The 694444-nt window shown below is 62.1% G+C and carries 577 protein-coding genes, 4 tRNA genes, 1 other RNA gene, 2 pseudogenes and 2 riboswitches (1 of these 586 running past the window's edge); of the genes and pseudogenes, 273 read left to right on the top strand and 311 right to left on the bottom strand.

Features of this window, described 5'->3' with window-relative positions; genetic code table 11:
- Positions 1-220: 220 nt before the first annotated feature.
- Positions 221-1627: an aspartate ammonia-lyase gene (gene aspA / locus MON38_RS09805; RefSeq protein ID WP_241935976.1), complete on the bottom strand. Its 1407-nt coding sequence runs from the start codon at positions 1625-1627 to the stop codon at positions 221-223.
- Between the two features lie 247 nt (positions 1628-1874).
- Here aspA and MON38_RS09800 point away from each other — a divergent pair, with 247 nt between their 5' ends.
- The 3 genes from MON38_RS09800 to MON38_RS09790 all read left to right on the top strand — a co-directional run bounded on the left by MON38_RS09800 (position 1875) and on the right by MON38_RS09790 (position 4940).
- Entirely contained in the window at positions 1875-3626 is a 1752-nt protein-coding gene (locus MON38_RS09800; protein ID WP_241935975.1) for a DUF885 domain-containing protein, read from the top strand.
- A 163-nt stretch (positions 3627-3789) separates the two neighbouring features.
- A complete protein-coding gene (locus tag MON38_RS09795) occupies positions 3790-4146 on the top strand; it encodes a thioredoxin family protein (RefSeq protein ID WP_241935974.1) in 357 nt (118 codons plus the stop codon).
- Positions 4147-4187: 41 nt separating this feature from the next.
- Positions 4188-4940 carry a YdcF family protein gene (locus tag MON38_RS09790; RefSeq protein WP_241935973.1) on the top strand — a complete coding sequence of 251 codons (753 nt, stop codon included), beginning with the start codon at positions 4188-4190 and terminating at the stop codon, positions 4938-4940.
- Between the two features lie 138 nt (positions 4941-5078).
- Here MON38_RS09790 and MON38_RS09785 read toward each other — a convergent pair whose 3' ends face one another.
- The gene (locus MON38_RS09785; RefSeq protein ID WP_241935972.1) at positions 5079-6473 is read right to left on the bottom strand and encodes an NAD-dependent succinate-semialdehyde dehydrogenase; all 1395 of its coding nucleotides are present in this window, start codon (positions 6471-6473) and stop codon (positions 5079-5081) included.
- Positions 6474-6730: 257 nt separating this feature from the next.
- On the opposite strand from MON38_RS09785, the gene MON38_RS09780 reads away from it, so the two are divergent.
- The 8 genes from MON38_RS09780 to MON38_RS09745 all read left to right on the top strand — a co-directional run bounded on the left by MON38_RS09780 (position 6731) and on the right by MON38_RS09745 (position 12572).
- Positions 6731-7291 carry an RNA polymerase sigma factor gene (locus MON38_RS09780; protein ID WP_241935971.1) on the top strand — a complete coding sequence of 187 codons (561 nt, stop codon included), beginning with the start codon at positions 6731-6733 and terminating at the stop codon, positions 7289-7291.
- A gap of 8 nt (positions 7292-7299) precedes the next feature.
- On the top strand, positions 7300-8211 hold the full coding sequence (locus tag MON38_RS09775; protein WP_241935970.1) for an anti-sigma factor domain-containing protein: 912 nt from the start codon (positions 7300-7302) through the stop codon (positions 8209-8211).
- Positions 8212-8337: 126 nt separating this feature from the next.
- Positions 8338-8877: a heme NO-binding domain-containing protein gene (locus tag MON38_RS09770; RefSeq protein ID WP_241935969.1), complete on the top strand. Its 540-nt coding sequence runs from the start codon at positions 8338-8340 to the stop codon at positions 8875-8877.
- A gap of 46 nt (positions 8878-8923) precedes the next feature.
- Positions 8924-9262 carry an arsenosugar biosynthesis-associated peroxidase-like protein gene (locus MON38_RS09765; RefSeq protein WP_241935968.1) on the top strand — a complete coding sequence of 113 codons (339 nt, stop codon included), beginning with the start codon at positions 8924-8926 and terminating at the stop codon, positions 9260-9262.
- An 81-nt stretch (positions 9263-9343) separates the two neighbouring features.
- Positions 9344-10402, top strand: a complete 1059-nt coding sequence (gene arsS / locus MON38_RS09760) for an arsenosugar biosynthesis radical SAM (seleno)protein ArsS (RefSeq protein WP_241935994.1) — start codon at positions 9344-9346, stop codon at positions 10400-10402.
- A 25-nt stretch (positions 10403-10427) separates the two neighbouring features.
- The gene (locus MON38_RS09755) at positions 10428-10964 is read left to right on the top strand and encodes a rhodanese-like domain-containing protein (protein ID WP_241935967.1); all 537 of its coding nucleotides are present in this window, start codon (positions 10428-10430) and stop codon (positions 10962-10964) included.
- Complete coding sequence (locus tag MON38_RS09750) at positions 10957-11637, top strand: TIGR04282 family arsenosugar biosynthesis glycosyltransferase (protein ID WP_241935966.1); 681 nt, start codon at positions 10957-10959, stop codon at positions 11635-11637. Before MON38_RS09755 ends, MON38_RS09750 begins: the two co-directional genes overlap by 8 nt.
- Positions 11638-11678: 41 nt before the next feature.
- Positions 11679-12572 (top strand): hypothetical protein, encoded by an 894-nt coding sequence (locus MON38_RS09745; RefSeq protein ID WP_241935965.1) that lies wholly within the window; start codon positions 11679-11681, stop codon positions 12570-12572.
- Between the two features lie 41 nt (positions 12573-12613).
- Here the strand turns inward: MON38_RS09745 and MON38_RS09740 are convergent, their stop codons facing one another.
- The 3 genes from MON38_RS09740 to MON38_RS09730 all read right to left on the bottom strand — a co-directional run bounded on the left by MON38_RS09740 (position 12614) and on the right by MON38_RS09730 (position 16328).
- Entirely contained in the window at positions 12614-13969 is a 1356-nt protein-coding gene (locus tag MON38_RS09740) for an MptA/MptB family glycosyltransferase (RefSeq protein WP_241935964.1), read from the bottom strand.
- A gap of 112 nt (positions 13970-14081) precedes the next feature.
- Positions 14082-15539, bottom strand: a complete 1458-nt coding sequence (locus MON38_RS09735; protein ID WP_241935963.1) for a glycosyltransferase — start codon at positions 15537-15539, stop codon at positions 14082-14084.
- A gap of 90 nt (positions 15540-15629) precedes the next feature.
- Positions 15630-16328: a glycosyltransferase family 2 protein gene (locus MON38_RS09730; RefSeq protein ID WP_241935962.1), complete on the bottom strand. Its 699-nt coding sequence runs from the start codon at positions 16326-16328 to the stop codon at positions 15630-15632.
- Between the two features lie 95 nt (positions 16329-16423).
- Here MON38_RS09730 and MON38_RS09725 point away from each other — a divergent pair, with 95 nt between their 5' ends.
- Entirely contained in the window at positions 16424-16876 is a 453-nt protein-coding gene (locus MON38_RS09725; RefSeq protein WP_241935961.1) for a peroxiredoxin, read from the top strand.
- 11 nt (positions 16877-16887) lie between these two features.
- A complete protein-coding gene (locus MON38_RS09720) occupies positions 16888-17226 on the top strand; it encodes a hypothetical protein (protein WP_241935960.1) in 339 nt (112 codons plus the stop codon).
- A gap of 36 nt (positions 17227-17262) precedes the next feature.
- Here the strand turns inward: MON38_RS09720 and MON38_RS09715 are convergent, their stop codons facing one another.
- Positions 17263-18195, bottom strand: a complete 933-nt coding sequence (locus MON38_RS09715) for a polysaccharide deacetylase family protein (RefSeq protein WP_241935959.1) — start codon at positions 18193-18195, stop codon at positions 17263-17265.
- 259 nt (positions 18196-18454) lie between these two features.
- On the opposite strand from MON38_RS09715, the gene dapA reads away from it, so the two are divergent.
- The gene (gene dapA / locus MON38_RS09710) at positions 18455-19339 is read left to right on the top strand and encodes a 4-hydroxy-tetrahydrodipicolinate synthase (protein ID WP_241935958.1); all 885 of its coding nucleotides are present in this window, start codon (positions 18455-18457) and stop codon (positions 19337-19339) included.
- Positions 19340-19441: 102 nt separating this feature from the next.
- Here dapA and MON38_RS09705 read toward each other — a convergent pair whose 3' ends face one another.
- Both MON38_RS09705 and MON38_RS09700 read right to left on the bottom strand, forming a co-directional pair.
- Entirely contained in the window at positions 19442-20191 is a 750-nt protein-coding gene (locus MON38_RS09705) for a (Fe-S)-binding protein (protein WP_241935957.1), read from the bottom strand.
- A 12-nt stretch (positions 20192-20203) separates the two neighbouring features.
- A complete protein-coding gene (locus MON38_RS09700; RefSeq protein WP_241935956.1) occupies positions 20204-21055 on the bottom strand; it encodes a hydroxymethylglutaryl-CoA lyase in 852 nt (283 codons plus the stop codon).
- A gap of 136 nt (positions 21056-21191) precedes the next feature.
- On the opposite strand from MON38_RS09700, the gene MON38_RS09695 reads away from it, so the two are divergent.
- From MON38_RS09695 to MON38_RS09680, 4 genes are all read left to right on the top strand, one after another.
- The gene (locus MON38_RS09695) at positions 21192-22556 is read left to right on the top strand and encodes a M23 family metallopeptidase (protein WP_241935955.1); all 1365 of its coding nucleotides are present in this window, start codon (positions 21192-21194) and stop codon (positions 22554-22556) included.
- 183 nt (positions 22557-22739) lie between these two features.
- Positions 22740-22997: a hypothetical protein gene (locus MON38_RS09690; protein WP_241935954.1), complete on the top strand. Its 258-nt coding sequence runs from the start codon at positions 22740-22742 to the stop codon at positions 22995-22997.
- Entirely contained in the window at positions 22990-23328 is a 339-nt protein-coding gene (locus tag MON38_RS09685) for a hypothetical protein (protein WP_241935953.1), read from the top strand. Before MON38_RS09690 ends, MON38_RS09685 begins: the two co-directional genes overlap by 8 nt.
- Before the next feature lie 108 nt (positions 23329-23436).
- The gene (locus tag MON38_RS09680) at positions 23437-24090 is read left to right on the top strand and encodes a cytochrome c oxidase subunit 3 (protein WP_241935952.1); all 654 of its coding nucleotides are present in this window, start codon (positions 23437-23439) and stop codon (positions 24088-24090) included.
- Positions 24091-24231: 141 nt separating this feature from the next.
- Here the strand turns inward: MON38_RS09680 and MON38_RS09675 are convergent, their stop codons facing one another.
- Positions 24232-26505, bottom strand: coding sequence for a T9SS type B sorting domain-containing protein (locus MON38_RS09675; protein WP_241935951.1), 2274 nt, complete (start codon positions 26503-26505; stop codon positions 24232-24234).
- A 165-nt stretch (positions 26506-26670) separates the two neighbouring features.
- Between MON38_RS09675 and MON38_RS09670 the strand changes: the two genes are divergently transcribed.
- Positions 26671-28716: a M1 family aminopeptidase gene (locus tag MON38_RS09670; RefSeq protein WP_241935950.1), complete on the top strand. Its 2046-nt coding sequence runs from the start codon at positions 26671-26673 to the stop codon at positions 28714-28716.
- Between the two features lie 155 nt (positions 28717-28871).
- Here the strand turns inward: MON38_RS09670 and MON38_RS09665 are convergent, their stop codons facing one another.
- The 3 genes from MON38_RS09665 to MON38_RS09655 form a co-directional block, all read right to left on the bottom strand.
- Positions 28872-29507 (bottom strand): hypothetical protein, encoded by a 636-nt coding sequence (locus MON38_RS09665; RefSeq protein ID WP_241935949.1) that lies wholly within the window; start codon positions 29505-29507, stop codon positions 28872-28874.
- Between the two features lie 178 nt (positions 29508-29685).
- Positions 29686-30126 carry a DUF2147 domain-containing protein gene (locus tag MON38_RS09660; protein WP_241935948.1) on the bottom strand — a complete coding sequence of 147 codons (441 nt, stop codon included), beginning with the start codon at positions 30124-30126 and terminating at the stop codon, positions 29686-29688.
- Positions 30127-30730: 604 nt separating this feature from the next.
- On the bottom strand, positions 30731-31690 hold the full coding sequence (locus tag MON38_RS09655; RefSeq protein ID WP_241935947.1) for a C40 family peptidase: 960 nt from the start codon (positions 31688-31690) through the stop codon (positions 30731-30733).
- A 131-nt stretch (positions 31691-31821) separates the two neighbouring features.
- Here MON38_RS09655 and MON38_RS09650 point away from each other — a divergent pair, with 131 nt between their 5' ends.
- Complete coding sequence (locus MON38_RS09650; protein ID WP_241935946.1) at positions 31822-33642, top strand: M61 family metallopeptidase; 1821 nt, start codon at positions 31822-31824, stop codon at positions 33640-33642.
- A gap of 136 nt (positions 33643-33778) precedes the next feature.
- Here the strand turns inward: MON38_RS09650 and MON38_RS09645 are convergent, their stop codons facing one another.
- From MON38_RS09645 to MON38_RS09630, 5 genes are all read right to left on the bottom strand, one after another.
- Entirely contained in the window at positions 33779-35743 is a 1965-nt protein-coding gene (locus tag MON38_RS09645) for a KUP/HAK/KT family potassium transporter (RefSeq protein ID WP_241935945.1), read from the bottom strand.
- Positions 35744-35968: 225 nt separating this feature from the next.
- Positions 35969-36643, bottom strand: a complete 675-nt coding sequence (locus tag MON38_RS09640) for a hypothetical protein (protein WP_241935944.1) — start codon at positions 36641-36643, stop codon at positions 35969-35971.
- 111 nt (positions 36644-36754) lie between these two features.
- Positions 36755-37384 carry a BamJ family beta-barrel-assembly machinery protein gene (locus tag MON38_RS09635; RefSeq protein WP_241935943.1) on the bottom strand — a complete coding sequence of 210 codons (630 nt, stop codon included), beginning with the start codon at positions 37382-37384 and terminating at the stop codon, positions 36755-36757.
- A 230-nt stretch (positions 37385-37614) separates the two neighbouring features.
- Positions 37615-37749, bottom strand: a complete 135-nt coding sequence (locus tag MON38_RS22675; protein WP_277881413.1) for a hypothetical protein — start codon at positions 37747-37749, stop codon at positions 37615-37617.
- 155 nt (positions 37750-37904) lie between these two features.
- Positions 37905-38468: a pseudouridine synthase gene (locus MON38_RS09630; RefSeq protein WP_241935942.1), complete on the bottom strand. Its 564-nt coding sequence runs from the start codon at positions 38466-38468 to the stop codon at positions 37905-37907.
- Positions 38469-38645: 177 nt separating this feature from the next.
- Here MON38_RS09630 and MON38_RS09625 point away from each other — a divergent pair, with 177 nt between their 5' ends.
- Positions 38646-39752, top strand: coding sequence for a catalase family protein (locus MON38_RS09625; RefSeq protein WP_241935941.1), 1107 nt, complete (start codon positions 38646-38648; stop codon positions 39750-39752).
- 139 nt (positions 39753-39891) lie between these two features.
- Here the strand turns inward: MON38_RS09625 and MON38_RS09620 are convergent, their stop codons facing one another.
- The 4 genes from MON38_RS09620 to MON38_RS09605 all read right to left on the bottom strand — a co-directional run bounded on the left by MON38_RS09620 (position 39892) and on the right by MON38_RS09605 (position 43480).
- Positions 39892-40701: a polysaccharide deacetylase family protein gene (locus MON38_RS09620; protein WP_241935940.1), complete on the bottom strand. Its 810-nt coding sequence runs from the start codon at positions 40699-40701 to the stop codon at positions 39892-39894.
- Between the two features lie 62 nt (positions 40702-40763).
- Complete coding sequence (locus tag MON38_RS09615; RefSeq protein WP_277881412.1) at positions 40764-41876, bottom strand: OmpA family protein; 1113 nt, start codon at positions 41874-41876, stop codon at positions 40764-40766.
- Positions 41877-41977: 101 nt separating this feature from the next.
- Positions 41978-42436, bottom strand: coding sequence for a DinB family protein (locus MON38_RS09610; RefSeq protein WP_241935939.1), 459 nt, complete (start codon positions 42434-42436; stop codon positions 41978-41980).
- Positions 42437-42607: 171 nt separating this feature from the next.
- Positions 42608-43480 carry an aldo/keto reductase gene (locus MON38_RS09605; RefSeq protein ID WP_241935938.1) on the bottom strand — a complete coding sequence of 291 codons (873 nt, stop codon included), beginning with the start codon at positions 43478-43480 and terminating at the stop codon, positions 42608-42610.
- Between the two features lie 215 nt (positions 43481-43695).
- Between MON38_RS09605 and MON38_RS09600 the strand changes: the two genes are divergently transcribed.
- A complete protein-coding gene (locus MON38_RS09600; RefSeq protein ID WP_241935937.1) occupies positions 43696-44784 on the top strand; it encodes an adenylate/guanylate cyclase domain-containing protein in 1089 nt (362 codons plus the stop codon).
- Between the two features lie 66 nt (positions 44785-44850).
- Positions 44851-45315, top strand: a complete 465-nt coding sequence (locus tag MON38_RS09595; protein ID WP_241935936.1) for a hypothetical protein — start codon at positions 44851-44853, stop codon at positions 45313-45315.
- A gap of 25 nt (positions 45316-45340) precedes the next feature.
- Here the strand turns inward: MON38_RS09595 and MON38_RS09590 are convergent, their stop codons facing one another.
- Both MON38_RS09590 and MON38_RS09585 read right to left on the bottom strand, forming a co-directional pair.
- Entirely contained in the window at positions 45341-47815 is a 2475-nt protein-coding gene (locus MON38_RS09590) for an RCC1 domain-containing protein (RefSeq protein ID WP_241935935.1), read from the bottom strand.
- A 238-nt stretch (positions 47816-48053) separates the two neighbouring features.
- A complete protein-coding gene (locus MON38_RS09585; RefSeq protein ID WP_241935934.1) occupies positions 48054-49988 on the bottom strand; it encodes an acyl-CoA synthetase in 1935 nt (644 codons plus the stop codon).
- A gap of 209 nt (positions 49989-50197) precedes the next feature.
- On the opposite strand from MON38_RS09585, the gene MON38_RS09580 reads away from it, so the two are divergent.
- Positions 50198-51721, top strand: a complete 1524-nt coding sequence (locus tag MON38_RS09580; protein ID WP_338423760.1) for a carboxylesterase/lipase family protein — start codon at positions 50198-50200, stop codon at positions 51719-51721.
- A gap of 33 nt (positions 51722-51754) precedes the next feature.
- On the opposite strand, the gene MON38_RS09575 is transcribed toward MON38_RS09580, so the two are convergent.
- The 9 genes from MON38_RS09575 to MON38_RS09535 all read right to left on the bottom strand — a co-directional run bounded on the left by MON38_RS09575 (position 51755) and on the right by MON38_RS09535 (position 63126).
- Positions 51755-52492, bottom strand: a complete 738-nt coding sequence (locus MON38_RS09575) for a phosphodiester glycosidase family protein (protein ID WP_241935932.1) — start codon at positions 52490-52492, stop codon at positions 51755-51757.
- Between the two features lie 38 nt (positions 52493-52530).
- Positions 52531-52944, bottom strand: a complete 414-nt coding sequence (locus MON38_RS09570; protein WP_241935931.1) for a nuclear transport factor 2 family protein — start codon at positions 52942-52944, stop codon at positions 52531-52533.
- Between the two features lie 164 nt (positions 52945-53108).
- Positions 53109-54272: a hypothetical protein gene (locus MON38_RS09565; protein WP_241935930.1), complete on the bottom strand. Its 1164-nt coding sequence runs from the start codon at positions 54270-54272 to the stop codon at positions 53109-53111.
- A gap of 217 nt (positions 54273-54489) precedes the next feature.
- Positions 54490-55530, bottom strand: a complete 1041-nt coding sequence (locus tag MON38_RS09560) for a Fic family protein (protein WP_241935929.1) — start codon at positions 55528-55530, stop codon at positions 54490-54492.
- 320 nt (positions 55531-55850) lie between these two features.
- A complete protein-coding gene (locus tag MON38_RS09555) occupies positions 55851-56747 on the bottom strand; it encodes a hypothetical protein (RefSeq protein WP_241935928.1) in 897 nt (298 codons plus the stop codon).
- 9 nt (positions 56748-56756) lie between these two features.
- A complete protein-coding gene (locus MON38_RS09550; RefSeq protein ID WP_241935927.1) occupies positions 56757-60176 on the bottom strand; it encodes a methylmalonyl-CoA mutase family protein in 3420 nt (1139 codons plus the stop codon).
- A 179-nt stretch (positions 60177-60355) separates the two neighbouring features.
- On the bottom strand, positions 60356-61588 hold the full coding sequence (gene fdhA, locus MON38_RS09545) for a formaldehyde dehydrogenase, glutathione-independent (RefSeq protein WP_241935926.1): 1233 nt from the start codon (positions 61586-61588) through the stop codon (positions 60356-60358).
- A gap of 52 nt (positions 61589-61640) precedes the next feature.
- Positions 61641-62048: a GlcG/HbpS family heme-binding protein gene (locus MON38_RS09540; protein ID WP_241935925.1), complete on the bottom strand. Its 408-nt coding sequence runs from the start codon at positions 62046-62048 to the stop codon at positions 61641-61643.
- Positions 62049-62271: 223 nt separating this feature from the next.
- The gene (locus tag MON38_RS09535) at positions 62272-63126 is read right to left on the bottom strand and encodes a hypothetical protein (RefSeq protein ID WP_241935924.1); all 855 of its coding nucleotides are present in this window, start codon (positions 63124-63126) and stop codon (positions 62272-62274) included.
- Positions 63127-63277: 151 nt separating this feature from the next.
- Here MON38_RS09535 and lepA point away from each other — a divergent pair, with 151 nt between their 5' ends.
- The 5 genes from lepA to MON38_RS09510 all read left to right on the top strand — a co-directional run bounded on the left by lepA (position 63278) and on the right by MON38_RS09510 (position 69748).
- Complete coding sequence (gene lepA, locus MON38_RS09530; RefSeq protein ID WP_241935923.1) at positions 63278-65065, top strand: translation elongation factor 4; 1788 nt, start codon at positions 63278-63280, stop codon at positions 65063-65065.
- Positions 65066-65194: 129 nt separating this feature from the next.
- Positions 65195-66106 (top strand): bifunctional methylenetetrahydrofolate dehydrogenase/methenyltetrahydrofolate cyclohydrolase FolD, encoded by a 912-nt coding sequence (gene folD / locus MON38_RS09525; protein WP_241935922.1) that lies wholly within the window; start codon positions 65195-65197, stop codon positions 66104-66106.
- A gap of 202 nt (positions 66107-66308) precedes the next feature.
- Entirely contained in the window at positions 66309-66890 is a 582-nt protein-coding gene (locus MON38_RS09520) for a 7-carboxy-7-deazaguanine synthase QueE (protein ID WP_241935992.1), read from the top strand.
- Between the two features lie 8 nt (positions 66891-66898).
- Complete coding sequence (locus MON38_RS09515) at positions 66899-68875, top strand: OmpA family protein (protein ID WP_241935921.1); 1977 nt, start codon at positions 66899-66901, stop codon at positions 68873-68875.
- Between the two features lie 498 nt (positions 68876-69373).
- A complete protein-coding gene (locus MON38_RS09510) occupies positions 69374-69748 on the top strand; it encodes a hypothetical protein (protein ID WP_241935920.1) in 375 nt (124 codons plus the stop codon).
- A gap of 98 nt (positions 69749-69846) precedes the next feature.
- Here MON38_RS09510 and MON38_RS09505 read toward each other — a convergent pair whose 3' ends face one another.
- The 5 genes from MON38_RS09505 to MON38_RS09485 all read right to left on the bottom strand — a co-directional run bounded on the left by MON38_RS09505 (position 69847) and on the right by MON38_RS09485 (position 75880).
- Positions 69847-71136 carry a citrate synthase gene (locus MON38_RS09505; protein WP_241935919.1) on the bottom strand — a complete coding sequence of 430 codons (1290 nt, stop codon included), beginning with the start codon at positions 71134-71136 and terminating at the stop codon, positions 69847-69849.
- Between the two features lie 205 nt (positions 71137-71341).
- The gene (mnmE, locus tag MON38_RS09500; protein ID WP_241935918.1) at positions 71342-72766 is read right to left on the bottom strand and encodes a tRNA uridine-5-carboxymethylaminomethyl(34) synthesis GTPase MnmE; all 1425 of its coding nucleotides are present in this window, start codon (positions 72764-72766) and stop codon (positions 71342-71344) included.
- A gap of 79 nt (positions 72767-72845) precedes the next feature.
- On the bottom strand, positions 72846-73508 hold the full coding sequence (locus tag MON38_RS09495; protein WP_241935991.1) for a metal-dependent transcriptional regulator: 663 nt from the start codon (positions 73506-73508) through the stop codon (positions 72846-72848).
- Between the two features lie 131 nt (positions 73509-73639).
- Entirely contained in the window at positions 73640-74650 is a 1011-nt protein-coding gene (locus tag MON38_RS09490; protein WP_241935917.1) for a 3-oxoacyl-ACP synthase III family protein, read from the bottom strand.
- A 114-nt stretch (positions 74651-74764) separates the two neighbouring features.
- Positions 74765-75880 carry a glycosyltransferase gene (locus MON38_RS09485; RefSeq protein WP_241935916.1) on the bottom strand — a complete coding sequence of 372 codons (1116 nt, stop codon included), beginning with the start codon at positions 75878-75880 and terminating at the stop codon, positions 74765-74767.
- A gap of 141 nt (positions 75881-76021) precedes the next feature.
- Here MON38_RS09485 and MON38_RS09480 point away from each other — a divergent pair, with 141 nt between their 5' ends.
- The gene (locus MON38_RS09480; protein ID WP_241935915.1) at positions 76022-76846 is read left to right on the top strand and encodes a 2,3,4,5-tetrahydropyridine-2,6-dicarboxylate N-succinyltransferase; all 825 of its coding nucleotides are present in this window, start codon (positions 76022-76024) and stop codon (positions 76844-76846) included.
- Between the two features lie 158 nt (positions 76847-77004).
- On the opposite strand, the gene msrA is transcribed toward MON38_RS09480, so the two are convergent.
- Together msrA and MON38_RS09470 are read right to left on the bottom strand one after the other, a co-directional pair.
- Entirely contained in the window at positions 77005-77541 is a 537-nt protein-coding gene (gene msrA, locus MON38_RS09475; RefSeq protein ID WP_241935914.1) for a peptide-methionine (S)-S-oxide reductase MsrA, read from the bottom strand.
- Positions 77542-77827: 286 nt separating this feature from the next.
- Positions 77828-78715, bottom strand: a complete 888-nt coding sequence (locus MON38_RS09470) for a 3-hydroxybutyryl-CoA dehydrogenase (RefSeq protein ID WP_241935913.1) — start codon at positions 78713-78715, stop codon at positions 77828-77830.
- 217 nt (positions 78716-78932) lie between these two features.
- Between MON38_RS09470 and MON38_RS09465 the strand changes: the two genes are divergently transcribed.
- Positions 78933-79091, top strand: coding sequence for a lmo0937 family membrane protein (locus MON38_RS09465; RefSeq protein ID WP_168672812.1), 159 nt, complete (start codon positions 78933-78935; stop codon positions 79089-79091).
- Positions 79092-79180: 89 nt separating this feature from the next.
- On the opposite strand, the gene MON38_RS09460 is transcribed toward MON38_RS09465, so the two are convergent.
- Together MON38_RS09460 and MON38_RS09455 are read right to left on the bottom strand one after the other, a co-directional pair.
- Positions 79181-80023, bottom strand: a complete 843-nt coding sequence (locus MON38_RS09460; protein WP_241935912.1) for a hypothetical protein — start codon at positions 80021-80023, stop codon at positions 79181-79183.
- A gap of 96 nt (positions 80024-80119) precedes the next feature.
- The gene (locus MON38_RS09455) at positions 80120-81742 is read right to left on the bottom strand and encodes an ABC-F family ATP-binding cassette domain-containing protein (RefSeq protein WP_241935911.1); all 1623 of its coding nucleotides are present in this window, start codon (positions 81740-81742) and stop codon (positions 80120-80122) included.
- Positions 81743-82018: 276 nt separating this feature from the next.
- Here MON38_RS09455 and MON38_RS09450 point away from each other — a divergent pair, with 276 nt between their 5' ends.
- Entirely contained in the window at positions 82019-82495 is a 477-nt protein-coding gene (locus tag MON38_RS09450) for a DUF4199 domain-containing protein (protein WP_241935910.1), read from the top strand.
- 184 nt (positions 82496-82679) lie between these two features.
- Positions 82680-83081, top strand: a complete 402-nt coding sequence (locus tag MON38_RS09445) for a hypothetical protein (RefSeq protein WP_241935909.1) — start codon at positions 82680-82682, stop codon at positions 83079-83081.
- Between the two features lie 189 nt (positions 83082-83270).
- Here MON38_RS09445 and MON38_RS09440 read toward each other — a convergent pair whose 3' ends face one another.
- Complete coding sequence (locus MON38_RS09440) at positions 83271-83693, bottom strand: hypothetical protein (protein ID WP_241935908.1); 423 nt, start codon at positions 83691-83693, stop codon at positions 83271-83273.
- Between the two features lie 118 nt (positions 83694-83811).
- On the opposite strand from MON38_RS09440, the gene MON38_RS09435 reads away from it, so the two are divergent.
- Positions 83812-84597 (top strand): murein L,D-transpeptidase catalytic domain family protein, encoded by a 786-nt coding sequence (locus tag MON38_RS09435; protein ID WP_241935907.1) that lies wholly within the window; start codon positions 83812-83814, stop codon positions 84595-84597.
- A 93-nt stretch (positions 84598-84690) separates the two neighbouring features.
- On the top strand, positions 84691-85503 hold the full coding sequence (locus tag MON38_RS09430) for a M48 family metalloprotease (protein WP_241935906.1): 813 nt from the start codon (positions 84691-84693) through the stop codon (positions 85501-85503).
- 223 nt (positions 85504-85726) lie between these two features.
- Here the strand turns inward: MON38_RS09430 and MON38_RS09425 are convergent, their stop codons facing one another.
- Positions 85727-86362 (bottom strand): LON peptidase substrate-binding domain-containing protein, encoded by a 636-nt coding sequence (locus tag MON38_RS09425; protein ID WP_241935905.1) that lies wholly within the window; start codon positions 86360-86362, stop codon positions 85727-85729.
- A gap of 156 nt (positions 86363-86518) precedes the next feature.
- Here MON38_RS09425 and mtgA point away from each other — a divergent pair, with 156 nt between their 5' ends.
- Both mtgA and MON38_RS09415 read left to right on the top strand, forming a co-directional pair.
- Complete coding sequence (gene mtgA, locus MON38_RS09420) at positions 86519-87283, top strand: monofunctional biosynthetic peptidoglycan transglycosylase (protein ID WP_241935904.1); 765 nt, start codon at positions 86519-86521, stop codon at positions 87281-87283.
- A 127-nt stretch (positions 87284-87410) separates the two neighbouring features.
- A complete protein-coding gene (locus MON38_RS09415; RefSeq protein WP_241935903.1) occupies positions 87411-87854 on the top strand; it encodes a YybH family protein in 444 nt (147 codons plus the stop codon).
- Positions 87855-87894: 40 nt separating this feature from the next.
- Here the strand turns inward: MON38_RS09415 and MON38_RS09410 are convergent, their stop codons facing one another.
- Positions 87895-89001, bottom strand: coding sequence for an App1 family protein (locus tag MON38_RS09410; RefSeq protein WP_241935902.1), 1107 nt, complete (start codon positions 88999-89001; stop codon positions 87895-87897).
- A gap of 207 nt (positions 89002-89208) precedes the next feature.
- Here MON38_RS09410 and MON38_RS09405 point away from each other — a divergent pair, with 207 nt between their 5' ends.
- Positions 89209-90333, top strand: a complete 1125-nt coding sequence (locus MON38_RS09405) for a DNA topoisomerase IB (protein ID WP_241935901.1) — start codon at positions 89209-89211, stop codon at positions 90331-90333.
- A 139-nt stretch (positions 90334-90472) separates the two neighbouring features.
- Here the strand turns inward: MON38_RS09405 and MON38_RS09400 are convergent, their stop codons facing one another.
- Both MON38_RS09400 and MON38_RS09395 read right to left on the bottom strand, forming a co-directional pair.
- A complete protein-coding gene (locus MON38_RS09400; protein ID WP_241935900.1) occupies positions 90473-92005 on the bottom strand; it encodes a hypothetical protein in 1533 nt (510 codons plus the stop codon).
- 171 nt (positions 92006-92176) lie between these two features.
- Positions 92177-93793, bottom strand: a complete 1617-nt coding sequence (locus tag MON38_RS09395; RefSeq protein ID WP_241935899.1) for a hypothetical protein — start codon at positions 93791-93793, stop codon at positions 92177-92179.
- A gap of 111 nt (positions 93794-93904) precedes the next feature.
- Here MON38_RS09395 and MON38_RS09390 point away from each other — a divergent pair, with 111 nt between their 5' ends.
- Positions 93905-95506 carry a hypothetical protein gene (locus MON38_RS09390; protein ID WP_241935898.1) on the top strand — a complete coding sequence of 534 codons (1602 nt, stop codon included), beginning with the start codon at positions 93905-93907 and terminating at the stop codon, positions 95504-95506.
- A gap of 152 nt (positions 95507-95658) precedes the next feature.
- Here the strand turns inward: MON38_RS09390 and MON38_RS09385 are convergent, their stop codons facing one another.
- Positions 95659-96390, bottom strand: coding sequence for a spheroidene monooxygenase (locus MON38_RS09385; RefSeq protein ID WP_241935897.1), 732 nt, complete (start codon positions 96388-96390; stop codon positions 95659-95661).
- Positions 96391-96489: 99 nt separating this feature from the next.
- Positions 96490-97002 carry a pyridoxamine 5'-phosphate oxidase family protein gene (locus MON38_RS09380; protein WP_241935896.1) on the bottom strand — a complete coding sequence of 171 codons (513 nt, stop codon included), beginning with the start codon at positions 97000-97002 and terminating at the stop codon, positions 96490-96492.
- Between the two features lie 240 nt (positions 97003-97242).
- Here MON38_RS09380 and MON38_RS09375 point away from each other — a divergent pair, with 240 nt between their 5' ends.
- Positions 97243-97848, top strand: a complete 606-nt coding sequence (locus tag MON38_RS09375; protein WP_241935895.1) for an acyl carrier protein phosphodiesterase — start codon at positions 97243-97245, stop codon at positions 97846-97848.
- Between the two features lie 107 nt (positions 97849-97955).
- On the opposite strand, the gene MON38_RS09370 is transcribed toward MON38_RS09375, so the two are convergent.
- From MON38_RS09370 to MON38_RS09355, 4 genes are all read right to left on the bottom strand, one after another.
- Positions 97956-98246 carry a SemiSWEET family sugar transporter gene (locus tag MON38_RS09370; protein WP_241935894.1) on the bottom strand — a complete coding sequence of 97 codons (291 nt, stop codon included), beginning with the start codon at positions 98244-98246 and terminating at the stop codon, positions 97956-97958.
- A gap of 132 nt (positions 98247-98378) precedes the next feature.
- Positions 98379-98648 (bottom strand): SemiSWEET family sugar transporter, encoded by a 270-nt coding sequence (locus MON38_RS09365; RefSeq protein WP_241935893.1) that lies wholly within the window; start codon positions 98646-98648, stop codon positions 98379-98381.
- A gap of 117 nt (positions 98649-98765) precedes the next feature.
- Complete coding sequence (locus tag MON38_RS09360; RefSeq protein WP_241935892.1) at positions 98766-99281, bottom strand: FKBP-type peptidyl-prolyl cis-trans isomerase; 516 nt, start codon at positions 99279-99281, stop codon at positions 98766-98768.
- Between the two features lie 242 nt (positions 99282-99523).
- Positions 99524-101713, bottom strand: a complete 2190-nt coding sequence (locus tag MON38_RS09355) for a catalase (RefSeq protein ID WP_241935891.1) — start codon at positions 101711-101713, stop codon at positions 99524-99526.
- Positions 101714-102041: 328 nt separating this feature from the next.
- Here MON38_RS09355 and MON38_RS09350 point away from each other — a divergent pair, with 328 nt between their 5' ends.
- A complete protein-coding gene (locus MON38_RS09350) occupies positions 102042-103202 on the top strand; it encodes an SMP-30/gluconolactonase/LRE family protein (RefSeq protein ID WP_241935890.1) in 1161 nt (386 codons plus the stop codon).
- A 123-nt stretch (positions 103203-103325) separates the two neighbouring features.
- Positions 103326-105491 carry a S9 family peptidase gene (locus MON38_RS09345; RefSeq protein WP_241935889.1) on the top strand — a complete coding sequence of 722 codons (2166 nt, stop codon included), beginning with the start codon at positions 103326-103328 and terminating at the stop codon, positions 105489-105491.
- 103 nt (positions 105492-105594) lie between these two features.
- Here the strand turns inward: MON38_RS09345 and MON38_RS09340 are convergent, their stop codons facing one another.
- Positions 105595-107586 carry an AAA domain-containing protein gene (locus MON38_RS09340; protein ID WP_241935888.1) on the bottom strand — a complete coding sequence of 664 codons (1992 nt, stop codon included), beginning with the start codon at positions 107584-107586 and terminating at the stop codon, positions 105595-105597.
- 67 nt (positions 107587-107653) lie between these two features.
- Positions 107654-108028 carry a hypothetical protein gene (locus MON38_RS09335; RefSeq protein ID WP_241935887.1) on the bottom strand — a complete coding sequence of 125 codons (375 nt, stop codon included), beginning with the start codon at positions 108026-108028 and terminating at the stop codon, positions 107654-107656.
- A 219-nt stretch (positions 108029-108247) separates the two neighbouring features.
- On the opposite strand from MON38_RS09335, the gene MON38_RS09330 reads away from it, so the two are divergent.
- Positions 108248-109810: an FAD-dependent oxidoreductase gene (locus tag MON38_RS09330; protein ID WP_241935886.1), complete on the top strand. Its 1563-nt coding sequence runs from the start codon at positions 108248-108250 to the stop codon at positions 109808-109810.
- Positions 109811-109888: 78 nt separating this feature from the next.
- On the top strand, positions 109889-111034 hold the full coding sequence (locus MON38_RS09325) for a major royal jelly family protein (RefSeq protein ID WP_241935885.1): 1146 nt from the start codon (positions 109889-109891) through the stop codon (positions 111032-111034).
- A gap of 132 nt (positions 111035-111166) precedes the next feature.
- On the opposite strand, the gene MON38_RS09320 is transcribed toward MON38_RS09325, so the two are convergent.
- From MON38_RS09320 to MON38_RS09280, 9 genes are all read right to left on the bottom strand, one after another.
- A complete protein-coding gene (locus MON38_RS09320; RefSeq protein WP_241935884.1) occupies positions 111167-112285 on the bottom strand; it encodes a VWA domain-containing protein in 1119 nt (372 codons plus the stop codon).
- Positions 112286-112323: 38 nt separating this feature from the next.
- On the bottom strand, positions 112324-112866 hold the full coding sequence (locus tag MON38_RS09315; RefSeq protein ID WP_241935883.1) for a CbrC family protein: 543 nt from the start codon (positions 112864-112866) through the stop codon (positions 112324-112326).
- Between the two features lie 22 nt (positions 112867-112888).
- Positions 112889-115216 carry a DUF5682 family protein gene (locus MON38_RS09310; protein ID WP_241935882.1) on the bottom strand — a complete coding sequence of 776 codons (2328 nt, stop codon included), beginning with the start codon at positions 115214-115216 and terminating at the stop codon, positions 112889-112891.
- 60 nt (positions 115217-115276) lie between these two features.
- Entirely contained in the window at positions 115277-116182 is a 906-nt protein-coding gene (locus MON38_RS09305; RefSeq protein ID WP_241935881.1) for an NAD(P)/FAD-dependent oxidoreductase, read from the bottom strand.
- 289 nt (positions 116183-116471) lie between these two features.
- Positions 116472-117848 carry a YopA family protein gene (locus MON38_RS09300; protein WP_241935880.1) on the bottom strand — a complete coding sequence of 459 codons (1377 nt, stop codon included), beginning with the start codon at positions 117846-117848 and terminating at the stop codon, positions 116472-116474.
- Positions 117849-117882: 34 nt separating this feature from the next.
- On the bottom strand, positions 117883-118971 hold the full coding sequence (locus tag MON38_RS09295; RefSeq protein ID WP_241935879.1) for an ATP-binding protein: 1089 nt from the start codon (positions 118969-118971) through the stop codon (positions 117883-117885).
- A gap of 146 nt (positions 118972-119117) precedes the next feature.
- The gene (locus MON38_RS09290; RefSeq protein WP_241935878.1) at positions 119118-122267 is read right to left on the bottom strand and encodes a DUF5691 domain-containing protein; all 3150 of its coding nucleotides are present in this window, start codon (positions 122265-122267) and stop codon (positions 119118-119120) included.
- A gap of 175 nt (positions 122268-122442) precedes the next feature.
- A complete protein-coding gene (locus tag MON38_RS09285) occupies positions 122443-122802 on the bottom strand; it encodes an Imm51 family immunity protein (RefSeq protein ID WP_241935877.1) in 360 nt (119 codons plus the stop codon).
- 15 nt (positions 122803-122817) lie between these two features.
- Entirely contained in the window at positions 122818-123363 is a 546-nt protein-coding gene (locus tag MON38_RS09280) for a hypothetical protein (protein WP_241935876.1), read from the bottom strand.
- A 91-nt stretch (positions 123364-123454) separates the two neighbouring features.
- Between MON38_RS09280 and MON38_RS09275 the strand changes: the two genes are divergently transcribed.
- The 3 genes from MON38_RS09275 to MON38_RS09265 all read left to right on the top strand — a co-directional run bounded on the left by MON38_RS09275 (position 123455) and on the right by MON38_RS09265 (position 128420).
- The gene (locus tag MON38_RS09275; RefSeq protein WP_241935875.1) at positions 123455-123901 is read left to right on the top strand and encodes a hypothetical protein; all 447 of its coding nucleotides are present in this window, start codon (positions 123455-123457) and stop codon (positions 123899-123901) included.
- A gap of 77 nt (positions 123902-123978) precedes the next feature.
- Positions 123979-124563, top strand: coding sequence for a hypothetical protein (locus MON38_RS09270; protein WP_241935874.1), 585 nt, complete (start codon positions 123979-123981; stop codon positions 124561-124563).
- 125 nt (positions 124564-124688) lie between these two features.
- Positions 124689-128420, top strand: coding sequence for a DEAD/DEAH box helicase (locus MON38_RS09265; RefSeq protein ID WP_241935873.1), 3732 nt, complete (start codon positions 124689-124691; stop codon positions 128418-128420).
- Positions 128421-128500: 80 nt separating this feature from the next.
- Here the strand turns inward: MON38_RS09265 and MON38_RS09260 are convergent, their stop codons facing one another.
- The 4 genes from MON38_RS09260 to MON38_RS09245 form a co-directional block, all read right to left on the bottom strand.
- Positions 128501-129358: an FKBP-type peptidyl-prolyl cis-trans isomerase gene (locus MON38_RS09260; protein ID WP_241935872.1), complete on the bottom strand. Its 858-nt coding sequence runs from the start codon at positions 129356-129358 to the stop codon at positions 128501-128503.
- Positions 129359-129659: 301 nt separating this feature from the next.
- Positions 129660-130046: a ribosomal maturation YjgA family protein gene (locus MON38_RS09255; RefSeq protein WP_241935871.1), complete on the bottom strand. Its 387-nt coding sequence runs from the start codon at positions 130044-130046 to the stop codon at positions 129660-129662.
- Between the two features lie 10 nt (positions 130047-130056).
- A complete protein-coding gene (locus MON38_RS09250; RefSeq protein WP_241935870.1) occupies positions 130057-130893 on the bottom strand; it encodes an oxygenase MpaB family protein in 837 nt (278 codons plus the stop codon).
- A 45-nt stretch (positions 130894-130938) separates the two neighbouring features.
- Complete coding sequence (locus tag MON38_RS09245; protein WP_241935869.1) at positions 130939-133242, bottom strand: efflux RND transporter permease subunit; 2304 nt, start codon at positions 133240-133242, stop codon at positions 130939-130941.
- A 295-nt stretch (positions 133243-133537) separates the two neighbouring features.
- Here MON38_RS09245 and MON38_RS09240 point away from each other — a divergent pair, with 295 nt between their 5' ends.
- From MON38_RS09240 to MON38_RS09225, 4 genes are all read left to right on the top strand, one after another.
- Positions 133538-133996 carry an ankyrin repeat domain-containing protein gene (locus MON38_RS09240; RefSeq protein ID WP_241935868.1) on the top strand — a complete coding sequence of 153 codons (459 nt, stop codon included), beginning with the start codon at positions 133538-133540 and terminating at the stop codon, positions 133994-133996.
- A 101-nt stretch (positions 133997-134097) separates the two neighbouring features.
- Entirely contained in the window at positions 134098-134292 is a 195-nt protein-coding gene (locus MON38_RS09235; protein ID WP_241935867.1) for a hypothetical protein, read from the top strand.
- Between the two features lie 119 nt (positions 134293-134411).
- Complete coding sequence (locus tag MON38_RS09230; RefSeq protein WP_241935866.1) at positions 134412-135515, top strand: type I restriction endonuclease; 1104 nt, start codon at positions 134412-134414, stop codon at positions 135513-135515.
- Positions 135516-135604: 89 nt separating this feature from the next.
- Positions 135605-136399 carry a thymidylate synthase gene (locus MON38_RS09225; protein ID WP_241935865.1) on the top strand — a complete coding sequence of 265 codons (795 nt, stop codon included), beginning with the start codon at positions 135605-135607 and terminating at the stop codon, positions 136397-136399.
- 82 nt (positions 136400-136481) lie between these two features.
- Here MON38_RS09225 and MON38_RS09220 read toward each other — a convergent pair whose 3' ends face one another.
- The 4 genes from MON38_RS09220 to MON38_RS09205 all read right to left on the bottom strand — a co-directional run bounded on the left by MON38_RS09220 (position 136482) and on the right by MON38_RS09205 (position 141705).
- A complete protein-coding gene (locus MON38_RS09220; RefSeq protein WP_241935864.1) occupies positions 136482-137288 on the bottom strand; it encodes an aminotransferase class IV in 807 nt (268 codons plus the stop codon).
- A gap of 93 nt (positions 137289-137381) precedes the next feature.
- Complete coding sequence (locus MON38_RS09215; protein ID WP_241935863.1) at positions 137382-139868, bottom strand: T9SS type A sorting domain-containing protein; 2487 nt, start codon at positions 139866-139868, stop codon at positions 137382-137384.
- 319 nt (positions 139869-140187) lie between these two features.
- The gene (gene dprA, locus MON38_RS09210) at positions 140188-141327 is read right to left on the bottom strand and encodes a DNA-processing protein DprA (RefSeq protein ID WP_241935862.1); all 1140 of its coding nucleotides are present in this window, start codon (positions 141325-141327) and stop codon (positions 140188-140190) included.
- Positions 141328-141333: 6 nt separating this feature from the next.
- On the bottom strand, positions 141334-141705 hold the full coding sequence (locus tag MON38_RS09205) for a MerR family transcriptional regulator (protein WP_241935861.1): 372 nt from the start codon (positions 141703-141705) through the stop codon (positions 141334-141336).
- Between the two features lie 126 nt (positions 141706-141831).
- Between MON38_RS09205 and alaS the strand changes: the two genes are divergently transcribed.
- The 9 genes from alaS to MON38_RS09160 all read left to right on the top strand — a co-directional run bounded on the left by alaS (position 141832) and on the right by MON38_RS09160 (position 152882).
- Complete coding sequence (alaS, locus tag MON38_RS09200; RefSeq protein WP_241935860.1) at positions 141832-144513, top strand: alanine--tRNA ligase; 2682 nt, start codon at positions 141832-141834, stop codon at positions 144511-144513.
- 4 nt (positions 144514-144517) lie between these two features.
- Complete coding sequence (locus tag MON38_RS09195; protein ID WP_241935859.1) at positions 144518-145207, top strand: energy transducer TonB; 690 nt, start codon at positions 144518-144520, stop codon at positions 145205-145207.
- Positions 145208-145349: 142 nt separating this feature from the next.
- Positions 145350-146174 (top strand): energy transducer TonB, encoded by an 825-nt coding sequence (locus MON38_RS09190; RefSeq protein WP_241935858.1) that lies wholly within the window; start codon positions 145350-145352, stop codon positions 146172-146174.
- A 144-nt stretch (positions 146175-146318) separates the two neighbouring features.
- Complete coding sequence (locus MON38_RS09185) at positions 146319-147086, top strand: energy transducer TonB (RefSeq protein ID WP_241935857.1); 768 nt, start codon at positions 146319-146321, stop codon at positions 147084-147086.
- A gap of 39 nt (positions 147087-147125) precedes the next feature.
- The gene (locus tag MON38_RS09180; protein ID WP_241935856.1) at positions 147126-148097 is read left to right on the top strand and encodes an LIC11966 family surface protein; all 972 of its coding nucleotides are present in this window, start codon (positions 147126-147128) and stop codon (positions 148095-148097) included.
- 130 nt (positions 148098-148227) lie between these two features.
- Positions 148228-149154 (top strand): SPFH domain-containing protein, encoded by a 927-nt coding sequence (locus tag MON38_RS09175; protein WP_241935855.1) that lies wholly within the window; start codon positions 148228-148230, stop codon positions 149152-149154.
- A gap of 80 nt (positions 149155-149234) precedes the next feature.
- Positions 149235-150116 carry an energy transducer TonB gene (locus MON38_RS09170; protein WP_241935854.1) on the top strand — a complete coding sequence of 294 codons (882 nt, stop codon included), beginning with the start codon at positions 149235-149237 and terminating at the stop codon, positions 150114-150116.
- A gap of 106 nt (positions 150117-150222) precedes the next feature.
- A complete protein-coding gene (gene gatB / locus MON38_RS09165) occupies positions 150223-151677 on the top strand; it encodes an Asp-tRNA(Asn)/Glu-tRNA(Gln) amidotransferase subunit GatB (protein WP_241935853.1) in 1455 nt (484 codons plus the stop codon).
- Positions 151678-151769: 92 nt separating this feature from the next.
- Positions 151770-152882: a TlpA disulfide reductase family protein gene (locus tag MON38_RS09160; protein WP_241935852.1), complete on the top strand. Its 1113-nt coding sequence runs from the start codon at positions 151770-151772 to the stop codon at positions 152880-152882.
- Positions 152883-153011: 129 nt separating this feature from the next.
- Here the strand turns inward: MON38_RS09160 and MON38_RS09155 are convergent, their stop codons facing one another.
- From MON38_RS09155 to MON38_RS09140, 4 genes are all read right to left on the bottom strand, one after another.
- Entirely contained in the window at positions 153012-153770 is a 759-nt protein-coding gene (locus MON38_RS09155; protein WP_241935851.1) for a hypothetical protein, read from the bottom strand.
- Between the two features lie 59 nt (positions 153771-153829).
- Positions 153830-154345, bottom strand: coding sequence for an acyl-CoA thioesterase (locus MON38_RS09150; RefSeq protein WP_241935850.1), 516 nt, complete (start codon positions 154343-154345; stop codon positions 153830-153832).
- A 128-nt stretch (positions 154346-154473) separates the two neighbouring features.
- The gene (locus tag MON38_RS09145; protein ID WP_241935849.1) at positions 154474-156642 is read right to left on the bottom strand and encodes a M43 family zinc metalloprotease; all 2169 of its coding nucleotides are present in this window, start codon (positions 156640-156642) and stop codon (positions 154474-154476) included.
- Between the two features lie 212 nt (positions 156643-156854).
- Positions 156855-157529: a protein-L-isoaspartate(D-aspartate) O-methyltransferase gene (locus tag MON38_RS09140; RefSeq protein ID WP_241935848.1), complete on the bottom strand. Its 675-nt coding sequence runs from the start codon at positions 157527-157529 to the stop codon at positions 156855-156857.
- A gap of 140 nt (positions 157530-157669) precedes the next feature.
- Between MON38_RS09140 and MON38_RS09135 the strand changes: the two genes are divergently transcribed.
- The 7 genes from MON38_RS09135 to MON38_RS09105 all read left to right on the top strand — a co-directional run bounded on the left by MON38_RS09135 (position 157670) and on the right by MON38_RS09105 (position 165928).
- Entirely contained in the window at positions 157670-159091 is a 1422-nt protein-coding gene (locus MON38_RS09135; protein ID WP_241935847.1) for a sugar transferase, read from the top strand.
- A 160-nt stretch (positions 159092-159251) separates the two neighbouring features.
- Entirely contained in the window at positions 159252-160895 is a 1644-nt protein-coding gene (locus MON38_RS09130; RefSeq protein ID WP_241935846.1) for a S8 family serine peptidase, read from the top strand.
- A 110-nt stretch (positions 160896-161005) separates the two neighbouring features.
- On the top strand, positions 161006-162166 hold the full coding sequence (gene mnmA / locus MON38_RS09125) for a tRNA 2-thiouridine(34) synthase MnmA (protein ID WP_241935845.1): 1161 nt from the start codon (positions 161006-161008) through the stop codon (positions 162164-162166).
- 34 nt (positions 162167-162200) lie between these two features.
- Positions 162201-163016, top strand: a complete 816-nt coding sequence (locus tag MON38_RS09120) for a hypothetical protein (RefSeq protein ID WP_241935844.1) — start codon at positions 162201-162203, stop codon at positions 163014-163016.
- A 50-nt stretch (positions 163017-163066) separates the two neighbouring features.
- Positions 163067-164740: a S8 family serine peptidase gene (locus MON38_RS09115; protein WP_241935843.1), complete on the top strand. Its 1674-nt coding sequence runs from the start codon at positions 163067-163069 to the stop codon at positions 164738-164740.
- Positions 164741-164877: 137 nt separating this feature from the next.
- On the top strand, positions 164878-165210 hold the full coding sequence (locus tag MON38_RS09110; RefSeq protein WP_241935842.1) for a hypothetical protein: 333 nt from the start codon (positions 164878-164880) through the stop codon (positions 165208-165210).
- 115 nt (positions 165211-165325) lie between these two features.
- Positions 165326-165928: a riboflavin synthase gene (locus MON38_RS09105; RefSeq protein ID WP_241935841.1), complete on the top strand. Its 603-nt coding sequence runs from the start codon at positions 165326-165328 to the stop codon at positions 165926-165928.
- A gap of 68 nt (positions 165929-165996) precedes the next feature.
- On the opposite strand, the gene MON38_RS09100 is transcribed toward MON38_RS09105, so the two are convergent.
- Genes MON38_RS09100 through hemF form a run of 3 tightly spaced genes read right to left on the bottom strand, consistent with a single transcriptional unit; the run spans position 165997 to position 168121 of the window.
- On the bottom strand, positions 165997-166584 hold the full coding sequence (locus tag MON38_RS09100) for a flavodoxin family protein (RefSeq protein ID WP_241935840.1): 588 nt from the start codon (positions 166582-166584) through the stop codon (positions 165997-165999).
- Between the two features lie 24 nt (positions 166585-166608).
- Positions 166609-167187 (bottom strand): phosphatase PAP2 family protein, encoded by a 579-nt coding sequence (locus MON38_RS09095; RefSeq protein WP_241935839.1) that lies wholly within the window; start codon positions 167185-167187, stop codon positions 166609-166611.
- Positions 167180-168121 carry an oxygen-dependent coproporphyrinogen oxidase gene (gene hemF / locus MON38_RS09090; protein ID WP_241935838.1) on the bottom strand — a complete coding sequence of 314 codons (942 nt, stop codon included), beginning with the start codon at positions 168119-168121 and terminating at the stop codon, positions 167180-167182. The genes MON38_RS09095 and hemF overlap by 8 nt, the downstream gene beginning before the upstream one ends.
- 139 nt (positions 168122-168260) lie before the next feature.
- Between hemF and MON38_RS09085 the strand changes: the two genes are divergently transcribed.
- Positions 168261-170474, top strand: a complete 2214-nt coding sequence (locus tag MON38_RS09085; protein ID WP_241935837.1) for an alpha-ketoacid dehydrogenase subunit alpha/beta — start codon at positions 168261-168263, stop codon at positions 170472-170474.
- An 80-nt stretch (positions 170475-170554) separates the two neighbouring features.
- On the opposite strand, the gene tamL is transcribed toward MON38_RS09085, so the two are convergent.
- The gene (gene tamL / locus MON38_RS09080; protein WP_241935836.1) at positions 170555-173239 is read right to left on the bottom strand and encodes a translocation and assembly module lipoprotein TamL; all 2685 of its coding nucleotides are present in this window, start codon (positions 173237-173239) and stop codon (positions 170555-170557) included.
- Here tamL and MON38_RS09075 point away from each other — a divergent pair.
- On the top strand, positions 173230-173988 hold the full coding sequence (locus tag MON38_RS09075) for an RNA methyltransferase (RefSeq protein ID WP_241935835.1): 759 nt from the start codon (positions 173230-173232) through the stop codon (positions 173986-173988). The genes tamL and MON38_RS09075 overlap by 10 nt on opposite strands.
- Before the next feature lie 153 nt (positions 173989-174141).
- On the opposite strand, the gene MON38_RS09070 is transcribed toward MON38_RS09075, so the two are convergent.
- Genes MON38_RS09070 through MON38_RS09060 form a run of 3 tightly spaced genes read right to left on the bottom strand, consistent with a single transcriptional unit; the run spans position 174142 to position 177019 of the window.
- Positions 174142-175290 carry an outer membrane beta-barrel protein gene (locus MON38_RS09070; protein WP_241935834.1) on the bottom strand — a complete coding sequence of 383 codons (1149 nt, stop codon included), beginning with the start codon at positions 175288-175290 and terminating at the stop codon, positions 174142-174144.
- 21 nt (positions 175291-175311) lie between these two features.
- Positions 175312-176457, bottom strand: a complete 1146-nt coding sequence (locus MON38_RS09065; protein WP_241935833.1) for a hypothetical protein — start codon at positions 176455-176457, stop codon at positions 175312-175314.
- Positions 176458-176461: 4 nt separating this feature from the next.
- The gene (locus MON38_RS09060; protein ID WP_241935832.1) at positions 176462-177019 is read right to left on the bottom strand and encodes an RNA polymerase sigma factor; all 558 of its coding nucleotides are present in this window, start codon (positions 177017-177019) and stop codon (positions 176462-176464) included.
- 131 nt (positions 177020-177150) lie between these two features.
- Between MON38_RS09060 and MON38_RS09055 the strand changes: the two genes are divergently transcribed.
- Positions 177151-177690 (top strand): hypothetical protein, encoded by a 540-nt coding sequence (locus tag MON38_RS09055; protein WP_241935831.1) that lies wholly within the window; start codon positions 177151-177153, stop codon positions 177688-177690.
- Positions 177691-177696: 6 nt separating this feature from the next.
- Here MON38_RS09055 and MON38_RS09050 read toward each other — a convergent pair whose 3' ends face one another.
- The 4 genes from MON38_RS09050 to MON38_RS09035 all read right to left on the bottom strand — a co-directional run bounded on the left by MON38_RS09050 (position 177697) and on the right by MON38_RS09035 (position 183713).
- Complete coding sequence (locus MON38_RS09050) at positions 177697-178980, bottom strand: chloride channel protein (RefSeq protein ID WP_241935830.1); 1284 nt, start codon at positions 178978-178980, stop codon at positions 177697-177699.
- Positions 178981-179028: 48 nt separating this feature from the next.
- A riboswitch (Fluoride riboswitch) is annotated at positions 179029-179102 on the bottom strand.
- 105 nt (positions 179103-179207) lie between these two features.
- Positions 179208-180953 carry a hypothetical protein gene (locus MON38_RS09045; protein ID WP_241935829.1) on the bottom strand — a complete coding sequence of 582 codons (1746 nt, stop codon included), beginning with the start codon at positions 180951-180953 and terminating at the stop codon, positions 179208-179210.
- Positions 180954-180989: 36 nt separating this feature from the next.
- Entirely contained in the window at positions 180990-181367 is a 378-nt protein-coding gene (locus MON38_RS09040; protein WP_241935828.1) for a cupredoxin domain-containing protein, read from the bottom strand.
- Between the two features lie 78 nt (positions 181368-181445).
- Complete coding sequence (locus tag MON38_RS09035) at positions 181446-183713, bottom strand: heavy metal translocating P-type ATPase (RefSeq protein ID WP_241935827.1); 2268 nt, start codon at positions 183711-183713, stop codon at positions 181446-181448.
- Positions 183714-183920: 207 nt separating this feature from the next.
- Between MON38_RS09035 and MON38_RS09030 the strand changes: the two genes are divergently transcribed.
- Positions 183921-185318, top strand: a complete 1398-nt coding sequence (locus tag MON38_RS09030; protein WP_241935826.1) for a hypothetical protein — start codon at positions 183921-183923, stop codon at positions 185316-185318.
- A gap of 176 nt (positions 185319-185494) precedes the next feature.
- Here the strand turns inward: MON38_RS09030 and MON38_RS09025 are convergent, their stop codons facing one another.
- Both MON38_RS09025 and MON38_RS09020 read right to left on the bottom strand, forming a co-directional pair.
- Positions 185495-185854, bottom strand: coding sequence for a CoA-binding protein (locus tag MON38_RS09025; protein ID WP_241935825.1), 360 nt, complete (start codon positions 185852-185854; stop codon positions 185495-185497).
- Positions 185855-185944: 90 nt separating this feature from the next.
- Positions 185945-187516, bottom strand: coding sequence for an NAD(P)/FAD-dependent oxidoreductase (locus tag MON38_RS09020; protein ID WP_241935824.1), 1572 nt, complete (start codon positions 187514-187516; stop codon positions 185945-185947).
- Positions 187517-187668: 152 nt separating this feature from the next.
- On the opposite strand from MON38_RS09020, the gene MON38_RS09015 reads away from it, so the two are divergent.
- On the top strand, positions 187669-188994 hold the full coding sequence (locus tag MON38_RS09015) for an MFS transporter (RefSeq protein ID WP_241935823.1): 1326 nt from the start codon (positions 187669-187671) through the stop codon (positions 188992-188994).
- On the opposite strand, the gene MON38_RS09010 is transcribed toward MON38_RS09015, so the two are convergent.
- Both MON38_RS09010 and MON38_RS09005 read right to left on the bottom strand, forming a co-directional pair.
- Complete coding sequence (locus MON38_RS09010) at positions 188991-189719, bottom strand: DUF2071 domain-containing protein (protein WP_241935822.1); 729 nt, start codon at positions 189717-189719, stop codon at positions 188991-188993. The two genes, MON38_RS09015 and MON38_RS09010, sit on opposite strands and share 4 nt — an antisense overlap.
- Positions 189720-189799: 80 nt before the next feature.
- Complete coding sequence (locus MON38_RS09005) at positions 189800-190798, bottom strand: tryptophan 2,3-dioxygenase family protein (RefSeq protein ID WP_241935821.1); 999 nt, start codon at positions 190796-190798, stop codon at positions 189800-189802.
- 210 nt (positions 190799-191008) lie between these two features.
- Between MON38_RS09005 and sdaAB the strand changes: the two genes are divergently transcribed.
- The 7 genes from sdaAB to MON38_RS08970 all read left to right on the top strand — a co-directional run bounded on the left by sdaAB (position 191009) and on the right by MON38_RS08970 (position 197764).
- Positions 191009-191689: an L-serine ammonia-lyase, iron-sulfur-dependent subunit beta gene (sdaAB, locus tag MON38_RS09000; RefSeq protein ID WP_241935820.1), complete on the top strand. Its 681-nt coding sequence runs from the start codon at positions 191009-191011 to the stop codon at positions 191687-191689.
- 83 nt (positions 191690-191772) lie between these two features.
- Positions 191773-193329: a TolC family protein gene (locus MON38_RS08995; protein WP_241935819.1), complete on the top strand. Its 1557-nt coding sequence runs from the start codon at positions 191773-191775 to the stop codon at positions 193327-193329.
- Positions 193330-193459: 130 nt separating this feature from the next.
- Entirely contained in the window at positions 193460-194860 is a 1401-nt protein-coding gene (locus tag MON38_RS08990; RefSeq protein WP_241935818.1) for an efflux RND transporter periplasmic adaptor subunit, read from the top strand.
- An 84-nt stretch (positions 194861-194944) separates the two neighbouring features.
- Positions 194945-195934 carry an NAD(P)H-dependent glycerol-3-phosphate dehydrogenase gene (locus MON38_RS08985; RefSeq protein ID WP_241935817.1) on the top strand — a complete coding sequence of 330 codons (990 nt, stop codon included), beginning with the start codon at positions 194945-194947 and terminating at the stop codon, positions 195932-195934.
- A 79-nt stretch (positions 195935-196013) separates the two neighbouring features.
- Positions 196014-196322 carry a GIY-YIG nuclease family protein gene (locus MON38_RS08980; RefSeq protein WP_338423759.1) on the top strand — a complete coding sequence of 103 codons (309 nt, stop codon included), beginning with the start codon at positions 196014-196016 and terminating at the stop codon, positions 196320-196322.
- A 43-nt stretch (positions 196323-196365) separates the two neighbouring features.
- A complete protein-coding gene (locus tag MON38_RS08975) occupies positions 196366-197238 on the top strand; it encodes a glycosyltransferase family 2 protein (RefSeq protein ID WP_241935989.1) in 873 nt (290 codons plus the stop codon).
- A gap of 94 nt (positions 197239-197332) precedes the next feature.
- Positions 197333-197764, top strand: coding sequence for an EamA family transporter (locus tag MON38_RS08970; protein ID WP_241935816.1), 432 nt, complete (start codon positions 197333-197335; stop codon positions 197762-197764).
- 13 nt (positions 197765-197777) lie between these two features.
- On the opposite strand, the gene MON38_RS08965 is transcribed toward MON38_RS08970, so the two are convergent.
- From MON38_RS08965 to pdxH, 5 genes are all read right to left on the bottom strand, one after another.
- Positions 197778-199613, bottom strand: a complete 1836-nt coding sequence (locus tag MON38_RS08965; protein WP_241935815.1) for a hypothetical protein — start codon at positions 199611-199613, stop codon at positions 197778-197780.
- Positions 199600-201348, bottom strand: a complete 1749-nt coding sequence (locus tag MON38_RS08960) for a hypothetical protein (RefSeq protein WP_241935814.1) — start codon at positions 201346-201348, stop codon at positions 199600-199602. The genes MON38_RS08965 and MON38_RS08960 overlap by 14 nt, the downstream gene beginning before the upstream one ends.
- Positions 201341-201928 carry a Maf family protein gene (locus MON38_RS08955; RefSeq protein WP_241935813.1) on the bottom strand — a complete coding sequence of 196 codons (588 nt, stop codon included), beginning with the start codon at positions 201926-201928 and terminating at the stop codon, positions 201341-201343. The genes MON38_RS08960 and MON38_RS08955 overlap by 8 nt, the downstream gene beginning before the upstream one ends.
- Positions 201925-203256, bottom strand: a complete 1332-nt coding sequence (locus tag MON38_RS08950; protein ID WP_241935812.1) for a DUF1015 domain-containing protein — start codon at positions 203254-203256, stop codon at positions 201925-201927. The genes MON38_RS08955 and MON38_RS08950 overlap by 4 nt, the downstream gene beginning before the upstream one ends.
- A 107-nt stretch (positions 203257-203363) precedes the next feature.
- Positions 203364-204014 carry a pyridoxamine 5'-phosphate oxidase gene (gene pdxH / locus MON38_RS08945; RefSeq protein ID WP_241935811.1) on the bottom strand — a complete coding sequence of 217 codons (651 nt, stop codon included), beginning with the start codon at positions 204012-204014 and terminating at the stop codon, positions 203364-203366.
- 224 nt (positions 204015-204238) lie between these two features.
- On the opposite strand from pdxH, the gene MON38_RS08940 reads away from it, so the two are divergent.
- From MON38_RS08940 to MON38_RS08930, 3 genes are all read left to right on the top strand, one after another.
- On the top strand, positions 204239-204793 hold the full coding sequence (locus tag MON38_RS08940) for a YqgE/AlgH family protein (RefSeq protein WP_241935810.1): 555 nt from the start codon (positions 204239-204241) through the stop codon (positions 204791-204793).
- A gap of 88 nt (positions 204794-204881) precedes the next feature.
- Positions 204882-207320, top strand: a complete 2439-nt coding sequence (locus MON38_RS08935; protein ID WP_241935809.1) for a DUF349 domain-containing protein — start codon at positions 204882-204884, stop codon at positions 207318-207320.
- A gap of 119 nt (positions 207321-207439) precedes the next feature.
- Positions 207440-207515: transfer RNA gene (locus MON38_RS08930), tRNA-Thr, on the top strand.
- Between the two features lie 66 nt (positions 207516-207581).
- Here the strand turns inward: MON38_RS08930 and MON38_RS08925 are convergent.
- The gene (locus MON38_RS08925; protein ID WP_241935808.1) at positions 207582-207806 is read right to left on the bottom strand and encodes a hypothetical protein; all 225 of its coding nucleotides are present in this window, start codon (positions 207804-207806) and stop codon (positions 207582-207584) included.
- Positions 207807-207900: 94 nt separating this feature from the next.
- Positions 207901-208701: a phosphatase PAP2 family protein gene (locus MON38_RS08920; RefSeq protein WP_241935807.1), complete on the bottom strand. Its 801-nt coding sequence runs from the start codon at positions 208699-208701 to the stop codon at positions 207901-207903.
- A gap of 142 nt (positions 208702-208843) precedes the next feature.
- Here MON38_RS08920 and MON38_RS08915 point away from each other — a divergent pair, with 142 nt between their 5' ends.
- The 6 genes from MON38_RS08915 (at position 208844) to MON38_RS08890 (ending at position 216757) form a co-directional block, all read left to right on the top strand.
- Entirely contained in the window at positions 208844-209647 is an 804-nt protein-coding gene (locus MON38_RS08915) for a DUF547 domain-containing protein (protein WP_241935806.1), read from the top strand.
- A 103-nt stretch (positions 209648-209750) separates the two neighbouring features.
- The gene (locus tag MON38_RS08910) at positions 209751-210404 is read left to right on the top strand and encodes an HD domain-containing protein (RefSeq protein ID WP_241935805.1); all 654 of its coding nucleotides are present in this window, start codon (positions 209751-209753) and stop codon (positions 210402-210404) included.
- 45 nt (positions 210405-210449) lie between these two features.
- On the top strand, positions 210450-210677 hold the full coding sequence (locus MON38_RS08905; RefSeq protein WP_241935804.1) for a hypothetical protein: 228 nt from the start codon (positions 210450-210452) through the stop codon (positions 210675-210677).
- A 236-nt stretch (positions 210678-210913) separates the two neighbouring features.
- A complete protein-coding gene (gene gyrA, locus MON38_RS08900) occupies positions 210914-213562 on the top strand; it encodes a DNA gyrase subunit A (RefSeq protein WP_241935803.1) in 2649 nt (882 codons plus the stop codon).
- A gap of 196 nt (positions 213563-213758) precedes the next feature.
- A complete protein-coding gene (locus MON38_RS08895) occupies positions 213759-214919 on the top strand; it encodes a tetratricopeptide repeat protein (RefSeq protein ID WP_241935802.1) in 1161 nt (386 codons plus the stop codon).
- A 776-nt stretch (positions 214920-215695) separates the two neighbouring features.
- Positions 215696-216757 (top strand): hypothetical protein, encoded by a 1062-nt coding sequence (locus MON38_RS08890; RefSeq protein WP_241935801.1) that lies wholly within the window; start codon positions 215696-215698, stop codon positions 216755-216757.
- A gap of 79 nt (positions 216758-216836) precedes the next feature.
- Here MON38_RS08890 and hisIE read toward each other — a convergent pair whose 3' ends face one another.
- The 9 genes from hisIE to rpe all read right to left on the bottom strand — a co-directional run bounded on the left by hisIE (position 216837) and on the right by rpe (position 227958).
- A complete protein-coding gene (gene hisIE / locus MON38_RS08885) occupies positions 216837-217502 on the bottom strand; it encodes a bifunctional phosphoribosyl-AMP cyclohydrolase/phosphoribosyl-ATP diphosphatase HisIE (RefSeq protein ID WP_241935800.1) in 666 nt (221 codons plus the stop codon).
- Positions 217503-217540: 38 nt separating this feature from the next.
- Positions 217541-218296 carry an imidazole glycerol phosphate synthase subunit HisF gene (gene hisF, locus MON38_RS08880; RefSeq protein WP_241935799.1) on the bottom strand — a complete coding sequence of 252 codons (756 nt, stop codon included), beginning with the start codon at positions 218294-218296 and terminating at the stop codon, positions 217541-217543.
- Positions 218297-218339: 43 nt separating this feature from the next.
- Complete coding sequence (gene hisA, locus MON38_RS08875; protein WP_241935798.1) at positions 218340-219056, bottom strand: 1-(5-phosphoribosyl)-5-[(5-phosphoribosylamino)methylideneamino]imidazole-4-carboxamide isomerase; 717 nt, start codon at positions 219054-219056, stop codon at positions 218340-218342.
- 21 nt (positions 219057-219077) lie between these two features.
- Complete coding sequence (gene hisH / locus MON38_RS08870; protein ID WP_241935797.1) at positions 219078-219665, bottom strand: imidazole glycerol phosphate synthase subunit HisH; 588 nt, start codon at positions 219663-219665, stop codon at positions 219078-219080.
- A 66-nt stretch (positions 219666-219731) separates the two neighbouring features.
- Positions 219732-220838: a bifunctional histidinol-phosphatase/imidazoleglycerol-phosphate dehydratase HisB gene (gene hisB / locus MON38_RS08865; RefSeq protein ID WP_241935796.1), complete on the bottom strand. Its 1107-nt coding sequence runs from the start codon at positions 220836-220838 to the stop codon at positions 219732-219734.
- 50 nt (positions 220839-220888) lie between these two features.
- On the bottom strand, positions 220889-223300 hold the full coding sequence (gene hisD, locus MON38_RS22855) for a histidinol dehydrogenase (RefSeq protein WP_338423757.1): 2412 nt from the start codon (positions 223298-223300) through the stop codon (positions 220889-220891).
- 10 nt (positions 223301-223310) lie between these two features.
- Positions 223311-224162, bottom strand: coding sequence for an ATP phosphoribosyltransferase (hisG, locus tag MON38_RS08850; protein WP_241935795.1), 852 nt, complete (start codon positions 224160-224162; stop codon positions 223311-223313).
- Positions 224163-224613: 451 nt separating this feature from the next.
- Entirely contained in the window at positions 224614-227217 is a 2604-nt protein-coding gene (locus MON38_RS08845; protein ID WP_241935794.1) for a TonB-dependent receptor, read from the bottom strand.
- Between the two features lie 27 nt (positions 227218-227244).
- Positions 227245-227958 (bottom strand): ribulose-phosphate 3-epimerase, encoded by a 714-nt coding sequence (gene rpe, locus MON38_RS08840; protein WP_241935793.1) that lies wholly within the window; start codon positions 227956-227958, stop codon positions 227245-227247.
- 144 nt (positions 227959-228102) lie between these two features.
- Here rpe and MON38_RS08835 point away from each other — a divergent pair, with 144 nt between their 5' ends.
- Entirely contained in the window at positions 228103-228702 is a 600-nt protein-coding gene (locus tag MON38_RS08835) for a beta/alpha barrel domain-containing protein (RefSeq protein WP_241935792.1), read from the top strand.
- A gap of 145 nt (positions 228703-228847) precedes the next feature.
- On the opposite strand, the gene trmB is transcribed toward MON38_RS08835, so the two are convergent.
- From trmB to MON38_RS08795, 8 genes are all read right to left on the bottom strand, one after another.
- On the bottom strand, positions 228848-229513 hold the full coding sequence (trmB, locus tag MON38_RS08830; protein ID WP_241935791.1) for a tRNA (guanosine(46)-N7)-methyltransferase TrmB: 666 nt from the start codon (positions 229511-229513) through the stop codon (positions 228848-228850).
- A 94-nt stretch (positions 229514-229607) separates the two neighbouring features.
- Complete coding sequence (locus MON38_RS08825) at positions 229608-230921, bottom strand: bifunctional folylpolyglutamate synthase/dihydrofolate synthase (protein WP_241935790.1); 1314 nt, start codon at positions 230919-230921, stop codon at positions 229608-229610.
- Between the two features lie 118 nt (positions 230922-231039).
- Positions 231040-231921 carry a hypothetical protein gene (locus MON38_RS08820; RefSeq protein WP_241935789.1) on the bottom strand — a complete coding sequence of 294 codons (882 nt, stop codon included), beginning with the start codon at positions 231919-231921 and terminating at the stop codon, positions 231040-231042.
- An 82-nt stretch (positions 231922-232003) separates the two neighbouring features.
- A complete protein-coding gene (locus MON38_RS08815; protein ID WP_241935788.1) occupies positions 232004-232426 on the bottom strand; it encodes an ExbD/TolR family protein in 423 nt (140 codons plus the stop codon).
- Positions 232427-232532: 106 nt separating this feature from the next.
- Positions 232533-233228, bottom strand: coding sequence for a MotA/TolQ/ExbB proton channel family protein (locus MON38_RS08810; protein WP_241935787.1), 696 nt, complete (start codon positions 233226-233228; stop codon positions 232533-232535).
- Between the two features lie 8 nt (positions 233229-233236).
- Entirely contained in the window at positions 233237-234430 is a 1194-nt protein-coding gene (locus MON38_RS08805) for an HU domain-containing protein (RefSeq protein WP_241935786.1), read from the bottom strand.
- Positions 234431-234530: 100 nt separating this feature from the next.
- Positions 234531-236357 (bottom strand): TonB-dependent receptor, encoded by a 1827-nt coding sequence (locus tag MON38_RS08800; protein ID WP_241935785.1) that lies wholly within the window; start codon positions 236355-236357, stop codon positions 234531-234533.
- Positions 236358-236362: 5 nt separating this feature from the next.
- Positions 236363-239617, bottom strand: a complete 3255-nt coding sequence (locus MON38_RS08795) for a tetratricopeptide repeat protein (RefSeq protein ID WP_241935784.1) — start codon at positions 239615-239617, stop codon at positions 236363-236365.
- Between the two features lie 303 nt (positions 239618-239920).
- On the opposite strand from MON38_RS08795, the gene MON38_RS08790 reads away from it, so the two are divergent.
- Entirely contained in the window at positions 239921-240460 is a 540-nt protein-coding gene (locus tag MON38_RS08790) for a DUF4136 domain-containing protein (RefSeq protein WP_241935783.1), read from the top strand.
- A 129-nt stretch (positions 240461-240589) separates the two neighbouring features.
- Here the strand turns inward: MON38_RS08790 and MON38_RS08785 are convergent, their stop codons facing one another.
- Together MON38_RS08785 and holA are read right to left on the bottom strand one after the other, a co-directional pair.
- A complete protein-coding gene (locus MON38_RS08785) occupies positions 240590-240793 on the bottom strand; it encodes a hypothetical protein (protein WP_241935782.1) in 204 nt (67 codons plus the stop codon).
- Between the two features lie 57 nt (positions 240794-240850).
- Positions 240851-241912, bottom strand: coding sequence for a DNA polymerase III subunit delta (holA, locus tag MON38_RS08780; RefSeq protein WP_241935781.1), 1062 nt, complete (start codon positions 241910-241912; stop codon positions 240851-240853).
- A 175-nt stretch (positions 241913-242087) separates the two neighbouring features.
- On the opposite strand from holA, the gene tyrS reads away from it, so the two are divergent.
- A complete protein-coding gene (gene tyrS / locus MON38_RS08775) occupies positions 242088-243398 on the top strand; it encodes a tyrosine--tRNA ligase (RefSeq protein ID WP_241935780.1) in 1311 nt (436 codons plus the stop codon).
- A 283-nt stretch (positions 243399-243681) separates the two neighbouring features.
- Here the strand turns inward: tyrS and MON38_RS22850 are convergent.
- A pseudogene (locus tag MON38_RS22850) lies at positions 243682-243852 on the bottom strand (histone H1); the annotation flags it as partial.
- 255 nt (positions 243853-244107) lie between these two features.
- Complete coding sequence (locus MON38_RS08765) at positions 244108-245355, bottom strand: aminotransferase class I/II-fold pyridoxal phosphate-dependent enzyme (protein ID WP_241935778.1); 1248 nt, start codon at positions 245353-245355, stop codon at positions 244108-244110.
- A 362-nt stretch (positions 245356-245717) separates the two neighbouring features.
- On the opposite strand from MON38_RS08765, the gene accC reads away from it, so the two are divergent.
- The gene (gene accC, locus MON38_RS08760) at positions 245718-247232 is read left to right on the top strand and encodes an acetyl-CoA carboxylase biotin carboxylase subunit (protein WP_241935777.1); all 1515 of its coding nucleotides are present in this window, start codon (positions 245718-245720) and stop codon (positions 247230-247232) included.
- A 126-nt stretch (positions 247233-247358) separates the two neighbouring features.
- On the opposite strand, the gene MON38_RS08755 is transcribed toward accC, so the two are convergent.
- A complete protein-coding gene (locus MON38_RS08755; RefSeq protein ID WP_241935776.1) occupies positions 247359-247817 on the bottom strand; it encodes an RES family NAD+ phosphorylase in 459 nt (152 codons plus the stop codon).
- A 105-nt stretch (positions 247818-247922) separates the two neighbouring features.
- Complete coding sequence (gene parS, locus MON38_RS08750) at positions 247923-248366, bottom strand: type II RES/Xre toxin-antitoxin system antitoxin (RefSeq protein WP_241935775.1); 444 nt, start codon at positions 248364-248366, stop codon at positions 247923-247925.
- Between the two features lie 245 nt (positions 248367-248611).
- On the opposite strand from parS, the gene MON38_RS08745 reads away from it, so the two are divergent.
- The 4 genes from MON38_RS08745 to MON38_RS08730 all read left to right on the top strand — a co-directional run bounded on the left by MON38_RS08745 (position 248612) and on the right by MON38_RS08730 (position 250559).
- On the top strand, positions 248612-249031 hold the full coding sequence (locus MON38_RS08745) for a secondary thiamine-phosphate synthase enzyme YjbQ (protein ID WP_241935774.1): 420 nt from the start codon (positions 248612-248614) through the stop codon (positions 249029-249031).
- Positions 249032-249094: 63 nt separating this feature from the next.
- The gene (locus MON38_RS08740) at positions 249095-249256 is read left to right on the top strand and encodes a hypothetical protein (protein WP_241935773.1); all 162 of its coding nucleotides are present in this window, start codon (positions 249095-249097) and stop codon (positions 249254-249256) included.
- Between the two features lie 202 nt (positions 249257-249458).
- The gene (locus MON38_RS08735; RefSeq protein ID WP_241935772.1) at positions 249459-250055 is read left to right on the top strand and encodes a Crp/Fnr family transcriptional regulator; all 597 of its coding nucleotides are present in this window, start codon (positions 249459-249461) and stop codon (positions 250053-250055) included.
- Positions 250056-250205: 150 nt separating this feature from the next.
- A complete protein-coding gene (locus tag MON38_RS08730) occupies positions 250206-250559 on the top strand; it encodes a DUF4260 domain-containing protein (protein WP_241935771.1) in 354 nt (117 codons plus the stop codon).
- Positions 250560-250626: 67 nt separating this feature from the next.
- On the opposite strand, the gene MON38_RS08725 is transcribed toward MON38_RS08730, so the two are convergent.
- From MON38_RS08725 to MON38_RS08685, 9 genes are all read right to left on the bottom strand, one after another.
- Entirely contained in the window at positions 250627-250770 is a 144-nt protein-coding gene (locus MON38_RS08725) for a hypothetical protein (RefSeq protein ID WP_241935770.1), read from the bottom strand.
- Between the two features lie 13 nt (positions 250771-250783).
- Positions 250784-251503, bottom strand: coding sequence for a bacillithiol biosynthesis deacetylase BshB1 (gene bshB1, locus MON38_RS08720; RefSeq protein WP_241935769.1), 720 nt, complete (start codon positions 251501-251503; stop codon positions 250784-250786).
- 89 nt (positions 251504-251592) lie between these two features.
- Positions 251593-252684, bottom strand: coding sequence for a M23 family metallopeptidase (locus MON38_RS22670; RefSeq protein WP_277881406.1), 1092 nt, complete (start codon positions 252682-252684; stop codon positions 251593-251595).
- A gap of 184 nt (positions 252685-252868) precedes the next feature.
- A complete protein-coding gene (trxB, locus tag MON38_RS08710; RefSeq protein WP_241935768.1) occupies positions 252869-253804 on the bottom strand; it encodes a thioredoxin-disulfide reductase in 936 nt (311 codons plus the stop codon).
- A gap of 148 nt (positions 253805-253952) precedes the next feature.
- On the bottom strand, positions 253953-254816 hold the full coding sequence (locus MON38_RS08705) for a sigma-70 family RNA polymerase sigma factor (protein WP_035566352.1): 864 nt from the start codon (positions 254814-254816) through the stop codon (positions 253953-253955).
- A gap of 125 nt (positions 254817-254941) precedes the next feature.
- A complete protein-coding gene (pnp, locus tag MON38_RS08700; protein WP_241935767.1) occupies positions 254942-257113 on the bottom strand; it encodes a polyribonucleotide nucleotidyltransferase in 2172 nt (723 codons plus the stop codon).
- Positions 257114-257313: 200 nt separating this feature from the next.
- On the bottom strand, positions 257314-257589 hold the full coding sequence (gene rpsO, locus MON38_RS08695) for a 30S ribosomal protein S15 (protein WP_208172960.1): 276 nt from the start codon (positions 257587-257589) through the stop codon (positions 257314-257316).
- A 124-nt stretch (positions 257590-257713) separates the two neighbouring features.
- Positions 257714-259168, bottom strand: a complete 1455-nt coding sequence (locus MON38_RS08690) for an LptF/LptG family permease (protein ID WP_241935766.1) — start codon at positions 259166-259168, stop codon at positions 257714-257716.
- 112 nt (positions 259169-259280) lie between these two features.
- The gene (locus MON38_RS08685) at positions 259281-259694 is read right to left on the bottom strand and encodes an START-like domain-containing protein (RefSeq protein WP_241935765.1); all 414 of its coding nucleotides are present in this window, start codon (positions 259692-259694) and stop codon (positions 259281-259283) included.
- A 131-nt stretch (positions 259695-259825) separates the two neighbouring features.
- Here MON38_RS08685 and MON38_RS08680 point away from each other — a divergent pair.
- Positions 259826-259899: transfer RNA gene (locus MON38_RS08680), tRNA-Met, on the top strand.
- A 177-nt stretch (positions 259900-260076) separates the two neighbouring features.
- Here MON38_RS08680 and rplT read toward each other — a convergent pair.
- The 5 genes and pseudogenes from rplT to MON38_RS08655 all read right to left on the bottom strand — a co-directional run bounded on the left by rplT (position 260077) and on the right by MON38_RS08655 (position 264936).
- A complete protein-coding gene (gene rplT / locus MON38_RS08675) occupies positions 260077-260421 on the bottom strand; it encodes a 50S ribosomal protein L20 (protein ID WP_168672944.1) in 345 nt (114 codons plus the stop codon).
- 79 nt (positions 260422-260500) lie between these two features.
- Positions 260501-260695 (bottom strand): 50S ribosomal protein L35, encoded by a 195-nt coding sequence (gene rpmI / locus MON38_RS08670; RefSeq protein WP_046242504.1) that lies wholly within the window; start codon positions 260693-260695, stop codon positions 260501-260503.
- 225 nt (positions 260696-260920) lie between these two features.
- Positions 260921-261478, bottom strand: a pseudogene (infC, locus tag MON38_RS08665) (translation initiation factor IF-3); the annotation flags it as partial.
- Positions 261479-261782: 304 nt separating this feature from the next.
- The gene (gene thrS, locus MON38_RS08660; protein WP_241935764.1) at positions 261783-263717 is read right to left on the bottom strand and encodes a threonine--tRNA ligase; all 1935 of its coding nucleotides are present in this window, start codon (positions 263715-263717) and stop codon (positions 261783-261785) included.
- 118 nt (positions 263718-263835) lie between these two features.
- Positions 263836-264936 (bottom strand): tetratricopeptide repeat protein, encoded by a 1101-nt coding sequence (locus tag MON38_RS08655; protein ID WP_241935763.1) that lies wholly within the window; start codon positions 264934-264936, stop codon positions 263836-263838.
- 294 nt (positions 264937-265230) lie between these two features.
- On the opposite strand from MON38_RS08655, the gene MON38_RS08650 reads away from it, so the two are divergent.
- Complete coding sequence (locus tag MON38_RS08650; RefSeq protein WP_241935762.1) at positions 265231-267960, top strand: T9SS type A sorting domain-containing protein; 2730 nt, start codon at positions 265231-265233, stop codon at positions 267958-267960.
- Positions 267961-268019: 59 nt separating this feature from the next.
- On the opposite strand, the gene MON38_RS08645 is transcribed toward MON38_RS08650, so the two are convergent.
- The 3 genes from MON38_RS08645 to MON38_RS08635 form a co-directional block, all read right to left on the bottom strand.
- Positions 268020-269051 carry a tetratricopeptide repeat protein gene (locus MON38_RS08645; RefSeq protein WP_241935761.1) on the bottom strand — a complete coding sequence of 344 codons (1032 nt, stop codon included), beginning with the start codon at positions 269049-269051 and terminating at the stop codon, positions 268020-268022.
- 108 nt (positions 269052-269159) lie between these two features.
- A complete protein-coding gene (locus MON38_RS08640) occupies positions 269160-271871 on the bottom strand; it encodes a DNA gyrase/topoisomerase IV subunit A (RefSeq protein ID WP_277881443.1) in 2712 nt (903 codons plus the stop codon).
- A gap of 731 nt (positions 271872-272602) precedes the next feature.
- On the bottom strand, positions 272603-274546 hold the full coding sequence (locus tag MON38_RS08635; RefSeq protein WP_241935760.1) for a DNA topoisomerase IV subunit B: 1944 nt from the start codon (positions 274544-274546) through the stop codon (positions 272603-272605).
- A gap of 201 nt (positions 274547-274747) precedes the next feature.
- On the opposite strand from MON38_RS08635, the gene MON38_RS08630 reads away from it, so the two are divergent.
- Positions 274748-275941, top strand: a complete 1194-nt coding sequence (locus MON38_RS08630; protein WP_241935759.1) for an AI-2E family transporter — start codon at positions 274748-274750, stop codon at positions 275939-275941.
- A gap of 165 nt (positions 275942-276106) precedes the next feature.
- The gene (locus MON38_RS08625; protein ID WP_241935758.1) at positions 276107-277591 is read left to right on the top strand and encodes an exonuclease domain-containing protein; all 1485 of its coding nucleotides are present in this window, start codon (positions 276107-276109) and stop codon (positions 277589-277591) included.
- A 107-nt stretch (positions 277592-277698) separates the two neighbouring features.
- On the opposite strand, the gene acs is transcribed toward MON38_RS08625, so the two are convergent.
- The 9 genes from acs to MON38_RS08580 form a co-directional block, all read right to left on the bottom strand.
- Complete coding sequence (acs, locus tag MON38_RS08620) at positions 277699-279609, bottom strand: acetate--CoA ligase (RefSeq protein ID WP_241935757.1); 1911 nt, start codon at positions 279607-279609, stop codon at positions 277699-277701.
- Positions 279610-279660: 51 nt separating this feature from the next.
- Positions 279661-280044: a response regulator transcription factor gene (locus tag MON38_RS08615; protein ID WP_241935756.1), complete on the bottom strand. Its 384-nt coding sequence runs from the start codon at positions 280042-280044 to the stop codon at positions 279661-279663.
- Positions 280045-280141: 97 nt separating this feature from the next.
- Positions 280142-282973 (bottom strand): sensor histidine kinase, encoded by a 2832-nt coding sequence (locus MON38_RS08610; RefSeq protein WP_241935755.1) that lies wholly within the window; start codon positions 282971-282973, stop codon positions 280142-280144.
- A gap of 134 nt (positions 282974-283107) precedes the next feature.
- Positions 283108-283356: a hypothetical protein gene (locus tag MON38_RS08605; protein WP_241935754.1), complete on the bottom strand. Its 249-nt coding sequence runs from the start codon at positions 283354-283356 to the stop codon at positions 283108-283110.
- A 96-nt stretch (positions 283357-283452) separates the two neighbouring features.
- Entirely contained in the window at positions 283453-284940 is a 1488-nt protein-coding gene (locus MON38_RS08600; protein WP_241935753.1) for an MFS transporter, read from the bottom strand.
- A gap of 54 nt (positions 284941-284994) precedes the next feature.
- Positions 284995-286500 (bottom strand): hypothetical protein, encoded by a 1506-nt coding sequence (locus MON38_RS08595; protein ID WP_241935752.1) that lies wholly within the window; start codon positions 286498-286500, stop codon positions 284995-284997.
- 182 nt (positions 286501-286682) lie between these two features.
- Positions 286683-287105, bottom strand: a complete 423-nt coding sequence (locus MON38_RS08590) for an IS1/IS1595 family N-terminal zinc-binding domain-containing protein (RefSeq protein WP_241935751.1) — start codon at positions 287103-287105, stop codon at positions 286683-286685.
- A gap of 86 nt (positions 287106-287191) precedes the next feature.
- The gene (locus MON38_RS08585; RefSeq protein WP_241935750.1) at positions 287192-288127 is read right to left on the bottom strand and encodes a M28 family peptidase; all 936 of its coding nucleotides are present in this window, start codon (positions 288125-288127) and stop codon (positions 287192-287194) included.
- A 150-nt stretch (positions 288128-288277) separates the two neighbouring features.
- Positions 288278-289543, bottom strand: a complete 1266-nt coding sequence (locus tag MON38_RS08580) for an MFS transporter (RefSeq protein ID WP_241935749.1) — start codon at positions 289541-289543, stop codon at positions 288278-288280.
- A 204-nt stretch (positions 289544-289747) separates the two neighbouring features.
- Here MON38_RS08580 and MON38_RS08575 point away from each other — a divergent pair, with 204 nt between their 5' ends.
- Positions 289748-290659, top strand: a complete 912-nt coding sequence (locus MON38_RS08575) for a flavin reductase family protein (protein WP_241935748.1) — start codon at positions 289748-289750, stop codon at positions 290657-290659.
- A gap of 65 nt (positions 290660-290724) precedes the next feature.
- Positions 290725-291411 carry a RibD family protein gene (locus MON38_RS08570; protein WP_241935747.1) on the top strand — a complete coding sequence of 229 codons (687 nt, stop codon included), beginning with the start codon at positions 290725-290727 and terminating at the stop codon, positions 291409-291411.
- Positions 291412-291492: 81 nt separating this feature from the next.
- Here the strand turns inward: MON38_RS08570 and MON38_RS08565 are convergent, their stop codons facing one another.
- The gene (locus MON38_RS08565; RefSeq protein ID WP_241935746.1) at positions 291493-292719 is read right to left on the bottom strand and encodes an alanine dehydrogenase; all 1227 of its coding nucleotides are present in this window, start codon (positions 292717-292719) and stop codon (positions 291493-291495) included.
- Between the two features lie 91 nt (positions 292720-292810).
- Positions 292811-293248 (bottom strand): tRNA (adenosine(37)-N6)-threonylcarbamoyltransferase complex ATPase subunit type 1 TsaE, encoded by a 438-nt coding sequence (gene tsaE, locus MON38_RS08560; protein WP_241935745.1) that lies wholly within the window; start codon positions 293246-293248, stop codon positions 292811-292813.
- 221 nt (positions 293249-293469) lie between these two features.
- Between tsaE and MON38_RS08555 the strand changes: the two genes are divergently transcribed.
- The 3 genes from MON38_RS08555 (at position 293470) to MON38_RS08545 (ending at position 297811) form a co-directional block, all read left to right on the top strand.
- Positions 293470-295947: an outer membrane beta-barrel family protein gene (locus MON38_RS08555; RefSeq protein WP_241935744.1), complete on the top strand. Its 2478-nt coding sequence runs from the start codon at positions 293470-293472 to the stop codon at positions 295945-295947.
- A gap of 145 nt (positions 295948-296092) precedes the next feature.
- Complete coding sequence (locus tag MON38_RS08550) at positions 296093-297349, top strand: pyridoxal phosphate-dependent aminotransferase (protein WP_241935743.1); 1257 nt, start codon at positions 296093-296095, stop codon at positions 297347-297349.
- 42 nt (positions 297350-297391) lie between these two features.
- On the top strand, positions 297392-297811 hold the full coding sequence (locus MON38_RS08545) for a hypothetical protein (protein WP_241935742.1): 420 nt from the start codon (positions 297392-297394) through the stop codon (positions 297809-297811).
- Positions 297812-297859: 48 nt separating this feature from the next.
- Here MON38_RS08545 and porX read toward each other — a convergent pair whose 3' ends face one another.
- Entirely contained in the window at positions 297860-299428 is a 1569-nt protein-coding gene (gene porX, locus MON38_RS08540; protein WP_241935741.1) for a T9SS response regulator signal transducer PorX, read from the bottom strand.
- 270 nt (positions 299429-299698) lie between these two features.
- Here porX and MON38_RS08535 point away from each other — a divergent pair, with 270 nt between their 5' ends.
- The 6 genes from MON38_RS08535 (at position 299699) to MON38_RS08510 (ending at position 305756) form a co-directional block, all read left to right on the top strand.
- Positions 299699-300928, top strand: a complete 1230-nt coding sequence (locus MON38_RS08535; RefSeq protein WP_241935740.1) for an HD domain-containing protein — start codon at positions 299699-299701, stop codon at positions 300926-300928.
- A gap of 110 nt (positions 300929-301038) precedes the next feature.
- On the top strand, positions 301039-302079 hold the full coding sequence (gene lpxD, locus MON38_RS08530) for a UDP-3-O-(3-hydroxymyristoyl)glucosamine N-acyltransferase (RefSeq protein WP_241935739.1): 1041 nt from the start codon (positions 301039-301041) through the stop codon (positions 302077-302079).
- Positions 302080-302178: 99 nt separating this feature from the next.
- Positions 302179-303573 (top strand): bifunctional UDP-3-O-[3-hydroxymyristoyl] N-acetylglucosamine deacetylase/3-hydroxyacyl-ACP dehydratase, encoded by a 1395-nt coding sequence (locus tag MON38_RS08525; protein ID WP_241935738.1) that lies wholly within the window; start codon positions 302179-302181, stop codon positions 303571-303573.
- A 97-nt stretch (positions 303574-303670) separates the two neighbouring features.
- Entirely contained in the window at positions 303671-304477 is an 807-nt protein-coding gene (gene lpxA / locus MON38_RS08520) for an acyl-ACP--UDP-N-acetylglucosamine O-acyltransferase (RefSeq protein WP_241935737.1), read from the top strand.
- Positions 304478-304598: 121 nt separating this feature from the next.
- Positions 304599-305231: an ABC transporter ATP-binding protein gene (locus tag MON38_RS08515; RefSeq protein WP_241935736.1), complete on the top strand. Its 633-nt coding sequence runs from the start codon at positions 304599-304601 to the stop codon at positions 305229-305231.
- Positions 305232-305393: 162 nt separating this feature from the next.
- Positions 305394-305756 carry a hypothetical protein gene (locus MON38_RS08510; protein WP_241935735.1) on the top strand — a complete coding sequence of 121 codons (363 nt, stop codon included), beginning with the start codon at positions 305394-305396 and terminating at the stop codon, positions 305754-305756.
- A 149-nt stretch (positions 305757-305905) separates the two neighbouring features.
- Here the strand turns inward: MON38_RS08510 and MON38_RS08505 are convergent, their stop codons facing one another.
- Positions 305906-306763: a DUF4197 domain-containing protein gene (locus tag MON38_RS08505; protein WP_241935734.1), complete on the bottom strand. Its 858-nt coding sequence runs from the start codon at positions 306761-306763 to the stop codon at positions 305906-305908.
- 111 nt (positions 306764-306874) lie between these two features.
- On the opposite strand from MON38_RS08505, the gene MON38_RS08500 reads away from it, so the two are divergent.
- Positions 306875-308200 (top strand): competence/damage-inducible protein A, encoded by a 1326-nt coding sequence (locus MON38_RS08500; protein ID WP_241935733.1) that lies wholly within the window; start codon positions 306875-306877, stop codon positions 308198-308200.
- 27 nt (positions 308201-308227) lie between these two features.
- On the opposite strand, the gene MON38_RS22960 is transcribed toward MON38_RS08500, so the two are convergent.
- The 8 genes from MON38_RS22960 to dnaG all read right to left on the bottom strand — a co-directional run bounded on the left by MON38_RS22960 (position 308228) and on the right by dnaG (position 317300).
- Positions 308228-308695: a carboxypeptidase-like regulatory domain-containing protein gene (locus MON38_RS22960; protein WP_422388737.1), complete on the bottom strand. Its 468-nt coding sequence runs from the start codon at positions 308693-308695 to the stop codon at positions 308228-308230.
- A 110-nt stretch (positions 308696-308805) separates the two neighbouring features.
- The gene (locus MON38_RS08495; protein WP_241935732.1) at positions 308806-309084 is read right to left on the bottom strand and encodes a hypothetical protein; all 279 of its coding nucleotides are present in this window, start codon (positions 309082-309084) and stop codon (positions 308806-308808) included.
- Positions 309085-309207: 123 nt separating this feature from the next.
- Positions 309208-309951 carry a hypothetical protein gene (locus MON38_RS08490; RefSeq protein WP_241935731.1) on the bottom strand — a complete coding sequence of 248 codons (744 nt, stop codon included), beginning with the start codon at positions 309949-309951 and terminating at the stop codon, positions 309208-309210.
- 158 nt (positions 309952-310109) lie between these two features.
- Positions 310110-311336: a bifunctional 3,4-dihydroxy-2-butanone-4-phosphate synthase/GTP cyclohydrolase II gene (locus MON38_RS08485; RefSeq protein WP_241935730.1), complete on the bottom strand. Its 1227-nt coding sequence runs from the start codon at positions 311334-311336 to the stop codon at positions 310110-310112.
- Between the two features lie 129 nt (positions 311337-311465).
- A complete protein-coding gene (locus MON38_RS08480; RefSeq protein WP_241935729.1) occupies positions 311466-312662 on the bottom strand; it encodes a glycosyltransferase in 1197 nt (398 codons plus the stop codon).
- Positions 312662-313888, bottom strand: coding sequence for a glycosyltransferase family 4 protein (locus MON38_RS08475; RefSeq protein WP_241935728.1), 1227 nt, complete (start codon positions 313886-313888; stop codon positions 312662-312664). The genes MON38_RS08480 and MON38_RS08475 overlap by 1 nt, the downstream gene beginning before the upstream one ends.
- A gap of 97 nt (positions 313889-313985) precedes the next feature.
- A complete protein-coding gene (locus tag MON38_RS08470; RefSeq protein WP_241935727.1) occupies positions 313986-315041 on the bottom strand; it encodes a potassium channel family protein in 1056 nt (351 codons plus the stop codon).
- A gap of 159 nt (positions 315042-315200) precedes the next feature.
- Positions 315201-317300, bottom strand: a complete 2100-nt coding sequence (gene dnaG, locus MON38_RS08465; RefSeq protein ID WP_241935726.1) for a DNA primase — start codon at positions 317298-317300, stop codon at positions 315201-315203.
- Between the two features lie 231 nt (positions 317301-317531).
- Here dnaG and MON38_RS08460 point away from each other — a divergent pair, with 231 nt between their 5' ends.
- Both MON38_RS08460 and MON38_RS08455 read left to right on the top strand, forming a co-directional pair.
- Positions 317532-320501: a leucine--tRNA ligase gene (locus tag MON38_RS08460; protein ID WP_241935725.1), complete on the top strand. Its 2970-nt coding sequence runs from the start codon at positions 317532-317534 to the stop codon at positions 320499-320501.
- Positions 320502-320787: 286 nt separating this feature from the next.
- Positions 320788-323334 carry a M14 family metallopeptidase gene (locus MON38_RS08455; protein ID WP_241935724.1) on the top strand — a complete coding sequence of 849 codons (2547 nt, stop codon included), beginning with the start codon at positions 320788-320790 and terminating at the stop codon, positions 323332-323334.
- Between the two features lie 149 nt (positions 323335-323483).
- On the opposite strand, the gene MON38_RS08450 is transcribed toward MON38_RS08455, so the two are convergent.
- The 3 genes from MON38_RS08450 to MON38_RS08440 form a co-directional block, all read right to left on the bottom strand.
- On the bottom strand, positions 323484-323834 hold the full coding sequence (locus MON38_RS08450; RefSeq protein ID WP_241935723.1) for an MmcQ/YjbR family DNA-binding protein: 351 nt from the start codon (positions 323832-323834) through the stop codon (positions 323484-323486).
- Positions 323834-324022: a DUF6728 family protein gene (locus tag MON38_RS08445; protein ID WP_241935722.1), complete on the bottom strand. Its 189-nt coding sequence runs from the start codon at positions 324020-324022 to the stop codon at positions 323834-323836. The genes MON38_RS08450 and MON38_RS08445 overlap by 1 nt, the downstream gene beginning before the upstream one ends.
- Positions 324023-324169: 147 nt before the next feature.
- On the bottom strand, positions 324170-324898 hold the full coding sequence (locus MON38_RS08440; RefSeq protein ID WP_241935721.1) for a phytanoyl-CoA dioxygenase family protein: 729 nt from the start codon (positions 324896-324898) through the stop codon (positions 324170-324172).
- A gap of 87 nt (positions 324899-324985) precedes the next feature.
- Here MON38_RS08440 and MON38_RS08435 point away from each other — a divergent pair, with 87 nt between their 5' ends.
- Positions 324986-325459, top strand: a complete 474-nt coding sequence (locus MON38_RS08435; RefSeq protein ID WP_241935720.1) for a nuclear transport factor 2 family protein — start codon at positions 324986-324988, stop codon at positions 325457-325459.
- A gap of 17 nt (positions 325460-325476) precedes the next feature.
- Here MON38_RS08435 and MON38_RS08430 read toward each other — a convergent pair whose 3' ends face one another.
- Together MON38_RS08430 and ispG are read right to left on the bottom strand one after the other, a co-directional pair.
- The gene (locus MON38_RS08430; protein WP_241935719.1) at positions 325477-325755 is read right to left on the bottom strand and encodes a hypothetical protein; all 279 of its coding nucleotides are present in this window, start codon (positions 325753-325755) and stop codon (positions 325477-325479) included.
- Between the two features lie 20 nt (positions 325756-325775).
- The gene (ispG, locus tag MON38_RS08425; RefSeq protein WP_241935718.1) at positions 325776-327770 is read right to left on the bottom strand and encodes a (E)-4-hydroxy-3-methylbut-2-enyl-diphosphate synthase; all 1995 of its coding nucleotides are present in this window, start codon (positions 327768-327770) and stop codon (positions 325776-325778) included.
- A 312-nt stretch (positions 327771-328082) separates the two neighbouring features.
- Between ispG and MON38_RS08420 the strand changes: the two genes are divergently transcribed.
- The 3 genes from MON38_RS08420 to MON38_RS08410 all read left to right on the top strand — a co-directional run bounded on the left by MON38_RS08420 (position 328083) and on the right by MON38_RS08410 (position 330331).
- Positions 328083-329090 (top strand): SDR family oxidoreductase, encoded by a 1008-nt coding sequence (locus tag MON38_RS08420; RefSeq protein WP_277881404.1) that lies wholly within the window; start codon positions 328083-328085, stop codon positions 329088-329090.
- Positions 329091-329200: 110 nt separating this feature from the next.
- Positions 329201-329686, top strand: a complete 486-nt coding sequence (locus tag MON38_RS08415; protein WP_241935717.1) for a TlpA disulfide reductase family protein — start codon at positions 329201-329203, stop codon at positions 329684-329686.
- A 39-nt stretch (positions 329687-329725) separates the two neighbouring features.
- Entirely contained in the window at positions 329726-330331 is a 606-nt protein-coding gene (locus MON38_RS08410; protein ID WP_241935716.1) for a thioredoxin family protein, read from the top strand.
- A gap of 125 nt (positions 330332-330456) precedes the next feature.
- On the opposite strand, the gene MON38_RS08405 is transcribed toward MON38_RS08410, so the two are convergent.
- From MON38_RS08405 to MON38_RS08395, 3 genes are all read right to left on the bottom strand, one after another.
- Positions 330457-331431 carry an NAD(P)H-quinone oxidoreductase gene (locus tag MON38_RS08405; RefSeq protein ID WP_241935715.1) on the bottom strand — a complete coding sequence of 325 codons (975 nt, stop codon included), beginning with the start codon at positions 331429-331431 and terminating at the stop codon, positions 330457-330459.
- Positions 331432-331539: 108 nt separating this feature from the next.
- A complete protein-coding gene (locus tag MON38_RS08400; protein ID WP_241935714.1) occupies positions 331540-332082 on the bottom strand; it encodes a PAS domain-containing protein in 543 nt (180 codons plus the stop codon).
- 27 nt (positions 332083-332109) lie between these two features.
- Positions 332110-332478, bottom strand: a complete 369-nt coding sequence (locus tag MON38_RS08395; protein ID WP_241935713.1) for a hypothetical protein — start codon at positions 332476-332478, stop codon at positions 332110-332112.
- Positions 332479-332665: 187 nt separating this feature from the next.
- Here MON38_RS08395 and MON38_RS08390 point away from each other — a divergent pair, with 187 nt between their 5' ends.
- Positions 332666-333232, top strand: coding sequence for a hypothetical protein (locus MON38_RS08390; protein ID WP_241935712.1), 567 nt, complete (start codon positions 332666-332668; stop codon positions 333230-333232).
- Between the two features lie 152 nt (positions 333233-333384).
- Here MON38_RS08390 and MON38_RS08385 read toward each other — a convergent pair whose 3' ends face one another.
- Entirely contained in the window at positions 333385-335571 is a 2187-nt protein-coding gene (locus MON38_RS08385; protein WP_241935711.1) for a glutamine synthetase III family protein, read from the bottom strand.
- Between the two features lie 237 nt (positions 335572-335808).
- On the opposite strand from MON38_RS08385, the gene MON38_RS22845 reads away from it, so the two are divergent.
- Together MON38_RS22845 and mtaB are read left to right on the top strand one after the other, a co-directional pair.
- Positions 335809-337671 carry an LTA synthase family protein gene (locus tag MON38_RS22845; RefSeq protein WP_241935710.1) on the top strand — a complete coding sequence of 621 codons (1863 nt, stop codon included), beginning with the start codon at positions 335809-335811 and terminating at the stop codon, positions 337669-337671.
- A 54-nt stretch (positions 337672-337725) separates the two neighbouring features.
- The gene (gene mtaB / locus MON38_RS08375; RefSeq protein WP_241935709.1) at positions 337726-339060 is read left to right on the top strand and encodes a tRNA (N(6)-L-threonylcarbamoyladenosine(37)-C(2))-methylthiotransferase MtaB; all 1335 of its coding nucleotides are present in this window, start codon (positions 337726-337728) and stop codon (positions 339058-339060) included.
- A gap of 98 nt (positions 339061-339158) precedes the next feature.
- On the opposite strand, the gene MON38_RS08370 is transcribed toward mtaB, so the two are convergent.
- The 3 genes from MON38_RS08370 to MON38_RS08360 all read right to left on the bottom strand — a co-directional run bounded on the left by MON38_RS08370 (position 339159) and on the right by MON38_RS08360 (position 342273).
- On the bottom strand, positions 339159-340085 hold the full coding sequence (locus MON38_RS08370) for a helix-turn-helix domain-containing protein (protein WP_241935708.1): 927 nt from the start codon (positions 340083-340085) through the stop codon (positions 339159-339161).
- A 58-nt stretch (positions 340086-340143) separates the two neighbouring features.
- The gene (locus tag MON38_RS08365) at positions 340144-340959 is read right to left on the bottom strand and encodes a hypothetical protein (protein ID WP_241935707.1); all 816 of its coding nucleotides are present in this window, start codon (positions 340957-340959) and stop codon (positions 340144-340146) included.
- A 75-nt stretch (positions 340960-341034) separates the two neighbouring features.
- Positions 341035-342273, bottom strand: a complete 1239-nt coding sequence (locus MON38_RS08360) for an ABC transporter permease (protein WP_241935706.1) — start codon at positions 342271-342273, stop codon at positions 341035-341037.
- Between the two features lie 242 nt (positions 342274-342515).
- On the opposite strand from MON38_RS08360, the gene MON38_RS08355 reads away from it, so the two are divergent.
- From MON38_RS08355 to MON38_RS08340, 4 genes are all read left to right on the top strand, one after another.
- On the top strand, positions 342516-343793 hold the full coding sequence (locus MON38_RS08355) for an asparagine synthetase B (protein ID WP_241935705.1): 1278 nt from the start codon (positions 342516-342518) through the stop codon (positions 343791-343793).
- 109 nt (positions 343794-343902) lie between these two features.
- Positions 343903-344718 carry a peptidase associated/transthyretin-like domain-containing protein gene (locus MON38_RS08350; RefSeq protein ID WP_241935704.1) on the top strand — a complete coding sequence of 272 codons (816 nt, stop codon included), beginning with the start codon at positions 343903-343905 and terminating at the stop codon, positions 344716-344718.
- A gap of 165 nt (positions 344719-344883) precedes the next feature.
- Positions 344884-345663, top strand: coding sequence for a phosphatase PAP2 family protein (locus tag MON38_RS08345; protein ID WP_241935703.1), 780 nt, complete (start codon positions 344884-344886; stop codon positions 345661-345663).
- Between the two features lie 190 nt (positions 345664-345853).
- Positions 345854-346558: a hypothetical protein gene (locus MON38_RS08340; protein ID WP_241935702.1), complete on the top strand. Its 705-nt coding sequence runs from the start codon at positions 345854-345856 to the stop codon at positions 346556-346558.
- Between the two features lie 169 nt (positions 346559-346727).
- Here MON38_RS08340 and MON38_RS08335 read toward each other — a convergent pair whose 3' ends face one another.
- Positions 346728-347021, bottom strand: a complete 294-nt coding sequence (locus tag MON38_RS08335; protein ID WP_241935701.1) for a hypothetical protein — start codon at positions 347019-347021, stop codon at positions 346728-346730.
- A 184-nt stretch (positions 347022-347205) separates the two neighbouring features.
- Here MON38_RS08335 and MON38_RS08330 point away from each other — a divergent pair, with 184 nt between their 5' ends.
- The 3 genes from MON38_RS08330 (at position 347206) to fahA (ending at position 350056) form a co-directional block, all read left to right on the top strand.
- Positions 347206-348309 (top strand): Mrp/NBP35 family ATP-binding protein, encoded by a 1104-nt coding sequence (locus MON38_RS08330; protein ID WP_241935700.1) that lies wholly within the window; start codon positions 347206-347208, stop codon positions 348307-348309.
- 49 nt (positions 348310-348358) lie between these two features.
- Positions 348359-348574, top strand: coding sequence for a NifU family protein (locus tag MON38_RS08325; protein WP_241935984.1), 216 nt, complete (start codon positions 348359-348361; stop codon positions 348572-348574).
- 195 nt (positions 348575-348769) lie between these two features.
- On the top strand, positions 348770-350056 hold the full coding sequence (gene fahA / locus MON38_RS08320) for a fumarylacetoacetase (protein ID WP_241935699.1): 1287 nt from the start codon (positions 348770-348772) through the stop codon (positions 350054-350056).
- A gap of 115 nt (positions 350057-350171) precedes the next feature.
- Here fahA and MON38_RS08315 read toward each other — a convergent pair whose 3' ends face one another.
- The 6 genes from MON38_RS08315 to MON38_RS08290 form a co-directional block, all read right to left on the bottom strand.
- Complete coding sequence (locus MON38_RS08315) at positions 350172-350696, bottom strand: hypothetical protein (protein WP_241935698.1); 525 nt, start codon at positions 350694-350696, stop codon at positions 350172-350174.
- Between the two features lie 238 nt (positions 350697-350934).
- A complete protein-coding gene (ligA, locus tag MON38_RS08310; protein WP_241935697.1) occupies positions 350935-353052 on the bottom strand; it encodes an NAD-dependent DNA ligase LigA in 2118 nt (705 codons plus the stop codon).
- A 144-nt stretch (positions 353053-353196) separates the two neighbouring features.
- Entirely contained in the window at positions 353197-353811 is a 615-nt protein-coding gene (locus MON38_RS08305) for a DUF4920 domain-containing protein (protein ID WP_241935696.1), read from the bottom strand.
- 59 nt (positions 353812-353870) lie between these two features.
- Positions 353871-354485 carry a hypothetical protein gene (locus tag MON38_RS08300; protein WP_241935695.1) on the bottom strand — a complete coding sequence of 205 codons (615 nt, stop codon included), beginning with the start codon at positions 354483-354485 and terminating at the stop codon, positions 353871-353873.
- Positions 354486-354698: 213 nt separating this feature from the next.
- The gene (locus MON38_RS08295; protein ID WP_241935694.1) at positions 354699-355448 is read right to left on the bottom strand and encodes a hypothetical protein; all 750 of its coding nucleotides are present in this window, start codon (positions 355446-355448) and stop codon (positions 354699-354701) included.
- Positions 355445-357211 (bottom strand): S8 family serine peptidase, encoded by a 1767-nt coding sequence (locus MON38_RS08290; protein WP_241935693.1) that lies wholly within the window; start codon positions 357209-357211, stop codon positions 355445-355447. Before MON38_RS08290 ends, MON38_RS08295 begins: the two co-directional genes overlap by 4 nt.
- A 266-nt stretch (positions 357212-357477) precedes the next feature.
- Here MON38_RS08290 and MON38_RS08285 point away from each other — a divergent pair, with 266 nt between their 5' ends.
- Complete coding sequence (locus MON38_RS08285) at positions 357478-358320, top strand: OmpA family protein (RefSeq protein ID WP_241935692.1); 843 nt, start codon at positions 357478-357480, stop codon at positions 358318-358320.
- Positions 358321-358492: 172 nt separating this feature from the next.
- On the opposite strand, the gene MON38_RS08280 is transcribed toward MON38_RS08285, so the two are convergent.
- Both MON38_RS08280 and MON38_RS08275 read right to left on the bottom strand, forming a co-directional pair.
- Complete coding sequence (locus MON38_RS08280) at positions 358493-359947, bottom strand: M20/M25/M40 family metallo-hydrolase (protein WP_241935691.1); 1455 nt, start codon at positions 359945-359947, stop codon at positions 358493-358495.
- Between the two features lie 140 nt (positions 359948-360087).
- Entirely contained in the window at positions 360088-360744 is a 657-nt protein-coding gene (locus MON38_RS08275; protein ID WP_241935690.1) for a phosphoglycerate mutase family protein, read from the bottom strand.
- 222 nt (positions 360745-360966) lie between these two features.
- Here MON38_RS08275 and MON38_RS08270 point away from each other — a divergent pair, with 222 nt between their 5' ends.
- From MON38_RS08270 to MON38_RS08260, 3 genes are all read left to right on the top strand, one after another.
- On the top strand, positions 360967-361647 hold the full coding sequence (locus MON38_RS08270) for a response regulator transcription factor (RefSeq protein WP_241935689.1): 681 nt from the start codon (positions 360967-360969) through the stop codon (positions 361645-361647).
- Positions 361648-361807: 160 nt separating this feature from the next.
- Positions 361808-363196, top strand: a complete 1389-nt coding sequence (locus tag MON38_RS08265) for a sensor histidine kinase (RefSeq protein WP_241935688.1) — start codon at positions 361808-361810, stop codon at positions 363194-363196.
- A 21-nt stretch (positions 363197-363217) separates the two neighbouring features.
- Positions 363218-363427: a hypothetical protein gene (locus tag MON38_RS08260; RefSeq protein WP_241935687.1), complete on the top strand. Its 210-nt coding sequence runs from the start codon at positions 363218-363220 to the stop codon at positions 363425-363427.
- Positions 363428-363561: 134 nt separating this feature from the next.
- On the opposite strand, the gene surE is transcribed toward MON38_RS08260, so the two are convergent.
- Positions 363562-364416 carry a 5'/3'-nucleotidase SurE gene (surE, locus tag MON38_RS08255; RefSeq protein ID WP_241935686.1) on the bottom strand — a complete coding sequence of 285 codons (855 nt, stop codon included), beginning with the start codon at positions 364414-364416 and terminating at the stop codon, positions 363562-363564.
- Positions 364417-364571: 155 nt separating this feature from the next.
- Here surE and MON38_RS08250 point away from each other — a divergent pair, with 155 nt between their 5' ends.
- Together MON38_RS08250 and MON38_RS08245 are read left to right on the top strand one after the other, a co-directional pair.
- Entirely contained in the window at positions 364572-366338 is a 1767-nt protein-coding gene (locus tag MON38_RS08250) for a M14 family metallopeptidase (RefSeq protein ID WP_241935685.1), read from the top strand.
- Positions 366339-366714: 376 nt separating this feature from the next.
- Positions 366715-368532, top strand: a complete 1818-nt coding sequence (locus MON38_RS08245; RefSeq protein WP_241935684.1) for an alpha-amylase — start codon at positions 366715-366717, stop codon at positions 368530-368532.
- Between the two features lie 112 nt (positions 368533-368644).
- Here MON38_RS08245 and MON38_RS08240 read toward each other — a convergent pair whose 3' ends face one another.
- Positions 368645-369238 (bottom strand): fasciclin domain-containing protein, encoded by a 594-nt coding sequence (locus MON38_RS08240; protein ID WP_241935683.1) that lies wholly within the window; start codon positions 369236-369238, stop codon positions 368645-368647.
- 124 nt (positions 369239-369362) lie between these two features.
- Between MON38_RS08240 and MON38_RS08235 the strand changes: the two genes are divergently transcribed.
- Entirely contained in the window at positions 369363-371621 is a 2259-nt protein-coding gene (locus MON38_RS08235) for a DNA methyltransferase (protein ID WP_241935682.1), read from the top strand.
- A 121-nt stretch (positions 371622-371742) separates the two neighbouring features.
- On the opposite strand, the gene MON38_RS08230 is transcribed toward MON38_RS08235, so the two are convergent.
- Complete coding sequence (locus MON38_RS08230) at positions 371743-373266, bottom strand: sigma 54-interacting transcriptional regulator (RefSeq protein WP_241935681.1); 1524 nt, start codon at positions 373264-373266, stop codon at positions 371743-371745.
- A 250-nt stretch (positions 373267-373516) separates the two neighbouring features.
- Here MON38_RS08230 and MON38_RS08225 point away from each other — a divergent pair, with 250 nt between their 5' ends.
- The gene (locus tag MON38_RS08225) at positions 373517-374482 is read left to right on the top strand and encodes a c-type cytochrome (RefSeq protein WP_241935680.1); all 966 of its coding nucleotides are present in this window, start codon (positions 373517-373519) and stop codon (positions 374480-374482) included.
- 155 nt (positions 374483-374637) lie between these two features.
- A complete protein-coding gene (locus tag MON38_RS08220) occupies positions 374638-375468 on the top strand; it encodes a rhomboid family intramembrane serine protease (RefSeq protein ID WP_241935679.1) in 831 nt (276 codons plus the stop codon).
- Between the two features lie 132 nt (positions 375469-375600).
- Here MON38_RS08220 and MON38_RS08215 read toward each other — a convergent pair whose 3' ends face one another.
- On the bottom strand, positions 375601-376707 hold the full coding sequence (locus MON38_RS08215; RefSeq protein WP_241935678.1) for a vWA domain-containing protein: 1107 nt from the start codon (positions 376705-376707) through the stop codon (positions 375601-375603).
- A gap of 165 nt (positions 376708-376872) precedes the next feature.
- On the opposite strand from MON38_RS08215, the gene MON38_RS08210 reads away from it, so the two are divergent.
- A complete protein-coding gene (locus tag MON38_RS08210) occupies positions 376873-377154 on the top strand; it encodes a DUF427 domain-containing protein (protein WP_241935677.1) in 282 nt (93 codons plus the stop codon).
- A 6-nt stretch (positions 377155-377160) separates the two neighbouring features.
- On the opposite strand, the gene MON38_RS08205 is transcribed toward MON38_RS08210, so the two are convergent.
- On the bottom strand, positions 377161-378927 hold the full coding sequence (locus MON38_RS08205) for an FG-GAP-like repeat-containing protein (protein WP_241935676.1): 1767 nt from the start codon (positions 378925-378927) through the stop codon (positions 377161-377163).
- Positions 378928-379100: 173 nt separating this feature from the next.
- Here MON38_RS08205 and MON38_RS08200 point away from each other — a divergent pair, with 173 nt between their 5' ends.
- Together MON38_RS08200 and MON38_RS08195 are read left to right on the top strand one after the other, a co-directional pair.
- A complete protein-coding gene (locus MON38_RS08200) occupies positions 379101-379943 on the top strand; it encodes a methylated-DNA--[protein]-cysteine S-methyltransferase (RefSeq protein WP_241935675.1) in 843 nt (280 codons plus the stop codon).
- Between the two features lie 72 nt (positions 379944-380015).
- Positions 380016-380699 carry a flavin reductase family protein gene (locus MON38_RS08195; RefSeq protein WP_241935674.1) on the top strand — a complete coding sequence of 228 codons (684 nt, stop codon included), beginning with the start codon at positions 380016-380018 and terminating at the stop codon, positions 380697-380699.
- Positions 380700-380813: 114 nt separating this feature from the next.
- Here the strand turns inward: MON38_RS08195 and MON38_RS08190 are convergent, their stop codons facing one another.
- From MON38_RS08190 to MON38_RS08170, 5 genes are all read right to left on the bottom strand, one after another.
- A complete protein-coding gene (locus MON38_RS08190) occupies positions 380814-381794 on the bottom strand; it encodes an acyl-ACP desaturase (protein ID WP_241935673.1) in 981 nt (326 codons plus the stop codon).
- 170 nt (positions 381795-381964) lie between these two features.
- Positions 381965-383761, bottom strand: a complete 1797-nt coding sequence (locus MON38_RS08185) for a hypothetical protein (RefSeq protein ID WP_241935672.1) — start codon at positions 383759-383761, stop codon at positions 381965-381967.
- Between the two features lie 128 nt (positions 383762-383889).
- Entirely contained in the window at positions 383890-384846 is a 957-nt protein-coding gene (locus MON38_RS08180) for a glycosyltransferase family 2 protein (RefSeq protein ID WP_241935671.1), read from the bottom strand.
- A 54-nt stretch (positions 384847-384900) separates the two neighbouring features.
- Complete coding sequence (locus MON38_RS08175) at positions 384901-386169, bottom strand: MATE family efflux transporter (protein WP_241935670.1); 1269 nt, start codon at positions 386167-386169, stop codon at positions 384901-384903.
- Positions 386170-386231: 62 nt separating this feature from the next.
- Positions 386232-387224: a GNAT family N-acetyltransferase gene (locus MON38_RS08170; RefSeq protein ID WP_241935669.1), complete on the bottom strand. Its 993-nt coding sequence runs from the start codon at positions 387222-387224 to the stop codon at positions 386232-386234.
- A gap of 149 nt (positions 387225-387373) precedes the next feature.
- On the opposite strand from MON38_RS08170, the gene corA reads away from it, so the two are divergent.
- Together corA and MON38_RS08160 are read left to right on the top strand one after the other, a co-directional pair.
- Entirely contained in the window at positions 387374-388579 is a 1206-nt protein-coding gene (gene corA, locus MON38_RS08165) for a magnesium/cobalt transporter CorA (protein ID WP_241935668.1), read from the top strand.
- 206 nt (positions 388580-388785) lie between these two features.
- On the top strand, positions 388786-389454 hold the full coding sequence (locus MON38_RS08160) for a helix-turn-helix transcriptional regulator (protein ID WP_241935667.1): 669 nt from the start codon (positions 388786-388788) through the stop codon (positions 389452-389454).
- On the opposite strand, the gene MON38_RS08155 is transcribed toward MON38_RS08160, so the two are convergent.
- The gene (locus MON38_RS08155) at positions 389447-390487 is read right to left on the bottom strand and encodes an AAA family ATPase (RefSeq protein WP_241935666.1); all 1041 of its coding nucleotides are present in this window, start codon (positions 390485-390487) and stop codon (positions 389447-389449) included. The genes MON38_RS08160 and MON38_RS08155 overlap by 8 nt on opposite strands.
- Before the next feature lie 158 nt (positions 390488-390645).
- Complete coding sequence (locus tag MON38_RS08150; RefSeq protein WP_241935665.1) at positions 390646-393405, bottom strand: hypothetical protein; 2760 nt, start codon at positions 393403-393405, stop codon at positions 390646-390648.
- A gap of 90 nt (positions 393406-393495) precedes the next feature.
- Between MON38_RS08150 and MON38_RS08145 the strand changes: the two genes are divergently transcribed.
- The 3 genes from MON38_RS08145 to MON38_RS08135 all read left to right on the top strand — a co-directional run bounded on the left by MON38_RS08145 (position 393496) and on the right by MON38_RS08135 (position 396340).
- Positions 393496-394068: a hypothetical protein gene (locus MON38_RS08145; RefSeq protein WP_241935664.1), complete on the top strand. Its 573-nt coding sequence runs from the start codon at positions 393496-393498 to the stop codon at positions 394066-394068.
- A gap of 202 nt (positions 394069-394270) precedes the next feature.
- Complete coding sequence (locus tag MON38_RS08140) at positions 394271-394777, top strand: hypothetical protein (RefSeq protein WP_241935663.1); 507 nt, start codon at positions 394271-394273, stop codon at positions 394775-394777.
- An 81-nt stretch (positions 394778-394858) separates the two neighbouring features.
- On the top strand, positions 394859-396340 hold the full coding sequence (locus MON38_RS08135; RefSeq protein WP_241935662.1) for an APC family permease: 1482 nt from the start codon (positions 394859-394861) through the stop codon (positions 396338-396340).
- 118 nt (positions 396341-396458) lie between these two features.
- Here the strand turns inward: MON38_RS08135 and MON38_RS08130 are convergent, their stop codons facing one another.
- The 4 genes from MON38_RS08130 to MON38_RS08115 all read right to left on the bottom strand — a co-directional run bounded on the left by MON38_RS08130 (position 396459) and on the right by MON38_RS08115 (position 399747).
- Positions 396459-397169, bottom strand: coding sequence for a carboxypeptidase-like regulatory domain-containing protein (locus tag MON38_RS08130; RefSeq protein WP_241935661.1), 711 nt, complete (start codon positions 397167-397169; stop codon positions 396459-396461).
- 359 nt (positions 397170-397528) lie between these two features.
- Complete coding sequence (locus MON38_RS08125) at positions 397529-397909, bottom strand: hypothetical protein (protein ID WP_241935660.1); 381 nt, start codon at positions 397907-397909, stop codon at positions 397529-397531.
- Between the two features lie 62 nt (positions 397910-397971).
- Complete coding sequence (locus MON38_RS08120) at positions 397972-398748, bottom strand: DUF547 domain-containing protein (RefSeq protein ID WP_241935659.1); 777 nt, start codon at positions 398746-398748, stop codon at positions 397972-397974.
- Positions 398749-398979: 231 nt separating this feature from the next.
- Positions 398980-399747 (bottom strand): DUF547 domain-containing protein, encoded by a 768-nt coding sequence (locus MON38_RS08115; RefSeq protein ID WP_241935658.1) that lies wholly within the window; start codon positions 399745-399747, stop codon positions 398980-398982.
- 162 nt (positions 399748-399909) lie between these two features.
- On the opposite strand from MON38_RS08115, the gene MON38_RS08110 reads away from it, so the two are divergent.
- The 3 genes from MON38_RS08110 (at position 399910) to MON38_RS08100 (ending at position 403041) form a co-directional block, all read left to right on the top strand.
- Entirely contained in the window at positions 399910-401241 is a 1332-nt protein-coding gene (locus MON38_RS08110; protein ID WP_241935657.1) for an NAD(P)/FAD-dependent oxidoreductase, read from the top strand.
- Between the two features lie 25 nt (positions 401242-401266).
- Entirely contained in the window at positions 401267-401497 is a 231-nt protein-coding gene (locus MON38_RS08105) for a hypothetical protein (RefSeq protein WP_241935656.1), read from the top strand.
- Positions 401498-401676: 179 nt separating this feature from the next.
- Positions 401677-403041 (top strand): 4Fe-4S binding protein, encoded by a 1365-nt coding sequence (locus MON38_RS08100; RefSeq protein ID WP_241935655.1) that lies wholly within the window; start codon positions 401677-401679, stop codon positions 403039-403041.
- Between the two features lie 9 nt (positions 403042-403050).
- Here the strand turns inward: MON38_RS08100 and MON38_RS08095 are convergent, their stop codons facing one another.
- From MON38_RS08095 to lpxK, 5 genes are all read right to left on the bottom strand, one after another.
- Positions 403051-403617: a hypothetical protein gene (locus MON38_RS08095; RefSeq protein WP_241935654.1), complete on the bottom strand. Its 567-nt coding sequence runs from the start codon at positions 403615-403617 to the stop codon at positions 403051-403053.
- A gap of 111 nt (positions 403618-403728) precedes the next feature.
- Positions 403729-404724 carry an alpha/beta fold hydrolase gene (locus MON38_RS08090; protein ID WP_241935653.1) on the bottom strand — a complete coding sequence of 332 codons (996 nt, stop codon included), beginning with the start codon at positions 404722-404724 and terminating at the stop codon, positions 403729-403731.
- Between the two features lie 141 nt (positions 404725-404865).
- Complete coding sequence (locus MON38_RS08085) at positions 404866-405462, bottom strand: MiaE family protein (RefSeq protein ID WP_241935652.1); 597 nt, start codon at positions 405460-405462, stop codon at positions 404866-404868.
- A gap of 108 nt (positions 405463-405570) precedes the next feature.
- A complete protein-coding gene (locus MON38_RS08080; protein ID WP_241935651.1) occupies positions 405571-407613 on the bottom strand; it encodes a putative porin in 2043 nt (680 codons plus the stop codon).
- A 57-nt stretch (positions 407614-407670) separates the two neighbouring features.
- Complete coding sequence (gene lpxK, locus MON38_RS08075) at positions 407671-408750, bottom strand: tetraacyldisaccharide 4'-kinase (RefSeq protein ID WP_241935650.1); 1080 nt, start codon at positions 408748-408750, stop codon at positions 407671-407673.
- Positions 408751-408839: 89 nt separating this feature from the next.
- On the opposite strand from lpxK, the gene MON38_RS08070 reads away from it, so the two are divergent.
- The 13 genes from MON38_RS08070 (at position 408840) to groL (ending at position 423114) form a co-directional block, all read left to right on the top strand.
- Positions 408840-409493: a uracil-DNA glycosylase family protein gene (locus MON38_RS08070; RefSeq protein ID WP_241935649.1), complete on the top strand. Its 654-nt coding sequence runs from the start codon at positions 408840-408842 to the stop codon at positions 409491-409493.
- Positions 409494-409538: 45 nt separating this feature from the next.
- Positions 409539-410660 (top strand): Nif3-like dinuclear metal center hexameric protein, encoded by a 1122-nt coding sequence (locus MON38_RS08065; RefSeq protein WP_241935648.1) that lies wholly within the window; start codon positions 409539-409541, stop codon positions 410658-410660.
- The gene (locus MON38_RS08060) at positions 410650-411411 is read left to right on the top strand and encodes a zinc ribbon domain-containing protein (protein ID WP_241935647.1); all 762 of its coding nucleotides are present in this window, start codon (positions 410650-410652) and stop codon (positions 411409-411411) included. The genes MON38_RS08065 and MON38_RS08060 overlap by 11 nt, the downstream gene beginning before the upstream one ends.
- A 130-nt stretch (positions 411412-411541) precedes the next feature.
- Positions 411542-413068, top strand: a complete 1527-nt coding sequence (locus MON38_RS08055) for a DUF3808 domain-containing protein (RefSeq protein ID WP_241935646.1) — start codon at positions 411542-411544, stop codon at positions 413066-413068.
- A gap of 94 nt (positions 413069-413162) precedes the next feature.
- Entirely contained in the window at positions 413163-414470 is a 1308-nt protein-coding gene (locus MON38_RS08050; protein WP_241935645.1) for an anthranilate synthase component I family protein, read from the top strand.
- Positions 414471-414607: 137 nt separating this feature from the next.
- Positions 414608-416044 (top strand): tRNA (N6-isopentenyl adenosine(37)-C2)-methylthiotransferase MiaB, encoded by a 1437-nt coding sequence (miaB, locus tag MON38_RS08045; RefSeq protein ID WP_241935644.1) that lies wholly within the window; start codon positions 414608-414610, stop codon positions 416042-416044.
- Positions 416045-416112: 68 nt separating this feature from the next.
- A complete protein-coding gene (locus MON38_RS08040) occupies positions 416113-416493 on the top strand; it encodes a four helix bundle protein (RefSeq protein WP_241935643.1) in 381 nt (126 codons plus the stop codon).
- A gap of 52 nt (positions 416494-416545) precedes the next feature.
- The gene (locus MON38_RS08035; RefSeq protein WP_241935642.1) at positions 416546-417844 is read left to right on the top strand and encodes a sigma-54 interaction domain-containing protein; all 1299 of its coding nucleotides are present in this window, start codon (positions 416546-416548) and stop codon (positions 417842-417844) included.
- A 103-nt stretch (positions 417845-417947) separates the two neighbouring features.
- Entirely contained in the window at positions 417948-418421 is a 474-nt protein-coding gene (locus MON38_RS08030; protein WP_241935641.1) for an LptE family protein, read from the top strand.
- 203 nt (positions 418422-418624) lie between these two features.
- A complete protein-coding gene (locus MON38_RS08025; protein ID WP_241935640.1) occupies positions 418625-420406 on the top strand; it encodes a hypothetical protein in 1782 nt (593 codons plus the stop codon).
- A 26-nt stretch (positions 420407-420432) separates the two neighbouring features.
- Positions 420433-420831: a preprotein translocase subunit SecG gene (gene secG / locus MON38_RS08020; protein WP_241935639.1), complete on the top strand. Its 399-nt coding sequence runs from the start codon at positions 420433-420435 to the stop codon at positions 420829-420831.
- Between the two features lie 282 nt (positions 420832-421113).
- Positions 421114-421404 (top strand): co-chaperone GroES, encoded by a 291-nt coding sequence (gene groES, locus MON38_RS08015; protein ID WP_241935638.1) that lies wholly within the window; start codon positions 421114-421116, stop codon positions 421402-421404.
- A gap of 63 nt (positions 421405-421467) precedes the next feature.
- Positions 421468-423114 carry a chaperonin GroEL gene (gene groL, locus MON38_RS08010; protein WP_241935637.1) on the top strand — a complete coding sequence of 549 codons (1647 nt, stop codon included), beginning with the start codon at positions 421468-421470 and terminating at the stop codon, positions 423112-423114.
- A gap of 321 nt (positions 423115-423435) precedes the next feature.
- Here groL and MON38_RS08005 read toward each other — a convergent pair whose 3' ends face one another.
- The 3 genes from MON38_RS08005 to MON38_RS07995 form a co-directional block, all read right to left on the bottom strand.
- Positions 423436-423675, bottom strand: a complete 240-nt coding sequence (locus MON38_RS08005; RefSeq protein ID WP_241935636.1) for a hypothetical protein — start codon at positions 423673-423675, stop codon at positions 423436-423438.
- A gap of 89 nt (positions 423676-423764) precedes the next feature.
- Positions 423765-425336 (bottom strand): peptide MFS transporter, encoded by a 1572-nt coding sequence (locus tag MON38_RS08000; RefSeq protein WP_241935635.1) that lies wholly within the window; start codon positions 425334-425336, stop codon positions 423765-423767.
- Positions 425337-425568: 232 nt separating this feature from the next.
- Positions 425569-426492, bottom strand: a complete 924-nt coding sequence (locus MON38_RS07995; protein WP_241935634.1) for an AraC family transcriptional regulator — start codon at positions 426490-426492, stop codon at positions 425569-425571.
- Between the two features lie 239 nt (positions 426493-426731).
- On the opposite strand from MON38_RS07995, the gene pckA reads away from it, so the two are divergent.
- Entirely contained in the window at positions 426732-428357 is a 1626-nt protein-coding gene (pckA, locus tag MON38_RS07990) for a phosphoenolpyruvate carboxykinase (ATP) (protein ID WP_241935633.1), read from the top strand.
- Between the two features lie 117 nt (positions 428358-428474).
- On the opposite strand, the gene MON38_RS07985 is transcribed toward pckA, so the two are convergent.
- The 4 genes from MON38_RS07985 to MON38_RS07970 form a co-directional block, all read right to left on the bottom strand.
- Positions 428475-429098, bottom strand: coding sequence for a hypothetical protein (locus tag MON38_RS07985; protein WP_241935632.1), 624 nt, complete (start codon positions 429096-429098; stop codon positions 428475-428477).
- 15 nt (positions 429099-429113) lie between these two features.
- Positions 429114-429875 carry a plasmid pRiA4b ORF-3 family protein gene (locus MON38_RS07980; RefSeq protein WP_241935631.1) on the bottom strand — a complete coding sequence of 254 codons (762 nt, stop codon included), beginning with the start codon at positions 429873-429875 and terminating at the stop codon, positions 429114-429116.
- A gap of 143 nt (positions 429876-430018) precedes the next feature.
- Positions 430019-431068, bottom strand: coding sequence for an SDR family oxidoreductase (locus MON38_RS07975; protein ID WP_241935630.1), 1050 nt, complete (start codon positions 431066-431068; stop codon positions 430019-430021).
- 35 nt (positions 431069-431103) lie between these two features.
- Entirely contained in the window at positions 431104-432246 is a 1143-nt protein-coding gene (locus MON38_RS07970; RefSeq protein ID WP_241935629.1) for an alpha/beta hydrolase, read from the bottom strand.
- A gap of 225 nt (positions 432247-432471) precedes the next feature.
- Here MON38_RS07970 and MON38_RS07965 point away from each other — a divergent pair, with 225 nt between their 5' ends.
- Positions 432472-433170, top strand: a complete 699-nt coding sequence (locus tag MON38_RS07965; RefSeq protein WP_241935628.1) for a 16S rRNA (uracil(1498)-N(3))-methyltransferase — start codon at positions 432472-432474, stop codon at positions 433168-433170.
- 14 nt (positions 433171-433184) lie between these two features.
- On the opposite strand, the gene MON38_RS07960 is transcribed toward MON38_RS07965, so the two are convergent.
- The 4 genes from MON38_RS07960 to MON38_RS07945 form a co-directional block, all read right to left on the bottom strand.
- Positions 433185-433901, bottom strand: a complete 717-nt coding sequence (locus MON38_RS07960) for a hypothetical protein (protein WP_241935627.1) — start codon at positions 433899-433901, stop codon at positions 433185-433187.
- A 52-nt stretch (positions 433902-433953) separates the two neighbouring features.
- A complete protein-coding gene (locus tag MON38_RS07955; protein ID WP_241935626.1) occupies positions 433954-434847 on the bottom strand; it encodes a cation diffusion facilitator family transporter in 894 nt (297 codons plus the stop codon).
- A gap of 64 nt (positions 434848-434911) precedes the next feature.
- The gene (locus MON38_RS07950) at positions 434912-435625 is read right to left on the bottom strand and encodes a hypothetical protein (RefSeq protein WP_241935625.1); all 714 of its coding nucleotides are present in this window, start codon (positions 435623-435625) and stop codon (positions 434912-434914) included.
- 93 nt (positions 435626-435718) lie between these two features.
- The gene (locus MON38_RS07945) at positions 435719-436300 is read right to left on the bottom strand and encodes a Crp/Fnr family transcriptional regulator (protein WP_241935624.1); all 582 of its coding nucleotides are present in this window, start codon (positions 436298-436300) and stop codon (positions 435719-435721) included.
- Between the two features lie 163 nt (positions 436301-436463).
- Between MON38_RS07945 and MON38_RS07940 the strand changes: the two genes are divergently transcribed.
- Genes MON38_RS07940 through MON38_RS07920 form a run of 5 tightly spaced genes read left to right on the top strand, consistent with a single transcriptional unit; the run spans position 436464 to position 441843 of the window.
- Positions 436464-437126, top strand: coding sequence for a DUF4159 domain-containing protein (locus MON38_RS07940; protein ID WP_241935623.1), 663 nt, complete (start codon positions 436464-436466; stop codon positions 437124-437126).
- A 42-nt stretch (positions 437127-437168) separates the two neighbouring features.
- Positions 437169-437768, top strand: coding sequence for a biliverdin-producing heme oxygenase (locus MON38_RS07935; protein ID WP_241935622.1), 600 nt, complete (start codon positions 437169-437171; stop codon positions 437766-437768).
- Positions 437750-440068 carry an ATP-binding protein gene (locus tag MON38_RS07930; protein ID WP_241935621.1) on the top strand — a complete coding sequence of 773 codons (2319 nt, stop codon included), beginning with the start codon at positions 437750-437752 and terminating at the stop codon, positions 440066-440068. Before MON38_RS07935 ends, MON38_RS07930 begins: the two co-directional genes overlap by 19 nt.
- Entirely contained in the window at positions 440069-440512 is a 444-nt protein-coding gene (locus MON38_RS07925; protein ID WP_241935620.1) for a response regulator, read from the top strand.
- 35 nt (positions 440513-440547) lie between these two features.
- Entirely contained in the window at positions 440548-441843 is a 1296-nt protein-coding gene (locus MON38_RS07920) for a sensor histidine kinase (RefSeq protein WP_241935619.1), read from the top strand.
- A gap of 101 nt (positions 441844-441944) precedes the next feature.
- On the opposite strand, the gene MON38_RS07915 is transcribed toward MON38_RS07920, so the two are convergent.
- From MON38_RS07915 to MON38_RS07900, 4 genes are all read right to left on the bottom strand, one after another.
- Complete coding sequence (locus tag MON38_RS07915; protein ID WP_241935618.1) at positions 441945-442481, bottom strand: 1-acyl-sn-glycerol-3-phosphate acyltransferase; 537 nt, start codon at positions 442479-442481, stop codon at positions 441945-441947.
- Between the two features lie 153 nt (positions 442482-442634).
- The gene (locus MON38_RS07910; RefSeq protein ID WP_241935617.1) at positions 442635-443447 is read right to left on the bottom strand and encodes a patatin-like phospholipase family protein; all 813 of its coding nucleotides are present in this window, start codon (positions 443445-443447) and stop codon (positions 442635-442637) included.
- A gap of 54 nt (positions 443448-443501) precedes the next feature.
- A complete protein-coding gene (locus tag MON38_RS07905) occupies positions 443502-444350 on the bottom strand; it encodes an MBL fold metallo-hydrolase (protein ID WP_241935616.1) in 849 nt (282 codons plus the stop codon).
- 119 nt (positions 444351-444469) lie between these two features.
- On the bottom strand, positions 444470-445417 hold the full coding sequence (locus MON38_RS07900; protein WP_241935615.1) for an acetyl-CoA carboxylase carboxyltransferase subunit alpha: 948 nt from the start codon (positions 445415-445417) through the stop codon (positions 444470-444472).
- Positions 445418-445718: 301 nt separating this feature from the next.
- Between MON38_RS07900 and MON38_RS07895 the strand changes: the two genes are divergently transcribed.
- Together MON38_RS07895 and MON38_RS07890 are read left to right on the top strand one after the other, a co-directional pair.
- Positions 445719-445792: transfer RNA gene (locus tag MON38_RS07895), tRNA-Asp, on the top strand.
- Between the two features lie 173 nt (positions 445793-445965).
- Positions 445966-446039 (top strand) — tRNA-Asp (locus MON38_RS07890).
- 93 nt (positions 446040-446132) lie between these two features.
- On the opposite strand, the gene MON38_RS07885 is transcribed toward MON38_RS07890, so the two are convergent.
- Positions 446133-446651 carry a DUF4112 domain-containing protein gene (locus tag MON38_RS07885; RefSeq protein ID WP_241935614.1) on the bottom strand — a complete coding sequence of 173 codons (519 nt, stop codon included), beginning with the start codon at positions 446649-446651 and terminating at the stop codon, positions 446133-446135.
- Positions 446652-446772: 121 nt separating this feature from the next.
- Here MON38_RS07885 and MON38_RS07880 point away from each other — a divergent pair, with 121 nt between their 5' ends.
- Together MON38_RS07880 and MON38_RS07875 are read left to right on the top strand one after the other, a co-directional pair.
- Positions 446773-447258 (top strand): hypothetical protein, encoded by a 486-nt coding sequence (locus MON38_RS07880; RefSeq protein WP_241935613.1) that lies wholly within the window; start codon positions 446773-446775, stop codon positions 447256-447258.
- Positions 447259-447344: 86 nt separating this feature from the next.
- Complete coding sequence (locus MON38_RS07875) at positions 447345-447839, top strand: hypothetical protein (RefSeq protein ID WP_241935612.1); 495 nt, start codon at positions 447345-447347, stop codon at positions 447837-447839.
- Between the two features lie 96 nt (positions 447840-447935).
- Here the strand turns inward: MON38_RS07875 and MON38_RS07870 are convergent, their stop codons facing one another.
- From MON38_RS07870 to MON38_RS07830, 9 genes are all read right to left on the bottom strand, one after another.
- Positions 447936-448496 (bottom strand): protein-tyrosine phosphatase family protein, encoded by a 561-nt coding sequence (locus tag MON38_RS07870; RefSeq protein WP_241935611.1) that lies wholly within the window; start codon positions 448494-448496, stop codon positions 447936-447938.
- 30 nt (positions 448497-448526) lie between these two features.
- Positions 448527-449504 (bottom strand): ADP-ribosylglycohydrolase family protein, encoded by a 978-nt coding sequence (locus MON38_RS07865; RefSeq protein ID WP_241935610.1) that lies wholly within the window; start codon positions 449502-449504, stop codon positions 448527-448529.
- Between the two features lie 33 nt (positions 449505-449537).
- A complete protein-coding gene (locus MON38_RS07860) occupies positions 449538-450311 on the bottom strand; it encodes a class I SAM-dependent methyltransferase (protein WP_277881400.1) in 774 nt (257 codons plus the stop codon).
- 1 nt (position 450312) lies between these two features.
- Positions 450313-451455: an SRPBCC family protein gene (locus MON38_RS07855; RefSeq protein WP_241935608.1), complete on the bottom strand. Its 1143-nt coding sequence runs from the start codon at positions 451453-451455 to the stop codon at positions 450313-450315.
- A 64-nt stretch (positions 451456-451519) separates the two neighbouring features.
- A complete protein-coding gene (locus MON38_RS07850) occupies positions 451520-452062 on the bottom strand; it encodes a GbsR/MarR family transcriptional regulator (RefSeq protein ID WP_241935607.1) in 543 nt (180 codons plus the stop codon).
- Positions 452063-452292: 230 nt separating this feature from the next.
- A complete protein-coding gene (locus tag MON38_RS22660; protein ID WP_338423754.1) occupies positions 452293-452415 on the bottom strand; it encodes a DUF1731 domain-containing protein in 123 nt (40 codons plus the stop codon).
- A 21-nt stretch (positions 452416-452436) separates the two neighbouring features.
- Positions 452437-453204, bottom strand: coding sequence for a TIGR01777 family oxidoreductase (locus MON38_RS07840; RefSeq protein WP_241935606.1), 768 nt, complete (start codon positions 453202-453204; stop codon positions 452437-452439).
- A gap of 138 nt (positions 453205-453342) precedes the next feature.
- A complete protein-coding gene (locus MON38_RS07835; RefSeq protein WP_241935605.1) occupies positions 453343-454416 on the bottom strand; it encodes a DNA polymerase beta superfamily protein in 1074 nt (357 codons plus the stop codon).
- Between the two features lie 111 nt (positions 454417-454527).
- A complete protein-coding gene (locus MON38_RS07830; RefSeq protein WP_241935604.1) occupies positions 454528-455298 on the bottom strand; it encodes a nucleotidyltransferase domain-containing protein in 771 nt (256 codons plus the stop codon).
- Positions 455299-455495: 197 nt separating this feature from the next.
- Between MON38_RS07830 and MON38_RS07825 the strand changes: the two genes are divergently transcribed.
- Positions 455496-456080, top strand: coding sequence for a TMEM175 family protein (locus tag MON38_RS07825; RefSeq protein ID WP_241935603.1), 585 nt, complete (start codon positions 455496-455498; stop codon positions 456078-456080).
- Between the two features lie 100 nt (positions 456081-456180).
- Here MON38_RS07825 and MON38_RS07820 read toward each other — a convergent pair whose 3' ends face one another.
- Together MON38_RS07820 and MON38_RS07815 are read right to left on the bottom strand one after the other, a co-directional pair.
- Positions 456181-456762: a transposase gene (locus MON38_RS07820; RefSeq protein WP_241935602.1), complete on the bottom strand. Its 582-nt coding sequence runs from the start codon at positions 456760-456762 to the stop codon at positions 456181-456183.
- 124 nt (positions 456763-456886) lie between these two features.
- Positions 456887-459649 (bottom strand): polynucleotide kinase-phosphatase, encoded by a 2763-nt coding sequence (locus MON38_RS07815; RefSeq protein ID WP_241935601.1) that lies wholly within the window; start codon positions 459647-459649, stop codon positions 456887-456889.
- Between the two features lie 69 nt (positions 459650-459718).
- On the opposite strand from MON38_RS07815, the gene MON38_RS07810 reads away from it, so the two are divergent.
- Positions 459719-460279 carry a hypothetical protein gene (locus MON38_RS07810; RefSeq protein ID WP_241935600.1) on the top strand — a complete coding sequence of 187 codons (561 nt, stop codon included), beginning with the start codon at positions 459719-459721 and terminating at the stop codon, positions 460277-460279.
- Between the two features lie 46 nt (positions 460280-460325).
- Entirely contained in the window at positions 460326-460943 is a 618-nt protein-coding gene (locus MON38_RS07805) for a hypothetical protein (protein WP_241935599.1), read from the top strand.
- 13 nt (positions 460944-460956) lie between these two features.
- Here the strand turns inward: MON38_RS07805 and MON38_RS07800 are convergent, their stop codons facing one another.
- Positions 460957-462471, bottom strand: coding sequence for a 3' terminal RNA ribose 2'-O-methyltransferase Hen1 (locus tag MON38_RS07800; RefSeq protein ID WP_241935598.1), 1515 nt, complete (start codon positions 462469-462471; stop codon positions 460957-460959).
- Between the two features lie 214 nt (positions 462472-462685).
- Here MON38_RS07800 and MON38_RS07795 point away from each other — a divergent pair, with 214 nt between their 5' ends.
- Together MON38_RS07795 and MON38_RS07790 are read left to right on the top strand one after the other, a co-directional pair.
- Entirely contained in the window at positions 462686-463330 is a 645-nt protein-coding gene (locus MON38_RS07795; RefSeq protein WP_241935597.1) for a hypothetical protein, read from the top strand.
- An 81-nt stretch (positions 463331-463411) separates the two neighbouring features.
- Positions 463412-464044 (top strand): hypothetical protein, encoded by a 633-nt coding sequence (locus tag MON38_RS07790; RefSeq protein ID WP_241935596.1) that lies wholly within the window; start codon positions 463412-463414, stop codon positions 464042-464044.
- Positions 464045-464109: 65 nt separating this feature from the next.
- Here MON38_RS07790 and MON38_RS07785 read toward each other — a convergent pair whose 3' ends face one another.
- The 4 genes from MON38_RS07785 to MON38_RS07770 all read right to left on the bottom strand — a co-directional run bounded on the left by MON38_RS07785 (position 464110) and on the right by MON38_RS07770 (position 468119).
- Positions 464110-465570, bottom strand: coding sequence for a GH1 family beta-glucosidase (locus MON38_RS07785; RefSeq protein ID WP_241935595.1), 1461 nt, complete (start codon positions 465568-465570; stop codon positions 464110-464112).
- Between the two features lie 152 nt (positions 465571-465722).
- Positions 465723-466781: a glycosyltransferase family protein gene (locus MON38_RS07780; protein WP_241935594.1), complete on the bottom strand. Its 1059-nt coding sequence runs from the start codon at positions 466779-466781 to the stop codon at positions 465723-465725.
- A gap of 172 nt (positions 466782-466953) precedes the next feature.
- Positions 466954-467889 carry a UDP-2,3-diacylglucosamine diphosphatase gene (locus MON38_RS07775; protein WP_241935593.1) on the bottom strand — a complete coding sequence of 312 codons (936 nt, stop codon included), beginning with the start codon at positions 467887-467889 and terminating at the stop codon, positions 466954-466956.
- A complete protein-coding gene (locus tag MON38_RS07770) occupies positions 467886-468119 on the bottom strand; it encodes a hypothetical protein (RefSeq protein ID WP_241935592.1) in 234 nt (77 codons plus the stop codon). Before MON38_RS07770 ends, MON38_RS07775 begins: the two co-directional genes overlap by 4 nt.
- Before the next feature lie 229 nt (positions 468120-468348).
- Between MON38_RS07770 and MON38_RS07765 the strand changes: the two genes are divergently transcribed.
- Complete coding sequence (locus tag MON38_RS07765) at positions 468349-468939, top strand: hypothetical protein (RefSeq protein WP_241935591.1); 591 nt, start codon at positions 468349-468351, stop codon at positions 468937-468939.
- A 94-nt stretch (positions 468940-469033) separates the two neighbouring features.
- Positions 469034-470158: a hypothetical protein gene (locus tag MON38_RS07760; protein ID WP_241935590.1), complete on the top strand. Its 1125-nt coding sequence runs from the start codon at positions 469034-469036 to the stop codon at positions 470156-470158.
- A 19-nt stretch (positions 470159-470177) separates the two neighbouring features.
- On the opposite strand, the gene MON38_RS07755 is transcribed toward MON38_RS07760, so the two are convergent.
- A complete protein-coding gene (locus tag MON38_RS07755; protein ID WP_241935589.1) occupies positions 470178-470690 on the bottom strand; it encodes an NUDIX domain-containing protein in 513 nt (170 codons plus the stop codon).
- A 320-nt stretch (positions 470691-471010) separates the two neighbouring features.
- Here MON38_RS07755 and MON38_RS07750 point away from each other — a divergent pair, with 320 nt between their 5' ends.
- Both MON38_RS07750 and MON38_RS07745 read left to right on the top strand, forming a co-directional pair.
- Positions 471011-472531, top strand: coding sequence for a DEAD/DEAH box helicase (locus MON38_RS07750; RefSeq protein ID WP_241935588.1), 1521 nt, complete (start codon positions 471011-471013; stop codon positions 472529-472531).
- Positions 472532-472814: 283 nt separating this feature from the next.
- Positions 472815-473297, top strand: coding sequence for a hypothetical protein (locus MON38_RS07745; protein ID WP_241935587.1), 483 nt, complete (start codon positions 472815-472817; stop codon positions 473295-473297).
- A 114-nt stretch (positions 473298-473411) separates the two neighbouring features.
- Here MON38_RS07745 and MON38_RS07740 read toward each other — a convergent pair whose 3' ends face one another.
- The 3 genes from MON38_RS07740 to MON38_RS07730 form a co-directional block, all read right to left on the bottom strand.
- Entirely contained in the window at positions 473412-473597 is a 186-nt protein-coding gene (locus MON38_RS07740; protein WP_198068736.1) for a hypothetical protein, read from the bottom strand.
- A 1010-nt stretch (positions 473598-474607) separates the two neighbouring features.
- Entirely contained in the window at positions 474608-475441 is an 834-nt protein-coding gene (locus MON38_RS07735; protein WP_241935586.1) for a helix-turn-helix domain-containing protein, read from the bottom strand.
- 411 nt (positions 475442-475852) lie between these two features.
- Positions 475853-477595, bottom strand: coding sequence for a L,D-transpeptidase family protein (locus MON38_RS07730; protein ID WP_241935585.1), 1743 nt, complete (start codon positions 477593-477595; stop codon positions 475853-475855).
- A 361-nt stretch (positions 477596-477956) separates the two neighbouring features.
- Between MON38_RS07730 and MON38_RS07725 the strand changes: the two genes are divergently transcribed.
- The 3 genes from MON38_RS07725 to MON38_RS07715 all read left to right on the top strand — a co-directional run bounded on the left by MON38_RS07725 (position 477957) and on the right by MON38_RS07715 (position 481965).
- Positions 477957-479786, top strand: a complete 1830-nt coding sequence (locus MON38_RS07725) for a M1 family metallopeptidase (RefSeq protein WP_241935584.1) — start codon at positions 477957-477959, stop codon at positions 479784-479786.
- Positions 479787-479896: 110 nt separating this feature from the next.
- Positions 479897-480817, top strand: coding sequence for a cyanophycinase (locus MON38_RS07720; RefSeq protein ID WP_241935583.1), 921 nt, complete (start codon positions 479897-479899; stop codon positions 480815-480817).
- A 161-nt stretch (positions 480818-480978) separates the two neighbouring features.
- Entirely contained in the window at positions 480979-481965 is a 987-nt protein-coding gene (locus MON38_RS07715; RefSeq protein WP_241935582.1) for an aldo/keto reductase, read from the top strand.
- Positions 481966-482121: 156 nt separating this feature from the next.
- On the opposite strand, the gene MON38_RS07710 is transcribed toward MON38_RS07715, so the two are convergent.
- Entirely contained in the window at positions 482122-483045 is a 924-nt protein-coding gene (locus tag MON38_RS07710; RefSeq protein WP_241935581.1) for an isoaspartyl peptidase/L-asparaginase family protein, read from the bottom strand.
- Positions 483046-483177: 132 nt separating this feature from the next.
- On the opposite strand from MON38_RS07710, the gene MON38_RS07705 reads away from it, so the two are divergent.
- Both MON38_RS07705 and MON38_RS07700 read left to right on the top strand, forming a co-directional pair.
- Positions 483178-483594, top strand: a complete 417-nt coding sequence (locus MON38_RS07705) for a DUF3127 domain-containing protein (protein ID WP_241935580.1) — start codon at positions 483178-483180, stop codon at positions 483592-483594.
- Positions 483595-483734: 140 nt separating this feature from the next.
- Complete coding sequence (locus MON38_RS07700; RefSeq protein ID WP_241935579.1) at positions 483735-484367, top strand: AlbA family DNA-binding domain-containing protein; 633 nt, start codon at positions 483735-483737, stop codon at positions 484365-484367.
- Positions 484368-484742: 375 nt separating this feature from the next.
- Here the strand turns inward: MON38_RS07700 and MON38_RS07695 are convergent, their stop codons facing one another.
- The gene (locus MON38_RS07695) at positions 484743-486296 is read right to left on the bottom strand and encodes an alpha/beta hydrolase-fold protein (RefSeq protein ID WP_241935578.1); all 1554 of its coding nucleotides are present in this window, start codon (positions 486294-486296) and stop codon (positions 484743-484745) included.
- Positions 486297-486437: 141 nt separating this feature from the next.
- Between MON38_RS07695 and MON38_RS07690 the strand changes: the two genes are divergently transcribed.
- The 8 genes from MON38_RS07690 to MON38_RS07655 all read left to right on the top strand — a co-directional run bounded on the left by MON38_RS07690 (position 486438) and on the right by MON38_RS07655 (position 493836).
- Positions 486438-487142: an alpha/beta fold hydrolase gene (locus MON38_RS07690; RefSeq protein ID WP_241935577.1), complete on the top strand. Its 705-nt coding sequence runs from the start codon at positions 486438-486440 to the stop codon at positions 487140-487142.
- 95 nt (positions 487143-487237) lie between these two features.
- On the top strand, positions 487238-488431 hold the full coding sequence (locus MON38_RS07685; protein ID WP_241935576.1) for an ATP-grasp domain-containing protein: 1194 nt from the start codon (positions 487238-487240) through the stop codon (positions 488429-488431).
- A gap of 89 nt (positions 488432-488520) precedes the next feature.
- On the top strand, positions 488521-489624 hold the full coding sequence (locus MON38_RS07680; protein ID WP_241935575.1) for a carboxylate-amine ligase: 1104 nt from the start codon (positions 488521-488523) through the stop codon (positions 489622-489624).
- A gap of 114 nt (positions 489625-489738) precedes the next feature.
- Positions 489739-490569, top strand: coding sequence for a type 1 glutamine amidotransferase (locus MON38_RS07675; RefSeq protein ID WP_241935574.1), 831 nt, complete (start codon positions 489739-489741; stop codon positions 490567-490569).
- A 91-nt stretch (positions 490570-490660) separates the two neighbouring features.
- Entirely contained in the window at positions 490661-491854 is a 1194-nt protein-coding gene (locus tag MON38_RS07670; RefSeq protein ID WP_241935573.1) for a hypothetical protein, read from the top strand.
- 73 nt (positions 491855-491927) lie between these two features.
- Positions 491928-492446, top strand: coding sequence for a YkvA family protein (locus MON38_RS07665; protein ID WP_241935572.1), 519 nt, complete (start codon positions 491928-491930; stop codon positions 492444-492446).
- Between the two features lie 158 nt (positions 492447-492604).
- The gene (locus MON38_RS07660; RefSeq protein ID WP_241935571.1) at positions 492605-492904 is read left to right on the top strand and encodes a hypothetical protein; all 300 of its coding nucleotides are present in this window, start codon (positions 492605-492607) and stop codon (positions 492902-492904) included.
- 62 nt (positions 492905-492966) lie between these two features.
- The gene (locus tag MON38_RS07655) at positions 492967-493836 is read left to right on the top strand and encodes a DUF1571 domain-containing protein (RefSeq protein WP_241935570.1); all 870 of its coding nucleotides are present in this window, start codon (positions 492967-492969) and stop codon (positions 493834-493836) included.
- A 103-nt stretch (positions 493837-493939) separates the two neighbouring features.
- On the opposite strand, the gene MON38_RS07650 is transcribed toward MON38_RS07655, so the two are convergent.
- The gene (locus MON38_RS07650) at positions 493940-494812 is read right to left on the bottom strand and encodes an SDR family oxidoreductase (protein WP_211531989.1); all 873 of its coding nucleotides are present in this window, start codon (positions 494810-494812) and stop codon (positions 493940-493942) included.
- Positions 494813-494991: 179 nt separating this feature from the next.
- Here MON38_RS07650 and MON38_RS07645 point away from each other — a divergent pair, with 179 nt between their 5' ends.
- From MON38_RS07645 to MON38_RS07635, 3 genes are all read left to right on the top strand, one after another.
- Positions 494992-495876 (top strand): SDR family oxidoreductase, encoded by an 885-nt coding sequence (locus MON38_RS07645; RefSeq protein WP_241935569.1) that lies wholly within the window; start codon positions 494992-494994, stop codon positions 495874-495876.
- An 80-nt stretch (positions 495877-495956) separates the two neighbouring features.
- Positions 495957-497231, top strand: coding sequence for a BaiN/RdsA family NAD(P)/FAD-dependent oxidoreductase (locus MON38_RS07640; RefSeq protein ID WP_241935568.1), 1275 nt, complete (start codon positions 495957-495959; stop codon positions 497229-497231).
- A 62-nt stretch (positions 497232-497293) separates the two neighbouring features.
- A complete protein-coding gene (locus tag MON38_RS07635) occupies positions 497294-497755 on the top strand; it encodes a PA2169 family four-helix-bundle protein (RefSeq protein ID WP_241935567.1) in 462 nt (153 codons plus the stop codon).
- 136 nt (positions 497756-497891) lie between these two features.
- Here MON38_RS07635 and MON38_RS07630 read toward each other — a convergent pair whose 3' ends face one another.
- On the bottom strand, positions 497892-499913 hold the full coding sequence (locus MON38_RS07630) for a DEAD/DEAH box helicase (protein WP_241935566.1): 2022 nt from the start codon (positions 499911-499913) through the stop codon (positions 497892-497894).
- Between the two features lie 442 nt (positions 499914-500355).
- Positions 500356-500550, bottom strand: a complete 195-nt coding sequence (locus MON38_RS07625) for a cold-shock protein (protein ID WP_068239330.1) — start codon at positions 500548-500550, stop codon at positions 500356-500358.
- 156 nt (positions 500551-500706) lie between these two features.
- Here MON38_RS07625 and MON38_RS07620 point away from each other — a divergent pair, with 156 nt between their 5' ends.
- The gene (locus MON38_RS07620) at positions 500707-501117 is read left to right on the top strand and encodes an acyl-CoA thioesterase (protein WP_241935565.1); all 411 of its coding nucleotides are present in this window, start codon (positions 500707-500709) and stop codon (positions 501115-501117) included.
- Positions 501118-501124: 7 nt separating this feature from the next.
- Here MON38_RS07620 and MON38_RS07615 read toward each other — a convergent pair whose 3' ends face one another.
- Positions 501125-501442 (bottom strand): hypothetical protein, encoded by a 318-nt coding sequence (locus MON38_RS07615; RefSeq protein WP_241935564.1) that lies wholly within the window; start codon positions 501440-501442, stop codon positions 501125-501127.
- Here MON38_RS07615 and MON38_RS07610 point away from each other — a divergent pair.
- From MON38_RS07610 to MON38_RS07600, 4 genes are all read left to right on the top strand, one after another.
- Positions 501441-504839 (top strand): UvrD-helicase domain-containing protein, encoded by a 3399-nt coding sequence (locus tag MON38_RS07610; protein WP_241935563.1) that lies wholly within the window; start codon positions 501441-501443, stop codon positions 504837-504839. The genes MON38_RS07615 and MON38_RS07610 overlap by 2 nt on opposite strands.
- 59 nt (positions 504840-504898) lie before the next feature.
- The gene (locus MON38_RS07605) at positions 504899-505645 is read left to right on the top strand and encodes a hypothetical protein (RefSeq protein ID WP_241935562.1); all 747 of its coding nucleotides are present in this window, start codon (positions 504899-504901) and stop codon (positions 505643-505645) included.
- A gap of 191 nt (positions 505646-505836) precedes the next feature.
- Complete coding sequence (locus tag MON38_RS22655) at positions 505837-505971, top strand: hypothetical protein (RefSeq protein ID WP_277881397.1); 135 nt, start codon at positions 505837-505839, stop codon at positions 505969-505971.
- A gap of 173 nt (positions 505972-506144) precedes the next feature.
- The gene (locus tag MON38_RS07600) at positions 506145-507461 is read left to right on the top strand and encodes a leucine-rich repeat-containing protein kinase family protein (protein ID WP_241935561.1); all 1317 of its coding nucleotides are present in this window, start codon (positions 506145-506147) and stop codon (positions 507459-507461) included.
- A gap of 114 nt (positions 507462-507575) precedes the next feature.
- Here the strand turns inward: MON38_RS07600 and MON38_RS07595 are convergent, their stop codons facing one another.
- Together MON38_RS07595 and MON38_RS07590 are read right to left on the bottom strand one after the other, a co-directional pair.
- Positions 507576-508790, bottom strand: a complete 1215-nt coding sequence (locus MON38_RS07595) for a hypothetical protein (protein ID WP_241935560.1) — start codon at positions 508788-508790, stop codon at positions 507576-507578.
- Entirely contained in the window at positions 508791-509720 is a 930-nt protein-coding gene (locus tag MON38_RS07590) for an alpha/beta hydrolase (protein WP_241935559.1), read from the bottom strand.
- Between the two features lie 152 nt (positions 509721-509872).
- On the opposite strand from MON38_RS07590, the gene MON38_RS07585 reads away from it, so the two are divergent.
- Both MON38_RS07585 and MON38_RS07580 read left to right on the top strand, forming a co-directional pair.
- The gene (locus MON38_RS07585) at positions 509873-510694 is read left to right on the top strand and encodes a transporter (RefSeq protein ID WP_241935558.1); all 822 of its coding nucleotides are present in this window, start codon (positions 509873-509875) and stop codon (positions 510692-510694) included.
- A gap of 94 nt (positions 510695-510788) precedes the next feature.
- Positions 510789-511241 carry an META domain-containing protein gene (locus MON38_RS07580; protein WP_241935557.1) on the top strand — a complete coding sequence of 151 codons (453 nt, stop codon included), beginning with the start codon at positions 510789-510791 and terminating at the stop codon, positions 511239-511241.
- A gap of 65 nt (positions 511242-511306) precedes the next feature.
- Here the strand turns inward: MON38_RS07580 and MON38_RS07575 are convergent, their stop codons facing one another.
- The 3 genes from MON38_RS07575 to MON38_RS07565 all read right to left on the bottom strand — a co-directional run bounded on the left by MON38_RS07575 (position 511307) and on the right by MON38_RS07565 (position 517098).
- Positions 511307-512101, bottom strand: coding sequence for a hypothetical protein (locus tag MON38_RS07575; protein ID WP_241935556.1), 795 nt, complete (start codon positions 512099-512101; stop codon positions 511307-511309).
- Positions 512102-512185: 84 nt separating this feature from the next.
- Positions 512186-513526 carry a M20/M25/M40 family metallo-hydrolase gene (locus MON38_RS07570; protein ID WP_241935555.1) on the bottom strand — a complete coding sequence of 447 codons (1341 nt, stop codon included), beginning with the start codon at positions 513524-513526 and terminating at the stop codon, positions 512186-512188.
- Positions 513527-513657: 131 nt separating this feature from the next.
- Positions 513658-517098, bottom strand: a complete 3441-nt coding sequence (locus tag MON38_RS07565; protein WP_241935554.1) for a pyruvate carboxylase — start codon at positions 517096-517098, stop codon at positions 513658-513660.
- Between the two features lie 218 nt (positions 517099-517316).
- Here MON38_RS07565 and MON38_RS07560 point away from each other — a divergent pair, with 218 nt between their 5' ends.
- From MON38_RS07560 to MON38_RS07520, 9 genes are all read left to right on the top strand, one after another.
- Positions 517317-517922 (top strand): hypothetical protein, encoded by a 606-nt coding sequence (locus MON38_RS07560; protein WP_241935553.1) that lies wholly within the window; start codon positions 517317-517319, stop codon positions 517920-517922.
- A gap of 19 nt (positions 517923-517941) precedes the next feature.
- Complete coding sequence (locus MON38_RS07555) at positions 517942-518520, top strand: hypothetical protein (RefSeq protein ID WP_241935552.1); 579 nt, start codon at positions 517942-517944, stop codon at positions 518518-518520.
- Positions 518521-518590: 70 nt separating this feature from the next.
- Positions 518591-519307 (top strand): SDR family NAD(P)-dependent oxidoreductase, encoded by a 717-nt coding sequence (locus tag MON38_RS07550; protein WP_241935551.1) that lies wholly within the window; start codon positions 518591-518593, stop codon positions 519305-519307.
- Positions 519308-519399: 92 nt separating this feature from the next.
- The gene (locus MON38_RS07545) at positions 519400-520725 is read left to right on the top strand and encodes a cryptochrome/photolyase family protein (RefSeq protein ID WP_241935550.1); all 1326 of its coding nucleotides are present in this window, start codon (positions 519400-519402) and stop codon (positions 520723-520725) included.
- A gap of 106 nt (positions 520726-520831) precedes the next feature.
- Positions 520832-521461 (top strand): TetR/AcrR family transcriptional regulator, encoded by a 630-nt coding sequence (locus MON38_RS07540; protein ID WP_241935549.1) that lies wholly within the window; start codon positions 520832-520834, stop codon positions 521459-521461.
- Positions 521462-521563: 102 nt separating this feature from the next.
- Positions 521564-522874, top strand: a complete 1311-nt coding sequence (locus tag MON38_RS07535) for an ABC1 kinase family protein (RefSeq protein WP_241935548.1) — start codon at positions 521564-521566, stop codon at positions 522872-522874.
- 99 nt (positions 522875-522973) lie between these two features.
- Complete coding sequence (locus MON38_RS07530) at positions 522974-523519, top strand: hypothetical protein (protein ID WP_241935547.1); 546 nt, start codon at positions 522974-522976, stop codon at positions 523517-523519.
- A gap of 40 nt (positions 523520-523559) precedes the next feature.
- Positions 523560-524438, top strand: coding sequence for a dienelactone hydrolase family protein (locus MON38_RS07525; RefSeq protein ID WP_241935546.1), 879 nt, complete (start codon positions 523560-523562; stop codon positions 524436-524438).
- Between the two features lie 167 nt (positions 524439-524605).
- A complete protein-coding gene (locus tag MON38_RS07520) occupies positions 524606-525076 on the top strand; it encodes an Mpo1 family 2-hydroxy fatty acid dioxygenase (protein WP_241935545.1) in 471 nt (156 codons plus the stop codon).
- A 131-nt stretch (positions 525077-525207) separates the two neighbouring features.
- Here MON38_RS07520 and MON38_RS07515 read toward each other — a convergent pair whose 3' ends face one another.
- The 11 genes from MON38_RS07515 to MON38_RS07465 all read right to left on the bottom strand — a co-directional run bounded on the left by MON38_RS07515 (position 525208) and on the right by MON38_RS07465 (position 536462).
- Positions 525208-525924, bottom strand: coding sequence for a phenylalanine-4-hydroxylase (locus MON38_RS07515; RefSeq protein ID WP_241935544.1), 717 nt, complete (start codon positions 525922-525924; stop codon positions 525208-525210).
- Between the two features lie 261 nt (positions 525925-526185).
- The gene (gene aroF / locus MON38_RS07510) at positions 526186-527190 is read right to left on the bottom strand and encodes a 3-deoxy-7-phosphoheptulonate synthase (RefSeq protein ID WP_241935543.1); all 1005 of its coding nucleotides are present in this window, start codon (positions 527188-527190) and stop codon (positions 526186-526188) included.
- Positions 527191-527328: 138 nt separating this feature from the next.
- Positions 527329-528108 (bottom strand): tryptophan synthase subunit alpha, encoded by a 780-nt coding sequence (gene trpA / locus MON38_RS07505; RefSeq protein ID WP_241935542.1) that lies wholly within the window; start codon positions 528106-528108, stop codon positions 527329-527331.
- A gap of 27 nt (positions 528109-528135) precedes the next feature.
- Positions 528136-529338, bottom strand: coding sequence for a tryptophan synthase subunit beta (trpB, locus tag MON38_RS07500; RefSeq protein ID WP_241935541.1), 1203 nt, complete (start codon positions 529336-529338; stop codon positions 528136-528138).
- The gene (locus MON38_RS07495) at positions 529335-530069 is read right to left on the bottom strand and encodes a phosphoribosylanthranilate isomerase (protein ID WP_241935540.1); all 735 of its coding nucleotides are present in this window, start codon (positions 530067-530069) and stop codon (positions 529335-529337) included. Before MON38_RS07495 ends, trpB begins: the two co-directional genes overlap by 4 nt.
- A gap of 9 nt (positions 530070-530078) precedes the next feature.
- Positions 530079-530900, bottom strand: coding sequence for an indole-3-glycerol phosphate synthase TrpC (gene trpC, locus MON38_RS07490; RefSeq protein WP_241935539.1), 822 nt, complete (start codon positions 530898-530900; stop codon positions 530079-530081).
- 90 nt (positions 530901-530990) lie between these two features.
- On the bottom strand, positions 530991-531986 hold the full coding sequence (trpD, locus tag MON38_RS07485) for an anthranilate phosphoribosyltransferase (protein ID WP_241935538.1): 996 nt from the start codon (positions 531984-531986) through the stop codon (positions 530991-530993).
- Between the two features lie 101 nt (positions 531987-532087).
- Positions 532088-532657, bottom strand: coding sequence for an anthranilate synthase component II (locus MON38_RS07480; protein ID WP_241935537.1), 570 nt, complete (start codon positions 532655-532657; stop codon positions 532088-532090).
- A 137-nt stretch (positions 532658-532794) separates the two neighbouring features.
- Positions 532795-534222 (bottom strand): anthranilate synthase component I family protein, encoded by a 1428-nt coding sequence (locus MON38_RS07475; RefSeq protein WP_241935536.1) that lies wholly within the window; start codon positions 534220-534222, stop codon positions 532795-532797.
- A 328-nt stretch (positions 534223-534550) separates the two neighbouring features.
- Positions 534551-535750: an alpha/beta hydrolase gene (locus MON38_RS07470; protein ID WP_241935535.1), complete on the bottom strand. Its 1200-nt coding sequence runs from the start codon at positions 535748-535750 to the stop codon at positions 534551-534553.
- Positions 535751-535772: 22 nt separating this feature from the next.
- Positions 535773-536462: a hypothetical protein gene (locus MON38_RS07465; RefSeq protein ID WP_241935534.1), complete on the bottom strand. Its 690-nt coding sequence runs from the start codon at positions 536460-536462 to the stop codon at positions 535773-535775.
- A 553-nt stretch (positions 536463-537015) separates the two neighbouring features.
- Here MON38_RS07465 and MON38_RS07460 point away from each other — a divergent pair.
- The 4 genes from MON38_RS07460 (at position 537016) to MON38_RS07445 (ending at position 543679) form a co-directional block, all read left to right on the top strand.
- Entirely contained in the window at positions 537016-540027 is a 3012-nt protein-coding gene (locus tag MON38_RS07460) for a SusC/RagA family TonB-linked outer membrane protein (protein WP_241935533.1), read from the top strand.
- 15 nt (positions 540028-540042) lie between these two features.
- On the top strand, positions 540043-541698 hold the full coding sequence (locus tag MON38_RS07455; RefSeq protein WP_241935532.1) for a RagB/SusD family nutrient uptake outer membrane protein: 1656 nt from the start codon (positions 540043-540045) through the stop codon (positions 541696-541698).
- A 72-nt stretch (positions 541699-541770) separates the two neighbouring features.
- On the top strand, positions 541771-542541 hold the full coding sequence (locus tag MON38_RS07450) for a SusE domain-containing protein (RefSeq protein WP_241935531.1): 771 nt from the start codon (positions 541771-541773) through the stop codon (positions 542539-542541).
- A gap of 289 nt (positions 542542-542830) precedes the next feature.
- On the top strand, positions 542831-543679 hold the full coding sequence (locus MON38_RS07445; protein ID WP_241935530.1) for an N-acetylglucosamine kinase: 849 nt from the start codon (positions 542831-542833) through the stop codon (positions 543677-543679).
- Between the two features lie 271 nt (positions 543680-543950).
- Here MON38_RS07445 and MON38_RS07440 read toward each other — a convergent pair whose 3' ends face one another.
- Positions 543951-546785, bottom strand: coding sequence for a DUF4961 domain-containing protein (locus MON38_RS07440; protein WP_241935529.1), 2835 nt, complete (start codon positions 546783-546785; stop codon positions 543951-543953).
- A gap of 199 nt (positions 546786-546984) precedes the next feature.
- Here MON38_RS07440 and MON38_RS07435 point away from each other — a divergent pair, with 199 nt between their 5' ends.
- The 18 genes from MON38_RS07435 (at position 546985) to rnpB (ending at position 577814) form a co-directional block, all read left to right on the top strand.
- Entirely contained in the window at positions 546985-547977 is a 993-nt protein-coding gene (locus MON38_RS07435) for a DUF2279 domain-containing protein (RefSeq protein ID WP_241935528.1), read from the top strand.
- Positions 547978-548112: 135 nt separating this feature from the next.
- Complete coding sequence (locus MON38_RS07430; RefSeq protein WP_241935527.1) at positions 548113-549360, top strand: Smr/MutS family protein; 1248 nt, start codon at positions 548113-548115, stop codon at positions 549358-549360.
- 162 nt (positions 549361-549522) lie between these two features.
- The gene (locus tag MON38_RS07425) at positions 549523-551025 is read left to right on the top strand and encodes a T9SS type A sorting domain-containing protein (protein ID WP_241935526.1); all 1503 of its coding nucleotides are present in this window, start codon (positions 549523-549525) and stop codon (positions 551023-551025) included.
- 42 nt (positions 551026-551067) lie between these two features.
- Positions 551068-552357 carry a hypothetical protein gene (locus MON38_RS07420; RefSeq protein ID WP_241935525.1) on the top strand — a complete coding sequence of 430 codons (1290 nt, stop codon included), beginning with the start codon at positions 551068-551070 and terminating at the stop codon, positions 552355-552357.
- 117 nt (positions 552358-552474) lie between these two features.
- Positions 552475-552675, top strand: coding sequence for a hypothetical protein (locus MON38_RS07415; protein WP_241935524.1), 201 nt, complete (start codon positions 552475-552477; stop codon positions 552673-552675).
- A gap of 117 nt (positions 552676-552792) precedes the next feature.
- Positions 552793-554256, top strand: a complete 1464-nt coding sequence (locus tag MON38_RS07410) for a tail fiber domain-containing protein (protein WP_241935523.1) — start codon at positions 552793-552795, stop codon at positions 554254-554256.
- A 465-nt stretch (positions 554257-554721) separates the two neighbouring features.
- A complete protein-coding gene (locus MON38_RS07405; protein ID WP_241935522.1) occupies positions 554722-556464 on the top strand; it encodes an FG-GAP-like repeat-containing protein in 1743 nt (580 codons plus the stop codon).
- An 813-nt stretch (positions 556465-557277) separates the two neighbouring features.
- Positions 557278-557898: a hypothetical protein gene (locus MON38_RS07400; RefSeq protein ID WP_241935521.1), complete on the top strand. Its 621-nt coding sequence runs from the start codon at positions 557278-557280 to the stop codon at positions 557896-557898.
- Between the two features lie 396 nt (positions 557899-558294).
- Positions 558295-561375 (top strand): proprotein convertase P-domain-containing protein, encoded by a 3081-nt coding sequence (locus MON38_RS22650; RefSeq protein ID WP_277881394.1) that lies wholly within the window; start codon positions 558295-558297, stop codon positions 561373-561375.
- A gap of 15 nt (positions 561376-561390) precedes the next feature.
- Positions 561391-564315: a beta strand repeat-containing protein gene (locus tag MON38_RS07390; RefSeq protein WP_241935520.1), complete on the top strand. Its 2925-nt coding sequence runs from the start codon at positions 561391-561393 to the stop codon at positions 564313-564315.
- A 126-nt stretch (positions 564316-564441) separates the two neighbouring features.
- Positions 564442-565116: a response regulator transcription factor gene (locus MON38_RS07385; protein WP_241935519.1), complete on the top strand. Its 675-nt coding sequence runs from the start codon at positions 564442-564444 to the stop codon at positions 565114-565116.
- Positions 565117-565284: 168 nt separating this feature from the next.
- Positions 565285-569328 (top strand): beta strand repeat-containing protein, encoded by a 4044-nt coding sequence (locus tag MON38_RS07380; RefSeq protein ID WP_241935518.1) that lies wholly within the window; start codon positions 565285-565287, stop codon positions 569326-569328.
- A 57-nt stretch (positions 569329-569385) separates the two neighbouring features.
- On the top strand, positions 569386-570996 hold the full coding sequence (locus MON38_RS07375) for a tail fiber domain-containing protein (RefSeq protein WP_241935517.1): 1611 nt from the start codon (positions 569386-569388) through the stop codon (positions 570994-570996).
- Positions 570997-571221: 225 nt separating this feature from the next.
- Complete coding sequence (locus MON38_RS07370; protein WP_241935516.1) at positions 571222-571467, top strand: hypothetical protein; 246 nt, start codon at positions 571222-571224, stop codon at positions 571465-571467.
- A gap of 300 nt (positions 571468-571767) precedes the next feature.
- Positions 571768-573735 carry a histidine kinase gene (locus tag MON38_RS07365; protein ID WP_241935515.1) on the top strand — a complete coding sequence of 656 codons (1968 nt, stop codon included), beginning with the start codon at positions 571768-571770 and terminating at the stop codon, positions 573733-573735.
- A 178-nt stretch (positions 573736-573913) separates the two neighbouring features.
- Positions 573914-574849, top strand: coding sequence for a metallophosphoesterase (locus tag MON38_RS07360; RefSeq protein WP_241935514.1), 936 nt, complete (start codon positions 573914-573916; stop codon positions 574847-574849).
- 180 nt (positions 574850-575029) lie between these two features.
- Entirely contained in the window at positions 575030-576892 is a 1863-nt protein-coding gene (locus tag MON38_RS07355) for a M1 family metallopeptidase (RefSeq protein WP_241935513.1), read from the top strand.
- Between the two features lie 456 nt (positions 576893-577348).
- An RNA gene (gene rnpB, locus MON38_RS07350) (RNase P RNA component class A) lies at positions 577349-577814 on the top strand.
- Between the two features lie 181 nt (positions 577815-577995).
- Here the strand turns inward: rnpB and MON38_RS07345 are convergent.
- Both MON38_RS07345 and MON38_RS07340 read right to left on the bottom strand, forming a co-directional pair.
- A complete protein-coding gene (locus MON38_RS07345) occupies positions 577996-578439 on the bottom strand; it encodes a c-type cytochrome (RefSeq protein WP_241935512.1) in 444 nt (147 codons plus the stop codon).
- A 9-nt stretch (positions 578440-578448) separates the two neighbouring features.
- Complete coding sequence (locus MON38_RS07340) at positions 578449-579732, bottom strand: PQQ-dependent sugar dehydrogenase (protein WP_241935511.1); 1284 nt, start codon at positions 579730-579732, stop codon at positions 578449-578451.
- Between the two features lie 262 nt (positions 579733-579994).
- Between MON38_RS07340 and MON38_RS07335 the strand changes: the two genes are divergently transcribed.
- Entirely contained in the window at positions 579995-581158 is a 1164-nt protein-coding gene (locus tag MON38_RS07335; RefSeq protein ID WP_241935510.1) for a sigma-54-dependent transcriptional regulator, read from the top strand.
- Between the two features lie 92 nt (positions 581159-581250).
- Here MON38_RS07335 and MON38_RS07330 read toward each other — a convergent pair whose 3' ends face one another.
- Together MON38_RS07330 and MON38_RS07325 are read right to left on the bottom strand one after the other, a co-directional pair.
- Entirely contained in the window at positions 581251-581781 is a 531-nt protein-coding gene (locus MON38_RS07330; protein WP_241935509.1) for a hypothetical protein, read from the bottom strand.
- A 125-nt stretch (positions 581782-581906) separates the two neighbouring features.
- Positions 581907-582908, bottom strand: a complete 1002-nt coding sequence (locus MON38_RS07325) for an acyl-CoA synthetase family protein (protein ID WP_241935508.1) — start codon at positions 582906-582908, stop codon at positions 581907-581909.
- Positions 582909-583024: 116 nt separating this feature from the next.
- Here MON38_RS07325 and MON38_RS07320 point away from each other — a divergent pair, with 116 nt between their 5' ends.
- Complete coding sequence (locus tag MON38_RS07320; RefSeq protein ID WP_241935507.1) at positions 583025-583606, top strand: hypothetical protein; 582 nt, start codon at positions 583025-583027, stop codon at positions 583604-583606.
- Positions 583607-583627: 21 nt separating this feature from the next.
- Here MON38_RS07320 and MON38_RS07315 read toward each other — a convergent pair whose 3' ends face one another.
- Positions 583628-586048, bottom strand: a complete 2421-nt coding sequence (locus MON38_RS07315) for an alpha-ketoacid dehydrogenase subunit alpha/beta (protein WP_241935506.1) — start codon at positions 586046-586048, stop codon at positions 583628-583630.
- 259 nt (positions 586049-586307) lie between these two features.
- Here MON38_RS07315 and MON38_RS07310 point away from each other — a divergent pair, with 259 nt between their 5' ends.
- The 5 genes from MON38_RS07310 to MON38_RS07290 all read left to right on the top strand — a co-directional run bounded on the left by MON38_RS07310 (position 586308) and on the right by MON38_RS07290 (position 591478).
- On the top strand, positions 586308-587078 hold the full coding sequence (locus tag MON38_RS07310) for a DUF1573 domain-containing protein (protein ID WP_241935505.1): 771 nt from the start codon (positions 586308-586310) through the stop codon (positions 587076-587078).
- Between the two features lie 154 nt (positions 587079-587232).
- Complete coding sequence (locus tag MON38_RS07305; protein WP_241935504.1) at positions 587233-587754, top strand: VOC family protein; 522 nt, start codon at positions 587233-587235, stop codon at positions 587752-587754.
- A 142-nt stretch (positions 587755-587896) separates the two neighbouring features.
- Entirely contained in the window at positions 587897-589024 is a 1128-nt protein-coding gene (ald, locus tag MON38_RS07300) for an alanine dehydrogenase (protein ID WP_241935503.1), read from the top strand.
- Between the two features lie 121 nt (positions 589025-589145).
- The gene (locus MON38_RS07295) at positions 589146-591053 is read left to right on the top strand and encodes an LTA synthase family protein (RefSeq protein ID WP_241935502.1); all 1908 of its coding nucleotides are present in this window, start codon (positions 589146-589148) and stop codon (positions 591051-591053) included.
- Between the two features lie 119 nt (positions 591054-591172).
- Positions 591173-591478, top strand: coding sequence for a hypothetical protein (locus MON38_RS07290; RefSeq protein ID WP_241935501.1), 306 nt, complete (start codon positions 591173-591175; stop codon positions 591476-591478).
- Between the two features lie 88 nt (positions 591479-591566).
- On the opposite strand, the gene MON38_RS07285 is transcribed toward MON38_RS07290, so the two are convergent.
- Positions 591567-592034, bottom strand: coding sequence for a type I restriction enzyme HsdR N-terminal domain-containing protein (locus MON38_RS07285; RefSeq protein ID WP_241935982.1), 468 nt, complete (start codon positions 592032-592034; stop codon positions 591567-591569).
- 120 nt (positions 592035-592154) lie between these two features.
- On the opposite strand from MON38_RS07285, the gene MON38_RS07280 reads away from it, so the two are divergent.
- The gene (locus MON38_RS07280; RefSeq protein ID WP_241935500.1) at positions 592155-592925 is read left to right on the top strand and encodes an AMP nucleosidase; all 771 of its coding nucleotides are present in this window, start codon (positions 592155-592157) and stop codon (positions 592923-592925) included.
- A 165-nt stretch (positions 592926-593090) separates the two neighbouring features.
- Positions 593091-594758: an amidohydrolase gene (locus MON38_RS07275; protein ID WP_241935499.1), complete on the top strand. Its 1668-nt coding sequence runs from the start codon at positions 593091-593093 to the stop codon at positions 594756-594758.
- A gap of 137 nt (positions 594759-594895) precedes the next feature.
- On the opposite strand, the gene MON38_RS07270 is transcribed toward MON38_RS07275, so the two are convergent.
- The gene (locus tag MON38_RS07270; RefSeq protein WP_241935498.1) at positions 594896-595405 is read right to left on the bottom strand and encodes a DinB family protein; all 510 of its coding nucleotides are present in this window, start codon (positions 595403-595405) and stop codon (positions 594896-594898) included.
- Positions 595406-595494: 89 nt separating this feature from the next.
- Positions 595495-596925, bottom strand: a complete 1431-nt coding sequence (locus MON38_RS07265; RefSeq protein ID WP_241935497.1) for an MFS transporter — start codon at positions 596923-596925, stop codon at positions 595495-595497.
- A gap of 294 nt (positions 596926-597219) precedes the next feature.
- On the opposite strand from MON38_RS07265, the gene MON38_RS07260 reads away from it, so the two are divergent.
- Positions 597220-597966: a DUF5602 domain-containing protein gene (locus MON38_RS07260; RefSeq protein WP_241935496.1), complete on the top strand. Its 747-nt coding sequence runs from the start codon at positions 597220-597222 to the stop codon at positions 597964-597966.
- A 187-nt stretch (positions 597967-598153) separates the two neighbouring features.
- Here MON38_RS07260 and MON38_RS07255 read toward each other — a convergent pair whose 3' ends face one another.
- A complete protein-coding gene (locus MON38_RS07255) occupies positions 598154-599146 on the bottom strand; it encodes an aldo/keto reductase (protein ID WP_241935495.1) in 993 nt (330 codons plus the stop codon).
- A 417-nt stretch (positions 599147-599563) separates the two neighbouring features.
- Here MON38_RS07255 and MON38_RS07250 point away from each other — a divergent pair, with 417 nt between their 5' ends.
- The 8 genes from MON38_RS07250 to MON38_RS07220 all read left to right on the top strand — a co-directional run bounded on the left by MON38_RS07250 (position 599564) and on the right by MON38_RS07220 (position 606182).
- Entirely contained in the window at positions 599564-600016 is a 453-nt protein-coding gene (locus MON38_RS07250) for a hypothetical protein (RefSeq protein WP_241935494.1), read from the top strand.
- Between the two features lie 10 nt (positions 600017-600026).
- The gene (locus MON38_RS07245) at positions 600027-600707 is read left to right on the top strand and encodes an SCO family protein (RefSeq protein ID WP_241935493.1); all 681 of its coding nucleotides are present in this window, start codon (positions 600027-600029) and stop codon (positions 600705-600707) included.
- A gap of 145 nt (positions 600708-600852) precedes the next feature.
- Positions 600853-601248, top strand: a complete 396-nt coding sequence (locus tag MON38_RS07240) for a c-type cytochrome (protein WP_241935492.1) — start codon at positions 600853-600855, stop codon at positions 601246-601248.
- Between the two features lie 193 nt (positions 601249-601441).
- Positions 601442-602380, top strand: a complete 939-nt coding sequence (locus tag MON38_RS07235; RefSeq protein ID WP_241935491.1) for an enhanced serine sensitivity protein SseB C-terminal domain-containing protein — start codon at positions 601442-601444, stop codon at positions 602378-602380.
- 201 nt (positions 602381-602581) lie between these two features.
- A complete protein-coding gene (locus tag MON38_RS07230; protein WP_241935490.1) occupies positions 602582-603940 on the top strand; it encodes a M28 family peptidase in 1359 nt (452 codons plus the stop codon).
- 77 nt (positions 603941-604017) lie between these two features.
- Positions 604018-604362, top strand: a complete 345-nt coding sequence (locus tag MON38_RS22955) for an SMI1/KNR4 family protein (RefSeq protein ID WP_422388675.1) — start codon at positions 604018-604020, stop codon at positions 604360-604362.
- A 184-nt stretch (positions 604363-604546) separates the two neighbouring features.
- Positions 604547-604756, top strand: a complete 210-nt coding sequence (locus tag MON38_RS07225) for an SPFH domain-containing protein (protein ID WP_241935489.1) — start codon at positions 604547-604549, stop codon at positions 604754-604756.
- 82 nt (positions 604757-604838) lie between these two features.
- Positions 604839-606182, top strand: coding sequence for a T9SS type A sorting domain-containing protein (locus tag MON38_RS07220; RefSeq protein WP_241935488.1), 1344 nt, complete (start codon positions 604839-604841; stop codon positions 606180-606182).
- 79 nt (positions 606183-606261) lie between these two features.
- Here MON38_RS07220 and MON38_RS07215 read toward each other — a convergent pair whose 3' ends face one another.
- Positions 606262-607122, bottom strand: coding sequence for a DUF2911 domain-containing protein (locus MON38_RS07215; RefSeq protein WP_241935487.1), 861 nt, complete (start codon positions 607120-607122; stop codon positions 606262-606264).
- Positions 607123-607356: 234 nt separating this feature from the next.
- Here MON38_RS07215 and MON38_RS07210 point away from each other — a divergent pair, with 234 nt between their 5' ends.
- On the top strand, positions 607357-608268 hold the full coding sequence (locus MON38_RS07210) for a hypothetical protein (RefSeq protein WP_241935486.1): 912 nt from the start codon (positions 607357-607359) through the stop codon (positions 608266-608268).
- 235 nt (positions 608269-608503) lie between these two features.
- Positions 608504-609976, top strand: a complete 1473-nt coding sequence (locus tag MON38_RS07205; protein WP_241935485.1) for an SDR family oxidoreductase — start codon at positions 608504-608506, stop codon at positions 609974-609976.
- A gap of 132 nt (positions 609977-610108) precedes the next feature.
- Here the strand turns inward: MON38_RS07205 and MON38_RS07200 are convergent, their stop codons facing one another.
- From MON38_RS07200 to MON38_RS07175, 6 genes are all read right to left on the bottom strand, one after another.
- Positions 610109-612694 carry a type IA DNA topoisomerase gene (locus MON38_RS07200; protein WP_241935484.1) on the bottom strand — a complete coding sequence of 862 codons (2586 nt, stop codon included), beginning with the start codon at positions 612692-612694 and terminating at the stop codon, positions 610109-610111.
- Between the two features lie 90 nt (positions 612695-612784).
- The gene (locus tag MON38_RS07195; RefSeq protein ID WP_241935483.1) at positions 612785-613126 is read right to left on the bottom strand and encodes a DUF5615 family PIN-like protein; all 342 of its coding nucleotides are present in this window, start codon (positions 613124-613126) and stop codon (positions 612785-612787) included.
- 5 nt (positions 613127-613131) lie between these two features.
- A complete protein-coding gene (locus MON38_RS07190; RefSeq protein WP_241935482.1) occupies positions 613132-613365 on the bottom strand; it encodes a DUF433 domain-containing protein in 234 nt (77 codons plus the stop codon).
- Between the two features lie 82 nt (positions 613366-613447).
- Positions 613448-614167 (bottom strand): GAF domain-containing protein, encoded by a 720-nt coding sequence (locus tag MON38_RS07185; RefSeq protein WP_241935481.1) that lies wholly within the window; start codon positions 614165-614167, stop codon positions 613448-613450.
- A 102-nt stretch (positions 614168-614269) separates the two neighbouring features.
- Positions 614270-615274, bottom strand: a complete 1005-nt coding sequence (locus MON38_RS07180; protein WP_241935480.1) for an SUMF1/EgtB/PvdO family nonheme iron enzyme — start codon at positions 615272-615274, stop codon at positions 614270-614272.
- A 266-nt stretch (positions 615275-615540) separates the two neighbouring features.
- Positions 615541-616248 (bottom strand): hypothetical protein, encoded by a 708-nt coding sequence (locus MON38_RS07175; protein ID WP_241935479.1) that lies wholly within the window; start codon positions 616246-616248, stop codon positions 615541-615543.
- 270 nt (positions 616249-616518) lie between these two features.
- On the opposite strand from MON38_RS07175, the gene MON38_RS07170 reads away from it, so the two are divergent.
- On the top strand, positions 616519-616986 hold the full coding sequence (locus MON38_RS07170; RefSeq protein ID WP_241935478.1) for a hypothetical protein: 468 nt from the start codon (positions 616519-616521) through the stop codon (positions 616984-616986).
- 159 nt (positions 616987-617145) lie between these two features.
- On the opposite strand, the gene MON38_RS07165 is transcribed toward MON38_RS07170, so the two are convergent.
- A complete protein-coding gene (locus tag MON38_RS07165) occupies positions 617146-618606 on the bottom strand; it encodes an amino acid permease (protein WP_241935477.1) in 1461 nt (486 codons plus the stop codon).
- 232 nt (positions 618607-618838) lie between these two features.
- A riboswitch (SAM riboswitch) is annotated at positions 618839-618930 on the bottom strand.
- A 167-nt stretch (positions 618931-619097) separates the two neighbouring features.
- On the opposite strand from MON38_RS07165, the gene MON38_RS07160 reads away from it, so the two are divergent.
- Positions 619098-619526, top strand: a complete 429-nt coding sequence (locus MON38_RS07160) for a hypothetical protein (RefSeq protein WP_241935476.1) — start codon at positions 619098-619100, stop codon at positions 619524-619526.
- Between the two features lie 147 nt (positions 619527-619673).
- Here the strand turns inward: MON38_RS07160 and MON38_RS07155 are convergent, their stop codons facing one another.
- Positions 619674-621653 carry a TonB-dependent receptor plug domain-containing protein gene (locus tag MON38_RS07155; RefSeq protein ID WP_241935475.1) on the bottom strand — a complete coding sequence of 660 codons (1980 nt, stop codon included), beginning with the start codon at positions 621651-621653 and terminating at the stop codon, positions 619674-619676.
- A 234-nt stretch (positions 621654-621887) separates the two neighbouring features.
- On the opposite strand from MON38_RS07155, the gene MON38_RS07150 reads away from it, so the two are divergent.
- On the top strand, positions 621888-624371 hold the full coding sequence (locus tag MON38_RS07150; RefSeq protein ID WP_241935474.1) for a M1 family aminopeptidase: 2484 nt from the start codon (positions 621888-621890) through the stop codon (positions 624369-624371).
- Between the two features lie 196 nt (positions 624372-624567).
- On the opposite strand, the gene MON38_RS07145 is transcribed toward MON38_RS07150, so the two are convergent.
- The 5 genes from MON38_RS07145 to MON38_RS07125 all read right to left on the bottom strand — a co-directional run bounded on the left by MON38_RS07145 (position 624568) and on the right by MON38_RS07125 (position 629753).
- Complete coding sequence (locus MON38_RS07145) at positions 624568-625311, bottom strand: carbonic anhydrase (RefSeq protein WP_241935473.1); 744 nt, start codon at positions 625309-625311, stop codon at positions 624568-624570.
- 176 nt (positions 625312-625487) lie between these two features.
- Positions 625488-625679, bottom strand: a complete 192-nt coding sequence (locus MON38_RS07140; RefSeq protein ID WP_241935472.1) for a hypothetical protein — start codon at positions 625677-625679, stop codon at positions 625488-625490.
- 28 nt (positions 625680-625707) lie between these two features.
- Positions 625708-627351, bottom strand: a complete 1644-nt coding sequence (locus MON38_RS07135; protein WP_241935471.1) for a SulP family inorganic anion transporter — start codon at positions 627349-627351, stop codon at positions 625708-625710.
- Between the two features lie 179 nt (positions 627352-627530).
- Entirely contained in the window at positions 627531-628928 is a 1398-nt protein-coding gene (locus tag MON38_RS07130) for a sensor histidine kinase (RefSeq protein WP_241935470.1), read from the bottom strand.
- A gap of 144 nt (positions 628929-629072) precedes the next feature.
- A complete protein-coding gene (locus tag MON38_RS07125) occupies positions 629073-629753 on the bottom strand; it encodes a response regulator transcription factor (protein WP_241935469.1) in 681 nt (226 codons plus the stop codon).
- A 343-nt stretch (positions 629754-630096) separates the two neighbouring features.
- On the opposite strand from MON38_RS07125, the gene MON38_RS07120 reads away from it, so the two are divergent.
- Genes MON38_RS07120 through MON38_RS07110 form a run of 3 tightly spaced genes read left to right on the top strand, consistent with a single transcriptional unit; the run spans position 630097 to position 633977 of the window.
- Positions 630097-630690 carry a (2Fe-2S)-binding protein gene (locus tag MON38_RS07120; protein ID WP_241935468.1) on the top strand — a complete coding sequence of 198 codons (594 nt, stop codon included), beginning with the start codon at positions 630097-630099 and terminating at the stop codon, positions 630688-630690.
- A 24-nt stretch (positions 630691-630714) separates the two neighbouring features.
- Complete coding sequence (locus MON38_RS07115; protein ID WP_241935467.1) at positions 630715-631740, top strand: FAD binding domain-containing protein; 1026 nt, start codon at positions 630715-630717, stop codon at positions 631738-631740.
- Positions 631737-633977 carry a xanthine dehydrogenase family protein molybdopterin-binding subunit gene (locus tag MON38_RS07110; RefSeq protein WP_241935466.1) on the top strand — a complete coding sequence of 747 codons (2241 nt, stop codon included), beginning with the start codon at positions 631737-631739 and terminating at the stop codon, positions 633975-633977. The genes MON38_RS07115 and MON38_RS07110 overlap by 4 nt, the downstream gene beginning before the upstream one ends.
- Positions 633978-634162: 185 nt before the next feature.
- Here MON38_RS07110 and MON38_RS07105 read toward each other — a convergent pair whose 3' ends face one another.
- Entirely contained in the window at positions 634163-635116 is a 954-nt protein-coding gene (locus tag MON38_RS07105; protein ID WP_241935465.1) for a two-component regulator propeller domain-containing protein, read from the bottom strand.
- A 297-nt stretch (positions 635117-635413) separates the two neighbouring features.
- A complete protein-coding gene (locus MON38_RS07100; protein WP_241935464.1) occupies positions 635414-636340 on the bottom strand; it encodes a hydrogen peroxide-inducible genes activator in 927 nt (308 codons plus the stop codon).
- Between the two features lie 209 nt (positions 636341-636549).
- Here MON38_RS07100 and katG point away from each other — a divergent pair, with 209 nt between their 5' ends.
- Positions 636550-638808, top strand: a complete 2259-nt coding sequence (katG, locus tag MON38_RS07095; protein ID WP_241935463.1) for a catalase/peroxidase HPI — start codon at positions 636550-636552, stop codon at positions 638806-638808.
- Between the two features lie 97 nt (positions 638809-638905).
- On the opposite strand, the gene MON38_RS07090 is transcribed toward katG, so the two are convergent.
- Genes MON38_RS07090 through MON38_RS07080 form a run of 3 tightly spaced genes read right to left on the bottom strand, consistent with a single transcriptional unit; the run spans position 638906 to position 640531 of the window.
- Positions 638906-639862 carry a hypothetical protein gene (locus MON38_RS07090; protein ID WP_241935462.1) on the bottom strand — a complete coding sequence of 319 codons (957 nt, stop codon included), beginning with the start codon at positions 639860-639862 and terminating at the stop codon, positions 638906-638908.
- Between the two features lie 29 nt (positions 639863-639891).
- Positions 639892-640194, bottom strand: a complete 303-nt coding sequence (locus tag MON38_RS07085; protein ID WP_241935461.1) for a helix-turn-helix domain-containing protein — start codon at positions 640192-640194, stop codon at positions 639892-639894.
- Positions 640175-640531: a type II toxin-antitoxin system RelE/ParE family toxin gene (locus MON38_RS07080; RefSeq protein WP_241935460.1), complete on the bottom strand. Its 357-nt coding sequence runs from the start codon at positions 640529-640531 to the stop codon at positions 640175-640177. Before MON38_RS07080 ends, MON38_RS07085 begins: the two co-directional genes overlap by 20 nt.
- 498 nt (positions 640532-641029) lie before the next feature.
- Here MON38_RS07080 and MON38_RS07075 point away from each other — a divergent pair, with 498 nt between their 5' ends.
- The 3 genes from MON38_RS07075 (at position 641030) to MON38_RS07065 (ending at position 647066) form a co-directional block, all read left to right on the top strand.
- The gene (locus MON38_RS07075; RefSeq protein ID WP_241935459.1) at positions 641030-642115 is read left to right on the top strand and encodes an efflux RND transporter periplasmic adaptor subunit; all 1086 of its coding nucleotides are present in this window, start codon (positions 641030-641032) and stop codon (positions 642113-642115) included.
- Between the two features lie 130 nt (positions 642116-642245).
- Positions 642246-645437, top strand: coding sequence for an efflux RND transporter permease subunit (locus MON38_RS07070; RefSeq protein WP_241935458.1), 3192 nt, complete (start codon positions 642246-642248; stop codon positions 645435-645437).
- A gap of 180 nt (positions 645438-645617) precedes the next feature.
- The gene (locus tag MON38_RS07065; RefSeq protein WP_241935457.1) at positions 645618-647066 is read left to right on the top strand and encodes a TolC family protein; all 1449 of its coding nucleotides are present in this window, start codon (positions 645618-645620) and stop codon (positions 647064-647066) included.
- 88 nt (positions 647067-647154) lie between these two features.
- Here MON38_RS07065 and MON38_RS07060 read toward each other — a convergent pair whose 3' ends face one another.
- The 5 genes from MON38_RS07060 to MON38_RS07040 form a co-directional block, all read right to left on the bottom strand.
- The gene (locus MON38_RS07060; protein WP_241935456.1) at positions 647155-647607 is read right to left on the bottom strand and encodes a DUF4262 domain-containing protein; all 453 of its coding nucleotides are present in this window, start codon (positions 647605-647607) and stop codon (positions 647155-647157) included.
- Between the two features lie 59 nt (positions 647608-647666).
- A complete protein-coding gene (locus tag MON38_RS07055; RefSeq protein ID WP_241935455.1) occupies positions 647667-648149 on the bottom strand; it encodes a GNAT family N-acetyltransferase in 483 nt (160 codons plus the stop codon).
- 85 nt (positions 648150-648234) lie between these two features.
- Entirely contained in the window at positions 648235-649098 is an 864-nt protein-coding gene (locus tag MON38_RS07050) for an alpha/beta fold hydrolase (RefSeq protein WP_241935454.1), read from the bottom strand.
- A 166-nt stretch (positions 649099-649264) separates the two neighbouring features.
- A complete protein-coding gene (locus MON38_RS07045) occupies positions 649265-650146 on the bottom strand; it encodes an NAD(P)H-binding protein (protein ID WP_241935453.1) in 882 nt (293 codons plus the stop codon).
- Between the two features lie 98 nt (positions 650147-650244).
- A complete protein-coding gene (locus MON38_RS07040) occupies positions 650245-651114 on the bottom strand; it encodes an AraC family transcriptional regulator (RefSeq protein ID WP_241935452.1) in 870 nt (289 codons plus the stop codon).
- A 124-nt stretch (positions 651115-651238) separates the two neighbouring features.
- Between MON38_RS07040 and MON38_RS07035 the strand changes: the two genes are divergently transcribed.
- Positions 651239-652372 carry an XdhC family protein gene (locus MON38_RS07035; RefSeq protein WP_241935451.1) on the top strand — a complete coding sequence of 378 codons (1134 nt, stop codon included), beginning with the start codon at positions 651239-651241 and terminating at the stop codon, positions 652370-652372.
- Positions 652373-652525: 153 nt separating this feature from the next.
- On the opposite strand, the gene MON38_RS07030 is transcribed toward MON38_RS07035, so the two are convergent.
- The 19 genes from MON38_RS07030 to MON38_RS06940 form a co-directional block, all read right to left on the bottom strand.
- Entirely contained in the window at positions 652526-655321 is a 2796-nt protein-coding gene (locus MON38_RS07030) for a TonB-dependent receptor (RefSeq protein WP_241935450.1), read from the bottom strand.
- A 392-nt stretch (positions 655322-655713) separates the two neighbouring features.
- Entirely contained in the window at positions 655714-656643 is a 930-nt protein-coding gene (locus MON38_RS07025) for a DUF6268 family outer membrane beta-barrel protein (protein ID WP_241935449.1), read from the bottom strand.
- Between the two features lie 180 nt (positions 656644-656823).
- Positions 656824-657102, bottom strand: coding sequence for a hypothetical protein (locus tag MON38_RS07020; RefSeq protein ID WP_241935448.1), 279 nt, complete (start codon positions 657100-657102; stop codon positions 656824-656826).
- A gap of 194 nt (positions 657103-657296) precedes the next feature.
- On the bottom strand, positions 657297-658685 hold the full coding sequence (gene preA, locus MON38_RS07015) for an NAD-dependent dihydropyrimidine dehydrogenase subunit PreA (protein ID WP_241935447.1): 1389 nt from the start codon (positions 658683-658685) through the stop codon (positions 657297-657299).
- 92 nt (positions 658686-658777) lie between these two features.
- Positions 658778-660103: an FAD-dependent oxidoreductase gene (locus MON38_RS07010; protein WP_241935446.1), complete on the bottom strand. Its 1326-nt coding sequence runs from the start codon at positions 660101-660103 to the stop codon at positions 658778-658780.
- A 120-nt stretch (positions 660104-660223) separates the two neighbouring features.
- Positions 660224-661090: a nitrilase-related carbon-nitrogen hydrolase gene (locus MON38_RS07005; protein WP_241935445.1), complete on the bottom strand. Its 867-nt coding sequence runs from the start codon at positions 661088-661090 to the stop codon at positions 660224-660226.
- A 169-nt stretch (positions 661091-661259) separates the two neighbouring features.
- The gene (gene hydA, locus MON38_RS07000; protein ID WP_241935444.1) at positions 661260-662633 is read right to left on the bottom strand and encodes a dihydropyrimidinase; all 1374 of its coding nucleotides are present in this window, start codon (positions 662631-662633) and stop codon (positions 661260-661262) included.
- 45 nt (positions 662634-662678) lie between these two features.
- Entirely contained in the window at positions 662679-662963 is a 285-nt protein-coding gene (locus MON38_RS06995; RefSeq protein ID WP_241935443.1) for a hypothetical protein, read from the bottom strand.
- 73 nt (positions 662964-663036) lie between these two features.
- A complete protein-coding gene (locus MON38_RS06990) occupies positions 663037-664389 on the bottom strand; it encodes an aminotransferase class III-fold pyridoxal phosphate-dependent enzyme (protein ID WP_241935442.1) in 1353 nt (450 codons plus the stop codon).
- Between the two features lie 106 nt (positions 664390-664495).
- On the bottom strand, positions 664496-665968 hold the full coding sequence (locus MON38_RS06985; RefSeq protein ID WP_241935441.1) for a CoA-acylating methylmalonate-semialdehyde dehydrogenase: 1473 nt from the start codon (positions 665966-665968) through the stop codon (positions 664496-664498).
- Positions 665969-666278: 310 nt separating this feature from the next.
- A complete protein-coding gene (locus MON38_RS06980; protein ID WP_241935440.1) occupies positions 666279-671225 on the bottom strand; it encodes a carbohydrate-binding protein in 4947 nt (1648 codons plus the stop codon).
- Positions 671226-671675: 450 nt separating this feature from the next.
- Positions 671676-672302: a cyclase family protein gene (locus MON38_RS06975; RefSeq protein ID WP_241935439.1), complete on the bottom strand. Its 627-nt coding sequence runs from the start codon at positions 672300-672302 to the stop codon at positions 671676-671678.
- A 108-nt stretch (positions 672303-672410) separates the two neighbouring features.
- Positions 672411-675062 carry an MGH1-like glycoside hydrolase domain-containing protein gene (locus MON38_RS06970; protein ID WP_241935438.1) on the bottom strand — a complete coding sequence of 884 codons (2652 nt, stop codon included), beginning with the start codon at positions 675060-675062 and terminating at the stop codon, positions 672411-672413.
- A gap of 98 nt (positions 675063-675160) precedes the next feature.
- The gene (locus MON38_RS06965; protein WP_241935437.1) at positions 675161-675976 is read right to left on the bottom strand and encodes an SDR family oxidoreductase; all 816 of its coding nucleotides are present in this window, start codon (positions 675974-675976) and stop codon (positions 675161-675163) included.
- 160 nt (positions 675977-676136) lie between these two features.
- A complete protein-coding gene (locus MON38_RS06960) occupies positions 676137-678440 on the bottom strand; it encodes a WG repeat-containing protein (RefSeq protein WP_241935436.1) in 2304 nt (767 codons plus the stop codon).
- Between the two features lie 42 nt (positions 678441-678482).
- Positions 678483-678956: a DUF6799 domain-containing protein gene (locus tag MON38_RS06955; RefSeq protein WP_241935435.1), complete on the bottom strand. Its 474-nt coding sequence runs from the start codon at positions 678954-678956 to the stop codon at positions 678483-678485.
- Between the two features lie 111 nt (positions 678957-679067).
- Positions 679068-679505, bottom strand: coding sequence for a PepSY-like domain-containing protein (locus MON38_RS06950; RefSeq protein WP_241935434.1), 438 nt, complete (start codon positions 679503-679505; stop codon positions 679068-679070).
- 78 nt (positions 679506-679583) lie between these two features.
- Positions 679584-680891 (bottom strand): sensor histidine kinase, encoded by a 1308-nt coding sequence (locus MON38_RS06945; RefSeq protein WP_241935433.1) that lies wholly within the window; start codon positions 680889-680891, stop codon positions 679584-679586.
- Positions 680892-680969: 78 nt separating this feature from the next.
- Positions 680970-681647, bottom strand: a complete 678-nt coding sequence (locus tag MON38_RS06940; protein ID WP_241935432.1) for a response regulator transcription factor — start codon at positions 681645-681647, stop codon at positions 680970-680972.
- A gap of 174 nt (positions 681648-681821) precedes the next feature.
- Here MON38_RS06940 and MON38_RS06935 point away from each other — a divergent pair, with 174 nt between their 5' ends.
- The 7 genes from MON38_RS06935 to MON38_RS06905 form a co-directional block, all read left to right on the top strand.
- Positions 681822-683168 carry a TolC family protein gene (locus tag MON38_RS06935; protein WP_241935431.1) on the top strand — a complete coding sequence of 449 codons (1347 nt, stop codon included), beginning with the start codon at positions 681822-681824 and terminating at the stop codon, positions 683166-683168.
- A gap of 151 nt (positions 683169-683319) precedes the next feature.
- A complete protein-coding gene (locus tag MON38_RS06930; RefSeq protein ID WP_241935430.1) occupies positions 683320-684294 on the top strand; it encodes an efflux RND transporter periplasmic adaptor subunit in 975 nt (324 codons plus the stop codon).
- A 151-nt stretch (positions 684295-684445) separates the two neighbouring features.
- The gene (locus MON38_RS06925) at positions 684446-687610 is read left to right on the top strand and encodes an efflux RND transporter permease subunit (protein ID WP_241935429.1); all 3165 of its coding nucleotides are present in this window, start codon (positions 684446-684448) and stop codon (positions 687608-687610) included.
- Between the two features lie 182 nt (positions 687611-687792).
- The gene (locus MON38_RS06920; RefSeq protein ID WP_241935428.1) at positions 687793-691125 is read left to right on the top strand and encodes an efflux RND transporter permease subunit; all 3333 of its coding nucleotides are present in this window, start codon (positions 687793-687795) and stop codon (positions 691123-691125) included.
- Positions 691126-691250: 125 nt separating this feature from the next.
- Positions 691251-692435 carry an efflux RND transporter periplasmic adaptor subunit gene (locus MON38_RS06915; protein ID WP_241935427.1) on the top strand — a complete coding sequence of 395 codons (1185 nt, stop codon included), beginning with the start codon at positions 691251-691253 and terminating at the stop codon, positions 692433-692435.
- Between the two features lie 152 nt (positions 692436-692587).
- A complete protein-coding gene (locus tag MON38_RS06910) occupies positions 692588-694039 on the top strand; it encodes an efflux transporter outer membrane subunit (RefSeq protein WP_241935426.1) in 1452 nt (483 codons plus the stop codon).
- Positions 694040-694221: 182 nt separating this feature from the next.
- Positions 694222-694444: the start of a phosphatase PAP2 family protein gene (locus MON38_RS06905; protein WP_241935425.1), read on the top strand. The gene runs 584 nt beyond the window's last position; 223 of the gene's 807 nt are visible here — the first part of the coding sequence; the start codon lies at positions 694222-694224; its stop codon lies beyond the right edge, outside the window.

Raw genomic sequence — 694444 nt, 5'->3', positions numbered from 1 at the left:
TCGCGCCCGCGGCCCCCGCTCGTACCTTCCCGGCCCGGCAACAGCGGCGCCAAGCGCGCCCATTGTGCGTCGGTGAGCATTGTTTCCATTACCCAAGCTAACAATCACTGTTAACACTTCCTAATTACTCTCGCGGTAGAGATGCTTCGGCTGCGCTCAGCATGACGTTCTGGTTTTTGACAGGCGTGAACGTTCAACGACGAGACGCAAGTATGCGTCGCTACTTCATGAACACCGGCCGAATCAGGTTCTCGAACGTGAAAATCTCGTCCCACTTTTCCTGCGTCAGCAAGCCGCGCTCGGTCACGGCAATATCGTGGACGGATTTGCCGGTTTTCAGGGCTTCCTTGGCAATTTCGGCCGAGGCTTCGTAGCCGATAACCGGGTTGAGCTGCGTGACGATGCCGATGCTGTTGCGCACGAGGCTTTCGGCGTGCTCCTTGTTGGCGGTGATGCCCACCACGCACTTCTCGCGCAGGGTGCGGCAGGCGTTGGTCATGTAGGAAATCGAGGTGAACAGCGCGAAGCTGATAACCGGCTCCATCACGTTGAGCTGCAGCTGGCCGGCTTCGGCGGCCATGGTTACCGTGAGGTCGGCTCCGATGACATAGAACGCGGTTTGGTTCACTACTTCGGGCACCACTGGGTTCACCTTGCCGGGCATGATGCTGGAGCCGGGCTGCAAGGGCGGCAGGTTGATTTCGTTGATGCCCGTGCGCGGACCGGAGGAGAGCAGGCGCAAGTCGTTACAGATTTTGGAGAGCTTCACCGCCGTGCGCTTCAGTACGCCGGAGAGCTGCACGTAGGCGCCCGTGTCGTAGGTGGCTTCGAACAGGTCGCCGGCCAGGCTTAGGTTCAGGCCGGTGATGGTGCGCAGGTGCTCGGTCACGAGCTCGGGGTAGCCGGTGGGGGCGTTGATGCGCGAGCCGATGGCCGTAGCGCCCATGTTGATTTCGTCAATCAGCCGGCGCGAGTCGTCGATGCGGAGCAGCTCTTCGCGCAGGTTGGTGGCGAAGGCCTTGAACTCGTCGCCCATGCTCATCGGCACGGCATCCTGGAGCTGGGTGCGGCCCATTTTCAGAATATCGCGGAATTCCTCGCCTTTTTGCGCGAAGGCCTCGGCCAGCTCGTTCAGGGTTTCGCGGTAGCCCACCAGCTTGTTGTTAAGTGCGATGCGGAAGGCGGTGGGGTAGGCGTCGTTGGTGCTTTGCGAGCAGTTGACGTGGTTGTTGGGGTGGCAGTACTGGTACTCGCCCTTTGCGTGGCCCATGATTTCGAGGGCTACGTTGGCGATGACTTCGTTGGCGTTCATGTTCACCGAGGTGCCCGCGCCGCCCTGAATCATGTCGGTGAGGAACTGGTTGTCGAACTCGCCGGCGGCTACCCGGTCGCAGGCGGCGGCAATGGCGTCGGCGATGTTGGCGGGCAGCACGCCGAGCTCCTTGTTGGCCAGGGCCGCGCCTTTTTTCACGTAGGCCAGCGCCTGCACAAACAGCGGCTCGTTGCGGATGGGAATGCCGGTGATGGCGAAGTTTTCGAGGGCGCGCAGCGTCTGGATGCCGTAGTAGGCAGTGTCGGGCAGGGTGCGTTCGCCGAGGAAATCGTGTTCGATGCGGGAGGTGCTCATGCGGGAATTTTGGGTGGACTGTGCGGCTTATACGGAATGGCCGAAAGCCGGGGCAAACCTACGGCGGCGCATTGCAACGTGGCCGGGTTTGGGGTGGGACGTGGTCGGTTCAGGAACGGTCATGCAGAGCGCAGCGAAGCATCTTTACTGCGCAATGCAATCAAATCAATTGGTTTACTATTGCGGTAAAGATGCTTCGCTGCGCTCTGCATGACGTTCTTTATTTTACCCGCCACAATCCCACCCAATGAAGTTCCGCTACCTGCCCCTGCTGGCCCTGGCCCTCGCCGGCTGCTCCCAGGCCGATAAAACTGCTGTCGCCACCGGACCCGATGCCCGCTTCGATGCCTTCAAAAGCCAGTTCATCGAAGCCCTGTGGAAGCAAAACCCCGACTATGCCTCCGGCATGGGCTACCACAAATACGACTCGCTGCTGCTGATTCCCAACGCCGCCCAGCGCCAGGCCGACGATGCTTTCGCCCAGCAAAACCTGACTGCGCTGGGCAAATTCACCCTCGACAGCCTCTCGCCCAACAACCAGATTGACCTGCGCCTGCTCCGCAACGAGTTGCGCGCCGAGCGCTGGTACGCCGACACCCTCAAAACCTGGCAGTGGAACCCGGCCAGCTACAACCTCGGGGCTGCGGTGGGTGAGCTGCTCAACGGCCGCCACTTCCGCCTCGACCGCCGCCTGCGCAACATCTCCGACAAAATCAGCCACGCGGCCGAGTTCTACGCCGCCGCCCGGGCCAACATCAGCAACCCGACGAAGGAGCACACCGAACTGGCTATCAAACAAAATGCTGGTGGCCTGGAAGTTTTTGGCTCCGCGCTGGCCGATTCGGTGCGGAAATCGGGCCTGACGGAAGCGGAGAAAAAGACGTTGACTGCCCGCGTGGCTGCCGCCCGCACGGCCGTGCAGGGCTATATGGATTTCCTTAAAAAGGACGTGCTGACCAAAGGCTGGTTCCGCCCGTTCCGCATCGGCAAAGCGCTGTTTGAGCAGAAGTTTGCCTACGATATTCAGTCGCGCTTCACGGCAGCCGAAATCTACCAGCAGGCGCTAAACCACAAGGCCGAGCTGCTACACGACATGGGCCACCGCGCCGCCCGGCTCTATCCCAAGTATTTCCCCGGCCAGAAAGCCCCGGCCGATACGCTGGCCCTCATCACCGCCGTTATTAACCAGCTTACCCTGAAGCACGCCCCGCGCGACGGTTTTGTGGACGCTGTGAAGCGCCAGATTCCCACGCTGGTGGCTTTTGTGAACGAGCATAAGCTCCTGACCCAGGACCCCAGCAAGCCGCTGGTGGTGCGCGAAACGCCGCTCTACATGCGCGGCAGCGGCGCGGGCGCCAGCGTTTCGGCCCCCGGCCCTTACGACAAGGGCGCCAACACTTACTACAATGTGGAGCCGCTGCCCGCTGACTGGACGCCCGCCCAGGCCGAAAGCTACCTGCGCGAATACAACGACTACACCCTCCAGATTCTCAACATTCACGAGGCCATTCCGGGCCACTACACGCAGCTCGTGTATGCCAACCGTTCGCCTTCGCTGGTGAAAAGCATTTTTGGCAACGGCGCGATGGTAGAGGGCTGGGCCGTGTATGCCGAGCGCATGATGCTGGAAAGCGGCTACGGCAACAATTCCGACGAAATGTGGCTGATGTGGGACAAATGGAACATGCGCTCGACCCTGAATGCGGTTATCGACCACGCCATTCAGGTAGATAACCTGAGCGAGGCCGACGTGGTGAAGATGCTGCGCCGCGAGGGCTTTCAGGAAGAAGCCGAGGCGCGGGGCAAGTGGTTGCGGGCCACCCTCAGCCAGGTGCAGCTCAGCAGCTATTTCACGGGCTACTCCGAGATTTACGCCCTGCGTCAGGAGCTGAAGCAGCCGCAAGGCAAAGCCTTCGACCTGAAAGTATTCAACGAGAATTTCCTCAGCTACGGCAGCGCCCCGGTGAAGTACATCCGCGAGTTAATGTTGCGCAAGTAAGCCGAACCCTAAAGTCTACTTTGCGGTTTAACGGCCTGAAATTGTCATTCCGGCGCAGGAGGAATCTGATACAATTGTGGAACGACTTTACTCAAGATTTCTCCTGCGCCGGCATGCTAAGCGTTTCTAAACCAACCCCGAACCGCCATTCCAGCCCGCTTTTATGACTGAAGAAGAACGCAAACACGTGGTCGATACCGACGATGAGCACCTGCGCCGCCTCACGCACGAGCACATGAAGGTGTTTGCCAAATTCACCTCCGCCGACTGCGCCATTTGCCAGGCATTGGCCCCGCCCTTTGCTAAATTCGTCGACGACCCCGGCAACGAATCCATCCTGTTCGTGCGCCTCGACTCCGACGAAAACCCTGTGGCGAAGAAACTGATGCAGGAAAAAGTAGCGCCCTTTTTCGTGAGCTACTGCCAGGGCCGCATTCTGGAGTGCGACAACCTGACCACCGAAGAAGAAGTGGTGGCCCAGCTGCACCGCCTGCGCGCCTTCGTGCCCGACCACGTGTAGCCCGCGCCAGCTGCCTGCCGACCGGGCCGCTACCTTTGGGCATGTTTTTTCTGTTCTCCAAGGTTCTCGATTTCGTGCTGGTGCCCACCGTGTGGCTGCTGGCCCTGCTGGTGCTGGCGCTGCTGGCCCGGCAGCCCCGCCGCTGGCTGGTGGCCGCGCTGGTGGTGTTCCTCATTACCACCAACCCCCTGCTGGTGAACGAGCTGCTGCTGGCCTGGGAGCGCCCGCCGGTGCCGCTGGCCGCCCTGCCGCGCCACGCCGATGCCGCCGTGCTGCTCACCGGCATCACGCAGGTAGGGAAGTCGCCGCACGACCGGGTGTACCTCGGGGCCGGGGCCGACCGCTTCACCAGCGCCCTGTGGCTGTACCGGGCTGGGCGGGTGCGCCGCATCATCGTGTCGGGTGGCTCGGGCGCGGTGCAGACCGTGGCCCACACCGAGGCCGACGACCTCACCACGCTGCTGCGCTTGGCGGGCGTGCCCCACTCGGCCATCATCCGCGAAGAGAAAAGCCGCAACACCCGCGAAAATGCGCTTTTCACCAAAAAGCTGCTCACGCCCGAGCAGGACACGCTCATCCTCGTCACGTCGGCCTTCCACCAGCGGCGGGCCATGGGCTGCTTCGAGAAGGTAGGCCTGCATCCCATTGGTTTCCCTGCCGGCTACCGCAGCACCGACCGCAGCATCACGCCCGATGCCTGGCTGGTGCCCAGCCCCGAAGCCATGGCCAACTTCAGCCTGCTGACGCACGAAGTAGTTGGCTGGCTGATTTACAAGGCGCTGGGGTACGCATAGGAGGGGAAGGAAAGAGATAAAAAAGGCCGTCATGCTGAGCGCAGTCGAAGCATCTCTACTGCGAAGAGTAAATAATTACTTCCACGGTAGAGATGCTTCGACTGCGCTCAGCATGACGGCCATTCGTTAAACCTGGCGCTACTCTGTTTTCGCTACCGGCGCGACCTCCTTGCCCACCCAAATCGACTTCTGGTTCACAAACTCGCGAATGCCCAGATACGACAGCTCGCGGCCGTAGCCCGACTTCTTCACCCCGCCAAACGGCAGCTCGGGCATCGATTTTACGAGGCCGTTGACGAACACGGCCCCGCTTTCAATCTGGCGGGCCATGGCTTCGCCCTTTTTCGGGTCCGAAGTCCACACGGCCGCGCCCAGACCGAAGCGCGAGTCGTTGGCGAGGCGCAGGGCATCGTCGGCGTTTTTAGCTTCGAGCACCAGCGCCACCGGGCCGAACAATTCCTCCGAATAAGCCCGCTGGCCGGCCCGCACATTCGACAGTATCATGGGGCGGAAGAGGGCGGTGCCGGGCTTGGCCTGGCCGCCGTGCAGCTCGATTTTCGCGCCTTTTTTCACCGAGTCTTCCACCTGCTGGGTGAGCTCGTCGGCCAGGTCGGGGCGGGCGAGGGGGCCGTATTGGGTGGCCTCGTCGAGCGGGTCGCCGGGGCGCAGGGCCAGCAGGTGTGTTTTGAGCTGGTTGATGAACTCGCGGCACACCGGCTTTTCTACAATGAAGCGCTTGGCGGCGATGCAGCTCTGGCCGCTGTTTATCATGCGGCTTTGCGCGGCAGTTTTGGCGGCGAGGGCTAAGTCGGCGTCAGCCAGTACGATAAATGGGTCGGACCCGCCCAGTTCCAGCACCGCTTTTTTGATGTGCTGCCCGGCTACGGCCGCCACGGCCATGCCCGCGCCCTCGCTGCCCGTGAGCGTCACGGCGCGCACCCGGTCGTCGGCCAGCAGCTGCTCCACCTGCTCCGAGCCCACCAGCAGCGTGCGGAAACAGGCCGGCGGCAGGCCCGCGTCGTGAAAGATTTTTTCCAGCGCCAGCGCGCACTGCGGCACGTTGGAGGCGTGCTTGAGCAGGCCCACATTGCCAGCCATCAGGGCCGGGGCGGCAAAGCGCACCACCTGCCAGAACGGGAAATTCCAGGGCATTACGGCCAGCACCACACCCAGCGGCTGGTAGCTGATGAAGCTGCGGCCGGCATCGGTTTTGATGAGCTCATCGGCCAGAAAAGCCTCGGCGTGCTCGGCGTAGTAGTCGCAGCAGGTGGCGCATTTCAGGGCCTCGGCGCGGCCGTCGGTGATGGGCTTGCCCATTTCCAGGGCCATGAGGCGGGCCAGCGCATCCTGGCGCTCGCGCAGCAGGGCGGCGGCACGGCGCAGCACGCCGGCGCGGTGGGCAAAGGTGGTGGCGGCCCAGGCCGGGGCCGCGCGGTGCGCCTGGCCCAGCAAGCGTTGGGTTTTGGCCCAGGCAAAAGGGGTGAAGCGCCGCAGCACCCGCCCCGTGTGCGGGTTGAAAGATTCGATGGACATAGCTCAGATTAGAAAGAACAGAAGGAAGCCGAAAGGTACAAGCCAGCGACAAGCCGCGCCGGCAGTCGCGCAATTATCCACTCAGTTTAGGTGTCGCCTGAACATTACCGGTCCCGGCGGGTACTGCTTGCGGCCCACCGCTGTTCGGTTGCGGGCCGCCAAACGCCGTATGCTGGCAATTAGCCGGCACCGCGTATTTTCGTGCGCTTACCAACGGGCTTTCCTACCGCTCCATTTCTCCACTTTTAGTCACTCCTGTGTCCGATAATCCCCTTATTTCCCTGCCGCCTGCCGCCGAGGAGGACTTAGTCCGGCGCCTGCAGGCCCGCGACGAATCGGCCATGACGCTGTTCTACGACCGGTATTCGGCCGCGCTCTACGGCGTCATCTACCGCATTGTGAAAGCCGAAGACGAGGCTGAGGACGTGCTGCAGGAAGCGCTGGTCAAAATCTGGAACGCCTTCGCCAGCTACGACCCCACCAAGGGCCGGCTGTTCACCTGGGTGCTCAACATTTGCCGCAATTTAAGCATCGATAAAATCCGCTCGCGGCAGCACCGCGTAGGTAGCAAAACAACGGGAATCGACGACAGCCTCACGGCCCAGCGGCAAGCAGCTCCCACTGCTTTCCGGCCGGAACATATTGGCCTGCAGGAAATTACCCAGAAACTGATTCCTGAGCAACGCCAGATTATCGACATGCTTTATTTCGAGGGCTTCACCCAGAGTGAGGTGGCCGAGGAATTGAATATTCCGCTCGGCACGGTGAAAACCCGTGCCCGCACCGCCATCAAAGTCCTAAGCAAACTTATTCGCTGAACCTAACCGTGGAAAATATCCAAGACTATATCGAATCGGGCATCCTGGAGCAGTACGCTCTCGGCGAGCTCTCGGCGGCCGAGCAGGCGGCCGTAGAGGCCCAGGCCGCCAGCCATCCCGAGGTTCGGGCCGAGCTGGCGCAGGTACAGGCGGCGCTCGGGTTCTACGCCGAAGCCCACGCCATCACGCCCCCGGCCGCCATGCGCGAGCGGGTGCTCGCCAACGTAATGGCCCAGATTGCTGCCCCCGCCGCCCGCCCCGGCACCACGCTGCGGGCTGATGTTGACGCCCTGACTTCGGCTCCTGTGGCCGCCGCTGCCCCTGCCGCGTCCCGCGCTGCTGCTGAGGCCGTTATTCGCCCCATGGCTTCCGCGCCAGTCGCTACACCGTCGGGCCGCTCCAACTGGGCCGTAGCTGCTTCGGTTGCCTTGCTGCTGAGCCTCGGGGCCAACCTGCTGTTGTACTCCAACTGGAAAAACGCCAATGCCCAGGTGGTGGCTTTGCAGAACGACCAGGCCCGCTTCGCCCAAACCTCGCAGGTAGTGGAGCGCAAGCTCGGCGACCTGCGCCAAGAAAACGAGGTGCTCCGCAACGATGAGTTCCGCGCCGTGGCGCTGGCCGGCACCAAAACGGCCCCCACGGCTAAAGCCCGCGTATTCTTCAATGTGGCTACGCACAAGGTGTATGTCGATGTGCGCAGTCTGCCGGCATTGCCCGCCGGCAAGCAGTACCAGCTTTGGGCCCTCGACAAAGGCAAGCCGATTGATGCCGGCGTGCTGACGGCCGCGACCGCCACCGGCGAGGGCCTGCAGCACATGAAGGACATTGCCAGCGCCCAGACCTTTGCCATGACGGTGGAGCCCACCGGCGGCAGCGTCGGCCCCACGCTGAGCACGATGACGGTGGTAGGCAACATTTAGCCAAGCCCAAGTGAACCGGCGCGATGGCCATGCCGCTGCCCGGACCGAAGTAAACAATGCCGCCTGTTAGCCGTTTGGGCTGGCAGGCGGCCCTGTTTATCACGTTAGCTTACAACTTTTGCGCTTATGCACGGAACCATCCTCACGCTGCTAAAACGTTATGTGCAAACCCAGTACGACCATAGTACCTGGGTGAAATTAATGGAGCTTTCCGGCCTCGACCAGGTGGAGTTCGACCACAAAACCGTGTACCCCGACGAGCACATTTATGCCTTGGTGGGCCACGCGGCTGAGATGACCGGCTTGTCGGCCGGCGAGCTGCACGAAAAATTCGGCGAGTACCTCGTGCCCGACCTGATGTACATGTACCAGAAGCTGTTGCACCCCGAATGGAAAACCCTCGACATGCTCGAACACACCGAGCTGACCATGCACAAGCAGGTGCGACAAGAACACGCTGAGAACTCGCCGCCCGTGCTCGAAGTCAGCCGCCTGGGCCTCAACGAGTTGATGATTGACTACGTGTCGCCGCGCCGCATGGGCGGGCTGGCCGTGGGCATTGTGCGCGGAGTGGCCGCGTACTACGACGAGGCCGACCGCATCGACGTGATGCCCACCACCAGCGAAGACGGTGAGCGGGTTCGCATCCACGTGCGCCGCCGCTGAACTATTGATTACCCTTCATCCTTCATTTCAAAACGCCGCCTTTATCATGAACGACTCGACCTACTACAACCCCGCCGACCTGGCCAAATTTGGTAAAATCTCGGAATGGCAGCCCGAAATGGGCCGCAAGTTCTTCGATTACTATGGCGAGGTTTTCAAGGAAGGTGCCCTGAGCGAGCGCGAAAAAGCGCTGATTGCCCTGGCCGTGGCGCACGTGGTGCAGTGTCCGTACTGCATCGACGCCTACACTTCCGACTCGCTCCAGAAGGGCGCCGACGAAGCCCAGATGATGGAAGCCGTGCACGTAGGAGCCGCCATTAAGGGCGGAGCTACGCTGGTGCACGCCACGATGATGATGAATAAAGCGAAAGAACTATCGATGTAAGCCGGCAGGAGCGGGGCATTGCTGTGCAGTGCCCGCTTCTTGTTTCTGATTCAGTTTTCCTCTATCCCGCTCCCCGTGTCCTTGTCCCCCACGAAATCGCTCCACGCCCAGCACCACGCACTGGCCGATTCCTCCTACCAGCTCGACGTGCTGAACCCGGCCCAGACGGCGGGCGCAGCCTTTCCGGCTTTTGCCGCCAAGCTGCGCGAAACCGGCTTGCTGCCCCTGCGCCCCACCGAAATGACGGTGCTGCAGGTGAACGTGGGCAAGATGTGCAACCAGGTGTGCAAGCATTGCCACGTGGATGCCGGCCCCGACCGCACCGAAATCATGACCCGCGAAACCATGCAGCAGTGCCTGGACGCGCTGGCCAAAACCAACATCGAAGTGGTGGACCTGACCGGCGGCGCGCCCGAGATGAACCCCGATTTCCGGTGGTTTGTGGAAGGCATTTCGGCGCTGGGCCGCACCACCATCGTGCGCTGCAACCTCACCATCATCGTAGCCAATAAGAAGTACCACGACCTGCCCGAGTTCTTTGCCAAGCACAAGGTGCGGGTGGTGTCGTCGCTGCCGCACTTTGCCGCCGCCCGCACCGATGCGCAGCGCGGCGAGGGCGTGTTTGCCAAGTCGATGCGTGCCCTGCACATGCTGAACGCCGTGGGCTACGGCGTGGAAGGCTCGGGCTTGACGCTGGATTTGGTATACAATCCATCCGGTGCATTCCTGCCTGGCAATCAGCTGAGTCTGGAGCGTGAGTTTAAGCAGCGCCTGAGCCGCGAGCACGGCGTGACGTTCAACAATCTGCTGGCCATTACCAACCTGCCGGTGAGCCGCTTCCTCGACTATTTGGTGGAAAGCGGCAACTACGAAGGCTACATGGACAAGCTGGTGCAGGCCTATAATCCCACCGCCGCGGCCAATGTGATGTGCCGCAGCACCATCTCGGTGGGCTGGGACGGCCTGCTCTACGACTGCGATTTCAACCAGATGCTTGAGCTGCCGGTGGCCCGCACCGCCTCGCAGCACATCCGCGACTTCGACCTGGAGTCGCTGCAGGCCCGTGCCATCGTGGTGAACCAGCACTGCTACGGCTGCACGGCCGGCGCGGGCTCGAGCTGCGGCGGCGCTACGGCGTAGGCCCGGGCGCTTTATCGTTCTGCTTATGCTTCCGCTCCGCATCCTCCGCTTCGGCTGCTGCCTCGGCCTGCTGGCCCTGGCGGGGTGCGGACCAGATGCGGAGAATGTCCCAACCCGCTCGAGCGTGCTATACCAACAGCTCCTACGCACCATTTACCGCCACACCGTGCCCACGGTGCCCGCCGTTGAGCTGGCCCGCGAGCTACAGCAGCCCGCGCCGCCGCTGCTGCTCGATGCGCGCACGCCGGCCGAATTGCGGGTGAGCCACCTGGCCGGGGCGCAGTTCGTCGATTTCGACTCGGTGCCCACGGCGCAGTTTGCCGACTTGGACCGCGCGCGGCCCGTGGTGGTGTACTGCTCGGTGGGCCTGCGCAGCGAGCGGCTGGGCGAGCGCCTGCACGCGTTGGGCTTCCGGCAGGTGCGCAACCTCTACGGCGGCCTGTTTGAGTGGGTGAACGAAGGGCACCCGGTAGTAAACGAGGGCGGAGTTACCGACGCCGTGCATCCTTATTCCACGTTCTGGGGCAGCTGGCTCCGGCGTGGCCGCAAAGTATATGAGTAACTTTACTGCTGCCAAACAGGCGCTGAAACCTGCTGATTGCCACCTGCTGGTGTTTGCCCGCGTGCCCGCCCTGGGCCGCGTGAAAAGCCGGCTGGCGGCCGGTGTGGGCCAGCCCGCCGCACTAGCTGTGTACCGCGAGCTGCTGGCCATCACCAACACTTCCATTGTAGAGGCCGGCGTGCCGGCCACCGTGTGGCTGGCCGATACCGCCGCCGCCGAGCCCACCGCCGCCGAAGCCCGCGAGTGGGCCGCGCACGCCGCCTGCTGCCAGCCCGAAGGCGACCTGGGCGAGCGCATGACGGCCGCGTTTGCGGCGGCGTTTGCGGCCGGAGCCGGGCGCGTGGCCATCATCGGCACCGATTGCCCGGGCCTGCGCGCCAGCCATTTAACGGAAGCATTTGCCGCTCTGGAGACTGCCGATGTGGTACTCGGCCCGGCCACCGACGGCGGCTATTACCTGCTGGGCCTGCGGGAGCCACGGCCCGAGCTCTTCCAGAATAAAACCTGGAGTACCGACTCGGTGCTGGCCGATACGCTGGCCGATGCCCAACGCCTGGGCTTGCGTGCGGCCCTGCTGCCCGAACTGCGCGACGTGGATACTGCCCAGGACCTGGCTGCCTGGAATGCTACGCACCCCGCCCTGGCCGGCAGTTTGGCTGCCGATAACTTGTAGGTGGCCGCGAACCACGGCGGACTCCGTGCGTATTTCTACTTATGTATCGACAACCATTTTTACTGGGCCTGGGCGCGCTTTTAATCGGCGCGGGCCTGCCTGCCTGCACTCCGGACGCGGAGCACGCGGATAAGCCAAAAGCCCGCGCCTCGGTGCAGGCCCTGCAGGGCATTATGCCGCACTTCGACGAGCAGTGGGCCATGAACAAACTCTGGGAAGATGGCCTGGCCGAAGTGGCGACCTACGATGCCGAGCGTACCGTGTACAAGAAAAAGCGGCAGTTCGAGTACACGCTCATCACGGTGAAGGAGGAATTCAACCAGCAGTTCAACGTGAAAACCGACGACTATAAGCGCGACGACTTGTTCCCGGTGATGAAGGTGAACGAGTTCTGCCAGATTCCGGCCGACCAGTACCCGTACCACTACCTCACGTCGTTGTTCTTCCGGCGCGACCAGCCCGTGGCGTTGTACAAGATGACCTCCTCGTCGCAGGAATGGTGCGGCAACACCTTCAAGGCCATCGTCGATGACGGCGTAAACTTCAAGGAAAGCTACAACTCGTATTGGGACCTGCAGGGTGTGGGCAGCCGCGACCTGCGGCGCGATGTGTTGCTGGAGGACGCGCTGCCGTACACGTTGCGCACCCTGCGCTTCGCCCAGCAGTCCGCCTTCGACCTAGTGGTGATGGACCTGCAGCAAACCAGCAAAGCCGGCCCGCCAGCATACTACAACGCGCACCTCAGCACGACCGAAGCACCGGCTGCCGAAGCACCCGCGCCGGCCTGGCGGGTAGCCGTGCAGCTGGCGCCCGACAAGCAGAACGTGTATTGGTTTGCCAAAGCCTACCCCAATATGCTGCTGCGCCAAACCACTTGGGACGGCCGCACGCTGCGTTTGAAAAGCCAGCGGCGCTACGCGTATTGGCCGAAGTAGTGTGCTGCGCTTAATGAAGAATTGAAGTCCGGAGATGGGTTTCAAAATTCCTCATTCCTCAATGAGCGCCGCGTCAGTTCCCAGACCAGCACGGCCCCCACAACGGTGTATTCCAGCCCGACCAGCCACAGGTTTTCGGTATAAGCCGTGGTGCGGTAGGCCGCGTACGACAGCACGGCTGCCCCGCCCCACACCAGCGGGTACCGGAACCGCGTGAGCGGGGCCAGCGCAATAAGCGGCGTGATATACCACGGGTGCACAGTAGTGGCCAGCGCGTAGTAGCCTGTGAGTAGCAAAAGCAGCGCCACTGGCAGCGTGGCCAGGGTCGGCCGCCGCTCGCGCCAGGCCAGTCCCAGCCCAAACAATGCCGACGTCAGCGCCAGGGCCGGGCCGATACGGGCAATTTCGTTGTACGTGGTGAGTCGGTAGCCAATGGCCCGCAACACGTAATAAATACTGGCATTGAACTCGAAGCTGCGGAAATACAGGTTGAGGCTGCGGCTGATATTGATGACCAACGCTACCGAAATAAACGGCGCGAACAGCACCAGCAGCACACCCGCCACGACAGCCGCGTAAGCCACAAACCGCCGCCAGCCCAGCCGCCGCACCAGCAACGGCAGCGCCAGCAGCGGCAGCAGCTTGGCCGCCACCGCCAGCCCCAGCGCCCCGGCCGAGCGCGCCCACTGTTGCCGGTGCAGCAGCCACATGGCCAGCAGCACGAAACAAATGGCCAGCGCTTCGAAATGCAGGTTGCCCGTAAGCTCGACGATGACCAGCGGGTGGAGCAGGTAGCGCAACGCCCGCGCCGCCGGCCAGCCCAGCGCCGGCAGCAGCGCCAGCAGCAGCCAGGTCGTACCGGCTTCGGCCAGCAGCACTGCCGCCCGCAGGCTCATCACAAAACCCTGCTCGGAAGTAGGGAACAGGCGGGCGGCCGCGCCAAAAACCGCCTGGCACACTGGTGGATACACCGAATAGTAGTGCGGCGAATTGAGCTGGCGGTAGAGCTGTTGTAACTCGGGCAGCACCTGGGCGCGGGTAGTGGCGTCGGAAAAAGCAGTGCGGGCCCCGTCGGCAATCAGCTCATCGGGCCGAAACTGGAAAGGGTTGACGCCGTGCGCTACCAGCAGGCCATCCCAGCGGAAGCGGTACACATCATCGGACAGCGCGGGCTGGGCGGGCACCCACAGCAAGCGGAATACCAGCGCCGCGCCCAGGCCCCAGCGCAGCGGCAGCCGCGTGCGTAGCAGCCAGGCATAAGCCGCCAGCGCCACGGCCATTAGCGCCAGCAGCTGCCCAAACTCCGCCCGCGGCGTGGCGTAGGCCAGGCCCGCGTAGGCAGCGGCCGAGAGCAGCAACGCCAGCAACTGAGAAGCGGAAGGGAACTTAAGCGGCAACGATGGTTAAGGAAGGAGTGGAGGATGTAGAGACGCATATTTGCGTCTCTACGTTTGAAGGGTGACTGGTAAACAATTGACCGGTGGCGCGACTAAACGCAGGTAAGTGGCGCTACTTATCGTCGCGCACCGAGTAGTAGCAGATGGCCGCGAAGCCAATGGTCAGCAGCGTGTGAAACGGGAGCAGGCCGAAGTCATCGAAATAAATACCCGCCGCCAACCCAAAAGCAAAGTAGAGCGCCAGCAGCCCTTCCAGCACCACCAGCTCGCCCACACCGCCGGTGCGGTAGCGGCGGCGCTTGGCCGGCCCGCCCGTGCCGGCCTTGGGTGTGCGCACAAACGGCGTGCGCTGCCCCAGCCAGCCCAGTATCACAGCGCGGGCGTTGTGCAGCGCCAGGCCCATCGAAACCGACAAAAACAGCAGAAAAAAGCCCGGATAGCGCCACAGCGGCTTGCCGGGATGCGCCAGCCGCCAGGCGGTATAGTAGTAATAAATCAGCGGCGCGAACCCCAGCAGAAATACCGAAGCTAGTTGGAATACCGCTTTAAACTCGTGGTACTGGGCGCGCACAAAAACCAGCGGCACGCTCAGCAAGGCCATGAGCATGATGACGATATACACCGAGCTATTGAGCAGGTGGAAAGTAGCCTGCAGCTTCACCGGCAGCGGCTGCGCCGAGCGCCACATCTGGCCCAGGTGCTTGCGGGCGGTTTCGGCCGCGCCCTTGGTCCAGCGGAACTGCTGCGACTTGAGGGCGTCCATCACGGCGGGCAACTCGGCGGGGGCCACGATGTCGGGCCGGTACAGGAAGCGCCAGCCGCGCAGCTGGGCGCGGTAGCTCAGGTCGAGGTCTTCGGTGAGGGTGTCGGTGTGCCAGCCGCCGGCATCGTCGATGCACGCGCGCCGCCACACGCCGCCCGTGCCGTTGAAGTTGATGAAGAAGCCCGCGAACGTGCGCCCTACCTGCTCGATGAGAAAGTGCGCGTTCAGCCCGAACGCCTGCAGGCGCGTTAGCAAATCCTCGTTCTCGTTCAAATGGCCCCAGCGCGTCTGGACCACGCCGATTTTGGCATCGGGCAGAAAATAGGGGATAACACGCTTCAGAAAGTCGGCTTCGGGCACGAAGTCGGCATCGAAAATGGCCACGTACTCATCCGTGTTGCCTTCAAGCCCGTAGCGCAGCGCCCCGGCTTTAAAGCCCTGGCGGTCGGACCGTCGCACGTGGCTGATGCGCAGGCCGCGAGCGACGTGGTGCGCCACGCGGGCGGCTGCCAGCGCCACAGTGGCATCGTTCGAGTCGTCGAGCACCTGGATGTGCAGGCGGTCGGTGGGGTAATTGAGGGCGGCGCAGGCGTCGATGACGCGCTCCACCACGTTCTGCTCATTATAGAGCGGCAGCTGCACCAGCACCGTCGGCCAGGCGGCCGGCGCGGGCGGCGCAGGCGGCAGGCCTTGTTTATAGGCCCGCAGCGCCAGCCGCGTGAGCTGCCACTGGCCCGCGCTGAACCCCAGAATGAACAGCAGGCACAGCCCGTAGAGCACCACCAGCAAAATCGGCAGTACCGCCATCAGAAACAGGAAACGTAAGCGTGTATCAAAGCAAAAACAACGAAACCCGGCTGGCGCGGCGCCGGCCGCAACCCTGGCCAGCGGCCCGGATTACCAGTATTTGAAAATCGTCCAGAGAATTTTGTAGCCGGCCCCGATGGTGCCCTTCACCGTGCCCGACACCTTGCTCGTGCCGATGCGCTTGCGGTAGCGCACGGGTACTTCCACGGTGCGCAGGCCCAGGCGGGCGGCTTTCACCTGCATTTCCACCGTCCAGCCGTAGGTTTTGTCTTCCATGCCGATGGCCTGCAGGGCCGGGGTCGTAACGGCCCGAAACGGCCCCAAATCGGTGACTTTACCACCGTAACGCAGGTTCAGCAGGCGAGCGGCCAGCCAATTGCCGAAGCGCTGCTGGGGCAGCAGCGAGCCTTTCTCGCGCTCGCCCAGCGCCCGCGAACCGATGACGAGGTCGGCCTCCCCGCGCAGGAGCGGGGCCAGTAGTTCGGGCATTTGTTCGGGAAAATCGGAATGGTCGCCGTCGAGAAATACGACGAGGTCGGGCCATTCGGATTTATCGCGCCCGAAGGCGTGAGCCATGCCGGCCAGGCAGGCGTAGCCGTAGCCGGGGCGGGGCTCGCGCAGCACGGTAGCCCCATTGGCGCGGGCAATAGCGCCGGTGTCGTCGCTCGAATTATTGTCGACTACAATCACCTCATGCACGAGGCCCTGCGGGATTTCGGCCAGCACCAAGGCAATGGCCCCGGCCTCATTGTGGGCCGGTATGATAACGCTGATGCGGGGCTGCGACATGAAAGCAAGTGAACGAACGGGCTGCAAAGATGACGCCTTTGCCCGCAAAGCCTTACGTCGGCCGTACTTTGCGGCCTCAATTCATCGTTTTTATTATGCTCCAGGTAGGCCAGCCCGCGCCCGATTTCACCCTCACCACCACTTCCGGCCAGTCGTTTCGGCTGGCCGACCAGCGCGGCCGCCACGTCGTCCTCTACTTCTACCCCAAGGATGACACGCCCGGCTGCACGGCCGAAGCCTGCTCGTTCCGCGACCAGTACGAGGATTTCAAGGACCTCGGGGCCGAAGTAGTGGGCGTCAGTTCCGACAGCGAAGCCTCGCACCAGAAATTTACCCAGAAGCACCGCCTGCCCTTCGAACTGCTGGCCGACACCGACGGCAAAGTGCGCAAGCTCTACGAAGTGCCCCGCGCCCTGCTGGGCCTGCTGCCCGGCCGCGTCACGTTTGTGATTGACAAAGAAGGGGTTATTCAGTACATCTTCAACTCCCTGAGCGGGGCTACCGACCACGTGAGCAACGCTGCGAAGGTGCTGCGGGGGCTGAAATAACGACTGTGTAGATGGCGCGCATCGAACTGGAAATGCAGTTTTACGCTGGTAAATGGGAAGGCAATAAGTGGCCAAGCATTGACATTGAGCCGGTTGCCAGCGAAGTGTTTTTGCCGTTGTTGCTATTTATTTCCGGCGCGTATGGTTTCACACCGCCACCAGTAACAGATATCGTGGAGGGCTACACGGCGGAGTTTGTCATTCGCGAAAAGAGAGTGGTGATGTTGCTGGATAACTGGACGTTTTCCATTGCGTCAGAGAGCGAAGCACTACGCAATGACCTCCTGAATCGGCTGTTGACCTTGCCGCCTACTTTCTTCGACAGCAAAAAAGCAAAAGGCCCGGAATAATCCCCCGGGCCTTTTGCTTTTTTGCTGGGCTAGACGCTAGAACGACTGCACAATGTTGTTGCGCAGCGTTTTGGGGCTCCAGTAGCCGCTGGCGATGATGCGGCGGATGGTGAAGAGCGGGTCCTGCTGGTCGCGCTTTTCGGCCAGCGAGAAGGCGGCCACGAAGCCGCGCTTCTTCAGCTCGGGGAAGGCCTGGGTGTTCCAGAGGCCGAAGGGGTAGGCGAAGTAGTTGATTTTCTTGCCGGTAATTTCCTCCAGCGTTTTGGTGGGCTTGTCGATTTGGGTTTCCCAGTCCTTGCCCTGGTACTTCTTCACGTTGTGGTGGTCCCAGGTGTGCGAGCCGATGACGTTGCCCTCGTCGGACAACTGCTTCACCATGGCTTTGGTCATGTAGTGGGGGCGGCCCAGGCTCACGGTCATCACGAAGTACATGGCCTTGTAGCCGTACTGCTCCAGCGTGGGCCGGGCAATGGTGAACTGGTCGAGGTCGGTATCATCAAACGTGAGCATGATGGGCTTGCTCGGCAGCTTGGCCCCGGTGGTCATGTAGGCGTAGAGCTGGTCGGGCGAGATGGTGTGGTAGCCGCTGTCGGCCAGCATTTTAATCTGGGCCTTGAAGGCGGCAATGGGCACGATGTAGTCCTTGGCACCCTTCGAGTCGCGGGCCGTCCAGTCCCGAATCTGGTGGTAGCAGAGGATGGGCACCTGCGGCCGGGCCAGAATGCCGGCTGCGTCGCCGGCCTTGCCGGCCGGGATGGTGGTGGGGTCGGGGGCGGGCGTGGCGTTGGCCTCGTCGGTGGCGGTGGCCTGGGTGCCCGAGGTTTTGGCCGCGGCCGGGTCGGTGGTCAGCGAGTCGGCCGCGCCTACGGTGGCTTTGCTGGTGGCGCTTTCGCCGGTGGTGGCGGTTTTCGAGTCGCAGGCAGCCAGGGTCAGGGCGGCCAGCAGGAGGGAAGCAATAGAAACTTTCATTGAAACGCGCGAAGCCGGGCTTCGCAACCGGGGAGTGAAATGGGGAATTTAATCGAAGCTAATGCTGATAAAAGATGCCCCGTCATGCAGAGCGCAGCGAAGCATCTTTACCGCGCAACCCAATTCAATTGAAAGGATTAGTGGCGGCGGGCAAGATGCTTCGCTGCGCTCTGCATGACGACCTGCGCGGGGAAGCCGCCGAATAGCGAGCCGACCTGCTACTTTTGCAGCCCACAAAACTAACGCCCAAACTCCCGGCATGCACACAACTGGCACTCGTCTCCCCGCATTTCACGGCACTGGCGTGGCCCTGGTCACGCCCTTCACCCCGAATTTGGCGGTGGACTACGCCGGCTGGCGGCACCTGCTCGATTTCTGCATCGAAGGCGGCGTCGAATACCTCGTGGTGAATGGCACCACCGGCGAGTCGCCCACTACCACGGCCGCTGAGAAAGCTGAGCTGCTGCGCGTTGCCGTGGAGCACGTGGCCGGCCGCGTGCCGCTGGTGTACGGCATCGGCGGCAACGATACGGCGGCCGCCGAGGAGCTTTTCCGCAGCACCGACCTTACCGGCGTGGCCGCCATTCTTTCGGCCAGCCCCGCCTACAACAAGCCCAGCCAGGCTGGCCTCATCGCGCACTACACTCGCCTGGCCGACGCCAGCCCGTTACCCATCATCCTCTACAACGTGCCCGGCCGCACGGCCTCCAACATCGCGGCCGAAACCACGCTGCGCCTGGCCCGCCACGCCAACATCATCGGCATCAAAGAAGCCAGCGGCAACATGGAGCAGTGCCTGGCCATTGCCGCCGGCAAACCCAAGGATTTCCTGCTGCTTTCGGGCGACGACATGCTCACGCCTGCCCTCATCGCCTGCGGGGCGGAAGGCATCATCTCGGTGCTGGCCAACGCCTTCCCCAAGCGTTTTGCCGAGCTTACCCGCGCCGCTCTGGCCGGCGACTTTGCGGCCGCCCGCGCCGGCCTGTTCAGCCTGCTGCCCCTCAACCCGCTGATGTATGAGGAAAGCAACCCCGTGGGCGTGAAAGCGGCCCTCGAAGGCCTGGGCGTGTGCGGCGCCGCCGTGCGCCTGCCGCTGCTCGAAGCCACGGAGGGGTTGAAAGACCGGATTCGGCGGGCGCTGTAAAGGGGTTAAAAGTTGAGAGTTAAAAGTTAAAACCCGCTCAGACATTGCCTTTCGGGCTATCTGAGCGGGTTTTAACTTTTAACTCTCAACTTTTAACTGAACTCACCAGCCGCTGGCCAGCACGTCGGCCACATGCAGGCACTTCAGCGGCAGCTTTTCCTTCTTGATGTAGGAGTCGAGGTGCATCAGGCAGCTCACGTCGGTGCTCACGAGGTAGTCGGCCCCGGTTTCGAGGGCGTGCTCCACTTTTTGCTGGGCCATGGCCACCGAAATCGCCTCAAACTTCACGGCAAACGTGCCGCCGAAGCCGCAGCAGGTGCTGGTTTCGGCCATTTCGATGCGTTCCAGGCCGGCCACGCCATCGAGCAGCTGGCGCGGGGCCGGGCCGATGCCGCACTCGCGCAGGGCCGAGCAGGAGTCGTGGTAGGTGTAGCGGCCGGCCAGCCGCGCGCCCGGCACCGCCGTAGTGCCCAGTACGCCCACCAGAAATTCCGTCAGCTCGTACACGCGGGTCTGCACCCCGCGGCAGGCGCTTTGCTGGGCGGGTGCTTCGGCGGCAAATAGCTCGGTGTAGCTGTTGCGCACCATGCCCACGCACGAGGCCGACGGGCTCACAATGTAGCGCCCGGCATCGGCGGCCGGCGCGGCAAAATCGTCGAGCATCTTTTCGGCCACGGCCCGCGCCGCCGGGTGGTGGCCGGCGTTGTAGGCCGGCTGCCCGCAGCACGTCTGGTTGGGGTTATAGTTGACGTGCACGCCCAGACGCTCCAGCACCTTCACCATGTTCAGGGCTGTGGTCGGGTAGAGCTGGTCGACGAAGCAGGGAATGAATATGTCGACGGTAATGGGCATGATAATGAAGAATTAATGGCTGGGAAAAACGGCGGCCGCCATTGCCTGCGCCCGGCCAAACGCGGCCATATCCAGCCCGGTTTCCACGCCCTGTTCGGCCAGATAAGCCAATAGATTTTCGGTGGCCATGTTGCCGGTCAGCTCGTCAGCCGCCATGGGGCAGCCGCCGATGCCGCCGATGGCGCCGTCGAAACGGCGGCAGCCGGCCTCATAGGCGGCATTCACTTTTTCGCGCCAGGTAGTGGGCGTGGTGTGCAGGTGCGCGCCGAACTCGATGGCCGGAAACGCCGGAATCAAAGCCGAGAAAAGCGGGCTGATGGTGGCCGCCGTGCTCGCCCCAATGGTATCGGACAAGGCCACGATGCGTACGCCCAGCCGGGCCAGCTGGTCGGTGAAATCGGTGACGATGGCCGGGCTCCAGGCGTCGCCATAAGGGTTTCCGAAACCCATCGAGAGGTAAGCGACCAGCGTTTTGCCGCTGGCTTCGCACAGCTCGTGCATGGCGGCCACGTCGGCCAGGGCCTCGGCGGTGCTTTGGTTGGTGTTGCGCCGCTGAAAGGTTTCGGACACTGAGAGCGGGAAGCCCAGGTAGCTGATTTCGGGATGCTGCACCGCCGATTCGGCCCCGCGCCGGTTGGCCACGATGGCCAGCAGCTTGGTGCGCGTCTGGCTCAAATCAAGGCCCGCCAGCACTTCGGCCGTGTCGCGCAGCTGCGGAATAGCTTTGGGCGACACGAACGAGCCAAAGTCCAGCGTATCAAAGCCCACCGCCAGCAGCGCGTTGAGGTAGGCCGTTTTGGTGGCCGTGGGAATGAATTCGGTGAGGCCCTGCATGGCGTCGCGCGGGCATTCGATGAGCTTCATAATGGGAGCGGGTAAGGGGCGGGAATGGGCTGCAAAGGTAGCAGCCTGCTCCGCGCAGGCGGCCGGTGCGCAACCAGGGCGCATTCCGGGCGAACCAGCGGGCGGCGGGCGGTGTTTGGGAATCATGCAAATTCAGATGGATTCTACCACTACCCGGCCGGTTCCCCGGCCGCTTCGGGGCTGGCTGTGGGCGGTGCTGGCGGGCGCGGCGCTTGCGCTCGGCAGCTGCAGCAAGCAGCAAACGCTCCAGGCCATTTTTCAGAAGTCTACTCCGCATCAGGCGTATGCCCACCAGCTTGCCCAAGCCGGCCTCGACCGTCGCCCCGCCGGCCGCGCCTGGCTCGCGGCGGCCGCTCAGGCTCTGCGCGACTCGCTGATAGTACCGATGCCCTTCGCCGAAACCGGCTATTTCCGGCCCGAAGTGCCGGCCGCGGCCAGCTACCGCTATGCCGTGCGCGCCGGCGAGCAGGTTCACGTCAGCCTCACGCTGGCTCCCGGGGCAAATGCCCGCGTGTTCCTCGATGCGTTTGAGGTGAACACTGCGCAAACGCCAACCCCGCTGGCCAGCGCCGATACCGTGGTGCTCGACTTCCGCTACCGAGTCGAAACCGACGGCCAACACTTGCTGCGCGTGCAGCCCGAGCTGCTGGCCGCCGGCCGCTACACCCTGCGCGTGGCCCGCGAGCCCAGCCTGAGCACGTTTCCGGTGCGGGGCCGCACCGATGCCGCCGCCGCCAGCTTCTGGGGGGCCGACCGCGACGGCGGGGCGCGCCGCCACGAGGGCATCGACATTTTCGCCCCGCGCGGCACGCCCGCCATCGCGGCCACCGATGGCTTCATTACCCGCACCGGCGAAACGCCGCTGGGCGGCCGCGTGGTGTGGCTGGCCGATGCCGCCCACGGCGAACACCTCTACTACGCTCACCTCGATAAACAATTGGTGAGCCCCGGCCAGCACGTGCGGGCCGGCGACACGCTGGGCCTGGTGGGCAACACCGGCAACGCCCGCACCACGGCCCCGCACCTGCACTTTGGCATCTACCGCAGCGGCCGGGGCGCGGTCGACCCGTTTCCGTTCGTGCAGCGCGCCGCCACGCCCCCCGCGCCCCAGGCCGGCCCCGACCGCCGGGGCGAATTTGTGCGGCTGCGAGCGGCTACGGCGCTTCGGCCTGCGCCGGCCGCTACTGCTGGCCGCCAATCGGTTAGGGTGTCAAAACAATTGCCCTTGCTGGTGCTCGGCCAGCAGGGCGCGGTGCTGCGTGTGCAAACGCCCGCGGGGCAAGTTGGCTACGTAGCGAGGCAGGAGGTGGTAGCGGCGGGGAGCACGCCATTGCGCCGATTGATGCTACCGGCTGCCCTGGAGCTGCGTAGCCAGCCGGTGGCTGTCGCGCCGGCCCGGGCGGCGCTGGCGGCCCGCATGGCCGTGGCCGTGCTGGGCGAGGCCAACGGGTTCAGCCTACTACGCGGCCCGCAGGGCCAGGTAGGCTGGGCTCTCATCTAGCTGGAGGCGGTACCAACGGCAAACAGTTCGGCGCAAGTGATATACCCGCCCGCCCCCGGCCGAACATTGGAATGGGACCGCAGGAGCAACCCCGGCCGTGGGCTTGCGTTAGCTGGCCCAGAGCTGTACTTTGCGGCCGTTGTCGCCGTACGGTGGCTGTTTTCACTCCTAAACCCGTAAATCATGCCTGAATCTACATCCCCCAACTGGGCCGACATGGCCGCCTCGCTGCTCGGCAAGCTTTCGGGCGGGGTTGAGCTTAGCTGCGCCTTCGACCAGATGGAGCTGCAGGTGCCCAACCCCCAGAACCCCAGCGCCCCCGCCGCCACCTGGAAGCTGAACGGCTCGCTCCGCATCCGCACCCGCGGCGAGCAGCCGGCCGCTGCTCCGGCCGCCCTGCAGCCCCAGCTCGCCGCCAGCCGCCCCGAGCCCGGTGCCTAGCGCGCTCGAAATCGAGGCCCAACTGGTCATCAACTGGAACGGGCACCCACTGCAATTGGCGGCGGCCGGCACCTACCTCATCCTCAACATTCCGAGCCAGGACGTGCTCGACCAGCTCACGGCCGGCCCGCCCAAGGCCCCCGGTGCCCCCAAAGCGCCCAAGCCCCCTGGGCCCGACCCGCTGCAGCAAATCAACGACCTGATGCGCCGCCTCGGTTGGGTGCTCGACCTGCGCGTGGGCGGCAAAACCTACGTCACGTTCGGGGTGCAGCGCACGCCCAAAATCACGCTCAACGCCGTGCTGGGTAAGATTGGCTCTTTTTTCAAATAAGCAATTCCGCGCCCGGATTCCGGCGCAGAAGATTTGGGCAAATGCCGGCCGGAATGCAACTAATTCCGGCCGGTGTAGTTTCGTAGCTACATTCCTGGCGCTACCCCAATGAACCCTGATTCTGACCGCGATAACCAGATTGGTGCCCGTCGGCGGGCCTCGTCGTTTGGGCGCATCGAGCGCCTGCCGCCGCTGCTGCTGGCGGGCTACCTGGGCATGCTGGCCATTGCCATCATGTTCGCGATTCTGATTGCGGCTTACGTGCAGGCGCGCATCAACAGCGGCGTGCCTACCGGGCTCTACGCGCTGCCGCGCTACTTCTCGCTCAGCACCATTGTGCTGCTCATTAGCAGCTACACCATGGGCCAGGCCCCGCGCCTCTATGCCCAGGATGACCTTGCCGGTTTGGCGCGCTGCCTGGTGGCCACGCTGCTGCTGGGCTGCGTGTTTGCCGGGCTGCAAGTGCTTGGCTGGCGCGAATTGCTGCAGCACGGCGTCGCCTTCCGGGGCGAGGGCAGCCACAGCAGCGGGCAGTTTCTCTACCTGATTTCGGCCCTGCACGTGGCGCACCTGCTGGGCGGCATGCTGCTGCTGCTGGCCATTATCCTGCGGGTAGCCCATGCCGAGCGCGATGCCGTGCGCACGCTCGTTTTCATTCGCAACCCCTACCACCGCCGGCACCTGCGCCTGCTGGGCACCTATTGGCACTTCATCGATGTGCTGTGGGTGGTGCTGTTCGCGGTGTTTCTGTTTATGTATTGAGGACCCGGCTGTTAATTGGAGTTTGCGAAGGACGTCAGCCCGCCAAGGTGGTTTGTAGTCAATTGATACTTGCTACGAATCCTTGCGCCCTGATAAGGCCTTTTGCAAGCTCAGGTGACAGAGTAAACGAATCCGAAACAATTACGGCTTCACTTCCAGCCAGCCTTTGAAGTGGCGGCCATCAGTGTAAGTGGCTAAATAATAATACGTTCCGGCCTGGCCTCCGCCAGCCCATCGAAAATCCCGGTCCGACGATTCGAACACCGGCTGGCCCCAGCGCGAAAACACCTGAATGCGGGCGAAGCGGTTGTCGCAAAAATCGACCGGCAGCTCGGGCAGGCGGAACTCATCGTTCTGTTGGTCGCCGTTGGGCGTGATGATGTTGTAGAGCTTGAGGGCGGGCGAAGCGGGCGTTTCGACCTCAAAGCGTATGGTTTGGCGCTGGGGCAGGGGGCGGCAGGTGCCATCCAGCAGCTGGAAGGTGACATCGAGCGGGCGGTGCAGGTTCACGGCTCCGCAGCTCACATCCCACACAAAAGTGCCGGTGGCGCTGCCCGCGCCGTTGCGGGCCGTGAAGCGCATGCCGGCCTCGGCCAGTGTAAAATTTTCGCTGCCGGCCGTTAGCGACAGGTTGTCGCCGTTGACATCGGTACCAATGAAATCGAGGGAATAGGTGGCCCCCAGCGGCAGGCGCACCAGCGGGGGCTCGCCCGGGGCCGGGGGCGGCGGCAGTGGTGCTGCTGGGCGCAACACCGGGGCCGTATTGGCATAGCGCACCACCACGGCCACGTTCACCGTGGCCGTTTGGCGCACTCCGCACGGAGCCGTGACGGCCGTTAGCTGGAACACCCGTACCGAGTCGCCGGCCAGCACGCGGCAGTCTACGGGCCAGCGAAACCGGGCCTGCAGCGGGTTGCCCGGGCTGGCAGGCGTAAGCGTGGCCCCCAGGTCGGCCGGCGCAAAGCCCTGGCCGGTGAGCTCCAGCTGCACGCTCTGGTTGAAGGGCGCGGTGGCCTGCACGTCGAAGCTCACCACGTCGCCCACGCGCACCACCAGCGGCCGGCCCACGGGCGCAGTAGTTGCCACAGTAGGCGGCCCGCTGGGCGCGGGCACCGAAATAAACGCCACCCGCACGGTGTCGCGCTTGGGCAGGCTGCAGCCGTCGTCGGCCACCATCACATCGAGCAAAAAGACCTTGCCTTTGGTGTCGGCGCACTCCGGGAAGCACAGGGTGCTGCTGAGGGTGTCGGGCTGGCCGACGGCGTGCACGGTGCCCGCACTGGCCGTGGCGAAGGTGGGCAGCGGCCCGGTAAAATTCACCGCCCGCACAGACAGCGTCAGGCGCGAATTTAAGTCGGGGTCGCTGAAACGCACCCGCACGCAGCGGTTGCCGCCCGGCCCCAGGCGCAGGGTGTCGCGGCCGGGTTGGTAGCGCACCGGCCCGGTGGTGCCAGGCAGCACGGCCACGGCCGGACGGGCATTGGGGGGGCAGGCCAGCACCATCAGCTGGAAGTCGCGGCGGGTTTCGCCAATCTTCTCGCCCCGGCGGAATTGCGAGCAGCGCACCCCAAACACGAAAAGCCCCAGGCTGGTGGGCCGGGCGCTCAGCCGGCCCGTGCGCCGCTCAATGCGCAGAGTAGGCGTGCCCGGCAGCGGGTTGGTGGCCCCCAGCCCGGCGTTCCAGCTGATGGGCGCATAGGGCGCGGGCGAAGCCGTGGGCCGGGGCGAGTTGATGCTGGCGTGGCCGTTGAGGGGCGTCACCAGGTCGTATGCCAGCGAGTCGCCGTCGGCATCGGCCCCGCCGAAATCGAAGTAGAAGGGCTCGTTGAGGCAGGAATATTCCGACAGCGCGGGAAATAGCCGTGGGGTGGAGTCGAAAAACGGCTGCCCGTTGCGCGTGACGGCCGGAAATTCGAGGTAAAAGGCTTCGGCCGCGTTGGCGGGGTTCACGATGTTGGCAATCGAGGCATTGCGGCAGCACTGCTCCACGGCGACGTAGTAGCCCTGCGGGCCATCGTAGGTTGCGGTGGGCAAGGTTATTTCCTTGCTATACACTAGCTTGCGGGTGCTCAGCGAAGGGCGGGCGCAGAGGGGGTTGGTGTAGCTCACCAGCGCGTTGCTGGTGATGGGCAGGGCTACGTCCTGCATCCGGTTATTGCTGGCCTTATCAAAAATACTGGCCGTGACGGTGCCCATAATCAAATCGGGCGTGCCGGCCACCGCATCGAAATAGAGGTTCAGCGTGAGGGTATACGATGTGCCGGTGGTGTGCGTTAGCTCCAGCTCGCCGCCCACAATGTGCGAGGCCCGGACCTGGCCGGCCAGCAGCAGCAGCAGGCCGCCAAGCAGCAGCCAGGCAGCGCAGCTTGGGCCCGGTAGGAGGCGCGGCGACCAGAAATAACGGAAAAAGCGCATTCAATCTGTATTATGCCGAAATATACACCGGCCTGCGGCTTTGCCGGCTTGGCTGCGGGCAGGGCCGGCTCCGTACAAGGGCCGGGCGGCGGTGCGGCCCGTTATTTTTGCCCGGGCTGGCTGATTTCCTGCCTTTTTTTCGCTGTGCATTTGCCTTTGTTTTCCATGAAAATACGTTCCTGCGCGTTGCTACTGGTTTTGCTGCTGCTTGCCGGCCCGGGCCGCCTGGCTGCCCAATCCGGCATCCCCACGCTCAAGCCCGCAGACCTTGCGGGGGGCCAAACCTGCGCCGCGGCCCGCATGAGCACTCCGCAGCGGGTGGCCACGGCTTCGGTGGCGCACCGCGCCAAAATGGAGCGCTACGATGTGAAGTACTACAAGCTCGACCTAGCCCTGGAAAATACCTCGCTCAACATTGCCGGCTCGGTGTGGATGCGCGTGCGGGTGGGGACGCTGGCGCTCGACTCGCTGGCGTTTGAGCTGTATCAGGGTGCCTCGGGGGCGGCCACGCTACTCATCGACTCGGTGGTGGTGAACGGGCGACGCTCGCCGGGCATTCGGCGCGTGGGCAACGATGCTACGGCGGCGCTGGCCCAGCCTGCCGCCGCCGGCTCGCTCGCCGATGCCCGCATCTACTACCACGGCTCGGCCCCGGCAGCCGGTACGGCAGCCATCGGCAACGGCTTCAACAACCGCAGCAAAGTGCGGGTGAACGGGGCCGACAAGCCCTATAACGTTACCTGGAGCCTGTCGGAGCCGTTTGCGGCCCACGAGTGGTTCCCGTGCAAGCAAGTGCTCACCGACAAAGCCGATTCCAGTGACGTGTGGGTGACGACCACGCTGCCCAACAAGGTGGGCTCGAACGGGGTGTTGGTGCGCACTGTGGCGCTGCCCGCCAATAAGGTGCGCTACGAGTGGAAATCGCGGCACCCGATTGATTACTACCTGATTTCGGTGGCCGTGGCCCCGTATCTCGAAACCGTGAGTTACGCCCACCCGGTGGGCGGACCCGTGGTGCCCATCGTCGATTACGTGTACGACCAGAGTACGCTTAGCTTCTACCAAAGCGAAATTAACCGCACCGCCGGCTTCATCGAAAACTACTCCAATCTGGTGGGCCTCTACCCGTTTGCCGATGAGAAGTATGGCCACAGCATGGCCCCGCTCGGCGGCGGCATGGAGCACCAGACCATGACCACGCAGGACGGCTTCACGTTCACGCTCACGGCCCACGAGCTGTTCCATCAGTGGTTTGGCGACAACGTGACCTGCGCCAGCTGGGAAGACATCTGGCTGAACGAAGGCTTTGCCTCATACGGCGAGTACCTGTCGCTGCAGGCCTTCGCGCCCGCCGATGCCCGCGGCTGGATGGATAATGCCCACGAATATGCCCAGCGAAATGATGGCACCATTTACGTGCCCGATACCACCAATGTCGGGCGCATTTTCGACTACTACCTCACCTACAAAAAAGGCGCGGCCGTGGTGCACATGCTGCGCTACCTGCTGAACGACGATACCAAATTCTTCCGCGCCCTGCGCACCTACCAGAGCCAGTACCGTGGCCGCACCGCCCGCACCGCCGACCTGCAGCGCGTGTTCGAAGCCGAAGCCGGCCGGCCGCTGGGCTACTTTTTCCAGCAGTGGTTTCGGGGGCAGGGCTACCCCACTTTTAATGGCCGCTGGAACCAAGTGGGCAGCACCGTGGTGCTGCGCGTTACGGAAACGGCCTCGGTGCCCAGCGCTACTCCGTTTTTCGATACTGACGTGGATTACCGCCTCACCTTCAGCAACGGCACCACCCAAACCGTGCGCCTGCACCAGGGCCAGCCGGTGCAAACCTTCCAGTTTGCCGCTACCGGCACCGTGGCCAGCATTGCCGTCGACCCCGACCAGTGGGTGCTCGACCTGCCTGCGCCCGCGCCGGTGCGCGACAATTCCCTGGCGCTGGCCACGCACACCGCCGGCAACCTGGCGCCGCTGTCCCTGTTTCCCATTCCGTGCCACGACGTGTTGAACCTCGCCGCTCTGCCCGCGCCCACCGTGCGCGGCGAAGTAGTGGATGCCACTGGCCGCGTGGTGCTAAAACAGGAGTTGCGCGCTTCCCAACCCCAGCTTGACACGCGCGCCCTGGCCCCGGGCCTGTACTACCTGCGCCTGCTCGGACCAACCGGCGAAATGTTGGGCCGCGGTCAGTTTGTTCGGGAGTGACGTTTTAGAGAAAATGGGCTTACCTAAACTAAACAGCTGTCATCCTGAGCGCAGCGAAGGACCTTATCAAAGCAGAACAAGTTGTTCGCTCGTGATAAGGTCCTTCGCTGCGCTCAGGATGACAGCTTTATTGGTTACAGCTGCCGATTCAGTCTTTAAAACCGCTGATAATATTCCGGAATCAGCGCCGCAGTTTCCGGCGTGGGCGGCGGGGCGGCCAGCAAATCGCGCAGCAGCTCCTCAAACGAGGCCGCGGGCGTGAAGCCCGGCTGGCGCACCGCGTTGCTGGCCACGCGAATAAACAACGGCTCCCCGTTCACGGCCACCAGGTCGATGGTGACCAGGCCGAAGCGCTGGTTGCAGTCGCCGGTATCGGGGCAGTCGGTGGGGTTGGGCTTGAATAGCTGCTTGAGCGTGGTTTCGGCCAGGTGGTCTTTGCGCTGGGTGCATTGGTCGGCACAGGCGCGGTGGTAGCCCAGGCCCACCAGCCGCTCGCCCAGGTGCTCGTAGAAATGCCGGAAATTGCCGGGCCCGATGCTGGCATCGTAAAACAACAGCACGCCCTCGCGGCCGTTTTCGCGAAGGGGCTGCACCTGAAAGCCGCGCCGGCCGCCCGCCCCGCCTTTGTGCAGGTGGTAGGCCTTGAAGTAGGGCTCCAGCCAGTTCAGAAACACGTGCTGCCCAACCCAGCGGGCGTGGCGGCGGGCCTGTGCCGGCGTGAGCGTCACGGCGTGCCAGGCCGCCGGGACGGCCGCTTTCGATTGGAATAATTTCTGGATGAAATGGAACAAGGCTGCAAATCGTAGTGGTGTCGAAACACCGGCCCGGGCAAATAGTTTACGCGGCCGGGCGGCCAAAGGGCCCGCCAAACCGCTACCAAAGCGGGCAGAAAGCTGAAATCGAGCCACAAAAAAAGCCGGCTCCCGCAGTGGGGAGCCGGCTTGGCTTGTAACGGTTGCGGCGCGGGGCTTATTTCACCCGCGTCCAGGTCTGCGACTTGCCGATGAGCGAGAAGCCGATGTAGCCTTTCACTTCCATCGTGTTCTGGCTTTCCATCTTCATGTAGCAGGAGTAGGTTTTGCCGCTTTCCGGGTCGTAGATTTTGCCATCGTCCCACTTGTTATCGCTGTCGTACTTGAAGCCCTGCATGAACACCAGGCCCAGGCGGGGGCGGCTGCGCAGCTTGGGGTCGGGGTTTTCCGAATCGGTTTTAGGCTTGCCGGTTTTGGGGTCGTTGGGCACGGTCAGGCTCACGATTTTACCGCACAGCTTGTCGCCGCACTTGTAGATTTCAAACGTTGCCTTCTTCTCCGCATTGGTCCACACACCCAGTGGCGACATGGATTGAGCGGAGGCCATGCGGGCGGCACCCAACACAAGGAGAACAAGGAGGAGCAGGGTTTTTTTCATTTCGAGATGAAGGTTGAGTGGGTTGGTGAGGAAAAGGTAAGGGAAAATTCCCGACAGCCGCCGGTGCGTGGCTAGTGCAGGGTTTGCAAGTTTACGGCCAGTTTTGGGCCAGGCCTATTTTTAACCTGGATTTAACCTCCGGGCGAAAAAAAATCAACCTGATAATCAACTGTAAAAGGCCATTGGCAGCCCAATCGACCAAAAAAACGCTTGGAAACTTTGAACCTTAGCCCCCGCTATTAACTTTACCGCTCAGTAGTGAGTGCTACGGCCTTGCTCAAGCAGTCCTAAGGTGCTGGGCCGCGCGAGCAAGTGTTATGTCGAACGTAAAGAAAGGAGGTACAAAATGTCTAGTAGTCCCAACCAAATCCTGCCAAGCCTGTCGAATGTCGTACGCTTCACCGCAGTACGCGCCTAACAACAGCTTCGTGGGGTAGCTCCTAAGGCTGCCCACATTCGGCCAGGTCTTATCTGAAAGACGCCGGAACTGTACCCCAGTTTCGCCGCTTGGTAAGATTTGAAGGATTAGATGCCCGGTTTGCCCAGCCGCCCTTTAGTGGGACGGCAAAGGCAGGCCGGGCATCGCTGCGTTCGGGCGTTTCGGCTAACGGGAGGTAGCGGGCTTTTTCTTCTTAGTAGCCGTTTTCGCCGGAGTCGATTTCGCTTGTGTCGAAACCTTGGCAGTTGGCCGTGCAGTAGCTTTCCGCGTCTTAGCTGCTTTTGCACCGGTTTTTGCCACTGTCTTTGCTTTCGCAACGGGCTTGGTGGAGGCTTTGCGCGTTGTAGCAGTTTTTGCTGCCGGCTTGCGAGCAGCAACGCGGCGGCTCACCGGGAGCTTCGGCAGCACCTTGGGCAGCGCCGTGACTGGCGCAGCTGTTTCTTCCACAGCCACTGTGCGCGCCGGCATCGCCGGCACGGGCGAGGCAACTCGTGCGGCAGCGGTAACTGTAGCGACAGTTGGCGCTTTCGCCCTGGCCGTGGCCACTACGCCAGTGCCCGGCCCCAGCACGCGCCGCACCTGCATGAAGCGGCGTTCGTAGTCAGAATCTTCCACCTGGCTCACTTTCACGAAAGGCTCGCGGCGCGACGAGGAGGCGTGCACGAAGCGCAGGGGCAACTCGCCCCGGCGCGAGATGACAATGCCGGCGTGGCCCGGGGTGGTACTGGTTTGGGCGGTGCCGGTGAACACGACGATGTCGCCGGGCTGGGCTTCGGCGCGGGCCACGGGTCGGCCCACGTCGACGAGCAGAGCCGTGGAATGCGGAATGGGCACCCCGAAATGCGCGAACGTGTACATGATGAACCCCGAGCAGTCGAAGCCCGTGAGCGGCGAGGTGCCGGCCCACACGTAGGGCGTGCCGCGCTGGGCCAGCCCGAAGGCCACGATGCTGTCGGCCCGGGCCAGGTTGGCGGGGGCCGAAGGAGCAAGGGCGGCGGGGGAGTACGCCACTTGCTGAACGGGGGCTTTTTCGGGCATCGGGCCGGGCTTGCGGTTGCCCAGACGCGGCAACATGGCCAGCATCGCCACGAGCAGGACGCCAAAAATCATCCAGATATACCGCATGCTGCTGAAAAAAAACGTAGAAGTGGCCGGGTAAGCGCCACGCTAGGCCCTAACGGAGCCGGGCGCTGCTAGGTTGGAGGCAACCCGGCGGCCTTACTTTGCGCCCTTGCTAGTCCCTCAACTAATTCCGAATGCCTAGAAATTCCACTGCCGCGCTCCGCGCTTTCGCCCTGGCCGGGCTGCTGACTTGTCAATTGGGTACGGCCACGGCCGCCCCGGGCCCTGCGGCCGCCGTACCCTCGCTGCGCTACACGCTGAGCATGCCGCTGCCGCAATCGCACTACTTTGAAGTTCAACTGGAGTTGGGCGGCTTCGGGGCCGACTACACCGACCTGAAAATGCCGGTGTGGGCCCCGGGCTCGTACCTGGTGCGCGAGTTCTCTAAAAACGTGGAGGGCTTTGAGGCCCGCACCGCTGCCGGCCAGCCGCTGGAGGTGGAGAAAATCAACAAGAACACCTGGCGCGTGAAGCACCCCAAGCAGGGCAGCTTCCGGGTGAGCTACCGCGTGTATGCGTTTGAGTTGAGCGTGCGTACCTCGTTTATCGACGCCGACCACGGCTACCTCAACGGCAGTAGCGTGTTCATGTACCCCGCTGATAACAAGATGCTGCCCAGCACTGTGGTGGTGCAGCCCGCCGCCGGCTGGAGCCAAGTGAGCACGGCCCTGCGCCCGGGCACCGGCAAGTTCACCTACAAAGCCGCGAGCTACGACGAACTGGCCGACTCGCCGATGGAAATCGGCAACCAAAAAGTGCTGGAATTCACGGCCAACGGCACGCCGCACCAGGTGGCCATGTACGGCCAGTACACCGCCGACGATGCCAAAATTGTGGCCGACATGAAGCGCGTAGTGGAAGAAGCGCACCGCGTGGTGGGCCAGAACCCACTCGACCATTACGTATTCATCGTGCACAATCTGGAGCGCGGCGGCGGCGGCCTCGAGCACCTGTATTCGACCACGCTGGAGGTGGGCCGCACCGCTTACAGCACCGATGCGGGCATGAAATCCTTCCTCGGGCTGGTGGCGCACGAGTACTTCCACCTCTGGAACGTGAAGCGCATCCGGCCGGTGGCGCTGGGGCCGTTCAACTACGACCAGGAGAACTACACGCACATGCTGTGGGTGAGCGAGGGCATGACCGAATACTACTCGAAGCAGATTCTGGCGCGGGCCGGCGTGCTCACGCAGGCCGAGTACCTGGGCCGTCTCGGCAACGCCATCACGGAGGTGGAGAACACGCCCGGCAACCGTATCCAATCGGCTGCCGAGTCGAGCTTCGACGCCTGGATTAAGTATTACCGACCCAACGAAAACGCCAACAACACCCAAATCAGCTACTACTCGAAGGGCGACCTCATCGGAACCTGGCTCGATTTAAACATTGCCCAGGCTACCCAGGGCAAGAAGCACCTCGACGACGTGATGCGCCTGCTCTACGACACGTATTACCTGAAAGCCAAGCGTGGCTTTACCGATAAGGAGTACCAGGATGCCGTGGCCACCGTGGCCGGCCGCCGCTTCGACAGCTTCTTCCAGAACAGCGTGTACGGCACCCAGCCCATCGATTTTGCTACGGCGCTGGGCTACGCCGGCCTCACGATTACGAGTGTGCCCGCCACGCAGGGCACACTGGGCGCCTCGTTCTCGAACCGCACCGGCAAGCTGCTGGTAACCGCCGTGAAACGCGACGGCGCCGCCTGGACCACCGGCCTCAGCGCCACTGACGAAGTGGTGCTCATCAACGGCGCCGCGCCCAGCGAGGAAACCGTAAAGGCCCTGGCCGGCGGCCCCGTGGGCAGCGAAGTAACCCTGCAGGTGCGCCGCGACGGCCTCCTGCGCGACGTGAAGCTGAAGATGCTGGCCGATACGGACCGTAAATTCACCGTTCAGCCGGTAGCCAGCCCCACGCCCGCCCAGCAGGCCGTGCTGGCCAAGTGGCTGGGCAAGTAGGGCGGAGCCTTTGCGCCGCGAACCGTGGGATTATTCTTGCAACAAAAAAGCCCGTGCAGCTTGCACGGGCTTTTTTGTTGTATCAACGGCCACCGTAATCTGCGGAATCCGTCAAATTCGTTAGAATCTGCGGTCCTTACTTAATCCGCTTCAGCGCCACTTCGCGCACGGGCGCAATCACCAGCGGCACTTTCTCTACTTTCACGGAGGAAGTATCGAGGCCGAAGTACTGGTCTTCGGAGGCGATAAACTGGCGGATGTAGAAGTAGGCCTGCATCACGAGCTTCTCCTGGGTCGGGAAGTCGTTCTCGACGGAGAGGAATTTCTCCAGCACCACAAAGCGGAAATCGCCGGTGACGTGCTGCTTGTTCAGCGACTCGTAGCGCGAGGTGATGTCCACTTCCTTGTTGCGCACGAGGTCCTCAATCACCTTGCGGAAGTAGAGGTTGATGCGCTGCTGCACCCGGAAACCGAGGCGGAAATTGATGCGGAACACATCGTCCTTGGCCACTTCGCTCACCTTATACTCCATCGTATACGGCTCGTCGGTGGTATCGACGTGGATGAACCAGTAGATATCGGCCCGCTTGGGGCGCTTCTGGAAGATGGAGTAGATGATTTTCTGCTCAATCTCGGAGCTGCGCTCGGCCGAAGTGAGGAACACCAGGTGGGTCGAGTATTTCGGGATGGTATCGTCGTCGCTCAGCTGTTTGAGGGCGTCGACGTAGGGCTCCAGCTTCACGAATTCCGTGAGGCGGCGCTTGATGTAGTAGGCCTTCAGCCACACGTACATCACGCCCATGAGCGTGCCGCCGATGGCCAGCGACACCCAGCCGCCGTGCGGAAACTTAATCATGTTGGCAATCAGGAACGAGCCCTCGATAATGCCATACACAACCGCGAACAGGATGATGAGCGGCAGCGCCACCTTCTTGGCCTTCAGCCAGACGGTGAGCAAAATGGTGGTCATCAGCATGGTAAGCGTGATGGCCAGGCCGTAGGCCGCTTCCATGTTGGTCGACTCGCGGAAGTAGAGCACCACCCCGATGCAGCCCAGCAGCAGCAGCCGGTTCATGCTCGGCACGAAGAGCTGGCCCTTCACGTCGGTAGGGTAGTTGAGTTTTACTTTCGGCCACATATTCAGGCGAATAGCCTCGGCTACCAGCGTGAACGAACCTGTGATGAGGGCCTGCGAAGCAATGATGGCCGCGATGGTGGCAATGCTGATGCCGATAAGCAGAAACCACTGCGGCATGAGGGCATAGAACGGGTTTTTGCCGTTCAGCATCTGGCCTTGGTGGGCCAGCAGCCAGGCGCCCTGGCCCAGGTAGTTGAGCAGCAGCGTGGTTTTCACGAAAGTCCAGCTGATGCGGATGTTGCCCTTGCCGCAGTGGCCCAGGTCGGAGTACAATGCCTCGGCCCCGGTGGTGCAGAGGAACACCGAGCCCAATAGCCAGAAGCCGCCGGGGTAGTGCACCAGTAAATCGTAGGCGTAGTAGGGGTTGATGGCCTTCAGAATGACCGGGTTCTGGATAATCCAGCTCGTGCCCAGCACGCCAAGCATCGTGAACCACAGAAACATAATCGGCCCGAAAGCCTTGCCTACAATCTGAGTCCCAAAGCTTTGGAGCAGGAAAAGCCCCGCGATGATGCCAATGACGATGTAAACGACAATATCCTGCGTGAGCGTCGGAAACACGTTCTTGAGCCCTTCGACCGCTGATGATACCGAGATGGGCGGCGTAATCACGCCATCGGCCAGCAGAGCCGAGCCGCCGATGATGGCCACGGCCGAGAGCCAGGCCCCGCGCCGCCGCACCAGGGCGTAGAGCGAGAAAATGCCGCCTTCGCCGTTGTTGTCCGCGTTCAGCGTGAGCAGCACATACTTCACGGTGGTTTGCAGCGTCAGCGTCCAGATAACGCAGGAGATGCCGCCCAGTACCAGATGCGCGTCAATCAAATCGGGCACGGTGCCGCTTTTGAGGATGGACGACATCACGTAGAGCGGCGAGGTGCCGATGTCGCCGTAGATAATGCCCAGGGCAATCAGCAGCCCCGCCCCGGATATGGCGGTGTGCGAGTGTTTCGTATCGGAACTCATAGGAAGGTAAAGGTCAGGTATCGGGAGAGGCGAGGGCTATAATTGGTTTACGGGGCGCGAAGGTAGCAGATGCGGCCCGGCCCGCAGCCTTACGGAGGCGGCTGGGTATTGGACACAATTGATGAAAACGTTTGTCATCCTGAGCGCAGCGAAGGACCTTATCACGTTCGGACGAAGTGTTCTGGCGTGATAAGGTCCCTCGCTGCGCTCAGGATGACAAACGAATTATTCACGACCCTCAAACACTGCCGGGCCAGTGAAGCCGGATGAATCACCAGCGGCGGCCGCTTCGGCAGCTTGCTGAGCGGCCAAGCGCATGGCCTCATCAGCGGCGGCCAGCTCGGCGGCGGCTTGCCGGGCAGCGTGGTCGTGCACCCGGAAAATGCGGCGGTTCAGCTCGGCAGTGAGGCGCTGCCAGGGCGGCGTTTCGCCGGGCAGGGCGAAGTTGACCACCTCGCGGCCCAGCCGGTGTAGGCGCAGGCGGTTGGTGCCGCGGTGCCCGTAGGCTAGCAGCAGGCCGGTAAGAGCCATACCCAGCATGGCCGGGCCGGTGCGCAGCCCGTTCTGCAAGTACACAATCATCACAAAAGCCAGCCCCAGGCCACCCAGCAAAAACCACAGTATCCAGCGCACGTGGGCCACGTCGGCCCGCTCCAGCTCGCGCAGCAGAAACTCGCGGCCCTGCACCGTCACGCTGGTATCGGTAATGAGCACGCGGCCGTCGTCGGATTTCACCTCGGGCAGCGGCGGCAGCTCGGGCACCAGCTCGGTGGCTGGCGCATACGTAGGACCGGTGGCCGGGGGCGATTCGGGGGGCGCAGGCAGCAAAGAGGCCCCGGAAAGTTGTTCCGGGGCCACGTTGGGCTGGTCAGCAGTGGGCTGGGCTTCGAAGGGATTCATGGTCTTGGAAACAGCCGGAATGGTGCTGGTGGGGCGGCTCCAGGTAGGGGCCGCCGTGCGGGTAGCGGCGGGAGAGTGTCCCTGCCGGGCACGGCCCGCCGCTACGCTCGCTCAGTTGTTTACTTTCAGCAGCTCCACGTCGAAAATCAACGCGGTATCGCCGGGAATGTCGCGGCCCGCGCCCCGCTTGCCGTAGGCCAAGTCGGAGGGAATGTAGAGGCGGTATTTCGAGCCTTCGGGCATGAGCTGCAGGGCCTCAGTCCAGCCGGCAATCACGCCGTTCACGGGGAAGGTGGCGGGCTGGCCGCGCTGGTAGCTGCTGTCGAACACGGTGCCGTTAATCAGGGTGCCGTGGTAGTGCGTGGTTACCGACGAGCGCAGCGTGGGCTTGGGGCCGGTGCCTTGGGTGATAACCTCGTACTGCAGGCCGCTGGGCAGGGTGGTGACGCCGGCCTTTTTGGCGTTTTCGGCGAGGAAGGCTTCGCCTTCGGCTTTGTTGTTTTTCATGGTTTCGGGGTCTTGGGTGTCGTCTTCATCGGCGCCGCCCATCTGCTCCTGCAGTTGTTGCATGGCGGCCTGCATCTGCTCCTGGGTGAGGCGGCTGGGGAGGCCCTGGAGGCCTTCCTTCAGCGCGCCGGCCAGGGTGTCCACATCGAGGTCGAGGCCCTGCTGGGCGAAGTTGCGGGCCAGGTCGCGGCCGATGATGTAGCTCACCTGAGCCTGGTGGGAATCGAGGTTCATAAAACCGGGAAGGGGGATTGGTGAAGCGGCGGGGCGGCAGCGGGCCGCCGCTCGCCGCGGTGAAAAAGGGTTGCCACGGGTTACGCCGTTGCGGGGGCAAGGTTCCAAAAGCCGCGCCGAACCGGCCGGCTCCGCCGCATTGGCCGACGCTTCAACAAAAAAGCCCGGCTAATGGGCCGGGCTTTTTTACTAAATAATGCGAATAGAGCAAACTAACGATAGAATAGCGGTTAGCAGTAGTGGTGGTGGTCGTCGTCGCCATGGAAGAAGAACGTCAGGTCGAGGTCGGCCAGTTTGGCAGCCAGGTAGGCTACGCCGCCAGCCAGCAGCAGCGAGGAAAACGAGAAAGCGGTGGCCTTTTTCATATCAAATGGAGAAATAGTCGGTGTTAAATCTGGTGCAAATATACGACATAAAGCGGGTAATGTTATGCATGCAGCATAAATAATGCTTTGATAACAATGCCTGATGAGTTGATAGCCAGAAGTGTGCAAACGCGTGCGCGAGCTAAAAGCCCACACTACAGCCCAAAATCGGCTACCTCGCGCACGCCGCCCACGGGCAGGTCGCCCAGCCAGATGCCGGCCACCCGCACGCGCACCAGTCGCAGGGTGGGGAAGCCCACGGCGGCCCTCATCTTGCGCACCTGGCGGTACTTGCCTTCGGTGAGGGTGATGCTGACCCAGGAGGTAGGGCCGTGGCGGTCGTCGCGGATTTTGCGGCTGCGCGGGGCGAACGGTGGGGCGGGGTCGAGGCGGGCGGCGGTGCAGGGGCTGGTGCGGTAGCGCACATCGTGAATGCCAATTTCGACGCCGGTTTGTAATTGCGCGATGGCGTCGTCGGTTATCAGGCCGTCGACCTGGGCGTAGTATTCCTTCTCCACTTTTTTGCTGCGCACCAGCTCGCTCGTGCGGCCATCGGTAGTAAGCAGGAGCAAGCCTTCGCTGTCCTCGTCGAGCCGGCCGATGGCCATAATGCCTTCGGGAAAGTCGTGGAACTCGCCCAGCTTTTTCTTTTTGGCCTCGCCCACAAACTGGCTGAGGTAGCCATAGGGCTTGTGAATGAGAAAGTGGCGGTGGTCCATAAAATTCCAACAAAAATTACCTCGACGCTAAAGGCGCTAAAGTGGCTGTTTTTCTAGCAAAAAAACCAGCTGTAGCCGCCCCGCAATACGGCAAAAGTAGGCGGAGCTGCGTTTGCGCGGCGAATCCTTGCTACCTACCCGGCGCGTAAGGAGCATACACGCAAACTCCTCTTTCAAATGCCAAACCCTACAAATTCCTACGTGCGCTACGCCGATGGCGTGGAACAAATCCAGCCCAACGAAGACCAGTTGGGCGATGAAACGGTGGCCTCGATGGCGCGCGTGAACCGCTTCATGTTCGAGAAGAACCGCCACGCCATCCGCGACGCCCACGCCAAAAGCCACGGCATACTGCGCGGCGAGCTGCACATTCCGGCCGACTTGCCCGCCCACCTGGCCCAGGGCATGTTTGTGCCGGGCAAAACGTACGGCGTGATTATCCGGCTGTCGTCGGCCCCGGGCGCTATCGACCCCGATACCCAGGCGGCGGTGAAGGGCTGCGCGGTGAAAATCATTGGCGTCGAAGGCCGGAAGTTTCTGGCCGACCAGGCCGACGAGCTGACCCAGGATTTTCTGATGGTGAACGATACCATCATCCCGACCGGCGACGTGAAAAGCTACCACGATTTGCAACTGCGCCAGGAGAAGGTGATTCTGCACGGCCCGCAAATCGCGCAGGCCATCATCACCGAAGCCGGCACGCTCATCAACCAGGCGCTCGATGCCGTGGGCATTAAAAAGGAGTTGCCGCTGGTAGCCCCGGTGCACCCCAACAACAACATTCTGGGCGAAACCTACACCACGCTCGGTTCCATTCGCTTCGGCGACTACGTGGCCAAAGTGGGCTTGGCACCGCTCTCGGCCAACGTGCAGGCGCTGGCCGGGCAAAAAGTCGACATCACCGAGCCGGGCGGGTGGCGCGACCTGGTGGTTGACTTCTTCAAGAACCAGGGCGCCGAGTACGAGCTACGCGCCCAGCTCTGCACCGACCTGAACACCATGCCCGTCGAGGATGCGTCCATCGACTGGCCGCAGGACCAGAGCCCCTACCAGGCGCTGGGCCGCATCGTTATTCCGGCGCAGGACGCCTACAGCCCGGCCCGCCGCGTGTTTGCCGACGATGTGCTGTCGTTCAATCCCTTCCACTGCCTGCCCGAGCACCGGCCGCTGGGCTCCATCAACCGCGTGCGCATCAAGGCCTACGAGTCGTCGACGGCCTACCGGCACCACATGAATGCCCAGCCCCGCCGCGAGCCGCGCGACATCAGCGAACTGCCGGACTGAGGCGGCCTGAGGTTTAGTAGAATAACTTGAAAAACGCCATGCTGAGCGTAGTCGAAGCAACTCTGCCGATGCAGTAATTGATGTACTGCTGCACGCGAGCTGTTGCGGCTGCGCTGAGCATGGCGTTCTGGTTTAACGCCTACTTGCCAACTGCTCCGCGCTGTTGTGCCGCTCGGATTTTTTCGGCCACTTCCACCATCGGGGCTACCCAGATTTCCTTTTCGTGGGCATTGAGGTAGCGCAGCAGCTGGCGGTGCGCGGGCAGGGCCACGTTCAGGCCGTGCCCGCCGCCCACGCCGTGAAACAGAAACACCAGCAGCGTGTGCGAGGCTTGCGCTTTTTTAACTAAGTCAATCAGGTATTGGCCCGATTCGCCGTTTATCATGTAGCTGTCGATGTTGGCTAGGTCGACCTGGACGGCCGTTTGCAGGCCGGGCGACACGCCCCGGGCGGCCACAAAATCGGTTTTCAATTGGTCGTAAAATTTCACGCCGCCAATTTGCAGGTCGCCGCAGGGGTAGGCGAAGGTGCGGGCGGTTTTGCCGTCGATGGCCGCAAGCAAGGTGTTGTTGGCGCGGATTTCATCCACGGCCCGGCCTACGGTGTAGGTGTGCAGGTCGTGGTCGGGCTGCACGAAGCTGCGGCCGGGCAGGCTGCCATCGCAGGGGTGAAACAGGGCGTGGTTGCCCAGCTCGTGCCCGCGCCGGGCGGCGGCGCGCCATTCGGTCAGCCGCTTCGTTACCACCGGCGACGAGCCGATGAGATAGAAGGTACCGCGAAACTTCGCTGAATCCAGGGCGGGCACCACGTTGTCGAGGTCTACGTCGATGGCATCGTCGTAGGTCAGCACCACCGCGCACTGCTTGTTATTCCAGCTGATAGTTTGCGCAATTGTCGGGCTGTTTCCGGCGAGCAACGCCAGCAGCGTAAGTTTCGGGAGTAGTTGCATGAATGACGGGAGAAGGCCGGGCCGCAAAGATGCCGCTGCCCGCGCTGAACTCGTGCAAGCCGCTATTTTAGCTCCTCTACTTCCACGCGGCGGTTGCGCACGTCGGGTGAGGGGTAGCGCGGGCGCGTGTCGCCGTAGCCGACGGTGTTCAACCGCTCGGCGGCCACCCCGGCTTTCACCAGAAAATCTTTCACGGCCCCGGCCCGCTGCTCCGAAAGTGCCTGGTTTTTGTCGGGCTCACCGATTTTGTCGGCGTGGCCGGCAATGCGCAGCCGCAGCTCCGGGCGCGCTTTAAGCTCGGCCGCCAGCTGGTTGAGGACCGGGCTGGAACTGGGCAGCAGTTCGGGCTTGCCCACCTTGAATAGCACCGTGGGCAGTACCACCGGGGCCGGCGTGGCGGGCAGAATGGGTGCGGGAGCCGGAACCGCTGCCGCAACTGTATCGGCGGGCGCTGGTGCGGGCTCGACTGGCGGTGTAGGCGCGACTGGCGGCTTAGGTGCGGGTTTGGGTAGCCGGGCTTTGGGCGGCGTGCCCGTTACCTGAATGGTGATGGGCACCACCGGGCTTTCTTTGGTGGGGTAATAGCTCTGCTGCAGGTAGAAGGTAGTGGTTTTGCTCAGCTTGGCGCGGTATAGGTTGCCGGCGGCCAGCGGCTGCTTCAGCTCGGCATCGGCAAACCAGAGCACGTTGCGGCCCGACACCCGCAGCGCGCTTTCGACTCCGGCCGGCACCGTGGCGGCCGATTTCAGCTTGATGCGGTAGAGCGTGATGGTGCCCACCGTGCAGTCGCCCTGCGGCCGGTAAGTGGCGTGGCCAGTAAGCTTTTCCAGGGCCGGGTCGTAGGTGAAGGTGATGGAGCCGTCGCACCAGTAGTTGCCGGGCGTCCAGCCGGTTTCGTTCAGCTTCTCGCCGTGCTCGAGGCGCAGGCCGGCGGCGGTGCGGGTACCCTGCATCTGGAAAGTGACGGTGATACCGGGGTTGGTGCCCACTTCTTCGTAAAGAATGCCGAAAACGCTGGTGCCCTTGCTTTTCTGCAGGCGAAGCACCGTGGGCCAGTAGGCGCCCGGCTGGCCGGTGTCGTTCTCAACACCCTGCCAGATGCCCGCCAGGGATTGGGCGGAGGCCGGGGCCGCGAGTAGCAGGGCCCCGATGCCACACCAGAAACTGCGTTTCATGCTGCAATCAATAAGCTCAGTTGGTGGATTTGCTGGGCCAATAGACGTGCCCCGATACCCAAGAGTTGCCCGGATTTTGTCCGGGCCTCATACCCCAGCCGTTAGGCTGCGCCCGGCCCGTCGAGTAAGCGGCGGTGGTAGTTGATTTGGCCCAGGTGGTACGCCAGGTGCGTGGCCAGATGCACCAGAAAATACTCCGTTGAGGTTTTGCGGTCGAATACCAGCAGGGGGTATTCGGCCGCCAAGTCGTCGGCTGGAAGCCTGCTTAGGGCCTGCTCCACCTGTTCGCGGGTGGTTTCGATTTGCCGAATCAGTTCGGCCCGGGGTACGCCTTTCAACGAAAATTCCCCGTCCCGGTCCCGCGTATACGCCACCCCGCCCAGCGTCGAGCTGATGTAGGTAGTCAAGTTGCCGACCAGGTGCAGGCAGAGGTTGCCGGCCGAATTGGCAATTTCTTTATCAATGTGCCAGATTTGGGTCTCGTCGTGGTAAGCCTCGATTTCCTGATGTAATCGGCTTAAATCGCGGGCAAAAAGCTGGCGCAGGGTATCGAGTAGCATGGGTTGAGAAGTAAGGAAAATGAAAAAATCGGAATGCTGCATAAAACCGTCATGCTGAGCTCGTCGAAGCATCTCAACCGCAATAGTAAACCCAATCGAATGGATTACTTGCGGCGGTCGAGATGCTTCGACAAGCTCAGCATGACGGTTTTATACAGCCAAAAACAGCTGCTACCCCAGGTATGCCATGTCCTCCGCGCTCAGCTTGATATCGGCCGCCTTGAGGTTTTCTTCCAGGTGGGCCAGCGACGACGTGCCGGGAATGGGCAGAATCCACGGCGACTTGTGCAGCAGCCAGGCAATGTTGAGCTGGGCCTCGGTGGCGTGGTGCTTGCGGGCAATTTCGGCCAGCTTGTTGCCGGCGTTGGGCAGGCCGTGCACCAGCGAGAAGAAGGGGATGAGCGGAATGCCGTGCTGCTCGCACAGCGGCAGCACCTCTTCGCCGCCCCGGGTTTCGCCGTAGGGCGCGCTCAGCGAGGTGCGCTGGGCGTAGCCGTACATGTTTTCGACGGTAGCAATTTCGCCCAGCTTCAGGCCGGCTTCCAACTCGGCGCGGTTCACGTTGCTCAGGCCCACGTGCAGGATTTTACCTTCCCGCTGCAGCTCGAACATGGCCCCGAGCTGCTCCTCCAGCGGCACCGCGCCGTGGCCCATCAGCCGCAGGTGCACCAGCTGTATCTGCTCGCGCTTCAGGGTACGCAGGTTGTTGTCGATGCTGGTGCGCAGGTTTTCGGGGGGGTTGAAGGATACCCAGCTTTTGTCGGGCCGGCGGGTGGCGCCCACTTTGGTGCAGATGACGAGGTCGGCCGGGTAGGGGTGCAGGGCTTCGGCGATGAGGCGGTTGGTCACGTCCTCGCCGTAGTAGTCGGCCGTGTCCAGGAAATTTACGCCGGACTCCACGGCTTTTTTCAGGATGGCCAGCGCCTGGGGCCGGTCGGCGGGCTCGCCCCAGATTTCGGGGCCGGTGAGGCGCATGGTGCCGTAGCCGAGGCGGTTGACGGTGAGGGGATGGGCGGAGTGTTGGGCGATGGTGATGGTGGACATGAGCAAGAATATGGGGTTAGATAATGAGAAGACGCCTGGAAGGCCGGGATGTTTGAACTTTGGAAATGCCTGTCATGCTGAGCTTGTCGAAGCATCTCTACTGCAGTAGTAATCCTACTCATCAGGAATAGTATCGTAGTAAAGATGCTTCGACAAGCTCAGCATGACGTTCTTTTATGCGCGGCCTTGCGCCCTGCGTGCGTAATTCGCGCTCTATGCATTCCAATTCCTCGCCCTGGCGGCGGCCTCTGCAACGGTTCTACTGGCATTCGGTATTGGCGCTCACGCTGTTTTTTATGCTGGGCACGCTGCTGCTGGTGCTGCTGGTGCGGGGCACCCTCTCGGGGCTCGATGCGCGGCTGGCGCTGGAAGTGGGCGGGCCGGTGGGCCTGCTGGTGGCCGCGCTCGAAGTGTACGTGTACCCGCAGCTGTTTGCGCGGGTGCGGCTGCTGGCGCGCCTGGGGCTGGGCATGCTGTTCTACCTGGCCGGTTTCTGGCTGCTGCTCTTTCTCATCCGCCGCATCTTCGGCAATGCCGCCGACAATAACCTGCTGGCCGCGCTCGATGCCGAAGGATTCCGGAGCTGGCGCGCCCTGGCAGTGCGGCCCGAGGGCAGGGCCTTTGTGCGCCTGCTCACTGGCTACGGCATTCTGAGCTTGTTCACCTCGCTGCTCTATCAGCTTAGCAACAAAATCGGCCGGCCCGCGCTGCTGCGGCTGTTTCTGGGCCGCTACCACCACCCGGTGGCCGAGCAGCGCATCTTCCTGTTTGTCGATGTGAAAGGCTCCACCGCGCTGGCCGAGACCTTGGGCAATGAGCAATACAGCCACCTCATCCGCGACTTTTTCTTCGACATGGGCGCGCCCATCGTGGCCCACCGGGGCGAGATTTACCAGTACGTGGGCGATGAAGTGGTGGTGACCTGGGAGTGGAAACCGGGCATTGCGCAGGCCCGCTGCGTGCGCTGCTTCTTCGCCATGCAGCAGGCCATCAATCGCCGCCGCGCCTATTACCTGCGCACCTACGGGGCCGTGCCCGCCTTCAAAGCCGGCCTGCACGGCGGCCCGGTGATGGCCACCCAGGTGGGCGCCATCAAAACCGAGCTGGTCTTCCACGGCGACGTGCTGAACACCACCGCCCGCATCGAGGCCCAGTGCAACGCCCTGCACAGCCGCCTGCTGCTTTCGGCGGCGCTCTACGAGGCCCTGCCGCACCCGCCCGAATTCCGCTTTGAGGCCCTGGGCGAATTTCCGCTGCGCGGCAAGGCCGGCACGGTGGCGTTGTATTCGGCCGAAATCAACTAGCTCGTCCAGGTTCTGGCGCGGTCATTTATTTTTGCTAAAATCCCCGCATCCGCTAACCTGCCCCTCATGCATTCCGCCCCCGCGTATTTCGATGACTTTGCCGATGCAGAAGCACCGCGCGGCCCGATAGGGGAGCCGGTCGTAATTCCTGGCGGCCCGGCTGCTTCGGGCAAGCGAATGCGTCGCCCCAGCCTCACCGGTGCGGTGGCCACCACGGCCACGAAGCTGCTGCCGCTGGTGGCGTTGCTCGATTCCATCCAGCCCTCGGTGAGCAAAGAGTCGGTTTTTCGCATCCGGCGCAAGAAAATCAAGCAGCACTTCACCGAAATTTATACCGAGCTGCACGCCGAGCGGCCCCGCCACGAAGCCCTGGTGCACGCCTTTCAGGCCCTGGCCGAGCTGGTGCAGGAGGAAACCCGCGACATCAGCAAAGACGAGCTGAAGCAGGCCGCCAAAGAAGTGGTGCTGGCCACGCTGCAGAACGCGCCGGCGCTGCTCAACATCGCGCACCAGGCCCGGTTGCTGGCGTAATACAGGCCACAGGCCACGCTAGGTTTTAGCGCAGCATCAGGCGCTGGCTTACCGCGCCCGACGGCCGCAACAGCTGTACCAGATAAAGCCCCCGGGGCAGCCCGGCGGTACTAAGCCCGAGCTCCTGGCTGCCGCCGGGCACCGTTTGTGAGCGCAATACCTGGCCCAGGGGCGTAAGCAGGCGCACTTCAGCCGCTTCGCCAGCCGTAAAACGAAGTTGCACCGCCTCGGTAGCCGGGTTGGGCCAGAGCACCAGTGCAGTTGTGGCCGCAACGGCCGGCCGGGTGGGCGTGGGGGTGAGCGCCCCGGGCAGAATGAGCAGCGGGTTGGCCGTTTCGATTGGGCGGTTTGTCGCGTACCCGATTTGGTAGCTGGTGTTGCTGCCCCAGGCCCAGAGGGTGCCGTCCTGCTGCAGCGCCAGGGTGTGGTCGGTGGCCGTTTGCACGGTTTGCCAGCCCGTGCCCGTGCCGGCGCGCGTGGGCACGGGGCAGAGGACGGTAGTGCCCACGCCCAACTGGCCCAGGTCGTTTTTGCCCCAGGCCCAGAGCGAGCCATCCTGCTGAATGGCCACCGCATACACGTTGGTGTAGCTGGATGAGTAATAGTGGAGGCCCGTATTCTCGACACTGACACTGGCCCAATTCGAAGCCGAGCCGATGCGCGTAGGAACCAGGCGGGCCGTGGTGGTGCCGTCGCCGAGCTGGCCGTCGGCGTTGCTGCCCCAGGCCCAGAGTGTGCCGTCCTGCTGCACGGCCATCGTGACGCCGGCCCCGGCGCAGGCGCTGCGCCACTTCGCCGTGCCAATCTGGAAGGGCTGGAACCGGTCAGAATAGTTGCCATCGCCGAGCTGGCCGACCACGTTGTTGCCCCAGGCCCAGAGCGTGCCGTCCTGCCGCAAGGCCACCGTGTGGTCGTGGCCCACGCTCACGGTTTGCCAGTTGGCGGCCCGGCCCACCCGCACGGGCTCGATGCGGGTGTTCCGGCTGCTGTCGCCCAACTGGCCCTCGTCGTTGTAGCCCCAGGCCCAGAGGGTACCGTCCTGCCGCACGCCGGCCGCGTGGTTGGGGCCCTGGCTTATGCTTTGCCAGTTGGTGGCAGTGCCCAGGCGGGTAGGCACTTGCCGGGTGGCGATGCTCCCGTAGGTATTGAAGTATTCGACGCCCCAGGCCCACAGGGTACCGTCCTGCCGCAGGCCAATGGTGCGGTTGTCGCTGCTGCTCACGCTTTGCCAGTTGGCCCCGGAGCCGATGCGGGTGAGGGCGGGGCGGGTGGTGGTGGTGCCGTCGCCCAGCTGGTAGTAGCGGTTTTCGCCCCAGCCCCACAGGGTGCCATCGGCCCGCACGCCCACCGAGTGCCATTGGCTGCCGCTCACGCTGCGCCAGGTGGCGGGCGGCACCACGGCCTGCGGGGTGCTGCGGTAGCGGGTGCGCAGCGTGGGGCTGCCCACGGGCCCGTGCTCGTTGCTGCCCCAGGCCCACACGGCCCCATCCGGGCGAACCGCCACGGCGTGGTAGCCCCCGGCAACCGCCCGCTGCCAGCCGGTATCGGTTCCAATACGCGTGGGGGTGGCAGAGCCGTGGAAGTAGCCGTTGCCCGTTTCGCCGTGGTAGCCGCTGCCCCAGCTCCAGAGCGAGCCGTCTTGCTGCAAAGCCACCGTGAACCCGTAGCTGGTGCTGGCCTGCCGCCAGTTGGTGCCGGTGCCAATGCGCGTGGGCACCCGCAGGTTGGTCACCGAGCCGTTGCCGAGCTGGCCCCAGGAGTTCGAGCCCCAGGCCCAGAGCGAGCCATCCTGCCGGATGGCCATGTTAAAAATGGAAGCGCTGACGCTTTGCCAATTGGCATCGGTCCCGACGCGGGCGGGCGCTAAGCGCGGGGTCAGGGTGCCATCGCCCAGCACGTAGTTGCTGTTTGAGCCCCAGGCCCAGAGCGTGCCGTCCGTTTTCACGGCCACCGTGTAGCGGCTGCCGGCGCAGGCGCTCTGCCAGTTCGTATCGGTTCCGATGCGGGTGGGCACCAGCCGCGCGGTGGTGGTGCCGTCGCCGAGCTGGCCGTCGTCGTTGAGGCCCCAGGCCCAGAGCGAACCATCGGTGCGCACCCCCACGGTATGGCTTTCGTAGGTGCTGATGCTTTGCCAGTTGCTGGCGGTGCCAATGCGGGTGGGCACCAGCCGGGCGGTGGTGGTACCATCGCCGAGCTGGCCGTCGGCATTGGCACCCCAGGCCCAGAGCGAGCCATCGGTGCGCACCGCCAGGGTGTGCCGCCAGCCCGGGCTCACGCTTTGCCAGTTGGTGGCGGTGCCCAGGCGCAGCGGCTCGGCCCGGGTGGTGCTGGTGCCATCGCCCAGCTGCCCCTGCTCGTTTTGGCCCCACATCCAGAGCGAGCCATCGGCCCGCACCACCGCCGAGTGGTTGGCCCCCGACGGCTCCAGCTGGCCCAGTGCCAGCAAGGGCATCAATAAAAACAACAGCGCGAAACGAAAAGCGGGTAGGAGTGAAGCCATGCGGAAAGGGAGGTGAAAAGGAAAAAGCCCGGCAAACTTACCACCGCCGTCACTACGAATAGCGTGTAGGCAACTGGTTGAATACGTGCAGCAGTAGCCTTGTTAAATTTTGACGAGTCATGCAGAGCGTAGCGAAGCATCTTTACCGCCCAACGCAATCAAAAGGATTACTTGAGGTAAAGATGCTTCGCCGCGCTCTGCATGACTGTTCTTGTTCCTGGTGCTGCGCCCCTGGCCGCTACGCCCGCCGCACGTCGTACGGCACGGCCATGCCCAGCAGGGCTTGCGCAATGGCCTCGTCCGAAGCCGCGCCGCTCACCAGTATTTCGGCCACCAGCCCGCGCTGCTTGTCGTCGCGCACCTCAATGGAATCCACCGTCAGCTCCGGCACCACGGCCAGCTGGCGGTGGTACACCCGGCTGATTTCCTGCTTCGCCAGCGCCGGCTTGAAGATTTTGCCGATGGCCGTGAGCGGCAGCTCGGCCGCCGTGTACACTTGCTTGGGCCAGGCGGCGCGCTCCGGAATGTTGGTTTCGGCGAAGCTGCGCAGCTCGCCTTCGGTGGCCTGCTGGCCGGGGTGCAGCGTCACGTAGGCCACGGGCAGCTCTCCGGCGTGGGCGTCGGGGCTGCCGATGGCCGCCGCCAGCGCCACGGCCGGGTGGGCCATCAGGGCATCTTCGATGACTTTGGGGTCGATGTTGTGGCCGCCCCGGATGATGAGCTCCTTCTTGCGGCCCGTGATGTAAAAGCCGCCCTGCGCGTCCTGCCGGCCCAGGTCGCCGGTGTTGTAGTAGGGGCCCTGGCCGTCGCCGGTATCCACCCAGATTCCTTTGTTGTGCTCGGGCTGCAGGTAGCCGTGGAAAATATTGCTGCCCCGCACCACGATTACGCCGCTTTCCTCGGCTTCGGCAAAGCGCTGGAAATCGCCGGTTTGCTCGTCCAGCACCACAGTGCGCACGTCCTGATACGGCACGCGCAGGCCGATGCTGCCCGGCATGGGCGCGCCCGCCAGCGGCCCCACCACGCTGATGCAGCTGCCTTCGGTGAAGCCGTAGCCCTCTACCAGCCGCAGCTTGGTGCGCTGCTCGAAGGCCCGCAGCAGCTCCACCGGCAGCGGCGCGGCCCCGCAGATGGCGTAGCGCAGCGAGCTCAAATCGTGCCCCTCGACCGGCAGCGTGAGCAGGCGGCTGAAAATAGTGGGCACGCCGCTGAACAGCGAAATGCGGTAGTGCGCCACCAACTGCCAGAAATTATCGAGAATGCCCGGCCCGCGGTAGCCCGCCGGGCTGCCCAGCACCACCGTGTGGCCCAGCAGCCACGGCACGCTGCCCGTCACCACCACGCCATTCACATGAAACAGCGGCAGCCCGCAAAAGAACACCAGCCGCTCGGGCGCGGCCTCACCGCCCAGCAATTGCGAAGACGCAAACGTGGTGCTCGTAATATTATAGTGCGTGAGCGGCGCGATTTTGGGCGTGCCCGTGGTGCCGCCGGTGTGGAAGTAGCAGGCCACGTCGGTAGGCAAAATCTGCCGGCCCGACACCAGCCGGTTGCCGCGCTGGCGGCGGCTGGCCTGCGCGAAATCCACCACCTGCACGCCCGGCAGGCTGGGCTTGGGCTGCACCAGTCGCATGGCGCTAACCAACAGCCGTTGCGTCGTGGGCAGGTAATCGAGCAAGTCCACCGTCACCACCGTGCGCAGCGTGGGCACCAGCGGGGCCACGGCCGCAACCTTCTGCCAGATGTCGGTTTTGGGGAAAGCGCGCAGCGTGACCAGCACCTTGGTGCCGGCCGCGTTCAGGATTTCGGCAATCTGGGCCGGCTCCAGCAGTGGGTTCAGCGGGTTCACGATGCCGGCGGCCTGCCCGCCCCAGAGCGTGAAGTGCGTTTCGGGCAGGTTGGGCAGCAGGTACGACACCACGTCGGTAGGGCCCACGCCCAGCTCGTGCAGCATATTGGCCGTCTGGTAGCAGCGCTGCACCAGCTGCGTGTAGGTGAAATCGACCGACTCGGTGGGCCGCTCGCCGCTGAACACGAAGCGCAGGGCCAGCGCCGCCGGGTTGCGGTCGCGGCCGCGCTCCAGCAGGGCCAGGGTGTGGGCGGGCACCGGCTGGGCGGCCAGCGGCGTTTGCTCAATGGTCAGAATGTCGTCGAGGTTGCGGTAGCCCGGCATAGCAGCGAGTGAAGGAGGACCCGGCGGTGGCCGGACAAAATGGATTTTTCTTCAAAAGTAGACCCGGGACTGCGGGGGCTGCGCAACATTTCACGGCTTCCGGCCCGGAGTTCTACAATCTGGACCAATAATCCTTACTTCGTGGCCCGTTGATATTCCTCCATCCGCTCTCCATGCTGTCCTTACAAAGGCTACGACTCTGCTTCGGCTTGCTCCTGGTTTTAAGTGCCATTGGCCTCGTTGCCGCGCCCCGGCCGGCCGGCCTCGGCATTGTGGCTACCCGCAGCGGCCGGGTAGCCGGGGGCCGAAGCAAGGATGGCAAGGTCAATTTCTACAAGGGCATTCCCTTTGCCGCGCCCCCCGTGGGCCGCCTGCGCTGGCAGCCCCCGCAGCCAGTGAAGCCCTGGCGCGGCGTGCGAACCTGCGTGCAGCATGCGCCCAGCCCCATGCAGGGGGCGCCGGCCCCGTTCAGCATGTGGACCACGGAATTCCTGATTCCGAAAGCCCCCATCAGCGAAGATTGCCTGTACCTGAACGTGTGGAGCGCCGCCAACACCGCCGCCGAGCGCCGCCCGGTGCTGGTCTGGATTTACGGCGGGGGCTTCATGAGCGGCGGCAGCGCCGTGCCCATTTACGATGGCGAAGCCCTGGCCCGCGCCGGTATCGTGGTGGTCAGTGTTAATTATCGGGTGGGACCGTTTGGCTTTTTCGCGCACCCCGAGCTCACCAAAGAATCCGGCCACCAAGCCTCTGGCAACTACGGCCTGCTGGACCAGATTGCCGCCCTGCACTGGGTGCGCGCCAACATCGCCGCTTTCGGGGGCGACCCCGCTCGGGTGACCATTGCGGGCCAGTCGGCCGGCGCCCAGAGCGTGAGCTGCCTGGTGGCATCGCCGCTGGCCACCGGCCTTTTTCACCAAGCCATTGCCGAAAGTGGTGCCGGCTTTGCGCGGCCCTATCCCACGTTGGCAGCGGCCGAGCAGGAGGGACTGCACTACGCCCAAACGCTCAAAGCGCCCACCCTCGCGAAGCTGCGCCAGCTGCCGGCCGCCGCGCTGGTGCAGCAAGCCCCCAATCTGCACGGTCCCATCACCGATGGCTACGTGCTGCCAAGTGCCCTGCCCGAGCTGTTCGCCACGGGCCGCTCCAACCCGGTGGCCCTGCTCACGGGTTGGAATGAGGACGACGGCCTGCTGTTCGCGCCGCCACAGTCGGCCGCCGATTTCCGGCAGCAGGCCGAAAAGCGCTACGGCACGCAAGCCGCCGAATTCTTGCGTTACTACCCGGCCCGCGACGAGGTTGAAGCTGCCGCCTCGCAGTGGAAGCTGTCGCGCGACCAGCTGTTTGGCGTGCCCAATTCCACCTGGGCCAGCGTGCAGACGCAGCAGTTGCACCGCCCGGCCTACGTGTACCGCTTTGCCCGCAAGGTGCCTGCCACCGGCGAGTATGTGAAATACGGCGCCTTCCACACCGGCGAAGTGCCCTACGTTTTCGATAACCTCCGCCTCGTGGCCCGCCCCTGGGAGCCCGCCGACCAGCAGCTGGCGCGCACCATGGCGGCCTATTGGGTCAACTTCGTTCGCACCGGCAACCCCAACGGCGCGGGCCTGCCCACGTGGCCCGCCTACCAGCCCACCAGTAAGCAAACGATGATATTTGACCTGCACCCCGCTGCCAAAACCCTGCCCGACCAGGCCGCGCTGGATTTCCTGCGCGGGCAAGGCAGCCGGTAGGCGCGCTCTGGCGCAACGCGCTGCGCTACCGCCTTACTCGTTACCGGCTCGCCGCGCAAATACCAGCCAGTTCGACTGCCGGGCCGTGTCCGTGCGGCGGTTGCCCAGTTTCACCACCTGGCCGCCCGCCCGGTACCAGCCTTCGTCCCAGCCGCCCGTGTCCAGGTTCAGGGCCTGCTGCGCGCCCAGCTCCACTAGGTCGGCCGCGAACTGCTGCATGGTGATGTCCGCTTGGCTTTCTACCACCGCCCATTGGTGGCCGGCCAGTTCCACCAGCGCCCGCCGCTGGAAAAAGCTGCCGCCCGGCCCCCGCACGCTGCGGCCCCGATACACCAGCAGCTCCTGCAGCAGCAGCGTGCCGCGCTGCCGCTGCACCCGCGCCACTTCCGCGCCGGGCGGCGACTGGCCTTTGGGGATTTGGCTAATCGTGAGCGAATCGCCGATAATCGTCAGTACCCCATCCAGAAACCCCACTTTGGCCGTCGGCTGCAGCACCTGGCCGTTGGCAACCAGCAGGTCCAGCGGCTGGTCGGTATCCAAATCGGTGTAAGCCCCGGCCACACTAAGCTGCACGCGCCGGTCGGCCACGTCGGGCCGGCTGGTCGTTACCTGAATGGCCAGCCCCTGCGGATGAAACACTGAATACTGCTGGCCACTGGCCGTGGTTTTGCCTTCCAGCCGTACTTCCGGCGCGTTGCCGGCACAAGCCGAAAGGCCGGCCAGCAGCCATGCCAAGAGGGAAATTCGCCGCATATTTAGCCAGACTTTCATCAGACAGGAAGTTGGTGGAAGAACCAGTTTCGCCGGAATTAATCGAGCACGAAGCGCACGCTCACAATCTTGCCTTGCTCAACGCGGTAGATGACCAGCGACTGCGAATCGGGCCGGTTGGCCAGGCCGGTTATTTTCTCGTGGAGGATGACGGTGTTTTTCAGCACCATCTTATTTGCTACCTCGCAATGCAGCCGGGGATTGGCTTTGAACAACGACGCATAATAGGCCTGCAGGTCGTCGTGGGTTTTGAAGCGCTTCAGGACCTGGTTGGGATAGATGTACAGCGCCGTGGTGTCGGCGTAGGGCGCGGCAAAGGCAGCCGCATCGTGCGCGTTCCAACCGTCGACCTGCTGTTGCACCAGCTGCTCGGGCGTCGGGTTCTGGGCCCGGGCAGGGCGCGCCAGCAGGCTCAGCAGTGTTGTAGTAGCGACGAGTAATAGCAGTTTCATGGTTTCAGAAAGGAGTGAGCCGCTAAGTTAATTGCCACGCTGTAGGAATGCTGACGGGCCTCTAGCACCCCCCAAGCCACTGCCGAAGCGGGCCGCGTCGCGCCTTCGCGCCCCATCCCAAGCGCCCCCGCTGCCTCTTGAACTGGCAAAAGAGGCGGGAGAAGCTATTTGTGAAACGACAAAACCGCTTGCTTCTTTTGCGGCAATAGACTTCTCTCCCTCAACACCGGAGCCAACGGTCCAGTTAGGTTAATTATTGGCAACAGCGCTTCGTAGGGAATCTCGATGTCGATTGTTCGGTCCGCATGATAAGGGCCCGGGTAGGCCAGGCTGTCATCGTCCCGGTCATCGTAGGAAAAATTCAGCCCGGTGCCCGTCACCACAAATCCGCCGGTTGGGAGCTTACCGCTGCTGCCAACGTCCCCATAATTAGGATTTGATTGCCAGAGCAGACGCAAATGCTGCAGCAAGAGCTGGCGCAGCTTGGCTTGGTAGCCGGCCACCAGCAAGTCAGCCAAGCCCAGTCGCTTTCCGGTCCGCATATCGAAGGTGTAGCTCTGCGCCCATTCGTGGTAGTCCGCCACGCCGAAGCGCTCAAACTGCACCACCGAGAACAGGTAATTGCTGTTATACACCACGTATTTATCCCCGATGAAGCTGTAGTCCGGCTGCTCGCGTTGCCGGTTTCGCAGCAGCGTGTCGAGGTAGAAAGCCATCTGCGGCGGGGCAGTCGGCGGGGCCAGCATCCGTTCTATCCGGCGCGCGGCGGCCGGGTTTTGCGGGAAGGTGATGCGCAAATAACTGCCTTGGAACATGGCCGAATCACCCGCCACACCGTTCGCCGAATCGGGTGCCACGAAGCGCGTCAGGTTCCAGTGCTCTGCTTGGTACCGGACGCCATCGGCATAGTTCTCGCGCAGCAGCACGGGCAAGTTGCGGCGGCCATCGGCACTGCGCCAGGTGCCCGCCAGCGCCGGACTGATGGTTGGTCCCAGCAAGAAGTTGGCGCTGCGCTGGTATGCCGCATCCCGCTCGCCCAGCGTCAGCCCAGGCGGTGCTTTTGCCTGCTCCGTGCTCAGGGTAATGTCCAGGCCCCGGCGGTCGTAGTAGTACTTGCCCCGGTATTCTCCCCGCCACAACGAATCAAGAAAGACGGTGACGGGGTGCTGGCCCACGCGCCCCCGCCAGCGCCGGGTAGGGGCGTCGAGGTAGTGTTCAAGCCGGTTGGGAGGCAGTACCGTGTCGGCCGGCGTCGGGCCTGGGGGCGCTGCGTGAGGCAGCACCAGTAGCCAATACAGCCCGAGCGCAGGGAAAAACAAGGTCGTCATGGGATGCTAAGGAAGCGAAAGTACGAGGCCCCGCTTATCCCTGCCGCATAACCCAGACTAGCAGGCTCAAGCTTGACGTGCCTCTCAAAACCGCGCCCGAATGTTCCAAGCGCCCGCCCCAGTGCCCTTGGCGCCTCTCCAAGCCGCTGAGGAAGCTGGGAGTGTCTGGGAAGCGGTACGTGTGGAACTGCCAATGCATCCGTAGCAGCCGAACTACTCAACTCACATAGTATATGGTAGCCGGCCCTTTGCCTTCCTTCGTTATGCGCTGCTGCACCAGTAAATCGGCTAGAATTCGTTTCACCGTGGGCGATGGAATGGCCAGCTTCTCGGCAATCTGGCCCGATTTGCAGCCGGGGTAATTGCCAATAAAGGCCAGCACCGCCTTCTCCCGCGGCGACGACTGCGTTTCCGTTTCGCGCACCGTCAGTTTCTGCAGCAACTGCTGTTGCACTTTCAGCAGCGCGTCAAAAAAGAAAGTCAGCCATGATGAAATGTTTTCGCCCGGCCGCTGCGACTGGCATTTCTGCAGTTCGCGATAATACTCTGTTTTGCGACTCTCAATTTCGTGTTCCAGGCTCACGTACTGAATCCAGACGTAGCCGTTCTGGAGCAGGAGCAGGGTAGCCAGCAGGCGGCTCAGGCGCCCGTTGCCATCCTGAAACGGGTGGATGCTCACAAAATCGTAGCAGAACAGGGCGCACTTCACCAGCGGGTGGGTGGCCGTATCGGCGTGGTACCAGGCCACCAGTTCGCGCATGGCGTCCTCGGTGGCAAAGCCCGGCGCGGTGGTCTGAAATATTAGCTGCTTGGTGCCATCCGGCAGCGTGGCTTCCACGGCGTTGCTATGCTGCTTGTAGTTACCCCGGTGCCATTCGTCCTTGCGGCTGAAACGGAGCAGCTGGTTGTGCAGCCCCTTGATGCTGTTCTCCGAAATGTCAATGTCGGCGTAGGACTCCGCAATCAAGTCCAGCACCTGAAAATAGCCCACCACCTCCTGCGAATCCCGGTCTTCCAGCTTGGTGATATCCGTATTGCGCAGCAGTACCTCCACCTCCGCGTCGCTCATGCGCGAGCCCTCGATGCGGGTCGAAGCGCCCACGCTGCGCACCGTGGCAATGGCTTTCAGCTGCTTCAGCGTCTGCCCCTCGCGACGCTCAATGGCCGACCAACTGGCATCAAATCGGTCGAGCTTGCTCACCGCCGCCAGCAAGGCCCAATCCAGCGTCACTTCCACCGTATGCACGCGCTCTATCATGCCGCGAAGATAAGCGCCCCGCCCACCCCGTGATACGATTTGATACGATTCGAGACGATGCTGATACGATAAGTGTACGCGCCCCCCAGCCGCCGCCGAAGCTTGGCGTTTCTCAGTGCCGCGCCCGGCGGGCCCCTGCGCCCGTCCCAGTGCCCCTGGCGCCTCTCAATGCCGCTGAAGAAGCTTAATGTGTCTTAGAGTTGCGCTCCTTTACGCACAACAACCTGCCCTCCCGAGGTGGGGAAGGCAGGTTGTTTGTGACTGGTTGCGAATTAAGTGGCACCTATTTACGCCACCCTGTCGATTTTAATAAACAGGAATTAATCTGAAAAGACCCATTCATCGGGATTTCCTCCAATCGTGATGCAAGATTTGTCTTTGCTGAAAAGGTGGATACCATTGTCATTAACAATTAGTGTAAATGGCGTAGGGTATAGTTTAATTATAGTGGGTATGTCGTTGACCATGCGAATTCCGGTGCTAGGGCTATTGACCTGTAAAACAACTTTGTTATAAAATACTTCTATCACCGCAGTAACTTGAAGCGTTGTGCTCATGTCTGATATCCTGATGTCTGGTTGCTTATTAAGCCATAACTCTTCTAATATTTGAGTTGGAAACTCTGAAAAAATATCCCAATGAAACATCTCGCCTAGTTCAAGGCTTCCACTGACTTCAAATGGTTTTGTAAATGATTTACTTACTATACCCGTTTCGAGTGAAAAATAATTTAACTGCTTAATGTTCGATATCTTGCTGTGCTTCATAAACTTTTCTGCGACAGTAAGACGGTTTTTAAAAGGTACTGTGTCTTCTTCAAAAGCGCATAAAGCTTTTACAATTGTGTTGAAAGACATTGATGAATTCCATACTTGCTTGAATACTGCTGAATCGTAATTCTTCTTGTCTTTATAATTCCTTGCATAAGCTGCACGAATATATTTTAATGCAAGAGCATTCTGCTCATCATCTGTTAATTGGTGAAACCCTTTTTCTTCCTGAATGTATTCAGTTTGCAATATTTTCTCGATATAATGACTAGGTCTTTTTATCCAGTCGTAACCCAGAACATTGCCTGATTTATATTCGATAACAATGTCAAAGCCACCAGGCTGATGTGAGAGTTCGTTAATCCTGTAATTGCGTTCTACCCAGAGCACCTCTTTTACAAGGTGCTCTGGTAGTCCGGTATAGATTCGTTTGATTGTAGTTCCCATAATTGGACCCTACATATTCCGCCGGTACTGGCCGCCGACCTCAAACAGCGCGTTCGTAATCTGGCCGAGCGAGCAGTATTTCACCGTTTCCATCAGCTCGGCGAAGAGGTTGCCGTTGGCCACGGCCACTTGCTGAAGCTGCTTGAGGCGCGCCGGGGCCTGGTCGGCGTTGCGCTGGTGCAGCAGCTGGAGCATGTCGATTTGGTATTGCTTTTCCTCCTCCGTGGCCCGGATGACTTCGGCCGGCACCACCGTGGGCGAGCCCTTCGACGAGAGGAAGGTATTCACCCCGATGATGGGGTACTCGCCCGTGTGCTTCAGCATCTCGTAGTGCATGCTTTCCTCCTGGATTTTGCCGCGCTGGTACATGGTTTCCATGGCCCCGAGCACGCCGCCGCGCTCCGTGATGCGGTCGAATTCGAGCAGCACCGCCTCTTCCACCAGGTCGGTCAGCTCCTCGATGATGAAAGAGCCTTGCAGCGGGTTTTCGTTTTTGGCCAGGCCCAGCTCCCGGTTGATGATGAGCTGAATGGCCATGGCCCGGCGCACCGACTCCTCGGTGGGCGTGGTGATGGCCTCGTCGTAGGCATTCGTGTGCAGCGAGTTGCAGTTGTCGTAGATGGCGTACAGGGCCTGCAGCGTGGTGCGGATGTCATTGAAGTCGATTTCCTGGGCGTGCAGGCTGCGGCCCGAGGTCTGGATGTGGTACTTCAGCATCTGGCTGCGGGCGTCGGCGCCGTACTTCAGCTTCATGGCCTTGGCCCAGATGCGGCGCGCCACCCGCCCAATCACGGCGTACTCCGGGTCGATGCCGTTGGAGAAGAAGAAGCTCAGGTTGGGCGCGAAGTCGTTCACGCTCATGCCCCGGCTCACGTAGTATTCCACGAACGTGAAGCCGTTGCTCAGCGTGAGGGCCAGCTGCGTAATCGGGTTGGCCCCGGCCTCGGCAATGTGGTAGCCGGAGATGGACACGGAGTAGAAATTCCGCACCTTCTCGGTGATGAAATACTCCTGCACGTCGCCCATCAGGCGCAGCGCAAACTCGGTGCTGAAAATGCAGGTGTTCTGAGCCTGGTCTTCCTTCAGAATATCGGCCTGCACGGTGCCGCGCACCTGCGTCAGCGTCTTGGCCTTGATGGCGGCGTACACGTCGGCGGGCAGCACGTCCTCGCCAGTCACGCCGAGCAGCAGCAGGCCCAGGCCGTCGTTGCCGGCCGGCAGCTCGCCCTGGTAGCGGGGGCGAGGCTGGCCCTTGGCCGCAAACAGCGCGTCGATTTTGGCATCGACTTCGGCCGTCAGCTCGTGCTCCTTAATGTAGAGCTCGCACTGCTGGTCGATGGCCGCGTTCATGAAAAACGCCGCCAGCGTGGCCGCCGGGCCGTTGATGGTCATCGAAACCGAGGTGCTGGGGTTGGCCAGGTTGAACCCCGAATACAGCTTCTTGGCATCATCCAGGCAGGCAATGCTCACGCCCGCGTTGCCGATTTTGCCGTAGATGTCGGGCCGCAAATCCGGGTCCTCGCCATACAGCGTCACCGAGTCGAAGGCCGTGCTCAGGCGCTTGGCGGGCAGGCCCATGCTCACGTAGTGGAAGCGGCGGTTGGTGCGCTCCGGCCCGCCCTCGCCGGCAAACATGCGGGTTGGGTCTTCACCCTCGCGCTTGAAGGGGAACACACCGGCCGTGTAAGGGAATTCGCCGGGGAAGTTCTCCTGCATGGCCCAGCGCAGCCGGTCGCCCCAGCCCGTGTAGCGCGGCACCGACACCTTCGGAATCATATTGCCCGAAAGCGACTTGGTGTGCGTCTGCACCCGGATTTCCTTGCCCCGCACCGAGTACACGTACTCCGGGTTGCGGTAGTTCTGCAGCGTGTTTTCCCAGTTTTCCAGAATGGCCTGGCTGTCGGCATCGAGACGGCGCAGCTGGGTTTGTTTGTTCTTCTCGAACTCGCCCACCATGCTCTCGCTGCTCTTTTTCTCGTCGCGGTAGTGCTGCTCCAGTTTGGCGAACGCGCCGGCTACTTCCGCAATGTTGGCCTGCTCGCGCACGCGCTGGTCGTAGGCGCGGTTGGTTTCGGCAATCTCGGAGAGGTAGCGGGTGCGGTGCGGCGGGATGATGTAAATCTTCTCCGAATCCTCGGCGCTGGTTTCCAGGTGCGAGGCGAAGGTGGCGCCGGTTTTGGTTTCCAGCATCTTCAGCACCGCCCGGTACAGCCGGTTCATGCCGGGGTCGTTGAATTGCGAGGCAATGGTACCGAACACCGGCATTTGGTCCGTGGGCGTGTCCCAGAGGCCGTGGTTGCGCTGGTACTGCTTGCGTACGTCGCGCAGCGCATCCAGTGCCCCGCGCTTGTCGAACTTGTTTAGCGCAATCACATCAGCAAAATCGAGCATGTCGATTTTTTCCAACTGCGTGGCCGCGCCGTACTCCGGCGTCATCACGTAGAGACTGGCGTCGGAGTGCTCGATGATTTCGGTGTCGGACTGCCCGATGCCCGAAGTCTCCAGAATAATGAGGTCGTAGTTGGCGGCGCGCACCACGTCCACGGCGTCCTGCACGTAGCGGCTCAGCGCGAGGTTGCTCTGGCGCGTGGCCAGGCTGCGCATGTACACCCGCGGCGAGTTGATGGCATTCATCCGAATCCGGTCGCCCAGCAGCGCCCCGCCCGTTTTGCGCTTGCTGGGGTCCACGGAAATAATAGCAATGGTCTTGTCCGGGAAATCCATCAAGAAGCGCCGCACCAGCTCATCCACCAAGCTGGATTTGCCCGCGCCGCCCGTGCCCGTAATGCCGAGAATAGGAGCGGAGTGGCCGGATTTCAGGGATTGGTTCTGGCTGTTCTCGCTGAGTTGAAACTCCGAAACTAGCTGGCCTTTCACCCGCTCAAACTCCTCCGGGAAGTTCTCCGCCGCCGAAATCAAGCGGCCGATGCTGCGGGCGTCTTTCTCCTTGACGTGGCCGGCCTCGCCATTCAGGTTCTCACCCGTCGGGAAGTCCGCACTCTCCAGCAAGTCATTAATCATGCCCTGCAAGCCCATTGCGCGGCCATCATCCGGCGAGTAGATGCGGGTGATGCCATAGCCCATCAGCTCTGCAATTTCGGTGGGCAGAATCACGCCGCCGCCGCCACCGAAGATTTTGATATGGCCCGCACCGCGTTCCTTCAGCAGGTCGTGCATGTACTTGAAGTACTCGTTGTGCCCGCCCTGGTAGCTGGTAATGGCAATGGCCTGGGCATCTTCCTGAATGGCGCAATCCACGATTTCCTGCACCGAGCGGTTGTGCCCGAGGTGAATGACCTCCGCGCCGCTGCTCTGAATGATGCGGCGCATGATGTTGATGGCCGCGTCGTGCCCGTCGAACAAAGCGGCGGCGGTAACGATGCGAACGTGGTTCTTCGGTTTGTAGGGCGCGGTGGGAGCAGGGTGCATATTTTAGGGAGTAGCGCAGACTTTGGAGGCCGCGACCATAAGGGTGGAAAACGTGTGCGAAGGTACGGATAACGCTCCGGTAGGGCAGTTGTGTGAAGACTTGAGTAATGGCTCAATAACGCAAACAGCCGGCCTGCCTCCCTGGCAGCCCGGCTGTTGCTTCAGATTCCACCCGATGCTCAAGCGTCGGCCTTTGCCTTCTTTTTAGCTTTCGGCTTCACGTCCGGAATCAGGTTGTGCGGGTTGATGACGAATTTCCGGGCCACGCCCTTATCAAACTCGGCGTAGCCTTTCGGTGCGTCGTCCAAGCTGATGATTTCCACATTCACAGCTTTCGCAATCTGTACTTTGTCGTATAGAATGGCCTGCATGAGCTGGCGGTTGTAGCTCATCACGGGCGTTTGGCCGGTGTGGAAGGAATGGCTCTTGGCCCAACCCAGCCCAAAGCGGATGGACAGATTGCCAGTTTTGGCGGCCGCTTCTTTTGCGCCGGGGTCGTCGGTGACGTACAGGCCGGGAATGCCGATGGAGCCGCCCGCCCGGGTGATTTCCATCAACGAGTTGAGCACCGCGGCGGGCACTTCGGTTTTGGCCTGGGCGCCGTGGCCGCTGGCCTCAAAGCCCACGCAGTCGATGGCGCAATCAATCTCGGGCACGCCCAGGATGTTGGCAATCTGGTCGGCCAGGTTGGCGTCCTCGTTCAAGTCCACCGTTTCGCAGCCGAAGGAGCGGGCGTGCGCCAGGCGCGCCTTGTTCATGTCGCCCACTATCACCACGGCCGCGCCCAGCAGGTGCGCCGAAGCCGCTGCTGCCAAACCCACCGGGCCCGCGCCGGCCACATACACCGTGGTGCCCGGCCCCACACCGGCCTTCACTGCCCCGTGGAAGCCGGTCGGGAAAATGTCGCTCAGCATGGTCAGGTCCCGGATTTTCTCCATCGCCTGGTCCTTGTTCGGAAATTTCAACAGGTTGAAATCGGCATACGGCACCATCACATATTCGGCCTGGCCGCCGACCCAGCCGCCCATGTCCACGTAGCCGTAAGCCCCGCCTGCGCGGCCCTCATTCACGGTCAGGCAGATGCCGGTTTTCATTTCCTTGCAGGTGCGGCAGCGGCCGCAGGCCACGTTGAATGGCACCGAAACGAGGTCGCCCTTTTTCAGGAATTCCACGTCGGTCCCGGCTTCAATCACCTCGCCCGTGATTTCGTGGCCCAGCACCAAGCCAGCAGGGGCCGTGGTCCGGCCGCGCACCATGTGCTGGTCTGAGCCGCAGATGTTGGTCGAAACTACTTTCAGAATCACCCCGTGAGTAATTTTCTTGCCCTTGGGGTTTTTTAGCTCAGGAAAATCAATGCTTTGGACCTCGACTTTGCCGGGACCCAGATACACTACGCCTCTGTTGCTGGCCATAGAATTCGGGGATTAAGGATGAAAATGACGTGACGCGCTGAACGACAACTGCTTACTGGTTCTCAATCGCCTTCATCCCGGCCTCAGCCACGGCGTGGTCATCTTCCACGGTGCTGCCCGATACGCCGATGGCGCCAATAACGTGGCCGTCGGCATCTTTAATGGGCAGGCCGCCGGGGAAGGTGATGAGGCCGCCATTGGAGTGCTCGATGTTATAGAGCGAGCCGCCGGGTTGCGAGGCTTTGCCAAGGTCGCCGGTGGGCATATCGAAGAAACGGGCCGTTTTCGCCTTTTTAATCGAGATGTCGAGCGAGCCCAGCCAGGCGCCGTCCATGCGAACGAAAGCCGTGAGGTTGGCCCCGGCGTCGACCACGGCAATATTCATCTTAACGCCCATTTCAAGGGCTTTCTGGTGAGCGGCCTGAATGGCGGCCTGGGCCTGTTGCAGGGTAATTCCCATAAAACGGTGGTGGATGTGAGGTGAAAGATTATTTGAGGACAAGCCTCTCGTATACCTTACTATCTTTCACTGCCTAGAGTTGGCCCCGGTCCCGCAGTGATGCCGTAGCAAGTGTAGCTAACGCCGTTATTTCCAATCTTAGCAAGAGTTTTTGGCGCATCCGGCGTGCGGTTAGTCACAAAAAAGCCCCGGCTGGCCGGGGCTTTTTTTTAGTAATCACGGCCTAGCCGAATACCACGGGCGGACTCAGTGCCAGCCGCCAGGCCACGGCAATCGCTACGGCCAGGGCCAGCAGCCCCCAGGCGATGCGCGTTGCCTGCGGCCGCTTCACGGTATCGGAAAAAACTTCGTTCAGGCAGCCGAGTGCCATGGGGGTAATCAGTAGCCCCATCATGGCCAGGTGCAGGATTTCCTGAATCGTCAGGTAGGGCTGTTTCAGCAGCATAATAAACAGGCTGCCCACCACCCACGGCACCACCAGGGTGCTTACCACCATTTTCTGGCGGTTGGTGTAGCGCATCACCGTTCTGGAGTCGTGCGCCTGCAGAAAGGCAATGGCCCCAAAGTAGCCCAGCCCCAACTGGACCAGCCCGGCCAGCAGGGCCAGCACCACGTTCACCACGTTGCCGAGGCGAAACAGCCAGTCGAATACGTACCACGAGCCCGATTGCGTGAATGTGTCGGCCAGCAGCGCGCCAAACACGGCATTGCACGCCTGAAACGCTACCCATAGCAGCAACAGCTTGCGTTGCCCCCGCCGGGCCCGTTCGCTGCGCCAGTACCAGCGAAATGCAATGAGCCCCACCAGCAGGCACACCAGCGGCCCCATGCTGTACACCGTCACCACGGCGGTGCGCCACCATTCGTTGTCGCCCAGCGTGTACACCACCCGGCTGGGCGTCCAGAGGCCGCGCAAATGAAAAAAGTGCGAAGCCTGCACTTTCACCGCATTGTATACCCCCCACACGAGGTAGTAGGCCAGCACGTAAAGCCCCGTGCCGTTGACGGCCGAGATGATGAACTTATTTTTTTCGGCGTCGGTCGTCCGGGCTGATAACGTAGAAGTTTCCGGTTGCATAGGCGCAGCTTAGGGAGCAAGTAAAGGCTAATTGGCAAAACTAAGCACTTGTGCGCAGATGCCAACCGGTGCGGTTGCAGCCGGTGGCCGCCCCCGGGCTGGCTTTTGCGGCCCTTGGTTCGTACCTTCGCCCTCTGAAAAACCGCCCTCTGTGAAGAATATCCGCAACTTTTGCATCATTGCCCACATCGACCACGGCAAAAGCACCCTGGCCGACCGCCTGTTGGAGTTTACCAGCACCGTGGCCAAGCGCGACATGCAGGCCCAGCTGCTCGACAACATGGACCTGGAGCGTGAGCGCGGCATCACCATCAAGAGCCACGCCATTCAGATGCAGTACCCCTACAAAGGGGAAATCTACACGCTGAACCTGATTGACACGCCCGGCCACGTCGACTTCAGCTATGAGGTAAGCCGCAGCATCGCCGCCTGCGAAGGCGCCCTCCTGATTGTGGACGCCTCGCAGGGCATCGAAGCCCAGACGATTTCCAACCTCTACCTCGCCATCGGGGCCGACTTGGAAATCATCCCCGTGCTCAACAAAATCGACCTCCCGCACGCCATGCCGGAGGAAGTGACCGACGAAATCGTGGACCTTATTGGCTGTAAACCAGAAGACATCATCCACGCCTCGGGCAAGGCCGGCATCGGCATCGAAGCCATCCTGAACGCCATCTGCGAGCGGGTGCCCGCGCCCTCTGGCGACCCCGAAGCGCCCTTGCAGGCTCTGATTTTCGACTCCGTATTCAATTCCTACCGCGGCATCGAAGTCCTGTTCCGCATCAAGAACGGGGTGATGAAGAAGGGCGACAAGCTCCGCTTCATGGCCACCGGCAAGGAATACGGCGCCGACGAAATCGGCATCCTGGGCCTGAACCAGGAGCCGCGTCAGATTATGGAAGCCGGCAACGTAGGCTACCTCATCTCAGGCATCAAGGAAGCCCGCGAAGTGAAAGTAGGCGACACCATCACGCACGTCAACCGCCCCACGCCGGAAGCCATCCAGGGCTTCGCCGACGTGAAGCCAATGGTATTCGCCGGCATTTACCCGGTTGATACTACCGAATACGAAGAGTTGCGCTCCAGCATGGAGAAGCTGCAACTCAACGACGCCTCGCTGGTGTGGGAGCCCGAAACATCGGTGGCCCTGGGCTTCGGCTTCCGTTGCGGCTTTTTGGGCATGCTGCACATGGAAATTGTGCAGGAGCGTCTGGAGCGCGAGTTCAACATGACGGTCATCACCACCGTGCCAAGCGTGCAGTTCCACGCCACTGGCACCAAAGACCAGCTCCTGACTATCAACGCGCCGAGCGAAATGCCCGAGCCGAACCTGATTAAATACATCGAGGAGCCCTACATCAAAGCCCAGATTATTACGGCTTCGGAGTACGTGGGCGCCATCATCACGCTGTGCATGGACAAGCGCGGCATCATCAAAGGCCAGTCCTACCTGACCTCGGAGCGGGTAGAAATGAGCTTCGAGTTGCCGCTGTCCGAAATCGTATTCGACTTCTTCGACAAGCTCAAGTCCATCAGCCGTGGCTACGCCTCGCTTGATTACGAGCTGATTGGTTTCCGCGAGTCCGATATGGTGAAGCTGGATGTAATGCTGAACGGTGAGAAAGTCGACGCCCTCTCGGCCATCGTGCACCGCTCCAAGAGCTACGAGTGGGGCAAGCGCCTCTGCGAGAAGCTGCGCGAGCTGCTGCCCCGCCAGATGTTCGACATCGCCATCCAGGCCTCCATCGGCCAGAAAATCATCGCCCGCGAAACCGTGAAGGCCCTGCGCAAAAACGTAATTGCCAAGTGCTACGGCGGCGACATCAGCCGGAAGCGCAAGCTGCTCGAAAAGCAGAAAGAAGGTAAGAAACGGATGCGCTCCGTGGGCTCCGTCGAAATTCCCCAAGAGGCATTTCTGGCGGTGCTTAAAATTGACTAGTTTGAAAAAGGCGGCTTTCGGGCCGCCTTTTTTATTGTCATTCCGAACGCAGTGAGGAATCTGAGTTCTTCATTCGGGATTGACTGGTCAGATTCCTCACTGCGTTCGGAACGACACCTAACCGCCCCTATGAACCCAACCACCACCTCCAACCTCATCGACGGCAAGCAAACGGCCGAAGACATCAAAGTCGAAATTGCCGCTGAAGTGGCCAGTCTGAAAGCCGCTGGCCAGAAAGTGCCCCACTTGGCGGCCATCCTCGTCGGCCACGACGGTGGCTCCGAAACCTACGTGCGCAACAAAGTGCTGGCCTGTGAGCGGGTCGGCTTTGGCTCAACACTGCTGCGGTTCGAGGACACCATCACCGAAGCTGAGCTGCTGGCCCAGGTCGACGACCTGAACCACGACCCGGAAATCGACGGCTTTATTGTGCAGCTGCCCTTGCCCAAGCACATCGACCCTGAAAAGGTCATCGAGGCCATCCGACCCGAGAAAGATGTCGACGGCTTCCACCCCATGAACATTGGACGCATGGTAGCCGGCTTGCCCGCTTTGCTCCCTGCTACGCCCTCGGGTATTGTGGAATTGCTGAGCCGCCAGGGCATCAAAACCAGCGGTAAGCACGCAGTGGTAATTGGTCGTTCCAACATTGTAGGCACGCCAGTTAGCATCTTGCTGGCCAAGAACCTGGATACGGCCAACTGCACGGTTACTTTATGCCATTCGCGCACCGAAAACCTGGCCGAAATATGCCGCACGGCCGATATCGTAGTGGCCGCCATTGGCCGCCCCGAATTCGTGACGGCCGATATGGTGCGGCCCGGTGCGGTGGTAATTGATGTGGGCACGACCCGCGTGCCCGATGCCTCGAAGAAGAGCGGCTACACGCTGAAGGGAGATGTGAATTTTGCCGAAGTAGCGCCGCTGGCTTCCGCCATTACGCCGGTGCCCGGCGGCGTGGGGCCGATGACCATTGCCATGCTTCTGCTCAATACGCTGCGCGCGGCTACGGGCAAAATCTATCCCCGGGCGGTGAACTGATTTTTTGGAATATTTGGTTAGACTGTCCCAGTGCTGTACTTTTAAGTCCGGCACTGGGAACAGCTTGCCCTGTTGCCGGCGTTATGGATGCTTCGCTTCCTGACGCCTTTTTTTATAAATACCTGTGACGTTACATTCTTCCGAAATTATTGCACCTTTTGGTGAAGCAGCCGTGCCGGTATTGGGCACGACCCTGCCCGTTATGGAGCAGTTTTACACCATTCAGGGTGAGGGCTATAACACCGGCCGGGCGGCTTACTTTATCCGGCTGGGCGGCTGCGACGTAGGCTGCGTGTGGTGCGACGTGAAAGAGTCGTGGGATGCCGACGCGCACCCTCGCCAAACGGTGGACCAACTGGTGGCGGCTGTGTTGCAATACCCCGGCCGCGACGTGGTGATTACCGGCGGCGAGCCGCTCATGCACCAATTGGGGCCGCTTACGGCGGCGCTGCAAGCCGCCGGCTGCCGCACCTGGCTCGAAACCTCGGGGGCACACCCACTTTCGGGCACCTGGGACTGGATTTGCCTGTCGCCCAAGAAATTCAAAGCCCCGTTGCCCGATGTACTGGCCGCCGCCCACGAGTTGAAAGTGGTGGTGTATAACCGGCACGATTTTGCCTGGGCCGAAGAGCACGCGGCGCTGGTGCCCGCCACCACCCGCCTGTACCTGCAGCCCGAATGGAGCCGTGCTGCCCGCATGACGCCCGAATTGGTGGAGTATGTGAAGGCTAACCCGCGCTGGCAGGTTTCGTTGCAGACTCACAAATACTTAGACATTCCGTAGTTTACCCTATGCGTCGCTTTTCAGTGTTGGGGGCCTTGCGCCTCGGAATGATGTGTGTGCTGAGTATGGCCACGGCCGAAACGGCCTGGGGCCAACTCCCGCCCAAAGTGCCCATTCCGACCAACACCAAAGCCCGCGGCCTGCTGGAAAAAGCCCAGCAGCATGTGAAGGAGCGCGACTTCGTGAAGGCCGTGGAGGTGCTCACGCAGCTTAATCAGAAGTTTCCGTCGTTTGGCGATGCTTTCCTGCTGAAGGGCTCGCTGCTGAAAGCCATGGGCGACAATCGGGGTTCGCTGGCGGCCTACCGCGACGGCCTGGCCAAAGTACCGCTTGATGGCACGCATGCCTCCGAATACCAGCTGGTTGGTGACCTGGCGCTGAGCTACGGCGACTACCAAACGGCCCTCGATGCCTACCGGCAGCTGATGAAGGTGGCCCCGAAAACGCAGAAAAACCTAGCCAAGTCGCAACGCCAGTTGCTTACCTGCGAATTCGCGCTCGAAGCGCTGAAGCACCCGGTGGGGGAAGCGCCGGTGCGCTTGCCCGCGCCGCTCAACACCTTTAAGTTTCAATACTTTCCCGACCTCACGGCCGATAACCGCTTCCTGTTGTTTACGGGCCGGCCCGCGGCCAGCAGCGGCGAAGACCTGTACGTGAGCCGCCAGAACAAGGACGGCAGCATGGGCGAGCCCCAACCCATTTCGCCGGCCATCAACTCCAGCTACAACGAAGGCGCGGGCTCGATTTCGGGCGACGGCAAAACTCTCGTTTTCGCTTCCTGCGACCGGCCCAAGGCCATTGGCAACTGCGACCTGTACATCTCGCGCCGCACCGGCAACAACTGGAGCGCCCCCCAGAACCTCGGCTTGAACGTGAACTCGACGGAGTGGGACTCACAGCCCTCGCTCTCGGCCGACGGCCGCACGCTCTATTTTACCTCGACGCGCCGTGGCGGCCAAGGGCAGGAAGACATCTACATGACGACCCTGCAGCCCGATGGTAACTGGAGCCCCGCCCAAAACGTGGGCACGCCCGTGAACACGCCGGGCAAGGACATGGCCCCCTTCATCCACGCCAGCGGCACCACGCTTTATTACGTCACCGATGGCCTCATCGGCATGGGCGGCCTTGACGTGTTTCGCTGCGAGAAAACGGCGGCTGGCACCTGGACGCCGCCAACTAATTTGGGCTACCCGCTCAATACATTTGAGAATGAGGCTTCGCTCTTCATCACGTCGGATAACCAGAAGGGCTTTTGCTCGCGCAGCCGGGCCAGCGAGGAACCGGCCGGGGGCTACCGCCTGGCCCGCGAGCGGCCGGTGGAGCTGTTCGGCTTTGCCGTGCCGCCGCCCGTGAAGGCCCGCGAAACCAGTACCTACACGCAGGGTCGGGTGTTCGATGCCAATACCAAAAAGCCCCTCAAGGCCGAGGTGAAACTTTACGACCTGGACACCGACGTGCTGACGCAATTTGTGACTTCCGACCCCGAGTATGGCGACTATACCGTGGTGCTGAACGAAGGCCACCACTACGCCATGTACGCGGCGGCCGATAAATACCTGCTCAAAAGCCTCAGTTTCGACTACTCCAGCCAACGTTCGTTCAGCCCCACGGCCCTGGATATTTACCTGGAGCCCGTACGCTCGGGCCGCAGCGTGGTGCTGAATAACCTGTTTTTCGACACCAACAAGTACGAGCTCAAGCCCCAGTCGCGCACCGAACTGAACCGGCTGATTGAGTTCATGCGCCAGTACCGCGACGTTCAGATTGAGGTGTCGGGCTATACGGATAACGTGGGCTCGCCCGAGTCGAACCAGCAGCTGTCGCAGCGCCGGGCGCAGTCGGTGGTTGAATACCTGTCGGGCCACGGTATTTCGGCCAATCGTCTGCGCTCGCGCGGCTACGGCGAAACCCACGCGCTGGCTGCTAACGACACCGAAGCGCACCGTCAAATGAACCGGCGCATCGAGCTGCACATTCTGTAGCATGAAGATGCCCTGGCGGCATCAGCCCCGCCAGACATCAAGTCCGCTCCGGCGGCTGGACCCGGTACTTGCCGGCTTCAGCCGCCGGTTTTGCTTTTGCAGGTGGTCAATGACCGAACACTTTACATTGATTCTGGCCCGATTTCAACCATTTTAGAGAGTTAAAGTAATTCTCAAGCTTATCTGGCGAAAGCAGCTTAAACGGGTATTTTACTTAAAGTAAGGCTTTAGGTAAGTGAAAATATAATTGGATTCAGCCGGCAAAAATATATGGCTCGCCCGTTGGCGGGCTTTTTTTTTGTTTAACCGGCTTCTTTTTTTGGCAAAGCTAAATAAACGAAAATGAGATGTTTATGCCAGCTGACAGTAATTGCGTGGTGAAAAAAGTGACAAAAAAAATATTTTTCGTTCAAATGAATTTTTTGCCTACGTTTGGATTGGTCAAACACACCAGCCTTGGCCACTCAACGCATCTTTTCACCTTCACCCCTCAAATCCATGAAAAATCTGTTTCTGGCAACTTGCATCGCCGCGGGTGTTACCGTAACCCCGGCCGCCGTGGCTGGCCCCGGCGAAGGCGCCTACTCATCGGCTATGATGAGCCGCGCCACCACGCTCACCCGGGCCCTGGCCCAGCACATTCCCTTCAACGAAGCCCAGTACCTGGCCGTGAAACAGCTGCACCTGCAGATGCTGACCGAGCGCCGCGACCTGGAAATCATCCTCAACGGCGCCAGCGCCGAGGAGCGCGACAACCAGCTCGCCATCGCCCAGCAGCGCTACGAGACCGAACTGAGCCAGCTGCTCCAGCCCCAGCAACTGGTAGCCTACCAGAACCTACGCACCAGCTTCACCGCGCACCGCCTGAAATAGGGGAGGAGCCCGACCTCACCACGCACGAAAAAGCCCGCTTTGCAGAGCGGGCTTTTTGTTTGCCTTGATTTTGGTAGTCAGTTGCTGACAACTAAAGCCTAGCGCGCTTCGATGCCCTGATAGTCGCGCTCCAGTTCGCCGGTGTAAATCTGACGGGGGCGGCCGATGGGCTCTTTGTTCTCACGCATCTCTTTCCACTGGGCAATCCAGCCGGGGAGGCGGCCCAGGGCGAACATTACCGTGAACATCTCGGTGGGGATGCCCAGGGCTTTGTAGATGATGCCCGAGTAGAAGTCCACGTTCGGGTACAGCTTGCGCTCGATGAAGTACTGGTCGGTCAGGGCGGCTTGCTCCAACTCCTGCGCAATTTTCAGCAGCGGGCTGTCCTGCATGCCGAGGGCTTGCAACACCTCGTCGGCGGCTACTTTAATGATTTTGGCGCGCGGGTCGAAGTTCTTGTACACGCGGTGGCCGAAGCCCATGAGGCGGAACGGGTCGTTCTTGTCCTTGGCCTTGTTGATGAACTTGCTGGTATCGCCGCCGTCGGCCTCAATGGCTTCCAGCATTTCGATAACTTCCTGGTTGGCACCGCCGTGCAGAGGGCCCCACAGGGCGTTGATACCCGCCGAAACCGAGCCGTAGAGGCTGGCGTTGGCCGAGCCCACGAGGCGCACGGTGCTGGTCGAGCAGTTCTGCTCGTGGTCGGCGTGCAGGATGAGGAGCTTGTTAAGGGCGCTAACCACTACCGGGTTGATTTCATACTTCTCGGTGGGGAAGCTGAACATCATGTAGAGGAAGTTGGCGCAATAGTCCATGTCGTTGCGCGGGTAGTTCAACGGATGGCCCATGTTGTTCTTATATGTCCAGGCCGCGATGGTCGGCATCTTCGCCAGCAGGCGAATGATGTTGAGCTCCATCTCCTCGGGGCTGAGGTCGGGCGACACGCTCTGCGGATAGAAGCCGGTGAGCGCGCAGATGAGCGACGACAGGATGGCCATGGGGTGCGTAGCCGACGGGAAACCGTCGAAAATCTTGCGCATGTCCTCGTGTACCAGCGTGTGCTTGGTAATCTGGCCGCTGAAGTGGTCGAGCTCGGCCTGGGTGGGCAACGCGCCGTAAATCAGCAAATAAGCTACTTCCAGGAAGCTCGACTTTTCAGCCAGCTGCTCGATGGGATAGCCGCGATAGCGCAGAATGCCCTCTTCGCCGTCGAGGAAGGTGATGGCGCTTTTGGTGGCACCGGTGTTCTTGTAGCCCGAATCGAGGGTGACGTAGCCGGTCTGGTCGCGCAGCTTGCCGATGTCGAATGCTTTTTCGTGTTCGGTACCTTCGATGACGGGCAAGGTGATGGACTTGCCGTCGAGGATGAGTTCAGCAGTTTCTGCCATGGACGGGAGGGGTGAGGGGGAAATAGAGTGCGAAACTACGCCACAGGTCGTAAGCCGGGAAATTTTTTCGGCCCTAGTGGCTGCAGGCACTACACGCAAAGCGGGCCTGAGGTTTCCAAAAACCGCCTAAAAGCCCGTTTGTTTCTTGTTGATAACGATTGCGAAGATTTTGAAACAGTGGTGCGCGAGGGCTTCACACAGCGTTCTATTTGCCGATACAGAACTGGGTGAAAATGCTGGTGAGCAAATCTTCGGAGGAGATTTCGCCGGTGATTTCGCCAAGCGCCGCAAGGGCATGGCGCAGGTCGGCGGCCAGCAGCTCGGTGCCGAAACCGGTATCGAGGCCGGTTTGCACGGCAGCGAGGTGAGCGGCGGCGGTTTCGAGCGCGCGGGCGTGGCGCACGTTGGTGACGATGGTGGCCGAGGCGTTGTTTTCGAGCGCCGAGCCGCGCACCTGCTTTACCAGTGCGGTTTGCAGGGCTTCGAGGCCCTGGTTCTGGCCGGCGGCCAGTAAGACTAGCGGAATTGCCGTTGTGCTACCCCCGCGACTGTCCCGAAACTCAGTTTCAAAAGCGGCGAGAGCTTCGGCAGAAGCCAGGTCGGTTTTGTTGCCTACGGCTAACACGGGCAGACTCAGGCCACTGGTTAGCGCCGCAATTTCAGTACAGACTTCTGTGGGCGTCAATTCTGCTAAATCGAAAAGATAGAGCAGCAGCGACGCTTTGCGCACGCGCTCCCGAGTGCGGGCTATGCCAATGGCTTCCACTTCGTCGGCCGTGTCGTCACGTAGGCCGGCCGTGTCCACGAAGCGGAAGCGCAGGCCGTCGATGCTCACTTCGTCCTCGATAAAGTCGCGGGTGGTGCCGGGAATGGCCGAGACGATGGCGCGCTCCTCGCGCAGCAAGGCGTTGAGCAGCGTGGACTTGCCAGCGTTGGGCCGCCCGGCTATGACGGTGGTGATGCCATTTTTGATGACGTTGCCCAGCTCGAAGGAACGCAGCAGGCCTAGCACCACGCCGCGCACCTCGGCCAGCAGCGCGGCCAGGCCGGTGCGGTCGGCAAATTCCACGTCTTCCTCGCCGAAATCGAGCTCCAATTCCAGCAGCGCGGCAAATTTGATGAGGCGGGCCCGTAGTTCGCGCAGCTCCTGTGAGAAGCCGCCGCGCAGCTGATTCAGCGCCACGCGGTGGCTGAGTGCGGAGTCGGCAGCGATGAGGTCGGCCACGGCTTCGGCTTGGGCCAGGTCCATGGCGCCGCTCAGGAAAGCGCGCTTGGTGAACTCGCCGGCTTCGGCCAGGCGCGCGCCGTGGCGCAGGAACAGGGCCAGTACTTGCCGCACCACGTAGTCGGAGCCGTGGCAGCTGATTTCCACCACGTCTTCGCGGGTGAACGACCTGGGGGCGCGGAATAGGCCGATTACTACCTCATCGAGGATTTCGCCGCCGTTGGGGTCGCGCAGGGTACCATAATGCAGCGTGTTGCCGGGCGCTTCGGCAAAGCTTTTTTTGGAGAAGACAGCGGCGGTGATGGGCACGGCGGCCGGGCCGGACAGCCGGATAACGGCCAGCGCGCCCGCGCCCGGGGGCGTCGACAATGCGACGATGGTATCGGAGAAAATTGTTTGAACCACGGATTTTTTCGGATTAATCGGATTGCCCGGATTTTAGCTTCGCTGACCTACGGTTCATTACGGTCGCTCCAATACTGGCTTACTCGGTTACAAACAAGTTGCGGCTTACTTCGGCCGAAATAAGAGCGGTGCGCTCACGGTTTATTCTGAGCTCAAAGGAATTATCAAACGCCACCTTATCCAGTACTTCAATTACTGCCCCGAGTTGCAGACCCACTTTGTCGAGGTACTGCAGGAAAGGAGCGGAAGTGTTTTTTACGGCTGCCAGGGTGCCATTCTCACCTGCGCAGAGGTCGGCCAGCAGGCGGTGGGCGGGGCGCCGGATGGCCCCGTCCTCGGCCGGAATGGGGTCGCCGTGCGGGTCGAGGGCGGGGTGGCCCAGGAAGGCATCGAGCCGGCGCATGAGCAGCGGCGACTGCACGTGCTCCAATTCCTCGGCCACTTCGTGCACCTCATCCCAGTTGAAGCCAAGCTGCTGCACCAGAAAAACCTCCCACAGCCGGTGCTTGCGGATGGTGAGCAGCGCCAGCCGCTGGCCTTCGGCGGTGAGCTGCACGCCGCGGTATTTCTCGTAGTTCAGCAGGCCCTTTTCGGCTAGGCGGCGCAGCATATCCGTCACGGAAGCGGCGCGGGTGTCCAGCGCGGCCGCGATGCGGTTGGTGCTCACGCCGGCGGTGTCGGGCTCGGCCTCAGCCAGCTTGAAAATGGCCTTGAGGTAGTTTTCCTCGGTGTGGCTGGGCAGTTTGGCGGATGGTAGGTTGGGCGTGATTTCGCTCATGCTGACAGGGCCGGAACATAAGGGCCGGTGCAAAGCTGCATGTAAAAATGCGCGCTTCACACCGGCCCAAACTGCTTAACCTAAAAATTAGCTACTTAGAATTTCAACAGCGCCGAGGCCCAGGTGAAACCTGAGCCGAAAGCGGCCAGGCAGACGAGGTCGCCGCGCTTGATTTTACCTTCCTGCACGGCTTCGCTAAAGGCCAGCGGCACCGAAGCAGCAGTGGTGTTGCCGTAGCGCTGGATATTGCTGAACACCTTGTCATCGCCGAGGCCCATTTTCTGCTGCACGTACTGCGTGATGCGCAGGTTGGCCTGGTGCGGGATGAGCATGTCGATGTCGGAAGCCTGCAGGCCGTTCTGGTCGAGCGCCTCCTTGATGACTTGCGGGAAGCGCACCACGGCGTGCTTGAACACGTTCTGGCCGTTCATGTAGGGGTAGAGCTCGGCTTTGTTGTTCAGGATGTATTCCACACGGTTATCGCGGTTCGAGCTGGGCTCCTTCACGATGAGCTCCTCGGCGTGCTCGCCCTGGGCGTGCAGGTGGGTGCTGAGGATGGCCTGGTTGTCGGAGGTGCTGGGGCGCAGCACCATGGCGCCCGCGCCATCGCCGAAAATCACGGAAACGCCGCGGCCTTCGGGCGACTTGTCGAGGCCGGAGGAATGGATTTCGGAGCCCACCACCAGCACCGTGTCGTACATGCCGGTGCGCACGAACTGGTCGGCCACTGAGAGAGCGTAGATGAAGCCCGAGCACTGGTTGCGCACGTCGAGGGCGGGGCAGTTGTTGGTCATGCCCAACTCGCGCTGCATGAGCACGCCGGAACCGGGGAAAAAGTAGTCGGGCGAGAGCGTGGCGAAGACAATCAGCTGCACGTCGTTGGCTTCCACGCCGGCCATTTCGAGGGCCTTGCGGGCGGCGTTGGCGCCCATGTTGGCGGTGGTGTCGGTGCCTTCCTCGAACCAACGGCGCTCCTGAATGCCCGTGCGCTCCTGAATCCAGGCATCGGAGGTGTTCATCATGGGCTCCAGCTCGGCATTTTTAACCACGCGGCTCGGCACGTAGTGGCCGACCCCGGCGATGAATGAGTGACGTAAAGTTGCCATGGCTGGTGGGAGGAAAAAAATTGGGCTAGGGGAGAAAGAACCGCTTTACGGGCGGCAATAAATTCGGTGAAGTAACTACGTGCTTTGGGCAAATTGGGGCGCAAAGGTGGCAGGTTAAATCACAGTATCCAGCAAATGCCACAATTTTTTGCCTTCCGAAGCCCAGAGCACGTCTTCAGGAATGCCGTTGGGATAGAAGCGGCATCTCTCCAGCCCCTGGCGCAGGTGGGCTGCTGCGGCATCGGCGGGAGTCAGCTCAAGCATTAGTCCGCCACCGTGGCGACTCATGGTTTTTGCCCACAGCCAATTCCGGGGAATGAGAATGGGCAGCCCCAGCGCGAGGTACTCAAATAGCTTGGTGGGCCGGCAGCGGGCCGTGCTGGGGTGGGGCCGGTAGGGCAGCAGGCCCAGGTGGCTGCGTCCAATTGCGGCCACGATGGCCGCGTGCGGCACCGGTACCGCGCCCCCAATGAGCGTGAACAGGCCGGGTTGCCGGGCCACGGTTTCTGCCAGTTGCCGAAGCAGCTCCGGCTGCTGGCAGAACCCGATGATGGTGCAGTGCGCGCCGCCCGGCCAGGTGGTGGCCAGGGCTTGCGTGAGCGCCACCGCCTCCCAAATGCCATTGAGCTCCGAGATAGTGCCGGAATAAAGCAGCCGCAGCGGCTCATGCAACATCGGATGCGGCCGTGGCTGGTTGGGCTGCATCTCGCCAGGAGCGGGCTGGTATTTGTTTTCCAGCACTACGACCCGGTCGGGGGGAAGCTTCTCCAGGAAAGGCAACTCTTCCGCGTAGCTGGCTTCGGCCAGCATGACTCCGGCCGCCTGATGGGCCGCCCGGCCTTCGACCCAGCGCAGCCCGGCCGCCAGCCAACGCCGCGTGAGGCCTTGGTAAACATGCTGGGTGCTTACGTTCAGCGCATAGTTCTCGCGGATGTCATATAGGAATTTTCGGCCCCGGCCCAGTGCCTGCCACAGCAGTGTGAGCGGCAACAGCTCCGGCGCGTGTACGATGGCCAAGTCGGGCTTTAGTCGTTGCAGTAGCCGCCAGTAGCGCCATTGCGCGGCCAGCCGGCCCAGGCTCAGGCGGCGGCCGTTGAAGATGGGATGGAGGGCAATGTTCGCCTGCCCATTGCCTGTTCCTGACGACTGCCGCCCGGCTACGTGCACTCGTGTACCGGCCCGGCCCGCCAGGGTTTCGGCAAACTTGCCCCGCATACGGGTATCGTCCACGGGCTTTAGCACCGAGGCCAGCAAAACCACAAATTGAGAAGAACCGGAGCCAAGCACGCCTCAAAGATGGTAGTTTTGCAGCTTCTAAGCCGCTTCCGCCAGTGCAGGCGGCTTTCCTGTTCATTCCCTTCGCCTCGTCCGATGTCCGACCTGCAAACCCAAATTGAAGCCGCCTGGGCCGACCGCGCCCTGCTCCAGACCCCCGAAACCAAAGCCGCCATCGAGCACGTCATCGAAGAACTCGACAAAGGCCGCCTGCGGGTGGCCACCCCGCCCGCCGAAGACGGCGGCGAGTGGACCATCAACGAATGGGTGAAGAAGGCCGTGATTCTCTACTTCCCCATCCGCCAGATGAACACCCAGGAAGTGGGGCCCTTTGAGTACCACGACAAAATGCTGCTCAAAACCGACTACGCCGGCCAGCAGGTGCGCGTGGTGCCGCCCGCCGTGGCCCGCTACGGCGCGTTTCTGGCCCCCGGCGTCATCCTCATGCCCAGCTACACCAACATCGGCGCCTACGTGGGCGAGGGCACGATGGTGGACACCTGGGCCACCGTGGGCAGCTGCGCCCAGGTGGGCAAAGGCGTGCACCTGAGCGGCGGCGTGGGCCTCGGCGGCGTGCTCGAGCCCGTGCAGGCGGCCCCCGTCATCATCGAAGACGGCGCCTTCATCGGCTCGCGCAGCATCCTCGTCGAAGGCTGCCGCATCGGCAAAGAAGCCGTGATTGGCGCGGGCGTCACCATCACCGGCAGCACCAAAATCATCGACGTTACCGGTCCCGAGCCCAAGGAGTACCGCGGCTACGTGCCGCCGCGCTCGGTGGTCATTCCCGGCTCGATTGCCAAGCAGTTCCCGGCCGGCGAATACCAGGTGCCCTGCGCGCTCATCATCGGCCAGCGCAAGCCCAGCACGGACTTGAAAACATCGCTGAACGACGCTTTGCGGGACTTTGGGGTGAGTGTATAACGTAGGGGCGGGGCTTGCCCCCGCCCGGACGCTTGCACCGCCTGACCGATTCCGTTCAACGGCGGGCGGGGGCAAGCCCCGCCCCTACAAAAAAGGCCGCTTCCTACGAAGCGGCCTTTTATATTTCTCAGATTCCTCGCTGCGCTTCGGAATGACAATTACACGCCCGCTTTCAGCTTCTCGCCGAACAGCGCCTTCACCTTGTCCACCTTGGGGCGGGCCACAAACTGGCAGTAGGGCTCGTGGCCGTGCAGGTTGAAGTAGTTCTGGTGGTAGTCCTCGGCGGGGTAGAAGGTGGGCGCGGCCACAATCTCCGTCACCACCGGGTTGGGGAAGGCGTGGTTGTCGTTAAGCTTCTTTTTATACTCCTCGGCGAGCTGCTTCTGTTCGTCGTTGTGGTAGTAGATGCCCGAGCGGTACTGCGTACCCACGTCGTTGCCCTGGCGGTTGAGGGTGGTGGGGTCGTGGGTTTTCCAGAAAATTTCGAGCAACTCCTTATAGCTGATAACGGCCGGGTCGAAAGTGATGTCGATAACCTCGTTGTGGCCGGTGAGGCCGCTGCACACTTCCTTATAGGTCGGGTTGGCGATGCGACCGCCGGCGTAGCCGGAAACCACTTTCTCCACGCCCTTCAGGTTTTGAAATACGGCCTCGACGCACCAGAAGCAGCCGGCGCCAAATGTTGCATGTTGCATGGGTAGGAAATTGATTCGTTGTTGGGTTGATAACAACGCGGTAGACGTGGCGCAGGTTTATTCCTTACAAGCGGTGCCGTTTGTCATTGCGAGTGGAGCGCAGCGGAACGCGGCAATCCGTCCTAATTCTAAGCGACCAGCACCAAGAAGTGATAAATCCTTAAAATGTGACAAGCCCCGGCACTGTGCAGTACCGGGGCTTGTCACTAAAGAAAGTGTCTGGTTCTGACAGGACGGATTGCTTCGGCTGCGCCTCGCAATGACAGAGGGGACAGACGGCGCCAGCTTACTTGCGGAACCGCGCCGCCACCACCAGCTCTTTCAAGCCTGCCGTGTATTGGTAGAAGCCCTCGCCCGACTTCACGCCCAGGCGGCCGGCCATCACCATGTTCACCAGCAGCGGGCAGGGAGCGTATTTGGGGTTGCCCAGGCCCTCGTGCAGCACCCGCAGGATGGCCAGGCACACGTCCAGGCCAATAAAATCGGCCAGCTGCAGCGGGCCCATCGGGTGGGCCATGCCCAGCTTCATCACTGTGTCAATCTCCTCCACGCCCGCCACGCCTTCAAACAGCGTGATGATGGCCTCGTTTATCATCGGCATCAGAATGCGGTTGGCCACGAAGCCGGGGTAGTCGTTCACCTCGGTGGGCGTTTTGCCCAACTGGCGCGACAGGTCCATCACGCGCGCCGTTACCTCGTCGGAGGTCGCGTAGCCGCGAATCACCTCTACCAGCTTCATCACCGGCACGGGGTTCATAAAGTGCATGCCGATTACCTGCTGGGGCCGCTTGGTCACGGCGGCGATTTTGGTGATGGAAATCGACGAGGTATTCGACGCCAGAATGGCATCGGCGGGCGCGTACTGGTCCAGGTCGCGGAAGATTTGCAGCTTCAGGTCCACGTTTTCGGTGGCGGCTTCCACCACTAGGCCCACGCCGGCTACACCGTCGGCAATCGAGGTAAAGGTCTTCAATCGGCCCAGGGTAGCGGCTTTGTCGTCCTCGCTCAGGGTGGCTTTGGCTACCTGGCGGTCAAGGTTTTTGGTGATGGTGCCCAGGGCGCGGTCCAGCGCCGGCTGGTTGATGTCGATGAGCGAAACGGAAAAACCGTGCTGGGCAAATACGTGGGCAATGCCATTGCCCATGGTGCCGGAGCCAATTACGGCGACGTTCATAAAGTGCGGGAAAAGAGAGGGTGGGATGGGAAAAGCCGGCCAGTGGGCCAGCGGCTGCAAAGCTACAGCCCATTGCCGAACTGCCATTTTGTTTGGCTCCATCGAAAATATTTCGAAAAAATTATATCCTTTTGAATTACCCCCCCGTACAAGCCCCCAGAGACACTTCTCGCATACTTTTTCACCTCCCCTTCACACTCTTTCTCTCTTTTCAGCCATGGGCAACCTCCTCTATATCATCGCCGTCATTCTCGTCATCATTTGGGCTGTTAGCTTCTTCGGTGGCTTCTTCACCGGCGGTATCATCCACGTGCTGCTGGTTATTGCCATCATCGCCATTCTGCTACGCGTTATCAGCGGCCGAAGCGCCGTCTAATGCCGCCCGCAAGGGTTAACTTAAAAACACAAAAAGCCCCGCTGGAATCTCCAGCGGGGCTTTTTGTTGGTGGGCGGCCCGGTTGCTAATTATTTGCCAATGTTGTAAAGCAGGCAAAACCGCAGGTTCAGGCCCGGATAAAGCGAGAATACTGAGCTGTTGAAGTTGTAGAGGCCCAGAATATCCAGCGCGGCTTTGTCGCCCAAGGTGGAACGGTACCCAATCCCGGCCAGGGAAGAATTTACGGTGCGGCTAATCTTGGCCAGGTAATACTGGTTGTCGTAGCCCGCGAGCTGGGCGTTGGTCACCTCGTATTCGCCGTGCAAAAAGAACTCCTTGTAAACGATGTATTGGGCGAACACCTTAAAGCCCAGGCTGCTGCTCGAAAGGCTATTGGAGCCATTCGCGGTCAGGGTACCATTCGGCGTAGGGTATTGAACGCCGTAGGTACGATAAAAATTGTCGGGCGACAATGAGTAATTGTTGTAGGCGTACGATATGCCCGGGCCGATGGCAAGCTTGTTCGTAATCCGATAGCCAAGGGCAGGGGCCAGGCTGAAATTAAAGTTGCTGATGCCATCGACCGAGTTGTAACCGAGGCCCAGGTTAGAATAGATAAATTTTTTGCTGGGCGGCACATCCTCCGCGCCACCCGCTTTGGTGGCTTTGCGGTTCGGAAAATCCAACCCCGACGGGGCCGAGGGCGATGGCTGCACCGCCGGCGTGCTGGGGTCGTAGATAGGCGCCGGAGCAGCTGGCGTTGCCGGGTCGGTAGCGGGCACCGGGGCTGGCGTTGCAGGGCGCGTGGGGGCGGGGGGCGGGCCGGGAGGAGCCGTGTTCAGCACCGGCTTATTATCCTGGGCCTGCGCCTGCAAGGTGGGCAGCCCGGCGGCCGCTGCCAGCAGCAGCAGCGGAAGCAAATGACGTTTCATGCAAAAAGCGAAAAAGGAAGTGGGGCGCACGCGCGCAGACTGGTAACGAAAACGGCCGGAAAATTATTCATTTTCCGGCCGCCATTCATCGATTACTTACGCCATTTGGTACATCTTCTGGCGCTGGGCCTTCAGGTTCTCATCGGCCAGGTATTCTTCGTAGTTCATGCGGCGGTCGATGATGCCGTCGGGCGTGAGCTCGATGATGCGCGTGGCCACCGTGTCGATGAACTGCAAGTCGTGCGAAGCGAAAAGCATCGCGCCGGGGTAGTCCTTCAGGCCGTTGTTCAGGGCCTGGATGGATTCGAGGTCCAAGTGGTTCGTCGGGTCGTCGAGCACGAGTACGTTGCCGCTTTCCAGCATCATCTTGCTGAGCATGCAGCGCACTTTCTCGCCGCCGCTCAGCACGTTCGATTTTTTCTGCGACTCTTCGCCCGAAAACAGCATGCGGCCCAGCCAGCCGCGCACAAAGCTCTCGTCCTTATCTACCGAGTACTGGCGCAGCCAGTCCACCAGGTTCAGCTCGCCCGACTGGAAGTACTGGTTGTTCTCCTTGGGGAAGTAGCTCGGCGTGATGGTGGTGCCCCACTTGAACTCGCCGGTAGCCGCCGTGGCCTCGCCAAACAGGATATCGAACAGGAGTGAAGCGGCGCGGTCGTCGCGGCCCACAATGGCTACTTTATCCCCTTTGTCGAGCGAGAAGGTCACGTTTTTGAACACGTGCTTGCCATCAACTTTGGCGCTGAGGTTTTCAACAGTCAGCAGCTGGTTGCCGGGCTCGCGCTCGGGTTTGAAGGCGATGTAGGGGTAGCGGCGCGACGAGGGCTTGATTTCCTCCAGCGTGAGCTTTTGCAGCAGCTTCTGGCGGCTGGTGGCCTGCTTCGATTTTGAGGCGTTGGCCGAGAAGCGGCGCACAAACTCTTCGAGCTCCTTGCGCTTGTCCTCGGTTTTCTTGTTCACGTCCTGGCGCTGGCGCAGGGCCAGCTGGCTGCTCTCGTACCAGAACGAGTAGTTGCCGGGGTACATCGTGATTTTCGAGAAGTCCAGGTCGGCCATGTAGTTGCACACGGCGTCGAGGAAGTGGCGGTCGTGGCTCACCACAATCACCGTGTTCTGGAAGTTGTCGAGGAAGTTCTCCAGCCAGAGCACGCTCTCGGCGTCGAGGTTGTTGGTCGGTTCGTCGAGCAGCAGCACGTCGGGGTTGCCAAACAGGGCCTGGGCCAGCAGCACGCGTACTTTTTCGCTGGCGCCGAGGTCCGACATCAGCGAGTAGTGCTTGTCTTCGGTAATGCCGAGACCGGAAAGCAATTCGGCCGCTTCGTAGTCAGCATTCCAGCCTTCGAGGTCGGCAAACTCGCCTTCCAGAATGGCGGCGCGCTCGCCGTCGGCGTCCGAAAAATCGGCTTTGGCATACAGCGCGTCCTTCTCGCTCATCACCGCCCACAGGCGCTGGTGGCCCTGAATGACGGTTTGCAGCACCTGCTGGTCGTCGTAGGCAAACTGATTCTGCTTCAGCACGGCCAGGCGCTGGCCGGCGGGCATCTCCACCGAGCCGGTGTTGGGCTCGAGCTCGCCCGAGAGGATTTTGAGGAAGGTGGACTTGCCCGCGCCGTTGGCGCCGATGAGGCCGTAGCAGTTGCCAGGCAGGAATTTAACGGTGACGTCTTCGAAGAGAATGCGCTTGCCGTAGCGCAGGCTAACGTTGGAGGTGGAAATCATTCAAGCAATAAATAAAGGCGCGGGCACCCCGCATCCGAGCAGGGCTAGCCGCAAAATTACACGATAGGAGCCGGGTGCGAATCCGGCCGGAGAAAACGAGTTGCGTATTCTGCCGAAAATAACTAACTAGTAGGAAGATTAGTGCCCGCCGCCGTTCGGCCCGCCAACCGCCGGCCGGCGCCCCGCGTACAACTTCTGCGCCCCGCGGCGTGTTGCCTTTCTGAGGTTTCTCAAACCGGCCAAGCCGGTCATCTTTCACCTGTTACGTTTTTAGGTATGACTGACCAGCATTTAACATCCGAAAAAAACGGTCTGCGCATGGGCTTGCTGACGGCGCTGATTTTAATTGCCTACACCGGCGTAGCCGCCCTGGCCGGTTTTCTGGGCAAAATCGAAGCCGGCGCGCTTGATATTGTGCTGCTGGCCGGTGGCGTCGTTCTGGCCATCCGGCGGCTGAAACACGCCTGCGGCGACCGCATGACCTACTTTGGCGGTTTCAGTACGGGCATCATCACGGCGCTGGTGGCCTCAATTCTGTTGGGCGCATTCTTCTGGCTGCTGGGCGGCATCAGCCAGGCGGCGGTGCGCCAGATTCAGGCCCGCGACCTGTTCGGCTCTGACCTAGGCGTGCTCATCAGTGGCTTGGGCATCATCCTGCTCGGCACCATGACGGGCGTTATCACCTCGCTTATCGCCATGCAGTACTTTAAGAGTGCTGAACACCAAGGGATTCCGGAAGTGGAAGTCGTTTAATCGCGGCATCCGGATAATTGACAGTCGCTTGAAAAGCAGCCTCGCAAGGGGCTGCTTTTTTTATGCGTTCGAATATAGGAGAGGTTAGCTATTGTGAAAAAAAGTAGAACGAATTGAAACTTCGCGTTGCTATGTTGGCGTTAGGTGCTTAAATTTGTTTTAGCCGAAGAAAAAATATTGATTTATGCGTTACTCCCCTGCCTTTTTAACCGCGCTGTGCCTGTCGTTGGCCACGCTGTCGGCCAAGGCACAAATGGCTGACCGAATTACCGAGCAACCCACGCCCCGCGAAGCTTCCCGCCAGGAAGTTGTAGCCCAAACCCGCGAGATGGCCAACCGCCTCCACCTCAACGAAGGCCAGTACCTGCAACTGCTCCCCCTGAATCGCACTCGTCTGAGCACGCTCAGTGGCATCAACCGTGAATACCGCAACGACGCGGCCACCCGGGCCGCCAAGTCGGCTGAGCTGGAAGCTCAGTTCGAGCAGGAATGCAGCCGCATTCTTACGCCCTCGCAGCTAAGCCAGCTGCAGCGCGACGCTCAACCGGCCACCACGCCAGCCGGCGCCGGCAACGGCCTGGGGTAATTTCTACCCCGCTTCTCCCCAACCACCCAATAGCAACGGCCCGCCAGATGATGGCGGGCCGTTGGCGTTTTAGGGTTTAATAGCAAATCGGTTGTCATGCTAAGCGGAGCGAAGGACCTTATCACATTCGGACGAAGTGTTCTGGCGTGATAAGGTCCTTCGCTGCGCTCAGAATGACAGGCGCGACACTTACCGCGTCGGCGTCAGCGGGTCACTCAACACCTCTGTGACGGTGCCGAGGGGGCCGAAGCGCAGGCTGATGCGCGGGGCCGCCGAGCGGACGTGGCCGGCGTTGCACTGCGTGCCGGGCTCGAGGTAGTAGTAGTACACTTTTTCGGTGTTGGCGCGCAGCTCTTCCTCATCGGGCGGGCCCAGCAGGGCGTTCACGTCGTCGGCCCGGGCTTCGTAAAGCTGCTCCCGGAAACGCAGCAGGGCCGGTACGGCAGCCCGGCGCTGGTTGTGGCAGGCGTAAGGGTCGGCGCGCCACGAAGGGGCGTCGAAACCGGGGATATTGGGCAGGGCGTGGCCGCAACCGGCCAGGACGCTACTGCCCGCCAGTATGAAAAAAGAAAGGTGCCGGCGCACGTTCAAACTGCCTGAGAATTGCGCCATGACCAACAAGAACAACGGGAAACAAGAATTTTGACGAAATTAAGCACTATTTTTGGGCTGCTGCTGTCTGAGCCCTACGCTGATTAAAATACGGAATTATATAATTTATATTATTGTAATGTTCAAAAGGATTTTAGTTGCGGCTGCAGTGATGGGCCTGGGCCTGCTGGGCAATGCAGCCACTGCGCAGAACATCCCGGCCGCTGCCCTGGCAAAGCTGCCGGAAAGTGCCCGTCGGGCGTTCAACCAATCCGTATTCGACCAGAGGGCGGCAGCGCTGTTTGCGCGGTTGGGCGCGGACGACCTGCCCTTTAGTCTGTTGCGCGAAGGACTGGTGGGCTTTTACAACGTGCGGGCGGCGGGGCGTGCAGCCGGCCGGCCGGTGCTCACGCTGGTCGATTTCAGCCGCTCCAGCCAGCACAAGCGCTTGTGGGTGATTGACGTAGCGGCCGGGCGCGTGCTGTTTCATACGCTGGTGGCGCACGGCAAAGCCAGCGGCGGCGATTTGCCGGTGGCGTTCTCGAACCAGGAGGGCTCGGAGATGAGCAGCCTGGGGTTCTACCGCACGGCCCCGGCCACCTACGTGGGCAAGCACGGCCTGTCGCTGAAGCTACACGGGCTCGACCCCGGCTTCAACACCAACGCTGAGAGCCGGGCGGTGGTGGTGCACGGGGCCGACTACGTGTGCGAAGAATTTGTGCGGGCCCACGGGCGGCTGGGACGCAGCCAGGGCTGCCCGGCCTTGCCGGCGGGGCAGGCGGCAGCTATTGTGCAGGCCATCAAGGGCGGGAGCGTGCTGTACTTGCACGGGCCGGCGCAGGCGGGCTACCACTCGCGCTGGCTCGATGTGGACGGGGCGGTGGCCTCGCTGGCAACCCCGGGCGGGGGCAGCGCGGGCAACTAGCATAACCAGAACGGCAGGGGTGCGTTAAAAGCGAATTGCGCCGGGCTTCGGGCCCGGCGTTTTTCTTTCTCACCCTTTTTCGATTCTTTTCCCATGCGTTTAAATCTGCGCTTCATCATCGGGCTCATTGTGGCGGCGGTGTCGCTGTTCGGCTACTTTTTTCATACTTCCAAGAATGAAGTAACCGGCGAAACCCAACACGTAAACATGAGCACCGACCAGGAAATAGCCCTGGGCTTACAGGCCGCACCCCAAATGGCGGCCGAATACGGCGGCGAAAGCCCCGATGCCCGCGCCACCGCCGCCGTGCAGGCCGTGGGCCAGAAAATCATTGCCAGCACCAAAGCCGGCCAGACGCCTTACCGCTTTCAGTTCCATTTGTTGGCCGACGACCAAACGATTAACGCCTTCGCGCTGCCCGGTGGCCAGGTGTTCATCACGAAGGGTATTCTGGACAAGCTGACTTCGGAAGGCCAACTGGCCGGCGTGCTGGCCCACGAAATCGGCCACGTAGTGGGCCGTCACTCGGCCGAGCAGGTGGCCAAGTCGAACCTCACGCAGGGCCTGGCCGGCGCGGCCACCATCGCCTCGTACGACCCCAACAATCCCGGCAGCTCCATTGCCAAAGGGGCCATTGCGGCGGCCATTGCCAAGGTGGTGAACCTGCGCTTCGGCCGCGAAGACGAGCTGGAAGCCGACCGCTTGGCGGTCGATTTTACGCCCAAAGCCGGCTACGACCCCCGCGCCATGATTCAGGTGATGCAGATGCTCCAGCAGCAGGGCGGCCGCAGCAGCACGCCCGAATTTATGAGCACCCACCCCGACCCGGGCAACCGCATCGCGGTGCTGCAGAAGGAAATCGCTGAGCAGTACCCGCAGGGCGTGCCGGCCGGTTTGAAACCATAACCGCAGACTTCCGCGGATTTAACAGCTAAGAACAGATTCGGACGGGCGAATCAGGCAGACATTCGCTCACAGGTCTTTTTATCTGTTTTAGTCATTCAACGCAACGGCCGCAGCTGATAAGCTGCGGCCGTTGCGTTTACACAAGGCTCAGGGCCGAGAATACTCTTGGGTTATAGGAGTAGCTGAATCCGTTCTTATCCGTTAAATCCGCGAAAATCTGCGGTCAGAAGTTCGGCGGCGTGAGGTTCTTGAAGTGGCCGTTGAGGCGAACGCGCTCCTTGAGTCGCTCGGTTTCGAGCACGACGGGCAGGATGGTGTCGAGGTGGTCGCGCACGATTTCCTGGCGTTCGAGCTCGCTGGTGGTGGCCAGCAGCTGGTATTCCTGCTCGGTACTGAAGCCGATGTGGTGGGCCACGTCGAAGATGCAGTAGTCGGAGGCCAGCTCCAGCAGCAGTTTGCGCAGGCCGAGCGCCTCGTAGAGCTGGCGCACCTGTTTGGTGATGACGGTGCGCAGCACGGGGTCGGCTTCGTCGTCCTGCACCACGTTTTCGACCAAGCCGCCGGCGTAGAGCTTGCCGGGGGCCTGGCGGTAGAACTTGTTGATGCGAAACACGCCCACGGCCTTGGTGCGGATGTCGAGCTCGCCGCTGGAATAGGTTTGCTCGACGCTGAGCAGGCGCATTTCGGTGCCCAGCTCGCTGAGGCTGTCGTTGAGAAAGGGCGGGATGCCGAAAGTGGTATTTTGCTCGATGCACTCGCGCACGAGCTGGCGGTAGCGGGGCTCGAAGATGTGCAGGTTGAGCTTTTCGCCCGGGAAGACCACCAGGTTGAGCGGAAACAGCGGAAGCAGGCGGGCCATGGGCTAATAGGGACTGAAACGGAACGTAACTACGGGCGCAACAAGCGGCCCCCGGCGTTGGGTTTTGGCCCGCCGGGCCCAGGGGCCGGCGGCGGAGACAGTGGCAAGGTAGGCGGGAATGCCGAAACGCCGCCCGGGGCGCTACTTTTGTGCCCCATGCCCACTTCCACCAGCTTAATTCCCGACGTTCGCACGCTGCTAAAAAAAGCCGGACGACTGCTACTGCAAATCCTGGCCGCGCTGTTTCTGACCTCGGTGGCGTGGGTGCTGCTCTACCGTTGGGTGGCCCCGCCGGCCACCTGGCTGATGCTGGACCGCCGGGCCCACGCGCCCATCGGGCTGGGCTACTACGGCATTCAGCCCGAGCCGCGCCATATTCGCTACGACTTCCGGACGCTGGACGAGGTGGCGCCTACGGTGCCCCTGGCCCTGGTGGCGGCCGAAGACCAGCGCTTCCTGCTGCACCACGGCTTCGACCTGGACGCGCTGACGAAAGCCGCCAAGCGCAACTGGAACGGCGACGGCAAGCACATTGTGGGCGGCAGCACCATTTCGCAGCAGGTGGCCAAAAACGTGTTTCTGTGGCAGGGCCGCAGCTACGTGCGCAAGGTGGCCGAGGCCTATTTCACGGTGCTGATTGAAACGTTGTGGAGCAAGCGCCGCATCATGGAAATGTATTTGAGCGTGGCCGAGATGGGCGACTGCACCTTCGGGGTGGAGGCGGCCAGCCGGCGCTATTTCGGCAAGCCCGCCAGCGAGGTGAGCGCGGCCGAGGCGGCGCTACTGGCGGGCGTGCTGCCCAACCCGCTGCGCTTCCGGGCCAGCAACCCCGGGCCGGTGGCGCGGGCCAAGCAGCTGCGGGTGCTGCGCAACATGCGCCGGCTGGGCGGCACCAGCTTCGTAGCGAAGATATTGAAGTAGGGGGTTGGGTAATCAGTATTCGATAGTCAATAATCAGAACGTCATGCAGAGCGCAGCGAAGCATCTTACCCGCACGAGTAAATCAATGATGTGGACGAAGCGGGCAAGATGCTTCGCTGCGCTCTGCATGACCGCCGGGGCGACCTTTGCCGGCTGTACTACGGCCCGCCCAACGGCCTCCACGGCCGAATCGGCCGCCGCGCGCCGCGCCATCGTGCAGGTGCTCACCACCCAAACGGCGGCCTGGAACCGGGGCGACATTCCGGGCTTCATGGCGGGCTACTGGAAGTCGGATTCGCTGGTGTTCATCGGGCGGAAGGGGCCGACATATGGCTGGCAGCCCACGCTGGCCAATTACCAGAAAAGCTACCCCGACGCGGCGGCCATGGGCCAGCTCGATTTTTCGGGGCTGCGGGTAACGCTGGTGGCCCCCACGGCGGCGCAGGTGGTGGGGCGCTGGCACCTGGCGCGGCCGGCGGCGTTGGGCGACTTGCAGGGGTACTTCCTGCTGGTGCTGCGGCAGGTGGATGGCAAATGGGTGGTGGTGGCCGACCATACGAACAGCCAGTGAGTAGGAATTAATCAAAGAGCGGATGCAAAATACCGCGTCGCTACTTCACCAGCCCCAGCCCCGCCGCGTGCGCGGCGGCCGAGGCATAGTCTTTCACCAGCAGCATGGGCACCTGCTCGGCGCTGAGTTCGGCGATGATGGGCGTGACCAGCAGGGCGCGCTCGGGCACCTGCACATCGCGGATGTAGATGGCGCGGATGCGGCCGGGGTGACGGCGCACTACCTCGCGGTAGATGCGGGCGTCTTCCTGGCCACTGTCGCCGAGCAGCACGAAGGGTAGCGTGGGGTAGGTGGTGAGCAGGTCGTCGATTTCGTGGAGCTTGTGGGCGAAGTGAATGGCGGCCGAGCCCGTGACGCCGGGCGGGGGCGTGGTTTTGGGCGTGGCGATGGTGAAATCGCGCAGCAGCAGCGGGCCGGGCGGCAGTTCGTGCAGACCCATGAACTCGTCGAGCATGTCGTAGAGGTTCCAGGGGCTGCTGCTGACGTAGAAGAAGGGGTTGTCGGGCCGACCAGTGCGGCCGCGCTGCAGCTGGCGGTAGAAGGCGGCCACGCCCTCGAAGGGCTGGCGCGAGTGGGCGTTGCTGAGGAGGGTGCGGGCCAGCATCTTGAGAATGTTGGTGGCCCGGGTTTCGAACACCGTGTCGTCGAGGTCGGAGATGACGCCGAACTCGGCCCCGGGCGGGGGCACCAGCACGCTGGCCGTGGCCTGCACGGCGTTGGTGGGCTCGGCGGCGAAAGGGGCGGGCAGCCGGGCCACGCGCACCGGAATGGGGTACCAGAGGTAGGAAGTGGGCGCGGGCAGGGCGTGGGGCTCCAGAATAAGCGTGAAATAGCCTTCGTCGTCGGTGCTCACCAGGTGCTGGCTGCCGTCGGGCAGCTCGGCCACGAGGTCGGCCCCGGCGATTTCGCGGCTGTTGAAGCGGCGCACCATGCTGCGGAAGTTGCGCCAGCGCGAGTCGGTGGCGGCCTGGGGCTGCAGGCCGCGGTCGCCGAGCAGGCGGCCTTTGATGTAGAACCTGGTGGCCGTGCCGTAGCTGCGGTAGGCGTCGAGCTGCAGGCGCTGGAGGCGGCCCTTGCGGGCGAGGTAGCGGGTGAGGAAGTGGTCGGTCCACTCATTGAAGGCGGACACGGGGTTAAGCAGATTCATGGGGCAAACCTACGGCGGAAGGGCTGCTGCGGCTGAAGTAGCGCTGATTTTGTAGCGTGGTCGTACCCGGAGGGACTCTGCGAGTCCGCGCCCAAGCGTACATTCTCACCGGCGCGGACTCGTAGAGTCCGCGCTACGGCGCAGCCGCCCCGGGACTTTTTCCGTAAACCCCCGACGCTCGAATTCCCGGCGTCTACACTGCCATCCATGCCCACCGCCACCACCACCGCCCACCCCAAAACCCGCAAAAAGGCGCTGCTCCCGCAGGACGAAGCGCACATCGTGTACAAAGACCCCGCCCGGCAGGCCCAGATGGCCGGCCTGCGCTACGCCACCGACCAGGGCCCCGGCCTCACGCGCAAAGCCACGCGGGCCGGCAAATTCGCCTACTACGACGCGAAGGGCCAGAAAATCAGCGACGAGAAGACGCTCGACCGCATCAGCAGCTTCGTGATTCCGCCGGCCTGGACGGACGTGTGGATTTCACCCTCGGCCACCACCCATTTGCAGGTAACGGGCCACGACGCCTTGGGCCGCAAGCAGTACCGCTACCACCCGGCCTGGGACGAAATGCGCAGCCTCACCAAGTTTTCGCGCCTGCGCACCTTCGGCGAGAAGCTGGAGCCGCTGCGGCAGCAGCTGAAGAAGGACCTGGCCCGCCCGGCCCTCGACCACGACAAAGTGGTGGCCCTGGTGATTACACTGATGGACCAGTCGTTTATCCGCGTCGGCAACAAGGAATACGCCAAGAATAAGGGTGATAAAAAGGCCAGCTACGGCCTCACCACGCTGAAAGACGGCCACGTGGACGTGCACGGGGCCGACGTGAATTTTTCTTTTGTAGGCAAGAAGGGCGTGCCGCACGACGTGACGGTGCACGATGCCCGCCTGGCCCGGCTGGTGCGCAAGTGCAAGGAAATCCCGGGCCAGCACCTGTTTCAGTATTACGCAAAAGACGGCCAGCGCCGGGCGCTGGAATCGGGCGACGTGAACGAGTACCTGCACCGCCACACCGGGCTGGCGCTGTCGGCCAAGGACTTCCGCACCTGGGGCGGCACCGTGAAGATGGCTGAATGCCTCGAAACGGTACTGAAGGAAGAGCCGGATTTAGCCCCCGAAAAAGTCATCAAAAAAGCCGTGAAGGAAGTGGCCGGGAATCTGGGCAACACGCCCACGGTGTGCTCGAAATACTACATTCATCCGCAGGTGGTGGAGCTGTTCAAATCGGGCCAGCTGGTGGAATTCCTGCGCAAGCACGATGCCGAAGCGAAGTCCGGCGACCTGCTCTCGCCCGTGGAGCGGCTGGTGCTGAAGATGCTGAAGCAGGCGTAGGGGCGGGGCCTGCCCCCGCCCGCCGTTGAACGGAACCGTTGCAACGGGGCGAACGGGGGCGGGGACTGCCCGGCGTTGAACGGAACCGTGGCAACGGTGCGAACGGGCGGGCGGGGGCAGGTCCCGCCCCTACAATTCACTATTCCTCCGGCAGCTTATCGAATGCCTTGCCGGCCGGCACGCTGTCCTGTTCGAAGCGAACACCGCTGCCCGGCTGGCGCAGTTCATCGGTGCCCAAGCCGCCATAGATGCGGATGGCGGGCGAGCAGCGAGCCACCGGACCGTGATTTTCAATCACAAAAACATCATCGCCGCCTAAGCCTTCCAGTTGAATGCGTTTGGTTTCGGTGGGCACAAAGGCGCGGCGATAGAACGTGGCCGTGCCCTTGGCCGGAAACACGGCCACCACAGTAGAATCGGCGTAGCGGTGGATTTCGAACCGCTCGGCCTCGTTGGTGCCGGCGATGCGCGGCTGTCGGGCCAGCTCACGGTAGAAGGTTTCGGCCAGGGCCGGCAGGTGGTCGCGACGGGCCTGAAAGGCGGCCAGGGTGCGCGGGCCTTCGAGGGCGTACACTGCGGGCGGCAGGCGGCGCATGGCGCGCTCGATAACCGAATCGGGCAGGCGGCGCTGCAAATCGCGGGCAGCGGCCTGAAACTGGGCGCGGGTGAGCTGGTTGAGGGCGCGGCGGTCGAGGTATTCGCCGTTGGAGAGCTGGGCCACCGGGGCCTTGTAGCGCGGCCCGAACGTGACCCAGTGCCGGATAATTACGTGGCCAATCAGCCAGCCCAGCACGCCGTCGTCGAGGCGGTAAATGACCATGTCGCGGTCCTTGGGCAGGGGGCGGATGGGGGCGAAGCCGCCCGGCGCGGGCGCATCCACAGCCCAGCTCCATTGACCGGCGTGGCGGTCCCAGTCGCCGAGCCAGGCATCAAGCAGGCGGGCGCGTAGCAGCGCGGGCTGGTCGAACCGGCGGGCCGGGCTGGCGAACAAGCTGCCGAAAGCTTTCACGCTATTTACAACGGCGGCGGGGGCGGGCCGCTCGGGGGCCAGCGCGGCTTTCTCTTCGAGGTAAGCCAGTTGCCCGCGAAAATGCACGAGCGAATCGGTTTGAAACGCCGGGTCGTCGGGCCGCACGTAGAACAGTTGGGGCGAGGAGCGGGGCACGCCCGCCGCCCGGGCCAGCGGCGGCACCAGCAGCGCCGCATAGGGATTGGTCGACGACACGTTGTCGCGCAGCACGTTCACCAGAAACGTGCCCCGCACTGCCATCGGCGTGGCTCGGATGGGGTCTTTGTCGACGGTGCGAATGACGTAGGCGCGGCCGTCGGGCGCGGTCAGGTTCAGGCTGGTGCTGTTGAAGCCTCCGCCAACTTTGCCGGGCCGCAGGCCGCCGGGCCGGGCCGTGCGCATGTTGAATACCGGCGCCGCCACCGGCGCGGCCCAGCTGGGGCGGTGGTGGCGGCCCACCAGCGCGTTGTAGAGGCCGCCGTGGCGGGCGTAGTGCCGGCCAGCCGTCACGTTGCGCACGCTGTCGGCCGCGGCGGGCAGGGCCGCGGTGGCATCGAGCCGGGCATCGGGCTGAAAAAACTGCTTCCGGACGCAGCCGGTGGCCAGTAGCCCGGCCAGTGCGCCTCCCATCAATGTATAAAAGCGCAAGCGGAGCAGTATCAAGAGTAAGCTGAGGAATTAGAGTCGGGCTTTGAACGGCAGCGGGCCGAAAAAGGCTGGCAGTCGCTGGTAGAGACGCAATATTTTGCGTCTCGTCGTTGCTCTCCGTTGAACGAGGCGACGAGGTGCAATCCGAGTCGTTCAACGACGAGACGCAAAATATTGCGTCTCTACTCAATCATCATTCAGCCGGTCGTAGGGCCGGTGCCTTTTGTGAGGCCGATGAGTAGGAGGCGTGCCGACGGCCGTCAGGTCCGAGGCGTCATCGTAGCGTTTCAGCTGCCGGCCGCTGCCGCTGAGGCGCAACTGGTCGTGGCCTTCGCCGCCGTAGAGCAGCAGGCGCATGGGGCGCGCTCCCGTGGTCGTTGTTATCTCAAACACGTCGTCGCCGCCCAGGCCATCCAGGCTGATGGCGCGGGTTTCCTGGCGAAAGTACGTGCGTCTGAAACGCAGCGAATCACCGGCCGGCCGGGTTTGTTTCGCAACCATAAAAATCTGCACGGTCGTCGAGTCGGCGAAGCGGTGCACCACGAACCGCTCGGCCTGGGCCGTGCCGCCCAGCTCGGGCTGGCGGGCCAGCGTACGATAAAAGGCCTCGGCGGCCCGGGGCAGGGTTGCGCGGCGGGCTTTGAGGGCCTCGCCCAGCCGGCGGCCTTCCAGCGCGTACACCGTGGGCGGCAGGCGGCGCAGGGCGCGCTCGATAACCGAATCGGGCAGGCGGCGCTGCAAATCCTGGGCGGTGCGGGCGAAGTCGGACCGCGTCATTAGTGAGAGGCCGCGCTGGTCGATAAACCGGGCCTGTTTCACCAGCCCGGCAATGCTGTTGTACTCGTTGCGAAAGGTCTGGAACTGGGGCGCGATGAAGCGCCGGGCCGCCAGCCACGGAATCACACCGTCATCAAACCGAAAATACACTTGGTCGCGGTCTTTAGGAATGCCAACGTAGCGCACCCGGCCGCCGGGCTCGCGGAACTCGGCCCAGCTCCACTGGCCCTCGTGCCGGTCCCAGTCGCCGAGCCACACGTCGAGCAGGCGGGCGCGCAGGAAAGCGGGCTGGTCGATGTAGTGCGCCGGGTGGCGGTACACCTGTTTCAGCATGGTTTCGCCGCCGTCGAAATCGGCCGCTCCGGCCAGGTCGGGCGTGCGCGAGGCGATGGCATCGTACTTCTCTTCGAGCAACGCCAGCTTGCCCTGAAACCGTGCCGACGACTCGCCCAGGCCGGTTTCATCGGCCCGCACGTACACGATGCGCGGGCGGGTGTGGGGCACGCCCGCCGCCCGGGCCAGCGGCGGCACCGTGAGCGCGCCGTAGGGAATGGCCGCCGAAGTGGCATCGCGCACCACGTTCAGCACGAAGGTGGGCCGAATGACTTTCGGCAGCGTTTTGCTGGGCTCTTTGTCGAGGGCGCGCAGGGCGTATTCGCGGCCTTGCCGCCCTTCCAGCGTCATGCTGATGCTTTGGTAGCCGCCGCCGGCTTTGCCCGGGCGCAGGCCGCCGGGCGCGGCAGTGGCCAGGTCGAGCACCGGCACCGTGACCGGAGCGGCCCACACGCGGCGGTAGTGCCGGCCCAGGAAAAAGCGGTAGAACTTGGAATGGCGGTTGTAGTGGCGGCCGGCCGTGGCCAGCACTGAGTCGGCAGTGGTGGGCAGGGGCTGGGCGCTGCCGGCTCCCACGCGGGCATCGGGCTGGAAGTAGTGGCGGCGGGCGCAGCTGCTGCCCGCCAGGCTCAGGCCCAGCGCGGCGAGTAAGTGCCACCGGCATCGGGCTTGAAAAAGATGGAAAAGAGGCATCCGAAGAAAAAACGCGGCGGCGGGAATGAGCCTTTAACGCAGCTTCGCCGTAAAGGTGGGCCGGACGGAGGCGCGGCCCGCGTTTTCGAGCCCTTGCCAAACAGGCCACTCATGCCGGAACTACTACGTGAACATTGCGGGGCACTGGCCGGACTGGGCCTGCTAAGCGCGCTGGCGCTGGGCGGCTGCACCGGCCCGGCCGCCGGCCCGCCCGCCGCCATCTGGGCCGCCGACTCGGCCTCGGTGCGCGTGGCCCCCGGTCCGCAATATGCCCGGGGCGCGGTGTGGCGGGCGTTTTTCGGCCAGCACTACCGCACCCTCTGGAACACGCCCGTGACGGTGCCGGTGCTGCGGCTGGCCACGGCCGTGCCCGGCGGGCTGGTGCCGCTGCAGGCCGGCGGCAGCTACCAGAGCCACACCCTGCGCCTACGCGCGCCCGATGGCCGCGACTACGTGCTGCGCTCGGTGGACAAGGACATGAGCGCAGCGCTACAACCCGGCTGGAAGAAAAACCTGCTGCGTGGCCTGCTCAAGGACCAGACCAGCGCCACTCAGCCCTACGGCGCCTACCCGGCCGCCTACCTGGCCGAAGCCGCCGGTATGCTGCACGCCAACCCGCGCCTGGTGTACGTGGGCGCCGACCCCGGCCTGGGGAAGTTCCGGGCGGCCTACGGCAACGCGCTGTACCTGCTGGAGGAGCGGCCCGATGGCAACCAGTGCGGGGTCGTCAGCTTCGGCCACTCGCCCAACGTGGTGAACTCGGCCCACATGCTGGCGGCGCTGAGCCGCCACCCCGGTGCCCACGTGCCCGCCCGCGCCTACTTGCGCGCCCGCCTGCTCGACCTGCTGGTGGGCGACTGGAGCCGCCGCGAAGACCAGTGGCGCTGGGCCAGCTTCCCGCAGCCCGGCCGCATGGCCTACCGCCCCGTGCCGCGCGACCGTGACCAGGCTTTTTTTCTGTTCGATGACGGTATTGTAACGCGGCTGGTATCGTGGTTTGCGCCCAAGTACCAGACGTTTCGCGGCCCCATCCGGCTCGAAAACGTGGACGGCCTCACCACCACCGCCCGCGCCCTCGACCGCACCTTGCTCACCAGCCTCAGCGCCGACGATTTCCGGCAGGTGGCCGACTCGGTGCGGGCCGCCCTAAGTGATGTCGTGCTGAACCAGGCCTTCGCCCAGGGGCCGCCCGAACTGCGGGCCGCTATTGCTGCGCGCTTCGTGCCCCTGCTGCGCGCCCGCCGCGAGCAGCTGCCGGCCGTAGCCCGCCAATATTTTGAGCTGCTGAACAAAGAAGCCTGGCTGATTGGCACCGACCAGGCCGAGCGGTTTGTGCTGAGCGGAACCGACAGCGGCCTGCTGCGCGTGCAAATGTTGGCCCGCCGCGCCGGCCGCCCCGATAGCCTGCTGCTGGACCGCACGTTCGTGCCCCAGACGACGACCAGCATTGACGTGTACGGACTGGCCGGCAACGACGTATTTGAGCTGCGGGGGGCGCTTCCGGAAGGCATTGCCGTGCAGGTGTACGAAGGAACCGGCCATAACCAGGTAATTACCTCGCCCGGCGCAACACCCGGCGACGTGACGTGGTTTGTAATCCCTACCGACCAGCCGGCCAGCCCACCCGCCGGCGTGCAGGTCGAAACTGACCCGCACCCGGAGCTCACAGCTAATGCGCGGGCCTGGCTGCGGCGGTACAATTTGCGCGATTGATTTAGGGTTGAATCAATCGTGTTGCAAGTTGATTCCGTTGCGACGCTGTCATCCTGAGCGCAGCGAAGGACCTTGTCACGTCAGAACAAATCGTTCGAACGTGACAAGGTCCTTCGCTGCGCTCAAGATGACAGACGCATAAATCGTGTTTGTTACACCAGGCCCGCCAGCGGGTCGCGGCCATCGAGCGTGCCGGTGCTGCCCAGCACCCGAAAGCGGGCAAACAGTTCCTCGCCGTACCAGTTTTCGCGGCGCGTGAGTTGGATGACTTCGCGGTGGCGGGCATCCTTGTAGGCGTAATCCTGCATGGCCCGGGCCGATTCCCAGACGCTGAACGTGGCCTGCCGCACCAGCGGCAGCTCACCCAGGCCAATGGCCGCCCGCACGCCGGACACCTGCGCCAGGGCCGCGCTCGTGGGCTCGACGAACTGCCAGAAGCGCGACGCTTTGCGCCAGCGAATACTGGCCCGCGTGAGCACGGCCACCGGTGGTTCCGGAGCTGCTGCTGAAGAAGCGGTTGTTGTATAAGGTGCCGTGGCCAGTTGCTCAGCGAACGGATTCAGCCCATCCCACAGGCCCTGGGCTTTGATGGGGGCGAGGGCCACCGTCCACTGCTCGGCGCTGCGCTGGCGATAACCGGCCCACAGCGGGTGGCACTCGAAAAAGGCTTCGGCAGCGGCGACATCCTCCCACACGGCCATCAGGCCGTAGCGGTCGAGGTTGGGCCAGAAGCCGAAGCCGTTGGCCGCGCCGCTGCCCATCAGCTTGAAAAACCGCAGGCCCGGCACTTTTTTGAGCGGGCCGGGCGAGGTGCCCATCTGGGCGAGGCCCCAGCGGCGGTGGCCGGGCCGGAGGGTGAAAACGGTGAGCGTGGTATGCGACATGCGGAATGGAAGGCGCGGCAGAAATCGGGCGGCGGGGTTTCAGGCAACAAAAAAAGGCCGGAATTGCTTCCGGCCTTTCGCAAATGCTGGGGCAGCACCTTACTTGGGCTGCACCTGGGCGTGCTGGTTCACGTCGTCGTCCTTGCTGCGCTCGCCGGTTACCACGGCGCGCACGTAGGCGTAGGCCTGCACCAGCAGGCTGCTGGGCGAATCCCAGTATTCGGCCTTTTCGATGTTCACTTTCAGGATGGTGATGTGCGGGTCGTCCTTGCCTTTGGGAAACCAGCCGCGCATGGGCTCGCTCCAAAGCTCGGCAATTTTGGCTTCGTCGCGGTAGGCGTTGGCCTTGCCCGATACCGAGGCGTATACGTTGCTGCTCGGGTCGGAATAGCTCAGGTTTACCTGGCTGTCTTTTTTGATTTCGTAGACTTTGGCCGATTCCGAATCGGTCAGGAAATACAGGGCCTGGTCTTCGCCGGGCTTGATGGTGGCCATGGGGCGGCTGTGCAGGCTGCCGTGCTCGTCGGTGGTGGTGAGCATGGCCATGCGCACTTCCTTGATTTTTTCGAACAGTTGAGTCAGGTCGTGGGTTACGGGCGACTTTTCGGACATGGGAGGGAGAGTTGGGGAGGTGAAAGAACCGGCCGTCGGTTTTGGTTGGCGGCCTGATGGGCTTACGGCAGCCAGCCGGCCGGGGTTGAATAAACTCTGTCGGGAAGGGGGGCTAGGGGCACGTCATGCAGCGCGCAGCGAAGCATCTTTACCGTAGAAGTAACCCAATCGATATTGTTTACTGTTGCGGTAAAGATGCTTCGCTGCGCGCTGCATGACGGACATTACCCTCTCCTTCAAATGAACTTCCTGGCCCATCTTTTCCTCTCCGGCGCGCCCGGCACGGCCCGCTACGCCGACGTGCTCCTGGGTAACTTCATTGCCGACTCGGTGCCCGGCCGCCAGCTCGAAAACTACGCGCCCGGCGTGCAGGCCGGCATCCGCCTGCACCGGGCCATCGATACCTTCACCGACCAGCACCCCGTGGTGCGCCGCAGCACCCAGCGCCTGCGCGAAGCCGGCTACGGCAAGTACGCCGGCGTGATTTCGGACATGTTCCTCGACCATTTCCTGGCCCGCAACTTCCCTGAATTCAGCGCCGAACCGTTGTCCGATTTTGCCCGCCGCGTCTACGCCCTGCTCCAGACGCGCGAAGCCGAAATGCCGCCCCGCGTGCCGCAGATGCTGTTTTACATGGCCCAGCACAACTGGCTGCTGGGCTACGCCGAACCGGCCGGCATCGCCCGCGCCCTGAGTGGCCTGAGCCGCCGCGCCTCGGCCGGCTCGGGCATGGAAACGGCGGCTACGGAGCTGGTGGCCAATTATGCCGCCTACGAGGCCGATTTCCGGGAATTCTTCCCCCAACTTCAAAAGCACGTCGCGGCCCTGCTGGCAGAGGTCGCGTAGCCAGGCCCGGCTCGGGCTGGCGCACTTGTTCGGGCGCGGCATAAGCCTTATCGCGGTGCGAGATAAGCCTTGTCGTGGTGCGAGATAAGGCTTATCGCAGTGCGGCACTACGGCCGTTGCGCCACGGCTTCGGCATCGGTGCCGGGCTTCTCAATCAGCTTCAGATACAGGATAACGCTGCCCAGCAGGCCACAAACCAGGTTGGTGAAGATGATGGACCAGTCGCCGAGCATGATGCCATACGCCAGCCACAGGCAGGTGCCCAGAAAAAGCATGATGTAGGTGGGCAGCGACAAACTGGCCGTCGAACGCGTTTTGATGGTTTTGTAGGCCTGGGGCACGTAGGCCACCGTGGTGAGCAGGGCGGCCACGCCCCCAATCACGGAAACAGTATTCATAAGCGGAAAGGAAGGCGAAACGGAAGAAATGGCGGCGCAACCCGAGCAGGATTGAGCGTTGGCCCGTCCCCAAAAAAACGGGAGCGGCCTGCCGCATGGCAAACCGCTCCCGGAAGGTAAGGGCCCGCGCCGCTATTCCTCGGTTTCCGGCTTGGCCGTGAGCTTCAGCACCAGAATAATGCCCGCCAGCGCAGCCGTCACCAGGTTGGCCGCCAGCACCGGAATATCCTCGATGTAGATGCCGTACACGGCCCACAGGCAGGTGCCCATAAACAGCATCACGTAAGTCGGCAGCGAAAGGCTGGCCGTGGAGCGCGTTTTGATGGTTTTGTAGGCCTGGGGCACGTAGGCGGCGGTGGTGAGGAAGGCCGCGAGGCTGCCAATCAAGGAAATCAACGTCATAAGCAACGGAATTAAGGCCCGGAAACCGGGCCGGCGGATAATGCAAGCGGGAGCGGCCTGCCCCGTGGCAAACCGCTCCCGCGCTGTTCAAAACGGCTTTTGCGGCCGTAAGGTTGCCTAGTGCTGGTGGCCGCCTTCGCCGTGCACGTGGCCGTGGGCCAACTCCTCGGCGGTGGCTTCGCGCACATCTTCTACCTTGCCGGTGAAGTGCATCACCATGCCGGCCAGCGGGTGGTTGAAGTCCATTTTCACGACGGAATCGCCAATGCTCACCACTTTGGCCTGCATGTGGTTGCCCTCGTTGTCGGCCATGGGCAGGAAGTTGCCGGGCTGCAGCATTTCGTCATCCAGCTTGCCGTCGATGAGGAAAACTTCCTTCGGGATTTCGACCAGCGCCTGCTCGTCGTACTCGCCGTAGGCCTGCTCGGGGGTGAGGCTGAACTCGAACGAGTCGCCGGCGTTTTTGCCGTCGAGCTGGGCTTCAAACTCTTCGGGCAGGCCGCTGTGGCCGAACAGGAAGACCATGGGCGCGTCGGCTTCGGCCGATTCGACCAATACTTTTTCCTGGTTTTCGTCGGTGACGCTGAGGTCGTAGGTAATGGTGACGACTTTTTTATCGCTGATTGCAGCCATGAGAATAGAGTGGGGATTTGGGGGAGGGGATAGGGCCAGCCCGGGCGGCTGAGGCACAAAGAAAGGAAGTTCTGCCGGGAACGGCAGGCGTATCAGGAAAAAAGCAGAACGTCATGCTCAGCGCATTCGAAGCATCTCTCCCGCAATACTAAAATGAATTAGTTGCGTGGAAGAGATGCTTCGGCTACGCTCAGCATGACGTTTTTTTATTACCCATTATTAGGGTCAGGCCAAATTAAAACCTACGCTGGCATGGCCTTCAGCTCGCGGCTCCAGAAGCGGTGCTTCTTGATGGCGGCGATGAACTGCGGGGCCAGCCCGCTCACCTGGGCTTCGGAGCTGACAACCACGCCATCGGCGCTCAGAATATCCTCGGCGCCGGGGTATGCGGCGGCTTTCAGCAGCTCCACGCCTGCGCCCGATGCAGCCAGCGGCTTGCAGTGGCGGAAAGCCTCGTTCACGAAGCGCACGGCGTCGGCGTTCTGCTTCAGCGCCGCCACGCTTTTCTCGCCGCCAGCTACGTATACGGCATCAAACAGCACCGAGGCGGTGGAGTGGAACGTGCCGTTTACCAGCAGCTCCTCGCCGCCCACGCCGTTGATGGTGCCCAGGTGGGTGGCGATAATGGCGCTTTGGGCGCCTTCGTCCATCAGGGCCTTCATCAGGCTGCCGATGGCGGCCACATCGGCCCCGTCGGTGGCCAGAATGGCGATGTGACGGGTTTTGATGCTGGCTTTACCGGTGTTGATGGGGCTGTCGGGCGCGATGCTGAGCGTGGGCGAGCTGGCGCTGCCGTCTTTCACCGGGGCCGACTGGTAGTGGGCCACGTCGCCATCGGCGGGCACGGCCAGGTTCAATTGCACGCCGTCGGCGGAGGGCACGGCGGCGCCCAGGCCTTCGGCCACGCGGCGGGCCAGCTCGGCGTCGACCTGCGCGAGCTGCAGGAGGGTGCGGGTGCGCACAAACTCCTTCTGCACGTGGCTGAGTTCGAAGCGCAGGGCTTTCACGATGTGCATCTTCTCGGCGTCCGTCTGGCTGTTCCAGAACAGCTTGGCCTGGCTGTAGTGGTCAACAAAGCTCTTGCTGCGGAGGCGGATTTTGTGGCCTTCCACGCGCTCGTGCACCGTGTTGAAGCCGCCTTCGCTGCGCTTAGCCTGCTGCGGGTAGCCGTCGTTCAGCTGATTGACGCCATAGGCCACCTGGCCTTTGTTTATGGTCTGGCGCATGTGGCCGTCGCGCTGGTTGTTGTGAATGGGCGCGATGGAGCGGTTAATCGGAATCTCGTGGAAGTTGGGGCCGCCGAGGCGCTTAAGCTGGGTGTCGAGGTAGGAAAACAGGCGGCCCTGCAGCAACGGGTCGTTCGAAAAGTCGATGCCCGGCACGATGTGGCTCAGGCAGAACGCCACCTGCTCGGTTTCGGCGAAGTAGTTGTCGACGTTGCGGTTGAGCACCATTTTGCCGATTTTCGTCACCGGCACCAGCTCCTCCGGAATCAGCTTGGTCGAGTCCAGGATGTCGAAATCGAACTTGCGCTCGTCCTCTTCCTGAATTACTTGCACGCCCAACTCCCACTCGGGGTAGGCGCCCATTTCGATGCAGTTCCAGAGGTCGCGGCGGTGAAAGTCGGGGTCTTTGCCCGAAATCTGCTGCGCTTCTTCCCAGGCAATGGCGTGCGTGCCGAGCAGCGGCTTCCAGTGAAATTTCACGAAAACTGACTTGCCCTCGGCGTTCACCATCCGGAAGGTGTGTACGCCGAAGCCTTCCATCATGCGCAGGCTGCGCGGCAGGCCCCGGTCGCTCATGGCCCACAGCAGCATGTGCGTGCTTTCGGGGTTGGCCGAAATGAAGTCGTAGAACGTGTCGTGGGCCGAGGCGGCCTGCGGAATCTCGTTGTGCGGCTCCGGTTTCACGGCGTGAATCAGGTCGGGGAACTTGATGGCGTCCTGGATGAAGAACACCGGGATGTTGTTGCCCACCAGGTCGTACACGCCTTCTTCGGTGTAGAATTTTACGGCGAAGCCGCGCACGTCGCGGGCCATGTCGGAGGAGCCGCGCGAGCCGGCCACCGTGGAGAAGCGCGTGAATACCGGCGTCACGGCGCCGGGCTGCAGGAAGGCGGCGCGGCTCAGCTCGCTGGCGTTGCCGTAGGCTTCAAAGTAGCCGTGGGCGGCCACGCCACGGGCGTGTACCACGCGCTCGGGAATGCGCTCGTGGTCGAAATGGGTGATTTTTTCGCGCAGCAAAAAGTCTTCGAGCAGCGAAGGGCCGCGCTCGCCGGCTTTGAGCGAATTCTGGTCGTCGTTGACGCGCAGGCCCTGGTTCGAGGTCAGGAACTGGCCGTAGCCATCGTCGGTATTTTTGGCGAGGTCGTTGGTTTTAGCCGTGCTGACGGCGTCTTCGTGCGTTTTCTTAGCGAGTGGTTTCTTGCTCATGAAGTGGGGCAAATGGTTCGTTAGCTTTCGCTAACGGCTGATTTTGTACGCGGGTTGAGCTGTTTTTTGCATAAGATTCGGGCTCTTTCTTGCTCAGACTGGGCTAGCTGCTGAGGTTCAGTTGCTGCGCTACGCGTAGTGTGGAGGCTTGGCTGCAGGTTTTGAACAGATATTAAGGCGCCCGGCCGGGGAGGACGGCTTTTCACCTCAGAAACGGACCGGTTAACTAGGGGTAAAGCGGCAACCCAAATAACCCGGACTTGACAGAGCGCGTAACCCGAACGCATTCTTTCTGCCTCAAAAACCACTTCTTTCAACCTGTTTATCAATGCGTACTCCCTCTTTTAACGCTCTGGCGGCCTCGGTGCTAAGCAGTGCCTTGTTGGCCGCTTGCCAATCGAACCCGCCCACCACGCAAGACGAGGCCGTGAAGAAGGAAGCCGTGGTAAAAACCGATTCGTCGGCCACTACTGCTGCTAAAGGCGCCTCAGTGCCGACCGTTGGCAACCCGCAATTGCTCTTTACCCTCGACGACGCCCACAACACCCCCGACGGCCTGGCGCTGGCGCCTAATGGCCACCTCATCCTGTCAGTGCCCAACCTGGCCGATAACTCCCAGCCGGCCTCGCTGATGGAGATTGACGGGAGCACCATCAAGCCCTTTGCTACTAACCTGCCCGTGGAGCCTACCACGAAAAAGGCCGCGCCGATGGACCTGGCTTTCGGCCCTGATGGCAACCTGTACTACGCCGAAAACCAGTACGAAAACAGCAAGGATTTCAAATCGCGCCTGATGCGTGTGACGATGAAAAACGGCAAGCCCGGCGCGATTACCACGGTGGTCGACAACTTTGCGCTGGCCAACGCGGTGGTCTGGAAAGGCAACACGATTTACGTGACCGACAGCCAGTGGGACCTGCCCGATAATGACAAGGGCAGCGCCATTATGAAATTTTCGCTGGCCGAACTGAACAAAGACACCGTCCACCTCAAGCCCAAAACCAAGGACCCGCATATGCTGGCCATGTTCACGACGACGATGAACGAAACCGGCGTCGACAACGGGGCCGACGGCCTCGATTACGACAGCAAAGGCAACTTCTACACCGGCAGCTTTGGCGACGGCAAGCTCTACAAAGTATCGCTGAAGCCGGACGGCACGCTGGCCGGGCAGGAAATCCTCACCGTCATTGGCAAAACTATTCCCTGCGTCGACGGCCTGATTATCGACCGCGCCACAGATAAAATGTACCTCTGCAACTCGCGCGAAAACGCCATTGAAGTGGTGGACCTGCGCAATGGCAACACCGTGACCACGCTGGCCCAGAACCCCGACACGGATGGTGCCGGCGGCAAGCTCGACCAGCCGGCCGAAGTGCTGCTGAAAGGGAAGCGCCTGTACATCTCGGATTTTGATAAACCGGAAAAGCACTTCGTGAACGCGAAGTCGGACGCGCCGCACACAATGTCGGTGATTGACTTGCCGTGAGCTTAATACACCCTGTCGGCTAAACTAAAAATCCCCGTCAGCATCTGCTGGCGGGGATTTTTAGTTGGAAAAACCGGGTAGCTTTGGCGTTCCGAATTCGAGTTTCCATTTCTTCTCTCTCCGATGACTTATTTTCCTGCCCGGCGGGCTGCTCTGACCGCAACCTTTTCGCTGCTCACGGCCGCTGCCTGGGCCCAAAATGCCGGCACCCAATGGACCAAAGACGGCTACGGCTACCTGGAGGTGCGCCGCGATTCGGTTGTTCAATTGGACATTCGCCAGCCCGGCCAGACGCGCACCCTGCTCAGCAAGCGCCAGCTCATGCCTGCCGGCCAGACGACCCCGCTGGGCGTGCGCCGGGTGGCGCTGTCCGATGACGGCCGGCTTATTTTGCTGAACACCAACACGAAAAAGGTGTGGCGCTACGACACGCGCGGTGACTACTGGGTGTACGATACCGGCAGCAAGCAGCTCACGCAGCTGGGCAAGGGCCGGCCCGAGTCGTCGCTGATGTTCGCCAAGTTCTCGCCCGATGGGAGTAAGGTAGCCTACGTGAGCGGCCACAACCTGTACGTGGAAAACCTGGCCGACCACGCCATCACCCAGCTCACTGCCGACGGCACCGACAAGCTCATCAACGGCACCTTCGATTGGGTGTACGAGGAGGAGCTGGACTGCCGCGACGGCTTCCGCTGGAGCCCCGACGGACAGCGCATTGCCTACTGGCAGCTCGATGCCAACAAGACGCGCAACTACCTGATGCTGAACACCACGGATGCACTGTATCCATTCACGGTGCCCGTGGAGTACCCGGTGGTGGGTGAAGACCCCAGCCGCTGCCGCGTGGGTGTGGTGGCCGTGAGCGGCGGCGCTACCAAGTGGATGGACGTGCCCGGCGACGCCGTGCAGCACTACATTCCGCGCATGGAGTGGGCCGGGGCCAACGAGCTGATTATTCAGCAGCTGAACCGGCGCCAGAACGAGAGCAAGCTCATGCTTTGCACGGCTGCCACGGGCGCGGTGAAGCCCATTTACACCGAAACCGACAAGGCCTGGGTGAACGCCAAGGACGAGCCCGTGGGCTGGGACTGGCTGCAGGGCGGCAAAAGCTTCGTGTGGGCCAGCGAGAAAGACGGCTGGCGCCACCTCTACCAGATTGACCGCAGCGGCAAAGAGAAGCTGCTGACGCCCGGCAACTACGACGTGGTCAGCGTCGAGCGCATTGATGAGGCCGGCAATACCATCTACTTCCTGGCTTCGCCCACCAACGCCACCCAGCGCTACCTCTACAAAGTGCCGCTGAAAGGGGGCAAGGCCGAGCGCGTGACGCCCGCCGCCCTCAGCGGCACCAACAGCTACGAGGTGTCGCCCAACGGCAAGGTGGCGCTGCACCGCTACGCCAGCGCCAGCAGCTACCCGGTGTCGGACGTGGTGGCTCTGCCCGCCCACCAACGCCTGAGCGGCGGCGACATGCCGGCGCAGGCAAAAGCGCTGAAGCTGCCCAAAACCGAATTTTTCCAGGTGAAAACCGCCGACGGCGTGACGCTCGACGGCTGGATGGTGAAGCCCACCAACTTCGACCCCGCCAAGAAATACCCCATCGTGTTCATGGTGTACGGCGAGCCGGCCAGCCAGACGGTGACCGACAACTTCGGCACGGGCTTTAACCGCCTTTACCAGGGCAGCATGGCCGACGATGGCTACATCTACGCCTCCATCGAGAACCGCGGCGCCCCGGCCCCGCGCGGCCGCGAGTTTCGCAAGGCCATCTACCACAACATCGGCGCGCTCAACATCCGTGACCAGGCGATGGGGGCTACCGAAGTGCTGAAAAACAACTGGGTCGACACCAGCCGGGTGGCGGTGTGGGGCTGGAGCGGCGGTGGCTCCTCCACGCTCAGCCTAATGTTCCAGTACCCGAAAATTTACAAAACCGGCATTTCCATCGCCGCCGTTGATAACCAGCTCAACTACGACAACATTTACCAGGAGCGCTACATGGGCCTGTTGCCGGAAGACAAGCACTACTTCGTGGACAACTCGCCCCTGGCCCACGCCAAAAACCTCCGCGGCAACCTGCTGCTCATCCACGGCACCGGCGATGATAACGTGCACTACAACAACGCCGAGCAGATGATAAGCGAGCTGGTGAAAAACGGCAAAACCTTCCAAATGATGGCATACCCCAACCGCACCCACAGCATCTCGGAAGGAGAGGGCACCAGCAAACATTTGGCGGCTACTTATACCAAGTTTCTGAAGGAGAACTGCCCGCCCGGCGGCCGGTAGCCGATAAAAGCCCGTCATGCTTCGCTGCGCTCTGCATGACGGGCTAACTAAAAAAGGCTTTCAGCAATTGCTGAAAGCCTTTTTTATGTGCGTGCCTGAGTGCTTAATCCTGCAACTCCCACGCGGTGCGGTAGCCGCCAATCTGCTCCACATACTCAATCAGCGCCTTGAAAAACGGGTGGGCGCTGAGCGTCGAAGAATCGCCAACGAGCAGCAGTTTCTTGCGGGCGCGCGTCATGCCCACGTTCATGCGGCGGATGTCCGAAAGGAAGCCGATTTCGCCGTGGTTGTTGCTGCGGGTGAGGGTGATGGCGATAATGTCGCGCTCCTGGCCTTGGAACGAGTCTACCGTGCCGACGCTGAGCTGGCGGTGCAGCATGAAGCCGCTGAGCTCGTCGTTTTCCTCGATGGCGTCCTTCAAATAGTTGATTTGGGCGCGGTAGGGGGCAATTACGCCGATGCTGAGCGGGTCTTCCTCGTGGTCGGCGGGGTCATAGGGCTCCAGCAGCTGGGCGAGGCGCTTGAGCAACAAGTCCGCTTCTTCGGGGTTGGCGGTGGAGCGGCTTTCGGGGATGGTGATTTCCTGGAAGCCGAAGCCGGCCGTGTCGAGGAATTCCACGGGCAGGTCGGGGGCGAAGCGCAGGTCGTAGGCATCGAGGCCGGCGTGGGCCACGGTTTCATAGGCTACTAGCTTGCCGTCGTAGAACTGGTCGGAGCTGAACTGCATGATTTGCTCGTGCATACGGTACTGCACCGTGAGCATCCGGGCCGTGCCGGGCTGGCGCTTGATGGCTTTCTCGAACAGCGTTTCGCGCAGCGCGCCGGCCTTGTCGCTCTTCACCGTGGGCGGCAGTTGGTGGTGGTCGCCGGCCAGAATCACGCGCTGGCCCTTGGCAATCGGAATCCAGCAGCCGGGTTCCAGGGCCTGGGCGGCTTCATCAATAAAGACCGTTTCGTAGGTGAGGTGGCGGATATTGCGGTTGCTGGCGCCCACCAGCGTGCACGTTATCACCTGCACCGATTCGAGCAAATCCTCGGTGATGTAACGTTCCAAATCGTCGGCCTGCTGGAACAGCATGCGCGCTTCTTCCTTCAGCATTCGGCGCTGCTGCTGCTCTTCGTAGCCGAAGTTGCGGACGTGCTTGCTGGCGGTTTCGCGGTACTGGTCGGCCGTCTGGCGCATCGAGCGCATCTCGTTGTAGCTCTTGTGGTTCATCACCTGGGCATCCAAGGTGTGCTCCAACAGCAGGTCCGAAACCCGCGACGGGTTGCCCATGCGAATGACGTTCACGCCGCGCTCAGCCAGCTTTTCGGTGAGCAAATCGACGGCCGTGTTGCTGGGCGCGCACACCAGCACGCGCCGCTCGCGCCGGATGGTTTCCAGGATGGCCTGCACCAGCGTGGTGGTTTTGCCGGTGCCGGGCGGACCGTGGATGATGGCCACATCCTTGGCCGCCAGCACGTGGCGCACGGCAGCCAGCTGCGAATCGTTGAGCGGGCTGGGGTAGAAGAGGTCGGTGGCTTTCTCCTCGCGGAAACGGGCTTCCTTCGCGCCCAGCAGGATGTCGCGCAGCTCGGCCAGGCGGTCGCCGTAGGCGCCCATCACCTTGCCCAAGGCGTAGTCCATCTCGCGGTAGCTCACCTCATCAAACGTGAGGTCGATGCCCATTTTGTGGCCTTCGGTCACCCAGTCGGGCAGGTCTTCCTTGGTGGTGGCGAGCAGCAGCTTGTTGCGCCGCACGCTGGTGATAACGCCGTTGAGGGTGGGCCGGTCGGTGGCGGCGCGGCCGGGCACGTTGCCAAACAGGGCGGCGTTCTTGCCCACTTGAAACAGGTGCAGGCCCTGCTGCCCGGCGGGCCGCTCCAGCTCCAGCACCACCTTGCCGCCGAAGCCAATGTCTTCCTGCGTGATGGTGACGGGGTACCAGGTGAGGCCGCGCTGCTGGCGCTCCTGAATGCTGGCCTTGGCGTTTTTGAGCTTGAATTGCACCAGGTCTTCCTGCTGCTCCAGCTTCATGAGCGCCTGCACCTGGCGGAGCTCTTTTTCGATGGCGTAGGGGTCGACGGGGGCGAAAGTGGGGGTGGTGTCGGACAAAAGGGAGGGGAGTTGATTCGTGTATTGAGTACGAACAACCAATAACAAGTGACAATTTATTTAATTCCTAACGCCAGTGCGGTAATATCCGACAGAGCGTCTCAGCAAATTCTTGCGTCAGTTCAGCAGTTGGAGGACTGGCTTGGTGCTCTTTAATCAAGCGAATAGCCGCAAGACTAATGCACTGTTTTACGCGAAAGTTTTCGATGTATTTCGCCTTTATAATAGCCTTTATGGGCCGGTTTGATTTACGATGATGCCCAATCACGACCACAGATTCGCACATGCCTCCAAAATAATCGATAATGTACACCTTAGCTCCTGGCCGGAAATGCTTGGTGCCCGTGCGTATTTCTTCGCCGCCGGGACCGTATGGTCGCTCAGTAACAATATTGCCGACAGCAGTGCAGTAAGATTCTTGAGGAGTTGCGGGTTCCGTCATTGCCTACAGGTTCTTAAGCCGCCGCTAGCAGCATTTCAGGCGCAATAGTTTGCGTGCTAACCTAACGATTGCCGGGCAAAGGTCGGGCGCGGGGCATAAACTCTGGAGTTAATTCTGCCTTGAGAAGCCGCTGGCCCACCAAGCCCGGCAGCAGCACCAAAAAGCTCTGCGGGCCGTATGAGAAGCACTTCTTCACCGGCTCATACCTCCCGAAACCTCATGGCTGCTCCCGCCACCCCGCCCCTCACCGGCCCCGATTTTGTGACCGACGGTTTCGCCCTCAGCGACATGGCCGATGGCGCGATGACCACCGGCCACGCTCACGGCGAGCCCGTGCTGCTGGTCCGGCGCGGCGACGAAATCTTCGCCATCACGGCCAAATGCAGCCATTTGGGCGCGCCGCTGGGGCAGGGCCTGCTCGTGGGCGATACCGTGCGCTGCCCCTGGCACCACGCCTGTTTCAGCCTGCGCACCGGTGAAGCCCTGCGTGCCCCAGCCCTCGACCCGCTGCCCTGCTGGCCGGTGGAGCAGCGCGACGGTCGGATTTACGTGGGCGCGAAGCAGGCCCGCGACCCGCTGGCGCCCGTGGCAACAGCGGAAACCCCGGCGCACCCGGCCGCCGTGGTCATCATCGGAGCGGGCGCGGCGGGCAGCGCGGCGGCCGAAATGCTGCGCCGCGAAGGCTACGAGGGGCGCATTGTGCTGCTCGACGGCGAATCGGAAGCGCCCTACGACCGCACCATGCTCTCGAAAAGCTTCCCGGCCGATGAGAAGAAGCCGGTGGCCCTGCGGCCGGCGGGCTTCTATGCCGAACATAAAATTGAGGTAGTGAAGGGCGAAGTAGCATCCATCGACGTGCCCAACCGGCGCGTGCTGCTGGCCGACGGCACGGCCCACGCCTACGATGCGCTGCTGCTGGCCACCGGCGCGGAGCCGATACCGCTCGACATTCCGGGGCACGACCTGCCGCACGTGCACAAGCTCCGCTCGCTGGCCGACCACCGCGCCATTGTGGCCGGGGCCAAAGGCGCAAAGCGGGCCGTGGTTATCGGGGCAAGCTTTATCGGGCTCGAAGTGGCAGCCGCCCTGCGCGGGCTGAACATAGAAGTGCACGTAGTGGCGCCCGATAAACTGCCCCTGGCCAAAGTGCTGGGGCCGGAACTGGGCGAAATCGTGCGGAAGCTGCACGAGGACAAGGGCGTGGTTTTTCATCTGGGGCAAAAAGCGGAGCGCATCGAAGAAGGCGTGGTGGTGCTGGAAAACGGCGAACGCCTGCCCGCCGATTTGGTGGTGGCCGGCATCGGCGTACGGCCCCGGCTGGCGCTGGCCGAGGCTGCCGGCCTGGCAATTGATAAGGGTGTAACGGTTAACGAATACCTCGAAACCAGCGCGCCCGGCATCTTCGCGGCGGGCGACATTGCCCGCTGGCCCGACCCGCACTCCGGCCAGCATATTCGCGTCGAGCACTGGGTGGTGGCCCAGCGCCAGGGCCAGACGGCCGCCCGCAACATGCTGGGCCAGCGCGAGAAGTTCGACGCCGTACCCTTCTTCTGGAGCAAGCACTACGACTTCTCGATTCGCTATGTGGGCCACGCCGAGAAGTGGGACGAGGCCGTGGTGAGCTGGGATTTAGCCAAGAAGGAATTTTCGATTGCTTACCAGTCCGGCGGCAAAACCCTGGCCGTGGCCAGCGTGAAGCGCGACCTCGAAAATCTGCAAGCCGAAGTAGCGCTGGAAGCGGATGACGAAAAGGCGCTGGGCCGCCTGCTGGCCGGCCGCTAAACCCCAAAAAACAGGCCCCACCGGCAACCTGCGGCCAATGCCGCTGCGTAAAGCCCGCAGACCTCAATCCCGACATCTATGCTTTCTTTTCGTTCGTTGCGCTTATTTCCCGCCGGCCTGCTGCTGGCCGCCTGTTCGGGTGGCTCGGGCACCGAAAAAGCCGTGGGGGTGGCCCTGCCGCCTAAAGTGCCTACCTCCGCTTCGGCCACCCAGCTCACGCTCGTGGCCACCTCTGACACCATCTGGAACGGAGTGGCCGTGGCCGACGATGGCCGCACTTTCGTGCTTTTTCCGCACAACGAAGGCGACCCCGGCACCCGCATCGGCGAGCTGAAAGATGGCAAAGTGACGCCCTGGCCCAACCGCACCTGGAATAATTGGAAAAAGCCCGGCGACCCCGCCAAACTGGCTTTCGTGCGGGCCAATTCCCTGCGTTTCGGCCCCGATGGCTACCTCTGGATAGTAGACACCGGCACGCCCAAAAGCGACGCTCCGCCCGTGAAGGACGGCCCGAAGCTGCTGGCCTTCGACATCAGCACAAGCCAGCTCGTGAAGTCCATCGACCTCTACAAATTCACCAAGCGCAAGAGCTTCGTGGATGACCTGCGCTTCCACGGCGACCAGATTTATGTGACCGATGCCGGCGAGCCCGGCCTCATCGTGCTCAGCCAGAAAACCGGCCAGGGCCGCCGCCTGCTCGACGACGACAGCACCACCACCGCCCGCCGCCCCATGCTGGGCGAAAGAAAAATCATGCTCAAGCCCAACGGCGACAAAGTAGCCCTGCACGCCGACCAGATGGAGGTATCGCCCGACGGCAAGTTATACTACTTCCAGACCGCCGCCGGCCCCATGTACCGCGTCGAAACCCGCTACCTCGACGACCCCAACATCAGCTCCGCCGACCTTGGCAAGAAAGTCACATATTTCTTCAACTCGCCCACCTGCGGCGGCACCGCCATCGACGCCGACGGCAACCTCTACGTGTGCGACGCTAACGAGAAGCGCATCCTGAAGGTGACGCCCGCCGGCCAAAGCAGCGTACTGGTGCAGGACCCGCGCCTCATTTGGGCCGATGCCCTGTGGATTGACCACGCCGGGGCCCTCTGGATTCCGGTGCCCCAGATGAACCGCACCGCCGGCTTCCAGCGCGGCCTGGAAACGGTGAAATTCCCGGTCGAGCTGCTGAAAATGGAGCTGGGCCTGAAGCCTTTGCGGGATTGATTAAGAGAAATATGACCGTCATGCAGAGCGCAGCGAAGCATCTTGCCCGCCACCAGTAATCAATTTGATTGCGTTGAGCGGTAAAGATGCTTCGCTGCGCTCTGCATGACGGTCTTTTCGTTTCCCGATTGATTACAGCACCTCCAGCTTCTGCCCCTGAATGGCCCGGGCCATCAGTTCCGGAAACTTCGCCGGCGTGCAGGCGAAGCTGGGAATCTCCAGCGCCGCCAGCTGCTCGGCCACGCGCCGGTCGAAGCTAGGGGCGCCGTCGTCGCTCAGGGCCAGCAGCACCACGAGGTTCACGCCGGCGGCTTTGAGGGCGGCGGCGCGCTTTATCATTTCCTTCTCATTGCCGCCTTCGTACAGGTCGGTGATGAGGACGAGGATGGTATCGGTGGGGCGCGTGATGAGCTGTTGGCAGTAGCTCAGGGCCAGATTGATATCAGTGCCGCCGCCCAGCTGCACGCCGAAAAGCAAATCCACCGGGTCGTGCAGGTTCTCGCTCAGGTTCACCACGGCGGTGTCGAACACCACCATGTGGGTTTTCACCGCTTTCAGCGACGCCAGCACCGCTCCGAATACGCCCGCATACACCACCGACGAGGCCATTGAGCCGCTCTGGTCTACGCAGAGCACGATTTCCTTCAGTGCCTGCCCGCGCCGCCCGAAACCCACCAGCCGCTCGGGAATAATGGTTTTGTGCGCGGCCTGGTAGTGTTTGAGGTTGGCCTTGATGGTGGCGCCCCAGTCGATTTCGTGGTAGCGCGGGCGCGGGTTGCGCACGGCCCGGCTCAGGGCGCCCTGCACGGCCTGGCGCAGCGGGTTGCTGAGCTTCTTCTCCAGCTCGCGCACCACTTTGGTGATGACCTCGCGGGCGGTGGCTTTGGCCTTCTGCGGCATCACCCGGCTTAAGGACATAAGTGTGCCCACCAAATGCACGTCGGCCTGCACTGTGCGCAGGATTTCGGGCTCCAGCAGCAGCTGGTTGAGGCCCAGGCGCGTCATGGCGTCCTGCTGCATGATGGCCACCACTTCGGTCGGGAAATACTCCCGAATGTCGCCCAGCCAGCGGCTCACGCGGGGCGCCGAGCCGCCCAGGCCGGCCTTGCGCTCGGCCTTGTCGCCGTCGTAAAGGGCCGTGAGCACGTCGTCCATGCGGCCGTAGTCGGGCGGCATCGGGACCGAATTGGCGGCATCGGCGGCACTGCCGAGCACGAGTTTCCAGCGGGTGGTGGTGGTAGGAGTGGGCATAGATTAATGTTATCCAGCAGGCAGCGGCGAATCGAAAATTAATTGGCATCAACGTGCAGGCGGTGCTGGCCGCAGTGCTGGCACCGGAATAAATACCCCGTCATGTCGCCGTCCTTGTGCATGTAGTCCCGTATGTTCTCCTTGCCCCAGCCGCTGGCCACCGCGTCGGCCTCCACTTCTGCCCAGATAGTAGCCAATTCCGCGCCTCCGGCATAGCCCAGGAATATGCAGGCCTCGCCGCAATGCCCCAGCCAGACGTCGCCTTGCCAGGAGGCGTAGCCCGGGGTTCGGCTGCTCACCTGTTCCATCGATGCCGGCGACATTGCCAAGCCAGTTTCAGCCGCTGGGTCAGGGTTTAGCCCTTCAAAATCCGATACAAACGAGCCTCCGTATTTATCGGCCGCGCTGCCATCGGCAATGCACCAGGGGCACAGCTGCTTCACCGTGGCCGCCGTGTAGAGGTTACCCGTGTAGCGAAACGCCCGCGCCTTTCCGCAACATTGGCAGGTGATGGCTTCTTGCGCGATGATGCCCAGGGCGTAGGCATTGGGACTATAGAAAAAGGTGGGTGGCGTTTCCATTCAGTATATATTCTAGGTTTCATTACACCCCCAGCAACTCGCGCAGACCCGGCAACACCCGCGCCCCGCGCTCCCAGTCAAAATCCTCCGTTTCTGGTGCCACGGCCGCGCCCGCATCCGTACTCGCGATTTCCAGAATCTGCCGCCGCTCGGGAAGCGAAAAATCGGTGAAGGCGCGGCGTAACAGGGGCACGATTTCGCGAAAGGTTTCTTCGTTCAGGTCGCTCAGCCAGTGGTCGAGCAGGTCGAATAGTTCGCGGTGGTGAATGAGCAGCAGGCCGCTGCCGCGCAGGAAGCCCTCAATCCAGGCTGTGGCGTAGTCGGTGGGCTGGGCGGGGGCCAGGGCCAGGCCGAGGGCCGTGGCGGTGGCGTCCGGGCCGGCTTGCTGGGCGTCGAAGAGCAAGCGGGTGGCCGTGCCGGCCAGTAGGCCGTTGGTGGCTGCGTTGCGCTGCACGGCGGCCAGGGCGGCGTACCAGTCGGCTTCGTGCGCGTCGTTTTGCAGCAGGCGAATGGCCTGGTGGGTGGCTTCGATGCGCTCCAGCAGGGCCTTGGCGGCGTCGTAATCCAGCCCCGCGCAGGCGGCGGGCAGGCCGATGCACAGGCGCGGCACCAGCTGCTGCACCACCTGGGCCACTTGGGCGGTGTCGGTGCGGCGCACGTTGCCGTAGCGCAGTACCTGGGCCAGCGGAGGCAGGGCGGCCAGCAGGTGGGTCACGTCGCGCGTGTCGGCCCCGATGGTTTCGAGCCGGGCTACCAGCGCCGGAATGGCCGGGCCCAGGTCGGCGCGCAGGGCCTCTTCCAGCAGCGTGCTCACGGCTTCGAGGGTGCTGGCTTCGGCGGCGCGGGCGGTGGCGCGGGCGGCGGCGGCAGTAAGGACGGTGTTGCCCCAGCGGCCGGCTTCAATTACGGCCAGGGCCATTTCGGGTTCCCATTCCAGCGTCCAGAGTTCGTGGAAGGTGCCGCTTTTGCCCGATACTTCCTCCGGCTCGCCCCAGTTAATATCGAGCAGGCGCAGGCGGTGCAGCAGGTGGCTACGCTCCAGCTGGGCGGGCTGGCGCAGGTCGAGGTCGAGCGGTTTCGAAATTGCTTCGGGCTTGAGGCGGAGGGTTTTTTGCTGCTGGGCCAGGTCCTGCTGCAAGGGCGTGGCAGGCAGGCCGGCGGGCACCTCGCCCAGCTTCACGCCAATCACCAGCTCCTTGTGCACCAGCGCCAGCGGCTCGGCGTAGCCCCCGCCCAGAATGGCCACGGCGGCTTCCTGCAGCTCATCGATGCCCGGCAGGGCCAGGCTGCGCACGCTGGCCAAGGTGGCGGCCAGCCGCACGCCCTCAATGGCGTGGGCCGAGGAGGCGTCCACGTCCTGCCCGCGCAGCAGGCGGGTGGCGCGCACCATCCAGTGCGTCAGCACTTCGGCCCGCGGCTGGGCAAACAGCAACTCGTACCAGGCCGGCGAGAGCACGCCCGCCCCATAGCCGGAGCTGAACGACAGCCGCTCGTAAGTCCACGGAATCCAGGTGGTTTCGGTGGCGACTTTTTTCAGGCCTTTCAGCCGGGCTTTGTCCTCTTTTTTGAATAGGTCGGGCTGCAAAACCGGCGCGTGCCAGGCCCCGCACACCACCGCCACGCGCGGGTAGCCCTGGGCCAGGGTGGCGCGCAGGGCTTCGCGCATGAAAGCTTCCCGCAACAGGGTTTCCTCGGTTTCGGGGCGGCGCAGCTCCTCGCGCAGGGCCGTCATCAAATCCAGCACCACGGCGAAGGTGTCGGCGTTGCCGGGCGCGTGTTCGAGGTGGGTTTCCCACCACTGCTCGGAATCGGTGTAGCCGGCCAGCCGGGCGATGTAGGCGACGGGGTCGACCTCCGCGTCAACCTCACCCCCCCGGCCCCCCTCTCCGGCGGAGAGGGGGGAGCCTGACGATTCCTTAATAAGTATTTCTTCTGAACTCGCGTCTGACTCCCCCTCTCCACGGGAGAGGGGGCCGGGGGGTGAGGTTGACGCGGAGGGCGTCAGCTCCGCCACCGCATCCCGCATCCCAAACCGCAACGACATCGGCAAATCCATGCATCGCACATGCGCTCCATTCCGGGCGCACCACTGCACCGCCTGCCACTCGGGCGAAAACTCCGCAAATGGCAGAAATGAAGCCTGCCCTTGCTGCTTCGGGTTGTAAACGAGCAGGGCCACGGGCGGCACCAGCTCCGGATTGGTGGCCGTGGCCAGGGCCGCTTCGGCATCGGCGGGGCACTCCAGCAGCACAATGTCGGGCCGGAAGGCTTCGAGGGCGGCCACGAGGCTGGCGGCGCTGCCGGGGCCGTGGTGGCGGATGCCGAACAGGCGGAGGTCAGGGGTGGGCATGGGGAAAGGGTTGGGCAGGGCCTGCAAATGAACAACACCCCGCCCAACCCGCGCCGCGCCTTACTCGAAATTCTCTTCGATTAGCTCCATATTGATTAGGGCGCCCGCCTTGCCACCAGCGGCCACAGCCGCCGAAACGGCCCGGAAGGGTGTGGTGGCATCGCCGGCCGCGAACACGCCCGCCACGCTCGTGCGCTGGAAATCATCGACCTGCACGTGGCCCATGTCGGTGAGCGCGCAGCCCAGCTGCCGGGCCAGGGTGCCGGCCTGCTCAAAGGGCACGCGGGCAAACACCGCGTCGAGCGGGCGGGCGGTGCCATCGGCTAGCTGCACGGCCTGTAGCTGGCCCTGGACGTGAGCAATACCGGCCAGCGGCGTTTCCTCAATGGCGACGCCGTGGCGGGCCAGCGTCTGCTGCTGGTCGGCCGTGAGGGTGGAAGGGCCGTCGGTGAACAGGGTGAGCTGCCGCGACCAGTTATGGATGAGGCGGGCGAAAGCGAAGCCCATGTCGCCGTTGCCGATGACGCCCAAGCGCTGGTCGGCCACCTCGTAGCCGTGGCAGTAGGGGCAGTGCAGCACCGAAATGCCCCAGCACTCGGCAAAGCCGGGCAGAGCGGGCAGCAGGTCAACCACGCCCGTGGCGAGCAGCAGCTTTTGGGCCGTGAGGCTGGACCCGGCGGCGGTATCGACGCGGAACCCGCCGCCGGGGAGGGCGGTGGCGGTCAGGGCCTCATCGGCCCGCAGCTCGATGGTGGGGTAGTGCTGCACCTCGGCCTGGGCCTGGGCGCGCAGGGCGGCCGGTGTGGCCCCGTCCTGGGTGAGGAAGTTGTGGGAGTGGGGCGTCTGGCGGTTGCAGGGCCGGCCGGTATCGAGGAGGAGCACGCGGCGGCGGGAGCGGCCCAGGGCCATTGCGGCGGAGAGGCCGGCGTAGCTGCCGCCGATGATAATGGCGTCGAATTTTTGCATGAAAAGGGAGGGGGAAAGCAGCCGCGCCACCGGCGGGCCATCGGGGCGGACGCGGGTGGCCGGCTTCCCTTACCAGATTCTTGGGCCGCTAGCGCCGACACAGTACTGCCTCCGGCAGATATTCTACTGGCGCTAAAAGTATCCTACTAGCGGCCGAAGATATCCTGCTTCCTATAAAAGATATCCTACTGGCACCCGCCGATATGCTGCTGGACCTGGAATATATCCTGCTGACGCTTGAAGATATCCTAGTGGCGGGGGTGGAATCGGGGCGGGCGGTTGCTCAGCATTACAGTGAGTATTCATTGAACACCATCCAAGGAACCATTTCTTCACCTTCTCCTAGCCACTCAGCTCCTGAGCATCTGTTATAGTAGTTGCCTTTGAAGTTTAGTATGTAAAGCATGCTAAGTTCGATATACCAGAGGCTCAATTGAAGGGCCTCATACTGTGCTTTGGAGGATATTTGAGCTAATTTATCTCTCTTGCTTTTCTGCGAGTGAACAATAGCATTTCTTATTTGAACAAAGGCTTCTGGTGCATCATTCACCTCTTTATTAGATTCTACAAATCCTTGGAGATGTTTAAAAGACAATGGGACTTCATGGTTTGTATGTAGTTGAGATATAAGCAGACGTATTTTGTTCGAGGCTGATATTGTTTCCGCATCTTTGCCTGCCAAAATCGCTTTCTTTTCAATAATTAGCCAGTTGTAAATTAGCTCAAGTGCTGTTTGAGCAAGAATTATAGAGCCTTCAACGTGTGCAGAGAGGCTGTTTGCTTCTACATACCAATGTATTACAAGCTTAAGAAATTTTCGGTCACTTTCTGACTTCCATATTTTGTAAAAATTTTGTAAAGATGAGTTTAAATGGTCTGTAGATATTTGAACTGGCCAACTTGTTACACGTTTATAGCTATCTACATTGTAATTAGTAAAATCACTCCATATAACTTGGTTTTCATAAATGCCGTGTTTAAATATTGCAGAACATCTTCTGCCGTTAATTAATGATAGAAAGTTCGAAAAGCAATGGAATAAATCTGATGCTTCATTAAATGTTATGCCATTTTTCTTGGGAATTAAGCTGCCATTGTAAAGAATTGCATAGCCTCCTTTTGACTGTAATAGTTTAAGGATTGTGTCATGATTAAAAGATTTGTCAAGTAAAATCGTAAAATCAGGTGTGTCAAATTCAATTCGACCAAAAGAAACAGTATGCTCACCAGTGTCTGTTCCTTTAATTGGTGACCCATGAAAGTCCCTCATGTTAGCCACAGAGAATAAAACCTCATTGACAATGATGCTACGGTCGCCTCGAACTGAAATTGATTCGGAAATGCCCTCTAAAACAGTTTGGGAGCCAATACTGATAGACGTAAACCTGCATTGGCTGAATAATAAATTATCAATCATTAAATTAAATTTAATGCCTTTCTGAAAAAGCTTCAGTTTAATGACTTCTTCATTTCTATCATTGTTCTCAAATGAGGCAATGCCCGAAAAGCGTGCATTTGCGATAGGAAACCAATTGTAATTGATTTCTCCATTCATCACAATTTGGTCATCACCGTAGACTAGAATGAACTCACCCTTATGTATCAATAATGATTGGTTCGGTTCAGACATTAAGGAGAGAGACTTAACTCTATCTGGAATATTCATGATTTGGATGAGCTAGAGAATATTACGGCAACAACTACTCCACCACCTCCCGGCACGCCCGGTACAAATCCTTCCAGCCCTCGCGCTCCTTCACCACCGTTTCTAAATACTCCAGCCAGACCACGCGGTCGGGGGCGGGGTCTTTGATGACGGCGCCGGTGAGGCCGGCGGCCAGGTCGTGGGCGCGCAGGGTGCCGTCGCCGAAGTAGGCGGCCAGGGCCAGGCCGGAGTTCATCACGGATATGGCCTCGCCGGTGCTTAGGGTGCCGCTGGGCGACTTGAGCTTGGTTTTGCCGTTGTCGGTCACGCCCTGGCGCAGCTCGCGGAAGATGGTGACGAGGCGGCTGATTTGCTCCAACGCGGGGGCCTCCACGGGCAGCTGCAGGGCCTGGCCCTGCTTGGCCACGCGGGTTTGGACGATGTGGACTTCCTCGGTCAGGGTGGCGGGCAGGGGCAGCACCACGGCGTTGAAGCGGCGGCGCAGGGCGCTGCTCAGCTCGTTCACGCCCCGGTCCCGGTCGTTGGCCGTGGCGATGACGTTGAAGCCCTGCCGGGCCTGGATTTCGGTGCTCAGCTCGGGGATGGGCAGCACCTTTTCGGAGAGCATGGTGAGCAGGGTGTCCTGCACATCGGAGGGGATGCGGGTGAGCTCTTCGATGCGGACGAGCTGGCCGGTTTCCATGCCTTTGTAGAGCGGGCTGGGCACGAGGGCGGCCAGCGAAGGGCCTTCGGCGAGCAGGCGGGCGTAGTTCCAGGAGTAGCGCAGGCTGTCTTCGGCGGTGCCGGCGGTGCCCTGCACCAGCAGGTTGGTGTGCCCGCTGATGGCGGCCGTGAGGTGCTCGCTCACCCAGCTTTTGGCCGTGCCGGGCACGCCGAGCAGCAGCAGGGCGCGGTCGGTGGCGAGGGTAGCCACGGCAATTTCCATCAGCCGCCGCTGGCCGATGTACTTGGGCTCGATGTCGAAGCCGTTATCGAGCTTGCCACCCAGCAGGTACGTCACCACCGCCCACGGCGAAAGGTGCCAGCCGGGTGGCTTGGGGCGGGCCTGGTCGGTGGCTTTGAGAGCGGCGAGTTCTTCGGCGTACAGGTCTTCGGCGTGGGGGCGGAGCAGGGTGGGCGTCATGGGGACAGTGGAGGTGTGGAGAGGATTCAAAAGAACGTCATGCAGAGCGCTGCGAAGCATCTCGCGGGCTTTAGCTAATTCTGCCGATTGGTTTACTATAGCCCGCGAGATGCTGCGCTCTGCATGACGGTCTTTTATCTTGACTGCTATTCGTTCAGCGACGATTCCAAACCGGCCTGGAAGCGCAGGGTATCGACAAACGTATGGAGCTGGGGCTGAAAAACCGAGTGGGCCTGCTCGATGGCCTCGACCTGCTGAATGGCCCAGGCCGCATCAGCCGGCGCGAGGCTGGGGGCCACGGTTTGGGGCAGCAGCCAAGCCAGCTGGCGCAGGTTGTAGGGCGGCGCGTTGACTTCATAGAGTACGGCGGTTTTGGTGAGCTGGCGGGCAATGGTTTCGAGCACGGCGGCGCTGAGGGTGCGGGGCCAGGGCGCGGGCACGAAATCCAGGCCCAGGGTCCAGTCGTCCTGCTGGCGGCGCACCCGCTCGATGGTGGGTGCGAGCAGGAGGGCGCGCTGGTCGGCCGCGGGCAGCAGGGCGGCCAGCTGGCCCCAGGCGATGCCGCGGGCGCAATTGGCCTTGTCGAGGGCCGGCAGCTCCTCCTGCCACAGCTTCAGAAAGGCACTGGCGAAGGCGGCGTCGCGGTGCAGCAGGGTGCTGTGGGCCCAACCGGGCAGCAGCGGCAACGCCCATTCGGAGGCCAGCGCGGCAGCGAGCAGCTCGCCAGGCGTGAGGCCCAGGTGGTGAGTCCAGCGTCCGGGTGGCAGCAGCCCCACCAGGTTGCCGAGGCGGCCGGCGGCCGGGCCCTGTGTGGTTTGCAGGCCCACGGTGGTGCTGATGCGGTACTCGAAACGTCCGGTTATTTCTTCAATGCCATCGAGCAGCCAGGATTTATCCCAGGAGGTGGGCAGGGTGATATCGAGCGCGGGCTTGCCCAGGCCCAGCAGCTTGCGCTTGCTTGCGATGAGCGGCGCGGCCCGCGCCCACAGCCGCTCGGTAAGGGCCGCGCCGGGAATTTGCACCAGCAGCTCGGCCGCCCGCCGGCGCACGTCCTGGCCGCGCGCTCTGAGCAGGGCTTCGAGCGTGGGCTCGGCATCGGGGTGCAGGTGACGGGCGAGGATGTCGAGCAGGGATTCCTGCATTTTGGCCGGCTCGGTGGGCAACGCGGCTAGGAGCAGGGCGCGGGCCGCGTCAGGGGTCTGGGAAAAATGCTGCCTGAGCCAAGCCAGCCGCTGGGGCATCGTGCCGGTTTCCCAGGTGCCCGCGTCGGTTTCAGGTTGGCCAGTGGCTGCCATTTTATCAGCCAGATTTTTCCATTCGGGGTTAAGCTTCGCCAGCCAATGGCCCCGGCTGCCCAGCACCGGCCCCAGCGCTGCCCGCGTTTCGGCGGAGCGGGTGGCGTGGTGCAGGAGCGGCACCAGCAGAGCCGGCGGCACGCGCAGGTCGCGGCCAGCGAGGCGGGTGAGGTAGTCGGGCAGTAGCTCCAGGTGCAGGGAGTTGACGAGCATCTGGTGCAGGTGGCTGGTGCCCCTGGGGCCTACGACGGGCAGCAGTTCGGGCGGTGCAGGGGCGAGTTGCGGTACCGGCGAGGCGGCCGGTAAGTAACCGGCTTTCTGCATCAGGGCCAGTGTGCCGGCCGCTTGCAGAAGCCGTTGCTCCGGCGAATCGGGAGTGGGCAGGGAACTTGGGCCGGGTGGAGTTTCGCCACTTTGGCGGGTGCCGAGCAGGGCTACGCGCAGGAGCTGCGGCCCCGAAAACGCACCGGGCACCGCCGGGGCCGCCCCCTCCGCCTTAGCCGCAAACTCCGTCGGAGCAGCTGTGCCTGCCGGCGTATCCCGGCCGGCCGACTCACTTCTTGATGACAGAGCCGAAGAAGCAGTTGGTTCGGCTGCTGCCCAGTTGCCCAGCGGGCGAAAAGCCTGCCCGTCCCACTCGCCAAAGAGCGTGAGGGGCTGGCCTCCGCTTTCGGCCAGCAGCTGCCAGGGCATGTTTTCATCCACGAAGCGCAGCGGCAGCGTGTCGTTGTTCGTGGCATCTTGCAACAGCCAGCGACCATCCGGCAAGGGCGTGGGCTGCACCGGGGCGAGGGTAGCGGGCCACTCGCGTAGCCAGGGCTGGCGGGCCAGGGCGTTGGCATAATCATCCAGCAGTTGGCCGATGGACTGGCCCGTCGGCACGGCGCTGGCGGGCACCGTACCGTCAAATTTGACCTGAACCGGAGCCGCCCGCAGCGGCAGCAGACCGGGATAAAATGCCAGTTCGCCCTGGTAGGCGCCGTGCGGAATAAACGGCGTGCTGAACGGCTGTCCGCCGAAGGAAAATTCCAGCACCAGCGCCGTATAGCCACTTTCGCGGCCCAGCAGCCAGGTGCGGCGGGCCGTCAGGCGGTCCTCTTCCCAGCGGAACTGGCCCAGCACGCGCCAGGCATCGGCTACGGGCGCGGCGGTGGCGAGCAGGTCCTCTTTTTTCAGGTTGACGCCGACTTGCTGAAGAACCTCGGCGCGGGCATCGGGGCCGAGCGCAGGACGGTTGAGGAAAGCCCGGGTCAGCAAAAACAGCTCGCCCAAGCGGCCCAGCAGGCGCGGGGGCCAATCGGCGTGGGCGTGGCGCAGGGTGGCCAGCTCGCGCACGGTGGCGGCCAGGCCGGGCAGCTGGTTGTCGACCAGCCGGGCGGCCTGGCTTTCCCAGAAGTTCGCCGGCTGCTTGTCGAGTGTGGCCAAACCGGCGCGCATCAAATCTTCGAGCCAGGCTACCAGGTCTTCGGCTCCGGCGGTCATGCGGGCCAGGCGCTTGGGGTCAACGGCGGGCGTGGGCTGTGTGTGCAGCGCCGTTTCGGGGGTTTCGTCTGCAGTCGTTGCTTGCCCGACTAGCGCACCGCCAGGGCCTGGCTCATCGGCCTGCAACTCAACTGCGGCGGCAGCTTTAGCAGCTTTCGGAGCCGGTTTTTCGGCCTTTTTTTCCTGGGTCTGCTGGCGCTTTTCCAGCCATTCAGTCAGCCAGGCCGGGGGCGTAGTTCCAGCCAATAATTCCGGCTGGCGGGCCATGAGCAGCAGCAGGCCCGCGCCGTGCTTGCACGGAAACACGCGGCTGGGACAGCTGCACTTAAAGGCCGGTTCGGTCAGGTCGATGCCGGTGAGGTAGGGCTTGGAGCCGCTGCCAGCGCACTCGCCCCAAGCGGAGGTATCGGTGCGGCCCAGGTTGGCCCATTTGGCGGGTTTCAGCAGCTCCTGGCCCCGCTTGAGGGTGCCGGGGTCGGTGATGAGGGCGAGGGCCTGCGCTTCGGAATAAGAAATCATGCGGGGCGGGGTAGGCTCCAAATGTAGCAGGGAATCGGCTGGCTTAGACACCCCGAATACAGCTGTCATCCTGAGCCTGCGAAGGACCTTATCACGCTTGAGTCAGTTAATTAATCGCACTCGTTCTTGCTTGGTAAGTTCCTTCGCTGCGCTCAGGATGACAGACGGAGGCACCTCACGCAAAAAAGTCGCCCGGGTCGGCCTGCCCCAGGTACTTGCGCAACTGTTCCAACGAGCCAAAATACGGCCGCACGCAGGCCAGAAACCGCTCCGCAATGGCCGGGCTGGCAGCGTAGGCCACGAAGGCGCCGCTGCTTTCCGTAAATTCCAGCTCATCGAGCAGAGCAGGGCAATGCTCTTCCACAATGGTTTCGAGATGCTCGACCCAAGAGGCCGCCGTGCCGCCGAAGCCAAAGTGCTGAAACAGACGGTAGTAATCCTCCAGCCCGGCCACATCGGCAAAAACCAGCACCTCGTACTCGGGCGAAATGGGCGGCGGGGCGGGGGCGAGCTGAAACGGGAAGGTGTCTGACATCGCCCGAAAGTACGGCTAACGGCGTCGGCGCAGCGCCACCACCAGCCCCACGCACAGCACCGCCAGCCCGGCAATCAGCGCGTCGCGCACGAAATGGCCCTGCTTGGCTTCGGCCACTTCGGCTTCCAGGTCGCGCTGCTTGGCAATGTTCTGTTTTTCGCGTTGGCGCAGGTTTTCGGTTTCGTTGCTGAGTTCCGAGAGGCGCTGGGCGGTGAGGTTGCGGTCGTCGCGCGAGCTGGTTTCGAGGTGGGTGGTGGTGGCGGCCAGGCGGGCCGAGGTGGTGGTGGCCGCCTGGGCCGTTTGGTTGAGCACGTCCACAATCTGCTGGTCCTTGTCAACAATGCCCTGCAGGGCATCCACCACTTCCTGCAGGTCTTTCTTGGAGGGCTTGTTGCCGAACAGGCTGTGGCGCTGGGCGCTGGCGTCGCGGTAGCGGTCGGTGAGGGCTTTGCGCTCGGCCAGCAGGCCGGGCAGGCGCGAGTCGGGCCCCACGGCGGGCGCCTGGCCGCTGGCGGCTAAACTCAACAAAAGCCCGCCGCCAAGGTTTAGGGTCCAAAGCATTAAGCGACGCTGAACTTTGGGACGGCCAGCCGGCCCGGAAAAAATCGAAGTACGCATGAAGAAAATTCAGTTTATAAAAACAAGCGGTTTAGTGCTGCTCGGGTTACTGGCGTTGGGCAGCTGCGAAAGCGTGCGCCCCAAAACGCCGCTCACCTACGGCGGAGCCGAATCGGAAGGCCTGCACGAAAAAGGGGGCAGCACCGTGCTGCCGTTCCTCATCACCGCCACCAGCCAGGACGAAACCTACGGCTTTACGGCAACCAACCCGGTACGGGTGGGGGGCGGGCGCGAGGCCGGCGTGCGCAACCAGCAGCGCTACCTCAATGCCCTGCTCGGGCCCCGGGGCCAATCCCTTAGCTACGAGCACGAAGGCAACTGCTGCGCGTTTAAAATTGCCGAGGCCGGAATCGACAACGAAGGGCAGCTCGACGTGTATGCCATCACCTGGAAAGGCCGCAAGGAGCCCCTGAGGCTGTACCTGAACATGTACGAAGAAGGGCCGCTGGCCGCGCCTGTGGGGCTGCGCGCCGCCCGCTAGGCCAACCCCACCCCCCGCCGGCTGCGTATGCAAAGCTGGGCCGGCAGAAGCAACAAACCCCTGGCCTGCCACTAGGTATGAAAAAGCTACTGTCGTTGCTCTCGCTGCTGACGGCCGGCTGCGGCCCTTGCGAGCAGGTCAGCCTCACGCCCGACGAGCGGGCCTGGTTTCCGGCGCACCCGGCGGGCAAGCAGATTTTCTTCCGCAGCAACCGCGGCAACGCGAACACGATGACGCTGATTGAGCAGCGCGAGTGGCACACCAATACCAACTGCAACAAGCTGGAGGAAGGGGCCTACCAGCCCATTCACGTGCAGTTTGGGTTGAATTCGGCCACGCAGTACGACCCGAAGCGGCCCTATTTCAGCATCACCGCCGACAAAACCCGGCCCGACCGCCCGGCCCGCCTCCAGCTCAGCATGGCGGGGCTGGACTATCCGCTGCCGTCGGGCCAGAAAATCGGGCCCACCGATGTGCTGGTGCAGGAACCCTGCACCCTGCGCAGCGGCAAAGCCTACCTGGCTGCCTACGTTTTCCGCGACGGCCAGAATGCCAAAAACTACGGCACCGGCCGCCTGCGGGCTTTTTATTGGGACAAGCAGGATGGCCTGATTCGTTACGACCTGGCCGACGGTGAAGTATTTGAGCGGGTAGCAAATTAGCTGCTGGCGAAGCGTGTAAGCCTGGCTGCATCAATCCAGCGCTGCCGCGGCAGGAATTCCATGACGGGGGGCGGCAGCGCAAAATCGCGCCAGCAGCGGTACTTTTAACCTGACTGCCGCTACCTATGTCCTCTCCCTACTACCTCCGCCTGGCTGCCTTGGCCGCCGATGCTGCCGCCGCGCCTGCCGACCAGCTGCCCAAGCTGCGCAAGCTGCTCGAAACCGTGCTGCGCGACGACTGCAAGGCCCGCGAAGCCCCGTTTATCGACCTCAACCAGGCCATCGGCCAGGCCGCCTACGTCCACGAGTTGCCCGCCGCCCTGCGCCAGCAGCTGCAGGCGCTGCGCCTGGCGGCCAACCTGGTGGTGCACGAAAGCTACGCCGGCACCCGCGCCGAGGCTGCGCAGGGTTTCTCGGCGGTGGCGGCGCTGGTACTGCACCTCACGGGCGCGGCCTATGCCGGCCCCGCGCTGCCCCAGCCAGCTGCTGAAGCTGCCGCCGCGCCCACCGAAACGGCGGCAATTGTCGCTGCTACCGCTGCCCACATTCCCGAAGCCACCGCCCGCACCACCTGGCGCGTGCGGGTGCTGCACGCCGACCTGGCCAGCGGCGCACTCACCGTCGAAATGACCACGCCCGCCGATGGGCGCCCCGCTGGCCCCTTCGGCCTGGTGCTGCCGGCGGCCTATGAAAACGTGCTGCCGCTGGCCGTTTCGCTGCACCCCACGCTGCACCTCATTGGCCCGGTGCGGCTGGCCGATGGCAGCGTGCGCGCTCGCCGCGTAGTGCTGGAGCCCGACTACCTCATCAGCGTCACCACCATTGCCGAGTGCGCGCAGCGCGACGGCACCATTCCGGAATGGGCGCTGCTGAATGCTTTTTTGCCCGATGATATTTCGCGCCCGTTGGTGCTCGGAAACCTGGTGAACCTGCTGCTGGACGAGGAAGTGAGCCACGCCGGCCGGCAGGAAGAATTGAAAACGAAGCGGGAAGCTGCCGCGAAAAAGCAGCAGCTGGAGCGGTTGGCGAAGCTGGCCGGCCACGCCGTGGCAACCGTTGAGTCGGAAGGCGATGCTACAGAAACTGCCGGTTCAGAAGCCGCCGCTGCTACCTCTTTCGAGCTAACAGCCGACAACGAGCAGCCTGCCGCCAAAGAATTTGACCTGGAAACCTTCTTCCGGGGCCGGCTTTTCCGCTCGGCGCCGCTCGCGCTCAGCACCCTGCCCGAGTTCCAGACGCGCACCGGCGTGCCCGAGCTGCTGAACGACCTGCGCCGCCACCACCGCACCCTGCGCGAAACCCGCGCCCTGGGCTTCGTGGCTGCCAGCCGCACCGGCTACCAGCAGGAGCCCCTGCGCCTGGCCGACTGCTTCCTGGAGCCCACCTTTCTGTCGGCCACCTACGGCTTGCAGGGCCGCCTCGATTTGCTGCACGAAAGCAGCACCGGCTACGACCTCATCGAGCTCAAAAGCTCCACCAAAGTGCCCCACGCCGAGCCCTGGACCAACCATGCCGCCCAGGCCCAGCTCTACCGCTTGCTGCTGGAATCGGTGTTCGGGGCCGATGGCGAAACCGCCGGCCGCGGCCGCACCAGCATTCTGTACTCCAACGCGGCCAGCGGCCAGCCCGCCGTGCGCCGCGTCGACCAGGACCAGGACCTGATTGACCGGCTGCTCTCGGCCCGCAACCAGCTCGTGGGCATCGAGTTACAGCTGGCCCGCGCCACCGGCCCCCGTCAGACGGCCCACCTGCTGGCCCCCGTGCTGCACCCCAACCTAATGGCCCTGCCTCCCTTCGGCAAAGCCAAAGCCGAAAAAGTAGCCAACGCCTGGGCCGCCGCCGACCCCGTGGAGCGCGCCTACTGCCTGGAGCTGGCCCGCTTCGCGGCCCGCGAAATGCGCCTCACCCTGCTCGGCGACGAGGCCCGCCCCGGCGATGCCGGCGGCCAGGCCGGCCTCTGGCTGCTGCCCCAGGCCCGCAAGTATCAAAATTTTAGCCTGCTCGATGATTTGGAGCTCGTCGAAGACCACAGCGGCGCGCCCGATGATGCCCGCGACGGCCTCGGCCCGCACCTCGTTTTCCAGCGCCAACCCGGCGGCCGCGAAGTCAATTTCCGGGCCGGCGACACGCTGATTCTGTATCCGCGGAGGAAAGTAGGGGCGGGGCTTGCCCCCGCCCGGGGAGGAGAACAAGTTAATGAGTTGGGTTTGGGTGATATTGCCACTGCTATCCAGTCAAACCCAGCAACGACGGGCGGGGGCGAGCCCCGCCCCTACGATGTTCCGGCTCTCTCTGTCCTCGATGCGCAGGTGGTGAAAGTGGTGCTGGCCGAAGACCTCGGGGCCGACGGCCGCGTGGTGCTCAGCGTGCGCAACCGCCGCATGGCCCCGCGCTACCTGCACGGCCACTCGCACTGGGCCCTGGAGCCCGATACCTACGACACCTTCCGGCGCGAATGGGCCGGCCTCTCGTCCTTCCTTGGCCTGAGCCCCGAGCGCCGCAAGCGCCTGCTGGCCCGCACCGGCCCCCACGAACCCGAGGGCTGGAGCCCCGCTGCCGCACCCGCCACCACAGCCCCCGAAGTGGTGGCCCGCGCCCTGGCCGCACCCGACTGGTTCGTGCTATGCGGCCCGCCCGGCACCGGCAAAACCCGCAGCGTGCTGCGCGAGCTGGCCGAAAAACTCTACAAAGAAGATAAGCAGGTGCTGCTGGCCGCCTACACCAACCGCGCCGTGGACGAAATCTGCGAGCAATTGGTAGAAGCCAAACTGCCCTTTATTCGGGTAGGCTCGCGGTTGGGCACGTCGCCGCAGTACCGGCCGTACCTGCTCGATGCCATGATTGCCGACTGCGGCAGCCGCCAGACGGTGCGCGCCCGCCTTACCGGCACGCCGTTTTACGTAGGCACCGTGGCCAGCCTGCTGGGCAAGCCCGAATTGTTCATGCTCAAGCAGTTCGATGTGGCCGTGGTGGACGAGGCCAGCCAAGTGCTGGAATCGCCGATGCTGGCGCTGCTGGCCAAGGTGAAGAAGTTTATCCTCATCGGCGACCACCGCCAGCTGCCTGCCGTGGTGGCCCAGGAGCCCGAAACCAGCGCCGTGGCCCCCGAAGTGGCCGATTTACTGCGCGAAAACCTCGGCCTCACCAACCTGCGCAACTCCTACTTTGAGCGCCTCTTCCGCCGCGCCGAGGCCCACTGGCCCCACGCCCACGGCACCCTCGCCGACCAATACCGCATGCACCAGGAGTTGGCTGTACTCGTGAACCAGGATTTCTACGAAGGCCAGCTGCGCTGCCCGCTGCCCTGGCAGGCCGCCCCGATGGACCGCGCCGCCTGGCCCGCTGCCGCCGATGATTTCACAGCCGCGCTGCGCCGCCAGCGGGTGGTTTTTGTGCCCACCCAGCGCCAGCCCGAGGATTTGTCCATGAAGGAATCGTCGCAGGAAGCCGAGCTGGCGGCCCGCGCCGCCGCCTACGTGGCCCAGGGCTTCGGCCCCGCTTTCAACCCCGAAACCACGCTCGGCATCATTGCCAGCTACCGCAACCAGGCAGCCCGCATTCGTGCCCGGCTGGCCCAGCTGGCCCGCGAGCTGGAGTTGCCCGCCCTGGCCCAGGTCAGCGTCGACACCGTGGAGCGCTACCAGGGCAGCCAGCGCGAGGTCATCATCGTGAGCTTCTGCTGCCACCACGAGCACCAGCTGGAGCTCATGGTATCGCCCGACGAAACCGGGCAGGTCGACCGCAAGCTCAACGTAGCCCTCACCCGGGCCCGCCAGCAGCTCGTGCTGCTCGGCAACGCGGAAATGCTGGCCCGCGCCCCCCACCACGCGGCGCTGCTGGCCCGGGTATTGGGATAGGCACCAAAAAAAAACGGCAAGCGCTGAGCTTGCCGTTTTTTTTGGTGGGTTGCGAAAACGTGGCAGTGCGAAAATTGGGCTTATTGCACGTCCACCAGCTCTACTTCGAAGCGCAGCACCGCATGGGCGGGAACGGTTGGCGGAATCGACCGCTCTGCGTAGGCCTGGGTCGAGGGGATGATGATTTCCGCTTTGTCGCCTTTGTGCATCAGTGCCACGCCGGCTTCGAAACCGGGAATGACCTGCTTGTTGCCCAGCACAAACTTCAGCGGCGTGTTGCCGTGCTGCGAAGAAGCGTCGAACACCGTGCCCGTTGCGTCGAGCAGGTGGCCGGTGTAGAGCACCGAAACGGTGGCGCCCGCCGTGGCCCGTACCCCGGCGGCGTTGGTCGTTACCGGCAGGAAATACACCCCCGTCGCTAGTTTCTGAGCGGTGGTGATGCTTTTGTCGGTGAGGTATTTTTGAATCAGCCCTTCATCGATGGCATTAAAATCAAGTACTTCAACTTCGAACCGAACCACGGAATTGGGCGCAACGGCCCCGTTGCGCGAGCCCGTCGCACCATAGGCCAGCTGCGACGGAATCAGCAGCTCGGCTTTATCGCCCACGTGCATCAACGACACTCCTTCCTCAAAACCCGGAATGACTTGTCGCGCTCCCACCACGAAGTCAACCGGCAAATTGCTGTGCTGCGAGGAGGCATCGAACACCGTGCCCGCGGCATCGAGCAGGTGCCCGGTGAAAAGCACGGCTACGCTGCTGCCAACCGCTACTTTCGGCGCATTGGCATTGGTGCGCACGGGCAGAAAATACAAGCCGGAAGCCTGCTTCTGCGCGGTGGTTATGTTGTTGGCCGACAAATACTTCGTGATGATGTCATCGTCGATGGTGGTGTAGTCTTTCATCTCTTCTTCCTTCTTGCAGGCAGTGGTGAACAAGGTCGCCGCGGCAAACAAAGTCAGAAAGAGAAAACGTGGGAATCCGGCAATAAATGAAAAGTTCATACAGTGGTTTTTGTGGTAAAAATAGGGCCTGGCAGCTCCCCGAAGGCTGCCGCTGAAAGCCTAAGGTTCGGCAGCTGCTCCGTGTTGTCTCACCCAACAATTTTATTTGGCCAAACAATTCGCGTGGCCCGCAGGAAATAACGCTCAGTGCTCAGCTAAAATCAGGTGGCAATTACGCTGCGGCGGAAGGCGGCCCTTCAATTCCCAATTGCCCCGCCTCCCTTGGCGGCCAACGCTAGGCTACTGGTGGCCGGAGGCGCCGGTGTAGTGCCGCCACTGCCAGCAAAAACACGGCCCCGAGGCTATACGCCAGCATATCGCCCCAGGCAAAGCGGCTGCCGAGCACGAGGCGCGCCAGGCGCGAATGCTCCAGCCCCAGAAGCGCCAGCAAGTGCACATATTGCAAACCCTCGAGCAGGTAGGCAATGCCCAGCACGGCAAGCAGCACCCGCCGGGGCGGGGCCGTGAGGAAACTGCTGGCGAAACAGAATAGAAAAATGACTGCCAGCAAATCGCCCGCATACGGCCGGATAATGGCATCGTGCACTGCCCCGGCAATGTATATTTCCAGCAGCAGGAGCAGGGTGGCAGCCAGCAGATAGGTTTTGTGAAGCCGAAACATAGCAGGCCGGTTACGCTTGGGCAGGCACCCGATGGAAAGGACAGCTGCGCGGAGGACGCCCCGCAACGCCGGGCGTTGCGGAGGCCGTCGGCGTCAAATCCAGGGCCTGAATCCTATCCCGGTATTCGCGTGGCAGCATGGCGCTTTTGGCCCACTGGCTTAGGGCCAGGTGCCGGGTGGCGCGGTACGCCACCACGGCCGGGCGCACGGCCGCCCCGCCCGGCAGGCCCAATTGGGCGCGCACCGGCGCGGGCACCACCAGCCCCTGCACTGCCCGCAGCAGCTGGTAGCGGGGCCCGCCCAGGTGCTTGCGGTATTGCCGGTACAGGTCGGCGGTGAGGGCGCTGGCGGCCGTGTTGGCGGCCAGGTGCTGCGCCCGCGCCACCTGCCAGGCCGCGTACGAATCGGGCAAATCGGGGATGCCCATGCGCCGGCCCACCTGGCAAAATACGTCCGTAATTTCCTCGCATTCGGCTTCCGTCAGCGGCCGCTCCAGCACCTCAAACGCCCGAATGGAATAGCCGATGAGCATGAACAGCACGTCGCGGTAGGCCCAGGCCGGAATGGAGCGGCCGCGCTTGGCCTCGACCGCGGCATGGATGGCGGCAATGCTATCAATGGCCTTTTCGGCCCCGGCGCGGTCGGCAAACAGGATGCGGCGGGCGTAGTCCACCGTCGAAAACAGGCGGCCCAGCGGGTCGGCGGGCAAGCGGCCGGTGAAGTAGAGCCAGTCCACAGCCTTGTTGAGGGCAAACTCGGCGGCCGCCCCGGCGAAGATGAACAGCACGGTATCGGAAGTGCCCCAGATGCGCCGCACGATGGAGTTGGGTTCAACGAAATAGCTCATGTCGAAAAAGAACTTTGAAATACAAAGTTAACATGAATTTTCGTTTTACTCCTGCGGCACGGCCAGTTCCTGCGCCACCACGGCCTTCGGCTTGTGCTTATAGAAAAATAAAATCAGCAGCGGCAGCAGCGTTAGTTCGGCCACCACGCCGAACAGCAACGTGAGGCCAATGAGCAGGCCCACGTAGAACGTGCCATCGAACGACGAGAACAGCAGCGTGGAGAAGCCGCCCACCAGAATCAGCGAGGTTACAATCACGGCTTTGCCGGCCAGCAGGTAAGTATGCTTTACGGCCTTAAACAGGTTGGGCTCGTGGCCGAGCGTGAGCCGCAGCTTGCTGATGAAGTGAATGGTATCATCAACCGCGATGCCGAAAGCAATGGTGAAGATGATGCTGGTGCTCACCTTCATGCTCACGCCGGCCAGGCCCATCACGCCGGCCACGATGAGGATGGGCACGAGGTTGGGAATGAGCACCACCACCGTCATGCGCAGCGACCGGAACAGCGCCAGCACAATGAGCGTGACCATCACAATGTCGATGCTCATGCCAGTTATCATGTTCAGCGTGAGGTTTTCGTTGTTTTTATCGATGAGGTTGCTGGAGCCGGTGAGGCGGGTGCGCAGCACGGTGGTGTCGGTGCTGGTGCGCAGGTAGCGGCGCAGGCCCTCGTTCAGCGCGTCGGCCCGGATGCTGCCCACGTCGGCCATGCGGCCGGTGAGGCGGCCGGCGCTGCCATCGGGCAAAGCCAGGGCGCGGAATTCGGGCTTTTTGCGGAAGAGCTTGAGCTTGGAGCGCAGCCGGGCTAGCTCGGTCGGGTCGGCGGGCAGGCGGTACTCGGTCAGGCCGCCGCCGTTCAGGGCTTTGCGCACCGATTTCACCAGCGTGACGGGCGAGGCGGCGAAGCGCAGGCCGTAGGTGTCGCGCAGGTAGGTTTCGATTTTCTCGGTTTGGCGCAGCACCTGCAGGTCGTAAATGTCGCGTCCGCCGCCGGGTTTCAGCTCCAGCTCGAAGGGGCGCACGCCGGCAAACTGCCGCTCGAAAAACGCAAAATCGAGCCGCACAGGGTCGTTTTTTGATAGGTCGTCGAGCATGGCCGAATTGATGCGCACCCGCGTGGCCAGCCCGATGGAGGCCGCCAGCACCAGCCCGCTCACAACGAAAATCAGCCGCCGCCGCACCAGCACAGTCCGAAACAGGCGGCCCAGCACGCCGTCCCAGCTGTGGCCCTGCTGGCGCGGCACCCGCAGCTGGGGCTTTTTGAGCAGCAGCAGCAGCGCCGGTAGCAGCGTGAAGCTGAGCACGAAGGCCAGCAGCACGGCAATGCCCGTGAACAGCCCAAAGTTGTAAATCGGCCGGATGGTGCTGGTCATCAGCGTGAAAAAGCCCAGGCTGGTGGTAAGCGCCGACAGCCCCGAGCCGAAGCCCGACTCCTTGAGGGTGACGCGCAGCGCGTCCTTTTTGCTGGCGCCGTAGCCCAGCTCGCTCACGTAGCGCGTGATGATGTGCACGGTATCGGAAGTGCCCACCACGAACATCATCACCGGCAGCAGGGCCGTCATCAAATCGATGCTGATGCCGCTGGCGCCCATCACGCCCAGGCCCCACAAAATGGCCCCCAGCACCACCACCAGCGGCAGCACCACCCCCCACCACGTCCGGAACGTGAACCAGAGCAAGCCCGTGACGAGCAGCACCGACAAACTCATAAACACGGCCAGCTCCCATTGCAGCCGGTCCACAAACACCGACTGCGCCACCGCCCGCCCGGCAAAATGGTAATCCTTCGCCGGAACATTCAGCCGTTCCAAACCGCCGCGCAGCGTGGCCAGCAGCGAGTCGCCGGGCGGTTTTTTTAGGTCGGGCGTGGTTTGAATGACCAGCGTGACGGCCCGCGCATCGGGGCTGAACACGTTGCCCACGAGGCCGGGCGTGCGGTAAATCAGGGTCGAATCCTGCGCCCGCCGGGCGGGCTCGGCGGGGTGCAGGTAGGGCAGGTTGAAAAATCCCAGCCCCTCCACCACGGGGTTGCTGATGGTGGTAGGGGAGGTGACGGCCACCACGTGTGGCGCGCGCCGGGCCAGCCGCGTCAGCGAGTCGACGCGGGCTAGGAAATCGGGCGCGAAAACCGTCTGGCCGGCGGGCGCTTCCACGCCGAGCAGCAGGTAGTCGTTGTCGTTGCCGAAGCGGCGGGTGTAGCCTTGGTAGTAGTCCAAGTCGGGGTCGCCGGCGGGGTAGAAATCGTTGAAATTGTAATTGAACCGCAGCTGCGCCACGTAGTATGCGCTGAGGGCGGAAAGCAGGCCCAGCACCAGCAGGGCCAGGTGGGCAGAACGACGAAGGGACATTAGGGAATTGGAAGCAGATTAACGACTGTCATCCTGAGCTTGCGAAGGACCTTATTACGGCTGCACTGTTCGCATTGGCACAAACGTGATAAGGTCCTTCGCAAGCTCAGGATGACAGCTACCAATCCCTAACAACCCACCGCCCACAACGTTCGGGCCCTGCTGCTCACCAGTATTACTTTTCGGACAAAGGCTTATAATTATTGTAGCAGCGGCCTTTTTTGCACGATTTGCGCCTTTGGCGGACGCATCTTTGTGGAATTATTTCCCTTGAAAAGATTTGCTGCATTAGGATATGAAGAGCGCATTATTGCTGGTTGCTACGCTGTTTTGTTTTGCTACCACGGCCCCGGCCCAAACGCCCACGCCCGCCCAAAGCCTGAAGAAAGCGGTGCTGAAAAGCGACCTGCCCGCGGCCGAAGCCCTGCTTAAAGCCGGAACTGACCCCAACGCGCCCATCGAAATCGTGCCCGGTTCGGCCACGACTTACCTCATCACGGCCGCCACCACCAACAGCCTCGATTTGGTGAAGCTGCTGTTGCAGGCCAAAGCCCAGGTCAACCAGGTCGATGCCTTCAAAACCACGGCCCTGATGACCGCCGCCAGCAAAGGCAACGTGGCCATGGTGACGCTGCTACTGGCCAGCGGCGCCGATGCCCGCGCCAAAGACGATGACGGCAAAGATGCCCTGGCCCTGGCCAAAGAGAGCGGCAACGCCGCCGTGGTGGCCCTGCTCGAAGCCAAGCTGAAATAAGGCGGGCCACCGCGGTGCGGAACTTTGGTTGCGGCGTGTATCTTAGGGCTGCGAATGCCGCTGGCAGTTCGTTTTTCCCTTCACCCCAACCTCTTTGCCTCATGAAAAAGACCCTGCTTGCCCTCGCCCTGTTTGCCTTCGCCGGCAGCACTGCTTTCGCCCACGAAGGCCACGACAAACCCGGCCAGAAAGGCAAGAAAGAAACCTGCACCAAAGGCATGGCCGGCGGTGGCTCGTGCTGCATGAAAGGCGGCAAAACCGCCGCCGTGAAACCGGCCGTTGCCACAGTGAAATAATGCGTTCGGGCAGCGGCCTTCGCTGCTAGAAAACAAAAAGCCGCTTCGGAAACGAGGCGGCTTTTTTTACGTCAATTAATTCTTAAGTTTACCCAATCGTCTACCCATAAAATTCTCTCATGGAGCTTATTGACCAGCTTACAAACCTTGCTTCGCGTGCTCAGAAGCAATTGTCGCACATTCAAACGGAAGAAGCAACTAAAACAGCATTGGTAATGCCCTTCATCAATGCGTTGGGTTACAATGTTTTCGACCCAACCGAAGTGGTGCCGGAATTTATTTGTGATATTGGCACGAAGAAGGGAGAAAAGATTGACTATGCCATTATGCGTGATGGTAAGCCAATTATTCTGATAGAATGCAAACACGTTGGTAGCGACCTCAATATCAACCACGCCAGCCAGTTGTTTCGGTACTTCCACGTAACCGAGGCACGAATTGCAGTTCTGACCAATGGTCTTGTCTACCGGCTATTCACTGATTTGGAACAGGCCAATAAGATGGATGAGCGGCCTTTTCTGGAGTTCGACCTTGCCAGCTTCAACGAAAACGACGTTGCTGAAATCAAAAAACTCAGCAAAGCCAGCTTCAACATTGAGGACATGCTTTTTGCCGCATATAACCTCAAATACATGCGGACTTTCAAAAAATACTTCGATGAGCAATTCACCCAGCCATCGGCCGATTTTATAAATTTTGTGTCGAAGCAGGTGTATGAGGGAGTACTAACGCCAAAACTGAAAGAGCAATTCAGCATCCTGGTGCACCGTTCGTTTCATCAGTTTCTGAATGATAAAATAGCTGCGCGTTTGCGGTCAGCAATGATTGATACCAGCGGACAGAGCTTGTTAGTGAATGACGTGCCAGCCGCACCAGTACCCGATTTGATAAGTGGCAGTGATGCTGACGGCAAGGAAAAAGATATTGAAACAACCGTTGAAGAAACGGAGGGCTTCATGATTGTACGGGCCATCCTGCGCAAAACTGTTCCGGTGAATCGGGTTGTAATGCGGGATGTGCAGTCGTATTGTGGCATTTTATTGGACGACAATAATCGCAAGCCCATTTGCCGGCTTCATTTCAACAGCAGCAAAAAGTATGTGACGCTGTTTGATGTTGAAGGAGGTGAGCGAGTAGATATTACCTCGCTAGACGACTTATATGGTATGGCTTCTCGGATTCGGGCCGCCGTGCAGAAACATGAAACGAAAGTGTCTGTTTAGTTGATTATTACCTTTTTCAAAACTAAAGAAGGCTGCCCGCTAAGGCAGCCTTCTTTAGTTTTGCGGGCACCGCTTTCGTCCCCATTCCCATGCGCCAATACCAAGCCCTGCTCCGCCAAATCCTCGACACCGGCACCGTGAAAACCGACCGCACCGGCACGGGCACCGTGTCCATCTTCGGCCCGCAGATGCGGTTCGACCTGGCCGAGGGCTTCCCGCTGGTGACGACCAAAAAGGTGCACTTGAAGAGCATCATCCACGAGCTGCTGTGGTTTCTTAAGGGCGACACCAACATTGCCTATCTCAAGGAGCACGGCGTGAAAATATGGGACGAGTGGGCCGATGCCAACGGCGACCTCGGCCCCGTGTACGGCCACCAGTGGCGCTCCTGGCCCGACGGCCACGGCGGCCACATCGACCAGATTGCGCAAATTATTCAGCAGCTCAAAACCCAGCCCGACTCGCGCCGCATCCTCGTGTCGGCCTGGAACGTGGCCGAGCTGCCCGACATGAAACTGCAGCCCTGCCACGCCCTGTTCCAGTTCTACGTGGCCGATGGCAAGCTTTCGTGCCAGCTCTACCAGCGCTCAGCCGACGTGTTTCTGGGCGTGCCCTTCAACATTGCCAGCTACGCCCTGCTCACCCTCATGGTGGCCCAGGTGACGGGCCTGCAGCCCGGCGAATTCATCTGGACCGGCGGCGACACTCACCTCTACAGCAACCACCTCGAGCAGGCCCGTCTGCAGCTGGAGCGCGAGCCAAAAGCGCTACCGCAGATGCGCATCAACCCGACCGTGACGGATATTTTCGATTTTAAGTACGAAGATTTCGAGTTGGTGAATTACGAACCGTGGCCCGCAATAAAAGCGCCGGTGGCGGTGTAGTAAAAGGCTTTCGCGCAAGGTTTCACAAGGTGAAAAGAGGTTTCGCAAAGGTGATAAAACGTCAACCTCGCGAAACCTCTTTTCACCTTGCGAAACTTCGCGCAAGGATGACGGCTGGATTATCGGGCGGGAAAATGGCGTCGCCAATCCGCTGAATGATGCGCACCGCCGCCACATTGGCGGTGAAAGCGGCGTCGGCCGCCAGCAACTCCTCCCGTCCAAAAAGTCCCTCCCGGCACGGCACGCCTGCCGCGTGCGCCGACCGCAGCACTTGTGCCCGGCGCACACCGGCCACGCAGCCAGTTTCGAGCGCGGGGGTGAACAGCACCTCATTCTTCACCCAGAAAATGGCGGCTGCGCCGGCTTCGGCCACATGCCCGGCGGCATCGCAAAGGATGATTTCGTCGAGCCCGCGCTGCTGCCGCTCGTGGGCCGCCCGTACGTAGAGCCAGGCCTGCGGCCCCTTGCAAAAGCTGAGCGGCGAGGGCAGGGAATGGGTTTCCAGTGCAAAACCGGCGAGGGCAACAGGCGCGTCATCGGGCACAAAGGCTTCGGCGGTGGCCAGCCATTCGGCGGTGTCGGTGGTAGGCGTATAGCGGCCGCCGCCGGCGCGCCACAGTTGCAGGCGCAGGCGGGCGGCGGGCAGGTGGTTGGCCCGCGCGAGGCCGGCCAGGGTGGTTTCCAGCTCTTCGGGGGTGGCCAGCGGCTCGGGCAGGCTGAGGTAGAGGGCGGCGGCGGCCCGGCGCATGCGGGCGTGGTGGTCGGGCGCGTGGCGCAGGCGGCCGGCCTGGTAAACCAGGGTTTCAAAAAAGCCGTCGCCGAAAGCCAGGCCACGATTGGGCAGGGGCAGGGCGGCAACGGGCAGCAGAGCGTTATTCAGCAGGAGCATGGCCCAAAGTACGACCGGAAAGTAAGCGGCATCCACAAAAAAAGGACGAACCCCGCGGGCCCGTCCGTTTTTGGTTGAAGTTGTCGCGCTGGATTATTGCACTTGCACGCGGCGGGTCACCACGCCTTCGGCATAGGTCACGCGCAGCAGGTAAGTGCCTACCGGTAGGTTTTCAAGCGCCAACTGGGCCGGAGCCGCAGTGCTGAATTCCTGGTGCCGCACCAGGCGGCCGAGCCCGTCGATTAGGTCCAGGGCCTGGGGGTGGGCACTGGCGTCGGGGGCCACGGTGAGGGTGGTGTGGGCAGGCACAGGCCAGGCCTCGGTGCGAGCGGCCACGGCAGTCGAAGCCAGCGCGGCCAGCACGTTGGGCACGATAATGCGCGCTAAGCCACCCGCCGGCTGACCGTTCACGGTGATGAAGTTGCCCCCGGCCACGATGGACCCATCGGGCTGCACCAACAGGGCCCGCACGGTGCTACTAGGCACGGCGGTGGCAGCAAAGCTGGCATCGGCCGCGCCGGTAGCCAACAGCCGGGCCAGGTTGGCGGGCAGCGAAACCGAGGTGAAAAGGCCGCCCAGCAGAATGCGGCCGTTGGGCTGAATCAGCACTTTCGACACCGAGCCGCTGGCAAAAGAGGGGCCCGCAAACGTGGCATCCAGGGTGCCGGTGGTCGTGAGGCGGGCCACGTTGGCCCCAACGTTGGAAAACTGCCCGCCCACCACGGCCTTGCCATCGGCTTGCAGCGCAATGCTATTGACAGTGCCCGCCGCGATACCCGACAGGATGGTGGTGCTGCTATAAGTGGCATCAAAAGCTCCGCCAGCGTCCAGTCGCCGAACTACGCTGCTGCTTGTGCCCGTGGCCGGGACAAACGTGCCGGCTACCACAATGCGGCCATCGGCCTGCAAAGCAAGCGTCCTGATGACGGACATGCGGTCTACTCCACTGCCAAAGGCCGGGCTGAAGGACCCGTCCTGGCTACCATCAGCCAGCAGGCGCACAATGGCCGGGTAGCTGGAGTTCAGCGGCTGGCCCGCTACCAGAATGCGTCCGTCGGGCTGCACCAGAAGCCGGTCTGCGGTAGCGCTGCTAAAGTTTAGCGAATTGCCCGCGAACGAATTGTCGGCGGCACCGCTCACCAGGAGGCGCTGCACGCTGTTGGAGTACAGCACGAGCAGGCGGCCATCGGCTTGCAGGGCCAAATCCTGCGGCATGCTCAGCAGCGTGGCCCCCCCGATGTAGGTAGCATCCAGCGTGCCATCGGGGTTGAAGCGAGCCAGCAAATTCACCGGCTGCCCACTCACCTCACTGAAATTGCCGCTGACAATCAGCTTGCCGTCGGCTTGGCGCACCACATTGCCAATCACCCCAACCGACTGGAACGAGGGCAGAAAAGACGGGTCCAAGGTGCCGTCGGTGTTCAGTTGGAGCAGCCCATTGTTGGGCCGGCTGCCAAACTGGCTGCCGCGGCCGGCGGCCAGTACCTTGCCATTTGCCAGCAGCGTCATCGAATACAGATTGAAACTGCTAATGGCCGGGGCAAACGAAGCATCGGGGGTGCCGTTGCTGTTGAGGCGCGCAATGGGCAGGTTGGCGGTGCCGTCGTGCTTGGCAGTCAGAATTTTACCATCTGGCTGAATTTCGATGCCGTGGCCGTAATACGAATACACCGCACTCCCCGGAGTTGCGCTGGAATTGAACGTATTGTCGAGGCTGCCATCGGCATTCAGCCGCAGCAAGCCGTTCGTGACGGTGGCATAGGGAAAGTAGCCGGCCACCACAATCCGGCCATCGGGCTGCACGGCGAAGTTGTCAACCGACGACCCCGTCGGCAGGGCCGATGCAAACGTGCGGTCGGGGCTGCCATCCGCGTTCAGGCGTGCTACGGCCGGGTTGGTCACGCCATTATAAGAGGAGAAATAGCCCGCAATCAGGTACTTGCCGCTCGGCAGCAGGGCCGAGGTGCCGATGTAGTCGTCGGGACCGGTGCCGGGGTTGAAGGTGGCGTCGATGCTGCCCGTCGCATTCAGCCGCACGATGTTGTTAGCGGGCGTGCCATTGAAGCTGTTGAAGCCACCCGTGGCCAGCACCTGCCCGTTGGGAAGCGGCAGGCTGAAGTCGACCGATGAGCCCGAGGAGGCCGTGTTGGTGCCGGCCCCGGCGTCGAAGGTGGCATCGCCCGTGCCGTCGGCGTTCAGGCGCAGTATGGTGTTGCGCGAGATGCCCCCCGCCATCAGCGTCGCGGTGGTGGTGAAGGAGGTCAGTAAAAGCTGGCCGTTGCTCTGCCGGTCAACACGGTAGACGTTGCTGGTGGCACCCAGGTTCTGCTGAAACGCGGCATCGATGGTGCCATCGGCATTGAGCCGCACGACCGACGACGTAGCGGTGCCGCTAACGCGCGCGAATGAGCCCGTGAGTACTTTTCTGCCATCGGGCTGCTCCAGGGCCGAGTAAACGAAGCCGGGCGAATACAGCGTGGGGCGGGCGAAGCCGGGGTCAAGGGTTTGGGCCTGCGCCAACTGTGCCAAACTGGTGAGGCCAAGCCAGCCAGCCAGAAAAAGGAGTTGAGGTTTTTTCATGAATTAAAAAAGGTAATTGAGATTAGAAGTTGCAATGAATAAGAAAACGAACCGCTACGCCGCGATTAAATAATTAAGGTGATTATAATCATTTAATAAATATTTTTCTTGGCTGGCATGCTGGTGGGCAGTTAACTATTTTTTATCATAAAATACTTCATATCAGAGCATGGATTAATTGAGTGCAGGGCTTTTCTGCCGCTGCTAGGTTAGCCAGCCGAGCTACACGCTAGCCGGGGTATCTGGCTCAAATCATCATCTGGCTATTTGGCTAATTCAATTGCGCAGGAACGGGGGTCTTTATTTGGCAGCCCGCCTGCTACATCAGCGCAAACTTTTTGCCCGGCAGCGCCCGCACCACGCCCCTAAATTCCAGCCCCAGCAACAGCGACGCCACGGTGTGAATGGGCAACTGGGCCTGCCAGGCTAGGTCGTCCATCTGGCTTTCGCGGCCGGGCGCGGCGGCCAGCACGGTGATGAGGCCAAACTCGTCGGCCGTGAAATCGGCGGCCGAATAGGAGGGAACCGGCTTGTACTTGCCCGATTGGTGCAGGGCCGCGTCCCAGTTCAGGAGCTGCTCCAGGTCGCGGGGCTCCGCATACAGGGCCGCTTTGTTGTCGCGAATCAGCGCATTGCAGCCTTCGGAGGCGGCCGAGCCCAGGTTGCCGGGCACGGCCAGTACGTCGCGGTCGTAGCTCAGGGCCAGCTCGGCCGTGATGAGCGCGCCGCCTTTAATGGCCGCCTCCACCACCACCGTGCCATCGGCCAAGCCGGCGATGATGCGATTGCGGGCCGGGAAATTGTAGCGGTCGGGCGGCGTCCCGAACGGGAATTCGGTGAGCAGGCCGCCCTGCTCGCGCATTTTCTCGGCCGTTTTCTGGTGCGTGTGCGGGTAGATTCTATCCAAGCCCGTGGCCATTACGCCCACGGTTTCGAGGCCTTCCTGCAGGGCGGCGCGGTGCGCGATAATGTCGATGCCGTAAGCCAAACCGCTCACCACCAGCGGCCGGTGCGGCACCAGCCCCGCAATGATGCGCTCGGTTTGCTCGCGGCCGTAGTCGGTATTTTTGCGCGTGCCCACCAGGGCCACGGTTTTGGGCGCGTTCAAGTCGGCCGTGCCCTGGTAATAGAGAATGGCGGGCGCGTCCGGAATCAGCTTGAGACGGCTGGGGAAGCGCTTGCTGGTGTAGAAAATGATTTCCACGCCGTCCTTTTCGGCCTTTTTCAAGTCGGCTTCGGCCTTGCGAAACGCGGCTTCGCGCTCCTTGCCGGTGAGAATTTTCACGGTCGCGTCGCCCACGCCGGGAATGCGCCGGAGCTTGCCGGGCGGCATCATCAGCACGTTTTTGGCCGCGCCGCCGTAGCTCATCAGTTGCCGCGTGAGCTGCGGGCCGATGCCGGGCAGCAGCGTGAGGGCGAGCTCGTGGAAAAGGGTGTCGGAAGTGGTAGACGCCGGCATAAAAGGTTACTCAGCAGCGTCCGGCTCTGCCTTGCCGGCCGCTTCCACTTCCTTCTTCAGGCTCAGCAGAAACGCCCGTACTTTCTCCAGGCTCTGCACCACGTCAATCTTCTCCTTCAGCTGCGGGCCCTTTTGCTTGAGCATGTCGCGCGCGCCGGGAATGGTGTAGCCGCGCTCCTTCACCAGGTGGTAGATGGTGCGGAACACCTCAATGTCCTGCGGCGTGTAGAGGCGGTTGCCCTTCTTGCTGCGGCGGGGGCGCAGCTCGTCAAATTCGGTTTCCCAGAAGCGCACCAGCGACTCGGCCACCTTGAACTGAGCGGCTACTTCGCCAATGGTGAAGTACTGTTTCTCAATGTTGCGCTCTTTATAGGGCATAGGACTACCTTTGCAAATACTCCGAAAAGTAGCCTAAAATTCGCAGCTATGCGTTGCTGCCGGCTTATTTGGCGGAGATAATCCAACGGTTTCTCCTCATTCGTCAACTTCGGGTTGGCGCTGCTTATGTCACTTCCCACCGCTTCCGCTGTTCGCCAGCAGTTCCTCGATTTCTTCGCCAGCAAAGGCCACCACATCGTGCCCTCAGCCCCGATTGTGGTGAAGGACGACCCCACGCTGCTGTTCATCAACAGCGGCATGGCCCCGTTCAAGGACTATTTCCTGGGCAACAAGCCCGCGCCCTATAAGCGCATCGCCGACACCCAGAAGTGCCTGCGCGTGAGCGGCAAGCACAACGACCTGGAGGAAGTAGGCTACGACACCTACCACCACACCATGTTCGAGATGCTGGGCAACTGGAGCTTTGGCGACTACTTCAAGAAGGACGCCATTGCTTGGGCCTGGGAGCTGCTGACGGAAGTGTACAAGCTGGAAAAGGACCGGCTCTACGTCACCTATTTCGAGGGCGACCAGAAGGACGGCACCGCCGCCGACACCGAAACCCAGAACCTGTGGCGCACCTACACCACCGATGACCGGATTTTGCCCGGCAACAAGAAGGACAACTTCTGGGAGATGGGCGACACTGGCCCCTGCGGCCCGTGCACCGAAATCCACATCGACCTGCGCTCCGCCGAGGAGCGCGCCGCTACCCCCGGCCGCGAGCTCGTGAATGCTGACCATCCGCAGGTGGTGGAAATCTGGAACAACGTGTTCATGGAATTCCAGCGCCTGGCCGACAAGTCCCTCATCAAGCTGCCCGAGCAGAGCGTAGACACCGGCATGGGCTTCGAGCGCCTGATGATGGCCGTGTCGGGAGTGAAGTCGAACTACGACACCGACGTTTTCCAGCCGCTCATCCAGTTCATTGCCAAAGAAGTAGGCGTGGAGTACCACGGCACCGCGCCCGCCAAGGTGACGGACCAACCTACCACCGAAAACGAGAAAACGGACATCGCCATCCGCGTCATCGCCGACCACATCCGCACCATCGCCTTCACCATCGCCGACGGCCAGCTGCCGAGCAACGTGAAGGCCGGCTACGTCATCCGTCGCATTCTGCGCCGGGCCGTGCGCTACGCTTTCTCGTCGCTCAATCAGAAGCAGCCTTTCCTCTACAAGCTGGTGCCCGTGCTGGCCGACCAGATGGCCGGCATTTTCCCCGAGCTGAAAGCCCAGACGGCTTTCGTGCAGCGCGTGATTGAGGAGGAGGAAATTGCCTTCCTGAAAACGCTGGAAACCGGCCTGCGCCGCCTCGATGCGCTGGAAGAAAGCACCCGCGCCAACGGCGGCGTGATTGACGGTAAAACCGCTTTCGAGCTCTCCGATACCTTCGGCTTCCCGCTCGACCTCACGGCCCTCATCGCCCGCGAAAAGGGGCTGACGGTGGACGAGGAAGGCTTCAAAAAGGCGCTGGAGCAGCAGAAAAGCCGCAGCCGCAACGCCCAGGAAACCGAGCAGAGCGACTGGGTGACCGTGACCGAAACCGACGCCCCGAACGTGTTTGTGGGCTACGACCAGGACGAGGCCACGGCCCGCCTGCTGCGCTACCGCAAAATCGACAAAAAGGGCAAAACCGAATACCAGCTGGTGTTCGACCAAACCCCCTTCTACGCCGAAAGCGGCGGCCAGATTGGCGATACCGGCTACCTGGAATCGCCCCTGAGCAAGGTGCGCGTGATTGACACCAAAAAGGAAAACGACCTCATCATCCACACCACGCTGGAGCTGCCGCAGGAACTGACCGAGGAATTCCTGGCCCGGCCCGACGCCGCCCGCCGCGCGCTCATCAAGAACAACCACACCGCCACGCACCTGCTGCAGGCTGCCCTGCGCGAAATCCTGGGCAGCCACGTGCAGCAGAAAGGCTCGCTCGTGAATGAGAAGCTGCTGCGCTTCGACTTCTCGCACTTCACCAAAGTTTCGGACGAGCAGCTGCGCGAGATTGAGCAGCTGGTAAACGAGCGCATCCGCCAGCAAATCCCGCTCGACGAGCGCCGCAACGTGCCCATTGCCGAGGCCAAAAACCTGGGCGCCATGGCCCTGTTCGGCGAGAAGTACGGCGACTTCGTGCGCGTCATCACCTTCGACCGCAACTACTCGGTGGAGCTGTGCGGCGGTCTGCATGTGCAGAACACCGGCAGCATCGGCTACTTCAAAATTACGACCGAAAGCGCGGTGGGCGCGGGCGTGCGCCGTATCGAGGCCGTGACGGCCGGCGCGGCCGAAGCCTACGTGGACGCGCAGCTCGACCTGCTGGCTCAGGTGCGCGAAACGCTTGGCAACCCTCAGCACCTGCTCACCAGCCTGGAAAAGCAGGGCGAGGAGATTGCCGGCCTGCGCAAGCAAATCGAGCAATTCGCCCAGCAAAGCATCAACCAGCAGAAAGACCAGCTCGTGGGCCAGGTGAAGGGGCTGAACGGCGTGAATTTCCTGGCCGCCCAGGTGCAGGCCGGCAGCGCCGACGCGCTAAAAACCCTGGCCTTCAACCTGCGCCAGGCCGTGCCCAATCTCGTGCTGGTGCTCGGGGCCGAAGTGGATGGCAAGCCGCAGCTGGCTGTAATGCTGGCCGACGAAATTGCCCAGGCCGGCAAGCTCAACGCCACCACGCTGGTGCGCGAGCTGGCCAAGGAAATCCAGGGTGGCGGCGGCGGGCAGCCCTTCTTCGCCACGGCCGGTGGCAAGAACGTGGCCGGGCTGGGCGCGGCCATTGCCAAAGCCGAAGCCGCAGTAGCGGCGGCGCTGTAAGGACATGCTGGCCTGGCTGAAAAAACTCGTGGGCGGCGCGGAAAACCCGCCGCCCACCCCGCCGGCCGCCGGGCCGGTTGAGCCCTACCGAACCGAAGAAACCAGTGATGGGGGCCTCGTCGTTCGTCGCACATTCAATTGCCATACCGGCCCCGAGTGGTTGGCCGAACAGCTGGAAACCGGCCTCGACGAAGCGGGCCAGCCCTGGCAGCGCCGCACTTGGTATTTCCCTTGGGGCCCGGTGCGCCGGCAGCGCACCCACCGCGGCAACGAGCTATTGCTGCTCTGCTACTTCCCCAATGAAGAGTTGCGCCTGCGCCGGCAAACAACCGACGGCCACCTCACCGATTATTATTGCTGCGAGCCACTGGCCTCCGGAACCTACACCGAACAGATGCCCCGGTACCCGGGCGGCGACACGGCGCGCGTGGTGCAGGATATTCAGCGGGCGTTTAAGTACCCCGCCGTGGCGCTGCGCAACCAGGAGGAAGGCCGGGTGAAAGTAGGCTTTGTGGTGTCGCCGGCCGGCTTGGTGACTGACATTCACATCATCGACAGCGTGTCGCCGAGTATCGACGATGCTGCCCAGGCGGCCGTGATGGTGGTGGGGCAGCGGCGCTGGAAGCCGGGCCTGCAAAACCGGCGGGCCGTGGCTGTTTCGTTTACAATCCCCATCACCTGCCGCATTGCCTGAACGGACGGTTGCCGAAGGGCTGCCGGCTGGCAGAAAAGCGTTGGACAACTCCCCAAAATGTAGCATCTTTGAAGCGGTGTATCCAACCGTTGCCGTTTTTATTGCGGCCCGGCCTTCCACGCACCCGTTCAGCTTTTACCCGATGAACAAGTTTTGGGGCGTCCTGCGGGCGCTGCCCGGATTATTGCTTGCGGCCGCCCCGGCCGTGGCGCAAACCGAGCCGGAAACGGCCAGCGCGCCCGTACCAAAAACCGTCGAATACTACAGTGCCGCGCACCGCCGGCTGCCCTCGGCCGAAGGCGCCAGCTACCGGCTCGAAACCACGCGCCGCGACAGCCTCGTGGGCACCGTGCGCAAGTACGACGCGGCAGGCAAGCTGCAGTCGATAACCGCCTACGGCCACCTGCGCCTGAAAATCCGCCACGGCGCCAGCACTACCTGGTACCCCAGCGGGCAGCTGCACACCAAGGAAGACTACCTGGCGGGCCAGCGCCACGGCGAGCTGCTGGTGTACTACCCCGATGCCACCCTGCGCCGCCGCGACCGGTACGTGCGTGCCACGCGCACGGCGGGCGAGTGTTTCGGGCCCGATGGCCAGCCGGTGCCGTACTTCGACTACCTGCAGCCGCCGGTGTATTCCGAAGGTGCCGGCGACATGCAGGCCGTGGCGCACGCGGCCGTGCACAAGGGCGTGTTTCCCGAAGTAGTGGCCCAGATGGGCATGGATGCCCGTATTCTCGTGCGGTTCACGGTGAACGAGCAGGGGCGGGTCGAGCAGGTGCACGCCATGCCCTGGAAACCCCAGCACACCTATCCGCGGCACGTTCTCGACGGTTTTCAGCGCCTGCAGCAGGAGGCCGAATGGAATGTGGCCCACCTCAAAGCCTTCCGGCCAGCCCTGCTCGATGGGGAGCCCGTGGCCTACGAGCTGACGGTGCCCATCAATTTTCGGGTTTGGGATAATTGACCGGGCGTAAGCGCCTGTTGGCCAGTTGGTCGTTGAAGGTAAGCTACAGAAATTATAGTTCAACTTTTCATCTGGCGAGTGGTACGGCCAGCTCCGCCGAGGTAAATTCGGACGGGCTGGCTACCGACCCGTATTGGGTTTGTTATGAAGAAACTTTCGGCCTCCATCTGGGCGCTGTGCGGGCTGTGGGCCGGCGCGGCAGGGGCACAGGCGCTGCCCACCGCCGTGCCGGCCAGCCAGGCCAGCTACTACAATGCCCAGGGCCGGCTCGTGGCCCACGCCGACAGCGCCGACCACCGCGAGGAAATGGTTTTCCAGAGCCCGGCCGGCGGGCAGCTGCGCATTTACTACCCGTCGGGCCGGCTGCGGCGCGAAGTGGCCTACCTCGATTTCACCCAGCGCATCAAGCAAGGCCCCGAAACCAGCTACTACGAAACCGGGGAAGTGAAAAGCCGCTGCCGCTACCAGAACGATGTGCCGGTAGAGCCCTACGTGCAATACTACCGCTCGGGCAGCGTGCGCTGCCGCACGAACCTGAAAAGCGGCTTTTTCGGCAACTCCGGCGTCGCTTTCACGCCCGAGGGCAAACCGCTGAAATACGACCGGCAAACCCAGGTGAAACCCACCCTGAACGGTGGGGGCGACCAAGTCATCGTTGCCGCGGTGGCCAGCCGCGTGAGCTACCCACCCGACGCCCTGCTGCAGCAGAAATCCGGCCGGGTGTTCGCCACTTTCCTGGTCGACGACGCGGGCTTTGTGCGCAACGTGCGCATTCTGAAATCGCCCTCGCCGCTGTTCAATGCCACCGTGCTCGATGCCGTGAGGGCCCTGGGCCGTTTCGAGCCCGGCAAAATGCTGGGCGAGCCGGTTGATATTTTCTTCACCATTCCGGTCAGCTTCAAGCTGCAATAATTCAGTTTTTTACCTCCAATTTTCTTTCCTCTTTTGCTTATGCGTCTTTTTACCCAAGTTGCCAGCGTGTACCTGCTCGCTGCCATTGCCCGGCCTGCCGCGGCACAAGCACCTGCCCAGGACCCGGGCGCCTACAACAACGCCATTGTGGCCGAGCAGGTCGACCTGCTCAAGAAAAACCTGCGCTACATCAGCAAAGCGGCGCACAGCGAAAACGACCGCAAGATTGAAAACCGCCGCCTCGAAGTAGTGGAGCAGAACAAACTGGCCCTCAGCCGCCTGCAGCACCTGGCCGCTTTCAAAGGCAACGATGAGTTTCGGCTGGCGGCCATCCGGGCCTTCAAGACCACCCTGGACGTGTATTCGGCTGATTTTAAGCAGGTGAATACCCTGGCCAGCACCCGCAGCGACAGCTACGAAGCCATGCAGCGCTTTTTTGATGCCCAGGAAGCTGCCAACAAAAAACTGGCCGTGGTGAGCGACAGCGTGGATGCCGCTCAGCAGCGCTTTGCCAAAGCCCAGGGCTTCTCGCTGAGTACCAGCCGCGAGTCGGCCAAGCTCTCGGCCTATGCTAAGGCCGTGGACGAGGTGAACCACTACCAGCACGAGGTGTTCCTGCCGTATTTCCGCCTGCAAAAGTTCACCGCCCGCCTCTCCGACGCGCTTAATGCCCAGGATGCCGCCGCCTTCGAAGCCGCCCGGGTGGCCGTCGGCGCCGAAGCCGACAAAACGGCCGCCGAGCTGGCGGCTTTGCCCGGGTTTCGGGGCAAGGACATGGCTTACCGCAACGCGGCCCGCGACTACGCCAACATGTACGTGGTGCTGTGCGCCAACCAGTTTGTGCAGATGGCCGAGCTGATGAAAAACAAGGACCACCTCACCAAAGCCGACGTGCAGACCATCAACGGCCACATTGCCACCTTCAACCAGCAGCGCCAGAAGTACAACGACGCTTACAACCGCACCGCCTCGGCCTTTATGGACACCTACGTGCCGGTGATGAACGACTAATTTGCGGCCTAAGGTGTAATACCGGCTGCGGGCCTGCGATACATGGCCCAAAGCCGCCCCTTGCTTGCGCATTGCGGAGCTTTTTTAACCGACATTTCGGCTCTCATTCATCTTTTTCCTGCTTTCACTCATGCCCACCTTCTTTCTGATAGCGCTGATGCTGCTGGCGCTGGCCCTGTTTCTGTGCTTCGTGATTGTGCCGCAGGGCACGGTGGCCGTCGTCACGGCTTTCGGCAAGTACCGCCGCATTCTGCTGCCGGGGCTCAATTTCAAGCTGCCGTTCATCGAAACGATTTACAAGCGGATTTCCATTCAGAACCGCTCGCTGGAGCTTAATTTCCAGGCTATTACCATCGACCAGGCCAACGTCAACTTCAAGGCCATGCTGGTGTACGCCGCCTTCGACCAGAGCGAAGAAGCCATCAAGAACGTGGCCTTCAAGTTCGTGAACGAGGCTAGCCTGATGCAGGCACTGGTGCGCACCGTGGAAGGCAGCATCCGGGCTTTCGTGGCTACCCAGCGCCAGGCGGCGGTGCTGAGTTTGCGCGGCGAAATCGTGCTGCACGTGAAGGACCAGCTCGATGCCACGCTCGAAAGCTGGGGCTACCACCTCATTGATTTGCAGCTCAACGACATTGCCTTCGACGAGGAAATCATGCGCTCGATGGCTAAAGTAGTAGCCTCGAATAACCTGAAAGCGGCCGCCGAAAACGAAGGCCAGGCCCTGCTCATCACCAAAACCAAGGCCGCCGAGGCCGAGGGCAACGCCATTAAAATTGCGGCCGAAGCCGAAAAAATCGCGGCCCAGCTCCGCGGCCAGGGCGTGGCGCTGTTCCGCGAGGAAGTAACCAAGGGCCTGGCCCTGGCCGTGCAGCAGGTGACGGACAACCACCTCGACCCATCGCTGGTGTACTTCTCGATGTGGACCGAGGCCATCAAGCACTTTGCCGAGCAGGGGCAGGGCAACGTCATCTTCCTCGACGGCTCGAACGAAGGCATGAGCAAAAACCTGGAGCAGATGATGGCCATGCAGCAGCTGCACAAGCCGCTGAAGTAAGGCCGCAACCAGTCCCGACTAGTTCGTAATTTTAGGGGAAGCACCGAAGCAATTCAGTGTTTCCCTTTTTTTTGCCCTCCGTGAAAACGTTGCTCCTCTACGCCGGACTTTGGCTGATGCTGCCCGCGGCCGGACTGGCCCAGGTGCTCCGGCCGGGCGTGCCACCTCCGGCAACTACTTACCTGTCGCCTGATTTTCAGCCCGTCGCGGTTCCGGATTCGACTAGTTTCCGCGTCGTAACATCGTACCGCGACAGCCTGGGGAGCGCAGTGGTGCGGGTGTATTACCCCTCGGGCAAGTTGAAGCAATACATCCCGTACGCCAACCTGGCCCGGGGCTTGCGTTACGGCTCCCTCACCACCTGGTACGAAGATGGGCGCATGTGCAGCAAGGAAGATTTTGTGAACGGCGTGCGCCACGGCGATTTGCTCACCTACTACCCCAGCGGCGTGCTGAAACGGCGCGAGCGGTACGTGAACGGCCATGGCGGCATGGGCACGTGCTACAGCCCCGAGGGCTTGCCGTTGCCCTTTTTTGCCTACGAGCAACTCCCGCTTTACCCGGGCGGTGGCCAGGAGCTGATAAAGGAGTTGCGGCGCGCCGTGCGCCTGAATCCTCAGGAAACCAGGGCCATGCGCCGCGAAAGTGTCCGCCTCACGCTTGGCATGCCGACGCTGAACCAGCAAGGGCAGCCCCAGGGCTGGAAGCGGGTGGTGGAAGTGGAGCTGCTGGTGGCCGAGAGCGGCAACGTAACCGGCGCCCGCGTGGTGGCCTCGGCCACGCCTTTCCTGAACAATGCCGCACTGCGGGCCGCCGGCAAGCTGAAACGGACGTTTGTGCCTGCCCGCCGCGACGGGGAAGTGGTGAAGAGCCGCCTCATTGTGCCAGTCTACTACACCCTGGAATCGCCGCCGCAGCGGCCGGGCCGGTACGTGGCCAGCCCAAACCCGCTGAATTGGTAGGCAAGCGCGGCGGTGGGCATCAGTTCGAGCCCTGAAATAGGCGCAGCTTCGCCGTACCCGTTACCTTTAGGGGCAGAAAGCCCCAGTACCCCGCTTTTACACGAAAATGGACGAAGCCACCCTTGCCAAATACCAGCCCGTTATCGGCCTGGAAGTTCACGCCCAGTTGCTCACGCACAGCAAAATGTACTCGGCCGACGAGAACGAGTACGGCGTGGCCCCCAATACCAACCTGTCGGTCATCACCCTCGGCCACCCCGGTACCCTGCCCAAAGTGAACCGCACGGCCGTGGAGTTTGCCATGAAAATGGGCCTGGCCACCAACTGCCAGATTCGGCGCGACAACCTGTTTGCCCGCAAAAACTACTTCTACCCCGACCTGCCCAAGGGCTACCAGATTACCCAGGACAAAACCCCGATTTGCTACGACGGCCACCTCGACGTGCGCGTGGGCGATGCCACCAAGCGCGTGGGCATCACCCGCATTCACATGGAGGAAGATGCGGGCAAGAGCATGCACTTGGCCGGCGAAACCGAAACCCTCGTGGACCTGAACCGCGCCGGGGTGCCGCTCATCGAAATTGTGAGCGAGCCCGACATTCGGACCGGCGACGAGGCTTACGCGTACCTGGCCGAAATCAAGAAGCTGGTGGAATATCTCGGCATCTGCGACGGCAACATGGAGGAAGGTTCGCTGCGCTGCGACGCCAACATCTCGGTAATGCTGAAGGACGCCAAGCAGTTCGGCATGAAGGTGGAAGTGAAGAACATGAACTCCTTCCGCAACGTGCAGCGCGCCATTGCCTACGAAGTGGAGCGCCAGATTAACATTTTGGAGGCCGGCGGCGAAGTGGACAGCGAAACCCGCGGCTTCGACGCCGCCAGCGGCACCACCAACGGCCAGCGCAGCAAGGAAACCCTCAACGACTACCGATACTTCCCCGAGCCCGACCTGCCGCCGCTGGTGATTTCGGACGAATGGCTGCACCGCGTGGCGGCCGAGCTGCCGGCGTTGCCGCAGCAGCTCTACGCCCGCTTCGTGGGCGAGCTGGGCCTCAACGACTACGACGCCTCGGTGCTGATTGACCAGAAGGAAGTGGCGCTGTTTTTCGACGACCTGGCCCGCCTCACGCCCAACGCCAAAGCTGCCGCCAACTGGGTGATGGGCCCTGTGAAGTCGTACCTGAACGAGCGCGCCCTCACCATGAGCGACTTCCCGCTCGACGCCGCTCAGCTGGCGGGCATCATCGAGCTGATTGACGCCGGCAAACTGAACTACTCGGTGGCCAGCAAGCAGCTGTTCCCGCATTTGCTGGAGCACCCCACCGCCAACGCTACCGGCGCGGCCGAAAGCCTGGGCCTGCTCACGCAAGCCGACAACGGCGAGCTGGCCGGCCTGGTGCAGCAGGTGCTCGACGCCAACCCAGCCAAAGTAGCCGAGTACCGCGCCGGCAAAAAGTCGCTCACGGGCATGTTCATGGGCGAGCTCATGAAGCTGACCGGCGGCAAGGCCGACCCCAAGCTGGCCAACCAGCTGCTGCGCGCCGGCCTCGACGGATAGAGGCCGGCCTTGCGGGCAAACTTTTCAGCCGCCATTCGGCGTTCTTCGCATCCGGCCGCCAGGCCGCCCATTTTTCTCCCATGAACCACCCCATGAAATTGACCCTTGTGGCTGCCGCCGTGCTCGGCCTCGCCGGAGCCTGCCAGAACGCCGCCGCCGCCGATGGCTACGAAGTGGCCGGCCAACTGAAAAACGCCCCCGCCGGCACCGTGCTGCACCTGGGCGAGCTCACCGGCAACCAGTTCGTCGAGAAAACCCAGACCAAAACCGATGCCAGCGGCAAGTTCACGTTGAAAGGCACCGCCCTGGCCCCCGGCATCTACCAGCTGAAGGTGGACGAGGGCAACCAGGTGCTGTTATTCCTCGACAACAAAACCCACGTGCAGGTAACCGGCGACGCCAAAAGCCTGCCCGCCACTTACGCCGTGAAGGGCAGCAAGGATGCCGAAGTGCTGCGCCAGCTCACGCAGGTGATGGACGGCAGCAAAACCCAGCTCGAAGACCTCGGCAAGCGCTACAACGCCGCCGGCCAGGCTGGTAAAACCGACGAGATGAAGGCCATTGAGAAGGAATACTTCGCCATTCAGGGCCGCAACAATGCCCGGCTAAAGGGTCTGATTCGCAAAAACGCCACGTCGGTGGTCAGCGGCTTCGCCGTGGGCGCGTTCCTGAACCCCGACGACGAGTTTCAGTTTGCCGACTCGGTGGCCGCCGTGCAGCGCAAGGCCAACCCCGAGTCGCCCTTCACCAAGGAGCTCACCGCCCGCCTCGAACCCATGCGCGTGACGGCGCAGGGCGCAATGGCCCCGGAAATTAACCTGCCCACGCCCGAAGGCAAAACCCTGGCGCTAAGCAGCCTGCGCGGCAAGTACGTGCTGCTCGATTTCTGGGCCAGCTGGTGCGGCCCCTGCCGCCAGGAAAACCCCAACGTGGTGCGGGCCTACAACAAGTTCAAGGACAAGGGCTTCACCATCTATTCGGTGTCGCTCGACCAGGACAAGGGCAAATGGGTGAAAGCCATTGAGTCGGACGGCCTCACCTGGAACCACGTGTCGGACCTGGCCAGCTGGAACAGCGTAGCCGGGGCGGCCTACGGCATCAAAGCCATTCCGCAGTCGTTTCTGATTGACCCGCAGGGCCGCATCATTGCCAAAAACCTGCGCGGCGAGGCGTTGGCCGCCAAGCTGGCCGAGGTGCTGAAGTAAGCGGCCCGATTGTTAAAAAAAGCTGTCATCCTGAGCAAAGCGAAGGACCTTATCACGTCAGGAATCTCCAACATGAAAAGGTCCTTCACTTCGCTCAGGATGACAGCTTTTTAAATGGCGTCAACTGAATTACTGTCGATTCAGGAACATGGCCTGCAGGCCCGGCCAGAGGCGCTTTTTCAGGCTCACGTCGTATTCTACCAGCTCGATGGTGGCCGAGGCCAGATAGGAGAGGTTGAGGCTGGGGAAGAGCACCGGCTCGTAAATCTGGGTGTTGCGAATGGTGACGTCGAGCAGGTTTTTGCCGAAGGCGATGATGTGCGTGGCATCGAGCTGCTGGCGCAGGCTGGCCAGCGCCACGGGCAACTCGCTTTCCACGTTCACCAGCAGCACGTCTTCCATCACCAGGCCCAGGGCCTGCAGCATTTTGTTCAGGAACACGTTGCGGTGCAGCTTCACAAATTGCTCGCGCGGCAGCCGGCACAGCAGCAGCACGCCCGCCGCGTTGCTGCCCAGCGTGGCAAACGGCGTGAGCGTCGCCGGGGGCACGCCCGGCGTAGCGGCCGGTGGCGCGGGCGCGGGAGAAGCCGCTGGCACCGGGGCCGCAACCGGCGGCGACAGGATGCTGCTGGTAAGTCGCTCCAGCCCCGCCGAGGGCTTGCTGAAGCCAGTGCTGGGCATGCTGCTCACCCGCGGCTCGGGAGCAGGGGCGGGCGGAGGAGTAGGCTTGGCCGCAGCCACGGGCGCGTCAGGCGCGGTCACAGCGGGCGCAACAGCCGGAGCGTCGGCAGCTGCCGGCCCAGGCGCGGGCGTCCCTGCCTCGGCAGGCACGTAGAGCGTGACGTCGGTATAGAAATTTTGCAGGAACGCCAGCTTTTCGGTCGACATGGCCAGAGCAAAAATCGGTGAGTAATAAATAGAATGCCGTTCCGTGCGGCCCCTTTAACTTAAATCGCAAACAGCGCTTTCAGCTCCTGGGCTTCGTCGGGCTGCATGCGGCCGGCCAGCACCAAGCGCAGCTGGCGGCGGCGCAATGCCCCATCGTAAAGCGCAATTTCGACCTGGCTTTCGGGCACCGCTTCGGGCACATCGATGGGCCGGCCCGACTGGTCGACGGCCACGAAAGTGAAAAAGGCCTCGTTGGTTTTCATCTTGGTGCCGCTCGGAATATCCTCGGCCCACACGTCGATGTGCACTTCCATGCTCGAGCTGAAGGCCCGCGTAACCTGCGCCTGCAGCGTGACCACGTTGCCGAGCTTGATGCTGTCGCGGAACGACACGTTATCGACCGAGGCCGTGACCACAATGCGGTTGGAGTGTTTCTGAGCCGAAATGGCGGCGGCGATGTCCATCAGGTGCATCATGCGGCCGCCCATCAGGTTATTCAGGGTATTGGTGTCGTTGGGGAGCACCAGCTCGGTCATGATGACGAACGAGTCGGAAACGGGTTTTTGCTTGCGCATGAGAGGTGAGCTAAGGGAAGGCCGGCCTGGCCGGCCAGCCGCGCAAAGGTACGCCACGCCAGCAGCGCCGGAAAAAGAAAGCCCCGTTCCGGAGCGGAACGGGGCTTGCATCGGGCAGCCACTCGCGCTTATTCCACGCTGAGCTTGCTGCTGAACGTTTCGCCGTTGAGCGTGATGCGCACCACGTACACCCCGGCGCGCAGGGCGTGGGCGGCAGGCTGGAGCGAAAGCGTTTGCTGGCCGGCCGCAAAGGTTTTGGCCGGCAGGCGCAGCACCTCGCGGCCCACCACATCGGTCAGGCGCACCTGCACTTCGGCAGGAGCCGCCAAGTTCAGGTGCAGGGCGGTTTCGTTGGTGAGCGGGTTCGGAAACAGGCTGATGCCGCGGCTGGCCAGGGCTTCGGCCTTGGTGGGCAGCCCGATGGACACGCGCAGGTTATCGAAGTAAAAGTTGTTGCCGGGCTGGGTGCCGTTCACCATCTGGAAACGGATTTTGAAAGTGCCGCTGCCCTGGAAGGTTGCCGGAATGGCCACGCTCAAATCCTGCCAGTCGGCGGCAGCTGTCGGCGAGAATGCATCAATCGGAGTCGCGCCCTTCGTGCTCAGGGCCAGCGCATCGAACAGGGCGGGCGACGACCAGGTCTGGCCGCAATCGGTGCTGAACGAAACGCGCAGTTGGTCGGTGGAAGTGGTGTAGCGCAGCGCGTAGGAGCGGGCAAAGCGCACCACCGCCGTGCTGGGCTGGCCCGAAAGGCTGATGTTGGGCGTAATGAGCGTGGTAATCAGGCTGGCCGGATACGAGCGGTTGCCCACCACGAGGAAAGCCATGCCATCGGCGGCCACGGTAGGGGCGCTGGCCGTCTGGCGCGTCCAGGCGTAGGCGTTCGAAACCGTGCCGGCGCTGGTGGTGCCAAACGTTTGGTAGTTGCGCAGCGTCGGCGCTGGGTAGAGGTTCGGGAAAGCGGCGTTTTCGAACGACTGGACCAGCGGGGCCGTTTCGCCGCCGCCCGGGCCTTCCACCTGAATGTAGTTGGTCTGCGTCACCGAATTGCTGCCGGCGCTGTTGCTCACCGTTTCCGTTACGGTGTAGAACCCGGCCGCCGGGTAGGTCACCGTCACCGATGCGCCGGTTGCCGACGACGGGTTGCCGCCGGGCATCGACCACGTGTAGGTGAGCGGCCCGCCGCCCGCCGAGTAGTTGTAGGAATAGTCGCGCAGCGTCACGGTCGAATTCACGCACACGTTGGTGCTGGTGCCGGGGGCCACGGCAAAGCGGGCAATGGGCGCACAGTCGGGGGCCTGGTAGCTGTCGTCGGTACCGGTCGAAACCAGGTTGGCGGCCGTCGTCAGGTTGGCGCGATACAGCGACAGAATGCTGCGCATGCGCGTTTTCTGGCCGTTGGTAAACATCGTCGGGCAAGCCGCGTAGTCCATGAAGTTCTGCACGTTGGCCAGCACGCCGCACGGCGCGTAGGCCAGGTCGCAGTTAAAAGTGCCATCCGTGGTGGGCGTATCGGCCACGTTATCGGTGCCCGTGCACACGCCACTGCCGGGGCTGTTAGTAGAGCCCCACGGATGCAACAGCCCGAAGTAGTGGCCTATTTCGTGCGTGGCCGTGCGGGTCAGGGCCCGGTTGGGGCTGCTGGTGCCCTGGTTGCCAAAGTAGTCGTTGCGCACCACAAAGCCGTCGCGGCCCGAAGGCGCGTTGGGCGGCAGATACGAATAGCCCAGCACAATGCCGCCGCCCACGGGCACCCCAATGCTGCCCACCACCCAGATGTTCAGGTAACGGGCCGGGTCCCAAACCGAAACGGCTTGCACGGCACCGGTCTGGTTGTCGTTCACGAGGGAGGGCGCAAAATGCCGGGTAATGCCCGTGGTGCAGTCGCCGTTCGGGTCTTTTTTAGCCAGCTTGAAGCGGAAGCCCAGGTAGGCCGCAATGGGCTGAAACGCCGGCAGCGTGTTGATGGTGTCACCGTTCATCTTTTGATAATCGGTGTTCAGTTGGTCGATGGCGCTGTTAATCTGGCGGTCGCTGATATTATCAGTTCCGCCCGAATGAATCACGTGCACCACCACCGGAATGGTGATGTCGGGCGTGCGCGCCGCGTTGCCGCCGGTGCGGGCCTGGGCCTGTTCCAGCACCTCCAGGCGTTCAAACAGCGCTTTTTGGGCCTCGCGGGCCCCGGGGTGCTGGGCAAAATACGCGTCCTGGGCGGCCGTCGTGCCACACCAGTCGCCGGTGCGTTGCGCTGGCGCAGTCTGGGCGCCTGCCGCTACCGAAAACAGGGCAAGCACCGCCGTTAGTATGTTGGGTAAAAAACCTTTTAACATAGATTTTAAGAAGGGGAAATAGGTGATGAATCAAGAAGCAGGAGAAACCGGCTGATAACCGCACAGTGGGTTGTCAAATTTATTGATATTTAACCAGATTAACCGCAGGTAGTGGCCGCTGTTGCCAGCCCTGGCCAGCGCCTCCGGCACCAGTTGCCTCCCCCGCAGCCTGCGTCCTAGCCGCGCCAGCCGCTGGCCCCGAGCAGCGGCACAAACCGGAACGTCTCGAACTCTTCGCGCACGAAGCTTTCAGGCCCTTCGCGCGTCACGCGCACCATGCGCTGCGACTGCGCGTCGCCCACCGGAATCACCAGCCGGCCGCCCACGCGCAGCTGGCGCAACAGGGCCGGCGGCAGCCCCGGCGCCCCGGCCGTGACGAGAATGCCGTCGAACGGCGCGCGGGCGGGCAGGCCCACCGAGCCGTCGCCGCAGTGCAGCGCGGCCCCGCCCGCGCCCAGGGCTGTCAGCCGTTGCCGCGTGCGGGCAAACAGCACTTCGTTGTATTCGATGCTGTCGACGTGGGCGGTGAGGCGCAGCAGCACGGCGCACTGGTAGCCCGAGCCGGTGCCCACTTCCAGCACCCGGTGGTGCGGCTGCACGCCCAGCAGCTGGGTTTGGTAGGCCACGGTATAAGGCTGCGATATCGTCTGGCCCTCGCCAATGGGAAAGGCCTTGTCCTGGTAAGCATGGGCCTCAAAAGCCGGCTCGAAGAACAGGTGGCGCGGCACGGCGGCCAGCGCGGCCAGCACGCGCTCGTCCACAATGCCGCGCTGGCGCAGCTCGCGAGCCAGGGCGCGCCGCTGGCCCTGGTGGCGGTAAGTATCCGAAAGCGGTTGGGAAGAACCAGTCATGCAAAAGAAGGAGCGGGGCGGCCGCGGGGCTGAAACTGGCTTTGCCCGGGCCAAAGCAGCCAACAACTGCGCGTTGCCCCTACCTTTGCCCGCCGCCGTGGGCCGCCACTGCCCGCGAAATTACTACCCAAACCGCCGCTTTGCAGCTTCTCCGTCGTTTTCAGTACATCAAGCTCGTGGCCGCCGACTTCGGGGCGGCCCTGGTGGCCTGGATGTGTTTTTACCTGCTCCGCAAGTACCTGCTCAACGAAATGACGGGCTACCACTTCACCGAAGGGGCCCTGTTCGACCTCACCGGCTCGGCCGTGGTCATCGCCGTGTTCTGGACCGTGCTCTACACGCTGGTGGGCGAGTACCGCGACGTGTTTCGCAAGTCGCGCCTGGCCGAGATTATCCGGCTGGCGCGGGTGTCGCTGCTCGGGGCCGTGGTCATTTTCTTCACCCTGCTGCTCGACGACCAGGGCGTGGCCAACTACCGCGCCTACTACAAAACCTTCACGGCCTACCTGCTGCTGCACTTCGTGATTTCGGCCTTTCTGCGCACGCTGGCCGTGAGCAGCGTGCAGGGCCAGGTCCGCAAGGGGCGCATTTCCTTTCCAACTTTGTTGGTGGGGTCCAACGCATTGGCCATGAATACATTTCATGAGCTGAACCGAACCAGCCGGCACCTGGGCCTGCGCATGGTAGGCTTCACGCCGGTGGGCGACAGCGTGGACCCCGAGTTGGCCGCTGCCCTGCCCCGGCAGGCCAGCTACCAGCGCCTGCCCGCCCTGGTGCGGGCCTTGCACATCGAGCAGGTGGTCATTGCTATCGAGCCCAGCGAGCACCGCCTCATTCAGGATATTCTTACCTTGCTCGAAGGCTCAACGGCCCGCATCAGCATCCTGCCCGACCTCTACCAGATGATGCTGGGCTCGGTGAAGGTGAACCACTTGTTCGGCACCCCGCTCATCGAAATCAAGCAGGATTTACTGCCCGTGTGGCAGGTCGTGCTTAAGCGGGTGCTCGACGTGGTGGGCTCGGCGCTGTTTCTGGTGCTGGCCTGCTGGGTGTATGCCTTCACGGCCATTATGGTGAAGCTGTCCTCGCCCGGGCCGGTGTTCTACCGGCAGGAGCGCATTGGCAAAAACGGCCAGCCGTTCGGCATCATCAAGTTCCGTTCGATGTACGTCGACGCCGAGAAAATGGGCCCAGCCCTGAGTTCCGACCACGACCCGCGCATCACCAACTGGGGCCGTTTCATGCGCAAGGTGCGCCTCGACGAGCTGCCCCAGTTCTGGAACGTGCTGAAGGGCGACATGAGCATCGTGGGCCCGCGCCCCGAGCGCCAGTTTTTCATCGACCAGATTGTGAAAATCGCGCCCCACTACCGCCACCTGCACCGCGTGCGCCCCGGCCTCACCTCGCTGGGCCAGGTGAAGTACGGCTACGCCGAAACCGTGGCCCAGATGGTGGAGCGGCTCAAATTCGATATTCTCTACATCGAAAACATGAGCCTGGCGATGGACTTTCGGGTGCTGCTCTATACGCTCAAGATTATTGTGGAAGGGCGGGGGAAATAAGGTGGGACAGGCCCGCTGGGGCCCCGCCGGCTGCCAGCTAAAGGGGTTTATTCTTTGGTTCTTACGCGCCAGCAACCTGCAACCCGTGGCGAAACGCGCACGCAATTCTACCTTCCGGCTGAAATTCTACCGCGCATCCGCGCTCAACCTCACCCGGTTTATGAAAAAGTTGTCACGCGTCCTTCCTTTCCTGTTGGGCATTGTGGCGGGCAGTGCTCAAGCCCAACTGCCAGCGCCGACCCGCCTCATCGTCCGGCTGCACGACGACCAGCCCCCAATGCCGGTCGGCGACAGCCCAGGCAACGTGCCCCCGTCGGCGGCCGACCGGTTGGCCCAAATCAACCGCCAATACCACGCCGGCGAAATGCAGCGCCTCAACCCCGGCCGCCGTGCCGCTGCGGCCCCGGCCATGTACCTGATTACGCTGCCCGCCGGCACCGATGCCCAGCGGGCCGTGCAGGCATACCAGCAAACCGGCCTTTTTCGTTACGTGGAGCTTGATGCCCAGGGCCAGGGCGGGGGCGTGCAAAGCGTGGTGCCCAACGACCCTTTCTATGGCCGGCAATGGTATTTGAACAATAATGGCACCTTTGCGCTGGCACCCGCCCAGGCCGGGGCCGATATTCGGATGGAGGATGCGTGGGCGGTTACCCACGGCGACTCAACCATTACGGTAGCCCTCATCGACAGCGGCTGCAAGCTCGACCACCCGGAATTTGCCGGCCGCATCTGGCGCAACCGGCTGGAAATTCCCAATAATCGAATCGACGACGACCACAACGGCTTCGTGGACGACGTGAAAGGGTGGAACTTCGTGTCGAACAACAACAACCCGACCGACGACTACGGCCACGGCACCAACGTGGCCGGCATTGTTGGGGCCACCGGCAATAACGGCCTGGGCTACGCCGGGCTAAACTGGGGCTGCAAGCTCATGATTTGCAAGGGCCTGAATGCCCAGAACATGGGCTCATACTCGTGGTGGACCAGTGCCATTTACTACGCCGTCGATAACGGAGCCCGGGTTATTAACATGTCGCTGGGCGGCAGCTCCCCGTCCCTATCTATGCAGGATGCCGTGGCTTACGCCACGCAGCACGGGGTGGTCGTGGCGGCCTGCATGATGAACGATAACAGCAGCGTGGTGAACTATCCCGCCGGCCTGGCGGGGGTTATTGCCGTGGGGGCCACCAACCCCGACGACAGCCGCGCCAGTCCATTTTTCTGGTCGGCTGCCAGCGGCAGCAACTACGGCGCGCATCTTTCGGTGGTGGCCCCTGGCAACTACATTTTCGGGCCCGATTATCAGTCCAATACCAATTATTACGTGTATTGGGGCGGTACTTCGCAAGCCACGCCGCAGGTGGCGGGGCTGGCTTCGCTGCTGCTTACGCTCCGGCCCCAGCTCACGCCGGCGCAGGTAAAAGCCATCATTGAGCGCACGGCCGACGACCGGGTGGGGCCGGCCAGCGAAGATGCCGCGGGCTGGGACCTGTATTTTGGCTATGGGCGCATCAATGCGGGGCGGGCGCTTGCCAACGTGCTGACCGCCACCCAGGCCAACCAAGACGTAGCGGCCGGATTTCGGCTCTTCCCCAATCCGGCGCGGGGCGCAGTCACGCTTCAGCTCGGCGAGGCCCGCCTGCTGCAACGCCAAGTGCAGGTATACAACGCCCTGGGGCAACTGCTGAGCCAGCAGCCGCTAACCGGCCTTAGCCAGCAATTGCTCGTGCCTACGGCCGCGGGCACCTATTGGGTAGCCATTGCGGGCATGGCCGGAGGGCAGCGCCTGGTAGTGGAATAGGCCGGAGAACACCCCGTCGAAAGGGCAGGAGGTGGCCGGGCTTGCGCGCTGCCGTACCTTTGCCGTTGCCGGCCGGAACCTTTCAAGCTCCGGGTGAATTGCAAACCACCATGAATACCGAAACCAAAGGAAGAGTACTCGTCGCGATGAGCGGCGGCATTGACAGCAGCGTGGCCGCCGTGCTGCTGCACGAGCAAGGCTACGAAGTGGTCGGAATGACCATGAAAACCTGGGACTACGCCAGCGCCGGCGGCTCGAAAAAGGAAACCGGCTGCTGCTCCCTCGACAGCATCAACGACGCCCGCGACATTGCCGTCACGCTCGGCTTCCCGCACTACATCATCGACATTCGCGACGAATTTGGTGATTTCGTGATTGATAACTTCACCGACGAGTACCTGGCCGGCCGCACGCCCAACCCCTGCGTGCTCTGCAACACCCACATCAAGTGGGATGCCCTGCTACGCCGCGCCGACCAGCTGGGCTGCCAGTTTATCGCGACGGGCCACTACGCCAACATCCGCAAAGAGGCCGAAACCGGTCGCTTCGTGGTGAGCAAGGGCCTCGACGAAAACAAAGACCAAAGCTATGCCCTGTGGGGCGTGAGCCAGGAGAGCCTAAGCCGCACGCTGTTTCCGCTGGGCGGCATGCGCAAAACCGAGATTTACGACGAGGCCCGCCGGCGCGGCTTCACCGAGCTGGTGAACAAGCCCGAGAGCTACGAAATCTGTTTTATTCCTGACAATGACTACCGCGGCTTCCTGCGCCGCCGCGTGCCGGGCCTGGAGGCGCGCGTGGCCGGCGGCAACTTCGTGACCAAAAACGGCCGCGTGATTGGCAAGCACGAAGGCTACCCGTTCTACACCATCGGGCAGCGCAAGGGGCTGGGTGTGGCCCTGGGCTACCCGGCGTTCGTGCTCGAAATCCGGCCCGATACCAACGAAGTGGTACTGGGCAACTACGACGAGCTGGCCAGCACGGCCACCGTGGTGGGCAAGCTAAACATGGGCAAGGAAGCCAGCCTGGCCGGGCGCGGCCTGGTGCCGGCCGTGGTGAAAGTGCGTTATAACCACGACGGTTCGCCCGCGTTTCTGGAAGAAGTGGACGGCAAAATCCGTGTGTATTTCGAGGAGCCCGTGCACGCCATCACGCCCGGGCAGGCCGCCGTGTTCTACGACGGGCAGGACGTGCTGGGCGGTGGCTGGATTGAGCGCCACGTCATCGGCGAATTCCCCGTACCTTTTGCCGCCGCCAGCGTTGCCGGCGTATAATTGCCAATCCCCCCGGTTCTAACCGCCGTCCTGCATGCGTAAAGCTTTTTCTGCCTTCAAAACAGTGGTAACGCGCCTGCGGGCCGCGCTGGCCATTGGTACCCTACTAGCGGCTACTGCGTTGGGGGGCTGTAAAAACACCACCGAAGCCTTGCCCGACCCGGGGCGCGGCTACTACCCACTGGCCGTGGGCAATACCTGGACCTACGCCGTGCGCGACTCGGTATGGAGCGCGGCTAACCAGACTACGCCCACCAGTACGCCCACGGCCACCACGTTCCAATTTCGCGAAACCATTACCGAGATGTTCACCGATGCCGCCGGGCAGCCAGCCTACCGGCTGGTGCGGGCCCGGCGTGCCACGGCCACCGATAACTGGGTTGATGACAGCGTCTTCACCATCAGCTCGCCGGGCAGCGCACTCGTCCTGAACCGGGGCAATACCCGCACCGTGGAGCTGATTTTTCCGCCCCGCGCGGGCCGTTCCTGGAATCTGAACGCCTTCAACAACAACTACAACGACACCATTACGGCCGAAACCCGGCAGTATAGTGCCGTGGGCCAACCGTTTACCACGGGGGGCGGCAATACGGGGCTGCCGGCAGTGGCCTATTCTAACACCATCACCACCGCCAACACCGGTATGGCTACCGAAAGCAGCCTGCTGCGCCACGTGAACTACCAGCAGGTGTATGCCCAGGGCGTGGGGCCGGTGTATCGGCGGCGCGACAACAAAGCCAGCTTCACCTATACCAGCTCGTTGCCGCCCTACAACCAGATTTTCCCGCCGGGTGCGTACACCAGCGCGTTTACCCGCCGCGAAACACTGATTGACTACAAAGTGAAATAGGCCTCGCCGCGCCTAGCCCGCTGCTTTATTCTATTGACTGACTGTTGCATATGACGCCACGTTTTCTGACCGGGTTTTTGGTGCTGGCCCTGGGGGCTTCGGCCACTTCGGCTGCGGCCCAGGGCACGGTACGGCGCCACCTGGTGTATTTCCGCGACAAGGCGGGTACGCCCTTTTCAGTAACGCAGCCGCAGGCGTTTTTGTCGGCGCGCGCCATAGCCCGGCGCACCCGCCAAGGCATTGCCGTGCTCCCGCGCGACCTGCCCGTGACGCCGGCTTACGTGGCCCAGATTCGGGCCCTTGCCGGTGGGCCGAAAGTGCTGTACACCTCGCGGTGGTTCAACGCCGCCTTGGTGAGCTGCGACTCGACCACCCTGGCCCGCGTAGCGGCCCTGCCCAGCGTGCGCAGTGCCACCACCCTCAACCGCACGGCCCGCGCTGCCCAGCCCGATGCGCCGGTGAAGGCCCCGGCGGCACCCGCGGCCCGCACGCTGGCCAGCCGCGCCTATTACGGCTCGGCCTACGCCCAAAACCAGCAAATTGGCGTGCCGCTGATGCACGATGCCGGCTACCGGGGCGAGGGCATGCAGATTGCGGTGTTCGATACTGGCTTCCCTGGAGTGAATCGAATCAGCGCCTTGCAGCCGCTGTTTCTGGAGCAGCGCCTGGCCAGCACCCGCAATTTTGTGGACGGCGGCACCAGCGTGTACCAGCGCGGCAACCACGGCACCAATTGCTTGTCGACGATGGCGGCCAACGAGCCGGGCTTCTTTGTGGGCAGCGCGCCCAAGGCCACGTACCACCTGTGCATTACGGAGGACGATTTTTCGGAACACCCGGTGGAAGAGGCCAACTGGCTGGCTGCCGCCGAGTATGCCGACTCGACCGGCGTGGATGTTATCAGCTCTTCGCTGGGCTACACCGATTTTGACGCGCCCTCGCCCTCGTATACCTACGCCGATATGAACGGCCGCACGGCCATCAGCTCGCGGGCGGCTACCATGGCGGCCCGCGTGGGCATGCTGGTAGTGAACGCCGCCGGCAACGAAGGCAACCGGACCTGGCACTACATTTCGGCCCCGGCCGATGCCGACTCTATTCTCACGGTGGGCGCGGTGGATTCGCTCGGCAACCACGCGGCATTCAGTTCCTATGGGCCTACGGCCGATGGCCGCATCAAGCCCACGCTGTCGGCCATGGGGCAAGCCGCTGCGGTGCTCGACCCCAGCGGCGTGGCTTTTCGCGGCAATGGTACTTCGTTTGCCTGCCCCGTGCTGGCGGGCATGGCGGCGGCTTTCTGGCAGGCCAACCCCACGCTCACGGCCCAGCAGGTGATTGCCGTGCTGCGTGGCACGGCCAGCCAGGCCGCCATTCCCGACAATACGCTGGGCTACGGCCTGCCCAACTTCGGACGGGCCTACAACAGCCTGCACCCCAATAACCCCCTGGATACCACGGCCGCCAACCCGGCCGAAAGCCTGACGCTGTATCCCAATCCGCGCGGCACCGGTGCCCTGATACTGGTGCTGCCCCCGGCCCTGCGCGGCACGGCGCTGGCCGTGCGGGTGCTCGACATGCGCGGGGCCGTGGTGGCCCGTCAGCAATTGCCCGCCACCCAGGCGGCCGAGGTGGCACTCAAGCTCGGGCCGCTGGCCAAGGGGCAATACCTGTGCGAAGTAAGTGCCGGTGCAACCCGCCAGGCGGTGCGATTTCAGCAGCAATAGGCAGGGTATCAGGCTGCAAAAAAAGGACATCGCGTGATGTCCTTTTTTTATGAGTTTTAGCTGCGATATCAGCTTGTTTTTGAGGTGAATATTTTGTAATTTTAAAGCATTAATTCACCCATTTTTCTATCCGCAGAATGTTGCAGATGATGACGACCAAGCGCATTGGGCGCCGCCAGTTTCACTTCACCGTGCAGGGCAATAATTTCCACGAAACCGTAGCCGAATACGAGCGCCTGAGCTTTGCCGACGTGGCGGCCTGCGGCATCTGCGGCTCCGACAACCTGGACCTGACCAGCCGCGTGGCACAGGGCAAGTTCAAGTACACCTCGGTGCGCTGCCTGGAGTGCCGGGCCGACGTAACCTTCGGCAAGCGCGAAGATGACGACCAGACGGTATTCCTGCGCAAGAAGACCGGTGGCCTGCCCGGCGAGCTCGACTGGCGCCCCTTCGAGAAAAACGATAAATAATCATTTCGCCGGCCCGCCGGTTGTTCTGCCTCCGAACGGCACTCCGGCAGCGGGGTGCCGTTCTTTGCATCGGGCCGGGCGCGGGCCGGCTTTTCACCTAGCTATTTTTGACACTGTGTTTACCGGAATTATTGAGGCCGTCGGCACCGTGGTGGCCGTGGCCGACCAGGGCAGCAACCGCCATTTCACCATCGCCTCGCCCTTTGCGGCCGAATTGAAAATTGACCAGAGCGTGGCCCACGACGGCGTGTGCCTGACGGTGGTGGCCGTGGATGCGGCGGCCGGCACGCACGTCGTCACGGCCATCGACGAAACGCTGCGCGTGACCAACCTGACCCAGTGGCAGCCCGGCCGCCTGCTGAACCTGGAGCGCTGCCTGGCCGCCACCGGCCGCTTCGACGGCCACATCGTGCAGGGCCACGTGGATGCCACGGCCGTGTGCGCCAGCGTGCAAGACCAGAACGGCTCGTGGCTATTCCGCTTCGAGCACGGCGTGGCCCCCGGCCGCCTTACCGTGGAGAAAGGGTCCATCTGCGTGAATGGCACCAGCCTGACCTGCTTCGAGAGCACCGATGAAGGCTTTACGGTGGCCATTATCCCGTACACCTACGAGCACACCAGCTTCCAGCAACTGCGGGCCGGCGATACGGTGAACCTGGAATTCGACATCGTAGGCAAGTACGTGGCGAAGCTGCTAGGGCAGCGGGCCACGGCGTAACCTGCGCGCTGAAAGTAGGATAGCCACCGAAAAGCCCCGCTGAAGCACCAGTGGGCCTTTTCTTTGAACTAAGCGGAAGTTTCAGCAGCTACAAGCGGTGCTTCCGCAGCGGAGAAGAAGTATTTGGCCCGGTTCAGGGCCTGGGCATCGCCCTGAATGTCGTTGGGGCGCGAACCGGTGCCGTACAGCAGGCCGCCCCAGTGCATTTGCAGGTGCTGCGCCGTGAGTTTCAGCATGTCTTCCAATGGTTGGGCTTCGGGGCGCGCACCGCTGCTTACGGTGATTGACCACAGGGTTTTGCCCTGCATGCGCGGGCGAAAATTCAGGTCGGGCGTGCGTAGCCAGGCGCTCCAGTGGTCGAGGTAGAGCTTGGCGGGGGCGGGCAGGCTGTACCAATACAGCGGGGCTACTAACACAAGGTCGGTAGCTTGCAGCGTGGCTTCCAGCAGCAGTTGGGCATTGCCGATGGGAGCATGGTAGGGGCCATTGTGCCGCAGGTCGGCGAAATCAGGAAGCGGAAAATCGAGCAGGTGCATCCATTTCTGCGCCGTGCCAGGCGGCAGCGGATGCGCGGCGCAATAGGCCAGCTGTTCGCTGTTGCCCAGCCGCCGCGGGCTGGAAAGCAGGAACAGAAACCGGCGCTCGAAGGGACTCATCGGGTAGAAAGCTGCAGGTGAAAACTACGGCTGCGCGGGCCACCACCGCAGGGCCAGGTGCTGATAGGCCACAGCGGCCAACCACCCCATCAGTGCTCCCACGGCAGCCCCGCCCACCACATCGGTGGGGTAATGCGCACCAAGGTACATACGGCTGTAGGATAACAACATGGCCCAGGTAAAAGCCATGATTTTGAGTGCGCGAAAGCGCCCAGCCGGCAGCACAATGGCCAGGAAAACCGCCAGCGCCACAGAATTGGCGGCGTGCGACGACAGGAAGCCGAACATCCCGCCGCAGCCATCGGGCAGGTGCAGCAGGCCCACCAGTCGGCCATCGTGGCAGGGGCGGGGCCGCCCGAAAAAGGGCTTAAACAGCCGGCTGGTGATGCTGTCGGCCAGCCCCACCGCGGTCACCACCAGCGGCAGCAGCAGCAGCGCCCGCCGCCGGAAGTGAAATATCAGCCAGCCAATGAGCACGGCGTAGACCGGAAACCACACCAGGCGGTTTGAGGCAAAAACCATCAGCGCATCCAGGGTCGGGGTATGCGCGTGGTTGATGGCCAGCAGTAAGTGCCGGTCCAGTGCTTTAATGGCTTCAAGCATCGGCCAGCCAGTCAACGCCTTTACGGAGCCAGTGCAGGGTGGTGGCCTCGGGGGTGCCGGGGGCGGGCGGGGCGGGGTTGTAGGCCCAGCCGGTGCGCGGGGGCAGGCTCATGAGGATGGATTCGGTGCGGCCGCCGGTTTCGAGGCCGAAGCGGGTGCCGCGGTCGAAGGCCAGGTTGAATTCGGCGTAGCGGGCGCGGCGCTGACTTTGCCAGGCTTCTTCGCGCTCGGCGTACGGCAGGGCATGGTTGGCGGCCATCAGGCCGGTGTAGAATGGGCCGAACAGCTCGGCCACGTCGCGCATGAAGGCGAACAGCTCTTCGGCGGTGCCGTCCTGGCCCACGGTCAGGCGGTCGTAGAAAATGCCGCCCACGCCGCGGGTTTCCTGGCGGTGGGGCAGGTAGAAGTAGTCGTCGGCCCAGCGCGTGAATTTGGGATAGTAAGCCGGATTGTGACGGTCGCATACGGCTTTGAGCTGGGCGTGGAAGGCGCGGGCCTGCGCCTCGTCCACGTAAATCGGGGTCAGGTCGATGCCACCGCCAAACCACGCTTCGCCGTTGCCGGCCTCGAAATACCGCACGTTCATGTGGATGATGGGCACGCGCGGGCTGCGCGGGTGCAGCACCACGCTCACGCCGGTGGCGTAAAAGTGCGGGTCGGGCATGTGCAGCTGCCGGGCGGCGGCCTCGCTCATCGCGCCCCACACGGCCGAAAAGCCCACGCCGCCTTTTTCTAGTATTTGGCCGTTTTCCAGCACTTTCGAGCGGCCGCCGCCGCCGCCTTCGCGCTGCCAGGTATCGGTGAGGAAGGTGGATGGGCCGCCGTCGGCAGCTTCGAGCTGCTGGCAGAGGCGAAGCTGAAAATCAGCCAGCCAGGCTTCAATTTTGGGGCGAATGGTGGGGGAAGTGGAAGCAGTCACGGAGGGCGTAGGCACGCGGGAGGGAGGATGGAATGGGCCGCCAGCAGCAGGAGCAGGGCGCAGGAAACCGGGCAAAATCCGGGCATTGCGGCGGCGGCAAAGATACGGGGGCGAGGCCGGGTGTACTTTTGCAGTCTCACCCGTCCCGCCCCCGATGACTGAATTTGCTGCTTCCGCCGCTGCCGAAACTGCTCCCGATACTGCCGACTTTGCTTCTACCCGCGTGGCTTCGGCCGCGGCCGCGGCCGCCGCGGCTTTTACTGCGCCCGCGCCGGCGGCCGCTGCTGCGGTCGATACGGAATTGTTGAAGCGCGCCTACAGCCTGATGCACACCGCTGCCGAAATGGCCGCGCTCTACGAAGAAGAAAAAGCCGTGGCTGCGCGCTACGTGCACGCCACCGCCCGCGGCCACGAGGCCGTGCAGCTGGCCGCCGCCTTCCTGCTGAAGGAAACCGACTATGCCGCGCCCTACTACCGCGACGACGCGATGCTGCTGGGCCTGGGCCTGCGCCCCTACGAGCTGATGCTCCAGCTGCTGGCCAAAGCCGACGACCCGTTCAGCGGCGGGCGCACCTACTACTCGCACCCTTCGCTGCGCCGGGCAGGCGTGCCGATGATTCCGCACCAGAGCTCGGCTACGGGCATGCAGGCCATCCCGGCTACCGGGGCGGCGCACGCGCTGGCGTATTTCGAGAGCCAGGCGTTGGTTGTTCCGCGCACTGCGGAGCTGGAAGGCGAGAAAGCGGCCGCAGTGAAGCCACTGGTGCTTTGCTCGATTGGCGACGGGGCCATGACCGAAGGCGAAGTGGCTGAGGCACTGCAAATGGCCATTCTGCACCAGCTGCCTATCATCTACCTGGTGCAGGACAACGACTGGGGCATTTCGGCCACCGGCCGCGAAATGCGCGCCATGAGCGCCTACGAGTTTGCGGCCGGCTTTCCCGGCCTGCGCCGCCTGCAGGTAGACGGGGCCGATTTTGGCTCATCCTACGCCGGGCTGAGCGAGGCCTTTGCCCACGTGCGCGGCCGGCGCGGGCCGGTGCTGGTGCACGCCAAATGCCCGCTGCTGGGCCACCACACCAGCGGCGTGCGCCGCGAATGGTACCGCCCCGACCTGGCGGCCCATCAGGAGCAGGACCCGCTGCCGCGCCTGCACCAGCAGCTGCTGGCCGCTGGCGTAGCGGCCGATGCGCTGGAAGCTGCTCAAAAACAGGCCCGTGCTACCGTGCGTGCCGACTGGGCCGAAGCCCTGGCCGCGCCCAACCCCGACCCGGCCACCTTCGCCGACCACGAGTTTGCCCCGCCCGCCGTGACGGCCGAAGCCGGCGAGCGCAGCCCCGCGGGTGCCGACAAAGCCCTGATGGTGGATGCCGCCCTGCACGCCGTGGACGACATTCTGCGCGAATTTCCGGAGGCGCTGTTCTACGGGCAGGACGTGGGCGGCGAACTGGGCGGCGTGTTCCGCGAGGCGGCGCTGCTGGCCAAGAAGTACGGCGACCGCCGGGTGTTCAACACGCCCATTCAGGAAGCCTACATTGTGGGCAGCACGGCGGGCATGGCGGCCGTGGGCGCGCGCCCCATCGTCGAAATTCAGTTTGCCGACTACATCTGGCCGGCGCTGAACCAGCTCGTGGAGGAGCTGTCGAAATCGTGTTACCTCACCATGGGCAAGTTTCCGATTCCGGCCCTCATTCGGGTGCCGATTGGGGCCTACGGCGGGGGCGGCCCGTACCATTCGGGCTCCATCGAAAGCACGCTGCTCACCATTCGCGGCATCAAGGTGGTGTACCCCAGCAACGCGGCCGACATGAAAGGCCTGATGCGGGCGGCCTTCCTCGACCCCAACCCGGTCATCATGCTCGAACACAAAGGGTTGTACTGGAGCAAGGTGCCCGGTACCGAGGATGCCAAAACCGTGGAGCCAGCCGCCGGCTACGTCATCCCGCTGGGCCAGGCGGCCATCGCGCAGGAAGCTGATGCCGAGCAGCTGCGGCGCGGCAACACGGCGCTGGTGGTCACCTACGGCATGGGCGTGCACTGGGCCAAAGCCGCCAGCCGCGACTTCCCCGGCCAAATCGAAATTCTCGACCTGCGCACCCTCAATCCTCTTGACTTCGAGGCCGTCACGGCTGCCACCCGCCGCCATGGCAAGGTGCTCGTCCTCACCGAAGAGCCGCTCCTGAACAGCTTCGCCGAAAGCCTGGCCGGCCGTATTCAGCGGCACTGCTTCACGGCGCTCGATGCGCCGGTATTCACGCTGGGGGCCGCCAACCTGCCCGCCATTGCCCTGAACGTGGAGCTGGAAAAGCAGATGCTGCCCAGCGCCGCCAAAGTAGCTGCGGCGCTGGCTGAACTGCTGGAATACTAGCTGGGAACTACTCAAAAGCAAAACCGTCGGGCTGCACGCAGCCCGACGGTTTTGCTTTTTCCTTTTGCGCTCTGCCAACTCTAGAAAGGGTACCCGATGCCCAGATTGAAAGAAATGGGGTTGGCGCTGCTGTCGAAGTTGCGCAGGGCCCATTTATCGGCCGCGGTAAGCGCGGTGGGGTCGTAAATTTTGGTGGCGATGTCGAGGCGCAGAATCAGGAAGGTGAAGTCGAACCGCACGCCGAAGCCCGAGCCCACGGCAATTTGCCGGTAGAACTGGTTGAACTGGAATTGCGCACCCGGCCGCCGGTAATTGCCGAAATTAGGCGAACCCGGGTCGGTTTCCCTGCGCTCCTGCAGGCCCCACACGTTGCCAAAATCGGTGAATAAAGCGCCTTTGAAGAAGCCGGAAATGGGGAACCGATACTCCACGCTGCCTTCGAGTAGCAGTTCGCCCGGCTGCTCGGTGAGGTAATCGCGCGAGCCATCGGAGCGGGTGGGCGAGAAGCCGCCGGGGCCCAGCCGGCGGGGCTGCCAGGCCCGCAGGCTGGTAGAGCCGCCGGCAAAAAACGACTTATCGTAGGGCACGATGTAGGAATTGGTTCTGGTTTCCGCGTCGTAGGTCCGGCTCAGGGCGTGCACGATGCCGCCGTTCAGCCGCCATACGAAATAGGTTTGGGGCGTGAGGTGGTGGTAGCGGCGGTAGTCGGCGCTGAAGCGGGCGAAGTCATACACGTTCAGGCCGGTGCCGCGCTTGAGCGCATCCTGGTAGAGGCCGCGGGTGAGGCCGCCAAACTCGGCAAACAGGCGCAGGTAGTGCGCGTCGCGGGTCTGGTTGAAGTCGTTGGAATTGTAGAGCGAGGTGAAGCTAAAGCTCGGCTCAATCTGCTTGCTGAAGGCGCGGAACAAGGACGAGCCATCACGCTCTTTCAGCAAATTCAACTGCGTTTGGAAGTCATCGGAAACAAAGGAATTTACCAGCGTGATGACGACCGGCGAAAACACGTACTGGTGAAACGTGGATTTCTGCCAGATGTAATCGAACGAAAATTCGAAGTTGGAACGGGCGTATTCGGGCCGGTTGACGTAGGTTTCAGAAAGCAGAAACCGGGTTTTCGGGTTGTAGCGCGTTAGGAAATGGTTGGTGCGGAAGGGCACCAGAAACTGGGGCAGCACCAGCGAAGCCGTCGCCCCGAGCTGCGTAGTATACACTGCTTTGGGCGCATCGGTCGGGGCCACATCAATGCGGGTGAGCTGGCCTTCGTAGCCGGCGCGCAGGCCCACTTCGAGCACCTCGGCCCCGCCAAAAGGGTTGCGGGTTTTCAGGCGCAGGTTCAGGAACGGGCCGGGCTGGTAGGCCACGTAGGTGCCGCCTACTTCGCTGGTTTGCGAGTATTTCGGGGCGGGCGAGGCGTTGATAATTCCCACCAGCTCGCCGGTGCTGGGGTGCAGGCTGGTGCTGTCGGTGGCGGGCGGGTCGGGCACCTTGCGGTAGTTCATGGTCGCAAACCGGAACATGTCGAGGTCGGCGAGCAGGCGCTGCGTCTGCACGGTGTTGGCCAGGCTGTAGTGCTGGCCGGGGCGCACCAGCACTTTGCGGGCCAGCAGGTTGGTGCTGTACTGCTGATTGTAGGCGGCGAAGCGGATGGAGTCCGTCACGGTGGTGTCGGTGCGCAGGCCCAGGCTGGGGCGGGCGCGCAGGGCAGCGGCCGTGCCGGCGCGGCGCAGGGTGTCGCCGGTGGCGCTGCGCAGGGTACGGCCCACGCCAGCATCGGTGATGAAGCGCACCTGCCGGATGGTGTAGACGCGGTGGCCCTGGCCCGGGGCCGGGTTGGCAATGAGCATGCGCAGGCGCACGGTGCCCTTGTCGTAGCTGGTGTCGGCTTCGTAGCTGATGTACTGCTGCCGGAAATCGAAGTAGCCCGCGTTGCGGATGGCGGTTTCGAGCCGGGTGCGCTCCAGGCCCACGGTGTCTTCGTTGTAGCGGCCGTTTTCGTGCAGCAGCGTGGCCGGCTGCGCCTGGCGCACCACGGCGGCCACGCCCGAGTCGGCAATAACGGGCGGCTGCAGCCGGTAGCGGAACAGCAGGTTTTCGTCGACGCGGTACGTTACCGTGACGCGACGGTAAGCCTTGGCGCGGTCGAGCGAGTCGGGCTTGCTGGGTAGCACCCGGCCGGGGGCCGTGACGATGCGAAACAGCAGGCTGCGCCGGAAGCGGGCCGTGTCGGTGGCCGTGACCTGGCCCCGGAAAAAGCCGTGCGTGTGCAGGTAGGTGGTCATCTGCTGCACGGTGCGCTTGGTGAGGGCCGTGTCGTAGATGGCCGGCGGCTCGCCCAGGCGCATGATGGCGTTGCCCTTGTCGAGGGCCAGCTGCTTGCGCTTGGTTTTGCGCTCGCGCTGCGAAATGAGCTTGCCCAGCTTGGCCGAGTCGGTGCCGGCGGCCTGCATCTTGGCTGCGTAGGTGGTCTGAATGTCGCGCAGCTTCGAGCGCAGCTTCACCGAATCGTAGAACTTCACCCCGAGTTGGTAGATGGCCAGCTTGGGCAGCGGCAGCTGGGTATTGGGCTGCTGCTGCACTAGGGTTTCGAGGGCATCTTTGTCGGCCTGCTTCTTCACGCCCGTGATTTCGACGCGGCTGAGCAGGCGCTGGTTGGGCTTGAGCAGCTTGAACGGCGAGCAGGCCGCCACCGCCGCCAGGGCCACTAGCGGGCCCAGCCGGCCGCCGCGCCGTAGGTTTGCAAAACAGGAGGTCAACAATGGTTTCAAAAGCACTGGGCAAATACGTGCAGTCACTGCACCAAAAGAAGTACCGGCACCGCCACGGCGCGTTTCTGGTGGAGGGCGGCAAAAGCGTGTTGGAGCTGCTAAGTTCCGGCCTGGAAACCGAACACGTGCTGGCCACGCCCGAATTTGCCGACCAATACCGTGCCCAACTGCCCGCCCGCCTGCCGCTCAGCCTGGCTACCGAGCACGAGCTCACCCAGTTGGGTACGCTGGCCACCAATACCACGACCCTGGCCATTGCCCGCCAGCCCGCCGCCCCGCCGCTGCCCCTAACGCTGCCCGAAACCGGTTTGTTGCTGGCCCTCGACGAAGTGCGCGACCCCGGCAACCTCGGCACCCTGCTGCGCCTGGCCGACTGGTACAACCTGCCCGGCGTGGTGCTCAGCCCCGGCTGCGCCGATGCCTACGCCCCCAAAACCGTGGCCGCCAGCATGGGGGCTTTTGCCCGCGTGCGCGTCTGGGAGCGCGATTTGGCCGAGTGGCTGCCCACGCTGCCGCCCGCCGTGGGCATCTACGGGGCCGATTTGGAGGGCGACAACGTGCACCGCCTCACCCTGCAACCGGCCGGCGTGTTGGTGATGGGTTCCGAGTCGCACGGCCTCACGCCGGGCGTGGCAACGGCCCTCACGCGCAAGCTGCACATTCCGCGCGGGGCCGGCGGCCAGGCCGAAAGCCTGAACGTGGCCATTTCGGCGGCCATTCTGCTGGATAATTTTTTCCGGGGGCAGTAAGAGTTGATTCAAATAAGGAAGCGGTTGGGAAAGGCTGATTTTGGTAGGTGCGCTTGTCATCCTGAGCAAAGCGAAGGACCTTATCACGGCTGGTTGAGGAATACTCAGCCGTGATAAGGTCCTTCGCTTTGCTCAGGATGACAAATGGTTCGCTTAGTTCACCCCAATTAGCCGCAGGCCGAAGCTGAGCACCTGCGTATCGGGGCCGGCGCCGGTTTTGAACAGGGGGTTCATGTTGTACTTGGCGAAAAACTCCAGGTCGCCGTAGCCGATGGTGCCCTGCAGGCCATAGAGGAAGTTTTCCATGTTGTAGCTGCCGTCCTCCTTGTCCTTGTAGGTGGTGCCTTCGCTGGTGTACTTCAGCTTGGTCCAGGACTTGATGCGGTAGCCGGCAAAGCCCCCGGCGCTGAGCAGGAACGTGGGGCGGTAGTGCGAGTCGCGCAGCTGCAGGCGCAGCATCAGGGGCAGGTTGATGCTGGAGGTAGCGAGTTTGGTTTTCTGGTACTGGCGGCCGTTGGTTTCGTGCACCACGGCGGTGCGGCCGTTCACGTTCACCCACTTGTTGTTGCCGCTCAGCATGTAGTTGTTGAAGGCAAACTCGGGGCCCACGGTCAGGCTCACGGGGCTGTGCTTGCCGCCGAGGCGGGGGTCCCAGTTCAGGCCGATGTTGACGTAGCGCGAGCCCTCAGTGCGCAGGTCGACGGTTTCGGGCTGGCCATTGAGGCCGAGGTAGGTTTTCTGGTTCACCAGCGCGTTAAGGCCCAGGTCGAAAATCAGGTGCGATTTGCTGTGGTGGTTTTCGAAGTTTTTCTGGCGCACCGAGTCGCGGTTGATGGCGCGGGTGCGGCGCTCTTCCTCGGTTTTGCCGCCAATCTTGAAGCTCACGCCGGTATTTTTCGAGGCCTTGTCCATCATCACGTCCACCTTGTTGTTGGAGGCCGCGCCGGCCGCCGTTTTGTGGGTGGTGATGCGGATTTGCTCGGGCATGTTTTTGCCGGGCTGGTCCTTGTCGGGGTAAAACTCCATCGTTACCTGGTTGGTGCTGGCCGTTTTGGCGGCCGCCTCGGCCTGGGTGATGTAGGTAGCCAGGCGCGAGGTGAGCGAGTCGAGCTGGTATTTTTTGAGCTGGCGCAGCTGGGCGGCATCGCGCACCATCAGCGTAATCACGGCTTTGTTGGGCAGGCGCACCACAATGGTGTCCTTCACGGTAACAGGGCGGGCCAGGGCGGTGGCTTGGGCATTCGACGAAACCCCAAGCACCAGAGCCAGCAGCAGAGAAAAGGGAAGAAAAGCGCGTTGCATGATTTCTAAGGAAAAAGAGCGTTAGAGTTGAATGGACTTGCTGACGTGGCGGCCGATAATGTTGGCTTCCAGGGTCAGGTTTTCGGGCAGGCCGGTTACTTCCGACAGGCTGATGCGCTCGCCCCGCACCGCGTGGCCCACCTGCCGCAGCAGGCGGCCACCGAGGCCGCGGCGCTCGTCGGTGGCGGCGGCGGCGGCCGTGGCCACGGCGGTTGCCAGCGAGGGGCGGCGGGCCGCGCCGTTGCGCACATCCACCGTAATGAGGGTGGCCGCGGCGAGGGAGGAAGCGGTAGCGGCGGGGACGTTTTCCCCGGCCGGAGTAGGAGCAGGTAAGGTGGTAGTGGCCACTTGGGCCGGCTCGTCAGCCGGGCGGGTTCGGGTTGGGATGGTGGGCTGGGGCGTCGTGCGGGCCACCAGCGGGGAAGTATTGGCGGCCACCGCGTCCGGCTGCCGGGAAGCTCCCTGCGGGCGGCGGGGCGACTGCTGAGCCATCATCCCGACCTTCGAAGCGCTAGATGCGGGGCCGGCGGGGCGGGTTGCCCGGGCCGGCAGGTTTTTTTGATTCAGGCCGGAAATCGTGGTTTGCGAAGTCCGGGCGATGTTCTGGCCGGCGGTGGCATTGGTGGCAGCCGCGGCTTCGGTTGCGCTGGTAGCAGTGTTGGCGGCCAGGCCGGTTTGCGCCGTGCCCGGCTTATCAAGCCGGCGGTCGTTGTTGGTTGGTAGTGCGGCCGATTTATCAGCAGCAGTCGGTTGGTGCGAGTCCGACAGGCGGCTGCCGTTTCCCGGCTGCGACGCTACCGTGCCCGCCGAACCCCGGCCGCCCCCGTCCCAACCCAGCCACAGGCCCGCACCGCCCGCCAGCAGCAGCAGGGCCACCGCCGCAGCCATGGCCATCGGCCACCAGGCGGCGGGCCGGCGCTTGCGGGGGCGCAGGTGCTCGTCTTCCAGCCGCTCCCATACTTTGCGGGAGGGCAGCGTGACGTGCGTCTTCAGCCGCTCTTTATACAGCTCGTCCACGCGCTCGGGGGTGGCATTGGCGGCGGGCTCCGGGGCTGGGGCGGCCGCGCCGGGGCCGGCCTGCAGGCGGGCCCACAGGTCGTCGCCGGGCGGGGTGGCGTGGCCATCGAGCTGGCGGCGGAATAAGTCGTCGATATTGTCAGTAGACATCGGTCTAGTTGGTGCTAATGTTGGAAAACTGGATGCGCCGCTGCAGCATGGCGCGGGCCTTGCTCAGTTGCGACTTGCTGGTGCCTTCGCTGATGCCCAGCAGCTCGGCAATTTCCTGGTGGCCGTAGCCTTCCAAGGCGTAGAGGTTGAACACGGTGCGATAACCGGCGGGCAGGGTGGCCAGCAGGCCCATCAGGTCTTCGGCCTGCAGCTGCGTATCGGCGGTGGCGGCTGTCACGGCCAGGTTTTCGGGCTGCACGAAATCTTCGAACGAGACGGTCATCAGTTCGCGCTGGCGCAGCTGCATCAGGGCTTCGTTCACCATGATGCGGCGCACCCAGCCCTCGAAGCTGCCTTCGAAACGGTAGGTGGGCAAGGCCCGAAACATCTTGGCAAAGCCCAGCAGCAGGGCTTCTTCGGCGTCTTCGCGGCGCTTGAGGTAGCGGCGGCACACGGTGAGCATGAGCCCGGCCAGCTGGTCGTAGAGCTGGCGCTGGGCCCGGTGCTCGCCGCGCACGCAGGCAGCGATGAGGTCGGCTTCGGATAAAGTAAGCGTAGGCAAAGCGCAGAAAGGATGGTGAGTTGGAGCGGCAGATGCGGAAAGGTCGGCGATGGTTGCCTGGAAAATATTTTTTTGCCGTACAGCTGGCCGTGATGGCGGCGGTAGATTCGCAGGCGCTAATCAATTCCGCTATGCAAAAACTACTACCATTTCTGCTGTTCCTGCTGGCTGGCTTACAAGCGGCGGCGCAGGAAATGTCTGCCAAGCCGGTTGCTTATCGAGAATATAAGGCTGCCCTGGGACTTTTGGGCAATCCCAAAGTGCTGGGCGTGCAGGCCGAAGGGCGTTTCGGGCAGCGTTTTGGCGGGCGGCTGGTAGCCACGCAGGTGTTCGATTCGCACCGGCAGAACGAATTCAGCGCTGGCGGCATTGGCCTGCTCACCTATTACATTCCGCTCAAAAACCCGCGCCTGGAACCGGTGGTTGGCATCGGCGGGGTCTATTCGCTCTACCACTGGGACCTGGGCCCGAATGCGAACAAGGGCACCCTAACGGACTTCAACGTGGGCGGCGGCGCGGGCCTGAACCTGCGCTTCAGCAACGATTTCCGGGCCGGCATCAATGTATTGGTGGCCAATGGATTTGTGGCCGATTACCAGGACGGCGACATGCGCGTCGCGCGCCGGAAGCTGCTCGTGATGCCCGCCCTCACGTTCGATATTCTGCTGTAGGCCCGGCTAGGGCAGCTCACCCAGCCGCTGGCCTTGCTGCCGCCCCAGCCGCAGGTGCTTGGCCTGGCCCACCACCTGCGCGCCATAAATGCCGTGGTGGCCCGAAAACAAGTACGCCACCACGCAGGCCAGCGCCAGGTACACGCCGGCATTGGTGCCGAACAGTTCCAGACCCATCAGCAGGCAGGCCAGCGGCGTGTTGGCCGCGCCCGCAAATACCCCCACAAAGCCCATAGCGGCGAGCAGGGCTACCGGCAGCGGCAGTACCACGGCCAGCGTACTGCCCAGCGCCGCCCCGATGAAAAACAGCGGCGTGACCTCGCCGCCCTTGAAGCCGCAGCCCAGCGTGAGGGCCGTGAGGGCCAGCTTCCAGGCCCAGTCGGTGGCGGCCAGCGGGTGTTGGAATGCTTCAACAATAACCGGCACGCCCAGCCCACCAAAACGCCCCGGCCCGGCCAGCCACAGCAGCCCCGCCACCAGCACGCCGCCCAGCACCGGCCGCAGGGGCGGGTAGCTGATGCAGCCGAAAACCTTGCTGATGCCGTGCGTGAGCGTGGCAAAGGCCCGGGCCGCGAGCCCAAACAGCGCGCCCGCCAGCAGCGTGCTGCCCAGTAGCAGCGGGGTGAGCGGCAGCGCGCCCAGCGTGGGGTAGGGCGTGTGGCCCACGCCCCAGGCCCGCGTCACGAAATCAGCCATGATGGCGGCCAGGAAGCTGGGCAGCACGGCCTCGTAGCGAATGGAGCCCAATAGAAAAACTTCGAGCCCGAACACGGCCCCGGCCAGCGGGGTGCCGAAGACGGAGGCAAACCCCGCGCTCATGCTCGCGATGAGCAGCAGGCGGCGGTCGCGCGGGCGCAGGCGCAGCCAGCGCGGGAGCTGGTCGGCCAGGGCCGCACCCATTTGCACGGCCGTGCCCTCGCGGCCCGCCGAGCCGCCCACCAGGTGCGTGAGCAGCGTGCCGCCCAGCACCAGCGGCACCAGGCGCAGCGGCAGCCGCTGCGTGGGGCGGTGGATTTCGTCGAGAATCAGGTTGTTGCCGCGTACGGCCCGGTCGCCGAAATAATGGTAGGCCAGGCCGATGAGCAGGCCCGCCGCCGGCAGCAGCGCCAGCGCCCAGGGGTGGGCTTCGCGCCAGCGCGTTACCCAATCGAGCGCGACCAGAAAACCGGCGGATGCCGTGCCGGCCAATGCGCCAACGAGGCCACAAATGAGCAGCCAGCGCAGCAGAAACAGCAGCGCCGCGGTGGCGTGCAAAGCCCGAAAGCGGGCGAAGAAAAAGGGTGCAAACATGGGCGCGAACGGCAGGATGAGCTAGGCGGCGCGGCATTGGGGCGGCGCCGTTTGGTAGGAATCATCAGCGCGGAGCACGGGGCTCCGGCGGTTCGCGGTGGAAATCCATCACCGTATTCAGCCAGCAAATATAAAAGCAGTTCGCGGGTGTTGGCTTTCGGACGGGGTGTCAAAAAAAAGCAGCGCCCGGTCGGGGCGCTGCTTCTGAGGGTTGGGGCAGACGCAGGCTACATCTTCATGCCCTTCATCCCCCCGTGCTTCATGCCGCCGTGGCCCATGTGCATGCTCATGCGCGGCGCAATGAAGCGCAGGTACACTTCGAAGGAGAGCGGGTTGCGGCCGTAGGCGGCGAGCAGGGTGGTGTTATCGGTATTATAGGTATTGAGGGTGCCGGTGAGGCCCAGGTCGAGCCAGCCGGCGTTGGTTTTGGCGAGGTATTTCGACGCGCCGAGCGTGAAGGCCGAAACCTGGCGGTTGGCGTGCGCGTCGTGGTCGGTGGCGGCGGGCAGCAGCAGCTCGTCGTAGTTCAGCTGCAGGGTTTCGAGGCGGGTGAACAAGTTGAACGACCGGGCCTGCAGGTTGCTTTCGAGCAAAAAAGAATTGGAATACGTCGTTTCCTCGCCGAGGCCGCTGTGCCGGTTCATGCCCCACACGGCGGTTGTCGACAGGATGCTTTCCCGGCCCACGTTGGCATTGTGCAGCACCGAGGCGCTGGTCCGGTCCACGTTGTCGTTGGGCTCCAGCTCCTCGGGGCTTTTGAGGTGGGCGGCCGAAACCTGCAGCGCCAGATTGTCCGACGGGTTCACCGAGAGGCGGGCGCTGTAGGAATCGAAGCGCGGCCGGTCGAAGCTGTAGCGGTTTTCGTTGGGCTCGCGGCCGGTGAAGAGCGAGCCTTCGAGCTTGGCGTTGCGGTAGCGCACGCCCAGCGTGGCCACGCCGAACTGAATGTGCGTGGCATCCTGCCAGTGGTGGCCCAGCGGGGCCGAGGGCAGGTTGGCCGCCGAGGGCCGGTGCATGAACACGGGCGGCCCGATGGCCGGCTCGCCGGGGTAGCCGAGGTAGGCGGTCAGGTCCACGTTGTCGCTGGCGGCGTGGGTGTAGGCCACGGCCAGCGCGCTCAGCAGGTCGTGCGGGTGCTGGTGGTCGTGCAGCTTTTCGCCTTTCCAGGATTCGCCGGTCTGGAACAGCAGCGGGTAGCCGGCGCCCCCGACGGTCAGCGGGTCGGCCGTCACCATCGCCTGGATGCTGAACAGCCCGCGCTGGCCCACCAGGTGGTTGGCCATGCCCATTACGTAGCTATTGGCGCGGAAATTGGCATCGCCGCGCAGGTTGTCGTGGTTGAAATTCTGGCGGGTGTAGCGCAGAAACACGGAATACATCAGCATCACGTCCCAGCCGTTGGTCTGGTACATCTGCATGTACATGGGCGAGGAATCGGGGTGCCAGCTGGTGCCCGAGCCTTGGCGCGCCATGGGCAGGCTTTTGGAAAACGAGTTGCGCAGGTGCGTCATCATCATGCCGCTGCTGTCGGCGGGGGCCATGCCGGGCATGGCAGTGCCGGCGTTGGTGCCCATGTTCATGCCGGGCATGTCGTGGCCGGGCATGTTGTGGTCCGGCATGGCCGGAGTTGGTTGGGCTGGCGGTGCGGGCGCAGCAGTTGGGGCGGGCCTGTTCATGCCAGGCATATCCATCCCCGGCATGGCAGGAGCGGGGGCGGTACGGGTAGTATCGGCAATAGCGGCGGCCGGTTTCGGGCGCGGCGCTGGTGTTGGCCGGGCCGCGTTGGGCCGGATGGCCGGTGCAACAGGCTTGGGTTTGGGCTTTGGCCTCGGCGCAGGGGCGGCCGGTTTGGGTTTGGCGGGGGCGGGCTTAGCAGGAGGCATCGACATGTCCATGCCCGGCATGTGGGTGTGCTGGGCGAAAGCCGAAGTGCCGAGCAACAGGCCCAGAGAAGTCAGAAGTAGCGGTTTCATAAAGTAGCGGGTGGTAGCGTTGTTCAGGTTAAGCAGTTATTTCACCAGGAGGCTGCCGCGCAGCATGCCCATGCCGCAGGTGAACTCGAAGCGGCCCGGCTGCTGGGGCAGCAGGTCGATGCCGGTGGTTTTGAAAGCGGGCAGCCCGCGCCGGATGTTGAAATCGGGCATGAGCAATTCTTCCGAGCAGCTATTTTCTTCGTCGCGGTAAAAATTCAGCCGCACCGGTTTGCCGCGCTCCACCTCAATCACATCGGGCGAGTAGCCGCCTTTTACGGTAATATCGACTTCCTGCACGCCGCCCGAAGACGACATCGCGCTGGCCACCGGCCGCGAGGAGAAAAAGAAATACCAGACGACGAAGCCGGCCAGGGCCAAGCCGAATAAGGTGACGGTGATGGCGGAAGCATCCATAGAGATGAGGGAAAAAGGCGTTAGCCGGTCCGTCATGTTGAGCGTAGTTGAAGCATGACGGCCTTGTGCGATTACTAGTTAGTGGGCCCGAAAGCCCCGCAGCCGCAGCGAGTTCGTCAGCACCGACACCGAGCTTAGCGCCATAGCGCCGGCCGCCAGCATGGGCGACAGCAGGATGCCAAATACCGGGTAGAGTGCCCCCGCCGCAATGGGAATGCCCAGCGTATTATACACGAACGCGAAAAACAGGTTCTGGCGAATGGTGCGGATGGTCTGGCGGCTCAGCTCGATGGCCGTGACGACGCCCTGCAAATCGGCGCGCATCAGGGTGATGCCGGCGGTTTCCATCGCCACGTCGGTGCCGCCGCCCATGGCCAGGCCCACATCGGCCCGGGCCAGCGCGGGCGCATCGTTGATGCCGTCGCCCACCATCGCCACCACGCGGCCTTCGGCTTGCAGGGCCTGCACGTGGGCCGCTTTGTCGGCGGGCAGCACCTCGGCGAAGTAGCGCGTGATGCCAACCTGCGCGGCCACCTGGGCGGCGGTTTCGGGGTTGTCGCCGGTCATCATCACCACTTCGAGCCCCATGTTTTGCAGGCGCTGAATGGCAGCCCGGGAGGTTTCGCGCACCGTGTCGGCCACGCTGATGAGGCCGGCTGCCTGGCCCGCTACGGCCACGTAGAGCACGGTTTTGGCCTGGGCCAGCAGCCGGGCGGCTTCTGCTTCGAGGCTTTCCGGCAGGCTGATGTGCGCGGCGGCCAGCAAGCCGGCATTGCCAATGAGCACGGCCTGGCCCGCCACGGTGGCCGTTGCGCCCCGGCCTTCCACGGCCTTGAAATCGACGGCCGGCTGCGAAGGCGCGTGTTGCGCTTCGGCGTAGCGCACCACCGCGGCGGCCAGCGGGTGCTCACTCTGCCGCTCTACGGCGGCCGCCAGCGCCAGCAGCGTCTCCGGGCGCTGGCCGGGCGCGGCCCAGAAATCGGTCACGGCCGGCTCGCCCAGGGTGATGGTGCCGGTTTTGTCGAGCAGTACGGTGTTCACCTGGTAGGCTTTTTCGAGGGCCTCGGCGTTGCGGATGAGCACGCCGTGCTCGGCGCCCTTGCCGGTGCTCACCATGATGGCCGTGGGCGTGGCCAGGCCCAGCGCGCAAGGGCAGGCAATGATGAGCACGGCCACGAAATTGACCAGCGCCAGTGGCAGGCGCGTGCCCGCCGGGGCCAAATCGAACCACAGCACAAACGTGAGAATGGCGATAACCACCACCGTGGGCACAAACACGGCACTCACCTTGTCGGCCAGCCGCTGAATGGGCGCACGGCTGCCCTGGGCATCTTCTACCAGCCGCACAATCTGGGCCAGCAAGGTGTCGGCCCCCACTTTGGTGACGCGAAAGCGGAACGACCCGGTTTTGTTGAGCGTGGCCCCGAACACGGCATCGCCGGCTTGCTTTTCCACCGGCAGGCTTTCGCCGGTGAGCATGGCTTCGTCGAGGGCCGAGCGGCCTTCGGTGATGAGGCCGTCGGTGGCGATTTTTTCGCCGGGGCGCACCAGCACGATGTCGCCCAGCCGCACTTGATTGATGTCGACGTCCACTTCCTGGCCGTCGGGGCGCACCACGCGGGCCGTTTTGGCCTGCAGGCCGATGAGGCTGCGCATGGCGGCCGAGGTTTGGGTTTTGGCGCGCAGTTCCAGCACCTTGCCCAGCAAAATCAGGGCAATGATGGTGGCCGTGGTGTCGTAGTACACTTCGGGCCGCAGCCCCCGGCTCAGGAAAAACCCGGGCGCGACGGTGGCGGCCAGGCTATAAATAAAGGCCGCGCCCGTGCCCACGGCTATCAGCGTGTCCATGTTGGCTGCCCGGTGAAGGAAGCCATTCCAGGCCGACACGTAAAACTCGCGCCCGCTGAACAGCAGCACCGGCAGCGTGAGCAGTAGCAGCACCCAATTCAATGCCGACATATTGATTCGCATCATGGCGGCGGGCCACAGCATGAGCATGCTCAGCACCATCACCACCGCGGCCAGCCCGGCCGCCACGCCGAAGCGGCGCTTCAGCTGGCGGTAAGCGGCGGCCTTCTGGGCATCGATTTCGGCCTGGCGGTCGGCCGCGCTGGTGTCGGGGGCGCGTTCCACCACGCCGTAGCCGGCATTTTCCACGGCGGCTTTCAGGGCGGCGGGGGTGGCCTGGTCGGGCCGGTACTGCACGGTGGCTTTTTCGGTGGCGAAGTTGACGAGGGCGCTTTCGACCCCGGGCGTGCGGGCCAGCGACTTCTCCACCGCCGAGGCGCATGCCGCGCAGCTCATGCCTTCAATGTCAAGGGTAGTGGTTTCGGGCGAAGGTGACATATAGTAGGAGCACGGTTTGAAGAGTGCTAAGGGATGGTGCAAAATTCGGGCATTGCCTCCCGGGGCATGGTACGGAATCAGGCCAAAAACATGCAGAATTCGACCCTCATTAAGTCCCGCTAACAGAGTTGCGTCCGTAGTCCGGTGCGGTTGTTCGACCTTTGCCCGGGCTGCCCGACGCGGCGGCCATTTTTTTTGACTGCTCTCATGCCCGCTGCTTCCGTTCCTGTAGTTTCTCGTTCAGTTTCATCGTGGCGGCACGAGGCCGGGCTGGCCGTGGGCATTGCGCTGGCTTACGCGCTGTACCTGTTTTCGACCGAGTACCACAACCTGTATTACGATGCCGAAGAATATTGGCAGCTGGGCCACCGCTTCGTGCAGCACGGCCGTTTCGGGCTGCTGAACTACGACGACGCCATGCGCGGCTACGCCTACCCGCTGGTGAATTTCATCTGCCTGGCCGTGCGCAAGGCCCTGAACTGGCCGGCCGTGACGGTGGTAAAGCTGCTGAATTCGGTGCTGGCCGGCCTGCTGTTCGGAGTAGTGGGCCCGCGCCTGTGGCAGGCCAGCACCGGGGCGTTGCAGCTCCCGGGCCTGCGGCGCCGGCTGGCCTGGGCCGCGCTGGGGTTTATTTTCTGGCGCGACTACTTCAACTTCTCGCTGTCCGATTTTCCGGCCGTGCTGGCCCTGGGTGTGGGCTTGTGGCTGGTGCAGCGGCCGCGCTTCGGCGCGGCGCTGCTGGCGGGTGCGGCCTTAGCGCTGGCCGTCAACATCCGGCCCATTTATCTGGCTTCGGTGCTGCCGGTGCTGGGCCTGCTGTGGGTGGGCCGGCCCCAGCTGCGCCCGACCGGCGCGGCGCGGCTGGGTGCCCTGCTGTTGGGAGCCGCGCTCGTGCTGGCCCCGCAGTTTCTTATCAACCGCCAGCATTTCGGCGCCAGCACCCCGCTGGTACTGTCGCAATCGAAAACGCTGGGCATCCACAACCTCTACCTGCAAAAGCTGAAGTGGGGCCTGCTGCACGAGAAATACGAGTCGTCGGTGGGGCGCGAGCTGCCTACCGGCCAGCTGCTTTTTCTTGATGCCGAAGGGGCTGCCATGCTTCGGGCGGAAGGGATTTCTGAAATTGACTCGCCCGGCCAGTACCTCGGGCTGGCAGTACGGCATCCGCTCACGGTGGCTGCCAGCTACGCCCGGCACCTGTTCGCCGGCCTCGACATCAGCCATCCCACCCTCTACTTGAAACGCTGGGCTCCGTCGCGCGCCCTGCAGCTGCTCAACTACACCACCTGGTTCTGGGCCGTGCTGGTGGCGCTGCGCCGGAAACCCACGGTCCGCGAGTCGCTGGTGCTGGCGGCCCTGCTGCTGCCGTGCCTGGCCGTTATCCCGATGAGCATGGAAGCGCGCTTCCTGCTGCCGCTGCATCTGCTGCTGCTGGCGCTGGTGGCGTTTGGGCAGGGGCCTAATTGGGCCTGGCCCGGTCGCCGGAAGCTGCTGGTGCTGGCGGTTTTCGGGCTGTATCTGGGAGGCTGCATCTGGCTCTCCAACCGCATTAAACAAGATGTTGAGCCCCGGTTTCGGCCATATTTGCTGGCGGGCAAGCAGTAATTTCGGCTTTGTCCGCAGCGATTTGGCGCAAAGAAAACCGCCCGCCGCTTGCGGTATCGCAGGCTTCGGGCGGCTTCTGTTTGGGCGAGCTGTAGTGCGAGCTTTCAGTTCGCGTCCCGCATCAACAACCTGGTGGCAGAGAAATGGCGCAAACTACAAGTGCGGGCTGCGGTCCATTAATACTGCCCAATCGACAGCAGGACCAATGTGCAGGCCTCCTCGGTCTGGATGCCGCGCTGCTGGGCCAGGCGTTCCAGCTCGGGGTTTTCGGTGCCGGGGTTGAAGAGAATGCGCTTGGGCTTGAGGTCGAGGATATAGTCGTACCACTCGGGCTGGTTTTGCGGCCCTACATATAAGGTTACCGTGTCCACGTCGGTGGCCTGAGGCCGGTCGGTACGAATGGCCATGCCGGCCACCTCGCCCTTGCGGATGCCCACCGGGACTACCTCGTGGCCGTGATTTTTGAGCATGTGCGCCGCCCGAAACGAGTAGCGGGCCGGGTTATCAGAAGCGCCGAGAACGAGCGTCTTTTTCATGAGTTCAATAGCTGAGTGAGAAAACTTTTCCGGATGTGTTCGTGATTCGACGGCGGCAGGTTGTGCCAGTGGCTCAAAATCTGGCCGCTGCTACCGGCGCACCAGCGCCGCCACCGCTTCCGCGCAACGCTCTCCATCCATGGCCGCCGACACGATGCCGCCCGCGTAGCCCGCGCCCTCGCCGCACGGAAACAGCCCCGCCACCACCGGATGCTGCAACGTGTCCTTATCGCGCGGAATGCGGATGGGCGCCGAGGTGCGGCTTTCCACGCCCACAATCTGGGCCGCATTGGTCGCGTACCCCGGAATCTTCCGGCCAAAATCGCGGAAGCCCTGGCGCAGCCGCTCGGCCAGCACGGGCCCGAGCACCTCGTCCATCCGCACCGAAACCAGGCCGGGCTGATAGGAAGTTTCGAGGAGCTCGGTGGAGCGTTTGTTCTTCAGAAAATCGCCGAGTAGTTGGGCCGGGGCGCGTTGCGTGCCGCCCGCTGCCTGGCAGGCCAGCTGCTCAATCTGCTGCTGAAAGTGCAGGCCAGCCAGCGGCCCGTATTGCTTCACGTCCATGTCGGCCAGCTCCACGGCCGCCACAATGCCGGAGTTGGCAAAGCGCGAGTCGCGGCGGCTGGGGCTCATCCCGTTCACCACCACCTCGCCCGGGGCCGTGGCCGCCGGCACAATGAAGCCGCCCGGGCACATGCAAAACGAAAACACGCCGCGCTGCTCGCCGCGCACTTCCGTTTGGTGCACCAGCGAGTAGGAGGCCGCCGGCAGCAGCCCACGCTCGGCGCGCCGGTACTGGGCCTGGTCGATGAGGGCCTGTGGATGCTCGACGCGCACGCCCAGCGCAAAGGGCTTGGCTTCGATGAGCACGCCACGCCGATGCAGCAGCTCATAAATATCGCGGGCCGAATGGCCGGTGGCCAGAATAGTCGCGTCGGCCTCGATGGTTTCGCCAGCCGCCGTAAGCACGCCGCGCAGCTGGTTGCCCTCGAGGAGCAAGTCACTCACGCGGGTTTCAAACCGGACCTCACCACCGGCATCGGTGATGGCTTCGCGCAAGGCCTGCACCACGGCCGGCAATTTGTTGGTGCCGATGTGGGGGTGGGCATCCACCAGAATATCGGGCGTAGCGCCGTGCTGCACCAGCCGCCGCAATACGCGGCCCACGTCGCCGCGCTTGGTGGCGCGGGTATAAAGCTTGCCGTCGGAGTAAGTGCCCGCGCCGCCTTCGCCGAAGCAGTAGTTGGAATCAGTATCGACGTGCTGCTCTTTGTTGATGGCCGCGAGGTCGCGGCGACGGGCGCGCACATCGCGGCCGCGCTCCAGCACAATGGGTTTCAGCCCCAGCTCCAGGCAGCGAAGGGCCGCAAACAAGCCCGCTGGACCTGCCCCGACGATGACAACACGAGGGGAATTGGTTTTAACATTTGGATAAATAAACCACGGTCCGAACAGGTCGGCCGGTGGGCTGCTTTGGTAGATATCGGCGCGCAGGCGAACCAGCGGCTGCCGGCCGCGCGCATCGATAGAGCGGCGCCGCAAATGCACAAAGTCAGCTTCGCCGGGGTTTAGGTGGGCTTCTTTTAGTATCGCTTCGTAGCGAGCCAGCTCATCGAAAGCAACTTCCGGGGCGAGGAGTATTTCCAATTCTTGTTTTAACATTTGTGTAATAGAAAGGTGGCTATCCTTCAACGCTTAAGCCGGAGCCTGAGCAGGCACAAAGGTAGTCTGTGGCGGGATGAGCATTTCCGTTACACCGCAGGCGTTACCCGAATTTGCAGCAGCCACCGACAAAACCGTGCTTAGTTTGGGGCATGAATTCACCTGCTTCTCCGCCCATCATTTCCCGGCTGCGCTCCATCGTCAGCGGGTCCATCGGCAACCTCGTCGAATGGTATGACTGGTATGCCTACTCCGCTTTCGCGCTCTATTTCGCTCCGGTGTTCTTCCCCAAGGGCAGCCCGACGGCGCAACTGCTAAACACGGCCGCCATTTTCGCCGTGGGCTTTCTGATGCGACCACTCGGGGCCTGGCTGCTCGGCGCTTATGCCGACCGCCACGGCCGCCGGGCGGCCCTGCTGCTGTCGGTGCAGCTCATGGCCGGCGGCTCGTTGCTGATTGCCGCCGCGCCCGGCTACGCCACCATTGGCGTGATGGCCCCGGCGCTGCTGCTGCTGGCCCGGCTGGTGCAGGGCATCAGCGTGGGCGGCGAGTACGGCACTTCGGCTACTTACCTCAGCGAGATGGCCGGGGCCAGGCACCGGGGTTTCTGGTCGAGCTTTCAGTACCTGACGTTGATGGGCGGGCAGCTGCTGGCGTTGCTGGTGCAGCTGGGGCTGCAGCAAGTCCTCACGGCCGGGCAACTGGCCGACTGGGGCTGGCGCGTGCCCTTCGTGATTGGGGCGCTGGCCGCCATGGGCGCGCTCTACCTGCGCACCCACATGGGCGAAACTGCTGCCTTCGAGCAGAAGCAGCAGGCTGTTACACTGGGTGAGGCGGAAGGCGAAGGCCACGCACCTACGCCCGGCCAGTTGCGGCAGTTATTAAAGCATCCGCGGGCGGTGCTCACGGTGGTGGGCCTCACGCTGGGCGGCACGCTGGCCTTCTACACCTTCACTACCTACGCCCAGAAATTCCTGGTGAACACGGCCGGGTTCAGCAAGGAATCGGCCACGCTTATTTCGTTTGGCGTGATGGCCGTTGCGCTGCTATTTCAGCCGTTGCTGGGCGTGATTTCCGATAAAGTGGGCCGCCGGCCGGTGCTGCTCATGTTCGGCATTGGAGCTACGCTGGGCACGGTGCCGCTGCTGCGCCTGCTGGCCCAGACGCACGATGCCTGGACCGCCGCCGGCTTGCTGATTGCCGCGCTGTTCGTGGTGAGCGGTTACACGTCCATCAGCGCGGTGGTGAAGGCGGAGCTGTTCCCGACGGAAATCAGGGCGCTGGGCGTGGGGCTGCCGTTTGCCCTCACGGTGGCCATTTTCGGCGGCACGGCCGAGTACGTGGCGCTCTTCGCTAAAGACCACGGGGTGGAGGAGTGGTTTTACTGGTACGTCACGGGCTGCGCGTTTTTGTCGCTGCTGGTGTACTGGCGCATGGGAGAAACCCGCGGCGAGCACGGCCGCATGGCGGAAGACTAAGCGCCCGCTTTGCCGATGATGGTAGGCAGCCGCTGCCAACTGTGCGCTACGTTGCGCATGAGCAGCGCATTATCGAACAGTACAGAGCCGGCCGGAAATAGCCGCTCATTAGAGAAATAGCTCGAGGAAACCTGCGTTACTGCCAGCGGCGACACTTGCCACTGCGGTGTTGTGAGCTGCACGCCGTTGTAGCCCTGGCCTGCTGCTTGTGGGGAATAGCCGACGGCGCCCTGGCGGAAAAACGCGGAAGCCTGCTCCACGTTGGCAAATACACTTGTGACCGGCCAATCGGCTGTTTCGCGTGCCGCCACGGTCAAATTGGTGCCGTCCGGACTGTGCAGGGTAATGGCGTAGCTGCCATCCGTTTCGTTTGTCTGAAAGTGACTGTGGTGGTGTATGCCCAGATACAGGTTGCCCACCAGCTGATTGATTCTGGATGACGTGTCCCGGCGAGGAATGAATACCCCACTTTGCGGTTGGCCGGCCACGTCCCATTCCACGGCGAAACGGTGCGCTCCGTTTTCAGACGTCAGGCCCAGAAAAGCCGGCAAACCATTTAGCCGCTCGTTTCGGAGCCGAATCAGGCAAATGCCGACCATGGCATAGCCTTGCACCAGCTGCGGCCGAAACGGCGCAGGCAGCAGCCGCGCCACGACTGCTGGGTCGGCGCGAAAATTCAGCAAAATGCGGCGGTCAATCAAGCCGGTTAACGGAAGGGTTTGCATGGCAGTAAATCGAAGGGGCTGGTGAAGTAATCAGACGCCTGAGACGTTTGATTACTTCACCAGCCCCTTCGATTTACTGCTTACGCCGGTACGCCTTCGCTTTCGCCCAGCACGCTTTCTACCCAGCCCTTGCCCCAGTCTTCGAGCTCCTGCGCGCTCCAGAGCTGCGGGTAGAAGATGCGGCGCTGAAACTTGGGCGGCAGGTAGCTGCGCCAGTTGGTGCCGCCGGTAGCGGCCACGTCGGTGGGGTTGCGCTGCAGGTAGCGCACCGCCGATTTGAAGTGCATCAGCGGCCAGTTCACGTTCACGCTCACGTCGAGCTGGCGCAGGGCGCGCAGCAGGCGCGGGTGCTGCTGCTCGTCGGGCGAGAGGCGCTGCACCACGGCCCACACGTTGCGGTGCTGGAAGGCGGCGGCGTGGCGCACGAGGTCGGCGGTGTACTTGCGCTCGAATTCAATCAGGGTAAGGGCTTTGGCCCCGCTCGCTTCGATGGTGGCGCCGGCTTTCCAGTAGATGCAGCCCAGCAGTTCGTCGTAGTCGTGGGCCGAGGCCTCGCCCAGGGCCTGACGCTTGGCCTTGTCGGTAAGGTTTTCGAGGGCCGTGCTGGCAATTTCAATCATGCGGTACTGCACGCTCTGGAAGCCCGAGGCGGGCATCAGGGCCATGCGGAAATCGAGGAACTGCTCCTTATCCATGCCGTCGACCATCACGTCGAACGAGTCAATCAGGTTCTCGAAATAGCGGTTGATGCGGCCCAAGCGCAACACCACTTCGCCCAGCGAGGGCTCCAGCAGGTCGCCTATCTGCTCGTACTCGCAGAGGCAGAGCTTGAAATACAGCTCTGAAATCTGGTGATACATAATGAAAATGCGCTCGTCGGGAATGTTGGTGAGCGGGCGCTGAATGGACAGCAGCGTATCGAGCTCGATGTAGTCCCAATAGTTGATGTATTTGGCGTGGTAGAGGCCTTCGAGGTAGGCGGCCAGGTCCTGGCCATCGGGGGCGTAGCGGGCCTGCAGGCGGCGCAGCTGTTCGTAAACGGCCGGCGAAAATTCGTCCGGGGTGGGAGCGGAGGACATGTGATAGGTGAAGAGGGAGTGGTGGGAATGCCGGGTGGAGCAGCGGCAAATATCGTGAAATTGCGTTACCGCATGGGGCAACCTTCCGGTGGCAGGCTGCATCCTTGGGCCAGTAGCCTAAAAAAACGGGTTGCCGCACCCCGGTTCCGGCGGCGGGGCGCGTGGCAAGCCCTACTTTTAGGCCCGCAAAGTCTTTCCCCGCGCCCACATATGGCCGAAAAATCCAGTATTTTTGATATGATTGGTCCCGTGATGATTGGGCCCAGCTCGTCGCACACGGCGGGCGTGGTGCGCATTGCGCGCGCCGCCATCCGTATTCTGGGGGCCCTGCCCACCGAGGCCGTCATTACGTTCTACAACTCGTTTGCCCGTACCTACGAGGGCCACGGCTCCGACCGCGCCATCGTGGCCGGGCTGCTGGGCTACGCGCCCGACGACACCCGCATCCGCACCGCCTTCGAGCACGCCGAGGCCGCCGGGCTGCACTACACGTTCCAGAGCGTGGGCAACGCCTCGACCATGCACCCGAACACCATCAAGCTGAACCTGCTGGATGGGGCCACCGGCCGGCGGGTGGAGGTGATTGGCCAGAGCCGGGGCGGCGGGGTGATTCGCATTGTGGAAGTAGACGGGTTTCCGGCCGACTTTTCGGGCAGCCTGCACACGCTCATCATCGATGCCGACGACGTGCCGGGCTCCATCGCCTTTATTGCGTCCGTCATCGCCCACGACCAGTGCAACATCGCCACCATGTTTGTGAGTCGCAAGGGCCGCAACGATGCCGCCCGGCAGTTTATCGAGATGGACAGCCCCATCAAGGAAATCACGCTGGCCTACCTACGGCAGCTGAGCTGGGTGCACCACATCACCAACATTGCCACGCTCGACTAAGCCCGTGTAATAAACCGGCCGCCGGAAACGATAGATAGTCGGCGCCCTGTTCAGGCGCCCCGGTGGGCCCACCTTTTTTCTGTATGAAAGCAACGATTCCCCTGTTTTTACCGCGCCGCCTACGGGCCGTGGCCGGTGGCCTGGCCCTGAGCGGGCTGGCGGCCGGCCCCGCCGCCGCCCAAACCCCGGCCGCCGCGCCGGCCCCCACGGTGCTGGGCACGCCCGCCGCGGCGGCCCCCACCGGCCCCTGGACGCTGCAGGCGGCCGTGGACTACGCCCTGGCCCATAACCTGACCGTGCGCGCCAGCGACCTCAACGCCCAGCAGCAGCTGGCCAGCGTGCGCCTCAACCGCGCCGCGCTGCTGCCCAGCCTGGGCTTCAACGGCACGCAGGGCTTCAACTTTGGCACCAACCGCGACCCGTTCACCAACCAGTTCCAGCAGCTGAACGTGCGCACCAACAACTTTACGTTGTCTGGCCAGGCCACTATTTTTTCGGGTTTCCAGCTGCGCAACACCATCAAGCAGGGCGTGCTGGAGGCCGAGGCAACCCGGTTCGACGTGGAGAAGGCCCGCAACGACTTATCGTTGAACGTGGCCTCGTCGTTTCTGCAGCTGCTGCTGGCGCAGGAGCTTATCCGCGCCTCTGAAGCGCGCCTGAGCACCACGCAGGCCCAGGTGTCGCGCAGCGAAAAGCTGCTGAAAGCCGGGGCCGTGGCCGAGGGCAACGTGCTCGACAGCCGCGCCCAGCTGGCCGGCGAGGAGCGCACCCTGGTAACGGCCCAGAACCAGCTTTCGCTGGCCCAGCTTTCGCTGGTGCAGCTGCTGAACCTGGACCCCGCCACGGCCAGCCGCTTCACGGTGGTGGCGCCCACGCTGCCCGACCCTTCGACGCTGGCGCCGGCCTCGGATGCACTCGACCCCAACGCGACCTTCGAAATTGCCCGCCAGCGCCAGCCCGAAATCAAGGCGGCCGACCTGCGCGTGGCCAGCGCCCAACGCGGCCTCGACATTGCGCGCGGCGGCTACTACCCGCGCCTGACGGTAGCCGGCGGCGTACAGACCGGCTTTTCGTCGGTGCGCACCCAGGCGGTGCGGACGGTGGGCGACCCCATTGCCGTGCCCGTGCTGCAGGTGAACCCGGCCGTGCCGGGCGGCTACTCGGCCTCGCCCTACGTGCTTTTGTCGCCCCAAGCCAACGTCACGACGCTGCCCTACAATTTCTTCGACCAGCTGGCCGACAACCGCGGTGAGTTCGTGCAGTTCAGCCTGAACGTGCCCATCCTAAATGGCCTGCAAACGCGGGTGGGCGTGCAGCGCGCGCAAATCAGCGTGCAGCAGGCGGCATTGCGTTCCGAGCAGGTGCAACTGCAGCTGCGCCAGACTATTCAGCAGAGCTACGCCGATGCCCTGGCCGCCCAGCGCCGCTACGCCGCCAGCTCTCGCCAGGTCGAGGCCCTCTCGCTGGCTTTCCGCAACGCCGAAATCCGCTTCAACAACGGGCTGCTGAACGGCACCGATTTCAACATTGCCCGCAACAACCTCACGGCCGCCGAGTCGGACATGATTCAGGCCAAGTACGAGTTTTTCTTCCGCTACAAGGTGCTCGACTTTTACCAGGGCAAGCCGCTGGCGCTGTAAGCTGCTAGCCGCAAGCTACAGGCTGCAAGCTCTTTTGTGGCTTGCTGCCAGCGGTTTACAACTTGTCGCTTTTTTCAATCAATACTTGCAGCTTGTGGCTTGAAGCTTACGGCTTGCAGCTCTTTCACTTATGAAAAACAACCGTTTACTGTTCATTCTGATTGGCCTGGTGCTGGTGCTGATAATTGGCTACACCGTGGCCAAAAAACAGGGCTGGGTGGGCAAGCCCACCGGCGTGGAAGTGCTGGTTTCGAAATCGGGCCCGACCACCATTGTGGAGAAAGTGAGTGCCTCGGGCAAGGTGCAGCCCGAAACCGAAGTGAAAATATCGCCTGATGTGTCGGGCGAAATCATCGAATTGTACGTGCAGGAAGGCGATTCCGTGCGCAAAGGCCAGCTGCTGCTGCGCATCCGGCCCGACAACTACCAGGCTCTCGTGAACGTGCAGAGCGCCCAGGTGGGCACCCAGCGCGCCAACGTAGGCCAGGCCCAGGCCCGCCTGCAGCAGCTCATCGCCTCAGCCAAGCAAACTGAACTGACCTACCGCCGCAATGCCTCGCTGTATAAGCAGAAGGTGATTTCGCAGGCCGATTACGAAGCCAGCCAGGCCGCCTACAATGCCTCGCAGGAGGAAATCAACAGCGCCCGCCAGCAGATTCGCGCTTCGCAAAGCACTGTGAGCGCCGCCTCGGCCTCGCTGGAAGAAGCCCGCAAAAACCTCAACAAAACCACGATTTACGCGCCCGTGAGCGGCACCGTGAGCAAGCTGAACGTGAAAAAAGGCGAGCGCGTGGTGGGCACCACGCAGATGGCCGGCACCGAAATCATGCGCATTGCCAACCTCAACAACATGGAGGTGCGCGTGAACGTGAACGAAAACGACGTGAACAACGTGAGCCTCGGCGACTCGGTGGAAGTGGAGGTAGATGCCTACACCAGCCGCAACGAGAAGTTCAAGGGCCTCGTGACGAACATTGCCAACACGGCCAAGGATGCCCTGACGGCCGAAGCCGTGACGGAATTCGAGGTGCGCATCCGCCTGCTGCCCGAGAGCTACCAGCACCTGCTGCGCAATGTGCGTGGCAAAACGGTGGTGCCTTTCCGCCCGGGCATGACGGCTTCGGTCGACATCATCACCGAGCGCAAGCCCGGCGTGCTGAGCGTGCCGCTGGCCGCCGTAACCACGCGTTCGGACTCGGCCGCCGCGAAGACTGAAAACGGCCCCAACGGCCCCGAGCGCCAGCGCGGCGCGGCCGTGGACGTGAACGCCGAAAAAGCGCAGAAAATCGAAATTCAGGAAGTGGTGTTCGTGGTGAAAGATGGCAAAGCGGTGATGACGCCGGTGAAAACCGGCATCAGTGACTTCCAGAACATTGAGATTGTGAGCGGCGTGCCGGCCGGGGCCACCGTGGTGAGCGGCCCGTTCCGGGCCGTGTCCAAGACCCTGAAGGATGGCTCGCTGGTGGAAATTAAGGACCTGAAAACGCTGAATAAGGAAGCGTTGAAAGACGACCCAACGGCGGCGAAATAACCCGCCTCGCAAACTCCCCGCCGGCCTCCGACGGGGAGTTTGTCGTTATTTGCAGTCCTGCTTCCCATCCCAACTCTCTTCCACTTGGAAAAAATTGCCATGCTCGGCGGCGGCTCCTGGGCCACTGCTCTCGTTAAAATATTGAGCGAAAACGGCGCGCGCGTCGATTGGTGGCTGCGCTCGAAAGACGACGTGCAGCACCTGCTGCGCACCCGTCACAACCCGCGCTACCTTTCGGCCGTGCAGTTCGACCTGAACCGCGTGCACCCCACCACCGACCTCGACGATGCCGTGGAGGAAGCCGACTGGCTGGTGCTGGCCGTGCCCGCCGCCTTCGTGCAGCCCGTGCTCGACAAGCTCGACCGCGACGCCCTCAAACACAAGCGCATTGTGTCGGCCATCAAGGGCATGATTCCGGGCAAAAACCAGCTTGTGACCGACTACGTGGCCGAGCGGTTCCGGCTGCCGCACACCCGCCTGGGCGTGATTGCCGGCCCCTGCCACGCCGAGGAAGTGGCCCTCGAAAAGCAGAGCTACCTCACCATCGGCTCGCCCGACGCGGCCCTGGCCGAAGACTTTTCGGAGCTGTTGCGCAACCGCTACGTGCGCGCCCACGCCGCCCAGGACCTCGACGGCATCGAATACTGCGCCGTGATGAAGAACATCATTGCCCTCACCGGCGGCATAGCCCACGGCGTGGGCTATGGCGACAACTTCCTGGCCGTGCTGGTGAGCAATGCGGTGCAGGAAATCCGCCGGTTTTTGCAGGCCATCAACCCGCAGCCGCGCGACCTGTCGGCCTCGGCCTACCTCGGCGACTTGCTGGTGACGGCCTACTCGCAGTTCTCGCGCAACCGCACGTTTGGCAGTATGGTGGGGCGCGGCTATTCGGTGAAATCGGCCCAGCTGGAAATGAACATGGTGGCCGAGGGCTATTATGCCGTGAAGTCCATCCACGAGCTGAATAAGAAGCTTAAGGTGAACATGCCGATTACCGAGGCGGCGTATAATATCCTGTACGAGCGGATTTCGCCGGCCGTGGAAATGGAGCTGCTGAAGGAGAAACTGCGGTGAGACGCTGTCATTCCGAACGCAGTGAGGAATCTGAGTCTAATTTGAAATCAATTCACTCAGATTCTTCACTGCGTTCGGAATGAAAATGAATACCTATTACGTCTATCTCCTCACTAATCCAAAACGCACCGTACTCTACACTGGTGTTACCAATGATTTAGCCCGCCGGCTGGAAGAGCACATCGAGCATGAAAATGGCCGCCGCACCTTCGCTGGCCGCTACTTTTGCAACCTGCTCGTGCATTGGGAAGAGTTTCATGATATCAACCAAGCCATTGCCCGGGAAAAGGAAATAAAGGGCTGGCGGCGTGAGAAGAAGGATGCGTTAGTTGCCATTAATAATCCCGAATGGAAAGAGTTGAATGGTTTGATTTTCGGGGATATCTAATATTAAACCCAGATTCCTCACTGCGTTCGGAATGACAAACACAATGAAAGTCGTTGGCTTCACCTTCGTTCGCAACGCCATCAAATACGATTACCCCGTACTTGAAAGCATCAACTCGCTGCTGCCGCTGTGCGATGAAGTCGTCGTCGCCGTTGGTAACTCAGATGACGGTACGCTGGCACTGATTCAAGGTATCGGGTCGCCCAAAATCCGCATCATCGAAACCGTGTGGGATGATACCCTGCGCGAGGGCGGCCGGGTGCTGGCCGTGGAAACCGACAAGGCCCTGGCCGCCGTGCCCGCCGATGCCGACTGGGCCATTTACCTGCAGGCCGACGAGGTGCTGCACGAGGCTGATTACCCCGCCATCCGGGCCGGGATGGAGCGGTGGAAGGACGACAAAGCCGTGGAGGGACTGCTACTGAATTACCGCCATTTCTACGGCTCCTACGACTACGTGGGCGACTCTTACCGCTGGTATCGACGCGAAATCCGCATTGTGCGGCCCGGCATCGGGGTGCAGTCGTACCGCGACGCGCAGGGCTTCCGGCGGGCCGACAACCGCAAGCTGCGCGTGAAGCTGCTCGATGCTACCGTGCACCACTACGGCTGGGTGAAGCCGCCCGCCGCCATGCAGCGCAAGCAGGAAACATTCAACAAGCTCTGGCATTCGGACGAGTGGGTAGCCCAGCACGTGGCCCCGGCCGAGGAGTTTGACTACAGTCAGGTCGACTCGTTGCAGCGCTTCACGGGCACGCACCCGGCCACGATGCAGCCCCGCATTGATGCCCAGAACTGGCGTTTCGACCACGACATGAGCCGCAACCGCTACCGCTTCAAGGACCGGTTCAAGCAGACGCTGGAGCGGCTGACGGGCTACCGCCTGGGCGAGTATAAAAATTACGAACTGCTTTGAGGAGAGCGCGGGAACGAGATGCGTGAACTGAGCAGCTAATCGTACTTTCCGCTTTGCGATTCTTCCTTACCGCTTCTCATTTCCCGATACCAATATGGCTTCCTGGCTTCCGCTGGCGCTGCTCACGGCCCTGTGCCTGGCGCTCTACAATTTCTTTATCAAGCTGGCTTCGGGGCACCTCGCGCCGGCGGTGGGAGCAGTGGTACTGCAGCTGGTGGCCGCTGCCCTGGGGGGCATCTGGCTGCTGAAACTGAAGCTGCAAGGGCAGCCAGTGGCGCTGAACGGCCCCGGGCTGGGCCTGGCGGTGCTGGCCGGCCTGGGCGTTGGGCTGGCGGAAATCCTCACGTTCGTGGTGTTTCAGCGAGGCGTGCCGTCGTCGGTAGGCACGCCCATTATTGTGGGCGGTTCGGTGCTGCTCACGGCAGTGCTGGGGCTGGTGGTGCTGCGCGAAAGCCTGAGCCTGGCGCAGGCCGGTGGGCTGCTGTGCATTGTGGTCGGCATTGCGCTGCTGGCGCGCGGGCATTAAATCGGCACAGTTGTCAATGCAGCCAGGCAGCGCTCTGGAAAGTATAGCCGGCCGGTACTGCATAGATGTCGACCGACGAATTGTGGTAGGCTGGCGGAAACGGAAATTCGGGCTGGAAGTAGCCGCGCCGGTTGGGGAAAGCCACCACGTAACGGTAGGCGCGGCCGGGCTGCTGTGCGTAGTCGAGCTGCCAGGGGTGCTGGCGCGCCTGCGTGTGGGCATAGAAGCGGAAGAACAGGTTCTGGGTGGGTTCGGGCAGCAGCACCGGGCCGGGCGCCTGCGCGGCGAGCCAGTGCAGCCCGTCGTGATAAGCGGCGTTGGTGCCGCGCGCCGCCGGGTTCACGCGCACCACGGCATAGGTGCCGTAGGCCGTGAATAGCGCTACACCCGCCCCAAGCAGCAGTTGGCGCACCCGAAGCTGGCGGGGGCCTGGCGACTGCTGCAACAGCCAGTCGAGGCCCAAAGCCAGCAGCACGAAAAAGAACTGCGCTTTGTAGAGCATCACCCGTTCGGGCGGGTACACGCGCTGCACCACCACCACGGCGTAGGGAAACAGCATAAACCACAGCGCCGGGTAACCCAACGTCCGTAGCGCTGTGGCCACGGCAGCCGGTAGCCGCCCGGCCTGGTTCAGCCAGAACAGCCGCCCGGCCAGCAGCAGCCCGGCCAGGGTGATGCCTGCGCCCAAGGTGCGCTGCCCGGCCAAAAAGCCTTCGGTGTGCCAGATATAGCCGGGCAGCCCGTGCCAGAACTCGCCAACGGGCAGCGTGGCCACGTAGCCGTTACCCGTTAGCGCGGCCCAGCCCGACACGAGCAGCAAAGGCGTGTAGAGCAGGCCCGCACCCGCCAGCGTGGCCAGCCCAAAGGCCAGCAGCGCCCCCATCCGGGGCCATTGCCGCTGGCGCAAGGCCTGCAAACCCAGCCACGAATAGGCCGAAGCCAGCACGTACACAAAGGGCGGCACGGTGTAGCAGCCCAGCACGCCGGCCACCAGCAACCCGGCCCACGCCGCCAACTGGCGTCCATCGGGTCGGCGCAGCTCCAGCGTGCTGAAAAAAACGATGCCCGCCAGCCCAATTAGCAGCCAGTAGCCCCGGCCCACGCCGGCGTGGTACAGGCTCAGTTGCAGCACACTGAACAGCCCCACCGCCAGCAGCGCCACCCGGAAGCCGGCCCGGCGCAACAGCCCGGCAAACCAGCCGACCGAGGCCCCGGTGCTAATCAGCAGCACCGGCAGGCGCATGCTCCACCAAAAGCCAGGGTGCAGCTGGTAGAACAACAGGCTGATGGTATTCGAAAAAACGTGGTTGTTCGGAATGGGGTAGAACGCGCTGGTGGCCAGTAGCCCCTTGCTCACAAATACCTCGTATGACACGGCATCGTCGTATTCGGGGTTGGCGAGGCTGAAGTACAGCCGCAGCGCCGTGAGGCTGGCCAATACCGCCAGTGCCAGCCCCCGCTGCGGCCGGCTAAGTGCCCGCAGCCCGGCCGCCATACCTGCCAGCGCGTGGCTTATTTCGCGGGCTCCGGTGGCCACTGCAGCGCGGCACCTGGCCGCCCACAAGAGCGGGGCAAACCCCACGCCCGCCAAAGCCGCTGCACAGGTAGCTAACCCCAGGCAGGCTGCGTGGTAATCGGTGGCTGAATAGGGCCGCGTCCGCCAGGCGTAAAATGGGAAAATGGTGTCCAGCTGGCGGGCTTCCTCCCACGGCGTGCTGGCGAGCACCACGGCCGCCCAGCCGGCGCAGGCAGCCAGCACGCCACTAATCAGCAAGCTGCCCAGGTAAATGGGCAGTCGGCGGGCTGCACCAGCGAAGGAAAGTGCATCAGGATAATCAACGGTGGGCATAGATTGAAATCAGCTCGTCGTGGTAGGCCAGGCGGTAGCCGGCTCGCTGGTCGGCAGCTGGGGCCGGAAAACGGTTGCCGAGCACGATGAAGTCGTAGGCTTGGCCGGGCCAGGAGTTGCGGGCCGCCGTCAGGTGCGGGTGCGGGCCGTTGGTGGTTTGGTTGTAATGGGCAAAGAACAGCGCTTGCAGCGGCGCGCGCAGCCACACCCGGGCCGGCCTGGGCGTCGGCTGCTGTCGCAGCCATTGATAGGCCTGCGTCAGGAGCTGCGTTTCGTGCCGGGAATACCGGAGCTGCGGCAGATTTCGGTAGAGCCGTAACCCACCCGTGCCAAGTACGACGGCAACGATGAGGGGCCACCGAAACAAGCCAAAGGGCCGCGTCGCGCGCCGTGCGGCCCGCGTTGCCAGCAGCGCCAGCAGCAGGTAGCCAGCAAACGTGAGGTAGAGCAACGCCCGGGTGGGCATGTACACGCGCTGCCCGGCCATCAGCAGCAGGGGAGTGGCCAGCAGTACCCAGGCCAGCATGGCTGTTTGCCGCCGCGGCCCGGCGGGCAGCAGCCAGCGCGCCGCCCAGCCGCCCAGCAACGCCGCCCCTAGCCAGGCCGGCCCGCTCAGGCGCAAGGAAGGCCCGAACAGTTCAGCCCCCATCTCGTAGAGCACGGCCCGGAAGGCCGGCCAGAACTGTGCCGCACTGCGCGTCGCCACGTAGCGGTTGCCCAGCAGGCGGTCCCAGCCCGAAACGGCCCCCACCGGCGCGTACAGCAGCAGGCTGACCGTGCCGATGATGAGACTGGCCCACACCAGTTCAATAAGCCGCCGTTGCCGCGTCAGCTGAATGGCCAGCACCAAACCCAAACCCACCAGGGGGTAGGCATAAGTCGGAATCGTGTACAGGCCCAGAATGCTGCTGGCCACAAACGCTGCCCAGGCCAGCTCGCGGTAGCGCGTAGCGGGCCGCAGCAGTTCCAGCGCGGCAAAGAAACCAAGCTGCAATAGCCCAAACTGGATAAAATAGCCGCGTCCGACTGCGCCGAAATACACCCACAGCGGCCCCAGCCCCACCAGCCCGGTAACCAGCGTGGCCAACCTTAGCCTCACTACCCGGGCCAGCAGCAGGTAGCCCGCCACCGTGCCAGCCGTGCCCAGCAGCAGCGTGGGCAGGCGCATCACCCACCGCGGCGGCAGCCCCAGCGCAAACCCCGGCCAGACCAGCAGATTATACAAAATGTGGTTGTTCGGAATGGGGTAGTAGCTGCTGATGGCCAGGGGCCCGTGCGCCACAAAAAAGTCGTAAGAGCCTACCTCATCGGTGCTGAGGGGATACTGAAGTACATACCAAAGCCGGGCGGCCAGCAGCAGCAGCACCAGTCCGGTCGCGATGCCGGCCGCTGGCCGCGGCCAGCGCCGAATGCGGTTCACTGCCCGGCGGCCGGCGGCCCGCAGCTCCGGGAGTAAATTGGTTTGGCGGCTGCCGGCCAGCAAAGCCGCCCCCAGCAGCGTAGCGCCAAGCAGCAGCCCGCGCAAGGCCCACCAACGACCCGGGGTAAGAGCCAGATTCAGCCGGTAATACCCATAATCATTGTACACAATTTTGCCCAATGCCTGTGCCCGGGCATTAGGCCACAAGCCCACGGTCAGCCACAGCGAGCCGGTAGCCAGCAGCAGTAGTGTACCTCCCAGGCTTCGGAAAAACCCGGCTGAAACTTCCTTCTTCGGGCTTGGTTGGCTACGCATTGCGCCCGGCCGGCAGCGCGCCCAGCTGGGCCAGCTCGGTCCACACGCGGTGGGTGGGTAAGCCCATTACATTGAAGTAGGAGCCTTCAAGCCGGTCGATGGCGGCCAGGCCCAGCCAATCCTGCGCGCCGTAGGAGCCGGCCTTGTCATAGGGCTGGCAGGTGTCGATGTAATGGTCGATTTCGGCCGGCGTGAGCGGCCGGAAATGCACCGTCGTCTGGTCAGAGAAGATGACTTCCCGGCCGTTGCTGGTGCGCAGGCACACGCCCGTAAATACGTCGTGCGCGCGGCCCTGCAGGCGGCCCAGCATGGCCTGGGCCTCGGCGCGGTCGGCGGGCTTGTTCAGTACATCGTCGCCCAGACACACGATGGTATCGGCGGTGAGCAGCACTTCGTCGGCGGCCAGGTCGTCCGCGTAGGCCGCGGCTTTGCGAGCCGCCAGAAACTCGGCGACTTCGGCCCGGTGCAGGTGCGGCGGGAATTCCTCGTCCACTTCTCGCAGGCGGATTTCATACGTCAAACCCAGCTCCGTCAGCAGCTGCCGGCGGCGGGGCGAATTAGAGGCCAGAACAAGTTTCACGCGGGAGTCGAAGACTGAAAATAATCAAGAAAAACGTTGCCGCCTTCCTCATCGGCGATGCTGCTGAACAGGAACCCGCCAATGGTTTTGGGGTAGAAGAAGGTCGACTTGGGCGGCATCACCGCGCCCGAATGGCACACGGCTTCCACCTCGGCCATGCTCACCTCGTTCACGATAAAGGCGGCGCGGGCCTCGCCCCGGTCCACGCGCTGCAGGCATTCGGCAAAGTTGCGTACGTAGGCCACGCCCGGCCAGGCGCGCTGCGCATCGGGCCCGATAATGCCGAGGCATTTTTCCAGCACGAAGTAGTGGAGTACGGTCAAATCCAGGTTCTTCACTGCTTCGGTGGTGTCCCAATCGAGTTGGGCGTGCACCTCGGGCCGCAGCCGGATTTTGTAGGCCTGCCCGCTCAGGTACAGCCCAAAGGCCCAGGGCTTGCCGGCGATGATTTCGGTGAGGTCGTTGGCATCGTCCAGCGGCCGCAAGGTGAAATAGGGCTCCAGCCGGGCCAGTAGCTCATCGTCGCTCAGGTGGCCGGGCAGCTCCAGCAGCAGGCGGTGCGTGGGCAGAATGCGCAGGTCGTCGGCCGCCGCGTTGGTCAGGTACATCAGGTGGTAGTTCCAGGGCTCGTGGCCGGTGGCTAGGCCGTCGGCAGCCAGTTCGCGGGCCTGGCGGTAGGCCAGCGAGCCTTCGTAGCGGTGGTGGCCGTCGGCCAGAATCACCTGCCGCGCCGCCAGCACCTGCTGAAACCGACGGATAATCGCCGCGTCCTGAATCACGGCCAGCACGTCGCGCGCACCCTGGTAGTCTTCCTCGGTTTCCACCAGCGGCGTGCGCATGGCCTCGTCGAGGTAGGTTTCCAGCTCGAAATCCTCGTCGCGATACAGCCCGTGGGTGGCGCTGCTTTGCAGCTGGGTACGGGCCAGCAGTTCGGCCCGGTCGTTCACCGATGCGGGCAGCGTGTTCTCGTGGCGCAGCACCACGTCCTCGTCCCAGTCGTAGGCCCGAATGTGGCACATGAAGCCTTTGCGGCAGTATTCGCGCGGGCTGCCCGGCAGTCGGAAGTACTGGTAGTAGGCGTAAATGCCCGGCAACTCGTCCTGCCGCAATACGCCACTGGCCTGCCACTCGCGCAATCGCGCCAGCGCCGCCGCCGCCGGGTCGTCGCCGCGCGGCACCGAGAGATGAATGGAATTGAGCGGGTTGCGGTACAGCGCTTCGCGCTGCTTCGCCGATACCACGTCGAATAGCGGCGATACGTACGCGTCGATGTCGGTGCTCAGCGTCGGGTTGTAGCGCCAGCCGCGCAGGGGTTGAATTTCAGCCATTAATTCAATTAAAAATTATAAGTTAAAAAGTAAAAATGACAGCTAAAGACCGGTTCTAAGCCTATGAGCCACACTTTTAACTTTTGATTTTTAACTTTTAATTTCAATTATGGCGCCAGCCGGCTGCGTTTCCAGGTGCCACCTTCCAGCTCGTACACGATGCGGTCGTGCAGGCGGCTGGGCCGGCCCTGCCAGAACTCGACCAGCGTGGGCCGCAGGATGTAGCCGCCCCAGTGCGCCGGCCGGGGCAGCGGGTCCTGGTCGGCAAACTGGTTTTCAACTTCTTTTTCGCGGGCTTCGAGTTCCTCGCGGCTGCCGATAACCTGGCTCTGGGGCGAGGCCCAGGCCCCGAGCTGGCTGCCGCGTGGCCGGCTCTGGAAGTATTCGGTCGACATTTCGGCCGGCGCTTTTTCCACGCGGCCTTCCACGCGCACCTGCCGCTCCAGCCCCGGCCAGAAGAAATTGAGCGCCGCCAGCGGCTGCCCGGCCAGCTCCTGGCCCTTGCGCGAGTCGTAATTGGTATAGAAAAGAAAGCCCGCATCGTCGGGCAGGCCTTTCAGCAGCACCACGCGCGAGGAGGGCTGGCCCAGGGCCGATACGGTGCTTAGCGTCAGGGCCGTGGGTTCGTCTACTTTCGCCGCAATGGCTTCATCGAGCCAGGCGCGAAACTGACGCACGGCATCGGGCAGCACGTCGGCTTCGGAAAGGGAGCGCTGCGCGTAGGTTTTGCGCAGGTCGGCCAGTTGGGAATCATTCATGGGGAGCAGGAGGGAAGCAGGAGCAAAGGCCAGCGCCGGAACAAATTTCCGCAAGCCTCAGTCTTTATAACAACCGCCGGGCCGCATTGGGCCGGTTTTGAGGCTGCAAGGTACTACCGTCGTTAAACCTGCCGGCTGTTCTGGCAGCCCGTTGTGGCGCCCGTGGGTGCCGGCCGTTCATCATCCGGCCTTTTTTTATCTTTCTGCGTCCATCTGCTTTTGCTATGCGTCCCGGCACTCTGCTTATCTCCAAACCCTTTCTCGGCGACCCCAACTTTGAGCGCAGCGTAATCCTGCTGTGCCGCGACGAAGCCGCCGACGGCTCGTTCGGCTTGGTCCTCAACCGCCTCACCAACCTTACGCTGGGCGACGTGCTCGATTTGCCCGCGCCCGAACACGCCGCGGCCACCGTGCCGCTGTACCTCGGCGGCCCGGTCGAGCAGGACACGCTGCACTTCTTGCACCAGCGCGCCGACCTGCCCGGGGCGCAGGAGCTGGGCCAGGACGTATACTGGGGCGGTGATTTCGAAATGTTGCTGGGCCTGCTCGGCAGCGGGGCGGTGCTGGCCGACGATGTGCGCTTGTTTGTGGGCTATTCGGGCTGGTCGGCGGGCCAGCTGGCGGCCGAAATGCAGGGCCAGAGTTGGATACGGCAGCCCGCAAGCGCCGGGAAAGTGTTTACTTTGGCATCTGATGCTTTCTGGCGGGACATTCTGCGGGAGAAAGGCGGGCGCTACAAGGTGCTGGCCAATTATCCGGTCGACCCCAGCTTGAATTAAGGCGGCCTTCGGGCCGGGTTGTTTGTTGTTTTACATTTTTTTGCGCGCTCCTCTGGCCCCGAAGTGGGCCGGCTAATACGAAGTAATTATGGCTGCTGAAGAAACCCCTACCACGCCGCAAGCCGGCGGTCCCGACTCGTCCGCTGAAGACCGGATGACCATTTTGCAACGCCGTCTGGCCGAAATTCAGGGCCGCTCGGCCGATGCACCCTCGGCCACGCCCGCGCCCAACGCCGCCGGCGAAACGCAGGTAGAGCTGCCCGCCCAGGGCACGCCCGACCTGGCTGCCGGCCAGCCCGAAGGGGCCGGTACCGCCGAAGCCACCGGCGCATCGGTAATTGCCACCGACCTGGGCCCCACGGCCCCGGATGCCGGTACGCCCGAGGCCGCCGCCGCCGCCACCACCGCTCAAAACGTGCCTGATTCGGTAACTGTGGACGGTAGCGACATCTCGGCCCCGCAGGCCCGCGCCCTGGCCCACTACGGTGCGCCCGAGGCCGAAACTGCCGCCGTGCCCACGCCTAACCCCGAAGCCTTGCCCGCCGACGAGCACATCGCCAGCGCCAACCCGGCCCCCATTGCCGACCCCGAAACCCTGAGTGCCCCCGCAACCGAAACCGTAGAGGACCAGGCCCCCGAGTTGCCCGTCGTCGACCTGCACAACGCTGCCGAGCTCGAAGCCGCCACGGAGACCGTAGCCGCCCTGCCCACGTCGTCGGAAACGCCGCTGCCTACGGAAGCGGGCGAAGGCACTGCCGAAACTGCTGCTCCGCAAGCCGCTACCGAAACGACGGCTCCCGACTTCACCGGCCTCGACCTGCCAGCCCAGGCTTCTTACCTGGTGGAGCTGCTGCGCCGGCCCGATGCTCGCAACAACCGCAAGCAGATTCAGGACCTCACGCGTCAGTACGAGGCCAACGTGGGCCAGGCCCGCACCGCCGCCCGCGAGAAATTCGCCGCCGGCGGCGAGGGTGCCGAAGCCTTTGCCTTTCAGCAGCCCGAAGGCCAGCAGGAGCTTAATAAGGCCCTGCAGGAATTCCGCGAAAACCGCGTGAAGGACGCCAAAGCCGAAGACGCCAGCCGTGGCGACAACCTCATCAAGAAAAAAGCCCTGCTCGACCAGCTCCGCACGCTGGTGGAGGGTGCCGAAACCAAGGACAGCTCGGCTAAGCTGAAAGCGCTGCAGTCGGAGTGGAAAGCCACCGGCGCGGTGCCGCAAACCGACAGCCAGTCGATTTGGGACACGTACCACGGCCTGCTTGACATCTACTACAGCAAGCAGGGCCAGTTTCTGCAAATGAAGGACCTCGACCGTCGCCGCAACCTGGAGGCCAAAGAGGCCCTCATCAAGCGCGCTGAGGCGCTGGGCTCGGCTCCCGGCATTAACAAGGCGCTCGATGAGCTCACCAAGCTGCACGAGGACTGGAAGAACATTGGCCCCGTGCCCAACGACCAGCGCGAGCCGCTGTGGCAGCGTTTCATCGCTGCTTCGGACGTGCTGCACCAGCGCCGCAAGGAGTTCGCCGACCAGCGCTCGGTGGTGGAAAAAGCCAACCTTGTGGTGAAGCAGGCCCTGCTGGAGCGCGTGCTGCCCTTTGCCACGTTCGAAACCGACCGTGTGAACCTGTGGCGCTCGAAGACCGACGAGCTGCAGGAAATTAAAACCGAGTGGGAAGCCGCCGGCCTCGTGCCCCGCGCCCAGGCCGATGCGCTGAACAAGCAGTACTGGGCCGCCTACAAGGCTTTCTTCAACCGCAAAAACGACTTCTTTAAATCGCTCGACAACGAGAAGTCGGCTAACGTGAAGGCCAAGCAGGCCCTCATCGACCAGGCCGAGGAGGCCCAGAACAACCCCGACCAGGATGCCGCCCGCCAGACCATTATTCGGGTGCAGAAGGAGTGGAAGGACGTGGGCCGCGTGCCCGACAAACTGGCCGACAAGCTCTGGCACCGCTTCCGCGCCGCCTGCGATGCCGTGTTCGAGCGTCCCAAGCAGGAATTCCGCCAGCGCGAAGAGAAGGTGCAGCAGGCTTCGGCCGAGCAAACCGCGCACCTCGAAAAGGTAGCTGAGCAGGTAGAAGGTCTTTCGGCCGACAACCCTGGCTCGCTCGAAGGGTTCCGTGCCATCCTTGCCGATTGGTCGACTGCTTTTGACGCCAACGACGAGCAGCCCAACCGCGGCACCGGCGACGCCAGCGAAGACCAGCTTCTGAAGCTGCTCGGCAAGTACCTCGACCAGGTGCCCGGCCTGGCCTACGCCGACCGCGCCGACCTGTTGTTCCAGACCGAAGTGGCCCGCCTCAAAGCCCGTCCGCACGCGCAGCAGCAGCTCACCCGCAAGGAAATGGCGCTGCGCAAGGAAATCAACGAGCTCGAAAACGACGCCGCTACCCTGCAAACCAACCTCGACTTCTTCGCCCGCTCGAAGAATGCTTCGCAGCTGCGCGAGGAGTACCAGGGCCGCATCGCCGAAGGCCAGAAGCGCATCGACGCGCTGAAAAAACAGTTGAAAATGGTGCGCAGCTAAGCTGCTTACCTTCAAGTAGAAAAAGGCCCTGTACATCCGCGCAGGGCCTTTTTTTATGAATTTGCCGCGTTTCAGGCTGCAAAACCGGCGCGGGCTGTTTACTTTTGCCCTACCAACCCGCCGCCTTAGCTCAGTTGGTAGAGCTTCTGACTTGTAATCAGAGGGTCGTTGGTTCGAGTCCGACAGGCGGCTCCAGTTTGTGAAAAAGCCCCGTTGCAGCAATGCAACGGGGCTTTTTGTTGGCCGTGTGGTAGCGGCAGCTTATGCCAGTACGAGGTGATAAACGGGCAGAATCACGAATTCCCGGCACTTAATCATGATTTCCGGGTTTTCGTGCACCCATTCCAGCGCTTCTTTCTCGCTGTCGAACTCGTGGTTTTCTTCGCCCTGGATGTGCTTGTAGGTCCACATCGAGCCGTGGTCGTGGACATTGGATTCGAAGACGAGCTTAAAAATGCGAAACTTGGTGAGGAGTTTGGTTTCCATGAAGGCGTACAGTTGCAAAAGGTAAGAAACGAGGGGAAGTTGGGTAATACGGGAATTGGGAGGCGTCGTTGAGCGTGGTGGCTGTTTCCGGCCATTATTTCGGTTGCCAGCGGAAGCCCAGGCCCGCGCCGCCGGCTGGGGTCCACATCGGCACAAAACTGGTGCCGCCAATGCCGCGGCCCGTGGGCTTGCGGCCCCAGCGGTTGCGGTGCGAGAGGTAGGCCAGGTGGGCCGAGAGGATGCCAAAGCCCGCGCCGGCAATCACGTCCGATTGCCAGTGCTTGTCGTTTATCATCCGGAAGGCAGCCACGCTCGTGGCCAGCGTGTAGGCCCCGATGCCGTACCACTGGCTCTTATCGCGAAACTCGGTGTGCACGATGCTGGCCGCCAGAAAGGCCTGCGCCGTGTGCCCCGACGGGAAGGAGAGGTTATCCGACCCGTCGGGCCGCTGCACGTGGGTGAGCGTTTTTACGATGTAAACTGAACCCAGCATAATGGCCTCGCTTTTCAGCAGCACCAGCCCCAGGTTCACCCGGTCGTTTTTCGATTCGACGCCGGCCAGGAGCACAGCCGGGATTTCGAGGTAGGGGGCCCACTGCAAGAAGTCGTCGATGTGGTTGCGGTAGCCGCCAAACACGTGCCGAACATCGTTGTGCACATTGTAGGAGCTGTACAGGCCGTTGCCGTTGATGGTTGTCGCGCCGTAGCCGATAAGCAAGGCCGGCACGATGGTGGCCCGAAACCCTTTGCTTTTGAAAAACGGTTTTTTAGTGGCCGCTGAAACTCCCGTTGGGTTCTGGTATTTGTGCGTCGTGTCGGCCGGAGTGGGCGTAGTCTGGGCGGCTACTGATAACGGCAGGAGCAGGGCCACCAGGGCAGAATAGCGAGTGGGCATATCGGGAGTAAATAGTGGCGAGAGTGCGAAGAAACGGCGCACCACATGAAAATCTGGTTTAGAAGGATGCCGTGCTTACCAAATTCGCGTGGGCTACGTACTTACCCCACCGCGTAGCGGAGCCTCATTTCATTTCCCCTCTATGTTGCGTTCTTCCCGTTTGTTTACCTTGCTGGCCCTGCTGCTGCTGGGCGGCAGCAGTTTCTCCGGTTGCGGCTACATCCGCTACCTCATTCCGCTTAATCCGATGGCGAAGTCGGCAACTACGCCGCCCACGCACGCCGGCTGGAACACCATCGTGAAGCAGTATGTGAACGAGCGCGGCCTCGTCAACTACCGCGGCCTGCGCGCCGACAGCCTCGCCCTGAATGCTTACCTGCAGGACCTGGCTGCCCACATGCCCAGCAAAGGGTGGACCGACAACGACCGGCTGGCTTATTGGATTAACGCCTATAACGCTTTCACCGTGCAACTCATCATCCGCAACTACCCGGTGAAGAGTATCAAAGACCTGGGCGGCGATAAAATCTTCGTGAACACGCCCTGGGACAAACATTTCATTCATCTCGGCGAGGAGGCGTATTCGCTCAACGATATCGAGCACCGCATCATCCGCAAGCAGTTCAAGGACAACCGCATTCACCTGGCGCTGGTGTGCGCGGCCATGTCGTGTCCGCGCCTGCGCAACGAGGCTTACACCGGCCCCAACCTCAATGCCCAACTCGACGACCAGGGCCGTGATTTCCTGAACAACCCCACCAAAAACAAGCTCACGCCGCCCGATAAACCCCAGGTGTCGTCCATCTTCAATTTCTATCCCAAGGACTTTACCAAAAACGGCAGCAAGTCGGTGCAGGAATTCATCAACCGCTACGCCGAAACCAAAATCAAGCCCGACGCCACGCTTTCGTACCTGACCTATAACTGGGCTTTGAACGAGCAATAGTGCGTATTTCCGGTTAGTTTTGCCCCTCTCGCAGGCGGCCGCTGCTTCGGTAGCGGCCGCTTTTTCTTTGCCTTTAACCGAGCCGTCCTGCGGCTTTACCCTGATGACCAACGACCTGATTGCGGCCACCGCCGCCCACATGGAGCACCTGTTTGCCGGCGAGGGCAGCGGCCACGACTGGGCCCACATTCGCCGCGTGTGGCTGATGGCCCGCCGCCTGGCCATTGCCGAGCCTGGGGCCGACCCGCTCGTCACCGAGCTGGCCGCCCTGCTGCACGACATTGCCGACTGGAAATTCCACGACGGCGACTACGAGGCCGGTCCCCGCGCCGCCCGCGCCTGGCTGGCGAGCCAGGGTGCCAGCGAAGACCTCATTCAGCGCGTCGAAACTGTTATTCGGGAGGTTTCCTTCAAAGGGCTGGGCGTGGCCACGCCGGTGTCTTCGCTCGAAGCGGCGCTGGTGCAGGATGCCGACCGGCTCGACGCCATCGGGGCTATTGGCATTGCCCGGGCTTTCGCCTACGGGGGGCACAAGGGCCGCGCGCTGCACGACCCCGCCGTGCCGCCCGTCACGCACGACTCCTTCGCCAGCTACCAGAAAAATACGGCGCCCACCATCAATCATTTCTACGAGAAGCTACTGCATCTGAAGGACCGGCTCAATACCGATTCGGCGCGCGCCGTAGCTGCCGAGCGGCACGCATTTATGGAAACCTACGTGGCGCGGTTTTTGGCCGAATGGGATGGCGTTGATTAGGGCTATTCCGGTCAGCCGATTCCACAAGCCCTTACTTTTGCTCCCATGAAGTCGATACTGCGTTTTCTCCCGTTGTTGCTGCTGGTGCTCGTTAGCTGCCGCACGTGTCCCATCGAGACCTGCCACGTGCGCAAGCAGCATTTCCACAACGGCATCAAGTACCGTGGGCAGCCACTTTGGAAAAAGCAGAACCCCGCCATTGGCGAGAAAATCAAAACCCACAAGGACAAAAGCTACAAGCCGAATAACGACCGCAGCAAAACGCTGAAATAGCTCGTTTGTTGGTCCACGTTTAACTCGTTGGGCCTACGGTTGAAATTGTCTGTTTGCGGGTTTGGCCCTTGCTGAAATATTCTGACCGTCGCATCATTCAAATGCCCTAAAAAAGGCCGCTGCGCTTGCCGTTGCGGCCTTTTTGTTGTATCTTCGCACGCATATAAAGAACCATTCACCGTGCGGCTCTGAAGCCCCTTCATTGGGATTTTATTAGCCGCCTAGCAACCCCCTCAATGGCGGAAGGCGAAAAAATCATTCCGATAAACATCGAAGACGAGATGCGCGGGGCGTACATCGACTACTCGATGTCGGTTATCATCTCCCGGGCCCTGCCCGACGTGCGCGACGGCCTGAAACCCGTGCACCGCCGCGTGCTCTACGGCATGAGCGAGCTGGGCGTGGGCTACAACAAATCCTACAAAAAATCGGCCCGTATCGTGGGCGAAGTGTTGGGTAAGTACCACCCACACGGCGACAGCTCGGTGTACGACACCATGGTGCGCATGGCCCAGGACTGGAGCCTGCGCTACCCGCTCGTGGACGGCCAGGGCAACTTTGGCTCGGTCGACGGTGACTCGCCGGCCGCTATGCGCTACACCGAAGCCCGCCTCAAGCGCCTTTCGGATGAAATGCTGAGCGACCTCGACAAAGACACGGTCGACTTCCAGCCCAACTTCGATGACTCGCTGGAAGAGCCCAGTGTGATGCCCGCCAAGTTCCCCAACCTGCTGGTGAACGGCACGTCGGGCATTGCCGTGGGCATGGCCACCAACATGGCCCCGCACAATATGACGGAAGTCGTGAACGGCATCATCGCCTACCTCGACAACCCCGACATCACGGTGGACGAGCTGATGGAGCACGTCACGGCGCCCGACTTTCCCACCGGCGGCATCATCTACGGCTACGAGGGGGTAAAGCAAGCCTTCCATACCGGCCGCGGCCGCATTGTGATGCGCGCCAAAGCCACCTTCGAAACCACGAAAACCGGCAAGGAGCAAATCGTCGTTACCGAAATTCCCTACATGGTGAACAAGGCGTCGATGATTGAAAAGACTGCCGCGCTCATCAACGACAAGAAGATTGAGGGTATTTCGGACATGCGCGACGAGTCGGACCGCGACGGCATGCGCATCGTGTACGACCTCAAGCGCGACGCCATGCCCAGCGTGGTGCTCAACAACCTCTACAAGTACACGCAGCTGCAAAGCTCGTTCGGCGTGAACAACGTGTGCCTTGTAAAAGGCCGCCCGATGACGCTGAACCTGCAGCAGCTCATCCACTACTTCGTCGAGCACCGCGCCGAAATCATCATCCGCCGTACGAAGTACGAGCTGGCCGAAGCTCAAAAGCGCGCCCACATTCTCGAAGGCCTGCTTATCGCGCTCGACCACCTCGACGAGGTAATCGCCCTTATTCGCAGCTCACGCGACCCCGAGGTGGCCCGTGGCCAGCTCATCGAGCGTTTCGCCCTGAGCGAAGTACAAGCCCGCGCCATTCTGGATATGCGTCTGCAGCGCCTTACCGGCCTGGAGCGCGACAAGATTGTGGCCGAATACAACGAGCTGATGAAGCTCATCGACTACCTGAAATCGGTGCTCGAATCGGATGTGCTGCAGCGCGGCATCATCAAAACCGAGTTGGAAGACATCCGGGAGCGTTACGGCGATGCCCGTCGCACTGAAATCAACTACCAGGGCGGCGACTTCTCGACCGAAGACATGATTGCCGACGAGGCGATGGTTATCACCATCAGCCGTGAAGGCTACATCAAGCGCACCAACCTCGACGAGTACCGGGCCCAGGGCCGCGGTGGCGCGGGTTCGCGCGGGGCCATCTCGAAGAAGGACGACTTTACCGAGCACCTGTTCGTGGCCACTACGCACGAATACCTGCTGTTCTTCACGGAGTTGGGTCGGGTATTCTGGCTTAAAGTGTACGAAGTTCCGGAAGGAGGGAAGGCCACCAAAGGCCTGCCCATTCAGAACCTCATTGAGATTCCGCGCGAAGACAAAGTGCGCTCCGTGGTGAACGTGCGTGGCCTGAAAGACCCGGACTACCTCGAAAATACCTACCTTATGTTCTGCACCGAGCAGGGCACGGTGAAGAAAACCCCGCTCGAAGCGTATTCGCGCCCTCGTACGGCCGGCATCAACGCCATCACCATCAACGAAGGCGACCGGATTCTCGACGTGCAGCTGCTGGCCCCGAATGCTGAGGTTATCCTGGCTTCGCGCACCGGCCGCGCCGTGCGATTCAACGAAAGCGAAGCCCGTTCGATGGGCCGGGCTGCCGCTGGCGTGCGAGGTATCCGTCTTGAAGACGTGCCTGGCAACCGCGTGGTAGGCATGGTTTGCGTGTCGGACCCGACGCAGGAGTTGCTGGTGGTAAGCGAGAACGGTTTCGGCAAGCGCAGCCAGCTCGATGAGTACCGCATCACCAAGCGCGGTGGCAAGGGCGTGCGCGCCATGAAGATTACCGAGAAAACCGGGAATCTGGTAGCCATCAAGGACGTGAACGATACCGACGACCTGATGATTATCAACAAGTCCGGCATCACCATCCGCCTGCGTATCGGTGACCTGCGTACCATTGGCCGCGCTACTCAGGGCGTGCGACTGATTAAAATCAGCGCCAATGACGAAATTTCCTCAGTTGCCAAAGTGGAGGCTGAAGAGAAAGAGGAAGATGCCGAAACCACCGCCGTATTGGTGGGTGAAGCAGGGGAGGCCATCGCCGAAAATGGTTCGGTGGTAACAACTGCCGCGCTGGCTGATGAAGTCGACGATGACGACGAAAATGACGATGATTCGGATGACGAAGATGACCTCGATGAAGAGGACGACGAGGCCGAATCGGACGACGATACCGATTTGGCATAGTTGCTGAAGTAGGAGCGGGGCGGTCCATTTGGGCCGCCCCGTTTATTTTTGGCGAACCCAAGGCCCCGCTTCGGCGTTTCTGGCCCGGAATCAAGATACTGCTTACTCTTACCTTTTTGTTCTTAACGCAGTTACCGCGTTGGCCGTCAACCAGATTTCGTTTTCGGCCACGTTGACTCTGCACATTCCCAACCTCATGAAGAAGACTTTTTTGACGCTCGCTGCCGCTGCCACTTTGGCCACTGGGGCGCCTTTGATGGTTTCGGCCCAAACGTCGGCCGTCACGAATGCCATCCTGAATCAGCGCACCGGCTTGCTTGATAAAGCTCGTGTTGACATCGACAAAGCCATTGTGAACGAGAAAACCAGTGGCAAAGCCAAAACGTGGTTTACGCGTGGCCAGATTTATGAAGGGATGCTCGAAAGCCCCATTTATGGCAAGCAGCTGCAGCCCGGCGAAGGGGTGCAAAAGGCATATGAATCTTACAGCAAAACCATCGAGCTGGATACTAAAGATGGGGAATTCGGTAAGCAGGCCGTGCCTCGCCTCGATGGCCTGTATGGTCGGGCTTTCAACGATGCCGTGAATAGCTATAATGCCAAGGACTACGATAAAGCTATTGGCAGCTACAAACTGGCTTCTCAGATTAAACCTCAGGACACAACGGCTGTGCTTTATTCGGCATATGCCTACGAAGCCAAGCAGGATTTTGCCGGTGCCAAGGCCAACTACAACCAGCTGTTGGGCATGAACTACAAATCGGCTGCTGTATATAACCGCTTGCTCCAAATTGCTCGTCAGCAAAACGATAATGCAGAGGCATCCAAAGTATTGCAGCAAGCACTGGCTGCTTACCCGAATAACAAAAACTTCATGCTCGAGGATTTGAATGCCTCGTTGGCCGGTGGCAAGGGTGAGGATGCTATTGCTAAAATCAACAAGACCATCGCCGCCGACCCCACGAATTCAAACCTCTATGCTGTGCGAGGTTCGCTTTACGACACGCAAAAGAAAACGGACCTTGCAGTCGCCGACTACCGCAAAGCAGTTGAGCTTGACCCAAAGAATTTTGACGCTCAGTTTAACCTCGGTGTTTACAACTACAACAAGGCGGCTGATGCTTACACTAAAGCCAGCAAGATGGACCTGAAAACGTATCAGGTTTCGGGCCGTAAGCTTGAAGCAGAGGGTAAGAAGTATTTTGAAGCGGCAATCCCGTATTTTGAGCGCGCCCTGGAATTACAGCCGAACGACCGGAACACTCTTACTTCATTGAAGAAGATTTATTTCCGCTTAGGGCGTACTGCTGACTCAGAGCGTTTGCAAGCTCGTATGGATGCGCTGGATAAAAAATAGCTGCTATCTTTTCGGCAGTCAGGAGAGGGCCCATCCATCTAGGATGGGCCTTTTTCGTGTAATCAAATTAATAATTTAACATAATATAAATTATAAGACAATTGTCAATTAACCTTTAAGATGTGATGAGTGAATGAATTGTAGCTTGAAAGCTTTTTCCAAAGCTTTCTTTTTGTCTCTGAATCATTGTGGTATCTCGCAATGGCTGACATGTCAGTCGTGCATGCCTTTATATGTTCTGCTTGCATCATGAAAAGATATCAAGTTCTGGAGTTTTGTTGCGAATTGAATTGCTTCCGGAACCCGTCGTGCACAGTAATGCTGTGTTACGGTTTGATATTCCCCTGCTACGTTTGCCTCGCATATTTTTGGTTCGGAATACAATCTCTCATTGTAACATGGGTTGCTTTTTGCAGTTGTAAGTCTTTCGTTAGCTATGTAAATGGTGCAGTCTGTGGTGTGGGCATCTTCTTGAAAATAAGTAAAAAAAAGTTCAAAAATTGCTAATGTTTTATACTTTTTAATGCTACACGCAAGTTATACTGTATGATATTTAACTGTTTGACTTCACAAAGCATATTTATAGACATAAGTCTAATACTAATGAATACTTAAGACTCTTAAGACGCATAAGAAGCAAAAAGACTTGGAATATTTTTTAGAACAGTCCCAAGCAACATTAATCAAGTATAATAAAGTACAAAAATTGATATAAAATAAAACTTTTTTATACCTTTAAAGTATACGTCATTAAAACATCCTAACTGCCTAGCACTATGCCCAAGCTTATAGACTACCCTCGCACCAGCTACACCGGAGCATGGGAACTCGCCGAAATCGTAGATGATACCGGCGGCAAATGCGCCATCGATACAGCAGCACGAAAACTTAACCGGAAAGTGAGCGGCTCATTTAAAGCCATTATTGGCTCAGCAGTCAAGTTTGGCTTGATGACAAGCAAAAGAGAGTTGCTAAGCACAACGACCCTATTCCGACGCATAAAGCACGCCTACGACAAGGCAGAGGAACTACAGTTTCACCGCGAAGCTTTTCTAACACCTCCCCTTTTCACCCAGCTATGCCGCAAGTTCCGCAATCGCGAACTACCCGTACAAATGCTCGATGTGATGCTAATTCGGGAATTTGGAGTGGAGGAAATCAATGCCCAAAACGTCGCCAAAGCCTTTGTCGATGGATGCCGAATGTGCGGACTAATGGACGAACGCAACATCGTAGCAGATATTGATGCCTTCAGCGCTGCACGTGTACCACGCCGCGAATTAGCATCATCCCCACCCACAATTCAAGCATTTAATCTTAATACGCCCGGCGCTGGTATTCTTACTGACACTGAGCCAGCAGCTAAGGAAGCAACTGACAGCACCGAGTATAAGCCCAACGATTCACCAATCGGCTTGTTTGCCAAGCCCAGCAGTTCATTCGTGCAAGCAGGACAACCGGCAGAAGGACAATTGAGGCGTGCCGACGCAATTGCCAACCTGTTTGGATTAAATGAAGCAACCAATGCCCACGAAACTGTTCAACAGGAACCAACAGCACAAACTCAGCAACCGGCTTTCGTTGAATCACAAACCAGAAGCATCCCTACGCCTGAACCGGTGCCTACCAGCTCAGGCCCACACACCAACACTCAACCTACTGCCTCGCCAATACCAACCATTTCAGGCATTGCAGCAGTACCCCCAAGCGGTTACCAGATGCAGATGAGCGGCCCGGGAGTGAACACCGTTCTTGACATCTCAGACGAAGATGACCTAGCAATTGCAATTGCCATGCTGGAAAAAATTCGTCGGCAATTACGGGCCAATACCCAATAATTATCCAAGTATCCAAAAAGCAAACCCATGCTCATCAAAAACATGGGTTTGCTTTTTGGACACAATTGAAATGCAGTGTCTATTCCGTTAAGTGACGGGTACTTGGCATGCGATGCCGTTCCTGTAGTACTTCAATGACCTCTGCCAGTGAAACACCGGAACCAACCAGCAATACCACAAGATGGTAAAGTAAATCGGCTACTTCGCCAGGAAGGGTTTCGCGATGGCCTGCGACCGCATCAATAACGGTTTCTACTGCTTCCTCGCCAACCTTTTGGGCTATTTTAGGAATGCCTTTTTTAAAAAGCGATACAGTATAGGAAGTTGGCGCACGTTCCGGAAACTGCTGCCGCTCTATAATCAATCGTTCAAGCTGCGCAATGAACCCAATGGCAGCAGCAGGTATTGCTGACTGGTCGGCCTGTTCAAAGCAGCTCACAGTGCCGCGGTGGCACGTCGGCCCGACGGGCGTTGCGCGAATTAATACCGTGTCTGCGTCGCAATCGACATGCAGGCTATCTACTTGGAGGAAATTGCCGCTTTCCTCGCCTTTGGTCCATAAACGTTGCCGGGAACGCGAATAAAAGGTGACACGCCCCTCCTGCCGGGTTTTCGCCCACGATTCCGCATTCAGGTAGCCCAACATAAGAACCTGACCGGTAGCCGCATCCTGCACGATAGCAGGCGCCAACCCGGTGGTGGGGTCGAAACAAAGAGTATCGAGAGAAGCGGGTTGGGGAATCATTACGAATTGAAGAAACTGAGAAGTAAGAAAAATTACGATTAGAGCCGCACGGCAACACCTGCAGTGTGCAGGTACGTTTTTAAAGCCGGCAGCGCAGTTTCGTTGAAATGAAAAATGCTGGCGGCTAAGGCTGCATCGGCCCCACCGGCTTCGAACACAGCGGTGAAATCGGCAGGCTGGCCGGCCCCACCCGACGCAATCACTGGAATGGAAACAGCATCGGCTACCGCACGGGTTAGCTCAAGGGCGAACCCGGATTTGGTGCCGTCGTGGCTCATCGAGGTGAGCAGGAGTTCACCCGCACCGCGCTCAGCCGCCTCGCGGCACCAGGCCACGGCCTGCCGGCCGGTGGGCGTGGTACCGGCGCGTGTCATAACCTGCCATTCAGTCCCGACCAACCGGACATCAACGGCCACCACCACACACTGCGAACCGAAGCGGCGCGCCAGCTCATTGATGAAATCCGGCCGGGCAAGCGCGGCGGAGTTGATGGACACTTTATCGGCCCCGCTCAGCAGCAAAGCCTCCACATCGGCCACGGTATTGATGCCCCCACCAACGGTGAAGGGAATGTCGAGGACGCGGGCCACATTGCGCACCAATTCGGTGAGGGGCTGCCGCCGCTGATTGGTGGCCGTGATGTCGAGAAATACCAACTCGTCGGCCCCTTCGCGTGCGTAACGCTCGGCCAAGGCCACTGGGTCACCGGCATCGCGCAGCCCTTCAAACTGAATGCCTTTTACAGTGCGCCCATCCCGGACATCGAGGCAGGGAATTAAACGTTTTTTGACCACGGGATAAGTAAGATTAAGCAAACGGCAATTTTGAATATCCGGCTTAGATGAATTGCCGCAAATCAGGCAACGCAATGGTGCCTTCGTACAAAGCTTTGCCGATAATAGCCCCGTGCATACCGATTTCGGCCAGGGCTTCGAGGTCGGCAATGGTGGTAACCCCCCCACTGGCCACGAAGCGAGCCTTGGGAAACTGCTGCACGAGCTGCTGGTACGTGCGCTGAGCCGGGCCTTGTAGCAAGCCGTCTTTGCTCACATCGGTACAGATGAACGTGGTAGCGCCCAGCAACAGGTATTGCTCAATGAAGCCGGCCAAGGTCAGCGTGCTCTGCTCGGCCCAGGCGTTGATGAGGATGTGTGCGCCCTTGAAATCAGCGCCAAGAAAAACAGCCTCGGCACCGTGGGTGGCCAGCCAACGTTGAACGGTAGCCGGCTCGCGCACCGCCAAACTACCCGCCGTAACGTGCCGGGCGCCGGCATTGAAAACCTGCGCCAGGGCTTCGTCGGTTTGAATGCCGCCGCCGGCGTCAATGTCGAGGCTGGTGTGCCGGGCAATGGCTTCCAGCACCGCCAAATTGACCGGCTTGTGCGCGCGGGCTCCGTCGAGGTCCACAAGATGCAGGCGCTTCAGGCCTGCATCGGCGAAGCGTTGGGCCACGGCAACGGGGTCGGCATCGTAGGTGGTCTGGCGGGCAAAGTCGCCGGCGCTGAGCCGGACACATTGGCCGTTGATGATGTCGATGGCAGGGATGATTTCCACGGAGGCAGAGGAGATTAAAGATTAGAGCGCCAGAAAATTGGCCAGAATGCGGGTGCCGACAGCCCCACTCTTTTCGGTATGGAACTGCACACCATGGAAATTGCGGTGCTGCACTGCCGCACTGAAGGGTGCCGGATGCGACGACTGGGCCGTGGTGTAGTCGCCCACTGGTGCATAGTAGCTGTGCACAAAGTACACGTGGTCGGCTTCGGTGAGGCCCTCAAATAGCGGCCCGCGCAGGGCTTGCAGGTTATTCCAGCCCATGTGGGGTACTTTGTGGTCGGCATCGGGCACAAAGCGACGCACTTGGTAAGGCAACAGACCAAGCATTGGAGTGTCATTTTCGTCGCTGTGCTGCCCCAGCAGCTGCATGCCCAGGCAGATTCCCAGAAATGGCTGCGTCAGCGTGGGAAGCACCTGGTCGAGGCCAGCTTCGCGCAGGGCTTGCATAGCCGAGGCCGCTTCGCCTTCGCCGGGGAACAATACTTTATCAGCCCGACGTAACACTTCGGGGTCGGCAGTAAGGGTGGGCCGCGCGCCAAGGCGCTCAAGAGCGAACAGCACGGACTGCACGTTGCCTCCTTTATAGTCTACTACTGCAATTTCCATAGCATGTGAATTTATCATCCAAATGAGCAATACACCTATTACCCATTTGGGTAAACGTGAATGCTTCTACAAAATCCCCTTCGTGCTGGGAATCACACCCGACTCATCGCGCTGTAATGCCATTTTAATGGCTTTGGCTACCGCTTTGAAAATGGCTTCTATCTTATGGTGTTCGTTATCGCCGCGGCACGAGATGTTCAGAGTTGCCCGCGAATTATCGGTGAACGATTTGAAAAAGTGAAAGAACAGCTCCGTGGGCAAGTCCCCTACCCGTTCGCGCTTGAACTCGGCGTCCCACACCAACCAGGGACGTCCCGAGAAATCAATGGCGGCTTGCGCCAGTGCTTCATCCATGGGAAGGAGAAAGCCGTAGCGGGCCAGGCCACGCTTATCGCCCAATGCCTGTGCAAAGGCGGTACCCAGTGCCAAAGCTGTATCCTCAACGGTGTGGTGCTCATCAATATGCAAATCACCTTTTACACTTATGTGTAAATCCACGCCGCTATGCCGGCCCAACTGTTCCAGCATGTGGTCGAAAAACCCGAGTCCGGTATGGATGTCGCACTGTCCCGAGCCATCGAGGTTGAGGCGAATGGCAATCTGGGTTTCGTTGGTGTTACGCTCGATGACGGCTACACGAGCCGGGTAGCGCAGAAAATGGTAGACGGCGTCCCAGCTGGTGGTGGTGAGCGCGGCACGGGGGTCGGGCTCCTCTCCTATCAGAATGGCCTGACTACCCAGGTTTTCGGCCAGTTGCACGTCGGTGAGGCGGTCGCCGATGACGAAGGAACTGGCCAAGTCGTAGGCATTGGCCGGGTCGAGGTACTGGCCAAGCAAAGCAGTGCCGGGCTTGCGGGTGGGCAGGTTTTCGTGCGGAAAGCTGCGGTCGACGTGCTCGGCGGCAAAATGCACGCCTTCAGTAGCCAGGATGTCGCGCATCAGCTGGTGCGCGGGCCAGAACGTGTCTTCCGGAAAGCTGGCGGTGCCCAGGCCGTCTTGGTTGGTGACGAGTACCAACTCGTATTCGGGCAGCTCGCGGGCAATGCGGGCCAGGTTGCTAATAGCGCCGGGCAGGAACTGAAATTTATCGGGCGTGAGGCCGTCGATTTGCTGGCTGGGCTGGGGCTCCACCAGGATGGTGCCGTCGCGGTCGATGAACAGAGCCTTTTTCAAATCAAGTATCAATGAGCAGTGAGTAATAAATAATGAGCACTCGGCCGCCGCTAGGCCACGGGGTTCTGCGAGCCTATTTCGGCCAGGGCCTGCACCAATTGAACATTTTCGGCAGCCGTGCCCACGGTGAGGCGCAGGCAGCCGGCGCAGCCGGGCTGGCTGGTGCGGTTGCGCACCACAATGCCTCGGCTGCTCAGCGCATCGTAGGTAGCGGTGGCATCCACACGGAAACGCACGAGCAGGAAGTTGGCGTCAGAGGGGAAAATGTGCTCCACGATGGGTAGCTGCGTGAGCTGCGCGCCGAGCCACTCGCGGCCTTGCAGCAGTTCGGCACGCATTTCGGGCAGCTGCGGGGCATTGGCCAGGGCGGCCAGCGCATGCTGCTGGGTGGCGGCCGAGATATTGTAGGGCGGCTTGATTTTGTTGAGGTAGCCGATGAGCGCAGGCGAGGCGTAGGCTACACCGAGCCGCAGGCCGGCCAAGCCCCAGGCCTTCGAGAACGTCTGCATCACCACCAAGCGGGGAAATTCGGCGAGGCGCGTAATCCAGCTGGGGGCGTCGGCAAAGTCGGCGTAGGCTTCATCAACGATAACCAGACCGCGGAAATTGGCCAGAATGGTTTCGATGGCTTCCTGCGCCAGCAAGTTGCCGGTCGGGTTGTTGGGCGAGCATAGGAACACCAGCTTGGCCTGCGAGGCAGCGAGAATGGCGGGCGCGTTGGCTGGCAACTGGAAGTCGGGCGTGAGCGGCAGGCGCTCAATACGCACGTCGTTCAGATTGGCCGCCACCTCATACATGCCGTAGGTGGGCGGGCAGATGGCGATGCTGTCCTGGCCTGGCGTGCAGGTGAGGCGCACGAGCAGGTCGATGGCTTCATCGGAGCCGTTGCCAAGAAAAATCTGGTCAGGCGATACGCCCTTCAGCGTCGCCAAATCGGCCTTGATAGCCCGCTGGTGCGGGTCAGGATAACGGCTGAAGTTATCGGGGCCCACCGAGCCGAGGCTATTTTCATTGGCATCGAGCATCACCGGGGCCATGCCCTCAAACTCATCGCGGGCCGAAGAGTACGCCTGCATCCGCTCCACGCTGGGCCGGATGAGGCCGGCATACCGGTTCGCACCTAATTGAATAGAGTTGGCAGCTTCATCAGATGCAGCAACCGAAGCATCAGCACTTGCCAGCGCGGCCAGCCGCACAGATACGGCGCGGGCGTGGGCGGCGAGGCCTTCGGCTTCGGCCATGGTTTCTACCACCGGGCCAATGGCCTGCAAACCCGTCGGCGACAGGCGCTGGAAGGTGATTTTCTTCACGAACGAATCGAGCGAGACACCGCTGTACTGGCGGGCGTAGCCGCTGGTGGGCAGCGTGTGGTTGGTACCGGAAGCGTAGTCGCCCACCGCCTCGGGCGTGAGGTGGCCCAGGAAGACCGAGCCCGCATTAGTCACTTGCGCGACCAGTTCTTCGGCGTTGTCGGTAGCCAGAATAAGGTGTTCGGGCGCGTACTGATTAGAAAAAGCCAGCATAGCGGCCGCATCGGGCAGCAGAATGGCGCGGCTGTCTTCCAGCGCCTGGGCGGCCACGTCGCGGCGCGGCAGCGTGGCAAGCTGGCTGATTACTTCGGCCTGCACCTTTTCCAGTACGTCCTGCGAGTCGCTGAGCACAACTACCTGCGAATCGGGCCCGTGCTCGGCCTGTGAGAGCAGGTCGGCGGCCACGAAAGCCGGGTTGGCGCTGGCATCGGCAATGATGAGAACTTCCGACGGGCCGGCGGGCATGTCGATGGCCACGCCGAATTCGGCGGCGGCCAGCTGCTTGGCGGCGGTGACGTAGCGGTTGCCGGGACCGAAGATTTTGTCCACGGCCGGCACGGTGGCCGTGCCCAGCGCCAGCGCGGCCACGGCCTGCGCCCCACCAGCTTTCACTACCTTATCGATGCCCAGTAGCTGCGCCACGAACAGGATAACCGGGCTGATGGAGCCATCAGTCTGCGGCGGTGTGCAAACCACTACCTCGGGGCAACCAGCCAGCCGCGCCGGCACGCCCAGCATCAGCAGCGTGCTGAACAGCGGCGCGGTGCCGCCGGGCACGTACAAACCCACGCGCTGCACCGGCACCGAGCGGCGCGAGCAGACCACCCCGGGCATGGTTTCGAGACGGATTTCGGGCTCCCGCTGGGCGGTGTGGAAGGTTTCGATATTGGCTTTAGCCTGGCGAATGGCGGCCTGGAGCCCAGCCGGCACCTGCTCAGTCGCGCTGGCAAACTCAGCTTTCGAAACGAGTAAGTTGGTTAGCTGGGCTTTGTCGAGCTCGGCAGCGAGCTGGCGCAACGCGGCATCGCCACCGGCGCGCACCTGCTCGAATATGGCCCGGACGCGGGCGGCAACCTGGGGCGCTTCGGCTGCGGCGGGACGCTGCTGGAGCGCGGGCCAGGCTTCGGGAGTAGGATTGAGGATGAATTGCATGGCAAAACGACTAGGCAATCATCTTTTCAATAGGCAACACCAGAATGCCTTCGGCCCCCACGGCCTTGAGCTGGCTGGTGATGTGCCAGAAGTCGTCTTCCTGCACCACCGACTGCACCGACACCCAGCCGGCCTCGGCCAGCGGCGTCACGGTGGGCGACTTGATGCCTGGCAGCAGCCGGCGCACCTCATCGAGCGCCGCAATCGGCGCGTTCAGCAGAATGTACTTGCTGCGCTTGGCCCGGCGCACGGCCTGCATGCGGAACTGCAATTGTGCGAGCAAATCGGCCTGCTCGGCGCTCAGGTTGGGCTGGGCAATGAGCACGGCCTCGGAACGAAACACGGTTTCGACTTCGCGCAGGCCGTTGCCGAGCAAGGTCGACCCGCTGCTCACGATGTCGCAAATAGCTTCGGCCAGGCCGATGCTGGGGGCAATTTCGACCGAGCCGCTGATGGTGTGCAGGTTGGCCTGCACGCCGTTCTCGGCCAGGTAACGGCCCAGGATATTGGGATAGGAAGTGGCGATGTTTTTGCCCTGCAACGTCTCAATCGAAGAATACGCTTCGGCGCGGGGCACGGCCAGGCTCAGGCGGCACTTGCTGAAGCCGAGGGTCTCGACTTCTAGGTTGGGGTAGCCGGCTTCTACCAGCACGTTCTGGCCCACGATGCCGAGGTCGGCCACGCCGTCCTGCACGTAGCCGGGAATGTCATCGTCGCGCAGAAACAGGATTTCGAGCGGGAAATTGGTGGCTTCGGTCTTGAGCTTATAAGAGCTGCTGATGAAATTGATGCCGCATTCGCGGATGAGGGCGAGCGAGTCCTCGCTGAGGCGACCGGACTTCTGAATGGCTAAACGGAGCATGAAACGGGTAAGTGGCCGGGATTCGCGGCGCGCAAGTCACGCGGCTGGATAAGCAGGCAAAGGCCGCCTGTTGTTTGAATTCCCGGAAATAAAGAGGTGGGGCCGGAGGCTGGCAAGCCCCCAAACGCGACGGCGGTGGAGACTCGGGCGGCCGGTGCTAAACTAGCACCCGGCGCACAGCCCGGCCTCCCACAGATGGTGGTGATGATGCACGCCCGCAACGGCCCGGCCGCTCACCAACGGAGCAGCTGCAATGGCACAAAAAACAGCGGGGGTTGAGGTCATCGGGCGCAAAGGTAGTACGAACAGGCCTGCCACAATGCAGCAGGACGCAATTTTATTGCTGCAGGTAGTACTGCGGAGCCGGGTGAAAGGTTGGGAACTGATTAAAATTTGTCATCCTGAGCATTCTGCGGTTAAAGCAGAATGCTCAGGATGACAGAAGGTTCTCCTAGAACCTCGCAATCAGCCGCAGGTTGATGAGGCGCTGCGAGAGGTAGCTCGGCACTGAGTACGTCACCCCGTTCACATCCTGCAAATAGCTGTAGCCACCCACGTTGTTGGCGCCCAGTACGTTCAGAATTTCCAGACCCAGCCAGAGGTTGTCGAAACTGTAGAAATGAGCTTTGGGCGCGCCGGTGTTTTTCAGGCCGATGACTTTGGAGAACCCCAGGTCGACGCGCTTGTAACTGCGCACTAAGGCATCGGTGCCGCGCAAATCGGGCTGGTTGGGCGGGCTGAACGGCAGGCCCGAGCCGAACACCAGGTTGACGTAGCCGCGCACCGAGGGATTGTTGGGCAGGTGGTCCTGGAAAAACACGCCCACGTTCAGGCGCTGGTCCTGCGGCCGGCGGATAAAGCCCTTGGCTTCGCGGCCAATGACTTTGCCAGCATCGTTCACCACGTTCATCGAGTCGCCGGCCACGTTTTCCTGGGTGGTGAGAATGCCCAAGCTGAACCACGACTCCGCCCCTTTCACAAACTCGCCGCTGAGCCGGGCATCGAAGCCGGCGGCGTAGGCGCGGGCGTTGTTTTTGCCGAAGTAGCGTAGCCGCACGTTGTCGACGTCGTACGGCACCACATCGGTAAGGTACTTGTAATAAACCTCGCTGGTGAACTTGAAAGGCCGCCCGAAGCCCTGGAACGTGACATCCTTGCCCAGAATAAAGTGGTAGGATTTCTGGGCACGCAGCTCCACATTTAGCTGGCCGGTTTGCACCAGCGGCTGGTTGGGGCTGGTGCGCTCGCCGGCCTGGGTGCGCAGCTCGCGGTAGAACGGCGGCTGGTAGTACATGCCCACGGCCGCTTTCATGGAGCGGTTGGGGTGGCGGCGGCTGATTTGCGAATATTGCACCCGCGGGCTGATGACGAGTTGGCCGTTGGTCGTCCAGTAGTGCGCGCGAGCCCCGTAGGTGAGCGTGCACAGCGAATCGAGGTTCCAGGTATCTTGCACAAAGCCCTGGCTACGCGTGCTGAGCAGGCTCAAATCGGAAAGCAGCCGGGTGCGGCGGGCATCGGGCACGAAGTCGGCCGAGTCGGCGTAGCTGTACTCATCGAGCCGGTCGGCGATTTTCTCGCGGCCGATTTTCGCGCCCCAGCGCACGGTATGGTTGGCAGCAGGGGCCCAGCGGCCCCGGGTTTCGGCGGTGAAGATGCGCGCTGTGAGGTTGTTGCGCGAGTGTTTGAACTCGGAGCCCAGGTTACGCTCGCGCACGGTCTGGTTGTAGTCAGGCGAACTTGGGTCGCGGTTAATTTCGGCAAACCGGTACGCGGCTTCCACGTCGCGGTACTCGAACTCACGCGAAATCAGGGCCGAGCCCAGCAATTCCATCTGCAGGCGGGAAGAGAAGTCGTGCTTCAGATTCAGCCCACCCTGGTAAGTATCAAACTGCATGCGCTCGCGCCCGCCGTAGCCAATGAACACGCGCGTGAGCTGGTTCACGCCGGTCGAGAACGTGGATTCGCCGGTCTCGGGCGAGAAGCGGTAGTCGTTGTGCGCCACCACGCCCATCAGGCCCAGCGTGGTGCGCTGCATGTCCTCTTTTTTTCCCAGCCCGAAATTCACGAATGCCTGCGCGTCGTAGAATGTCGGGTTGTAGCCGCCCTGCGCCTGTTTCAGTGAGCTAAGCACATACTGCGCATTCTTGTAGCGCACGCCGGCCAAGTAGCTCACGCGGCCATTGGCCGAGCGGGCTTCGGCGTGGGCCGCGCCGCCCACCAGGCTGGCCGTGAGCGAGGCCGCGAATTTCTCCGGCGTTTTGTAATCCACGCTCAGCACCGAGGCCAGCTTGTCGCCGTACTTCGGCTGCCAGCCGCCGCTGCTGAATTCCACCTGCTTCACCAAATCAGCATTGATGAAGCTCAGGCCCTCCTGCTGCGCCGAGGTAACGAGAAACGGCCGGTAAATCTCGAAGCCGTTTACGTATACGAGGTTCTCGTCGTAGTTGCCGCCGCGCACGTTGTAGGTGCTGCTCAGCTCGTTATTCGACATCACGCCCGGTAGCGTCTTCAGAATGGCGTTGAAATCGCCAAACGGCGACGGGATTTCCTTGGCCTGGCGCGGGTCGATGCGTGTGAGGCTGACTTCTTCCCGGGTATCGCCCTGGTTGCCGCGGGCCGTTACGTTCACTGCGCCCAGGGCTTTGGTGTCGAGGCGCATGGTCAGGCGCAGAGTACGGCTGGCATCGGCCGGCAGGCGCAAGGGTTGCCGAATGGGCAGGTAGCCCAGCCGGCGCACCACCAGCACCAACGGCTGGCCGGCCGGCGGAGCCGCCGCTCGCAGGCGGAAGCTGCCATCGGCGGCGGTGTTGGTGCCCGTCGTCTGGCCTTCGATGCCCACGGCGGCCAGTTCCAGCGGCTGCCCGTTGGTGTCGCGCAGCGTACCGGTGAGAGTGTATTCGCGCGGGTTGGCCACGGAATTTTCAGACTGCGCGTGTACCGCACCCGGTAATAGCAGCGGGCCCAGCACGACCGTGCCCGCCAGCAGCCAGCGGCCAGGTAAAGCAAAAAACGAAAGCGGCAGAGCGGACCGGAGCGGCGTAGCAGGTTGTTTCACGAAGCAGAGAACGAAAAGCCCGCGCACCTATTGCCGCCGGCCCGCGGCCTCGGCACCCATTTCCACTCCGGCCAGGTGTTCGCGCAGCCGGGCCAGCGTGGCCACCGGCCCCTCGGGCGCGCTGAACACGAAGTTGCCGGCCACCAGCACGTCGGCCCCGGCTTCCACCAGCGGGCCGGCGTTGTCCATGTTCACGCCGCCGTCCACTTCAATCAGCGCTTCGGAGCCAGTATCGAGCAGCAGCTCTTTCAGCATGGCCACCTTTTTCAGCGTATTCGGAATAAAGGCCTGGCCGCCGAAACCGGGGTTGACCGACATGACGAGCACCACGTCGAGGTCGGCCGCGATGTCTTCGAGCAGCGCCACGGGCGTGTGCGGGTTCAGGGCCACCCCGGCCCGGCAGCCCAACTGCTTGATTTGCTGCACCACGCGGTGCAGGTGCGGGCAGGCCTCGTAGTGCACGGTGATGCCGCTGGCCCCGGCCTCGCGAAACTGGGCCAGATAATTCTGCGGCTCCTCAATCATCAGGTGCACGTCGATGGGCTGCCGGGCGTAGCGGGCCACGGCCTGCAGCACGGGCAGGCCAAACGAGATATTGGGCACGAAGCGGCCATCCATCACATCGAAGTGCAGCCAGTCGGCGGCGCTGTTCGCTAAAAGCTCGGTTTCGGCTTGCAGGTTGGCCAGGTCGGCGGCCAGAAACGACGGGGCCAGCAACGGGGCGCGACGAGTTGTATTCATGGGCACGAAGATACAGCCGCCCGCCGCACTGCCCGAATGCGGCCCGCCCGCGCCCGAAGCTCTACTTTTGTGCCCGCCCGCCACCGCCGATTTTCATGCCCGGCGCCTGGTCATTGCTCATCACTACTTGCTCCTTACCCTCCCGTGCCTCACCTCGTTCCCCTACTCATTCGCGGCATCAACAACCTTTCCGACGCCCGCTATTGCGCTGGCATGGGTGCCGATAAGCTAACCTTTATCCTCGACCCCGCCTTGCCCGGCTACCTCGATGCCAAAGCCATGAAAGAGCTGGCCGGCTGGATTGCGGGAGTTGAACTGATAGGTGAATTCGACCAGCTCAGCGCCCCGGAAATAAACGCTTTAGCCGCTGATTGCGCCCTCGATGCGGTACTACTCCGCTCCCACCGCACCCCAGACGAGCTAGCCGAAATAGCCCCGCCGGTGTACCTGGAAATACCCGCCGCCGAACTCGCTGACGCGCCCGGCTCACTACCCGCCGGGCCGGTTGGTTTTGTGGTTGAGCTGTCCTCCGGCCCGACGGCCGATACTTCCGCATCATTAGCCGCTTTGGCGGCGCGAGTTCCCTTGTGGCTGGGCCCCGGCCTGCACCCCGAGCAGGCGCATGCGCTGGCTACCGGGCTGCCATTAGCGGGATTGTCGTTCCCTTCGGGCGATGAAGTGAAGCCCGGCCTGCGCGATTTCGACCAGCTCGAAGCCGTATTTGAGGCACTGGAAGTGGAGTAGCGCCGAGCGAACGGTGACAAAAAAAATTTAATGGATGTAGGGGCGGGGCTTGCCCCCGCCCGCACGTTTGAACCGATGCAACGGCACCATTGGACGGTGCGACCGGGCGGGGGCAAGCCCCGCCCCTACACCTACCGGATGCGCATTAGCTCAGCCGAAACTGCACGTACTTAATGGGCACGCCAATAGCGCGGTACTTTCCCTCGAAGTTGGTTTGAATAGCCTGCGCCTCGCCAAATTCTGCGTCCGTTTCCGCATACAAATCGCGCGTAAACCGCTCTACCACCGTGCCGGGCCGGGCGGCCAGCACTTCGAGCGTGTACTCGAAAAGTCCCTCATTATCCGTCTTCAAGTGCAGCAGGCCGCCGGGAGTTAACAATTGTTGATACAGCTCCAGAAAGCGTGGCGACGTGAGGCGGCGCTTGATGTCGCGGTCGCGCGGCCGGGGGTCGGGAAAGGTAATCCAGATTTCGGCCAGTTCGCCCGCGCCGAACTGTGCGGCCAGTGCCTCGGCTCGCATCCGCACGAAGCCCACGTTGGTGAGCCCCATTTCGGCGGCGCGGCTGCTGCCCCGCCAGATGCGTTCACCCTTGATGTCGAGCCCCAGGAAGTTACGGTCCGGATGCCGCTGGGCCAGGCCCACGGTGTATTCGCCCTTGCCGCAGCCCACTTCCAGCGTTAGCGGGTGCGGCGCGCGAAAGAAATCGGTGCGCCAGCGGCCGCCGAGCTGCTCGTATTCGGGCTTGCCGGGTTCAATGATGTCGGGACGGGTGGCGTTGTCGTGGAAACGCTGGAGCTTAACGCGGGCCAAAAGCGGAGATAATTAAGGAGTTGGTAAAAGCCCACCGCCGCCTTCCGGAAAAGACGACCAGCCAGGCCAGCCCCAAAATTACGCCACCCGACGCTTAAGCCTCGGCATACAGCGCATCCACCTCGGCCACCACAAACGTGCTGCCGCCAATAAACACCGCGTCAGCGGGCCCGGCGGCCGCCTGCGCCGCCGCCACGGCCGCCGCAACCGACTCATAGGCTTCGCCTTGCAACCCGGCCTGCCGGCCCATTTCGGCCAGCTCATCGGCCGGCAGTGCCCGCGGAATACGGGCCGCACAAAAGTAAAAGATGCCCTCAGCGGGCAGCAGGGCCAGCATGGCGGGCACGTCCTTGTCGTTCACGGTGCCGATGACCAGATGCAACCGCTCGTGCGGCACGCGCTGCAGCTGGCTCATCACCATTTTTAGCCCCGCCGCGTTGTGGCCCGTATCGCACACCACAAACGGGCGACGCCCCAGCACGCTCCAGCGCCCGCGCAGGCCGGTGAGCTGCGTTACTTGGCGCAGGCCGGCGCGCACGGCCGCTTCGGTGATGCGGAAACCCTGGGCCCGCAGCTCGTCCAGCGTAGCCAGCACGCCGGGCAGGTTCAGCTGTTGGTAGTCGCCGGGCAGGGCCAGTTCGGCGTTGGGCAGGTACGGGCGGCCGTGCTGGCGCAGCGCCAGTGGGCGCAGGCCGGTTTCGGGGTCGGCTTCGGCGGTGAAGCTGGCCTGGTAAATGTCATCGGCAAAAACCAGGTGGGCCAGCTGGCCGGCCGCTTCGCGTCGAAACACGTCGGCTACCTCTGGCTGCGTCTGGCTCACCACCACAGGCACGCCGGGCTTTATGATGCCGGCCTTCTCGCCAGCAATTTCGGGCAGCGTGTTGCCCAACAGCGCTTGGTGGTCGAGGCTGATATTGGTGATGAGGGACACCAACGGCGTGATGATGTTCGTGGAATCGAAGCGCCCGCCCAGCCCCACTTCCACCACGGCCACATCCACGCGTTGCTCGGCAAAGTAGGAAAAGGCCAGCGCCACGCACATCTCGAAAAACGACGGCTGCACCTGCTCAAACAACGGCCGCCACCGCGCCACCCACGCCACCAGGTAGTCCGGGGCCAGCTCGCGCCCGTTCACCCGAATGCGTTCGGTAAACTCACGCAGGTGCGGCGAGGTGTATAGACCAACTTTGTAGCCCGCCGCCTGCAACACTGCCGCCAACAGGTGCGAGCTGCTGCCCTTGCCGTTGGTACCCGCCACGTGCACGCTCCGGAAGCCGCGCTCGGGGTGACCTTGCGCTTCGGCCAGCGCCAGCGTATTGCCCAGCCCTTTTTTGAAGCCCGCCGCCCCCACCCGCTGAAACATGGGCAGTTGGTCGTAGAGGTAGGCAAGCGTTTCAGAATACGTCACAGCGTGAAGGAATTTAACCGGTTGAAAGGCCCAAATTACAGCGCCGCGGGCCAGCCGCCAACAAAAAGGCCCGCGACTTGAATGCTAGTCGCGGGCCTTTTTCGGGTTGGTCCCTTGTTTAGCGGACCGAGAATTTGAAGGTGTAGAAACCGGTAGCCCCGCCGGCGGCGCTGTTCGTTTTCACGAAGTTGGCATCGAGCAGCTTGTCGCGGCAAAGCTTCTCCTGGGCCGGCGACACGTTACCAGACACCTTGGTCACGGCCTCCACTTCGCCATCGGAAGAAATCTTGATTTTGAAGCGCACCACGCCCGAGTTATCATCGATGGCTTCGACTACCGGTTGCCGGTCGAAGCGCCAGCCGCTCATCTCCAGGCCGCCGCTGCCGGGGCTGCTGCCGGTGCCGCCGCGGCCGGCCGCGCCGTACAGAGCTTTGGCATCGAGCGAGCCGTTGGGGTCGCCCTGGTCACCGGTGCTGCCGGGGCGGTCGCCGTTGTTGTTGCCGGTGGGTGCACTGTTGGTGCCGTTCACGCCGTTGCCGCCGCCGGTGGCGCTGCCTTTGGGCGCAAAAGTCACGGCTACTTTGCGGGACACGCGGGGCGCGGGCTTCACTTCTTCCTTGGGCGGCGCGGGCGTTTCAACCGGGGTTTCCGATACCGGGCTTTCCTCGGCATCGCTGGTGATGATTTTTTCCTGCGAAGGCGGCGTAGGGTCGGGCGTGGACGTGGCCACGGGGCGCGGCTGCGGGTCGGGGCTGGCTTTGGGCGGGCGGCTGTCTTCGCGGTTGGGCGAGTCGTTGGCCGGGGCCATGCTCTGGATATCGCCCGAGCCGGCTTCATCGAGGCCGTAGTTCAGCTCTACGCCATCGCCGCCTAAAGTGGCCAGCGGCGGGTTGGGCCCGCTAAAGTGCGTGAACAAAAACAGCAGCAGCAGCAGCCCGTGTACCGCCAGGGTGCCAATCAGGGCCTGGCGGCGGTGCGGCTCGGGATAGTCAATGGCCATTTTTTCAATGAGGAATGAAGAATGAGCAATGAAGAATACGGGTAATCAACAAAATAAGCTTCTTCCCGTTCCTCACTCCTGCTTATTTGCCGGCCGCCTGCTGGGCTTGCGTGGCCATCACCATTTTCAGCTTGAGGCGGTTGCCAATTTCCAGAATATCCACCAGCTTCTGCACGTTCAACGAGTTATCGACGCGCAGCACCACGGTAGGCTGCTCGGTGGTGGGCGTGCTCGGGCCAATCAGAGCCACCAGCTCTGGCTCGACGGAAGCCGGATTTACCGGTTTCTTGTTCACGAAGTAGGTGCCGGCCGCATCCACCGAAATGGTGATGGGCTGCTTCATTACCTGCTTGCTCGATTTAGCATTCGGCAGCAACAGCTTGATAACGTTGGGGTTTACCAGCGTGGAGGCAATCAGGAAGAACAACATCAGGAAGAACATGATGTCGTTCATAGCCCCGGTTTCGACGTGCGACGTGAGGCGGTGACGGCGGGAAAGATTCATGGGTTAGCTATTAGCTGAAAGCTGATACCTGTTAGCTCGTCTCGCCATTACTTGCTACTTTCAGAAAAAGCTAACAGCTAACAGCTTTCGGCTAACAGCTAAAAAACTAATTGTCCTGCAGGATGTCCATGAACTCGATGGCCGAGTTTTCCATACGGAACACCATGCGTTCAACCAGGATGCTGAGCCAGTGGTAGCCCACGTGGGCAATGATGCCGACGATGAGGCCGGTGGCCGAGGTTACGAGCTTCACGTAGAGGCCGTCGGCCACCTGCGGAATACCAAATTCCTTGGTGGCGGCGATGGCGTAGAAAATCTTGATAACGCCGATAATCGTGCCCACGAAGCCAATCATCGGCGCGATGCCGGCGATAATGCCCAGGATGCTGATGTTCTTTTCGAGGCGGGCAATTTCAATCTTGCCCACGTTCTCGACGCTGGTTTCAATTTCCTTTAGCGGCAGGCCGATGCGGCGCAGGCCTTTCTCAACCATGCGGGCCAGCGGCGAGGCCGTTTGGGCGCAGAGCAGCTTGGCCCCGGCCAGGTCGCCCTTCACCATGAGGGCGCGAATGTTGGCCATGAAGGACTCCGGGTCGCCGGCGGCCTTGCGGATGGTGAAGTAGCGTTCGAGAATGATGTAGAGCGAGAGCAGCGACAGGGCCACCAGCGGAATCATAATCAAGCCCCCCCGCATCAGCAGGTCGATAACCGGAACGTCGGTGGAGGCGATGGGGGCAGCAGTGGCGGCGGTATTGAGGGTATCGGCAGCGGCGGGAACCACTTGCAGGAGGAATACGGACATGCGGTCGGTTAATATTTCAGCGTAATATAGTCGCAGTGCGTGCTCACGCGCAGGCGCTGAGCTTCGCGCTGGGCCGAAGCCTGGTCGGCATAGTCGCCGGCCGTGAGGCGGAACAGGCGCGTACCAAAATGCGGCAGGATGATGCGGGCCGGGTGCCCGGCATGCAGCAGGTTGCGGCGGCCCTGCTCAGCACGCGCCAGGGAGGTGTAAGCTCCGGCAACAACGTAGAAACGTCCCGTGGGGGTTTTAATTGTGCTGCTATTGGCAACGGCGGCTTTGCGCGGAGCAGCGACTACTGCCGCTACCGGAGCCGGCGCCACCGATTCGGCGGGCGCTTCAGCTACTTCCGGCGCGGCTGCACTGGAGGCAGTTGGCGCAGGATTCGTACCGGTTTCGGCGCGCACCACGGGCACTTTGCGCACCGGTGTGCCGGTAGAATCGTTGGTGGCAGCCATTTCGGGCACTGCAGTTGGGGCTGCGCTAATAGGAGTTAGTCCTTCGGACGCTTCGGCATTGGCCGTGCCGAAATCGTGCTGGCCCAAGGCAGCTTGCTGGGGTTCCGTAGTTACGACGGCGACCGTTTCGGCGTGGCGCTGGGCCCATTCCCATTTTGGCACCGAAGTGCGCAGAGCGGTGGGCAGGTAGCCGGCTTTTAGCGCCACCTGATAGTTGGCGAGTAGCAGCAGGCTCACGGCTACGGCGATGACGCCGGCCGGCACAAAACGACCCAGCCGGGTGCGCGCACCGCGCAGCACCGGCTGCGGCAGCTTGCGGCTGTCGCCGACGCGCACGGGGCGGGCGGCCAGTTCCGGCAGCCCGAACGAGGCGGCGAGTAGGTTATCGGTGCCGGTGTACTCAAACGACAGGCCCCGGCCGGCAGCGCGGCGGAAAATGCCGATGCCCGGCAATTCGGTGCGGTTGCTCTCGTCGAGCTCCTGTTGCAGGCCGGCCACGGCGGCGCGCACGCGCTCGCGGGCTTCGGCAATGGGCAGGCCCAGGTGCTGGCTCAGGGCATCCACGAGCAGGCCGTCGTTGCGGGTCAGCGCCTGGTTGAAGGCGACGAGTTTGGTGGGCGGGCTTAGGGCCTGGCGGCCGGGCTGGGCGCGGGCTGGCGAGATATCGGCCACGAGTCCGCCAAAGTCCGGAATAATCACGCAGTCGTGGTCACGGAGCAATGGGCGGATGTGGTCGGCGAGGTGCATTTTGGGGACTTAGGGACTTGGGGTCTTGGGGACTTGGTTGAAGGGAAGCGACCGGTAAAAAACCAAGTCCCCAGGACCCCAAGTCCCTAAGAGCCAAAATTTAAAACGTATAAGTAGCCCCGCCAATTACGTTAATACCCTTCACCGGGTAGCCGTAGAAGCGCTGGTATTGACGGTTGACGAGGTTGTTACCCATTGCAAAGATGGATATTTTTGGCGTAATGCGGTAGTCTGCGCGCAGATTGAGGTCGATAATCGGGTCGGTGGCGCGGTAGAAATCGGCGGTGCGGACGGGGTTCGTCGCGGTCGCCGACCGGTAGCTGATGCCATAGCTGGCGGCGTAGAAATAGCCTTCTACGCCCACCATCAGCTTATCGAACACATTGTAGGTGCCGAACACCGAGCCCTGAAATTCGGGCCGGTGAAACGGCAGCGGCAGGTTTTTGAGGGCGTACTTATTATAGTCCATCCGCGTGCCGAGGCGGAATTTCTCGGCGGCGTTATAGAGCAATTCACCGTGGACGTTGAGCACGCCGGTGGCCTGGCGGTCATACACGAGGTCGAAGCGCGTGGGGTCGACGGGGTTGTTGAGGTAGAAGTACAGGTTGCGGTCGCGGGCGTAGGTGGCGCGGGCGTTGAACTCCAGCCCCCGGGCCGGCGTCGAAGTGAAGCCGGCGTAGATGGTGGGGCCGCGGTGGGTGTCGGCCACGTTCAGGCCGCGGTTCAGCCAGGGGTTTTCGGTGCTCAGGTCGTAGCGCGTCACGCGCTGTAGCGCGCCGCCGAGGCCGGCGTACACCATAAATTTCTCGGGCTCGACGGTGTAGCCCAGCCGGATGGCCGGGTACGCCACGGCCTTGCTCACGTTGGTAGTCGTGTCGCTGGAGTAGCCTAGCGTAGCGCCCACCGTCACGGCAATGTTATTTTTCAGGAATTCATAGGCCGGCGTGGCCTGCACGAACGTGCGCAAGCGGGTGAGCGAGGCCGGATTGGGCGTGCCCGTGGTGGGCGCGGCTTGGTCCTTGTCCGAAATAAAAGAGGCGTCGGCGGCCAGGGTCAAACGGCTTGATTCGCCGAGGGCATAGCCGACTTTGGCGTTCAGCCGCACGTCGTTTTCGGAGGCCGCGAAGTTGTCGGCCCAGTAGCGGTAGCCGATGCCGGCATCGTAGGTGAGTTGCTGCTCGGGGTCGCGGTTGTGGGCGTAAGCTTTCACCGCAAAGCGGTTGAACGTCTGCTTGATATCGGCCGACTTGGGCGCTGGAGGCCTTTTAAGCGGGTCAGGTTCATTTGATGCTTTCTCGTAGCCGTAGAAGTTGTACCGCTCGTGGCCGAAATCCAGGGTGGCTCCGAAAGCACCGGTGCCTCGATATAGCTCGCCCATAAGGTGAGCGCTGGTTTCCGACATGCGTGAATTCGTCCCGTCAACGGCACCCTGAATGGAGCTGATGTGCTTGATATCAAGGCCGTAGGCGTGGTCGGTGTTACGAGTGCTGTGGAAATAGCCGCGCCCATAGAACGTGCCGTAGTTGCCGATGCCGGCCTTTACGAAGTTGCCGGTGAGCGGCGTGGGCTCCTCGGCCCGGATGGTGAGCACCTTCACCGACGGCGCTAGGCGGTTGGCGGGCAGGCGAAAATCGGGGAAGGTGTAGGCCACCTTGCGCTCGACTTTGGGCGGAGCGGGCAACTTGATTTTCTCGTAGTTGCGGGTGGCTTCGGGCAGCTGGTTCACCCGTTCCTTCACAATCTCAATCTCGGCTTCCTCAATCTGGCCGGTGCGCTTTTTGGTGGGCTGCGCCTGGGCCGCGGCGGGGGTCAGGCCGCTGGCCAGCACGGCGGCCAGCACCAGGCCCGCGCCCGAACGCGGAATGGTTGGAGAGGTAAGTATCGACAAACGCTTCATCAGCAGGGAGTTTTCAATGATAAGAGGCACCGCGGCTAGCGTTGGGTGGTGTCGGCCGGGGCGGTGGTGTTGCCGCGCAGGTTGGTGCGAGGCACGGCGGTTTTGCCCTTAGCCGGGGTGGTAGCCGGCTTAGTGGTGGCCGGGGCGGCGGTTTTGGCCGGGGCCTTGGTTGGCGCTTTCACGGGGGCTTTCACCGGGGGCTTTTTGGTGGGGGCCGGCTCGGTGGCTTCATCGGGCTGGTCGGCGCCCAGCGTTTTGAGGCGCTGCTTGGCGGCTTCGAGCACCTCCGGCACCGGGAAGTTGTTGTCGATAAGCGAGTTCAGCGTGCCGCGGGCCTGGAAGTTGTCGCCCTCCGAGGCGTAGATGTCAGCCACCAGCAGGAAAGCGCGGCCCAGCCACAGCGAGTAGTTACTGAAATCGGAGTTCAGCTTGAGCGCGGCGGCTTTGGCTTCGTCGTTTTTCTTCTGCTTGAAGAAAGTTTCGGCCAGGTAATACTGGGCTTCGGCCCCGTTGATATCGTTGGGCGCGGCGGCTACGGCGGCTGTCAGCTCGGTGGCGGCCTGGTCGAGCTGGTCGGTGCGCAGGCTGGCTTTGCCGAGGTAGAGCAACGCGGCGTTGGTGGCGTTGGCGGTGGCGCCGGCCTGGGCGCGCAGCTCTTCGGCCACGCGGCGGGTGCCGGCGTAGTCAGCGCTTTCAAACAGGCTGCGCATCTGGCCGAGGGTGGCGTTGGCCACTTCGCGGCGGTTGGTGCTGGCCCCGCGCAGGCGCTCGTAAAGCTTGGCGGCGGCGGCGTAATTCTTATTCTCGAACTCCAGGTCAGCCAGGCGGCCCACGGCGCGGTTCACAAACTCCGATTTGCCCTCTTCCACCACGGCGCGCAGGCGGGTCAGGCCCTGCTGACGGTCACCGGTTTTCAGGTACGAATCGGCCAGGAAGAACCGGGCATCCGCACCCAGCGCCGACTGCGGGTACTGCTTCAAGTACGACTCCAGGCGCAGAATGGCGGGCTGGTATTTCTCAGCCAGATACAGCGACTTCGCGGCTTCGAATTCCACGCTCTCGGTGGCCTTGCTGTCGGGGTTCTGGGCTTTGAAGCCGGCCAGTGCGGCATCGAACTCTTCGGTACGGCCGAGGGCGGTGAGGCTTTCCTGCAGGCTGTACAGGGCCTGCGAAGCGGCCTCGCTGCGCGGATACTCGGTGAGCACGCGCTGGAAGTCGGCCACGGCCTTGTCCTGCTGTTCCAGGTTGGCGTAGGACACGCCGCGCTTCTGCAGCGCCTGCGGAATGAGCGGGCTGTTTGGCCGATTATCAATCAGCTTCGAGAAGCCCGTGGCGGCCGGCTGGTAGTCGCCCGCCTCAAACGAAAGCTGGGCTTGCTGGAACACGGCGTCTTCGGCGTAGCGCGAGTTGGGGCTGGTTTTGAGCAGCGCGGCCAGGGTGCTGCTGGCTTCGTCGCGGCGGCCCATAGCGCCCAGCGTGCGGCCCTTCTGGTAGTAGGCGTAGTCTTTGTCGGCCGCATTGGCCTGGATGACTTTGTCGTACAGCGTGAGGGCCTGCGGGTAGGTTTTGGCGACGTAATAGGTGTCGGCCAGCCGCAGAGTAGCATCGTAATAGTTGATGTCCGACGGCTTGGCGTCGGTGTCGTTCAGGAAGGCCTGGAACTGCGAGCGGGCGCGGTCGTACTGCTTGGTGTTGTAGTAGGCGTAGCCCAGGCCGTAGCGGGCCTTCTGCTCGAAGTCGGCTTCCTCGGGGCTCACGCCACCCTGCCGGGCCGAGCGGGCAGCCGCGGCGTAGGCCGTGATGGCATCGGGATACTGCTGGCCCACGCTGAAAATCTCGCCGCGTAGCACCTGGGCGGCGGCGCGCAGGCCGTCGTCGGCCGGGAATTTCAGCGACTTATCCAGCAGCGGCAGCGCCTGGGCATAGTTGCCGTTGTTGTAGAGCGTGGCGGCCTGGGCGTAAGCTACGCGCTGGTAGGTGGCGTTCAGCTTGTCGCTGCGGTCGTCGATGCCTTCGAGGTAAGCCAGCGCCTGGGCGTAGTCGGTGCTCGATAGGAAGCTATTGCTCAGCAAGTCGTCCACCACCGGCTGGTTTTTCGAGCGCGGGAAACGCTTGCGGAAATCGCGCAGCACAGCAATGGTTTCGGGCAGGTTGCCCAGCTCGTACTGCACCTGACCCAGTTTCAGAGTGGCGTTTTCGGCCACAGCTTTGTCGAAGGTGCTCTGGCGAGCGGCTTCGAAGGCCGTCACGGCCTCGCGCTTCTGGCCCGTCTGGATGTAGCTCAGGCCCAAATGGTAGGCGGCATTCTGGCCCAGCGAGTCGCGCAGCACGGCCACGTTCTTCAGGCTGGCAATGGCCCCCTTGAAGTCGCCCATCTTGTAGTTGGCAAAGCCAATCTTGTACTGTAGCGCGGGCTCGATGCGGCCCTTGTGCAGCACGGCGTACTTGTCGAAGTTCTCGGCGGCCTCCTTGTATTGCTCCTTCTGATAGTAGGCATCGCCGAGCAGCAACTGGATTTCGTCGGCGTTCTGCGGCGGCGGGGTCTGCTGCAGGGCCTTGCCGGCGTAGGCAATCAGGCCGTCGTAGTTGCCTTCCTTGTAGTAAATCTGCGTCATGATGGCCGGCACCACGGGCTTGTAGGCGTCGTTTTGCTCGGCCACGCTCAGGTCGGTGCGGGCGGCGGCGTAGTCGCCGGCGCGGTAAGCCAGGTAGCCGGCGTAGTACGAGCTGGCGTACTTGTACTGGCTCTGTACCTGCTTATTGCGGTCAAACAGCAGACGGGCTTTCTCGTAGTCTTTCTGCTCGAAGTAGCTGTAGGCCAGCTTGAAATCGGACTCGGCGCGCTGGTCGTTGCTCAGGTTGTCGGGCGCTACCTTGGTGAAGTAGCGAATGGCAGCCTCGTAGTTCTTCTGGTCGAAGTAGAACTTGCCCAGCTCGAAGTAAGCCACGGCGGCGCGCGGGTGGGCCGGGTGGTGGGCGGCGAAATCCAGAATCAGGCCCTCGGCATCGGGGTGCGAAAGGTAGAGGCCGCTCACGGCGTAGTAGTACTCGGCGTCGGCGGTGCGGTCGGTGGCGGCGGGGCCGGCCTGGCCGGCGCGCACCGGCTCAATGGCCAGGTAGGCCCGAAAGGCTTCCTGGGCGGCCCCGTACTGGCCGCGGTCAAACAGCTCCAATCCTTCCTGAAAGTGCCGTTCGTCGGCGGCAAAAACCTGGGTTTGCTGGGCGTAGGCGGCCACGGGGGCAGCGGCGCTCAGGGCGGCGGCCAGCGCCAGCCTCGGGAATAGCTTCATGAAATGTCCTTGCGTGGAGGGCCGCACCGGGCCCGGGAACTCGCCAAAAGTAGCGATAAATGCCCGTAGGTTGCCCCGGCAACGTGGAAAGGCCGGTTTTCATTGCCGTAATGCCGTCACTTTAGGGTTATGACATGGTCATATCTGTCCCCCATTTAGTGGCTGCCAGGAGTTCACAACTGCACCTAAAACATGGTCGGCCTGGCTTGGCTGCTTCACTAATATGCCGCGCTAATAAGCCGCCCCCAGCCTCCCGGCATCGCCGGGCGTATACGTACGCAGTCAACGCATCACCCATTGCTTATGAAAACCTTGCTTCTTGCACTCTTATTGGGCCTCACAGCTTGTGCTTCCGAACAGGTCCAGCGCACCGAGCAAAAGCCAAACGTAGATTTCCGCGCCTACAAAACCTATAATTTTATGGATGTGACCGCCCGCAACGGGGCCGCTTTCCAGGGTCTGGGCACGGGCATCGAAACCCTTAAGCAAGCCATCAGCCACGAAATGCAGCGGCGCGGCTACCAGCAGTCCGATTCGCCTGACCTGCTGGTGAACATCGGCGTGGTGACCCAGGACAAGGTGCAAACCCGTGAAACCACCCTGCGCGATGCGCCGCTTTATATTGGCCAGCGCAACTACCACTGGCAGAGCCAGGACGTGGTAGTGGGCCACTACGAGGAAGGGACCGCAACAGTGGAAGTAGTCGACGCGGCCCACCAGGAACTCATCTGGCAAGGAGCCGTGAAAAGCATTCTCACCCCCAATGCAGCCAAACTCACCAAGCGCATTGATGACGCCGTAGCAGCTTTATTTGAGAAGTATCCGGTGCCGCCCGTGCGGTAGGTGCTTGCTCTATCAAACACTCATAATGCCCTCCACGCACTGAACAGAGCAGTAGTGAGTCTTTGAATCAATAAAAAAGCCCCGCCAACAACCGTTGGCGGGGCTTTTTCTAAACCGGCTGACGCCAGTTTATTGCTTGGGCGCGATGCCCGGCACGTTCAAATTGCCGGCCTTGTAGCGCTTGTATAGATAGGCAGCACCGGCCGCCAGCAAAGCGCCTTTGACCAGTTTGCCCGAAGTAGAGCCGGAGGCGCGGCTGCCATCGTCGTTGGTACGGCCGCCGAACAGGCCGGAAAGAAGGCCCCCGAAGGTGCCGCTAGGAGAATCGCTCATGAGTGAAACCAAATTAGGGTGAAATACCCGCCTTGTACGGCGCGTCGGCCCCAAGCGTTATTGCAGCACCCCAGCCGGCACGTTGTGCAGAATCAGCCACACCAGTTCCCGCAGAATTTCGGCGTCGTCCATCGAGCCGCTTTCGATGCCCTTGCTCTGCGCATCGGCCCTTCTGATGGAGTGAATCAGGCCCACCACCCGCTCGGCCGGGAACACGCGCAGCGCCTGCTGGTACTCTTTCTGGGCAAAGCTATTCATGATGCCCAGGCTCTTGAACACGCCATCGGGCGGGTTGGGGCCGGCCTGGTGCAGCACCAGCAGCTTGCTGAAGAAGTTAAACAGCAGCGTCAGATTCGGAATGAGCGGGTTGGCCTTGGGGTTGGCGGCGAAGTAGGCGAGAATGCGGTTGGCCTTGAGGATGTCGCGCTGCACCAGCGCCTTCTGTAGCTCGAAGATGTTGTAGTCCTTGCTGATGCCCACCATGCGCTGCACCAGTTCCTCGTCGATGGGCTGGCCGGGCTTCAGGTTCAGCGTCAGCTTGTCGACCTCATTAGCCAGCCGGCCCAAATCGGCCCCGATGTACTCGGCCAGCATAGCGGTAGCCTGCCCGGTTATCTGCTGGCCGCGGCTGCGCACGTTGGCCGTGAGCCACTGCGGCACCTGGTTGTCGTAGAGCTTCTTGCTGGTCATCAGCACGGCGGGCGAGTCTTTGCCCGCCAGCAGCTTGCCCAGCTTCTTGCGCGAGTCCAGCATTTTGTGCTTGTAGCAGAACACCAGCACGGTGCTCGGCAGCGGGTTTTTCAGGTAGGCCTCCAGAAAAGGCCAGCTCCGCTCCTGCTCCAGGTCGGCCACCGTCTGGGCTTCTTTCACGATGACGACGCTGCGCTCGGCCATCATTGGAAACCGTTTGGCCTGACCCAGAATGGCCGTTACGTCCACGTCCTTGCCATACACCACCACCTGGTTGAAACTGCGCTCGTGCTCGGCCAGGGCCGTTTTTTCAATCAGGTCGGCCACCACATCGATGTAGTACGGCTCCTCGCCCTGCAAAAAATACACGGGCTGAAACTGCCGCTGCTGCAGCTGCTTAAGTATCGTGTCGGCTTCGAGTTGGGGCATGGGAAAGGGACTTGGGGTCTTGGGTACTTGGGGACTTGGTTTCGACCCGGCCGCAAAATTAGGCCTTGCCTACCCCCCGCCCTACCTTTGCCTACTTATTAATAGTGGCCGGTTTTCGGGCGCATACCCAAAACCAAGTCCTTAAGTCCCCAAGACCCTAAGTCCCGACAATTCCATGTCCCTGATTGAAGAACTGACCTGGCGCGGCATGTTTCACGACGCCATGCCCGGCACCGCTGAACACCTCGCCGCTAACGCGCCCATCACCGGCTACATCGGCTTCGACCCCACGGCCGCCTCGCTGCACATCGGCAACCTGGCCACCATCATGCTGCTGGTGCACCTGCAGCGCGCCGGCCACCGCCCGCTGGCCCTCGTGGGCGGCGCCACCGGCATGATTGGCGACCCCAGCGGCAAGTCGGCCGAGCGCAATCTGCTCGACGAAACCACCCTGCGCCACAACCAGGCCGGCATTCAGGCCCAATTAGAGAAGTTCTTGGACTTCACCGAAGGCCCCACCGGCGCGCTGGTGGTGAACAACTACGACTGGTTCAAAAACTTCGGTTTCCTGGAGTTTCTGCGCGAGGTAGGTAAGCACCTCACGGTAAACTACATGATGGCCAAGGATTCGGTGAAGCGCCGCATCGGCGGCGGCGAGGACGGCGACAGCAGCGGCATCAGCTACACCGAGTTCAGCTACCAGCTGCTGCAGGGCTACGACTTCGTGCACCTCAACAAAACCCTCGGCTGCACCCTGCAAATGGGCGCCAGCGACCAGTGGGGCAACATCACCACCGGCACCGAGCTCATCCGCCGCCTCGCCAACGCCGACGAGCGCGAAGCCAAAGCCTACGCCCTCACCGGCCAGCTCATCACCAAAGCCGACGGCACCAAATACGGCAAGTCCGAAACCGGCACCGTCTGGCTCGACCCCAAACTCACCTCGCCCTACCAGTTCTACCAGTTCTTCCTGAACTCGGCCGATGCCGATGCGCCGCGCCTCATCCGAGTGTTCACGCTGCTGAGTAAGGAAGAAATCGAAGCCATCGAAGCCGAGCATGCGGCCGCCCCGCACTTGCGCATCCTGCAGAAAGCCCTGGCCGCCGATGTCACCACCCGCGTACACTCGGCCGAAGCCACCGAAGCCGCCATTGCTGCCTCGCAGGTTCTCTTCGGCGGCGGCGACCTCGCCTCGCTCGACGAAGCCACCCTGCTCGATGTATTCGCCGGCGTACCGCACTTGCGCGTGCTGCGCGATGAAATGACCGAGCTCAACGCTGCCACTTTCCTGAGCGACTTCACCCTGCACAAAATCTTCCCCTCCAAAGGCGAAGCCCGCAAAATGATTCAGGCCGGCGGCGTGAGCATCAACCGCGAGAAAGTAGCCGCGCCCGATGCGCCAGTGGCCGCGTTGAAACACCTGGCCGATAAGTACCTCGTGGTGCAGAAAGGCAAGAAGAACTACTTCCTGGTGGAACTGGTGTAGGGTGCGGGGCTAGCCCCCGCCCGCCGTAACAACGGTTCTGGCAGATGACGGGCGGGGGCTAGCCCCGCACCCTACCTGTTCAAATACACCCCACAAAAAAAGGCCCCGCCAAAAAGCGGGGCCTTTTTCGTTATCTACAAAATCCCTCGAATCCGGAAAGAATCCGACGAATCCGTGATTACTTCTTCTTGGCAGGAGCAGCCTTCTTGGCAGCGGCCGGAGCAGCAGCCTTCTTGGCAGCCGGAGCCGCTTTTTTAGCAGCCGGAGCGGCCGAAGCAGCAGCCGAGTTCTTGGTGTTCTGTACCTCGGTGCGGAACTCCTGAGCCATCGTCTTCAGCTCCTGCATGCCTTTGCGCACGCGGGTGCCGGCAGCGGCGTTCTGCTTGTCGTAGAATTTCGAGAAATCGTCTTCGAGCGACATCACGAGGTCTTTCAGTTTGCTGAAATTGTTCATTGGGGGTTGTGGTTTGGGGGTGAAAAATGAATGGTTGGTGGTGTTAAGCCGGCCCTAATATACAGGGATTTCAAATGCAAGCAACTTTTTCCCATTTTTTTAAAAACCCCCTCCCCTGCTTTCAGAGGCCGATTTTGACTTGAAAAACCCCATTTGCAGCGAGTAGCGCTAAAGCCCTTAGCTTAGAATTGTTCAAAAACAAAAGCGCCGGTTACCCTCGCGGGCAGCCGGCGCAATGTGCCTTGGCGGGCTGTTTTAGGCCGTTTGCTGCGCGGCGGGCGCTTTGCTGTAAAGGCCTTTGTCGAGCTTGGTGGCCACGGTTTCAAAGGCTGCAATCGTTTCCTGCACGTCGGCCAGCGTGTGCACGGCCGTCGGAATCAGGCGCAGCATAATCACGCCCTTGGGCACCACCGGATACACCACAATGGAGCAGAAAATGCCGTGATTCTCGCGTAAATCGAAGGTTAGGGCCGTTGCGTCGGGAATTTCGCCGTTCAGGAACACGGGCGTCACCGGCGATTCGGTGGTGCCGATGTTGAAGCCTTTTTCCTTTAGGCCGCTTTGCAGGGCGCGCACCACGGTCCAGAGGTTTTCGCGGTACTCGGGGTGGTTGCGAATCAGCTCCAGGCGCTTCAGCGCGCCGATTACGAGGGGCATGGGCAGCGATTTGGCGAAAATCTGGCTGCGCATGTTGTAACGCAAATATTCAATAACGCTTTCGGGCCCGGCCACGAACGCGCCGATGCTGGCCATGCTCTTGGCGAAGGTGTAAAAAATCAGGTCTACGCCCTCGGTGCAGCCCAAATGTTCGGCCGTTCCGGCGCCCGTGGGGCCCAGCGTGCCGAAGCCGTGCGCGTCGTCGACGAAGATGCGGAAGTCGAATTTCTTCTTCAGTTCCACGATTTCGCGCAGCTTGCCGAGGTTGCCCGACATGCCGAACATGCCTTCGGTAATCACCAGAATGCCGCCGCCGGTTTCGTCGGTCATGCGCTTGGCGCGCTCAAGTTGCTTTTCGAGGTTGGCAATGTCGTTGTGCGGAAACACGAAGCGCTTGCCCTGGTGCAGGCGCACGCCGTCGATGATGCAGGCGTGCGACTCGGCGTCGTACACAATCACGTCGTGGCGGCCCACCAGCGCGTCGATGATGCTCACCACGCCCTGGTAGCCAAAGTTGAGGAGCAGGGCGCTGGGCTTGTGCACGAAGTCGGCCAGCTCATTTTCGAGGCGCTCGTGGTTGGTCGAGTTGCCGCTCATGATGCGGGCACCCATCGGGTAAGCCATGCCGTAGTCGGTGGCGCCGTCGATGTCGGCCTGCCGCACTTCGGGGTGATTGGCCAGGCCCAGGTAGTTGTTCAGGCTCCAGGTCAGCACCGTTTTGCCGCGGAATTGCATGCGGGGGTTGATTTCACCTTCGAGCTTGGGGAAGGTGAAGTAGCCGTGGGCGTAGTGCGAGTGCGAGCCAAGCGGGCCGCGGTTCGCCGAAATCCGGTCGAAAATATCCACTGAAAAAACGGGAATGAGGTGGTGATGTAACGCGCTGAAACGGCCGTTAAGGAGTTTTTAAGCTAACTCCCAACAGGCCCAACCACAAAGGTAGCCATAGGCCGCCGATGTGCATAATTTGGGCTTAATAACCGGGTAATGCCTGTTGGGTTTGCCGGCGGGGCCCGGTTTCGCAGTTTCTTTGTGGGCGCTTTTGATGCGTTGCATGTAATAAGGCGGTCATGCAGAGCGTAGCGAAGCATCTTGCCCGAAGTAAGTAAACCCATCGATTGGATTACATCGAGCGGTAAAGATGCTTCGCTGCGCTCTGCATGACCGTCTAACGAATCCCCAATCTTCCTCCCGACTTCCCTCCCACCCGCATGAAAAAAATCACCAAGCTGCTCGTCGCCAACCGGGGCGAAATTGCCCTGCGCGTATTGCGCTCGGCCAAGGAAATGGGCATTGCCACCGTGGCCATCTACTCCGAAGCCGACCGCAACGCCCTGCACGTGCGCTACGCCGACGAGGCCGTGTGCGTGGGCCCGCCCGCCTCGAAAGACAGCTACCTGCGCGGCGACAAGATTCTGGGAGTCTGCAAAGCGTTGGGCGTCGACGCAATTCACCCCGGCTACGGTTTCCTGTCGGAGAATGCCGGTTTTGCCCGCGCCGTGCGCGAGGCAGGCCTGATTTTCGTGGGTCCCTCACCCGAGGCCATGGAAATCATGGGCGACAAGCTCTCGGCCAAGCAGGCGGTGCTGGCCTATAATATTCCGCTGGTGCCGGGCACGGCCGAAGCCATTTCGGACGTGGCCGAGGCCAAGCGCATTGCCGAAGAAGTGGGTTTTCCCATCCTCATCAAGGCATCGGCCGGCGGTGGCGGCAAGGGAATGCGCATTGTTAATAATGCCGACGAGTTTGAGGAGCAGATGCAGCTGGCCATTAATGAGGCCGTGTCGGCGTTTGGCGATGGGGCGGTGTTCATTGAGAAGTTCGTGACCGGCCCGCGCCACATCGAAATTCAGGTATTGGGCGACGAGCATGGCAATATTGTGCACCTGTTTGAGCGCGAGTGCAGCATCCAGCGCCGCCACCAGAAGGTGATTGAGGAAGCGCCCTCCTCCGTGCTCACGCCCGAGCTGCGCGCCCGCATGGGCCAGTGCGCCGTGGACGTGGCCCGCGCCTGCGACTACACCGGCGCCGGTACCGTGGAGTTTCTGCTCGATGATAAGCGTAACTTCTATTTCCTAGAGATGAATACCCGCCTGCAGGTGGAGCACCCCGTGACGGAGCAAATCACCGGACTCGACCTGGTGAAGGAGCAAATTAAAGTGGCCCAGGGCGAGCCCCTCGCCTTCTCGCAGGCCGACCTCACCATCACTGGCCACGCCCTGGAGCTGCGCGTGTACGCCGAAGACCCGCAAAACAACTTCCTGCCCGACATCGGAACCCTGACCACCTACGTGCGCCCCCAGGGCCCCGGCGTGCGCGTGGATGACGGCTTCGAGCAGGGTATGGACATCCCGATTTACTACGACCCGATGATTGCCAAGCTGGTTACCTTCGGGGCCGACCGCGCTGAGGCCATTGCCCGCATGCTGCGCGCCATCGAGGAGTATCAAATCACGGGCATCGAAACCACGCTGGGCTTCGGCCGCTACGTGCTGACGCACCCCGCCTTCGTGAGCGGCGACTTCGATACGAACTTCATCAAGGACCATTTCACGCCCACCACCCTCGCCCCCGCCGCGCCGGACGAGGCCACGGCCAAAGTAGCCGCCGCGCTGGCTGCCATGCTGCTCAGCGAGAAGAAACCCAAAGCCGCTGCCGCCACTGGCGAAACGGCTGGCGCGGAGGGTTCGTCGGGCTGGCGGCGGAACCGGCTGGGGGTGCGGTAACGCCTTTATCACGCTTAAAAAGAAAGCCTGGCTGCATTAGCCAAGCTTTCTTTTTTGGCAGACTTTCCTATATAACGTGCGGTGCTTCTGCCTTTTTAAGTTTTGTCAGGATAATGGAGCGAGAGCCTACGGTTCATCCTGCTTAATGCGCGGGTCAAACTCGAAATCCTCCCAGCCCACAATCTTCACCTGCGCGAAATCCGGGTGGCGGGTGTTGAGCACGTAGTTATGCTCGTGGGCGATGATGGACGACGGCACCCGCAGGATGGCCGCCGTCTGGCGCTGGTACCAGGCGGCGCCCAGGGGCTGGCAGCGGGCATAGTGGCGCGGCAGTTGCCACTCGGGCGGCATTTGGGCCAGGGGTAGCTCTTCGATGGGCAGGGTGTCGGGCACGTCAATGCGGACGACTTTGAAGAGGCTGTTGAGGCCCTCGCCGCTGCGGTGCACTACGTTTTCGAGGCAGGCCAGGGCGCGGCTGCCGGCGGTATAGATGACCAGTTGGCCGCGCAGGTTCCAGCGGCCGGGGTTACCGGAGGCGACAAGCTCACCGGCGTATTTGGCCAGGCAGATGCGGTAGATTTCCACTGCGGTTTAGTTGTCGGTTGTTCGTTGTCAGTTGTCAGGGTTCTGTTGCCGAATTTGCCAGAACTTGCTGACAACCGACAACGAATAACTGACAACTAAACCGAATCAGGCAAAGTCGCCGTAGGCAATGCGGTCGACTTCGTCGGCTACCAGGTCGATGCCGCCGCTGGTTTCGAGCAGGGCGAGCGGGGGCTGGTTGTCGAGGCCGTAGGCGGGCTTGTCGAGCCAGCGGCGGAAGGCGGGCAGGGCGCCGAATACTTCTTCGCCCTGGCGGGCGAGGGCCAGCAGCTTGAGGATTTGCTCGCTGGCGGCGGGGCCGAGGCGCTTCTTGCCTTCGCGGTAGGCGCGCAGGGTTTTGGTGGTGGTGTGCAGCAGGGCGGCCAGCTCGTCGGCGCTGAGCTTGAGGAGGGCAGCCACGTCGAAGGCGATTTTGGCCGGCACGCCGGTGCGGGCCTCCATCACGAGGGCGAAGGAATCGGCCACGGTGGCTTGCAGGCCGCGCAGGGCGGGCGAATACACGGCGGCGGGTGCGGTGGCGGTGGCAGTCATAGGGATGTGAAATGAATTCTTACCCAAATATGGGAAATATTTCCCTGACAACGGGGAAATATTTCCTTTAGTTGCAGGAGCCCGACCGTAATAAGCATGTATGCCAGCCGGCAGGCGCGCTGCTGGTACGATGCAGCCAGTAGCGTCTGGCGAAACCGATGTGGCCTGGGCTGCGGTATTCACCTACCGATGCCTACTGGTAGGGACGCGTCCCGTATGCTTACCGTATTTCCAACGTTGCACCAATGGTTTTTCAGAAACAGCTGCGGCTGCCGGCCATGCGCCGGGGCTTCCACCTCATCACCGAGTACGTGCTGCAGGAGCTGCCCGAGCTGGCGCGGGTGCGAGCGGGCTTACTCCACGTGTTCATTCAGCACACCTCGGCCAGTTTGTGCCTCAATGAGAATGCCGACCCCACAGTACGCCAAGACTTCGAGCAGTTTTTCAACCGAACGGCGCCCGAAAACGCCCCCTACTTCCGCCACAACTCCGAAGGCCCCGACGACATGCCGGCTCACCTGAAAGCCGCGCTGCTGGGCAGCAGCGTCAGCATCCCGGTCATGAACGGGCGGCTGGCGCTGGGCACCTGGCAGGGCATTTACCTGGGCGAGCACCGCGACCACGGCGGCCAGCGGGCGCTGGTGCTTACGCTGATGGGCGAGTGAAGGAGGTATCAATTGCTCCAATAAGTAGCTTATACTACCGAAATCCTGCTGCGCGACGATGCGGTGCGCCACCTCGGCGACGCCCGCCGCGCCATCGAGAAGTTCGACGTGCGCGTACTCAGCCTAGAAAGCGCCCTGCCGAAGCTGGTAGCCGCCTACCGCAAAGCCCGCGAGATAGTGGACGCGGGGCACGGCGGGAAGCCAGATGCGGCGGCGGGTAAGTAGGCGCAGGAGTTGGAATAAGAAACCGCCCCGGCCGCGCTTGCGGCCGGGGCGGTTTTGATAGGTGATGCTATGAGGACAAAATTTTACCTACCTCGGCTCCGCGCAGGCAAATTATTTTTCCCACTACGTTACGAATTCGCTTTCTCCCGAAGGTTCCAGGTTGGTTACTTTTATGAAATAGAAACCGGTTTTTGCCGCTCCCATGCTTCCCCCCCTCCGCACCTACCTCCAACGCTTCGTGCCCAGCCTTAGCGATGCCGAGTGGGCCCCGCTGGCGGCGGCGCTGAGGCCGTGGCACTTGGTGCGGGGGGCGCACTTCGTGGAGGCCGGGCAGCGGCGGCCCGAGCTGGCCCTGCTGCTGCACGGCGCCTGCCGCCTCTACTACCCGCGGCCCGATGGCGAGGAGCGCACCACCTACTTCTTCTTCGAAAACCACCTGCTGGGCGATTACCCCGGCTGCCTCACCGGGCAGCCCAGCCAGCTCAGCATCCAGGCGCTGACGGACTGCGAGCTGGTGGTGTTCGACTACGCGGTGTTGCGGCGGCTCTACGACGAGTGGCCGGTGTATGAGCGGTTTGGCCGGCTCGTGGCCGAGTACCACCTCCTGGGCACCGATGCCCGGCTGGTGGAGCAGCTGCTCCTATCGCCCGAAGAGCGGTATCTGGCCCTGCTGCGCAGCGGCAAAACGAAGATTCTGGAGCGTGTTCCGCAGCACCTGGTGGCCAACTACCTGGGCATAACACCGGTGTCGCTAAGCCGTATTCGGGCGCGGGTGACGCGGGGAAGCGGCAAAAAGTAGCGGGAAAGTGGTGAAATCTGCGTGGTGGGCAGGACGTCTTTTTTTGTCCAGATGCCCACGACCAGACGGCATTTCTTAGCTTTTGTTAACGAGAAAGGGCACGGGGCCGTCGGAATTTTGGGTCATCATTCACCCAACCTTTTTGCCCCCATGAAAAACCTGCTGAAAACCGAAGAACTGGCCGAAATGCTGTTGGCCGTGGTGGTATTCGCCCAGCTGCCGTATGCCTGGTGGGTGCTGCCCGCCACCTTCTTACTGCCCGATTTGAGCATGCTGGGCTACCTGGCCGGGCCGCGGGTGGGCACTGCCAGCTACAACCTGTTTCATCACAAGGCGCTGGCAATAGCCGTGGGCCTGGCCGGGTGGGCGCTGGGGCAGCCGCTGCTGCTCCTGGCAGGCACCGTGCTGTTGTTCCACAGTGCCTTCGACCGGGTGCTGGGCTACGGGCTGAAGTACGCCACCGGCTTTAAGGATACCCATCTTGGGCAGATTGGACGGGCGTAAGCTTGCGCCAACACGACGGAAAACGCTTATAAAACTGCTGGCCAGGCGCTGCTTTTAGCAGGTCTCTCTACCCCACATACGCCCGCTCCCCTTCCACCTGCCGCACCAGGAACATGGCGGCCAGGGTATCGAGCAGGGGCTGGATTTTCTTCACGCTGCCGCGCTGGAAGCAGGCCGCCACCTGCGCACTGCCCAGCGGCGTGGGCAACAAATCCGGTGGGCTGCTACAGCAAATCGCCTACCTCGCGCACGCCCACCGGCCGCGCCACCGTGAAACCTTCGCCAAACTCCACCCCGATGATGTGGCCGAACTCCCGCGCCCGCGCCTCCATAAACCGGCCGAAGGCCTGGCTGGAAAGGTAGGTTTGCGGCGCATCCAAATCAGGGTTGAAAAACTGCGTTTTGAACGCCTGAATGGCTTCCCACTTTTTCTCCCAATGCGGCGTGATGTCGACCACGAAAGCGGGCGGCAGCTGCCGGTCCTGGATGTAGTGGTATACGTTTTTGGGCCGCCAGGCTTCCTGTGGTTGGCCGTCGTCGCCGAGGGTTTCAATCATGCGCAGGCCGGCCAGAAAACACGCATCAATGGCCAGTTGGGCCGCCCGGCCGTGGTCAGGGTGGCGGTCGGTGATGGCGTTGGCCAGCACCACGTCGGGCTGGTAGCGCCGGATGGCCGCAATGAGCAGCAGCTGGTGCTCCCGGTCGTTGCGGAAGAAACCGTCCGGCATTCCCAGGTTCTCGCGGATATCAATACCCAGAATTTTATTGGAAGCTGCCGCCTCCTCTGCCCGGGTGGCAGGTGTGCCGCGCGTACCTAACTCGCCCCGCGTGAAATCGACGATACCTACTTTCTTACCCACCGCCATGGCCGCCAGCAGCGTGCCGGTGCAGGACATTTCTACATCATCAGGATGCGCGCCGAGAGCCAGGATATCGAGTTTCATTTTAGTTGTCAGTTGGTCGTTGTCAGTTGTCAGGCCCAGTTGGAGCCAAACGGCCTAACAACTGACAGTACTTAACCAACAACTATTTTTTACTTAATACGCAGTTTCTTCCCTGGCTGCAAGGTGCGTACGCCAGGATTCAGCTTTTTGAGGGTGCTTACGCGCACACCGTAGCGCTCGGCTACTTCCGAGAGCGTATCGCCCGAGCGCACTTTGTGCGTTACGGTCTGGCGGGCGCGCGAGGGCGAACCGCTGCGACTGCTACGGCTGCGGCCAATGGCCCGGCTGTAGTAGTTGAACAGCGCCGAGGTAATCGTGAAATTGTCCTTCCGGAGCTTGTAGGCGGGGAAATCGTACATCAGCGCCGGGTTGATGGGGTTGCCCTGGTAGCGCACCTCGAAGTGCAGGTGCGAGCCGGTGCTGCGCCCGGTGCTACCGCCGTAGCCTATCAGCTGGCCGGCTTTTACGAAGGTGCCCACCGGCACCAGCGACTTGCTCAAGTGCCCGTAAATCGTTTCCAAGCCATTGTAGTGGCGCACCAGAATGTAGTTGCCGTAACCGCCGCCGTCCCAAGCCTGAATGCGCACGACGCCGTCGTAGGCGGCTCGTACCGAGTCGCCGGTTTCCAGGTCGAGGTCCATGCCGTAGTGCCAGCGGTAGCCCCGGAAGGCAAAGCCCGAGGTGATGGGCGTGGTCACGAGGGGCATTTTGGCGTAGCGCTGCCGGGGCACATCGGTGAGGTGCAGCTTCAGCGAGTCGCGGTAGCTGCGGCCGTCCACGCGGTACGGGTTCACGCGGTGCGTATCCCAGATGGAATAATAGCCGGCCACTTTCACCCACGACGAATCGATGAGCACTTCCTCCGACATCTCCACGATTTCCTGCCCGCCCTCGTCCAGCGTCGTCGTGTCTTCGCTCACGATGCTGAGCTTTTTGGCCGGGTTGAAGTAAATGGACTTCGCGGCATCGGAATTATCGTCGGGCAATTCCTCTGTTTCAATCACCGTGGTCGTATCGGGGCGCACGTAGCGCATCTTCGGCGTTTTAATGCGGAAGAAATCCGAGTTGCCGGTGCTGCCGGTTTTCGCCTTGCTGCGCGGCGTCTTCCGCTTTTGCGCCTGGGCCGGGTTCAGGCCCGCCAGCAGCCAAAGCAACGCCAGCAACAGCAGCGCCGGACGCAAAGATGTTGTTTTCAGGAAAGTCAAAAGCAATGTTTTTTAGTCAGTAATCAACAGCACGTCATGCTGGCTTGCCGAAGCATCTCTACTGCGTAACTAATCCTTTCGATTGAGTTCACTCCTGCGGTAGAGATGCTTCGACAAGCTCAGCATGACGTGCTGTTGCTATGACGTTCAGAGCGCAAATTTAGTGTATGCCCATGGCCGCGAGGTAGCGCTCGGCGTCGAGCGCGGCCATGCAGCCGGTGCCGGCGGCCGTCACGGCCTGGCGGTAGGTGTAGTCCTGCACGTCGCCGCAAGCAAATACGCCGTCGATGTTGGTCTTGCTGCTGCCAGGAATCGTCTTCAGGTAACCCTGCTCGTCGTGGTGCAGGTAGGGCTGGAAAATCTTCGAATTCGGCTCGTGCCCAATGGCCACAAAGAAACCCGTCAGCGGAATCTCCCGCGTTTCGTGCGTCAGTACGTTTTTCACGCGCACGCCTTCCACCGAATGCTCACCCAGAATCTCATCCGTCACGGTGTCGAACAGCACCTCAATCTTGGGATTGTCGAGCACGCGCTTCTGCATAATTTTCGAGGCTTTCATCTCGCTCTTGCGCACAATCATGGTCACTTTGCTCGCCAGATTGGCCAAGTAAGTGGCCTCCTCAGCAGCCGTGTCGCCGGCACCCACAATGGCCACTTCCTGCCCACGATAGAAGAACCCGTCGCACACGGCGCAGGCCGATACGCCCGAGCCGTTCAGCTTGGCCTCCGACGGCAGGCCCAGCCACTTGGCCGAAGCGCCGGTGGCAATAATCACGGCATCCGCCGTCAGTTCCGTGGTTTCGTCAATCGTGATTTTGCGCGGTGTTACCGAAAAATCCACCGCCGTCGCAATACCGTAGCGAATATCCGTTCCGAAGCGAGTGGCTTGCTTTTTCAAGTCCTCCATCATCTCCGGGCCCATAATTCCATCCGGGTAGCCAGGAAAATTTTCCACGTCGTTGGTAATCGTGAGCTGTCCGCCGGGCTGCAAACCCATGTACATGACGGGCGCCATGTTGGCCCGGGCAGCATAGATAGCGGCAGTGTAACCAGCGGGGCCGGAGCCAATAATCAGGCACTTAATGTGTTCAGCCATCGTGTCGTGCGGCAAGCATTGGCCTGCCGTTTAAAAAGCTAATTTTCAGAATAAAAGTGTTGCGGCAAGCGAAAGCTCACCGCACAAATTGTACAAAAAACCCCAACCTTACAGCCGGGGTTTTTGCAACAACAAAACTAAGCAGAAGTTAGCCCAGGTACGGCTTCAGCGCCTTCGAGCGCGACGTGTGCCGCAACCGCCGAATGGCCTTTTCCTTAATCTGACGCACCCGCTCGCGGGTCAGGTTAAACTTCTCGCCAATTTCTTCCAGCGTCAGCGCAGCTTCGCCGTTCAAACCGAAGTAGAGCGTAATCACGTCCGCCTCACGCTTGGTGAGCGTGCTTAAAGCGCGCTGCACCTCCTTGCGGAGCGAGTCGTTCATCAGCGCCATGTCCGGCGACTCTTCGTCCTCGTTTTCGAGTACGTCGAGCAGACGGTTTTCCTCGCCCTGCACAAACGGTGCATCTACCGATACGTGGCGGCCCGAAATTTTGAGCGTGTCCACCACTTCCGAGGTGGTCAGCTCCAGTACTTCGGCAATTTCTTCCGGCGAAGGCTCGCGCTCGAACTTCTGCTCCAGCTCCGAGAAGGATTTGCTGATTTTGTTCAGCGAACCCACCCGATTCAGGGGCAGACGCACGATGCGGCTCTGCTCAGCCAAGGCTTGCAGAATCGACTGACGAATCCACCAAACGGCGTACGAGATGAATTTAAAGCCACGGGTTTCGTCAAAGCGCTTGGCGGCTTTGATAAGGCCGAGGTTGCCTTCGTTGATGAGGTCACCGAGGCTAAGCCCCTGGTTCTGATACTGCTTGGCCACCGACACCACGAAGCGCAGGTTGGCCTTCGTCAGCTTTTCCAGCGCTTGCTGGTCCCCGTCGCGGATGCGCTGCGCGAGCGTCACCTCCTCGTCGGGCGTGAGCAAATCAACCTTGCCAATCTCCTGGAGATATTTATCCAGCGACTGGCTTTCGCGGTTGGTAATCTGCTTACTAATTTTTAGCTGTCTCATTGGGGACTAGGTAAGAACGATATCTGAGTGGGGTTATACGTAAGAAAATGCCGTTCGGGCAGTCCCTAAGTCAGAGGAAGCCAACAGGCCTCCCCCGACATTAGTTCAGACCTTACGGCCGGGCTTTAAGCTTTGGCTTCGCCATTGCTGGCGGCCGCACCTTCCGGTTTCGGCAGCAGCACTTTGCGCGAGAGCCGGTATTTGCCGGTTTTCTTGTCGATTTCCACCAGTTTCACGTCGATGTCCTGCCCCACTTCCAACAAGCCTTCCAGCGTCTGAATCCGCTCGTGCGTCACTTCCGAGATGTGCAGCAGGCCGTCTTTGCCCGGCATAATCTCCACGAAAGCGCCGTAGGGCTGAATGCTACGCACCTTGCCCTTGTACACCTCGCCCACTTCGGGCTGGGCCGCGATGGCACGGATACGGTCGATGGCGCCCTGCATGTCCTCCTGGTTAGAGGCATAAATGCTTACGTGGCCCTTCTCGTCCTTCTCCTCGATAATCACCGTGGCGTTGGTGTCCTTCTGAATCTGCTGAATCACCTTGCCGCCCGGCCCGATTACCGCGCCAATAAATTCTTTGTCAATCAACATCTTGTGCGAACGCGGCGTGTGCGCCTTCAGCTCCGCAGCCGGGGCCGAAATCGTCTTCGCCATTTCGCGCAGGATGTGCAGGCGGCCTTCGCGGGCCTGATGTAGCGCTGCGGTCAGAATCTCATTGCTCAGGCCCTGGATTTTGATGTCCATCTGGCAGGCGCAAATGCCTTTCTCGGTGCCGGTTACCTTGAAGTCCATGTCGCCGAGGTGGTCTTCGTCGCCGAGAATGTCGCTCAGTACGGCGTACTCACCGGTTTCCTTGTCCTGCACGAGGCCCATGGCGATACCGGCCACAGGAGCCGATACTTTCACCCCGGCGTCCATCAGCGCCAGCGAACCAGCGCACACGGTAGCCATCGATGAAGAGCCGTTCGACTCCAGGATATCCGACACGATGCGGATGGTGTAGGGGTTTTCCTCATCCGAAGGCAGCACCTGCTTCAGCGAGCGCAGGGCCAGATTGCCGTGGCCGATTTCGCGGCGGCCGGCGCCGCGGTTGGGCTTCACTTCGCCGGTCGAGAAACCGGGGAAGTTGTAGTGCAGCATGAATTTCGAGTAGCCCTTGGTGAGCGGCTGGTCCACAATCTGCTCGTCCAGCTTGGTGCCAAGCGTCACCGTGGTGAGGCTTTGCGTCTCGCCGCGGGTGAAAATGGCCGAGCCGTGAGCGCCGGGCAAATAGTTGATTTCCGACCAGATGGGGCGGATTTCGGTGAGCTGACGGCCGTCGAGACGAACCCGCTCCTTCACCATCATGTCACGAATAGCCTTCTTCTCGGCCGAACCATAGTAGCGGCTGAACATTTTCATGTCCAGCTCCGGCTGCTCAGCTACCAGCTTGTCAAGGAAAGCCTTCTTCACGCCCGAGAAGCCTTCCTTGCGGCCGGCCTTCTTGGTGTTGCCCGAGCGGGCCACGTCGTAAGCACCCTGGTAGATGCCTTCGTGGATGAGCTTTTTGAGGGCTTCGTTCTCTTCGTACTTGGGGTATTCGCGGGGCTGCGATTCCGGCGTGCGGCCCACGGCCAACGCCAGTTCGGTCTGCAGTTGGCACTGGGCCTTGATGGCTTCGTGGCCGAAGGCAATGGCCGCCACCATTTCTTCTTCGCTCACTTCCTGCATGGCACCTTCCACCATGGCCACGGAGTCGGCAGTAGCGCCCACCATCAGGTCCATATCGGCGCGGGCCAGGTCGGAAGTCTTGGGGTTAATCTGGAACTGGCCGTCGATGCGCGCCACGCGCACTTCGGAAATCGGGCCAGCAAACGGGATGTCGGAAATCGACAGGGCAGCCGAAGCGGCCAGGGCAGCCAAAGCATCAGGCTGCACCTCTTTATCGGCCGAGATGAGGGTAATCATCACCTGCACCTCGTAGTGGTAGTCTTTGGGGAACATCGGCCGCAAGATGCGGTCGACGAGGCGGCAAATCAGGATTTCGTAGTCGCTCAGGCGGCCTTCGCGGCGCTGAAACGAGCCGGGAATCTTGCCGGCCGAGCCGAATTTCTCCTGATAATCAACCGACAGGGGCAGAAAATCAACGCCTTCGCGCTGGCTCGGGGCCGAAACCACCGTAGCGAGCAGCATGGTATCGCCGAGACGAACCACGACGGCGCCGTCGGCGAATTTGGCCAGCTTGCCGGTTTCGATGGAGATAACGCGGCCGTCGGGCAGCGCCAGGGTTTTGGTAATGGCGTGGGGTTGGGACATCAGCGGGATTTGCTTGGAAAAGCGACAGCGGGCGAGCAGCCAAAAACGAGCACCGCGCACGGCCCTCGTTACTCAAACTAAACACAACAGTGCCCCGATGGCAAAACAGCGTTTCGGGCCGGCCCCGGGGCCAAACCAACCCGAACAAAAAAAGAGTAGGGAACCTTCGTTGGAAGGCTCCCTACTCTCAGATTCTGGACTTACTTGCGGATGCCCAGCTCCTTGATGATGGCGCGGTAGCGGTTGATTTCGCGGTGCTGCAGATAATCCAGCATGCTGCGACGCTTACCTACGAGCTTGAGGAGGCCCAGGCGGGTGCTGTGGTCCTTCTTGTTCACCTTCAGGTGCTCGGTGAGGTGGGTGATGCGGTGGGTGAAAAGGGCGATTTGCGACTCGGCCGAACCGGTATCGGTTTTCACTTTCTGCAGGCTGTTCTTTTCGAAGATGGCCTGTTTGGCTTCGGTATTTAAAATCATCGGTTGATAGGTGTTACCCCGTCTTAGATTTTAGGATAAAAAAAGAAATTTCGTTACCCCACACATTGGGGTGCCGCAAAGGTACGAAATTTAAAAACAGGATGAAAGGCCGGCATCGAGATTTCTACGCGGCCACTTCCTCCTCCGGCTCCGTGATTTTGCGCAGGGCCGGAATGCCCAGGCGTTGCGGCAGCCGCCGCCAGAAATCAAGTTCCAACAGGCCCGAATCGTTGTAGGCCTGGTAAAGAAAGAACAGTCCCGCCGGTAGCAGCACCAAGTTCGACATCCACATGCCCACGCCTACCGGCATCACGAATTCGCGGCCGTATTTCTCGCCCATGATGCTGAGCACGTAGTACACGATAAAAAACAGGATGGAAATGAGGATGGGCACCCCCAATCCACCCTTTTTAATGATGGAGCCGAGCGGCGCACCAATCAAAAACATCAGCAGCACCGCCACGGACTGCGTGTATTTGCGGTACACCTCGATGCGGAAAAGGGCTGAGTTGCGAGCGTACTCATTCAGGCGCTCGGCAGTAGAGTTGGCAAAACCCAAGAGGTTACGGGCCCGATTCTGAGCCTGCTCCAGAATGGAACTGGTGACGGGAGCCAGCTTCTTAGTGGCCACCTGAATCACTTCGGATTTATGGTTGGCAGCCTGCCCTGTAGTATCAAACCGGGCATAAGTGTAATAGGCATTCATCTGCCGAGGCACCTGTTGCTCTTCGTGGTGCAGCTTGTGTTGCACCGAGTCCGTCGCCTCGTGTAGCTGCGCAATGTTGAGCATCATGCGATTTGTCGAGAATAGCTCCTTCTGGGTCTGGCCCAAGCCGAATGACGCCAAAGAGAACGTTACCATGTTGTGGTCGAAGCCCTGGCGGATAAAGCTAGCCCCGGCCCGGTCCGACGCATCGGGCTGCTCCACGTAGCTGTGGCCGTGGTAAAGCTCCAGCCCCAGGTAGCCGCCGTTGAAGCGCGTGAACATCCGACCGGAGTCAGCCAGCATCACCGTCGAATTGCCCGACTTCTGGGTATGGTCGTAAATCATCACCCCGTGCAGGTGGTCGCCATTTTCGCCGGTTTTCTTGTCGACTTTGATAGTGTACCCGGGAATGCCGCTGTAAAACACGCCTTCGCGGATATCAAGAGCCAGCTTCTTCTGCCGCACATCCCAGAGCAAGCTGTAGGCATTCAGGTTAGCTTTCGGCACAATGTTCTCGTTGAACCAGAACGCGCCTACTGCCAGCCCTATCGTGAGCAGCAGCACCGGCCGTAGAATGCGCGTGAGGGCAATGCCCGAGGCTTTGATGGCCGTGAGTTCATGGTGTTCGCCCAAATTGCCGTACGTCATCAGCGAGGACAGTAGCACTGCCAGCGGTAGCGAAACCGGCACGATGAGTACGCTGAAGTAGAACAGCAACTTCAAAAGCACCGCCGTGCCCAAATCCTTGCCGATGATGTCATCGAGGTATTTGAGCAGCGTGTGGGTGAGCAGAATAAACTGCACTACCGCAAAAGTGAGCAAAAACGGCCCGGCAAAGGCCTTTAGAATGAGCTTATCGAGCTTTTTGAGCATAATCGAAATCAGAAAGAGCAGTTCCAACCGCGCAGTGCCAACGCACCGGAGTCAAAAAAAGTACCCCGCCGGCCGGGCCGACGGGGTACGCGGTGCCTGCGAAGCCGTAAAGTTAGCCCCCTACCTGTTCGCGTAGCTTGGCCACGAGGCCTTCCCACATTTCCTGCTGCTCGGCCGGGTCGTGGGCCGAAGAGTAATCCACGACGCGCAAATACACTTCGTCCGTCACCTGCGACGAATCGAGTGAGAATTCGAGGTAGTTGGCATCGGGCAGCAAGTGGCGCTGCTCGTCGAGAAAAACAAAGCGCACGGCGCGGTTTAGGCGCTGGCCCGAAATTTCGGCATAATGGTTCTCGTGGTCCCAGATAAAATTGAGCCGCTGCCCCTCTACGTAGCGCACATCGTCGCAAAACCACTGCGTGAGGCCCGAGGCCGTAGCCAGATAGGGAAAAAGAATTTTGGGCGACGCGTTGACGGGAAATTCCGCTACGAAGCGCGCTTTCGTTTGAGTATCAGATAAAGCCATTGGAGGAAGTCGAAAATTCGGCGCCCCCCTTGGTGCAATATCAACGGGGCGCAACATAAAAACAGTGTTTTTTTGGGCTGTGGGCTTGCACGGCGGGTTTTCGTCACCGTACCTTTGCACCCACAAAACCCGGCGGGGTAGCTCAGCTGGTTAGAGCACAGGATTCATAACCCTGAGGTCGGCGGTTCGAGCCCGCCTCCCGCTACGTCGAAAACCGTTTCAGCACTGCGCTGGAGCGGTTTTTTCGTTTCCGGCCGTTTGTCTCAAACGCCACTTTAGCGGTTCAACGTATCAAACGGCGCGGAATGGAAAAGCCTGAAACAAGAAGACGCTGGACCCACACAGTGGCCAGCGTCTTCTTGGTCAATAGTAGCCGGGGCGACTACTTCGCTTTTTCCACGATGCCTTTGAAGGCTTCGGGGTGGTTCAGGGCCAAGTCAGCCAGTACTTTGCGGTTGAGCTCGATGCCGGCCTTTTTCAGGCCGCCCATCAGCTGCGAGTACGAAAGGCCGTGCTCACGAGCACCGGCGTTGATACGCTGAATCCAGAGGGCGCGGAATTCGCGCTTCTTTACTTTACGGTCACGGTAAGCGTAGAGGAGGCCTTTTTCAACGGCGTTCTTGGCTACGGTCCACACGTTTTTGCGACGGCCGTAATAGCCTTTCGCCAAACGCATGATTTTCTTACGGCGGTGGCGCGAGGCCACGTGGTTGACACTTCTTGGCATAACCTTGAGAGTTTTTGGCAGCCGGCGACGGGTTAAGTCTTAGAGCCGGAAGCCTGGTGAAAATTGCTTGTTAGTTAACTCAGATGTTGAGCATCTGACGCACGCGGTTCATGTCGGCGCTGCTTACCAAGCCGGTGTGGGTCAGGCCGCGCTTCTGCTTGGTCGTCTTCTTGGTCAGAATGTGCGATTTGAAGGCGTGCTTCCGCTTCACCTTGCCCGTTCCGGTGAGCGCAAAGCGCTTCTTGGCACCGGATTTCGTCTTTACTTTCGGCATTGTAGTGGTTGTTGGAGGGTTGGTTGTTGATTGTTGATTGCTCACTGACCAGAGGTCGGGAAGCCATCTTCAACCGGGTAAATGCTATTCGGCGGCTTCGGCAGCAGGAGCTGCAGCCGTTTCGGAGGTCTTGTCGGCGGCGTCAGCTTTGGGCTCGGCGGGCTTGGGAGCCTTGGGCTTGGCATCGGCTGGGGCAGCAGGCTTAGCAGAAGCCGCCGCAGCCGCTTTGGCTACTACTGCGGCTTTGGGCGCGAGGTAGAGGAACATGCGCTTGCCTTCGAGCTTGGGCAACTGCTCTACTTTGGCCAGGTCCTCGAGGGCCTGGGCAAACTTGAGCAGCAGGATTTCGCCGCGCTCCTTGAAGACGATGCTGCGGCCCACGAAGTGCACGTAGCTCTTGATTTTCGCGCCTTCGCGCAAAAACTCCTGGGCGTGCTTCACCTTAAAGGCAAAGTCGTGCTCGTCGGTGTTGGGGCCGAAACGGATTTCCTTGAGGACGACTTTGGTCTGCTTGGCCTTCAGCTCGCGGGTTTTCTTCTTCTGCTCGTACTTGAATTTCGAGTAGTCGATGACGCGGCAAACGGGCGGCGTGGCCGTGGGCGAAATCTCAACAAGGTCGAGGTTTTGCTCCTGGGCCATTTTGCGGGCCTGGTCGGTTGGGTAAACGCCTTGCTCGACGTTGTCGCCAACGAGACGCACTTCGCGGGCCGTGATTTTCTGGTTGATTTTGAACGGCTCTTCCACCTGCTGGCGGGGCACGTACCGACGATTCGGGGTTGCTATGGTTTGGTCCTCCTGCTAAAAAAGTGGCGGGGAATGAGATTCTAAGCGGTTTAGGCCGGGTAAGGCCTGGCTATCAAGGGGCAAATATCGTTATTTAAAATTGGAAAGGCAAGTCGGTGGCTGAAGGAATTTATGTAGGGCACTGCTAAAAGAAGTCATCGCATAAATAAAGAACGTCATGCAGAGCGTAGCGAAGCATCTTTACCGCAGTAGTAAAAATGATTACTTGCACGGTAAAGATGCTTCGCTACGCTCTGCATGACGTTCTTTTTCAGAACGTTCAGCTCCAATTTCTGCTAACGACTTACATCGCCTCCACCATCTGGCTCTGCACGCTCTTCACAAAGTCAGCCAGCGGCATCGAGCCGAGGTCGCCCTCGCCGTGTTTGCGCACGGAAATAATATTGTCCTGGGCTTCCTTCTCACCTACTACCAGCAGATAAGGGATTTTACCCATTTCGGCGTCGCGGATTTTGCGGCCGATGCGCTCGTCGCGGCCATCCACGGTGCCGCGCAAGTCGTGCTGCTCCAGCTGGGCCTTCACCTGGTAGGCGTAGTCACTATACTTATCGGAAATGGGCAGCACGATGAACTGCTCGGGCGTGAGCCAAAGCGGGAAGTTGCCGCCGCAATGCTCGATGAGTACGGCTACGAAGCGCTCGAGCGAACCGAAGGGAGCGCGGTGAATCATCACCGGGCGCTGCTTGGAGTTGTCGGCGGCGGTGTATTCGAGGTCGAAGCGCTCGGGCAGGTTGTAGTCGACCTGGATGGTGCCCAACTGCCAGCGGCGGCCGATGGCGTCGCGCACCATGAAGTCGAGTTTAGGGCCGTAGAAGGCGGCTTCGCCCAGTTCGGTGGTGGTAGTGAGGCCTTTTTCGGCGGCAGCTTCGATGATAGCGCTTTCGGCCAGGGCCCAGTTTTCGTCGGTGCCGATGTACTTGGCTTTGTTTTCGGGGTCGCGGAGCGAAATCTGGGCGGTGAAATCATTGAAATCGAGCGCCTTCAGCACGTAGAGCACGATGTCAATCACCTTCATAAACTCGTCCTTCACCTGGTCGGGGCGGCAGAACAGGTGGGCGTCGTCCTGCGTGAAACCGCGCACGCGGGTCAGGCCGTGCAGCTCGCCCGACTGCTCGTAGCGGTACACGGTGCCGAACTCGGCGAAGCGCACGGGCAGGTCGCGGTAGCTGCGGGGCTCGGTTTTGTATATTTCGCAGTGGTGCGGGCAGTTCATCGGCTTGAGGAAGAATTCCTCGCCGGGGTTGGGCGTTTTGATGGGCTGGAAGGAGTCGGCGCCGTACTTTTCGTAGTGGCCGCTGGTCACGTACAACTCCTTGGCGCCGATGTGGGGCGTGACCACGGGCAGGTAGCCGGCCTTCACCTGGGCCTTGCGCAGGAACTGCTCGAGGCGCTCGCGCAGGGCGGTGCCTTTGGGCAGCCACAGGGGCAGCCCCGCGCCTACTTTCTCCGAGAAAGCAAACAGCTTTAACTCTTTGCCGAGCTTGCGGTGGTCGCGGCGCTTGGCTTCTTCGAGGCGCTCGAGGTACTCGGTAAGGTCCTTGGCTTTGGGGAAGGTGATGCCGTACACGCGCGTCAGCTGCTGGCGGTTAGCATCGCCGCGCCAGAATACGCCGCCCACGTTCATCAGCTTAGCCGCCTTGATGGTGCCGGTGTCGGGGATGTGCGGGCCGCGGCAGAGGTCGGTGAAGTTGCCCTGCGTGTAGAAGGTGATATTGCCGTCTTCGAGGCCGTCAATCAGCTCCAGCTTGTAGGGGTCCTGCTTTTCGGTGAAGTAGGCGATGGCGTCGGCTTTCGAAACCTCCTTGCGCTCGTAGCGGCTTTTATTTTTGGCCAGCTCGAGCATCTTCTTCTCGATTTCGGGGAAGTCTTCGCTGCTGATGCTGCGGCCTTCGCCAAGGTCGACATCGTAGTAGAAACCGTTTTCGATAGCCGGGCCGATGGCCAGCTTCACGCCGGGGTACAGGGCTTCGAGCGCCTCGGCCATGAGGTGGGCCGAGGAGTGCCAATAGGTGGATTTGCCGGCGGTGTCGTTCCAGGTAATGATGCTGACGGTGGCGTTGTCGGGCAGGGGGCGGTGGAGGTCGCGCACGTCACCGTTGACGGTGACGGCGAGGGCATTGCGGGCAAGGCCTTCGGAGATGCTGGCGGCGACGTCGTAGCCGGTAGCGCCGTCGGGCAGCTGGCGCTGGGAGCCGTCGGGGAGGGTGATGTTGAGCATAATACTAAGTAAAAAGGCCCCGCGTGGGGCAGGCAGGGCGCAAGTTAGCACTTGCGCCGGGAGGGCGGGCAATTTTTCAATCCCGAAAATACTGGCGTGTTGGAAAGCGTGTCCCCTCCTACTGGGCAGACGAGGGTTTCAACACATTCACCGGGGCCAGTGGTTCAAGGCCAGTGGTGCGGGGCGGGCGGCGCAAAAGCGGCCGGGAGTGGCGGCGCAGACTATCAGGCAGCGTGGCATCACCCATTTTCCAGGCCTTGAAGGTCCAGTGCGGATTGCCGGGGTTTTCGGCCACCAGCAGGCGGTATTGGGTCAGGGCTTCGGGCAGGCGGTTCTGGGCTTCCAATGCTTCGGCCAGCAGCGCGCGGGCCTGGGGCAGGCGCGGGTTGCGGCGCAGGGCCCGGGCCATGTGCGCCACTACGGCGGCCGGCTGACGGGTTTTGGCCGCCGCCAGGCCCAGGCGGTAGTCGGCCCGGTACACGGTCGTATCGAGGAACAGGGCGCGGCGGTAGTACCAGAAAGCACTGTCGGGGCGGCCCTGCAGCTCCAGTTGGCGGCCATAATCGTAGCGCAATTGGCCCGATGCCGTATCGAGCTTCATGCCAAGCGCGGCGTAGCGGGCAGCATCGGCCGGAATGCGCCAGGCATTCAGCAGGAAGGCCAGCTGGTGGAGGATTTCGGGCTCGCGGGGGTCACGGGCCAGGGCGTCCTGCAGGTATTGCACGGCGGTACTGGTGTCGGCGGTGGCGGCGTAGGCGAGGCCTTTATAGAAGAGAGCCGCGGGTTGGTCGGGGTCGAGGCGCAGAGTGCGGTCGAGGTTATCGAGGGCAGCGGAGTAATTGCGAGCCGCGAGGTGGGTTTCGCCCACCAGCAGCGGCAGCTCAGGGCCACGAAAGCCGTGGTCGGCTGCCTGCCGGGCAGCGGCCAAGGCTTCGTTGAGTTGCCCTAAAGCACGGTAAGCCCGGGCCTGCAGAAAGTAGAGGCTGCCATCGGTATCATCAATGCCGAGCGCGCGGGCCGCATCGGCCAAAGCGGCACGGGGCTGGCCGGCGGCCAGGCGAAGCGTGGCGCGGCGGGCCAGCAACGCCGTGTTGCGGGGGTCGCGCTGAATGGCCCCGTTCAGTTCGTCGGCCTGCACGCGGGGACCGCTTTGTATGGTGGCCAGGTCAATAAGGGTATCGGCCCGCTCGGCTGGCGCCGCCTGGCAGCCGGCAAGCATAACCAAGAACCCAAAAAAACGGCGGCGGATTATCATGCTCAACTACACCTAAAACTTTTCAAAAGTAGCACCAGCAAATCGTTGTGCTGCCGGGAACGGATTTGCGGTATTTCAGCTTGTCAGCTCAACTACCAGATTAGGTTATGTTGTGAAGAGTTGATTTCAACTGTACGAACTCTGAAAAACTCGCAAACTGCTGCTTAAAAAAGTGCTTTTTCCTCGCTAAATATCACTTTCATTTCCTTTTACTTTGGTAGCTTTGTAAGAGGCATTTTTCCCACATTAACACTTTACATGAAGCACATTTTCTCTGTTAACTTACTGCGCCAAGGACTGGCAGTAGGATTAATCGGCCTATTTTACTCGGGCAGCTTCTATATGGCTCAGATGCCGCATGGCAGCAAGCAAGCGGCCTTTATAGAGCAATGGCTGGAAGGCAACGAGGAAGAAGGCGATGCCGACGGTGACCGCGTTTTCGCCGACCGGCCCGACTTGGCACTGGAACAGGAATTGGAGCTCACACGTGACCCCGCCACTGGCCTCGTACCCCGCCAGCGCCTGCTAGCTGCCGCCCAATACAACGAGAAAATGTTGGCTGCAATGGCCGGCCAACGGCCATCGGCCGGCGTACTTTCCAATGCTACCTGGACCGAGCGGGGGCCGTCGAACGTGGCCGGCCGCGTGCTGGGTTTATTGATTGACCCCACGGACCCCAGCGGCAACACCATTTGGGCGGGCTCGGCCGGTGGCGGGCTCTGGAAAGGTACCAACGCCACGACCAGCAACATCCAGTGGACCAACGTCAACTCGTTCCTGACCAACCTGGCGGTGACGACGATTGCGGCAGGCCCGGCCTCACAGCCGACGGTGATGTATTGCGGCACCGGCGAAGGGTATTTCAATTCCGATGCGATTCAGGGCGCGGGCATCTGGAAATCGACGAACAACGGCAGCACCTGGACGCAACTGGCCAGCACCAACAACATCAACTTTGCCTACGTGCAGAAAATACTGGTGCACCCGGTGACGGGCGATGTATACGCTGCCACCCGTAACGGGCTGTTCCGCAGCCAGAACGGCGGCAGCACCTGGACGGCCGTACTGTCTAACAACGTAGCCCCGGCGACGGCAACGGCACGGGTCGCGGACATTGAGATTGCGGCCGACAATACGCTGTTTGTAGCGATGGGCATTTTCTCGACCGACGGTATTTACCGTTCGACCACCGGCGATGCCGGCTCGTGGACCAAACTCAACACCCTGACCGGTTCGGGCTTGCCCACCACGGGCTACCAGCGCATCGAACTGGCTTGCGCCCCCTCCGACGCCAACCGCATCTATGCGCTGTTCCAATCGTCGGCCACAGGCTATCCTTTCCTCAATATCTTCCGCTCGATGGACAAGGGCAACACCTGGGAGGCCCTGGCCCGCCCCGGTGCCACGGCCACCAATACCACGTTCGACTTCACCAACGGGCAGGGCTGGTACGACCTGGCCGCTGCCGTGTCGCCGGCCGACCCCAACGCGTTGTATGTAGGCGGGCTGGACCTGTGGTTTACCAGCGATGGCGGCAGCGCTACGCCCACCACCATCACTTGGGACCACGAGTCGGCCTGGAACACCACCACTACTTCGCCTTACTACGTGCATGCCGACCAACACGCCATTGCGTTTGTGCCCACTACCGTGGCACCGGCCAACAAAGCCTTCTTTGGCAGCGACGGCGGCGTAGCTTACTCGGCTGACGCTTCTATCAGCAATGCCAATGAGCCGCAATTCAGCCAGCGCAACACCAACTTTAACGTGACGCAATTTTATGCGCTGGCCGTGCACCCGACCAATTATAATTTCTTTCTGGCCGGTGCCCAGGACAACGGAACCCAACGGTTCACGGCCACGGGCGTGAACTCGACTACGATGGTGACCGGCGGCGACGGGGGTTTTTGTGCCATCGACCAGGATAACCCGGCCGTGCAGTTTACGAGCTACGTGTACAATCAGTACCGGCGCTCCCTCAATGGCGGCACCAGCTTTACCAACTTCAACATCAGCGCTTCGCTCGGCTCGTTCATCAACCCATTTGAGTACGACAGCCAGGCCAACATCCTGTACGCCTGCCACAACACCGATACCTACCTAGCCTGGACCAACGCCGGTGACCCGGCGGCTACCACGGCCACAACCATCAATCCCAGCCTGGGCACCGGGGCGGGTAAGGTAACGCACATCGCGGTATCGCCCCTCACCCGGAAGCGTATCTACGTGGGCACCAACGCGGGCAAAGTCCTGCTGGTTGATAGCGCGCATACGCTTACCCCTATTGTACGCACGTTGCGCACGGGCACGGCCAGTACTTCGGTGTCGTGCATCGCCATCGACCCGGCCAACGAGAAGCATCTGCTCGTTACGTATTCGAACTACGGCATTGTGAGTGTATTCGAAACCCGCGATGCCGATGCCACTGCTCCTACCTGGACCAGCGTGGAGGGCGCTCTGCCCGACATGCCGGTGCGCTGGGCTCTGTTTGACCCGCGTAACACTGCCCGGGCCATGCTTGCTACCGAAATGGGCGTGTACTCGACGGAGCTGCTCAATGGTACTTCTACCGTCTGGACACCAGCCAGCAGCGGCCTGGCTTACACCCGCGTCGAAATGCTCCGCTACCGTTCGGGCGACCAGTTGGTGGCTGCTGCTACGCACGGCCGGGGGTTGTTCACTTCCGATGTGTTTTACACTGCCGGAGCGGGTCTGGCGTCGAAGCCTTCCGCAGCTGACTTGTTCACGTCAGCCTACCCCAACCCATTCAGCAGTGAGCTGAACCTGGACTTGGCCCCGGCCGCTGCCCGCACGCCAACCACCGCCTACCTGGCCGATGCGCTGGGCCGGCGCGTGTTCAGCACCACAGTGCAGCCCGCTAATGGGGCGCTGCATCTCACGGTGCCCACGTCGGTGGCGCCGGGCAACTATACGCTGGTAGTGAGCCAAGGCGGCCGGCAAACCAGCCGCCGCGTGACGAAGCAATAAGCGAAATACGTCCTTAGCCCAAAAAGCCCTGATGAGCCGCGCGACCTGTGCGCTGTTCATCAGGGCTTTTTGTTGGCTGTATCCAGCGGTATGGCCACGCGCAAGGTCGGGGATGAAGTATTTACCGGCAAAGCCTCTACCGGCGGCTTCACCTTCTTGCCCACCCGGGCGCGCTGGCGTTGGCGGCGGGCATCGGCGCGTAGCAGCGGCGGCAGCAGCTTGGAGCAAGAGCGCAGAATAACCAGGTCTTCGCTGGTAATGGGCGGGATTTTCTGGGCTGCTTCCAGGGTAGCAATAGCCCGGCGGCGGCGTCCCTGGTACTTGTACATCCGGGCCAGGTCGTAGTAGAGCGGCAGGCTTTGGGGCGCAAGCGCAAGGGCTTTTTCGAGGTCGTCCATGGCTTCGCGGCTGTCGCCACCGTCGGGCACGCCGCCCAGTACGAGCTTGCTGTAGAGGCGTTCGAGCAGGTTGTAGTGCGCCACGCGATATTGCCAGCGGCCACGTAGCTGCCAGGCTTCGGCCAGGTCGGGCCGGTGCTCGGTGGCGAGGTACACGTGCGAGCGCAGGTCGCGGAAGGCTTCGAGCCGGGCACCGGCCTTATACAGCGTGGCCTGGCTGAACAGCGCCAGCGCCACGGCGTAGTTGCTCTCGCCGGCTTCGGGCCGCAGGGCCAGGGCACGGTCGGCGTATTGGCGGGCCGCGTCGAAGTAGGCCGATTTGCGGGTTTCATCGGAATAGCGCGCGCCTATTTTCACGCTCAGCACGGCGGCCTGCCACAGCGCCAGGTAATGCTGCGAATTAATTTTCAACACTTCCTGATACACCCCCAATGCCTCCGAATCCTTGAACATATTAGCCAGCGCCGCTGCCTGAAACAGCTTGGTGCGCACGGCGGGCGGGTCGGCGGGCGGCTCGGGAGCCCGGGCAAGTGGCGGCACCGGCTTGGTTGCCGCAGGTTTTGCAGCAGCGTGCGACCAGAGTTGCGCAGTTGCGGGCAGCGTCGGCGTGCCCAACAGCAGGGCCAAAGCACCGCCCAGCCCGGCAGAAAACCGGGCCACCGGGGCCAACCTTAACCGAACACATACGGGCATACCAGCAAATAAACAGGCTGGCCTGCAAACGCGGAAGCCAAAGCCGGGGTTCTATTCTTAGAACGCCATAAACCGCCGCGTCTGGTACGCAACGGTTTATGGCAAACCCTAAAACAGGCCCAATTGCGCCTTGGGCCGCTTCAGCAGCTCCTGGGCGCGGGCCACGTCTTCGGCGGTAATGTCGACCGGGCCCTGCGGCTCGGCCACGGGGGCCGGGCCGTCGCCGGGCTTGCCGGCGGGTGCCGGGGCCACGCGCTTCTTCACCTCGCGGCGCTGGGGCTCGGGGCCTTCGTCGGTCAGCAAATCGAGGCTGTTGATGCGGAAGTAGTTGAGCTTGTTGCCCATTGCCTTCCAGCCTTTCACGTCGATGAATTCGTGCAGGGCAATTTTCTCGGCTTCCTTCTCGGCCTTCTTGTCCTTCTGGAATTTCACTTCCACCAGCGGCTCGGGATTGGCCGTAGCGGCCAGCATTTTCGAGCCTTTGGCCTCCGAAATAAACAGGAAGCGCTTATCGAGCGTGCTGGTTTCAATTTTGAACCGCTTGACGTAGTGGATTTTCGTGTCGCCATCCACGTACACCGTGCTGATAACTGTGTCGGGCTCCAGCTTGCGCAGCAGCACAATGTTGGGCACGTCGAAGTGCAGCGCCGGGTCGGCGGCCTTCAGCTCGTAGCTGCCATCCTTGTACACCACCAGCACCGTGTTGTCGGTATCAAAAGTGCCCAAGTAGCGGCCGTGGCCGGTGTGGTTGAGCTTGGCCACCACGCTATCAAAAAAGACCTCGCGCCCGCCCAGCGTCGAGTCACCCAGTGACTTCTGAGTGATTTTCTTGATGGGCTGCTTGGTCACGATGTTGCCCATCGAACCCTTGCCCTTGATGGCGAGGTCGGCAAAGTCGAAGTCGAACTGCTTCACCCGCGCCGGCGCTTTATCGGAAAGCTGCACGCTCACGATTTCCGATTCCGAGTTGGGGTTGGCGGTGAGATACAGGGTTTTAGTACCCTTGGTGCCTTTGGTGAGGTCGTAGGTCCGGTCGCGGGTGATGCCTGAGACTAGGAAGCGCTTGGCGAAGGCAATGCCCGATGCGCCGTCGAGGTACACCATGTTATACACCAACCGGTCGTCGTTCTTGTTGTACACGCCCACGTGCAGGATGTCCTTGCCTACGAAGGTCTTATCACCAATTTTCGTCACCATAAACGTACCGTCGCGCTTGATGGCAATGATGTCGTCCAGGTCCGAGCAGTCGCACACGAATTCGTCCTTTTTCAGGCCGTAGCCCACAAAACCGTCGGCGCGGTTCACGTAGAGCTTCTGGTTGGCGATGGCCACTTTTTGGGCCGTCACCACATCGAAGGTGCGGAGCTGGGTTTTGCGCTCACGGCCCGCGCCGTACTTTTTCAGCAGGCCCTCGAAATAGGCGATGGCGTAGCGCGTGAGGTTGGCCAGGTGGTCGGCCACTTCGGCCAGCTCGTCGGTCAGGCGCTGCAAATACTCATCGGCCTTGAAGCCGTCGAACTTCGAGATGCGCTTGATGCGGATTTCGGTGAGACGCGTGAAATCGTCCTCCGTCAGCGGGCGTCGCAATACAATGCGCGCGTCGTCGGCCTTGGCCTTCTCCCCTTCGATGCGGACAAATTTGCGCAGGCCCTTCTCGATGGTTTCGAGGATTTCGGGCCAGGTTTCGCATTCCTCAATTTTGCGGTAGATGCGGTTTTCGATGAAAATCTTTTCCAGCGAAGCATTGTGCCATTTTTCCCACAATTCTTCCTGACGGATTTCCAATTCGCGCTCCAACAGGCGCACGGTGGCTTTGGTGCTCTGCCGCAGCACGTCCTCCACGCCCACAAAGCGGGGCTTTTCGTCGATGATGACGCAGGTGTTGGGCGAGATGCTGATTTCGCAGTCGGTGAAGGCGTAGAGCGCGTCCATCGTCAGGTCGGGGCTCACGCCGGTGGGCAGCTGCACCTGAATCTCCACCATGGCAGCCGTGTTATCGACTACCTTCTTAATCTTGATTTTGTTGGCCTCGCTCGCCTTCACGATGCTCTCCATCAGCGCCGTGGTGGTCGAGCCGTAGGGAATGTCGCGAATGATAAGCAGGGTTTTATCCACCTTCTCGATGGTGGCGCGCAGGCGAATGCGCGAGCCGCGCATGCCCGAGTTGTAGTTGCTCACGTCGCACAGGCCGCCGGTCGAAAAGTCCGGAAACAGCTGCACCTCGCGGCCCCGCAGCACGTCGATGCTGGCCTTGCACAGCTCGCGGAAGTTGTGGGGCATAATCTTGGTGCTCAAACCCACGGCAATGCCTTCCACGCCCTGCGCGAGCAGCAGCGGGAACTTCACGGGCAGCGTGGTGGGCTCGCGCTTGCGGCCGTCGTAGCTCAGCTGCCACTCGGTAGTGTCAGGATTGAACACCACGTCGAGCGCGAACTTGCTCAGGCGCGCCTCGATATAACGCGGGGCGGCCGCGCCGTCGCCGGTGCGCACGTCGCCCCAGTTGCCCTGGGTTTCGATGAGCAGGTCCTTCTGGCCCAGGTTCACCATGGCGTCGCCGATGCTGGCGTCGCCGTGCGGGTGGTACTGCATGGTCTGGCCGATGACGTTGGCCACTTTGTTGAAGCGGCCGTCGTCCATCTCCTTCATGGCGTGCAGAATGCGGCGCTGCACGGGCTTTAGGCCGTCTTCAATAGCCGGCACGGCGCGCTCCAGAATCACATAGCTGGCGTAGTCCAGAAACCAGTTCTGGTACATGCCGCGCACGGTGGCCACGTCGTGAATGGTTTCGCCGGGGGCAAATTTGGGTTCTTCCTCCGTCAACTCCTCGGCCGGAATGGGCTCGGCCACGGGTGCTACCGGCACCAAGCCAAACAAGTCGGCCGAGCGCGGGGCGGCATCGGCCTCGTCGGTTGCCGTGTCAGCGTTTTCTTCACCCTCGACCGTCGCCGTAGGTTCGTCCGAAAAGTCGGTGGGTTCCTGCGCGTCGGCATCGGCGGCGGGCGAAAAGGCCGAAAGGTCAAAATCTACCGAGTCGCCGGGCTGCAGAAAGTGTTGGTCGGGAGCGTCGGAAGCAGGAGTATCAGTAGTAGCCACGTAAGAGAAGCGAATGAAGACGGCGAAGTGCCGCCAAAAGTACCGGAATCAGCGCGGAGCGCAAGCAACTTAAGCCGCAGCAGATTGAGAAAGTTCCCAATTTTATTAGCTTAACTACAGAAGCTCTGCCCTTAGCCAACAGCCAGCAAATTGGGGCTGCGACCCAAATTTCGCTAAATACTCGCCCAATTCCAAGCTAAATATACTAGCTATAGTACGCGGATTTACTGCTAAGCTTCGCCCGCTGTTTGGCAGCAACGACCAACAAAAAAGCTCGCGCCAAAGGCGCGAGCTTTTCCGTGGAATATGCCGACTAGTCTACCCCTAGCCGACGATGCAAAAGTACACAGGTTTTTCTTACGTGCAAGGCTTCGTTATTTTTTTTACACGTATTTATACCGGCTTGATGTTGAGCTTAACCGTGGCTGCATTAACACTCATTGTGTGCTCATTCCGGGCTATGCCAAATCTTCCAGCGGCACTTCGGCGGCGGGCAGCACGTCGGAGGTGATGAGGTCTTTCTCGAGGCGCAGGTTTTCGATGATGAACTCCTGGCGGGCGGGCGTGTTTTTGCCCATGTAGTACGTCAGCACCTGCTGAATGCTGCGGTCGGACTGCAGAATCACGGGTTCCAGCTTGATGTTCTCGCCGATGAACTTGCCGAACTCGTCGGGCGAAATCTCACCGAGGCCCTTGAAGCGGGTGATTTCGGGGTTCTTGCCCAGCTTGCGCATGGCGTTCTGCTTCTCCTGCTCGTTGTAGCAGTAGATGGTTTCCTTCTTGTTGCGCACCCGAAACAGCGGCGTTTCGAGAATGAAGACGTGGCCGTTGCGCACAAGGTCGGGGAAGAATTGCAGGAAGAACGTGAGCAGCAACAGGCGAATGTGCATGCCGTCCACGTCGGCGTCGGTGGCAATTACCACGCGGTTGTAGCGCAGGTGCTCAATACCTTCCTCGATGTTAAGGGCGTGCTGCAACAGGTTCAGCTCCTCGTTCTCGTACACGATTTTCTTTTTCAGCCCGAAGCAGTTCAGCGGCTTGCCGCGCAGGCTGAACACGGCCTCCAACTCCACGTTGCGACTCTTGGTAATGCTGCCCGACGCGGAGTCGCCCTCGGTAATAAACAGCGTGGTTAACAGCTCTTTTTCGGCCCCGTCCTTGGCGTTTTCGCCCAGGTGGAAGCGGCAGTCGCGCAGCTTGCGGTTGTGCAGGTTGGCTTTTTTGGCGCGCTGGTTGGCGAGCTTTTTCACCCCGGCCATGTCCTTGCGCTCCCGCTCGCTCTGTTCGATGCGCTTGCGCAGCGCTTCGGCCACCAGCGCGTTCTTGTGCAGGTAGTTGTCGAGGTGCTCTTTGACGAAGTCGAGGATGAAGCCGCGTACCGTGGGGCCGTCCTCGCCCATGTTCACCGAGCCGAGCTTGGTTTTGGTCTGGCTCTCAAACACTGGCTCCTGCACCCGCACCGAAATGGCGGCAATGATACTGGCCCGAATGTCGGAAGCGTCGTAATCCTTCTTATAAAACTCGCGCACGGCCTTCACCACCGCTTCGCGGAACGCGGCTAAGTGCGTGCCGCCCTGCGTGGTATACTGGCCGTTGACGAAGGAGTAGTACTCCTCGCCGTAGTCGTTGCCGTGCGTCATGGCCATCTCGATGTCCGGCCCTTTCAGGTGGATGATGGGATAACGCAGGTGCTCGACGTCGGCTTTGCGGGCGAGCAGGTCGAGCAGGCCGTTTTCGGAGTAGTACTTCTGGCCGTTGAAGTTAATCGTGAGGCCGGCGTTCAGGTAAACGTAGTTCCAGATTTGATTTTCGAGGTACTCCGGGATGAAGCGGTAGTTCTTGAAAATCGTGTCGTCGGGCTGGAACACCACCAGCGTCCCGTTGCGCTGGCTGGTTTTGGCGGGCTTGGGGTCGGCCGTGAGCTTGCCCTGGGCAAACTCGGCCGCCTTGAGGATGCCTTCGCGCACGCTCTGCACCAGGAAGTAGCCGCTCAGCGCGTTCACGGCCTTGGTGCCCACGCCGTTCAGGCCCACCGACTTCTGGAACACCTTGCTGTCGTACTTGCCGCCGGTGTTGATTTTGCTCACCACGTCGACCACCTTGCCGAGCGGAATGCCACGGCCGTAGTCGCGCACCTGCACTTTGGAGTCCGAAATTTTGATGTCGATGGTGCGGCCGTGGCCCATCACGTGCTCGTCGATGCAGTTGTCGACTACCTCCTTCACCAGCACGTAAATGCCGTCGTCGTAGGCCGAGCCGTCGCCGAGCTTGCCGATGTACATGCCGGGCCGCAGACGGATGTGCTCGCGCCAGTCGAGCGAGCGGATGCTGTCTTCGTTATACCCGTGGTCGGGGGCTTTGGCGGGGGTTTGCGGGGCGTCGGTCAGTAATTCGTCGTTCATCGGGCAACTGTATTCCAGTTTTGGGGTAAAATAACGCAGAAATCGGCGGGAGGGCAAGCTTTATTGCCAGCTTGCTTAGCACCGCGCACTAATTTCCTTAGTTCGCAACACCGCCGCCGGGCGGCGGGTTCACGCCCGCTGCCCGACTATCTCCGGCCCGGGCCGGTTCGTTTTTTTGCCTCACTCCCCTACTCGTTCCTCATGTTCCCACATGTAATCAGCCGCGCCGGCACGCGCGCCACCACTTCCGTGCCGCACACTGCGCCGGCCGAGGTGAAGCAGTCGCCCATCATTTACTACACTTTTCTGCTGATTGGCGCTTCGCTGCTGGTATTCGTGCTGCACAAGCTCGATGGCATCCTGCTGCCGCTGTTTTTTGCGGCGCTGCTGTCGGTGCTGCTGCTGCCCCTGGTGCTGCGGATGGAAAAATGGGGCTGGCCGCCGGTGCTGGCCATCATCGCGGCACTGCTGCTGATGGTGCTGGCCATTTCGGGCCTCATCGTGCTGTTTGGCACACAGCTGATGGAGCTACGCACCGAGCTGCCCTTGCTACAGCAGAAGCTGCTGGTGCTCTTCGACCAGGGCCAGCAGTGGGCGCATCAGAAGTTTGGGCTCGATGTGATGAGCAAAGATGAGCTGATTGCTACGTCGATGAAGTCGTTTAAGAAATCGGCCGGCGGCTACCTGGGCAGCACGCTCAGTACCACGGCCGGCGTGCTGAGCGTGCTTACGCTGGTGCCGATTTATATTTTCTGCTTTCTGTATTACCGCGACCACATGCGGCAGTTCATGTTCCGCTTCGTGAGCCCCGACAAGCGCACGGGTGTGCTGCAAACGCTGGACAACATTCAGACCGTGGTGCAGGCCTACATCTCGGGCCTGCTCACGGTTATCGTGATTGTGGCCGTGCTGAACGCCATTGGCCTGCTGGTGCTGGACGTGAAATTTGCCATTTTCTTCGCCGCTTTTGCCTCGGTTCTGGCCGTGATTCCTTACATCGGCATCCTGGTGGGCGCGACTATTCCGGCACTCGTCACGCTGGTCGAAACCGGCTCGCCGGCCCGGGCGGCGGCCGTGGTGGGGGTATTCGTGTTCGTGCAGTTTCTGGAGGGCAACTTCATTACGCCCATGGTCACGGGCTCGAAGGTGAGCATCAACCCCATGGCCGCCATCATCGCCCTGATTCTGGGCGGCGAGCTATGGGGCACGGCGGGCATGATTCTGAGCATTCCGTTGGTGGCGGTGCTGAAAGTGGTATTCGACGCCAATAAGTCGCTGGAACCGTGGGGCTTTTTGCTGGGTGATATTTCGGAGATGGACGAAAGCCACCTGCGTCGGCCCATGCCACAGCTGGGCTTTTTCGGGAAATTCTGGCGAATGGTGAAGAAGATGTAGCAACAAGCCCGTCATCCTGAGCGCAGCGAAGGACCTTGTTTACGTCTGTTATGACGTGATAAGGTCCTTCGCTACGCTCAGGATGACAGACCAGCCAGAAGCCTTCTGCAACCTTCTGGCTAGCTAAAACTGTTAGCTTAGCTCTCGACCAACTCCCGCGCCGCTTTGTACGCCATCATCGACCTTGAAACCACCGGCGGGCAGCCCACCCAGGACCGCATCACCGAAATAGCCATTTACATTCACGACGGCGAAAAAATCGTCGATGAATACGCCACGCTGCTCAACCCCGGCCGCAGCATTCCGCCCTTCATCACCCAGCTCACGGGCATCACCAACGACATGGTGAGCGACGCGCCCAAGTTCCACGAAGTGGCCCGCAAGGTGGTGGAAATGACCGAAGGTTGCGTATTCGTGGCCCACAACGTGCGCTTCGACTACTCGTTTTTGAAGAAGGAATTTGCCGATTTGGGCTACAATTACTCGCGCAAAACGCTGTGCACTGTGCGCCTCTCGCGCAGCCTCATACCGGGCCAGCCGAGCTACAGTTTGGGCAAGCTGTGCCAGAACATCGGCATTCCGCTCGAAGGCCGGCACCGCGCCGCCGGCGACGCTCACGCCACGGCGCTGCTCTTTGGCAAACTGCTCAAAATCACCACCGAAACCGAGGACCTGCCCCACGGCACCGACACAAGCCACACCCTGGCTCGCGTGGATGCCCTGGCCCCCGCCGGCCGCCGGCCCGACGGCACCAAAGCACCGTCGCCCAAGCGCGTAGCCGCCGTGCAGTCGGCGATAAAAGAGGCGCTGATGCCGCCGCTGCTGCCGGCCTCGGTAGTGGCCAATCTGCCGCAAGCCACCGGCGTGTACTACTTCCACAACGAGGCGGGCGAGGTGATTTACGTGGGCAAATCCATCAACATCTACAAGCGCATTCAGCAGCACTTTGCCATTGATGTGAAATCGCGCAAAAGCCTGGAGTTCAAGAATTCGATTGCCGACATTACCTGGGAGCTGACTGGCTCGGAGCTGGTGGCGCTGCTGTATGAGTCGCACCTGATTAAGCAGATGAAGCCGGCCTACAACCGGGCGCAGCGGCGCTCGGTGTTTCCGGCTGGCATTTACCTGCGCATCGATGAGCAGGGCTACAAGCGCTTGGCCTACGGCCGGGCCGATGCGCGTAACGCCGAAATTCCCATCATCGCGCTGGGCAATCAGTACAAGGCACAGGGGTTTCTGTACCACAAGGTGGCCAAGTACAACCTGTGCCAGAAGCTGTGCGGACTGTATAAAACCACCGGGCCCTGCTTCGATTATCAGGTGCACCGCTGCCAGGGTGCCTGTGTAGGCGAGGAAGCGCCAGAGAGCTACAATCTGCGGGTTGATGAGGCCATTGACAGCATCATCTACGAGCATGAGTCGTTTGTGGTGATTGGTGCCGGCCGGAGCGAGCTGGAAAAGAGCATTGTGCTGGTCGAGAATGGTCGCTACCGCGGCTTCGGCTACGTGGACGAGACGTTCTCGGCGCGCAAGCTGGCCGATTTCCGGGACGTGATTAAGCCCTACACCGACAACAAAGACATTCAGCAGATTATCCGTAACCATTTGCGCATCAAGCGCAAGGGCGAGAAGGTGAAGGTGTTTGGGTAATTTGCCCGTTTGTCATCCTGAGCGGAGCGAAGGACCTTGTCGCGTCAGAACAAATCGTTCAACGTGACAAGGTCCTTCGCTCCGCTCAGGATGACAAACGGGCAATGCTACTTCTTGCCCGCCAGAATCTCATCCACCACGGCCGGGTCGAGCAGCGTCGTCACGTCGCCCAGGTTGGTGGTTTCGCCCTCGGCTACTTTGCGCAGGATGCGGCGCATGATTTTGCCGGAGCGGGTTTTGGGCAGGCCCGACACGATTTGAATCTTGTCGGGCTTGGCGATTTTGCCAATTTCGGCCACTACGGTTTCGATGATGCTGGCCTCCCACTGTTTGGCTTCAGCGGCATTTTTGGGCGGGCCGTCCTGGCAGATGACGTAGGCGTAGATGCCCTGCCCCTTCACATCGTGCGGGTAGCCCACCACGGCCGACTCGATCACGTGCTCGTTCTGGTTGATGGCATTTTCGATTTCGGCCGTGCCGAAGCGGTGGCCGCTCACGTTAATCACGTCATCGACGCGGCCGATGATGCGGTAGAGGCCGTTTTCGTCGCGCCGGGCGCCGTCGCCGGTGAAGTAGTAGCCTGGATAAGGCTGGAAGTACGTTTGCTGGGCGCGCTCGTGGTCGCCCCAGGTGGTGCGGATGACGGCCGGCCAGCTGGCCTTGATGGCGAGGTAGCCTTCCTGGTCGTTGCCTTTGATTTCGGTACCGTCCTGGTTCAGCAGCACGGGCTGGACGCCGGGGAGCGGCAGCCCGGCCCGAGCGGGTACGCTGGGCGTGATGCCGGCCAGCGCCGAGAGCATGATGCCGCCGGTTTCGGTCTGCCACCAGGTGTCGACGATGGGGCAGCGGCCCTTGCCCACGTGCTGGTGGTACCAGTGCCAGGCCTCTTCGTTGATGGGCTCGCCCACCGAGCCCAGCACGCGCAGGCTGCTCAGCGAGTAGCTCAGCACGTTATCCAAGGGCGTGGCCATGAGGCTGCGAATGGCCGTGGGCGCGGTGTAGAAGATGGTGACGTTGTGCTTGTCAATCACCTCCCAGAAGCGGCCGGCGTCGGGGTAGGTCGGCACGCCTTCGAACTGCAGGCTGGTGCTGCCGGCCAGCAGCGGACCGTAGAGCAAATAGGTGTGGCCCGTGACCCAGCCAATGTCGGCGGTGCACCAGTACACGTCGTTTTCTTCCACCTGAAACACGTTGCGGAAGGTGTAGTCGGCCCACACCATGTAGCCGGCGGTGGTGTGCACCACGCCCTTGGGCTTGCCGGTGCTGCCGCTGGTGTAGAGGATGAACAGCGGGTCTTCGGCCTTCATTTCCTCGGCCGGGCAGGTCAGAGCCGCGCCTTTGGCTTCGTCGTGGTACCACACGTCGCGGCCTTCCACCATGTTCACGGGCCAGCCCAGGTGCTCGACTACGATGACGCGGCGCACACCAGGGCAGGTCAGCAGGGCTTCATCGACTACCGACTTAACGGGAATCTGCTTCGGTCCGCGGTTCAGGCCGTCGGCGGTGAGGACGAAGTGGGCGTCTGCATCGTTCACACGGTCGGCAATGGCCGTGGCCGAGAAGCCCGCGAACACCACCGAGTGCACGGCCCCAATGCGGGCGCAGGCCAGCACGGCAATGGCCAGCTGCGGAATCATGGGCAGGTAGATGATGACGCGGTCGCCCTTCTCCACGCCGTTGTTCAGCAGCACGTTGGCGAACTGGCATACCTGCTGGTACAGCTCGCGGTAAGTGAGGCGCAGGTGGCGGGTTTTGGGGTCGTTGGGCTCGAAGATGAGGGCGAGCTTGTTGCCGCGCTGGGCCAGGTGGCGGTCGAGGCAGTTCTCGGTGATGTTGAGGCGGGCCCCGTCGAACCACTTGCTCTCGCCAGCTGGCGAAAACTCGCCGCTGCGCACGGTGTCCCACTTGCGGCGCCAGGTGAAGGGCTCGGCAACTTCAGCCCAAAAGCCGTCGGGGTCTTCCACGGACTTTTGGTAGGCGGCGTGATATTCTTCGAGGGTGCGGATGCGGGCGTGCATGGCTTCAGTTAAAATAAAAGTTGAGAGTTAAATGTTGGAGGTTTGCAGCGGTTAGGCGGCGGCCGGCGTGGTGAGCAGCTCGCGCACTTTTTCCATGAGCTGGCGGGTGCTGAAAGGCTTGGGAATGTAGAGGTCGGCCCCGACGGCATAGCCCTTGGCTACGTCGGCCTCGCGGCTTTTGGCCGAGAGAAAAATGACTTTCGTGCTGGTGCGGTCGGGCCGCTGGCGCAGCTGGCGGCACACTTCGAGGCCGTCCACGTCGGGCATCATGATGTCGAGCAGCACGAGGTCGTAGGGCGTTTGGTCGATGGCGGCCAGGGCCTCGGTGCCGTTGCGAGCAATGCCAACCTGGTAGCCATTCTTGCGCATCAGGAATTCGAGCGACATCACAATATTGGGCTCGTCGTCAACAATGAGAATGTGGGGCGTTTTCATGCAGGTGGAGGTGGGTGGTGGGGAGCGGTAGAAGAGGAGGAAAGACGGTCATGCAGAGCGCAGCGAAGCATCTTTACCGCGTAACGCAATTATTCACTTACTGCGGTAAAGATGCTTCGCTGCGCTCTGCATGACGTTTTGGGTCATTCTGGGTAATGCCGCCCCGCAGCAGCGGCAGTTCCACAAAAAAGCGCGCGCCCTGGTCCAACGCGCTTTCGACCCAGATGCGGCCGTGGTGGAACTCCACGATTTTACGGGTGATGGCCAGGCCCAGGCCGGTGCCTTCGGGCTTGCGGGTGGTCTGGTTCTGGGCCTGAAAGAACTTGTCGAAGATGAGGTGCTGGGCGGCGGGCGAAATGCCGCGGCCATTGTCTTCCACGCACAGCAGCACGAGCTCGGCCGCGGGCCAGGCCAGCACGGCAATGCGGCCCGTGCCGTCGGAATGGCAGGCTTTGATGGCGTTAGAGAGCAGGTTGACGAGCACCTGCATCAACCGGTCGCGGTCGGCGTAGAGAACGGGCAGGTCGGCGGGGGTGTCGACATGCAGGGTGATGTGCTTGTCGCGTAGCAGCTGGCCCACGGCGTCGAGGGCTTCGGCCACGAGGTCGGCCACGGGCACGGCGGTGCGGTCGAGCGTGGCCTGACCGGATTCAAACTTCTCCAAATCGAGCACCAATGAAATCAGGCGCGTCAGGCGCTCGGCCTCGCGGCCGATGGTGAGCTGGAAGCGCTGCTGCTCCTCTGCCTCCAAATCGGGGTTATCGGCCAGGATTTCGGCCAGCGCCCGAATGCTGGTGAGCGGCGTGCGCAACTCGTGCGTTACGGTGTAGAGGAATTCGTCCTTGCGCTGGTCGAGGGCCTGGAGCTGGTCGTAGGCGGCGCGCAGTTCGTCGGTGAGGCGCTGCAGCTGGCGGCTCTGCTTCTGCAGCTGGCGGTTGGCCTCCAGCAGCTGCTGGCTCTCCTTGAGAATGCCCACCACGCTGGCGTAACTGATTTCCTCCGCCCCTGCCACCGAGGCCACCAGCATGCGCGCCGACGCCGGCCCCAGAGTGCCCGCCAGCAGCTTCTCGGCGTAGTTGAGCAGGCGCGGGTCGGCGGTGGTGAGTTGGTTAGTTGGTGAAATGGTGAGGGGTGAGCTGGTGTCGGCTTCTGGGGCCATGGCATCCGGAAAACGGTCGGCAAAGGCGCGCAGGGCCTGGTTGGTGCGTTTTTTTCCGAGGAAACCGAGGAGCAGCGCCCGCACATCGGGGAACGGGGTGCGGCCCTGCCAACCGGTGATTTCCTCGGCCAGGCTGCGGCGCGTGAAGACATCGACGAACACGTCGGCCTGGCGTAGCTCCAGCGCCGTGGGCGGCCAGGCCAGCGACAGGCCCACGTAGAGCCCAATGTTGAACAGCCAGCTCCAGAACAGCCCGTGCGAGAGGTAATCGAGCCCTTCGAGCCCGAACAGCGCGAAGGGCCGCAGCGCCGAAATATGACCCACTCCTTCCGTCAGCACCGACTCAGGCAAGCGGCCCGGCCCCACCAGCGTGGGCAGCACCAGCGTAAAGAACCAAATGGCAAAGCCCGCCAGCAGGCCCGCCGTGGCCCCGCGCCGGGTGCCGCCCTTCCAATACAGCCCGCCCAGCACGGCGGGCACGAACTGCGCCACCGCCGCGAACGACACCAGGCCGGTATTCACCAGCGGGAGCTGCTTGCCCACTTCGGCGTAGTAGCCGTAGGCCAGCAGCAGCACCAGCACCACGGCCAGGCGGCGGCTTTCGAGGGCCACGCGACCGAGGTAGGCAAACCAGCGCGTTTGGCCCTCGGGGCGGCCGGCGGGCACGCGCACAAGCAATGGCATAAGCAGGTGGTTGCTCATCATTACGCTCAAGGCAATGGTTTCGACGATAATCATGCTGCTGGCCGCCGACAGCCCACCCAGGTAGGTAAGCAGTGCCAGCCACGAGTGGCCGGCCGCCAGCGGCAGGGCCAGCACGTAGGTGTCGGCGTCGAGGCCGGTGTGGCCCAGCTTCAGCATGCCGCCGAAAGCAATGGGCAGCACAAACAGGTTGATGATGATGAGGTAGAGTGGAAACAGCCACATGGCCTTGCGCAGGTGGTTTTCGTCCACGTTCTCCACCACCGCCACCTGAAACTGGCGCGGCAGCAGCAGCACCGCCGACATGCCGAGCACCAGCAATGTGAACCACTCGGTCCCGCTCGTGCCGGAGCCGTGCAACGTGAACAGCTGCCGCAGCGCCGGCACGGCGGCCGCTTGGTCGAACACGTCGGTAAACCCGTTGAATATCCCGAACGTGACGAAGCCACCCAGCACCAGAAACGCCACCAGCTTCAGCAGACTTTCCACGGCTACAGCCAGCACAATGCCCTCGTGCCGCTCGGTGGCTTCCACCGAGCGCACTCCGAACAGAATAGTGAACACCGCCAGCGCGCCCGTGGTGTAGAGCGCCGTGGTAGCTGCCGGCCCGCCCACGCCCGCCCCACTGCCGGTGAGCGTGACAAATGAGGCAGCAATAGCCTTGATTTGCAGCGCGATGTAGGGCACAATGCCCAGCACGCACACCACCGTGACGAGCGCACCCAGCCCGGCGCTTTTGCCGTAGCGGGCCGAAATAAAGTCGGCAATGGAGGTAAGCCGCTGCTGCCGGCTGATGCGAATAATTTTGCGCAGCACCAGCCACCAGGCCGGGGCCAGCAACGTCGGGCCCAGGTAGATGCCCACGAACTGCAGGCCGTTGTGCGCCGCCCGGCCTACCGAGCCGTAGTACGTCCAGGCCGTGCAGTACACGGCCATGCTCAGGGCGTACACATAGGGGTTGCTCACGAGGCTTTTCCGGGCTTCCGAGCGGCGCTCGGCGGCGTAGGCCACGCCGAAAAGCAGGGCCAGGTAGCCGAAGGAAAAACCAATGACGAGCAGCTTGGACATTTGATGAGTTGGTGGGTTTGCGTCCTAAAAAGAACGTCATGCAGAGCGCAGCGAAGCATCTCGCGTGCTGCCACTAATTTCTATCGATTGATTTACTGCCACAGGCGAGATGCTTCGCTGCGCTCTGCATGATGTCATCCTGTTCCATTGCCATCCTCCGCCTCTCCCCTTTTCCTCACCAGCCAGCCCGTCAGAGCTACCAGCGCAATCCACGTCACCAACACGTACAAATACAGCACCGGCACCCCGGCCAAGCGCCCGTCGTGGTCGAACACGGCCAGCAGCGGGTAGTTGAGCAGCACCCCGAAGAGCCCCGCCAGAAACAGCAGCTTCGGGCCGCGGCGCGGGGCCGGGCGGGATGCGGGAGAGTTGGGTGGAATCATGGCGGGAAAGAAGCTGAACCGGCTGTCAATCTAAGAAAAAGTCCGCCGGGCGCGGGGCCCGGCGGACTTTCGTACCGTTCCGCAGGGAATCATAAATTAGGCGGCGGGCTGGTCGTCAATCAGTTTCACGTTGCGCACGTCCTTCATCAGGGCCGAGCCCACGAAGAAGCAGATGAGCGCAATGGTGACCGGATACACCAGCCCCACGAGGCTGCTGTGCTCCTTAGCGAAGGTGCCGGCCGGCTGCGCGGCGGCCCACACACCAATCGAAGTCGCAATCAGCGGCACGAAGCCCCCAAACACGCCGTTGCCGATGTGGTAAGGCACCGACAGCGAGGTGTAGCGCACGCTGGTCGGAAACAGTTCGACCAGGTAAGCCGCAATGGGCCCGTACACCATCGTCACAAACACCACCAGGCAAAACACCAGCGCAATCATGGCCGGGATATTAGGAGTGAGGGCCTTCATCACAGCGGGCACGGCTTTGCCGGCGGCGTCTACCGTGGCGGGCGTGATTTCGGTGAGTGGCCCGGCAAACGCTTTGATACCGTAGAAGAGTGGAATGGTGAACAGCGCGCCGCAAATCATACCCGTCATAATGATTTTCTTCCGGCCGATACGGTCGGACAGCGAGCCAAAGTACACGAACAGCGGCGTGGCCAGCAGCATGGCCACTACCATGATGACGCTCGAATGCACGATGTCGAGCTTGAGCGTAGCATTCATGAAGGTGAAGGCCTGAAACTGGCTGGTGTAGAAAATCACGCCCTGGCCCATCGTCACGCCGAACAGGGCGATGAGGACGAGGCGGCGGTTCACGGGGTTCACGAACGAGTCACGCAGGGGGCTTTTGCTGGTGGTGCCGGTGGCCTTGGCCTTGGCAAACAGCGGCGACTCGTGCAGCTTGCGGCGGATGTAGTACGAAGCCACCAACAGGAAACCCGAGAGCAGGAACGGAATGCGCCAGCCCCACTCCTTAAAGGCATCTTCACCCAGCATTTTGCGGGTAATCAGGATAACTGTGATGCTGAGAATGAGGCCGCCAGTGGCGGTAATCTGAATGAAGCTGGTGAAGTAGCCGCGCTTGGCATCGGGGGCGTATTCGGCCACGTAGGTGGCGGCCCCGCCGTATTCGCCGCCTAGGGCCAGGCCCTGCAGCAGGCGCAGCACCACCACAATGGCCGGGGCCGCCAGCCCGATTTTGTCGTAGCTCGGCACCAGGCCCGTGATGAACGTGGCCCCGCCCATAATCAGCAGCGTAACGAGGAAGGTGTACTTGCGCCCAATCATGTCGCCGAGCCGGCCGAAGAACATGGCCCCGAACGGCCGCACCACGAAGCCCGCGCCGAACACGGCCAGCGCGCCCAGCAGCGTGTCTTCAATCTTGCCCTTCGAGCCAAACAGCACCGGCCCGATGATGGCCGCCAGCGAGCCGAAAATGTAGAAGTCGTACCACTCAATCACGGTGCCGACCGACGAGGCCGTGATAACCTGCCAGATGGTGCTGGTGGAAGTCGTGTTGTTGTCGTGCGCCACGGCGGCATCGCCGGGCGCGCCGTAGGGCGGGTTTAAACTCTGTTCCATGCGTTTAGTCAAGAAAAAAGGGTTAGAAATTCAGCAGCAAGCAACGGCCCGGGCCTACAAAAACACCTGCGTCTGCAGCGTGATTTCGGGGCGGTACTGCACGTCGTTCACGTTGGTGAAATCGGGGCGCGGGCGGTAGTTCAGGGTCACCTTGGCGTTGTGGCCGTCGAGCAGCACGTTCAGGCCGGCGTCCATGATATTCACGCCCTTGGTGCTGCCGTCGCTGGTTTTCAGGCCCTCGTAGTTGGCGTGCTGATAGGCCACGTAAGGCTGCAGGCGGGCTTTGGGGCCGAGCAGATTTTTGGGCAGCAGCAGGCCCACCTGCCCGTAGAATACCCCGCCCGTGCCCGACTGCGGCACGGCGTTGCCGCGCAAGGCCGAAGCTCCGTAGCCGGGGTTTTCGGCCCCTACAAAGCGCACATGGTTGGGCCCCATGTTGAAATTGTAGTACACCCCGTACAGGGTGATGGCCGTGCGCGAAGTGGTGTCAAGCGGGGCGTCGTAGAAGGCATCGACGCCCAGCAGCACCATATCGTGCTTGTTGGTCGCCACGTTGGCAAACGGGTCGGCCGTCACGGCCGAAGTCACGTTAACGGCACTGCCCGCCGAGCGCGAATACATGGCGTCCTTGTTGTACAAAAAGCCCGTGCCGATGGAGAATACCCGCTTCGTGCCCAGGTAAGTGCCCTGCATGTAGGGCAGCAGGTTAGCCTCCGGCTCCAGAAAGTTGTAGCTGAAATAACCCTGGTAGATGTGGTTGGTGTTCTGCGGATTGTAGTTGGCCACCCCGGTGCCGGTGCTGACGGCGGGCGTAGTAGTAGTGGCCGCCGTGGTGGTGCCCAGCGAAAGCGGCGTGCTGGTCTGGTTGGTGAGGTAGGCGTCGTTCATCGACAGGCGGTAGTCGAACTTTCCGATGCGGCCTTTGGCGTAGATGCCCAGCAGGCGCGCAAACTGGTCGCTGGTTTCGATGATGGGGAAGTTGGTCAGCGGCAGGTCCATGGGCAGAATGCTCGTGGTGCTGGCGCTGCTCAGGCGCGAGATGCCGTTGAAGTAGTGCAGGCCCGCGCCCAGGCTCAGGTACTTGTTCACCTTGTACTCCGTCACGGCTTCGTGAATGAAGAACTGCGGCTTTTTGCCATCGGTGGTGGGCGCTACGCCCCCGCTCACTGCGTTTTGGTTGTTGATACCCAGGTGGGTATACACCAGAAAGCGCGGGTTGAGCTGGGCAATGAGCACCATGCGCGAGCGCCGGATACCAAAGTCGACCTGGCTTTCCTTGGGCTGGTTGGGGGCACGCAGCGTGCCGGTGTTGTTCTCGGTGTAGCGGGCGTACACTTGGGTCCAGAGCATCAGGCGCAGGTATTTGGAGCCGTCGGGCGAGATGTTTATTTTCATGCCCGGCCCGTAGGCCGCCGATTTGGCCGGGGCCGCCGGCGTGGGCGGCGGGGCTGGCGTGGCGGGCGGCGGGGCCGTGCCCGTGGCGGGCGGAATAACCTGGCCGAAAGCCGTGCCGGTCAGCAACAGGCCCCCAAGGGCCAAGGCGTAGCGAGTGTGTCGCATGGGGTGGGAAAGATGGTGGAACAGAAACGCGGCCGACTGGCAGGCTTCTTCAGAAGCAGATTCTGAAGAGGTTCCGCACGTGGCCACCCCGGCCGAAACCGTTGGTTTGGTGAAGTAGCACCTTTTCTGCGCCGCCAGCTACCCGGCCGCTATCGTTTTGCTAAGCAACTATATCCGCGTCCCTACCCCGCCCGAAACCGTTCCCAGCGAATCACCATGAACTTATCGCCGAGCTCCGTCACCACCATGCCGGCTCCTTTCAGGTTGCCCGGCACCTGAAAAAATTCGGCCAGCTCCTTGTGATTAAGTATTTTATAGGTGGGATGGTAATCGGTCTGGCGCGGCGCTTTCACGCCGTATTTCTTCACCCAGTTCATCACGCTCACGTGGCTCACGCCCAGCAGGCGCTCAATCTCGCGGTAGCTCACGCCTTCAATGTAGAGCTGCAACGCTTTGATGACGTAGTAGCTATCGACTTCGCGGCCCACTTTGGCCACCGTGTAGTGGTAGCCGCACTGCCGGCACCGAAACCGCTGCCGCTCGTTGATAACGCCGCTTTTGGTGGCTTCGATGGCGTTGCATTTGGGGCAGGCGGGCGCAGTCATGGGGCACAATCGTTTGGGGATTCAGCCAAAGCTACACTTATTTAGCAAACATATACCAGTTTAGCAAATAATTACTAGCCTACTTATCAAAATGCATTGCCCAGTACGGTGGCCAGCAGTGCATCCACGGCCAGGCCCAGGCGGCGCATATCGAGCCGGGCCAGGATGTCGGTGGCCTCGTGGTAGCTGCGGTTGCGGTAGAAAGCTGTGTCGGTGAGCAACACCGCCGGGTAATCGAATTTCCAGTAGTTGAGGTGGTCGGAAAAGTCGATGCCGGGCAGCCACGCCGGGGCCTTGAAGCGCTTCACCGGCAGCGTGGCCGTCGCCCGGTATTGCCGCGCAAAGCGCCGCCCGAACCGGCCATTGCCGAATTTCTGGGCCACCGTCACATAGTTGCCCCGGCTGCCGTAGATGAGTTTCAGCGGGCCGATGGGGTACTGCTGCGAACCCCGGCGGTCGTCGTAGTAGCCCAGCATTTCGAGCGCTACCATACCGCGTACTGGCACGCCGGCGGCCTTTAGCGCGGCGGCGTGCACGTAGCTGCCCATCTGCGACGTGCGGAAAAACGGCGGTTCCTCCAGCGTGTAGGCTACTAAATCGATGCGATTCGGGAGGCGGGGTTGTTGGCCCAGCAGGCGGGCCAGCTCCAGCAGGGCGGCCACGCCGGTGCCGTTGTCGTCGGCTCCCGGCTGCTCGCCGCACACATCGTAGTGCGCCCCGATTATCAGGCGCGTGCCATCCAATGGGCCAAACGAGGCCAGCACGTTACGGTACGTCTGGCCCCGTACCGCGTAGGGTTGCTCGCCCACGGAGTGCGCGCCGGCCGCCCGGAGCTGGCGGCTCAGATAAGCGGCCACTGAATTGAGCACGGCCGGGTGCTGGTAGCTGCGCGGCTGCGGCGTGGTGGTGAGAAATGTCAGGTACCGGTGGAGGCGGGCGGTATCGGCGGGCGCGACTGAAGGTGCCGCTTTTGCTTCGCCCAGCAGCAGGCCTAGTAGCAGCGCCGAAAGGATTATTTTCATGCGATTTATTATCGGATTAATGGAAGCAGAACGTGGTAGAGACGCAATATTTTGCGTCTCGTCGTTGAACGACCGAACTCGCACCGTTCACACGTCATCGTTCAATGACGAGACGCAAAATATTGCGTCTCTACCCCAAGCAAGACGGCCCTACGCCTCTTCCACATAATCCAGCTCCTTGCCGTATGTCTCCGGCAACGTGCTGGCGCTGAAAAACGCCAGTCCCAGCAGCACCGCACCAATTAGCGCCGCCGCGCCCACCATGCCCAGGGCGGGTGCCTCCTTCAGGCTTTTAAACAGCAGCGCCACCAGCACCAGCGAGCCGCGGGCGAAATTGGGAGCCGTGGTGGCCACCGTGGCCCGGATATTCGTCCCGAATTCCTCGGCCGCCACCGTCACGAACAGCGTCCAGAAACCGCCCGCAACGCCGATGAGGAAGCACGCGAAGTAAAAGGCCGAGACACTGGCGCCATTCAGCCCGAACAGGAAATACGCTACCGCCGTTGCGCTGCCCACGAAAAACATGCGCAGCACCCGCAGCCGGCTGCGCAAGAGCTGCCCCAGCGCGCCACTCGTGAAATCGCCGAGCGTGCAGCCCAGGTAGCACCACGCAATGCTCGCGCCGCCCGTTACCGCGCCCTGCAGATGGAACGCGCGGCCGAATTCCGGGGCCAGCGTAATCAGAATGCCCGCCATAAACCAGAACGGGATGCCCAGCAGCAGGCAGCGCAGGTACTTCGAGGCCCGGAAGCGGTTGGCAAACAAGCTCAAAAAGTTGCCGCGCGTAACGCCGGCCTGCCGCGTGTGTTCGAACATGCCCGACTCGAACACGCCTGCCCGCAAGGCCAGCAGCCCCAAGCCCAGCCCGCCACCCATGAAATAGGCATTGCGCCAGCCGAAATGCTCGCCCACCCAATAGGCCAGCAGGGCGCCCGGCACGCCCACCGACGTGACCAGCATGGTGCCGTAGCCGCGTTTTTCCTTGGGCAGCGTTTCCGAAACCAGCGTCACGCCCGCGCCCAGCTCGCCGGCCAGTCCAATGCCGGCAATCAGCCGCAGCCAAGCGTACTGGTCCACGGTCTGCACGAAGCCGTTGGCAATGTTGGCCAGCGAATAGAGCATAATGGAGCCGAACAGCACCGAGAGGCGGCCGCGCTTGTCGCCCAGCATGCCCCAGAACAAGCCGCCGAGCAGCATGCCGCCCATTTGCATGTTCATCAGGTAGAGGCCTTTGTTGGTGACGTCGGCGGGGTCGGTAATGCCGAGGTCGTGCAGGCTCTGCACCCGCACAATACCAAACAGCACCAGGTCGTAGAGGTCGACAAAATTGCCCAGCGAAGCCACCAGCACAATGGCGCTGAAGACGCCCACGGCGGGGCGGGTGGTAGTAGATGGAGTAAGTAGCGGTTGGCTCACGGGCAAATGGTTGGGATTGAATCTGCAAACCTGCGGATTTATTTTGGAACGGGACTCAGCTGCATGTCGCGTCTGTCATGCTGAACGCAGTGAAGCACCTTATCACGTTTGGATGGCTCGTTCAACGGTAATAAGGTCCTTCGCTAAGCTCAGGATGACAATTCCTCCGTACCATTCCATCCACCGCCGTTTCTTTGCGGCCCTATGGCCGATTTCCACTCCCTCACCCCCGCCGACCTCACGCCCGCCCAGTGGCACCCGTTTCTGGTAGGCGCCGTGGCCCCGCGCCCCGTCGCCTTTGCCAGCACCATCGACGCCGAAGGCCGCGTGAACCTAAGCCCCTACAGTTTCTTCAACGCCTTCAGCTCGAACCCGCCCATTCTGGTGTTTTCACCCGCCAACCGCGTGCGCGACAACACCCAGAAGCACACCCTGCAAAACGTGCGCGAAGTGCCCGAAGTCGTCATCAACATCTGCGACTACGCGCTGGTCGAGCAGATGTCGCTGGCCAGCACCGAGTACGGCAAGGGCGTGAACGAATTCACCAAAGCCGGCCTCACCGAGCTGGCTTCCGAGCAGGTGCGCCCGCCGCGCGTGGCCGAAGCGCCCGCCGCCTTCGAGTGCGTGGTGGAGCAGATTATTGAACTGGGCCAGAACAACGGGGCCGGCAACCTCATCATCTGCCGGGTGGTGCGCGCCCATTTCCGGGCGGATATTCTGCTGCCCGACGCCACCGGCATCGACCCATTCAAGCTCGATGCCGTGGCCCGCCTCGGCGGCGACTGGTACTGCCGGGCCAGCGGCAGCAGCCTGTTTGAAGTGCCCAAGCCCAATCGCCACATCGGCATCGGCATCGACCAGCTGCCCGCGCACCTGCGCACCTCCGACGTGCTCACTGGGAACGAACTCGGCCGCCTCGCCAACATCGAGCGTGACGCCCTGCCCACGCCCACTCAAATCGCCGAATACCAAACGGAGCCGATGGTGGCCTACCTCTTGAACAAGCACCGCAATAACACCTTGGAGCTAATGCAACAGCTGCTACATCTGGGCCGCCAGTTGCTAGCCGAAGGCCGGCTGGTGGAGGCGTGGAAGGTGCTGCTGATGCTGGAATAATTGGCCACGCGGCGGCGCTTTTCGTTAACCGGGGCATTCTTCAACTGCCAAACCCGCCGCCCGCCATGCCCAAATCCTCAAAACCCCGCGTAATCTGCCACATGATGAGCTCGCTCGACGGGCGCACCATTCTCAGCCGCTGGGGCAAGTCGCCCAATGCCAAGGAGTACGAAGCCACCGCCGCCACCTTCGCGGCCGAGGCCTGGATGTGCGGCCGCGTGACGATGGAAAAAGACTTCACCAAAGGTCTGGTCCCCGACCTGCAACCCGTTAGCCATCCGCTCGACCGCCAGGATTTCGTGGCCGACTACACCGCCACGTCCTTCGCCATCGCCGTCGATGCCCACGGCAAGCTGGGCTGGAAAGCCGGCCACATTGATGACGACCACCTCATCAGCGTCCTCACCGAGCAGGTGAGTGACGAATACCTCGCCTACCTGCGCAAACAGGGCGTTTCCTACCTCTTCGGCGGCCAGAAGGAGCTTGATTTCGCGCTGGTGCTCGACAAGCTGGCCCGCTTCTTCCCCATCAAAACCCTGCTCCTCGAAGGCGGCGGCCACCTCAACGGCTCAATGCTCAAAGCCGGCCTGATTGACGAACTGAGCCTGCTCCACTTCCCCGTGGTGGATGGCGCGGCCACCTCCGCCACCATTTTCGAGCAGGGCGAGAATCCGGGGCCGGCAGCGCAATTGAAATTAATTAGCGTGGAGCAGCGGCCGCACGGGATACTGTGGCTGCGGTATGAACTCTAAGACAAAGTAGCACAAATAAAAAAACGAGATTTATAGAGCATCCATAATTTAAATACCCATTGTCATAATTAAATTTTCCTGCTAATTCCGCACCGCAATCAGCAGCCCCAATTCCTTATACCGCAGGTTAAACTTCTTCGCAATCATCGCATTCGTCAGCGAGCCGCGGTAGATATAGACGCCGCTGCGGAAATGCTCATTTGTGAACAACACCTCGTTGATGCCGCCGTGCTGGCTAATTTCCTGCAGAATGGGCGTGAAGATGTTGCTCAGGGCGTTGGTGGCGGTGCGGGGCACACGCGAGGCAATGTTGGGTACGCAGTAATGAACTACGTCATACTTGCGGAACACGGGCTTGCTGTGGCTGGTCATCTCGCTGGTTTCGAAGCAGCCGCCCTGGTCGATGCTCACGTCGATAACGACAGAGCCGGGGGCCATGCTGGCCACCATTTCCTCGGGCACCATGAAGGGAATGCGGCCGTCCTCCACGGCCAGCGCGCCAATTACCACGTCGGCCCGCCGGATTTGCTGGCTCAGCGCGAATGTATCCAACGTACTGGTGTATAGCTGCATACCTAAGTTATGCTTGAGACGGCGCAGCTTGTAAAGGTGGTTGTCGAACACTTTCACTTCGGCTCCGAGGCCGGTGGCGGCGCGGGCGGCGTACTCGGCTACCGTGCCGGCTCCCAGAATCACCACTTGCGACGGCGGCACGCCCGTAATACCGCCCAGAATGATGCCCTTGCCCTCGTTGGAGCGGGCCAGGTATTCGGCCGCAATCAGCATCACCGTCGAACCCGCTATTTCGCTCATGGCGCGCACTACGGGGCGGGCGCCGCTGGGGTCCTTCATCAGCTCGAAGCCGATGGCGTTGATTTTCTTGCGGGAGAGCGCGGCGATGTATTCCGGCGTCATTGAGCCCATTTGCAGGGCCGAAATCAGGGTTTGGTTGGGGTGCAGCAGCTCAATCTCTTCGAGCGTGGGCGGGGCCACTTTCAGCAGAATATCGGCCTTGAAAACCTCTTCGGTGGAGTAGGCAATCTGCGCGCCGGCTTCGGAATAGGCGTGGTCGGCGTATTTGCTGGGCTCGCCCGCGCCGGCTTCCATCACTACTTCGTGCCCGGCCGACACGAGGTGCTGCACGGCTTCGGGCGTGAGGCCGAGGCGGTTTTCCTGGAGCGAGGTTTCGCGCGGCATGCCGATGAACAGCTTGCGCTTGCGCGTTTCCACGGCCAGCATCGACTCCTGCGTGAAGTAGGCGCGGCTGGTGGCCAAAGACTCAAATCCGGAAGGTAGCTGCTCGGGCATTACTGAAAATTAAAAATTATAAATGAAGAATTAAAAATTACCAACAATTCATAACGACCGCGCCAGATGCAGCACAAGCCATTTTTGATACTTAATTGATAATTTTCAATTCAATCACCCGTTTTTCGTCGGGCTGCACGGTCAGGCGAACTTCGAGATAGGGCAAAGGCAATAATGCCGCCACGCGGGCAGGCCATTCCACTAAACAAAGATACCCCGAATCGAAATACTCGCTGGCCCCGATGCGCTCGGCCTCGTCTTCCGAATCAATGCGGTAGAAGTCAAAGTGATACACGGGCTGGTCTCGGCCGTCGCGGTACTCGTTCACCAGCGCGAAGGTGGGGCTGCTCACGTCGTCAGCCACGCCCAGGGCGGCGCACAGCGCGCGGATGAGCGTGGTTTTGCCGGCGCCCATCTCGCCTTCGAAGGCTACTACTGGGCAGCCGGCTTCGGCAATGGCGGCGCGGAGCTGCGCGGCGGCGTTGGGCAATTCGGTCAGGGTGGGCAGGGCGATGACGGAGGGCAGCATGGGGCGAATTTACCGCCTGGGTTCCACTCAATGGGTACCAGATTTTGAAATACCGCCGGGCCTGCCTCATCTTTATAGCCCGCTTCGCGCCTTAATTCGCTCAGTACAAATGGCCTGTTGCTGAATTCGCTCACTTTTTCCGGACGGGTTCAGCCAGGCAGCTGGTTCGAAATAAGGCCGTGAAGGGATAATCGCTCGATTTCTACCCAATCTTCTCGCCTATGCCCGACTTTACTCCGTCGCTGCATTGCCTTGCCCCAAGTTATTCGTTAGTAACCCGGCAGCTGCCACTGCTCCTGCTGGGGCTGGTGCCGTTGGCGGGCGTGGCCCAGCAAACGGCCCCTCTCATCGGCACCGTGCGTAGCGAAACGGGCGCGCCGATAGAGTTTGTAACCCTCACCCTGCACCGGGCCGCCGATTCGGTGGTGATAAAAACCGAGTTTAGCGACGTGCAGGGGCAGTTTCGGTTCGATGCGCTGGTTGGCGGGCGCTACCTTCTTTCGGCTGCGCAGATTGGCTACGGGCGCTACTGGAGCCCTGCGCTGGCGGTGCCGGCGGCTGGCCTGGTATTGCCCGCCATCGGCCTGCGGCCCAGCGCTGCTACCGCCCTGAAGGAAATAACCGTGACGGCCCGCAAACCGCTCTATGAGCATCAAGCTGGCGGCACGCGGGTGAACGTGGCCGACAGCCCACTGGCCACCGGGGCCACCGCCCTGGAAGTATTGGGCCGCGCGCCCGGCATCAGCACCGATGGGAAGGAAAACCTGAGCCTGCGCGGCCGCCAGGGCCTGCTGGTGGTGGTGGATGGCAAACGCGTGCCCCTCACCGGCGCCGACCTAGCCGATTACCTTAAAGCGCTGCCCGCCGAGCAGATGCAGAGCATCGAGCTGCTGACTAACCCGCCCGCCCAATACGATGCCCAGGGCGGGGCCGGCGTTATCGCCATCACCCTGAAGAAAGACCAGCGGCTGGGCACCAATGGCAGCGCCACGCTGAGCGTAGGCCGCGGCGGTTACGGCCGCATCACCGGCGGCCTGGTTCTGAACCACCGCCGCAAAAACCTGAACCTATACGGCAACTACACTTATTCTGAGCGGCGCTACTTCACGCGCTATGATTTTGACCGCCAGTACGCGGGCACCAGCCTGCTGCCCGCCGCTGCCAGCCAGCAGTTCAACGACCAGGTGTCGCACCTGCGCTCGCACGCGGCCAAGGTTGGGGCCGACTGTACGCTTTCGAAACGCACACTGTTGGGCGCGTCGCTCACCGGGTTGCTGAGCCACATCGATAACAGTGTGGACACGCAGAGCGAGTTTCGCATGCTGGATGGTAGTCCGTTGAGTCGCTACACCTCCGTCACGGCCCAGAACATTGACCGGCCCAGCGGCAGCGCCAACCTGAACCTGCGCCACGCCCTGGCCGACTCGGCCAACGCGGCAGCCTTCACCTTCGATGCCGACTACGGCCGCTACCACACCACCCGGCTCATGGCCCAGCAGGCCAATTATCTGGAGCCGCAATACGCCGTCAACCAGTTTGATGGCGACCAGCGCGTGGACCTATCCATTGGCACGCTGAAGCTTGATTTCAGCCAGCCCCTGCCCCATCGCGCGCGCCTCGAGGCCGGCGCAAAAGCCACCCGTGTACGCAGCGACAACAGCACCGCGTTTTTCAGCACGATGAACGGAACGACTACGTTTAATCCGTTCATTTCGAAGGATTTTCGCTACGCCGAAAACGTGAACGCGGCTTACGTGAGCGTACGCACGGCGACGGCCCAAACCACTGTTCAGGCTGGCTTGCGGGCCGAGCAAACCAATACATTGGCCGAGCTCAGCGGAGAGGCGGCCCGCGAACGACACTACACGCAGTTGTTTCCGAGCCTGTCGGCACAGCGCACACTCAACGCCCGGCACGCGCTGGCGTTGGCGCTGGCCCGCCGCATCGACCGGCCTAACTACGGGCAATTGAACCCGCTGCGCTTTTACGTCGACCCCATTTCCTACCGCGCCGGCAACCCTGATTTGGTGGCCCAGACCAGCTATTCGGCCGAGCTGACGCATACGTACCGCCAGAAATTCGTCACCGCACTGGCCTACGCCCGCACCGACCAGCCCATCGTCACCACGGCGCAGCCTTCGCCCGACGGGGGCCGCCTGGTGGTGAGCCAGGACGTGAATCTGGCCAGCCAGGACTACCTGGCCCTGACGCTGACCGCCCCGCTGGAACCCACCAAATGGTGGTCGATGTACGCCAACGGCGTGTTTTACTACCTGCGTTTCCGGGGGCAGCTGGCCGGCACGCAGCTGAATCGCGCGCAGCCGTCCTGTCAGCTTTCGCTCAGCAATACCTTTAGCCTGCCCAGAGGCTGGTCGGCCGAGCTCAGCGGCAACTACCAATCAAGCGAAATCTGGGGGTTTGAAAAATCGACGGGCCGGGGCCAAGTGGGGGCCGGCCTGCTCAAAAGCTTCTGGAACAAGCAGGGGTCGCTGCGTTTCGGCGCCACCGATATTTTCTATACCAGTCCCGCCCGTTTCACTTCCACTTTTGTCAATTTTCGCGAAACGTTTTACAAGCGGGAAGACCTCCGGGTGGTGACGGGCACCTTTACATACCGCTTCGGCAACGGCAAGGTGGCCGCCGCCCGCAAGCGCGCCGCCGGGGCCGAAGATGAATTGCGCCGCGCTGGCGGATTGTGACGACTTCGGCTTAATCAGGAATGAGGAATCTCTGACTCACCCGGTCATTTTCCAATTCTTAATTCCTCATTATTCATTCCCCATTAAGCGTAGCGTCAACTACCTTCGTGCGCCGTGGTGGCCATTCCGCCGGGGCTTTCAGCTTATGCAAATCTCCAAGATGGCCGCCGGTCTGCGCGGCTCCGAAATCATCCGAATTGGCAACCAGGTCAGCGAGCAGGTGCGTCAGGGGGCGAATATCTGCAACCTCACCATCGGCGACTTCGACTCCAAGATTTTCCCGATACCGGCCGGCCTCACTGCTGGTATTATCGATGCCTACAAGGCCGGCCTCACCAACTACCCGCCGGCCGCCGGCATGGGCGAGCTGCGCCAGTCGGTATCGAAGTTTCTGCAGGAGCGCCAGGGATTGAGCTACGGCCCCGACGACATCCTGATTGCCGGCGGTTCGCGCCCGCTCATCTACGCCACCTACCGCGCCATTGTCGATGCCGGCGACCGTGTCATCTTCCCGCTGCCCAGCTGGAACAACAACCACTACTGCCACCTCGTGGATGCCACACCCGTGGCCGTGCCCACCCGCGCCGAAAACAACTTCATGCCCACCGCGGCCGACCTGGCCCCGCACGTGGCCGGCGCCACCCTGCTGGCCCTGTGCTCGCCGCTGAACCCCACGGGCACGGTCTTCACCAAAGAAGGCCTGGAGGAAATCTGCGAATTGGTAATTGCGGAGAACAAGCGCCGCGGCCCTGACGAAAAGCCCCTCTACATTCTCTACGACCAGATTTACTGGCTGCTCACTTTCGGCGACACCCAGCATTTCGACCCGGTGAGCCTGCGACCCGAGCTGCGCGACTACGTCATCTACATCGACGGCACCTCGAAGTGCTTTGCCGCCACCGGCGTGCGCGTGGGCTACAGCTTCGGCCCGCCCGCCATCATCAACCAGATGAAATCCATTCTGGGCCACGTGGGTGCCTGGGCCCCCAAGGCCGAGCAGGTGGCTACCGCTCATTTCCTGCCCCAGACGGCCGAAGTCGACGAGTTCCTGACCGGCATGAAAACCCGCCTCGACAGCTCGCTCGAAGGCCTGTTCAAAGGGCTGAAAGAGTTGAAGGCCCAGGGCTACCCGGTGGATGCCGTGGCACCAGCCGGGGCCATCTACCTCACCGCCAAAATCGACGTGCTGGGCCGCACCGCCCCCGATGGCACCGTGCTCACCACCACCGCTGAGCTCACCTCCTACCTCATTGCCGAAGCCCAGCTGGCGCTGGTGCCCTTCTCGGCCTTCGGCTCGCCGGCTTCGGAGCCCTGGTTCCGCGCCTCGGTGGGCGCCGAAACGGTGGAATCGATTCAAGCGGCCCTGCCGCGACTGAAAGCGGCGCTGGATAAGTTGAAGTAAATTACAGACATTTTCTAAGCTTAATGCAGTCAGGCTTGTCACATGAATAATATCCTAAAAGGTGGAATTATTGTGGGCACATTTATAGCTTCCTTGGCAGCATTATTTGAAGTTCGAGAATGGCTAATGAACAAACTAGAATACCGCAGCAAACTCCTTATAATACTTGACGAGAATGCACCTAAACGCATTCGGATATTCAATAATTGCTTTTTGGGAACCGATATAAAATTTAATTCCGGCATCGGTGCTGTCTATGCTGGTGAAAGCAATTTGTTCATTAAGGACAATTTAGCAGGAATAGAAATCAGGATTTTGGACGAAAGCACAGCTAGGATTGGTAAACGAACTGGTCATATTCCGGACAGTTTATTTTACAGGAATAGCAGGAGTGTTGTCAAAATAATTTCTGGAGATTCTACTTCTTTCAACGGCCTTTATAAAACCATTCTATTGAAATAAAAAAGGCTTCCTCGATGAGGAAGCCTTTTTTATTTAGAATTACCGGCACTATCCCTTCGCCGTCAGCGTCACATAAGGAATAATGCACTCCTCCAGCGAGATGCCGCCGTGCTGGAACGTGTCCTTGTAGTAGTTCACGTAGTAATTGTAGTTGTTGGGGTAGGCGAAGAAATAGTCACCGATGGTGAAGACGTAGGCCGTGCTCACATTCTCGCGGGGCAGGAAAATGCTTTCCGGCTTGCGCACCACGTACACGTCGCGCGAGTCTTCGAAGCCCAGGTTTTTGCCGTGCTTGTAGCGCAGGTTGGTGTTGGTGTTGCGGTCGCCCACAATCTTGTAGGGGCGCTTGCAGCGGATGGTGCCGTGGTCGGTGGTGATGATGAGCTTGCCTTTTTTCTCAGCAATGGTCTGCAGCATCTCGTACAGCGGCGAGTGCAGGAACCACGAGCGGGTGATGCTGCGGTAAGCCGACTCGTCGGCCGCCAGCTCGCGTATCATGGCCATGTCGGTGCGGGCGTGCGAGAGCATGTCCACGAAGTTGTAGACGATGACGTTGCACTTGTAATTGTTGTGCAGGTTGCTCATCTTGCCCAGCAAGTCCTTGCCAGCCTGCAGGTTGGTCACCTTGTGGTAGCTGTGCTTCGCCTTCTGGTTGTTCTTCTGGAAATTGATTTCCATGAACTCGGCCTCGTGCAGGTTCTTGCCCTCGTCATCGTCGTCGTTCACCCACAGGTTGGGGTACTTCTTCTGAATCTCGCTCGGCATCATGCCCGAGAAAATGGCGTTGCGCGCATAAGCCGTGGTGGTCGGCAGAATGGCGTAGTACATCTCCTCGCTATCCACCGTGAACAGCTCGGTGATGATGGGCTCCAGCACCTTCCACTGGTCGTAGCGCAGGTTGTCAATCAGCACAAAGTACACGGGCGTGTCGCCGGTGGCCTTCAGGGTCGGGAACACGCGCTCCTTGAACAACTGGTGCGACATGAGCGGGGCGTTTTTGTCGTCGCCGTTCACCCAGTCCTCGTAGTCTTCCGTGATGAAGCGGCCGAAGTAGGTATTGGCCTCGTCCTTCTGCATGTTGAAAACCTCGGCCATGCTTTTGCCCTCGGTTTCGTTGATTTCGAGCTCCCAGTACACCAGCTTCTTGTACACCTCGGCCCACTCGGCGGGCGTGAGGCGGTCGGACAACTGCATGCCGAGCTGGCGGAAATCGCGCTGATAGCCCGAGTTAGTGGCTTCGCTCACAAGGCGCTTGTTGTCGAGCACCTTTTTCACCGACAGCAGAATCTGGCTCGGGTTCACCGGCTTAATCAGGTAATCGGCGATTTTCGCGCCAATGGCCGACTCCATGATGTGCTCCTCCTCGCTCTTGGTAATCATCACCACGGGCACGGTGGGCCGGATGGCCTTGATTTCGGTGAGCGTCTGCAAGCCGGTAAGGCCGGGCATGTTCTCGTCGAGAAACACGAGGTCGTAGCTCTTCTCCTGGATTTCCTCGATGGCATCGGCGCCGCTGTTCACGGGCGTTACGTCGTAGCCTTTTTCCTTGAGAAAGAGCAGGTGCGGCTTGAGCAGGTCGATTTCGTCGTCGGCCCAGAGGATGGTGGTTTGTTGCATAGTGAAGAGTTGAAGTCGTAGGGAATTAGCTGGCGCTGACCTTGGGTTGAAGTTGGGATTGCCAGGACAACGTACGGACGTTCCGGATGAAAACGGCGGGAAGTCCGCGCGGTTAAAGAAGCCGGCTCGGCCGTGCAAAGTTGCATTTGCCCGAATGGCAGGCCGTAGCTTCGCGTCTGGCTATTGACGGGCCACGGCGGTAAATGTTGCCATTTTCTGCTGCCCCGCTCCCGATTTCTCCATTTTGCCGCCCGCGCCCCGCTTCCCATCGTGAACAAAAAGAAAATCTTCAACGACCCCGTCTACGGCTTCGTCACCATCCCGACGGAGTTTCTGTTCGACCTCATCGAACACCCGTATTTCCAGCGGTTGCGGCGCATTCAGCAGCTCGGCCTCACGGGGTTTGTGTACCCCGGGGCGCTGCACACGCGCTTCCACCACGCGCTCGGGGCCATGCATCTGATGAGTTTGGCCCTGCGCACGCTCAAGGACAAAGGGGTGAAGATTTCGGCGGCTGAAGGTGAAGCCGCGATGGCGGCCATTCTGCTGCATGACGTGGGCCACGGTCCCCTCTCCCACGCTCTCGAAACCGCCATTTTCCAGGATGTGCCCCACGAGCAGCTCTCCTTATTTCTGATGGAACGCCTGAATAAGGAGTTCAAGGGCAAGCTCGATTTAGCCATTGCCATGTTCCAGGGCACCTACGTGCGGCCGTTTTTCCACCAGCTGGTGAGCAGCCAGCTCGACATGGACCGCCTCGATTATCTCAACCGCGACTCCTTTTATACCGGCGTGGAAGAAGGTCGCCCCGGCGCCGACCGCCTCATCAAGATGCTGCGCGTGCACGACGAGCGGCTGGTGCTCGAAGAAAAAGCAGTGTACTCGGTCGAGAATTTTCTGGTGAGCCGCCGGCTGATGTATTGGCAGGTGTACCTGCACAAAACCGTGACTTCGGCCGAGCAGATGGTCATTCGGGTGGTGCAGCGCGCTCGCGACCTGGCCCGCCAAGGCGTGGAGGTGCCCGCCAACAGCTGCCTGGGCTACTTCCTGGGCCGCGCCGTGAGCTTAGCCGAGTTTGAAAACAACGAGAAAATCTTCAGCCATTTCGTCGAGCTTGATGACTACGACATCTGGTCGGCCATCAAAGCCTGGGCCGGGCACCGCGACGTGGTGCTGAGCTACCTGGCCAAGAGTATTCTGCACCGCAACCTGCTCAAAATCGTGCTGGCTCCCGAGCCGTTCGACGAGGATTTCCGCCTCGGCATCCAGGAACTCATCGCCGAGAAATTCAAGCTGCCCATGGAGGAAGCCGCGCTGCTCATGATTCCGGGCCGCTTGAGCAACAGCGCCTACAACGCCGAAAGCCAGGAACCCATCGAAATCCTGACCAAAAAAGGCGATATCGTGAACGTGATGGAAGCTTCTGACCTTCCCAACATCCGCGCCCTGAGCCAGCGAGTGGAGAAATTCTACATCTGCTACCCGAAGGAGATAGTTTAGTTGTCAGCTGCTGGTTGTCAGTTGTCAGGCCAGTAAGCCGGATATTTTGACGACAAACGGCCCGAATCTGACAACTGACAACTAGCAACTGACAACTATTTTTGCCGCCTATGGAATTTACCGTTCAGCAAATCGCCGAAGTGCTCGGCGGCACCGTGGAGGGCGACGCCACCCAGCGCATCTCCAGCCTTGCTAAAATTGAAGAAGCCCAGGCCGGCTCGCTCACCTTTTTGTCGAACGCCAAATACGAGCCGTTTCTCTACGAAACCGGCGCCTCGGCCGTGATTGTGGGCCGCGAGCAGGCCCTGCGCCAGGCCGTGCAGCCGGCGCTCATCCGCGTCGAGAACCCCTACACCGCTTTCAGCCAGCTCCTCGAGTTCTACGCCCAGGCTACCCGCACGGGCAAGCGCGGCGTCGAGCAGCCCTCGTTTATTGCCGAAAGTGCCAGCATTGGCCCGGGCCACTACCGCGGCGCGTTTTCCTACATCGGCGAGCAGTGCCAGTTGGGCGATAACGTGCTGGTGTTTCCGCAGGCCTATATCGGCGACCGGGTGACGATTGGCGAAGGCAGCATCATCCACGCCGGAGCCAAAATTTATCCCGATACCGTTATTGGCAAATTCTGCGTCATCAAGGCCGGCGCGGTGGTCGGCTCCGATGGTTTCGGCTTCGCGCCGCAGCCCGACGGCAGCTACAAAGCCATTCCGCAAATCGGCAACGTGGTACTCGAGGACTTCGTGAGCATTGGCGCGAATGCGACCATCGACTGCGCCACGCTGGGCTCGACCCGCGTGGGCCGGGGCAGCAAAATCGACAACCTCGTACAGCTGGCCCACAACGTTGAAATCGGCCAGCATACCGTCATTGCCTCGCAAACCGGCATTGCGGGCTCGGCCAAAATCGGCGACCATTGCGTGCTGGCAGGCCAGGTGGGCATGGCCGGCCACGTCACACTGGCCAACAAAACCACCGTCACGGCCCAGTCGGGGGTGGGCAAGAATGTGAAGCAGGAAGGCACCATCCTGCAAGGCTCCACGGCCTTCGACTTCAAGCAAAACCAGCGCGCCCAAATCGTTTTCCGCCGCCTGCCCGAGCTCGAACAGCGCGTGGCAATGCTGGAGAAGGCCCAAAACAAGACGGAAAAGCCCTAGCTTTGCAGACTATTAGTTGTCGGTTGCCAGTTGTCAGTTGGCAGGTTTAAGGACCTTCTCAGCCTGACAACTGACAACTAGCAACTGACAACCAATCAGATGAACGACAAGCAACACACCATTAAGGCGCCCGTGACGGTGCGCGGCGTTGGCCTGCACACCGGCGTAGAGGCCACCATGACGTTTTGCCCCGCGCCGGTGGGCCACGGCTACAAGTTTCAGCGCGTCGACCTGCCCGGCCAGCCCGTGGTGGATGCCGACGTGGACAACGTGGTCGACCTGAGCCGCGGCACCACCATCGAGCAGAACGGCGCCCGCGTGAACACCGTGGAGCACACGCTGGCGGCCCTCGTAGGCTTGCAGCTGGATAACGTGCTGATTCAGCTCTCCGGCCCCGAGCCGCCCATCATGGATGGCTCGTCGGCCGAGTTCATCAAGGCCCTCGAAACCGTGGGGTTTGAGGAGCAGAACGCGCTGCGCAACTACTACGAAATTCCGGAAAGCATTCGGTACGTGGACAATGCCCGCGGCGTCGAAATCGCGGCCCTGCCCCTCACCGACTATCGCCTCACGGTGATGGTGGACTACAACTCGCCGGTACTAGGCTCGCAGCACGCCACGCTCACCGATATTGGCCTGTTCAGTGAGGAAATTGCGTCGTCGCGCACGTTCTGCTTTTTGCACGAGCTGGAAATGCTCTACAAAAACAACCTCATTCGCGGCGGCGACCTCAGCAACGCCATTGTGGTGGTCGACCGCGTGGTGAGCGACGACGAGCTGACCGACCTGGCCAAGATGCTGGGCAAGCCGCGCGTGTCGGTGAAGAAGGAAGGCATACTCAATAACGTGGACCTGCGCCATAAAAACGAGCCCGCCCGCCATAAGCTGCTCGACCTTGTGGGCGACCTCGCCCTAGTGGGCCGCCCGCTGAAGGGCCAGATTCTGGCTGCCCGCCCCGGGCACGCGGCCAACGTGGCGTTCGCCAAGAAAATCAAGAAGAAGATGTTGGAGTCGCGCACCAATCCGGTGCCGGTGTACGACCCCAGCCGCGAGCCGGTGATGGACATCAACCGCATCATGCAGGTGCTGCCCCACCGCTACCCCTTCCTGCTGATTGACAAGGTGATTCACCTCGACGACCAGGTGGTGACGGCGGTGAAGAACGTGACCATGAACGAGCCGTTTTTCACGGGCCACTTCCCCGGCAACCCGGTGATGCCCGGCGTGCTGCAAATCGAAGGCCTGGCCCAGACGGGCGGCATTCTGGTGATGAACACCGTGCCCGACCCCGACAACTACTGGCAGTATTTCCTGGGCATCGAAAACGCCCGTTTCCGCAAGAAAGTGCTGCCCGGCGATACCATCGTGTACCACTGCCAGCTGCTGGCGCCCATCAAGCGCGGCATTGCCAAAATGCGCGGCCAGGCTTTTGTGAACGGCAAGGTGGTGTGCGAAGCCGAGATGAGCGCCGCCATCGTGCGCAAAGACGCATAAATAACAGCTGTTGGCTAATAGCGGTTAGCTGTTAGCTGTGTGCTGAAGATTCCCCCAAAAGCTAACGGCTAACCGCTATTGGCTAACAGCTCCAAAAATGATTTCTCCCCTCGCCCATATTCATCCCGAAGCCCGCCTCGCGGCGAACGTCACCGTTGAACCGTTCACGACCATTGCGGCGGACGTCGAAATCGGCGAGGGCACCTGGATTGGGCCGAACGTGACCATTATGAGCGGCACGCGCCTTGGGGCGCACTGCCAGGTATTTCCGGGCGCGGTGCTCGGCGCGGTGCCGCAGGATTTGAAGTTTGCCGGCGAACACACCACGGCCGAAATCGGCGACTACACCGTGCTGCGCGAATGCGTGACCGTGAACCGCGGCACCATCGACCGGGGCCGCACCGTGGTGGGCAGCCACTGCCTGCTGCAGGCCTACGTTCACATAGCCCACGATTGCGTGATTGGCAACCACTGCGTGATTTCGAACTCGGTGCAGATTGCCGGCCACGTAACGGTGGGCGACTGGGCCATTCTGGGCGGCACCTCGGCCATCCATCAGTTTGTCAGCATCGGGGCGCACGCTTTTCTGGGCGGCGGCTCGCTGGTGCGCAAGGACATTCCGCCCTTCGTGAAGGCTGCCCGCGAGCCCCTTACTTACGCCGGCGTAAACTCGGTGGGCCTGCGCCGTCGGGGCTACAGCGAGGAGCAGGTAACGGGCCTGCATAACCTCTACCGCCTGCTGTTTCTGGGCGGCATGAACACGCAGGACGCCATTGCGCGCATCGAAGCAGAAATTGCGCCTTCGGTGGAACGCGACCAGGCCCTGGATTTCATTCGGGCTGCCACGCGCGGCATCATCAAAGGCCCCAAGCGCGACAAAGCCAGCGAGGCCGAACTGGACTAACGGGTTTAGTTGTCAGTTGCTAGTTGTCAGTTGCTAGTTGTTGGCGCCTGCCGATTCTTTCTTCAATTAGCTTGAGGAAAGAATTCTAACTGACAACCAACAACCAACAACTAACAACTACTTGCAGATTCAAGCCACTGGTCTGGGCAAGCGCTTCCAGCGCGACTGGATTTTCCGGGGTCTTACGCGCACGTTCCGGCCGGGTAGCGCCACGGCCGTGCTCGGGCCCAACGGCGCGGGCAAGAGCACACTGCTGAACACGTTTTCGGGCCAGTTGCTGCCCACCGAGGGCACGCTCACCTACGCGCTGGCTGGCCGCGCCCTGGCCGTGGAGGATGTGCCGCGCCACCTGGCTTACGCCGCCCCGTACCTGGAGCTGCTGGAGGAACTGACGCTGCTGGAGCTGCTGCGCTTCCACACGCAGTTTAAGCCGCTACGGGCTGGTATTTCCACGGAAAAGCTCGTGGACATCATGTACCTCGGCAGCGCCCGGCACCGACTGATTCGGGAGTTTTCGTCGGGCATGAAGCAGCGGCTTAAGTTAGGCTTGGCGCTGTATGCCGACGCCCCGCTGCTGCTGCTGGATGAGCCCACCACCAACCTCGATGCCACCGGCGTGGCCTGGTACCAGGAGCACGTGCAGGCCACTCGCGCCGGCCGCACGCTGCTGCTCAGCTCCAACGTGCCCGCCGAGTATGCGTTTTGCGATGAGCAGCTGGTGGTGACGGATTTTCAGGCGGAGCGGGCGGGCTAGCTGCGAGCCTGCACCTGGCAAAAGAGCCACTGCCATAGCGGTAACGGCATTTTTTCCGCAAAAACCAGCGCGCTGGCACAACACTAAATCCATGCTGTCCGTATCTTCGCGGCCGACACAGGCACTTATTTTCTTCCACCAACTTTTTCCCCCGCCCCGGCCATGATTGATGACGACGACCTGGACGACGACCTGCTCGACGACGACGATACCCTCGATTCCTACGCCAAAAAAGGCGGCGCCGCGGCCCTCGGCAACACCGAAGACCGCCTCTCGGCCAAATACGCCGACTACCTGATGTGGACCGACACCGGCTCCTCGCACGACGAAGCCCTCGACCTGGCCAACATGAGCGAGGAAGAATTCGTGGAAGCCGAGCGCGCCGAAAATTCCGACCGCGGCGGCTTCACCAGCCTCGACGACGACGAGGACGAGTTTGCCGACGATGATGAGGACGAGGACGAAGGCTACAGCAGCGGCCGCGGTGGCCGCCGCAGCAGCGGCTACGACAGCGACGACTACTAACTGACGGTCATTCTGATGAAGGAGGAATCTAAAGAAACCTGTTTAAACGGTTTTACCCAGATTGCCCCTTCGTCGGAAGAACAAGCAAATCAAAAAGCCCCAGCTGGAAATTCCAGCCGGGGCTTTTTTCTAATTACTTAATACGCATCCTACTTCCGGCCGAACACTGACTTTAGCAGGTCGCTGGTGCGAGCGGCGGGGTTCTTGCGGATTTTGGCTTCCTCGTTGGCCAGCAGGATGAACAGGCCATCAACCGCCTTTTGCGTGGTGTAGTCGGCCAAGCTGAGGGTAACGGGCTGCTGCAGGGGGATTTTGTTGTAGGTGTTGGTTAGGGTGGCGTAGGCCCGGCCAGCCCCTACCTGGTCGATGGCGGCCTCAATGTCGGGGTGGAAGGCCGTAATCAGTTGCGCCTGGGTCGACTTGCGCAGGAACTGCGTAGCGGCGTCGGTTTCGCTGCTTGTGACCAGCGAAATGGCATCGCTGAAGCTCATGTTGGACAGCGCGTTCAGGAAAATATCCTTGGCTTTGGGGGCGGCAGCTTCGGCGGCGCGGTTGAGCTGGGTTTCGAGCTGGGCAAACAGGTTCGTCATACCGGGGATGCGGCCGATGGTGCTTTTCATCAGGTCGAGGTCGGGCGGCGTGGGGATGTGAATGTCATCGTTCAGGTTGAAGCCGTCGGGCTCCGAGGCGAACTGCACGGCTTTCACGATGCCCTTGTTCAGGGCTTCTTTCACGCCGGCGCTGGCCTGGTCCTGCGTGAGGGGCGGCAGGGCGGCTTTGGCAGCGGCGGCGGCTTTATCCGCGGCGGCTTTGTCGGCGGCCGCTTTGGCAGCGGCGGTTTTAGCAGCGGCGGCTTTGGCAGCAGCAGCTTTCGCGGCGGCGGTTTTGGCCGCGGCGGCTTTCGCGGCGGCAGCTTTTTTGGCGGCGGTGGTTTGAGCGTGGGCAGCGGGTGCGGCGGTGGCCAGCAGGCCGGTGAGCAGCAAGGCGCTGGCGAGTCGGGTGAACATGAAATAAACGATGCGACGGGAAAACCGGAAGGCCCCTGTGGCTGTCCTTGGGCCGCCGCGTGTGCAAATTGAAGACAATTTTGCGGCCAAACCTATTTTCTCGCTTCGCTCATGTCCACCACTCCCTCGCCTGCCGACCATTCCGCCCCCACTTTTTCGCCCGCCGCCCCGCCCGATGTCGAGATTATGACCATCGGCGACGAGCTGCTCTACGGGCAGGTGATTGATACCAATTCGGCCTTTATGGGCCAGGAGCTGGGCAAAATTGGCCTGCGCGTGCGCCAGATTTCGTCGGTATCGGACCGCGCCGATGAGATTGTGGCCGCCCTCGACCAAGCCCGGCAGCGGGCGCAGGTGGTGCTCATTACCGGCGGCCTCGGCCCCACCAAAGACGACCTCACCAAGCACGTGCTGGCCCGCTACTTCGGCTCCGAGCTGGTGATGCACGAGCCCACGCTGCGCCACGTCGAGGAAATTTTCCAGCGCTTCCAGCGGCCCATGCTCGACGTGAACCGCCAGCAGGCGCTGGTGCCAGCCAACTGCGAGGTGCTGCACAACGCCGTGGGCACGGCGCCCGGCATGTGGTTCGACGACCAGGGCACCGTGTTTGTGAGCATGCCCGGCGTGCCCTTCGAAATGAAGCGCCTGATGACCGACCACGTGCTGCCGCGCCTGCAGGCCCGCTTCCACATCGCCCCCATCGAGCACGTGGTGGTGATGACCGCCGGCCTGGGCGAAAGCTTCCTGGCCAAGAAGATTGAGGACTGGGAAGACGCGCTGCCCGCCAACGTGAAGCTGGCCTACCTGCCCAGCTTCGGGGCCGTGCGCCTGCGCCTCACCGGCACCGCCGACGGCCTCCCCGACCTGCGCGGCCGCATGCTGGCCCTGCTGCCAGCCCTGCGAGAGCGCATCGGCGAGTTCATTTTTGCCGAGGAAGAAACCACCATCGAAGCCGCCATCGGCCAGTTGCTGCTCGCCCGGGGCCTCACCATCGGCACGGCCGAAAGCTGCACCGGCGGCCTGGTGGCGCAGCGCCTCACCAGCGTGTCGGGCAGCTCGGCCTACTTTCGGGGCGGCATCGTGGCCTACCACAACGACATCAAGCAGCAGGAGTTGGGCGTGCGCGCCGAAACCCTGGCCGAGTTCGGGGCCGTGAGCGAGGGCACCGTGCGCGAGATGGCCGAGGGGGCCCGCCGCCGCCTGGGCGTCGACGTGGCCGTGGCCATCAGCGGCATTGCCGGTCCCACCGGGGCCACGGCCACCAAGAAAGTCGGCACCATCTGCCTGGCCTACGCCGACGCCACCCAGACCATCACCCGCGAGTATGTGCTCGACCGCGGCCGCGCCCTGAACACGGAGTACGCCGCCCAATCGGTGCTCACGCTGCTGCGGCAGCAGCTGGCGGGGGCTTCGACCCAGGAGTTAATTAAAGTTTGAACGCTGTATAGTGTACTTGAACCACCGTCACGGTGACCGGGGGACCCACTTGGTGAAAATGGGGAAAGCACAAGGTGTACGGGATTTGAAAAGCCCTTTTTCATATGCTTCCTGATGTAGTTGGGGCAAGTGCTTAAACCGCTTGGATTCTTTTCTATTTACGCGCCTCACCGACATGAAATCATAACTGGAAGACAATAGGAGAATCACTTCCAGGTATGAACATTCTTCGCTGAGTTTGACGGTGGTCAGTTCCATACCGACCGCTCCGAATAGGACCGTGTTAGGATTACGGGGGATGTCAAGCTTAAAATAACCCTCCATGTCCGTCTTCCCGATTACGGTCGTATCCGGAGCGTAAATGTTCGCCATCGGAACTGTTTCCAATCGGTCGTCTAGTAGCCGACCGGTAAGGGTCTTGGTGGCCTGGGCACGAGCAGTCCCAAGGGAGAGAACCACTACCAAGAGGGTCAAGAAGGCATTCAGGTGACACATTAATGGTGACAAGTACAGTAAGTGATGTCGCATTTTAACGAGTATCATTTAAAGACTGCTTTTGGTAAACGCTTGGCCGCTGCCGGGCTGGACGCGTTTAAGAAATTTGTCTACGATTCAATGTTTACGAAACGCGCCGAGGAAATGAGTTTCACAAACTCGAAACGGGAGCCCGACCCCACCAAAAAAAGCTCCCGGCTGGCGTGCATCAACCGAGGGCTTTTCTTCACAATACCGCGTGTACTACCCCACCCCGGCTGCGGCCCCTTCTTCGCCTTGCCCCCGCACGCATCCAGCAGCGCGCGGGCCGCTTTGTAGCCTTTGAACAGCTCCTGGTTTACGGCTTCAAGCATGCCCATAGCCTTGTCGAGCTCATAAATCTGGTTCATCTAGGCTTCGTGCACTTCCTCGTAGGTGGTGTTGGCGTTCTGGCGGGCATCGAGCAGCGTCTGCGTATCGGGCAGGCCCTGCTGGAAGGTATCGGCCATTGTGCTGGGCTTCGGTCATTGCTTTCACGGCGCGGCACTAGCCGCCAGCGCGTTGGCATAGCTCACCAACTCCGTCAGCTCGCGGGCGCTGCCGGCGCTGAGGCGGTGCGCCTGGGCGTAGGCCTGCAGCTGCGGGGCCTGGGCCGGAAACGCGCCGAGCAGGTCTTTCAGCCCGGGCCGCAGCGGCGCGAGGTCGTCGGCGCGGCGAATCAGGAAAAAGTCTTCGCGCAGCTCGGGCAAACTCAGGTAGCGGGGTGCGGCGGGCGGCGGCAGGCCCCGGCTGTTGCCGCCCACCGGAATGCCGAACATGCCCGCCCCTACCGTCACCGGCACGGGCGTGTAGGCCACCGTGCGCTGCGCCAGTCGCTGCCGGCGCAGCAGCAGCACCGGCCCGCCGCCCAACTGCTCAAAAAATGCGAATTCCGGCTGCTTCCGGGTGCGGTCGGGGTACCACGGCAGGGCCCGAAACAGGCGCACCAGGTTGGGGTCGGCAGCGGCGCTGCCCGCGGGCCCAGTCATTTCCTGCTGCACGGCGCAGGCCACCACGGCCGCCGGCGCAAAGGTCCGCACCGAACCATCAGCCTGGGCCAAAAACAGCAAATCGGGCCCAAACTGCAGCGCCACGGGCCCATCCAGCGTGTCGCCGCTCAGCAGCACCACCCGCCCCAGCCGAAACGTGAGCCGGAAGGAACCGCCGTTGGTCGGGGCCTGAGCATACCCGGCCATCGTCAGCAGCCAGCAAGTGGTTAAGAGCAGCAGTTTTTTCATGGCGCTGCAGGCCCGGGCGGCAAGCTAATTCACTGGGCTGCTAACGAATATACAACTTTGCACCACCGTCCGCAATACCTCCACATTTCTACCAAGCAGAAAGCCCCTCCGGCCCCGCAATGCGCGGCCGGAGGGGCTTAATTCTGAGTTGAACCGGATTACGCCGCCGGCGCGTCTTCCGACACGGGCCGCATAATCTCGTGGCCCATCTTGTCGCGCTTAGTAGTCAGATACGCCTCGTTGTGCGGGTTGGCGTGGATTTCGATGGGCAGCGTTTCCACAATCTCCAGCCCGTAGCCGATGAGACCGGTGCGCTTCTTGGGGTTGTTGGTGAGCAGGCGCATCTGCTTCACGCCGAGGTCGCGCAGAATGCTCGCGCCCACGCCGTAGTCGCGCTCGTCGCCCCGGAAGCCGAGGTCCTCGTTAGCCTGCACTGTGTCGCGGCCCTGCTCCTGCAGCTGATAGGCTTTGAGCTTGTTGAGCAGGCCGATGCCGCGGCCCTCCTGGTTCATGTACACCACCACGCCGCGGCCTTCGCGCTCAATCTGGCGCATGGCCTGGTGCAGCTGCGGGCCGCAGTCGCAGCGGCACGAGCCGAAGATGTCGCCCGTCACGCACGAGCTGTGCACGCGCACCAGCACCGGTTCAGGCCCGCTGATATCGCCCTTCACCAGCGCGAGGTGGTTGGCCCCGTTCGAGTTCTGGGTGAAGGCATACAGCTCGAAATCGCCCCAGGCCGTGGGCATCTTTACCGCAATTTCGCGCTTGATGAGGCTTTCGTTGGCCAGCCGGTACTTGATGAGGTCCTGCACCGATACCAGTTTCAAGTCCCATTTTTTCGCCACGATTTCGAGGTCGGGCAGGCGGGCCATCTCGCCGTCTTCCTTCAGGATTTCGACCAGCACTCCGGCCGGCTCGAACCCCGCCAGGCGGGCCAAATCCACGGCCGCCTCGGTATGGCCGGCGCGGCGCAGCACGCCTTCCTTGCGGGCCTTGAGGGGGAAAATGTGGCCCGGCTTGCCCAATTCCTCGGGCTTGGTGGTGGGGTCGATAAGGGCCAGAATGGTCTTGCTGCGGTCAGAGGCTGAGATGCCGGTGGTCACGCCGTTCTTCAGCAAATCCACCGACACCGTGAACGGCGTGGCGTGCAGGGCCGTGTTGTGGCCCACCATCAAATCAAGGCCCAGCTCTTCGCAACGGGCTTCTGGCAGCGAGGCGCACACCAGCCCCCGCCCGTGGGTGGCCATGAAATTGATGATTTCGGGGGTAGCGCAGGTGGCGGCACAAATAAAGTCGCCCTCGTTTTCGCGGTCTTCGTCGTCAACGACGATAACGACTTTGCCGGCGCGAATGTCAGCAATGGCCGACTCAATGGTATCAAGCATGGGGAAGCGGGAATTTCGGGCCATAACAAGCGCGGCCGGTGCAAAGTTAGCCCCGCCGCCCGCGCCCGCCGTAGCGCGGACTTTTCATCCGCGAGTGGAAGCATTGAACTCGCGGACGAAAAGTCCGCGCTACCCGGCTCGCTGGTTGCGCTGCGTAGGCTGCCACACCGTTGTTTTGATGCCGCGCAAATAGCGCCACCAGCCCAGCAGCAGCGCCGCGTTCATGCTGTAAAAGTGCGTAATGAAGCGCAGAAGCCGCCCGTGGAAACCGCGCCGCCCCAGCGCCGCATCGAGCAGCAGCAGCGCCGGCAGGCCCAATTGCCCCGCCAGCGCCAGCTGGAAAAACCAGCCCGCCCCCAGCGCCACCAGCCCCAGCGTGGCCAGCAGCAGCACCAGCAGCAGGTGCGGCGTAAGCCAGCGCAGCACCTTGTGCGACCACCACGCAAACGCCACCCCGCCCCAGGCCGGGCTCAGCAGCGCCCGAAACTCGGCCAGGTTCTGGAAGTTGCCGGCTGAAATGCGCGCCTTGCGCCGGAATTCCTCGGGCAGGTGGTCCGAAACGTCCTCGTAGCACACCGCGTCCAACTCGTTGATGGCCTGGAAGCCGTCGCGCAGCACCGCCAGCGTGATGTAGAAGTCATCGACCAGAAAGCTGGCCGGCGCGGGGTGGTAGCAGGCGCGCCGCACCGCGAAGCAGCCGCCGAATGCGCCCGTCATTGCCCCCCACAGTACCCCCTCCTGGTATTTCATCAGGTTTTCGCGCTCCAGATAAGCCTTTTCCTGGCCCGAAATGCCCTCAGCCCGGTGCTCGGGGTTGAGAATGTGCCCGCCCACCAGCCCGATTCTCGGGTTGCGGAAATGCTTCACCAACTCGTAAATCGTGTCGGGAGCAAAGAATACGTTGGCATCCGTGAGCACCAACACGGGGGCCGGGGCCTGCCGGGCCAGATTTTCGATGACGGTGGGCTTGCCCGTGCGCTGCCCGTACGCTTCGAATCGCAGCTGCGGGAACTCGGCCGCCAACTGGGCCAGCAGCACGTTGGTCTGGTCCGAGGAATTATCCGAGCCCACCAGCAGGCGCAGGCGGTCGAGCGGGTAGGTGGTGGCGAAAGTGCTGCGCACTTTCTGCTCAATCACGGCCTCCTCGTTGTGCGCGGCCAATAGAATATCCACGGCCGGCAAGTCGGCGGCGGCCGGGCCGTACACGTCGGCGTTCTGGCGGCGGCCCCGGGCCAGCCACCCCAGCAGCACCGGGAACAGCACGTAGGTGTGCGCCACCAATAGCAGGCAGGTCCAGAACACCAGCACGAGCACGGCCGCGCCCATCAGGCCAGCACCGGCCGCAGCCGTTCGTAGAGGTTCACAAACTGCTCCGTCACGCGGCGGCGGTCGTAGCACTCGGCGGCCGTGCGGGCAGCGGCCGCGCCAATGGCCGCCACTGGCACTTCGCCCCGGTACCAGGCGCGCAGGGCGTCCACCCAGGCGGCGGCCGAGTCGCGCAGCACGATGTCGTGGCCGTCGCGTACGGCAATGCCCTCCGCGCCCAGCGTGGTGCTGAGAATGGCCTTGCCCAGCGCCATGCCCTCGATGATTTTGATGCGCATGCCGCCGCCGCTCAGCAGCGGCACCAGCATCAGCTCGTATTGCTGCATAAAGGCCGAGGCTGACTCCACGAAGCCGTGCACCACTACGCCATCGGTACGCGGCTGCAGCAGCTCGTCGGGGGTGCCACTGCCGGCAATGTGCAGTTCCACGTCGGGCATTTCGGTGTGGATGGTGGGCCACACCTCGCGCAGCAGCCAGTGCAGGCCTTCCAGGTTGGGCAGCCAGTTCAGCGAGCCAATCATAAACAGCGTGCGCGGCTTGGCCTGGATGGCCGGGTCAGGCTGAAAGCGGCTCAAATCGGCCCCGGCTGGGATGAATACCACCGGCTCGGGGCAGCCCAATGCCCGTAGCCGTTGCGCGTCGTCGTCAGTGATGGCGGCCACGGCATCGAACTGCGGCAGGTGGCGGCGCTCGAAGCGTTCCAGCCGGGCAGCCATGTCGCGCAGGTAGCGGCGCTTGAGGGGGTTTTTCTCGCGCCCGGCCAGCATGTGCCAGATGGTGTGCTCGAGGTTGTGCGCGCGCAGCACCAGCGGCGGCACGCGCAAGCCGGCACTTTCGCGCCGTCCCAGAAACTCGGCGTACCAGGCCGCAAAAGTGCCTTCAAACTGCACCACATCAACGGTTTCATGTTGCAGGATTTCCACCAGCTTCTCCCCCACCGCCGGGCTGATGAACCGCTCCACGATGTAGGGCTGGCGGCTCAGCAGCAGGTTTTTCAGGGCCTTCACCGGCGACAAGTCCGTATTCACGTCTACCGTCACCAACCGAAAATTCGGCCCTAAGTGGTCGAGCGCGTCGGCCGCCTGGTGATGCTTGGGCGTGTTGATGGCCAGCATCGTGACGCGGTGCCCGGCCTGCACGAGGCCCGCCGCCACGTCGTACATGGCAATGGCCCCGCCAGTAGTGAGCGGAAACGGCACGCGCGGACAAAGTTGCAGAAGGTGCATTTTGTTGAATTATGAATTATGAATTATGAGTTTTGAATTATTAGGCGAATGACTCACGGGCCAATTCATAATTTCTAATTCATAATTCATAATTGCCCTACAGTTGCCGGAAGCGGACTTCGAAGGTTTCAATCTGCTCTTCGCTGCCGAGTACCAGCAGCACGTCGCCGGGGGCCAGCACGTAGTCCACGCCGGGGCTGACGAGCAGCGAGCCGTCGGCTTTGCGCAGACCGATAATGGTAGCTCCGGTGATGGAGCGCACATCGAGCTCGCGGATGCTGCGGCCGTGCAGGTCCTTGCGCAGCTGGGCGAAGGTCATTTCCTCCAGGCGCAGCTTGTCGGCACTGAGGCCGGAAATGAGGTCGAGGAAACGGATGACTTCGGGGCGCACCACCAGCTTGGCCATGTGCGAGCCGCCGATTTCGTCGGGCATCACCACCGAATCAGCGCCAGCCGATAGCAGCTTGCTTTCCGAGGTTTTTAGCGAGGCGCGGGCGATGATTTTCAGGCGCGGATTGAGGGCCCGGGCCGAGAGGGCCACAAACACGTTGTCGGCATCCTTGGGCAGCGAGGTGATGAGGGCCGAGGCCCGCTCCACGCCGGCCTGCTTCAGCACGAGGTCGGTGGTGGCATCGCCAAACACGGTGTAGATGTTGCCGCCGGGCACGCCGTCGCCGTCGTAATCCTCGCCGGTGTGGCCTTCGGTGATGTTTTTCATCAGCTCCTGGTTGGCCTCAATCACCACCACGCGAGCCCCGCTGGCGCGCAGCTCCTGGTAGGCGCGGCGGCCGTTGCGCCCAAAGCCGCACACGATGACGTGGCCGCTGAAGCGCTTTATTTCCTGGTCGGTTCGAATCATTCGATAGATTTTGCGCAGCTCGCCGTCAAAGATAAAGGAAGAGAAAACCGACACGAGGTAGGCCACCACCACCAGGTTGTAGAGGATGTAGAAGGAGACGAACAGCCGCCCGGCTTCCGAGAAGGTGTGGATTTCGCCAAAGCCCACCGTGGCGACGGTGGTTACCGTCATGTAAAACGCATCGACCGGCCCGTAGTGCTCGATGTAGGTAAAGCCGGCCATGCCAAAAATCAGGCTCAGCCCGGTGAGGACGAAGGCCAGAATCAGGCGGTTGATGTTGAAGCGCTGGAGCATTTTAAGTAAAATGGATTCGCAAGAACGTCATGCTGAGCGCAGTCGAAGCATCTCGCATGCCACCACTAATCCGATTGTTCTGGCAATCTGATTACTACTACAAGCGAGATGGGTCGACTACGCTCAGCATGACGTGCTTTTTTTTGCTAACGAAACCTGTTACGCACCCCGCGCCACCACCGTGCCCAGCAGCGCCGCCAGCTCGTTGTCGAGCTCCTTGAGGCGCTTGATGTCGCCGAGAATTTCGAACATTTCGGCATCGTCGAGCGGGTGGCGCAGCTTTTCGAGGCACTGGTCGAGCTCGCGCTGCACGTGGACTTTGTTGAGGCGGAGCACGGCGTTGTCGCAGGCCAACTGGGGCAGGTCGACTTCGTTGAAAACGTAGATTTCCTTGGTGCGCCAGTTGGGGCTGATTTCGTAGCGCTCGGTGGCCAGGTCGGTGATGAGCTGGCGGATGTCTTCGCGCTCGTTCTGGGCCAGCAGGCGGGCATCGGGAAAGCGGCCGGCCAGGAGTTCCTGCCGGCAGATTTCCCACATCTCGGCGTAGAGCGGCTTTTGAAGCGGGTATTCGCCAAGCTGGCTCATCAGGTAGCCGGCCACGCTGATTTCGGGCTCGATTTCGCGGCCGGCGTACAGCACCAGCAGGCGCAGCACCTCGCGTTCACACACCTGGAGCATGTCGGGCGTTTCCTCGGCCTCTTCCGGCTTGGCTTTCGTGGATTGGAAGGCCGTGCCCAACGACTCGGCCGCTTCGGCCCCGCCGTACATGAGCATTTCGGCCTCTTCCTCGTCGCTCATCGGGCGCTGGGCCGGGGCCGAGCGCGGGTTGGAGCTGGGCGGGTAGCCGGTGTTGGCGCTGCCCGCGCCGTTGCCGTAGTTGCCTCGGTTGTCGCCTTGGCCGCTGCCGCCGCTGGGCTTGCTCTGCTGGCTGGGCGACTTAACGAGCTTGTTATACTCGGTGATGAGTACCTGCTCATCGATGCCGAAGGTGGCCGAGGTCTGCTGCAAAAACACCTGGCGCTTGATGGCGTCGGGCACTTTGGCGATGCTGTGGAGCACGTCGCGAATTGCCTCGGCCTTCTTCACGGGGTCGTTGCTGGCCTCGCGGGCCACGAGCGTGGTTTTGAAGGTGATGAAGTCCTGGCTCTTGGTTTCGATGTATTCGGTGAAGCGCTGGTCGCCCACTTTGCGGATGTAGCTGTCGGGGTCGTCGCCGTCGGGGAAGAGCACCACGCGCACGTTTAGGCCGCCTTCGAGCAGCAAATCCGTCCCGCGCAGCGAGGCCTTGATACCAGCCGCGTCGCCGTCGTAGAGCACCGTCACGTTATCCGAATACCGCTTGATGAGCCGGATTTGCCCTTCCGTGAGTGAGGTGCCCGACGAAGCCACCACGTTCTTGATGCCACCCTGGTATAGCGAAAGCACATCCAGGTAGCCTTCCACCAGATAGCAAACCTCCTGCGTCCGTATCGCCTGCCGGGCCTGAAACAGCCCGTAGAGCACGTCCGACTTGTGGTAAATCTCCGACTCGGGCGAGTTCAGATATTTCGCCATCTTGTCGTCACGCTTCAGGGTGCGCGCCCCGAAGCCCACCACCCGGCCGCTGATGTTGTGAATCGGGAACATCACGCGGCCCCGGAACCGGTCGTAGCGCCGGCCGGTGTCCTTGCCCTGGTCGTCGGTGCGAATGACCGTGAGGCCGGTTTTTTCCAGGTATTTCTTGTCGAAGCCGGCCGTTTCGGCGGCTTTCATGAGGTCGTCCCAGCTATCGAGTGAGTAGCCGAGCTCAAAAGTCTGGATGGTGCTCAGGTTGAGGCCGCGCTCCTTGAGGTAGCCGTAGCCGATGCTCATGCCCTCTTCGGAGTTCAAAAGCAGGCGGTGGAAGTGGTTTTTGGCGAAGTCGGAAACGATGAACTGCGAGTCCCGCTCGTTCTGCTCCAACTGCTGCTGGGGCGTCTTTTCCTCCTCCTGAATCTCAATGGCGTACTTTTTGGCCAGGTATTTCAGGGCCTCCACGTAGCTGGTGCCCTCCACGTCCATCACAAACTGCACCACACCGCCGGCCTTGCCGCAGCCGAAGCACTTGTACAGGCTCTTGGCCGGGTTTACCGAGAACGACGGCGACTTCTCGTTGTGGAACGGGCACGGGGCCCACAGATTCTGGCCCTTGCGCTTGAGCTGCACGAAGTCGCCGACGACTTCCACGATGTCGGCGGTCTGGATGATGTGGTCAACTAGTTCTTTGGGGATGCGGGCCATGGGTGGCTATTCGGGGGCAAATGGGGGCGGGCAGCTACTAAATGAACGTCATGCTGAGCGCAGTCGAAGCATCTCTACCGCGATACTAACTCACGGGTTCAACGAAGCGGTAGAGATGCTTCGGCTGCGCTCAGCATGACGGCTTACGAAACCAGACCGGCACTAACGTCAACAAATTTCGCCCTACTTTCTCCTACGTCCTACCTTTGCCCGGAATAAACTCCGCGCAAGATGCCCGCATACCGTCCCGAAGAAATTGAAAAGAAGTGGCAGGCCCACTGGAAAGCGCACCGCACTTTCCGCACCGAGAACCACTCCGACAAGCCCAAGTACTACGTCCTCGACATGTTCCCCTACCCCTCCGGGGCGGGCCTGCACGTAGGGCACCCGCTGGGATATATTGCCTCCGATATCGTGACGCGCTACAAGCGCCTGCGCGGCTTCAACGTGCTGCATCCCATGGGTTTCGACTCCTTCGGCCTACCCGCCGAGCAGTACGCCATCCAGACTGGCCAGCACCCCGCGCTCACTACCGAGAAGAACATCGAAACCTACGTGCAGCAGCTCAGCAGCCTCGGTTTCAGCTACGACTGGAGCCGCGAAGTGCGCACGTCGGACGCTTCTTATTACAAGTGGACGCAGTGGATTTTCCTCAAGCTGTTCAACTCCTGGTACAACCTCGACACCAACAAGGCCGAGCCCCTCACCGAGCTCACCGCCCGCTTTGCCGCCACCGGCAGCGAGGGCATCCGCGCCGCTGGCGACGACGGCGACCGCCTCAGCTTCTCGGCCGGCCAGTGGGCCTTGTTCAGCGAAAAGCAGAAGCTGGCCGCCGTGCTCCCCTACCGCCTCGCCTACCAGCAGGACACCTACGTGAACTGGTGCCCCGGCCTGGGCACTGTGCTATCGAACGATGAAGTGAAGGACGGCCTCTCGGAGCGCGGCGGCTTCCCCGTCGAGCGCCGCCTCATGCCCCAGTGGAACCTGCGCATCACCGCCTACGCCGACCGCCTCCTGCAAGGCCTCGACCAGCTCGACTGGCCCGACGCCGTGAAGGAGATGCAGCGCAACTGGATTGGCAAGAGCATCGGGGCCGAAGTCACCTTCCCGGTGCAGGGCTCCGAAACCGCCCAAATCAAAGTCTACACCACCCGCGTCGACACCATTTACGGGGCCACCTTCCTGGTGTTGGCCCCCGAGCACGAGCTGGTGGACGAACTCACTACGCCCGGCCAGCGTGCCGCCGTGGACGAGTACATCGCCGCCACCAAGCGCCGCTCCGAGCGCGACCGCATGACCGACGTGAAGGCCGTGTCGGGCGTGTTCACCGGCGCGTATGCCCAGAATCCGGTGAACGGCGCGCCCGTGCCCATCTGGCTGGCCGACTACGTGCTGGCCGGCTACGGCACCGGCGCCGTGATGGCCGTGCCCAGCGGCGACCAGCGCGACTACCTCTTCGCCAAGCACTTCAACCTGCCCATCCCCGCCATTTCCGATGCCCAGCAGGGCCTCGACCAGCAAGCCGACCCCACCAAGGAAGGCCGCTACATCAACTCCGGCATCATCAACGGCCTCACCTACAAGGAGGCCACGCAGAAGCTCATCGCCTTCCTCGAAGAGAAAGGACTGGGCAAAGGGAAGGTGAATTTCCGCCAGCGCGACGCCATTTTCGGCCGCCAGCGCTACTGGGGCGAGCCCATTCCGATTTACTACAAGGACGGCACCGCCTACGGCATCGCTGAGGCCGACCTGCCCCTCGTGCTGCCCGAAATCGACGAATACAAGCCTACCGAAACCGGCGAGCCGCCCCTCGGCCGCGCCCAGGACTGGCTCTACAAAGGCAAATACCCCTACGAGCTGAGCACCATGCCCGGCTGGGCGGGCTCGTCGTGGTACTACCTCCGCTACATGGACCCCACCAACGAAGCCCGCTTCGTTTCGGAGGAAGCCGAGCACTACTGGGGCAGCGTGGACCTCTACATGGGCGGGGCCGAGCACGCCACCGGCCACCTGCTCTACGCCCGCTTCTGGTACCTGTTCCTGAAGGACCTGGGCCTCGTCAGTAGCAACGAGCCCTTCCAGAAACTGATTAACCAGGGGATGATTCTGGGCCGGTCGAACTTCGTGTATCGTGCAAATCTTTCGTTTACCTACACTCCAAAACCTGGCCGGAGCGTTGAAATTAATCCTGAGGCAATCCCGACACTTTTTGTTACTAAGAGTCTGGCTGATTCCTTTCTTTCGGAGGACGCTGCAAAAAAATCTGCTGCCATCGAAGCAATTCTTTCGTGGTACAACAATCGGATTAGTAGCCTACTTAACAAATATCCAGATGCTGTTTTTCATGCCACAACGGCGGAAGATTTAAGCATAACGCCTCTGCATGTTGATGTAAGCATTGTGGAGAATGACCTACTCGACATGCAAGCATTCCAGAAATGGCGGCCTGATTATCGTTTTGCTGAATTTATTCCAGAGGAAAACGGCACCTACGTGAGCGGTTGGGAAGTCGAAAAAATGTCGAAAGCCAAATTCAACGTCGTTAATCCGAACGACTTGATTGGCAAGTACGGCGCGGACGCGCTGCGCCTCTACGAAATGTTCCTCGGCCCGCTGGAGCAGTACAAGCCCTGGAACACCAACGGCATCAGCGGCGTGAGCGGCTTCCTCAAGAAGCTCTGGCGCCTCTTCCACCCCGAAGACGGAGCCCTGGCCGTCACCGACGAGCCCGCCACCCCGGCCGAGCTCAAGGTGCTGCACAAGGCCATTCAGAAGGCGCAGGAAGACATTGAGAAGTTCAGCTTCAACACGTCGGTCAGCCTGTTCATGATTACCGTGAACGAGCTCACGGCCCTCAAGTGCCACAAGCGCGCTATCCTGGAGCCGCTGGTGCTGCTGGTGTCGCCCTACGCCCCGCACCTGGCCGAGGAGCTGTGGCAGGAGCTGGGCCACGAGCCTGGCAGCATCTCTACGGCCGGCTACCCCGAGTTCCGCGAAGAATTCCTGGTGGAAGACACCGTAACCTACCCGCTGGCCATCAACGGCAAAGTGCGCGAGCAGATGCAGTTCGCCGCCGCCGCCACCGCCGCCGAGATTGAAACCGCCGTCCTGGCCTCCGATTTCCTGGCCAAGCACGGCGAAGGCAAGTCGGCCAAGAAGGTGATTGTAGTGCCCGGCCGCATGGTGAACGTGGTGGTGTAATCAGAACGTCATGCAGAGCGCAGCGAAGCATCTCGCGTGCAATAGTAAATGATTACTACCACAAGCGAGATGCTTCGCTGCGCTCTGCATGACTTGCCTCATTGACTTAATAAAAAGGCCCGCTGTAACCGCAGCGGGCCTTTTTGTTGGTAAACTAATCCAGAAAAAGCCTAACATTTGTGTCCTACCTTGTGCGCACAAAATCACATTTTGATTACCAATGTCTCGACAAAATTCTTACTCACTGAACCTGCTACTTTCTCGCGCACAATGCTACTGGCGGGCGATGGTTTTGCTTAGCGCCATCGCATTCAGTCTACCTTCTCGTGCCCAAACCACCGATGCGGCCGGCCCTCTGCTTACGCCCGAGCAATTCCTGGGCTACAAGTTGGGCGCGCAGTTTACGCCCCACGCCGAGCTGCTACGCTACGTGGCCCACATCACGGCTCACTCGCCCGGCCGCATGAAGCTGGTGCGCTACGGCAGCACCTATGAGAAGCGCCCGCTCGAAGTAGTGCAGGTGGCCAGCACCGAAACCTTCGGCCGCCTCGAAGAGGTGCGCCACAACAACCTGCGCCTGGCCGGCCTCGAAAGCGGCAGCGCCCAGCGCCAGCTGCCCGGCGTGTGCTGGCTAAGCTACAACGTGCACGGCAACGAGGCCGTGAGTTCCGAAGCCGTAATGCAGGTGCTCTACGACCTGGCCAACCCCCAGGACCAGCAGATGCAGGACTGGCTGAAAAACACCGTCGTCATTGTCGACCCCTGCATCAACCCCGACGGCCACGACCGGTACGTGAACTGGTACAACCGCGTGCGCAACCAGTCGGTGAACGCCGGCCCCGATTCCTGGGAACACCACGAGCCCTGGCCCGGTGGCCGCTTCAACCACTATTATTTCGACCTGAACCGCGACTGGGCTTGGCAAACCCAGCAGGAAACCAAGCAGCGCATCGCCCTCTACAACCAGTGGCTGCCCGAAGTGCACGCCGACTTTCACGAGATGGGCCCCAACAACACCTACTACTTCTCGCCCGCCGCCAAGCCCTATCACGCCGACCTCACGGCTTGGCAGCGTAAGTTCCAGGGCGTGCTGGGCGACTACAACAAGGTGGCCTTCGATAAGAACAACTGGCTGTATTTCACCCGCGAAATCTTCGACCTCTACGCGCCCACCTATGGCGACACCTGGCCGAGCTTCAACGGCGCCATTGGCATGACGTATGAGCAGGGCGGCGGCCCCGCCGGCGGCCTGGCCTACGCTCGCCTCGATGGCGACACCCTGACGCTCACCCAGCGCATTGCGCACCACCACGCCGCCAGCCGCGCCACCATTCAGGCCACTGCCGAGCGGCACGATGACCTGGTGCGCGAGTTCCAGAGCTACTTCGCCAACGCCGCCAGCAAGCCCCAGGGCGAATACAAAAGCTACGTGATGGCGGCAGGAAATGACCCCGGCCAGCTCCGTGCCTTCACGCAGTATCTCGACCGCAACCAGATTCGCTACGGCTACGCCCCCAAGCGCGTCAAAACCAGAGGTTTCAACTACACCACCGGAAAAACCGGCGACGTCACCGTTGAGCCCCGCGACGTGGTAATCAGCATGTACCAGCCCAAATCGACGCTGGTGAAGGTACTGTTCGAACCCAAGGCGCAGCTTGAAGACTCGCTCACCTACGACATTACGTCCTGGGCCCTGCCCTACGCTTTCGGCCTGAAATCTTACGCCGTAGCCAGCCGCCTCGACGCCTCCGCCGGCGCGCCCGCCACGGCCAGCGTGAAGGGCAGCGCCGCTACGGCCGACCGCCCCTACGCCTACCTCGCCCGTTGGAACAGCCTGCAGGACGTGCGCTTCCTCAGCCGCCTGCTGCAACAGAAAGTGAAAGTGCGCTACGCCGAAAAGGCCTTCGAGTCGGAAGGCCAGCAGTACGCGCCCGGCACGCTCATCATCACCCGCACCGGCAACGAGGGCCTCGGCGCGCGGTTCGACCAACTCGTGCGCGCCCAGGCCGACTCGGCCGGCACCACCGTCATGGCCGTAAAATCGGGCTTCTCGACTTCGGGGCGCGATTTGGGCTCCAGCTCGGTGCACTTCGTGAAGCAGCCGAACGTGGCCGTAGTAGCCGGCCCGGGCGTGGACCCTACCGCATTTGGCGAGGTGTGGCACTTCTTCGAGCAGCAACTCGGCTACCCGCTCACGGTGCTCGGCACCGACTACCTCAGCCGCGTTTCGCTAAACAAATACGACGTGCTCATCCTGCCCAACGGGGGTTACGGTGACGTATACAATGACCGCAACCTGGAAAGCCTCAAAGCCTGGGTGCGCGACGGCGGCCGCCTCATCGCCCTCGAAGGCGCGGCCAAATTCCTGTCCGGCAAAAAAGACTTCCTGCTCAAGCCCAAAACCACCGATTCCACCGCCATTAAAAAGGAGTTGAAGGCCAACCCCTACCGCCTGCTGCGCCGCTACGGCGACGCCGAGCGCGAGGAAGCCGAAGACGCCGTGCAGGGCAGCATCTACCGCGTGCAGCTCGACAACTCCCACCCACTGGCCTTCGGCTACGGCAACACCTACTTCGCCCTGGTACGCAACCCGCTCAACTACAGCTTCCTGGGCAAAGGCGGCTGGAACGTGGGTGTCATCAAAAAAGACAGCTACTCGGCGGGCTTCATCGGCGCCAAGGCCCGCAAGGAGCTCAGCGACACCTTCGTCGTCGGCACCCAGGATTTGGGCCGCGGCTCGGTGGTGTATCTGGGTGATAACCCGCTATTCCGCGCTTTCTGGCAAAGCGGGAAGCTGATGTTTGGCAACGCCGTTTTTCTGGTCGGGCAATAGGCTTACTATTACATAAAAAAGCCCCGTCGGATATCCTGCGGGGCTTTTTTATTGAGGTAGAGACGCGACACTTCGCGTCTCGTCGTTGAAGGACAACTCCTGAACCTAACCCGAACGGCGCAACTGCCGAGACGCGAAGTATCGCATCTCTACAGTTCTAACGTCGCTTTCACGGCTTTCGGCAGCGAGGCCCGCACTAACTCATACGAATGGTCAATCAACTCGCGTAGCTGGCCGCCGGGGATGCCCGTGCCGATGAGCACCGTGTTCCAGTGCTTCTTGTTCATGTGGTAGCCGGGCAGCACGTAGTCGTGCGCCTCGCGCAGTTCTTCGGCACGCTCGGGGTCGCACTTCAGGTTGATGCTGCCGAAGGTGTCGATATCGGTGAGGGCGAAGACTTTGCCGCCGACTTTGAACACCAGCGTTTCGGGACCGAAGGGCGTTTCTTCGGTCACGCCGGCTTTCAGCAGGCAATAATCACGAAAATCCTCGATGTTCATTAGTGTGTCAGGGCGGGCAGCACGTAGCGCACGAACATCACGACCAGGCAAATCAGGAACATCGCCAAGCTCAGCTTATTGATGAAGTGCATGGTCTTCAGGTTGAAGTTGGTTTTGCGGCTGGGGTCGTTTTTCCGGAAGTAATAGCCGAGGACCGGGCCGAAATTGAAGAGGTTCTTGCCGTTCATATCAAAGCAGATTTGGGAGTAGCTAAAGTAACACCTGGCGCGCCAGAAAGATTTACAATTAGGCCTGCATTACATGCTTTAGCCTCTGCAAGGCGGCGGCGCATAATTGAAATGCATTGGGCAGCGCCACTTGGTGCGGCACATGCGCTACACTTTGCGCCGCTCGCGCCAGGCCAGGCCGGCCGGCAAATCCACGGAAGCAAATTCCAGGTGCATCACCCGGCGCGGACGGGCGCTGGTGCTGCGATTGGAGGCGTGCAGGAGCAGCGGCTTCATCAGCATGGCCCCACCCGCGGGCACGGCGCAGACGGTGGCCTGCGGCGTGTAGCCAGCAATGGCAGCGGCCGGCACCACGCCGTGCCGGTGCGAGCCGGGTACCACTTTTAGCGCGCCGTTCGTGGCATCGCAGTCGTCGAGGTGAATGCGCAGGGTCAGCACGTTTTCCAGCACCGCCACGGGCGGCTGCACCGACACGCCTTCGGCCTTGCTGGTCCAGGGGCCGAAACCGGGCAAGTCGGCGCGCTGGTCCACGTTTATCATCAGGTCCTGGTGCCAGGCCACCAGCCAGTTCGAGCCGGCGGGTTTATCGAAATAAATGGCTTTCACCAGCTGACAACCTTCCGGAAACAACCCGGCCAGCAGCTGGCGCAAGGCAGCCGTATCCAGCAGCGCCCACAGAGCCGGTATTTCCTTCAGCAGCTCCCGAATGGCAAACACCTCCTGGCTGCGCCGAAAATTGGGGCCGCTGCCCGCCGCGCTTTCTACGGCGCGCAACAACGCAGCTATTTCGGCGGGTGCGTAGAAATCCGGCAGCACGGCAAATCCTTCATCGGCAAATTGCGCGGCCACCGGGCCACTTAGAACGGCTGTTTCCATACGCCCGCAAAGCTACATTCGCCTCCGCTGCCGGCTGCGCAACCTGCGCTTTGGCGTCGTGCCTTTAGTCATCCCAATGCTCCCCCAATGAATAAATCCGCTACTTCCCTCCTGTTCGTCGGCTTGCTGGCCACCGCCGTTCCCGTCGCCAAGGCTCAAAAAGCAGCTTCTGAAGCGGAAGCCGTGCAGCAAACCGTCACCGCGTTTTTCGACGGCATGCGGCGCGGCGACAGCACCGCCGTGCGCCGCACACTGGCCCCGGCAGCCGTATTCCATGGTTTCGGCGGCAAGCCCGGCCAGCCGCCCACGCTGGAAATCGAATCCATCAACGGCTTCCTGAAAGCCGTTGGCACGCCCCACCCTGCCGTGTGGGACGAGCGGGTGACGTTCGAGCGGGTTCTCATCGACGCCAACCTGGCCAGCGTGTGGGCGCCCTACGAGTTCTATCTGGGCAGCAAATTCAGCCACTGCGGCTACGATTCATTCCAGCTGGTGAAGCTGGCTGACGGCTGGAAAATCGCGCACATTATCGACACGCGGCGGAAGGAGAAGTGTAAATAATGATTCTCCTTCCGGCATTAATCGCCGTAAGCAACCAAGCCATAATTCCCGGTAAAAGCTTGCTTAATAATCGTGGCTAAATTTGGAATCACGGCTGAAATAGCTGGCGTTAATGCTACTCTTTTCTGCTTTACCTGTTGACTTGACCAACGAAATTTCCCGTAATAATCAAGGTGATTTTCAACAAGTTTTAATTCTCGAGCTTTTTCAAATTCTTCGTATTCAATACCGCCCGCATAACTTAATTCTCGGCGGTGCGCTGGCTGCTCGTCGTCGATAAAACTGAAATCAAGCATCTCGAAGGAATAAGCAGAAACTAAGCTCCCACCGGCTCGCCCAGCACTTCCTTCTCAATCCAGCGGCCATCCTCGCGCATGAGCTCGATGAGTTCATCCACGGCGGCTTCTTCGGGCACGGATTTCTTGATGACTTCCTGGCCGCGGTAGAGGGAAATTTTGCCTTTGCCGACGCCCACATAGCCGTAGTCGGCATCGGCCATTTCGCCGGGGCCGTTCACGATGCAGCCCATGATGCCGATTTTAATGCCCTTGAGGTGGTCGGTGCGCTTGCGAATCATGGCGGTGGTTTCCTGCAGGTCGAACAGGGTGCGGCCGCAGCTGGGGCAGCTGATGTATTCGGTTTTGCTCATGCGGGTGCGCGCCGCCTGCAGGATGCCAAACGCGAGTTGATTCAGGACATCAATATCCCGCAGCCAATCCTCTTGCTCCTGCATGGGCAGCGCATCAGTGCACAGCGAAATGCCGTCGCCGAGGCCGTCGATGAGCAGGCCGCCCACGTCGGTGGCGGCATCGAGCTGGGTTTGGGCGGGGTTCTCCACGGTGTAGCAGCGGCGCACTACCACCGGGCAGGTCACGCCAGCGTTTATCAGTTCGAAAAAGGCCCGCCGCAGCTCCGGCATGGCGTGGGTGTTGGTGGTTTCGAGGGTGAGCACCACCGTCTGGTCGACGCGCAGGTGCTGCAGCAGCTCCGAAGTCAGGGCGTCTAGGTCGGCCAGCAGGAAATTGATTTGCGGGTGGCGCTGCGCGGGCGTGGTGGCCAGGTAGGCGTCAGGCGTCATCAGTGGGTAGTGCTCGGGGCGGCGGCCGGCGTCGCGCCAGGCCGTGAAGGTGACGATTTCCCTCAAACCGTTGGGCAGCATGTAGGGCACGGGCCGCTCGCCGGTGTAGATGTAGTCGGCCCCGAGGTCGCCCATCTGAAACTTGTCCAGAAAGGGTGAATACAGGTGGCCGGCGGCGCGCAGGTCGCCGTACTCCAGACGCGGCAGGCGCGACAAATCAGCCACCACGCGCGGCACGTTCTGGCCTCCAAAGTTGGCTACCTCGTGGGTGTGGCGGCGGAAATACTGGAACGGGTTTATCGGCTCCTCGCCCACCAGCGGCTTGATAGGCCGGGCCGTGGCGGTGCGCCCCGTGTAGCGGTCAATCAGCATGCGGGCCACCGGGGCCTCGGCTTCGGGGGCTTCGGTCAGGCTCACGCGCACGGTGTCGCCGAGGCCATCCTCCAGCAGCGTGCCGATGCCCACGGCGCTCTTGATGCGGCCGTCTTCGGCCTCGCCAGCTTCGGTCACGCCCAGGTGCAGCGGGTAAGGCTGCAGGCCTTCCTCGTCGAGCTTCTGCACCAGCAGCCGGTAGGCCTGCACCATTACCTGGGTGTTGCTGGCTTTCATGCTCAGCACCACGTCGTAATAGTTTTCTTCCTCGCAGAGGCGCAGGAACTCCAGCGCCGACTCCACCATGCCCAGCGGCGTGTCGCCGTAGCGGCTCAGAATGCGGTCGCTCAGCGAGCCGTGGTTGGTGCCGATGCGCATGGCCGTGCCGTGCTGCTTGCAAATCTGCACCAGCGGCCGGAACCGCTCGCGGATGCGCTCCACCTCGGCCGCGTAGGTGGCGTCGGTGTATTCAATTTCCTCGAATTTCTTTTTGTCGGCGTAGTTGCCGGGGTTCACGCGCACTTTTTCCACGATGCGGGCGGCCAGCTCGGCGGCGTTGGGCGTGAAGTGAATGTCGGCGATGAGCGGCACGTTGCAGCCGCGCTTGCGCAGTTCCTTCTTGATTTCCAGCAGGTTCTGGGCCTCCTTCATGCTGGGCGCGGTGATGCGCACGTACTCACAGCCGGCCTCCACCATGCGCAGCGTTTGCTCCACCGAGCCCAGCGTGTCCATCGTATCCACGGTGGTCATGCTCTGCACGCGGATGGGGTAGTCGCCGCCCATTGGCAAGCCGCCAATGTTGACCACGCGCGATACGCGGCGCTTGTATTCGGTGAGGCTGGGGCAATACGTCTTATTCATGAGGCAAAAACCAGGGTGGCAGGCGAAAGTTGCGCGGGAGCGCAAAGGTAAAGCGGCAGCGGGCGGCTACGCGACGCACCGCCGCAACTCCCGTGCCTGAAGCTGCTACTCAGCCAGTCCGGCTTCAGACAGAAGCAGCCAGCCCCGTCACCACCAATCAAACGACGCTTTTGCCTCAACAGTAAGCAGCATTAGCCCCTTAGGTTTCTTAGGTTAGGCGTTTCCAGCGGCCTCGCGCTCAACCTCCACTCCCCAAAACGGGTATAATTAAAACAGCAGAATCACATCCATAAAAACCTATATTTCAGCCAGATGAACGAAGAAAACAAACTCAGCCGGCGGGAGGTCATCAGCGGCTTGGGCGCCAGCCTGGCGGTGGCGGCGGTTGCGCCGGTACTATCGGCGCAGGGCGCGGGTGCGCCCGCCGTGGCGGCGCCGGAGCCGATGGTGAACCCCATGAATAAGTACCCCAAACCACCGTTTAAAGCCCAGTCGCAGCCCTGGCCGGGCCTGGCCAGCCAGATGGACCCGCGCCCCGACCACGGCGAAAAAAGCTACAAAGGCTCGGGCCGCCTTGCGGGCCGCAAGGCCCTGATTACGGGCGGCGACTCTGGCATGGGCCGCGCTGCCGCCATTGCCTACGCCCGCGAAGGGGCCGATGTGGCCATCAACTACCTGCCAGCCGAGGAGGCTGATGCCAAGGAAGTTATTGCTTTGATAAAAGCCGAAGGCCGCAAGGGCATCGCCATTCCCGGCGACCTGCGCGAGGAAACCTTCTGCCAGAAGCTGGTGGCCGAAGCCGTGCGCCAGCTCGGCGGGCTCGACATTGTGGTGAACAACGCCGGCCGCCAGCAGCAGCGCCAGTCCATTCTGGACCTGACGACGGCCGACTTCGACGCCACGATGAAAACCAATATCTACGCGCCGTTCTGGATTATCAAGGCCGCGCTGCCGCACCTGCCCCCCGGCGCGGCCATCATCGGCACTACCTCGGAGCAGGCCTACGACCCCTCGCCCAACCTTTATGACTACGCCCAAACCAAGGCCGCAACCATGAATTACGTGAAGTCATTAGCCAAGCAGCTCGCGCCGAAAGGCATTCGCGTAAATGGCGTGGCGCCAGGGCCCGTCTGGACGCCGCTGCAGGTAAGCGGCGGTTCGACTCAGGAAAACCTGAAAGAGTTTGGGTCCAAAACGCCCATGGCCCGGCCCGGCCAACCCGTTGAGCTGGCTTCGATTTACGTGCAGCTGGCCGCTAATGACGCCAGCTTCACCACGGGCCAGATTTACGGCGCGTCGGGCGGTGGCGGCCAGCCGTAAACGGGCCATACAGGTAGCAGCAGTAGCAATTCACCTGCTATAAGCCAGTACTTTCGCAACCTCCCACGGGCTTTTGCTGTCTGTGGGAGGTATCTTTTTATAGATAGTATATGCGTAGTCTGAAATCCGTTGCGCTTGCGGTTGGCGTCCTACTATCCGCCCCGGCTTTCGGCCAAAACGTCGCCGTCATCAAATTCCCCAAGCTGCAAAAGCGGCTGGCGCGGCCCACCGACACGACGTACGTGGTGAATTTCTGGGCCACCTGGTGCGGGCCCTGCGTGAAGGAACTGCCCAATTTCGAGCAGTTGCGCGTGGCCAATGCCGGCAAAAAAGTAAAGGTGCTGCTCGTAAGCCTCGACTACGCCTCGCAGCTCGACAAAAAGGTGAAGCCGTTCGTGAAGCAGCGCGGCCTGCAATCGGAAGTGCTGCTGCTGAACGAGCCCGACCCGAATGAGTGGATTGACAAAGTGGACGCGAAATGGTCGGGAGCCCTACCCTTTACGCTTATTTTCAACAATAAACTGAATCAGCGCGCCAGCTTTGAGCGCGAGCTTTCGGCCGCCGAGCTCGCTGCCGCACTGAAGAAATTTCAGTAGCGGTTATCTTCCCCTATCAACCCTTAACCGTATCAAGCCATGAAAAAAGCGCTGCCCCTCCTCGCCCTCTGCATTTTGCTGCTGAGCAGCTTCATCCTGCGCCCGTTGGCCGATGGCTACAAAGTCGGCGATAAAGCCACCGATTTTAAGCTGAAGAACATCGACGGCAAAATGGTATCGCTGGCCGACAACAAGGCTGCCAAGGGCTACATTGTGGTGTTCACCTGCAACACCTGCCCCTTCGCCAAAGCCTACGAAAGCCGCATTGTCGACCTGAACACCAAGTACGCGCCGCTGGGCTACCCCGTGGTAGCCATCAACCCGAACGACCCGGCCGTGGCCCCCGGCGACTCCTACGCCGACATGCAGAAGAAAAAATACGCCTTTCCCTATTTGGTCGATGAGTCGCAGCAGGTGGCTAAAACCTACGGTGCCACCCGCACGCCCCACCTCTACGTGCTCAGCAAGCAGGGCTCGGATTTCGTGGTGTCCTACATCGGAGCCATTGACGATAACTCGGAAGACGCCAAGCTGGCCAAAACCAAGTACGTCGAGAATGCCATGACGGAAATTCTGGCCGGCAAGCCCGCTACCACCAAAGAGACCAAGGCCATTGGTTGCACCATCAAGTGGAAACGGGCATAGCCCAATAGCAGGTTCATATTTTGAACGTCATGCTGAGCGCAGTCGAAACAACTCTCTCGCAATAGTGAATAGTCACTTCAGCGGTGGAGATGCTTCGACTGCACTCAGCATGACGTTTTTTCATTCTACCTACCTGTTTCCAGCACAATCTTCCCGATGTGCGCACTGCTTTCCATGAGTTCGTGCGCCGCCGCCGCTTCGGCTAAAGGAAAGGTTTTATAAATAACCGGCCGAAACCTGCCCTCTTCAACCAACGGCCACACGTGCTCCTGCACAGCGGCCGCCAGCGCGGCTTTAAATTCAGCCGAGCGGGGCCGCAAGGTGCTGCCGGTGATGCTGAGCCGGCGCTGCATTACCTCCAGTGCGTTGAATTCGCCCTTGCCCCCTTGCATGGCATTTACGAATACCAGGCGGCCGTCATCCTTCAGCAGGCGCAGGTTTTTGGCGATGTAGTCGCCGCCAATCATGTCGAGAATTACATCAATGCCTTCGGCTTTCAGGACCTCCTCGAAATCCTGGGTTTTGTAGTTGATGGCCCAGTCGGCCCCCAGCTTGCGGCAGGCGTCGCACTTCGCCTCGTCGCCGGCCGTGATGGCCACGCGGCTGCCCAGCGCCTTCGCCAGCTGAATGGCCGTGGTGCCAATGCCGCTGCTGCCGCCGTGCACCAGCAGCGTTTCGCCCGGCTGCAAAGCGCCGCGCTGAAACACGTTGTGCCACACCGTAAAAACAGTTTCGGGCAGCGCAGCGGCTTCGGTCATGGTCAGGCCGGCGGGCACGGGCAGGCAGTGGCGGGCGTCTACCACGGCGTAGTCGGCGTAGCCACCGGCGGGGAGCAGGGCACACACGGCATCGCCCAGGCTCCAGCGCATCACGTCGGCCCCGCAGGCTTCGACGCTGCCGGCTATTTCAAGCCCGGGCACCAAGCCACTTACGTCGCCGCTGCCGGCGTATTTGCCCTGGCGCATCAGCACATCGGGCCGGTTCACCCCGGCGGCGTTCACGCGGATAAGAACTTCGTGCGCCGCCGGCTGCGGCCGGGGTTGCTGCTGCAGCTGAAGCACCTCCGGGCCGCCGGGCTGCTGGATGATAATGGCATTCATAAGAACTGGAGGGAAAAGCCCGCTATACAATTGCGGAACCGATGATGCAGGTGCTAACGCAAAACGGCTCCGAAGAGCCGTTTTGAATAATGCTAATTTTCCGAAAACCTACTTACCAGCCGCTTCGCGCAGTTGCTTTACTTCGCGCTCCAAATCCAGCGTCCGGAACATTACCTTGGCTTCGAGGTCGGAGTACGCGGCTTCAAGCTGCTCGCGCATCTGGCGCTGCTCCTGAATGTCGGTGCAGGTGCCGAACCAGGCGACAATCTGGCCGTTTTCGTCGCGGCGCGGCAGGGCTTGGCCCAGAAACCAACGGTACGAACCGTCCTTGGCTTTGAAACGGTATTCGATGTTGTAGTCGTCGCCGGTAGCCAGCGAGTGGCCCCACACGTCGCGGGCGCGGGCGCGGTCGTCGGGGTGCAGCAGGTTGTTCCACATATCGGGCCCCACGCTGTCGGCCAGCACGTAGCCCGTGAAATCCGTCCAGCGCTGATTGAAGTAGGTGTGGAAGCCGTTCGGGTCGGTTATCCAGACCAATTGCGGGATGACATCGGCCAAGAAAGTAAACTGCTCGGGGCCAACTAAGCCTTCGCCAACATTGGCCGGCAGCTTCACTTCGGTCGGCACAGGGGTGGAATTGGTATCGCTCACGACTAAAACGAATAAGAAGAAAACAAATTAGCTGGCCCGGTTCAGCTGCAACTCCATTCCGGAGGCAAAATAGAGGTTGAGCTGGCTCTGGAGGCCATCGGCGGAGCGACGCAGGCGCGTGACGAGGGCGCGGGTGGCTTCGGTAGGTAGCTCGAAGTTGAGGTATGGGCGGTTGAGCATTTCGTCGCGCATCACCTCCCACTGCCCGGTTTGGGCAGGGCCATTGTTGGAAGCCCGGGCCACCAGCTTGCCGGGCGTGAGGACCAGCTGGCTGGCCTGCGCCAACGGGCTGGCGGGGTCGTTATGGTTGAGCACGCGGTTGGCAACCTGCCATTCGCCGCCGAAATAATCGTCGGGCGAGTGTTGTAAGTTTATATCCAGCAGCAAATCTGACATGGGGAGGAAAAAGCAGGGCGGGGTAGCTCGCGCGACGGCGTAATAACGTTAAAAACCCGCCTTTTGTTGGTGCAAAAACCCGTCTGGCAATAATCTGACCAGATTGGCTTCTGGTACGGCAAACCCCAACCAGCCGCAATACGTTCCGGTAGCGCAGCTGCGAACCAGCTGTCAACCGCCTTGCCCTATGAAAAAACCGCCTTTTCTGCCTTCGTTAGCCGGCATCGCCGGGGCTGCCCGCCTCACGGGCCTGGCCGCCTGGCAAACCGGCCGCCTGTTCCGGCAACTGGCCGCCCGCGCCCTCGACTCGGTGCAGGACGTGCTCCGCGCCGAGGTCGAAAAGGGTAACCTAAAGCTGGTAGCCGATTTCCTGGCCGACAAAGCCCTACCCGCCGCCCGCGTCCTGCTCATCGAGCAGATGACCGTGCGCCTGCTGCTGCGCCTTGGACTGCGCGGGGCGTTGGCCTCCAACGTGGTGGGCTGGGTGCTGCCCTTCGTGATTGAAAAGCTGATTGCCGCAGGCAACAAAAGCGGCCTTTTCGATAAGCTGAAGGCCAACCCCACCGTGAGCGACGCCCTCGGCAAGCTCGACGAGTTGCGCAGCGCCACCTGGAAAATGCTGGTACCCGACCCTGGCAGCAGCGCCGAGATAGTGGAAGACGAAACCGCTACCCCACGCCTGCCCCTGCTACTGGCCGAGGCAACTCCAACGGCTAAAAGAAAACTGAAGAAGGCTTCTGAAGCAGCCGAATAGGTTTTTTTGAGCCACCGAAGCAGTTTACAGATTCCACAATCGTTTGCAGTAAGGAATCAAAAAAAGGCGCCCCACTGAGGCACCTCTTTCCCAATCGGGGCGCGGCGAGAATTCCCACCCAACACCGGACCCGATTCCGTCCCGAAGGAGTACTAGCGGCTGAACAACAGCTCGCGGTACTTCACCAGGGGCCAGTCCTCGTCGGCCACCATGCGCTCCAGCTTGTCTACGGCGCGGCGGATGGGGTCGAATTTCGGTTTTACCTGTTCGCAATACGCCACGGCTAACTCGCGGGCATCGCTGATTTTGTTTACTTGCTTGCGCGCTTCGGTCATCTCGTCCACCGTGGTTTTGATGGTCGATACGTGGCGCGAAATGTCTTTAATCATGCCCAGCGTGGTCTGGCTGTGCTCGTCGTCGAGGCCCAGGTCGCGGAGGCCGCGCACGTTGTCGATGAGCTTGGTCTGGTACGCCAACGCCGTCGGAATGACATGGTTCACGGCCAGGTCGCCCATCACGCGGCTTTCAATCTGAATTTTCTTCATGTACTCCTCCAGCAGAATCTCGTGGCGGGCGTGCAGCTCGACGTGCGAGAAGATGCCGTGGCGCTCGAAAAGTTCCGCAGCGTCCTCCCGTACCAGTGCATCGAGGGCCTGAGGCGTAGTCGCGATGTTGCTGAGGCCGCGGTTGGCCGCCTCTTCCTTCCACTCGTCGGAGTAGCCGTTGCCTTCGAAACGGATGTGCTTCGAGCTGATAACGTACTCGCGCAACACTTCCACAATGGCCACTTCCTTCTTCTTGCCCTGCTCGATAAGCGCATCAACCGAGGCTTTGAACTCGATGAGCTGGTCGGCAACGATGGTGTTGAGCACCGTCATGGCCGAAGAGCAGTTGGCCGACGAACCCACGGCGCGCAGCTCGAACTTGTTGCCGGTGAAGGCAAAAGGCGACGTACGGTTGCGGTCGGTATTATCCAGCAGGATGGGCGGAATCTTGTCGATGCCCAGCTTGAGGTAAATGTTGTCGCCCTTGTCGAGCGGCAGCTTGGCGGTGCGCTCCAACTCGTCCAACACGCCGTCGAGCATCGAGCCGAGGAACACCGACATAATGGCCGGCGGGGCCTCGTTAGCCCCCAGACGATGGTCGTTGCTGGCCGAAGCAATGCTGGCGCGCAGCAAGTCGGCGTGGGTATGCACCGCCTTGATGGTGGTGATGAGGAACGCCAGGAACTGCAGGTTCTCCTTGGGGCGACGCCCGGGGGCGAGCAGGTTCACACCGGTATCGGTGCTCATTGCCCAGTTGTTGTGCTTGCCACTGCCGTTCACGCCAGCAAAAGGCTTCTCGTGCAACAGCACTTTAAAGTTGTGGCGGTCGGCCACGCGGGCCATCACGTCCATCAGCAGCTGGTTGTGGTCGACAGCCAGGTTCGCATCCTCAAACGTGGGAGCGCACTCAAACTGGTTGGGGGCCACCTCGTTGTGGCGGGTGCGCAGCGGAATGCCGAGCAGGTTGGCTTCTTCCTCAAACTCCAGCATGAAGCCGTGCACACGGGCCGGAATCGAGCCGAAGTAGTGGTCGTCGAGCTGCTGGCCTTTAGCCGGGCTGTGGCCGAACAGGGTGCGGCCGGTGAGCACGAGGTCGGGACGCGCATCGTGCAGGGCCTTATCAACCAGGAAATACTCCTGCTCGATGCCCAGCGTGGTGTTCACGCGCGAAACGTCCTTGTCGAAATACTGGCAAACATCGACGGCAGCCTTTTCAAGCACGGCCAGCGACTTCAGCAGCGGCGCTTTATAGTCGAGGGCTTCGCCGGTATAAGCCACGAAAATCGTGGGGATGCAAAGCGTCTTCGCACCAACGGTTTCGATGATGAAGGCGGGCGACGTGGGGTCCCAGGCGGTGTAGCCGCGGGCCTCGAACGTGTTGCGGATGCCGCCGTTGGGGAACGACGACGCATCAGGCTCCTGCTGCACGAGGGCCGAGCCTTTGAAATTCTCAATCGGCCGGCCGTCGGAGTTCAGGTCGAAAAACGAGTCATGCTTCTCGGCGGTGGCGCCGGTGAGGGGCTGAAACCAGTGCGTGTAGTGCGTGGCACCTTTGGCCATGGCCCAGGTTTTCATGGCCGAGGCCACGGCATCAGCCACATTGCGCTCTACAGTAGCGCCTTGCTTGATAGCAGCTTGCAATTTCTTGAAATAGTCGCCCGGCATGGTGGCACGCATGGCCTCCAGGTTGAACACGTTTTGCCCAAAGGTTTCGGAGCGGCGCTTGCCGGCCTCCACCGTAATGGGGTAACGCTGGTTGACTAATTCGAGAGCTTTAAAACGCAGGATGGCCATGTAAAAAGAAACCGGGTTGAATTACCAGAGGTAGATTGATAGGGCAAAGATAAAGCAAAAAAGTGTTTCTCGTGAGACACCCCTGTTTTTTTCAACTACTTTTCAGAAAAAACAACCTTTTCTTAACGCTCCCCCTTTCTCAATAGATAGCAAACGACCAATTTTGATTACAAAACTGCAAACGGTTGCCCATTCTAGCAGATGCAGCCCGCACCGGGCACCAACTATCTTTGGGGTGTGAAAAACCGCTTTGCGTTTCAGCCGCGCTACTTTTTGTTTTGGCTGCTGTTTTTTGAGCTGGGCCGGGCTCTGTTTCTTGGTTATCAGCACACAGCCGCCGCCAAACTGCCGTTGGAAACCCTGCTGGCTACTTTTTGGTACGGGCTGCGCCTCGATGCTTCGGCGGCGGCCTACGTGTGCCTGCTGCCATTTCTGCTGCTGGTGCTGGGCAGCCTATGGCCCCGGCTGCCGTTGCGGGGGCTGCTGGGCGGCTACTCGGCGGCCGTGGGCCTGCTGCTGGCGCTGCTGATGACTGCCGACCTGGAGCTGTACCGCGCCTGGGGCTTCCGGCTCGACGACACGCCGCTGCAGTACCTAAACTCGCCGCAGGAAATGGCCGCTTCGGCCGGGAGCGCGCCGCTGGGGCTGCTACTGGCGGCGCTGCTGGCGCTGGGCGGCGGCGGCTGGCTACTATATACAGGAGTGGTGGGGCGGCTGGTGCCGCTGCCGGCGTGGTTTGGGCGCGGGCGAGCGGCGCTGGCCTGCCTGCTGTACCTGGCGCTGCTGGTGGTGCCGCTGCGGGGCGGCACGCAGCAAATCCCCATCAACCAGAGCGACGTGTATTTCTCGCGTACCGCCTTTGCCAACCACGCGGCCCTGAATGCGCCCTGGAACCTGATGAGTGCGCTGGTATTGCGCAGCGAAGAACAACCGCCCCAGAAATTTATGCCGGACAGCACGGCGCAGCGATTGGTAGCGGGGCTGTACCCCCTGGCCGTGGGGCAGCCCGCACCAACTGATTCGACGACAACCATTCTGGCCGAAAAGCGTCCGAACGTGCTGTTCGTTATTATGGAAAGCTTCACCAGCAAATTTGTGGGCTGTGTGGGCGGCGAAAAGGGCGTAACGCCGGTGCTCGACAGCCTGGCGCGCACGGGTGTGCTGTTCGATAACATCTACGCAGCCGGCGACCGCAGCCAGAAGGGCCTGGTGTCGCTGTTGTCGGGCTACCCCAACCAGCCGACGACCAGCATCATCAAGTTTCCGCGCAAAACCGAGCATTTGCCGCACCTATGCCGCTCGCTGGCGGCGGTGGGCTACCGCTCGCACTATTACTACGGCGGCGAGCTGGCCTTCGCCAACATGAAAAGCTACCTGCAAACTGCGGGCTACGAACACCTCACCGAACGGGCCGACTTTGCCCAGGCCGACCAGAACTCGAAATGGGGCGCCCACGACGGCGTACTTTTCGACCGCATTCTGACGGATTTGCGCCGGCAGCCCACGCCGTTTTTCGTCACGGCCTTCACCTTGAGCAGCCACGAGCCCTTCGACGTGCCGATGAAAACGCACTTTCCGGGAGCTGATGAGGTAAGCCAATTCCGCAACTCAGTGTATTACACCGACCAGGAGTTGGGCCGTTTTCTGCGAGCCGCCCGGCGCGAGCCGTGGTACGCGCATACGTTAATAGTGCTGGTGGCCGACCACGGCCACATTCAGCCCGGCAACTCCTCAAACCAAAGCCCCGACAAGTTCCGCATTCCGCTACTGCTGGCCGGCGGCGCGCTGCGGCCCGAGGCGCGGGGCCAGTTGGTGCACACCATTGCCTCGCAAACCGATGTAGCAGCCACCCTGCTGCGCCAACTAAACCTGCCCGCCACCAGCTACGTGTGGAGCCGCGACCTGCTGGCCCCGCACCCACGCTCATTCGCCTACTACTGCTTCAACAATGGATTCGGGGCGGTTTCGCCACTGGGCTCGCTGGCGTTCGACAATGTAAGTCGCGCCGTGTGGGACCGCACGCCCGATGCGACTGACTGGCAGCTGCGCCTGGGCCAGGCCATGCAGCAGCTCACGTTAGCAGACTTTGCCCGGAAGTAATCGCCGCCGCATATTTCGGGCACGCGGAGCGGCTGGCGTACCTTTGCGTCTGCTATGCCTACTCCCCAATCCGTTGCCTTATATACGCTCGGCTGCAAGCTCAACTTTTCCGAAACGTCGGCCATTGGCCGGCAGTTCGAGGAAAAGGGCTTTGCCAAAGTTCCGTTTGAAGCCGGGGCTGACCTGTACGTTATCAATACCTGCTCCGTCACGGACCACGCCGACCGCAAGTGCCGCAAGGTGGTGCAGCAGGCCCTCAAGCATAATCCCGATGCGTTTGTGGCCATCGTGGGCTGCTACGCCCAGCTGAAGCCGCAGGAAATTGCCACCATTCCGGGCGTAAGCGCGGTGCTGGGTGCTTCCGAGAAGTTCATGCTTGTCGATATTCTGGCCGATTTCAAGAAGCCCGCGCCGGGCCAGCCGGGGGCGGTGCACGCCTCCCCCATCAGCGAAGCCACCGAGTTTGTGGCCGCGCACTCGTTTGGCGACCGCACCCGCACCTTTATGAAAGTACAGGACGGCTGCGACTATTCCTGCTCGTTCTGCACCATTCCGCTGGCGCGGGGCGGCAGCCGCTCGGGCAGCGTGGCCAGCGTAGTGGCCCGGGCCGAAGAACTGGCCGCCACCGGCGTACAGGAAATCGTGCTCACGGGTGTGAACCTGGGCGATTTCGGCTTGCAAGGCCCCGAACGCGAGCGGCTGGAGGATTTCACCCAACTGGTGCAGGCCCTCGACGATGTGGCCGGCATCCGCCGCTTCCGCATCAGCAGCTGCGAGCCCAACCTGCTCACTGACGGCGTGCTCGAAACCGTGGCCGCCTCGGCGCGCTTCATGCCGCACTTCCACATCCCGCTGCAAAGCGGCTCCGACAAAATTCTGGGCCTGATGCGCCGCCGCTACCGCCGGGCGCTCTACGCCAGCCGGGTGGCTCGCATCAAGGAACTGATGCCGCACGCCTGCATTGGGGTAGACGTAATTGTGGGCTTCCCCGGCGAAACCGACGCGGACTTCCTCGACACCTATAATTTTCTGAACGAGCTGCCTATCAGCTACCTGCACGTGTTTCCGTATTCGGAGCGGCCCGATACCCTCGCGCCCACCCTGCCCGGCCGCGTGCCCGACCGCGTGCGCCACGAGCGCACCACCCAACTCCGCAGCCTGTCGGAGAAGAAAAAGCGCTTCTTCTACGAGCAACACCTCGGCCTCGAAACCGAAGTGCTGTTTGAAGACGACGTGACCGACGGCCGCATGGAAGGCTTCACGCCCAACTACATCCGCGTGGCCGTGAAGTACGACCCACTGCTGGTGGGTGAGCGCAAAACCCTGCGCCTCACTGCCGTGAACCCCCAGGGTTTGATGGAGGCTGAAGAAGTAGGGATTTTCGCCTAAGGTATTCCACCACGGAAACCGTCATTTCGACGAAGGAGGAATCGGAGGGAAACCAGTTACGTTTTCATTCAGATTCTTCCTTCGTCGGAACGACGGTTTTACACCATGCTCTGGCGGGCCATGGCCAGCATCTCGCGCAGCATTTGCTGCTGTTCGAGCAGGTGCTGGTTGCGGAGTTCGGCCAGGGCCAGCTGGTGCTGCAGGTGCTGGGCATGGATGGCGGCGGCTACGTAGGCATCGGCCCCACCCGGTGCGGGTGCCAGCACCGCCGGGCTAAGCGGTGGCTCAACTGCAGCGGCAACAGCCGGCGCGGCTGGCGAAGCAGGTTGTTGCCCAGTAGGAATTGGCGGCACTGAAGCAGCAGGCGCTACTGGAGCAGCCAATGGGACAGCCGGCTCTGGCATCATGGGAGAGTTTGGTGCGGGAGCCGGGCGAAAAGGCCGCACCGGCCGGTGCGCCGCCACAACGGGCGGCATCGCAGCCGGCGCTGCCGCAATAGGTGCAACCTGGGCTGGAGGCACAGCATGGTTTTCGGCAGCTTGCGGCTCGGCAAAAACGGGTGCGGATGCCGAAGAAATAACCGGAGCGACGGCTGAAATTCCGTGTTCGGCAGCGGTGGCCAGCGCCAGGGTAGCGGCAATTTCTTCGGGCTGCAACCGGCTAACGGTAGGGCGGCGGGCGGCCCGGGGTGCAACATCGGCCAAGTCAATTGGCTCAAAATCGGGTTCGGCGGCGGCGGGTTGGGCGGCGGCTACGGCGGGGCCGCTCAGGCCATTGCTGCCAACTAGCATTGGGCCTCGACCCAACAGCAACCAGTCGCGAGACACATTTGGGTAAACCTCAAACACCTTGCACATCAGGTCGAAACCGGGCTTGTTGCGGCCATCGATGAGGTGTTGCACCACGCTGGCCGTTTTACCCAGCGAAATGGCAAAGCTGTTTTTAGTCAGCCCAAACTGCTGAATGAGCTGGGCAAAGCGCTGGTCGATGGACGCAGCGGCAACAACGGGAACGGAAGCGGCCATGGCATTTACACAAATGAGTGCTTGCGCAAATGTATAACTTTATCGCAGTTAAACGCGCTTAGCGGGCTCCGGCTGCGCTTTTCTGCACCAGTTCGGCCAAGCGGCCCCGGGCCTGCAGGCGGGCATAGGGGAAGCGGTAGGTTTCTTCGGGAATGTCGGCTAAGGCGACGGCTTGCTGGTCGGTTGGGTATAGCAGCAGCAACGCGTGCGGCGTGAGGGCGAACTCCTGCAACGATACAGCGGGCGCACCAGCGGCGAAATCTACTTGCCGCGTGGTCGCGTTCCAGTGCAGCGACCGGGCCAGCGCCGCGCGGCCGGGATGAGTGCGCGTAGCGCTATCGGCCAGGAATTCGCCCATCCGCCGGTTCACGGCGGCTTCGAGGCGACGTGCGAGTTGGGCGGGCGGGTCGGCGAGGAGGGCAGTCAGGGGCAGGCGTTCGCCGGTGCCGAGGTCGAACACTAGGTAGCGCTGCCGCTCGTAGCTGCTGGCGCCCCGGAATTCCAACGAAATTTTCACCGAGAACAACGCGCCTTGGTTAAGCAGCACCTGGAACCGTGCCCCGGTCAGGCAACAGTCGTCGCTGGCCACTTGCCGTAGCTGCTTGGGTAGCGCGGCGGTGGTATCGACGGCGACTTTGGCCTGGCTCACCACGGCCCGGGCAATGGCGCGGTTGATGCGCTGGCTCACTGCTTCATCGGCCAGGCGCACCTGCGGCACGCTGAATTGCGCCCCCTTGCCGGCCCCGAGCACGGCGTACGTTTCGGCCCGGCCGGGCGCCGGCGTCTGCGCAGCAGCCGGCCGGCCCCAGCTGGCGACCAAGCCGCTCAGGCAACACCCGAAAAGCAACACCCGACGCGTAACCGGCAACGTCATAAAACCTGCAGCGCTAGAAATGAAGGGTAAACTATACGGCCAGCTATCGAACGGACGGCACCAATGGCCCCGCTCCTACTCGTAGCGCAGCGAATCGATGGGGTCGAGGGCGGCGGCTTTGCTGGCGGGGTAGTAGCCCGAGGCCATTCCCACGCCCACGCAAATCACCATGCCCACCATCATCCAGCCCCACGGCACCAGAAAGGCACCCGAGCCCACAAAGCTGGCCACTGCATTGCCGCCCATGACGCCGAGCACGATGCCCAAGCCGCCACCAATCAGGCAAATCACGATGGCTTCCATCAGAAACTGAAACCGAATTTGCTTGGCCGTGGCCCCCAAGGCCTTGCGGATGCCGATTTCGCGGGTACGCTCCGTGACCGAAACCAGCATGATGTTCATCAGGGCAATGCTGGCCCCGAGCAGCGTGACGAAGGCAATGATGCTGCCGCCGGCCTTCATCTTGCCCGAAATGGCATCCAAATCCTTCACCAGCGACTCGCTGCTTTCGACCACAAAACTGTCTTCCTGGCCCAGCTTGTCGTGGCGCACGGCGCGCATCACGCCGGTGGCCTGGCCCATCAGGAAATCGAGCGCGGCAGGTTTATCGGTGGCCGTTTTCACGTCGTAGGTGAGGGCACGCTGGCGGGGCAGCTGGTTGCCGGCTTCCAGCGGCAGCAGGGCCAGGCGGTCGGCTCCGCCGCCACCGGCGCCGCTGCCGCTTTTTTCGAGCAGGCCCACAATGAGGAAGCGGCGGCCCAGGGCGTTGACGTAGTGGCCCACGGGCGGCACTTTCGGGAAAAGCTTGGCCCGGATTTCGTCGCCCACAATCAGCACGTTGGCCCCGCTGTTGAGCTCGGCCTGCGAGAAAATGCGCCCGGCGGCCAGGTTGTAGCCCTGAATTTTGAGGTAATTCTCGTCGCCGGCCACCACCTGCATGTTGGGGTTGGTTTTGGTGCCGTTGGCTTTCATCTCGACGGCCCCGGCGATGAAAGCCGAGAGGCCGACCTGGGCCTGGTCGCCCATCGCGGCCTTGTAGCGCTTGGCCTGCAAAAAATCGATGGGCGGGAAACGTTTGGCCTGCACGCCGCCGCGCTGAAACCGGTTGGCGTAGCCCTTGGCATGCAGCTCGAACGAGTTGGCTCCGAGGCTGGCAAACGTGTCGGACAACGAATTCTTCATCGCATCAATCCCGGTGAGAATGCCCACCAGCGCAAACAGGCCAATGCTCAGAATGAGCGCCGTGAGGATGGTGCGCAGCAGATTGGCCCGGATGGAACGGAAGGCTTCGCGGATGTTTTCAAGGGGGCTCATAGGTTAAGCAGAAAAGGAGGCGTGCGGGTTGAAAATAGCGCGCTGGCCCGCCCCAAAGTAGGGTTGGCCGGGCTAAGTACCGGATAAAAATCGGCGGCGCACAGGCTTCGCCGGGCTACCGACGCGGCCGGGCCACAAAAGCTGCGTGCCGCCGCGCCGCCAAAGTTCGGCGGCGCAGCCCTAACTTGAACCACCCGCGCCGCAACCTCGTTGGGGCAGGGCAACTCTTTGGATTAAAAACGATGCTGCTGAAACGTCTTCTGCTGTTTTTGCTCGTGGCCAGTGCCGGCCTCGCGGCCGCGCCGGCGGCCCGCGCCAACCACGTCCTCATCCCGATGGATAACACCCAGAAGGAGTGCCTGAAAGCTTACGGCGTGGCCTTCTGGCTGCTTCAGCGCGAAGTGCCCGTCGATTGGCTGCTGAACTACCGGGGTGGGGCCTTCGCCTTCGAAACCGTGGCCGGGGCCGAAAACGAGCTGGCCGTGCGCGGCGTGAGCTACCAGGTTATCAGCGAAGCGCAATACACCGGCATTTTGCAGGAAATTGCCGACCCCAACGCCAACATGGACGTGATGAAGCTGGAGAAGGTGCCCAAAATTGCGGTGTACACGCCCAAAGGCAAGCAGCCCTGGGACGACGCCGTGACGATGGTATTGGCCTATGCCGAAATTCCCTACACCCAGCTCTACGACGACGAGGTGCTGAAGGGCGAGCTGCCCAAGTACGACTGGCTGCACCTGCACCACGAAGACTTTACCGGCGAATACGGCAAGTTTTACGCCACCTACCGCAACTACCCCTGGTACCAGCAGCAGGTGCGCGATGCCGAAGCCGCCGCCAAGCGCAACGGCTTTGCCAAGGTGAGCGTGATGAAAGGCGCCGTGGCCACCAAAATGCAGGAATTCATTGCCGGGGGCGGCTTTTTGTTCGCCATGTGCTCGGCCACCGATTCGTATGACATTGCCCTGGCCGGCCTGGGCATCGACATGGTGGAAACGATGTACGACGGCGACCCGGCCGACCCGGCCGCGCAATCCAAGCTCAATTTCAACCGCTGCCTGGCCTTCCAGAACTTTCAGCTCGAGCGCAATCCCTACGAGTACGAGTATTCCAACATCGACATGCAGCCCCGCGAGCGCGGCCTGGGCGAGCAGAACGACTACTTCTCGCTCTTCACCTACTCGGCCAAGTACGACCCGGTGCCCACCATGCTCTGCCAGAACCACGACAAAACCATCCACGGCTTCATGGGCCAGACCACGGCTTTCCGCAAAAGCCTGATTAAGTCGGACGTGATTGTGATGGGCGAAACCAAGCAAACCGGCGAAGCCCGCTACATTCACGGCACGCTGGGCAAGGGCACCTGGACGTTTTATGGCGGCCACGACCCCGAAGACTACCAGCACCTCGTGGGCGAAGAGCCTACCGACCTGGCCCTACACCCCAACTCGCCCGGCTACCGCCTCATTCTGAACAACATTCTGTTTCCGGCGGCCAAAAAGAAGAAGCAGAAAACCTAAGCCTAGCCCACTCATTCGGCCCCGACTACGCAGGTAGCCGGGGCTTTTTTTTGGCCGGATGCCCAGGGGTACCTGTTCTTTGTGGCAACGTATTTATTTCCCCTTATTTATGAAGTCACTAGTACGCACCTGGGCTTTGCTGGCCCTGGCGGGCCTGCCCTTGTTCGCAACCACCGTTTCCTGCTCCAAGAAACAAGACGACCCCACGCCGCCCGCCATCGCCGTGGGCACTGTGGATGGTACCATTACGCCTGTGGGCAGCATCAATTATGCTCAGCTGACCTTACCCGGGGAAACCAATGGTGTATTGGCTGCACCCGATGTGCAGGGCTACTTTAAATTCAGCAACGTGGCAGCGGGCAACTACAATTTGTCATTTCAGGCAGCAAGCGGCTACATTGCGCCCAGCCCGCGCACCATCACGGTTGCGGCCGGCAGCACTACCTCGGTGGGCAGCATTACGGTCAACCAGTCGGGGCCAAGCTCCGTCGCTTTGCATGGCACCGCCACCTGGATGCGCGACAACACTGCCTACACCAGTACCACCATTGGCGGCACGGTCACGCTCACCAATGGCACCCCCAGCAGCTTCAACCTGCTGGCCACGGCCCAAAACGGCGGGGCAGCTGAGATTGTGGGCCTGAACATCCCCTACTTCAGTGGCACTGGGTTGTATCGGCTCGAAAATGTTCAGTTTAGCGGCAACGCCACGTACGTGCGGACGTCGGGCGGCATTCCGTTCGGCTCGTTCCGCACCAGCGGCTATTCGGGCCTGCTGGGCACTGTTACGGTCGCCACGGTCAATACCACGGCCCGGACCATTACCGGTACCTTCGGCTACACGGCTTACGACCCGCAGGGTTCGGCAGCGTCAGGGACCGACCGCGTCTACGTTTCCAACGGCACCTTCAGCCTCAGCTACTAGACGCCGCTGTCGTTCGGCCCGAAGCATTTGCGGCCAGGCGCCCGCGCTTGGCCGAGCAGATGCAGCCATTCGCCCGGTAATAAGCCACTATGGCCCAATTGCTTTTGGCAATGGCAGGCTACCGGTGTAATTTTCAGAACCCTACCTGTTAGCTGTTCGAAAAGCGTGCGCCTGAAGCTTATTCTTACTTTTCTGATGGGCGCGTTGAGCCTCGCCGGCCACGCGCAAACCCCCACTGCCACGCCCGATTCGGCAGCGATTCAGCGGCAACACCGGCGCGCCGTGGCGTTGCGCATTGCCGTGCCCTCGGCGTTGGTGGGCGTGGGCGTGCTGGCCCATAGCCCGCGCTTCAACCAGACGATGTACCAGGCCAAGCTCGACATGCAGGCCGAAACCCAGGAAACCTTCGGCACCCTGAATGCCCACGGCGTCGACGACTACACCCGGCACGTGCCCTTGGCCATTGCCTACGGCCTGATGGCTACCGGCCACCACGGCGCGCGCCCGGCCGTGAGCTTCACCCTGATTTACCTGCTGGCCCACGAGCTCGACGAAGGCGTGGTGAGCAACCTCAAGCGCCTGAGCGCCGAGCCCCGCCCCTACGACCCGCGCGACCTCACCTCGTTTCCCTCGTCGCACACGTCGCAGGCTTTCCTCACGGCCACGCTGCTGCACGAGCAATACGGCCGCCAGTACCCACTGGTGAGCGTGGCCGGCTACGCCGTGGCCGCCGCCACCGGCACCATGCGCGTGCTCGGCAACAAGCACTGGGCCACCGACGTGCTGGCCGGGGCCGGCATCGGCTTTCTCTCGGCCGAAACCGTGTGGCACGTGTATCCTTCGCTGGTGCGGCTGCTGCCCAGCAAGCTCAGCACTAAGCTCCTGGTGGTGCCTACTTACTCGGCGGGCCAGGGCGGTGGGTTGGCTATGGCGCTGCAACTGTAGGACGCCGCTTACGCGGCGGCTTTTAGCAAGCCGGGCTGCCAGTAGCACCGGTTGGACATATAAGGCAGCCAATCCCCGGCAGCATCAATATTGGCGCTGGAAAATATAGAAGTGCTGGAAAATTGTGGATGAAAGTGCGTATAATTGCTCACGAATTTCTTTCTTTCCACATTGTTACAAATCCAGCCACATGAACCACCCTGTCCGGACATTCACCCTGCGCCTGCTTGCGGGCGCATTCTTTTTTTCGGCTTGCAGCAAGCCGGATGCCACGCCGCAAACCGGCATTATAACCGGCGAGATTATACGGCCTGATGCCATCGCTGCCATAACGGTAAGCCCCACATCGGGCGCACCCATCAGAATAACGCCGGTAATTACCCCCGGCTCTGATGTGGCAACTTTTTCTTTTCCCAACCTTGCGCCGGGCTCCTACCAGTTGTCCTACACGCCCGAAAAGGATTTCGTTGCTCCGCCTGCCCAAACAGCTACTGTTAAGGTTGGCGAAACAACGACCCTGCCCCTGATGCTCGTGCCTTTTACCGCCAACAACGGCAGCATCAGCTTCGCGGTAAACGGTAAGTCAACTGCCGCGGTATACGTCAATGGCAGTTTTACCGGGAGTATATTTACGCTGATAGGCCAGGGCTATGGGGGGAAAATACTGCTGCTGGGCCAGCAAACTTCGGTGCCCGGTACCTATACGCTAACAGGCAATTTTGGCACTTCGCCCCGCAGCTACACGCATAACGTTACATCCGGCACCCTTACCATCACAAACAAGGACCAAACTAATCGGCGGGTTTCGGGCACCTTTTCCGCCGCCGGCACGGCGGCAGACGGGTCGGGTACTGGCACCGTAACGAATGGCGTATTCACCGATTTATTGTATTAGCAATGCTCCCACCGTGCGGCTGGCGCCGGGCCAGTTGCCATTGCCAGGGTTCTGTCTAAAAAAAAAGCCTCGTTCGGTGCCGAACGAGGCTTTTTTTTAGACAGACGCCGGAACTGCTCCCCGGGCAATGGGTGCTGATGCCTGAACCGGCCCACCCCCGCCGTGGGGCCTACCGCCGGGCGGCCACCGGCTGGGCCGTGAGCGTGGCCGTGGTGCACCAGCTGGTGGGCAGCACGGTATTGTTGGCCCGCAACTCGGTGATGACTTTGGCCGGCACGGTGCTGGTGATGGACGCCGGCCGCATGGTGATGGTGGCCATGCAAACACGCTGGCGCGGAGCAGGCACTTTGGCCGCGGTGGGAACGGCCCATTCCAGCACGACGAGTGTGCTGTTGGCCTCGTCTTCGTTGATTAAGCCTTCAGTTTCACTGTAGCTGGGAGGCGGAGTATCGATGCGGTACATGACAAAAGGTGCAGAAAAAGATGGTGATAGGGTGGGAAAGCGCGGACCAACATCTGTAAATATTGCGAATTATTGGCAATTTCCGATACGCCTTGCCCGGTATTTTCCAAGCTTGCCGCTAACCCGGCCGCCGCTTCCGGGGTTATCTTTGTAGCCCGCCTGTTTTCGGCGCATTCCCCCGTCCATGACCATTACCAAAGAAGCCGTTCTCAAAGCCCTGAGCTACGTGGAAGAGCCCGACCTCGGGCAGGACCTCGTCACGCTCAACATGATTGAGGACATCGAGATTACCGGCCTCACCGTGGCCTTCACCGTGGTGCTCACCACGCCTGCTTGCCCCCTCAAGCAGCTCATCCACGATGCCTGCGAGCGCGCCATCCACACGATGGTCGATAAGGAGGCCAATGTGGTGATTACGATGACTTCGCGCGTAACCACGCTGCGCAACAACCGCGGCGACCTGCTGCCCGGCGTCAAGAACATCATCGCCATTGCGTCGGGCAAGGGCGGTGTGGGCAAAAGCACGGTTACGGCCAATCTGGCCGTCGCGTTAGCTGCCACCGGCGCCAAAGTGGGCTTGGTCGATGCCGACATTTCCGGCCCGAGCATGCCCGTAATGTTCAACGTAGAGGACCAGGCGCCGCACGTTTTTCAGGGCCCGAACGGCAAAAACCTGATTCAGCCCATCGAGAAATATGGGGTGAAGCTGATGAGCATCGGCTTCCTGGCCCCGGCCGAAAGCGCCATTGTGTGGCGCGGCCCGATGGCCTCGTCGGCGCTCAAGCAGTTCATCACCGAAGTGGATTGGGGCGAGCTCGACTACCTGCTGCTCGACCTCCCGCCCGGCACGTCCGACATTCACCTCACGCTGGTGCAAACGGTGCCCGTGACCGGGGCCGTAATTGTGACCACGCCGCAAAAAGTGGCCCTGTCCGATGCCCAGAAGGGCTTGCAGATGTTCCGCCAGCCGCAAATCAACGTGCCCGTGCTGGGCGTGGTGGAGAACATGGCCTGGTTCACGCCGGCCGAATTGCCCGATAATAAGTATTTTATTTTTGGCGAAAACGGCGGCCGCGAGCTGGCGGCCCGCCACGACGTGCCCCTGCTGGGCCAGCTGCCGCTGGTGCAGAGCATCCGCGAAAACGGCGACCAGGGCCAGCCGGCCGTGCTCGACCCTGAGTCGGCGGTGGGCAAGCTCTTCGCCGACCTGGCCGAAGCCGTGGCGCGCCAAGTGAGTATTCGCAACAACGTGGCCCCCAAAACGGCCGTCGTGCAGATGAATTCCTAACCTACCCGTGGAAAACCCAACCCCCGCCCCCGTTTTCGACCACCCGCTGATGCCCCGCATTGAGGCCGCGCTGGACACCCTGCGCCCTTACCTGGCCACCGACGGCGGCAACGTGCGCGTGGCCAACATCACGCCCGAAGGCGTGCTCCAACTCGAGTGGGAAGGGGCCTGCGGCGCCTGCCCCATGTCGCCGATGACCCGCGCCGGCCTGGAAGACACCGTGAAGAAGGCCGTACCCGAAATAACGGCCGTGGAGGCGCGGTAAGCCTTATTCGCTGTTTGAAAATACCACGTCGAACGTCATGCTGAGCGCAGCCGAAGCATCTCTACCGCGCAAGTAATCCAGCTTGATTGGGATTAGCATTGCGCTAGAGAGGCTTCGGCTGCGCTCAGCATGACGTTCTAATTTTGCCACCACCCTTCCCAGCCTTTCACCTAAAAGCCCCTGCCCCTGCCCGCTATGCCCAACGCGCTGAACTCACCCTCCCTCCGCTCCTGGATTGACATTCGCCCCGACAACGACTTTCCCATTCAGAACCTGCCGTTTGGGGTGTTCGAAACCGAGGAGCGTGGGCCGCGCTTGGCGGTGGCCATCGGTGGCTACGTGCTCGACTTGTACGCGGCCAGCCAGTTCGGCTTTTTTGAGGACTTGACCGAGCTAGGCGATGCGCAGCCCAAAGTATTTCGCCGCCGCTCGCTGAATGCGTTTTTGCGGCTGGGGCGGCCGGCCTGGCGGGCCGTGCGGCAGCGCGTGAGCGAGCTGCTGCGCCATGACGAGCCCCGCCTGCGCGACCACGAAGAAGCTGTGCGCGAATGCCTGCTGCGCCAAACCGAAGTGCGCATGCTGCGCCCCGTGAAGCCCGCCAACTACACCGATTTCTACAGCAGCATCGAGCACGCCACCAACGTAGGCATCATGTTCCGCGACCCCGCCAACGCACTATTGCCCAACTGGCGCTGGTTGCCCATCGGCTACCACGGGCGCACCAGCAGCATCGTGGCCTCGGGCACGCCCATCCGGCGGCCCAGCGGCCAGCGCAAGGCCCCCGATGAAACGGTGCCCACCTTCGGCCCCAGCCGCCAGCTCGATTTTGAGCTGGAAATGGCTTTTGTGGTCGGCAGCGGCAGCGAACTGGGCACGCCGGTGAGCATCGAACAAGCCGAGGAGCACATCTTCGGCCTTTGCCTGTTCAACGACTGGAGCGCGCGCGACCTGCAAAGTTGGGAATACGTGCCGCTGGGGCCATTTCTGGGCAAGAATTTCGGCAGCAGCGTGGCGCCCTGGGTGGTCACGCTCGATGCGCTGGAGCCCTTCCGCATTGCCGGCCCGGTGCAGGAGCCGGCTCCGCTGCCCTACCTGGCCCAGCGCGGCAGCCACAATTTCGATGTGCAGCTCGAAGTGGCCCTCACCCCCGAAGGCGGGGCGGAAACGACCATCAGCCGCAGCAACTTCGGGCTCATGTACTGGAGCATGGCCCAGCAGTTGGCCCACCACACTTCCAACGGCTGCAACCTCGAAGCCGGCGACCTCTACGCCTCGGGCACCATCTCGGGTACCACGCCCGATTCGCTGGGCTCGATGCTGGAGCTGGCCTGGCGGGGCACCCGCCCCCTGCCCCTGGCCGACGGCTCGGAGCGCAAGTTCCTGCTCGACGGCGACACCGTGACCATGCGCGGCCATGCCACGAAAGATGGCGTACGCATTGGGTTTGGTGAGGTGCGCGGCACGGTACTCCCGGCGCTGTAAGCAGCCTATTTGCTATTGCAAACAGATAAACAGGCTCTTAATTGAGAAGGCCCGCTGAGTTTCAGCGGGCCTTCTCAATTTTTGGGCAATCAACAGTTGATTTATAAACCAGAAATCAGGGGGTTTTGCTGCCAGCTGCGGCCGCGGGAGCGGGCGGGGCCATGCCCGCCGGCACCTGATGCACCACCACCACATAAGGAAATTCACCTTTCATCTGGCTATACAGCGTCACGTCGAAATTGGGGGCCTGGTAGCGCACGGCTTCGCAGTTGGGGCAGGTAACGGGCTGGGCCGTGAGCTTGCGGGCTTTGAGTTCGGAGCGCAGGTCGCGCAGGCAGCTGGCTTGCGTGGTTTTTAGCAGCACGTCCTGGCCGGGGCGCTGCGGGCGCACCAGCAAGCGGGCCGTGGGGGCCGAAGCCCCCGAGGGAGTGAACGTCCAGCTAGGCTCTTTGGCCGTGGGCGTGGCCCCGACGAAAGTCCACTCAAACGAGACGTGGTCGGTTACGACTTTGCCCGAAGATTGTGCGGTAGGGTCGGCCCCGATGGCCAGCAGGTCGCTCAGGGCAACGCATTGCGCACGGGCAGCCGGAGCCAGCAAAGTCAGAATAGTTACGCAACAAAGGAAAAAAAACGCTCGCATTGGGTGGGATATGAAAGGCAAAGGTCGCCGATTCAGGCCAATAGACAAAAAGCCGGCCGAATTTCGTGAGGTGTTTGCCTCTAATATAAAAATATTTCCCTTAGCGAAATAGCGTTTCCGGGCCACTGAGACTTACGACAAGCCCAATGGCCGCGAAATGCGCCTGAATGCCTGGGGGCACCGGTGCAACTCGCGTCGCTTCCGGTGCCCCGCCGAGTTTTATAGCATCCGCTTAGCCCTAAAACAAAGAGGCCTGCTGGCCCGGCCCCGCAACCGGCAAGGGCAACTTGGGGGTTTCATCGGTACCGGCCGGAGCGGGTGCTTCCGTGTCGGCAGTCGGCAGCAGGGCCATTAGCTCGGCTTCGGAGATGATGGGTACTTTGAAACCGAGGGCCTTTTCGCGCTTGGCCGGGCCCATGTTGTCGCCGGCCACCAGGTAGCTCAGTTTCTTGCTGATGGAGCCCGTGATTTTGCCGCCGTTGGACGTGATGAGCTGCTGCAGTTCCTCGCGGCTGTGGTGCTCAAACACGCCCGAAATAACGAACGTGAGGCCGGCCAGCCGGTCGGAAGCCGGCACGGGCGCTTCGCCGGTTACTTCCAGCTGCACGCCGGCCTGGCGCAGGCGCTCAATGAGTTCGCGGTTCTCGGGCTGCTGAAACCAATGCGCGGCGGCTACGGCAATCACGCCGCCCACTTCGGGCACGGCGGCCATGTCTTCGGCGGTGGCGGCCATCAGCGCGTCGATGCTGCGGTAGTGGGCGGCCAGCTTCTGGGCCACGGTTTCGCCCACGTAGCGAATGCCCAGGCCAAACAGCACGCGCGGAAACGGCACCTGCTTGCTGGCCTCGATGCCGGCAATGAGGTTGTCGATGCTCTTTTCGCCGAGGCGCTCCAGCGTCACCAACTCGGGCCGGCGGGCGGGCAGGTCGTAAATATCGGCGGGCGTTTTTACCATGCCCAACTCGAAGAAGCGGCCCACGGTTTCGGCACCCAGCCCGTCAATGTTCAACGCCTTACGCGACACGTAATGCTCGAGCCGGGCTTTGAGCTGGGGCGGACAGCCGCGCTCGTTGGGGCAGCGGAAATGCGCCTCGCCCTCGGGCCGCAACAGCGGCGTGCCGCAGGCCGGGCAGGCCGTGGGGTATTGAATGGGTACAGCATCGGCGGGCCGGGCGGCGAGGTCCACGCCGGTGATTTTGGGGATGATTTCGCCGCCTTTCTCCACGTACACGAGGTCGCCGAGGCGCAGGTCGAGCAGCTCAATCTGGTTGGCGTTGTGCAGGGTAGCACGCTTCACCACGGTGCCGGCCAGCGGCACGGGCGTGAGCACGGCCACCGGCGTGACGGCCCCGGTGCGGCCCACGTTATAGAGCACGTCGTTCAGGCGGGTGCGGGCGGCCTCGGCGGGGTACTTGTAGGCGATGGCCCAGCGCGGACTTTTGGCGGTGTAGCCCAACTGGTCCTGCTGGCGTAAGTTGTCGACTTTAATAACAATACCATCGGTGGCTACGGGTAGGTCGAAGCGCTTTTTGGCCCAGTAGTGCACAAATTCCAGTACTTCCTCGATGGTGGCCGCCCGCCGCCAGGTATCCGAAACCGGCAGGCCGTACTGGCTCAGGGCCTCCAGCGCGGCGCTGTGGCTGGCGAAGTGGCGGCCGGGCGTGAGCAGCGAGTACGCGTAGAAGCGCAGCTTGCGGGCCGCCACCTGGGCCGAATTCTGGAGCTTGAGCGTGCCGCTGGCAGCATTGCGCGGGTTGGCCAGCAGGGCCTCGCCGTTCTGCTCCCGCTCGGCGTTCAGCTCATCGAACACCGGCAGCGGCATGAATACCTCGCCGCGCACTTCGAAGTCGTCGGGCTGCTCGGGACCGGGGCGCAGGGCCAGCGGCAGCGTTTTGATGGTGCGCACGTTGGCCGTCACCACGTCGCCGCGGGTGCCGTCGCCGCGGGTCACGCCCTGCGTGAGCTGGCCGTGCTCGTAGCGCAGGCTCATGGCCACGCCGTCGATTTTCAGCTCGCACACATAGGCATAGGGCGCGCCCTCCAGGCCCTTCTGCACCCGCTCGTCGAACTCGCGCAGGTCGTCTTCGGAGTAGGTGTTGCCCAGGCTGAGCATGGGGAAGCGGTGCACCGCCGTCGGGAACTGCTTGGTGATGGTGCCACCCACGCGCCGGGTGGGCGAGTTGGGCAGGGCCAGCTCGGGATGGGCCGCTTCGAGAGCTTGTAGCTCGGCTAACAACTGGTCGAACTCCTGGTCGCTAACTTCCGAAATATCAAGCTGGTAATACTGGTGATTGAGGTGGTGCAGCCGCTCGGCGAGGGCCTGTAGCTGGGACTGAATGGCGGAATTATCGGGCATGGCGAGGGTGCCGGGCGCGGCACAGCGGTGGGGCAAATCAGACTGAGGCTGCAAGCTACGGCGGCTCGCCAAAACATGCACAGCCATAAAAAAAGCCACCCCAAGGGTGGCTTCAACAGCGGTTTCAGGCTCAGCGAGTAAGGGCTAGTTCAGCACCCGCACGCCGTCGGCCAGAAAGGTGAGTTGCTGCTCGTCCTGGTTGATGGCGGCCACTTCCTGGTCGGTTTTGCCGGCATCCTTGGCGTAGTGCTGCAACTCGCTTTTCGGCACAGTGCTGCGGTAGGCCCAGCCGCTCACAACCACCTCGTGGCCGCTCAGGTCTTTGGGGACGAAGAAGGCGTAGTCGCGGAAACGCACACGCATTTCCTTGCCGTCGGCGGTGGGCAGGGTCATCCAGCAACCTTTGGCCTGGCACACAGCCGAGGCCTTGCCCACCAGCTTCACCTGGGCCGAGTCGCGCTGGCCAAGGGCCGTCGACAATGCGCTCATGGGCAGCGCGCCCGCGGGCGTGATAGCCGCGCCGTAGGTCTGGCCGGGTTTGGCGGGGGCTACGGCGGCGGCCCCAGCTTCTTCGGCTTCCTCGCCCTCGGCGGCGGGGGCCATGGCCCCCGCGCCTTTGGGAACGTCGGCGTTGTGGCCGTTCACCTCCTGCTGGCCCTGCTCGACGGGCAATACAGGATTAATGGGAGCCGAGGGAAACAGGCGGAAGTACGCCAGAATTAGGACGAGAACGACAACGAAGGAAAGCAGGAATTTCATGGGGTTGACAAAAAGAACGGGGTGGCCACCGAATAGCCGGGGCCATCCCAACGGGTGATTTACTGACTAATAACGACGGCTTTGCCCAGCTTCTGGGAATAGGCCATGCGGCGCTCGGCTCCGCCCGCTCCGGTGTAGTCGAAGCCCACGGCGGCGGGGTCGTCGCGCAGGGTTGTCCAGGTTTTGGTATCCATTTCGGCGGGCTGCGCGGTGCCGGCGGGCACAGCAGGCGTGTTGAAGTGGGTGGGCGTGAAAAACGAGTTCATGGCCTGGAGAATAGCAATTTCCTGGTCGCGCACGCTGGCCGAGTTGGCCATGCCGCCATCGGCGTGGGCCAGCAGGGCGCGGGCGGGCATCACCTCGTGGCGGATGGTGTCGCCCATGTTATTCGTCACGATGAGGTGGGCCTGACCGGTAAGCACCCGCTCGCCGCGCAGCTGCAACACGAAATTGTCGTTGCTGTTGGGGTCGGAAAAAGCGTGGGTGGCGCGCACGGTGTTGAGCACCGTTTTGCCGTTGATGCGGGTGCGGCTGCCGGCGGGCGGCGGCGTGTAGGTGGCGCGGGGGTCCTTGGTCGAACTGCCAACTTCGCGCTCGGTGCTCACGCAGGAAGTGAACTGGAGGCCAACGGCCAGCAGGGCCAGGCTCGAAATCTTGAAAATGGGGGCTTTCATATGGAGTTGAAACGCGGGCCGCTCGGGCTCCGGTCGTGCGAAGGTATGGGAGAAATGGAATGAGCGAATATGCCCGTTCCTGAAAGTTGCTGGCCAGCCGCGCCAGCGGCTGAGTGTGTCGGCAACGGGCATTCTACGCAGAAACGCCAATCATTGGTTTGTAGGCAGGGCGTGTGGCGAGAAAGCGCCCTCAAAATTCGTGCCTCAGCCGCCTCAAAACAGGCCCACCTCCACCCCAATCACCCAGCGCGGCAGCTCGGGCCAGGCCGCGTAGCTGCTGGCAAAAGCCGGGCTGAACCGGTAGCGGGCCGCCAGGGCGTAGCGGTCGAACCCCAGCCGCGCCCCTGCGCTGCCGCCAAACCGGCGCAGGTAGGGCAAGCCACTCTCAGTGGTTTCGACGGAGCCGATGCCGGGCGCGGGCACGTCTTCGGTGCGGTGGCGGGTGGCAGCGGCCCAGCTACCGCCCGCCAGTAGGTCGAGGTAGCTGCCCACGGCGTTGCCCCGCCGGCCGAAATTGAGGCGAAGGGCCACCTCAGAAACCACCTGGTGCAGCGCCAGGCTCTCGCGCTGGTGCAGCGTGGGCGCGGGCACCAGCTTGCCGGCTTCCTGGGCCAGGTCGTAGCGCAGGAATGCGTAGGCCAGGTCGCCGCACAGGGCCACCGACTGGCTCAGGCGTAGCTTCAGGCGGCCACCAACCCGGGCCTCGAGCGAGGTGAGGCCATCGCGCAGCCTGGCACCGGCCTCGGCCGGGCCGGCCACCAGGCCCAGCGCCACGTAGCCGTGGCCAAACCAGCGACGGTTGGGGCCGAAGGTGGTTTTCACAGTGTCGTCGGCCACGTTAGCCTGCACCAGCACCTGCTGCGCCTGCGCCACAACCGGCGCACCGGCCAATAGCGCCAGCAGCAAGCCGCCGCGCCGCAGCCGTGCCCAATGGCTTTTCGAGAAATAGCGCAAGGTTCTCATTCCGAATACGTAGCCGTGTAGCCTTTGAAGTGAACCCGCAGCACGTCGCCGTTGCGCAGCAGCCGGCGCGGCACCTGCACCACCAGGCGCTGCGTTACGGCGCGGGTTTCGTAGCGGCGCAGCACGCCGCGGCGGTCGGCCAGGTTCCAGTAGAGGTAGGCGGGGTAGCTGGGCTCGGGCAGCAATACCAGCGGCGGGGCATCGGCCGGCACCGGCTTCTCCTGCCCTACCGGCGGGGTTTTGGGCGCTGAAGCCGCCGGACTCTCCGTGGCGGTTGGCATTCTATTCACGGCCGGGTCGTCGGCCAGCAGCGGCAGGTCGGTAGCAGGCGAGCGGGCGGCTTCGGGCCGGATAATAACTGCCACCAGGCTATCGTGCGGCACGAAATCGAACGTGGCCGCTGCTGCAGTTGCCGGAGCTGCAGCCGTAGCTCGCGCCAACCGGGGCCGACCGTAGCCGTGGGCATAATCGAAATACGGATACAACTCGCCGGCCTGTTCCAGTAGCTTAAACAACTGCATGGCCGTGAGCTGGCGCTGCCGCTGCCACAGCGCCGCCGCCAGCCCGGCCACCAATGGCGCAGAAAACGAGGTGCCTTCCAACCGTTCGTAGCGGCCACCGGGTGTGGTGGTGAGCACGATGCCGAAAGCGGCCAGGTTGGGCTTGCGGCGGCGGTCGGCCGTGGGGCCGTAGGAGCTGAAATCGACGTGCAGGCCGGTTTCGGGGTCGAGCCCACCGATGGCGAGGGCCGAATCAGCATCGGCGGGCGTACCGATGCGCACCCAGTCGTCGTCGCCGTCGTTGCCGGCCGCGCTCACCACCAGCATTCCTTTGCGGGCAGCGATGTTGGCGGCGCGGGCAATCAGGCTGCGGCGGCCGTCCATTTGCTCCGGAAAATAGCGCTGCTCGGTGTAGGCCAGCGAGGAATTGATGATGTCGGCCCCGAGGCGGTCGGCCCACTCCACGGCAGCCAGCCAGGCTTCTTCCTCAGCGTAGCGCTCGCGGTGCAGCTGCTCGGTGCGGGCCAGCAGGTACTCGGCCGCCGGCGCGAGGCCCAGGGCTGGGCCGGCCGCGCCGCCGGAACCGGCGGGCAGGCGGCCGGCCAGGCAGCCCATCACCTCGGTGCCGTGGCTGCCGCCCACGAATACGTCGTCGCGGTTGCGCAGAAAATCGTGGGTGGCCACAATGCGCTTGCTATCCATCAGCTCGGCAAAGGCTGGATGGTCGGGCAGGCCACGAAAGCCCACGTCGAACACCGCGATGCGCAGGCCCTGTCCCTGCAACCCGGCCGCGCGCAGGGCCGGCCCGTCGAGGTGGGCTACCTGGCGGCGGGCCAGCAGGTAGTCGTTGGCCGAGATGTTGTTGGGGTCTTGGGGACTTGGATTATTGGGGACTTGGTTTCCGGTGGTTTGAGAAATCAGAAAAACCGACAGCTTCTCATGCGGCGCAGTTACGAGCCGAGCAACTTCAGAAACTGCGGTAACCTGCGCATCGCGCATGGGCCAGCGTTGCACGCTGGCTACGCCCGGCAGCTGGCGCAATGCCGCCGCCTGGGCCGGTGTGGCGCGGCAGCTTACGGCATTGAACCAGCGGCTCACCAGCGTCACGGTATCGACGTGGGCCATGATGGCGGCTACGTAGTCGGGCCGCACGGGAAGGTCGGTGGCTTCGAAGGCCGGCAGGTGCTGGCGGCGGCGGCGGGCGCGGGCTTCAGGCGAGAAGTAACGTTGCGGATTGAACTGGACGCCAGACTTATCAGTCAAGGCAACCCAGTAACGTTCAGATGATTGAATCGAAACGGGCAACGAACCGGCGGACCGGGCCTGCCCCGTCGCCGGCCCGGCAGCGCCCCACAAGGCCAACGCAAATCCGGCGGCGCGGGCCACGGCGGCGAGTGGCCGCCGGGTATTTATAACGAAGGGAAGAAAGTGCATAGAATTTGGCCAAAGGTAACCCCAGCCGGAGGGCTCCGTTTGAATACTGGGCCGTTTTGCGGCCTAAGTATCTTTTTTACTTCTCTTTCCCGCTCATGAATTTTCGCTTCTTCCCCACCCTGCTGGTCGGCGCCATGCTGCTGGCCCTGCCGGGCTGCAACCAGAAAGAAATTGCGGCCCTGCAGCAGCAGAACGCCGAACTCACCAAAACCCGCGACCAGCTGACGCTCGAAAAAACCGCCCTGGCTGCCGACAAAGCCCGCAACGAGGAAGCCCTGCGCGGCTCGCTGCTCAGCAAAAACCAGCAGGTGAACCAGTTGAACCAAAACCTCGGCGAGGCTGAAACCGACATCCGCAATAAAAACGCTGACCTGCAAAGCAAGGAGGCCGACCTGCAAAGCAAAAACGCCCGCATTGCCGACCTGCAAAATGCCCTGGCTCAGAAAGATGCCGCCACCAAAGCCCTGCGCCAGCGCGTATCCGATGCGCTGCTGGGCTTCAACGCCCAGGATTTGCAGGTGAGCGTGAAGAATGGCAAAGTGTACGTGTCGCTGTCGGAGCAGCTGCTGTTCAAATCGGGCTCGACCAAAGTAGACCCCAAGGGCCAGGATGCCTTGCGCAAGCTGGCCGTGGTCCTCAAAGACAATAAGGACGTGAACGTGCTGGTGGAAGGCCACACCGACAACGTGCCCATTAAAGGGGCCACCGCCAGCGGCGCCCGCGACAACTGGGACCTGAGCGTGATGCGCGCCACCGAAATCACCCGCCTGCTCACCACCGCCGGCATGGACCCTGCCCAGGTAACGCCTTCGGGCCGGGCCGAATTTCTGCCCTTGGCCCCCAACGATACCCCCGCCAACAAGGCTCTGAACCGTCGCACCGACATCATTCTCACCCCGAAGCTCGACGAGCTGTTCTCGATTCTGGGGCAGAACTAAGCTGCTTTGTTTGCAAGCGAAACGGCCCCACCTGCGTTGGCAGGTGGGGCCGTTTTGTTTAGAACATGTAGGGGCGGGGCTTGCCCCCGCCCGAACGTTGGCACCATTTCAGCGCTTCCGTTCAAAGGCGGGCGGGGGCAAGCCCCGCCCCTACATCGCATCAGCATCAATTCTATAACCCGTACTTGCTCAGCAGGTAAATCAGCGAAGCCATGCTGGCGCCGCCCAGCTCCAGCTCGCGGCGGTTCACCTTATCGAACGTGTCGGCCGCCGTGTGGTGAATGTCGAAGTAGCGCTGCGAGTCGCACTTGTAGCCAATGAGCGCCTTCGGATTCACGGCGGCCTTTAGCGGCTCGATGTCGGTGCCGGAGTGGCCGGGCAGCAGGTCGGCGGCGTGGTAGGACTGGAACAGCGGGGCCCAGCGCATGATTTTGGCCGCTGTGGCTGGGTCGGCCTCCAGCGTGAAGCCGCGCGGGGTGAATCCTCCCCCGTCGCTCTCGATGGCGGCCACGTGCGTTTCCTTGTTCTGCTGGGCCAGACGGGCGTATTCGTTGCCGCCGCGCGTGCCGTTTTCCTCATTCATGAACAGCACGGCCCGAATGGTGCGCTCGGGCTTGAAGCCAGCGGCACGCAGCAGGCGCAGCGCCTCGATGCTTTGCACGCAGCCGGTACCGTCGTCGTGCGCGCCCTGGGCTAGGTCCCACGAGTCGAGGTGGCCGCCCACGCTGATGATTTCATTTGGAAACTTGCTGCCCTTGATTTCGCCCACCACGTTGTAGCTTTTTTCGTCGGGCAGCGTGGTGCACTCCATTTCCAGCTCGAATTGCAGCTCGGGGTTGGCCTTGAGAAGCTGGCTGAGCTGGTCGGCGGCGTTGGTGCTGAGGGCCGCGCCGGGCACTTTGGGCACGGCCGCATCGTAGGCCATGGTGCCCGTGTGCGGGTTGTCGTCGCGCGCGCTGGTGAGCGAGCGCACCAGCGCGCCCACGGCCCCGCGCCGGGCCGCCTCGATGGCGCCGCTGCGGCGCTGGTCGCCCGCCCGGCCATAGGCGGCGCCGGGCTCAATCAGCGCATCATCAAACGGCCGGTTGTAGAAAATGAACTTGCCTTTCACAGCCGCATCGGGCAGGGCCTTCAGCTCGTCGAAGCTGTGCACTTCCACCACGCCGGCCTTCAGCTTGCCGCCGGTGCCAACGGAGCCGCCCAGCGCGCACACCGGCACCCGAATGCCCTTGTCCTTGTTGCCCACTATTTCGCCGCGCTCCCTGCCGCCGCGCACCCAGTGCGGCACCATCACTTCCTGCAGGTACACGCGGTCTAACCCGGCCTTTTCCATCGTGGCCTTGCCCCATTCCACGGCCTGCTGGGCCTGCGGCGAACCCGATAGGCGCGGCCCGATAGTGCCGGTGAGGTAGCGCAGGTTTTCGTAGCTCTCGCCGCGCAGCAGGGCCTCGTCGAACAGGCGGCGCAGAGCCAGCGAGTCGGTGCGGTCGGGGCGGGCTGCAGTAGCCGCGGCTTTCGGCGCGGCCGGGGCTTTGGCTTTTTTACGGGTTTGGGCCGAAGCGGCGGGGGCGGCCAGCAGCAGTGCCGCGCTCGCGCCCAGAAGCAGTTTCTTTAGCATAATCGACATAAGGCGACGGCAGAAAACCACGGCGAAGGCCACCGCAGCCGGGCGAAAGTACGGCCGCCGGCGGGGTTTGGGCACATTCGGAGTTCCGAACGTGCCCAAACCCCGCCGGCGGCTGGGCTGAGAAGCTGGGCTGGCAGCCGTTATTTTACAGCCTTGGCCTGGGCTTTAGCCTGAATTTTCATCTCCTTTTCCTTGGTTTTCTGCAGGCGGCTGGCCACGGGCTCGCGGCGCTCGGCGCCGTAGCCACGGGTTTCGACGGTGGGCTGCATGCCCGGGGCCACGCGCACCACAAACAGGTAGTCGTACTCGTTGTCGCGGATTTCATCGACCGGCGGAATGCCGCCGAAGTCGTCAATCAGCGAGAGCACCGTGTTGGAATGGCCCACGATGACCACCGACTTGCCGGCGTAGTCCTTCAGCACCATGTCGGCGAGGTCGCGGCCGCGCTTGGGGTCGTAGGTTTTGGGCTCCAGCTTGAGGGCGGCGGCCAGCGGGGCCAGCGTGGCGCGGGTGCGCTTGGTGTCGGTGGTGAACAGGGCTACGGGCTGGCGCTTGGCCAGGGTCTGGTTCAGGGCCTGGGCGCGGGCGCGGCCCTCGGCCGACAGCTCGGGGTCGGAGTTGCCGGCCACAGTGGTGTCTTTTTCGGCGTGCCGCACGATGTACACCGTGGTGATGAGCGGCTTGATTTTCATTTTGACTTTCTCCGGCGTGGCCGGGGTTTGGGCCCGGCTGGCCACGGTGGCCAGCAGCACCAACAGCACGCAAAGGGCTGAGAATCGGGTAAGCAAGTAATTCATAGCGAAGGAAATGAGATGGTGAGAAAATGTCGCCCTGGCAAATTACAACGTTTTTTCGGGTCGGCCCAGCTTCTGAATCAGAAATTTGCGGGTGCAGCTTCATCTACTGTTCAGCCACGGCTGTCGTATGTTGTGGCATAATCGCCGGCCAGCCGGCAACTTCGGCTTCGGCCGGGGCGACCGGCGGCCGGCCTTTTCTTTTCATTCCCCTCCCCCCTTCCCATGCACGTTCTGCTCATCGAAGACGAAAAAAGCCTGCACCAGGAAATGCGCCAGTTTCTGCTGCAAGCGCAGTACCTGGTCGATTCGGCCTACACCTACGCCGAAGCATCGGAAAAACTCTACGTGAGCAGCTACGACTTCGTGCTGCTCGACCTGGGCCTGCCCGGCGGCGACGGCCTCGACCTGCTCAAAGAAGCCCGCCTGAACGAAAACCAGGAGGCCTCCTTTATCATCCTCACCGCCCGCGGCGCGCTCGACGACCGCATCCGCGGCCTCGACCTCGGGGCCGACGACTACCTGCCCAAGCCCTTCTCGCTGCTCGAGCTCACCAGCCGCATGCAGGCCATCACGCGCCGCAAGTTCAACCTCAAACGCCCCGAAATCACGTTCGGCAACGGCTTCAGCATGGATGCCAACGCCCGCATCGTGCGCCACGGCAACCAGGAGGTACCGCTCACCAAAAAGGAGTTCGACCTGCTGCACTACCTGCTGCTGCACCGCGGCCGGGTGCTCACGCGCCTGCAGCTGGGCGAGCACCTGTGGGGCAACGTGCTCGAGGACGATTCCGACTCGAACTACATCGACGTGCACATCAAGAACGTGCGCAAAAAGCTGGCCCAGTTCGCCCCGGCCGATTTTCTGGAGACGGTGCGCGGCATCGGCTACCGGGCGGCGGAGTAGGCAGGGATTCAATGACAAAAGAACGTCATGCTGAGCGTAGCCGAAGCATCTCTACTGCAATAAGTAAATCCTTCCGACTGGATTGCGTTGCGCGATAGAGATGCTTCGGCTACGCTCAGCATGACGTTCTTTTGCGTTCTTACTTCTGCCATCCAACCCTATGCCCAAAATGCGTCTCGAAGCCAAGCTGGCCCTATTCAACGCCCTGTCCAAGCTGCTGCTGGTGCTGCTTGGGGCGCTGGTGATTCCGCCCATTGTGCAGCGCGTGGCCGTGGCCCACACCGACCTGCACCTGCGCGATAAGAAGCAGAACGTGCTGGCCCTCATTGCCCGCGACGGCCTCCAGGCGTTCGAGCGCGGCGAGCGGGCCGAGACGTACGCCGACTACAACATCTTTAAGCAGGAATACATCACGCTCACGCCGCTGCCCGCGGGCACGGCGCTGCCGCCTGAACACATTTTCGAAGAGCCCCGGCAGGTCGACCAGGAAGTGGAGGATTTTCGCATCCTGAGCTTCGCGCGGCCCGCCGAGCTGCCCGACCACCCAGCGTTTCGGGTCGAAATTGGGTCCTCGCTGGCCACCGTGGAGCTGCTCACGGGTACGCTGCGCAACCTGGCGCTGTGGGTGCTGGTGGCCGCCTCGCTGCTCACGGTGGTATCGGATGCCGCCTTTGCCCACTACTTATTGGAGCCGCTGCGTGAGCTGACGGTGCGCAAGCTGCGCGGCATCCGGCAGCCGTCGGACTTCGATTTCGGGGCCATCGACACCGACACCACCGATTTTCGGCGGCTGGATGAGCGGCTGAACTCGCTGATGCGGCAGGTGCAGTCGGCTTTCGCCAAGGAGCGCGAGTTTATGAGCAACGTGAGCCACGAGCTGCTCACGCCGGCCAGCATCCTGCAATCGCGCTTCGAAAACATGCTGCAGGACCCCACCCTGCCCGAAGCCCACGCCCAGCAGATTGTGGAGTCGCAGCGCACGCTTTATCGCCTGCGCAACACCGTACGCACGCTGCTGCTCATCGCCAACATCGAAAACGAGCAATACCTGCGCAACGAGGCCGTGCGCCTGTCGGAAGTAGTGGCCGACGTGGCCGAAGAGCTCGACGACCGCCGCCAGCAGCGCGACATCGAGTTGGAAGTAGACCTGACCGGCGACGATACCCGCCCGCTGGCCAACGCCAGCCTGCTCCACACGCTGCTGCGGAACCTGCTCTCCAACGCCATCAAGTACAACCGCGAGGGCGGGCGCATCCGGGTGGTGGGCCGGGCCACGGCCAGCGGCGGCTACACCCTGCGCGTGGAGGATACCGGCCCGGGCATCGCGGCCGAAAACCTGCCGTTTCTGTTCGACCGGTTTCGCCGCTTTCAGGGCACCGCCCCGGGCGCGCCCGAAGGCTACGGCCTGGGCCTGCCCATTGCCCAGACCATTGCCGTTTTTCACGGGGCCACGCTGCGGGCCGAGTCGGAAGTTGGCATAGGCACCAGCTTCATCCTCGATTTTCAGCCTTCGGCAAAGTTGGTGGCCGGGTTCATGCCGGCTTCATAGGCGTGCGCGTAGCTTCGGGCTGTGATTCATCAGCCCGTACATATTCTGCTTAGACTGCTATTCATCAGCCTGGTACTGGTGCTGGCAGTAGCCCTCGGCACCGAGGTGGCGGCCCTGCACCGCAAGCCGCTGCCCACCGGCCCGCTGGTCGCGCCCGTGGTGGTGCGCAAGTCATCGGCGGCGCCGGCGGCGCACAAAAGCGTGCACACGGTGCGCCATCGGGCGGGCTAGCGTTGCAGGTAGGGGCGGGGCCTGCCCCCGCCCATCGTTCGCAGCGTTGCAACAATTCCACTGCACGTAAGGACGGGGCTTTGTGTCGCTCGTGCCGTTCAACGATGGGCGGGGGCGGGCCCCGCCCCTACCAGCTAGTTCTGGTTGGCCACGCCGTAGTCTTCCGGCGCCACGGGCTGAGGCGGCACGGCGGCATCAACGGGCGCGGGCAGCGGCAGCGCCCACTGCTGGCTGAGATGCGCGAGGCCGTGCGCGGCGGTGAGGTCGAACTGACAGGGCACGATGGATACGTAGTTGTGGGCCAGCGCCCATTCGTCGGTGTCGGTGCCGGGGTCGAGGTTTTCGAAGGTGCCCATCAACCAGTAATAGGGTCGCTGATAGGGGTCGAGGCGGCGGTCGAACTTCTCGGCCCACTTGGCGCGGGCCTGGCGGGCCAGGCGCAGGCCGGCAATGGGCGTGGCCGAGTTCTTGGGGATGTTCACGTTCAGGGCCGTGCCAGCGGGCACGCCGTTTTCGAGGGCGTGGCGGCACACCTGGGCCACCCATTCGGTGGCGTGCGAGAAGTCGGCCTGGGGGCCGTACTCGCAGAGCGAGAAGCCGATGGCGGGCAGCCCTTCGATGGCCGCTTCGATGGCGGCCGACATGGTGCCCGAGTACAGCACGTTCACCGAGGCGTTGGAGCCGTGGTTGATGCCCGATACCACGAGGTCGGGCGTGCGGTCCTGCAAAATGAAGTGCTTGGCGATTTTCACGCAGTCGGCCGGGGTGCCCGAGCACTCGTAGGCTTCGACCTCGGGGCCGAAAACCGGGTTTTTAGTGAGGCGCAGGGCGCTGCCGATGGTGATGGCGTGGCCCATGCCCGACTGCGGCGAATCGGGGGCGACCACCACCACTTCGGCCCCCAGGGCCAGCACGGTTTCGACGAGGTGGCGGATGCCGGGGGCGGTAATGCCGTCGTCGTTGGAAACGAGAATAAGAGGCTTTTTCAAAAGGAAGCGGGAAGTGGAGAGTGAGAAGCGCGGAAGTGGCACCAGTTGCTGGCGACACAAACGCGCCGACATGCGACCTTTACGGCCCGCGTCGCCGCGCCGTTCGCCAAACATTGCAATGGCCCGGGGACGCGAACCACAAAGTTCGCGCTCCTATGTTCACCGTCATCCTCGCTTCGCTCATGGCCTTCGCTCCCACCCCGCCCGCCCCCGCGCCCGCCTGGCGCACGCCCTTCGAAAACGACCCCGCCGGCAACACCACGGCCACTTATACCGAGTGCATTGCTTATTACCAGAAGCTGGCCGCCGCTTACCCGGCCCACCTGCACCTGGCCGCGGCCGGACCGACCGATAGCGGCGAGCCCCTGCACGAGGTGGTGCTCAGCGCCGACGGCGACGCCGACCCGGCCAGCACCCGCCGCAAAAACCGTCGCATCCTGTTCATTCAGAACGGCATTCACCCCGGCGAGCCCGAGGGCATCGACGCGAGCATGATGCTGGCCCGGGATATGATGCAGCAGAAGTCGCTACAGAAGCTGCTGGCGGGCGTGACGGTGGTGATTGTGCCCGTGTACAACATCGACGGCATGCTGAACCGCAACTCGACTACCCGCGTGAACCAGAACGGGCCGGTGGCTTACGGCTTCCGCGGCAACGCCCGGCACCTGGATTTGAACCGCGACTACATCAAGCAGGAGTCGCGCAATGCTCGTTCGTTTGCGGCGCTGTTTCAGAAGTGGCAGCCGGATGTATTCGTGGAGACGCACACCTCGAACGGTGCTGATTATCAATACACCATGACGCTCATTGCCACCCAGCACAGCAAGCTGGCCCCGGCGCTGGGCAGCTACCTGCAGGGCCAGATGCTACCGGCTTTGTATAAGAGCATGGAGCAGAAGAAGTGGCCGATGACGCCCTACGTCGACTTCGAGGGCCAGACGCCCGAGAGCGGCCTGCGCGCTTTTCTGGAAACGCCGCGCTACTCCACCGGCTACGCCGCGCTGTTCAACACCATCGGTTTCATGCCCGAAACCCACATGCTGAAGGCCTTCGCGCCCCGCGTGCACTCGACGTATGATTTCCTGCTGACCGTGCTCGAAACCGTGGACCGGCAGGCTCCGGCGCTGGCGGCGGCCCGGGCCAAGGCGGCCGCCGACCTGCAGGCCCAAACCATTTTCCCGCTCACCTGGGCGCTGGATGAGAGCCAGCCCGAAACCGTGCAGTTCCGCGGCTACGAGGGCAAGATGAAGCCCAGCGACGTGAGCGGGCAGCCCCGCTTGTACTACGACCGCGCCGCACCCTTTACCCGGCCGGTGAAATATTACAACACCTTCAAGGCCAGCACCACCGCCAGCCGGCCCACGGCCTACATCATCCCCAAAGCCTGGACCGAGGTGGCCGACATCCTGCGCCGCAACGGGGCCACGCTGGAGCCGCTAACCCACGCCGTGACGGTGCCCGTGCAAACCTATTACTTCACCGATTTCAAGACCACGCCCCGTCCCTTCGAAGGCCACTACGTGCACAGCCAGGTGCAGCTGCGCACGCAGGAAGCCCCGGCCACCTTCGCGGCCGGCGACCTGGTGGTGTACCTGAACGCCGCCGCTCCTACCCGCTACCTGATGGAAACGCTGGAGCCACAGGCCACCGATTCGTTCTTCGCCTGGGGCTTCTTCGACAGCGTGCTGCAGCAGAAAGAGCATTTCTCCGACTACGTGTTCGAGGACCTGGCCGCCGACCTGCTGCGCCGCGACCCCGCCCTGCGCGAGCGGCTGGAGAAGCTGAAGAAAGATAACGCCGCCTTCGCTACCAACGGCCCCGCCCAGCTCGAATGGGTGTACCAGAACTCGGCCTACCACGAGCCCGGCCACAACCGCTACCCGGTGGCCCGCTGGCTGGGCACCGGCCGCGTGGGCGAGTAGCATCTGGCTGAACATCCCGGTGGCACCCGGCTGGCGCGCATGGGCAACGTGCGCCAGCTGGGTGCCACTGCGTTTATACCAGCCCAAAAATTCAACTTAACAAGAAGCAACTTTGTGCAAACGTTTGTAATATTTCTAATACAACCGCTCACTTACCAGCATTAGTGAGGACTCACCTTTTCCATTAAATTATTTTCCAAAGCCATAATTTTTTATCAATACAATTGCAAACGTTTGTATCGAGTGAGAATATCGTAATTATCTAAAATTCACGAACGCACAGCATCCTACAACCTCGACAATTGGAATTTTGAACTTTGCCCAGATAGCGCCAGCTGAATACCTTGCGGCACTTCTCACCAAAATTCCCACCAATATGAAAACATTGCTTCGCGGTACCAGCCGCGCCGCTTTGGCCGTAGCCCTGCTCGCGCTGGGCGGCTGCGCCAAGGAAACCCTCAACCCGAATGCCGGTGCGCCGGTGCCGGTAGCCGCCACTTCATCGAACGCCACCGTGGTGAACGGGGTGATGATGCAGGGCTTTTACTGGAACACGCCCACTAGCACGCCCGCCGGCACCTGGTGGCAGAACCTGGGCAGCAAAGCCACCGAGCTAAGCCAGGCCGGCATCACGGCCGTGTGGCTCCCGCCGGCCTACAAAGGCTCGGGCGCGCTCGACGTGGGCTACGGCGTGTACGACCGGTACGACCTTGGCGAGTTCAACCAGAAGGGCACCGTGGCCACGCGCTACGGCACCATCGGGCAGCTGCAAAGCGCCATCGGGGCGCTGCACGGCCAAGGCGTGCAGGTGTACGAGGACATGGTGATGAACCACTTCACCTCGGCCGATGCGCAGGAGTTGGCCAACGGCCAGTACAACGTGTACACCAGCTTCACCTACCCCGGCCGGGGCAATACCTACAGCAGCTACCAGTGGCACTGGGGCAACTTTACGGGCACCCAGCAGGCGCCCAACAACGGCTGGTATCAGTGGAAAAGCTGGGATTTCCAGCCCTACGCCAACGGCGACGCCTACGACAACCTGCTCGGCTCGGAGGTGCAGTACAACGGCAACACGGCCAACGTGAACGAAACCATCAACTGGGGCAACTGGATTACGGCCAAGCTGGGGCTCGATGGCTACCGCCTCGACGCCACCAAGCACATGTACACGCCCTTCGTGAACCAGTGGCTGGATGCGGTGAAAGGCACCAGCGGACGCTTTGCGGTGAGCGAGGCTTGGTTCCGTAACCTGGCCGACATGAACAACTACGCCGCCAGCACCGGCGGCCGCACCAGCCTGTTCGACGTGCCCCTGCACTACCTGTTCAACGACATGAGCAACGGCAACGGCGCCTGGGACATGCGCGGCCTGCAGTTCGCCGGCTTCACCGAAGCCAATGGCGCGCTGTCGGTTTCGTTCGTTGATAACCACGACACTGACCAGCAGGGCGGCGCGCTCTACTCGCCGGTGGCTAACCTGAAAATGCTGGCCTACGCCTACATCCTGACCCGCGACAAGGGCTACCCCTGCGTGTTCTACCGCGACTACTACGAATACGGCCTGGGTGCCCAGATTAAGAAGCTCATCGCCATCCGCAAGGCCAACGCCTACGGCGCGGCGGCCGAGTACACCAGCACCAACGACGCCAACGTGTACGCCTACTCGCGCGCCGGCGACAGCACCCACAAGGGCCTGCTGATGCTGCTCAACGACGGTGGCAGCGCCGCCAGCAAGGGCATCACCACGCCTTTCGCTAACGCCACGCTCACCGATGCCACTGGCAACAACACCGGCACCATCACCACCAACGCCAGCGGCTACGCGGTGTTCCCGGTAGGGGCCCGCTCCTATGCCGTGTGGGTGCCCGGCGGTGGCACTACCACGCCGCCCCCCACCGGCACCACGGCCGTGGCCTTCAACGTGACCTACAGCGGCACTGTGAGCGGCCAGGACGTGTACGTACTGGGCAGCACCGCCCAGCTCGGCGCCTGGAACACGGCCAACGCCATCAAACTTAGCGGCGCGGCCTACCCCGTTTGGAAAGGCACCATCAACCTGACCAGCGGCACGAGCGTGCAGTTCAAGTACATCCGCAAGGATGCGGCCGGCAACGTACTGTACGAAGGCGGCTCGAACCGCGTGTTCACGCCCACTGGCACGAGCATGACGCGCAACGACACTTGGCAGTAGCCCCACCCTGCTGCCCGGGCCGCTGCAACGGCCCAAACCTAAAAAGGCGACCCCGGTGGGGTCGCCTTTTTTCATACATATAGCTTCGTCACCGTTTATCCAGCCGGCTGACCTATTGCCCGGCCGGACGCGGCGCGGCAGGCCGAGGCGGCGCGACCTGCCGCGCAAACGGCAGCAGCACGTCATCAATCAGGTGAATCACGCCGTTGCTGCACAGAATGTAGGCATTCAACAGTTCGACAGGCGCGGTGTTGGTGCCGCTCACGAACACGCGCGGTCCCTGCGCGCTCACCTTCACGGCGAAGGCGGGATTGAGCGAGCGCAGGGCCTGGCCGGATTTCAGGGCCTCGGTGGGGTAGCGGCCGGGGATGACGTGGAAACGCAGCAGCAGCTCCTGCTGGTGCTGGTCGAGGCCGCGGCCGGTGGTGGAGGCCAGGCCCAGGCCGTGCTCCGCCAGCCGTTTAAAGGCCTCGTTGGAGGGCACGAACACGGTGTACTGGTTTTTGGACGAGCCATTGAGCAGAGAATCAAGCCGGGCTGCTTTGAGGCCCTTGTAGAACGTGGCGGCAATGCCCATCTGGGCCAGGGTCTGGGCCACGGTTTTGCCGGCGGCTGGCAGCGCGGGCCTGGGGGCTTGGGTAATGGCGGGCCAGCCCGGAAAAGCCAGTAGCAGCAGGAAAGCGGAGGCGATGAAACAGGAGCGCATGAGAGAATAGATTTGAAGCAATATATAGCGGCTTTTCATAAAACAAACCGGCGCGGCGCGACCAGCGGCGGGGCCGGGCAGCTTATCTTCACATTCATTCTTTTCTGTTTTTCGCCTGCCCGCCATGTCCCCTGCGCCTGCCGACTCCGCTACCCTCCAGGCCGTTGAGCGGCTGGGCCAGCTGTTCGACGGCCTGCGCGCCGCCGGCTTTGGCGACTACCCCGCCCAGGACCGCGCCCTGGAGGAGCTGCTGGTGCGCGTGGCCTGCTGCTGCTTTGCCGAAGACGCGGGCCTTTTTGCCGCGGGCCAGTTTCGCCACCTGCTGGAAACGCACACGCGCCCCGATGGCACCGACACCGCCGCCCGGCTGCACCAGCTGTTCCAGACCCTGAGCCAGCCGGTGGGCCGGCGCCCGCCCACGCTGCCGCCCGTGCTGGCCACGCTGCCGTGCCTGGGCGAAGCGCTGTTTGGCGAGGTGCTGCCCCTGCCCGCTTTCACGGCCGAGCTGCGCGAGCGGCTGCTGGCTTGCACGCACTGTCCTTGGGCGCACATCTCGCCGCTCGAGTTCGGGGCGCTGTTTCAGGTGCTGTTCGACCCGTACCAGCGGCAGCACCTGGGCGAACACTACATGCCGGAGGCGGACGTGCTGAAAGTTGTTGCCCCCCTTTTTCTGGATGAGCTGCGGCTGGACCTGGCCCGGGCCGGCCACGATGCCGCCCGCCTCGACGGCCTGCACGCGCGCCTGGCAACCCTGCGGCTGTTCGACCCCGCCTGCGGCAGCGGTGCCTTCCTGGCGGTGGCCTACCGCGAGCTGCGCCAACTGGAGCTGGAGCTGCTGCAAGCCCGCTACGGCCCCGGACGGCCCGCCCCCGAGGCCGGGCCCGGCGTGCAGCTAAGCCAGTGCACCGGCCTGGAAACCGACGACTTTCTGGGCCGCGTGGCCGAGCTGACCCTGTGGCTGCTGGACCACCAATTTAACCAACGCCGCGCCGCCGCGCTTGGGCGGCCCCACCCGCGCCCACCCCGGGCCCCGGGCCTGCACCTGGTACACGCCTTCCGGCAGGATGCTAACTGGGAAACCGGACTGCCGCCCATCGATTACGTACTGGGCGACTTCACTTACCGCCGGCAGGGCCTGCAGCGGGGCTGGCAGCTGGGCCGGCCGGCCCTGGGGCACACGCACTGGAGCGGCACTGGGGGCCTGCTGCGAGTGGCGCGCTACCTGGCGTATGCGCCCGGGTCCCGCGCCGCTTTTTTACTACCCAAAAACGACCTGCAGGGCCCCACCAATGCCAACTACTGGCAGGAAATGCAGCACGAGCACGGCGTGGTTATCCAGTTTGCCCACCGCCCCTTTGGCCGGTTTTTGCCCAACGGCCGGGCCGATGCCAGCCAGGTGGTGGTGGGCATTGGCCGGCAGGCCGAGCCACTGAAACGGCTATTCGCCTACGACACGCCGACGAGTGAGGCTCGCTTACGGCTGGTACCCCACATCAACCACTACCTGCTGGCGGCCCCCGATGTCTGGTTTGCCCGCCGGCAGCGGCCCCTGGCCAACGTGCCCGCGCTGGCTTTCGGCAACCATCCGTCGGAAGCAACCCACACGCTGCTGGACGAGGGCAAGCACCGGGCCCTGCTGGCCCGCGAACCGGCGGCCGCGCCCTACCTGCAGCACGTGCTGCCGTTCACCTTTTTCCGGGATAATCGGTCCCTCTGGGGCGCGAACCTGCAAGCGGTGCCGGCCGCCGCCTGGGCCCATCTGCCAGGGCTGCGGGCACTGCGCGACGCCGAGCGCCAGAAAAGCCTGGCCTGGAGCCAGCAGCTGTCTCCCGAGGCTGCGTTCCGGCCCGAGCCGCCGCCCGCGGCCATCCCGACCAGCAACTACGTGGCGCTGCCCCTGGGGGTGCAGCCAGATGCTGCCTACCTGTCGGCCGCCTACGTGGCGGCGCGGGTGCTGCCGGGCAGCATGGTCGAGTACATTCCGCAGGCCACGCCTTATTTGTTTGGGATGGTCATCTCGGCCATGTTCAGCGCCTGGGTTCGCCAGCTGTGCGGCCTCTGGAAGTATGGCTACCGCAACGAGGGCACGTTCACCTACCACAATTTCCCGTTTCCGGCCGCGCCCTCGCCGGCTCAGCTGGCCGAGGTGGATGCGGCCGTGGCCGCTGTGCGGGCAGTGCGCGGCCCCCATCCATCGCCCAGTCCGGTATATGCATTTTGGGGCGATTACCTCTCGCCGGAACGCGCCGCCGCCGCTGCCCGGCTCGACGCGGCCATTGACCGCTGCTTTCGTCCGGAGCCCTTCGCCACGGAGCAGGAGCGGCTGGAGTTTCTATTTGCGGCCTACCAGCAGCTGGCCGCCGTCCGGGATGCCGCCCGGTAGCGCCCGAAAGCCAGATGGCGCCGATGTGCTTCAGGCTAAAAAAAGGCCCGCGCACCGATTGGTGCGCGGGCCTTTTGCGTTTTTGTCGCGGACTAAAAGTCCGCGCTACTGCGCTGCGGGCTTAGCGGCGGCGGCGCGGCTTCTCTTCTTCGTCCTCGTCGTCCTCATCTTCCCCGAAGCTGGGCATGGTGAACATCGACGACAGCAAATCCTTGAACTGCGCGCCGGCCGTGAGGCGGTTGCGCGAAATCAGGCTGTGCTCGCTCAGGCCGTGGAGTAGGAATTCCATGAGGAAGTAGGTGTGCTCGGGCGTTTCGTTGGGGTGCAGCTCGGTCACGATGTCGCGCAGGCCGGGCACCTGGTCCAAGGCTTTTTTATAATCCTCGGTGCTGGCGTCGTGCAGCAAATCCAGCGTGTTGCCATTGCCGAACCACTCCTGAATAGCCTTGTAAGGCGACACGCGGTTCTTGAGCTTCTTGCTCTTGTCGGGGTCGGGGAAGTAGTTCAGGAACAGGGTGCGGATGGCCTTGCCCATCAGCTTTTCGGCCACGATACCGGCCCCCTCCTGCTCGCCCTCGTACACCAGCTCCACCTTGCCGGTGATGGCGGGCACGGCCGAGATGAAGTCGCCCACGCGCACGTAGGTGTTGCTTTCGCCGTTCACCAGCGCCCGGCGCTCGGCCCCGGCAATCACCTGCTCGTAGGCCGAGATGGTGAGGCGGGCCGACACGCCCGATTTGGCGTCCACGAACTCCGAACCGCGGGCCTCCACGGCCACCTGCTCCACGAGGTCGTGAATGACTTCGTTGCTGGTCACCATGCCCTTCTGCTCGTCTTTGATGCGGGCTTCCTGCTTGGTGATGCGCTTGCCAACTTCGGTCGATTTCGGGTAGTGCGTGATAATCTGAGCGTCAATTCGGTCCTTGAGCGGCGTCACGATGCTGCCGCGGTTGGTATAGTCCTCCGGGTTGGCAGTGAAAATGAACTGGATATCCAGCGGCAGGCGCACCTTGAAACCACGAATCTGGATGTCGCCTTCCTGCAAAATATTGAACAGCGACACCTGGATGCGCGCCTGCAAGTCGGGTAGCTCGTTAATTACAAAAATGCCCCGGTGCGCCCGCGGAATCAGCCCGAAGTGAATTACCCGCTCGTCGGAATACGGCAGCTTCAGCGTGGCGGCTTTGATGGGGTCGGCATCGCCGATGAGGTCGGCCACCGACACGTCGGGCGTGGCCAGCTTCTCGGTGTAGCGGTCGTTGCGGTGCATCCAGGCCACGGGCGTGTCGTCGCCTTTTTCGGCAATCAGGTTTTTGGCGAATACCGACAGCGGCTGCAGCGGGTCGTCGTTCAGCTCGGAGCCTTCCACCACGGGCATGTACTCGTCGAGCAGGTTGATGAGCAGGCGCGCGATGCGGGTTTTGGCCTGGCCGCGCAGGCCGAGCAGGTTGATGTGGTGCCCGGCCAGGATGGCGCGCTGCAATTCCGGAATCACGGTTTCATCGTAGCCGAAAATGCCGGGGAATACGTCTTCTTTGTTTTTGAGCTTGCTGATGAGGTTTTCCCGCAGCTCCTGCTTAACGGTGCGGGGGATATAGCCACTGGCGCGGAGCTGGCCCAGGGTACGGATGGTTTCGTGCTGCATAGAGAAAGATTGGCGGAAGGGAATTTCCGGACTATTTAACCGGGAAAGTGGGCCGGAGGTTCAGCCGGTTTGGCGGGAGTCGTTTGGGGCGGTCCGATGTCGGGTAGAACAATACGCAGAACGTCATGCAGCGCGCAGCGAAACATCTTTACCGCGCAACGCAATTCTATTAGCAGGCTTTACTATTGCGGTAAAGATGCTTCGCTGCGCGCTGCATGACGTGCTAACAATGAGCAATTTCACTTCCCCCATGAAAACCCTGCTTCGCCGACTGGCCCTGCTCGTGGGCATAACGCTGCTGGCCATTATCGGCTTCCTGCTGTTTGTGCAGGTGCGCGGCATTCCGCGCTACCCCCCGCCGTTGCTAAAAGTGGCCATCCCCCTCACCCCCGCCTGGGTAGCCCTGGGCGAAAAACTCACGCTCTCCATCTGCGCCGACTGCCACCTCAACCGCAAAACCAACAAGTACTCGGGCCACCGCCTCGCCGACCTCACGCCCGACTTCGGCCGCATCTATACCAGTAACATTACCCAGGACCAGCAGCACGGCATCGGCCGCTGGACCACCGGCCAGTTGGTGGCTCTGCTGCGCACCGGTATCGGCCCCGACGGCCGCCTGCGGCTCATCATGCCCAACTACGCCCGCATGAGCGACGAGGACGTGGCCAGCATCGTGGCCTTCCTGCGCTCGGCCAGCCCGCAGGTGCAGCCCGACCCCACGCCCACCCCGCCGCAGAAGCCGTCGCTGCTGCTCAAGCTACTCGGCAACACCATTATGCGGCCCGCCAGGCTGCCCGCCGCGCCGGTGCTGGCCCCGCCACCCACCGAAGCCCGCGCCTTCGGCCGCTACCTTGTTATTGGCCGCTACCACTGCTTCGAATGCCACTCAAAAGATTTCAAAAGCAACAACCCCTACGAGCCCGAAAAATCGAAAGGCTACCTCGGCGGCGGCACCCCGTTGCTGAATAACGAGAGCCAGACGGTGGTATCGCGCAATATCACCGGCGACGTAGCCACCGGCATTGGCGGCTGGAGCGAAGCGCAGTTCGGGCGGGCCGTGCGGTTCGGGCTCTCACCAAATGGGCCGCTGCACTACCCCATGAACAAGTACTCGCTACTCACGGACGAGGAAGTGCACGCGCTGTTCGCCTACCTGCAAGCAGTGCCCAAAATCAAAAACGCCACCCCGGAGGATGGCGGGGCCGTGGTACAGTAAGCAAGTAGCCAAGCGGCTGCCAGCGCTTTGGCTCAGGTCAGACAGCCCACTTTCAGAATCAAATTCGCGGCGGTAACTTTCGCAGCTAAAGCCACTTCCGGCCGGCTGCATTTGGTTTCGCCTCACTCCTTTTCTGCATTTCGATTTTCTACCCCATGACTGAGTTTGGCATTGTCGGCCTCGCTATTCTGATTGTAACGCTACTCGTATCCTATCAGGGATTCAAAAAACCGGAATACCTCGACCAGTACGCGTTTCGCATCAAGGACATTCTGTACGGCAGGCAATACTACCGGCTGCTGACCTCGGGCCTGCTGCACACCGGCTGGGTGCACCTGCTGATGAACGTGCTGACGTTCTACTACTTCAGCAGCGTGGTGGAGCTGCTGGTGGGCTACCGCAACTATTTTATGCTCTACGTGGCTAGCCTACTGGGCGGCAGTCTGCTTTCGCTGCTGCTGCACCGGCGCGAGTCGGAGTACACGGCCGTGGGGGCTTCGGGCGCCATCAGCGGGCTGGTGTTTGCGGCCATTGCACTGATGCCGGAGGTGAAGGTGGGTTTCCCGGGTGTGCTCATGGTGCCGGGCTGGTTGTATGGGCTGCTGTACGTGGTTTTTTGCGCCTACGGCATTACCCGGCGGCTCGGCAACATCGGGCACGATGCGCATTTGGGCGGCGGGCTGGTGGGTCTACTCACCGTAGTTGTCATGCGGCCGGAGCTGCTGCGCACCAACTACTTAGCCATTGGGGCCATTCTGCTGCCGGCGCTGGCCTTCTTTGTGCTGCTCATCAAAAAGCCCGGGGCGCTGGTGCTGGGCAACGTTTTCGCGCCGGCCCCGGGCTACCAAACCGTCGACGACCGATACCAGGCGCAGGTACGCCAGCAGGAAGCCGACCTCGACGAGCTGCTCGATAAAATCAACCGCAAGGGGCTCGAAAGCCTCAGCGCCCGTGAGAAAAAGCAACTGGAACGCCTGTCGCGCTGAAGGCTGCAGCAGCTTCAAATAAAAACGTCAGGCTGAGCTTGGCGAAGCCCCTCTACCGCGCAGAGTAATTGGTTACTTCGGCAGTAGAGGGGCTTCGCCAAGCTTAGCCTGACGTTTTTGCTAATGCGAATTTTACAGCGTCTTGCGGCGGTTTTTCTTGTAGTCCTCGAACACCAGGTGGCCCAGCCCTTTCAGGCCGGAGTAATACGCCTTGCCCTGATTTACCTCGGTAAATTCCTCCACGAACTTCTGCAAATACGGGTCGGAGGTAATCATGAAGGTGGTGATGGGAATTTTCACGCGGCGGGCGGCGGCGGCCAGGTTCAGCGTCTTGTTCACTACCTTGCGGTCGAGGCCGAAACTGTTTTTGTAGTAGCCGGTGCCCTCTTTCAGGCAGGTGGGCTTGCCATCGGTAATCATGAAAATCTGCTTGTTGGGCGTTTTGCGCTTGCGGAGCAGGTCCATGGCCAGCTCCAGGCCAGCCACGGTGTTGGTGTGGTAGGGGCCGACCTGCAGGTAGGGCAAATCCTTGATTTCAATCTGCCAGGCATCGTTGCCGAACACAATCACGTCGAGGAAATCTTTGGGGTATTTCTGCTTCACGAGTTCGGCCAGGGCCATGGCCACTTTTTTGGCCGGCGTGATGCGGTCTTCGCCGTAGAGAATCATCGAGTGCGAAATGTCAATCATCAGCACGGTGCTGGTCTGCGACTTGTGCTCGTTTTCGCGCACTTCGAGGTCGCCCTCGGTCAGCATAAACTCACCGCTGTCCATGCCGTGGTTGAGTTGGGCATTGCGGATGGATTCGGTCATCTGAATCGACTCCAGTGAGTCGCCGAAGCGGAATTCGCGCAGGTCGGTGCTCTGCTCGTCGCCCTGGCCGGTGTGGGGCGTGCGGTGGTTGCCGGTGCTGCTTTTTTTGAGCTTGCCGAAAATCTCCTCCAAGGCACTTTTGCGAATGCCCTGCTCGGTTTTGGGCGTAATCTTGAATTCGCCCTTTTGCTGCTCGTTCTCATCAATGTAACCCTTCTTTTTCAGGTCATCGATGAAATTGCCCATGCCGTAGTTATCATCGGTGAGGCCGTACTGTTTATCCAGCTCATTGAGCCAGGACAGGGCCTCACCCACGTCGCCGGAGGTGATGGTAACGAGCTGCATGAACAGCTTAAACAACGACTCAAAGCCCTTTTCGGGCTGGTCTTCGGGCACAAAATCGCGGAAGCGGAAGCCAACGGCCATAGATTTTCTCTTTCAGGATAGGCCCGGAAAACAAGCACGGCGCGGGCAATGTTCAATTAGCTGTAGCGCGAAGCTCCAGCTTCGCGTTTCGGCCGGCCAATTTGTGCGGGCATCCCCTCCGTTCAACGATACGCGAAGCTGGAGTTTCGCGCTACAGCCCACCCCATGAAAGCCATCTGGAACAACACCGTTGTGGCCGAGAGCGACGATACCGTCGTGGTCGAAAACAACCACTATTTCCCCGCTGATTCCATTAAAAAAGAGTTTTTCGAAGACAGCATTGCCCAAACCAGTTGCCCTTGGAAAGGCCGCGCCAGCTACTACTCGCTGAACGTGAACGGCGAGAAAAACAAGGATGCCGCCTGGTATTACCCCGAGCCCAAGGATGCGGCCCAGGAAATAAAAGGCCGCGTGGCGTTCTGGAAGGGCGTGAAGGTGGAGAAGTAAACGCACCTAATAGAGCACCAGTCGCTGCGTACTATTGCCATCAGCCGATTGCAGCCGCACCATGTAGCAGCCAGCGGGCAAATGCGCGGTGGGCAGCGTATTGGTATCTTGGCCAGCGTGCAAGGTGCTCACGGCAACTACCTGGCCCAAGCCGTTGTAAATCGTGACCTGAGTCGCGGCGCTGGTGGACATGCCTGCGCGCGACAGTTGAACCGTGGCAGCGCTGGCGGCCGGGTTCGGGTAAAGCGTAACCAATCTTGCCGGCCGGGCCGTTGTAGTGGCCAGGGTGGTCGTATTCAAGAGAATTTTTACATTGTAACCAGAGTATATACTCGCCACTATATCCAAGTCGCCATCGCCGTCAACATCGGCCAGCACCATGTTCATGGCCTGAACGTTGCCGGAAAAGGAAGGTAGCGCCATGAAGTGACCTTGACCGTCGTTTTGCCAAACTGCAATTCCAAGCTGGTTATTAGAAAAACCGGCTAACAAGTCCAAATCGCCATCACCGTCGATGTCGCCAAGCGCGACGCAGGGTATGATTGTGGGATATGTGGAGGTGCTGCTGATGGTTAAAGTAGTCGTAGCTGCTACTCTTCCCGTTCCATCGTTCTTTTGAACCAGTACGTTTGACCCGAACAGCGACGTATTAACATTGCCTACCGTGATGACATCCAGGTCTCCATCGCCGTCAATGTCGCCGATGGCATCGTTGTAATAGCCGCCCGACGTACCCGCCACCGCCGTAAAAGAACCTTGTCCATTGTTGCGATAGATGCCGCCGGGACCAACCAAATCAAGGCTCCCGTCGCCGTCCATATCGGCCAGGTTCGAGCCCGACCGCGTTATGGACCCACCCGGCGAGCCCGGCGCGGTGCTATTGCTAAATCCGCCGCTGCCATTGTTAAAAAACACCTGCGTCAGGCTGCCATTTACAACCAAGTCTAGGTCGCCGTCGCCGTCCATATCGCCAAGCTTTATCCGCTGGGGGCTTTGGGCGACGATGAGGTTCACGGGGCTAGCAAAGGTGCCGGTTCCATTGTTGAAGCAAATGCTTACGGTGTTACCGTTGCCGCTGTCGTTGCCATGATTGGCTGATAAAATATCAAGGTCGCTGTCGATATCGCCCAGCGCCACACTGCTCGGCCCGAGCGGCACCACAATGGCAGGAGCCGCTGTGTAGCTGCCTGTCCCGTTGTTCAGCAGCACGTTGATTTTACCAACGGTTATGTTGCTGAATGAATTTGGAGACCCCGAATTGGTTACTACATCCAAGTCGCCATCTCCATCGAGGTCGCCCACGCGCACCTCACACGCCCAGTCGCCGCCCGCCACGCTGATATCACCGTTAAGGGCGAAGCTGCCGCTGCCGCCGGTAGCGGCGGCCGTGAACTGGTACACGTAAGGCACAGTTCCAGCCCCGTTGGTGCCCAGCACAGTAGCTGGCACGGTTACGGATACTGTTTCGCCAGGTTTGAAGGCAGCCGACTGCCCGGCCGGAGCGGTAGGCAGTAGCGTTGCGGCGTTGGCGTTGGTACTGGTAGTAGCCGTGCGGCTTCCTCGGTACTGCGATGAAAACATCTTGATGTTGCCCGCTGTGGCTGGATTGACTGGCTGCGAAAACGGTATAACTACCGACGCGGTGCGCGGTACGGCAGGCGCATTGCGCACCGGGCTAAGCGCGGTCCCAACTACAGCAGGTCCTTGCGCTCTAGCCAAGGAACTGTTTAAAAACACAAACAGGAGGCAAGTGATTGAGCAGAAATGCTTCATATTGTAAGGAAAGGAAATGCCTGCTAAATATAAGAGCTTAATCCGAGCGGAAATTATGGTAACGGGCTGTTGCTTGGCATAAAACAATATTTTTAAATATCAAACTGCGCAAGAATCGGGTTTCCGGCTCTCCCATCGAACGCGAAATTTGTAGTCTATCAGCCCCCCAAGCCATGACCGACTACCAGCGCATTGAAGCCGCACTTGCCTACGCCCAAACTCATTTCCAAACCCAGCCTGATTTGGAAGAAATGGCAGCCCAGGCCCACTGGAGCCCGTTTCATTTCCAGCGTAAGTTTCAGGAATGGGCGGGGGTGTCGCCCAAGAAATTCCTGCAATACCTGAGCCTGGACCACGCCAAGCAGCTATTGCGCCAGCAGGCTTCGGTAGCCGAGGCGGCGCACGAAACCGGCCTTTCCGGCACCGGCCGCCTGCACGATTTATTCGTGACGCTGGAGGCCATGACGCCCGGCGAGTACCGGCAGGGCGGGGCCGCACTGGCCATCCGCTATAGCTTTGGCGAAAGCCCGTTTGGGCATTATCTGGTGGCTTCCACCGACAAGGGCATCTGCAAACTGGTGTTCGCCGATGATGAGGACGCGGCCGTGGCCGAGCTGCGGCTGGAATGGCCCCAAGCCACTTTCATGGCCGAAAAAACTGCTGCCCATGCTCAGGTGGCGCGGTTTTTCGCCCGCGAGTTCATGTCCGCCGACCGGCTGCACCTGCACCTCAAGGGCACGCCGTTTCAACTCAAAATCTGGGAGTCGCTGCTGCGCGTGCCCGAGGGCCAGCGGTGCACGTATTCGCAGCTGGCCGACGCGGCCGACAACGGGGCCGCCGTGCGTGCGGCGGGCACGGCCATCGGGGCCAATCCGGTGGCCTACCTCATCCCCTGTCACCGCGTGATTCGCGGTACCGGCGAGCTGGGGCAGTACCGCTGGGGCGCATCGCGCAAGGCCGCGCTGCTGGGTTGGGAGGCCGCCCGCACCGAAGCGTTGCCCGCCGAGGTGAACTGAGCAAGAAACGGGTGGGAAGCACAGCCGCAGCAACCGAATTTTGGTTGCTCAACGCGTCAACAAACCCCTTTTATGCATCAACTCAGCGAACCCGCCATCTTATATTTCGGTACTCCCGTCGTGCTCATCAGCACCATCAATCCCGACGGTTCGGCCAACCTGGCCCCCATGTCGTCGGTGTTCTGGCTGGGCTGGCGCGGGGTGCTGGGCCTGGCGGCCCCGTCGCAAACCACGCAAAACCTGCTGCGCACCGGGCAGTGCGTGCTCAACTTGCCTTCGGTCGACCTCGTCGGGGCCGTGAACCGGCTGGCGCTCACGACCGGCTCGGACCCCGTACCGGCCGGCAAGCAGCAGAAAGGCTACCGCACCGAGCGCGACAAGTTTGGCCGGGCTGGCCTCACGCCGGAGCCCGCGCTTACCGTGGCCCCGCCCCGGGTGCGGGAGTGTCCCGTGCAGCTCGAAGCCGTGCTGGAAGCGGCCCACGGCATTGCCGAAACCGACGAGCAGGTACGCGGCCGCCTGCTGAATCTGGAAGTCCGCATTCAGCGCGTGCACCTCGATGAGTCGATTTTACTGGTCGGGCACCCCAACCGCGTCGACCCCGACAAGTGGCGGCCCCTGATAATGAGCTTTCAGCAATTCTACGGGCTGGGGCCGCAGGTGCATGAATCTACGCTCGCCACCATTCCCGAAGCCCTCTACCGCAGTCCCGACGTCGACCACGCCCGCACGACGGCCGCCCTGGCGGCCGGGTAACCGCGGAACTACAGGAGCTGAAAATCCACCATCCATATTCGCACAAAAAGCCGTTTCCTATGGCATGAAACGGCTTTTTGGGTATCTGCATTTAAATGCTAGCGGCGTTGGCTGCTACGAAATCCACTTGAACTTATATTCCAGCTTGGGCACGGGCATACGGTCGCTCACGCGGCGCAGGCGGTTGGGCAGGGCCATCACGTAGTCGCGGGCTTTTTCGGCCTCGCCGGTCAGGTCCTTGAGGTGCTCAATGTCCCAGTCGTGGATGAGCGAGTCCAGGATGTCGGTGTAGTCGTTGCTGGTGTACACGCCCAGGCGCTGGGCAGCGTCGGTGAAGTGGCCGAAGGTTTTGCCCATTTCCACGCCCATTTCGCGCATGTAGTGGGCGGGCATCACAATCTTTTTCTTCATCATGTCGGCGAAAGCCAGCATCATTTCCGAAGGGTCGTACTTAAAAATCTCGCTCACGAAGGCCTTGTACACGCGGGCGTGGCGGTTTTCGTCGCCGGCAATCATGCCGCAGATTTTGGAGAGCTGGTCGTCGCCGGCGGTGCGGGCCAGCTGGCCCACGCGGCGGTGCGAGATGTTGGTGGCCTGCTCCTGGTAGCTCGTGTACACGAAGGCGCGGTAGGGGTCGTTGGCCGTGCCTAGGTCGAAGGCGTCGTTGATGAGGTACTGAGTGCTCACCTCAAACTCGCGCATGTTCACGCGGCCCGAGAGGTAGAGGTAGCGGTTCAGCAGGTCGCCGTGGCGGTTTTCCTCGGCCGTCCAGCCCCGAATCCACTCGGCCCAGCCGTTGTTGCGGTCGCGGTTGATGTTGTCGAGCTCGTGAAACCAGGCTTCGTAGTTGGGCAGGGCTTCCTCGGTGATGGTGTCGCCGATGAGCACGGCCAGCAGGTCGTAGCTCAGGCTGCCGGCCTTTTCGCGCAGCTCTTTTACTTCGTCAAAAAACGTGTCGCGGCGCGAGTCGGGCAGGAAATCGGCGGGTTGCCAGCTGTCTTCCACGCTTTTGAGGAAGGTGCTCATGTTCGATTTCACGAAGCCTTCCATTTGTTGCAGGACTTCGCCGCGGGTTATCGATATGGACGTTTGCATAGGGATAGGGCGAGAAAGCGTGAAGGGTTAATGAAGCAGAAACGCTTTTCGCGCAACAAAGGTCTGCCCGAACCGTAGGGGGCCGGTTATAAGATTATGGCATTGGGTCGCAAAAAGGCCAAAATCGAACCAGCCAGCCCGGTTTCAAGCCGGCATCGGGCCTCAATAAATCACATTTTTTTCAGTTGCAGCGCAGCTTGATACAGCCAGACCGCCGAATCGGGCGCAGCCGAGGGCAATGGTCTTTGTGGCGTCAATAAGAGCCGGGGGCCATCAAAAGCCGTGCGGCGGCTAAGCCAGGCGGCCGTTTCGGGGCTGAGCAACCATAAGACAGGAACGTCGGTGCCAATGACCGGCCGGTTGGCTAGCCGGCGCAGGCACTCGGTTTGGTCGGCGGTGCCGCTGAGGGACTGGCGCAGCGCGGCCTGGGAAGCATCGTGCGCGGGCCAGCCGGTGAGCAGCAGCACCGGCCCGGGGCCGGGCGAATACGTGCGGAAGGGCGAGAGGCTTTTCAGCCAATCATTGGTGCCGGCCAGCACGCGCACCTGCCCGGCTTGCTGGCCGAGGGCAGCCAGGGCGCTTTCGTGCCGGCGCTGCTCCTGTTGCAGCACTTGGTGGCGGTGCCAAGTTTTGGCGACGTAGAGGCTAACAACGGCCAGCAGCAGGGCAATGCTGAAGAAGCGCGGGAGAGGCTGGAGGTGCAGCTGCGGCTTTCGCACCTCAGCCGGCCCCGGCCGCTGTGCGGTTGAGCTGAAAGCCGAACCAGGGTGTTCTGCTGCTGAAGCAGTAGCAGCCACTTTTGAAGCCTCTGTGGCTGCGTTCTTGTCTTCAGCTGAATCATTTAGCCGTGCAGCTTGCAGCCAGAAAACCAGGTTGGTCAGCAGCCAGCAATCGAGCAGCGGCAGAGCTAGGCGCGGCGGAAGCTTCAGCAGGCCTGCCAGCAACAGCAGGCCGCCTCCAAAGGCCATTTGCACCAGCCAGAACCAACCGGCCCGGCCCCGCCGGCGGGCCATTGCCACGGCCGAAGCGGCCAGCGCCAGCAGCATCGGGAAATAGTCGCGCGCCAACAGCGGGAGCCGCTGGCGCAACTTGGCGGGCACTTCGCGGGTCAGGAAATCAGTAGCGTCGAAGTGGTAAGCGCGTTGGACCATCGCCTCGTTGACCACCGTGGAATCGCCCAGCAGCCAGCGGCTAATGGCGGCCGTGCCGAGGCTGTCGGCCGGGGTGCGCGGCTGTGGGCGTAGCTGATTGAAATCCAACATTTGGGAGAAAAGCGCATCGCGACGCTGGGCGCGGGTTTCGGCAGGCGTTTGCTGCCAGCGCAGTATGGCCGTAGCCAGCAGCAGGCCCACCGCCGCGCTCACCAGTACGGGGGCCGCGCGCCGACAGCTGCCGGCCAGCAGCCGCGCGGCCGGCAGCACGGCCCCCGCCCCCACCACGGCCAGCCCGGGCCGAACCAGCCAGGCCGCCGCCAGCGCCAGCAGCCCCAGCAGCAGCGGCCCGCGCCGCCCAGGCCGCTGGGCCGCAAACAGTACGCCGCCGGCTGCTAGCAGCAGCGCCACCCGCGCATGGCTGAACCACAGCCAGTGCTCCAGCCAACCGAGCCCGAAAAACAGCACCAACGCCAGCGTCAGCCACCCCGGCCGCAGCCAAGGCCGCAGCAGCCGCTCCAGCACGGCAAACCAGAGCGCCGAGGCAAGCGCCAGCAACCCCGCCAGCAGCAGGCCCAGCCAAGGGCCGGCCGGCGCGGCGGTGTAAGCAGCCGCCAGTAAATGCCCGTAGCCGTGGAAATATAGTGGCACCGAAGTCACCGGCTTCAAAGCCAACACGCCCGCAAACAGCCAGGCCAGGGTGCCGTCGTCGCTGGTTTCGAAGTAGCTGCCCAGGCTCAGCCCAACGGCCAGTGCCAGCAGCAGCGGCAGCAGCACGGCGCGGGCAAATACGGCAAGGCGGGAAGTGGGCAACACGGGGAAAGGGACGAAAAACAACGGCCCTCATGCGACTTGGGCAGCACGAAGAAACGGCAGAAACCGGCGCAACGGCTCGGGAGTAAGCGGTGCTTCACTCGAACTGGGGCGGCGTTGTTCGATTGGGCTCAGCCGCGCAGGCGGCTCCAGGTGGCCAGGGCCCAATCGAGGGGCGTGCGGGCGGCCACCTGGCGCAGCAGGGCCAGCAGCGGGCGCACCTCGGCGTGGGGCGCGTGGCGACGAACGGCCTGACGCAGCTCGGAGCGCAGGCGCACAGCCAGGGCGGCGCGCTCGGCGGGGGTGCGGGCCAGGGCCAGTGCCTTGGTACACACGCGAATGGTGGAGGCCAGGTAGGGGTCGTGGCGGCGGTAGGCCCGGGCGCTCATGCTGCGCGGGTGCTTGCGCTTGCGGGTGGTCACCTCATCGAGGTACAGAAACTGCCAGTCGCGGCTGGCGCGCACCCAGAAATCGAAGTCCTCGTAGGCCAGGGTTTCGTCGTAGCCGCCCAGGCTTTCGAGGCAGGCGCGGCGCATCATCATGGTGGGCGTGCTGATAAAGTAGCGGCGCAGCACTTCGGCAAACACCCAGCCGCTGGCGGGTGCGGGTTTCAGCTGGCCGCCGGCATCGGGGCGGTGGTGCAGGCCCAGCGAGCGGCTGGCTTCGTCGATGAGTTCACAGTTGGAATACACCACGCCCACGGCCGCCTCGGCTGCCTGAAACTGCGCCACCTGCTGCGCTACCCGGGCTGGCAGCAACACGTCGTCGGTGGCGAAATCAATCACAAATTCGCCTTTACTCCGAAGGAAAGCAGTGTTGAACGCCTGGCAGTTGCCTACGTTTTCGGGCAGCAGCAGCAGGTGCCAGGCAGGGTTGCGGGCGGCGTACTCGCGCAGAATCGCCGGGCTGCCGTCGGTGCTGGCATCATCCACGAGCCACACCTCCAGGTTTGGGTAGGTTTGGGCCAGAATCGAATCGAGCGCCTCGCGCAGAAACGGCGCATGGTTGTGGCACAGCGCCACAATGGTAACCAGTGACAACGGCGTTTCGCTTAAGGAATAAGGAGTCGGAAATGAAGAATTGGGCATGGCGCGGACACCACAAAGAAAACACGGATAAGCTCCTCAACTCCTTCCCATTCTTCATTCTGCATTCTTCACTCCCCATTGCACCCAACTGCAGCCGAGCAGCAGCAGGCCGTAGCGGGCGGCGTGGGCCCACACCGCCCCCTGCAGCCCGTAGCGCGGCAGCAGCCACCCCAGCAGCCCAGCAAACACCACCGCCGAGCCCGCCTGCACAGCCACGTAGGGCCCGGTACGCGCCCGCGCCGTGAGCTGAAAGATAAAGAGCCAGCTCAGCAGCTTGGCCCAGTCGCCGAGCAGCTGCGGCCCCAGTAGCACCTGGGCCCCCAGCAGCCGCGGCGCAAACAGCAGCGGCAGCAGCCAGGCGCGGCTGGCGTAAATCAGGCCCAGCCCGGCGGCCAGCACCGGAGCCAGCAGCAGCAGCACGCCGCGCAGGTACTGCCGCGCCGCACCCGGCTGCCCTACCAGCGCCGCCAGCCGCGGGTAGAACACGCTGCTCATTACCGCCGAAAACACCATCGTGTAGTTATCTGAAAGCTTGGCCACGGCCTGCCACAAATCGGTGCGCGCCGGGCCGAAAGTGGCCAGCAGGTAGTCGCGCAGCACGTAGTCCACGGCTTTGCCGAATAGCAGGGTGCTCACGGCCATCAGCAGGAACTGCCCCAGCCGGCGCAGCGCCAGCCGGCTAACGGGTGCGCCCGGCCGCAGCCCCCGCAGCAAACCCGCGCGCGCGGCCAGCCCCAGCGCCGGCAGCAGCGTGAGGCCCTGGGCCAACAGGTAGGTCAGCAGCACCCGGGGCAGCGGCCAGCCGGCCCATAGTGTGGCGGCCGTGGCAGCGGTGCCCAGCGCGGCCAGCGCCACCGTGAGGCCCACGTAGGCCCGCAGGCGGCCCGCAGCCAGCAGCGCGCTGCCCAGCAAGGCCTGTCCGGTTATCAACCCAATGCCCAGCATAAACACCAGCAGGCTGCCCCAGCTCCAATCCAGCAGTCCGCGCAGGGCCAGCACCAAGCCGCCCAGCAGCAGCGCGGCCGCGTTCAGCACGGTGGCCGCGCCCAACCAGGCGCGGTAGCGCGGGCTGCCGGGCCGCAGCGGCGCGAGGTATTTCACCAGGCCTATCTGCACGCCGTCGTAGGGCAGCGTGGTGAGCATGGCCATCAGGTTCTGAAACTGAGCCAGCAGGGTGAGGCCGCCGGCCGGGGCCAGCGTGGCTACCAGTTTGTTCACGATGAGCGAGCCGCCCGCTCGCGCCAGCACCGCCACACCCGTGCCCAGCGAGCCGCGCACAAAGTGGCGAATGGGGGATTTGGCAGGGGCAGTAGTGGCTGGCATGGGCTGCAAAGAACGGCAACTCCCCTCCGTTTCAAGAAGGAAAACTGCCATTGCCGTCGCCCTTAAAACGCTTTCTCCCAGCTCAGCCGCAGCCCCGCTACTGCGCCTAGGTGCCGCTTAAACCGCAGCAGCGACGTGTTTGGCCCGCTATCGAGCGTCGAAGTGCCCAAGTCGAGCACCGTCAGGCCGCTGGCGCGGGCGAAAGCGTGCAGGCCCTCGTTCAGCAGCACCACCGGGCTCAGGTTGTTGCAGCGCAAGGGGCTGGCCGGATAGAAGTTATAGAGTACCGTCGAACTCACCTGAATGGCTACTGTGAGGGCCGCCCAAGCCCCGCCCGGCTCGCGCACCGAGAACAGAAAATGCTCGCGCGGAAACGCCCGAAACAGCTCCTGCACCCGCTCCAGGGGCAGCGACAGCGTTTGCCCCCGCTCCTGCCGGCACTGCTGAATGAACTCGTAGGCCAGCGGCAGCAAATACGCCGGCTCCTGCTCGATGAACAGGCCCGCGCGGCGGCACTTGTGCAGCCGACGGCGCTCCGAGGGGTGCAGGTGGGCTTCGTAGTCGCGCGCCGGGTCGAGGTGATAGTTCTGCTCGGCCAGGGCCACGCGGTAGCCGCGCTGGCGCAGCGCTTCGGCCAGGGTGGCGGCCCCGGCGGGGTCGTAGGCGAAGGGGTAGCCGCGCATGGCCAGTTGCTCAATGCCCAGGCGGCGCAGTTCGGCTTCGGCGGCGTCGAGCAGCTGGTGCAGGCCCCCCCGGCCCAGGCCCGGGGCCAACTGCACGGCTCCGAACGGGGCCTGCGCGGGGCTGCGGGCCAGGCCGGTGACCGGGTTGTAGTGCACGTGCAGCTGGGCCAGGGTGCGGCCGGCGGCCGCGTCTTCGAGGTAGGCGCTGAAGCCCGGGCCGGGCTGCGGGGCCAACGCCAGATGCGTCGGCCGCAGATACAGAAACGGCTCGAACGCCAGCGGCAGCCGGGGCAGCGGCGGGCCGGCCGGGCCGTGCGGGGCCAGCCACACGCCCAGCGCCGTGCCCGCGCCGGCTGTAGCTTCCGCAACCAAAGAATCCGTACTTTTCAAACCTGCTGGCACTGCCTTTTCCGGCAAAGTACGGCACGGCGGCTCCGTTCGGCTAGTGCCGGCGTGCACATCTTCATCGGCCCGCCATGCGTAGGGGGCAACATTGCTTCTTCGCACTCTCCGCTTTTCGCATGAATCCGCTTAGCCCCAACGCGCAGGCCGCCCCCAACCGCTCGCCGGCACTGGCCGATTTGGCCGGCCCCGCCCCCATCAGCATCGCCGACCGCGAGGCCACCCAGCAGGCCCGCCTGCAGCAGGTGGGCCAGCGGCCGGGCACGCTCAACATCCGGCCCGGGGCCCTCAAGCCGCGCTTGTTTCTGATGTCGTACGACGACGGCACTTTCACCGAGGAAGAGTACACCGACCGCTACGATGCCCTGCTGGCCTACCTGCACCAGCACCCCGAGCTCAAGCACTGGATTGACGTGCGCGGCTACGGCGACCTGCCCCTGATTGAGCGCATGATGCAGGATTTCGGCCTGCACCCGCTGCAAATGGAAGACGTGCTCAACGACTACCAGCGGGCCAAAATCGATGTGTTCGACGACCACCGCCTGTTCATGGTGTCGCGCATGACCGATTTCACGGCTAACCTCGAAATCGACGACGACCAGCTCTCTATCTTTACCGGCCCCAATTACGTGCTGTCGTTTCAGGACGACTACGACGACTGCCTCGATACGCTGCGGGCCCGCATCCGCAGCAACTTCAGCACCCTGCGCCGCCACCCGGTGCTTTATCTGGCCTACGCCCTCACCGACGTGGTGCTCGACCACTACTACCCCACCATGGCCGCCATCGGCGACTACATCGAGGAGCTGGAGGAAGCCATTTTTGCCGAGCGCCGCCCGCGTCGCCTGCTCAACCGCATCCTGCGCATCAAGAAAGACGTGGTGCGCTTCCGCCGGCTGGTGTACCCGGAGCGCGACAAAATCGCGGAAATCCTGCGGCTGCCCGAGGAAACCATGCCCGAAACGCTGAAAATCTTCTACCGCGACGCCTACGACCACGCCATCCAGACCCTGGACCTGGCCGAAAGCTACCGCGACAACATCTCCTCCCTCACCGACCTCTACATGTCGGACCAGGGCAACCGCATGAACGAGGTGATGAAGGTGCTCACCATCATCAGCACCATCTTCATCCCGCTGAGCTTCGTGGTGGGCCTCTACGGCATGAATTTCCAGCGCGACGACGGCCACGGCCACTACCTGCCCCTGAACATGCCCGAGCTCTACAGCCCCTGGGGCTACCCCACGGTCATCCTCATCATGGGCCTGGTGGTGGCCACGCAGCTCTACTATTTCTACCGCAAGGGCTGGCTCACCAACCGCTGAACGAGGCCCGTTGGGTGCTGTTTTCGAGAAGTCCCGGCCGCTCCGCCGGGACTTCTTTTTTTTGGTCGAAATGGAGCAACCACGTGTTTTTTACCGCCAATTCCCGGGTCTTCATCAAACGCTCACTATCTTGCCCGAGCTGAAATTTCGATATATCTCGATTAATCAGCTTTTCATTTCTTTCGGCAGAATACGCTCATTCTTTCATGATTGATGAACAACTCATTACTGCCCGAATAGCCGAGATTGCCACTTTTGCCGACCAATATCCCGGGGCGGTTATCGTGCTCACCGGCGATGCCCGCCGGGTGCTGTACATGTCGAACCGGGGCCTGCAGGAGCTCGACACGACCATGGAGGAGCTGCAGGCCCTGGGCGAAAACTACCACCCCGTTTTTTTTAATGCCGAAGAAGCCCACGAGTACATCCCGAAAGTAACCGAGCTGCTGGAACGCAACGACCTGAGCTACGCCGTCACGTTTTTCCAGCAGGTGCGCACCGGCCCCAACCGCAGCTTTGCCTGGTACCTGAGCACGGTGCGGGTGCTGGCCCAGGATGCCGCTGGCCGCCCCTTGCTCATCATGTCTTTCGCGTGCCCCATCGACCCCAAAAGCCACCTCACCGCCAAGGTGCAGCGGCTGCTCGACGAAAACACCTTCCTGCGCGAGCACTCGGCCACCTTTGCCAGCCTCACCACCCGCGAGCGCGAGGTGCTGGGCTGCCTGGCCCTGGGCCACACCTCGCAGGAAATTGCGGCCGCCTTCCACATCTCGGCCCAAACCGCCGACACCCACCGCCGCAACATCCGCCAGAAGCTCGGGGCCAGCAGCAGCTTCGATTTGGGCCAATATGCGAGGGCGTTTAACCTTATTTAAGCGCCGCCCGCACCTGCGCCACCCGCTCTTGCACCGTGCCCTCCACCAGCGTGTAGGGAATATTGAAGTAGTCGAGCTGCATCAATATCATGCCGTGCTGGAAGCTGCGCAGCGCCTCGGGGCCACGCCAGCCGTCCTGCTCGAAGGGCACGGTGGGCGCGCATACGAAGGTGTGGGCGTAGCGCTGCCCGCACACCGCCGCCATGGCCCGCAGGGTCGGGTCGCAGCGGTGGAAATAGTAGTAGGAATACAGCGCCGTGGTGGCCGCGTTGGTGTCGCAGAACAGCACGCCGCGGGCCTGGGCAGCGGCTTCGTCCTCCAGCTCGGCGTGGCGGCGGGCAATGTAGAGCAGGTCCTCGTATTCCAGATTACCGTTTTTTTGCTCGTGCAGGGTGCGGCCGTACTCGGGCACCCACACCGTGCCGCAGGCTTCGGCCAACGCCGCGCACAGGGTCGATTTCCCGCTGCTTTCGGCTCCCAGGAATACTATGCGCGGCACCGGCGCGGGCGGCACCACGCCCAGCTGCGCCGCCACCAGCGGGTGCAGGTACGCCGCCGCGCCAGCCGCATCGGCCCGCACCCGCGTGCCCGAGATGGGCACCCGCGCCCGGGCATTATCTACCGCTACGTGCGGCACGCCCAGGTGCACCGCAAAGCCCGGCCCGTAGTCCTCGCTGCTGAAAACGACATCAACGTGCAGGCCCTGCCGGGCCAGCCACTGCCGCACAAACTCGCGCTGGGTGTCGTCGTCGACCGCGTCGGGTGGCACGCCGTCGGTTTCGGCTGAGAGGGCGAAGATGCGCAATGGCGTGGGGCCAATGCGCGGGCCGTCGGCCAGCTCGTCGCCCCGGTACAGCTCGCGCAGCCACTGGGCGCGCTCGGCCGCCGGGTGCGCGGGCGAGTCCGGGTTGGCATACACCAGCACCAGCAGCTCGGCCACCTGCGCGGCAGCCGTTTCGAGCAGCAGCTGGTGGCCCCGGTGCGGCGGCCAGAACTTGCCCACGACGAGGCCGATGCGAGGGATTTTGGGCATGTTGGGTTAGGATTAGGTGAAAGTAACTGTCATCCTGAGCGCAGCGAAGGACCTTATCACGCGAGAATTTGCAGTAATCCAAACGGCGCGGACGCGATAAGGTCCTTCGCTGCGCTCAGGATGACCATTATCACTCCGCCTATCCATCACTTCACCACTCACAGCCCCACCTTCAACTCGGTGCGGCGCAGCTCGCGGCCCACGATGCGGACCAGCTGGTAGCTGTCGGTGGTGGCGTCGTAGCTCAGGCCCACGCCGGTGCCGGTACTGGGCAGGGCCTCGCGCCCCAGCAGCCAGCCGCGCGCATCGTAGAGAAACACCTGCCCGGGGCCGGTTTCGGTGATGGCCACCAGGTGCCGGCCGCCGCCGAAATCGAACCACTGCACGCCACGCTCGCCCGAAGTCACAAACTTTTGCGTCAGCAACGGGTCGTTGAGGGTGGGCAGGTAGAGGTCGAGCTGGTTGTTGTCCTCCCGCGCCACGGCGAAGGAGCGGCCGTGCGGGTCGGCCACGAGGTGGAACTGGGCCGTGCGGCTCCAGGTGGCCACCCGCTTGCGGCTGAGAATGTCGCCGCCGAGCGTGAACGTAACCAGTTCGCCGTGCTGGTTCACCACCGTGAGGTGCGAGCGGCTGAGGGTGCTGCCCGGCTGCGCGAAAATGTCGCCGGCCAGCCGCGCCCCCACGCTCAGCGGGAAGCCGGGCAGCAGGTTGCCGGCCCCGTCGAAGGCGTACACGTAGCCGTTTTGCAGCGGCGCCACCACCACGTCGCGCCCGCTCACGTTCAGCAGCGCCGCCCGCCCGGCCAGCGGGAAGTCGAGCCGCTTGGGCTGCCAGCCGGGGAAAAGGTGGCCTTTGGCATCGAGCAGCAGCAGGTGGTGGCCGGCGGTGGTGGCCAGCAGGCGGGCGGGCTGCCCGGCAACCGGGCCAGCCAGCAGGTCGGCCACGCGCACAGTATCAGGCAGGTGCAGCGGGAAGGGCAGTACTGGGGCACCGTCGGCGGCCAGTAGGTGCAGCTGCGCGCCCGCCCCCAGCAGCAGGCCGCCCGGTACACCGCCGCCGGCCGGTAGCAGGCTCAGGCCCACGGCCGGGCCGGTCAGGGTATCCGACCACAGCACGGCGTTTTCGGCACTCACGTAGTGCAGCACGCGGGCCGAGTCCTGCACCACCACAGCCGGCACCCGCGTGCCCATGGCCGGCAGCAGCGTGGGCAGCCCCACCAGCGCCCGTCGAAAAGCCAGTACCCGGCCGTTGGCCGCCGCGCCGCCGGCCTGCGTAGTGGCGGGGCCGTTATTCGGGTGGCGTAGCAATAGCTGGGTGAAATATTGCGCTTCGGGACTGCGCTCGTTTTCGGCAGGCAGCAGCTGGAAAGCCATTTGGGGGAAGCGCTTGAACAGGGCCTCGTTGCGCAACAGCCCCGCCCGGCGGTCTTCCGTGAGCACGCCCAGCAGCGCGTTCCAGCTGTTGCGCGTGTCGATGAGCACGCTAAGACGGGCGCGCGGCAGGGTTTCCTGCAAAAAAGCCACCTGTGCTGGCGACTGCGCCCAGGTGTGGCCGGCCACTACATCGGCCAAGTAGGCATTTAGGGTCAATTCATCAGCCAGCACGAAGTAGCCGTTCACCAGCGCCCCGGCGCGGGAGGTTACCTCGGCCGTGCGCGGTGTAGCCGTGCCCAGCAGCGGCCCCAGCACGTCGGCTTCGGCAAAGCCTACGGGGTGAATTTCAAACGGCCCCACCCGCGTGAAAGCAGGCGAGTTGCCATCGAGCCGGCGCAGGCGGGCCAGCCAACTGGCCGTGCGGGCGGCATCGGGGCAGCGCACCAGCGCCAGCCGCCCGGGCCGGCTGCCGGGCGTGGCCGCCGCCAGGTAAGCCACCGCCAGCTCGCCGCCGAAAGTGGCCCGCAGGCTATCGAGCGCGGCATTGCGGCCCAGCGAATCGGGCCGGGCGCTGGCCGGCGTAGGCCAGGTGCGGGCCGGGCTGGCGGCCAGGTGCACCAGCATGGCCGTGCGCACGCTTAGCACCGCGCTCAGGGCTAGCGGCTGGGCCGGCTGGCCGCGCAGGCGGGCTTGCAAGGTGCCATTGGCCGTTTCGGGGTTCGAGAAGCCCTGCATCTGGGCGCGGGTGCCGGCCAGCTTCACGCTCAGCAAACCCTGCGACACCAGGCCGGCCAGCTGGTCGAACGTACCGTGGGCTTCGGGCCGAAACAGCACGTCGAAAAACTGCGGCAGGCGGCGGTAGTTCACCAGCAGCGTGGCATCGGTACCGGGCACGCGCAGCAGGTCGGTTGAAGAAAAGGCGGCCTGCACGGTGGGCGCGTCGGGATGGGCCAGGCGGCGCACCACGGCTTCTACCAGGGCCTCGTTGGTGCTTAATACCAGATGGTTGCGGTAGTTGAGCACGGTGAGGCTGTGCTCGGTGCGCTGCTCGGTGAGGACGGTCAGTTCCTGGTCTTCGTAGTCGCGGGTGCTGAGGCGGTAGCGGGGGTCGCGGCCCAGGGTTTCGAGCAGGCCGCGCACCTGCCGGTACTCGGTCACGCGGCTCAGCGGCACCTGGTACAGCACGTCGAACTCGCCCGGCCCCGTCACGTGCACCGAGGTGATGACCAATTTGTGGCCCAGCAGGTTGAGCAATGCGTTGCGGCGCCGGGCGTTGCCGCCGGCCAGGCTGTCGGCTAGTGCCAGGTGCCCGGCCGCCTGCTGGAAATAGCGCACCGCCGTGAGGTTGTCCCAGAGCTCGGTTTCCTGCAGGTGGCGCACCAGGGCGGGGTGGTCGTGGGTCGAGAGCACGAACACGGCATCGTCGGGCACCAGGGCGTAGGGGTCGACGGGCACGGCCGCCAGGGTGCGGCGGTAATACACGTATGTGGCCAGGCTCAGGAGCAGCAGCAGCGCGGTGAGTAACGCCAGAAGCTTTCGGGACATGCGGAGGATGGAGCAGTGGAGTCGGGCGGCGAAAGTACGAACCGCCGGCCGGAGCCTGGGCGCGGCGGCCCGTCGTGCTTATCTTGCTGCGTGGCTGCTAAACATCGAAAACTTCTGGCCCTACTCCCGCTGCTGGCCCTGCCGGCCTGCTTCCAGCTGCGCGAGCCCGAGCCCGCCGCCGCCGCCAGCGAGTGGATTCAGCCCACCCAGATTGATATTCTGCTGGCCAACTTCACCACCGCCGTGCAGCACGTAAACGTGGCCAACTACGAGCGCACCTTCAGCGGCCCCGACTACCGTTTCGTACCCGACCCTACCAGCGCCGGCTCGTCGCCCGCCCTGTTTGCTAACTGGAGCGTGCCCGACGAAACCACCTACTTCAGCAGCCTGCGCCGCCGCACGCCCGCCACCGCCAACAACACGCTCACCCTCAGCGGCCGGCGCGACCAGCTCTACACCACCGACTCGGCCGAAGTATCAGCTTTATATCAGCTCCGCATCACCCAGACGGACACAGCCTTCCATGCCGGCCTGCTCCAGGGCAATATTCGTCTCCTCCTGCGCCGCCGCAACAACGAGTGGCGCATTGTGGCCTGGCGCGACCAGCGCACTTCTCCCGCCCTCTGCTGGACGGATTTGAAGAAGTATTTCAGCTCGCATTGAGGGCGTTGGGTATTTATTTTCTGTCATCCTGAGCGGGGCGAAGGACCTTACCACGGCTGAACTGTTTGCAGTAATTCCAACGGCTCAGCTGTGATAAGGTCCTTCGCTCCGCTCAGGATGACAGAAAAGGCAAAAACCTCAACCAAACTACGTATATTTCGCTTTCAATATGAAGCCGTTGCCGCGCCCCTCTTTTTCCACTTTGCTCCTGGCCGCCATCGGCCTGCTGCTCGCGGTGCCGGCCTGCAACCCCTTCGCCCCCGCCCTCGACCAGGTGCCGGCCGACCAGAACGAACTGCTGGGCAACCCGCTCTATGTGCGCGGCTTCTTCGACCGCTTCCGGGCCAGCTACCAGCTGCGCGATTCCACGCTCTACGGCCAACTGCTGGCCCCCAACTTCCGCTTCACCTACCGCGACTTCGCCGCCAACGTCGACCGTTCCTGGACGCGCGACGTGGATGCCAACACCACCTATCGCCTTTTCAAAGCCGCCCGCTCCACCAACCTGCAGTGGACGCAGTACCTGCCCAGCTCCGACACGCTGACCTCCGACACGTTGGCCACCGTGGAGCGCTCCTTCCTGCTTAGCATTGAGCAGCGCGACAACGAGCGGTTTTCCGGCTCCGGCACGGCCCGGCTGGTGCTCGTGCGCAAGCACCGCACCGACCCCTGGCGCATGCGTAGCTGGTACGACCGCAGCGAGTTTTAGCACCAAACGCGCTGCATTTTGCGAGGCCTGCCGTTCACGGCGGGCCTTTTCCGTTTCTTTGGCAAAAATTTAACTGAATCTATGACCGAACCCCAACCCGACCAGCCGCATTTTAAGCGCGCTATCAATCTTTTCGATGCCATTATGCTCGTCACGGGCAGCATGATTGGCTCGGGCATCTTCATCGTGTCGGGCAACATTGCCCGGCAGGTGGGCAGCGCCGGCTGGCTGCTGGTGGTGTGGCTGCTCACCGGCTTCATCACCATGGCCGGGGCCATCAGCTACGGCGAGCTGGCCAGCATGTTCCCCAAAGTGGGCGGGCAGTACGTGTACCTGCGCGAAGCTTTCGGCCGCCTTACGGCCTTTCTATATGGCTGGACGCTGTTTCTCGTCATCCAGACTGGCGTAATCGCGGCCGTGGCCGTGGCCTTCGCCAAGTTCACCGGCGTGCTGCTGCCCTACTTCAGCGTGAAAAACGTGCTGTTCCACGCCGGCAGCTTCGAGTTCAGCAGCGTGCAGCTGCTGGCCATTGCCCTCATCATTGGCATCACGGCCCTCAACGCGCAGGGCGTGCGCACCGGCAAGCTCATCCAGAACGTGCTGGGCAGCACCAAGCTCATCGCGCTGGCCCTGCTCATCATATTCGGCGTGGCGCTCGGCATCAACCACGAAGCCATCGCGGCCAACTTCCACGATTTGTGGAACGCCACCCGCTACCCGGCCCCGGGCGTAAGCGCCGCTCCAGTTCCCATCAGCGGAGGCGCGTTGGTTATTGCCATCGGCATGGCCATGTCGGGCTCGCTGTTTTCGTCGGATTCGTGGAACAACATCGGCTTCGCGGGCGAGGAAATCCAGAACCCCGAGCGCACGCTGGTGCGCAGCATGGCCATCGGCACGGCCATCGTCACGGCCCTCTACATCCTCATCAACATTGTGTATTTGCTGGTGCTGCCCCTGCACGGCTCGCCCGAGGCCGCCACGCTGGCCGGCCGCGGCATTCAGTACGCCACCGACGACCGCGTGGCCACCGCCGTGGCCGAGTCAATGCTCGGCAAAGCCGGCGCTTACGTGATGGCCGTACTCATCATGCTCAGCACCTTCGGCGCGAATAACGGCATCATCCTCAGCGGCGCCCGCGCCTACTTTGCAATGGCGAAAGACGGCCTGTTCTTCCCCAGCCTGGCCCGCCTGAACGGGGCCGGCGTGCCCGGCCGCGCCCTGTGGGCCCAGTGCCTGTGGGCCTGCCTGCTCTGCCTCAGCGGCAGCTACGGCCAGCTGCTCGACTACGTGATGTTTGCTGTAATTCTGTTCTACGTCGTCACCATCATCGGCATTTTCGTGCTGCGCCGCACCCGGCCCGACGCCCCCCGTCCCTACCGCGCCTGGGGCTACCCGGTGCTGCCGGGCCTCTACGTGCTGCTGGCCAGCGCCTTCTGCGTCATCCTGCTCGTGGCGCCCGACACGGCCGAGTTCTCGCGCCGCGGCCTGGGCCTGGTGGCGTTGGGCCTGCCCGTATACTTCCTGTTCGGCAAGCGCATGAGCAGCACCGAAGACAGGGCATAGCCGATAAGGAGTCGCAATAGAAAGGGGCAACGACCAGCTGGTCGTTGCCCCTTTCTGTTATTTGGAAAGTTTGCCGGGAGGTCAGCTTTGCGCTTTTCCCCTATCCCATGTTTCCCGCTTAGCGGCGCTTGCGGCCAGTTTTGGCGTGGGGCGTGAGGGTCACGTTCACGGCCTTGCTGCCGCGGGCGGTGATGGTTTCGTCGTCGTAGCCGCCGTAGCCGTAGGTGAGCACGTTGTCGCCGCTGGCGGGCACCTCAATGGAGTAGTTGCCGCTGGCATCGGTGCTGGCAATTTTGTTGCTGCCTTTTAGGAAGACAGTGGCCCCGGCCAGGGGGCGCCCGTTTTCGTCTTCGATTTTACCGGCGAGCGTGGTCGTCGTTGGGGCGGCGGGCTCGGGGGCAGCGGCCGGCGCGGGCGCGGGTGCCGGGGCGGCAGCATCTACCTCCGCTACCGGCGCGGCGGTAGCCGGCGCAGCGGCTGCGGCCGCAGCGGTGGTGGTAGCGGCAGCGGCGGCGGGCTTGGCAGTGGTTTTGGTAGTGGCAGCCGGAGCGTCTTCATCCGCGTCGGCTTTGGCGGCGGCGGGGTCTTCGGCGGCTGGCACGGGGGCGGTTACGGCCGCGTCGCTCAGCATAAACGAAGGCGTGACCGAAGCCATGCCGCTACCTGAGCCTTTGGGCAAGGCAATGTAGCCTACCACCAGCGCGATAATCACACCCAACAGAATGTAAGTGAGGCGGTTGTTGCCACCGGAAAGCACGTCCTCATCCTGGGCCTCCAGGTTGGGGTTGTATTCTTCGTTGGGGGTATTTGGCGTATTGTTCTGGTTCATCGTCAGGAAAGGTGTGGGGTGAGAATTTGGTCGAAAGAAGTAATAGGTAAAGCCCGGCCCTAGGCACACAGGTCTCTAATCAGCGCAAGTTAAGAAGTTGCGCTGCCATTCCGCAATAGTTCCATTCTTACCAACTGCTTTCTGCCCGCCACTGGCGCCAAAAACCCGGTGCGCGGCCCCGTAAAACCGACAAAGCCGGAAGCGGCCGCGGGGGCGGGCACTTCCGGCCGGGCCGAAATCTTCCAATAATATGGTTGTAGGCAGGCCTCCACTTGCCATTCCAACGCAGGAGCAACCCGAGTTAATCCGGTACTCGGAATTTTCCCAGATTCCTCCCGCGTCGAAATGACAAGCGGTAATTACTCGCTGCCAGCTGCGTCGCCAGCGGGCGTGGCCGGGCCACTGGGGGCGGCGTCGCCAAACTTCTGTTCGCGGGTGCGCAGGTTGTGGTCGAGTTCGATGCTGCCTTCGGCTTCGAAACCGGGGCCCTGCGCCTGCTCGCCGGCATTCTGGTGGTCGTTGCCGCCCTGGGGGCTGGTTTCCGAGCCGCCGATGTGCAGGTTGTCGAGCTGGTCTTTCTGGTTGCTGCGCTCGGTGTAGCCGCGCGCCCCAATGTTGCGCTGGGCGGTGGGGTCGCTGCTGGTTTTGCCGTTACTTTGGTCTTCCTGGTACTCTTTTTCCTTCTCGAAGGCTTCGTTTTTGGCGGTATTATCGTCGTGGTTGGGCTGGTCCGAATTCATGGGCGGGCGAAATGATGGAATGTTTCCGGTGGTACGCAGCCGGGGCGGTTCCGTTTCGCCGGCTACTGGCCGGCCTGGTCGTTCAGGCTCCAGTTGTAAGGGTAATACTCGACGGCAAACCAGGTGGGCACGTAAGCCCCCTTCTCCTTCCGGAACTGATTTACATACAGCACGCCGGTTTTGCCGCTGGCGCTGAAATCGGCCTCGTACCACTTGAATATTTCGGGCAGCTGCACCAGCTTGGCATTGGGGTTCACCTTCACGTAGGCCGGGTCGGCGAGGGCAAATTTGGCCTGGTTGTTCAATTGCACAAATAATTCGGCGCCCACGTAGGCGGTGCGGTTCAGCCGCGGGCAGCTCTGGGTGCCGCACACCAGCGCAAAGTGCAGGCGCGGGTCGTCGTAGATTTTGCGCAGCTTATCGGTTTCGAGTTGGTCGAGCGTGAGCTGCTCGCCCCCCACCCGATGCAGGGTTTTGTTGAAGAACCCGGGCATGTCCTGCACCGATTTCAGTGGGTAGTTACGCACAATGTCGCCGATTACCAGCACGTTGTAAGCATTCAGGTAAAACGCGTATTGGTCGGCCGCGGCCGCGTGGGGCGCATCAAATTCGGCAATGGTGTAGAGCAGCGCCTCCAGCTGGTCGGGGTCGCGCTGAATGGCGGCGTAGTTCACCTTGCCCTCCTTGTTCACATATTGCTGCAGGAAGGCGGTGGTTTGGGCCGTGAGGGCCGCGGCAGGCGTGGCCACCGTTTGGGCGCGTTGGGCACTGGCGGGCAGCACGAGCAGCGCGATGGCCACGGCCCAGAATTTCCGAAAAAAGCGTAGCGTTTTCTGCATGATTGGGGTTGGTTTTTAGTCGGAAGACTGCCAATCTACTCCCCGGTTTTACGCCCGGATTTCCGCTTTTTGAAGATTCCCAATCAGAGAACAGCGTTTTTTCAGCCCGCGAAATGAGCCGCGTTTTTGGGCTTTTTTCCCAGAATAATTCCCAAAATAGTTCTGAAAAAAAAGCTCCTGCTCCCGAAAAAATTTCGGAGGCAGGAGCTTTCGGCAGTAAGAAAAAAACAATTATTTCCGGTCGTTCAGGGCCCAGTCGTAGGGATAATATTCCACCGCATAGGTGGCCGGAATGGTCTTGCCGTCGCGAAACTGATTGATGTAGGCCAGGCCGGTTTTGCCGCTGGCCTTAAAATCAGGCTCATACCATTTGAAAATCTCGGAAATCTGGACTTTTTTGGCCGCCTCATTCACCCGGATAAACTTAGGGTCCTGCAGCACCTTGCGGGCCTGCACCGTGAGCTGGGCATCAACCTGGTTGCCCACGAAGGCCTGGCGGTTGAGGCGCGGGCAGCCTTTGGCCCCGCACACGAGCGCAAAGTGTATGCGCGGGTCGTGGAACGGCTCGCGTAGCTTTTTGGCTTCGAGGTCGTTGAGGGTCAGCTTCTCGCCGGCCACCGTCACCAGGTTTTTATCGAAAAAGCCGGGGATTTTCTGCACCGACTCGGCCGGATAATGGGCTGCCACCTCGCTGATGACCAGAACGTTGTAGGCATTCAGGTAGAAGGCCTCGCGGTCGGCATCGCTCAGCATCTTGGCGTCGGTTGTTTCGTAGCGTTTCACCAGCGCTTTGATTTCGAGCGGGTTGCGCTTCACGGCTCCGTAGTTCACGTTGCCGTTTTCATCAACAAACTTGGCGAAGTAGGCCGATGTGGCCTGCGGCAGCGGGGCCATGGGCGGGGCCGCCACGGCCGGGGCGGTTGCGCCGCCCAGCAGCAGGGCCGCCGCCAGGGCCAGCCGGCGGACCGAGCGAATAGTGGTAGGGAGGGATTTCAGCATGAGAATGAGGATAAAGCGGAGAATAAACGGCCCGCCAGGGTAAGGAACCAGACGGCAGCAGTCAATCATTGGGCCACAAACGTACGTACGGGCTCCGTTGGTTTGTGCCCCGGCCCCGGCCTACATTTGAGCACGACCCGGCTTTTCACCTTATCCTTTCGCATGCACCTCGTCATCATCGGCAACGGCATCACCGGCGTCACGTGCGCGCTCACCGTGCGGCGTCTGCAGCCCGAAGCGCGCATCACGCTGGTATCGGGCGAAAGCGCCCACCACTACTCGCGCACGGCGCTGATGTACGTGTACATGGGCCACCTACGCTACCAGGATATCAAGCCCTACGGCGACTGGTTCTGGGATGAAAACCGCTTGGGCCTCGTACACGCTACCGCTACCGCACTGAATGCCAGCGAAAAGCTACTAACACTAGATAACGGCAGCACGCTTAGCTACGACCAGCTGCTGCTGGCTACCGGCTCCGAAAGCAAGCTTTTCGGCTGGCCCGGGCAGCACCTGGCGGGCGTGCAGGGCCTTTACGGCCTACCCGATTTGGAAGCAATGGCCCGCGACACGCACGGCATCAACCGGGGCGTGGTGGTGGGCGGCGGCCTCATTGGGGTGGAGCTGGCCGAGATGCTCCACACCCGCGGCATCGAGCCCGTGGTGCTGGTGCGCGACGCCCGCTACTGGGGCTCGGTGCTGCCGCCCGAAGAGGCCAACCTGGTCGACCGCCAGTTTCAGGAAAACCACGTGGCCGTGCGCTACGGCACCGAGCTGCGCGAGATTCTGGGCGACGCCCAGGGCCGCGTGCGCGCCGTGGTGACGACAGCCGGCGAGGAAATTGCCTGCCAGTGGGTGGGCCTGGCCACCGGCGTTACGCCCAACCTCACGCTGGCTAAAACCTCGGACGTGGAAACCGACAAGGGCATTCTGGTCGACGAATTCCTGCGCACCAGCGTGCCCGGCGTGTTCGCGGCCGGCGACTGCGCCCAGCATCGCCAGCCCGGCGCGGGCGAAGTGCCCATCGAGCAGCTGTGGTACACCGGGCGCATGCAGGGCGAAACCGTGGCCCATACCATTTGCGGGCAAGCCACGGCTTACCGGCGCGGCATCTGGTTCAACTCGGCCAAGTTCTTCAACCTCGAATACCAGACCTACGGCCAGGCCCCGGCCGAGCCCACGCCCGGCCTCAGCAGCTTTTATTGGGAGCATCCGGCGGCACGGGCAGCGCTGCGCATCTACTTCCAGGCTGATGCGCCGCATGCCGTGGTGGGTTTCAACGCGCTGGGCCTGCGCCTGCGCCACGCCGCGTGCGAGCGGTGGATTCGGGAGTACGCGCCCGTGGGCACCGTGCTGGCCCATCTGGGCGCGGCCAACTTTGACCCCGAATTTACCCGGCAGCACGAAAAGGCCATCGTGGCCGATTTCAACCGGCAGTTTCCCGCGCTGGCCGTGGCGCTGAAGCAGCGCAAGGGCTTGTTCGCCCGTTTTTAGAACGCTTTTTACCCCAACTTTCTCCGTGGATTTCTCCAAGCTATACCGCCCGTCGGCCCTCAACAGCTTTCAGTTCATCGCCCTCACCGGTCTGCTGATGAGTGCCGGCGCGCACCTGATTCTGCACTTCTTCGTGGGCCACACGCCCGAAGGGTTCAACTGGCTGTACGTGTGCTGGTTGGGGCTTTACTTGTTCGGCACAGCCAAGAATTTATTCGGCAAGCCGGATGAGCCGCACCATCATCACCATCACTAGGCTGATTTCCGGCGGGTTGTCATGCAGAGCATTCTGCGCATCAAGCAGAGACGAAGCATCTTGCCCGCAGTTACTAATCAACCATGTTAAACGATTGATTTAGTGGTGGCGGGCAAGATGCTTCGTCTCTGCTTGACCGTTTCCTTTTTAGCTGCTCTTCCATTTCCCACTTCCTCCCTATGACTCCTACCCTCACCTCGCCGCCGCTGCCCGCCTCCTCGCCCGCCGAAAAGCTGACGCTGGCCGCCGTAGCCGCCGGCCTGCTGGCGCTGCTGCTGGCCTGGGCCGATGCGGATGCCGCCCGCCGCAACACCTGGTTCTGGCTGGCGATGGGGTCGGTAAGCGCCGGTACGCTGGCCTGGAGCTGGCTAAAATACGGGCAGCACCCGGCCGGCGTGCAGCAGGACAACCTCTGGCTGCGGGCCAGCACCGGGCGCGGCGCGGTGGCCTGGGTTACGGGGCTGGTGCTCACGGGCTTCTACGTGGTGCTGTATTGGTTCAGCGACGGCGATGGGAAGGGCAACTTCGGCCTGCTCAACAACTTAGTACATCCGCTCGATGGCTTCAGCCAGTGGCTGCGCGCCAAGCCGGCCGACCAGTGGTTTCTCTACGGCACCTTCTACACCGTGGCGGTGCTGGTGATGGGCGGCCGCGCGCTCTGGAAATACCGTCACTCGCGCTACCAGGTTATCCGCACCATTTCGGTGATGTTTTTCCAGCTCGGGTTTTCGTTTCTGATTCCCGGGCTGCTCCAGTTTTTTCAGAAACCCGAGTTCTACTTTAACTACTTCTGGCCGCTGCACTACCAGTATTTGTGGCCCAACGACGTGCACGACCTCATCAAGAACGGGCAGGCGCTGGGCGTGTTCATGGTGTTCTGGGGCGCGGTGATGTCGTTTGTGGCTACGCCGGTGCTCACCTATTTCTACGGCAAGCGTTGGTACTGCTCGTGGGTGTGCGGCTGCGGCGGCCTGGCCGAAACCGCCGGCGACCCCTACCGCCAGCTCTCCGACAAAAGCCGCACCGCCTGGCGCTGGGAAGTGCGCATCATCTACCCCGTACTGGCCCTCATCATCATCATCACGGCGCTGCTGTGGGTGAACGCAGCCGAGCACGGCGACGTGCTCGGCGATGCCGGCCCGGTGGCGGCTAAGTGGTACGGCTTCGCCATTGGCTCGGTGTTTTCGGGCGTTATTGGCGTGGGCTTCTACCCCATCATGGGCTCGCGGGTGTGGTGCCGGTTTGGCTGCCCGATGGCGGCCTACCTGGGTTTGCTGCAAAAGCACTTTTCGCGCTTCCGCATCAGCACCAACGGGGCGCAGTGCATCTCGTGCGGCAACTGCTCCAACGTGTGCGAAATGGGCATCGACGTGCAGCAGTACGCCCAGCGCGGCGCGCCCATCGTGCGGGCTTCGTGCGTGGGCTGCGGCATGTGCAGCACCGCCTGCCCGCGCGGCGTGCTCAACCTGGAGAACGGCCCGCGCGAGGGCCGCACCCAAGCTTCGCCGCTCATTCACGCCGACTCGCTGCGGATTTTGAGCTAAGGGCGACGGCTACTGCCCGCGTTGCTCCCGGCGTTTCAGGTGCAGCTCAATCATGCGGGTGTCCTCATCGCTCCACACGAAGTGGCGGATATTGTCCACGCGAATGATGACGATGCCATCATCCTCACCATATTCGGTGAAGCATTCCAGCAGAATTTCCTGTTCGCTGAACTGGCGCACGTAGCCGTATAGGTCGGGCCCGATGCGGGTGGTGAGAAAAACCAGCTGCTTGTGCTGCATAGCGCGCGCCAGCAACAGCGGAATGTTCAGGTATTCCTGCTCCATAAAGTCGGGCGACTTGATGCCGGCGTAGACTTTATCCAGGTTGTTCTCCTTGAGCTCGATGTTGCGGATGTACCGGTCGTCGAAATCAAGCTGAAATATATCCTCGATGTGGTACGACTGAATACCGGTTTGCATGCCGTCGCGGTTGATGACGCGCAGCATGAGCAGCTCGTCGCTGTAGCTCACCACGTAGCCCACCGAAAAACGCCCGTCCGAGGTGCTGGTGCGCACGCCCAGCAGCCGCTTCTCGCTCTGCGCCCGCTTAATTACTTCAAATAATAAATCAGCCATTTCAGGAAATTCAAAAAAGGGAATGCTTTCGGCCACCGAAAAAGAGTAAAAGCACTGCTTTTGAATTCAAAGTGGCCTTCGGAAGCAGAAAATTAATCAGGATTAATGCAATCAATTTATAAATCCCAGTAGCGCCTTGTAAAACTGCGCCGGGGCCTCCAGGTGCGGAATGTGGCCCACGTTTGGAATTTCCACCAGCTTAGCGCCTTTGATTTGGGCGGTCGTGCGGCGGCCCAGCGCCGGGTACTGCCCCATACGGGCCAGTGTTTGCGGGTCTTTTATCAGCGCCTTGCCCACCACGGTGCGGTCGGCCTGGCCGATGATGAGCAGCGTGGGCACTTTGATTTGGCCGAACTCGTAGCTTACCGGCTGCTGGTATATCATGTCGAAGGTGAGGGCGTTGGCGCGGGCCACTTTCGCAAAATCGGGGCTTTGGGTTTGGGCGGCCAGAGGCAGCAGCCACTGGTCGTGGGCCGCCGGGTAGCCGTTGGGATAGTACGTGGCGTGGTATTTCCGAATGCTGGCCTCGGTGCTTTTCAGCTCGGTGGCTTCGGCCTGGTCGATGGTTTGGAAAGGCACCCCCACGCGGTAGTCCTCCAGGCCGATGGGGTTTTCGAGCACCAGCTTTTCGGTGGTTTCGGGGTAGAGTAGCGCGAAGCGCGTGGCCAGCATGCCGCCCATGCTGTGGCCCACCACCACGGCCCGGCGCACGTCCAGCGTATCGAGCAGGTGCTTGGTGTTGCGCGCGAGCTGATGAAACGAGTAGTGAATAGCCGGCTTGTCGGACTTGCCGAAGCCCAGCTGGTCGGGCACCACCACGCGGAAGCCCGCCGCCGCCAGCGTCTTAATCGTCTCACGCCAGTACGCCCCGAAAAAGTTTTTACCGTGTAGCAGCACCACCGTGCGGCCGTTGGCTTTGGCGGTAGGCGGCACGTCCATGTATGCCATGCGCAGCGCCTGCCCTTCCAGCTTCAGCGGCAGGTAGCGCACCGGAAACGGGTACTCGTAGCCATCCAGCGTGGCATTGAGCATTGGCGGGGTTTGAGCCTGGGTGGTGGTAATGGCCAGCAGCAGCGGCAGCAGGAGCAGCATCAGGAAACGAAGCATCCGAAGGCAAAGTGGTGAGCCTGCTTCTACGGAACGCCGCTTGGTTTTGCCGGAATGGCCGTTGCCATTAGCGCATGGTTTCGCCAATAAAAAGAGGTCTAGCCCGGCTGATGCTGCATCAAACCTGGCGAAACCTGGCGTTTAGTGCATGCGGTCGTCGCGCACGGGCAGGTTGGTCACGATTTCGCCTTCGATTTCGAGCAGCTCCTGCAGGCGGGCGTCCACCACGGCGGGGTCGCAGTATTCCTTGGCCAGGTCCACGTAGCTCACGAAGTGGGCCGCCTCCGACACCATCAGCTCGTAGTAGAACTTGCTCAGCTCCTGGTCGGCAATGTGTTGCCAGAGCAGCTTAAACCGCTCGCAGCTGCGCGCCTCAATCAGGGCCGACACCAGCAGCTGGTCCATCAGCTGGCGCTCGCGGGCGCCGCCCTTGCGCACGTGGGCCAGCAGCTGCACCACGTACTCGTCTTTGCGCGGGCGGCCCAGCGGGTAGCCGCGCTTGCGCAGCTCCAGCAGCACGCGCTCGAAATGGCCCCACTCCTCGGCCACCAGGTCGGTGAGCTCGGCCACCAGCCGGGTTTTCTCGGGGTAGTGGATAATCATGCTGATGCCGGTGCTGGCCGCCTTCTGTTCGCACCAGGCGTGGTCGACGAGAATGTCTTCGATGTTCTTCTCGGCAATGTTCACCCAGCGCGGGTCGGTGTTCAGCTTCAGCTTGAGAATGGTTTTTTCTTTCATGGCGGCTTAATTGTCAGTTACTCGTTGTCAGTTGTCTGGCCGTTCTATCAATTCTAGCTTCTACCAATACTAACAACTGACAACGAGCAACTAACAACTAATAACTGCTTAATCGAAGAAATTCCAGCGTACGCCGAACTGGAAGCGGCGCGGGTAGCCCGAGTAGTAGGGCGTGGCAAAGTAGCCGTCGCGGCCCAGGTTCTGGTTCAGGTAGGCCACTTTCAGAAACACCGACACGGTTTTGATATCGGCCGAGAAAAATGCATTCACGATGGGGTAAGCGCCAATGGTAAAGGCATTTTGCTGGTAGAACTGCTGGGTGCTCGGGCTGTAAGCGAAGGCCTGGTAGGCCGACTGCGAATACAGTTCCAGGCCGGTTTGGCTGAACAGCGCCTTGCGGAAAATATAGGCCTCGTAGTAGGCCCGCGACTCCGTCACCAGCGCCGGAATGCGCAGGCCGTTCACGTCGCCGCCCTTCGTATAGGTGGCTTGGTTATCAAGCCCAAACCGCCCCACCTGTGCCCGATGCCGCGCAGCCACGATGATAAGCTGGTTGGCCACATCGGCCTGCGCGGGCAGGCCAAGCGTGTTGTAATACACCAGGTTTTTAATGTTCACGAGGCTCGCGCTGGCTTCGAAGCGCTGCTGGCGCAGGGCCAGCACGGCGGGCAGCTTCAGCTGCAGGCGGCCCGTGAGCTGCTGGGTGCTGGTGTTACTGAATTTGCCATCGGCGGTGTGGGTAATCTTGTTGTCGTAGTCGCCGCTCCAATGGCTCCAGCGGTAGTGGTTGCCGATAAATTCCTGTTGCGTGAGCGTGGGCGAGTAGGAGTTGACAAGGGCCTCGGCCGACAGCGGCCCGGTGCGCACCCGCCCGCGCAGCCAGTATTCGAGCGAATACGAATCGGAACTCAGCCCACTAAGCGGCAGCAAATACGCTTCCCCGGCCGTTTCAATAGCGTAAATGGTGCGGTAGTTAAATGCTGCCGTGCCACCAACAAAAAACTGGTGGAAGCTGCGCGTGGGCGCCCCCGGCTGCAAATACAGCTTGGTGGCCGTGGCTGTGTCGGCCAGCGTCGAGCTCGTGAGCGAGGCCACCCGGTCGCGGGCGTACAGGCGGTACTCCACGGCCGAGGTGCGGCCTAACACGCCCACCGTGTTTTCGACCTGGCTAAACTGCGAGCGGTCAATGGTAGCGGTCTGGCTGCCCAGCTTGCGCGGGTAAAAAAAGTTGGGGTCGCCGGTGGTTTTCAGGGCCAGGTCGGCGTAGCTGTTGTACTGGCGCTTGTAGTCGAAGGTGTGGTACACCGTCAGGCCGCGCCCCAGCAGGCGGTAGGTGTGCGTGAAATACAGCTCGTCGCGGTCCTCGTAGTTGATGGCCGTCGTCAGGTACACCTGTTGCTGGCCGTACTTAAACAGGTCGGTCAGCGCCAGTTCGCTACGCGCCGTGTCGATGGTCGCGCCGTCCGTTTTGTAGTTGATAATGGGCCGGATGCCACCCTGCTCCACGCCCCGGTGGCGGGCGTTGCTGATGTTGAAGAGCAAGTGGTACCGCTCGTTATCCGTCTGAAAGCGCCCGAAAAGCAGCAGGTTCGAATGCTCCACCAAAGCATCGCGCGACGACCGCGCGAACGAAATCTTGTTTGAAGCAATGCGCTCGTAATCAACGCCAATGCTGAAATTCTTTTTCAGGCTGCGGCTATAGCTGATTTCAAACACCTGCTCGCCGGCCCCCGACTGAATGAACCGAAAAAACGAGTACGGCGAGCGCGAATCGTAGTACGGCACCGTGCGCGCATTGTGGGCGTAGCGGTCGAAGGCGTTGCGGCCGTAGCGCGCCCCCAGCTCCAGGTTGGGCTGGTAGAGCAGCGGCCGCGAGGCCGTGCCCACGGCCCCCAGGTCCTGCTGAAACGTGGTATCGTGCACCCAGAACCGCTGCTGCGGCCACTTGGTGAGGGTGGTATCGACGGGGATGCCGCTGGTAGAGTCGCGCAGCACCTCGTTCTCGAAAATGACGCGGGTGGTTTTCGGGCCATACATCACCCGGGTCGAGTCGTCGACTACCTGTGCCCGCACCGTGGCCGAAAACAGCACCAACAGCACCACGCCCAGCCAGCGGCTCAGGCCTGAAGTAAAAACAGAATTTCGGGGCAAAGCCTTCAAATGCAAACAGGTAAAACAAGTACGGAACACGGCCATCCAAGCAGAAAATCAGGGCCGCGGGGCCGGCGCCGCGGGCAGCCGCCGGCGCAGCACCGCGCCGCCATCGCCCAGAAACGCCACCCGCACCGGAATGGTATAGAACGGCAGCCCCGCCCGCGCGGCCCGCAAAGCCGGGTCGAGCAGGCGCGTGGCATCCTTTTCGGTGGTAAAAATAGGCCAGCCCGGCTGCCAATGCGCCCGCAGCGCCGCCAGGTCGGCCGGCGTGAAGGCGTGGTGGTCGGGAAATTCGGCATGCCAGCCAAGTGTGTAGCCCTGCTGGGCCAGGTATTCGCGCAGCGGCCCGGGCTGCGCAATGCCAGTAAGCAGCAGCGCCGGGCCGGCGCTGGCGGTTGGTTCGGCGGCAATAGCAGCAGCGTCATCAGCAACCGGTAGCAACTGCGGCGCGGCGTAGGTATACGCCGAAAACAGCACCGGCACGCCGGGCCGGGTATAGCGCCGCACCCGTTGCGCAACGGCCGCCCGCGCCGCCGACGACAAATCGGGCGGGCATTTGGTGATGATGACGACATCGGCCCGCGCCGCACCGGCCCGGCTTTCGCGCAGGCGGCCGGCGGGCAGCACGTGGTCGGTATAAAAAGGCCGCGCAAGCTCAGTAAGCAGAATATTCAGCGTGGGGCGCACGGCGCGGTGCTGGTAGGCATCATCGAGCACGATAATGCTGATTTCGGGATGCTGGCTTAGCAGCAGCGCCACGCCGAGGCCGCGCTTTTCGGCCACGGCCACGGGCACCTGCCGGGCGGCAAACTGCCCGTAGTACTGCCAGGGCTCGTCGCCGACGGTCGCGGCCGAGTCGGCGGGGCCGGCCAGGCGCGGGCCCTGGGTCTGGCGGCCGTAGCCCCGGCTGAGGATGGCCGGGCGGTGGCCCTGGCGCAGCAATTCTTCTACCATCCAGATGACGTGGGGCGTTTTGCCGGTGCCGCCTACCCGCAGGTTGCCCACATCCACCAGCGGCACGGCGAATGTTTCGCTACGCTTCCAGCCGTAGTCGTACAGCCAGTTGCGTCCAGCCAGCACAACAGCGTAGAGCCAGGAAAGGGGCAGCAGCAGAAAAGTCAGCAGACGGGCCATACGAAACCGCAAAAGTACGCCCGCCCGGCCCCGGCCCCGCGCCGTACTTTTGGCCTATGCCCACCGTTGCCACCCGGTTACCCCTTTTCTTGGCCAATTTCCCGGCCCCGCCCGCTTTGCCGCCTGGCATTGAGGCGCAAAATCCGTTTCAGGAGCCAGCCGTGCAGACGCTGGCCCAGCGCTTCGCCGATAAATTCTATGCCGCAAACCAGTCCCGTGTGGCCCTGCTGGGCATCAACCCCGGCCGGCTGGGCATGGGCCGCACCGGCGTGGCTTTCACCGACCCCGTGGCGCTGCGCGACATCTGCGGCATTGCCAACGACCTACCGCGCGGCCGGCCCGAGTTGTCCACGCAGTTTGTGTACCGCGTGGTAGAAGCGCTGGGCGGCCCGGCCGAGTTCTACCGTCACTTTTTCCTCAGCTCCATCTACCCGCTCGTACTGCTGAACAAGGGGCTGAACTACAATTACTACGACTCTCCCGCCGTCATCAAAGCCCTGTGGCCCGACCTGCAACGCTCGCTCCGTCAGCAGGTGGCCGACTTCGGCCTGCGCCGCGACGTGGCCGTGAGCCTGGGCCGCCGCAACGGCAAGTTCCTCACGAAGCTGAACAAGGAGCTAGGCTTATTCGATAAAATCGTCGTGCTCGACCACCCACGCTACCTCATGCAGTACCGCCGCCGCGACCTGGAAGCCAACGTAGCGAAATACGTGGAAACCTTAGGCAGCCTGCTGGCGCATTAGACCCAACTCAACCCTCAACATTCAAAACTCAACCCTTCCACGATAGTGCCCACCGTTCAAGACCTTACCCGCCTGCTCGAAGCTGCCGCGCCCCTCGCCTACCAGGAAAGCTACGACAACGCCGGCCTGCAGTGTGGCAACCCGCAGGCCGAAATCACCGGCATATTGATAACGCTGGACTGCACGCCCGCGGTAGTGGCCGAGGCCGTGCGGCGCGGCTGCAATGTGGTGGTGGCGCACCACCCGGTCATTTTCCGGCCCCTCAAGCGCCTCACCGGGGCCAATGAAGTCGAGCAAACCATCATCGCCGCGCTCAAAAACGACGTGGCCATTTACGCCGCTCACACCAACCTGGACAACGTGCGCGGCGGCGTGAACGACAAGCTGGCCGAAAAATTAGGGCTTTTGAAAACGCGGGTTTTGGCCCCGCAAAGCGGCACGCTGGCCCGCCTCATCACCTACGTGCCCAACCGGCCCGAAGACCAGCAAACCGACCTCACCGGCCGGGTACTGGCCGCCCTCTACGCCGCCGGCGCGGGCCAGATTGGCCAGTATTCCGATTGCAGCTTCCGCGTGCCCGGCACCGGCACCTTCACTCCCGGCGCGGGCACCCGGCCCGCCATCGGCGCGCCCAACCAGCCCGAAACCGTGGCCGAAATGCGCCTCGAAGTGCTGCTGCCGCTACACCGGCAGGCGGCCGTGCTGCGGGCCTTGCGAGCCGCGCATCCCTACGAAGAAGTTGCCTATGAACTGATTAAGCTGGAAAACGTGCACCAGGAAATCGGGGCAGGTCTGGTGGGCGAACTGCCGGAAGCGCTGGAGCCCGCCGTTTTCCGGCAGCTGCTGAAGCGGCAGCTGCTGGTGCCGGTGGTGCGCCATACGGCGTTCGAAAAACCCATCAAAACGGTGGCCATCTGCGGCGGGGCGGGCGCGTTTTTGATTGGCGCGGCACGCGGCGCGGGGGCCGATGCTTACGTGACCGGCGACGTGAAATACCACGAGTTTTTTGGGGCTGAGGGCCAGCTAATGCTGTGTGATGTGGGCCATTTTGAGAGCGAACAGTTCACCGGCGAGGTATTTCGGGATTTGCTAACGGCCGGATTTTCGCGTACTTTTGCGGTCTTAATCGCTGAAACCCCTACGAACCCCGTTCAATATGACTGCTAAAAGTGCCGCCGTGGCTCCCGCCGACGTTCCCGTAGCCGCCAAGCTCGAAGCCCTGCTCACCCTGCAGCACCTCGACTCGCAGCTCGACGAAATCCGGCGCGTGCGGGGCGATTTGCCCGAGGAAGTGAGCGACCTCGAAGACGAAATTGCTGGCTATGAGGTTCGTGTAAAAAAATTCGACGAAGAAATTCAGGGCCTCAACGACACCATCAAGGCCCGCAAGCAGGCCAGCAAGGATGCCGAGTCGCTCATCAAAAAGTACGACGAGCAGCAGCAGAACGTGCGCAACAACCGCGAGTTCGAAGCCATTGCCAAGGAAATTGAGCTGCAGCGCCTGGAAATTCAGATTTCCGACAAGAAAATTAAAGAAGCCCAGTACCAGATTGACGTGAAAAACGCGGAAATCAGCGGTACGAAGAGCAAGCTGGACGAGCGCCGCAAGGACCTCGACAACAAAAAAGGCGAGCTCGACACCATTGTGGCCGAGAACGAAGAAGAAGAGCGCGGCCTGATGGCTCAGCGCGAGGAAGCCACCAAGCCGGTCGAAGACCGCCTGCTGACGGCCTACACCCGCATCCGCGGCAACGTGCGCAACGGCCTGGCTGTGGTGCTGGTGCGCCGCGACGCCTGCGGCGGCTGCTTCAACACGGTGCCGCCCCAGCGCCAGGCCGACATCATTTCGCACAAGAAAATCATCGTGTGCGAGCACTGCGGCCGCATTCTGGCCGACGTGGAGGCCCGCATAGCCTAAGCGCCACTTTAAGGCCGGTCATCAATCTGATTGACTGACTTATCTCGTAAAAGGAACGGCCTTGGGTCGTTCCTTTTTTGTTCCTACCCCGATGGCGTTAGCGGCAGTTTTTTTGGTGATGGCGAAAGCCGTGAAGCTTCGGTGTGAAGCGGCGCGGGTTGTGGCGGGCCTGCTGGGCGGCTTGTTGCTGATGAGTTTCGGGCCGCCGCAGGCCGCTGCGCCCGAAACAACGCTCGCCCCTGCTGCGCTTGAACCCCTCACGCCCACCAGCCGCCGCGCCTACGCCGAGGTGCTAAAGCTCCGTCTCGATGCGGCCCGCGCCGTGTTGCGGCCCGAGCTGGCCGCCGCGCCAAAGTCACCCGCGCCGCTGCTGGTGGCCAACTGCGCCGACTTTGTGGAGCTGGTGATTTCGCAGGATGCCAGCCGCTACGACGCCCTCACTGACAGCCAGGAAGCGCATTTGGATGCGCTGGATGACGCGCCCGCCAGCGCCCTGCGCGACTACGCCCGGGCCGAAATCACGCTACATCTGGGCCTGAGCCAGTTGCTGTTCAAGCATTTGGTAGTCGGCGGCTACCATTTGCGCAGCGGTTACCACCAGATGCAGGATGTAGTGAAGCATTACCCCAATTTCGCGCCGGCCCGCAAAACCCTGGGCGTGTGCGACTTTGCGGTGGGCGCCATGCCCGAAGGCTACCACTGGCTGCTGCGCCTGTTGGGCCTCACGCCCAGCGTAGAGGCCGGCCTGCGCAATTTGAACATCGCCGCCAGCCAGCCGTCCGACTTTCAGCTCGAAAGCCAGCTGCTGCAGGCCCTGATTCGAGAAAGCTACTACAAGCAGCCGGCCGAAGCCGAGCGCCTGACGGCCCGCCTCACGGCCGAACAGCCCGACAACCTGCTTTTCGCCTATGTGCGTATGAGCGTGGCCAAGCGCCAGCACCACGCCGACGCGGCCCTGGCCGCCTACCGCGGCCGCCCCACCGGCCTGGCTTACCTGCCCGTGCCCTACCTGCACCACATGGCCGCCGACCTGCTGCTGTACCGGGGCGACTACGTGGCTTCGGAACGCGAGAACCTGGCGTTTCTGCACGAGTCGAAGAGCCAGCACTACCGCAAGGATGCCGCCTTCAAGCTGTACCTGGCGGCGTGGCTGGGCAGCCAGCCGGCCGCCACCATGGCCCGCTACCGCGCCCTCATCAACCAGCCCGGCCCGGCCGACGTGGAAGAAGACACCTACGCTCAGCATTATTATGACGAGGCCCGCGCGCTGAACCCCATCCTCACCCGCGCCCGGCTGCAGTCCGACGGTGGCTACGACCGTGAGGCGCTGGCAACGCTGCGCGGCTTCCGGCCCACAGCCACCACGCTCTGGCGCGACCGTATTGAGGCCCCGTACCGCCGCGCCCGGGCCTTTCAGGGGTTGGGGCAGCTCGATTCGGCCTGGTTTTATTTTGAAGCGACACTGACCGAAGCCGGACCGAAAGCACCGTACTACTATGCGCCGCAAGCGGCTTTGCAGCAAGGCTATATGGCGCAAAGCGTGGGCAACAAGCCCATTGCCCGCAAGTATTTCCTCAAGGCCCTGGCCTACCCTTGGCACGAGTACAAGAACAGCACCGATGCCAAGGCCAAGCTGGCGCTGCGCACGCTGAAGTAGGTCTGCGTGGCTATTTAGCCCGAACTTTGGCCTTCGGCTGGCCCGGTTCGCCAAGTGGCGGGCCGCATTGACGGTTGGGTTTTCTGCTGCTCCCGTGTCTGAAGTTTCTGCTGCATCTTCCTGTATCATCGTTGCGCTGGCCGAGCTGCCGGCCGACTTCCGGGCGCGGGCCTTGCGCTGGGCGGCGGGCTTCGCGCATTGCGCCTACTTCGAGCCCAACGATTCAACTTACCCCGAAGGCCCGTTTAAGCGTCTGCTGGCCGTAGCCGCCCAAGCGGACGCTGGCGATGCGCCGGGCACACTGGCCGAATTGCAGCCCTGGCTGGACCAGGCCGGTGCGGCGCCGTGCTGCGGCTTCGTGACCTACGATGTTAAGAACGAGATTGAGGCTTTGAGCAGCACTAATTACGCTGGCTTCGGCTGGCCGCAGCTACACTTTTTCCGGGCCGAAACGTGGCTGCGCTGGCGCGGCAATTACCTCGAAATCCACGGCAATAATCAGGATGTGCTTGGCCAGATTCTGGCCACCGCCGTGCCCGCGTCTGCCCCGCTGCTAGTACCAAGCCTACGCCCGCGCCTGCCCCGGGCAGATTATCTGAGCGCCGTAGAAGCCGTGCGCGAAGACATTCTTAGTGGCGAAGTATATGAGCTTAACCTGTGCCAGGAATTTTATGCCGAAGGCGTGGCCCTGGCCCCGGTCGACGTATTCGAGCGCCTGAATGCTGCCTCGCCAGCACCGTTCGCTGGCTTTCTGCGCTGGCACGACCATTTCTTGCTCTGCGCTTCCCCCGAACGGTTTGCGGCCCGGCGCGGCTCGCGCATCATCTCGCAACCCATTAAGGGCACCATCGGGCGTGGTACTACGTCAGCGGAAGACGAGCAGCAGCGTGAAATTCTGTTGCACGACGAAAAAGAGCGCGCCGAAAACCTGATGATTGTGGACCTCGTGCGCAACGACCTCGCCCGCGTGGCCCGCACCGGCACGGTGCAGGTGCCCGAGCTGTTCGGCCTCTACCCTTTCCGCCACGTGTGGCAGATGATTTCGACCGTAACCGCCGAACTGCGACCGGATGTTGACTTTGTGGACGTGCTGCGCGCCGCCTTCCCGATGGGCTCGATGACCGGGGCACCCAAAATCCGCGCTATGCAACTCATTGAGCATTACGAGCGCAGCCGGCGCGGCCTCTACAGCGGCAGCCTGGGCGTAGTGTGGCCCGGCGGCAACTTCGATTTCAATGTCGTCATCCGCAGCCTGCAGTACCGGGCCGACACCGGTTACCTCAGCTTCCAGGTCGGCTCGGCCATCACCTACGATTCGGTGCCGGAGCGCGAATACGAGGAGTGTCTGCTGAAAGCCCGGGCCATGCTGCAAGTGCTCAGTTCAGTTATCAGTGAGCAGTGAACCGTTGGCTCGCGCAAAAACAGGTAGCGCTGGCCGTTTATTGCTCACTGATAACTGTTAACTGATTCAGCCCTGCCATTCTGTCATTTTAGCCCGGGCCAGCGTATCTTTGTCCCCCGCCGAAAAGCGTTTCAAATATGGCCCAACCCCTGTTAACCCTTGATTTTTTAGATAAAGCTGCGCCCACCGCCGAGGCTACGCCCAGCGGCGACGTGCGCATCACGGCTGCTACCCGCACCGGTCGCCAGCGCAAGCTCTACATCGAGAGCTATGGCTGCCAGATGAATTTCTCGGACTCCGAAATTGTGTCGAGCATTCTGTTTGATGAAGGTTTCGACACCACCGACGACCTCGCCAACGCCGACCTCGTGCTGCTCAACACCTGCTCCATCCGCGAGAAGGCCGAGCAGACCGTGCGCATGCGCCTCAAGCAAATTAACTCGCACAAAAAGCGCAAGCCCGGCATGCTGGTGGGCGTGCTTGGCTGCATGGCCGAGCGCCTGAAAAGCAAGTTTCTGGAAGAAGAGAAAATCGTCGACCTCGTGGTCGGCCCCGATGCCTACCGCGACCTGCCTGGCCTCATTAGCCAGGTAGAGGGTGGCCAGAAAGGCGTGAACGTGCTGCTGAGCCGCGAGGAAACCTACGCCGACATCACCCCCGTGCGCCTGAACTCGAACGGCGTGATGGCCTTCATCAGCATCATGCGCGGCTGCGACAACATGTGCTCGTTCTGCGTGGTGCCCTTTACCCGCGGCCGCGAGCGCAGCCGCGACGCCCACAGCATCATCGAAGAAGCCAGCGCGTTGGTGGCAGCTGGTTATAAAGAGGTTACGCTGCTGGGCCAGAACGTGGACTCCTACAAATGGGCCTCGGCTGATGGAACCGAGCACGTCAACTTCGCCCAGTTGCTGGAGCGCGTGGCCCTCATCAGCCCCAAGCTGCGGGTGCGCTTCTCCACCTCGCACCCCAAGGACATCACCGACGAGGTGCTGCACACCATGGCGCGCCACGAAAACATCTGCAAGTACATCCACCTGCCCGCCCAGAGCGGCAACTCGCGCGTGCTGGCCCTGATGAACCGCACCTACGACCGGCCCTGGTACGAAGAGCGGGTGAACCGCATCCGTGAAATTCTGGGCGACGACTGCGCCATCTCGACCGACATGATTGCCGGTTTCTGTTCCGAAACCGAGGAAGAGCATCAGGACACGCTCAGCCTGCTCGACCTGGTGAAGTACGACATGGCCTACAACTTCTTCTACTCGGAGCGCCCCGGCACGCTGGCCGCCCGCAAGCTGGCCGACGACATTCCGCTCGAAACCAAGAAGCGCCGCCTGCAGGAAATCATCGACCGCCAGCAGCTGCACGCCCGCGCCCGCTACGCCCGCATGGTAGGCAAAGTGCATACCGTGTTGGTAGAAGGCCCCTCGAAACGCTCGGCTGAGCATCTGAGCGGCCGCAACGACCAGAACCAGGTGGTAATTTTTCCGAAGCAAAACTTCAAGAAAGGCGACTACGTGCAGGTACTGGCCACCAGCACCACCGGCGCGGCTCTGCTGGGCGAGGCGGTTTAGATTGGTTTTTGGTTAATTGTTGTTGGTTTTTGGCTTGTGCAATTCACAGTCTTCCTTAATTGTAGTTGATGGAGCCAGTTAATAAGCAGCAACAGAATTACAAGGACCTACGTGTGTGGCAGCATAGTCGTGAATTGGTTAAGCAGATTTATCTGTTAACGCATTCATTTCCGAATGATGAAAAATTCGGCCTTACCAGCCAAATGCGCCGAGCGGCGGTATCGGTGCCATCCAATATTGGTGAGGGCAGTGGTCGCCAACATCCACGCGACACCATTCAATTTCTGGTGGTTGCTCGTGGGTCGCTTTACGAACTGGAAACCCAATGCTATTTGGCCTTCGACTTGGATTTTATCAGCCAGAAACAACTAGAAATAATAGAAGAGCGAATCGTGTCTTGCGTCCAGCTAGTGCAGGGATTTATTCGCTACTACCGTTCACTTGGTTGATGGAAATGGCTGAACGAGCCAACAACCAACAACCAACAACCAAAAACCAGAATTGACACCTTCCGAAATCCAATCCATCAAGCTCCGGTTCGGCATTATCGGCAACGCGCCGGCGCTGAACTACGCCATTCAGGTGGCCGCGCAGGTTGCGCCTACTGATATGACGGTGCTCATTACCGGCGAAAGCGGGTCGGGCAAGGAGTCATTTTCCAAGATTATTCACGCGCTGTCGCCGCGCAAGCACGGGCAGTTCATCGCCATCAACTGCGGTGCTATTCCCGAGGGCACGATTGATTCGGAGCTATTTGGCCACGAAAAAGGCTCTTTCACCGGGGCCAACGAGGCTCGCAAGGGCTACTTCGAAGTGACCAACGGTGGCACCATTTTCCTGGATGAAATCGGCGAGATGCCGCTGGGCACCCAGGCCCGCCTGCTGCGCGTGCTGGAGAACGGCGAGTTTATTCGGGTAGGTTCCAGCAAGGTACAGAAAACCGACGTGCGCGTGGTGGCCGCCACCAACGTGAACCTGCTCGACCGCGTGCAGGCCGGCACCTTCCGCGAAGACCTGTACTACCGCCTCAATACGGTGCCCATTACGGTGCCGCCGTTGCGCGAGCGTGGCGAAGATATCTACCTGCTGTTCCGCAAGTTTGCTTCGGATGCGGCCGAGCGGTATCGCACGCGGCCCATCACGCTGCTGCCCGACGCCGTGCCGGTGCTCACGCGCTTCCGCTTCCCTGGCAACATCCGCCAGCTCAAGAACATCGCCGAGCAGATGTCGGTGCTCGAAACCGAGCGCGACGTGGATGCCCGCCGCCTGGCTCCCTACCTGCCGCAGGACCAGGCCAGCCGCCTGCCCATGCTGCTCGGCGGCCCGGGCGCGGCCGATGGCTCGGCCGCCGGCAATTACTCGGAGCGCGACCTGCTCTATAAAATCCTGTTCGACATGCGCCGCGACATGACGGACCTCAAGAAAATGGTGCTGGAACTGGCCTCGGGCCAGCGCCCACACGAGGCCCAGGAGCTGCTGCGTCAGAACAGCCACCTCTTCAGCAATACGGGCGCGGCGGCGGCGTTTGATGGCAACGGTGGCAATGAATACTTCCTGCCGGCGCCCGCCAGCCCCTACCACAGCGAGCCCACGACCAGCTACGACGACGAAACCCCGGTGGAAGATATTCCGCACGAAACTGAGGAAGAAACGCTGTCGCTCGACGTGAAGGAACGGGAAATGATTCTCAAGGCCCTCAAAAAGCACAACAACAAGCGCAAATACGCTGCTCACGACCTGGGCATTTCGGAGCGTACCCTCTACCGCAAACTCAAGCAGTATGACCTGGAGCAAGTTTGATTTTAAGCCGCAAGCCGCAAGCTGCAAGCTGCAAGCTTTTTATAAGCTAAATGCTTGGCGCTATGTACTGGCTTGCAGCTTGTGGCTTGTAGCTTGTAGCTCATTGACCAGCTGCGGCATCTACTCGTTCAACGGCACCAACATTGACCCGGCGGTGCGCACCATTTCCATTGCCACCATTCAGAACAACTCGCCGCAGGGGCCGGCGTTTCTGACGCAGCGCTTCACCGAAGACCTCAAGGACTACTTCCAGCGCAACACCAACCTGCGGCTGGTACCCCGCGACGGCGACCTGCAGTTCGACGGCAACATCATCGCCTACGACTTTGCGCCCGCCTCCATTCAGCAAGTAGGCGGCGTGTCGCAGGCGGGCTCGAACCGGCTGACCATTCAGGTAAAAATCCGCTTCACCAACTCGAAGGACGACAAGCAGAGCTTCGAGCAGGTGTTTCAGAATTTCGACGACTACCCCGCCAACCGCAACATCGCCACCATCAACAGCGACCCCACGGCGGTGCGGACGACGACCGACAAAATCATTACCGACATCTTCAATAAGTCGGTGGCCAACTGGTAAGTGGTTCGCCGCCAGCAGGCGCGAAAAAGAACAGTCAATTTATTGCGGGTAACTGCCAACGGGTTAGCGCCGAACCGTTTTTTTGTGGCGAAAAGGCTGTGGGCGTTTGCGTAAATTAGCGTAATGTTGCGCCCCGCTTCGTGGCCCCAGGGCCCGAATTACGGATGCAACGCTGTTTCTGCTCTTCTTTTCTCCTCACCCTCGTGACCCGCGCCACCCTTCTGCACGTTCTGGAACGCCCCACCGCCCTGGGGCCGGCCGAGGTGCGCGAGCTCGAGCAGTTGGCCCAGGCATTCCCTTACTGCCAGACGGCCCACCTGCTGCTGGCCAAAGCGGCCCACGACCAGGGCACCATGCTGGCCGGCCAGCGCCTGCGCCGCGCCGCCACCTACGCCGCCGACCGCACCCTCCTGCGCCGCCTGATTGAGCAGGAAGAACCAGCTGCCGCGCCGGAACCCGTAATACTGCCCGCGCCGCCGCACCCACTTGATTTGGTGGACTGGCCCGACGAATACGTGCCGCCCACCACTGCGCCACCGGTAGCCCCGCCGCTGCCCGTTGCGGTAGCGGCTCCGGCTCCGGCCGAAGCGTTGCCCCCGGTTGCCCCACCGCCCGCTCCTGCGCCACCGCCCCCCCCCACTCCCGTTGCGGATGCGCCGGCGACGGTAGCCGAGACTCCCGCCCCGCCGGTGGTCTCTGCCCAGCCCGAGTTGGTCGCGGTGCCAGAACCAGTGCCAGCACCCGAGCCTGCGCCGACAGCCGTTGCGCCACCAGCATTGCCCGTCGCGCCAGAGTTGCCCGCTGCCGCTCTGGTAAGTAAGGCAGCAGCAGTTGAGCCGATTGAGGCGCCTGCAGCCATACTTATAGCAGCAGCGCCAGCCGAAATTACGGCGGCGCCCGCTGCGGCGGAAACAGTGCCAGAGGTTGCCATTATAATTCCGGCGGTTCCTGAAATTGAAATCCCGACCGCAGTTAATGCAGAAGCAGCCATCATAGAAGTAGCTGCTGAAGAAGCAATTGCTGCAGAAATAATTGTTGTCGAAACTGAGCCTATTCCAGTTGCGCCCGAAGCGGGTGCGCCAGTTGAGACAGAGGCCCACCCCGCTTCGATTGCTGAAGCGGCCCTGCCACTGGCCGAGCCCTTGCCAGTTACCCCTGCTATTCTGGACGCTGCAGCGGCTGCGCCAGCCCCGGCAGTCCTTATCGCATCAGCCGTTTCTGCACCAGTTGTTGCGGAACCCGAAGCGGAGTTGCCGCCGCAAGCCCCGGCCATTCGCCCGCCGGTGGAAGTGGGCGAAGCCCGGTTCGAATTCGGGCTGGCCGACCCTGCGCCAGCCCCGGCCGTACCGACCTACGAGCTGCCCGGCCTGATTGACGAATGGGCCGCCTCGGCCGTCACCCGCAGCCTGGGGAGCCCCGACGCGCTGGCTGCGGCGCCCCCGGCCCCGGTCGCGCCGGTTTTCACCCCGGCCGCCTTCACCGGCGATGCCGTGGTGGGCTACGCATTTGGCGAAAGCAGCCGCCTGGGCCTCTCAATGCAGTTGCTGGATTTGCTGGCCGCCAGGGCCGAAGTGGCCGAAATCGCTTCGGCCGTAGTGGCCGCCGCCCAGCCGCCCGCCAGCGCCCTTCCGCCCACCGGCACCTTCTTCGAGCCCGACCCGCTGCTGCTCGACCATTGGGCCACACACCGCCCGGCTGCGCCCGAGCTGCCCTCCACCGTCGACCTCATCAACAACTTCCTCAAGCGCCAGCCGCGCCTCACGCGGCCCGCTATGCTGCCGCCTTCGGCCGGCGGCCAGGCCGATTTGAGCGTGCGCAGCACCCGCGCCGAACCCGACCTAGTGTCGGAAAATTTGGCCCGAATCTTCGTGCGGCAGGGCAAAACCGCCCGGGCCATTGAGATTTATGAAAAGCTGATGGTGAAACAGCCGGAAAAAATGGCGTACTTTGCGCTCCAAATTCAGTCCTTGCAACCTTCTGCGTAATCCGCAGCTTTCTTTTTTAACCTTTCATGTACACTGCGCTCATCATCCTCATTCTTCTGGTGTGTTTCCTGCTGGCCCTGGTGGTGCTGGCCCAAAACCCGAAAGGGGGCGGAATTTCCAGCCAGTTCAGCGCCGGCGGCGCAGCCAGCATGATGGGCGTGAAACGCACCGGCGACCTGCTCGAAAAGCTTACCTGGGGCTTCGCTATTGGCTTGGTGGTGCTTTCTCTGGGCTCGCACATCCTCACCTCGACCGGCGGTGGCCCAGTGCGCAGCGTGAACCAGGAGCGCGCCCTGCAAACCAAATTGCCCGCACCTTCGGCTCCGGTTGGCCCGGCTCCGGCTGCTGCTCCCGGTGCCAATGCTCCGGCTACCGCGCCGGCCCAGCCTGCTCCGGCTCCAGCTCCGGCACAACCTGCCAAGTAAATTCTTAAAAGCATCCGATGCTTTGTTGCCCAAGCCGGCACTTTCCTTCGGGAAGTGCCGGCTTTCGTTTTTTAACCCTGCCAGTCGCTTGCTCGATTCCTGCCGCTCTTTCTTGTCGCACGGCAACCTTTTGCGGGCTTTTTACGACTACTGCCCCGGCCTTATCCCGCCACTTCTGCCAGTTAGTATGCCCATTTTGTCAGGTTTGGCGGGCTGGCACGGGAAGTGAGACAGGGCCGGACACCTAGTTTTTAAACTTAATCCAACCCAAATACACCCAAAATGGCACTTAGCATGAAACCGCTGGCCGACCGCGTCATTGTTCGCGCCGCCGCCGCCGAGGAGAAAACCAAATCCGGCATCATCATCCCCGATACGGCCAAGGAGAAGCCCCAGCGTGGCGAAGTTGTGGCCGTGGGCGAAGGCAAAACCGCCGACAGCGGCACCATCATCAAGCCGCAGGTGAAAGTGGGCGACCAGGTGCTCTACGGCAAGTACGCCGGCACCGAAATCACCGTCGACGGTGAGGACTACCTCATCATGAAGGAGTCGGACATTTTCGCCGTGCTCTAAGCCCCAGGCTTAAGCTGACCGAAACACCAACATTTCACCCTCCCAATTACTCCAACCCCAGAAATGGCTAAGAACATCCAATTCGACACCGAAGGCCGCGCCCGTTTGCAGGCCGGTGTGAACAAACTGGCGAACGCCGTGAAAGTGACCCTCGGCCCCAAAGGCCGCAACGTCATCATCGACAAAAAATTCGGCGCTCCCTCGATTACCAAGGACGGCGTGACCGTAGCCAAGGAGATTGAGTTGCGCGACCCCATCGAGAACATGGGCGCCCAGCTCGTGAAAGAAGTAGCTTCGAAAACGGCCGACCAGGCTGGCGACGGCACCACTACGGCTACCGTACTGGCCCAGGCCATCTACACCGCCGGCTCGAAAAACGTGGCTGCGGGTGCCAACCCGATGGATTTGAAGCGCGGCATCGACAAGGCAGTTATTGCTGTTGTTGCTAACCTGAAATCGCAGTCGAAGAAAATCGAGAACTCCGCGGAAATCGCCCAAGTGGGTGCCATTTCGGCCAACAACGACATGGAAATTGGCAAAATGATTGCCGACGCCATGGACAAAGTGGGCAAGGAAGGCGTCATCACCGTAGAAGAAGCCCGTGGCACCGAAACCGAAGTGAAGACGGTGGAAGGCATGCAGTTTGACCGCGGCTACCTCTCCCCTTACTTCGTGACCAACCCCGAGAAAATGGAGGTTGAGTTCGACTCGCCTTACGTCCTCATCTACGATAAGAAGGTGAGCACCATGAAGGAGCTCCTGCCCGTGTTGGAGCAGGTACTGCAGACCGGCAAGCCCCTCGTCATCATCTCGGAAGACGTGGATGGTGAGGCTCTCGCAACCCTCGTGGTGAACAAGCTGCGCGGCTCGCTGAAAATTGCCGCCGTGAAGGCTCCTGGCTTCGGCGACCGTCGCAAGGCTATGCTGGAAGACATTGCCACCCTCACGGGCGGTACCGTTATCAGCGAAGAGCAGGGCTACAAGCTCGAAAACGCTACCCTGGAGTACCTCGGCACGGCGGAGAAAATTATCATCGACAAGGACAACACCACCATCGTAAACGGCAAAGGCTCGAAAGAAGCCATCAGCGGCCGCGTGGCCCAGATTAAGGCCCAGATGGAAACCACCACGTCGGACTACGACAAGGAGAAACTGCAGGAGCGCCTCGCTAAACTGAGCGGCGGCGTGGCTATTCTCTACATCGGTGCTTCGACTGAGGTTGAGATGAAAGAGAAGAAAGACCGGGTTGACGATGCCCTGCACGCCACCCGCGCCGCCGTTGAGGAAGGCGTGGTACCCGGCGGTGGTGTGGCCCTGGTGCGCGCTCTGGAAGCCCTCGACGCGGTGGACACCCACAATGCTGACGAGCGCACCGGCGTGAACATCATCCGCACGGCTCTAGAGGCTCCCCTGCGCACCATCGTAGCCAATGCCGGCGGTGAAGGTTCGGTAGTGGTGCAGAAAGTGCGCGACGGCAAAGGCGACTACGGCTACAACGCCCGCGAAGACCGTTACGAAAACCTGGTGGCCGCTGGCATCATCGACCCCACCAAGGTGACCCGTCTGGCCCTCGAAAACGCTGCTTCCATCGCCGGCTTGCTGCTGACGACCGAAGCCGTGATTTCGGACGAGCCCGAGCCTAAAGATGCTGGCCATAGCCACGGCGACGGCGGCATGGGCGGTATGGGTGGCATGGGCGGCATGATGTAAGTCGAGCCGCTGGCAGCTTCCTGCTGTTAGCTTAAGAGAAAGCCCCGCTGGCGTTGCCGGCGGGGCTTTTTTGTTAGACGTTATCCGTGTGGTTAGGTGCGAGGGATTTGTTAAAGGCGTACGAAGCGTTGGTCAGGACATATGATGTGGTGACCAAGACGTGTAAAGGCTTGGTCGGGGCGTACGAAGCCTTGGCAAGGTTGTACAAGGCGTTAGTAAGTGGATATGAAGTGCCGAAAAAGGAGTACGGAGCCCTAGCCGCTACGTACGCGGTCTGGGGAAATAGCTACGATGCGCTGCGTACGTAGGTCAGTTGTTACGTTAATTGCTGGGCTTAATTTTCACAAACGCTAGTGCTACTATGCTCGCTACAGCAGTGCCCAAACCTACCCAGTTGTAACGAAGCGCCTGACATAAATTGCGGCCATTTACTACCGAGATGCAGGCCTTATCCTCTATTTCATATTTGAGGCTGACCATTGTATTAACAATGCCCAGACCAAAAAGCAGAAACGCAAGGGCTGCCAAAGTTTGTAAGACGCGATGGATTTTTAGCGGCATTTATTGCTTAGTAGTTGTTCCGAAGATAAAGAAAAAGCCCCCGATGCTACTGCGTCGGGGGCTTTTTCGGGAAGATAAAGCTACGGGCCTTACGCCTGCGCGACCGGCGCGGGGTAGTTGCGGGCGTCCATCATCTTGGCCAGCTTGCCGCTGATGAGGAACAGGATGGCGGCGGCGGCAGCGGCCGATACCACGAACACCATGAAGAAGTCGTAGAGATTGGTGATGTGGAAGCCCAGCAGCACCGGCGCGGGGGCCGTCGATTTGGGGTCGGGATAGAGGCTGCTCATGTAGCCGGCGAGGTAGTTGGCGGCGGCGTTAGCCAGGAACCATACGGCCATCAGCAACGAGGCAAATTTGGCGGGGGCCAGCTTGTTCACCAGCGACAGGCCGATGGGCGACAGGCACAGCTCGCCCACCGAGTGCAGGAAGTAGAGCGCCACCAGGAAGAACATGCTCACCTTCACGCCGGGCTGCAGGTTGTGCACGCCGAAGCACATCACCAGGTAGCCGGCGGCCAGCATGGCCAGGCCGATGGACATTTTGAGGGGGGATGGCGGCTCGGCGCCGCGGCGGCCCAGGGCCGTCCAGACCATGGCCATGAGCGGCGCGCCCACCACCACGAAGATGGCGTTCAGGTTCTGGAAGATACTGGCGGGCAGTTCGAAACCGAAGATGGTGCGGTTCATCTGCTCATCGGCGAAGAAGGTGAGCGAAGCCGGAGCCTGCTCGAACGCCGCCCAGAAGAACACCACGAAGAACGACACAATGAAAATCACCATGATGCCCTTTACATCGGCCCCGCTGAGGGACTTGTCGCTGAAAATCATGTAGGTGATGCCCAGCACGGCCACGCCCAGCAGCGGCGCGATGGTGGGGAATTTGGCCGAATCGAGCCACAGAATGCCCAGGATGATGGCCAGCAGCACCGGCAACAGCGCGTACACGCCCATGATGCCACCCGAAATGGCGGGCGTTTCGCCCACCTGCACGCCTTCCGGCGTGTGCAGGTACTTGTCCTTACCCCAGTTGAACACCACCGTGCCCAGCAGCATGGCAATGCCGCAGGCCAGGAACGCCCAGCGGAAGTCGGCCGGGTTGCCGGTGTCGCCGATGAGGCTGGTGATGGTGTTGCCGATGAACGAGCCCAGGTTGATGCCCATGTAGAAGATGGTGTAGGCCGCGTCCTTGCGCTTATCGGCCGGGCTGTAGAGGGAGCCCACCATGCTCGAAATATTGGGTTTGAAGAAACCGTTGCCCACAATCATCACGCCCAGGCCGAGGTACAGCATCCAGTGGCTCAGGGCGTGGGTGCTTTCGGGGCCGTAGTTCGAAGCCGAGAAGAACAGGGTGAACTGGCCCAGCGCCATCAGCAGGCCGCCCGTGAGGATGGAGCGCCGGTTGCCCCAGTACCGGTCCGAGATAAAACCGCCGATGAGGGGCGTGAGGTACACCAGACTGGTGTAGCCGCCGTAGAACTTCGACGCGAAGGCCTTGTCCATCATCATGGCCTTGGTGAGGAACAGCACCAGCACGGCGCGCATGCCGTAGTAGCTGAACCGCTCCCACATTTCGGTGGCGAACAGCAGGTACAGCCCCTTGGGGTGGCTCGTGGATTCCGCCGACAGCGGTTGCTCGGTCTGAGCAGGAACAGTTTGCATAGAGGAAACTAGAGTGGGAAAATGAGATGACAACGGGTGAAACCAACCCCAATGCGCAAGCAATGCAGTACGGGCACGGTAAATCTAGGAAAGATTCGGCAGTATGAGGCCGTAAGGGCCAGGTTGGGCTAATTACAATGCCTGTCATCCTGAGCGCCGCGAAGGACCTTATCACGCCTGCGGTAGTTGATTACTGCGAACCGTTCTGCGGTGATAAGGTCCTTCGCGGCGTTCAGGATGACAAGGAAGCATCTACTTTGCCCGTTTTGCCCGCTCCCTCGCTTCTGTAAGCCTTGGCCCGGTAGGCCCCGGGGGCCAGCCCGGTTTGCTTGCGGAAAAACCGGGTGAAGTAGCCGGGGTCGACGAACTGAAGCTCGTAGGCGATTTCGGCCACTGAGAGCGAGGTATATAAGAGGAAGTTGTGGGCCTTGCGGATGAGGTGGGCCTGCACTACCTGCTGGGCAGTTTTGCCCTTCACGGCCTGGCAAATGCGGTTGAGGTGCACCTGCGTAATCTTCAGCTCGCGGGCGTAGTCCGAGATTTTGCGGCTGAAATCGGGCGTGCGCTCAATGGCCTTCTGGAACTCGCGATAGTAGTGCAAGGCTCGGTTAGGGCTCTCCTGCTTGCGGCGGTTGTGCTGCAGCAGCCGGAAAATCTTCACGAATAGCAGCTTGAAATAGCCATTCAGCGCGAGCTGCTTGCCCGGCAGCTCGGCGTGAATCTCCTGATGAATCTGCATTTCCAAATCGAGCAAATCGCCGAAGGTGACTTCGGTGTTGAACTCCGATAGGATGTGCACCGCATTCACTTCAACCAGCACGCCCGGCGTGGCCTGCAGAATGGTATCGAGCAGCGCTTCCGAAAGCGTGAGCGTGCGCCCCCGCACCTGCGGGCTGAACGTGAAGCCGTGTACCGTATTGGCCGGGATGATGACGAGGCAGGGAGTGCGCAGTGCCACCGGCTCGGGCGCTTCAAAGGCGGCGCGGCCGGCTTCGAGGAAGAACAGCTGGAACAGGTTTTCGTGCAGGTGGGGCTTGAGGCCCCAGTCGGTGGCTCGGGGGCGCGGCGCGATGAGCTGGCTGGCCAGATAGTCGTGCGAGAGCTGGGCCTTGGCGTCGCCGTAGAGGCCGTGGTAGCGAGCAATGTTGGTGGGCATAACGAAAGAAAAAAGCAGGACAAAGCAAACCAATCGGCCGCCCGTTCGTATGTGCCGTTCCGCCGATTTGGCCCCGTAGCGCCCCGAGGAGGCAGTTACGGGAACGAAATCGGAGAGCCGGGCAGTGGCAGGTTTAATTTGTCCCAGTAAAGAAACGAATTGTTTCACTACCGGCCGGCCGCCCGATTCTACCTTTGCATTCTCAAAAGCGAGTATTCCCACCCAACCCCTTCGTAGTCATGTCCGCAGCTCCCACCAATGCCGCCGATGTCCGGAATCGTTTGCAGCCCCTGGGCTTCACCGAAACTGCTACCGTCCACCTCAATTTAACGCCTGCCGAGCTCGTAGAGCACGCTTTGCGCAACGGCGAGGGCTCCCTCACCGACACCGGCGCGCTGATGGCTGACACCGGCAAATTCACCGGCCGCTCGCCCAAAGACCGGTTCGTGGTGAAGGACGCCAACACCGCCGACAGCGTGTGGTGGGGCGACATCAACATCCCCTTCGAGGCCGACAAGTTCGACCAGCTACACCAGAAAATGGTGGCTTACCTGGCCGACAAGGACATTTATGTGCGTGAAGCCTACGCCGGCGCCAACCCCGACTACCAGTTGAAGCTGCGCGTGGTGAACGAGCAGGCCTGGCACAACCTGTTTTGCTACAACATGTTCCTGCGCCCCACCGAAGGCGCAGATACGACCTGGACGCCCGACTTCAGCATCATCTGCGCCCCCGGCTTCGAGGCCGACCCGGCCGTGGACGGCACCCGCCAGCCCAACTTCGCCATCATTAACTTCACCAAGAAGATGATTCTGATTGGCGGCACGGGCTACGCCGGCGAAATGAAAAAAGGCATTTTCGGTGTGCTGAACTACCTGCTGCCTCACGAGCACAACACGCTGAGCATGCACTGCTCGGCCAACGTGGGCGAGAAGGGCGACACGGCCGTGTTCTTCGGCCTGTCGGGCACCGGCAAAACGACGCTTTCGGCCGACCCCAACCGCGGCCTCATCGGCGACGACGAGCACGGCTGGACGCCCAACGAAGGCATTTTCAACTTCGAAGGCGGCTGCTACGCCAAGGTGATTGATTTGAGCCAGGAGAAGGAGCCCCAGATTTGGGACGCCATCCGCTTCGGCTCCATCGTGGAAAACACGCGCTTCATCCCCGGCACGCACACGGTGGACTACGCCAACAAATCGGTGACGGAAAACACGCGCACCGCCTACCCCATCAACTTCATCGACAACGCCATTGAGCCCGGCGTGGCCGATGCGCCGAAGAACATTTTCTTCCTCACGGCCGATGCGTTCGGCGTGATTCCGCCCATCAGCAAGCTCGATAAGTCGCACGCCATGTACCTGTTCATGTCGGGCTACACGGCTAAGGTAGCCGGCACCGAAATGGGCGTAACTGAGCCGCAGACGACGTTCTCGGCCTGCTTCGGCGCGGTGTTCCTGCCGCTGCACCCCACCAAGTACGCCGAGATGCTGGGCCAGAAGATGGACGAAAACCCCGACATCAACGTGTGGCTCATCAACACCGGCTGGACCGGCGGCAGCTACGGCACCGGCTCGCGCATGAAGCTGCCCTACACCCGCGCCATGATTACGGCCGCCCTCAACGGCCAGCTCGACGAGGTGAAATTCACCAAGCACCCCGTGTTTGGTATGATGGTGCCCGGCGCCGTGCCCGGCGTGCCCTCCGAAATCCTGGACCCGCGCAACACCTGGGCCGATAAAGACGCCTACGACCGCACCGCCAACTCGCTGGCCGAGAAGTTCGTGACCAACTTCCAGAAGTACGCCGAGTACGCTAACGAAGAAATCCTGGCCGGTGCCCCGCGCGTCGCCGTCGAAGCCTAACCAATTCCCTTTCCTCCACACTTCCCCCTATCCTACCGCGTTTCACTCACCTACTAAAAGCCCCGCCAGTTGCAGCTGGCGGGGCTTTTGCGTTTTAAACAAGCTGAATAACCGTTACTACAAAGCAACTATTGGCTGCGTCTGTGCTCTCGTTACATCGACAATTTGCTGCAACACCCCCAACAGCTTGCCGGGGTCGCTGATGAGATAACGGGTTTCGTCGAGCGTGAAGACGTTGTTTTCAAAACAGAGAAAACGCCATTCGATACCGGTGGTAGAGCAGCCGTAAAGGCGGGAAACGGGCTTTTTGTCCCGCTCATTCAGCTGGGCCGCGCCCACGAGTTGGGCCGCGCATTGAGCGGTTCCCTGTTCCACGTCCTGTTTTTTGGCTTCCGTGATGCAGAAAACCGGAGCCAGCACGAAATCCTGAAGGCGGGTAAAGGAGAAGATAAAGTCGCATTCTCCATTAAGGCCTCTGGCAGGGTCGATATCGAGATAGGCCCCCGAGAGAATGGCAAACTGATGCTGGTTGCGCTTGGCCAGTTCCAGCAGAATAGGGGTCACCAGCCGCTCAGAACGTGATTTTTCGCTACCAAAGCCAATGCTGTTGGCCCGTTCCAGGGCTTCCACCAGCCAGGGACTGGGGGCAATGGACACGACCTGCGGAAACAAGTCACTGCCCTGAAACGTCACGTTGAAGTCGTTGCGCAGGCGTTCGGGGGTAAAATCACTATAGGCCATGCCCAAAAATACGCGCTATTTCTTTGGCTTCTTCGGCTTCGGCAGAGGCTCGGGAAAGCGGGCCTGCATCATGGCCGTCATCGCTTCCAGCAAGGCCTGCGGGTCGAAAACCGGGCGGGGCGGCGGCGGGTTGGCTGCCATCTGGCGCTGGTATTCGGCCAGCATCTGGTTTTCGCCGGCCACGATTTCGCGCAGGTGGCTCAGGTCGAGGTTGTATTCGGCGAGCGCGAACTCTTCGGAGTCGAACTTGCCGAGGCCGGCGTACTCGGCGGGCATGCGCTTGCGCTTGCCGACGGCTTTTTCGGCCAGCACGTCGAGCAGCTGCTCGTAGCCGGGGAAGCCGCCGATGTCCTCCGGTGGGGCGGCGCGCTTGCCGGTGAGGCAGCGTACGGCGGGCGTGGGGTGGCCGGCGGCCAGCGGAATTACCTTTTCCACTACAATGTCGTGCTCCCAGTAGTCGCCAAAATCGTAGACGTAAGTGAGCTTGTCTTTGGGCTTGGCTAGCACTTCATCGAGCGTAGTTTCGCGCGGGTCAAGTTGCCACTCGGGCATGTTATCTGCATCGCCGGGCAGCACGGGCGGCGAGCCGGTGAGAAAGTCATTGATAGAACCCCGCCCCTGCCGAAACTCGAACAGGTGGCTGTTCTGCCAGTCGAAAAGGATTTGCAGCACGAAGTGCAGCTCCCAGAACGTGAGCGTATCGGGCACTTCGACGCGCCGCCAGATGGGCGGCCTGAGGTAGCGCAGGGCAATCTTGAGTTGGAGCAGGTTAGCCATGAGAATAGGTTGAGCACGAACAGGGCGCTCAAATTACGCTTTTTCACCCCAGGGCAGATACGAACAATTGCAAAAACGCCGGGCCGCCGCCGGGCCCGAAAGCCCAGCCGCCGCCCGGCGTTTTTACTTAGTTTCGGTAGTTGCTACCAGCCGCGCTGGGCGCGGCCTTGCTGCTCCTTAGCTTTGCCAGCGTGCCCCAACCAGGCGGCGAGGGCTACGCCGGCCCCCGCCAGCAGGGCCGTGCGCAAGGCCGGGCTGCCGGTGGTAATGGCCGCGGTGTAGAAGCTGGTTTCGCGGGTGTAGCCGGGGTAGTTGCCGCGCTCCTGCAGGGTGCCGCCGGCGTGGTCGAGGCCGTTCTGGCCGATGGGGCGCGGGGCCTGGTCGGCGTGCTCCTGCTTCACGAAGGCCTTTTCCATGTACTGGTCGAATAGCGCGGGCGTCCAGCGCTGCAGGCCGATGAAGGAGCGGCCGGCCCCGCCCACTACAATGGCGCGCTCCGACGTGGTGGCGGCGTGCAGAATGGCGCGGGCCACGGTTTCGGGGGCGTAGGCGGGCGGGCCGTGCTTGGCTTCGCAGTCCATGTAGTTTTTGGCGTGCACCGTGTAGGGTGTGTCGATGGACGAGGGCTGGATGAGCGTAACGGAAATGGGCGCGCCGTCCATTTCCAGCTCCATGCGCAGGCCGTCGGTAAAGCCTTTCACGGCGTGCTTGCTGGCCGAGTAGATGGTTTGCAGAATGGCCGTGACGTCGGACAGGATGCTGCCCACGTTGATGATGGCGCCGCCCTTGCTTTTCAGGTGCCTGGCCGCTTCGAGCGAGCCATAAATCAGGCCCCAGACGTTGGTTTCGAACACCTTGCGCATGTCCTCGATGGGCACCTGCTCCAGCTTGCCGTAGATGGACGCCCCGGCGTTGTTCACCCAGGTGTCGTAGCTGCCGAACCGGTCCTGGGCCGCCTGGGCCACGCGCTGCACGTCGGCCTGCTGGCTCACGTCGGCCACCACGTAGATGGCCTGACCGCCGCTCTGGTTAATTTCATCGCTAAGCTGGCGCAGGGCATCTTCGCTCCGCGAGGCCAGCACCAGCCGGGCGCCTGCTTTGGCTGCCAGGCGGGCCGTGACCAAGCCAATGCCCGATGAGGCCCCGGTGATGACCATGACCTGGTCCTTCAGTTTTTTTAGGTTGGTTTTCATGAAGCTTGGAAAGAGTACTGGGATATAAAAGGCGGCTACTGGAAAGCAGTTTTGAGCCGGCCCGCCGCAAAATCCTGGGCTTCGCCAGCCTTGGGTACCACGTCGTGCGTCCCGAAAAACTCGTGGGTGGTGCCGGTGTAGAGCATGTACTGGTTGGCCACGCCCACTTGGGTAAACTTGTCGGCCAGCTGCTTGCCTTCGGTCTGGAGCGGGTCGATTTCGGCGGCCACGATGGTGGCGGCAGGCAGCCCGCTCAGGTTGGCCACGTCGGTGAGCGAGATGAGGCGGTCGTCGCCGTCGGCCATGGTGCGGAAGTACTGCGAGGTGAAGTACACCACGTTGGGCCGGTTCAGGGGCTGGGCGTCGGCGTACTGGTTGTACGAGGCCGTGGTCAGGTCGTTGTTGGCCACGGGGTACACCAGCAGCTGGTGAACGGGCAGGGCGTAGCCGCGCTCCTTGGCCAGCAGGCACACGCCCACGGCCATGTTGCCGCCCGCGCTTTCGCCGGCCACGGCAATTTTGGCGGGGTTCACGCCGATGCTGGCCGCGTTGTCGCGCACCCACTTATAGGCGGCGTAAGCGTCTTCGTGCGCGGCCGGAAACTTCGCCTCCGGCGACAGCCGGTAATCGACGGAAATGACCATGGCCCCGGTTTTTTCGGCCAGAGCTTTGGCCGAGGGCTCGTACACATCGAGCGAGCCAATCACCCAGCCACCGCCGTGGTAATACACAATGGCCGGCAGGGTGCCCGTCACGCCGTTGGGCTTGTACATGCGCACCAGAATGCCATCGGGGGCCGACTGGGGCGTGATGCCGCCCGGCAGCACCCGCTGGCTTACCGTGACGTTGGCAGCACGCGCGACGCGGTTGTTTTTGCGCAGCAGCGACATCACCGCATCGGTGACGCTGGGAGCCATACGGGCCTGCCGGGGCGTGAGCGTGGGCAGCGGCGGCGTGCCGAAACCAACAAACTCTTCCACCACGGCCTGCATTTGCGGGTCGATGGTGGGCGCGTAAGCCGGCTTGGCCCCGGTGGGCTGAATAAGGCCGGGCGCGGGGTCGTCGCTGGAATCGTTGTTGTTGCAGGCTGCCAGGGCCAAGCCGACCAGCAAGAGCGAGGACCAGCGGCGCACTGTGGCGAGTGGGCGAATAGTGGAAAGCGGGGAAGATTGGTGCATTGGGTGAAAGAAAAATATAAAGAAGACTGAGGATAATTGCGCGTGGCCGGAAGCCGAAACCGCCGGGTTTGAGGTACGAACCCTTCCAGAATCCTGTTGAGCCCACTACTGCAAACCCGTACTTATCGGGGTGCAAATCCGTAAAAACCCTTACTACGTGCTACAAACGCATTCTTGTTCAGCTTTTAGCCCAAGAAGCAGGCAGCCGGGGGTACTTTTGCGCCCATGCACACCTTCTTTGCGCCCGACCTCAGCGGCTCCACCTACACGCTGCCTGAAGACGAAAGCAAGCACGCCGTGCGCGTGCTGCGCCTGGCCCCCGGCGACGCCGTGGAACTGCTCGACGGCCGCGGCGGCCTCTACGCCGCCGCCGTGGCCGAGGCCAACCCCAAGCGCTGCCAACTGCGCATTACCGGGCACACGCACGAAGCGCCCCGCTCCCACTTCACCCACGTGGCCGTGGCCCCCACCAAAAACCTCGACCGCATGGAGTGGTTCGTGGAAAAGGCCGTGGAAGTGGGCGTCGAGCGCATCAGCTTCCTGCGCTGCGCCCGCTCCGAACGCCGCGAGCTGAAGCTGGAGCGGCTGGAGAAAATTGCCATCAGCGCGCTGAAGCAGTCGGGCCAGGCGTGGCTGCCGCAGTTGGATGAATTGCAGGATTTCGGCGCTTTCGTGGCGGGCGTGGCACCGGAAACCACCTACATCGCACACCTGGAGGAAGGCGAGCGCACGGCGCTGGCCCAGGTGGCCGGCGCAGGGCCGGGCTGCTGCGTGCTCATCGGGCCGGAGGGGGATTTCTCACCGCAGGAAATTGCGCTGGCGCTGGCCCGCGGCATCCGGCCCGTCACGCTGGGAGCCTCCCGGCTGCGCACGGAGACGGCGGCGCTGGGGGCGGTGTTCACGGCACAGCTCGTGCGGGCGTAATAACCTGCTTACACTCAACGCATATCGGGTTCGCGGTAGCTGATGTAGGCATGCTCGAGCAGTTCCTGGTAAAGCAACCCATCGAGCGCCAGGCGGGCCAGGATGCTTTTGACGTGGGCAACGTCTTCCGGTACAGCGAATGGGGTAATCAGAATTAATTTATCCTGCTGGTCGTAAAGCCGGAAGCCCAGGCCTTGCAGGAAGCGTAGCTGCTTTTTGCGGAGCAGATGGCTGGCGCGGTGCCGTTGTACCTCGGGCAGGATGAGCAGCAGCGTGCGGCGCACCAGGCGGCAGTTGCAATACAGCCGCTTCACGGGGTCGAAAACCAGGGTGAAGGCGGTGATGGGGCCTTGCAGCAGCCGCATGAGTGCTTCCTGGAGCTGGGTGGCTTGGGGCGCGGCAGTCTGCTCACGAGTCAGCGCTTGCAATGCGTCCAGTTCCTGCTGTGCTACGGCTATCCTTTCCAGTTCATAGCGGTGGAGGTAGCCAGTGTTGAGTGCAGTGCTGGCCGCCAGCAACTCAATCCGTTTGGCAAGACGCGCTTTCTTCTCGTGCTGCGGGTCGTGCAGGTGATACAACGTGTGCAGCTGTTGGGAAACCACCGCCAGCGCCTTGGTAAAACGGCGGGCCATGCCGTAGTCCCATTCCTCCAGGCATTCGGCGCGTTGCGCAATCAGCGCGGCTTTTTCGGCTTCGTAATGGGCGATGAGTTTCCGCAGTTTGACGCTCATATGGCAGACGGTAGAATCGGACGCAAGCAAGATACTACGTGCCCTTTTCGCCTTAGCCCGCCGGCTCCACGTGAATGAGCACATTGCCGAGCTGCGGCAATTCGCGCAGCAGCGTATCCTTCAATTGATGCGCTATCTCGTGGCCCTCGCGCACGCTGATGTCACCGCTCACCAGCGCATGCAGGTCGACGTGATACTGCATGCCGGCTTTGCGCACAAGGCATTTTTCGGTGCCGCGCACGCCCGGCACGGTGCCGGCCACCTGGCGAATTTCCACCACCAAATCATCATATAAATGCTCGTCGAGAATTTCGCCCAGGGCCGGCCGGAAGATGTGGTAGCTGTTGTAGAAGATGAGGCCGGCGGCAAACAGCGCCGCCCAGTCGTCGGCCGACTCGTAACCTTTGCCCATGAACAGCGCGATGGAAATGCCGATGAAAGCGGCTACCGACGTGATGGCGTCGCTGCGGTGGTGCCAGGCATCGGCCTTCAGCGAAGAGCTGTTGGTTTCTTCGGCGCGCTTCATCACCATTCGAAAGGAGGTTTCCTTCCAGACGATGATGCCGCCAAGCACGATGAGCGTCCAGGCCCGGGGCAGGTCGTGGGGCATGCCGATGTTCTGAATGCTCTCGTAGGCGATTATGGTAGCCGAGGTAATTAGAAAGCCCACCACCAGAAACGTGACCAGCGGCTCGATGCGGCCGTGGCCGTAGGGGTGGTTGTCGTCGGCGGGGCGGTTGGCGTATTTCAGGCCCAGCAGCACCAGAATAGAGGCGAAGATGTCGGCCGTTGATTCAATAGCATCGGCCACGAGGGCGTAGGAATTGCCGAAAAAACCGGCCGCGCCCTTTATCAGGGCCAGACTGGCGTTGCCGGCAATGCTGAAATAGGTGGCCTTTACGGCCGTTTCGTGGTTGGTGAGCGTTGTAGCGGGAGCAGCTGGCATCAGGCGGAATGGGGATTTTGCCGGAGTCCGGCGGGGCACAGCGCCACGGCCGCACCTGCCGCTACTACGGCAACTTCGCGCCTGCAGATGCCTGAGCCAATTCAGCGTGGCTGGCCCACAGCCGCCGAATGGCCGTGACGTGCGCCAGCAGCACCAGCGGCACCACCACGCCCGGCAACCATACAAACGGAAAATGTAAGATGGCCACGTTAGGCTGTTCGAAACCGAACTGCTGCACCGGCGTGGGCACCGACAACACCGCATTCACCACAATATTCAGCAGCGAAATCAAACCCAGTACATTCCACACCAGCAGCCCGCGCCGGCCCAGCCACTGCTGCCGGAAGGCCAAAAAGTAAATCACCGGTGCCGTGAGGCCTGCCAGGATATCTAAATTACGGCCTTCGAAGGTCATTAGCCGCGGCACGGCGTGGTGCAGGTACAAACCGAACAGCACCAGCTCGACCGGGACGCGCACGATGTGCAACAGCGTCAGCACCTCAAGGCGCAGACCGTCGAGAAAGCGGCGGCCGGCCCGGGTGGCCAGCAGCAGCGCAATGGCCAGCAGCGGCGGCCCGAGCAGCAGCGCCAGCCGCGGCGGCATCGTATTGCTGACGGTGTAGAACCCGCTCAACCCGATGCCCCCTTGCAGCAGCAGCCACCCCAGCAGCACGGCCAGCACGCGCCCCGAGCGCCGCGCGGCCGTGTAAAACAGCCCAACCGCGAGGGCCGTAGTGAGGATGAATGCGAGAGGCAGCACCAGCGGCAGGGTTTCCATAGGGGTTGGGGTTGGCAGCGAATTGATGCTACAAAACAACCCGTTGGCTCGAATGCGCCGCTTGCCATTTGGCAAGAAATGGCGGCCCGCGACTTATTTCTTGCCGTCGGCTTTGCGAATCCGGCTCAGGGAAGAATCGGTGATACCCAGATAGGAGGCAATATATTTTAAGGGCACGTGCAGCAGCAACTCGGGATGCGCCCGCAGCAGCTTATCGTAGCGTGCCGAAGCCGACTCGGTGATAGTGGCCAGCATGCGGGCCTTGAGCGCGGCAAAGCCCCGCACCAATATCCCGCGCCCAAACTCCCGGAACTCGGGGCGCGCATGAAACAGCTCATTAAGCTGCCGGTAGCTCAAGCACCAGCCCTCGCAGTCGGTGAGGGCCTGAATGTATTCGAGCGACGGCGTGCGATTGAAAAACGACGCTACTTCAAACACCACCTGCCCCGGGCCGGCCAGCCCGGTCGTGACTTCGGTGCCGTCGGGGTCGAGGGCAAAGGCACGCAACAGGCCCTGCGTGAGGAAAAAGTACGTGTCGCTCACCTGCCCGGCTTCCAGCAGCAACTGGTGGCGGGCAATTTTCCGGGGCTGGAAGCAGGTAGCAATTTCTGCTGCCTGCGCGGCGCTGATAGCGCCAGTACTTTGCAAAAATTGCTGGAGCAGAACGTTGGACATTGGCTGTGATGGGCGAGCAGACGAGCCACGAAGTAACAACCCGGAACTACTTTGCAACAGCGCTTGGCCAAACCAGCCTGTGCTACGGCCATCCAGCCCGAACTTTCCGGCCCGGCCTGCCATTACCAAGCTTGGCGGGTCCCGTCTGCCCGTTCCTACTCTTATGTTCAAATCCCTGTTTTTCTCCCTCGCGCTGCTGCTCACCCTCACGGCGGCGGCGCCCGCGCCCAGCTTCCGCATCGCCAAGCTGCACTACGGCGGCGGCGGCGACTGGTACGCCAACAAGACCTCGCTGCCCAACCTCATTCAGTTCTGCAATCAGAGCCTGAAAACCAACATTGCGCCCGACGAAGCCACCGTGGAGCTCGACGCGCCCGAGCTGCTCTCCTACCCCTTCATTCACATGACCGGGCACGGCAACGTGAGCTTCACCGACGCCGAAGCGCGCAACCTGCGCCGCTACCTCACCGGCGGCGGCTTCCTGCACATCGACGATAATTACGGGCTCGACAAGTTTATCCGGCCCGAGATGAAGAAGGTGTTTCCCGAGCTGGAGTTCGTGGAGCTGCCCTTCTCGCACCCCATCTACCACCAGAAATACCAGTTCCCAAGGGGCTTGCCCAAAGTGCACGAGCATGACGGCAAGCGCGCCCAGGGCTTCGGCCTGCTGTATAAGGGCCGTTTGGTGTGCTTCTATACGTATGAGTGCGACCTCGGCAACGGCTGGGAAGACGTGGGCACCTACCCCGAAGACTCGCCCGCCACGCACGATGCCGCCCTGCGCATGGGCGCCAACCTGGTGAGCTACGCGCTGACCCAGGACTAACTGAAAGCGCATTTGTTGAGCTTCCTGCCCTATTTTCGTAGCTTGAACTCCCCGCAACCACCCACCGCAACGCCGGCCGAAAGCCCGGCCCTGCTGCCGCGTCTGCGCCTCGAAACCAGACCTTACCACGATTCCGTCGAAGCCAACGCCTTCAACCAGGCCCTGACGGCCGGCCGCGTCACCGCTGCCGAAACGGCGCAGTTTCTGGCCCGCATGTACGGCTTCGTGCAGCCTTACGAGGCGGCACTACGCCGGCACGCGCCCGCTTTCGGCCCCGACTGGCAGCTGGAGCAGCGTTACCGCGCCCATTTCATTCTCGAAGACCTGGCCCGGCTGGGCTACCCGGCCGAGCCGCCGCTGTGCCCCGCCCTGCCGCCGCTCGAAACCCGCGCCCAGCTGCTGGGCGCCATGTACGTGCTCGAAGGCTCGACCCTGGGCGGGCAGGTAATTGCCCGCCAACTGGCCGCCGCCGGCATCGACGGCCGCACCTTCTTCGCGAGCCGGGCCGAGCGCACCGGGCCGCTCTGGAAGCAGTTTGGCCAGCTGCTCGAAGCAGCCGCCGCTTCGGAAGACGCCGATGCCATCGTGGCCTCGGCCATTCTCACGTTCCAAACCCTCGCCGCATGGCTTATTCAGGAGTAAAACTATCCGACGAAACGCTGGTGGGCCAGCCCATCGACCTCAACAACTGCGACCGGGAGCCCATTCACATTCCCGGCCTCATCCAGCCCTACGGCTTTCTGCTGTGCCTCGATGAGCAAACGCGGCAGGTGGTAATGGCCAGCGCCAACACCAAAGACCTGCTCGGCATTGCCCCCGAAGACCTGGTAGGCACCGGCCTGGGCCGCCTTATGGAGCCTGAGCAGTTGCTCGAAGTCGAGCGCCTCTGGCCCAGCATCACCGAGCAGGGCCGCCTGCTGGGCGTGCGCCTCGAGCGCGTGCTGAACCGGCCCTATTTCAAGCTCATCCTGCACCGCTACGACGACTTGCTGTGGGTAGAGGGCGAGCCCGTGGCCGACAACAGCGTCAGCGCCTTCGACCTGCCCACCCTCAACCTGGCCATGGGCAGCCTGCTCAGCGCCACCACCACCCTGGAAATGTGCCGGGTAGCCGCCACCCAGGTGCGCGCCCTCACCGGCTTCGACCGCGTGGCCGTGTACCGCTTCGCGCCCGACGACAGCGGCGAAGTGGTGGCCGAGGATGTGCGCGAAGACCTGCCCACCTGGCTGGGCATGCACTACCCGGCCACCGACATTCCGAAGCAGGCCCGGGCCATGTACCTCAAAAACTGGCTGCGCTTTATTGCCGACGCTTCGTACGTGCCCGTGCCGCTGGTGCCCGCCAAGCACCCCGTCACCAACCGCCCGCCCGACATGACCTATTCGGTGCTGCGGAGCGTGTCGCCCATCCACATCCAGTACCTGCACAACCTGGGCTCGCAGGCCACCATGACCATCTCGCTCATCGAGGATGGCAAGCTGTGGGGCATGATTACCTGCCACCACCAGAGCCCGCGCCTGGTGAGCTACGAGCTGCGCGATTTGTGCCAGTTTCTGGGCAAAACCGTGTCGGCGCTGCTCAAAACCAAGCAGCAGTACGACGAGCTGGCCTACCGCCAGCACATTGCCCAAACCCAGACGCGCCTGTTCGAGCAGGTGGGCACCCAGCTCAACTTCGTGGACGGGCTGTACCGCTTTACGCCCACGCTGCTCGACGTGTTCGACTGCGGCGGGGCAGCCATTTGCTTCGACGGCGACATCATTCAACTGGGCCATACGCCCAACCCCGAACAGCTCACCGAGCTGGTGGCCTGGCTGCGCGAGTTCGCGCCCGATGAGGAGGTTTTTTACACCGATTCCTACGCCCAGCTCAACCCGGCCGGACGCGCCATTCGGGGCACGGCCAGCGGCATTATTGCCATCCGGCTGGCCCAGGCGCCCAGCGAATACATCTTCTGGTTCCGCCCCGAGCAGCTGCAGACCGTGACCTGGGCCGGCCGCAACGAGAAAAACCAGACCACCGTCGACGGTCAGATTTTTCTCTCGCCGCGCCAGTCCTTCGAGGCCTGGAAGGAAACCGTGGAGGATACTGCCGTGCCCTGGCAGCCCATGGAAATTGCCGCCGCCCGCGACATCCGCCTGTTTATCTCCGACGTGCGGCTGAAGATTTTCAACGAGCTGCAAGCCCGCGCCCGCGGCCTCACGGCCCTCAACATCGAGCTCGAGCGCAGCAACGACGAGCTGGATTCGTTCGCCTACGTGGCCTCGCACGACCTCAAGGAGCCCCTGCGCGGCATCCACAACTACTCGCTGTTTTTGCTGGAAGATTACGCCGATAAGCTCGACGCCGACGGCGTGAGCAAGCTGCAAACCCTCGTGCGCCTCAGCCAGCGCATGGAGGCCCTCATCGAGTCCTTGCTCCAGATTTCGCGCGTGGGCCGCCAGGAGCTGCAGCTGCAGCCCACCGACCTGAACCAGGTGCTGGCCGAGGTGCTCGACCTGCTCAGCCCCCGCATTCAGGAAACCAATACGACCGTGGAAGTGCCCGCGCCGCTGCCCACGCTGCGCTGCGACCCCGTGCGCATGAGCGAAGTGTTCAATAATTTGCTCACCAACGCCATGAAGTACAACACTAAGGCGGCGAGGTACGTAGAAATCGGCGTGGCGCCGACCGGTCAGCCTACGTATCACCGGCCGGTCGACACCTCTCTATTTGAAGTGCTGTATGTGAAAGACAACGGCATTGGCATCGATTCGAAGCACCACGAGAGCATCTTCCGGATTTTTAAGCGCCTGCACAGTCAGGATAAATACGGAGGCGGCACCGGGGCCGGGCTGGCCATCGTCAAGAAGATGGTGGAAAAGCACGGCGGCGAGCTGTGGGTCGAATCAGAGCCGGGCCAGGGTGCTACGTTCTATTTTACCGTTCCAAAATTGCTGTAAGTGAATTCCTCTCTCAAACCCGTTCTTGTTGTCGAAGACAGCACCGAAGACTTCACGGCCCTGGGCCGGGCCTTCCGCAAGCACGCGTTGCAAAACCCCGTTTTCCGCTGCGAAGACGGCGACCAGGCCCTTAATTACCTGCAGGGGTACGGCGCGCTGCCCAACTGGCCCTCCACCCTGCCCGCCATCATCCTGCTCGACCTGAACATGCCCGGCACCGATGGCCGCACCGTGCTCGGCACGCTCAAGCACGACCCCAAACTCAACCAGATTCCGGTCATCATCTTCACCACCTCATCCAACTCCAAGGACATCGAGGAATGTTACCGCTTGGGGGCTAACAGCTACATGACCAAGCCGGTAGACTACCTGGCGCTGGAAGAAAAAGTGCGCCTGATTGTACGTTACTGGCTGGACTCAAACGAGTTGCCGAACCTGAACTAGCCTGCGCTTTCCCCGTTGCCTTAGCGCCATTTTGCGTGAAGAAGATTTTAATCATTGACGATAATCCGCAGGACCGGATGCTCTACCAGCGTTTCCTGGGCACCCAACCGGGCCAGGAACGGCTGGAGATTCACGAAGCGTCGGATGGGGCCGAGGGTTTGGCCCGGTTTCGGGAGCTGCGCCCCGACTGCGTGCTGCTCGATTATAACCTGCCCGATACCGACGGCTTGGCCATGCTGGGCCATCTGGCCGAGATAGTGCCCGTGCAGGCGCTGTGCGTGGTGATGATTACCGGCGGCGGCAGCGAGGCCCTGGCCGTGCGCGCCCTCAACAGCGGCGCGCTCGACTACTTGGTGAAACAGCAGTTTGACCGCGAACTGCTGAACAAAACCGTGCGGCACGCCATCGAGAAAAACGAGTGGCGGCAGTACGAAGGCCGTTACCACCTGGAGCTGCAGGGCATCAACCGCCAGCTGCGCGACTCGTTGGCCGAGCTCACCCGCACCCGGCAGGAGCTTGATGAACGCAACCGCCAGCTTAGTGCCGCCAACGAAGCTGCCATTGCCCGCAACCGCCAGCTGGCCCGCACCAACCAAGACCTCGACAATTTCGTGTACGCCGCCAGCCACGACCTGCGCCAGCCGGTGAACAACCTGCGCGGCCTGTTCGAGGAACTGTGCCGCTCGGCCTCCTTTCAGGACCCCGAAGAAGCCGTGATTCTGCGCCTGTTCGACGATTCGCTCACCAGCCTCACCACCACCGTGACCGACCTGGCCGCCGTGGTGCAGGAGCAGCGCCAGCAGGGCGAGCCCACTTCCGAGGTAGTCGCGCTGAAGCCGTTGTTTCAGGAGGTTCTTCAGTCGCTCGGGCCCCAGATTACGGCCGTGGAAGCCCACATCAATGCCGATTTCAGTGCCTTACCCGAGGTGAAATACGTGCGGAGTAACCTGCGCACCATCGTGCTCAATTTGCTCAGCAACGCCATCAAATACCGCCACCCCGGCCGGCGGCCCGAAGTGGCCATGCGCGCTTACCTGGCCGATGGCGCACCCGTGCTCGAAGTAGCCGACAACGGCCTGGGCATGAACCTGGCGCAGCACGGCCACGAGCTGTTCCACCTGTTCCGGCGCTTCCACCCGCTGGCGGGCGAGGGCACCGGCGTGGGCCTGTTCCTCGTCAACCGCATCGTGCAGCACGAAGGCGGGCAGATTGAGGTAGAAAGCGAAGTAGGCGAAGGCACCCTCTTCCGCGTAAAGTTGCACGCCGGCGAACACGCTGAAGTTCAGCAGAAAGCCTCGGGGCTGGCCCAGGCCGTAGCCGCACGGGTATAGCATCAAACGGTCATTCCGACGCAGGAGGAATCTGGATAAACCCGTTGCAGGGTTCGCTCAGATTCCTCCTGCGTCGGAATGACCGTTTTTGGAATAAACGTTTACCGCACGCCCTGGCTGGGGAAACGTCCGGTTTTGGTGCGGTAGAAGGCCTTGATTTTGGCTTCGTCGGCCTCGTAGTCGCCGGTTGGCCACACGGCCTCGCCAATGCCGGCTTCCTTCTCTTTGTAATCGAGGTAGCCCAGCCGGATGGGCACGTGCGCACCCAGCGCGGCAAAGTAGTAGCCCTTGCGCCAGCGCGGCTGGTAGGCCCGGGTGCCTTCGGGGGTGATGAGGATGACCAGTTCCTCGTGCTCGTCGAATAGCTTCACCATGCCATCCACGAGGCTGTTGTTGCGGCTGCGGTCCACGGCCAGGCCACCGATGGCCTTCACCAGCCAGCCGATGGCCCAGTTTTCGGTCCACTCCTTTTTCACGGTGAAGCGCACGGGCACGCCCATGAGGTAAAACGCTGCGCGGGCCAGGATGATGTCCCAGTTGCTGGTGTGCGGGGCCGCAATCATCATGCTTTTCTTGATGTCCGGGTTGTGAATCTCGCCCAGGTGCCAGCCGGCTACTTTAAAAACGAGCGTGGCCATGGCATGCCAGAAAGGAGATTTTTCGCGGGGAGTCATGAAAGCAATACGGAATTAGCGGGAAAGAAAACCAGGATTCAGCCTTAATTCGGCCAAATCGGGCTACAAAGATGGGATACCGCACCCAATGCCACGCCACGGCGGGGAATACCGTCGCTACAAAAGCGCCGTCAGTGCCGCCGCCTGGCTCATGGTATAGCGGTAGCCGATGTCGAACAGCTCGGGGCCGCGCTTGTAGCCCAGCGGGCGGTAGTGGCGCAGTTCGGGCGGCTCCAGCAGCAGGTGGCACTGGGCCTTGCGAGCCGCCGTGTTGGCATTGATGGCCAGGTGCAGCGTGCGCTCAATAAGCCGCCGAAAGGTTGGAATGTGCGCTTCGGTATTGATGGGGTTGCAGTGCACGCCCACCACGCGCAGGTTGGGCTGACCCAGCAGCGGCTCTACGGGCAGGTTATTGAGCAGTCCGCCATCCACCAGCTGCCGCCCCTGGTATTCCACCGGCCGGTAAATAATGGGCACCGCCGATGAGGCCAGCAACGGCGGCAGCAACGGCCCGCTGCGAAAGTACACCGACTCGCCCGCCATCAAATCGGTGGCCACCAGCGTCAGCGGCCGGCTTAGTTGCTCGAAGGTGAGGGTGGTGCCCAGGTGCCGGGCCAGCAGTTGCTCCACCGCATCGAAATGCAACAGCCCGAATCGGCTGAACGCCGGCCGCGTGAGCCGAAACACGTTGGTCGCCAGCAACAAACGTAGAATTTCGCGCGGCGCAAAGCCCGCCGCGTAAAACACGCTGGCAATAGCCCCCGAGCTCACGCCGGCCAGCTGGCCAATGGGCAGTTGCAGCTCGTCGAGTGCCGCTAGCACGCCCAAGTGCGCAATTCCCCGCGCCCCGCCGCCCGATAACGCCAGCCCGAGCTGCGCGCTGGTGGGTTGCTGGATTGGCGAATTGGCGGGGTCGTAAGGAAGCTGCACGTTTTTGTTATCGGATTTGGTCCTGATACGTTGTTTCCCGCCAATCTGCCGGCCTTACAAATCCGCCAGCCGCAGCGTTTGGTCCAGGCGCACACCCTTTTCAGTCAGCGCTACCGTGCAGGCCTCATTGGTGGGGTCGTGCTCGAGCAGCAGCACCCAGTTTTCGGCCGCCGCGCGTTGCAGCACGGCCTCTTTTTCGGGCATGGTGAGCAGCGGGCGCACGTCGTAGCTCATCACGTAGGGCAGCGGAATGTGCGCAGCGCTGGGCAGCAAATCGGCCATAAAAGCCAGCGTGCGGCCTTTATATTCCATCACCGGCACCATCATCTTTTCGGTGTGCCCGTCGGCCAGAATGATTTCGCGGAACTGCGGCAGCGCACCGGGCACACCCTGTTGCAGGTCCACAAACTGCAAGTGCCCGCTTTCCTGAATCGGCAGAATATTCTCCTTCAGAAAGCTGGCCTTTTCGCGCGGGTTGGGCGTCACGGCCCAGTCCCAGTGCGCCTCGTTGCTCCAGTACGTGGCGTTCGGAAACGCCAGCTGCAACGCCCCATCGGGCCGGCGCTGCACCGAGCCGCCGCAATGGTCGAAGTGCAGGTGCGTGAGGAAAACGTCGGTAATATCAGCGCTGGTAAAGCCCAGCTTGCGCAGAGACTTCTCCAGCGTATCATCGCCGTGCAGATAGAAATGGCCGCGGAACTTCTCGTCCTGCTTGTCGCCAATGCCGTTGTCGATGAGCAGCAGCCGGCCGCCGTCCTCAATCAGCAGGCAGCGCATGGCCCAGGTGCACATGTTGTTGGCGTCGGGCGGGTTCAGCTTCTGCCACATGCTTTTGGGCACCACGCCAAACATGGCGCCGCCGTCGAGCTTGAAAAGGCCGGTATCGAGGGTGTGAATGGTCATTCTTTGAAATGTTGAGTTTTGAATGTTGAATGTTGAGTTGGGCTTTTGACTGCGAGACCCACCTCAGCTTTGTTAAGCCGACGGTAAACTCAACATTCAAAACCCAACATTCAACACTTCTACTCCACCACTACGCCCATCGCCGAAAACTTGTCAATCCGCTGCGAAATCCGGTCTTCGGCCGGAATGGCGGCCAGTTCCTTCAGCGTCTTCAGCAGCGTAGTTTTCAGGGTTTCAATCATGCGCTCGGGGTCGGTGTGGGCCCCGCCCAGCGGCTCCTTCACGATGCCATCGACCAGCCCGGCCGATTTCATATCCGTCGCCGTGAGCTTGAGGGCCTCGGCGGCCTGCTCCTTGTAGTCCCACGAGCGCCACAGGATGCTGCTGCACGACTCGGGCGAAATCACCGAGTACCAGGTGTTTTCCAGCATCAGCACCCGGTCGCCGATGGCAATGCCCAGGGCCCCGCCGCTGGCGCCCTCGCCGATGATGACGCAGATAACCGGCACCTTCAGCATGAACATCTCCTTGAGATTGCGGGCAATGGCCTCGCCTTGGCCCCGTTCCTCAGCCTCGAGGCCCGGAAAAGCGCCGGGCGTGTCAATTAGCGTCACCACCGGCACGTTGAATTTTTCGGCCAGCTTCATCAGGCGCAGAGCCTTGCGGTAGCCCTCGGGGTTAGGCATGCCGAAGTTGCGAAACTGGCGCTGTTTGGTGTTGTGGCCCTTTTGCTGGCCGATGAACATGACCGTCTGCCCATCAATCTCGCCGAAGCCGCCCACCATGGCCTTATCGTCGCCCACGGTGCGGTCGCCGTGCAGTTCCACAAACTTCTCGGCCATGCCCTCGATGTAATCCAGCGTATACGGCCGCTCGGGGTGGCGCGAGAGCTGCACCCGCTGCCAGCGCGTGAGGTTGGCGTAGGTTTCCTTTTTAAGGTCTTTGATGCGTTTCTCCAGCGCCGCGACGGCCTCACCTACTTCCACGTCGCTCTCGGCGGCGAGTTTCTGCATTTCGAGGAGTTTGCCTTCGAGGGCGGCGATGGGTTGTTCAAAATCAAGAAGCATGAGCGGCGAATGGCTTGGCAAGTGAGTGGGAAGGCGAAAATAACGGGTAGCAGTGTCTAAACGGAACTTATACCCGCTACTACCGGCCCTAAATGCCGTGGGTACGGCGGTTGGCAAAGGTAAAACATCCGCCGTTGCGATAGGGCGCGAAAAATAATCAGGCTGATAAACAACCCCCAAGCTCCAAAACGGGGTTAATTCGAGAAAAATATTGGCGCCATCCTTGCGGGCCGCAATTTCTTTACCCTACCTTTGTGTCACCAAAGCGGAAAAGCACACGGCTTTCCCACTTGAGACGAACGGTTTGGTAGTTCAGTTGGTTAGAATGCCGCCCTGTCACGGCGGAGGTCGCGGGTTCGAGTCCCGTCCAGACCGCAACTGTTTGTCGAAAAGGCCGTTTCCAGCACGGAAACGGCCTTTTTATTTCCCTGTTTCAGTTTCGGTTTTTCCGATTTTGGAATAAGCATCAACACTGTAAGGCCAGATTTTGTCACCTTGTTTTGCAGCATCACCTTTGGACGAGCACACGGCTTTTCCACAAGACAAACGGTTTGGTAGTTCAGTTGGTTAGAATGCCGCCCTGTCACGGCGGAGGTCGCGGGTTCGAGTCCCGTCCAGACCGCTACCGTTTGTAAAAAAGGCCCTTTCCTCTCCGGAAATGGCCTTTTTTTATGCTTGAAAAACACCTGTGTCAGGTATCGCCTTATGCGAGCGGCTACCCTCCCGTCGTCGAATGTGCTTCGAAATAATGCCAGCCCCAGCGCAGCAGCGCCACGCTGCCCCACGCTACCAGCGCAAACACCACCCCAAACCCCAGTAGCAACAGCACTACCAGGCCCCGGCCGCTGCCGCTGTGCCGGCCTTCGGCGTAATGGCGGCGCAGCAGCGCCACGTTGCGCTCGTTGCTTTTGTAAGCAAAGTCGAACACGTTGCCGAGAATGGGAATGCCGCCCATCACGGTGTCGAGGAAGATGTTGAGGGCCATGCGCACCACTACTGCGCCGCTGGCCCCGTGGCGCAGCATGGTGAGCAGCAGCGCCACCGAAACCGCCGTGGTGGAGAGGTCGCCCACGATGGGCAGCAGGCCCAGCAGTGGGTCGAGCCCGAAGCGGAAGCGCGTGCCGGGCAACCGGAACTGGCTGTCCATGAGGCGGGCCACGCGTTCGACCCAGCGCAGCCGCTCGTCGGCATCGAAAGAAGGGGCGGAAGTGACAGCGGTGGGGCGAAGCGGCATTGGTATTGGAGTTTAGGACTCATACGGCAACGGCGGCGGAAAGGCAACCGGCATCTGCACGGGCTTATGGCTTTTCGCGGGGATGATTGGGTAGCTTTGCGGCAATTCTATCGGCATTGCTATGAATACTCCCGACACGCCCGCCACCCCGGGCTTCGACCGCGCCCGGGCCGGTCTCTGGGCCAGCCTGCAAAAGCACCTGGCCCCGCTTTACGCGGCCGAAACGGCTTTTTTGAAGGCTTCGGCTTTTGCTGCTGACTTTCCGTTTTCGGCGGGCAGCGTGCCGGCCGAGACGCTGGCCGAATACTGGCGCAGCCGCCACACCCTGCGCGACCTTTACACCGACGAAACGGCCCAGCTCGATACGCTCACCAAGGCCATTCGGACCAAGGGCTATTCGGAGGCGGAGAAAAAACAGCTCTACCTGCTGCTGCTGGGCTATTTCGATATTGCCGCGTCTATTTTCGGCTTGCTCGAAACCCACATTCCCCGCCCGCTGCCACCCGATGAGGAATGGGCCGAAACCGATGCCCGGTTCGACCGCATCCGTAAGTTTGCCCGGCTCAATGTAAAAGGCATCGCCGGTCTGCTAACCCTACCCGCGTAGGGCCGATAAGGGAGAATCAGAGGGGGATTTCGCCATTTGGGCGCGCAACTGCGTACAAGGGACTTCATTCTTACGGCTCGATTCCTATGAAACGTTACGCCTCCCTCCTGCCGCTGGCTCTGCTGCTAAGCTGCGCCAGCACCGACCGCCCCGCCACCGAAACCCCGGCCGTGTCGATGGCCCCGCCGCCAGCGCCCGCAGTGCAGCGTGCCTTCGACGTGCCCGCTTTGCTGGGCCTGAACGCCGATGAAATTGCCCGGCCGTTGATAAGTCAATCTGTTCGCCCCGACCGCGACCGCACGCCCCGCCAGTCGGAAACCGGCATGACCGAAGCCCTCTACACCTACTGGCGCGATACCACGGCGCTGGAAGTGAGCTACGACCCGGCCTCGCTGCGCGTGAACAGCTACTTCATCAAAACCAAAAGCGGCCACACGGCCGACTACGCCACGCTGCTGAAGCTGGCCAACGTGAGCAAGTACGACAAGCGCCTGCGCATCGAGCCCATTGCCTCGGCGGTTAATCCGCAGCAGTTTACGGGTGTGAAGCTAACGCCCGCCGAACCCACGCCGGTAAACTAGCTAGTTGAATAAAACGGTCTTTCCAACGCAGGAGGAAGCTGGGTGAACCCGTCGTGGCACGGTGCTCAATTTCCTTCTGCGTCGGAAGGACCGTTTTTATGCAACGGCAGCCGGCACCGGCTCGAAGGCGCGCACGTAGGCGGCCTGCTCGACAGTTTCGGGTGAGCGGGCCACGCGGTGGCTTTTCTCCACGCCCTTCCACTCCTCGGCGATACGGGCCAGGGCTTCGTCGCCGCTCAGGCCGAAGTGCTGGCGCAGGTGGCAGCCCACCACGGTGCCCGTGCGGCCCACGCCGCCCCAGCAATGCACCACGGCCCGCCGGCCAGCAGCGGCACTGTCTTCGATGGCAGCCAGCACCTCGGCCAGCCGTTTGGGCGTGGGCACGCTCACATCGCGGATGGGAAAGCGGCGGAAGCGCACGCTCTCGGCAGCCAGGCCCAGGTGGGCGGCGCGGGCGCGCAGCAAGTCCTCGTAGGGTTCGAGTGGCTCGGTGGCCTCGGTGAGGTCGTAGAAGTCGCGGATGCCAGCGGCCAGGAGCAGGTCGAGGCGGTGGGCGGCTTCGGCTTCCAGCTTGGCTCCCGGGTACTCGGAGGCCAGCAGCAAGGGGGTGGCCCAATACGAGTTGGGCAGCGGACGGGGGGTGGGAGTAGTATTCATGGTAGAAGGTAAGAAAATTTACGATAGGTGCTACTCGCTGGCCAGCCGCCGGGCCAAATCTTCAATGTCGGCGCGGCGGGCCAGCACGGCCAGCCACTCGGCTGGGATGCCGGCCTCGCCGTAGGCCAGGCCCGCGAGGCCGCCGGCCACGGCTCCGGTGGTGTCGGTATCGTCGCCGAGGTTCACGGCGGCCAGCACGGTGGCGGCGTAGGTGCCGTGTTTCAGCAGGCACCACAGGGCCGCTTCGAGGGTGTGGACGACGTAGCCGGAGGATGAAATCTGGTCTTCTTTCAGCTGAGAAAGTTTGCCGTTGAGCGTAGTTTCATAATGTCTGTCCTCCACCACTGCAGGAATGCTACCATTTTCCAGCCAAGGATTTGCCAGTTCTCGCATTTGCGTACAGGCTTCGGCCGGAGCCAGACCAGCCAGCAAACCCCGCGCTACCAATAAATACAGAAAGCAGCCCAGCGTGGAGCGCGGGTGGCCGTGCGTGACGCTGGCCACATTTTCAGTAAGCGTCCAGGCGGCGTTCAAATCCAGCTTTTCAGCCCGCCAGACATCGTGAAAGGCCAGCGGCAAAATGCGCATGAGCGCGCCGTTGCCGTTGTCGTATTCGGAGTTTGGTCCGGCTTTGGTCGGCTCAACCCCGCGTTGGAGGCGGTCGATGGCGGCGCGAGTGGCATTGCCCACGTCGAAGGTTACGCCTGTAGCCGTCCAGTACGATTGGTAAAGCCAGTTGATGCTGCGCCGGGCAAAGTCGCTCAAATCGGGCGCACCGTGGCGGCCGCCGGGGCGGGCCAGGGTTTCGGCCAGGCAAAAGGTGAGCGAAGAATCGTCTGACCAAGTGCCGGCGGGCTGGCGGTGGGTACCGTAGGCGCGCATGCTGGTAACGGGGTCTTGTCGGCGGGCGGCGCGGGGCGCAAATTCAACGGGTACGCCGAGGGCGTCGCCCACGGCGAGGCCTAGCAGCGCGGCTTGGGCTTGTTCGGGAAGGGATTTGGTTGACATAGAAAGAACTGATGAAGAACGCGGGCGAAGCTACTACCGCGCGCCGGTCAGTTCGGCCGTGAGCAGCACTGCGCAGCCGGGCCACAGCTGCTGCTGCCGCAACGCGCCAAAACCAGCCTGCCGCAGGGCGTGGCGTAGTTGCCCCAGGTCGGGGCCCCGGCGGAGGTAGCCGGCCAACGCGGCGTGTACGGCAGCAGCTGGGCACAGTCGCCGCATCACCGGCATCAGCAAGTCCAGATATGCGGGCAACAGCCGCCGCAGCCAGCCCCGCGCGGGCAGCACTACTTCGAGCAGAGCCAGCTGGCCGCCGGGTTGTAGCAGTCGGGCCGCCTCGTGGGCCAGCGCGATGTAGTCAGCCGGGGCCAGGGTTTTCAGGCCGAAGGCGCAGGTAACGGCGTGCGCCCGGCCTGCTGGCAGGCCGGTAGCCAGCGCATCGGCGGGGTGTAGCGTCAGTTTGGGGCCAGCTGCGTGCCGGCAGGCGCGGGCCAGCATCGAGGCCGAAAAATCGACGGCGGTGAGTTGCAGGCTCGCTCCGAGGTAGCGGCGCAAGGCCGGCCACAAGTCGGCCCCGCCAGCCATCAGGTCGACCATGAGCACCGGCTGGCCGGCAGCTGGCGGAAGCAATTCAGCCACCAGCTGCCGGCGCCAGCGGCCCAGAAGCCCACCCGAAAGCCAGGGCGCAAAGCCATAAGTGGGTGCCATGGCTTCGAACAAGGCCCGCACTCGCGCCGAGGCATACGCTGGGCCGCCAGACGTTGGCGCAACCGGAGCCACGCAAGCATTCACTTGCTCATTCGCTATCAGCATATTATTTATGGGTATAATTGGCTTCGGCCCGTTCTTTCAGCGTGGCCAGCACCTGGCCGTGCATGGTATCGAGCAGGTAGTCGCTCCAGAGCTGCCAGTAGAACTGCGGGCCGATGGAGTGGCGGTAAACGGTGCGGGCTTCGAGCAGCGTGCGCCCGCCCGGCAGGGGCCGCAGCCGGAACGTGCCGCTGTCGACCTGGAAAAACCCGTGCAGGTGCGGCGCGTGCACGTCGGGGTACGGACTGAGTTCGCGCATGGGCGCGGGCATGCTGGGCGACGGCACGGCAAATGTGAGGCTGCGGCCCGGCTCCCAGCCCACCACCGGCAGCCGGGCTACGCCCTGCGAATAGCGGCACACCAGCGTGCGCCGGCCGGTAGCCGAATCGAGCGCGAAAGCCGTGCGCGTGGGGTACACCACGCCCGCCCGAAACCAGTTGTTGGCGGCCGGATACGCCACGGGGCGCATCAACACGGCCCACACGGCGGCGGGCGGGGCATTCACCAGCAGCTGCGTGCGCACGCGCCGGGGCAGCACCGGAGCCGGGTGGCGCACCTCGTATTCCTGGGCGGCCGGGTACAGCAGCAGCACCACGGCCAGCACGGGCAATGGGCGGCGCGGGCCGCGCATTTCAACCACGGCCTGCCCCAGAAACCCACCTATCACCGCCATTATCAGGGCAAAAGGCAGCGCCATCAATACGCAGATAATGCCCTCGCCCTTCGCCGATACCAGCAGCAGCATCGAAGCCAGCACCGCCATAATGGCCACTACCGCCCACGAAACCGACCAGATGCCGCCCGCCCGCCCGGGCTGGTTGCGCTTGTAGAGCAGCACCGCCACGAAACTGCAAATGGTGGGCGACAGGCAAAACAGCGTGGCTCCGTAGGACTCGTACTGCCGCAGCGACAGCCACATCAGCAGCGTGCCCAGCCCGCCGGCCACCAGCGCGGTGCCCACAATGGCCAGCAAAGCCGAACCCCAGGCACTATTGGGCTCATCCTCATCCGGCAAATTCGATGCTTCAGCACCGGGTGGCAGCGGCGTAGCGTTTTGGAATTGCGCGAAGGCTGGGGTGGCGGCGGCTGGGTCGTTTCCGGCGGGGTCGGGCTCGGTGGGTTCGGGTTGATTCTCGGATGTTAACATTGCTAAAACGGCAAGAATGAACAGAACGGCCAAGCCGACCGCCGGGCTGCGACCGCACGGGTCGCTATATAAACAGCTTCAGAAACTTGTCCCAGAACCAGCTTTTTTCGGCCTGCATGAGGCGCGTGAGGAGCTTGTCGGACACGGTGGCCAGCTGCTGGATGTCGGTGAGCGTGGCGTGAAAGGCCCGGTACTCGGCATCCGCGGGGTCGCCGGGCAGGGCGGCCAACTGGTCGAGGCTGCGCTTTATCTGGTCGAGTTCGCGGCGCTTGCGCGCCCGGATGATGCAGCGCGTCACCTGCAGCATGTCCTTCTCGGCCACGAAGTATTCGCGGCGTTCGCCGGGTCGTAGCTCTTTGTATACCAGTCCCCAATCGAGTAGCTCGCGCACCGTCATGCTGGCGTTGCCGCGCGAAATGGTGAGCTGCTCCATGATGTCTTCGGTGCTTAGCGCAGCCGGGCTCACCAGCAACAGGGCATGCACCTGGGCCAGGGTTTTACTCACGCCCCAGCTGCTGCCCGATACGCCCCAGAGATGAATAAACTGGGCGCGGGCCTCGGCCAGCGTTAATGTGGGGTTGGTTTGGTCGGAATTTTCGGGAATCATCGTAAATAATTTATTGCCTGTTAAATAGCCAGACGAAATAAGCAATAAGCGGTACTAAAGGCAGCAATCCCCTGACAAGCTTCGACTGCACATTGAGTTTGGCTAACCACACTAGCAGACTGCCGACCAATGCCACAGGCAGGAAAAAAAGCCCCATAAAAGGCGTAAAAACCAGCAGACTGCCCAGACAGCACAGCGTTGTTCCCAGAGTCACAAGACGCATAGTCGGTTTACAGCAAACCCTTTAAGCAGGCCTCGCAGGCAGGAAACTCAAACTGAAACCCCAGCTCAAGCAGCCGCTGCGGGTACACTTTGCGGCTTTTGAGAATCAGCTCGGTTTCAGTGCGCAGCACAAAAGCTCCGATTTCAAGCAATCATTTCGGCTGAGGCAGGCGTAGCGGCGGCCGCAGCTGCTGGCTCAGCAGGCCCATAAAATCGCGGTTGGTCAGCGGTAGCGGGGCGCACAGGTTGAATGCCCCGGCTGCCGTAGGCTCGCCAATAAGAAACGCCACGGCCCGGCAAAAATCGACGATGTGCAGCCAGTTCATCCACTGCCGGCCATTGCCCTGCGGCGAGCCCAGCCCCCACCGGGCCAGCCGCGTCATCACTGGGAAAGCCCCGCCATCGCGCCCCATTACAATGGCCGTGCGCAGCGCCACCTTGCGCGTGGCCGGGGCCGCACAGGCTGCAAAAGCCGCCTCCCAGGCCCGTGCCACTTCCACCGAAAAGCCCTCGCCGATGTGGCCTGCCGCCTCGGTATTGGCCGGTTGCGTGCCCGGGGTATCGGCGTAAATAGTTGCCGTTGAAGAATTAAGCCACGCCCGCGGCGGCACGCTGCAGGCAGCTACGGCCGCGCCCAGCACGCGGGTGCTTTCGGTGCGACTGGCGATTATTTCGCGCTTGTTATCAGCCGTATAGCGGCAGTCAACCGTGCGGCCCGCGAGGTTTACCAGCGCAGCGGCTCCTTCCAACTCGGCGGCCCAGGCGCCGAGGGTGCGGCCATCCCAGTGCACGTAGTCGGGGCCGGGACCGGGGTTTCGGCCCAGCACGACCACGCGGTAGCCCTGCTCCCGGAAATAACCCGCCAGGTGCTGGCCCAGAAACCCGTTTCCTCCGGCAATCACCAATTTGGACTGTGGCATAGGCGCGGCCCACCGAATGACACGGCACCGGGACATCCCAGCCGCCTTTCCGTTGGACAGGGCAAATGTATCACAAGTTTCAATAATTATTGAAACTTGTGATACACTATTTTCAAATAATTCCTTCTTGCCTTGTTTTCAAATACTTGCGTAAAACGCCTGCCGCACTTGCCGTAGCAGCAGCTCGGCAGCAGCCCTATCCGGCGCATCGGGCAAGGTAGAGTTGGCGAAGGCGGCTTCTACCCGCGTCACCAATTGCTCGGCATCAGCAACTAATGCTTCGTATTCAAATTCGCCCCGCCGGATTTGCAACAAGAACTCGCGGTTGGGCCGATGAACATTTAGCTGACGGTAATTGGCAATTTCCTCGGCCATTTGCAGTAGTCGGAAAACGTGCAACATGTTTTTAGCGTCGTAATTTTTGCCGTGCTGCACAGTATTTTGGTACCGCTCGGCATTGCGCTTTTCCACCCATTCCCAATATTCCCGAAACACGCGACAGTACGTGCTGTACCCGTTGCGGTTGAAGGACAGATACGCCACCGGCTTCTCCCCTTTCGGCACGGCCGAAAGCAGGACGTCCTGCGAGGTTTCCGCGTCGCGCACCAGGCCCCGGTAGCCAAGCGTGCGCCCGAGCGTGGCATCGATGAACAGGGCGTATAAATCGGTGAGGTGCGGCACGTTGGCCAGGCCGCACTGCGCGGCTTCGTAGCCGTGGCGGGCCAGCCATTCGGTGGCGGGTTGGGCGCCCGCGCCGGCCGTGATGTAGCAGAAATCGAGCACCGATTTGCGGGCCGGCGGCTCGGGCTGGTTGATTTTCTTATTCAGGCCCCGGGCTTTGCGGATTTGCGCCACCGCGTATTCGGCGAAGCTCTGGCGGCAGAGTTTCGAGAGAAAATCAGCGGCTTTAAATTGCTCGAATAGCGGGTGTTTATAAATAACGCAGTCGGCCGGCGTGCCCAATAATTCGAGCACGGTGGGGTTGTTTTTCAGCAATAATTCCACGAAGCGGCGTAATTCATAAAACACCTCGTCATTGGTTTCGTTGGCAATTTGCGGGATGTAGTCGAGGCCGAAAAACTGGTCTTCGGGCAGGATGAATACGCCTTTGAGGTCAGTATCGGAATGCGGCAAGTTGGTACCGTAGGCGCGGCTGCCGCTGATGGCTTCGAAGAGAATCAGGTTATGGCGGCGCAGGTCGGCAATGGTCATGGGCGAAAGTAACGCGGCTGCGGCGTAGCGCGGACTTTGTAGTCCGCGTCCCCGGAACGGTTTCGGCGGGGCGGACAGAAACGCGGACTACAAAGTCCGCGCTACAGTTCGCTATACCGCAAACGCTTCGGCCAGCAGCGTCCGAAACAACGCATCCAGCTCGCCGGCCGTGCCTGCGCTCCGCAGCACCGGCAGCCCGTCGCGGGCGGCCTGCCCGGCGGCCAGTTCTGCGCGCAGGAACTCGCCCAACGCCGCCGGGCGGGGCACGGTGGTTTTTTCATTGGATAAGGCTTTGGCCGCCAGCAGCGCCGCAACTTCGGCAGTGTGGGCGGCGGGCAGCAGCGCCCGCAGCGGGGCGAATTCCATCGGCGGCAGCGTGCGCCGCTCGCGAATCCAGCGGGCGGCCAGGGCCGAGCGCAGGGCGTAGAACAGGCGTTTCAGGCGCACGTCGGGGCCGGCTAGGTCTTCTTCCACGCCGCGCCGCAGCTGGCCCAGGTAGTGGTGCAGGCCGGCTTTCAGGTTGAAGGCGGCGGGCAGTAGCGGGGCCAGCCGGGCCCGGAAATCCAGCGCCTCGTGGTAGACCACCGGCGACTGCAGCCACTCGAACACCGAGGCATTGGAGCCGCGCAGCAGGCGCAGCGCTTTGCGCAGCTCCCAGCCGGCGAGGTCCAGCTCGTCGTCGACGGGGAAATTGAGCGTATCGGGGCCTTCATCCAGGGTGAGGTACCAGTCGGTGGGGTGGCAGTAGATGAAGCGCACGTCGAAGTCCGAATCGGGCGAGGGGAAGCCCCAGGCGCGGCTCCCCGACTCGCACGCGTAGAGAATACGGATGCCGTGGGTGGCTTCGAGCTGCGTGAGGGCGGTGGAAATGCGGGTTTGCATATGAATTATCTGGTAGGCCATCATGCTGAACTAGTCGAAGCATCTCTACTGTAATACTAAAATGAATTAGTTGCGCGGTAGAGATGCTTCGACTAGCTCAGCATGACGTTCTGAACACCACGAAAGTAGCAGGAGGCGCTGCATGGCGCTACTTTAGCGCCTCACCCTCGCTCAGCGGCTCGCTGCCCCTCTTTCTCATGCGCAAAGGACGACTCGAAGCTTTTAGCGATGGCGTACTGGCCATCATCCTCACCATCATGGTGCTGGAAATTAAGGTACCGCACGGCGCGGCCAATTTTGCGGCGCTGAAACCGCTGCTGCCCGTGACGTTAAGCTACTTATTGAGCTTCATCTACATCGGCATCTATTGGAACAACCACCACATGATGCTGGCCAGCACGAGCCGGGTATCGGGCGGGGTGCTGTGGGCCAATCTGCACCTGCTGTTCTGGTTGTCGCTGGTGCCGTTCGCCACGGGCTGGATGGGCGAAAACCATTTCGCCCCCGCCACGCTGGCCGTGTATGGCGTGATGTTGCTAATGGCGGGCGTGGCCTATTTCGTGCTTCAAAACTGCATTATTGCCATCGAAGGGCCGCATTCGGCGCTGGCTCGCGCCATCGGGCGCGACTTGAAGGGCAAGGCCTCGCCCGTGCTCTACCTGGCGGGTATCGCGGCCAGCTTCTGGCAGCCGTGGGTGGCGGGCGGCATCTACGTGGCCGTGGCGCTGATGTGGCTCATCCCCGACCGGCGCATTGAGCGCACGCTGGTAGAACGAGTGTAGAGACGCGACACTTCGCGTCTCGGCGTCCGCGCCGTTTGGGTATCGTTCAGGCGCTAGTCGTTCACGCGGGAGACGCGAAGTGTCGCGTCTCTACACTCGTTCAACGATACAAGCCTTCGCCGTTATCATATTCGGATTCCCAACGTCTGGGATTGGTAACGATGTAATTTTGAATACGCTCCAATTCGTTTTGATTGCGGATGATTCTTTCATGAAAGCGGGCCTGCCACTGAAATTCTATTTCCTGATGTCGCGCAAAAGTTGTCACCGCTGATTTGAATCCGCGGAGCACGGACGCTAAATTTTGAGACTGCGGCCCAAACCGATTTTCGTAGACCTCTAGAGACGCAACACTTCGCGTCTCCTCGCTCACACCGTCTACACCATCCTTATCAAAAATCAATATTCCATGCAGGTGGTCAGGCATAAGGATGAATGCGTCCAATTCCACGAATGAAGCAAAATGAGGAATTGCAGCCCAACACTTAGCGGCGTATTTTCCAATTTCAGTTGGTTGCAAAAACGAGCTATTCCAGTCACCATTTGGCACTTCAATATTGCCAAAGTACGGTTGGCGATTTTGGGCGCAGACGGTGATGAAATACATTCCGTTTTGGCCGTAATTATACCCCGACAAGCGCGTGGAAGGAATCCGGTATTTATCCTGGTAAAGTTCCGGCATACGTTAAATGTAGAGACGCGACACTTCGCATCTCGGCGCGTGAACGATGGTTTGATATTGGCAAAGTAATTCTATACCAGTCGTTCAACTAAGAGACGCGAAGTGTCGCGTCTCTACAATCGTTCTACAGCCGCGGGTCCACCGCTTCGCTTTCCAGCGCGAGCACGCCGAAGACGCACTGGTGCACGCGGCGCAGGGGCTGGCCGGCCACGAAGCGTTCGAGGCCCTCGACGCCGAGGGCGAACTCGCGCAGGGCGAGGTTGCGCTTGGCTTTCACGTTGCGCTGGCGCAGGCGGTCGAGGTGGCCGGGCAGCAGGTAGTCGGGGCCGTAGATGATGCGCAGGTACTCGCGGCCGCGGCACTTGAGGGCGGGCTGGAGCAGGCCGCCTTTGCCCTGGGGGATGAAATCGTAGGGCTTCACCACCATGCCTTCGCCCCCGGCGGCGGTGAGGTCGGTCCACCACTGGATGGCGGCTTTGACTTCGGCGGGGTTGGTGAGAGGGACGACGCGGTAGGGCGTGGCGCGGAGCAGGCCAGGGTCGGCGAGGGCGAGGGTGCGCAGGGTTTCCATGTGCCAGGCGTGGTCGCGGTCGAAGTAGGTTTTGCCTTCGGTGGCTAATAAATGGAAGGGCGCGAGTTTGAGGTCGTCGAGGGAGTGCACGGGCCAGCAGTAGCGGCGGTAGGCGTCGGCGTAGTGGGTGGCGGCCTGGTGGCGGGCGGTGGTGCGGGCCAGCAGGGTTTCGGCGCCGTCGAGCTGGCGGGCGGCAGCTTCGGTGAGGGCGGCTTCGACCTGGGGCAGGGCGGCGAGGGCGGCGGCGGCCACGGCGGCGTACTGGGTTTTGACCAGCTCCTGGGCTTTGGCCGACCAGGGCAGCAGCTCGGCATCGAGGCAGACCCAGTCGGTGTCGAATTTCTCCCAGAAACCGGCCGTGCTTAGGGCGTCGCGCAGGCGGGCGAGGAAGGCGGTTTCGAGGGCGGCGTCGGTGAAGAAGTTGCGGCCGGTGCGGGTGTAGACCTTGCCGATGCCCTCGCCCACGAGGCCGAGGCGGCGCTGGATGGCGGCTTCGTCGCGGCCCACCACCACCACCACGCGGCTGCCCATGTGCTTTTCTTCGCACACCACGCGCTCCACGCCGAGGCGCTGGTAGTAGTCGAAGGCTTCGGCGGGGTGTTCGAGCAGGTCGGGCAGGGCCGAGGTTTCGGTGGGCGACATGGTGGGCGGCAGGTACAGCAGCCACTTGGGGTGCAGGGCGAAGCGCGACATCACCTCCAGGGCGGCCACGGCGTTGTCTTCGCGGATGGTGACGCCGCGCATGAGCCGGGTTTCGATGAACTGCTTGCCGGTGACGTCGCGGATATCTAATTCAGCTTCTAGCTGATAGCTACTAGCTGTTAGCTTTTCGTTCTGGTTTTCTCCGTCAGGCGAAGAAGCTGACAGCTGAGAGCTAGCGGCTAACAGCTGTTTATAATTGAGCGGCCTGGCCGGTTCGCAATACACCTGCGCGGCGGGCACGGCCACGAGCTCGCGCTCGGGGTAGCGCAGGGCGGTGAGGCGGCCGCCGAACACGCAGCCGGTGTCGAGGTCGATGGTGTTGTTGAGCCATTCGGCATCGGGCACGGGCGTGTGGCCGAAGGCGACCATGGCCCGGCCCCGGTACTCGCGGGCCCATTCGTAGCGCACGGGCAGGCCGAATTCGTCAATCTCGCCGGTGCTTTCGCCGAACAGCGCGAAGGCCCGCACGGCCCCCGAGCCGCGCCCCTGCATCTCCTCGGTGAGGCCGGCGTGGGCCACCACCAGCTTGCCGCCGTCGAGCACGTAGTGGCTCACCAGGCCGTCGAGGAAGCGCCGCACCTCGCTCTTGAAGGCTTCGGGCTCGGGTTCGAGCTGGGCCAGGGTTTCGGCCAGGCCGTGGTTGATGGTGACATTTTTGCCGTTGAGGTGGCGCAGGAGCTTGATGTCGTGGTTGCCGGGCACGCAGAGGGCGCTGCCGTCGCGCACCATGCTCATCACCAGGCGCAGGACTTGCGGGGAGGCGGGGCCGCGGTCCACGAGGTCGCCGAGGAAGACGGCCTTGCGGCGCGGTCCGTCTGCCGATTGTAGAGACGCGACCCTTCGCGTCTCAGCGTCCGCGCCGTCGGCATCGTCCACGGCTGTATCGTTCAACGAGAAGACGCGAAGTGTCGCGTCTCCACTTACCAGCGGCGCGACCACCCGCACGCCCAAATCCCGCACGTCCGTAATCGGCTCTTCCGTAATCTGATACCCTAGTTTCTCCAGCAGCGCGCGCAGCTCCTCGTAGCAGCCGTGCACGTCGCCGATGATGTCGAAGGGGCCGGTTTCCTCTTGGCGGTTGTTGTAGAGGCGGTCGCGGGTGATGGACTGGATGGCGTCGATTTCGCCCACGTTACGCAGGTGGTGGATGTGCCGGAAGCCCTCCTGTTTGAGGTTGCGCAGGCTGCGGCGCAACTGCTGGCGGTGGCTGGCGATGACGTGCCGGCCCAGGTGGCGGCGGTCGGGGCGCTGGGCGTTGCGCTCCTGGGCCACGGCGTCGGGCACGTCGAGCACTATCGCCACGGGCAGCACGTGGTATTGGCGGGCTAGGGCCACCAGGGGCTTGCGGCCTTCCTCCTGCACGTTGGTGGCATCGACCACGGTGAGCAGCCCGCGCTTCAGGCGCTTGGCCACCAGGTAGTGCAGCAGCTCAAAAGCGTCTTTGCTGGCCGATTGGTCGTTTTCATCGTCGGCCACCAAGCCCCGGCAGGCATCCGACGACACGATTTCCGTGGGCTTGAACAAGCGCCGCGCAAACGTGGACTTGCCCGCGCCCGTGCTGCCAATGAGGATGATGAGGGAGAGTTCGGGGACCTTGAGGGTATCTTGGGGCATTGGAAAGGACACGGCGTAGAATTGCCGAATACAAGATTAGGCACAACTACCCACTATTGAGACATCATTATGAAAGTCGGCAAGCAATTCAACACGCTCACCTACGGGGAGTATCTGCACCTGATTGAGAACCACAAGAAGTTCACGGACTTCAACACGCTGGGCCTGTTTCGCTCCACCGTGGAAACCACGAAACTCAGCCTCGAAGAGAAACTTGAGTTGCGGAAAGTCGCTATTGCGGCTTTTGCGAAGACGTTTGAATTTCTGCAGTTGAAGGACCCTCAGACGTATTTCGAGGTGAGTACGCTGGGCGAAAGTCTGACAGTGGCTGATAAAAATCAGGTTTGGGAAGATATTCGGCGCAATCAGCAGAAAATTTGGGAGAGCAAAAAGCCAGGGCATCGGAATTTTGGCACGTATTCAAAGCACTTGTGCGGCTATGACACCTGCCCGCTGAATGGCATGATGATTCGAGCAGGCTCTCGCCTATCATATGGCGGCGAGATGCACTTTAATTCAGATAATAGCCGTGATTGGTCTAAATGGTCTAAAGAATTAAAAGCTGAGCGGCACAAACGAGACAGAAAAACGGAGTTTCGAATTACGGCGCAAAGAACTCTAGAGGAATAAGCTCTTGCTTTAATTGTGAAATAGACAATTTCATTGTTCTTAAATTATGTCATGGATTGCAATGTATTTACTTCCACCAGACATTGAATTACTCAATGATTGGTTGAATCAAGAACCAGAAATTGCCTTTCTGGCTGCAAATGGTCCTGCACAGTGGATAGCACAACAGCACCGAAATATCAAAGGAGACATTGGGAATCAGATTGCTCGAAAAGGCTATGAATTTTTGTATCCCGATTTTGCAGAGTATAACCTTTGGCACATTCCTTCTGGCCCGTTGCCGCTATTATCCTTGCACGATGAAAACGATGGACTGATTACAGACCCTTGGACTGGATGGACAGAAGAAAGAAGTGGGCAGAATCCACGAAAACCCTACTTTGGGCCTGGTCATACAGGTATTATTAATCTCGAAATAAAAATGCCTTCCAGTACAGTTATCCCAATGTCTAATTTTGGATGGATTGGCAACCATTACAGAGTTATTGGCCAAGCCGCGGATAAATCGACGGAAGTGTTTTGGAAAAGATTACGAAGCTCAATCAAGAAAATGTCAGTTTATATTCCGAGAGCAAATAGTCAAGGAGGCAAAAATGAAGTTTTCGCTTTTCCAGCGGCTTATGAGGGAATACGAAACGGGAGGCCTTGTGCAGTAAATCCGTAAAGCAAGAATCGGCTTAAACGGATTTAATCATCCCAAACACCGCCATCTGCGAGGGCGCGCCGACGCCTTCCACCTCCTCTCCCATCCCAACGAGGCGCACCTGATACTCGTGCCGCTCCGCCACGGCGGTGGCCCAGGCGGCAAACTCGGCGCGGGACCATTCGAAGCGGTGGTCGTCGTGGCGGAATTCGCCGGCGTTGAGCTTCTCGAAGAGTTGGTTGTAGTCGGCATTGGGGGTGGTGACGAAGACGTGCGCCGGGCGGGCCTGGCCGAACACCACGGCTTCGAGGGCGGCGAGGCGGTTCGGGTCGAGGTGTTCGATGACTTCGACCAGGGCCGCCGCGTCGAAACCAGCAAGGCGGTCGTCGCGGTAGAGCAGCGAGCCCTGGATGAGGTCAATGCGGGTGCGCTGGCGCGGGGGCATCTCGTCGAGGTGCAGGCGTTGGGCAGCGCGAGCCAGCGCCTGGTGCGACACGTCCATGCCGAGGATGTACTCGATTTTGGGCTGGCGCAGGAGCAGGCGCAGCAGCTTGCCTTCGCCGCAGCCCAGGTCGAGCACGCGCTTGGGGGCGAGCTGGTAGATTTCGTGGGCTACTCGCTGGAGGCGCTGGTCGTGGAGCGAGGTTTTGGGGTCCGTGCTTGCGGGCGCCTCACCCCCCGGCCCCCTCTCCGAAGGGAGAGGGGGAGCCAGACGACTTTCATTCGACACTTGGCCGGTTTCGTCCGCAGCAAAACCGGTGCCCCCTCTCCCTTCGGAGAGGGGGTCAGGGGGTGAGGCGCCCTCCAGAACTTCCCCTTCCATCAGCCGCTCCAGCGTCGGGTTCACATACGCCGCCAGGTAGCGCAGATACCGCCGCGTGATGAAGCCGCGCTCGGGGTGCTGGGGCAGCCAGCCGCCGCCGCGATGCAGAAGTTTCTCAGCCTCATGCTCGCCGATGTAGTAGTGCTTGTCGTTGTCGAGCACCGGGAGCAGCACGTAGAGGTGCGTCAGTACGTCTTGCAGGCGCAAACCCTCGTGGCGCAGGTGTAGGGTATAATAGCGGCTGTCGCCCCACTCCGGCACGGTCGGGTCGAGCGGGGTGGTTTCGATTTCTACTTCGTAGCCCAGCGGCTCGAAGAGGCGGCGGGGCCAATCGGGGCCGGGTGCGGAGACGACGGCCACTTTCACGGCTAGCGGCAGGGCCTGGGTGGGCAGGTCAGGCTTGTCTTTGCAGGTGCCGTTCATGGCCGTCCCGAAGGCTTTGCTCAGGGCCGCGCTCAGGAAGGACGAGGCCACGTAGGGCCGGTCGTTCACATACTGCTCGAGGGCGAAGCCTTCGCCGGAGGCGCCGGCCCGGCCGCGCACCAAGCCGATGGGGTCGAGGTCGAGCAGCAGGGCAGCGGTGCAGCGCTCGGCGGTGGCTTCGGGGTAGAAGATGTGGGCCTGGCCGCCGGCTACTTCGAGGCTTTGCAGGCGCGCGGGGTTCTTGTGGAGCAGGTAGCCGAGGTCGGTGGCGGGATGGTAAGTGGTGGAGATGGTGAGGAGCATAGACGATAACAGGTCGCGCCGCGTTGAAAGGCCGAGCGCAAGTTTCAGCAAGCTACATCAGCTTCGCTTGCGGCTTTCTGATATTGCATCGCCTATGAAATCGTTTTTCCTACTTCTATTACTGTTTACCGCGTGCTCCCAACCACACCCGCCCGGCTTTCGGGCTTGTCCCTGCTCGCATACCGACCCCGAAAAACGTCTTTATAACCAAGTAATGACGGAGCTTATTGAGCAGCATTTTTACAGCAGCTATTTGCCCGATAGCGCCAACGAACAGATTCGGCAGGCAATCCAACTACAGTTTCCGCAAGGTTCCGATTTTAAGCTAGGCACCGTAGAATTTGAGCGCTACAGGACGATTCGAAAAGGATTAGAGGCAATCCAGCAAAACCGGCTATTCAACGATAGCGCCCGATTCAAGACGATTTATCTGGGTACGGATTCGCGGCGTGGACTCTACCCTTTCACATTACCCCCATCATCGCAGCCCACGGAACACCCCGATGCTTTCGTCAGAATAAATGCCCGCATAAACTCGTTGTTTTTGCAGGTCGTACCGGGCGATACCTCCGTCGCCATGCAGCAACTCAATGCGCTACAATCAGCCATTTCCCCTGCTGATTTTCAGCTTTGCACGGCAAAAATTTCTTTACGCCCCTCGAATAGAAAAAGGCCGTTTGATTGGGATATTAGGACGGTTAGCTTTTCAAATATTGTGTTCAATCCCGCGCAAACCAAAGCTTTGCTCAGATATGACATGTATTGCGGCGGCAACTGTGGCTTCGGAGAAATTTTGCTGGTTGAAAAAGTAAACGGCAACTGGCAAATCAAACAGGCCGAACAACTCTGGATTTCATAGATTGTGCGCCTGACAGCGTTGAAAGGAAATCCATTGCCGAAATTTGCCCCGCCGGCCTCATTTTCACCGGTTCCATTTCCTTTGTCCGACACCATTCCGCCCACCGCGCCCACCGGCCCGTCCCTCAACGATTTCGCCAGCTTCTACCTCTACGGGCTCACCAACCAGCCTTATCAGCAATCGACTGATTTAGCGAAGTTTGGTGAGCTGTACAACTTGGTTATTGGCAACCACGGCGGGCTGGGCATTGCCAGCACATTCCATCCCTACCAGTTGGTAAATCCGGCCGGGCTCACGGTGTGGTACGCGGCCTACGCGCAGTTCTACGCCCAGCCCAACCGCTTGGAATTGTTCGCGGAAATGACGGTGGAAAAGGCCTCCTTCGTAACCGTACCGCCAGCCTCATTCGCCGAATTTCACGTCTGGCCCGATACCCGCCTCACCACCGACGAAAACCCGATTTTCGGTCGCTTCGTCCCGTTTGTCATCCCGTTTCTGGTGCGCAAAGACCCGGAATTGCTGCGCTGGGATAAAGAGTTTGCGACGGCCGAAGGCGACAAAAGTCGCATTGCGCCTTATCTCAAGGCCGTGAACGAAGCCATACATTTTGTGCAGCCGGCCCCAGCCTTCGTGCTGGGCTTCGGCGAGTTCGATGAGCAACAGCCGGAACTGCTGGTGGAGAAGTTTATCAGCTGCCGCGATATGCTGCTATAAACTAGCGTGGACGCTGCGAGTACGCGCCTTCGCCAGTCTGATTTGAAGTTCGTGAACAAGCAGCTTCACAGAGTCCGCGCTGCAGCCGCCAGTGCTCGTTCCTTCGTCACCGCTGCACCACCCAAAAACTGCCCGTACCAGCGGCCCGAATCCTTCACTATCCGCTCCTGCGTTTCGTAGTCGACGTGAATAAGACCGAAGCGTGGGCCGTAGCCCTCGGCCCACTCGAAGTTGTCGGTCAGGCTCCAGGCAAAATAGCCGCCTACGTCCACCCCTTCCTGCCGCGCCCGCAGCACCTGCCCAATGGCCGCCTGCAAGTACGCTTTGCGGGCGACATCGTGCACCCGTCCATCGGTTACCACATCCGGAAACGCTGAGCCACTTTCGGTTATCAGCAGCTTTGGTGCATTTGGATAAGCCGCAAACTGTTTCAACATTTGGTAAATCGACTCCGGAAACACCTCCCAGCCCATGTCGGTGTGCGGCACGCCGCGCTGCTTGGCGGGCACCAGCGCGGCCCATTGCAGCGGCAGCCAGGGCGAGAATTTCACCACCTCGCGGGTGTAGTTCTGCACGCCCCAGAAGTCGAAATTGAAGGCCATGCGCTGCTCGTCGCCGGGTTTCTGGTAGCGCTCCAGCAGCCAGCGCAGGGCGGGCAGTTCGGCCGTGGGGTAGCCCAGGCCAAGGGTGGGCTCCACGAAAAAGCGGTTGAGCACGGCGTCGGCGCGGCGGGTGGCGGCTTCGTCGTTGGCATTTCCGGGGCGGTGCGACGTGAGGTGCGAGCACGAGAACGTGGTGCCAATCCGAGCCGAATCGGGCAGGGCGGCGCGCAGGGCCCGGCCGCCCTCGGCCTGGGCCAGCGTGGCGTGGTGCGCCGCCGCCAGAAACGCCCCCAGGTGCCGCCGCCCGGGCGCATGAATGCCCAGCAGATGCCCCGCGCCCACAAATACCATCGGCTCGTTCAGCACGCACCACTGCGGCACCCGGTCGCCGAGGCGGCGGGCCATGAGCTGGGCGTAGTCGGCAAACCAACCCACGATGTCGCGGTTGGCCCAGCCGCCGCGGGCCTGCAGGGCGCTGGGCAAATCCCAGTGGTAGAGCGTGAGCATGGGGCGCAGGTCGCGCTCCAGGCAGGCATCTACCAGCCGGTCGTAGAAATCGAGGCCGCGGCGGTTCACGGCGCCGATGCCTTCGGGCAGCACCCGCGGCCAGGCCACGGAAAACCGGAAATCGGTGAGACCCAGGCCAGCGGCCAGGTCGAGGTCGGTTTCGTGGCGGTTGTAGAAGTCGGCCGCCACGCGGCCGTGCTCGTTGCGCCGAATGGTGCCCTTGCGCCGCGTAAAATCGTCCCAGATGCTGGGGCCTTTGCCCTGGTGCTGCCACGCGCCCTCCGTCTGGTAAGCGGCGGCCGAAGCACCCCACTGGAAATCCGGCCCAAAATCGGCGCGGGAAAACGGCAGCGGCGCGGAAGCGGGGTAGAAAGCGGCTGGCAGCGGCTCAGTGTAGCTGGGAGGCAATTTTGTCATGCGCGGGGCGCGGAATGGGTGGTTGGTATTGGCAGAAACAGGGAACGATAGAACGTCAGGCAGGGTGCAGCGTGGCGGCTCGAATTCAAAACAATTTTTGAACGTCATGCTGAGCTTGTCGAAGCATCTCTACCGCGCAAGCAATTCATTTACTACTGCGGTAAAGATGCTTCGCTGCGCTCTGCATGACGTGCTGTTTTACTAAAGCTGCTTCCCGGCAGTTGCTCGCGCAGCAACCAGTCAATCACGGCGGCGGTCTGGTCGGGGTAATCAACGGCAATTACCTCGTCCTGGTGCAGCCATTGGTCGATTTTATCGAGATTCTTATCCTTGAAGTTTTTGATGACCGGCACGCCCATTTTGGCCAGTGCCGCCGCGTTGCACTGCTGCTCATACTGCTGCTTCATGGGCATCACCAGCAGCTTTTTGCCTAGGTATAGGGCTTCGGCGGGCGTTTCGAAGCCCGCGCCGCAGAGCACGCCGGCCGAGCGGGCCAGGCTGTCGAGAAAGGCCGGGCCGCTCACGGGCCATACCCGCACGTTGCCATACTCGGCCGGCACGGCGCTGTGCTTGCTGAACACCTCCCAGCGCACGCTACGACTCAGGTGCTGTAGCCGTTCCACCAGAATTTCCTCCTCGAAGGCCGGCAGGTACACCGTATAGTGGCCCTCGTTGACAGGACTCAGTTCGCGCACCTGCTGGCGGATAACGGGCGTGGAGATTTCCGGCGCATAGCGCTGGAAATGGAAGCCGTACTGCGCGGTGCTCGGGGCGTAGTGCTTCAGCACGGCGCGGCCGGCCGGGTCCTCGCGGTCGGGGCGCGGGGCGGCGGGGTGCAGCACGGCACTCTGGTGGCTGAGGGCCACACAGGGCACGTGGCGCAGCCTGCAGGCCCAGCTGCTCACCGGCTCGAAGTCACTGATGACCAGGTCATAACTTTCCACCGGCAGGTGCCGCACTTCGTGCAAAAACTTCACCGAGTTGAACTGCGCGAAGGTCTTCACGAAGTTGATGCCGCCCTTCTTGCCAAACAAAAAGCCCATGCCCTGGGCCCGGTATTTCACGTCGAAGGGCAGCGGCAGGTCGGCGGGCGGGCCGCTCACCAGCACGTCGAGCTGCTCGCAACGGGCTTGCAGCAGCGGCACCACGTCGAGGGCGCGGCTGAGGTGGCCGTTGCCGGTACCCTGGATGGCGTAGAGGATTCGGGACATGTGATAGATTTTTCTATTGAAACGCCATTTGGAGCATAGTAGAACGTCATGCAGAGCGCAGCGAAGCATCTCGCTCGCAGTCACTAATCCAATTGATTACCATTCCACGCGAGATGCTTCGCTGCGCTCTGCATGACGTTCTTACTTTCTATCGATTCGATGACTCAAACGCTTACGCCTTCAGTTTGAACTCGGCCAACAATCCTTCCAGCAGCACCGCCGGGTTGGCATCGGCCAGCATCTCGGCAGCATCGGTAGCTTCGGGTTCGGCCGGGTGTTGCATGGCGGGGTCGTCGTTGTAGTAATACAGCTGCCAGCCGGCCTCGGCGGTGTATTCCAGCGCGGTGAGGTTCTCCACCCAGTCGCCGGAATTCAGGTAAATTACCTCCCCTTTTTCAGTCGTCAGCGGCTTGATTTCGGGCTGGTGAATGTGCCCGCAGGCCACGTAGCGGTAGCCCTCATCGGCGGCAATGGCGGCGGCCGTTTCCTCGAAGTTGCTCACCGCCGACACCGCCGATTTCACCCGCTCTTTCACCAGCTTACTCAGCGCCACGCGGGGGCGGCCCAGTTTCGCCAGCGCATAGTTTACGAAGCGATTGATGAGAATCAGCAAATCGTAGCCGTGGCCGCCGAGCCGGGCCAGCCAGCGCGAGTGCTGCATGGTCACGTCGAACACGTCGCCGTGGAACAGCCAGGTGCGGCCGTGGGGCAGGTCGAGTACCAGCTTATTGTCGAGGCGGAAGTGGCCCAGCTTCAATCCAGCGAACTTGCGCAGCAGCTCGTCGTGGTTGCCGGTGAGGTAGTGGATTTTCACGCCCTTGGCGGCCAGGCCGGCCAGGTAGCGCACCACCCGCATGTGGGCCGGCGGCCAGTAGTTTTTGCTGAACTGCCAGATGTCGACGATGTCGCCATTGAGCACCAGCACCTGCGGCCGGATGCTCTTGAGGTAGCGCAGCAGCTCGGTGGCGTGGCAGCCGTAAGTGCCCAGGTGCACGTCGGAGATAACCGCCACCTGCACCCGGCGCTTGCGGCGGGCCTTGGGCTGGCCAGTTGTTCCCGGGGTTTGGCTGTTCAGCGAGTCCGATACGTTTGCAAGTCCTACGTTCATGCGGCTGCCGCTGGGTTGAACCGGCCACCCCGCGCTGGCCCCGGGCTGCGGCGCGGCCGAACGGCCGGGCCCGACCGCCGCTCGCCCAGCTCACCCCCGCCCCCGAAGGCCGAGCGCAGGCTGCCGAGCGTGTGCAGCAGAAAGGCCACCCATAGGGCCAGCTGAAATAACTCGTAGAGGAACCAGCGCCCCAGGCGGCGCAGCCCCGAAAGCAAAGCCGGGAAATACATAGGATGAAGCAATGAAAACCGGTGAAAAATCCTGTTTCAAAGGTCGCCGCCCACGATGAAGCCTTTATTACGCCCGGATTATGCTTTCGTCACGCCGATTACGGCGCGCCCAGTGCAATTTCGCCAGGCGACGACCAGCCGGAGTTCGCCGGGCATTTCGTTACTTTGTTGGCCCGATTTTTCGTTGGTCGTCCGCTTCATTCTACATCCCCTTATTTCATTCCTACTGATGCATTCGTTACCCCGCCTCGCCCGCCATTTTCTCACCGTTGCGCTGCTGTGCTTGTGCGCCGGCGCCGCCCTGGCCCAGCCCACCGGCAAAGCCGCCAAAGGCCGCAAGCGCTACGCCTTCGCTCAAAAAGACGAAGAGTCGCCCTACGTGAAGAACGTGACCAAAAACACCGAGGAAGAACAGGACGTCGACGGCTCCTTCACCCGCGTGGGCTACCGCACCTACACCGAAATGGTGGCCGAGCTCACCCACCTCAAGAAGCTGCACGACTGGGCCGACACCACCTACCAGCGTCGCGTGGGCGCCGTGCCCCCCGGGGGCGTCCTCGTGGTCACCATCCACCGCCAGGGCCCCAAAAACGCCGACCTCGGCAACCTCACCATCACTGCCACCGACAAAACCGGCAAAGAAGTTTTCACCCACACCCCGCCCGCCGGCACCGGCCGCTTCTTCGGCCGCGACCTCTACCAGGCCAAAGCCGTCATCCCTTTCCCGAGTATGGCCCCGCAGGAGCTCAACGTGAGCATCCGCGACGCCAAGCTCTACCAGACGTTCGACTACACGCTGGAGATTCCGGCGGCTCAGTAGCCGCAATAGTTTCTTTTCGCTTCAATGGGGCGACATTCGCGCAGGCGGGTGTCGCCCTGTTTGTTTCTACCCCTTTGGCTGGAGTATTATTAATATGAAGCGCAAACTGGTCCTTGCTCTGGGCGTAACGCTGGCGGTACTTATTGTGGCATTCAGCTGGCCTACCTACCATTACCCATCTTCGGCCGAACTGCACAAAAAAGCACGCTATCTGGAGCGAATAATCACCCAGCCCGAAGCCGAAACGCCGGAACTACTCGCGCTGGGCAACGCCGAATGGTCCTTATTTACCATGTCGTATTCGACGTACGCCTTCACCAACATAGCACAGATGGATAGCAGCTTTCGACCCGAAGCAGCCCGCTACACCTCTCTGGCCATTCGGAAGATGCTGACGGGCAGCATTGCTCAAGCCTTCCGTAACCCAGATGCCGTCGTGACTGCTGATTCAGTTGTGTCGGTGCTCTACCTCGGCCATCTCAACCTGATGCTGGGCTGCCACCGCATGCTGGACCCGGCTTCGCCTTATAAATCCCTGCACGATTCGCTTTCCGCCAGCCTGCACCATCGGCTTGCCGCCGCTCCCAACCATTGCCTCGAATCGTACTCCGGCGGCGTGTGGGTGCCCGACAACACCGTGGCGCTAGCCTCGCTGCAACTCCACAGCGACCTGACGGGTAGTCCCTACCGCATTTTCTGCCAGCAGTGGGCGGCCTATGCCCGACAGTACCTCACCGACCCCGCCACCGGCCTGCTGCTCTCCAAGCCCCGCACCCGCCACCAGGAGGCCGAAGAGCCGCGGGGTTCTCATTTGGGCTGGAGTATCTTTTTTCTCTCCCGCTTTGCCCCGGCTCTTGCCGCCGAGCAATACCGGGGCTACCAGCAGCATTTCAGCACCAATTTCGGCGTCGTTCGGCTCTACCGCGAACGCATCGGCAGCTACGAAACCAGCGAAGGCGACATCGACAGCGGCCCGCTGATACTGGGCTACAGCATCCCGGCCAACGCCTTCGCCTTCGGCAACGCCGTGGCCCTGCGCGACTGGCGCAACGCCCAACGCCTGCGCCGCGTCATCAGCTTCGGCAGCCGCGAAATCGAAACGCCGACCGAAACGCGCTACGGCGTGCGCTTTGTGGATTTGTCCGTCAGCCCGCTGGCGGAGGCTTTGTTGCTGAATGCTGAGACGATGACGCCGTGGCAAGTCTCTACGCTTCGTTAAGAAGCGACAACTCCAGAAATTATTTCCGCAGCCGCATCCACTGCACGGCAATTATCGTCTTCGCATCGCGCAGCGGCTCGGCTACTAGCGCTTCCCGGCTTAGCTCCACCATTTCGATGTTCTCGTGCTCCTCGGCCAGCCCGCCTCCGGCCCCGGGGCGGTGGCTCACTTCGGCGTAATACACGGTGATTTCTTCCGAGCTGGTGCCCGGCGAGGGCCAGATGCACACGATTTCTTCCAGCTTGTCGATTTTGTAGCCCAGCTCCTCGTGAATCTCGCGGCGCACGGCCGTTTCGGGCGCTTCGTCTTTATCAATCATGCCGGCGGCGATTTCCAGCAGTTCCGCTTCCGGGCCGATGCGGAACTGGCGGGTGAGCACGTACACCTGCCGGGCCGTGTCGAACACGAGGGCGGCCACGGCCTTGCCCGGCGCAAACTGCTCGCGCCGGAGCTGGTGCTCGCCGTCCTGAACGATTAGCTGGTTGACTTTGTAGTGGCCATTGAAGACCCGGGTGCGCTCGATAATCTGCATCGTCGGATTTGTGTGTTGTACCTTTGTTGTCACCAGGGCCGCCGTCGGAGCAGCCCGCTGCCCGGCTGCGTCGGGCAAAGCCCCGCGCCTCGGCTGTCTCCGCGAAGTAAGCGCACCTCACTCCAATTCCTCTTCATTCCGGGAATCGGTCGGCCTCCGACGAGCCGCCCACCCTCCCCACGCCCGGCCCTTGCCGGCGTGGCCATGCCCGCCTATGCTACGGCGCAGGCTGAACCACTCATTTCGCAGGCAATTGCCTGCCACCACTTTACCGCGGCAGCCCTTTCGCGCTGCCCGGTACGCCCTACTTACCCCTCCACATGACGTTTGACGAGTTAAACCTGATTGACCCCATCCTCAAAGCCCTCAAAGAAGAAGGCTACACCACCCCTACTCCCATCCAGGAGCAGGCCATTCCCCACGTGCTCGACGGCAAAGACCTGCTCGGCGTAGCCCAGACCGGCACCGGCAAAACGGCCGCCTTCACCGTGCCCATCCTGCAGGTGCTGCACCGCACGGCCCAGGTTGCCAGCCACCCGCGGGGTGCCATTCGCTGCCTCGTGCTCACCCCCACGCGCGAGCTGGCCATCCAAATCAACGAGAGCTTCGGCGCCTACGGCCGCCACCTGAGCCAGATTCGCCACACCGTTATTTTCGGCGGCGTGAGCCAGGGTTCGCAGGTTGCGGCCCTCAAGCGCGGCGTGGAAGTGCTCATCGCCACCCCCGGCCGCCTGCTCGACCTTATGAACCAGGGCTTCGTCGACCTGCGCCAGATTGAAGTGTTTGTGCTCGACGAAGCCGACCGCATGCTCGACATGGGCTTCATCAACGACATCAAGCGCATCCTGCCCAAGCTGCCCACCAAGCGCCAGACCCTGTTCTTCTCAGCCACCATGCCCGGCCAGATTCAGGAGCTCGCCAGCACCATCCTGCGCCCCAACCCGGTGCGCGTGGCCGTCACGCCCGTCAGCAGCACCGCCGATACGGTAACGCAGTCGGTGTACCTGGTGGAAAACAATGACAAGCCCGCCCTGCTCCGCCACATCCTGCAGGATAAGGACATCAAGCGTGTGCTCGTCTTCACCCGCACCAAGCACGGGGCCGATAAGGTTGTGAAAGCTCTCGCCGCCAACCAGATTCCGGCCGAAGCCATCCACGGCAACAAAAGCCAGAACCACCGCCAGCGCGCCCTTTCTAACTTCAAAGCCGGCAGCACCCGCGTGCTGGTAGCCACCGACATCGCCGCCCGCGGCATCGACGTGGACGAGCTGACCCACGTCATCAACTACGAAATCCCTAACGAGCCCGAAACCTACGTGCACCGCATCGGCCGCACTGGTCGGGCCGGCGCGTTCGGTACCGCCTTCTCGTTTGTGGAAGACGAGGAGCGCGCCTACCTGCAGGACATCCAGAAGCTCATCAGCCGCCAGATTGACGTGGAAGCCGAGCATCCGTTCGTATCCGGCCGCATCAAGCCGGTGATGCTGCACGGCAACGAGCGCATCATCCGGCCCAAGGGCCCGGCTGGTCGTCCGGCCCGCTCCGGCCCCCGCGAGGGCGGCAACGGCGGCGGTGGTCGTTCGGGCGGTGGCCAAGGCGGCGGCGGTCGCTCGGGTGGCGGTCGCGGCGGCGAGCGCCCCAGCGGCGCCAGCAACGGCGGTGGCCGGCCTAGCGGCGAGCGCAGCCGTCCGGCCGCGCCTGCCAGCAGCGGCCAGTCCGATACCGCCCGTCGCTTCGGCAGCGGCGGGGCCCGCGTGAACGTGGGCGGCAACCGCGAAGGTGGCGACCAGGGCGGCCGCCGGCGCGGCGATGCCGGTGGCTCGCGCCGCGGCTCGTTCTAAACAGCGCTTAATGCAACGCACTCAATAGAACGTCATGCTGAGCTTGTCGAAGCATCTCTACCGCAGCGGTAATCCAATCGACCGGATTAGTTGCCCGGTAGAGATGCTTCGACAAGCTCAGCATGACGTTCTTTTTGACAAAGCAAAAGCAAGTGAAAAAGCAGCAGGCCCCGGAAAACTTTTTCCGGGGCCTGCTGCTTTTTAGGGCTGAATACGTGTCTATTCCGGCCCGCCCGCAACAGTCGCTTTCTCCATCCTTATTCTTCCCAACCCCTAACTGAAAATGGCCCAGCCTACGCTTCCCGTTATCCAGGCCCTGCGCGCCACGGCCCAGCGCCTCGCCACCCAGGCTCCCTACCAGTGGGGCCACATGGGCAGTTGCAACTGCGGCCACCTCGCCCAAACCATCACCCAACTTACCAAAGCCGAAATCCACGCCCGCGCCATGCAGCGCTACGGCGACTGGGAGCGCCAGATTATCGATTACTGCCCCACCAGCGGCCTGCCCATCGACCAGACCATCGACGAGATGCTGGCCCTCGGCTTCACCCGCACCGACCTCACGCATCTCGAACGTCTCTCCGACGCCCGCATCCGTCGGGAAATTCCCTTCGAGCGCCGCAATGGCCTTCGCCACAACCAACGCGATGACGTGGTGCTCTACCTCCGCACCTGGGCCGACTTGCTGGAGCGCGACCTATTGGCCGGCATCAGCTTGCCCAGCTTTGATGCAACCCCGCTGCCTGTACTGGTAGCTACTCGGTAGCATGGCTATCCGGTACTGAAACCCCAACACGAAAAAAGCCCCTGCCAAAAATCTGGCAGGGGCTTTTTGTTTTTAGGAACCCCCGGTTTCTAATCCGGGACCCGGTTCGGTGCTCTAGTTGCGGGTCACGTTGGAGCGCTGGGCTTCGCGGTAGCCTTCGGCGCGGTGGGCACGCTTGTAAGCGGCATCAGCCGAAGGGTCTTTCTCAGCCTCGGCGGCATCGGGGGCCTGGGCACAGGAGGCCGTCAGGAGCATGGCCGTTGCGGCGGCCAACCAAAGATTCGTGCGGGTCAGTTTCATGCCACGAAGGTAGCCCACGGCTGTCAAACGAACAAAGACGACTCTGACCCTCACATCTGCCATTGGAGCTTTAGTCGTAATAGAAAAGCAACCCTGCTTCCATTAATGATACCAGCGGCTGAACGGGTAATTTACATTTGACAACTAAACACTTTTACTACTCATCATTTCAGGCAACGCCCTTCCCAACTTTAGCTTGCGTACCTGCCAATTCTCTCATTCCACGTCGCATCCAGCGACGAGTACTTCCTCAACGTAAATACAACAAAACAAGGCTGCGCCTACAGGCTTCCAACCAGACAAACCGCTCACTCTATTAGCACGCCCAATTGCGATTATCTTCCAACAATAGCATCCAATCGTTACGGGTAATTGTCAATACAGTTAGCAGTCACAGGCTGTACACCAACGAACAACTAGCTTTACAACCGCTAAATTTAACAGCAAGCCACCGGTTTTGAACCTTTCCACAAGGGGTAAAAAACGCATCCATTCAACCCAATCCAATACTTCCGTTAGCCTATAATTTAACTTTGATAAACAGGTGTTTATAAAAATAAAATCGACCTTAATTTCCACTTCATGTAATTGACCATAGAAGTTAGCATCATGGTCAACAAGATATATCTATTTCGTAGTATCACACCTATATCCCGGGCTAAGCTTTTTTTGGGTACAAGTGAGCGAAGTGAGAACTGCCAAATTGTGTTATCGCGTCGGGCCGCAAGGCAATATAAACAGAAAGGCACCTCTGCTCAGCTGGTTAATAGACAGTCCTGGTATTGGATTATACTGCTAGCATGTATACTTGCAGTATCCAAAGAATTGGCTTTCAATTTGGCTTTTTAAAACCCCGATGGGCATTGAATTTACCCAAAGCCTTGGGCTGTGTGAACCGCACGTGTTCCTCCTGGGCCATACGCAAAGCGCTGGCTACCTGGCTAAGTTGCCATTGGTGTCTCCCCAATCAAGTACAGGAAAAGACGTGCTGGCATCTAGTTTCAACTTCTTTATTCGGGCTGATAATCGGCAAAAGAACCGTCACGGTAGAAAATCACAATCCGCCGGATAGGCTTTTCAGCTCCGGCAAACAGTGCTTGCGCCATGGCACTCTCGGGGGCCTTGCTGGTTGCTTCGGGTGCAACACCTGCAGTAACGGGCGCTTGGGAAGCTGGATGTGGCACTGCCGGCATGGGATTCGCTACCACCTCACTTGCCACGACGTTCACTGGAGGCACAGCAACCGATGGCTCAAATGGCTCTTGCGACTGCATAGTCTCCGGCTCACTTATAGCAGTTGGTGTGGCTGTAGCTACTGGTATGGCAACAAACCGTTTGGGCGTAGCCACTAGCTTGGACGCCGGTTTGAACGGGGCCGGCTTGCCAACTCGGCCAGCGGGCGCAGCAGCTTTATCCAGTCGCTTTTCGCCCAAACTGCCTGCTGGCAATGTCGAAGCATCCGCTCTCCGGGATACCGTTCCATCGTATTGATTATTTGCCGATTGCTTAGGTGGTACAGGGTCAATTGTAGGCGTTCCCCCTGCATTCTGGGGGGCCGGAATACCGGGTGATGCCGGAGCCAAAGCTGCCGGAGCAATGGCAGTGGGCACCATTTCAGGTCCTGAATTGCCTGCAGCAGCTAGCATGGGCCCACTGCCGTTCAGTAGCCAAGGCATGGCCAGTTCAGGCATAGCGGCCAGAATCCGCTGCACCACTTCCAGGCTGGGCTTGTTGCGGCCCGAAAGGATGTGGCTCACGATGGGGCGAGCCACGCCAATGAGGTCGGCAAACTGCGTCGGCGTGAGCTGACGGCTTTCCAACAAGGTCCTGATGCGTTCAACCATGATGCTACTTTTAGATTACAAATGTAGTCAGCAATGGTTTAACGTCTCATCACAGCAAGAAACTGCCTTGAGTCTATTATCAACAAATGTAAATCGTACATTCAAAAGGCCATTTGTTTACAAATGATACTAATACTTTGGCACAATAACAAATGTAATAAGGCGGCTCATTTGCCGCATTTAACCTCTTGGATACGCCAGTTATCAGTCGTGGCAAAATAATAAATTGTGGTGCTTACCCATTCAAATACTCCTGCTTGTACCGGCGCTATCGCATGCTGACCTGCCTAGTTAGCGTCTGCTCTCGTGGCTATTTATAACGCTATGCGTGCTAACAAAAAAGCCCCGGCAGCCTGTGGGCTACCGGGGCTTTTCGCAGATTTAAAGACTGCTCTCAAAGAGCATAATCAGCTAGTCGAAATACTCGCGGGCGAGCTTTTTATCGAGTCCGTAGATATCGTCGCGGAAGTGCGGGTGACCGCTGGCATCGGCCCAGGCCGTGAAATACACCAGGTACACGGGCAGCTTTTCTTTAAGCGTGATGTACTTCTCGCGGTGCGTGGCAATGCTGTCCAGAATAGTCTGTCGGTCCCACTCGGGGCGGTCGCGTAGCAGGTATTCGGCTAGTTTGATGGGCTCGGACAGGCGCACGCAGCCGTGGCTGAAGCTACGCGAGCTTTGCGAGAACAGCTCGTCGTGGGGCGTGTCGTGCAGGTAAATGTCGTTCGAGTTCGGGAAGATAAACTTCACGTCGCCGAGGTCGTTTTTGGGGCCCGGGCGGCGGCGCAGCGTGTACTTGAACGTCGCCTGCGTCACGTTGGCCCAGTCGATGCTGGCGGGGTCGACGACGGTGGCTTTGCGGCCGTAGCCTTTCACCACTTCCATGTCGAGGCGGTCGAGGTAGCTGGGGTTGGCGGCGAGCTTATCGCGCAGCTCGTTGTCGATAATACTGAACGGTACGTTCCAGTAGGGAGCCAACACCACGTACTCCATCTTGTCGCTGAACACCGGCGTTTCGTGCAGCACTTTGCCCACAATAACGCGCATGTTGAAGGCTTCTTTGTTGTCCTCAATCACGTGCAGCGTGTACTCCGGAATGTTTACGAGCAGGTAGTTCGGCTCGAACTTTTTGGGTAGCCAGCGCCACCGCTCCATGTTTAGAATAAGCTGGTCGATGCGCGTGCCGATGGGAACGTTGAGCTGTTTCAGTGTTTCGCCGCGCACAATACCGTCAGCTTTCAGGCCCGCATCTTCCTGAAATTTTTTCACGGCGGCCTCTAATTTCGCGTCATAAGTGAGGGCCGCTACATCGGCCGGCTGGCCGGGCTTGGCCGCGGCGGCAGCCGTTGCAGTGGCCGCTTCGCCGCCTTCGCTGTCGAGCAGGCGCTTGCGCAGGGCTGCCACGGCCGGCGAATACTGGCCGGGTTTGAGGACGGTATTGGCGGGCAGCGTGGGCCAGCCGCCGGCCCGTTCCTGGGCGCGATAGGTGGCAAGGGCCTGCTTCAGCTGGTCGTATTCGGGGTGCAGTGGGGCAAACTCGTAGTAGTTGTAGCGGCTTTTGCGCTCCCCCAGAAAAGTTGTCAGTGCCTTGTTGAGCTTGATTTTATTAGGCTTCACCAGCCACGACGAGTCCTTCTTATCGCGAGGATTGGCCACGCCACGATAGTAGTCGTTGGCCCACTTCATGTACGTTCCGGTCAGGGCAATATCTACCTGCCGCTCGAGAGCGTTACGCTTTGTTGAGTCGTTCTGAGCCTTATCCAGCTCGGCCAGCATTTTAGCTATGTCCTTAACCTGGTAGTCTTTAGGATTCAGACCTTCATCCGCAGCTTTAGCCATCATGGCTTGCAGGTTCTTGACCTGCGCCACGGGCTGGTGGTTCTTAAACCAGCCCAGCTGGAATTTGCGCTCGCGGTAGAAACGAAGGGCAGGCAGCAGCTGGGACTTGAAAGCCGGCTCGCCCCGGAAGGCCGAGATGAGCTGGGTGCTGTCCATGCGGGGCTGGGCCCCGGCCACGGCCGTCACCGACGAATCGGTGGCCGCCTGCTCGGAGGTTTGCTTCTGCGAGTCGGAGCCGCAGGCGGTGAGGGTAGTGCTGCCCAACGCGGCCAACAGTAGCCACAGCAGGGAAGTAAATCGGAGGAGGAATGTCATTGAGGAAAATAAAGCGGGCGGAAAACTTGCCTCGGCCGTAGCCCAGGCGGGGGTTGTACTGCCAAGCCGTGGGCGGGGTTGCGCCGGGCTGCCCGGGGCAGTCTGGCTGCAAAGTACGCCACAACGCGGCATCGGCCACTGCCTGCTCCGCCGGAATCGTGCCAGTTCCGTATGGTTTTTTATAGAAAGGATGTTTTGCTCCTATTGGTACCGCACCGCCAGCGGCTACGGCTTCTCTACCCAGTAGCACTGCGCGTGTTCGGACTTTTGTAGCTTCCTTCCGCTGCTGTTCTACCAATACCCTCTTCGCGCCTCGTTGAGAAAACCGTTTCTACTTTTCCTTTTGCCGATTTCCTCCCGCATGTCTGAAACAACCTTCCCCACTACACAACCCCTCGACCCGCACAGCTACGCCAGCCGCAGCGCCGCCCGGGTGCGCCACCTGACCCTGAATCTTACCGTCGACTTCGACCAAAAAATGCTGGCCGGCACCGCCACCTGGCAGCTGGCCAACCCCGGCAGCAGCTCCGAGCTGGTGCTCGATACCCGCGACCTCACCATCGAAACGGTCGAGGCGCTGGGTGCTGCCGGCCAGCCCACACCCGCCGCCTTCACCCTCGATGCTGCCGATGCCGTGCTCGGCCAGGCGCTGCGCATTGCCCTGCCGGCCGGAGCTACGGCCGTCCGCATTGCCTACCGCACGGCCCCCACGGCGGCCGCCCTGCAGTGGCTGGCCCCGGCCCAGACGGCCGGCACGCAGCCCTTCCTGTTCACGCAGTCGCAGGCTATTCTGGCGCGCACCTGGCTGCCGTGTCAGGACTCGCCCGGCATCCGCTTCACCTACGAAGCCACGGTGCACGTACCCGCCCATCTGCTGGCTTTGATGAATGCCGAGAACCCGCAGCAGCTTAGTCCGAGCGGCGAGTACCACTTCCGCATGGCCCAGCCCATCCCGGCCTACCTGATGGCGCTGGCCGTGGGCGACCTTGCCTTCTCCCCGCTTAGCGGGCGCACCGGCATATACGCTGAGCCGGCCACGCTGCCGGTGGCCACCCACGAGTTTGCCGACCTGGAAAAAATGGTGGGGGCGGCCGAAGAGCTGTACGGCCCCTACCGCTGGGAGCGCTACGATTTGCTGGTGCTGCCTCCCTCCTTCCCCTTCGGCGGGATGGAAAACCCCCGATTAACATTTGTAACTCCTACCATCCTGGCTGGCGACCGCAGCCTGACCAGTCTGGTGGCGCACGAGCTGGCGCACTCGTGGTCGGGCAACTTGGTTACAAATGCAACGTGGGATGATTTCTGGCTAAACGAAGGTTTCACGGTGTATTTCGAGCGCCGCATCATGGAACATTTGTATGGCCGCGAATACGCCGACATGCTCCAGGTGCTGGGCGGCGCGGCATTGCACCACACCATCGCGGAGATTGGGGCGACCAGTCCCGACACGCATTTACACTTACACCTGGCTGGCCGCGACCCCGACGAAGGCCTCACCGAAATTGCCTACGAGAAAGGGTGTGCCCTGCTCCTCACGCTGGAGTCGCTGGTGGGCCGGCCCCGGCTCGATACCTTTATTAAGGAGTACTTCGCGCGGTTCAGTTTTCAGGCGATGGACACCGCCAGCTTCCTGCACTACCTCCGCGCCGAGCTGCTCGATGCCGAACCCGGCCTCGAAGCCCGCCTGAACCTGGCCGCCTGGGTGCACGGCCCCGGCCTGCCGTCCAACGCGCCGGCGGCAACTTCAAGTCGCTTCGCCGCCGTCGACCAAGTGCTCGGCCAGCTGGCGGGCGGCGCGGATGCCGCCTCCCTCCTGCCGGCCACCGCCAATTGGAGTAGCCACGAGTGGGTACACTTCCTGCACGGCCTGCCCGCAACACGCTCGGCCGAAGAGCTGGCCGACCTCGACGCCGCGTTCGGCTTCACCAATTCCGGCAACGCCGAAATTCTCACCGCTTGGTTTCCGCACACGCTGCGGGCGGGCTACGCGCCGGCCGACGCGGCCGTGGAAAAATTTCTGCGGCACGTGGGGCGGCGCAAATTTCTGGTGCCGCTGTACCGGGCGCTGCTGGCCACGCCCGATGGCCCGGCGCGGGCGCGGGCTATTTATAAGGAAGCGCGGCCCAACTACCATTCGGTTGCTACCGGCACGCTCGATGCGCTGCTGGCCGCGCCGCCCGCCCGTGAATAGTTCGCGGATAGTTTCCGCATCCGGCCCGAACTTTGCCTCGGACTTCGCTCCCACCCGGCGGCCGCGCCGGCTCGAATCGTTTCGCTTCACTTCGTAACATCCGCATTCCGTTGAAAACCATCATCCCACTTGGCAAGCTCATCGCCGTGGGCGGCAACGAGGACAAGGGCACGTACCCCAACCCCCGCACCCGCCGCAAGTATTACCTCAACTTTTTCGAGTTGGGCATTCTGAAGCGCATTGTGCTCGAAAGCGGCAAGCTCGACCCGCGCATCGAAGTCGTAACCACGGCTTCAATGATTCCGGAAGAAGTCGGGCCGATTTACACCGGCTCGTTCGCCATGCTCAACTGCCTGAACGTGGGCATCATGGACATTCGCACGCCCGAAGATGCCCGGCAGCCCGAGTACCTCGAGCGCCTGCTGGCCGCCGACGTAGTGATGTTTTCGGGCGGCAACCAGTCGCGCCTGCGCGAGATGTTCGGCGAAACCGACTTTCTCGACCGCATGATTCAGCGCTACTACGCCGAGCCCAACTTCGTAATTGCCGGCACCAGCGCCGGGGCCATGGCCATGTCGCAGCACATGATTCGTGGCGGGTCGGTGCCCGACGCCCTGCTGAAAGGCGCCGTGAAAATGGGCGTCGGCCTGGGCCTGCTGCCGGCCGCCATCGTCGATTCGCACTTCGTGAAGCGTGGCCGCTTTGGCCGCCTCATTGAGTCGGTGGCGCTATATCCCAAGCTCATCGGTATTGGCCTGGGTGAGGATACCGGCGTGCTCATCACCGAGGGAAATCTGGTCGAAACCATTGGCTCTAACCTGGTTATCATTCTCGACGGCCACAATATTCAGCACAACAACGCCGCCGCCGCCAAAAAAGGCACCGTGCTTTCCATCGAAAACGTGACGATGCACGTGCTGGCTAAAGGCAACGTGTACGACATGCGCGAACGGAAATTCTACCCAAGCAAAGACGTGCTGGCCCCGGTCGTCGCGCCCACCGTGGCCATCGATATTCCGGCTGCCCAATAAACTAATCCGGCCTTGCTGCTTTTCAAAGCCCGCTCATTGCGCCAATGAGCGGGCTTTTTTGTTCCATTGGGGCGTTCTTCGCACGTTCTGGAGCAACTCCCAATGAGCGGAAACTGCGGAACAGAACGATTTTACTGCTTTATTACGCCAACTTCCATCACATGAATTACCGCAAACTCGGCAAAACCGGATTTTCCATCTCTGAAATCAGCCTCGGCACCTGGCAGGTGGGCGGCCGCTGGGGCGAGCCCTTCAGCCACGAAAACGCTGATAAAATTCTGAACGCCGCCGTTGATGCCGGCATCAATTTCATCGACACGGCCGACGTGTACGGCGACGGCGAAAGCGAAAAAGCCGTGGGTCGGCTGGTGCGTTCGCGCTCCGAGCAAATTTTTGTGGCCACCAAATGCGGCCGCCGCCTGCAGCCCCACACGGCCGATGCCTACCAGCCTGCCGCCCTGCGCCAGTTCGTGGAAGACAGCCTGCGCAACATGCAGCTCGAAACCCTCGACCTCGTGCAGCTGCATTGCCCGCCGACCGAAGTGTATTATCGCCCCGAAATTTTTGAGCTGTTCGACCGGCTGCGGGAGGAAGGCAAAATCCAGCACCTCGGCGTGAGCATCGAGAAAGTGGAGGAAGGCCTGAAAGCCATCGAATTCCCTAATGTGACGACCGTGCAGGTCATCTTCAACATGTTCCGGCAGCGCCCGCCGGAGCTGTTTTTTAAGGAGGCCGCCCGGCGCGACATTGGCCTGATTGTGCGGGTGCCGCTGGCCAGCGGCCTGCTCACGGGCAAGTTCTCGCCCCAGACCCACTTCGCCCCCGACGACCACCGCGCCTTCAATCGTCACGGCGAAGCGTTTGACAAAGGCGAAACTTTTGCCGGCGTCGACTACAATACCGGCCTCGAAGCCGTGGCCGAATTGCAGGAAGCCCTGGGCCCCCAGGCTCCGCTGGCCGCCCAGGCCCTGCGCTGGATTCTGATGTTCGACGAAGTAAGCTGCGTCATCCCCGGCGCCTCCAGCCCCGAGCAGATTCTGGCGAACCTGAAAGCGGCGGAGCTACCGGCGCTTTCGCCCGAACAGATGCAGGCCGTGCGCGAAGTGTACGACCGCCGCATCCGGCCGCTGGTGCACTACACGTGGTAATTTCAGCTGTAGCAGAAAAAAACGGAACGTCATGCTGAGCTTGTCGAAGCATTTCTACTGCAGTAGTAAATCCAATCGAAAGGATTACCTACGCGTTAGAGATGCTTCGACAAGCTCAGCATGACGTTCCGTTGTTTCATTTCGTCTTTGGTCTAACTACTCCTTATATATAGCTACCCGCGCGTCCTCGCCTTCACGGCGGCTGGCGCGGTACATGCCTTCGGAATTGAACGGCAGCGTCACGTTCCCATCAGCGTCTATGGCGATGAGGCCGCCCTCGCCGCCCACCGGCGCCAGCTTGTCCTGCACCACAATGCGGGCCGCTTCTTCCAGGCTCAGGCCTTTGTAATCTATCAGGCAGGCCACATCGTATGCCGCCACGGCCCGAATAAAATACTCGCCGTTGCCGGTGCAGCTGATGGCGCAGCGCGCATCGGCCCAGGTACCGGCCCCGATGAGCGGCGTGTCGCCGATGCGGGAGTAGCGCTTGTTGGTCATGCCGCCCGTGCTGGTGGCGGCGGCCAGGTGGCCGTGCTGGTCGCGGGCCACGGCGCCGACGGTCCCTTTTTTCCAGTTGGGGTCGGCGGCGTGGTCGAGCTGCATTTTGCCGGCGGCGATGGCATCCTGCAGTTGGTCGAAACGCTTTTGGGTGAAGAAATACTCGGCTGGCTGCAGCGGCAGGCCGTATTCGCGGGCCAGCTCGTCGGCCCCGGGGTAGCCCAATAATACGTGCTCGGTCTTCTCCATCACCAACCGGGCGGCGCGGATGGGATTCTGGACCTGGCGCACGCCGGTGACGGCACCAGCCAGCTTGGTGTGGCCAGCCATCAGGGCCGCGTCCATTTCGTGGTGGCCCTCGTGGGTGAACACGGCCCCGCGTCCGGCGTTGAAGAGCGGGCAGTCTTCGAGGCTGCGCACGGTGGCTTCCACGGCATCGAGGGCGGCAGCCCCATCGCGCAGCAGGTCGTAGCCGATGGTGAGGGCTGCTTCGAGGGCGGCGCGGTACTGCTGTTCGTCGGCGGGCGTGAGGGAGGCGCGGGCAATGGTGCCGGCGCCGCCATGGAGGGCGAGGGCGTACATATATATAAGGAGTAAAAAAGTCGGCGAAAAGGTGCTCGCAAAGGTAGCCGCAGGGAACGGCGGCGGGCATGCTTGCGTTTTTTTTCGTAGGTTTGATGTTCAAGTCTACACATACAAAAACACCCCATTATCATGGCATACGACGTAACCGGCCGGCTGCACGAAATATTTGACGAACAGCAGGTAAGCGAGAAGTTTCGCAAGCGTGAGTTCGTGCTGGAAGTCCAGGACGGCCAGTATCCCGAGCATATTAAGTTTCAGATGGTTCAGGATAAAACCAGCCTCATCGACCCCTTCAAAATGGGCGACGAGGTGAAGGTGACCTTCAACCTGCGCGGCCGCGGCTTCAACAAAAACGGCCAGATGCTGTACTTCACCAACCTGGAGGCCTGGAAAATCGAGCCCGCCGGTGCTGCCAACTACGGTGGTGGCGGTGGCCAGCAGCAGTCGGCTCCGCGCCCCACTGCCCAGAACCAGAACCCCACGCTGCGCGCCCAGCCTTCGGCCGCGCCCATCGCCAGCGACGACGACAACGACCTGCCGTTCTAGTTAGCTGTTAGCTGTTAGCTGTTAGCTGTTAGCTGTTAGCTGTTAGCTGTTAGCTGTTAGCTGTTAGCTGAAAAACATTAAATGCCGCTTCTGTTCAGCAGAAGCGGCATTTTTTATGTCCGCTTTTCGTATAATAAGGCATGGATTTACACGAACTAATCGCCCGCGGCGAAGGCGAGGAACTGGAATTCAAGCAGAAAACCACGCACCCGCACCGCATCTCGCGCACGCTGGTTTCGCTGGCTAACACGCGCGGCGGGCAGGTGCTGGTGGGCGTTGATGATGCCGGCCGGGTGCTGGGCGTGCGCGACGCAGAGGAAGAGTTGTTCGTACTGCGCGACGCAGCCGCCCATTACGTCGAGCCCCCGCTCACCGACTTACACTACCGCGAGGTGGAAGACGACGCGGGCCGCACCGTCCTCATCGTCACGGTTCCCGAAAGCCCGAATAAGCCCCACCGCGCCCTCGTCGGCCCCGACGACTGGCGCGGCTACGTGCGCGTGCGCGACGCCAGCGTGCAAACCAGCGGCCTCACCGAAAAGCTGCTGGCGCGCAAGCAACCCGCCGAGTCGCGCTTCGAGCTAATTCCGCTCAACCGCCAGGAGCTGGCCGTTATCGACTACCTCAAAACCCACCCGCGCATTACGCTGGCCGAGTATATGAAACTGGTAAATTTCGGCAAGCGCCGCGCCTACCAGACGCTGATAAAGCTGGTGCTGCACGGTTACATTCGGCACCACGACAAGGAGAAAGAGCCATATTATACTATCTGAACCACGGAATTATCAGATTGGGCAGATTATCCGGATTTTTTGGATGATTAGATTCCGCAGACTTTCCTGTAGAAATAAAACGGCCACCCGATGGGTGGCCGTTTGTGTTGGCAACTGAATGAGGTAAGCAGTCGCCCACAAAATCCGTAGTTCAAACTACTCCTGCTTGCGGGCGCGGGCTACTTTCTTCTCGTCTTTCTCCGCTTTTTTCTCCTTCATGGATTTAACGGGCTCTTTCTTTTTCTCTTTGCGGGCGTCCTGGGCTTTAGCCATGATTGAAAAGAATTTTTAGTGAAGGGATGGTTCCAGGGATTTCAACGCACGGCCGGGCCGGCGTGTTGTGGCAGGCGAAGGTAGAAATTTTACCGAAAACACCTACAAAATGGGCAAATACCGCTCGCGGACGATGTTAAGGTGGTGCCGCTCGTGGCCGGGAATGATGTAGAGCAGCGCCCGTACAGTGGCCGGGCCGCCATTGGCCGTACCGCGCCGGTTTAACTCTTCCTCGCCAAAGTTATCAAACAGGGCCACGGTAGCGGCCCGCACGGCATCATATTCTCCCAGCAAGCTGGCAATGGTGCGGGCATTGGCATTGCTGTTCGCCACATAGTCGTCCTGCTCGAAACCGTGCAAATCCTGGCCATCGGCCCGGGCGAAGCGTAGGGCGCGATAGGCAAATATGCGCTCACTATCAATTTGATGCAGCAGCATTTCCTTCAGGCTCCATTTTCCGTTGGCGTACGGCTTTTCAGCCTGTGCCTCGCTAAGGCCGGCGAATACGGCGTGAATTTCCTGCGGCTGCTGGCGCAGGGCCTCGTGCGGGTCCTGGTCGGTTGGAATCTGGTTGATGTAACCGAGGGCGTAGGGCAGGTAATCACCTTCGATGGGACGGGTGAGGGGCATGGATTGGGGGATTGCGCGAGTGGGAGAAACGATAATGGCAGCCGCAGCCTGGGTGCTCGCAATGTCGGCCGACGGCAGCACAAGCGGGGCCACCGGTGCCGGCGCGGAGGCTGTGGGTAGCAGAATTTCAGGCACCAAATGTGGGTCGAGTTGCAGGCGCACCACGGGCAGCGGAGCCGGCAGCGGACTTGCGCTTCCCTCCTGCCCGAAAGCCCAACGCAGGAAATCGGGCATCACGCGGCCCCAGGTATCGGGGTGGTGGTGGCCGCCCTCCACCTGCACGTAGCGCAGGGCGCGCTGCGGGTCGAGGCCGCTGCGAATCAGTTCTTCGATTAAATCGAGGCAGTCTTCAATGGAGTCGATGACACCGTTTTCGTTGCGGTCGCCGCGCTCGTCCAGCGTGCCGCTTTGCAGCCAGAAGGCGTGGCTGGGGTGCGCCCGGCGGGCCCGCACAAGGCCGTGCATGATGCGGTCGGCGGGCGTGTAGCCGGCCCCCACGGCCCGCTGCCGCCACCAGAACGAGCCCGAAAAAGCGCCGGCTCGCGCAAACGCTTCCGGATGATGCCACACCATATCCACGGCCGACAAGCCCCCGAGTGAGAAACCGGCCATCACGGCCTGGAGCGGGTCGGCCGAAGCATGGTATTTCGCCTGCGCAAAAGGCAATAGTTCTTCGATTACGAATTCAGTATAAGCCCCGGCCCGACTGCCGCGGCCGTTGAAATCGGGATGCGCGGCCGTGCCGTATTCCTGCACACGCTGCTCGTTGGCGTGCGGCGCTACCAGCACGAAGGGCCGCACGGCTCCACTAGTATACAGCGCATTAAGCGTGGTTTGCAGGTGCAGGCGCTCCAAGTCCTGCCCGTCGTTGAGGTAGAGCACTGGCAGCGGGTCGGGACTAGCCGACCCGGGCGGGAGCAGGATGCTCAGCTCCACGTCGCGGCCTAAGTGGGCCGAAGTCAGCACTTCGCGGCACAAACGGGTGCCAGCAAGCGGCGCGGCGGGCATAGTCGGGTCAGAAAGCATCGGACAAAGTAACGCAGGCGGGCGGAGTTCGTACTGTGTTAGAAATAATAACGGGACCATAATAGTCGGTCCATTATTTCTTGACTAGTTTGCCGCACCGCCACTACGGTTGTGGTAAACTCACCCTTAACCCCGACTCCCGTGCAGGAACAACACCGCCGCTTTTACTCGCATCATCTGGGCCAGGATATTGACATGCTGGTGTTTGGCACCTGGGGCTACCCGGTGGTTATTTTCCCCACTTCCGGCGGCCGCGAGTACGAAGCCCGCGATTTCAACCTCATCGAAGCCGCCCGCCCGCTGGTGGAAGCCGGCCGCGTGAAGCTTTTCTGCATAGATAGCATCGACAAACATTCGTGGTATGCCAAGCACCTGGAGCCACGCATTCGGGTGCAAAACCACGTTTTCTACGACCAGTTCCTGAGCGAAGAGTTGGTACCAATGCTGCAACGGGAGTGCAGCGTCGATAAAATCGCGGTGGCCGGGTGCAGCTTCGGCGGCTTCCACGCACTCAATTTTGCTTTCCGGCATCCCAATCAGGTGGCGCACCTTTTTACGATGGGCGCGGCGTTTGACATTCGCCAGTTTGTGGATGGCTACCACGACGACAACGTCTATTTCAACAACCCGCCCGAGTTCATTCCCGGCGCGCACAACGAGCATTTCCAGTGGATGAACATCATCCTGGGCACGGCCGAACACGACTTCTGCAAAGGTGCTAACTACGATATGGCCCGCATTCTAAGCGAAAAAGGCATCCGCTACCGGCTCGATGTGAAACCCTACGGCACCCACGACTGGCCGGTGTGGCGCGAAATGTTCCCGGAATATTTAAGCACTATTTAGTTGTTAGTTATTCGTTGTCAGTTGTTAGTAAAACGCTGCTCAATGAATGCCCAACAACTGACAACGAATAACCGACAACCAAAACACCCTTTCGCATGAAAAAAATTGGCATCCTCTTCGGACAAGAAAACACGTTCCCCCAGGCTTTCGTTGACCGCGTGAACGAGAAGGCAGTGGACGGCATCACGGCCGAGTTCGTGCAAATCAATCAGGTGGAGCAGCACGTGGCTACCGATTACGCCGTCATCATCGACCGCATTTCGCAGGACGTGCCCTTCTATCGAGCCTACTTAAAAAACGCCGCCCTGATGGGCACGGCCGTGATTAACAACCCCTTCTGGTGGTCGGCCGATGAGAAGTTTTTCAACAACGCGCTGGCCGTGCGCCTCGGGGTGCCGGTGCCCAAAACCCTGCTCCTGCCCAGCAAAGCCCGCCCCGACGATACCACCGAGCGTAGCTTCCGCAACCTGAGCATGATGGATTGGGAGGCGGCTTTTGCCCACATCGGTTTCCCGGCCTACATGAAGCCCCACTCGGGCGGCGGCTGGAAAAGCGTGTACAAGCTGCACGGCCCCGAAGACTTCTTCCGCGCCTACGACGAGACCAATCAGCTGGTGATGCTGTTCCAGGAATCGGTGGAATTCACCGACTACTTCCGCTGCTACTGCATTGGTGGCAAGGAGGTGCTGATTATGCCTTACGAGCCTCGCAACGAGCCGCACCTGCGCTACGCCACTGAGATGAAAACGACGGGCGAAGCCGGCGAAAAGCTGCTGGCTACCATGAAGGACTACGTATTGAAGCTGAACCAAGGCCTTGGTTACGACTTTAATACCGTGGAATTTGCCGTGCGCGACGGTATTCCAATTGCCATCGACTTCGGCAACCCCGCCCCCGATGCCGACCTGAATTCGGTGGGCCAAGCCAACTTTGAGTGGGTGGTGGAAGCTGCCGCCAACATGGCTATCGAACGCGCCCAGGCGCAGGTTCCCGGCCAGGACAATCTGACCTGGGGCACCTTCGTGCACCCCACTGCCGCCAAAGCGGCGGCTGGAGTAGCGCCCAAGCAGGCTCCCCAAGCGAAGTCTAAAGCTGCCCCAAAGGCAACAGGTTCGGTAAAAGTTGGCGCCCCCGTGCACGAAACCAACGACCTGGGTGCTACCGGCGCGCCAAAAGCCAGCGCTAAGAAGGCTGCTGGAGCCGTTAAGCCCGAGCCGCCGACCGGCGAGGTACCCACCGGCGGGAAAGCGCCGGCGGCCCGGAAAGCGGCTCCCAAGAAAAAGGCTTAGTCGAATAGCTTAAACCCAAGCGCGTTTTTCTACCTCATTGCCCGCCCGGCCGATTTCCACTGGCCGGGCGGGTTTAATTTCCGCCGCTTATGTCGTCCCCCAAGTTCACCCTCGGCATCGAGGAAGAGTTTCAGACCATCGACCCGAACACCCGGGAGTTGCGCTCGCACCTGTCGCAGATTGTGGAGGGCGGCCAGATGACCCTGCACGAGCAGGTGAAGGCCGAAATGCACCAGGCCGTGGTGGAAGTAGGCACTACCATTTGCAACGACATCACCGAAGGCCGGGAGCAGGTGCTGATGCTGCGCCGCCACGTAATGGAGCTGGCCGATAAGCAGGGCCTGAAAATCGGTGCGGCGGGCACCCACCCATTTTCGCGCTGGCAGGAGCAGCCCATTACGCCCGATGCCCGCTACGACAAAATCGTGGAGGAACTGCAGGAGGCTGCCCGCTCCAACCTCGTTTTCGGCATGCACGTGCACATCGGCATCGAAAACCGCGAAATGGGCGTGTACATGATGAATACGCTGCGGTATTTCCTGCCGCATTTGTTCGCGCTCAGCACCAACTCGCCGTTCTGGGAAGGCCGCGAAACGGGCTATAAGTCGTTCCGTACCAAGGTGTTCGAGCGGTTTCCGCGCACGGGCATCCCGGGTTTCTTCCACAGCGCCAGCGACTACGACGAATTTATTGCCCTACTGATTAAAACCGGCTGCATCGACAACGGCAAGAAAATCTGGTGGGATTTGCGCCTGCACCCGTTCTTCGACACCATCGAATACCGCATCTGCGACATGATGCTACGCGCCGATGAAACCATCTGCGTAGCCGCGATTATGCAGGCGCTGGTAGCCAAAATCTATAAGCTGAAGATGCAGAACCTGAATTTCCGCATCTACCGCAGCGCCTTGGTGAAGGAGAACAAGTGGCGCGCGGCCCGCTACGGCATCGATGGCCGCATGATTGATTTCGGCAAGAACGAGGAGGTGCCCACCCGCCAGCTCATCTTGGAATTACTCGATTTCATTGACGACGTGGTGGACGACCTCGGCAGCCGCCACGAGGTGGAATACGCCCTCAAAATCATGGAAATGGGCACCGGGGCCGACCGCCAGCTCCAGGTGTTCCGCGAAACCGGCGACCTGCACCGCGTGGTCGATTTCATCCTCCAGGAAACCGCTCACGGCCTGTAAATCTGCCTCATCTATCCTAACTTTGACTTACCAACGCCCGCCTTCCGGTGGGCGTTGCTTCTTTCCGGCAGCGGCCTGCGCCCCAAATTTCACCGGAGTTATTACTGATTGATTATGACCAAGCCAATTCGAATTGCCATCCTGGATATGTATAATAATGTGGCCAACGAGGGCATGCGCTGCATTCGGCAGTTGCTGCAACGGAGCGCCACCGATTTAGGGGTAGAATTTCAGGTGGACACTTATAATGTGCGCGCCGAAAACCAGCTGCCAGGGGTCGATTACGACGCCTACATCTCAACCGGCGGCCCGGGCAGCCCGCTGGCATCGGACGAGCCCTGGGAAGCCCGCTACTTCACATTTATTGACACGTTGCTGCTGCACAACCGCACCCAGCCCGTAAAAAAGCATTTGCTGCTGATTTGCCATTCCTTCCAGCTCGTGAGCCGGCACTTAGGGCTGGGCGAGGTGGGCAAGCGCAAGTCGACTTCGTTTGGCGTGCTGCCGGTGCACCTCACCGAAGCCGGCGAGGCCGAGCCGGTTTTCGCGGGCCTGCCCGAACCGTTCTACGCTGTCGACTCGCGTGACTACCAGCTGACCGAGCTGCACACCGAGCGGCTGGCCCAACTGGGCGGCAAAGTGCTATGCCTCGAAAAAGAGCGGCCGCACGTGCCGCTGGCCCGCGCCATCATGGCCATCCGCTTCACGCCGGAGGTGCTGGGCACGCAGTTTCACCCCGAAGCCGACGGCGAAGGCATGCTGCGCTACATGCTGACTGAAGAACGTAAGCAGCAGGTTATCACTGCCTACGGCGAAGCGAAGTACGACGAGATGGTGCGCCTGCTGGCCGACCCGGGCACCATCGAATACACCGAATCCATCATCCTGCCCACGTTTTTGCGGCGAGCGCTGGCCCATTTGGTGGCCGCGCCCATGCTGGCTTAGTCGTAGTTAAAAGTTAAGAGTTAAAATTCGGAGCAGTCGTTTTTAACTTTTGACTCTCAACTTTTAACTCCTTTACCCCTACTCCTTTCCTATGATTCCGGAACCTCGTCGCCGCTACAACGCCGCCTTCACGCCCGCCCGCTACCAGGAAATGCTCGACGATATCGACCGCCAGCTGCCCGGCCAGCTTGATTTTCGGGTAGCCGAGTCGCCGGTTTTCATTCCGGCCGGGTTGCGCGATAAGCTGATTGCCGCCGGCGAGAGCATCATCAACGTCATCGAGCAGCCCGATTTCCAGGCCCGCACCGAGGCCGCCATTCCGGCGCATCAGCGCGTGCCCGGCGATGAAGGCCGTCCCGAATTCCTGACCTTCGACTTTGCTGTGTGCCGCGATGCTCACGGCGAGCTGGAGCCGCAGCTGATTGAAATGCAGGGATTTCCGTCGCTCTATGCCTTTCAGGCCTGGCTGCCGGGCGAATTCGGCAAGTTCTTTCCCATCCCCGATTCGGTGTCTCCGTTCATCGAAACCGCCGACTTTGCCAGCTACGTCGAAGAGATGCGTCAGTTCCTGCTGGCCGACGAGCCCGCCGAAAACGTGGTGTTGCTGGAGCTGTTCCCGGAACGCCAGAAAACCCGCGTCGATTTTGCCCTCACGCGCCAGTTCTGGGGCATCGAGCCGGTGTGCCTCACTAAGGTGCGCAAGCGCGGCCGCGAGCTATTCTATGAAAAAGACGGCCGCCTGGTGCGCATCAAGCGCATCTACAACCGCATTATTTTCGACGAGCTGGCCCGCTACCCCGACCTCGAAACCGAGTTTCACCTCACCGATGCCGATGTGGATGTGACCTGGGTGGGCCACCCAAATTGGTTTTTCCGCGTCAGCAAATTCACGCTCCCGCTGCTGAGCGGGCCGTTTGTGCCGCCCAGCTACTACCTGCACGAGCTGAACGAGTACCCGGCCGACCTGGGGAATTACGTGCTCAAACCGCTGTACTCATTCGCCGGCGCGGGCGTCCGCCTGCACGTCACAACCACCGACCTGGATGCGCTGCCCGACAAACAGCACTACCTGTTGCAGCGCAAGGTGCAGTACGAGCCGGTAGTGCAGTCGCCCGATGGGCTGGTGAAGTGCGAAATCCGCCTGCTCTACATCTGGCCGGCCGGCGCGGCGCGGCCCCGCCTGCTCACCGGCCTCAGCCGCCTGAGCCGGGGCGAGATGATTGGCGTCGACTTCAACAAGGACAAGGACTGGGTGGGCGGCACGTCGCCCCTGTTCGAGCGCTAGCACAGCGCGCCAGCAACGCCCGGCGCAGGTTGCGCGTAAAGCCCGAACATATTTTTCATTTGCCCGCGCGCCCATGTCATCTCTCGCCGAAAAAGGCCTTCAACTCTCCAAAAACGCCATCTTCAACGTCTTCATCGGCCGCGCTACCAAGCTACTGGGCAAGCCGTTCAAGGTGGTCGCCATTCTCAACGAAACCGCCGACAAGCTCGCCAGCAAAGACAGCAAGGACAACAAGTTCAAGCAGCTCTTCGACGTCGCTTCCACACTGGTGCGGCTGGTGCGCAACTACATCAGCGGAGATTACCGCGAAGTTGCTACCGGCACCATCGTTTCGGGCTTTGCCGTGCTGCTCTACGTGCTGTCGCCCATCGACTTAGTGCCCGATTTCATTCCGGTGCTGGGTTTCCTCGATGACTTAAGCCTGATTAGCTGGTTTTTGGGCAAGTTTCAGGATGAGATTGCCAAGTACCGCACCTGGGAAGATACCCGCCACGTTGCGGCGGCCGGCAGCACCTCCGGCCCCGACCTGGCGGCCCGCCCCGCTACCGGCGACGCCAAACAGCCCGTTATCGCCGAGCTGGGCCATTCGTAGTCCAACCCGCCCCGCTGCCGATATTTACTGCCCCGCCCGGCCGCGTTGGCCGGCGGGGCATTTTTTATTTTTCCGACCTGCGTTCTGGCACATTTCAGCGCTGGTTTGTTTATATCGCAATGCCTGCTCCGCGCGGGCCTTTCGCCTGCTTGCTGCCTATGCCCACGTTTGTCGTTTCCATCCGCTTGCCCGAGTCGTTTGATGACGACTTTATTGCCCTGATTCCGCGCCACCGCGATTTCATCAACCGCCTGCTGAACGAAAAAATTGTTGAAACCTACGCCATCAGCAGCGACCGCAGCCGCGGCTGGGTCACCATCAACGGCGACGATGAAGCCGCCGTGCGGGCCGTGGTTGAGCAATTCCCACTCTACCAATTCATGCATGGCGTGGAAATTGATGAGCTGTTTATTTTCGATACCGTGGCATCGCGGTTTCCGCACATCAGCCTGAATTAATATTGTGGTGCGAAGCGTCACGTCAGCTGGCTCGCGCAGTTATTCCGATTTCCTTTCTTTCTATGGTTGCGATTTTCGCTTCGTTTCGTCCGGTTCTACGCTGGGCGGCCCCACTCGCTTCGGCGGCAATTTTAGCAGCGGCCACGCCGGCCGCCGCCCCCATCACTACCGAGCAGCTTACTGCCCGCATGGGCAGCGCCATCGAAGGCCTGAAGTACCTGCGTTGCACCGTGAAGGCGCAGGAGCGCATCGAGGGAAGCATCCATCAGGCTCGTAGCATCATGAAAATTGCCTACAAGCCGCTGCGCATCTACATCAAAAATCAGAAGGGCGTGGAAGTGCTCTGGGCGCAGGGCCAGAACAACGGCGACGCCTTCGTGAACCCGGCAGCTTTCCCCTACGTCACACTCAGTCTCGACCCCAACGCCAAGCTCATGCGCAGCAACCAGCACCACACGGTGCTGCAAGCGGGTTTCGGCACTATTTCGGACCTGCTGCGCACCACCGGCCTGCGTCAGGACATGAGCTTCAGCCGCTCGTTTAAGTACGTGGGCGACAGCACCGTGCAGGGCCGCCCCAACTACGTGCTGCGCTCCGATTACCCCCAGTTTCGCTACGTGAGCTACAAAGCCGGGGCCAACGAAACCATCGGCTCGGTAGCCGAGCGGTTCGGTTGCGGCGAGTTCCGCATCATCGAGCGTAACAACCTCACCATCGGCGAGAAAATCCCGGCCGGCAAAGTGCTGCAGGTACCCAATGCCTATGGCCGCCGCACTATCGTCTGCATCGACCCCAAAACCTACCTGCCCACCGTGGTGCAGGTGAACGACGACAAAGGCCTGTTCGAAAAATTCGATTTTTCCGACGTAGTGCCCAACCAGCCCATCCCGGCCGAGGAGTTCAGTAAGGGTTACAAGGGCTATAAATTTTAAGCCCACCCCTTTCATCCTGAGTAAAGCGAAGGACCTTATCACGTTCGAACGAAATGTTCTGGCGTAATAAGGTCCTTCGCTTTACTCATGATGACAGGGCAGATTACCGCCGCATTGTTTTCTCGATGTGGTCCCACATATCGGGCGTCAGCATTTCGAGTTTATTAAACTCGCCAGCCCCATTCAGCCACTCGCCGCCGTCGATGGTGACGACTTCGCCGTTCACGTAGGCCGAGAAATCCGACACCAGATAGGCGGCCAGATTGGCTAGTTCCTGGTACTGGCCCACGCGCTTAAGCGGCACGCTGGCGGCCGGGTCGAGCTTGCTGGCGAGCGGCTCCGGAAAAAGACGGCTCCAGGCGCCTTCGGTCGGGAACGGGCCAGGCGCAATGGCATTGGAGCGGATGCCGTACTTGGCCCATTCCACTGCCAATGAGCGCGTCATGGCGAGCACGCCGGCTTTGGCCGTAGCCGAGGGAACCACAAATGCTGAACCTACCGAGGCGTAGGTCGTCACGATGTTGAGGATGGTACCGGGCTTTTTGTCGGCAATCCAGCGCTTGCCCACGGCCAAGGTGCAGTTGTAGGAGCCACGCAGCACAATGTCCACAATCACATCGAATGCCTTGTGGCTCAGGCGCTCGGTGGGGCTAATGAAGTTGCCGGCGGCATTGTTTAGCAGCACGTCCACGCCGCCGAACTCCTGAATGGTGCGCTCCAGCATGGCTTCCACTTCGTCGTACTTGCGCACGTCGCAGGCAATAGCCAACACCTTGCCGCCGGTTTGCTGGCGCAGCTCATCGGCGGTTTTTTCCAGCACGTCCAGCTTGCGGCTGGTGATGGTGACGTTGGCCCCTAGCTGCAGGAAGTAAGTGGTCATGGCCCGGCCCAGGCCGGTGCCGCCGCCGGTTACAATGATGGTTTTGCCAGCCAGCGCGTTATCGCGCAGCATGGGCTGGGTGTAGGGTGCGTTCATGCAGGAATTGGGAATGAGATGGATGGTGGGCGCACATGGCTTGGGGCCGAAGGTACTAGACGAACCGGCCCAATGCCCGCCGTACTTCCCCGAATCCCAGCACCGTCGAATTGTCCGGTTAAATATAGCCGTTTCATAATTTATTCGCACCTTCGCAGTTCCAAGCACTTCTTTCCAATATGACCAGTTCCATTTCCGGGGGCTCCACGAGCACGGCTTCGGGGGCGGAATTTCCTACCGTACTCGTACTAGGCTGCGGCTGGTTGGGCATGGCCCTGGCCCGCTCGCTGGTGCAGGCCGGCCACCGCGTAGTCGGCACCAGCACCACGCCCGAAAACCTCGACGGCATGCGCGCCGCCGGCATCGAGCCGCACCTGTTCCGCCTCGGAGCCGACTTTGGCCCCGCCGCCGATGCCCTCCTGCACCGCCTGCTCGCCGACACCGACGTGCTCGTCCTCAACGTGCCGCCCCGTGCCGCCTCCGCCGGCGCCTACCCCACCCTGCTGCGCCCCGTGCATCGGGCCGTTGCCGCCGCCGGCACCAAGTGCGTGCTGTTCGTGAGTTCAACCAGCGTATACCCCAACGAGCCGCGCATCATGCGCGAAACCGATGCCGTGAGCACCCGCGATGCGGCTTCCGACGTGTTGCGCGCCGAGGGCCACTTCGTACCGCGCTATGGCCAGTGGAAAAGCACCGTGGTGCGCCTGGGCGGCCTTTTCGGCCCCGACCGCGCGCCCGGCCGCTTCCTGGCCGGCCGCCAGGGCCTCGACCAGGGCAACGCTCCCGTCAACCTTGTGCACCTGACTGATGTGGTGGGCGTGCTCTCTGGCATCATTCAGCAGGGATTGTGGGGCCATACGTTCAACGTGTGCGCCAACCAGCACCCGTGCCGCCGCGACTTTTACCCGGCCGCTGCCCGCTTTCTAAAGCTGGAATCCCCCGTTTTCAAGGATGAAGGCAAATCGGTTGTAAGCGGTAAAACCATCGACAGCAGCTCCATTCGCAGCCTGCTTCCCTACCAGTTTCAGCACGACGATGTGCTGGCGGCCTTGGAGTTCTGCTAACACCGGGTGGCACTTCTGTAATGCTGCGTGAAGAGCGTTAATAGCATCCGGTTGCTCGAACTGCGGCGTAACTTTGCGTGGTGAAATCAGACGCTGCCCTACTTCCTGTGGCCGTGCTCGGGGGCGGGGCGGCCGGTTTTTTCGGCGCCATTGCCTGCGCCGAAGCCAACCCCAGCCAGCCAGTCATCCTGCTCGAAAAAACCGGTAAGCTCCTGGCGAAAGTCCGCGTGTCAGGCGGCGGCCGCTGCAACGTCACGCACGCCTGCGAGTCGCCCGCCCAGCTGGCCGCCCACTACCCGCGCGGCAGCAAACCGCTGAAAAATGCCTTCCAGCAATTTGGCGTGCCCGATACCATTGCTTGGTTTGCCAAGCGCGGCGTGCAGTTGAAGACCGAGGCCGACGGCCGCATGTTTCCCATCACTGACTCCAGCGAAACCATTGCCCGCGCCCTCGAAGAAGCCGCCCGCAAAGCCGGCGTGCGCATCATCACCAACACCAGCGTCGATGAAATTCTGCTACAACCAACGGGTGGTTTTGAGTTGAAGCTAAGCGGCAGCGGAGCCGGTCAGTTGGGCGGAAACCTCGCCGTTAGCCAATTGCTGGTAGCCACCGGCGGCAACCCCAAAAGCGCCAATTACGACTGGCTGCGCACCCTCGGCCACCGCGTTGCCGAGCCCGTGCCTTCGCTTTTTACATTCAACGTGCCCAACTCGCCTCTGAATGAGCTGATGGGTGTGAGCGTGCCCCAGGTCCGCGTGGTGCTGGCCGGCGAAAAGCTGCAATACGAAGGCCCATTGCTCATTACGCACTGGGGCGTGAGCGGCCCGGCCGTGCTCAAGCTCTCGGCTTGGGGCGCGCGTCGGCTTAGCGAGCTGGGCTACGTGGGCACCGCGCTTATCAACTGGCTGCCAACGCATACCGATGAAACCCTGCGCCCCTGGCTACAGCAGTTTCGGCAGGACCACGGCAAGAAAACGGTAGCCAGCAACCCGCTTTTCGGTCTGCCCCAGCGCCTGTGGCGCAATCTCACCGAGCAGGCCGGCATCGCGGCTGAAACCCGTTGGAGCGACCTGCCCGCCAAGGCCCAGAACCGTCTGCTCGAACTCCTGCTCCGCACCCCGCTGGCCGTGCGCGGCAAAACCACCTATAAGGAAGAATTTGTGACCTGCGGCGGCATTTCCCTCGATGAAATCGACTTGAAAAGCATGCAGAGCCGCCGCGTGCCCGGCCTTTATTTTGCTGGCGAAGTCCTGGACATCGATGGTATCACCGGGGGCTTCAACTTCCAGGCCGCGTGGACTACTGGCTTCTTGGCCGGCCGCGCGATGGCAGTGGCATCGGCAGTGCCAGTGTAACCTTCCACACCGACACAGAGTAAAGAGAGGCATAATCTTTCACCTTAAATTACTCTTTCCTCATGGAAGCCAAAGCCACCCAAGCCCTGCTCAACGAACTGGTTGAAACCCTCAAAGACGGCCAGAAAGGCTACGCCGAAGCCATGGTTGACGTACAAGACGCCGACCTAAAGGACACCTTTAAGCATTTCGCCGCCCAGCGTTCGAGCTACCTCAATGAAATCGAGGACCAGATGTTCAAGCTGGACCTGAAGCCCGACACCAACGAAGGTGCCAAAGGCTCCATCACCGGTGCCGTACACCGCGCCTGGATTGACCTGAAATCGGCCGTAACCGGCAAAGACCGTCACAGCATCCTCGCCGAATGCGAGCGCGGCGAAGACTACGCCAAGAAGGCTTACCAGACGGCTCTGAAAGCAGAAGGCCTACCCTCGGCTCTGAAATCGGTTATCGAAAAGCAGTACCAAGGCGTGGTTGAAGGCCACGACAAAATTAAAGCCCTGCGCGATTCGTCCGCTAAGTAATTGCCATCGGCTTTTTATAAAGCCAGCCCAATAAAAAAGGCCGCTCAATCGAGCGGCCTTTTTTTGTAGCTAATTCACTTATACGAATCACATAGTCTGGATAACCCAGTTTCACCTAACGGATATAACGGATAGCCTATTCGTCGAAGCTCTCGTTGCGGGGAGCACGGGGTGCGGGGCGCGTGTCGTACTCGCGGGGCGTGCCGTAGCTCGGCTTGTTGCCATAGTTGGGCTTGTCGCCGTAGCTCGGGCGGTTGCCATAGCCCGACTTGCCGGTGCCGCCTTCGCGACGCTCGCCACCGCCGTAGCTGGGGCGGTTGCCGTAGCTGCTGCCACCGTCGCGGTTGCCTTTATAGCCCCCGCCGTAGCCACCTTCGCGACGCTCGCCGCCACCGAAGCTGCCACCGCCGCGGTTGCTGCCTTTGTAGCCGCCGCCGCCGAAGCCGCCTTCACGACGCTCGCCACCGTTGAACGGACGACGCTCGCGGTCGCCGCCGAAGCCGCCCGGGACACCACCGCCCATGCGGTTGAAGCCTTCTTCCTTGGCCGCCGCGTCCTGCACCGGCGTGGCGATGCTGAAGCTTACCGGCGTGCCCTGGATGCTGGTGCGGCCCAGCTTGCTCACAATCTCATCGGCAAATTCCGACGGTACTTCCACGAAGCTGAACTTGTCGTAGAGGGCGATGTCGCCCACTTTGGCTCCGGTCAGGTTGCTCGACTCCGAAATCAGGTCCACGATGTCGCGGGGGTGAATCCGGTCTTTCTTGCCCATGGTCACGAAGAGGCGGGTGTAGCCGGGACGAGCCTGGCCGGCTGCCTTGCTGGCATCAAGGCTCTGCTGCGCGCTCTTGTCCTCCTTCATGGTCATTTTCAGCAGCGCGGCAGCGATGTCGAGCGAGGTAATTTCCTCGCCCTGGTCGAGCAGGCGCTGCACGCGGCCCACGTATTTCTCGAGGTTACCTTTCTCGATGATTTCCTTAATCTGGTTCAGGAAAAGGGTGGTTTTCACCTCCGATACATCGGCAAACGACGGCACCTGCTCCAGTTTAATCTGGGCCTTAGTGAAGCGCATGATGTCGCGCAGCTTGTAGATGTCGCGGCCGCTCACAAACGTGAAGGCTTTGCCGCTCTTGCCAGCGCGGCCCGTGCGGCCGATGCGGTGCACGTAGTATTCTTCGTCGGCGGGCAGGTCGTAGTTCACTACGGCCTCCACGTTGTCCACGTCGATGCCGCGGGCGGCTACATCAGTGGCGACCAGTACTTCCAGCGTCGATTTGCGGAATTTATCCAGCGTGTTCTGGCGCTGCTGCTGGCCCATGTCGCCGTGCAGGCCTTCGGCAAAATAGCCTTTGGCTTGCAGGTCAGCCACAATTTCGTCCACCATGCGCTTGGTGTTGGCGAAAACGATGGTCGACTTCAGGTTGAACATGTCGAGCAAACGGGTCAGCACGTCCTTTTTCTGGGGACCGCGCACCTCGTAGTAGCTCTGCTCGATGTTGGTCACCGTCATCGTCTGGTGGTTCACCTTCACAATCTGCGGCTCGCGCTGATATTTCTTAGTGAGCTCCATGATGGGCTTGCTCATCGTGGCCGAGAAGAACACCGTCTGGCGCTCTTTCGGCATCTTGCTCAGAATAAACTCGATGTCGTCGCGGAAGCCCATGTCGAGCATTTCGTCAGCTTCATCCAGAATGATTTTGGTGGTGTTTTCCAGCTTCAGCGTACCGCGCTCGATGTGGTCCATCACGCGGCCGGGGGTGCCGATAACAATCTGCACGCCACGCTCCAGGGCACGGAGCTGACGGTCGTAGGGGCTGCCGCCGTAGATGGGCACCACCATCAGGCCGCGCTTATACTTGCCCAGCTTCTGGATTTCGCCCGATACCTGCACCGCGAGTTCGCGGGTGGGGCAGAGCACCAATACCTGCACGTCCTTGCTCTCGGTATCGATGTTGTCGATGGCGGGAATGGAGAAGGCAGCGGTTTTGCCGGTACCCGTCTGGGCCTGGCCGATAACGTCTTTACCGGCGAGCAGCACGGGAATGGCAGCGGCCTGAATGGCCGAGGCTTCCTCGTAGCCCATCTCGGTGATGGCGCGTTGTACTTCCTCGGAGAGGTTCAGTTCGTCAAAGCGAACCACAATTTTTTCAGCTTCCATGATTGGAGTTGATAAGGGGGAAAAGAGACTTAGCTCTGAAAACAGCCGTACTCAGCGACGTTTCCCCTCCTTCTACCTTTCACAATCAGGTGGGAAAAAACAACCAAAAAACTACGCGGCCAATGCGTTAGCGCCTCTCTCAGGCTTGCGCGGACTTGGGCCGTCCTCAAATGCGGGTGCAAAGGTAGGATTTTTATTTTGGAAAAGCTAATGTGGGAGTAAGAACAATTTTTCAGGACGTCATGCTGAGCGCAGCCGAAGCATCTCGCATGGGGTAGTAATCCAATCGTTGAAAAGGGTTAGTGGTGGCACGCGAGATGCTTCGGCTGCGCTCAGCATGACGCTCTTTCTTTGTTCGGCCCTTCGTTCTTACTTCACCACCGACCACAAAAAAAAGCCCGCCAGAGGCGGGCTTTCTTAGAGTTGCAAAGCTGCGGCTGAATTAAACCAGCGATACTTTTACGGCGTTCGGGCCTTTTTTGCCCTGAGCTACTTCGTATTGAACTTTGTCGTTTTCGCGAATCGAGCTAACTTGGAGGTCGCTGATGTGAACGAAGATGTCTTCGCCAGTTTCGTCGTTTTTGATGAAACCAAAGCCTTTGGTGTCATTAAAGAATTTTACCGTTCCGGTGGGCATGGTGGTTGGTTGTGGAGTTTCCCTAAGCGTTTGGGCCACCGTGGCTTGATGTCTTAGGTTGCGTCAAAGATAGGCAGAAATTCCAAATGACCAAGTCGATAGGTATTTTTTTCGATGCGTGCCGACCTTTGCCCGCTCGCCTCCCCTCTATACAGTATGCCCGACGCGCCCGCCCACGCTTTTTCGCACGATTTTCAAGTTCCGACCAGCGCCATTGATGCGCTGGGCCACGCCAACAACGTGGAATACGTGCGCTGGGTGCAGGACGTGGCGGGCGCGCACTGGCTGAGCATCTGCCCAGCCGAGCTGCGCGACCAGATAATTTGGGTGGTGCGCGAGCACCGGATTCGCTACCTGCAATCGGCCTTCGCGGGCGAGATGTTGCGGGCCAGCACCTGGGTGGGCGAAACCAGCGGGGCCACGTCGCTGCGCTACACCCGCCTCACCCGCGCCGCCGATGGCGTGCTGCTGTGCGAGGCGGAAACGACCTGGGTGCTGCTCGACCCCAAGAGCGGCCGGCCGGTGCGCGTGACGGCGGAGATGGTGAGTTGGCTATTGCCAAAATGAATTATCCTCACGCATGCGCTTGGTCAATTTGGCTGCTTGTCGTACCACAATTCAAGCACACAAAAACATTGATTACGCAGCAGTCTGCTAAATCATAATCATCTCCAATTGAATCAATAGTTGCGTAACAAGTCATAGGTTGTTTGCACATAACGCAGGACGGAATTTCTACATTTTCGCCTGTTGGTTCTCCACCTAATTTGTGTCTTGTTCCAGCGACATCATTCCATTTGTATCCGACAGCCGCTTTCGCTTCTTCAGTTGTTGGTGAAGGAATCAATTTAATTTCTGGAATCAGCATTTCAGTTTTCTCCATTTCAATCATGCCTCCTTCCTTCCGCATCTACTCCTCTTCGGCCGGCTCGGGGAAGACGTACCAATTAACGAAAGAATACCTGCTGCTGGCGCTGGGGGCTGATGACCCGGCGTATTTCAAGCGGGTGCTGGCCATTACGTTTACCAACGATGCGGCGGGGGAAATGAAGCACCGCATTGTGGATGCGCTGCGGAATTTCGCCTACCCGACGGCGGGCAAAACGGATGCGCTGCTGGCTGATATTGCGGCCGAGCTGAAGCTGCCGGCGGTGGAGGTGCGGCGGCGGGCGGCGGCCACGTTTCGGCTGGTGCTGTACCACTACGCCGATTTTGGGGTGAGCACGATTGACTCGTTTGTGCAGCGGATTGTGACGGCGTTTACCCGGGAATTGGGCTTGCCGGCCACGTTTGAGGTGGAACTGGATACGGATGCGGTGCTGCAAAGCGCAGTGGCGGCGCTGCTGGACAAGGTGAACCGCGACCCGAACAGCAGGCTACTGTCGCAAACGCTGGCGGAATATGCGCTGGGGCAGGCCGAAGAGGGCAAAAGCTGGAGCCGCCTGCCGGAGGAACTGGCCGGGTTTGGCCGGGTGCTGTTTAACGAGACGGTGCAGGAGGCGGTGGCGCAGCTGGATAGGTTGAGCCTGGCCGATTTCCGGCGACTGGACAAGGAAATCCGGGCGCGGCGGACGGAGATTGAGGTGGCGTTTGAGCAGACGCGAGAGGTGGCGCTGGCGGTGCTGGACGCGGCGGGAGCGACGGAAGCCGACTTTTTCCAGGGCAAACGCGGCATATTTGGCTACGTGCAGAAGGGCGTGGATTTGCTGGCGCCTGACGCGGGACCGAATAGCTACGTGCGCGCCACGCTGGCCGATGATAAATGGTACAGCGGCAAAATCAAAACGGCGGCTGACCGGGAGCGGGTGGATGCGGTGAAGGAACCGCTTGGCCAATTGGTGGCGACACTGGATAAATTGCGCGCTGATTATTTGCCAAATTATGTATTGCTGGCGGCGATGCAGCCGTATTTATTCCACGCGTCGCTATTGAGTGAATTAAATAAAATAGTGGAGCAGATTAGCCGCGAGCGCAACGTGGTGTTGATATCGGAATTTAACCGAAGAATTGCCAGCATTGTGCTTACGGAGCCGGTGCCGTTTTTGTATGAGCGGCTGGGCGAGAAATACGAGCATATTCTGATTGACGAATTTCAGGATACGTCCGTTTTGCAGTGGAATAATTTGCTGCCGCTGGTGGAAAACACGCTGGCGAATGGGCATTCCAGCCTGGCGGTGGGCGATGCCAAGCAGGCCATTTACCGCTGGCGTGGGGGCGAGATGGAGCAGATTCTGCGGCTGCACCAGGGCAACACGGAGGCGCTGGCGGCAAGGGCCCGCGAGCCGGAGATGCGCGAGCTGCTGCGGGGGCGCTACGAGGCGTTTCGGGGGAAGCTGGAGCCGCGGGCGTTGCAGGTGAACTACCGGTCGGCGCGGGAGATTATTGACTTTAACAACGCGTTTTTTGAGGCGGTGAGTGCGCGGCACGAGGCGTTGGGGCTGGTGACGGGGATTTATGACGCGCATTTTGGGCAGGAGGTGCCGAAATCGCAGCGGGCCGACCAGCAGGGGCATGTGGAGCTGTTATTTACCCAAAAAGATGCGCCCGCCCTCATCTACGACCCCGCCACCGGCACCTACACCGCCGAGCCCCTCCCCGGCCACGCCCCGGAGGCGCTGCTGGGCTACGACGAAAGCACCTGCTACCTCACGCTTCAATTGATAGAGCAGGCCCTGCGCGATGGGTATGAGTTGCAGGACATTTCGGTGCTGTGCCGCACGCGGGGGGCCAGCAAGACCATTGCCAAGTTCCTGAAAGAGCGCGGCTACGCCATTATTTCGGCTGACTCATTGGCGCTGGAATTTGCGGAGGTGGTGAACCTGCTGGTGAGCATCTTGCGGGTGCTGCACCAGCCGGCCGATACGCTGGCGCGGGCCGAAGCCTTGCTGCTCGTGGACAAGGTGGTGCGCGGGCTGGCCCCTACGCCGGCCCGCGCCCGGCACATTGCTACGGTGGCGAATGCGGCGGGCGGCACGTCATTTTTTGATGAGCTGCGCGACCTGGGTTATGATGTGAACGAGGCCGAAACCGGCAACCTGGGCCTCTACGAGCTGGCCGAGCGGCTGCTGAATCTGTTCGGGCTGCTGGGGCGCAACGGGGAGAGCGAGTACCTATTCCGCTTCCTCGATTTGACGCTGGAATACAGCCTGAAATTTGGCAACAACCTGGGCAATTTCCTCACGCACTGGGAGGAGCGCAAGGGGCGCATCAGCATCAACGCGCCGGGCGGGCGGGCGGCTATTACCATCACCACGGTGCACAAGGCCAAGGGGTTGGCGTATGGGGTGGTGATTGTGCCCTTTGCCGACTGGAGCCTGGAGCCGCACCGGGGCACCCTGCTGTGGGGGCATTTGGAGGCTGGCCAGAAGCCCATCGAGCTGATGCCCGACGTGGCGGTGGTGAGCCTGAGCAAGGGTATTCAGCAGACGGTATTGGGCGGGCAGTACGACGAGGAGCGCGAGAAAACCTTCCTCGAAGGGCTGAATACGCTGTACGTGGCCTTCACCCGGCCGCGCCACCGCCTCTACGTCATCAGCAAGCGGCCGGAAGACAAGAAAACCACCAAAACCGACGAGCTGGACGCCGCCGCGCCCACCACGGCCGCCCGCACCGTGGCCGACCTGCTCCACGGCTACCTGCTGGGCCGCGGCGAGTGGCAGGAAGAACAGGTGTCTTTCATAGTGTCTCAAGGCTCTCCCGCCGCTAAGAAACCTGACAACAAACAACTAACAGCAAACAACTACGAACTCACCAACCTCGCCGCCGCGCCCTGGGAGGAGCGTCTGAAGCTGCGCCGCCACGCTACCACGCTCTTCGATTTTGACGAGCAAAAGGCCCAGAGCGAGTGGAACCGCAAGCTGCACTTTGCCCTGCGCCGCCTGCTCACGGCCGCCGATGTGGGCCGGGTGGCCAGCCAGCTCGTGGCCGAGGGGATATTGAGCGCCAAGGAGCGACCCGCGCTGGTCGAAAGCCTGGAAACGCTGGTGAGCGACCCGCGCCTGGCCCCCTACTTCGCCCCGCACCTGAGCGTGGAAACGGAGCGCGAAATATTGGTGGGCGGCGTGAAGCTGCGCGACTACAAGCCCGACCGCGTGGTGCTCGAACCCTCCCTAGAAGAACACCACCGCCTGGGCGGCCGCGTCACGCTGCTCGATTTCCGCCTGCCCCCGCCGCAGGAGAAACACAAGCGCCTGCTGCGCAACTACGCCACGCTATTCGAGCAGCTGGGGTACGCGGAGGTGCGCGGCGTTATTTATTATTTCGGGACGGGGGAAGTGGTGGAGGTGTGAGAAGTAATTTTGAGTAGTAGCCCCTGACTCCATATCCATTCTATGAGAGAAGCAGAGTAATGAAAAATAAACTGACACGCATTTTTACAATCGTCGCACTACTTGCCGGGTTGTTTACTAGTTCGTCATACGGTCAAACGTTTGGCATTGAATCATTCGATGGAAGCAAACAATTGATTGAGATATCGCCACTTAATGAGAGAGGCACTTTAACTATAAAAGGCGCAAGAAATACTATTCACATCAGCAACATTAATTACATTGACACGGTCCATCTACTTAACAAACAATTTTTACTAATTACTTATCACTTTCGTGCTGGCAGTGGAATAAGTGCGGCCAAAACGCTGCTTCTATCCACCAATAACCAGACCCTATGCGAATCATTTCACATAACTTCTTTATTTAAAGAGGAATTTTTAGATTTTAGCAAGCCACTTCCCGCTTCAGATTCAGTAATGAAGACAAGTGTGAAAACCGTTCATAAAGTAAACTTGTCTTTATTAAGGTGCAACGGTGATAATTACACGATAAGAGCGACTATTCACGATGAAAGAAAATCAATTGATGAGCCTAATACTAATTACAATAACGACATTGTATCAAACCTAAATTTTGACAGAAGCAAAAATATCTTTTACAGTTCACAGGAAGAAATAGCGCCGTACTTCACAAGAGCTTATGCCAAAAAAAAGCACAGCGACAAAGAAAGTATCAAGGGCATATTCCCTGTAGCTAAATTGGGAAAACAATTATCATATTACAAGGCGGGCAAGTGGCACGAGCTGCCGGAGGTACCAGAGTAGTTTGGATAGGAGTAGTAGGCCAGATAAACCCCGCTTGCTGAACCCTCGGCTACGCCAATAGCCGGGGGTTCGCATTATTAGAGGCGACCGCTGGCCGGGGACTACCTGCGCGTGGAGCTAAGATGGGCGGGCGGGCCACCCAAGCCGGAAAACATTCTCGGCTGCACTTGCCCGGCAAAGTGAGCAAATTGATGAGCCAGAAAGACACCGCGAAGCTGGAGCTGCGCAAGGTGCTGCAAGCCGTGGTGTACGCGCCGAAGGCCAACTACCCGGACACGTTTGAGGCGGAGTTGCGGGCGTGGGGCTTCCGGAAGGAGAGCTATTAGGAGCCGAATGGCTTAATAGCAAGAACGTCATGCTGAGCGAAGCCGAAGCATCTCTCCCGCAGTAGTAATCCCAGTCGATTGGATTAGTTACGCGGAAGAGATGCTTCGGCTTCGCTCAGCATGACGTCCTTTTTTTGTGCTGATGACGGGCAAACCAGCCGACCTTTGCCCCCATGCACACCCTTGCCCAACTGCGCGCCGGCCAGCTTCACGGCCTCAAGCGCCTGGATTTAGCCGAAGGTCTTACCGACTTCCCCCGCGAAATTTTCGCGCTGGCCGATTCGCTCGAAGTTCTCAACCTCAGCGGCAACGCCCTTGCCGCTTTGCCCGCCGACCTGCCGCGCCTGCACCGGCTGCGGGTGCTGTTTTGCTCCGATAACCAGTTCACCGAAGTGCCCGCCGTGCTGGGTCAGTGCCCCGCGCTGGAGATGGTCGGCTTCAAGGCCAACCGGATACGGACGCTGCCGGGTGCAGCCCTGCCCCCCGCGCTGCGCTGGCTCATTCTTACCGATAACCAGTTGGCCGAGCTGCCGGCCGAAATCGGCCACTGCCCGCAGCTGCAGAAGCTGATGCTGGCCGGCAACCAGCTCACCGCCCTACCCGAAACGCTGGCCAATTGCACCAACCTGGAGCTGCTGCGCATTGCGGCCAACCGCCTCACGGAGCTACCGAAATGGCTACTGACAATGCCGCGCCTGTCGTGGCTGGCCTTTGCCGGCAACCCGTTTGCCGAGGCGGCCGAGGCGGCAGCTTTGGCCCGCAACCCCATTCATACCATCGACTGGGCCGATTTGACGATGGAGCAGCAACTGGGCGAAGGGGCTTCGGGCGTGATTTACCGGGCCCGCCGTGCCCACGCCACGCCGGCCGAAGTGGCGGTGAAGCTCTTCAAAGGCGCGGTGACAAGCGACGGGCTGCCGCACAGCGAAATGGCCGCCTGCATCAGCGCCGGCCTGCACCCGAACCTGATTGCCGTGCGGGGCAAAATCGACGGGCACCCGGCCGGAGCCGAGGGACTGGTGCTGGAACTGATTGCCCCGGCGTTTGGCAACCTGGCCGGCCCGCCCAGCCTGGCCACCTGCACCCGCGACGTGTACGCAGCCGGCACCGAATTCCGGTTGGAAACCGCCTTGCGCATTGCCACCGGCATTGCCAGCGCAGCGGCTCACCTGCACGCGCAGGGCATTCTGCACGGCGACTTATACGCCCACAACATCCTCAATACCCCGGCCGGTGATGCGTTGCTGGGCGATTTCGGGGCCGCCTGCTTTTTCGCGCCCGATGACGCTGAACAGGCTACCGCCTTGCAGCAGCTGGAAGTGCGCGCCTTTGGCTGCCTGCTTGAAGAACTGTTGACGCACTGCCCCGAAGCCGATGAAGCACCCGGAGCCAGCGCGACGCTCTGGGACTTGCAGCGGCGCTGCGTACAGCCGCAGGTAGCGGCCCGGCCCCTGTTTGGGGAGATTGTACGGGTATTGGAAGGAATGTAGAGACGCGACACTTCGCGTCTCGGCGTTGCACGGGGATGTATGAACGATGTTCGAACGGCGCATGCGCCGAGACGCGAAGTATCGCGTTTCTACATCGTTCTGGCATATTCACTCTTACTCTTCCAGCCGCTGGTAGCGAATGCGTGGCGGTTGGCTGGTGGTGTCGATGTAGAACGCGAAGCCACTGCCGGCGCTCTGCAGCTCCAGGCGCACCTCGTGGCGGCGCTGCGGCGGTACGAAGCGGGGCATGGCCGCAAAGCGCACCTCGGTGGTGCGGGCGGGCGCGGCGGCCGGCACCAGGCGCAGGCCGCGCTGTTCATCAAGCAGATAGTGCACCCCCGCCACGTAGCCGCGCGGAATGGTGAAGCCCAGCTCCTCGTAGAAGCCGGCGTAGCGGAAACGGCTCAGCACCCGGCCGGTGCCGAGGTGGCGCACCTGCGCGTTGGCGGCTTGCTGCTGCTGCTTGGTGGGCGTGCGGCCGTAGGTTTCGGGCTCGCCGGGCGCGTGAATGACGCGCGACTTGCCGGGCGCGTACACCACCAGCATCGTGGTATCGGTGAGCAGAAAGGCGCCGGCTAGGTCGGCATCGGCGCGGTGCAGGCGCAGGGCGGGCTGGCCCGGCCGCAGCAGCTCGGAGCCCGTGAGCAGAGCGCGGCCGTTGGGCGTGAGGGCGGGGTCGCAGTCGGCCCCGCTGCCGGGCGCGCGCCCGTCGCTGATGCGCAGCACCCGGCCGGTGAGGTCGAGCAGCAGCACGGCCTGCGAGCCCACGTCGCTGTCGGGCACCATAAAATCGACGGTGAAAACCAGGGCCCCGAAGGCCGGGCTGTAGGCCAGCAATTCGGGGCGGTAGGCTTCGCTTTCGGTCACGATGTCCTGCCCGGCGGCCTTGTAGAAATCTGCTTTGCGCAGCTGGCGGCGGAACAGCTGCTGGCCCGCCGCATCGTGCAGCGCAAACGTGAAATGCCCTTGGTAGCCGCGCGCCTGCTCATAGTGCCCCGGGTAGGGCTGGTAAGTTGTTTTCAGGCGCTGGGTCGAGTCCGTTTCGGCTTCGATGCGCAGCCAATACGGCCGGCCATTGAGCACCACGGCGGTATCGAGCACGGCCGGTGGGGCCCAGCCCGGGCGGTACACCGGCGCGGGTGCTGGCGCTACCGGCCGGGGTGCCGGCGCCGGAGTGGCAGCCGGTGGCGGGGCCGAAGGGGCCACCGCCACCGAAACCGGCGAGGCCCGCTTTTCGGTCAGATAGGCTTTCTGCTCGCAGCCAACCAGGGCCATAGCCAACGCCATGCCCAGCACCAGCGCACCAACAACGGGTAAGGGTATTCTCATCTATTTGGTAAGCCAGCCGTTGGCATCGAGCCAGTTGCGCAGGCGGTCGGTCCAGCGGTCGGGCGTGGTCGTATTGTTCAGGCCGAAGCCGTGGCCGCCGCGGGGGTAAAGATGCAGTTCGGCCGGCACTCCGTGGCGCAGGCAGGCCTGGTAAAATACGATGCTGTTGTTCACAGGCACCGTTTTGTCGTCCTCGGCGTGCACCAGAAACGTGGGCGGCGTCCGGGCCGTCACGTGCAGCTCGTTGGAATACTGGCGTACCAGTTCGGCCGAGGGGTTCTTGCCCAGCAGGTTATCGCGCGAGCCGGTGTGTCTGAGCGTGTCGCTGAAACTGATAACCGGATACAGCAGCACCAAAAACGCAGGCCGCACCGACTCCGGGCCGGGGCTGTCGCCTACGGGCCGGGCAAAACTGGTGCCGGCCCAGGCCGCCAGGTGGCCGCCGGCCGAAAAGCCCATCAGGCCGATGCGCTCGGGGTTAAGGCTGTACTTCGCCGCTTGCTGGCGCACGAAGCGCAGGGCCTGCTGGGCATCGAGCAGCGGGGCGATGGATTTGTCGGGCTGGCTTTGGTCGTTGGGCAGGCGGTATTTCAGCACGAAGGCCGTTACGCCCATTTCGTTCAGGTGCTTGGCCACGTCGTAGCCCTCGCTGTCGATGGCCAGCCGGGCGTAGCCACCGCCGGGGCAAATGACCACCGCCGTACCATTGGCCGTGCCCGGCGCGGGCGTAAAAACCGTGAGCGTGGGCTGCACCACGTTGGAAATCCGCACGCGGTTGCCCGATTCCGTTACGCTGGTTTCGCGCACTTGGCTGGGCTTCGAATCGGGAATGGTGCCGGAGTAGAGCGGCAGCGTGGACTGGGCCCTGACCGGGGCCGCCAACAGCAGCAGCGGCAGCAAGCGGCCCAGCAATATACGGAAGTGCAACATGCGGCTTGTACGGCCCAACGGCTAAAATAGGTGCCTTGCAACGGCCTAAATCCACCCGAATTCTCAGGCTTTCAGCACAAAGATAAACGTATAAAATTCGGGCATTCGCAACAAATTCTGAACGATGCCGTAGCGGTGGCGGTCTTTACAGCATGCGAAAGACCACTCTGCTGGCCGCCGCCGCCCTTTTGGGCAGCCCCGGCCTCACCCTGGCCCAGAACACGGCTGAAGAAAACAACCCCAATGTTGACGCGCCGTTCGTTCGCAACATCCGCGCCGACCGCCCCGGGCAAACCATCACCGCCCAGGTACTGGAGCCCGGCCGCTTCCAGCTCGAAACCGGGTTTCAGCGCCAGTTTGGCGGCCCCGGCTTTGCCCAAAGCGCGAGCGGTGCCACGCTCCGCATCGGCTTCTTCAACAGCATGGAGCTGCGCGTGAGCCAGCCCTATTTCCACAACGGACCCACGATTTCGACCGAAACCGGCACCCTGTCGGCCAGCGGCTGGGCGCCGGCAGTGGTAGGCGCGAAGTTTATGCTTTCGCCCAACTACAACACCCGCACCCAAGTAGCCATTCTGGCCGAGTCGGCGGTGCCCAATTCGGGCAGCTTGGGCCTGCGCCAGCAGGGCTGGGCTCCCTCGGGCCGCCTGCTGGTAAGCCAGCAAATCGGCGAGCGGTTCGGCCTCGAAGGCAACTTTGGCTTCAGCCAGCCCGGCCTGCAGGTGCAGGATTTGCAGAAAGGCCAGTTCCTGGGCACGCTGGCCCTGAATGGCCCTCTCAGCGCCAAAACCGGCTTTTTTGTGGAAGCCTACGGCTATGGTCGCCAGGCGTTAAGCACCGGCACCACCACCGGCCTCTACTACCGCCCGATGCCCGCGGTGCGGGTCGACGTTACGGCCGGCCGGGTGCTGGGCGGCGCGGCCGCCGGCACTGCCACCGTAGGCGGCGGCCTCACGTTCAAAATCGGCCAGTAGCAGCTAAGCAGAACACTAGTTGCGCCAACATTCAGCAAAAGCCTGCGTACTCACGCAGGCTTTTCGCGTTATATGCGCTTCTAACCTACTTGCTATGCGTTTCTCCTTTTTGATGCTGGCCCTGCTGGCGGCCGGCTGCAACACCCGCCCCGCACAGGAAACAGCCGCCACTCCCCCACCCGCCCCAACCACACCCGATGCGCCGCTGCGCGAAACCCGCTGGGTGCTGCGGCAGCTGGCGGGCCAGCCCGTATCGGTGCCGGCCAATACCCGCGAGGCCTACCTCACCCTGCGCGCCGACGGCACGGCCGAGGGCAACGGCAGCTGCAACCGCTTCCGGGGCAGCTTTTTCAGCGAAACCGAGAGCGAGCTGAAATTCAGCCCGCTGATGAGCACGCGCATGAGCTGCCCGGCCATTGCCACGGAAAACGCTTTTACCACCGCGTTGGGCAAGGCCAACAGCTACGAAATCAGCGGCGACACGCTGCGGGTACTGGACGCCAGCGGCGCGGCCGTGGCCCGGCTGGAGGCAGTGTACCTAAAGTGAATACGGACTCGGCAGCTGGTTCAGCTGCCGAAAAGCATCGGCCCTGCGGGCAATGCTTGCGATAATCAATTTTTCGTGAATGCGTTGTTGAGCTGCAGCATCATTTCGCTAAGCTCTGCATCGGTGCGAGGCGTTGACTTATCTTTCGCTACAACAGCCGCAACAGCAGGCTGGCGTGTGGCTACCGCGTTCAGCACGCTGGCTTTCGTGGGCTTAACAGGTACGCAAACGCCATCGGCCCACTGCAGGTAATACCGAATATTGCTGCGAAATACATCGGTTGTTTTACCAGCGTTATAGCCAGGCATGCCCTGTTCCTTAACAAGCGTTTTGCGCTGAAACCGTAGTAAGCTGAGTTGATTACCCGCAGCCAGAACTTCGGCATAGGCAACCGCAGTGCCTGTTACCAACCCGTCGGGCAAGCGCTCAAAGCGCCGCTCCAGCAGCTTGTTGTTGGCGCTGTTGAGCTGCAATGCGAAGCCTTTTACGCTTTCGGAGGAGAGAATAATAGAATCGCCCTGCGGCCGGCGTACCCACAATTCCTGCGCCGCTGCATCGAACTTGAGCCAGCCAGCCGCGGGCTTGGTGCCACCAGCCGAACTCACCGTTCCCCGCAGCCAGGCGGGCACCAGAAAAGGCGTGCCGCGCAAGTCATGCTCCCTGGTATCAAAGGCCAGAATGTCCAGGCTATTATTGCTGGCGGCGTTCACCACATCCATCTTGCCAACGCGGGCTGCGTCTTTGGCAATTTGCCTGTCGATACTGGCGGGCGACTCAGTGGTTGCCGACTTGGCCGTTGATTGCGCGGCCAAGGGCCTTATGGCACTAAAAATCAGTGCTGCGAGAATTGAAAATCGCATAAAACGAGGCAGGAATGCTGTGGAAGGGATGTAGCATTCCAAAAGTAGCGGAACAGCCCCTATTCCACCACCGACTCGCAGCAATTATTTCCGGTCGTCGGTCAGCGGCGGGATGCGGCTGGGCGTCTGCTTGCCGGCCACAATGCCGCTGGCACTCTGCGCGATGGCCTGAATGACTGCCGTCATGTTGGGCAGGTTCAGGCTTTCCACTTCGTCATCGACGGAATGGTAGAGGCCGTCCATCGGAATCTGGTCGGTGCTGATGGTGTGGGCCGGCACGCCGAGGCGGGCCAGGGTGGCATTGTCGGAGCGGTAGAACAGGTTTTGCTCGGGGTACGGGTCGGGCTCGAAGCGGAACTTGCTGCCGGCCAGGTTGGCCTGTAGCAGCTTGCCAAAATCGGACCGTTCGTAGCCGGTGATGAAGGCCGTGTTGGGGCCGAATTTGGCTTCCTTGCCAATCATCTCAATGTTGAACATGGCCGCCACCTGCTGCGGGTCGAGCTGCTTCGAGAAGAATTGCGAGCCGAAACCGCCCACTTCCTCGGCCGCGAAGGCCACGAAGATGAGCGGCCGGGCATTGTCGTTTTTCTGCTTGAAATATTCGGCGAGAGCCACCACGGCGGTAGTGCCGCTGGCATCGTCGTCGGCGCCGTTGGCGATGGAGTCGCCGGCCACCGGCTTGAGGTAGCCAAGGTGGTCGTAGTGACCGGAGAACACCACGTTTTCTTTGGCACGCTTGGGGTCGTGGCCGGGCAGCATGCCCACCACGTTGCGCAGCTGCACCGGCTCCAGCACGCTGCTGGCGCTGATGCGGTAGGCGAGCGTGGCGGGCTTCGGGCCGAGCACAAACACCGTCGAAAACGGCTTCGGCGGCTCGGCGCTGGTGCTGCCTTTGGCCGCGTAGCTCGCCAGCTGGCGGAAGGCTTTTACTTGCGCAGTATCCACAAAAACCAGCGTGTTGGCCGTGGGGCGCAGGTAGGAGAACAGCTTGCGCCGCTCGGCCGGCTCGGGGCCAATAACGACCACGGCCGGCTGCTCGGCGTCTTCACTGGTCCAGCGCAGGGTGGGCTGGCCGGAAATGGCCACGGCCTGCAGCGGCGCCATCGTCTGGCCGTTGATGACGGCCGCCACCGGACTGGTCTGGCCCTGGTACACGGTGAGGATTTGCTCGAAACTGGTTTGGCCGGGCAGCGGTTTCAGGCCGATGCGCTTGAATTCGGCGGCCAGAAACTGAGCCGCTTTCAGGCCGCCGGGCTGGCCGGTGCCGCGGCCCTGCATGTCGTCGGCGGCCAGGGTCTGGATAACGCGCGTGACGGTAGCCGCCGAAACGGTTGCGGCTTTGGGGGCGGCGGGGCGGGCGTCTTTTTTCTGGGCCGCGGCGGGCACGGTGGCCAGCAGCGCCCCAAGAAGAACAAGTTGTTTCATTGTCTACCAGGAAGTAGGTTGATATTAATGCAAGACAAGCGTAGAGACGCATATTTGCGTCTCGTCGTGTGCGCCGTCTCGACGGCATTGTTCAACGACGAGACGCAAATATGCGTCTCTACATTTATCAACTAACCCAGCGTCAGCACCAAATCATCGGCGCTCACGCGGGTGCCTTCGGGCAGCACCACGTCGGCCACGGTCAGGTCCTGCGGGGCCGTGATGGTGGTTTCCATCTTCATGGCTTCGATGACGAAGAGCGGCGTGTTTTTGGGTGCGGCCTGGCCGGGTTTCACCAGCACTTTGCTGAGCATGCCTTGCAGTGGCGCGCCCAGCTGGCGCGGGTTGGCTTTGTCGGCCTTGGCATTGCTGATTTTGGTGACGGCCACCGACTGGTCGCGCACCTGCAGGTTGCGGGTCTGGCCGTTGAGGGTGAAGAAGATGGTGCGACAGCCTTCCTCATTGATGTCGCCCACCGATTCCAAGCGCACGATAACCGACTTGCCCCGGGCAATTTCGATGATGGTTTCCTCGCCCGATTTCAGGCCGTAGAAGAACGTCGAGGTCGGCACTTTGCTCACGTTGCCAAATTTCTGGCGGTGCGCCCAATACTCCTCAAACACCTTCGGGTAGAGCAGCGACGAGAGCATATCGGTGAATTTCGCGCCGGGAAATTTCTCCTGAAACGCTGCCCACTCCTTGTCGAAATCGATGGGTGCTAGGTGGTCGTTGGGCCGGTCGGTGAACGGGGTTTCGTTCTTGAGAATCAGCTTTTGCAGTTCGGCGGGCCAGCCGCCTTCGGGCTGGCCAATGTCGCCGCGAAACAGCTCGCGCACCGACTCGGGGAAGTTCAGGCCTTCCCCTTTATCCATCACGTCCTGCGGCGTGAGATTATTCGACACCATAAACAGGGCCATGTCGCCCACCACTTTCGAGCTGGGCGTCACCTTCACGATGTCGCCAAACATCAGGTTCACGTCGGCGAAGCGCTGCTTCACCTCCTCAAACTTGTCGAGCAGGCCCAGCGAGGCCGCCTGCGGGCGCAGGTTGGAATATTGGCCGCCGGGAATCTCGTGCTGAAACACCTCCGAAGTGCCCGCTTTCAGGCCCGACTCGAACGGGTAATACATCTCGCGTACGGCCTCCCAGTAGTTGCTGAACTCGTTGAGCGAATGCTGGTTGAACTCGCGGTGGCGCGGCGTGCCCCGGAACATTTCGACCACCGAATTGAAGTTGGGCTGCGAGGTGAGACCCGAGAGCGAGCCAATGGCCACATCGATGACGTTGGCCCCGGCTTCCACGGCTTTGGCGTACGTAGCAGGCTGCAGCGAGGAGGTGTCGTGGGTGTGCAGGTGAATGGGCAGCTTCACGGTATCGCGCAGGCCCTGAATCAGCTCGGTGGCGGCGTAGGGCTTGAGCAGGCCGGCCATGTCCTTGATGCAGAGGATGTGCGCGCCGGCATCTTCGAGCTGCTTGGCCAGCTTGAGGTAGTAGTCGAGGGTGTATTTGGTGCGGTTCGGGTCCATGATGTCCCCGGTGTAGCAGATGCTGGCTTCGGCCAGGCGCGTGGTTTTGTTGCGCACGAAGCCGATGCAGGCTTCCAGCCCTTTCATCCAGTTCAGCGAGTCGAAAATGCGAAAAACGTCCACGCCCGTTTCGGCCGCTTGCTGCACAAACCGCTCGGTCAGGTTATCGGGGTAAGCCTTGTAGCCCACGCCGTTGGCCCCGCGAATGAGCATTTGTAGGAGGATGTTCGGGATGGCTTCGCGCAGCTTGGCCAGGCGCTCCCAGGGGTCTTCGTGCAAGAAGCGCAGGGCCACATCGAACGTCGCGCCGCCCCAGACTTCGAGGCTGAACGTTTGGGGATGCTGCTGGGCGTAGGCACGGGCCACTTTCAGCATGTCCCAGGTGCGCATGCGGGTGGCCAGCAGGCTCTGGTGGGCGTCGCGCAGGGTGGTGTCGGTGTAATGAATCAGGGGCTCGTTGCGCAGCCACTCGGCAAATTTTTCGGGGCCCAGCTCGTCCAGCTTCTGCTTGGTGCCGGGGGTTGGCTCGGTAAATTCGGAGTGCGGCAGGTGCGGGCGGCGCGGGTTGGCGCGCGGGTCGAGCAGGTGGCGCACGTCGGGGTTGCCGTTCACCACCGTTTCGCCGATGAAGCCGAGCAGGCGCGTGGCGCGGTCCTGCCGGTTTTCGAACTGGAACAGCTCGGGCCGGTCCTTGATGAAATCAACGGTGGCGTGGCCGGTCTGGAATTCCTCGTTGCCGACGATATTTTTCAGAAACGGAATGTTGGTTTGCACCCCGCGCACCCGAAACTCGTCGAGCGCGCGCAACATCTTTTGGGCCGCCGCGTGCAGGGTGGGCGCGTGGGCCGAAATTTTCACCAGCATCGAATCGAAAAACGGCGACACCACCGCGCCCTGATACACCGAGCCCTCGTCGAGCCGGATGCCGAAGCCGCCGGCCGAGCGGTAAGCCACGATGGTGCCGTAGTCGGGCTTGAAGTCGTTGGCGGGGTTTTCGGTAGTCACGCGGCACTGCACCGCAAAACCAGCGCGCAGCGGCACCACATCGGGGCCGAGGCCAATTTCGGGGTCGCTGAGCTTGTAGTTGGCGGCGATGTAAATCTGGGTTTTAATCAGGTCGATGCCGGTAATCATCTCGGTTACCGTGTGTTCTACCTGAATGCGGGGGTTCACTTCAATAAAGTAAATCCGGTCCTGCTCGGGGTTCACCAGAAATTCCACGGTGCCCACGTTGTCGTAGCCCACGGCCCGGCCGATGCGCAGAGCGTACTCATACAGGAGGTGGCGCTGGTGGTCGGGCAGGTTCATGGCGGGCGCTACTTCCACCACTTTCTGGAAGCGGCGCTGCACCGAACAGTCGCGCTCATACAGGTGCACGAGGTTGCCGTGGTGGTCGCCCACCAGCTGAATTTCAATGTGCTTGGGGCGCTCCACGAATTTTTCGAGGAACACCGTGTCGTCACCAAACGCATTCAGCGCTTCGTTGCGGGCCTCAAAAAAGCCTTTTTCCAGCTGCTCATCGTCGCGGATGATGCGCATGCCGCGCCCGCCGCCGCCGCTGGCCGCCTTCAGCATCACGGGGTAGCCGATGCGGTTGGCTTCGGTTTTAGCGGTTTCAAAGTCGACCAGCTCAGCCTCGCTGCTTTCGATTTGGGGAACCTGGCACTGCTGGGCCACTTCCTTGGCGCGCACTTTGTCGCCGAGGGCCTCCATGACTTCGGGGCGCGGGCCGACGAAAATGATGCCTTCTTCGGCGCAGCGGCGCGAGAGCATGGCGTTTTCGGAGAGGAAGCCATAGCCGGGGTGGATGGCGTTGGCGCCGTTTTCCTTGGCGATGCGGATGACGCCTTCGATGTCCAGATACGGCTTTAGCGGCTCGTCGTCGCGGCCAATCTGGTAGGCTTCGTCGGCCTTGTAGCGGTGCTGCGAGTACCGGTCCTCGTAGGTGTAGAGGGCGACGGTGGGGATGTTGAGCTCGGTGGCGGCGCGCATCACGCGAATGGCAATTTCGCCGCGGTTGGCGACCAGGAGTTTAGTTATGTTCATAGAAGCAGTGGGATAACAGGCGCGAATACGGCGAAACTACGCCAAAGGCTGTAGAAACATCAATACAAACGTTTGCACAAGCTGCAATTAATTGCCCGTCAACGGCAAATGGTCTGTGTTACCAATTTGTGAAGTACTGGTGCAACCAATTTCACCGGTGCCGTATCTCTGCGAAAGCTTCCGCGCAAGCCTGTGCCTTTCCAACATCTTTTCTTCCAATGGCTTCTCATTATCACTTCCTGCCGGCCCTACTGCTGAGCCTGACAGTGCAGGCCCAATCGGCCCCGGGGGCGCCTCCGGCGGCGTCATCGTCGTGGCAAATGGGGTTGGGCGTGGGCAATGGCCTGGAAATGCACGGCGGCTACCGCGCCCAGCGGTGGGTTTCCTATGCCCGGGTTCGCGGCAAAATTTGGGGGCCGGATGCAGAGCCGCGGGCGCATCTGTTTGGCGATGACATCAATGCTTACTCGCAGCAGTTCGAAGTGGCTGCTGGCCTGGTGGGCTACCCCCTGAAAGCCGGTAAGTCGATTGTGATAGTGGCCGCAGGGCTGGCCTACGTGAACGGCCGGCAGCTGGGCGAATACCGCTACAGCCTGCGCAAAAGCGGCCTGTTTACCTCCGATGCCACCCACTACTATGCCTACCGCGACTACGCAGCCCTGGGCCTGCCGCTGGAGCTGGCCTGGCAAGCGCCCGAGTTTGCGCACAGCAGCGTGCGGCTGGGCCTCACGGGCCAGGCCAACCTAAACCCGCAGCACTCGGTGTACTGCCTGCTTTCGACGGTCCAATTCGACCTGGCGCGCTGGTCGGCCGCTGGCCGCTAACTCTTTCATTTATTGAACCATGCCTCGTTTTTTGTTGTGCCTGTTGCTCGGCGCCTTCGCGGGCTGCACCCTCGCCACCACCGACGTTGAGCCCGCGTTGCCCGATGTCCCGGTTTTTCAGGGCAATACGGTTGAATACCATTTAAATGGCGTGCCAGTGGTCGCCCACGATTATGGCCAGTCGCTGCTAGCGGCCATTTTTTCGTTTGGCCGCTGGGCGAAGCCGGTGAATGGCCTGCTCTATCCCGATAGCACGCTGCAAATCAATTCGGCCGATACGCAGAATTACGAGTCCCGCAATTCGGTTTTGCACGGGCTCACGTTTCAGCTGGCGCACTTCCGCGGCGCAGGGCGGTACCTGCCCACCCCAACGGCCACTACCCTGCAGCTTGCCACCCGCGACGCCGCCAACCAGCACTGGCTACCCGGCCCCGCACAGATGCTGCCGACGCAGAACCCCGGCATTATTGAAATAACTGCCTGGGACCCCAACACCCGGCATATTAGCGGCACTTTCGCCCTGCGCTTCGCGGCTGCGGGCAATGCGGCCGCCGCCGAGCTGCAGGACGGCCGCTTCGACCTGACTCTCGAATTTTAAGCCGAGGGTCGCCAACCCTATGGGTAGCCCCGCTGTTGTGCTGGCTCACGCTTTTCTCGCTGGGCCACCTATGCAGTTTTCCGACAAAAACATTCTGGTTATCGGCGCCTCATCCGGCATTGGCCTGGCCACGGCCACGCTGCTCACCGGCCTCGGGGCCAACCTGTTCACGGCCTCGCGCCACCGCTCGCCCGAGCTGGCAGCCCTGAACACCACGTACTTCGATTACGACGCCACGCAGGAAACCGGTGCTACGTTCGATGCGCTGCCCGACGTGCTGCACGGCGTGGTGTACTGCCCCGGCAGCATCAAGCTGCGCCCATTTGAGCGCATCCCCGTGGCCGATTTTGCGGCCGATTTCGACCTGAACGTGCTGGGCGCGGTGCGGGTGCTGCAAGCGGTAATGAAGCGCCTGAAAAAAGCCAAAGGCACCGCGTCCGTCGTGCTGTTCAGCACCGTGGCGGCCGATACAGGCATGAGCTTCCACGCCAGCATTGCCACGGCCAAAGCGGCCGTGGAGGGCCTCACGCGGGCTTTGGCGGCCGAGTACGCCGCCAGCGGCGTGCGCGTAAACTGCATCGCACCCTCGCTCACCAACACGCCCCTGGCCGCTGCATTATTGAATTCGCCCGAGAAGGTGGAGGCCGGTGGCAAGCGCCACCCCTTGCAGCGCATCGGCCAGCCCGAGGATTTGGCCTACACGGCCTCATTCCTGCTCTCCGACCACAGCTCGTTTGTGACCGGCCAGGTACTGGCCGTGGATGGCGGCATGGGAAAATTGAAGTAGTGTTTTTGTTGTCAGTTGCTGGTTGTCAATTGTTAGGAGCAGATTATCGGTTGATTAACCTAAGGACTGACAACCAGCAACTTACAACAAATATGAAAATCTGCATCTTCTGGTACCGGCGCGACCTGCGCATTCATGATAATGCGGGGCTGGCGGCAGCGCTGGCGAGCGGCCTGCCGGTGCTGCCGCTGTTCATCTACGACCAGGAAATCCTGGACCATCTGCCTGAAAAGGCTGATGCCCGGCTCACCTTCATTCATGATGAAGTAGAAAAGCTGGCGCAGGAAACCGAAGCGGCGGGCGGCACTTTCCTGGCCCGTTACGGCGCGCCGCTGCAGGTGCTGGAGCAGTTGGTGCAGGACTTTGAGGTGGCGGCCGTGCACACCAACGAGGACTACGAACCCTACGCCACCGAGCGCGACACGGCCGTGGCGAAGCTGCTGAAAAAGCACGGCATTGATTTTCACACTTATAAGGACCAGGTGATTTTCGCCAAAGAGGAGATTATGACCAAGTCGGGCACCGTTCCCAAGGTTTTCGGCGCTTATTTGAAAGCCTACACGGCCAGGTTGACCGATGAGCTGCTGGAGCCGCACGACTCCAAAAAGCTGTTCAAAAAGGATTACCTACACCACGTTTCCCGGGAAAAAGCTGGGGCCCGGCCTACGCTTGAAAGCATGGGGTTCGAACGCAAAGAGCAGCACTTCCCGCCGGTGAAGCTGCCGGCCGAAAGCATCGTGCGCAACTACCACAAAACCCGCGACACGCCCGCCAACGAGCACGGCAGCACCCGCGAGTCGCTGAACCTGCGTTTCGGCACCCTGAGCGTGCGCGAGGTGATGCGCCAGGCCAGGGCGCTGAACCCAAAGCTGCTGGCTGAAATCATCTGGCGCGACTTCTTTATGATGCTGCTCTGGCATTTTCCCCGCACGGCCACCGAGAGCTACGACCCTAAGATGCGGCACATCGAGTACCGCAACAACGAGGACGAATTCCGGGCCTGGTGCGAGGGCCGCACCGGCTACCCGCTCGTCGATGCCGGCATGCGCCAGCTCAACGAAACCGGCTATATGCCCAACCGCGTGCGCATGACCGTGGCCGGCTTTCTGGTGAAGCACCTGTTCATCGACTGGCGCTGGGGCGAGCGGTATTTTGCCGATAAGCTCCTCGACTACGACATGGCCAACAACGTGGGCAATTGGCAGTGGATGGCCGGCACCGGCGCCATCTCGGCCCCGTGGTTTCGGGTATATAGCCCCGAGAGCCAGCAGGCGCAGGTCGACCCCGAACTGAAATACATCCGGCGCTGGGTGCCCGAAGTGGGAACTTCAAAATACCCCGCGCCAATTGTGGAGCACAAATTTGCCCGCGAGCGGGCCGTGGAGGCCATTCGGGCGGCGCGCATTGCGGCTTCGTAGCGTGGACTCGGCGAGTCCGCGCCTTGCAGAACGTTCGCCCGGGCGCGGACTCGCCGAGTCCGCGCTACAATCCGAACCTAGCGCCCCCTCAACCGGTTACACCAGCATGGAAAAGGACCGCATCAAACAAGCCTACCTCGACTTCGTGCTCAACGAAGGCCACCCGCCGCAATCGGTGTTTAAGCTGACCCAACAGCTGGGCGTTGCCGAGTCGGAATTCTATCAGCACTACCCGAATTTCGAAGCCATCGACCGCGAAATCTGGGCCGATTTCGGCCGGCAGGCCCGCGAAACGGCCGCCGCCGAGCCGGTGTGGGATGGCTACGGCAGCCGCGAAAAGCTCCTGGCCTTTTACTACACGCTGCTCGAAATCCTCAAAAACAACCGCTCCTATGCGCTGATGAGCCTGCGGCGCTCGCTGCATCGCATTCCGGCGCTGTCGCCCCGCGTGCTCGACGACTTTCGACAGGACTTTGAATACTTTGTAAGCGACCTGCTGCGCGACGGCCGCGTGACTGGCGAAATCGCCAACCGCCCGCTGGTGCAGGATGGCTACCCGCGCTTTTTCTGGCAGCAGGCGCTGTTCGTGCTCGGCTATTTTGCCAAGGACGACACCGTGAACTTCGAGCGCACCGATGCCGCCGTGGAAAAAGCCGTGACGCTGAGCTTCGACTTGGTGGGCCGCAATACGATTGACTCGGCCGTGGATTTCGTGCGGTTTCTGGTGCGAAAGTAACAGTGTAGGGGCGGGGCTTGCCCCCGCCCGAATCGTTGAACGAACCCGCTCAACGACAAACTCCCGACGATTCGGGCGGGGGCAAGCCCCGCCCCTACTGCTATGTCCGACGAACCTCAAACCTCGCTGCCGACCACCAAAGTGGCCCGCGCCGCCCGCTTCGCCAAAACCGGCTTCAACGTCGGCACCAACTACATTAAGCACTACGCCAAGAAGGCCGTGGGCTCAGAATCGACCACCGAAGACCTGCACGCCGCCAACGCTGCTGAACTATACGGCACGCTAAGCGAGATGAAAGGCTCGGTACTGAAAGTGGCGCAGATGCTGGCGATGGAGAAAAACATGCTGCCCACGGCCTACGCCGAGCAGTTTGCCCAGGCCCAGTATTCGACCCCGCCCCTCTCCGGCCCGCTGGTGGTGAAGGCTTTCCGGGATGCGTTCGGGAAGTCGCCGTTTCAGCTTTTTGACGAGTTTGAGCCGGAGGCGCGGCAGGCGGCCAGCATCGGGCAGGTGCATTTTGCCCGCAAGGATGGCAAAGCGCTGGCGGTGAAGGTGCAATACCCCGGCGTGGCTGACAGCATCAAGTCGGACATCCGCTTAGTGAAGCCCATTGCCCTGCGCGTCATGGGCCTGAACGAGGCCCAGGTGCGGCCCTACCTGGAAGAAGTGGAAACGCGGCTGCTCGAAGAAACCGACTACAAGCTGGAACTGCGGCGCGGCCAGGAAATAGCGGCCAAGTGCCAGCCGCTGCAGCATCTGGAGTTCCCAGCCTATTATCCCGAATTTTCTACGGCCCGCATTCTCACCATGGACTGGCTGCCCGGCCAGCACCTCAAAGAATTTCTGGCGACAAATCCATCGCAGGAAATTCGCAACCAAATCGGCCAGGCGATGTGGGATTTCTACCAATTCCAGTTCAACGAGCTGCACCAGCTGCACGCCGACCCGCACCCCGGCAACTTCCTGATGCGCGCCGAGAACGGCGGCACCCTCGGCGTGCTCGATTTCGGCTGCGTGAAAGACGTACCGCAGGATGTGTACGAGCTGTTCAAAGACCTGCTGGCCCCCGAAACCTTCGCCGACGAAGCCCGCCTCGAAGCGCTGCTTGCCCAGGCTGGCGTGCTGCGCGCTACCGATGCGCCCGCCATGCGCGCCCTCTACCTGCGCACCATGCAGGCATCGCTGGAGCTGGTGGGCTGCCCCTTCCGCCAGGCCACGTTCGATTTCGGCGACCCGGCCTACATGGCCGCCCTCTACGCCCTCGGCGACGACCTCATGGCCGACCCCGAGCTGCGCAAACAGCGCGAACCGCGCGGCTCCGAGCATTTTATCTATTTGAACCGGACTTACGTAGGCCTCTTCGCGCTGCTCACCGAACTAGGCGCTTCGATTGCAACGGGCATTTTGGTGTAGCATGGACCTGTAGCGCGGACTTTGTAGTCCGCGTCTCCGCGCCGTCTTAACGACTGCCGTTTTGGGGCGCGAACTAAAAGTTCGCGCTACTTTGCTCCCATGAACCTCCGAACCGAGCTACTGCGGGAACACTCGGCGAGCCAGACCCAGCGACTGGCCGACTACGCCTGCGCCCACCCCGCGGCGCTGGCCGAACTGCTCCAGCTGTTCTGGTACGGCGCAGAACGGGAGCGCCAGCTGGCCGCTGACGTGCTGGGCTGGGTTGGCGAACGGAAGCCTAAATGGCTGGTGCCCCACCTGCCGGGCCTGCTGGCCGCCGTCCAACCCGGCCCGGAGCAGCACCCGGCCATTCGGCGGGCCGTGGTGCGGGTGTTGCAATTTGTGCCTGTGCCCGAGGAGTGGCAGGCGCTGGCTTTCGATACTTGCCTGGCCCTGTTGCGGGCACCCCGCGAGCCGGTGGCCATTCGGGCCTACGCCCTCACGGCCGCCGCCCGGCTGGCCGACCCCTACCCCGAGCTGGCCGCCGAAGTAGTGGCCGCCGCCGAAGCTGCCGTAGCGACCACCGATTCGGCCGCGCTGCGCAGCCGGGCAACGCGCGAATTGCCGAAACTTCGCCACCTTGCGCGGGAAGTTTTACCAGGTTAGCTGTTGCGCTTGCTCATTCGTTTCACTTCTTACTGTTTTCATGTTCACCAAAAAACTACTCACGCTCGGCGCGGCCCTGCTGAGCCTCTCGTTCTCGGCCTCGGCCCAGCAGATGGCCAGCTGCTGCGCCCGCCCGGCTGCCAACCTCTCGGCTTCGGCCACCGAGGCCTTCGCCATGCTCGCCGCCGACAAGGACTTCTCGGGCGGCCACGATGCGCCCCTGCCCTATTCTTATGCCGGCGAGGGCAAAATGATTGAGTTCAAAACGCCCGACGGCAGCACCGGCAAGGGTTTCGAAATCAAAAGCGCCAAGCCCAGCAACAAGTACCTGTTCGTGATTCACGAGTGGTGGGGCCTGAACGACTACATCAAAAAAGAAGCCGCCACTTTCGCGGCCGAGCTGCCCGGCGTCAACGTCATCGCCATCGATTTATACGACGGCAAAGTGGCCACCACGCCCGAAGAAGCCGGCAAATACATGGGCGAGGTGAAAACCGAGCGCGCCACGGCCATCCTCAAAGGCGCGCAACAGTACGCCGGCCCCAAGGCGCAGCTGGCCAGCATCGGCTGGTGCTTCGGCGGCGGCTGGAGCCTGCAGGAAGCCCTGCTCGGCGGCAAGCAGACCGTGGGCTGCGTGATGTACTACGGCATGCCCGAAAAGGACGTGGCCAAACTCAAAACCCTAAATTCCGACGTACTGGGCATCTTCGCCAGCCAGGACAAGTGGATTAACCCCGAGGTAGTAGCCCAATTCAAAAAGGACATGACCGCCGCCGGCAAAAGCGTCACCATCGAGAGCTACGACGCCGACCACGCCTTCGCCAACCCCTCCAATCCCAAATTCAAGAAGGACGACGCCGCCAAAGCCCACGGCCACGCGCTGGCCTACCTGCGCGGCCGCTTCAAGCTGAAAGCATAGGTTTCGTTTGGTCTGCAATAGAAAAGCCTTCCCGATTGGGAAGGCTTTTTTTGTGCTACTTTGGTGAGCCTGAACACCAGCGCTGTAGCGCGGACTTGTAGTCCACGCCCACACTACACCATCCTACTCGCGGACTACAAGTCCGCGCTACTTCAATTCCCACCGCTATGGCCCCGCTCGCTTCCCTGCTGTCCGAATACGGCGAAAGTCACCAGAACCCCACCAATAAATTGGTGCACTGGGTGTGCGTACCGCTGATAATGTTCTCGCTCATCGGGCTGCTGTGGGCCATTCCGGTGCCAGTGGCCATCCAACAAATCAGCCCCTGGCTGAATTGGGGCACGCTGGTAATGGCGCTGGCGCTGCTCTACTACGTGCGGCTGAGCGGGCGACTAGCCTTGGGCATGGTGCTAGTATGGGTGGCCATGGCGCTGGCGCTGCGCGTGGTGGCGGGCGCGGCGGTGCTGCCACTTTGGAGCATCTGCCTCATCATCTTCGCCCTGGCTTGGGTAGGCCAGTTCTGGGGCCACAAGGTGGAGGGCAAGAAACCCAGCTTCCTCAAGGACCTGCAGTTTTTGCTCATCGGGCCGCTGTGGCTGTTGCATTTCGTGTACCGCCGCCTGGGCTGGGGGTATTGATTGCGCCTAGTGGGGTATTGTCATCCTGAGCGCAGCGAAGGACCTTCTCACAACTGAATCACTATTGAGTAGAATTCTGCGAACGTGAAAAGGTCCTTCGCTGCGCTCAGGATGACAGCGGATTTGGAATATTACCGCAGCGCCAGAATTCCCGCCAGTTCCTCCACGCACTCGGTGAGCTGCTCCCAGGCGGGCAGCATGAAATACTGGTGCTGATAGCGGGCCCCGGTCACGGGCGTGCGCAGCACGGTGGCCAGGTCGAAGGCCGGGCGCGGCGTGAGCTCGTTCACGCAGTGGTGGATTTCGCCGGCCGACGACAGCAGGCCCGCGCCGTACAACATGGGCTTGCCCTCGTGCTGCACCATGCCAAATTCAGCCGTGAAGAAGTACAGCGCCCACAACTGCTCGCGGGCCGGCGAGCCTTCGGGCTGGGCCACGTAGGCCTGCCCCAGTTCGTGCAGAAAGTTGGCCAGGCCCTCATCGAGCAGCATGGGCACGTGGCCGAACAAGTCGTGGAACAAGTCCGGCTCGGGGCTGAAGTCGAACGAGTGCATCGGCCGGATGCGGGTCACAACCGGAAACTTCCGCTCGGCCAGCAGCGCGAAAAATGCGGCCGGCTCGAACGGGCGGCCCACCGGGGCCAGCTGCCAGCCGGTTTCTTCGAAAACGGTGGCACTCAGTTCCCTTATGTCGGGAATGGCTTCGCGCCGATAGCCCAGCCGGGCCAAACCGTCCCAAAACGCCGGCACGGCCCGCCGGTGCAGCAGCGCGGTCTGGCGGTCAAACAGCATTTTCCAGATGAGCTGGTCCTGGCTGGCGGCGGTGGCGGGGTTGGGCTTGGTAAACATGGCGTAAGAATTAGGAGATGCTTGGGTAAAACCGGGCGAAAAAAAAGCCCGATATCCTGGCGGATTCGGGCTTTTGAAGGTTTCTAGAGAAAGTCGGGTTTCATGCCTCGTCTTCCGGTAGCGCCAACCGCAGCCCGTACCCGCCCTGTTTGGGGGCAGTCATTAGGGTGTTAATGCAATTGACGAATTGGTGGCGCATGAGTAGGACGAATTTAGGAACCGATTTCGGGAATGCAAGCATTCCGCTACATTAATTTTTCGTTATTCCAACTCCTGCCGCAGCGCATACACGCGCCGCAGGTTGCGAATCAGCCGCGCCGACTCGTCAAAATCCAGCGTCTGGGCACCGTCCGAAGCGGCGGTTTCGGGCGTTTCGTGGGTTTCGTACACGATGCCGTCGGCCCCGGCCATTACGCCGGCTAGCGCCATCGTGGGCACGTACTCGCGGATGCCGATGCCATGCGAAGGGTCCACAATCACGGGCAGGTGACTCTTGGCTTTCAGGATGGGCACCGCGTTCAAATCTAGGGTATTGCGGCTAGCGGTTTCGAACGTGCGAATGCCCCGCTCGCAGAGAATCAGCTTCTCGTTACCGCCCGAAAACACGTACTCGGCCGACGACAGCAGTTCCTCAATCGAACCCGAGATACCGCGCTTCAGCAGCACCGGCTTGTCCACGCCGCCCAGGGCATCCAGCAGGTTGAAATTCTGGGTGTTGCGGGCGCCCACCTGGAACACGTCGACGAAGTCGTGCATCTCCTCTACCTGCGACACCTGCATTACTTCGGTCACGATTTTGAGGCCGCGTGCCCGGGCCATGCGGTGAAAATCGCGCAGCCCTTCCAGCCCCAGCCCGCGGAAGGCGTAGGGCGACGAGCGGGGCTTAAACACGCCGCCGCGCATCAGGCGCACGCCGTTGGCCACGAGGTGGTCCATCACCTTTTCCATCTGGGCCTCGCTCTCGATGCTGCACGGGCCGGCGCACAAGGCCAGCGAGCCTTCGCCGATGGTCACGCCGTCGCCGAGGTCGATTACGCTGGGCTTCACGCGCCACTTGCGGCTCACGAGCTTGTAGTCGTCGCTCACGCGGTGCACGTCGCGCACGCCCGGCAGCTGGCCGATGGTGCGGATGTCGAAGTCCTTTTTGCCAATGGCTACCAGGTAGTGGGCGTGCTGGGTGGTTACTTCGGTGGCTTTGTAGCCCTGTTGCTTCAGGTGCTCGGTGATGGCGGGCACCGAGGCAGATTTTTCGAGTTGGATTATCACAGAATTATTCGAGAAGAAAAGCACATCATGCAGAGCGCAGCGAAGCATCTCGCGTGCAACTACTATTCAATGACGTTGAAACGATTGAGTTACTTCAGCACGCGAGATGCTTCGCTGCGCTCTGCATGACGTGCTAGATTATGCCGATTTGATACCGCGCACGAAGCGCGCAGCCTCGGCCGGCGCATCGGTCGCGTCCTCCAGCGCACGGATGAGGGCCGAGCCGATAATGGCACCCTCGGCATGCCCGCAGGCGCGGTCGAACCCGGCTTTATCGGCAATGCCGAAACCGATGAGACGCGGGTTACGCAGCTTCAGGCCGGCGATACGCTCAAAATACTTCTCCTGCGCCTCGGCATCGGGCAGGGTGGTGCCGCCGGTGGTGCCGGGGCCCGACACGAGGTAGAGGAAAGCTTCGGAAAGGCTGTCGAGACGGCGGATGCGCTCCTCCGAGGTTTGCGGCGTGATGAGGAAGACGGCTTTCAGGCCGTGTTTTTTGAAGGTTTCCTGATAGAATTCTTCGTACTCATCGAGCGGCAGGTCGGGTAGGATGAGGCCATCGACGCCCACGGCGGCCGCCTGGCGGCAGAATTCCTCCACCCCAAACTGCATCACCGGGTTCAGGTAGCCCATGAGGAGCACCGGCGTTTCGGGCACGGCGGCGCGCAGGCCTTGCAGCTGCTCGAACAGCACGGGCAAGTTCATGCCGTTGGCCAGTGCCACCGAACTGCTGCCCTGAATGACCGGACCATCAGCCAGCGGGTCGGAAAAGGGCATGCCGATTTCAAGGATGTCGGCCCCGGCTTCCACCAAGGCTTTGGCCAGCGGAATGGTGTCGTGCAGGCTGGGATAACCGGCGGTGAAGTACGTGTTGAGCAGGTTGCGCTTGCTCGCAAAGGCGTGTTTGATGCGGTCCATATAATAGGTAGCGTTGGGAGCCGCAGGCTACACCAGCTTGTCCATGTTTTTGAGGTAGGTTTCCAGGTCCTTATCGCCGCGGCCGGAGAGGTTCACCACCACCACGTCGTCGGGGCCCGCGCCCAACTGGCCGAGAGCGGCCAGCGCGTGCGCTGTTTCCAAAGCCGGAATAATGCCTTCGAGGCGGCTCAATTCGGCCACGGCGGCCAGGGCCTCGTCGTCGGTGATGGCAATGAATTCGGAGCGACCCACTTCGCCCAGATAGGCGTGCAGCGGGCCAATGCCCGGATAATCAAGGCCCGCGCTCAGCGAGTAGGGCTCGGTAATCTGGCCGTGCTCGTCCTGCATCAGCAGGGTTTTGCTGCCGTGGATGATGCCCGGCGTGCCCAGCACCGACGTAGCTGCCGAGTGCCCGGAGTGGATGCCGTGCCCGGCCGCCTCCACTGCAATCAAGCGCACCGAAGGTTCGTCCAGAAAGTGGTAGAACGCGCCGGCCGCGTTGGAGCCACCGCCCACGCAGGCCACCACAAAATCGGGTAGCTCGGTGCCGGTTTTCTCCAGTAGCTGCTTGCGCATTTCTTCGCTGATGACGGCTTGCAGGCGCGCCACCAAATCGGGGTACGGGTGCGGGCCCACCACCGAGCCGATGATGTAATGGGTGTCGACGGGGTTGGCAATCCAGTCGCGGATGGCTTCGTTGGTGGCGTCCTTCAGGGTCTGGCTGCCGCTTTCGGCGCGGCGCACTTCGGCTCCGAGCAGGCGCATGCGGGCCACGTTCGGGGCCTGCCGTTCCATGTCGATTGCCCCCATGTACACCACGCAGGGCAGACCCATGAGGGCGCACACGGTGGCGGTGGCCACGCCGTGCTGGCCGGCCCCGGTTTCGGCAATGATGCGCGTTTTGCCCAGGCGCTTGGCCAGCAGAATCTGCCCCACGGTGTTGTTGATTTTGTGGGCGCCGGTGTGGCAAAGGTCTTCGCGCTTGAGGAAGATGCGCGTGCCGTACTTCGCCGACAGGCGCTTGGCCTCGAACAGCGGCGTGGGCCGGCCCACGTAGTCGCGTAGCAGGGCCTGCAATTCGGCTTGAAACGCGGGGTCGGCCATTATTTCCAGGTACTGCGTACGCAGCTCTTCCACGTTGGGAAAGAGCATTTCGGGCACGAAAGCACCGCCGAACTGGCCGTAGTAGCCGCGGGTAGTGGGCTGTTGATAAGAGGTAGTGGGAGTCATATGAATGGTGCGCCGGGGCGCAGTTGAGTGAGCATTTGGGCCAGGCGGCCAGCGTCTTTCACACCCGGCGAGGTTTCAAAACCACTGTTTAAGTCCACGCCGGCCAAGCCAGGCAGGCGCAGAGCCGCTAGTTCGGCGGCGTGTTCCAGCCCCAGCCCACCGGCCAGGAAATAAGGCACGGGCAGGTGGTAAGACTGCAACAAATTCCAATCGAAAGTGGCCCCGTTGCCGCCGGGCGCGGCCCCTTTGGTATCGAAGAGAAAGTAGTCGCAATGCGGCACGTAAGGCAGCAGGGCGTTGAAATCGACGGCCTCCCCTACCGAAAACGCCTTTATGACCAGCAGGCCGGCTTCGTTCAGGTCCTCGCATTGCGCGGGTGTTTCGTGGCCGTGCAGCTGCACGGCAGCAAGGCCGAAGCGGTGGGCGGTAGCAAGGATATTTTCGGTGGTTTCATCCACGAACACGCCCACTTTCCAGATGGTGGGCGGCAGGGCCTGCACCAGCTCGGGGGCCAGCACGTCGCCCACGAAACGGGGCGATTTTGGCGCGAAGATGAAACCCAGGAAATCCGGCGCCAGCGCGGCCACGCCGGCCAGGGCGGCCTCGTCGCGCATCCCGCACACCTTCACCAGCAGCCGCGCCGGAGTGGCGGGAGCGGCCGAAACAGCTTTTGCGCCGGGCACACCGGCGGAGGCGGCTAAATCGGAAAGGTTGGGGCGGGGCGTTTTCATAGCCGGCAACTAGGCGACTGCGGTTTCGGTTTTCGGCAGGGCGGCGATTTCCTGCACCAGTGCGGCACAGGCGCGCTCGGGGCGGGCGTGGCGCATGAAGGCCTCGCCCAGCAGGAAGCCCCGGTAGCCCGCTTCGCGCAGCTGGCCAATGGCGGAGGCGGTCGAAATCCCACTTTCCGACACCTTCACAAACTCGCTTGGAATTGCCTCGGCCAATGCCAGCGAAGTATCGAGACTCAGGCTGAAATCGTGCAGGTTGCGGTTGTTCACGCCGATGAGGTTCACGGCGTCGGCGTTAGCCGAGCGGGCCAGTTCCTCGCCGTTGTGCACTTCGAGCAGCACTTCGAGGCCCAGCGAGCGGGCCAGGCGGCCCAGCGTGTCGATTTCCTGGGGCGTGAGCACGGCCGCAATCAGCAGCACGGCATCGGCCCCGATGCTCTTGGCTTCGAGAATCTGGTATTCGTCCACCACGAAATCCTTGCGCAGGATGGGGCAGAAATTAAAACGGCGCGCCGTGGTCAGGTCCTCGTTTTTGCCGCCGAAAAACTCGGCATCGGTGAGGATGGACAGCGCCGCCGCGCCGGCCTGCATGTAGCCCAGCGTGGTCCGCTCGACCGGTGCATACTGGTTTATCCAGCCCTTGGAGGGCGACTTGCGCTTGAACTCGGCAATAAGCCCGCTACCACCTTCGCGCAGCAGGTACTTGCGCAGCGACAGCGGCTGCGAGTTGAAATACAAGCTGGTTTCGAGCAACTTGGTGGGCACCAGTTCGCGGCGGCTGGCAACTTCCTGGCGCTTGTGGGCGACGATGGTATCGAGGATGGTGGACATGGGTAGTTAAAAGTTATGAGTTAAAAGTTGAGAGTCAGAGCAGCGAAAACAGAGTAAAATCAGAAGGATTTAACTCTTAACTTTTCACTTTTAACTCACCGCCAGCATCGTTTCAAACGCTCTTTTCGCCGCGCCCGAGTCCAGCGACTCGCGGCTAAGCGCCAGCGCGTCTTCCCAACTCAGGCCGGGACGGGCGCATTGCAGGGCCAGGGCGGCGTTGGCGGTGGTCACGTTGCGCTGGGCGGCGGTGCCATGGCCATCGAGCACGTGTTTGAACAGCTCGGCGGCGGCCGTTACGGTGCTGCCGCCGGCTAGGTCATCGGGCGTGCAGGCCGGCAGGCCCAGGGTGTCGGCGGTAAACAGCCGCTCGCCTTCGAACGACGACACCACTTTGGCCGGGCCGGTGAGGGCCAGTTCGTCGTAGCCATCGAGGGCGTGCACCACGGCGTAGCGGGTACCGGTGGGCTGCATGAGGTAGTGGTAGAGGCGCTGGAGCTCCAGGCTGAACACGCCCAGCAGTTGGGCCGCCGGCCGGGCCGGGTTCACCAGCGGGCCGAGGATGTTGAAGAAAGTGCGCAGCCCCAGCTCACGCCGGATGGGCCCGGCGTGCCGCATAGCCGGATGAAAAGCCGGCGCGTGCAGAAAGCAAATGCCCGCCCGGTCGAGCTGCCGCCGCAACTGGTCGGAGCTGGCTTCGAAGTTGTAGCCGAAATGGGCCAGCACGTTCGAAGCCCCTGACACCGACGAAACGCCGAAGTTGCCGTGCTTGGCCACCAACGTGCCCGCCCCGGCCACAATAAAGCAGGCCAGCGTGGAGATGTTAATCGTGTTTTTGCCGTCGCCGCCCGTGCCCACAATGTCCACGACTTCGTGCGTGCCCAGCTCCGGGTCGCGGCTCAGGTCGAGCAGGGCTTGGCGAAAGCCGGCCAGCTCGGCCACCGTGATGGGCCGCATGCGGTACACGGCCAGGAAAGCCGCCGTTTCGGCCGGGTTGGCCCCGCCCTCGCCCAGCTGGCGCATGGCGGCGTGGGCCTCGGCGTGCGTGAGGGGCTGGTGGTCGAAAAGCTTGGTGAGAATCTGTTTCATTTTTTTAGCTGTTAGCCAATGGCTGTTAGCTTTTAGCTGTTGTTCAACGGGCTGTTATTTTGAAAAAGCTAATAGCTAACGGCTATCAGCTAAGAGCTCAATCACGCCAGCCAGTTGGCCAGCATCTGCGCGCCGTGCTCGGTGAGGATGCTTTCGGGATGGAATTGCACGCCGCGCACATCGTACGCGCGGTGGCGGAAGGCCAGTACTTCGCCATTGGCATCGCGGGCCGTTACTTCCAGCGCGGCGGGCATCGACTCGGGCCGCACCGCCCACGAGTGGTAGCGCCCCACCTGGAACCGCTCGGGCAGCCCGGCAAAGAGGCGCTCGTCGCCCACCGTTACCTCAGCTTCATTGGCCACGCCGTGCAGCACGGCGGGGATGTTGTAGAGTTCCGCGCCGAAGCTTTCGGCCAGCCCCTGGTGGCCCAGGCACACGCCTAGGATGCGTTTGGTGGGCGCGTATTTTTCGATGATGGCCGGCATCAGGCCCGCCTCCGTGGGAATGCCGGGGCCGGGCGAGAGCAAGATGGCATCGTAGGCCTCGACGGCTTCGAGCGTCAACTGGTCGTTGCGCGTCACCGTCATGTTCGGGCCGTGGCCGAGCTCGCGCAGCAGGTGCACCAGGTTGTAGGTGAAGGAGTCGTAGTTATCGAGAACGAGGATTTTCATGGAAGACGGAGCAAGAAGAACGTCATGCAGAGCGCAGCGAAGCATCTCGCATGCAGTGGAAATTCAGTCGTGAAAACGTCATCATTAGTGGCGGCATGCGAGATGCTTCGCTGCGCTATGCATGACGTTCTTTTATATCAGCGCACTTCGGCGGCGGCCCGCAGTGCCGCGCGCAACGCGCCGAGCTTGTGGTGCACCTCCTCCAGCTCTGACTGCACTTTCGAAGCCGCCACCACGCCCGCGCCGGCCTGGAAATACAGCTGGTTGCCGGTGCTCAGAAATGAGCGAATCATAATGGCGTGGTTGAAGCTGCCATCGAACCCCAGGAAGCCCAGGCAGCCGCCGTAGTAGCCGCGGGCGGTCGGCTCCAGCCCATCAATCAATTGGATAGCCCGGAACTTGGGCGCACCGGACAGCGTGCCGGCCGGGAAGGTATCAGCCACTACTTGCAGCGTATCAGTATTTTCGGCCAGCTCGGCCGTCACTTTACTTACTAAGTGAATGACGTGCGAGTAAAACTGGATTTCGCGCAACGTACGCACCTGCACCTGGGTGCCGTGGCGGGCCAAGTCGTTGCGCGCCAAGTCTACCAGCATCACGTGCTCGGCGTTTTCCTTGGGGTCGGCGGCCAGGCGCTGGGCGGAAGCGGCATCGGCGGCATCGTCGCCGGTGCGGCGGTACGTGCCCGCAATCGGGAACAGCGTAGCCTCGCGGCCCTGCACCAGCACCTGCGCCTCGGGCGAGGAGCCGAAGATTTTATAGTCGCCGTAGTCGAAATAGAAAAGGTACGGCGAGGGATTGATGGACCGCAGCGCCCGGTACACGTTGAACTCATCGCCCGAAAAGCCCTGCTGAAAGCGCCGCGAAAGCACAATCTGAAACACGTCGCCGCGCAGGCAGTGGGCCTGGCCCTGCGTGAGGCGCGCCAGGAATTCTTCGTCGGTCTGGTTGGTCTGCTCCTCGCCCACCGTGGCGAAGCCGAAGTTCGGCACACTGGGGTGGCGCACAAGGTTTTCAAGGCGGTCGAGGCCGTCGGTTTCGGCCGAGGGCTCACCGGCTACGCTGTGCTCGAACAGGTGCAGCTCCTGCCGGAAGTGGTTGAAGGCAATAACGTAGCGGTACACGCCGTAGCGAATCAGCGGAATATCACCGGCCGGCACTTTCTCCGGGTTCAGCTGCACATCCTCGAAGCTTTGCACGGCCTCGTAGCCTATGTAGCCAAACAGCCCGGTGCTGATGAAGGGCAGCTTTTCGGCCGATGCATCGGGCGTGCCGGCGGCGGCAAAGTCGCGCAGCCGGGCCAGCGCCTCGCGCGGGTGCGCCAGCGTTTCGGTGGTTTCGGAGGTGCCGGGCAATAGCTGGCGTAGCACCCCGCCGCGCCGCAGCTCAAACGTGGCCAGCGGCTCGCACACCAGGTAGCTGAAGGCGTTTTGCTGGCCGTGGTAATCGGCACTTTCCAGTAGCAGGCAGTTGGCATACTGGTCGCGCAGGCGCAGAAACAGGCCCACCGGAGTCACGGTATCGGCGAGCAGGCGGCGGGAGCGGGTGAGAAGTTGGTAAGGCACGGTATAGAAAAGAGAAGCAGCAGAAACAGAAAAAGCCCGGCTTGTGGGCCGGGCTTTTTGTGATTGCAGGTAAAATCAGGTTGACTTCACGAGGCGCACAGGCAGGCCGGTCCGATGTTTCGGAGCTGCCACCACCAAGCCTGAGAAATACGCGTCGAGTTCATGTTGAGAAAGGCGCTTCGGCTGAAACGCGTGGCAAAGGTAGGGCAGCAATGTTGGAATACCGGCAAGCAAACCCGAAATTTTATACTAATCCGTCAACAATCGTTGCCGTTGCGCAGCAATCTGGCAACCTCCGGCTCCACTGTTCGTGCGGGGCAACTGCTTGTTACTTAGCTTTTGCACCAGCCGCTGGCATCGGCCGAACCAGAAATCGATAGGCGGCTGGAAACTCGCGCCGCCAAAACCATTCCTTGTGCTCGCCGGTAGCCGGCGTGTGAAACGACAGGTTGACGGCCGGTACGCCCTCGGCCCGCAGCTCATCACGCCACTGCGCCATCAGCGGCAGCATGGTGTCCGACTCGTTGGGCCCGCACACGAAGTAGAACCGGGCCGTACGCGCCGCTGGGTGCTGTTTCGCATACGCCTTCAGTGAGTCGTTACACACCCAGAAGGCCGGCGAAAACGCGCCCACTTCGCCAAATACCCGCGGGTATTTCAGGGCCGCATACACCGAAATGAGGCCGCCCAGGCTGGAGCCGACGATGCCGGTGTGCGCGGCATCGGAGCGGGTGCGGTAGTGCGCGTCCACGTATGGCTTGAGTTTCTGGGCCAGGAAATCAACATAGGCACTCCCCTGCCCGCCCTGGTGAGACTGGCCTTTCAGGCGCTCGCTGCGCCACGGAATGTATTCGTCGGAACGAAATTCGTTGCCGTTATCAATGGCCACCACAATACTGCCGGTGCCATCCTGTCCGGATTTGCGCAGCTGGTCAAGGGTTTCATCAATTCCCCACTCGCCACTGTAGCTGGTGGCGTCGTCGAACACGTTTTGCCCGTCGTGCAGGTACAGCACCGGGTAGCGCCGCTTCGGCTGGGTGGCATAGTCGGCGGGCAGATACACCAGTATGCGGCGCGTCCGGCCGAGTTGGGGCATGGCAAACGCCTGCGCCAGCACGTGTACCTGCGGGGTGGCCGTGTGCTTTTTGGGCGCGGCAGCCGCGCCGCTTTGGTCGTCCCAGGCCTGCACCTGGTGCGTAATCTCGCGGGCCGCGCTCAAATCGGCTTTGCGGTTGGCAATGGCTCCGTTTTTTGCATCAATCTCAACTGTGGCCCAGCTGCCGCGGGTGAACTTGTACTCGGATGGCGCGGAACTTAGCGGCAGGCTGATTTGGTACGTACCATCGGCATGCTTATGCAGCGCAAAACGGGAATTGTGCGGGTTCCAGCCGTTGAAGGAGCCAGCCACGAACAGAGTATCAGCCGGCGGCGTGCTGGCGGGCACCCGCGTGATTTTGAGTAGCCCCTGCGCGGTTGCGGGGCCAGCGGCAATCAGCATCGCGCCGGCCAGCAGAAATCGAATGTTCATTAATGGATTGCGCTTTCGAAGGCTAGCGAATGGTTTCGCCGGTGCCGGCCCCGCGTTCGGAGTTATCCGTTTTGCGCAGGGTGTAAGCCGCGCGCACCGAGTCGATACCCGGCAAGCCATTTACCTGAAAATCAAGCATTGCACCTTTCTTCTGCGGGCCTTTCACGAAGTGGCGGTACTCTTCGGCCGATTCGCGCACCACGTACAAGAAGCCCGACGACGGCACTTTCAGGCGGGAATAGAAGCAGCGGCCGTCGCCGGCGGGGCGGCGGGTGTCTTCGGCCACGGTGCTGGTGCCCAACAGGCGCTGCTTGTTCACGTCGCTGCCCGGCAGCGCGAGGTTGCCCAGGCCATCCACAAATACCTCGCGGCGCTGCATGAGGTGCTCCAGGTCGTTGGTTTTGAGCAGGGGCAGGTTTTCTTCCGACATGATGAGCTGCTGCACCACCTTGCCGGGCGCCGGCTCCTGGTAGTACACGAGCACTGGCTTTTTCAGCTTGACCTTGTTCACCACCACGGGCGGCGGGCCATCCTCATTGTCAGCAGCCTTTTGAATCACAATGGGCGCGTACACCGGCGGCGGCTTGGGCGCATTTTTTGAGGTGGCTGATTTGCCCTTTACCGGCTTTTTCAGATAGGGCCGCGACTGGGCCCAGGCGCTTGAACCCGTGCCGGCCAGCAGCAAAACAAGCAGCAGTAAGCGGTTTTTCATGAGACAAGGAAAAGCCAAATGTAGCGAGTTGGCGATGGTACCACAACTCAACCGCCCTGCCCAGCAGCCGGCGGAGAGCGTCGTTCAGGCAATCCAGCGTCAAACTTCGCACCTTACGGCAAACTAAGCGCCAAATTTCCGTGTTGCCGACTTGCGACTGCCGCAACCGATTTTGGCCAGCGAGTGTGCTAACGTTTGCAAGAATTATTTCTATTTCGCTCAGCTGATTTTATTCCAGCTTGCGCTAACGTTTGCAATCATTGTCCAATTTTCATTACAGGATTATTTCACTACGTGGATGATTTATTGCAATAGCGGCAAGGCTCATTTACAATAATCTGAAAATCATTTTGTTGTTTAAAAATTAAATTGATTTTAACAACGTCACAGGCGACTAAATTACCCTGCAATCGTTTGGGAAGGAGCAGTTAATGCCTATCACAATCGTTTGAAAAAAAAGCCCGCAAACGTTCTTTAATACTATTTTTTGGTAACTTGCAGCCCCAAATAATCAGTTTTTTTCCCACCACTTTTTTTTAACCACTCTGTTTCTATGAAACACCCATATTTAGCAAAGCTGCTATTTCTGCTGCTGCTGCTCGCGGGACTCGGTTTTTCCACCCGAGCCCAGGCCCAGACCGGCTCTATTAGTGGCAAGGTGCTCGACAATAAAGGCACGGGCATTCCCGGTGCTACGGTGCTGGTAGAAGGCTCGACGCTGGGCAGCTCGTCGAACGTCGACGGCACCTTCAACATCCCCAACGTGCCGGCGGGCCCGCACACGCTGACCATCTCGTTCGTAGGCTACACTTCGGCCCGTGTTCCGGTAACGGTTGTGGCCGGCCAGAATGCCTCGGCCGATGCCACGCTGGGCGAAAACACCACCCAGCTGGCCGAAGCCGTTGTAGTAGGCTACGGCACCCAGCGCCGCCAGGATATCACGGGTGCCGTGACGGCCATTGACTCGAAGCAGTTCGTGCAGGGCCAGGTAACGAACCCCGAGCAGCTGATTCAGGGCAAAGTAGCCGGCGTGAGCATTACCTCGGCTGGCGGTGCCCCGGGCGCTTCGTCCACCATCCGCATCCGCGGCAACACTTCGCTTACGGCCAACAGCGACCCGCTGTATGTTATCGACGGCGTGCCGGTGGACAAAAACGGCATCGACGGCGCGTCGAACCCGCTTTCGCTGATTAACCCCGCCGACATTGCCACGTTCACCGTGCTCAAGGATGCTTCGGCCACGGCCATTTACGGCAACCGTGCTTCGGGCGGCGTTATCCTGATTACGACCAAGAAAGGCCTGCAAGGCGAAAAGTTGCGCGTGGAGCTAAACTCGCAAACCGGCATTTCCACGGTGGCCCGCCGCTACCAGACGCTCTCGGCTGATGAGTTCCGCGGCCTGATTAAGGCCAATGGCCTGGATTCGCAGTACAAGACGCTAGGCACGGCTAATACCAACTGGCAGAACGAGATTTTCCGTACCGCCGCGACCTACGACAACACCGTGAGCCTGATTGGCAGCGCGGGCAAAGTGCCGTTCCGGGTGTCGTACGGCAACCTGAACCAGGAAGGCATTGTCATCACCAACAAGCTGCAGCGCAACTCGGGCTCGGTGAGCCTGAGCCCCACCGTCCTCGATGGCCACCTGCGCATCGATGTGAACGCCAAAGGCACCGTAGTGGATAACCGCTTTGCCGACTACGGCACGGTGGCCGGTGCGGCTCTCTATGACCCCACCCAGCCGGTGATGTCGGGCGAGTCGCGCTTCGCTCGCTACGGCGGCTACTTCCAGTACATTCAGCCCAACGGCAACCCGCTGGGCAACGCTCCCGGTAACCCGGTTGCTTCGCTCAACAACACCCGCGACATTAGCAGAGTGAAGCGTCTGATTGGCAACGTGCAGTTTGACTACAAGGTGCACGGCATCGAAGGCCTGCGCGCCAACCTGAACCTGGGCATCGACGCGTCGCGCGGCCGGGGCTACAAGGACATTGCGCCTACCGATTTCGGCAACTATAACACGGCTTCGGCCAATCCGGGCCTGAACGGCTCGTATAAAGAGTACGCGCAGGACAAGGACATGCACCTGCTGGAGGCTTACCTGGCTTATGGCAAGCAGGTGGGCGATGCCAAGTTCGACTTGCAACTCGGCCATGCCTACCAGGACTTCTCGTTCCAGGGCCCGAACTTCCTGACCTACCGCTCGGACCGCACTACCCTCATCAACCCCGATGAGACGCTGACCAACTCGAACTACTACGGCAAGCTGGTGATGCTGTCGTACTTCGGCCGCGCCACGGCCAACGTGAAAGACAAGTACCTGCTGACGGCTACTTTGCGTAACGACCGGACTTCGCGTTTCCGCAACGACGTGCGCAGCGGTTGGTTCCCTGCCCTGGGCCTGGCCTGGCGCATTAAGAACGAAGATTTCCTGAAGGACAACAACACGTTCTCGGAACTGAAGCTGCGCGCCGGCTACGGCCGCACGGGCCAGCAAGACCTGGGCCAGGGCTACTACGACACCCAGGCGCGCTACGTGCTGGGCAGCTCGGGCTCGCAGTACCTGTTCGGCAATGGCGCCACGGGCTTCATTGCCGGCCCGCAGGGCTACAACAGCGACCTGAAGTGGGAAACCACCAACACCTACAACGCCGGTCTGGACCTGGGCTTCTTCGAGAACCGCCTCACCGCCACCATCGACGTGTACCAGCGCACGGCTACCGACCTGCTGGCCCGCATCAACCTGCCGGCCGGCTCGAACCTCACCGACCGCCTCGATGCCAACATTGGCTCGCTGCGCAACCGCGGCATTGAACTGGGCTTGAACTACGGCGTGCTGCGCTCGGAGAACCTGAACTGGGACGTGAACCTGAACGGGGCCTACAACGTGAACAAAATCACGGACCTGGGCCGTCAGCTGCCCGGCTTCCAGGGCTACAAAACCGGCGACATCGGCGGCGGTACCGGCTTCACCGGCCAAATCAACGCCGTGGGCCAGCCCATCAACTCGTTCTACGTGTACCAGCAGGTGTACGGCGCCGACGGCCGCCCCGTGCAGGGCGTGTACGTGGACCGCGACGGCAACGGCACCACCACCAACGACTACTACTACTACAAGCAAGCAGCTCCGCTCGTAACGCTGGGCTTCAGCTCGAACGTAACCTACAAGAAGCTGGTGTTTGCTTTCACGCTGCGCAGCAACCTGGGCAACTACGCCTACAACGGCAACGCCGCGACGCTGGCCAACTACGCCAACGCCAAGGCTTCGCTCGGCTTCGTGAACAACCTGAACCCCGACGTTCGCAACACGGGCTTTACCACCCAGCAGGTATTCTCGGACTACTACGTGGAGAACGCCTCGTTCCTGCGCTGCCAGAACATCTCGCTTGGCTACAACGTGGGCAAGGTGCTCGGCACGTCGAACCTGCGCATCACCGGCAACGTGCAGAATGCTTTCCTCATCACCAAATACACCGGTGTTGACCCCGAAATTCCGAACGGCATCGACCGGAACTTCTACCCCACCGCACGCACTTATACGCTTGGCCTGGCACTCGGCTTTTAATTCCCACCCCTCCTTATGAAGAACGTATTATTCCGGGGGTTGATGACCCTCAGCGTGGGCACCGCCCTCGCCAGCCTTACCACTGCGTGCAACAAAGACCTCGACCAAACGCCCAAGTATGAGCTGACGGCCGACAAGGTTTACGTGGACTTGGCCGGCTACAAAAAAGTACTGGGCAAAATCTACGGTGGTTTCGCCCTCACCAGCCTCGGCGGGGCCGGCGGAGCCAGCGACCTGACCAGCATCGACGGCGGCACGGGCGATTACCTGCGCCAGCTGTGGAGCGCCCAGGAACTGACCACCGACGAAGCCGTAGTGGCCTGGGGCGACCCCGGCATTCAGGACTGGCACAAGATGAACTGGGATGCCAACAACCCCCTGATTGGCGGCATCTACAACCGTGCTTACTACGAAATCGGTATCTGCAACGAGTTCATCCGCGAGGCCTCCGACGATAAAATCAGCAGCCGCCTGACCGGTGCTGACGTGGACCAGGCCAAAACGTTCCGGGCGGAGGCCCGCTTCCTGCGTGCGGTGTCCTACATGCACGTGGTTGACTTGTTCGGCGGCGGTCCTTTTGTGACCGACACCGACGTAGTGGGCCCGACGTCTCCCCCGTACCGCACCCGCCAGGAGCTGTACAACTACGTGGAAAGCGAGCTGGTGGCTCTGACCACGGCCCTGCCCGAGTACCGCGCCGAGTACGGCCGCGTGGACCGCAACGCCGCCAAAGGCATGCTGGCCCGCCTGTACCTGAACGCAGGCGTGTACACCGGCACCGCCCGCTACGCCGATGCGGCCAAGCTGGCCAAGGAAATCATCGACGCCAAGAAGTACACCCTGACCAACGGCACGGCCGGCACGGCTGCTTCGTCGGCCTACGGCCTGAACTTCCTGGCCGATAACAACACCAACGCGGCCGCCAATGAGCTCATCTGGCCGGTATTGTTCGACGTAACCCGCACGCAGACCTACGGCGGTACGACCTTCCTCATCAACGGTTCGACCAGCGGCTCGAGTGCCAACTGGCAGAAGTACGTGGGCGAAAGCACCGGTTGGGGTGGCATGCGCACCACCAGCGCCTTGTTCAACAAATTCTTCCTGGCCGGTGGCGATACGACGGTTGACCGTCGGGGCCGTTTCTGGCAGGCTGGCCAGACCAAGGAAATCAGCGACCTGATGCAGTTTTCGCAGGGCCTGGGCGTGACGAAGTACCGCAACGTGACCTCGGCCGGTGTGGGCGTGGGCGCCCCGCTGAACTTCTCGGGCGTCGACTTCCCAATGCTGCGCGTATCGGACATGATGCTCATCTACGCCGAAGCCGCTACCCGCAACGCTGCCGACCGCGCCACGGCCCTCACCTATGTGAACCAGATTCGCCGCCGCGCTTTCGGTAAGGATATTAACACGGCCAACGCCCAGGCAGACATTGTCGACTCGCAGATGACCCCCGATTTCATTCTCGACGAGCGCGCTCGTGAGCTGCACTGGGAAGGCCTGCGTCGTTCCGACCTTATCCGCTACAACCAGTTTGTGGAAAGCACTTACCTCTGGCCCTGGAAAGGTGGCGTAGCCAATGGCCGCAGCGTGGATGCGAAGTATAAGCTGTTCCCGATTCCGTTGTCCGACCTCACGGCCAACCCGAATCTGAAGCAAAATACCGGTTACTAAAACTTTTTACTGCCGGCCTGGTGTTGCCGGGCCGGCAGTAATTATTGCTTTCACCTCAAACGTTTCATTTTTATGTATAACTATTTCTCTAAGGCAACGGCTTTAGTGGGCTTGGTGGCCATCGGCCTCACCGCCTGCAAAAAAGACGAAACCCGCGCTACCATGAAGGACGGAGTAGCACCGGTTCTGGCAGCCTCGGCCACCACGACTACCCTGACCAGCACCACGGGCGCCAACAACGCAGTGACCTACAACTGGTCGGCGGCTGATTTCGGCTACCAGGCAGCGACTTCTTACACGCTGCAGTTTGCCAAAAAAGGCGACAACTTTAAAACGACGCAGGACATCAGCTTGGGCAACGCCCTGACGAAAACCTTGACCGGTAAAGAGCTGAACGGGATTTACAATGGCCTGGACTGCAACATCAGCAGCACGCCTTCGGCCACGCCGCTCGACGTGCGCGTGAAGGCCGTAATTGGTGATGCGGTGGCGCCGGTGTACTCAAACCTGGTGGGCATTACCACCACGCCGTTTCAGGCCCAGACGCCGCCAGCCGACAGCTGGGGCATCATCGGCGCTGCTACGCCGACCGGCTGGAACAGCGACACTCCCATGTCGTACGATTTCTGCAACCGCACGTACAAAATCACCATTCAGCTGACCAAAGACGAGTTCAAGTTCCGCGCCAACGGCGGCTGGGCTGTGAACCTGGGCGACGATGGTGCCGACGGCAAGCTGGAAGCCAACGGCGCCAACATCGTTTCGCCCGGTGCTGGCTTGTACGACGTAACGCTGGACATGACGGCTACGCCGAAACCAACTTACACCATCAAGCTGCACTAATCCGCAGGATTAATAGCCAGCACTACGAAAGCCTCCTGTCGAAATTCGACAGGAGGCTTTTTTTATGAAGCAGGCGCAGCGTTGACGGCAGTAAGGCGCTTAAATACGAACTCGCCAGCAACCTCATGCTGGCTTTGGAATGTATTGCCAGGTATAATCGGGGGCGTATAATAGCCGGTTGCAGGGTGCCGAAAATAAAAGATGCAGAGGCAAACGTTTGTTCCTTTTCCTAGGCGCGGGGATTTCGGGCCGGGGTGGTACTTTCGTCTCCCCTTTTTCCCTCCCACTTATGATTCTGATTGCCGACGGTGGCTCGACCAAGTGCAGCTGGTGCCTGCTCGATGACGCCAAGACCCGCGTGTACTTCAACACCGAAGGGTACAACCCCGATTTTATGGACACGGCAGCCATTGTGGCGTCGCTGGACCAGAACATGCCCGACACGCTGCCGCGCGAGCAGGTGCGCGACGTGTATTTCTACGGCGCAGGCGTGTCGTCGGCCCAGAAGGCGGAGGTGATTGCGGCCGCGCTGCGCCAGATATTCCCGCACACCCGGGCGCACGTGACCGAAGACCTGCTGGCCGCGGCGCGCGCGCTGCTGGGCCGCAAGCCGGGCTTCGCGGCCATTCTGGGCACGGGCACCAACTCGTGCATCTACGACGGCGAAAAAATCACCTACAACGTCGATTCGCTGGGCTACTTCCTCGGCGATGAGGGCTCGGGCTCCTACTTCGGCAAGCGGCTGCTGCGCGACTACCTGCGCGGCCTGCTGCCCGACGGCCTGCAGGATGCCCTGCGCGAGGAATACCACCTGGGCACGCGCAACGAGATTCTCGACCGCCTCTACAACCAGCCGCTGCCCAACCGCTTCCTGGCCAGCTTCGCCAAGTTTTGCTACGACCACAACAACGTGAGCTACTGCCGCGACATCGTGCTCGAAGGCTTCGAAACGTTCTTCCAGAACCTGGTGCTGCACTACCCGCGCTACCAGGAATACACCTTCAACTGCGTGGGCTCGGTGGGCTACAATTTCCGCGACGTGCTGACGCAGATTGCCCGCAACCACGGCATGGAAGTGGGCAAGATTATCCGCTCCCCCATCGATGATTTGGTGACGTACCACGAGGAGAATCCGTAGCCGGTTGGTTGTGATTTTTGCTTCATAAAAAGCCCCGCTGGATATTTCCAGCGGGGCTTTTTATGAAGCAGGTTTCTTACCGAATCTGTCAGGGCTTTTGTCATCCTGAGCGGAGCGAAGGACCTTATCACGTTGAAACCGTCTGCTCGGCCGTGATAAGGTCCTTCGCTCCGCTCAGGATGACAATAGGCTTCCGCACCGAATAACTCACAAAAAAGGCCCCGCCGGGCAATTCCGGCGGGGCCTTTTTCAACACTTCGCTTTTAACTGGTTACTCCACCACCAGGCGCTGCGTTTGCTGCAGGCCATCGGCGCGGAGCTGGATGATATAGACGCCGGCGGCCAGCGTGCCCAGGGGCAGTTCGCGGGTGTGGGCGCCCACCGTTTCGCGGGTGGCGGGCAGCGTGAGCACGGCCTGGCCCAGCACGTTGCGCACCGTGAGGCTTACGGTGGTAGCAGCCGGCAGCTCGTAGCGCAGCGTGGTGCTGCCCTGGGCCGGGTTGGGCGCGGCGGTGAGGCGCAGGATGCTGGCGGCCTGCTCGGCGCGCGTGGGCAGCAGCACGGCCTTCTTGATGCGGCGGCTGGTGTACACGGCGAACTGGCCGGGGGCGAGGCTCATTTGCGCGTTCACGTTCGTTACCGTGATGCTGTCGCCGCTGAGGTAGTTGTACCACTTGCCGGTGTTCTGGAAGGCCGGGTCGATGGTGGTGGCCGTCACGTCGAAGTTGCCGATGATGGTGACGCTGGTGTTGGCGTTGGCCAGGTGAATGGACTTGGCGGCGCCAGCCAGCTGCTGGGTGTAGGTGGTGGGGTTTTCGAACACGGGCTCCACTTTCTTGAGCGCGATGAGGGCGCGGTAGGTGTTGTAGAGCTGGCGGCGGTTGGCATCCTGGTAGTAGTTCCAGAGAATGGGCTTGTTGCCCACGCGGCCGTTCTGGTCGATGCTGATGTCGTAGCCTACTTCGCCAAACTGCCACACCATTTTGGGGCCGGGCACGGTGAAGAAGAACGCGGCGGCCAGTTCCTGGCGGGCCAGGGCGGTGGCCAGGTTCTTCACGCTGTAGCTGCCCGAGGCGTTGCCGTAGCTGAGGTTTTTGAACATCAGGCGCTCCTCGTCGTGGCTTTCCATGTAGGTCACCAGGTTCGGGTTGGTCCAGCCGCGGCCGCCCTGGGCAGTGCTGCCGTAGTAGCCGTAGCTGAAGTTGGAGTTGGGCAGGTAGCCCATGGTGGCTTCGTTGTAGTTACTCCCCGCGTTGCCCCACAGCATCATGCCGTAATCGGATAGGACTTTCTCTTCGGAGTTATCGGCGAAGTGCTCCAGGATGCAGTACACGTTGCTGTCGACGCTCTTCATGAAGTCGTAGTAGTCCTTCCAGATGTTGATGCGCGACTGGTCGTAGTTGCCCCAGGCGCCCACGTTGTTGGGGTTGTTCACCTGCGTGAAGCCCTTCGACAGGTCGAAGCGGTAGCCGTCGATGTGGTATTCCTGCAGCCAGAACTCCATCACGCGCTTCGAGAAGTACTTGGTGTAGGCACTTTCGTGGTTGAAGTCGTAGCCCACGTTGTAGGGGTGGGTGGCATCGACGTTGAACCAGGGGCTGTTGGCGGCCGGCTTGCCGGTGGCGCCGTCGAAGTACAGCTGCACCATCGGCGACTGGCCGAACGAGTGGTTCAGCACCATATCAAGCACCACGGCAATGCCGCGGCGGTGGCACTCGTCGATGAGGCGCTTGAGCTGGTCTTTGGTGCCGTAGTATTTGTCGGGCGCGAAGTAGAACGAGGGGTTGTAGCCCCAGCTTTCGTTGCCCTCAAACTCGTTGATGGGCATTAGCTCGATGGCGTTGATGCCCAGGCGCTGGATGTAGTTCAGCGTGTCGCGCAGGGTCTGGTAGTCGTGGCGGGCGATGAAATCGCGCAGGTGCAGCTCGTACACCACCATATCGGCGCGGCTGGGGCGCTGGAAGTTGGTAGCCGTCCACACGTAGGGCGTCTGGGCGGTTTGCAGCACCGAAACGATGCCCGTGGTTTTGCCCGTGGGGTAAGCCTTCAGGTTGGGGTAGGTCACGGCAGGGATGAACGAGTCGTTGCTGGGGTCGAGGACCTTCTCGCAGTAGGGGTCGGCCACGCGCAGGTTGCCATCCACGAGGTACTGGTAGGCGTATTCGCGGCCGGGAGTCAGGCCGTTCAGCTGAATCCAGTAGCGGGTGCCGTCGGGCGTGCGGTTCATGTAGCCGGGGTTGTCGACCTGCCAGTTGTTGAACTCACCCACTACGTAGGCAAAATCCTTGTTGGGAGCGGTGAGGTTGAAGATAACCGACGTGCCGCCGGCCAGGTAGGTCACGCCATCTTTGGCGCCGGCGGGCAGCGCGGCTACGTTCACGGCCGGGCGCACTACAAACACCAGCGAATCGACCGACGACGAAGCGCCGGCCGTAGCGGTGAAGCGCACCACGTTGCGGCCCGACTGCGTGGCCGTTACCGTCGTGCTCAGGGTAGTGGCGTTGGCCTGCTGGGCCACCTGCGTGCCGTTCAGGGTGTAGGTGAGCGTGGCGGCGGCCGACGCGGTGCCGGTGATGGCCACCTGGCTATTGGCCGCCACAAACAGCGGGTTGCCGCTGCTGTTCACCGGGCTGGTGATGCGGGCCGAGAGGCCGGCCTGGGCGGCATCAACAAAGATGTCGCCGCCGCCGGTGGCACGGCCCACGATGGTGCCGCTGGCATTCTTGAAAATCATGCCCAGGCGCAGCAGCGTTTCGGCGGCCGGAATGGGATAGTAGGTGCGCGGCGTGAAGGTGATGGTGTAGATATTGGGGTTGCTGGCGCTGCGGGTCATCAGGGCCGTGGGGTCGGCGGTGCTGAAGCTGGGGCTGTGCACGTTGCGCCAGTTCACGTTGCTGGTGCTCAGGTTGGTCACGGTGCCGGTCCAGATGTACACGTCGCCGGTGAAGCCCGCGAGCGCGCCGTTGCCCTGGGTGGCATCGTAGGTGATGGTAACCGGCGTGGTATCGGTGAAGAACACCGGCGAGGTCGTCACCTGCGCCTGGGCGTGGGTGGCGAAGGCCAGCAGCGTGAGCAGCAGGCCCGTAATGCGTCGAAATGTTTGCATTGGTTGGTGGGAAGTGGGAATGGATTGGGGGTTTAGTATGAAGCGTAGGGCGGCGCAGGAAGTTCGCTGATAAGACCTGCGAAAACGTTTGCCGAGGAATTATTTTATTGTTTCCGTCAGTAAACCAAGTCGCAAGATACGTGCTGGCGGCCCGCCAGCCCTGTTCGGCGGCGTACCTTTGGCCGTTATTTTACCACGCATGGCGCTACAAAGCAGGTTCGGCAACTGGGGGAGGAAAAGCGCCGTGGCGCTGGCGACGGCCGGCACCGGGCTACTGCCGCTGGCCGCACCGGCCCAGACGCCGGCCGCCCCGGTTGGCACTGCCGTTGCGGCAGCAGCCATTGCCCCCGCTCCGGCTGCCTCCCCAGCCGCCGACTCGGCCGCGTTGCGCCGCCGCCGCCTGCGCCTGCTGGTGGGCGGCACGGCGCTGAGCTACGGCGTGATTTACACCGGCCTGACCACCGCCTGGTACACCGGCGAGCGCACCTCGCTGCACTGGTTCAACGACCTGCCCGAGTGGCAGCAGCTCGACAAGTGCGGGCACTTCTGGGGCGCGTTTCAGGAAAGCCGGGGCGCGGTGGATATGCTGCGCTGGGCCGGGCTGCCCGAGAAAAAGGCCATCTGGTACGGCTCGTTCGTGGGCTTCGTGGTGCAGAGCCCGATTGAGATTCTCGACGGCTTCGACCCGGCCTATGGGGCGTCGGCCACCGATTTGGCGGCCAACTTCCTGGGCTCGGCCGGGCTGCTGGCCCAGCAGCTGGCCTGGCACGACGTGCGCATCATGCCCAAATGGTCGTTTCACCTCACCAGCTACGCCGCCATGCGGCCCAACGTGCTGGGCCGCACCGTGCCCGAGCGCTGGCTCAAGGACTACAACGGCCAGACCTACTGGCTGTGCACCGACGTGGGCGCGTTCCTCAAGCCCGGCAACCGCTGGCCGCGCTGGCTGCAGCCGGCCGTGGGCTACGGCGGCCAGGACATGGTGTACAACGACGACGGCACCAACGCCGCCAAGGGCCTGCGCCCCTACCGCCAGTTCTACCTGTCGGTGGACGTGGACTTGCGCCGCATCCCCACGCGCAGCGTGGTGCTGAAGCGGGTGTTCTACGCCCTCAGCATTTTCCACCTGCCGGCCCCGGCGCTGGAGTACAACCCACGCAACGGTTTCGGCTTCCACGGGCTCTATATGTAGGCCGGAGCCGGCGCGGCATTGCCCGATGCGGCCGCGCCGCGCCGGGCCGCCGTACTTTTGACGAATCCGACCGGGTGAGGCCGCAGTTCCGTATTCCCTGGAGAACCGCGCCGCCCGGCGCAAACCCGTAGCATTATGAACGTAGGAGACAGAGTCCGGCTTTTGACCGGCACCGAAGAAGGCATCGTTACCCGCCTGCTCGACAGCGAGTTGGTAGAGGTGGCCATCGACAATGATTTCACCATTCCGGTGCTGCGGCGCGAAGTGGTGGTAGTGGCCCAGGAAGAAGGCAAGAACTTCGACCGCGCCGCCCCCGACTACGGCCCCGGCCAGACGCCCGGCAAAAACGCCAACGCCAGCAAGAAAGACAACAGCAAGCGCCCCTCGGCCACTCCCGCCGCGCCCAAGCCGGCGCAGCCCTCGCTGCAGGAAGCCCTGGCCGCGGCCGCCTCGAGCGGCGCGGGCGTGGCCCGGCCCGTGAGCACCGGCCCCGGCAGCCGCGCCGCCGCCGCGCCCGGCGGCAAGCAGCCGGCCGCCGCCAAGGGGCTGTTTCTGGCCCTGGTGCATCAGTCGCCCGAGCTGCTGGGCGTCACGCTCATCAACAACACCGAGGCCGACGTGCTGTTCACCTACGGCGAGGAAACTGCCGCCCGCCCCTACCGCGCCCTGGCCGCCGACAAGCTCGGCCCCAAAGCCAGCACCAAGCCCCTCTCCTTCCTGCACCTGAAGGACTTTGAAACCTGGCCCGCGGTGGTGTTTCAGCTGCTGCCCACCAAGCCTAACGGCGACGCGGCCTATGAGCTGCTCACCAAGCGGCAGGCCTTCAAGGCCAGCACCTTTTATGGCAGCCAGAAGCCCGCGCCGGTGATTGGCAAGGACGCCTACCTGTTCCAGCTCGATGAGAAGGCCGCGGCCGCCATTGCGCCCGAAACGCTGGCCCAGGAAGCGACCGCCGCGCCGGCTCCGGCCGCCCCCGCCAAGCCGGCCGGCGTGGATGCCGCCGCCCTCAAGGCCCAGCTGAGCGGCGACGCCCCGGCCAAGCCCGCCGCCGTGGTGGCGGCCGCGGCCCCGGCCAAGCCGACCGCGCCCGTGGTGGCCCCGCCGCACGAGGTGGACCTGCACCTGGAGGCCCTGCGCCCCGACAACACCGAGGAGTTGAGCAACACCGCCATCCTGCGCCTCCAGCTCGATGCGTTTGAGGACACGCTGAGCCGCGCCCTGGCCACCAACATGCACGAAATTGTATTCATCCACGGCATGGGCAACGGGGTGCTGCGCAAGGAAATCCACCGCCAGCTGAGCCGCAACAAGGACATCAAGTTCTTCGAGGATGCCCGCAAGGAGAAGTTCGGCTTCGGAGCCACGCTGGTGCGCCTGAAGTAGCCCGCGCCCCCCGGCAGCCCGCTGCCATTCTGGCTTTCACCGAGAAAAAGCACCCATCTGGCCCCGGCGGCCGGGTGGGTGCTTTTTTTCATCCATTAGGCATTTGGTGAACTATACTTTTGTAATTCTGCAAACACGGCTTATTTCCTTACGGCTTATTTCATGACTAAACTCTACTTTGCGGCGGCCTTGCTGCTGGCGGCTCCCGCGGCGGCTCAGGACCTGACCAATGCCGGCGCTGCCATCACCATCCAGCCCGGCGCGGCCGTGTACGTGGGCACCGGCGGCTTTGCCAACCAGACCGGCGGCACCCTCACCAACGGCGGCACATTACGCGTGGACGGCCCCACCACCAACGCCGGCACCCTCGACCTGGGCTCCGGCACGCTCGAAGTGCGCGGCGACCTGGCCAACACCGGCACGCTGCTGCCCGGCGCCAGCGCCGTTACCTTCAGCGGCGTGGCCGACCAGCTGCTCACACCCGGCGGGGCCACCCTCTACCAGCTGCTGCTGAACAAGCCCACCGCCGGGGCCAACACCCTGCGCCTGGCCGGCGACCTCACCGTGAGCAACCTGCTGAGCCTGAGCAATGGCCTGCTCAACACCAAAAACGGCAGCACCCTCAGCACCCTGCGCCTGCCCAACGGGGCCGCGCTGAGCGGCGAAGCTACAGGCCGCTATGTGCTGGGCGCGCTCGAAATCACGCGCAATGGCGTGAGCGGCGCGGCCGTGGACTACGGTCACGGGGCCGTGCTCGACCCGGCCGGCAACAACCTGGGCACGGTGGCCATTACCCGCGTGGCGGGCCTGACGACAGCCGACGTGAGCTTCGGCCAGAACCTGAACAACGCCGGCCTGAAAGGCATCGACCGCATCTGGACCGTGGCCCCGGCCGCCCAGCCCGCCGCTGGCCAGCCCGTGCAGCTGACGCTGAGCTGGCTGCCCGACAACGACAACGGCCTGACCGATTTCAGCCAAGCCCGCATCTACGAACAAACCGCCGCCGGCCAGCCCTGGGCCGTGCGCAGCGCCGTGGCCAACGCCAGCGGCCGCAGCATCAGCGGCAGCTTTGCTTCGCTGGCCCGCTTCACGGTGAGCAACGCGGCCAACCCGTTGCCCGTCACGCTCGTGGATTTTGCGGCCCGGGCCGAGGGACCGGCGGCCGTGCGCCTGAACTGGACTACCGCCTCGGAGCTGAACAACGCCGGCTTCACGGTGGAGCGCAGCCTCGATGCCCGCGCGTTCGCGGCCATTGGCACGGTGGCCGGGGCCGGCACCAGCACCGCCCGCCACGACTATGCCCTGCTCGACGCGAAGCTGCCCGGCGGCGCAACCTTACTTTACTACCGCCTGCGCCAGACCGATGCCGGCGGCGAGGTCAGCTACTCGCCCATTCGCACCGTGGCCCTGAGCCCGGTGGCGGCCGGCTTCGCGGTGTACCCCACGAAGGTGCCGGTGGGCGCCACAGCCACTTACCTCTACACCGGCCCGGCGGAGGCCGGCACGCTGGAAGTGCTCGACCTGCTGGGCCGCGCCGTGCGCAGCGTGGCCGTGGATGGCCGCGCCACCGGCACCGTGCCCCTGGCCGGCCTGGCCAGCGGCAGCTACCTGCTGCGCTACACCACGGCCACGGCCCGCTTCGCCGGCCGCTGCGTGGTGGAGTAGCCGCCTTTCCTTTTCTGACTTATCCTCGTTTCATTGTTTTTGATGAAGAACCTGTTTACTCCTGCTTATTACTATCGGGGCCTGGCCCTCACGGCTTTGCTGGCGACCGGTAGCCTGGCGGCCCAGGCCCAGAATGTGGGCATTGGCATTGCTACTCCCTCCGCGACACTCGACGTGAACGGCACCTTGCGCGTGAGGGGCCTCACTACGCCCGGCCTGGTGCAAACCGATGCTAGCGGCAACCTGACCAGCGCCGGGCTGGGCACCAGCCTGTTCTGGAGCCTGAGCGGCAACGCCAACACGGCCGGCGGCACCAAATTCCTGGGCACCACCGACGCCCAGGACCTGTTCTTCAAAACCAATGGCACCGAAGTGCTGCGCCTGATGCAGGGCGGGGCCCTGTGGCCGTCGGCCGGCACCAACCGCAACGTGTACCTGGGCTACTACACGGGGGCCAACGTGGCGGCCGGCGTGTACAACAACACCTTTCTGGGCAACGGCGCGGGCCAGGCCAGCACTGGCGGCAACGGCAACACCTACGTGGGCGCCGCCGCCGCCCAGAGCGCCACCACCGGCAACAACAACACGTTTGTGGGCTCGCTGGCGGGGCGCAACACCTCGAAAAGCGGCACGGCAGGCAACTCCAACACGTTTGTGGGCGGCACGGCCGGCGCAACCAACGACACCGGGTCGTTCAACGCCGCGTTCGGGGGCAATGCGGCCCAGAACCTGGTGGGCGGCAACAGCAACGCCTTTTTCGGCTACAACGCCGGGGCCACCGAGTTGGGCTCCAGCAACGTGTACGTGGGCGAGGGGGCCATGCCCAACGGGGCCTCCACCAGCTCGAACAACGTGCTGCTGGGCTTTCGCTCGACGGTGGCCGCGGACCTGACCAACGCCGGGGCCATCGGGGCCTACGCCAGCGCCACGGCCAGCAACACCCTGGCCCTGGGCGGCACCGGCTACTACGCCGTGCGCGTGGGCATTGGCACGCCGGCTCCCGTGGCCACACTCGACGTGCGCGGCTCGCAGGCCCTGGCCTACACCACCACCGGCAGCACCAGCGGCACGTTCACGCTCACGGCGGCCCACCACACGGTGCGGCGCTTCGGGGCCTGCAACAACATCAGCATTCCGGATGCCAGCACCTGCCCGGGGCGCATCTACGTCATCATCAGCTCCAGCGGCGCGGGCTCCAACGTGGGCCTGAACGTGCAGAGCGGCGGCGGCATCTACGACGACGTGGCCAATACCACCCTCACTTACCTTGGGCAGAGTGAGCGCATCTCCATTCAGAGCGACGGCGCGGGCTGGATTGTGATTGGGCGTTAAGCCCCGGTGCGGCCGCTTGTTCCCGTAGCCCCCGGCCAGTTGGCCGGGGGCTTTTTCGTGGCCGGGGCGCAGGCTGCCAAGCGGCCACCGCGGGCACCGCCGTTGTAGGCGCGGCAGGTGCAGCGGCGTAATACAGCCTTATGCTCCGACGGCTGGAAGCAACCCTCCAGCCCAGCCGCGCTGGCGGCCCTGGTCACGCAGATACTGGATGCCAAAGCCGCCGGCCCCGCCGCCGACACCGCTGCCGCCGAAGCCGCTGGCCATGCCCGGGTGGCTGCCTGCTACGGGGTGGCCCGGCCGGCGGCGGTATCGGCGTAGCGCGCGGGCGGGCGCCCGCCCGCCGCGCCGGTGGGCAGGGCTGTTTGCCCCGGGCGGTTAACAACGTCCCGGCCCGGGAATTAACTTTAGGCCATTGATTCCACTAGTACGGTCACAATGAAAACGAAACACGTGTACGCCACGCCTCGCCTCGCGCGGGGGCTGGGCGGGCTGGGCACCTGCCTGCTGCTGGCCGCGGGGCCGGCCCACGCCCAGGGCGACAACCTGGGCAACCACAGCGCCACCCAAAACCTAAGCCTCAACGACTTCGAGCTTCGGTTGCGCAGCGCTTCGGACGGCAACCACGGCCTGGGCTACTACGGCTCGGCCCGGCCCTGGAACGGCTTCGGCCTGGATGGCCCGGTGCTGTTTGGCTACAGCGGCGGCATCCTGGGCACCACCCAGTTGGGCACCCGCACCACGGTGCTGTACTGGAACAATGCGGGCCGCGTGGGCATTGGCACCACGGCCCCCGCCTACACGCTGCACGTAGCCGGCACCGCCAACATCGACGGGGTGCTGAGCACAAGCACCCGCCTGGGGGTGGGCACCAACGCCCCGGCCTACATGCTGCAAGTGGCCGGCACGGCCAACGTGGATGGCGTGCTGAGCACGAGCGCGAAGCTGGGCGTGGGCACGTCCGCGCCGGTGCTGCTGCAGCACCTGCTCAGCACCGATACCCCGGCCCTGCGCCTGGAGCAAAGCAGTGCCGGCAGCTTCCCGGCCCAGACCTGGGACATTGGCGCCAACGAGGCCAACTTCTTCGTGCGGGACGTCACCGCGGGCTCCCTCCTGCCGTTCCGCATCCGGCCCGGGGCCCCTACCAGCTCGCTCGACATCAGCGCGGCCGGCAACGTGGGCCTGGGCATCGCTGCGCCGCAGGCCCGGCTGCACGTAGCCGGCAACGTGAAGATTGACGCCGCCAACACCCTGGAGCTGGGCGCGGGCGTGGCGGGCAAGGGCCCCAATGCCGGCACCATCGGCTACGGCAACCTCACGGCCAACGCCCTCAACATCGTGGGAGCCGGCACCAGCACCACCGACCGCCAGGTGGTGGTCTACTCCGAGGGCGGCATGACCATCAAGGGCAACCTGACGCTGACCGGGCCGGTGGTTTCGACCTCCGATGCCCGGCTGAAGCAGGACGTGCGCCCCCTGACCGGGGCCCTGCCCGCCGTGCTGGCCCTGCCGGCCCACCGCTACCGTTTCCGGCCGGGTGCCGGGCCCACCGGCGAGCAGGTGGGCCTGCTGGCCCAGGAGGTAGAAAAAGTGTATCCTGAGCTGGTGAGCACCGGCCCCGACGGCCTGAAAGCCGTGAACTACGCCCAGCTCACGCCCGTGCTCATCGCGGCCCTGCAGGAGCAGCAGCAGCAGCTCGACGCCCTGCGCGCCGAGCTGGCCCGCACCAGCGCGCAGCTGCGCCAGGCCACCGCGGCCCCGGCCGCTGCCACCGTGGAGCAGCGCCTGCGGGCCCTGGAGCAGGCGCTCAGCGGCCGCGGGGGCAACCCGGCGCCGGTGGCGCCCGCCCCGCGCCCCGCCCCGGGCACCCGCGAAACGCCCGACGGCCGGCCCGGCCGGTAGCCGCGCCCGGCCGTTGGGCGGCGGGCCCCGGCTTGGGTGGTGGCGCGCGCCCCGCCGCGCTCACCCAAGCCATCGGCCGCGTCACGCGGCTGCTGCCCCCCCGCCGCCACCGCGCCCGAGCGGCCCGGCCCGCTGGGCCGCGTGATGCGCCGGGTGCCCGCCCCCGCCGGCCCCGCCTCCCCCGACGTGGCCGGCTTGCCCTCCGGACTGTACCGGCTGCGGGCCGCCGGACAGGTGAAGCGCCTGGTGGCGTAAGAAAGCGCCGCCGACACCGCCGCCGCCGGGGCGCAGATTGATGCCCGGGTGGCCGCCCGCTACGGGGTGGCCCGGCCGGGGGTGGCCTGCCCCGCAGGGCAGGCCGCCGAGGCCGCAGGTTTAGCGGCGCTTGCGTAGCTTTCGCTCTCGGCAGCAGCTACTTGCCGGCACAACGCGGCCTTATCCACTTCCTTCTTCCTTTTTATTGCCTTGAATCGTTACTCCTTGCCTTGGGGCACCGTTGGCGGGCTGCTGCTGGCGGCCCATGCCCCGGCCCACGCCCAGGCCCCTGCGCTGACCAGCCTGGCCCCCGTGGCCAATGCCCGCACCGCGCCCCGCCGCACGCCCGTGGTGGCCACGTTCAGCCAGCCCCTCACGGCGGGCTCAGCCCCGGCGCTCAAGGTATTCAGCAACCAGCGCGGGGGGCTGCGCACCGCCGCGGCCCCGGCCACGGTGAGCGGCAATGCCCTGCGTTTCGCCCCCGCGCCCTACGATTTTCGGCCCGGCGAAACCGTGCGCTACACCATCACGGCGGGGGCCCAGGCCAGCACGGGCCCCCTGCCCCAGCCGTGGGTAGGCCAGTTCACGGCGGCCACCACGCCCGGCGGGGTGCCCGTCATGAGCGGCGGGGCCGAGTTGGCCACCGGCTCCTTTCCGCCGGCCGTGGCCGTGGGCGACCTCGATGGCGACGGCGACCTGGACCTGCTGGCGCCCAGCGGCGCCATCGTAGGGTTTAGCGGCGAGATGAATATCTTTTTCAATGCCGGCAATGCCACGTTTGTCCGGCAGCCGGGCTATCCCCTGGCCCGCCTGGCACAGGCCATTGCCGTGGGCGACCTCGACGGCGACGGCGACCTGGACTTTGTGTGCGGTACCGGCACCGGCACGGTGGGTTTCAACACCGGCAACGGCACGTTTGTCCCGGGCAGCTACGCCGGCTCTGCTTCCGCGCCCGCTGCCATCGCCCTGGGCGACCTCGACGGCGACGGCGACCTGGACCTGGTGGAAACCTACGATTCGTTCAACCAGAACGGGCCGTACGTGGGCGTGGCCGCCGTCTTCTTCAACGATGGCACGGGCACTTTTGTGAAGCAGCCCGACGTGGCCGTGGGCCTGCGGCCCATTGGGCTGGCGCTGGGCGACGTGGACAACGACGGCGACCTGGATTTCGTGACCGCCAACGGCGGCCTCTACGGGGTGCCGCTCAACACCGTCAGCATCCGGCTGAACGACGGCCACGGGGCCTTCACCGCCACGCCCGACCCCACCGTGGGCGTGGCCCCCCAGCGCGTCGCCCTCGGCGACATCGACGGCGACAACGACCTGGACCTGCTGGTGGCGGGCAACTCCACGGCCAACGGGTCGGTGTTCTGGCTGCGCAACAACGGCAGCGGCACGTTCGCCATCATCAGCAACTCGTATGCGGGCGGGGCGCCGAGGGGCCTGGCCCTGGGCGACCTGGACGGCGACGGCGACCTCGACTACGTGGTGGCCAATTGGGACAGCACGCCCCACATCGCCACCACCAGCCTCAACAATGGCAGTGGCAGCTTCAGCACCCGGCAGGCGGTGACGTTCACGACCAGCCCCGGCGACGTAGCCCTGGGCGACCTCGACGGCGACGGCGACCTGGACCTGGTGACGGCTAACACCGCCAACAACGCGCTGGGCGTGCGCCTGAACAACGGCACCGGCCCGCTGGCCACGGGGCCCGGCCGCCTGGCCGGCTCCGGCCCCGCCGCCCTCACGGCCGCCCCCAACCCCGCCACCGGCCGCGTCATGCTGACGCTGCCCCCCGCCGCCACCTCGGCCGAGCTGCTCGACCCGCTGGGCCGGGTGGTGCGCCGGGTGCCCGCCCCCGCCGGTACTTCCACGCTCGACGTGGCCGGCTTGCCCTCCGGCCTCTACGTGGTGCGGGCCGCCGGCCAGGCAACCCGCCTGGTGGTGGAGTAAGGCAGCACCGCTGCCCCCGCCGCCGCCGAAGCCCCCGGCCATGCCCCGGTGGCCGCCCGCTGCGCGGTGGCGCTGCCGGCGGCGGGCCCGGTAGAGCGCGGGCGCCGCAGGCCACGACCGGGTGCCGTAGCACTACTGGCTGGCGGCAGCGCGTCGCGGATTACAGCGTCCGCACTACAGGTTGGCGCCGCCAAAAAAAAGCCCCCAATCGTTTGCGGATTAAGCAAGCCCGGTTATATTTGGTTTCCGGCTCCGGCGAGCCCAGCCAACGCCCTAGCGCAGAGGCCCGCAGCCGGCCGGCTGTCCTGCCTTGCTCTACCCGCGCCGTGTTGTTTGCCCCGCTCCGTTGTGCTGCCGTCGAAGCCCTGGTTGGCCCGGTGCCCGGCCCGGGCGGGCGCGGGCGCGGCCGGCGGCAGTTCTTCCCGCTGCTTGTCCGGGGTTTTCCAGGTTTCGGTTGGCCCGGCCGCAGCGTGGGCCGCGCCTTCCTAATGGTAGGCAGGCCCGTCCTATGGGTAGGGGAGCCCTTCCAACGTTTAGGCAGGGCCGTCCTACGTTTAGGAAACGTCTTCCAACGCTTAGGACACGTCTTCCAACGCTTAGGAAGCAGCGCCCTACGTTTAGGACACGCCTTCCGACGTTTAGGAAGCGGCTACCTAAACGTCGGCAGGCGTCCGCTAAGCGGCGGGTTCCGCGTAGGCCGCCTCGGGCGGGCCGGGGCCGGGCGGCGGGGGACCGTATGGTGGCGAAGAAACCAGGTGCCTCGCGGCCTGCGGGCCAACTGTTTCCAGGTTTTTCGTCTACACCATTCTTCCCATGAGCTCCCGAAAATTACTCACCAATTTTGACAACGTGCCCAAGATGGAAATCGGGCCGCTGGCCCAGAACTGCCTCACCAACACGGTGGGCAACACGCGCTACCCCAAGGCCAAGCCCCAGACCGATGCGCTGACGGCCGCCCTCACCCCCTACCTGGCGGCGGCCAGCATCCTGCACCCCACCCCCACCCAAACCGCCGAGCTGAACCAGCTGCGCACCGCCCTGAACGCGGCCCTGAGCGCCGTGGCCCAGATGGCCAACCTGCTGTATCCCGACGACGAGGCCGCCTTGCTCTCCACCGGCCTGGCCCTCACCAAGGAGCGCGAGCGCCACACCACCCTGGAGGCCCCGCTCCGGTTCCAGCTCGTGGACGGCCCCACGCCCGGCACGCTCTGCGCCAAGGCCAAGCGCCCGCCCCACGCCGTGGCCCTGAAGTACCTCTACACCCTCGACCCCACCGATGCCGACATTGAATGGTACGTGGTGGTGGTGCGCGACGGCGACGCCCTGCTGACGCAGTGCAAGAGCGGCGACAAGGTGTACTGCAAGGTGGCCGCCGTGGGCGGCGACACCGACCAGCAGCCGTTTACGGACGTGCTGAGCCGCATTGCGCAGTAGCAGCCAGCCCGTAGGGGCGGGGCCTGCCCCCGCCCGCCGTTGCACGAACTCGTTGCGCTGGCGCGAACGTCCGGGCGGGGGCCGGCCCCGCCCCTGCTTCGCCTGGTGAGCAATGCCGCCGCCGCCGCCGTCCCGCCCGGGGCGGCGGCTTTTTTGGGCGTGGGCCGGACGGGCCCCGCGCCCGGCACCTACCGCAAATGCGGTAGGTGGGCGGCTTGTGCGTCGGCGGGCAGCGAGCGGAACTTTGCGGGACTGGCCGGCGCCGTGCGCGGCGCGGCCTTTGCCGTCGGCGCGGCGCCGAGGTCGCAGGCGGGCGTTGGGCGGGCGGCCTGGGCCGGGCAAACGCCCAGGCCGGGCGCGGCGGCGGCGGCTTTTCACCCCTTACCCCACGTACCCATGACCCATTTTTTCGCATCTGCCCGCCGGCCCGGCCCGGGCCCCCAACAACCCGCCGCCGGAGCCCGGTGGCTGGGGCTGCTGCTCATGGCCCTGGCGGCGGGGCTGCTGCCCGGCCGGGCGATGGCCCAGGCCGTGACGGCCCCGGCCCAGGCGTGCGCGGGCGCCGCGTTTTCGGTGACGGTGGCGCCCCTGCTTAGCGGGCAGAACCCCACGGCCCAGGCCATTCCTGACGCTGACGACGCGGGCATTGGCTCGGCCATTGTGCTGAGCGGCGCACCGGGTGGGGCGGTGGTGGGCAGCGGCACGGTGCTGCGCGTCACGCTCAATGTCAGCCACACCTACGACCAGGACCTGCGCTTCTTTCTGGTGGGGCCTGGCAACGCCGGCGCGCTGGAGCTGAGCATCAACAGCGGCGGCAGCGGCAACGACTACACCAACACCGTGCTGCTGACCACGGCCCCGAACATCATCGGCTCGACGGGAAACAATACCGCCCCCTTCACCGGCACCTACCGGCCCAGGGGCACCCCGGCCACGGCCATTGCCAGCGCGTATGTGAGCCAGCACGGCCTGCCCGCCGCCCCCCTGACGGGCAGCGCCCTAAACGGCACCTGGACGCTGCGCGTCTTCGACAGCGCGAGCGGCGACCCGGGCAGGCTGCTGGGCTGGAGCCTGGAGCTGAGCGACCCGGCCGTATCGGGCGCCGTGCCCGTCCTGAGCGGCCCCGGCACCGTGGGCGCGGCCACGGCCAGCGGCTCGGACTACGTGTTCGAGGTGCGCGATGCCCCGGTGGGCCGCAACGCCTACGTGGCCACCCGCAACGGCGCGGCGGCGGGGCGGGCCGTGGTGCAGGTACTGACGGCCAGCCGTGCCCAAACCGCGACGGCCCCCGCCCGCGCCTGCCTGGGCACGGCCGCCACCGTGGCCGTGACCGTGCCGCCCGGCAGCACGGCCGGCGAGAACCTGACGCCCCAGGCCATTCCCGATAATAACAACACGGGCATCAGCTCGGCCATTGTGCTGAGCGGCGCGGCGGCCGGGACAGTGGTGGGCAGCAACACGGTGCTGCGCGTCACGCTCAACATTGCCCATACGTTCGACGGCGACCTGCGCCTGTTTCTGGTGGGGCCCGGCAACGCCGGCACCCTGGAGCTGAGCACTGCCAGCGGCGGCAGCGGCAACGACTACACCAACACCGTGCTGCTGACCACGTCCCCAAACATCATCGGCTCGGCGGGCAACAACACCGCCCCCTTCAGCGGTACCTACCGGCCGGAGGGCACCACGGCCACGGCCGTCAACTCCTCGTTCGTGTCCCTGCACGCCCTGCCCGCCGCCGCCCTCACCGGCACCGCCCTGAACGGCACCTGGACCCTGCGCGCCTTTGATATAAGCGCCGGCGACGTGGGCACGCTGCAAAACTGGAGCCTGGAGCTGACCGACCCGGCCATTGCCAACACGGCGGTGGGCAGCACCACCCTCAGCGGCCCGGGCACCATCGGCGCGCCCGTGGTAGCCGGCAACGTGCGCACCTTCACGGTCACCAACTTCCGCAGCGGCCCCAATGCGTACACGGCCGCCACGCCCTACCTCACGGCCACCGGCTGCAACCCGGCCAATGCCACGGCTGCCATTGAGGGCACCAACGCCACGGCCTGGACCGGCGCGGCCGGCACCACCGACTGGTACACGGCCGGCAACTGGGATACCTGCGTGCCCATGGCCACCATCAACGCCGCCGTGGTCCCCGTGAACGGGGGCGGGCCCTACCCCCAGATAACCGGCGGCACGGCCGACGTGCGCAGCCTGGCCCTGGGCGGCAGCGCCACGCTCGACCTGGTGGGCGGCACGCTGCGCGTGAGCAACGGCAACCTCACGCTGGGGGGCGGCTTCGCGCACAGCGCGGGCACCGTGGTGCTGCAAGGCCCCAGCGACCAGAGCATCGCCACCGTGAACCCGCTGCGCAGCGTGAGCATTACCAGCACGGGCACCACCATGCTGGCCACGCCGCTCACCATCACCCAGGGCCTGACCTTTGGCGGCGGCCTGCTGCGCACCAACGGCAACCTGCTCACCCTAAGCCCCGGCGCTACGCTCAGCGAGTACCTCGAGGGCTACGTGCTGGGGCAAGTGCAGGCCACGGCCACCGTGGCGGCCGATGGCGTGGCCCGCACCTTCGGCAACATCGGCCTGGCCCTGACGGCCCCCAGCGGCACGGTGGCCCCCGGCGCCACTACCGTCACGCGCACCACCGGCACGCGCCTGGCCAACCCCAACCGGCCCGCCAACCAGAGCATTCCCCGCTACTTCGACGTGCAGCCCGCCACCAACACGGGGCTGCGCGCCACCCTGGCCTTTACCTATAGTTTGAACGACCTGAACGGTATTCCAATCGACCGCCTGACGATGTACCGGGCTACGGGCACCGGCGGCCCCTTCCAGGCCATTGCCAGCACGACCAGCGGCACCACGCTCACGGCCACCAACGTGGACCACTTCTCCGTCTGGACCCTGGCCGACGCCGCCGCCCCGCTCCCCGTGGAGCTGCGCGACTTCACGGCCACGGCCGTGGGGCCGGCCGCCGGCCCTGCCGCCGTGCGCCTGGCCTGGGCCACGGCCAGTGAGCAGAACAGCGCCGCCTTCGAGGTGGAGCGCAGCGGGGATGGCGAGGCATTCGAGCGCATTGGCACGGTGGCCGCCGCTGGCAGCAGCAGCACCGCCCGCAGCTACGAGCTGATGGATGCCCAGCTGCCCGTCGGCGCGGCCCGGCTCTACTACCGCCTGCGGCAGGTGGACGCGGATGGCAGCTTCAGCTACTCGCCCGTACGCACCGTGGCCCTGACCGGCGCGGCCGAAGGGCTGAGCCTGTACCCCAACCCGGCTGTCGGCGGGGCGGCCACCCTCACGGGCACGGTGCCCGGCGCGGTGGTGACGGTGACCGACGCGCTGGGCCGCCCGGTAGCCACGGCCACGGCCGACGCTTCGGGTGCGGCGGCGCTGAAGATGCCCGCCGGACTGCCGGCAGGCTTGTACGTGGTACGCGCCGGCGGCAAGGCCCTGCGCCTGACGGTGGAGTAGCCGGCCTTCCGGCTCGTGGTTGCCCTGGCCGCCGCCCCCTGCCGGGCGGCGGCTTTTTTGGCGGCGGGCAAGGCCGGCGGTGCGGCCCCGGCCTACCGCAAATGCGGTAGGCCGGCGGCTTGCGGCCCGCCCCCGGCGGGCCAGACCTTTGCGGCGCCATCCGGGGCCGCGGGCGCGGCGGCGGCGCTGGCACCCCACGATTTTGCCTGCTTGCTGATGATGCGTTTTAGAATAGGTAGTGGCCCGGCCGGCCCGGGCGCTTGGTGGCCCGCCGCCGGGGCCGGGTGGTGCGTGTGGCTGCTGCTGGCCCTGGCGGCGGGGCTGCTGCCCGGCCGGGCGGCCGCCCAGGCCCCGCTGCCCGACCGGCAGCTCTACGTCACCAACGGCCCGGTGAACGCCTTGGTGCGCGACGGGAGCACGGTCTACATTGGGGGCAGCTTCACCTACGTGGGGCCGAACACCCCCTACGGCAGCGCGCTCGATGGCGGCACGGGCGTGCCCGACCTGCGCGCGGCCCGACCCAACGGCACGGTGCGGGCGGCCGTGCCCGACGGGGCGGGCGGCTGGTATATCGGCGGCGACTTCACGCAGGTGGGCGGGCTGGCGCGCAGCCGCATCGCCCAGCTCGATGCCACCGGCGCCGTTACCAGCTTCGACCCCAACGCCAACAGTAGCGTCTTGGCCCTGACCGTGGCGGGGGGTACGGTGTACGTGGGGGGCGGCTTTACCAGCATCGGCGGGGCGGCGCGCAACCGGCTAGCGGCGCTCGACCCGGCCACGGGCCTGGCCCTGGCCGGTTTCGACCCCAACGCCAACGGCAGCGTCCTGGCGCTGGCCGTGGCAGGGGGCACGGTGTACGTGGGGGGGGCCTTCACCAGCATCGGCGGGGCCGTGCGCAACTGGATAGCGGCGCTCGAGGCGGCCACGGGCCTGGCCCTGGCCGGCTTCGACCCCAACGCCAACAACCCCGTGAATACACTGGCCGTGGCGGGGGGCACCGTGTACGTCGGGGGCCAGTTCACCAACATTGGCGGGGCCACGCGCAATCGCCTAGCCGCGCTCGACGCGGCTACCGGGCTGGCCGTAGCCGGCTTCAACCCCAGCGCCAACAGCAACGTCGCGGCCCTGGCCGTGGCGGGGGGCACCGTGTACGCCGGGGGCGACTTCTCCAACATCGGCGGGGCGGCGCGCAACAACCTCGCCGCGCTCAACGTGACCGACGGGCGGGCCGTGGCCGGCTTCAAACCTAACGCCAACAACCCCGTCTCGGCACTGGCCGTGGCGGGGGGCACCGTGTACGCCGGGGGCCAGTTCACCAGCATTGGCGGGGCCACGCGCTTGCGGATAGCGGCGCTCGACGCGGGCACGGGCCTGGCCCTGGCCGGCTTCGACCCCAGCGCCAACAACCCCGTGAATGTGCTGGCCGTGGCGGGAGGCGCGGTGTACGCCGGGGGCACCTTCACCAGCATCGGCGGAGCGGCGCGCAACCGGCTGGCGGCGCTCGACGCGGCCACGGGCGTGGCCCGGGCCGGCTTCGACCCCAACGCCAACGGCACCGTGAGTGCGCTGGCCGTGGGGGGGGGCACGGTGTACGCCGGGGGGGCCTTCACCAGCATCGGCGGGCTGCCGCGCAGATGCATCGCCGCGCTCGACGCGGGCACGGGCGTGGCCCTGGCCGGCTTCGACCCCAACGCCAGCAGCACCGTGAGTGCGCTGGCCGTGGCGGGGGGCACCGTGTACGTGGGGGGCAACTTCACCGCCATCGGCGGGGCCACGCGCAACCAGCTAGCGGCGCTCGACGCGGGCACGGGCGTGGCCCTGGCCAGCTTCGACCCCAACGCCAACAACACCGTGAGTGCGCTGGCCGTGGCGGGGGGGGTGGTGTACGCCGGGGGGGCCTTCACCACCATCGGCGGGGCCGTGCGCAACTACGTGGCGGCGCTCGACGCGGGCACGGGCGTGGCCCTGGCCGGCTTCAATCCCAAGGCCAACAGCAACGTCTATGTCCTGGCCGTGGCGGGGGGCACGGTGTACGCCGGGGGTTTCTTCAACAACATCGGCGGGGCGGCGCGCAACCGCCTGGCGGCGCTCGACGCGGGCACGGGCGTGGCCCTGGCCGGCTTCAACCCCAACGCCAACAATACCGTGAATACGCTGGCCGTAGCGGGGGGCACCGTGTACGCCGGGGGCGATTTTACAAACATTGGCGGGGCCGGGCGCAACCGGATAGCGGCGCTCGACGCGGGCACGGGCGTGGCCCTGGCCGGCTTCGACCCCAACGCCAGCAGCACCGTGAGTGCGCTGGCCGTGGCGGGGGGCACAGTGTACGTGGGGGGGCAGTTCAACAACATCGGCGGGCAGCCGCGTATCGGCCTGGCGGCGCTCAATGCCCTTACCGGCGTGCCCCTGCCCGTGGAGCTGACGGCCTTCACGGCCACGGCCAACGGGGCCAACGCTGTGCGCCTGGCCTGGGCCACGGCCTCGGAAAAGAACAGCCAGGCCTTCGAGGTGGAGCGTAGCGCCGATGGCCGCGCGTTTGCCCGCATCGGCACGGTGGCCGCGGCGGGCAGCAGCAGCCGCGCCCGCCGCTACGAACTGCTCGACGGCCAGCTGCCCACGGGCGTGGCCTTTCTCTACTACCGCCTCAAGCAGGTAGACACCGATGGCACGTTCAGCTACTCGCCGGTGCGCACCGTGACGCTAGCGGGCGCGGCGGCCGGCCTGACGGTATATCCCAACCCGGCCCACGGCGGCACGGCCACCCTTACGGGCACTGCGCCCGGCGCGGTGGTGACGGTGACGGACGCGCTGGGCCGCCCCGTGACTACGGCCACCGCCGACGCTTCGGGCACGGCAACGCTGGCGCTGCCGGCCGGCACTCCGGCGGGAGTGTACGTGGCGCGGGCCGGCGCGCGCGCCGTGCGCCTGACGGTGGAGTAGTCTGTTCCAGCGGATACCTTAAGCCCCCGGACCGACGGCCGGGGGCTTTTTGCTGCGCCCGACCTGCTCGAAAAACAACATGTTTATGTCATACCGCCGCATGATTCTGGGCCGGACCTTTGCTCCATGCAATTCCCCCTGGCCCTGGCCATCATCGAAGACCAAGCCTCCATCCGCGACACGCTGCACGAGTACCTCTGCGCCCAGCCCGAGTTTCGCTGCGTGCTCATCGCGGATTCGGTGGAGGCGTTCTTGCGGGGGCTACCCACGGCTGCCGCCCCACCCCAGCTCGTGCTCTCCGACATCGGCCTGCCTGGCCTCACCGGCATCGAGGGCCTGCCCCTTATTCAGCAGCTCCTGCCCGAGGCCCAGGTGCTCATGCTGAGCGTGTATGCCGATGCCGAGCGGGTATTTGAGGCCCTGCGGGCCGGCGCGGTGGGCTATTTGCTCAAGAACACGCCCCTGGCCCAGCTTAAGGAGCACCTGCTGCAGGTGGCGGCGGGCGGCTCGCCCATGAGCCCCGGCGTGGCCCGCTTCGTGGTGCAGGCCTTTCAGCGGCAGCCGGCGGTAGCCGCTCCGGCAACGATGGTCCTGGAAAGGCTGCTGCCCGAGCCCCTCACGGCGCGCGAGCTGGAAGTCGTGCGCGGCATTGAAGACGGGCTCAGCTACCAGCTCATTGCCGAGCGCCACTTCATCAGCCTCGACACCGTGCGCAACCACATCCGCAGCGTGTACCGCAAGCTCCAGGTGAACTCGCGCGGCGAGCTGCTGGCCCAGGCCCTGAAGCGCCGCCGCGACTAGCCCGCCCGGTGCGGGCACCCCCAATATGACATGTTCATGTCATACCGCCGCGTGGCCGGGGGCCGGACCTTTGTGGTCTTGCCCCTTGGTAAGCATTTGCTGGCCGACGGCTTTCAACTCGCCAAAGCGGAGCCGGCTTATTCTCCGTCCAATTCTTTGTTTATGCCCATGAAACACCTCTTCCCGACCCTCGGGCACCCCGGCCGCGTGCGGCCCCTGCTGCTGCTGCTGGCCCTGCTGCTGGCCGGGCGGGCCGCCCGGGCGCAAGGCCTGACCATCACGACGCTGGCCCCCACGCGCAACCAAGGCAACGTGTCCTCCAGCGCCAATGTGGCGGTGACCTTCTCCCAAACCTTGCAAAACACGGCCGCGACCCTGGGCGCGGTGCAGGTATACAGCCAGCAGCGCGGCGGGCGGATGCGCAACGGGGCGCGGGGCACGGCCACGGCAAGCGGCAACACGCTCACCTTCGACCCGACCAACAGCTTCAAGCCGGGCGAAACCCTGCTGGTGACCACGACCACGGCGGCCACGAGCACCAGCGGCGCGACGTTGGCAAAAGGCAAGGTGCATCAGTTCACGGCCGCCACGAGCAGCATCGGGCGCGGCATCTTCGCGGGCGGCAGCAACCCGGCCACGAGCAGCTACCCCACCAGCGTGGCGGTGGGCGACGTGGACGGCGACGGCGACCTCGACCTGCTCACGGCCAACTACAACAGCGGCGGCACGGTGAGTGTGCGCCTGAACGGGGGCGACGCGAGCGGCTCCAACACGGGCGTGTTCAGCAACGGCAGCGACCCGGCCGTGGGCAGCGACCCTACCAGCGTGGCGGTGGGCGACGTGGACGGCGACGGCGACCTCGACCTGCTCACGGCCAACTATAGCAGCGGCACAGTGAGCGTGCGCCTGAACGGGGGCGACGCGACGGGCAGCAACACGGGCGTGTTTTCGGGCGGCAGCGACCCGGCCGTGGGCAGCCGCCCCGCCGGCGTGGCGGTGGGGGACGTGGACGGCGACGGCGACCTCGACCTGCTCACCGCCAACCAGAACAGCAGCACGGTGAGTGTGCGCCTGAACGGGGGCGATGCCACCGGCTCCAACACGGGCGTGTTCAGCGGCGGCTCCGACCCGGCCGTGGGCAGTTCCCCCACCAGCGTGGCGGTGGGCGACGTGGACGGCGACGGCGACCTCGACCTGCTCACGGCCAACCAGATTAGCCCCGGCACGGTGAGCGTGCGCCTGAACGGAGGCGACGCGAGCGGCTCCAACACGGGCACGTTCAGCGGCGGCTCCGACCCGGTCGTGGGCAACCGCCCCCTCAGCGTGGCGGTGGGGGACGTGGACGGCGACGGCGACCTTGACCTGCTCACGGCCAACTACAACAGCCCCGGCACGGTGAGCGTGCGCCTGAACGGGGGCAATGCCAGCGGCTCCAACACGGGCGTGTTCAGCAACGGCAGCGACCCGGCCGTGGGCAGATACCCCTACAGCGTAGCGGTGGGGGACGTGGACGGCGACGGCGACCTCGACCTGCTCACGGCCAACCGCAACAGCAGCGGCACGGCGAGCGTGCGCCTGAACGGGGGCGACGCGAGCGGCTCCAACACGGGCACTTTCAGCAACGGCAGCAACCTGGCCGTGGGCAGCTACCCCACCAGCGTGGCGGTGGGGGACGTGGACGGCGACGGCGACCTCGACCTGCTCACCGCCAACAGCCTCGGTAACTCGGTGAGTGTGCGCCTGAACCAGCCGCCACCGCCCACCATCAGCGGCTTTTCGCCCGCCAGCGGGCCGGTGGGGCAAACCGTGACCGTGACGGGCACCAACTTCACCGGGGCCACGGGCGTAACGGTGAACGGGGTGGCGGGCACCCTCACGGGCACGCCCACGGCCACGAGCCTCACCTTCACGGTGGGGGCGGGCAGCACCACGGGCCTTATCCAGGTAACCACGCCGGGCGGGGTGGCTAGCAGCAGCAGCAGCTTCACGGTGGTGCTACCGCCCACCATCAGCAGCTTTTCGCCCGCCAGCGGGCCGGTGGGGCAAACCGTGACCGTAACGGGCACCAACTTCACCGGGGCCACGGGCCTGACCCTGAACGGGGCGGCGGTGAGCGGCTTTAGCGTCGTCAGCGGCACGAGCCTCACCTTCGTGGTGCCCGCCGGGGCCAGTTCCGGCCCCATCGCCGTGACCACGCCGGGCGGCACGGCCACCAGCAGCACCAGCTTCACTTTTCTGCCGCCGCCCACTATCACGAGCGTGGCACCCGCCAGCGCCAACACGGGCACCTCCATCACCGTCACGGGCACGGGCTTCACCGGGGCCACGGGTGTCACGCTGAACGGGGTCACCATCACCGGCTTCACGGTGGTGAATGGCACGACCATCACCTTCATCCTGCCGGCCGGGGCCACTTCCGGCCCCGTGGCCGTGACCACGCCCAACGGCACCGCCAGCAGCAGCAGCGCGCTGACGGTGGACAACACCCCGCCCACGGCCACGCTCAGCACCCCGGCTAACCCCACGAGCATCTCACCCATTCCCTTCACCGTCACCTTCTCGGAAGGCGTGACCGGCTTTTCGGCCGCCGGCCTGACCATTAGCAACGGCACCGTGACGCCCGGCAGCGTGAGTGGCAGCGGCGCCACCTACACCTTCACCGTCACGCCCACCAGCAGCGGGGCGGCGGCGGTACTCGTGGGCGTGGGCGTGCTGGCCAACGCGGCCCAGGACGCGGCCGGCAACCCTAACCCGGCCTCGGGCACTACCAGCGTCACCTTCGTTCCGCCGCCCGACCTGGCCAACACCGGCACCTTGCTCACGGTGCAGGCCGGCGGCATTCTCTTCGTGGGCACCACCGGCTTCACCAACCAAAGCGGCACCCTCACCAACCCCGGCACTATGCGGGTTGATGGACCACTCGCCAACGCCGGCACCCTTAATCTGAGCAGCGGCACGCTGGAAGTGCGCGGCGACTTTGCTAACACCGGCACCCTCACCCCCGGCACCAGCGCCGTCACCTTCTCCGGCACTACCAACCAGACCCTGACCGCCGGCGGGGCCACCCTCTACCAGGTGCTGGTGAATAAGCCCACCGCCGGGGCCAACGTTCTGACCCTGGCCGGCGACCTGACCGTGAGCAATGCCCTGACGCTGACGACCGGCCTCCTGGCCACCGGCCCCAGCGCCAAGGTGCTGCTCGGCCCCGCCGCCACCCTTAGCGAAACGGCCCCCGGCTACGTGACGGGCACCGTGGAAACTACCCGCTCCGTGAGCACCGCCGGCACCGCCCAAACCTTCGGCGGCCTGGGCCTGCGCCTCACGCCCACCGGGGCCACGCTGCCCGGCAGCACCCGCGTGCGCCGCACCACCGGCACGGCCCTGACCGGCGCGGGCACCAGCCAGAGCATCAAGCGCTACTTCGACATCGTGCCCGCCGTGAACACCGGCCTGAACGTGACCCTGGCCCTGACCTACCGCGACGACGAGCTCAACGGCATTGCCGAGGGCAACCTGGCTTTGTTCAAGAGTGAAACCAGCACCGCTGGCCCCTGGGCCAAGCAGGCCGGCACCACCTTCGATGCCGTGGCCAACACGGCCACCAAGGCGGGCATCACGTCCTTCTCCTTCTGGACGCTGGGCAACGCCAGCAACCCGCTGCCCGTGACGCTGCTCGACTTCACGGCCACGGCCGAGGGGCCGTCCGCCGTGCGCCTGCGCTGGGCCACGGCACAGGAGCTGAACAACGCCGGCTTCACGGTGGAGCGCAGCACCGACGGCAGCCGCTTTGCCGACGTGGGCACCGTGGCCGGGGCCGGCACCAGCGCCGCCCGCCACGACTATGCCCTACTCGATAGCCAGCTGCCGGCCGGCGCGACCCTGCTCTACTACCGCTTGCGCCAGACCGACCGCGACGGTACCGTGGCCTACTCGCCCGTCCGCGCCGTGGCCCTCACGCAGTTGCTCACGCCCTCCTTCACGGTGTTCCCTACCCGCGTGGCGGCGGGGCAGAATGCCCGCTACCGCTACACCGGCCCGGCCGGGGCGGGCACGCTCGACGTGCTGAGCGTGCTGGGGCAGGTGCTGGGCACCGTGGCCCTCGACGGCCGCCCCGATGGCCCGGTGCCGCTGGCCGGCCTGGCCACTGGCGTCTACTTCCTGCGCTACACCGGCCCGGCCGGCCACTTCACCAGCCGCCTGGTGGTGGAGTAGCCCGCCGCCCCGCCTTGCTTTTACAATCATAACCGCTCCGTTTTCACTGTTTTCCCCATGAATTATTCTCCCCTCTCCCGGCGCGCCCTGTTGCTCGCCCTCTTTGCCACCGCCACCGGCGCGGCCCGCGCCCAGAACATCGGCGTGGGCACCCTCACCCCCAGCGAGAAGCTGGACGTGGTGGGCGGCAATGTCAAAATCAGCACCAGCGGCAGCAAGCTGATTTTTCCCGATGGCACCACCCAGGGCACGGCCGCTACCGGGGCGGGCTTTATCCAGAACACCACCACCCAGCAGGCCACCAGCAACTTCAGCATCAGCGGCAGCGGCACGGTGGGCGGCGTGGTGCAGGCGGGTACCGACGTGTTGGTGGACGCGGCCAACGGCAACACCGGCACCGCCGCCAACGCCCTGCGCTTCGGCGGCAGCAGCAGCGGCGAGGGCATCGGCAGCAAGCGCAGCAGCGGCGGCAACCAGTACGGGCTGGACTTCTATACCATATCGACCAACCGGATGAGCATCACCGGCAGCGGCAACGTGGGCATTGGCACCACCGCCCCCGGTCAGAAGCTCGAAGTGAACGGCAACGTGCTCGTGAACCTTGCCTACGACTTGCTGCTCCGGGACACTAACCACGGCCTGGGGTTCTACAATAGCGCCAAGCCCTGGAATGGCCTCGACGTGAACGGTCCGGCCTTGTACGGCTATGCGGGCGGCGTGCTGGGCACCAACCAGGGCGGCACCCGCACCACAGCCTTGTACTGGAACAGCACCGGCCAGGTGGGCATCGGCACCAGCAGCCCTTACTCGCGCCTCTCGCTGGGCGGCACCCCCAATGCTAACGCGCCCGCCGGGCGACTGGCCATTTACGAAGATGCCAACGGGCAGAGCTTCTACGGCCTGGGGCTGGTGCAGAACCCCGGCGGCCAGTTCGGGATGGGCCTGTGGGGCAGTTCGGGGTTGGCCCTGCCCTACGGCGGCAGTGCGGGGGGCACCTTGCCCCAGCTCTTCGTGCAGAGCGGCGGCAACGTGGGCATCGGTACCATCAGCCCCAGCGTGGCCCTCGACGTGGTGAGCGGCGGTACTACCCAGCTCAACCTCACCAGCACCGCCGGCGACCCCAACGGCGTTATCACCATCAACGTGCCCACCACCAACACGGGCTGCGCCGGCTGCACCGAGCTGATACAGTTCAGCCGCCCCAGCCAGACCCTGGGCAGCATCACCATGAACGCGGCCAGCAACGGCGTGAACTACAACACCACCTCCGACAAGCGCCTCAAGGAGCATGTAGGCCGCACCCGCTTCGGCCTGGCCGACCTGCTCAAGCTCGAAGTGAAGGACTACAACTTCATCGGCCAGCCGGCCACGAGCCGCGTGACGGGCTTTCTGGCCCAGGACCTGTTCAAGGTGTACCCCGATGCCGTGAAGGAGGGCGACTACGGTACCACCGTCACCAACCAGTGGGCCGTAGACTACGGCAGGCTCACCCCTCTGCTGGTGCAGGCCATCCAGGACCAGCAAAAGGAAATCGAAGCCCTCAAGGCCCAGAACGCCGCCCTGCAAACCGGCAGCGCCGCCGACCACGCCAGCCTGCTCACCCTGCAAGCCCAAGTGGCCCGCCTACTCGGCGACACGCCCCCCGCCACGGCGCAGGCCAACAAGTAGCGCCCCGCGCCCACCGCAACTGAAAAAGCCCCCGGCCGCGTGGTCGGGGGCTTTTTGGTGGCTGGCTGGCCGAGCCGAGGTTGCAGCCGCACAAGGCTTTTTTATTGAATGGCGGGTGGGCTGACAGCGACGGGCCTGCTGGTTGGCGGGAAGCCAGGCAAGCTGGGTAAAAAGGATGGCAATACGAGTAGCGGGAAAGGTCAAATGACTGGGTGGAAAGGTCAAATGAGCCACTGGGAAAGTCAAATAGCCGACTGGAAAGGTCAAATGGGCAGCGGGAAGGATTTGCTGCGGAAAGCTGCCGATGCACTGGGTAAAAAAGAGCAGCTGTGGAGCCGCACGGCTGGCCCGGCCGATGCCAAAAGCTGGTGCTGCCGTACCAGCGAGAAGGAGCTTACGCGGCTGGCCACCGTCACGCACCTGCCCTACTTCGACAACCGCCCCAACGTGAACCCCGCCGAGGTCGAGTAGCGCGACCACTACGCCTACTACCTGAAGAAAAACGAGGTGGTGGGCGCTCTGAGCGCCACCTACACCCTACTGGTGCCTTCCGGCAGCCACGCGTAGGCCGAGGCGGCCAGCCGGTTGGCCGGCTGAAACCCGCCACTCGGCCGTATCGGAAGCTAACATACGCTCGTAACACCCTTGTACGAGCGTATTTTGCGCTTTTACGGGTGTTTACTGGGCCGTTGGCCCATCGCGGGGCTCCCGATAAATCCGCAGCAGAGCCGGCTGGTTCTGCTGCCACAGCCCAGCCACCCGCCGCCATTTATGCACACAACCTCTACCCCCTCGGGCGTTTCGCTTGCCGGCTTGCGGCACTGTCTGGCCGGTTTTGCGCTGCTACTGGGGCTGCTGGCCGCTGCCGGGGCTGCCCGGGCGCAGGGGCCGCCCCTGCCGCTGGCCCGCCAGCGGGTGCTGCGCGACAGCCTGAATCGCCTGCTGGCCCGCGACCTGCGCCCCGACACTCAGCGCGTGAGCCGCCTCAACACCCTGGCCTTTGCCCTGCGCGTGAACGCGGCCGATACCTCGCTGCTGCTCACGCGGCAGGCGCTGCGGCTGGCCCGGCCGTTGCGCTTTGAGCGCGGGCTGCTCGAAGCTTACTTCAACTTGAGCTACTACCAGCGCGCGCACAGCCAGTACGACTCGGCCATTTATTACGCGAAGCAGGCCCTGCCCCTGGCCGCCCGCACTGGCAACCATTACACCCAGACGCGGGTGTACTACAACCTGGCCCGCATCTACCAGGAGCAGGGCAACTACGCCGCCGCCCTTGGCCCCAGCCTGGACGGGCTGGCCCTGGCCCGTGAGCTGGGCAGCCCCCGGGTGCTGCTGTTTCAATTGGTGCTGGCGGCCCGCATCGAACTGGCGCTGGGCGAGTACGCTACCGCCCACGCCTACGTGGCCGAGGCCCGTCCTCTGGCCCCCGCCGCCCACGACCTGATTTCGACCGGCTACCTTTTTCAGGTGGCCGGCGACCTGAGCCGCCAGCAGCAGCAGTGGCGCGCCGCCCGCGACCAGTACCGCCAGGCCCTGGCGGCCTACACCACGGTATTCAACAAGCTAGGTCTGATGGATATGCAGCTGAGCATGGCCGAGATGACCGAGCGGTTGGGCGAATACGCGGCGGCCCGCCGGGCCGGCCAGGAATTGCTGCGCCAAACGCACGCCGTTGCTCGGCCCGAGCAGGAGGCGCGGGCCGGCCTGCTGCTGGCCCGCGCCTGGCTGCCCGCCCAGGCCGACAGCGCCCGGGCCTACGCGGCCCGCGCCCTGGCCGTGGCCCAGCCCAGCCACCTGCGCCCGCAGGCCCGCGATGCGGCCCAGGTGCTGGCCCAGGCCCACGACCGCCTGGGGCAGGGCCACGTGGCCTACCAGTATCAGGCCCTGGCCGGGGCCTACGCCGACAGCATCGGGGGCGAAGACAACCGCCGCCGGCTGGCCGCCGTGCAGGCCCGCGCCGCCCGCTCGCGCACCCAGATGGAGCTGAACGTGGTGCGCCAGCAGCAGGAGCTGGAACGGCTGCAAACGCAGCGCCAATTAGTTGGCATTGGCACGCTGGTACTGGGCGTGGTGCTGGGAGCCGGCTGGCTGTTCTGGCGCTATCGGCGGCGGCAACAGCTGCGCCAGCAGGCCCACGACGCGGCCCTGCGCCAGCGCCTGGCCGCCGACCTGCACGACGACGTGGGCGCGCTGCTCACCCAAATCAGCCTGCAAAGTGACCTGCTGCGCGAAACGCCCGCCCCGCCCGAAGCCACCCTGGCCCGCCTCAACCGCCTGAGCGACACCAGCCGCCGCGCCGCCCGCCAGATGGCCGACGTGGTGTGGGGCCTGCACCAGTCGTCGGCCGAGCTGCCCGAGGTGCTGGCCCACATGCGCGACCACGCCCACGAGGTGCTGGCCGCCACTCCCCTGGCCGTCGATTTTGCCGTGAGTCCGGCCGCCGCTGCCCTGCAGCCCGGCGTGGCCGTGTGCCAGAACCTCTATCTCATTTACAAGGAAGCGCTGCACAATGTGGTGAAGCACGCCCAAGCGGCTACCCGCGTTACGGTGCGGCTCAGCAAAGAGGGCAGCCAGCTCTGTCTCTCGGTGCGCGACGATGCCCCCGGCCCGGCGGCCACCGCCCGCTCCGGCGGCCACGGCCTGGCCAACATGCGCCAGCGCGCCGAGGCCGTGGGTGGAGCCCTGCACTTTGTGGCCGAGGCCACGGGGTTCAGCGTGGTGGCGTGTTTGCCGGGGTAGGCGGGCCGGGGCTGATGTATAGCAGAAGCGTCATGCTGAGCGCAGCCGAAGCATCTCTACCGCGCAACTAATCTTCTCGGTTGGATTACGCCTGCGGTAGAGATGCTTCGGCTGTGCTCAGCATGACGTTCTTTTGTTTCTCTTTTCCCATCTTCCCCATCCTCTTCCCCCTCGCCCCATGTACGACCTCATCGGCGACCTCCACGGCCACGCGGCCGAGCTGCGGCAGCTACTGCAGCAGCTCGACTACGCCCCCGATGCTCACGGCGTGTACCGCCACGCCGGCGGCCGGCAGGTCATCTTCGTAGGCGACTTCATCGACCGCGGCCTGGCCATCCGCGAAACCCTGCAAATTGTGCGCGGTATGGTGGACGGCGGCAGCGCGCTGGCCGTGATGGGCAACCACGAGTACAATGCCTTGGCATTTTGGACCTTCGACCCCACCGGCGGGCACCTGCGGCCGCACAAGCCCGTCCACATCATCCAGCACCTCGAAACGATTAAGGAATTCCGCAGCAAGGAGCTGTTTGCCGAGTGGCTCGATTACCTGAAGTGGTTCTACACGCTGCCGCTGTTTCTGGAGCTGCCCGGGCTGCGCGTGGTGCACGCCTGCTGGGATGCCCGCTACATTGCCCAGCTGCGCCAGTGGCTGCCCGACGACCGCCTCACGCCCGAGTTCCTGCTGCGCGCCAGCCGTCCGGGCTCGGCGGAGATGGATGCCGTGGAAATCACCCTCAAAGGCCACGAAACCATTCTGCCCGACGACATCCACTTCTTCGACAAAGACGGCCACCGCCGCACCCGCATGCGCACCGCCTGGTGGCGCGACCCGGCCGCCGCCACCTACGACGATTATTACCTGGAGCCCATCGAGGTGCTGGCCGGCCAGCCCGTGGACGTGGCCGCCCTGCCCAACGCCAGCTACTACCAGGACGAAACGCCCGTCTTTTTCGGCCACTACTGGCTGCGCGGCGAGCCCCGGCTGCTCACGCCCCACTCCGTATGCCTCGATTACAGCGTGGCCCGCGGCGGCGAGTTGGTGGCCTACCGCTGGCACGGCGAGCAGGTGCTCACGCCGGCGGGGCTGGTGCGCGTGACGGGGATAAAAGGCTGACCGGCGTAGGGGCGGGGCCTGCCCCCGCCCAGGCGTTGAACGGAATCGGTGCAATGGGGTGACCGCGCGGGCGGGGGCAGGCCCTACCTCGGACGCACCCGCCAATTGACCTTTCGCACTGCCCGCCGTTCCTTTGGGCTTTAGCGGCGCTGCTGCCGCTTCTTTCGCTTCTCCCGCCTCATGCGTTTCCTCCGTTTTGCCCTGCTGCTGCTGGCCGCCCCCGCCCTGGCCCAGAACCCGCTGCCCCTGGCCCGTAATTTTCAGTCCCTGTTTGAAAAGGGCACCCGCAGCGCCACCGGCGCGCCCGGCCCCAACTACTGGCAGAACACCGCCGACTACGACCTCAACGTCTCGTTCGACCCCGCCACCCGCCGCGTGGCCGGCACCGTCGACATCAAGTACGTCAACAACAGCCCCGACGCGCTGCCGCAAATCTGGTTCAAGCTCTACCCCAACCTCTACCAGAAGGGCGCGCCCCGCAGCCGCGCCATCGCGCCCGAGGACGTGAGCGCGGGCGTGAGCATCTCGGCCCTAAGCATCAACGGCGAGACGTTTGACGTGAAGAAGCTGCCCGTGCAGGCCACCAACCTGCCGGTGAAGCTGGCCCAGCCGGTGGCCGCCCACGCCACGGCCACCGTGCGCGTGGCCTACTCCTACCTCCTGAACAAGGGCTCGCACCAGCGCACCGGCGAGGTGGAGCCGGGCGCGGATTTCGTGGCCTACTTCTTCCCCCGCATCGCCGTGTACGACGACCTCGACGGCTGGAACAAGCTGCCCTACACCGGCGACGCGGAGTTTTACAACGACTTCGCCAACTTCAAAGCTGCCATCACCGTGCCGAAGGATTTTGTGGTGTGGGCCACCGGCGACCTCGCCAACGCCGCCCAGGTGCTCGCGCCCAAGTACGCCCAGCGCCTGAAGGAGGCTGAGCAGAAGGACGCCATCACCACCATCATCAGCCCGGTTGAGGCCCAGCAGCGCGGCATCACCGCCGCCAAACCCCAGAACACTTGGCGCTTCGAGGCGAAGAATGTGACGGACTTCGTGTTTGCCACCGCCGACCACTACACCTGGCAGAGCACCAGCCTGGTCGTCGACCCCGCCACCAAGCGCCGCACCCGCGTCGATGCCGTGTACAGCGCCAAGCACAAGGACTACGAGGAAGTCATCCAGTTTGCGCGCAAAACGGTGGAGGCCATGAGCTACACCTTCCCGCGCTGGCCCTACCCCTACGCCCACGAAACCGTGTTCGATGGCCTCGACCAGATGGAGTACCCGATGATGGTGAACGACAACCCTACCGACACCCGCGACGACGCCATCACCCTCACCGACCACGAAATCTTCCACACGATGTTCCCTTTCTACATGGGCATCAACGAAACCAAGTACGGCTGGATGGACGAGGGCTGGGCCACCATCGGCGAGTGGGTTTTGTCAAGCATCATCGAGCCGAAGCTCGACGACGACTACGGCATTGCCCGCTACGCCCAGTTTGCCGACACCGAGCAGGACGCGCCCATCGTCACGCTCACCACCCAGCTGAGCGGCGTGCCGTCCTTCCTCAACTCCTACCCCAAGCCCGGCCTGGGCTACCTCTACGTGCGCGATATGCTCGGCGACGAGCTGTTCACCAAGGCCCTGCACACCTACATTCGCAACTGGAACGGCAAGCACCCGCTGCCGCCCGACTTCTTCAACAGCATGAACACAGGCGCGGGCCGCGACCTGAACTGGTTCTGGCAGCGCTGGTTTTTCGAGGGCGGCTACCCCGACCTGGCCATCGCCCGCGTCGAGAAAACCGCGCCCGGCTACGACATCCGCATCGAAGCCCACGGCCGCAAGCCCGTCCCCGTCGACCTCACCCTCACCTTCGCCGACAACACCACCCAGAAGCTGCACCGCAGCATCAGCTTCTGGGAAAGCGGCGAAACCTTCGTCACGGTGCCCGTGGTCAGCAAGCAGCCCATCCGGCGCATCACCCTGGGCAGCACCCTCGTGCCCGACAGCTACCCGAAGGATAATGTGTGGGAGGGGAAGTAATCTGATAATTTAAATGGGCTTATTTTATTATTTCTACCCTGCTTATTTGTTTGGGGCAAAGCGGTATATGCATTGGCAAAATCCGCACAGATTTCTGGTTTGAAAATATTGTTGGGAGTTTTTTTGGCCCTATTCGCGATAATTTGGCCGCTTGTAATGTGGAAATTTTCCGGCAGCATTTATGTATTTGGCCCGCCTGCTATTTATATGTTATTTTCGGTCATTCTCCCTTATTATTTAGGAGAGATGCTTCTATCTAAAAATGAAAAAAGAGCTGCCATTTTCAACTTGACATTAGCACACTCTTTATTTCTTGCGGTTAGTATAGTGTTTCCGTTTTTATGCGCTTATTACTTTCTGGCTCCTGACGGAATCAGTGTATCCGTTTTACTCGGCCTCACTCCATATCATTAATACTTCGACCTGATTCCCTGTACTTGTTCTATCTTTGCCCGCGTGATGGGTCGCCTCACCGCGGCGCTCTCGGGCGACGAGGAAAGTCCGGGCAACGCAGAGCACCTTGCTTCCTAACGGGAAGGACTGGCGCGCATAACGCAACCCAGGACAGCGAGTGCCACAGAAAATTACCGCCTGACGGGAGTTTTAAGTGTTGAATGTTGAGGGTTGAGTTTTTAATTCAGCCCTTATAACTCAACCCTCAACACTCCCTAACGGTAAGGGTGAAAAGGTGCGGTAAGAGCGCACCAGCGGGCGGGTGACCGTCCCGGCTGGGTAAACCTCAGGGGTTGAAAGACCAAATAAGCTGGTACGCCGGCGCGGCTTCGGCCGCATCGGCTCCGGGCGGCTCGTTCGGCGCCAGCGGGTAGGTTGATGGAGCCTTTCGGCAACGACTGGCCTAGATAAATGGTGAGGCAGGGGCTTCGGCCCCGGACAAAACCCGGCTTACAGACCCATCACACCATGTAAAAAGGCCCCTTCCGCACGGAAGGGGCCTTTTTGGTTTTAGCGGGCGTTGCGCCTCACCCCCGGCCCCTCTCCGGGGGAGAGGGGAGCCAAACGATTTACGATATGAATTAGCGTCAGACTCCCCCTCTCCACCGGAGAGGGGGCCGGGGGGTGAGGCGCAACGTCAGGGCTACAGCTTACTTCCCTGCCCGTACAGCCTTCACCTCGGCTGCGCTCACGGCACTGGCCTTGTTGCCGAACGAGTTGCGCACGTAAGTGAGCACCGCCGCAATCTGGGCATCGGTGAGCGTCGCCTGGGCAGGCATCACGCCGCGGTACTGCTCGCCGTTAATGTCGACGCCCTGCAGGCCGTTGAGCAGCACTTTGGTGAGGCGGGTTTTGTCGCCCAGCACGTAGTCGGTTTTGGCCAGTGGCGGGTTCATGCCGTCCACGCCCAGGCCGTCGGCCAGGTGACAGGTCAGGCAGTATTGTTTGTAAACTGAACTGCCCTGGGCCAGCAGCGGGGCCGGAATGGTGCTGGCGGCTTTCTTAGCGGGAGCTTTGGCCGCTGGTTTTTTCTGGGCGGCGACGGGCGCGGCAATGGCGGCGCAGAGGGCCAGCCCGGCGAGGAAATTCTTCACGAACACGGCTTATTTCTTGGTGTACATAATGCGGTAGATGGTGCCGGCCTTGTCGTCGCTCACGTAGAGCGAGCCGTCGGGGCCCTGGGCCAGGCCGCAGGGCTTGTGGTCGGCGCGGCCGGCGGCGGCTTTGGCGGCGGTACCGGCAAAGTTGTCGGCGAATACTTCCCACTCGCCCGAAGGCTTGCCATTTTTGAATGGCTGGAACACCACGTAATAGCCCTTCTGGGGCTCGGGGGCGCGGTTCCAGGAGCCGTGGAAGGCGATGAACGCGCCGTTGCGATACCTCTCCGGAAACATGGTGCCGGTGTAGAACAGTAGGCCGTCGGGAGCGGTGTGGGCGGGGTAGGCGGCCACGGGGTCGAGGTACTTGGGGTCGGCGAGCTTCTTGCCGTCACCGCCGTACTCGGGGGGCAGCATTTTTTGCTTCTTCTGGCCGTCGTAGTACAGGTAGGGCCAGCCGGCGTTGGCACCTTTGTTCAGGGCATACATGCATTCGGCGGGCAGTTCGGCCGACTGCTTGTCGTCGTACAGAGCCGGGAAGTTGTCGTGCAGCTGGTCGCGGCCGTGCTGCATCACGAAAAGCTGGTTGTTCTGCTGGTTCCAGTCGAGGCCCACCACGTTGCGCAGGCCGGTGGCGTAGCGCGTGCCCGTGCCGTAGTTCTGGTTGGCCTTATCGGCGCGGAACTGCCAGATGCCGCCGGCCGAATCCAGCACCGGGCAGTTCTGGCGGCCCAGCGAGCCGCGCTCCCGGTCCTTCACCTGGCAGGAGTTCGAGTAGGCCCCGATGTTCACGTACAGGTTGCCCGCGTTGTCGAGCACAATGGATTTGCTCTCGTGCTGGCGGCGGTTAATGAGCCCAGTCACGATTTTCTCGGGCTGCGCGGGGTTGGTCACCTCCCCTTTCGCATCGAGCTTGTAGCGAAACACCTCCTCATCCGACGACGCATATAAGTAGTTATCCTTAGCATAAATGCCCGTGCCGCCGTAGCTGCCGAAACCCGTCGTAACAGCCGCCGCTTTGCCGTTGGCCCCGGGGTGCAGCGCCAGAATGCCCTTGCCGTTTTTGGGGCTGTTGAGCTTTACGTAGATGGTGCCCTGGGGCGTCACGGCCAGGTGCCGGGCGTGGCCGCCGGTTTCGGCCACCACCAATGCGCCGAAACCAGCGGGTAGCTTCAGGCCGGCGTTGTTGGGGTCGGGGGCCAGGGTTGCTTTTTGCGTGAGGGAGTAGAGGCTGAAGCTGCCGGCCAGCGCCGTGGCGAGCAGCAGCGGGCGGGTTAGGTTGTTATTCATGGAGAGAATTGGGGTTGGATTAGGCGAAGGTAAAGCAGTGAAACTTGTTGGGAAATCTGTCATCCTGAGCGCAGCGAAGGACCTTCTCACGACTGAATCACTATTGAGAAGAATTCTGCGAACGTGAGAAGGTCCTTCGCTGCGCTCAGGATGACAGACGCACTGTAAAGCCCGATTAGGAACAATGGCTACTTAAACTCCTAGCGCTGCTTTTCGTTACCTTCGCGCCTCCCTGTTTGCATCTATTTCCGTTCCCGCCCCTATGCCCCGCATTCTAATCATCGACGACGAAAAAGCCATCCGCAACACGCTGAAGGAGATTCTGGAATTCGAAAACTACACCGTTGACCAGGCCGAAGACGGCCCCGCCGGCCTCGACCTGCTCATCCAGCAGAAGTACGACGTGGTGCTCTGCGACATCCGCATGCCCAAAATGGACGGCCTCGAAGTCCTCACCCGCGCCCAGGCCATGGGCACCGACGCGGCCTTCATCATGGTATCGGCCCACGGCAACATCGAAACCGCCGTCGATGCCACCAAAAAAGGCGCGTACGACTTCCTTTCCAAGCCGCCGGACCTGAACCGCCTGCTCGTGACGGTGCGCAACGCCCTCGACCGCACCAAACTCGTGACGGAAACCAAGACGCTGAAAAAGAAGCTCTCCGTCACGAAGGGCTCGGAAATGGTGGGCAATTCGGCCGCCCTCGGCGCCGTGCGCAAAGCCATCGAGAAAGTAGCGCCCACCGATGCCCGCGTGCTCATCACCGGCCCCAACGGCGCGGGCAAGGAAATGGTGGCCCGCCAGCTGCACGAGCTCAGCAACCGCGCCAATGGCCCGATGGTGGAAGTAAACTGCGCCGCCATCCCGTCGGAGCTGATTGAAAGCGAGCTGTTCGGCCACGAAAAAGGCTCCTTCACCTCGGCCGTAAAGCAGCGAATCGGCAAGTTCGAGCAGGCCGACGGCGGCACCCTGTTCCTCGACGAAATCGGCGACATGAGCCTCTCGGCCCAGGCCAAGGTGTTGCGCGCCCTACAAGAAAACAAAATCACCCGCGTAGGCGGCGAAAAGGAAATCTCGGTGAACGTGCGTGTGCTCGCCGCCACCAACAAGGACCTGATGCAGGAAATCGCCGACCGCAACTTCCGCGAAGACCTTTACCACCGCCTCTCAGTCATCCTCATCCAGGTGCCCGCCCTCAACGACCGCCGCGAAGACATCCCCGACCTGATTCAGAAGTTCCTCAACGACATCGCCGCCGACTACGGCAACAAGCCCAAGAAAGTAGCCCCCGCCGCCTTAGAGTACCTCAAAGGCCTTGACTGGCGCGGCAACATCCGCGAGCTGCGCAACGTGGTCGAGCGCCTCGTCATTATGAGCGACGACACGATTTCGGAAGGCGACGCCAAGGCGTTTGCGGGGAAGTAGCAGATTCTTTTAGAAGCAAGAAAGCAGCGCCAGAATCGGTTGATTCTGGCGCTGCTTTTTTAATGTAGCTTCTTGTCATATCAGCGGTATTGCTACACAATCCTCTTCTTTCTCAATTCTATCATTATTGCCTTGGTCAAAGTCTTGGCAAAGTCTCTGTAATTCTGGTCTGAAACAAACCAAGACATATTTACCAATACTCTACCGTTCCAAGTATGGGATTGAGAAGCTGTATTGAATAGGTCTAATTGAAATTCACGTGAACTCGTTGTACCATACCCAACAACAACTTTTGAAACTGCCACCGTCAATACATTATCCGGCTTATGGTCAGTCGGCAACATATTTAATATGAAGGCATTCATATCAGTGTCTTTATCACGGCAACAGTTGTAAGCTTTAGACGTGTTTATTTTATTTTTTATTAATGAGTCTGCTAGAAATTGACTCACATAATTCATGGCTTCTTTCGTGTCCTTATCCCCAATCACTACCAGATGCAAATCGGATACTTTCTGAGCTTCTTGATAGTTGCTTGACTGTGAGAATTTAGAATTTAAAACACAACTATTTAGTCCAAAAGCTAATATCCCTAAGAGAATAAATGAATACACTTTAGTCATTTGAAAAAGTATTATTTGCGAATGTTGCCAATTCTGACCGTTCGATATTACAGCTAAGTACGGCTGTATGTATCTGAATTATATATCGACAGGTTTATACTGCAAGATAGTGCGAAGTTTGGCAGCTACACCATCTGATTACACCCCCGCACGTCCGAATTATCCATCCGCCCCAGCACCTCAAACGAACCGTCCGGGTGCATTCGGGCCAGGTCCTTGGTTTCGATGAACGCGCAGGAATCCACGTTTGCCAAATCAATCACATTGATAGCCCCATCGGGCCGAAATTCGGCGACTGAGAACGGGTCCGACGGCTCGCGCAGCAGCACCCGCAGCGGCGGCGGACAGTGGAAGCGGCCGTCGCCCAGCGAGTAGGCCTGACTCAGCAGCTCCGTCATGCCGTATTCGGAGTGGATGCCCGCGGGGCCGAAGGCCTGCTGCAATTCCTGGTGTAGCTCCTCGCGAATCATTTCGCGGCGGCGGCCCTTCATGCCACCGGTTTCGAGCACCGTGAGGCCCTGCAGCTCGGGCGCGGGGCCGGTAGCGGCGGCAAAATCGAGCAGCGCGTAGCTCACCCCGATGAGCATGACCCGGCGGCCGGGCTGGGCCTTCGCTTCGGCTAACGCGGCGCGCAGGGCGGCGTGGTCGTGCAGGAAAAACGCGGGCTGCGCCTGGCCTGATTGGTGGGCGAAATAGTCCACCATGGCCACCAGCGACGAATTCCCCTGCTCCAGGTACGAGGGCAGCAGCGCCAGAAACGTCCAGCCCGTGAGCGGGCCGTAGTACTGCTCAAAAATGCGGGCCGCGTTTTCGCGGTACAGGGCCGGCTCGCGCACGAGGTGGCGGCTGCGCTGCTGCAGCGTCGTGCCGCTGCTCAGAAATTCTTCCTGCGGCTGCCACTCGGCCGCAGCGGTTCGCACCTCGTGGGTTTTGAAAAACTCGATGGGCAGGAAGGGAATATCCGTGAGGCAGGCCACGGCAGCGGGGTCGCGGCGCAGTTGGGCCAAGTACTGCGCGTAGGGCGGGCAGTGCGCGGCCTGGTGCCGGAACAGCGCCAGCGCGGCGGCTTCGAAATCTGCGGGCGTGAGTTGCGGCAGGGCGTGGATAAAATCGGAACGGAAGGACATAATCAGTAATGCAGCACGAACCCAAAGCTGAACCAACCAACCGTACTATTCGTTGCGAAGACGTACTTTGGGGCTGCGGCAGCCGTTAGGCTCCTAAACCTACTTCTTTGGTATTTATGAATCTGTTTCGTACTCTGAGCGCGGTGGCCTTGCTGGGCCTGGGCTGGGCCGGCACCAGCAGTTGCCTGAAAGCGCCCGACTACCCGGTAACGCCCGTAATCACCTTTAATTCGGTAAAGCAGACGTATGTTCCGCCGCCCGTGCCGGGAGCTACTCCCGGCGATACGCTGGAATTTGCCGTTGATTTTCAGGACGGTGACGGCGACCTTGGCCTCGATGCCGACGATGCCAAAGTACCGCCCTACAATGCCCAAACCGGCGGCCACAACAACTTGGCTACCAGCAATAACTACTTTATTCAACCTTTCAAGAAAGATAAAGTAAGCGGCAAGTTTGTGGCTTTTTACACGCCGGGAGGCTACCCTGGTGAGTATGATGGCCGCTACCCCCGCCTCGAAACCACCACCGATACCAAACCCGCCCCGCTAAAAGGCACACTCCGCTACAAGTTGCGGCTGCCCCTCAATCGAAGCTCTTATTCCATTGGCGACGTGATGCGGTTCGAAATCAGCATCATGGACCGGGCCATGCATCAAAGCAACACCGTCACAACCACTGAAATAACGCTGGGCCCGTAAGCCCAGCGTTATTTTTTTGCCCTAATAAATCGCGGGGAACTGCTCCGGGGCGTCCTCGCTCATCATCTCGTAAATGGTGTCGAACACGTCCTCGGCGTTGGGTTTGCTGAAGTAATCACCGTCGGAGCTATAGGCCGGGCGGTGCGGCTGGGCGGCCAGGCAGCGCGGCTGCGCATCGAGGAAGCGGTAGGCCTGCTGGCCATCGAGCACCTGCTGCATCATGTAGGCAGTGGCCCCGCCGGGCACGTCCTCGTCGGCAAACAGCACGCGGTTGGTTTTGGCCAAGCTGTCGGCAATGAGCTGGTCGGTATCGAAAGGCAGCAGCGTCTGCACGTCGATAACTTCTACCGAAATTCCTACTTCGGCCAGCTGCTTGGCGGCGTCCATCACGATGCGGCACATCGAGCCGTAGGTTACCACGGTTACGTCGGTGCCCTTTTGCAGTACTTCGGGGCGGCCCAGCGGCAGCGTGTATTCACCTACGTTGCTGGGCGTTTTTTCCTTCAGGCGGTAGCCGTTCAGGCACTCAATCACAATGGCCGGCTCGTCGCTGCGCAGCAGCGTGTTGTAGAAGCCGGCGGCCTGCACCATGTTGCGCGGCACGCACAAGTGCATGCCCCGGATGCTGCCCAGAATCATCTGCATGGGCGAGCCCGAGTGCCACACGCCTTCCAGCCGGTGTCCGCGGGTGCGCACAATCAGCGGCGCCTTCTGGCCGCCTTTGGTGCGGTATTGCAGGCAGGCCAGGTCGTCGCTCAGAATCTGGATGGCGTAGAGCAGATAGTCGAGATACTGAATTTCGATGATGGGGCGCAGGCCGCGCAAGGCCGCGCCAATGCCCTGCCCGGCAATGGTGCATTCCCGAATGCCAGTGTCGGTCACGCGCAGCTCGCCGAATTTGTCCTGCAAACCCGCAAAAGCCTGGTTCACGTCGCCAATCTTGCCCACGTCTTCGCCAATGGCGAAGATTTTGGGGTCGCGCTGGAAGTTGGCATCGAAGCAGGCCTGCAGTACCTCGCGGCCGTCGACTTGCGCGGCATCGGCGGCGTAAGCGGCGGGCACTTCCTCAATATTACCTACGGCCCACTCGCTCTGACTGAACAGGTTGGAATTGTACCGGTCGGCGTTTTCGGCCAGCAACTGCTCGAGGTGGCGCTGAATGGCGCGGCGGTCGAAGCTGCGCTTTTCGTGGCGCACGGCCCGCAGGGCGCGGCGCAGCGTGCGCACCACATCGGCCCGAATGGGCGTGGGGTTGGCTTTCAACTGCTCCACCAGCTCATGCATCGAATTTTCGGTGCCGGTGGCGGCGACCAGCTTGTCCAGCATGGCCACGGCCTCGTCGCGCTCGGCCTTGATGGGGTCGAAGAAGGCGGCCCAGGCAGCCGTGCGAGCGGTTTTGATGACGGCCGCAGCGGCTTTCTCGATGTCATCGAGCTCCAACTCGGTGGCGTGGCCCTCGGCCAGCAGCCACTCGCGCATCTTGTGCAGGCAGTCGTGGTCCTCTTCCCAGGCCAGGCGGTCCTTGCTTTTGTAGCGCTCGTGCGAGCCGCTGGTGCTGTGGCCCTGCGGCTGCGTGAGCTCGGTGACGTGGATGAGGACGGGTACGTGCTGTTCGCGGCACACGGCGGCAGCGCGCTGGTAAGTATCCACCAAACTGGCGTAGTCCCAGCCGCGCACCACGTAAATCTCGAAGCCCGACTGGCCTTCGCCCTCCCGCTGCAGGCCCATCATAATATCACTGATGCTCTGCTTGGTGGTCTGGTATTCGGCCGGCACCGAGATGCCGTAGTGGTCGTCCCACACGCTCATCAGCATGGGCACCTGCAGTACGCCGGCCGCATTCAACGCCTCGAAAAACATGCCTTCCGACGTGCTGGCGTTGCCGATGGTGCCGAAAGCTACCTCGTTGCCATTGGTGGAAAGACTGTCGAACTGGTGCAGCTCGGGGTTCTGGCGGAACAGCTTGGAGGCGTAGGCCATGCCCAGCAGGCGCGGCATCTGGCCGGCGGTGGGCGAAATGTCGGCCGAGGAGTTTTTGGTGTGGGCGAGGTCGCGCAGGTTGCCGTCTTCGTCCAGCATGCGGGTGGCGAAGTGGCCGTTCATGGCGCGGCCGGCGGTGGCGGGCTCGGCCTCCACGTCGGGGTTGGCGTAGAGCTGGGCGAAATACTGCTCCCAGGTAAGCTGGCCGATGGCCACCATAAACGTCTGGTCGCGGTAGTAGCCGGCCCGGAAATCACCGTTCTGGAAGGCGCGGGCCATGGCCAACTGGGGCACTTCCTTGCCATCGCCGAAGATGCCAAACTTGGCTTTGCCCATGAACACCTCCTTGCGGCCGGCCAGCGAGGCGTGCCGGCTTTCCCAGGCCAGGCGGTAATCGGTAAGGAAATCGGCCTTGGTGAGGGGCGCGGCCTGCGTGGGCACAACGGTTTCGGCAGCGGACATAAATACGGGCTAAGGGCGGAGTGGGAATTTGGAATAGAGCGGGGCGGGTCGGAACCCGGCGACAAAAATACGGAATCGGGGCCGGGTGGGTGGCACCGGGGCTTTGGCCGTATATTTGGGCAAGGAAAGTGACGGGGGCCCGGCCGAACTATTTCAGCCGAGCTGCCGCTTCAATCCGCTGATTTAGTAGCGCAACTGGGCCCGAAGGTTCACCCGGCGGTTTCTTTTTCTGCGACGCTTATTCGATTTTCTTTCTGTTATGAAAAAGCTTTTTACCCTTTGCCTGCTGCTGCTGGCCGGCGCCAGCCACGCCCAGGGCGTGATGCAGTTCACGACCGACAACCACGATTTTGGCAACGTGCCCGAGGGCACGATGGCCACCTACGAGTTCAAATTCAAGAACACCGGCAACCAGCCCGTCGTCATCGCCAACGTGCAGGCCAGCTGCGGCTGCACCACCCCCGACTGGACCAAAACGCCCGTGCTGCCCGGCAAAATGGGTGTCATCAAGGCCATGTACAACAGTGCCGGCCGCCCCGGCGTGTTCAACAAGACCGTGACCGTAACCAGTAATGCCGCCGACCCTAGCAAGGTTCTCAGCATCAAAGGCTCGGTGCTGACCAAAGAACAGATTAAGCCCACCCTCACGCCGGCCCAGCTGGCGGCCTCGCCCCACCTGGTGCTCGACCGCAGCAGCCACGATTTCGGCAAGATGGAAGCCGGCCAGCAGCCGGTGGCGCGCTTCACCATCAAAAACACGGGCAAAACCGAGCTGGTGCTCGGGGCGCTGTCGTCGGGCTGCTACTGCGTGGGCTATAAAACCAACCCCGCCCCGCTGGCCCCCGGCCAGAGCGAAGTGGTGGAGCTGCTGTACACCCAGCGCCAGCTCGGGCAGGTGAGCGATGCCGTGACGATTACTTCGAACGACGTGAGCGGCGACGCCAAAATCACGCTTAAGGCCACCATTGTGCGCGACCTCACCGGCACCAGCATGATGAAGGAAGGCGCGACGAGCGTGCCGTTTAAGTAAGACCGCAGATTTTAACGGATTTGACGGATTACGCAGATTCGAAAGCCCTGCTGTTTGTGACCATTATTTTCGAAAGCCCTGCCAGTTTGGCGGGGCTTTTTTTTGGAGCGATTTTGGATTGATGTTGGTACATTGATTTTGAATTTTCTTCATTATGGAAAACGTAACCAACAACACGGCCTCAACCAGCACGGCTTACCAAGTACCCGCTCAAACGCGCATTGGCCACGTGCACCTGCAAGTAACCGACCTTGACAAAGCGCTTGGGTTTTACTGCGGCGTACTAGGCTTTACGTTGATGCAGCGCTTTGGGCCGCAGGCAGCCTTTATTTCGGCCGGTGGCTACCATCACCACATCGGGCTCAACACTTGGAACAGCCTGGGCGGGCCGCGCGCCCGCAAGCAGGGCGCGGGGCTGTACCACACCGCTATTCTCTACGCCACGCGGGCCGAGCTGGCGGGCGCGCTGAAGCAGTTGGTGGCGGCCGACTACCCCATTACCGGCGCGGCCGACCACGGCGTGTCGGAAGCCATTTACCTCGACGACCCCGACGGCAATGGCGTGGAGCTGTACTGGGACCGGCCCCGCGCCGAATGGCCCATGACGGCCGATGGCGAAGTGCAGATGTACACCCGCGCCCTCGATTTGAACGCGCTGCTGGCCGAGGCAGTCTAGCGCTTCGTCAGTCAGTTTTGAGGGCGTTGAGGAATCGGCGGCTGAACCAAAATCTCGCACCATTGGTACTAGGCCCGCCGCGTATCTTTGCGGCTCGAAAACTCAACACCTCCCCTCACCCCTACTTTTCCCACCTTCGCTCATGATTATTGGCGTTCCTAAGGAGATTAAAAACAACGAAAACCGCGTGGGCCTCACGCCTGCCGGCGTAGCCGAGTTGCGCAAGCACGGCCACACCCTGCTGGTGCAGCACACGGCCGGCGAAGGCTCGGGCTTCTCGGATGACGAATACAAATCGGCCGGCGCGACGATTCTCGACACCATTGCCGAAGTGTATGGGCAGGCCGAGATGATTATCAAGGTGAAGGAGCCGATTGCGGAGGAGTACCCGCTCATCAAGGAAAACCAGTTGCTGTTCACCTACTTCCACTTCGCCAGCGGTGAGGAGCTGACCCACGCCATGATTGAGCGCAAGGCCATCTGCTTGGCTTACGAAACGGTGGAGCTCAGCAACCGCGCCCTGCCGCTGCTCATCCCGATGAGCGAAGTGGCCGGCCGCATGGCCCCGCAGGAAGGCGCCAAGTACCTGGAGAAGCCCCTCAAAGGCCGCGGCATTCTGCTCGGCGGCGTGCCCGGCGTGAAGCCCGCGCACGTGCTGGTGCTGGGTGCCGGCATCGTGGGCACGCAGGCCGCGAAAGTGGCTGCCGGCCTCGGCGCGCAGGTGACGGTGATGGACATCAGCCTGAACCGGCTGCGCGAGCTCGACGATTTCATGCCCAAGAACGTGGTGACGCAGTACTCGAACGAGTACAATATCCGCGAAGCCATCAAAACCGCCGACCTGATTGTGGGCGCGGTGCTGATTCCCGGCGCAAAAGCTCCGCACCTCATCACCCGCGACATGCTGAAGACTATGCGTCCCGGCACCGTAGTCGTTGACGTGGCCGTGGACCAGGGCGGCTGCATCGAAACCTGCCACCCCACGACGCACGAAAACCCGACCTTCATCATCGACGACGTGGTGCACTACTGCGTGGCCAATATGCCCGGCGCGGTGCCCTACACCAGCACCCTGGCCCTGACCAACGCCACCCTGCCCTACGCTGTGAAACTGGCCAACCAGGGCTGGCAGGAAGCCTGCCGCCGCGACGAGGCCCTGCGCCTCGGCCTGAACGTGGTGCACGGCGAGGTGGTCTACAAAGGCGTAGCCGATGCTTGGGGCCTGCCCTTGGTGAACGTGGAAACCGTGCTGGAGCTGGCGGCTGTTTGAGTTAAAAGTTAAGAGTTATGAGTTAAAAGCCTTCCTGACCATGTGTCGGGAAGGCTTTGCTTTGTTACTGCCCACACTCTCTTTTTAACTCCTCCCTTTCAACTCTTAACTTTTAACTGACTTGCTTCCCTCCCCTGCCATTCGCCTGTTGCTGCGCCGCTTTGCCCTGCTGCTGGGCGTGTATTCGCTGCTGCGGCTGGGCTTTCTGCTGCTGAACCCTGCCACTTTTCGCGGCATTGCGCCGGGCGCGGTGGCGGGGGCATTTGGGCACGGGCTGCGCTTCGATGTGGCAGCGCTGCTCTGGCTGAATATACCGCTGGTGCTGCTGTCGCTGCTGGTGCCGGTTTCGTCGAAGCGCGGGCAGCAGTGGTTGCGCGGGCTACTGGTGCTGCTGAACATGCCCGGCATCCTGCTCAATATTATTGATTGGGAGTATTTTAAATTCATCGGGCGGCGGCTGAGCAACGAGTGGCACACCATCGGGCACGACATAGCCCGGCAGGCGGGCCAGATTGGGCTGCACTATTGGTACCTGGCTATTCCGCTGGCGGCGCTGGTGTATGCGCTGTGGTGGCTGTGCCCCATGCCCACCCGCGCCGAGCTGGCAGCTCCGGCCGGGCGCTGGGGCTGGGTGCAGCGCAGCGTGGAATTCATGCTGACGGTGGCTTTGGTGGTGCTGGGCCTGCGCGGCGGCTGGCAGCTGAAGCCCTTACGCACGGGCGCTGCTTTCGAGCAGCCGCCCGCCGTGCTGGGCCATCTGGTGCTGAACAGCACGTTCACGGTGCTGAAGTCGTTTGACGAGGTACCGATTGAGCGGGTGGCCTACTTCCCCGGCACCGCGGCGCTGCGGCCGGCGCTGGCCGCGGCAACGGTGCCCGCCCGCCCGGCCCCGGCCAGGCCGATGAATGTGGTGGTTTTGCTGGTGGAGAGCTTCGCCTCGGAGTACAACGGCGTGGAAAACGGCGGCAAAGGCGGCTTCACGCCTTTTTTTGATTCGCTGGCGACGGTGCCACAGGCGCGGCTGCTGCGCGACAACTACGCCAACGGCCGGCGCTCCATCGAGGCGCTGCCGGCGGTACTGGCGGGCCTGCCTTCGCTGATGGATGAGCCATTCATCACCTCCAGCTTCCAGACGGCGGAGGTGCACGGGCTGGGCGAAATCCTGGGCCGCCACGGCTACGCCACGGCCATGTACCACGCCGGGGCCAACGGCACCATGGGGTTTGACATGTTCAGTGGCATTGCCGGCATGCAGCGCTACTACGGCTTGAACGAATACCCCGGCGGCATCGGCAGCCCCGACTACGACGGGCACTGGGGCATTTTCGATGAGCCCTACCTGCAATACTTCAACCGGCAGCTCACGGCTACCAGGCAGCCGTTTCTGGCGGCGCTGTTCACGCTCAGCGCCCACGACCCGTTCACGCTGCCCAAGCAGTACCAGGGCAAGTTTCCGGTTGGCACACAGCCCATTCACCCCACCATTGCCTACACCGATTTGGCGTTGCGGCGCTTTTTCGCGGCGGCCCGCCGGCAGCCTTGGTACGCCAACACGCTGTTCGTCCTCACCGCCGACCATACTTCCCAGACCGACCAGCCCACCTACCAGAACCTGCTCGGCAACCACAAAACGCCGCTGCTGCTCTTCGCCCCCGGCCAGCAGTTGCCGGCCGTTGCCGCGCACCGTGTGACGCAGCAGGCCGATGTGCCGGCCACGGTGCTTGAAGTGCTGGGTTTGCCGCAGGAGCAGAAGTACCTGCTGCCCTTCGGCTCATCGGTGTTTGATACGGCCAGCCCGGGCCGGGCTCTGTTTCGCGACGGCGAATCGTATTTCCTGGTGCACAACGACTTCGTGACGGAGTTGACCAACAAAAACGAGGTGCGTCTCTACCCCTACGCGCTGCACTTCATGCCTACCGAGCCAGTGGCCAACCCCAACCCGGCCCTGCTAAAACAGTATGGCAACGAGCTGCGAGCCTGCGTGCAGTTCTATGTAAATGGGCTGGTCGACAACCGGCTGTATAAGTAGCTTATTGGCAGCTTGTTGCCACCTATTTTAACCCTAATTTGCTTTTGCTCGTTAAAGGCCAACCAATTGCTGCGCGCTACAGGCCGCTGGCATTTCGTTTCATTTAACTATCTGGTCCTATGAAAAAGCAACCCCTCTTTCTCGCCCTGTTTCTACTGGTTTGTGGCTATTCGGCCAGTGCCCAGAGCAGCACCAGCACCACCACCACACGCCAAACGACGGTGACGCCCGCCACCCCTGCAACACCGGTGTACACGTCGCCCGTTTATACTTCGCCCACGCCAGCTACTACCACCACTACGGAGTCGACGACGACGACGACCGACCCGGCCCCGAATACTACGGTCATCGAACGGCCTGTACGTGTGGTGCCTGCCGATGCCCGCATCAAAGACAAGCGCAATAAAACGAAAATCAAGCACTAAGCCTGATTTTTGAAAATTTTAATGGCCTAAAAGCCCGGCCGCAACTGCTTGCGGCCGGGCTTTTTACGTAGGATTTCACGCCCCGGCATCAGCCCGCACCCTGCACCGCTTCAGTAAACGTCGGAATATCGGCTAGCCGTTGGTTGGTGCGTTGCTCAAAATCGACCCGCCAGCAGTAGTGCACCAGTCCGTTGGTGAGCAGCAGCAGCGGCGCGCCGATGGTTTGATTATAGGTGGTGGCCTGCCGCGCCACCGCCTGCGTAATGGGCACCGAGGGCGCTTTGCACTCCACCAGCAGCAGGGGCTGGCCGGCCGGGTCGAGGGCCAGCAGGTCGGTGCGCTTCTGGCGCTGGTTGTAGCGCAGGCCCCGCTCGAGGGCCAGCAGGCCGCGCGGGTAGCCCAGGTGGTTGATGAGGTAGTGCACCATGTGCTGGCGCACCCACTCCTCGGGCGTGAGCACGACGTGCTTGCGCCGCAGCCCATCCCAGATGAGTGGTTGATTTGTGGCCGATTGCGTAAGTTTGGGGTCGAAAGGCGGCAGGTCCAGGGCTTGCATCACCTCCAAAGGTAGGGGTCTGACATCGAGTGACTGAGCAACTGAGTGGCTAAGTGACTCCGAAACGCATACCCTTTCCCCACTCCCGAACTTAGCCATCCCGCCACTCAACCCCCTTTTATGAAGACTAAAGAAGAAATTGTAAACAACTGGCTGCCACGCTACACCGGCGTGCCGCTGGGCGACTTCGGGCAATACATCCTGCTCACCAACTTCAGCAATTACGTGTACATGTTTGCCGAGCAGTTTGGCGTGGAAGTCCGCGGCCTCGACAAGCCCATGCAAACGGCCACGGCCAACGGCATCACCATTGTGAACTTTGGCATGGGCTCGCCGATGGCGGCCACGGTGATGGATTTGCTCTCGGCCATCAAGCCCAAGGCGGCGCTGTTTCTGGGCAAGTGCGGCGGCCTGAAAAAAACCAAGCTCGGTGACCTCGTGCTGCCCATCGCCGCCATTCGTGGCGACGGTACTTCCGACGACTACCTGCCGAAGGAGATTCCGGCGCTGCCCTCGTTCCGGCTGCAGCGCGCCGTGTCGTCGATGATTAAAAAGCACGAACTCGACTACTACACCGGCACCGTGTACACCACCAACCGCCGCGTGTGGGAGCACGATTCCGAATTCAAGGACTACCTGCGCCGGGTGCGCGCCCTGGCCGTGGACATGGAAACGGCCACCATTTTCGTGGTGGGCTTCATGAACGACATTCCGCACGGCGCGCTGCTGCTGGTGAGCGACAACCCGATGACCCCCGAAGGCGTGAAAACGTCGGAATCGGACTCGAAAGTGACCACCGATTTCGTGAAGCGCCACCTGCAAATCGGCATCGAGTCGCTGCAGGAGCTGCAGTTCTCGGGCGAGTCGGTGAAGCACATGCGCTTCGAGTAAGGAGCTAATTTGAATCCCTCTGAAACGTCATGCTGAGCGAAGTCGAAGCATCTCTACCGCGCCACTAATCAAATTTAGTATTGCAGTAGAGATGCTTCGACTTCGCTCAGCATGACGTTCTTTTTTGCTTTTCCTCACCGGAATTTTCCGCTTAAAACTCCCTGCATGGCCTTTCTCTCCCCTACTATACTCTTAAAGACCGCCGCGCCACTACTGGCCCTGGCGCTGCTCAGCAACTGCTCGGCCAGGCGTGAGGCCGTGGATTTACTGGTAACCAACGCCACGGTTTACACCGTCGATTCGACCTTCTCGAAGACCGAAGCTTTTGCGGTGAAGGACGGCAAATTCGTGGCGGTGGGTTCAGCAACGGATTTGAAGGCGAAGTACCAAGCGGCGCAGGAAGTGGACGCGGGCGGCAAGTTCATCTACCCCGGTTTTTACGATGCGCACTGCCATTTCTACCGCTACGCGCTGGCCCTGCCGAGCGCCGATTTGGTGGGCACGAACTCCTGGAAAGAGGTGATTCAGAAGCTGCAGGAGAACCGGAAGAAATACCCGCAAGCGGCGTGGCTCACGGGGCGCGGCTGGGACCAGAACGACTGGTCGGGCAAGCAGTTTCCCAGCAAAGACACGCTCGACCTGCTGTTCCCGGACGTGCCCGTGCTGCTGGTGCGCGTGGACGGTCACGCCGCCATCGTGAACCAGAAGGCGCTGGATTTGGCGGGCGTCACGGCCCGCACGCCCATCAGCGGCGGCATTATTGCGCGCGACGCGCAGGGCCGGCTTACAGGGCTGTTGGTGGACAATGCCACGCGCCTGGTGAGCAGCAAAATTCCCGACCCAGCTCCGGCCGAGGCCGCTCAGCTGCTGCTGCAAGCCCAGCAAAACTGCCTGGCCGTGGGCCTCACCAGCCTCGCCGATGCCGGCCTCGACAAAGTCAACATCGACCAGATGGCCTCCCTGCAGCAGCAAAAGAAGCTGAAGCTCCGGCTGTATGCTATGCTGACTCCCACGCCCGAAAACCGGGCGTTTTATCTGAAAAATGGCCCCATTCTGACCGACCAGCTCACGGTCAGTTCCTTTAAAGTGTACGCCGACGGGGCGCTGGGCTCGCGCGGGGCCTGCCTGGTGAAGCCCTATGCCGACAAGCCGAAGGAAACGGGCTTTTTGCTATCCACCGAAAAGCAGTTTCGCGACCTGGCCAAAGAGTTGGCGGCGTCGAAGTTTCAGATGAACACCCACGCCATCGGCGACTCGGCCAACCGCATCATCCTCAACATCTACGGCGAGGCGCTGAAGGGCCAGAAAGACCGGCGCTGGCGCATCGAGCACGCCCAGGTCATCACCCCGGCCGACATGGGCAAGTTCGGGCAGTTTGGCATTGTGCCCTCGGTGCAGCCTACCCACGCCACATCAGATATGTATTGGGCCGGGGAGCGGCTGGGCGCCGAGCGCCTGAAAACTGCTTATGCGTACAAAGAGCTGTTAAAGCAATATGGCCAGCTAGCCCTGGGCTCCGATTTTCCGGTGGAAAACATCAACCCGCTGTTCGGCTTCCACGCGGCCGTGGCCCGGCAGGATGCGAAGAACTACCCCACCACCGGCTTCCAGATGGAAAACGCCATATCGCGCCCCGACGCCCTGCGCGGCATGACTACCTGGGCCGCCCACGCCGCCTTCGAGGAGAAGCGCAAGGGCCAGATTAAGCCGGGCATGCTGGCCGATTTCGTGGTGCTGAACACCGATTTGCTGACCGCGCCAAAGGAGCAGCTGCGCGGCGCGCAGGTGCTGCAGACGTGGATTGGCGGGGAAAAGGTGTTCGGGCGGAAGTAGCAGAAACAAGAACGTCATGCTGAGCGCAGCCGAAGCATCTCTACTGTGCAAGTAATCCAATCGATAGGACTTACTGCTGCGGTAGAGATGCTTCGGCTGCGCTCAACATGACGTTCTTGTTTACTCTGGCAGGCGGATTACTTCTCGTCGGCGCTGGGGCCGTAGAGGCCGGGCACCGGAATGTCGAGCAGGCGCAGGTACACCGTGAGCTGGCCGCGGTGATGGATGCTGTGGTTGAGGCCCATGATGCGAATGGCCGCGCCTTTCGGCATTTCCATGATGGTGTGCTCGCCGCGGTGCAGCTTGAAATTGTGGGTCAGCTTCTCATCGTCGCTTTGCTGAAGCTCCCGGCGCAGCGTGGCGCTGTACTCATCGAAACGGGCCAGCAGCTCTTCCATGCTCGTGGGCGTGGGGCCGGGCTTGGGCGCGTTGGGGTCGAGGAAATCGCGCGAGTCGTGCGTGACGAACAGCGTGTTGAAAGCCAGCAGGTTCACCACGTGGGTGGCCAGCTGCCACAGGCTCATGCTCTTGGGGTGGGGCTTGTAGTCGGCCTGGTCGAAAGGCACCCGCTCGATGGTTTTGCGGGTCTGGGCCAGTTCGTGGTCGAGCTCGGCGAGGATGTTTTGCTGGAGGGAAGCGGTGTGCATGAGGATGGGGTGGGAATATGGGATGTAGCGCGGACTGTTAGTCCGCGAGTCAAAGCTATTCGATTTTATTCGCGGACTAAAAGTCCACGCTACGTGGTCATCGGCGCGCCCATTTCGGCGGCGGCCGAGGCAGGCGGCGGGCCGGGTACCGACACCGGGCCCAGCGAGTCTTCGCGCAGCTTCTTACCGCGCAGCTGGAGTAGAAAAATCAGGCCCAGAATGAAGAAGACAATCAGCGCCAGCAGGCTGTTGCGCATCGAGCCGGTGACCTGGTTGATGATGCCGAAGGTGGCCGTGCCAATCACAATGCTCAGCTTCTCGGTCACGTCGAAAAAGCTGAAAAAGGCGGCCGAATTGGGCGTATTCTCGGGGATGATTTTGGAGTAGGTGCTGCGGCTCAGGCTCTGGATGGCGCCCATGGTGAGGCCGATGACGGCGGCCAGCGCGTAGAAGCTCCAGCCGGCCTGCACAAAGTAGCCCGCAATGCAAATCAGCATCCAGATGAATACCGACCAGCTCAGGGCCCGGGTATTACCGATGCGCTCGGAGAGCTTGGCAAACAGGTAAGCGCCCGCAATGGCTACCACCTGGAGTAGCAAAATGGTGAGGATGAGCGCGCCCGATTCGAGGTGCAATTCATCGGTGCCGAAGAGCGTGGCCACGTACATCACCGTTTGCACGCCCATGTTGTAGGTGAAGTAGGCAAGCAGAAATTTCTTCACGTTGGGCAGCTGCTTGAGCTGGTCCCACACCTTGCCCAGCTCGCGGAAACCGTTGAGCAGCCAGCCGCCCTCGGCGGCGGGGGCGTCGGCCGGGCGGCCGCGGTCGGGCGGCAGTGTGGCAAAAGGAATCTGGGCGAAGCCGGCCCACCAGATGCCCGTGAGCAGGAAGGAAATTTGGGCGGCGCGCTCAGCATCGATGCCGATTTTGTCGTGAAACTGGTTAATCACCAGGCAGGTCACCAGCAGAATCACCGAGCCGATGTAGCCCATCGAAAAGCCCTTGGCCGAAAGCGAATCGAATTTTTCCTCCGAGCTGATTTCGGGCAAATACGAGTTGTAGAACACGATGCTGCCCGAAAAGCCCACCGTAGCCGCCACGAAAATGAACGTGGACAGCGTGAGCGTGGCCGGCGAGAAGAAGAACAGCCCCGCGCACGAGGCCGCCCCAATGTAGCAGAAGATTTGCAGAAACAGCTTCTTGCGCCCCGAAAAGTCGGCCAGCGAGGTGAGGAACGGGCTGACAATGGCAATGAGCAGGAACGACACTGAAATGGCGTAGTTCAGCAGCGACGAGCCGGGCACCATCATGCCCAAGAAGCTCACGGGGCTCTGGCCGCTGTCGGTGTGCGTAATCTGCTTGATGACGCTGGACCAGTAAATCGGAAAAATCGAGCTGGTTATCACCAGCGGGTACACCGAGTTGGCCCAGTCGTAAAACGTCCAGCCGGTGGTGATGCGCTTGTTGTCTTTTTCGACCGCGCCAGCGGCGGCGGCAGGTTGCGTCGGGGTTGGGGTCATAAGCGGGCGCCGGGATTGTGAAGGGTTGCGCCGGGGAAGGTAACGGGTTTTTACGGTTGGGGTTGGGAAGCAGCCCTTACCCGCCTTTCAGTGGCAGGATAGTAATTTGGCTCAATCCAAAACCTTCCCTGCTAAAATCATAAATATTATGGTGTTTGTTGTTACTTTATTTATAATCAATAAATTTATATATTTACTTAATTTCTCACCTTTTTTTCTGCGTCACTTATGGTACACTCCATTGTCTCACGCTGCCCCGGCTGGCGTTGTTCGGCAGCACTCATCGGGCTTTGCATGCCGCTGATGCTGAGCTGCAGCCAAGATGCTGACTCGCCGGCGCAGCCGTCAACCACCTATGGCCCAACCGTGCAGGTTGGAGCCGGCTCGGCCCGCAGCTTTGTCTCGGCCGATGCCAACGGCAACCCGATGGAAATAGGCGTGGCCCTCACGGCTACGGGCCTGACCAACCTGCCGGCCACGCCCATCTTGGGCACCATGTACGATGTGACCCTCCCCGCCGGCGGTGCGACCACCAAAATGCCTTTCGACCACATTTCTTTCGACTGGAACCCCAACGGCCACGAGCCGGCTGGGGTATACACCGTGCCTCATTTTGATGCGCACTTTTACATGCAACCCATGGCCGCGCAACACGCCATCACCCTCGACGACCCCAAGGGCGACATTTTTCCGGCCAGTACCAAGCTGCCGGCCGGCTACATCACGCCGCCCAACCAAGCGCCCAGCCGCACCGTGCCCATGATGGGCCGCCACTGGGTTGACCCCACCAGCCCCGAATACGCTCCCGGTGGCAGCTTCAGCCACACGTTTATCTACGGCACCTACGACGGGCACGTCACCTTCGTCGAGCCCATGTTCACGAAAGCGCTACTGGTGCCCAGCGTCAGCATCGAGCAGGCCATTAAGCAGCCTGCTTCCTACGAGGTCAGCGGCAAGTATTTCCCCAAGAAATATACCATTCGCTACGACGCCAACTCCAAGGAATACATCATCTCCCTGAAGGAAATGGAGTTGCGCTAGAGGCGTGTACAGCTGTTATTTGGCCGCTCTGCCCGTACCTTTTGTGTTGGGTGGGGCGGCACTTCTGTTTTAGAAGAATTGGGAACAGATGGCCTGGGTTCCGTTGCCGCCTCGGCACTGGGGCACTACAACCCAACAGGCCCGCCGGAGTCCGACGGGCCTGTTGGGCAACATGCTGAGCGAACAATTACCCGTTTACCGAGCCCATCATGGCGGCCGGGTAGCGCAGGCCGGCCGCGGCCTTACCCTTGGGTGCAATTTCGTCGAGTTGGGCCAGCTCATCCTTCGTCAATTCCACTTCCAGCGCGCCGAGGTTTTCCTCCAGGTACTGCACGCGCTTGGTGCCGGGAATGGGCACCACGTCGTCGCCCTGGGCCAGCACCCAGGCCAGGGCCAACTGGCTGGCGGTGCAGTGCTTCTGCTGGGCCAGGTCCTGAATACGGGCCACGAGGTCAAGGTTTTTCTGGAAGTTCTCGCCCTGGAAGCGGGGCGTGTGGCGGCGGTAGTCGTCTTCGGCCAGGTCCTCGAAGCGCTTAATCTGGCCCGTGAGGAAGCCCCGGCCCAGCGGCGAATACGGCACAAACCCCACCCCCAACTCGCGGATGGTGGGCAGAATTTCGTCCTCCGGCTCGCGACTCCAGAGCGAATACTCGGTTTGCAGCGCCGCGATGGGGTGCACCGCCACGGCCCGGCGCACGGTGGCCGGCGCGGCCTCGCTCAGGCCCAGGAAGCGCACTTTGCCTTCCTCCACCAGCCGGCTCATGGCTCCCACGGTTTCCTCAATGGGCGTGCTCGGGTCGACGCGGTGCTGGTAGTACAGGTCGATGTGGTCGGTGCCGAGACGCTTGAGGCTGGCTTCGCAAGCAGCTTTCACGTACTCGGGCCGGCCGTTGATGCCGCGCTTGGTGGGGTCGTTGGGGTCGCGCTGAATGCCGAATTTGGTGGCTAGCACAATGCCATCGCGCTTGCCCTTGAAAGCGCGGCCCACCAGTTCCTCGTTTTTGAAGGGGCCGTACATGTCGGCGGTGTCGAAGAACGTCACGCCCAAATCGAGGGCGCGGTGCAGGGTGCGGGTGCTTTCGGCATCGTCCTGCCCGGCGTAGAAGTCGGACATGCCCATGCAGCCCAGGCCCAGGGCCGATACGGTGAGGCCGGAGCGGCCCAGTTGGCGGGTTTTCATAAGTGGTGGATTGGTGGAGTTGTGGGTGAGTGGATTGGTAGATGAGGAGGTTAAACTCTGTCATCCTGAGCATTCTGCGCATAATAAGCAGAGGCGAAGGACCTTCTCACGTCTGAACTGTTTGCAGTGAATCCAAACGCCGCAGCCATGAGAAGGTCCTTGGCTACGCGCAGGATGACAAACCAGTTATGCTAGGCTTTTGATTTGACCGATTTTTCCGCGCTGCCGCCACAGCTGCCCTCCCTGCCGCCTCACCCGTTCCGCGGTCCCGTCACAACCTTCCTCCCTACCGCCACGCCTCTCCTCCCTGCCGCCCCATCCTTCCGCGGTCCCATCCCACCGCTCCTCCCTCCCGCCTCACCGCTCCGCGCTGCCGCCGCACCTTTCCACTGCCCCGCCCCGCCGTACCTTTGCCCCGTGAAAAGCTCCCTCAAAAACGCCGTTTGCGCGGCCGCCGCGCCCTTCCTGCTGCTGGCCGCCTGCTCCTCGCCCAACAAGCCCATCAGCGAAGGAGCCGCTCCCTCGCCCGCCAGCGCCGCCGAAATCGCCCTGATGGCCACCCACGACTCCCTCATGTTCCAGACCGACGAGCTGATGGCCCGCAAAGGCAAGCTCTCGGGCTACCACTCCGAGGCCCCCGCCCCCTACATCCACGGCCTCACCGCCGCCGACAACGCCATGATGGCCTGGATGCACCAATACAAAGCCCCCGACAGCACCGCCACCCCGGAGGCCCGGCTTGCTTACTTCCAGCAGCAGCAGCAGCAGTTGGCTGTAGTGCGCCGCCTGTTCCGCTCCTCGCTCGATTCGGCCACCAAATTCCAGGCCCAGCACCCCGCCGCCGGCGACGTGGCCCCCGCTTCCAAATAACCCCCACCCCATGACGCTGAAACGCCTGTTGCTGCTGCCGGCCCTGGCCGGCACGCTGCTCGCCCCCGCTTGCACTGCCCCGCCCAAGGAAGCCGCCCAGCTGCCCATCCTCGGCGAGCGCGACATCCGCCCGCGCGCCGACGGCGGCCCCGCCGACACGCTGGCCACGCCCGTGCCCGCCTTCGCCCTCCGCGACCAGGCCGGCCAGCCCGTGAGCAATGCCACCTTCGCCGGCCGCGCCTATCTCGCCGATTTCTTCTTCGCCACCTGCCCCGGCATCTGCCCCAAGCTGCAAAGCGAGATGCTTTCGGTGTTCAAGCTCTACCCCACCGACGCACGCCTCGGCTTCCTCTCCATCACCATCGACCCCGCCCACGACTCCACCGCCGTGCTGCGCGACTACGCCCAGCGCCTGGGCGTGCCCGATGCCAACCGCTGGCACTTCGCCACCCTCGGCGACCGCGCCGCCACCTTCACGCTGGCCAACCGCTTCCTCACCGGCGTGATGCCCGACACGCAGTCGCCCGGCGGCCTGGCCCACAACGGCACCCTCGCCCTCATCGACGACCGCGGCTACATCCGCGGCGCTTACGACGGCATGAATGCCCAGGAAGTTGCCCGCCTCAAAGCCGAGTTGCCGCTGCTGCTGGCCGAAATCGACGCCCGCAAAAAGGGCGTGGCCGGGCGGTAGCGTTGGTTATTTTGATTTGAACAGGTCTGTCATCCTGAGCGCAGCGAAGGACCTTATCACGTTAGAACGACTTGCCGTAGCGCTAACGGCGCAGCCGTTATAAGGTCCTTCGCTAGGCTCAGGATGACAAATAGTCCCCTTCCCCATGCCCCTCCGCCGCCTCCCCGGTTTCCTGCTGTTGCTTGTGCTGCTCCCCGGCTGCTTCAGCAACAACCGCCACCAGGGCGAGAAGCTATATGCCCAGCACTGCGCCAACTGCCACGGCGATAAGGGCCAGGGCATCGGTCGCCTCATCCCGCCGCTGGCCGGCTCCGACTACTTGGTGGACCACCGCGCCGAGCTGGCCTGCCTGCTGCGCAACGGCCAGAACGAGGTGATTGTGGTGAACGGCATCGGCTACCACAACATCATGCCCGGCAACAAGGGCCTGAGCCCCGCCCAGCTCACCAACCTGCTCAACTACATCGAGAGCCACTGGGGCAACGAGGCCGCCCCCCGCACCATCAGCGAAGTGCAGGCCCAGATGGATAAGTGCCATTGAGGGACCTAAACGGTATAGGGGCGGGGCCTGCCCCCGCCCGGACGTTCGCATCGCCCGAACGGGTCCGTTCAATGAAGGGCGGGGGCAGGCCCCGCCCCTACCTCGTTCACCCCCCCAACCCGCCTTTCCCGCGCCCGAAACCCATTTTTTGCCGTAGATTGCACCCCTAACCCCACTCGCATTCCAACTCATTATGGGCCTGTTTGATTTCCTGAAAAATAAACCCGCCGACACCCCGGCAACTCCTCCCCCCGCTACCCCCAACGCCACCCCCGCCCCGGCCGACAAGCCCGCCGGCGGCCCCCGCTACCAGGGCGCCAAGTTCACGGCCCCCGTCGAGCCCGAGCCCGTGGTGCCCACCTACCAGGTACCCGAGCCCCAGCCCTTGCCTTTCGAGCCCGAGAACGTGCTGGAGCAGCTATTGCTGCTGGCCGCTACCCAGGAGGAAGCCCGCCCCGCCTTCTACCAGGCCCTGCTCCAAGAAGAAATTCTCATGATTCTGGCCCCCATGGAGGGCATCGAGCCCGGCGAAGTAACGCTGGCCGAAGGCCAGGAAATCCAGCTTCAGGTGCTGAGCGACGGCAAGCTGCCCATCTTCAGCTCGCCCCCGCGCCTCACCGACGGCGGCATCGATAACGGCCCTGTGAGCTACGTGCGCATCCCCGGCCACGCCTTTTTCAACATGATTCAGGGCCAGGATTGCGTGCTCAACCCCTTCTCGCCCGCCGGCAAAATTCTGCCCAAAGACGAGCTCGCGGCCCTGCTCGCCGGCCAGCTCACCGGCCCGCTCTCGCCCGCTGGTGGCGACGCTCAGGTGCTGCTCAGCCAGCCCGCCGAAATGCCCGAGGGTGTAATCGAGGCCGTAACGGCCTGGGCCGCCACCCAACCGCACATCGAAGCCGCCTACCTGGCCCAGATGCAGGTAGCCACCAACCCCGATGTGCCCCGCCTGCTGCTCGCCTTCATCAGCAGCACCCCCGACCCCAGCTTCATGCAGGAGCTCGGCCCCGTACTCGAAGGCAAAACCAACGCCTACCAGTTCATCGATTTGATGCTGCTGAACCCGGAATCGGAAGAGGGCGTGAACCCCTACTTCCGCACCATCGCGCCGTTCTACCTCTTCGGCCAATAAGCCGAACGAAATAGGGCGCCTGTGGCGTGCGCGCCATCTTCTCTGCTCTTCTGGAACGTCATGCTGAGCGCAGTCGAAGCATCTCTCCCGCGCAAGTATCCCACTCGAATGGTTTACTCACTGCGAGCGAGATGCTTCGACTGCGCTCAGCATGACGTTCTTTTTTTAACGCTTTCCATTCGCCTTCCCTACCTTCCCCTTATGAAATTCGCCGCCCTTCTCCTGGCCCTTGCGCCCTTCGCCGCCCTCGCCCAAAAGCCCGCCCCGCTCCTGCCGCAAGCTGATGCCAATATTCAAAAGCTCGTCGATGAAATATCAGCCAAAAACCTCGAAGCCGACATCCGCAAGCTGGTTTCCTTCGGCACGCGCCACACCCTGAGCGACACGCAGAGCCCCACGCGCGGCATCGGCGCGGCCCGCAACTATGTGCGCGACGAGTTTCTGAAGTACAGCAAAGCCGGCGGCGGCCGCATGACCGTCGAGATAGACACCTTCACCGTGAAGCCCGACGGCCGCCGCATCAACAAGCCCGTACTGATGGCCAACGTGCTGGCCACCCTGCCCGGTACCGACCCGACCGACACCCGCGTCATCCTCGTCAGCGGCCACATCGACTCACGCGTGAGCGACGTGATGAACGCCACTGCCGACGCACCCGGCGCCAACGACGACGGCTCGGGCACTGTGCTGGTGATGGAGCTGGCCCGCGTGCTGGCCGGCCAGAAGTTTCCCTGCACCCTCAAGTTCGTGGCCGTGCAGGGCGAAGAGCAGGGCCTTTACGGCTCGGGCCACCTGGCCGAGCGCGCCAAAAAAGAAGGCTGGAACCTGATTGCGATGCTCAACAACGACATCGTGGGCAACTCCCACGGCTTCGACCCAGTGATTAGCGACGATAAGCATTTGCGCGTGTTCAGCGAGGGCGTGCCGGCCACCGAAACGCCCGAGCAGGCCAAAATCCGCCGCCAGCTCAGCTCCGAGAACGACGCACCCAGCCGCCAGCTGGCCCGCTACGCGGCCCGCATGGCCCAGCTCTACGGCCACGGCCACCAGGTCACCATCGAGTACCGCCCCGACCGGTTTCTGCGCGGCGGCGACCACACGCCCTTCAACCAGCAGGGCTTCGCCGCCGTCCGCTTCACCGAAATGAACGAGGATTTCACCCACCAGCACCAGGACCTGCGCACCGAAAAGGGCCGCGCCTACGGCGACGTCACCGAAGGCGTGGACTTCGCCTACCTGCGGCGCAACGCCGGCGTGAACCTCGCCACCATGGCCGGCCTGGCCCTGGCCCCCGCTGCCCCCGCCAAGGTCGAAGTTCTCACCGCCAACCTCACCAACCGCACCGAACTGCGCTGGCAGGCGCCCGCCGCCGGCCCCAAGCCCAGCGGCTATGTGGTGCTGGTGCGCGAAACCAGCGCCCCGCAATGGCAGCAGCGCTACCCCGCAGCGGGCACCACCGCCGACCTGCCCATCAGCAAGGACAACTTCATCTTCGGCGTGGCGAGCGTAGATGCCGCCGGGCACGAGAGCGTGGCCGTGCTGCCGGTAGTGGGGCGGTAGCGTTTTTCTTCACCTGTTTTCAAAAGCATGTCTGCAACTGCTTTTCAACGCGTTGATTTAATTAATTTCCGGGATGAGTGCGGGTATGCTTTCGAAGCATATGTAGTGAAGAAATTCTTTCGGGTGAATTCATCCGTTCGGTAGAAAGTGAACTGGGCTACACACTACCCGCTGCTTATATCGAACTAATGAAAATCCACAACGGCGACATTCCTTGCAATACCTGTTTTCCCACTAAATCAGCTACGTCGTGTGCCGAAAATCCTGTAGCCATAACTGGGATTGCGGGGATTGGGAGAATAAGACCCTATTCGCTTGGTAGAGCGTTAGGCAGTCGGTTTATGATTGACGAATGGGGGTGCGGAAATAGGGGTTTGCATTTGCGCCTGCCCTCCGGCAGGCCGCGACATCATTATGCTTGACTACTAGAGTTGCGGAACAACCGGTAAACCAACAGTCGTGCACGTTGACCAGGAATTCGATTACAAAATCACGTTCTTGGCCGAAAATTTTGCATCATTTATCACGGGATTAGTCAGCGAGAAGTTCTCTGCTATTTCTGCGTAATTCGGGTGGGGCGAGCGCGCCGCTGTCAATGCTTCGCTGATGCAGATTGTGGACGCTGCCACCAAAAGCCGGCGCACGAAAATTGAGCTGGCCGCAATCAGGGACGTGGAAATGCTCGAATCCAGGCAGAAAGCCGTGGCGCGCAAGGCAGAGGGTACTCGCGCAAACCGCGCCCGCGTCATCAAGGCGGTTTCAGAATTCACCAACGCGGCCCGTCGCTTCGCCCGCATGGCGCAGCAAGCAAAATAAGCGGCCCAATTTTAGGCTTCAGAGCTGGCCAGCAGCTAACTTGCCGCTGTTTCACCCGTTTTTTTCCCCTCCCCCCTTTTTTATGAACAAACTTTTTCTCTCTTGCCTGGGGCTTTGCCTGCTGGGCTTTACCGCCCAGGCCCAATGGGTAAACAAACCCATTGGGTTTGCCGCCGATACGTACCCATTCTACACAGATGCCATTGATGCAAACACGGCCTGGGTAGTGGGCAGCGACTTTATTTCGAGCAGCTACGTGCCGGCCCAAGTGGCCCTCACCGTGAACGGCGGGCAGACCTGGACGGTGACCACAATGCCGGTCAGCACTGCCGACGAAGAAGAATTCACGGCGCTTTCGGCCGTAAACGCGACCACGGCCTGGGCCACTACCGTGATTTCGGGAGTGGAAGCCCGGATTATCCGCACCACCAATGGCGGGCAAACCTGGACCACGCAAAGCAGCCCCACCGTGTATGGCAACCCGGATAGTTACCCGGACATGATTCACTTTTTCTCGACGACGGACGGGGTCACCGTGGGCGACCCTGTTGCGCCATCGGGGCCGATGGAAATGTTCACGACTTCGAACGGGGGCGTGAACTGGACGCCGGTGGCGGCGCCGCCGGCGGCGCAGGCCAACGAATACCCGTTGAGCACGCCGCCGGCAGCCTTTGGCAACCACATCTGGTTCGCGACCTCGCGGGGCCGGGTATTCCACTCCACCGATAAGGGCCTGACGTGGACGGTGGCCACCGTGGCCGCGGGGGCAGTAAACATTGGCACGCTCGTGTTTCGCGATGCGCAGAATGGCCTGCTCTCCATACTCAACCCCACCTCTACCGCTCACCGGCTCTACCGCACCACCGATGGCGGGGCCACCTGGGCTGCCGTTACGTACACGGGCCCGCTGCATGGCACGGGCTTGAGCGTGGTGCCGGGCACGTCGCAGTACGTATCGGCCGGGGCCGACATTGGCAACGGCGACCAAGGCTCGTCGTACTCGCGCGACAACGGCCAAACCTGGGTTTCGCTCGAAACAACCTACAACCACTTCGTTACGGAGTTCGTGAGCAACACCGTTGGCTGGTCGAGCGCGCTCGATTTTAGCGGGATGCAGCTGAACCCAGGAGCCAACCGCTACAGCGGCACTGCCCTGGCGACCCGTACCGACGCGGCCCTGCAGGCCAGCCTCACCGTGTCGCCCAACCCGGCCCTGGGCGGGCGCTTTAGCTTGCGGGCCAGCCGCACGGCGGCCAACCCGGCCACGGTGCGGGTGCTCGATGCCACCGGCCGCCTGGTGCAGCAATTACCCTGGTCAAACGCCACCGGCCTCGAACTGGACCTGAGCCGCGAACCAGCCGGCCTGTACCTACTCGAAGTAGAAGGCGCTACCGGCGTCGCCCGTCAGAAAGTAGTGGTGCAATAGCCGTCGGCTTCTTCGCCTTCGTCAAACAACAACGCCCCCTACCGTGGTAGGGGGCGTTGTTGTTTAGGAGGGGTGCCGCTTATTTTTTCGCGCCGGCCGCGGCCAGCACCTCCTGGTTCAGGCGCGTGTACTCCGCCTTCGACACCTCGTTCTTGTCGGCTTTCACGAGTTCCAGCGACTTGGTGGCGGCGGCAATGGCCTCCTGGTTTTTGCCCTGCTTTTGCAGCAGCTTGGCTTTCCAGTAGTAGCCATAATATTCGGTGGGGGTTGCTTTGATGTACTCATCGAGCCAGCCGATGGCGGGCGTAAGGTCTTTGCCGGCGTTGTAGTAGTACTGTGCTGCTTGTACGTAGGGCTTTTTGGCGCCTTGCATGGCCTGCGCAATCTGGCCCATCACAATACGGTCGGGGTCGGCGATGACGGGCAGGACCACCTGGGTGCGGTCCCAGCTCACAACGAGGTCGGCAGAAGCGGGCCGGAGGTTTTCCACGGTCAGGCTCATAGTTTCGACCGGGGCAGCCAGTTTTGTGGGCTTGGCTTTCACGCGCAGCACGTCGAGCGCCTGCTTGTAGTCGTAGCTGCCCCACTGGGCGGTGTCGCGGTTCAGAACAAAGGTCCATTCCTTCGCGTCGGGGATGGCGAGCAGCGCGTAAGCCCCGGCCGGCACCGGCTGGCCGTTGATTTTCACCTCCTCACCAAAACGCACTTTGGTGATGGTGTTGGCCCCCATGCGCCACACCGTACCGTAAGGAATCAGGCTGCCAAATGCCGTGCGGCCGCGCAGCGAGGGCCGCGAATACGTCAGGTCGATGTAGGAAGTAGAGAAGTTCTGGTGGATGCGCGTGGTTGGGCTCAGGGGCGGAATGCTGAGTTTGGTCTGGGCTTGGGCAGTGGGAGCCAGCAGCAAGCCAGCCGCGAGCAGTTTTAGGGAGTGCTTCATACCCGCAAAGAGGAAATATTAATGCCAGGGTTGCGGGGGAATTTATTTTCTCAATACGCAATAAGCACCTCTCACCAAAAGCCCTATTATTTAAATTTAGAGAATTGATTATCAGCAAACACTAATCAATTTGAGCTGCTGCAAAAGTCTGATTTACGGATTTTATGGTTGGCCCGGCAGTGGGGGCGGCGTGTTCCTTTGACACATCATTCCACCACTTCTTTTCTGCATCCCATGCCCCGCCTGCCGTTCCACCGCCGCCACCTTGCTGCCGTAGCCACCCTGTTGCCCGCTTTGCTGGCACCCACTTTCGTTCGGGCCCAAGCCGTTGGTGCCGAACCAGCTACAATAGAAACGACCCGCAGCTTCGAGGTACGGGGCGGCTACACGGGCGGCCGGTTCTCGCACAGCACCGATGACTTCCACTCCAGCATTAGCCTGTTTGGCGGCAGCGGCAGCTCGCGCACGGGCTTTCCCGTCGAGCACCGCTACGATGGGCTGATGCTTGGCGGCGACTACGTGCTGGCCCAGCACCGGCCCGACCGCCCCAGTATCACCACCCTGCGCGTGGGCCTCGATGTGCTGGGCGCCGCCGACCGCCTGCGCATCGGCGACGGCCGCCGGGCCACGGTGGCCCTGCTGGCCGCGCACCCGCACTTCAGCTTTGAACTGCAGCGGCACAAGTGGCAGACCCGCGTGGGCGTGGGCATGCTGGTGGGGCGCGTGGGCTATTACGGCCAGGACCAGGGATTCGACCTGCTGGCTACAAACACGGTGGTCGACACGGTGAACGTGGTGCCCACCTTCAGCCTGGAAATGAACTGGAACCACTGGGTGCAGTACGAAGCCGGCTACGGCGCCAACGGCCTGCTGGGCCTGGCCAACCCAACGTATTACGGGGGCCTGGGCACGGGCTTCGGGCCGCGCAGCCCGCTGGCGCTGGTGGTGGGCGTGAGCAGCGCGGCATCGCTGGCCTACAACCAGGCGGTTAGTTCTTTCGCCTATTCCCGCCTCACGCTGGCACCCGCCGGCCGCCCCTGGCAGGCCAGTGCTTTTGCCACGTTCGGCTCGGCGCAGTACCAGCGGGTGGCCTTGCAAGTGGGCTATAAGCTGCCGCAGAAAGGGGCGCCCGGCGCCCCCCGCTAAGCGGTGGTCTTCCCAACCGTTCCAATAGCCCTTTGCCCGTAGCAAGGGGCTTTTTGGTTGAGCAGCCCAACGCGTACAAAGGCGCAACCTGGTAACGGGGCAGGAAGAGCGTGGGCAGGCATCGCATGGTTGCGCACGATGCAGCAAACAACCCGGCGGCGCGGCCGTTCAACCTCCAGCGGCGGCTTAATTTCTAAGCTCAACGCCCTGTATCCACTCCTGCCCCGCTTGCCGCATGAAAATTCTCCTCACCGGGGCCACCGGCTACATTGGCCAGCGCCTGCTGCCCCTGCTGGCCGCCGCGGGCCACAACGTAGTATGCCTCGTGCGCGACCCGCGCCGTTTTGCCCTGCCCGATACCATGCCTGAAGCCTTGCATTCGCGCGTGACGACGGCCACCGGCGACCTGCTGCGGCCCAAAACCCTGGCCAGCCTGCCCACCGACATCGACGCCGCCTACTACCTCGTGCACTCGATGAGCAGCGGCAACGAGGACTTTTTTGCCCAGGAGCAGCAGTCGGCCCAGCATTTCGTGCGGTATCTCGACACGACCACCGCCCGGCAGGTCATCTACCTATCGGGTATTGCCAACGATGCCAACCTGAGCGTGCACCTGCGCTCGCGCCGCGCCGTGGAAAACGTGCTGAGCCAGGCCCAACACGCCAAAATCACGGTGCTACGGGCCAGCATCATCATCGGGTCGGGGTCGGCTTCTTTTGAAATCATTCGCGATTTGGTGGAGAAGTTGCCCGTGATGGTGACGCCGCGCTGGCTGAACTCGCGCTGCCAGCCCATTGGCATCCGCGACATCATGTTCTACCTCACCGCCGTGCTCGATAACGCGGCCTGCTTCGGCCGGGCTTTCGACGTGGGCGGGCCCGATGTGCTGACTTACCGCCAGATGCTGCTGGGGCTGGCCGCCGAGCGCGGGTATAAGCGTTGGATTGTGACGGTGCCCGTGCTCACGCCCCGGCTGTCGTCGTGGTGGCTGTATCTGGTCACGAGCACCACGTTTTCATTGGCCCAAAGCCTGGTTGAGAGCCTGAAGAACGACACCGTGTGCGACCCCGGCAAAAGCATCAGCGCCGTGGTGCCGCACACGCCCATGAGCTACCGCGCCGCGCTGGCGCTGGCCTTCACCCGCATCGAGCAGAACGAGGTGGTGAGCAGCTGGAGCGACGCGCTGAGCAGCGGCACCATGCGCCAGAACTACATGGATGCCATCCAGATTCCCAAAAACGGCATGTTCTTCGACCGCCAGCTGCAACCCTTCACGCGGCCGGTGGCCGAAGTGCTGGACAATATCTGGCGCATCGGCGGCGACCGGGGCTGGTACAAAACCGACTTTCTGTGGAAGCTGCGCGGGCTGATGGACAAGGCCGTGGGCGGCGTGGGCCTGCGCCGGGGCCGACGCTCGCCCTCGCGCCTGCGCGCCGGCGACCCGCTCGATTTCTGGCGCGTGCTGGTGGCCGACAAGCCCGGCCGCCGCCTGCTGCTCTACGCCGAAATGAAGCTGCCCGGTGAAGCCTGGCTGCAGTTCCGCATCGTGGACCAGCCCAACGGCACCCACGCCGTGGAGCAACTGGCCGCCTACCGCCCGCGCGGCCTGGCCGGCCGGCTGTACTGGTATTCGGTGCTGCCCTTCCACGGCATCATCTTCAAAGGCATGGTGAAGAACCTGGTGGAGTATGGGGAGACGCCGGCTTAGCTAGAACGTCATGCTGAGCGCAGTCGAAGCATCTCTACCGCAGCAGTAAATCAATGTCGATTGCAACGAAGCGGTAGAGATGCTTCGACTCCGCTCAGCATGACGTTCTTTATCACCCAAACAGAAGCTCCTCTACCCAAACACCGGCACCACGCGGCCCTCTTCCACCTTCAGCGCAGCATCGTACTTGTTGCCAGTTTTAGAAGAAATAAAGCCGCGGATGACGCTGGTTTCGCCCTTGCGCAGCAACTGCTTGAGCTGGGTTTCGGTGAGCTGCTTGCCGCCCCACTCGAAGGCCACCCGGAACTGGCAGTCTTCGCGGAAGCGCGAGCAGCCGTAGGCGGTTTTGCCTTTGAGCATGGTGCCAAGCTTGCACACCGGGCACGGAATCAGGCCCGAATCGGGGGCGGCGCCGGGCTTGCTGTCGGCCACCTGCAGCAAAATAGGCTGGAAGGCGGTATCGAGCCCGATGGCGGCGTCGAACTTCTGGCCCTCGGCGCCGATGAAGCCTTTCATCACCGGCGTGCGGCCTTTGGCGAGCAGGGCTTTTACCTGCGGGTCGCTGAGCTTCTTGCCGTGGACTTCGGCCGGCAGCCGGAACGTGCAGCCTTCGCGGAATCGCACGCAGCCGAAGGCCGTTTTGCCGCGCACCACGTGGCCGGTTTTGCAGGCCGGGCAGTAGCCGAGGCCGTTGGCCCCGGGCAGCGTGGCCGGGCCGCCGGGCTTGGCGGGGCGGCCGCCGGTCATTCCGGCGGGCACTTTGCCGCTGGCGGCCGCGCCCCCATTCTGGGCCGCCTGCACCGCCAATTCGGCGCTGCCCGACGTGACCATGCGGCCGCGCCCGTCGTTTTTCACCTCCGAAACCATCTCGCGCACCAAGGCCGAGAGCTCGCCCAGAAAGCCTTCCGACGACAACTCGCCGCGCTCAATCTGGCGCAGCTTGTGCTCCCATTGGCCCGTGAGCTCCGCTGATTTCAGCGTGGGGTTTCTAATCAGGCCAATCAACTCCACCCCCGTCGGGGTGGGCACGATGCGCTTCTTCTCGCGCTTGATGTAGTTGCGCTTGAACAGGGTTTCGATGATGGCGGCGCGGGTGCTGGGGCGGCCGATGCCGTTTTCCTTCATGGCCTGGCGCAGCTCCTCGTCGTCGATGTTGCGGCCGGCCGTTTCCATGCCGCGCAGCAGGGTAGCTTCGGTGTAGTCCTTGGGCGGCTGGGTCATCTTGCTTTCCAGGCGCGGGTCGTGCGGGCCGCTTTCGCCTTTCACGAAGTTGGGCAGCACCGTACTCACGGCATCGTCGTCGCCCTCGGCGGGCACACCGGCGGCGCCCGGGGCGGGCGCAGGCTTGGGAGCCGCTTGCTGGGTGGGGTCGCCGTACACCACGCGCCAGCCGGGATTTAGAATCTGGCGGCCGCGCACGCGGAAGGGACGCTCGGCGGCTTCGGCCAGCACCGTCGTGTTGCTCACTTCGCAATCGGGGTAGAAGGCGGCGATAAAGCGGCGCGCGATGATGTCGTACACGCTGGTTTCCATGCCGCCGCCGGGGCCGGCCGCGCCGGTCGGGATGATGGCGTGGTGGTCGGTGACTTTATTGTTGTTGAAAACCTTGGGCGTCTTTGGAATCTTGGCGGCCAGCAGCGGGCCGGTCAGCGCATCGTAGCCGATACCGCGCAGGATGCCGGGGATTTTCGGGTACTGGTCGTCGGGCAGGAAGGTGGTGTCGACGCGCGGGTAGCTCACGGCCTTCTTCTCGTACAGCGCCTGCACGATTTTCAGCGTGTCCTCGGCCGAGAGGCCCAGCTGGTTGTTGCACTGCACCTGCAACGAGGTCAAATCAAACAGGCGCGGCGGGGACTCGCGGCCTTTCTTAATCTCCACGTCGGTTACGCGCAGCGGGGCGGGGCGCACGGCTTCGAGGGCTTCTTTAGCTTCCTCCTCCGTCACGAAGTAGCCCAGGGCCCGCAGGCGGCTCTTGGTGTCGGGCGCGGCGTCGGCGTCTTTCGCTTTATCCGGTGACGCCATGTGGCTGAACAGGGTGCCGCGGTATTCAGTCTTCAGCACCCAGTACGGCTCGGGGCGGAAGTTCTGGATTTCGTGCCAACGCTCCACCAGCAGGGCCAGCGTGGGGGTTTGCACCCGGCCGATACTTAGGAGCTGCTTGTCCTGGTAGGTGGTGTATTTGAGGGTGAAAAGGCGCGTGGCATTCAGGCCCAGCAGCCAGTCGCCCACGGCGCGGCTTTTGCCGGCCTGGTACAGCGAGTCGAATTCCTTGGCCTCGCGCAGGTTGGCGAAGCCCTGGCGGATGGCTTCTTCGGTGAGCGACGAAATCCAGAGGCGCTTGACGGGCTTGCGGCACTTGGCTTCCATCAGCACCCATCGCTGAATCACCTCCCCTTCCTGCCCGGCGTCGCCGCAGTTGATGACTTCGGTGGCCTCGCTCACTAGCTTTTTGATGGTGTTGAACTGGCTGACCACGCCCGCGTCGCGGCGCATGAGCTTGATGCCGAACGTGTCCGGAATCATGGGCAGGTTGTGCAGGCTCCAGCGCTTCCACTCGGGCTGGTAGTCGTCGGGCTCCTTGAGCTGGCAGAAGTGGCCGAAGGTCCACGTCACCTGGTAGCCGTTGCCTTCCATGTAGCCGTCCATGCGGCGGGTGGCGCCCAGCACGTTGGCGATTTCACGGGCCACGCTGGGCTTTTCGGCAATGCAAACTATCACGGAATTCGGGTTGATTTTACGGGGCCGCCGAAGGGTTTTCGGCGTAGGGAATCAACAAAGGTAACCGCGAAAAAGGTCGAATCGGCGCAACTACGGCAGCCGCAGCATCAGCAGACCAAACTCGGTTTGAGCGCCCAAGAACTGCCGCAGCTGGGGCAAGTGCGCCACCATGAACGCGGCCAGCTGCCCCACCGGCACCTGCGCGTTCTGGAGAGCGACGATGCGCGGCGGAAACCCATTGGCAACCACCAATCGCACAAAATCTTCGTCCTTCGTGATGATGTCGTAGCCGTGCTGCCGGGCGTAGCGCCAGATACTGGTATCGGGGCTGTTATCGAGCTGGATATCCCGCACGTGCAGCACCACCTCGCAGTGCGGGCGCAGCTGGGCGGCCAGTCGCCACGACACGTTCTCATCGAGTAGCAGTCGCATACAAACTAAGCGGCGGCCAGCAGCACGATGCTCTCCTTATAGGCCGCGTAGAGCAGGCAGGCGCGTACGTGCGCTTCGGTAATGGCCGGAAAATCTTCCTGAATCTCGGCCGCGCTCATGCCGTTGGCCAGCATGCCGAGCACCTCGGCCACGGTGGTGCGGGTGCCGCGCAGAATGGGCTTGCCGAACCGGATTTCCGGGTTCAGCTCAATGTATTGGGGAATTGCGGCGGTGTCCATGGGCGTGGCGGCGGGTCGTTGTCGGGTCAAGTTACGCGGTTTTACTCGCTGCGTTCAGACACCTGCCGAAACGGTTTCCCGCCTACCCCAGCAGCGCCTTCAACTCGCGGTTCAGCGTCTGGGCCAGAAACCGGGCCTCGTCCAGCCGCGACTCCACGTAGCGCTGGGTGTCGGCGGTGTCGGGGGCGGTTTCCCACTGACGCAGCTCGGCCAGGGTGGCCAGGCGGGTGAGCGACTGCTGCACGGTGGCATCGAGGCGGGTGCGCAGCTCCTCCGACACGATGAGGCCGGTGGCCAGCGCGGCTTGCAGGCGCAGCAGTTCCTGGGCTACCTGGGCCAGGTCCTTCAGCAGCTTGCCTTCGGAGGGGGTGAGCTGGCGGGGGCGGCGGTCGATGACGCAGAGGCTGCCCAGGGGCTGACCCTCGGGCGAGCGCAGGGCCTGGCCGGCATAAAAGCCCAGGTGCAGCTGCTGGGCCACGTAGGGATTCACGAGGGTGCAGGGCGCGGCCACCACGTCGCGGAATTCGGTGAGGTCGTGGCTGAGGATGGCCACCGAGCACATGCTGTCTTCGCGGGGTACGCTCAGGGCTTCGGGCAGGCCCTCCTGGCCGATGAACACCACGTCGTCGGCCCGCACCAGGCTCACGAGGGCAATGGGCATGTCGAAAAGCTTGGCCACAATGCTCACGAAGTCGTTGAACACCTCCTGGCCCGGGGTGCCCAGCACCTGGTAGGGCTGCAGGGCCGCCAGGCGCTCGTGCTCGTAAGAAGGTAGCAGGCCTGGATATTGGGTGGTGTTCATCGTTAAGCTGAGGGATTCCGCTGCCAACTACCTGAATAGGTTAAAAGTTCGGCGGGGCGCGGGCGAAGGTACGGTGGGGCTAGCGTGCGTCTGCCAGTGTACTCAATCGAGCACTGCTTTGCGGCGCAACTCCACTACGCAGGCGCAACGAAACCCAAGCCACTCCTGTGGTCCGTCATATGGGAAGCTGGTCTTCAACGTGAAATCCAGAATAGAGTGCCCGAAGGAGCCGCCTTTGGCTACGCCGGGCGTGGCCGTTAGCTCGGCCACATTGCCCACCATGTTGAAAAGCCCATAGCCGTTGGGCGGGTTTGAGTAAGCGTATTGCGGAAAAGTACCGTCCGTAGCAGACCAGGATGTGCCGGGTTTTTCACGGCACCGAAAAGGGGCCAGCGTGTTGCCCACATAGCCCTTTTCGAGCACGTTAAACTCCATTCCAAAGATGGGCGCACCCAGTGGCGCGGCCTCGGCAATGGCTGGGAGACAACTGGCAAAATCGTTGCGCTCTCGCAGCAATCCCCGTTTATACTGCGCGGTACCCGGCACGGGCGGCCGCACCACGCCATAAGGCGCTTTTGTCGGGTCGAGCGCAGCAGCAGCGGCAGTCTCCCACTCGGCCACGGTGGGGAGCCGATAGGTGATAACGACATCATATTGTTGCAGCAGCTTCTTATGCTTCTTTTTGAAGTCGGCCGATTGCAGGTAGCCTTCCCGCACCTTGGCCGTGCGCCATCGGCAGTAGCTAACTACCTGGCTGTACGTAACGCCTACAACCGGGAAATGGCGAAAATCAGCGTACCCGTAATAATAAAACCGGCTTTTATTAATCGTGTCGTGCCGAGCGAACAGCCACCGGCGCAGGCGCAGCGTGTCGGGCAGTTGCGATTGATAAAAAGCGTTGGAAGAATCGTTGCGTAAGAAATGCAGGTATTCCATCCAATGCAGATTAGTCACCTCGGCTTCATCCATAAACAAGCTGTCGCCGACCGGCACCACTCCCGGCGCTTCTACGGAGCGCAATAGTGCCTGCCGCGTTTGGGCAGCGCAGGGAGAACCGAGCGTTATCAGCAGCGCCAGAACCCGCAATAGCATGTCGTAATGCTTCATGGCTCAAAGTAAGCAGTACGGAGCTCCGGCCCTCCCGCCGCCGCACCGCGCAGCCCACTCCGGACGTCCGCAGCGGCCTTCGCGCCGTGCAACGGGCACTCCGGAGCTCCGCAACAAGCATTTCCGGCCGCGCAGGCCGTTGCGGAGCTCCGGAGTGCCCGCCACCGTGGCGCGAAGGCCGCTGCGGACGTCCGCAACGCCTGTTTCGCACGGAAACGCCCATTGCGGAGCTCCGCAACGGGCGTTTCAGGAAGCAGCAGTCAGTATCAGCTTTTCGGAGCGATGCCGGGCAGCTGGCCTTTCTTTTTGCCGCCGCCCGTATCGGCCTTGCTCAAATCGAAAAACGCGGCGGCGCGCTGGGGCTGGTCGGCGTATTCGAGCAGCAGGGTGGCGTAGGCGCGGAACAGGGCGCGGCAGGTGGCTTCGCGGCCGTCGTGTAGGTCGATGCGCTGGGTGTCGGTGGTGGTGGCCTGGGTGTCGGCGCGCTTCAGGGCGTCGGCCAGATTGGGCAGGATGGTTTCGCGGCCCTCCTTGCGCAGCGGCGACGGGAACACCGTGGGCCGGTCATCGAGCGCATTCAGGAAGGCCTCGAAGGCATCTTCGACCTTGGTCTGGTTGGCCTTGGCCAGGCCGCCACGTCCGTTGGGGAAGATGGCCACGAAATCGGCGCTTTTCTCCTCGTAGTTGGGGATGACGAACTTGCGCTCCACCTTTTTCACGTAGGCCTTGAAATCAGCCAGCGCCTGCGCCAGGGTGACGACCGCGCCCCGGGCCGCCCCCGAGAGCTGGCCCACGTGGGTGGTGCGGTAGCCACCGAGGGAGGTAGCGAGGGCCGCAGCCACGGCCTGGAAGGCCGGGCCGCCCTGCTCCAGGGCTTGCAGGGTGAAGGCGGCCATGTCGGCAAACTGGTCGCGGTTGAGGCGCAGGTTCAGGAAGAAATTCTCGAACCGGGCGGCGTATTTGGGCTGGGCCATGCGGTAGATGTGGGGGTTGGTGGATGGATGGGCAAAAGGTAGGAATTTTTGCCGAACTGCCCGCCCGGTTTGATTTGTGCACAAAGCCGTTTGATGCCTGCTTTCGGCAGGCGGAGGCGCAGGGGGCCTTCGCATTCGCTACCAGGCAGCTAAAACGGGCATGCCGGCCACGCCCGCGCTCACCAGCCGCTGGCGTAGCGAACGCCGCGCCGCCGCCACAACCGGCCAGCCCAGCCCGCGTAGACACCGGGCACCCTCCCGCGCTTTGTTATGGCCCGTACCGTTGTTGGTTTGTTCACCAGTGTTTCCGAAGCCGAGTTTGCCGTTGCGCAGCTGCAAGCCGCCGGCTTTGCCGGCCCGGCCGTGCAGCTCGCCACCCGCGAAACCCTGCAGGCCCAGCACCTGCCCGGCCTCGAAGCCCCCACCGAAACCTTTCAGGACGGCGTGGTGCGGTTTTTCAGCAACATTTTCAGCGGCACGCAGCTCGATGATGCCGCCGCCCACATTGCCGCCACCGGCCCCGAGCACGCCGTCATCACCGTCGACACCACCACTGCCGCCGAAGCCGACCAGGCCCGCGAGCTGCTGGACCGCAACGGGGCCATCGACGTGTACAAGCAGCGCCCGCTGGCCGCCGCCACGCCCACCCCAGACGCGAACGAAATCGACCTTGAAGGCGACCTCGGCCGCGTGCGCGACGACGAGGAGTTGGACGCGAACGGGCTGACGACGCATTGATAGTTAAGAGCTGGGAGTTAAGAGCTGGGGCGCCTGTCATCCTGAGCGCAGCGAAGGACCTTATCACGTCGGAGCAGTTTACAGCAATCCGTTCAACCGTGATAAGGTCCTTCGCTGCGCTCAGGATGACCAGCGCCCCCAACTTTTAACTTTTAACTCCTAACTCTTAACTGATGCCCCTTCCTGCGCCAGCCGCAGCTTGCTATGCTTGCGGCCGTAGCCGAAGTAGATGACCATGCCCAGCGCCAGCCATACAATGAGACGCAGCCACGTTTCCCAGGGCAGCGAGGCCATCATCACCAGGCACACCACGATGCCCAGAATGGGCACCACCGGCACCCACGGCGTGCGGAACGAGCGCGGCGCATCGGGGTTGGTTTTGCGCATGATGAGTACGCCGAGGCACACCATCACGAACGCCAGCAGCGTGCCGATGCTCGTCATCTCGCCCACCACCGAAATGGGCACGAAGCCCGCAAACAGCGCAATGAACGTGCCCAGCAGCAGCGTCGACTGCGCGGGAGTGTTGAACGTGGGATGCAGCCGCGAGAACACCGGCGGCAGCAGCCCATCCTTCGACATCGAGAAAAATACCCGCGACTGCCCCAGCAAATCCACCAGAATCACGGAAGTATAGCCCACCAGAATGGCCAGAATCACGGCCGAGGACAGCCAGGCGTAGGGCGTTTTCTCGATGGCAATGGCCACCGGCGCGGCGCTGTTCTTGAACTCGGTGTAGTTGGCCAAACCGGTCAGCACGTGCCCGAACAGCACGAACAGCACCGTGCACACCGCCAGCGAGCCCAGAATGCCAATGGGCATGTTGCGCTGCGGGTTCTTGGTTTCCTGCGCCATCGTGGCCACGATGTCGAAGCCGATAAAGACGAAGAAAATCACGCCCGCCCCGCGCAGAATCCCGCTTAGCCCAAACTCGCCGAACGTTCCGGTATTGGCCGGGATGTAGGGTTGGTAGTTGGCGGGGTCGATGTACTGCCAGCCCAGGGCAATGAACACCAGCACCACCGCCACCTTCAGGGCCACCACCAGCGCATTGAACCACGCCGACCCTTTGGTACCGCGCGTCACGATGGCCGTAATGGCCAGCACGATGAGCATGGCCGGCACGTTCACGTAGCCGCTCACGGTGCTGCCGTCGGCCAGCGTGGCGCTTTCGAACGGCGACATCACCAGCCGCGCCGGAATGTGCAGCCCGTACTTGCCCAGAAACTTGATGAGGTACTGCGACCAGCTGATGGCCACCGTGGCCGCGCCTACCGAGTATTCGAGCACTAGGTCCCAGCCGATAATCCAGGCAAACAGCTCGCCCATCGTGGCGTACGAATACGTGTAGGCCGAGCCCGAAACGGGCACCAGCGCCGCAAACTCGGCGTAGCACAGCGCCGAGAAGGCGCAGCCCACGGCCGCCACCACAAAGGAGAGCGTTACGGCCGGCCCCGCATTGTTGGCCGCCGCGATGCCGGTGAGCGAAAACAGGCCCGCCCCAATAATAACGCCGATGCCAATGGCAATCAGGCTCACGCCGTTCAGGCTGCGTTTGAGAGTATTCGCCCCCGTTTCGGCTGCCTCCGCGCGGAGCAGCTCCAGTGATTTTTTCAACATAACCAGATAAATACGCGCCACGCCACCGCCCCACCCGGGGCGGCCGTGCCGCAAAGCAAAAAGCCCGTAAAAAGGAATTGGAATGGCCGGCCGCAGCGTCAGCTACGCGGCGTTAGCGCCCGCAATCAACAGCAACAACAGCCCGTCAGCATCCGGCCCGCCGATAACAAACGGGCACGAAAAAGACCAGGAAAAGCAAGCGAGGCAGCAGGAACAGCAGGCACGGCAGTTGTTTTTATATAATCAGGACTTGGCACCGGCCCGCGGTTGCGGGTGGTTGCCGGCGCGTCGTCGAGCCTGTCTCTCAGCGCCTCTGTATAAAAACAATCCTTCGGGGAGAAAGAATTGATGGCGCAAAGGTAGCGCCGAATGGCTGCCCGGGCCAACCGCAACTACCGCCCGGCAACCCCGCCGCGCCGCCGCGCGTATGGGCGAGGCATTTGGCTGGCGCGTATGTCCGCTTCCCACCACCTGCCCGATACCGCCAGTTCATGTCCGATACCGTTGTGCACGCCGAGCCGTATGGCCGCATGCTATTCTCGCCCGAAGTTCCGTGTTTCATCATCTCCTGGCAGGGCTTTGCCAACAGCGAGCAGTTCCGCTTCCTGATGAACCGGGGCCTGGAGCTCTACGAAGCCGAAGCGGCCCGCACCCAGCCCCTGGGCTGGCTCGCCGACACCCGCGACGTGCAGGCCGTGAAACCCGCCGACCAGGAATGGATGCGCACCGACTGGAACATCCGCGCTCACAATGCGGGCATTCGCCACGTCAGCTTCGTGGTGCCAGAAACGGTGTTCGGCCAGATTTCGGTGCAGAGCTACACCCACAACGTGGCCGAAACCAACGCCTACGAAATCGAAACATCCCAGCACCGCACGCTGCAGGAAGCGAAGGACTGGTTGAAAGCACAGATTCAGTAGCAGATTATTAACCGAGTTAAAAAGCGTCATGCTGAGCGAAGTCGAAGCATCTCTACCGCCAAAGTAATCATTTACTCTTGCGGTAGAGATGCTTAGACTTCGCTCAGCATGACGTTCTTTTTATAGGCAGTTTCGGTAGCTTTAAACCTACCGCCGCAGCGCCAGCCGCACGCCGGCCATCAGCCAGCGGCCGGGCATCTGGGCGCCCAGCAGGTCGGAGTATTTGGCATCGAACAGGTTCTGGGCCTGTCCTACCACCCATAGGCGCTCGGGCAGCAGCGCTACATCCAGCCGGCCGTTGATGACCACGTAATCGGGCGTGAGCTGGGCCTCGTTTGCGGTAGCGCTGGCGAAGGCTTGCTGGCCGGTGCGCTGCTTATACACCCCGCCCAGGCTGGCCGTGAAGCGGCGGTGCACCAGGCTCACATTGCCGCTCACGAGCTGCCGGGCCACGTTGCTCAGGTACTGCGACGTAATGTTGCCGTCCACGTTCAGATGGGTGTAGGTGTAGCCCACGCTGCCTTCGAGGCGCAGGCCCTTGCTTAGCTGGGCGCGGGTGCTGGCTTCCAGTTCCAGGCCCTGCGTGCTCACGGCAAACAGGTTTTCGGCCAGGCGGTAAGTGTAGGCCGCGTTCAGGTTAGCAAGCCCGGTTTTTTCAATAACCTGCGCGCCGGACTGGCTCACGTAGTCAATCAGGTTGCGGCCGTAGCGGTTGAAATAGGTGCCGCGCAGCGTCAGGGCCGGCAAGGGCTGGAAATCGAGGCCGCCCTCGTAGCTCCAGGTGCGCTCGGCGCTCAGGTTGGGGTTGCCAATGTTGAAGCCGTTGGGCACCGTGCCGGGCCGAATGGACGAATAATACTGCTCGGTGAAATTAGCCGCCCGAATGGCCCGGCCCACCGCTCCGCGCACCGTCAGCTTGTCGCCCAGGCGCTGGCTGGCCGTGAACTGGGGCAGCACTTCGGTGCCGTAAGCCTGGTCGTGGTCGACCCGCAGGGCCGCCGTCAGGTTCAGGCCGCTGGTGGGCGCGAGGCCGGCCACCGCAAATGCCCCTTGGTGCCACACCGAATGGATGCCCTGGTCGTTGCTGCGCACGCGGCGGCGGTCGGCCTGGCCGCCCAGGGTCAGCTGCACCTTGTCGGAAAAGCGCAGCTGGTGCTGGGCCTGCACGTTGAGGTAGTGCATGAGGTGACTGCTGGCCACCGAAGTGGGCGTGTAGCGGTAGTCATCGGTGCTGGAGTTGCCCACCAGTTGCAGCTCGGTGCGGGCGCGGGTGCTCCAGTCGTAGCGCAGCTGGCCCTGGTACCAGTCGCGCGAGGTGGTTTCGCGGGCGCGGTCGCTGGGCGAGTTCGTGTAGAAATTCTGGGCGTTGTAGTCGCGCCGGTCGAAGCTGGCGCGGGCGGCGGCGCTGAATTTCGGGCTGATTTGGTACGCGCCCGAGAGCGAGTAGGTGTTCAGCTTGAAATCGTTGCGCCCGCCGCCGGGCAGGTTCAGCAGTTGGCCGCTGGCAGTGTTGTTGAGGATGCCGCCCGCCAGGCGCAGGCCCTTGTCCTGGCCGTAAAAGCCGGCATTGGTGGTTTTTAAGTCGTATTCGCCGGCCATGAAGGTGCCGCCGATTTCCACGCCATCGGGCCGGTGAGTGGCGGCGAAGGTTTTGGTGACGATGTTGACGAAGCCGCCCACGGCATCGGGGCCGTAGAGGGCCGCGCCGGGGCCGCGCACTACTTCAATCTGCTCAATCTCGGCCGGTGTAATGGGCAGGTAGCCCGCGAAGTGGCCCGTGAGCGGGTCGTTAAGCCGCATGCCATCCAGCAGAATCAGCACTTGGTTGAAGGTGGAACCGCGCAGCGTAATATCGGCCTGCGTGCCGAAGTTGCCGCGGCTCTGCATTTCAATGGCCGGCAGCAGCCGCAGCAAATCATCAAGCGAGGCCACGGGGTACTGGCTGAGCGTGCGGCCCGAAACCACGGTCACGTAGCGGCCGGTCTGGCCGGCCACCTGGTCGAGGCGAGTGCCGTACACCGTCACTTCGTTCAGGGCGCGGGTGCTGTCGGCGGGGGTACTTTGAGCGAGGGCGTTAAAGGTGAAAACAGTGCAGAAAAACGGGGTGGTGTAGCGCGTAAGTCGCATTCATAGGTGGGTTGGTGGGGGTGCAAAGTTATGGCCGATGTAGGGGCGGGGCCTGCCCCCGCCCGGACGTGAGGGTCGCATGGCTCGCTGTTTCCACGATTCTGTTCTGTTACGGGCGGGGGCAGGCCCCGCCCCTACGGCTCTATCCGCTACTTTCGTGCGGCCAGCCGCAACGTCGGACCGGTACTCGCGTCCTTCGCGCGAAATCGATTTTCACTCACCCGAAGTTTCACTATGAAGCATCTTTTCGCGCTGGGCCTGCTGGGCCTGGCGGCTACTTCGCCGGCGTTCGCGCAGGCTCCCACCCCGCCGGCTGCCAAGCCCGAATCTCCCTACCGCGCCTCGGCCACCAAAGTCAACGACCTGGTGCACACCAAGCTCGACGTGCGTTTCGACTACGCCAAGCGCCACCTGCTGGGCAAAGCCTGGATTACCCTCAAGCCCCACGCCTACCCCACCGACTCGCTGCGCCTCGACGCCAAAGGCATGGACATCAAGGCGGTGTCCATGATGAGCGGCGACAGCGGGAAGGCCCTGAAATACAACTACGCCGATGGCATGAACCTGCGCATCAACCTGGGCCGCATGTTCAAGCCGGGCGAGGAATACACGATTTACATCGACTACGTCTCGAAACCCGATGAGCTGAAAGTGAAAGGCTCGGCTGCCATTACGGACGCGAAGGGCCTGTATTTCATCAACCCCGACTCGACCGTGAAGGGCAAGCCGGTGCAAATCTGGACGCAGGGCGAGACCGAAGGCTCGTCGGCCTGGTTCCCGACCATTGACCGCCCCAACCAGAAAACCACCGAGGAAATCTCGATGACCGTGCCCAGCAAGTACGTGACCTTGAGCAATGGCCGCATGGTGAGCAGCACACCCGCCGGCCCCGGCCTGCGCACCGACGTGTGGAAAATGGAGCTACCCCACGCCCCCTACCTGTTTATGATGGCCGTGGGCGACTTCAAAAAAACGACCGACACCTGGCGCGGCAAGGAGGTGAGCTACTACCTCGAGCCCAAGTACGCGCCCTTTGCCAAGCAGATTTTCGGCAACACGCCCGACATGCTGGAGTTCTTCTCCAACCGCCTCGGCGTGGAGTACCCGTGGAATAAATACAGCCAGATTGTGGCCCGCGACTACGTGAGCGGCGCCATGGAAAACACCACCGCCACCCTACACGGCGAGCAGGTGCAGATGACCGACCGCGAGCTGATTGACCGCGAGTACGGCTCCGAATCCGTAATTGCCCACGAGCTGTTTCACCAGTGGTTCGGCGACTACGTGACGGCCGAATCGTGGTCGAACATCACCGTAAACGAGACGATGGCCGACTTCTCGGAAGGCCTCTACGCCGAGCACAAATACGGCAAGGATGCCGCCGACTCGCACTACTACCGCTACCTGCGCCGCTACCTGAGCTCGCCCCGCGACGCCGCCAAAACGCTCGTGCGCTTCCACTACGACGAGCAGGAGGAGGTTTTTGACCTGGTGAGCTACCAGAAAGGCGGCGCCATCATGGACATGCTGCGCACCTACCTGGGCGACGACGTGTTCTTCGCCGGCCTCAAGAAATACCTCACCGACAACAAGTTCGGCAACGGCGAGGCGCACCAGATGCGCCTGGCGTTCGAGGACGTGTCGGGCCAGGATTTGAACTGGTTCTGGAACCAGTGGTACTACGCGCCGGGCCATCCGGTCGTGACCATCGATTACGCCTGGGACGCGGCCAAGAAAGCCGAAACCGTGACCGTGAAGCAAACCCAGGCCGGCCAGACCTTCCGCCTGCCCTTCACCATCGATTACTACGTGGGTGGCAAGGTGATGCATCAGCCCGTGACCATGACGGAGGCCACCCAGACCTTCACCATGCCCCTTTCGGCCAAGCCCGACCTGGTGAACGTGGACGCCAACAAGAAGACCCTGTGGCTGAAAACCGACAATAAAACGGCCGCCGAGTACGCCTACCAGTACGCCCACGCGCCCTTGTTCGTCGACCGCCGCGAGGCCATCGACGCCGCTGCCAAAGACCAGACCGTGGCCGCCAACCGCGCCACGCTGCTGGCCGCCCTCAACGACAAGTTCTACAACAACCGCCTGGCGGCTGTGGAGGCGCTGAAGCTGGATAATAAGGACGTGGCCAAAGTAGCCGCGCCCGCCCTGCGCAAGCTGGCCGCTTCCGAGAAAGAGCCCTGGGTGCAGGCTTCGCTGCTCGGCGCGCTGGCTAAGCTGAAGGATAAGAAGGACGAAGCCTATTTCACCAAGCAGTTCAGCAGCCAGTCATACAACGTGCAGGGTGCCGCCCTGCGTGCCCTGGCCGCCGTGCAGCCCGCCCAGGCCCTGAGCCGCGCCAAAACCCTCGAAGCCAACGCCCAAGGCCCCGTGGCCCAGGCCGTAACCGAGGTATATGCCAAAGCTGGTGGCCAGGCCGAGTGGGCTTTTGTGCGCGACAAGTTTGACGCCGCCCGCCCCCAGGGCAAGTTCAACATGATGGAGCCGCTGGCCACCATCACCGGCCGCCTCGACGATGCTGCTTCCATCAATGAAGGCATTACCCGCCTCAAGGATTTAGGCGTCAAGTACAAGAGCTTCGGGGCCGACCGCCCGGTGCTCAACTATCTGCAAGCCATTGCCAAAGCTCAGGCCGGCCGCCCACAGGCCACCGCCACCCAGCAGGCCGTCGACCAGGCCGTGGCCGCTGTGCAAGCCGCGAAATAATCATCTGTCATCCTGAACGCAGTGAAGGACCTTATCACGTTAGAACACGCCATTCCAGCATGATAAGGTCCTTCACTGCGTTCAGGATGACAGATTAACAAAATAGAAAAACAAAAAAGCCCTGCCGCGCATTGCGGCAGGGCTTTTTTTGTGGGTGGTCGGTAGGTATTCGGGGAAACGGAAAGATTGGTTGGGCCTACTTTTTCGTGGCCACTGCTTTTTTATCAACGGCTTCCTCTTTGGCCGGGTCGTGCTTGGGGCCTTCGTACGAGTTGGCGTCTTTGTCTTTCTCCGCTTCGTGGCCCACGGCTTCGGTAGCGTAGATGTGCTCCATGGCATTCATCACGTCGCGGCCGTCCACTTCCAGGTCCTTGAGCACGCCGTCGGCGATGTCGTAGACGAGGCCGTGCAGGCGGGGCGGGTTGTCGCCGCGCATGGCATTCTGGATGATGTTGGTTTTGGCCAGGTTGCGCACCTGCTCCATCACGTTCAGCTCCACGAGGCGGCGGGCGCGCTGCGTGTCGTCTTTGATGCGCAGGTACTCGGCTTCGTGCAGCCGGATGACGTCGCGGATGTTCACCAGCCAGTTGTCAATCAGGCCGTACTGCTTGTTGGCCGCCGCCGCGGCCACGCCGCCGCAGCCGTAGTGGCCCACCACCAGAATATCCTGCACGCCCAGCACTTCCACGGCGTACTGCAGCACGCTCAGCAGGTTCATGTCGCTGTGCACCACCAGGTTAGCAATGTTGCGGTGCACGAACATCTCGCCCGGGCCCGTACCCGTGATGCCGGAGGCCGGCACCCGCGAATCGGAGCAACCGATGAACAGGTACTTCGGCTTCTGGCCGGTGGCCAGGTTCTTAAAGAAATTGGGGTCCGTGGCGTTGCGGTCCGAAACCCATTTTTTATTGTTTTCGAGAATTTTGCTGATTCCAGCCATAGAGAGAAAAAATTTAGCGCCAGCTGGCTGCCGAAGCAGCTTCGCAACGGATGATGCCTGGCAGCCCAACCGGGCGACCAAGCAGAAAGGCACTGCCAAGGTAGCGCCAGTTGGTGGTTGAAACGTGGTAATTGTAGTGTTCTACGGCGGGAGTTGCACCACCGTTTAAGAGTCGCTTACGCGCTGCGGCGGCGGTAGCCATGCCGGCTGCCGTTGGCCACGCGGCTTATGATGAGCGGCCGCGTGCCACGCACCATCGTGAGCGTGGGCGCGGCACCTGCTGCCGGCATTGCGCCGGTGACGGCTGCGCCGAGAGCTGGAGCATCTGCTTGCGGCTTTGGAAGTTGGTCAGCGCTTTGTTCAGTCATATTGCAAGGAAAAGGAACGCGCATTCGCCTAATGTGCCCCCAGCGCCACCTGCCGGATGCCGCGCAGCTCCAGGTCGATGCCCCGGGCCGGGGCCGCCTGCCGAAACGCCTCGATGGCTTCGAGCACGTCGTGGTCGATGACGTCGGAGCGGGTACCGTCGAGGATGACGCGGCTATTAGTGGGCAGTTGCTCCAGCGTGGTCACGATGCTGGCTTTGTTGAGGAAGGATACGTGCTCGGGCAGACGCAGGTGTAGCGGGGCGTCGGAGTTTTCGGCGTTCTCTTCCGAGTTGTCGCGGCGCAGATAAGAGCCGGCTTTGGCGTTGTCTTTCAGGATAAAGAAGAAGCCCAGCACCAGCCCGATGCTCACGCCCTTCAGCAAATCGGTGAAGAGCACGGCCACGATGGTGATGATGAACGGCGTGAACTGCGCCCAGCCCAGCTGCCACTGCTTGCGGTATAGCGCCGGCGTGGTCAGCTTGAAGCCCACCAGCAGCAGCACCGCCGCCAGCGCCGAGAGCGGAATCAGGTTCAGCACCGCGCCCAGAAACAGCAGGCTCGTGAGCAGCAGCAAGCCGTGGATGAAGGCCGACATCTTGCTTTGCGCGCCGGCTGCGATGTTGGCCGACGAGCGCACAATCACCGCCGTGAGCGGCAGGCCGCCCAGCAGGCCGCTCACCAGATTGCCCGCGCCCTGCGCCAGCAGCTCGCGGTTGGTGGGCGTGTGGCGCTTTTGCGGGTCGAGGTTGTCGACGGCCTCCACGCTGAGCAGCGTTTCGAGCGAAGCCACGATGGCAATGGTGAAAGCCACGCCGTAGGTGGCGGGGTTGCGCAGGGCGTTAAAATCGGGGAAGGTCATTTCCTGGGCCAGCTGGCCCAGCGACGACAGCACCGGCAGCTTCACGAGGTGCTCGGGGCGCACCTGTATCTCGGGTGCCACAGCTTTCAGCAGTTGGTTGATGCCCACCGCCGCCAGCACGGCCACTAGCGCGCCCGGCACCAGCCGCGCCCAGGGCTGCCGCTTCACCGGGGCCGTGTTCCAGAGCAGCAGAATCACCAGCGACACCACCCCCACCAGCACCGAGCCGGGGCTCAACCCCTTCATGGCCGCGCCAATGGCCGAGAACGTGTTCAAGCCGTTGAACTGCAGGAAGTTCATGTCCTCAAAATAGTCGGCATCGGCTCCGAAGAAGTGCGGCAGCTGCTTCAGAATCAGAATGATGCCAATGGCCGCGAGCATCCCACGAATAACCGCCGCCGGGAAATACAGGGCAATAATGCCCGCCCGGGCCAGTCCCAACCCAATTTGGATAACGCCGGCCACGGCCGTAGCGGCCAGAACCGCCGGCCACGAGCCCAGCGTTGAAATGGCCGACAGCACCACCACCGTGAGGCCGGCCGCCGGCCCGCTCACGCTCACCGCCGAGCCGCTGAGCAAGCTCACCAGCACGCCGCCTACGATGCCCGCAATCACGCCCGCCAGCAGCGGCGCCCCCGAGGCCAGTGAGATGCCCAGGCACAGCGGCAGCGCCACCAGAAACACCACCAAGCCCGAGGGCGCATCCTGCCCAATAGTGCTGAACAGCGACGCTTTCGGCCGGGGCTCGGGAGAAGCAACCGGCGTCGCGATGGGTGTACCGGTTTGGGCCGGCGAAGAAATTACCTGGGTCATGGGCTTGTGCGTGCAGCCAAGCCGAAAATCTGGCTTGGGGGGAATTCTGAATGCAAGGTTACCGAGGCGCTATTAAGGTCGAATTAAAGAGAAATTAAAAGGGGATTAAAAGCGGGATTAATCCGCAAAATGACGGTCATGCAGAGCGCAGCGAAGCATGACCGTCTTTGCCGTCGTTCTTACTTTGCTGCCACTGGCCATTCCAGCCACACCTGCGTACCCTGGCCGGGCTCGCTTTCCACGCGCACCGTGCCGCCGTGCAGCGCCATGATGCGCGCCGCCAGCGGTAGCCCAATTCCGTGCCCCGGCACCGCCCGCGCCGAGGCCGCCCGGAAAAATGGCACGAACACCTGCTGTAAATCGGCGGCCGACAGCCCGGGGCCTTCGTCGCTCACCAGCAGCGAAAGATGCTGGCGGGTGCGGGCCAGCGTGGCCGTCACGGTGCCGCCGGTTTGCTTCGAGAACTTGCAGGCATTGTCCAGAATATTGAGCACGGCCGAAAGCAGCAGCGCTTCGTTGCCGCGCACGATGAAAGACTCGCCCTCCCCGAAATCAAGGTCGACGCGGCAGGTGGGATGGCGGCGCAGCAGCTGCTCGTGGGCCTGCAGCAGCAGGTCGTCGAGGCTGACGGGGGCCATGGGCACCTGCGAAGGGTCGTCGGAGGCGCGGGCAATCTGCAGCAGGCCGTTGGTGAGGCTGTTGAGCTGCCGGGCCGAATCGAGGGTGCTTTGCAGCACGCGTCGGTATTCGGCCGGCGGCCGCTCGGCCTGCAGCAACGACACCTCCAACTCGCCAATGAGGGCGGTGAGCGGCGTGCGCAGCTCGTGCGAGGCATCGCGCACGAAAGTGCGCTGGCCCACGAAGGCGGCTTCGAGGCGGTCGAGCAGGCGGTTGAAGCGTTGGGTGAGCAGGCCGATTTCGTCGGTGGCTTCGCCGGTACGGGTCAGGCGCTGGCTCAGGTCGGTGGCGGTGATGCCGTCGACTTCGCGCACCATGCGACGCAACGGGCGCAAGGCCCGCCCGGCAAAAAACCAGCTGCCCGCGCCCGCTGCCATTACTGCCACCAGAAAGCCCAACGCTAGCAGCTGCCGCAGTTCAGCCAGCTGCTGGCGGCTGTCCTCGTCTACCGACGAGGCCACTACTACCAACGGCCCCAGCCGCTTGTCGTGGTAAAGCAAGCCTACCGTTTCGTGGTAGTTGGTTTCGGGCTCCAGCACGGCCTGGCCCTCGCGGCGCACTTCGGCCAGCCAGGCTGGCGGCGCGGGCCGGGCCGCCCCCTGCCCTTCCCGGAAAACCAGTTGGTTTTTGGCATCATACACCCGCCCCTGCTCGGCCGGCAGCGTGCGGTAGAGTTGGCGCAGGTAGCGCCGGTACGAGGCTTCCTCGCCGGCGTTGTCGCGGTCGTCCTGCCCGGCCACGTAGGCGTGCCCTACCACCAGCGTGCGCTTGAACAGGCTCTGGGTGAACTCATCGCGCCGTGACTGCTGCGTGGCGAAATAAATAACCAACGCAAATAGCAGCAGCGTCACGGCCAGAATAGACCCGAATTGCAAAGCAAGGCGAAGGCGAATGGACATGTTCAGTGTTACTGGCTTTAGAGAACGTCATGCAGAGCGCAGCGAAGCATCTTGCCCGCCACCACCAATATTTTTGGTTGCGTTGCGCAGTAAAGATGCTTCGCTGCGCTCTGCATGACGTGCGCTTTCAATCCCCAGCACGAATTAACCCTCGTTTTTCATCACGTACCCCATGCCCACCAGCGTGTGAATCAGCTTGGGTTCAAACCCCTTGTCCACCTTCTTCCGCAGGAAATTGATGTACACGTCAATCACGTTCGAGCCGGTATCAAAGCTCAAATCCCAGACGTGTTCCAGCAAATCGGCCCGCGAAACCACGCGGTTCTGATTGCGCAGCAGGTATTCCAGCAGTGCAAACTCGCGGGCGGTGAGCTGGATAGCCTGCCCGGCGCGCTCCACGCGCTTAGCGCCGGGGTCGAGGGTGAGGTCGGCCAGATGCAGGACGGCTTTGGGGGCGGGCGCTTCGGTGCGGCGGCGCACGAGGGCACGCAGGCGGGCCAGCAGCTCATCAAACGCGAAGGGCTTGACGAGGTAATCATCAGCGCCGGCGTCGAGGCCGCGGATTTTATCGTCGGTTTCGCCTAGCGCGGTGAGCATGAGGATGGGCACGCCGGGGTCGTGGGCGCGCACCTGCCGGCACACTTCGAGGCCGCTGAGGCCGGGCAGCATCTGGTCCAGAATCAGGCAATCGTAGCGGTTTTCCTGAGCGCGGCGCAGGCCCAGCAGGCCATCGGCGGCGAGGTCGACGGTGTAGTCCTGCTCTGTCAGGCCTTGGTGCAGGAAGGCGGCTACCGAGGGTTCGTCTTCAACTAAAAGGATTTTCATGGGGCGGGAAGGTAGCGCCGTTTCGGAAAACGGGCCGCGTTGGTGGTCATTGATGAACGGATTACAGGAACTGTTTTGAACTTGCTCCGAGCAATTGCTAACGCGTTGTATATCTGACAATACAACGCGTTAACGGAAGCAATAGCCGCAAGATTCGGGCGTTTACGTGAATTAGACAAAAATTTACTACTACCTTCTTTTCGCTGATTAATAACCTTCCAGCTTCGTCCGGTTGTGCTTAACGCTGGCCCGGGACTCCTGAATAGCAGCGCCGGGCAAAACACGAGGGAAAAGGCACCCGTAGGCAAATAGCAGTACCCGAAACCCTAAGCTATTCGCCCTTATGAGCCAAGTTACCCAAGCTCCGCTCGGCCGCCCACCGGTGGCCCTGGCCCCCACCCAGCCCGTCAGCCTCAACATCAACGGCGAGGCCCACACCCTCCAGATTGCGCCCTGGACCACCCTGCTCGACGCCCTGCGCGAATACCTCGACCTGACCGGCACCAAGAAAGGCTGCGACCACGGCCAGTGCGGCGCCTGCACGGTACTGGTCGATGGCAAGCGCGTCAACTCCTGTCTCTCGCTGGCCGTGATGCACGAAGACTCGCACATCCAGACCATCGAAGGCCTCGGCACTGAGGACAAACTGAGCCCGCTGCAACAGGCGTTTATCGACCACGACGCCTTCCAGTGCGGCTACTGCACGCCGGGCCAGATTTGCTCGGCCCAGGGCCTCATCAACGAAGGCAAGGCCAAGACCGAAGCCCAGGTGCGTGAGCTGATGAGTGGCAACGTGTGCCGCTGCGGCGCCTACAGCAACATCCTGAGCGCCGTGATGGAAGTGCTTAATAACGAAGGATTAATCATTGAGGACAAAGGCTGGTCGGCTGGCGCGACGAAGCCGGACATGGCCCCGGTTGAACCGCCGAAGAAATAATCCTTCACTCCTCATTTTAGTAAGATGAACAGTTTCACTTTCACCCAAGCCACCGCCGTGGCGGGCGCCGTGCAGGACAAAGCCGCGCACGACGATGCGGCCTACATTGGCGGCGGCACCAACCTGATTGACCTGATGAAGGAAAACGTGGCCCGCCCCACGCACCTCATCGGCCTCAAAAAGCTCGGCCTCGACACCATCGAAACCCTGCCCGACGGTGGCCTGCGCCTCGGCGCCCTCGCCACCAACGCCGACACCGCCTGGCACCCCGAAGTCGAGAAGCGCTACCCGCTGCTGAACCAGGCCATTCTGGCCGGGGCCAGCCCGCAGCTGCGCAACATGGCCACCGACGGCGGCAACCTGATGCAACGCACCCGTTGCTACTATTTCTACGACCTGGCCACGCCCTGCAACAAGCGCGAACCCGGCTCGGGCTGCTCAGCCATCGGCGGCTACAACCGCGTGTGCGGCATCTTGGGCACCAGCGACCAGTGCATCGCCACCCACCCCTCGGATATGTGCGTGGCCCTGGCCGCCCTCGATACCACCGTGCGCGTGAGCGGCCCGAATGGCGAGCGCACCATCAAATTTGAGGATTTCCACCGCCTGCCCGGTGACCATCCCGAGCGCGACAACACCCTAGAGCCCGGCGAATTAATTACCGGCCTCGACCTGCCCGCCAAAGGCTTCGAGAAGAACTTCAGCTACCTGAAGCTGCGCGACCGCACCAGCTACGCCTTCGCGCTGGTGAGCGTGGCGGCGGCGCTGGAGCTCGAAGGCACTCTTATCAAGGATGCCCGCTTGGCGCTGGGCGGCGTGGCCCACAAGCCCTGGCGCGACAAGGAGGCCGAGGCCATGCTCGTCGGCCAACGCGCCACCGCCGATACCTTCCGCCGCGTGGCGGCCAAGGTGCTCGAAAACGCCAAAGGCTACGGCGCCAACACGTTTAAGATTGAGCTGGCCAAGCGCGCCATCGTGCGCGCCCTCAAGCAAGCCACCGAAATGAATCAGGTGCTCGACACCAACGCCTTCCAAAACTCCAACCCATGAGCCACACCACCGACTACATCGGCAAACCCACCAACCGCGTCGATGGCCCGGCTAAAGTGGCCGGCACTGCCAAGTACGCCGCCGAATTCAGCGTGCCCAACCTGCTCTACGGCTACGTGGTGAGCAGCCCGATTGCCAAAGGCAAAATAACAAAAATCGACAGCGCCCCGGTGCTGGCATTGCCCGGTGTGCAGCAGGTTTTCTCGCACGAAAACGTGCCTTCGCTGGCCTTCCTCGACCGCAGCTATAAGGACGACGTGGCCCCCGGCGGCTCGCCGTTCCGCCCGCTGCACGATGCCGAAATCAAGTACAGCATGCAGCCCGTGGCGCTGGTAGTGGCCGACACGTTTGAGTTGGCCCGCTACGCTGCCTCCATCCTGCACATTGAGTACGAAGAGGCCGCGCACGAAACCGAGCTGGTGAAGCACATCGACGAGGCGTTCGAGCCCGGCCGGGGCAAAACCGGCTACAAGCCGCCGAAGTCGCGCGGTAACTTCGGCAAGGGCTGGAAGCAGGGTGTAGCGCACATGGAAGCGAATTATTCGCACCACGCCCAGCACCACAACCCCATGGAGATGTTTGCCACCACGGTGGAATGGCTCGGGGACAAGAAGCTGACCGTGTACGACAAAACGCAGGGCGTTTTCAACAGCCAGCAGTACATCAGCAAGATTTTCGGGCTGAGCAAGGACGAAGCCCGGGTGATTTCGAAGTACACCGGCGGCGGCTTCGGCTCCGGCCTGCGGCCCCAGTATCAACTGTTTCTGGCCGTCATGGCTTCGCTGCAGTTGGAACGCTCGGTACGCGTATCGCTCACCCGCGAGCAGATGTTCAGCTTCGGCCACCGACCCGAAACTCTGCAGCATGTGGCTATGGCCACGGCTGAGGACGGCTCGCTCACCGGCATCAACCATTTCGCCGTGGCCGAAACCTCGCAGTTCGAGGATTTCACCGAAAACGTCGTGGGCTGGACCGGCACGCTCTACGATTGCAAAAACGTGGAACTGGGCTACCGCCTGAGCAAGCTCGACGTGTTTTCGCCGCTCGACATGCGCGCACCCGGCGCGGCTTCGGGCTCCATCGCGCTGGAAATTGCGATGGACGAAATGGCCTACGCCGCCGGCCTCGACCCGCTCGAATTCCGCATCCGCAACTACTCCGATTTCGACCAAGCTCAGAATCTCCCTTACTCCAGCAAAGCCTTGCGCAAATGCTACGCCGAGGGTGCGGCCAAATTCGGCTGGGAGAAGCGCACCGCCGAGCCCGGCTCGATGCGCGACGGCAAGATGCTGGTGGGCTGGGGCATGGGCGGCGGCATCTGGGATGCCTCCAAGATGCCCGCCGTGGTAAAAGCCAGCCTCGACGCCGACGGCCACCTCACGGTGAGCAGCGGCACCAACGAAATCGGCACCGGCACCTACACTATCATGACGCAGATTGCAGCCGAAAGTATGGGCCTCCCCATCGAAGCCGTGACCTTCGTGCTGGGCGATACCACACTGCCCGAGTCGCCTCTGCAAGGCGGCTCCTGGACGGCTGCCTCGGTGGGCAACTCGGTAGTCGAAGCTTGCACTAAGCTGGGCGAAGCCCTGCTGAAACAGGCCCAGAAAATGGATAACCCGGCCTTCAAAGACACCAAAATCGACGACGTGCAGTTCGCCAACGGCCAGTTGCGCCTGCGTTCCGATGAAACCCAGGCGGTGGTCCTGCGCGACCTCGTGCAGGCCAGCGGCGAGCCCAAAATCGAAGCCGAAAACTCTACGGTGCTGGCCAAGCTGGAAATGCTGAAGCCGCCGAAATACTCCATGCACGCCCACAACGCCGTGTTCGTGGAAGTAAAAGTGGACCCCGACCTGATGACCGTGCACGTCACCCGCGTGGTGAATGCCGTGGCCGCCGGCCGCATCATCAACCCCAAAACGGCCCGCAGTCAGGTCCTCGGCTCGGTGGTCTGGGGCATCAGTTCGGCCCTGATGGAGGAATCGGTGATGGACCACCGCTTCGGCCGCTACATGAACCACAACTACGCCGAATACCACGTCCCCGTGAATGCCGACATCCACGACATCGACGTGATTTTCGTGAGCGAGGAAGACGACAAAGTCAACCCCCTGGGCATTAAAGGCCTGGGCGAAGTGGGCCTGCTGGGCGTAGCCGCCGCCGTGACCAACGCCATCTACCACGCCACCGGCAAGCGCGTCCGCGACCTGCCCGTAACGATTGACAAGCTGCTGTAGAAACTCCGGCGGCCAGTGCCGCTGAAGTGACATGGAAACGCCCCGCAACCAGCCAGTTTCGGGGCGTTTCCATGTCTAACAGCAAGGATTTGCCGCAGGACTATTGTTTTGTAATTGTTTATCCAGCAACTCAAACCGTAATTACACAGTCTGGCCTACGAGAAAACTCTTTTTGGCAGATAATTTCATTCTGTCAATTTAATTACACCAAAATTTGTTGCAATCCAAACTATATTATTCTCAATACAGATATCTAGAATCACATTTTTGAACGTGCCATTTCGAAAAAATATTGATTTCAACCCATCGCTACGACTAAAAGTCGCAAGTCCGTTATTAGTTGCCATCCAATAATTTCCTCTTCCATCAATCTCAATATCTCTTACCATATTGTCAGGCATTTTTGAATTCAACTTATTGTAGTGCACCCATACTTCTTTATTTTTCACCGAAAATCCACCATTCCCAAAACCACCACCATAACCAATAATCAGGGTTGTGTCAGAAGTAAATTTCAAACTTCTGACAACAGGAAGCTGTAGCTTTTCTTTTTCCTCTTCAAATATTTGCCATTTTTTCTCTGTACCAATCAGAAGACCGTCGTTATGGCCCACTGCTATAATGCCGTTTTGACTCACGTCTATTGCCCTAATAACTACTCCATTGATTGGTAGTTCCATTTTTGACCAAGTTGCACCGTCGAATTTCACCATTCCGTTACTACCTCCAAAATATATTTCACCCTTAGCATTTTTCGACATTGCAATTACCCCTGCCAATCCTTCAATATACTTATTTTTTATTTTTTTAACTGAATCACCTTTAATTGTAAATAGTCCATCAGGATTTGATGTACTTATCCATAAAATCCCATGCGAGTCAACTAATAAGGCACCAATTGGCCCACCTTTGATAATTGAATTTGCTGAGGAAAATACTTTTGTCCGGGAATTATTAAATTTAACTAAACCTGATTTAGATGTACCAAACCATTTATTACCTAGAGGGTCTATGGCAATACTCCAAATATCGTCTTCAGGCAGTTCCGAGTTCTCTTTTGAAATCAATTCTATATTTCTCTGTGCATTTGATAAAAGAGAGAAAAAAGAAAACAGGATTAGAATCAGAACTATTTTCATAACATATTTTTAAATCAGCTATCAATATTTGTATCACCAGGATTCAATACACTTTGATGCTTCAGAACCTGCGCTTGGAACGCAAGGTAATCGCAGGAATTCATACAACCTTGTCTAAGCTAGGCAGCCCTCGAAACTTCAGCATTGTCCATTTCTGGATGTTACAACGGCAGCGCTTGTTTTAGCTTGAGGCCGAGAAATGCCATACTACGAATCCCTCAGCAAAAGCAGTCGCACCCTACGAACGACAACAACCTGCAAAATATCAGCATTTTACATAGCTCAATTTTTAAACCCCTACCGCCACCGAATTTTCTCACCAGCCTTGCCCGCGCGCAACCGGGCGGGCACGCTGGCCAGAATCAACTCCCGCAAAGCGGTGAGCAACGTCGTTCGCACGAAGCCGTGATGCACTACTAGGCTTACCTCGCGCACCGGGGTTGGAGCCACGAAGCGCTTGAGGAGCGGGTTGCTGTCGACTTCGTCCAGCACGGCCAGCTCGGGCACCAGCGTGTAGCCGTGGTGGTGGCGCACCAGCTCTTTCAGCGTTTCGATGGAGCCGCTTTCGTAGGCCACCGCGCCGGTGGAAGCCGTTCGGCCGCACAGGTTCAGGACTTGATTGCGGAAGCAGTGGCCCTCCTGCATCAGCCACAGGCCGGGGCTGGCCAGGTCGGCCGGGCTCACGATGGCGCGGGCGGCCAGCGGGTGGTCCTCGGAGGCGAGCAGTAGGAACGGCTCATCCAGCAGGGGTAGCTCGTGGAGCAGCCGGTCATCAAGCGGCGTGACCAGCAGCCCCACATCCAACCGGTAGTCCTTGAGTCGCAGCATGATTTCTTCCGAGCGCAGCTCCTCGATGTGGACGCGCAAATTGGGGTAGGCCGTGCTGAGGCCCACCAAGAAGCGCGGCACCAGGTACGGGGCCAGCGTGGAGATGACGCCCAAGCGCAGCTCGCCCACCACCTCGCCTTTGGCCACCTGCACCAACTCGCGCAGCTGCTGGGCTTCGTGCAGCACGCGCCGGGCCTGGGCAATTACCTGGGCCCCGACGGCCGTGGGCTCGGCCCCGCGCTGGGTGCGGTCGAACAGCAGGACGCCCAACTCCTCTTCCAGCTTTTGCACCTGCACGCTTAGCGCGGGCTGGCTCACGAAGCTTTTTTCGGCGGCAAGACCGAACTGGCGGTGCGTATCCAGGGCCACGAGGTAGCCAAGTTGTTGAAGATTCATGGCGGAAGAGCAGCGCGCTACTTATAGGTTTTGGTTATAAAGTTATAAATAAAATCGATTTTGATTATGCAATTGCACCCAGTAGCTTTGTGCAAAGCTGCTACCCACTGTCCTGCTTCAGCCGCTCAAAACGGCTTTCTAGGCAAGTCGGCAAACTTTTTAATTCACCCGGCCATTTACAAGGCTGACCACCAAAACCACTTTCAACGATGAGCGCCAACCTGCACGACCTCCCCGCAGACAACTCCATCCTCCACGACCTGAACGCGGACGCCGCCCAGTGCCCCTTCCTCAATGGCGCGGTGAAGCAGACGGCCGGTGGCGGCCGCACCAACCGCGAGTGGTGGCCCAATATGCTGAAGCTGAGCATCCTGCGCCAGCACTCCACCCTGTCCGACCCGATGGACAAGGATTTCAACTACGCCGAGGAATTCAAGAAGCTGGACCTGAACGCCGTGAAGCAGGACCTGTTCGAGCTGATGACCAACTCGCAGGACTGGTGGCCGGCCGACTACGGCCACTACGGCCCCTTCTTCATTCGGATGGCCTGGCACAGCGCCGGCACCTACCGCATTGCCGACGGCCGCGGCGGCGCGGGCATGGGCATGCAGCGCTTCGCCCCGCTCAACAGCTGGCCCGACAACGCCAACCTCGACAAAGCCCGCCTCCTGCTGTGGCCCATCAAGCAGAAATACGGCAAGCAAATCTCCTGGGCCGACCTCATCATCCTGACCGGCAACTGCGCCCTGGAGTCGATGGGCCTGAAGCCGTTCGGCTTTGCCGGCGGCCGCCCCGATGGCTGGGAGCCGCAGGAAGACGTGTACTGGGGCCCCGAAACCGAGTGGCTCGGCGATAAGCGCTACGTGGACGACCGGCAGTTGGAAAACCCGCTGGCCGCCGTGCAGATGGGCCTCATCTACGTGAACCCTGAAGGCCCGGACGGTGAGCCCATCCCCGAGCGCTCGGCCCGCGACATCCGCGAAACCTTCGGCCGCATGGCCATGAACGACGAAGAAACCGTGGCCCTGATTGCCGGCGGCCACACCTTCGGCAAAACCCACGGCGCCGCCGAGCCCGCCAAATTCGTGGCCCGCGAGCCCGCCGGCGCCCCCATCGAAGAGTTGGGCCAGGGCTGGCGCAACAGCTTCGGTAAAGGCCACTCCGAGCACACCATCACCAGCGGCCTCGAAGGCGCCTGGACCCGCACGCCCGCGAAGTGGAGCAACGATTACTTCGACAACCTGTTCGGTTTCGAGTGGGAGCTGACCAAGAGCCCCGCCGGCGCGCACCAGTGGCGCCCCGTGAACGGCGGCGGTGCCGGCACCATCCCCGATGCCCACGACCCGGCCGTGAAGCACGCCCCCTTCATGCTGACCTCGGACATCGCCCTGCGTGCCGACCCGGCGTATGAGGCCATTTCGCGCCGCTTCCACGAAAACCCCGACCAGTTTGCCGATGCCTTCGCCCGCGCCTGGTTCAAGCTGACGCACCGCGACATGGGCCCCAAGGAGCGCTACCTCGGCCCCGAAGTGCCCACCGAAGAGCTGCTCTGGCAAGACCCCATCCCTGCCGTGACCTACCAGGTGATTGACGACCAGGACGTGGCCGCGCTGAAAGGCAAAATTGCTGATTCCGGCCTCACGGTGTCGCAATTGGTATCCACCGCATGGGCTTCGGCCTCCACCTACCGCGGCTCCGACAAACGCGGCGGCACCAACGGCGGCCGCCTCCGCCTAGCCCCGCAGCGCTACTGGGAAGTGAACAGCCCTTCGCAGCTCTCCACTGTGCTCAACAAGCTCGGCGGCATTCAGCAGGAATTCAACACGGCCCAAACCGGCGGCAAGCAGGTTTCGATGGCCGACCTCATCGTGCTGGCCGGCGTGGTCGGCATCGAGCAGGCCGCCAAAAATGCTGGCCACGAGGTGACGGTGCCCTTCACCCCCGGCCGCGCCGATGCTACCCAGGAGCAAACCGACGTGGTATCGTTCCAGGCCCTGGAGCCGGCCGCCGATGGCTTCCGCAACTACCTCAAAACGCACCACCGCGCCGCCGCCGAGGAGCTGCTGATTGACAAAGCCCAGCTCTTGACCCTGACTGCCCCCGAGCTGACCGTGCTGTTCGGTGGCCTGCGCGCCATCAACATCAACTTCGACGGCTCGAACAACGGCGTGTTCACCACCCAGGCCGGTGCGCTCACCAACGACTACTTCCTGAACCTGCTCGACCTGAACACCACCTGGGCCAGCACCTCGGACGCCCAAAACCTCTTCAACGGCCGCGACCGCAAAACCGGCCAGACGAAGTGGACCGGCACCCGCGTCGACCTGATTTTCGGCTCGAACTCCGAGCTGCGCGCCCTGGCCGAAGTGTACGCTTTCGGCGACTCGCAGGAGAAGTTCGTGAAGGACTTCGTGGCCGTGTGGGCCAAGGTGATGAACCTCGGACGCTTCGACCTGGCCAAGTCGTAAGGCCACCCGCCAGCGCTTCCGCCCCGTAAGGTGCGGAAGTAGCTGAAGCCTCAAAAGAAACGCCCCGTAACGAATTCGTTGCGGGGCGTTTTTGGGTTTATGCAGTTAGCTTTTTTATCTTAGACTCTAACCCAATCAGGTTTTTAGGGTCTGGGAATAGATTTGATACACTTTCTGGCGCTGCCAAAGCTGGCTGTATTTCAGCGCCTTTGCCAATTAGGTCTGCGAAAATAGAAATAGAATTCTTTATTCTTTCTATGGTTTCTGGAGAGTTATTTTTGAAGTGCTCGTGCTGAATATGTTGCGCTTCAGCTTCTATCATCATATCAGTTTCGGCTTTCTGCGCTTTTAGAACATCTTCTAAGCTTTCATTTTTCACTTTCAAAGCACGTACTTGTTCCGCAAGCATTCTGCCCTCTTGGAATTTCTTATATATCACAGCAGAAGCCCATACTAAGCTTGCTATTACAGATACTGCTGATGCTCCAACAAAGACATTAAACCAAATTGAACCGTTTTCTACGCTTACAATTTTGGTTTCACCATTTATCTCATCTGAATAAATAAGTTGCGTCAGACCTATGTGGATTTCTCGAGCAACCTTGGATAATTGGTCGAAATCAGATATTGGAGGAAGCTTTATGTTAATCGAGTTAATATCTTCATTAGGAACAGTTTTCAAAAGAACATCCAAAAAATTGCTAGCTAGCACTTTCAGAGTTGTCAATCTGCTATTTATGGAAGCTCCTTCGTTAGCCTGAATGACCATATAGTCATTTCCAGTAGTATATATTACAGAGTCCTTTAACGATTCTGTAATTTCTTCAAACAGACCTAATTTAGATAGATTATCTACAACAAATCGAACATTAGTTAATCCAGCTAAACGAGTCATAGGATGACCTCCCGATGTTTGCGCAACACCCTCATATCCCCATTCAAATAAATTTAAATTATTTTGAAGTTTTTCTCGGATTATTTTCAATGAATTATTCATCATATTTTGTATATGCAGTTCAGGAAAATGTAGTGTGTATTTGAATTGGCGATTCAAACGCACACTCTTTGCAAATCTACACCAACTCAGTCAACCGTCAGTTTCAAATGCTTGCCAAAGCCCTCCCACACAATCCGCATGAGCGTGGAGAGACGAATGTCACTGGCGTTGTTTTCGATGCGGGAGATGTACGTTTTCGTCGTGCCGCACTTGGCAGCCAGTTGCTCCTGCGTCATGTTGTTTTCCTTGCGCATTTCCTGGAGCATTACGCCTAGTTTAAAAGCTTCGTAGCCTTCCTCGAAGGTTTCGCGGGCGGCGGTACCACGGGCACCGTATTGGTTATCGATAAAGTCGTCGAGGTCAACCAGCTTATTTTGCTTTGTCTTCATAGTATTGTTTTCTAAGTCGTTCGGCACGTTCGATTTCATTAGGCGGCGTTTTCTGGGTTTTCTTCTGGAAACCGTTCAGCACGATGACCAGCCGGCCTTCATCGAAAAAGCAGAAAATGCGAAAGATGTCGCTGCCGGCGCTAATCCGGATTTCATAGAGGCCCACAGTGCCGGTGAGATGCTTGAGATACTTCTCGGGCACCACTGGGATTTCGCGAATCAGGCGAAAGGTCCACAGAATACGGTCTTGAATTTTCTGGTTTTGCTTGTTGTAAAAAGTCCAGAATTCATCCCCATAAATTTTGAGACTGCGGATTTGGCCGTTGGAATCACTCACCTCACGAAGTTAGCTAATTGGGTAACACCAAGCAAGCCGCTGGCGTTTCCGTAGCTTCATAAAGCAGCAGCCAGCTTCACCAACCCGCCCCGCTCCCAGGCCCAAAAGTGCCTCTGGACGCGGCAGATGCGGGCCGGAAAATAAAAAGCATGACGGGAAAGCTTCATTTCCGCTTCATGCCGGCGGGGGCAAGTTTGTACTGTCAACCCACGACACAAGCTGCGCGGCCTCGCCCCTCCCACCCTTCGATGCGCGCTTTCGGCTTGTTTTGGCCCCGGCAGGTTTGCTGGTGGCCAAGGGCGTTCTGCTGTTTGAGCGAAGCCTTCCGCGAAGTATGAATAACCCCATCACGGCTTTTCCAGCCCTACCCCATTAGCCTGCTGCGCCCGGCGTCGCAAGCTTTCCCACTTTCATTACGGGGCTGGCCGCTGCACGCAATGCGCTGCCTTACTGATTTCTATGCAATACCACCCGCCTGTCACGTTACCCAAGGTTCTTATGAAAAGAGTATTCATGCTGCTGAGCTGCAGTGTTTTGTTCTACACCACCGGCTGCAAGGAAGAAAAAAAGGAAGTCGAAGAGCAGATTAAGCTGGTCGCCACCAGCCCGTTGCAGAAAGACACCACCATCACCAAGGAGTACGTGGCGCAGGTGCACTCCTACCAGCGCATCGAGCTGCGGGCGCTGGAAAAAGGCTACTTGGAGAAGATTTTCGTGGACGAGGGCCAGCACGTAGCGCAGGGCCAGACCATGTTTCAGATTAAGCCCACCGTGTACCAGGCCGAGCTGAAGAAGTCGCAGGCCGAGGCGCACTACGTGCAGATGGAATACCAGAACACCAAGAAGCTGGCCGATAAGAACATCGTGTCGGGCAGCGAGCTGGCGCTGTCGCAGGCCAAGTACGATAAGGCCAACGCCGACGTGTCGCTGGCCCAGGCGCACCTGCAATTCACGACGGTAAAGGCCCCGTTCAGCGGCATCATGGACCACTTCCAGGGCCGCCTGGGCAGCCTCGTGGACGAGGGTGATTTGCTTACGACGATTTCGGACAACAGCAAAATGTGGGTGTACTACAACGTACCCGAGGCTGAGTACCTGGCCTACAAGCAGCACGCCAAAACCAACGACAAGGCCGCGCACGTGAAATTGCGCATGGCCAACAACGAGCTGTTCGACCAGACCGGCATCGTGCAAACCATTGAGGCTGATTTCAATAACGAAACCGGCAATATTGCCTTCCGCGCCACCTTCCCCAACCCCGACGGGCTGCTGCGCAACGGCGAAACCGGCAGCGTGCTGATGACCGTGCCGCTGAAACACGCCCTCATCATCCCGCAGAAAGCCACGTTCGAGATTCTCGAAAAGAAGTACGTTTTCGTGATTGATAAAAACAACGTGGTGCACCAGCGCGAAGTCGGCATCGCCTCCGAGATGCCCGACTTGTACATCATTAACTCCGGCATTGCCCCCACCGACCGCATCCTGCTCGAAGGCCTGCGCAAGGTGAAGGACGGCGACAAGGTGGCCTACGATTACAAGGCACCGCAGGGAGTGCTCTCGAATTTGAAGGTGACGGCCGAGTAGATTTTTAGCTTTTAGCCATCAGCTGTTAGCTGCTAGCCTTCGGGCGGGTGGTTAATGGGCTGCAGTGGCTAGTAGTTTTCCTCAAAACATAGCTAACAGCTATAAGCTATTGGCTAACAGCTAAATAAATATGTTTAGTAAATTCATTCGTAGGCCAGTATTTGCCATCGTTATTTCGATTTCCATTCTGCTTATGGGCGGGCTGGCCATCATTCAGCTGCCCACGTCGCAGTTTCCGGAGATTTCGCCGCCGCTGGTGATGGTGAGCGCCTCGTACCCGGGCGCCAGCGCTAAAGTCCTGACCGAGTCGGTGCTGATTCCGCTGGAGCAGGCCGTGAACGGCGTGCCGGGCATGAAGTACATGACCTCCGACGCCGTATCGGCCGGTGAGGCCAACATTCAGATTGTCTTCAACCTGGGCACCAACCCCGACCAGGCCGTGGTGAACGTAAATACCCGCATCGCGCAGGTGCTCAACCGCCTGCCGCTGCTGGTGCAGCGCGAGGGCGTGGTAGTGAACCGCGTGGTACCTAACATGCTGATGTACGTGAACTTGTACTCGAAAGACAAGAACACGGACATGAAATACCTGTTCAACTTTGCCGGCGTGAACATGCTGCCCGAGTTGCAGCGCATCAACGGCATCGGGCGGGCCAGCATCTTGGGCAGCCGGCAGTACGCCATGCGCGTGTGGCTGAAACCCGACCGCATGCGGGCCTACAACATCTCGGTCGATGACGTGATGAAGGCGCTAGACGAGCAGAGCGTGATTGGCTCGCCGGGCCGCATTGGCCGGGCCGATGGCAAGAGCGCGCAGTCGCTGGAATACGTGCTGAGCTACCAGGGCCGCTTCAACGACGTGGAGCAGTATAAGAACGTGATTCTGAAGGCCAACCCGAACGGAGAAAGCCTGCATTTGAAAGACGTGGCCAACGTGGAGCTGGGCTCGGAATACTACGACATCTACTCCAACCTGAACCAGTACCCCTCGGCGGCCATCGTGCTGAAGCAGACCTACGGCTCGAACGCTTCGGACGTAATTAAGGAGGTGAAAGCCAAGCTGGACGAGCTGAAGAAAACCAGCTTCCCACCCGGCATGGACTACAAAATCACCTACGACGTGTCGAACTTCCTCGACGCCTCGATTGAGAACGTGATTCATACCCTGCGCGATGCCTTTATTCTGGTGGCGCTGGTGGTGTTCATCTTCCTCGGCGACTGGCGCTCGACGCTGATTCCGGCGCTGGCCGTGCCGGTGTCGCTGGTGGGTTCGTTCATTGCGATGCAGGCGTTTGGCCTCACCATCAACATGATTACGCTGTTTGCGCTCGTGCTCTCGATTGGTATTGTGGTCGATAACGCCATTGTGGTGATTGAGGCGGTGCACGCCAAGATGGACGAGCAGCACCTGTCGCCCTATAATGCAGTCCGACAAGTCGTTGGAGAAATCAGCGGGGCCATCATCGGCATCACCATCATGATGACGGCCGTGTTCATTCCGGTGTCGTTCATGAGCGGCCCGGTGGGCATTTTCTACCGCCAGTTCTCGATTACCATGGCCACGGCCATTGTGATTTCGGGCCTCGTGGCTTTGACCTTGACGCCGGTGCTCTGCGCCATGATTCTGAAAAACCATCACGGCCAACCCAAGAAACAAACGCCGCTGCAGCGCTTCTTCGACTGGTTCAACCGCGGCTTTGAAAAGCTGACGAATGCCTACGTGGGCCTGCTCCAGCGCATTGTGGCCAACCGCATTGTGACTTTCGTGATGCTGATTGCCTTCGGGCTGGGCATCTGGGCCATTGCGGCCAAGCTGCCGGCCGGCTTCATCCCGAGCGAAGACCAGGGCCTGATTTACGCCATTGTGCAGACGCCACCCGGCACCACGCTGGAGCAAACCAACGCCGTGTCGCGGCGTCTGGCTAACCTGGCCAAAGACATTCCCGGCGTGGCCAACATATCGTCGCTGGCGGGCTACGAAGTTCTGACTGAAGGCCGTGGCTCGAACGCCGGCACCCTGCTGCTGGACTTGAAACCGTGGTCGGAGCGCAAGGAATCTATTGCCGAAATTGTGGCCAACCTGGAGAAAAAGGCGCACGAGATTCCCGGCGCGAACATCGAATTCTTCGAGCCGCCAGCCGTACCGGGCTACGGCGCGGCGGGTGGTTTCCAGCTGCAATTGCTCGATAAAACCAACTCCGGCGACTATAAGGCGCTGGAAGCAGTGAACAACGAATTCATCGCCAAGCTGAAAAAGCGCAAGGAGCTGGCGGGCCTGTTCACCTTCTTCTCGGCCAACTACCCGCAGTACGAGCTCAAGATTGACAACGAGTTGGCCATGCAAAAGGGCGTGAGCATCGGCAACGCCATGAACACCCTGAGCATTATGGTGGGCTCGACCTACGAGCTGGGTTTCATCAAGTACCAGCGCTTTTTCAAGGTGTTCGTGCAGGCTTCGCCCGAATATCGCCGCCTGCCGGAAGACATTCTGAACATGTGGGCCAAAAACGACAAGGGCGAAATGGTGCCGTTTTCGGCCTTCATGAAAATCGTGAAGACCCAGGGCGCCAACGAAATCAACCGCTATAATATGTACACCACCGGCTCCATCCGGGGCGGGGCCGCGCCGGGCTACAGCTCGGGCGAGGCCATCAAGGCCGTGCAGGAAGTGGCCGAAAGCCTGCCCCACGGCTACGGCATCGACTGGGGCGGCCTGTCGAAAGACGAAGTGAGCCGCGGCAACGAATCGACCGTGATTTTCCTGGTCGTGCTGGTGTTCGTGTACCTGGTGCTGGCCGCCCAGTACGAGAGCTTCCTGCTGCCGCTGGCCGTTATTTTCTCGCTGGTGGCGGGCGTGTTCGGCTCGTTCCTGTTCATCAAAATCTTCGGCCTGGCCAACGACATCTACGCTCAGGTTGGTCTGGTGATGCTCGTGGGTCTGCTGGGTAAAAACGCGGTACTGATTGTGGAATTCGCGGCCCTGAAACACGAGGAAGGCATGAGCGTGCGCGACGCGGCCATTGAAGGCGCGAAGACTCGATTCCGCCCGATTTTGATGACCTCGTTCGCCTTCATCGCCGGCCTGATTCCGCTGGTGGTGGCCACCGGCGCCGGCGCCATCGGCAACCGCACCATTGGCAGCTCGGCGCTGGGCGGCATGCTGTTCGGCACCGTGTTCGGGGTAATCATCATTCCCGGCCTGTACTACTTCTTCGGCACCTTGGCCGGCAATAGCAAACTGATTCGCGACGAGAACGAAGCTCCCATCCTCGAAGGCGTAGAGCCCCGCGTGACACTAGAAGAAATGGAGCCTTATGCCTAGTGAGCCGGTCACGGTTTCGGGAGCCTTCTGAACGATGTAGGGGCGGGGCTTGCCCCTGCCCAGACGTTTGCGCAACTGCAATGCTTCCGTTCAACGGCGGGCGGGGACAAGCCCCGCCCCTACATCGCACAATGCCAATCCTTTGCAATAACACGGAAAGCGTAAGCCAACCGCACAAATATGCTTAAGCAACGAATTTATCAAGTCCTCGGCGCGGCCAGTCTGGCCCTGGCCGTGGGGGCCTGCAAAACGCCCGAGCTGGTGGTGAAGAACGAAAGCCGCAACGTGCCGGCCAGCTACTCCACCGCTACCGCCGCTACGTCACTCGACAGCGCCAACACGGCCCGCGTGCAGTGGAAGCAGTTTTTCACCGACCCCAACCTGCAAGGCCTGATTGAAACTGCCCTGCAAAACAATCAGGAGCTGAACATCACGCTCCAGGAAATTGAGATTGCCAAAAACGAAATCCGCGCCCGCCAGGGCGAGTACCTGCCCTTCGTGAGCCTGGGCGCGCGCGCCGACGTGGAGAAGGTGGGCCGCTACACCCTGCAGGGCGCTACCGAGGAGCAGGTTCAAATCAAGGAAGACCGCCGTACGCCCGACCCACTCACCAACTTCCAGTTGGGCGCGTTTGCCACCTGGGAGGTCGATATCTGGCACAAGCTGCGCAATGCCAAGAAGGCCGCGGCCATCCGTTATTTGGCTACTGTGGAGGGCAAAAACTTCATGGTGACCAACCTGATTGCCGAAATTGCCAACTCCTATTACGAGTTGCTGGCCTACGATAATCAGCTGGCCATCGTGAAGCAGAACATCGGTATCCAGAGCAACGCGCTGGAACTGGTGAAGCTGCAGAAGGAGTCGGCCCGCGCCACCGAGCTGGCTGTGAAACGCTTCGAGGCGCAGGTAGAGCACACCCGCGCCCTGCAGTTCAAGCTGCAGCAGAGCATCCTCGAAACCGAGAACAAGCTAAACTACCTGGCCGGCCGCTACCCGCAGCCGGTGGCGCGCAACACGCAGTCGTTCAACGACCTGCTGCCGGCTACCATTCAGGCCGGCTCGCCCGCGCAGCTACTGGCCAACCGGCCCGATATCCGGCAGGCCGAGCAGCAGCTCGCCGCCGCTAAAATCGACGTGCAGGTGGCTCGCGCCAATTTCTACCCCTCGCTGGGCCTGTCGGGCGGCGTCGGGTTGGCAGCCTTCACGCCGGGCCTGTTGGTGAGCACGCCCCAGTCGATGCTCTATGCCCTGGGGGCCGACCTGGCCGGCCCGCTGTTCAACCGCAACGGCATTAAGGCCGCCTACTACACGGCCAACGCCGCGCAAACCCAGGCGGCCTATCAGTACGAAAAAACGGTATTGAATGCCTACGTAGAGGTATCGAACCAGGTGGCTAGCATCGGCAATCTGGCCAAGAGCTACGACGCGAAAGCCAAGGAAGTGGCAGCCCTCAACCAGTCGGTGGACATTTCCAACAGCCTTTTCCGCTACGCCCGCGCCGACTACACGGAAGTCCTCTTCACCCAGCGCGACGCCCTGGAATCGAAGTTCGACCTCATCGAAACCCGCATGCAGCAGCTTAACGCCTCGGTGAACGTGTACCGCGCCCTGGGCGGCGGCTGGCAGTAACCGCGAGTAGCTGAGGCAGCGAAAGCCGCAAAAGAAACGCCCCGCAACTGATTGGTTGCGGGGCGTTTCCCTTTTAATAAGAAAAATTTCAGTTTTTGAAATTCCCAACTATTTCCTGGTCATAATTATAACCAGCATCATTGGGAAAGCACCCTTTCGTATCGGGATAGATTAATTGAACATATCTAAAATCTTCATCGCCATAAAATCTAATGCTTGAAAGAACATATTCCTTTAACCTATCCTTCGGCGCCTCTATCAAATAAATAGGGAACCTATCAGTAAGGCTATTAATTCTCTTGTCTAACGGCACAGAACCGACGTCTTTAAATTCATTTACATAATTTTGAATGAGTTCATGTGACAGGTTTTGAGGCAACGCAGAAATAAAAATCTCTGGAATACCGAAGTTCTTATAAATTCCCGTTGAATAGCAAAATGAAGGAGTCGTATCACCAAAGACAAAAGTTGAGTGATAACCATATTGCTCAATAGCTGCTTCAACCTTCTCGTGATATTCTTTTATCTGTTGGTCAGTCATGATTTTTGATTGAGCGAATTTGGCACAATTAGATTGGCAATGTAAAGGATAATAGATTTTCAGTTTGAAAGTCTGTAAATGTGCTCTTCCGTCTCAGCTTGCCGCGCGTTGGCGAACCCCTGGTCCGTTCCGGTTTTCACAAACCCACATTTCTCTAAAACCTTCTGCGAACCATAATTATCGAACGCCACGCGGCCGTAGATTGGTCTGGCTGGTTCGATTTTTAAGAAGTCTTTCAGGGCAGTAGTCGCTATTCCTTGCCCCCAAAACTTCTTATCAATCCAATATGTGACTTCAGCGTCGCCATGCATCATGAATTTCGCGATGCTGCCCACAATTTCACCATTAACTTTTATGGTTCGCATGTGAATGGTCGGGTCGGCCAGGTGTTTTGCATACTTCTCGATGTAGGCCTGTTTGTCTCTCGGGTCTTTCGGGGTGAACGCAGCTAAGCGAATTGCTTCTTCATCTGTCTGAAACAGAAACAGGGTGTCTAAATCGTCTCTCACTGTTTCAGTCAAGGTGATAGGGCGAACTGTCATTGTACTGAAATTAAGTGCTTAAGGACTGTATTAAAGGTTACCCTCAAACTTAATCCATCTTCTAGCATTCAATCCCGAATTAGTATCAGGACAGGAAACGAATGAGCTCAGAAGTAGTTCGCGCCGCGTCTTCTTCCGGCAGGAAATGGCCGCAGTCAAAGGCAACGCCCTGGACGTCGTTGGCTTTGGCCTGCCATACGTTCAAAATATCAAACGAGGCCCACATGCTCTTGGCGCTCCAGAGCACCAGAACGGGGCAGGATATTTTGCGTTGGTGGTCGGCCTGGTCGTGCGCCAAGTCGATACTCGCGGCGGCGCGAAACTCCTCACACGTGGCGCGAATAGCGGCTGTATCGAAGCAGCGCTCGTATTCGCTTCTAGCTGCGGGCTCGAGGGCATTTTTGCTGCCGGCCCAATGGTCCAGGCACCAGTTTAAATAGAAAATTGGCTCCGCTCCTATTAGTCGTTCGGGCAACTCATCTTCCTGAATGGAGAAAAACCAATTGAACGCATTGGTGGCAATTTCTTTGTCAACGTTTTCAAAAGCCGTGCTGGTGGGAATAATATCCAGCAGAACCAGTTTGGACACTTTATCGGGGTAGTCGAGAGCCAGGCGGTGCGCTACCCGGGCGCCCCGGTCGTGCCCAACGACGGCAAAGGAATCAAAGCCCAGCTGCTTCATCACTTCAACCTGGTCCTGCGCCATTGCGCGCTTCGAATACGCGGCGTGCGTGGAATTACTCGCCGGTTTTGAGCTGTCGCCACAGCCGCGCAGGTCGGTACATACCACGGTGAAATGTTCGGCCAGCATTGGGGCTACTTTGTGCCAGCAACAATGCGTTTGCGGGTAGCCGTGCAAGAGCAGCAGTGGGTACCCCGTGCCACCCTGGACCAGATTGATGGTTGCTTCTCCGGTATTTAGTTGCTTGCGAACAAAATTGTCAAACATAAAAACCAATGTTTGGGGGATAACGAAAATGCCGCATAGCGAACTGCCACCAGCTACGCCCCCATTAGCACTCAAACGCTATACTGACTCCAAAAACACTGTAATATAGGTGCTGTTTGGCAAGTCAGAAACAGATTATCACAGCGTAGTAACTGGCTACCCGCCGCTAAAATGCCGCCGAAAATTCTTTCGCAAATTCCTTCAGCTTTACCGTCCCCAAAACCGGCCGGTGCTGCCAATAATCTTCGCCCAGTTTGCCGCTGTTGATGCTGGCGTAAATGTCCACTACTTCGTCGGCCCGGTCGGTAGACACGCCGTGGCTGGTCATGTTTTGCCGCATCTGCTCATCGGAGAAAGCCACCCATTGCAGGTCGGGCTTACCAATGGCCGCGCCGATGGCGTGGGCCACTTCGGTGGCAGTGCGCTCGTCGCTGGCTACGTAGCGCACGCTATGGCCAATGGTGGCGGCAGGTTTTGTCAGTTCCTCGGCAGCTGCCGCGGCAATATCGCGCGGATGCACGAAGGACACATCAATGTCGCCCGCATAATTAGCGCCCATTATTCCCGCGCCTTTTATCATCCCGACCGACGTATAAAAGTTGGTATAAAAGGACGTGGGCCGCAGGTGTGTGAGGTCAATATCCGGCACTTCGCGCAGCAGAACTTCCACATCGTGCGTGCCAAGAATACCGCCGGTGCCTTCGCTTAAATGCGCGCCCCAGCTGCTGAGCTGCACTACCCGGCGCACGCCTGCCTGCTGCACCGCCAAGGCATAATTACGGCCAATTCGCTGGTGGTAGGCCCGCGAATCGGTCACGGCGAAATTGGGTGGCACCATAAGGTACACAGCCTCGGCGCTAGCGAAAGCGCCCGCGAGAAAATCCGGGTCATTTACTGAGCCGATGGCGGCGGCAGCACCCAGCGCTTCAATTTCGGTTTGCTTTTCGGGGCTGCTGCTGATGACGGTGACGGCGTGGCCCTGCTGTACCAGCGCGATGGCCAGCGGCTTGCTAATGTTCCCGAGGGAACCGGTGAGTGTGATTTTCATACCACAAAGCTCCGCCGGGCCGGGACCGGACGAAAGAGCAAAACGGCGGGAAAATTGGGCCAGAGTGCGGCACGTGTTGTTGAACAGCCCGTCACGTTTTACAAGCGTTGCCGATACATAGCCGGCGAAAATCCGGTGCCTTTTCGAAAAAACCGGCCGAACGCAGACTGGTCGGCGAAATGCAACTGGTCGGCAATCTGGCCGATGAGCAGGGCGGGGTTTTGCAGGAGCACGTGCGCCTCCAACAGTACGGCTTCGGCCAGCCACTCCACGGCGCGTCGGCCGGTGGCGTCCTTCACGGTTTCGGCCAGGTGCTTGGGCGTGATGCAGAGCTTATCGGCGTAAAAGCCCAGGCTGCGCTCGGTGGCGTAGTGGCGGTTGACGAGCTGCTTGAATTCGGCGGCAATCTGCTGGCTGCGCGTCTGAATGGCTTTTGCCGAAACGTGCTGCGCGCTGTAAATGGGCGCCGTTTCGTGCAGCAGAATATGAATGAGGCTGCGCAGAATCTCCTCGCGGTAGGCGTGCGGCATTGCGTACTTCTGCCCGATTTGGTGCAGCACCGCGGCAATACTTTCGGCCTGCGCGGGCGCGAGCAGAAAAACGTGGTTGGCATCCCGCTCAAAAAACGCAAAAGCATCCGGATTCAGGCCACTATTGGCCGCAATAAACTCCCGGGTGAAAAAGATGCTCAACCCTTCAAAGTCAGCCGACATCAGCGGCCATTGCTTAACGACGTAGGGCGACAACAGCATCAAACAGCCAGGCCCAATATCGTAGGTTTCGAGGTTTACTTTCAGGCGGGCATGGCCGCGCAGGCAGAGGCCAATTTTGTAGTAATTGCTGCGATACGGCAGGTTGATGGGCAGCTGCGACGGGGCAGAATCCGGCCCTAAAAAGAAAACTGCGGCCGGTTTTTCCGCCGTTTCGCTGAGGGCGTTCAGCTGGTAAAGAGGAATTGCGGCGGTCATAAAAGTTAATATACGCGCCGCGGGCCCACGGCTGGCGGCCGAACCCAAACCGCACCGGCCGGCCCGTGGTTTACCGAACCCGGCCCCGCCCCCGGGCGTATTTGCTGCGCTACCCCTTACTGCCATGACTGAACTGCAACGCCTGCTCCTCGCCTACGACCGCCACCGCGAAGCCCGCCGCCCCTGCGCCCTGGCCACGGTGGTGGAGGTGCTGGGCTCGGCCTACCGCCGCCCCGGCGCCCGCATGCTCGTGACCGAAGACGGCGAGCTAACCGGGGCCATCAGCGGGGGCTGCCTGGAGGGCGATGCCCGCCAGCGCGCCCGTCAGGCCATTTTTCGGGGCCAGCCGGCGCTGGTCACCTACGACACGCGCGATGAAGACGACCCGCGCCACGGCCTTGGCCCCGGCTGTCAGGGCGTGGTTCGCATCCTGCTCGAACCGTTGGATTTTGCGGCGGCCGACAACCCCGTGGAACTGCTGCGCGGCTTTGCCCGGCATCCCGAGCCGGCCGTACTGGCCACGGTGTTTGAGACGGATGCTTCGGGCCTGAGAGCTACAGTAGGGCAGCGGGTGCTGCTCTCGGCCACTGGGGCGCTGCGGGGCACTCCCCTGCTGGCCGGCCCGCTGGCCGCCGCCGCCCGCGCCACGCTGGCGCAGGGCCTGTCGCAGGTGCTTGATATTGAAACCGATGCCGGCCCGGTGCGGGCGCTGCTGGAGGTGCTGGTGCCACCGCTGCGCATGGTGGTGTACGGCGCCGGCAACGACGCGCAGCCGCTGGTGCACCTGGCCGCCTCGCTCGGCTGGCACATCACCGTGGTAGACGGCCGGCCCAACCTGACCACCGCGGCGCGCTTTCCCGAGGCGGCCGAGGTGCGCATTGTACCGGTGCGCGAGCTGGAAACGCAGGTTCCCGATGCGGGCGCGTACCACGTGCTGCTCAGCCACAACTACGCCTACGACCTGGCCGCGCTGCAAACGCTGCTGCCCACGGCCGCGCCCTACATCGGTCTACTCGGGCCGCGCGCCAAGGCCGGGCGGCTGCTGGAAGAGCTGGAATTATCAGAATCCGAAACCGCCGACGTGCTGCAACACCGCCTGCATAGCCCAATCGGACTGGATTTAGGCAGCGAAACGCCCGAGGAAATTGCCCTCGCCATCGTGGCCGAGGTTCAGGCCCGGCGGCACCAGCGCAACGGGCGGCCGCTGCGCGAGCGGGCTGGCACGGTGCATTCGGCGCCGGTGCCGCTGGTGGTATAATGCATTGTCATTCCAACGCAGGAGGAATATGGGCAAATACTCACCATTGGTTTTATTCAGATTCCTCCTTCGTCGGAATGACAGAAATCAAGGCACAAAAAAAGGGCCTCCGTTACTAACGGAGGCCCTTTTTTACGAGGTTTAACTTTTACCTTACTTCACGTCCACCAGAAGGCCCAGGTAAATCAGGCGGCCGATTTGCGGGCCACCGATAATCTGGATGTTGGTTTCGTTGAAGATGTTCGAGCCGCCCACCTGCAGCGTCGAGGCCAGTTTAGGAATGGTGTAGCCCACGTAGGCATCGGTGGTGTGGTAGGTCTGGATGTCGCCGGCGGCGAAGGGCATTTCCTGCTGGTGGCCCTGAATCCAGCGGTAGTTCACCGAGTAGGTCAGGTTTTTGGCCACCACGCCGTTGGCGCCCAGGTTGTACTTGTGCTTGGGCGTGTTGAAGTAGGTGCGGAAACCGGTGGGCAGGTTGCTGCGGTCGAGCACGTTCAGCGAGTAGTTGCCGGTCAGGTTTAGGCCTTTGTTCAGGTAGTAGGTCAGGGCAAAAGTGGCACCGTGGGTGCGCACCACCTGGCTGTTGTTCTGCGACACGAAGATGATGCGGGCCTCGGGCGTATTGAAACCGCTGCCGGTTACAATCGCGCTTTTCACCACAGCTTCGGCCGGGCGGCTGCCATTCACATTGCCCACGAACGCCGTGCCGCCGATGAAGTCGTTGTAGCGGCTGTTGAAGTAGCTGGCATCCACGTACACGTTGGGCAGAATAGCGCCCTTGTAGCCCACTTCCACCGTGTTCACGCGCTCCAGGCGCAGCTTTTCGATATTGATTTCAAAATCCGCCAGCTTCATGGTCGGGTCGTACGGGTTGTAGGCCCGGCCCTGCGCATCCGTGAAACCGTAGCCTTGGTAGCCATTGCCAATGTTGCCGAGCAAAATGAACGAGCCCACATCGGAGTGCAGATACTGGTCGGTCTGCGACGGGCTGCGGAAAGCCTGGCCGTAGCTGGCGCGGAAGTTATGCTGGTTGCGGGCCCCCAGCGAGTACACCGCCGCCACGCGGGGCGAGAAAGCGGGGTTGAAGTTCTTAAAGAAATCGACGCGACCGGCGGCGGCCAGCTTCAAATGGTCGTCGAGCATGGCGTGCGTAATCTGCGAATACGCGCCGTATTCGTAGTTCGGGATGCGGTTGCCGTCCAAGTCGGCAAACAGCACGCCGCCCGAGCCCAGCATGTAGCGCCGGTAGGCGGCCCCCACGATGAGGCCGGTTCGGGGGCTGCCCAGCACGAAGCTGCGCTGCGCACTCACGTCGCTCAGACGCGAGTTGAAGTGCTGGCCGGCACCGGTGCCGGGGTTGTTGTCCTGGGCAATCTGGTTGCGCAGCGTGTTGAACGTTTCGCTCCCGGCCACGGGCAGCGTGGCATTGGCGGCAGCCTGTGCCGCGGCCAGCGCCGCATCTACCGACTGCTTCCCAACCTGACGAGCGTAAGTGTAGGTCCCGTTATAGGTACCGAAATACAGGTCGCGGTAGCTTGGCGACTGCGGATTAGCCGGATTGGATTTCGACTGCAGCAACTTGGCGCTCAGCTGGGTAAGCTCGTAGCTGCTGCCCGTGAAGTCCTCCGTAGTATAGGCCCGTATAAAGCCTTTCGAGCTCTTCAGCTCCAGGCGGTACTGGTCGGTACCCAGGTCCTTGATGCGGAAGCGGCTCAGGTTTTGGTAGGTCGAGGTGCCCACCCCGCGCTTGGCTTCCAACGTCAGCTTCAGGTCGTTGGTGAAGAGGTAGGACACGGCACCCTGCACGCGGTACGAGCGGGTGATGGTGTCGCCGGCCACCAGCTGGCGCTCCGTATAGCCGGGCAGGTACACGCGCTTGCCATACAGTTCCGGATTGACGCCCGGGTACGGTAAATAAGTCAAATCCAGTTCGCCGTAACGGTTCACGGCGTCGTAGCCCAGCGGCGAACCGGCCGGGTTGGTCGAGCTGGTTTGGGCGTTAAAGTTGTTCGCAATCCAGTCGTTGGCCCGGAAATAGCTGGCATTTACTTTGAAAGCCAGCTTATCGGTAATCTTGTGGGCGTAGCGCACCTGGCCATCGAGCAGGCTGCGCTGGCCGCCGCGCAGGCGCACGCTCAGGCCCTCGTACACAAACGGGTCTTTCGAGTTGAAGAGCACCACGCCGCTCAGCGCGTTCGAGCCGTATAGCGCCGAAGCCGGACCGTGCACAATCTCAATGCTTTCCATGTCGAGTTCCGGAATGCCTACCATGTTGCCGGGGCTCAGGTTCAGCGACGGCAGCGCCGTGTCCATGTAGTCCACGAGCTGAATCACCCGCTCCGACTTGGCCGTGTTGAAGCCCCGCGTGCTGATGCTGGTAAACAGCATCGAAGCCGAGTTCACGTCGATGCCGGCCAGGTTGCCCAGGCCCGCCAGCACTTCCGGCGTGCTGATGCGCTCGACCTGCTTGGCCGATACCTTGTCAATCGTTACCGGCGCACGCATGATGTTTTCCTCCACCCGCGAGGCCGAAACCACCGTTTCGCTCAGCATGGTGGCACTCGGCACCAGCGACACACTCAGTTGGTCTTCGGGCTTTTGCAGCACCACCGTCTGGGTTTCGTAGCCGACGTACGACACGAGCAGTTCGACCGGGCCGTTGGCAAACGAGCCATTCAAGTCGAAATGACCCTCCTGGTTGGTACTGGTGCCGATGTAAGTGCCTTTGATGAAGACGGTAGCGCCCGGCAGCGGGTCGCCGGCATTCGTCAACACGGCCCCACCGATGTGGCTGCCCGTGGGGTCCGAAGCGAGGCGCAGCTTCTTGGTTTTGGCTTTGTTGGATTTGGTAGGAGCGTGGTGCGGCACTGGAGCAGCACCCGGGGCGGCTGCAGCCGAAGCAGCCGGCGCAAGCGCCGCCACCATCAACGCAGAGTAAAGTTTACGCATGAGATTAATTAACTCGGGGTATTAGAAAAGTCAAAATTACCCTTGTTCCTTCGCCTCGGTCCCATTTTTTCGGCAGAGGCATGTTACCACGGGGTGAATACGTCCCAAACCGGGACCAACTTTTCTATACCAAATATTAATTCAAGCTAACCACTCACTAAAAACACAGTTTAAATAGGTTTAATCGGCATTATTTTTACAATAAGCCGGTATAAATTGTAAATATATCTTCAACTTGAAACACCGATTTTTTTCCCGATATTGGAATATAACCACTTAAAACACAGTTCCAAAAACATTACAACCATAAAAACAAATAACGGTAAAGTTCAATAATAATAACATGCTTTATTTCCTAAACGGCGTCGCATCGACTACTTATGCGACAGTAGCTACTTCGTCGGAACCCGGTAACCGAGGCTAATTCGGAAAGCCATTCCTTTCTCTATCCCGGGACTGGTTGGCGTAGGGGCCTTGCCCAATCCAATGTAGTCGATGGTTGCGTGCCACTGCTGGTCGCGGGCATACACCTCAATGCGCCGCGTCACGGCATAAGCCGCTGTGGCCCGCAACGCCCAACGGGCGTTTAGGTAGTGGTCAGCAAACAAGCCGTAGTGGCCCTGCTGGTACTGCACATATTGGTCGGCCGCCTGCAGGCGATAGGCAGTGTTGATACCAATCAGGTTGAAGCCGATGTTGGTGCGGGGAGCCACGGCGTAGCTCAGCGTGAAACTGGTGGGCAGGTCGCCGAAAGCCCGCCAACGAGTTCCGAGCCGCCAGTCGAGCCCCAGCAACAGCACGTATTGCGGCCCGTAGAACTGCTGCCGGTAGCCCACCGTGAGGCGGTAGGCGCGGCGCGGGCTGGTGCGGTAGGCCGCCCGTACCACGCCGCCCAGGGTGATACTCGCCGCGTGTACCTCGCGCAAATCTGAATTCAGCGCTGGCAGGGCCAGGGCCGTTAGCTCCAGCCGCTCACTCAGCCGTTGCCGGTAGCCCAAGATGGGCGAAATGCCATACACGGTGCCAACCCCAAACCCGGGCCGGTTACCGGCAAAGCGTAGCATTTCCAGGCTGGCACCGGCCAGGAAACTGTGGCTGCTGTCGGCGGCCTGGGCCACGGGCACAATAGCGCTGGCCCGGTACACATCGGCGTGAAAAGCGGGCTTATCTAGCGTTTTAAGATGCAGCGGCAGCCGCTCGTAGCTCAGGCTGATGCCTTCGGCATAGCCCTGCGCCCGGCCGGCCAGCGGTAGCACTAGCAGTAGGGCTTTCAGCAGATAAGTTGAGTAAGTGGATAGCAGGCGCGGTAAAAGTTGTGGCATCGGCAGGGTTGCAGGAGATGAGTCTCCAAAGAAAGCGCCCCGATAATAGGCAATCAGTAGCTACCAGCCCAATAAACCGGAGAAGCTTAGCGTGACCGCCTTTTTAGCCGTGCACGCGGCTAAAAAAAGCTGCCCACTTGCGTGGGCAGCTTGCTCTATTTTCCAGATTGTGGGGGCCGGTTAGTCGCGCCCGCGGTGGCCGCGTCCGCCACCATACCCGCCTCCGTAGCCACCGCCGCGGTGGTAGCCACCGTCACTACGGTAGGCATTGCCGCCGCGGTAGTATCCGCGCTGGGGCACTACGATAACGGGCCGGGGGGCATAGTAAGGACGAGCATAGCCGTAATACGGACGAGCCGGCGGGTAATAGCCATAGTCGGGGCCACCGAGCGAGGCCACACAGCCGCTGAGGGAAAACAACCCCAGGAAAAGAACGAAAATGAGGGCTTTAGCTTTCATAATATGAATACACGCCGAAGCGTGATAATTACAGGTGAAGTACGTTGTTATGCTAACAAAATGCAGGCCGAAATCATTACCAGGGCTTTGTTTTTCGCTCAGATTTCGGCTTGGCTACTTATAAACGGCAACGGCCCCCTGCCGGTTGGCAAGGGGCCGTATCATCAGGCAGTTAGCTGAAACCTGCGGGTAGCTTAAGCTTCCGTCGGAGCCACGGTTTCGCCCGAGTATAGACGGGCTTTACCGGGCAGCGTTTTGTGGCGCTCCTTGCCGAGGGCGGCGCTGGGCTCGGGCACCCAATGGTGGCGGCCGCCGGCTTTCTCGTCCTCAAACTCGGTGGGTGCGGTGCCGGCTTCAGTACGCTCCTTCCAGGTGAGGTGCTCGGTGCCAGGGTCGGTTTGCTCCATCGTGATGCACTGCTCAACGGGGCACACCAGCGAGCACAGGTTGCAGCCCACGCAGTTTTCCTCGATGATTTCGGGCACGCGCGTGCCAGCGTTCAGCTTGATGGCCTGGTGGGCGCCGTCTTCGCAGGCCGTGTAGCACAGCTGGCAGCCGATGCACTTATCCTCGTTGATGTTGGCCGTGACCTTGTACTTCATGTTCAGGTCTTCCCAGTGCAGCACGTTGGGCAGGGCCTTGCCCACCATGTCGTAGATGGTGTTGAAACCCTTCTCAACCATGTACTGCTCTAGGCCCGAAGTCATTTCCCGAATGATGCCGAAGCCGAAGTGCATGGCCGCTGTGCACACCTGTACCGAGCTGGCGCCCAGCAGAATGTGTTCCACCGCGTCGCGCCAGTTCTCGATGCCGCCGATACCCGAAATGGGCAGCTTGATATCGGGGTGCTGGGCGCAGTTTTTCACCATGTTCAGGGCAATGGGCTTCACGGCCGGGCCGCAGTAGCCGCCATTGGTGCCCTTGCCGTCCACAATCGGGTACGGCGCAAACTGGTCCAAATCAACGCCCACGATGCTCTGAATCGTGTTGATGAGCGAGATGGCATCGGCCCCGCCGCGCCGGGCGGCCATCGCCGGCTCGGTGATGTCGGAGATGTTAGGCGTGAGCTTCACAATGACGGGCTTGGTGGCCACTTCCATCACCCACTCCACAATCATCTGCAGCACCTTGGGCTCCTGCCCCACGGCCGAGCCCATGCCGCGCTCGCACATGCCGTGCGGGCAGCCAAAGTTCAGCTCGAAGCCGTCGGCGCCCGCGTCCTGGCTCTGGCGCACGATGTCGTGCCACTCCTGCCGGCTCTGCACCATGAGCGAGGCGATGACGGCGTGGTTGGGAAAGCGCTTTTTCACTTCCTCAATCTCGCGCAGGTTGTGCGAGAGCGGCCGGTCCGAAATCAGCTCGATATTGTTGAAGCCCACGAGGCGCTTGTCGCGGTAGTTCACGCCGCCGTAGCGGCTCGACACGTTGACAACGGGCACGCCCAGCGTTTTCCAGACCGCGCCGCCCCAGCCGGCGTCGAAGGCCTTCATAATCTGGTAGCCGGAATTGGTGGGCGGGGCCGAAGCCAGCCAGAACGGGTTCGGCGATTTAATGCCGGCGAAATTGATGGATAAATCAGGCATATTGTAGCGTGGACTCTGCGAGCCCGCGTATTGAAGGTGAAGTTTGGAATTTGACCGCTCACGCGCGGACTCGCAGAGTCCACGCTACAGTTCTACTTGCTCAAATAAGCATGAATACCGCGGGCTGTGAGCTTGGCTTCAGCTGCTGCATTCACCACTTCCGCACCGCCGTTCCAGGCATCGCCGGAAGCGAAGTATTTGGGGTTCGAAGTCTGCCCGGTGTGGGCGTTGGCGATGATGCGGCCCTTGCCGTCCAGCTTCAGACCGGGAATCAGGTTCAGGAATTCCGTCTGCTTGGCCTGGCCGGTGGCTTTTATCACCATGTCGCAAGGTTCCACAAACTCGGAGCCGGCAATTTCCTGCACGCGCCCGTCCTTGGTTTCGGTGCGAATGAATTTCACGCCCGACACGTAGCCGTTACCGGTAATTTCCACCGGGGCTACATTGAATAATCCTTTCACTCCCACCCCTTTGGCCAGGTCGTATTCGAACTCGTAAGCGCCCATTTCCTCCTTCGCCCGGCGGTAGGCCAGAATCACATTTTCCGCGCCAAGGCGTGAAGATTCCGACGCCGCATCCATGGCCGTGTTGCCGCCGCCCAGCACAATCACCTTGCGTCCTACGGCTACTTTATGCTGGTGCTGACGCAATTCGGCAATGAATTCTACTGCGCCGGTGCAATTGATTTTATCCTCACCCGGCAAGCCCAATTCGTTGGTTTTACCAAGGCCAATACCGAGGAAAATAGCGTCGTATTTATCCTCCAATTTCTCTAATTCTTCGCGCGAAGAAATAGCCGAGTTGAAATGCGTATTGTAGCCGAATTGCGCCTGCAAATAGTCCATCTCGGCCAACGTTTCTTCGTTGGTGATTTTGTACGGCGCCACGCCATAAACCGTCAGGCCCGAAGGCTGCGCTTTGGCTTCAAAAACATCCACGCCGTAGCCCAGCGCGCGCAGCTCGCAGGCAGCCGAAATACCAGCCGGACCCGCCCCAATTACGGCCACTTTCTTGCCATTATCCGCGCCGGGGCCGAATAGTTTTTCGCCGCTTTTAATCACCTTGGTGGTGGCAAAGCTCTGTAGGCGACCTATTTCAATCGGCTTCACTTCCTGCAGGTTGTACACGCAGGCACCTTCGCACAGTACCTCCGTAGGGCACACTTTGCCACAGGCGTTGCCGAAGTAATTAGCCTCGTAAATAGTGCGCGCCGCGCCGGTGTCGTTGCCCGAATTTATTTGGCGGATAAACTGCGGAATATCAATCCCTGATGGGCACGCTTTTATACACGGCGCATCGAAGCAAAAAAGGCAGCGGGAGCTTTCGTAAAGCGCCTCGGTGCGGTTCATCACCGGCTTCAATTGCGCGAAATTTTCCGCGAATTGCTGCTCGGTGGTAGGTGTAGAAAATTCAGCCACAGTTTTGGGAATGTTGAGTTTTGAGGGTTGAATGTTGAGTTGCAAATGCAGAGTGTTGAATTAGATGCCAAATTCTATTCGGCAACCAATTCAACACTCAACATTTAAAACTCAAAACTTCTAGAGTTCCACCAGTTTCTCGTAGGTTTCGGGGCGGCGGTCGCGGAAGAACTGCCAGGTATTGCGCACTTCCTCAATCATATCGAGGTCGAATTCGGCAATCAGCAACTCGTCCTTGTACTCATCAGCCTGCGCGATAATCTGGCCGCGCGGGTCCACGAAATAGCTGGTGCCGTAGAAGCGGCCCAGGTTCCAGGGTTTTTCTTCGCCGACGCGGTTGATGCAGCCCATGAAATAGCCGTTGGCAGCCGCGTGGGCAGGCTGCTCCAGCTTCCAGAGGTACTGCGAGAGGCCGGCCACGGTGGCCGAGGGGTTGTACACGATTTCGGCGCCGTTCAAACCCAGGATGCGGGCGCCGTCGGGGAAGTGGCGGTCGTAGCAGATATACACGCCTACTTTGGCGTACTTGGTCTGGAATACTGGGTAGCCCATGTTGCCGGGCTTGAAGAAGAACTTCTCCCAGAAGCCGGTAGTGTGCGGGATGTGGTTTTTGCGGTACTTGCCGAGGTAGGTGCCGTCGGCGTCAATCACCGCGGCGGTGTTGTAGAGGAAACCGGCCGACTCGCGCTCGTACACGGGCACAATCATCACCATGTTATACTTCTTGGCGTATTCGGCCATGCGGTCCGTAATCGGGCCGGGCACCGATTCGGCCGAGGCATACCAGGCTTTGTCCTGGCCAGGGCAGAAATACGGGGTATTGAAAATTTCCTGCAAACAGAGAATCTGAACGCCCTGGCGGCCAGCTTCTTCGATGAGCGGAATATGCTTCTGCACCATGGCTTCCATGATTTCGGCAATCGTGCCTTCGCCTTCGGTCATCGGCAGGCTCATCTGGATGAGGCCGGATTTAATAATTCTGGGCATTGGGGTTGTTAGGTGGGGTTGAGTTGTGTTTTTTGAATTAGAACGTCATTCCGAGCGAAGCCGAGGAATCTCGCGTGCATCCACTAATTATTGACGTTGCTACGATTGAATTACTAGCGCACGCGAGATTCCTCGGCTTCGCTCGGAATGACGTGCTGCTTTATTCGTTTTAAATATTCGTTTTGCTGCGCTTGATGAACTGGCCGTAGCCCTGCGAAACCTTCGTTTCTCCGGCATCTACCGCTACTTTTCCACGCAGCAAAACCGTGTCAATTTTACCAGTCAATTCCCAGCCTTCGTAGGCGGAATAGTCGACATTCATGTGGTGCGTATTCGCCGAAATTGTGTGCTTTTTATTCGGGTCGAAAACAACTAAATCAGCATCCGCGCCAATGCTGATGGTGCCTTTACGCGGGAACATGCCGAAGATTTTAGCGGCGTTGGTCGAGGTCACTTCCACGAATTTCTGCGGGGTGATTCTGCCCTTGTTCACGCCTTCCGAAAACAGCAATTCCATGCGGTGCTCGATGGCGGGGTGGCCGTTCGGGATTTTCGAAAAGTCATCTTTACCCATCAGCTTCTGCTCCCACATGAAGGGGCAGTGGTCGGTGCCGACCACGTTCACAAGGCCTTGGTTGAGGCCGGCCCAGAGCGTGGCCTGGTCCTTTTTCTCGCGTAGCGGGGGCGACATCACTACTTTCGCGCCGTTGGCTTCGTCCTCGTAGAGCGAGGCATCGAGCACGAGGTACTGAATGCAGGTTTCAACCAGCACGCGCTGGTTGCGCTCGGTGGCGCGGCGTACCTGGTTGAGCGCACCCTCGCAGGTGAGGTGCACGATGTAGGCATTCACGCCGGTGTAGTTGGCAATGTCGGCAAAACGACCCGAGGCTTCGGCTTCAGTTACTTCGGGCTGCGAGAGGTAGTGATAGAGTGGCGTGAGCTTGCCCTGTGCCCGGTTTTGGGCGATGAGCGTGTCAATCATGTCGCCGTTGGTGGCGTGGGCCGTCACGAGGCCGCCGTGCTTTTTCACCTCCTGCATCAGGCCCACCATCTGTGCGTCGTCAATCATGAGCGCACCTTTATAGGCCATGAATGTTTTGAAGGAAGTGATGCCCTCGGCAATCATGTCCTTGATTTCCTCCTTGGTGCTGGGGTTGAAATCCGTCACGGCCATGTGGAAGCTGTAGTCGCCCACGGCGTTGCCGGTGGCGCGGCCACTCCATTCTTCGAAGGCCGAACGCAGCGAATTGCCCTGCTTTTGCAGAATGAAGTCGATGACGGTGGTAGTACCTCCGTGCAGAGCCGCGCGGGTACCAGTTTCGTAAGTATCGGAGCTGAAGGTGCCCATGAAGGGCATTTCCAAATGCACGTGCGGGTCGATGCCGCCGGGCATAATCATTTTGCCGGTGCAGTCAATCACCTCCGCCCCATCGGCCGACAGGTTGCGGCCAATGGATACGATGGTTTCGCCTTCAATCAGGATATCGCAGACGGCGTCCGAATCGGCAGTGACGACGCGGCCGTTTTTTAGGAGAATGGACATGGGAATTAATTAACAACGATTACAGTGTAGTCTGTCGAACCGAAATTAGTTACTGTTTAACTGTATGCGGAATTTCATTCTCTTATAAACTGAATAGCTGATGTAGACTAATGCTAGAACATTAATTACATTCCAAACAGTCATAAAAACAGAAGCACATTTATCGAAATCTGTCATGCTTTCCCAGCTTCCATAGTCACTTTGAGAATCATCATGTTTATCATCATAACTCATCAAAGCAATTCCCATAGCTACATAAACTAAGACGTCGAATACAGCCAAAAACGCATATGCTATGATGCGCTTAATCTCTTGGCTGATTAATGACATTTTTAGGAATTGTTCTGGCGGCGCGGGTGCCGCACGCGAGGTGCCTCGGCTGCGCTCGGCATGACGGGCTGGATTAATGCACGTATTTATCCGCGATGCTAATGGCCTCCGAGATAATAGCCAAGCCCTCGTCAATCTCGTCCTTATTGATGGTAAGCGGGGGGCAGATGAAAATGTAATTCCAGCGCACGAAGGTGTACATGCCCAACTCGCGGATTTTGGCGGCAACCTGATTCATGATGGCCATTTGGTCGTTGGTGGCGTTCCAGGGGGCCATGGGCTCTTTGGTGTCGCGGTTTTTCACCAGTTCGATGCAGCCGAAAAGGCCGGTGTTGCGCCAGTCGCCGATGCTTGGGTGGTGGCGCATGAGCTGAGCTACTTGCTCGTCCATGTACTTGCCCATTTCCACGGTGTTTTCGAGCAGGTTGTCGCTCTCGTAAATATCGAGCACGGCCACAGCGGCGGCGCAGGAAACCGGGTGGGCCGAGTACGTAAGGCCGAGTGGCAGCGGCTTATCGTCGAAGGATTTGGCGATTTTCTCATCCACCATCACCGCGCCCAGGGGCAGGTAGCCGGCGGTGATGCCCTTGGCCATGCACATGATGTCGACTTTGACATTGTGGTGGTCGGAGCCAAACCACTTGCCAGTGCGGCCGAAGCCCGACATCACTTCATCAGCAATGAGCAGGATGCCGTGCTTGTCGCAGATTTCGCGGATGCGCGTCCAGTAGCCGGGCGGGTACTTGATGCAGCCCGACGTGCCCGACTCCCCTTCGAGCACGATAGCGGCTACGCTGCCGGGGTTCTCATAGCCGATGATGCGCTCCATGGCATCGGCAGCGCGCTGGGCGCACTCCTCGGGCGTGGAGCTGTGCCAGGGGCAGCGGTAGAAAAACGGGTTTTCGACGTGGATGGTGCTGGGCATGGCCTGGTTATCCACGGCAAACTTGCGCGGGTCGCCGCCTACGCTCATGGCGCCGTAGCTGGCCCCGTGAAACGACTGGTACAGCGACACAATTTTGTGGCGGCCGGTGTACACCCGCGCCAGCTTGATGGCATTTTCGATGGCCTCGGCCCCGCCCAGCGTGAAAAACGCTTTAGTGAGGTTGGGCGCGGTAATTTCGGCCAGGCGCTTGCCGAGGTCGCCGCGGGCCTTGGTAATCATGCCGGGGTACACGTAGCTGAGCTCGCGCATCTGGGCGGCCACGGCTTCGGTCACGCGCTGGTCGCCGTGGCCGATGTTCACGTTCATGAGTTGGGCCGAGAAGTCTATGTAGCGCTTGCCGTCGCGGTCGTACACGTACACGCCTTCGGCGCGCTCGGCGTTGATGGGGTTCAGGCCCGTTTGCTTCGACCACGAAAAGAGCGTGTGGTCGAGGTTATCGTGCAGGATTTGGTCTTTATCGGTGGCGAAGGTGGTTTCCATTGTTTTAGCTGTTAGCCTTTAGCTGTTAGCTATTAGCTTTTCTATGTTCATTTCAATTTGCGAGGAAGCTAACAGCTATCAGCTAAAGGCTAACAGCTTGAATAAACTAGCTCATCCAATTCACCCGCGACTCCGGGTTCCACTTGGTCGTGGTCTTCTTCAGCTGCGTCCAGAATTCGATGGAGCTTTTGCCGGTGATGTCGCAGGCGCCGAATTTCGAATCATTCCAGCCGCCGAAGGAGAAGGGCTCGCGGGGCACAGGCACGCCGATGTTCACGCCAATCATGCCGGCGTTGGCGTGGTCCATCACGTAGCGGGCACTGCTGCCACTGCTGGTGAACACGGCGGCAGCGTTGCCGTAAGGGTTGGCGTTTTCAATGGCCAAGGCCTCGTCCAGCGTGTTGGTGCGCATGATGGCGAGCACCGGGCCGAAGACTTCCTCCTGAGCGATGCGCATGTCGGGCGTCACGTAGTCGATTACTGTTGCACCCACGTAGTAGCCGTCTTCGTGGCCGGGCACCACGGCGTTGCGGCCGTCGAGCAGGACTTTGGCACCGGCGGCTTCGGCTTCGGTGATGTGCTGTTCGATGCGCTCCTTGGCCTGCTTGCTGATGACGGAGCCGAGGTTCTGGCCGGCCACAATCTTCTTGGCTTCTTCCACGATTTTGGCCACGATGCCATCAACCGCGCCCACTCCCACCATGGTGGAGCCGGCCATGCAGCGCTGGCCCGCGCAGCCCGACATGCTGGCGGCCACGTTCGAGGCCGTCATTTCGGGGTGGGCGTCAGGCAGCACCATCAGGTGGTTTTTGGCACCGCCGAGGGCTACGCAGCGCTTCAGATTGCTGGTGGCGCGGATGTACACCACTTTGGCAATGGCGGTAGAGCCCACGAAGCTCACCGCCTGAATGTCGGGGTGGTCGCAGATGGCTTCCACAATTTCCTTGTCGCCGTTCACCACGTTCAGCACGCCGTCGGGCAGGCCGGCTTCTTTCAGCAGCTCGGCGATTTTTACGGCGCTCAGGGGCACCTGCTCCGAGGGCTTCAGAATCATGGTATTGCCGAGCACAATGGCGTTCGGAATAGTCCAGTGCGGAACCATGTTGGGGAAGTTGAACGGGGCGATGCTGGCTACCACGCCCAGCGGCTTGCGCTCGGCGCGGGCTTCCACGCCCTTGCTCACTTCCAGAAATTCGCCCTGGATGAGCTGCGGCATGGAGCAGGCAAACTCGGTCAGCTCAATGGCTTTTTCGACTTCGGCACGGGCCTCGTCGTAAGTCTTGCCGTTCTCCTCGCGCACGAGGTCGGCGAGGGCTTTCATGTCGCGCTCCAGCAGCGTTTTATAGCGGTAGAAAATTTGCACCCGCTCCTTGATGGGCGTGGCCGACCACGAGGGGAAGGCGGCTTTGGCGGCCTGCACGGCGGCGTCGAGCGCGGCGGCGTTGCTGAGGGGCAGGGTTGAAATCAGCTGACCGGAAAGCGGGCTGAACACGTCCATAGTGGCCGTTCCGGAATCGTTTGTGGACTTTCCACCCACGTAGTTCTGGATGGCGGGATACTTCAAGGTTTGGACTTCCATGTTATCTTAATGTTAAGCGGGGTGCAAGCTAAGGGTTTTGTAGGAAATCCCGCAAGGGCCGAATCATAAATTTATTATTTTTCCTGAATCGGCCCAAACAAATCAGCCGCCAGCGCCTGCGTGGAAAGCAGATACCGACGGCTGAATTTGCACTGCCCCGCGGGGCGGCAGGCCGCTAACAGGCGGCGCTTAAAAAGCAGAAAGTCGTCCTGCTGAGTTTGTTGAAGCCACGGCTGCTTCGTTGCAGCGAATGAATTTCTTCGGCAGCTGCGGCACTTCAATCGGGCTCAACAGGACGTTTTCCGGGGTGTTATTCTTTCATGATTTTCCGGACTTTCGTGCCGTCGGCGCTGCGGATGGTGAGCAAGTACACGCCGCCGGCCAGCTTGCTCAGGTCGATGCTGGTGCTGGCACGGCCGGCTTCGACCTTGATTTCGCGCACCAGCGCCCCGCGCAAATCGCGCAGCGTGAGGGTGTGCGCGGCGCTACCGCGCAGCTCGACGGTGAGCTGGCTGCTAACCGGGTTGGGGTATACCGCACCGGCTACCACGCCAGCGGCCGGAGTAGCAGCCAGGGCACGGGCCACGTTGCACGACTGGCCCGCCGTGTAGGTGAAGGGCGTGGCCGAGTTGTTGCGCTCGGGACCGCCCGCTCCTACCTGGTAGGTGAAGTACAGGTTGGTGAGCGTGCCGGAAGCCAGCGCCAGGGTGTAGGTGAAATCACCGGCCCCGTTTTTGGTCATCGTGTAGCCGGGGTAGGTGCCGGTGGTGCCGTTGCGCAGGTATAGGATGGCCAGCGTGCCGCCGGCCGTAGCGCCGAGCGGGTGGAACGTGAAGGTGACGTTGCCGCCGCTGCTCACCGCACCATAGCTGAAATCGGTAGTGGTGGCGCAGTAGGTGCCGGCCGGGGCGGCGCTCACGGTTACACTTACGGCAGTCGAAGTCGTCACGGCGCCGGCGTTGTCGGTGGCTTTGGCGGTGAGGGAGTAAGTGCCGGAGGCTACTCCCGTCCAGGTGTAGCTGTAGGGGGCGCTGGTGTCGGTGTTCAGCAAGGTGGTGCCGTTGTAGAAGGCGACGGAGCTCACGGTGCCATTGGCATCGGCGGCGTTGGCGCTGATGGTGATGCTGGCCGGCGCGGTGAAACTGGTGCCGTTGCTGGGCGAGGTCAGGCTGACGGTGGGCGGAGTGTTGCCCGCCGCCGTGAAGGACAGCCAATTGAGGTTGGAGCCGGCCGTGGGGGCGTACACCCGCAATGTTTGGGCGCCGGCTGCCAGGGTCACGGTGGTGTTCACGGTCGTCCAGGTCTGCCAGCCGCCGGTGTTGCCTACGGCCACGCTGCCCAGCGCGGTGCCTGCGCTGTTGCGCAGCTCCAACTGCCCGCCGCCGGTGGCGCTGGCTACGCGGAAGCCCACAGTGTAGGTACCGGCCGTGGCTACGTTCACGGCGTAGTCGAGGTAGTCGCCGGCGTCGATGTAGCCCACGTTCAGGCCGCCGCCGGTGTCAGTGGTGGTTTCAGTCTGGATGCCGAGCATGGCCGAGTAGCTTTCCGCTTCAATGGTGCCGGGAATGGCCTGGCCAGCGGGGGCGGCATTCACCGTAATGCTGACGGCGGCCGAGGTGGTCACGGCTCCGGCGTTGTCGGTGGCTTTGGCCGTGATGGAGTAGGTGCCGGCGGCTACGCCCGTCCAGATGTAGCTATACGGGCTGCTGGTGTCGGAATTCAGGAGCGTGGTGCCGTTGTAGAAATCTACTTTCGACACCGTGCCGTCGGAGTCCGCCGCGTTGGCGCTGATGGTGATGCTGGCCGGGGCCGTGGACGTGGTGCCGTTGGTGGGCGAAGTCAGGCTGACCGTTGGGGCCACATTGCTGGGCGCGGTAAAGGTGAGGTAGTTGACGTTGCAGCCGGTGGAGGCCGAGGCGTAGAGGCGCAAGGTTTGCACGCCAGCGGGCAGAGTAACGGTGGCATTGATGGTCTGCCAGGACTGCCAGCCGCCGGTGTTGCCCACATTGATGCTGCCCAGCACCGTGCCGCCGCTGTTGCGCAGCTGCAGCGTAGCGCCGCCGTTGGCGCTGGCTACCCGGAAGCCCACGGTGTAGCTGCCAGCCGTGGCCACATTCACGGAGTAATCAAGCCAGTCGCCGGTTTCGAAGTAGTCCACGTTCAGGCCACCGCCGGTGTCGGTGGTGGTTTCGGTTTGCGTGCCCGACTGCGCCGTAAAGCTCTCGGCTTCAATCTTGCCAGGAATGGCCTGCGCGGTCGGGGCGGCATTCACCGTCACGCTCACAGCGGCCGAGGTAGTGGCCGCGCCGCTGTTGTCGGTGGCTTTGGCGGTGAGCGAGTAGGTGCCGGCGGCCACGCCCGTCCAAGTGTAGCTGTAGGGGCTGGCGGTGCTGGTGCCCAGCAGCGTAGCGCCGTTAAAGAACTCCACTTTCGACACCGTACCGTCGGAGTCAGCGGCGTTGGCCGTCAGGCTGATGCTAGCGGGCGTGGTGTAAGTAGCGCCGTTGGTGGGCGAAGTCAAGCTTACCGTTGGGGCCACGTTGGTGGGCGCGGTGCCGGTTTTGCTCAGGCTGCGCAGGTTGTCGAAGTAGTACACGTCGCCCGTGCTGGAGTTGGGCGCGAACAGGAACACCAGTCGGTCGACGCTGGCTTCGGTGGTGCTGCCGTCGGGCGTGCTGGCGTAGGTGAATTGCAGAGTTTGCCAGGCGTTGGACTGCTTCACCACGGCCTGGTAGATGCTGTGGCGGCCCGCCGGGTAATTACTTGGCTGCGAGGCTACGCTGCTCTCCAACTGCCACGAAATCACGGTGCCCACCGGCGCGGCGGTGTACACATCCATCGCAAATACCTTGTCGCCTGATTTATACAGCGCGCCGTCCTTCACGGCGGCGGTGGCAAGGGTCAGGGCGTCATAAGTCTGCGTGCTGTTGCGGGTGTACTTGGCCACGTGGGCCGAGGTGTTGATGCCAGCGGCGGCGGGGTTGTTCTGGGTGGCGAGGTAGGTGCCGTTGGCCGTCACGTAGCTCACGTTGTGAACGGTTTCGTAGTCCTCAAAGAGTGTCCCGGCGGTGTACGTTGGGTCGGCCACATGCTTGATGACCTTGATATTATCGAGGTAATAGGTATTGCCGGTGTTGGTGTTGCCGTTGAAAAGCACGGCGAGCTGGTCGATGGCCAGGTTGGAGGTGCCGGCGTCGGGCGCGGTGTCGAAGCTCAGCGTGAGGGTTTGCCAGGCATTCTGGGCGGTGGTTACGGCCAGGTAGGTGCTGTTGCGGCCGGCCGGGTAGCTGCCCGTGGGCGCGGCGGCCGTCTTGTTTTGCAGCGTGATGCGCACCGTGGTGCCCACCGGCGCGTCGGTGTAGAGGTCAAGCTGCAGCTGGTAGGTCTGGCCCTTGAACTTGCCGGCGTCGGTGATGACCGTACCGGGAGGGCCGGCATTGAAAAACAGCACGTCGTAGGTCTGGGTGCTGTTGCGCACGTACTTAGCTACTTTGGCCGAGGTGTTTACACCCGTAGCCGAAGGGTTGGCGAAGTTGGCCGTATAGGTGCCGTTGGTGATGGCCGCGTCGTAGCTGATGCGGCTGGTGCCGTCGTAATTCTCCAGAACGTCCGTCGCCACCACCGGCGGCGCTGGCTGGGCATACACCCGCACGTTGTCGAAGTAGAAGGTATTGGCCGAATTCAGGCCCGGCTCGAACAGAAAGGCCACGTTGTTGATGGCGAAGATGTTGGTGCCCGCATCAATGGTTTTCTCGTAGTCGAATTCCAGCGTTTCCCAGGCGTTTTGCTTGGTGGTGAAGGCCTTGTAAGCGCTGTGCCGGCCCATCGGGAAGTTGGTCGAAGTCGTCACGGCCCCGTTTTCGAACTGCATCGTGACGCGGCTGCCCACTGGCGCAGTCGAGTACACGTCGACGTATACCTTCTTGCGGCCCTGCGCGAAGTCATTGGCATTGCCTACGGTGAGGCCCTGCACGTACAGCACGTCGTAGGTTTCGGAGGCATTGCGCACGTATTTGCCCACCGCCGTCGAGGTATTGGGCGCAGCCGAAGCAGGGTTAGCCACGGCCTGCGTGAGCACGCCGGTGCGGGTGCCATAAATCAGGAAGCGGTTGGACTGGAAGTCCTCGTACACCTTTTCCAGGTTCAGGGCTGGGCTCATGGTCACGGCTTTGGAGTAGGTGTTGGTGGTGCAGCCCGAGGTGGTGACGGTCACGGCCACGTTGCCGGCGCTGGTGCCGTAGTTCACCGAAATGGAGTTGGTGCCCTGGCCGCTCACAATGGTGGCACCGGCCGGAACCGACCACGCGTAGGTGGCCCCGGCAATGGCATCGATGCGGTAGTTTTTGTACTGCTCGTTCTGGTACACGGCCCCGTCGCCGAGCACGGCGTAGTTGTAGGTACCCTTGTAAATCCGCACGTAATCCACCAGCGTCTGGGTGGGGTAGTCGCCGGGCGTGGGCTGAATGTAGCCGGTGTAGCCCGAGCCCGGGCCGCCCACCGCCGCGTTGAGAATCAGATAGAACTGGTTGTCGTTGAAGGGAAACGCGCCGGCGGCCGTTTGCGGCGTCACGGTGTTATACAGGTTGCCGTCCACGTAAAAGCGCAGCACGTCGGGGCCCCATTCGAGGGCGTAGACGTGGAAGCCGGTCGACAAATCCACGCCCGCCGAATAGGTGCGGCTGGCGAAGTATGGGTTGCCGCCGCCCGCGTCGCCAATAGCTGTGCCCGTCACCGAGTTCGGGTTCTTGTGCTTGGCTTCCATAATGTCGATTTCGCCGGTGTAGGGCCAGTTGCTGGGGTCGGCCAGCATCCAGAACGCCGGCCAGATGCCACCGGCCGAGGGCAACTGCATGCGCGCCTCAATGCGCCCGTACTTGAAGGTCTGGAGCTTGCCCAGGCCGGCTACTTTCGACTCGATTTTGCCCGAGCTGTATTGGTAGGTGTTGCCGCTGGGTGCGGTGGTGGTTTCCAATTTGGTGTTGATAATCAGGTTGCCACCGGTTACGGCCAGGTTCTGGGCGCGGTAATTTTGCAGCTCAGCGTTGCCGAAGCCGCAGAGCGTGGGGCAGCCGTCGCCCACTACCACTTTCCACTTGGTGGTGTCGAGGGCGGCGGTATTGAACTCATCGCCCCAGACGAGCTGGTTGCACTGGGCCCAGGAGCGGGCGGGCAGCAGGGTAAAAAGCAGGCCGAAACTGAGCAGTGCGGCCACACGGTTTCGCCACCGGCCAGCCGGAGGAGTAATGTTTATTTTCATGGGTGGGGTTAGGTTGAGAATGAACAGCGCTTGCCGCTCCTCCCCTGTCCGACTCAAGCAACGTTCACCGGCCGATGAACCCGCGCAAACCGGAACAAGCCACGGAGCAACGGCCCAAAGGTGAAGAAAATGTCAGTTAAAAAAAGGCCACAATCGTTTGAAAAAGACGTTTTTCATCTTCTTCAACGGTTGGGCCTTACGCTTACCTCACAACTACACCCCGCCCAAATGAACCCTGCCGCGCGCCCGGCCCCGCCGACGTTGGCCAGCCGGCTCTCCCTAAAAAACAACGATTAAATCACCGAATGCCAAAATTATGTACGTCTCTGAGGCCCTCCTGCTTGCCCACAAAACGGAGTAGGGTGCGGGCTTGCCCCCGCCCGTCGTGAGAATAAGTTAAGGGAGAACCGTTCGACGACGGGCGGGGGCAAGCCCCGCACCCTACGCATCTTATAACGGCCGTAGCAGCACCCGGGCCGGTGCGCCGTCACTGTCCACGATTTTCAGGGGCAGGCACAGCATTTCGTACTCGCCCGGCACAATGTGCTGCAGGGCCAGCCCTTCAATAACGCAGATGCCCGCGTCGAGCAGCGTGTGGTGGGTATCGGCCTTGCCAACCGACAGGTAATCAACCCCCACGCACACTACGCCGCGGTCGCGCAGGTGGCGGGCCGCGTCGGCATCAAGGGCCACGAAATCGGGCTGAAAAGGCATCGTGCTCCACTCGTGGTCGGAAATACGGGTGCGGAAGAGCAAGCGTGCGCCAGGCTCGATTTCGAGCTTTTCCACCTCGGCCAGGCTGATGCTGCGCGGGTCGGTGATGCCTACCACGCGGGCTGCGCCCATCAGGCGGGCCAGGTCGATGGTGGTGCTGTCGCCGGCGTTGGCGGTGAAATGCAGCGGGGCATCGACGTGGGTGCCGGTGTGGGCGCTCATCGACACTTCGGTGACGTTGGCGGCCGCGCCGGTGGCAATGCTCAGCGTTTTTTTGACGTGGACGGGGGCGTTGTCGGGCCAGTGCACCATGCCGTCGTGGATGGGCGTGGTGGCATCGAGCCAGGGAAGAGGAATGGACATAATCAGAACGTCATGCAGAGCGCAGCGAAGCATCTCGCTCGCAATCGTTGGAATATTGAATTAGTGGCGGCACGCGAGATGCTTCGCTGCGCTCTGCATGACAACCGGTTACTCCCCTACCCGCGGCTGGAGCAGCTTGGCAATCAGGCCCGTCCAGCCGGTTTGGTGGCTGGCACCGAGGCCGTGGCCGTTGTCGCCGTGGAAATACTCGTGGAACCAGAGGTAGTCGCGGAAGTTGGGGTCGTTCTGCAGCTGCTTGTCGTCGCCGAAGCAGGCGCGGCGGCCGGTTTCGGCATCGCGTAGGAAGAGTTGGGTGAGGCGCTTGGTGAGGGCATCGGCCACTTCGAGCAACGTCACGGTTTGGCCGGAGTTGGTGGGATATTCGACTTTGAAATCGTCGCCGTAATAGTGGTGGAAACGTTGCAGCGACTCGATGAGCAGGAAGTTCATGGGCATCCAGACGGGGCCGCGCCAGTTGCTGTTGCCGCCGAACAGCGTGGTTTGCGACTCGGCCGGCTCGTAGTTCACGGTGAACTGGGTTTCGGTACCCCGGAAGATGAACGGGTGGGCCAGGTGGTAGCGCGAGAGGCTGCGCACGCCGTAAGGCGAGAGAAATTCGGCCTCGTCCAGCATACGGGCCAACAGGCGCTTCACGCGGTGGCCGCGCAGCAGCGAGAGCAGGTGGCGGGCACCCTTGCCGGGCTCCTGCCAGCGAGACACCAGCGCCGCCAGCTTCGGCCGGTTGTCCAGAAACCAGTTCATGCGGGCCAGAAACTGCGGGGCCGTTTTCAGCGTATCCTCGTCAATCACCTCCACGGCAAACAGCGGAATCAGGCCCACCAGGCTGCGCACTTTCAGCAGCTCGTGGCCGCGGTCGGGCGTGTTCAGGGCGTCGTAGTAGAACTCGTCCTCGTCGTCCCAGAGGTCCATGTGCTCGTTGCCCACGTTGGTCATCGCCTCGGCGATGTAGAGGAAGTGCTCGAAGAACTTGCTGGCCAAATCTTGGTACACGGTATTGGTCTTGCTGAGCTCCAGCGCGATGCGCATCATGTTCAGGGCATACATGGCTACCCAGGCGGTGCCGTCGGCCTGCTCAAGGTAGCCGCCGTAGGGCAGCGGGGCCGAGCGGTCGAACACGCCAATATTATCCAACCCCAGGAAACCGCCCTCGAAAATGTTGCGGCCGTCGCGGTCCTTGCGGTTCACCCACCACGTAAAATTCAGGAGCAGGCGGTGGAAAATGGTTTCCAGAAAATGCACGTCGCCGTGGCCGCCGCGGGCTTTCTGGTCGATTTTGTAGACCCGCCAGGTGGCGTAGGCGTGCACGGGCGGGTTCACGTCGCTCAGCTTCCACTCGTAGGCCGGCAGCTGGCCGTTGGGGTGCATGTACCAGTCGCGGCATAGCAGCAGGAGCTGCTCCTTGGCAAATTCGGGGTCGAGCCGGGCCAGAGGCAGGCAGTGGAAGGCCAGGTCCCAGGCCGCGTACCAGGGGTATTCCCAGGTATCGGGCATCGAGATGATGTGCTGATTGTTCAGGTGCTGCCAGCCGGTGCCGTTGCGGCCGTCGAGGCGCTCCGGCGGCGGGGGCGGCAACTTGGGGTCGCCGGCCAGCCACTGCGGCACATCGTAGTAGTAGTACTGCTTGCACCAGAGCATGCCCGCGAAGGCTTGGCGCTGCACGTTGCGGGCGTCGGCATCGGTGATTTCGGCCTGCAGCTCGTGGTAGAACTGGTCGGCCTCGGTCAGGCGCAGCTTCAGGGTCTGGTCGAAGTCGGCGAAGGGAGTTTCGAGGCCCGGGGCGGCCAGGCGCAGGCGCACCACGCGGGTGGCGCCGGGGGCGATGGCCAGCTCATAGTGGGCGGCGGCTTTGGTGCCGGTTTGGGCGGGGTTCACAGCGCCGGCCTGGCCCTGCACGAGGTAGTCGTTGATGCCATCCTTGAAGAACTGCTCATCCGAAGGCGCGTGGTAGAGGCGGCCGTTGTTGGTGGCGTTTTCGCAGAACAGCAGCGCGGGCTTGGTGCCGGGCAGGGCTTCGTCGCAGTAGAGCACGAATTGGCCCAAGTCCTGATGGTCGGCGTGCAGGTGGCCGTCGGGCGTGGTCGAAAGTTCGGGCCGATACGGGTCGTTGCCCCAGGCCCAGGTGTTGCGAAACCAGAGCTGCGGCAGCAGGTGCAGCGTGGTATCGTCGGGCCCACGGTTCACGATGGTGAGTTGGATGAGCACGTCCTCGGCATCGGCCTTGGCAAATTCCACGAACACGTCGAAGTAGCGGCTTTCGTGGAAAATGGCCGTGTCCATTAGCTCGAATTCGGGCTTCATGCGGTCGCGACGGGCATTTTCCTTCACCAGCCACTCGTACGGAAAAGCGTGCTGCGGGTACTTGTACAGCATGCGCTGGTAGGAATGCGTGGGCGTGGCATCGAGGTAGTAGTACACTTCCTTCACGTCCTCGCCGTGGTTGCCCTCGGTGCCGCTCAAACCGAAAAAACGCTCCTTCAGGATGGCATCCTGCCCGTTCCAGAGGCCCAGGCCGAAGCAGAGCAGCTGCTGGTCGTCGCAGAAGCCGGCCAGAGCTTCCTCACCCCAGCGGTAGGCGCGGCTGCGGGCCTGGTCGTGGGTGGTGAAGTTCCAGGCGTCGCCGTTGGCCGAGTAGTCTTCGCGCACGGTGCCCCACTGGCGCTCGGCCACGTAAGGGCCGAATTTGCGCCAAGACTTGGTGCCGTCCTTGGCTTCCTGGAGGCGGGTTTGTTCGGGGTTCATTCTTTAAGGGTTGAGTTTTAAATGTTGAGTTTTGAGTTGCGTTTTGAAAGGCGCACAACGGCTAACTCAACATTCAAAACTCAACCCTCAACACTTCATCACCCGTTGTCGGCGAAGCCGGGGTAGAGCGTCATGCCACCGTCCATGAAAATGGTTTGGCCGGTGATGTAGTCGGCCTCATCTGAGGCGAGCCAGGCGGCGAGGTTGCCGATGTCAGCGGGGTCGCCCACGCGGTTGTAGGGAATGAGTGTGAGCAGGGCCTTTTCCTCCTCGGGCGTGTCGCGGGCCGAGAGGTTGATGGGCGTGGCAATGGCGCCGGGCGCAATGCTGTTGACCCGGATTTTGTGCGGGGCCAGCTCCTGGGCGGTGCTTTTCATCAGCTGCATGATGCCGCCCTTGCTGGCCGCATAGTTCACGTGGCCGGCCCACGGAATGACTTCGTGCACCGAACTCATGCAAATGAGCTTGCCGGTGGCCCGGGAAATCTCGGGCTGCTCGCCGCGCCGGATGAATTCGCGGGCCCCTTCGCGCAGGCACAGGAACTGGCCGGTCAGGTTCACGTCAATCACCTTCTGCCATTGCGCCAGGGTCATGTCGACGAATTTTGCATCAACTTGCAAACCAGCATTTGCTACCACAATGTGCACGGTGCCAAACCGCTCGATGGTCTGTTTGAACATGGCCTGCACCTCGTCTTCTTTGCTCACGTCGGCCTTGATGGCCAGGGCCGTGCCGCCGGCCGCCTCAATGGTGGCAACGGTCGCCTTGGCTCCTTCTTCGTCGTGGCCGTAGTTCACCACTACGGACGCACCGTGCGCGGCCAGCGCCACCGCTACGGCCACGCCAATGCCGGAGCTGGCCCCGGTGACAAGGGCAATTTGATTGGCGAGACGCCGGGGGTCGGGAGTGGGCATGCGCGAAGGTTGGGGGTTGGTGAACGGATGATGGGCCAATGCTACGGGCAATGACTTGAGGTTTCGATGAAGCCACGGCAGCAGCATTGGGCAGCTACCTGAACTTACGCGCACTGTCGGGCTTGGTTTGGTAAGCCGACCGCTGCCACTGCCCGGCAGTCTACTTCACTTCCTCGCCGTCCTTATCAATCAGGAAGCTGCGGCCGTTTTGCGTCACGCGGGCTTTGCCGTTGCTGAAATCGGCGGCCAGCTGGTAGCGGCCGAAGGGCTTGGTGCCGCTGGCCGGGTCGGCGAGGTAGTCGGGGGTGATGAAGGTGTAGCCGTCGGGCAGGCGCACGCGGGCCAGGCCATCGACGAAGGAATAGGCTTCCTTGAAAATGACCGGCTTCTCGGGCACCTCGGGGCCGTTGATGTAGAACCAGCCGCGGTGGTCGAGCACGGCGGCGTGGCCCTCGGCAAAGTCGAGGGCGTTGAAGAAGTAGTGGTCAAATTCCTGGCCGCCTTCTTCTAGAAAAGTATAGGCCTCCCCTACCCGCACCCGGGCGTAGCCGCCGCGGTAGGGATTGATGGCATCGTAGGCCGCGCCTACTACTTGTTTGCCAGCCTCATCCACCAGCCCGAATGCGCCGTCCTTTTCCACTACCGCCTGTCCGCCCTCAAACGGCGCGGCCGAGGCGAACTGCGCTTTGATGACTGGCTCGCCGCTGGCATTGGCGTAGCCCCAGCGGCCGTTTTCCTGGTAGGGCACCGGCGCGATGCTGGTGCGGTGGGAAAATAGCCACACCACCAATAGCAATACCACCGCGCCAGCCGCGCCCAGCAACACGCGGGGACGGGCGCGGGCCGCCGCCGCTAGCTTTTGCAGGTGCGGCACGGCCGCCGCGCCGGCCGCTTGGGCGCGCGCGCCAAACGCCCGCAGGTGCTCCGCGACTGGCGGGGCGGTGGGTGCGCCAGTCGCAGGCTGTTCCGCACTGGTCGCGGCGGGTTCGGCCGGGTTTGCAGCGCTACGCCCGGAAGTTGGGGCGGACGCCGCTACTGGCGCGGCTGGCGTTGCCGCCGCCACCGGGGTTGGGAACAGGGCTTCGAGGGCCACCGCCCTGTTCGGTGCCGGCGCGGCTAAGGGGGCGCTGGAGGTAGCAGCAGCTGGCACCGGCTGGTCCTGCTTCGTCGCCACTGCTGGCGCGGGTGCCGCCGCGGTCGTTTCCGGTATAGTGGGCGCGGCCGCGAGCGGAGTTGCGAAAGCCTCTACCACGGCCGGCGCTACCGGGGGAGCTATTGCGGCCACCGGCGAGGCAGCTGCTGCTGTTGCGGTTGGCTCGGGTGCTTCGGCGGCAGCTTCCCGCGCGGGCGCTGGGGCCGGGGCGGCGGGCGTTGGCGCTACGGGCACGGCGCTGAGCTGCCCGATGAGCTGGCTCAGCTGCTGAATCTTGGCATCGAGCTCCTGATTGCGGGCGGCGAGCTCGGCTTTGGAGGCTTCCATCTCCGCTTCGAGGGCGGCTTTCTCGCGGGTTTCCGCCCCGAGGCGCGACACGAGGGCGGTAGCTTCGGCGGCTACGGGCGGGGCCTGGGCCAGTTCGGCGCGGAGCTGGGCAATGCTGCGCTCACGCTCGGCTTCGCGGGTTTCGAGGGCTTGCAGCTGGGCCTGCACGTCGGCCTGCATTTGCTGGCGGAGCTGCTCGAGATGCTTTTTTTCTTCGTTGCTGGCCATGAGGGCGGCCGCCGCGCCGTAGGGCACGTCGTCGTCGGGCACGTCGTTAGCCCCCAGCCAACCCCAGAGGGCGCGGGCCTTGCCGCCGAGGAAGCTACCGGCGGCGGCCGCCACAGCTTCTGGCGTGTCGGCGGCCAGGCCGGTAGCGGGGGCCGCAGTTGGGGCGGGCGGTGCGGTAGCGGCGAAGTCGTTGAGCTCGGCGGCCCATTCGGCAAGGTCGGCGGCGGTGAGGTCGATTTCGGGGGTAGCCAGCTGGCGCAGTCGGCGCGGCAAATCGGCGGGGCCAGCCAGCAGCTGGAAGCCGGCGGGGGCCTCGTTCAGGGCGGCCTCCACGTCGGGGCCAAAGGTGAGCGGGGCTTCAAACACCACCACCCCGCTGATGAACTGCAGGTTGGCCTGGGCGGGGGTGAAGCGCGGGCGCAGCCAGGCGGCCAGCGTGGCTTTCTGCTGCCGGAACTGCTCGAAGGGGTTATCGAAATCCTCGCCGCCAGCCAGCGGCTCGCCGTTCAGCTGCCAGCCGCCGTAGCCCAGCGCCGGAATGCCCAGCGCGCCGCCGCGCGGCACCAGCACCAGCAGCGTGATGCCGTGCGGACGCACCACCACGGCATCGAGCGGCGCGGCCCCGTCCTCAAGCACCAGGTTGCCCAGCAGCAGCGACTCGGTGGCGGTGTCGGCTTCAAGAGACGCGCGCACGGCGGCAAACTGCGCGGCGCGGGCGGTATCAGGGAAAGGAGCAGCGAGGAAAAGGTGAACCATATAATAATCAGGGGTAAGCAACTACGACAGGCGGCGCGGCGGCTAGTCGTCTTTCCAACGGCCGTGACCTTTGCCCTTGCCGTGGTGCTTTTTGGCCTTTTTGAACTTGAAGAAGCCGTTGCCGTCGTCGTCGCGCCCAAAAACCTGCTCCAGCAGCGTGTTGGCGGGCACGGCCCGCGCCGGACCGGCCGCCGCGCCCGGGCGGGCCAGGGCCAGCGCGCCGGTGGGGCCCGCCAGCACGGGCACGGGGCGGCCGCGCAGGTCGCAGCCTTGGCCCTCGCGCAGCTCGGTGCGCTGGCCGGTGGCGCTCACTACAAAGCCGTCTTTGGTGACGGTGGCACCGGTGGGCAAGTGGGCGTCGCGCGTCATGGCGTAGGGCTGGCCGTTGCGGATGACTTCCATTTGGCCGTTGCGGCGGCGGAAGCCGTCGTTGCCGGCCGGCTGCTGGGCCTGGGCGCGGGCAGCCAGCAGCAGGCCCGCCGCCAGCGCCAGCCGGGCGGCGCGTAAACAATTCACAGAAAACACCATACGAGAAGCGGCCCCGAAGAATCCCTCCGGGGCCGCTTCTCATACGTCAAATTCAGCGCCAGGCTGTCCGGATGAGCTCTTTTTTTGGTGGGCTGGGTACTACGGCTTCACTTCGGTGCCGTCGGCGCGGAACAATACGTCGCGGTGCTGGCCGGCCTGGCTGATTTCGGCCTCGTAGGTGGTGGCTCCGGTAGCGGCCGTCACGATTTTCGCGGCTTCCGTCACTTTAGCGGCTTTGTAGTACGTGGCCAAGGCCTTCTGCACGGGCGCGGGCAGCTGGGCCACGGGCATTTCGGTTTCGGTTTCCTTGAGCACGCCGGCGGCGGTGATGACGGCCGACATTTCGGCCTTGCCCTGCACGAACTCGGCTTCGTAATCGGCACCTTCTTTTTCCCATTTCACCGATTTCACGCCGGGAAAATGCTGCCGGAAAGCAGCAGCGGCGGCAGCCGGCACTTTGGCGGCGGCGAGTTTCTGGGCGTGGGCGGCGGGGGCCAGCAGCGCGGCGACGGCGAGGGTTGTCAGGAGGGTTTTCATGCGATGAAGGCGGAGTTTGGTGGGTATCAGCCCAAACCTACGGCTGCATTCTGTGGTCAATTTGTGCGCTTTCCGGAGTCAATCTGAAGCCGAGAGAACGGCCGGGGCCGCCGTGCCAACTGCGGCCGGCAGCGTCACGCGCAAGGTGTGGCGGGTGCCATGCTCGGTTAGCTTATAGCTAAGGCCAAAGCCGTAGTGCGCGCAGATTTGCTGCACGATGCTCAGGCCCAGGCCCGGTGAGTCGGAGGCGGCGTTGTGCTTGCGGAAACGCTCGAAGAACCGGGCCGGGTCGCCGGGGGTGGCGGGGCCGGTATTGCTCACTTTCAGCTCGTGGCGGGTGAGGGTTGCCATCAGTGCACCGCCGCGCACGTTGTGGCGCACGGCGTTTTGCAGCAGGTTTTGCAGCAGCGAATCGGCCAGGCCGGGGTGCATCAGCACCACCACAGGGGCCTGGGCAATGTCGAGGCCGTAGCGCAGCTCGCGGGCGTCGAACAGCGGTTCGAGCTGGGCCATGCGCTCGGTCAGCAGCTCGTCGAGGCGCACGGGCTGGGCCTCGGCAAACTGCCGGTTCTCGATTTTGCTGAGCAGGCTCAGGGCCTGGTGCAGGCGCGAGAGGCGCAGCGTGCCGCGGTAGAGGTCGGCCACGAGCGGGGCGGCGGCCGGGTCTTCGGCCAGGGCGGGCACTTGCAGCAGCTGCTCCAGCTGGGCCTGCATGATGGCCAGCGGCGTCTGGGTTTCGTGGGCGGCGTTGGCGGTGAATTCGCGCAGACTCTGGTAGTCGGCCACTAAGCGCTGGCTGAAGCCGTTGAGGGCCTGGTTGAGCTCGGCAAACTCGGCCACGGCGGGCGCGGGCAGCGCCAGCGGCTGGTGCTGCTGCAGGTTGTAGCCGCGCAACGCCGCCAGCGTGTGCCGGAACGGGGCCCACAGCCGGGCCGAGAGCCAGCGGTTCAGCCCCACCATGCCGGCCAGCAGCAGGGCCAGCACGGCCACCATCACGGCCAGCACTACGCCCAGCAGGTCTTCGGTTTCAACCAGCGACTTGCGCAGCGACACCCACACCGGCCCTTCGCCGCGCACCACGAGCGGAAACGTGAGCTGCCGGTGCGGCACCATTTCGTTTTCGGTGCGGTCGAGCAGCACCGTGTCGCGGAAGCCCAGCGGGCGCGGGGTGCGGCTGATGTCGAGCAGGATGGCCAGCTGGCTCACCGACGGCAGCTCGTTGGCCTGGGCTTTGGCCAGCAGCTCGCGCCGGCGGTCGGCCAGCTGCTCGCCCACTTCCGTGCGCAGGGCCCAGTTGATGCCGTGGTACAGCCCCAGGCTGCCACCGACAAACAGGAACAGGGCCAGCAGCAGGTAGTAGCGGGTGGTAGCGGTGAGCAGGTTCATGCGGCAAAAGTGGCGAAGCGAGGGGCGCGGGCAGTAGTACTAGCGCCCAGGCGCCGCTTTTGTTTCAGCCGCATCCGTTTACTCGTGGCTCAGCTTGTAGCCCACGCCGTACATCGTCCGGATGTAGTTTTCGACGCCCTTTTCCTGCAGCTTTTTGCGCAGGTTTTTCAGGTGCGTGTAGATGAAGTCGAACGAGTCGGCGGCATCCACGGCATCGCCGCAGAGGTGCTCGGCAATGGCCTCTTTGGTGAGTACGCGGCCGGGGTTGGCCAGCAGGTAGAGCAGCAGGTCGTATTCCTTTTTGGTGAGGACGAGGAGTTCGCCGCGCACGTGCACCTCGGCCAGCTCGGGCAGCACCAGCAGGTCGCGGAAGGTGATTTGCTGCTGGCCGTTGAACTGGCGGCGGCGGATGATGGCCCGCACCCGGGCGTTGAGCTCGGAAAGGTGGAAAGGCTTAATGAGGTAGTCGTCGGCCCCGAGGTCGAGGCCGGCAATTTTGTCGTCGAGCGCGTCGCGGGCCGTGATGATGAGCACGCCGGCCGCCGAACCCTCGGCCTTGAGGGCGCGCAGCAAATCCAGGCCCGAACCATCGGGCAGCGTGAGGTCGAGCAGCACGCAGTCGTACTTATAGAGCTCGATTTTTTCGTGGGCCTGGGCGAAGCCCGCGGCTTCGTCTACCACGTAGCCGTTTTGGCGCAGCGAGCCGGCCAGGGCCGTGCGCAGGGCGGCTTCGTCTTCAACAAGCAGAATTTTCATGAACAGTGGGGCCATTGCAAGGCGGCCAGCCGCGAAGGACGCACAAAAGGTTGAAGACTTTCTGGCTCCGGCCGCGTATGCCTACCGGCCGGGCGGGCCGCTCCCGCCGCTCCGGCCTGATTTTCTTCAGAATCCTCCCGCAGCTTTGTGACGCTTACCATCGTTCTCCGCGTCTTGATTACTCGCTTCCCTGGTCTGATTGCCGGCCTGGCCGTGGGCACCGCGCTGCTGGCCGGCTCCGGGGCCGCCCGCGCGCAGGCGGTGCCGGCTCCGGCCGTACTCGCGCCGCTGCCGGCCGTGGCCGCGCTGCCAGTCAGCCCGCGCCGCCTCGACGAGTTCCTGCTGATGGCCCGCCAGAACAGCCCGCTGCTGCGCGAAACCGTGAACCAGGTGGCCCAGAACCGCATCGACAGCCTCGTGCGGGCCCGCCAGAACGGCGTGCAGGTGGCCGGTATCGGTTCGGCGCTGTACTATCCGAGCATCACCAACAGCCGGGGCGAGAGCGTGCTGGGCTACGACAACGCCATTTCCAACGGCGGCAACTACGCCGCCATTGCCCAGGCCAGCAAGCCCATCCTCAACCGCTTTCAGCTGCAGAACGACTACCAGATTCTGGCCAGCCAGGGCCAGGTGCTGCGCAACACCGGCCGCTTGTCGGCGCTGGATTTGCGGCGCAACATCACCGACCAGTTCCTGACCGCCTACGCCGCCGAAACGCAACTCAGCTTCAGCCGCACGCTGCTCGCCCAGCTGCGCCAGCAAGACCAGATGCTGCGCAAGCTGGTGAATGGCGGCATTTTCAAGCAAACGCAATACCTGAGCTTCTACCTCTCGGTGCGCACCCAGGAGGTGACCGTGGAGCAGAACCGCCTGGCCTACCGCCGCGAGCTGGGCACCCTGCGCGCCCTGGCCGGCGTGGCCGATACGGCGCTGGTGAGCATCGAAGCCCCCACCCCGCCCACGCACCGCCCACTGGCCGGCCTGCTGGCCCCCGCCCAACGCCAGTACACCCTCGACAGCCTGCGCCTGCTCCTCGACCGCCGCGCCGTGGATGCCTACTACCGCCCCAAGCTCAGCGCCGTGGTGGATGCGGGCCTGCAATCGTCGTCGTACCTGCCCGTGGCGCTGGCCCACAGCGTGGGCATTGGGGGCGGCCTGCAGCTGGGCATTCCCATTTTCGACGGCCACCAGCGCCAGCTGCAATACCAGCGCCTGGAGCTGAGCGAGCAGAGCCGGCGCGGCTACCGGCAGTTCCTCACGGTGCAGCGGCAGCAGCAGTACGAGCAGCTGGAAGGGCTCATTCGGGCCTCTGATGCGTTGCTGGGGCGCATCCGGGAGCAGCTGCGGGTGGCGGAGGCGCTGGTGGGCGCCGCCCGGCAGCAGCTGGCTACGGGCGACGTGGCCATTCTGGACTACCTGAATCTGGTGACCAGCTACCGAACGTTACAGTTTAGTTTAACCCAGGCCCAGACGGACCAACTGCGTAGCCGTTTTGCACTCGATTACCTCGCCGAGCAGTAAAAAAGTGTAGGGGCGGGGTCTGCCCCCGCCCGCCGTTCGGGCCGCTTGTTTTGCGCTCCAATAATTAGCGCCCGCCATTCACACCGGCCGGTGTAAGTCTCAACAGTTACCGTTCAACGACGGGCGGGGGCAGGCCCCGCCCCTACTCCTGATGAATCTCCCACGCCGCCTTCTCTTCCTCCTCACCTTCGCCGGCCTCAGCGCCTGCGGTTCAAAAGACCCGGCCGCCGCCGACGAGGCCGCCGCGCCCGCCGATGGCGAAGAGGAAGCAGCCGTGAAACCCAGGGCCCTCGTCACCGTCGGCACTATCCAGATTGATACCCTGACCGACGTGCTGCGGCTGAGCGCCGTGTCGGCCTATGCGGCCAAAGATGCGCTGCGCGCCACCACCACCGGCTACGTGCTGGCGCCCACGCCCGTGGTGGGCCAGCAGGTGCGCGCCGGCCAAACAGTGTTCACCATCCAAACCAAGGAATCGAAAACGCTGCACTTAGATAAACTCACCGGCGACCCTCGCCTTAAATTCAGCGGCATCATTCAGATAAAATCGGCCCGCGCCGGCATCCTGGCCACCGTGGACAAGCTGGCCGGCGACTATGTGCAGGACGGCGAGCAGCTCGGCCTCACCTACGACCGCAGCCGCTTCGGCTTCATCCTCGACGTGCCCGTGACCCAGCTGCGCTACGTGCACACCGGCCAGCGTTGCCGCATCATCCTGCCCGATGGCCGCGTACTGCCCGGCCGGGTGGCCGAGGTGCTGGCCACCGCCGACGTCAGCATTCAGACTCAGCGCTACACCATCCGGCCCACCGGCCCGGTGCCGGACCTGCCCGAAAACCTGGCCGTGCAGGTTGAGCTCGATAAAACCGCCCCGCACCTGGCCCGCACGCTCCCGCGCGGGGCAGTGCTCACGGATGAAACCCAGACCGAGTTTTGGGTGATGAAGCTGGTGAATGACTCCACGGCCATAAAAGTCCCCGTGACGGTGGGCGCGCAGGAGAAGGACCACATCGAAATCAAAACCCCCAGCTTCAACCCCCGCGACATGATTCTGCTCAGCGGCAACTTCGGGCTGGACGACACGGCCGCCGTGAAGGTGACCCGGCCGGCGGCGGAGAAGGAGTAACCGTTGAAGCAACCGAATGAGAACGTCATGCTGAGCGCAGCCGAAGCATCTCTACCGCGCAATGCAATTCAATCGATATGATTACTCCTGCGCTAGAGATGCTTCGACTGCGTTCAGCATGACCGTTCCAGATTAATTGAATCCTAAATCAATGCCCAACCGTCCCTCCGTTTTCCAAGCCTACAAAGCGCCCATTGCGGTGCTCTTGGCGCTAGCCCTGGCGCTGGGCACGGTGGCTTACCGGCGCATCAACGTGGCCCTGTTTCCGGAGGTGACTTTTCCGAAGGTGAAGGTGATTGCCGAGAACGGGCTAGAGCCGGTCGACCGCATGATGGTGACCGTGACCAAGCCCATGGAAGACGCCATGAAGCGGGTGCCGGGCCTGAAACTGTTGCGCAGCACCACCAGCCGCGGCAGCTGCGAAATCTCGGCCTTTCTGGATTGGGGTGTGAACGTAGCCACCAGCCAGACGCTCATCGAGTCGCGTCTGAACCAGATTCGGGCCGACCTCCCCCCCACCGTCAACATCTCGGTTGAGCGCATGAACCCGGCCATTCTGCCGGTGATGGGCTACACGCTCGAAGCGCCGGGCCGCTCGGCGCTGGAGTTGCGCAAGCTGGCGCTCTACACCATCAAGCCCTTCCTCTCGCAGGTTGAGGGCGTGTCGTCGGTGGCCATCCAGGGCGGGCGCACGAAGGAATATCAGATTCAGCTGCTGCCCGACCAGCTGGCCGCCCTCGCCCTCGGGCCGGATGATATCACGAAGGCCCTCACCGCCACCAACTTCGTGCAGAGCAACGGCTACCTGAGCGACTACCGCCGACTCTACCTGACCGTGACGGACGCCACTATCGTTCAGAAGGAGGACCTCGAAAACCTGGTGCTCCGCAACGACGGGCGCCGCATCGTGCGCCTCGCCGACGTGGCCACCGTCAGCCTGGGCGAGCAGCCCGAGTACACCCGCATCAACGCCAACGGTTCCGACGCCGTCCTCATCTCCATCCTCCGCCAGCCCGATGCCAACGTGGTGCAGGTGTCGGATGGCGTCAAGGCCAAAGTAGCCGCCTTAAAATCGGGCCTGCCGCGCGGCGTACGCATGGCGCCGTATTATGACCAGGCCGATTTCGTGGCCGAAGTGGTGCGCTCGGTGCAGGACGCACTCTGGATTGGCCTGGCGCTGGCTCTGATAGTCACGGCGCTGTTTCTGCGCTCCTTCCGCGCCACGATGACTATCCTCGGGGCCATTCCGGTGGCGCTGGCGCTCACCATTGCGGTGCTGTATTTCGGCCTCGGCTACTCCTTTAATATTATGACGCTGGGGGCCATCGCCGCCGCCATCGGCCTGATGATTGACGACGCCGTGGTGATGGTGGAGCAGTTGCACCGCGTGGGCGAAGAACACCCCGGCGCCACGCCCGGCGAAGTGGTACGCCGCTCGGTGGGCCATCTGCTGCCCGCGCTCATCGGCTCTTCGCTGAGTACGATTGTTATTTTCCTGCCCTTTGCGCTGCTGGGCGGCGTGGCGGGGGCGTATTTCAAAGTGTTGGCTACTACGATGGTAGTGGCGCTGGTGTGCTCTTTTCTGGTGGCGTGGCTGGGGCTGCCGGTTATTTATCTGCTGCTCTCCAGAAAAGCTGCTAGCTCAAAGCTGTCAGCTGTTAGCCCCCCCTCCAACGAGCAGGACCTCCGCAATGAGCCACCGGTGCCGGATGGGAAAGCTAACAGCCAGCAGCTGATAGCTAACAGCTCACAAAACGCCCACCACGAAATCCCCTGGGTGCGCGCCGTCATCCGGCACCCGGCCTACAGCATCGTTGGCATTCTGGTGCTCATCGGCAGCATGGTGCTCATCATTCCGCGCCTGGCTACCGGCTTTTTGCCCGACATGGACGAAGGCGCCATCGTGCTCGATTACAACTCGCCGGCCGGCACCAGCATTGAGGAAACCGACCGCATGCTGCGCCAGGCCGAAAAGCTCATCGTGAAGGTGCCGGAGGTAGCCAGCTACTCGCGCCGCACTGGCACCCAAATGGGCTTTTTCATCACCGAGCCCAACCGCGGCGACTACCTCATCCGCCTGAAAACCGACCGCCAGCGCACCACCGAGGAAGTCATTTCCGACATCCGCGAGCGCATTGAAGCCACCCAGCCGGCCCTCACCATCGACTTCGGCCAGGTCATCGGCGACATGCTCGGCGACCTGATGAGCACCGTGCAGCCCATCGAAATCAAGGTTTTCGGGCCCGATGCCACCAAGCGTTACGCTCTGGCCGAACAGGTGACCAAAGTGGTGGAAGGCGTGAGCGGCACCGCCGACGTGTTCGACGGTATTGTGCGCATGGGCCCGAGCGTGGACGTGCGCCCCGACCCGCGCCGCCTCGCGCAGTACGGCCTCACTGCCACCGATTTCCAGACTCAGCTGCAAACCCAGCTGGCCGGCACCACGGCCGGCAACGTACTCGAAGGCGAGCAGCTCCTCAACATTAGGATGCGCTACCCCAACGCCGCCCAGGCCACCCTGGCCCAGATGCGCGCCGAGCCCGTGTTCCTGCCCAACGGCCAGCGCCGCCGCCTCGACGAGCTGGCCACCGTGCGCATCACGCCCAGCGAGGCCGAGCTGGAGCGCGAAAACCTGCAGGCCATGACGGCCGTCACCGCCCGCCTCGACGGCCGTGACCTGGGCGGCGCCATGGCCGAAATCCGCCAGAAGCTGGAGCGCGACGTGCCGCTGCCGCCCGGCTACTTCATCCAGTACGGCGGCTCGTATGCCGAGCAGCAGCAGTCGTTTCAGGAGCTGCTCACCATTCTGGGCACGGCGTGCTTGCTGGTGTTCGCGGTGGCGCTGTTTCTGTTTCGGGATTTGAAGGCGGCGGGCCTGATTCTGCTCATTGCCGTGCTGGGGCCGGCCGGCGGCTCGCTGGCCCTTTTCCTCACCGATACCCCGCTGAACGTGGGCTCCTACACCGGCCTCATTATGGTGGTGGGCATCATCGGTGAAAATGCCATCTTCACCTTTCAGCAGTTCTTCGAGATTCTGGAAGAGGGCCGGCCCGTGGAGCAGGCCGTGGGCTACGCCATCGCGGCCCGCCTGCGGCCCAAGCTGATGACGGCCCTCTCGGCCATCGCGGCGCTGCTGCCGCTGGCCCTCGGCATTGGGGCGGGCGCGCAGCTGCACCAGCCGCTGGCCATTGCCGTGATTGGGGGGCTGCTACTGGCGCTGCCGCTGCTGTTGGTGGTGTTGCCCAGTCTGTTGCGCCTCTCCTACCAGCAGCAAACGTTGCCAACAAAACCGGCGTTAAGCACGACTGTTGCGTAGCGAATGCTCAGTCCTGAATTGCGCTGCCCCCGTCGATAAAACACCCCCTCCCCGTCGATGAAAACGCCCCTGACGGCCGGAGGGGGTTAATTTTGCGCTATGTTCTTAACAAAAACCCGTGTGCGGGAGTTAAGAGCCCTTGCAGCCGCAACGCTGCCCTGGCCTACGCAGAAAACAAACATATGTGGATAGTTAGACTAGCGCTGGCGCGCCCCTACACTTTTGTGGTGATGGCGCTGCTAATTCTGGTGGGCGGCGGCCTCACCATTCAGCGGATGGCGGTGGACATTTTTCCCGACATTCCAATTCCGGTGGTGGGCGTGGTGTGGGGCTATTCGGGCATTTCGCCCGAGGAAATGAACCAGCGCATCATCGTGCCGGTGGAGCGCGCCATCACCACCACCGTGAACAACGTGGAGCACCAGGAAAGCCAGAGCCTGAAGGGCGTGGGCCTGATTAAGGTGTTTTTCCAGCCCGGCTCCAACCCCGATGCCGGCGTCGCCCAGCTCACGGCCATCACCCAGACGCTGCTGCGGGCCCTGCCCACCGGCATCACGCCCCCGCTCATCATCCGCTACTCGGCCTCCAACGTGCCGATTGCGCAAACTTCCCTCAGCTCCGAAACGCTGGGCGAGTCGGACCTTTTTGACGCGGCCAACGCCTTCATCCGGCCCGGGCTGGCGGTGGTGCAGGGCGCCTCGGTGCTGCTACCGAACGGCGGCAAACCCAAGCAAATCATGGTCGACCTCGACCCCGATAAGCTGGCCGGCAAAAACCTGAGCGGCAACGACGTGGTCACGGCCCTGCTGGCCCAAAACCTCATCATCCCGGCCGGCTCGGCCAAAATCGGCGACCGGGAATACGACGTGAAGCTGAACTCCAGCCCCGAGGCCATTGCCACGCTCAACGACCTGCCCATCAAGACGGTGAATGGCACGACCACCTACATCCGCGACGTTGCCTTTGTGCACGAGGGCGCGGCCGTGCAAACCAATATCGTGCGCCAGAACGGCCGCCGCACCGCCATCATCCCGATTCTGAAAAGCGGCGCGGCCAGCACGCTGGATATCATCGACAAAATCAAGAAGGCGCTGCCCAACATCCAGGCCAACGCGCCCCCGGCCCTGAACATCAAGCTGCTGTTCGACCAGTCGTTTTTCGTGCGGGCCAGCATCAAGGGCGTTATCATCGAAGCCTGCATCGCGGCGGCCCTCACGGCGCTCATGATTTTGCTGTTTCTGGGTTCCTGGCGCTCCACGCTGATTATTGCGACGAGTATTCCGCTGAGTATTCTGGTCAGCATCATCATGATGAATATTCTGGGGCAGACGCTCAATATCATGACCTTGGGCGGCCTCTCGCTGGCCGTGGGCATTCTGGTAGATGACGCCACGGTGGAAATTGAGAACATCCACCGCAACATGGGCATGAAAAAGCTGCTCAAGCGCAGTATTCTCGATGGGGCTCAGCAGATTGCCACGCCCGCGCTGGTGGCCACGCTGGCCATTTGCATCGTGTTTGTGCCGGTGTTCTTTCTGGGCGGGGTGGCCTCGGCCATCTTCGCGCCGCTGGCCACGGCGGTGATTTTTGCCATGCTGGCCTCCTACATACTGAGCCGGACGCTGGTGCCTACGCTGGTGATGTACCTGCTGCGCAAGGAGTTGCCCATATACCACGCCCAGGAGGAGCCCGACCTGCCCAGCCTGCACCAACGCAACGGCCAGCCCGTGAGCCAGGTGGAGCGCGACCTTGAGCGCATCCGCCGCGAGCAGTTCGAGAAAGCCCACCCCAGCGGCACGCCCGAGGAAGAGGCCGAAGACGAAATCACCGACGACGAGCGCAAATCGGCCGAGGGCATCACCCAAACCTGGGTCTGGAAGCTGCACAAGGGCTTCGAGCACCAGTTTGAGAAGTTTCGCGCCGTGTACGGCGGGGCGCTGGCCTGGGCGCTGAACAACCGGCCGAAGGTGGTGCTGGCCTTCGCGGTGCTGTTCATCGGCTCGCTCGGGCTGTTCCCGCTCATCGGCCAGAACTTCTTCCCCACCGTGGATGCCGGCCAGCTGCGCCTGCACGTGCGGGTGCCCACCGGCACGCGGGTGGAGGAGACGGAAGTGCGTTTCCGGCAGGTAGAAAAGGTGATTCGGGAGGTGATTCCGGCCGATGAGCTGGACCTCGTGCTCGATAACATCGGCCTGCCCGTTATCCCCATCAACCTGCTGCTGAGCGACAACCCGACCATCGGGGCGGGTGATGGCGAAATCCTGGTGAGCATGAAGGAAGAGCACGGCCCCACCGGCGAGTACATCAACGAAATCCGCCGCCAGCTGCACAAGCAGTACCCGGACCTGACCATCTTCTTCCAGCCGGCCGACATCGTGAACCAGACCCTGAACTTCGGCCTGCCCGCGCCGATTGATATTCAGGTAATTGGTCGTGATAAAATGGCCAACCAGCGCATTGCGGGCGAAATCAAGGAGAAAATCACGAAGATTCCCGGCCTCGTCGATGCCTTTGTGTACCAGGCCTTCGACCAGCCCCAGCTGCGCCTCGACATCGACCGCGTGCGGGCCCAGGAAGCCGGCCTCTCGCAGCGCGACATCGCCAACAACGTGCTGGTGAACCTAAGCAGCAGCACCCAAACCAGCCCCAACCAGTGGCTGAACCCCACCACCGGCGTGAGCTACACCGTGGCCGTGCAAACCCCGCCCCGCGCCCTCTCCACCCTCGATGAAGTCGGCAACATTGGCGTGACCGGCGCGGGCCAGGAGCAGGCGCAGCTGCTGAGCAACTTCGCCACCGTGCGCCGCACGCAGGCGCTGGCCGTGGTGTCGGACTACAACATTCAGCGCACCGTGGATGTGTACGCCAGCGTTTCGGGCCGCGACCTGGGCGGCGTGAGCAAGGACATTCGCAAAATCCTGGCCGATACCGAAAAGACGCTACCCAAAGGCACCACGCTGGCCCTGCGCGGTCAGGTCGATTCCATGCGCACGTCCTTCGCCGGGCTGGGACTGGGCCTGGCCGGGGCCATCATTCTGGTGTACTTGCTGATGGTGGTAAACTTCCAGAGCTGGATGGACCCGCTCATCATCATCACCGCCTTGCCGGGCGCGCTGGCCGGCATTCTGTGGATGCTGTTTGTGACGCAAACCACGCTCAGCGTGCCGGCCCTGATGGGTGCTATCATGTGCATCGGCGTGGCCACGGCCAACTCCATTCTGCTCGTCACCTTCGCCAACGAGCGCCGCGAGGAAGAGCCCGATTTGAGCCCGCGCGATGCGGCGCTGGATGCCGGCTTCACCCGCCTGCGCCCCGTGCTGATGACGGCGCTAGCCATGATTATCGGCCTGCTGCCCATGTCGTTGGGCATGGGCGAGGGCGGCGAGCAAAACGCGCCGCTTGGCCGTGCCGTGATTGGCGGCCTCATGCTGGCTACGGTGACGACCTTGTTTTTTGTGCCGATTATGTTCTCGTATTTGAAGAAGCCTGCGCCGGTGAAGGCGGAGACTGCTTAGCAACGAAGCGGGAAGTTACCGCAGAGGTACGCGGAGGTTGCCGCTGAGCCCGGATGACAAGCTCTGCGAAACTCCGCGATTTCCTCTGCGAACCTCTGCGGTAACTGCCCACGCAAAACCCCATTATGTCAAATTCCAACTCCTCCGGCCAGTTCTGGCTGATTATCCTCATCGTACTTGCCGTGTTCGCCGGCCTGTTCGTGCTGGGCTACATGCCTCGCCACAAGCAGGAAAAAGCCCGCAACGCCGAAGCCAGCGCCATTACCAACGAAGCCCCCACCGTGACCGTGGCTCCGGCCAAAGCCGCACCCGATACCACTACCGTCACGCTGCCCGCCGATACCAAGTCGCTGCGCGAAACCTTCGTCTTTGCCCAGGCCAATGGCTTCGTGAAATCGTGGAGCGCCGACATTGGCCAGAAGGTGCGCGCCGGGCAGGTGCTGGCCGAAGTGACCACGCCCGAGCTCGACCAGCAGGTAGCCCAGGCCCGTGCCAACCTCGGCCTGGCCAAAACCAGCTACAACCGCCTGGCCGGCGTGGCGCTGCCCGGTGCCATCTCCAAGCAGGAGTTGGACGTGGCCAAATCGCAGTATTCGGTGCAGCAGGCGGCGTTGCAGCAGTTGCTGGCCCAGCAGAGTTTCCGCCGCATCACGGCCCCGTTCAGCGGCATCGTCACGCAGCGCAACGTGGAGGTGGGCAGCCTCGTGAGCAGCAGCAACGCGCCCGGCTCGCAGCTGTTCAAGATTGAGCAAACCGAGAAGCTGCGCGCCTACGTGCAGGTGCCGCAGAACTTCGCCCCCGCCATCAAAAGCGGTATGACGGCCGATTACCTGGTACCCGAGTTTGTGGGCAAACCCTTCAAAGGCAAGGTAGTGCGCGACGCCGGGGCTCTCGACCCGAACACCCGCACCCTGCTCACCGAAGTGCAGGTGCCGAATCCGCGCGGCGAGCTGCGTCCCGGCTCCTACGCCCAGGTGAAGTTCTACCTGCCGCGCACCGCCCCCAGCGTCATCATCCCCGCCAACGCGCTGGTGCCCGGCGGCACCGACAGCCGCGTGGCCATGGTGCAGGACGGCAAAATCCACTACCAGCCCATCACCACCGCCCGCGATTTCGGCAACCAGATTGAAGTATCGCAGGGCCTGAAGGGCGGCGAGCAGTTGGTGCTGAACCCCGCCGAAACGCTGACCGAAGGCTTAGCAGTGCAAACCAAAGCCTTTACCCCGCCCGCCAAGCCCGCCGGCCCGCCGCCCGCCAAGCCCCGGCCAAACGACCCGGACGCGCCGCGCGTGTCGTCGCCGGTGAAGTAGGGGGTTTGATTGGTTGTAAAAAGGCGGTCATGCTGAGCGAAGTCGAAGCATCTCTACTGCGCAACCAACTCATTTGATTAGGATTACTACTGCGGTAGAGATGCTTCGACTTCGCTCAGCATGACCGCCAGATTTGACCTTGCTTCTCCGCAATGACCCTCCGCCTCTCCCCTTTTCTCCTGCTTGCGCTGCTGGCCGGCTGCGTGCGGCCGCCCAGCTACGCACCGCCCAGCCTGCCCACCCCCGCCGCTTGGAAAAACACGGCGGACAGCCTCACCGCTGCCACGCCGCCGGCCGCCGTGGCCAGCAGCACCCCGCCCACCGTCGATAACCCGCCCGCGCCCGGCAACTGGTGGATGCTCTTCAACGACCCCGGCCTGAACACCCTGGAGCAGCAGGCCACCGCTCAGAATTTCAGTCTGCAAGCCGCCGTGGCCCGCGTAGAAAGCGCCCGCGCCAACGTGCGGGTGGCCAGTTCCTACCGCTCGCCGCTCGTGACGGTAGACCCGCAGGTGTACCGCTCGCGGCTGTCGGGGCTGCGGCCGCTGCCGTTTCCGGTGGCCACCAACAACCTGGGCGTGGTGCAGTCGCAGTACTACATTCCCATCAATGCCAGCTACGAGTTTGATGTGTGGGGCCGCATTCGCAGCAGCATTAGGGCCGCCGAGGCCGATGCGCAGGTGCAGGAAGCCAACCGCCGCACCGTGCTGCTTTCCCTCACGGCCGATGCCGCGACCTACTACTTCAACATTCGCGGGCTCGATGCGCAGCTGCTGGTGCTCGATACCGCCCGCCTCGACCGCCAGCGCAGCCTGGAGCTGACCCGCGCCCGCTACCAAGCCGGCGTCGACAACGAAATTGCCGTGCACCGCGCCGAAACCGAACTGGCCAACGTGGACGCCAGCGTGGTGGAAACCCGCCGCCAGCGCCTCGGCCTCGAAGCCTCGCTGGCCACGGTGCTGGGCGTGCCGGCCAGCGGCTTCGCAGTGGCCCCGCAGCCCAGGCCGCTGGCCGCGCCGGTGGTGCCGGCTTCGCTGCCCGCCGCGCTGCTGGCCCGCCGGCCCGATTTGCAGCAGGCCGAGCGCCGGCTGGCCGCCGCCAGCGCCCGCGTGGATGTGGCCAAGCTTACGCGCCTGCCCACCGTGCGCCTCAACGGCTACCTGGGCCCGCAAAGCGCCCAGCTGGGCGACATCGTGCGCGTGGCCGACAACTACACCTACTACGTGGGCGGCGGCGTGAGCATTCCCGTCTTCAATGGCGGGCGCAATCGCGCCAACGAGCAGGTGGCCCGCTCCGAAGCCGACGCCCTGGTGGCCGATTACCGCCAGGCGGCCCTCGTAGCGTTTCAGGAGGCGGAAACCAGCCAGGCCGACGTGCGCCAGTACCAGGCCCAAGTGGCGGCCCGCCAGCGCGCCTACCGCGCCGCGCGCCTGGCCAGTGCCCTCACCAAGGAGCGGTACCGCGCCGGCCTCACCACCTACTTCGAAGTGGTGGATGCCGACCGCCAGACCCTGGATGCGGCCACGCTGCTCACGCAGGCGCAGAGCAATTTGCTGGGGGCCAGCGTAGCCTTGGTGCGGGCGCTGGGCGGCGGCTGGGAATAGCCACATAATCAACAGATTTCGCACAGAATTCAAAGTCCCCGCCAGCTCAGCGGGGACTTTTTTATTGCAGCAAGCCGCGCTCAATCAATCAGTTAAAATTTCTCTCCGAATCAACTATTACGTTTATGTTATCAGCCCCGTAGTACTGAGTTCGCAAGTCATTTACCCCACATTTTTATTTCATGCGCTCATTTCTAGTTACCCGTTTCGCTGCCGCTATGCTGCTGTTCGGGGCCATCCATCCGGTGCAGGCCCAAGTTAATCCGACGCCGACCGACACCACCAAAAAATACGCGAATCCCGGCGGCGTTTCTACGCCTGGCAGCAAGCCTTTTTTCAAGAGCAAGCTCTTCAAGGCCGTAGCCATTCCGGCGGTGATGATAACCTACGGGGCCATCACGGCGA

This window comes from Hymenobacter cyanobacteriorum, assembly GCF_022631375.1.
GTDB classification, from domain to species: Bacteria; Bacteroidota; Bacteroidia; order Cytophagales; family Hymenobacteraceae; genus Hymenobacter; species Hymenobacter cyanobacteriorum.
Note: the sequence above shows the minus strand (reverse complement) of the source record. Positions and strands in the feature narration are given on the sequence as shown.

Bases quoted from the DNA above. Each gene is read 5' to 3' on its own strand.
- aspA (WP_241935976.1), bottom strand. From the start codon at position 1,627: ATGAGCACCTCCCGCATCGAACACGATTTCCTCGGCGAACGCACCCTG.
- MON38_RS09800 (WP_241935975.1), top strand. From the start codon at position 1,875: ATGAAGTTCCGCTACCTGCCCCTGCTGGCCCTGGCCCTCGCCGGCTGC.
- MON38_RS09795 (WP_241935974.1), top strand. From the start codon at position 3,790: ATGACTGAAGAAGAACGCAAACACGTGGTCGATACCGACGATGAGCAC.
- MON38_RS09790 (WP_241935973.1), top strand. From the start codon at position 4,188: ATGTTTTTTCTGTTCTCCAAGGTTCTCGATTTCGTGCTGGTGCCCACC.
- MON38_RS09785 (WP_241935972.1), bottom strand. From the start codon at position 6,473: ATGTCCATCGAATCTTTCAACCCGCACACGGGGCGGGTGCTGCGGCGC.
- MON38_RS09770 (WP_241935969.1), top strand. From the start codon at position 8,338: ATGCACGGAACCATCCTCACGCTGCTAAAACGTTATGTGCAAACCCAG.
- MON38_RS09765 (WP_241935968.1), top strand. From the start codon at position 8,924: ATGAACGACTCGACCTACTACAACCCCGCCGACCTGGCCAAATTTGGT.
- MON38_RS09755 (WP_241935967.1), top strand. From the start codon at position 10,428: ATGCTTCCGCTCCGCATCCTCCGCTTCGGCTGCTGCCTCGGCCTGCTG.
- MON38_RS09750 (WP_241935966.1), top strand. From the start codon at position 10,957: ATGAGTAACTTTACTGCTGCCAAACAGGCGCTGAAACCTGCTGATTGC.
- MON38_RS09745 (WP_241935965.1), top strand. From the start codon at position 11,679: ATGTATCGACAACCATTTTTACTGGGCCTGGGCGCGCTTTTAATCGGC.
- MON38_RS09735 (WP_241935963.1), bottom strand. From the start codon at position 15,539: ATGGCGGTACTGCCGATTTTGCTGGTGGTGCTCTACGGGCTGTGCCTG.
- MON38_RS09730 (WP_241935962.1), bottom strand. From the start codon at position 16,328: ATGTCGCAGCCCCGCATCAGCGTTATCATACCGGCCCACAATGAGGCC.
- MON38_RS09725 (WP_241935961.1), top strand. From the start codon at position 16,424: ATGCTCCAGGTAGGCCAGCCCGCGCCCGATTTCACCCTCACCACCACT.
- MON38_RS09720 (WP_241935960.1), top strand. From the start codon at position 16,888: ATGGCGCGCATCGAACTGGAAATGCAGTTTTACGCTGGTAAATGGGAA.
- MON38_RS09715 (WP_241935959.1), bottom strand. From the start codon at position 18,195: ATGAAAGTTTCTATTGCTTCCCTCCTGCTGGCCGCCCTGACCCTGGCT.
- dapA (WP_241935958.1), top strand. From the start codon at position 18,455: ATGCACACAACTGGCACTCGTCTCCCCGCATTTCACGGCACTGGCGTG.
- MON38_RS09705 (WP_241935957.1), bottom strand. From the start codon at position 20,191: ATGCCCATTACCGTCGACATATTCATTCCCTGCTTCGTCGACCAGCTC.
- MON38_RS09700 (WP_241935956.1), bottom strand. From the start codon at position 21,055: ATGAAGCTCATCGAATGCCCGCGCGACGCCATGCAGGGCCTCACCGAA.
- MON38_RS09695 (WP_241935955.1), top strand. From the start codon at position 21,192: ATGGATTCTACCACTACCCGGCCGGTTCCCCGGCCGCTTCGGGGCTGG.
- MON38_RS09690 (WP_241935954.1), top strand. From the start codon at position 22,740: ATGCCTGAATCTACATCCCCCAACTGGGCCGACATGGCCGCCTCGCTG.
- MON38_RS09680 (WP_241935952.1), top strand. From the start codon at position 23,437: ATGAACCCTGATTCTGACCGCGATAACCAGATTGGTGCCCGTCGGCGG.
- MON38_RS09675 (WP_241935951.1), bottom strand. From the start codon at position 26,505: ATGCGCTTTTTCCGTTATTTCTGGTCGCCGCGCCTCCTACCGGGCCCA.
- MON38_RS09670 (WP_241935950.1), top strand. From the start codon at position 26,671: ATGAAAATACGTTCCTGCGCGTTGCTACTGGTTTTGCTGCTGCTTGCC.
- MON38_RS09660 (WP_241935948.1), bottom strand. From the start codon at position 30,126: ATGAAAAAAACCCTGCTCCTCCTTGTTCTCCTTGTGTTGGGTGCCGCC.
- MON38_RS09655 (WP_241935947.1), bottom strand. From the start codon at position 31,690: ATGCGGTATATCTGGATGATTTTTGGCGTCCTGCTCGTGGCGATGCTG.
- MON38_RS09650 (WP_241935946.1), top strand. From the start codon at position 31,822: ATGCCTAGAAATTCCACTGCCGCGCTCCGCGCTTTCGCCCTGGCCGGG.
- MON38_RS09645 (WP_241935945.1), bottom strand. From the start codon at position 35,743: ATGAGTTCCGATACGAAACACTCGCACACCGCCATATCCGGGGCGGGG.
- MON38_RS09640 (WP_241935944.1), bottom strand. From the start codon at position 36,643: ATGAATCCCTTCGAAGCCCAGCCCACTGCTGACCAGCCCAACGTGGCC.
- MON38_RS09635 (WP_241935943.1), bottom strand. From the start codon at position 37,384: ATGAACCTCGATTCCCACCAGGCTCAGGTGAGCTACATCATCGGCCGC.
- MON38_RS22675 (WP_277881413.1), bottom strand. From the start codon at position 37,749: ATGAAAAAGGCCACCGCTTTCTCGTTTTCCTCGCTGCTGCTGGCTGGC.
- MON38_RS09630 (WP_241935942.1), bottom strand. From the start codon at position 38,468: ATGGACCACCGCCACTTTCTCATTCACAAGCCCTATGGCTACCTCAGC.
- MON38_RS09625 (WP_241935941.1), top strand. From the start codon at position 38,646: ATGCCAAACCCTACAAATTCCTACGTGCGCTACGCCGATGGCGTGGAA.
- MON38_RS09620 (WP_241935940.1), bottom strand. From the start codon at position 40,701: ATGCAACTACTCCCGAAACTTACGCTGCTGGCGTTGCTCGCCGGAAAC.
- MON38_RS09615 (WP_277881412.1), bottom strand. From the start codon at position 41,876: ATGAAACGCAGTTTCTGGTGTGGCATCGGGGCCCTGCTACTCGCGGCC.
- MON38_RS09610 (WP_241935939.1), bottom strand. From the start codon at position 42,436: ATGCTACTCGATACCCTGCGCCAGCTTTTTGCCCGCGATTTAAGCCGA.
- MON38_RS09605 (WP_241935938.1), bottom strand. From the start codon at position 43,480: ATGTCCACCATCACCATCGCCCAACACTCCGCCCATCCCCTCACCGTC.
- MON38_RS09600 (WP_241935937.1), top strand. From the start codon at position 43,696: ATGCATTCCAATTCCTCGCCCTGGCGGCGGCCTCTGCAACGGTTCTAC.
- MON38_RS09595 (WP_241935936.1), top strand. From the start codon at position 44,851: ATGCATTCCGCCCCCGCGTATTTCGATGACTTTGCCGATGCAGAAGCA.
- MON38_RS09590 (WP_241935935.1), bottom strand. From the start codon at position 47,815: ATGGCTTCACTCCTACCCGCTTTTCGTTTCGCGCTGTTGTTTTTATTG.
- MON38_RS09585 (WP_241935934.1), bottom strand. From the start codon at position 49,988: ATGCCGGGCTACCGCAACCTCGACGACATTCTGACCATTGAGCAAACG.
- MON38_RS09575 (WP_241935932.1), bottom strand. From the start codon at position 52,492: ATGAAAGTCTGGCTAAATATGCGGCGAATTTCCCTCTTGGCATGGCTG.
- MON38_RS09570 (WP_241935931.1), bottom strand. From the start codon at position 52,944: ATGAAACTGCTATTACTCGTCGCTACTACAACACTGCTGAGCCTGCTG.
- MON38_RS09565 (WP_241935930.1), bottom strand. From the start codon at position 54,272: ATGACGACCTTGTTTTTCCCTGCGCTCGGGCTGTATTGGCTACTGGTG.
- MON38_RS09560 (WP_241935929.1), bottom strand. From the start codon at position 55,530: ATGATAGAGCGCGTGCATACGGTGGAAGTGACGCTGGATTGGGCCTTG.
- MON38_RS09555 (WP_241935928.1), bottom strand. From the start codon at position 56,747: ATGGGAACTACAATCAAACGAATCTATACCGGACTACCAGAGCACCTT.
- MON38_RS09550 (WP_241935927.1), bottom strand. From the start codon at position 60,176: ATGCACCCTGCTCCCACCGCGCCCTACAAACCGAAGAACCACGTTCGC.
- fdhA (WP_241935926.1), bottom strand. From the start codon at position 61,588: ATGGCCAGCAACAGAGGCGTAGTGTATCTGGGTCCCGGCAAAGTCGAG.
- MON38_RS09540 (WP_241935925.1), bottom strand. From the start codon at position 62,048: ATGGGAATTACCCTGCAACAGGCCCAGGCCGCCATTCAGGCCGCTCAC.
- MON38_RS09535 (WP_241935924.1), bottom strand. From the start codon at position 63,126: ATGCAACCGGAAACTTCTACGTTATCAGCCCGGACGACCGACGCCGAA.
- folD (WP_241935922.1), top strand. From the start codon at position 65,195: ATGAACCCAACCACCACCTCCAACCTCATCGACGGCAAGCAAACGGCC.
- MON38_RS09520 (WP_241935992.1), top strand. From the start codon at position 66,309: ATGGAGCAGTTTTACACCATTCAGGGTGAGGGCTATAACACCGGCCGG.
- MON38_RS09515 (WP_241935921.1), top strand. From the start codon at position 66,899: ATGCGTCGCTTTTCAGTGTTGGGGGCCTTGCGCCTCGGAATGATGTGT.
- MON38_RS09510 (WP_241935920.1), top strand. From the start codon at position 69,374: ATGAAAAATCTGTTTCTGGCAACTTGCATCGCCGCGGGTGTTACCGTA.
- MON38_RS09505 (WP_241935919.1), bottom strand. From the start codon at position 71,136: ATGGCAGAAACTGCTGAACTCATCCTCGACGGCAAGTCCATCACCTTG.
- MON38_RS09490 (WP_241935917.1), bottom strand. From the start codon at position 74,650: ATGGCAACTTTACGTCACTCATTCATCGCCGGGGTCGGCCACTACGTG.
- MON38_RS09480 (WP_241935915.1), top strand. From the start codon at position 76,022: ATGTCCGACCTGCAAACCCAAATTGAAGCCGCCTGGGCCGACCGCGCC.
- msrA (WP_241935914.1), bottom strand. From the start codon at position 77,541: ATGCAACATGCAACATTTGGCGCCGGCTGCTTCTGGTGCGTCGAGGCC.
- MON38_RS09470 (WP_241935913.1), bottom strand. From the start codon at position 78,715: ATGAACGTCGCCGTAATTGGCTCCGGCACCATGGGCAATGGCATTGCC.
- MON38_RS09465 (WP_168672812.1), top strand. From the start codon at position 78,933: ATGGGCAACCTCCTCTATATCATCGCCGTCATTCTCGTCATCATTTGG.
- MON38_RS09460 (WP_241935912.1), bottom strand. From the start codon at position 80,023: ATGAAACGTCATTTGCTTCCGCTGCTGCTGCTGGCAGCGGCCGCCGGG.
- MON38_RS09455 (WP_241935911.1), bottom strand. From the start codon at position 81,742: ATGATTTCCACCTCCAACGTTAGCCTGCGCTACGGCAAGCGCATTCTC.
- MON38_RS09450 (WP_241935910.1), top strand. From the start codon at position 82,019: ATGACTGACCAGCATTTAACATCCGAAAAAAACGGTCTGCGCATGGGC.
- MON38_RS09445 (WP_241935909.1), top strand. From the start codon at position 82,680: ATGCGTTACTCCCCTGCCTTTTTAACCGCGCTGTGCCTGTCGTTGGCC.
- MON38_RS09440 (WP_241935908.1), bottom strand. From the start codon at position 83,693: ATGGCGCAATTCTCAGGCAGTTTGAACGTGCGCCGGCACCTTTCTTTT.
- MON38_RS09435 (WP_241935907.1), top strand. From the start codon at position 83,812: ATGTTCAAAAGGATTTTAGTTGCGGCTGCAGTGATGGGCCTGGGCCTG.
- MON38_RS09430 (WP_241935906.1), top strand. From the start codon at position 84,691: ATGCGTTTAAATCTGCGCTTCATCATCGGGCTCATTGTGGCGGCGGTG.
- MON38_RS09425 (WP_241935905.1), bottom strand. From the start codon at position 86,362: ATGGCCCGCCTGCTTCCGCTGTTTCCGCTCAACCTGGTGGTCTTCCCG.
- mtgA (WP_241935904.1), top strand. From the start codon at position 86,519: ATGCCCACTTCCACCAGCTTAATTCCCGACGTTCGCACGCTGCTAAAA.
- MON38_RS09415 (WP_241935903.1), top strand. From the start codon at position 87,411: ATGACCGCCGGGGCGACCTTTGCCGGCTGTACTACGGCCCGCCCAACG.
- MON38_RS09410 (WP_241935902.1), bottom strand. From the start codon at position 89,001: ATGAATCTGCTTAACCCCGTGTCCGCCTTCAATGAGTGGACCGACCAC.
- MON38_RS09405 (WP_241935901.1), top strand. From the start codon at position 89,209: ATGCCCACCGCCACCACCACCGCCCACCCCAAAACCCGCAAAAAGGCG.
- MON38_RS09395 (WP_241935899.1), bottom strand. From the start codon at position 93,793: ATGCCTCTTTTCCATCTTTTTCAAGCCCGATGCCGGTGGCACTTACTC.
- MON38_RS09390 (WP_241935898.1), top strand. From the start codon at position 93,905: ATGCCGGAACTACTACGTGAACATTGCGGGGCACTGGCCGGACTGGGC.
- MON38_RS09385 (WP_241935897.1), bottom strand. From the start codon at position 96,390: ATGTCGCATACCACGCTCACCGTTTTCACCCTCCGGCCCGGCCACCGC.
- MON38_RS09380 (WP_241935896.1), bottom strand. From the start codon at position 97,002: ATGTCCGAAAAGTCGCCCGTAACCCACGACCTGACTCAACTGTTCGAA.
- MON38_RS09375 (WP_241935895.1), top strand. From the start codon at position 97,243: ATGAACTTCCTGGCCCATCTTTTCCTCTCCGGCGCGCCCGGCACGGCC.
- MON38_RS09370 (WP_241935894.1), bottom strand. From the start codon at position 98,246: ATGAATACTGTTTCCGTGATTGGGGGCGTGGCCGCCCTGCTCACCACG.
- MON38_RS09365 (WP_241935893.1), bottom strand. From the start codon at position 98,648: ATGACGTTGATTTCCTTGATTGGCAGCCTCGCGGCCTTCCTCACCACC.
- MON38_RS09360 (WP_241935892.1), bottom strand. From the start codon at position 99,281: ATGGCTGCAATCAGCGATAAAAAAGTCGTCACCATTACCTACGACCTC.
- MON38_RS09355 (WP_241935891.1), bottom strand. From the start codon at position 101,713: ATGAGCAAGAAACCACTCGCTAAGAAAACGCACGAAGACGCCGTCAGC.
- MON38_RS09350 (WP_241935890.1), top strand. From the start codon at position 102,042: ATGCGTACTCCCTCTTTTAACGCTCTGGCGGCCTCGGTGCTAAGCAGT.
- MON38_RS09345 (WP_241935889.1), top strand. From the start codon at position 103,326: ATGACTTATTTTCCTGCCCGGCGGGCTGCTCTGACCGCAACCTTTTCG.
- MON38_RS09335 (WP_241935887.1), bottom strand. From the start codon at position 108,028: ATGACGGAACCCGCAACTCCTCAAGAATCTTACTGCACTGCTGTCGGC.
- MON38_RS09330 (WP_241935886.1), top strand. From the start codon at position 108,248: ATGGCTGCTCCCGCCACCCCGCCCCTCACCGGCCCCGATTTTGTGACC.
- MON38_RS09325 (WP_241935885.1), top strand. From the start codon at position 109,889: ATGCTTTCTTTTCGTTCGTTGCGCTTATTTCCCGCCGGCCTGCTGCTG.
- MON38_RS09320 (WP_241935884.1), bottom strand. From the start codon at position 112,285: ATGCCCACTCCTACCACCACCACCCGCTGGAAACTCGTGCTCGGCAGT.
- MON38_RS09315 (WP_241935883.1), bottom strand. From the start codon at position 112,866: ATGGAAACGCCACCCACCTTTTTCTATAGTCCCAATGCCTACGCCCTG.
- MON38_RS09310 (WP_241935882.1), bottom strand. From the start codon at position 115,216: ATGCCCACCCCTGACCTCCGCCTGTTCGGCATCCGCCACCACGGCCCC.
- MON38_RS09305 (WP_241935881.1), bottom strand. From the start codon at position 116,182: ATGCAAAAATTCGACGCCATTATCATCGGCGGCAGCTACGCCGGCCTC.
- MON38_RS09300 (WP_241935880.1), bottom strand. From the start codon at position 117,848: ATGAATATTCCAGATAGAGTTAAGTCTCTCTCCTTAATGTCTGAACCG.
- MON38_RS09295 (WP_241935879.1), bottom strand. From the start codon at position 118,971: ATGACGCCCACCCTGCTCCGCCCCCACGCCGAAGACCTGTACGCCGAA.
- MON38_RS09290 (WP_241935878.1), bottom strand. From the start codon at position 122,267: ATGATTTCTTATTCCGAAGCGCAGGCCCTCGCCCTCATCACCGACCCC.
- MON38_RS09285 (WP_241935877.1), bottom strand. From the start codon at position 122,802: ATGTCAGACACCTTCCCGTTTCAGCTCGCCCCCGCCCCGCCGCCCATT.
- MON38_RS09280 (WP_241935876.1), bottom strand. From the start codon at position 123,363: ATGCTTTGGACCCTAAACCTTGGCGGCGGGCTTTTGTTGAGTTTAGCC.
- MON38_RS09270 (WP_241935874.1), top strand. From the start codon at position 123,979: ATGAAAAAGCTACTGTCGTTGCTCTCGCTGCTGACGGCCGGCTGCGGC.
- MON38_RS09265 (WP_241935873.1), top strand. From the start codon at position 124,689: ATGTCCTCTCCCTACTACCTCCGCCTGGCTGCCTTGGCCGCCGATGCT.
- MON38_RS09255 (WP_241935871.1), bottom strand. From the start codon at position 130,046: ATGTTTCGGCTTCACAAAACCTATCTGCTGGCTGCCACCCTGCTCCTG.
- MON38_RS09250 (WP_241935870.1), bottom strand. From the start codon at position 130,893: ATGAGCTATTTCGTTGAACCCAACTCCATCGTGCGGCGCATCTGGGGC.
- MON38_RS09245 (WP_241935869.1), bottom strand. From the start codon at position 133,242: ATGTCCCTTCGTCGTTCTGCCCACCTGGCCCTGCTGGTGCTGGGCCTG.
- MON38_RS09240 (WP_241935868.1), top strand. From the start codon at position 133,538: ATGAAGAGCGCATTATTGCTGGTTGCTACGCTGTTTTGTTTTGCTACC.
- MON38_RS09235 (WP_241935867.1), top strand. From the start codon at position 134,098: ATGAAAAAGACCCTGCTTGCCCTCGCCCTGTTTGCCTTCGCCGGCAGC.
- MON38_RS09230 (WP_241935866.1), top strand. From the start codon at position 134,412: ATGGAGCTTATTGACCAGCTTACAAACCTTGCTTCGCGTGCTCAGAAG.
- MON38_RS09225 (WP_241935865.1), top strand. From the start codon at position 135,605: ATGCGCCAATACCAAGCCCTGCTCCGCCAAATCCTCGACACCGGCACC.
- MON38_RS09220 (WP_241935864.1), bottom strand. From the start codon at position 137,288: ATGCTCCTGCTGAATAACGCTCTGCTGCCCGTTGCCGCCCTGCCCCTG.
- MON38_RS09215 (WP_241935863.1), bottom strand. From the start codon at position 139,868: ATGAAAAAACCTCAACTCCTTTTTCTGGCTGGCTGGCTTGGCCTCACC.
- dprA (WP_241935862.1), bottom strand. From the start codon at position 141,327: ATGCCGGCGTCTACCACTTCCGACACCCTTTTCCACGAGCTCGCCCTC.
- MON38_RS09205 (WP_241935861.1), bottom strand. From the start codon at position 141,705: ATGCCCTATAAAGAGCGCAACATTGAGAAACAGTACTTCACCATTGGC.
- alaS (WP_241935860.1), top strand. From the start codon at position 141,832: ATGTCACTTCCCACCGCTTCCGCTGTTCGCCAGCAGTTCCTCGATTTC.
- MON38_RS09195 (WP_241935859.1), top strand. From the start codon at position 144,518: ATGCTGGCCTGGCTGAAAAAACTCGTGGGCGGCGCGGAAAACCCGCCG.
- MON38_RS09190 (WP_241935858.1), top strand. From the start codon at position 145,350: ATGAACAAGTTTTGGGGCGTCCTGCGGGCGCTGCCCGGATTATTGCTT.
- MON38_RS09185 (WP_241935857.1), top strand. From the start codon at position 146,319: ATGAAGAAACTTTCGGCCTCCATCTGGGCGCTGTGCGGGCTGTGGGCC.
- MON38_RS09180 (WP_241935856.1), top strand. From the start codon at position 147,126: ATGCGTCTTTTTACCCAAGTTGCCAGCGTGTACCTGCTCGCTGCCATT.
- MON38_RS09175 (WP_241935855.1), top strand. From the start codon at position 148,228: ATGCCCACCTTCTTTCTGATAGCGCTGATGCTGCTGGCGCTGGCCCTG.
- gatB (WP_241935853.1), top strand. From the start codon at position 150,223: ATGGACGAAGCCACCCTTGCCAAATACCAGCCCGTTATCGGCCTGGAA.
- MON38_RS09160 (WP_241935852.1), top strand. From the start codon at position 151,770: ATGAAATTGACCCTTGTGGCTGCCGCCGTGCTCGGCCTCGCCGGAGCC.
- MON38_RS09155 (WP_241935851.1), bottom strand. From the start codon at position 153,770: ATGTCGACCGAAAAGCTGGCGTTCCTGCAAAATTTCTATACCGACGTC.
- MON38_RS09150 (WP_241935850.1), bottom strand. From the start codon at position 154,345: ATGCGCAAGCAAAAACCCGTTTCCGACTCGTTCGTCATCATGACCGAG.
- MON38_RS09140 (WP_241935848.1), bottom strand. From the start codon at position 157,529: ATGACTGGTTCTTCCCAACCGCTTTCGGATACTTACCGCCACCAGGGC.
- MON38_RS09130 (WP_241935846.1), top strand. From the start codon at position 159,252: ATGAAAAAGTTGTCACGCGTCCTTCCTTTCCTGTTGGGCATTGTGGCG.
- mnmA (WP_241935845.1), top strand. From the start codon at position 161,006: ATGAATACCGAAACCAAAGGAAGAGTACTCGTCGCGATGAGCGGCGGC.
- MON38_RS09120 (WP_241935844.1), top strand. From the start codon at position 162,201: ATGCGTAAAGCTTTTTCTGCCTTCAAAACAGTGGTAACGCGCCTGCGG.
- MON38_RS09115 (WP_241935843.1), top strand. From the start codon at position 163,067: ATGACGCCACGTTTTCTGACCGGGTTTTTGGTGCTGGCCCTGGGGGCT.
- MON38_RS09110 (WP_241935842.1), top strand. From the start codon at position 164,878: ATGTTGCAGATGATGACGACCAAGCGCATTGGGCGCCGCCAGTTTCAC.
- MON38_RS09100 (WP_241935840.1), bottom strand. From the start codon at position 166,584: ATGAGTCCCTTCGAGCGCCGGTTTCTGTTCCTGCTTTCCAGCCCGCGG.
- MON38_RS09095 (WP_241935839.1), bottom strand. From the start codon at position 167,187: ATGCTTGAAGCCATTAAAGCACTGGACCGGCACTTACTGCTGGCCATC.
- MON38_RS09085 (WP_241935837.1), top strand. From the start codon at position 168,261: ATGACTGAATTTGCTGCTTCCGCCGCTGCCGAAACTGCTCCCGATACT.
- MON38_RS09075 (WP_241935835.1), top strand. From the start codon at position 173,230: ATGGTTTCAAAAGCACTGGGCAAATACGTGCAGTCACTGCACCAAAAG.
- MON38_RS09070 (WP_241935834.1), bottom strand. From the start codon at position 175,290: ATGCAACGCGCTTTTCTTCCCTTTTCTCTGCTGCTGGCTCTGGTGCTT.
- MON38_RS09065 (WP_241935833.1), bottom strand. From the start codon at position 176,457: ATGTCTACTGACAATATCGACGACTTATTCCGCCGCCAGCTCGATGGC.
- MON38_RS09055 (WP_241935831.1), top strand. From the start codon at position 177,151: ATGCAAAAACTACTACCATTTCTGCTGTTCCTGCTGGCTGGCTTACAA.
- MON38_RS09050 (WP_241935830.1), bottom strand. From the start codon at position 178,980: ATGTTTGCACCCTTTTTCTTCGCCCGCTTTCGGGCTTTGCACGCCACC.
- MON38_RS09045 (WP_241935829.1), bottom strand. From the start codon at position 180,953: ATGAAACCGCTACTTCTGACTTCTCTGGGCCTGTTGCTCGGCACTTCG.
- MON38_RS09040 (WP_241935828.1), bottom strand. From the start codon at position 181,367: ATGGATGCTTCCGCCATCACCGTCACCTTATTCGGCTTGGCCCTGGCC.
- MON38_RS09035 (WP_241935827.1), bottom strand. From the start codon at position 183,713: ATGTCACCTTCGCCCGAAACCACTACCCTTGACATTGAAGGCATGAGC.
- MON38_RS09030 (WP_241935826.1), top strand. From the start codon at position 183,921: ATGCCCGCTGCTTCCGTTCCTGTAGTTTCTCGTTCAGTTTCATCGTGG.
- MON38_RS09025 (WP_241935825.1), bottom strand. From the start codon at position 185,854: ATGAAAAAGACGCTCGTTCTCGGCGCTTCTGATAACCCGGCCCGCTAC.
- MON38_RS09020 (WP_241935824.1), bottom strand. From the start codon at position 187,516: ATGTTAAAACAAGAATTGGAAATACTCCTCGCCCCGGAAGTTGCTTTC.
- MON38_RS09015 (WP_241935823.1), top strand. From the start codon at position 187,669: ATGAATTCACCTGCTTCTCCGCCCATCATTTCCCGGCTGCGCTCCATC.
- MON38_RS09010 (WP_241935822.1), bottom strand. From the start codon at position 189,719: ATGCAAACCCTTCCGTTAACCGGCTTGATTGACCGCCGCATTTTGCTG.
- MON38_RS09005 (WP_241935821.1), bottom strand. From the start codon at position 190,798: ATGTCCTCCGCTCCCACCCCGGACGAATTTTCGCCGGCCGTTTACGAA.
- sdaAB (WP_241935820.1), top strand. From the start codon at position 191,009: ATGGCCGAAAAATCCAGTATTTTTGATATGATTGGTCCCGTGATGATT.
- MON38_RS08995 (WP_241935819.1), top strand. From the start codon at position 191,773: ATGAAAGCAACGATTCCCCTGTTTTTACCGCGCCGCCTACGGGCCGTG.
- MON38_RS08990 (WP_241935818.1), top strand. From the start codon at position 193,460: ATGAAAAACAACCGTTTACTGTTCATTCTGATTGGCCTGGTGCTGGTG.
- MON38_RS08980 (WP_338423759.1), top strand. From the start codon at position 196,014: ATGAAAATGAATACCTATTACGTCTATCTCCTCACTAATCCAAAACGC.
- MON38_RS08975 (WP_241935989.1), top strand. From the start codon at position 196,366: ATGAAAGTCGTTGGCTTCACCTTCGTTCGCAACGCCATCAAATACGAT.
- MON38_RS08970 (WP_241935816.1), top strand. From the start codon at position 197,333: ATGGCTTCCTGGCTTCCGCTGGCGCTGCTCACGGCCCTGTGCCTGGCG.
- MON38_RS08965 (WP_241935815.1), bottom strand. From the start codon at position 199,613: ATGCCCACCGTTGATTATCCTGATGCACTTTCCTTCGCTGGTGCAGCC.
- MON38_RS08960 (WP_241935814.1), bottom strand. From the start codon at position 201,348: ATGCGTAGCCAACCAAGCCCGAAGAAGGAAGTTTCAGCCGGGTTTTTC.
- MON38_RS08950 (WP_241935812.1), bottom strand. From the start codon at position 203,256: ATGGCTGAAATTCAACCCCTGCGCGGCTGGCGCTACAACCCGACGCTG.
- pdxH (WP_241935811.1), bottom strand. From the start codon at position 204,014: ATGAATGATTCCCAACTGGCCGACCTGCGCAAAACCTACGCGCAGCGC.
- MON38_RS08940 (WP_241935810.1), top strand. From the start codon at position 204,239: ATGCGTCCCGGCACTCTGCTTATCTCCAAACCCTTTCTCGGCGACCCC.
- MON38_RS08935 (WP_241935809.1), top strand. From the start codon at position 204,882: ATGGCTGCTGAAGAAACCCCTACCACGCCGCAAGCCGGCGGTCCCGAC.
- MON38_RS08925 (WP_241935808.1), bottom strand. From the start codon at position 207,806: ATGGAAACCAAACTCCTCACCAAGTTTCGCATTTTTAAGCTCGTCTTC.
- MON38_RS08920 (WP_241935807.1), bottom strand. From the start codon at position 208,701: ATGCCCACTCGCTATTCTGCCCTGGTGGCCCTGCTCCTGCCGTTATCA.
- MON38_RS08915 (WP_241935806.1), top strand. From the start codon at position 208,844: ATGTTGCGTTCTTCCCGTTTGTTTACCTTGCTGGCCCTGCTGCTGCTG.
- MON38_RS08910 (WP_241935805.1), top strand. From the start codon at position 209,751: ATGACCAACGACCTGATTGCGGCCACCGCCGCCCACATGGAGCACCTG.
- MON38_RS08905 (WP_241935804.1), top strand. From the start codon at position 210,450: ATGAAGTCGATACTGCGTTTTCTCCCGTTGTTGCTGCTGGTGCTCGTT.
- gyrA (WP_241935803.1), top strand. From the start codon at position 210,914: ATGGCGGAAGGCGAAAAAATCATTCCGATAAACATCGAAGACGAGATG.
- MON38_RS08895 (WP_241935802.1), top strand. From the start codon at position 213,759: ATGAAGAAGACTTTTTTGACGCTCGCTGCCGCTGCCACTTTGGCCACT.
- MON38_RS08890 (WP_241935801.1), top strand. From the start codon at position 215,696: ATGCCCAAGCTTATAGACTACCCTCGCACCAGCTACACCGGAGCATGG.
- hisIE (WP_241935800.1), bottom strand. From the start codon at position 217,502: ATGATTCCCCAACCCGCTTCTCTCGATACTCTTTGTTTCGACCCCACC.
- hisH (WP_241935797.1), bottom strand. From the start codon at position 219,665: ATGGAAATTGCAGTAGTAGACTATAAAGGAGGCAACGTGCAGTCCGTG.
- hisD (WP_338423757.1), bottom strand. From the start codon at position 223,300: ATGCAATTCATCCTCAATCCTACTCCCGAAGCCTGGCCCGCGCTCCAG.
- hisG (WP_241935795.1), bottom strand. From the start codon at position 224,162: ATGCTCCGTTTAGCCATTCAGAAGTCCGGTCGCCTCAGCGAGGACTCG.
- rpe (WP_241935793.1), bottom strand. From the start codon at position 227,958: ATGAATACAACTCGTCGCGCCCCGTTGCTGGCCCCGTCGTTTCTGGCC.
- MON38_RS08820 (WP_241935789.1), bottom strand. From the start codon at position 231,921: ATGGCCATTGACTATCCCGAGCCGCACCGCCGCCAGGCCCTGATTGGC.
- MON38_RS08815 (WP_241935788.1), bottom strand. From the start codon at position 232,426: ATGAATCTTTCCCGCCGTCACCGCCTCACGTCGCACGTCGAAACCGGG.
- MON38_RS08810 (WP_241935787.1), bottom strand. From the start codon at position 233,228: ATGTCCGTATTCCTCCTGCAAGTGGTTCCCGCCGCTGCCGATACCCTC.
- MON38_RS08805 (WP_241935786.1), bottom strand. From the start codon at position 234,430: ATGCACCTCGCCGACCACATCCGCCCATTGCTCCGTGACCACGACTGC.
- MON38_RS08795 (WP_241935784.1), bottom strand. From the start codon at position 239,617: ATGAAGCTATTCCCGAGGCTGGCGCTGGCCGCCGCCCTGAGCGCCGCT.
- MON38_RS08790 (WP_241935783.1), top strand. From the start codon at position 239,921: ATGAAAACCTTGCTTCTTGCACTCTTATTGGGCCTCACAGCTTGTGCT.
- MON38_RS08785 (WP_241935782.1), bottom strand. From the start codon at position 240,793: ATGAGCGATTCTCCTAGCGGCACCTTCGGGGGCCTTCTTTCCGGCCTG.
- holA (WP_241935781.1), bottom strand. From the start codon at position 241,912: ATGCCCCAACTCGAAGCCGACACGATACTTAAGCAGCTGCAGCAGCGG.
- tyrS (WP_241935780.1), top strand. From the start codon at position 242,088: ATGTCCCTGATTGAAGAACTGACCTGGCGCGGCATGTTTCACGACGCC.
- accC (WP_241935777.1), top strand. From the start codon at position 245,718: ATGAAAAAAATCACCAAGCTGCTCGTCGCCAACCGGGGCGAAATTGCC.
- parS (WP_241935775.1), bottom strand. From the start codon at position 248,366: ATGACTGCCACCGCCACCGCACCCGCCGCCGTGTATTCGCCCGCCCTG.
- MON38_RS08745 (WP_241935774.1), top strand. From the start codon at position 248,612: ATGGTTTTTCAGAAACAGCTGCGGCTGCCGGCCATGCGCCGGGGCTTC.
- MON38_RS08735 (WP_241935772.1), top strand. From the start codon at position 249,459: ATGCTTCCCCCCCTCCGCACCTACCTCCAACGCTTCGTGCCCAGCCTT.
- MON38_RS08730 (WP_241935771.1), top strand. From the start codon at position 250,206: ATGAAAAACCTGCTGAAAACCGAAGAACTGGCCGAAATGCTGTTGGCC.
- bshB1 (WP_241935769.1), bottom strand. From the start codon at position 251,503: ATGAAACTCGATATCCTGGCTCTCGGCGCGCATCCTGATGATGTAGAA.
- trxB (WP_241935768.1), bottom strand. From the start codon at position 253,804: ATGGCTGAACACATTAAGTGCCTGATTATTGGCTCCGGCCCCGCTGGT.
- MON38_RS08705 (WP_035566352.1), bottom strand. From the start codon at position 254,816: ATGAGACAGCTAAAAATTAGTAAGCAGATTACCAACCGCGAAAGCCAG.
- pnp (WP_241935767.1), bottom strand. From the start codon at position 257,113: ATGTCCCAACCCCACGCCATTACCAAAACCCTGGCGCTGCCCGACGGC.
- rpsO (WP_208172960.1), bottom strand. From the start codon at position 257,589: ATGATTTTAAATACCGAAGCCAAACAGGCCATCTTCGAAAAGAACAGC.
- MON38_RS08690 (WP_241935766.1), bottom strand. From the start codon at position 259,168: ATGCTCAAAAAGCTCGATAAGCTCATTCTAAAGGCCTTTGCCGGGCCG.
- MON38_RS08685 (WP_241935765.1), bottom strand. From the start codon at position 259,694: ATGGCTTTATCTGATACTCAAACGAAAGCGCGCTTCGTAGCGGAATTT.
- rplT (WP_168672944.1), bottom strand. From the start codon at position 260,421: ATGCCAAGAAGTGTCAACCACGTGGCCTCGCGCCACCGCCGTAAGAAA.
- rpmI (WP_046242504.1), bottom strand. From the start codon at position 260,695: ATGCCGAAAGTAAAGACGAAATCCGGTGCCAAGAAGCGCTTTGCGCTC.
- thrS (WP_241935764.1), bottom strand. From the start codon at position 263,717: ATGCTCAACATCACCCTCCCCGACGGCTCCCAGCGCCAGCTGCCCGAC.
- MON38_RS08655 (WP_241935763.1), bottom strand. From the start codon at position 264,936: ATGCTTGCCGGCTGCCAGGCGGCGCCAGCCGAGCGGGCCGATACCCTT.
- MON38_RS08650 (WP_241935762.1), top strand. From the start codon at position 265,231: ATGAAGCACATTTTCTCTGTTAACTTACTGCGCCAAGGACTGGCAGTA.
- MON38_RS08645 (WP_241935761.1), bottom strand. From the start codon at position 269,051: ATGCCCGTATGTGTTCGGTTAAGGTTGGCCCCGGTGGCCCGGTTTTCT.
- MON38_RS08635 (WP_241935760.1), bottom strand. From the start codon at position 274,546: ATGAACGACGAATTACTGACCGACGCCCCGCAAACCCCCGCCAAAGCC.
- MON38_RS08630 (WP_241935759.1), top strand. From the start codon at position 274,748: ATGTTCCCACATGTAATCAGCCGCGCCGGCACGCGCGCCACCACTTCC.
- acs (WP_241935757.1), bottom strand. From the start codon at position 279,609: ATGCACGCCCGCATCCGCACCCTCGAAGAATATCACGCCGCCTACCAA.
- MON38_RS08615 (WP_241935756.1), bottom strand. From the start codon at position 280,044: ATGAAAACGCCCCACATTCTCATTGTTGACGACGAGCCCAATATTGTG.
- MON38_RS08610 (WP_241935755.1), bottom strand. From the start codon at position 282,973: ATGTCCAAGCTGCTCGTCATTGGTTTTTCCTTCGGCTACCTGGCCCTG.
- MON38_RS08605 (WP_241935754.1), bottom strand. From the start codon at position 283,356: ATGATTCCACCCAACTCTCCCGCATCCCGCCCGGCCCCGCGCCGCGGC.
- MON38_RS08600 (WP_241935753.1), bottom strand. From the start codon at position 284,940: ATGGAACAGAGTTTAAACCCGCCCTACGGCGCGCCCGGCGATGCCGCC.
- MON38_RS08595 (WP_241935752.1), bottom strand. From the start codon at position 286,500: ATGCGACACACTCGCTACGCCTTGGCCCTTGGGGGCCTGTTGCTGACC.
- MON38_RS08590 (WP_241935751.1), bottom strand. From the start codon at position 287,105: ATGACTGCGCCCGCCTGCCCCAAATGCAACGCCATCGAAGCCACCAAA.
- MON38_RS08585 (WP_241935750.1), bottom strand. From the start codon at position 288,127: ATGAAAATAATCCTTTCGGCGCTGCTACTAGGCCTGCTGCTGGGCGAA.
- MON38_RS08575 (WP_241935748.1), top strand. From the start codon at position 289,748: ATGGCCGATTTCCACTCCCTCACCCCCGCCGACCTCACGCCCGCCCAG.
- MON38_RS08570 (WP_241935747.1), top strand. From the start codon at position 290,725: ATGCCCAAATCCTCAAAACCCCGCGTAATCTGCCACATGATGAGCTCG.
- MON38_RS08565 (WP_241935746.1), bottom strand. From the start codon at position 292,719: ATGCCCGAGCAGCTACCTTCCGGATTTGAGTCTTTGGCCACCAGCCGC.
- tsaE (WP_241935745.1), bottom strand. From the start codon at position 293,248: ATGCTGCCCTCCGTCATCGCCCTGCCCACCCTGACCGAATTGCCCAAC.
- MON38_RS08555 (WP_241935744.1), top strand. From the start codon at position 293,470: ATGCCCGACTTTACTCCGTCGCTGCATTGCCTTGCCCCAAGTTATTCG.
- MON38_RS08550 (WP_241935743.1), top strand. From the start codon at position 296,093: ATGCAAATCTCCAAGATGGCCGCCGGTCTGCGCGGCTCCGAAATCATC.
- MON38_RS08545 (WP_241935742.1), top strand. From the start codon at position 297,392: ATGAATAATATCCTAAAAGGTGGAATTATTGTGGGCACATTTATAGCT.
- porX (WP_241935741.1), bottom strand. From the start codon at position 299,428: ATGCAACAAACCACCATCCTCTGGGCCGACGACGAAATCGACCTGCTC.
- lpxD (WP_241935739.1), top strand. From the start codon at position 301,039: ATGGAATTTACCGTTCAGCAAATCGCCGAAGTGCTCGGCGGCACCGTG.
- MON38_RS08525 (WP_241935738.1), top strand. From the start codon at position 302,179: ATGAACGACAAGCAACACACCATTAAGGCGCCCGTGACGGTGCGCGGC.
- lpxA (WP_241935737.1), top strand. From the start codon at position 303,671: ATGATTTCTCCCCTCGCCCATATTCATCCCGAAGCCCGCCTCGCGGCG.
- MON38_RS08510 (WP_241935735.1), top strand. From the start codon at position 305,394: ATGATTGATGACGACGACCTGGACGACGACCTGCTCGACGACGACGAT.
- MON38_RS08505 (WP_241935734.1), bottom strand. From the start codon at position 306,763: ATGTTCACCCGACTCGCCAGCGCCTTGCTGCTCACCGGCCTGCTGGCC.
- MON38_RS08500 (WP_241935733.1), top strand. From the start codon at position 306,875: ATGTCCACCACTCCCTCGCCTGCCGACCATTCCGCCCCCACTTTTTCG.
- MON38_RS22960 (WP_422388737.1), bottom strand. From the start codon at position 308,695: ATGTGTCACCTGAATGCCTTCTTGACCCTCTTGGTAGTGGTTCTCTCC.
- MON38_RS08495 (WP_241935732.1), bottom strand. From the start codon at position 309,084: ATGAACCAGATTTATGAGCTCGACAAGGCTATGGGCATGCTTGAAGCC.
- MON38_RS08490 (WP_241935731.1), bottom strand. From the start codon at position 309,951: ATGAAAAAACTGCTGCTCTTAACCACTTGCTGGCTGCTGACGATGGCC.
- MON38_RS08485 (WP_241935730.1), bottom strand. From the start codon at position 311,336: ATGCTTGATACCATTGAGTCGGCCATTGCTGACATTCGCGCCGGCAAA.
- MON38_RS08480 (WP_241935729.1), bottom strand. From the start codon at position 312,662: ATGGGCGCGGCCGTGCTCGTGCTGGTGTTCTGGACCTGCCTGCTATTG.
- MON38_RS08475 (WP_241935728.1), bottom strand. From the start codon at position 313,888: ATGCACCTTCTGCAACTTTGTCCGCGCGTGCCGTTTCCGCTCACTACT.
- MON38_RS08470 (WP_241935727.1), bottom strand. From the start codon at position 315,041: ATGCTCCAGCGCTTCAACATCAACCGCCTGATTCTGGCCTTCGTCCTC.
- dnaG (WP_241935726.1), bottom strand. From the start codon at position 317,300: ATGGCCCGCATCCCCAAAGAACTAGTTGACCACATCATCCAGACCGCC.
- MON38_RS08460 (WP_241935725.1), top strand. From the start codon at position 317,532: ATGCCCGCATACCGTCCCGAAGAAATTGAAAAGAAGTGGCAGGCCCAC.
- MON38_RS08455 (WP_241935724.1), top strand. From the start codon at position 320,788: ATGGTTTTGCTTAGCGCCATCGCATTCAGTCTACCTTCTCGTGCCCAA.
- MON38_RS08450 (WP_241935723.1), bottom strand. From the start codon at position 323,834: ATGAACATCGAGGATTTTCGTGATTATTGCCTGCTGAAAGCCGGCGTG.
- MON38_RS08445 (WP_241935722.1), bottom strand. From the start codon at position 324,022: ATGAACGGCAAGAACCTCTTCAATTTCGGCCCGGTCCTCGGCTATTAC.
- MON38_RS08440 (WP_241935721.1), bottom strand. From the start codon at position 324,898: ATGGAAACAGCCGTTCTAAGTGGCCCGGTGGCCGCGCAATTTGCCGAT.
- MON38_RS08435 (WP_241935720.1), top strand. From the start codon at position 324,986: ATGAATAAATCCGCTACTTCCCTCCTGTTCGTCGGCTTGCTGGCCACC.
- MON38_RS08430 (WP_241935719.1), bottom strand. From the start codon at position 325,755: ATGCTTGATTTCAGTTTTATCGACGACGAGCAGCCAGCGCACCGCCGA.
- ispG (WP_241935718.1), bottom strand. From the start codon at position 327,770: ATGAATAAGACGTATTGCCCCAGCCTCACCGAATACAAGCGCCGCGTA.
- MON38_RS08420 (WP_277881404.1), top strand. From the start codon at position 328,083: ATGAACGAAGAAAACAAACTCAGCCGGCGGGAGGTCATCAGCGGCTTG.
- MON38_RS08415 (WP_241935717.1), top strand. From the start codon at position 329,201: ATGCGTAGTCTGAAATCCGTTGCGCTTGCGGTTGGCGTCCTACTATCC.
- MON38_RS08410 (WP_241935716.1), top strand. From the start codon at position 329,726: ATGAAAAAAGCGCTGCCCCTCCTCGCCCTCTGCATTTTGCTGCTGAGC.
- MON38_RS08405 (WP_241935715.1), bottom strand. From the start codon at position 331,431: ATGAATGCCATTATCATCCAGCAGCCCGGCGGCCCGGAGGTGCTTCAG.
- MON38_RS08395 (WP_241935713.1), bottom strand. From the start codon at position 332,478: ATGTCAGATTTGCTGCTGGATATAAACTTACAACACTCGCCCGACGAT.
- MON38_RS08390 (WP_241935712.1), top strand. From the start codon at position 332,666: ATGAAAAAACCGCCTTTTCTGCCTTCGTTAGCCGGCATCGCCGGGGCT.
- MON38_RS08385 (WP_241935711.1), bottom strand. From the start codon at position 335,571: ATGGCCATCCTGCGTTTTAAAGCTCTCGAATTAGTCAACCAGCGTTAC.
- mtaB (WP_241935709.1), top strand. From the start codon at position 337,726: ATGCCTACTCCCCAATCCGTTGCCTTATATACGCTCGGCTGCAAGCTC.
- MON38_RS08370 (WP_241935708.1), bottom strand. From the start codon at position 340,085: ATGGCCGCTTCCGTTCCCGTTGTTGCCGCTGCGTCCATCGACCAGCGC.
- MON38_RS08365 (WP_241935707.1), bottom strand. From the start codon at position 340,959: ATGACGTTGCCGGTTACGCGTCGGGTGTTGCTTTTCGGGTGTTGCCTG.
- MON38_RS08360 (WP_241935706.1), bottom strand. From the start codon at position 342,273: ATGAGCCCCCTTGAAAACATCCGCGAAGCCTTCCGTTCCATCCGGGCC.
- MON38_RS08355 (WP_241935705.1), top strand. From the start codon at position 342,516: ATGCTGCTGAAACGTCTTCTGCTGTTTTTGCTCGTGGCCAGTGCCGGC.
- MON38_RS08350 (WP_241935704.1), top strand. From the start codon at position 343,903: ATGAAGTCACTAGTACGCACCTGGGCTTTGCTGGCCCTGGCGGGCCTG.
- MON38_RS08340 (WP_241935702.1), top strand. From the start codon at position 345,854: ATGAACCACCCTGTCCGGACATTCACCCTGCGCCTGCTTGCGGGCGCA.
- MON38_RS08335 (WP_241935701.1), bottom strand. From the start codon at position 347,021: ATGTACCGCATCGATACTCCGCCTCCCAGCTACAGTGAAACTGAAGGC.
- MON38_RS08330 (WP_241935700.1), top strand. From the start codon at position 347,206: ATGACCATTACCAAAGAAGCCGTTCTCAAAGCCCTGAGCTACGTGGAA.
- MON38_RS08325 (WP_241935984.1), top strand. From the start codon at position 348,359: ATGCCCCGCATTGAGGCCGCGCTGGACACCCTGCGCCCTTACCTGGCC.
- fahA (WP_241935699.1), top strand. From the start codon at position 348,770: ATGCCCAACGCGCTGAACTCACCCTCCCTCCGCTCCTGGATTGACATT.
- MON38_RS08315 (WP_241935698.1), bottom strand. From the start codon at position 350,696: ATGCGAGCGTTTTTTTTCCTTTGTTGCGTAACTATTCTGACTTTGCTG.
- ligA (WP_241935697.1), bottom strand. From the start codon at position 353,052: ATGCCCGATAATTCCGCCATTCAGTCCCAGCTACAGGCCCTCGCCGAG.
- MON38_RS08305 (WP_241935696.1), bottom strand. From the start codon at position 353,811: ATGAAATTCCTGCTTTCCTTCGTTGTCGTTCTCGTCCTAATTCTGGCG.
- MON38_RS08300 (WP_241935695.1), bottom strand. From the start codon at position 354,485: ATGAAAGCCCCCATTTTCAAGATTTCGAGCCTGGCCCTGCTGGCCGTT.
- MON38_RS08295 (WP_241935694.1), bottom strand. From the start codon at position 355,448: ATGAGAACCTTGCGCTATTTCTCGAAAAGCCATTGGGCACGGCTGCGG.
- MON38_RS08285 (WP_241935692.1), top strand. From the start codon at position 357,478: ATGAATTTTCGCTTCTTCCCCACCCTGCTGGTCGGCGCCATGCTGCTG.
- MON38_RS08280 (WP_241935691.1), bottom strand. From the start codon at position 359,947: ATGTCGATTATGCTAAAGAAACTGCTTCTGGGCGCGAGCGCGGCACTG.
- MON38_RS08275 (WP_241935690.1), bottom strand. From the start codon at position 360,744: ATGAATTACTTGCTTACCCGATTCTCAGCCCTTTGCGTGCTGTTGGTG.
- MON38_RS08270 (WP_241935689.1), top strand. From the start codon at position 360,967: ATGCACGTTCTGCTCATCGAAGACGAAAAAAGCCTGCACCAGGAAATG.
- MON38_RS08265 (WP_241935688.1), top strand. From the start codon at position 361,808: ATGCCCAAAATGCGTCTCGAAGCCAAGCTGGCCCTATTCAACGCCCTG.
- MON38_RS08250 (WP_241935685.1), top strand. From the start codon at position 364,572: ATGTTCACCGTCATCCTCGCTTCGCTCATGGCCTTCGCTCCCACCCCG.
- MON38_RS08245 (WP_241935684.1), top strand. From the start codon at position 366,715: ATGAAAACATTGCTTCGCGGTACCAGCCGCGCCGCTTTGGCCGTAGCC.
- MON38_RS08240 (WP_241935683.1), bottom strand. From the start codon at position 369,238: ATGCGCTCCTGTTTCATCGCCTCCGCTTTCCTGCTGCTACTGGCTTTT.
- MON38_RS08235 (WP_241935682.1), top strand. From the start codon at position 369,363: ATGTCCCCTGCGCCTGCCGACTCCGCTACCCTCCAGGCCGTTGAGCGG.
- MON38_RS08230 (WP_241935681.1), bottom strand. From the start codon at position 373,266: ATGCAGCACGAAACCATCCGTACCCTGGGCCAGCTCCGCGCCAGTGGC.
- MON38_RS08225 (WP_241935680.1), top strand. From the start codon at position 373,517: ATGAAAACCCTGCTTCGCCGACTGGCCCTGCTCGTGGGCATAACGCTG.
- MON38_RS08220 (WP_241935679.1), top strand. From the start codon at position 374,638: ATGACTGAGTTTGGCATTGTCGGCCTCGCTATTCTGATTGTAACGCTA.
- MON38_RS08215 (WP_241935678.1), bottom strand. From the start codon at position 376,707: ATGGCCGTTGGCTTCCGCTTCCGCGATTTTGTGCCCGAAGACCAGCCC.
- MON38_RS08210 (WP_241935677.1), top strand. From the start codon at position 376,873: ATGAAAGCCATCTGGAACAACACCGTTGTGGCCGAGAGCGACGATACC.
- MON38_RS08205 (WP_241935676.1), bottom strand. From the start codon at position 378,927: ATGAAGCATTTCTGCTCAATCACTTGCCTCCTGTTTGTGTTTTTAAAC.
- MON38_RS08200 (WP_241935675.1), top strand. From the start codon at position 379,101: ATGACCGACTACCAGCGCATTGAAGCCGCACTTGCCTACGCCCAAACT.
- MON38_RS08195 (WP_241935674.1), top strand. From the start codon at position 380,016: ATGCATCAACTCAGCGAACCCGCCATCTTATATTTCGGTACTCCCGTC.
- MON38_RS08190 (WP_241935673.1), bottom strand. From the start codon at position 381,794: ATGCAAACGTCCATATCGATAACCCGCGGCGAAGTCCTGCAACAAATG.
- MON38_RS08180 (WP_241935671.1), bottom strand. From the start codon at position 384,846: ATGCCCAATTCTTCATTTCCGACTCCTTATTCCTTAAGCGAAACGCCG.
- MON38_RS08175 (WP_241935670.1), bottom strand. From the start codon at position 386,169: ATGCCAGCCACTACTGCCCCTGCCAAATCCCCCATTCGCCACTTTGTG.
- corA (WP_241935668.1), top strand. From the start codon at position 387,374: ATGAATCCGCTTAGCCCCAACGCGCAGGCCGCCCCCAACCGCTCGCCG.
- MON38_RS08160 (WP_241935667.1), top strand. From the start codon at position 388,786: ATGATTGATGAACAACTCATTACTGCCCGAATAGCCGAGATTGCCACT.
- MON38_RS08155 (WP_241935666.1), bottom strand. From the start codon at position 390,487: ATGCCCAAAATCCCTCGCATCGGCCTCGTCGTGGGCAAGTTCTGGCCG.
- MON38_RS08150 (WP_241935665.1), bottom strand. From the start codon at position 393,405: ATGTCCCGAAAGCTTCTGGCGTTACTCACCGCGCTGCTGCTGCTCCTG.
- MON38_RS08135 (WP_241935662.1), top strand. From the start codon at position 394,859: ATGACCGAACCCCAACCCGACCAGCCGCATTTTAAGCGCGCTATCAAT.
- MON38_RS08130 (WP_241935661.1), bottom strand. From the start codon at position 397,169: ATGAACCAGAACAATACGCCAAATACCCCCAACGAAGAATACAACCCC.
- MON38_RS08125 (WP_241935660.1), bottom strand. From the start codon at position 397,909: ATGAATTCGGACCAGCCCAACCACGACGATAATACCGCCAAAAACGAA.
- MON38_RS08120 (WP_241935659.1), bottom strand. From the start codon at position 398,748: ATGCAGAAAACGCTACGCTTTTTTCGGAAATTCTGGGCCGTGGCCATC.
- MON38_RS08115 (WP_241935658.1), bottom strand. From the start codon at position 399,747: ATGCTGAAATCCCTCCCTACCACTATTCGCTCGGTCCGCCGGCTGGCC.
- MON38_RS08110 (WP_241935657.1), top strand. From the start codon at position 399,910: ATGCACCTCGTCATCATCGGCAACGGCATCACCGGCGTCACGTGCGCG.
- MON38_RS08100 (WP_241935655.1), top strand. From the start codon at position 401,677: ATGACTCCTACCCTCACCTCGCCGCCGCTGCCCGCCTCCTCGCCCGCC.
- MON38_RS08095 (WP_241935654.1), bottom strand. From the start codon at position 403,617: ATGGCTGATTTATTATTTGAAGTAATTAAGCGGGCGCAGAGCGAGAAG.
- MON38_RS08090 (WP_241935653.1), bottom strand. From the start codon at position 404,724: ATGCTTCGTTTCCTGATGCTGCTCCTGCTGCCGCTGCTGCTGGCCATT.
- MON38_RS08085 (WP_241935652.1), bottom strand. From the start codon at position 405,462: ATGAAAGAAAAAACCATTCTCAAGCTGAAGCTGAACACCGACCCGCGC.
- lpxK (WP_241935650.1), bottom strand. From the start codon at position 408,750: ATGGCCCGTCTGCTGACTTTTCTGCTGCTGCCCCTTTCCTGGCTCTAC.
- MON38_RS08060 (WP_241935647.1), top strand. From the start codon at position 410,650: ATGACTGCTAAAAGTGCCGCCGTGGCTCCCGCCGACGTTCCCGTAGCC.
- miaB (WP_241935644.1), top strand. From the start codon at position 414,608: ATGGCCCAACCCCTGTTAACCCTTGATTTTTTAGATAAAGCTGCGCCC.
- MON38_RS08040 (WP_241935643.1), top strand. From the start codon at position 416,113: ATGGAGCCAGTTAATAAGCAGCAACAGAATTACAAGGACCTACGTGTG.
- secG (WP_241935639.1), top strand. From the start codon at position 420,433: ATGTACACTGCGCTCATCATCCTCATTCTTCTGGTGTGTTTCCTGCTG.
- groES (WP_241935638.1), top strand. From the start codon at position 421,114: ATGGCACTTAGCATGAAACCGCTGGCCGACCGCGTCATTGTTCGCGCC.
- groL (WP_241935637.1), top strand. From the start codon at position 421,468: ATGGCTAAGAACATCCAATTCGACACCGAAGGCCGCGCCCGTTTGCAG.
- MON38_RS08005 (WP_241935636.1), bottom strand. From the start codon at position 423,675: ATGCCGCTAAAAATCCATCGCGTCTTACAAACTTTGGCAGCCCTTGCG.
- MON38_RS08000 (WP_241935635.1), bottom strand. From the start codon at position 425,336: ATGCAAACTGTTCCTGCTCAGACCGAGCAACCGCTGTCGGCGGAATCC.
- MON38_RS07995 (WP_241935634.1), bottom strand. From the start codon at position 426,492: ATGCCCACCAACATTGCTCGCTACCACGGCCTCTACGGCGACGCCAAG.
- pckA (WP_241935633.1), top strand. From the start codon at position 426,732: ATGTCCGCAGCTCCCACCAATGCCGCCGATGTCCGGAATCGTTTGCAG.
- MON38_RS07985 (WP_241935632.1), bottom strand. From the start codon at position 429,098: ATGGCCTATAGTGATTTTACCCCCGAACGCCTGCGCAACGACTTCAAC.
- MON38_RS07980 (WP_241935631.1), bottom strand. From the start codon at position 429,875: ATGGCTAACCTGCTCCAACTCAAGATTGCCCTGCGCTACCTCAGGCCG.
- MON38_RS07975 (WP_241935630.1), bottom strand. From the start codon at position 431,068: ATGAAAACCAACCTAAAAAAACTGAAGGACCAGGTCATGGTCATCACC.
- MON38_RS07970 (WP_241935629.1), bottom strand. From the start codon at position 432,246: ATGCACCAATCTTCCCCGCTTTCCACTATTCGCCCACTCGCCACAGTG.
- MON38_RS07965 (WP_241935628.1), top strand. From the start codon at position 432,472: ATGCACACCTTCTTTGCGCCCGACCTCAGCGGCTCCACCTACACGCTG.
- MON38_RS07960 (WP_241935627.1), bottom strand. From the start codon at position 433,901: ATGAGCGTCAAACTGCGGAAACTCATCGCCCATTACGAAGCCGAAAAA.
- MON38_RS07955 (WP_241935626.1), bottom strand. From the start codon at position 434,847: ATGCCAGCTGCTCCCGCTACAACGCTCACCAACCACGAAACGGCCGTA.
- MON38_RS07950 (WP_241935625.1), bottom strand. From the start codon at position 435,625: ATGGAAACCCTGCCGCTGGTGCTGCCTCTCGCATTCATCCTCACTACG.
- MON38_RS07945 (WP_241935624.1), bottom strand. From the start codon at position 436,300: ATGTCCAACGTTCTGCTCCAGCAATTTTTGCAAAGTACTGGCGCTATC.
- MON38_RS07940 (WP_241935623.1), top strand. From the start codon at position 436,464: ATGTTCAAATCCCTGTTTTTCTCCCTCGCGCTGCTGCTCACCCTCACG.
- MON38_RS07930 (WP_241935621.1), top strand. From the start codon at position 437,750: ATGGCTTATTCAGGAGTAAAACTATCCGACGAAACGCTGGTGGGCCAG.
- MON38_RS07915 (WP_241935618.1), bottom strand. From the start codon at position 442,481: ATGGCCACGCTCGTTTTTAAAGTAGCCGGCTGGCACCTGGGCGAGATT.
- MON38_RS07905 (WP_241935616.1), bottom strand. From the start codon at position 444,350: ATGACCATTCACACCCTCGATACCGGCCTTTTCAAGCTCGACGGCGGC.
- MON38_RS07900 (WP_241935615.1), bottom strand. From the start codon at position 445,417: ATGCTTCTTGATTTTGAACAACCCATCGCCGCCCTCGAAGGCAAACTC.
- MON38_RS07885 (WP_241935614.1), bottom strand. From the start codon at position 446,651: ATGCCGCTTCGCCCCACCGCTGTCACTTCCGCCCCTTCTTTCGATGCC.
- MON38_RS07880 (WP_241935613.1), top strand. From the start codon at position 446,773: ATGAATACTCCCGACACGCCCGCCACCCCGGGCTTCGACCGCGCCCGG.
- MON38_RS07875 (WP_241935612.1), top strand. From the start codon at position 447,345: ATGAAACGTTACGCCTCCCTCCTGCCGCTGGCTCTGCTGCTAAGCTGC.
- MON38_RS07870 (WP_241935611.1), bottom strand. From the start codon at position 448,496: ATGAATACTACTCCCACCCCCCGTCCGCTGCCCAACTCGTATTGGGCC.
- MON38_RS07865 (WP_241935610.1), bottom strand. From the start codon at position 449,504: ATGTCAACCAAATCCCTTCCCGAACAAGCCCAAGCCGCGCTGCTAGGC.
- MON38_RS07860 (WP_277881400.1), bottom strand. From the start codon at position 450,311: ATGCTGATAGCGAATGAGCAAGTGAATGCTTGCGTGGCTCCGGTTGCG.
- MON38_RS07855 (WP_241935608.1), bottom strand. From the start codon at position 451,455: ATGTTAACATCCGAGAATCAACCCGAACCCACCGAGCCCGACCCCGCC.
- MON38_RS07850 (WP_241935607.1), bottom strand. From the start codon at position 452,062: ATGATTCCCGAAAATTCCGACCAAACCAACCCCACATTAACGCTGGCC.
- MON38_RS07840 (WP_241935606.1), bottom strand. From the start codon at position 453,204: ATGCCACAGTCCAAATTGGTGATTGCCGGAGGAAACGGGTTTCTGGGC.
- MON38_RS07835 (WP_241935605.1), bottom strand. From the start codon at position 454,416: ATGACCATTGCCGACCTGCGCCGCCATAACCTGATTCTCTTCGAAGCC.
- MON38_RS07830 (WP_241935604.1), bottom strand. From the start codon at position 455,298: ATGCAAACCCGCATTTCCACCGCCCTCACGCAGCTCGAAGCCACCCAC.
- MON38_RS07825 (WP_241935603.1), top strand. From the start codon at position 455,496: ATGCGCAAAGGACGACTCGAAGCTTTTAGCGATGGCGTACTGGCCATC.
- MON38_RS07820 (WP_241935602.1), bottom strand. From the start codon at position 456,762: ATGCCGGAACTTTACCAGGATAAATACCGGATTCCTTCCACGCGCTTG.
- MON38_RS07815 (WP_241935601.1), bottom strand. From the start codon at position 459,649: ATGCCCCAAGATACCCTCAAGGTCCCCGAACTCTCCCTCATCATCCTC.
- MON38_RS07810 (WP_241935600.1), top strand. From the start codon at position 459,719: ATGAAAGTCGGCAAGCAATTCAACACGCTCACCTACGGGGAGTATCTG.
- MON38_RS07805 (WP_241935599.1), top strand. From the start codon at position 460,326: ATGTCATGGATTGCAATGTATTTACTTCCACCAGACATTGAATTACTC.
- MON38_RS07800 (WP_241935598.1), bottom strand. From the start codon at position 462,471: ATGCTCCTCACCATCTCCACCACTTACCATCCCGCCACCGACCTCGGC.
- MON38_RS07795 (WP_241935597.1), top strand. From the start codon at position 462,686: ATGACGGAGCTTATTGAGCAGCATTTTTACAGCAGCTATTTGCCCGAT.
- MON38_RS07785 (WP_241935595.1), bottom strand. From the start codon at position 465,570: ATGACAAAATTGCCTCCCAGCTACACTGAGCCGCTGCCAGCCGCTTTC.
- MON38_RS07780 (WP_241935594.1), bottom strand. From the start codon at position 466,781: ATGTCCCGAATCCTCTACGCCATCCAGGGTACCGGCAACGGCCACCTC.
- MON38_RS07775 (WP_241935593.1), bottom strand. From the start codon at position 467,889: ATGAACGTAGGACTTGCAAACGTATCGGACTCGCTGAACAGCCAAACC.
- MON38_RS07770 (WP_241935592.1), bottom strand. From the start codon at position 468,119: ATGTATTTCCCGGCTTTGCTTTCGGGGCTGCGCCGCCTGGGGCGCTGG.
- MON38_RS07765 (WP_241935591.1), top strand. From the start codon at position 468,349: ATGCATTCGTTACCCCGCCTCGCCCGCCATTTTCTCACCGTTGCGCTG.
- MON38_RS07760 (WP_241935590.1), top strand. From the start codon at position 469,034: ATGAAGCGCAAACTGGTCCTTGCTCTGGGCGTAACGCTGGCGGTACTT.
- MON38_RS07755 (WP_241935589.1), bottom strand. From the start codon at position 470,690: ATGCAGATTATCGAGCGCACCCGGGTCTTCAATGGCCACTACAAAGTC.
- MON38_RS07750 (WP_241935588.1), top strand. From the start codon at position 471,011: ATGACGTTTGACGAGTTAAACCTGATTGACCCCATCCTCAAAGCCCTC.
- MON38_RS07745 (WP_241935587.1), top strand. From the start codon at position 472,815: ATGGCCCAGCCTACGCTTCCCGTTATCCAGGCCCTGCGCGCCACGGCC.
- MON38_RS07740 (WP_198068736.1), bottom strand. From the start codon at position 473,597: ATGAAACTGACCCGCACGAATCTTTGGTTGGCCGCCGCAACGGCCATG.
- MON38_RS07735 (WP_241935586.1), bottom strand. From the start codon at position 475,441: ATGGTTGAACGCATCAGGACCTTGTTGGAAAGCCGTCAGCTCACGCCG.
- MON38_RS07730 (WP_241935585.1), bottom strand. From the start codon at position 477,595: ATGACATTCCTCCTCCGATTTACTTCCCTGCTGTGGCTACTGTTGGCC.
- MON38_RS07725 (WP_241935584.1), top strand. From the start codon at position 477,957: ATGTCTGAAACAACCTTCCCCACTACACAACCCCTCGACCCGCACAGC.
- MON38_RS07715 (WP_241935582.1), top strand. From the start codon at position 480,979: ATGAATTACCGCAAACTCGGCAAAACCGGATTTTCCATCTCTGAAATC.
- MON38_RS07710 (WP_241935581.1), bottom strand. From the start codon at position 483,045: ATGTACGCCCTCGCCCTCCATGGCGGCGCCGGCACCATTGCCCGCGCC.
- MON38_RS07705 (WP_241935580.1), top strand. From the start codon at position 483,178: ATGGCATACGACGTAACCGGCCGGCTGCACGAAATATTTGACGAACAG.
- MON38_RS07700 (WP_241935579.1), top strand. From the start codon at position 483,735: ATGGATTTACACGAACTAATCGCCCGCGGCGAAGGCGAGGAACTGGAA.
- MON38_RS07695 (WP_241935578.1), bottom strand. From the start codon at position 486,296: ATGCTTTCTGACCCGACTATGCCCGCCGCGCCGCTTGCTGGCACCCGT.
- MON38_RS07685 (WP_241935576.1), top strand. From the start codon at position 487,238: ATGAAAAAAATTGGCATCCTCTTCGGACAAGAAAACACGTTCCCCCAG.
- MON38_RS07680 (WP_241935575.1), top strand. From the start codon at position 488,521: ATGTCGTCCCCCAAGTTCACCCTCGGCATCGAGGAAGAGTTTCAGACC.
- MON38_RS07675 (WP_241935574.1), top strand. From the start codon at position 489,739: ATGACCAAGCCAATTCGAATTGCCATCCTGGATATGTATAATAATGTG.
- MON38_RS07670 (WP_241935573.1), top strand. From the start codon at position 490,661: ATGATTCCGGAACCTCGTCGCCGCTACAACGCCGCCTTCACGCCCGCC.
- MON38_RS07665 (WP_241935572.1), top strand. From the start codon at position 491,928: ATGTCATCTCTCGCCGAAAAAGGCCTTCAACTCTCCAAAAACGCCATC.
- MON38_RS07660 (WP_241935571.1), top strand. From the start codon at position 492,605: ATGCCCACGTTTGTCGTTTCCATCCGCTTGCCCGAGTCGTTTGATGAC.
- MON38_RS07655 (WP_241935570.1), top strand. From the start codon at position 492,967: ATGGTTGCGATTTTCGCTTCGTTTCGTCCGGTTCTACGCTGGGCGGCC.
- MON38_RS07650 (WP_211531989.1), bottom strand. From the start codon at position 494,812: ATGAACGCACCCTACACCCAGCCCATGCTGCGCGATAACGCGCTGGCT.
- MON38_RS07645 (WP_241935569.1), top strand. From the start codon at position 494,992: ATGACCAGTTCCATTTCCGGGGGCTCCACGAGCACGGCTTCGGGGGCG.
- MON38_RS07635 (WP_241935567.1), top strand. From the start codon at position 497,294: ATGGAAGCCAAAGCCACCCAAGCCCTGCTCAACGAACTGGTTGAAACC.
- MON38_RS07630 (WP_241935566.1), bottom strand. From the start codon at position 499,913: ATGGAAGCTGAAAAAATTGTGGTTCGCTTTGACGAACTGAACCTCTCC.
- MON38_RS07625 (WP_068239330.1), bottom strand. From the start codon at position 500,550: ATGCCCACCGGAACGGTAAAATTCTTTAATGACACCAAAGGCTTTGGT.
- MON38_RS07620 (WP_241935565.1), top strand. From the start codon at position 500,707: ATGCCCGACGCGCCCGCCCACGCTTTTTCGCACGATTTTCAAGTTCCG.
- MON38_RS07610 (WP_241935563.1), top strand. From the start codon at position 501,441: ATGCCTCCTTCCTTCCGCATCTACTCCTCTTCGGCCGGCTCGGGGAAG.
- MON38_RS07615 (WP_241935564.1), bottom strand. From the start codon at position 501,442: ATGATTGAAATGGAGAAAACTGAAATGCTGATTCCAGAAATTAAATTG.
- MON38_RS07605 (WP_241935562.1), top strand. From the start codon at position 504,899: ATGAAAAATAAACTGACACGCATTTTTACAATCGTCGCACTACTTGCC.
- MON38_RS22655 (WP_277881397.1), top strand. From the start codon at position 505,837: ATGAGCCAGAAAGACACCGCGAAGCTGGAGCTGCGCAAGGTGCTGCAA.
- MON38_RS07600 (WP_241935561.1), top strand. From the start codon at position 506,145: ATGCACACCCTTGCCCAACTGCGCGCCGGCCAGCTTCACGGCCTCAAG.
- MON38_RS07595 (WP_241935560.1), bottom strand. From the start codon at position 508,790: ATGAGAATACCCTTACCCGTTGTTGGTGCGCTGGTGCTGGGCATGGCG.
- MON38_RS07590 (WP_241935559.1), bottom strand. From the start codon at position 509,720: ATGTTGCACTTCCGTATATTGCTGGGCCGCTTGCTGCCGCTGCTGCTG.
- MON38_RS07585 (WP_241935558.1), top strand. From the start codon at position 509,873: ATGCGAAAGACCACTCTGCTGGCCGCCGCCGCCCTTTTGGGCAGCCCC.
- MON38_RS07580 (WP_241935557.1), top strand. From the start codon at position 510,789: ATGCGTTTCTCCTTTTTGATGCTGGCCCTGCTGGCGGCCGGCTGCAAC.
- MON38_RS07575 (WP_241935556.1), bottom strand. From the start codon at position 512,101: ATGCGATTTTCAATTCTCGCAGCACTGATTTTTAGTGCCATAAGGCCC.
- MON38_RS07570 (WP_241935555.1), bottom strand. From the start codon at position 513,526: ATGAAACAACTTGTTCTTCTTGGGGCGCTGCTGGCCACCGTGCCCGCC.
- MON38_RS07565 (WP_241935554.1), bottom strand. From the start codon at position 517,098: ATGAACATAACTAAACTCCTGGTCGCCAACCGCGGCGAAATTGCCATT.
- MON38_RS07560 (WP_241935553.1), top strand. From the start codon at position 517,317: ATGGCTTCTCATTATCACTTCCTGCCGGCCCTACTGCTGAGCCTGACA.
- MON38_RS07555 (WP_241935552.1), top strand. From the start codon at position 517,942: ATGCCTCGTTTTTTGTTGTGCCTGTTGCTCGGCGCCTTCGCGGGCTGC.
- MON38_RS07550 (WP_241935551.1), top strand. From the start codon at position 518,591: ATGCAGTTTTCCGACAAAAACATTCTGGTTATCGGCGCCTCATCCGGC.
- MON38_RS07545 (WP_241935550.1), top strand. From the start codon at position 519,400: ATGAAAATCTGCATCTTCTGGTACCGGCGCGACCTGCGCATTCATGAT.
- MON38_RS07540 (WP_241935549.1), top strand. From the start codon at position 520,832: ATGGAAAAGGACCGCATCAAACAAGCCTACCTCGACTTCGTGCTCAAC.
- MON38_RS07535 (WP_241935548.1), top strand. From the start codon at position 521,564: ATGTCCGACGAACCTCAAACCTCGCTGCCGACCACCAAAGTGGCCCGC.
- MON38_RS07530 (WP_241935547.1), top strand. From the start codon at position 522,974: ATGAACCTCCGAACCGAGCTACTGCGGGAACACTCGGCGAGCCAGACC.
- MON38_RS07525 (WP_241935546.1), top strand. From the start codon at position 523,560: ATGTTCACCAAAAAACTACTCACGCTCGGCGCGGCCCTGCTGAGCCTC.
- MON38_RS07520 (WP_241935545.1), top strand. From the start codon at position 524,606: ATGGCCCCGCTCGCTTCCCTGCTGTCCGAATACGGCGAAAGTCACCAG.
- MON38_RS07515 (WP_241935544.1), bottom strand. From the start codon at position 525,924: ATGTTTACCAAGCCCAACCCCGCCACCGCCGCCAGCCAGGACCAGCTC.
- trpA (WP_241935542.1), bottom strand. From the start codon at position 528,108: ATGGACCGCATCAAACACGCCTTTGCGAGCAAGCGCAACCTGCTCAAC.
- trpB (WP_241935541.1), bottom strand. From the start codon at position 529,338: ATGACTCCCACTACCTCTTATCAACAGCCCACTACCCGCGGCTACTAC.
- MON38_RS07495 (WP_241935540.1), bottom strand. From the start codon at position 530,069: ATGAAAACGCCCCGCCCCAACCTTTCCGATTTAGCCGCCTCCGCCGGT.
- trpC (WP_241935539.1), bottom strand. From the start codon at position 530,900: ATGTCCACCATCCTCGATACCATCGTCGCCCACAAGCGCCAGGAAGTT.
- trpD (WP_241935538.1), bottom strand. From the start codon at position 531,986: ATGAAACAGATTCTCACCAAGCTTTTCGACCACCAGCCCCTCACGCAC.
- MON38_RS07480 (WP_241935537.1), bottom strand. From the start codon at position 532,657: ATGAAAATCCTCGTTCTCGATAACTACGACTCCTTCACCTACAACCTG.
- MON38_RS07470 (WP_241935535.1), bottom strand. From the start codon at position 535,750: ATGAACATTCGATTTCTGCTGGCCGGCGCGATGCTGATTGCCGCTGGC.
- MON38_RS07465 (WP_241935534.1), bottom strand. From the start codon at position 536,462: ATGAAAAACCGCTTACTGCTGCTTGTTTTGCTGCTGGCCGGCACGGGT.
- MON38_RS07460 (WP_241935533.1), top strand. From the start codon at position 537,016: ATGAAACACCCATATTTAGCAAAGCTGCTATTTCTGCTGCTGCTGCTC.
- MON38_RS07455 (WP_241935532.1), top strand. From the start codon at position 540,043: ATGAAGAACGTATTATTCCGGGGGTTGATGACCCTCAGCGTGGGCACC.
- MON38_RS07450 (WP_241935531.1), top strand. From the start codon at position 541,771: ATGTATAACTATTTCTCTAAGGCAACGGCTTTAGTGGGCTTGGTGGCC.
- MON38_RS07445 (WP_241935530.1), top strand. From the start codon at position 542,831: ATGATTCTGATTGCCGACGGTGGCTCGACCAAGTGCAGCTGGTGCCTG.
- MON38_RS07440 (WP_241935529.1), bottom strand. From the start codon at position 546,785: ATGCAAACATTTCGACGCATTACGGGCCTGCTGCTCACGCTGCTGGCC.
- MON38_RS07435 (WP_241935528.1), top strand. From the start codon at position 546,985: ATGGCGCTACAAAGCAGGTTCGGCAACTGGGGGAGGAAAAGCGCCGTG.
- MON38_RS07430 (WP_241935527.1), top strand. From the start codon at position 548,113: ATGAACGTAGGAGACAGAGTCCGGCTTTTGACCGGCACCGAAGAAGGC.
- MON38_RS07425 (WP_241935526.1), top strand. From the start codon at position 549,523: ATGACTAAACTCTACTTTGCGGCGGCCTTGCTGCTGGCGGCTCCCGCG.
- MON38_RS07420 (WP_241935525.1), top strand. From the start codon at position 551,068: ATGAAGAACCTGTTTACTCCTGCTTATTACTATCGGGGCCTGGCCCTC.
- MON38_RS07410 (WP_241935523.1), top strand. From the start codon at position 552,793: ATGAAAACGAAACACGTGTACGCCACGCCTCGCCTCGCGCGGGGGCTG.
- MON38_RS07400 (WP_241935521.1), top strand. From the start codon at position 557,278: ATGAGCTCCCGAAAATTACTCACCAATTTTGACAACGTGCCCAAGATG.
- MON38_RS22650 (WP_277881394.1), top strand. From the start codon at position 558,295: ATGACCCATTTTTTCGCATCTGCCCGCCGGCCCGGCCCGGGCCCCCAA.
- MON38_RS07385 (WP_241935519.1), top strand. From the start codon at position 564,442: ATGCAATTCCCCCTGGCCCTGGCCATCATCGAAGACCAAGCCTCCATC.
- MON38_RS07380 (WP_241935518.1), top strand. From the start codon at position 565,285: ATGAAACACCTCTTCCCGACCCTCGGGCACCCCGGCCGCGTGCGGCCC.
- MON38_RS07375 (WP_241935517.1), top strand. From the start codon at position 569,386: ATGAATTATTCTCCCCTCTCCCGGCGCGCCCTGTTGCTCGCCCTCTTT.
- MON38_RS07370 (WP_241935516.1), top strand. From the start codon at position 571,222: ATGAGCCACTGGGAAAGTCAAATAGCCGACTGGAAAGGTCAAATGGGC.
- MON38_RS07365 (WP_241935515.1), top strand. From the start codon at position 571,768: ATGCACACAACCTCTACCCCCTCGGGCGTTTCGCTTGCCGGCTTGCGG.
- MON38_RS07360 (WP_241935514.1), top strand. From the start codon at position 573,914: ATGTACGACCTCATCGGCGACCTCCACGGCCACGCGGCCGAGCTGCGG.
- MON38_RS07355 (WP_241935513.1), top strand. From the start codon at position 575,030: ATGCGTTTCCTCCGTTTTGCCCTGCTGCTGCTGGCCGCCCCCGCCCTG.
- MON38_RS07340 (WP_241935511.1), bottom strand. From the start codon at position 579,732: ATGAATAACAACCTAACCCGCCCGCTGCTGCTCGCCACGGCGCTGGCC.
- MON38_RS07335 (WP_241935510.1), top strand. From the start codon at position 579,995: ATGCCCCGCATTCTAATCATCGACGACGAAAAAGCCATCCGCAACACG.
- MON38_RS07330 (WP_241935509.1), bottom strand. From the start codon at position 581,781: ATGACTAAAGTGTATTCATTTATTCTCTTAGGGATATTAGCTTTTGGA.
- MON38_RS07325 (WP_241935508.1), bottom strand. From the start codon at position 582,908: ATGTCCTTCCGTTCCGATTTTATCCACGCCCTGCCGCAACTCACGCCC.
- MON38_RS07320 (WP_241935507.1), top strand. From the start codon at position 583,025: ATGAATCTGTTTCGTACTCTGAGCGCGGTGGCCTTGCTGGGCCTGGGC.
- MON38_RS07315 (WP_241935506.1), bottom strand. From the start codon at position 586,048: ATGTCCGCTGCCGAAACCGTTGTGCCCACGCAGGCCGCGCCCCTCACC.
- MON38_RS07310 (WP_241935505.1), top strand. From the start codon at position 586,308: ATGAAAAAGCTTTTTACCCTTTGCCTGCTGCTGCTGGCCGGCGCCAGC.
- MON38_RS07305 (WP_241935504.1), top strand. From the start codon at position 587,233: ATGGAAAACGTAACCAACAACACGGCCTCAACCAGCACGGCTTACCAA.
- ald (WP_241935503.1), top strand. From the start codon at position 587,897: ATGATTATTGGCGTTCCTAAGGAGATTAAAAACAACGAAAACCGCGTG.
- MON38_RS07290 (WP_241935501.1), top strand. From the start codon at position 591,173: ATGAAAAAGCAACCCCTCTTTCTCGCCCTGTTTCTACTGGTTTGTGGC.
- MON38_RS07285 (WP_241935982.1), bottom strand. From the start codon at position 592,034: ATGCAAGCCCTGGACCTGCCGCCTTTCGACCCCAAACTTACGCAATCG.
- MON38_RS07280 (WP_241935500.1), top strand. From the start codon at position 592,155: ATGAAGACTAAAGAAGAAATTGTAAACAACTGGCTGCCACGCTACACC.
- MON38_RS07275 (WP_241935499.1), top strand. From the start codon at position 593,091: ATGGCCTTTCTCTCCCCTACTATACTCTTAAAGACCGCCGCGCCACTA.
- MON38_RS07270 (WP_241935498.1), bottom strand. From the start codon at position 595,405: ATGCACACCGCTTCCCTCCAGCAAAACATCCTCGCCGAGCTCGACCAC.
- MON38_RS07265 (WP_241935497.1), bottom strand. From the start codon at position 596,925: ATGACCCCAACCCCGACGCAACCTGCCGCCGCCGCTGGCGCGGTCGAA.
- MON38_RS07260 (WP_241935496.1), top strand. From the start codon at position 597,220: ATGCCGCTGATGCTGAGCTGCAGCCAAGATGCTGACTCGCCGGCGCAG.
- MON38_RS07255 (WP_241935495.1), bottom strand. From the start codon at position 599,146: ATGAAAACCCGCCAACTGGGCCGCTCCGGCCTCACCGTATCGGCCCTG.
- MON38_RS07245 (WP_241935493.1), top strand. From the start codon at position 600,027: ATGACGCTGAAACGCCTGTTGCTGCTGCCGGCCCTGGCCGGCACGCTG.
- MON38_RS07240 (WP_241935492.1), top strand. From the start codon at position 600,853: ATGCCCCTCCGCCGCCTCCCCGGTTTCCTGCTGTTGCTTGTGCTGCTC.
- MON38_RS07235 (WP_241935491.1), top strand. From the start codon at position 601,442: ATGGGCCTGTTTGATTTCCTGAAAAATAAACCCGCCGACACCCCGGCA.
- MON38_RS07230 (WP_241935490.1), top strand. From the start codon at position 602,582: ATGAAATTCGCCGCCCTTCTCCTGGCCCTTGCGCCCTTCGCCGCCCTC.
- MON38_RS07225 (WP_241935489.1), top strand. From the start codon at position 604,547: ATGCAGATTGTGGACGCTGCCACCAAAAGCCGGCGCACGAAAATTGAG.
- MON38_RS07220 (WP_241935488.1), top strand. From the start codon at position 604,839: ATGAACAAACTTTTTCTCTCTTGCCTGGGGCTTTGCCTGCTGGGCTTT.
- MON38_RS07215 (WP_241935487.1), bottom strand. From the start codon at position 607,122: ATGAAGCACTCCCTAAAACTGCTCGCGGCTGGCTTGCTGCTGGCTCCC.
- MON38_RS07210 (WP_241935486.1), top strand. From the start codon at position 607,357: ATGCCCCGCCTGCCGTTCCACCGCCGCCACCTTGCTGCCGTAGCCACC.
- MON38_RS07205 (WP_241935485.1), top strand. From the start codon at position 608,504: ATGAAAATTCTCCTCACCGGGGCCACCGGCTACATTGGCCAGCGCCTG.
- MON38_RS07195 (WP_241935483.1), bottom strand. From the start codon at position 613,126: ATGCGACTGCTACTCGATGAGAACGTGTCGTGGCGACTGGCCGCCCAG.
- MON38_RS07190 (WP_241935482.1), bottom strand. From the start codon at position 613,365: ATGGACACCGCCGCAATTCCCCAATACATTGAGCTGAACCCGGAAATC.
- MON38_RS07185 (WP_241935481.1), bottom strand. From the start codon at position 614,167: ATGAACACCACCCAATATCCAGGCCTGCTACCTTCTTACGAGCACGAG.
- MON38_RS07180 (WP_241935480.1), bottom strand. From the start codon at position 615,274: ATGAAGCATTACGACATGCTATTGCGGGTTCTGGCGCTGCTGATAACG.
- MON38_RS07175 (WP_241935479.1), bottom strand. From the start codon at position 616,248: ATGGCCCAGCCCAAATACGCCGCCCGGTTCGAGAATTTCTTCCTGAAC.
- MON38_RS07170 (WP_241935478.1), top strand. From the start codon at position 616,519: ATGGCCCGTACCGTTGTTGGTTTGTTCACCAGTGTTTCCGAAGCCGAG.
- MON38_RS07165 (WP_241935477.1), bottom strand. From the start codon at position 618,606: ATGTTGAAAAAATCACTGGAGCTGCTCCGCGCGGAGGCAGCCGAAACG.
- MON38_RS07160 (WP_241935476.1), top strand. From the start codon at position 619,098: ATGTCCGATACCGTTGTGCACGCCGAGCCGTATGGCCGCATGCTATTC.
- MON38_RS07155 (WP_241935475.1), bottom strand. From the start codon at position 621,653: ATGCGACTTACGCGCTACACCACCCCGTTTTTCTGCACTGTTTTCACC.
- MON38_RS07150 (WP_241935474.1), top strand. From the start codon at position 621,888: ATGAAGCATCTTTTCGCGCTGGGCCTGCTGGGCCTGGCGGCTACTTCG.
- MON38_RS07145 (WP_241935473.1), bottom strand. From the start codon at position 625,311: ATGGCTGGAATCAGCAAAATTCTCGAAAACAATAAAAAATGGGTTTCG.
- MON38_RS07140 (WP_241935472.1), bottom strand. From the start codon at position 625,679: ATGACTGAACAAAGCGCTGACCAACTTCCAAAGCCGCAAGCAGATGCT.
- MON38_RS07135 (WP_241935471.1), bottom strand. From the start codon at position 627,351: ATGACCCAGGTAATTTCTTCGCCGGCCCAAACCGGTACACCCATCGCG.
- MON38_RS07130 (WP_241935470.1), bottom strand. From the start codon at position 628,928: ATGTCCATTCGCCTTCGCCTTGCTTTGCAATTCGGGTCTATTCTGGCC.
- MON38_RS07125 (WP_241935469.1), bottom strand. From the start codon at position 629,753: ATGAAAATCCTTTTAGTTGAAGACGAACCCTCGGTAGCCGCCTTCCTG.
- MON38_RS07120 (WP_241935468.1), top strand. From the start codon at position 630,097: ATGAGCCAAGTTACCCAAGCTCCGCTCGGCCGCCCACCGGTGGCCCTG.
- MON38_RS07115 (WP_241935467.1), top strand. From the start codon at position 630,715: ATGAACAGTTTCACTTTCACCCAAGCCACCGCCGTGGCGGGCGCCGTG.
- MON38_RS07110 (WP_241935466.1), top strand. From the start codon at position 631,737: ATGAGCCACACCACCGACTACATCGGCAAACCCACCAACCGCGTCGAT.
- MON38_RS07105 (WP_241935465.1), bottom strand. From the start codon at position 635,116: ATGAAAATAGTTCTGATTCTAATCCTGTTTTCTTTTTTCTCTCTTTTA.
- MON38_RS07100 (WP_241935464.1), bottom strand. From the start codon at position 636,340: ATGAATCTTCAACAACTTGGCTACCTCGTGGCCCTGGATACGCACCGC.
- katG (WP_241935463.1), top strand. From the start codon at position 636,550: ATGAGCGCCAACCTGCACGACCTCCCCGCAGACAACTCCATCCTCCAC.
- MON38_RS07085 (WP_241935461.1), bottom strand. From the start codon at position 640,194: ATGAAGACAAAGCAAAATAAGCTGGTTGACCTCGACGACTTTATCGAT.
- MON38_RS07075 (WP_241935459.1), top strand. From the start codon at position 641,030: ATGAAAAGAGTATTCATGCTGCTGAGCTGCAGTGTTTTGTTCTACACC.
- MON38_RS07070 (WP_241935458.1), top strand. From the start codon at position 642,246: ATGTTTAGTAAATTCATTCGTAGGCCAGTATTTGCCATCGTTATTTCG.
- MON38_RS07065 (WP_241935457.1), top strand. From the start codon at position 645,618: ATGCTTAAGCAACGAATTTATCAAGTCCTCGGCGCGGCCAGTCTGGCC.
- MON38_RS07060 (WP_241935456.1), bottom strand. From the start codon at position 647,607: ATGACTGACCAACAGATAAAAGAATATCACGAGAAGGTTGAAGCAGCT.
- MON38_RS07055 (WP_241935455.1), bottom strand. From the start codon at position 648,149: ATGACAGTTCGCCCTATCACCTTGACTGAAACAGTGAGAGACGATTTA.
- MON38_RS07050 (WP_241935454.1), bottom strand. From the start codon at position 649,098: ATGTTTGACAATTTTGTTCGCAAGCAACTAAATACCGGAGAAGCAACC.
- MON38_RS07045 (WP_241935453.1), bottom strand. From the start codon at position 650,146: ATGAAAATCACACTCACCGGTTCCCTCGGGAACATTAGCAAGCCGCTG.
- MON38_RS07040 (WP_241935452.1), bottom strand. From the start codon at position 651,114: ATGACCGCCGCAATTCCTCTTTACCAGCTGAACGCCCTCAGCGAAACG.
- MON38_RS07035 (WP_241935451.1), top strand. From the start codon at position 651,239: ATGACTGAACTGCAACGCCTGCTCCTCGCCTACGACCGCCACCGCGAA.
- MON38_RS07030 (WP_241935450.1), bottom strand. From the start codon at position 655,321: ATGCGTAAACTTTACTCTGCGTTGATGGTGGCGGCGCTTGCGCCGGCT.
- MON38_RS07025 (WP_241935449.1), bottom strand. From the start codon at position 656,643: ATGCCACAACTTTTACCGCGCCTGCTATCCACTTACTCAACTTATCTG.
- MON38_RS07020 (WP_241935448.1), bottom strand. From the start codon at position 657,102: ATGAAAGCTAAAGCCCTCATTTTCGTTCTTTTCCTGGGGTTGTTTTCC.
- preA (WP_241935447.1), bottom strand. From the start codon at position 658,685: ATGCCTGATTTATCCATCAATTTCGCCGGCATTAAATCGCCGAACCCG.
- MON38_RS07005 (WP_241935445.1), bottom strand. From the start codon at position 661,090: ATGCCCAGAATTATTAAATCCGGCCTCATCCAGATGAGCCTGCCGATG.
- hydA (WP_241935444.1), bottom strand. From the start codon at position 662,633: ATGTCCATTCTCCTAAAAAACGGCCGCGTCGTCACTGCCGATTCGGAC.
- MON38_RS06995 (WP_241935443.1), bottom strand. From the start codon at position 662,963: ATGTCATTAATCAGCCAAGAGATTAAGCGCATCATAGCATATGCGTTT.
- MON38_RS06990 (WP_241935442.1), bottom strand. From the start codon at position 664,389: ATGGAAACCACCTTCGCCACCGATAAAGACCAAATCCTGCACGATAAC.
- MON38_RS06985 (WP_241935441.1), bottom strand. From the start codon at position 665,968: ATGGAAGTCCAAACCTTGAAGTATCCCGCCATCCAGAACTACGTGGGT.
- MON38_RS06980 (WP_241935440.1), bottom strand. From the start codon at position 671,225: ATGAAAATAAACATTACTCCTCCGGCTGGCCGGTGGCGAAACCGTGTG.
- MON38_RS06975 (WP_241935439.1), bottom strand. From the start codon at position 672,302: ATGTCCATTCCTCTTCCCTGGCTCGATGCCACCACGCCCATCCACGAC.
- MON38_RS06970 (WP_241935438.1), bottom strand. From the start codon at position 675,062: ATGAACCCCGAACAAACCCGCCTCCAGGAAGCCAAGGACGGCACCAAG.
- MON38_RS06965 (WP_241935437.1), bottom strand. From the start codon at position 675,976: ATGCCCACTCCCGACCCCCGGCGTCTCGCCAATCAAATTGCCCTTGTC.
- MON38_RS06960 (WP_241935436.1), bottom strand. From the start codon at position 678,440: ATGGTTCACCTTTTCCTCGCTGCTCCTTTCCCTGATACCGCCCGCGCC.
- MON38_RS06950 (WP_241935434.1), bottom strand. From the start codon at position 679,505: ATGAAAACCCTCCTGACAACCCTCGCCGTCGCCGCGCTGCTGGCCCCC.
- MON38_RS06945 (WP_241935433.1), bottom strand. From the start codon at position 680,891: ATGAACCTGCTCACCGCTACCACCCGCTACTACCTGCTGCTGGCCCTG.
- MON38_RS06940 (WP_241935432.1), bottom strand. From the start codon at position 681,647: ATGAAAATTCTGCTTGTTGAAGACGAAGCCGCCCTGCGCACGGCCCTG.
- MON38_RS06930 (WP_241935430.1), top strand. From the start codon at position 683,320: ATGAATCTCCCACGCCGCCTTCTCTTCCTCCTCACCTTCGCCGGCCTC.
- MON38_RS06925 (WP_241935429.1), top strand. From the start codon at position 684,446: ATGCCCAACCGTCCCTCCGTTTTCCAAGCCTACAAAGCGCCCATTGCG.
- MON38_RS06920 (WP_241935428.1), top strand. From the start codon at position 687,793: ATGTGGATAGTTAGACTAGCGCTGGCGCGCCCCTACACTTTTGTGGTG.
- MON38_RS06915 (WP_241935427.1), top strand. From the start codon at position 691,251: ATGTCAAATTCCAACTCCTCCGGCCAGTTCTGGCTGATTATCCTCATC.
- MON38_RS06910 (WP_241935426.1), top strand. From the start codon at position 692,588: ATGACCCTCCGCCTCTCCCCTTTTCTCCTGCTTGCGCTGCTGGCCGGC.